The organism is Sphingomonas guangdongensis (assembly GCF_900199185.1).
GTDB lineage: Bacteria > Pseudomonadota > Alphaproteobacteria > Sphingomonadales > Sphingomonadaceae > Sphingomonas > Sphingomonas guangdongensis.
On sequence record NZ_OBMI01000002.1, the window covers coordinates 336,868 to 988,988 of the forward strand.

At 68.1% G+C, this 652,121-nt stretch carries 655 protein-coding genes, 10 tRNA genes and 5 pseudogenes (1 of these 670 running past the window's edge); 333 read left to right on the forward strand and 337 right to left on the reverse strand.

The window, feature by feature from the left end; genetic code table 11:
- Positions 1 to 780, forward strand: the 3' portion of a protein-coding gene (locus tag CRO12_RS08715; RefSeq protein WP_097063670.1) for a PEP-CTERM sorting domain-containing protein. Its footprint begins 147 nt before the window's first position; only the last 780 of its 927 coding nucleotides appear in the window; the start codon falls outside the window, past its left edge; it ends in the stop codon at positions 778 to 780.
- 3 nt (positions 781 to 783) lie between these two features.
- Here the strand turns inward: CRO12_RS08715 and CRO12_RS08720 are convergent, their stop codons facing one another.
- Entirely contained in the window at positions 784 to 1,872 is a 1,089-nt protein-coding gene (locus tag CRO12_RS08720; protein WP_097063671.1) for a catalase family protein, read from the reverse strand.
- 98 nt (positions 1,873 to 1,970) lie between these two features.
- Between CRO12_RS08720 and CRO12_RS08725 the strand changes: the two genes are divergently transcribed.
- From CRO12_RS08725 to mobA, 3 genes are read left to right on the forward strand one after another with little or no spacing between them, the layout of a single operon-like run.
- The gene (locus CRO12_RS08725) at positions 1,971 to 4,256 is read left to right on the forward strand and encodes an FdhF/YdeP family oxidoreductase (RefSeq protein ID WP_097063672.1); all 2,286 of its coding nucleotides are present in this window, start codon (positions 1,971 to 1,973) and stop codon (positions 4,254 to 4,256) included.
- Entirely contained in the window at positions 4,253 to 5,035 is a 783-nt protein-coding gene (gene fdhD, locus CRO12_RS08730) for a formate dehydrogenase accessory sulfurtransferase FdhD (RefSeq protein WP_425443006.1), read from the forward strand. The genes CRO12_RS08725 and fdhD overlap by 4 nt, the downstream gene beginning before the upstream one ends.
- Positions 5,032 to 5,556: a molybdenum cofactor guanylyltransferase gene (gene mobA, locus CRO12_RS08735; RefSeq protein ID WP_097063673.1), complete on the forward strand. Its 525-nt coding sequence runs from the start codon at positions 5,032 to 5,034 to the stop codon at positions 5,554 to 5,556. Before fdhD ends, mobA begins: the two co-directional genes overlap by 4 nt.
- Here the strand turns inward: mobA and gpmA are convergent.
- The gene (gene gpmA / locus CRO12_RS08740; RefSeq protein ID WP_097063674.1) at positions 5,535 to 6,224 is read right to left on the reverse strand and encodes a 2,3-diphosphoglycerate-dependent phosphoglycerate mutase; all 690 of its coding nucleotides are present in this window, start codon (positions 6,222 to 6,224) and stop codon (positions 5,535 to 5,537) included. The two genes, mobA and gpmA, sit on opposite strands and share 22 nt — an antisense overlap.
- Positions 6,225 to 6,294: 70 nt before the next feature.
- Here gpmA and CRO12_RS08745 point away from each other — a divergent pair, with 70 nt between their 5' ends.
- Positions 6,295 to 7,017: a dienelactone hydrolase family protein gene (locus CRO12_RS08745; RefSeq protein WP_097063675.1), complete on the forward strand. Its 723-nt coding sequence runs from the start codon at positions 6,295 to 6,297 to the stop codon at positions 7,015 to 7,017.
- Positions 7,018 to 7,096: 79 nt separating this feature from the next.
- Here CRO12_RS08745 and CRO12_RS08750 read toward each other — a convergent pair whose 3' ends face one another.
- Both CRO12_RS08750 and CRO12_RS08755 read right to left on the reverse strand, forming a co-directional pair.
- Positions 7,097 to 8,218, reverse strand: coding sequence for a M14 family metallopeptidase (locus CRO12_RS08750; RefSeq protein ID WP_097063676.1), 1,122 nt, complete (start codon positions 8,216 to 8,218; stop codon positions 7,097 to 7,099).
- The gene (locus CRO12_RS08755) at positions 8,215 to 8,808 is read right to left on the reverse strand and encodes a DUF4136 domain-containing protein (RefSeq protein ID WP_097063677.1); all 594 of its coding nucleotides are present in this window, start codon (positions 8,806 to 8,808) and stop codon (positions 8,215 to 8,217) included. The genes CRO12_RS08750 and CRO12_RS08755 overlap by 4 nt, the downstream gene beginning before the upstream one ends.
- 136 nt (positions 8,809 to 8,944) lie before the next feature.
- Here CRO12_RS08755 and ykgO point away from each other — a divergent pair, with 136 nt between their 5' ends.
- Both ykgO and CRO12_RS08765 read left to right on the forward strand, forming a co-directional pair.
- Positions 8,945 to 9,070: a type B 50S ribosomal protein L36 gene (gene ykgO, locus CRO12_RS08760; protein WP_055755695.1), complete on the forward strand. Its 126-nt coding sequence runs from the start codon at positions 8,945 to 8,947 to the stop codon at positions 9,068 to 9,070.
- Positions 9,067 to 9,690 (forward strand): HAD family hydrolase, encoded by a 624-nt coding sequence (locus tag CRO12_RS08765; RefSeq protein ID WP_097063678.1) that lies wholly within the window; start codon positions 9,067 to 9,069, stop codon positions 9,688 to 9,690. Before ykgO ends, CRO12_RS08765 begins: the two co-directional genes overlap by 4 nt.
- Before the next feature lie 122 nt (positions 9,691 to 9,812).
- Here CRO12_RS08765 and pyk read toward each other — a convergent pair whose 3' ends face one another.
- Positions 9,813 to 11,273, reverse strand: a complete 1,461-nt coding sequence (gene pyk / locus CRO12_RS08770; protein ID WP_097063679.1) for a pyruvate kinase — start codon at positions 11,271 to 11,273, stop codon at positions 9,813 to 9,815.
- A gap of 69 nt (positions 11,274 to 11,342) precedes the next feature.
- Here pyk and CRO12_RS08775 point away from each other — a divergent pair, with 69 nt between their 5' ends.
- From CRO12_RS08775 to ruvA, 6 genes are all read left to right on the forward strand, one after another.
- Positions 11,343 to 11,639 carry a DUF1244 domain-containing protein gene (locus CRO12_RS08775; RefSeq protein WP_097063680.1) on the forward strand — a complete coding sequence of 99 codons (297 nt, stop codon included), beginning with the start codon at positions 11,343 to 11,345 and terminating at the stop codon, positions 11,637 to 11,639.
- 181 nt (positions 11,640 to 11,820) lie between these two features.
- Positions 11,821 to 13,158, forward strand: coding sequence for a metal-dependent hydrolase family protein (locus tag CRO12_RS08780; RefSeq protein ID WP_097063681.1), 1,338 nt, complete (start codon positions 11,821 to 11,823; stop codon positions 13,156 to 13,158).
- A 62-nt stretch (positions 13,159 to 13,220) separates the two neighbouring features.
- Positions 13,221 to 13,460, forward strand: a complete 240-nt coding sequence (locus CRO12_RS08785) for a DUF2312 domain-containing protein (protein WP_097063682.1) — start codon at positions 13,221 to 13,223, stop codon at positions 13,458 to 13,460.
- 54 nt (positions 13,461 to 13,514) lie between these two features.
- Complete coding sequence (locus CRO12_RS08790) at positions 13,515 to 14,258, forward strand: YebC/PmpR family DNA-binding transcriptional regulator (protein WP_097063683.1); 744 nt, start codon at positions 13,515 to 13,517, stop codon at positions 14,256 to 14,258.
- Complete coding sequence (gene ruvC, locus CRO12_RS08795; RefSeq protein WP_097064254.1) at positions 14,255 to 14,764, forward strand: crossover junction endodeoxyribonuclease RuvC; 510 nt, start codon at positions 14,255 to 14,257, stop codon at positions 14,762 to 14,764. The genes CRO12_RS08790 and ruvC overlap by 4 nt, the downstream gene beginning before the upstream one ends.
- Entirely contained in the window at positions 14,761 to 15,357 is a 597-nt protein-coding gene (ruvA, locus tag CRO12_RS08800) for a Holliday junction branch migration protein RuvA (RefSeq protein WP_097063684.1), read from the forward strand. Before ruvC ends, ruvA begins: the two co-directional genes overlap by 4 nt.
- 96 nt (positions 15,358 to 15,453) lie before the next feature.
- On the opposite strand, the gene CRO12_RS08805 is transcribed toward ruvA, so the two are convergent.
- On the reverse strand, positions 15,454 to 16,056 hold the full coding sequence (locus tag CRO12_RS08805) for an exopolysaccharide biosynthesis protein (RefSeq protein ID WP_097063685.1): 603 nt from the start codon (positions 16,054 to 16,056) through the stop codon (positions 15,454 to 15,456).
- A gap of 77 nt (positions 16,057 to 16,133) precedes the next feature.
- Here CRO12_RS08805 and ruvB point away from each other — a divergent pair, with 77 nt between their 5' ends.
- On the forward strand, positions 16,134 to 17,156 hold the full coding sequence (gene ruvB, locus CRO12_RS08810; protein ID WP_097064255.1) for a Holliday junction branch migration DNA helicase RuvB: 1,023 nt from the start codon (positions 16,134 to 16,136) through the stop codon (positions 17,154 to 17,156).
- Positions 17,157 to 17,248: 92 nt separating this feature from the next.
- Here the strand turns inward: ruvB and CRO12_RS17965 are convergent, their stop codons facing one another.
- The gene (locus CRO12_RS17965; RefSeq protein WP_179640934.1) at positions 17,249 to 17,569 is read right to left on the reverse strand and encodes a hypothetical protein; all 321 of its coding nucleotides are present in this window, start codon (positions 17,567 to 17,569) and stop codon (positions 17,249 to 17,251) included.
- A gap of 540 nt (positions 17,570 to 18,109) precedes the next feature.
- On the opposite strand from CRO12_RS17965, the gene CRO12_RS08820 reads away from it, so the two are divergent.
- The 7 genes from CRO12_RS08820 to CRO12_RS08850 all read left to right on the forward strand — a co-directional run bounded on the left by CRO12_RS08820 (position 18,110) and on the right by CRO12_RS08850 (position 23,744).
- Positions 18,110 to 18,586: a YbgC/FadM family acyl-CoA thioesterase gene (locus CRO12_RS08820; RefSeq protein ID WP_097063687.1), complete on the forward strand. Its 477-nt coding sequence runs from the start codon at positions 18,110 to 18,112 to the stop codon at positions 18,584 to 18,586.
- Positions 18,577 to 19,269, forward strand: coding sequence for a protein TolQ (tolQ, locus tag CRO12_RS08825; protein ID WP_097063688.1), 693 nt, complete (start codon positions 18,577 to 18,579; stop codon positions 19,267 to 19,269). The genes CRO12_RS08820 and tolQ overlap by 10 nt, the downstream gene beginning before the upstream one ends.
- A gap of 4 nt (positions 19,270 to 19,273) precedes the next feature.
- Complete coding sequence (gene tolR / locus CRO12_RS08830; protein ID WP_097063689.1) at positions 19,274 to 19,711, forward strand: protein TolR; 438 nt, start codon at positions 19,274 to 19,276, stop codon at positions 19,709 to 19,711.
- A complete protein-coding gene (locus CRO12_RS08835) occupies positions 19,711 to 20,676 on the forward strand; it encodes a cell envelope biogenesis protein TolA (RefSeq protein WP_097063690.1) in 966 nt (321 codons plus the stop codon). Before tolR ends, CRO12_RS08835 begins: the two co-directional genes overlap by 1 nt.
- Positions 20,677 to 20,863: 187 nt before the next feature.
- Positions 20,864 to 22,144, forward strand: a complete 1,281-nt coding sequence (gene tolB, locus CRO12_RS08840; protein WP_425443007.1) for a Tol-Pal system beta propeller repeat protein TolB — start codon at positions 20,864 to 20,866, stop codon at positions 22,142 to 22,144.
- A gap of 47 nt (positions 22,145 to 22,191) precedes the next feature.
- Positions 22,192 to 22,713, forward strand: a complete 522-nt coding sequence (gene pal, locus CRO12_RS08845) for a peptidoglycan-associated lipoprotein Pal (protein ID WP_097063692.1) — start codon at positions 22,192 to 22,194, stop codon at positions 22,711 to 22,713.
- A gap of 110 nt (positions 22,714 to 22,823) precedes the next feature.
- A complete protein-coding gene (locus CRO12_RS08850; protein WP_097063693.1) occupies positions 22,824 to 23,744 on the forward strand; it encodes an alpha/beta hydrolase in 921 nt (306 codons plus the stop codon).
- On the opposite strand, the gene CRO12_RS08855 is transcribed toward CRO12_RS08850, so the two are convergent.
- The 6 genes from CRO12_RS08855 to CRO12_RS08880 all read right to left on the reverse strand — a co-directional run bounded on the left by CRO12_RS08855 (position 23,741) and on the right by CRO12_RS08880 (position 28,816).
- A complete protein-coding gene (locus tag CRO12_RS08855; RefSeq protein WP_144033575.1) occupies positions 23,741 to 24,133 on the reverse strand; it encodes a hypothetical protein in 393 nt (130 codons plus the stop codon). The two genes, CRO12_RS08850 and CRO12_RS08855, sit on opposite strands and share 4 nt — an antisense overlap.
- A 69-nt stretch (positions 24,134 to 24,202) precedes the next feature.
- On the reverse strand, positions 24,203 to 25,045 hold the full coding sequence (locus CRO12_RS08860; protein ID WP_097063695.1) for a S1/P1 nuclease: 843 nt from the start codon (positions 25,043 to 25,045) through the stop codon (positions 24,203 to 24,205).
- A 59-nt stretch (positions 25,046 to 25,104) separates the two neighbouring features.
- Positions 25,105 to 25,464: a hypothetical protein gene (locus CRO12_RS08865; RefSeq protein WP_097063696.1), complete on the reverse strand. Its 360-nt coding sequence runs from the start codon at positions 25,462 to 25,464 to the stop codon at positions 25,105 to 25,107.
- Positions 25,461 to 26,411 carry an isoaspartyl peptidase/L-asparaginase family protein gene (locus CRO12_RS08870; RefSeq protein ID WP_245858351.1) on the reverse strand — a complete coding sequence of 317 codons (951 nt, stop codon included), beginning with the start codon at positions 26,409 to 26,411 and terminating at the stop codon, positions 25,461 to 25,463. The genes CRO12_RS08865 and CRO12_RS08870 overlap by 4 nt, the downstream gene beginning before the upstream one ends.
- 46 nt (positions 26,412 to 26,457) lie before the next feature.
- The gene (locus CRO12_RS08875; protein WP_097063698.1) at positions 26,458 to 27,624 is read right to left on the reverse strand and encodes an acyltransferase family protein; all 1,167 of its coding nucleotides are present in this window, start codon (positions 27,622 to 27,624) and stop codon (positions 26,458 to 26,460) included.
- A gap of 10 nt (positions 27,625 to 27,634) precedes the next feature.
- Entirely contained in the window at positions 27,635 to 28,816 is a 1,182-nt protein-coding gene (locus tag CRO12_RS08880) for an acyltransferase family protein (protein ID WP_144033576.1), read from the reverse strand.
- A gap of 107 nt (positions 28,817 to 28,923) precedes the next feature.
- Here CRO12_RS08880 and ispG point away from each other — a divergent pair, with 107 nt between their 5' ends.
- Positions 28,924 to 30,048, forward strand: coding sequence for a flavodoxin-dependent (E)-4-hydroxy-3-methylbut-2-enyl-diphosphate synthase (ispG, locus tag CRO12_RS08885; protein WP_097063700.1), 1,125 nt, complete (start codon positions 28,924 to 28,926; stop codon positions 30,046 to 30,048).
- Positions 30,049 to 30,082: 34 nt separating this feature from the next.
- Here the strand turns inward: ispG and CRO12_RS08890 are convergent, their stop codons facing one another.
- On the reverse strand, positions 30,083 to 30,529 hold the full coding sequence (locus CRO12_RS08890; RefSeq protein WP_097063701.1) for a hypothetical protein: 447 nt from the start codon (positions 30,527 to 30,529) through the stop codon (positions 30,083 to 30,085).
- 84 nt (positions 30,530 to 30,613) lie between these two features.
- Here CRO12_RS08890 and CRO12_RS08895 point away from each other — a divergent pair, with 84 nt between their 5' ends.
- The 4 genes from CRO12_RS08895 to CRO12_RS08910 are packed head-to-tail and all read left to right on the forward strand — an operon-like array spanning position 30,614 to position 32,671.
- A complete protein-coding gene (locus CRO12_RS08895) occupies positions 30,614 to 31,522 on the forward strand; it encodes a DMT family transporter (RefSeq protein ID WP_097063702.1) in 909 nt (302 codons plus the stop codon).
- On the forward strand, positions 31,519 to 31,992 hold the full coding sequence (locus tag CRO12_RS08900; protein ID WP_097063703.1) for a GNAT family N-acetyltransferase: 474 nt from the start codon (positions 31,519 to 31,521) through the stop codon (positions 31,990 to 31,992). Before CRO12_RS08895 ends, CRO12_RS08900 begins: the two co-directional genes overlap by 4 nt.
- Positions 31,992 to 32,312 carry a DMT family transporter gene (locus CRO12_RS08905; RefSeq protein WP_097063704.1) on the forward strand — a complete coding sequence of 107 codons (321 nt, stop codon included), beginning with the start codon at positions 31,992 to 31,994 and terminating at the stop codon, positions 32,310 to 32,312. The genes CRO12_RS08900 and CRO12_RS08905 overlap by 1 nt, the downstream gene beginning before the upstream one ends.
- Positions 32,312 to 32,671 carry a TfoX/Sxy family protein gene (locus tag CRO12_RS08910; RefSeq protein ID WP_097063705.1) on the forward strand — a complete coding sequence of 120 codons (360 nt, stop codon included), beginning with the start codon at positions 32,312 to 32,314 and terminating at the stop codon, positions 32,669 to 32,671. Before CRO12_RS08905 ends, CRO12_RS08910 begins: the two co-directional genes overlap by 1 nt.
- Before the next feature lie 111 nt (positions 32,672 to 32,782).
- Here the strand turns inward: CRO12_RS08910 and ppa are convergent, their stop codons facing one another.
- Entirely contained in the window at positions 32,783 to 33,361 is a 579-nt protein-coding gene (gene ppa / locus CRO12_RS08915; protein ID WP_097063706.1) for an inorganic diphosphatase, read from the reverse strand.
- Positions 33,362 to 33,374: 13 nt separating this feature from the next.
- A complete protein-coding gene (locus tag CRO12_RS08920) occupies positions 33,375 to 35,285 on the reverse strand; it encodes a M61 family metallopeptidase (RefSeq protein WP_097063707.1) in 1,911 nt (636 codons plus the stop codon).
- Between the two features lie 124 nt (positions 35,286 to 35,409).
- Here CRO12_RS08920 and CRO12_RS08925 point away from each other — a divergent pair, with 124 nt between their 5' ends.
- Positions 35,410 to 36,693, forward strand: a complete 1,284-nt coding sequence (locus CRO12_RS08925; RefSeq protein WP_097063708.1) for a methyltransferase family protein — start codon at positions 35,410 to 35,412, stop codon at positions 36,691 to 36,693.
- Here the strand turns inward: CRO12_RS08925 and CRO12_RS08930 are convergent.
- Both CRO12_RS08930 and CRO12_RS08935 read right to left on the reverse strand, forming a co-directional pair.
- Positions 36,690 to 37,361 carry a DUF2490 domain-containing protein gene (locus CRO12_RS08930; RefSeq protein WP_245858352.1) on the reverse strand — a complete coding sequence of 224 codons (672 nt, stop codon included), beginning with the start codon at positions 37,359 to 37,361 and terminating at the stop codon, positions 36,690 to 36,692. The two genes, CRO12_RS08925 and CRO12_RS08930, sit on opposite strands and share 4 nt — an antisense overlap.
- A gap of 8 nt (positions 37,362 to 37,369) precedes the next feature.
- Positions 37,370 to 38,743 carry a glutamate--cysteine ligase gene (locus CRO12_RS08935; protein ID WP_097063709.1) on the reverse strand — a complete coding sequence of 458 codons (1,374 nt, stop codon included), beginning with the start codon at positions 38,741 to 38,743 and terminating at the stop codon, positions 37,370 to 37,372.
- Positions 38,744 to 38,841: 98 nt separating this feature from the next.
- Here CRO12_RS08935 and CRO12_RS08940 point away from each other — a divergent pair, with 98 nt between their 5' ends.
- Positions 38,842 to 39,216 carry a hypothetical protein gene (locus CRO12_RS08940; protein ID WP_144033577.1) on the forward strand — a complete coding sequence of 125 codons (375 nt, stop codon included), beginning with the start codon at positions 38,842 to 38,844 and terminating at the stop codon, positions 39,214 to 39,216.
- Positions 39,217 to 39,218: 2 nt separating this feature from the next.
- Here the strand turns inward: CRO12_RS08940 and CRO12_RS08945 are convergent, their stop codons facing one another.
- Genes CRO12_RS08945 through CRO12_RS08955 form a run of 3 tightly spaced genes read right to left on the reverse strand, consistent with a single transcriptional unit; the run spans position 39,219 to position 40,793 of the window.
- Positions 39,219 to 39,590, reverse strand: a complete 372-nt coding sequence (locus CRO12_RS08945; RefSeq protein WP_097063711.1) for an STAS/SEC14 domain-containing protein — start codon at positions 39,588 to 39,590, stop codon at positions 39,219 to 39,221.
- Between the two features lie 37 nt (positions 39,591 to 39,627).
- Complete coding sequence (locus CRO12_RS08950; protein ID WP_097063712.1) at positions 39,628 to 40,386, reverse strand: 16S rRNA (uracil(1498)-N(3))-methyltransferase; 759 nt, start codon at positions 40,384 to 40,386, stop codon at positions 39,628 to 39,630.
- Entirely contained in the window at positions 40,386 to 40,793 is a 408-nt protein-coding gene (locus CRO12_RS08955) for a DUF2147 domain-containing protein (protein WP_097063713.1), read from the reverse strand. The genes CRO12_RS08950 and CRO12_RS08955 overlap by 1 nt, the downstream gene beginning before the upstream one ends.
- Before the next feature lie 219 nt (positions 40,794 to 41,012).
- Between CRO12_RS08955 and ubiA the strand changes: the two genes are divergently transcribed.
- The 3 genes from ubiA to CRO12_RS08970 are packed head-to-tail and all read left to right on the forward strand — an operon-like array spanning position 41,013 to position 44,056.
- Positions 41,013 to 41,921 (forward strand): 4-hydroxybenzoate octaprenyltransferase, encoded by a 909-nt coding sequence (gene ubiA, locus CRO12_RS08960; RefSeq protein WP_097063714.1) that lies wholly within the window; start codon positions 41,013 to 41,015, stop codon positions 41,919 to 41,921.
- A 34-nt stretch (positions 41,922 to 41,955) separates the two neighbouring features.
- The gene (locus tag CRO12_RS08965) at positions 41,956 to 43,302 is read left to right on the forward strand and encodes a TldD/PmbA family protein (RefSeq protein WP_097063715.1); all 1,347 of its coding nucleotides are present in this window, start codon (positions 41,956 to 41,958) and stop codon (positions 43,300 to 43,302) included.
- The gene (locus CRO12_RS08970) at positions 43,295 to 44,056 is read left to right on the forward strand and encodes a 3'(2'),5'-bisphosphate nucleotidase CysQ (RefSeq protein ID WP_425443008.1); all 762 of its coding nucleotides are present in this window, start codon (positions 43,295 to 43,297) and stop codon (positions 44,054 to 44,056) included. Before CRO12_RS08965 ends, CRO12_RS08970 begins: the two co-directional genes overlap by 8 nt.
- A gap of 136 nt (positions 44,057 to 44,192) precedes the next feature.
- Here CRO12_RS08970 and CRO12_RS08975 read toward each other — a convergent pair whose 3' ends face one another.
- Together CRO12_RS08975 and CRO12_RS08980 are read right to left on the reverse strand one after the other, a co-directional pair.
- The gene (locus CRO12_RS08975; RefSeq protein WP_097063717.1) at positions 44,193 to 44,897 is read right to left on the reverse strand and encodes a hypothetical protein; all 705 of its coding nucleotides are present in this window, start codon (positions 44,895 to 44,897) and stop codon (positions 44,193 to 44,195) included.
- Positions 44,898 to 44,901: 4 nt separating this feature from the next.
- Positions 44,902 to 46,116, reverse strand: coding sequence for a toxic anion resistance protein (locus CRO12_RS08980; protein WP_097063718.1), 1,215 nt, complete (start codon positions 46,114 to 46,116; stop codon positions 44,902 to 44,904).
- A 187-nt stretch (positions 46,117 to 46,303) separates the two neighbouring features.
- On the opposite strand from CRO12_RS08980, the gene typA reads away from it, so the two are divergent.
- From typA to CRO12_RS09000, 4 genes are all read left to right on the forward strand, one after another.
- The gene (gene typA, locus CRO12_RS08985) at positions 46,304 to 48,121 is read left to right on the forward strand and encodes a translational GTPase TypA (RefSeq protein ID WP_097063719.1); all 1,818 of its coding nucleotides are present in this window, start codon (positions 46,304 to 46,306) and stop codon (positions 48,119 to 48,121) included.
- Positions 48,122 to 48,233: 112 nt separating this feature from the next.
- Positions 48,234 to 48,476, forward strand: coding sequence for a DUF6894 family protein (locus CRO12_RS08990; RefSeq protein ID WP_097063720.1), 243 nt, complete (start codon positions 48,234 to 48,236; stop codon positions 48,474 to 48,476).
- 115 nt (positions 48,477 to 48,591) lie between these two features.
- Positions 48,592 to 49,362: a Crp/Fnr family transcriptional regulator gene (locus tag CRO12_RS08995; protein ID WP_179640935.1), complete on the forward strand. Its 771-nt coding sequence runs from the start codon at positions 48,592 to 48,594 to the stop codon at positions 49,360 to 49,362.
- Between the two features lie 116 nt (positions 49,363 to 49,478).
- Positions 49,479 to 49,742 (forward strand): PilZ domain-containing protein, encoded by a 264-nt coding sequence (locus CRO12_RS09000; protein WP_097063722.1) that lies wholly within the window; start codon positions 49,479 to 49,481, stop codon positions 49,740 to 49,742.
- A 9-nt stretch (positions 49,743 to 49,751) separates the two neighbouring features.
- Here CRO12_RS09000 and CRO12_RS09005 read toward each other — a convergent pair whose 3' ends face one another.
- Positions 49,752 to 50,186, reverse strand: a complete 435-nt coding sequence (locus tag CRO12_RS09005; RefSeq protein WP_097063723.1) for a copper chaperone PCu(A)C — start codon at positions 50,184 to 50,186, stop codon at positions 49,752 to 49,754.
- 174 nt (positions 50,187 to 50,360) lie between these two features.
- On the opposite strand from CRO12_RS09005, the gene dnaK reads away from it, so the two are divergent.
- Together dnaK and dnaJ are read left to right on the forward strand one after the other, a co-directional pair.
- The gene (dnaK, locus tag CRO12_RS09010; RefSeq protein WP_097063724.1) at positions 50,361 to 52,277 is read left to right on the forward strand and encodes a molecular chaperone DnaK; all 1,917 of its coding nucleotides are present in this window, start codon (positions 50,361 to 50,363) and stop codon (positions 52,275 to 52,277) included.
- Positions 52,278 to 52,397: 120 nt separating this feature from the next.
- The gene (dnaJ, locus tag CRO12_RS09015) at positions 52,398 to 53,528 is read left to right on the forward strand and encodes a molecular chaperone DnaJ (protein WP_097063725.1); all 1,131 of its coding nucleotides are present in this window, start codon (positions 52,398 to 52,400) and stop codon (positions 53,526 to 53,528) included.
- Positions 53,529 to 53,656: 128 nt separating this feature from the next.
- Here dnaJ and CRO12_RS09020 read toward each other — a convergent pair whose 3' ends face one another.
- The gene (locus CRO12_RS09020) at positions 53,657 to 55,429 is read right to left on the reverse strand and encodes an ABC transporter transmembrane domain-containing protein (protein ID WP_097063726.1); all 1,773 of its coding nucleotides are present in this window, start codon (positions 55,427 to 55,429) and stop codon (positions 53,657 to 53,659) included.
- Between the two features lie 142 nt (positions 55,430 to 55,571).
- On the opposite strand from CRO12_RS09020, the gene CRO12_RS09025 reads away from it, so the two are divergent.
- Complete coding sequence (locus CRO12_RS09025; RefSeq protein WP_097063727.1) at positions 55,572 to 56,819, forward strand: polyhydroxyalkanoate depolymerase; 1,248 nt, start codon at positions 55,572 to 55,574, stop codon at positions 56,817 to 56,819.
- Positions 56,820 to 56,851: 32 nt separating this feature from the next.
- Positions 56,852 to 57,277, forward strand: coding sequence for an OsmC family protein (locus tag CRO12_RS09030; RefSeq protein WP_097063728.1), 426 nt, complete (start codon positions 56,852 to 56,854; stop codon positions 57,275 to 57,277).
- Positions 57,278 to 57,415: 138 nt separating this feature from the next.
- On the opposite strand, the pseudogene CRO12_RS09035 reads toward CRO12_RS09030, so the two are convergent.
- Positions 57,416 to 57,703 (reverse strand): annotated as a pseudogene (locus CRO12_RS09035) (JAB domain-containing protein); the annotation flags it as partial.
- Positions 57,704 to 57,761: 58 nt separating this feature from the next.
- Between CRO12_RS09035 and CRO12_RS09040 the strand changes: the two are divergent.
- The 3 genes from CRO12_RS09040 (at position 57,762) to CRO12_RS09050 (ending at position 61,194) form a co-directional block, all read left to right on the forward strand.
- Positions 57,762 to 59,486, forward strand: coding sequence for a recombinase family protein (locus CRO12_RS09040; protein WP_097063730.1), 1,725 nt, complete (start codon positions 57,762 to 57,764; stop codon positions 59,484 to 59,486).
- A 253-nt stretch (positions 59,487 to 59,739) separates the two neighbouring features.
- Entirely contained in the window at positions 59,740 to 60,336 is a 597-nt protein-coding gene (locus CRO12_RS09045; protein WP_097063731.1) for a hypothetical protein, read from the forward strand.
- A gap of 3 nt (positions 60,337 to 60,339) precedes the next feature.
- On the forward strand, positions 60,340 to 61,194 hold the full coding sequence (locus tag CRO12_RS09050; RefSeq protein WP_097063732.1) for a DUF6694 family lipoprotein: 855 nt from the start codon (positions 60,340 to 60,342) through the stop codon (positions 61,192 to 61,194).
- Positions 61,195 to 61,242: 48 nt separating this feature from the next.
- On the opposite strand, the gene CRO12_RS09055 is transcribed toward CRO12_RS09050, so the two are convergent.
- The 5 genes from CRO12_RS09055 to CRO12_RS17720 all read right to left on the reverse strand — a co-directional run bounded on the left by CRO12_RS09055 (position 61,243) and on the right by CRO12_RS17720 (position 64,970).
- The gene (locus tag CRO12_RS09055) at positions 61,243 to 61,527 is read right to left on the reverse strand and encodes a hypothetical protein (protein WP_097063733.1); all 285 of its coding nucleotides are present in this window, start codon (positions 61,525 to 61,527) and stop codon (positions 61,243 to 61,245) included.
- Positions 61,527 to 61,958 (reverse strand): hypothetical protein, encoded by a 432-nt coding sequence (locus tag CRO12_RS09060; protein WP_097063734.1) that lies wholly within the window; start codon positions 61,956 to 61,958, stop codon positions 61,527 to 61,529. Before CRO12_RS09060 ends, CRO12_RS09055 begins: the two co-directional genes overlap by 1 nt.
- A complete protein-coding gene (locus CRO12_RS09065; RefSeq protein ID WP_097063735.1) occupies positions 61,955 to 63,427 on the reverse strand; it encodes a hypothetical protein in 1,473 nt (490 codons plus the stop codon). The genes CRO12_RS09060 and CRO12_RS09065 overlap by 4 nt, the downstream gene beginning before the upstream one ends.
- A 316-nt stretch (positions 63,428 to 63,743) precedes the next feature.
- Positions 63,744 to 63,920: a hypothetical protein gene (locus tag CRO12_RS17970; RefSeq protein WP_179640936.1), complete on the reverse strand. Its 177-nt coding sequence runs from the start codon at positions 63,918 to 63,920 to the stop codon at positions 63,744 to 63,746.
- Positions 63,921 to 64,001: 81 nt separating this feature from the next.
- Positions 64,002 to 64,970, reverse strand: a complete 969-nt coding sequence (locus CRO12_RS17720; protein WP_144033579.1) for a hypothetical protein — start codon at positions 64,968 to 64,970, stop codon at positions 64,002 to 64,004.
- 157 nt (positions 64,971 to 65,127) lie between these two features.
- Between CRO12_RS17720 and CRO12_RS09070 the strand changes: the two genes are divergently transcribed.
- Entirely contained in the window at positions 65,128 to 65,373 is a 246-nt protein-coding gene (locus tag CRO12_RS09070; RefSeq protein ID WP_097063736.1) for a hypothetical protein, read from the forward strand.
- A gap of 176 nt (positions 65,374 to 65,549) precedes the next feature.
- Here the strand turns inward: CRO12_RS09070 and CRO12_RS09075 are convergent, their stop codons facing one another.
- From CRO12_RS09075 to CRO12_RS17725, 4 genes are all read right to left on the reverse strand, one after another.
- Positions 65,550 to 65,822 carry a hypothetical protein gene (locus CRO12_RS09075; protein WP_097063737.1) on the reverse strand — a complete coding sequence of 91 codons (273 nt, stop codon included), beginning with the start codon at positions 65,820 to 65,822 and terminating at the stop codon, positions 65,550 to 65,552.
- A gap of 305 nt (positions 65,823 to 66,127) precedes the next feature.
- A complete protein-coding gene (locus CRO12_RS09080) occupies positions 66,128 to 66,625 on the reverse strand; it encodes a surface-adhesin E family protein (protein ID WP_179640937.1) in 498 nt (165 codons plus the stop codon).
- Between the two features lie 17 nt (positions 66,626 to 66,642).
- Positions 66,643 to 67,128 carry a hypothetical protein gene (locus CRO12_RS09085; protein ID WP_097063739.1) on the reverse strand — a complete coding sequence of 162 codons (486 nt, stop codon included), beginning with the start codon at positions 67,126 to 67,128 and terminating at the stop codon, positions 66,643 to 66,645.
- A gap of 84 nt (positions 67,129 to 67,212) precedes the next feature.
- Positions 67,213 to 67,746, reverse strand: a complete 534-nt coding sequence (locus CRO12_RS17725; protein WP_144033580.1) for a hypothetical protein — start codon at positions 67,744 to 67,746, stop codon at positions 67,213 to 67,215.
- On the opposite strand from CRO12_RS17725, the gene CRO12_RS09090 reads away from it, so the two are divergent.
- From CRO12_RS09090 to CRO12_RS09105, 5 genes are all read left to right on the forward strand, one after another.
- Positions 67,745 to 68,005, forward strand: coding sequence for a spike base protein, RCAP_Rcc01079 family (locus CRO12_RS09090; RefSeq protein WP_097063740.1), 261 nt, complete (start codon positions 67,745 to 67,747; stop codon positions 68,003 to 68,005). The genes CRO12_RS17725 and CRO12_RS09090 overlap by 2 nt on opposite strands.
- Positions 68,005 to 68,151: a hypothetical protein gene (locus CRO12_RS17975; RefSeq protein WP_179640938.1), complete on the forward strand. Its 147-nt coding sequence runs from the start codon at positions 68,005 to 68,007 to the stop codon at positions 68,149 to 68,151. Before CRO12_RS09090 ends, CRO12_RS17975 begins: the two co-directional genes overlap by 1 nt.
- Positions 68,151 to 69,593: an SGNH/GDSL hydrolase family protein gene (locus CRO12_RS09095; protein ID WP_144033581.1), complete on the forward strand. Its 1,443-nt coding sequence runs from the start codon at positions 68,151 to 68,153 to the stop codon at positions 69,591 to 69,593. Before CRO12_RS17975 ends, CRO12_RS09095 begins: the two co-directional genes overlap by 1 nt.
- Positions 69,594 to 69,821: 228 nt before the next feature.
- Positions 69,822 to 70,118 (forward strand): hypothetical protein, encoded by a 297-nt coding sequence (locus CRO12_RS09100; protein WP_097063742.1) that lies wholly within the window; start codon positions 69,822 to 69,824, stop codon positions 70,116 to 70,118.
- A 121-nt stretch (positions 70,119 to 70,239) separates the two neighbouring features.
- The gene (locus tag CRO12_RS09105; protein ID WP_097063743.1) at positions 70,240 to 70,488 is read left to right on the forward strand and encodes an HNH endonuclease; all 249 of its coding nucleotides are present in this window, start codon (positions 70,240 to 70,242) and stop codon (positions 70,486 to 70,488) included.
- 10 nt (positions 70,489 to 70,498) lie between these two features.
- On the opposite strand, the gene CRO12_RS09110 is transcribed toward CRO12_RS09105, so the two are convergent.
- Positions 70,499 to 70,855: a hypothetical protein gene (locus tag CRO12_RS09110; protein WP_097063744.1), complete on the reverse strand. Its 357-nt coding sequence runs from the start codon at positions 70,853 to 70,855 to the stop codon at positions 70,499 to 70,501.
- Between the two features lie 118 nt (positions 70,856 to 70,973).
- Entirely contained in the window at positions 70,974 to 71,987 is a 1,014-nt protein-coding gene (locus tag CRO12_RS09115; RefSeq protein WP_179640939.1) for a DUF2806 domain-containing protein, read from the reverse strand.
- A gap of 28 nt (positions 71,988 to 72,015) precedes the next feature.
- Between CRO12_RS09115 and CRO12_RS17980 the strand changes: the two genes are divergently transcribed.
- The 23 genes from CRO12_RS17980 (at position 72,016) to CRO12_RS17730 (ending at position 93,085) form a co-directional block, all read left to right on the forward strand.
- On the forward strand, positions 72,016 to 72,174 hold the full coding sequence (locus CRO12_RS17980) for a hypothetical protein (RefSeq protein ID WP_179640940.1): 159 nt from the start codon (positions 72,016 to 72,018) through the stop codon (positions 72,172 to 72,174).
- Between the two features lie 54 nt (positions 72,175 to 72,228).
- A complete protein-coding gene (locus tag CRO12_RS09120) occupies positions 72,229 to 72,432 on the forward strand; it encodes a hypothetical protein (protein ID WP_179640942.1) in 204 nt (67 codons plus the stop codon).
- 17 nt (positions 72,433 to 72,449) lie between these two features.
- Entirely contained in the window at positions 72,450 to 73,217 is a 768-nt protein-coding gene (locus CRO12_RS09125; RefSeq protein WP_097063747.1) for a phosphoribosyltransferase, read from the forward strand.
- Positions 73,218 to 73,232: 15 nt separating this feature from the next.
- Positions 73,233 to 74,906 (forward strand): terminase large subunit, encoded by a 1,674-nt coding sequence (locus CRO12_RS09130; RefSeq protein WP_097063748.1) that lies wholly within the window; start codon positions 73,233 to 73,235, stop codon positions 74,904 to 74,906.
- Positions 74,907 to 74,926: 20 nt separating this feature from the next.
- Positions 74,927 to 76,132 carry a phage portal protein gene (locus CRO12_RS09135; protein ID WP_097063749.1) on the forward strand — a complete coding sequence of 402 codons (1,206 nt, stop codon included), beginning with the start codon at positions 74,927 to 74,929 and terminating at the stop codon, positions 76,130 to 76,132.
- Positions 76,133 to 76,148: 16 nt separating this feature from the next.
- The gene (locus CRO12_RS09140) at positions 76,149 to 76,829 is read left to right on the forward strand and encodes an HK97 family phage prohead protease (protein ID WP_179640943.1); all 681 of its coding nucleotides are present in this window, start codon (positions 76,149 to 76,151) and stop codon (positions 76,827 to 76,829) included.
- Positions 76,822 to 77,958, forward strand: coding sequence for a phage major capsid protein (locus CRO12_RS09145; protein ID WP_097063751.1), 1,137 nt, complete (start codon positions 76,822 to 76,824; stop codon positions 77,956 to 77,958). The genes CRO12_RS09140 and CRO12_RS09145 overlap by 8 nt, the downstream gene beginning before the upstream one ends.
- 72 nt (positions 77,959 to 78,030) lie before the next feature.
- Positions 78,031 to 78,333, forward strand: a complete 303-nt coding sequence (locus tag CRO12_RS09150) for a head-tail connector protein (protein WP_097063752.1) — start codon at positions 78,031 to 78,033, stop codon at positions 78,331 to 78,333.
- A complete protein-coding gene (locus CRO12_RS09155; RefSeq protein ID WP_179640944.1) occupies positions 78,330 to 78,647 on the forward strand; it encodes a phage head closure protein in 318 nt (105 codons plus the stop codon). Before CRO12_RS09150 ends, CRO12_RS09155 begins: the two co-directional genes overlap by 4 nt.
- Entirely contained in the window at positions 78,644 to 79,087 is a 444-nt protein-coding gene (locus CRO12_RS09160) for an HK97-gp10 family putative phage morphogenesis protein (protein ID WP_179640945.1), read from the forward strand. The genes CRO12_RS09155 and CRO12_RS09160 overlap by 4 nt, the downstream gene beginning before the upstream one ends.
- Before the next feature lie 10 nt (positions 79,088 to 79,097).
- A complete protein-coding gene (locus tag CRO12_RS09165) occupies positions 79,098 to 79,463 on the forward strand; it encodes a DUF3168 domain-containing protein (protein ID WP_179640946.1) in 366 nt (121 codons plus the stop codon).
- A 100-nt stretch (positions 79,464 to 79,563) separates the two neighbouring features.
- Positions 79,564 to 79,977, forward strand: a complete 414-nt coding sequence (locus CRO12_RS09170; protein ID WP_097063755.1) for a phage tail tube protein — start codon at positions 79,564 to 79,566, stop codon at positions 79,975 to 79,977.
- A 1-nt stretch (position 79,978) separates the two neighbouring features.
- Positions 79,979 to 80,389: a hypothetical protein gene (locus CRO12_RS09175; RefSeq protein ID WP_144033582.1), complete on the forward strand. Its 411-nt coding sequence runs from the start codon at positions 79,979 to 79,981 to the stop codon at positions 80,387 to 80,389.
- A 50-nt stretch (positions 80,390 to 80,439) separates the two neighbouring features.
- The gene (locus tag CRO12_RS09180; RefSeq protein WP_179640947.1) at positions 80,440 to 80,697 is read left to right on the forward strand and encodes a phage tail assembly protein T; all 258 of its coding nucleotides are present in this window, start codon (positions 80,440 to 80,442) and stop codon (positions 80,695 to 80,697) included.
- Positions 80,698 to 80,725: 28 nt separating this feature from the next.
- A complete protein-coding gene (locus CRO12_RS09185) occupies positions 80,726 to 83,182 on the forward strand; it encodes a coiled-coil domain-containing protein (RefSeq protein ID WP_097063758.1) in 2,457 nt (818 codons plus the stop codon).
- A gap of 253 nt (positions 83,183 to 83,435) precedes the next feature.
- Complete coding sequence (locus CRO12_RS09190; protein WP_097063759.1) at positions 83,436 to 83,789, forward strand: hypothetical protein; 354 nt, start codon at positions 83,436 to 83,438, stop codon at positions 83,787 to 83,789.
- A complete protein-coding gene (locus CRO12_RS09195; protein WP_097063760.1) occupies positions 83,789 to 84,487 on the forward strand; it encodes a hypothetical protein in 699 nt (232 codons plus the stop codon). The genes CRO12_RS09190 and CRO12_RS09195 overlap by 1 nt, the downstream gene beginning before the upstream one ends.
- A gap of 24 nt (positions 84,488 to 84,511) precedes the next feature.
- Positions 84,512 to 84,988, forward strand: coding sequence for a DUF6950 family protein (locus CRO12_RS09200; protein ID WP_245858355.1), 477 nt, complete (start codon positions 84,512 to 84,514; stop codon positions 84,986 to 84,988).
- Complete coding sequence (locus CRO12_RS09205; RefSeq protein ID WP_097063761.1) at positions 84,981 to 91,457, forward strand: phage tail protein; 6,477 nt, start codon at positions 84,981 to 84,983, stop codon at positions 91,455 to 91,457. The genes CRO12_RS09200 and CRO12_RS09205 overlap by 8 nt, the downstream gene beginning before the upstream one ends.
- 25 nt (positions 91,458 to 91,482) lie before the next feature.
- On the forward strand, positions 91,483 to 91,749 hold the full coding sequence (locus CRO12_RS09210) for a hypothetical protein (RefSeq protein WP_097063762.1): 267 nt from the start codon (positions 91,483 to 91,485) through the stop codon (positions 91,747 to 91,749).
- Positions 91,750 to 91,832: 83 nt separating this feature from the next.
- The gene (locus CRO12_RS09215) at positions 91,833 to 92,051 is read left to right on the forward strand and encodes a hypothetical protein (protein ID WP_097063763.1); all 219 of its coding nucleotides are present in this window, start codon (positions 91,833 to 91,835) and stop codon (positions 92,049 to 92,051) included.
- A 35-nt stretch (positions 92,052 to 92,086) separates the two neighbouring features.
- A complete protein-coding gene (locus CRO12_RS09220; RefSeq protein ID WP_097063764.1) occupies positions 92,087 to 92,452 on the forward strand; it encodes a hypothetical protein in 366 nt (121 codons plus the stop codon).
- Between the two features lie 156 nt (positions 92,453 to 92,608).
- Complete coding sequence (locus CRO12_RS17730) at positions 92,609 to 93,085, forward strand: hypothetical protein (protein ID WP_144033583.1); 477 nt, start codon at positions 92,609 to 92,611, stop codon at positions 93,083 to 93,085.
- A gap of 238 nt (positions 93,086 to 93,323) precedes the next feature.
- On the opposite strand, the gene CRO12_RS17735 is transcribed toward CRO12_RS17730, so the two are convergent.
- Positions 93,324 to 94,049, reverse strand: a complete 726-nt coding sequence (locus tag CRO12_RS17735; protein WP_179640948.1) for a hypothetical protein — start codon at positions 94,047 to 94,049, stop codon at positions 93,324 to 93,326.
- 444 nt (positions 94,050 to 94,493) lie between these two features.
- Positions 94,494 to 94,910, reverse strand: a pseudogene (locus CRO12_RS09235) (JAB domain-containing protein); the annotation flags it as partial.
- A 52-nt stretch (positions 94,911 to 94,962) separates the two neighbouring features.
- Between CRO12_RS09235 and CRO12_RS09240 the strand changes: the two are divergent.
- The 8 genes from CRO12_RS09240 to CRO12_RS09275 all read left to right on the forward strand — a co-directional run bounded on the left by CRO12_RS09240 (position 94,963) and on the right by CRO12_RS09275 (position 101,488).
- The gene (locus CRO12_RS09240; RefSeq protein WP_097063767.1) at positions 94,963 to 98,085 is read left to right on the forward strand and encodes an intermembrane phospholipid transport YdbH family protein; all 3,123 of its coding nucleotides are present in this window, start codon (positions 94,963 to 94,965) and stop codon (positions 98,083 to 98,085) included.
- A complete protein-coding gene (locus CRO12_RS09245) occupies positions 98,082 to 98,303 on the forward strand; it encodes a YnbE family lipoprotein (protein ID WP_097063768.1) in 222 nt (73 codons plus the stop codon). The genes CRO12_RS09240 and CRO12_RS09245 overlap by 4 nt, the downstream gene beginning before the upstream one ends.
- A gap of 2 nt (positions 98,304 to 98,305) precedes the next feature.
- Positions 98,306 to 98,674 carry a YdbL family probable chaperone protein gene (locus CRO12_RS09250; RefSeq protein WP_097063769.1) on the forward strand — a complete coding sequence of 123 codons (369 nt, stop codon included), beginning with the start codon at positions 98,306 to 98,308 and terminating at the stop codon, positions 98,672 to 98,674.
- 249 nt (positions 98,675 to 98,923) lie between these two features.
- On the forward strand, positions 98,924 to 99,241 hold the full coding sequence (locus tag CRO12_RS09255) for an AtpZ/AtpI family protein (RefSeq protein ID WP_097064259.1): 318 nt from the start codon (positions 98,924 to 98,926) through the stop codon (positions 99,239 to 99,241).
- Between the two features lie 35 nt (positions 99,242 to 99,276).
- Complete coding sequence (locus tag CRO12_RS09260; RefSeq protein WP_179640949.1) at positions 99,277 to 100,068, forward strand: F0F1 ATP synthase subunit A; 792 nt, start codon at positions 99,277 to 99,279, stop codon at positions 100,066 to 100,068.
- Positions 100,069 to 100,109: 41 nt separating this feature from the next.
- Positions 100,110 to 100,337, forward strand: coding sequence for a F0F1 ATP synthase subunit C (locus tag CRO12_RS09265; RefSeq protein WP_097063771.1), 228 nt, complete (start codon positions 100,110 to 100,112; stop codon positions 100,335 to 100,337).
- A gap of 58 nt (positions 100,338 to 100,395) precedes the next feature.
- Positions 100,396 to 100,887 (forward strand): F0F1 ATP synthase subunit B family protein, encoded by a 492-nt coding sequence (locus CRO12_RS09270; protein WP_097063772.1) that lies wholly within the window; start codon positions 100,396 to 100,398, stop codon positions 100,885 to 100,887.
- A complete protein-coding gene (locus CRO12_RS09275) occupies positions 100,880 to 101,488 on the forward strand; it encodes a F0F1 ATP synthase subunit B family protein (protein WP_097063773.1) in 609 nt (202 codons plus the stop codon). Before CRO12_RS09270 ends, CRO12_RS09275 begins: the two co-directional genes overlap by 8 nt.
- 29 nt (positions 101,489 to 101,517) lie before the next feature.
- Here the strand turns inward: CRO12_RS09275 and pabB are convergent, their stop codons facing one another.
- The 6 genes from pabB to CRO12_RS09305 all read right to left on the reverse strand — a co-directional run bounded on the left by pabB (position 101,518) and on the right by CRO12_RS09305 (position 107,318).
- On the reverse strand, positions 101,518 to 103,299 hold the full coding sequence (gene pabB, locus CRO12_RS09280) for an aminodeoxychorismate synthase component I (RefSeq protein ID WP_097063774.1): 1,782 nt from the start codon (positions 103,297 to 103,299) through the stop codon (positions 101,518 to 101,520).
- Positions 103,300 to 103,317: 18 nt separating this feature from the next.
- Positions 103,318 to 103,393, reverse strand: a tRNA-Thr gene (locus tag CRO12_RS09285).
- 17 nt (positions 103,394 to 103,410) lie between these two features.
- A complete protein-coding gene (locus tag CRO12_RS09290) occupies positions 103,411 to 104,244 on the reverse strand; it encodes a hypothetical protein (protein WP_097063775.1) in 834 nt (277 codons plus the stop codon).
- A gap of 22 nt (positions 104,245 to 104,266) precedes the next feature.
- Complete coding sequence (locus tag CRO12_RS09295) at positions 104,267 to 104,608, reverse strand: MmcQ/YjbR family DNA-binding protein (RefSeq protein WP_097063776.1); 342 nt, start codon at positions 104,606 to 104,608, stop codon at positions 104,267 to 104,269.
- Positions 104,605 to 105,978, reverse strand: a complete 1,374-nt coding sequence (locus CRO12_RS09300) for a serine hydrolase domain-containing protein (RefSeq protein WP_097064260.1) — start codon at positions 105,976 to 105,978, stop codon at positions 104,605 to 104,607. The genes CRO12_RS09295 and CRO12_RS09300 overlap by 4 nt, the downstream gene beginning before the upstream one ends.
- Before the next feature lie 32 nt (positions 105,979 to 106,010).
- Positions 106,011 to 107,318, reverse strand: coding sequence for a replication-associated recombination protein A (locus CRO12_RS09305; RefSeq protein ID WP_097063777.1), 1,308 nt, complete (start codon positions 107,316 to 107,318; stop codon positions 106,011 to 106,013).
- Between the two features lie 112 nt (positions 107,319 to 107,430).
- On the opposite strand from CRO12_RS09305, the gene CRO12_RS09310 reads away from it, so the two are divergent.
- Both CRO12_RS09310 and CRO12_RS09315 read left to right on the forward strand, forming a co-directional pair.
- Complete coding sequence (locus CRO12_RS09310) at positions 107,431 to 108,024, forward strand: PadR family transcriptional regulator (RefSeq protein ID WP_097063778.1); 594 nt, start codon at positions 107,431 to 107,433, stop codon at positions 108,022 to 108,024.
- Positions 108,021 to 108,341 carry a DUF2218 domain-containing protein gene (locus CRO12_RS09315; protein ID WP_097063779.1) on the forward strand — a complete coding sequence of 107 codons (321 nt, stop codon included), beginning with the start codon at positions 108,021 to 108,023 and terminating at the stop codon, positions 108,339 to 108,341. The genes CRO12_RS09310 and CRO12_RS09315 overlap by 4 nt, the downstream gene beginning before the upstream one ends.
- On the opposite strand, the gene CRO12_RS09320 is transcribed toward CRO12_RS09315, so the two are convergent.
- Positions 108,342 to 109,490, reverse strand: coding sequence for a glycosyltransferase family 4 protein (locus tag CRO12_RS09320; protein ID WP_097064261.1), 1,149 nt, complete (start codon positions 109,488 to 109,490; stop codon positions 108,342 to 108,344).
- Positions 109,491 to 109,618: 128 nt separating this feature from the next.
- Here CRO12_RS09320 and radA point away from each other — a divergent pair, with 128 nt between their 5' ends.
- The 7 genes from radA to CRO12_RS09355 all read left to right on the forward strand — a co-directional run bounded on the left by radA (position 109,619) and on the right by CRO12_RS09355 (position 115,996).
- A complete protein-coding gene (radA, locus tag CRO12_RS09325) occupies positions 109,619 to 110,989 on the forward strand; it encodes a DNA repair protein RadA (RefSeq protein WP_097064262.1) in 1,371 nt (456 codons plus the stop codon).
- Between the two features lie 42 nt (positions 110,990 to 111,031).
- Positions 111,032 to 112,045 carry a hypothetical protein gene (locus tag CRO12_RS09330; RefSeq protein WP_144033585.1) on the forward strand — a complete coding sequence of 338 codons (1,014 nt, stop codon included), beginning with the start codon at positions 111,032 to 111,034 and terminating at the stop codon, positions 112,043 to 112,045.
- Positions 112,046 to 112,077: 32 nt separating this feature from the next.
- Positions 112,078 to 112,647 (forward strand): CvpA family protein, encoded by a 570-nt coding sequence (locus CRO12_RS09335; protein ID WP_097063781.1) that lies wholly within the window; start codon positions 112,078 to 112,080, stop codon positions 112,645 to 112,647.
- Positions 112,648 to 112,825: 178 nt separating this feature from the next.
- Positions 112,826 to 113,269, forward strand: coding sequence for an iron-sulfur cluster assembly scaffold protein (locus CRO12_RS09340; RefSeq protein ID WP_097064263.1), 444 nt, complete (start codon positions 112,826 to 112,828; stop codon positions 113,267 to 113,269).
- Positions 113,266 to 115,092 carry a cation:proton antiporter domain-containing protein gene (locus tag CRO12_RS09345; protein ID WP_245858357.1) on the forward strand — a complete coding sequence of 609 codons (1,827 nt, stop codon included), beginning with the start codon at positions 113,266 to 113,268 and terminating at the stop codon, positions 115,090 to 115,092. The genes CRO12_RS09340 and CRO12_RS09345 overlap by 4 nt, the downstream gene beginning before the upstream one ends.
- Positions 115,089 to 115,418 carry a DUF423 domain-containing protein gene (locus CRO12_RS09350; RefSeq protein WP_097063782.1) on the forward strand — a complete coding sequence of 110 codons (330 nt, stop codon included), beginning with the start codon at positions 115,089 to 115,091 and terminating at the stop codon, positions 115,416 to 115,418. The genes CRO12_RS09345 and CRO12_RS09350 overlap by 4 nt, the downstream gene beginning before the upstream one ends.
- Complete coding sequence (locus tag CRO12_RS09355; protein ID WP_097063783.1) at positions 115,415 to 115,996, forward strand: hypothetical protein; 582 nt, start codon at positions 115,415 to 115,417, stop codon at positions 115,994 to 115,996. Before CRO12_RS09350 ends, CRO12_RS09355 begins: the two co-directional genes overlap by 4 nt.
- Here the strand turns inward: CRO12_RS09355 and CRO12_RS09360 are convergent.
- Genes CRO12_RS09360 through CRO12_RS09370 form a run of 3 tightly spaced genes read right to left on the reverse strand, consistent with a single transcriptional unit; the run spans position 115,993 to position 117,771 of the window.
- Positions 115,993 to 116,151, reverse strand: coding sequence for a DUF2256 domain-containing protein (locus CRO12_RS09360; protein ID WP_097063784.1), 159 nt, complete (start codon positions 116,149 to 116,151; stop codon positions 115,993 to 115,995). The two genes, CRO12_RS09355 and CRO12_RS09360, sit on opposite strands and share 4 nt — an antisense overlap.
- The gene (gene aroB / locus CRO12_RS09365; protein WP_097063785.1) at positions 116,132 to 117,235 is read right to left on the reverse strand and encodes a 3-dehydroquinate synthase; all 1,104 of its coding nucleotides are present in this window, start codon (positions 117,233 to 117,235) and stop codon (positions 116,132 to 116,134) included. Before aroB ends, CRO12_RS09360 begins: the two co-directional genes overlap by 20 nt.
- A complete protein-coding gene (locus CRO12_RS09370) occupies positions 117,232 to 117,771 on the reverse strand; it encodes a shikimate kinase (protein WP_097063786.1) in 540 nt (179 codons plus the stop codon). Before CRO12_RS09370 ends, aroB begins: the two co-directional genes overlap by 4 nt.
- An 80-nt stretch (positions 117,772 to 117,851) precedes the next feature.
- On the opposite strand from CRO12_RS09370, the gene CRO12_RS18465 reads away from it, so the two are divergent.
- From CRO12_RS18465 to CRO12_RS09385, 4 genes are read left to right on the forward strand one after another with little or no spacing between them, the layout of a single operon-like run.
- Positions 117,852 to 117,986, forward strand: a complete 135-nt coding sequence (locus CRO12_RS18465) for a hypothetical protein (RefSeq protein WP_281253401.1) — start codon at positions 117,852 to 117,854, stop codon at positions 117,984 to 117,986.
- Positions 117,970 to 119,778 carry an ATP-binding protein gene (locus CRO12_RS09375; protein WP_097063787.1) on the forward strand — a complete coding sequence of 603 codons (1,809 nt, stop codon included), beginning with the start codon at positions 117,970 to 117,972 and terminating at the stop codon, positions 119,776 to 119,778. Before CRO12_RS18465 ends, CRO12_RS09375 begins: the two co-directional genes overlap by 17 nt.
- 44 nt (positions 119,779 to 119,822) lie before the next feature.
- The gene (locus CRO12_RS09380) at positions 119,823 to 120,683 is read left to right on the forward strand and encodes a tyrosine-type recombinase/integrase (protein ID WP_245858440.1); all 861 of its coding nucleotides are present in this window, start codon (positions 119,823 to 119,825) and stop codon (positions 120,681 to 120,683) included.
- An 11-nt stretch (positions 120,684 to 120,694) separates the two neighbouring features.
- On the forward strand, positions 120,695 to 121,642 hold the full coding sequence (locus CRO12_RS09385; RefSeq protein ID WP_097063789.1) for an acetyl-CoA carboxylase carboxyltransferase subunit alpha: 948 nt from the start codon (positions 120,695 to 120,697) through the stop codon (positions 121,640 to 121,642).
- Between the two features lie 36 nt (positions 121,643 to 121,678).
- On the opposite strand, the gene CRO12_RS09390 is transcribed toward CRO12_RS09385, so the two are convergent.
- The 3 genes from CRO12_RS09390 to CRO12_RS09400 all read right to left on the reverse strand — a co-directional run bounded on the left by CRO12_RS09390 (position 121,679) and on the right by CRO12_RS09400 (position 122,397).
- Positions 121,679 to 121,849, reverse strand: coding sequence for a Flp family type IVb pilin (locus tag CRO12_RS09390; protein ID WP_097063790.1), 171 nt, complete (start codon positions 121,847 to 121,849; stop codon positions 121,679 to 121,681).
- 76 nt (positions 121,850 to 121,925) lie between these two features.
- Positions 121,926 to 122,093 (reverse strand): Flp family type IVb pilin, encoded by a 168-nt coding sequence (locus CRO12_RS09395; protein WP_097064265.1) that lies wholly within the window; start codon positions 122,091 to 122,093, stop codon positions 121,926 to 121,928.
- A 118-nt stretch (positions 122,094 to 122,211) separates the two neighbouring features.
- Complete coding sequence (locus tag CRO12_RS09400; RefSeq protein ID WP_218838877.1) at positions 122,212 to 122,397, reverse strand: Flp family type IVb pilin; 186 nt, start codon at positions 122,395 to 122,397, stop codon at positions 122,212 to 122,214.
- Between the two features lie 54 nt (positions 122,398 to 122,451).
- Between CRO12_RS09400 and CRO12_RS09405 the strand changes: the two genes are divergently transcribed.
- Positions 122,452 to 122,868 carry a (deoxy)nucleoside triphosphate pyrophosphohydrolase gene (locus CRO12_RS09405; protein ID WP_281253402.1) on the forward strand — a complete coding sequence of 139 codons (417 nt, stop codon included), beginning with the start codon at positions 122,452 to 122,454 and terminating at the stop codon, positions 122,866 to 122,868.
- 15 nt (positions 122,869 to 122,883) lie between these two features.
- Here the strand turns inward: CRO12_RS09405 and CRO12_RS09410 are convergent, their stop codons facing one another.
- Positions 122,884 to 123,705, reverse strand: coding sequence for a methyltransferase domain-containing protein (locus CRO12_RS09410; protein ID WP_245858359.1), 822 nt, complete (start codon positions 123,703 to 123,705; stop codon positions 122,884 to 122,886).
- 52 nt (positions 123,706 to 123,757) lie between these two features.
- Between CRO12_RS09410 and CRO12_RS09415 the strand changes: the two genes are divergently transcribed.
- From CRO12_RS09415 to CRO12_RS09435, 5 genes are all read left to right on the forward strand, one after another.
- The gene (locus tag CRO12_RS09415) at positions 123,758 to 124,471 is read left to right on the forward strand and encodes a ComF family protein (RefSeq protein WP_097063792.1); all 714 of its coding nucleotides are present in this window, start codon (positions 123,758 to 123,760) and stop codon (positions 124,469 to 124,471) included.
- Positions 124,472 to 124,502: 31 nt separating this feature from the next.
- Positions 124,503 to 124,760 carry a glutaredoxin 3 gene (gene grxC, locus CRO12_RS09420; protein WP_097063793.1) on the forward strand — a complete coding sequence of 86 codons (258 nt, stop codon included), beginning with the start codon at positions 124,503 to 124,505 and terminating at the stop codon, positions 124,758 to 124,760.
- Entirely contained in the window at positions 124,757 to 125,581 is an 825-nt protein-coding gene (locus CRO12_RS09425) for a carbon-nitrogen hydrolase family protein (protein WP_097063794.1), read from the forward strand. Before grxC ends, CRO12_RS09425 begins: the two co-directional genes overlap by 4 nt.
- Positions 125,578 to 126,009, forward strand: a complete 432-nt coding sequence (locus tag CRO12_RS09430; RefSeq protein ID WP_097063795.1) for a DUF1178 family protein — start codon at positions 125,578 to 125,580, stop codon at positions 126,007 to 126,009. The genes CRO12_RS09425 and CRO12_RS09430 overlap by 4 nt, the downstream gene beginning before the upstream one ends.
- 36 nt (positions 126,010 to 126,045) lie before the next feature.
- Positions 126,046 to 126,122: transfer RNA gene (locus tag CRO12_RS09435), tRNA-Arg, on the forward strand.
- 58 nt (positions 126,123 to 126,180) lie between these two features.
- Here the strand turns inward: CRO12_RS09435 and CRO12_RS09440 are convergent.
- Positions 126,181 to 126,972: a SapC family protein gene (locus CRO12_RS09440; protein ID WP_097063796.1), complete on the reverse strand. Its 792-nt coding sequence runs from the start codon at positions 126,970 to 126,972 to the stop codon at positions 126,181 to 126,183.
- A 357-nt stretch (positions 126,973 to 127,329) separates the two neighbouring features.
- On the opposite strand from CRO12_RS09440, the gene CRO12_RS09445 reads away from it, so the two are divergent.
- The 8 genes from CRO12_RS09445 (at position 127,330) to CRO12_RS09480 (ending at position 144,724) form a co-directional block, all read left to right on the forward strand.
- Positions 127,330 to 128,946: a TolC family protein gene (locus tag CRO12_RS09445; RefSeq protein WP_179640951.1), complete on the forward strand. Its 1,617-nt coding sequence runs from the start codon at positions 127,330 to 127,332 to the stop codon at positions 128,944 to 128,946.
- Positions 128,943 to 130,697 (forward strand): type I secretion system permease/ATPase, encoded by a 1,755-nt coding sequence (locus CRO12_RS09450; protein WP_097063798.1) that lies wholly within the window; start codon positions 128,943 to 128,945, stop codon positions 130,695 to 130,697. Before CRO12_RS09445 ends, CRO12_RS09450 begins: the two co-directional genes overlap by 4 nt.
- Positions 130,698 to 130,717: 20 nt before the next feature.
- A complete protein-coding gene (locus tag CRO12_RS09455; protein ID WP_179640952.1) occupies positions 130,718 to 132,043 on the forward strand; it encodes an HlyD family type I secretion periplasmic adaptor subunit in 1,326 nt (441 codons plus the stop codon).
- On the forward strand, positions 132,040 to 133,347 hold the full coding sequence (locus CRO12_RS09460; RefSeq protein WP_097063799.1) for a TolC family protein: 1,308 nt from the start codon (positions 132,040 to 132,042) through the stop codon (positions 133,345 to 133,347). The genes CRO12_RS09455 and CRO12_RS09460 overlap by 4 nt, the downstream gene beginning before the upstream one ends.
- Complete coding sequence (locus tag CRO12_RS09465) at positions 133,344 to 135,524, forward strand: ATP-binding cassette domain-containing protein (RefSeq protein WP_097063800.1); 2,181 nt, start codon at positions 133,344 to 133,346, stop codon at positions 135,522 to 135,524. Before CRO12_RS09460 ends, CRO12_RS09465 begins: the two co-directional genes overlap by 4 nt.
- A gap of 5 nt (positions 135,525 to 135,529) precedes the next feature.
- On the forward strand, positions 135,530 to 136,693 hold the full coding sequence (locus tag CRO12_RS09470; protein ID WP_097064269.1) for a beta-barrel domain-containing protein: 1,164 nt from the start codon (positions 135,530 to 135,532) through the stop codon (positions 136,691 to 136,693).
- Positions 136,694 to 136,933: 240 nt separating this feature from the next.
- The gene (locus tag CRO12_RS09475; RefSeq protein WP_097063801.1) at positions 136,934 to 139,240 is read left to right on the forward strand and encodes a cadherin repeat domain-containing protein; all 2,307 of its coding nucleotides are present in this window, start codon (positions 136,934 to 136,936) and stop codon (positions 139,238 to 139,240) included.
- A gap of 42 nt (positions 139,241 to 139,282) precedes the next feature.
- Positions 139,283 to 144,724, forward strand: coding sequence for a beta strand repeat-containing protein (locus tag CRO12_RS09480; protein ID WP_097063802.1), 5,442 nt, complete (start codon positions 139,283 to 139,285; stop codon positions 144,722 to 144,724).
- Positions 144,725 to 145,461: 737 nt separating this feature from the next.
- Here the strand turns inward: CRO12_RS09480 and CRO12_RS17740 are convergent.
- Both CRO12_RS17740 and CRO12_RS09485 read right to left on the reverse strand, forming a co-directional pair.
- Positions 145,462 to 145,659, reverse strand: coding sequence for a hypothetical protein (locus CRO12_RS17740; protein WP_144033587.1), 198 nt, complete (start codon positions 145,657 to 145,659; stop codon positions 145,462 to 145,464).
- Positions 145,660 to 145,924: 265 nt separating this feature from the next.
- Entirely contained in the window at positions 145,925 to 146,131 is a 207-nt protein-coding gene (locus CRO12_RS09485) for a hypervirulence associated TUDOR domain-containing protein (RefSeq protein ID WP_097063803.1), read from the reverse strand.
- A 211-nt stretch (positions 146,132 to 146,342) separates the two neighbouring features.
- On the opposite strand from CRO12_RS09485, the gene folE reads away from it, so the two are divergent.
- Positions 146,343 to 146,963, forward strand: coding sequence for a GTP cyclohydrolase I FolE (gene folE, locus CRO12_RS09490; RefSeq protein ID WP_097063804.1), 621 nt, complete (start codon positions 146,343 to 146,345; stop codon positions 146,961 to 146,963).
- A gap of 60 nt (positions 146,964 to 147,023) precedes the next feature.
- The gene (locus tag CRO12_RS09495) at positions 147,024 to 148,046 is read left to right on the forward strand and encodes an amidohydrolase family protein (RefSeq protein WP_097063805.1); all 1,023 of its coding nucleotides are present in this window, start codon (positions 147,024 to 147,026) and stop codon (positions 148,044 to 148,046) included.
- A 67-nt stretch (positions 148,047 to 148,113) separates the two neighbouring features.
- On the opposite strand, the gene CRO12_RS09500 is transcribed toward CRO12_RS09495, so the two are convergent.
- From CRO12_RS09500 to CRO12_RS09535, 8 genes are all read right to left on the reverse strand, one after another.
- On the reverse strand, positions 148,114 to 148,599 hold the full coding sequence (locus tag CRO12_RS09500) for a hypothetical protein (RefSeq protein WP_097063806.1): 486 nt from the start codon (positions 148,597 to 148,599) through the stop codon (positions 148,114 to 148,116).
- A 96-nt stretch (positions 148,600 to 148,695) separates the two neighbouring features.
- Positions 148,696 to 149,388, reverse strand: a complete 693-nt coding sequence (gene phoB, locus CRO12_RS09505) for a phosphate regulon transcriptional regulator PhoB (RefSeq protein ID WP_097064270.1) — start codon at positions 149,386 to 149,388, stop codon at positions 148,696 to 148,698.
- A 5-nt stretch (positions 149,389 to 149,393) separates the two neighbouring features.
- Positions 149,394 to 150,092, reverse strand: a complete 699-nt coding sequence (phoU, locus tag CRO12_RS09510) for a phosphate signaling complex protein PhoU (protein ID WP_245858361.1) — start codon at positions 150,090 to 150,092, stop codon at positions 149,394 to 149,396.
- Positions 150,093 to 150,103: 11 nt separating this feature from the next.
- A complete protein-coding gene (gene pstB, locus CRO12_RS09515) occupies positions 150,104 to 150,850 on the reverse strand; it encodes a phosphate ABC transporter ATP-binding protein PstB (RefSeq protein ID WP_218838895.1) in 747 nt (248 codons plus the stop codon).
- A 17-nt stretch (positions 150,851 to 150,867) separates the two neighbouring features.
- Positions 150,868 to 152,166, reverse strand: coding sequence for a phosphate ABC transporter permease PstA (gene pstA, locus CRO12_RS09520; protein ID WP_097063808.1), 1,299 nt, complete (start codon positions 152,164 to 152,166; stop codon positions 150,868 to 150,870).
- Positions 152,159 to 153,532 carry a phosphate ABC transporter permease subunit PstC gene (gene pstC / locus CRO12_RS09525; RefSeq protein WP_097064272.1) on the reverse strand — a complete coding sequence of 458 codons (1,374 nt, stop codon included), beginning with the start codon at positions 153,530 to 153,532 and terminating at the stop codon, positions 152,159 to 152,161. Before pstC ends, pstA begins: the two co-directional genes overlap by 8 nt.
- A gap of 7 nt (positions 153,533 to 153,539) precedes the next feature.
- A complete protein-coding gene (locus tag CRO12_RS09530) occupies positions 153,540 to 154,580 on the reverse strand; it encodes a substrate-binding domain-containing protein (RefSeq protein ID WP_097063809.1) in 1,041 nt (346 codons plus the stop codon).
- 75 nt (positions 154,581 to 154,655) lie between these two features.
- Complete coding sequence (locus tag CRO12_RS09535; RefSeq protein WP_097063810.1) at positions 154,656 to 155,846, reverse strand: ATP-binding protein; 1,191 nt, start codon at positions 155,844 to 155,846, stop codon at positions 154,656 to 154,658.
- 91 nt (positions 155,847 to 155,937) lie between these two features.
- On the opposite strand from CRO12_RS09535, the gene CRO12_RS09540 reads away from it, so the two are divergent.
- The 5 genes from CRO12_RS09540 (at position 155,938) to CRO12_RS09560 (ending at position 158,929) form a co-directional block, all read left to right on the forward strand.
- Entirely contained in the window at positions 155,938 to 156,345 is a 408-nt protein-coding gene (locus CRO12_RS09540; RefSeq protein WP_097063811.1) for a hypothetical protein, read from the forward strand.
- A gap of 88 nt (positions 156,346 to 156,433) precedes the next feature.
- Complete coding sequence (locus CRO12_RS09545; RefSeq protein WP_097063812.1) at positions 156,434 to 156,817, forward strand: endonuclease domain-containing protein; 384 nt, start codon at positions 156,434 to 156,436, stop codon at positions 156,815 to 156,817.
- Positions 156,814 to 157,080: an HPr-rel-A system PqqD family peptide chaperone gene (locus CRO12_RS09550; protein ID WP_097063813.1), complete on the forward strand. Its 267-nt coding sequence runs from the start codon at positions 156,814 to 156,816 to the stop codon at positions 157,078 to 157,080. The genes CRO12_RS09545 and CRO12_RS09550 overlap by 4 nt, the downstream gene beginning before the upstream one ends.
- A complete protein-coding gene (locus CRO12_RS09555) occupies positions 157,077 to 157,937 on the forward strand; it encodes an HprK-related kinase A (RefSeq protein ID WP_097063814.1) in 861 nt (286 codons plus the stop codon). The genes CRO12_RS09550 and CRO12_RS09555 overlap by 4 nt, the downstream gene beginning before the upstream one ends.
- Positions 157,922 to 158,929: a nucleotidyltransferase domain-containing protein gene (locus tag CRO12_RS09560; protein ID WP_097063815.1), complete on the forward strand. Its 1,008-nt coding sequence runs from the start codon at positions 157,922 to 157,924 to the stop codon at positions 158,927 to 158,929. The genes CRO12_RS09555 and CRO12_RS09560 overlap by 16 nt, the downstream gene beginning before the upstream one ends.
- Here CRO12_RS09560 and CRO12_RS09565 read toward each other — a convergent pair.
- On the reverse strand, positions 158,871 to 159,569 hold the full coding sequence (locus tag CRO12_RS09565) for an HAD-IA family hydrolase (protein ID WP_097063816.1): 699 nt from the start codon (positions 159,567 to 159,569) through the stop codon (positions 158,871 to 158,873). The genes CRO12_RS09560 and CRO12_RS09565 overlap by 59 nt on opposite strands.
- Positions 159,570 to 159,649: 80 nt before the next feature.
- On the opposite strand from CRO12_RS09565, the gene glmU reads away from it, so the two are divergent.
- The 3 genes from glmU to CRO12_RS09580 all read left to right on the forward strand — a co-directional run bounded on the left by glmU (position 159,650) and on the right by CRO12_RS09580 (position 163,848).
- Entirely contained in the window at positions 159,650 to 160,996 is a 1,347-nt protein-coding gene (glmU, locus tag CRO12_RS09570) for a bifunctional UDP-N-acetylglucosamine diphosphorylase/glucosamine-1-phosphate N-acetyltransferase GlmU (protein ID WP_097063817.1), read from the forward strand.
- Position 160,997: 1 nt separating this feature from the next.
- Positions 160,998 to 162,821, forward strand: coding sequence for a glutamine--fructose-6-phosphate transaminase (isomerizing) (glmS, locus tag CRO12_RS09575; RefSeq protein ID WP_097063818.1), 1,824 nt, complete (start codon positions 160,998 to 161,000; stop codon positions 162,819 to 162,821).
- Between the two features lie 616 nt (positions 162,822 to 163,437).
- Entirely contained in the window at positions 163,438 to 163,848 is a 411-nt protein-coding gene (locus CRO12_RS09580; protein ID WP_097063819.1) for a hypothetical protein, read from the forward strand.
- A gap of 367 nt (positions 163,849 to 164,215) precedes the next feature.
- Here CRO12_RS09580 and CRO12_RS09585 read toward each other — a convergent pair whose 3' ends face one another.
- Both CRO12_RS09585 and CRO12_RS09590 read right to left on the reverse strand, forming a co-directional pair.
- Positions 164,216 to 164,416, reverse strand: a complete 201-nt coding sequence (locus CRO12_RS09585; RefSeq protein ID WP_097063820.1) for a hypothetical protein — start codon at positions 164,414 to 164,416, stop codon at positions 164,216 to 164,218.
- A gap of 340 nt (positions 164,417 to 164,756) precedes the next feature.
- The gene (locus tag CRO12_RS09590) at positions 164,757 to 165,803 is read right to left on the reverse strand and encodes a serine hydrolase domain-containing protein (RefSeq protein ID WP_097063821.1); all 1,047 of its coding nucleotides are present in this window, start codon (positions 165,801 to 165,803) and stop codon (positions 164,757 to 164,759) included.
- A gap of 98 nt (positions 165,804 to 165,901) precedes the next feature.
- Here CRO12_RS09590 and cysD point away from each other — a divergent pair, with 98 nt between their 5' ends.
- Genes cysD through CRO12_RS09605 form a run of 3 tightly spaced genes read left to right on the forward strand, consistent with a single transcriptional unit; the run spans position 165,902 to position 169,436 of the window.
- Complete coding sequence (gene cysD / locus CRO12_RS09595) at positions 165,902 to 166,801, forward strand: sulfate adenylyltransferase subunit CysD (RefSeq protein ID WP_097063822.1); 900 nt, start codon at positions 165,902 to 165,904, stop codon at positions 166,799 to 166,801.
- Entirely contained in the window at positions 166,801 to 168,714 is a 1,914-nt protein-coding gene (cysN, locus tag CRO12_RS09600; protein ID WP_097063823.1) for a sulfate adenylyltransferase subunit CysN, read from the forward strand. Before cysD ends, cysN begins: the two co-directional genes overlap by 1 nt.
- A complete protein-coding gene (locus CRO12_RS09605; protein ID WP_245858441.1) occupies positions 168,702 to 169,436 on the forward strand; it encodes a 3'(2'),5'-bisphosphate nucleotidase CysQ in 735 nt (244 codons plus the stop codon). Before cysN ends, CRO12_RS09605 begins: the two co-directional genes overlap by 13 nt.
- Here the strand turns inward: CRO12_RS09605 and CRO12_RS09610 are convergent.
- Positions 169,433 to 169,972, reverse strand: a complete 540-nt coding sequence (locus CRO12_RS09610; protein WP_144033588.1) for a hypothetical protein — start codon at positions 169,970 to 169,972, stop codon at positions 169,433 to 169,435. The two genes, CRO12_RS09605 and CRO12_RS09610, sit on opposite strands and share 4 nt — an antisense overlap.
- A 235-nt stretch (positions 169,973 to 170,207) precedes the next feature.
- Between CRO12_RS09610 and CRO12_RS09615 the strand changes: the two genes are divergently transcribed.
- The gene (locus CRO12_RS09615; protein WP_097063826.1) at positions 170,208 to 173,210 is read left to right on the forward strand and encodes a TonB-dependent receptor domain-containing protein; all 3,003 of its coding nucleotides are present in this window, start codon (positions 170,208 to 170,210) and stop codon (positions 173,208 to 173,210) included.
- A gap of 59 nt (positions 173,211 to 173,269) precedes the next feature.
- Here the strand turns inward: CRO12_RS09615 and CRO12_RS09620 are convergent, their stop codons facing one another.
- Together CRO12_RS09620 and CRO12_RS09625 are read right to left on the reverse strand one after the other, a co-directional pair.
- Positions 173,270 to 174,925: a putative 2OG-Fe(II) oxygenase gene (locus tag CRO12_RS09620; RefSeq protein ID WP_097063827.1), complete on the reverse strand. Its 1,656-nt coding sequence runs from the start codon at positions 174,923 to 174,925 to the stop codon at positions 173,270 to 173,272.
- Positions 174,922 to 175,662 carry a 2OG-Fe(II) oxygenase gene (locus tag CRO12_RS09625; RefSeq protein ID WP_245858364.1) on the reverse strand — a complete coding sequence of 247 codons (741 nt, stop codon included), beginning with the start codon at positions 175,660 to 175,662 and terminating at the stop codon, positions 174,922 to 174,924. Before CRO12_RS09625 ends, CRO12_RS09620 begins: the two co-directional genes overlap by 4 nt.
- A 56-nt stretch (positions 175,663 to 175,718) precedes the next feature.
- On the opposite strand from CRO12_RS09625, the gene CRO12_RS09630 reads away from it, so the two are divergent.
- The 22 genes from CRO12_RS09630 to CRO12_RS09735 all read left to right on the forward strand — a co-directional run bounded on the left by CRO12_RS09630 (position 175,719) and on the right by CRO12_RS09735 (position 202,175).
- Positions 175,719 to 176,441 (forward strand): 2OG-Fe(II) oxygenase, encoded by a 723-nt coding sequence (locus CRO12_RS09630; protein ID WP_097063828.1) that lies wholly within the window; start codon positions 175,719 to 175,721, stop codon positions 176,439 to 176,441.
- Between the two features lie 75 nt (positions 176,442 to 176,516).
- Entirely contained in the window at positions 176,517 to 178,394 is a 1,878-nt protein-coding gene (locus CRO12_RS09635) for a putative bifunctional diguanylate cyclase/phosphodiesterase (protein ID WP_245858366.1), read from the forward strand.
- Complete coding sequence (locus tag CRO12_RS09640) at positions 178,391 to 179,860, forward strand: HAMP domain-containing sensor histidine kinase (protein ID WP_097063829.1); 1,470 nt, start codon at positions 178,391 to 178,393, stop codon at positions 179,858 to 179,860. The genes CRO12_RS09635 and CRO12_RS09640 overlap by 4 nt, the downstream gene beginning before the upstream one ends.
- Positions 179,861 to 180,161: 301 nt before the next feature.
- A complete protein-coding gene (locus tag CRO12_RS09645) occupies positions 180,162 to 180,650 on the forward strand; it encodes a division/cell wall cluster transcriptional repressor MraZ (RefSeq protein WP_097063830.1) in 489 nt (162 codons plus the stop codon).
- Positions 180,647 to 181,585 (forward strand): 16S rRNA (cytosine(1402)-N(4))-methyltransferase RsmH, encoded by a 939-nt coding sequence (gene rsmH / locus CRO12_RS09650; protein ID WP_179640954.1) that lies wholly within the window; start codon positions 180,647 to 180,649, stop codon positions 181,583 to 181,585. The genes CRO12_RS09645 and rsmH overlap by 4 nt, the downstream gene beginning before the upstream one ends.
- A 12-nt stretch (positions 181,586 to 181,597) precedes the next feature.
- Positions 181,598 to 182,158: a hypothetical protein gene (locus tag CRO12_RS09655; protein WP_097063831.1), complete on the forward strand. Its 561-nt coding sequence runs from the start codon at positions 181,598 to 181,600 to the stop codon at positions 182,156 to 182,158.
- Positions 182,155 to 183,864 carry a peptidoglycan D,D-transpeptidase FtsI family protein gene (locus CRO12_RS09660; RefSeq protein WP_097063832.1) on the forward strand — a complete coding sequence of 570 codons (1,710 nt, stop codon included), beginning with the start codon at positions 182,155 to 182,157 and terminating at the stop codon, positions 183,862 to 183,864. The genes CRO12_RS09655 and CRO12_RS09660 overlap by 4 nt, the downstream gene beginning before the upstream one ends.
- Positions 183,861 to 185,276 carry a UDP-N-acetylmuramoyl-L-alanyl-D-glutamate--2,6-diaminopimelate ligase gene (locus tag CRO12_RS09665; protein WP_097063833.1) on the forward strand — a complete coding sequence of 472 codons (1,416 nt, stop codon included), beginning with the start codon at positions 183,861 to 183,863 and terminating at the stop codon, positions 185,274 to 185,276. The genes CRO12_RS09660 and CRO12_RS09665 overlap by 4 nt, the downstream gene beginning before the upstream one ends.
- Positions 185,273 to 186,655, forward strand: a complete 1,383-nt coding sequence (locus tag CRO12_RS09670) for a UDP-N-acetylmuramoyl-tripeptide--D-alanyl-D-alanine ligase (protein ID WP_097063834.1) — start codon at positions 185,273 to 185,275, stop codon at positions 186,653 to 186,655. Before CRO12_RS09665 ends, CRO12_RS09670 begins: the two co-directional genes overlap by 4 nt.
- A complete protein-coding gene (mraY, locus tag CRO12_RS09675) occupies positions 186,656 to 187,726 on the forward strand; it encodes a phospho-N-acetylmuramoyl-pentapeptide-transferase (RefSeq protein ID WP_097063835.1) in 1,071 nt (356 codons plus the stop codon).
- The gene (gene murD / locus CRO12_RS09680; RefSeq protein WP_097063836.1) at positions 187,723 to 189,018 is read left to right on the forward strand and encodes a UDP-N-acetylmuramoyl-L-alanine--D-glutamate ligase; all 1,296 of its coding nucleotides are present in this window, start codon (positions 187,723 to 187,725) and stop codon (positions 189,016 to 189,018) included. The genes mraY and murD overlap by 4 nt, the downstream gene beginning before the upstream one ends.
- Positions 189,015 to 190,229, forward strand: coding sequence for an FtsW/RodA/SpoVE family cell cycle protein (locus CRO12_RS09685; RefSeq protein ID WP_097063837.1), 1,215 nt, complete (start codon positions 189,015 to 189,017; stop codon positions 190,227 to 190,229). Before murD ends, CRO12_RS09685 begins: the two co-directional genes overlap by 4 nt.
- Positions 190,230 to 190,237: 8 nt before the next feature.
- Entirely contained in the window at positions 190,238 to 191,329 is a 1,092-nt protein-coding gene (gene murG / locus CRO12_RS09690; protein ID WP_097063838.1) for an undecaprenyldiphospho-muramoylpentapeptide beta-N-acetylglucosaminyltransferase, read from the forward strand.
- A complete protein-coding gene (gene murC, locus CRO12_RS09695) occupies positions 191,326 to 192,735 on the forward strand; it encodes a UDP-N-acetylmuramate--L-alanine ligase (RefSeq protein WP_097063839.1) in 1,410 nt (469 codons plus the stop codon). Before murG ends, murC begins: the two co-directional genes overlap by 4 nt.
- Entirely contained in the window at positions 192,732 to 192,926 is a 195-nt protein-coding gene (locus CRO12_RS09700; protein WP_097063840.1) for a hypothetical protein, read from the forward strand. The genes murC and CRO12_RS09700 overlap by 4 nt, the downstream gene beginning before the upstream one ends.
- Before the next feature lie 47 nt (positions 192,927 to 192,973).
- Complete coding sequence (gene murB, locus CRO12_RS09705) at positions 192,974 to 193,888, forward strand: UDP-N-acetylmuramate dehydrogenase (RefSeq protein ID WP_245858443.1); 915 nt, start codon at positions 192,974 to 192,976, stop codon at positions 193,886 to 193,888.
- Positions 193,885 to 194,817 (forward strand): D-alanine--D-alanine ligase, encoded by a 933-nt coding sequence (locus tag CRO12_RS09710; protein ID WP_097063842.1) that lies wholly within the window; start codon positions 193,885 to 193,887, stop codon positions 194,815 to 194,817. Before murB ends, CRO12_RS09710 begins: the two co-directional genes overlap by 4 nt.
- Complete coding sequence (locus CRO12_RS09715) at positions 194,814 to 195,707, forward strand: cell division protein FtsQ/DivIB (RefSeq protein WP_097063843.1); 894 nt, start codon at positions 194,814 to 194,816, stop codon at positions 195,705 to 195,707. Before CRO12_RS09710 ends, CRO12_RS09715 begins: the two co-directional genes overlap by 4 nt.
- A 29-nt stretch (positions 195,708 to 195,736) precedes the next feature.
- Positions 195,737 to 196,996, forward strand: coding sequence for a cell division protein FtsA (ftsA, locus tag CRO12_RS09720; protein WP_097063844.1), 1,260 nt, complete (start codon positions 195,737 to 195,739; stop codon positions 196,994 to 196,996).
- A gap of 109 nt (positions 196,997 to 197,105) precedes the next feature.
- Positions 197,106 to 198,563: a cell division protein FtsZ gene (ftsZ, locus tag CRO12_RS09725; protein ID WP_097064276.1), complete on the forward strand. Its 1,458-nt coding sequence runs from the start codon at positions 197,106 to 197,108 to the stop codon at positions 198,561 to 198,563.
- Positions 198,564 to 198,666: 103 nt separating this feature from the next.
- Positions 198,667 to 201,012 (forward strand): SPOR domain-containing protein, encoded by a 2,346-nt coding sequence (locus CRO12_RS17985; protein WP_097063845.1) that lies wholly within the window; start codon positions 198,667 to 198,669, stop codon positions 201,010 to 201,012.
- Complete coding sequence (locus CRO12_RS09735) at positions 201,009 to 202,175, forward strand: deoxyguanosinetriphosphate triphosphohydrolase (RefSeq protein WP_097063846.1); 1,167 nt, start codon at positions 201,009 to 201,011, stop codon at positions 202,173 to 202,175. Before CRO12_RS17985 ends, CRO12_RS09735 begins: the two co-directional genes overlap by 4 nt.
- A gap of 80 nt (positions 202,176 to 202,255) precedes the next feature.
- Here CRO12_RS09735 and CRO12_RS09740 read toward each other — a convergent pair whose 3' ends face one another.
- Complete coding sequence (locus CRO12_RS09740) at positions 202,256 to 202,549, reverse strand: hypothetical protein (protein WP_097063847.1); 294 nt, start codon at positions 202,547 to 202,549, stop codon at positions 202,256 to 202,258.
- A gap of 176 nt (positions 202,550 to 202,725) precedes the next feature.
- Between CRO12_RS09740 and argS the strand changes: the two genes are divergently transcribed.
- Genes argS through CRO12_RS09755 form a run of 3 tightly spaced genes read left to right on the forward strand, consistent with a single transcriptional unit; the run spans position 202,726 to position 205,974 of the window.
- Complete coding sequence (gene argS / locus CRO12_RS09745; RefSeq protein WP_097063848.1) at positions 202,726 to 204,459, forward strand: arginine--tRNA ligase; 1,734 nt, start codon at positions 202,726 to 202,728, stop codon at positions 204,457 to 204,459.
- A complete protein-coding gene (locus tag CRO12_RS09750; protein WP_097063849.1) occupies positions 204,456 to 205,178 on the forward strand; it encodes an SPOR domain-containing protein in 723 nt (240 codons plus the stop codon). The genes argS and CRO12_RS09750 overlap by 4 nt, the downstream gene beginning before the upstream one ends.
- A gap of 16 nt (positions 205,179 to 205,194) precedes the next feature.
- The gene (locus tag CRO12_RS09755) at positions 205,195 to 205,974 is read left to right on the forward strand and encodes a hypothetical protein (protein ID WP_097063850.1); all 780 of its coding nucleotides are present in this window, start codon (positions 205,195 to 205,197) and stop codon (positions 205,972 to 205,974) included.
- An 80-nt stretch (positions 205,975 to 206,054) separates the two neighbouring features.
- Here the strand turns inward: CRO12_RS09755 and CRO12_RS09760 are convergent, their stop codons facing one another.
- Positions 206,055 to 207,260 carry a Gfo/Idh/MocA family protein gene (locus CRO12_RS09760; protein WP_097063851.1) on the reverse strand — a complete coding sequence of 402 codons (1,206 nt, stop codon included), beginning with the start codon at positions 207,258 to 207,260 and terminating at the stop codon, positions 206,055 to 206,057.
- A gap of 121 nt (positions 207,261 to 207,381) precedes the next feature.
- Between CRO12_RS09760 and nagZ the strand changes: the two genes are divergently transcribed.
- Genes nagZ through tatC form a run of 6 tightly spaced genes read left to right on the forward strand, consistent with a single transcriptional unit; the run spans position 207,382 to position 211,181 of the window.
- Entirely contained in the window at positions 207,382 to 208,389 is a 1,008-nt protein-coding gene (nagZ, locus tag CRO12_RS09765; protein WP_097063852.1) for a beta-N-acetylhexosaminidase, read from the forward strand.
- A gap of 7 nt (positions 208,390 to 208,396) precedes the next feature.
- Positions 208,397 to 209,128 (forward strand): segregation and condensation protein A, encoded by a 732-nt coding sequence (locus CRO12_RS09770; RefSeq protein ID WP_097064277.1) that lies wholly within the window; start codon positions 208,397 to 208,399, stop codon positions 209,126 to 209,128.
- On the forward strand, positions 209,125 to 209,697 hold the full coding sequence (gene scpB, locus CRO12_RS09775; protein ID WP_097063853.1) for an SMC-Scp complex subunit ScpB: 573 nt from the start codon (positions 209,125 to 209,127) through the stop codon (positions 209,695 to 209,697). The genes CRO12_RS09770 and scpB overlap by 4 nt, the downstream gene beginning before the upstream one ends.
- 30 nt (positions 209,698 to 209,727) lie before the next feature.
- Positions 209,728 to 209,970, forward strand: coding sequence for a twin-arginine translocase TatA/TatE family subunit (locus CRO12_RS09780; RefSeq protein WP_097063854.1), 243 nt, complete (start codon positions 209,728 to 209,730; stop codon positions 209,968 to 209,970).
- 55 nt (positions 209,971 to 210,025) lie between these two features.
- Positions 210,026 to 210,409 carry a Sec-independent protein translocase protein TatB gene (gene tatB / locus CRO12_RS09785; RefSeq protein ID WP_097063855.1) on the forward strand — a complete coding sequence of 128 codons (384 nt, stop codon included), beginning with the start codon at positions 210,026 to 210,028 and terminating at the stop codon, positions 210,407 to 210,409.
- Positions 210,410 to 210,419: 10 nt separating this feature from the next.
- Positions 210,420 to 211,181 (forward strand): twin-arginine translocase subunit TatC, encoded by a 762-nt coding sequence (tatC, locus tag CRO12_RS09790; RefSeq protein WP_097063856.1) that lies wholly within the window; start codon positions 210,420 to 210,422, stop codon positions 211,179 to 211,181.
- 23 nt (positions 211,182 to 211,204) lie between these two features.
- Here tatC and CRO12_RS09795 read toward each other — a convergent pair whose 3' ends face one another.
- The 4 genes from CRO12_RS09795 to CRO12_RS17990 all read right to left on the reverse strand — a co-directional run bounded on the left by CRO12_RS09795 (position 211,205) and on the right by CRO12_RS17990 (position 214,039).
- Positions 211,205 to 211,771, reverse strand: a complete 567-nt coding sequence (locus CRO12_RS09795) for a hypothetical protein (protein WP_245858368.1) — start codon at positions 211,769 to 211,771, stop codon at positions 211,205 to 211,207.
- Positions 211,772 to 211,884: 113 nt separating this feature from the next.
- Positions 211,885 to 212,019 carry an entericidin A/B family lipoprotein gene (locus tag CRO12_RS09800; RefSeq protein ID WP_097063857.1) on the reverse strand — a complete coding sequence of 45 codons (135 nt, stop codon included), beginning with the start codon at positions 212,017 to 212,019 and terminating at the stop codon, positions 211,885 to 211,887.
- Positions 212,020 to 212,284: 265 nt separating this feature from the next.
- The gene (locus CRO12_RS09805; RefSeq protein WP_097063858.1) at positions 212,285 to 213,859 is read right to left on the reverse strand and encodes a sensor histidine kinase; all 1,575 of its coding nucleotides are present in this window, start codon (positions 213,857 to 213,859) and stop codon (positions 212,285 to 212,287) included.
- A gap of 12 nt (positions 213,860 to 213,871) precedes the next feature.
- On the reverse strand, positions 213,872 to 214,039 hold the full coding sequence (locus CRO12_RS17990; protein WP_179640955.1) for a NepR family anti-sigma factor: 168 nt from the start codon (positions 214,037 to 214,039) through the stop codon (positions 213,872 to 213,874).
- Between the two features lie 237 nt (positions 214,040 to 214,276).
- Here CRO12_RS17990 and CRO12_RS09810 point away from each other — a divergent pair, with 237 nt between their 5' ends.
- From CRO12_RS09810 to CRO12_RS09815, 3 genes are all read left to right on the forward strand, one after another.
- The gene (locus tag CRO12_RS09810) at positions 214,277 to 215,074 is read left to right on the forward strand and encodes a response regulator (RefSeq protein ID WP_097063859.1); all 798 of its coding nucleotides are present in this window, start codon (positions 214,277 to 214,279) and stop codon (positions 215,072 to 215,074) included.
- Between the two features lie 44 nt (positions 215,075 to 215,118).
- Entirely contained in the window at positions 215,119 to 215,268 is a 150-nt protein-coding gene (locus CRO12_RS17995) for a hypothetical protein (protein WP_179640957.1), read from the forward strand.
- Between the two features lie 85 nt (positions 215,269 to 215,353).
- On the forward strand, positions 215,354 to 216,004 hold the full coding sequence (locus CRO12_RS09815) for a sigma-70 family RNA polymerase sigma factor (protein WP_097064279.1): 651 nt from the start codon (positions 215,354 to 215,356) through the stop codon (positions 216,002 to 216,004).
- Position 216,005: 1 nt separating this feature from the next.
- On the opposite strand, the gene CRO12_RS18000 is transcribed toward CRO12_RS09815, so the two are convergent.
- Positions 216,006 to 216,176, reverse strand: coding sequence for a hypothetical protein (locus tag CRO12_RS18000; RefSeq protein WP_179640958.1), 171 nt, complete (start codon positions 216,174 to 216,176; stop codon positions 216,006 to 216,008).
- An 80-nt stretch (positions 216,177 to 216,256) separates the two neighbouring features.
- Here CRO12_RS18000 and glnE point away from each other — a divergent pair, with 80 nt between their 5' ends.
- The 7 genes from glnE (at position 216,257) to CRO12_RS09850 (ending at position 222,729) form a co-directional block, all read left to right on the forward strand.
- On the forward strand, positions 216,257 to 218,941 hold the full coding sequence (gene glnE / locus CRO12_RS09820; protein ID WP_097063860.1) for a bifunctional [glutamate--ammonia ligase]-adenylyl-L-tyrosine phosphorylase/[glutamate--ammonia-ligase] adenylyltransferase: 2,685 nt from the start codon (positions 216,257 to 216,259) through the stop codon (positions 218,939 to 218,941).
- Complete coding sequence (locus CRO12_RS09825; protein ID WP_097063861.1) at positions 218,938 to 219,402, forward strand: peroxiredoxin; 465 nt, start codon at positions 218,938 to 218,940, stop codon at positions 219,400 to 219,402. The genes glnE and CRO12_RS09825 overlap by 4 nt, the downstream gene beginning before the upstream one ends.
- 201 nt (positions 219,403 to 219,603) lie before the next feature.
- Positions 219,604 to 220,362 carry a M23 family metallopeptidase gene (locus tag CRO12_RS09830; RefSeq protein WP_245858370.1) on the forward strand — a complete coding sequence of 253 codons (759 nt, stop codon included), beginning with the start codon at positions 219,604 to 219,606 and terminating at the stop codon, positions 220,360 to 220,362.
- 67 nt (positions 220,363 to 220,429) lie between these two features.
- Positions 220,430 to 220,768, forward strand: coding sequence for an iron-sulfur cluster insertion protein ErpA (gene erpA, locus CRO12_RS09835; RefSeq protein ID WP_097064281.1), 339 nt, complete (start codon positions 220,430 to 220,432; stop codon positions 220,766 to 220,768).
- 17 nt (positions 220,769 to 220,785) lie between these two features.
- The gene (xth, locus tag CRO12_RS09840) at positions 220,786 to 221,556 is read left to right on the forward strand and encodes an exodeoxyribonuclease III (RefSeq protein ID WP_097063862.1); all 771 of its coding nucleotides are present in this window, start codon (positions 220,786 to 220,788) and stop codon (positions 221,554 to 221,556) included.
- Positions 221,553 to 222,347, forward strand: coding sequence for a transporter (locus CRO12_RS09845; protein WP_097063863.1), 795 nt, complete (start codon positions 221,553 to 221,555; stop codon positions 222,345 to 222,347). Before xth ends, CRO12_RS09845 begins: the two co-directional genes overlap by 4 nt.
- 148 nt (positions 222,348 to 222,495) lie before the next feature.
- Complete coding sequence (locus CRO12_RS09850) at positions 222,496 to 222,729, forward strand: hypothetical protein (RefSeq protein WP_097063864.1); 234 nt, start codon at positions 222,496 to 222,498, stop codon at positions 222,727 to 222,729.
- Between the two features lie 39 nt (positions 222,730 to 222,768).
- On the opposite strand, the gene CRO12_RS09855 is transcribed toward CRO12_RS09850, so the two are convergent.
- Positions 222,769 to 223,920, reverse strand: coding sequence for an N-acetyltransferase (locus tag CRO12_RS09855; RefSeq protein ID WP_097063865.1), 1,152 nt, complete (start codon positions 223,918 to 223,920; stop codon positions 222,769 to 222,771).
- A 118-nt stretch (positions 223,921 to 224,038) separates the two neighbouring features.
- Between CRO12_RS09855 and CRO12_RS09860 the strand changes: the two genes are divergently transcribed.
- On the forward strand, positions 224,039 to 225,142 hold the full coding sequence (locus CRO12_RS09860; RefSeq protein ID WP_097064282.1) for a fatty acid desaturase family protein: 1,104 nt from the start codon (positions 224,039 to 224,041) through the stop codon (positions 225,140 to 225,142).
- Positions 225,143 to 225,146: 4 nt separating this feature from the next.
- On the opposite strand, the gene lptG is transcribed toward CRO12_RS09860, so the two are convergent.
- The 11 genes from lptG to CRO12_RS09915 form a co-directional block, all read right to left on the reverse strand.
- Positions 225,147 to 226,247 (reverse strand): LPS export ABC transporter permease LptG, encoded by a 1,101-nt coding sequence (gene lptG, locus CRO12_RS09865; RefSeq protein ID WP_097064283.1) that lies wholly within the window; start codon positions 226,245 to 226,247, stop codon positions 225,147 to 225,149.
- Positions 226,244 to 227,443, reverse strand: a complete 1,200-nt coding sequence (lptF, locus tag CRO12_RS09870; RefSeq protein WP_179640960.1) for an LPS export ABC transporter permease LptF — start codon at positions 227,441 to 227,443, stop codon at positions 226,244 to 226,246. Before lptF ends, lptG begins: the two co-directional genes overlap by 4 nt.
- Before the next feature lie 82 nt (positions 227,444 to 227,525).
- The gene (locus CRO12_RS09875) at positions 227,526 to 229,502 is read right to left on the reverse strand and encodes an ATP-binding protein (protein WP_097063866.1); all 1,977 of its coding nucleotides are present in this window, start codon (positions 229,500 to 229,502) and stop codon (positions 227,526 to 227,528) included.
- 45 nt (positions 229,503 to 229,547) lie between these two features.
- Complete coding sequence (gene spt, locus CRO12_RS09880) at positions 229,548 to 230,810, reverse strand: serine palmitoyltransferase (RefSeq protein WP_097063867.1); 1,263 nt, start codon at positions 230,808 to 230,810, stop codon at positions 229,548 to 229,550.
- A 183-nt stretch (positions 230,811 to 230,993) separates the two neighbouring features.
- On the reverse strand, positions 230,994 to 231,239 hold the full coding sequence (locus tag CRO12_RS09885; RefSeq protein ID WP_097063868.1) for an acyl carrier protein: 246 nt from the start codon (positions 231,237 to 231,239) through the stop codon (positions 230,994 to 230,996).
- Between the two features lie 40 nt (positions 231,240 to 231,279).
- Positions 231,280 to 232,182, reverse strand: a complete 903-nt coding sequence (locus CRO12_RS09890) for an NAD-dependent epimerase/dehydratase family protein (RefSeq protein WP_097063869.1) — start codon at positions 232,180 to 232,182, stop codon at positions 231,280 to 231,282.
- A complete protein-coding gene (gene proB, locus CRO12_RS09895; protein ID WP_097063870.1) occupies positions 232,179 to 233,282 on the reverse strand; it encodes a glutamate 5-kinase in 1,104 nt (367 codons plus the stop codon). Before proB ends, CRO12_RS09890 begins: the two co-directional genes overlap by 4 nt.
- Before the next feature lie 37 nt (positions 233,283 to 233,319).
- Positions 233,320 to 233,877, reverse strand: a complete 558-nt coding sequence (locus tag CRO12_RS09900; RefSeq protein WP_097063871.1) for a Uma2 family endonuclease — start codon at positions 233,875 to 233,877, stop codon at positions 233,320 to 233,322.
- A 31-nt stretch (positions 233,878 to 233,908) separates the two neighbouring features.
- On the reverse strand, positions 233,909 to 234,955 hold the full coding sequence (obgE, locus tag CRO12_RS09905; RefSeq protein WP_097063872.1) for a GTPase ObgE: 1,047 nt from the start codon (positions 234,953 to 234,955) through the stop codon (positions 233,909 to 233,911).
- Between the two features lie 173 nt (positions 234,956 to 235,128).
- Positions 235,129 to 235,707, reverse strand: coding sequence for a TetR/AcrR family transcriptional regulator (locus CRO12_RS09910; protein ID WP_097063873.1), 579 nt, complete (start codon positions 235,705 to 235,707; stop codon positions 235,129 to 235,131).
- Between the two features lie 154 nt (positions 235,708 to 235,861).
- Positions 235,862 to 236,521: a DUF4893 domain-containing protein gene (locus CRO12_RS09915; protein ID WP_097063874.1), complete on the reverse strand. Its 660-nt coding sequence runs from the start codon at positions 236,519 to 236,521 to the stop codon at positions 235,862 to 235,864.
- 70 nt (positions 236,522 to 236,591) lie between these two features.
- Here CRO12_RS09915 and CRO12_RS09920 point away from each other — a divergent pair, with 70 nt between their 5' ends.
- Both CRO12_RS09920 and CRO12_RS09925 read left to right on the forward strand, forming a co-directional pair.
- A complete protein-coding gene (locus CRO12_RS09920) occupies positions 236,592 to 236,816 on the forward strand; it encodes a hypothetical protein (protein ID WP_097063875.1) in 225 nt (74 codons plus the stop codon).
- An 81-nt stretch (positions 236,817 to 236,897) separates the two neighbouring features.
- On the forward strand, positions 236,898 to 239,615 hold the full coding sequence (locus CRO12_RS09925; RefSeq protein WP_097063876.1) for a M14 family metallopeptidase: 2,718 nt from the start codon (positions 236,898 to 236,900) through the stop codon (positions 239,613 to 239,615).
- 625 nt (positions 239,616 to 240,240) lie between these two features.
- Here the strand turns inward: CRO12_RS09925 and CRO12_RS09930 are convergent.
- Positions 240,241 to 240,330, reverse strand: a tRNA-Ser gene (locus CRO12_RS09930).
- A 135-nt stretch (positions 240,331 to 240,465) separates the two neighbouring features.
- Between CRO12_RS09930 and hspQ the strand changes: the two genes are divergently transcribed.
- Positions 240,466 to 240,846: a heat shock protein HspQ gene (hspQ, locus tag CRO12_RS09935; RefSeq protein WP_097063877.1), complete on the forward strand. Its 381-nt coding sequence runs from the start codon at positions 240,466 to 240,468 to the stop codon at positions 240,844 to 240,846.
- Positions 240,847 to 240,882: 36 nt separating this feature from the next.
- On the opposite strand, the gene CRO12_RS09940 is transcribed toward hspQ, so the two are convergent.
- Complete coding sequence (locus CRO12_RS09940; protein WP_097063878.1) at positions 240,883 to 243,552, reverse strand: TonB-dependent receptor plug domain-containing protein; 2,670 nt, start codon at positions 243,550 to 243,552, stop codon at positions 240,883 to 240,885.
- 287 nt (positions 243,553 to 243,839) lie between these two features.
- Between CRO12_RS09940 and rplU the strand changes: the two genes are divergently transcribed.
- The 10 genes from rplU to CRO12_RS18150 all read left to right on the forward strand — a co-directional run bounded on the left by rplU (position 243,840) and on the right by CRO12_RS18150 (position 248,569).
- Positions 243,840 to 244,154 carry a 50S ribosomal protein L21 gene (gene rplU, locus CRO12_RS09945; RefSeq protein ID WP_097063879.1) on the forward strand — a complete coding sequence of 105 codons (315 nt, stop codon included), beginning with the start codon at positions 243,840 to 243,842 and terminating at the stop codon, positions 244,152 to 244,154.
- A 34-nt stretch (positions 244,155 to 244,188) separates the two neighbouring features.
- Positions 244,189 to 244,458 carry a 50S ribosomal protein L27 gene (gene rpmA / locus CRO12_RS09950; protein ID WP_097063880.1) on the forward strand — a complete coding sequence of 90 codons (270 nt, stop codon included), beginning with the start codon at positions 244,189 to 244,191 and terminating at the stop codon, positions 244,456 to 244,458.
- A 168-nt stretch (positions 244,459 to 244,626) separates the two neighbouring features.
- Entirely contained in the window at positions 244,627 to 245,169 is a 543-nt protein-coding gene (locus tag CRO12_RS09955; RefSeq protein WP_179640961.1) for a GNAT family N-acetyltransferase, read from the forward strand.
- A gap of 61 nt (positions 245,170 to 245,230) precedes the next feature.
- The gene (locus CRO12_RS09960; protein WP_097063882.1) at positions 245,231 to 245,434 is read left to right on the forward strand and encodes a hypothetical protein; all 204 of its coding nucleotides are present in this window, start codon (positions 245,231 to 245,233) and stop codon (positions 245,432 to 245,434) included.
- Between the two features lie 152 nt (positions 245,435 to 245,586).
- Entirely contained in the window at positions 245,587 to 246,405 is an 819-nt protein-coding gene (locus CRO12_RS09965; protein ID WP_097063883.1) for an MFS transporter, read from the forward strand.
- Complete coding sequence (locus CRO12_RS18470) at positions 246,402 to 246,530, forward strand: hypothetical protein (RefSeq protein ID WP_281253408.1); 129 nt, start codon at positions 246,402 to 246,404, stop codon at positions 246,528 to 246,530. Before CRO12_RS09965 ends, CRO12_RS18470 begins: the two co-directional genes overlap by 4 nt.
- Positions 246,527 to 247,519, forward strand: a complete 993-nt coding sequence (locus CRO12_RS09970; protein WP_097063884.1) for a lactonase family protein — start codon at positions 246,527 to 246,529, stop codon at positions 247,517 to 247,519. Before CRO12_RS18470 ends, CRO12_RS09970 begins: the two co-directional genes overlap by 4 nt.
- Positions 247,519 to 248,052 carry a zinc-dependent alcohol dehydrogenase gene (locus tag CRO12_RS18140; RefSeq protein ID WP_218838878.1) on the forward strand — a complete coding sequence of 178 codons (534 nt, stop codon included), beginning with the start codon at positions 247,519 to 247,521 and terminating at the stop codon, positions 248,050 to 248,052. The genes CRO12_RS09970 and CRO12_RS18140 overlap by 1 nt, the downstream gene beginning before the upstream one ends.
- Positions 248,052 to 248,375 carry a zinc-binding dehydrogenase gene (locus CRO12_RS18145; protein WP_218838879.1) on the forward strand — a complete coding sequence of 108 codons (324 nt, stop codon included), beginning with the start codon at positions 248,052 to 248,054 and terminating at the stop codon, positions 248,373 to 248,375. The genes CRO12_RS18140 and CRO12_RS18145 overlap by 1 nt, the downstream gene beginning before the upstream one ends.
- Entirely contained in the window at positions 248,357 to 248,569 is a 213-nt protein-coding gene (locus CRO12_RS18150; RefSeq protein WP_218838880.1) for a hypothetical protein, read from the forward strand. The genes CRO12_RS18145 and CRO12_RS18150 overlap by 19 nt, the downstream gene beginning before the upstream one ends.
- Here the strand turns inward: CRO12_RS18150 and CRO12_RS09980 are convergent.
- The 3 genes and pseudogenes from CRO12_RS09980 to CRO12_RS18350 all read right to left on the reverse strand — a co-directional run.
- Positions 248,566 to 250,878 (reverse strand): penicillin acylase family protein, encoded by a 2,313-nt coding sequence (locus CRO12_RS09980; protein WP_218838881.1) that lies wholly within the window; start codon positions 250,876 to 250,878, stop codon positions 248,566 to 248,568. The genes CRO12_RS18150 and CRO12_RS09980 overlap by 4 nt on opposite strands.
- Positions 250,879 to 251,020: 142 nt before the next feature.
- Complete coding sequence (locus tag CRO12_RS09985) at positions 251,021 to 252,685, reverse strand: S9 family peptidase (RefSeq protein ID WP_342747229.1); 1,665 nt, start codon at positions 252,683 to 252,685, stop codon at positions 251,021 to 251,023.
- 64 nt (positions 252,686 to 252,749) lie between these two features.
- Positions 252,750 to 253,130: pseudogene (locus tag CRO12_RS18350) on the reverse strand (S9 family peptidase); the annotation flags it as partial.
- Between the two features lie 125 nt (positions 253,131 to 253,255).
- Here CRO12_RS18350 and CRO12_RS09990 point away from each other — a divergent pair.
- A complete protein-coding gene (locus CRO12_RS09990) occupies positions 253,256 to 255,916 on the forward strand; it encodes a M14 family zinc carboxypeptidase (RefSeq protein WP_097063886.1) in 2,661 nt (886 codons plus the stop codon).
- Positions 255,917 to 255,947: 31 nt separating this feature from the next.
- Here CRO12_RS09990 and CRO12_RS09995 read toward each other — a convergent pair whose 3' ends face one another.
- The 6 genes from CRO12_RS09995 to CRO12_RS10020 form a co-directional block, all read right to left on the reverse strand.
- Positions 255,948 to 259,175 carry a S41 family peptidase gene (locus tag CRO12_RS09995; RefSeq protein WP_097063887.1) on the reverse strand — a complete coding sequence of 1,076 codons (3,228 nt, stop codon included), beginning with the start codon at positions 259,173 to 259,175 and terminating at the stop codon, positions 255,948 to 255,950.
- A gap of 39 nt (positions 259,176 to 259,214) precedes the next feature.
- Entirely contained in the window at positions 259,215 to 260,426 is a 1,212-nt protein-coding gene (locus CRO12_RS10000) for a serine hydrolase domain-containing protein (RefSeq protein WP_245858373.1), read from the reverse strand.
- A 72-nt stretch (positions 260,427 to 260,498) separates the two neighbouring features.
- Positions 260,499 to 263,780, reverse strand: a complete 3,282-nt coding sequence (locus CRO12_RS10005; protein WP_097063889.1) for a TonB-dependent receptor domain-containing protein — start codon at positions 263,778 to 263,780, stop codon at positions 260,499 to 260,501.
- 191 nt (positions 263,781 to 263,971) lie between these two features.
- Positions 263,972 to 266,413, reverse strand: coding sequence for a S9 family peptidase (locus tag CRO12_RS10010; protein ID WP_097063890.1), 2,442 nt, complete (start codon positions 266,411 to 266,413; stop codon positions 263,972 to 263,974).
- Positions 266,414 to 266,829: 416 nt separating this feature from the next.
- Positions 266,830 to 268,497: a trigger factor gene (gene tig / locus CRO12_RS10015; RefSeq protein ID WP_097063891.1), complete on the reverse strand. Its 1,668-nt coding sequence runs from the start codon at positions 268,495 to 268,497 to the stop codon at positions 266,830 to 266,832.
- An 81-nt stretch (positions 268,498 to 268,578) separates the two neighbouring features.
- Positions 268,579 to 268,663, reverse strand: a tRNA-Leu gene (locus CRO12_RS10020).
- Positions 268,664 to 268,768: 105 nt separating this feature from the next.
- Between CRO12_RS10020 and CRO12_RS10025 the strand changes: the two genes are divergently transcribed.
- A complete protein-coding gene (locus tag CRO12_RS10025) occupies positions 268,769 to 268,972 on the forward strand; it encodes a hypothetical protein (protein WP_097063892.1) in 204 nt (67 codons plus the stop codon).
- Between the two features lie 172 nt (positions 268,973 to 269,144).
- On the opposite strand, the gene CRO12_RS10030 is transcribed toward CRO12_RS10025, so the two are convergent.
- Positions 269,145 to 269,390 carry a hypothetical protein gene (locus CRO12_RS10030; RefSeq protein WP_097063893.1) on the reverse strand — a complete coding sequence of 82 codons (246 nt, stop codon included), beginning with the start codon at positions 269,388 to 269,390 and terminating at the stop codon, positions 269,145 to 269,147.
- A complete protein-coding gene (locus tag CRO12_RS10035) occupies positions 269,390 to 271,099 on the reverse strand; it encodes a M1 family metallopeptidase (RefSeq protein ID WP_097063894.1) in 1,710 nt (569 codons plus the stop codon). Before CRO12_RS10035 ends, CRO12_RS10030 begins: the two co-directional genes overlap by 1 nt.
- A 127-nt stretch (positions 271,100 to 271,226) precedes the next feature.
- Between CRO12_RS10035 and lon the strand changes: the two genes are divergently transcribed.
- From lon to CRO12_RS10070, 7 genes are all read left to right on the forward strand, one after another.
- Entirely contained in the window at positions 271,227 to 273,683 is a 2,457-nt protein-coding gene (gene lon, locus CRO12_RS10040; protein ID WP_097063895.1) for an endopeptidase La, read from the forward strand.
- Between the two features lie 144 nt (positions 273,684 to 273,827).
- On the forward strand, positions 273,828 to 274,100 hold the full coding sequence (locus tag CRO12_RS10045; protein ID WP_097063896.1) for an HU family DNA-binding protein: 273 nt from the start codon (positions 273,828 to 273,830) through the stop codon (positions 274,098 to 274,100).
- Positions 274,101 to 274,177: 77 nt separating this feature from the next.
- Positions 274,178 to 274,252, forward strand: a tRNA-Val gene (locus CRO12_RS10050).
- A gap of 160 nt (positions 274,253 to 274,412) precedes the next feature.
- Complete coding sequence (locus CRO12_RS10055; protein WP_097063897.1) at positions 274,413 to 274,820, forward strand: BLUF domain-containing protein; 408 nt, start codon at positions 274,413 to 274,415, stop codon at positions 274,818 to 274,820.
- A gap of 64 nt (positions 274,821 to 274,884) precedes the next feature.
- A complete protein-coding gene (locus tag CRO12_RS10060; protein ID WP_097063898.1) occupies positions 274,885 to 276,141 on the forward strand; it encodes a metal-dependent hydrolase family protein in 1,257 nt (418 codons plus the stop codon).
- Between the two features lie 183 nt (positions 276,142 to 276,324).
- Positions 276,325 to 277,926: a hypothetical protein gene (locus CRO12_RS10065; protein WP_097063899.1), complete on the forward strand. Its 1,602-nt coding sequence runs from the start codon at positions 276,325 to 276,327 to the stop codon at positions 277,924 to 277,926.
- A gap of 71 nt (positions 277,927 to 277,997) precedes the next feature.
- The gene (locus CRO12_RS10070) at positions 277,998 to 280,718 is read left to right on the forward strand and encodes a TonB-dependent receptor domain-containing protein (protein WP_097063900.1); all 2,721 of its coding nucleotides are present in this window, start codon (positions 277,998 to 278,000) and stop codon (positions 280,716 to 280,718) included.
- Between the two features lie 116 nt (positions 280,719 to 280,834).
- On the opposite strand, the gene CRO12_RS10075 is transcribed toward CRO12_RS10070, so the two are convergent.
- Positions 280,835 to 281,515, reverse strand: a complete 681-nt coding sequence (locus CRO12_RS10075; RefSeq protein ID WP_097063901.1) for a prolyl hydroxylase family protein — start codon at positions 281,513 to 281,515, stop codon at positions 280,835 to 280,837.
- A gap of 64 nt (positions 281,516 to 281,579) precedes the next feature.
- Here CRO12_RS10075 and CRO12_RS10080 point away from each other — a divergent pair.
- Both CRO12_RS10080 and CRO12_RS10085 read left to right on the forward strand, forming a co-directional pair.
- Positions 281,580 to 281,656, forward strand: a tRNA-His gene (locus CRO12_RS10080).
- An 82-nt stretch (positions 281,657 to 281,738) separates the two neighbouring features.
- Positions 281,739 to 282,791: a Glu/Leu/Phe/Val family dehydrogenase gene (locus tag CRO12_RS10085; protein WP_097063902.1), complete on the forward strand. Its 1,053-nt coding sequence runs from the start codon at positions 281,739 to 281,741 to the stop codon at positions 282,789 to 282,791.
- Between the two features lie 8 nt (positions 282,792 to 282,799).
- Here CRO12_RS10085 and CRO12_RS10090 read toward each other — a convergent pair whose 3' ends face one another.
- Together CRO12_RS10090 and CRO12_RS10095 are read right to left on the reverse strand one after the other, a co-directional pair.
- Positions 282,800 to 283,180, reverse strand: coding sequence for a hypothetical protein (locus tag CRO12_RS10090; protein WP_097063903.1), 381 nt, complete (start codon positions 283,178 to 283,180; stop codon positions 282,800 to 282,802).
- Entirely contained in the window at positions 283,177 to 283,752 is a 576-nt protein-coding gene (locus CRO12_RS10095; RefSeq protein WP_245858375.1) for an acyloxyacyl hydrolase, read from the reverse strand. The genes CRO12_RS10090 and CRO12_RS10095 overlap by 4 nt, the downstream gene beginning before the upstream one ends.
- Positions 283,753 to 283,926: 174 nt before the next feature.
- Here CRO12_RS10095 and CRO12_RS10100 point away from each other — a divergent pair, with 174 nt between their 5' ends.
- Genes CRO12_RS10100 through CRO12_RS10140 form a run of 10 tightly spaced genes read left to right on the forward strand, consistent with a single transcriptional unit; the run spans position 283,927 to position 289,879 of the window.
- Positions 283,927 to 284,547: a hypothetical protein gene (locus CRO12_RS10100; protein WP_097063904.1), complete on the forward strand. Its 621-nt coding sequence runs from the start codon at positions 283,927 to 283,929 to the stop codon at positions 284,545 to 284,547.
- Between the two features lie 26 nt (positions 284,548 to 284,573).
- Positions 284,574 to 284,777 (forward strand): helix-turn-helix domain-containing protein, encoded by a 204-nt coding sequence (locus CRO12_RS10105; RefSeq protein WP_425443011.1) that lies wholly within the window; start codon positions 284,574 to 284,576, stop codon positions 284,775 to 284,777.
- A gap of 46 nt (positions 284,778 to 284,823) precedes the next feature.
- Positions 284,824 to 285,546, forward strand: a complete 723-nt coding sequence (gene ccmC, locus CRO12_RS10110; protein WP_097063905.1) for a heme ABC transporter permease CcmC — start codon at positions 284,824 to 284,826, stop codon at positions 285,544 to 285,546.
- Complete coding sequence (locus tag CRO12_RS18475; RefSeq protein ID WP_281253410.1) at positions 285,543 to 285,671, forward strand: hypothetical protein; 129 nt, start codon at positions 285,543 to 285,545, stop codon at positions 285,669 to 285,671. The genes ccmC and CRO12_RS18475 overlap by 4 nt, the downstream gene beginning before the upstream one ends.
- A complete protein-coding gene (ccmE, locus tag CRO12_RS10115) occupies positions 285,668 to 286,102 on the forward strand; it encodes a cytochrome c maturation protein CcmE (protein ID WP_097063906.1) in 435 nt (144 codons plus the stop codon). Before CRO12_RS18475 ends, ccmE begins: the two co-directional genes overlap by 4 nt.
- Positions 286,099 to 288,018 (forward strand): heme lyase CcmF/NrfE family subunit, encoded by a 1,920-nt coding sequence (locus CRO12_RS10120; RefSeq protein WP_097063907.1) that lies wholly within the window; start codon positions 286,099 to 286,101, stop codon positions 288,016 to 288,018. The genes ccmE and CRO12_RS10120 overlap by 4 nt, the downstream gene beginning before the upstream one ends.
- Positions 288,015 to 288,542 (forward strand): redoxin family protein, encoded by a 528-nt coding sequence (locus CRO12_RS10125; protein WP_097064287.1) that lies wholly within the window; start codon positions 288,015 to 288,017, stop codon positions 288,540 to 288,542. Before CRO12_RS10120 ends, CRO12_RS10125 begins: the two co-directional genes overlap by 4 nt.
- Positions 288,539 to 288,931, forward strand: a complete 393-nt coding sequence (locus CRO12_RS10130) for a cytochrome c-type biogenesis protein (RefSeq protein ID WP_097063908.1) — start codon at positions 288,539 to 288,541, stop codon at positions 288,929 to 288,931. Before CRO12_RS10125 ends, CRO12_RS10130 begins: the two co-directional genes overlap by 4 nt.
- Entirely contained in the window at positions 288,931 to 289,563 is a 633-nt protein-coding gene (locus CRO12_RS10135) for a tetratricopeptide repeat protein (protein ID WP_097063909.1), read from the forward strand. The genes CRO12_RS10130 and CRO12_RS10135 overlap by 1 nt, the downstream gene beginning before the upstream one ends.
- A 43-nt stretch (positions 289,564 to 289,606) precedes the next feature.
- Positions 289,607 to 289,879, forward strand: a complete 273-nt coding sequence (locus CRO12_RS10140; protein ID WP_097063910.1) for a hypothetical protein — start codon at positions 289,607 to 289,609, stop codon at positions 289,877 to 289,879.
- Between the two features lie 126 nt (positions 289,880 to 290,005).
- On the opposite strand, the gene CRO12_RS10145 is transcribed toward CRO12_RS10140, so the two are convergent.
- Together CRO12_RS10145 and ald are read right to left on the reverse strand one after the other, a co-directional pair.
- A complete protein-coding gene (locus CRO12_RS10145; protein ID WP_097063911.1) occupies positions 290,006 to 290,221 on the reverse strand; it encodes a DUF3072 domain-containing protein in 216 nt (71 codons plus the stop codon).
- Positions 290,222 to 290,261: 40 nt separating this feature from the next.
- Positions 290,262 to 291,368: an alanine dehydrogenase gene (gene ald, locus CRO12_RS10150; RefSeq protein WP_097064288.1), complete on the reverse strand. Its 1,107-nt coding sequence runs from the start codon at positions 291,366 to 291,368 to the stop codon at positions 290,262 to 290,264.
- 130 nt (positions 291,369 to 291,498) lie between these two features.
- On the opposite strand from ald, the gene CRO12_RS10155 reads away from it, so the two are divergent.
- The 4 genes from CRO12_RS10155 to CRO12_RS10170 all read left to right on the forward strand — a co-directional run bounded on the left by CRO12_RS10155 (position 291,499) and on the right by CRO12_RS10170 (position 296,629).
- A complete protein-coding gene (locus CRO12_RS10155; protein WP_245858377.1) occupies positions 291,499 to 291,981 on the forward strand; it encodes an Lrp/AsnC family transcriptional regulator in 483 nt (160 codons plus the stop codon).
- A gap of 117 nt (positions 291,982 to 292,098) precedes the next feature.
- The gene (locus CRO12_RS10160; protein WP_097063912.1) at positions 292,099 to 294,018 is read left to right on the forward strand and encodes a potassium transporter Kup; all 1,920 of its coding nucleotides are present in this window, start codon (positions 292,099 to 292,101) and stop codon (positions 294,016 to 294,018) included.
- Entirely contained in the window at positions 294,015 to 295,163 is a 1,149-nt protein-coding gene (locus CRO12_RS10165) for a glycosyltransferase (protein ID WP_245858379.1), read from the forward strand. The genes CRO12_RS10160 and CRO12_RS10165 overlap by 4 nt, the downstream gene beginning before the upstream one ends.
- Before the next feature lie 62 nt (positions 295,164 to 295,225).
- Entirely contained in the window at positions 295,226 to 296,629 is a 1,404-nt protein-coding gene (locus CRO12_RS10170) for an NAD(P)H-dependent flavin oxidoreductase (protein ID WP_097063913.1), read from the forward strand.
- 90 nt (positions 296,630 to 296,719) lie between these two features.
- On the opposite strand, the gene CRO12_RS10175 is transcribed toward CRO12_RS10170, so the two are convergent.
- The gene (locus tag CRO12_RS10175) at positions 296,720 to 297,214 is read right to left on the reverse strand and encodes a PilZ domain-containing protein (protein ID WP_097063914.1); all 495 of its coding nucleotides are present in this window, start codon (positions 297,212 to 297,214) and stop codon (positions 296,720 to 296,722) included.
- Between the two features lie 183 nt (positions 297,215 to 297,397).
- Between CRO12_RS10175 and CRO12_RS10180 the strand changes: the two genes are divergently transcribed.
- From CRO12_RS10180 to CRO12_RS10190, 3 genes are read left to right on the forward strand one after another with little or no spacing between them, the layout of a single operon-like run.
- Complete coding sequence (locus CRO12_RS10180) at positions 297,398 to 297,880, forward strand: SH3 domain-containing protein (RefSeq protein WP_097063915.1); 483 nt, start codon at positions 297,398 to 297,400, stop codon at positions 297,878 to 297,880.
- Complete coding sequence (locus tag CRO12_RS10185; protein ID WP_245858381.1) at positions 297,877 to 298,383, forward strand: GNAT family N-acetyltransferase; 507 nt, start codon at positions 297,877 to 297,879, stop codon at positions 298,381 to 298,383. Before CRO12_RS10180 ends, CRO12_RS10185 begins: the two co-directional genes overlap by 4 nt.
- Positions 298,380 to 298,619, forward strand: coding sequence for a hypothetical protein (locus CRO12_RS10190; protein ID WP_097063916.1), 240 nt, complete (start codon positions 298,380 to 298,382; stop codon positions 298,617 to 298,619). The genes CRO12_RS10185 and CRO12_RS10190 overlap by 4 nt, the downstream gene beginning before the upstream one ends.
- Before the next feature lie 14 nt (positions 298,620 to 298,633).
- Here CRO12_RS10190 and CRO12_RS10195 read toward each other — a convergent pair whose 3' ends face one another.
- The 5 genes from CRO12_RS10195 to CRO12_RS10215 form a co-directional block, all read right to left on the reverse strand.
- Positions 298,634 to 299,821, reverse strand: a complete 1,188-nt coding sequence (locus CRO12_RS10195; protein WP_097063917.1) for an acetyl-CoA C-acyltransferase — start codon at positions 299,819 to 299,821, stop codon at positions 298,634 to 298,636.
- 64 nt (positions 299,822 to 299,885) lie between these two features.
- Positions 299,886 to 300,347 carry a hypothetical protein gene (locus CRO12_RS10200; protein ID WP_097063918.1) on the reverse strand — a complete coding sequence of 154 codons (462 nt, stop codon included), beginning with the start codon at positions 300,345 to 300,347 and terminating at the stop codon, positions 299,886 to 299,888.
- Positions 300,348 to 300,479: 132 nt separating this feature from the next.
- Complete coding sequence (locus tag CRO12_RS10205) at positions 300,480 to 302,072, reverse strand: DHA2 family efflux MFS transporter permease subunit (RefSeq protein ID WP_281253411.1); 1,593 nt, start codon at positions 302,070 to 302,072, stop codon at positions 300,480 to 300,482.
- A 2-nt stretch (positions 302,073 to 302,074) separates the two neighbouring features.
- Positions 302,075 to 303,136: an HlyD family secretion protein gene (locus CRO12_RS10210; RefSeq protein ID WP_097063920.1), complete on the reverse strand. Its 1,062-nt coding sequence runs from the start codon at positions 303,134 to 303,136 to the stop codon at positions 302,075 to 302,077.
- Positions 303,129 to 303,575 carry a MarR family winged helix-turn-helix transcriptional regulator gene (locus CRO12_RS10215; RefSeq protein WP_097063921.1) on the reverse strand — a complete coding sequence of 149 codons (447 nt, stop codon included), beginning with the start codon at positions 303,573 to 303,575 and terminating at the stop codon, positions 303,129 to 303,131. The genes CRO12_RS10210 and CRO12_RS10215 overlap by 8 nt, the downstream gene beginning before the upstream one ends.
- A gap of 83 nt (positions 303,576 to 303,658) precedes the next feature.
- On the opposite strand from CRO12_RS10215, the gene CRO12_RS10220 reads away from it, so the two are divergent.
- Genes CRO12_RS10220 through CRO12_RS10230 form a run of 3 tightly spaced genes read left to right on the forward strand, consistent with a single transcriptional unit; the run spans position 303,659 to position 305,575 of the window.
- The gene (locus tag CRO12_RS10220) at positions 303,659 to 304,099 is read left to right on the forward strand and encodes a GFA family protein (protein ID WP_097063922.1); all 441 of its coding nucleotides are present in this window, start codon (positions 303,659 to 303,661) and stop codon (positions 304,097 to 304,099) included.
- Positions 304,080 to 304,853: an alpha/beta fold hydrolase gene (locus tag CRO12_RS10225; protein WP_097063923.1), complete on the forward strand. Its 774-nt coding sequence runs from the start codon at positions 304,080 to 304,082 to the stop codon at positions 304,851 to 304,853. Before CRO12_RS10220 ends, CRO12_RS10225 begins: the two co-directional genes overlap by 20 nt.
- Positions 304,850 to 305,575 carry an SIMPL domain-containing protein gene (locus CRO12_RS10230; protein WP_097063924.1) on the forward strand — a complete coding sequence of 242 codons (726 nt, stop codon included), beginning with the start codon at positions 304,850 to 304,852 and terminating at the stop codon, positions 305,573 to 305,575. The genes CRO12_RS10225 and CRO12_RS10230 overlap by 4 nt, the downstream gene beginning before the upstream one ends.
- An 8-nt stretch (positions 305,576 to 305,583) precedes the next feature.
- Here the strand turns inward: CRO12_RS10230 and CRO12_RS10235 are convergent, their stop codons facing one another.
- The 4 genes from CRO12_RS10235 to CRO12_RS10250 form a co-directional block, all read right to left on the reverse strand.
- On the reverse strand, positions 305,584 to 306,177 hold the full coding sequence (locus CRO12_RS10235; RefSeq protein ID WP_097063925.1) for a hypothetical protein: 594 nt from the start codon (positions 306,175 to 306,177) through the stop codon (positions 305,584 to 305,586).
- A 77-nt stretch (positions 306,178 to 306,254) separates the two neighbouring features.
- Positions 306,255 to 307,694 carry an AMP nucleosidase gene (locus CRO12_RS10240; RefSeq protein WP_097063926.1) on the reverse strand — a complete coding sequence of 480 codons (1,440 nt, stop codon included), beginning with the start codon at positions 307,692 to 307,694 and terminating at the stop codon, positions 306,255 to 306,257.
- Positions 307,695 to 307,770: 76 nt separating this feature from the next.
- Positions 307,771 to 308,010 carry a hypothetical protein gene (locus tag CRO12_RS10245; protein ID WP_097063927.1) on the reverse strand — a complete coding sequence of 80 codons (240 nt, stop codon included), beginning with the start codon at positions 308,008 to 308,010 and terminating at the stop codon, positions 307,771 to 307,773.
- A 58-nt stretch (positions 308,011 to 308,068) separates the two neighbouring features.
- Complete coding sequence (locus tag CRO12_RS10250; RefSeq protein WP_097063928.1) at positions 308,069 to 308,551, reverse strand: peroxiredoxin; 483 nt, start codon at positions 308,549 to 308,551, stop codon at positions 308,069 to 308,071.
- A 116-nt stretch (positions 308,552 to 308,667) separates the two neighbouring features.
- On the opposite strand from CRO12_RS10250, the gene CRO12_RS10255 reads away from it, so the two are divergent.
- From CRO12_RS10255 to CRO12_RS10310, 12 genes are all read left to right on the forward strand, one after another.
- A complete protein-coding gene (locus CRO12_RS10255) occupies positions 308,668 to 309,228 on the forward strand; it encodes a YqgE/AlgH family protein (RefSeq protein ID WP_097064292.1) in 561 nt (186 codons plus the stop codon).
- 43 nt (positions 309,229 to 309,271) lie between these two features.
- Positions 309,272 to 310,114, forward strand: coding sequence for a sterol desaturase family protein (locus tag CRO12_RS10260; RefSeq protein ID WP_097063929.1), 843 nt, complete (start codon positions 309,272 to 309,274; stop codon positions 310,112 to 310,114).
- Between the two features lie 26 nt (positions 310,115 to 310,140).
- The gene (locus tag CRO12_RS10265) at positions 310,141 to 310,848 is read left to right on the forward strand and encodes a GNAT family N-acetyltransferase (RefSeq protein ID WP_097063930.1); all 708 of its coding nucleotides are present in this window, start codon (positions 310,141 to 310,143) and stop codon (positions 310,846 to 310,848) included.
- A gap of 76 nt (positions 310,849 to 310,924) precedes the next feature.
- Positions 310,925 to 312,346 carry an adenosylhomocysteinase gene (gene ahcY, locus CRO12_RS10270; RefSeq protein WP_097063931.1) on the forward strand — a complete coding sequence of 474 codons (1,422 nt, stop codon included), beginning with the start codon at positions 310,925 to 310,927 and terminating at the stop codon, positions 312,344 to 312,346.
- A 122-nt stretch (positions 312,347 to 312,468) separates the two neighbouring features.
- Positions 312,469 to 314,814 (forward strand): sensor histidine kinase, encoded by a 2,346-nt coding sequence (locus CRO12_RS10275; protein WP_097063932.1) that lies wholly within the window; start codon positions 312,469 to 312,471, stop codon positions 314,812 to 314,814.
- The gene (tsaE, locus tag CRO12_RS10280; RefSeq protein WP_097063933.1) at positions 314,811 to 315,254 is read left to right on the forward strand and encodes a tRNA (adenosine(37)-N6)-threonylcarbamoyltransferase complex ATPase subunit type 1 TsaE; all 444 of its coding nucleotides are present in this window, start codon (positions 314,811 to 314,813) and stop codon (positions 315,252 to 315,254) included. Before CRO12_RS10275 ends, tsaE begins: the two co-directional genes overlap by 4 nt.
- A complete protein-coding gene (locus CRO12_RS10285) occupies positions 315,251 to 316,216 on the forward strand; it encodes an aminoglycoside phosphotransferase family protein (protein ID WP_179641003.1) in 966 nt (321 codons plus the stop codon). Before tsaE ends, CRO12_RS10285 begins: the two co-directional genes overlap by 4 nt.
- Entirely contained in the window at positions 316,213 to 316,971 is a 759-nt protein-coding gene (locus CRO12_RS10290; RefSeq protein WP_097063935.1) for a nucleotidyltransferase family protein, read from the forward strand. Before CRO12_RS10285 ends, CRO12_RS10290 begins: the two co-directional genes overlap by 4 nt.
- Positions 316,964 to 319,894 (forward strand): double-strand break repair protein AddB, encoded by a 2,931-nt coding sequence (addB, locus tag CRO12_RS10295; RefSeq protein WP_097063936.1) that lies wholly within the window; start codon positions 316,964 to 316,966, stop codon positions 319,892 to 319,894. Before CRO12_RS10290 ends, addB begins: the two co-directional genes overlap by 8 nt.
- The gene (gene addA / locus CRO12_RS10300) at positions 319,881 to 323,285 is read left to right on the forward strand and encodes a double-strand break repair helicase AddA (protein ID WP_097063937.1); all 3,405 of its coding nucleotides are present in this window, start codon (positions 319,881 to 319,883) and stop codon (positions 323,283 to 323,285) included. Before addB ends, addA begins: the two co-directional genes overlap by 14 nt.
- A gap of 47 nt (positions 323,286 to 323,332) precedes the next feature.
- Positions 323,333 to 323,656, forward strand: coding sequence for a thioredoxin (gene trxA, locus CRO12_RS10305; RefSeq protein ID WP_097063938.1), 324 nt, complete (start codon positions 323,333 to 323,335; stop codon positions 323,654 to 323,656).
- Positions 323,653 to 324,066: a hypothetical protein gene (locus tag CRO12_RS10310; protein WP_097063939.1), complete on the forward strand. Its 414-nt coding sequence runs from the start codon at positions 323,653 to 323,655 to the stop codon at positions 324,064 to 324,066. The genes trxA and CRO12_RS10310 overlap by 4 nt, the downstream gene beginning before the upstream one ends.
- On the opposite strand, the gene argJ is transcribed toward CRO12_RS10310, so the two are convergent.
- The gene (argJ, locus tag CRO12_RS10315; protein ID WP_097063940.1) at positions 324,044 to 325,273 is read right to left on the reverse strand and encodes a bifunctional glutamate N-acetyltransferase/amino-acid acetyltransferase ArgJ; all 1,230 of its coding nucleotides are present in this window, start codon (positions 325,271 to 325,273) and stop codon (positions 324,044 to 324,046) included. The two genes, CRO12_RS10310 and argJ, sit on opposite strands and share 23 nt — an antisense overlap.
- A 47-nt stretch (positions 325,274 to 325,320) precedes the next feature.
- On the opposite strand from argJ, the gene CRO12_RS10320 reads away from it, so the two are divergent.
- The 4 genes from CRO12_RS10320 to secA all read left to right on the forward strand — a co-directional run bounded on the left by CRO12_RS10320 (position 325,321) and on the right by secA (position 329,679).
- Positions 325,321 to 325,950 carry an energy transducer TonB gene (locus CRO12_RS10320; RefSeq protein WP_097063941.1) on the forward strand — a complete coding sequence of 210 codons (630 nt, stop codon included), beginning with the start codon at positions 325,321 to 325,323 and terminating at the stop codon, positions 325,948 to 325,950.
- A 26-nt stretch (positions 325,951 to 325,976) separates the two neighbouring features.
- Complete coding sequence (locus tag CRO12_RS10325) at positions 325,977 to 326,525, forward strand: energy transducer TonB (RefSeq protein ID WP_097063942.1); 549 nt, start codon at positions 325,977 to 325,979, stop codon at positions 326,523 to 326,525.
- A gap of 83 nt (positions 326,526 to 326,608) precedes the next feature.
- The gene (locus tag CRO12_RS10330; RefSeq protein WP_097063943.1) at positions 326,609 to 326,854 is read left to right on the forward strand and encodes a hypothetical protein; all 246 of its coding nucleotides are present in this window, start codon (positions 326,609 to 326,611) and stop codon (positions 326,852 to 326,854) included.
- Between the two features lie 86 nt (positions 326,855 to 326,940).
- Positions 326,941 to 329,679, forward strand: coding sequence for a preprotein translocase subunit SecA (secA, locus tag CRO12_RS10335; protein WP_097063944.1), 2,739 nt, complete (start codon positions 326,941 to 326,943; stop codon positions 329,677 to 329,679).
- A 176-nt stretch (positions 329,680 to 329,855) separates the two neighbouring features.
- On the opposite strand, the gene CRO12_RS10340 is transcribed toward secA, so the two are convergent.
- From CRO12_RS10340 to moaA, 6 genes are all read right to left on the reverse strand, one after another.
- The gene (locus CRO12_RS10340) at positions 329,856 to 330,476 is read right to left on the reverse strand and encodes a CC0125/CC1285 family lipoprotein (RefSeq protein ID WP_097063945.1); all 621 of its coding nucleotides are present in this window, start codon (positions 330,474 to 330,476) and stop codon (positions 329,856 to 329,858) included.
- A 156-nt stretch (positions 330,477 to 330,632) separates the two neighbouring features.
- Positions 330,633 to 331,151 carry a phosphoribosyltransferase gene (locus CRO12_RS10345; protein ID WP_097063946.1) on the reverse strand — a complete coding sequence of 173 codons (519 nt, stop codon included), beginning with the start codon at positions 331,149 to 331,151 and terminating at the stop codon, positions 330,633 to 330,635.
- On the reverse strand, positions 331,148 to 332,161 hold the full coding sequence (locus CRO12_RS10350; protein ID WP_097063947.1) for an adenosine deaminase: 1,014 nt from the start codon (positions 332,159 to 332,161) through the stop codon (positions 331,148 to 331,150). The genes CRO12_RS10345 and CRO12_RS10350 overlap by 4 nt, the downstream gene beginning before the upstream one ends.
- A gap of 62 nt (positions 332,162 to 332,223) precedes the next feature.
- Positions 332,224 to 332,298: transfer RNA gene (locus CRO12_RS10355), tRNA-Asn, on the reverse strand.
- A gap of 154 nt (positions 332,299 to 332,452) precedes the next feature.
- Positions 332,453 to 333,229, reverse strand: a complete 777-nt coding sequence (locus CRO12_RS10360; protein ID WP_097063948.1) for an NAD kinase — start codon at positions 333,227 to 333,229, stop codon at positions 332,453 to 332,455.
- Complete coding sequence (gene moaA, locus CRO12_RS10365) at positions 333,226 to 334,218, reverse strand: GTP 3',8-cyclase MoaA (protein WP_097063949.1); 993 nt, start codon at positions 334,216 to 334,218, stop codon at positions 333,226 to 333,228. Before moaA ends, CRO12_RS10360 begins: the two co-directional genes overlap by 4 nt.
- 77 nt (positions 334,219 to 334,295) lie before the next feature.
- Here moaA and CRO12_RS10370 point away from each other — a divergent pair, with 77 nt between their 5' ends.
- Entirely contained in the window at positions 334,296 to 335,813 is a 1,518-nt protein-coding gene (locus tag CRO12_RS10370) for an EAL domain-containing protein (protein WP_245858383.1), read from the forward strand.
- On the opposite strand, the gene CRO12_RS10375 is transcribed toward CRO12_RS10370, so the two are convergent.
- The 3 genes from CRO12_RS10375 to CRO12_RS10385 form a co-directional block, all read right to left on the reverse strand.
- Positions 335,801 to 336,325 carry a GAF domain-containing protein gene (locus tag CRO12_RS10375; RefSeq protein WP_097063950.1) on the reverse strand — a complete coding sequence of 175 codons (525 nt, stop codon included), beginning with the start codon at positions 336,323 to 336,325 and terminating at the stop codon, positions 335,801 to 335,803. The genes CRO12_RS10370 and CRO12_RS10375 overlap by 13 nt on opposite strands.
- Before the next feature lie 66 nt (positions 336,326 to 336,391).
- Positions 336,392 to 339,847, reverse strand: a complete 3,456-nt coding sequence (mfd, locus tag CRO12_RS10380; RefSeq protein WP_097063951.1) for a transcription-repair coupling factor — start codon at positions 339,845 to 339,847, stop codon at positions 336,392 to 336,394.
- 12 nt (positions 339,848 to 339,859) lie between these two features.
- A complete protein-coding gene (locus CRO12_RS10385) occupies positions 339,860 to 340,126 on the reverse strand; it encodes an FAD assembly factor SdhE (protein WP_097063952.1) in 267 nt (88 codons plus the stop codon).
- A 77-nt stretch (positions 340,127 to 340,203) separates the two neighbouring features.
- Between CRO12_RS10385 and recG the strand changes: the two genes are divergently transcribed.
- Positions 340,204 to 342,267 carry an ATP-dependent DNA helicase RecG gene (gene recG, locus CRO12_RS10390; RefSeq protein WP_097063953.1) on the forward strand — a complete coding sequence of 688 codons (2,064 nt, stop codon included), beginning with the start codon at positions 340,204 to 340,206 and terminating at the stop codon, positions 342,265 to 342,267.
- 7 nt (positions 342,268 to 342,274) lie between these two features.
- Here recG and CRO12_RS10395 read toward each other — a convergent pair whose 3' ends face one another.
- Together CRO12_RS10395 and tyrS are read right to left on the reverse strand one after the other, a co-directional pair.
- The gene (locus CRO12_RS10395) at positions 342,275 to 342,592 is read right to left on the reverse strand and encodes a PilZ domain-containing protein (protein ID WP_097063954.1); all 318 of its coding nucleotides are present in this window, start codon (positions 342,590 to 342,592) and stop codon (positions 342,275 to 342,277) included.
- Between the two features lie 86 nt (positions 342,593 to 342,678).
- Positions 342,679 to 343,905: a tyrosine--tRNA ligase gene (gene tyrS / locus CRO12_RS10400; protein ID WP_097063955.1), complete on the reverse strand. Its 1,227-nt coding sequence runs from the start codon at positions 343,903 to 343,905 to the stop codon at positions 342,679 to 342,681.
- 103 nt (positions 343,906 to 344,008) lie between these two features.
- Here tyrS and CRO12_RS10405 point away from each other — a divergent pair, with 103 nt between their 5' ends.
- From CRO12_RS10405 to CRO12_RS10425, 5 genes are read left to right on the forward strand one after another with little or no spacing between them, the layout of a single operon-like run.
- Positions 344,009 to 344,590, forward strand: a complete 582-nt coding sequence (locus tag CRO12_RS10405; protein WP_245858384.1) for a DOMON-like domain-containing protein — start codon at positions 344,009 to 344,011, stop codon at positions 344,588 to 344,590.
- Positions 344,587 to 345,783: an exo-beta-N-acetylmuramidase NamZ family protein gene (locus CRO12_RS10410; RefSeq protein ID WP_097063957.1), complete on the forward strand. Its 1,197-nt coding sequence runs from the start codon at positions 344,587 to 344,589 to the stop codon at positions 345,781 to 345,783. The genes CRO12_RS10405 and CRO12_RS10410 overlap by 4 nt, the downstream gene beginning before the upstream one ends.
- Positions 345,784 to 345,787: 4 nt before the next feature.
- Positions 345,788 to 346,963, forward strand: coding sequence for a hypothetical protein (locus CRO12_RS10415; RefSeq protein ID WP_097063958.1), 1,176 nt, complete (start codon positions 345,788 to 345,790; stop codon positions 346,961 to 346,963).
- Positions 346,964 to 346,999: 36 nt separating this feature from the next.
- Entirely contained in the window at positions 347,000 to 348,115 is a 1,116-nt protein-coding gene (locus CRO12_RS10420; RefSeq protein ID WP_097064294.1) for a DUF2336 domain-containing protein, read from the forward strand.
- Entirely contained in the window at positions 348,112 to 349,467 is a 1,356-nt protein-coding gene (locus tag CRO12_RS10425) for a PAS domain-containing sensor histidine kinase (RefSeq protein ID WP_097063959.1), read from the forward strand. The genes CRO12_RS10420 and CRO12_RS10425 overlap by 4 nt, the downstream gene beginning before the upstream one ends.
- 24 nt (positions 349,468 to 349,491) lie before the next feature.
- Here the strand turns inward: CRO12_RS10425 and CRO12_RS10430 are convergent, their stop codons facing one another.
- The 3 genes from CRO12_RS10430 to gltX are packed head-to-tail and all read right to left on the reverse strand — an operon-like array spanning position 349,492 to position 352,441.
- Positions 349,492 to 349,695 (reverse strand): hypothetical protein, encoded by a 204-nt coding sequence (locus tag CRO12_RS10430; protein WP_097063960.1) that lies wholly within the window; start codon positions 349,693 to 349,695, stop codon positions 349,492 to 349,494.
- On the reverse strand, positions 349,695 to 350,969 hold the full coding sequence (locus tag CRO12_RS10435) for a citrate synthase (protein ID WP_097063961.1): 1,275 nt from the start codon (positions 350,967 to 350,969) through the stop codon (positions 349,695 to 349,697). The genes CRO12_RS10430 and CRO12_RS10435 overlap by 1 nt, the downstream gene beginning before the upstream one ends.
- A 35-nt stretch (positions 350,970 to 351,004) precedes the next feature.
- Entirely contained in the window at positions 351,005 to 352,441 is a 1,437-nt protein-coding gene (gene gltX, locus CRO12_RS10440; protein ID WP_425443013.1) for a glutamate--tRNA ligase, read from the reverse strand.
- A 28-nt stretch (positions 352,442 to 352,469) separates the two neighbouring features.
- Between gltX and CRO12_RS10445 the strand changes: the two genes are divergently transcribed.
- Complete coding sequence (locus CRO12_RS10445) at positions 352,470 to 354,695, forward strand: ComEC/Rec2 family competence protein (RefSeq protein ID WP_425443014.1); 2,226 nt, start codon at positions 352,470 to 352,472, stop codon at positions 354,693 to 354,695.
- On the opposite strand, the gene asnB is transcribed toward CRO12_RS10445, so the two are convergent.
- Complete coding sequence (asnB, locus tag CRO12_RS10450) at positions 354,586 to 356,544, reverse strand: asparagine synthase (glutamine-hydrolyzing) (protein ID WP_245858386.1); 1,959 nt, start codon at positions 356,542 to 356,544, stop codon at positions 354,586 to 354,588. The two genes, CRO12_RS10445 and asnB, sit on opposite strands and share 110 nt — an antisense overlap.
- A 45-nt stretch (positions 356,545 to 356,589) precedes the next feature.
- Between asnB and CRO12_RS10455 the strand changes: the two genes are divergently transcribed.
- Positions 356,590 to 357,909, forward strand: a complete 1,320-nt coding sequence (locus CRO12_RS10455) for a lipopolysaccharide biosynthesis protein (protein ID WP_097063964.1) — start codon at positions 356,590 to 356,592, stop codon at positions 357,907 to 357,909.
- Here the strand turns inward: CRO12_RS10455 and CRO12_RS10460 are convergent.
- The 8 genes from CRO12_RS10460 to CRO12_RS18355 all read right to left on the reverse strand — a co-directional run bounded on the left by CRO12_RS10460 (position 357,906) and on the right by CRO12_RS18355 (position 364,476).
- Positions 357,906 to 358,664: an NTP transferase domain-containing protein gene (locus CRO12_RS10460; protein WP_245858388.1), complete on the reverse strand. Its 759-nt coding sequence runs from the start codon at positions 358,662 to 358,664 to the stop codon at positions 357,906 to 357,908. The genes CRO12_RS10455 and CRO12_RS10460 overlap by 4 nt on opposite strands.
- Positions 358,643 to 359,545 (reverse strand): hypothetical protein, encoded by a 903-nt coding sequence (locus CRO12_RS10465; protein WP_097063965.1) that lies wholly within the window; start codon positions 359,543 to 359,545, stop codon positions 358,643 to 358,645. Before CRO12_RS10465 ends, CRO12_RS10460 begins: the two co-directional genes overlap by 22 nt.
- Positions 359,542 to 360,588: a diacylglycerol/lipid kinase family protein gene (locus tag CRO12_RS10470; protein WP_097063966.1), complete on the reverse strand. Its 1,047-nt coding sequence runs from the start codon at positions 360,586 to 360,588 to the stop codon at positions 359,542 to 359,544. The genes CRO12_RS10465 and CRO12_RS10470 overlap by 4 nt, the downstream gene beginning before the upstream one ends.
- A gap of 125 nt (positions 360,589 to 360,713) precedes the next feature.
- On the reverse strand, positions 360,714 to 361,178 hold the full coding sequence (locus CRO12_RS10475; RefSeq protein WP_097063967.1) for a DUF2141 domain-containing protein: 465 nt from the start codon (positions 361,176 to 361,178) through the stop codon (positions 360,714 to 360,716).
- 41 nt (positions 361,179 to 361,219) lie between these two features.
- On the reverse strand, positions 361,220 to 362,338 hold the full coding sequence (locus tag CRO12_RS10480; RefSeq protein ID WP_097063968.1) for a CDP-alcohol phosphatidyltransferase family protein: 1,119 nt from the start codon (positions 362,336 to 362,338) through the stop codon (positions 361,220 to 361,222).
- A gap of 10 nt (positions 362,339 to 362,348) precedes the next feature.
- On the reverse strand, positions 362,349 to 363,473 hold the full coding sequence (locus CRO12_RS10485) for a hypothetical protein (RefSeq protein WP_245858390.1): 1,125 nt from the start codon (positions 363,471 to 363,473) through the stop codon (positions 362,349 to 362,351).
- Complete coding sequence (locus CRO12_RS10490) at positions 363,446 to 364,168, reverse strand: phosphocholine cytidylyltransferase family protein (RefSeq protein WP_097063970.1); 723 nt, start codon at positions 364,166 to 364,168, stop codon at positions 363,446 to 363,448. Before CRO12_RS10490 ends, CRO12_RS10485 begins: the two co-directional genes overlap by 28 nt.
- The gene (locus CRO12_RS18355; protein WP_245858392.1) at positions 364,165 to 364,476 is read right to left on the reverse strand and encodes a hypothetical protein; all 312 of its coding nucleotides are present in this window, start codon (positions 364,474 to 364,476) and stop codon (positions 364,165 to 364,167) included. Before CRO12_RS18355 ends, CRO12_RS10490 begins: the two co-directional genes overlap by 4 nt.
- On the opposite strand from CRO12_RS18355, the gene CRO12_RS10495 reads away from it, so the two are divergent.
- On the forward strand, positions 364,460 to 365,134 hold the full coding sequence (locus CRO12_RS10495; RefSeq protein ID WP_245858394.1) for a helix-turn-helix transcriptional regulator: 675 nt from the start codon (positions 364,460 to 364,462) through the stop codon (positions 365,132 to 365,134). The genes CRO12_RS18355 and CRO12_RS10495 overlap by 17 nt on opposite strands.
- Positions 365,135 to 365,539: a DUF1330 domain-containing protein gene (locus CRO12_RS10500; RefSeq protein WP_097063971.1), complete on the forward strand. Its 405-nt coding sequence runs from the start codon at positions 365,135 to 365,137 to the stop codon at positions 365,537 to 365,539.
- Here the strand turns inward: CRO12_RS10500 and lexA are convergent.
- Positions 365,533 to 366,189: a transcriptional repressor LexA gene (lexA, locus tag CRO12_RS10505; RefSeq protein WP_097063972.1), complete on the reverse strand. Its 657-nt coding sequence runs from the start codon at positions 366,187 to 366,189 to the stop codon at positions 365,533 to 365,535. The genes CRO12_RS10500 and lexA overlap by 7 nt on opposite strands.
- A 55-nt stretch (positions 366,190 to 366,244) precedes the next feature.
- On the reverse strand, positions 366,245 to 367,435 hold the full coding sequence (locus CRO12_RS10510; protein ID WP_097063973.1) for a molybdopterin molybdotransferase MoeA: 1,191 nt from the start codon (positions 367,433 to 367,435) through the stop codon (positions 366,245 to 366,247).
- An 89-nt stretch (positions 367,436 to 367,524) separates the two neighbouring features.
- On the opposite strand from CRO12_RS10510, the gene CRO12_RS10515 reads away from it, so the two are divergent.
- Entirely contained in the window at positions 367,525 to 368,289 is a 765-nt protein-coding gene (locus CRO12_RS10515; RefSeq protein WP_179640963.1) for an energy transducer TonB, read from the forward strand.
- A 48-nt stretch (positions 368,290 to 368,337) separates the two neighbouring features.
- On the opposite strand, the gene CRO12_RS10520 is transcribed toward CRO12_RS10515, so the two are convergent.
- The 5 genes from CRO12_RS10520 to CRO12_RS10540 are packed head-to-tail and all read right to left on the reverse strand — an operon-like array spanning position 368,338 to position 372,479.
- A complete protein-coding gene (locus tag CRO12_RS10520) occupies positions 368,338 to 369,618 on the reverse strand; it encodes a glycoside hydrolase family 130 protein (protein ID WP_097063974.1) in 1,281 nt (426 codons plus the stop codon).
- 59 nt (positions 369,619 to 369,677) lie between these two features.
- A complete protein-coding gene (moaC, locus tag CRO12_RS10525; protein ID WP_097063975.1) occupies positions 369,678 to 370,151 on the reverse strand; it encodes a cyclic pyranopterin monophosphate synthase MoaC in 474 nt (157 codons plus the stop codon).
- Positions 370,148 to 370,927 carry an indole-3-glycerol phosphate synthase TrpC gene (trpC, locus tag CRO12_RS10530; RefSeq protein WP_097063976.1) on the reverse strand — a complete coding sequence of 260 codons (780 nt, stop codon included), beginning with the start codon at positions 370,925 to 370,927 and terminating at the stop codon, positions 370,148 to 370,150. Before trpC ends, moaC begins: the two co-directional genes overlap by 4 nt.
- Positions 370,924 to 371,919, reverse strand: coding sequence for an anthranilate phosphoribosyltransferase (gene trpD / locus CRO12_RS10535; protein ID WP_097063977.1), 996 nt, complete (start codon positions 371,917 to 371,919; stop codon positions 370,924 to 370,926). The genes trpC and trpD overlap by 4 nt, the downstream gene beginning before the upstream one ends.
- Positions 371,916 to 372,479 carry an anthranilate synthase component II gene (locus tag CRO12_RS10540; protein WP_097064298.1) on the reverse strand — a complete coding sequence of 188 codons (564 nt, stop codon included), beginning with the start codon at positions 372,477 to 372,479 and terminating at the stop codon, positions 371,916 to 371,918. The genes trpD and CRO12_RS10540 overlap by 4 nt, the downstream gene beginning before the upstream one ends.
- Before the next feature lie 102 nt (positions 372,480 to 372,581).
- Between CRO12_RS10540 and CRO12_RS10545 the strand changes: the two genes are divergently transcribed.
- Both CRO12_RS10545 and CRO12_RS10550 read left to right on the forward strand, forming a co-directional pair.
- Positions 372,582 to 372,977: a hypothetical protein gene (locus CRO12_RS10545; RefSeq protein ID WP_097064299.1), complete on the forward strand. Its 396-nt coding sequence runs from the start codon at positions 372,582 to 372,584 to the stop codon at positions 372,975 to 372,977.
- 128 nt (positions 372,978 to 373,105) lie between these two features.
- Positions 373,106 to 373,663, forward strand: a complete 558-nt coding sequence (locus CRO12_RS10550; RefSeq protein WP_218838883.1) for a hypothetical protein — start codon at positions 373,106 to 373,108, stop codon at positions 373,661 to 373,663.
- 1 nt (position 373,664) lies between these two features.
- On the opposite strand, the gene trpE is transcribed toward CRO12_RS10550, so the two are convergent.
- Complete coding sequence (gene trpE / locus CRO12_RS10555) at positions 373,665 to 375,152, reverse strand: anthranilate synthase component I (RefSeq protein WP_097064301.1); 1,488 nt, start codon at positions 375,150 to 375,152, stop codon at positions 373,665 to 373,667.
- Positions 375,153 to 375,168: 16 nt separating this feature from the next.
- On the reverse strand, positions 375,169 to 377,118 hold the full coding sequence (locus tag CRO12_RS10560) for a peptidylprolyl isomerase (protein WP_097063978.1): 1,950 nt from the start codon (positions 377,116 to 377,118) through the stop codon (positions 375,169 to 375,171).
- A gap of 124 nt (positions 377,119 to 377,242) precedes the next feature.
- Between CRO12_RS10560 and tpiA the strand changes: the two genes are divergently transcribed.
- Complete coding sequence (tpiA, locus tag CRO12_RS10565) at positions 377,243 to 377,992, forward strand: triose-phosphate isomerase (RefSeq protein ID WP_097063979.1); 750 nt, start codon at positions 377,243 to 377,245, stop codon at positions 377,990 to 377,992.
- Positions 377,993 to 378,022: 30 nt separating this feature from the next.
- A complete protein-coding gene (locus tag CRO12_RS10570) occupies positions 378,023 to 378,247 on the forward strand; it encodes a hypothetical protein (protein ID WP_097063980.1) in 225 nt (74 codons plus the stop codon).
- A gap of 115 nt (positions 378,248 to 378,362) precedes the next feature.
- Here CRO12_RS10570 and CRO12_RS10575 read toward each other — a convergent pair whose 3' ends face one another.
- Together CRO12_RS10575 and CRO12_RS17750 are read right to left on the reverse strand one after the other, a co-directional pair.
- A complete protein-coding gene (locus tag CRO12_RS10575) occupies positions 378,363 to 379,748 on the reverse strand; it encodes a leucyl aminopeptidase family protein (RefSeq protein ID WP_097063981.1) in 1,386 nt (461 codons plus the stop codon).
- 37 nt (positions 379,749 to 379,785) lie between these two features.
- Positions 379,786 to 380,706, reverse strand: coding sequence for a hypothetical protein (locus CRO12_RS17750; RefSeq protein ID WP_179640964.1), 921 nt, complete (start codon positions 380,704 to 380,706; stop codon positions 379,786 to 379,788).
- A gap of 60 nt (positions 380,707 to 380,766) precedes the next feature.
- On the opposite strand from CRO12_RS17750, the gene CRO12_RS10580 reads away from it, so the two are divergent.
- Complete coding sequence (locus tag CRO12_RS10580; RefSeq protein ID WP_179640966.1) at positions 380,767 to 381,252, forward strand: HIT family protein; 486 nt, start codon at positions 380,767 to 380,769, stop codon at positions 381,250 to 381,252.
- Here the strand turns inward: CRO12_RS10580 and rimO are convergent.
- Positions 381,231 to 382,559, reverse strand: coding sequence for a 30S ribosomal protein S12 methylthiotransferase RimO (gene rimO, locus CRO12_RS10585; protein WP_097064302.1), 1,329 nt, complete (start codon positions 382,557 to 382,559; stop codon positions 381,231 to 381,233). The two genes, CRO12_RS10580 and rimO, sit on opposite strands and share 22 nt — an antisense overlap.
- 53 nt (positions 382,560 to 382,612) lie before the next feature.
- Between rimO and CRO12_RS10590 the strand changes: the two genes are divergently transcribed.
- A complete protein-coding gene (locus CRO12_RS10590; RefSeq protein ID WP_144033590.1) occupies positions 382,613 to 382,894 on the forward strand; it encodes a hypothetical protein in 282 nt (93 codons plus the stop codon).
- Here the strand turns inward: CRO12_RS10590 and CRO12_RS10595 are convergent.
- The 4 genes from CRO12_RS10595 to serS form a co-directional block, all read right to left on the reverse strand.
- The gene (locus CRO12_RS10595) at positions 382,891 to 383,229 is read right to left on the reverse strand and encodes a DMT family protein (protein WP_097063984.1); all 339 of its coding nucleotides are present in this window, start codon (positions 383,227 to 383,229) and stop codon (positions 382,891 to 382,893) included. The genes CRO12_RS10590 and CRO12_RS10595 overlap by 4 nt on opposite strands.
- Complete coding sequence (locus tag CRO12_RS10600) at positions 383,226 to 384,254, reverse strand: potassium channel family protein (RefSeq protein ID WP_097063985.1); 1,029 nt, start codon at positions 384,252 to 384,254, stop codon at positions 383,226 to 383,228. Before CRO12_RS10600 ends, CRO12_RS10595 begins: the two co-directional genes overlap by 4 nt.
- 99 nt (positions 384,255 to 384,353) lie before the next feature.
- The gene (gene surE, locus CRO12_RS10605) at positions 384,354 to 385,118 is read right to left on the reverse strand and encodes a 5'/3'-nucleotidase SurE (RefSeq protein WP_097063986.1); all 765 of its coding nucleotides are present in this window, start codon (positions 385,116 to 385,118) and stop codon (positions 384,354 to 384,356) included.
- Positions 385,118 to 386,389 carry a serine--tRNA ligase gene (gene serS, locus CRO12_RS10610; RefSeq protein ID WP_097063987.1) on the reverse strand — a complete coding sequence of 424 codons (1,272 nt, stop codon included), beginning with the start codon at positions 386,387 to 386,389 and terminating at the stop codon, positions 385,118 to 385,120. Before serS ends, surE begins: the two co-directional genes overlap by 1 nt.
- Positions 386,390 to 386,477: 88 nt before the next feature.
- Between serS and CRO12_RS10615 the strand changes: the two genes are divergently transcribed.
- Positions 386,478 to 386,990, forward strand: coding sequence for a host attachment family protein (locus CRO12_RS10615; protein ID WP_097063988.1), 513 nt, complete (start codon positions 386,478 to 386,480; stop codon positions 386,988 to 386,990).
- A gap of 55 nt (positions 386,991 to 387,045) precedes the next feature.
- Here CRO12_RS10615 and CRO12_RS18005 read toward each other — a convergent pair whose 3' ends face one another.
- Entirely contained in the window at positions 387,046 to 388,044 is a 999-nt protein-coding gene (locus CRO12_RS18005) for a hypothetical protein (protein ID WP_101750165.1), read from the reverse strand.
- Between the two features lie 421 nt (positions 388,045 to 388,465).
- On the opposite strand from CRO12_RS18005, the gene dksA reads away from it, so the two are divergent.
- Positions 388,466 to 388,930, forward strand: coding sequence for an RNA polymerase-binding protein DksA (gene dksA / locus CRO12_RS10635; protein ID WP_097063991.1), 465 nt, complete (start codon positions 388,466 to 388,468; stop codon positions 388,928 to 388,930).
- A 109-nt stretch (positions 388,931 to 389,039) separates the two neighbouring features.
- A complete protein-coding gene (locus tag CRO12_RS10640) occupies positions 389,040 to 389,405 on the forward strand; it encodes a PilZ domain-containing protein (protein ID WP_097063992.1) in 366 nt (121 codons plus the stop codon).
- Between the two features lie 56 nt (positions 389,406 to 389,461).
- Here the strand turns inward: CRO12_RS10640 and CRO12_RS10645 are convergent, their stop codons facing one another.
- Entirely contained in the window at positions 389,462 to 389,620 is a 159-nt protein-coding gene (locus tag CRO12_RS10645) for a YdcH family protein (RefSeq protein WP_097063993.1), read from the reverse strand.
- A 135-nt stretch (positions 389,621 to 389,755) separates the two neighbouring features.
- On the opposite strand from CRO12_RS10645, the gene CRO12_RS10650 reads away from it, so the two are divergent.
- Both CRO12_RS10650 and CRO12_RS10655 read left to right on the forward strand, forming a co-directional pair.
- Complete coding sequence (locus tag CRO12_RS10650) at positions 389,756 to 389,953, forward strand: DUF465 domain-containing protein (protein ID WP_097063994.1); 198 nt, start codon at positions 389,756 to 389,758, stop codon at positions 389,951 to 389,953.
- A 95-nt stretch (positions 389,954 to 390,048) separates the two neighbouring features.
- The gene (locus CRO12_RS10655; RefSeq protein ID WP_097064304.1) at positions 390,049 to 390,516 is read left to right on the forward strand and encodes a DUF1465 family protein; all 468 of its coding nucleotides are present in this window, start codon (positions 390,049 to 390,051) and stop codon (positions 390,514 to 390,516) included.
- 108 nt (positions 390,517 to 390,624) lie between these two features.
- On the opposite strand, the gene CRO12_RS10660 is transcribed toward CRO12_RS10655, so the two are convergent.
- Positions 390,625 to 391,578, reverse strand: coding sequence for an NAD(P)H-dependent flavin oxidoreductase (locus CRO12_RS10660; RefSeq protein WP_097064305.1), 954 nt, complete (start codon positions 391,576 to 391,578; stop codon positions 390,625 to 390,627).
- 136 nt (positions 391,579 to 391,714) lie between these two features.
- Between CRO12_RS10660 and CRO12_RS10665 the strand changes: the two genes are divergently transcribed.
- Entirely contained in the window at positions 391,715 to 394,294 is a 2,580-nt protein-coding gene (locus tag CRO12_RS10665; protein ID WP_097063995.1) for a M1 family metallopeptidase, read from the forward strand.
- Between the two features lie 37 nt (positions 394,295 to 394,331).
- Here the strand turns inward: CRO12_RS10665 and CRO12_RS10670 are convergent, their stop codons facing one another.
- The gene (locus CRO12_RS10670) at positions 394,332 to 395,333 is read right to left on the reverse strand and encodes an inorganic phosphate transporter (protein ID WP_097063996.1); all 1,002 of its coding nucleotides are present in this window, start codon (positions 395,331 to 395,333) and stop codon (positions 394,332 to 394,334) included.
- 6 nt (positions 395,334 to 395,339) lie between these two features.
- A pseudogene (locus CRO12_RS10675) lies at positions 395,340 to 395,999 on the reverse strand (DUF47 domain-containing protein); the annotation flags it as partial.
- An 84-nt stretch (positions 396,000 to 396,083) separates the two neighbouring features.
- On the opposite strand from CRO12_RS10675, the gene CRO12_RS10680 reads away from it, so the two are divergent.
- Both CRO12_RS10680 and CRO12_RS18010 read left to right on the forward strand, forming a co-directional pair.
- A complete protein-coding gene (locus CRO12_RS10680; protein WP_097063998.1) occupies positions 396,084 to 396,896 on the forward strand; it encodes an exodeoxyribonuclease III in 813 nt (270 codons plus the stop codon).
- Between the two features lie 14 nt (positions 396,897 to 396,910).
- Complete coding sequence (locus tag CRO12_RS18010; protein WP_179640967.1) at positions 396,911 to 397,075, forward strand: hypothetical protein; 165 nt, start codon at positions 396,911 to 396,913, stop codon at positions 397,073 to 397,075.
- Between the two features lie 175 nt (positions 397,076 to 397,250).
- Here the strand turns inward: CRO12_RS18010 and CRO12_RS10685 are convergent, their stop codons facing one another.
- The 10 genes from CRO12_RS10685 to CRO12_RS10730 all read right to left on the reverse strand — a co-directional run bounded on the left by CRO12_RS10685 (position 397,251) and on the right by CRO12_RS10730 (position 406,231).
- Complete coding sequence (locus tag CRO12_RS10685; RefSeq protein ID WP_097063999.1) at positions 397,251 to 398,033, reverse strand: SDR family NAD(P)-dependent oxidoreductase; 783 nt, start codon at positions 398,031 to 398,033, stop codon at positions 397,251 to 397,253.
- Positions 398,034 to 398,054: 21 nt separating this feature from the next.
- Entirely contained in the window at positions 398,055 to 399,245 is a 1,191-nt protein-coding gene (locus tag CRO12_RS10690) for a zinc-dependent alcohol dehydrogenase (protein ID WP_097064000.1), read from the reverse strand.
- Complete coding sequence (locus tag CRO12_RS10695; RefSeq protein ID WP_097064001.1) at positions 399,242 to 399,814, reverse strand: SRPBCC family protein; 573 nt, start codon at positions 399,812 to 399,814, stop codon at positions 399,242 to 399,244. Before CRO12_RS10695 ends, CRO12_RS10690 begins: the two co-directional genes overlap by 4 nt.
- Positions 399,815 to 399,824: 10 nt before the next feature.
- Positions 399,825 to 400,346, reverse strand: a complete 522-nt coding sequence (locus CRO12_RS10700) for a YciE/YciF ferroxidase family protein (RefSeq protein WP_097064002.1) — start codon at positions 400,344 to 400,346, stop codon at positions 399,825 to 399,827.
- A gap of 149 nt (positions 400,347 to 400,495) precedes the next feature.
- Positions 400,496 to 400,571 (reverse strand) — tRNA-Lys (locus CRO12_RS10705).
- Between the two features lie 93 nt (positions 400,572 to 400,664).
- On the reverse strand, positions 400,665 to 401,786 hold the full coding sequence (gene rodA / locus CRO12_RS10710) for a rod shape-determining protein RodA (protein WP_097064003.1): 1,122 nt from the start codon (positions 401,784 to 401,786) through the stop codon (positions 400,665 to 400,667).
- The gene (gene mrdA, locus CRO12_RS10715; RefSeq protein ID WP_097064004.1) at positions 401,783 to 403,777 is read right to left on the reverse strand and encodes a penicillin-binding protein 2; all 1,995 of its coding nucleotides are present in this window, start codon (positions 403,775 to 403,777) and stop codon (positions 401,783 to 401,785) included. Before mrdA ends, rodA begins: the two co-directional genes overlap by 4 nt.
- Positions 403,774 to 404,289, reverse strand: a complete 516-nt coding sequence (locus CRO12_RS10720; RefSeq protein ID WP_097064005.1) for a rod shape-determining protein MreD — start codon at positions 404,287 to 404,289, stop codon at positions 403,774 to 403,776. Before CRO12_RS10720 ends, mrdA begins: the two co-directional genes overlap by 4 nt.
- Complete coding sequence (locus CRO12_RS10725) at positions 404,289 to 405,158, reverse strand: rod shape-determining protein MreC (protein ID WP_097064006.1); 870 nt, start codon at positions 405,156 to 405,158, stop codon at positions 404,289 to 404,291. The genes CRO12_RS10720 and CRO12_RS10725 overlap by 1 nt, the downstream gene beginning before the upstream one ends.
- A 26-nt stretch (positions 405,159 to 405,184) precedes the next feature.
- Positions 405,185 to 406,231 carry a rod shape-determining protein gene (locus CRO12_RS10730; protein ID WP_097064007.1) on the reverse strand — a complete coding sequence of 349 codons (1,047 nt, stop codon included), beginning with the start codon at positions 406,229 to 406,231 and terminating at the stop codon, positions 405,185 to 405,187.
- Positions 406,232 to 406,383: 152 nt separating this feature from the next.
- Between CRO12_RS10730 and mutL the strand changes: the two genes are divergently transcribed.
- From mutL to CRO12_RS10745, 3 genes are all read left to right on the forward strand, one after another.
- Complete coding sequence (gene mutL / locus CRO12_RS10735) at positions 406,384 to 408,156, forward strand: DNA mismatch repair endonuclease MutL (protein ID WP_097064008.1); 1,773 nt, start codon at positions 406,384 to 406,386, stop codon at positions 408,154 to 408,156.
- 84 nt (positions 408,157 to 408,240) lie between these two features.
- Positions 408,241 to 408,420 (forward strand): hypothetical protein, encoded by a 180-nt coding sequence (locus CRO12_RS10740; protein ID WP_097064009.1) that lies wholly within the window; start codon positions 408,241 to 408,243, stop codon positions 408,418 to 408,420.
- 52 nt (positions 408,421 to 408,472) lie between these two features.
- The gene (locus tag CRO12_RS10745) at positions 408,473 to 408,802 is read left to right on the forward strand and encodes a YnfA family protein (protein WP_097064010.1); all 330 of its coding nucleotides are present in this window, start codon (positions 408,473 to 408,475) and stop codon (positions 408,800 to 408,802) included.
- Positions 408,803 to 409,050: 248 nt separating this feature from the next.
- Here CRO12_RS10745 and rplI read toward each other — a convergent pair whose 3' ends face one another.
- The 4 genes from rplI to CRO12_RS10765 form a co-directional block, all read right to left on the reverse strand.
- Entirely contained in the window at positions 409,051 to 409,644 is a 594-nt protein-coding gene (gene rplI / locus CRO12_RS10750) for a 50S ribosomal protein L9 (protein WP_097064011.1), read from the reverse strand.
- 13 nt (positions 409,645 to 409,657) lie between these two features.
- Positions 409,658 to 409,882, reverse strand: coding sequence for a 30S ribosomal protein S18 (rpsR, locus tag CRO12_RS10755; RefSeq protein WP_056425007.1), 225 nt, complete (start codon positions 409,880 to 409,882; stop codon positions 409,658 to 409,660).
- Entirely contained in the window at positions 409,882 to 410,301 is a 420-nt protein-coding gene (rpsF, locus tag CRO12_RS10760; protein ID WP_097064012.1) for a 30S ribosomal protein S6, read from the reverse strand. The genes rpsR and rpsF overlap by 1 nt, the downstream gene beginning before the upstream one ends.
- A gap of 153 nt (positions 410,302 to 410,454) precedes the next feature.
- Positions 410,455 to 410,835 (reverse strand): RcnB family protein, encoded by a 381-nt coding sequence (locus CRO12_RS10765; protein WP_097064013.1) that lies wholly within the window; start codon positions 410,833 to 410,835, stop codon positions 410,455 to 410,457.
- Between the two features lie 196 nt (positions 410,836 to 411,031).
- On the opposite strand from CRO12_RS10765, the gene fabD reads away from it, so the two are divergent.
- The 6 genes from fabD (at position 411,032) to mltG (ending at position 415,893) form a co-directional block, all read left to right on the forward strand.
- Complete coding sequence (gene fabD, locus CRO12_RS10770; RefSeq protein WP_097064014.1) at positions 411,032 to 411,967, forward strand: ACP S-malonyltransferase; 936 nt, start codon at positions 411,032 to 411,034, stop codon at positions 411,965 to 411,967.
- 39 nt (positions 411,968 to 412,006) lie between these two features.
- Positions 412,007 to 412,399 carry a GxxExxY protein gene (locus CRO12_RS10775; protein ID WP_097064015.1) on the forward strand — a complete coding sequence of 131 codons (393 nt, stop codon included), beginning with the start codon at positions 412,007 to 412,009 and terminating at the stop codon, positions 412,397 to 412,399.
- Between the two features lie 52 nt (positions 412,400 to 412,451).
- On the forward strand, positions 412,452 to 413,192 hold the full coding sequence (gene fabG, locus CRO12_RS10780) for a 3-oxoacyl-[acyl-carrier-protein] reductase (RefSeq protein ID WP_097064016.1): 741 nt from the start codon (positions 412,452 to 412,454) through the stop codon (positions 413,190 to 413,192).
- A 94-nt stretch (positions 413,193 to 413,286) separates the two neighbouring features.
- Positions 413,287 to 413,523: an acyl carrier protein gene (locus CRO12_RS10785; RefSeq protein WP_019515010.1), complete on the forward strand. Its 237-nt coding sequence runs from the start codon at positions 413,287 to 413,289 to the stop codon at positions 413,521 to 413,523.
- 119 nt (positions 413,524 to 413,642) lie between these two features.
- On the forward strand, positions 413,643 to 414,902 hold the full coding sequence (gene fabF, locus CRO12_RS10790; protein WP_097064306.1) for a beta-ketoacyl-ACP synthase II: 1,260 nt from the start codon (positions 413,643 to 413,645) through the stop codon (positions 414,900 to 414,902).
- Between the two features lie 22 nt (positions 414,903 to 414,924).
- Positions 414,925 to 415,893, forward strand: coding sequence for an endolytic transglycosylase MltG (gene mltG, locus CRO12_RS10795; protein ID WP_097064017.1), 969 nt, complete (start codon positions 414,925 to 414,927; stop codon positions 415,891 to 415,893).
- 3 nt (positions 415,894 to 415,896) lie between these two features.
- Here mltG and CRO12_RS10800 read toward each other — a convergent pair whose 3' ends face one another.
- From CRO12_RS10800 to CRO12_RS10845, 10 genes are all read right to left on the reverse strand, one after another.
- Positions 415,897 to 416,658, reverse strand: a complete 762-nt coding sequence (locus tag CRO12_RS10800; protein ID WP_097064018.1) for an SDR family oxidoreductase — start codon at positions 416,656 to 416,658, stop codon at positions 415,897 to 415,899.
- A 65-nt stretch (positions 416,659 to 416,723) separates the two neighbouring features.
- A complete protein-coding gene (locus CRO12_RS10805; RefSeq protein ID WP_097064019.1) occupies positions 416,724 to 417,158 on the reverse strand; it encodes a hypothetical protein in 435 nt (144 codons plus the stop codon).
- A gap of 2 nt (positions 417,159 to 417,160) precedes the next feature.
- Entirely contained in the window at positions 417,161 to 417,781 is a 621-nt protein-coding gene (gene eda / locus CRO12_RS10810; protein ID WP_097064020.1) for a bifunctional 4-hydroxy-2-oxoglutarate aldolase/2-dehydro-3-deoxy-phosphogluconate aldolase, read from the reverse strand.
- Entirely contained in the window at positions 417,778 to 418,743 is a 966-nt protein-coding gene (glk, locus tag CRO12_RS10815) for a glucokinase (protein WP_097064021.1), read from the reverse strand. The genes eda and glk overlap by 4 nt, the downstream gene beginning before the upstream one ends.
- A gap of 3 nt (positions 418,744 to 418,746) precedes the next feature.
- On the reverse strand, positions 418,747 to 420,570 hold the full coding sequence (gene edd / locus CRO12_RS10820) for a phosphogluconate dehydratase (RefSeq protein ID WP_097064022.1): 1,824 nt from the start codon (positions 420,568 to 420,570) through the stop codon (positions 418,747 to 418,749).
- Between the two features lie 20 nt (positions 420,571 to 420,590).
- Positions 420,591 to 421,298, reverse strand: coding sequence for a 6-phosphogluconolactonase (gene pgl, locus CRO12_RS10825; protein WP_097064023.1), 708 nt, complete (start codon positions 421,296 to 421,298; stop codon positions 420,591 to 420,593).
- Between the two features lie 148 nt (positions 421,299 to 421,446).
- Entirely contained in the window at positions 421,447 to 422,904 is a 1,458-nt protein-coding gene (gene zwf / locus CRO12_RS10830) for a glucose-6-phosphate dehydrogenase (RefSeq protein WP_179640969.1), read from the reverse strand.
- A gap of 44 nt (positions 422,905 to 422,948) precedes the next feature.
- On the reverse strand, positions 422,949 to 423,878 hold the full coding sequence (argC, locus tag CRO12_RS10835; protein ID WP_097064025.1) for an N-acetyl-gamma-glutamyl-phosphate reductase: 930 nt from the start codon (positions 423,876 to 423,878) through the stop codon (positions 422,949 to 422,951).
- Positions 423,875 to 424,582 (reverse strand): NlpC/P60 family protein, encoded by a 708-nt coding sequence (locus CRO12_RS10840; RefSeq protein WP_179640970.1) that lies wholly within the window; start codon positions 424,580 to 424,582, stop codon positions 423,875 to 423,877. Before CRO12_RS10840 ends, argC begins: the two co-directional genes overlap by 4 nt.
- Before the next feature lie 43 nt (positions 424,583 to 424,625).
- Positions 424,626 to 424,961 (reverse strand): MarR family transcriptional regulator, encoded by a 336-nt coding sequence (locus CRO12_RS10845; RefSeq protein ID WP_097064307.1) that lies wholly within the window; start codon positions 424,959 to 424,961, stop codon positions 424,626 to 424,628.
- A 240-nt stretch (positions 424,962 to 425,201) separates the two neighbouring features.
- On the opposite strand from CRO12_RS10845, the gene secG reads away from it, so the two are divergent.
- The 4 genes from secG to CRO12_RS10865 all read left to right on the forward strand — a co-directional run bounded on the left by secG (position 425,202) and on the right by CRO12_RS10865 (position 430,458).
- Positions 425,202 to 425,591, forward strand: coding sequence for a preprotein translocase subunit SecG (gene secG / locus CRO12_RS10850; RefSeq protein ID WP_097064027.1), 390 nt, complete (start codon positions 425,202 to 425,204; stop codon positions 425,589 to 425,591).
- 85 nt (positions 425,592 to 425,676) lie between these two features.
- Complete coding sequence (locus tag CRO12_RS10855) at positions 425,677 to 427,311, forward strand: CTP synthase (protein ID WP_097064028.1); 1,635 nt, start codon at positions 425,677 to 425,679, stop codon at positions 427,309 to 427,311.
- A 42-nt stretch (positions 427,312 to 427,353) separates the two neighbouring features.
- Positions 427,354 to 428,910 carry a glutamine-hydrolyzing GMP synthase gene (gene guaA, locus CRO12_RS10860; protein WP_097064029.1) on the forward strand — a complete coding sequence of 519 codons (1,557 nt, stop codon included), beginning with the start codon at positions 427,354 to 427,356 and terminating at the stop codon, positions 428,908 to 428,910.
- Between the two features lie 258 nt (positions 428,911 to 429,168).
- On the forward strand, positions 429,169 to 430,458 hold the full coding sequence (locus CRO12_RS10865) for a tyrosine-type recombinase/integrase (RefSeq protein ID WP_425443015.1): 1,290 nt from the start codon (positions 429,169 to 429,171) through the stop codon (positions 430,456 to 430,458).
- On the opposite strand, the gene CRO12_RS10870 is transcribed toward CRO12_RS10865, so the two are convergent.
- The 4 genes from CRO12_RS10870 to CRO12_RS10885 all read right to left on the reverse strand — a co-directional run bounded on the left by CRO12_RS10870 (position 430,448) and on the right by CRO12_RS10885 (position 433,462).
- Entirely contained in the window at positions 430,448 to 430,810 is a 363-nt protein-coding gene (locus CRO12_RS10870; RefSeq protein WP_425443021.1) for a helix-turn-helix transcriptional regulator, read from the reverse strand. The two genes, CRO12_RS10865 and CRO12_RS10870, sit on opposite strands and share 11 nt — an antisense overlap.
- Before the next feature lie 463 nt (positions 430,811 to 431,273).
- The gene (locus tag CRO12_RS10875; protein WP_097064030.1) at positions 431,274 to 431,852 is read right to left on the reverse strand and encodes a hypothetical protein; all 579 of its coding nucleotides are present in this window, start codon (positions 431,850 to 431,852) and stop codon (positions 431,274 to 431,276) included.
- Positions 431,853 to 432,168: 316 nt separating this feature from the next.
- Positions 432,169 to 433,119, reverse strand: a complete 951-nt coding sequence (locus CRO12_RS10880) for a GIY-YIG nuclease family protein (RefSeq protein WP_245858398.1) — start codon at positions 433,117 to 433,119, stop codon at positions 432,169 to 432,171.
- Position 433,120: 1 nt separating this feature from the next.
- Entirely contained in the window at positions 433,121 to 433,462 is a 342-nt protein-coding gene (locus CRO12_RS10885; protein WP_342747224.1) for a winged helix-turn-helix transcriptional regulator, read from the reverse strand.
- Between the two features lie 134 nt (positions 433,463 to 433,596).
- Here CRO12_RS10885 and CRO12_RS10890 point away from each other — a divergent pair, with 134 nt between their 5' ends.
- On the forward strand, positions 433,597 to 434,187 hold the full coding sequence (locus tag CRO12_RS10890) for an FMN-dependent NADH-azoreductase (RefSeq protein WP_097064032.1): 591 nt from the start codon (positions 433,597 to 433,599) through the stop codon (positions 434,185 to 434,187).
- 81 nt (positions 434,188 to 434,268) lie between these two features.
- Here the strand turns inward: CRO12_RS10890 and CRO12_RS10895 are convergent, their stop codons facing one another.
- From CRO12_RS10895 to CRO12_RS10955, 13 genes are all read right to left on the reverse strand, one after another.
- Entirely contained in the window at positions 434,269 to 435,135 is an 867-nt protein-coding gene (locus tag CRO12_RS10895) for a haloalkane dehalogenase (RefSeq protein WP_097064033.1), read from the reverse strand.
- A gap of 70 nt (positions 435,136 to 435,205) precedes the next feature.
- Entirely contained in the window at positions 435,206 to 435,616 is a 411-nt protein-coding gene (locus CRO12_RS10900; RefSeq protein ID WP_097064034.1) for a nuclear transport factor 2 family protein, read from the reverse strand.
- A 102-nt stretch (positions 435,617 to 435,718) separates the two neighbouring features.
- Positions 435,719 to 436,312, reverse strand: a complete 594-nt coding sequence (locus CRO12_RS10905) for a TetR/AcrR family transcriptional regulator (protein ID WP_097064035.1) — start codon at positions 436,310 to 436,312, stop codon at positions 435,719 to 435,721.
- A 66-nt stretch (positions 436,313 to 436,378) separates the two neighbouring features.
- Positions 436,379 to 437,356, reverse strand: a complete 978-nt coding sequence (locus CRO12_RS10910) for an NADPH:quinone reductase (protein WP_097064036.1) — start codon at positions 437,354 to 437,356, stop codon at positions 436,379 to 436,381.
- A gap of 32 nt (positions 437,357 to 437,388) precedes the next feature.
- On the reverse strand, positions 437,389 to 437,817 hold the full coding sequence (locus CRO12_RS10915) for a nuclear transport factor 2 family protein (protein ID WP_097064037.1): 429 nt from the start codon (positions 437,815 to 437,817) through the stop codon (positions 437,389 to 437,391).
- 94 nt (positions 437,818 to 437,911) lie between these two features.
- The gene (locus CRO12_RS10920; protein WP_179640971.1) at positions 437,912 to 438,214 is read right to left on the reverse strand and encodes a DUF1330 domain-containing protein; all 303 of its coding nucleotides are present in this window, start codon (positions 438,212 to 438,214) and stop codon (positions 437,912 to 437,914) included.
- Between the two features lie 114 nt (positions 438,215 to 438,328).
- Positions 438,329 to 439,273, reverse strand: a complete 945-nt coding sequence (locus CRO12_RS10925) for a LysR family transcriptional regulator (protein WP_097064039.1) — start codon at positions 439,271 to 439,273, stop codon at positions 438,329 to 438,331.
- Positions 439,274 to 439,354: 81 nt separating this feature from the next.
- Complete coding sequence (locus CRO12_RS10930; RefSeq protein WP_097064040.1) at positions 439,355 to 439,945, reverse strand: NADPH-dependent FMN reductase; 591 nt, start codon at positions 439,943 to 439,945, stop codon at positions 439,355 to 439,357.
- A gap of 67 nt (positions 439,946 to 440,012) precedes the next feature.
- Entirely contained in the window at positions 440,013 to 440,405 is a 393-nt protein-coding gene (locus tag CRO12_RS10935) for a nuclear transport factor 2 family protein (protein WP_097064311.1), read from the reverse strand.
- A gap of 29 nt (positions 440,406 to 440,434) precedes the next feature.
- The gene (locus CRO12_RS10940) at positions 440,435 to 440,860 is read right to left on the reverse strand and encodes an ester cyclase (protein WP_097064041.1); all 426 of its coding nucleotides are present in this window, start codon (positions 440,858 to 440,860) and stop codon (positions 440,435 to 440,437) included.
- A 154-nt stretch (positions 440,861 to 441,014) separates the two neighbouring features.
- On the reverse strand, positions 441,015 to 441,686 hold the full coding sequence (locus tag CRO12_RS10945; RefSeq protein ID WP_218838885.1) for an NADPH-dependent F420 reductase: 672 nt from the start codon (positions 441,684 to 441,686) through the stop codon (positions 441,015 to 441,017).
- A gap of 42 nt (positions 441,687 to 441,728) precedes the next feature.
- Positions 441,729 to 442,670 (reverse strand): SDR family oxidoreductase, encoded by a 942-nt coding sequence (locus tag CRO12_RS10950; protein WP_097064043.1) that lies wholly within the window; start codon positions 442,668 to 442,670, stop codon positions 441,729 to 441,731.
- A 54-nt stretch (positions 442,671 to 442,724) separates the two neighbouring features.
- Positions 442,725 to 443,360, reverse strand: a complete 636-nt coding sequence (locus tag CRO12_RS10955) for an NADPH-dependent F420 reductase (protein ID WP_097064044.1) — start codon at positions 443,358 to 443,360, stop codon at positions 442,725 to 442,727.
- 132 nt (positions 443,361 to 443,492) lie between these two features.
- Here CRO12_RS10955 and CRO12_RS10960 point away from each other — a divergent pair, with 132 nt between their 5' ends.
- The 7 genes from CRO12_RS10960 to CRO12_RS10990 all read left to right on the forward strand — a co-directional run bounded on the left by CRO12_RS10960 (position 443,493) and on the right by CRO12_RS10990 (position 451,875).
- Positions 443,493 to 444,056 carry a TetR/AcrR family transcriptional regulator gene (locus CRO12_RS10960; protein WP_097064045.1) on the forward strand — a complete coding sequence of 188 codons (564 nt, stop codon included), beginning with the start codon at positions 443,493 to 443,495 and terminating at the stop codon, positions 444,054 to 444,056.
- Between the two features lie 29 nt (positions 444,057 to 444,085).
- Positions 444,086 to 444,820: a dienelactone hydrolase family protein gene (locus CRO12_RS10965; RefSeq protein ID WP_097064046.1), complete on the forward strand. Its 735-nt coding sequence runs from the start codon at positions 444,086 to 444,088 to the stop codon at positions 444,818 to 444,820.
- Between the two features lie 41 nt (positions 444,821 to 444,861).
- Entirely contained in the window at positions 444,862 to 445,956 is a 1,095-nt protein-coding gene (locus tag CRO12_RS10970; protein WP_179640972.1) for an alpha/beta fold hydrolase, read from the forward strand.
- Between the two features lie 186 nt (positions 445,957 to 446,142).
- Positions 446,143 to 449,496: a S41 family peptidase gene (locus CRO12_RS10975; protein WP_179640974.1), complete on the forward strand. Its 3,354-nt coding sequence runs from the start codon at positions 446,143 to 446,145 to the stop codon at positions 449,494 to 449,496.
- Between the two features lie 56 nt (positions 449,497 to 449,552).
- Positions 449,553 to 450,575: a sensor histidine kinase gene (locus tag CRO12_RS10980; RefSeq protein ID WP_179640975.1), complete on the forward strand. Its 1,023-nt coding sequence runs from the start codon at positions 449,553 to 449,555 to the stop codon at positions 450,573 to 450,575.
- 11 nt (positions 450,576 to 450,586) lie between these two features.
- On the forward strand, positions 450,587 to 451,297 hold the full coding sequence (locus CRO12_RS10985) for a LytR/AlgR family response regulator transcription factor (protein ID WP_144033594.1): 711 nt from the start codon (positions 450,587 to 450,589) through the stop codon (positions 451,295 to 451,297).
- 56 nt (positions 451,298 to 451,353) lie between these two features.
- Positions 451,354 to 451,875: a GNAT family N-acetyltransferase gene (locus CRO12_RS10990; protein WP_097064051.1), complete on the forward strand. Its 522-nt coding sequence runs from the start codon at positions 451,354 to 451,356 to the stop codon at positions 451,873 to 451,875.
- A 39-nt stretch (positions 451,876 to 451,914) separates the two neighbouring features.
- Here CRO12_RS10990 and CRO12_RS10995 read toward each other — a convergent pair whose 3' ends face one another.
- The 5 genes from CRO12_RS10995 to CRO12_RS11015 form a co-directional block, all read right to left on the reverse strand.
- Positions 451,915 to 452,379, reverse strand: coding sequence for a RidA family protein (locus CRO12_RS10995; protein WP_097064052.1), 465 nt, complete (start codon positions 452,377 to 452,379; stop codon positions 451,915 to 451,917).
- Positions 452,376 to 453,242: a PhzF family phenazine biosynthesis protein gene (locus CRO12_RS11000; protein ID WP_097064053.1), complete on the reverse strand. Its 867-nt coding sequence runs from the start codon at positions 453,240 to 453,242 to the stop codon at positions 452,376 to 452,378. The genes CRO12_RS10995 and CRO12_RS11000 overlap by 4 nt, the downstream gene beginning before the upstream one ends.
- A 241-nt stretch (positions 453,243 to 453,483) precedes the next feature.
- Positions 453,484 to 454,113 carry a TetR/AcrR family transcriptional regulator gene (locus tag CRO12_RS11005; RefSeq protein ID WP_218838886.1) on the reverse strand — a complete coding sequence of 210 codons (630 nt, stop codon included), beginning with the start codon at positions 454,111 to 454,113 and terminating at the stop codon, positions 453,484 to 453,486.
- 93 nt (positions 454,114 to 454,206) lie between these two features.
- Positions 454,207 to 455,616, reverse strand: coding sequence for an amidase family protein (locus CRO12_RS11010; RefSeq protein WP_097064054.1), 1,410 nt, complete (start codon positions 455,614 to 455,616; stop codon positions 454,207 to 454,209).
- A 111-nt stretch (positions 455,617 to 455,727) separates the two neighbouring features.
- Complete coding sequence (locus tag CRO12_RS11015) at positions 455,728 to 456,855, reverse strand: YbfB/YjiJ family MFS transporter (RefSeq protein ID WP_097064055.1); 1,128 nt, start codon at positions 456,853 to 456,855, stop codon at positions 455,728 to 455,730.
- A gap of 655 nt (positions 456,856 to 457,510) precedes the next feature.
- Between CRO12_RS11015 and CRO12_RS11020 the strand changes: the two genes are divergently transcribed.
- Positions 457,511 to 458,521, forward strand: a complete 1,011-nt coding sequence (locus CRO12_RS11020; protein ID WP_179640977.1) for a LysR family transcriptional regulator — start codon at positions 457,511 to 457,513, stop codon at positions 458,519 to 458,521.
- Between the two features lie 3 nt (positions 458,522 to 458,524).
- Here the strand turns inward: CRO12_RS11020 and CRO12_RS11025 are convergent, their stop codons facing one another.
- The 40 genes and pseudogenes from CRO12_RS11025 to CRO12_RS11210 form a co-directional block, all read right to left on the reverse strand.
- Complete coding sequence (locus CRO12_RS11025) at positions 458,525 to 458,767, reverse strand: DUF2274 domain-containing protein (protein ID WP_097064057.1); 243 nt, start codon at positions 458,765 to 458,767, stop codon at positions 458,525 to 458,527.
- Positions 458,767 to 459,909 (reverse strand): TraB/TrbI/VirB10 family type IV secretion system protein, encoded by a 1,143-nt coding sequence (locus CRO12_RS11030; protein WP_097064313.1) that lies wholly within the window; start codon positions 459,907 to 459,909, stop codon positions 458,767 to 458,769. Before CRO12_RS11030 ends, CRO12_RS11025 begins: the two co-directional genes overlap by 1 nt.
- 80 nt (positions 459,910 to 459,989) lie before the next feature.
- Positions 459,990 to 461,027: a P-type conjugative transfer protein TrbG gene (gene trbG, locus CRO12_RS11035; protein ID WP_097064058.1), complete on the reverse strand. Its 1,038-nt coding sequence runs from the start codon at positions 461,025 to 461,027 to the stop codon at positions 459,990 to 459,992.
- Entirely contained in the window at positions 461,024 to 461,707 is a 684-nt protein-coding gene (trbF, locus tag CRO12_RS11040; RefSeq protein WP_097064059.1) for a conjugal transfer protein TrbF, read from the reverse strand. Before trbF ends, trbG begins: the two co-directional genes overlap by 4 nt.
- The gene (trbL, locus tag CRO12_RS11045) at positions 461,707 to 463,038 is read right to left on the reverse strand and encodes a P-type conjugative transfer protein TrbL (RefSeq protein WP_097064060.1); all 1,332 of its coding nucleotides are present in this window, start codon (positions 463,036 to 463,038) and stop codon (positions 461,707 to 461,709) included. The genes trbF and trbL overlap by 1 nt, the downstream gene beginning before the upstream one ends.
- Positions 463,035 to 463,364 carry a putative entry exclusion protein TrbK-alt gene (trbK-alt, locus tag CRO12_RS11050; RefSeq protein ID WP_097064061.1) on the reverse strand — a complete coding sequence of 110 codons (330 nt, stop codon included), beginning with the start codon at positions 463,362 to 463,364 and terminating at the stop codon, positions 463,035 to 463,037. Before trbK-alt ends, trbL begins: the two co-directional genes overlap by 4 nt.
- Before the next feature lie 11 nt (positions 463,365 to 463,375).
- A complete protein-coding gene (gene trbJ, locus CRO12_RS11055) occupies positions 463,376 to 464,146 on the reverse strand; it encodes a P-type conjugative transfer protein TrbJ (protein ID WP_097064062.1) in 771 nt (256 codons plus the stop codon).
- On the reverse strand, positions 464,143 to 466,581 hold the full coding sequence (trbE, locus tag CRO12_RS11060) for a conjugal transfer protein TrbE (protein ID WP_097064063.1): 2,439 nt from the start codon (positions 466,579 to 466,581) through the stop codon (positions 464,143 to 464,145). The genes trbJ and trbE overlap by 4 nt, the downstream gene beginning before the upstream one ends.
- Before the next feature lie 11 nt (positions 466,582 to 466,592).
- Positions 466,593 to 466,874, reverse strand: coding sequence for a VirB3 family type IV secretion system protein (locus tag CRO12_RS11065; RefSeq protein ID WP_097064064.1), 282 nt, complete (start codon positions 466,872 to 466,874; stop codon positions 466,593 to 466,595).
- Positions 466,874 to 467,203, reverse strand: coding sequence for a TrbC/VirB2 family type IV secretion system protein (locus CRO12_RS11070; protein ID WP_097064065.1), 330 nt, complete (start codon positions 467,201 to 467,203; stop codon positions 466,874 to 466,876). The genes CRO12_RS11065 and CRO12_RS11070 overlap by 1 nt, the downstream gene beginning before the upstream one ends.
- Positions 467,200 to 468,135: a P-type conjugative transfer ATPase TrbB gene (trbB, locus tag CRO12_RS11075; protein ID WP_218838887.1), complete on the reverse strand. Its 936-nt coding sequence runs from the start codon at positions 468,133 to 468,135 to the stop codon at positions 467,200 to 467,202. The genes CRO12_RS11070 and trbB overlap by 4 nt, the downstream gene beginning before the upstream one ends.
- Before the next feature lie 285 nt (positions 468,136 to 468,420).
- Complete coding sequence (locus tag CRO12_RS11080; RefSeq protein ID WP_097064067.1) at positions 468,421 to 470,220, reverse strand: UvrD-helicase domain-containing protein; 1,800 nt, start codon at positions 470,218 to 470,220, stop codon at positions 468,421 to 468,423.
- A gap of 1 nt (position 470,221) precedes the next feature.
- A complete protein-coding gene (locus tag CRO12_RS11085) occupies positions 470,222 to 472,357 on the reverse strand; it encodes an ATP-dependent nuclease (RefSeq protein ID WP_097064068.1) in 2,136 nt (711 codons plus the stop codon).
- A gap of 32 nt (positions 472,358 to 472,389) precedes the next feature.
- Positions 472,390 to 473,289 carry a 3'-5' exonuclease gene (locus tag CRO12_RS11090; RefSeq protein ID WP_097064069.1) on the reverse strand — a complete coding sequence of 300 codons (900 nt, stop codon included), beginning with the start codon at positions 473,287 to 473,289 and terminating at the stop codon, positions 472,390 to 472,392.
- A gap of 183 nt (positions 473,290 to 473,472) precedes the next feature.
- Complete coding sequence (locus CRO12_RS11095; RefSeq protein WP_097064070.1) at positions 473,473 to 473,904, reverse strand: CopG family transcriptional regulator; 432 nt, start codon at positions 473,902 to 473,904, stop codon at positions 473,473 to 473,475.
- Between the two features lie 9 nt (positions 473,905 to 473,913).
- On the reverse strand, positions 473,914 to 475,896 hold the full coding sequence (locus CRO12_RS11100) for a conjugal transfer protein TraG (protein WP_097064071.1): 1,983 nt from the start codon (positions 475,894 to 475,896) through the stop codon (positions 473,914 to 473,916).
- A gap of 17 nt (positions 475,897 to 475,913) precedes the next feature.
- The gene (locus CRO12_RS11105) at positions 475,914 to 477,653 is read right to left on the reverse strand and encodes a relaxase/mobilization nuclease domain-containing protein (protein WP_097064072.1); all 1,740 of its coding nucleotides are present in this window, start codon (positions 477,651 to 477,653) and stop codon (positions 475,914 to 475,916) included.
- Positions 477,654 to 477,897: 244 nt separating this feature from the next.
- Positions 477,898 to 478,662 carry a lytic transglycosylase domain-containing protein gene (locus CRO12_RS11110; RefSeq protein WP_097064073.1) on the reverse strand — a complete coding sequence of 255 codons (765 nt, stop codon included), beginning with the start codon at positions 478,660 to 478,662 and terminating at the stop codon, positions 477,898 to 477,900.
- Positions 478,663 to 478,664: 2 nt separating this feature from the next.
- Positions 478,665 to 479,003, reverse strand: coding sequence for a DUF736 domain-containing protein (locus tag CRO12_RS11115; protein WP_097064074.1), 339 nt, complete (start codon positions 479,001 to 479,003; stop codon positions 478,665 to 478,667).
- Positions 479,004 to 479,049: 46 nt separating this feature from the next.
- Positions 479,050 to 479,595, reverse strand: a complete 546-nt coding sequence (traF, locus tag CRO12_RS11120) for a conjugative transfer signal peptidase TraF (protein WP_097064075.1) — start codon at positions 479,593 to 479,595, stop codon at positions 479,050 to 479,052.
- Positions 479,592 to 480,092, reverse strand: a complete 501-nt coding sequence (locus CRO12_RS11125) for a DUF2840 domain-containing protein (RefSeq protein WP_097064076.1) — start codon at positions 480,090 to 480,092, stop codon at positions 479,592 to 479,594. The genes traF and CRO12_RS11125 overlap by 4 nt, the downstream gene beginning before the upstream one ends.
- Positions 480,089 to 480,346, reverse strand: a complete 258-nt coding sequence (locus CRO12_RS11130) for a hypothetical protein (protein ID WP_097064077.1) — start codon at positions 480,344 to 480,346, stop codon at positions 480,089 to 480,091. Before CRO12_RS11130 ends, CRO12_RS11125 begins: the two co-directional genes overlap by 4 nt.
- A complete protein-coding gene (gene parA / locus CRO12_RS11135) occupies positions 480,343 to 480,981 on the reverse strand; it encodes a ParA family partition ATPase (RefSeq protein WP_097064314.1) in 639 nt (212 codons plus the stop codon). Before parA ends, CRO12_RS11130 begins: the two co-directional genes overlap by 4 nt.
- A gap of 211 nt (positions 480,982 to 481,192) precedes the next feature.
- On the reverse strand, positions 481,193 to 482,080 hold the full coding sequence (locus tag CRO12_RS11140) for a replication initiator protein A (protein ID WP_097064078.1): 888 nt from the start codon (positions 482,078 to 482,080) through the stop codon (positions 481,193 to 481,195).
- An 8-nt stretch (positions 482,081 to 482,088) separates the two neighbouring features.
- A complete protein-coding gene (locus tag CRO12_RS11145) occupies positions 482,089 to 482,364 on the reverse strand; it encodes a helix-turn-helix transcriptional regulator (protein ID WP_097064079.1) in 276 nt (91 codons plus the stop codon).
- Between the two features lie 173 nt (positions 482,365 to 482,537).
- On the reverse strand, positions 482,538 to 482,975 hold the full coding sequence (locus CRO12_RS11150; RefSeq protein WP_218838888.1) for a DUF2285 domain-containing protein: 438 nt from the start codon (positions 482,973 to 482,975) through the stop codon (positions 482,538 to 482,540).
- Between the two features lie 13 nt (positions 482,976 to 482,988).
- A complete protein-coding gene (locus CRO12_RS18580) occupies positions 482,989 to 483,321 on the reverse strand; it encodes a transcriptional regulator domain-containing protein (protein WP_425443017.1) in 333 nt (110 codons plus the stop codon).
- Positions 483,322 to 483,428: 107 nt separating this feature from the next.
- A complete protein-coding gene (locus CRO12_RS11155) occupies positions 483,429 to 483,689 on the reverse strand; it encodes a DUF2285 domain-containing protein (protein WP_245858404.1) in 261 nt (86 codons plus the stop codon).
- 93 nt (positions 483,690 to 483,782) lie between these two features.
- Positions 483,783 to 484,025 carry a helix-turn-helix domain-containing protein gene (locus CRO12_RS11160; protein ID WP_097064316.1) on the reverse strand — a complete coding sequence of 81 codons (243 nt, stop codon included), beginning with the start codon at positions 484,023 to 484,025 and terminating at the stop codon, positions 483,783 to 483,785.
- Between the two features lie 188 nt (positions 484,026 to 484,213).
- Positions 484,214 to 484,540 (reverse strand): DUF736 domain-containing protein, encoded by a 327-nt coding sequence (locus CRO12_RS11165; RefSeq protein ID WP_097064081.1) that lies wholly within the window; start codon positions 484,538 to 484,540, stop codon positions 484,214 to 484,216.
- Positions 484,500 to 484,985: a hypothetical protein gene (locus CRO12_RS18155; protein WP_218838889.1), complete on the reverse strand. Its 486-nt coding sequence runs from the start codon at positions 484,983 to 484,985 to the stop codon at positions 484,500 to 484,502. The genes CRO12_RS11165 and CRO12_RS18155 overlap by 41 nt, the downstream gene beginning before the upstream one ends.
- Before the next feature lie 102 nt (positions 484,986 to 485,087).
- A complete protein-coding gene (locus tag CRO12_RS11175) occupies positions 485,088 to 485,531 on the reverse strand; it encodes a hypothetical protein (protein WP_097064082.1) in 444 nt (147 codons plus the stop codon).
- A gap of 141 nt (positions 485,532 to 485,672) precedes the next feature.
- Complete coding sequence (locus CRO12_RS18015; RefSeq protein ID WP_179640978.1) at positions 485,673 to 485,840, reverse strand: hypothetical protein; 168 nt, start codon at positions 485,838 to 485,840, stop codon at positions 485,673 to 485,675.
- Between the two features lie 223 nt (positions 485,841 to 486,063).
- A complete protein-coding gene (locus CRO12_RS11180) occupies positions 486,064 to 486,642 on the reverse strand; it encodes a hypothetical protein (protein WP_097064083.1) in 579 nt (192 codons plus the stop codon).
- Positions 486,643 to 486,708: 66 nt separating this feature from the next.
- Positions 486,709 to 487,350 (reverse strand): annotated as a pseudogene (locus CRO12_RS11185) (DUF2493 domain-containing protein); the annotation flags it as partial.
- Between the two features lie 379 nt (positions 487,351 to 487,729).
- Complete coding sequence (locus CRO12_RS11190; protein WP_097064317.1) at positions 487,730 to 488,767, reverse strand: DUF7146 domain-containing protein; 1,038 nt, start codon at positions 488,765 to 488,767, stop codon at positions 487,730 to 487,732.
- A gap of 70 nt (positions 488,768 to 488,837) precedes the next feature.
- Complete coding sequence (locus tag CRO12_RS11195; protein WP_097064084.1) at positions 488,838 to 490,955, reverse strand: ParB/RepB/Spo0J family partition protein; 2,118 nt, start codon at positions 490,953 to 490,955, stop codon at positions 488,838 to 488,840.
- A gap of 80 nt (positions 490,956 to 491,035) precedes the next feature.
- Positions 491,036 to 491,260, reverse strand: a complete 225-nt coding sequence (locus CRO12_RS11200; RefSeq protein ID WP_097064085.1) for a hypothetical protein — start codon at positions 491,258 to 491,260, stop codon at positions 491,036 to 491,038.
- 232 nt (positions 491,261 to 491,492) lie between these two features.
- Positions 491,493 to 492,686 (reverse strand): DUF932 domain-containing protein, encoded by a 1,194-nt coding sequence (locus CRO12_RS11205; protein WP_097064086.1) that lies wholly within the window; start codon positions 492,684 to 492,686, stop codon positions 491,493 to 491,495.
- A 222-nt stretch (positions 492,687 to 492,908) separates the two neighbouring features.
- The gene (locus tag CRO12_RS11210) at positions 492,909 to 493,448 is read right to left on the reverse strand and encodes a hypothetical protein (RefSeq protein ID WP_097064087.1); all 540 of its coding nucleotides are present in this window, start codon (positions 493,446 to 493,448) and stop codon (positions 492,909 to 492,911) included.
- 112 nt (positions 493,449 to 493,560) lie between these two features.
- On the opposite strand from CRO12_RS11210, the gene CRO12_RS11215 reads away from it, so the two are divergent.
- Together CRO12_RS11215 and CRO12_RS11220 are read left to right on the forward strand one after the other, a co-directional pair.
- The gene (locus tag CRO12_RS11215; RefSeq protein WP_179640980.1) at positions 493,561 to 494,676 is read left to right on the forward strand and encodes a restriction endonuclease; all 1,116 of its coding nucleotides are present in this window, start codon (positions 493,561 to 493,563) and stop codon (positions 494,674 to 494,676) included.
- A 19-nt stretch (positions 494,677 to 494,695) separates the two neighbouring features.
- Positions 494,696 to 495,415: a hypothetical protein gene (locus CRO12_RS11220; RefSeq protein ID WP_097064089.1), complete on the forward strand. Its 720-nt coding sequence runs from the start codon at positions 494,696 to 494,698 to the stop codon at positions 495,413 to 495,415.
- Positions 495,416 to 495,424: 9 nt separating this feature from the next.
- Here the strand turns inward: CRO12_RS11220 and CRO12_RS11225 are convergent, their stop codons facing one another.
- The 4 genes from CRO12_RS11225 to CRO12_RS11240 form a co-directional block, all read right to left on the reverse strand.
- Entirely contained in the window at positions 495,425 to 496,306 is an 882-nt protein-coding gene (locus CRO12_RS11225; protein WP_218838890.1) for a hypothetical protein, read from the reverse strand.
- 9 nt (positions 496,307 to 496,315) lie between these two features.
- Positions 496,316 to 496,666 carry a hypothetical protein gene (locus tag CRO12_RS11230; protein WP_097064090.1) on the reverse strand — a complete coding sequence of 117 codons (351 nt, stop codon included), beginning with the start codon at positions 496,664 to 496,666 and terminating at the stop codon, positions 496,316 to 496,318.
- 183 nt (positions 496,667 to 496,849) lie between these two features.
- On the reverse strand, positions 496,850 to 497,683 hold the full coding sequence (locus CRO12_RS11235; RefSeq protein ID WP_144033595.1) for a trypsin-like peptidase domain-containing protein: 834 nt from the start codon (positions 497,681 to 497,683) through the stop codon (positions 496,850 to 496,852).
- 62 nt (positions 497,684 to 497,745) lie between these two features.
- On the reverse strand, positions 497,746 to 498,273 hold the full coding sequence (locus tag CRO12_RS11240; RefSeq protein WP_245858407.1) for a hypothetical protein: 528 nt from the start codon (positions 498,271 to 498,273) through the stop codon (positions 497,746 to 497,748).
- 452 nt (positions 498,274 to 498,725) lie between these two features.
- Here CRO12_RS11240 and CRO12_RS11245 point away from each other — a divergent pair, with 452 nt between their 5' ends.
- The gene (locus CRO12_RS11245; RefSeq protein WP_245858409.1) at positions 498,726 to 499,382 is read left to right on the forward strand and encodes a hypothetical protein; all 657 of its coding nucleotides are present in this window, start codon (positions 498,726 to 498,728) and stop codon (positions 499,380 to 499,382) included.
- Between the two features lie 10 nt (positions 499,383 to 499,392).
- Here CRO12_RS11245 and CRO12_RS11250 read toward each other — a convergent pair whose 3' ends face one another.
- From CRO12_RS11250 to glf, 7 genes are all read right to left on the reverse strand, one after another.
- A complete protein-coding gene (locus tag CRO12_RS11250) occupies positions 499,393 to 500,583 on the reverse strand; it encodes a HEPN domain-containing protein (protein ID WP_097064093.1) in 1,191 nt (396 codons plus the stop codon).
- Positions 500,580 to 501,515: a DUF4238 domain-containing protein gene (locus CRO12_RS11255; protein ID WP_097064094.1), complete on the reverse strand. Its 936-nt coding sequence runs from the start codon at positions 501,513 to 501,515 to the stop codon at positions 500,580 to 500,582. Before CRO12_RS11255 ends, CRO12_RS11250 begins: the two co-directional genes overlap by 4 nt.
- On the reverse strand, positions 501,512 to 502,156 hold the full coding sequence (locus CRO12_RS11260; protein WP_097064095.1) for a hypothetical protein: 645 nt from the start codon (positions 502,154 to 502,156) through the stop codon (positions 501,512 to 501,514). The genes CRO12_RS11255 and CRO12_RS11260 overlap by 4 nt, the downstream gene beginning before the upstream one ends.
- A gap of 675 nt (positions 502,157 to 502,831) precedes the next feature.
- Complete coding sequence (locus tag CRO12_RS11270) at positions 502,832 to 505,057, reverse strand: beta-glucosidase family protein (RefSeq protein ID WP_097064097.1); 2,226 nt, start codon at positions 505,055 to 505,057, stop codon at positions 502,832 to 502,834.
- Between the two features lie 118 nt (positions 505,058 to 505,175).
- Positions 505,176 to 506,519, reverse strand: a complete 1,344-nt coding sequence (locus tag CRO12_RS11275; protein ID WP_097064098.1) for a L,D-transpeptidase scaffold domain-containing protein — start codon at positions 506,517 to 506,519, stop codon at positions 505,176 to 505,178.
- A 14-nt stretch (positions 506,520 to 506,533) separates the two neighbouring features.
- A complete protein-coding gene (locus CRO12_RS11280) occupies positions 506,534 to 507,112 on the reverse strand; it encodes a DUF4142 domain-containing protein (protein ID WP_097064099.1) in 579 nt (192 codons plus the stop codon).
- 71 nt (positions 507,113 to 507,183) lie between these two features.
- On the reverse strand, positions 507,184 to 509,415 hold the full coding sequence (gene glf, locus CRO12_RS11285; RefSeq protein ID WP_097064319.1) for a UDP-galactopyranose mutase: 2,232 nt from the start codon (positions 509,413 to 509,415) through the stop codon (positions 507,184 to 507,186).
- Positions 509,416 to 509,789: 374 nt separating this feature from the next.
- On the opposite strand from glf, the gene CRO12_RS18020 reads away from it, so the two are divergent.
- Positions 509,790 to 509,930, forward strand: a complete 141-nt coding sequence (locus tag CRO12_RS18020) for a hypothetical protein (protein ID WP_179640983.1) — start codon at positions 509,790 to 509,792, stop codon at positions 509,928 to 509,930.
- A 3-nt stretch (positions 509,931 to 509,933) separates the two neighbouring features.
- Here the strand turns inward: CRO12_RS18020 and CRO12_RS11290 are convergent, their stop codons facing one another.
- Positions 509,934 to 511,223 (reverse strand): MFS transporter, encoded by a 1,290-nt coding sequence (locus CRO12_RS11290; protein WP_097064100.1) that lies wholly within the window; start codon positions 511,221 to 511,223, stop codon positions 509,934 to 509,936.
- A 117-nt stretch (positions 511,224 to 511,340) separates the two neighbouring features.
- Here CRO12_RS11290 and pgsA point away from each other — a divergent pair, with 117 nt between their 5' ends.
- The 3 genes from pgsA to CRO12_RS11305 are packed head-to-tail and all read left to right on the forward strand — an operon-like array spanning position 511,341 to position 512,580.
- Positions 511,341 to 511,895 carry a CDP-diacylglycerol--glycerol-3-phosphate 3-phosphatidyltransferase gene (gene pgsA / locus CRO12_RS11295; protein WP_097064320.1) on the forward strand — a complete coding sequence of 185 codons (555 nt, stop codon included), beginning with the start codon at positions 511,341 to 511,343 and terminating at the stop codon, positions 511,893 to 511,895.
- On the forward strand, positions 511,895 to 512,146 hold the full coding sequence (moaD, locus tag CRO12_RS11300; protein WP_097064101.1) for a molybdopterin converting factor subunit 1: 252 nt from the start codon (positions 511,895 to 511,897) through the stop codon (positions 512,144 to 512,146). The genes pgsA and moaD overlap by 1 nt, the downstream gene beginning before the upstream one ends.
- Entirely contained in the window at positions 512,143 to 512,580 is a 438-nt protein-coding gene (locus tag CRO12_RS11305) for a molybdenum cofactor biosynthesis protein MoaE (protein WP_097064102.1), read from the forward strand. Before moaD ends, CRO12_RS11305 begins: the two co-directional genes overlap by 4 nt.
- A 37-nt stretch (positions 512,581 to 512,617) precedes the next feature.
- Here CRO12_RS11305 and CRO12_RS11310 read toward each other — a convergent pair whose 3' ends face one another.
- The 4 genes from CRO12_RS11310 to CRO12_RS11325 form a co-directional block, all read right to left on the reverse strand.
- The gene (locus tag CRO12_RS11310; protein WP_097064103.1) at positions 512,618 to 513,517 is read right to left on the reverse strand and encodes a hydrogen peroxide-inducible genes activator; all 900 of its coding nucleotides are present in this window, start codon (positions 513,515 to 513,517) and stop codon (positions 512,618 to 512,620) included.
- Positions 513,518 to 513,608: 91 nt separating this feature from the next.
- Entirely contained in the window at positions 513,609 to 515,186 is a 1,578-nt protein-coding gene (gene ahpF / locus CRO12_RS11315; RefSeq protein ID WP_097064321.1) for an alkyl hydroperoxide reductase subunit F, read from the reverse strand.
- Between the two features lie 178 nt (positions 515,187 to 515,364).
- The gene (gene ahpC / locus CRO12_RS11320) at positions 515,365 to 515,928 is read right to left on the reverse strand and encodes an alkyl hydroperoxide reductase subunit C (RefSeq protein WP_097064104.1); all 564 of its coding nucleotides are present in this window, start codon (positions 515,926 to 515,928) and stop codon (positions 515,365 to 515,367) included.
- Between the two features lie 152 nt (positions 515,929 to 516,080).
- The gene (locus tag CRO12_RS11325; protein WP_097064105.1) at positions 516,081 to 516,839 is read right to left on the reverse strand and encodes a sulfite exporter TauE/SafE family protein; all 759 of its coding nucleotides are present in this window, start codon (positions 516,837 to 516,839) and stop codon (positions 516,081 to 516,083) included.
- A gap of 149 nt (positions 516,840 to 516,988) precedes the next feature.
- Here CRO12_RS11325 and epsC point away from each other — a divergent pair, with 149 nt between their 5' ends.
- A complete protein-coding gene (gene epsC / locus CRO12_RS11330; RefSeq protein WP_097064106.1) occupies positions 516,989 to 517,657 on the forward strand; it encodes a serine O-acetyltransferase EpsC in 669 nt (222 codons plus the stop codon).
- Positions 517,657 to 518,001, forward strand: a complete 345-nt coding sequence (locus tag CRO12_RS11335; RefSeq protein ID WP_097064107.1) for a DUF2794 domain-containing protein — start codon at positions 517,657 to 517,659, stop codon at positions 517,999 to 518,001. Before epsC ends, CRO12_RS11335 begins: the two co-directional genes overlap by 1 nt.
- 31 nt (positions 518,002 to 518,032) lie before the next feature.
- Here CRO12_RS11335 and CRO12_RS11340 read toward each other — a convergent pair whose 3' ends face one another.
- The gene (locus CRO12_RS11340; protein ID WP_097064108.1) at positions 518,033 to 519,106 is read right to left on the reverse strand and encodes a hypothetical protein; all 1,074 of its coding nucleotides are present in this window, start codon (positions 519,104 to 519,106) and stop codon (positions 518,033 to 518,035) included.
- Positions 519,107 to 519,165: 59 nt separating this feature from the next.
- Positions 519,166 to 520,824, reverse strand: a complete 1,659-nt coding sequence (gene leuA / locus CRO12_RS11345) for a 2-isopropylmalate synthase (protein WP_097064109.1) — start codon at positions 520,822 to 520,824, stop codon at positions 519,166 to 519,168.
- A 289-nt stretch (positions 520,825 to 521,113) separates the two neighbouring features.
- Here leuA and CRO12_RS11350 point away from each other — a divergent pair, with 289 nt between their 5' ends.
- Positions 521,114 to 521,512, forward strand: coding sequence for a BLUF domain-containing protein (locus CRO12_RS11350; RefSeq protein ID WP_097064110.1), 399 nt, complete (start codon positions 521,114 to 521,116; stop codon positions 521,510 to 521,512).
- 104 nt (positions 521,513 to 521,616) lie between these two features.
- On the opposite strand, the gene CRO12_RS11355 is transcribed toward CRO12_RS11350, so the two are convergent.
- The 6 genes from CRO12_RS11355 to miaA form a co-directional block, all read right to left on the reverse strand.
- Complete coding sequence (locus CRO12_RS11355; RefSeq protein ID WP_097064111.1) at positions 521,617 to 522,243, reverse strand: YceI family protein; 627 nt, start codon at positions 522,241 to 522,243, stop codon at positions 521,617 to 521,619.
- Positions 522,244 to 522,335: 92 nt separating this feature from the next.
- A complete protein-coding gene (locus CRO12_RS11360; protein ID WP_097064112.1) occupies positions 522,336 to 523,088 on the reverse strand; it encodes a hypothetical protein in 753 nt (250 codons plus the stop codon).
- Positions 523,089 to 523,149: 61 nt separating this feature from the next.
- Positions 523,150 to 524,169, reverse strand: coding sequence for a ketol-acid reductoisomerase (ilvC, locus tag CRO12_RS11365; protein ID WP_097064113.1), 1,020 nt, complete (start codon positions 524,167 to 524,169; stop codon positions 523,150 to 523,152).
- Positions 524,170 to 524,293: 124 nt separating this feature from the next.
- Positions 524,294 to 524,809: an acetolactate synthase small subunit gene (ilvN, locus tag CRO12_RS11370; RefSeq protein WP_097064114.1), complete on the reverse strand. Its 516-nt coding sequence runs from the start codon at positions 524,807 to 524,809 to the stop codon at positions 524,294 to 524,296.
- Positions 524,810 to 524,953: 144 nt separating this feature from the next.
- The gene (ilvB, locus tag CRO12_RS11375; protein ID WP_097064322.1) at positions 524,954 to 526,723 is read right to left on the reverse strand and encodes a biosynthetic-type acetolactate synthase large subunit; all 1,770 of its coding nucleotides are present in this window, start codon (positions 526,721 to 526,723) and stop codon (positions 524,954 to 524,956) included.
- Between the two features lie 52 nt (positions 526,724 to 526,775).
- Positions 526,776 to 527,714 carry a tRNA (adenosine(37)-N6)-dimethylallyltransferase MiaA gene (gene miaA, locus CRO12_RS11380; RefSeq protein ID WP_097064115.1) on the reverse strand — a complete coding sequence of 313 codons (939 nt, stop codon included), beginning with the start codon at positions 527,712 to 527,714 and terminating at the stop codon, positions 526,776 to 526,778.
- A 102-nt stretch (positions 527,715 to 527,816) separates the two neighbouring features.
- On the opposite strand from miaA, the gene serB reads away from it, so the two are divergent.
- Positions 527,817 to 528,689, forward strand: coding sequence for a phosphoserine phosphatase SerB (serB, locus tag CRO12_RS11385; RefSeq protein ID WP_097064116.1), 873 nt, complete (start codon positions 527,817 to 527,819; stop codon positions 528,687 to 528,689).
- A gap of 32 nt (positions 528,690 to 528,721) precedes the next feature.
- Here the strand turns inward: serB and CRO12_RS11390 are convergent, their stop codons facing one another.
- Positions 528,722 to 529,720, reverse strand: coding sequence for an SPOR domain-containing protein (locus CRO12_RS11390; RefSeq protein ID WP_245858411.1), 999 nt, complete (start codon positions 529,718 to 529,720; stop codon positions 528,722 to 528,724).
- A gap of 188 nt (positions 529,721 to 529,908) precedes the next feature.
- Between CRO12_RS11390 and CRO12_RS11395 the strand changes: the two genes are divergently transcribed.
- The 3 genes from CRO12_RS11395 to CRO12_RS11405 are packed head-to-tail and all read left to right on the forward strand — an operon-like array spanning position 529,909 to position 532,488.
- Complete coding sequence (locus CRO12_RS11395) at positions 529,909 to 530,622, forward strand: ParA family protein (protein ID WP_097064117.1); 714 nt, start codon at positions 529,909 to 529,911, stop codon at positions 530,620 to 530,622.
- A gap of 10 nt (positions 530,623 to 530,632) precedes the next feature.
- The gene (locus tag CRO12_RS11400) at positions 530,633 to 531,184 is read left to right on the forward strand and encodes a hypothetical protein (RefSeq protein WP_097064118.1); all 552 of its coding nucleotides are present in this window, start codon (positions 530,633 to 530,635) and stop codon (positions 531,182 to 531,184) included.
- Positions 531,181 to 532,488 (forward strand): SPOR domain-containing protein, encoded by a 1,308-nt coding sequence (locus CRO12_RS11405; protein ID WP_097064119.1) that lies wholly within the window; start codon positions 531,181 to 531,183, stop codon positions 532,486 to 532,488. Before CRO12_RS11400 ends, CRO12_RS11405 begins: the two co-directional genes overlap by 4 nt.
- A 7-nt stretch (positions 532,489 to 532,495) precedes the next feature.
- On the opposite strand, the gene CRO12_RS11410 is transcribed toward CRO12_RS11405, so the two are convergent.
- Both CRO12_RS11410 and CRO12_RS11415 read right to left on the reverse strand, forming a co-directional pair.
- A complete protein-coding gene (locus tag CRO12_RS11410) occupies positions 532,496 to 533,701 on the reverse strand; it encodes a dihydroorotase (protein ID WP_097064324.1) in 1,206 nt (401 codons plus the stop codon).
- Positions 533,692 to 534,681: an aspartate carbamoyltransferase catalytic subunit gene (locus CRO12_RS11415; RefSeq protein ID WP_097064120.1), complete on the reverse strand. Its 990-nt coding sequence runs from the start codon at positions 534,679 to 534,681 to the stop codon at positions 533,692 to 533,694. The genes CRO12_RS11410 and CRO12_RS11415 overlap by 10 nt, the downstream gene beginning before the upstream one ends.
- A gap of 116 nt (positions 534,682 to 534,797) precedes the next feature.
- On the opposite strand from CRO12_RS11415, the gene CRO12_RS11420 reads away from it, so the two are divergent.
- On the forward strand, positions 534,798 to 535,742 hold the full coding sequence (locus tag CRO12_RS11420; RefSeq protein WP_097064121.1) for a hypothetical protein: 945 nt from the start codon (positions 534,798 to 534,800) through the stop codon (positions 535,740 to 535,742).
- Here CRO12_RS11420 and ruvX read toward each other — a convergent pair.
- Together ruvX and CRO12_RS11430 are read right to left on the reverse strand one after the other, a co-directional pair.
- The gene (gene ruvX / locus CRO12_RS11425; protein ID WP_097064122.1) at positions 535,739 to 536,200 is read right to left on the reverse strand and encodes a Holliday junction resolvase RuvX; all 462 of its coding nucleotides are present in this window, start codon (positions 536,198 to 536,200) and stop codon (positions 535,739 to 535,741) included. The two genes, CRO12_RS11420 and ruvX, sit on opposite strands and share 4 nt — an antisense overlap.
- The gene (locus CRO12_RS11430) at positions 536,197 to 537,297 is read right to left on the reverse strand and encodes a DUF3089 domain-containing protein (RefSeq protein ID WP_097064123.1); all 1,101 of its coding nucleotides are present in this window, start codon (positions 537,295 to 537,297) and stop codon (positions 536,197 to 536,199) included. The genes ruvX and CRO12_RS11430 overlap by 4 nt, the downstream gene beginning before the upstream one ends.
- Positions 537,298 to 537,430: 133 nt before the next feature.
- Between CRO12_RS11430 and gatC the strand changes: the two genes are divergently transcribed.
- From gatC to gatB, 4 genes are read left to right on the forward strand one after another with little or no spacing between them, the layout of a single operon-like run.
- Positions 537,431 to 537,718: an Asp-tRNA(Asn)/Glu-tRNA(Gln) amidotransferase subunit GatC gene (gatC, locus tag CRO12_RS11435; RefSeq protein WP_097064124.1), complete on the forward strand. Its 288-nt coding sequence runs from the start codon at positions 537,431 to 537,433 to the stop codon at positions 537,716 to 537,718.
- A complete protein-coding gene (gene gatA, locus CRO12_RS11440) occupies positions 537,718 to 539,202 on the forward strand; it encodes an Asp-tRNA(Asn)/Glu-tRNA(Gln) amidotransferase subunit GatA (RefSeq protein WP_097064125.1) in 1,485 nt (494 codons plus the stop codon). Before gatC ends, gatA begins: the two co-directional genes overlap by 1 nt.
- Complete coding sequence (locus tag CRO12_RS17770) at positions 539,199 to 539,594, forward strand: hypothetical protein (protein ID WP_144033596.1); 396 nt, start codon at positions 539,199 to 539,201, stop codon at positions 539,592 to 539,594. Before gatA ends, CRO12_RS17770 begins: the two co-directional genes overlap by 4 nt.
- Complete coding sequence (gene gatB, locus CRO12_RS11445; protein ID WP_097064126.1) at positions 539,587 to 541,044, forward strand: Asp-tRNA(Asn)/Glu-tRNA(Gln) amidotransferase subunit GatB; 1,458 nt, start codon at positions 539,587 to 539,589, stop codon at positions 541,042 to 541,044. Before CRO12_RS17770 ends, gatB begins: the two co-directional genes overlap by 8 nt.
- Positions 541,045 to 541,165: 121 nt before the next feature.
- On the opposite strand, the gene CRO12_RS11450 is transcribed toward gatB, so the two are convergent.
- The gene (locus tag CRO12_RS11450) at positions 541,166 to 541,360 is read right to left on the reverse strand and encodes a hypothetical protein (protein ID WP_097064127.1); all 195 of its coding nucleotides are present in this window, start codon (positions 541,358 to 541,360) and stop codon (positions 541,166 to 541,168) included.
- Between the two features lie 273 nt (positions 541,361 to 541,633).
- Here CRO12_RS11450 and CRO12_RS11455 point away from each other — a divergent pair, with 273 nt between their 5' ends.
- The 3 genes from CRO12_RS11455 to CRO12_RS11465 are packed head-to-tail and all read left to right on the forward strand — an operon-like array spanning position 541,634 to position 543,887.
- On the forward strand, positions 541,634 to 542,182 hold the full coding sequence (locus CRO12_RS11455) for a hypothetical protein (protein WP_245858412.1): 549 nt from the start codon (positions 541,634 to 541,636) through the stop codon (positions 542,180 to 542,182).
- Positions 542,179 to 543,279 carry a M48 family metallopeptidase gene (locus CRO12_RS11460; RefSeq protein ID WP_245858415.1) on the forward strand — a complete coding sequence of 367 codons (1,101 nt, stop codon included), beginning with the start codon at positions 542,179 to 542,181 and terminating at the stop codon, positions 543,277 to 543,279. Before CRO12_RS11455 ends, CRO12_RS11460 begins: the two co-directional genes overlap by 4 nt.
- The gene (locus CRO12_RS11465) at positions 543,276 to 543,887 is read left to right on the forward strand and encodes a DcrB/PsbP domain-containing protein (protein WP_097064128.1); all 612 of its coding nucleotides are present in this window, start codon (positions 543,276 to 543,278) and stop codon (positions 543,885 to 543,887) included. Before CRO12_RS11460 ends, CRO12_RS11465 begins: the two co-directional genes overlap by 4 nt.
- Here the strand turns inward: CRO12_RS11465 and CRO12_RS11470 are convergent.
- From CRO12_RS11470 to CRO12_RS11485, 4 genes are all read right to left on the reverse strand, one after another.
- Entirely contained in the window at positions 543,884 to 545,017 is a 1,134-nt protein-coding gene (locus CRO12_RS11470; RefSeq protein ID WP_245858416.1) for a calcium:cation antiporter, read from the reverse strand. The genes CRO12_RS11465 and CRO12_RS11470 overlap by 4 nt on opposite strands.
- A gap of 151 nt (positions 545,018 to 545,168) precedes the next feature.
- A complete protein-coding gene (gene clpX, locus CRO12_RS11475; RefSeq protein ID WP_097064129.1) occupies positions 545,169 to 546,434 on the reverse strand; it encodes an ATP-dependent Clp protease ATP-binding subunit ClpX in 1,266 nt (421 codons plus the stop codon).
- A gap of 111 nt (positions 546,435 to 546,545) precedes the next feature.
- Positions 546,546 to 547,178 carry an ATP-dependent Clp protease proteolytic subunit gene (locus CRO12_RS11480; RefSeq protein ID WP_097064130.1) on the reverse strand — a complete coding sequence of 211 codons (633 nt, stop codon included), beginning with the start codon at positions 547,176 to 547,178 and terminating at the stop codon, positions 546,546 to 546,548.
- Between the two features lie 28 nt (positions 547,179 to 547,206).
- Complete coding sequence (locus tag CRO12_RS11485; RefSeq protein ID WP_245858418.1) at positions 547,207 to 548,211, reverse strand: glycosyltransferase family 2 protein; 1,005 nt, start codon at positions 548,209 to 548,211, stop codon at positions 547,207 to 547,209.
- Between the two features lie 109 nt (positions 548,212 to 548,320).
- Between CRO12_RS11485 and CRO12_RS17775 the strand changes: the two genes are divergently transcribed.
- Complete coding sequence (locus tag CRO12_RS17775; protein WP_144033597.1) at positions 548,321 to 549,115, forward strand: hypothetical protein; 795 nt, start codon at positions 548,321 to 548,323, stop codon at positions 549,113 to 549,115.
- 33 nt (positions 549,116 to 549,148) lie between these two features.
- Complete coding sequence (locus CRO12_RS11495) at positions 549,149 to 549,634, forward strand: hypothetical protein (protein ID WP_097064132.1); 486 nt, start codon at positions 549,149 to 549,151, stop codon at positions 549,632 to 549,634.
- A 32-nt stretch (positions 549,635 to 549,666) separates the two neighbouring features.
- Here the strand turns inward: CRO12_RS11495 and CRO12_RS11500 are convergent, their stop codons facing one another.
- Positions 549,667 to 550,278, reverse strand: coding sequence for a TetR/AcrR family transcriptional regulator (locus CRO12_RS11500; protein WP_097064133.1), 612 nt, complete (start codon positions 550,276 to 550,278; stop codon positions 549,667 to 549,669).
- Between the two features lie 112 nt (positions 550,279 to 550,390).
- On the opposite strand from CRO12_RS11500, the gene CRO12_RS11505 reads away from it, so the two are divergent.
- Entirely contained in the window at positions 550,391 to 551,962 is a 1,572-nt protein-coding gene (locus CRO12_RS11505; RefSeq protein WP_097064134.1) for an alpha-amylase family glycosyl hydrolase, read from the forward strand.
- A complete protein-coding gene (locus CRO12_RS11510; RefSeq protein WP_097064135.1) occupies positions 551,959 to 552,969 on the forward strand; it encodes a glycosyltransferase family 4 protein in 1,011 nt (336 codons plus the stop codon). Before CRO12_RS11505 ends, CRO12_RS11510 begins: the two co-directional genes overlap by 4 nt.
- Before the next feature lie 19 nt (positions 552,970 to 552,988).
- Here CRO12_RS11510 and CRO12_RS11515 read toward each other — a convergent pair whose 3' ends face one another.
- From CRO12_RS11515 to CRO12_RS11545, 7 genes are all read right to left on the reverse strand, one after another.
- Positions 552,989 to 555,556 (reverse strand): HWE histidine kinase domain-containing protein, encoded by a 2,568-nt coding sequence (locus CRO12_RS11515; protein WP_097064136.1) that lies wholly within the window; start codon positions 555,554 to 555,556, stop codon positions 552,989 to 552,991.
- On the reverse strand, positions 555,556 to 556,098 hold the full coding sequence (locus CRO12_RS11520) for a biliverdin-producing heme oxygenase (RefSeq protein ID WP_097064137.1): 543 nt from the start codon (positions 556,096 to 556,098) through the stop codon (positions 555,556 to 555,558). The genes CRO12_RS11515 and CRO12_RS11520 overlap by 1 nt, the downstream gene beginning before the upstream one ends.
- Positions 556,099 to 556,242: 144 nt before the next feature.
- Positions 556,243 to 556,656, reverse strand: a complete 414-nt coding sequence (locus CRO12_RS11525; protein ID WP_097064138.1) for an acyl-CoA thioesterase — start codon at positions 556,654 to 556,656, stop codon at positions 556,243 to 556,245.
- A gap of 64 nt (positions 556,657 to 556,720) precedes the next feature.
- Entirely contained in the window at positions 556,721 to 558,853 is a 2,133-nt protein-coding gene (locus CRO12_RS11530) for a TonB-dependent receptor (RefSeq protein ID WP_097064139.1), read from the reverse strand.
- A gap of 100 nt (positions 558,854 to 558,953) precedes the next feature.
- The gene (locus CRO12_RS11535) at positions 558,954 to 561,023 is read right to left on the reverse strand and encodes an NAD(+) synthase (RefSeq protein WP_245858419.1); all 2,070 of its coding nucleotides are present in this window, start codon (positions 561,021 to 561,023) and stop codon (positions 558,954 to 558,956) included.
- A complete protein-coding gene (locus CRO12_RS11540; RefSeq protein WP_097064141.1) occupies positions 561,020 to 561,529 on the reverse strand; it encodes a CinA family protein in 510 nt (169 codons plus the stop codon). Before CRO12_RS11540 ends, CRO12_RS11535 begins: the two co-directional genes overlap by 4 nt.
- A gap of 45 nt (positions 561,530 to 561,574) precedes the next feature.
- Entirely contained in the window at positions 561,575 to 562,279 is a 705-nt protein-coding gene (locus CRO12_RS11545; RefSeq protein ID WP_097064142.1) for a murein L,D-transpeptidase catalytic domain family protein, read from the reverse strand.
- Positions 562,280 to 562,492: 213 nt separating this feature from the next.
- On the opposite strand from CRO12_RS11545, the gene CRO12_RS11550 reads away from it, so the two are divergent.
- Entirely contained in the window at positions 562,493 to 563,197 is a 705-nt protein-coding gene (locus CRO12_RS11550) for a L,D-transpeptidase family protein (RefSeq protein WP_425443022.1), read from the forward strand.
- Here CRO12_RS11550 and CRO12_RS11555 read toward each other — a convergent pair.
- Positions 563,156 to 563,232 (reverse strand) — tRNA-Arg (locus CRO12_RS11555). The two genes, CRO12_RS11550 and CRO12_RS11555, sit on opposite strands and share 42 nt — an antisense overlap.
- A gap of 62 nt (positions 563,233 to 563,294) precedes the next feature.
- On the opposite strand from CRO12_RS11555, the gene CRO12_RS11560 reads away from it, so the two are divergent.
- Positions 563,295 to 564,038: a queuosine precursor transporter gene (locus CRO12_RS11560; protein ID WP_097064143.1), complete on the forward strand. Its 744-nt coding sequence runs from the start codon at positions 563,295 to 563,297 to the stop codon at positions 564,036 to 564,038.
- On the opposite strand, the gene purQ is transcribed toward CRO12_RS11560, so the two are convergent.
- Together purQ and purS are read right to left on the reverse strand one after the other, a co-directional pair.
- Positions 564,035 to 564,700, reverse strand: a complete 666-nt coding sequence (purQ, locus tag CRO12_RS11565; protein ID WP_097064144.1) for a phosphoribosylformylglycinamidine synthase subunit PurQ — start codon at positions 564,698 to 564,700, stop codon at positions 564,035 to 564,037. The genes CRO12_RS11560 and purQ overlap by 4 nt on opposite strands.
- Positions 564,697 to 564,930 carry a phosphoribosylformylglycinamidine synthase subunit PurS gene (purS, locus tag CRO12_RS11570; RefSeq protein WP_097064145.1) on the reverse strand — a complete coding sequence of 78 codons (234 nt, stop codon included), beginning with the start codon at positions 564,928 to 564,930 and terminating at the stop codon, positions 564,697 to 564,699. The genes purQ and purS overlap by 4 nt, the downstream gene beginning before the upstream one ends.
- 147 nt (positions 564,931 to 565,077) lie before the next feature.
- On the opposite strand from purS, the gene CRO12_RS18025 reads away from it, so the two are divergent.
- The gene (locus tag CRO12_RS18025; protein WP_179640986.1) at positions 565,078 to 565,227 is read left to right on the forward strand and encodes a hypothetical protein; all 150 of its coding nucleotides are present in this window, start codon (positions 565,078 to 565,080) and stop codon (positions 565,225 to 565,227) included.
- Positions 565,228 to 565,234: 7 nt separating this feature from the next.
- Here the strand turns inward: CRO12_RS18025 and CRO12_RS11580 are convergent, their stop codons facing one another.
- The 4 genes from CRO12_RS11580 to CRO12_RS11600 all read right to left on the reverse strand — a co-directional run bounded on the left by CRO12_RS11580 (position 565,235) and on the right by CRO12_RS11600 (position 569,804).
- Positions 565,235 to 566,602 carry a surface lipoprotein assembly modifier gene (locus CRO12_RS11580; protein ID WP_097064147.1) on the reverse strand — a complete coding sequence of 456 codons (1,368 nt, stop codon included), beginning with the start codon at positions 566,600 to 566,602 and terminating at the stop codon, positions 565,235 to 565,237.
- Between the two features lie 30 nt (positions 566,603 to 566,632).
- Positions 566,633 to 567,985, reverse strand: coding sequence for a hypothetical protein (locus tag CRO12_RS11585; protein WP_144033598.1), 1,353 nt, complete (start codon positions 567,983 to 567,985; stop codon positions 566,633 to 566,635).
- 112 nt (positions 567,986 to 568,097) lie between these two features.
- Entirely contained in the window at positions 568,098 to 568,877 is a 780-nt protein-coding gene (purC, locus tag CRO12_RS11595) for a phosphoribosylaminoimidazolesuccinocarboxamide synthase (RefSeq protein WP_097064150.1), read from the reverse strand.
- A 93-nt stretch (positions 568,878 to 568,970) separates the two neighbouring features.
- On the reverse strand, positions 568,971 to 569,804 hold the full coding sequence (locus CRO12_RS11600; RefSeq protein ID WP_097064151.1) for a hypothetical protein: 834 nt from the start codon (positions 569,802 to 569,804) through the stop codon (positions 568,971 to 568,973).
- A gap of 106 nt (positions 569,805 to 569,910) precedes the next feature.
- Between CRO12_RS11600 and CRO12_RS18030 the strand changes: the two genes are divergently transcribed.
- Both CRO12_RS18030 and CRO12_RS11605 read left to right on the forward strand, forming a co-directional pair.
- Positions 569,911 to 570,084 (forward strand): hypothetical protein, encoded by a 174-nt coding sequence (locus tag CRO12_RS18030; protein WP_179640988.1) that lies wholly within the window; start codon positions 569,911 to 569,913, stop codon positions 570,082 to 570,084.
- A 22-nt stretch (positions 570,085 to 570,106) separates the two neighbouring features.
- The gene (locus CRO12_RS11605) at positions 570,107 to 570,826 is read left to right on the forward strand and encodes a hypothetical protein (RefSeq protein ID WP_097064152.1); all 720 of its coding nucleotides are present in this window, start codon (positions 570,107 to 570,109) and stop codon (positions 570,824 to 570,826) included.
- Here the strand turns inward: CRO12_RS11605 and CRO12_RS11610 are convergent.
- Complete coding sequence (locus tag CRO12_RS11610; protein WP_245858422.1) at positions 570,823 to 571,701, reverse strand: alpha/beta hydrolase; 879 nt, start codon at positions 571,699 to 571,701, stop codon at positions 570,823 to 570,825. The genes CRO12_RS11605 and CRO12_RS11610 overlap by 4 nt on opposite strands.
- Before the next feature lie 51 nt (positions 571,702 to 571,752).
- Positions 571,753 to 573,216 carry an aminotransferase class I/II-fold pyridoxal phosphate-dependent enzyme gene (locus CRO12_RS11615; RefSeq protein ID WP_097064153.1) on the reverse strand — a complete coding sequence of 488 codons (1,464 nt, stop codon included), beginning with the start codon at positions 573,214 to 573,216 and terminating at the stop codon, positions 571,753 to 571,755.
- An 88-nt stretch (positions 573,217 to 573,304) separates the two neighbouring features.
- Between CRO12_RS11615 and parC the strand changes: the two genes are divergently transcribed.
- Entirely contained in the window at positions 573,305 to 575,533 is a 2,229-nt protein-coding gene (parC, locus tag CRO12_RS11620) for a DNA topoisomerase IV subunit A (RefSeq protein ID WP_097064154.1), read from the forward strand.
- 97 nt (positions 575,534 to 575,630) lie between these two features.
- The gene (locus CRO12_RS11625) at positions 575,631 to 577,361 is read left to right on the forward strand and encodes a putative bifunctional diguanylate cyclase/phosphodiesterase (protein ID WP_097064155.1); all 1,731 of its coding nucleotides are present in this window, start codon (positions 575,631 to 575,633) and stop codon (positions 577,359 to 577,361) included.
- Here the strand turns inward: CRO12_RS11625 and CRO12_RS11630 are convergent.
- From CRO12_RS11630 to CRO12_RS11685, 12 genes are all read right to left on the reverse strand, one after another.
- Complete coding sequence (locus tag CRO12_RS11630) at positions 577,322 to 578,512, reverse strand: CCA tRNA nucleotidyltransferase (protein WP_097064156.1); 1,191 nt, start codon at positions 578,510 to 578,512, stop codon at positions 577,322 to 577,324. The two genes, CRO12_RS11625 and CRO12_RS11630, sit on opposite strands and share 40 nt — an antisense overlap.
- On the reverse strand, positions 578,509 to 579,102 hold the full coding sequence (locus tag CRO12_RS11635; RefSeq protein WP_097064157.1) for a CoA pyrophosphatase: 594 nt from the start codon (positions 579,100 to 579,102) through the stop codon (positions 578,509 to 578,511). The genes CRO12_RS11630 and CRO12_RS11635 overlap by 4 nt, the downstream gene beginning before the upstream one ends.
- Positions 579,099 to 579,650 (reverse strand): DUF1285 domain-containing protein, encoded by a 552-nt coding sequence (locus tag CRO12_RS11640; RefSeq protein ID WP_097064158.1) that lies wholly within the window; start codon positions 579,648 to 579,650, stop codon positions 579,099 to 579,101. The genes CRO12_RS11635 and CRO12_RS11640 overlap by 4 nt, the downstream gene beginning before the upstream one ends.
- Positions 579,651 to 579,686: 36 nt before the next feature.
- The gene (locus CRO12_RS11645) at positions 579,687 to 581,042 is read right to left on the reverse strand and encodes an FAD/NAD(P)-binding protein (protein ID WP_245858424.1); all 1,356 of its coding nucleotides are present in this window, start codon (positions 581,040 to 581,042) and stop codon (positions 579,687 to 579,689) included.
- A 10-nt stretch (positions 581,043 to 581,052) separates the two neighbouring features.
- Entirely contained in the window at positions 581,053 to 581,313 is a 261-nt protein-coding gene (locus tag CRO12_RS11650) for a DUF6356 family protein (protein ID WP_097064332.1), read from the reverse strand.
- A 29-nt stretch (positions 581,314 to 581,342) separates the two neighbouring features.
- Complete coding sequence (locus CRO12_RS11655) at positions 581,343 to 581,591, reverse strand: hypothetical protein (RefSeq protein ID WP_097064159.1); 249 nt, start codon at positions 581,589 to 581,591, stop codon at positions 581,343 to 581,345.
- A gap of 66 nt (positions 581,592 to 581,657) precedes the next feature.
- Positions 581,658 to 582,902 (reverse strand): N-succinylarginine dihydrolase, encoded by a 1,245-nt coding sequence (locus CRO12_RS11660; RefSeq protein ID WP_097064160.1) that lies wholly within the window; start codon positions 582,900 to 582,902, stop codon positions 581,658 to 581,660.
- A gap of 9 nt (positions 582,903 to 582,911) precedes the next feature.
- Entirely contained in the window at positions 582,912 to 583,910 is a 999-nt protein-coding gene (locus tag CRO12_RS11665; RefSeq protein ID WP_097064161.1) for an arginine N-succinyltransferase, read from the reverse strand.
- On the reverse strand, positions 583,907 to 585,115 hold the full coding sequence (locus CRO12_RS11670; RefSeq protein WP_097064162.1) for a hydrolase: 1,209 nt from the start codon (positions 585,113 to 585,115) through the stop codon (positions 583,907 to 583,909). Before CRO12_RS11670 ends, CRO12_RS11665 begins: the two co-directional genes overlap by 4 nt.
- 19 nt (positions 585,116 to 585,134) lie before the next feature.
- Positions 585,135 to 586,058, reverse strand: a complete 924-nt coding sequence (locus CRO12_RS11675) for a DUF481 domain-containing protein (protein WP_097064333.1) — start codon at positions 586,056 to 586,058, stop codon at positions 585,135 to 585,137.
- Positions 586,059 to 586,087: 29 nt separating this feature from the next.
- Positions 586,088 to 586,588, reverse strand: a complete 501-nt coding sequence (locus CRO12_RS11680) for an RNA pyrophosphohydrolase (RefSeq protein WP_097064163.1) — start codon at positions 586,586 to 586,588, stop codon at positions 586,088 to 586,090.
- Positions 586,585 to 587,562 carry an alpha/beta hydrolase gene (locus tag CRO12_RS11685; RefSeq protein ID WP_097064164.1) on the reverse strand — a complete coding sequence of 326 codons (978 nt, stop codon included), beginning with the start codon at positions 587,560 to 587,562 and terminating at the stop codon, positions 586,585 to 586,587. Before CRO12_RS11685 ends, CRO12_RS11680 begins: the two co-directional genes overlap by 4 nt.
- 47 nt (positions 587,563 to 587,609) lie before the next feature.
- Here CRO12_RS11685 and CRO12_RS11690 point away from each other — a divergent pair, with 47 nt between their 5' ends.
- The 4 genes from CRO12_RS11690 to CRO12_RS11705 are packed head-to-tail and all read left to right on the forward strand — an operon-like array spanning position 587,610 to position 592,351.
- Positions 587,610 to 588,518, forward strand: a complete 909-nt coding sequence (locus CRO12_RS11690) for a histone deacetylase family protein (RefSeq protein WP_097064165.1) — start codon at positions 587,610 to 587,612, stop codon at positions 588,516 to 588,518.
- A 14-nt stretch (positions 588,519 to 588,532) separates the two neighbouring features.
- Positions 588,533 to 589,882 carry a cryptochrome/photolyase family protein gene (locus CRO12_RS11695; RefSeq protein WP_097064334.1) on the forward strand — a complete coding sequence of 450 codons (1,350 nt, stop codon included), beginning with the start codon at positions 588,533 to 588,535 and terminating at the stop codon, positions 589,880 to 589,882.
- Between the two features lie 40 nt (positions 589,883 to 589,922).
- Positions 589,923 to 591,176: an SAM-dependent methyltransferase gene (locus CRO12_RS11700; RefSeq protein ID WP_097064166.1), complete on the forward strand. Its 1,254-nt coding sequence runs from the start codon at positions 589,923 to 589,925 to the stop codon at positions 591,174 to 591,176.
- Positions 591,176 to 592,351: a serine hydrolase domain-containing protein gene (locus CRO12_RS11705; RefSeq protein WP_097064167.1), complete on the forward strand. Its 1,176-nt coding sequence runs from the start codon at positions 591,176 to 591,178 to the stop codon at positions 592,349 to 592,351. Before CRO12_RS11700 ends, CRO12_RS11705 begins: the two co-directional genes overlap by 1 nt.
- Positions 592,352 to 592,457: 106 nt before the next feature.
- On the opposite strand, the gene CRO12_RS11710 is transcribed toward CRO12_RS11705, so the two are convergent.
- Positions 592,458 to 593,168, reverse strand: coding sequence for an SDR family NAD(P)-dependent oxidoreductase (locus CRO12_RS11710; protein WP_097064168.1), 711 nt, complete (start codon positions 593,166 to 593,168; stop codon positions 592,458 to 592,460).
- A gap of 23 nt (positions 593,169 to 593,191) precedes the next feature.
- Complete coding sequence (gene purF, locus CRO12_RS11715) at positions 593,192 to 594,652, reverse strand: amidophosphoribosyltransferase (protein ID WP_097064169.1); 1,461 nt, start codon at positions 594,650 to 594,652, stop codon at positions 593,192 to 593,194.
- Positions 594,653 to 594,824: 172 nt separating this feature from the next.
- On the opposite strand from purF, the gene hisI reads away from it, so the two are divergent.
- The 8 genes from hisI to CRO12_RS11755 all read left to right on the forward strand — a co-directional run bounded on the left by hisI (position 594,825) and on the right by CRO12_RS11755 (position 606,176).
- Positions 594,825 to 595,187, forward strand: a complete 363-nt coding sequence (gene hisI, locus CRO12_RS11720) for a phosphoribosyl-AMP cyclohydrolase (RefSeq protein ID WP_097064170.1) — start codon at positions 594,825 to 594,827, stop codon at positions 595,185 to 595,187.
- Entirely contained in the window at positions 595,184 to 595,675 is a 492-nt protein-coding gene (locus CRO12_RS11725; protein WP_097064171.1) for a hypothetical protein, read from the forward strand. The genes hisI and CRO12_RS11725 overlap by 4 nt, the downstream gene beginning before the upstream one ends.
- A 41-nt stretch (positions 595,676 to 595,716) precedes the next feature.
- Positions 595,717 to 596,145, forward strand: a complete 429-nt coding sequence (locus CRO12_RS11730) for a MerR family transcriptional regulator (RefSeq protein WP_097064172.1) — start codon at positions 595,717 to 595,719, stop codon at positions 596,143 to 596,145.
- 8 nt (positions 596,146 to 596,153) lie between these two features.
- Complete coding sequence (locus CRO12_RS11735; protein ID WP_097064173.1) at positions 596,154 to 597,956, forward strand: acyl-CoA dehydrogenase C-terminal domain-containing protein; 1,803 nt, start codon at positions 596,154 to 596,156, stop codon at positions 597,954 to 597,956.
- An 84-nt stretch (positions 597,957 to 598,040) separates the two neighbouring features.
- On the forward strand, positions 598,041 to 600,572 hold the full coding sequence (locus CRO12_RS11740) for a TonB-dependent receptor (RefSeq protein WP_245858425.1): 2,532 nt from the start codon (positions 598,041 to 598,043) through the stop codon (positions 600,570 to 600,572).
- On the forward strand, positions 600,569 to 602,209 hold the full coding sequence (locus CRO12_RS11745; protein ID WP_097064174.1) for an alkaline phosphatase D family protein: 1,641 nt from the start codon (positions 600,569 to 600,571) through the stop codon (positions 602,207 to 602,209). Before CRO12_RS11740 ends, CRO12_RS11745 begins: the two co-directional genes overlap by 4 nt.
- 86 nt (positions 602,210 to 602,295) lie before the next feature.
- Complete coding sequence (locus CRO12_RS11750; RefSeq protein ID WP_097064175.1) at positions 602,296 to 605,136, forward strand: TonB-dependent receptor; 2,841 nt, start codon at positions 602,296 to 602,298, stop codon at positions 605,134 to 605,136.
- Entirely contained in the window at positions 605,136 to 606,176 is a 1,041-nt protein-coding gene (locus CRO12_RS11755; RefSeq protein WP_097064176.1) for a phytase, read from the forward strand. The genes CRO12_RS11750 and CRO12_RS11755 overlap by 1 nt, the downstream gene beginning before the upstream one ends.
- Before the next feature lie 3 nt (positions 606,177 to 606,179).
- Here CRO12_RS11755 and asd read toward each other — a convergent pair whose 3' ends face one another.
- A complete protein-coding gene (gene asd / locus CRO12_RS11760; RefSeq protein WP_179640990.1) occupies positions 606,180 to 607,046 on the reverse strand; it encodes an archaetidylserine decarboxylase in 867 nt (288 codons plus the stop codon).
- Positions 607,047 to 607,078: 32 nt separating this feature from the next.
- On the opposite strand from asd, the gene CRO12_RS11765 reads away from it, so the two are divergent.
- Positions 607,079 to 608,731 carry an aminotransferase class III-fold pyridoxal phosphate-dependent enzyme gene (locus CRO12_RS11765; protein WP_097064177.1) on the forward strand — a complete coding sequence of 551 codons (1,653 nt, stop codon included), beginning with the start codon at positions 607,079 to 607,081 and terminating at the stop codon, positions 608,729 to 608,731.
- 9 nt (positions 608,732 to 608,740) lie between these two features.
- Here the strand turns inward: CRO12_RS11765 and CRO12_RS11770 are convergent, their stop codons facing one another.
- A complete protein-coding gene (locus tag CRO12_RS11770) occupies positions 608,741 to 609,382 on the reverse strand; it encodes a hypothetical protein (RefSeq protein WP_097064178.1) in 642 nt (213 codons plus the stop codon).
- Complete coding sequence (locus tag CRO12_RS11775) at positions 609,382 to 610,017, reverse strand: class I SAM-dependent methyltransferase (RefSeq protein WP_245858427.1); 636 nt, start codon at positions 610,015 to 610,017, stop codon at positions 609,382 to 609,384. The genes CRO12_RS11770 and CRO12_RS11775 overlap by 1 nt, the downstream gene beginning before the upstream one ends.
- Before the next feature lie 298 nt (positions 610,018 to 610,315).
- On the opposite strand from CRO12_RS11775, the gene CRO12_RS11780 reads away from it, so the two are divergent.
- On the forward strand, positions 610,316 to 610,723 hold the full coding sequence (locus CRO12_RS11780) for a MerC family mercury resistance protein (protein ID WP_097064180.1): 408 nt from the start codon (positions 610,316 to 610,318) through the stop codon (positions 610,721 to 610,723).
- A 438-nt stretch (positions 610,724 to 611,161) separates the two neighbouring features.
- On the opposite strand, the gene CRO12_RS11785 is transcribed toward CRO12_RS11780, so the two are convergent.
- On the reverse strand, positions 611,162 to 611,950 hold the full coding sequence (locus CRO12_RS11785; RefSeq protein WP_179640992.1) for a Crp/Fnr family transcriptional regulator: 789 nt from the start codon (positions 611,948 to 611,950) through the stop codon (positions 611,162 to 611,164).
- Positions 611,951 to 612,272: 322 nt separating this feature from the next.
- On the opposite strand from CRO12_RS11785, the gene CRO12_RS11790 reads away from it, so the two are divergent.
- From CRO12_RS11790 to CRO12_RS11805, 4 genes are all read left to right on the forward strand, one after another.
- The gene (locus CRO12_RS11790; protein ID WP_097064182.1) at positions 612,273 to 612,536 is read left to right on the forward strand and encodes a hypothetical protein; all 264 of its coding nucleotides are present in this window, start codon (positions 612,273 to 612,275) and stop codon (positions 612,534 to 612,536) included.
- A gap of 151 nt (positions 612,537 to 612,687) precedes the next feature.
- Positions 612,688 to 614,073 carry a hypothetical protein gene (locus CRO12_RS18035; RefSeq protein WP_097064183.1) on the forward strand — a complete coding sequence of 462 codons (1,386 nt, stop codon included), beginning with the start codon at positions 612,688 to 612,690 and terminating at the stop codon, positions 614,071 to 614,073.
- Positions 614,066 to 615,844: a type I secretion system permease/ATPase gene (locus CRO12_RS11800; RefSeq protein ID WP_179640994.1), complete on the forward strand. Its 1,779-nt coding sequence runs from the start codon at positions 614,066 to 614,068 to the stop codon at positions 615,842 to 615,844. Before CRO12_RS18035 ends, CRO12_RS11800 begins: the two co-directional genes overlap by 8 nt.
- A 5-nt stretch (positions 615,845 to 615,849) precedes the next feature.
- Entirely contained in the window at positions 615,850 to 617,214 is a 1,365-nt protein-coding gene (locus CRO12_RS11805; RefSeq protein WP_144033600.1) for an HlyD family type I secretion periplasmic adaptor subunit, read from the forward strand.
- 286 nt (positions 617,215 to 617,500) lie between these two features.
- On the opposite strand, the gene CRO12_RS11810 is transcribed toward CRO12_RS11805, so the two are convergent.
- From CRO12_RS11810 to CRO12_RS11830, 5 genes are all read right to left on the reverse strand, one after another.
- Positions 617,501 to 617,575: transfer RNA gene (locus tag CRO12_RS11810), tRNA-Glu, on the reverse strand.
- A 62-nt stretch (positions 617,576 to 617,637) separates the two neighbouring features.
- Positions 617,638 to 619,389 carry a single-stranded-DNA-specific exonuclease RecJ gene (gene recJ / locus CRO12_RS11815; RefSeq protein WP_097064186.1) on the reverse strand — a complete coding sequence of 584 codons (1,752 nt, stop codon included), beginning with the start codon at positions 619,387 to 619,389 and terminating at the stop codon, positions 617,638 to 617,640.
- 77 nt (positions 619,390 to 619,466) lie between these two features.
- Positions 619,467 to 620,144 carry a 2OG-Fe(II) oxygenase gene (locus CRO12_RS11820; protein WP_097064187.1) on the reverse strand — a complete coding sequence of 226 codons (678 nt, stop codon included), beginning with the start codon at positions 620,142 to 620,144 and terminating at the stop codon, positions 619,467 to 619,469.
- Positions 620,145 to 620,219: 75 nt separating this feature from the next.
- The gene (locus tag CRO12_RS11825) at positions 620,220 to 621,209 is read right to left on the reverse strand and encodes an RcnB family protein (RefSeq protein ID WP_097064188.1); all 990 of its coding nucleotides are present in this window, start codon (positions 621,207 to 621,209) and stop codon (positions 620,220 to 620,222) included.
- Between the two features lie 108 nt (positions 621,210 to 621,317).
- Positions 621,318 to 621,866, reverse strand: a complete 549-nt coding sequence (locus CRO12_RS11830; protein WP_097064189.1) for a (2Fe-2S)-binding protein — start codon at positions 621,864 to 621,866, stop codon at positions 621,318 to 621,320.
- Positions 621,867 to 621,970: 104 nt separating this feature from the next.
- Here CRO12_RS11830 and CRO12_RS18040 point away from each other — a divergent pair, with 104 nt between their 5' ends.
- Positions 621,971 to 622,189, forward strand: coding sequence for a hypothetical protein (locus CRO12_RS18040; protein WP_097064190.1), 219 nt, complete (start codon positions 621,971 to 621,973; stop codon positions 622,187 to 622,189).
- A gap of 3 nt (positions 622,190 to 622,192) precedes the next feature.
- Here CRO12_RS18040 and CRO12_RS11840 read toward each other — a convergent pair whose 3' ends face one another.
- The 4 genes from CRO12_RS11840 to CRO12_RS11855 are packed head-to-tail and all read right to left on the reverse strand — an operon-like array spanning position 622,193 to position 629,521.
- Positions 622,193 to 623,782, reverse strand: coding sequence for an efflux transporter outer membrane subunit (locus tag CRO12_RS11840; RefSeq protein WP_097064191.1), 1,590 nt, complete (start codon positions 623,780 to 623,782; stop codon positions 622,193 to 622,195).
- Positions 623,779 to 626,988, reverse strand: a complete 3,210-nt coding sequence (locus tag CRO12_RS11845; protein WP_097064192.1) for a multidrug efflux RND transporter permease subunit — start codon at positions 626,986 to 626,988, stop codon at positions 623,779 to 623,781. The genes CRO12_RS11840 and CRO12_RS11845 overlap by 4 nt, the downstream gene beginning before the upstream one ends.
- 8 nt (positions 626,989 to 626,996) lie before the next feature.
- On the reverse strand, positions 626,997 to 628,226 hold the full coding sequence (locus CRO12_RS11850) for an efflux RND transporter periplasmic adaptor subunit (RefSeq protein WP_097064193.1): 1,230 nt from the start codon (positions 628,224 to 628,226) through the stop codon (positions 626,997 to 626,999).
- 53 nt (positions 628,227 to 628,279) lie between these two features.
- Positions 628,280 to 629,521 carry a YihY/virulence factor BrkB family protein gene (locus tag CRO12_RS11855; protein ID WP_097064194.1) on the reverse strand — a complete coding sequence of 414 codons (1,242 nt, stop codon included), beginning with the start codon at positions 629,519 to 629,521 and terminating at the stop codon, positions 628,280 to 628,282.
- 116 nt (positions 629,522 to 629,637) lie between these two features.
- Between CRO12_RS11855 and CRO12_RS11860 the strand changes: the two genes are divergently transcribed.
- Genes CRO12_RS11860 through CRO12_RS11870 form a run of 3 tightly spaced genes read left to right on the forward strand, consistent with a single transcriptional unit; the run spans position 629,638 to position 631,272 of the window.
- Positions 629,638 to 630,054 carry a cupin domain-containing protein gene (locus CRO12_RS11860; RefSeq protein ID WP_097064337.1) on the forward strand — a complete coding sequence of 139 codons (417 nt, stop codon included), beginning with the start codon at positions 629,638 to 629,640 and terminating at the stop codon, positions 630,052 to 630,054.
- Positions 630,055 to 630,058: 4 nt separating this feature from the next.
- Entirely contained in the window at positions 630,059 to 630,820 is a 762-nt protein-coding gene (locus CRO12_RS11865) for a ZIP family metal transporter (protein WP_097064195.1), read from the forward strand.
- Positions 630,821 to 630,876: 56 nt separating this feature from the next.
- On the forward strand, positions 630,877 to 631,272 hold the full coding sequence (locus CRO12_RS11870) for a hypothetical protein (RefSeq protein ID WP_097064196.1): 396 nt from the start codon (positions 630,877 to 630,879) through the stop codon (positions 631,270 to 631,272).
- Positions 631,273 to 631,275: 3 nt separating this feature from the next.
- On the opposite strand, the gene dinB is transcribed toward CRO12_RS11870, so the two are convergent.
- The 4 genes from dinB to CRO12_RS11885 all read right to left on the reverse strand — a co-directional run bounded on the left by dinB (position 631,276) and on the right by CRO12_RS11885 (position 637,701).
- Complete coding sequence (gene dinB / locus CRO12_RS11875; RefSeq protein ID WP_218838891.1) at positions 631,276 to 632,349, reverse strand: DNA polymerase IV; 1,074 nt, start codon at positions 632,347 to 632,349, stop codon at positions 631,276 to 631,278.
- A gap of 91 nt (positions 632,350 to 632,440) precedes the next feature.
- Positions 632,441 to 632,902, reverse strand: a complete 462-nt coding sequence (locus CRO12_RS17780; protein ID WP_144033601.1) for a hypothetical protein — start codon at positions 632,900 to 632,902, stop codon at positions 632,441 to 632,443.
- A gap of 168 nt (positions 632,903 to 633,070) precedes the next feature.
- Positions 633,071 to 636,238: a TRCF domain-containing protein gene (locus tag CRO12_RS11880; RefSeq protein WP_179640997.1), complete on the reverse strand. Its 3,168-nt coding sequence runs from the start codon at positions 636,236 to 636,238 to the stop codon at positions 633,071 to 633,073.
- A gap of 62 nt (positions 636,239 to 636,300) precedes the next feature.
- A complete protein-coding gene (locus CRO12_RS11885) occupies positions 636,301 to 637,701 on the reverse strand; it encodes a glycoside hydrolase 5 family protein (RefSeq protein ID WP_144033602.1) in 1,401 nt (466 codons plus the stop codon).
- 263 nt (positions 637,702 to 637,964) lie between these two features.
- On the opposite strand from CRO12_RS11885, the gene CRO12_RS11890 reads away from it, so the two are divergent.
- The 3 genes from CRO12_RS11890 to CRO12_RS11900 all read left to right on the forward strand — a co-directional run bounded on the left by CRO12_RS11890 (position 637,965) and on the right by CRO12_RS11900 (position 640,309).
- Positions 637,965 to 638,396 carry a DUF892 family protein gene (locus tag CRO12_RS11890; RefSeq protein WP_245858458.1) on the forward strand — a complete coding sequence of 144 codons (432 nt, stop codon included), beginning with the start codon at positions 637,965 to 637,967 and terminating at the stop codon, positions 638,394 to 638,396.
- A gap of 151 nt (positions 638,397 to 638,547) precedes the next feature.
- Positions 638,548 to 639,402: a manganese catalase family protein gene (locus CRO12_RS11895; RefSeq protein WP_097064201.1), complete on the forward strand. Its 855-nt coding sequence runs from the start codon at positions 638,548 to 638,550 to the stop codon at positions 639,400 to 639,402.
- Between the two features lie 55 nt (positions 639,403 to 639,457).
- Positions 639,458 to 640,309 carry an MBL fold metallo-hydrolase gene (locus CRO12_RS11900; protein ID WP_097064202.1) on the forward strand — a complete coding sequence of 284 codons (852 nt, stop codon included), beginning with the start codon at positions 639,458 to 639,460 and terminating at the stop codon, positions 640,307 to 640,309.
- A gap of 2 nt (positions 640,310 to 640,311) precedes the next feature.
- On the opposite strand, the gene CRO12_RS11905 is transcribed toward CRO12_RS11900, so the two are convergent.
- Genes CRO12_RS11905 through CRO12_RS11915 form a run of 3 tightly spaced genes read right to left on the reverse strand, consistent with a single transcriptional unit; the run spans position 640,312 to position 641,576 of the window.
- Entirely contained in the window at positions 640,312 to 640,608 is a 297-nt protein-coding gene (locus CRO12_RS11905; RefSeq protein WP_097064203.1) for a hypothetical protein, read from the reverse strand.
- Entirely contained in the window at positions 640,601 to 640,900 is a 300-nt protein-coding gene (locus tag CRO12_RS11910; protein WP_097064204.1) for a hypothetical protein, read from the reverse strand. Before CRO12_RS11910 ends, CRO12_RS11905 begins: the two co-directional genes overlap by 8 nt.
- 43 nt (positions 640,901 to 640,943) lie before the next feature.
- Positions 640,944 to 641,576, reverse strand: a complete 633-nt coding sequence (locus CRO12_RS11915; protein WP_097064205.1) for a TetR/AcrR family transcriptional regulator — start codon at positions 641,574 to 641,576, stop codon at positions 640,944 to 640,946.
- A 100-nt stretch (positions 641,577 to 641,676) separates the two neighbouring features.
- On the opposite strand from CRO12_RS11915, the gene CRO12_RS11920 reads away from it, so the two are divergent.
- The 4 genes from CRO12_RS11920 to CRO12_RS11935 all read left to right on the forward strand — a co-directional run bounded on the left by CRO12_RS11920 (position 641,677) and on the right by CRO12_RS11935 (position 647,983).
- A complete protein-coding gene (locus CRO12_RS11920; RefSeq protein ID WP_097064206.1) occupies positions 641,677 to 642,876 on the forward strand; it encodes an efflux RND transporter periplasmic adaptor subunit in 1,200 nt (399 codons plus the stop codon).
- A 6-nt stretch (positions 642,877 to 642,882) separates the two neighbouring features.
- A complete protein-coding gene (locus CRO12_RS11925) occupies positions 642,883 to 646,053 on the forward strand; it encodes an efflux RND transporter permease subunit (RefSeq protein ID WP_097064207.1) in 3,171 nt (1,056 codons plus the stop codon).
- Positions 646,054 to 646,058: 5 nt separating this feature from the next.
- Positions 646,059 to 647,633, forward strand: a complete 1,575-nt coding sequence (locus CRO12_RS11930; RefSeq protein WP_097064208.1) for an efflux transporter outer membrane subunit — start codon at positions 646,059 to 646,061, stop codon at positions 647,631 to 647,633.
- Between the two features lie 77 nt (positions 647,634 to 647,710).
- A complete protein-coding gene (locus CRO12_RS11935; RefSeq protein WP_097064209.1) occupies positions 647,711 to 647,983 on the forward strand; it encodes a hypothetical protein in 273 nt (90 codons plus the stop codon).
- Between the two features lie 109 nt (positions 647,984 to 648,092).
- Here the strand turns inward: CRO12_RS11935 and CRO12_RS11940 are convergent, their stop codons facing one another.
- Positions 648,093 to 649,181, reverse strand: a complete 1,089-nt coding sequence (locus tag CRO12_RS11940) for an SPL family radical SAM protein (RefSeq protein ID WP_097064210.1) — start codon at positions 649,179 to 649,181, stop codon at positions 648,093 to 648,095.
- Between the two features lie 140 nt (positions 649,182 to 649,321).
- Here CRO12_RS11940 and CRO12_RS11945 point away from each other — a divergent pair, with 140 nt between their 5' ends.
- Positions 649,322 to 649,606: a hypothetical protein gene (locus CRO12_RS11945; RefSeq protein WP_097064211.1), complete on the forward strand. Its 285-nt coding sequence runs from the start codon at positions 649,322 to 649,324 to the stop codon at positions 649,604 to 649,606.
- A 4-nt stretch (positions 649,607 to 649,610) separates the two neighbouring features.
- Here the strand turns inward: CRO12_RS11945 and CRO12_RS11950 are convergent, their stop codons facing one another.
- From CRO12_RS11950 to CRO12_RS11960, 3 genes are all read right to left on the reverse strand, one after another.
- Positions 649,611 to 649,943, reverse strand: coding sequence for a hypothetical protein (locus CRO12_RS11950; protein ID WP_179640999.1), 333 nt, complete (start codon positions 649,941 to 649,943; stop codon positions 649,611 to 649,613).
- Between the two features lie 97 nt (positions 649,944 to 650,040).
- Entirely contained in the window at positions 650,041 to 650,904 is an 864-nt protein-coding gene (locus CRO12_RS11955) for an NAD(P)H-hydrate dehydratase (RefSeq protein ID WP_097064212.1), read from the reverse strand.
- Positions 650,901 to 651,668 (reverse strand): histidine phosphatase family protein, encoded by a 768-nt coding sequence (locus CRO12_RS11960; protein WP_097064213.1) that lies wholly within the window; start codon positions 651,666 to 651,668, stop codon positions 650,901 to 650,903. The genes CRO12_RS11955 and CRO12_RS11960 overlap by 4 nt, the downstream gene beginning before the upstream one ends.
- Positions 651,669 to 652,121 lie beyond the last annotated feature (453 nt).

Here is a 652,121-nt window from a genome sequence, read left to right on the forward strand (position 1 = left end):
AACAGCTTCACCCAGGGTGCCTTCTCGCCGGTCCGGAACTGGCGCGCGCACACGGTCACCGACCTGAACGGCGCGGGCTTCGGCGGCGTGCCCGCGCTCTTCAAGCATTTCACGGCCGCGGTCGGCCTCTCCTACGACGTCAGCCTGGAGACTGCGGGCGGGCGCTCGCTCGGCTTCCACTATGATGAGCGGCGCCAACTGTTCGACCGTGCGTGGGACGTGGTGGTGCTGCAGGAGTACTCGACACTCGATCCCGATCGACCGGGCGATCCGACCAACTACCTTCGCGACGTCGGCCGGCTCGCCACGCTGTTCCGCGCCCGCAATCCAGCGGTGCGCCTTGAGTTGATGGCGACGTGGAGCCGCCCGGACGTGGTCTACCGCCCTGGCTCACCCTGGTCGAACACGCCGATCACCCGCATGGCGACCGACCTGCGCACAGCCGCCGATCGCGCGCGGGCCGCAACGCCCGGCGTCGCGGGGGTGCTGCCGGTCGGAGAGGCGTGGAATCGCGCGATCACGGTCCGGCTGGCCGATCCGAACCCGTATGACGGCATCGCCGCCGGACAGGTGAACCTGTGGGCGTGGGACCATTACCATGCGAGTGCGCTCGGCTATTACCTGGAAGCACTCATCGTCTTCGGGCAGATCACCGGCCGCGATCCGCGCATGCTCGGTCGGGACGAAGCAGCGGCCAGCGAGCTCGGTATCGACCCCGCCGTCGCGGGCGCCTTGCAGCAGATCGCCTGGGAGGAGCTGCAGGCGAGCGGACGCCGCTGACGATCAGTCCGTCAGCTCAGCCAGTCGCGCCGGCTCGTGGATCGGGCAGCCGTTGACGCGTCCGCGATAGCCCGCCGACATGCGGTACGGGTCATTGCGCGCCCGGTTGACGCCGCCCAGCGGCTGGTGCGCGGCCAGGCCATGCCACGGCATGAAGGACAGCTTGTCCTCCGTCGCGTCGCTCGCGCCCGGCTGCCACGCCAGCTGCGGCTCCACGGTGATCGTCGCCACAGTGCGGAACGGACTCTCTTCCTCGTCCCAGACGACGCTCGCGTCCTCGACCGGCATCTTCTCGAGATCGGTGCAGAGCTGCACGCGCAGCTCCCAGGTGCCGCCCTGCTCGATCAGCAGCTCGTTCATCGCCTCGCGGATCGCGTCGGGGCGGCCGCTCGCGTTGATCGTCTCGTCGGCGAAGTCGCGGATGCCGCTCACCGGCACCACCGCGAACTTGGCGATATGCTCGCCGTATCGAAACGGCGTCTGGCTGTAGTAGGTCGCGCCGAGCGGGTGCACGGGCTTCGCGCCGCCCATGGTGCTCAGCATCGCGCTCTGGCCGCCGACCGCCTCGACCACCGCTTCGGCGCCGCGCAGGAAGGCGGACAGCAGCTTCTTCGCGCCCTCCGCCTTGTCGGTCGTCTTGGCCAGCAGCTTGAGGTTGCCGAGGAACTGCTTCGGGTCCGCCGCGGCAAAGGCGGGCGCGTTCGCCATCACGAAATCCTGGGTGCCGTCCCCCTCCGAGCCGGGCAGGCGATCGCCCTCTACCCCGAGCACCTTGATCGCGAGGCCGCGCGGCAGGCTGATCGAATCGTCGAGGATGTCGCCGGCATTGGTGGAGAAGCGCAAGACCGCCTCAAAGGTGCCGCCGTGCGCGAACAGGCCCTGCGCCAGCTCGGGCGGCAGGTCGTCGGCGACCGTCAGCGTGCCGCGCGCGATCCCGTGCCCCTTCGCATGCACCGCCCGCACGCCGCGGTCGTAATCGGCGGAGGTCGTGTCCAGGATGGTACGGAACTGCTCCTCCAGGCCGCGGATTGTCTCCGCCTCGTCGGCCGCAACCTTTTCAACATCGGGCGAAAAATGGACGAACTGGGCCATGGCACGTATCTCCGATCTGGACTCGCACCTGAACCATTCCGGATGGCAGTCGTTCCGGTACGATTGCGTCTTGGGGCGCTTTGGTGAAGGGCAGGGGCATGAGGCAGCGCGGCGACAGGCCGGAGGTCAAGCCGTTCAAGGGACCGGCCGGCGGCTGGGGCTCGGTCCGCTCGCTTGCCGAGATCCTGCCGCGCGAACGCGTGACGCCTCAGGTCGTGGCGGAGCTTGCGCGGCAGAACAAGCCGGACGGGTTCATGTGCGTGAGCTGCGCCTGGTCGAAGCCCGCCGACGCGCTGCCGTTCGAGTTCTGCGAGGAAGGTGGCAAGGCGACCGCGTGGGAGCTGACCACGCAACGCACCACGCCCGCGTTCTTCCAGGCGCATACGCTGACCGAGCTGCGCGGCTGGAGCGACTATCAGCTGGAGGAGCACGGGCGGCTGACCCATCCGCTTCGCTACGACCCGGCGACCGACCGATATGTCGCAATCGACTGGGCATCGGCGTTCGATGAGATCGCCGCCGAGCTGAAGGCGCTCGAGCCAAAGTCGGTCGTTTTCTACGCTTCCGGCCGCGCCAGCCTGGAGGCGTCGTACATGTACGCGCTGATGGCGCGCATGTACGGCAACCAGAACCTGCCCGACAGCTCCAACATGTGCCACGAATCTACGTCGGTCGGGCTGAAGGCGGCGATCGGCCAACCGGTCGGCACCACCCGGCTGCACGATTTCGAGCTGTGCGACGCGATCCTGTTCTTCGGCCAGAACGTCGGATCGAACGCGCCGCGCATGCTCCACCCGCTGCGCGACGCCCGCAAGCGCGGATGCGAGATCATCACCTTCAATCCGCTGCGGGAGCGCGGGCTGGAGCGCTTCACCGACCCGCAGAACCCTGTCGAGATGGCGACGCTGGCGGAGACGCGAATTTCTACGCAATATCATCAGGTCAAGGCGGGCGGCGACCTGGCGGTGATGAACGGCATGGCGAAGCTGCTGCTCGAGTGGGACGACGCGGCGCAGGCGGAGGGCGCGCCGCGCGTGCTCGACGTCGAATTCATCGACGCGCACACCAGCGGTTTCGACGACTTCGCCGCCGCCGTCCGCGCCGCGGACTGGGCGGAGATCGAGCGCGAAGCCGGTTTGCCGCGCGCGGATATCGAGGCGGCCGCGCGGGTCTATGCCAAGGCACAGGCCGTGCTCGGCATCTACGGCATGGGGCTCACCCAGCATGTGAAGGGCGTGGAGAACGTCCGCATGCTGATCAACCTGCTGCTGATGCGCGGCAACGTGGGAAAGCCCGGCGCCGGGCCGACGCCGGTGCGCGGGCACTCCAACGTCCAAGGCCAGCGGACGGTCGGGATCACCGAGAAGACCGAGCTCGCCCCGGTCGACAAGCTGCGCGAGCTCTACCACTTCGAACCGCCGAGCGAGAAGGGGCTGGACACGGTCGAGGCGTGCCGGGGCGTCATCGACGGATCGGTCAGGGGTTTTGTCGCGCTCGGCGGCAACTTCCTGCGCGCGGTGCCGGAAACCGGGCCGATGGAGGCAGCATGGCCCAAGCTCCGCCTGTCGGTGCAGATCGCGACCAAGCTTAATCGCAATCACCTGTTCGCGGGCGAGGTGACCTACCTGCTGCCGTGCCTCGGCCGGATCGAAAAGGACGTGCAGGCGAGCGGCCCGCAGGCGGTGTCGATGGAGGATTCGACCAGCTGCATCCACGGCTCAAAGGGGCGCATCGACCCGGCGAGCCCGCACCTCCTGTCAGAGCCGGCGATCGTCGGCGCGATCGCCAAGCGGCTGCTGCCCGAGAACCCCAACGTGCCGTGGGAAGCGTGGGTCGGCAACTACGCGCTGGTCCGCGACGCGATCGAGCGGACGTATCCGGACAAGTTCAAGGACTTCAACGCCAAGCTCTTCCAGCCCGGCGGGTTCTGGAAGGGGAACAAGGCAACCGAGCGGATCTGGGAGACCCCGACCGGAAAGGCGGAGTTCCTCACGCCCGAGAACCTGTCCGCCACCGGCTTCGCCGATGCCGACGGGCGCTTCCGGCTGGTGACGCTCAGGTCCAACGACCAGTTCAACACCACCATCTACGGCTACCACGATCGCTTTCGCGGGGTCCGCGGCACGCGCGACGTGCTGTTCATCAACCCCAGCGACATGAAGAAGCAGGGTCTGCGTGAGGGGCAGAAGGTGGCACTGGTCGGCGACGCCGGAGACGGTGTCGAACGGCGCAAGGACGGCTATATCGTTACGCCCTACTCGATCCCGGAGGGGTGCATCGGCGCCTATTATCCCGAGTGCAACGTGCTGATCCCGCTGGAGCACCACGCCAAGGAGAGTCACGTGCCTGCCGCCAAGTCGGTCCCGGTGCGCATCGAGGCATGAGCGACCGCGGCGCGGCGATGGTCGCGCTGGAGCGGGTGGCAAGCGGCGGTAACCGGGACACGGCGACGCGGGCGGTTGCGGTCGAGCGGCCGGTCGCGATCGAGGTCAACGGCCTCGGCTACGCCGTGCTGATGGCGACCCCCGCCGACCTGGCGGACCTGGGCGTCGGCTTCGCATTGACCGAGCGGCTGATCGACGGAGCATCCGACGTGATCGACATCGATGTTCATGCGGCGCAGCAGGGTGATGTGCTGCGGCTCACCGTCGCGCCCGCACTTGCCGAGCGGGTCGTCGCGCGGGTGCGGCATCGCACGTCCGATTCCTCCTGCGGCCTGTGCGGGATCGAGAACCTTGAGCAGGCGCTCCGGCCGCTGCCGCGCGTCACCGCGGACTGGACCGGCGATGCCGCCGCGATCTTCCGCGCCTATGCGGCGCTCGGCGAGCATCAGGCGCTAAACCGCGCGACCGGCGCCGTCCACGCCGCGGCCGCCTGCACTGAGGAGGGCGCCATCCGGCTGGTGCGCGAGGATGTCGGGCGTCATAACGCCTTCGACAAGCTGATCGGGGCGATGGCGCGCGCGCGCGAGGGATGGGACGGCGGGTTCGCGCTGCTCACCTCGCGCTGCTCGTTCGAGCTGGTCGAGAAGGCGGTGCTGAGCGGCTGCCCGATGCTTGCTACCATCTCCGCGCCCACCAGCCTCGCCCTGGAGCGGGCGCGCACGGCCGGGCTGCCGCTCCACACGCTGGTCCGCGGCGACGCGCTGCTGGCGAGCACGTGAGGCTGCTCGGCGCGCTGCTTGCCGGCGGCGAGTCGCGGCGGTTCGGCACCGACAAGGCGCAGGCGCTGCTCGGTGCGCGGACGCTGATTGGCCACGCGGAGGCTGGCTTGCGGCCGCAGGTCGCGGCGCTGGTGCGGGCAGGGGGCGGTGGCTTGCCTGATAGGCCGGCGCCCGGCCTTGGGCCGCTCGGCGGCCTCAACGCCGGGCTGCATCACGCCCGCGCGCACGGCTTCGACGCGGTGGTCAGCTGGCCGTGCGACGCGCCGGTGGTGCCGGACGATCTGGTCACTCGGCTCGGCTCCGGCGGTCCGGCGTTCGTCCGCGACTGTCCGGTCGTCGGCTACTGGCCCGCAACGCTCGCCGACGCGCTCGACGCGCACCTCGTCGGCAGCGAAGACCGCTCGATGCGTAGCTGGACCGCCGCGATCGGCGCGGTGGCGATCGACCTGCCGCCGATCGCCAACATCAACACGCCCGCCGACTTGGCGGCGCTGGCCGCTCAGCTCCGCTCGGACAGGTAGTAGCGATCGGTGGCGTTAAGCTGCTCGTCCAACTCGTACACGATTGGCTGACCAGTCGGGATTTCCAGCGAGGCGATGTCCTTTTCCGAGATGCCGGACAGGTGCTTCACCAGCGCACGAAGCGAGTTGCCGTGCGCGGAGATGACGACGCGCCTCCCCGCGGTCAGTTCGGGCGCGATCCGGCTCTCCCAATAAGGCAGCACGCGCGCGATCGTGTCCTTGAGGCTCTCGGTCTGCGGGATCGGCACGCCCTTGTAGCGCTCGTCCTTTGCAAGATCCCACGGCGAGCCCTCTTCCGGCAGCGGCGGCGGCACGTCGAAGCTGCGACGCCACAGCTTCACCTGCTCGTCGCCGTGCCTGGCCGCGGTCTCCGCCTTGTTGAGGCCGGTGAGGCCGCCATAATGCCGCTCGTTCAGCCGCCAGTCCTTCTCGACCGGCAGCCACAGCCGCCCCATCGCCTCCAGCGCCAGGTTGAGCGTCTTGATCGCGCGCGACTGGAAGCTGGTGAAGCAGATGTCGAAGTCGAGCCCGGCCGCCTTCATCGCCTCGCCCGCCGCCCAGGCCTCGCCCACGCCCTGCTCGGTCAGGTCGACGTCCCACCAGCCGGTGAAGCGGTTCTCCAGGTTCCAGGCCGATTGGCCGTGGCGGATCAGGACGAGTGTCGGCACGGGCGTGCTCCTTGATTGGCGTCGCCGGCTGATAGAGAGCGGGGACGCGGTTCGGCAAGGGAGGTTGGCGGTGGCGATCACGCGGCGCACGCTGGTGTACGACGGCCCGGGCGGCCCCTTCGAGGGAGTGGTGGCGTGGGACGACGCGGTGGCAGGACAGCGACCGGGCGTGATGATCGTGCCCAACGTGCTCGGCCAGAAGGAGGCGGACAATCGCACCGCCGAACGGCTGGCCGCGCTCGGCTATGTCGCCTTCGCCGTCGACCTGTACGGACAGGGCAAGCGGACGACGCGAGAGTCGCCCGATCCGGCGGTGTACATGAACGCGCTGAACGCTGACCGCGCGTTGCTGCGCGACCGGCTTCACGCGGCACTCGCGGCGCTGCATGGGCTGCCGGAGGTCCATCCGGACCGGACAGCCGCCATCGGCTACTGCTTCGGCGGCAAGGCTGTACTCGACCTTGCACGCGCCGGTGCCGCTGTGTGCGGCGTGGTGAGCTTCCACGGCATCTACGATCCGCCGCCGTACGAGGTCTCACGGATCGGCGCGAAGCTGCTGGTCTGCCACGGCTGGGACGATCCGCTCAGCCCGCCCGACAGCCTGGTGGCGCTCGGCCACGAGCTGACCCGGGCGGGTGCGGACTGGCAGGTTCACGCTTATGGCCACACCGGCCACGCCTTCACCGACGCGAGCGTCGCGGCAGGCGGCCGGGCGGGTTTTGGGTATCAGCCCGACAGCGACCGTCGCAGCTGGGCGGCAGCGGTCGGGTTCCTGGCAGAAGTGTTTACCTAGCCGTCACCCCAGCGCGCGCTGGGGTCTGTGGCCGCGAGCGCGCGTTTGCGGAGGGAGATCCCGGCCTTCGCCGGGACGGCTAGATGTCGTCAATCATGCCCGCCAGCGTGTCGAGGCAGCTGTGCGCCAGTCGCTTCGACCGCTCGCCGTCCCAGGCGCGGACGGGGTCGGGATTGGCGTCGTGATCCTTGAACGGCATCTCCAGCGTCATCGCGACCGCGCCAAAGCGGTGCGCGACCTGATTGGTCGACATGCTGAGGTTCGCGCGGCCGGGTGCCGCCTTCTCGTAGCCGAGCTCGAGTTGGAAGTCGGGCGTGGCTGCCGCCAAGCGCTGTCCGTACGCGTAGAACTTCGCGCCGAGCTCCTCGCTCCACGATTCGATCCCCTCGAACCCGGCGAGGAAGTTGGCCGGGATCGCCTCGTCGCCGTGGACGTCCATCGCGAAGGCGACGCCCGTCCGGTCCATCGCCGCGAGCACGCACTTCACCTCCGGGCTGCGCTCGTCGGAGGGGGCGTGCCACTCGCGGTTGAGGTTCACCCCCGCGGCATTGGTGCGCAGATGCCCGCGGAAGGTGCCGTCCGGGTTCATGTTGGGGACGAGATGCAGCGTCGCTTTCTCGCGGAGCGCGGCGGCCACAGCGTCGTCCGGATCGATCAGCTTCTCGATCGCGCCTTCCATCCACCACTCGGCCATCGGCTCGCCGGGGTGCTGGCGCGCGTAGAACCAGACGTGCTTGGGGCCGGTGCCGACCTCCAGGCAGTCGATCGCGCGGCCATCGAGGCTCTGCCCGAGCTCGCGGTGGGTGACGCCGGGTGCGCGCGCTGCGCGGGCGACCAGCGCATCGTGACGGTCGAGCGGGTACGGGGCAAAGTAGGCGAACCAGGCGAGTTCCGTGTCGAACCGGTGCGTCCAGGTCAGCACGCCGTTCGTGTAGGTCGTGTCGGGTGCCACTACCCAGTCCTGCCGGTCGGTCGACACGCGCGTGCGATAGTTCGGCCAGCCGCCCGGGTAGGCGGACCGCGCGCAATTGGTGATGCGGAAGGTCAGCGTGCGCCCCGCGGCGCCCGCCACGCGGAAACAGAACCACTGGTAGAAATCGGAAAGGTGATCGGTCGCGATTTCCAGCGTCACCGTGTCGCCGTCGATCCCGGTCACGCGAATGTTGCCGCTGTCGAACGCGGCGTTGATGCTGATGCTCATGGCACGCTGGTAGTGATCCCTGACTCGCCGGGAAACCCCTTCATTAGTGCCGCCGCCAGCCGCTGCGCGGTCGCGCCGGGCTGGTTGTCCGGGCCGGACAGACCGGTGCGCTGCGCGCGCCCCTCCCACACGACCGTGCCGTCGCTGCGGCGGCGTAGCTGCACCGCGAGCTCGGTCGCGAGCACGTCGCGGGTCTTGCTGCCGAAGCCGGTGCTGAGCCCGCCGCCCACGCCGCCGCCACGCCCGAAGCTGCCGCCGCCCAGCCCGATCGAGAATTTGGGCGGGGTGCGGACCTGGCCCTGGCTGGTCCGCAGAAACGAGACGCCGGCGATGTACTGCGACGAAGTGCCCGACGGTGTCGGCGCGAAGCCGATCCGCGCGAGCTCGCCCGCGACCGCATCGGCGTAGGTCTGGTATTCGGGGCTGATCGCGGTGCCCGATCCGGTCAGCGGCTCGACCACGACCGATCCCGGTGCGATCGCTGTGCCCAGGTGATAGCGGGTAACGTCGGTCGGTCCACTGCTATCACCGGTCGTGGCGCAGCCGGCGGTGGTGGCGGCGAGGGCGAGGGCGGCAAGGGCGAGGCGCATCGGCGTGGGGTCTCCTGTGCATCTTCCAATCGCGGATGTGCGCCGAAGTTCCGCTGCCCACCTTGACTCCGCACGGGGGCGTGGATAGGCGGGCGCCTCATTTTTCAAGCTCACTCGAACACGAACGGCCGCCGCCATGAAGATCGTCAACTCGCTCAAGTCGCTCAAGGATCGTCACCGGGACAACCGCGTGATCCGCCGTCGCGGCCGCATCTACGTCATCAACAAGACCAACCGCCGCTTTAAGGCGCGCCAGGGCTGAGCGACGCGCCAGCCCCGTCCGCCGTCATCTTCGACGTCGGACGGGTCCTCTACGACTGGGACCCGCGGTTCCTCTACGAGCGTCTCATCCCGCCGGGTGAGGCGCTCGATGCGTTCCTGCGCGACGTGGTCACGATCGAATGGCACTTCCAGCATGACGAGGGCCGCAGCTTCGCCGAGACCTCGGCCGAGCTGATCGAACGCTTTCCAGAGCACGCCGACCTGATCAGGCATTGGGGTCCGCGCTTCCTGGACAGCATCGGGCCGGCCATCCCCGGCATGCACGAGCTGGTCGCGGAACTCGACGCCGCGGGCGTGCCGTTGTTCGCGATCACCAACTTTTCCGCCGAGTTCTGGCCACCGTTCCGGGCGCGGGAGGCGGCGCTGTTCGACCGGTTCCGCGGCATCGTGGTGTCGGGCGACGAGCGACTGGTGAAGCCCGATCCCGCGATCTACCGCCTGGCGCTCGAGCGCTTCGGGCTGGAGCCGCACGCGGCGGCGTTCATCGACGACAACCGCGCCAATGTGGAAGGGGCGGCGGCGCTCGGCATACGCGCAATCCACTTCACAGACGTCGCAAGCACGCGCGCGGCGCTGCGTGAGGTGGGGTTCGCGGTCTGAAACTCTCTTCTCGTGCAGGGAAGAAACCCTAGCCGTCACCCCAGCGAACGCTGGGGTTTCTGTCGGCCCGGGCGGACCCGGCCGCGAGCAATGCCAGCACCGCCGGCATGACGACTTGAGCCCTACGCCCCCTTATACCCCTTCAGCTCGTCGCCCATGATCCGGACGACGTGGAGAACGTTGGTCGATCCCGGCGTCTTGAACGGCACGCCCGCGCACACGATCACCTGATCGCCGGCCCCCGCCATGTTGTGGCGCAGGATCATGCGCTTGGCCTTGGCAACCATCTCCTCGAAGCTCGCCACATCCTTGGTGTGGACGGCGTGAACGCCCCACAGCAGCCCCAGCCGCCGCGCCGTCTCCAGTCGCGGGGTGAGCACCATGATCGGCACGGAGGGACGCTCGCGCGCGATGCGGCGGGCAGTCGACCCGGACGAGGTGAAGCACACGATCGCCTTGGCGGAGACGGTGACGGCGATCCCCTTCGCCGCCTCCGCCAGTGCGTCCGCGGTGGTCGGGTCAGGCTTGGTGACCGTGAAGTGGACGCGGTCGCCGTGGCCCGGATCGAGCTCCACAGAGGTCGCGATCGAATTCATCATGGAGACGGATTCGATTGGCCAGGCACCCGCCGCGCTCTCCGCCGAGAGCATGATCGCGTCGGCCCCGTCGTACACCGCGGTGGCGACGTCCGACACCTCCGCGCGGGTGGGGGAGGGCGAGGTGATCATCGATTCGAGCATCTGGGTCGCGACCACCACCGGCCGCCCCAGCCGCCGCGACACCTCCACGATCCGCTTCTGGAGGGGCGGCACGCTTTCTGGCGGCAGCTCGACGCCCAGGTCGCCGCGCGCGACCATCACGCCGTCGCAGTGCTCGACGATCTCCTCCAGCCGCGCGACCGCGCTCGGCTTCTCGATCTTGGCGAGCAGCGCCGCCTTCCCCTCGATCAAGCGGCGGCCCTCCGCCAGATCCTCCGGGCGCTGGACGAAGCTCATCGCGATCCAGTCGACCCCTGCGTCGAGTGCGAAGGCGAGGTCGCTCCGGTCCTTGGGCGTGAGTGCTGCTAGCGGCAGCACGACGTCGGGCACGTTCAGCCCCTTGCTGTTCGACAGCGCGCCGCCGACCACGACCTCCGTCACGATCGTGTCCGCGTCGTGCTCCAGCACGCGCAGCACCAACTTGCCGTCGTCGAGCAGCAGCCGCGCACCCGGCTCGATCGCGGCGAAGATCTCCTTGTGCGGCAACTCGACGCGGCGCGCATCGCCGGGCTCGGCCGAGCGGTCGAGCAGGAAGCGCTCGCCCGTCTCCAGCATCACGCGCCCGTCGGCGAACTTGCCGACGCGCAGCTTCGGCCCCTGCAGGTCGGCGAGGATGGTGGTCGGCCGCCCCAGCGCCTTCTCGATCGAACGGATCGCCTGAATGACTGGGCGCTTCGATTCCTGGTCGCCGTGGCTCATGTTCACGCGGAACGCGTCCGCCCCCGCCTCGAACAGGCGCGTGATCATCTCGGGCGTGCTGCTGGCCGGACCCAGCGTCGCGAGAACGCGGACCTTGCGGCTGCGGGGACGGATGGTGGCGGTCATGGTTACCTCTCGCACTTGTGCGGCACGCCCTAGCCACTATTCGGAGGCGATCAACCGGGAGAATGCGTGGTGACGGACGAACTCGATCGGCTGGACGACCGCGCTGCCGCCGCCGCATTTCGCCGCCTGGTGCGGCACCTGCGCCACCGCACCGACGCGCAGAACGTCGATCTGATGAGTCTGGCGGGGTTCTGCCGCAACTGCCTGTCCGATTGGGTGGGCGAGGCCGGCGGTCTCGACAAGGAGGTCGCGAGGGCCGCGATCTACGGCATGCCCTATGCCGAGTGGAAGGCGCGGCACCAGGCGGAGGCCAGCCCCGAACAGTTGCAGCGCATGAAGGACAGCGTGGCCAAGAACGCGGCCTGACCGTCGTGCCAGCGTAGGCTGGCATCCATGTCTGTGGCGGGATGGGGTGAGGTCGCGTCCAGTAATTGACAGACATGGACGCCAGCCTTCGCCGGGGTGACGGTGACCTGGAAGCGACAGAGTGCTTGTCGCGACTGCGTTCGCCCGCCTAACCTCCGCCGCAACAAGGGGGAGGTTTACCATGAAGCATCTGATCACCACCGCGCTCGCGCTCGCCGCCGCGCCGGCTGCGGCGCAAACGGCACCTGCGCCGGGGCCAAAGGTCACCTACATCCACGCCGGGCAGCTGCTCGCGACGCCGGGGCAGGCGCCGCGCGGCAACTCCACGATCGTGGTGCGCGGCGGCAAGGTGGCGGAGGTCCGCGACGGCTTCGTGGCGCCGGCGGACGGTGCGACGCTGATCGACCTCAAGGATCGCTACGTCCTGCCAGGCCTCATCGACATGCACGTCCACTTCTACTCGTCGGGCTATCCGATGAAGTCGCGGTTGGACGGATCGGGCAAGGACAAGGAGGACGCCTTCGTCGATGCCGCCAATGCCGCGCGCGCGACGCTGCTGACCGGCTTCACTACCGTCCGCGACCTGGGCGCGCCCGAGCCGCGCGGCATCCGCGCGCTGCGCGACGCGATCGCCCGCGGCGATCTGGAGGGGCCGACCATCGTGAACGCCGGGCGGATGATCTCCGTCACCGCCGGCCATGGCGACGCCAACGGGCTGAAGGAGGATTACGCCCACGCCGAGCGGGCCGACGCCGACCACCTCTGCAACGGCCCCGACGACTGCCGCCGGGCGACCCGCGAGCAGATCTTCACCGGCGCGCAGGTGATCAAGTTCGCGGCATCGGGCGGGGTCGGCAGCAACATTGCCGGGGGCCTCGAGGCGCAGATGACGCCGGAGGAGATGAAGGCGATCGTCGACACCGCGCACGCCTTCGGCCGCAAGGTGACCGCGCACGCCCACGGCAAGTCCGGGATCGATGGCGCGCTGCGCGCCGGCGTTGATTCGATCGAGCACGGCAGCTTCATCGACGCCGAGACGATCGCGCTGTTCAAGCAGAAGGGCGCGTACCTCGTACCCACCATGCATGCCTTCGAGAGCGTGATCCGACAGGGCCGTGCGGGCGAACGCCCGCCCGCGTCCGTCGCCAAAGCCGAGGAGGTCGCAAAGGTGGTCAAGGACAGCCACCGTCGCGCGATCGCGAGCGGTGTGAAGATCGCGTTCGGCACCGATTCGGGCGTCGGCCCGCACGCCACCAACGCGCTGGAGTTCGGCTACATGACCGCGGTCGGCATGGCGCCTGCGGTCGCGATCCGCACCGCGACGGTCGATGCCGCCGCGCTGCTCGGCCGCGCCGACCGGATCGGCCGCATCGCGCCCGGCATGGATGCGGACATCATCGCGGTGGCGGGCGATCCGGTCGCCGACGTCGCGCGGCTCAACAGCGTCGATTTCGTCATGCAGGGCGGCACCGTCCGCAAGCAGGCAGGCGAGCGCGCGCTTTTCCCGGCGCGCGACTGACCGCTTGATGCGGGCGGGCCGGATCGCCTAGACGCGCCCGCCACACGGATTGGAGAACAAGAGTGACCGACAACGTATCGGCCGAACAGCTGCGCCTGCTGATCGAGCGCATCGAGCGGCTGGAGGAGGAGAAGCGCGGCGTCAGCGACGACATCAAGGACGTCTATGGCGAGGCGAAGGCGACCGGGTTCGATCCCAAGATCATGCGCGCGATCATCCGCCTGCGTAAGATGGAGAAGCACCAGCTCGACGAGCAGGACGCGCTGCTCGAAACCTATCGCCAGGCGCTGGGCATGGCGTGACGCTGGCGCCTGGAGGCGCTAGGACGACGGCACGCAACACATGAAGAGCGATCAATGGCAGGCCATTCCAAGTTCAAGAACATCATGCACCGCAAGGGCGCGCAGGATAAGAAGCGCTCCGGCCAGTTCTCCAAGCTCAGCCGAGAGATCACGGTCGCGGCCAAGATGGGTTTGCCCGATCCCGACATGAACCCGCGCCTGCGCGCCGCGGTCAACGCCGCCAAGGCCGCGTCAATGCCCAAAGACAACATCCAGCGCTCGATCGACAAGGCGAGCCGGGGCGATGCCGAAAACTACGAGGAGATCCGCTACGAGGGCTTCGGCCCCGGCGGCGTGTCGCTCATCATCGAGGCGCTCTCCGACAACCGCAATCGCACCGCGACCAACGTCCGCACCGCCGTCAGCAAGAACGGCGGCAATCTGGGCACCGCGGGGTCGGTCAGCCACGGCTTCGACCGGGTCGGGCTGATCACTTATCCGGCGAGCGCCGGCGATGCAGAGAAGGTGTTCGAGGCGGCGCTGGAGGCGGGTGCCGAGGACGTGACGTCGGGTGAGGACGGCCACGAGATCTGGACGGAGCAGGGCAGCCTGCACGAGGTCGTGAAGGCGCTGGAGCCGGTGCTGGGCGAAGCGGAGGGCGCGAAGCTCGCCTGGCGTCCGCAGACCATGGTCGAGGTGGGGGAGGGCGACGCGGCCACCCTGTTCAAGCTGATCGACGCGCTCGACGACGACGACGACGTGCAGACCGTGTGGGGCAACTACGAGGTGCCCGAGGCGGTAATGGAGAAGCTCGGCTGATCATCCTCGGCCTCGATCCCGGACTCGGCACGACCGGGTGGGGGGTGATCGCGGCCGAGGGCAACCGGCTGCGCCACGTCGCCAACGGTCAGATCCGGACGGAGACGACGATGCCGCTGCCCCGCCGCCTCCACAACCTCTACGCGGCGCTGGGCGAGGTGATCCGCGCCGAGCGCCCGGACGGCGCGGCGGCGGAGCAGGTGCTCGGGAACAGCAACGCGCAGTCGACGCTGAAGCTCGGTCAGGCGCGCGGCGTGGTGCTGCTCGCCGCGGCCAATGCGGGGCTGGTCATCGGCGAGTATCACCCGAGCGTCGTCAAGAAGGCGGTGGTCGGCACCGGCGGCGCGGAGAAGGTGCAGATCCAGGCGATGGTCGGTCACCTGCTGCCGGGCGTGAAGCTCGCCGGGCCTGACGCCGCGGATGCGCTCGCGGTCGCGATCACCCACGCGCACCACCTCGCGAGTGCGCAGGCGATGGGACGCCGCCAGCTGGAGGCGCGGGCGTGATCGCGCACCTGACCGGCGTGCTCTCCGCCACCGCAGCCGACCACGCGGTGATCGATGTCGGCGGCGTCGGCTATCTGGTCGGGGCGTCGGCCCGCACGCTCTCGGCGCTGGGCGCGGCCGGCGAGGTCGTGACCGTTCACACCGAAATGCTGGTCGCGCAGGACTTCATCCGGCTGGTCGGCTTCGCGAGTGCGGCGGAGCGCGACTGGTTCCGGCTGCTTACCGGCGTGCAAGGCGTGGGCTCGCGCGTTGCGCTCGGCATCCTCTCCGCGCTTGCGCCCGACGAGCTCGCGCGGGCGGTGTCGGCACAGGACAAGGCGATGGTCGCGCGCGCGCAAGGGGTCGGGCCGAAGCTCGCCGAGCGGATCGTGCGCGAACTGAAGGATCGGGTCGGCGTGGTCGCAGTGGGGGTGCTGGGCACATCGATCGCGGCACCGGCGGGCGCCAGCGCGGATGCGGTGTCGGCACTCGCCAACCTCGGCTTTCGCCCGGCGGAAGCGAGCGCGGCGGTGGCGGCGGCGGAGGAGGAGCTCGGGCCGGGCGCGACGCTCGACGCGCTGGTGCGGTTGGCGCTCAAGAAAGCGGCGAAGTAGCCTCCTCGTCACTCCGGACTCAATCCGGGGTCCCGCTGCCTTGCCGCCGATCGAAGAAGCGGGACCCCGGCTCAGGGCCGGGGTGACGGGCTAGGACTAGCCGCTCTGGCCGCCGCTCCCCACGAAGCCGATACCCACCGCCGCTGCGACGCCGGCCAGCACAATCGCCGCAATCATCAGCACGCCGTCGCGGACCAGCAGTGCCAGGCCGAACGCCGCGATCGCTGCCATCGGCGCGGTGCTGGCGAACGGCAGCAGCTCGAGCGGCGGGACGGTGAGCGCGAGCAGCATAGATCCGACCGCCGCCACCCGCACGAACGGGCCAGTGGTGAGCGCCGGGAGGCGGCCGTGGAACCACCTGTCGAAGAACCGCGCCGTCCCGCGCAGCTTGTCCGTCGCTTTCTTGACCTTCTCCGCCGAGATGCTGCGGTTCGCGAGAAAGCCGGGCAACCAGATGTGCTTGCGGCCGAAGACCATCTGCACCGCGAACAGGATGATAATCGCCGCGAGCACCGTTGGCAGGCCGGGGATGCCGCCGATCGGCGACATCTCGATCAGCGCGGGCACGAGCAGGAACGGTCCGTAGCTGCGGTTGCCGAACGCCTCCACCGCGTCGCCGAGCGACACTTGCTCCTCCTCGTCGGCGAGCTTCTCCAGCCCGTCGAGGATGTCGCCGATACTGTGCGGATCGTCTGCCATGCCGGTGCCAAGTCGTTGCAGCCCCGCAAGGTTCCCGCCTCGACAAGCGGGCGTCGGAACAGCTAGTGAACGGCAACGTGACCGACACCGATCGCCTCCTGACCGCCGGTCGTCGCACCGAGGACGTCGACGCCGCGCTCCGGCCCAAGCGGCTCGACGAGTTCGTCGGGCAGAAGGCCGCGCGTGAAAACCTGCGCGTGTTCATCGACGCCGCAAAGGCACGCGGCGATGCGCTGGACCACGTCCTGTTCTTCGGCCCGCCGGGTCTTGGTAAGACGACGCTGGCGCAGATCGTCGCGCGGGAGATGGGGGTGGGGTTTCGCGCCACCTCCGGCCCGGTGATCGCCAAGTCGGGCGACCTCGCCGCGCTGCTGACCAACCTGGAGGACGGTGACGTCCTCTTCATCGACGAGATCCACCGCCTCAACCCCGCGGTCGAGGAAGTGCTCTATCCGGCGATGGAGGACCGCGCGCTCGACCTGATGATCGGGGAGGGGCCGTCGGCGCGCAGCGTCCGCATCGACCTGCCGCGCTTCACCCTCGTCGGCGCGACGACGCGGCAGGGTCTGCTGACCACCCCCTTGCGCGACCGCTTCGGCATCCCGGTGCGGCTGCAGTTCTACACGGAGGACGAGCTGCTTCGCGTCGTCTCTCGTGCGGCCGGGCTGCTTGAGCTCCACGTCGGCGACGACGGCGCGCGGGAGATCGCCAGGCGGAGCCGCGGCACCCCGCGCATTGCCGGGCGGCTGCTGCGCCGTGTCCGCGACTTTGCGACCGTCGCGGGGGTGGACACTGTTGACGCAGCAACTGCGGATCGCGCGTTAACCCGGCTGGAGGTCGACCGGCTCGGCCTCGACGCGATGGATCGCCGCTACCTCACGATGATCGCCGACATCTACCGCGGCGGCCCGGTCGGCGTGGAAACGCTCGCCGCCGGATTGAGCGAGCCGCGCGACACGATCGAGGAGGTGATCGAGCCCTATCTGATCCAGCTCGGCCTGGTCGCCCGCACCGCGCGCGGGCGCTGCCTGAACGGCGCGGGGTGGAAGCACCTGGGGCTGGAGCCGCCCGCAAGTGTGCAGGACGGGTTGTTCGATTAGGCGCGTATGTCCGCTTACGCCCAATAGCGGACATTCACGACCGCGACGCCGCCAACGTCCGGTTGCGTCAAATTTCCTTGATTGCGGCGCTCCTAGTTCAGGACGCGAAGGATATGCCCGATGGCCACGAGCCGACCGCCCTCCTGAACACGCCACTCGCGGCCTTCTCGGAACTGATCTTGGACTTCAGGAAACACCGACAAGCTGATTGCCTTCTCGATTGTGTCGCCTGGCTGTACTCGTTCACCTTCTGCGATCTCGATGAAGCCCATGCACATGTCGCGATCGTCGGGTCCGAAGAAGTTGTGATTTGGACGGTAACTGCTCGGGCCTTCAAGCGAATGGGTGCGTCCGCCCTGCTCTGGGGTCAGAAAGGCTATTCGCGCTAGAACTCGGACCCAATCACCGTTCATCGTCTGACTATGCCCTGCTGAAAGCAGCGCTGCAACCAACGTCCGCTTTCCACCAGAGCCGGCCATTCGGCACAGCGAGGCAGCGAACGTCCGCTTTCGCCCATTACCGTACATTCGGTGCCATAAGGAATAGGCGACTAAGCTGCTCCTCACCGTTCCAGCCAGGAGGGGGATTGCCGCTGCCCAGCCAAGGAACTGTTCCACCCCAATCCTTCCGATAACTGCGCAGGAGGTCTCTCACGTCATCAGGAGAGATGGCGTCACCATCGTCGTAGCCAGGCTCCCATAGGCAAGCTTCGCAGATGAAAATGCGCATCCCGTGGTGGTCATTGTACTGCGGGATCTGAAGCTCCGTTGCGAAGCCGCACGCGGGGCAGAGCAGCTGTCCGTCCTCGCCTCGAATGTTGAACTGCGTAAATCCCGGCAAGAGATCACCTAATATTCGATGTCCGCTTTCCACCAGTAGCAGACATTCGACGCAGCCACCCGATCGCACATCCGGGGTTACACCCCGACCGCCATTCGGTTAACAGCCGCGCAATGACGGTCACCGCCGACCAGCTGCCGCTCGACGGGCGGTTCGAGGGAGCCGAGCACCTGTTTCCGGTGCGCGTGTTCTTCGAGGATACCGACCTGTCGGGCGTGGTCTACCACGCCAACTACCTGCGCTACGTCGAGCGGGCGCGATCGGCGATGCTGCGGCTGGCCGGGGTGGACCAGCGTGCGACGCATGAGGCGGGTGAGGGCGTGTACGTCGTGCGCGACGTGCACATCCGCTACGCCGCACCCGCGCGGTTCGAGGATGTGCTGCTGGTGCGCTCAAGGCTGATGCAGGTGCGCGCGGCGGCCGTTCATATTCATCATAGAGTCATGCGCGGGGACGTCATGCTGGTGGACGCGCGGGTCGAGGCGGCGTTCGTCGCTCCCACCGGTCGGCCGCGTCGCCAGCCGGCCGAGTGGGTGGCGGCGTTCGAACGGCTGACCTGGACGGGGAACAAGGGAGAGACATGGAACTGATCGCCAACGCCGACGCCGCGACCCTGTCGCCGGTCGCGCTGTTCCTGCAGGCCGACTGGGTGGTGAAGGCGGTGATGCTGGGGCTGCTCGCCGCCAGCATTTGGACCTGGGCCATCATCTGGAGCTTCATCCGCCGCCTCGGCCGTGTGCGGCGCGAGACCGAGCGGTTCGAGAGCGATTACCGCAAGGCCGCGGACATCGACGCGTTCCACAAGGCGGAGGCCGAGAGCGCACTGCCGGTCGCGCGCGTGTTCGCCGCCGGGGTGGCGGAGTGGCGCCGCTCCACGGCGGGGCGCGTGGTCGACCGCGAGGGCACGCGCGAGCGCCTGGCGACGGCGATGGGCGCGGCCGCCGCGGCTGAGATCGACTCGCTCTCCGACCGGCTCAACGTGCTCGCGACCGTCGGGTCGGTTGCGCCGTTCGTCGGGCTGTTCGGGACGGTGTGGGGGATCATGCGGTCGTTCACCGCCATCGCCAGCCAGAACAATTCGTCGCTCGCGGTGGTGGCGCCGGGCATCGCGGAGGCGCTGTTCGCGACCGCGATCGGGCTGTTCGCGGCGATCCCGGCGGTGATCGCGTACAATCGCTTCAGCCACTCCATCAACCGGGTGGAGGCGCGGCTAAATCGCTTCGCCGACGGCTTCCACGCGACGCTCTCGCGGCAGCTGGATTCGGATCGCTGACGCGATGGCGATGAACCTTCCTTCGCAGCGTGGGCGCGGGCGACGCGCCCCGGTCGCGGACATCAACGTGACGCCGCTGGTCGACGTCATGCTGGTGCTGCTGATCATCTTCATGGTGACGGCACCGCTGTTGACCGCGGGCGTACCGGTGAACCTGCCCGACAGCCGCGCGAAATCGCTGGAGCAGGAGGACAAGCCGGTCGACATGGCGATCGACAGCGACGGCCGCATCTTCATCGACAAGACGGAGGTGACCGCGACCTTGCCCGAGAGCCTGGCCGCGATCGCCGGCCGCGCGCCTGCCGACAAGCCGCCGCAGGTCATGCTCCGCGCCGACCGCGCGCTCGATTACGGCCGCGTCATGCGGGTAATGGGCGAGCTCAACAGCGCCGGGCTCAACCGCGTGTCGCTCGTGACCAGTGTCGAGGGCGGCGCGGACTGATGGAGCGGGCGGAGAAGGTCGGGCTGGGAGTCGCCGCGGCGGGGCATGTCCTGCTGTTCGGGCTGCTCTCCGTCGGCTTTCTCGCAACCCCCAATCCGCTGAAGCTCGAGTCCAAGCCGATCGATATCTCGCTGGTGGACGAGGTCGCGCTGGAGAGCGCGTCGCCGGCGACGACCGAGGCGCCCGCACCGTCCGAAGCGCCCGACACCGGCCCGCCAGAGGATAGTGCGCCCGTTCCGGCCGAGGCGCCGCCGGAGCCGGTGCCCGCACCGCCGCCGCCCGCACCGACCCCGCCGCGCCCGGTGCCGCCCAAGCCCGAGCCGCCGCGGCCAGCGCCGCCCAAGCCGGCGCCGAAGGCCGCGCCCGCACCCGCCAAGCCCGCGCCGAAGGCTGCGCCGAAGACCCCGGCCAAGGCCGCGCCGAAAGCCGCGCCCAAGGCGGCACCCGCGCCGGCCAGCAAGGCGCCGCCGTCCAAACGCCGCTCGTCGCTCGCGCCGCCCAACGTCACGCCCGAGCGCGCCGGGAGCAACGCTGCGTCCAAGTCGAACCGTCCGCGCGGCTCGCTGCTCGGTGACGATTTTCGCAAGAGCCTGGCGACGTCCGCCGATCGCGGTACCGGCCAGACCGCGCGCACCGTCAAGGTCAGCGCGACTGCCGTCGCGGGACTGGGCGACGCGATCGCGCGCCAGGTGCAGCCCTGCGCCAACCGTATCCCCAACCCCGGCCCGGGCGCCAATCGCATCCGCTCCAAGCTGCGCATCCGGATGGATCCGGACGGCTCGCTCGCCGCGCGTCCGGTGCTGACCGGGCAGAGCGGGGTGGATGAGGAGAACCGCCGCTACGCGCAGCGCGTGGGCGAACTCGCCGCCGCGGCGGTGATCCAGTGCGCGCCGTACAAGCTGCCCGCCGAGCTCTACAAGGGCGGGTGGGAAGACATCATCATCAACTACCGGCTGCCGGGATGAGGATAGCGCGTTACGAACCACGGCCGTTCGTGCTGAGTAGAGACCGAGCCTGGCGAGGGCTCGTGTCGAAGCACTGGCGCGCGGCTTCTTCGATACGCGACTTCGACTTCGCTCAGTCGCTACTCAGGACGAACGTAGAATGAGGAACAGGTCCGTGTTGAGGAAGTCGTTGGCCATCCTCGGCCTTATGGTCACCACTCCCGTCGCCGCGCAGGTGGAGGTCGACGTGGTCGGCGGTATTTCCGAGCCGCTCACCATCGCGATCCCGCCGATGCCGACCCCGGCCGCGCAGGCGACCGCCGCGGGCAGCACCGACGAGCTCGGGCTCCAGCTGGCGGAGATCGTCGCCAATGATCTGCGCAACTCCGGCCTGTTCAAGCCGCCGGCTCCGAGCAGCCTGCGCGCGCCGAGCTTCGATCAGGTGACCGCGCCCGACTTCGGCTACTGGGGCGGAAGCGGCGCATCGGCGCTGGTGCAGGGCTTCGTCCGCGCGAACGGCGACGGGACGCTGACGGTCGGCTGCTACCTGTACGACGTGTTTGCGCGCACCGAGCTGACCCGCCAGGGCTTCGTGGTGCCGCCCAGCGACTGGCGCCGCGCCGCGCACAAGTGTGCGGACACCGTCTACACCCGCCTATCGGGCGAGGGGCCCTACTTCGACAGCCGCATCGTGTACGTATCGGAGACGGGGCCCAAGAACCGCCGCATCAAGCGCCTTGCGATCATGGACCAGGACGGCGCAAACCACCGCTTCCTGACCAACGGCCAGTCGATCGTGCTGACGCCGCGCTTCGCGCCGAACCAGCAGCAGATCGTGTACATGAGCTACGTCAACGATCAGCCGTCGCTCTACGTCTATGACCTGGGCAGCGGGCGGCAGCGGCGGCTGGTGTCGGGCGTGCAGCTCACCTTTGCGCCACGCGTGTCCCCGAACGGGCAGTGGGTGCTCTTCTCCATGGCGCAGTCGGGCAACACCGACCTGTACCGGGTATCGATCAATGGCGGCAGTCCGCAGCGGCTGACCGACTCGGCCGGTATCGACACGGGCGGCAGCTACTCGCCCGACGGGTCGCGCATCGTGTTCGAGAGCGATCGCGGCGGCACGCAGCAGCTCTACGTGATGAATGCCGACGGATCGAACCAGCAGCGGATCAGCTTCGGCGGCGGGCGCTACGCGACCCCGGTGTGGAGCCCGCGCGGGGACCTGATCGCCTTCACCAAGCTCGGCGGCTCGTTCCAGATCGGCATCATGTCGCCGTCGGGCGGGGGCGAGAAGCTGTTGACCGAGGCGTGGGGTGACGAAGGGCCGAGCTGGTCGCCGAACGGGCGCGTCCTGACCTTCTTCCGCGCCGGCCAGGGCTCTGCCAAGGCCGACCTGTGGTCGGTCGACCTGACCGGCGTCAACGAGCGCCGGATCCCCACGCCGCTTGACGGGAGCGATCCGAGCTGGGGGCCGTTACGCCCCTAACAGCCAATTTCATCCGCCAGGACCGAAACCGAAGAGGAGAAACGATCATGGCAACCACGACGACCAAGCTGATCCTCGCCGCCGCACTGGTGGCGACCGCGGGCTGCGCCAAGAAGCGCCCCGATGTCCTGCCGCCGGCACCCGGCGGCACGGAGCAGGTCGATCCCAACGCCGGCCAGACCGGCGCCGTCGGCACGGGCGTGGTGCCCGGCAGCCGCGAGGACTTCATGCGCTCGGTGTCGAGCGACACGGTACGCTTCGGGCTCGACATGTACGACATCGACGCGGAAGCGCGCGCGATCCTCGACACGCAGGCGCAGTGGCTGCAGCGCTACCCGAACGTCCGCATCACGATCGAGGGGCACTGCGACGAGCGCGGGACGCGCGAGTACAACCTGGCGCTCGGTGATCGCCGCGCCAATGCCGCCAAGAACTACCTGGCGGCACGCGGGATCGACGCGGGCCGGATCACGACGATCAGCTACGGCAAGGAGCGGCCCGCGGCGCTCGGCTCGGACGAGGCGAGCTACGCGCAGAATCGCCGCGCGGTGACCGTCACGATCGGCTGATCGAAGGCGACACGGCTGCTTGGAACGCCGTCGGCCCGCTTGGGCGTGGCGGCGTTTCCATTTGCGCGGATTGACTCTGCGGTGCAGTGATCAGCATTGCGGAGGGGCTTATGATCGCGAGCATGGTGGCGTTGACGTTGGCGGCGGCGGAGCCGGTGACGGTGCCGGGCCCCGACGGGCCGCTGGCGGGATCGCTGGAGGCGGGCACGGGCACGGGCAAGGGGCCGGCGGTCGTCATCATCCCGGGCTCCGGCCCGACCGATCGTGACGGCAACAGTCCGCTCGGGATCACCGCCGGATCGTACCGGCTGCTCGCTGAGGCGCTGGCGAAACGCGGCGCAACCAGCATCCGCATCGACAAGCGCGGCATGTTCGGCAGCCGCGCGGCCAGCGCCGATGGCAATGCGGCGACCGTCGCCGATTACGCCGCTGATGCCCGCGTCTGGGCGGCGTTGGCGGCAAAGCGTGCGGGCACACGTTGCGCTTGGCTGGTTGGGCATAGCGAGGGTGGGCTGGTCGCACTCGTCGCCGCGCAGCAGGCCCGTGACCTGTGCGGCGTAGTGCTGCTGTCGGCACCCGGCCGACGCATCGTTGACGTGATGCGCGATCAGTTCGCCGCCAATCCCGCCAACGCCCCGATCCTGTCCGATGCCACCCGGATGCTCGACGCGGTCGAGAAAGGCGGCACGGTCACCGACCTGCCACCTCCGCTGTCGACGATGTTCCCACTTGCGGTGCAGTCCTACCTTGGACGGCTGAACGCGTATGATCCTGCTGCGCTCGCCAGGTCGGCCGTGGTCCCGATCGTCGTGGTGCAGGGCGATGCGGATCTCCAGGTCCCCGTCGCCGACGCGCAGCGGTTGGCAGGCGCCAACCCGAAGGCGCAGCTGGTAGTGGTGCCGGGCGTCAACCACGTGCTGAAGCGGACCGGCAGCGATCGCAGCGCCAATCTGCGGAGCTACGCCGATGTGTCGCTTCCGATCGACGAAGGGGTGGTGGCCGCGGTCGCGGCAGGGATTGGTGCGCGTTAGCGGAAGTGAACGTACGACAGCGCAAGAAACGCGAGGAACACGCCAACGCCGAGTCCGTACAGCGCCGGAACGAGGCGCAACCCGACCCGCGCCGTGTTGAGCGGCGGTTCGAGGCCTTGGAACAGCTGCATGATGTCGGTCTTGCCCTGAAGCGCGAGCAGCCCCGACAGCGCAACCGGTAGCGCTGCCACTCCCATCTGCCACGGGGCGAGCCGCGCGCCGAACACGGTCTCGCCAAGCGTCAGGACGCCACCCAGGGTCGCGAAGCTGACCGAGACCATGTTCTTGTAATAGTCGTAGGCGAGTTCCGGTTCGGCAAGGCCGGCGGGCGCGGCCTCAGGATCGGCCGGCACGTTCCTGCGGGTGACCCGCTCCAATCCGCTCGTCATGCTCGCATCCCCCAAGCGCCCCGGTGACGATAGCCGCCGCCCGTCCGCGCGCAAGCCGCGGAGCTTCGCTCAGCCCAGGGCCTCGTCGAGCAGCCGGGCAAGGCGCAGGCCGCCCTTCATCACCTGCTCGCGCGCCGGCTCGACCAGGCGGGCGATCGTCGCCGCGTCTAGCTTCGCGCGCGCCGGGGCAGGGCCGCATGGGTCGCCGAGGGCGGGTGCGTAGACCTGTGCCTTCGCGACGGCCCAGCTCTCCCGGCTCCAGTCCTCGACCGTCCCGCCCTGCACCGCGGCGCGCTCGGCGCTCGTGTAGACGCGGACCAGCGCGGGTGGCGTCGAGATGGCGCGCTCGGCGAGCGGACCGTCCCAAATCGAGTGGAGGTTGAAGCGCTCGGGCGCGTAGATGCCATAGTCGGCCTTGGCACGGTTGCCGCCCAGGTCGCCGCGGTCGCCGGCGTGGAGGGGCTGGTGCAGGTCGCCAACGAAGTGGATCAGGAAGGCGAGCGCCTGCACCTTCTCGCGCGCCGGTACGTCCTTGCGCTGGAGCAGCTTCACGTCGCGCTCGATCTGCGCGGACACGCAGTTACCGTCCTTGCACGCGGCCTTCAGGTCGAACGGCTTGCAGACGTCGACGTTCTGGTAGTGCCAGCTGTACGCGTAGCTGAACCGTTCGCCGAGCGGCTTCACGCAGTCGGCCCAGACGCTCGCCTGCTCGATCGTCCGCGCCGGGCAGGTCGGCGTCTCGAGCAGCCGCTGCTGGCGGAGCAGCGCGTCGATCTTGGCGCGGGTCGCCGGCGTCACGTTGCGGTAGGCGATGGCGGCGACCGTCTCGTGACCATACTCCCAATAGGCTTGCGCAGGCGCTGCGATCAGGGCGGCGGCGAGCGCGACGAGCGGGAAAAGCTTCCGGAACACGGCCGCGCCGTTACCGCGCCATGTGGAGCGAGGGAAGGGCGCTTCGCTCGGAGGGAGGGTCACACGCCGTAGAAGTGCCGCACGGCGTTGAAGCGCATCATCGTGCCGATCGCGAAGACGGCGTAGATGCTGAGCGAAACAGCGAGCGCGACCAGCCGGCGTGGTTCGCTCTCATGCCGAGAGCGGTACATGTTGAACGGGATCAAGATCGAGAGGGACAGGCAGAACGCCGGAAAGATGAAGAGGAACCCGTTTGTTCCCTCCGGCCGTTGCGGTCGCGTCTGCGCGTAGAGCAGATTGTAGAGGTCGGGATCGGCCGGAAGTCGGGCGCGCAACCAGAGCATCGCGGCTACAAGCAGTACCGTGGTCGTCATCAGGACAGCGCCGACGGTGAGCGGCGCGCCTAGGCTGCGGCTCACTGCTCGTCGCCATAGATCGCGACCACGCGCTTGCCGCCGGCCGACACATGGCCGCGGTACATGCCTGGCGTGTTGAAGCTCCAGGCGATCTCGCCTCGCGGGCCGGTCAGGATCACGCCGCCGCTGCCGCCCAGCGCCTTGGTCTCCGCCATAACCGTGTCGCCTGCCTGCTTCAGCGTTTCGCCGGCGAAGCGGACGCGGGCGCAGATCTCGTGCGCAACGCCCTCACGGATGAAGAACTCGCCCGATCCGGTGGCGGAGACGGCGCAGGCGCGGTCGTCGGCGTAGGTACCGGCGCCGATGATCGGTGCGTCGCCGATCCTACCCCAGCGCTTGCCGGTGATCCCGCCGGTGGAGGTCGCCGCGGCGACGTGGCCGGCCTGGTCGCGCGCGACCGCGCCGACCGTGCCGTACTTCATGTCGACGTCGAACCAACTGACGTCCTTTGCCTTCAACTCGTCGAGCTGGCGCTTGCGCTCGGGCGTGCCGAACCAGGCGGGATCGACCTGCTCCAGCCCGCGCTCGGCGGAGAACTGGTCCGCACCCTTTCCGCCGAGGAAGACATGGGGGCTGTCCTCCATCACCTTGCGCGCGAGGCTGACCGGATGGCGGGTGCGGGTGACGCCCGCGACCGCTCCGGCCGCGCGGGTCCGGCCGTCCATGATCGCGGCGTCGAGTTCGTTTGTGCCGTCATAGGTGTAGACCGCGCCGCGGCCGGCGTTGAAGTTCGGATCGTCCTCCAGCACCTTGACCGCGGCCTCCACCGCGTCGAGCGCGGTACCGCCGCCGCTCAGCACCTTCTGCCCGGCGTCGAGCGCGGCGTTAAGCCCGGCGCGTGCCGCCGCCTCGCGCTCGGGCGTCATCCGTTCGCGTTCGATCACGCCGGCACCGCCGTGGATCACGAGCGTCCAGTCGGACTGGTCCTGGGCGGCGGCGGGCGTGGTCATGAGGAGGGCTCCGAGCAGAAGGGCGCGCATGGGCGTGGGTCCGGCGTTAGAGGGTCGGGACGCTTGCGATAGCAGGTTCGCGCGACCGCGGTAGCCGAGGTCTCAGCCCGATCAGCGGGCGTGCCCACGGGATCTCGCGACCGCCGAGATAGAAGAGCCAGCAGGCGGCAACCGTCGCCGTCACCAGCGCCAGGAACTCCAGCTCCGTCGAAAGGGCGAAGGGCATCAGCAGGTAGAAGGCGAGCACGATCGCCGTCTGGTGAATGATGTAGAAGGGGAACACTGCCTCCGTCAGCGTCGCGCGCCAGGGATGGTCGCGGTTGAGGTGGATCTCCGCGAACCCGATCAGCGCGACGATTGCGCCCCAGCAGTGGACCTGCCGAGACCAGACCAGCAGATCGACGAAGTGCGACGGCGGCGTCGCGCCGCCCGGCCACACCAGCTCCCGCGCGACCGCGACGCCCCACGCGGCAAGCGCGGCGATCCCGGCGGAACGATGCCAGCGCACGATCGCCGTCATCACCCGGTCCGACCGGGCCAGCGCGAACCCGAACAGAAAGGCCGGGAAATAGGCGAGGTGCGCGACCCCGTCGTTGATCACGTCCTGGCTGTCGGTCCAGCGCCGGAACACGATCACCTGGGTTGCGAGCAGCCAGCCGAGCGGCAGGAGCACGGCACCGATGCCGCCGAACAGCCGGTCGAACCAGCGCTGGAGCTGCGGGGGCCGCGGCAGCGCGGCAAGCAGCGCGAGCGCGACCGTGTAGGTCCACAGATAGCCGACGAACCACAGGTGGTTCCACGCCGGCAGCCCGATTCCGGCGACATGGCCGAAGCGGAAGAAGTCGTGCAGCCAGAAATGGCCAAAGCCGCGCGGGTAGCCGTGCTGCGTCACCAGCTCGACCCAGGGCTGGGGCGGCACCACGACCACCACCGCGAACGCGAGCGGAACCAGCAGCCGGACGCTGCGCCGCCACGCAAAGGTCGCCGGTCCGCGCCAGCGCCGCAGCAGCGCGCGGCTGGCATAGCCGGACACGACGAACAGCAGGGTGAGCCGCCACGGGCTGACCGCGAGCATGGGGATCGTCATCCAGTCGACCGTCGGGTGTTCCTTGACGTGGAACCCCCAGGGAACGAATACCATTCCGACGTGATATAGGATCAGGCACGCGAAGGCGCCGATCCTCAGCCAGTCCATGCCGTAGTGTCGCGCCACCCGGCGGCGGTTAGCGGCTCGCGCGCGCGCCCGATAGCTGTTTGATCGGAGGCAGGCCGATGAGCGTGCCCAACCAGCCGATGCGCGATCCCGCCAGGTAGCCGAGGACGCAGATGCCGATGCTTGCCGCGAGGATGGCGAGAAAGGCGATCAGCGGGTGGAGGCCGAGCGGAAGGAACCACCAGGCCGCGACGACCAGCGCGGTGTGGTGGAGCAGGTAGGCCGGAAACACCGCGCGGGCGAGCGTGCCGCGCCAGCGGTGGTCGCGGTCGAGGTGCCGGTCGGCGAAGGCGAACAGCGCGAGCGTCATGCTCCACGCCATGACGATGCGGGCGGCGCGGTCGATCGCCATCACACCGTGCGGCGGCATCGCTTCTGCGGGAAAGTTCCATTCGACGGAGACGACGATCAGCCCAGCGGCGAGCGCGAAGACCCGCGCCTCCGGGGCGACGCGGTGGACGGAAGCCCAGAGCGCGCGGTGACCGGCGAGGACGAAGCCGAAAACGAGCAGAGGGAAGTACTCGGCGTGTCCGGCCCAGTCGGTCAGCAGCCCCTGCTGCTCGGGTACGACGAACAGCAGCGCGAGCTTAATGCCGATCAGCGGGACGAGTGGCAGCCACAGCAGTCGCAGCGACGGCGACAGCAGCGCGACGATCCGGTCCGCGCGTCTCCCGGTCGCAACGATGCCGGCGAGCACTCCGGTGTAGGCCGCCAGATAGGCGACGAACCACAGATGCTCCCAACTCGGAAAGCCGACGCCCATCAGCTCGCCCCAGCGCCAGTAATCCTGCATCCAGAAGTGCGGCAGCGTGCCGGAGTAGCCGTTCAGGCGCACCCGAACCCACATTTCGAGCGGCACCAGCGTCACCATCCCGAAGGCGAGCGGGACGAGCAGGCGGTGCGCGCGCGAGCGCAGGAAGGCAGCGATCCCCGCTGAGCGGTCGAGCAGGATGCGCGAGGCGTAGCCGGACACCGCGAACAGCAGCGCGAGCCGCCAGGGCGTCACGAACGCCATCGGCGGGATAAGCGCGGGGTAGGTCCGCGGCGCCTTCACCAGCCAGTCCCACGGCGCGAACACCATGGCCGCGTGATAGACGATGAGCACCGCAAAGGCCGCGATCCGCAGCCAGTCCATGCCGAAATGGCGACCGTGCGCGGGCGCGGCGGCGATGATGCGGGGCTCGTGGCGCACATCGCGGCTGTGCGGCAAAGCGCCTAATTTCCCGTTAGCGGAACGACCCCGTTTGCCGCGGCGTGGCGGCGGCGCTATATCGCAGGCGAGCCCTTCCGGAGCATTCCATGTCCGTCCGTCCCTGGCGCGATATCCATCGCCGTCCCAGCCGCCAGATCATGGTCGGCAACGTGCCTGTCGGCGGCGATGCGCCGGTCACCGTGCAGACCATGACCAACACGCCGACGAGCGATCCGGTCGCGACGATCAACCAGATCCGCCGCTGCGAGGAGGTGGGCGTCGACATCATCCGCGTGTCGTGCCCGGACGTGGAGAGCACCGCCGCGCTGAACCAGATCGTCCGCGCGGCGCGGGTGCCGATCGTCGCGGACATCCACTTCCACTACAAGCGCGCGCTGGAGGCGGCGGACGCGGGCGCGGCGTGCCTGCGCATCAACCCGGGCAACATCGGATCGTCGGAGCGCGTGGCGGAGGTGGTGCGCGCCGCCAAGGCCAACGGCTGTTCGATCCGGATCGGCGTGAACGCGGGCAGTCTGGAAAAGGACCTGCTGGAGAAATACGGTGAGCCGTGCCCGGAGGCGCTGGTCGAGAGCGCGCTCGACCACATCAAGCTGCTCCAGGATCACGACTTCCACGAGTTCAAGGTGGCGGTGAAGGCAAGCGACCTGTTCCTGGCGGTCGCCGCGTACCAGCAGCTGGCCGAGGCGGTCGACTGTCCGCTCCACCTGGGGATCACCGAAGCCGGGGGCTTCGTCGGCGGCACCGTCAAATCGTCGATCGGGATCGGATCGCTGCTGTGGTTCGGGATCGGCGACACCATCCGCGTCTCGCTCTCAGCGGAACCGGAGGAGGAGGTCCGCGTCGGGTTCGAGATCCTGAAGGCGCTCGGCATCCGCAACCGCGGCGTGCGCGTGGTGTCGTGCCCGTCCTGCGCACGTCAGGGGTTCGACGTGATCCGCACCGTCCAGACGCTGGAGGAGCGGCTGCAGCACATCCGCACGCCGATGAGCCTGTCGGTGCTCGGCTGCGTCGTGAACGGCCCAGGCGAGGCGCGCGAGACCGACATCGGCCTGACCGGCGGCGGCAACGGCCGCCACATGGTCTACCTGTCCGGGTTGACCGACCACACCGTCGAGGACGCCGGGATGGTCGACCACATCGTCAAGCTGGTCGAGGCCAAGGCAGCGGAGATCGAGGCGGGCGAGAGCGCATCGCGGATCGCTGCGGAGTAATCAGCGCCGGTGATCCCCCACCGCGCGGGAGCACTCAGAAGTAGATGTCGACGTAGTCGGTCAGGCCGTCGCACTGCTCCATCTGCTGCAATCGCCAGTAGCGTCGCGTGCCGGTCGCGCGGAAGCTGTAGGTGCCGTCGCGGACGCAGGCGCGACCGAGGTCCGGCGCGTCGGTGATGACGATGCGGCCGCGGAAGCTGAAGTCGCGGGCGTCGATCGCCAGCACGTCGCCATCGAGCGTGAGGGTGCCCGCGCCCGGCGCCGCCTGCCGGCCGGAAAGGTGCACGACGCCGCTGCGCTCGAGCACCCGCACGGTGCCACGCGCGCGCGGCGCCCAGCTGATCCACTGTAGCGACAGCCCCGTGTTCCCGCGCAACCGGACCAGCGCGGCCCGATCCGCGACACGGGTCGGCGCGGGCGTCACCTGCGCCACCGCGCCGGTGCCGAGCAGCAGGGCGACGGATGCCAGCACGCGTATCATGAACTCTCCTCCGTCCGGTGGCCCCATGCTCGCGCGACCGAACGGGCGCTGTCGCGGGCGCGGCGGCATGCTAGCAGCATCGCCATGCCCGATCACCACCCCCGCGCCGTCACGCCCGTACTCGCCTTCGCGCTGGCGGCAGCGGGGATCGGGCTGTTCTCCGTGATGGATGCGTTCATGAAGTCGCTGACGCTGGCCCTCGGCGTCTACAATGCGCTGATATGGCGGACGGGCACGTCCGTGCTGATCGCCGGCGCGGTGTGGGGCGCGGCCGGGCGGCCGGTGCCGAGCGGGCGGGCGCTGAGGCTCCACCTGCTGCGCGGGAGCATCACCGCTGCCATGGCGCTGCTGTTCTTCTGGGGGCTGGCGCGGGTGCCGATGGCGCAGGCGATCAGCCTTGCGTACGTCGCGCCGCTCCTCGCGCTGCTGCTCGGCGCGTGGCTGCTGGGCGAGCGGGTCGGCCGCCGCGTGGCGCTCGCTTCGCTGCTCGCGCTGGGCGGCGTCGGGATCATCCTCGCCGGGCACGGCCAACTGGCGCTCGGGCCGGACGCGTTGTGGGGCGCGGGCGCGATCCTCGCCTCGGCGGTGCTCTACGCGGGCAATCTGGTGGTCGCGCGACTGCAGAGCCAGGCGGCGGTGCCGGCCGAGATCGCCTTTGTCCAGTCGCTGATCGTGACCGCAATCCTGCTCACCGCCGCGCCGTGGCTGCTCCACCTGCCGCCGGCCGCCGAGTGGTGGAAGATCGCGGTCGGCGCGGCGCTCGGTACCGGATCGCTGTTCCTGCTCGCCTGGGCCTACGCTCACGGCGAAACGGGCTACCTCGCGACCACGGAGTACACATCGTTCGTCTATGCGGCGGTACTCGGCTGGCTGGTGTTCGGGGAGCGCGTCGCCGCGACCACGCTGCTCGGCGCGGCGGTGATCGTCGCGGCGTGCCTGTGGGGAGCACGGCGTGGCGCCGACCTTCCCGCCGCGGTAGAGGCGGGGGCATGATCCGCCCCGCCACCCCGTCCGACGTGCCGACCATCATGCGCTTCGTGCGCGAGCTCGCCGACTACGAGCGCGCCGCCGACAAGGTGGTCGCGACCGAGGCGCTGCTGACCGACGCGCTGTTCGGCCCGCAGCCCGCCGCCTATGCCGCAATCGCGGAGCGGGACGGCGAGCCCGCGGGCATGGCGCTGTGGTTCTTCAACTTCTCGACCTGGACGGGGTGGCGTGGACTTTACCTGGAGGATCTGTACGTGACGCCGGAGGCGCGCGGGACAGGGCTCGGCAAGGCATTGCTGCGCTATCTCGCCGGCGTTGCGCTCGACAGCGGGTGCGCGCGGTTCGAGTGGTCGGTGCTCGATTGGAACGCCCCCGCCATCGCCTTCTACGACAGCGTCGGCGCGGAGAGCATGGACGAGTGGACGGTGCGGCGCGTGAGCGGCCCCGCGCTCCTGGCACTGGCGGATCGCGACTGATGCCCTGGTTGCTGCTGGTCGTCGGGGGATTGTTCGAAGTCGGCTTTACCACCTGCCTGCGCTACGTCGACGGTTTCCGCAACCTGCCTTGGACGCTCGGCTTCCTCGCCTCCGTCACGCTGTCGATGGGGCTGCTGGAGGTCGCGTCCCGCTCGATCCCGCTCGGCACGGCCTATGCGGTGTGGGGCGGGATTGGGGCGGTCGGCACGGTAATCGTCGGCATCGCCTGGTTCGGGGAGCCGGCACATCTTACCCGCGTGTTGCTGATCCTTGCAATCGTCGCCTGCATCGCGGGGCTGAAGCTCACGGCGGGTCACTGATGGCGATCGACGCGCGGCTGATCGAGTGGGTCGCCGAGGCGATGGCGCCGCTCGGCCGCGTGACCAGGCGGGCGATGATGGGCGGCGCCACGCTCTACTGCGACGGTACCATCTTCGCGATCGTGACGGCGGACGGCGGCCTGTGGTTCAAGGCGGATGCCGAGAGCGACAGCGCCTGGGACGCGGCCGGATGCGAGCGGTTCAGCTACGCCTTCGCCGATGGGCGGGTGGGCGTGATGAATTATCGCCGGGCACCGGACGACGTGTACGACGACGCGGATGCCATGCGGCAGTGGGCATCGCTGGGGTTGGCGGCGGGCGCAAGGGCGCCGGTGAGGAAGCCACGCAAGAGAAGCTGAACCGTGATGCCAGCGTAGGCTGGCATCCATGTCTGTACCGATCGGAAGTGATGTCAGCTCTGATCGCTACAGACATGGACTCCGGCCTTCGCCGGAGTGACGGCTACGGGATCACTCCCGCCCGGGTACCTCGAACTCGTGCGGCTCTTCGCCCTTGGCCTTGGCCGCCTCGTAGCGTTCGATCGCCTCCAGGGTGATCTTGCGCGCTTCCTCGCGGCCGCCCCAGGTACCGACGCGCACCCACTTCTTCTTCTCGAGATCCTTGTAGTGGGTGAAGAAGTGCTCGATCTGCTCGAAGACGATCTCGGGCAGATCCTCCTTCTCGCCGACCTTGGAGTAATAGGGAAAGGTCTGATCGACGGGCACGCAGACGAGCTTCTCGTCGCCGCCGGCCTCATCCTCCAGGTTCAGCACCGCAATCGGGCGCGCGCGCACGACGCAGCCCGGAATGAAAGGCGAGCGTGCGACGACCAGCGCGTCGAGCGGATCGCCGTCGGGCGACAGCGTGTGCGGCACGAAGCCGTAGTTCGCCGGGTAGCGCATCGGCGTGTGGAGGATGCGGTCGACGAACAGCGCGCCCGACGCCTTGTCGAACTCGTACTTGACCGGCTCGCCGCCCGTCGGAACCTCGATGATGACGTTCAGGTCGTCCGGCGGGCTCTTGCCCACGGGGATCAGGTCGATCCGCATGCTTCCCTCTTCTTTACTTTGCGCTGAGCAGACGATCGAGACCGTTGTCAGCGGTGCCCACCTTCTCCAGCCGCGGGTAGCGCAAGCCGCCGTGGTAGTCGAGCGCGACCTCGCGGAAGCGTGTGCCGTTCTTGACCAGCAGCTTGATCGGTTCCTTGCGCGTCTTCGCGGCAGTGACCGCGGCCTTCAACGCATCGGCGCTGTACCCCTGTCCTTCGACGGCAACGACGGTGGTGGCGACGTCGAGTCCGGCGTTGAAGGCGGGCGAGTCCCAGATAACGCTGCGTACCGCCCCGTCGCTCGCCAGCGTCAGCCCGAGCGACCAGGCGAAGCTAGCGGTCTTGGACGACTTCTCGCCCGACTTGAGAACGTCGTTCGGCTCCTCGGTGTAGACCAGCTTGTAGCCATTGTTGGTCAGACCCGCGAGCGGAGCAGGATGCGGCTTGTAGACGCGGTCGTTCAGGAAGGTCGCCCAGTCGTACGGGACTACGCCGTTCAGCGTGCGGACGATGTCATCGAGCGTATAGGTTACCTCGCCATAGTCGCCGTCGGTCAGCCCAAAGAAGGCACGGGCGAAATCGTCGATCGATTTGGTGCCGTTCGAGCGCGCGCGGATGATCGAGTCCGCCTCCAGCCAGACCAGCGCGCCGCCGACGTAGTAATCCTCGTTGCGCTGCCAGCTGAGCCAGCCCTTGGGCCGGCGGGCGGAGATGATCGGATCGTTGGTGGTGTCGACCAGCGCGCGCCAGGTGGTGCCGGGCGTATTAGCCTGGCCGGCGGCGAAGATCGCGAGATTGTCGAGCGCCTCCTGCTTGGAGAGCATACCCGATCGGGCGCCGAGGATCACGCCCCAGAACTGGGTCTGCCCTTCGTACACCCACAGCATCGAATTGCGCATCGGGGTGCGGAAGTCGGGAGTCCACAGGTCCGCGCCGCGGCGGAACTTGCCGTTCCAGCTGTGGGTGAACTCGTGCGGCAGCAGGTCGCGATCGCCGACCGCGTTCTTCCAGTCGGTGAAGTAGCCGGGATCGACCCCGTTCTCGCTTGAGCGGTGATGCTCGAGGCCGATCCCGCCCATCTCGTCGGTGATGGCGAGCAGGAACTCGTACTTGTCATAGTGCTGCGCGCCGAACAGCTTTACCGACTGATCGACCAGCGCCTTGTGCTTGTCGATCGCCTCCGGCGTCGCGGCGAGCTCCTCCGGCTTGTCGGCGACGACGTTGAGGCCGACGCGCGGGGAAAGCTCCCAGCGCTTGAAGTAGCGGCCGGCGAACACGGGCGAATCGATCAGCGTCTCATAGCTGGTGCGCTGGTACGCGTAGGTGGCGCCGTTGGCGCGGGCAGGCAGGCCGGACGCCGCGGTCCAGCCGGCCGGGTACTTGACGTTCGCCTGGATGGGGATGCGGCGGGTATAATAGCCGGCGGGATAGAGGCTGACCTGCTCGAACTGGAGGTTGAGCATGTTCGGCGCGACCGAGATGCGGCCCTGGTTGCCCGCCGTCGCCGACAGGAACTGGAACTCGGCGGTGATGCTCTTGGTGCCCGCGGGGACGTCGACATGGAACGCGTAGACGTCAACCGGATCGCGCCGCCACGCGAGCGTGCGGGTACCGGCGGTGATCTTCAGCCCGGCCAGCTTCTCGATCTCGCCGCGCGGGCCGTGCTTGCCCGGCAGCCATTCGGGCATCAGCAGCGTCAGGCGGCCGGCCGCCGCGACGGGAATGACCTCGCGCACCTGATAGATGCCCTGCTCGACATTGGTCGCGTCGACATCGAGCTGGATGACGCCCGGATAGTCGATGTCGCGCGCGTCCGGGATCTCGGTCGGGATCGGCGCGGTCGCCGCCGGTGCCGAGTTGCGGACCTGTGCGGGGAGGGTGGTGGAGGCGAGCAGCAGGGCAGCGAGGCCGAGGGTGCGGATCAAGGGGCAAGCCTTTGGCAAAGAGAGCGAAAGGTCGTTGCTTAGGTGGCGGCGGGCGGAGCGTCCAGTGTGCCCGCGCCACAGCCGGTTCACCGCTTCCTTACCATTGCTTGTCTAGGAAGCCGGCATGTACCACGACCGCGCGCTGGCCGAGCAGGCCGTCCTCGCCGATCCGCGCCCGGCGTCGGCGGTGAGCGGCGGAGTGGGGATCGCCGGCTTGGCCGGGCTGCTCGCCTGGACTGGGTTATGCACGTGGCAGGGCATGGATGGGCCCTATGCGGCGCTGTGCAACCTCGTCGCCTGCGCACTGCCGATGGTGCTGTGGTCACTGCTGGTCGACAAGGTGCACCGCCGGCCCTCCACCGGGATCGATTGGACAGCGCCGCGGCCATTCCGCGAGACGATCCACGTGTCGCTGACCAAGCTCGCCGGGCTGTGGCTGACCTGGGGAGCGCTCGCGCTCACCTATGCGCTCGGGCGCTTCTGGTGGGAGGGTAATTATCTCTTTTCGATGTGGTGCCTTCAGCACGCCGCGCCGATCGTCGTGGCGCTGTCGATCCCGTGGGTGCTCTGGAGCGACCGCTACCTGCAGGAGCCGCGCGACGGGGCCTGGGCGTTGGGTGCCTGGGTGCTCCACCTGGACGAAGCGATTGACGCCGAGGTGATCTTCGCCCATCTGCGCGCCTGGGCGGTGAAGGGCTTCTTCCTCGCCTTCATGCTCGCGATCGTGCCGGCGGGCTTCGGCGAGTTCGTGCGGGCGGACCGCAGCCAACTCCTGGTCGATCCGGTGGCGCTCGCCGGCTGGCTCATCAACCTCATGTTCCTCGTCGACGTCGCCTTCGCGACCGTCGGCTACATGCTGACGATGCGGGTGCTCGACTCCCATATCCGGAGCGCCAACCCGTTCGCGGCCGCCTGGATGGCGGCGCTGATCTGCTACCCGCCGTTTATCCTGATGGGGGAGGGCGGGCCGCTCGACTATCACCCGGGCACCGGCGACTGGACCTCGTGGTTCGCTGGTCACCCCTTGCTGTTGGCCGTGACCGGCGCGGCACTGGTAATGCTCACTGCGGTCTACGCCTGGGCGACCGTGGCCTTCGGACTGCGCTTCTCCAATCTCACCCACCGCGGCGTGCTGACCCACGGACCCTATGCGTGGAGCCGGCACCCGGCGTACCTGTCGAAGAACCTGTTCTGGTGGCTGTCCACCCTGCCGTTTCTGGCGACGACCGGCAGCTGGGCGGACGCGGCGCGCAACACCGCGCTGATGGGGCTCGTCAGCGGGGTCTATTACTGGCGGGCGCGAACGGAGGAGCGGCACCTGCTGCTCGATCCAACCTACGCCGAATACCACGCGTGGATGGGGCGGAACGCGCCGGTGCCGCGCCTGTTCGCGCGCCTGCGCGGCTAGTCGTCGACCTGCGCGGCCGACCCGCCGGCCATGCTGAGGGTCAGCTGCACCAGCAGCGCATGCTCCATCTGCGCCGGCACGGCGCTCCGACCAAGGCGGTACTGGTTGAGGTAGCCGACGTCCGCGCTCACGCCGCGCGCGATCGGCAGCGCCACGCCGACGATGTTGCGCATCCGCTCATACCCGCGGCGCTGCCCCCACCGCGTCGAGTTCGGCAGGATGAAGCTCTCATGGCTGTAGAACAGCGCTAGCCCCGCGCCGCGGACGGGCAGGTTGTAGCGCAGCAGCGGGCGGATGCGGACGCCGATGCCGGGCTGGTCGTTACGGAATCGCTGGTCGACGCGCAACCGCCCGACGGATCGGCCGGCGGTCACCACCACGTGCTGGCGCAGCCGATCCTCGTTGGCGCCGGCCGCGCCATTGTGTCCGCCGACCCGGCGATAGCCGATCGCGAGCTCGACACCATCGACGGCGCGGTAGCCGAGGATCGCGCCGACCTCCGTCTGGTAGAGCCCGCCCTGGTGGTCGCTCGCCCGTGCGATCTGCTCAACCGTCAGGCGCAGCCGTTCGGTGAGAGGAACGACGGCGTTGAGCTGCCACCAGGCCTGCGCGTCATGCTGGGTCTGTGCGGCGGCAGGCGTGGCGGCGAGCAGCGTGGCCGCGGCCACCAGCCGCGTCAGAAGCTGAACTCGTCGTAGACCCGCGACAGGTCGCCATTCCACGCGCCGTGGTAGCGCTCAAGCAGCAGCTGCGCGGGCACCTTGCCGCTGCGCACGATCTCCCGCAGCGGCTGGAGGAAGCCGGCCTCGTTGTCGCCAGCGCCGTTGAGGCGCGCGCGGGCGGTCAGCCCGGCGGTGGCGATGTCGAGCAGCGCCGGCGCAATGTCGCGCAGGGTGCGGCCACCCGGCACCGGTGCGTCGAGGGCCGAGCGAGGCACCGCGTTCCGCAAGCTCTCACGCTCGTCCATAGTCCAGTGCTTGACCAGGTCCCAGGCCGCGTCGAGCGCACCCTGGTCGTAGAGCAGCCCGACCCACAGCGCAGGCAGCGCGCAGATGCTGTCCCAGGGGCCCCCGTCGGCGCCCCGCATCTCCAGGAAGGTCTTAAGCCGTACCTCGGGAAAGGCGGTCGACAGGTGGTCGTTCCAGTCGTCCAGCGTCGGCCGCTCGCCCGGCAGCACTGGGAGCTCACCGCGCAGGAAGTCGCGAAAGTTGAGGCCCGCCGCGTCGATGTAGCGGCCGTCGCGATAGACGAAATACATCGGCACATCGAGCGCGTAGTCGGCGTAGCGTTCGTAGCCGAAGCCGTCCTCAAACACGAAGGGGAGCATTCCGGTGCGGTGCGGATCGGTGTCCGACCAGATGTTGCTGCGGAACGAGAGAAAGCCGTTCGGCTTGCCTTCGGTGAACGGCGAGTTGGCGAACAGCGCGGTCGCGAGCGGCTGCAGCGCCAGGCTCACGCGGAACTTCTGCGCCATGTCGGCTTCGGATGCGTAATCCAGGTTCGTCTGGATCGTGCAGGTCCTGAGCATCATGTCGAGCCCGAGGCTGCCCACCCGCGGCATGTGGCGCAGCATGATCTCATAGCGACCCTTGGGCATCCGCGGCAGCTCGTCGCGGCGCTTGTCCGGCCACATGCCGAGGCCGAGGAAGCCGAGGCCGAGCTCCGCGCCGACCTCCTTCACTTGCGCGAGATGGCGGCCGGTCTCCGCGCAGGTCTGATGGAGGTTGTCGAGTGGGGCGCCCGACAGCTCGAACTGGCCGGCGGGCTCCAGGCTGATCGATCCGTCGGCGCCGCTAAGCGCAATGACGTGATCGCCCTCCATCACCGGCTTCCAGCCGAACCGCTCCAGCGCCCCGAGCAGGTCGCGGATGCCGCCCGGCTCGTCGTAGCTGGGGGCATGGTGGTCGCCGGTCGCGTAGACGAACTTCTCGTGCTCCGTCCCGATCCGCCAGCGCTCGCGCGGCTTCTCGCCCCGCGCAAAGCTGGCGATCAGCTGGTCGCGCGACTCGATAACGGGCGCGCGGCTGTCGGTGGCGGTCTTGGTCGTCATGGCAGCGCCCGTACGCGCGGGCGCCCGGGCGCGCTAGTGGGTCAGCAACCGTTCAGTGTCGCAGGCCGACGCTTCGCAGACGAACAGGGAGACACGCGATGTTGCGAGCGGCGGTTATGCTGGTGGTCGGTTCGGCGGTGACGTTTCCCGCGACCGCGCAGCTCGCCCGGCACGGCCCGCCCGCCCCGCGCGCGCCTGCGCCGGTGGTGATCAGGAGCGAGCGGCTGCCTGAGCCCGGCCCGTGGCGCGACGAGGCCGACGTGCGGCGTCAGATCGAGCGCGGCCGTGACGAGGGCACGCTGACCAGGCGAGAAGGGCGGCGCTACCGGCGCGAGGCGAACCAGGTCGGCACGCTCGCCGAGCGCTTCGGCCGCGACGGCCTGTCGGATGCGGAGGCGGCGGAGCTGCGGTCCCGGTCGGCGGTGCTGCGGGAGCACGTCAACCTCAACCGGCTGCGCTCCAAGCGGCCCTGAGCTTAGGCGGCGAGCGGCTCCTCGCCCTTCAGCACCCAGGCGCGCGCCTCCGCCAGCGTCGACACGACGCGGGCATAGGGCTGCTGAAACAGGCGGCGTATCTGCATCCTCGCCAGCGAGGAAGCGGTGACCACGGCGATCGCGGCGGCTCGGGGCGCGGCGGCCATGTGCTCGCGCATGCGGTCGATCACCGCCTGCGTCTGGATCGGGCAGTCGATCACGTCCACGATCAGACGGTAGTCGGCGGTCAGCCGGTGCGCCGCCATCGTGCGGCCGAGCTCGGCCATGTAGCGGTCGACCTCCTCTACGCTCATCAGCCCGCCGAGGCGCACCACCACCAGGCGGTCGGCATCGGCGATCGAGATATCGTACATACGGCGCTCCCCTTCGCCCACCTTACGTCAGTGCTGGTTAAGCCCCGGTTGACGCCCAGTCGCCCGCCGCGGCCATCCACAGGCTGACGGCAGCCGCCGCAGCGGTGTCGGCGCGCAGGATGCGGGGTCCGAGCGAGATGCCATGTGCGGCAGGGATAGCGCGGATGGCGTCGCGCTCCTCCGCGTCGAACCCGCCCTCCGGCCCGATCAGGATCGCGGCCGGGCCAGCGTGCGCGCGCATGGTGTCGAGTGCCGCCGGGCCGCCGGTCTCGTCCGCGAAGAACAGTTGCCGGTCCGCCGGCCAGTCGCGGCGCAGCGCGGGCAGCTTGCGCAAGGGATCGAGCGCGGGAACGGCCGTGCGCCCGCACTGCTCCGCCGCCTCGATCATGTGGGCGCGAAGGCGATCAAGGTTGACCCGGTCGACGACCGTACGCCGGGTCTCCACCAGCACCAGGCGGGCGACGCCGAGTTCGCACGCCTTCTCCGCCAGCCAGTCGATCCGCCCCTTTTTCAGCGGAGCGGCCACCAGCCACAGGTCCGGTACCTGCTCCGGGGCGCGCAGCTGCTCGGTGACGGCGAGCGTCAGGTCGCGCTTGCCGACCTGCTCGGCGACTGCCAGCCACTCGCCCGAGGCGCCATCGAACAGCTTGACCGGATCGCCCGCCTTCACCCGCATGACGCTGAGGAGATAGTGCGCCTGCCCGCCATCGATCCGCACCGCCGCACCCGCGCCGAGCGGCGTCTCGACGAACAGGCGCGGGGTCGACTGCGGGGGCCAGGCCGGGGTCGCCACCATCACTTCTTGAGCCTGGTCCACACCTGCTGCCGGCACCCGAACGAGCCGAGCAGGCAGCCCTCGCCGACCAGCCGGTCCGGGCCATCGAGATCGAGCGTGCCGCTGAAGGTCCGGGCGAGGTCGGGGACGTAGACCTGTCCGTACCACAGGCCATCGTCCTCGCGAACGAAGTCGCGGAACAACTGCTCGCCGACCAGCGCGCCGCCGCGCGCGGCAACGTCGGCCTTCGCCTTGGCGTTTGCCCAGATCACCGTGCCGCACAGCGTCGCGCGCGCGCGCGGACATGGCGCGACCCGCACGTGGACGCTGTTCGCCGCGTTGCGCCACGTGCCGTTCGGTGACGGCGCGGCTGCGGGAGCAGGCGCGGCGGCGCCCGTCGCGATCAGAAGAGCGAGCAGCAGTTTCATGGTCGAACTCCTTAGCAGCATGTGACCGTCGGCAGCGCAGGCCGGATTAGCCATCGCATCTGCCGCCGCGCGTGTCGCGGCCGTTCAACGCGCTGCTGCCCGGATCGGGGCAGCGCTTTGGCAATCCGCCGCTGAGCAGCGGCTGAACAGGCTCGGGCGAGGACAGCGTCGGCGCCATGCCATTCCGCTTGGCGCACCGATCTGCCACTAGGCGGCGCGATGACCGACACTATCGTCCCCGACAGCGAGCACCGCGGGCTCGTCGGCCGCCTACCGGCGCGGCTGCGCGCGTTCGCGCTGCTGGCGCGGTTTGATCGGCCGATCGGGTGGTGGCTGCTATTCTGGCCGGGCGCGTGGGCGGTGGCGCTGGCGGGCGGCGCAGTGGCGCGCTGGGAGCTGATCTGGTGGCTGCTGCTCGGCAGCATCGCCATGCGCGGGGCGGGATGCGTCTACAACGACATTGTCGATCGTGATCTCGATCGGCAGGTGGCGCGCACCGCGACGCGGCCGGTGGCGAGCGGGGCGGTGTCGGTGCGGGCGGCGTGGGTGTGGCTCGTCGCCTTGTCGCTGGTCGGGTTCGTCGTGCTGCTGCAGCTGCACCTGCCGGCGGCGCTGGTTGCGATCGGCAGCCTCCTGCCCGTCGCCGCCTACCCCTTCATGAAGCGGATCACCTGGTGGCCGCAGGCGTGGCTCGGCATCGTGTTCAGCTGGGCGGCGCTGGTGGGCTGGGTGGAGGTCGCGGGCCGGCTGACCTGGCCGGGTGCGCTGCTGTACGCCGGCAGCATCGCCTGGGTCATTGGCTACGACACGATCTACGCGCTTCAGGATATCGAGGACGATGTGCTGGTCGGGGTGCGATCGTCGGCACGGGCACTCGGGCCGCGGGTGCGCGGCGGCGTTGCCGTCTTCTACCTTCTCGCGCTGCTGTTCTGGTCGGGCGCGGTGTGGCTCGTCCGGCCGGACCCGCTCGCGCTCGTCGCGCTGCTGCCGGTCGGCGGGCACTTCTTGTGGCAGGTGGCGACGCTGCGCACGGCGGACGGCGCGGGCGCGCTGGCCCGCTTCCGCTCCAACCGGAATGCGGGTGCGCTGATGTTCCTCGGCTGCGTGGTGGTCGGCACGACGCTTTGACGAGAGGGACAGGCGTCCCTACCTGCGTTGCGCGATGCTCTCCCCGACCGAAGCCACCGACGCGGCGCTCGCCGCGATCACCGCTGCCCGCGCGAGCGGCGCCGACGCCGCCGATGCCGTGTTCGTCGCCGACGCAGCCGACACCGTCACCGTCCGGATGGGCGCGCTGGAGGATGTCGGCCGCTCGGAGAGTGCGGAGCTGGGCCTGCGCGTCTTCGTCGGGCAGCGCTCCGCCTCGGTCGCGACCTCCGACCTCTCGGCAGATGCGATCGCCGCGTTGGTCGAGCGTGCGGTGGCGATGGCGCGGCTGGCGCCGGAGGATCGCTGGGCGGGGCTCGCCCCGGCCGAGCGGCTGCTCAAGGGGCCGATACCCGATCTCGGCCTAGACGACGGCGGCGACGCCACACCCGAGGCGCTGAAGGCCCGCGCGTTGGCGGTCGAGAAGGCAGCGCGCGGCGTACCCGGCGTGACGCTCTCGGACGGGGCGTCCGCGTCGGCCTCGCGCGTCACCATAGCGCTCGCGACCAGCCACGGCTTCGCCGGCGGCTACTCGCGCAGCAGCTACGGCGCGTCGGCGAGCGTGCTGGCCGGGGATGCCGCGGGCGCGATGCAGCGCGACTATGCAAGCCACAGCGTGCGCCATCAGAACCGGCTCGACCCGCCCGACGCGATCGGGCGGCTCGCGGGCGAGCGGGCTGCGGCGCGGGTCAATCCCGGGCGGATCGACAGCGGCACGATGCCGGTCGTGTTCGATCGCCGCGTGGCGTCGTCGCTGGTCGGGGCGCTGGTGGGCGCGATCGGCGGTGCGGCGATCGCCAGGCGCACCAGCTTCCTGCTCGACGCCCTGGGAAGCCAGATCCTGCCCAAGGGGGTCGCGATCCACGACGACCCGCACCGTCCCGGCGGCTTGCGCTCCAAGCCGTTCGACGGCGAAGGGCTGCCGATGTCGCCGACCGCGATCGTCGCCGATGGGGTGCTTCAGACCTGGCTGCTCGACAGTGCGGCGGCGCGGCAGCTCGGGCTGGAGCCGACCGGCCATGCCGCGCGCGGCATCGGAGCGCCGGGGGTGTCGGCGACCAACCTGTACATGGCCGCGGGCGCGACCTCCCGCGCGGCGCTGATCGGGGAGGTGGACCGCGGCGTGCTGGTGACCGAGCTGATCGGGCACGGCGTGAACGGCGTCACCGGCGACTACAGCCTGGGGGCCGCCGGCTTCCTGATCGAGCGGGGCGAAGTGACGCTCCCGGTCGCCGAGTTCACGATCGCGGGCAATCTGAAGCGCATGTACGCGAGCCTGACGCCGGCTAACGACCTGGAGTTCCGGGCCGGCACCAACGCGCCGACGGTGCGGATCGACGGCATGACGGTTGCGGGTGGCTGAGCTCGGCGACGCCCTCATCGACCTGGCGGCGGAGGCGGGCGCGCTGGCTCTCGCGCGGTTCCGCACCGACTTTGACGCGTGGGAAAAGTCGCCCGGCAACCCGGTGAGCGAGGTCGACCTGGCGGTCGACGCCTTTCTGCGCGAGCGTTTGTCCGCGTTGCTGCCCGAGGCCGGGTGGCTGTCGGAGGAGACCGCCGACAGCCCCGACCGGCTAGGGCGGCGGCATGTCTGGGTTGTCGACCCGATCGACGGTACGCGCGACTATGTGCGCGGGCGGCGCGGCTGGGCGGTGTCGGTCGCGCTGGTGGAGGACGGGCGACCGGTGCTCGGCGTGCTCGATGCGCCGGCCAGGGGCGAGCGCTGGTTCGCGGCGGCGGGCAAGGGAGCGGTGCTGAATGGCGCTCCGATCCAGGTCGCGCCGCGCGAGGTGCTGAGCGGATCGCGGGTGCCGAGCGACGCCCTGCCCAAGGCCGATCGCGACCTGGTGACCGTCGCCAAGCCGAACTCGATCGCGCTCCGCATCGCGATGGTGGCGGCGGGGGACGCAGACCTGGTCGCAACCACGCGCTGGGGCAATGAATGGGATATCGCCGCGGTCACACTGATCGCGTCGGAAGCGGGGGCGAGCGTGACGGACGCGCACGGCGCCCCGCTCGCCTTCAACCAGCGCGAGCCGCGCGCCTGGGGCGTGCTGGCCTGCGCGCCGGGGATCCACGCGGCGGCGGTGGCGCGGCTAGCGGGGCGGGGGCGTTGAGACCACTCCGTTCGTCCTGAGTAGCCGCTGAGCTTGTCGAAGCGGCGTATCGAAGGACAAGGGCCGCACCGAAACGGCGCTTCGATACGCGCCTTCGCCGAGCTCAGTCGCTACTCAGCACGAACGGAATTGTGGATCACGATAACCCGTCGTCCCGGTACCTGATCTGCAGGTAGCGCTCGCGCGTCGCGAACTGGTCGAGGTCGCCCTGCGCGAGCTGGGTCGACAGGTCGCCGATCTCCTCCTCGATCAGCTTGAGGCCGTCGGCGAGCTGCTCGTCCGGGGTGCGGCCGTTGCGCGGCACGCCTCGCAACGGCTCGGGCACCCGCGCATAGCCCTTGACCAGCTCGGGGAGCTGCTCGCCGACCAGCTTGCGAACTTCCTGCGCGACCGGCACGCCCTCGTCGAGCGCGGTCAGCTGCGGCCCGAGCGTCTCCAGGCGCAGGCCGATCGCGTCGAGCAGCGGCTGGGCGGGAGCGGGAAGGGCGGGGCGCTGCCGCTCCAGCCATGCCTCCGTCTGAAGCGGCAGGGTACGCAGGGGCGTGGTCGGCAGCGTCTCGGCGCGAACCTCCGGCTCGACCGGCGCCATTGCCAGCAGCACGGTGGCGGCGATCAGGAGCGCCATGACCGCGAGTGCGCCGAACATGCCAAGCGGGATGAAGAAGCCGACCACGACCGCGGCGACGATGATGGTCGCATCGACCGCGGCGATGCGGAGCAGGCGGCGACCGACTTCCGCCTCGCGCCGCTTGCGCGACCTGGTGGACGCCCCGCGCGAGTTGGCGCGGGTGCGGTCGAGCACCTCCGACGAGCGCGCGATTTGGTCGTCAACGTCGCTCACCGCCTCACAGCGCCTCGAGCTTGAACGTGTCGGCCGATGACGGTCCGGCGAGCTGCGCCTGCGCCTGCGCCTGCCCTTCCGCGCGCGCGATGTAACCGCGTGACTTTTCGACCTCGTTGGTCAGCGTGTTGACGGTGGTCTTCATGCTCTCCAGCGCCTTGCCCTTGAAGGCGTCGATCGCGTCCATCGTGTCGTAGATGTTCTGGAAGGCGCGCTGCAGCGTCTCAACCGGGATGGTCGAGGCCGCTGCCTGCTCGTGGATCTGCGCGGTCTGCGACTTGAGCAGCTTGCCGGTCGAATCGATGATGTTGGCGGTGGTGGTGTTCAGCTGGGTGATCTGCTCCAGCACCAGCTTCTGGTTGGTGAGCGCCTGCGCGACCGTCACCGCCGTGCGCAGCGCCGCAACGGTCGTGGTGCTCGCGCGGTCGACGCCCTTCACCAGCTCGACGTTGTTCTTCTTGACCAGATCGAGCGCGAGATAGCCCTGTACGGTGACGGCCATCTGGGTCAGCAGGTCCTGGGTGCGCTGGCGGGTGTAGAACAGCGCGGTCTCGCGGATCGCCTTGGCCTTGGCCGGATCGCTGTGGTCGAGGTCGTTGGCCTTGTCCTCCAGCGCCTGGTCCATCGTCTTGGACAGGTGGATCATCTGTTCGAGCCGGCCCATCGCCGCCCACAGGTTTTGCCGCTCCACGTCGATCGCGGCATTGTCCATGAGGAGCTCGTCCTTGCCGGACGCCAGGCTCTTTAGGATGGACGCGATGTGGGTCTGCGACGATTTGTACCCGTCGAAGTAGTTGCGCATCTTGTTGCCGAACGGAATGATCCCGAACAGCTTCTTGGGCGCGAGCAGGTTGCCCTGGCGGCCCGGATCGAGATCCTCGATCGTGCGGCGCAGCTGGGCGAGGTCGGCGCCGACGCCCGACTCCTGATCCATCGCGCGGACCGGACGATCGAGAAAGCGGTTCGACTGGCCCGCCGCCTCGCGGATTTCCTTCGCGCCCATGGCGGTGATCGCATCGACGCGCTTGCCGAACTCCGGGCTGTTCGCGTCCTGCGCGACCAGGTCGGTCACGAACGCATCGACCCGCTCCTGCAGCTTGGAGCGCGTGCCCTCGTCCACCGGCACCAGCCCCGCCGCCTTCTCCACGGTGACCGGCGGCACCGGATCGGGCGGGGTCAGCACCAGGTCCTTCTCCGCGGTGATCGTCTCTTTGGCCATCTCGCTCTCTTCTCCACACCCGTCGCGCAGCACCGTAGCGCCGGGCCGGACCGCATCCAACTGTCTTAGCCATATAAGTCGCTTTGGGCGCGTTCAAGGCGCGGCCCTTCCCGCAACGCAGCAAATGCGCTAGGGGCCCGCGCGACCAGCCGGCGACGAGCGCCGGGCGACCCCGGGAAAATCACACGTGAATTTGCGCAACATCGCCATCATCGCCCACGTCGATCACGGCAAGACGACGCTGGTGGACCAGCTCTTCCGCCAGTCGGGCACCTTCCGCGATAACCAGCGCGTCGAGGAGCGCGCGATGGATTCGAACGACCTGGAAAAGGAGCGCGGGATCACCATCCTGGCCAAGCCCACGTCGATCGAGTGGGAGGGCACGCGCATCAACATCGTCGACACGCCCGGCCACGCCGACTTCGGCGGCGAGGTGGAGCGCATCCTGTCGATGGTCGACGGCGTCGTGCTGCTGGTCGATTCGTCGGAAGGCGCGATGCCGCAGACCAAGTTCGTGACCGGCAAGGCGCTGGCCCTGGGCCTGCGTCCGATCGTGGTCGTCAACAAGGTCGACCGTCCGGACGAGCGCATCCAGGAAGTGCTGGACGAAGTGTTCGACCTGTTCGTGACGCTGGATGCCACCGACGAACAGCTCGACTTCCCCGTGCTCTACGCGTCCGGCCGCAACGGCTATGCCAGCGAGGATCCGGCGCGGCGCGAGGGCACGCTGGAGCCGCTGTTCCGCAAGATCGTCGATCACGTGCCGCCGCCGAACCTCGACCAGGACGCGCCCTTCTCGTTCCTGGTGACGCTGCTCGATCGTGACAACTTCCTCGGCCGGGTGCTCACCGGCCGCGTCCAGTCGGGCGTGGTCAAGGTCAACCAGCCGATCCACGCGCTGGACATGGACGGCAAGGTCATCGAGACCGGCCGCGCGTCCAAGCTGATGAGCTTCCGTGGCCTCGACCGCGTGCCCGTCGAGGAAGCGCGCGCGGGCGACATCATCAGCCTTGCCGGCCTGAGCGTCGCTACCGTGTCGAACACGATCGCCGACACGTCGGTGACGGAGGCGATCCAGGCGCAACCGATTGATCCGCCGACGCTGTCGATGCGCTTCGCGGTGAACGACAGCCCGATGGCGGGTCGCGAGGGCAGCAAGGTGACCAGCCGCATGATCCGCGATCGGCTGGAGCGCGAGGCGGAGTCGAACGTCGCGATCAAGGTGACCGAGAGCGCCGACAAGGACAGCTTTGAGGTCGCGGGCCGCGGCGAGCTTCAGCTCGGCGTCTTGATCGAGACGATGCGTCGCGAGGGCTTCGAGCTCGGCATCAGCCGGCCGCGCGTCCTGTTCCGCGAAGAGAGCGGCCAGAAGACCGAGCCGTACGAGACGGTCGTCATTGACGTGGACGACGAGTTCTCAGGCACGGTCGTCGACAAGATGAACCAGCGCAAGGGCGAGATGACCGACATGCGTCCGTCCGGCGGCGGCAAGACGCGCATCACCTTCTCGGCACCGTCGCGCGGCCTGATCGGCTATCACGGTGAGTTCCTGTCCGACACGCGCGGCACCGGCATCATGAACCGGCTGTTCGAAAAGTACGGGCCGCACAAGGGCCCTATCGAGGGGCGCAAGAACGGCGTGCTGATCTCCAACGGCGTCGGCGAGGCGCAGGCTTACGCACTCGGGCCGCTGGAGGATCGCGGCATCCTTTTCGTCGGTCACGGCGAGGCGCTGTACGAGGGCATGATCATCGGTGAGAACGCCAAGACGGAGGACCTGGAGGTCAATCCGATGAAGGCAAAGCAGCTCACCAACTTCCGCGCATCCGGCGGCAAAGACGACGCGGTGCGCCTCAGCCCGCCCAAGAAGATGACCCTGGAGCAGGCGATCGCCTACATCGACGACGACGAGATGGTGGAGGTGACACCAACCAAGATCCGGCTGCGCAAGCGCCACCTCGACCCGCATGAGCGCAAGCGGGCATCGCGCGCCAAGGCGGCCTGATCCGGGGCGGCTCACCCGCCCCGGCGATCGGTCGCTTCTGCCTTTAACTGGATCAGGCAGATTGCCTGCGCTGCTAAGGAACCCGGTGGCGGCATGCCGCGCTTTTACGCGCATGCCGCGCTATTACCTCAACCTCTACAACGACGTCGACGTCGTCGATGAGGAAGGGGGCGAGTTCGCCGACCAGGCGGCAGCGGAAGCCGCCGCCGTCCGCAGCGCCCGCGAGCTCATGGCGGAGCATGTCATGGCGGGGCTGCCGCTCGACCTCAACCACCGGGTTGAGGTCGTGACGGGGGACGGAACTGTCGTCTCCGTCCTGCGCTTCGGCGATCTGATCACGATCAAGGGCGGGTAGCCTGCTACGGTTCGATCGCTTCACGACCTATGTTATTTCCCGTACGCGCCGGACCATGCATCTCGCCCGAATGGTGGCCGCGACAATCACGAGGCTCCCGGCAGTGCAGGGGAGCATGGACGTCAGCAGTGGAGAGCAAACGCCGCTTGGCGCGTTTCTGAACCGGATCATGCAGCGCTCGGTGCTCACCGCCGATGAGCAGCAGGCGATCCTCGACCTTCCCACCCAGACCGTGCATCTGCGGGGCAAGCAGGACTTCGTCCACATCAACGAGCAGGTTGCGTACAGCTGCCTGGTCGTCTCAGGCGTGATCGCCCGGGTCGGGCAGACGGCGAAGGGTGCGCGGCAGATCACGTCGGTCCACCTGCCGGGCGAGATGGCCGACCTTCACTCCGCCGTCCGCCCGATCGGCCTTGGCGGGATGACGGCGCTGTGCCCCAGCACGATCCTGCGCATCTCGCACGGCGCGATCCGTCAGGTTGCCGCGCGCTTTCCCGCGATCGCGGAGGCGTTCTGGCGCGACTGCATGCTGGAATCGGCGATCCTACTGCAGTGGCTGCTGAACGTCGGGCGGCGTGATGCGCAGACCCGGCTCGCCCACATCTTCTGCGAGGTGGCGGTGCGGCTCGGGCGCAACCGGACGGCGGCGTGCCAGTACGACTTTCCGGTCACGCAGGAGCAGCTGGGCGACGCGGCCGCGATGACCTCCGTCCACGTCAACCGGTCGCTGCGCGCGCTTCACGCCCGCGGGCTGCTGACGGTGACGCGTGGGCGGGTGACGATCCACCAGTGGGAGGCGCTGGCGCGCGCGGGCGAGTTCGACCCGACCTATCTTCTCGCCGACATGGAGCCCCACCGCCAGGAACGGCTGCGGATCAGCGTCTGAGCTGACGGCTCTTAACCTCTTGTTTGCCCGGAAGCGCCACACTGTGGCGGTGCCAACCGGCAACCGCCCGCGTAGCGCGAGTCCGGTTGGTGGCGAGCTAGCGGGAAGGGCAGGTCTTGGGCGATCACGAGCGGCGGACCGAACGGCGAGAGGACGTGCGCTGGGACGCGTGGCTCAGCGCTCGCGGCTACGGTGCCGCCCGTGTGACGATGGTCGACGTGTCGGCGGGCGGGGCGCAGGTCACCGCGCCGCTTGGCCTGCGGGTGCGCGACCGCGTCACCTTGTCGCGGGAAAGCTACGGCATTCGTTCCGCGCGCGTGCAGTGGGTGGAGGCGAACCGCGTCGGGCTGGAGTTCGTCGGACCCGTCAAGGTCGCCTGACGCGGGCGCCTAGGGTGCCGGATCGCCGGCGCCGCGCACCTCTGCCGAGGCGTTGACCACCGTTCGATCGGCAAACTCCAGCGTCAATGTCGTCCGGCCGCCGGCCCTCGCGTCCGGGGCGAGGTCGAACAGCATGACGTGCCGACCGCCGGGTGCGAAGCGGAGCGGTTGTCCGGCCGGCACCGGCACCTGGGTGAGCGGCGCCATCGTCATGGCCGATCCATGCGCCATGCTCTGGTGGAGCTCGCTCCGCCCCGCGATCCCGCTGCGAACCGCGGTCAGCACCCGCGGCGAGGCTGCCGGTGCGATGGTGAAGTAGGCGGCGGCGGGGCGGCCGGTGACAGCGGGGAGCCGCACCCAGGCGTCGCTCACCGCCGGCGCGTCCGCCCCGCACCCGGATAGCAGCACGCCCGCCAGCCCCAGCGCTGCCAGTGTTCCGCGCATTCAACCCACTCCTCTTGCGAGAAAAACCACCCGTTCCTTAGGCTCGGAGCGGCTCTTGCGGCAAGGCGACCCCCACCTATATCGCGCCGGTAACGATCGGTTCCCGCGTCGCCTAAATCTGGGGCGCGGGCGATCATTATCGGTTTGAGAACCTGGGGGTACAGGCAGAAGACTATGGCAAAAGTTATCGGTATCGATCTCGGCACCACCAACAGCTGCGTGGCTGTCATGGAGGGCGGCAAGCCCAAGGTGATTGAGAATGCGGAAGGCGCCCGCACCACGCCGTCGATCGTCGCCTTCGCCAAGGACGGCGAGCGGCTGGTCGGCCAGCCGGCGAAGCGCCAGGCCGTCACCAACGGCGACAACACGATCTTTGCGGTGAAGCGCCTGATCGGCCGCCGCTTCGACGATCCGGTGACCAAGAAGGACACCGAGCTGGTTCCATACACCATCGTGCGCGGGCCGAACGGCGACGCCTGGGTGAAGGCGGGTGGCGAGGATTATTCGCCGTCGCAGATCAGCGCGTTCACGCTGCAGAAGATGAAGGAAACCGCCGAGGCCTATCTCGGCGAGACGGTGTCGCAGGCGGTCATTACCGTGCCGGCCTACTTCAACGACGCGCAGCGCCAGGCCACCAAGGACGCCGGCAAGATCGCAGGGCTCGAGGTGCTTCGCATCATCAACGAGCCGACCGCGGCCGCGCTCGCCTATGGCCTCGAGAAGGACAACAACAAGACGATCGCGGTTTATGACCTCGGCGGCGGCACCTTCGACATCTCGGTGCTCGAGATCGGCGACGGCGTGTTCGAGGTGAAGGCCACGAACGGCGACACCTTCCTGGGCGGCGAGGATTTCGACGCCAAGATCGTCCAGTACCTGGCCGACGAGTTCAAGAAGGTCGAGGGCATCGACCTGACAAAGGACAAGCTCGCCCTCCAGCGTCTGAAGGAAGCCGCCGAGAAGGCGAAGATCGAGCTCAGCTCGGCGGCTTCGACGGAGGTCAACCTGCCCTTCATCACCGCGGACCAGAACGGGCCGAAGCACCTGGTCAAGTCCATCACCCGCGCCGACCTGGAGCGGCTGGTCGACGACCTGATCCAGCGCACGCTGGAGCCGTGCCGCAAGGCGCTGGCCGACGGCGGGCTGAAGGCCGACGCGATCGACGAGGTCGTGCTGGTCGGCGGCATGACCCGCATGCCCAAGGTGCGTGAGGTCGTGAAGTCCTTCTTCGGCAAGGACCCGCACACCGGCGTCAACCCGGATGAGGTCGTCGCGATCGGCGCCGCGATCCAGGCGGGCGTGCTGCAGGGCGACGTCAAGGACGTGTTGCTGCTCGACGTGACGCCGCTGTCGCTCGGTATCGAGACGCTGGGCGGCGTGTTCACCCGCATGATCGACCGAAACACGACGATCCCGACCAAGAAGTCGCAGACCTACTCGACCGCGGACGACAACCAGCAGGCGGTTACCATTCGCGTGTTCCAGGGCGAGCGCGAGATGGCGGCCGACAACAAGATGCTCGGTCAGTTCGACCTGGTCGGCATCCCGCCCGCACCGCGCGGTGTGCCGCAGATCGAGGTGACGTTCGACATCGACGCGAACGGCATCGTCAACGTGTCAGCCAAGGACAAGGGCACGGGCAAGGAGCAGCAGATCCGCATCCAGGCCTCGGGCGGCCTCAGCGACAGCGACATTGACCAGATGGTCAAGGATGCCGAACGCTTCGCCGATGAGGACAAGAAGCGGCGTGAGTCGGCCGAGGCGAAGAACAACGCCGAGAGCCTGATCCACACCACCGAGCGCCAGCTCCAGGAGCACGGCGACAAGGTCGACGCGAGCCTCAAGTCGGAGATCGAGGCGGCGGTCGCCGAGGCCAAGACGGCGGTCGAGGGCGGTGACGCCGCGGCCATGACCGAGAAGTCGCAGGCGCTGGCGCAGGGCGCGATGAAGCTGGGCCAGGCGATCTACGAGAAGGAGCAGGCCGCGGCTGCATCGCCGGGTGCCGGAACGGGCGCTGCGGGCAGCGAGGCGGGCGGCGAGGAGGTCGTCGACGCCGAGTTCTCGGAAGTGGACGACAACCAGAAGGCGTAACCTGATGTTCCTCCATCGTCATGCCAGTGGACGCTGGCATCTCCGGCCGTCTCACGACCGGCCTGAGATCCCAGCGTGCGCTGGGGTGACGGTCGGGGGAGAGGGGGGCGGGGGCCCGTTATGAGTACCGAGATCGACTATTACGAGCTGCTTCAATGCGAGCGGACCGCCGACGATGCGACGATCAAGTCGTCCTACCGCAAGCTCGCGATGAAGTACCATCCGGACAAGAACGCCGGGTGCAAGGACAGCGAGGCCAAGTTCAAGGCGATCAGCGAGGCGTACGACTGCCTCAAGGACCCGCAGAAGCGCGCGGCCTATGATCGGTTCGGCCACGCCGCCTTCCGCAACGGCGGGCCGGGTGCGGGCGGCGGCTTCGGCGGCGGCGCGGATTTCGGTGGCTTTTCCGACATCTTCGAGAGCGTGTTCGGCGAGTTCATGGGCGGGCGGGCCGGCGGCGGTGCGCAGCAAGTCCGTCGCGGCGCCGACCTCCGCTACGACCTGGAGATCACGCTGGAGGACGCCTTTCACGGCAAGTCCGACGAGATCACGGTGGATGTCTCCACCGCGTGCGACACCTGCGAGGGCACGGGCGCGACACCCGGGACCGGTCACCGCCACTGCGCGATGTGCGGCGGGGCGGGCAAGGTCCGCTCGCAGCAGGGGCCGTTCGTGTTCGAGCGAAGCTGCCCCGGCTGCAACGGCGCCGGTGCGGTGATCACCGATCCGTGCGTCAAGTGTCGCGGCGAGGGTCGCGTCGAGACCACCCGGACGATCCCGTTTGAAATTCCCCCAGGGGTCGATCACGGCACCAAGCTGCGCCTCCAGGGCCGCGGCGAGGCGGGCGCGCGGGGTGCGCCGGCAGGCGACCTCTACGTCTTTCTTCACGTAAAGAAGCACCCGATCTTCGCGCGCGAGGGAACCACCCTGTTCGCACGTGCGCCGATCAGCTTCACAACGGCGGCGCTTGGCGGCGAGATCGAGCTTCCCGGGCTTGACGGCCAGCTGCACAGCATCCGGGTGGCGCCGGGAACCCAGTCCGGCCGCGAGCTGCGCCAGCGTGGTGCGGGCATGCCGGTGCTCCAGGGGCGCGGCCACGGCGACCTGGTGGTCCGGATCGAGGTGGAGACACCGACCAAGCTCAACGCACGCCAGCGCGAGCTGCTGGAGGCGTTCCGCGAAACGGAGACGGGCGAGGAGTGCCCGGAGTCGACCGGCTTCTTCGCCAAGATCAAGGCGGCGCTGGGCTGATCGACAGGTTCCGTCATTCTCGCGAGAGCGGGAATCTAGAGGCGGTGAAAGTGGTGGGACCCACTCAGGCCAGCCAGTCTAGATCCTCGCCGGCGCGGGGATGACGGTTTGGTGGGGGTGCCGTCGCGTCAATCCCTATCGGCCCCGAATTGCAGCCGCGCCAAGCGCGCGTAGAGGCCATCGCGGGTGATCAACGTGGCATGGGTTCCGGTCTCCACGATCCGGCCGCTGTCCATGACCACGATCCGCCCCGCCGCGCGCACGGTTGCCAGGCGGTGCGCAATGACCAGCGTCGTCCGGCTCGCCATCAGCCGCTCGAGTGCGTCCTGCACCAGCCGCTCGCTCTCGGCATCGAGCGCCGAGGTGGCTTCGTCGAGGAGCAGGATCGGCGCGTCGCGGAGCAGCGCACGGGCGATTGCGATCCGCTGACGCTGCCCGCCCGACAGCCGCGCGCCGCCCTCTCCCAAATAGGTGTCGAGCCCGTCGGGCAGCGCGCGGAGAAACTCGGCGGCGTTGGCCGCGTCGGCCGCCTTCCAGAGCTCCGCGTCGGACGCCGCCCAGCGGCCATAACGCAGGTTGTCGCGGGCAGAGGCGGCGAAGATCACCGTCTCCTGCGGCACCATGGCGATCCGCGCGCGCACCTCGGCCGGGTCGGCGGCGCGCACGTCGACGCCGTCGACCAGCACTCGCCCGCCGTCCGGATCGTAGAAGCGCTGCACAAGCTGGAACAGCGTCGACTTGCCAGCGCCCGATGGGCCGACCACCGCCACCGTCTCGCCCGGTGCGACGTCGAGCGTGAAGTCGTGGAGCGCGGCGACGTCGCGCCGGGTCGGGTAGCGGAAGACCACGTCCTCGAACCGGATCGCGCCGCGGGGCGGCTCGGGCAGCGGCAGCGGTGCGGCGGGGGCTGCAATCACGGGCGCGACCGACATCAGCTCCGCCAGGCGCGACGCCGCGCCTGACCCCCGCAGCAGATCGCCGGTCACTTCGGTCAGCGCGCCGAACGATCCCGCGACCAGCCCGCCGGTTAGCACAAAGGCGGCGATCGTGCCGCCGGTCATCCGCCCGGAGGCGACGTCGATCGCGCCCTGCCACATGACGAGCGTGATCGCGGTGAAGATCAGCCCGATGACGGTTGCGGTCATTATCGCGCGCAGCAGGATGCGACGCTTGGCGGTGCCGAGCACCTGCTCCACCCCGCCGGCGAAGCGTTCGCCCTCGCGCGCCTGCTGGCCGAACGCCTGCACCACCTTCATCGCGCCCAGCGTCTCGCCCACCATGGCGCCCACGTCCGCCACCCGGTCCTGGCTCGAGCGAGAGATGGTGCGGACCTGGCGTCCGAGCAGCGCGATCGGCAGGATCACGAGCGGAATGCCGGCGAGCAGCATGCCGGTCAGCTTGGGCGACAGGGTGAAGAGATAGATGATGCCGCCGACCCCCACCACGACGTTGCGCACCGCGATCGAGATGGTGGAGCCGACCAGCTGCTCGATGATGGTCGTGTCTGCGGTCATGCGGCTGGCGATCTCGCCGGGGCGGTTTTCCTCGAAGAAGCTGGGGCTCTGGCGCAGCAGGTTGCGGTGCACCGCAATTCTCAGGTCGGCGACGACCCGCTCGCCCAGCCACGAGACGAAGTAGAAGCGGAAGGCGGTCGCGATCGCCATGACCACCACGATCAACAGCAGGTACTGGAACCACCGCGCGATGTCGCCGCCACCGCTGCTCGCGAAGCCGCGGTCGATGATCAGCTTGAAGCTGGACGGGATCGCGAGGGTGGCGAGCGCGGCGACCAGCATCGCGGCGAGCGCGGCGGCGATGCGGCCGGGGTAGCGTGACGTGATCCGCCAGATGATCAGGAGGCTGCTGAAACGGGCAGGGCTGGCGGGAGCGGCAGTGGCCATCCGCGCCGCCTAGCGCAGCTTGTGCCAGGGTGGAACCATATGCGCCCGCCGACCGCTTGTTGCAGTGCATGATGATTGTTTCGCAAGACTGCTGCTTTATATCGGCCACACGCCGGCGACCTCGGCGCGGGATGAACCGTTGATGCTCTACAACGCCTATGAATTGCAGCGCTCAATGCTGGCGGGTGCGAGTGCGCTTGCGAACATCTCCGTCGGGTTGCTCAACAATCCGGCCAACCCGTTCGCTTATTTCGGCGGGGGTCCGGTGGTCGCATCCGCTCTGGAGGTGTTCGCGCATGCCGCAGCGCCGCGCGGCAAGCCGGCGTTCGGGCTCGACCGCACCACCGTCGATGGCCGAGAGGTGCAGGTCGTCGAGGAGATCGTGCTCCAGAAGCCGTTCGGGCAGCTGAAGCACTTCCGGCGCGAGGGCGTGACGGGCGGCGAGAAGCTGCTGATCGTCGCGCCGATGTCCGGCCATTATGCGACGCTGCTGCGCGGCACGGTGGAGCGCATGCTTCCGCGCCACGACGTCTACATCACCGACTGGCGCGACGCGAAGCTGGTGCCGCTCGCCGACGGGCGCTTCGACCTGGACGATTACGTCGACTATCTGATCGCCTTTCTGGAGGCGATCGGCACCGCGAGCGTGGCGGAGGGCGGCTCCGTGCGGCCGCACGTGCTCGCGGTCTGTCAGCCGTCCGTGCCCGCTTATGCCGCCGCGGCGCTGATGAGTGCCGCGAAGCACTCGAACCGGCCCGCAACGCTCACCATGATGGGCGGGCCGATCGACACGCGCGAGGCGCCGACTGCGGTGAACACGCTCGCGACCGAGCGGCCGCACGCCTGGTTCCGTCAGAACGTCATCGCGACCGTGCCAATGACCTACCCCGGCGCAGGGCGGGAGGTATATCCGGGATTTCTCCAGCTCGCCGGGTTCATGACCATGAACCTCGGCAACCACCTGAACTCGCACTGGGAGCTATTCAAGCACCTGGTCGCCGGCGATGGCGACAGCGCCGACGCCACCATGCGCTTCTACGACGAGTATCGTTCCGTCTGCGACATGACGGCGGAATTCTACCTTCAGACCATCGACGTTGTGTTCCAGAACCACTCGCTGCCCAAGGGCGAGATGATGCACCGCGGCACCCGCGTCGATCCCGCGGCGATCACCGACATCGCCATCCTCGCAATCGAGGGCGAGCGTGACGACATCTCGGGAGTTGGCCAGACCAAGGCGGCGCTGACGAGCTCGACCGCGCTGCCGGAGGACAAGAAGCGCTACCACATGGCGCCGGAAGTCGGCCACTATGGCATCTTCAACGGATCCAAGTGGCGCAACCGCATCGCGCCGGTCGTCGAGGAGTGGATCGCGACCCACGCGGCCTGAGTCCGTTTCAACCCGAGCATGGAGCAGCAGCAATGACGACCCGCACCGCAACGGCGCGCTACGAAGGCCTGGGCAAGGAGGGGAAGGGCTTCGTCTCGACCCAGTCCACCGTGCTGCAGGACAGCCGCTACGGCTTCGGTACACGCTTCGAGAACGAACCCGGCACAAACCCGGAGGAGCTGGTCGCCGCCGCGCACGCGAGCTGCTTCACCATGGCGTTGGCCTTTGCGCTGGCCGGTGAGGGCTATACCGCGGGCACGCTGGAGACCAAGGCGGCGGTGACGATCGACAAGGACGGCGACGGCTTCACGATCACCAAGTCCGCGCTTGATCTGTCGGCACAGGTCGACGGCATCGACGCCGATACCTTCGCGCGCATCGCCGAGGATGCGAAGGCGGGCTGTCCGGTGTCGAAGCTGATGAACGCCGAGGTGACGCTCACCCATCGGCTGGGGTGATTTCTGTTCGCGCAAGGACACAGAGGCGCAGAGAGGTTCTACGATCGCGCCGCGGGCGTTTCAGCCGAAGTGAGTTAGGGCGCTACGCGCAGACATTGAAAAACCTCTCTGCGCCTAAGCGGCTCTGCGCGAACAAAATCAAAGCAGACCCTTTGCGCGCAAGCTGACGTGCCCGCCTGACGCCATGATGATGTGGTCGTGGACCGCGATGTTAAGCCGCTTGCCCGCGGTGGCGATCAGGCGGGTGACGTCGATGTCCGCCTTGCTGGGCGAGGGGTCGCCCGACGGGTGGTTGTGGACCAGGATGATGGCTGCCGAGCCATAGCGGAGCGCGGCGGCGATCACTTCGCGCGTGTAGACGGGCGCCTCGTCGACGGTGCCCTCGTTCATCAGCTCGTCGCGGATCAGGATGTTGCGGGCGTTCAGCCGAAAAGTGGTTGTATGAAGGTTGTGCCCGGCCGGTAGGTCGATAGGAGCATGACCCATGACCACGCTCGCCATCTGCTACCATCGCTTCTCTTCTAAAAAGCAAGACAAAGGTTCGAGTCTTGCACGACAACGGGAAGAGACCACTGCGTTGATGGCAAAGGAGGGTTGGACGCTCGCCGAACCCTTTATCGAAGATGCGGGGCGGAGTGCGTGGAAGAGTGATCATCTTAGCGTTGGCAACCTAGGTAAGCTACGCAAGCGCATCGACGCCGGTCATTACGTAGCGGGCACGCGCATCATCGTTGAGAACCTAGATCGCCTATCACGCCAAGAATATCGAACGGCGCGACGATGGATCGAAGACGTGAACGATGCCGGGCTGATCATCGAAGTTGCCCGGCCTCGTCTTACGTTGAACGAAGATGCGATGTCGGGCATCAACGTTGGTCCGATGTTGCAGCACCTATTTGAGAGCAAGCGGGCGAACAGCGAAGGAAACACGCGTTCTGATCGTCAGCAGGCGGTGGTTGCCAACCTAAACCAGCGCGCACGCGATGGCGTGGTGGCGACGCCATGCGCCCCCTTGTGGCTCAACGGAGAAAAGGGCGCGACGGGCTTTCAGCGGATTGAAGACCGCGTTGCTGTGGTCAACATGATCTATGAATGGTGTGCCAGCGGTCTTGGCTACACCGGCATTACCAAGCGGCTGAACGCCACGGTGGAGCCGTGGAGCGTCGGGTGGAAGTCTGAACGGGCGCAGTGGTGCACAGCCTACGTCCGCGACATCCTCCACTCTCCGGCCGTTGAGGGCGAATACCACGTCGGCAAGGGCAGCAATCAGCCGGGCACGGGTGAAATCATCCGTGGCTACTATCCACGCATCGTGGAGGCTGACCTTGTGGAGCGTGCCCGTGCCGCCATCGCCAAGCGTCAGGGGACGGGCGGTCGGAACGCGGGGGAGGCGAAGAACCTCTTCGTCGGGGTGACGACGTGTGAGCAGTGCGGCGGCAGCGTTGGTCGGCTTGCCAGCGGGACGCGGGGGAAGAGCGGCAGCATTGGACGCGGCACCAGTTACGAATACTTCAACTGCCGCAATGCGCGCTACGGGACGTGCGCAAACAAGATGAACTACCGCTACGACCTGATTGAGCGGGCTGCGCTGACCGAAATGCTCCACTTGGCATTGGACGATACGCACTTCGTGGTCGTTGATGACGTGGCACCGTTGAGCGCGCGAACCGCGCGGGCGCGTAAGCGGATCGAAGAGCTAGAGCACGAACAGGGCAACGTCATCGCAGTGTTGCGCAAGATGCCAGACAGTGCAGCCATGCTGGCCGAACTCACGAAGGTGGAGGGGGAGCTTAGCCGGGCTCGGGCGGAGCTAGACACGGCACAGAGGGCACTAGATCAGGCACGTGGTCAGGTGTCACCGGACGAACACCTACGACGCGTGCAAGAGGTTCGCGATGCCATTCACGATAACGACCCGGACGTTCGCGAACAGGCGCGACGCAAGGTCCGTGATGCGATCAAGGGCATCGTTGCTCTGATGACCTTTGATCAGAAGGGCGATGGGCGTGTCACGATGATCCTGAAGGGCAACCACGTCGCTTTTGAGTTCGACCGCTCTGGCAACGTTCTGAAGCGCCACAACTACCTTGCTTGGGTCAACGCGGCCGATGAGTTCAAGCGGGAGGCTAGCGCCCGGATGGTCGGCGCGCGTGGTCAGACGGCTGATGTGGTGGCGCTCGATGACATCTTGCGCCGCGCACGCGCGTGATCCCGTGCCTCGACAAAGAAAATAGGTGACAGAATAGAAAAGTGTGAGACGGTCACTCCATCACCAACCGGCCCGCTCGGGCTAAGCATGGGAGTGCACGTTGAATGACACAGTTGCGAGACTGCAACGGACGTTCATTAGTCTAACACGGCGGGACATACCGGCGTATCGTTGGCCTGTTTTCTTCTTCGAAGAGAAGCTAGTCCTGAACGGATCAAAGCTGTTGAGAGGAACAGCGGTTGCAGATATTCCGATGCCCTTCGAGGATATGTGGCTGTCCTGCCTCATTGAGCATTCTGGTAAGGAATACCTATTCTACTTTCTTCTATCTCGTTCCGTGGATCGTCTGCATACGGCGATGATACACCACACAGATGAGGGCGAGGATATCGAGTTTATCGAAGTATATGGAGACAGTGTCGTAAAAGGCGAGCGAAGGACGGAAATCGCCAACGAAGCGTGGTCGATTGCACAAACCCTCATCATGCATCACCTGACGACGCTGAAGGCACCCACCACTGAGCGCGTCGAAGGCATCGCCGAAGGCGTAATCCGCAACCCGCATACCCGGCGCGCCAGAGAGGCCCGTCGAGCACGCTTTATCACCGTTCGTCCGAACGCCATAACGCCCCGGACAGAGCATCAGGGCGGCGCCCACGCGTCACCGGTCGGGCACGAGCGTCGCGGGCACTGGCGGACCTACAAGACCGGGAAGCGCACGTGGGTCAGCGCGATGTCGGTCAACGGCGGCGCTGTGGAGGGCGAGACGCGCAACTACCGGGTGCTAGCGGCCACAGGCATGGTCGATGATAGCTTCGTCAAGTTGGCGGAAGGAGAGCTATCGGGCTAAGAAGTGGTCGCCACGGGGATGGGGGAAGTCATGAAGGTTGCGAGATTGTTTGTTGCGTCGGTGGCGCTCTCGCTGGCAGCGTGCGGCGATAAGATCGATACTAGTAGCCCGCAAGCTTACAGCAAGAGCATAGCAGCTATCAGTGATAACCTTCCTAACGAGAAGAAGGAAGAGTTCAGGCAGGCGATGATCGCTATTGCATTCAACGTTGCTGATCCAACGACCGGCATGATGAGCGGTGCGACGCTCACTTCACCTCTCTTGCTAGCCGCTGCTGACAAGATCGACGGAAAGTCCGCTGACGACATCATCAAGCTTGGATACGAGACGCGTATCGGGCTTCTGGAAGCGGAAATTACGGAGAGTGCTGAAGCCGTTCAACGGCTCGACGCTGAGCGCAGGAAATACAAGGCGATATTTGACAACATTAAGATAGACTCTGCCAAATACTACATTGATGATAGCAATGAGTTCATGGCGCAGCCGACGCTGGGTTTTCGGATCACCAACAACTCAAAGACACCTATTAGCAGAATCTATCTTGCCGGAACGGTAATCTCTCCCGGTCGATCCATTCCGTGGGTGTCGGATTCTGTAAATTACGAGTTCCCCGGTGGCCTCGAAAGCGGTGAGTCGCAGCAACTCGATCTTCAGCCAAACTCGTTCGGCGAGTGGCGAGTAGGCGAGTGGTCGCGGCGTCCTGACTTGAAGCTCAAACTAGAGGTGGTGAACGTAGAAGGCGCGGATGGTCAGGCACTGTTGCAGGGCGATCCCGAGGACGTGAAATCTAAGCAAGCGGAAGTGGTTCAGCTTGAGAAGAAGCGGGACGAACTCCGCAAGAAGCTTCAGAACCAGTAGCTCACACCATTTGAACTTGGCTCCCGGTCTGACGCCGGGGGGCAGGCTTTACCTCTTAACCGACCCGATTACATCTGACCACGTCAGCGCGAACGCTACTGCATCCACGTCATCAACGAACTCCAGCTTGCACAGACCGTCAGCAACGATGACCGACAAGACGTTTTGTATGTTGGCGCTGATCCAGCGCGCGACAGGGCTGATGTCGAGGGTCGGGTGCTTTGCAGACGATACTACGAGCGTCGCCAGCGCTACTCCGACCGCTTGCGGACTGGGCGTCGTTGCGGCGACCAATTGCCTGACCTGATGCGGAGTGATGGTCACCACAGCCATTACTCGGCCCCTTGTAGCTGCCTTTGACTCAACTCGTGTCTAGTCATGAACACGCTAACCGCGCCACTGTCTCTGAAGTGCAGGTTGATGCGACCATCCTTGAATGACAGCAGTCCGAACGATTGCGCCAATGCGGCACCGATCAGGGGTCCGATCAGTTCACCCGGTGTCGGTTCGGTGACGGCTTGCTCGAACGTCGTGACGATCAGTTCTAGATCGTCAGGACAATCCATTCTGACCGCGATCACCGTCGCTAGCAGGGCGGGCGTGAATGACAGCCACGCGGCACGCCGGTTGATCCACACGTCAGCGGTGCTGTCACTGTCGCGCACGTCGGTGACCAGTGCGGGCGGACCAGCGACACGCGTCACTAGGCTAGCGACGGTGTCGATGTAGTCACTGGTTATCTCAGTGGAGGGGAAGGCCTTCATGCCGCTTCCCCTTTCGCCTTCGCGCGGGCTTTGCGGGCGCTGACGGCGTTCTGTTCGCGGCGACGCGCGGCACGCTCAGCCACTTCCGCTTCAGTCAGTTCACGCGGCTTGCGACCACGACGCTTCTTCTGATCGTTGATCGCAACGTCAGCCTTCTCAAACGTGACCTCCACGTGATCCAGCAAGGCAAGCTGGTGAAGGAGGTAGGAGGCTTGGTCGATGTCATAGACGTAAAGGGTCACCTCCTCGGCCGAACGCGGGTCGCGAATGCTGGTGCGCGTGACGAACTGAAGGATGACTTCGAACTCGTTGGTGATGCGCCAATCTTCGGCGGTGACACCATGAACCTTGAGAAGGCCTTCGATGTTGGGGCTCGGCTTGGCGCTGTAGATCACCGCTGCTTGGTTACAGCCCGCAAACTCATTCGAACCAGCCTGCTTGATGCGGAGACGGCGTGCGGCCGGTAGCGAGGTGAACGATGACGCGATGCTCTCATTGACTGACCAGATGAAGCGCTCTTGATCGATCCGGCTGGCGAGGTAGGAGTCAATGCGCTGAAGGTTCTCGCGTCCGCCCTCAGATGCGAAGTGAAAACGGCTGGCATTCCGGTCGCTGAAGTAGACCACGTTCACGCGGCGCTTCTCCCACACGATTGGGCGTGTGGTGCGACGGGTCACCCACTCCAGTGCCAGACCATCAGTCTTCGCGGCTTCGTTGAGCAGCTTGTAGGTCAAGGACTCGCTGAAGCGGTTGGCGAGGATCAACACGCTAGTGAACACCGTCACGGCGTTGAGCGTGAAGAGGGACCCCCACACCCACTGGCGAGCTTTCTTGGACCCATCATCGAACTCAACCGACTCCGTCATCTGGTCCCAATCGGACAGGCTGCACACGACCTTGCGGTTGCCACTGGCGTGGCTCTCCAACACGCGTCCGTGAAAGGCGCGGAGGTGGCGGTGACTGTCGTCGTGGAAGAGATGGCGCGAGGTGAGCGCCTTACCGGCGCCGGTCGGTGAGACGGTGGACCAAGTCTGATAGCCGTCAAGCTCGGCAAGATCGTAGTGCTGGTGGAAGAAGGCTGCGTCACGCAGGGTGCGAACTTCTTGAATCGCCAACACGGCTGGCGTCTCATCGATGATGAGGTGCCAACCGTCGAAGTCGGTCAGGTCTGACATCAGTAGAGCGGCGTGGCTGATGACCGCGATGATGTGGTGCTCGCCCGCGTATTTGCTCGGCAGGTATTCGACGGACTCACGAACGTTGATGCCGTCTTCGTCGCTGGAGAGCGGTTCGACCACGAGGTTGCGACCACGCTGCAACGCCGATGCGCGAACCTCACCCGCCACGGCGCGGATGGCATGGCGGCGCTCAGTAACGAACAGGTATTTGCCCTTGAACGATATCGCATCATTAATGGCTCGAAAAGTCTTGCCGCTACCCGGCGCGGCTTCATCAACGGTTACTCGCATAAGACTCCTAATCAGCGTGACGGTCTATCACCTCTATTTAGCAATCCTACTTGAGTCGGTGGACATTTGTCGAAATTGATCTTTCGACGGCGTCATTCGGCGGTCTAACGGCTGTGCGTCAGCATGAATTATCTAATAAGTATCTATAGGTATTGCGTGCCTACGCGACACTGCGTGACTGAAAAACGCCTCAAGTCGGAGCGCGACCGCTAGGGAGCAAGCGAGACGTAGAGGCCGGTCGTCACGAGCGCAGCGAGTGATCGACCTCCCTCCATGTAGACCATGATGGGCGGCTCTGCCGCGTGCTGATCACCAGCTACGGCGTGCCAATTAGCGGCGCGATGTTTGCGCTGGTCAACATGGCGGCGTCCCGCTGTCGCGGTCCACCGATCCACTTGCCGATCACTCCACGAGCAAGCTCGCTCCGTTCCTCGGCTGCGTGGTTGATTTCAATCACGGACTTGGCTTCGCGCCAGATCAGGTTCTCTTGCACGCATACCCGTTCACTGAAGAGCGGGGTTTGGTTCTATCGTCCGAAGGACGGCTTAGACCGCAAGATGACGGACTATGCCGCTTATGTGGTATATCGACTACAATCGGGACGCCGCTTCATTTCGGATGCGCGCACCCTTCGCGCCTGTTCTGCAAACTGCTGTTGATCAGCGTCACCGAGGCCACGCTTTCTCCGTGCGCAAAGTTTATTGGATGCATGTTTTTCACAAGTCAGCGCAAAGTGCCCGGAATAGTAGCATTCTCTAAGTTCTGAGTAGATTGTCGCTGCGCTTTTGATCGGAAGTTGATCAGGTGCAAACGAACAATTAGATACCAAAGTGGGAAATTCTTTAGCTTTATCCTCGCTGAATTTACGTGAATCCTGATCTATATAGGCTTGAAACGTCCGGTCAGTATCTAATGTGTCTTCCAACGCGCACGTGACCTTTTCCGTTTGTTCGATTATCGAACACCCGTAAGCCGTGCTTGCTGTTTGCGCGCTCAAGCACTCTTTAGCTAAATCATTCAGCTTATTTGAAGCGCTCAATGCATCAACATACATTTTCACAGCGCCTGCGCGAAAGCCATTGATGTTATCAAGAGGCTCGATCCGAACCCCTCCGGATACCAGCAGCTTTATTATAGTCTCATTGCCGGAATATAGGGCCTCTCCAAGACTCTCGGATGAACACTTGAAGCCAAACGCAACAGCCTTTACGCAAGGATTTGGATCATTAGACGCGTTGTAAGTCTGTGCTGATGATGGCGGTGTAATCAGAGGGAGAATCAAGCAAACGACGAAACCAGTTATCGATCCGACTAGCCAGCTTAACGCGCTTCCGGTCTGGCGGTCGGTTAGGAAAGGCTGACGCTTGATCCACCACACCGTCGCCGCCGCTATAAGACCGAACATGGCAAGGAAGTAGCCCTGAAGAGGGCTGAAACGGTCAAAGATGCCAATTAGCGAAGATGGAACGCCAACGGCTGCGCCGATAGTTGCGCTTTTCAGGTGAGTGAGACTATTTCGTCCGAAGTCGACAATGCTTGCCACGACGCCCCCGCCCGCAGTGAAGGCTTGAAGGTAACGTCGCGGATTAGCTTAAGCAACGGGTCACACGTCTTCATAAGTGCGCTGCTATCCTTCATTCGGCTAGCGACGCACCACATCACACGATAGGATACAAGCCGCGTAAGTCTGGGGATTTCGGATGCGGGAGGTAGTCGAGCGTTGGAAGGAAGGTCTGACGGTCATCATCCTGACATCCCTCCTGAGCATGGTCGGTTACGTCGCTGCGGGTGGGGTGATCATGGTTGTATGTTGGGTAATCGGCACCAGCGACTGGGATTTCGACGGCTGGGCCAAGCTCGCTGGAGCCATCTACGTGCCGTGGTCGACTGGAGTGGCTCTGAAGGCCTTGCGAGAGCAGAAAAGCAGCGAACTCGGGCAGCGGTGAACGCCGAGAGATAACTAGAAGCAGCGCCTGACTCCAGACAGGCGCTCTGCCCGCTTAGATGCGGGATTTGCTTAGGTGGGGACCGTTTTTAAAAGAGTCGGCGGTCCCCACCGTCACAGCGCATTCGAACCTATGCCTTCGCGCTTACCGGGCGCGTGTCTCGATCACCCCGACCATCAGCGCGCTACCTCGTGGTCGGTGTGCTCTTCGCAAAAGTTGAAGTCGAGACCGGCGCCGGGCTCATCGGTTCGTAGGTAGTTGGGGCAACGCTCCCCATTCGCGTCGCGAAAGTCGCAACGCACGACGCCATCTGGTCCTAGGTCCGTCCGATCCTCTTCGTCAGCGTCAGCGTCATCATAGGCGTCACCGTCGTCGAAGTCAGACGCATCCTGAGGCTCGGATTCTTCGTCGCCGTATGAATCGAAGGCATACTCATGGTCGTTAGGCACGTGGATTTCCTCGCATGGTGGGAGTGGAGGCTCTCGAACCAAACCAAACGGTGCCATTAGCTTCTAGCGTAGAGCTAGGCTGGCAGACGGTTCGTAGCCATGCTGATTATACCCGTCTCTAGTGACGTAGGGAGCCCCGTAGAGCGCGCGACACAAAAAAGGCGACGCAGATCGCTCCACGCCGCCTTCGTGCTCCAGTGAGGCTCCTAGCGCCCCCTAGGGGCGTGTAGCGAGTAAGTAAGTCGTGTAGGCGATCAGCCCCATAAGGGCGCAGCTAACGACTGACCAGATTTTGTCGCTTCGGCTCATGGCTTGCAGACAAACTGCATGAAGTGGTCCGCTATCGAGTCTGGCACGATGGGAGCGGTGCTTTGCTGATACGTCGGGATGTTGTCGGTGTCTAAGACACCGCCATCGGCTTTGTAGTTCGTGAATGAGACAAGCGTAATTGTCTCATTCGGGCAGTCGATCCGGTTTAAGGTCTTGGTTTTGCGATACTGAACGGTCTTGTTGAGTAAATGGTTTGCCTCGGTCCAGAAAGAGCCCACCCCGGTTATGCGCTGGCGATCACGCTCTCTAATCTTGTATACAGAATTGTCATTGCTAATGGTCACAAACACCCAAGCATTTGGGTCCGGGTTCGTTTCAGCCGCATCCGCCATAGCCTCAAGGGCGTCAGCCTGTGCCTCAAGCTCATCCGCCTCCGCATCTTCAACGTTCAGGTCATAGGTGACGTTGTCGCCGACATCGTCTTGAGCGGCGGCGGAGCAACCGGCGAGCGCAAGGCCCGCCAGTGCGGTCATGAACTTGAAACGCCGGGTCACGCCTGACCGGCGAGCTTAGCAGCCTTGTTGCGCGCCCGCGTCGCCCGCGCTGCATCGATAGCGGCTTGCGAGCGTGGAGCGCGGCTCTTCTTCGCCACGGGGTCACCAGCCACCTCGCTGCGCATGTAGGACGTGGACTTCCCCATGCTGTCGATGCGTTCGAACTGGTCATCGAAGAGACCCGCCTTTACCGCTTTCTCAAAAGTGTCGAGCGCGGCCGGAAACTTGTCGGCCTTGACCCGGCGCCGCTCACCAACGTCGAGTGCTTCGCCCTTGTAGGTCGGACGGAACTCAACGCTGGAATTGCTCCGCTTGATCCACGAGCGACCCTTCAGCGGTTCCGTGCTGTCAAAGCGCTCGCGTGTGCTCTGGACGCCCTTGATCACCGCTGCGTGCGCCTTCGCAGGATCGTAAGGCCGGTGCTCAAAATCCTCATCAGCGTCCGGCGTAAAGAACGCCTTCAGGTCATCTAGCAGCGACATCAACCGACTCCTGTTTGTCTGTGGTGCGCGTGACATCACCGATGTCTAGTAAAGCGTCAACACGCTGATGTGGTGAGCACGCGGTCACGACGCGACCAACACGCATCCAACCACGAAGAGCGACAGCGACGCCACGTTCAGAGTTCTGGCGAGCAGCCGCAACATGGGCCAGCGCCACTCCAGCCGTCTCTTCAGTGTCTTACCATAAGGCTTGATATTCGTGTCAGCCAAGCTCTCAAGATAATGGAAGGCCGTTCGGTCTTGAGCCTCTTGCGTCATTACGAAACCACCAATCACCGCAATCACGACGCCTATGACGAACGGCCAAGCGTTAGCTTGCGCAACCCGCGAAGTCGCAAGTGCGCCACCATTGATCGCCACTAGCGTCGCTAGCAGCCACGCGCTGATCGATTGACCACGCATGTAGTGCGTCTCGGAAAGGCGCTTTCGCTGCTTTCGATGCTCAGCCTCCTCGGTTGGATCATTCCATTGCTCGACCGGCTTGGGTCGAAACCAGTCTAGAACCCTGCTCATGCGCGCAGCATGGCTTGCTTGCGCGAGCGGTGCAACGTGTAGGTCATCCGCTTGCTGATCAGGCGCTCGTGCTAAATACAGCATGGCTGACCGATACTCTTCACACGCACGCGCGGTCTACGGACCCGCAAGCGCCGCACTGGCGATCACACCATCTGACGCGACCACATTAGACGCCACCAGCGGACTCTATGTGGGCGGCGCAGGCAATCTCACGGTGGAAATGCTCGACGGTGGCACCGTCACCCTGACGGGGGTTCAGGGTGGCTCTGTGCTGCCCCTACGGGTTGTTCGGGTGCTCGCCAGCACGACCGCGACCAACATCGTCGGACTGCTGAACTGATGATCGGGTTGTCGCTCTCACTGCCAACGGCAGCACTCCGCATCCCGAACGCCCTTGAGGCACCAGTCGGCTACATCTTCATCACCGACGCTGATGGCGCGATCCTGATCGACGGCGACGGCACCTACCTCGTGGAGGCGCTGTGATGGTGGAGACCCGCAATGCCAACCTTCCAAGTCAGTATCTCGGACAAGTGGCCACCGGCTGCTACATGCCACGCAGTTCCATCACGGGTGCGAACCGCTACGCCCGCACCCGCGATATGGTAATCACCACTGAAGTGGTCACCAATCCGAAGGTCGGATGGGCACGCTGGCGGGTTGCATCTGGCATTGAAAGCGCTCCTGCCGCCGCGTGCAAATTCATCGCCGCGCTCGAATATCCCACGGGCGTGTTCACCTACGCTGATCAGTGTATCGCGGCTGGAACGCCGGGGTCACCGGCCGAAGTAGATATGGCAGCGAACGCGACGCTCTTGCTCGACTTCGCGGTCACGATCCCAAAGGGTGCTCAGGTCTACGTCTGGGCGCGTCAGTTCAGCGCCGATGGTTCGGGTGTTCTGTGGCGTCAGGGTCAGCACCCGCTCACCGCGCGACCCGGCTGCTACCTTGATCTTGGACAGAATGCCTCACCGCCAGCGTTGCTGAACGCGTTCGGTGGTTCACCGGCTGAGTTTAGCTTCCCGCCAGTCCTGTTCCTTGGTCAGACCCGCCGTCCGTCTGTTCTCGTGTTTGGAGACAGCCGCGAAGAAGGCGGCACTGAAGGTCCGCGCACGCCTCATTATGACAACGGCCTCTGCATCGGCGCAATCGGTCGCCACTTCGGCTACACCAGCGTTGCGGAGTCTTCTTCGTCGCTCAACCAATTCACGGGCGGAAGCTCGGCCAACCGGTCGAACCGCTTGGCGCTCGCGCCTTACTTCACCCACATCGTCAACGCGTGGGGTGTCAACGATATCGGCACCGGTCGAACCGTTGCGCAGTTTCTTGCTGACCGTGCGACGTTCGCGGGCTACTTCCCCAACAAGCAGGTGATCGGCACCACCATGCCGCCTTACGTCCCCTACACTGACGGCGGGCGCACAATCGCCGGACAGAGTCTCGGCACCAACCAGCCGAAGGTTCGGGAGGCGAACCGTGCGATCCGGGCTGGTATTGCCGGTGAGGCGTTTATCTTCGACACGGCGCGTGGTGCCGATCCCTTCGACCGCGACGCCTATTCGGTTGATCCCGACCCATCTGCTACGACTGCCCGCTTCCCGGCTGCGCAGATAACAGCATCGATCAGCGCCACGACATTGACTGTGACCGCCGTGACCAGTGGAACGCTCGGCTATGGAACGTGTCTCACGGAAGGGCTGGGGAACGCCTATGATAGCAGTCCCTACTATGGCACCATGATCCTTGAGCAGTTGACTGGCACGACTGGCGGCGTTGGCACCTATCGCGTCAACTTCAGTCAGAATACTTCGTGGCGCACGATGTATGCTGGCGGCTGGGGTTCGAAGGACGGATTGCACCTAAATGGCATGTTGGCAGAGCAGGTGCGCGAACGGCTTGCCCCAGCCATCGATCAGATCAGGCGCTAACGTCGCGATCACGGATGCAGATGGGTCTTGGTCTTGCTGTGACAGTGACGCGGACGCGGACCGCTGAAGCGCCCGCGTCTAGCAGGGCGCCGCCGAACGCTATGCGCAACGCCAGCGGTGATTACGTCCGCAACAGCAGCGGCGGCTACGTGCTCGTTTAGGCGTCACTCCACGCTATCCACAGTTGCGTTTGTTCCCGATGCGTTCTTCACGAGTTACCCGGCGCGTATGAGCGCCAACACCCGCATCGACTCCCTCTGGGATGTCACCCGCATCGGGTCCAATCTGGCGGTATTCTGCGATTGTGGACACTCCAGCATCGTGGACGCGAAGCGGTGCGCCCGCTGGTATGGCGTCCACCGGTTCGACATCCGCTGGCACGTGCTGGCGCGGCATCTGCGCTGCACCAAATGCCGGGGGAGACCGTCACACCTACGGGTCACCCACCAGCTACCCACTGCACCTGACCGGTTCCCGAAGACGGAAGACCAGTGGAACGCGCTGATCAAGCGTCAGCGGGGCTAAATCATGGGTGCCAGATCGACCACCACGCTTTGGAGCCAAGCGCCCGTCTAAGACCCGTCAGGGCGGCTCCACGACGCTGCGTGACCAGAGCGCAGCCTACCGGCGTCAACGTGACCGGATCATGGATGCAGACCCGCTGTGCCGATATTGTCGGGCGGAAGGTAGGATCACGCCCGCGACCGTGCTCGATCACGTGCTGGCCTTGTCGCTCGGTGGAACCAACGAGCCCGCGAACCTCGCACCCGCGTGTCGCGACTGCAACGCGCGCAAAGGCGTGGACGAACAGCGCTACCTCCAGCGCGGCTATGACCTCGCCGTGGTCGGTCAAGACGCGGCGCTACGTGAGTGGATGCGAAAGGCGCGACGCTAGCGGAGCACTCTCAGTCTTTGAACTCTTCGGCGATCACGAGCCACGGTGACCACCAAGCGATGTATACGCTTTGGTCGTCAACATCCTTGATCGACGGATGGTAGTGCATCTTGATCACGCCATACTTGTCATCGTTGACCAAGCCTTGGAACAGGTGACGTTCGACGGCTTCGACCTGATTGCGATTCAGCCCCCAATCGAGAATGACAAAGCCGTCAAGGTTGCCTCCTTCACGTCGCGCCCAACCGGCGTAGCTGGCGCGACGCTGTGATGGGTTGGTGGTTACGCCGATCACGTATTGGGTGACGTGCTTGGAGGCGGCAATCGCCTTGCAGGTTTCGAGTAGCTGGTCGTGGTTGTAGGGCATCAATGCTCCCGCAATGATAAATAGAAGTGTGCACCATCGGTGCTACGCATCGCCGATGGACCGGGGCGGGTGTTTTCCTACGGGAGGGCGCCTGCCCAAGTCCGCCCTTCAAGTCTTTTTATACGCTGTCAGATTGTTCATCGGGCTTGGGCCTGAGCGCTTCGATTGGCTCCGCCAGCAAAGCGCCGTCAGCTTCGATGACTTTACAAAGATCAGCCCAAAGCGTCTGATCGGAAGAAAGCTCTTTCCAAACGGAACGTAAACCTTGACCTTCATCCGATATAGGAATGATGCTAGCTATATCCGAACCGACCTGCGTCAATGCGATAATTTCTAGGTTAGATTTCTGTTCTGGCTTGCCGTGTATTCTTAGCACTAACCCGCGAGCAAAAACATACGCCATTCCTTGGTTGTCGAAGGTTAGCGTCACCTCAAGAGGGATTCCCGTTGCACCATTGATCAGGCCAGCATTTTCCAAGAACAGCAGCGGTCTCACATCATCCGGGAAAAGCTCTTTGACCGCTGATCGAGCGATATAGCTCTTTGTAGCGAATTGCGCTAACTTAGAGAAGTTGAACGCCTCTTCTTGCGAGAATTCAGATAAAAAACGAAGAGTCCGTATCGAGAAGGTTCCAGACTTCCTTATCTCTCCAGCAAGAACCCTAGCCCAGATGCCTCTCATTCGATCTGTAGAAGCAGTCTCGGCATACTGTTCGAAAACGTTCAGCCAATCTTCATCGATCACTTCACTATCGGCGACGCTTGTTCGATCAGGCTCTCTTGCTAGTTCTACAACAGCCTCGTGCATAATCTGTTCTTTGTTATTTTGCTTGCGATATTCCTTTCGGAGCAAGTTGTCCGCCGCTCGCTTAATAACTTCGGGATCAGCTACTACGCTCTCGGCTGCGGCTTTTGCGACCGCCGCGTCCATCATGCGAAGAGCGCTAGTTTTGGATTCAATCTTGGAAGCCGCGCGATCAGCCCATGCTACTGGGTAAGACATCAAAGCGCCGACAAGCTGATTGAAGGCCTTTATGGCAGATCGCTGGATCGGAGGTGGTAGACCGGTCAGCGCACTTGTTGCGGCATTTAAGGCAACGCTGGTCGACGTCGTGCTCTCTTCTTCAGTCATGCGTCCTCCACGTGCGCTAAATACCAACATGCAACGTGGTCGCAAACCAGCCAATCCGGCGCTGAAGGAACTCTCCGGCACCTACCGCAAGGATCGTCACGCCGACATCGTGGCGCTCGACGCTGCACCTAGCGTCTCACCACCAGTGCAACCCTCCTACCTGACCGCTGAAGCTCGGCTGGTGTAAGAGGAAGAGCTAGAGCGGGTGATCGCCTGTGGTGCGACTGACACCGACTCTTCGATGTTCGGCCGCTACTGCGAGATCGAGGCGCTGTTCCGCCTAACCGTGATGTCGGGTCAGTCGCCCACGGCGGCGACCATGACCGAACTGCGCAAGATGGCGGAACTGCTAGGCATTGCCGGTCTGAAGTCGCGCCTCGCCAAGCTCTCATCCACCACGACGGAGACGAAGGTCAGCCCCTTCACCATCCGTCCAAAGGCCTGATGTCTATCAGGTCGCGGGTGCTGCTGACCCACGATGCGGACGCGCTCTCTGCGTGGATCGTGGAGCACCACGGCTGCACTCCGACGCTAGGGCGCCGCGTAGGTGACCGTCAGGCGCTGATCGTCGCCACAGACGATGCCACGGCGGCGCTGATCGACGCTCACAACGCCACCATCGTGCCCGCACCGGCACCAGTGCCCGTCACCGCGACCGTGGAGACCATCGTTGCCAGCAACCCGGATGCTGCGTTCGACCTGTTCGGTGGCACCAAGCCGCGCCTTCAGGTCTACTCCCGCAAGCTTGTGTCGTGGCTCTCCACCCGGTCGTGGACCAACGCGGGGAAGAAAGCCGCTATCGCCAAGCTGAAGGCGGCTAAGCAAGCGCTAGATCACAACGCCATAGAGGCGGCGGCGCACGACCTAGCCACCACGCTTGAACGTCAGGTGGGCGCTGACAACCCGAACGTTCTGGTGACGCACGTCGCGTGCGGTCACAGCCAACGTCCGGACTGCTTTTCTTGCCAGATCGCGCAACGGGTGGCGGAAAAGCTGCGCCTGAAGTTCGCCAAGGTATTCAGTGACCGGTTTGTGAAAGGGGTCAGCCATCCGAAGGAGTTCGACAAGCTCGCACCTATCGAGATTGCGACGCTACCCGCTGAAGCACTGGTGCTGGTCATCGATGACGTGGCGACTAGCGGCTGGCATATGGAAGAAGCGCTTCAGACGCTCAGAAGTGCGGGCAAGGCGTGTCTTGGTTTCTCATGGATTAGCGGCACCGTTGACTGATCGTCTAAATATGCTGTGCTACCTAAGTTCAAACGTAAATCATTCAGCTTTCGTGCTTTCGAATACGCTCAAAAGGTCATCGACGGACGGATAGACGCGTCGTGGCAAGTCCGTGCGCAATGTCAGCGCTCGCTTGCGCTCTTCGACCGGCCTGACATCGCCTACGATGAAGCGCGTGTAGACCACTTTTGTGAGTTCGGACAGGCGCTTCCACACGTCATAGGGCCGCTTGCGGGCGAGTGCTTTTGCTTCGAACCGTGGCAATTGTTTCTGTTTGCCAACATCTTTGGCTTCATCGTGAAGGCAACCGGCCTACGGCTGCACCGTGAAGTCTTTGCGTTGCTCCCGCGCGGTTCTGCAAAGTCCACCGTTGCAGCAATTATCGGCAACTACATGGCCTTTTGTGAAGGCGAGGGCGGTGCGCAGGTCTTGTCCGGCGCTACCTCTATGGATCAAGCGATGCACGTCTTCGAACCTGCACGCCAGATGGCGTTGCAGACGCCTGCAATGTGCGAAGCGCTCGGACTGGAGGTGAACGCCCGGTCAATTTACCAGATTAGCAGCGGGTCGAGCTTCAAACCCGTCATTGCCAAGACAAAAGATGGCGGATTGCCGTGGTGTGCAATAGCCGATGAGCTTCACCAAGCGCTCGACGGCACGCAGCTACAGGCGTTCCGCACCGGCATGGGAAAGCGTCGCGGCTCTGACCCGCTGCTACTCATCATCAGCACCGCTGGCGTCAATCTGGCGGGCATATGTCGCTCTGAACAACTCTATTTCGAGTCTGTCCTGAACGGCTCAGTCAGGGATGATGCCAAGTTCGCCCTTATCTATACGATTGATCTAGGAACGGATGACTGGAAAGACTTGAAGGTTTGGAAGAAAGCTAACCCGAACTATGGCGTTAGCGTCGATGAGACGCACCTGAAGGGTGAATATGAGAAGGCGCTTCAGTCACCGGCTGCGCAGGCGGACGCTCTTACCAAGTATCTGAACGTCTGGTGCAACACAGCGGCAGGATGGCTCAACCAAGCCGATTGGTCGCGGGCGGCTCAACCATCGCTGGAGATACCGCCGGGCGTGGAAGTCAGCATCGGTGTCGATATGTCCACCAAGACGGACCTGACCGCGATCACGGTCGGGTGGACGATGCCTGACGGTCGCCACGCCTTCGTCTCCTACTTGTTCGTTCCTAGCGGCGCACTGGAGCGCAACCGCAACTCGACCGCCTACGCTGATTGGATCGCGTCTGGTCACCTCATCCAAACGGAGGGCACCGCCAGCGACCACGCCGCCGTGCGCGACAAGCTCAAGGAACTGCTGAAGACCTACCGGGTGCAGGTCATCCACTACGATGAGTGGGAAGCGAACACCATCATGCAGGAACTAGCTGCCGATGGTGCCAACGTCGTGGCGTTCAGCTTGAAAGCGCCGATCATCGGACCGGCGATGGATGACTTCGAAGCCGACCTTCAAAACAGGCTCATCGTCCACCCTGACAATCCGTGCCTAAATTGGCAGGCGCAGAACATCAGCGTGCAACCGCAAGGCAAGTTCAAGAGACCGTCGAAGCCAACTGGACAAGACCATCTGCGTATAGACGGCATGGTCACGGTCATTCTTGCGCACGCTGGCCTAAGGGTGGCCGCTCCGGAACCACTCGACCTCACGCTGGAGTGGTTCGACTAAGCCGTTCGTCTAAATACCGGATGGGAAAACTATCAGATTGGTTCTTCGGTCCGCTCGAAACGAAGTCAGAGACGATCACGCCACATAGCGAAGCATATGTCGAAGATCGTATGCTTTCGATGGACGCGGGCGGCTTCACCAGCGTCGCTTACGCGTGCGCTCAGATCATCAGTCAGGGGCTGGCACTACCGCCCGCCTATGTGCAGCGGGTCACTGGCACCGGCCGTGAGTTCGCTACCAAGCACCCGCTCTACAACCTCCTTAATGCCAAGCCGAACCGCACGCAGTGCAGTTATGAGTTCCGCGAAGTCATGGGATGGCAAGCCGCTCTCCACGGCAACGCCTACGCGTGGATTAACCGCGCCCGCAATGGCGAGGTGCTTGAGCTTGTTCCGCTCGACCACAGCGAAGTCAGTCGCATCGATCCCGTCGAGCTAGGCGCAGCCCCCACGTTCAACGTTGGCGGGCGCACCTACGACACCCGCAACATCTGGCACTTCAAGGGACCATCGGCACACCGTCGTGGCGGGCTGGTGACTTCGGCAGAGGCACGCCGCGCCATCACCCTGATGTCGGTGGCGGAGTCCTTTGGAACCGACCTGTTCGCCAACCGGGCCGCGCTCGAAGGCATCATGAGTATCGACGGGGCGGCGAGCAAGGAACAACTAGACCAGCTTCGAACGCAGATGAGGGAGCGCCACACCGGGGCGGGCAAGCGTGGTCGCACCGCCTTCATCCCGGCTCCGGTCAAGTATCAGGCGCTATCTGCGACCGCGACGGACAGTCAGTGGCTGGAGACCCGCCGCTACCAGATCGAAGAGATTTGTCGCTACTTCCGCGTCTCGCCCACGAAGGTGTTCCACACGCTTGGCAGTCAGTCCTACTCCAGCGTCGAGCAAGCGCACATCGCGCACGATCAGGACACGGACGCTCACTGGCACGCCCGCTTTGCGCAGTCAGCGACCAACAACCTGTTGAGCGACTCTGACCGCGCGGCCGGATACTCTGTCGTTATCGACAATCGCGACTACCTACGTGGCACCGCTAATGAGCGCGCCGACTATTACAACAAAGGCCTGACGGGTGGTTGGCTGACACAGAACGAAGCGCGGGAAGCTGAAGGCTACGCGCTCTCTAATGATCCCGACGCCAATCGTCTGAGACCGGCCGCAAACTTGTTCGGCTCGGTCGCACCGGCAAACAAAAAGACGCCGGAACCTAAATAGGATCATGGAAACAAAAGTGATCCGCACCTCACTGGAGGTGAAGTCCGTCGAAGACAATGACGGCAAGATGACCTTTAGCGGTTATGCCTCCACGTTCGGCAATGTCGATCACGTCGGCGATGTCGTTGAAGCTGGCGCCTACAAGTCCACCATTGCCCACCACAGCGACACTGGCACCATGCCCGCGATGTGGCTCAACCACGAATACAAGGGCATTCCGGTTGGTGTGTGGAAGTCGATGCGCGAAGACGCGAAGGGGCTCTTCGTTGAAGGCGAACTGATCGACACAGCGGCGGGCCGGGACATTTACGCAGCCCTAAAGGCAGGCGCGATCAAGTCACTTTCAATCGGCTATCGCGTAACCGGTTATGAGCACAAGGGCGGCAACCGTCACATCACGGGCGCCCACCTTGACGAAGTGTCGGTTGTGACCCGTCCGGTCAACGAACAAGCGCAGATCGTCGCTGTCAAATCGTTGCCTGACAACCTTGAAGCGATGCTCAACGACGCTGGTTTCTCCGCTGATGCAATCGCCGCCCTGATGGCGTCGCGTGACGATCCGCAGACTGAGGCTGATGACGCAGATAAGAGCGTCGAAGCAACAATCGAAACTGAAGAAAACGCTAAATACGATGAGGCGGCGATCATGGCCGCAATCGAGAAACTGGCAACGGCCATGAAGGAGACGAATGTCTGATAATCTGATCGACAAGCTGAACACACTTGCAAACGAGTTCAAGTCGGCGCTTGAGCGTAACGACGAAGCCGCTACGGAGCGCCTGAACACCGCCATCAGCACTCTTGAAGCCAAGATGCGCGCTGATGAGGCTGACGCCAATCGCGTCACCACCAACGGTAGCGCGGCTGATGAGGCTGAAGTGAAGGGCTTCCGTGACTTCCTGATCACGCGCGAAGTCAAGGCGATGTCGGCGACCGTCAACCCGACCACCGATGGTGGCGTGACGATCCCGAAAGTCATTGCGGCCGACATCCGCAAGTATGTCACTGACCGTTCGGTCATGCGCAAGCTTGCGCAGGTTCTGACCGTGACCACGCCGGACTTCCACATCCCCGTTCAGACTGGCGGCGCTGGTGCAGAGTGGGTTGGTGAGACGACCCGCAACACAACTGGCACGCCGACCATCGAAAAGGTTGTGCCGCCCATCGGTGAGATTAGCGCCCGCGCTCTGATCACGCAGCAGTTGCTTGAGGATTCTCAGTTCGACCTTCAGCCGTTCCTCGTTGCCTCGCTTGGCGACAAGTTCGATGAAGCTACGGGCACCGCGTTCGTGCTCGGCGACGGCACCAACAAGCCGAAGGGTCTGTTCACCTACGCGACCGCTGCCACGACCGACAAGGCTGGCACGCGTCCGTTCGGCACCTTCCAGCACGTCGCCTCTGGCGTGTCTGGCGGTCTTGGTGACCTCGATAAGCTGATTGATCTTGTCCACAGCCTCAAGGCCGGTCACCGCGCCAATGCGAGCTTTGTGATGAGCAAGGCGACGCTTGGTGATTACCGCAAGCTGAAGGACTCGAATGGTCAGTATATCTGGCAGCCGTCCACGCAGGCTGGACTTCCGTCCACGTTGCTTGGCTACCCGGTTTTCGAAGACGAAAACGTAGCTGAGAAGGGCACCGCGAACGGCCTTGCTGCTGCGTTCGGCGACTTCCGCGCGGCTTACACCATCGTTGATCGCGTAAGCATGACCACGCTGGTGAACCCGTATTCGTTCGATCCCTTTATCGCGATCAGCGCCCGCGCCCGCGTGGGTGGTTGTGCGACGGACACCACGGCGCTCAAGTTCCTGAAGCTGTCCGTTTCGTAATCGAAGTCTCCTAGAAGGGAAGCAAAGGCTCGGCATCAGCGATGATGTCGGGCCTTTGTCCTAAATACCACCATGGAAGTTTTGATCGAAACACAGCTACGCGAGTGGTGCCGCCTTGAAGAGGGCGTCGATACCCTGACACTGACCATGTTGGAAAGCGCCGCAATCGACGTGATCGAACACCAACTGAACGGTCGCATTCGCCCCTACGTGGACGAAGAGGGCGCGACGGTGACGCCTCTAATCAGTGAGTCGATCAAGCACGCAATCTCCGTCTATGTCGGTGCTCACTTCAACGACCGTGACGGTGCAGTTGATGAGGCGATGCGGGCTGTAACCCGGCTTTGCGCAGTCCACCGGAACTACTGTCTGTGACGATCCGCAGCGGGTCACTTGACCGTTCCCTCACACTCTCGACCGAAACACAGACGCGCGACAACGTTGCGCAGATAGTGTCCACGTGGACGGTCGTAGCCACCGCCTGGTCAGAGCGTCTGGAGCTTCGCTGGAGCGACGTGGAGCGCCTTGGGGTTTCGGAGCGTCAAGCAGCCGCCCGCTACCGCATACGGTGGCGCACGGGCGTCACAGTGGGGATGCGCGCCACCGTGGATGGTCAGCACTACCGCGTCAGGGGCGTTGCGCCGGAGGGGCGCCGGGATGCGCTGGTGCTGACGCTGGTCAGCGAGTGAGCGCGACCGCCAACCTACGCGGCTTCAAGGAGCTTCAGCAGCGCCTACGGAACTTAGCCGACAAGGAAGCCACACAGGCCGGTCAGGCGGCGGTGCGTGCCGCCGCAAAGGAAGTCGCGAAGAAGATTGAAGCCGCCGCTCCGGACGGCCCCCGCGCGGAAGGTCAGACGGTGAAGCGGCGCGGCAAGGGCGGGAGCTACGACAGCGCCCACCGCAAGATCAGGAATCACGTCATCGTCCGCAAAGGGCGCCCGCAAAAGACCACAATGGTGCGCGCGCTCATCGGCATCGACACCATTCACGCCCACATGGTCGAATACGGGACCATCCACCAAGAGCCGCAGCCGTTCGCCGGGCGCACGCTGGAGCGTGAGACGCAAGCGGCTATCGACACTATGGCGAAGACGCTCGACCGGCGTCTGATTAAGCGTGGCGTCTAAATAGTCGATGTTGAACGAAACTCTGACGACGCTACTCTTGAGCGTATCACCGAACGTCTACGTGGCTAAAGCGCCGCTAGATTACTCGACGCCAGCCATTGTCTACAACCACCTTGCCACAGCGCCGGTAGACGACCTCAACGCTGACCTAGACGACCTTGAAGAGCACGCCTTCGCCCTCATCCAAATCGATGTCTACGACCCTGACTTGAAGGTCGCATCCGCGCTAGCACGCACGATCCGCCGCAAGCTACGCACCACCGTCGAACGCGACTTCGGTGTGACGTGGACGGAATGCTTCAGCGACACTGATGAGACCACTGAGCGCACGCTTCACCGCGTCGTCATGCGCTTCCGAGTCTTCGCCCTGATGTGATCAGCGTCGTCACGCTGATGTGAAGACTGCGCCCGTCACGCGGGGTCAAATGCCTAAATAGAAGCGAACGAAACTCGGTTGAAACAACCAAAGGAGAAAGATGGCAGCAATCAACGCCAAGGCAACTACTGTTCACATCAAGGTTGGCGCGGCTGCGCCGGTCAAGATCGGTGGCATCAAAGACTTCGACTTCGGCGGTGGCAGCGCTCCCGACATCGACACCAGTGACCTAGACTCGACTAAGCGTGAGTTCATGACAGGCTTGGCCGATGAGGGTGAGATGACGCTGACCCTCAACTATCTTCCGACCGACGCCGGTCAAACGGCAGTGTCGGCGGCGCGTGACGCGAACACTCGCATTCAGCTTATCATCGCCAACGTGCCCGGCAACGTAAAGTGGGAAGCTTACGCCTACGCGAAGACGTTCTCGATCTCCGGCGGTCTCGATCAGGCATTCAGCGCCAGCGCATCGTTCAAGTTTGACGGTGCAATCACGAAGAGCGCAACGACCTAAGATGGCGGTTCTCTCACGTGACGCCATCCTTGCGGCAAAGCCGCTTATGGAGGCGTTCGCAACTGAGTGGGGTGGCGAAGTCAACGTCCGTGCGCAGTCTGTGAAGGCGCGCACGGAGATGTATGACGTGATCGTCGCAAACCACCGCGCGCTAGAGGATTATGCGGACGATCAGGCGCTACCTGAAGGCGAGCGCGCCGGGGTGGCTGAGGTTAAACCGCTCGACCAAGCCGTGGTGATGCTTATCTTCAGCATTTGCGATGAAAGTGGCAAACTCATCTTCACCATGGATGACATCGACCGGTTCGAAGAGTTGAGCTATCCGACCGTCATGACGTTGTGGATGGCGGCAAAGCGCCTGAACGATACCGCACAACCGGCACAGCCCGTTAAAAAAAAGACTTCGCGCTAAACTTCGACCGTCAAATGCTCTTCCGTCTTGCCCTCGCCATGGGGCGGACGGTGGCGGAACTCGACGCGACACTCTCACCGGCCGAGTTCGAAGAGTGGAAGGTCTACTTTCAGGTCGAACCGTGGGGCACGGCGGCAGCGGATGAGCACTTCCGTGGCCTCTATCAACTGTTCTGGTGCTTTCACTCGAAAAAAACCATGCCGGAGTTTCTTGATCGCTTTCCTGAAGAGCGTGCACGTCAGCGTCGGCGCGAAGAGCGCAAGACCGCTGAAGAAAAGATATTTGACTTCTTCAACGGGCTCGGTTGAGGCGGTTTTCGCCTAAATAGTTCCAGATATGGCGAAAGCAGGCTCACTCTACGTAGACCTCAACCTTGAGGCAGCAAACTTCATTGGCGGGATGCGCAAGGCGGCGGCTGACACGGAAAAGCACGCCCGCCAGATCAGCACTTCGATGTCGCTGATCACGTCATCGGTGAAGGGTGCCGCCCTTGGCTTCATCTCCGCATTCTCAATCGACGCAATGGCGAACCAGATCAAGGCGGCTGCGGACTTCGGCGACGCTATCGTGGACACAGCCGACAAGATCGGCGCGTCAACCAAGTTCCTACAAGAGTTCTCCTATGCGGCACAGATGAACGGTTCCAGCGTCGAGACCGCGCGCGTCGGACTTGAAAAGTTCGCCAAGCTGATGGGTGAAGCCGACAACGGGTCTGAGAAGGCGCGCAAGACGCTTGCCGAATACAACATCACGACCAAGGACATCGGCGAAGCTACCCTTCAAGCCGCCGATGGTATCAGTAAGCTCGACAACCGTCAGGCGCAGCTTGCGGCTACGTCCGAACTGTTTGGGAAGAAGGCGGCTGACCTGACCGTCACGCTTGCGGGCGGACGGGCCGGTATCTCCGACATGGCGGTGGCGGCGCAACAGCTAGGCATCGTCATGGAAGACGATGTGCTCCGCAACGCTGGTCCGATGAATGACAAGTTGGATCAGATGAAGATGATTCTGAGCGCGCAAACCGCGAACGGCATTCTTCAGAACGCTGATGCGATCATGAGTCTGGCGAACTCCTTTGCAAAGGCGACTTCAGGGCTGCTTGGCTTCATCGAAAACATGCAGGTAGCGCGGAACCTCAGTCTTCAGGGTGGTAATCCGCTCAATTGGGACTTGGGTTCACTCGCGACGGGGCTGATCGAAGGTAAGTCGATCAACACCATTCGTCAGGATGCCCGTAACGCCCTTGCTGGCACGCAGGCCGGTCGCGAAGCATTGGTCAAAGACAACAACCGCCGTTGGCGCGCGGGGGTTGCAGCCGGTCGTGACCCGAAGACCGACCCGGAACTGATGTCGCTCTACAAGCAGAACGTGTGGCTCAAGCAGGAATGGCAGCGGGTCGCGGCCGGGCGCTCTGGCGGTGGTCTCACGCCACCACCGCCCGGCGCTGGCACCATCGACCTTCCAACCACCAAATCAACGCCAGCCAAGGCGGGACCAAGTGCGAAGGAACTAGCCGAAAAGGAGCTTCAGCGGCTCGCCAGCTACCAGCGTGACCTAGCGGCTGGTGAAGATGCCATCGCCCGCGCCCGCATGGGGCTGTCCACGTCGATCAGCGACCGCGCCGACATGGAACGTGAAATGCTGGCGCGTGAGCGTCAGGCGGCTGAAGCGGAGATTGTCGAGCGGCTACGCACTGGCGACCTGAAGGCGCAGGAAGCCGACGCGCTCCGCAAGATCAACGCGAAGCTCTACGGTGAGGCGACAAAGGACGCCAACGGTGAAATCACCGTGTCTGCACCCGGTCTGCTCGGGCAGGCGATCAGCCTTCAAGAGCGCGAAGAACTGGCGCGCCAGTCGCTCGAATTGGCATCAGGCGAAATCGACATTCAGCGCGACCTCAAAGAGTCGTCGCTTGGACTGGCACGCTCATCCGGTGAGCGTCGCACCCTGACGCTGCAAATCCTCGATTTGGAGTTCGAGCAACAGCGACTGGCGCTTGAGCGGGTTCGCGATAGCGAGAAATCGAGTGAAGCCGACAAGGCGATAGCCAATAAGAAGCTCGCCATCTTGGGTGCCCTTCAGACGGAGGCACAGACGCGCGCTAAGCGTGAGACCGCTGGTCCGCTGGAAAGCTACCTAGACGCCCTCCCGCGCACCACGGGTGAGATAAACGACGCGCTCGAATCCATTCAGGTCGAAGCACTCGACCGCATCAATGACGGGCTGACGGAAGCCATTATGTCGGGCAAGTCGCTGGTGGGCGTCATTGGCGACGTGATGTCCACGGTGGTGCGCGGGCTGATCGACATCGGCCTGAAGCAAGCCTTCATCAAACCGCTCGGTGACCTGTTGTTCGGCGGTGGCGGTGGAGGCGGGCTGCTTGGCAGCATCGTCGGCGGACTGTTCGGCGCTGCAACAGGTGGCGTTGCTGGTGGCATCGGCGGCGGCATCAGCCTCAACGGCAGCGCGTTGCCATCGGTGATCCCGACCCTTGGCATCGGGGCGCGTGCCAACGGCGGCTACACGGCGCCGGGCATCTACCGGGTAGGCGAGCGCGGTGAGGAAATCATCGAAGTCGGTAGTCACGCCAACGTGGTTCCCAACCATGCGCTGAAGTCGCTCCAGCGCGACGCTGGCGGGCAGGCGATCAACGTTCACATTGGAAGCATCACGTCCAACGATCCTGAAGCCGTGCGCGGCATGGTCTTCAGCGGCATCATGGAAGCAATGCCGATCATCAATCAGTCGGCGACTGAAGCGACGATGCGCAAGCTCGGGAGACCACGCACCTAAATAGTGGGTGCAATATCCTGTCCCTTTCACTCCGTTTACGCCCAACACGCAAAGACTGACGATCAGCACGCGTGTCACCACAGCGCGCTCTGACTACAGCCTCAAGGCGCAGCACATCTACAACGATGCCTCATGGTCGTTGACGTGGACGTGGCCACCGATGCGACACGCTCAAGCCGAGCAAGTGGCAGCGTGGATCGCCAGCCTTCGTGGTCCCGTTGGAACGTTCCGCTACACGCCAAAGCAAGCCATCGTGAGCGGCCTGACGGGCAAGACGCTGGCGCTTCCCGCCTTCAGCCAAAACTCTACCATCAGGATCGCGGGATGGTCCGCAGGGGAGGCGTCACAGCTTCGGCTGGGGCAGTTCTTCAGCATCGGCGCGCAACTCTTCCGCATTGTTGCCGCGCCCGTCAGTGCAGCGGCTGATGGCACGTGCGATGTGGAGTTCGAACCACGCATCCGCACCACGGTCGCGCAAGGCGCCGTCGTCGTCTTCAACGCGCCAGTGGGGCTCTTCCGCCTGATCGGCACGGAAGACGTTGGCTACACGCTAGGCGTGGATGGTGCGGACTTCGGCTCAATGTCGGCCATCGAGGCGGTGTTCTGATGCGGCCGGGTCTCAACACACCGATTGGCTCGACGGGCACCACCTACCGGGATGCACTGTCTGGTCATGAAATCACCACCGCCTTGGTGGCGCGGTTCGACTTCGCGTCGGAAACCTTGTGCGCGTGGACTGGTCCGGAGACCATTCAGCCGCAGATGACAGGCGACACGCTGCTAGACAACCAAGTCATTCACCCGCTGGTCAACGGGCTGGTGGTGAACGTCGGCGACAACGTGATGAGCTATACGGGCTCGGACGAACTGCCGATCACGCTGGCACTTCCCGACGCGCCCGATGAAACCCTGATCGCGGCGCAGGTCTACCCATCGGAGTATCGCGGGCGTCGAGCGACCATCTGGTCCGCCATCTTAATCCGAACTGGCAACCCCTTGGAAGCGCCCATTTGGGCGTTCCGGCGCGTCAGAACCGGCGCAATGGATAAGCTCCAGATCAACCGTGACGCCAGCCAACACACGCTCACACTGACGATTGAAAGCCATGCCGGGCTGATCGCGGGGAGTGGCCAGTCAACCTACATGAGTCAGCAATTGATCGATCCGCTTGACCGTTCACAAGCGCACGCAGCGACGCTGGCGGCGGGCAACAAGGTTCCCTCATACGGTGGTGGCAGCGGCGGCACCTACAATGACGGTGGCGGGCGTTTGAACCAAGACATGCCGCTCCAGAACAACTGGTGATCAGCCCACCGTCCTAAATAGACGGTGACTGACATTGAAGAAACCACCCTCTCAATCGCACGCGCGACAGATTGGGAGAACCGCCTTGCCACCTACCTAGACCGCGTCGCCGATGAGCCCTTCGGGTGGGGCACCAACGACTGCGCCCTCTTCGTCGCGGGCGCCATCAAGGCGATGTCCGCTGATGGCGTTGACTTAGCGGCGGCGGTTCGCGGCACCTACCAGACAAAGACGGGTGCCGCTCTGGCGCTTCGCGACCACGCGGCGGGAACACTGCTCAGAACGGTTCGCGCGTGGGTAGGCGCGGATAAACCCGTCTCACTGGCGAAGCGTGGCGATGTTGTCATGCTCGGCCGCACAGCAATTGGCATCTGCGTTGGTCAGTATAGCTGGTTTGTCGGTGAAGAGTTCGGGCGCGCCGGGCTTCACCTAATCCCGACCTCACAGTGCCGCTACGCTTTCAGCGTGCCCTTCGACGTGGAGGGCGCGGCCCATGGGTAAGATTGTCAAAAGCGTCTTGCTTGTCGGCGTCGCAGTCGCGGCGGTTGTCTTCGCGCCCGCCATTGCGGGCTTTGTCGCGGGCGCTCTCAAAGGCGTTGGACTGACGCTAGCAGCGGCAACGGTCGCAGGCATCAAGACCGCCATCATCCTGACTGGTCTCTCGGTTGGTATGAATGCAGTGCTCGGTGCGTTCCGGAAAGCGCCTACAATGCCGTCAGCGGCCGTGGAGCGCCTACAGGCAAGCACCATCGCGACTGCGCCGCGCAAGATCGTCTTCGGACGCACTGCCGCTGGCAACGACATCCGCTTTCAAGAGCAATTCCGGGGTAGTGGTTTCGCGTCTTCATTGGGTGATTTGAGCGCCCAAGTCATCGCGCTCGCCAGCCACCGCATCCAAGCCGTCAAAGAGTGGCGGGTTGACAATGAAGTCGTCTGGAACGGCTCACTCCAGAAATACCAGCAAGGCATTCTGACCTTCCAAGCAGTGACGGAAGGGTCACGCGCCAACGCCCACAAGGTCGGTAGCGGCGCCTACTGGAACGCGCCCGATAGCAGCTTCACCGGCTGCGCATATCTCAGCATGACATACCGGCTGAAGGCTGACCTTTGGCCGCAAGGACTGCCGCGCAACACCGTCACGGTCGTTGAGGGTTGCCCCCTCTATGACCCGCGTCGTGACTCCACGCAGGGCGGGAGCGGGTCTCACCGCCACAACGATCAGTCGACGTGGCGCTGGTTCGAAGGCGCGACCGAAATCGGTCGCAACCCGGCACTCCAGTTGCTCACCTACCTGATTGGCTATCGCATCAACGGCCATCTGGTTTGGGGGATGGGCGTCCCCTTGGATAGGATCGACCTCACCAACTTCGCCCTCTACGCCAACCTTTGCGAAGAAGGCGTGCAACTCAAGGATGGCGGGAGCATCCCGCGCTACCAGTCGGACGGCATTTACTCGACCAACGACACCCACCAAGCCGTTATCGACGCCCTCACGGCGGCGATGGGTTCGTGCAAGCTCACTGACGCGGGCGGGCTCTACGGATTGCTCGGCGGCTACGATGACACGCTTGGTCAGGTCGTGTCGCTCAGTGACGAAGACATTGTGGCGCCGGAGGGTAGTCCGTCACCATACAGTTGGGTTCCGGCACCACCGGCACGCGAGTCCTACAACGCCATTCGCGGGCGCTACGCTGACCCGGCGCAGGGCTTCCAATTGGTCGATTGGGGCGAGGTCAGTGTGGCGCCGCTCGCTGATGGCGTGCCGCGCGTGCTCAATCTGGACTTCCCAACGGTCAGCCGCTTCGAAGCGTGTCAGCGCATCGCTCGCCAGTTCCTCCTTCGGGAAACACTGACACCGGGCGTCTTTGCGGCGACGTTCGGACCCGCTGCTTTCGCCGCTCAGGTCGGCTCACTGGTCCGCTTGAGCATTCGCGGACAGGGCTGGAACAGCAAGCTCTTCCGCGTGCTCGATCAGGCGCAGTCGGCGGGGATGTTCTTCGCCATGACGCTTCGCGAGGAGTCGAGCGAAGTTTACGCGTGGGATCGTCACGAAACCGACAAGCCGCTGAATGTCGCGGTTCCCGCCTATGATGCGCGCGCTGTCGAGGCACCATCGGGATTGACGCTCGCCAGTGTGGCCGTGCCCGGCGCAAATGGTATCAGCGTCGCGGTTGTGGACGCTACGTGGACGCCCGATGTCTCCGGCAAGGTCGGCGGCGTCGTCATCCAATCGCGGGTGGTCGGCTCGGACATCTGGACCGAACACGCTTCGTCCTTTGACCCCACCATCGGCAGGTTCCGCTTCACCTCCACGGTCAACGGCGCCAACCTTGAGGTTCGCCTTCGCAACCGTATGACTACCGGGCTGGTCAGCGATTGGGTGAGCGCGACCGTTCAGACGGCTGAAGTCGAGATTGTCTACGAAGACATCAAGGACACGCCCACCAGCATCGGCGACATCAATCAGGAAGAGGGGGACAAGCTCACCGGAATCGAGCCGGGTGCGACGGTCGGCGGCGTCATCGGTCGCGACATCTACCTACCTAACGGTGAAATTTTCGTCCCCGGCGAGGGCGGCGGCGGCACGGTCGTTGATCCAACGCCACCCGCTATCCCGACTGGTCTGGTCCTTACACCAACCCTCACGGAGGCGGGTGCGGACCTCACCGCAGCGTGGACGGCACCTGCTGACACCGACGTAGCAGGCTACGTGCTTGAGATTGCGGAAGGGGCGGGAAGCACGAACTTCTTCCCGGTTACGGTCTCCGGCACCGCCTACAAATGGACGGCGCTTGCTCGCAATCAAACCTACCGGGTTCGGGTGCGCGCGTTCGACACATCCTTCAACCGCTCGGGTTGGTCGGCTATCAGCGATGTGCAGACGGGGCGCGACACGCAGCCACCGCAACCACCCGCTCTTCACACTGCTACGCCCGCCTATGAGAGCGTTCACGTTCAGTGGACCAATCAGGATGACGAAGACCTCGATAGCGTTCGCGTCGAGCTTCAGAACGCCAGCAACGATTACATCAACGCACTCACGGTCAAGGCTATCCCGAACCGTGAGGGTTCGCTCTTCTTCACCAGCCTCGCCAAGAGCACAGGCTACCGTGTTGTAGCGACTGCCTTCGACACCTCTGGCAATGAGTCTGCGTCGTCCAACGTTCTTACGTTCGCGACCGCAGGCGGCATCGACGCTGATGACCTGACGCCCAATGCCAAGCCGTTCCAGACGGTGGACACGCTACCCAATCCGGTCGGCTACGGCGGTGCGCTGACCGTCATGAACAAGGCTGACGGCAAGCTCTACCGCTACACGGGTGGAGCGTGGACGAAAGCCGTTGACGGCGCTGACCTCACGCCCAACTCGGTCACGACCAACTCGGTGGCGACGGGAGCCATCGGAACTGCGCAGCTTGCGGCGGGTGCTGCGACCATCGGCAAGCTCGCCATCGGAAACTTCGACAACGTCATTCCGGACGGTTCTTTCAACGACCTCCAATGGTGGACGGGCAATCATCCGTCGAGTGAACTGTTCGAAACTAACGCAAACTGGAAAGACTTCAGACGCGGGCTGAACTTCACCAACGGAAACTTTGTTGGCCTCTTCACGCCGCTCTTCGTGATGGAACCCGGTGCGCGCTATCGGGTGAAGGTCAGCACCTTCGTAAGCAGCGACTTCAGCGGCTATTTCACGCCGTCGTTGCACCTGCCGGGTGTGTCTTGGCTCTCCCTCAAGAGCTTCGGGGGCGCTGATGGCAATGATCCGGCGCAGCCCGGTTCGCACGCGTGGACGCAGGGCAACTACAGCGGTGGCAACGTCCACACGGCTGAGTTTCCAGTCTTCAACGTCGATCACGCGCAAGGCAAGTCAGCGCAGTTTCGCTTCGACGCGGCCTTCACGGGCGTGGTGCAGATCGCGATCAGCCTCACCCGGATCGCAGATGCGACGCTGATCGGCGATGGTGAGATCACGACGCCCAAGATGGTGGTCGGATCGATCAACGCTGACCGACTGTCCGTGAACAGCATGGATGGCAACGTCCTGAAGGTGACGACGGCGCTTGCTGACACGATCACGGTCGGCGCTGGTCAGACCATCGGGAGCGTGCGCGACACGGCGGCGAATACGTCTGTGGTGACGCTCAAGGCTGGTAGTCACCCAAGCGTCAGGATCGTCGGCAACTCGCTTGAGCAGACAGCGCCTACCGGCTGGTCAGTGACCAGCTATGCGACCACCAAAGAGAGCTACACGGGTGGTGCCATCGTCAGCGGACGCTTGAGCCGACGCATGGGTTTCATCGGTTTGGCTGACCCGGCGGTGGCCTTCAATGAAGCAACCGGCACGAACTACCAGTCAATGAACTCGATGTGGCACCTCTCCAATGAGGCAAACGGCTACATGCTCGGCTGGAACGGTTGGTCGCAGATACTGCCCTACGGCTACACGCGCGGCTGGAACGCCGACACGCTCTTCAGCATCGAATATGAGGGTCGCTTCAAAGTCTGGCGTGCTGATGGCGTGGAGGTTCACCGCGTCGCGTGGGCGGCTGATCAGACCTTCCACGGTAAGTTCTGTGTCGAAGATGGCGGCAAGATCAGCAACATCGGCTTCACATCTGCCAACGACAACTCGCTCTCTCAGACTGACCCGGCGCAGCGCATCAACGCGCACACGACGCTGATTGAGCGTGGTCGCATCCGCATCACCGGTTCCACAACCCTAAGCAGCATCTTCGCCGGACCGGACAGCACGGAAATCAACGGTGGCGTCATCGCGACCAACACGCTCCGCGCCAATTCGATGACCATTGGCAACCGTCAGGTGAAGGTGGTCGGCTGTGACTTCCGCTACGACCGCACCAACGGGCGTCTCTACTGGAGCGCCGGACACGTTCTGTATGCAGATGACGCGGGGGGTGCGGCTTCGCGTGACATTCCGGCGGGTTCGACCGCGTGGCTAGGCGGTTCCTACAACTACGTCTTCTGGACCAAGGACGCGAGCTTCTTCACGGCGGGCGCAGACAATTGGCAGGGCGCTCACACGGGCGTGGCGGACCGCATCATCATGTGCATCTGGCGCAACGGTGCGCTCTTCACAGCCTACTACGGCGGCACCATCCTCGATGGTGAGCGCATCGCTACCAATACGCTCAACGCTGACCGCATCATTGGCGGGTCGATCATCGCCGGAAACGTTATCATTGGCGGCGGCTATGGCACGCTCGGCAACGTTGCAGCGACCGCCAACACGGCAAAGGACAACGCCGATAGCGCACTTCTGAGCCTGACCAACATCGTCTCTGACAACGTGCTCTCACGGGCTGAAAAGCAGGCGCTGGTCAACGACTGGAACGCACTTGCAAGCGCTTCGAACAGTGCAGCGCAGGCGAGTGCACAATTCGGGCTCGATGGCTTCGATGACCTCACCTACACGCAGCGGGTCGCACGTGATGGCGCGCACGCGGCGGTTTACGACTACCTCAACTCACTGACGCCCGCCTACAACAACATGACGGCGGACACACCCGTAAACGGCGCTTACCTCCGGCAGGTATTTCAAACCCTTTATGCGCGGGTCGAAGAGCTTGTCGCTGCCAACACCAGCGCCGCGTCGCGGGTGACTGCCACAGTGGCGGGCGTTGCCGCTGCCACCGTCAAGGACAATGCAGCCGCCGGAGCAGCAGCGGCCATCAGTGTCACCGCTATCATCAATGACAACATGATCAGCCGTGCTGAAAAGCATCAAATGATCCGCGACTACACGGCTATCGAGCGCGCATCCACGGCGGCGCAGCAAGCGAGTATTGCGTTCTCCACCAATGGCTTTGGTGACCCGACGCTTTCAGCGCGTCAGGCGCGGGACACTGCAACAACAGCCCTTCAGAACTATCTCACCAGCCTGTCTCCGCAGTGGGATAACGTCAACGTCGATACGCCCGTTGACGGGCCTTATCTGCGCCAATTGTTCTACAACGTTCAGACGGCGGTGGAAAACCTCATCACTGCCAACAACGCAGCGGCATCGGTGCGCTCGACGTGGGGGAACACAATCGGGGCGGGCAGGCCTCAAGATAACGCTACGGTGGGTGCACCAGCGGGCACCTACGTCAACGGGACGCTCTCACAAACGGTCGAGTCATGGGCTTCAACGGGCGCTCAAGACCCGGCAACCCGCATCAACAGCGGTTCGACCACGATCAGCGGCGGTAGGATCACCACCGGGTCAATCGACGCGTCTCGCATCGGCGTGGCCAACCTGTCCGCGATCAGCGCCAACATCGGTGAGGTTACGGCTGGTGTGCTGCGCAACAGCAGCGGATCGTCGCGCATCGACCTAGCGGCGGGTCGCATCACCTTCAACAATGGCTCTGTGATGAAGGTCAGCGGCATCGGTTTCGGCTCTGCAAACCAGTTCATCGAATGGTTCGGACCATCGCAGTCGAACTTGTCGGCGTGCACGGAGGCGAACGCTTCCTTCTACCTGAAGATCGATGGGTCGAGCTATTTCGGTGGTTCGTTGAGGGCGGGTGTCATCCGCAATGCGGCAACCACCACCGCCACCGCCAACAACGCTTCGACCTCCACCGGCAACGTTGGTTCTAATGGCGGCACGCGCACCGTTGTGATCAGCTACACGTGGTCGGAGGGCTACAGCTTCTATCAGGCGCAAGAGGGCGGCAGCGGCACTATCTCCGCTCAAGTCGTCTTGCGCCGCAATGGGGCGAACGTCGCCACGCTGAACGTCAGTGGTTCGTGGAACCGGTCACCCGGATACGGTTCCAGCGAACCCGGCTCCTACAGCGAAAACATGGGCGGATCACTCACCTTCACCGACAACACCGGAGGCGCAGCGGTCGAGTATTCGGCCCACCTGATCAGCCGCTCGAATGGGCCGGGTGGCGCAGGCGCATCGCCCCAACCGGCGTCGCAGTCGCAGGCGCTCGGCATCATTCAGACGGAGGGCTGATCCTAAATAGATCAAAGGAGATACAATGACTGACAATACTGACCTTCAGAACGCCTACACGATGGTGCACGCAGCGGAAGTCGCCGCCGTTGAGGCGGTGAGTGACGCGTTGGCGACGTTGATTGCCACGCTCGACACGGTGGCGGTGACGCTACCCGCGAATGCGACCTCGACGGCTAAGCAGCTTGTTACGCGCGTGAAGTCCAACGTCTCTTCAGTGCGTGACTTCGATGTCATGAACGTGATGCGCACGCTGCATCCGGACAGCGGATCAATCCCGCCGGTCGTCTGATAGCGAACGCCGCGAAGCGGTTCAAACGTTTGTTAAGAGACGTTCTTCGTTTCGCGAACCTTTTAGAACCCGATCTTCCCTACATGGTCTTGAGCCTGTCGAAGCTGAGCGTCTACGTGACGCTTGGCTTGTCAGTCTATGTCGTGACCGGCAACAACAGCACCGTGGAGGTTGCGAGCGCTCTGATGAGCAACTTGGGTGCCATCGCCAACTACGCCTATCGTCGCCGCAAGCAGGTTGAGACCGGCACTGGCGGCTACGCTGGCGGGCTCTGTGATGACCTTGAGGGGGAGGGCGTCTGATGTCAGTGCTTCCACCGAAAGACACACCGACTGACATGCTCTACCTGCTTGGTCGCATCGACGGCAAGCTAGACGGTGTTGTCACGCAATTGAACGCAATGTCATCGCGTCAGGATGACCACGATAATCGCATCACTGCGCTGGAGAACACGCAGGCTGATCGACCCATCTACATCGAACAGCACAAGAAGATGATTGAGAAAGTTGCCAAGTTAGAAGAGTGGAAGACCGAAATTGCCGGTGCTGTGAAGGCGGGTGCCTTTCTTAAGACAGCAGTGGCCATCATGGCTGCTATCATCCTCTATGTCGGCTATCGCGTGCAGTTCGCGCCAATTCAAACGTCCAAGGTCACGACCACACATCAGGTTCAATCAACGGTGCCACACGCGCGCGTTGAGTAATGCTGTAAGTAAACGGACATTATAGTTGACGGTCATCGCGCCTGATGTATGAGGGCGGGGACCGCACCACGGCGCGCACGCGACACGGGCAAAGGTCAGCATCGGTGAGTCCTCTGGGATGCACCGTTTTAGTCTGAAACCTTACTCGGAGTTCCTATGCCAGCCTACAATCCGTCACCTGTCGACCCCTTCATCATCGCCGCCCTTGTGGCGAACGAAGGTCTTAGTCTCCGCGAACTCCACGAAGCGTTGCACAAGCGTGGTGTTCATCTCTCCCGCACTGGTTTGGACAACAGGCTGAAGGCGCTTGACGTTCACGGCGCCGTTAGTCGCGGCGACCCTGAACGTTTGGGCGACAATCACGTGAAAGCGAAGACGTGGTGGCTCGTGGATGACCATCCGCTGGTGGTGACGGCGAATGCGACGCCTCAAGCCGTTGATGTGCAGCCAACACCTTCGCGGGAGCCGAAAGATGTCGCGGCTGATGACACGCCCTCTTCGGCCTTCGCCGGGCTGACGGCGGCGGCACGCGCAGAGGTGGTGGCGCTTGTTGAGCAGATCGACACGCACGAACGGGCAGCGGCTGCTGCCCACGCGCGACTGCGCAAGCTGATCGTGGGGGAGGACGGGTGATGGCGTCGAATCTAGTCCGCTCGCCCCGCGCTTCGCCAATGAGGGCACAATCTACGACTTCGGCACGCGTCTAAGTCGCGACTTGGCACTTGAGCACCTATCCACGGCGTTTGGCGGCACCGTGGACGCACTGGTCGCAGCCGTAGGCTTCATTACTCACCGGCTGCGTCAGTCTGTCGCAGCTAGTATGCTGCCGGTGTCGTTTTACTTGTTTGTAGCGCGAACGCGCTCAACGAACCTACCATCTGAACAGACGAGCAAAAATGCCCGTCCTCCTGCTGAGTTTAGTTGTGACAGGACTTGGCTTTGCGGGTTCGGAAGACGTTGGTTGCGTGTCGTCAATCTCGTCTTCATCGAAGTTGTCTAAGAAGCTTTGTGCAATGCGTTGTCGCATCTCCGCACGCATTTTATTGTAGCGAGCCGCAGAAGCTTTCGCGACCTCCGGATAGAGCATGCTTGCGGTAGTGTGTTGTGCCGGTTCTGGCCAAACTTCCGCCATCCACTTCGCGTCGGTGAAACTGACAATCTCATTCCACCCAATTGTTTCAGGCCTGAGATCGATGCGTTCGAAGTCCGTAGCTGGCGTCATCTCTAGCGTGTCGTATGGGGCGAGGCTCGCCATCGCGGCGAGGCGGTGCAATTGACCGAGTTCATCCTCGAAAGGAAGCTTGGCCTTTCGCTTCGCTCTGATCATTGCCCGCAGCGCGATTGCGGCTTCTCGAAACGCAGCCGGAAGCGGAAGGTGTCGCAAAGCCATTTGGAGCCGTGCCAGAGGATCGTCTTTAAGGCGTGCTATGCTAGCCGCCCAAAACTCATCGCCCTCGTAGAGGCCCTCACCGCATGGACGGCTTACAAGTCCGTCGTCTGTCCGTTCGACTACAGAGCCCCACATCGCGAGGTGGCGCTTCTCGCAATCCTCACCGGTTTTGGTTTCAGTCCACAGCATAATGGCATCGTGCCGCACGAGAGAGGGTATGCCTAGGCGCGTCGTGGACCCCACCTCAGGACCAAGGACGAACTACCGCCACCAAGACGGTTCCTACGATCCAAGCTACCGGCTTTAGCGCTACGGACGCAAAAGCTAGATATGGGTGCCCTCGACGTAGAAAGCTCTCCACCAGCTTCGGTGCGTTAGGATCAGGTGGCAATTCCAGCTTCACGGTTCTTCCTCCGGCGCAACAAAGCGTCATCGGAGGGCGGAGCTAGGGGGCTTCCTTCGGAAGGGGACGCCACAAAACCGAACCGAAGGCAACCGTCATTATCGCAGAATCTTTACTGCAAGGACGTTGACCTGTGTGGAAACAACGACTTAGCCGCCGAGAAAAGCCGTGGATGTAGGACTTGCGCATCTTGTTTCTCTAGGACGGAGTCGATCAGCAGCGACCGCGCCTAGGTCGGCCGCGCGTCATACAACCATTTTGCGCTTGTTGAGGTGGAGCACGCGGAACCGCTCGGTCGCGTGATGCGCCATGTCGGCGCGCAGATAGTCGAGCAGCGCCTGCCAGTTGGACAGGACAGGCCGCGCCGCGGCTGACGCAGCGAGCATGCGGACGGCAGTCGCCTGCGCGATCCTGATCGCCGCGACACTCCGCTCGCCCATCCCGGGCACCCGCGCCAGGGCCGCTGAGTCGGCGGTAAGGAGGCCGGGCAGGCCGTTGAACTCGTTCAGAAGCGTCTTGGCGAGCGGCTTGGTGTCGCCGCGCGGAAAGACGAGCGCGAGCAGATATTCGATCAGCTCATGGTCCATCAGTCCGTCGCTGTCGGCGAGCAGACGTTCCCGCAAGCGTGCGCGGTGGCCGGTGCCGTCGGTTGCGAGATCGCTCATCTGCCGCCAAGGGTAGAGGACGGCCGCGCCCAAGCGCAATCGGGAGTAGTGCGTGAGCGACGCGGAGCAGGAGGGGACGGCACGCCGGCGCTTCCGCCGGCGCTGGCGCGTGCTCCTGATCCTGCTGCTGGTGTTCGCGGGCGTGCTGACCGCCTTGTGGAGCCAGCGTCGACCGATCGCGCGGGGGTTCGTCGATCGCGAACTGCGCGCGCGGGGCGTGCCGGCGCGCTACACCGTTGCCGATATCGGCCTGTCGACCCAGCGGCTGACAGGCGTGGTGATCGGCGACCCGCGCGCCCCCGATCTCGTCGCCGACTGGATCGAGGTGCAGACGGAGGTCGGGATCGGCGGCTTGCGTCTGCGCGGTGTGCGTGCGGGGAAGGTCCGGCTGCGCGCGCGCCTGGTCGACGGTCGCGTGTCGCTCGGCGCGATCGATCGGCTGATGGGGCCGCCCACCGGCGCGCCGTTCACCTTGCCCGCGCTCGACACCGACCTGCACGACGTTCGGGTCCGGCTGGAGACGCCGCAGGGGCTGATCGGGCTGAAGCTCTCCGGCGACGGCGGGCTCGACAATGGCTTTTCCGGCCGGATCGCGGCCGTCAGCCGCCGCCTGGCGGCGGGCGGCTGCGTGTTGGGTGCGGTCAGCGCGGCGCTGCGGCTGCGGATCGTGTCGGCGCGCCCGACGATCGAGGGGCCGGTCCGCGCTCGGGCGATCGGCTGCGGCGAGGTTGCGGCGCGCGACGCGGGCGGGCACGTGGTTGCGACGCTCGGCCCTGTGCTCGATCGCTGGGACGGGCGCGTGCGGCTCGCGGTCGGGAACGTCAGTCACCCGGCGGCGCGGAGCGGACCGGTGATCGGGCGCGCGACCTTCGGCGGAACGGCGCGCGCAACCGCGGGCGAGCTGACGCTGCGCGCGGTGAACGCGCGCGGCAGCGGCGTCGGCAGCGGAAGCGCTTCGCTGTCGGGCCGCTACCGTGTCGGCGCGATCGGCGCGGAGTTCGCCGGGCGGGTGATGGCTGAGGATGTGTCCGTGGCGGCGGGCGGGCTTCAGCAGTACCGGTTGGTGGCGGCTGGAACGCCGCTAGCGCCGCTTGCCGGGCGCGCGATCGGTGCGGCCGCCCGGGCGGCGCGATCGTTTCGTGCCGAGGCGGTCGTCGAGGCGGTGATCCGCGACGGCGGGGCAGCGCTGCGCGTCGGATCGCTCGACCTCGCCAGCGCTTCTGGCGCCGCCATCCACGTCGCCGGAGCACCGCTTCGCTTCGGCGCAGTGGAGGTCGGCGGGATGGCGAGCGTGACCGGGGGCGACCTGCCCGCTTTTCGGATCGCGCTGCGGCAGGATGGGCGCGGCGCGCTGATCGGAACCGCGACGATGGCGCCCTATGCAGCGGACGGTGCGCGGCTGGCCCTCGCGCCCGTCCGCTTCGCCGCGATCGACGGTCGCATCACGCGGGTCAGCACGACCGCGAGCCTCAGCGGACCGGTACCTGGCGGGCGGATCGATGGCGTCACGCTGCCGATCGAGGCGCGGTGGAGCGGTACGCGGCTGCTGTTGAACCCGGCGTGCGCCGATGTGGCATGGCGCCGCATCGTCGTGTCCGGCCTGACGCTCGCCGGCAACCGGCTGCGGGCCTGCCCGGACGGTTCCGCGCTGCTGGCGCTCGACGACGGTGTGGCGAGTGGCGGCGTGCGGCTCGGCGCCGTGCGCCTGTCCGGACAGATCGGCAGCACCCCGCTGCGGCTGGAGGCGGAGAGCGCGAAGATGGGGTGGTCCGGCGGCCGTTTCGCGCTCACCGGCGTCCGGACGCTGATCGGCCAGCCCGGGCGCACGACCCGGATCGATGCCAGGGAGCTCGCCGGACAGCTGACCGATGGCGGCGCGGCCGGCACCTTTGCGGAGGGCGGCGGGCAGATCGGCACCGTGCCGCTGATCCTGTCGCGCGCCGCCGGCGGCTGGCGGTTCGGCGGCGGGCGACTGGAACTGGACGGCGGTCTGACGCTCGCGGACGCCGCGGCCGAGCGACGCTTCGAACCGCTGGTGAGCGACGACGTGGCGCTGTCCCTGACCGGCAGTCGCATCGATGCCTCCGCGTCGCTGCGCCTGCCGAGCAAGAGCGCGAAGGTCGCCGATGTGCGGCTGACGCACGACCTTGGCGTCGGGCAGGGCGGCGCGACGATGACGGTGCCCGGCCTGACCTTCGGCGAGCAGTTCCAGCCAAACGAGCTCACGTCGCTCACCTATGGCGTGGTCGCAGCCGTGAAGGGGGTGGTCACGGGGGATGCGCGCATCGAGTGGTCGCCGACGGTTGTGACCAGCACCGGCAGCTTCGGAACTGACGGGCTCGACCTTGCCGCCGCGTTCGGGCCGGTGACCGGGATCAAGACGCGGATCGCCTTCACCGACCTTATCGGGCTCGTTTCTGCCCCTGGCCAGGTCGCAATCGTTGCGACCGTGAACCCGGGCATCGCCGTAGAAAACGGCACCGTCCGCTTTCAGCTGATCGGCGACAACCGCGTCCGGGTGCAGGGGGCCGAGTGGCCGTTCGCCGGAGGCGCGCTGGTGCTCGAGCCGACGCTGCTCGACTTCAATGCGGATCGAGAACGGCGCATGACGTTCCGGGTCGCGCGGGCGGATGCGGCGGCGTTCCTGCAGCAGTTCGACTTCGACAATCTGAACGCGACCGGCACCTTTGACGGCGTGCTGCCGATGATTTTCGACAGCCGCGGCGGACGGATCGAGGACGGGCGGCTCGCCGCGCGGGGCGGCGGCAGCATAGCTTACGTCGGCGCGGTGACGGAGAAGGACGTCGGCTTCTGGGGCAACCTGGCGTTTCAGGCGCTGAAGGCGCTTAACTACCGCAGCCTCGACATCACGCTGGACGGTCCGCTCGCGGGCGAGATGGTGACCGCCATCCGCTTCTCGGGCGTGAGCCAGGGCGCAGGCACGAAGAGCAACTTCATCATTCGGCGGCTCGCCCGGCTGCCGTTCGTGTTCAACGTGACGGTGCGCGCGCCCTTCCGCCAGCTGGTCGACGCGGTGCGCAGCTACTATGATCCGTCGCGCCTGATCGAGCGCAACCTTCCGGCCTTGCTGCAGGAGCGCCGCCGCCGCGAGGCTGCGCCGCCACCAGCCGGATCGCCACCCATTCAGCCTCCCGAAAGCGAGAAACGGCCATGATCACAGCAGCAGTGACGATCGCGCAGGCGTGCGCGCGGAGATGGAGCGTGACGGCAGTGGTGCTGGGGCTGGCAGGGCTGAGCGGCGGGTGCGTCAACGTGACCGCGCCCGACAAGCCGATCGTCATCAACCTCAACATATCGATCACGCAGGAAGTGGTGTATCGCCTGGATGGCGAAGCGAAGTCGTTGATCCAGCAGAACCCGGGGATTTTCTGATCATGAAACTGGCCCTTGCCCTTTCCGCGCTGGCGCTGGCCGCGGTGTCGAGCGCGGCGCTCGCGCAGCGCGATCCCGCTTATGCCGCCGCGCGGGCCGCGGGGCAGATCGGCGAGCAGGCCGACGGCTACCTCGGCATCGTCGGGGAGCCGACCCCGGCGCTGCGCGCGCTGGTCAACAACATTAACATACAGCGCAAGGCGGCCTATGCCCGTCAGGCCGGCAACGGCGCCACCATTGAGCAGTTCGCCTTTGTCTCGGGGTGCAACCTGATCCTCCAGACCCAGCCGGGCGAGAAGTACCAGACGCCGGCCGGCAGCTGGGCCACGCGCGGCGCGGGCGCGCCAACCCGCGATCCCCGCTGTGTGTAGCCTCCGTCACCCCGGACTTGAGTCGGCATCTCGCTGCCTTGCGACAGCGGGAAGGAGCGAGACCCCGCATCAAGTCCGGGGTGACGGCTCCGGAATAGGCGGGGCCTAACTCGGCGAGGTCTCTCCCGACTCGCGCGACGGGCTTTTTGTTGACTCGCAGATGAACGCTTTCTAAAGCGCGCGTGCCTTGGCGGGCTCGCCGCTCGGCCTTCTGGTTGCCCGCTTTTCCTCATGAAGCGGAGTGCGCAGGTGGCGGAGAACGAGCCCGGATTGAACCCTGTTCCGGAAGACGCCCGGCTGCAATCGCTCGACGAGCGGCTGCGGCGGGCGAAGACGGAGGAAGCGGTTAGGTCGGGCGAGGACAGCGGCAAGGGCGACGGTGACTACCGGCTCGGGAACCGCGTGCTCGCCGAGCTGATCGGGGGAATGATCGGAGGAGCGCTGATCGGCTGGGTGTTCGATCGGCTGTTCGGTACCTCCCCGTGGTTCCTGCTCGGGCTGCTGTTCTTCGGGATCGTGGCCGCGTTCAGGAACATCATCAGGATTTCCACCAAGCGCTCGAAGTGATGTTCGGGCGCTTGTCGTAATTTCGGGAAGCAAGCGTGTCAGCAGGTTCCGGCAAGATCGACCCGATGCACCAGTTCCAGGTGCAGACCATCTGGGACGGCTTCCAGATCGGGGGGCAGCAGATCGCCTTCACAAATTCAGCCGCGTGGATGTGCGTGACGGTGGTGGCGCTGTGGCTGTTCATGCTGGGCGGCCTGCGGCGTCAGGTCGTGCCGGGCCGCTGGCAGATGTTGGTGGAGGGCTTCACCGGCTTCATCGACAGCCTGCTGCGCCAGAACATCGGCAAGGACGGCCGCGCCTTTCTGCCGTACGTCTTCACGCTGTTCATGTTCATTTTGTTCGCGAATGTGCTGGGGCTGATGCCGCTGGGTGTCGTCGGGGTGCATCCGTTCACCTTCACCAGCCACTTTACCGCGACGGGCGTGCTGGCGATCGCCAGCTTCACCATCGTGCTGGTGGTCGGCTTCTGGCGCCACGGCCTGCGCTTCTTCTCGCTGTTCGTGCCCAAGGGCACGCCGATACCCGTCCTGCTGCTGGTCGCACCCATCGAGTTCGTGTCGTTCATGGTGCGCCCGTTCAGCCTGGCGCTGCGGCTGTTCGTCGCGATGACCGCAGGGCACATCCTGCTGAAGGTGCTGGCCGGTTTCATCATCAACGCCGCGAACGCCGGCGCGGGCCTGGGCCTGCTGGTCGGGGTGCCGAGCTTCGCGCTGATGCTGGGCGTTTCCGCGCTCGAACTGCTGGTCGCGGGCGTGCAGGCTTATGTCTTCGCGCTGCTGACATCACTCTACATCAATGACGCCGTGCACCTGCACGACCATCACTGATCCCCTTCACACACGAAGCGTCTCAACGGGAGTTACGAATAATGGAAGCCGATTCGATCAAGCTGCTGGGTGCCGGTCTTGCGGCGATCGGTGCGGGCCTGGCCGCGCTGGGCGTGGGCAACGTCTTCGCCGCGTTCCTTGAGGGCGCGTTGCGTAACCCGGGGGCCGCTGCCGGTCAGCAGGGCAACATGTTCATCGGCTTCGCCGCCGCCGAGCTGCTCGGCCTGCTGGCGTTCGTCGTCGCGGTGCTACTGATCTTCGTCGCGTAACTATCGGTTGGCCGCTGCCCTTCATAGGAGCACGCGGCCGACCCACAAAGGGAGTTCCATGCCTCAGATCGAGCAATTGGCGGCCACCTGGGCGTCGCAGCTGTTCTGGCTGGCGCTGACCTTCGGCATCGCCTTCCTGGTCGTCGGCCGGGGCATGGTGCCGAAGGTGCAGTCGACGATCGACGCGCGCGACGCGGCGGTCGCCGCCGACCTAGCCGCGGCGGAAGCCGCGCGCGCCGAGGCGGACGTGCAGGAGGATCGCTGGCGCGCGCAGGAGAATGCCGCGCGCGAGCAGGCGCAGCGCACGCTCGCCGAGGCGCGTGCCTCCGCGGCGAGCACCAGCGAGCGGACGCTGGCGGAGGCGGGCGAGGCGACCAACGCCCGCATCGCCGCCGCGGAGGCGGGCATCGCCGCCTCGCGCCAGTCGGCCTTGACCGAGATCGAGGCGGTCGCAGCGGAGGCTGCGCAGGAGATCGTCGCGCGGCTGTCGGGCGCCAGCGTTGAGCGCGCCGACGCCGATCGCGCGGTGAAGGCGGTGCTGCATGGCTGACGTGAACCACAATCTCGAGAATGCCGACAAGCTGCAGGGCCTGGAGAAGACCGGCGGCGATGCGGTGACGCTGGCGCACGAGGAAGTCGGACCGGAGCACCATGCCGAGCCCGCCTTCCTGGGGCTGGACGCGACAGTGTGGGTGTCGCTAGCGATGCTGGCGTTCCTGCTCATCCTGCTTGTCAAGAAGGTACCGGCGCTGATCGGCGCCATGCTCGATCGCCAGATCGCCGGCATCCGCCAGCGGCTGGACGAGGCCAAGCAGCTCCGTGCCGAGGCCGAGGCGCTGCGGGACGAGTACGCCCGCAAGATCGCCGATGTCGATGCTCAGACCGCGGCGATTGTTGCCCATGCCGAGGACGAGGCGCGTTCGCTGGTCGCCAAGGCGGAGGCTGACGCCGCCGACCTGGTCACCCGTCGCGCCAAGATGGCCGAGGACAAGATCGCCGCCGCCGAGCGCCAGGCGGTGGCCGAGGTTCGCGCCAGGGCAGTCGATGCTGCGACGCAGGCGGCGGGATCGCTGATCGCGGCACGGCACGGCGCCGAGATTGACAAGCCGCTGGTCGACAAGACCATCGCCGGCATCGGCCGACTGAACTGAGCCGGCGCGGTTCCGGCCGCGCCGCTCCTCTACACCAGGCGCGCCGGAATCAGCCCGCGTAGCGCATTGCCGATGTAGAATCCCTCGGCCAGATCGGCGGGCGTCAGATCGGCCTCGACCGCCTGACCGCTCGCCAGCAGCTCGTCGCGCAGGATGCCGGGCAAGAGCCCGCGGCTCTCCGGCGGGGTCGCAAGCCGATCGCCGCGGGGCACGAACAGGTTGGTGAAGCTGCCCTCCGTCAGGAAGCCGTCGGGATCGACAAAGGCGACCTCGAAGGTCTGCGCAGCGGCGCGCGCGTCGTCGTAGAAGGCGCGATCGCCGGTCTTGTGCCGCAGCCGCAGATCGGCCCGGTCGACCGGCAGTGGAGAGAGGCTGACCTTCACCGGCCCGGCGGGCAGCGCCGGCAACGCGGCGAGCGAGACCTGCACTATTCCGTCGCGCATCAGGGTCAGCCGCACGCGTTGAGGCACGGCGATCCCGCGCACCGCCCGACCCACAACGTCGCGCATCGCCGACCCGTCGACCTGGTAGCCTAGGATCGCCGCCGAGCGGGCGAGGCGGGCGAGGTGTCGCTCCAGCCGTAGCACGCCCGCGTCGGGCTCGAACCGCATCGTCTCGATGAGCGGCGTGTCGCCGGGCGGCGTGACCGCGAAGCGCGCCTTGGTCCGGCACTCCTCCCATTCCGCCGCCGCCGTGCTGTCCGCGACCACCGCCGATCCAAGCCCCAGCGTCGCGGTGCCGTGTCCTCGTTGCGCCACATCGGCGTCGATCACCAGCGTGCGAATCGCGACGTTAAACGCAGCGTCGCCGCCCGCGTCGATGTAGCCGAGCGAGCCGGTGTACGGGCCGCGCGAGTCCGCCTCGACCGCGGCGATGACCTCCATCGCGCGGATCTTGGGCGCACCCGTCACCGATCCGCACGGGAAGGTGGCGGCGAGCACGTCGACCGCATCGCACCCGGCGGCGAGATCGGCGGTGATCGTCGAGGTGAGGGTGTGGAGCGTTGGGTAGCTCTCGACCGTGAAGAGCGCGGGGACGTGGACGCTGCCCGGCACCGCGACCCGCGACAGGTCATTGCGGAGCAGGTCGACGATCATCAGGTTCTCGGCGCGCTCCTTCTCGTCGGACTTGAGAGCGGCGACAGCGGCCGCGTCTGCCGCGGGAGTGGCGCCTCGGGGGGCGGTTCCTTTCATCGGCCGCGCGATCAGCCGGTCGCCCGCGAGCGTGAAGAACAACTCGGGCGAAGCGGAAAGCAGCCAGTGCGCACCGGTGTGAACGATTCCGCCCCACCCTGCCGCGCTCGCCGTGCGGAGTCGCGCATAGATCGCGAGCGGGTGTCCGGCGAAGGGCAGGTCCGCGCGGTAGCTGAGGTTAGCCTGGTAGATGTCGCCCGCCCGGATGAGCTCCGCTACTTCATCGAAGGCGCGCGCGTAGGCGGGGTAGTCGATCCGCGGGCGAGGCTCGCCGGTCCAGCAGCCGCGAGGATCGGGTAGCAGAGCGGGCAGCGTCGAGCGCTCAAGGAGGGTGACCTGCGGAAACACCCCGAACCAGGCGAGCGGCGGTGCGCCTGCAGGCGACGACCGCGTCAGTCGATCAAGGCGCGGCTCCAGCGTCAGCCCGGCCTCGTAGCCGAGGAAGCCGGCGACGTGCAGCCCGTCGTCGCGCACCCGGCGACAGGCGGCGAGCACGCCGGCGACCTCATCCGGGCGGTGCGCGACAAGGACTTCGGTCGGATCGCGGTAGAGCCTTGCCACTCCGCCGTCCGCCCGGGCATCGTCCAGGAGCGCGAAGGGAGCGTCGCAGGGAAGCATGGCACCTTGCCGAAAAGATGGTGCCGGTTGCAGGAATCGAACCCGCGACCTTCGGTTTACAAAACCGCTGCTCTACCAGCTGAGCTAAACCGGCACGTGTCATCCTTTGCGTCAGGTGACGCCGAAGGTCCAGCCTTCGGTGCGCGCGACCGCCGACGTGAGGGCGGGCGGGTGCCAAAGCTCGGGGCGGTCGGCGACAGTGCGCAGCCAGGCGGCGGTAAGCAGCGCGTCGCTTGCGTGATCGTCGATCGGGCCGCCGCCGGCGACGTGGGCGCTGCCGATCGCGGTGAGCGCGGCGTTGAGGTCGGCGTAGGTCCGCATCTTGGTGCGGCTCTTGGTTCGTCCGGCGGCGAGCGCCGCGATGCTGGTGTAGAGCTCGACCACCACCGATCCGGCGGGTGGCAGCGGGTCGAACGGCCACACCGGCAGCGTGCCGTCGAGCCGGTGGAGCAAGCGCATGCCCGTCAGGCTCGACTTTCCGACCTGCGCCGCGCCGACCAGGTTGAGGTTGCTGTACGGGCTCAGACCCTGCGCGAGCTGTGCGCGCTCGGTGACACGCAGCCGCCCGCGCCCGGGCTCGAAGCGATCGCCGGTACGCCCGCCATGGCGCCGGAAATGGCGCGCGGCCTCCGGATGGTCGACGAAGCTGGCGGCGGAGAGGTGAGGGTCGCCCGAGCATATCCGCTCCACGAGCGCCCAGAGCTCGCGAGCATCGACGGGGCTCTCATCCCAGCCGGGGAAGTAAGCGCCGCGGTCGATGAAGGGGAATGCGGGACCTAGATCGAAGCCGATCAGCGTATCTGCCGGCGCGGCGCGCACCCAGTCGAGCACGTCCGCGCGCGACCAGCGGTGCCCGCGATGCACGAGGGCCGGCGGACTGCTGCCGCTTGCTAGCGCAACGGCGATCCCGCGCTGGAGCTCGCCGACCGCACCCGACCAGTCGATCGCGGCAAACGCGGCGAAGCGGTCACGGCCGAGCGCCGAACCGCTCCCGTTGCGCCCGCCGGGCCGCGTCCCACCAGGCGCGGGCGATCACCGCCTTGACGCGGTCCGGGTCCGCGCTGCCATAGCGGACCAGCAGCCCGGGCCAGTTCGCATAATGCGCGGTCTGCCAGAAGGTGGCGGGATCGGTCTCGATCAGCAGCGCCTTTTCCTCGTGCGTGCTGCGGACGTGGAAGCTGCCGACCTCGCGACCGGTCGACACGAACGCCTTGCCGCCCACGGTCACCGCGGGCTGTCGCCAGGAGGTGCCGGTGGCCGCATCCGGCAGCGACAGCGCGAACGCCTCCACCGCCGCCCAGTCCTTCATCGCGTTGCTGTCAGCACGTCGGCACTGAAGCGCGCGACATCGAAGCGGGCGCTGCCGCCGTCCTCGCCCCGCCGGACGATCACCAGCCGCTGGGACGGGAGGACCATGACGTATTGGCCGCGATTGCCCTGCGCGGCGTAGCTGCCGGCGGGGAGGCCCTGCTCGGGCCCGAACAGCCACAGGGTGCGTCCGTAGCCCGGACCGCTCGCCGGCTGCGGCCCGCTTGGCTGGATGGAGGCGGCGACCCAGCCGGTCGGTAGCAACCGCTCGCCCGCCCACACCCCGTCAGCCGCAAGGAACAGCCCGAATCGGGCTAGGTCGCGCGCGGTCGACCAGACCTGGCTGGAGAGCATGAAGTTGCCGCGCCAGTCGGTCTCGGCGACGGTGTGGGTCATGCCGAGCTTGGTGAACAGCGCGCGCGGCGCCGCGGCATAGTCGCGGTCGCCGACCGTCGCGCGGAGCGCGCGCATCGCGAGCAGAATGTCGTTGTTGGCGTAGCGGAAGCGGGTGCCCGGCGTCGCCTCCAACGGCCAGCCGGTCGCCTGCTCGGTGACGGCGGTGCCGCCGAAGTAGAGCGCATCGGTGCGGTTGCCGGCGGTGTCGCTGTGCAGTCCGCTCGCCATCCGCAGCAATTGGTCGGTGGTGATCGTCGCGCGCAGATCCTGATACGGGTAGCTGCCCCACTCGGGCACGCGGGCGCGAGCGGCCACATCGAAGCGGCCGCTCGCCTGCGCCGCGCCGATCACGGCGCCCGCCAGGCTCTTGGCGACCGACCAGGTCCGGTTGGACACGAACGGGCCGAAGCCGTCGCGGTAGCGCTCGGCGACGATCCGGCCGTCCTGCACGATCACGACGCCGACCGTCTCCGAGTCCTTGCCGTAAGTCGCGCGGTCGAATGCCTTGCTGATGGTCCCGGCCAGTGCGGCGGATGGCTTCGGCGCGATGCCACCGTCCCCCAGCGGCCAGGGGCGCCGATCTGCCCCGGCCGGTCCGGGCGCCGCGCGATAGCTGGTCGCGATCGGCGGCGGTGCGGCACCGATCGGCATCGTGGTACAGCCGGTGTCCTTGTGCCACTCCGCACGGCGGGACGGCAGCTTCTCGTCCCACGCGACCGTCACGACCGCGCGGGTGCGGTCCACCTCCGCGGTGAGCGTCGGCACGATGGGGGCGTACTCGGGATAGATACCGCGCAGCTCGTCCTGGTCGATCTGCGCCTCCGTCCGCCCCGCGTTGAAGATGCCGGAACAGTACATCGCCGCCTTGTACCCGGCCGCGATCGCGCGCTGGTAGCTGGTCGGCGGCGTTGGCGCGACCTGCTGCGCAAAAGCGGCAGCGGGAAGGATGGCGGCGAGAAGCGCGGTGCGGAACATGGGCGCAGCAAAGCAGAGGAAGGCCGGCTTGGCTATCCTCGCGCGCGCCGCCGCTCGTCCCACCACGCCAGCCGCTCCGCGATCCGCTTCTCGAACCCGCGATCGGTCGGCTCGTAGTAGCGCTGCGGCGTCATCTCGTCCGGCCAGTAGTTCGCGCCGGAGAAGCCGTCCTCGCTGTCGTGGTCGTACTCGTAGCCGGCGCCATAGCCGATGTCGCGCAGCAGCTTGGTCGGCGCGTTGCGGATGTTGGCGGGCGGCATCAGCGACCCCGTCTCTCGCGCGCTCTTCCACGCCGCCTTCTGCGCGGCATAGGCGGCGTTCGATTTGGGTGCGGTCGCGAGATACAGGCACGCCTGCGCGATCGCGAGCTCCCCCTCCGGCGAGCCGAGAAAGTCGTAGGTGTCCTTGGCGGCGATGCACTGCACCAGCGCGTTCGGGTCGGCGAGGCCGACGTCTTCGACGGCCGCTCGGGTGAGGCGGCGGAGCAGGTAGAGCGGCTCTTCACCCGCGGTTAGCATGCGCGCGAGGTAGTAGAGTGCGGCCTGCGGGTCCGAGCCGCGGATCGACTTATGCAGCGCGGAGATGAGGTTGTAGTGCCCCTCGCGATCCTTGTCGTAGACGGCGACCCGGCGCTGCAGGAACGACGACAGCCCGGCCGGGTCGAGCGGCTCCGTCAGATTGACCGAATAGAGCGTCTCGACCTGGTTGAGCAGGAAGCGGCCGTCGCCGTCCGCGCTCGCCACCAGCGCCTCACGGGCGGGCGGGGTGAGCGGGAGCGGGCGGTCGAGCAGCGCCTCGGCGCGGGCGATCAGCTGGTCGAGCGCTGCGGGATCGAGGCGGTGGAGGATCAGCACCTGCGCGCGGCTGAGCAGCGCTGCGTTGAGCTCGAAGGAAGGGTTCTCCGTCGTTGCCCCAACCAGGGTGACGGTGCCGTCCTCCACATAGGGCAGGAAACCGTCCTGCTGCGCGCGGTTGAAGCGGTGGATCTCGTCCACGAACAACAGCGTGCGCTGACCGGCGCGCGCCGCGGTCTTCGCCTCCGCGAAGGCCTTCTTCAGGTCGGCGACGCCGGAGAACACCGCGGAGATCGCGACGAAGCGCAAGCCCACCGCATCGGCGAGCAGCCGCGCGATCGTCGTCTTGCCGGTGCCGGGTGGCCCCCACAGGATCAGTGAGGACAAGCGCCCGGCCGCCACCATACGCCCGATCGCGCCCTCGGACCCGGTCACATGCTCCTGCCCGATCACGTCGCCGAGCTGCTGCGGGCGTAGCCGGTCGGCGAGCGGCGCGTCCGGCGGCGGCGCGGCAGGCGGTTCGAATTGCGCGAAGAGATCGGCCATCGCCTCCGATGTAGGCCGACCATGAAAAGCGTCAAAGATGGTCTAAAGATATATCTTGACGATTACGCACCAAGATATATCTAAGCGCCATCTGAGTAGGAGATTGGACAACATGTTTCGTTTTTCACATGGGCCTGGCCGCGGCTGCGGTCCGCGCGGGCGCGGGCGGCCGGAAATGGACGTCGAGCGCTTCTTCGAGTGGGTCGAGCGCCTTAACGAGGGTGGGCCGGGGCGTGGCGGTGGTCGGCGCGGGCGCATGTTCGACGGCGGTGAACTTCGCCTCGTTCTGCTGAAGCTGATCGCGGACGAGCCGCGTCACGGCTACGACCTGATCCGCGCGATCGAGGAGATGACGGGCGGCGCCTATGCGCCGAGCCCCGGCGTGGTGTACCCGACGCTGACCCTGCTGGGTGAAATGGGTCATATCGAGGAGCAGGCGAGCGAGGGCGCTAAGAAGCGCTACGCCGCGACCGACGCGGGCCGCATCCACCTGACCGAGCGCGCGCACGAGGTGGAGGCGCTGATCGCGCGACTGACCGCGATCGGCGAGCACCGCAACCGCAGCGACCACCGCCCGATCCGGCGCGCAATGGGCAATCTGCGCTTCGCCGTGAAGAGCCGGATGATTGACGGACTGGAGGGTGACACGCTGCACGAGATTGCGGCAATCCTGGACGAGGCGGCGCAGCGGATCGAGCGGCTGTGAGCGTCGCGACCACGGCCCGCACGCCGACCGAGCACGCCGCCAAATATCTTCAGCAGCTCTGCAAGCACTGGCAGCACAATCTGGCGGTCGAGTTCACCGCCGATCACGGCACGATCGTCTTCCCGCGCGACGCGCGCGGGGCGGACTGGGCGGGCGATGCGACCGTCGCCTTCGATGCGGAGGCGAATGCGCTCCTCACCCGCATCGACGCGAGCGAGCCGGGGCAGTTGGAAGCGTTGAAGGGCGCGGTGGCACGGCACCTCGACCGCTTCGCGTTTCGCGAGGCGCCGCTCGCGTTCGACTGGCAGGACGCCTGATCACCCGCGCCGGGCGAGCACCTCTCGGTAGGTGTCGAGCACGGCGCGGTTGACGTCGTCCCAGCGGTAGGCGGCGGCCGCCGCGTGCCCGGCCGCGCCGGCGCGCGCGCGCAGGTCGTGGTCGGTCGCGAAGCGCTGTATCGCGTCGGCATAGGCGGACACGTCGCGCGGCGGCACCAGGAACCCGTTGACGCCCTCCTCCAGCAGGTCCACCGCACCGGTCGCGCGCGCGGCGACCACCGGCACGCCGCACGCCATCGCTTCCAGCGTCACGTTGCCGAAGGTCTCGGTGACGGACGGATTGAAGAACACGTCCATCGATCCGACTGCACGGCCGAGATCGTCCCCGGACTGGAAGCCCGCGAACACCGCATCCGGTACGGCGTCCGCGAACCAGTCGCGCGCAGGTCCGTCACCGATCACCAGCACCCGGTGGGCAACGCCGCGGCGGGTGAGCTCGGCAGTCACCTCGGCGAAGATGTCGAGGCCCTTTTCCAGTACCAGCCGCCCGAGAAAGCCGATCGCGACCGCGTCGTCGGCGATGCCCAGGCTGCGGCGCCATTCCAGGCTGCGGCGGTCGGGGCGGAAGCGGTCGTGGTCGATCCCGCGCGACCAGATACCGATCGGCGCCTCCACCCCCCAATCGCGCAGCACGTCGGCGATGCTGTTGCCCGGCACCAGCACGGTGTCGCAGCGATTGTAGAAGCGAGTGAGCATCCGCTCCATAAGCGGTTCCAGGAAGCCGATGCCGTAGTAGCGCGGGTAGGTTTCGAAGCGGGTGTGGAGCGACGCGACCGCGGGCAGGCGGTGTCGGCGAGCCCAGGTCACCGCGCGGTGGCCTAGCACTTCGGGCGCAGAGACGTGGATCAGATTGGGCGCGAACGCCGTCAGGTCCGCCCGCACCTCGCGCGACAGGCCCTTCGCCATCCGGTACTCGCCGCGCCCGCCCGGCATCGGCCAGCTCGGCACGTCGACCAGGTCGCCGGTTGGCGGGAACGCCGGATCGGCGACGGTCGGCGAGTAGACCCTGACTGCGGCTCCTTCGGCCATCAGATAGCCGACCAGCAGGTTCAGCGCCTGATTCGCGCCGTCGCGGACGTAGTTGTAGTTGCCGCTGAACAGCGCAACGCGGAGCTCCGACGCCTGCATCGGCCGCCCATAGCGGTCGCGGGCGGATGTGACTATCGCAAGCATCGCCAGCCGAGCGTCGCTCTCGTTCGCCCCCGCGTCCGACGCGACCTGTTCTCACATTGTTCCTGCTGCGCTACAAGCCAGGCATGGCCAAACCACAGAAGCGCTACGTGTGTCAGTCCTGCGGATCGGTGTCGCACCGCTGGCAAGGGCAGTGCGGCGACTGTTCGGCGTGGAACACGCTGGTGGAGGATGCGGGCGCGGTGGTGACGCCGTTCCAGGCGCGCCACAATCTTCAGGGTGGCGGGCGCACGATCCTGCTGTCGGGGCTGGACACCGACGTGCCGCTGCCGCCGCGGCTGATGACCGGCATCGCCGAGCTCGACCGCGCGCTCGGCGGCGGCTTCGTCGAGGGGTCGGCGACGCTGATCGGCGGGGATCCCGGGATCGGCAAGTCGACGCTGCTGCTCCAGGCCGCGGCGAAGCTGGCGCTGGCGGGACGCAGCGTCGCCTATGTCTCCGGCGAGGAGGCGGCCGACCAGGTGCGGCTCCGCGCACGGCGGCTGGGGCTGGGGGCTGCGCCGGTGCAGCTCGCGTCCGCGACCTCCGTGCGGGATATCCTTACCACCGTGGGCCAGGGCACGGCGCCCGCGCTGCTGATCATCGATTCGATCCAGACCATGCACTCCGACCTGATCGAGGGCGCGCCCGGCACGGTCAGCCAGGTCCGCGCGGCATCGGGCGAGCTGATCCGCTTCGCCAAGGAACGCGGTGCGGCGGTGGTGCTGGTCGGGCACGTGACCAAGGACGGCGCGATCGCGGGTCCGCGCGTGCTGGAGCACATGGTCGACACGGTGCTGGCGTTCGAGGGCGAGCGTAGCCATCAGTACCGGATCCTGCGCGCGACCAAGAACCGTTTCGGCGGCACCGACGAGATCGGCGTGTTCGCGATGGAGATGGGCGGCCTCGCGGAGGTCTCCAATCCCTCTTCCCTGTTCCTCATCAGCCGCGACGAGAGCGTGACCGGCACCGTCGTGTTCCCGGCATTAGAGGGCACGCGGCCGGTGCTGGTCGAGGTGCAGGCACTGACCGTCCGGCTGGCGAGCGGGGCGACGCCTCGCCGCGCGGTGGTCGGCTGGGACAGCGGGCGGCTGGCGATGATCCTGGCGGTGCTGGAGGCACGCTGCGGGCTCAGCTTCTCCTCGGCGGAGGTCTACCTCAACATCGCCGGCGGCTACCGGGTGCAGGATCCTGCGGCCGATCTCGCCGTGGCGGCCGCGCTCGTCTCGGCGCTGAGCGAGCGCCCGGTCCCGGCGGACGCGGTTGCATTCGGCGAGATCGCGCTGTCGGGCGAGGTCCGCCCGGTCGCCCACGGCGCGCTGCGGCTGAAGGAGTCGGCGAAGCTCGGCTTCGGCCGCGCGCTGACCCCGGCCAAGCAGTCGGGCGAGGGGGCGGGCGTGCAGCTCGCGGGGTTCGCGAACCTGGGCCGCTTCGTTGACCACATGCTGGGGCGCTGACGCGCAAACGGATCTGCAACCCTGGATTGCTACGCAGCGTCGATGCGGGAACGGTTTAGAAAGGTTGCGCGGGCCGGGTGCCTGGTGCTGCTGATCGCCGCCGGCTGCGCGGTGCTGTGGGGCGTGCTGGAGTTGCGCAAGCATCAACGCCGCGATGCGGCGGATCGGACGCTGAACGGCGAAGGCGTCATCTCGCCGAGCTGGCGCGTCTCCGGCGACTGTCGTCCGCGCACAACGGCGGAGCGGAGCCGGGACGAAGCGGTCGCCGACCTGCTCCATCATTTCGATCACCAGCGGGTCAATCCGGGTCTCGGCTATAAGGAGCAGTACTTCGCGTGGCGTTGGCGGATCGCCGGATCGAGCGGCAGCTGTTCGCCCTCCCCTGAACACTACAGGCGTCTGGCCGGCGTGCTGGTGCCGCTCGGCTGGCCCAAGCTGCCGACCGACCGGTCCGACCTGGAACTGACGCGGCGGCTGCCGCCCAGTCCGGCGCTGGCGCGCAATCTGGCGGAACTGGCGTTTGCGTCGCACCCGCTCCCCTTTGGCCCGCTGGAGTACGACAATCGGCCGTTCGCCCGGATAATGCTGGCCGAACAGGGGCGGTTCGCACGACCATGGGGTCGGCGGGCGCTGACGGAGATCGCACCCGACACGAAGCTGGGGACGAGCGCGGCGACGCTGGCCGCCGCCACGGTCCCGCAACAAGCCGCACCACGCATTGCCGCGGCATTGACCGCGATGACCCAGGAGGCGGATCGCCGGCGCAAGCGGATCGAGGGACTGAAGGGCGGTCCTCACATCGTCTACCAGTTGCGGGACGGCGAACGTTTGTTCGAGTTGGCCGACGCGCTGGCGACGGCGGGTCCGGCAGCCGAGCCGCACGCCGAACCACTTGGACAAACGTTCGGCAGCGGCTCGCACTTCGGACTACTGCCGGCCGAGCCGACCTATCTCTGCGCGGCGGCGGATCGGATCGGTGGCCGGGCCGCCGTGGCGGCCAGTCGAGCGTCCTTCTGCCGAACGCCGGCGCTAGCGCCCGCGAATGGCGCGCGGTAGATGCTCGGCGGACCTCGGGGGAGATCAAGACTATGGGCCTGACCGCGCTCGACATACTGGTGCTGATCACCGTCGGCGGCGCGGCGGTGACCGGGCTGATGCGCGGGTTCGTGACGGAAGTGCTGTCACTGATGGCGTGGATCTTCGTCGTGTTCGCGCTGAAACTCTTCCACACGCCGGCTACCGCCTACCTGACCGACAGCGTCGGCACCGCGGCGGGGGCAGCCACGCTCGCCTTTGCGGCGATCAGCGGTGTGACCTGGTTCGGCGGGCGCATGGTCGCGAACGCGATCGGGTCACGGACCCGCAGCTCGGTGCTCGGGCCGGTCGATCGCGCGCTCGGCTTCGGCTTCGGCGCGCTCAAGGGACTAATTCTGGCGAGCCTCGGCTTCCTGCTGATCGTGCTGGTGATCGACACGATCAGCGGCGGCCCGACGCGGCGGCCAGCATGGATCACCGCCTCGCGCACCTATCCGCTGCTCAATGCGACAAGCGCGTCAATCGCCGACTTCGTGGATCGCCGGCGGAGGGGTCAGCCGGTGTTCGGGAGTGAGGACAACGCGAGCGTGGCGAACGAGAGCGTGCCGGCGGAGGCGCGGTAAGCGTTCGAGACAAGTCACGTCACCCTAGCGGAGGCTGGGGTCCAAGTCTGGTCGTGAGCCAGCACTAGGGCCCTTCATGTCGAAACGGACATGGCTGCCATCCTGCGCTGGCATGACGAAGGATGACGAGTAGGCAGCAGGGGCTGTGCAGCGCCGCGACTTCGCCTACATCGGGGACGTGAACGCGCCGCTCTACAACGCACAGATCCTGCGGCTCGCCGCAACCATCCCGTACCAGGAGCGGCTCGCGAGCCCGATGGCGACGGTGGAGAAGCGCTCGCCCGTGTGCGGCAGCCGCGTGACCGTCGACGTCGACGTCGATGCGGACGGGCGCGTGTCGGCGCTCGGGCTGCTGGTGCGCGCCTGCGCGCTCGGCCAGGCGTCGGCCTCGCTGATGGCGGCGGCGGCGATCGGCAAGGATGCCGACGAGCTTGCCGCCGCACGCGACGCACTCACGGGTTGGCTCGCCGGCGAGTGCGCGGAGGTGCCGGCCTGGGCGGGTCTCGACCTCTTCGCCCCCGCGCTTTCGCACAGTGCCCGCCACGCCTCCATTCGCCTGGCGTTTGAGGCGGTGGCGGAGGCCGCGGCGACCGCGCGGGCGAAGCGGATCGCCGCGGCGTGAGCGAGGGCGCGCAAGCGAGCGGCAGCCTGCTCCACGATGCAGTGCCGCTGCTCGGCTTCGCGCTGATCTTCGTGCTGCTGTTCCGCCGGCTGGGGCTGGGCGCCACGCTCGGCTACCTGGTCGCAGGCGCGCTGGTCGGGCCGCAGGTGCTGAACCTAGTCGGCGGCGCCGAGTCGAAGATGGACATCGCCGAGCTCGGCATCGTGCTGCTGCTGTTCCTGGTCGGGCTGGAGCTCAACCCGACGCGGCTGTGGCGCATGAAGGGCGACATCTTCGGTCTGGGGCTGCTCCAGGTCGTGCTGTGCGGCCTCGCGATCGCGGCGATCCTGTGGCTTGCGCCGAGCTTCTCGCCCTCGGCCGCACTCGCGCTCGGTCTGCCGCTGGCGCTCTCCTCGACCGCGCAGGTGCTCCCCATGCTTCAGTCGGCGGGCCGGCTGCGGACACCGTTCGGCGAGCGGGCGTTCGCGATCCTGCTGTTCCAGGACCTGTCGATCGTCCCGCTTATCACGATCGTCGCGGCCATGAGCCGCAACCCGGCCGACGCCGGCGGGCCGCCGGGCTGGCTGCTGACGCTCTACACGGTCGGCGCGATTGCCGCGTTGGTGGCGGCCGGGCGCTTCCTGCTCCGCCCGCTGTTCCGCTTGATCGGCAATCTGGGTGAGCGCGAGATGTTCGTGTTCGCCGGGCTGTTCACCGTGATCGCCAGCGCCGCGATGATGGAGGCGCTGGGCCTGTCGGCGGCACTCGGCGCGTTCGTCGCGGGCGTCATGCTTGCCGACTCCCCCTACCGGCACGAGCTGGAGGCGGACGTCGAGCCGTTCCGCTCGATCCTGCTTGGACTGTTCTTTCTCGCGGTCGGGATGATGCTTGACCTGGGCGTCGTCGCGGAGCGGCCGCTCTTTGTGGTCTCAATGGCGCTGACGCTGGTCGCGGTGAAGGCGGCGATCATCACCGCAATCGGCCTCGCCTTTCGCATGGGCTGGCGCCAGGCGTTCGCGCTCGGACTGCTGCTCAGCCAGGGCGGCGAGTTCGGCTTCGTCCTGTTCGCGCAGGCGCAGAACGCGTTCCTGATCGCGCCGGAGGCGGCCAGCCTGTTCGGCGCGATCGTCACCCTGTCGATGGCGACTACCCCCTTCCTGATGATGATAACCCAGCGCTTCCGCGTCGAGCCGGTGAATCATCAGGAACGCGACGGGCCGCAGGCGGACGGGTCGAGCGCGATCATCGTCGGCTATGGCCGGTTCGGCCAGACCGTCGGGCAGATGCTCGCGGCGCAGGGGATTGCGGTGACGCTGATCGATACGGATATCGAGATCATCGACATCGCCGGGCAGCTGGGCGCCAAGGTTTATTATGGCGACGGCACCCGCGTCGACATGCTGCGCCAGGCGGGGGCGGCGGATGCCGAGCTGATCCTGTTCTGCAACGACGGCGACGGCGTCGATGCCGCGCTGGTCGAGGCGGTGCACGACAGCTTCCCAAATGCCGCGATCTTCGTACGCGCGTTCGACCGCCGCGCGCTTCTGGCGCTGCGTGGGTCACCAGCGGCGGGCGTGGTGCGCGAGGTGATCGAATCGGCGGTGCGTATGGCGCGGGATGCGATGACGGCGGTCGGCGTGGACGCGGGCGAGATCGATCGCACGGAGGACCTGTACCGCCGTCGCGATCACGAGCGGCTGAAGATCCAGCACGAGGCGGGTGACCTGCTGTCCGCCAGAGCCGCCGTCATCGCGGCGGGCGGGTGGAACGAGGCGGAGCTTGCCGAGCGCGAGCGGCCCGCGCCATTGCCGGAGCCGGAAGTCAAGGGGAGTGCGTGCGGATGAACCTGCTTGCGGTGCTGGCGGCGCTGTCGGGCGCCCTTGCGGTGGGCGCGGGTGCGTTCGGCGCGCATGGGGCGGAGGGCAAGGCGGCCGAGTGGCTGCGCACCGGCGGCGAGTATCAGCTGATCCACGCGCTGGCCGCGCTGGTCGCGCTCCGGCTGGAGGCTCGCGGCGCGGGCTGGTGCTTTGTCGCAGGGGCGGCGGTGTTCGCAGGCTCGCTCTACCTCATGGCGCTCGGTGCGCCGCGGTGGCTTGGCGCCTTCACCCCGATCGGCGGAACGCTGCTGATCGCCGGGTGGCTGTGGCTTGCGTGGGTGGCTGCCCGATGATCGCCGCGGTGCTGCTGGGGCTCGCCATGCCGGCGCCTCTGCCCGGGGCGGTGCAGTCTGCCGAAGTGACCGAGCTGAGAGCGACCACGGCGCGGGTGCTCGCCCGACCGGAGCAGGCAACGCCTTGGGAGATGGCGCAGGCATCTCAGGCGCTGTGGTCGGAAGGCCGACGGCTGCAGGCGGCGTTCTGGTTCTATGTGTTCCAGCAGCGCAGCCGCGCTCACGCCGACGTCGACACGGGCGGCGATGGCGCGGCGGCGGTCAGGGCGTCGCTGAATGCGGCGCTGGGCGAGGAGATCAATCCCTGGCTCGGCAGTGACGTGGCAGCTTGGCGGGAGGTCGCGACCCGCGCGATGAGTTTCGAGGCGAAGCTGCCGATCGGGCCGGCACCGGCGGGCGTGTCGGCCGCTGCCTGGCGCGCGGCGGTGGCGAAGGCGCGCGCCGACTACCGCGCCGGCTACGAGGCGACGCTGGGCAAGGCGGATCCAGCCGAGATCGAAGGGACGCGGCGCGAGAACGGCCTGCCGGTCGGACCGCTCGATCAGCCCGGGCCTGCGCTGCCGGCGGAGTGGCGCTAGCCCGCGGCCTTCCGCTTCGCCTCGCCGCGGCAGCGGTCAGAGCAGTACACGACGTTGTCCCAGTCGCGCGCCCACTTCTTGCGCCAGGTAAAGGGGCGCTGGCAGACCGGGCAAATCTTGGTCGGCAGGTCGGCCTTACGAACGCCGTTCGGCATCGAGGAACGCCTCCACTGCCGTGAGATCGACCGAGCGGTCGAGGTAGGTCTGCCCGATCCCGCGCGCGAGCAGGAAGGGGAGGGTGCCGGCATCCATCTTCTTGTCGTGGAGCATGTGCGCGACCAGCGCCTGCCCGTCGGCGTCGATGCCCGCTGCGGCCGCGCTGTCGGGCAGGCCGACCGCGCGCAGGTGCGCCTTGACCCGCTCCGCATCTTCGGCCGGGGCGATGCCCTGCGCTGCCGAGAAGCCGAAGGCGAGCGCCATGCCGGCCGCCACGCCCTCGCCGTGCAGCAGCCGGTCGGAGAAGCCGGCCTCCACCTCCAGCGCATGGCCAAAGGTGTGGCCGAGGTTCAGTAGTGCTCGCGTGCCGGTCGTCTCGCGTTCGTCGGCGGCGACAATTCGCGCCTTCGCCGCGACCGAGTGCGCGATGGCGTGCTCGCGCGCGGCAGGGTCGCCGGCGAGCAAGGCGCCGGCGTTCGCCTCGCACCAGGCGAAGAACGAGGGATCGTCGATCAGCCCGTATTTGACGACCTCGGCATAGCCGGCGCGCAGGTCGCGCGCGGGCAGCGTGTCGAGCACCTCCGGGTCGATCAGCACGAGCGCGGGCTGGTGGAAGCTGCCGACCAGGTTCTTGCCGGCGCGCGTGTTGATCGCGGTCTTGCCGCCGACGGAGGAGTCAACCTGCGCGAGAAGCGTAGTCGGGACCTGCACGAAGCCGCAGCCGCGCTTTACGATCGAGCACGCGAAGCCGACCAGGTCGCCGATCACCCCGCCGCCGAGCGCCACGACATGGTCGCCGCGCTCCACGCCGAGCGCGATCAGCTGGTCGGTCAGCTGCTCCAGCGTCGCCCAGCTCTTGCTTGCTTCGCCCGGCGCCAGCACGATCGCCTCGCTATCGACGCCCGCGGCGGAGAGGCTGGTGGTCAGTGTAGCGAGGTGCGGCCGGACATTCTCGTCACTGACGATCGCCATCCGGCGTCCGCGCGCGAGTGGGGCCAGATGGTCGCCGGCGCGCCCGAGCAGCCCGGCTTCGATCATCACGTCGTAGGAGCGGTCGCCGAGTGCGACCGGCACGATGGTCATTGCGTGAGTGCCCTCAGGATCGCGGTCACGGTCGCCTCATGCGGCGCGTGGACGCTCGGGATGCGGATCGGGGCCTGCGCATAGATCGGATTGCGCGTGTGCGCGAGGTCGCGCAGCACCTGATGCGGGTCGCGCCCGCGGAGCAGCGGGCGGGTGTCGCGCCGGCGAACCCGCTCGGCGAGGACGGCGGGATCGGCGTCCAGCCAGATCGCGGTCGCCTCCCGCAGGATCAGTGCACGAGTCTCGTCGTTGATGAAGGCACCGCCGCCGGTCGCGATGACCTTGGGGGTGCCGTCGATCAGCCGGGCGATGACCCGGCGCTCTCCGTCACGGAAGTGCGCCTCGCCGAAGCGTTCGAAGATCTCGGCGACCGTCATCCCCGCGGCGGTCTCGATTTCCGTGTCGGCGTCCACGAAGGCGAGCCCGAGCCGCTGCGCCAGCCGGCGGCCGACCGTCGACTTGCCTGCCCCCATCAGCCCCACCAGCACGATCGGCCGGGTGGTCGCCGCGCTATCGGGAAGGACTTGGGTCTGCATCGGCAGGGGCTATACAGCGCGGGGGGCGCTCGGGCAAAAGGCCCGCCCATGTTTCCCCGTGCTTACCCGAAAGGCGTTCCATGTCCCGTCCGCTCGTCATCCTGATCGTCGCTGCGGTGGTGCTGGTCGTGGGGCTGTTCGTGCTGGCGGGCCGCGACACCAGCGTTGCGCCGACCCGCGTCGAGAAGGCGGTCTCGCTTGAAAAGCTCTCGTAACGCGCGCGCTGCCGCGCTGCTGCTGGCGGCGCTTGGCGCGGGCGGCGGACTGGCGACAGGGCAGGACCGGCCCGAATCGATCCTGCCGCCCGGGTTCAACGATCCTGTCCAGCCGGCGCCTGCCCCGACGCCGGCGCCCGCTCCGGTGCGACCGCCGGCGAGCGGCGCGGCGCCCAGCGCGTCCAATCCGTCCGGCGCGGTGCCGCCGCCGCCGCTGCCGGTCGCGGGCACGACGCCGTCACCGACGCCGTCCGCCACGCCGACGCCGGTCGATCTCACCGCCTATGAACTGCCGGCCTACGCCCGCCGCTCGCTGGCCGACGTCGGCGCCACCACCGCCGAAAGCGCCGGGCTGAGCGGCAGTGCGTTCGGTCGGGCAGGAGGGCGCGGCATCGGCACGCTGATGCACGAGCTCGACGCGCCACTGCCGTCGCGGTGGCTGTCGATCGCACTGCGCCGCGCGCTGATGGCGCAGGTGGAGACGCCCGCGGGCATCAACGGCGCCGACTTCGCCGCCGAGCGGGCCTGGCTGCTGCTGCGAATGGGCGAGGCGGACGGGGCGCGGGCTGTCGTGCAGAGCGTGGACGTACAGGATTACTCGCCCAAGCTGTTCCAGGTCGGCATGCAGGCGATGCTGGCGACCGGAGATCCCGCCGGGCTGTGCCCGATGGCCGATCCGGCGATCCGCGTGTCGGGCGAGCGCGGCTGGCGGTTCGCGCGCGCGATGTGCGCGGCCCTGGGCGGAAAAGGCCCGCAGTCGCGCGCCCTGCTGCGGGAGGCGCGGCGGGGCATGCAACGCTCGGTCGACACGCTGCTGGCCGAGAAGGTGGTCGGCGCAGCCGCGGGCGGGGCGGTCACGATCGAGTGGGCGGGGGTCGATCGGCTGACCGCTTGGCGCTACGGCCTGGCGACCGCGACCGGCGTGGAGATCCCGGACGAGCTGCTTGCCGGTACCCGGCCGCAGGTGGCCGGCTGGCGCGCGACTGCGCCGATGCTCGATTCGGCGGCACGGGTGACGCCAGCGAACTGGGCGGCGAGCCAGGGCGTACTTTCCCATGCCGCGCTGGTCGACCTGTACGCGGAGGTGGAGGCGGGTGACGGCCAGAACAGCGCGGCGCGCGCGCTCGGCCGTGACCTCCGGACGCTGTACGGAGAAGGGACCGTCGACGAGCGGCTGGCGCTGCTGCGCCGCATCTGGGACGGCGGCGAGGGCCGGCGCGCGCGCTACGCCCGCCAGGTGCTCACCGCGCGCGCGGCGACCTTTGTCCCGCCATCGGCCGAGCGGGCCGGGGATGCGCCGCGGCTGATCGGAGCAATGCTGACCGCCGGGTACGACATCGCCGCGGCGCGCTGGTGGAGCGCGGTGCCGGCGGCGAGCAACGGCTGGGCGATGCTGGCGCTCGCCGATCCGCGCGGCCGGCGCTGGAGCGCGGGCGATGTCGACAGCTACGGCGATGCCGATGCCGATGCCGATCCGCAGCGGCTGAAGGCGCGCATGCTGCTCGCCGGGCTGACCGGGCTCGGCCGGCTGCCGATCGATGCCGCCGAGCAGCTGGCACAGCCGCTCGGCGTGCGATTCGGCGCGGAGAACGCCTGGACCCGGGCGATCCAGGCGGCGGCCGACCGCGGCGAGGGCGGGACGGTGCTGCTGCTCGCCGCCGTCGGCATGCAGACGCCCGACTGGCGCGGGGTGCCGCCGGAGGTGCTGTTCCACGCCTGCCGCGCGCTCCGCGCGACCGAACAGGAAGGCGTCGCCCGGATGATCGCGGCCGAGGCGATCGCGCGGCTTTGATCGGCACCGGCGACGACCGCGCGCTGATCGACCGCTTCCTGGAGATGATGGCGGCGGAGGCGGGCGCGGCGGCCAACACGCTGGCGGCCTACCGCTCCGACCTGACGCTCGCCTCCGGCGAAATCGGCGGGCGGCTGGCAGCGGCGGATGCGGGCGTGATCGCGCGGCTCGCCGACGGCTGGAGCACGCTTGCCCGCTCGACCGTCGCGCGCAAGGCGGCGGCGCTGCGGCGCTTCTACGGGTTCCTGGCGGCGGAGGGGCTGCGCAACGACGATCCCTCGGCTGCGCTGCCGCGGCCGGGCGCCGCGCGCCCGCTGCCCAAGTCGCTCTCGGTCGCCGAGGTCGACGCGCTGTTCGCCGCTGTCGCCGAGCGGCAGGCGCGGGTTCCGGCCGATCCGCTCGACCTGCGGCTCGCGGCATTGATCGAGCTGCTCTACGGCTCCGGCCTGCGCGCGACGGAGCTGGTGTCGCTGCCGCGGGGCAGCATCGCATCCGATCGCCCCTACCTGATCCTGCGCGGCAAGGGCGGGCGCGAGCGGCTGGTACCGATCTCCGACCGGGCGCGCGCGGCGGTTGCCGCGTGGCGGGAGCAGGTGCCCGCCGACAGCCCGTGGCTGTTCCCGTCGGGGCGCAAGCACCTGTCCCGCGTCCGCCTGTACCAGCTGGTAAAGGCGCTCGCGGCCGCGGCCGGGATCACGCCGACGCGGCTCAGCCCGCACGTTCTGCGCCACGCCTTTGCCACCCATCTGCTCGCGGGCGGCGCCGACCTGCGCGCGCTGCAGGCGATGCTGGGCCACGCCGACATCGCCACCACCGAGATCTACACGCACGTCGATGCGAGCCGGCTGGTCGAGCTGGTCAACACGCGCCACCCGCTCGTTGACGGGGCCGGCCAGCGGCCCTAGCGGACGCGCCCATGCAGAGCTTCCTGGATTTCGAGAAACCGATCGCCGAGTTGCAGGGTCGGATCGACGAGCTGCGCCAGACCGCGCAGAACGGCGAGCTGGACATCGACGCGGAGGTCGGCCGGCTTCAGGCGAAGTCCGACAAGCTGCTGCGCGACACCTATGCCCGGCTGACCCCCTGGCAGAAGACGCAGGTCGCGCGACACCCGGAGCGGCCGCACCTCAAGCACTACCTAGCCGGGCTGGTCGAGGACTTCATGGCGCTGGGCGGCGACCGGGCGTTCGGCGACGACCAGGCGATCATCGGCGGGCTCGCTCGGTTCCGCGGCCGGCGCGTGATGGTGATCGGGCACGAAAAGGGCGACGATACCGCCAGCCGGCTGCGCCACAATTTCGGGATGGGGAAGCCGGAGGGCTATCGCAAGGCGATCCGGCTGATGAAGCTCGCCGATCGCTTCGGACTGCCCGTGCTGACGCTGGTCGACACGTCCGGCGCGTTCCCGGGCGTCCAGGCGGAGGAGCGGGGGCAGGCGGAAGCGATCGCGCGATCGACGGAGGCGTGCCTGGAGGTCGGGGTGCCGGTCGTCGCCGCGATCGTCGGGGAGGGCGGATCGGGCGGTGCGGTGGCGCTTGCCACCGGCAATACCGTTCTGATGTTCGAGCACGCGGTGTATTCGGTGATCTCGCCGGAGGGCTGCGCCTCCATCCTGTGGCGAACCGCCGAGAAGGCCGCGGACGCGGCAGAGGCGATGAAGGTGACCGCGCAGGATCTGAAGGCGCTCGGCGTGATCGACACGATCGTGCCGGAGCCGTTGGGCGGCGCGCACCGGGACCCGTCGGCGGCCATCACCGCGCTCGGCGACGCGCTGGAAGGGGCGTTGAACCTACTGGCCGACCGCGATCCGGCGACCGTCCGCGCCGAGCGGCGGCGTAAGTTCCTGGAAATCGGCCGGGTCTGATCCCGGCCAACCCCGCTGCCCAGTTGATCGGGGAAATCAGCTGGCCTTCATGTTAGAGCCGACGTTGGTGAACGTCGTCTTCAGCCGGTTGCCGAGCGTGCCCATCGCGGCGATCGCGGCAACGGCGATCAGGGCGGCGATAAGCCCGTACTCGATGGCAGTTGCGGCGCGCTTGTTCGGCATCACTGCCAGGAACTTGCGAAGCATGGTTAAACCCCTTTTCTATGAAAAAGGGCGGCGAAACCGAGTTCCGCCGCCCTGATCATTTCAGTGAACCGAAAGCTTACGAGGCCTTCATGTTCGAACCGACGTTGGTGAACGTCGTCTTCAGCTGGTTGCCCAGCGTGCCCATCGCGGCGATCGCGGCAACCGCGATCAGAGCGGCGATCAGACCGTACTCGATGGCGGTCGCGCCCTTCGAGTTCTTCAGGAACGAACGAATCTTCTGCATAACGATCTCCACTGTTCGAAACTTCAACTCACCCGGCCAAGCCGGAGTGTTCCGGATCAGCAAATGCGTTTCTATGGGTGAGGCATTGAGAAAAGGTTTACGCGGCAAGGCGGTGAAATCAGGAAACGACGGAGTCGATCTTGGTCGACACGTTGTTCCACATGTCGCCGGTCGTGGTGCCCACGACGCGCGCGCCGGTGACCAGCGCCAGGAAGATCAGCGCCAGGATCAGGCCGTACTCGACCGCGGTCGCGCCGCGGCGATCGTCGAGCAGGCGGTTGAGGTATCTGATCAGCAGGCGCATGGGACCGATCGATTGCTAGCCTGCTCACTCTAGGCGCCGGAGGTTAAGCGAAAGTTGTCAGACGCTGCTGCCAACCCCCTGCTGCTCGTCGTCGCGGCGGCGATGGTCGACGGGGACGGCCGTGTGCTGGTGCAGCAGCGTCCGCCGGGGAAGCCGATGGCGGGCCTGTGGGAGTTCCCCGGCGGCAAGGTCGATCCCGGCGAGGAGCCGGAGGCGGCGCTGGTGCGCGAGCTTCATGAGGAGTTGGGCGTGACGGTCGATCACGCCTGCCTGGCGCCCGCGACTTTCGCCAGCGAAGCGCTGGGCGAGCGGCACCTGCTGCTGCTGCTGTACGCGCTGCGCAAGTGGCGCGGCGTTCCCGAGGCCCGCCACGCGACGGCGTTGCGCTGGGTTCGGCCGGTCGAGCTCCATAAGCTCCCCATGCCGCCCGCCGACCGCCCGCTGATCGGCCTGCTGGAGGCGCTGCTCTAGGGTCGAGTACAGACCTCAGCGCGGGGTCGGGAGCGCGGCGGCGAGCGAGGCGGTGGCACTGCCGCGGCGCGCGGGCTGCGGCTGATCGGGGTGCGGCGACCAGCCGGTCACGAAGACGATCTCGAACCGCTCAGGCACGCGTCCGTCCGCGTCCGCACGGGCCGCGAACGCATCGGCGAGCCGCGCAAGCGTGCCTCGCGTCATCGGCGATCGCCCGACCAGCAGGTTGCTCGCCGCCATGCCGCGCAGGTCGCGGACGAGCCCGAACAGGTCGCCGTAGCGGACGTCCAGCCGCTCGCCATCGGCAACCGGCAGCGCGAAGCCGGTGCGCATCAGCAGGTCGCCTGCCGACCGCACGTCGATCTGCGGATGCAGCCGCGCCGCGCCGGGGTCGGCGTCGCGCAGCGCCGCGCGGAGCGTCGCCAGGCTGCCCGCGCCCAGGAAGGCGCCGAGGAACAGGCCGTCAGGGCGGAGCGCACGGCGGATCAGCACTAGCGCGCCGGGCAGGTCGTTGACGCTGTCGAGCACGCCCGCCGATACCACCAGGTCGAAGCTGGCGTCGGCGAAGGCGGGCCGGTCCTCGTCGGTCTGAACGGCGCCCGCGGCGAAGACTGCGCCCGCGTCCGCGCGCGTGATCGTCGCACCCGGCAGGGTGAAGGCGCGGTCGGCGGCACCGAGATCGAGCACGTCGCGGAACTCACGCTTCACGCCGGCGAGCCGCTCGGCGATGCCGTCGAGCATGACCGCGCGGACGAAGTCGTGCGCGGCCCAGTCGCGGGCCGCGCGGTCGCGGCGCAGGCGGCGTGCAGCACGATCGAAGATTTCGGGAACGCTCACGGGCGCGCTTGTGCCGGGCGGGGCGGCGGCGGACAAGGGGCGTGTGCCGGCCATGCTCCACCGCCTCGTCGCCCTTGCGCTTCCGCCGCGCTGCCCGGGCTGCGGCGCGGTGACTGAGGCCGATCATCGCTTCTGCGCTACGTGCTGGATGTCGCTCGCCTTTATCGGGCCGCCGTGGTGCGCCGGATGCGCGCTCCCCTTCGACCACCATCGCGGCGCGGAGGTGCTGTGCGGCGCCTGCCTGGCCGAGCCGCCGCCGCACGCCGGCGCGCGCGCCGCGGTTGCCTACGGCCCCGTCGCGCGAACGGTCGCGTTGCGGCTGAAATATGCGGGACGCACTGCCTTTGCCGAGACGGCGGCGCGGCTGATGCAACGCCTGCTGCCGGACGACGCGGCGCTGCTGGTCCCGATCCCGCTCCATCGCTGGCGGCTGTGGACGCGCGGGTACAACCAGGCCGCGCTGATCGCCGACGCGCTCGCGCGGGGCGGCGGACCGCCGGTTGCGCGCTCGCTGCTTCTCAGGAGCCGCGCGACGCCGGTGCTCCGGGGGCTCGATCCGCGCGAGCGGCAGCGGGCGGTCGCCGGTGCCTTCGCGTTGGCAGCCGACGCGCGGCGCGCGCTCGCCGGCCGCCACGTCGTGCTGGTCGACGACGTGTATACGACCGGGGCGACCGCAACGGCGTGCGCGCGGCTGCTGACCCGCGCTGGCGCGGGGAAGGTGACCGTGCTGTGCTGGGCACGGGTGATCGGTACCGACGCCGATTGACATGGCCGGTGCCAGACCTCACCTCCCGCTCATGGCAAAGGTCGAGATCTACACCAAGGCGTTCTGCCCTTATTGCACCCGCGCGCTGCGCCTGCTCGAGCAGAAGGGCGTCGCCTACGACGAATATGACGTCACCATGGGCGGGCCCAAGAAGGCGGAGATGGTGGAGCGCTCGGGCGGGCGCATGACCATGCCGCAGGTGTTCATCGACGACCGCCACATCGGCGGCTGCGACGACCTGATGGCGCTCGACCGCCGCGGAGGGCTCGACCCGCTGCTCGCGGCATGAGGGCGGCGCTGCTGCAGATGACGAGCGGGGTCGACCCGCTCGCGAACGCGCGCACCCTGACGGACGCCGTCCGCGCGGCAAAGGACGGCGGCGCGGCGATGCTGTTCACCCCGGAGATGTCGGGGCTGATCGACCGCGACCGGACACGCGCGGCGCCGCACATCGTCGCGGAGGACGACGATCCCGTGCTCGCTGCGGTGCGGGAGGCGGCGGCCGCGGCCGGGGTGTGGGTGCACCTCGGCAGCCTGGCGGTACGCGTCGGCGACGGACGCGCGGCCAACCGCGGCTTCGTCATCGACGGGGACGGCAGGGTCCGGGCGCGCTACGACAAGCTGCACCTGTTCGACGTCGACCTGCCCGGCGGCGAGCAGTGGCGCGAATCGGCCGGCTACGTGCCCGGTGACGCCACGGTCGTGGTGGCCACGCCGGTCGGGCCGCTGGGCTTGTCGATCTGCTACGACCTGCGCTTCCCCGACCTGTACCGGGCGCTGACCGATGCCGGGGCGACGGTACTCGCCGTGCCCGCCGCCTTCACCGTCCCGACCGGCCGCGCGCACTGGGAGGTGCTGCTGCGCGCCCGCGCGATCGAGGCCGGCGCCTTCGTGATCGCGGCCGCGCAGGCAGGCGCCCACGCGGACGGCCGGACAACCTACGGCCACAGCCTGGCCATCGATCCCTGGGGTGAGGTGCTGCTCGATCTGGGGGAGGCCGCCGGGCTCGGCTTCGTCGATCTCCAGCAGACGCGGCTCGACGACGTGCGGGCCCGCATTCCCGTTCTCAGCCATCGTCGCGCGATCCCGGCGGTCGAGGTGGTCGGGTGATCGTCTTCGACCTGCGATGCGCCGCCGCCCATGTCTTCGAGGTGTGGTTCGGCTCGAGTGGCGCCTATGAGGAGCAGCGGAGCGCCGGGCTGATCTGCTGCCCGGTCTGCGGCGACACCGACGTGAGCAAGGCGGTCATGGCCCCGAGCGTCGCGGCCAAGGGCAACCAGGCGTCGGCCGTGCCCGATCCGGCGGCGATGAAGGTCGCTTTCGCGGCGCTCCAGCAGGCGCAGGCGGAGGCGCTGAAATCGTCGGAATGGGTCGGGATGCAGTTCGCCGACAAGGCGCGCGCGATGCACAGCGGCACGGCGCCGAGCGTACCGATCCACGGCCAGGCGACGCGAGCGGAAGCGGAGGCGCTGATCGAGGAGGGCGTGCCGGTCGCGCCGCTGCTGGTGCCCGTCGTTCCGCCCGACGCCCGCAATTGACCCTGCGACCGCCGCGGCCTAGGGGCGCGCAGGCGTGCCCCCGTAGCTCAGCAGGATAGAGCGACGGTTTCCTAAACCGCAGGCCGGAGGTTCGAATCCTCTCGGGGGCACCAACGAGAAAGGGCGCCGGCGCAACCCGCGCCGACGCCCCTTTTCTAAAGCGGTCTTCCCTTACGCGTTCGCCGCCTCGATCGGCGCGGGCTGCTGCGGCGCCTGCCCGTTCGCCATCTGCTTGGCGAACACGTCGCGCATCAGGCTGAGCGAGAAGAGGTGTGCGTAGATGAGCGGGAGCATGCCCGACTGCGCCATCTTGCGAAGCTGGTCGCCGCGCAGGTCTGCGAGCTTCTTCTCGTCGACCATCTGGAAGCCGCGGTACACGAACGGCTGCGCCGCGTTGTCCGGCTGGATCGAGACCTCGCCGTCGATCAGCAGGTCGTACTCCTTCAGCTCCTTGACGAAGGCCGCGGTCTTCTGGCCGGCCTGCTCGAACTGCTCGGCGAACTGCAGGATCGACTTGGTCAGCTCGGACGGCTGGCCGTTCTCGAACAAGCGCTCGCCGTCCTCGAACGCGCCGATCGTGTCGGATGACGGATCGAAGCAGAGCGACAGCTCCTCCGACTCCGGGCGCAGCTTGGCGAGGAGGTAGGGGTAGCGGCGGACATAGGCCGGAACGTAGGTGTCCAAATCGAGCAGCTTGCCGTCGGCGTCCATGAAGACGTTGACGCCCTCGTTCAGGCCCATCAGCGCGAGCGGCACGGGATCGTCGCCGACCGCGAACACGATCGGCATGCGCCGCGCGACGAGCGGGAACTCCTCGACGGTCAGCGGCACGGCATGCTGGTTCGCGAGGAACGGTGCCTTGTCCGCCGGGCGGATCCGATAGTCGGCGTGCTGGTCGCTCGAGAGCGGCTGCAGGTCGTTGTAGAAGAGCGGAAGCGCAGGAGCGCCGGGAGCGGTGGCCATCGAAGGTCTCCGGATGAAGTGGGAACGGGCTTGGCGGAGGCGCGAGCGTACGCGCGCACCCGGCAATGGCGGGCGTCCTTAGTTGCCGGCGGCGATGCTGGCAAGCCACTGGCGTTGCAGGCGCAAGTCGCGGAGGCTGCGGGCGTCGGCGCACTTTACACCCCCTTGAGGCTCGATTACAGGCGACGGCGCCGTGTTGGGGAGGGGGCCTGCCCCGACGAGCGGCATGGGACGCGGGGATGGGCAAGGTCGCTCCGGACGCCGACAGGGCGACGGTGGAGCTGCCGGCCCGAACCGTGGCAAGGGCTTTGCAGGAGCGGCGCTGTCTTGATCTCGCGGTATCGCCGCCTGGGGCGCATGACGGGTTGGTGCGTGCTGCTGACCAGCGTCGGCGGCCCAACGCTGGCACAAACGGCGCCGTCGCAGCCGCCGGGTTCGCTGGTCGTCGATCCGCAGCAGGGCGCGACGCCGCGCCCGATCCAGCCGGCGCCTGCGCCGCTGCCAAGTACGCCTGCCACGACGCTGCCGAGCACGGCGACGCCGCCGCTCGCATCGCCCCGCGTGAGCGGGCCGGCGATCCCGCTCCAGCCGCTGCGCGGTGACCTGCCGCAGGGCGTCGAGCGCCAGCCGCTGCCGGGCGGCGTGGCAGGCGGGCTGCCCGCACCGAGCGCCAATCCGCTGCTGATCGATCCCAAGGCCGATCCGATCCTCCAACTGGCGATCGCCTCGGGCGACCCTGACACCTTCCGCAACGCGATCCGTGCCGTGGTCGCGCGGAACCCGGCGGCGGCGGAGGCGGACGCGCGGCTGGACGAGGCCCGCGGCGTCCGCAACGAGGCGCGCGCGACGCAGTATCCGGTGGTGGACCTGTCGATGTCCTACTTCCGCGTACTCGACCGTGCCTTTTCCAACGATCCGCAGAACGTGCTGGAGCGCTCGCGGCCGCGGCGGCGGACCGATGCGCTGGCCCGTGCGCAACTGCCGCTGATCGACTTCGGCACCGCCCGCAACCGGATCGGTGCAGGCAATCGCCGGATCGAGGCCTCTGTCGCGCAGATCGACGACACGGCCAGCCAGATCGCGCTGCGCGGGATCGCGACCTGGTATCAGCTGTTCGGCTACCGCGCGCTCGTCCGGCTGAGCGAAGCGTTCGTGGAGGGCCAGACCGCGCTGCGCGGCGCGATCGAGCAGCGCGTGACCCAAGGCTATGCCGCGCCCGGCGACGTGGCGCAGGTCGAGAGCTACATCGCCGCGGCCGAGGCGCAGCTTGCCAACTACCGCCGTCAGCTGGCGAGCGCCGAGGCGCAGTACACCGCGCTGACCGGCGCTCCGGCTCCGGCCGGTTTCGGCCGCGCGCCCGCGGCGGCCGAGGCGAAGGTGACCGTCGACCGCGCGCAGCTGGACGCGGAGACGATCCCGGCGGTGCGCGCCGCCAAGTCGCTGGCGGAGGCGGCACGCTATGACGCGCGCGTCGCCAAGTCGAACGCCCTGCCCGGCGTGACGGTCGGGGTCGATGCCGGACGCTATGGCGTGATCGAAACCGACAAGGACTTCGACATTCGCGGGTCGGTGACGCTTAGCCAGCGCCTGGGTGGCGGCTCGGTCCAGCGCATCGACCAGGCCCGGGCGCGCGCGCGCGGGGCCGAGGCGACCTATGAGCGGATCCGCCAGGATGCCGTGCGCGATGCCGCGGTCGCGTGGAGCGACGTGGAGGCGCTGGAGGCGAGCGAGGCGGCGATCCGCGACAACTATCTCGCCACCCGCCAGTCGCGCGACGTGCTGGCCGAACGCTTCCGCGTCGCGCGCGGCTCGCTGTTCGACCTGCTGGGGGCGGAGGCCAACTACTTCAACGTCGCCGCGCGCTACGTCGAAACGGTGACCGAACTGGATATCGCCCGCTATTCGCTGCTGGCGCGGCGTGGCAAACTGCTCGATGCGTTCGGCATCGCGCCGGCCCGATTGGATCAGCAATGAGCAACTTCCCGGCCCAGAGCGGCGCCGACCACGAACTGGCCCCGATCCGGCAGCCGCGCTTCGCGACCTGGCTGGCGCAGCCGATGCTACGCAATCGCTCGGTCTATCTGAAGGTCGCGCTGGCGGCGGCGATGATCAACCTGTTCGGGCTGGTCGTGTCGCTGTTCACCATGACGGTGTACGACCGCGTGATCCCGAACATGGCGCTGTCGTCGCTGACGGCACTGTCGATCGGGATCGCGATCGTCCTGATCTTCGACTTCGCGCTGCGCGTGCTGCGCGCCTATTTCGTCGACATCGCCGGGGCCGATATCGATCGGGAGATCGGCGGCAACGTGTTCGACCGGCTGATGCGGATCCGGCTGGACATGAAGCGGGGGTCGACCGGCGCGCTCGCCGGCATGATGCGCGAGCTCGAAACGCTGCGCGACTTCTTCGCCTCCGCCTCCATGACCGCGCTGGTCGACGTGCCGTTCATCCTGGTCACGCTGGTCTTCATCGCGGTGATCGGCGGCTGGCTGGTGATGGTGCCGCTGCTGGTCGTGCCGCTGATCATCGGCGCAGGCTACCTTACCCAGCCCGCGCTCGACCGCCTGTCCGCCCGCTCGATGAACGAGGGGCTGCTCAAGCAGTCGGTCCTGGTCGAATCGATCGGCAGCCTGGAGATGGTGAAGTCGAGCGGGGCGGGCGCGCTGCTGCGACGGCGCTGGCTGCGCGCGATCGACGACCACGCCGACAGCTCGCTGCGCGCGCGATTGGTGTCGACGATCGCGGTCACCGTCGCGTCGTCGGGCAATTCGATCGCCTATGTCGGCGTCGTGATCGTCGGCGTGTTCATGATCGCCGACCAGACGCTCACGACCGGCGGGCTGATCGCGTGCTCCATCCTGTCGGGCCGCGCGGTGCAGCCGCTTGCCACCATCGCGCAGCTGCTGTCACGACTGTCGGCGACGCGCACCGCCTACAACCAGATCAACGGGCTGATGGCTATGCCGCCGGAAGGGCCGCTGTCGGGTGCGCTCAGCCCGGCCAAGCTGAACGGCGCGATCGAGTTTCGGAATGTCGAGTTCAAGTATCCGGGCGCGGCAGAGAAGTCGCTGAACGGGATCAGCTTCGCCGTGAAGCCGGGCGAGAAGGTCGCGCTGCTCGGCCGTGTCGGATCGGGCAAGTCGACGATCCTGCGCCTGCTGCTCGGGCTGTACCAGCCGGAGGAGGGCGTGGTCCTGATCGACGGAACGGACGTCCGCCAGTTCGATCCGGTGGCGCTGCGCAGCCAGATCGGCGTCGCGATCCAGGATCCGGTGCTGCTGTCGGGCTCGGTGCGCGAGAACATCCTGCTCGACCGCGCGGGTCAGGGCGACGAGGAGATGCTGCGCTGTTCGGAGCTGTCGGGCAGCCACCAGTTCATGGGGCAGATCACCAACGGCTACGACCTGCGCCTCGCGGACCGCGGCGAGGGGCTGTCGGGCGGGCAGCGCCAGTCAATCACCATCGCGCGCGCACTGGTCGGCAAGCCGCCGATCATGCTGTTCGACGAGCCAACGAGCTCGATGGACGCGCAGACCGAGAATGCGCTGATCGAGCGGCTGCAGGTCGAGCTGGCCGGGCGGACCATGCTGCTGGTGTCGCACCGCAACGCGCTGCTGCGGCTGGTCGACCGGATCATCATCGTGGAGGCCGGCCGGATCGCGCACGACGGGCCGCGCGACCAGGTGCTCGCGGCCCTCCAGCGCCCCCGCGCTGCGGCCTGATCCTGCAAGAGTAAGCTGACATGAGCACCAACCTGATTGCCGCGCCCGAGCACCACCTGGAGGACATGGCGACGCGCATCAAGCCGCGCACCGCGTCCAACCTGCTGCTGTGGGGGATCGGCGCCTTCTTCGTCATCGCGGTGCTGTGGGCGACGCTGACGCAGATCGATCGCACGGTGCACGCGGCCGGCCGGATCGTGCCCGGATCGCGACTCCAGGTCATCTCCAACCTGGAGGGCGGGATCGTTAGCCAGATCCTGGTCAAGGCGGGCGATCAGGTCCGCAAGGGCCAAACGCTGGTGGTGCTCGACAAGACCACGGCGGGTGCCGAGCTCGGCGCCGGGCAGACCCAGGCGAATTCGCTCTCCGCCAAGATCGCGCGGCTGGAGGCCGAGGTGCAGGGTCGCGAGCCGCGGTTTCCGGCGGCCAACGGCGACGCGTCGCTCGCCGAGCAGGTCGCGATCGAGCGCGCGCTCCACCTCTCGCGGATCAGCGACCTCACCAGCGCCAGCAACGCCGCACAGGCGCGCATCAACCAGTCGCAGCGCGCGGTCGCCGAGGCGCGCGCCACGCTGGAGGCGCGGCTGTCGGCGAAGCAGGCGTACCAGCAGCAGGTCACCATGATCCGCCCGCTGGTCGAGCGCGGGATTGAGCCGCGGCTCAGCCTGGTACAGCTGGAGAACAACCTGTCGATCGCGACGGCCGAAGTCTCGTCCGCATCGGCGGCGATCGCCCGCGCGCAGGCCGGCGTGGCGGAGGCGACAGCGGCGCTCAGCCAGCTGCGCCAGGACTGGCGCGCGCAGGCCGCAACGGAGCTCGCGACCGCGCAGGCCGAATATGCCGCACGTCGGACCGCGCTGCCTGCCCTCGCGGACCGTGCGCGGCGCACCACCGTGGTCGCGCCGATGGACGGACGCATCAACCGCGTCGCCGTGTCGACGGTGGGCGGCGTCATCGGCGCTGGCCAGCCGATCGTCGAGCTGGTGCCGAGCGCCGACACGCTGCAGGTGGAGGCGATGGTCAACCCGAAGGATATCGCCAACGTCCGCATCGGCCAGCCGGCCAAGCTCAACATCTCCGCTTACGAGAGCGCGGTGTACGGCAGCATGGCGGGATCGGTGACGGTGATCTCGCCGGATGCGACCGTGGACGAACGCACGGGCGAGAGCCACTATCTGGTTCGCATTGCGGCCAATGCGCAGTCGCTGAAGGACCCGAACGGGCGGCCGCTGCCGATCGGCCCGGGAATGGTGGTCGACGTCAATCTGCTCGGCGAGAAGCGCTCGGTGATGAGCTACCTGTTCACGCCGATCACCCGACTGTCCGAGAGGGCGCTGCGCGAGTGACGCCGGCAAGCGGCGGATGGCTGTTGCTGGCGCTGGCCGCGGCGGGGCAGGGAGCGCCGGCGTCGGTGCAGGGCCCGCCCGCGCCGGAGGCGGCGGCCGCGACGGCAGTGCCGCGCCCGGCGGCGGTGAGCCCACAGCTGTTCGCGGCGGTCGAGCGCGCGACGGAGCAGTACCCGTCAATCCGCGCCGGGCGGAGCCAGGTGCAGGCGTCCAAGGCCGACGTGCGCGCGGCCAAGAACTTGCGGCTGCCGAGCGTCGGGGTGCAGGGCGTTGCGCTCGGCACAGGCGGGGGGCTCGGCAGCCAGCTCGTCGTCGACCAGCCGATCTTCAGCTTCGGTCGGCTCGAGGCGACGATCGACCGAGCCAAGGCCCAGCGGCTGGTGCGCGAGGCAGAGGTCGACGAGATCGTCCAGAACGTCGCGCTGGATACCGTCACCGCCTATTTCGAAATCGCACGCCTGGCGAAGCGCCAGGCGATCATGACCGACAGCCTGGAGGAGCACCGGCTGCTGGTCGGCTCGATCGGGCGCCGCGTGGAGCAGGAGGTCAGCCCCCAGTCGGACCTGGAGCTCGCCCGGTCGCGCACCGCGCAGCTCGAGCAGGAACTGGCGCTGGTCATTGCGCAGCGCCAGGCGGCGACCGCGCGGCTGTACCAGCTGGTCGGCGACGAGCGTTACGACGCGGGGAACGTGCCGCAGTATGACCCGGCGGTGCATCACCCCGATCCGACCGGTGCGGTCGAGCAGGCGATCGGCTGCTCGCCCCGGCGCCAGCGGCTGTCGGCGCAGACGCTGGTCGCGCGCGCCGAGACCAAGCAGGCGCGGCGCTCGTTCTGGCCGCAGCTCTCCGCGCAGTACAGCTACAACAACATCATCGGCTCGCGCGCCGGTGTCGCCGTGACCGCGCAGACCACCGGCGGCCTGTCCAACCTCGCCGCCGCCGACGCGGCGCGGGCGCGGGAGACCTCCACCGCGCTCGACGTCAGCACCGCCGAGCGCGAGCTCCGCGAGCGGCTGGCCAACGACCTGGTCGAGAACGCCGCCGCGCGCGGCCGGATCGCGAGCGGCGGCACCGCGAGCGTCTCCGCCGAGAATGTCACGGAAAGCTTCAAGCGGCAGTTCATCGCCGGACGCCGCACCTGGCTCGACGTCATGAACGCGGTGCGCGAGGCGAGCAGCGCCGAGCTGTCGTCCGCCGATGCCGAGTTCAGCGCAATGGCGTCGGCCGCGCGCATCCTGCTCACCACCTGCCGCTGGCAGCCGCAGCCGCGGCTGATGACGACGCCGATCGAGGTCACGCCATGAACGAGAAGCTGACCGATATCGTCGCCGATCTGGCCCGCGCGACAGCGACCGATCTAGCGCCGCACTGGCGGGACCGGGCGGGCGATCCGGGCAGTGACCGCGACGCGCTCACCCGGCTGATGGGGGAGCTCGGCTGGCCGGCGCCCGAGCTGCTGCCGCGCCGCCCGCGCGCCCACATGCTGCCCGCACTGCTCTACAGCGACGAGGCCGGCTGGAGCATCGCGGAGGAATGGGAAGGGCCGGACCTGCTGCGCGTCCGTGTCGGCCACGCGACCGAGCTGCGCCCCCATGACGGCGACATGCGCTTCTTTCGCGTCACCTTTCCCGACGCGGGGCGCGCGGGCGAGCAGGTTCGGGCGGGACGGATCTTTCGCGACGCGCTGCTGCGGCGGCGCGGGTCGCTCGCGACCGCCCTGGTCGCGACCGTCATGGTCAACATCATCGCGCTGGTGACCTCGCTCTACTCCATGCAGGTCTACGACCGCGTGATCCCGCGCGGCGGCTACGCCACATTGTGGGTGCTGACGGTCGGGGTCGGCTTCGCGCTGCTGCTCGACTTCCTGCTCCGCGTCGTCCGCTCGCTGCTGATGGAGCGCGAGGCGGCGGAGATCGACATGGAGGTCTCCGAATATTTCTTCGCGCGCGCGCAAGGCGTTCGGCTCGATGCGCGAAGCGGCGGCGTCGGCACCATGGCGGCGCAGCTGCGGGGCATGGAGCAGGTTCGCGGCCTCTACTCCGCCGCCTCGCTGTTCCTGCTCGCCGATTTCCCCTTCGCGATCTTCTTCCTGTTCATGATCTGGTGGCTGGGTGGGATCGTCGTGCTGGTGCCGCTGATCGCGTTCCCGCTGTCGCTGCTGCTCGCCGGCATCCTCGCGCGACTGATCCGCGAGGCGACCGCGCGCGCGCAGGTGACCGGCAACCGCAAGAACGGTCTGCTCGTGGAATCGCTCGACGCCGCCGAGACGGTCAAGGCGAACCGCGGCGGCTGGTACATGCTAAGCCGCTGGAACGCATTGATCGAGGCGGTGATCGGGTCGGAAGAGCCCGTCCGCAAATGGTCGTCGATCGCGCAGTCGGTGTTCGGCACGGTGCAGCAGGCCGCCTATGTCGGGCTGGTCGCCTTCGGCGCGATCGAGGTCGCGCGCGGCCAGATGACCACCGGCGGGCTGGTCGCCGCGACGATCATCGCCGGCCGCGTCAACGGGCCGCTGATGGCGCAGCTGCCCGGCCTCATCGTCCAGTGGGGCTATGCGCGCTCGTCGCTCCAGGCGCTCGACGCCATCCTCGCGCTGCCGGCCGATGGTCAGCTCGGTTCGGCGGCCCTGCGCCCCGACAAGCTCGGCGGCACCGTCCGGCTGGAGCGCGTCGAGTTCGCCTATCCGGGCCAGAAGGACGGGCTGGTGGTGCCGGCGCTCGACATTCGCGGCGGCGACCGCGTCGGGATCATCGGCGGGATCGGATCGGGCAAGTCGACGATGCTGCGGCTGATGGCCGGGCTCTACGCGCCGCACCGCGGGATCGTGACGCTCGACGGACTCGACATCGGCCGCATCGCGGAGAGCACGCTGCGCCGCGACGTCGGCTACTTGCCCCAAGACTTTCGTCTGGTGAACGGGACGCTGCGCGAGAACCTGCTGATGGGGCTGTCCGACCCCGGCGACCAGGCCGTGCTGCAGGCGGCGGCGACCACCGGGCTCGTCCACCTGATCAGCGCGCATCCGATGGGCCTGGACCTGCCGATCGCTGAGGGTGGGCGCGGGCTGTCCGGCGGACAGCGGACGCTGACCGGGCTCACCCGCCTGCTGCTCGCGCGGCCGTCGCTGTGGCTGCTCGACGAGCCGACCTCCAACCTCGACATGGGGACGGAGGCGTCCGTGATGAATGCGGTTGCCCAGCGGCTGACGCCCGATAGCACGCTGGTGCTGGTCACCCACAAGATGGCGCTGCTCCAGATGTGCACGCGGGTGATCGTGATGGCCGGCGGACGGATCACCCATGACGGCCCGACCCAGCAGGTTATCGCCGACCTGCAGTCGCAGGGCGTCGCGCAGGTCAAGTCGGCGGCGCAGGCCGCGGCGGAGGCGGCGCGGCAGGAGCAGCAGCAGGGGAGCGCCAGCTACGCTCCCGCCGCGACCGGCGGCGTTACGACCGGCGGCGCCTTTTCCCGGAGCATGTGACCGCGATGACGCTTTCCAAGCCGCGCCCCGCGGCCCTGATCGTGCTGCTGACGGCGGGGCTGATCATCGGCTTCATCGCCTGGTCGCTGTGGGCCAGGCTCGACCAGATCACCCGCGCGCCGGGGCAGGTCATCCCGTCCGGCCGCGTCCAGCTGATCCAGTCGACCAACGGCGGCGAGATCGCCCGCATCCTGGTCCGCGAGGGTGACAAGGTGCGCCGCGGCCAGCTGTTGATGACGCTCAACCCGACGCAGGTGACGGCGGGCGTCGACGAGGTGCGGGCGCGGGTCGCCGCGCTCAAGTCGACCCGCGCGCGCGTAGAGGCCGAGCTGTTCGGCCGGCCGCTCGCCTTCCCCGCCGACACCCGCGGCTTCCCCGAGTTCGTCGCCAACGAGCGCTCGCTCTTCGCCCGACGCCGCGGTGCGCTGGCCGACCAGCTCGCCGCGCTGGGCCGGATGGAAAGCCTGTCGCGCCAGGAGCTCGCACTCAACTACCCGCTGGTGAAGTCGGGCGACGTCAGCCGTTCCGAAGTGCTGCGGATGGAGCGTGCGGTCAGCGACCTTAGCTCGCAGCGGGTGAACGTCCGCAACAAGTACATCCAGGACCTCCAGGCCGAGTATACCAAGGTCAACGAGGAGCTGGTATCGGCCGAGCAGCAGCTGGTGCAGCGCGGCGAGGTGCTGAACGCGACCGAACTCCGCTCGCCGGTCGACGGGATCGTCAAGAACGTGCGCCTGACCACCGTCGGCGGCGTGCTGCGCGCCGGCGACGAGGCAATGCAGATCGTGCCGACCGGCGACGCGCTGCTGGTGGAGGCAAAGGTCCCGCCCGCCGACATCGCGTTCATCCGTTCCGGCCAGAGCGCGGCCGTCCGCTTCGACGCCTATGACAGCTCGATCTACGGGGTCGGGGAAGGGCGCGTCACCTTTATCAGTCCGGACACGATCAGCGAGCCGGCGTCGGCCCCCAACATGCCGGCGAGCGTCTACTACCGCGTGCACCTTTCGGTCGCCACGCGGACGATGCGGGTGCCCAATCCGGGCGATCGCATCGAGCTCCAGCCCGGGATGACCGCGACCGCCGAGATCAAGACCGGCGAGCACACCGTCTTTCGCTACCTCACCAAGCCGCTACTGAAGACCGTCGGTGAATCGATGGGTGAACGGTAGCGCACTAAGCGCCGAGTGCTTGCGGAACCGTGCTTAACGGAGATGGTTTAGCCGGCCTTCGATGCAGTGTGCCGACCCCTGTTGCTTTGCGCCCACACTTGGCCCGAAATGCGCGGAACTCCGCTGTTTTCGGGCAGAATATGGCGCTTGCAAATGGCCCGACATTCGTCCAACTATGCGCGCCACATAGGGTTTGGGCGTACTGCGCCCGTTTTCCTTGCGTCCTAAAAGGGGGTGTCAATGACGAAGCGTATCTCTCCGGCGAACACGGTTGTGGTCCCGATTGTCGAGACCCACGTCGCCGAGGGTAAGGCGGAGGCGGCAAAGGTCGCCGCAACCGCCGCCGAGGTCGAAGCGCCTGCCAAGGCCGACATTGTAGTAGAGGTTGCTGCGGCAACCGCCGACGAGCCGGTGATCGCGCTGGTTTCGGCCGCGCCGCTCGCGATGGTGGCTCAGGACACCACGACGACCACCACCACCGACACGACGACCGCCACCACGACCAGCGCCGATACGGCGAGCGTCGACGGCGACACCGACTACACCCCCTATATCGTCGGCGGCGTGCTGCTCGCGGGCGGCATTCTCGCGATCGCACTGTCGAGCGGCGATGACGAGGACAGCACCCCGCCGGCGCCGACCAACTCGGCCCCGACCTTCACGTCCGGCACGACCGCGACCGTGGCGGAAAACGCCGCGATCACCACCGTCGTCTATGATGCGAACGCGACCGACCCGCAGAACAACGCCATCGTCTATTCGCTGGGCGGGACCGACGCGGCGCTGTTCGCGATCGACTCCGCGACCGGCGTAGTGACGCTGCGCGCGTCGGCGAACTTCGAGACGCGCGCGACCTACTCGATCACCGTGACGGCGACCGACAACGCGACCCCGCCGCTCAGCACGTCGCAGACGATCGCGGTGACGGTCACCAACGTGAACGAGGCGCCGAGCTTCGCGACCGCCACGGCGACCGCAACGGTGGCGGAGAACATCCCGATCACGACGACCGTGTTCACCGCGGCGGCGACGGACGTCGATGCGGGCACCACGCTCACCTACTCGCTGACCGGTACCGATGCCGCAGCCTTCGCGATCAACGCGACGACCGGCGTGGTAACCTTCCGTGCCTCGCCGGACTTCGAGACCAAGGCGACCTACTCGTTCAACGTCGTCGCGACCGATGCCGCGACCAACGGCCTGACCGCGACGCAGGCGGTGACGGTCAACGTGACCGATGTGGCCGAGGGTCCGGTGTTCACCTCCGGCGCGACCGCGACGGTGGCGGAGAACGCCGCAACCACGACCGTCGTCTATGATGCGAACGCGACGGGCGCGACGTCCTTCGCGATCTCGGGTGCGAACGCCGGGCTGTTCAACATCGACGCGACCACCGGCGTCGTGACGCTGCGCGCGCCGGCGAACTTCGAGGCGCCGAACGCGGGCGGGTACAACTTCACCGTCACCGCAACCGGCGCAACCGGTACGACGACGCAGAACGTCGCGGTCACGCTGACCGACGTCAACGAGGCGCCGACCTTTGCCGCCGCGACGCGGACGGTGTCCTTCGCGGAGAACACGCCGACGACGACCGCAGTTATCGCTGCCGGTGCGGTCGGTGCGACCGATCCGGACGGTGCGACGACGGCAAACGGTCGCCTGACCTACTCGCTGACCGGCACGGACGCGGCGCTGTTCAACGTCGACGCGACCACCGGCGCCGTGACCTTCCGCGCCTCGCCTGATTTCGAGGCGACGCCGACCAAGACGGTGTTCAACTTCAACCTGGTCGCGACCGACGCCGGCACCACGCCGCTTTCGGCCAGCCAGGCAGTGACGGTGAACCTGACCAACGTCGCCGAGCCGACGGACGGGACGCGGATCGACGGGGCTGGTATTCCGGCAACCACGTCGGTCAGCTACGACGCGGCGAACGGCAATGTCACCTTCTTCGAGTCCGGGTCGGCTGCCAACATCTCGGTGATCAACAACTTCACCGCCGGTGACATCATCCAGACCGACACCGCCACGACCAACTATTCGTTCTCGTCGGACGGTACGACGCTCAACATCAGCTACAACAACGCCGGTGTTGTTTCGCAGATCAGCCTGGCGGGGGCGGTGAGCGCAACGGCGTTCGTGTTCAACGAGGCGTCCGCTGAGCAGGCGATTGGATTCGACTTCTTCCGCGGCGCGGCCCTGCCGGCGGCGGCGGCGAGCTTGGACGTCGGTACGGCGAACACCGCCGTGACGCTGAACGCCGCGACGAACGCGTTCACGTACAATGAGACGGCGGGTACGGCGAGCAACGTCGTCATCAACAATTTCTCCAGCGACGATCGCATCGTGGTGACTGGCGCCACCGGTGCTTCGCAGGCGACCTCGTACAGCTTCACGTCCAGCGACAACGATCTGATCATCAGCTTCAACAACGCGGGCGTGGTCAGCAACATCGTCATCAACGATGTCGTCAGCCCGAATGCGTTCGTCTTCAACGAAGCGAGCGCCGAGGCGGCGGTCGGCTTCGACTTCTTCCGTTACGCCTAAGACACGCAAGAACTTTCAGGTATTCTCCAAGGGGTAGAGAACATGGCGCAAATTACTCTCGGTTCGGGTGAGTCGGCGAACGGCGGCAACCCGACCTTCGGCAACAACACGATCTTCGGCACGACTGGTGGCAGCGAGACGGTGATCGTCGGCGGCGGCCAGCAGATCTTCGGTGCGGACTTCAACGCCGGCGGCGACACGATCGTGCTGTCGGGCGCGGCGAGCCAGTACGCAATCTCGCGCAGCGGCTCGACCATCGTCATCACCGGTCCGAACGGGACCGAGGTGCGCCTGCCGGCGCCGAACCCGACCCTGACGGTCGCGCAGCAGCCGAACATCGTCTTCAACAACGGCACGCTCGGCACCGCTGGTGACGACGTCTCGTTCAAGCTGGCGAGCACCACGACGGGCAGCTTCACGCTCGGCACCCAGGCGATCACGACCACGCCGACCACCGTCGGCGGCGGCACGCAGGTCCCGGGTGGTACCACGGTCAACGTGACCGCCACCGATGTGAGCGAGGGCGGTGCGATCCTGTACACCTTCACGCTCTCGGCGGCCTCGACGACGGCGATCACCCTCAACGTTGCGACCGTCGGAGGCACGGCCACGGCGTCGACCGACTACACGCCGGTCGCCACCACCGTGACCTTCGCGCCCGGTCAGACGACCGCGTTCCTGAACGTGCAGACGCTGTCCGACGGCACGCCGAACGAGGCGGCCGAGACGGTGACGCTGCAGGTTTCGCTGCCGACCGGTGTGACGCTCGCGGCAACGGCTGATCTCACCGCGCAGATCAATGCGGATCCGATCACGGTGACGCAGTTCCTCCTGACCACGGGCAATGACACCGCGGTCGGCACGGCGGCGCAGGACCGTATCGTCGGTGCGCAGGACATCACGCTGCCGGGCAAGCTCCTTTCGGCAAACGATATCGTGAACGGCGGCGACGGCACCGACACGCTTGAGCTGACCAACGCCATCGGCAACGCCTCGCCGAACGTGCTGGCCGACACCGATCTCACGAACGTGACCAACGTGGAGGTGCTCAACACCAACTACGCCAGCGTCCAGCTCGGCGCGCAGGCCGACAAGGCCGGGATCGTCACCGTCGACACCCGGACCCGCACCGACGCCGACAACAACAACAACAATTTCCCGAACAACGGGACCGTGCTCGACCTGACGTCCGACGCCAACGGCGACGGCACGGTCGATTTCAACAACGTGCTGTCGGTGTCCATGGGCAACAGCACCGCCGACACCATCCGCTTCAACCTGGCGGCGGCGGCGGGTTCGTCGTTTGATACGGGCTCGACCTTCCGACCGGCGGCGACGGTCGGCAACCCCAATCCGGTGGCGTTCGGTACACAAGACCAGCTGAACATTATCGGCAACGCCACCCCGATCCGGGTGACCTTCACCAGCGCCGCGGTAGGTAATGGTTCGGCCTTCGATGCCAACACGACCACTCTCGCAGTGCAGTTGCAGGCCGAAGACGGCAACGATGGGCTGACCGGCGGGATCGTTCGTGCGGACGATGAAGGTCTGACGATCTTCGGCACCAACGCGGCGGGAACGGCGCAGCAGTTCGACGTCCGCGACGTCTCGGGCATCCAGCGTGGTACCTTCAGCCTTGTCGTGCTCGGCACTTCGGTTGCTGAGACGTTCAATGTCACCGCTGCATCGACGTACGTCAACGCCGGCGGCGGCAACGACACCGTGAACGGCAGCGCGTTCGCTGACTTCCTTGTCGGAGGCGCGGGCAATGACGTGTTGTTCGGCAATGCTGGTGTAGACAGCATCCTCGGCGGTGCCGGCAACGACCTGATCTCGGGTGGCACTGGCATCGACGCGCTGCTCGACGGCGGCGAAGGCAGCGACATCTATCTGTTCGCCAATGGTGAGTTCGTCGCGAACGAGGCGATCACCGACAGCGGCACCGGCGCCAGCGACGTCGACTATCTCGCCATTACGTCGGTAACTCCGCTGACCGACGCCCAGTTCGCCGGTCGTACCGGAATCGAGGGTGTCGCCAGCAATGTCACCTCCGGCGTCATCGATGGCACGGCGGAAGTAACCCTGAGCACGAATGCCGAGACGATCGGCGTCCGTACGGTGTACGGAAGCGACGATGACGTCGATGCGAGCGCCTACACGGCTGGCCTGACTGTGTACGGCATCGGTGCCGTCACCACCGGCGCGGGGGCCGACACGGTCGTCCTCCAGAACCAGACGCAGCAGCAGACCACGCTTCTCCTCTCGGCAGGCTTCCCGTCGTCGAGCGCCGGTACGCAGGCATACGGCGGATCGGCAGTCCTCGGGACCGGCGACGACACGCTGATCGCGGGCTATGCGCTCAGCAACGGTGTCGTCTCCAACACGCTGTCTGGCGGCGCCGGCAGCGACACGCTGGTGCTCGGTGGCTCGGTCAACGGCCAGGGTGGCGTGCTCGCTGCCAACACCAACATCACCTACACGCTGGCGTTCGGGACGCAGGTCACCGGGTTTGAAACGTTCCGCATCATCAATGCGGGCGCGACGGCAGCGGTCGCCTACAATCTGACGGTCACTGACTCGAACGTCGCTGCCAACTCGGTGCTGACGGTAGATGCTACCTCGCTGCGCGGCACGGTTGCGCTTGCAAACGGCGTCGTCGCGTCTGAAGTGCTGACGCTGGATGGCTCGCAGCTTTCCGCAACGCGCGGGCTGAACGTTGCTGGCGGTAGCGCCAACGACGTCCTCACGGGCGGCGCCGGTGCCGACTCGCTGAACGGCGGTGACGGCAACGACACGCTGGTCGGCGGTGCCGGTGCTGATTTCCTCAGCGGCGACAGCGGCGACGATCTCCTCACGGGCGGTGCGGGTGCTGACACCCTCAACGGCGGTGCAGGGAACGACGGCTACCTGTTCGGTGAGGGTGAACTGATCGCGGAAGACGTGATTGCCGACACCGGCGGTAGCGACCGTATCGCCGTCACGACGGCGACGGCGGTGGCGGATGCGGCCTTCGCCAACAAGACCGGCCTCGAGCAGTTCGTCATTATCGACAACTCGGCGGGTGTCGTCACCCACACGCTGGGCACGAACTTCGATGCGACCGGCATCTTCACGGTGCGGGTGCTCGGCAACGGTAACGACACGATCGATGCCGGTGCCATCACGCGCGGCCTGCTGGTCTTCACCGGATCGGGCAGCGTCCTGACGGGTGCGGGCAGCGACGAGGTGCGGATCGCGCAGGGGGAGAATCCGGCGCAGGGCGGTGCCCTTTTCGCCGTGCAGAACAACAGTGCAATCTCGCTGGGCGCTGGCGACGACATTCTGCGTACCTACTTCAACACGTCGTACACCGCGGCAATCGCCGGTGGGGCTGGTACCGACCAGATCATCGTCGGGACCGGCTACAGCATCCACACCTCGGGTACCGCCACGGGTAACCGCGGCAACGCTGGCGCCGCGTACGCGGTGGCGCTCGGCGCCAATGTCACGGGCTTCGAACAGCTGACGCTGCTCGGCGGAGACGCGGCAATCGACAATGCAACCGGGGCTGACGTCGCCGGTAACACGATTGCCTACACCGTGACGCTGCAGAGCGCCAACGTGGCCGAGGGCACCCGCTTCGTGGTGGATGCAACCGGCCTGGCCACGGGTGTCGTGACCGGCTTCGGCGGTGACGGCGTGATCGGCGGCACCACGACCGACACCACCTCGAACGACACGGTGAACCTCAACGCCTCGGCGGTGACGGGTAATCGCTCGATCGAGTTCCGCGGGTCGGCCAACGCCGACGTCGTGGTCGGCTCGGCGGGCAGCGACCTGATCGACGGTGGTGCCGGCAACGACAATCTGGCGGGCGGCGCAGGTGACGACATCATCCGCGGCGGTGCCGGCAACGACACGATTACCGTCACGGCGCAGCAGTTCGGCAACGACAACGACCAGGTCGATGGCGGTGCCGGCACGGATCAGCTCGGCATCACCGGCGGCGGCGATATCGGCGACTTCGGCTTCAGCGGCCGGTTCACCAGCATCGAGGCGCTGCTGCTCTCCAACGGCGTCTACAACTTCAGCGCTGGTCAGTTCGCCCAGGCTGCCGGCATCCTGACCTACTCGTTCGGAGCAAACGCTTCCGGCAGCACGCTGTCGGTCGGCGGCCTGAGCACCGGCGCCACGCTGAACGACGTGCTGGTCAACAACAACAACGTGACCTTCAACGGGTCGGCGTTCGCCGACACGTTCAACCTGGGTGGCCTGAACGCCGCCGGGACGGCTCAGACGGGCGGCGGCAATGACACCGTTCGTGCGGGAGCGGGTGCCGATATCATCAATTTCGGCGGAACGCTGCAGAATGGCACCACGGACATCGTCGACGGTGGTGCGGGTAGCGACACGCTGAACGTTGGTGTGAACGGTGCGGGGTATGCCGGACAGACTGTCACTCTTACGGCGACCGTTGCTGGCGGGGTCGTGACCGCTGGCGTCTACTCGGTCGAGACCGTGAATCTGGCAGGTGGCGTGGTGGCCGGTGGCGCGACAACGGCGAACCCGAGCGGGACGCCCGGTGTTGCGAATTCCTACACCGTCAATGTCGATGACACCACGTTCGACGCAACGACGGCGTCGCTGACGATCAATGGTGGTGCGCTCGGGGTTGGCACCGGTGCTGGCACCGATGGTATCTTCGGCACGGCCGATGACGTTGTGACCGGTTCGCTTACGCTGAATGGTGGTGGCGTAACCGGTGGCGGTCACTCGCTCATCGTCACCGGCGGTGGCGCTGCTGACCAGCTTACCGGCGGCGCGGGTGCGGATACGCTGAACGGCGGTGCGGGTGGGGACACCATCACTGGTGGAGCCGGTGCGGACGTCATCGACGGCGGATCGGGCGACGACACGCTCAACGGTGGTACGGGCAACGACACCATTACTGGTGGCGTTGGTGTGGATAGTATCAATGGTGGCGCCGGTGTGGACCTGATCAATCTCGGCTCGGATGGGGCGCGTGATACGGTCACGGTCACCAACGGAGAGGCACCGCGTGCCGACCAGGCCGGGATCGAGACGATCAATGGCTTCACTATCGGTACCATCGCCGGTCCAGACGGGGTCGCCGGCAACGCGGACGACGTTTATCTCGCGACGGCGGATCTGATCGACTTCGGCTCTGGCCTAATCAACGAGAACTCGACCTCGATCGAGAACGGCGTGGTTCAGACCGGTTCCGTGCTCGGTTCGGCGATCGCAACTTCGACCAGCCTGCTGGCGGCCATCCAGCTTGTTGAGCAGGAGTTCCAGTCGGACGGCGCGACCAACAACGGCGTCGTCGCCTTCACCTACAACGGCAACCTCTACATCGGTGAGATCACCGGCGTGCAGGGCACCGAGGCGTTCACCGATATCGTGCAGGTTACCGGCGTTACCACGGTGACCGGCCTGGTTGATCCGGCGGACGTCCCGGGCACGGCGCTCGGCCTGTACATCTGATCATAACAACTGTTTGATCTCGGGGGCGTCGCGGAGTGCATCCGCGGCGCCCCTTCTTTTTGAAGAGTGGCAGTTGCGCCTGGTGAAAGGCGATCTTCGTGCAAGCCCCGGTCTGGCGTATCGGGCCAGTGGCTTACCTTTGTTCGTCTTGCTGCTGCCGGTGCTGGCTACGGAAGCTGCCATCTGCGAAGTTTCTGCTCATCATCGATGGTATACGACCGGCGGAAAGCGTCAGGGTTGGGCTTTCAAACGTGGTTGTAGGGGGGAGTTGGTGCTGGTCTGCCGCAGCGGAGCGCGACCTTTGCGTCGACCGCGGCCGGCGTTAATGACGCCGTCGTCCGACCGATGCTGAAAAACTGACGGGCAGGTTGCCGCATCCGGGTAATCAGCCGTCTCGGCGTGCCGCAGCACGGCCGGTGCGTCTTCATCTATGCGATCGGCTGGGGTCATCTGCGCCCAGCAAGACCTGTGTCGTTGAGCGATAAACGATAGCGCGCGAAGGCGGCGCCAGCGCTTAGCTGCTCGGGGCGACATGGCGACGAAGCCACTCAGGTCTATTGTGGAATAGGTAACCGCGCCGGCACCGGGTTAGCGAGCTCGCGGATTGTCGTCACGTTCTGCCATTGGCCTGTCGAGGCGCAGAGTGGCTACGTCAGGGACGCCTAGTCTAATCCGGCTTGGACAACGATGGCGCGGTTCGTCGCGACGATCGATCTTCGGTTGGGCGCTGCTTTTTTTCAGGTGACGCTGCTACCCGTCTCGCTGCTCGTCCAGAGCTTCGGCAGCTTCGGATCACACTGCCGGAAGCGAAGCGGCATCGCGCGCGCCGGAATTTTTAAAGGCTGATCATGCCGCAGCCTGTTCGCGGCGGCTCGTGCGTCACCATGCAGTTCGCCTTGCACGATGGATGCGATGCCGGACACTGACTGGTTCATCGCCGCTCATTGGCGAGATGTGAGCAGAAGGGCAGCGTGGTTGTACACTGGCAGGGTTTTACGGAACTCGAGCTTTCGCGAAAGCTCTGAACGGCGAATCACTGCCGCGGCCGGCTCGCGCTCCGGATCTGCCAACCGTCGCTCTTGCCCGATACGCGACTCCACAGGCCCATGATCTCAGCGAAGCGGAGCCGCAAACCGACAAGTCGCCTCGTGCATAGCTACGTCTGGCGACAGCCGGGGGCCGACGGGCACCCGGCTGAAGTCACCCCTTCTTCAGCGCGTCCGGCTTGTGCGCGGCCTTGCCGCCCTTGTCGCTCTTGACGATATATTGCGGATCGTCGCTCGACGCGCGGACTTTGTGGCCCTTGATCTGGGTGTCGGAGGTGACCTTCTTCTCGACCTCGCCGTGGGCGGTGCCGCCGTGCGAGTTCCAGGTCACCTTGTCGCCCTTGTGCAGTTCCTTCGCCATCACTCGTCTCCTTCAGGGCGTCACAATCCATGGGTCGCCACGGCGGTTGCACTCCACCGGGTGCCCGGTCCGATATCGTGCAGGCCGCCCACGGTCCGATCGGCACGCGCGGGTCGGACATATGCTTCACTTGCGCGGCGATTGCGGGCAGAAGGCCGCGCACGTGATCAGGCCGGGCAGTGGGCGCCGGCCGCCCCTGGGAGCAAGCAGCGTGACTGACAGCGGCGAGCCCGCGGGCGGCGATCTGATCCGGCCGACGCCCAAGATCCCGGTGCCCGACGACGTCGCGGCCGCCGTCGCGACGCTGATCCGCTGGGCGGGAGACGACCCCAGTCGCGAGGGGCTGCGCGACACGCCGCAGCGCGTGGCGCGGGCGTGGCGGGAGTATTGCAGCGGCTACCAGGACGACCCCGCACATCATCTGTCGCGGGTGTTCGAGGAGGTCGGCGGCTACGATGAAATCGTGCTGCTGAAGGACATACCGTTCCAGTCGCACTGCGAGCACCACATGGCGCCGATCATCGGCCGCGCGCACATCGCTTATCTGCCGAAGGACCACGTGGTCGGCATCTCCAAGCTCGCGCGCGTGCTCCACGCCTATGCACGGCGGCTGCAGGTGCAGGAGCGGCTGACGGCCGAAGTTGCCGACTGCATCTGGGCGGGCCTGCGACCCCGCGGCGTCGCCGTCGTGATCGAGGCGAGCCACGCCTGCATGACCGCCCGCGGCGTTCGCACTCCGGGGGTCGGCATGGTGACGAGCCGGATGATGGGCGTGTTCCGCGACGATGAGCGCAGCCGCAAGGAAGTGCTGGCGCTGATGGGTCGCGGCTAGCGACTGGCGCGGTTCCGCCATCCGGTCCATACTGGCGCCGCAACGGTCGGGGGGTCGGTGATGCGCGCGATTGCATACCTGTTGGCGGCACTGGCAACGACGACGTCGGCAACGGCGCAGAAGCGCGCGCCCGGGCCGGTCATTGACATGCACATCCATGCCTACGGGGCAAATGGGGAGGGGCCGCCGTCGTACGTTTGTGCACCGCAGCCGACGTTCCGGCCGCTCGATCCCGGCAGGAACGGGGCGGGGCTGCCCGCCTACATGACCGCGATGTTTGGCGATCCTGCGTGCCCGCGGCGGTTCCGATCGGTGAGCAGCGATGACGAGCTGCGGACGCGAACGATCGCCGAGCTGCGCGCGAACAACGTCTATGCGGTCGCGGGCGGTCTGCCGCCCTATGTCGACCGCTGGCTGGCCGACGCGCCCGACCGACTGCTCCCCGCGATCGGCCACAACACGCCGGAGCGGCTGCCGCCGGTCGAGGAGCTGCGCCGCCGCCATGCCGCCGGGCGGCTGGTGGCGCTGTCCGAGCTGAGCCAGCAGTACAACGGTGTCGCGCCGGACGATCCGCGGCTGGAACTCTATTGGGCGCTGGCCGAGGAGCTGGATGTGCCGGTCGGCATCCACATGGGACCCGGACCGCCGGGCGTCACTTATTTCGCGTCGCCCAAGTACCGCGCGGCGCTATCCGATCCGCTGCTGCTGGAGCCGGTGCTGGTCCGGCACCCGAAGCTGCGCGTCTTCGTCATCCACGCCGGTTACCCGCACAAGGAGCGGATGATGGCGCTGATGGCCGCCTATCCGCAGGTCTATGCCGAGTTCGGTTTCCTGACGGTCGGCTACCGTGACAGCGACATCTGGCCGTACCTGCGCGCCTTCATCGATGCCGGATTCGAGGATCGCATCCTCTACGGCACCGATCAGATGGTATGGCCGGAGCTGGTCACCGTGGGGATCGAACGGGTGCGCGGCGCGCCATGGATCACCGACGCGCAGAAGCGCAAGTTCCTGTACGACAATGCCGCGCGCTTCCTGCGGATCGATCCGGCGAAGACCGGCGTGCTGAGCCGTGCGCGCTGAAACGGAAAGGGGCGCGGCCACCACCCGGTGACCGTGCCCCTTCGCCGGCGTCAGGCGGTGACGGCGATCAGCCGCCGCGCTGGCGGCACTTGTCGGTCTGACCCTTCTTGCAGATCGGGTAGCTCTGCAGCGGCGCGGGCGCCGGATAGGCCTGGGCGGGCGACGGCGCCGGCTGGAACACCACCTGCGCACCCGGCGCGGGCTGGCCGGAGAGCGGCGGCGTGGACGGCATGTAGCCGCCGGCGGACATGGTGCCTGTGCCCATGCCCGTGCCGCTCATCGGCGCGCCCATCGGCGCTGCACCGGCCGGGGCGGGCGCCGGATCGGTCTGGGTGGTCATGGTGTCCGCACCTGGGGCCGGAGCCGGCGTCTGGGTGGCGGTGGTGCCGTCCGGCGACGCCGGCGGTGTCTGCATCGTCGTGTCGGGCGAGCCCGGGTCGGCGGGTGCCGGGGTCGACGTCGGCGGCGTGGTCTGCGGCGCGTTTGTCATGGTGTCCTGCGCGACAGCGGCGGTGCTCAGCGCCAGCGCGCTGGCGAACAACAGGGCTTTCATGTCCCCAAACTCCTCAAATACGGCGCACGTCCGGGGTGCGTCGGGAGGGGTAACGTCACAGCCGCCGAGTCGTTGCCCGACCGGACCGATTTGCGGTCAGTCGCCCGAATCGAGCGCGTAACCGGCGGAGCGCACGGTGCGGATGATGTCCGGCCGGTCGCCGACATTGATTGCCTTGCGCAGGCGGCGGATGTGGACGTCGACGGTGCGCGCCTCGATGTCGGAGTCGTGCCCCCATACGGCATCCAGCAGCCGCTCGCGCGAGAAGACCCAGCCCGGGTGCTCCAGGAAGTGCTTGAGCAGGCGGAACTCGGTGGGTCCGAGCTGAACGGTGTCCCCGCCGCGCTTCACCTTGTGGCCGACCGTGTCCATCTCGACGTCGGCGTAGATCAGCGCCTCGCCGGCGAGCGCGGGCCGGACGCGGCGCAGCACGGCGTTTACGCGCGCCACCAGCTCGCGCGGGGAGAAGGGCTTGGTGACGTAGTCGTCGGCGCCGGTTTCCAGCCCGCGCACCCGGTCCTCCTCCTCACCGCGTGCGGTCAGCATGATGATCGGCACGTTGGCGGTCTCCGCCGTGCGCCGCAGCCGGCGGCAGACCTCCAGCCCGGAAATCCCCTCGATCATCCAGTCGAGCAGGACGATGTCGGGCGTCTCCTCGCGCGCGAGCAGCAGCGCCTCCTCGCCATCCGCGGTCTGGCGGACGTCGAAATCCTCGCGCCGGAAATTGTACGAGACCAGCTCGGCGAGTGCCGGATCATCCTCGACAAGCAGCATCTTGGCACGGGCCATGGCGTTCATTTCCCCCCGGTTTCGCCCGCGTCCGCATCGCCCATGTAGCGACCGGTGGCGGCAAAGAAGACCATCTCGGCGACGTTCGTCGCGTGATCGCCGATCCGTTCCAGATTTTTGGCGACGAACAGCAGGTGCGCGACCTCCCCGATCACCTTCGGGTTCTCGACCATGAAGGTCACAAGCACGCGGAAGATCGAGTTGTAGAAATCGTCCAGCGCATTGTCGCGCTGGCACACTTCGGCGGCGGCGTCGGCGTCGCGCCGGGCAAAGGCGTCGAGCACGTCGCGCACCATGTCGCTGGCGAGCATCGCCATCGCGGGTAGGATCGACAGCGCCTCGATTCGGTCGGGGCCGGTGTGGATCAGCGGGACGCGCTTGGCGATGTTCTTGGCGTAATCGCCGATCCGCTCGATAACCGCGGCGATCTTCAGCGCGGCGACCACCTCGCGCAGGTCGTCGGCCATCGGCGCGCGCAGCGCGATGACGCGCACCGCCAGCCGCTCCACTTCCGCCTCGATCGCGTCGATCGCCTTGTCCTTGGCGCGGACTTGGCGCGCGAGCACGGCGTCGCCGCGCTGAAGCGCGGTCATCGCATCGGCGATCGCCTGTTCCGCCAGACCGCCCATCTGCGAGATCAGCCCGCGCAGCTGGCCGATGTCCTGGTCGAACGCCTTGACCGTATGTTCCTGTCCGGTTGTCACGCCTGTCATCCTCAACCGTACCGACCGGTGATGTAGTCCTTCGTCCGCGCTTCCTTGGGCGCGGTGAAGATCGTGTCGGTCGCGTCATATTCGACCAGCTGGCCGAGGTGGAAGAAGGCGGTGCGCTGCGATACGCGCGCGGCCTGCTGCATGTTGTGGGTGACGATCACGATCGCGTAGTTGCCCCTCAGCTCGGCGATCAATTCCTCGATCCGCGCGGTCGCGATCGGATCAAGCGCGGAGCAGGGCTCGTCCATCAGGATTACTTCCGGATCGACTGCAATCGCGCGCGCGATGCACAGCCGCTGCTGCTGCCCGCCCGACAGCGCCGTGCCGCTGTCCGAGAGGCGATCCTTGACCTCGTCCCACAACCCGGCGCGCTTCAGCGAGCGCTGGACGATCGCCTCCAGGTCGCTCTTGTGGCGGGCGAGCCCGTGAATGCGCGGGCCGTAGGCGACATTCTCGAAGATCGACTTGGGGAAGGGGTTCGGTTTTTGGAATACCATGCCGACCCGGGCGCGGAGCTGCACCACATCCATTCCGGCCGAGTAGATGTCCTCCCCATCGAGGGCGATCTGACCCTCCACCCGGGCGGCGGGAATGGTGTCGTTCATGCGGTTGAGCGTGCGCAGGAAGGTCGACTTGCCGCAGCCCGAGGGGCCGATGAATGCGGTGACCTCGTCGGTCGGCACGTCGATGGTGACGCTCTTCACCGCCTGTTTGGGACCGTAGAAGACGCTGACGTCGCGCGCCGTCATCTTGGGTTGGGCAAAGGTCACCAGCGGGTCTCGAACTTGTTGCGGAGGTAGATGGCAGCTGCGTTCATCGCGAGCAGGAAGGCGAGCAGCACGATGATGGCCGCGGACGTCTTCTCCACGAACCCGCGGCTGACCTCGTCCGACCAAAGGAAGATCTGGACCGGCAGCACCGTTGCCGGATCGGCGAGGCCGCCCGGCGGGCTGGCGATGAAGGCGCGCATGCCGATCATCAGCAGCGGTGCCGTCTCACCGAGCGCGCGGGCCATGCCGATGATCGTGCCCGTCAGGATGCCGGGCAGCGCAAGCGGCAGGACGTGGTGGAACACGACCTGGATGCGGCTTGCGCCAATCCCGAAGGCGGCGTCGCGGATCGACGGCGGCACCGCCTTGATCGCGTTGCGCCCGGCGATGACGATCACCGGCATGATCATCAGCGCGAGCGTGAGCCCGCCGACCAGCGGGGCGGAGCGGGGCAGGTGGAGCGTGTTCAGGAACACCGCGAGCCCGAGCAGCCCGAAGATGATGGAGGGTACCGCCGCCAGATTGTTGATCGATACCTCGATCAGGTCGGTCCAGCGATTACGCCCGGCATATTCCTCCAGGTAGATCGCCGACAGCACGCCGACCGGGAAGGCGACCAGCAGCGTCACCGCCATGGTCAGCAGCGAGCCCTTGAGCGCCCCCCAGATGCCGACCGCGCCGGGATCGGTGGCGTCGGCGCGGGTAAAAAAGTCCCAGTTGATCGCTGTGGAGAGGAGGCGCAGACCCTCCAGCCGCGCGACCACTGCTTCGTCGTCCGCGCGTCCCGCGCCGCGCGCAGCCGCGTCGATGCCGCTCGAGGCGGGCACGTCGATCGCGGTGCGACGCGTGAGCAGGCCGGGATCGGCCAGGACCGCGTCGCGAACCGTTAGCCACGCGCGATCGGCGATGTAGCGGTCGCCACCCTCGCCAAACGCCTGCACCGCCGCGCGCCCGACCGCACCCTGCAGCCCCGCGCCGGCGAGCGCGAGGTCGGCGCCGGAGCCGCGTAGCTGCCCGCGGGTGACCGGAAGGTTCAGCGCTGGAAAGTCGATCGACAGCCGGACGTCCGTGCGCTGGAAACCACCCAGGCCGCTCGACAGCATGGAGGCGAGCAGGACAAGCAGGAAGCCGCACGACAGCGTCACCGCGGCAAGCCCCAGCAGCCGGAAGCGGCGCTCGGCCGCGTAGCGGCGGCGGATTCGGCCGCGCATGGCATCGGTGCGCCAGTCGGTCGGCGCCCGCGCCGCGGGCTCCGCCCCGATGGCGGGGGCGCCGGCGACCAGGGTGCTACTCATAGGCCTCCCGGTAGCGTTTGACGACGCGCAGCGCGACGATGTTGAGGAGGAAGGTGATGACGAACAGCGTGAGGCCGAGCGCGAAGGCGGCGAGCGTCTTGGCGCTGTCGAACTCGGCCTCGCCGGTCAGCAGGTCGACGATCTGCTTGGTGACCGTGGTCGCGCTCTCGAACGGGTTGAGCGTGATGGTGGCGGCGCCGGACGCGGCCATGACGACGATCATGGTCTCGCCAATTGCGCGGCTGACCGCGAGCAGGATGCCCGCGACCACGCCCGGCAGCGCGGCCGGCAGCAGCACGCGGCGGATCGTCTCGTTGGTGGTCGCGCCCATCGCGAGGCTGCCGTCGCGCATCGCGGTGGGAACCGCGGCGATCGAGTCGTCGGCCATCGACGACACGAACGGGATGATCATCACGCCCATCACGAGCCCGGCCGACAGCGCGCTTTCCGAGCTGGCGTAGGGCATACCGAGGGCCACCGCGATCTGGCGGATCGCGGGACCGACGGTCAGCGCCGCGAAATAGCCGTAGACCACGGTCGGCACGCCGGCCAGGATCTCCAGGCAGGGCTTGACCCAGCGACGGACCCGGGGATGCGCGTACTGGGTCAGGTAGACCGCGCTCATCAGCCCGAGGGGGATCGCGACGATCATCGCGATCACCGCACCGATGAAGAAGGTGCCCCAGAACAGCGGCACCGCGCCCAGCGACGCGCCGGGATCGCGCTGCGAGATGACCTGCGGGCTCCACGTCGTGCCGAAAAGGAAGTCGGTGACGGGCACGATCGCGAAGAAGCGCGCGCTCTCGAACACCAGGCTGAGGAAGATGCCAAGCGTGGTGAGGATCGCGATCAGCGACGCGACCAGCAGCGCCAGCATGACACCGCGCTCGACCTGGGCCCGCGCGCGGAACAGCGGCGTGATGCGGGAGAGCGCATAGGCGGCACCCGCAACGGCGAGCAGCACCACGATCCCGGCGCCGATCCAGCGATAGAAGGACTGCGCCTGCGCGAAGACCGGCGCCAGCGCCTCCGACTCGTCGTAGAAGGCGCCGTAGCCGCGACCGAGCGCGAGGCTGCGCGCCTCCGCCAGGATCGAGTCCCGCTCGAACCCGCCCGCCGGCAGCACGGCGGCGGCTGGGTCGGCGAGGACGGAGGCGGTGACCAGCGACGGGCTGAGCGCCGCCCAGATCGCAGCGAAGATCAGCGCCGGCACCACCGTCCAGAGCGCGACATAGGTCGCATGCTGGCGGGGGCGCGAGTGGAGCTGGGCCCCGCCGCGATCGAGCGCGATCGCCCGTGCCCGCGCGCTCAGCCACGCGATCAGGCCGAGGCCGAGCACCAGGAAGAGGAGCGCGAGCGGGTTCACGGCGGCGTCAGTGCAGCTGCGCCGGATCGAGCGCCTGCCCGCCCGCGACCACCGCGGCGGCGCGCGCACGGACCTCCGGCCCGGCGGCGATCAGCCCGCGGCGCACCAGCGGGCCGTCCGGCCCCCAGGCGCGGGCATAGTCGGCCAGGAACTCCTTCAACCCCGGCACCGCGCGCAGGTGCGCCTTCTTGACGTAGATGTAGAGCGCGCGGGCGCCGGGATAGCGGCCGGAGGCGATCGACTGGTAGGTCGGCGCGACCCCCTCCAGCGGCACGCCGTGCAGCGCGCCCGCATTCTCCTCGAGATAGCTGTAGCCGAAGATGCCGATCGCGTTCGGATTGGTGGACAGGTTCTGGACGATGAGGTTGTCGTTCTCGCCCTTGTCGACGTAGGCGCCGTCGTCGCGCATCTTGGTGCAGCGCTCGGCATAGGCGTCCGGATCGCGGTCCTTCAGCGCGCGGGCCTGCGGGTCGTTGGCCTCGCAGGCGGGCATCAGCACGAGCTCGGCAAAGGCGTCGCGGGTACCGCTGGTGGAGGGCGGGCCGTAGACCTGGATCGGCAGCGCGGGCAGCGCCGGGTTGACGTCGCTCCAGCGCCGGGCGGTGTTGCGGCGGCCGTTCGGGCTGGCGGCGAGCGCCAGATACACGTCGCGGCGCGACAGCTGGAGCTTCGGTCCGTTGTTCGACTCGGCGAGCGCGATGCCGTCGGTGCCGACCTGCACCTCCATTACGTCCGCGACGCCATTCGCCTGGCAGGTCCGGAGCTCGGTCGCGCGCATCCGGCGCGATGCGTTGACGATGTCGGGGTGCTGCGGGCCGATCCCCGCGCAGAACAGCTTCACGCCCGGCCCGGTGCCGGTGGACTCGATCACCGGTGCCTTGGCGTCCGGGCGGCTGTTGACGAAGGTTTCGGCAACTGCGGTGGTGAACGGATAGACGGTGGAGGAACCGACCACCTTGATCTGCTCACGCGTCGTGCCGCCGCCGTCGCACGCCGTCAGTGCCAGGAGCGCGCAGGCGCCGGCCAAGCTACGTCGATGCGCGATCATCCAGAAAACGGTCCCCGCGCCGGCGACTCATCCGCCGGTGCCCGAGGCCCGCCCTGTTGCACTTTGGTTACGTCTTCATGACACGGCGGGCAGCAGCACGGTGACGCTGGTGCCTTCGCCGGGCGTGCTCGCGATGTTGAGCCGGCCGCGGTGGCGCTCGACGATGTGCTTGACGATGGCGAGGCCCAGGCCCGTGCCGCCGACCGCGCGGCTGCGGCTGGCGTCGACGCGATAGAAGCGCTCGGTCAGGCGCGGCAGGTGCTCGGGTGGGATGCCGTCGCCCTGGTCGCGCACCGACAGGGCGATCATGCCTGCCGCTTCCCGCGCGATGGTGATGTCGACCGGAGTGCCTGCCCGGCCGTACTTCATCGCGTTGCCGATGACGTTGTGGAGCAGCTGCGACAGCTGCGCGCGGTCGCCGGTCACGCTCGCGGGGGCATTCGCGTCGAGGTGCAGGTCCTCGCCCCGCACGCCGCCAGCGGTCGCGAGCTCGCTGCACACCTCGCGCGAGAGCGCGATGAGGTCGATCAGCTCGGCGGGCGGGCGGAACTTTTCCGCCTCGATCCGCGACAGCGACATGAGGTCGGCGACCAGCCGTTCCATGCGCCGCGCTTCGTCGTCCATGATGCCGAGGAAGCGGCCGCGCAGGTCCGGATCGTCGCCCGCGCCCTCGCGCAGTGTCTCGATGAAGCCGAGCAGCGAAGCGAGCGGGGTGCGCAGCTCGTGGCTGGCGTTCGCGACGAAGTCGACGCGAATGCGGTCGGCGGCGAGCGCGTCGGTGCGGTCGGCGAGGTGGATCAGGCGACGGTCGCCCTCCACCAGCCGGACGCGCATCTGCCAGTGCTGGGTGCGCGCGCCGAGCCCGACCAGCTCGACCGGCTTGTCCGGCGCGCTCGGCTCGGCCTGGAGCAGTCGCTCGGCGGCGGCCGGGTGGCGTATCGCGAGGCGCACGTCCTCGCCGACGATGTGGTCGCCGAGCAGCCGGCGGGCGGGCGCGTTGGCGGCGCCGACCGCCAGCCCGGAGACGATCAGCACCGGCTCGTCGAACGCCTCCAGCAGTGACTGGATGTCGGGTTCGCGCGCCGGCGGGCCGCCGGGAACGAGCGATCCGCGGTCGTCCGGGCTCGCCCCGAGCAGCACGGACCCGGTACCGAAAGCGAGGATCAGCAGCACCGTCGCGAGATCGCCGCTGACCGCATAGGCGGCAAGCGCACCGCCCGCGACCAGCGCGAGTGCCAGAGCGATCCGAAGCGGCCGTCCCCCCATGGGACGCAGCGCCTAGCGCAGCCGGGCTTGCGGAACCAGCGCTCGCGCGCCTTTACGTTTGAGCAAGGTCGCGGGGCCTACAGGTGAGAGCATGGACGACGAGCGCACGCCCGAGACAGACCAGAGCGCCGGCAGCGCCACCCGCCGCCGCGCGCTGATGCTGGGGGCGGTCGGCGCGTCCGCGATCGTTTCGATCCGCCCGGCGCTGGCCCAGGCGGCGGGTTCGGTCGCCAACTGCGAGATTCCCGTGCCCGATCCGGGCCGCGCCGGCAAGCACATCGCCGCCGACGGCACGCTGGTCGACCCGGGCACGCCCGGCTCGTTCGAGCCCGCGAGCGGCGCGTTCAAGGGAGAGGACGTCAAGCGGGCGCTGGCCGGCGGCACGCTGCCCGGCACCGATTACGAGCGGAGCAAGGCGTACACCAACTACATCCGCCGGTTGCAGTCGGGGCAGAGCGGCTTCACCTGCTTCGCCTCGCTGCAGATGCCGCGGGGGTAGGCGGGGCGGCTGCGGTTACTCCCCTCCCTACAAGGGAGGGGCTGGGGGTGGGTGGACGCTTGCGTAGGGCTTGCTAGGGTCTGAGCCGATGCAGCGCGTGCCACCAGAGCTGACCATCAACACGCGGTCGCTCAGGCGCGATGCCACGCCGGCTGAACGTAAGCTGTGGCGTGGCTTGCGTGAGCAACATCCCCGCTGGACGCGCCAGCATGTCGTTAGCCACTACATACTCGACTTCGCCTGCCGATCGTTACGGATCGGCATCGAGCTTGATGGCGGTCAGCACGCGTTGCAGGTCGAGGCCGACGATCGGCGCACCGCTTACCTTGCCGCAAACGGCTGGTCCGTCCTCCGTTTCTGGAACACCGAGGTGGAGGAAAGTGGCGATACAGTGCTGGCGCAGATCGTCGCAACTGTGGCGCAAGCGTCGACCCACCCCCGACCCCTCCCTTGCAGGGAGGGGAGTGGATGACCCGCTACGTCGCCGCGCCCGCGGCCTCCTTGCGCCTGGTGCCGCTCGACGCGCTGACGCTCGCGTACCATCGGCCGTCCGGGATCACCCACGTGCTCGCGTCGCCGGCCCCGGAGCTGCTCGCCGCGCTGGCCGCGCCGGCGGATCTCGCGACCCTGCTCGCCCGACTTCAGACCGACTACGACCTTGCCGACGCCGACCCCGCGGCACTCGCCGAGCGGCTGGCGGAGCTCGAAACAGCGGGGCTGGTGCTGCGCGCGTGAGGCACGCTCACCACCTCCGCATCGGGCCGGTCGGGTTCCGGATAGGATCGGACTGGCGCGCGCCGATCGATGCGGTCGCAGACCTCTACCGCGACTATCCCGCGCCCGCCGACGGTGTCGCCGACTATACGGTGCGGCTGTTCGCGGCACGGCCGTGGCGGCGGTGGATGCGGCCGGCGATCACGCTCGGCGGCGATTACCTGCTGCCCGACGCCGTGCCGATGCCGCTTGCCTGGGGCGTGCTGGCGGCGGAGATGGCGATGAACCTCCAGCTCGCGCTCGGCGAGCGGCGCTACCTGCTCCTCCACGCCTCCAGCGTCGAACGGGATGGGCGCGCCGTGCTGATGACCGGGGTCTCGGGGGCGGGCAAGTCGACGCTCGCCGCACTCCTGATGACGCGCGGCTGGCGGCTGATGGGCGACGAGTTCGCGCTGCTCGATCCGGAAAGCGGCGCCGTGCATGCCTTTCCGCGGCTGATCAGCCTGAAGAACGAGAGCGTCGGCGTGGTGCAGGCGGCGGTGCCGGACGCCCGCTTCGGTCCGCTGCTTACCGGAACGCCGAAGGGCGACCTGCGCCACCTGGTGCCGGACGCCCGGGCGATCGCGATGGCGGCGGCGCCTGCGACACCGGCGGTACTGCTGTTCCCCAGCTTCGGCTACGCTGCCGCCGAGCGGCCGGTGCCCCCGTCCGAGGCGTTCGTGCGGCTGACGCAGGCATCCACCAACTATACGGCACTTGGAGAGCGCGGGTTCGACGCGCTGACCCGGCTGGTTCAGCGCGTACCCGCGCGCGCTATCGACTATCCCGACACCGCCACCGCGGTCGCGCAGGTGGAGGCGGCATGGGCGGCGGCCTGAAGGACGCGCGGATCCTCGTGGACGCCCTGCGTGATCCGACGAGAACCGCTGCGCTTGAGCCGGAGGGCTGGACGGCGCTGATCGCCTGCGCGCGCGCCGAGCAGCTGGTCGGCACGCTGGCCGAGCGGGTCGCGGGGCTCCCGATGCCGCCGCGCGCGGCCGAGCTGTTGGAGGCCGCGCGCCGCTCCGCCGACACCGGTCGCACCGCTGCCTTGTGGGAGGCGGCGTGCGCCGCCCGCGCGCTCGCGCCGGCCGGGCTGACGCCGATCCTGCTGAAGGGCACCGCCTATGTCGCGGCCGGGCTGAAGGCCGGGGTGGGGCGCTCCATCGGTGACCTCGACATCCTGGTGCCGCGCGACCGGATCGACCAGGCGGAACAGGCGCTGCTCGGCGCCGGGTGGGAGTGGGTCAAGCCGGATCCCTATGACGACGAATACTACCGCCGCTGGATGCACGAGCTGCCGCCGTTGATCCATCGCGAGCGAGACCGGATGATCGACGTCCACCACACGGTGCTGCCGCTCACCGCGCGGATCACGCCGGATGCCGCGGCGATGATCGCCGACGCCGAGCCGGTCGGGGGCGGTCTGGCGGTGCTCGCGCCCGCGGACATGATCTGCCATGCGGTCGCGCACCTGTTCGCCGACGGCGACCTGGCAGGGGGCTTGCGCAACCTGTGGGACATCCGCTGCCTCATTGACGAGTTCGGGACGGACGGCTTGGCGGCGCGAGCCGCGCGGCACGGGCTGGGTCGGGAGCTCGCGCGGGCGGTGCGGCTGGCGGACGCGCTCTACGGTAGCGGCACCGACCTGACGCTCGTCGATCGCTGGTACGTGCGCCGGCTGCTCGCGCGCGATGGCTGGGGGCGGGCGACGCGGCCGGTGACGCGGCTCGCCTTCTACATCCGCTCGCACTGGCTGCGCATGCCGCCGCTCATGCTGGCGCGCCACCTGCTGACCAAGTGGCGGAAAGGCGGGCCAGGACCGGGCTGAGCTGGTCGAAGTGATCGATCACCGCGTCGGCGCCGAGCGTCCCGACCGGCTGGAGCAGGAAGCCGAACGATACCGCCACCGTCGGCAGCCCCGCCGCCTTGCCCGCCTGTATGTCGTAGATCGAATCGCCGACAAACGCGGCGCGCCCGCCGCCCAGCCGTTCGACCAGCGCCAGCACGCCGTCAGGCGCCGGCTTCGACCGGCCCGGCCCCATCGTGTCGCCGCCGATCACCACGTCGAACAAGGGAGCGAGACCGAGTGCGTCGAGCAGCCGCGTGGCGAAGCCCTCGAACTTGTTGGTAACGACCCCGACGCGGGTGCCGCTCGCGCGCAATGCTTCGACCGCCGCGATCGCGCCGGGGTAGGGGCGGGTGTGCACCGCCAGGTGATTGCCGTAGTAGCCGAGCAGCGCCTTGTAGTGACCGCGGAACTCGCTCTCGTCGCACCCGCCGGTCGCGTCCAGCGCCTGGGCGAGCATGTGCTTCGCCCCGCCGCCGATCATGGTCGTGACCTGACCGGTGGTGAGGGCCGGGCGGCCGGCACCGGCGAGCGCGTGGTTGACGGCGGCGGCAAGGTCACCCGAGGTGTCGAGCAGCGTGCCGTCGAGATCGAAGCCGACGATGGCGAAGGGCGAGGTCATGGCCGCCTCTGCTGGCAGCGTCGCTATGGAATTGGCAAGGTCTTCATGGCAGAGCGCCGACCGTGACTGTCCCGACGCCCATGCCGCTCGCCGCGATCATCCTGGCCGCCGGGCAGGGCACGCGCATGAAGTCTGACCTGCACAAGGTGCTGCACCCCCTCGCGGGCCGCCCGATGCTGCTCCACCTGGTGGCGAGCGTCGCCGAGCTGTCGCCGGCGCACACCGTCGCCGTGGTCGGCGCGCGGCGCGAGCAGGTCGAGGCGGCGGTGGCGCCGCACGGCGTCACGATCGCGCACCAGGCCGAGCAGCTCGGCACCGGCCACGCGGTCGCGCAGGCGCGCGCGGCGCTCGACGGCTTCGATGGCGACGTGCTGATCCTCTACGGCGACGTGCCGCTGGTCCGCGCGGAGACGATGCGGGCGATGATTGCGCGGCTCCACGCGGACGACGCGCCGGCGAGTGTCGTGCTCGGCTTCCGCCCCGCCGATCCGGGCGCCTATGGCCGCATCATCGCCGACGGGGACGGCCGCATCGCCAAGATGGTCGAGTTCAAGGATGCGAGCACGGAGGAGCGGGCGGTGATGCTCTGCAACTCCGGACTGATGGCGGTGCGCACAGCCGATCTGTGGGCGCTGCTCGACCGCGTGACCAACGACAATGCCGCGGGCGAATACTACCTGCCCGACATCGTCATGCTGGCGGCGGCGGACGGTCGCTCCTCGGCGGTGGTCGAGACGGCGGCGGACGAGGTTGCCGGCGTCAACAGCCGCGCCGAGCTCGCCGCCGTCGAAGCCCGCTGGCAGGCCGCGCGGCGGACCCAGGCGATGGCGGACGGCGCAACCCTGCTCGCGCCCGAGACCGTGTGGTTCAGCTGGGACACGGCGGTCGGACGTGACGTGCTGATCGAGCAGAACGTCGTGTTCGGCCCGGGCGTGTCGGTGGCGGACGGGGCGACGGTCCACGCCTTCAGCCACCTGGAGGGTGCGAAGGTTGCAGGCGGCGCCTCGATCGGTCCCTATGCCCGCCTGCGCCCGGGCGCGGCGATCGGGGCTGGCGCGCGCGTCGGCAACTTCGTCGAGATCAAGAATGCGGTGTTCGGGGCGGGCGCCAAGGCCAACCACCTCAGCTACATCGGCGATGCGAGCGTCGGCGCGGGCGCGAACATCGGCGCGGGCACGATCACCTGCAACTACGACGGCTTTGGCAAGTACCGGACGCAGGTCGGCGCGGGCGCCTTCGTCGGATCGAACAGCGCGCTGGTCGCGCCGGTCGCGATCGGCGACGGCGCGATCGTCGCGGCGGGATCGGTCATCACCCGCGACGTGCCGGCCGACGCGCTCGGCGTCGTACGCGGCGTGCAGGAGGTGAAGTCCGGCTGGGCTGCGCAGTTTAGGGACAGGATGCGCGCGAGAAAGGCGGCCAAGTAGCATGTGCGGGATCGTCGGGATCGTCGGCGCCGAGGACGTGGCGCCGCGGCTGTTCGAGGGGCTGAAGCGGCTCGAGTACCGCGGCTATGATTCGGCCGGGATCGCCACGCTGGTCGGCGGTGCGATCGAGCGGCGGCGTGCGGAGGGCAAGCTCGCCAACCTCGCCGCGCGGCTCGCCGCCGATCCGCTGCCGGGCACGATCGGGATCGCGCACACGCGCTGGGCGACGCACGGCGCGCCGACGGAGGACAATGCTCACCCGCACATCGTCGGCGAGGTGACGGTGGTCCACAACGGCATCATCGAGAACTTCAAGCCGCTCCGCGACGAGCTGCTCGGCGAGGGCCGCAGCTTCAGCTCGCAGACCGATACGGAGGTGGTCGCCCACCTGATCAGCCGCGAGCTGGAGCGCGGCGCGTCGCCCCAGAAGGCGGTCGCCGCGGTGTTGCCGCGCCTCCACGGTGCCTTTGCGCTCGCTGCGATGTTCGCGGGCCACGACGACCTGCTGATCGCCGCGCGGCTCGGCGCGCCGCTGACGGTCGGCTACGGCGAGGGGGAGAACTATCTCGGCTCGGACGCGCACGCGCTCGCCGGCCTCACGCAGCGGATCGCCTACCTCGACGAGGGCGACTGGGCGGTGCTGACCCGCGAGCATATCCAGGTCTACGATCGCGACAACCGGCCGGTCACCCGCGCGATCGTGCCCTCGGGCGTGTCACCCGCGATGATCGACAAGGGCAACCACCGCCACTTCATGCTGAAGGAGATCTACGAGCAGCCGGTGGTGGTCGCACAGACCCTGCGCTCGTACATCCGCCCGGTCGAGCAGATGGTGGCGCTGCCCGACATGGCGTTCGATCTCGCCGCCGTCGAGCGGGTGGTGATCGTCGCCTGTGGCACGGCGAGCTACGTCGGGATGATCGGCAAATACTGGATCGAGCGGTTCGCGCGCCTGCCGGTCGAGGTCGATGTCGCGTCCGAGTTCCGCTACCGCGACCCCGTGCTGCCGCCGGGCACTTTGGGCGTCGTCGTGTCGCAGTCGGGGGAGACCGCCGACACGCTTGCCGCACTCCGCCACATGAAGGAGAGCGGCGTCACCACCGCCGGCATCATCAACGTGCCGACCAGCTCGATGGCGCGCGAGGTCGACCTGCTGCTCTCCACCCACGCCGGGCCGGAGATCGGGGTCGCCTCCACCAAGGCGTTCACCTGTCAGCTGGCGGTGATGGCGGCGCTGTCGGTCAACCTGGCGCGCGCCAAGGGCCGGCTCGATGCCGAGCAGGAAAGGGCTGTCGTCCGCGCGCTGATCGCCGCGCCCGAGACGATCTCCGCCGCGCTCGCCTATGACGAGGCGATCGCGGGCATGGCCGGCACGATCGCGGGCGCGCGCGACGTGCTCTACCTGGGGCGCGGGCCCGAGTATCCGATGGCCCTGGAAGGCGCGCTGAAGCTGAAGGAGATCAGCTACATCCATGCCGAGGGCTATGCGTCGGGCGAGATGAAGCACGGCCCCATTGCGCTGATCGACGAGGCGGTGCCGCTGATCGTCCTCGCGCCGTCGGGCCCGCTGTTCGACAAGACGGTGTCGAACATGCAGGAGGCCCAGGCCCGCGGCGCGCAGGTGGTCCTGATCTCCGACGCGGCCGGCATTGCCCAGGCCGGCGAGAACACCATCGCGACGATCGAGATGCCGGAGGTTCACCCGCTGATCGCCCCGCTGGTCTACGCGGTGCCGGTGCAGCTGCTCGCCTACCATGTCGCGGTCGCGAAGGGCACGGACGTCGACCAGCCGCGCAATCTGGCGAAGTCGGTCACGGTGGAGTGAGCCTACTCCCCCTCCCTGCAAGGGAGGGGCGGGGGTGGGTCGATGTAGGCGGTACGGCTACGTCGGCGTTCTTGGACAGCTAAGTCCAGGCCTCCATCCACCCCCACCCCCAACTGTCCATTGCAGGGAGGGGAGTGTCCGCTCCACGCCCGTCATCCCGAACTCACTCCGGAGTACACCGAGCGGCAAGCGCACATTCAGAAGAATTGGGCGTTCCCAGCGGCCAAGATGACCCAGGCACGAGGCCGGGGTGGCGGTGGTGAGTGGAACATTCGCTTTCGCCCAATTGCGGACCTTCGCCGTCCTGATAGCTTCACGCCATGGAGACACGGGAGAAGAAAAAACGTCTAGCTGCCGAAACCGCGGTTTATCTGCGGCAGATTGGTCGAAAGGCTCAAAAGGGTCGGGAGCCTAATGACCGCGGGTTTGATCGTAAGCTGGATGAAAAGCTAAGGCGAATGCGGCCTGAAGACGTCGATGCATTGATGCGCGGGGACGATTAAGACGACCCTGCGAATGGCAACTAACCACCAGAACCGGATATATGAGCGGCGCAGCGGCGAACGTCCGCTCTCGCCCAATTGCGGACATGCTGCTTCGCTGACATGCTGCCGGCGTGAGCGCCCTCTTCATTGAGGCCGATGAGCCGCTGCTCGTTTTCCCGTCCATCGGCATCGCTGAACGTGCGCTCGAAGCAGTGGATGTTCGAGATGGCGTGTACGGCCGCGCGTTTGGTCCGGAGGGTGAGACTTTCTCGATCACGGCCGACGACAAGATTGTCGTCATAGAACCGACGTTGGAGCCGCATGATCCAGAAAGCCTCAAAGAGCTGCTCCGGCGCTCGCTGGCGCAAGTCGGAGAAACGATGCCGGGCGATGCTGATCTGCCTACGCTAGTGGCTGCGGCCGAAGCGTTCTGGAACGAGCGCGATCCATACGGCGAGCGCTTCGGATCAGCCATTCCATGGTGGGGCTGCGCAGTTGTCGGAGCGACGTTGGTCATCTTGGCTATTTACATGATGGAATAAGCGAACGTTCGCTTTCCACCACAAGCAGACATCCGCCGACTAGCGCCTACGCCCCCGCTTCTGCCGCGGGCACGATCCCGTCCGCCACAAGTCGGTGAAGTGCGTCGGTATGCCGGCCGTCGCGCGCGGCGGTGGCGTTGAAGGTCATGATCACCGTCAGCGCCAAATTGGGCAGGACGTCGACCAGCCGCGCAACCTGGCGAAGTCGGTGACCGTGGAGTGAGGCGGGCGCTCTGCTGCGGGTAGAGAGCCGAGTGTCTGAGCCGAGCGCTTGCCGCGTTTCCCTCTGGAAAGGGGCGCCTGCTCGACGTAGTGGAGCGAATTCGTCGTTTCGCCGCGATTTCGGCGGTCGTCCGCCTGGCGTGAGCTAACCCGGGTCGGCGTCGAGCCACATCTTTGCGGCGTCGCGAGACAGGAAGAAGTTGAGCGTATTCCCCTGCGAGAAGACGCGGCGCATCTGCATCTTGACGCTGGATGAAACCTCAAGCGCCACGCGATCACCCGGCCGGTAAATTGTCCCGTTCGCCTGCTGGATCCGGGCCTGGCCCTCGATTGAATGCGGCAGCAAGTTGAGCGCGTCGATGAGAACCCGAATTTGGCGCCCCTCTGTTCGTCAGCGATCAACCACCACCTTTTCAGGTGTTAACAGCCGATCCAACGATGGCAAATAAAAATTCCTTCGATCATGATATTTATAACGCCGCCGATACGATCTTCTCGTATGGTATAATAAGGGCGCAGAATGGAGTGCTGACCATCATGGCGGCACGATATACTACTCATACTATGACACTACACACATAGGTTAGCTGATCGAGAGAGTTGACATGCGTGAGTGTTAGAAGGCGCGATCGTGGAACTATTAACAACTCTTTCGCCTTCAATTGGCGGTCTCCAACGAACTATCCCTAAATACCCGCTACCGCCGCGGGGACGATCCCGTCCGCGACCAGCCGGTGGAGCGCGTCGATATGGCCGCCGTCGCGCGCTGCGGTGGCGTCGGAGGTCATGACGACGGTCAGCCTAAGGCCGGGCAGGACGTAGACCATCTGCCCGCCATAGCCCCAGGCGAAGCGCACCGGGTGGCCGCGCGCGTCGCCGACGAACCAGCCGTAGCCGTACTGCCCGCCGCTCCACGGCGAGGTCGCGCGCGGGGTCCAGCTCTCCTTGATCCATTCCGCGGGCAACACGCGGCGGCCGTTCACGCCGCCGTTCAGGCGGTAGAGCTCGCCGAAGCGGGCGAGCGCGCGGGGGCTCATCCGCATGTCGTTGCCGCCGAAGTAGATGCCCTGTGCGTCGCGCGGCCACGGCGGGATCCGGAGGCCGAGCGGCTCGGCCAGCCACTCCTGCGCGAGCGCATGCGTGCTCTGTCCCGACGCGCGGGTCAGCATGGCGGAGAGCAGGTGGGTGTTGCCGGTCGAGTAGAGCATCGCGCCGCCCGGCTGATCCACGAAGGGGCGGGACAGGGCGAAGCGAACCCAATTCGGGCTCGACACCCAGCGGCCGTAGTTCTCGCCCGAGGTGCGCTCCAGCCCCGCCTGCATCGACAGCAGGTTGCCGACCGTCAGGCGTGCAAGCCGCGGGTCGGGGTCGGCGGGTGCGTCCGAGCGCAGGACGGAGAGCACCGGCTGGTTCACGCCCTGCAGGACGCCGCGCTCAATCGCGATGCCGACCAGTGCGGAGAGCACCGACTTGGACGCCGACTTGATGTTGACCGGCGTGTCCAGCCCCGGCCCGCCGTTGAAGGTGCGCGCGACCAGCTCCTCGCCGTCGCGCAGCACGACCAGCGAGCGCAGCCGCGGCAGCCGCGCGGCGTCGGCGATCATCTGCGCAGTGCGCGCCGGATCGAGCCCGCGGGTGGGGGCGAGCGGGCTGGCGACCGCTTGCGGTGCCTGCGCGGGCGAGCCGCAGGCGGTGGCGAGCAGCGGCAGGGCTGCTAGGAACGAGCGGAGCATCGCCGCGATATGGGCCGCGCCCTGCTCGATCCAACCTAGCGGAACCCCAAGCAATTGTTTGCAGCAGTCGGGACACGACCGCCTAGATAGACCCCACCATGTCCCGCCTGAACCACCTCGACGCGCTCGAAGCCGAAGCGATCCACATCATGCGCGAGGTGGTCGCGGAGGCGGAGCGGCCGGTGATGCTCTACTCGGTCGGCAAGGACTCCGCGGTCATGCTGCACGTGGCGCGCAAGGCCTTCTATCCCGCGCCGCCGCCGTTCCCGCTGCTTCACGTCGACACGACCTGGAAGTTCCAGGCGATGTACCAGTTGCGCGATCGCGCCGCCGCCGCCGCCGGTATGGAGCTGATCGTCCACCGCAACCCGGAAGCCGAGGCCCAGGGGATCAACCCCTTCGATCATGGCAGCCGGCACACCGATCTGTGGAAGACGGAAGGGTTGAAGCAGGCGCTCGACCTCCACCGCTTCGATGCGGCGTTCGGCGGCGCGCGCCGCGACGAGGAGAAGAGCCGCGCCAAGGAGCGCATCTTCTCCTTTCGATCGGCGACGCACCGCTGGGACCCGAAGGCGCAGCGGCCGGAGCTGTGGCGGTTGTACAATGCGCGGAAGGCCAAGGGCGAGAGCATCCGCGTGTTTCCGCTGTCCAACTGGACCGAGCTCGACATCTGGCAGTACATCCTACGCGAGGGGTTCGAAATCGTGCCGCTCTACTTCGCCGCACCCCGGCCGACGGTGGAGCGCGACGGACTGATCCTGATGGTCGACGACGACCGCTTTCGTCTGGTGCCCGGGGAGACCCCGGTCGAGCGCACCATCCGCTTCCGCACGCTCGGCTGCTACCCGCTGACCGGGGCGGTCGAGAGCCGGGCGGCGACGCTGCCGGAGGTCATCCAGGAGATGCTGCTCACCACCACGTCGGAGCGCCAGGGCCGCGCGATCGACAAGGACGCGGGTGCGGGCATGGAGCAGAAGAAGCAGGAGGGGTATTTCTGATGACCGCGTACAGCCCCGACGCGCTGATCGCGGCGGACATCGACACCTACCTCCACCAGCATGAGCAGAAAACGCTGCTGCGCTTCCTGACCTGCGGCTCCGTCGACGACGGCAAGTCGACGCTGATCGGGCGGCTGCTCTACGACGCGCGCGCGATCTTCGACGATCAGCTCGCCAGCCTGGAGGCGGATTCGCGCCGCGTCGGCACGCAGGGGCAGGGGATCGACTTCGCGCTGCTGGTCGATGGGCTTGCCGCCGAGCGCGAGCAGGGCATCACCATCGACGTCGCCTACCGCTTCTTCGCGACGGAGCGGCGCAAGTTCATCGTCGCCGACACGCCCGGGCATGAGCAGTACACCCGCAACATGGTGACGGGCGCGTCGACCGCCGACCTCGCGATCGTCCTGGTGGATGCGCGCAAGGGCGTGCTGACGCAGACCCGGCGCCACGGCTATCTCGCGCACCTGCTCGGCATCCGTCACACCGTGCTGGCGGTCAACAAGCTGGACCTGATCGGCTGGGATCAGGCCGCCTTTGACGCGATCGTGACCGATTTCAGCGCCTTCGCGACCTCGATCGGCATGGCGCCGCCGCTCGCCGTCCCGATCTCCGGGCTCGGCGGCGACAATATCGCGCGCCGATCGGCCGCCACGCCCTGGTACGGGGGGCCGACGCTGCTCGACCACCTCGAAACGGTGGAGGTGGAGAGCGACGTCGCCGCCGCCGGCGATTTCGCGATGCCGGTGCAGTGGGTCAATCGCCCCGACCTGGACTTCCGCGGATTCGCGGGGCTGGTGTCGAGCGGCACCGTGCGCCCGGGCGATCCGGTGCGGATCGTGCCGTCGGGCCGCACCAGCAGCGTCGCGCGGATCGTCGCGATGGGCGGCGACCTCAGCGAAGCGCGGGCCGGCCAATCGGTCACGCTGACGCTTTCGGACGAGGTCGACTGCTCGCGCGGGGACGTGATCGCTGCCGCCGACGCGGCGCCGCAGGTCGCGGACCAGTTCGCCGCGACGCTGGTCTGGCTGGACGAGGCACCGCTGCTGCCCGGCCGCGGCTACTGGCTGAAGTCGGGGGCGACCACCGTGACCGCCACCGTCCGCCCGCCCGAGCACGCGGTTGACGTCAACACGCTCGCCGAGCTGTCGGTCAAGACGCTTGGCCTGAATGACATCGGGGTGGCGCACGTCCACACCGATCGAGCGATTCCCTACGCGCCCTACAGCGACAACCGAGACCTCGGCGGCTTCATCCTGATCGACAAGGCGACAAACGCGACGGTTGCCGCCGGGCTGATCGACTGGGCCCTGCGCCGCGCGGCGAACATCCACTGGCAGGCGATCGAGATCACGCGCGAGGCGCACGCCGCGCAGAAGGGCCAGGCGCCCCGGCTGCTGTGGTTCACCGGCCTGTCGGGATCGGGCAAGTCGACGATCGCCAACCTGGTCGAGAAACGGCTCCACGCGCTCGGCAAGCACAGCTTCATGCTCGACGGCGACAACATCCGCCACGGCCTCAACCGCGACCTCGGCTTCTCCGACGCCGACCGGATCGAGAACATCCGCCGGGTGGGGGAGGTCGCGCGGCTGATGACGGACGCCGGGCTGATCGTGCTCAGCGCCTTCATTTCGCCGTTCCGCGCCGAACGTGACATGGTGCGGCGGATGATGCCGGAGGGCGAGTTCCTGGAGATCTTCGTCGACACGCCGCTCGCGGTGGCGGAGGCGCGCGACGTGAAGGGCCTCTACGCCCGCGCCCGCGCCGGCGAGATCAGGGACTTCACCGGCATCTCCAGCCCCTACGAGCCGCCGCTCAACCCGGACGTCCACATCGACACGACCCGGACCACGCCAGAGGAAGCCGCCGAGCTAATCGTCGAGACGCTGCTCGGCGTGTGGAGCTGGACGCTGTGAGCGCGGATGCGGCCCTCGCCCGCCAGATCGCGGCGGAGGCGGGCGAGCTGCTGCTCGGCATCCAGGCCGCGGGCACGCTCGGCAAGGCGCTGGGCGACGCAGGGGACGCGCGTGCCAACCGCTTCATCCTCGATCGGCTGCGCGCCGAGCGGCCGGACGACTTCGTGCTGTCGGAGGAGGCGGCCGACGATCCCGCGCGCTGCGCTGCGCGCCGGCTGTGGGTGGTCGACCCGCTCGATGGCACCCAAGAGTTCTGCCAAGGACGCAGCGACTGGGCGGTCCACATCGGCCTCAGCATCGACGGTGCGCCGGTGGTCGGCGCAGTCGCGCTGCCCGCCCGCGGTCTGGCGATCTGCACCGACCAGTGCCGCGCGCCGAGTGCCGCCAACATCCCGCCGCGCGTGGTGGTCAGCCGCAGCCGCCCGCCGGCCGAGGCGGTCAAGGTCGCGGACGCGATCGGCGGCGTGCTGGTCCCGATGGGCTCGGCGGGCGCGAAGGCGATGGCGGTCGTGCTGGGGGAGGCCGACGCCTATGTCCACTCGGGCGGGCAATATGTGTGGGACAATTGCGCGCCGGCCGCGGTCGCGCTCGCGGCCGGGCTCCACGTCTCGCGGCTCGACGGCAGCCCGCTCGTCTACAATCGTGCGGACACCTATCTGCCCGACCTGCTGATCTGCGCCCCTGCGCTCGCCGGCACGATCCTCGCGGTGCTGAACGCCTAGCCGATCCGCATCGCGCGGACCGCGCGGCCGCTGCCGATCTTGACGAAATAGCTGCCGAGCGCCGCGCGCTTGATCTTGAGGCTCGCGCCGGCGGTCGGGGTCACGCCGCGGACCCACGGCTCCGTCGTATTCCAGCGCGCGCCGCCTTCGATCGTAATGCCGTAGCGGCCGGAGCCGAGCCCGACGACCCGCGTGATCGGCGCCTCCAGCTCGTCGATCTCTTCCTTGTCGGCGCCGGCCGGCGTGTTGCTGCCGAACAGGCCGATTCGCGGCAGCGAGAAGCCGAACAGCGACCGCTTGGTGCGGGTCACCTCCGCCTTGTCGACCACCACGACCTCGCGGCGGCGCGACGCGTCCACCAGCTTGCGCGCCGCCGCGTCTGTGCAGGCGAGCCGCCGGGCGTCGTCGCCGATTTCCAGACAGGCAGCCAGCGAGTCGATCAGGGCCGTTGCCGGCGCGTCCTGCTGCGGCGCAGCAATGGCGGGCGGCGCAGCCAGCACGATGGTCATGGTGAAGACGTTGGATAGCTTGCTCAACACATCAGATCCCTTGCTTGCTAAGCTATTGTTTCGTTCAGACTAGATGTCTGATTGATTGCTGGTTTCACGAAATTGTTGCCGCGATGCAACACAATCGCCTTAAAACACGATGTCTCGCGATTGTAGCATTGCGCGTTTCCGCAATGAAAGAGAGCATGGCGTCGGAAGGTGAGGGGTGAACCTCACGTGAACTTGCCGTGCGAGGGCGCGGTCGGAACAGGGGAAAACATCGATGAAGTCGACCTTTCGGAGGCACCTGCTCGCCTCTACTCTGCTGATCACCGGTTCGGCGCTGGCTAGCCCGGCGCTGGCGCAGAGCATCGCGACGCCGGAGGCCGGCACCATTGATCAGAGCCAGGCGCCGGGTGACGGAGAGATCGTGGTCACCGGTTCGCGTATCCAACGCACCGACCTGCAGTCGACCAGCCCGGTCGCGGTGGTCGCCGCCGAGGAGTTCGCACTGTCTGGTGCGATCAACGTCGAGCAGGTGATCAACACGCTGCCGCAGGTGCTCCCGGGTCTCACCGGCTTCTCCAATAACCCCGGCAACGGTGCGGTAACGCTGAACCTCCGCAACCTCGGCACCACCCGCACGCTGGTGCTTGTCAACGGCCGCCGCTGGATGTTCTTCGATACCACTCAGGTTGTCGACACCAACACCATCCCGCAGTTCCTGCTGGAGGGCGTGGAGGTCGTGACCGGCGGCGCCTCGGCCGTCTACGGCACGGACGCGGTCGCCGGCGTGGTCAACTTCAAGCTGCGCAACAACCTGCGCGGCATCGAGATGGGTGCCAACTACTCGCTGACGGAGCGGGGCGACGGCGCGCGCTACTCGTTCGACGTGGCGATCGGCTCGTCGTTCGACGACAACCGCGGCAACGTGACGCTGTTCGCCAACTATACGGAGCGCAAGCCGATCTTCCAGAGCGCGCGGTCCTTCTCCGCGTCGGCCGCTGGCGAAGGCTGCATCGTACCGGGCAGCACCAATGGCGAAACCTCGATCGGACAGCCTTTCCCGTCCGGAATCGCCGTCGGTACCTGCCTCGCACGTGGCGGCCAACTCGGGTTCGTGCCGCAGGGGTCCGCGACCGGCCCGATCGGTACCTTCGTGGCGCCGAATGCGGGCGGCGTTGCAACCACCTACATCTTCAATCCGTCCGGCGGCGGCAGCCGCGTCTTTCAGGATCCGGGCGATCTCTACAATTTCGCGCCGGCCAACTACCTCCAACTGCCGCAGGAGCGCTACCTGTTCGGTGGCTACGGCAGCTACGAGATCACGCCGGGCGTCGAGTTCTACACCGAGCTCAGTTACGTCAACAACACGGTGCCGCAGGAGCTCGCCGCGACGCCGACCGGCCTCGCCAACGTGCCGCTCTTCATCAACAGCCCGTTCTTCAACGCGCAGACCCGCGCGTTACTGACGGCGCAGGATGCGGCCGAGGCCGCTGCCACCCGCAACGACGGCTATGCGCTGAGCACCGTGTCGTACCGCTTCCTGTCGGCCGGTCCGCGCAACGCGGATCAGGAGCGCTCCGCCTTCCGCATCCTCGGCGGCGTGCGCGGCACAATCGTCGACAATCTGAACTACGACCTGTTCTACTCCTACTCGCGCACCAACAACACGCAGCGTCAGACCGGCAACATCTCCAGCAGCCGGTATCGCAATGCGCTGAATGTCGAGTTTGTCCCGGGCAGCACGACCCAGCTCCAGTGCCGCGATGCCGCGGCCCGGACGGCCGGCTGCGTTCCGATCAACGTCTTCGGCAGCGGTCTCGCCGACCCGGCGGCGGTTCGCTACGTTTCCGTCAACTCGACCAACCTGCAGGAATCGTCGCTCAAGAACATCGTTGGCTCGATTTCGGGCTCGCTGTTCAATCTCGGCATGGGCGCTGACGACGTCGGGTTCGCGTTCGGTGGCGAATATCGCGACGTGTTCGCGCGCTACACGCCCGACACCTTCCTTGCCTCGGGCGACGTGCTCGGCTTCAACGCCGGCCAGCCGACTCAGGGCGGCTATGACGTGAAGGAAGTGTTCGGCGAGCTTCGCGTCCCCGTGGTCCGCGATGGCTTCATCTATCAGCTCGAGTTGAACGGCGCGGCGCGCTATTCGGACTATTCGCTGCAGGCAGTCGGCGGCAACTGGACCTACACGGCCGGCGCCGACTTCGCGCCGATCCGCGACATCCGCTTCCGCGGCCAGTACGCCCGCGCCGTTCGCGCCCCGAACGTCGAGAACCTGTTCGGCGGCCGGGCAACCGGCTTCCCTGCGGCCAATGACCCCTGCTCGGATCGCGGTCCGGCGGCGACGCAGACGGCCGCGCTGCGTGCGCTCTGCGTCGCAAACGGTGTTCCGGCCAACCTGGTGTTCACCCGCGCGGTTCAGCCGAACACGCAGATCCAGAGCGACTCGGGCGGGAACCCGAACGTGCAGGAGGAGGTGTCGGACACCTACACGGTCGGTGCGGTGATCCAGCCGACCTTCATCCCGCGGCTGAACGTAACGGTCGACTATTTCAATATCGAGGTGCGCGACACGATCGGGACGATCGCACTCGGGACGGCGCTGGACCTCTGCTACAACGTCACCCAGGACCTCAACAGCGTCTACTGCTCCTACTTCCAGGGTGCACGCAGTTCGCAAGGCGCGCTGGGCGTCGGCCAGGGCGGTCAGAACCCGCTGCTCGGTGCGTCGAACCTTGGCACGACCAAGACCAGCGGCATCGACATGCAGGTCGATTATAATGTCGATCTCTTTGGTGGACGGCTCGCCTTCTCCTACCTCGGCACCTGGCTGGACAAGTTCCGGAGCCGCGCCATCGACGCGATCCCGGTGCAGACCACCATTGCCGAGGGCACCTTCGGCCTGCCGAAGTACCGCCACACCACGCGCCTAACCTATGCCGCCGGACCCGCTCAGCTCTCCTTCCGCTGGCGCTTCAACGGCAAGACGCAGGACACCCGAATCGATAACACCTACGGTCTCGTGAACGGCGTACAGACCCGGATCGGCACCAACCCGGCGGCGATCTCGCGGCCGTTCCTCCAGGCGTACAACTACTTCGATCTGACCGCGACGTTCGATGCCAGCGACCAGCTGACCTTCAACATCGGCGTCAACAATCTGCTCGACGCCAAGCCGCCGGTGCTTGGCGGGTCGGAGCAGGCGAATACCTTCCCGAGCTTCTTTGACGTGCTCGGCCGCGACTTCTTCGTCTCGGCGCGCCTGCGCTTCTGACGATTGCAAGTCTGACCTGATCGGGGCGGCGGATCTTCGGATCCGCCGCCCTTTTCGTGTCAGGAGCGCGGAGCGGCGTCGAAGGCGACGGTCATCCGGCGTCCCGCGCTGATCGGGCGGGTGCCGTGGAACAGCGTGCTCGGGAACAGCGCGAGTTCGCCGACCTTCGGCTCGATCGTGCGAAGCGGCGGCAAGTCGAGGAGCGTGACGGGCGGGCGGCCGAGTTCCAGCCAGCCGGGCTGGTCGGCTTCGGTCACCTGTTCGGGTACCGCGAGGTAGGCGGCGGACGACAGCACGCCCTGCGGGTGGACGTGCGCGGCGTGATGGCCCGCGCCGTCGAGCCGGATCGACCAGCTGCCGACAACGGCGAGCGGCGTGTCGCGATGCCGCAGCAGCGGATGCGCGGCGTCGGCCGGCGGCAAGCCCTCCCGATAGCGCTCAATCGCGGCGCGGATCGCTTCGGCAACCCGGCTGATCGCCGGTTCCGCGCGGAGGAACAGGGCGCCGCGAGTCTGGCTGCCGTGCCGGACCGACTGGCCGATCGGCACCGGCGAACGATCGTGCAGCCGGTCGAGCATCGCGCGGGCGGCGTCCAGCTCCGCCGTCGACAGCTCCAGGCGGAGCACCTGCACCAGCCTGTCCTGGCCATGCAACCAGTGGTGGCGGGCGTCGCCGAGCAGGCGCCACGAGAGGTCGCGCAGGCTCCAGGCGACGACGTCGTCGGGCTTTGCCCGCAACGCCGCGGCGAGCAGCGCCTCCGCCGCGGCGGGATCGCCGGTCCGCAAGCGCTGGCGAGCCTCCGCCACCTGCCACGCGGGCGTGGGCGCGGCATGGTCGCGGAACAGCGCGGCGGCACGGGCGTCGTCGCCGGCCTCGCCGGCGGCGACCGCCTCCGCCAGGATCAGGTTCGGGTTGGTCGGAAAGCGCTGCTGCGCCGCGGCGAGTACCGCTGCGGCCTCGACCTGCCGATCCACCCCCGCGAGCATCGCTGCCCAGCTGAGGTGAAGCTCGACCGTGTCGGCGCCGACGTAATGGTCGGTGAACCGCTCCTGATCGCCGGCCGCCCGGCGCAGCTCGGCATGCAGCTCCATGCCCGGCGGCCAGGTCCGGTACTGCTGCACCAGCATGCCCGAGACATAGAGCGCGTCGTCGAGTGCACCGGCGGCGTGGAGCGCGTGAGCGAAGCCGAGGAGGAGGTGCGGGTCGCCGGGCGCCTGCGCCAGCGCGCGCTGATGGGCGGCGACCGCGTCCGCCTCGCCGCGCTCGATCGCCATCTGAGCACGACCGGCCAGCGCCTTGGGGTTGGCTGGCTCGCGGGCGATCGCCCGATCGTAACTCGTCGCCGCCGCGGCGACGTCGCCCAGCGCCCGCTCGGCACTCGCGCGGGTCGTCCAGTAGCGCGGGACGGCGGCAAGCGACCGTTCCCGCGCGCGCAGGTCCGCCAGTGCCTCGCGCGTGCGGCCGAGCCGCTGGAGCATGATCGCGCGATTGACGGCCGCCTCGTGGAGGTCGGGGGCAATCGCCAGCGCCCGGTCAAACAACGCGAGCGCCTCCGCCGGCCGGCCCTGACCGGCGTGGAAGCTGCCGGCGCTGTTCGCGAAGGCGGCGTCGCGGGGGTGGGCCTCCAGCCCTCGTGCGAACAGCGCGGTGGCGCCCGCCTGGTCGCCGGCGGCGGCACGGGCAAGCGCCTGCTGGCGGAGCGCCGCGGCGTTCATCGGTCGCGAAACCAGCCGGTGATCGAGTAGCGCCCGACCGGCGCGAACGGCGGCACGTAGCTGACGGCATGCGGTGCCGGGACGGCGAACAGGCTCAGCGCATTGAAACGAGGGCGGTAGCCGGCGATCACGTCGCCGTCCGCGTCGAAGAACTGGAGGTAGCCGCCCCAGTCCGGTCGCCAGTCCTCGCGGCACAGGCTGAGCACGTACGCCACCCGCCACCCTTCCGCCGATTGCGCGTCGATGTGGAGCGGCAGGAACTGGTTGGCGGCGAACAGCGTCGCCTGCGCGTCCGCCTTGCACAGCTCCGGCATACCCGTGACGAAGCGGATGAGATCAAGGAACGGTGGCGCGTTCAGATGCTCGAGCAGGATGTCATAAGGCCCGTCCGGATCCCACTTGCCGAGATAGGCGTCGAGGATCGGGTAGCGCGCGTAGGAGAAGGCGTAGTCGCCGCCGCGCATCGTCGCGAAGATCGCCTGGCCGATGCGGTTGTGCTCCGCCGCGGGCAGGCGCTGCAGCGCCGCGGCCTCGATGCCGTGCGGCCCGTCCTCGCCAGCGCGCCAGCCGAGGCCCCACCGCGTGCGGGTGAGCACCTCGTGCAGCGCCGTGGCGGCATCTGGGGTGAGAACGTCGCGGATCTGGACCCGCCGGTCAGCTGCGAACCGCGCGGCGATCGCCGCGCGATCCATCGCGGGATTGAGCTCGAACAGGCTGATCGTCACGGCGGCGGACACTCCCGCAAGATAGGGCTGGTTGGCCGACCGGCCGCTTTGGCGTATCGCCGCCGACCATGACCGGTCTGCCCGTCTTGTCCCTGAACCCGGCGATCGACGCAACTGCGCTGGCCGCGCGGTACGCCGCCGACGGGCGGGTCCAGATCCATGAATTACTGGCGCCCGCCGGCGCTCAGGCGCTCTACGAGCTGCTGCGCAGCCGCGACGACTGGGTGCAGGTGGTCAATTCGGGCGAGAAGCTGTTCGAACTGACCCGCGCGGCGCGCGCCGCGATGACGGCGGAACAGCGGGCGCAACTCGACACCGCCGTTTATGCCGGTGCACGCAGCGGCTTCCAGTTACGCTACGAGACGATCCGGGTGCCCGATGACGCGACCACGCGGCTCGCCAGCCCCGATCCGCTCGCGACCCTTGCGAACTGGCTGTCCAGCGATCCGGTCATTACGCTGCTGCGAACGGTCACCGGCACGACTGAAATCGACTTCGCCGATGCCCAGGCGACCGCCTTCGCGCCCGGCGACCTGCTCACGGGGCACGACGACGCCGTCGCGGGCAAGCGCCGCCACGCCGCCTATGTGCTCGGCCTGACGCCGCAGTGGCGGGCGGAGTGGGGCGGGCTGCTGCTCTTCCACGACGATCATGAAGTTCACGGCGGCTACGTGCCCGAATTTAATACGCTCAACCTGTTCCGCGTGCCGATGCGCCACAGCGTGACGGAGGTGACGCGCGCCGCCGCCCATCGCCGCTACTCTGTCACTGGCTGGCTTCGTTCGCGCTGAGCGGGCGAGCTCTCAACGCCTTGTTAACCCTGCTCGCTTACGCTCTGGTCACGAACCAGGCGGGAACCGACACGCGTGCGCATCCTGATCATCGATGACGAAGCCGCCATGCATGACAGCTATGCGCGCAGCTTCAGTGCGGCGCCGGGCGCGCGCGCCGGGCTGGAGGCAATGGCGAGCGAGTTGTTCGGCCGCGATGCCGCCGGTCTGGACGCCGAGGCGGCCTGCGCGCGCTTCGAGCTGACCCATGCCCTGCAGGGGCTGGAGGGTGTTGCCGCGGTCGAGCGTGCGCTGGCCGCGGAGGCGCCATTCGCAGTTGCCTTCATCGACGTGCGCATGCCGCCGGGGATCGACGGCAAGGAGACCGCCCGCCGCATCCGCGCGCTCGATCCCGACATCAACCTGGTGATCGTCACCGGCTATTCCGATCACGCGCCGCTCGACATCAGCCGCGCGGCGGGTCCGGCCGACAAGATCTTCTACATCGCCAAGCCCTTCGAGGTCGCGGAGGTCGTCCAGACTGCGAGCGCGCTCTGCCACCGCTGGCATGCCGACCGCGAGCTTGCCGCGGCGCGCGAGGCGATGGCGGCGCAGGTACGGCTGCTAGAGGAGCAGAAGCTGGAGCTCGCCGCGAGCGAGAGCCGCGCGGTGCACATGGCCAACCACGATGCGCTGACCGAGGCGCCGAACCGCCTGGCCTTCCTGCGCGCGCTGCAGACCAGCGTGCGGTCGGGCGAGATGTTCGCAACCGCCATGCTAGACCTCGACCGGTTCAAGCTGGTCAACGACAGCTACGGGCATCTGGCCGGCGACGAGCTGATCCGCGCCGTGTTCGCCCGGCTCCACGAAGCGGCGCCAGCGCAATCGCTGGTCGCGCGGCTGGGGGGGGACGAGTTCGCCGTTCTGTTCACGGCGACCGGCGAGGATGACGCGGCGATGACGTGCGAGCGCCTGGTCAAGGCGTGCGCGCGGACCTTCACGCTGTTCGGCAACGACGTGCAGGGGGGCGCCTCCGTCGGGGTCGTCGTCGTCGAGCCGGGCGCCGCCGGCGATCCTGTCGATGTGATGCGCCGCGCCGACCTGGCGCTCAACGAGGCCAAGCGGCAAGGCCGCGGGCTCGTGCGGGTGTTCACGGAGGCCATGGACGAATCAATCCGCCTGCGCCGCCGGATCGAGGACGGGCTTTCGCACGCGATCACCGCGGGCGAGCTGAAGCTCCACTACCAGCCGATCGTCGCGCGTGAGTCGCTGGAGATCACCGGGTTCGAGGCGCTGCTGCGTTGGCAGAGCCCCGAGTATGGCACCATGTCCCCGGCGCTGTTCATCCCGATCGCCGAGGAATCGAATCTGATCCACGATCTGGGCGACTGGGTGCTTGAGGCGGCGCTCGAGACGGTCAAGACCTGGCCGGGCCAATATGTCTCCGTCAACTTCTCGCCGCGTCAGTTCCGCCGCCAGAACTTTGTCGGGCAGCTGGTCGAGCGCGTCCAGCGCTCCGGCGTCGCTCCGAACCGGGTACAGATCGAGATCACCGAAACCGCCATCTTCGACGATGCGGAGCGCGCGGCCGACACGCTCTACCGCCTGCGCCAGATGGGCTTCCGGATCGCGCTCGACGATTTCGGCACCGGCTATTCCAGCCTCACCAACATCCGCAAGTTCGCGCTCGACTGCCTGAAGGTCGATCGCAGCTTCATCGACGGCATGGGGCGGGAGCGGACCTCGATGGCGATCGTCCAGTCGATCGTCCATCTCGGCCGCTCGCTGGGCCTCGAGGTCGTCGCCGAAGGAGTCGAAACGGAGGCGCAGGTCGATACGCTGCGCGCCGCCGGCTGCTCGCACCTGCAGGGCTACCACCTCGCGCGGCCGATGCCGGCGGAGGACGCGCTCCTGCTGGCCGAGCGCCGCTTCGTGCGCGCGCCGATCACAGAGGCGCCCGGAACCGCGGCGTGACGCGGCTCGCGCGGTGGCGGATCGCGCTCGCGCCGCGCTCGCTCGGCGCCAAGCTGGCGCTGCTGCTCGGCGGCGTCGGGGTGGGCGGCGCGCTCGCGCTCGCGCTGCTGCTCTCCGCGGTCATCACACCCGGCTTCGAGCGGATCGAGCGCGCGGCGGTGCGCGCGCAGATCGAGCGAACACAGGAGGCGATCGCCGCCCTGCGGACCGAGCGACAACCGGCGCGCGCCGCCGCGCTCAGCCTCATCCTCGGCCAGCCAGTGACGATTACCGCTTCCGCTGCTGCGCAGCCGACCGTCGTCGCGTTTGGCGACACGCTGGTCATCACCGTTCCGCTTCATTTAGGCACGCCGTCTGCGGGTGCCGCGCAAGTGTCGCTGCCCCGCGACCTGTCGATTCTTGGCCGGCGCGTTCTTGCCCTGGCGGTGGCGGGAGCGGTCGCGCTGCTGCTGGCGGTGCTGCTCGCGCTGCGCGTCGGCGTCGCGGCGCTGGTGCTGGCACCGTTGCGCCTGGTCGAGCGCCACATGACGCGCGCCGGCCGATCGGGCACGCCGGCACCGCTGGTCGCGCCGGCCCGCCGCGATGAGATCGGCAGCCTGGTCGACAGCCTCAACACCATGCTGCGCCGCTTCAAGGACCTGAGCGAGCAGGTCGAGGTGCAATCGTTTCGGCTCGGCCAGCACGAGAATGCCGTGGCGGTCATGCACAATGTTCGCAACGCGCTCAATCCGATCAGCACCATCCTGTCGCACGAGCTGGCGAGCACCCCGGCGGGCGACCGCGCGTTGATCGATCGGGCCGTCGCCGAGCTGGCGGAGGACGATGTTCCGGCGGAGCGACGTCGCAAGCTGGCGACCTTCGTCGCCGCCGGCCTTGCCGCCCACACCAGCGAGCAGCAGGCGCGTGCGGCCAGCTTCGCGGTCGGCCGCGCCGCGCTCAACCAGGTGCTGGAGATCGTCGGCGGGCAGCGCCAGGGAACGCTGGAGCCGGCGCCGCTCGGGCCCGTCGACCTGTCGGAGGTGGTCGCGCAGAACGCCGCCATCGCGCAGTTCGCCGGCGGCCAGTCGATCGCCTTCTCCTTCCCCGCGCAGCCGCACCTCGCCCGCGCGAACCGCGTGATCCTGAGCCAGGTCATCGGCAACCTGCTGACCAACGCGGCGGAGGCGATCGCGGCCGCCGGGATCGAGGGCGGCGCGATCACCGCGACGATCGCGGAGCGGAGCAACGCCGTGACCCTGACGATCCGCGACAATGGTGAGGGCTTCGCGCCGAAGGAAAGCGCCGCGCTGTTCGAGCGGGGCTATTCCAGCCGGGTGCACAAGTCCGGCGGGCTGGGCTTGCACTGGTGCGCGAATGCCGTCGCCGCGATGGGCGGAACGTTGCACCTGGAAAGTGGCGGGACGGGGGCGGGGGCCTGCGCGGTGCTGACGCTGCCTGCCGTCCAGCCGGAGGCGGCAGCCGCCTGAGCTGCGCTCGTGGCGTCGATCAGCGTCGCTGACCCTGGGACTTGGTTGATCTTGCGAGCCGCCGCGCCGTCACTTGCGTGCGGGCGCAGGTGCTTTCCCAAGCGAGACCACGAACAAAGCTGGAACAGGCATGAAGTGGGGCAAAATCCCATGCTGAGGCATGGTTTCCCTTGCTGGCGAACGACGCTTTTGGTAAGCCGAAGCTACAGGGGCAAAATCCCGCGCAATGTGCACGGCGCTCCGCCGGCGACGATGGTCGTCTGCGGAATGGGAGGTGCGTTGCCCCTGCAAGGGGCGGATCTTGGCAATCAGCGGGCTTTATGAGGGCAATGCGCTGCAGGGGGTCGATGCGAAGGGTCGCGTCGCCATCCCCGCGCAGTTCCGCACTGTCATCGAGCGGAATGCCGAGGGCCCCGACGCGCGCACGATTGTCGTCGCCAAGCACCCGGACCTGCCGTGTCTGCGCGCCTATGACACGAGCTGGAGCCAGCTGAACCACGAGCGCATCGACGGTCGCGAGGTCGCGGCCGACGACGGCGCCGACTATCGCCGGCAGAAGGAACAGTCGTTCGGCAACGTCGATCGTGCCGTGTTCGATCCGGCCGGCCGCTTCGTCCTGCACGGCCTGCTGAAGCGCAAGGCGAAGATCGACGATCTCGCCTTCTTCGCGGGTGCGGGCCGCACCTTTAACATCTGGTCGCCCACTGTCCTGCTCGCCGCGCCGGAGGCGGACGCGGAGACGCGCGAGTGGTGCGAATATTATCTCGAGCTGCGCGGGGCAAAGGCGTGAGCGCGCCCGCGCCGCACGTGCCGGTGCTGCTCGACGAGGTGCTCGCCGGGCTGCAGATCGCGGCGGGCGAGGTCCACGTCGATGCGACGTTCGGCGCCGGCGGCTACACCCGCGCGATGCTTGCCTCCGGCGCGCGCGTGATCGCCTTTGACCGCGATCCCGACGCGGCCGCCGAGGGGCAGTCGATGGTCGCAGCGGCGGAGGGCGCGCTGACGCTGGTGCCGGCAGCTTTCTCGGCCATGGCGGAGGAGCTCGCCGGCCGCGGCACGGACGCGGTCGACGGCGTCGTGATGGACATCGGCGTGTCCTCCATGCAGCTCGACCGGGCAGAGCGCGGCTTCTCGTTCCAGGCGGACGGGCCGCTCGACATGCGGATGGCGCAGGAGGGGCAGAGCGCCGCCGACTTCGTGAACGAGGCAGACGAGAGCGAGATCGCCGACGTCCTCTACCGCTACGGCGAGGAGCCCAAGTCGCGCCGGATCGCCCGCGCGATCGTCGCCGCGCGCCCGCTGACCCGCACGACGGAGCTCGCCGCGGTGGTGCGCCGCGCACTCGGGCACAAGCCGCACGACAAGAAGGATCCGGCGACCCGCACCTTTCAGGCGATCCGCATCCACCTGAACCGCGAGCTCGACGAGCTGGCTGAGGGACTGCGCGCCGCGGAGGCGGTGCTGCGCCCCGGCGGGCGGCTGGCGGTGGTGACGTTCCACAGCCTGGAGGACCGGGTCGTGAAGCGGTTCCTGCGGGAGCGCAGCGGCGGCACGCCGGGCGGCTCGCGCCACCTGCCGGTTGCGCAGGCGGCGGCGGATCCGACGTTCGAGACTCCGGCGCGTGCCGTGCGCGCCGGCGAGCAAGAGGTCGCGCGCAACCCGCGTGCGCGATCGGCGACCCTGCGGGTGGCGCGGCGCACGGCGGCCGCGGCGTGGCGTGTGTAAGGAGGGAGTGCGATGGCTGTCGGCGGTTTGAAGGGCTTCGGCTGGATCCTCTGCTTCGCTGTGGTGGCGCCGGCCTGCTACATGGTGTCCTCGCAGGTCGCCGCCGAGCGGTCGCGGGTGGAGGCGGTGGAACTCGCCATCATTCGCGCGCGCAAGGACATTCGCGCGCTGGAGACCGAGTTCGACACCCGCGCCAACATGGCGCAGCTGGAGCGCTGGAACGGCGACGTGCTCGCCCTGTCCGCCCCGCGGCCGGAGCAGTACATGGCGGGGGAAGCCGCGCTCGCCTCGCTGCAGCTGCCGGCAGCGGGCGAGCAGCAATACGCCGCGCTGGTGGTACCGGCGGGCCTGCCCGAGCCCGCGGCGCCGACGACTCAGCAGGCGCTCGCCACACCGGCGGCGGCCGCCACGGCCGAGACTGCGGTAAAGGCGGCGGTCACCCGCGCGGTCGAGAAGACGGCGACGCTCGGCCGCATCCAGCGGGTGGCGATGGTCGACGACGGGTTGCTCAGCGACCGCACGATCGGTGACCTGGTGTCGAGCGCGCGGCGCGAAACGGCGTCGCTTCGTTGATCGTCCTGGTCGCCCCGCAGGCGGGGGATCGCCGACGCGACGCCGGCCGACCCTCGCTGGTCGCCGTCGCGCATGTCCGGCTGATGATCCTCATGTTGTTGTTCGTGTTCGCGAACCTGCTGGTGGTCGCGAAGCTCGGCTGGCTGGCGGTGTCGGCGGAGCCCGCGACATCGCGGGACGCGGCGGCGGCGCTGGTTCCCCTGCGTGGCGACATCGTCGATCGCAACGGCGCGCCGCTCGCCCGGACGATCGATGCCTGGTCGATCGGCGTGCAGCCTGATAACGTCATCGGCGACAAGGTGCTGCTTGCCGAACGGCTGGCCGAGCTGATGCCGGAGCGGGATGCCGCCGCCTACTTCCGCCTGCTGAACGCGCCCGTGCGCTTCACCTACCTCAAGCACCGCGCGATGCCGGAGCTGGTCTCCGCGGTGAACGCGCTGGGCGATCCTGGCATCACCTTCGCGCGGGAGCCTGAGCGGCTCTATCCCCAGTCGGCGCTGGGGGCGCAGCTGCTCGGCTACCTCAACAGCCAGCGCTCGGGCGTGCGCGGCATGGAGAAGGTGCTCGACGCGCAGCTGAACGATCCGGTCGAACGGTCGAAGCCGGCGGCGCTGTCGGTCGACCTGCGGGTGCAGGCGGCGCTGGAGAACGAGCTCGGCCGCGCGATGACCGCGTTCCAGGCGGCGGGTGCCGCGGGCGTGATCCTGGACGTCCACACCGGCGAGGTGATGGCGATGTCGTCGCTGCCGAGCTTCAACCCCAACAAGGTCCAGTCGGGCGAGGGCGGCATCCTCAACAACGTGACCCAGAGCGTCTACGAGCTCGGCTCGGCGTTCAAGCCGATCGCGATGGCGGCCGCGATCGACAGCGGCACTGTCACGTCGATGGCGCGGCGCTTCGACGCGACCGCGCCGCTCCAGGTCGGGCGGTTCAAGATCAAGGACGATCACGCGCAAAACCGCTGGCTGAACATTCCGGAGACGCTGATCCACTCGTCTAACATCGCGACCGCCCGGATTGCGGACGAGATGGGACAGGAGAAGCTGTCGGCGGCGTTCCGGCGCTTGGGCTTCGACACCGCGCCGGATATCGAGATCGAGAAGGCGCGCCCGCTGTGGCCGAAGTTCTGGGCCCGCACCACCACCATGACCACCGCCTACGGCCACGGCATCGCGGTGACGCCGCTGCACCTGGCCAATGCCTACGCGACGCTGGTCAACGGCGGCATCTGGCGGCCGGCGACGCTGATGAAGGTGGACCCGAGCCATGCCGCCAAGGGCCGCCGGGTATTTTCGGAAAGCACCAGCGCGCGGATGCGCCAGCTGCTGCGTGTCATCGTGACCGACGGCACCGGCAAGAAGGCGGAGGCGCCCGGCTTCCGTGTCGGTGGCAAGACCGGCACCGCGGAGAAGCCGTCGGCAGGCGGTTACAACAGGAACGTCAACGTCTCGACGTTCGCTGCGGCTTTCCCGATGGACGCACCGCGCTATGTGGTAATCGCCATGCTCGACTCGTCCAAGCGGGTGGCGGAGAACTCGTTCCAGACCACCGCCGCCTACACCGCCGCTCCGGTGGTCAGCCGGGTGATCACTCGCGCCGGACCGCTGCTGGGCGTCCAGCCGTCGATGAACCGCGACGTCGACCTGTCGGAGATCAAGTCGCTGCTCTGGCACGCGCCGGGCGACAAGGCACCGGCGGCGGAATGAGGCTCGGCGCGCTCACCGGCGGCGACGAGGCACAGGCGGTGACCGGCTTCGCGATCGATCACCGCAAGGTCGCGCCGGGCACCATCTTCGGCGCGTTCGAGGGTGCGCGGGTGAACGGGGAAGACTACATCCCGGCGGCGATTGCGGCCGGGGCGATCGCGGTCGTGTGCCGCCAGGGTGTGCCGGTCGATGGCGCGGTCGCGATCCGCAACGATCAGCCGCGCGAGTGCTTCGCGAAGCTCGCCGCGCGCTTCTTTGCGCCGTTCCCCGAAACGATCGTCGCGGTGACCGGGACCAACGGCAAGACCTCCACGGTCGAAATGACGCGCCAGCTGTGGCGGATGGCGGGGCATCACGCCGCCTCCATTGGCACGCTCGGCGTCACCACCGCGGACGAGCGGGTCGCGACCGGGCTCACCACGCCCGACATCGTCACCTTCCTCTCCAACATGGCCGGGCTCGCGCGCGAGGGCGTGACCCACGCCGCCTTCGAGGCATCGAGCCACGGCCTGTCGCAGTACCGCAGCGAGGGCGTGAAGGTGTCGGCGGCAGCGTTCACCAATCTCAGCCGCGACCACCTCGACTATCACGGCGACATGGCGGCGTATCTCACCGCCAAGCTGCGGCTGTTCGCGCAGGTGCTCGCCGACGACGGCGCGGTGGTGGTCTGGGCCGACGATCCACAGGCGGAGCGGGTAGTGGACATCGCCCATGCCCGGCGCTTGCGGCTCATCACGGTGGGCGAGCATGGCGACACGCTGAGGCTGGTCGGACGCACGCCCACGCTGCTCGGACAAGGGCTCGAGATCGAGGCGGAGGGCACCCGTCACCGCGTGCAACTGCCGCTGATCGGCGCGTACCAGGCGGCGAATGCGCTGACGGCGGCCGGGCTGGTGATCGCGAGCGGCGGCGATGTCGCGCACACGCTGCAGTCGCTGGCGCGGCTCACCCCGGTGCGCGGGCGGCTGGAGCGCGCGGTGATCACGTCCGCCGGCGCGCCGGTCTACGTCGATTATGCCCACACCCCAGACGCGCTGGAGGCGGCGATCGCGGCGCTCAAGCCGCATGTGACGGGCCGGCTTATCCTGGTGTTCGGCGCCGGCGGCGACCGTGATCAGGGCAAGCGCGAGCCGATGGGGCAGGCGGCCGCCGCCGGTGCCGATGTCGTGATCGTCACCGACGACAACCCGCGCAACGAGGACCCGGCCGCGATCCGCGCCGCGGTGCTGGCCGGCGCGCCGGACGCGACCGAGATCGGCGATCGCCGCGCCGCTATCGCCGAGGCGGTCGGCATGGCGCGGGACGGCGACATCGTCCTGATCGCGGGCAAGGGGCATGAGGGCGGGCAGCTCGTCGGCGACCTTGTCCTGCCGTTCGACGACGTCACTGTCGCCCGGGAGTGCGCGGCGTGAGCCTGTGGACCGCCGACGCCATCGCTGAGGCTGCCGGCGGTGAGGTGCGCGGTGCGTTTGCCGCGACCGGCGTTACCTTTGACTCGCGAGAGGTCGGCGCGGGCGACCTGTTCATCGCGCTGACCGGAGAGGCGACCGACGGCCACCGCTTTCTCGACGGCGCGTTCGGCAACGGCGCGGCGGGCGCCATCGTCAGCCAGCCGGTCCCGCACCCGGCGGTGCTGGTCGCCGACACCATGGCGGCGCTCGAGGCGCTCGGCCGCGCGGCGCGGGCGCGGACGGACGCGCGGGTGATCGGCGTCACCGGGTCGGTCGGCAAGACCGGTACCAAGGAGGCACTCGCCGCCGCGCTCGATCGGGCTGCGGCTGGCGCCGTGCACTGGTCGGTCAAGAGCTACAACAATCATACGGGCGTGCCGCTGAGCCTCGCCCGTATGCCGGCCGCGACGCGCTACGGCGTGTTCGAGATGGGGATGAATCACGCGGGCGAGCTGACCGCGCTCGCCGCGATGGTGCGCCCCGACGTCGCGATCATCACCGCCATCGCACCCGCGCACACCGCCTTCTTCACCGGCGAGGAGGCGATCGCGGACGCCAAGGCGGAGATTTTCAACGGACTTGAGCCGGGCGGCACCGCGATCCTGCCGTTCGACAGCCCGCACTACGAGCGGCTGCGTGCAGCGGCGGAGCGCCACGCCGCGTGCATCGTCACCTTCGGGTTAGGAGAGGGCGCCGACGTGCGCGCGCTGGAGACGATGCGGCTGGCGAGCGGCGGCAGCTACGTGCTCGCGCAGATCGGTGCGCGCACGCTCAGCTACACGATCGCGCAGCCGGGTGAGCACTGGGTGTCGAACTCGCTGGCGGTGCTCGCCGCCGTTGATGCCGTCGGCGGTGACCTCGGCCGGGCTGGGCTTGCGCTCGCCGACATGGGCGGTCTGCCCGGGCGCGGCGCGCGCGTGACGACCGCAGTGGCGGGCGGCACCGCGCTGGTGATCGACGAGAGCTACAACGCCAATCCTTCGTCCATGAGCGCGACGCTGAAGGTGCTGGCCGCCGAGCCCGGCCGCCACCTGGCGGTGCTGGGCGGGATGCGCGAGCTGGGGGAGGAGAGCGACGCCTTTCACGCCGCCCTTGCCGAGCCGATCGGCGAAGCGGGGCTGGCGCACGTCATACTGGTTGGCGCGGAGATGCTGCCGCTCGCACAGGCGCTTGAGGGCCGGACCGATTTCGTCCATGTGCCGGATGCAGGCGCGGCGGGGGTCGCGCTCGCGGGGGTGCTGGCACCGGGGGACGTGGTGCTCGTCAAGGGATCGAACGGGATCGGACTGTCGGCGGTCGTCGCCGGCCTGGCTCAGGCGATTCCGGCAGGGGTTGCGTAGATGTTGTACTGGATCGCCGCCGAGCTCGGCTTTCCCGGGGTGTTGAACCTGATCCGCTACCTGAGCTTCCGCACGGGTGGCGCGGTCACGACCGCGCTCGTCATCGGCTGGATCATCGGCCCGCGCTTCATCGGCTGGCTGCGCGTCCGCCAGGGCAAGGGTCAGCCGATCCGCAGCGACGGGCCGCAGACCCACCTGGCCAAGGTCGGCACGCCGACGATGGGCGGGCTCATGATCCTGACCTCGCTCACCCTCTCGATCCTGCTGTGGATGGATCTGGCGAACCCTTACGTCTGGGCGTGCCTGTTCGTCACGCTCGGCTTCGGCATGATCGGATTCCTCGACGACTACGACAAGGTGCGAAAGGCGAGCACTGCCGGCGTCTCCGGCCGCGTACGGCTGCTCGGCGAATTCGTGATCGCGGGCGCGGCGGCGTGGCTGATCACCAGCTTCAACGGCACGCAGCTGTACGTGCCGTTCTTCAGCAACATCGCGATCGATCTCGGGCCGTTTTACATCGTCTTCGCCGCCTTCACGATCGTCGCGTTCGGCAATGCGGTGAACCTGACCGACGGGCTTGACGGCCTGGCGACGATGCCGGTGATCATCGCCTGCGTCACCTTCATGATCATCGCCTATCTGGCCGGTAACGCGCGCTTCGCCGTGTACCTTGGTATCCCGCACGTTCCGGGGGCGGGCGAGCTCGCCATCCTCTGCGGGGCGGTGGTCGGTGCGGGGCTCGCCTTTCTGTGGTTCAACGCACCGCCGGCCGCGGTCTTCATGGGTGACACCGGCAGCCTGGCGCTGGGCGGCGCGCTCGGCGCGATCGCGGTCACTGCGCACCATGAGATCGTGCTCGGCATCATCGGCGGGCTGTTCGTGGTGGAGGCGCTCTCCGTCATCATACAGGTGTTTTTCTACAAGCGCACCGGCAAGCGCGTGTTTCGCATGGCCCCCATTCACCATCACTTCGAGCAGCTCGGCTGGTCGGAGCCGACGGTGGTGATCCGCTTCTGGATCATCAGCCTGGTGCTCGCGCTCGCCGGCCTCTCGACGCTCAAGCTGCGGTGATCACGTCCCCGGCCTGGGCGGGGAAGCGGTACGCGGTGCTGGGGCTCGCCCGCTCCGGCGCCGCAACCGTGCGCGCGCTGGTCGCGAGCGGGGCGGAGGTGGTCGCGTGGGATGAGGATCAGGCGAAGCGGGACGCCATCCTCTCTGGCGCCGACGGGGTTGAGCTTGCTCTGCTAGATGACCTGACCGGGTTCGATGCGGTCATCGTGTCGCCGGGCGTGCCGCTCAATCGTCACCCGATTGCCGCCGCGGCGCGTGCAGCGGGCGTGTCGATCATCGGCGACATCGAGCTGTTCGCGAGAGGACGTGGCGACCTCCCGCCGCACCGCGTCGTCGGGATCACCGGTACCAACGGCAAGTCGACCACCACCGCGCTGGTCCACCACATTCTTGCAACCGCGGACGTCCCGACAACGATGGGCGGCAACATCGGTCTGCCGATCCTGGCCCAGAACTCGCTGCCGGAGGGCGGCGTCTATGTGCTGGAGCTGTCGAGCTACCAGATCGACCTGACCCAGAGCCTCGCCTGCGATGTCGCGGTGCTGCTCAACATCACGCCCGACCACCTCGACCGCTATGACGGCTTCGACGCCTACGCCGCCTCCAAGGCGCGGCTGTTCGCGATGCAGGCGAAGGGCCAGGCGGCGGTGATCGGGATCGGCGACGCGCCCTCCGCCGAGATCGCGCGCGACGTGGCGAAGGCGGGCCGCAGCGCTGATCTCACCAAGATCGCGCCGGGCGTCTGCATGGACCAGTCGCGCTGGCCGGCGCTGCAGGGCCCGCACAATGCGCAGAACGCGCTCGCGGGGATCGCGGTGTGCGAGGCGCTCGGCATCGACAATGCCGCGATCGACGCAGGGCTCGCGAGCTTCCCCGGCCTGCCGCACCGCACCGAGCGGGTCGCGACCAAGGGCGGCGTGCTCTGGGTCAACGACAGCAAGGCGACCAACCCGACCTCCACCGCGCCCGCGCTCGCCGCGTTCGACCGGGTCCACTGGATCGTGGGCGGGCAGGCCAAGACCGACGATCTCGACGCCTGCCGCACGGCGTTCGGCCATGTCGCGCGCGCTTACACGATCGGGCAGGCGGGGCCGATGTTCGCGCGGCTGCTCGCGCCGGAGATGCCGGTGACAGAGAGCGGCACGCTGGCGCAGGCCGTGCAGGATGCCGCCGCGCAGGCGCGCACAGGCGACACGGTGCTGCTGTCGCCAGCCTGCGCCTCGTTCGACCAGTTTCATGACTATGAGGATCGGGGCGCCCAGTTCCGCGCCGCCGTGGAGGCCCTGCCATGACCGATGCGCTGCGCGACGCCGTGCCCAAGGGGTTTAAGAGCCGGGTCGAGGAGCGCCTCGGCCGCGCCAATCGCGGGCCGGTCGCGCTGTGGTTCTGGGAGATCGACCGGGTCCTGCTGCTGCTCACCTTTCTCCTCATCGCGGTTGGGCTGATCGCGGTCGCGGCAGCGAGTCCGGCGACCGCGCGCCGTTACTCGGAGGGCGCGCACCAGATCGCGCCGATGTATTATTTCTGGCGCCAGTTGATGTGGGTTGGCGTGTCGGTGCCGGTCATGCTGGTCGTTTCCATGCTGCCGCCCAATCTCGCGCGGCGCTTCGCGCTCGGCGCCGCCGCACTGTTCCTCTTGCTGCTGCTCACCACGCCCGTGATCGGCGTGGAGGTGAACGGAGCGAAGCGCTGGTTGGGGGTTGGGATCAGCCAATTCCAGCCCTCGGAGTTCCTGAAGCCCGTCTTCATCGTCGCAATTGCCTGGCTGCTGTCGCTGCGCGGGCGTGACCCCGACCTGCCGATGGTGCCGGTCACGGGCGTGCTGACGGCGATCGTCGGCGCGACGCTGATGCTCCAGCCCGACTTCGGGCAGACCATCGTGTTCGGCAGCGTGTGGATGATCCTGCTGATGGTGTCGGGCATCCACACGCGCGTGATCGGCTCCCTGGTCGGCCTGGGCGTTGGCGGCGTGGTCGCGGCCTATCTCTTCTACGACACCGCGCGCATCCGCATCGACAATTTCCTGTTCCCCGATCACGGTGGCGCGGGCTCCGATCACTATCAGACCGACATGGCGCACGCGACGCTGACCGGCGGCGGGCTCACCGGCACCGGTCCGGGCGGCGGGACCGCCAAGTTCCGCCTGCCGGAGGCGCACACCGACTACATCTTCTCGGTCGTCGGCGAGGAGTTCGGACTGATCGCCTGCGCGATCATCGCGATGCTGTTCCTGGCGATCGTGGCGCGCGTATTCATCAAGCTGCTGGATGAGGAGGATGCGTTCCGCCTGCTCGCCGCCGCCGGGCTCGCCGCACAGTTCGGGGTACAGGCGACGATCAACATGGCGGTGAACACGGGGCTGGCGCCGTCCAAGGGGATGACGCTTCCCTTCATCAGCTATGGGGGATCGTCGATGATCGCGCTGTCGATCGGCATGGGGCTGCTGCTCGCCTTTACGCGGCGCAACCCGTATCTGCACCGCTCACCCTACATCGTTCGCTAAGAGAGTTCATGGCCGCGTCCCGTCACTTCGTCCTCGCCGCCGGCGGCACCGGGGGGCACATGGTGCCCGCCGCCGCGCTCGCGACCGAGCTTCACCGCCGCGGCCACCGGGTCGCGCTGGTCAGCGACGAGCGCGGCGTCCGCTTTCCCGGCCTGTTCGATGGCGTGCAGACCCATGTGCTGCCGGCCGGACGACTGGCGGGCGGGCCGCTCGGCTGGGCGCGCACCGCGAGCAAGATGTGGGCGGGCCGCGCGATGGCGCGTGAGCTGTACCGGACGTTCAAGCCCGCGGTCGTCGTAGGCTTCGGCGGCTATGCGGCGTTCCCCGCCTTGCTGGCCGCGTTCGCCGACAAGATTCCGGCGGTGGTGCACGAACAGAACGCCGTGCTCGGCCGCGTCAACCGGCTGGTCGCGGGCAAGGTGGCGGCGATCGCGACCTCCTATCCCGATGTCGCCCGGCTCAAGCCCGTGCACGCCGCCAAGGTGCGGCTGACCGGCAATCCGGTGCGCGACACGATCCTCGCCATTCGCGAGCGACCGTTCCCCGTGCTGGAGGAGGACGGCATCTTCCGCGTGGTGGTGACCGGTGGCTCGCAGGGCGCGACCGTGCTGAGCCAGGTCGTGCCGGACGGCCTCGCGCTGCTGCCCGTCCATTTCCGTAGCCGGCTGCAGGTGACGCACCAGGCGCGAATCGAGGACATCGACGCGGTCCGCGCAAAATATGCGGAGCACGGCATCCCCGCCGAGCTCGCGACCTATCTGCCCGACCTGCCGGAGACGCTTGCCTGGTCCCACCTGGTGATCGCGCGCGCGGGCGCGTCCACGATCGCCGAGCTGACCGCGGCGGGGCGCCCGGCCATCCTGGTGCCGCTGCCGAGTGCGACCGACGATCACCAGACCGCCAACGCGCGCGAGATCACCGCGGCCGGCGGCGCGCGGACGATCGCGCAGCCGCAGTTCACCGCCACCGAGCTCGCCAAGCAGATGCAGAAGCTGGGGCTGGAACCCGCCGCGCTGGAGAACGCCGCCGCGCGCGCGAAGGCCTGCGGCCGGCCGAACGCCGCGCGCGACCTGGCCGACCTGGTGGAGGGGCTGGCATGAGGGGTGTCGCCACCGACATCGGCACGATCCACTTCGTCGGGATCGGCGGAATCGGCATGTCCGGGATCGCGGAGGTGATGCACAACCTTGGCTACGCGGTGCAGGGCAGCGATGTGGCGGAAGGTTACGTGATCGAGGGACTGCGCAGCCGCGGTATTCCCGTCACGATCGGCCACGCGGCGCAGAATGTCGCCGACGCAGCCGTGGTCGTGATCTCGACGGCCGTGAAGCGCGGCAATCCGGAGGTCGAGGCGGCGCTGTCGCAGCGCATTCCGGTGGTGCGTCGCGCGGAGATGCTGGCCGAGCTGATGCGGTTGAAATCGACGGTCGCGGTCGCGGGCACCCACGGCAAGACCACGACTACGTCGATGGTCGCGGCGCTGCTCGATGCGGGCGGGGTCGATCCGACCGTGATCAACGGCGGGATCATCAACAGCTACGGCTCCAACGCGCGGCTCGGTGCCAGTGACTGGATGGTGGTGGAGGCCGACGAGAGCGACGGCAGCTTCCTGCGGCTGGACGGCACGATCGCGGTCGTCACCAACATCGATCCCGAGCACCTGGACCATTACGGCAGCTTCGAGCGCGCGAAGGATGCCTACGTCGAGTTCGTGGAGAATGTGCCCTTCTACGGCGCGGCGCTGCTCTGCCTCGATCATCCGGAAGTGCAGGCGCTGATCCCGCGGGTGCGCGATCGGCGCATCGTCACCTACGGCTTCGCGGCGAGCGCCGACGTGCGCGGCGTCAACGTCACGCCCTATCCGGGCGGCAACCGGTTCGAGGCGCTGATCCGCCACCGCGACGGCAGCGTCCGCTCGATCGAGCACATCGACCTGCCGATGCCCGGCCGCCACAATGTCCAGAATGCGCTCGCCGCGATCGGCGTCGCGCTGGAGCTCGGCATCGACGACGCGACGATCCAGCGCGGGTTTGAGCGGTTCACCGGCGTGAAGCGCCGCTTTACCAAGGTCGGCGAAGTGGCGGGCGCCACCATCATCGACGACTACGGTCACCACCCGGTCGAGATCCGCGCGGTGCTCTCCGCGGCGCGGGAGAGTGCGCAGGGGCGGGTGATAGCAGTAGTGCAGCCGCACCGCTACTCGCGGCTCGGCAACCTAATGGAGGAGTTCCAGGGCGCCTTCAACGACGCTGACGCGGTCTATGTCACCCCAGTCTATCCGGCCGGCGAGGCGCCGGTCGAGGGCGTGTCCGCCGAGGCGCTGGTCGAGGGGCTGAAGCGCCGCGGCCATTATCAGGCGGCGACCGTCGCCGATGCCGATGATCTCGCGGCGACACTCGCGGGCGAGGTGCGCGCCGGCGATCAGGTGATCTGTCTGGGTGCGGGCGATATCACCAAGTGGGCCGCGGGGCTTGCGCCCGCGATCGAGCGGGAGCGGGCGGCATGAGCGACTTCTTCTCCACCGCGGTCGAGTTCCAGCGCCAGATCCTGGACGCGCAGAAGGCGCAGCTCGCGGCCGCGCAGAAGCTGCTCTACGCGGGCAAGCAGGTCGCGCAGGCGCAGGAGGTAACCCAGGCGGCCGCGGAGGCGAACCTGCGCGCGTGGAAGGCATGGGCGAGCCTGTGGGGGTGGAAGTGAGCCTTTCGTTCGTCCCGAGCGAAGTCGAGGGACCGACCGCCGCAGGTGTGCCCGGGTCCAAGGGGCCCTCGACTACGCTCGGGACGAACGGAGCGCGGGGCAAGCTCACCGCCAACGCTCCGCTTGCGCCATTGGTCTGGTTCAAGGCCGGCGGAGCGGCCGAGTGTCTGTTCGAGCCGGCCGACGCTGACGACCTGGCCGCCTTCCTCGCCGCGCTCGAATCGGCCGTGCCGGTGATGGCGCTCGGGCTCGGCTCCAACCTGATCGTGCGCGACGGCGGCGTGCCGGGTGTGGTGATCCGCCTCGGCAAGCCGTTCGCGCGGGTGTCGGCGGAGGGCCCGACGCTGACCTGCGGCGGCGGCGCGAGCGGGATCCTGGTGTCGTCCACCGCGCGCGATGCCGGGATCGCGGGCGTCGAGTTTCTCCGCTCGATCCCCGGCACGGTCGGCGGCTTCGTGCGGATGAACGGCGGTGCCTACGGGCGCGAGACGGCCGACATCCTCGTCTCGTGCGAGGTGGTGCTGCGCTCGGGCGAGCGGCGGACGCTGTCCGCGGCCGAGCTCGGCTACACCTATCGTCACAGCAACCTGCCGGACGGCGCGGTCGTGATCGAGGCGACGTTCCGCGGCGAGCCCGGCGAGCCGGCGGCGATCCAGGCCGAGATGGACCGCATCGCCGCGGCGCGCGAAGCGTCGCAGCCGCTGCGCAGCAAGACCGGCGGATCGACCTTCAAGAACCCGGACGGGCTTAAGGCCTGGGCGCTGGTCGATGCGGCCGGCTGCCGCGGGCTCACGCGGGGCGGCGCGCAGGTTTCGAGCAAGCACACTAACTTTCTCCTAAACTTAGGAAGTGCGACCAGCGCCGATATCGAGGAGTTAGGCGAGGACGTCCGCGCGCGCGTCAAGGCGCACTCGGGCGTGGAGCTCGAATGGGAGATCCAGCGCGTCGGAGTGCCGGCATGACCCCGCTCCACATCGCGGTGCTGATGGGCGGCTGGTCGGGCGAGCGGCAAGTGTCGCTGATGTCGGGCGCCGGCGTCGCTGATGCGCTGGAGGGGCTCGGCCACCGCGTCACCCGGATCGACATGGACCGCCACGTCGCCGCGCGGCTGGCGGAGGCGAAGCCTGACCTGGTCTTCAACGCGCTCCACGGTGCGCCGGGGGAGGACGGGACGGTGCAGGGCATGCTCGACCTGATGGGCATTCCCTACACCCATTCCGGCCTCGCCACCTCCGTGATCGCGGTCGACAAGGTGCTGACCAAAGGCGTGCTGGTGCCGCATGGCGTGCCGATGCCGGGCGGACGCGTCGTGAAGTCGGCGGAGCTGTTCGAGGGCGATCCGCTTCCGCGCCCCTATGTGGTGAAGCCGGTCAACGAGGGGTCGTCAATCGGTGTCGCGATCGTCACGGCGGAGGGGAATTACGGCCAGCCGATCGGTCGCGACGTCGCGGGACCATGGCAGGACTTCGCCGAGCTGCTCGCCGAGCCGTACGTGCGCGGGCGCGAGTTGACGACCGCCGTGCTGGGCGACCGCGCGCTCGGCGTGACGGAGGTGCGGCCGAAGACCGGCTGGTACGACTTCGACGCGAAATACACCGACGGCCGCGCCGACCACATCTTTCCCGCGCAGATCCCCGACGAGATCACCGCGGCGTGCAAGGCGTATGCGGTGGAGGCCCACCGCATCCTCGGCTGCAAGGGCGCGAGCCGCGCCGACTTCCGCTGGGACGACGAGCGCGGTGTGGACGGGCTGTTCCTGCTGGAGGTGAACACCCAGCCGGGGATGACGCCGCTCAGCCTGGTGCCCGAGCAGGCGGCGCACTGCGGGATGAGCTATCCCGAGCTGGTGCAGTGGATCGTCGACGAGGCGATGGAGGGCCGCAAGCCATGAGCCGTGCCGCGACCGCCGGACGCACCCTGAAACGCAAGCCGCAGCCGGCCCGCGGCCGCAAGCCGGCCAAGAAGGTCGGCCTGCTCGACCGCGCGGTGGCCGCCGTTCCGGTCAGCGAGGAAACGCTGCGCAAGGCGACCGGCTGGTCGATGTTCGCTGCGGCGGTCGCGGTGCTGCTGATCATGGCGTCCTGGCTCGGCATCCCGGGCGCGATCGGGACGGCGATGGCTGAGGCGGTCGGCCGGGCCGGCTTTCGCGCCGAGCAGATCGAGATCACCGGGCTCAGGCGCATGGAGCGCATGTCGGTCTACGCCGTCGCGCTCGACCAGCGCAGCCGCGCGATGCCGCTTATCGACCTGGAGGGCGTGCGCGCCAAGCTGCTCGACTATCCCTGGATCGCCGACGCGCGCGTGTCGCGCCGCCTGCCCGACACGCTCGCCATCGACATCGTCGAGCGCGAGCCGGTCGCGATCTGGCAGAACCACGGCCAGCTGATGCTGATCGACGTGTCGGGGACACCGCTCGAACCCGTCTCGGCGAGCGCGATGCCCGCGCTGCCTCTCATCATCGGCGACGGCGCGAACGAGAAGGAACCGCAGTTCCAGGCGCTGATGGGCGCGGCGCCGGCGCTCAAACCCCTGATCCGCGCCGCAACCTGGGTCGGCGATCGGCGCTGGGACCTGCTGTTCGACAGCGGCGAGCGGCTGGCGCTGCCGGAAGGCGAGGGGCCGGCGGCGAAGGCGCTGGCGAAGTTCGCCGAGCTCGACCGGGCGGACCGGCTGCTCGGTCGCGGCTATCTCCGCTTCGACATGCGCGATCCGGAGAAGCTGGTGCTCCGCCTGCCGGGCGGCGGCTCCAGCAACAAGGCGATCACGGGGGAAGGCGCCTGAGCGGGCGCAGGGCTTAACGGGGAACGGCAATGGCAAAGGTTGCACCAGAAGGATTGATCACCGCCCTGGACGTGGGCTCGTCAAAGGTATCGGCCCTCATCGCGCAGGTCGGCGACGGCGGCGAACTGGTGGTGCTCGGCACCGGCCAGCGCGAGAGCCGGGGCGTGCAGCGCGGCTACATCGCCGACATGAGCGCAACCGAAGCGGCGGTGCGAGAGGCGGTCGAGCAGGCGGAGCGGATCGCCGGCATCAACATCGAGGACGTGTGGGTCAGCTTTTCCGCCGGGGGCCTGGTCAGCGACGTGCTGAAGCTGGAAGTCGACCTGGGCGGCCACCGGGTCGAGCAGGGTGACATCGACGAGCTGCTGATGGCCGGCCGTCAGGCGATCGATCCCAACGGTCGAATGGTGCTCCACGCGCAGCCGATGCGCTACACGCTGGACGGTCGCAACGGCGTCAAGAACCCGGCTGGGCTCCACGCCGAGAAGCTGGGCGTCGACATCCACGTCGTCGCGACCGACGGATCGCCGGTCCGCAACCTCGACCTGTGCGTCCGCTCCGCGCACCTGGAGGTCAAGTCGATCATCGCCGCACCCGTGGCGACGGGCCTTGCCTGCCTGTCGGACGAGGAGCGCGACTTGGGTGTCGCGCTGGTGGAGATCGGCGCGGGGATCACCAACGTCAGCGTATTCCGCGAGGGCGTGCTGGCGAGCCTCGCCTCCATCCCGATGGGCGCGGCCGACATCACGGACGACATCGCCTCCGCCTTTGGCACGCGCCGCGCGCAGGCCGAGCGGCTCAAGTGCTTCCACGGCTCGGCCAACATGAGCCCGCGCGACCACCACGAGATGATCGACGTGGCCCCGGTCAGCGTCGAGCAGGAGGCGCCGGACGGATCACGCATCACCCGCGCGCAGCTCAACACGGTGATCCGCGCCCGGCTCGAGCGGCTGATGGGCGAGGTTCAGAAGGAGCTGAAACGCCTCAACTTCGACGATCCGGTCGGGCGCCAGCTGGTGCTGACCGGTGGCGGGGCGGAGCTGCGCGGGATCGCCGACTATGCGCAGCAGGCGCTCGGCCGCGCGGTCCGGATCGGCCGCCCGCGCGGGCTGTCCGCGTTGCCGGAGGCGCATGCGGGACCGGCGTTCGCGACGCTCGCGGGCCTCGCCACCTTCGCCGCCGCCAACCCGGTCGACTTGCGCGCGATCGAGGGCAAGCAGACGGTGGTCAGGCCGAAGGGGATGGCGGTGTGGGGCCGGCTTCTGTCGGCGTTCCGCGCCAACTATTGAGCTTTTGTTACCAGCGGGACAGATTGCGCTAGATCGACGCTGGCGACTGGTGCAAAACGGGACGGTATAGGTGCTCCGGCGTCATGGGGGCATGTGGGAGACCAAAGGCATGAGCATCGAATTCCTTCCGCCTGAAGTGGACGAGCTGACGCCGCGGATCAGCGTGGTGGGCGTGGGTGGCGCCGGGGGCAACGCCATTGCGAACATGATCCGCGCCGAAGTGCAGGGCGTGGAGTTCCTGGTCGCGAACACCGACGCACAGGCGCTGAAGCAGTCGTCGGCGACCCAGCGGATCCAGCTCGGCGCGAAGATCACGCAAGGGCTGGGCGCGGGCAGCCGGCCGGAGATCGGCCGCGCCGCCGCCGAGGAGACGATCGAGCAGGTCCAGAAGAGCCTGGAAGGCGCGCACATGTGCTTCATCGCCGCCGGCATGGGCGGCGGCACGGGCACGGGCGCGGCGCCGGTGATCGCCAAGGCCGCGCGCGACATGGGCATCCTGACCGTCGGCGTGGTGACCAAGCCGTTCGCGTTCGAAGGCAAGCGCCGCGCGGCATCGGCCGATGCGGGCATCGAGGAACTGCAGAAGTACGTCGATACGCTGATCGTCATCCCAAACCAGAACCTGTTCCTGATCGCCAACGCCAACACGACCTTCAAGGAAGCGTTCGAGCTGGCGGACGAGGTGCTGCAGCAGGGCGTGCGCGGCATTACCGACCTGATGGTCATGCCCGGCCTCATCAACCTGGACTTCGCCGACGTGCGCTCGGTGATGCAGGAGATGGGCAAGGCGATGATGGGCACGGGCGAGGCGTCCGGCGACGCCCGCGCGATCGAAGCGGCGCAGAAGGCGATCGCCAACCCGCTGCTCGACGGCGTGTCGATGCGCGGGGCGAAGGGTGTGATCGTGTCCATCACCGGCGGCGACGACATGCGCCTGCTGGAGGTCGACGAGGCCGCGAACCACATCCGCGAGCTGGTCGATCCCGACGCCAACATCATCTGGGGTTCGGCGTTCAACCCGGAGCTGGAGGGTAAGATCCGCGTTTCCGTGGTCGCGACCGGGATCGAGGCGACGACCGATGTCGCCGCTCCTGCGCCGCAGCCGGAGGCGCCGCGTGTCTTCTCCTTCAACGCGCCGCGCCGCGAGCCGGCCGCGACCGTCGCTCCGCTGCAACCGCCGGTCGAGGCGCCGGCCCAGTCGGCCGCCGGCTTCGCCAGCCCGGCCGAGCCCGCGGCCGACCGGTTTGAGGACGAACTCCCGGAGGCGAGCGCGACGGCGAGCGACGAGGACGAGCTGGTGCTCGGCCGTGACGCGCTGATGGACGTGCCACCGTCCGACGCTGCCCCGGCCGCGGAGGAGCCCGCCGCGGGCGAGCCCTCGATCCGTCGCCGCTGGCTGACCGGAGCGGCTGAGGAGGAGGCGCCGGCCGAGCCCGCGCCCAAGCTCAAGACCGGCGGCACGCTGTTCGAGCGCATGTCCGGTCGCGGCGCCCGCGCGGAGGAGAACAGCGAGGACAAGGCGCCGCTCGACATCCCGCGCTTCCTGCACCGCCAGAACAACCAGTAAGCGGGGGCCGGGCCGGCCCGTCGCCGGTCCGGCTCGGCTGATCGCTGATGGCCGGGCCGGACAGGTTCGGTTCAGGGCGGTCAGCGTGTATGCACCGGTAATAATGGCCGATTCCCTGATCCGCAGCGGTCTTGTCGCGCTGACCCTCCTGTCGCTCGCGCCGGCAGCGGCGCAGGAAATCGTGCCGCCGCCGACCCCCAACGCCGATGCCCTTGCGACGCAGATGCGGATCCTGGGCAGCAATCCGCGCGATGTCGGCGCGCTGCTGACCGCCGCCGATCTCAGCACCCGGCTGGGCGACGCACCCGCGGCGCTCGCCTTTCTCGCGCGGGCGCAGGCCGTCGATCCGTCCAATCCGAGGATCAACGCGGGCCGGGCGAGCGCGATGGTGCTGCTGGAGCGGCCGGGCGAGGCGCTGCGGCTGTTCGACGCCGCGGCGCGCGCGGGGGTGGCGATGGAGCCGTACCTTTCGCAACGCGGCCTCGCTTATGACCTGACCGGCCAGCCCTTGTACGCGCAGCGCGATTACCGCCGCGTGCTTCAACGCGGCGGCGATGACGAGGTGGTGCGCCGACTGGCGCTGTCGCTCGGTATCTCAGGCCAGCGCGACGAGGCGATGGCGCTGCTCGACCCGCTTTTGCGCCGCAGCGATCGCGGTGCATGGCGCGCGCGGGCCTGCATCATGGCGATGGGGGGCGACGTCGCGGGCGCGCAGAAGATTGCAGGGAACATGATCCCGGGCGGCGCAGGGCTCGCGCCCTTCTTCGCGCGGCTCGCAGCCCTGTCCCCGGCCGATCGTGCCTTTGCGGTCCACTTCGGCGCGGTCGCGCCTTCGCTCGCGCGCGCCAACGACGCGCGGTTGGCGCCGCAGGTCGCCGCGCTGCCGACCCGCTCGCCGCAGCCCGCCGCCACGGCGCCGGTGGCTGTCGCAAGCGCGACCACGGGTCAGCCGCCTGAGCGTCGGAGCCGTCGCGAGCGTGAGCGCGTGGGACGCGACGAACGGCGCGGCGTGCAGGCGGCGGAGCGCACCGCCATTGCGGGCGGGAGCACGCCGCCCGCAAGCGCCGCCCCTGTCACGCGCGTGGCATCGCTGATCGGATCGCCCGCCGCGTCAACGAGCCGTGGCACCGCCAGCAGTCTGGCGGCGCCTGTAACGTCCGCCTTCCGAGCACCGACCGCCGCTGCGGCGGCGGGATCGGCACCTGTGCCGACTGCGACCCGGTCTGCTCAGCCGGTCACGGCAGCTGCCGCGACGATCGCAGCCGGAGGAACGTCGTTCACCGGCGCGCCGATTGCCACCGCATCGATGCCTGCAGCCATCGCCGAGGCGCCCCGCTCGTCGACCGTGCTTCCGGCGAATGCTGGCCCGGTGTCCGGCAGTCCGATCCTCCGCAGTCAGCCGCCTGCAGCAGCCACCGGGCTGGCGGGGGTGAGCGCCGCTGCGCCGAGCTTCGCGGCCGGGCGCACGCCGCTCCCAACCGCTGTCGCGTCGTCCGCCGCGCCGGCCGGGAGCATCTCTGCGCCGCCGGGCACGGTTTCCCTCAGCCCGAGCGGCGCTTCGGTGTCCGATCCCGCGCCCCGGGTTGGCGAAGCGACATCTGCCGGGACCACGCTGCTAGCCGGCGCGGCACCGCCAACGAGCATGGCTGCGACCACCGCCGCGGCCACTCCCCTGCAAGGATCCGCGACCACCGCCGCGTCGACCACCGCCGCGGCGACGCCGCCGGCCGCGTCGACCATCGTGGCGGCGCCGCCCGGTCTGGCGACCGCACCCGGGTCAGCCAACATCGGCGTTCCGATCGCGGCAGCGCCTGCCGCGGCCACGCCGCCGGCGCCGGTCGCTTCCACGTCCGCCAGCGTCCCGGTTTCCAGCGCAAGCACGACGACGAGGCAGGGCTGGGCGGTGATACCGGACACTGCAATTTCCGCCCCGCGTCCCGTCGCCGTGACGCCGGTGCGGACAGCCGCGGTCGCCCGGCGCAACACCGACCTGCTCGCCTCGATCGTCGCGGGCATTTCGGTGCCGGCGTCGGAGCTCGATATCGCCCCGCCCGCGCCGACGCGCGCGCGGACGGCGGACAAGCCCGTGCGTTCGGTTGCGGCGACGAAGCCGGACGCTAAGCCGGCCCAACCGGCCAAGCCGGAGCCGAAGAAGCCCGATCCCGCCAAGGCCGAGCCGGCGCGCTGGTTCGTGCAGGTCGCCGGCGGTGCCAATGCGGCAACGCTCGGGCGCGACTGGGCCCGGCTCAGCGCCAAGTCCCCGGCCGCGTTCAAGGGCAAGACCGCCTGGACGACGCCACTGCGCGCGACGAACCGCTTGCTTGCCGGGCCGTTTGCGAGTCAGGAGGCCGCCATGACCTTCGTCAACCAGCTCGCCAAGGATGGCGCGTCCGCGTTCGCGTGGCGCAGCGAGGCGGGTCAGAAGATCGATAAGCTGCCACCGCGATGACCCGCTTTGCGCCCTGGGCCGCCAACCCGGAGCGCAGCAAAGGCCGGCTTCACGAAGAACAAAGCGGGTCCGCCCGCGGCCCGCGCGATCCGTTCCAGCGTGATCGCGATCGCATCATCCACTCGATCAGTTTTCGGCGACTCCGCCACAAGACGCAGGTGTTCCTGAGCCCGGACGGCGACCATTTCCGCGTCCGCCTGACCCACAGTCTGGAGGTTGCGCAGATCGGCCGGACGATCGCGCGGGCGCTGGGGTTGAACGAGGACCTGACGGAGGCGTTGTGCCTGGCGCACGACATCGGCCACCCGCCGTTCGGCCACGCCGGGGAGGAGGCGCTGAAGGCGTGCCTGTCGGCGCACGGCGGCTTCGATCACAATGGCCATACCCTCCGCGTGCTGACGCTGCTCGATTCGCCCTATCCGCGCTGGGCGGGGCTCAATCTGACGTGGGAGACGCTGGAGGGGCTCGCCAAGCACAACGGGCCGGTTGCCTTTCCCGGCTGGGCGCTGGCGGCCGCGGATGCGCAGCTGCCGCTCGCGCTCGAGCAGTGGCCGTCGCTGGAGGCGCAGGTCGCCGCGCTCGCCGACGACATCGCCTACGACAATCACGACATCGACGATGGCCTGCGGGCCGGGCTGCTGACGCTCGATCAGCTGCTGGCCGTGCCGCTGGTCGCGCGCGGCTGGGCGGCGGTGCAGGCGCGTTTTCCAGGTATCCCGCCGAGCCGGCTGCTGGGCGAGCTGGTGCGATCGCAGATCGGGGTGATGGTCAACGACCTCATCGCCGAGTCACGCGCGGCGATCGGCGCGGCGGGGGTCGGCAGCGTCGACGAGGTCCGTGCCGCGGGCGAGCCGCTGATCCGCTTCTCGCCCGCGATGCGCGAGGAGGAGCGGGCGCTGAAGCGGTTCATGTACGCGAACCTGTACCATCACTCGAACCAGCGCGTGGCAGCCGAGGCAGCGCAAGGGATCGTAGCGGGGCTATTCGCCAATTACTCCGACGATCCGCTGTCGATGCCGGAGGAGTGGCGGACGACGCTGCCGGACGCGGAGCCGGAGCGAAGCCGGCACATCGCCGACTTCATCGCCGGTATGACCGATCGCTATGCGATCCGCCGCTACGGCGACATCGCAGGGCCGCTGTGCCTGCCCGAAGGCTTCTGAGCCGCGCGGCTGCCGGCTGACTGATTGGGCAGGGGCCGGCCGGGTGAGGGGGTAGTCTCACCCGGCCGGCGACGGTCGGATCAGCGCGAGGCGATCTCGACCGGACGGGCGCGACCAGCAGCGCCGCGGCTGTCGGCGACGGAGAAGCTGACCGGCTGGCCGTTAGCGGTGCCGCGCACCTGGCCGTTCTTCACCACCAGGCGGAAGCTGCCGCCCTCCAGCGTGCGGCCGACCAGTACCGTGGCACCGCGCGCGTCGGTCTGCGTCTCATACTCATAGGTGAGGCCATCGGCCTGGAAGCGCTTCGGCTCGGCCTGCGCGGCGGTCGCGGTCAGCGTGGCGGCAGCGGCGATCATCGTGAAAAGCTTGGACATGGTCAGATTCCCTCTTGCGTGGTTTCCGCCCAGTCACCCTCCCTCTTTCCGCCATGAATGTTATTGCGGTGCAGCATGGATCGGCAATCGCAGGGTGGTTCATCGCTGTTGCAGCCGATGCAACCGGGGCAGCGGGAGCGGTTGCATGGTGCGGCCGGACTGAATAGGCGCGCGCCATGACGCTTTACCTCCGCTTCACCGATCATCTCCACGCCGCGCTCGACACGCTGGAGGCGGCGGGCACCCTGCCGGCCGGGCTCAACCGCGCCGCCGTGACGGTCGAGCCGCCGCGCGATGCCACGCACGGCGACCTCGCCACCAACGCGGCGATGGTGCTGGCAAAGCCCGCCGGCACCAACCCGCGCGCACTGGCCGAGGCGCTCTCGGGCGAGCTCGGCAAGGTTCCGGGCGTGGTCGGCACCAGCGTCGCGGGCCCGGGCTTCATCAATCTCTCGCTCGATGCCGACACCTGGGCGGCGGAGCTCCGTGCGATCGCCGAGGCCGGCGCAGACTACGGCAAGTCGCGGCGCGGCGAGGGGACCACCGTCAACATCGAATATGTCTCCGCCAACCCGACCGGGCCGATGCACATGGGCCACTGCCGCGGCGCGGTGGTGGGTGACGCGCTCGCCAGCCTCCTCGAGTTCACCGGCAACCGGGTGATCCGGGAATATTACGTCAACGATGCGGGGGGGCAGGTCGATGTGCTCGCCCGCTCGGCGCACCTGCGGTACCGCGAGGTGCTGGGCGAGGATATCGGCGCTGTGCCGGAGGGGTTCTACCCGGGCGATTACCTGGTGCCGGTCGGACAGGCGCTCGCCGCCGAGTTCGGCGATCGCTACGCCGCCGCGCCGGAGGCGGAATGGCTGGCGCTGTTCCGCACCCGCGCGGTCGCGGCGATGATGGACCTGATCCGCGCCGACCTCGCGCTGCTCGGTATCCACCATGATCGCTTCACGTCCGAGGCCGAGCTCCAGGCCGCGGGCAAGCCGGAGGCGGCGGAGGCGATGCTGCGCGCCCGCGACCTGATCTACGACGGCGTGCTCGAGGCACCAAAGGGCGAGACGCCGGACGACTGGGAGCCGGTCGAGCTGCCGCTGTTCCGGTCGACCGCGTTCGGCGACGACCAGGACCGCCCGATCCGCAAGTCGACCGGCCAGTGGACCTACTTCGGCGCGGACATGGCCAACCACTTCCAGAAGGCGGAGGATGCCGACCAGCTGATTGACATCTGGGGCGCCGACCACGCCGGCACCGTCAAGCGCATCGTCGCGGCGGTAAAGGCGCTGACCGGGGGCTCCAAGCCGTTCGACGTCAAGCTGGTCCAGATGGTGCGGCTGCTGCGCGGTGGCGAACCGGTCAAGATGTCGAAGCGCGCCGGCAACTTCGTGACCCTCGCCGACGTGGTCCGCGAGGTCGGCAAGGACGTGGTCCGCTTCACCATGCTGACCCGCAAGGCCGACGCGCAGATGGACTTCGACTTCGCCAAGGTCGTCGAAGCGTCGAAGGACAATCCGGTCTTCTACGTCCAGTACGCCCACGCCCGCGTCCACTCGCTCCACCGCCGCGCGGCGGAGGCGGGGCTCGCGCTGCCGGCGCACGCCGACCTGTCCCGGCTCGGGACGGAGGAGTGGGCACTGGTGAAGCGCGCTGCGCAGTTCCCGCGACTGGTGGAGGCGGCGGGCGCGGCGCGCGAGCCGCACCGGATCGCCTTTTATCTCTATGACTTGGCCGCGGAGTTCCACGCAGCTTGGAACATGGGCAATGACGATCCGGCGCGCCGCTTCCTCCGCCCCGACGATCTGCCGCTCACCGCCGCACGGCTTTTCCTCGCCGACGCGATCGGGCAAATCATTCGCAACGGGCTGCGCATCATGGGCGTCGCGGCCGTGGAGGAGCTGGGGCAATGACGGACGGGCGGCGGACGACCATCGGCGACGACGATCGGCTGCCGTGGCTCGAATCCGCCGACGACGATTACCGAGAGGGATCGTCGCCGCTGCGCGTGATCCTGCTGGTGCTTGCAGGGCTGGGGCTGATCGCCGCCGGCATCTGGGCCTATGGCCGCTTTGCCGGCCGACCGGTGCTGACCGGGTCGGGCGAGCTGATCGCGGCGCCGGAAGGCGACTACAAGGTGCGGCCCGACGAGCCCGGCGGCATGAAGGTGGAGGGGGAGGGCGACAGCGTCTTCTCGACCAGCGAGGGCGCGCGCAAGGACGGCCAGATCAACACCGCCGCGCTGCCGGAGGCACCGGTCGAGGGCCGCAAGGCACCCGCCACGCCCAAGGCTGGGGCCGGCGCCGCGCAGGTCGTGACGCCGGTGCCGGAGAAGGGCGGCCGGCTGACCGCACAGGCGCCGCGCGTCGCGCTGCCCAACCTGGCGGCGGGCGGCGGCGGCGGGTCGCTGGTCCAACTCGGCTCCTTTCCCAACGAGGCGATGGCGAACACCGCCTGGACGACCGCGTCCAAGCGCTTCGGCTACCTGACCGATCTCGGCAAGTCGGTGGAAAAGGCAGAGGTGGGTGGGCGCACCGTATACCGCCTGCGGGTGAACGCGGGCAGCAACGGCAACGCCAAGACGATCTGCGGCAAGCTGAAAGTCGCCGGCGAGGCGTGCTTCGTCCCGTGAGCTACCGTAGCGCGCAATGCTGATCCCGCTCGCCGTCGCCCTCTTGGTTCAGGGTGCTGCGCCCGAGGTATCGGCGTGGCAGGTGCGGGAGGCGCCGACGCGGTGCACGATTGCGCAGCAGACGCCGGGAAGGATCACCGCGATCAGCACCGTCCCGGGAAGCGACAGTTACCGCCTGGTGGTGGCCGATGCGAGCATCGCCGACGTGGGCGCGCTGGCGTCGGCGGCGATCCGCTTCGCGCCATCGGGCAAGCGCCTCCAGGGTCTGGCGAGCGCGGGCACGGTCGCGGGTGGGCAGCGGCTGGTGCGGATGGATGGACTGCCGCCGGAGTTGCTCGACAGGCTGGCCGAGAGTGCATCGCTAGCGCTGACGGTGCGCTCTCACCCGGACGTCGCGGTGCCGGTGAGCGGAGCCGCGGCCGGAGTGGCGGCGCTGCGCACGTGCGAGGCAGCCCGGCTGATCGCCTGGGGCGCGGATGCGCGCCAGTTCGAAGCCGGTGGTCGGCGACCGGTCGCGATCCGCAACCGTGACGAGTGGGTATCCAGCAGCGACTTCATGGCCGTCGCCGAACAGTCGCGGGGCGACGTCAACGCCGTGTTCCGGGTTACGGTCGCTTCATCGGGAACGATCGAGACGTGCCGGGCGGTCACTGCCGACACGCTGCCAGCCGTCGAGCGCGTGGTGTGTCGCGTGGTCGTCAACAAGCGGCTGTTCACACCGGCGGCGGACTCCGCCGGAACGGCGGTCGCGGGTGCAGCGACCTTTCCGATCCTTCTCCAGCGACGCCCCCGCTAGGGTCAGGGCAGATGACCGGAAACGGCCTTCTCCGGGCGTTCGCGTAGCGGCGAGCCGATACTAATTCCGGATTCCCGATCCTACGCCAGCATCCGTCCGTCCGGCGCGAGCTTCACCGTGCGGCCGCCGGCGGCGGACGCGTAGATCGCCTCCACCAGGCGGATGTCGCGCAGCCCCATCTCGCCCGGCGTGCGGATGGGCGTGTTGTCGCGGATCGCCGAGGCAAAGTGGGTGAGCTGCCCCGCAAACTGGACCTCGGGGTCGCCAGAGGCGAGCTCGCGCGCGTTCGGGCCCTCCAGCCGGACCTTGTGCCCGCCATAGCCGGTGCCCGGGTCCATGATCAGCGCGCCGGTCGTGCCGCGGACGTGAACCGCGTTGATGCCGTGCGAATCGTAGGAGGTCGCGAGCTGCCCGACCGCGCCGGAGGGAAAGCGGAGCTGTGCGCCCGTGTGCGCAAAGATCTCGCTGAAGCGCGGATCATTTGCCGGGCGAAAGGTCGTCGCGCTGACGCTCTCCGGCATCTCACTCGACAGGTAGAGGATCGCTTGGAGCCCGTAGAGCCCGTAATCCTCCAGCGGCCCGCCGCCGGCGAGCGCGCGCGCGAAGCGCCAGTTCTCCGCAGGCGTCGTCGGGCCGGAGCGATAGGACATCTCGGCGCGGATCAGGCGGATGTCGCCTGCCGCCTTCTCGCGCATCAGCCGCATCGCCTCCAGATTGTACGGCTCGAAATGGACTCGGTAGGCGATCATCAGCTTCTTGTTGGCGCGCTTGCCGGCCGCGATCATCCGCTCGCACTCGGCGGCTGACAGCGCCATCGGCTTCTCGCACAGCACATGCTTGCCGGCGGCGAAGGAGCGCACCGCCCAGTCGGCGTGGAGCCCGGTCGGCAGAACGATGTAGACCGCGTCGACCCGCTTGTCCGCGGCGATACGATCGAAGTCGGCGTAGGAGTAGCGGGCGTCGGCGGGCACGCCGTACGCGTCGCCGACCTGCGCAAGTTTCTCCGCATTGCCGGAGACGAGTGCGGCGATGTGCGCGCGGTCGCTCTGCACGAAGCGCGGCATCATCTGGTTGAGCGCGTAGCCGCCCAATCCGATGATCGCGAAGCCGACGCTGTCGGGACGCTTCTTCTGCGGCGGCGTGGCGGGCAGCTTGACGTTGCTCGGCAGCGGCTGCCCGGTCGCGGTGGGCGACCCCCGCCCCTGTGCCAGCGCACCGACGCTCGCCAGCGCTGCCGCGGCGCCGCCCGCCTCAATGACGCCCCTGCGCGTGATCAGATCCTTCATCTGCGCTCTCCCGTGTCGCTGCCGCGTGCAGAACAGTTGGGCAGGAGCATGTGCGATGGCGCGAGGTCCTGCAAGCGCCGCGACTTGGCGGAAACGCGTTGGTCGCGGTAGAGCCGTCGTCATGAAGCCTGTTATCTTTGCGACATCCGGCCCGACGCTGACGGCCGAGGAGCGCGCGTTCTTCACCGCTGCGGACCCGGTCGGCTACATCCTTTTCGGGCGCAACGTGGAGAACCGCGCGCAGCTCGCCGCGCTGACCGCGGAGCTGCGCGCGCTGTCGGGACGCGAGGACGTGCCGATCCTGATCGATCAGGAGGGCGGGCGGGTCGCAAGGCTCGGTCCGCCCGCGTGGCCGGCGTTCCCCGCCGGTCCGGCCTTCGATGCGCTCTACGACCGTGCGCCGATGTCGGCGATCGCGGCGGCGCGCGCGAACGGTGAGGCGCTGGGCGCGATGCTGGCGGAGGTCGGGATCACGGTCAATTGCGCGCCGCTGCTCGACCGCCGCTTCGCGGACACGGTGCCCGCGGTCGCCGATCGCGCGTTTGGCGGCGACGCGATGCAGGTCGGAGCCCTCGGCCGCGCGACCCTCGACGGGCTCGCCGCGGCCGGGGTGATCGGTGTGGTCAAGCACATGCCGGGTCACGGCCGCGCGGGTGTCGACAGCCACTACGAGCTGCCGGTGGTGCGCGCGAGCGACGCCGAGCTGGAGGAGGACATTCGCCCGTTCCGCACGCTCGCGGACGCCACGATGGGCATGACCTGCCACGTCGTGTTCACCGCCTGGGATGCGGCGCGCCCGGCGACCCTCTCGCCCACCGTGATCGCCGACGTGATCCGCGGCCGGATCGGGTTCGACGGGCTGCTGCTGACCGACGACATCGACATGAAGGCGCTGTCGGGCACGCCGGGGGAGAAGGCGGCGGCGGCGATCGCGGCCGGGTGCGACGTGGTACTCGACTGCTGGGCGCGGATGGACGAGATGCGCGAGATCGCGGACCGGCTGCCCGACATGGCGGCGGCGAGCCGCGCGCGCCTCGATCGTGCGGTGGCGAGCGTCTCGCGGCCCGCGACGCCGGTCGACCTCCATGACGCGATCGCGCGCCGCGACGCGCTGCTCGCGCTCGCCTAACGGCTGTATGCCGGACCACCCCGATCAGCTGGTGCTCGATCTGAACGGGTGGGAAGGACCGCTCGACCTGCTGCTGACGCTCGCGCGCGCGCAGAAGGTCGATCTGCGCGCGATCTCGATCCTGGCGCTGACCGAGCAGTACCTCCGCCACATCACGCAGGCTCGGGCAATGAAGCTGGAGGTCGCGGCCGATTACCTGGTGATGGCGGCGTGGCTGGCGTACCTCAAATCGGCGTTGCTGCTTCCGCGCGACCCCGACGCGGAACCCGATCCGGAAGAGCTCGCGCTGCTGCTCCAGCGCCGTCTCTTGCGGCTGGCGGCGATGCGCGAGGCGGGGGCGCGGCTGGTGGCGCGCGATCGGCTCGGCCGCGACGTCTTCGCGCGCGGCGCGCCGGAGGGGCTGCGCACGGTGCGGCGTACCGCGTATGAAGCCGACCTCTATGACCTGATCGCCGCCTACGGCCGGATCAGCGCGCGGACGCGACCTGTCATGCACATCGTCGCCCACCGCGACGTCATGACGCTGGAGGAGGCGGTCGCGCGAGTCTCCACGCAACTCGGCATGGAGCTCGACTGGACGGCGCTCGAGCGGTTCCTGCCGGACGGCGGAAGCGCCGATTACCGCCGCTCGGCGCTCGCCTCGTCCTTCGTCGCCGCGCTCGAACTCGCGCGGCAGGGAAGGGTGGTGCTGCGCCAGCAGGGCCCGTTCGCCCCGCTCTACCTTCGCGTGCCGACGTGACGTCGGACGACGGCCTGGTGCGGGCGGTGGAGGCCGTGCTGTTCGCCGCGGACGCACCGCTGTCGCTCGCCGAGCTGCGCCGCCACGTGGGTGGCGATGCGGCGATCGAGGACGCACTCGCGACGCTCCGCGCGCATTTTGCCGGACGCGGGGTCGAGCTGGTAGAGCGCGGCGGGCGCTGGCACTTCCAGACCGCCGCCGACCTCGCCCATCTGCTCCGCTACGACCGCGCGGAGAGCCGCCGGCTGAGCCGGGCCGCGACCGAGACGCTGGCGATCATCGCGTACCACGAGCCGGTCAGCCGCGCGGAGATCGAGGCGATCCGCGGCGTGCAGGTCGCCAAGGGGACGCTGGACGTGCTGATGGAGGCGGGCTGGGTACGCCCGGCGGGGCGGCGCGAGGTGCCAGGGCGTCCGCTGACGTACGCGACCACGCCGGCGTTCCTCACCCACTTCGGGCTTATCAGCCGCCGCGACCTGCCTGGAATCGAGGATCTCCGCGCGGCGGGGCTGCTCGATCCCGCAGAGCAGTCAGAGAATGACGTGGCAATGTCGGGGGATGGCGACTAGATAGGCGGCAAGGACGCTAGGAGTCGATCGATGGGTAGTATGAGCTTGGTGCACTGGCTGGTCGTCGGTGTGATCGTGATCCTGCTGTTCGGAGGCAGCCGCTTTTCCAACATGATGGGCGACGTCGCCAAGGGCATCAAAAACTTCAAAAAGGGCATGGCCGAGGAGGATGAGGTTACGCCGGCGCGCGAGCCGACCCGGATCGAGGCGCAGAAGGCAGCGGAGCCGGCCTACAAGCCCGAGGTCGAGCGCGCGCGCGAAGAGCAGCGCTGAGCCCTTCTCCTGACCCGCTGCCGCGGGCGACCCGCCCGCGCGGCAAGGCTGTTCCATGTTCGACGTAGCTCCCACCGAACTGCTGGTCGTCGCAATCGTCGCGCTGCTGGTGATCGGGCCCAAGGACCTGCCGAAGGCGATGCGCTTCGTCGGGCACTGGGTCGGTCGCGCGCGCGGGGTCGCGCGTCAGTTCCGCTCGGGATTCGACGCGATGGTCCGCGAGGCCGAACTCGCGGAAATGGAAAAGACGTGGGCGGAAGAGAACGCCCGCATCATGCGCGAGCACCCTAGCGTGCCGCCGGTCGGCACCGACCTGACCCCGCCCGATCCGGCGCCCGCGCCCGGGCCGCTGCGGCTGGAGGTGAGCGTCGAGCACCCGACGGTCGCGCCGGCTGAGCCTGGCGAGGGCACGCCCGCGACCGACAAGGCGCCGTCTTGAGGGGGCAGGCGTGAACGACATCGACGATACGCAGGCGCCGTTGCTCGATCACCTGATCGAGCTGCGTAGGCGACTGCTATACTGCGTGGTCGCGGTCCTGATCTGCTTCGGCGGCGCCTTCTATTTCGCGCAGCCGATCTTCGCCTTTCTGGTGCAGCCGCTGGTCGCCGCGGGGCAGAACAAGGTGATCTTCACCCAGCTGTTCGAGGCCTTCTTCGTCCAGATCAAGGTCGCGTTCTTCGCCGCGATGATGCTGTCGTTTCCGATCATCGCCATGCAGCTGTGGCAGTTCGTGGCGCCCGGGCTCTACCGCAACGAGAAACGCGCGCTGCTGCCGTTCTTGCTCGCGACCCCGGTGCTCTTCATCATGGGCGCGAGCCTCGCCTACTACATGGCGATCCCGATCGCGCTGCACTTCCTGCTGAGCTACCAGGGTGACCTGGGCGGCATCCAGCAGGAGGCGCTGCCCTCGATCGGCAACTATCTGTCGTTCATCATGCAATTCTTGTTCGCGTTTGGGCTTGCCTTCCTGCTGCCGATCCTGCTGATGCTGCTGGAGCGGGCCGGGATCGTGACCCGGGCGCAGCTGGTCGCCGCGCGCCGCTACGCGATTGTCGGCGCGTTCGCGCTGTCGGCGGTGCTTACGCCGCCGGACATCGGGTCGCAGTTGCTGCTCGCGGTGCCGCTGGTGCTGCTCTACGAACTCGCGCTGATCGGTATTTGGTTTACCGAGCGCAAGCGCGCCAAGGTCGCTGCCGCAGTCGAGGGCTGACGACCGGGGCCGATCGACGGCGCTCAGCCGTTCAGCCGGAACGCCCGGTCGGAGGGGGTGCAGCGCCGCTCGCGGCGGTTCCAGTCGGGGACCAGGCGGATCCGCCGCTTCGCATAGTAGCTGACGTCCATCGAAACTCGCACCCGCGCCGCGGGGTGAGACAGGATCATCTGATCGCCGCGGGCACCATCGCCGGTGTAGCAGTGCTTCCATCCCGCCGCCGCGAACAGTCGGGCGATGCCGTAGACCGCATTGTTGTCGCGCTCATGCCAGATGGTCAGCTGGTCGAACCCACCCTCACCGTCGCTGCCGACCATGTCGACCGCTGCCTCGAAAGGCCCGAGCGGACCGACGCGGATCGCGCGGCGCCGACAGCGCAGGCTGACCGCGTCCATGTTGACGCATTCGGTGAAGCCCGCGCGGCGCGCATCGGCCCGCGTGCCGCTGATCGGCAGGCCTTGCGCGAGGAGCGTCGGCGGTGGGTCACGGACTTCGGAGCAGCCGGTCAGTTCCGCGAGAAGAGCAACGCCGACGAAGGCGACCCACCGGTTCCGATGGCGTCGTAGCGCTGCTGGCGGCGTTCTGATCATGGACGCCGGTGTCGCAGACCGGCCCCGCACGGGCAATGACGCGTACGAGCGGCAGGTGAAATGAAAAGGGCCGCGGACTCACCGCGGCCCTGGTCAACTAGCTCGAGAGCGCCTTACTTCGCGTCGTCGGCGGTCTTCGCGACCGTGTCACCTGCAGACGACACGTCGCGGCCGACACCTTCGACCGTGTTGCATGCGCTGAGGGCCAGCGCGCCTGCAACCACGGCCATTCCGATCAACTTACGCATCAACATTCTCCTCAAACTGAAGCCAAATAACTGCGAGGAGGGAATGTTCGCCTTGCGATTTCGTTCCAGCTGCAGAACATCGCGATGTTGGGGAGCCCCGACGTAATTAGGCCCGGAAGCGTCACCGGGGGGGGGGGGGGGGGTTGACGCTTCCGGGCCCATGTCTTGGATAGCGAGAGCGGGGGGGCATAAGGTCGCTATCCGAAGAGCAGAACGGCCCCGGCCGCGCGCGGTTCCCCTGCGATGCGGCACCCAGCAAAAAAATCTACTCGCGGCCCAGCACGGCAATCGTGATCTCGTAGACGCCCAGGAGCGGATCGTGATGAAGCCGCGAGCGCAACTGCCGCGCGAGCCCCTCCAGCACCCGGCCGTAGCGCTGTGCCAGCAATTCCCGCAGCGTGTCGCCCTCGATCAGCGCCGGCGAGGACAGGCGCAGCGTCGCGCGCTCGGGCTCCGCAGCGCCGGCCAGCGACACCCGCAGCTGCGCCGTCGGCTGCACGGACATCGCCAGCTCGACGAGCTCGGTCACCAGGAAGGCAACCGCGACCGCCACGTCCTGCGAGACGAAGTACGGCTCGATCTCCAGCGTGATCCCGAGCTGGGCTGACCGTTCCGGCGCGGTTGCGCGGATGTTGGCGCTGAGTTCGCTCAGAACCGAGCGCAGGCCGAGGCCGCGGTTGACCTCCAGCTCGGCATAATGATTACGGTGGACAACCGCGAGTGCGTCGACACGACGCTGGATCGTCGCATAGGCCTGCTGCACCGGCGCGCCGGTCGCGCCACGCGCGTGGAAGTTGATCAGGCTGGCGATGACCTGAAGGTTGTTCTTGACCCGGTGGTGAACTTCGCGGGTCAGCTTGGTCTGCCGCACGAGACCGTCGGCCAAGCCCGCTTCGTGCGCGACCAGAGTGCGGGTGAGCTTGCGGAAACTGTCGCCGAGGTCGTTGATCTCCGACGCTGGGAAAGCGCCGAGCGCAACCGGATCGAAGACGGAGCCCGGCTGATAGGCGTCGATGTCGCGCTGCAACCCGCGCAAGGGGCGGATCAGCAAGCGGTCGACCACGAACCAGGCGAGCCCCGCGGCCAGCGCCCACATTAGAAACGGGAACAGCATGGCAACGAGCACGGGCGACGTGATCGGCGCGCTTGGCGCGCTCATCTGCAGCTGCAGGTCGCCGATCCCGACGGTGGTGTTCAGCCGGTCACGACGGGCGAAGCGCCCGCCGCGCGGCACTCTCAGCTCCAACGCGTCGCGCTCGTCGCGCAGCGTTAACGCATAGTCAGCCTCGAACCCGGTCGGCCGGCTGACTTCCTCCAGCATGCCGATCGGGAAAAACAGGTCGGCGCGGCCGCGCCCGGCGGCGCCGTCGACGGCAAGGGCGATCCCCTGATGAGGGACGATCACCATCGTGACGTCGTTCTCGCGCAGCGGCGCGGTGGGGCGGACGGCCGCACCGCAGCGAAGCCGCCCTGCGGCGTCGTACACCGCGAACTGGACCCTGGCCGACAGCGCCTGGGCGAAGACGCCGCGCAACCGGGCGCAACTCGCCGCATCGCCGGGATCGCGCTCAATGGCGCCGAGCGCCGTGCGCGCCGCATTCGCATCACCGAGCAGCTCGATGGCGAGCGTGCGCGACGCCTCCGCTGCCGCGACGCGCAGCCGCGTACGGTTGTCCAGATCGGCGTTGCGGGTCGTCTGATAGGCGGCAAGCGACGCAATTAAAGCGAGCGGAAGCAGCGCCGCGCTGAGGAAGAGTAGCAGCTTCGCACCGGTTGGCAGCCGCGCGACAACGCCAGCGCCTGTCCGGGACGGCGGCGTCGGCGAAACGGCATCCGTCATGGTGATGCGGCGTTAGCCAAGCTTCTTCAGCAGGTCGAGCATCTCGTCGGGAACGTGCTCGGAGACGGCGTCCTGGTACACGGCGCGCAGCGCATCGCCGACATTACGGCCGGTACGCTCCCCCTTCTTGCCGCCCGGTCGCGCCGGTGGCTTGGTGCCGTCATCCTTGATCGAACTCACCTAATCCCCCTCGACACCCCGGCGGCGCCGGGAGAGCACAAGACGTGCGCGGTTACGCGCCGCTTCGACCGGGAACCCCCGTTGTCGAGCGGCTATGAAACCAAACACCACCTCGATTGTTCCGCAACCGGTGCATTTTCGGGGGATAGCATCCCTTCGGCTGTGCCAGACCTATTCGCGCCGGACACGGGGGCGCCGCGCTGGCGCGACCCGGTCATGTTGGAGAATGCACTTTCTATGTCGCTTGGACAGCAGCTCGCGCCGCATCTTCCCTTTCTGCGCCGTTACGGCCGCGCGCTGACCGGCAGCCAGTCGGAGGGCGATCAGTATGTCCGCGCGACGCTGGAGGCGATCGTCGCCGCGCCGGGTGAGTTCCCCCGCGACGTCGATCCGCGGCTCGGCCTCTACCGCACGTTTCAGGCGATCTGGAGCTCGACTCACGGCGACAACCGTGTCGAGCCGGCAGAGCCCGGTACGGAGCATGAGGCGATCGCCCGCGCGCGCCTTGCCCGGATCGCGCCCTTGTCGCGCCAGGCGCTGCTGCTGACGGCGATGGAAGGGTTCACCACCGAAGATACCGCCTATCTGATCGACGAAACGCCGGCGGAGGTCGAGAAGCTGGTCGCGGACGCCTTGTCCGAGATCGACAAGCAGACCCGCGCGCGCGTCCTGATCATCGAGGATGAGCCGATCATCGCGATGGACATCGAATCGATTGTCCGCGACCAGGGCCATGAGGTGACTGGCGTCGCCGTCACCCGCGACGAAGCGGTGGCGCTCGCGATGGAGGACCGGCCGGGCTTGGTGCTCGCCGATATCCAGCTCGCCGACGACAGTTCCGGGATTGATGCGGTGAAGGATATCCTCGCCGAGTTCGACGTGCCCGTGATCTTCATCACCGCCTTTCCGGAGCGGCTGCTGACGGGCGAACGGCCGGAGCCGACGTTCCTAATCACCAAGCCGTTTCAGCGTGCCACGGTGAAGGCGGCGATCAGCCAGGCGCTGTTCTTCGATGAATCGACCGTACCGGCCTAGTAAACGGTTACGGAGCCAAAACGGAACTGGGGGGTTGAGCCTGTATGTCGAACCACACCGATTCCGATGGCGCGCAGCACGTCGACACCGACCGTGCCCGCGCCGGCGCTACGCCGGGGATGACCCGTTACATCCTCAGTGCGTCGCTGATCCTGATCATCGTTCTGTTCGCCCTGATCTACCTGCTTACCTGAAAAAATCTTTGCCTTCCGTCAGTTGCTGCCCACATAACGCGGGCTGCGGCGATGCGGTCGCGCGAATGATCCCGAACGGATGTTGATGACCGATCCCGAGAGCCTCGACGACGACGGCCGCCCCGCGGCCGAGCCTGTCCCGCATGTCCCCTTGAGTGATCCCGAGTTCAAGACGCAGCTCGGGCAAGTCATCCCGCATCTGCGTGCCTTTGGTCGTTCGCTGTCGGGCAGCCGCGATCTCGCCGACGATCTGGTGCAGGAAACGCTATTGAAGGCCTGGGCGGCGCGCCAGCGCTTCCAGGCCGGGACCAACATGCGCGCGTGGACCTTCATTATCCTACGCAACCTCTACCTTTCCCAGATGCGGCGTTCACGCTTCAAAGGCGAGTGGGACGATCTGGTAGCCGATCGCATCCTGGCCGCGCCGGCGAGCCAGGATCGCCACGTCGAGTTGACGGACATGCAGCGTGCGCTGCTTCACCTGCCCCAGCCGCAGCGCGAGGCCCTGATCTTGGTTGGCGCAGGCGGCTTTGCCTACGAAGAGGCGGCGGACATCTGCGGTGTCGCGGTCGGTACGATCAAAAGCCGGGTGGCGCGGGGTCGGGTGGCGCTGGAAGGTCTGCTGACCGACGGCAAACTCCCGTCCCGGCGCGAGCATGACGCCGGTGGGCGTACTGCGCTCGACACCATCATGGGTGAGGTCGATGATCTTAGCCGCGACGGACGGCAGAATTGAGCTACTGACGCGTTCCGCTGACGTGGCGAAGCGCTTCCAACAGTTGTTCGATTTCCCGGCCGTTATCGCTCGGGCAGCGATAGGCGTTGCGCAGCGACGCGCCCGCGGAATCGCTCGCCCGAGGTGGGCGGACGACGATGCTCTCCGTTGGGGCGTGATCGATGAGCGACATGCCGAGTAAAACTCGCAGTTTGCAGTTTTGTTGCTGATGAATGTGCGGGCGATCGGACTGCCTTGGGTCGATAGCCGCGCATGACGACGGCGTCGTCGCTGCCGGCCGATATCGAGGACGCGCTCGCGCGCGCCGTGGCGCACGCCCCGTTTCTTGCGCAGTTGGCGGCGCAGGCAACGGTCGACGACTTGCCAACGTGGCTTGACGATCCCGCCGTGCTCCTGGCGATCGATGCGGATGATGAGCCGGTCGCGCGCGCGCTCCGCCGTGTGCGGCGGCGCGTTGCGCTGACGGTCGCGATCGGTGACCTGTCGGGCCGCTACGATCTCGCCACCGTTACGGGGTTGCTGACCCGCTTCGCCGATCGGGCGCTCGACTTCGCGATCGCGGCCGCGATCCGGGAGCGCGTGCCCGATGCGGTGCCGGAAGGGTTGTGCGCAATCGCGCTCGGCAAGCAGGGCAGCTGCGAGCTCAACTATTCCTCCGACATCGATCCGATCCTGCTGTTCGACCCGTTGACGCTGCCGCGGCGCGACCGCGACGAGCCGGAGGAGGCGGCGGTCCGGATCGCGCGCCGCGTGGTGGAACTGCTGCAGCGCCGTGATGGGAACGGCTATGTGCTGCGCGTCGACCTCAGGCTGCGGCCATCGAGCGAGATCACCCCCATCGCGCTGCCGATCGCCGCAGCGATCGGCTATTATGAGTCGCAGGCGCTGCCTTGGGAGCGGGCGGCGTACATTCGCGCGCGGGCCGCGGCGGGCGACACCGCTCTCGCCGAGCGGTTCCTGGCCGCGATCCGGCCCTTTGTGTGGCGGCGTTCGCTCGATTTCGGCGCGATCCAGGAGATACGCGGCATCTCGCGCCGGATCCGCGACCATCACGCGCGCGGGCAGCGTTTCGGCCCCGGCTTCGACCTGAAACGCGGCCGCGGCGGCATCCGCGAGATCGAGTTTTTCGCTCAGATCCACCAGCTGATCCACGGGGGCCGCGACCCGGCGCTGCGCGCGCCCGCCACTCGTGACGCGCTCGCGGCGCTGGCGGGGGCGGGGCGGATCGACCCGGACGACGCCCGCGCGCTTACCGAGGCGTACACGCTGCTGCGGACGATCGAGCACCGTGTGCAGATGGTCGACGACCGTCAGACCCACACACTGCCGGACGGCGTGGCGCTGGACGGGGTCGCGCGGCTGCACGGGCTGCCGGGCGCGGCGGCGCTGCTCGATCTGCTGCGGCCGCATGTCGAGCGCGCCGGCCGGATCTACGATGCGCTGGATGCCGAACCGCGCACCCAGGTGCCGGTGGCACAGGAAGCGGTGGCGCAGATGCTCGGGTCGGGCGGCTTCGCCGATCCCGAGGCCGCGGCACAGCGGATCGCGAGCTGGCGCGCCGCCAGCTACCCGGCACTGCGCAGCGCGGCGGCGCAGGACGCGCTGGAGGCGGTGCTGCCGCAGCTGCTCGCGGCGCTTGGCAAGGCGGCCGATCCGAACGCCGCACTGCTGCGGCTCGACGCGCTCCTCGCCCGCCTGCCGACCGCGATCAACGCGCTGCGGCTGCTCGCCGCGCAACCGCCGGTGCTCTCCCTGCTGACCCGCATCCTTGCGCACGCACCAACGCTGGCAGAGGCGCTGGGGCAACGTGCCGGGCTTCTCGACGGCTTGCTCGATGCAAGCGCGCTCGACCCGGTCGGCAGCGTCGCCGCGCTCGCGGCGGAGATGCGGCGAGGCGAGGTCGGTGACGACTACCAGCGCCTGCTCGACCGCGTTCGCCTCTTTGTTGGGGAAAAGCGGTTCGCGCTCGGCGTGCAGGTGATCGCGGGGGCGGCCGATCCGCTCTCCGTGTCGGCCGGCTACGCGCGGGTGGCGGAGGCCGCCGTCGAGGTGCTCGCCGCCGCCACCGTCCAGGATTTCGCCCGGCGTCACGGCCGCGTGCCAGGTAGCGAGCTGGTGATCCTCGCGCTCGGGCGCTTCGGCGGCGGCGCGCTGACCCACGCGTCCGACCTCGACCTCGTGTATCTGTTCACCGGCGACTTCCAGGCCGAGTCCGATGGGGAAAAGCCGCTCGGTGCGGTGCTCTACTACAACCGGCTGGCGCAGCGGCTGTCCGCCGCGCTGTCGGTGCCGACCGCGTCGGGAGCGCTGTACGAGGTCGACACGCGGCTGCGCCCGTCGGGGAAGGCGGGCCCGCTGGTCGTCTCGCTCGAGGGTTTCGCCCGGTATCAGCGCGAGCAGGCCTGGACCTGGGAGCACATGGCGCTCACGCGGGCGCGGCCGGTGTTCGGATCGTCCGCGGCACGCGCGGTCACCGGGCACGTCATCAATGCGGTGCTGGCCGGCGCGCGGCCGGCACGCGACATCGTCGCCGACGCGGTCGCTATGCGCGCGGAGATGGCGGCCCACAAGCCGCAGGCGGGGCCGCTCGACGTCAAGATGGGCGCGGGCGGGCTGGTCGACCTGGAGTTCGCGGTGCACGCGACCCAGCTGGTTCACCGCACCGGCTTCGCGCCGGAATTGGATCAAGCGCTTGCGCAACTGGCAAGCGAGCGGCTGCTGCCGCGCGCGGTGGAGGAGGCCTATCCGCTGCTCGCGCGGTTGCTGGTGGTGACGCGGCTGGTCGCGCCCGATGCGCAGCCGCCCGGCGACGCGACCCGCGCGCTCGTCGCCGAAGCGCTGGGTGCGACCGACTGGAACGCGCTGCTTGTAGCGCTAGCGGCCGCGCGGCATGAGGTGGCGGCGGCCTGGACCGCGATCAGCGGAGAACGGACATGATCGAGGGCGACACCCTGCCGGACCTGCAACTCGCCGGTGCCGACGGATTGATCCGGCTGGCGGACCTGCGCGGGCGGCCGCTGGTGATCTGGTTCTATCCCAAGGACGACACGCCCGGGTGCACGAAGGAGGCACAGGACTTCTCCGCCGCGGCAGACGACTTTGCGTCCCTCGGTGTCCAGCTGCTCGGTGTCTCCAAGGATCCGGCGGCGAAGCACGCGAAATTCACCGCCAAGCACAACCTCGCCGTGCCGCTCGCCAGCGATGATGAGGACAGCACCGTGCTGACCGCGTTCGGCGCGTGGGGCGAGAAGCAGCTCTACGGCAAGACCTATCTCGGCATCGATCGGTCGACCTTCCTGTTCGATGGGTCGGGAACGCTGGTGCGCGCGTGGCGCAAGGTGAAGGTGCCGGGTCACGTCGATCAGGTGCTGGCCGAGGCTCGGGCGCTCGTTGCCTGACCTACGCGGCGTGGACGTTTAGCGTTCAACGCGCTGACGCACCGGGATTTCTCCCCGCCGCGCAACGCTTCGCCGCGCGACCCGTCCGGTTCACCCCGGGATTAACCGTTCCATATTGCGGAGTTAAGACATTCGCGGGCATCCAACCGGTGTCTTGAAGCGGAGGGGCTCCTTTTCGGGACAGTGATGACGGGACGGACGATGGCCTTCGGGCCGCCGGCGGTCGCCTACAAGCTGCGGGGTCTGATGATCATTTCCGTTCTAGCCACGCTGACGCACCGGGCGGTGCGGAGCCGTTCCTTCCTGATCAGCGCTCTTGTCGGGGCGGCGGTCGTCGGCGGCGGGGCGCAGGCGAACGGTTCGGGCGGGTCGTCGCAGCCGGTCGCCACTGTGGCGGAGGTCGGTGTCGCCGACGCCGGACAGGCCGAGCAGTTCCGCGCACTGTTTCAGAGCTGGAAGAAGATGGACACCACGGAGGGGACGGCAATTGCGATCCCGTCCACCCAGCCGGTCGACGCGCTCCAGTTCACCAGCAATTTCGGCGTCCGTTCCGACCCGTTCCGCGGCACGGCCGCGATGCATTCGGGGGTCGATATACCCGGGCCGATCGGCACGCCGATCTACGCGACCGCGGACGGCATCGTCGCCCGTGCCGAGCGTGCTGGCGGTTACGGCAACCTCATCGAGGTGAACCACGGCCGCGGCATCGAGACCCGCTACGGCCATCTGTCGAAGATCCTGGTCGAGCCGAACACCCGCGTTCGCCGCGGCCAGCTGATCGGGCTGATGGGGTCGACCGGCCGCTCGACCGGGAGCCACCTCCATTATGAGGTGCGGGTCGAGGGCCACGCCGTGAATCCGGTGCCGTACCTCCAAGTCGCCGACATGGGCGTCGCGATCCAGGACCGCGCGCTGAAGGTCCGTCAGGTCGCCGTCGGCGGTCCCGTCGACGAACGCTGAGCAGGCCGCCCGATCCGATCAGTGCCGGAGAGTTGCCGCGGTGCCTCGCGCCGCCTATCTCCGCCCCATGGCTACGCTCTCCACCGCGATCGATCTCACTCCCTCCGCCGCCGCCCGCGTCGCAGCGATCGCGGCGCGGCAGAACAAGCCCGCGATCCTGCGGCTTTCGGTCGAAGGCGGCGGCTGCTCCGGGTTCCAGTACCAGTTCGGCCTGGCGGAGTCGCCGGAGCAGGACGACGCGGTAGCGGAAACTGACGGCGTACGGCTGGTGGTCGATCCGGTCAGCCTTGACCTGGTGCAGGGCGCCAGCGTCGACTTTGTCGAGAGCCTAGGCGGCGCCGCATTCCGCGTGACCAACCCGAACGCTGCCTCCGGCTGCGGCTGCGGCTCCAGCTTCTCCGTCTGACGGCGGGGAGGGGGGCCATGAAGATCGTCAGCTACAACGTCAACGGTATCAAGGCGCGCCTGCCGCGCCTCCTCGAATACCTGACGGAGGCCGGCGCGGACGTCGTCTGCCTGCAAGAGCTGAAGTCACCCGACGACGGCTTCCCGGTTGAGGAGATCCGCGCCGCCGGCTTCGAGGCGGTGTGGCACGGGCAGAAGAGCTGGAACGGCGTCGCGATCCTCGCGCGCGGCATCCAGCCGATCGAGCGGCAGAAGGGGCTGGCGGGTGAGCCGGAGGACGATCACAGCCGCTACATAGAGGCGGAGGTGAACGGCGTGACGATTGCGTCCATCTACCTGCCGAACGGCAATCCGCGGCCCGGCCCCAAGTTCGACTACAAGCTGCGCTGGCTAGACCGGCTGGCGGCGCGCGCGCGCGACCTGCTTGCGGAGGAGCGACCGGTAGTGCTCGCGGGCGACTACAACGTCATCCCGCACGACGACGACACCTTCTCCGTGCCAGCCATGGCAGAGGACGCGCTGATGCAGCCGGAGAGCCGCGCCGGGTACCGCCGCCTGCTGGCGCAAGGATGGACCGATGCGCTGCGCACCCAGTACCCGCGCGGGGGCGTGTGGACCTTCTGGGACTATCAGGCGGGCGCGTGGCAGCGTGACGCGGGCTTCCGGATCGACCACCTGCTGCTGAGTCCCGCGGCGGCCGACCGCTTCGCGGGGGCGGGCGTCGACAAGGAGCATCGCGGCCGCGACAAGGCGAGCGATCACGCGCCGACCTGGGTGCGGTTGCGATGATCCGGCCGGCGGCGATCGCGGCCGCGTTGGTGATGGCGGCTCCCGCTTTTGCACAGGATGAGCCGCGCTTCTGCCCCAACCGACCCGACCTCAGCTCGTCCGGCTGCACCACCGAACCGGGGCGGGTGCAATTCGAATGGTCGGCGTTCGACTGGCAGCGCGACGACAGTCAGGACACGCGCGAGGACAGCTTCCTCGCCGCCGACGTGCTGGCGCGGATCGGCGTCGGTGCGCATACCGAGGTACAGCTAGGTTGGTCGCCGGCCGGCCGGGTCCGAACCCGCGATCTCGCCACAGGCGCGGCGGAGACGACGCGCGGTGTCTCGGATGTCCGCGTGGGCGTGCGGCAGGGCTTCGGCCCGCCCGACGGCGACGGCTGGCTGGCCGGGGCAGAGGGCTATGTGACGGTGCCGGTCGGTCGGACGCCGGTAGGGGCGGGCGACTGGGGCGCAGGCGCGATCATCCCGGTCGGCTACACGAGCGGCCCGTGGCTGTTCGAGCTCACCGGAGAAATCGACGCGGCCGTCAACGAGAGTGGCCACGGCCGCCACCTGGCCTACAGCGGGATCGCGGAGGTGGCGCGCGATCTCGGCACATCGGTGACCCTCGCCGCCGAGCTCATGGTTGCGCAGGACGACGATCCCGATCGTGCGACCACCCAGGTGCTGGGCGCAGCATCCGTCGCGTGGCAACCGACGAAGCGCTTCCAGCTCGATCTGCTCGCGGCGGCCGGCCTCAACCGCGACACGCCGGATTTCCGGCTCGTGACCGGCGGCGCGATCCTGTTCTGACGCCAACGCTTGGCGAAGCACCCCAATCCTTGGCGGAGGTCGCTTGACCGCTAAGCAGCTAAGTCATTGTGATTGCCCGGACTGGGTGTTTGGCACGCCTAATGCACTGACACACTCGCGAAGGGAAACCTGAAGAGGAGTGCCAATCATGATCGCCAGTCTGCTGCTCGCCGCTGTTGTCGCCATCCAGCCGGTGCCGTTCGCCGCGCCGGCCGAGCCGGGGGCCGCCGTCGCCACGCCGGCGACGACCGCGCTGGCCCCCACCGCCCGCTCGGTCGCGCCGCGCTACTGCATCATTGAGGCGCCGACCGGATCGCGGATTCCGCGCAAGGTCTGCGAAACGCGCGCCGACTGGGCTGCCAAGGGCGTTACGATCCCCTGATCCGGCCGACCCGGCGGCGGTCCCGTCACCGCCGCCGGCTCACAGGTCCTTGCCGTAGACCTGATAAACCTTGTTGATCCGGCCCGCTAGCGTGTCCGCGATCGAGCGCATCCCCTGATTGTCGTCGAGGATCCAGCCGATCTCGCCCCGCGTCGCGCCGTAGCGGTGGACGGAGGCGCGGCGAATATACTCGATCATCATGAAGGCGAGCTGGCTCGCCATCCGCGACGCCTGCAGCTCCTTGATCACGCCCATCAGCGGCACGCGCATCGTCCGCACCTTGGGCGCACGCAGCCACAGCAGCAGCTTCGCCCAGCCGAACGGCAACAGGCTGCCGTTCAGCGGCTTGATCGCTTCGTTGAGGTCGGGAAGCGTGATCATGAAGGCGACCGGGCGGCCGTCGAGCTCGGCGATGCGGATCAGGTCGTTGAACACGATCGGCTTCAGCTTGACCCCCACGTCCTTGATCTCGGGCGGGGTCAGGGGCACGAAACCCCAATTGTCCGACCAGGCATCGTTCAGGATGGCGAGGATGAACGCGGCCTCTTCCTCGAAGCGCGACTTGTCGACCTCGCGCACGCGGATGCGGGGGTTCCGCTCGCCCGACTGGATGATCCGCTGCACCAGGGGCGGGAATTCCTGTGTGATGTCGAGGTCGTAGGTCAGCAACTGCTTGACCGGATCGTAGCCTGCCGCCTCGATCCACTCGCGATAGATCGGCCGCGCGTGCCCCATCATGATGGTCGGCGAATGATCATGGCCTTCGATCAGCAGCCCCGGCTCCTCCCAGATCGACATGGAGATCGGCCCCAGTGCCCGCCTCATGCCCTGGCCGCGCAGCCACTCCTCCGCCGTCGCGATCAGTTGCGCGCCGATCGCGGCGTCCTCCGCATCGAACAGCCCCCATTGGCCGACCCCGGGGCCGAAGCCTTGGTCCGCCGGCATGGTGAGTGCCAGCGTGTCGATATGCGCGGAGATGCGCCCGACCACGCGACCCCCTCGCTCGGCCAGGAACAGCTGCGCCTCCGCGTGGCTGAACCAGCCGTTCTTCGCCGGCGTGATCAGGCCCAGCGCCTCGCCCTTCAGCGGCGGCACCCAGTGGGGATCCTCGGCGTAAAGCCGGAACGGCAGGTCGACGAACTTCTTGCGATCGGCCTTCGCCGTGATGGGGCGGATGGTGACGTCGGACATGTTAGGAAACCTTCCAGCAATCAGGCGGCGCGAGCAGTCAGCGGCCCCGCGGACCCTGTCAAGCGACCCCCTCCAAATGCCACGCTGGTGCCACTATCTTGCGTCAATGGCGACCTCCATGACAACCTCCTCGATCTCGGCAGACACGCGCTCCGCCTTTGTCGGCGTGCGGGCGACTGCGCGCGCTCCACGCCCCGTCATCGTGGATGACAAGGCGCTGCTGCGGACCGCGGCCGAGATCTCGCGCGACCTGCATTCGGCGAAGCCGGCGATCTACTGGGGCGACACGATCGCCTCCGCGCTGGTCGGCTATGCGGCGCTCGCGGGTGCGATCCTGGCGCCCTCGACCGGTTGGGCGTTGGCGGCGGCGGTGGTTGCGGTGTTCGCGCTCTACCGGGCGGGCAGCTTCATTCACGAGGTCAGCCACATCAAGCACGCGGCGGTGCCCGGCTTTCGGCTCGGCTGGAACCTGCTGGTCGGCATTCCGCTGCTGATCCCATCCTTCATGTACGAGGGGGTCCACAACCTCCATCACGCCAAGACCCGCTACGGCACGGTTGACGACCCGGAGTATCTGCCGCTCGCGCTGATGAAGCCGTGGTCGGTGCCGCTGTTCGTCGTGACCGCCGCGCTCGGGCCGATCGCGCTCCTGTTCCGCTTCGCGGTGCTGTCGCCGCTGTCGCTCGCGATCCCGGGGCTGCGCCGGACGATCGCGGCGCGCTTTTCCGCGCTCGCGATCAACCCGGCCTTTCGTCGTCGCGACGCGACGAGCGACTATCGCAAGCTGTGGGTGCGGCTGGAGGTCGCGACGAGCCTGTGGGCGATCACGCTGGTGGCGCTGGTCGCGACCGGGGTGGTGCCGCTGCGCGCCTTTGCGATCTTCCTCGCGATCCTGTCGGCGACCATGGTGCTGAACCAGGTTCGCACGCTGGTCGCGCACCTGTGGGAGAATGAGGGCGAGGCGATGAGCGTCACCGCCCAGTACCTCGATTCGGTCAACGTGCCGCCGCCGGCGCTGCTGCCGGCGCTGTGGGCGCCGGTTGGCCTGCGCTATCATGCGCTCCATCACCTGCTCCCGGGACTGCCGTACCACGCGCTCGGTGAGGCGCATCGCCGGCTGTCGGCGGCGGTGGAGGCGGGCTCGCCCTATCACAAGGCGAGCTACGACGGGCTGCCCGGCCTGCTGCACCGGCTGGTGCGGAGCACGCTCGGCCAGCGGTGAGCGACTACTCTTCCGTCCGGATCAGCACCGCCTCGCCGACAAGCAGGAAGAGCAGGAACGGCGCCCAGGCGGCGAGGAACGGCGGGTAGGCGCCGAGCGTGCCCATCGCGAGCGCGAAATTGTCGGCGACGAAATAGGCGAAGCCGAGCGCCATGCCGATCACAGCGCGGATGAAGAGCTTGCCCGAGCGCGCGACGCCGAACGCCGCCACCGCGCCCAGCAGCGGCATCAGCACGGCGGACAGCGGCCCGGACAGCTTGTGCCAGAGGTTGCCCTCGAGCGCCTTGGTCGGGCGACCGGCGTCGCGCAGATCGTCGATCGCGGCCGACAGCGCGCCGAAGGACAGCCCGTCCGCGCTGACGCTCGACAGGGTGAATTGGTCGGGGCGCACACCCTGCGCCACCAGTGGGTTGCCGAGCGCAGACTGCCGCCCGCTCGCCACGTCGAAGCGCCGCGCGTTGGTCACGCGCCAGCCGTTCCCCTCCGGCCGGCCGGCATCGGCGAGAATGACATAGGTCAGGCGCCCGGCCTCCCGCTCGTAGAGGCTGACGCCAGCGAGCCGCGCGCCGGCGCCACGGCCGCTGATCCGACTGGCGTGGATCAGGTCGTTGCCGCGCCGCACCCACACGTTGGTGCGGTCGCCGCGGTCGACGGGGATCGGTCCGTAGTCGACCTTCCGCCAGGTATCGAGCGTCGCGGTCGCTCGGGCGACGACGCGATCGTTGAAGGCGAACGAGACGATCGCGACGCCGAGCGCCGCGACGATCAGCGGCGCGAGCACCTGGTGAGCCGACAGCCCCGACGCCTTGAGTGAGATTACCTCGCTGTTCTGGTTGAGCGTGGTCAGCGTGATGATGGTCGCGAGCAGCACGGAGAAGGGCAGGATCGGCCAGGAGACGATCTGCGGCATGCGGAGCGATATGTAGCGCAGGATTTGCGCCTGACCGTTGCCCTCATAGGCGAGGATGCGACCGCTCTCGCTCAAGAGGTCGAGCGTCTGGAGGATCAGCGCCATCCCCGCGACCACGGCCAGGATCCGCACCAGGAATGTCTTGGCGAGATACCAGGTGATCGTACGCGACGGGAAGAAGGAGTTGAGCGTCACGCCGCAGCCACCCGCCGGCGGCCGAGCGAGAAGCGTCGCCTGATCCAACCCCAGGCCTTGCCGGCGACGCGTTCGAGCGCGCCGATCGGCTGGCCGCCGGGCACATAAGCGATGGTGTAGTACATCCAGAAGGTCAGCGCCGCGAACAGCGCAAAGGGTCCCCACAGCGTGATAATCGGATCGACCCGGCCGAGCCCGCCGATGTCCTCACCATATTCGTTGATCTTGTGATAGGCGACGATCATCACGATCGCGACGAACACGCCGAGCGCCGACGTCGAGCGTTTCGGCGGAACCCCCAGCGAAAGCGCCAGCATCGGCAGCAGGAACATGGTCGCGACCTCCGCCAGGCGGAAGTGAAAGGCGGCGCGGCTGGTGTCGCGAAGCTCCTCCGACACGCGGGAATCCTGCCCCAGCACGGCGAGCTCCGGCAGGGTCAGTTCCAGGTTGCGCTCGCCGCGCCGCCGGAACGCCTCGAACCGCGGCAGGTCGATGGGCAGGTCGTGCGACGTGAAAGACAGCACCCGCGGACTGACGTAGCCCGGCGCGTAGTGGACCAGCGTACCGTTGGTCAGGCGGAAGATGATCACGTCGGGATCGTCGGTGCGCAGGAACTGCCCGCGCTCGGCCGTCGCCGACGCCCAATTGCCGGGGGAGGGGGTCGCGTGGACGAAGATGCCCGAGAGCTCGGCGCCCTTGTTGCGGCTGCGCTCGATCCGGAGCGTCAGCCGGTCGCCCAGCCTGGTGAACTCGCCGACCTTGATCGATGCGCCGAGCGCGCCCGAGCGGAGTTCGAATCGCAGGCCCTCATAGGCGTAGCGCGCGCGCGGCTGCACATAGCCGACGATCGCGAGGTTGAGCGCGGCGAGCACGATTGCGTAGAAGTACGGAACGCGCAGCAGCCGCGCGTAGCTCATGCCAACGCCGCGCAGAACGTCGAGCTCGGACGTGGTCGCCAGCCGGCGAAAGGCGAGCAAAATGCCGAGCATCAGCCCGATCGGGATGCCGAGCCCGAGGTACTCGGGCAGCAGGTTGGCCAGCATCTTCCACACCACACTGACCGGGCCACCCTCCGTCGCGACGAAGTCGAACAACCGCAGCATGCGGTCGAGCACCAGCAGCATCGCCGCGATGAGCAGCGTCGAGATCAGCGGCACCGCGATCAGGCGGGCCATGTAGCGATCGATCGACTTCATGAGGTGTGGAGCAGCCGGAGGCCTTCGGAGCGGACGGGGCAGCTATACGCGGGAAGCCCGCGCCTGCCAGCCCCCGAAACGCTCAGGCAGCGGCGGTCTGCGGCACGGCAGGGGTGGCGCCGCGAGCCGCCAGCGCCTGGCGCACCGCGCCGTCGAGCCCGGCGATCGTGAACGGCTTGCGGAGCACGCCGTGGCCGCCGAAATCCTCCGCCTCGCCCGCTTCGCCGGCGTAGCCCGTGACGAACAGGACGGCGGCATCCGGCCGGAGCTGCGACAGCTCGCCGACCAGTTCGGGCCCGGTCTTCCCCGGCATCAGCACGTCCGAGATGATCAGGTCGATGACATCCAGGTTGTTGGCGACCGCCATCGCCTTCAGCGGGTCGTTGCACGCGATCGGCTGGTGGCCGAGCTCGGTCAGCGCGGCGACGGTGGCGGAGAGCACGCGAGGATCGTCCTCGACGACGAGTACCTGGAGCGGGCGCACCTGGCGCCCGGCGATTGCCTCGACCAGCACGGGCGCGGTGCTCGCCCCGCTGTCCGCCGCGGCGTGCCGGGGGAGGTAGATGGTGACGGTGCAGCCTTCGCCCGGCGCGGAGCGGATCGCGATGTCGCCGCGCGACTGCTGGACGAAGCCGAAGATCTGGCTGAGACCGAGCCCCGTTCCCTTGCCGACCGGCTTGGTGGTGAAGAAGGGCTCGAAAACGCGGTCGATCACCTCCGGGGTCATGCCGACGCCGGTGTCGGTGACGGCGATGGTCGCGTAATCGCCGGCGGCGCAGTGTCCCACCTCGTGCTCGGCAAGCGTGACGGCCCCGGTCGCGATGGTCAGCGTGCCGCGGCCGTCCATCGCGTCGCGGGCGTTGACGGCAAGGTTCAGGATCGCGTTCTCCAGCCCGTGGCGGTCGACCCAGACGTGCCAGCCCGGTTGCGCATGCGCTGTCCTGACCTGGATCAGGTCGCCGAGCGTCCGGTCGATCAGGTCGCGCATGCCCTCGATCAGCGCGCGCGCCTCCACTGCCTGCGGCAGCAGCGGTTCGGACCTGGCGAAGGCGAGCAGGCGCCGGGTGAGGGCGGAGGCGCGGCTCGCGCCCTCGGCCGCGCTGTCCAGGTGCCGCAGCACGTCGGCGCCGCCATCTAGGTGCCGGCGCTTAGCGAGTTCGATGCCGCCGAGCACGACGGCAAGCATGTTGTTGAAGTCGTGGGCGATACCGCCGGTCAGCTGTCCGACCGCGTCGAGCTTCTGGATCTGGCGCAGCCGCGCCTCGGCCGCGGCGCGCTCGGCGGCCTCCGCGTGCAACTCACGGGTCGCGTCGGCGACCGCCAGCTGCAGCAGTTCGGAGCGCTGCCGCTCGGCGTCCGCCTCGGCCGACGAGATCGCGCGGTCGGCCAGCGCTCGCACGGTCATGTAGCCGAGCACGATCGCGCCGATCATCAGCGCGATACCGAAGCCCGCGAACAGCTTCACCGCGCGGTTGGAGGTCTCGATCGACTCGAGCGCCGTCGCCGATCGCTCGGTAAGAAGGTGTCGCTCCGACGCGATCAGCCCTTTGAGCAGCGTGTCGATGCGTGCGAGCGCGGCGCCGTCGCGGGCACGATAGAAGCGGGCTAGCGCCTGCGCGTTCTTGCTGTAGTTGGTCGACAGCGCGATCAGCGCGAGCTCGTCGCCGCGTTCCTGATACGCTTGGCGGAGTGCGGCGACGCGCGCGGTTTGCTCCGAATTGTCGCGCGTGATGATGCCCAGGCGTCGGATCTGCTCGCCCGCCAGCACCCAATAGGCCGAGTACTGCTGCCCGAGCGTCCGGTCGGTTGAGATCACGTAGCGTCCCAGAGCCGCTTCCGCCCGGGCCATCGTACCCGCCAGCGTGCGGGTCAGGATCATCACCTCGTAGCTGTGTGACTGCAGGCGAAGCGCGCGATCGCGCTCTCGCGTGCCATCGGCGAGCGAATATATCATCGTGAAAAGGACGCCCGCGCCAAGCAGCGCCACGATCGTCAGCATGATCGTGCGCCAATTGGCGTAGACCGCGGTCACCGCCCTGGACGTGCCCCACCCGCTCATCCCGGCTGCGTTGTAGCCGAACGCGAGTCGCGTGGAAAGCGAAGGTTAACCGATCACGCCAACCGCGCGCCCGGCCGCGGCGAACAGGCCGAGCACGCGCTCGATCTGCTCCGAACTGTGCTCCGCGCAGAGCGAGCAACGCAGCAGGAACGTGCCCGCCGGGGTCGCCGGCGGGCGCGCCATGTTCACGTAAACGCCACTGTCGAGCAGCGCCTGCCACATGGCGACCGCCTGCTCCTGGTCGGACAGGATGACGGCGACGATCGCGCTCTCGGGCGTCGCGGTACCGAGCCGGAAGCCGAGCTGCGTAAGCCCGCCGTGAAGCGCGCGGGCGTTCGCCCACAGCCGCTCGCGCTTCTCGCGCGCGGTCATCAGCTTGCGGATCGACGTGGCGGCGGTCGCGACGACCGAGGGCGGCAGGCTGGCGGTGAAGATGTAGGGACGGCAGGCGAGGCGGATCGCCTCGAACTTCGGGTGGTCGGACACGCAGAAGCCGCCCACGGTGCCGACCGACTTGGAAAAGGTGCCGATCACGAAGTCGACCTGTCCGTCGAGACCCTGAGCTTCGTACACGCCGCGCCCGTTGGGGCCGTAGAAGCCCATCGAATGCGCCTCGTCCGAGAGTACCATGGCGCCGTGCGCCTTGGCGACCGCCACCATTTCCTTCAGCGGCGCGACGTCGCCGAGCATCGAGTAGACGCCCTCGAGCACGACGAGCTTCCCGGGTTCCTTCGGGAGCCGCCCGAGCCGCTTGTCGAGGTCCTCGACCGAGTTGTGTCGGAAGCGGACGATCTCCGCGTTGCCCTGCGCGCAGCCGTCGTAGATCGAGGCATGGCTGTCGGCGTCGAGGATGACGTACTCGCCCTTTGCCGCGAGCGTCGAGATCATGCCGAGATTGGCCATGTAGCCGGTCGAGAACACGATCGCCCCCGACATGCCGTAGAAGTCGCGCAGCGCCTGCTCCACCGCCATGTGATCGCGGAAGGTGCCGTTGAGCATCCGGCTGCCGTTGGTGCCCGACCCGAACTGCGCGAGCGCCGCCTCGCCCGCGGCGAGCACGTCGGGGTCGAAGGTCATGCCCATGTAATTGTAGGTCCCGAGCAGGATCGTATCCTTGCCCTTGATCACCGCTTCGGTCGGCGAGCGGACCTTGTCCATCACGATCGCGAACGGATCGGTGACCCCGCTGTCGAGCAGCGCCTGGCGTTCCGCGATCAGGCCGTCGAACTTCGACATCAGGTCGCGCATCGGAGCGACCGGCGCGGGATCGGCGGGAAGGGTCTCGGGCTGGAGGCCGGTTTCGGTCATTGCGGTAGTCCGTTCGTCCTGAGTAGCTGCTGAGCTCGTCGAAGAGTGTCAGGTCGGATCGTCCCCCGGACGATCCTGAAACATGCGGGGCATGTTTCGCCTGACACTGTATCGAAGGATCCTTCGATACGAGCCTTCGCCTCCGCTCAGTCTCTACTCAGGACGAACGGAGGAGAGAGGGTGTCAGGCGTTCTTCAGCTTCTGCACTGCGTCGACAAGCTGGCCGACTGTCTCGATCTCCGCCTGCATGTTCATCGTGATCAGAATGTCGAACTCGTCCTCGATTGCCGCGACAAAGTCCATGACGGTCAAGCTGTCCCACTCCAGGTCGCCCTGGAAGGTGGTGGCCTCGGTGAGCGCGACGCCCTTCTTGTTGAACGGCTCGATCTGGGCGGTGACGGTGTCGAAGATGGCTTGGCGGTCGGTCATGTACGGTCCTGTGGGCCCCAAATGCGGCAGCGTGTTGGCGCTATAGCAGCCCGCGCGAACGATACCATGCCGCCGTGTCGGCAAGGCCGGCGGGCGTCGGGACAACGGGCTGCCAGAGGGTGGGCGGGGGTCGATGCGCAGGGTCGATGACCCAGTCGGGATGGCAGAAATAGGCGACTCGGTCCGGCGTGAGCCGCGCCTTGTCCCCGCGTGCCAGCCGGTCGAGCCACGCGCCTACCTCCATCAGCGGGCGGGGCATGGCGATCGCCCGTACCCGCTTGCCGAGCGCCGTGCCGATCGCGCGGGCGAAGTCGGCGTAGCTGTAGCCGCCGCTCGCGCCATCATCCGCCTCGTAAGTGGCGGAGCCGGCGGGCGCTTGCGCCAGCGCAAGCAGCAGGCGGGCGAGATCATCGACGTGGAGGAGCGACAGCCGTCCCGCCGGCGGCGTCAGCGCCAGGCCACGGCGTGCGAGGCGAAAAAGCTCGAGCTGATCCATGTCGCCGGGCCCGTAGATAGCCGGCGGGCGCACCATGTCCCAGTCGGGCGCGGCGGCGCGCACGACCCGCTCAGCCTCGGCCTTCGACCACCCATAGTTCGACAGCTGCGGCTCCCGCGCGGCCAGCGAGGAGACGTGGACGAACCGGCGCACGCCGCCGCGCGTTGCGGCGGTGACGATCGCCTCCGTACCCGCGATGTTCCCCTCCGCGAAGCCGGCGTGGTCAGGCGCGTTGACGACGCCGGCGACGTGGATGACCGCGTCAACTTCCGTGACGAGTTCCGCGAGCGCGTCAGCTGTGTTGAGCGCACCGCTCACCCAGGCCACACCCTCGCGCGGCGGCTGCGCCCGCCGGGTGAGGGCGTTGACCCGGTGCCCGGCTGCGATCGCCCGGTCGAGCAGCCGGGCCCCGACGAAACCGGTCGCGCCGGTAACCGCGATCCTCACAGCAGCGCCATGTGGTTGCGGTGGACGAGCGCGGCGCGCGGCGCGTAGCCGAGCAGGACGGCGTGTTCCTCGCGGCGATGCCCGATCAGCCTGGCGGCGTCGGCGGCGTCATACTCGCTCAGCCCCCGCGCGACCGGACCGGCCGGTCCGATGATCGCAACGAGGTCGCCGCGTGCGAAGCTGCCCTCGATCCGCATCACGCCCGCGGCGAGCAGGCTTGCGCCACCCGCGAGCGCCTGCGCCGCGCCGGCATCAACGTGCAGCGTGCCGCGTGCCGTGAGCCCGCCCGCCAGCCATGCCTTGCGCGCGGGGGCGCCACGCTCGGCGACGAACAGCGTGTGGCGCGCCTCGGTCGAGAGCGGGCGCTCGATCCGCCCCGACGCGATCGCGAGCGAGGCGCCCGCGCTCGCCGCGATCCGCGCGGCGGCGATCTTCGACACCATGCCCCCCGATCCCATCCCGGAAGTGGAGCCGGTGTCGGCCATCGCCGTGATCGCCGCGTCGATCCGTTCGACGCGCGACATGTGGGCGGCACCGGGCAGGGCGGGGTTGCGGTCGTAGAGGCCGTCGACGTCGCTCAGCAGGATCACGCCCGCCGCGCCCGCCGCCTGTGCGACGCGGGCGGCCAGCCGATCATTGTCGCCGAAGCGGATCTCCTCGGTCGCGACGCTGTCGTTCTCGTTCAAGACGGGTACGACGCCGAGCGTCAACAGGCGATCGAGCGTCGCCGCGGCGTTCAGGTACCGACGGCGATCCTCCAGGTCATCCAGCGTCAGCAGCATCTGCGCGGCGGTGAGCCCCTCCGCGGCGAGCACGGCTGCCCAGGTCTGCGACAGCGCGATCTGTCCGACGGCGGCGGCGGCCTGCGCGTCCTCCAGGCTAGCGCGGCCGCCCTTCGCGAGCCCCAGCCGCCGCGCGCCGAGCGCGATCGCGCCGGACGAGACGATCGCAACCTGTTGCCCGGCCGTCACCCGCGTGGCGACATCGGCCGCGACCCCGGCGAGCCACGCGCTGCGGACGCTGCCATCGGCCTCGACGAGCAAGGCCGAGCCGATCTTGACGATCAGCCGTGGGCAGTCGGCGGGCGGAAAGAGGCTCATGTCGCCGCGTGCGTTAGCGACCGGCGCCGAGCCGCGTCTAGTCGCGCGCGAAGATCTCGTCGTGCGGGATCGTGAGCCTGAGGGATGGCAGGGGAACGTCGACCGGCTCGCCATGCTCGACGTCGCTCCACCCGTGCACCGCGGTCCGCTGCACGATCCGAAGCCGCTCGGTCGCTATGTCCACGAAGACGATGGTGTCGATGCTGTCGAGCGCCTTGTACTCGTCGAGCTTGATGCGCAGGTCCGTGCGAGCGGTGCCGGCGGAAAGTACTTCGAAGATCACGCGAGGATCGTCGAAGGCCTTTGTGTTGTCATTTTCCCGACCGTCACGACCGCAGAACACGCTGACATCCGGATAGCGGATCGAGCGGCTGTGCGTAAGCGTGGCCATGTCAGATCCGTACGGACGACAGCCGGAGCCTCGTAGTCGTTGCCGAAGCCACGCGACGATGTTGGCTTGAACTTCTGCGTGGCGGGCCGTGCCGCCGGCCATCATCCGGATCACGCCGTTATCGAGCTCGGCCTTCTTTTCGCCGAACTCGATTTCCAGGAAGTCGGCGGCGCTTAACAGCGGGTATGCAGGTTCCGAGGCCATGCTCGGATCATAGCAGAGCGGCCACCCTCCCTCAAACTGGCGACCACTCCAGCTCGTCCTCGCCTTCGTCGTCGGCGGCGACCGGTGCGCTCTCCTCGCTCATCGCGTCGAGCAGCCGGTCGAGCACCCAGTCAACGCCAATCCCGGCCGCGCCGGAGAGCGGGATCACTTGCGCGTCGCTCGCCGCCTCCAGCTCGGCCGACAGGGCCGCGATCAGCTCCTCGTCCAAGGTGTCGATCTTGTTGAGCGCGACCACCACCGGCTTGTCGGCGAGTCCGGCGCCGTAGGCCGCAAGCTCGTCGCGGACAACGCGGAAGCTTTCCGCCACGTCGGCGTCGTTCGCGTCGACCAGGTGGAGCAGCACGCGGCACCGCTCGATGTGCCCCAGGAAGCGGTCGCCGATCCCGGCGCCCTCCGCCGCGCCCTCGATCAGCCCCGGGATATCAGCGACCACGAACTCGCGCTCGCGGTGACGCACGACGCCGAGCTGGGGGCGGGTGGTGGTAAAGGCATAGGCGCCGACCTTGGCCTGCGCGTTGGTCACGGCGTTGATGAAGGTCGACTTGCCGGCGTTGGGTAGTCCGACCAGCCCGGCGTCGGCGAGCAGCTTCAGCCGCAGCCAGACCCATGCTTCGTCACCCGGCCAGCCGGTGCCGTGCTGGCGCGGCGCGCGGTTGGTGGAGGTTTTGTAGCTCGCGTTGCCGCGCCCGCCGTCGCCGCCGCGCAGGAAGACCTCGCGCTGGCCCGCCCGGGTGAAATCGGCAAGGACGTGCTCCTTGTCTTCCGAGAGGATCTGGGTGCCGATCGGCACCTTTATTACCAGATCCTCGCCGCCCGCGCCGGTGCGGTTGCTGCCCGACCCGCCCTGTCCGCGGGGCGCGCGGAAGTGCTGGGTGTAGCGGAAGTCGATCAGCGTATTCAGCCCGGGGACGGCCTCGAACACGATGTCGCCGCCCTTGCCGCCATTGCCGCCGTCGGGGCCGCCATATTCGATGAACTTCTCACGGCGGAACGAGACGGCGCCGCCGCCCCCGGCGCCCGAGCGGACGAAGATCTTGGCCTGGTCTAGGAAGTGCATGGCGGGCGTTGTAGCGCCTTGGCACCGCTAAGGCGACACAAGAGCGCCGGCCCGGCCGGCGGGGCTACAGCCCCGGCCGACGACGCGGCTTTGCCGCGGCGCTGCGCATGCGGCACGAAGCTCGGCACGAACGGGAGGGTAGGGGAAGGTCCTCGACCGCGGCCCGCCTCCTCCTATCGCCGCCCCGCCATCAATCCCCGCGCCGCGAGCTCGCGCGCCTTGTCGCGTGGCAGCCCGAGCGCCTTCGCCATCGGTCCGCCGAGCAGCGCGTCGCCGAGCGCCATCAGCACCAGTTGCAGCGTGTCCTCGTGGATCGGGCGGCCGGGCATGTCGTCCCGCTCGACCAGTTCGTCGACCAGCCGGTGGATCGCCTCCAGGATCGGATTGAGCGCATCCTCGTTCCCCGACAGGATCATCCAGCTGGCGAGCGCGCCCGCGCCGCCACGACCGAAGGCGTCGAAAGTGAGCGCCACCACCTCGCCCGGATCCTGGTCACCGGCGCGCGCGCGCAGCACCGCCGCGCCGATCTCCCCCACGATCTGGTCGGCCATGGAGGCGATCAGCGCCCGCTGTAGCCCGCCGGCCGACCCGAAATGGTGGAGCAGGTTGGCGTGGGTCCGCCCGACCCGCGCCGCCACCGCCTTCAGCGTCACCGCCTGCGGCCCGTCCTCCACCAACAGCACGCGCGCCGCTTCCAGGGCCGCATCACGCGACTGTTCGGGACTAAGTCTCTTGGGGATGGCGATAGACATGGATGAAAGGCAGCACTGATCGCCCCACTTAGGAGCAAAGGGGCGAACAACGCAAAGGCTACGGCCGTGCCAGCCAAGGAGGCGCGCGATCCATCCATCGGCCAGGGCCGTTGTACCGCCATTGACCGGAATTGGCCGCTTCAGGCGGCCGGTATCAGGCGGGTGGCTGCTCGTCCGCGGGAACGGGCGTGATCTCGTAGATCGACACTTCGCTGTTGACGCCCGGCAAGGTCAGGTGCCAGCGGAACGACCCGGTCCGCTCGAGCACGCCCGCCAAGTCCTGCGTCGGGTCGGTTCCGTACTGCTCCTCGGCGGTACCCGCCTGGCGCCTGCCGAGAAACACCATCCGTCGGTCGTCGTCCGGGTAGAGCCAGCCGATCGGCTGATCAGACCCGGTTTGCTTGGTGAAGGAGAAGCGACCTTCGCTTTCCCCGCGAATGTAGCAGAAGAACGACGGGAAAGCGCGAAAGGTGGGGGCGGCGCGCCGCGCGGCCGGAGTCGAGAAGCGCACCAGCCGGCAGTTGTAGGAACCAGGCGACGGAGCGACATGATCGAGTGCCGGACTGCCGAGCGCCGGCGCCTCGGCCGTCAGCCGCGTGCGAGCGGACCGCGGCAATCGCGACAGAATGCTTGTTCGGCGTGCTGCGATCGTCTGTAGCAGCGCAGCATCGGCCGGGCGCACGATCCGCTCCCACTCGGGCCGGGGCGCCTCCACGATCGGCTCCGAACTGACCGTCACCGGCGCCACGGCCGGCGTGCGCGCGCAGCCCGCCACGGTCAGTCCCAGCGACAGCGTAAGCAGCAGCGCGCGCATCGTAACCCTCTGTTCAGAAACGTTACCAGCGGATTGACGCCTCAAAGGTTAACAAATCGTTGACGCCGCGATGGGCGACAAGCCGGGAGCGACCGGCTGCATCATGGGGCGGCGTTCGATGGAGCGACACACCTTCATGCGCGACGTCACCAACAAGCAGCAGCCGGCCGGCATCCAGGCGACGGGCAAGCTGTTCGACCTGCCGGCCGGCGCGGTCAACGTCGCGGTCGGCGGCGAATATCGTAGGGACAGCTTGCACGTTATCGCCGACGCCTTCGAGTGTTTCGACAGATGAAGAAGGCACCCGGAACGCGCGCCACTGGCGCTGGCGCGACAGGCGACTAAGCTCACGCGCCTACAAGGGAAAGTTCTGCCGATGTCCGTCCGTGCGCTGCTGTTCGCCACTGCCCTCGCGTCCGCTCCCGTCGGGGCGGGGGCGCAGGTCACCGCGCCCGACCGCTTCTTTAAGCAGCCGGTCGGGAGCGACTATTACCTGGCGAACTACGCCGAGTACGAAGCCTATCTGAAGCGGATCGCGGGCGAGTCGGACCGCATAAAGCTCATGGACATCGGCAAGACGGCGGAGGGACGGACGATGTGGGTGGCGATCGTCTCGTCACCCGCCAACCTCGCGCGGCTCGATGAGTATCGCAGCACCGCGGAGAAGCTGGCGCGCGGGCGGGTGAGCGAGGCGGAGGCGCGCCAGCTCGCCGCGACGGGGAAGGCCGTGGTGTGGATCGATGCGGGCATGCACGCGACGGAGACGGTGACCTCGCAGGGGCAGATCCAGGTCCTCCACAAGCTGCTGAGCGGGTCGGACGCGGAGACGCTCCGGACGCTGGACGACTGCATCCTGCTGTTCGGACACGACAATCCGGACGGCATGGACCTGGTCAGCAACTGGTACATGCGCCACGCCGACCCGAAGAAACGGGAGTTCGCGACGCTGCCGCGACTCTATCAAAAATACATCGGCCACGATAACAACCGCGACAGCTACATGGCCAACATGCCGGAGACGGAGAACGTCAACCGCGTGCTGTTTCGCCAGTGGTACCCCCAGATCGTCTACAACCAGCACCAGACCGGGCCGGAGGGGATGGTGGTGTTCGTGCCGCCGTTCCGCGACCCGTTCAACTTCAACTACGACCCGATCGTGATGTCGCAGCTGAGCGAGGTCGGCTTCGCGATGCACTCGCGGCTGATCGCCGAAGGAAAGGCGGGCTCGGGGATGCGCAGCGCCGCGCGCTATTCTACCTGGCACAACGGGATGGAACGATCCGTCTCCTACTTCCACAACTCAATCGGGCTGCTGACGGAGATCATCGGCGGACCCACGCCGGAAAAGATCCCGCTGGTCCCCGCGACCCAGCTGCCGCGCGGCGACGAGATGCTGCCGATCGCGCCGCAGGAGTGGCACCTCCAGCAGACGCTCGACTATCAGTGGAGCCTCGACCGCGCGGTGATCGACTATGCCTCGCGCAACCGCGAGCGGCTGCTGTTCAACATCTGGCGGATGGGCGCGAACAGCATCGCGCGGGGCAACACCGATAGCTGGACGATTACGCCGACCAAGGTCGGACGACTCGATGCGGCCGCGCCGCTGGAGGCGCGTGGCGCGCGCAAGGTCGATCCGGCGCTCTACAAGACGCTGATGCAGGCGCCCGCCGAGCGCGATCCGCGCGCCTACGTCATTCCCGCCGACCAGCGCGACCTGCCGACCGCGGTCACCTTCCTCAACGCCCTTATCAAGAATGGGGTGGAGGTGGAGCGCGCCGATCAGCCGTTCAGCGCCGGCGGCAAGAGCTACCCAGCAGGCTCCTATGTGGTGCGCACCGCGCAGGCCTACCGCCCGCACGTGCTCGACATGTTCGAGCCGCAGGACCACCCGCACGACACCGAGTACCCTGGCGGCCCGCCCAAGGCGCCGTACGACGTCACCGGCTACACGCTCGCCTACCAGATGGGCGTGACGTTCGACCGCGTGCTCGATCCCTTCGACGCGCCGCTCACCGCCGTGCCGGACCTGATGACGCCGCCGCCGGGCCGCATCATCGGCAGCGGCCAGGCCGGCTGGCTGGTGGGTCACGAGACCAACAACAGCTTCATCCTGACCAACCGTCTGCTGAAGGTCAGGGTGCCGGTGCGGTGGATGTCGGGCGCGACCAGCGCCGACGGTGCCGCGCTCCAGCCCGGTGCGCTGTGGGTACCCGCGTCGACCAAGGCGCGCGCGATCCTGGAGAAGGGCACGGCCGAGCTCGGCATCACCGCCCACGCGGTTGCCGCGCAGCCGAGCGGCGCAAGCATCGCGCTGAAGCCCGTGCGCGTGGGGCTGGTGGACCGCTGGGGCGGGCTGATGCCGGCAGGCTGGACGCGCTGGCTGCTGGAGCGCTTCGAGTTCTCCTTTGAACAGGTGTTTCCGCAGCGCCTGGATGCCGGCAACCTCGCCCGCGACTACGACGTGCTGCTGTTCACCGACGACGCGATGCCGCCCAAGGGTGCATGGGGCAGTGACCGGCCAGGGCAGCAGCCCGAGGTCGTCGATACGCCGACGGAGATGCGCCGGATGCTCGGAACCGCGACCGATGCGAAGACCGCGCCCGCCGTCGCCGAGTTCGTCCGCGGTGGCGGTGCGGCGGTTGCGATCGGCAGCTCCGGGCGCCTGGCGGAACTGCTCGGGACCGCGCTCAAGCCCGCGCTGTCACGCCAGGTCGACGGCGCCCCGCGCCCGCTGGACACCAAGGAGTTCTTCATCCCCGGCACCGTGCTGCGCGCCCGGGTCGACAACACGCAGCCGCTCGGCTTCGGACTGCCGAGCGAGGTCGACGTGTTCTTCGCCTCGTCGCAAACCTTCATGCCGCCTTTTGGCGCTCCCGGTACCCGCCGCGTGTCGTGGTTTGAGGGCCGCGACCTGCTCCGCAGCGGCTGGGCGGTCGGCGAGGAGAAGCTCGCCGGCACGATCGCGGTCGCCGACGTCGACGTCGGTCGCGGCAAGCTGTTCCTGATGGGCCCGGAGGTCGCGCAGCGAGCGCAGAGCTACGGCACCTTCAAGTTCCTGTTCAACGCGCTGCTTTACGGTGGGGCGGAGCGATAAGATGGTCGGGTGGCGCGGGTTGCGGCACGGCTAATGGTCGTCACTCTGTCCCGAATACTCGGGTAATCAGCTGCGATCTGCCGCCGGATGGCGGCGGTTCAGACTGATCCGGGGATCGACCAACAATCGCGAGCATCATTCATCACGTGGCGCGACTCTGCGCCGTCGGGCTGATTGCCTGCTCCGGTGCGACCCTCGCGGCGCGCGACGTTCCTGCGGCTACCGCAACCACCCAGGCGTCCCCGCCGGCCACAGCGGTGCCGCGTCGCGCACGAAACGTCATCATCTTCCTGGCGGACGCCGGTAGGGCCGCGACGCTCAATGCCGCAAGCCTGCTTGGCTATGGCGAGCCGCTGAAGCTGCGGGTGCAGCAGTGGTCGCACCTGGACTCAGCGAGACGCCGCCGGTCAATCGCTACGTGTCGGACTCTGCCAACGGCATGTCGGCGATCATGACGGGGGTGAAGGCCGGAGCGAAGCGGGTCCGGGGCTATTGTCCGGGCGCGCCTATTCGACGTGGTTATACAGGCGTGGGATGGAAGGCCGATCCGGCGTGTTCCGCACGCTGCTCGATCGACGGACCTCGCGCGCCACACCGTGGGTTAGCGAGGTGCACGGCTGGTAAGTGGCGGAGAGGGAGGGATTCGAACCCTCGGTACCGTTGCCGGCACGCCGCATTTCGAGTGCGGTGCATTCGACCACTCTGCCACCTCTCCGCGAGGGGATCGCGCCGCCTGTGGTCTGATCGACAGGCCCGGCGCGGGTCGTGAGCGGGCGCGCTTAGCGGATGTTTTCGGGGGCGGCAAGCGCTGCGGCTTGTGCACTGCGCAAAGTGCCCTACGTTGCCTGACATGACGCATCACCCTGTGCTTGCCGAGGCATTCGCCCCCGGCGTTCCCCTGCCGCCGGTCGCCAGCGCCCGTTTCACCATCGGTGACGTGGTGAAGCACCGACTGCTCGATTTCCGCGGCGTGGTGTTCGACGTCGACCCGGTCTTCGCCAACACGGACGAGTGGTATGAGGCGATCCCGGAGGGGATCCGCCCGCACAAGGACCAGCCCTTCTACCATCTGCTCGCCGAGAACGACGAGTCGACCTACATCGCCTATGTCAGCCAGCAGAACCTTGTCCGGGACGGAAGCGACGAGCCGGTCGACCATCCCGCGATCGCGGGGCTGTTCGACCGGCTGGTCGACGGGCGCTACCGGCTCCGCCAGCAGCACCGCCACTGAGGCGCGGGGAGCCGCGCGGGCTCCCCGGTGGGAAGGTCAGTACTTCACGCGGACGCGGGCGTAGTAGAAGCCGCCGTTGACGCCGAACGGTCCGCCGTTGCGCGGATAGACCTGACCATCCGCTGTCCCGCCGCCGACCAGCGGGAAGGTGTTGATCGTCGCCGTCTGGCGCAGGCGATCAGGCTTCTCGTCCGTGAAGTTCTGCGCACCGATCGCCAGCGTGAAATGCTCGGCAAAGGTGTAGGCGAGTTCCAGGTCGGTGGTAAACTTGTCCCCGAACACCTGGTTGGCGAAGGCGGGCGTCGACGCGGTCGCCGCGGTGATGCCGTAGTCCTGCGCGCTGGTGAAGGAGCTGTAATAGTTCTCCCGCACGTTGAAGGTCAGCCCGCGCAGGTTGATCGTGCCGTTAAACACCGCGCGGTGGCGCGGCGCCAGCCGCTCGGCGTCGATCAGCTGTGCGGCACTGACCACCCGCGTGTCGAAGCTGCGGACATCCGTCTTGTTGTAGTTGTACGCGAGCGAGAAGGTCAGGTCCGCTTCGCTGAGGCTGGTGCGCCAGGTGCCGACGAAGTCAATGCCGCGGGTGCGGGTGTTGAAGCCGTTGGTGAAATACTGGACCTGGCCGCCAACGCCGACCGGCAGCAGGGACGGCTGTGCCGCGAGATCGGCGGCGGAAACGATGAACGGGCTGGTGAGGCCGATCCGGTCGCGCAGGTCGATCTGGTAGGCGTCGACCGTCACCGTCAGTGACCGCAGCGGCTCCAGCACCACGCCGAGCCCGTAGTTGGTCGATTCCTCCGGCGTGAGGCCGGTCGCGCCGTAGTATTGCGCCACGGGGTTGTTGGTCGGGTAGGTGCCTGCCTGAAAGGCGACGCCGTTGTTGAACGAGGTCGTGACGATCGACACGTTGGACTGGCCGGGTGAGGGCGCGTGGAAGCCGGTGCCGATGCTGCCGCGGACGGAGAAGCCCTCCGTCAGCCGGAACAGCGCGTTGACCTTCCCCACCCAGGCGTCGCCGAAAGTGTTGTAGTGCTCGTACCGGCCGGCCGCGCCGACGGTAAATGCTTCCGTGATGTCCGTCTCCAGCCCGGCGTATATGCCGTAGCTTTCCTGGCTGAAGCTGCCCGCGGTCGCCGGGCTGGTACCGGCGTAGCCGCTCGCGCCGACGCCCTGCGCCGCCGTCGTGCCGCTGAAGGTGTACACGCCCGGCGCCGTTTGCGTATAGAGCCGCTGCGCGACCGCGTACGGGCCGACGCCGTAGGACTGCGGATCGCCGGCGGTCTGCTCGTATGTCTCCTTGCGGAACTCGCCGCCGAGCGAGATGGTGACGGGGCTCGCGAACCCGACCTCGGCCGCGTAGGTGAAGTCGGCGTTGGCGTTCACTTCCTCTTGGATCAGGTCGCCGAACTCGAACTCGGTCTGGGTCTGCGGCCCGTAGGACGCGTTTAGCGACGAGTACATCGAGAGCGTCAGCTTGTTGCGAGCGAGCGTTCCCGACACGTCATAGGTGAACGCGCCGGATCGGCCCTTCAGCCCCAGCACGCCGTAGAGCTGCTCCGTTTCACCCTGGAAACGGGGCGTGAAGCCCGCCGGGTAGAGCTGGCTGAAGCGAAAGGTGTTGTTGTCGGCGACGAAGCCGCCGGTTGGGCAGGTCGCGTTGCCGGCCGGGCAGGGGGTCAGGTAGAAGGTGTTGTTGAACAGCGGGTTGGCGCCGAACGTCACGTTGACGCCGTTCGAATTGGGCGCGCTGCTCGTCACCGACGGGCGGTAGTTGAAGCTCTGGTCGCCGTCCGTGTTCGCGTAGTTGCCGAAGAAGTAAAGCCGTGCGGCCGGGCTGATGTCGAGCGCGGCGTTGACCACCGCCTTGTACCCACTCGACGGCGAGCTGCCCCAGTACTGCACCGGTCCGGGAAAGTTCGGCAGCTGTGCGGCGAGCGCAGGGAAGTTCTGGGCGAAGCGGACGGCTGCCGGGCGGGTCACGCCGCGGCTGGTCTGCGCGTCGTCGTAATATTCGCCGGTGATGTTGATGAAGCCGAAGTCGCGCTTGAACCCGACGTTGCCGGCGATCTGGTAGCTTTCCCCGTCACCCGCGTAGTATTCGCCGGCGCGGCCGACGAGCTCGAACCCGCCGTCTTCGCGCAGGCCGTAGTTGAGCACGCCCGCGATCGCGTCCGATCCGTACTGGGCGGTCGCGCCTTCGCGCAGCACCTGGAGGTTGCCGACCGCGAGCGACGGAATGGCGGAGATGTCGGGGCCCTGCGCGCCGCGACCAAGGCCGGTGTCGCTTCCGCCGTAGACCTGGACCAGCGCCGAGCGATTGTAGCGCCGGCCGTTCAGCATCACGAGCACCTGGTCGCCCGACAAGCCGCGCAGCGACGGCGAGCGGACAAAGGTGGAGGCGTCGGAGATCGTGTTCTGTCCGACGAAGAACGACGGCACGATGTTGCGGACCACGTCGATCATGTTGGCGGCGGGCTGCGCGCTGATTTCCGCGGCGCTGATGATGTCGACGGGGGAGGGCGAATCGGTCGCGGTGCGGTCGGTCCGGCGGGTGCCGATCACGACAATGTTCTCGTCGGTGGCGGTCGCTGCCTCGTCACCCTGTTCCGCCGTGTCGGCGGGCCGGCCGAGCGTCTGCGCATAGGCGGGAGCTGCCGCAATCGTCGCTGCTGCGATCGCGATCGTCGACGCAAGGAATCTTGTCATTTGTGTACCTCTGGCTGCGTGGTTGCTCCTTTGCTTCGACCTGCGGGGTGGTGACGGTCGGCGTGCGCCGTCATCCTTGTCGGCGGGAGTGGGTCACGTATTGCGCTGCAGCACAATGGCGAGACCTCCTCGCACACGTTTTCTGATCAGGGTTGTTGCAGGAATGCTACAGCTTCGCGATGCCGGACAGCAGTTGACAGCCGGGCGCCGCTCCAGTAGCTGCCGCCCTTCATCCCGACCGGCCTTGCCGGCGCGGGGCACATGCTTTGGATGAGAGTTTTAACGCCATGTTCGCAGTCGTGCGCACGGGCGGCAAGCAGTATCGCGTTGCCGCCGGAGACAAGATCGTCGTCGAGAAGATCGAGGGCGATGCCGGTTCGTCGATCACGCTCGGCGACGTGCTGCTCGCGGGCGAAGGCTCGGAGCTGAAGAGCGTGTCGGGCCTGTCCGTCGCCGCCGAAATCGTCGCGCAGGCGAAGGGCGAGAAGGTCATCGTCTTCAAGAAGCGCCGCCGTCACAACTACCGCCGCAAGAACGGCCACCGCCAGCAGCACACGATCCTGAAGATCGTGTCGATCGGCGGGTCGGACAAGCAGGGCTGAGCGGCACACAAGGGTTCGGAAGAGAGTCTAGGTCATGGCACACAAGAAAGCAGGCGGCTCCTCGCGCAACGGTCGTGATTCGGCCGGCCGTCGTCTCGGCGTGAAGAAGTTCGGTGGCGAGGCCGTCATCGCGGGCAACATCATCGTGCGTCAGCGCGGGACCAAGGTGTACCCGGGCGCGAACGTCGGCATGGGCAAGGATCACACCCTGTTCGCGCTGACCGACGGCCGCGTGCTGTTCAAGGACGGCAAGCTCGGCCGCAAGTTCGCGACCGTCGAGATTATGGCGGAAGCCGCCGAATAACGGGCAACCGGACGGGTTGCCACCAGGGTGACCCGGGTTCCAGCAGCGGAACCAACACCAAAGGGAGACGGGTCACCCCGGCTCCCTTTTTTCATGCTCCCTCGACCAGCCGTCGCCGGCCCGTCACCTCCGCGTGGCACCGGCGCGGCCACGAACGAGGAGAGTGCAATGTTCGCCCGTACGCCCCGATTGACGCTTCGGCCCGGCTGGATCGAGGACGCGCCTGCGCTTGCTCAGGCGATCGCGCACGAGGCGGTCGTGATGCGCCTGGCGCACGTGCCCTGGCCGTATACGGTTGCGGACGCCGAGCATTTTCTCTCCATGTTGCTCGGCCGGGGAGAGGCCGCGTGCCTCGTGTTCGCGCATGACGGCGGCACGACGCTGGTCGGCGGTGTGGGCGTCCACGGCTCGGCGGGTGCCTTCGAGCTCGGCTACTGGTTCACGCCCGCCGCGTGGGGTCGCGGCTATGCGACCGAGGCGGGGCGGGCGATGCTCGGCATGGCGCGCCATGCGCTCGGCCACCGCGCGCTGGCGTCCGGCCACCAGCTCGACAATCCGGCGTCCGGGCGGGTGCTGCGCAAGCTCGGCTTCGTCCCGACCGGCCGGGTCGAGCGCCGCGCGTGCCGCGCCCGCGGCTGCGACGTGGAGGTGGCGACCTACGCCTGCGACCTGACGGACGCGGCATGCGACCCGCCGCGCATGGCGGCGTGAACCAGCGCGGCGGGCGGGCGTTCAGGCGGCTGTACCAACTCCGGCGAAAGGGAGACACTCCATGACCGACACGGCTACGCAGACCACCACGTCGAACGGCAAGACCGCGCTCAGCGACGACCTGAAGACCCATTTCGGCGGTGACGCGCCGATCGTAGACAAGGCGAAGGGTTTCGCCAAGGCGCGTCCGTGGACCAGCGCCGCCTTCCTGGGCGTGGCCGCGATCGCCGTCCTCAACTCGCTGCGCGGCAAGCAGCTGTCCTGATCGCCAGCCGGGGCGGGGCCGACGCGCTTGCGCGCGGCTCCGCACCGCTGCGGCGGCATGGCGGCGTCCGGACCTCACCCGAGGACCCGCAAAGCGCCTAACCTCGGTAAGCCGGCCTGCAACGCCCGAGCACTGCGTACGTTGGCGAACCGATGTCCCGGCTTGCCCCGCAACCTACCCTGACCGAGGCTGAACGCGAGGGCGGCCTGCGCTTGCTGGTCAGGGAGGCGGCGTTCTCCGGCGGCACCGCGGCGCTCACCACGGGCGTCATCCTGACGGCGTTCGCCCTGCACCTCGGCGCATCCAACATCATGGTCGGGGTGCTCGCCAGCGCGCCCTTCCTCGCGCAATTGCTGCAGCTGCCCGCGATCGGGCTGGTCGAGCGCTGGCGCCGCCGCAAGCTGATCGCGGTCGGCTCCAGCCTGATCGGCCGCGCGATGCTCGCGGTCATGGCTGTCCTCGCCTTCACGAGCGGCACGCCCGCGCTACTCATTTTCCTGGCGGCGCAGCTCATCCTGTGCGGCTTTGGCGCGGTCGGGACCTGCGCATGGAACGCGTGGATGCGCGATCTCGCGCCGGACGAGCGGCTGAGACAGGTGTTCGCACGCCGTACGGTCTGGCTGAGCCTGATCAGCCTGCTGCTCGGGCTGGTGGCGGCACTCGCGCTCGACCTGACGCCGGCTGGGTCGGAGGAGCGCGCGACCGTCTTTGCAGGCATGTTCGCAATCGGCTGCTTGACTGGCCTTATCAGCGCCTGGATGGTGGCGGCCATGCCGGAGCCCGCGATGCCGGCCGCCGCCGGCCCCGTTCAGTGGCGATCGCTGCTCGGCGAGCCGCTCGCCGACCCGTTCTTCACCGTCTTCATCGTGTGGCAGCTCCGCTTCCCGATCAGCTTCGTGATGCTGGATGTCGTGAGCCAGGTCGCCAACATCGCCGCGGTGCGGCTGTGGCGGCCGAGCAGCGCGCGATGATCGCGCGCGAGGAGATGCTCCGCGCCGATGACATCGCCGAGGCGGTCGAGTTCATCCTGACCCGCCCGCACCGGGCCGATGTCGTCATGCTGCGGATGGAGCCGCGCATTCAGGCGCTCGCATGATCCGCCTGATCGCCGGCGGCTATGAGGAGGCGGGTGCGGCCGGCCTTTATCCGCTGGTGCTCGAGGCCGGTTCGCTCAGGGTCGAGCCGCCTGTGGCGGGGATCAACAACGTATCGGGCGGCCTTCGCGTACCGGGCACGAACCGGTGGTACGTCGTGGAGGAGCGCGCCGGCCGCGTTCTGCTGATCGACGGTGACGGCGGCTGGCAGGTGATCGCCGCTGGCGAGTCCGGCGGCGACGGACCGTGCCACCTGGCGCTTGCTCCCGACGGCCGCGCGCTCGCGGCCGCCAATTACGACAGCGGCGATGTCGCGGTGCTGACCATCGGAGAGGATGGGCTGCCGAGCCGGTCGAGTGCCCATCGCGCGGTCGGCAGCGGTCTGGATGCCGAGCGGCAAGGTGGGCCGCACGCGCACTGGGTCGGTTACGGCCGCGACGGGCGGCTCTACGCGACCGATCTTGGTGTCGACCGCGTCCTCGCCTTCGCCGATGCCCACATGGCCGAGGCGAGCGTCGCCTTTGCCGCGCCGGCGGGCAGTGGACCTCGCCAGATCGCCTTTCATCCGGTACTTCCGCGAGCCTATCTGGTGAGCGAGCTAGCCTCTACGCTAACCGTTCTGGATTGTAGCGCGGAGCAGTGGCGAGCAGTTGCGACGCTCTCGACGCTGCCTGCCGGCATCCGCACCGAAAGCCTGGGCGGCGCGATGGCGATCGATGCAGTCGGCACCCGCCTGTACGTCACCAATCGCGGACACGACAGCGTTGCCACCTTCGCGCTCGACCGCCGCGGTGATGCGGCGGTGCATGGGCACGTTTCAAGTGGTGGCCGCTCACCCCGCTACCTGCTGCTCTGCGGCGATCAGTTGCTCGTCGCGCACGAGCAGGCGGGCGGCGTCACGCTGCTGCCGATCGGGGCGGACGGTCTGCCGCAAACGGTGATCGCGCGGGCGGACGTGCCCGGCGCCGCTTTCCTGGGAGTTGTTGACTGATGAAGGCTGTGCTCAAGACCGCCGATGGCCGCTTCACCATCGAGCAGGTGGACGATCCTTCGCTGCCCGCGGCCGACTGGGTCAAGGAGCGGGTGCGGGTCGCCGGAATCTGCGGCACCGACCTGCGCCACTGGAAGAAGCCGGAAGGCGAGCTGCGCTGCTGCATCATGGGGCATGAGTTGGCCGGCGAGGTCGTGGAGGTCGGTGCGGACGTGACCCGTGTCGAGGTGGGAGACCGGGTGCTGGTCGAATCGGTGCTCGGCCGCGGCCACTGTGAGTGGTGCCGTGTGCAGCAGTATAATCGCTGTCCCGACCTCTACCCGACCCGCCGTGCCAGCGTGTCGCGCGCCTATGCCGAATATGTCGTCGGGCCCGAGCACAAGTTCTATCGCCTGCCGGACGAGATCGGGTTCGAGGAGGCCGCCCTGCTCGACACTTACGCCGTATGCCTCCACGCGCAGCACCTGTCGGGGCTGACGATCAACGCGAAGGTTGCGATCATCGGGGCCGGGCCGATCGGCTGGGGCAGCTGATGCTGGCGAAGGCGAGCGGCGCCGACGTCGCGATCATCGACACTGTCGCCCACTCGCTGGAGGTCGCGCGGGTGCTCGGCGCCGACCTGACGATCAGGTCTGACGCGGAGGACGCGGCGGCAGCGGTCCGGTCGTTCACCGACGGGCGCGGCGCCGACGTGGTGTTCGAATGCGCGGGCGGCGTGTCGATGCCCCAGACGCTGCCGCTAGCAACGCAGCTCGCGCGGCGCGGCGGGAAGGTGGTGATCGTCGGCGGCTTCGACGCGGGAAGACGAGCATCGCGCTGGAGTGGCAGCGCATGCAGATGTCGGAGATCACGCTGATCCCGACTGCGAGCTTCGCCTTTCACGACATCTACCCCGAGCAGGGCGAAGTGCTGGAGCTGCTCCGCCGCGGCAAGCTCAGCACCGCACCGCTGATCACCCACCGCTTCCCGCTCGACCGCATCAATAAGGCGTTTGACGTCGCGCAGGCCAAGGAGGAGACCGGCGCTATCTTCGTCTGCCTAGAGATCTAGCGTCGGGGCTCCAGCCGGATCACCTGCTCCGCCACCGCATTGACCGCCGCGCGCGAGAAGGAGAGGGGAGCGTACTGCCCGCTGAGCCAGCCCGGGAGCTGATCGCGGTAGTGCGGGCTGTCCGGATCGCCCGACAGTCCCGGCATGTTGAGGAAGCGTGACGCGTCCCAGTTGCCGACATCCATGACCATCCGCACCGATGCACCGTGTACCGCGGCGAAGCTGCTGCCACGATAGCCGGTGACTCCGGGCGTGCTCGACGAGCCGGAGACCGCGACGGGTCCGATCCGCATCTTGGCCGCGAGATCGGGCGGGGCGAGCGAGGCAACCGCCGGCTTCAGATCGAGCGTGTGGAGCCGTTCCCAGCGCCACTCGGTCATGTCCGGCCCGAGCAACCGGGTGAGCTGCGCCACCGTCGCCTCAAGGCTGTCGGTGAGCACCGCGCGCACCGCGGCGTTCGGGTCGGGCCCGAGGAGCAAGTCACGTGTCTCCAGCACGCGCAGCGCTGCGTCCGGCGAGTGCGCGTCGAGGATCGGCGTGAGCACCGGCGCCACCCGCACTACCAGCGTCTGGCTGAGGTGCTGCGTCACCCAAGTTTCGTAGATCGCGGCCGCAGCACTGTCGGCGCGGACGTCGCCGTTCCAGCCGCGCACCAGCGCGAGCGCCGCACGGCTCCGGTCGCTGCGCGGCTCGACCTGGTCGAGCAGGGCGCGCAGGCGAGCGGAGAGGAAGCTGACCGTGTCGTTCTGGAGCGCCGCCGCGTCATCCACCGACATGGTGCTGTCGGCGGCGAGCACCTGCGAAATGCGGTCGATGCGGCTGCGATCCGCCCACTCGTAGCCCGCCGGCTCGGCGCCCGCCGGCTGGTTCATCTCGTTGGCGGTCGCGAGCCAGCCCGCGACCGGGTTGCGCACCTGCGGCAGGTCGCGGCGGAAGCCCTGCCAGTCGTAACGACCGTCGCCCGGGACCGGCAGCAACCCGTCCGATCCTCGTCGCTGCGGGGCTAGGCCGCTTGCGATCCAGCCCGTCTCTCCGCTCACGTCCGCCCAGACGAGGTTGAGCGGCGGCGTGCCCCAATGCGCGGCGGCGCGCGCGAAATCGCTCCAGCTCTTCGCGCTGGCGAGCCACGACGCGGCGGCGTAGCCCGATGCGCCCGGCTCCATCCAAACCGTTCGGAGCGAAAAGCCGCGGCCGGCCGCGGCGTCCTGCTTCAGCACGGGGCCGGCGTGAGTGAACTTCAACGTGACGGCGACGGCCCGGCCGCTCTTCACCGGGATCACCTCCCGCACCGTCCTCATCCGCCGCCAGCCGCCCTTGTAGCGGTACTCGTCGGGGCGACCGGGACGCAGGTCGTGGACCTGCAAATCCTCCTGATCGGTGTTGAAGATGGTGAGCCCGAAAGCCGCGCGGTCATTATGCCCGAACGACACGCCCGGCACCGCCGGCTCGCCCGCGCCGATCAGCGACAGTCCCGGTGCCTCCAGATGCACCACGTAGCGGATGCTCGGCACCTGGAGCGCGCGGTGCGGATCGTTCGCCAGGATCGGGCGCCCGGTGGCCGTGCGGCGGCCGGCGACGACCCAGTTGTTGGAGCCGTCGGACAGGCCCGCGGCGGGCGCGGTCACGCCGGCGAAGCTCACCTCCTGGGTCGCGAGCATGTAGTCGGCGAGCACGTCCGCGGTGACGACGCACGGGTCGAGCCCGGCGGGCAACACCGGCCTGTGTTCCGGATAGAGCCGCACCCGCAGCCGATCCGCGTCGATCCCGGCGGCGCAGGCGACGCGCGCGCGCAGCACTTCGTTCTTGGCGTTGCTGACCAGCGTGTTGCTGCGGATGCGGACGGCGTCGGTCGCGTCCCAGCGCTCGGGACGGCTACCGGTCAGGCGGAACTCGGGAGGCAGGGGGCGGGTGCCCGCCAGCACCTCGTCCACGTACGCGTTGATCCCGGCGGCGAAGGCGGCGTACCGCGCCTGACTGCCGGGTGCGTAGCGCGTCCACTCCGCCGCCATCGATCCGCGGTAGAGGAACAGCCGTGCGGCGCGGTCCTGCCTCACATAGGCGGGTCCGAAGCTGGCCGACAGCCGCCCGAGCCCGCGCTTGCGCCACAGGTCGATCTGCCACAGCCGGTCGCGCGCGACGTTGTAGCCCTGAAGGAAATAGGCGTCGCGCTCGCTGGCGGCATAGATGTGGGCGAGGCCGTGGCGGTCGACCACGATCTCCGCCGGCGCGGCGAGCCCGGCGACCTGACGCTGCTCGGTTGCGGGCTGGGCGGTGGCGATCTGCGCTGGCGGGGCAGGCGAAAGAAGCAAAGAGATGACCTACAACGAGGAACCGTCACCCCAGCGCAGGCTGGGGTCCATGTCTGCATCGATCTGGCGCAACGTCACCGATCACGCGCAACAGACATGGATGCCAGCCTCCGCGGGCATGGCGGGAAGGGCGACGTTTGGGTCACCCAGCCACACCCAGCTGTTGGAGCATGAACGCCTGCCACTCGGCGTCCTGGCGAAAGCGTTCGAAGCGACCCGACTTGCCGCCATGCCCGGCCTCCATGTTGACCCGGAACAGCAGCGGATTGCGGTCGGTCTTTCGCTCGCGCAGGCGCGCCACCCACTTGGCGGGCTCGTAATACTGGACCTGGCTGTCCCACAGCCCGGTGCCGACGAAAAGCGCCGGATACGCCTTGGCCGCGACATTGTCGTAGGGCGAGTAGCTCAGCATGTAGTTATAGTATTCCTTCTGCGCCGGGTTGCCCCATTCGTCATATTCGAAGGTGGTGAGCGGGATCGACGCGTCGAGCATCGTAGTCACGACGTCCACGAACGGCACCTGCGCGATCATCACCTTGTAGTCGGCGGGCGCCATGTTCGCGACCGCCCCCATCAGCAGGCCGCCGGCCGAACCGCCGAGCGCCGCGACCCGGTCCTTCGCGACGTACTTTTGCGCGACCAGGTAGCGGGTGACGTCGATAAAGTCGGTGAAGCTGTTCTTCTTGTTGAGCAGGTGGCCGTCGTCGTACCAGCCGCGCCCCATCTCCTGCCCGCCGCGGATGTGCGCGATCGCGTATACCATGCCGCGGTCGAGAAGCGGGATCATGTCGGGGCGAAGCGACGGATCGGTCGAGCTGCCGTAGCTGCCATAGGCGTACTGGAGCATCGCGGCGGTGCCGTCGCGCTTGAATCCCTTCTTGTACGCAAGCGATACGGGCACCCGCGTCCCATCCCGGGCCGGCACCCAGACCCGCTCAGTGACGTAGTTCGCCGGGTCGTAGCTGGGCACCGGCGTGACCTTCAGCGTGCGGCGCTCACCGGTTAGCGCGTTGACCTCGAACGTCGTCGTCGGGGTGACCAGCGACGAATAGCTGTAGCGCACCCAAGGGGTGTCCGGCTCCTCGTTGACCGACAGGCCCATGCGATAGGCGGGCTCGTCCGCCTTGACCGGGAGCGACTTGCCCGCGTCGGTCAGCAGGCGGATCTGGCGGTTGCCGCCCTCGCGCTGGTCGATCGCGACGAAGCCGTTGAAGGGCTTGAAGCTTTCGATGAACACCCCGTCGCTCGCCGGCGTCAGGTCGCGCCAGGCGGCCGTGCCCCTCGCCATGTCGGCGTCGGCGACCGTCACCAGCTTGTAGTTCTTGGCGCCCCGATTGGTGCGGATGATCCAGCGGTTGCCGAGGTGGTCGGCGTCGTACTTGTGGTCGCGGGCACGCGGCGCGACGAGGGTAAAGGCACCGGGCGTCGCCGCCGGGGTGCAGCGCTGCTCGTCGCTGACGGTGCTGCCGACGCCGATGCAGATGTACCTGTCGTCGGTGGTCCGCGCGATCCCCATAGAGAAGGTGTCGTCCCTCTCCTCATAGTGCAGCGTGTCGGCGCTCGCCGGCGTGCCGAGCACGTGCGATTTGACGCGGTAGCCGCGCAGCGTCGTCGGGTCCTTTTCGACGTAGAAGATCGTCCGGTTGTCGTCCGCCCAGACCAGGTTCGGCTCGATGTTGGACAGGGTATCCGCCATCACCGTGCCGGTCGCGATGTCCTTGACCTTGAGCACGTACTGACGGCGACCGACCGTGTCCTCCGCCCAGGCGACCAGCCGGTTGTCCGGGCTTACCGCATAGTTGCTCAGCGCAAAAAAAGCTCTTGCCTGCGGCCATCTTGGGCTGGTCGAACAGCACCTCCGCCGTGGCGGTCGCCGAGCCGCGGCGCCGCTCGATCACCGGGTAGTTGGCGCCGGTGTCGAAGCGCGACTGATACCAGTAGCCGTCCTTCTGGAACGGCACGGAGCTGTCGTCCTGTTTGATGTGGCCGATCGTCTCCGCGTAGAGCTTCTCCTGGATCGGCTTCAGGGCCGCGAGCTGCGCGTCGGCATAGGCGTTCTCTGCGGAGAGATACGCGATCATCTCCGGGTTCTTGCGGGTGTCGTCGCGCAGCCAGTAATAGTCGTCGGCGCGAGCGCCGTTGGGCGACGTGACCTCGTACGGCTTCTTGATCGCGCGCGGCGGGGCGGGTTCCTGCGCCATGAGCGGAGCGATCGCGGTGAGAGCGAAACCGGCCAGAAGCAGTGCGCGCATTATGTGGTCCCCCGAAGTGCCGCGTGCGATGCTAGCGCGATCGCGCCGCCGCTCAAGCCGGATCGCTTGGCAAGCCGCCAACTGCCGCTAAGCTGCTGCACAGCGCTCGGGTGGGGGATCGATAGATGAGGAAGTTGGTGGCGGCGGCGCTCGGCTGCGCGCTGGCGATGGTCGCGACCGCCGCGGGCGCGCAGGACTTCTATCCCGGTGCCGACTATGACCCCGCGATCCCCGCGCCCGAAAGCGTGATCGGTCACCGGATCGGCGACGCGCTTACTCCGTCCGCGGACATCGCCCGCTACTTCCAGGCGCTGCACGACGCCGCGCCGACCCGGGTCGTCACCGGCGAGTACGGCAGGACGTGGGAAGGCCGCCCGCTCGTCTGGGCGGCGGTGAGTTCGCCCGAGAACATCGCGCGGCTGGAGGAGATCCGCGCCAACGCCCGCGCGCTCGCCGACCCGCGTCGCACCGGTGCCGCCGCAGCGCAGGGGATCATCGCGCGCCAGCCGGTCATCGTCGAGCTCGCCTACTCCATCCACGGGAACGAGGTGAGCCCGGCCGAGGCGGCGATGGCCGCCGCGCGTCACCTGCTCGCCGCGCGCGGTGATCCGCGCGTCGCGGCGATGTTGCAGAACGCGGTGGTGCTGTTCCTGCCCGCGCAGAACCCGGACGGCCGTGACCGCTTCATCGCCGGCTGGGCGGCGGCGCACGGCCTGGCGGTGGACGACGATCCGCTCTCGGCCGAGCGGTCGGAGCCGTGGCCGTCGGGCCGCTTCAACCACTATCTCTTCGATCTCAACCGCGATTTCTTCGCGCAGACTCAGCCGGAAACGCGCGGGCACACGCAGCTCTCGCTCGAGTGGCGGCCGCAGGTGGTGGTCGACGCGCACGAAATGGGGACGGACGAGACCTTCTTCTTCCCGCCCGAGGCCAACCCCAAGAACCCGCTGCTGCCGGAAGCGCAGGTCCGCTCCCGTGACCTGTTCGGTCGCGCCAACGCCGCGGCGTTCGATCGCGCCGGCCTGCCGTACTTCACCCGCGAGACCTACGACGCCTATTACCCGGGCTACGGCGACAACTGGCCGAGCTATCTCGGCGCCGTCTCCATGACCTATGAGCAGGGCTCGCCGCGTGGCGTGGCCGGGCGGCGTGCGACGGGCGAGATCGTGACTCTCCGCGATGCGGCGCGGGCACACTTCCTTGCCTCGCTCACCACGATCGAGACTGCCGCCGCCAACCGGGAGCGGCTGCTCTCCGACTATCGCGCGAGTGTCGCCGGGATCGTGGAGGAGGGGCGCAAGGCGGGCACCTGGCTGCTCGCCCGCGGGCAGGACGGGGCAACCGCCGATGCGCTCGCTGCGCTGCTCGCACGGCAGGGGGTGGAGGTGAGCCGCGCCGATGCCGGCTTTACCGCGTGCGGACGGAGCTACGCCGCGGGCAGCTACGTCATCGACCTCGCCCAGCCGCACGGCCGGCTGGTGCAGGTGCTGCTCGATCCCAAGCTCGGGCTGCGCCCCGACTTCCTGGCGGAGCAGGAGCGCCGCCGCGCCAAGAAGCTGCCGCCGGAACTCTACGACATTACCGCCTGGTCGCTGCCCGCGACCTTCAACGTCGCCGCGGCCCGCTGCGGCGCGCGGCCGCGGGTGGCGCTGGCGCCGGTCGACAGCGGGGTGCGTCCGGGTACGGTGACGGTCGCCGCCGCGCCGGTCGCGTACCTGGTGCCCGCCGACAGCAACGCGACGCGCCTGCTGTCGCACGCCTTGCAGGACGGGCTGAAGCTGCGGGGCACGACCAAGCCGTTCACGCTCGGCGCCCGGCGCTACCCGGCGGGCACGCTGATGCTCCAGCGCGCGGAGAACCCGGCGGACGTCGGCGAGCGGCTCGCGCGGCTCGCCGCGACGACGGGTGCGGAGGTGGTCGGGATCGACGATAGCTGGGTGACCGACGGGCCGAGCCTTGGCTCCAGCTACACGCCGCGGCTGGTCGCGCCGCGGGTCGCGATGGCGTGGGGGGATCCGACCCGCAACGGCACGGGCGCGGCGCGCTGGCTGATCGAGCGCGGCTACGACTATCCCGTCACCGCGATACGCACCGATCGGCTGCGCAGCGCCGACCTGTCGCGCTACGACGTGCTGATCCTGCACGGCGGCGGCAACTACCGCCAGGTCTTGGGGGCGGACGGCATCGCCAACCTGCGCGGCTGGGTGCGGCGCGGCGGCGTGCTCGTAGCGGTCGGCGGCGCGGTGGCGACCGTGGCGGCGCCCGATGCCGAGCTGCTCGACACCCGGCTGGAGACGGCAGCGCTCGGCAAGGACGAGAAGAAGGACAAGCCGGACCCGAAGGAAGCGACCGTGCCCGGCACCCGCCTGACCAGCGACGCGGAGTATCAGGCGGCGCTCCGCCCCGACAAGCCGAGCCCGGACGAGGTGCCGGGCGTGCTCGCGCGCGCGGTGATCGACCCCGACCACTGGCTGAGCGCGGGCGTGCCGGCGGAGGTCAACCTGCTGGTCGACGGCAGTGACATCTATGCGCCGCTGAAGCTCGACCAGGGGATCAACGTCGCGCGTTTCAAGGGCGCGGACGAGCTGCTCGCCGCGGGCTATCTGTGGGAGGAGAACCGCCGGCAGCTCGCGTACAAGCCGTTCGTGATGGTTGAGCCTGTGGGGCGCGGGCAGGTCATCGCCTTTACCCAGGACCCGACCGCGCGCGGCTTCCTACGCGGGCTCGACACGCTCTACATGAACGCGGTGCTCCGCGCGCCGAGCTTCACGGAGAAGGTGCGGTAGCTTAACTCCCCTCCCTTTGAGGGTGGGAGACTTAGGCTCCGAGCAGCACCTTCACCGCCGCCTCGAGCTGCGCGTCGTTCCCGGTCAGCGTCTCGCCGAGCGGCCGCTCGACCGTCACGTCAACGGGCCGCGGATTGCCTTCCATGTTCTGCCCGCGCGTGTCCTCGATCCGGGTCGAGGGGACGCGCACGCTGGAGCCGTCGATCAGCGGCTCGGCGCCGGTAAAAATGATCCACCCCGACGTCGGCTGGCCGACGACCTTGCCCAGGCCGAGCGTGCGGTAACCTTCGGTGAAATCCTCCGCGTCCGAGAGCGAACTCTCGTTGGTGAGCAGCACCGTTGGCACGCCGAGCGCACGCTGCCCGAGCGCCTGCCGGCTCGGCACCGGGAACAGGTCGCGCGGGGTCATCAGCAGGTAGTTGCGGCGCGTGAACACGTCGAGCGCGTAGCCGTTGACGAACCCGCCGTTGTTGTTGCGGATGTCGACCACCACGCCCTGCTTGGACTGGTTCTCGGCGTCGAGATCGAGGTAGAGCTGATCGAGCGAGTCCGAGCTCATGTCGGCGATGTGGACGTAGCCGAGTCGACCGCCCGAGAGCTTGGACACGAGCGCGCGGCGATCGGCCACCCAGTCGCGATAGGCGAGCCCCGCGGCCGTTGACGCCGAGACGGGGCGCACCGTCACGCTGCGCTGGCCGCCCGTGCCAACGACGCCGATCACCACGCGGTCGCCGACCCTGTTCTCCAGCAGCGCGTCGAGGTTGTCAGTCGCGCGGATCGCCCGGCCGTTGATCGCAGCGATCCGCTCGCCCGGGCGGATGCCGGCGATCGCGGCGGGGCCGAGCGCGATCACCTCGCGCACCACCAGCCCGCGGCCCGACTCGACGGCTGATGCATCAAAGCGGACGCCGAGGTCGCCCACCCGGTCGTTCGGCAGCGACCCCGGCCCGCTCTGCGGCCGGCCGATCCCCGTGTGGCTGGCGTTCAGCTCCCCGATCATCAGGCTGATCACGCGCCGCGCCTCATCGGGCGTGCGCGCGCCCGCGAGATAGGGCTGGTAGCGGGTACGCAGCGCCGCCCAATCCTTGCCGTGGAACTTGGGGTCGTAGAAGCGCCGGTCGAGCACGCCCCACGCCTGATCGAACATCACCTGCTTTTCCATCGCGAAGTCGACGTCCATCGACGCATCGACGTCGATCCCCTTCGGCTTCGGGCCTTCGAGCGCGGTGGAGAAGATGCGGCCGCCGTCGAGATAGACCAGCGTCTTGCCGTCGCCCGACAGTGCGAAGTCGCCCTTGGGCTTGTCGCTTTGGCTGATCTGGACGGGGACCGGCGGCTCCTTCGCCAGCTCGTCGAGGTTGTAGCTGTAGAGGTTGCTCTGGCCGCGCTCCTCCGCCCGGAACACCAGCGTCTTGCCGTCGCCGCTGATCACCGGGGTATCGGCGCTTAGCCCCAGTGGCAGGATCGTCGCGCGCTCGCGCAGGCCTTCCCACACGATCGTCACCGGCTTGGGTGCGGGCTTCGCATTGGTCGAAGCTGCGCCCTTGCGCTGCGCCGCCGGCAGCGGTGCCGCCGGCGCGGGCGCCGCCGGTGCGTCGGTCGGCGCGGCGGGCGTGCCCGGCTGGCGATCGGGCTTGAAGAGGTCGCGGAACACGTCCTCCTTGAAGCGAGGGACATGGGGCAGCAGGTCGACCCGGACGATCTTGGTCTGCTCGCTGCGCTGCGCGGTGTCGAACAGGATGTAGGTGCCATCCGGTGCCCAGGCGATCTGGCCCATCTGCCCGTTGCCGAGGAAGCTGACCGGTCGCGCCGTGCCGCCTGCAGCCGGGACGACATGGACGTTGGTGAAGGAGCGGCGGTCGGTCACCGGAAAGGCGATCCACTTGCCGTCGGGCGACCATACCGGCTTCGGTCCGTAGCGCTCGTCGGTCGCGACGGCGCCGGTGAACAGCAGGCGGTCGGTGCGCGGCTGGCCGGCGGCGGGCAGGGTCACGACGTGGAGCTCGCGATCGTCGACCACGTAAGCGGCAGACTTGCCGTCGGGTGCGTAGACCGGCACCGCCGCCACGCCGGCGCTGGTCAGCACGGTTGCACGCTCGCTCGCCACGTCCTGTTCGACCAGCACGCGCATGCTGGGTCCGCGCTCGGCGATGTAGAGCAGGCGGCGGCTGTCGGGGGACCAGGCCACCTCGCGCTCGGCGACAGCCGTGTCGGTAATGCGCTGCGCGACGCCGCCGTCCTTGGCGGAAGCCGCGAACACCTCGCCGCGGCCGATCACCGCCACCTTCTGCCCGTCGGGGGAGAGTGCGAGTTTCTGGAAAGCGGGGAGCCGCAGGTGCTGGCGCGGCGGGGTGGCCGGCGCGCCGCGCAACGTGATCGCGACCGGTGCCGCCTGGCCCGTGGCGGGATCGAAGGTCCAGATCGCCTGATCACGCTCGAATGCGATGAGCCGGCCGTTGCTCGACGGGAACAGCACGCGACCATCGGTGAACCGGGTCAGCTGCGTCGGCTCGCCCCCGCTCGCCGCGACGCGCCACAGGTTCTCCGTCCCGCCGGCGTCGCTCATGAAGGTAAGAGTGGCGCCGTCGGGCGACCACATCGGCCAGGCGTGGCGCGCCGGGCGGCCGACGAGCTTGCGGTAGGTGTCGGCCGACTTCATCCAGATCTCGCTCTGGTCGATGTGCGAGCTGCCGTTGCGCCACCACTGGTTACTGCTGATCCCACGCGCGACCAGCGCTAGGCTGCGCCCATCCGGGGAGGGTGCCGCATGGAACTCGGACAGGAAGCGTTCGCGGCTGACCTGCACCGGCGTGCCGCCGGTCGCGGGAATGCGGAAGATGTCGGGCTGACGCCCGACCTCCTGCGCGGCGGAAGCGAAGTAGAGTGCGCGGCCGTCGGGCGACCAGCTGTCGAGCTCCTCCGTCGCCTCCGCCCAGGTCAGCCGGGTCACCGCGCCGCTCGCCAGGTCGAGCAGGTAGATGTTCGGCGATCCGCCGCGGGTCGAGGTGAAGGCGAGCTGGGTGCCGTCGGGCGAGTAGAGCGGCCGACCCTCGGTCGCCGCGTCGCTGACCAGCAGGCGGGCGATGCCGCCACCGCGTGCGACCTCCCAGATGTCACCGCCGGAGACGAAGGCGATCGTCTGCCCGTCGGGCGCGATCGTCGGCTCGGCGAAGCTCGCCCGCGCAACCGGTCCATCCTGCGCCATCAGCGGTAGCGGTGACGCGGCAACCAGCAGCGCGGCGGCAAGGCGACGGATCATGGTTGTTCCCCCCGGAGTCAGGCGCGCACTACAGCCCAGTCAGCGCGGGGCGGCAAGGCCTGGCTGATCCAGGGCGGCAAGCACGGCGGTGTGGATGTCGCGGCGCGCTGCCCCGATCAGCGCATTGTCGCGGGTGGGGTTCACCCGGTTGGTGAGCAGGATGACGTACGCGCCGCGCGCGCGGTCGATGTAGAGCGAGGTGCCGGTGAAGCCGGTGTGCATGATCGCGCCCGGGCTGGCGAGCGGCCCCGCGAACCCCTTCGTCGCGCCGGGCGTGTCCCAGCCGAGCGCGCGCGACGTACCGGGCGGGAGCGGCTGCGGTGTCGCAAAGGCGGCGATCGTCTCCGCCCGCACCATCTGGCGTCCCTTGATCCGACCGCTATCGAGGATCATCTGGGCGAAGCGCGACAGGTCCTGCGCGGTCGCGAACAGACCGGCGTGGCCGGCGACTCCGCCCAGCGCAAAGGCGTTCTCGTCATGCACCTCGCCGCGCAGCAGGCGGTGCCGCCAGGACGTGTCGCGCTCGGTCGGCGCGATGCGGTCGCGCAGGTCCGAAGGCGGGTTGAAGCGGGTGTCGGTCATTCCGAGCGGCGTGAAGATGCGCCGCGCGGCGAAGCGGTCGAGCCGCTCCCCCGACACCGCCGCGACGATGTCGGCGAGCAGGATCATGTTCTCGTCACGGTACTGGAAGTGCGTGCCGGGCGGCCACGCCACGTCCATGATATCGATGATCCGGCGCATCGCCGCCGGATCGGTCGTATCGCGCCAGAGCTGCACCTCGCGAAACAGCCCGCTGCTGTGCGCGAGCAGGTGGCGCACCAGGATACGATCGTGCTTCGCGCCCCTGCCGAACGCCGGCAAGTAGCGGACGACGGGAGCGTCGAGATCGAGCGTGCCCGCATCCACCAGGATCATCGCCGCGGTGGTGGTCGCGACGACCTTGGTGAGCGAGGCGAGGTCGAAGATCGTGTCGCTCCGCATCGGCGCGGCATCGTCGGCCTGCTCGATCCGGCCGACGGCACGGATCGCGACGAGGCGGCCGCCGCGGCCCACCGCCAGCACCGCGCCGGGGAACGCGCCCTGCGCGACCCACGCCTCTACCCGCGCGAACGCGGGAGCGAAAGTCGGCGCGGCGACCGTTGCGGCCGGGATGACTGCAGGCCGCGAGGCGCAGGACGCTAGGATCGCGAGCAGCGCCGCGGTGGCGACGCTTGCCCGAATCCGTCGGCTGCTCGCACGCATCGTAATCATGCGCGGACGGTCGCCGACCCGTCGCGGCCGGTCAATCGCCGCCCGCCGGTCGCGGACAGGCGGCGGCGACGATCAGAACAGGCGACCGGTCTTGATGTTCAGCCCGATGAAGAAGGACCGGCCGTAAGGGCTGACCGGGTAGGCCGAGTTGGTCGGGTAAGGCTTCACGTTCGTCAGATTGTTCAGCCCGCCGTACAGCGTAAAGCGGTCGCTCGCGTCGATGGTGAACGACACGTCGTGGACGTACTTGGCACCGGCGAGCCCGGCCGGCCCCGCCACCACGTCGGCGGTCTCCGCCTCGACCCCGGCGAGATATTGCGAGTCGATGTACTGGAGGCGGTAGCCGATCCCGACCGGGCCGTTGCGCCAGCTGACCGATCCGGTCGCCGACCATTCGGGCCGGCCCTGCTCGCGCAGCTCCGGATCGATGAAGCTCGGATCGCTCGGGTTGAAGAAGAAGTTCAGCCGCCGCACCCAGTTGCCCGATCCGCGCAGCTGGATCTGGTTGTCGCCGAGCGCGAAGCTGTAGCTGATGTTGGCGTCGACGCCCGCGGTCTCGATTCGACCGAAGTTCAGCTGCTGCTGGCGCAGGAACGACAGGCCGAGGAAGGTCGGCGAGCCCTGCGTGCGGTTACGCTCGAACAGGTCGCAGTAGATGTTGTCGAGGCTGGCGCTGTCGTAGCAGCTGTCGACGATGTCCTGTGCCGAAACCGCGCTGATCGCGTTCTCGATCGAGATGTCGTAATAGTCGCCGCTGATCGTCAGCCCGGGCAGGAAGCGCGGCGCGAGCACCAGCCCAGCGGTCCAGGTCGTCGCCGTCTCCTCGCTCAGGTCCGGATTGCCGCCGGTCGTGCCGGAGAAGCGCGCCGTCAGCGGATCGTTGAACCCGACCGGCAGACCGTCGGCGACGCAATTCGCCTGCCGCCTGGCGCCCGCCGCGGCATCGGAGGTCGTGAGCGCGGCGATCTGCGCGGCGTCGCACGGATCGGCCGGGCGGAACACGGTGCCCTGTGTCGGGTCGAACAGCTCGGCGATGTTGGGCGCGCGGATCGCGCGCGCATAGGTCCCGCGCACGCGTATGTCGGGGATCGGTGCATAGATGCCGTTGACGTTCCAGGTGAAGGTGTCGCCGACGGTCGAATAGTGCGAGAAGCGCCCCGCGCCCGACAGCTCCAGCGTCTCGAAGAACGGTCGGTCGGACAGGATCGGCAGCCGGAGCTCGCCGTAGACCTCGTACACGTCGAACTCGCCGCCGGAGTTAAAGGTGCGGGTCTGCGCGTCGAACACCAGCGACTGGTTGGAGCTCAGGTCGCCGATGAACTGACCTGCTAGTCCTGCCGGCGCGCTGTCGGGGATGGTGCCGAGCGCCAGCGGATCGAAGCGGGTACGGCTTTCCTCTTTACGGTACTCCGCGCCGATCGCGAACTGGGGCGCACCGCCGGGCAGGCTGAAGAAGCCGCCGGTGTCGCCGACCAGGCTGGCCGACGCGACATACTGGCGCAGCGACGCGCGGGTCGTCGTCGGTGTGGTGATGAAGTCGACCGCTTCCTGGCTGACCGAGTTGACGCCGTTGAAGAGCGACGCCGGCCGGCAGCTGCCGTCGCCGGGGCGGAAGGTGAAGAAGCCGCCCTCGATGAAGGAAAAGAATTCCGAGCCCACATAGGGGGTTGGATCGACGTCGGAGCGGCAGCCGATCGTGCCGTTGGGCAGCCGCACCGCGTCGATCGATGCGAACAGCCGGTCGTACAGTACCGAGTTGGAGAACGTCACCGCGGAGTCGGTCCGCCCGTAGGTGCCCGACACCTCGTAGCGTAGGTGCGGCGACAGGTCGCCGCGCAGGCCGGCCACGCCGCGATAGGTGTCGCGGTCGGCGGTGGTGATGCCCGGCCCGAGATCGAGGAAGTCCCGCGAGACGCGCAGGCCCCCGCCGGCCGCGGCATCGGCGGCGAGCTGGGCCGGGATGTACGGGTTGTCGGGCGCGATGAAGAGCGAGTCGTAGAAGGTGTTGTAGTTGTTGCGGCTGGTCGTCTCCGAGCGGACGTACTTGGCCTCGAAGAACGCCTCCACCGCGCTGCTCACCTCGAAGCTGCCGAGCAGGTTGACGTTGAAGCGCTGGTTGCCGGGGATCAGCGAGGCCTGGCTGGTCCGCTCCGGCGCGCCGTCGCCGCCGAACTGGTTGGAGCCCGACGCAATGATGCCATCGCGGAAGATGCGCACCGTGCCGTCCGGGTTGGACACGTAGCAGCCGCCGTAGAAGTTCGGCACGGTGGTCGCGCCGATGTAGCTTTCCTGGCAGTCGGGTACGCCGTTGCGGTTCACGTCGGCGGTGAACTGCTCGTAATCGTTGCGCGCGATCAGCCCCGACGAGGAGGAGATCGCGAAGGCGGGAAAGGCCGAGAAGGCGAGCGAGGGCGCATTCGTCGCGCGATCGATCAGCGCCTGTTCGGCCGCGGTCGGCGTGCGGCCGGGAAAGAAGGTTGCGAACTGCGCCGCGGTCGGGATCGCGAAACCGATCGGGTAGCGGCCCGACGCCGTGCTGTAGCGCGCGAAGAAGTTGGGCGTGGCGGCGGCCGAGATGTCGCCGGTCTGGAAGCGGCGATCGGGGCTGGGATAGGTCTGGCCGGTGTTGAAGCGGCCGTTGTCGCGGGTGTAGTCGCGGTCGCCGAACAGGATCTCCTGCTGGTTCGCGTATCCGAACGCGAAGGTCAGGTTGCCGCGGCCGTCCGCGAAGTTCGCGCCCGCGACCAGGTCCGCGCTGAAGGTCCGCCCGTCACCTTCGCCCGAGATGCCCTGCTGAAGGTTGAGGTCGAGCCCCTCGAACTTGCGCTTCAGCACATAGTTCACGACTCCGGTCACCGCGTCGGCACCGTAGACGGCGGAGGCACCGCCGGACAGGACGTCGACCCGCTCGATCAGCGCGTTGGGTATCGTCGCCACGTCGACGATCTGCGAGCCCGCCACGCCCGACACGTGACGCCGGCCGTTGACCACCACCAGTGTGCGGTTAGCCCCCATGCCGCGCAGGTCGAGCGTCGCCTGACCGATGCCGCCCGCGCCACGCTCGATCGAGTCGCTGATGGTTCCCGAGTTCGACAGCGCCGGGATCTCGCGCAGCGCCTCCGTCGCATCGATCTGGCCGGTCAGGCGGATGTCGGCGGCCGTGATGGTCGAGATGGGGGAGGGGGCGACCTCGTTCGGGTCGCGCGCCAGGCGGGTGCCGGTGACGACGATCTCGCCGTCGCTCTCGGGCGGGGTGGGTGGCGGCACGTCCTGCGCGACGGCGGGCATCGCGCCCAGCCAGGCGATAGCGGAGCCGAGATACAGGGCGCGGCGGAAACGAACGGCGTGCGACATGACGATCCCCTTGTCAAAGCGTGAGCCCCGCCGTTCGCCGCCCGAGGGCGACGTGATTGGCGGAGTTCCTCCTGCTCCGAACAGGTGATCGCTCGCGGCGGCCCTCCTGGGACGTCTCGCGACCGACGCGCTGCGGTGGCGTCGTTATCCGGTCAGTTGCTGCGCTGCGTCAAGACTGCAAACCGTAACAATCACTTGCTGGCGGTCTGCTTCAGTGCGGCCGGCTTGACGTAGCGGTCGAGCCAGTCGGTCATCTGCCACAGCGTCTCGCTCGTCGACTCCATCGCGCGGTAACCGTGCGGCTCGTTCGGCAGCACGACGTAGCGCACCGTCGCGCCATTGCCCTTGAGCGCAGCGTACATCCGCTCCGACTGGACCGGAAACGTGCCCGAATTGTCGTCGGCGCCGCCGTGGATCAGCAGGATCGGCTCGTTGATCTTGTTGGCGTAGGTGAAGGGGCTCATCTCCGTATAGGTCGGCGTCGCCTGCCAGTAGGTGCGCTGCTCCGCCTGGAAGCCGAACGGCGTGAGCGTCCGGTTGTACGCGCCCGACCGCGCGATCCCGGCGCGGAACAGGTCGGTGTGGGCGAGCAGGTTCGCGGTCATGAATGCGCCGTAGCTGTGACCGCCGACCGCCATCCGGGTGCGGTCGGCGACGCCCATGTTGACGACCGCATCGACCGCCGCCTGCGCATCGTCCTGCAGCTGTTTCACATAGGTGTCATTCGGCTCCGCTCCGTTCGCGCCGATGATCGGCATCGCGGGATTGTCGAGCACGGCATAGCCCTGCGTCAGCAGGAAGAGGTGGCTGATCCCGCGCGGCCGGGTGAAGCGGTTGCCCTCGTCCACCGTCTGCCCGGCGACGGCCGCGTCGGTGTACTCGGCCGGATAGGCCCACAGCACGGTCGGCAGCGGGCCGTCACGCTTCGCGTTGTAGCCGGCGGGCAGGTAGAGCGTGCCCGACAGCGGCAGGCCATCGGCGCGCTTGTAGGTGATCGACTGCTTGGTCACGCCCGCGAACACCGGCGCGGGATCGGGGAAGCTGGTCACCGCCTGCGGCTTTCCGCCGCCGACCGTCTCGATAACGTAGTTGGGAGCGAGCTTAGCGCTCTCCCGCCGGGTCAGGATGCGCTTGCCGGTGTCGTCGAGCAGCGCGACGACCGGCTGGTAGTAGGGCGCCTTGGCGGTCCAGAGCCGCACCGGCGCGCCGCCCGCGACTGGCATGCGCGCGAGGAACGGAAAGGCGCCGGCCTTGGTCGCGCCCTCGCCGGACACGAACACGGCTTGGTTGTCGGGCGTGAACTGCATCACCGGCTTGCCGGCGGCGTTGGCCTCCAGCATCGGATCGCCGGGATCGCCGTACTGGTCCTGGTAGTTGCGGGTCAGCAGCAGGCGAGCCTCGCCCCGCGCGCCCGGGGCCACGGCATAGCGCCGCTCGGTACGGGTCCGCCACTCGCGATCGGTGATCATCGCGAAGCCGTCACTCCCCCAGTAAGTGGCGCCGTAGCGCTTCTGGACGTCGGCGAGCTTGACCGGCGCCGCGCTGAACGGCGCGGCCTGAAGGTAGACGCGGTCGTGGAAGGGAACATTCGCCTTCGGATCGCCGCCGTCCTGCGCCTCCGCCCAAGCGAGCGTCGCCGGTGCGTCCGAGCGCCACTCGACCTCGCGCGGGCCCTTCACTGTCGCATCGAAGTCGACTGGCACGTCGTCCGCCAGCGGGCGATCGACAATCGTGCGGACCGCCTGACCGTCGATTCCGGACACCGCGATTTCGGTCGGAAAGAAATACGCGGGCAGCAGGTAGCTGTACGGCCGCTTCAGCCGCTCGGTGAGCAGATAGCGGCCATCGGGCGAGACGGAGAAGGAGCGGTAGAGCCCGGCCGGCTTGACGACCGTCGGCGATGACCCGTCGACCCCCACCCGGGTCAGCGTGCCCGCGAAATAATAGTCGAACAGCGCCTCGTCCTGGCTGCTGGCGAGCAGGTCCTGATAGGTGCGCGCGGCCGAGCGTCGCGCGGTGCTCTCCTGCACGATCGGCCCGGCGGGCGTGGTGGTCGCCGCCGGCACCGGCCCGCGGGCGGCATCGACGGTGCGGACGATCAGCCCGCTGCTGTCGGGCAGCCACTCGTACGCGCTGCCAAACGCCATGTTGACACCCTTCAGCAGCGGCGCGGCCCGGCCGTCGAGCGTCGCGGCCCACAGCGTCAGCCCGGTCGGCTCCTGCGCGACCATCGCCAGGCGCTTGCCGTCGGGCGACCAGCTCGGCGCGGTGAAGCGGGTGCCGGCGGGCAGTGCCACCGTCACCTCGCGGCCACTCGCCACGTCCTTCAGCGTCAGACCGGTCAGCCACTGGACGCGCACTTCGGCCTGGCCGTTGGTCGCGGGATCGATCCGGTAGCCGCCGAGCCGCAGGATCGGCTTCGACAGGTTGGCGATGCTCGGCAGGTTCTCGCGCGCCAGCACTGCCAGCGTGCGATGGTCGGGGCTCAGCGCGACGGCGGGCGTCTGCGGTGCCTCCAGGATCCGGGCGATCGCATCTGGCGCGCGGTGGTAGGTCGCGGGCGTGTCCTGCGCCGCGAGCGGCTGGGCGGCGACGGAGGCGAGCAGCAGGGAAAGGGCGGGGACGAGGCGCATGGTCGCTCCTGATGGTTCCGGCGAGCATCGACCCAGCGGGCACGATGCGGTGCCGCAGCGTCGCATCGCGACCTCTCGAGAGCAAGGCGGCGAAGCGGTCGTCGTTAAGTTTCGCGCAGGGCGGGTGTTGCGGTGGTGCACGGAGCGAAGTCAGGTGCGCTCGGCGCAGCCAGGCTGCGGTTGCGTGGGGTAGCCTCCCGCTTCTCACTCCCGTCACTCCGGCGAAGGCTGGAGTCCATGTCTGGTGCGGCAGTCGCAGGCGGCAGCTATGGGGAAGCAGAGATGAATGCCAGCCTTCGCTGGCATGACGTAGGACCGAATTCCGTCACCCCGAACTTGATCCGAGGTCCCGCCTCTCGCTCACCCGAGAGCCAAATCGGGACCCCGCCCCCAGGCCGGGGTGACGCTCGAGAGGCTTACGCCTCCGCCTTCTTCTTGGTCGGTGCGCGCTTGGGCTTGGCGGGCGCATCCGCGGCCGCCTCGCCTTCGGCGACAGGTGCCGCGTCCTTCTTCGCGGGCGCCTTCCGGGTCGCGGCCTTCTTCACCGGCTCGGCGGCAACCGGCTCCGCATCGGCCGCGGCTGGCTCGATGTCGGCGTCGGTCACCTCGGCTGCCTTCGCTTTCTTGGCGGCCGGCTTCTTGGGCGGAGTGGCCGCGGCCTCGTCGCTCGCGCCCGCCTCGTTCTTGGCCTTGGCGGACTTGCGCTTGGCCGGCTTGTCGTGGTCATGGGTATGGGTGCCGGTCGTGAAGCCGTCGTCGCTCTCGATCGCGGCCTCCAGCTCCTCGCGCGTCACCGCGCGCTCGCTGATCTCGGCGCGCTCGAACAGGAAGTCGACGACCTTGTCCTCGTAGAGCGGCGCGCGGAGCTGCGCGGCGGCCATCGGCTCCTGCTGGAGGTACTCAACGAAGCGCTGGCGCTGGTCGGGGGCGTACTGCTGCGCCGCCTGCTGGACCAGCATGTTCATTTCCTGCTGGCTGACCTCAATCCCGTTCGCCTGCCCGATCTCCGACAGCAGCAGGCCCAGGCGCACGCGGCGCTCGGCGATCTTGCGGTAGTCGTCCTTCTCCGACTCCAGCTCGGCCATCGCCGCCGCCGGATCGGCCTCGTGCTCGGTCTCGTGGGTCAGCTGTGCCCAGATTTGCTGGAACTCGGCCTCCACCATCGACGGCGGCACGGGGAAGTCGTGGCCGGCGGCGAGCTGGTCGAGCAGCTTGCGCTTCATGTGGGTGCGGGTGAGGCCGTTCAGCTCCTGCTCCGCCTGGCCCTTGATCAGGCCGCGCAGCTGCTCCAGGCTCTCCAGTCCGAGCTGCTTGGCCATCTCGTCGTCGATCCGGGTCTCGCCCGCGACGCGGACGTCCTTGATCGTCAGGTCGAACGTGGCGGGCTGGCCGGCCAGGTTCTTGGCGCCGTAATCCTCCGGGAAGGTGACGCTGATCTGGCGCTCCTCGCCCTTGATGACGCCGATGATCTGGTCCTCGAAGCCGGGAATGAGGCGGCCCGAGCCGATCTCCACCGACATGTCGGTGCCGGTGCCGCCCTCGAACGCCACGCCGTCCGCGGTCTTGCCGACGAAGTCCATGACGACCAGGTCGCCGGTCTGCGCGGCGTGACCCTCCGACGCGTCGTCGAACGACTTGTTGCCCTTGGCCAGCTCGGCGATGCGATCGTCAACCGCGCTCTCGTCGGCGGCGACGGTCAGTCGCTCGAGCTTAAGCCCGTCGATCGACGGGGCGGGTACGTCCGGCAGCACTTCCAGCTCGACCGTAATTTCCGCGTCCTGTCCGGGCGCAAACTGGTCGTTCAGCCGGACGGACGGCTGCATCGCCGGGCGCAGCGCCTTCTGCTGGAGCAGGTCCTGCACGCCCTGCTGGATCGCGCTGTTGAGCGCGTCCTGGGCCAGCGCCTCACCGTGCATCTTGCGAACGAGGTTGGCCGGCACCTTGCCGGGACGGAAACCGGGCATCCGCACCTGCGGCGCGACCCGCTTCACCTCGGCATCGACCTTGCTGTCGATGTCGCGGGCGGTGATGGTCAGCGTGTAGGCGCGCTTCAGGCCTTCGTTCAGCGTCTCAACGGTCTGCATGATGGACGGTGGCTTTCTCAAACTCAGAGGTGGAATCGGGTCGGGCGGCCTTGCCCCCGCGCGTGCCACGTGGACCGGGACTGGTGCGGGCGAAGGGACTCGAACCCCCACATCTTGCGATACCGGAACCTAAATCCGGCGCGTCTACCAGTTCCGCCACGCCCGCGCGGCGGAGGAGCCGCCGGTTGCGCCGGGCTCTATAGCAAAGGGGACGGCCCGCGCAACCGCCGCCGCGAGCGGTGCGTTGAGGGCGCGAACCAAGGAGATTGCCATGCCGGTCGAACCGCCGATCCCGCAGCCCGACGCGCCCCCCGCCGAGACCCCCGCCACCCCGGGGATCGCGCCGGCCGAAGCGCCGCCCATGCCCGCCCCGTCGCAACCCGACGCTCCCGCGCAGCCGACCGCACCTCCGCCTGAAGTGTCGCCGCCGACGCCCGATGTCGACGTGCCGTCGCCGGGAACAACGATGGGGTGAGAAGACGCGCCTGAGCTCCCCACGTAACGAGGCAGCGTTTCGGTCCGTGTCCTTCGATACGCCGCTTCGACTTCGCTCAGCGGCTACTCAGGACGAACGGCTTGTTGCCAAATTCCACACCGTTCGTGCTGAGTAGCGACTGAGCGCAGGCGAAGGCGCATATCGAAGCAGCTCACCCTCGCCGCCGCTGCCGCGCCGCCAGCGCGATCCCCGCGGCGATCTGGAGCACGCCGTACAGCCGGCGCCGGCCCGGATGGTCGCGAAACGGCGCAACAGTCAGCTCCGCTCCTAGTGCCCGGTCCTGCCACAACGCTACATGCCGCTCTGGCTGGAGCACGCCCAGCAGCCCGTCGCCGATCATGAACACCGCCGCCATCTCGGCGGCGCGATCCGCCCACAAGCCCGTTGTCTCGCTCATCACTGTCTGCTCCTTGCCGCGGCTGCCGCTGCGGCTTGCGCCTGCACGGACTCAATCGCGCGAGAGCGGCGAAGGATGCGCGCCGCCGGATCGATCACGACGTGCGCCTCGGCCGGGACGGAGAGAGTGCCGCGCCCGTTCGTCATTGCGATCGTCCGCCGCACACCGTCGACCTCCACCTCGACCGGCATCGGGAAGGGCAGATCGTCCGGCGCCACCCAGGCGAGCGAGAGCGTCGTTCCGCGGCGGGTCTCAACTAGGTCGGGTAGCGCCGCGCGGCTGAGGTACACGTCGAAGAACCAGCCGTAATCCTTGCTCGTCACCTGGTTCACGAGCGCGCGGTACTCGCGGGTGGAACTGAAGCGCGGCGCGAAGTTGCCGGGCCGCGGATCGGGGCGGCCGTACACCGCACGGCGCGTCACCTCGAAGAACGCCCGGTCACCGATCAGCCCGCGCAGCGTGTGGAGCACCCACGATCCCTTGACGTAGATGTCGCCGCCCGGCCCGCCCTTGTCCTCGTCGTAGACGTCCTCCTCCGCCCGCGGCGTGCCTGACACGATCGGCGCCTTGTTGGCGATCGTCTCACGCTGCTTCATCAACATCGCGAGGTAGCGGGCATCACCCTCCCGCCATTGGCCGTAGAGCGGCTGCATGTAGGCGCCGTAGCCCTCGTGCAGCCAGAAGTCGTCCCAGTCTGCGGCGGTCAGCTGGTTGGCGAACCATTCGTGCGCGAACTCATGCTGGAACAGCCAGTCAAAGCCTTCGGCCGCCTGCTTGTAGGCGTTGCCGTAGGCGTTGATCGTCTGGTGCTCCATGCCGAGGTGGGGCGTGTTGACGACGCCAACCTTCTCCGCCGCGAACGGGTAGGGGCCGATCACGCGCTCGAAGAAGTCGAGCGTCGGCGCGAACTCGGCAAACAGCCGCTCCGCCTTGGCCTTGTCGCCGGGCAGGTACCAGTAGTGCAACGGAATGGTGTTGCCGAAGCGGCTCCGGTAGCGGCCGGTCAGCTCCTCGTACGGGCCGATGTTGAGCGCGATCGCGTAGGTGTTCGGGCGTGCGACCGACCAGTGCCAGATCGTGCGTCCGTCCGGCAGCGCGTCGACCGTGCGCAGCACGCCGTTCGACGGTGCCTTCAGTCCCTTCGGCACCGTGATGTGGAGGTCCATGCGCGCGGGCTCGAAGGTCGGCGAGTCGATGCACGGCCAGAACAGGTCACAACCCTCGCCCTGCACCGCCGTTGCGATCCACGGCTGGCCCGCGGGGGTCTTCGCCCAGACGAAACCGCCGTCCCAGGGCGCCCGCACCGCGACCCGCGGCGAGCCGCCGTAGCTGATCCGCGCGGTGAGCGTGCCACCGGCGGCGGCGGCGGCGGCGCGCGGCAGCGTCACGAACAGCCGTCCGTCCGGGTTGCGCCAGGCGCTCCGGGGCAGGGGCGTGCCGTTGATGCTGATCGCCGACACCGGCAGGTTCCGGTCAAGATCGATCGGCAGCAGCGTGACAGGCGCTTTGGCGGTGAAGGTGAGCGATGCCACCCCCGCGATCTGCTGCCGCGCCGGGAACACCTCGATCGCGAGGTCGACCGTGTCGAGCCGCAGCTTGGCCTGATCAGGGTCGAGCGCGCCGCCGGAGCGGGCGGTCTGGGGCGTGATCGGCGGCCGATCGCCCTGCGCGGAGAGCGGAGCGGCGGCGAGCAGGAGGGCGGCGAGCATCCTCAATGCCCTTGCGCGATCCCGGCCCCAGGGCAAGCGTGTCCGCCAGCGACGTTGATGCCCGTGCGCGGAGCGCCCATATGGTTCCCAGACGGCGACCCCGTATCGGCCGCCCCCCGGAGTTTCCATGAAGACCAGCTACCCCGTTCTTCCCCTGCGTGACATTGTCGTCTTTCCGCACATGATCGTGCCGCTGTTCGTCGGCCGCGACAAATCGGTCGCCGCGCTGGAGGCCGCGATGGCCGACGACAAGGAGATTCTGCTGATCGCGCAGCTCGATCCCGGCGAAGACGATCCCGGCCGTGACGACCTGTACGACGTGGGCGTGACTGCCGAGGTCATGCAGCTGCTGAAGCTGCCGGACGGCACCGTGCGTGTGCTGGTGTCGGGCAAGGAGCGGGCGAAGCTCGAGACGCTGGAGGAGGGCGGGGCCTTTCTGACGGCCAGCGTGACGGCGGTGGACGGCACCGACGAGTCGCTTGAGGCGGCAGCCGAGGGCGTCGATGCAGCAGTAGGCGAGCTGACGCCCGAGAAGCTGAGCCCCGAACTTAAGGCGCTGATGCGCTCGGTGGTCGACCAGTTCGAGAACTATGCCAAGCTCAACCGCAAGCTACCCGCCGAGACGGCGGTTCAGCTCGGCGAGCTGGAGGATCCCGCGCGCCTGGCCGACGCGGTCGCCGGCAACATCGCGGTCAAGGTCGCCGATAAGCAGGCGCTGCTGGTCGAGACCGATCCGCACAAGCGGCTGGAGATGGTCTTCGCCTTCATGGAAGGCGAACTCGGCGTGCTGCAGGTCGAGAAGAAGATCCGCAGCCGGGTGAAGCGCCAGATGGAGAAGACCCAGCGCGAGTACTACCTCAACGAGCAGCTCAAGGCGATCCAGCGCGAGCTGGGCAACGAGGGCGAGGAAGGCGACGGCGACGAGATCGCCGAGCTCACGCAGAAGATCGCGACGCTGAAGCTTTCCAAGGAAGCGCGGACCAAGGCGACCGCCGAGCTCAAGAAACTGAAGACCATGGCACCGATGAGCGCCGAGGCGACGGTGGTGCGCAACTATCTCGACGTGCTGCTCGGGCTGCCGTGGGGCAAGAAGAGCAAGATCAAGAAGGACATCCCGGCCGCACAGGCGATCCTGGATGAGGATCACTATGCCCTGGAGAAGGTCAAGGACCGCATCGTCGAGTATCTCGCGGTGCAGGCGCGCACCAACAAGCTGAAGGGCCCGATCCTGTGCCTGGTCGGCCCGCCGGGCGTCGGCAAGACCAGCCTGGGCAAGTCGATCGCCAAGGCGACGGGGCGCGAGTTCATCCGCCAGTCGCTGGGCGGGGTGCGTGACGAGGCGGAGATCCGCGGACACCGTCGCACCTACATTGGTTCGCTGCCCGGCAAGGTCGTGACCAACCTCAAGAAGGCCGGCACGTCCAACCCGCTGTTCCTGCTCGACGAGATCGACAAGCTCGGCCAGGATTTCCGTGGCGACCCCGCGTCCGCGCTGCTGGAGGTGTTGGATCCCGAGCAGAACAACAAGTTCAACGACCATTACCTCGAAATCGACATCGACCTGTCGGACGTGATGTTCGTGACCACCGCAAACACGCTCAACCTGCCGCAGCCGCTGCTCGACCGGATGGAGATCATCCGGCTGGAGGGTTACACCGAGGACGAGAAGGTCGAGATCGCCGAGCGCCATCTGGTCGCCAAGCAGATCGAGGCGCACGGGCTGAAGGCTGGCGAGTTCACGCTGACGCAGGCGGGCCTGCGCGACCTGATCCGCTACTACACGCGCGAGGCGGGTGTCCGCACGCTGGAGCGGGAGATCGCCAAGCTCGCCCGCAAGGCCCTGCGTCGCATCCTGGAGAACAAGGCGACCGAGGTGACGGTCACGCCGGAGAACCTCCACGAGTTCGCCGGTGTCCGCAGGTACCGCTTTGGGATCGGGGAGGAGGAGCATCAGATCGGTGCGGTGACGGGGCTCGCCTGGACGGAGGTCGGCGGCGAGCTGCTGACGATCGAGAGCGTGACCGTGCCGGGCAAGGGCGCGATCAAGACGACCGGCAAGCTCGGCGACGTGATGAAGGAATCGGTCGAGGCGGCGTTCAGCTTCGTGAAGGCGCGCTCGCCGAGCTTCGGCATCAAGCCGTCGATCTTCAATCGCAAGGACGTCCACGTCCACCTGCCCGAAGGCGCCGTGCCCAAGGATGGCCCATCGGCCGGCATCGGCCTGGTCACCTCCATCGTCTCGACGCTGACCGGGGTTCCGGTCCGCCGCGAAGTCGCGATGACAGGCGAGGTGACGCTCAGGGGCCGCGTGCTGCCGATCGGCGGTCTGAAGGAGAAGCTGCTGGCGGCGCTGCGTGGCGGCATCACCACCGTGCTGATCCCGGCCGAGAACGAGAAGGACCTGGCGGAGATCCCGAGCAACATCCGCGATGGTCTTGAGATCATTCCCGTCTCGCACGTCGATGAGGTCCTGCGCCTAGCGCTCACGGGGGAGCTCAGCGCGATCGACTGGTCAGAGGCGGACGAGCGTGCGGCCTTTCCGCCGCCGGGGGTCGCGCCGCTGGGCGACCCTGTCCATCATTGAGACAGTCGGCTCGGCTCATCGTTTCGTTGACGCAAGAATGTTGGAATCCCTTTGACTCGCAACCCGGCCGGAGCCTTACTAGGTCTCCGGCCGTGTGCCGCGATTCCATTCATGTTTGCGTGTAATGACGGGGGTTCTCAACGCATGAACAAGCAGGAACTGATCGGCCAGGTTGCCGAAACGTCGGGCCTGGCCAAGGGCGATGCCAGCAAGGCGGTGGAAGCCGTTTTCGACGCGATCTCCGCTTCGCTGAAGCGGGGGGATGAGGTTCGCCTGGTCGGCTTCGGCACATTCTCCGTCTCCAAGCGCAAGGCGTCTACCGGGCGTAACCCGCGCACCGGCGAGCCAATGACGATCGCGGCGTCCTCGCAGCCGAAGTTCAAGGCCGGCAAGGGCCTGAAGGACTCGGTCAACTAAACCCTCAGGCGGGCTGGACAGGCGGGATCGACCCGCCTAAAGGCCCGCTTCCCGAGCGGCCGGCGGCCGATCGATTGGGGCGCGTAGCTCAGCGGTAGAGCACACCCTTCACACGGGTGGGGTCACAGGTTCAATCCCTGTCGCGCCCACCATTAAAGGCCCGTCCGGTCCACCGTGACCGGCGGGCCTTTTGGTGCGATGCTGTCCCGGCGTCAGACTGACGCACCGCCCGCATCTCGCGGCTTGAGCCACGATCGGGCAAACGCTCGCTGAGCATGTTGCCCGCATGTTCTGCCGCCGTTATGGAGCGGCATGCCCGCCGACCGCCTGCGCCAGATCACCTATTCGAGCAGAGCCGCCGATGACGTCGACGCCGACGCGATCCTTCAGGTATCGCGCCACAACAATGCCCTGGATGGGATCACCGGCATCCTGGTGATCGAAGGGCAGGCGATCACCCAGGTGCTGGAAGGGCCGGGCGAGAGCGTGGCAGCCGCCTTCATCCGGATCGCCCGCGATCCCCGCCACAGCGAGGTGACGTTGCTCAGCGACCGGGAGATCGAGGAGCGTGATTTCGGCTACTGGAGCATGGAGCTTGCCGACCGGCTGAGGCTGGAGCCGGAGCAGCGCCGCCGTCTTGCGCGACGTCTGGCAGAGCTGCCTGAGGCGCTGCGCCGAAGCTTCGACTTCGGGCCGGGCAGCGCGACTGCCGGCGTCTGAAGCGGGCTCGACCCGGCTGCATCAAGCGCGCAAGGTTGCAAGTGCTGTCGCTGTCGGAGGATCCATGCGCTGCCTGCTCGCGCTTCTTGCCCTCGTCCTGACCGGCAATGCGGCGCCTGAACCCGCCGCGCCTGCCATCCTGATCGTGCCGGCGCGCGTCTTCGACGGTGTCGATCCGCATCCGCACGCCGGCTGGAAGGTGCTGGTCCGCGGCGATCGCATCGTCGCCGTGGGTCCGGATGTCGCTGCGCCGCCGGATGCGGAGCGGATCGATCTGCCAGGCGCGACCCTGATGCCCGGGCTGATCGACCTCCACGTGCACCTGTTCCTGCACCCCTATGACGAGGCGTCGTGGAACGATCAGGTCCTCAAGGAGTCGCTCGCGCTGCGCACCGTACGCGCGGTCGCCGCCGCGCGGTTGACGGTCGCGGCCGGCTTCACCACCGTCCGCGATCTCGGAACGGAGGGTGCGCTTGATGCCGATGCCGGTCTGCGCGACGCCATCGCCGCCGGGATCGTGCCCGGACCACGCCTGCTGATCGCGAACCGGGCGCTGGTCGCGACCGGGTCCTATGGTCCGAAGGGTTACGCAACCGATGTGCCGCAGGGTGCCGAGGAGGTCAGCGGCGATGGCGTGGTCGCAGCGGTTCGTCGCCAGATCGCGCGCGGGGCCGACTGGATCAAGCTCTACGCCGACTACCGCTGGGGGCCGGGGGAGCCGAGCCGACCGACGTTCACCCTGGAGGAACTGCGGGCGGCGGTCGCCGCCGCGCATGATGCCGGGCGCCGGGTTGCGGTTCACGCCAGCACGCCGGAGGGTATGCGGCGCGCGGCCGAGGCGGGCGCGGACACGATCGAGCATGGAAACGAGGGAACGGCGGCGGTCTTCGCGCTCATGAAGGCGCGGGGGGCCGCTTACTGCCCGACCCTGGCCGCGACAGTGGCGGTCGCCCGTTACGCCGGTTGGAACGGGCGTGCGCCGGAGCCGTCCGGCGTCGCGGCCAAGCGCGCCAGCTTCGCCGCGGCGCTGCGATCGGGCGTCACGCTGTGCGTGGGTGGCGATGCGGGCGTGTTCGCGCACGGCGCCAATGCGGACGAGATCGTGCTGATGCATCGCTGGGGTCTGGGTGCCCGCGCCCTCGTTCTCGCGACCTCGGGCAATGCGGCGCTGCTCGGCCTGGCGGATCGTATCGGACGGGTCGCACCAGGCCTGGTCGCCGATCTGGTCGCGGTTGACGGCGATCCGACAGCCGAGCCGGAGGCGCTCAGGCAGGTCCGGCTCGTGCTCAGGAGCGGCAAGCGAGCATCACTCGTCCCATGACTGAATAATTGTCACAGCTTCGTAACGTCTCGGTCACCCAAGTGTCACCCAAATCGCACACGGCCGTCACAGGGCGGGCCTAGCGCCCGCCGTGAGATCGACAAAGGGGTAGCTTTCGAGTCGGTCCCGGGGGGCAGCGCCTTCCGTCACGCATCCATGCGACTAGAACGAACGGGAGACGTCATGCGCAACCTGAAGACCTTCGGCCACGTCCTGATGGCCGGTACCGCCGCCCTTGCGCTGTCCGCGTGCGATGGCGCCTCCAGCGTCGCGTCGCCGGGCGAGGGCACGGTGGTCATCCCGGCTCCCGCGCCTGCGCCTACCCCGACCCCGACCGGCACCCCGACCCCAGCGCCTGGCACCCCGGCCGCGAGCTGCCCGACCGGCACCAACGACGGCGGCATCGTCGGCAACTATCGTGCGTGCCGCCTCCCGGCGCTGCTGACCGGCAACGTTACGCTGGCCCGCCTTGCGGGCGTCGCCTATGAGATCAATGGCCGCGTCGACGTGGGCGTTGATGCCGGCGGCACCGGGACCGGCTCGACCCAGACCGGCATCCTCACGATCCAGCCGGGCGTGGTCCTCTACGCCAACACTACCAACACCGATAACGACTTCCTGATCGTCAACCGCGGCAGCCGCATCGCGGCCGAGGGCACGGAGACGCAGCCGATCATCTTCACCGCGCAGCAGAACCTGACCGGCGGCGTCACCGACGAGTCGCAGGGCCTGTGGGGCGGCGTCATCCTCGCCGGCCGCGCGCCGATCTCGAACTGCAACCTGGCGGGCGTCGCCGGCGGCGCGGTCAATTGCGAGAACGTCGTTGAGGGTACCGGCAACGCGCTCTACGGCGGTGCGACCCCGACCGACACCAGCGGCACCTTCCGCTACGTCCAGATCCGCTACTCGGGCACCATCATCAGCCCGAACAACGAGCTGCAGGGCCTGACGCTTGGCGGCGTCGGCTCGGGCACCACCATCGACCACGTCCAGGTTCACAACTCCTCGGACGACGGCATCGAGGTGTTCGGCGGCCGCGTGAACATGCGCTATCTGGCGATCACCGGCGCCGACGACGACGGTTTGGATACCGATGTGGGTTGGCAGGGCTTCGTCCAGTTCGTGATCGCGGCGCAGAAGCCCAACAACACGCAGACCGACAACTACTCGACCGAGATCGACTCGAACAACGCCGAGGACGCGCTGCCGCGCCAGAACTACCGTCTGGCCAACTTCACCTTCATCGACACCTCCACCGCGACCAACGCGGCGGTCCGCATCCGCGGCGGTGCCGACGTGACCATGGTGAACGGCATCATCCAGTCGAACACGCCGTGCCTCAACATCGTGGCGGGTGAGACCTCGGCTACCGACAAGTCGACGATCCGGCCGGCGAACGCTGCGCTGCAGGACAACGGCCCGCCGGTGTTCAACTCGGTGTTCTTCGCCTGCACCGGCGCCTTGTCGACGACCACGGCCGTGAACGGCATTACCGTGACCACCGCGGAGCAGGACGCGCTGGTCGCCGCGGGCAGCAACAACACGCCGGGTGGCACCGCCGCCAACGCGCTCCAGAACGGCTACTTCCCGACGGCGACAACGCTCGCGGTGACGCCGTTCAACGCGGCAACGCTCAACCCGTCGGGCACGTCCTTCTTCGTGCAGACCGCGTTTATCGGCGCGGTCAGCGGTCCGAATGACACGAACTTCCGCGGCTGGACCTGCAACTCCAACCGCGCGAACTTCGGCACCACCAGCGGCGCCTGCACCGGCCTGCCGAGCTGATGCGAGCACCCGGGGCGGCGCGCGAGCAGCCGTCGCCCCGGGCCTCCACCCTCTGGCTATCGGAAGCGCCCATGAAGACCTTCGCCGCCCTCTGCCTCGCGAGCACGATCCTCGTCGCGCCCGCCGCTCTCGCCCAGACCTCACCCGCGCCGACGACCCCGCCGTCGTCGACCACGAGCACGCCCCCGACCGAGGCGACCGAGGTGCAGACCACCGCGCCGGGCGACGTAGCGGCTCAGGATCCGCAGACCGGCGAGCCGGTGCCCGACGTGTCGGGTCCGGGCAGTTCGGGTGAGCTAGAGGACATCGTCGTTGTCGGGCGCAACATCCCGAACATCGTCCGCTCGACGCCGGAAGTCGTCTCCGTGCTCTCCGCCGCCGACATCGCCCGGACGGGTGAGGGCGACATCGCCGGCGCGCTTCAGCGCGTCACCGGCCTATCGGTCGTCGGCAACGGCTTCGTCTTCGTCCGCGGCCTCGGCGATCGCTATTCCTCATCGCTCCTTAACGGCTCGCCGCTGCCCTCGCCGGAGCCGCTGCGCCGCGTGGTGCCGCTCGACATCTTTCCGACCAACGTCATTGCCTCCTCGCTCGTCCAGAAGAGCTACTCGGCCAACTACCCAGGCGAGTTCGGCGGCGGCGTCATCAACCTGACCACGCTCGCCGTGCCGAAGGAAAGCTTTCTCCAGATCGGCGGCGGGATCAGCGCCGATACCGAGACCACCAGCGAGCTCGGCTACGTCTACGACGGCGGCCGCTACGACACGGTCGGCTATGATTCGGGTGAGCGCCGCGTCCCCGGCTTCATCCGCCGTGCCGGTCAGACGGGGGCGGGGGTCACCAACGCCGCCGATCTGATCTCGCTATCGAACGCGCCGACCACGCTGCTGCTCGCCAACTACCACTTGCCGCCGAACTGGTCGGGCGACACGAGCTTCGGCACGTCGTTCGACTATGGGTCGCTGCGGCTCGGCGTGATCGGCTCGGCGGGCATCAACAATGGCTGGCGTACGCGTGAGGCGCTGCAGCAGGTCGCCAACTCGGCGTCGGGCGGGCTTCAGTCCGACCGCGACACGGTGCTGACCGACAATCGCGTGATCGTGAACGGCCTGATCGGCTTCGGCGCGGAGTTCGGCCGCAACAAGATCCGCTTCACCAACCTCTACATCCACGACACGCTGAAGCAGGGCCGCCTGTCGAGCGGCTTCGCCGGGAACTTGACCGGTCAGATCAACGGGCGCGACCCGCTAATCCAGCAGAACACCAACTGGTTCGAGCGGCAGCTGGTCGACAGCCAGCTGGTCGGCGAGTTCAAGTTCGGCGACCTGTCGGTCGACCTGCGCGGCAGCTACGCCAACACGAAGCGCAAGTCGCCGTACGAGCGCGCCTTCACCTACGAATACAGCACGATTGCCAACGACTACGTCAACAACCTGGCGGGCAACTCCTCTGCGTCGGTCGCCTTCAGCGACCTCAACGAGGACCTGTGGTCGGGCCAGGCCGACCTGTCGTACAACCTGAATCTCGACCGGCCGGTGACGCTGTCGGCCGGCTACTACTACCAGGACACCCAGCGTGAGTCGTCGCGCTACTCGTTCGAGTACCGCCTGCCGGGCAACTCGGCGCTGAACGTCGTCGCGGCTCAGCAGCGGCCGGATTACCTGCTGTCCGACTCGACCATCCAGCGTTTCGGCATCGGGCTGGTCAACACCTCCGCCAACCAAGGCGTCGCGGCCTACGACGCGGACCTGACGATCAACGCCGGCTACGGCCAGATCGAGGCGGAGCCGCTCGATGGCCTGCGGATGACCGCGGGTGTCCGCTACGAGGACGGCGTGGAGGTCGTCCGCGCCGGTGCGGCGCTCAACCGTCGTCTTGCCAACAACTACTGGCTGCCGGCCGCCACCTTCACCTGGAACTTCGCCGCCGACCAGCAGATCCGCTTCCACGTGTCCAAGACGATCGCGCGCCCGCAATTCCGCGAGCTCGCGCCGCAGCTCTACCAGGATTTCGAGAGCGACCGCCTGTTCTACGGCAACCCGTTCCTGAACGATTCGGTGCTGTGGAACGCCGAGGCGCGATACGAGTGGTTCTTCGCGCGTGACCAGCGCATCACGGTGGCCGGCTTCTACAAGCGGATCGACGACCCGATTGAGGCGGTTGCGTCATTCCCGACCAACGAATCACCGCTCCAGACCGGCTTCGCCAACGCGCCGCAGGCGAAGCTCTACGGCGCCGAGTTCGAGGTGCAGAAGTACTTCGGGCTGAACTCGCTCGGCGACTTCTTCGCGACCAAGCGGCTGCTGGTGATCGCCAACTACACCTACACCCAGTCGGAGATCTCGGCGGGGAACGAGCTGGTCGCCGACCCGATCTCCGGCACCCGCGCGACACCGCTGCTGACCCAGGCCAACCTGCTGTTCCGCGACGGTGCGCCTTTGGTCGGGCAGTCCGACCATCTGGTGAACTTCCAGCTGGGCGTGGAGGACACCGATACGCTGTCGCAGATCACGGTGCTGGTGAACTACGCGTCCGACCGCGTGACCAATCGTGGCGCGGTCAGCTCGGGCGTTCGCCTGCCCGACCTGGTCGAGCGGCCGGGTGCCCGGCTCGACGTCGTCGCGCGCCAGGGCTTCTCGGTCGCCGGCGCCGATCTCGAGCTGAAGCTCGAGGCGCGCAACCTGACCAAGACCCGCTACCAGGAGTTCCAGACCTTCGATAGCGGGCGCGTGTTCGTGAACCGCTACGACCTGGGTCGCATCTTCTCGGCGGGGCTCAGCGCGAAGTTCTGACGGGTCGGGTGTGCCGGCTTACCTGCGGTAACCCCAGCGAACGCTGGGGTTACGGCAGCATGTGTGTCCCTGAATGAGAGCGATTTCAGCTTTCGCTGGAATGACAGGGATCGCCGTCACCGCGGCCAGTGACGTTCGCGGAACCACTTGGTGATGACGTACTTCGTGCCCGCGCGCACCTTCATGCCGTGGTGGAGCGTCGCCGGGTTGACGCGTCCGTCGCTGCGCAGGTTGTTCCAGGCGAGCAGCTTGCCCGTTTCCGGCTGCATGATCTTGTCGATCACCTTGAACCGCGTGGCGCCCCCGGCCTCGGGCTGGTTCAGGTAGATCATTACGGTCCAGGTGCGCTGCCCGGCGACGCTGCAGAACTTGTCGAAGTCGGCGCCGTTCGGCTCGAAATAGTCGGTGTGCGCCTTGAACTCCTGTCCGACCGCGTAGCGCTGCCCCTGCATCTGCTCGCCGTGGCGCAGGTCGAGCCCGGTCAGCTCCGCGATCCGCGCATCGATCGCGGCGACGACCGGATCGGCGTCGGGCAGGTCGCAGGTCTCGCTCGTCCGGAACGCGTCGTCGCCGTTGTAGTCGGAGACGGTGGAGGGACGCCGGTTGGCGTCGATCTGCGCGATCACCGCGCCGCAGGTCGCGGCGTTCAGAAAGTTGCGGACGACGAACAGGTCGAGCTTGGCGCTCGGTACCCGCTGCACGCCCGTGGCATCGCGCAGCGCGTCGAGCACGGGTTCTGCCGGAAAGCCGGATCCGGGTGCGGGGGCGACGCGCACGTCGCTGGCGGGCGTGAACATGGGGCGAAGCTTTGCGCAGCCTTGATCGCCGGCGCAACCCCGGCTAAGCGCGCGCTTCGTTGCGGCGACCGTAGTTCAATTGGTTAGAGCGCCGGCTTGTGATGCCGGAAGTTGCGGGTTCAAGTCCCGTCGGTCGCCCCACCTGCTGCATTCGCGCTGGCAATCCGCCACTGCAAACAATATTGCGCGTGCCCGCAACATCATTTCAGCTGGGAAGAAGCGCATGAGCGCAGTCTGGGACCTGTCCGATTTCGACGCGCACGAGGGCGTCCACCTGTTCCGCGACCGGGACAGCGGGCTGACCGCGGTGATCGCGGTGCACTCTACCGCGCTCGGGCCGGCGGCGGGCGGGGTGCGCTTTTGGCATTACGCGACCGGTGAAGCCGCGATCGTCGACGCGCTGCGCCTGTCGCGGGGCATGAGCTACAAGAACGCGATGGCCGGCCTGCCGCTCGGCGGCGGCAAGGGCGTCGTGCTGGCGGACGCGGCTGGCGCGACGATCACGGAGGCGCAGCTCCTCGCCTTCGGCAACGCGGTCGAGTCGCTCGGCGGACGCTATGTCACGGCGGAGGACGTCGGCATGTCGGAGGCGCGGATGGGCGTGATCGCGTCGCGCACCCGCCACGTCTCGGGCCTGCCGGTCGCGGGCGGCAGCGCGGGCGGCGATCCGGGGCCGTTCACCGCCATGGGCGTCTACCTGGGGGTGAGGGCCGCGGCGAGCCGCGCGCTCGGCAGCGACCGGATGGCGGGCGTCCACGTCGCGATCCAGGGCGTCGGCAGCGTCGGCGGCGGGCTTGCGCGGCTGCTCGCGAAGGACGGCGCGCGCCTGACGCTCGCCGACGTCAACGTCGACAAGGCGCGCGCGCTGGCCGACGAGCTCGGCGCGGCGCTGGCCGCGGCGGACGAGGTGCTCGCCACCGAGTGCGACATTGTCAGCCCGAACGCGCTGGGCGCGGTGCTCGGTGAGCGCACGATCAACGCGCTCCGCTGCAAGGCGGTCGCGGGCGGCGCGAACAACCAGCTGGTCGACGCACGCCATGGCGCGCTGCTGGCGACTCGCGGCATCCTCTACGCACCCGATTACGTCATCAACGCCGGCGGGATCATCAACGTCGGGCTGGAGTATCTGGGGCAGGGGGACCGCCAGGAAGTCGAGGCGCGGATCGCGCAGATTCCGGGTCGCCTCGAATCGATCTGGGCGGCATCGGCGGCGACGGGTCTGCCGTCGAGCGACGTCGCCGATGCGCAGGCCCGCCGTCTGATCGGGCGCGGCTGACGCCCGCGCTACGGTGGCGAGACGCCGTAGTGGCGCTGGAGCTCGGTCGTGAGTCGCCCGAGCATGCAGGCCTTGACCAGCGCGCGGGTCGGGCTGGTGGCCATGCAGCCGAGTAGCGAGCCGCACAGCCCCGCGTCGATCGCCGGCAGCCCGAAGCCGCGGCGCAGCACGCACTGCCTGCTCCGGGTCGCGCGATCGGTTCGCGTCGACAGCTTGGCGTGGTAGGTGGCGAGCGAGGTGACAACCAGGTCGCCGTTGGTCGCGACGGCCGCGGTTCCGGCGGGCGGCTGAATTTCGATCTCGAGCGTCAGGTTGCCGCGGTACGCGATCGGCGTCGGCGCCGGTGTTCCGGCTGCCTGGATCAGCAGGGAGAGTAGGAAGGCCGTCATCGTCCGAGCGTGCGGACGATCCGCAGACCGAGCAGGTCGATCCCCGGGTTCTGCTCGCCGAAGATCTGGCGATGGCTGAAGTGCTCCCACGACAGCTCGGCCGCCCAGCGCCGATCGAGGCGCACGCCGACGGAGGCGTTGGGATTGAACAGCACCTGCGACCCGAACGATACGCGCCGACGATAGATGTCGTAGCGCCGGAGCGCTTCGTCCCGCGTGATGCCGGGCGCGAACGGATCGGGCGTGAAGCGATAGCCGTCGTGGATCGCGACGCCGATTCCGCCCTGCACGTAGAGCCGGTCGCGGAGCAGGTGCTGGCGCCACTCCGCGCCTAGGCTGGCGAAGCTGGTCCGTCCCTCCAGGCTGACCTGCGCCTTGGCGGCGAGCCGCGGCTTCAGCAGAATGGCAAGCGGCCGGGAGCGGTAGATCAGCTGCGCGTCGTTCGTGCCGTCCTCCTCCTGTCCGTCGATGACGACGCCGGGCGGCCGGATGGGAAAGGTCAGCCGGTCGCCGAGCGGATGAAAGTTGGCGCCATGTCGATAGCCGCCGATGCCGATCTCGGCACGGGCCATCTCCAAGGCCGACCCACGATCCTCCGCCGCCGCCGGCGCGCAGCCGAGCGCCAGCCCTGCGCAAACTGCGCCGCATCTTACCATCATTGCCAGAGACCCCACCAAAAGACTGTCGCGCAGCCAGCTCGTTTGACGTAGAATGAGGAAAAATTGCTGTCAAACAGAAAGAATATAGTGCCGGCTACTCATCTGCTCACGAGCCCAAAGGCGCGCATCTGTCGAGTCGCCGGTGGCTTCTTCCTGGCGGCCGCCCTCTGCCTGGCGGCCGTCATCTGCCTCGCCCCCGCTGCGCCGGAGCTGCTAGCGCTGTGCAACGGGCCGCACTGCGAGGTGACCGAAGGGCCCATCGACGTGCTGCCACGCGAGATACAGACGCAGGTGCGAAGCTCACCCGATGCGCTGGCGCGGTTTGAGGCATACCGCCGGCGCCCGCTCGTGCGCGTCGGCGCGCTGGGCGTTGCGGCCGTCAGCCTCGTGCCATTCGCCGGGCTGCTGTTCGGGGTCGGGCTTGCGCTTCGGCGGCTCGGCGGTGGCGGCGATGCGCTCGGACAGGCGCTGCCGTGGCTGCGACGCGCCTCACTCGCCGCGATTGTTTGGGCGTTGTCGAGCCCGCTGGCGGAGAGCCTGGAGGTGATGCTGCTCTATCCCGGCACGCCTGCCGGTGCGCATTGGCATATCGTGCTCGATCCGAAGTCGATCATGACCGGCCTGATGCTCGCGGTCGCCGCCTACGCCGCGGTGTGGGCGATGGAGGCGGGGGTGCAGGCGCAGCGCGACCTGGCGGAGATCGTCTGATCCCCGTCGTCGTCAATCTCGACGTGGTGCTGGCGCAGCGCAAGGTCCGCTCCAAGGAGCTGGCCGAGGCGATCGGCATTACCGAATCGAACCTGTCGCTGCTCAAGTCCGGCAAGGTGAAGGGCGTGCGCTTCGCGACGCTTGCCGCGATCTGCCGCTATCTCGATTGCGTACCCGGCGACATCCTGGCGTACCAGCCGTCGGACGACGATCTGCGCGCGGAGGAGTGAGAACCCCTTAACGCCCGGGCCAAAATCGACTAACCGGCGCGCAGCAGTGCCCAGCATCCACGCCCTCGCCAACCCTGCGCGTTTCCTGAAGGTTGCGCGACCGCTCACCCCCTGGCTGTTCTGGGTGGGCGTGGCGCTGATCGCGATCGGGGCCTGGGCGGGGCTCACACGGACGCCCGCCGACTATCTGCAGGGGGAAAGCGTCCGCATCCTCTACATCCATGTGCCGACCGCCTGGCTCGGCATGGGCGGGTGGAGCGGGCTGGCGATCGCATCGGTGACGTACCTGGTATGGCGCCATCCGCTCGCCCACATCGCCGCCCGCGCCATTGCCGTGCCCGGCGCGCTCTTCGCGTTCCTGTGCCTCTCGACGGGCGCGATTTGGGGCCGGCCGACCTGGGGCACCTGGTGGCAGTGGGACGGGCGGCTGACCTCCATGCTGCTGCTGTTCTTTGTGTACCTCGCCTATCTGGCGCTTGCCCGCGCCGACGCGGAGCGGGGCGGGGACGGGCGTATCCCGGCGCTGTTCGGGATCGGCGGCACCGTGCTGCTGCCGATCATCCGCTACTCGGTCGTTTGGTGGAACACGCTGCACCAGGGGCCGAGCATCACAGTGTCGGGCTCCGCGATCGACGGCGCGATCCTGTGGCCGCTGGCGTTCACCCTTTCGGGCTTCACCCTGTTCTTCGCCGCCGTGGTGCTGATGCGGATGCGCGCGGCACTCGCCCACGCGCAGGTCGAGGCGCGGCTGCGCAGGCTGGTGGCATGAACGCCTGGCCCTTCGTGACCGCGGCCTGGGGGCTGACGATCGGCGCGAGCGCGCTGGTCGCCGCGTTGTCCTACCGCGCGATGCGCCGCGCGGAGAACGCTGCTCGGGCGCTCAGGCGGTCATGACGGCCAAGCATCAGCGCTTGACTCTGGCGCTGCTCGCACTGCTCGCGATCACCGGCGCCGCACTCCTCGCGCTGTCCGGACTGCGCGACCAGGCCGCCTTCTTCTACGCACCCGCCGACCTTCGGCGCGCGCCGCCCGCCGCCGGCACCGCGATCCGGCTGGGCGGCATGGTCGCGCGCGGATCGGTCAGCAAGGCCGCCGACGGCGTCACCACCCGCTTCGTCGTGGGCGACGGGCAAGCGACCACCCCCGTCACCTACCGCGGCATCCTCCCCGACCTGTTCCGCGAGGGCAGCGGCGTCGTCGCGGAGGGTCGCCTGGACACCGCCGGTACCTTTGTCGCCGACACCATCCTCGCCAAGCACGACGAGCGCTACATGCCGCCCGAAGTCGCCGGCGCGCTCCACAAGACCGAGACGCTGGAGCGATGATCGCGGAGGCCGGTCTCGCCGCGCTGTGGCTCGCCGCCGCGGTCGCGCTGCTGCAACTGGTGCTCGCCGGCGTGGCGCTGCGCGGCGGGCAAGCGGAGGTGCTCGCCGCAGTGCGCCCGGTCGCGGTCACGGGCGGCGTGCTAGCGCTGCTCGCGTTCCTGTGCCTGGTCGCGGTGTTCGTGCGATCGGACATGTCGGTGCTGCTGGTGGTGGAGAATAGCCACTCGGCCAAGCCGCTGCTCTACCGGATTTCGGGCGTGTGGGGGAACCATGAGGGCTCGATGCTGCTGTGGGTCACCGTGCTCGGCCTCGCGGGCGCGGCGATCGCCCGGATCGAACACCGGCTCGACGAGCGCCCGCTGGTCGCGACGCTTGGCGCCCAGGGGGCGATCGCGCTCGGCTTCTTCGCCTTTCTGCTGTTCGCGTCCAACCCCTTCGCCCGGGTCGCCCAGCCGCCTGCAAACGGGCTCGGCCTCAACCCGCTACTCCAAGATCCGGGCCTCGCCTTCCACCCGCCCACACTCTACCTCGGCTATGTCGGGCTGTCGGTCGCATTCAGCTTTGCGGTGGGAGCGCTCGTCACCCGCGACGTCGGGCCGGCATTCGCGCGCGCGATGCGCCCTTGGGTGCTCGGCGCATGGATCTTCCTGACGCTCGGCATCACCGCGGGAAGCTATTGGGCGTACTACGAGCTCGGCTGGGGCGGCTGGTGGTTCTGGGACCCGGTCGAGAACGCATCGCTGATGCCGTGGCTCGCCGCCACGGCGCTGCTCCACTCGGTCACCGTGCTCGCGACCCGCGACGGCCTGCGCGCCTGGACGGTGATGCTGGCGGTGGTTGCCTTCTCCATGTCGATGATCGGCACCTTCTTGGTGCGGTCGGGCATTCTGACCAGCGTCCACGCCTTCGCCGTCGACCCCAGCCGCGGCACCTTCATCCTCGCGCTGCTCGCGCTATACATCGGCGGTGCGCTCGCACTGTTCGCGCTCCGCATCGGCACGGTGAAGACCGGCACCACCTTTGAGCTGCTCAGCCGGGAAGGCGGGCTGGTGCTCAACAACCTGCTGCTCAGCGTCATCCTTGGCGTGGTGCTGATCGGCACGCTCTACCCGATCGTCGCGTCCGCTTTCGGTGTGCAGCTCTCGGTCGGGCCGCCGTTCTTCGACAAGGCGGCGGGTCCGATCGCGCTGGCGCTGGTGGTGGCGCTCGCAGCCGGGCCACTGGTGCGCTGGCGGCGTGACCGCTGGGACGCGCTGGCCGGGCGGCTGCTGGTGCCCGTCGCCGCCACCGGGCTGGCGCTCGGCGCGGTGGTGCTGTTCGCGCCGTTCAAGAGCGTGCTGTCGTCCGCCGGGCTGGTGCTGGCGGCCGGTCTCGCGGTGGCGAGCGTCGCGCCGCTGTGGGGACGCAATCTGGCGCGGACACCGTTGTTCACCTGGGGCATGGTGATCGCGCACCTGGGCGTGGCGGTCAGCCTGTTCGGCATGGCCGCCGATGCCGCCTTCACGCGCGAGACGCTGATCGCCGCACGGCCTGGTGAGCAAGTCGGCGTCGGGCCGTTCCGCGTCACCTTTGACGGGCTGAAGCCTGCCATGGGCCCGAACTGGTCGGCGCTGGAAGGCCGCTTCACCGTGCAGCGCGGAGACGCGGCGCCGTTCGTGCTGCGCCCACAACAGCGCTTCTTCGCCCAGCCGCCGACCACCACCAGCGAGGCCTCGATCGCGACGCTGTGGGATGGACAGCTCTACGCCGTGCTCGGCAATGCGGACGCGGGCGGCCGCTGGCAGGTCAGGCTGTGGTGGAAACCGTTTGTGACGTGCATCTGGGCGGGCGGCGCGCTGATCGCGCTCGGCGGCGCGCTCTCGCTGCTCGGCCGCATTCGCCGCGCGCGGCTGCGCCATGAGGAGGCGTGGGCGTGAAGCGCTGGCTGATCTGGCTGCCCTTTATCGCCTTCGCCGCGGTGCTGTGGCTGGTCGCGGCCGAGCTGACCCGCCCCGCCGACCGGACGGTGCGGTCGCGGCTGGTCGGGCAGGCGCTGCCCGGCTTCAGCCTGCCGGCAGCGGTCCCCGGCAAGCCGGGGCTGGACGCGCGCGCGTTCCGCATCGGCGAGCCGCGACTCCTGAACATTTTTGCCAGCTGGTGTGTGCCCTGCGCGGCGGAGGCGCCGCAGCTCGCCGCGCTGGCGCGCGCCGGGGTGCCGATCGACGCCATCGCGATCCGCGACAAGCCGGAGGACGTCGCCCGCTTCCTTGCCCGCTACGGCGATCCGTTCCGCGCGATCGGTGCCGACCAAACCAGCGCGGTGCAGCTTGCGCTCGGCTCGTCGGGTGTGCCGGAGACGTTCGTGATCGACGGGCAGGGCCGCATCGTCGAGCAGCACATCGGCGATCTGCGCGCCGAGGATGTCGCGCGGCTCACCGCGCTGGTGAAGGGCGCACGATGAGGGCGTGGCTGCTTCCGCTCGCGGCGCTGACGCTCGTCGCCGCCACCTCGCCGGCGCGCTACGCGAACACGCAGCTTGCCGATCCGGCCAAGGAGGCGGAGGCGCAGGCGCTGATGGTGACGCTGCGCTGCCTGGTCTGCCAGGGCCAGTCGATCGCCGACAGTGACGCCGACATGGCCGCCGACATGCGCGCGCTGGTGCGGCAGCGGATCGCGCGCGGCGAGCGCGCGGGCGACGTGCGCGACTGGCTGATCGCACGCTACGGCGAATATGTCAGCTACGATCCGCCGCTCACCGCGCTGACCGCGCCCTTGTGGCTGGCGCCCATCGCCCTGCTCGTGGTCGGGCTGATCGTCGCGCGCGCCAGCTTCCGGCGCAGGCGGTCCTGATGGGCTGGCTCATCCTGCTCGCGATCGGCGCCGCTGCCTTCGGTCTCACCCGGCTGCTCGGCGCGCCGCGCACGCTCGCCTCGTTCATCGGCGCGGCGCTAATGCTCGGGGCCACCGGCTACGCGCTGCAGGGTCGGCCGGGGCTCGCCGGACGGCCGGCGGCGACAGCGCGCGCCGGCAGCACGCTCGACCCCGGCGTCGCCGAGCTACGGACCCGGATGTGGGGACGGTTCACCTCGGCCGAGCCGTATTTCTTTGCCGCCGACGCGCTGGAGCGCTCGGGCGCGCAGGCTAACGCGGTTCGGCTGCTGCTCGGTGGCGTCAACGCGCAGCCGCAGAACGCGGCGCTGTGGACCGGGCTCGGCACGGCCTATGCGGAGCACGACGGGACGGTGTCGCCAGCTGCACGCTTCGCCTTTAACCGGGCGATGCAGCTCGCCCCCGATCATCCCGCCCCGCCATACTTCCTGGGGCTGGCGTTGGTCCGCGCCGGGCAGTTCGGCGAGGCGCAGCGCTGGTGGTTGCGCGCCTACGCGATCACGCCGGATGCGCTGACCTACCGCGCGGAGATCGGACGGCGGCTGACGCTGCTGGAGGCGCTGATCGCGAGCGGGGCGGGGAACCTTCGCTAACCTCCTACGCTCCCATCGCACCGATCAGCGGGAAGGATGGTGCATGGCAGAGGCAACATGGGGCGACGCCGCCTCGCCGGAACTTGACTGGCGCATGAGCGCGGCACTCGAGAATGTGCCGCGTGGCGGGGAGACGGTCGCCGAGGTGACGAGCCTGGCGCAGGCGGTACGCGAGTGGCTGACCCTCGACCCGGAGCTCCGGGCCGAAGCGGTGCTGACGCCGGAAGCGCCACTGGTCATCGACGGTGCGTCGCTTGCGCAGCTCAAGGGTGAGCACATCGGATTGCTCGCGGAATGGTTGCCGCCTGCCGACTAGCGAATCCGCCGGAAGCGCAAGCGGCCTCTACCGGCGAACCGCGATAGCAACCGAGCCGAGCGCGGTGGACTCCGACGATTGTCGGGGTGCACCGCTCCTCGAACTACTTGATAAGGCGACCAGGGTTCAGCTCGTGCCGCGCCCGGTCTGCTCCTGCAGCTCGTCGATCTTCTTGGACGCGTCCGCCTTGCTGAGCGAGTCGTCGAACTCGGCGCCAGCCTCCTCCGACAGCGTCTTGAGGTAGCTCGCCTGCGCTCCGGTCATCGGCTCGTCACCGGTGGTCCAGTCGTCGGGATCCTTGACGGCATTGCCGGAGGGATGGTCCTTGGGATTGTCGGTCATGGCGGTGAGATCCTTTCGCTGCCACGAACGCCGCTGTTCCTTATCCGTTCCACGCCTCGTACGCGAGGTCGAGGTCGTCGGCGACCGCCTGGTACGCGATCTTGCCCTTGTAGACGTTGAGACCGTTGGCGAGGTGCGCGTCCGCCTTCATCGCAGCCTCGGCGCCATGGTTCGCGAGGCGCAGCGCGAAGGGGAGGGTGGCGTTGTTGAGCGCGAACGCGGAGGTGCGCGCAACCGCGCCCGGCATGTTGGCGACACAATAGTGGATCACGCCGTCGACCTCGAACACCGGGTCCTGGTGGGTGGTCGCGTGGCTGGTCTCGAAGCAGCCGCCCTGGTCAATCGCGATGTCGACCATCACCGATCCGCGCTTCATGGTCTTCACCATTTCACGCGTGACGAGCTTGGGCGCCGCGGCGCCCGGGACCAGCACCGCGCCGATCACCAGGTGGGCGTTCTTCACCGCCGCCGCGATCGCCGCCTTGCTGGCGTAGGCGGTCTTGATCTGGCTGGAGAAGAACATGTCGAGCTCGGCCAAGCGGTCGTTGTTGATGTCGTAGATGGTGACGTCCGCGCGCATCCCGACCGCCATCTGCGCGGCGTTCACGCCCGACACGCCGCCGCCCAGGATCGCAACCTTGGCCGGCGCGACGCCCGGCACGCCGCCCAGCAGGACGCCGCGGCCGCCCTGCTCTTTTTCCAGATAGTGCGCGCCGACCTGCACCGACATGCGGCCGGCGACCTCCGACATCGGCTTCAGCAGCGGCAGCGCGCCGCTGCGCGACGTCACCGTCTCATAGGCGATGCAGATCGCGCCCGACTTCATCAGCCCCTCCGCCTGCGGCTTGTCGGCCGCGAGGTGGAGGTAGGTGAAGAGCAGGTGGCGCGGCTCCAGCAGCGCGATCTCCTGCGCCTGCGGCTCCTTCACCTTCACGATCATGTCACTCTGGGCGAACACCTCCGCCGGCGTCGCGACGATCCGGGCGCCGGCCGCCTGGTAGTCGGCGTCGGTGAAGTCGATGCCGGCACCCGCGTTCGTCTCCACGATCAGCTCATGGCCGGCGGCGACCAGCTCGGCGACCGACGGTGGGGTCAGTCCGACCCGGTACTCGTGGTTCTTGATTTCCTTCGGCACACCGACGCGCATGACCTGCTCTCCAGCTGATTTGTTGCGACCGTCATAGCGCATCGCGCGCTGACGATCCCTGCAAAGTTTAGGCGGAGAGTCACCTTTGACGCATGGATTGCGCGCCTAGGAACCTGTAAGCGACCAAGCCATGCACATCGACCGTATAGACACCAATATTCTGCGCATCGTCGCCGCCGACGCGCGGCTGTCCGTCAGTCAGATCGCCGCGCGAGTCGGGCTGTCGCAGTCCGCCTGCACACGGCGGTTGCAGGCGCTGGAGGCGAGCGGGCGGGTGACCGGCTATGCGGCCCGACTCGGCCGCCGCGCGCTCGGCTTCAAGGTGCGCGCGCTGGTCGACATCACCCTGTCGACGCAGGTGGAGGAGGACCTCGCCCGCTTCGAGGCGGCGGTCGGCGACATCCCGGGCGTGGTCGCCTGCGCGCTGGTGTCGGGAAACCAGGACTATCGGCTGACCATCGTGTGCCGCGACCTCGACGATTACGAGCGGCTGCACCGCGAGCATCTCGGCCGCTTGCCGGGCGTCCTGACAATCAGCAGCAGCTTTGTCCTGCGCGAGGTGCCGACCAGGGGCGAGGCGGACGCGATCCTGGGTGGTACGGCGCCGTCCTGATTGTGCGTTGCGGCGCGTTCGGCGGAGTGCTAGCTGCGCCGACCTGATGCCAACAGAGGCGCCCAGGGTCGTGACCATGACCATCACCGCCGGACATCCGGCCACGGACATCCGCCGGTGAGCGACGCGCTCCCGACCACATCCGCCGACTCACCACCCGCCGACCTTGAACACCCGCACGCGAAGGACGGGCTGGCCAAGCTCGCGGTGGGCGCGATCGGCGTCGTCTACGGCGACATCGGCACCAGCCCGCTCTACGCGATGAAGGAGGTGTTCGTCGGGCATCACCCGCTCGCGGTCGACCAACTCCACATCTTCGGCGTGATCAGCCTGATGTTCTGGTCGCTGATCCTGATCGTGACGCTTAAGTACGTCCTCTTGATCCTGCGCGCCGACAACAATGGCGAGGGCGGGAGCCTGGCGCTGCTCGCGCTGATCCAGCGCAAGTCGGGCGGTGGCCGATGGGGACCGAGCCTTGTCATGCTTGGCGTGCTCGCGACCGCGCTGTTCTTCGGGGACTGCATGATCACGCCCGCGATCTCGGTCCTCTCCGCGGTCGAGGGGCTGGCGACCGTGCAGGAGGGATTCGACAGCTGGGTGATCCCGATCGCGGTCGGGATCATGGTCGGGCTGTTCTACCTTCAGTCGGTCGGCACGGCCAAGGTCGGCAAGCTGTTCGGGCCGATCATGCTGATCTACTTCGTGACGCTGTCGGTCATGGGCCTGCTGAAGATCATCGATCGTCCGGACGTCCTGCTCGCGCTCAATCCGTGGTGGGCGGTGCAGTTCGCGGTCACCGACGGAGGGCTCGCCTTTCTGGCGCTGGGCTCGGTCGTGCTGTGCGTGACCGGTGCGGAGGCGCTCTACGCCGACATGGGGCATTTCGGGCGGCGGCCGATCCAGTTCGCCTGGGCGTTCCCGGTGCTGCCGGCCCTGATGCTCAACTATCTGGGGCAGGGCGCACTGCTGCTCGACGATCCCGCGGCGGCGGAGAACCCCTTCTTTCTGATGGCGAGCGAGGACTTCCGCCTGCCGCTGGTGATCCTGGCTACTATGGCGACCGTGATCGCCAGCCAGGCGGTGATCACCGGCGCTTATTCGGTGGTCCAGCAGGCGGTCCAGCTCGGCCTCATGCCGCGCATCCGGATCGATCATACCTCCGCCAGCGAGGCGGGGCAGATCTACATCCCGACGATCAACTGGGCGCTGCTGACCATGGTGCTGCTGCTGATTCTCGGCTTCCAGGAATCGTCGAACCTCGCCGCCGCCTACGGCATCGCGGTCACCGGCACGATGTTCATCACCACCTGCATGATGGGAGTGCTGTTCCGCCGCGTGTGGCAGTGGCCGATCGCCCTGGTGGCGGCGTTCGTCACCGTGTTCGTCATCATCGACGGCATGTACTTTGCCTCCAACCTGACCAAGGTGCCGGACGGCGGCTGGTTCCCGCTCCTGGTCGGGATCGTCGTCTTCATCCTGCTGACCACCTGGGCCAAGGGTCGATCGCTGATGATCGAGCGGCTGGCCGAGGCTGCCATGCCGATGAAGATCTTCATCCAGTCCGCCGCCAACTCGGCGACGCGGGTGCCGGGCACCGCGGTGTTCATGACCTCCACCGCGGACGGCGTGCCCCACGCGCTGCTCCACAACCTCAAGCACAACAAGGTGCTCCACGAGCGTGTCGTGCTCCTGACGGTCAAGATCGTCGACGTTCCCTTCGTGCCCGACCACAAGCGGGTCGAGCAGTCGGACCTGGGCCAGGGCTTCCACCGCATCGTCCTGCGCTTCGGCTTCATGCAGGAACCCGACGTGCCCGCCGCGCTCAAGACGGTCGGGGCGTGCGGGGCTGAGTTCAAGATGATGGACACCAGCTTCTTCCTTGCCCGCCAGACGCTCCTCCCCTCCGACAAGCCGGGCATGGCGATCTGGCGCGAGCAGCTGTTCGCCTGGATGCTGCGCAATGCGGAGAGCGCGATGGAGTTCTTCCGCCTGCCGACCAACCGCGTGGTGGAGCTGGGAAGCCAGGTCGAGATTTGAGCGGACCGCCGGTCAACATCCTTCACCTCCACTCGAGCTTCTCGCTCGGCGGCAAGGAGGCGCGGGCGGTGCGGCTGATGAACGCCTGGGGCGAGCGGGCGCGGCACACGATCGTGTCGGGCGTCCCCGACCAGACCGGGGCGGAGCGGGCGATCGCGCGCTCCATCGACTACCAGATCGCGCAGAACCCGCCGCCGCTGACCGGCAAGCCCTCGGTCAAGCGCTACGAGGCGATCGCGCGCTACATGCGACGCTTCGATCTGGTGCTCACCTACAACTGGGGAGCGATCGACGGAGTCATGGCGCGGCGCGTGTTCGGCAGGGGCGCGCCGCCGGTGGTCCACCACGAGGACGGCTTCAACTCCGACGAGGCCACCCGCCTGCTGCCGGTCCGCAACATGTACCGCCGCCTGGCGCTGCCCGCCGCACACGCGCTGGCGGTGCCGAGCCAGTTGCTGGAGCAGATCGCGCTCGACGTGTGGAAGCAGCCGCCGGCACGCGTCCACCGCATCTCCAACGGCGTGCCGACGATGCGCTACGCGGCCAAGCCCGGGAAGGACGCGATCCCCGGCTTCACTCGCCGCCCGGGCGAGGTGGTGATCGGCACCGTCGCCGGCCTGCGCGCCGTCAAGGACCTGCCGCTGCTGGTTCGCGCCTTCGGTGGCGTGCCGGGCAAGGTGCGGCTGGTGATCGTCGGCGAGGGGCCGGATCGGCAGGCGATCGAGGACGCGGTCGATGCCATGTTCCTCCACGATCAGGTGGTGCTCGCCGGTTTCCTGCCCGATCCGGCTAGTTACATCGGGACGTTCGACATCTTCGCGCTGTCCTCCAGGAGCGAGCAGCAGCCGATCGTGGTCATGGAGGCGATGGCCGCCGGGTTGCCGGTGGTCTCCCCGACGGTCGGAGACGTGGCCGAGATGGTGAGCGAGCCCAACCGCCAGTATCTGACCGAGGATCGCAGCGAGGTGGCGCTGCGCGACCGGCTGACGTGGCTGGTGCAGGATGAGAAGACGCGGCGCTGGGTCGGCCAGGCGAACCAGGCGCGCGCGCGCGCGTTGTTTGACGAGAGTGCGACCATCGCGGCCTATGCGGCGCTGTACGAAGGCGCACTGGGCCGTCCCGGCGCGCTCTGGCCTTCGCGATAACAGTCGCAATTTTGCCATATAGCGGGTAACGGCGCCGCGATGGGGCATCTGGTGGAGGTAGCGTGTTCAAGGGTCTGACGCCGATCGTCTATGGGGGCCGTGAGGTCTGGCCGCTGGTCGAGGGCGGCAAGGGCGTGGCGGCGACCAATCACGCCTCTGCCGGCGCCTGGGCGGCCGCCGGCGGAATCGGCACCGTGTCGGCGGTCAACGCCGACAGCTACGATCCCGAGGGCAAGATCATCCCCCAGGTCTACCACGCGCTGACCCGGCGCGCGCGGCACGAGGAACTGGTCGAGTACGCGATCGAGGGCGCGGTGCAGCAGGTCAAGCGCGCCTGGGACATCGCCGGCGGCGCGGGTGCGATCAATATCAACGTGCTGTGGGAGATGGGCGGCGCGCAGCGGATCCTTCACGGCGTGCTGGAGCGGACCCGCGGGCTCGTCTCGGGCGTGACCTGCGGCGCGGGCATGCCGTACAAGCTCAGCGAGATCGCGGCCTCCTACGGCGTCAGCTATCTGCCGATCGTGAGCTCCGGACGCGCCTTTCGCGCGTTGTGGAAGCGGGCGTACTCGAAAGCGGCCGAGTGGCTGGCGGCGGTGGTGTACGAGGATCCCTGGCTGGCCGGCGGCCATAACGGCCTGTCGAACGCGGAGGACCCGCTCGCGCCCGAGGACCCGTACCCGCGGGTGAAGGCGCTGCGCGAAACGATGCGCGAGGGCGGCATCAGCGACGACGTGCCGATCGTGATGGCGGGCGGCGTCTGGTACCTGCGCGACTGGAGCGACTGGATCGACAATCCGGAGCTCGGGCGCATCGCCTTTCAGTTCGGAACGCGCCCGCTGCTGACCCAGGAAAGCCCGATCCCGGCCGAGTGGAAGGCCAAGCTGATGGAGATCGAGCCGGGCGAGGTGCTGCTCCACCGCTTCTCGCCGACCGGCTTCTACTCCTCCGCGGTCCGCAACCCGTTCCTCCGCAACCTGGAGGCGCGCTCGGAGCGGCAGATTGCCTTCTCTGCGCAGCAGGCGGGGGACCACACCCACCAGCTCGACGTCGGGGTAAAGGGCCGCAACTTCTGGGTCACGCTCGGCGATCTCATGCGCGCCCGCGAGTGGTACGGGCTCGGCTTCACGGAGGCGCTGAAGACGCCCGACAACACGCTTGTGTTCGTGACCGCGGAGGAGAAGGGCACGATCCGCAAGGATCAGGCCGACTGCATGGGGTGCCTCAGCCAGTGCAGCTTCTCGTCCTGGGCGGACACGGAGACGAACTCCACCGGGCGCCTCGCCGACCCGCGCTCCTTCTGCATTCAGAAGACGCTGCAGGACATCGCGCACGGCGGTCCGACCGACCAGAACCTGATGTTCGCCGGCCACGCGGCCTATCAGTTCAAGCGGGATCCGTTCTACTCGAACGGCTTCGTGCCGACGGTGAAGCAGCTGGTCGACCGCATCCTGACGGGGGACTGAGCAGGCGTCATCCCGGGGACGCTGGGAGCTCGTGCCGCGGGCGTGCGCCTCTTGATCGAGCCTCCTGCGTAAGCTCGGATGACCGGAACCTCAGGAATTGCCTGCCATCGCTTGCCGAACCGCGGCGAAGGGGCGATCAACCACGTCGAACAGCGTCGCGCCGATCACCAGCGCGACCGCGACGATCCCGGCGAGCAGCACCATGTGCTGGAACGCGGCGGCGCGGCGCTGGCTGCGCGCCGCGATCTCCTCGACGCGGGGCCGCTCGCGCCGCTCGGCGACGGGAGAGTTCGCCTCCGTCGGAGCCGTGACCGGCGCGGCACGAGCGGCGGTGAGCGCGGGGATGTCGATGGCGTCCTGAGTGCGCGCGCCGAACAGCGGCCCTGCCGACCAGACCACCCGCGCAACGATCTTCAGCGCGCCGCGGCGAACCTCCACATAGTCCCCGCGCTTCGGCACCGCCTCGGCCGGGCGCACCAGCAACCCCCGTTTCGAGACGTTCTGGACGGTGATGTCCTGCCAGGTGCCGGCACAGTTCATGCGCGCGCGCACGAACACCTTGTGCCTGGGCTCGCGCGCCTTCACCGAGAAACTCCGCCGATCATGGCTTTGCGCGATAACGGACGAAGGTTAAAGCGCTGGAAAGACAAACACTAACGCAGATTAGGCACGACGCCGCCGACAGGGTTCAGAGGCGTAGGGCGGCAGTGAATGGTTGATACGGGAGCCGCCCGCTCGCTAGTGTCCGGTCGGGCAAGGGGACAGGTGATGCGGGCAGCGGTGACGATCGGGGCGGTGGTGGTCGCGGGGCTCGTCTTGCCGGGGGCAGTCGAGGCGCAGCGCCGCGCCACGCCCTATTTCGCGTCGATCTCGGCCGGCAAGGCGATGATGCGGACGGGCCCGGGCCGCAACTACCCGGCAAGCTGGCTCTACGTCCGCGCCGGGCTGCCGATCAAGGTGATCGACATCTACAAGGAATGGCGCAAGGTCGAGGATCCGGGCGGCACACAGGGGTGGATGCTCGGCGCACTGCTGACCGAGACGCGCACCGCCATCGTCGTCGACACCGTGCTGGAACTGCGCGACACCCCGCGGACGGGCGGGCGCGTCCAGTACCGCGCGGCGCCCGGCGTGGTCGGGCGGATCAGCAAGTGCACGAGCGGCTGGTGCTGGTTCGACGTCCGCGGGCGTGCCGGCTACGTCGAGGCCATCCACCTGTGGGGGGTCGATCCAGGCGAGGAGATCGAGTGAGCCTGCGCTTCGCCCGCGCGGCGCTGAACGACCCGCAAGTGGTGGCATTGCTCGATCATCACATGCGCGAGGCGCACCGCAACTCGCCGCCGGGCAGCGTCTTCGCGCTCGACCTGTCGGGGCTGGCGCACCCGGACATCGCACTTTGGGCGGCTTGGAACGAGAATGCGCTGGCGGGATTGGGAGCGCTGAAGCGGCTGCCGGCGGAGCACGGCGAACTCAAGTCTATGCGGACCGCCCCCGCCTGTCTGCGCCAGGGCGTCGGCCGCGCGATGCTCGCGCACCTGATCAGCGAGGCACGCGCGGCCGGGTTCACGCGGGTGAGCCTGGAAACCGGCGCCAACGATGCCTTCGCCGCAGCGCGGGCGATGTACGAGGCGGCGGGGTTCAATCCGTGCGCGCCGTTCGGCGACTACACGCTGACCGAGTTCAACCGGTGCTACTCGCTGGATTTGGTGGATCCAAACGGCGATCGTTGCGCGGTGACAGGTCTCGCGACGTGAAGCGCGCTTACCTGCTGCCGCTTCTGCTGAGCTTGCCAGGCTGTGCGCAGGATGATGACGATCTGCGTCAGGAGGCCGCGCGAGCTTGCGCGTTCAGCCCGTCGCGCTTCACCCTGTGGGAGGTTAGGCGCGACCGGACGACCGGACAGCCGGTCGCTATCGCCTATTCGGGCGTCGATCGCGACTGCATGACGCGCTGGTTGTACCGGAAGAAGCTCGCGGAAGTGCAATACTGACGGTTCGCATCCGCTCAGTCCAACAACTCCACCGCCATCGCCGTTGCTTCGCCGCCGCCGATGCAGAGCGAGGCCAGGCCGCGCTTCTGCCCCGTCGTTTCCAGTGCCGACAGCAGCGTCGCAAGCACCCGTGCGCCGCTCGCGCCGATCGGGTGGCCGAGCGCGCAGGCGCCGCCATGGACGTTCAGCACGTCGTGCGCGATGCCGAGATCGCGCATCGCGATCATCGCGACCACGGCGAACGCCTCGTTCACCTCGAACAGGTCGACGTCACCCAGCTCCCAGCCGGCGCGCTCCAGCGCTTTGCGCATCGCGAATACGGGTGCCGTCGTGAACCGCGCCGGCGCGTGGGCGTGGGCGGCGTGCGCCACGACCCGCGCGATCGGGTTGAGCCCCAGCCGCTCGGCGACGCTCGCGCGGGTCATCACCAGCGCGGCCGCGCCGTCGGAGATCGAGGAGGCGTTGGCGGCCGTGATCGTGCCTTCCTTGGCGAACGCGGCCTTGAGCGTCGGTATTTTCGCGATGTCACCCTTGGCCGGCTGCTCGTCGAGCGTCACGTTGGTGGTGCCGCGCCGGCCGGTCAGCTCGACGGGCACGATCTCCCGGTCGAACGCGCCGCTCGCCTGTGCCTTCTGTGCGCGGGTGAGGCTCGCGATGGCATAGTCGTCCTGCGCGGCGCGCGTGAACTGGTACTCGGTCGCCGCGTCCTCCGCGAACACGCCCATCGCCTTGCCGGATTCGTAGGCGTCCTCCAGCCCGTCGAGGAACATATGATCCATCAGCCGGTCGTGCCCGATCCGCGCCCCGCCGCGGTGGCGGGTGGAGAGATAGGGCGCGTTGGTCATGCTCTCCATGCCCCCCGCCACGACCAGATCGGCGGAGCCGGCGGCGAGCGTGTCGGCCGCCATGATCGCGGCCTGCATGCCCGATCCGCACATCTTGTTGACGGTGGTCGCCTCGACATGCTCGCCGAGACCGGCGCGGATCGCCGCCTGTCGCGCGGGCGCCTGACCCAGCCCCGCGGGCAGCACGCAGCCCATGTAGATGCGCTCGATCGCCGGGCCCTTCAGTCCCGCCCGCTCGACCGCCGCGCCGACCGCCGTCGCGCCGAGTGCGGTCGCCGTCGCCTCCGTCAGCGCGCCCTGAAAGCTTCCCATTGGAGTGCGGCCATAGCTGACGATGACGACGGGATCGGGGGACATGGGGCTCTCCTGCGCGTGCTTTTCCGCGCTGTGGCGGACGCCGCCGTCTCCCGCAAGCCGCGGATCAGGCGAGCGGCGTTCCCTGACGCTCGCAGACGTAGCGGGCGATCTCCTCGCGCAGCGGAAAGCCCGCCATCGAACGGAGCGGCCCGTCGCGCTTGAACGACGTTTCGGCAAAGGCGCGGCGGTTACCCACGCCGACGATGTGGAACAGCCGCTTGGCACAGTCGATCTCGACCCGGGCATAAGCGGCCTTGTTGCCCTTCTCCTCGCGCAGCAGCGCGACCACCGTGCCGGCCAGGATCGGGCGGCGGTGCTGCAGCAGATAGTAGCGCGTCCGCTGGTCGGACGGCGTCGGGATCAGGTCGCCCTCGATCGGGTAGGAGGGGCGGAGCGGCGCGGCCATGTTGGTCATGGTGAGCGTGCGGAGCTTCAGATCGGAGTCGTTCGCACTCGCCGCCGGCTCGGACGAGCAACCCGCAGCCAGGAGGGAGAGCGCCGCCGCTGCGGCAATCGTCTTTAACATGGAGCAGCCTTCCTTTCGGAGGCGCCACCTAGGGAGCGGCGTTGTGCATTGCGATAAGGCCGTGCGCCGCAGAAAAGCTTTGTCACGCGCGTGACATCCACCGCGAACCGCGCGTTTCCGTGGCTTTTCTGGTCAGTGCAGATCGACCGGCGCCGCCTTCTCCGCTCGGCTGGCGCGTGGAGGGCGCTTGAGGAACAGGACGAGCGGGATCGACAGCGCCGTGACCACTGCCATCATCAGGAAGTCGTCCAGGTAGGCGATCATCGCCGCCTGGCGGTTCACCTCCGCATCCACCATCGCCATCACCGTGTCCGCGGCCATGCCGTAGCTCTGCAGCATGGTGGGGTCGAAGGCGGAGACGGTGTTGGACGTCACGGAAGCGCCGATGTCGGCATGCGCGGTCTGCACGTTGCGCGCGAGCAGCGCCGTTACCGCGGAGATGCCGACCGACGCGCCGATGTTGCGCATCAGGTTCATGAGACTCGAACCCTCTGTCCGGTAGTGCGGCGGCAGCGTCGCAAAGGCCATGCCGTTCAGCGGCATGAACACGAGGCCGAGCCCCAGGCCTTGGACGAACCCGGATATGACGAAGACGTGGGTCTCCATCACCAGCGTCCAGGTCGTCATCTCCCACAGCGAGAAGGCGGCGACGACGAAGCCGACCCCGACCAGAATGCGCGGATCGAACCCGCGCTGCTGCAATTGCGCCGCGGCGAACATCGACAGCACGATCCCGAAACCGCGCGGCATCAGCAGCAGCCCGGTGTCGAGCACCGGATAGCCGTAGATGCGCTGCATCAGCGGTGGCAGCAGCGCCATCGTGGCCATCATGACCAGGCCGACGACCAGCATGAAGCCGACCGCGGTGACGAGGTTGCGGTTGCGGAACAGCTCGCGATCGAACATCGGCCGCCTGCCGATGACGAGGTGGACCGCGAACATCCACAGCGCGACGAAGGCGACCAGCGCCTCCACCACCACCTCCGCCGAGGAGAACCAGTCCTCCGTCTGGCCGCGGTCGAGCATCAGCTGCAGCGCGGCGATGCCGAGCGCCAGCAGGGTGAAGCCGAACACGTCGAAGTGACGCTTGTTCACCGCGCGCGAGGGCAGCAGCCACCACAGCACCGCGTAGCAGAACACGCCGAGTGGCAAGTTGACGTAGAAGACCCAGCGCCAGTTGTAGTTGTCGGTCAGCCACCCACCGATCACCGGGCCGAGAATCGGGCCCACCATGATCCCCATGCCCCAGACGGCCATCGCCTTGCCCTGCCGTTCGGGCGGGTTGATGTCGAGCAGCACCGTCTGGCTGAGCGGGTTCATGAAGGCGGCGCTCACTCCCTGGAGAACGCGGAACAGCACCATCTCGGTCAGGCTGTTGGCCATGCCGCACAGCGCGGAGGAGACGACGAACCCCGCGACCGACCAGAGAAAGAGGTTGCGGCTGCCGATCCGGTCGGCGAGCCAGCCGGTGATCGGGATCGCGATGGCGGACGCGACGATGTAGCTCGTCAGCACCCACGTCACCGTGTCGGCCGTCGCGCCGAGCGCCGTCTGCATATGCGGCAGCGCCACGTTCGCGATCGTGGAATCGAGGATTTGCATGATCGTCGCCAGCATGACCCCGAGTGTCAGCAGCGGCCGATTGCTGGTGTGGAGCGCAGCGCCGGACTGGGGGGCGGGGGCGGACGGCCGACCGCGACCGGCCGGGGCGGCAGCGGTGGCCACGCTTAATTCCGCACGTCCACGCGGACGTCGGCGGAGAGGCCGGCGATCAGCTGGCGCGGGCTCTTCTCGTCGATCGCGATCCGCACCGGGACGCGCTGAGTCACCTTGACCCAGTTGCCGTTGGCGTTCTGCGCGGGCAGCACGGAGAACTCGCTGCCGGTGCCCGCGCCGATCGACTGGACGTGACCGCGCAGGTGGAGGCCCGGGTACGCGTCGAAGCTGACCTCCGCGGGCTGGCCGACGCGCATGCGGGCGAGATCGGTCTCCTTGAAGTTCGCCTCCACCCATGAGCGCGCATCGGCGACGATGGTGACGGCGGGCAGGCCGGTGACCATCATCTGCCCGACCTGGAGCCGGTCGGCCTGGCTGATCTGGCCCGAAACGGGGGCGCGCACCTCGGTGCGCGACAGGTCGAGCTGCGCCTTGGCTCGCGCGACCCGGGCGGCGGCGATCTGCGGGTTCTCGCCCGGCACCGCGGCGCCGGTCGCGAGCCGTGCGCGCGCCTCGTTCGCGTCGGCGACGGCATTCTGGTACGTCGCACGCGCCTGCTCCAGCCCGTGCTGCGACTGTTCCAGGCGCGCGCGGGTCGTGAAGCCGCGCTTCATCAGCTCCGACTGGCGCTGGTAATCCTCCTGCGCGGCGGCGATCTGGTCGGTGGCGGCGGCGATGTCGGCGCTGGTGCCCGCGTAGGTCGCGCGGAGTGTCTGGAGCGACACCTGCGCGCCCGCGATCTGCGCGTTCGCCTGCTCGACGGCGATCCGGTACGGATCGGGATCGATCCGGAAAAGCAGATCGCCCGCCTTGACCAGCTGGTTCTCGCGGACGTTGACCGCGACGATGCGCCCGGCGACGTCGCTCGCGACCGACACCTTGTCCTGCTGCACATAGGCGTTGTCGGTCGACACGAACCGGCCGGACGTCGCCCAGAGATAGGCGACGACGCCGATGACGATCAGCGGAATGCCGAACATCAGCAGCGGCCGCAGCCAACGCCGCTTGGTCGGCGCGGGCGCGTCGGCGACACGGGCGTCGGCTGTGTCGATGCGGGGGTCGGCGTCAGCCATGGGCGGCCTCTCGTGCGAAATCGGGGTGGAGCAGGTTGTCGCGGATGCGGGCCAGCGCGTCGGTCAGCTGCGCGCGCATGCCCGCGTCGATGCCGTCGAAGGCGGCCTCCGTTAGGGCATCGGCGTGGGCGCGAAGCTGGCGCAGGACCGGGTCTGCCGCGGGTGTCAGGAACATCTGCCAGGCGCGGCGGTCACCCGGTGCGCGGCGCCGCTCGACCAGCCCGGCTTCCTCCAGGCGATCGATCATCCGCGACAGGGTGATCGGCTCGACCTCCAGCAGATCGGCTAGCGCACCCTGGTTGATTCCCTCGTTCCGGGAGAGGATCAGCAGCGTCTTCCACTGCGCCCGCGTCGAGCCGAGCGTCCGCGCACGCTCATCGAACCGCTTACGGATCAGGCGCGAGACATCGCCGATCAGGAACCCTATGCTGTCGCTCATGGCGTGCACATAATAAGCAGGCTTATGTTACGCTAGATTGCCGCGGTTGCGCAGAGTGCAATCGTACATGCAGGAGAGTGGCGATGAGGGCGATGGCCGGTGGATGTTTCTGCGGCGCAAAGCGGTATGTCGCTCAGGTCGAGAGTGTCGACGCCTATCTGTGTCACTGCCGCATGTGCCAGCGGATCACGGGCAACGTATCGATCGCGTTCACGAGCATCAGAAAGGCGGACGTCCGGTGGGAAGGCACGCCCGATTACCTCGCGTCATCGCCGATCGCCCGGCGCGGGTTCTGCGCGACCTGCGGCACGTCGCTCACCTTCGAGTTCCCGGACAGCGAGTGGATAGACCTGACCGTCGCCAGCTTCGATGACCCGTCTTCGTTCGTGCCGCGGCATCATTATGCGGCGGAGAGCATGCACGAAGCATGGATCGACACGAGCACGCTTCCGCGTAAACGCAGCGAGGATAACGAGAACGTCGTGAAGAGATGGATGGAGGCCTGTGGCAAGCTCCCCGACTGACACCCGCTTTTTCGAGAGCTTCGACGGCGAGCGGATCGCCTGGCGCGAGGTGGGGGAAGGGCGGCCGGTCGTCCTGATCCACGGCTATTTCAGCACGGCGGAGGTCAACTGGATCAAGTACGGGCACGCCGCGCAGATCGCCGCGGCGGGCTTTCGCGTGATCATGCCCGACCTGCGCGGACACGGCGCGAGCACGACGACGCACGACGCGGGCGCCTACACCGCGGACGCGCTGACGAAGGACGGGCATGCGCTGGTCGCGCATCTGGGGCTGAGCGACTACGATCTTGGCGGCTACTCGCTCGGTGCGCGCACCACGGCGCGGATGCTGGCGACGGGCGCGACGCCGGCGCGCGTGATCTTCTGCGGCATGGGGCTGGAGGGGCTGACCGACGTCCACCGCCGCTCCGACTACTTCCGCGGCGTGCTGACCAACCTCGGCACGCACAAGCGGGGCTCGCCCGCGTTCATGGCGGAAGCGTTCATGAAGACGAGCGGCGGCGATCCGGTCGCGCTGCTGCGGGTGCTGGACACCTTCACCGACACGCCGGCCGAGGCGATCGCGGCGGCGCGCCAGCCGGCGCTGGTCGTGATGGGCGACGAGGACGACGAGGTCGGCGACGGCCGCGCGCTCGCCGCCGCACTGCCAAACGGCCGCTACCACCCGATCCCGGGCGGCCACATGAGTGCGGTGGTGAAGCCGGAGCTCGGCGCCTCCATCGTACAATTCCTGTCGGAGGAGACGGCCAGATGATCCCGATCACAATCGCAGCGCTGCTGCTGTTGCAGGGCGCAGCTCCAGTCGGCGTGCTCGCACCCGGCGAGACGCTGCTGGAGGTGCAGGCGGAGGGGCGCGCGACCTACCTGCCGGACACGGCCTTCGTCAGCGCAGGTGTGGTCTCGGCCGGCACGACCGCTCAGGAGGCTACGGACGCCAATGCCCGGGACATGGCTCGCGTGATCGCCGCCTTGCGCAGGGCTGGTGTCGAGGAGCGCAAGATCCGCACCCAGCAGATCAACGTCCAGCCGCGCTTCGCCCGTGCGTCACCAAACGATTACGAGGGGCAACCGCAGATCACCGGGTATGTCGCGCGGAACAGCGTCGCGGTGACGATCACCCGACTGGCCACCGCGCCGGGGGTAATCGCCGCCGCCTTCGGGGCAGGCGCGAACTCGGTCAACGGGCCCAACCTGGGCACGCAGGACAGCGACAAGGGACTGGCCGAGGCGCGTGACGCGGCGATTGCGCAGGCGAAGGCTGAGGCGGAAGACTATGCCAGGAACTTTGGCTTACGGGTCGCTCGCGTGATCCGGGTCAGCGAACGCGGAAACAGCGCGCGACCGATGGACTTCGTGGTGATCGCCTCGCAAAATGCAGCCCCGCCGCCGCCCTCGCCAGCGGCGCCCCCGCCGGTTGCGGGCGGAGAGATGGAGCGGATCGTAACGATCTGGGTCGACTTTGCGCTGACGACGTAGCGCCGTCCTCAGCCGATCTTCGGCAGCTGCTCGGGGATTGTGCCCTCATCGGCGATGCCGGCCTCGAACGAGGCGGTGGAGTCGGTGCCATCCGGCTGGTGTGCGCCGGTCTTGCGGGTGGCCGGATTGCCGTCTCGCAGGAGGTAGAAGACGCCGCCCACGGCCGCCCCGATCGCCGCGGCCCCGCCGAACAGCGCGGCGAAGAAGTTGCGGCTGCCCATCTTCTCCCTGGTATCGGCGACGTACTTGACCGGGGCGGAGCCGGTAACGGCCTTGCGGGTCGACTTGGCGGTGTCGCTGACCGCGTCGGTCGCCGACTTGACCGTCCGGCGTGCGCGGGTAGCGACGGTGGGTGGCGTCTTGGGCGCGCGGGGCTTGCGGGCGGCCGGTGCCTTAGTGGACGCTGTGCGCGTCGCGGCCTTGCGCGGGGCGGGAGCCTTGCGGACCTTGGGCGCGGGCGCCTCGGCCTTCGCCTCCGCGTCGTCTGATCCCGCGTCGCTGCTCGGCGCCGCCGGCTTGGGCGGGGTCGCCCGGCTCGACTTGCGCGGGGTGGTGGCGGCCTTGCGCCGGGGCGGCGTGGGCGGGGTCGGCGTATCGGCCATGCGCGATCACTCCAAGCAGTCGTTACGCGGGCAAATCGTTCGGGACTGCAAAGGGTTCCGCGGCACGGCGCCGAATATCAGCGGAACGGCGGCTCGCTGAATGCGCGCAGCTTGCGGCTGTGCAGCTTCGGCCCCTCGCGCCGCAGCTCCTCGCAGGTCTCGACGCCGATCCGCAGATGCTCGTTGATCGCCCGCTCGTAGAAGCGGTTGGCCTGACCGGGCAGTTTCAGCTCGCCGTGCAGCGGCTTGTCCGACACGCACAGCAGCGCGCCGTAGGGCACGCGGAAGCGGTAGCCCTGCGCCGCAATCGTCGCGGACTCCATGTCGATGCCGACCGCGCGGCTGAGCGAGAAGCGCAGCGCCGACTGCGAGAAGCGCAGTTCCCAGTTGCGGTCGTCGGTGGTGACGATCGTGCCGGTACGCAGCCGGCGCTTCAGCTCCTCCCCCGACTGGCCCGACACCGTTTCCGCCGCGCGTGCCATCGCGACCTGCACTTCCGCGATCGCCGGCACGGGGATCTCGGGCGGCAGCACGTCGTCGAGCACGTGATCGTCGCGCAGATAGGCGTGGGCAAGGACGTAGTCGCCGATCCGCTGTGACGGCCGGAGCCCGCCGCAGTGGCCGATCATCAGCCACGCCTCCGGGCGCATCACCGCCAGGTGATCGCAGATCGTCTTGGCGTTGGACGGACCGACCCCGATGTTGACCAGCGTGATGCCGGTGCCGTCCGCCGCCATCAGGTGGTAGGCGGGCATCTGGTGCCGCCGCCATGCGCTGTCGCTCACCATCTTGTCGACGTCCTCAGGACTATCGATCACGATCCCGCCCGCCCCCGACAGCGCGGTGAAGCGGGTCTGCTCGCCGAGCTGCGACGCGCCCCAGCGGACGAACTCGTCGACGTAGCGGTGGTAGTTGGTGAACAGGACGTAGCGCTGGACGTGCTCCGGCGGCGTGCCGGTATAGTGGCGCAGCCGGGCGAGGCTGAAGTCGGTGCGGAGCGCATCGAACAGTGCGAGCGGACGACGACCGTCCGGCGCCTCATAGATGCCGTCGGCGATCTCGTCGCCGATGTGGGCGAGCTCGGTTGCCGGGAAGTGCCGGGCGAGCTCCAGCGCCGACACCTCGTCGAGCGCGAGCGCGTGGCCCGGATCGAGCACGTAGGGAAAAGGGATCTCCTGTCGGCCCTCGGCCGCGCGCACCTCGACCTCGTAATCCTCGATCAGCAGGGTGAGCTGCTCGATCAGGTAGGGCCCAAACATCGCCGGCTTGGTGACGGAGATGGCGTACTCGCCCGGCGACACCAGCCGCCCGAAGGAGCGGAGCGGCGTCGGGCGGTGCTCCTCGCCCGGCGAGTAGGTCAGCCGGATCTCGGGATAGGCGAACGCCCCGTTGACGCGCGAGGCGGGCGAGGGCGGCGTGCCGTCGGTCAGGTAACGGGTGAGCGCCGCCTTCAGCCGCTCGACGGAGGCGGTGTAGAGCCGCTCCAGCTCGGCCACGATCGTTTCTGCTTGAGTCATCGAGCAGCGCTACGCCCCGGTCGTGACAGAGGCAAGTCGCCGCCGCGCCAGCTCACGCGGCGGCGGGCAGGGGTATCTACTTGCCGGACTTTTTGGTTCCGCCGTCGTCCTCGCGCAGCTTGGTCACGCCGTAAGCGGCGGCGCCCACTGCGGCTGCGGCACCGGTTGCGATCGCGGCGGCCGTCTTCGGGTTCTCCTTGGCCGCCTCGATCGCGGCGTGCACCGCCTCCGTCACCTTGGCCTGCGCCTGAGTGAAGAAGCTCTTGGCATCGTCCGCGCTCATCTCGTCGGCGGTGGTGGTGCTGTCGTCGGCCATGGTTCGCACTCCTGATGGTTCCGGTTCATCAACGACCGCCTGCGCGCGCCGGTTCCGCTCAGAGCTGGGCCAGCAGGTGCTCGGCCGAGCTGACCTTGAACTCGCCGGGCTCCTCGACGTGAAGCTGCTCGACCACGCCGTCGCGGACCAGCATGGAATAGCGCTGCGCCCGCGTGCCCATGCCGAACTTGGTTCCGTCCATCGTCAGGCCGACGGCGCGGGCAAAGTCGGCGTTGCCGTCCGCCAGCATGGTGACCGTGTCCCCGGCCTTGTTCTGCCCGCTCCAGGCGCCGAGCACGAAGGCGTCGTTGACCGCCGTGCAGGCGATCTCGTCCACGCCGCCGGCCTTCAGCTCCGTCGCCTTGTCGATGAAGCCGGGCAGGTGCCGCGCCGAGCAGGTCGGCGTGAAGGCGCCGGGGACGGAGAACAGCGCCACCGTGCGACCGGCGAAGAACGCTTCCGTGTCGACCGCCTCCGGCCCGTCCGGGGTCACCTTCACGACGGTGGAGGCGGGAATGCGGTCACCGACCTTGATCGACATGGGCTTTTGATCCTTCCATCGCGCCGCGAGTGGCGCGGCGACCCGCGAATAAGTGACGGGCAATCCGGATTTTTCAAGCATGGCGGGCGGCAGGGCGCTTGCCTATGTTCGCTGCCATGATCTCCTCTCCCTTCCTGACCGGCCAGCTGCTGCTCGCGATGCCGGGCATCGGCGATCCGCGCTTCGAGCGATCGGTGATCGCGCTGTGCAGCCATGATGAGGAAGGGGCGCTCGGGATCGGGATCGGCACCGTGATCGACTCGATCAGTTTCCACGACGTGCTGAAGCAGCTCGACATCGCCGTCGGCCAGGCGCCGGACGTGGCGGTCCACCTGGGCGGCCCGGTCGAGCCGCGGCGCGGCTTCGTGCTCCACTCGCGCGACTGGAACGGCGCGGACACGATCGATGTCGCCGGGCGCTGGTCGCTGTCGGGCACCGTCGACGTCCTGCGCGCGATTGCCGGCGGCACCGGGCCGTCGCGGTGGCTACCGGCGCTCGGCTACGCCGGCTGGAGCGAGGGGCAGCTCGATGCCGAGCTCACCCGCCACGGCTGGTTCAATGTCGCGGGCGACGACGCGGTCCTGTTCCACACGCCGGTCGAGCAGCGCTGGGAGGCGGGGTTCGCCCGCGCCGGGATCGATCCGCGGCTGCTATCGGCGACCGGCGGCACCGCCTGAGCTTAGCGATTTGGCAAGCAGCCGCCGATAGGCTCGGCGGCGCATGGAGCAGTTCCTCTCCCTCCTCGACGCGGCCGCGCCGACGCTGACCGCCTGGGCGTTCAGCTTCAGCTTCATGACCGCGCTGGAGCTGCTGCTGCCGCGGAGCAGCGAACCGGTGCTCGGGCGCCTGCCCGGGCTGATGTTCTGGGGCGTATGGCTGCTGGCGAGCGCGGGCGCCTATGCCGCGTTCCGGGCGCTGTGGTCGGCCTGGGGCATCCCGCCGCTCCTCGTCCTGCCGACCGGTGCGGCCTGGGCGGGGCCGCTGGCGGTGGTGATCGCGCCGCTGCTGAGCGCGGTGGTCTACGACTTCTTCTTCTACTGGTGCCACCGGGCGCAGCACCGCTGGCTGTGGAAGTACCACGCGGTCCACCACTCGATCCGCGAGCTCTCGGCGGTGAACGCGTTCCACCACGTGACCGAACCGCTGCAGCAGATCGTGCTGATCGCGATTCCCGCGAGCCTGATCTCCAGCGAGGCGGGGCCGGCGATGCCGATCATGCTGCTGCTCCTCCAGCTACAGGCGTCCTTCATCCACTCGCCGAGCCGGTTGCACCTGGGGCCGCTCGCCCGACTGGTGGTCGACAACCGCTTCCACCGCATCCACCATTCGGTCGAGGAGCGGCACTTCGACCATAATTTCGGCGCCTTCACGACCGTCTGGGATCGGCTGTTCGGCACGGCGTGGATGCCCGCGAAGGACGACTGGCCCGACACGGGCATCGCGGAAGTGGACCAGCCGCGCACGCTGCGCGACTGGGTCATGCTCCCCGCGGACTATGAGGCGGCGCGTCGCGGCGAACGCTACGCGCCGAAGCCACTGGTCGGGTCCCCCGCCGCGCTCTAGACCCGGTTGTCGGGTGGAACGGCGGCATGGACAGACCTGATCTCTCGCTGCTCGAGCGGCCCTTGTGGCATGCGCTGAACGACGGCTGGCGCGCCCATGCTGAGGGGAGCGCGCGCGCCCTGCGGCTGCAGCGCGACGTCGGCGTGTTCGCCGCCGCCGCGGACGCCAGCTCGCCGGCGCTCGCCGCGCTCGCGGCACTACTCCCCGATGACGGCGGAGAGCTGTGGCTGGTCGAGCGCAACCCGCCCGAGCCGCCGGGCAGCGTCACCGTCCGCACCGCGCGCTGCGTCCAGATGGTGGCCGAGCGCACCGCCTCGGCGCCCGCCAGCGACCTGCCGATCAAGCCGCTCGGCGAAACGGATGCCGCCGACATGCTGGCGCTGGCCGATCTGACCCGCCCCGGCCCCTATATCCTCGGCACCCAGCGGCTCGGCGCGTTCATCGGGGTGCGCGACGATGCCGGGCGGCTGATCGCGATGGCGGGCGAGCGGATGCGGATGGGCGGGCTGGCGGAGGTCAGCGGCGTCTGCACCCATCCCGACGCGCAGGGCCGCGGGCTCGCCACCCTGCTGATGCGGCACGTCATCGCGCGGATCGTGGCACGCGGCGAGCGCCCGTTCCTCCACGCCTATGACAGCAACGCCGCGGCGATCGCGCTCTACGAACGGCTCGGCTTTCGCCTGACCGGCACGGTTGCCGTCCGGGTTGTCCGGCGTGCCGACCACGCCATATAAAGACATCTTTATGTCGCCTTGCACTCGGTAGCCGCCGCGGCTACGTGCGCGACCAGTTTTCATCGGAGATTAGCCCGTGGCCACCGCCCCCGTTCTCGACCGCCAGGATTACGTAATCAAGGACATCGGGCTCGCCGAGTTCGGACGGATGGAGATCAACATCGCCGAGACCGAGATGCCGGGCCTGATGGCCCTGCGCGAGGAATATGGCGCCGCCCAGCCCCTGAAGGGCGCTAGGATCACCGGGTCGCTCCACATGACAATCCAGACGGCGGTGCTGATCGAGACGCTGACCGCGCTCGGCGCGGACGTCCGCTGGGCGACCTGCAACATCTTCTCCACCCAGGATCACGCCGCCGCCGCCATTGCCGCGACGGGCGTGCCGGTGTTCGCAGTGAAGGGCGAGAGCCTGGCCGAGTATTGGGACTATGTCGGCGACATCTTCAACTGGGGCGCCGACGGCGACGGCACCACCGCCAACATCATCCTGGACGACGGCGGCGACGCGACGATGTTCGCGCTGTGGGGCGCGAGGCTCGAGGCAGGGGAAACGCTCGGCGAGCCGGAGAACGACGAAGAGGTCGAGTTCCAGCGCGCGCTGAAGGCGTTCGTCGCCAAATATCCGGGCTACCTGACGGAGACGGTCAAGAACCTGAAGGGCGTGTCGGAGGAGACCACGACGGGCGTCCACCGCCTGTACGAGATCGCCAAGAAGGGCGCGCTGCCGTTCCCGGCGATCAACGTCAACGACAGCGTCACCAAGTCCAAGTTCGACAATCTGTACGGCTGCAAGGAGTCGCTGGTCGACGCGATCCGCCGCGCGACCGACGTGATGCTGGCCGGCAAGGTCGCGGTGGTGGCGGGCTTCGGTGACGTGGGCAAGGGCTCGGCCCAGTCGCTCCGCAACGGCGGTGCGCGCGTGCTCGTCACCGAGATCGATCCGATCTGTGCGCTTCAGGCGGCGATGGAAGGTTTTGAGGTTGTGACGATGGAGGAGGCCGTCGAGCGCGCCGACATCTTCTGCACCGCGACCGGCAACGCCGACGTCATCACCGCCGATCACATGAAGGCGATGAAGCCGATGTCGATCGTCTGCAACATTGGCCACTTCGACAGCGAGATCCAGATCTCGGCGCTGTCAAATTACGAGTGGACCGAGGTGAAGCCCGGCACCGACCTGGTCCGCTTTCCCGACGGCAAGCAGATCATCGTGCTGGCGAAAGGCCGCCTAGTGAATCTCGGCTGCGCGACTGGGCACCCGAGCTTCGTCATGTCCTCGTCCTTCACCAACCAGACGCTGGCGCAGATCGAGCTCTTCACCAAGGGCGGCGAGTACGAGAACAAGGTCTACGTGCTCCCGAAGCACCTGGACGAGAAGGTCGCGGCGCTGCACCTCGAGAAGCTGGGCGTGAAGCTCAGCAAGCTGACGCCCAAGCAGGCGGGTTACATCGGCGTGCCGGTGGAGGGACCGTTCAAGCCCGACCACTACCGCTACTGATCCTGTAAAGGGGGACGGCTGATCACCGCGTCCGGGCACCGCCCCGGGCGCGGTGACTTTTTTGCGCAACATGGGCGTGGCCGCGCTTCCCCGATGCCGCGGCGGACCGTAGGACAGCGCCGATGATCGCTATTTCGACAGGGGCGGCGGCGATCGCCGGAGGCGTGCTGGTGCTGCTGATCGCCACGGCGGTCTGGGCACTCTACACCGGGCTCGCTGCGCGGCGGGCGGCGCTGGTCGACGCAACGGGGGCCGCCCGCGACGCGACGCTGGTCGCCCACGCGCCCGCCCAGGCAGTGATCGTGCGGTCGGATGGCCGGGTCGAGGCGCCGGCGCGCGTCGCCGACTGGCTGGGGCTGCCGGCCGAGCCGCGCTACCTGGCCGATCTCGGCGGCGCCGACTTCGGCCTGTCCACCGCCGACCTCGCCGAGCTGTCGACCCACGTCAACGCGGCGCAGCGCGCGGCGCGGCCGCTCCGCATGACGGTTGCCGCGCGCGGTTCGGCGCGCAAGCTCGTCATCACCGGCGAGCGTGCGCCGGAGGCGACGCTGGCGCCGGGCGGCGTGGTGCTGTGGTTCGTAGACGCGACGGAGAGCCAGGACGAGATCATTCGCCTGGCGGAGGACCGCGCCCGCATCGCGGAGGCGTTCGAGGCGCTCGCTGGGCTGATCGAGGCGGCACCCATGCCGATGTGGTACCGCGACCGCGAGCTGCAGATGACCATGGTCAACTCGGCCTATGTGACCGCGGTGGAGGCGAGCGACGCGCGCGACGCGCTCGACCGCGGGCTCGAGCTGGTCGAGGCGTCCGGGCTGGGCGGACCGCTCGCCAACGCCGCGATTGCCCGCGACACGCAGGAGCCGCAGGTCGCGGCCGTTCCCGCCACGATCGGCGGCGCTCGCCGCATGCTGCGCATCCACGACGTGCCGCTGCCGACCGGCGGCGTCGCCGGCTTCGCGGTCGACGTCGAGGATCTGGAGCAGGCGCGCGGCGGCATCAAGCGCTTCGGCGAGGCGCAGCGCGCGATGCTTGACCGCCTGTCGGCCGGCGTCGCGCAGTTCGGTGCGGACCGCGGCCTCGTCTTCAGCAATCAGCCGTTCCGCAGCATCTTCGCGCTGCGCGAGGAGTGGCTGCGCGATCGGCCAGAATTCGACCGCGTGCTCGACCGGATGCGTGAGGCCGGACGCCTGCCGGAGGTCCGCGACTTCCCCGGCTGGCGAAACGAGCGGCGCGAGTGGTTCCGCGCGGCGACCGAGGTGGCGGCGGAGGAGCATTGGCATCTGCGCGGCGGTACCCACCTGCGCGTCGTGGCGCAGCCGCTGCCCGATGGCGGGCTGCTGGTCATCTTCGAGGATCAGACCGAGCAAGTCCAGCTGGCAAGCGCCCGCGACACGCTGCTGCGCGTCCGCACCGCGACCTTCGACAATCTGTTCGAGGCGCTGGGAGTCTTCGCCGCCGACGGCCGCCTGCAGATCTGGAACCAGAAGTTCCGCCTGCTGTGGGGGTTCGACGAAGCGCTGCTGAACGGACATCCCCGCGTCGACACGCTTGCCCGGGCCGCCGCTCCCCGCCTGGAGAACCCGTCGCGCTCATCCATGATCGGCGATCTGGTACGGTCGGCGACGATCGACCGGTTGCAGCGCGGCGGCCGCTTCGCCTTCGCCGATGGGCGTCATTTCGAGTTCGCGGCGGTGCCGCTGCCGGATGGCAACGCGCTCTTCACCATGCTCGACATCACCGCCAGCCGCCGGGTCGAGCGCGCGCTGACCGATCGCAACGAGGCGCTGGAGGCGGCCGACCGGGTCAAGACCTCCTTCGTCGCCAACATGAGCTACGAGCTGCGCACCCCGCTCACCTCGATCAAGGGTTTTGCCGAGATGCTCCACGGCGGCTTCGCGGGTGCGCTGAGCGAGTCCGGGCGGAGCTATACGGAGGCGATCCTCCAGTCGGTGGATCGGCTGTCCGGGTTGGTCGACGACGTGCTCGACCTCACCATCGAGGAGGCCGCGGGCAAGCGTACCGGCGTCGACCTGGAGCTGCTGGCCGGCGCCGCGGCCGAGGCGATCGCGCCGGCGGCCGCCGCCAAGCGGATTGAACTGGCGGTGGAGGTGCTGGAGGGCGCAGGCAGGGTGTTCGGGGATGCCGACCGGCTGCGCCAGGCGGTTCAGCACCTGCTCCGCCACGCGATCGGCGCCACGCCGGAGGAGGGTCGTGTCCTGCTCCACATCGATGGCGGGCCGGACAAGGCGCGCGTGATCGTGTCGGACAACGGCCCGGGGATGACCGAGGCGGCGGTGCGCCGCGCCTTTGACCGCTTCGCGCCGGGAATCGCGCGGGGCGGAGAGCGGGCGCTCGGCCTCGGCCTGCCGCTCGCCAAGCGCTTCGTGGAGGCGCATGGCGGGACGATCGACCTGCTCAGCGAACCCGGACAAGGGACGCTCGTCACCGTCGAGCTGCCGCGCGAATGAGGCTTGCCGACGCGGCGGCGACGGCGGCGATGGGTCGAGCGCTCGCGGCGCTGGTGCGACCCGGCGACGCCGTCACGCTGTCCGGCCCGCTCGGAGCGGGCAAGACCAGCCTCGCCCGCGGGGTGCTCGCTGCGCTCGGACTGGCGGGGGAAGCGCCGAGCCCGACCTTCGCGATCGTCCAGCCCTATGATCCGCCCGACGTGCGGTTGCCGGTGCTCCACGTCGACCTTTACCGCCTCGATGCGCCGGGCGACGTGGCGGAGCTTGGGTTGGACGAGTTCCGCGCCGACGGCGTGCTGCTGGTCGAGTGGCCGGAGCGGGCCGATCCTCAGTTGTGGCATGATGCCCTGCGCCTGACGCTGGCCGTCGCGGAGGATGGCGCGCGCGCCTTGACAGCCGAAGTGCCCGCGGCATGGAAGGACCGATGGCCCCCGACATGAACCCGCCCGCCGCGGCGCCCGATTTTCTCGCGCGGCTGGGCTGGGACGACGCCGAGATCCTGCCGCTCGCGGGCGATGCGTCGTTCCGCCGCTACTTTCGCGCGGTCGGGCATGAGCGCACCGCGATCCTGATGGACGCGCCGCCGCCGCACGAGGATCCGAGGCCCTTCATCGGCGTGGCCGAGTGGCTGCACGCCCGCGGCTTCGGCGCGCCCGCGATCTACGGCACCGACCTCGATCACGGACTGGTCCTGCTGGAGGATTTCGGCGACGCACGGATGCGCGAAACGGTTGATGCCGCGCCGGAGAGCGAGCTCCGGCTCTACGAAGCGGCGACGGACGTGCTGATTGCGCTGCGCGATCACCGTGCCGCCGACGTTCCCGCCTATGATGCCGAGTACCTCCACCGTGAGGCGGCGCTGCTGACGCAGTGGTACTGCCCGGCGGTCGGCGCGGACGTCGACACCGGGGGCTACCATGCCGCCTGGAACGCAGTGTTCCCCTTCGCGATGGCCGACACGCCGGTCACCGTGCTGCGCGATTACCATGCGGAGAATATCATGCTGGTCGACCGCGGCCTCGGCCTGCTCGACTTCCAGGACGCGCTCGCCGGGCATCCCGCCTACGACCTCGTTTCGCTGCTGCAGGATGCGCGCCGCGAGGTGCCGGTCGCGCTGGAGCAGGCGCTGCTGGAGCGCTACTGCCGGATCACGGGGGCAGGCGACGACTTCGTCACCGCCTATCATGTCCTCGGCGCGCAGCGGAATGCGAAGATCATCGGCATCTTCACGCGGTTGTGGCGGCGCGACGGCAAGCCGCGCTATCCGGCGCTGTGCCCGCGCGTGTGGGGCTATCTGGAGCGCGACCTGCGCCACCCCGCGCTTGCGCCGGTGAAGGCGTGGTTCGACGCGAACCTGCCGCCCGCGCGGCGCGGCGATCCGATCGAGATCGCCGGGGCATGACCGCCCGCACGCTGGCGATCCGCCCCGATCCGGGCGGCGTCGTGCCCGATACCGCGATGGTCATGGCGGCGGGTCTCGGCAAGCGGATGCGCCCGCTGACCGCGACCCGGCCGAAGCCGCTGGTGCCGGTCGCGGGCAAGCCCCTGATCGATCATGTGTTCGATCACCTGCGTTCTGCCGGGGTGAGGCGCGCGGTGGTCAACGTCCATTATCTCGCCGACGCGCTGGAGGCGCACCTGCACGCCCGCGCCGGCGGGATCGAGGTGACGGTCTCCGACGAGCGGGCGCAGCTGCTCGAAACGGGCGGTGGGCTGGTCAAGGCCAAGCCGCTGCTCGGCGATGCGCCGTTCCTCTGCATCAACAGCGACAGCCTGTGGGTCGACGGACCGACCGACGCGATCCGCGCGCTGGCGCGGGCGTGGGACGACGCGCGGATGGACGTGCTGCTGCTGATGGTCCCGTTCGCGCGCGCCCACGGCTATCGCGGGCGCGGCGACTTCCACCTCGACGCGCTCGGCCGGATCACCGGGCGGCGGCGCCCCGGGCGGCTCGCGCCGTTCGTCTTCATCGGCGTGCAGATGATCCACCCGCGCCTCATCGTCGATGCGCCGGAGGGTCCGTTCTCCACCAACCTGTTCTGGGAACGCGCGATCGCGGCCGGCCGCGCCTGGGGCCTCGTGCATACCGGCCTCTGGTTCGAAGTCGGCGATCCCGCCGCGATCGGCCAGACCGAGGCGATCCTCGCCGATGGCTGAGGCATCTCGCCTCAGCGTCTACACAATCCCGCCGCACCGCGCCTTTGCCGACGCGCTCGTCGCGGGGCTCAGGCGCCGCTTCGGCGACGGCGCGACCGATCTTGCGCGCGGTACCGTGCTGGTGCCGAACAACCGCGCCAGGCGCGCGATCACGGAGGCCTTCGTGCGCGCGAGCGGCGGGGCGCTGCTGCTGCCGCGGATCGTCGCGATCGGCGATCCGGACCTGGACGAAGCCACCGGCGCGCTGTTCGATCCCGCCGGCGACGCGACCCCGGTTCCGCCCGCCGTGCCGCCGCTCCAGCGACGCCTGATCCTGGCGCGACTGGTGCAGGAAGCAGACCCGGCGCTCGACGCCGGCGAAGCGGTGCGGCTGGCGGGCGATCTCGCCCGCACGCTCGACCAGCTGCTGGTGGAGGAGGTAGCGCCATCGAGGCTCCGTGAGATCCGCCTGGCAGAGGGATTGTCGCAGCATTGGGAGCGCGCGCTCGCGAGCTTCGAGCTGGTGCTCGATCGCTGGCCGGCCGAGCTCGCCCGGCTCGGTCGGCTCGAACTTGCAGAGCGCCGCCGCTTGCTGTTCGACCGGGTGGCGGAGCGCTGGCGCGACAACCCGCCGGGCGGCTTCCTGTGTGCCGCCGGCATCACCGCGTCGGCGCCGGCTATTGCGCGTTTGCTGCGCAGCATCGCCGAGCTGCGCGGCGGCATGGTGGTGCTGCCGGGGCTCGACTTGGCGATGGACGAGGACGCTTGGGCGTCGCTCGGCCCGCACGCCCCGCACCCCGAGACCGGGCACCGGCCGCGGGGCGAGCCGACCCATCCGCAGCATCATTTGAAGCAGCTGCTCGATCGCATGCGGGTGGCTCGGGCGGAGGTTCGTACCTGGGCCGCGGCGAGCGAGATCGACGCGCCGCCGGCCCGGTCGCGCGCGATCGCGACCGCGCTGGCGCCGGCCGAGATGACCCATGACTGGGGTTCGCTGCGGGCGATCGATCGCGCGCTGGCGGGCGTCCGCACGCTGGAGGTGGGTACGCCGGCGGAAGAGGCCGCGGCGGTAGCGCTGGCACTGCGCGAGGTGCTGGAAACGCCCGGCCGCACCGCCGCGCTGGTGACGCCCGATCGCGCGCTCGCCCGGCGGGTGTCGGTGCTGCTCACCCGCTGGGGAGTCGCGATCGACGATACCGCCGGGCGACCGCTGTCGGAGGTGCCGCCGGGAACGCTGCTGCTGGCGCTCGCCGAGGCGGCCGCGGGAGACTTCGCGCCGGTGCCGCTACTCGTGCTTCTCAAGCACCCGCTGGTGCGCAGCGGCGACGCCCGGCCGGCCTGGCTGGAGGGAGTCCGCGCCCTCGATCTCGCCCTGCGCGGTCCGCGACCGGCACCGGGGCTGGCCGGATTGGGCGAGCATCTCGCGGCGGTCGGCGGTCATGCCGCCGCCTTCTGGACGGACGTGCGCGCGCTGCTGGCGCCGGTCGAGCGGCTGCTGGGCGAGGGCGCCCGCCCGCTCGCGCACCTGCTCGGCTGCCTGCGCGAGGCGGCGACCAAGCTGTGCGGCGATGCGCTCTGGTCGCGTGCGGAGGGGCGGGCAGCCGCCGAGCTGCTCGCCGAGCTGGAGGAACACGCGGGCGCCGGCCCGGCCGAGATCGCGCCGCCCGCGCTCGCGCCGCTGCTCCGTGCGCTGATGGACGAAGTGGCGGTGCGGCCGCCGCAGGGCGGTCACCCGCGTCTCGCGATCTACGGCCTGATCGAGGCGCGGCTGCAGTCCGCCGACCTGCTGATCCTCGCCGGCCTGAACGAGGGCGTATGGCCGGGCACGCCGGCACCCGACCCGTGGCTCGCACCGCGCATCCGCGCCGAGCTTGAGCTGCCGGGGCTCGACTTCCGGATCGGTGTCGCCGCGCATGACCTGGCGAGCGGGCTGGGGGCGCCATCGGTGCTGCTCACCCGCGCGCGGCGTGATGCCCGCTCACCGACGATCGCTTCGCGGTTCTGGCTGCGCCTACGCGCGCTGGCGAGCGAGGCGTGGGTCAGCGCGGACGAGCTCGGCCACTGGGCGCGCGCGCTCGACACGCCGGGCGATGTCGCACCCGCGACCCGGCCAGCTCCCACGCCCCCCGCGGCGACGCGCCCGCGCGAGATCGCGGTAACCGACGTCGACCGGCTGAAGGCCGATCCGTACGCCTTCTACGCGAAGAAGATGCTGCGGCTCCGGCCGCTCGACGCGATCGATGCCGAACCGAACGCCGCCTGGCGTGGGACGGCGGTGCACGACATCCTGCGCGCGTCCTGGGCGGAGGACCGGCTCGACGCCGATCGGCTCCGTGCCCGCGCCGCCGCCTGGCTGGCGCAGGCGCACCCGCTGCTCCGCGCCTTCTGGCAGCCGCGGCTCCTGGAGGCGATCGACTGGATCGGCGGGGCGATGGCCGATCTGCGCGCGGACGGCCGCGAGGTGATCGACGTCGAGCGCAAGGGCCGGATCGACATCGCGGGCGTCACACTGAACGGCACCTTCGACCGGATCGATCGGCTGGGTGACGGTGCCCTCGCGGTTGTCGACTACAAGACCGGGAAGCCGCCATCGGCAAAGGCGGTGCGCGCCGGCTACAGCCTCCAGCTCGGCCTACTCGGGCTGATCGCGGAGCGTGGCGGGTTCGAAGGAGTGACCGGACGCATGGGCGCGTTCGAATACTGGTCGCTCGGCAGGGCGAAGACCGGGTTCGGCTTCATCGCCTCGCCGGTCGACCCGGCCGGCAAGCGCGACAGGATCCCGACCGACGAGTTCACCGCCGTGGCCGCGGCGAACTTCGCCGACGCTGCGGCCAGGTGGCTGACCGGCGAGGACCCCTTCACCGCCAAGCTGGTCCCCGAGTACGCGCCCTATGGGGAATACGACCAGCTGATGCGCCGGGACGAGTGGTATGGCCGGGACTAGGCAGACCCACCTGCCGCCGCTGAAGGGCAACCAGGGCGCGGCGAGCGATCCCGCCGCGCATGTCTGGCTGTCCGCATCGGCGGGGACCGGCAAGACGCAGGTGCTGGCAGCGCGTGTCTACCGGCTGCTGCTGCGCGAGGTGACGCCGGGTGCGATCCTGTGCCTCACCTTCACCAAGGCGGGTGCGGCCGAGATGGCGAGCCGGATCAGTGCGACGCTCGCCCGCTGGGTCCGCGCGAGCGATGACGAGCTGTTCCGCGACCTGTCGGCCTTGGGCGAAGGCGGCGGCCCCGCACAGCGCCGACTGGCTCGCACGCTGTTCGCCCGCGTACTGGATGCGCCGGGCGGGGGCCTGCGCATCCAGACCATTCACAGCTTCTGCCAGAGCCTGCTCGCCGGCTTCCCGGTCGAGGCGGGACTGGTGCCAGGCTTCCGCCCGCTGGAAGCGCGCGAGGAAGCGGCGCTGCAGCGCGAGGCGCTGGCGCACCTGCTGGTCGAGGAGGAGGCGGCGGGTCGCACCCGCCTGATCGATGCAATCGGCGCGCTCAGCTTGCGGCTGGGCGAGGGTGGGGCCGAGGCCTTCCTCACCGCCTGCGCCCGCGCGCCCGACGCGATGGCGGCATTGCCGAGCGGCGTTCAGCCCTTCGTCCGCCGGGCGCTCGACCTGCCGAGCGGCGACGTGATGGCGGAGGTCGCAGATGGCTGCCACGCGCTGCACGACGCGGTGCAGGCGATCGTCGACCAGAACCGCAGCTGGGGCAAGGATCGTGGCGTCGCCCGCGCGGACCTGCTGGCGGGCTGGCTGCTCCGCTCGCCGGAGGAGCGGGCCGCATCGCTCAAGGACATCGCGGGCGCCTGGTCGGTGGCGAAGGGCTGGGCGCCGCAGGACCCCGCCTATGCCGAGCTGGTCAGCGAGCCGCGCGATGCCTGCGAGCGGCTGGTCGGCCTGGTCGCGCGCGCCGACTATGCCGATCTCCTCGCCGGCGGGCTGGAGGCGGGGCGGGCCTATGCCGCGGCCTACACACAGGCGAAGCGGCGGGTGGGCGGAGTCGACTTCGACGACCTGATCCGCGCCACGGTCGACCTGCTCGCGCAGCCCGGGATGGGCGACTGGGTGCGCTACAAGCTCGACCAGGCAACCGACCACCTGCTGATCGACGAGGCGCAGGACACCAACCCGCAGCAATGGGCGATCGTGCGTGCACTCGCCGACGAGTTTTTCGCGGGCGACGGTGCCAAGCCCGGCGAGCACCGCACGCTGTTCACCGTCGGCGACTACAAGCAGGCGATCTTCGGCTTTCAAGGCACCAGCCCGATCTACTTCGAGGCGGCGCACCGCCACTTCGAGCGGGCGAGTGCGCTTGAGGCGCCGGACGGCCGCGTCACCCACCGCCTCCGACCGCTCTCGCTCACCAGCAGCTTTCGTTCGACCCGGCCGGTACTCGCCTTCGTCGATGCCGCGATCGGAGCGCTCGACGCCCCCGGGCTGGGCGTCGACCTGACGGAGGCGCACGCGAGCGAGGTGCCGGGCCCGGGTGCGGTCACGCTCTGGCCGCTGGTCACTGCCGCCGAGGGGGGCGACGAGGACGAGGGCGAGGAGGATTGGGCGAGCGATGCGACCCGCACGCTCGCCGGCCGGATCGCGCGCGCGGTGAAGGGCTGGATCGGGACGCTGCCGATCGGCCGCGATCGCCACCCGCTCCGTCCCGAGGACGTGATGATCCTGGTCAAGCGGCGCGGCGAGCTCGCCTCGCTGCTGGTTGCGCGGCTCTATGCGGAGAAAGTGCCGGTTGCGGGCGTGGACCGGCTGCGGCTGAACGCGCCGCTCGCCGTGCAGGACCTGCTTGCGGCCGTGCGCTTCGTGCTCCAGCCTGACGACGACCTGAGCCTCGCCAGTCTGCTGGTCTCCCCGCTGATCGGATGGTCGCAGGACGAGCTGATGGCGACCCACGTCCGCCCGCGCGGGATCAGCCTGTGGCGCTACCTGCGCGGCACCCTCGACACGGTGCGGCTGGCACCGCTCACCGCCATGCTCGCGCGCGCCGACTTCACCACGCCCTATGTGTTCCTGGAGGAGCTGCTGTCCGGACCGCTCGACGGGCGGCGCAAGCTGCTTGGCCGGCTGGGCGAGGAGGCGCGCGATCCGATCGAGGAGCTGCTGAGTGCGGCGCTCACCTTCGAGGCTACGACCACGCCGTCGCTCCAGCGCTTCCTCGACTGGTTCGATCGCGGCGAGGTGGAGATCGTTCGCGACCCGTCCGCACCGCTCGACGCCGTCCGGGTGATGACCGCGCATGGTGCGAAGGGGCTGCAGGCGCCGCTGGTCATCCTGGCCGACGCCACCACCGATCCGGCCAACGCCCGGCGCGAGGTGCTGAAGTGGAGTGTCGAGGTCTCGGGCGGCGACGGGCCGATCGATCTTCCCATCTTCCGCCCCGGCAAGGCCGAACGCGCGAACTCGCCGCTCGCCGACGTCGTCGCGGCGGCCGAGCAGCGCGAGCTGGAGGAGCATTGGCGGCTGTTCTACGTCGCCGCCACCCGGGCCGAGGAGCGGCTGGTGATCGCGGGCGCGCTGCCGGCCACCAAGACCGAGGCTCCGCCGAACAGCTGGTATGCGGCGTCGGCACGGGCGCTTGATGCGCTCGACGTGCTGGCCGGCGAGGAGCGGACCTACTGCGGCGAGGCGGTCGCAGCGGCACCGGTCGGTTCGCCCGCACCGCCGCCCGCTGCTGAGCCGATCGCACTCCCGGAGTGGGTCCGCCACGCTGCGCCGGCGGAGGCGCGTCCGCCGCGGCCGCTCGCGCCCTCCGCGATCGGCGACGATGCGGTGGCCGATCCGCCACCGTCGGCCGCGATGCGCGCCGCGGCGGAGCGGGGTGGGCTGCTCCACGCCCTGTTCCAGCGGCTGCCGGAGGTCGCGCCGGAGCGGCGGCGCGGGGCGGCGCTCGCCTGGCTGGGCCGGTCCGGGAGCGTGAGCGAGTCCGCCGCCGCGGAGATCGCCGATGCTGCGCTGGCGGTGATCGAGGACCCGCGCTTCGCCGCGCTGTTCACGCCCGATGCGCTGGCGGAGGCACCGATCACGGCCACGGTCGGCGGCAGCGTGATCGCGGGCACGGTTGATCGGCTGCTCGTCACCGACGCCCACGTGACCGTGATCGACTTCAAGACCGGACGGCAGGCGCCCGCGTCGCTCTCCGACGTCCCGCCCTATCACCTGCGCCAGATGGCAGCATACCGCGCGGCGCTCGAGGTGATCTTCCCGGACCGGGCGGTCGGCGCCGCCCTGCTCTACACGGCCGGTCCGGTGCTGTTCGATCTGCCGGACGCCGTGCTGACGCCCCACAAGCCCGGCTTCGCGGGTGCGGAGCAAAGTTTGAGCCCGCGCGCTTGAGCGGGGCGACGTGCGGCCATACCTATGCCGTAATAAAGGAGACTGTCATGCCAACCAAGGCGATCACCGACCAAAGCTTCCAGGACGACGTCATCAACTCCGACAAGCCGGTGCTGGTCGATTTCTGGGCGGAGTGGTGCGGTCCCTGCAAGATGATCGGGCCGAGCCTGGAGGAGATCAGCGAAGAGCTGGGCGAGCAGGTGACGATCGCCAAGCTCAACATCGACGACAATCCCGATGCGCCGGGCCGCTACGGCGTGCGCGGTATCCCGACCATGATCCTGTTCAAGGGCGGCAACCCGGCCGCGACCAAGGTCGGCGCCGAGCCCAAGGGCCGCATCAAGGCGTGGCTGGAGGGCGAACTGGCGTGATCGCACCCGCCCTCGCGCTGGCGCTCCTGAGTGCGCCGGCGCAGGGCGGCCAGCCGTGCGGGCCGGAGCAGGTCGACGCTGCGCGTGAGTTCACCGGAGTCTACCTCGACGACTTCGAAGGGCAGGCCTTTGCGGAAGGCGCAACTACCGCGGCTGAGGCGCGGCGCTCCCGGCCGCTGCCCTGGTTCGAACTAGACGTAGTCGGCCTTGGCCGCCCGTTCGGCATCACCCGACGCGAGCTGTCGCGGGCATACCGGGTCCGCTTCATCGGCGAACGCCGCTCCCGCACGGCAACGCCGTTTCCTTGCGGCTATGGACACATGAACGTCAGTCCGGCTTCGATCCGGCTCGTCAGGCTGATCTCGATCGAGCGGCTCGGGTCGACGGTCAGCTCCGGTAATCGGCGTTGATGCTGATGTAGCCGTGGGTGAGGTCGCAGGTCCACACGGTCGCGCGGCCTTCGCCCAGTCCCAGATCGACGCCGATCGCGATCTCGCTGCCCTTCAGGTGTGCTGTGACGGGTGCCTCATCGTAGCCGGTGACCGCCAGACCATGCTCCGCCACCTGCGTCGCGCCGAAGCGGATCGAGAGCTTGTCCCGCTCCGCCGGCTCACCCGCCTTGCCGACCGCCATCACTACGCGACCCCAATTGGCATCCTCGCCCGCGATCGCGGTCTTGACCAGCGGCGAGTTGGCGATCGACATCGCGATGCGGTGGGCGGAGCGGTCGCTCTCAGCGCCCTCCACCGTCACCTCGATCAGTTTGGTCGCGCCCTCTCCGTCGCGCACCACCAGCAGCGCGAGTTCCATGCACAGTGCCGACAGGGCGGACACGAAGGCGTCGGCGCCCTCGTCCTCGTCGCCGGCGAGCGGCGGATTGCCCGCCGCGCCGGTTGCGAAGGCGAGCACGGTGTCGCTGGTCGAGGTGTCGCTGTCCACCGTGATGCAGGAGAAGGTCTTTGTATTGGCCGCCGCCAGCGCCCGCTGGAGGAACGCCGGATCGACCGCGGCATTGGTGAAGATGAAGCCGAGCATGGTCGCCATATCGGGCGCGATCATGCCCGATCCCTTGATGACCCCGACCAGCTCGACGGTGCGCCCGCCGACCACCGCGCGCTGGGTCGCGACCTTGGCAAAGGTGTCGGTGGTCATGATCGTTTCGGCCGCGTCGACCCAGCCGACCGGCGCGCTCGCGAACGCCGCGTCCAGTCCGGCCTCCGCCTTGTCGACCGGCAGCGGTACGCCGATCACGCCGGTCGAGGCGACATAGACGTCCGATGGCGCGCAGCCGAGGTGCTGGGCGGTACGCGCGGCGATCGCTTCCACTGCCGTTCGGCCGCGGTCGCCGGTGAAGGCGTTGGAGTTGCCGGCGTTGACGACCAGCGCGCGGGCCTGCCCGAGCACCAGCGCCTTGCGGCACCACTCCACCTCCGGCGAGGGACACTTGCTCTGAGTCAGCACGCCGGCAACGGTCGTGCCCGGTGCCAGTTCGACAAAGGTCAGGTCGGAGCGCTCCCACGCCTTGTAGCCCGCGCGGGCGACCCGGCGGATGACGCCCGCAATTTCGGGGAGGTTGGGAAGGGCGGTAGGAGCGAGCGGCGACTTTGGCGATGACATGGTCGCGCGCTTAGCCGTAAAGCTGCGTCGCATACAGGGGGTGAGCGATGTCGCTGGGGTTGATGGTTCTGCTGCTCCAGCAGACGAACCTTTCGTTCGGGCCGGTGCCGACCGATTTGAACCGCGAGTGGCTGACCCAGGCCGATTATCCGGCCGACGCACTGAAGGAGCGGCGAGAAGGTCCGGTCGAATTTGAGCTGACCGTCGATCCTACCGGAAAGCCCGTGCTCTGCCGAACCCTCCAATCCAGCGGTACGGCGAGCTTGGATCGTACAACCTGTGCGGCGATCTACGCGCGCGTGCGGTTCAAGCCAACGCTCGACGACGATGGCAAGCCGGTCTTTGCATCCATCACACGTACGGTCAAATGGGTTCATCCAAGTCGATATCACCTTGCGAAGAAAGCTGGTGTTCCGACTGAGCCCGTCGCTGATCTGACCGTGACCGTTAATCGCCTTCCGATCCCCGCCGACAAGGCGCGCGTCGGCATCAGGGTAGTATTGAGTGATCGTGGCACGCAGGAAAGTTGCACCGTTGCCCTGCCGAGCGCGCGTCCGGCACTCGACAAGCTGGCCTGCACCAACGCAGCGTCGATTCCGCCGGAACCGATCTTTGATGCCGCTGGCGCGCCGGTAAGAGGCGTCCGTTGGCGCCGCATTCACTTTGTGGCGCAGTAGGAAGCACGCTAGGCAAGTGAGCGGCGATGGACGACCTCGAAGACCTTTCACGGCGGCAGGCGCGGGCGCAGAACGGGGTCGATCCGACGCGCGATCGGCCGCCGCCGTGGTTCGTCGGCTCCGGGCGGAGCCTGGTAACGGCGGTGGTGATCGTGCTGGCGGTGCTGGTGGTGCTGCGGATCTGGTCCACGGTGGAACTCGCGCGGGAGGGCTGGCGCTGGTGGCGCGAGCAGCCGACCCGCGTCGATGTGCCGCCGCAGACGCACCCGCCAGCGCCGCCGGCCCCACCGGCTCGGTCGCGTAGCTACGATCCCGCCGAGTGGATCACGGCGGATGATTACCCCGCCCAGTCGATCCGGCGGGAGGAGGAGGGCACCGTCGCCATCCAGTGGACGGTCGCGCCCGACGGCGACGTGACGGCGTGCCGGGTCGCGAAATCCAGCGGGTTCGCTCGACTGGACGCCGCCGCCTGCAGCGCGATCCTGGAGAACGGCCGCTATCCGGCAGTCGCGCCCGGCCAGCCGCTCAGGACCTACTCACGCCGCGTGGTCTGGCGATTGCCGGACGAGTTCTGATACACGTGGCGCTCACAAATGAAGGGTTAGACACGGGCGCAGGCGGCACCTATGTCGCTCGGCGACCAACCACAGGGGTGTGCGTGAACCTGTTCCTGCTGCTGACGGCGATGCTGTGCTCGCTGACCGGGATCGCCCGGTCGGACGCGCGTGCGCCGGCGGTGGAGGCGAGTGCGGTCCTCGCCGTCGCGGAGCAGGTCGCGCCGGCGATGGTGCGCGGCGGCTCGCCGCGTCCCAACGGCTATGTCGCCGCCGAACCGGTCGCCCTTGACCTCGCGCTCGCGCGCCGGCTGCTCGTCGCCGTCGCGCCGGAGCGCAGGCTGCTCTGAGGCGCGGGCGCCCAGCGCCGCTCCTCCGCCAATCTTCTCCGCGCCGGGCCTGGATGCCCGCGCCTCTTCCATAAGGTATTCCTGCCATGCTCGGTGGCCTCGCCAAGTCCCTGTTCGGGTCGTCCAACGACCGCTATGTCAAGTCGCTCAATCCGCTGGTCGCGTGTATCGCCGGTCACGAGGCCGCGCTCCAGGCCATGTCGGACGAGGAGCTGTCGCAGCAGACTGCGCGCTTCCGCGAGCGGCTGGCGAACGGCGGGAAGCTTGACGAGCTGCTGCCGGAAGCGTTTGCGACCGTGCGCGAGGCGTCGGTGCGCACGCTCGGGATGCGGCATTTCGACGTGCAGATGGTCGGCGGTATCGTGCTCCACCGCGGCGAGATCGCCGAGATGAAGACGGGCGAGGGTAAGACGCTGGTCGCGACGCTCGCCGTCTATCTAAACGCGCTGCCGGGCGAGGGCGTCCACGTCGTCACCGTCAACGACTATCTGGCGCGGCGCGATGCCGAGCAGATGGGGCGCGTCTACAGCTTCCTGGGGCTGACCACCGGCGTGATCGTCCCCAATCTCGCCGATCACGAGCGGCGCGAGGCCTACGCCGCCGACATCACCTATGGCACGAACAACGAGTTCGGCTTCGACTATCTGCGCGACAACATGAAGTACGACCGCGCGTCGATGGTGCAGCGGCCGTTCTCCTTCGCGATCGTCGACGAGGTGGATTCGATCCTGATCGACGAAGCGCGCACGCCGCTGATCATCTCCGGGCCGACCGACGACAAGTCGGAGTTGTACCTGGGCGTCGACGCGATCGTGAAGCAGCTCGCCGACGCCGATTACGAGAAGGACGAGAAGCAGAAGTCGGTCGTGCTGACCGAGGAGGGTACCGAGCGGGCCGAGCGGCTGCTGGAAGCAGCCGGGCTGCTCCAGGGCGCGAACCTCTACGATTTCGAGAACACCCAGGTCGTCCACCACCTGAACCAGGCGCTGCGCGCGAACATGATGTTCAAGCGCGACACCGACTACATCGTGAAAGACGGCAAGGTCGTCATCATCGACGAGTTCACCGGCCGCATGATGGACGGCAGGCGGTGGTCGGACGGCCTGCACCAGGCGGTCGAGGCGAAGGAGGGGGTGCAGATCGAGCCGGAGAACCAGACGCTCGCCTCCATTACCTTCCAGAACTATTTCCGCATGTACCCGAAGCTGAGCGGCATGACCGGTACGGCGGCGACCGAGGCGGCCGAGTTCTTCGACATCTACAAGATGAACGTCGTTTCCATCCCGACCAACGTGCCGGTGCGGCGCGTCGACGAGGAGGACGAGTTCTACAAGGACACGCAGGACAAGTTCCGCGCCATTGCCAAGAAGATTCGCGAGCACTCGGAGCAGGGACAGCCGGTGCTGGTCGGCACCGTCTCCATCGAGAAGTCGGAGCTGCTGTCCGACTTCCTCCAGCAGGAGGGCGTGCCCCACGAGGTGCTGAACGCCCGCTTGCACGAGCGCGAGGCGCACATTGTCGCGCAGGCCGGGCGCAAGGGCGCGGTCACGATCGCGACCAACATGGCCGGCCGCGGTACCGACATCCAGCTCGGCGGCAATGTCGAGTTTCGGATCGAGGACGAGCTCGCCGGCCTGCCTGACGGGCCGGAGCGCGATGCGGCAGTTGCCGCGATCCGGGCCGAGGTGGCGGCGGAGAAGGCGGAAGTGCTCGCCGCCGGCGGCCTTTTCGTGCTCGGCACCGAGCGCCACGAGAGCCGCCGCATCGACAATCAGCTGCGTGGTCGTTCGGGGCGGCAGGGCGATCCGGGGCTCAGCCGCTTCTATCTCAGCCTCGACGACGATCTGCTGCGAATCTTCGGGCCGGACACGCTGTTCGCCAAGATGATGCGGTCCAACATCGGCGATGGCGAGGCGATCGGCAGCAAGTGGCTGACCAAGGCGATCGAGACCGCGCAGAAGAAGGTGGAGGCGCGCAACTACGACATCCGCAAGCAGGTCGTCGAATACGACGACGTGATGAACGACCAGCGCAAGGTCATCTACGAGCAGCGGGCCGACATCATGGATGCCGAGGCGGTCGGCGACGTCGTAACCGACATGCGGGCGGAGACGGTCAACGCGATCGTCGGCGATGCCTGCCCGGTCGGCAGCTATCCCGAGCAGTGGAACACCGAACAGCTCCGCGCGCAGGCGCAGGAACTGCTGGGCGTCGACCCGGACATCGATGCGTGGATGAAGGAGGACGCGATCGACCCGGAGATCGTCGAGGAAAGGATCCGCGCGGACGCGGACGCGCTCGTCGCCGAGAAGACGGGCGAGCTCGACGCGGAGACCTGGACGGGGATCGAGAAATCTATCCTGCTCCAGAACCTCGACCATCACTGGAAGGAGCATCTCGCGATGCTCGACGCGCTGCGCCAGGTCGTCCACCTGCGGGCTTACGCTCAGAAGACGCCGATCAACGAGTACAAGCAGGAGGCGTTCGCGATGTTCGAGCGGATGCTCGGCAGCATTCGCGAGGACGTGACCCGCACGCTCGCGCATGCGCAGTTCCGCCTGGCGCCGCCGCCCGAGCTTCCGGACCTGCCCGACTTCATCACCAGCCACCTCGATCCCTTCTCAGGCGAGGACAACAGCGCCGACTGGGACGCCGCGAGTGCGGGGCTGCTCACGTCGGGGCTGCCGCCGCTCTCCATTCCGCAGCCGATCGGCGACGAGGTCGGCGAGGATCCGGCGAGCTGGGCGGGCGTGGTCAGCCGCAATGCGCCGTGCCCGTGCGGGTCAGGGCGCAAGTACAAGCACTGCCACGGCGCGCTGGTGTGAGACTGATCGTCGTGCCAGCGTAGGCTGGCATCCATGTCTATCGCCTGCTTCGCTTCCACTGCGGCTTCTACGGACAGACATGGACCTCAGCCTTTGCTGGGGTGACCGTGTTACAAAAAGGGCGGCGCCTCCGGACCGGAAGCGCCGCCCTTTTCTGTTTGCGTACAGCGCCAGGCTTAGCGCCGACGCTCCTCGCCCGGCACCACGATCGTCGGGCCGAGCCGGTCGACCACCTCGCGGGCGTTGAAGGCGCGCAGGTTGTCGGCGGGCTTGGGCCCGCGACCGGTCACGATCTCCGCCACCGCCTCGTAGCGGTCGACCGTGCGGATATCGACCGAGCGGTCCCAGAACGGATCGCCCCAGAACGGATCCCAGCCGCGCCAGCCGAAGCCGCGGCCGTAGTAGCGCCAGCTCGGCCCCCAGTAACCGAACCCGGCATAGCCACCGTACGGACCGAAGCCTGACCGGCCAAAGCCTGGCGTGGTGTAGGTCCGCGTCTGCTTGTCGGTGTCGCGGTCGGCGAGCACGAAGTAGTCGGCACCCTGCTGCAGCGTCAGCTCGGCCGCGCGGAACAGCAGGTAGCGCTCCACCGTCTCGCGCGACGTCAGGCTGTTGCCGGCGAACGCGACGCGGAAGCGGTTCGATTCGATCTGGACGTCGCTGAAGCCGGTGCGGTTGAAGCCCTGACCGACCGCCGGTCGGTAGGGTGTCGGCGTGGCGCAGGCGGAGAGCACCGACGCCCCTGCCAGCGAAGCCGCGATCAGCGCCTTTCTGTGTCCTCTGATATAGGTGAGCATCTATCGCCTCCGGGAAGGCGGCACGCGACCCGCGCCGCCCGTGTCATGCATCCGAACGTCCGGTCACGCCATTGTGTCCGGTACGGAAGGGTCTGAAATCCTGTAGCTTTCCGCGGCTTGCTGGTGGCTGAACAAAGCATGACCGCCGTGCTCGGATCAGGCGATCCGTTGCGGGATTTCGGCAGCGTCCTGGGCCAGCGCGGCTGGTGGTGCAACCGCCTCCCACGGGAACACGAACCAATCCTTGGTGACGGTGCGGTCGATCACCCGGTCGGCATAGTCGACCCGCTCCGCCGAGACGCTGTTGTCGATCAGCACCGCGAAGCGGACGTTGTCGCGCGGGCCGCCCGCGTCGGTCAGTCCTTGGCGAAGCGCCGCGATCGTGCGGCCCGAGTCGTTGATGTCCTCCACGAACACCAGCCGCTCGCCCGCTGCGCTGCGCGCGGCGAGTGCGCCGACCAGCGCGTCGTTGAACTCCGGGATCGGAGTCGAGAAATCGATCGAGACCATCGGCAGCCCGGTCGCGTGACTGAGGAACACCGCCGGCACCAGCCCGCCGCGCCCGACCCCGACCAGCAGCGAGGGCCGCCACGGATCGGCGCGGAGCGTCGCGGCGAGCGCCTCGACCGCGGCCACGAAGCGGCCATGCGGGACGTGGGTGAACGTCGGGGTCACGCCGCCGCCGCATAGGCGTCGAGCCGCGCCAGGTGCGCGGCCACCGCCGCGTCATCAAGGAAGGAGCCGAGGAAGCTGTTGCGCGCGAGCGTCACCACGTCGTCGCGGCTGAGCCCGCGGGCACGCGCCGCGGCCTGGTAGTTGGCGGCGATGTAGCCGCCGAAATAGGCGGGATCGTCTGAATTGACCGTCGCGCGCAGCCCTTGGCGGAGCATGGTGTCGATTGGGTGGACGTCCATCGAGGCGACGTTGCAAAGCTTGACGTTCGAGAGCGGGCAGACGGTCAGCGTCATGCCCTCGCGCGCGAGACGGGCGGTGAGCGCCGCATCCTCCAGGCTGCGATTGCCGTGATCGAGTCGGTCGATCGCGAGCAGGTCGAGCGCCTCGCGAACGTACTCGGGCGGTCCCTCCTCCCCGGCGTGGGCGACGCGCTTCAGGCCCTTCTCGGCCGCGGCGGCGAAGACGCGCTGAAACTTGGCGGGCGGATGCCCGACCTCCGACGAGTCGAGCCCGACCCCGGCGATCCGGTCGAGCCACGGCTCCGCCTCGGCGAGCGTCGCGAAGGCCGCCTCCTCCGACAGGTGGCGGAGGAAGCACAGGATCAGCTTGGACGTGAGGCCGTGACGCGCCTCCGCGTCCGCCATGCCGTCGAGCAGCCCGGTGATGACCGTCGCGAAGGGGATGCTTCGGTCGGTATGGGTCTGCGGATCAAAGAATATCTCGGCATGAACCACGCCGTCGGCGACCGCACGGTCGAAGTAGGCGACGGCCAGGTCGCGGAAGTCGGCGGCGGTACGCAGCACCTCGGCCCCGGCGTAATAGATGTCGAGGAAGTCCTGCAGGTTGGAGAAGTCGTAGGCGGCGCGGACCGCTTCGACGCTGTCGAACGGGATCGTGATCCCATTGCGCTCCGCCAGCGCGAACATCAGCTCGGGCTCCAGGCTGCCTTCGATATGGAGGTGAAGCTCCGCCTTGGGCAGGCCGGCGATGAAGGAGTCGGTGACGGACATGGCCCACGATGTCGCAAGCGGCGGTGGCGCGCGCAAGTCCGGCGATGTGGCGGAGGCCACGCTGGCTCCCTGAGTTGGATTCGAACCAACGGCCGCTCGATTAACAGTCGAGAGCTCTACCGCTGAGCTATCAGGGAACAGCGTGGAGGCGCGCTGATAGCAGCCGATACGCGGTTTGCAAGGGTGAATGTGCCGCGTCGCGCGCGCCCGGCAAAGCCGGAGTAGTCGGTCGGCGCGGAGCGTCGCCAGCCGTGCTTGCGCGAGTCCTGCGGCAGCGTGCCGCAGGCCGCGCTACGCGACGAACTGCTCCATCGTGATGCGGTCGTCGAGCGCGTGCTCCGGGTCGAACAGCAGCGTCAGATCGCGCAGATGGTCGATCGCGATGTCGACGCGGGCGACGTCGCGCACCTCGCGCTGGTCGGCGACCGCGCTCACCGGGCGCTTCTCGCTGTCGAGCACCGCGATGCTGATCCGTGCCTTCTCCGGCAGGATCGCGCCGCGCCAGCGCCGCGGGCGAAAGGCGGAGATCGGGGTCAACGCGATCAGCGCGGAGCCGAGCGGCAGGATCGGGCCGTTGGCGGACAGGTTGTACGCGGTCGATCCCGCGGGCGTCGCCGCCAAAATTCCGTCGCAGACGAGTTCAGGCAGCACCACGCGGTCGTTGACCGTCACCTCCAGCCGCGCGGTCTGGCGAGTCTCGCGCAGCAGCGACACCTCGTTGATCGCCGGCAGGACGCGCGTCTCGCCGTCGATCGTCACCGCGCTCATCGTCAGCGGCGCAACCCGGAACGGCTTGGCGCGGGCGAGGCGGTCGTCGAGCCCGGCCAGCCGCCACTCGTTCATCATGAACCCGACCGTACCCAGGTTCATCCCGAACACCGGCACCGTGCGACGCTGCTCAAGCAGAGTGTGGAGCGTCTGGAGCATGTAGCCGTCGCCGCCCAGCGCGACGATCATCTCCGCCTGCTCGACCGGCACCCAGTCGTAGCGGTCCCGCAGGTCGCGCGCCGCCGCCTGCGCCGGCGGGGTAGGCGACGCGACGAGCGCCCGCCGCACGGGCTCGCTCATCCGCCCGTGACGCTCATGTGCCGCGCGACAGCCGGTGCCGCGGCGTCGATCTGGAAGTCGTGGGCGCGCGGCTTGATCGCGAGCGCCCGATCGATCGCGGCATCGACGGCGTCGAGTCCGCCATCCCGCAGCGCACCCTTCAGATCGACCTGATCGTCGTGGCCGAGACAACTGTAGAGCCGCCCCTCCGTGGTCAGCCGGACGCGATTGCACCCGTCGCAGAAATTGGCGGTGAGCGGCGATATGAGCCCGAGGCGCGTGCCCCACGGCGTCCGCCAGTAGCGTGCCGGCCCGCCGCTGCGGTGGCCGTCGGCGGTGAGCGCGAAGCGGCGGGAGAGGGCGGCGAAGACGCGGGTCAGGGGCACGAAGCGGTCGACCCGGTCCTCGTCGATCGCGCCGAGCGGCATCGTCTCGATCAGGCTCAGGTCATGGCCCTGCTCCCCGCACCAGGCGAGCAGGTCGCCGAGCTCATGCTCGTTGATGCCGGCGAGCGCGACCGCGTTGATCTTGACGCGAAGTCCCGCGACCTTCGCGGCGGCGATCCCGTTCAGCACCTGCGCAACGTCGCCGTGACGGGTCACGTACCGGAAGGTTTCGGGGTCACGGCTATCAAGGCTGACGTTCACGCGCCGCACGCCGGCATCGAACAGCGCCTCGGCATGCTCGGCCAGCCGGGTCGCGTTGGTGGTGAGGGTCAGCTCTTCGAGGCCCGTGCCGACGTGGCGGCCGAGCCGGCGCACCAGCTCGATCACGTCGCGCCGCACCAGCGGCTCACCGCCCGACAGGCGGATCTTGCGAACGCCGCGTGCGATGAAGCGTTCGGCAATCACCGCGATCTCCTCCAGCGCCAGCAGCGCGCGGCGCGGCAGAAAGGTCATCTGTTCCGCCATGCAGTAGCGGCAGCGCAGGTCGCAGCGATCGGTGACCGACACCCGCAGGTAGCTGATCGTGCGGCCGTGCGCGTCGATCAAAGGGGAGGGGACGGTCATCGCGTCACAGCTAGGCCCTCGCACGCGGGCGAACAAGGGCATCCCTTTCTTCACGACTTTGGGCCACAAGCACCCGCGTGACCGCCGGGCCGATGCGCACCATCTTTCTGCTTTCGTTCCGCCAGCGCGATGAGCTGGCGGCGGCGGTGAGCCGTGGCGGTTGGCGCACGGTCGCGGCGCGGCGCCGCGACGGGCTGGATCGCCGGGTCGCGGCGAGCGCGGCGCGCGTGGTGCTGATCGACGCGCGCGGCGCGGCGGACGAGGGCCTGGAAGCGACCCGCATGATCGCGGCCGCGGCGGCCGCCGCCGGCCGCGCGCTGCTGGTGCTGGTCAGCCGCGGGGATGCCGCCCTGCTCGACGCCTTCCACGATGCCGGCGCGACCCAGTTTCTCGCGAGCCCGATGCGCGAGGCGGAACTCCACGCCGCGATCCGCTTCGCCGAGCGCTACGCCGACCGGGTGTCGGGCGGAGGCCAGGTGGCGGAGGAGAGCGCCCCCGAACCGCTCGGGTGGCGATACGACCGGCGGCAGCGCTCGCTCCAGCTCACCCCGACGCTGCGGGACGTGCTGCAGGTACCCGCCGGGAGCACCGCGTCGGCGGTGCTGCGCGGACTGCCGTCAGACCTGCGGCCGCTGCTGGCGCTGAGCCTGCGCCGCTTGGGGATGGAGGGTGCGACCGCCTTCGCCCATGACCTGCCGGGGATCGGTCGGGTTGTTCAGCACCTCCAGCGCGATCCCCGGACCGGTCGCATCCACGCGCTGGTCGAGCCGCTCGGCGCGGCGCCGGACGCGAGCGCTGCACTGCGCGAGCTCTTCCCGCGGCGCACCCGTTCGCTCGTCGCGCTGGCGCAGGACCTGCCCGCCGCGCTGGCGGCGGGCGAGGTGGAGGTGCTGTTCCAGCCGCAGGTGTCGCTCGCGAGCGATACGATCACTGGCGTGGAGGCGCTGGCCCGCTGGCGGCACGCGCGGTTGGGGGAGGTGGGCGCCGCCGCGCTGCTCGCCGCCGCGGCGCACGCCGGCCAGTCGGTCGTGCTCTCCGCTTACCTGCAGGAGCGTGCCTTTGCGCTGGCCGCGGCGTGGCCGCCGGCGCTCGCTGGATTGCGCGTCGCGATCAACGTTACGGCCGAGGACCTGGCCACCACCAACTTCGCGACGACGCTGCTGGCGCGGATCGACGCGGCCGGCTTGCAGCGCTCGCGGGTCACGGTTGAGGTGACCGAAAGCGGGCTGATCGAAAACCGGGTGGAAGCGGCGTCGGTCCTGTCGGCACTCCGCGCCGCCGGGTGTCGGACGGCGATCGACGATTTCGGGACGGGCTATTCGAGCCTGTCCTACCTGTCGGCGCTCCCGCTCGACTACCTCAAGCTGGACAAGTCGATGACGCAGGCGCTGGAGGGCGGAGAGCGTGAACGGATCGTGGCGCTGAGCGTCCTGGAGCTCGCCCGTTCACTGGGGCTCGGCGTGGTTGCCGAAGGTGTGGAGACGGAGGCGCAGCGACTGCTGCTCGCCGCCGAAGGGTGCGAGCTTTACCAGGGCTGGCTATGCGCTCCGCCGCTCGACAGCGCGGCGTTGTGCGCGCTGGTTCAGGCCGCCTGACGGGACGGCGGCGGGTCGCCGATGCGGTCGAGCGCGTCGGCCGCCAGCTCGGCCACGCGGGTGAGGGTGGAAATCGTCGCCGCCGCGATCGGCGCCGGCTCACGCCAGTAGACTCCCATCGCGATCAGCGGCTCGCCGTGCCCGATCGGCACCATCACCATGCTGCGGATGAAGGTCGCGAGATAAAGGTTGAGCGGCACGCGCTTGTCCTCGCTGACGTCCGGGATGACGATCGGCGCGCGCGCGACCATCGCCATGCCGCTCACGCACATGCGCAACGGGAAGGACTGGCCGGTCCACAGCGGGCTGATCGCGTCCTCGGTCAGGTAGTGGACCTCGTCGCCGCGCCGCTCGATCAGCGTGATGCCGTCCGCGGCGGTGAGCGTGCGCGCGTGGGTGCGGAGCGCCTCCACGACCGACGCGACCGATCGACCGAGCGCCAGGTCCTCGCGCAGCGGTTTCAGCGGATCAGCCGGAGCCGGGCGCAGAAAATGAAGGAGACTGCGAGCCATAACGACGGGGAATTATGCGCCGCAAACCTTACCGAACAGAACCACTTATCCCCAACATGGCGGTAATCATCCCGCCGCCTTGGCCAGCCCCCGTGACAGCTGCAGCGCACCGTGGAGCCGCGCCTGCGGGTCGTTCCACGCGCGGCTGATCACCAGCCGCTGATCGGGCCTGAGCTTCGCGACGTCGCCGAGCTTTCCGACATAGGCGAGCAGACCGTCGACGTTCGGGAAGTGGTTGTCATGGAACGCCACCACCGCGCCCTTGGCGCCTACGTCGAGCTTGGCGATGCATGCGCGCTTGGCGTTCAGCTTGATCTCCATAAGCCGCAGCAGATTGTCCGTCTCCTCCGGCAGCTTGCCGAAGCGGTCGATCAGCTCGGCGGCGAATGCCTCCAATCCGGCGCGTTCGTCGATCTCGTTGAGGCGGCGGTAAAGCCCCATGCGCAGGTCGAGGTCGGGGACGTAGCTCTCCGGCAGCAGGATCGGCGCGTCGACGGTGATCTGGGGCGAGAAGTCGGTCGGACGGCGCGCCATGCCGCCGGCCTTCGCCTCCATGATCGCTTCCTCCAGCATCGACTGGTAGAGTTCGTAGCCGACCTCCTTGATGTGGCCCGACTGCTCGTCGCCGAGCAGGTTGCCTGCCCCGCGGATGTCGAGGTCGTGGCTGGCGAGCTGGAAGCCGGCGCCGAGTGATTCGAGATCGCTGAGCACCTTGAGCCGCTTCTCCGCCGCATCGGTCATCTGCCGCTCGGGCGGCGCGACCATGTAGGCGTAGGCGCGCGTTTTCGACCGGCCGACCCGCCCGCGCAGCTGGTAGAGCTGGGCGAGGCCGAAGCGGTCGGCGCGGTTGACGATCATGGTGTTGGCGGACGGGATGTCGATCCCGCTCTCGATGATGGTGGTGGACACCAGCACCTCGAACTTCTTGTCGTAGAAGGCGCTCATGCGCTCCTCGACCTCGCTTGCGGACATCTGGCCGTGCGCGACCACGTAGCGGACCTCCGGCACGTTCTCGCGCAGATATTCCTCGATGTCGGGCAGGTCGGCGACCCGCGGCGTGACTAGGAAGCTCTGACCGCCGCGATAATGCTCGCGCAGCAGCGCCTCGCGCAGCACCACCGGGTCCCAGGGCATGACGTAGGTGCGGACCGCCAGACGATCGACCGGGGGCGTCTGGATGACCGACAGCTCGCGCAGGCCCGACATCGCCATCTGGAGCGTGCGCGGGATCGGCGTGGCGGTGAGCGTCAGCATGTGGACGTCGGCTTTCAGCGCCTTCAGTCGCTCCTTGTGGGTGACGCCGAAGCGCTGCTCCTCGTCGACGATGACGAGGCCGAGGCGCTTGAAGTCGATCGCCTTGGCGAGCAGCGCGTGGGTGCCGATCACGACGTCCAGGTCGCCGCTGGCGAGCCCTTCCTTGGCCGTCTTCGCCTCCGCCGTGCCGACCAGGCGCGACAGGCGGCCGACCTTGATCGGAAAGCCTTCGAAGCGCGCAACGAAGTTGTTGTAGTGCTGGCGGGCGAGCAGCGTCGTGGGGCACACTACCGCGACCTGCATCCCTGCCATCGCCGCGACGAACGCGGCGCGGAGCGCGACCTCCGTCTTGCCGAAGCCGACGTCGCCGACGACCAGCCGGTCCATCGGCTTGCCCGCCGAGAGGTCGGCAAGGACGTCGCCGATCGCGCGCTCCTGATCGTCGGTTTCCTCGTACGGGAAGCGATCGACAAAGGTCGCGAAGCCGCTGTCGTCGGGCTCGGCGACCTGACCGGGGCGAAGCGCGCGCTCGGCCGCTGTCGCAATCAGCTCGCCCGCGATCTCGCGAATGCGCTCCTTCATGCGGCTCTTGCGCCGCTGCCACGCCTCGCCGCCCAATCGGTCGAGCGACGCGCCTTCCTCACCCGCGCCGTAGCGGCTGAGCACCTCCAGGTTCTCGACCGGCACGTAGAGCTTGTCGCCGCCGGCGTAGCTCACCGCGACGCAGTCGTGCGGTGCCTTCTGCACCGGCACCTGGGTCAGCCCCTCGTACCGGCCGATGCCGTGATCGGTGTGGACCACCAGGTCGCCGGGCGAGAGCGTCGCCAGTTCCGCCAGGAACGCGTCGGCCGACTTGCGCCGCTTGGTGCGGCGGATCAGCCGGTCGCCGAGCATGTCCTGCTCGCTCAGGACCGTCACGTCGGGCGCGGTGAAGCCGTGATCGAGGCCGAGCACCGTCAGCGCGACACCCTGATCGCCGGCGGCGAGCGCGGCCTGCCAGTCGTCCGCCAGGCGGATGCCGGAGAGGCCGTGATCCTCCAGCAACCCCTTCAGCCGCTCGCGCGAGCCGGCGGAGTAGCTGGCGAGAACAATCTTGCGCCCGTCACGGCGGACCTTGCCCAAGTAGGCGGTGACTGCCTCGTACACGTTCTGCCCGCCGGTCCGCTCCGGCGCGAAATCGCGCGGGCCGTCGACGTTGAACTCGACGACGGTGGCGCTCGGCGGCTCGTGGAACGGCGTGGCGAGGTGGGCGGGCGCACGATCGAGCGCTTGGCTCCACTCGTCGGCTGAGAGATAGAGGGCGGTGGGTTCGAGCGGGCGGTAGCTGCCCGGTGCGGCGCTGGCGGCGCGGACGCGATTGCCGTGATAGTCGGCGATCGCCTCGAACCGGCCCTCGGCAGCGCTCGCGACGCCTGCATCCCGGACGACCACCGCGTCGCCGGGCAGGTGGTCGAACAGCGTCTCCAGCCGCTCCTCGAACAGGGGCAGCCAATGCTCCATGCCGGCCAGGCGCCGGCCCTCGCTCACCGCCTCGTAGAGCGGATCGCCGGTCGCGGTAGCGCCAAACTTTTCCCGATATCGGCTGCGGAAACGCTTGATGCTTTCCTCATCCAACAGCGCTTCGGAGGCGGGGAGCAGCGTGAAGCTCTTGATCTGCCCGGTGGTACGCTGGTCGGCGGGGTCGAAGGTGCGGACCGTCTCGATCTCGTCACCGAAGAAGTCGAGGCGCAGCGCCGCCTCCGCGCCCGAGGGAAACAGGTCGACCAGCCCGCCGCGAATGGCGAACTCGCCGGCGTCGTTCACCGTCTCCGAGCGAACATAGCCGTTCGCCTGGAGCAGCGCGGCCAGCCGATCGCGGCCGATCCGCTCGCCGGGCGCGAGGCTTGCGACAAGCTGGCGGATACGGAAGGGGGTCAGCGTGCGCTGGCTCGCGGCATTGGCGGTGGTGACGAGCAGCCGCGGTCCGGTCGGCTTGGTCTGGAGCCGGTGCAGCGCGGCGAGCCGTTCCGCCATGACCCGCAGGGTGGGGGAGGCGCGATCGAAGGGCAGGCAGTCCCACGCCGGGAAGCCGATCACCTCCAGCTCGGGCGCGAAGAACGGCGCGGTCGCGATCACCGCGCGCATCGCGGCCTCGTCCGGCGCGATGAAGACCACGCCGCCGCTCGACGCACGGGCAAGGTCGGCGAGCAGGAGGGGCAGGAAGCCGGTGGGTACGCCCGCGAGCGTCAGCGGGCGCGGGGCAGCGAGGATCGGCTTGAAGTCTGGCATTGCGGCTTTCAGCTATTCGGCGATCGGGACGTAGGTGAGCGTCTTCATTCGCTCCATCATCGCACCCGCCCAACGCTCGGGCACCGCCTGCGCGCCCATTGCCCAGGCCATGATGTCGACGTCCTGTTCCTCGATGAACGCCTCGAACCAGGCGATGTCCTCGTCCGACCAGTCGGCGGAATGCGCGTCGAAGAAGCCGCCGACCATCAGATCGGCTTCCTTGGTGCCGCGGTGCCAGGCGCGGAAGCGCAGGCGTTTGAGGCGGATCTCGCGGTCCATAGGGCGGTTCTCAACGGCGGATAGCCGCCGGCGCTTGGAGCGGCCGTCGGCAAGGGCTAGGAGCGCGTGAGATAGCCATGCGCCCCGCCATCCTCAACCCGTTGTTCGCCGAGGTGACCGCGCTGAAGGGCGTCGGCCCGGCGCTCGCCAAGCCCTTGGAGCGGCTGGGGCTCGCCCGCGCGGTGGACGTTGCGTTCCACCTGCCGACCGGGTGGATCGACCGGGTGCCGCGCGACGAACTGGACGTCGGCGACGTCGGTCGCACGATCGCGATCACGCTGACCCCGGTCGGTTACCGCATGAGCGGCGGCGCGCGTAGCCCGGCGCGGGTGCAGGCGATCGACGGCAAGGGCAATGGAGTCACGCTGACCTACTTCGGCGGCAACTCGGGCTGGGTGAAGAAGATGCTGCCGCTCAACGAGTCACGGCGGGTGTCGGGCAAGCTGGAGAGCTACGGCCAGGAGCTCCAGATCGTCCACCCGGACTATGTCGTGCCGCTCGACGAGGCGCCGCCCGCCGGTGAGCGCGAGGCGATCTATCCCTTGTCGGAGGGGATGACCTCGCGCCGGCTCGCCGCGCTCGCCGCGCAGGCGGTCGAGCGCGCGCCCGAGCTGCCGGAGTGGATCGAGCCGAGCCTCAAGGCCAAGCACGACTGGCCCGACTGGCGGCAGGCGCTGGCGACCATCCACGCCGACCCGTCGGACGCGAAGGCGCGCGCGCGGCTCGCCTACGACGAGGTGTTCGCCAATCAGCTCGCGCTGCTGCTGGTCCGCGGCGAGGCACGAGCGAAGCGCGGGCGGGCGCTCGCCGGTGACGGGCGCTTACGTGACGCGCTGAAGCTGCCCTATGCGCCGACCGGCGCGCAGGCACGGACGATCACGGAGATCGCCGGCGACCTGCAGCAGAGCCAGCCGATGCTGCGCCTGCTGCAAGGCGACGTGGGGTCAGGCAAGACGCTGGTCGCCCTGATGGCGCTGCTGATCGCGGTGGAGGCGGGGGCGCAGGGGGCGCTGCTCGCCCCGACCGAGATCCTGGCCCGCCAGCACTTCGAAACGCTCTCCCGAAAGCTGAGCGGGGTGCCTGTTCGAGTTGCCATCCTTACCGGACGCGACAAGGGGCGGGCGCGCGAAGCGACGCTGATGGGGCTGGCGGCGGGCGAGATCGACGTGCTGATCGGCACCCATGCGATCTTCCAGGAGGGCGTCACCTATCGCAACCTGGGGCTGGTGGTGGTGGACGAGCAGCACCGCTTCGGCGTTGCCCAACGCATGATGCTCCAGGCCAAGGCCGCCACGCCGCCGCACCTGCTGGTCATGACTGCGACGCCGATCCCTCGAACCCTGACGCTGGCGCAGTATGGCGAGATGGACGTGAGCCAGTTGGACGAAATGCCGCCCGGTCGCGAGCCGATCGAGACCCGCGTGATCTCGGATGATCGGCTGGACGAGGTGGTCGAGGGACTCGGGCGCCATCTGGCGGGCGGCGGGCAGGCTTATTGGGTGTGTCCGCTGGTCGAGGAAAGCGAGAAGAGCGACATGGCTGCGGCCGAAGCGCGGGCGGCGGCGCTCACGGCCCGCTTCGGCGACGCGGTGGCGCTGGTTCACGGCCGCATGAAGGGGCCGGAGAAGGACGCGGTGATGGCGCGCTTCGCGAGCGGCGGCGCGGGCGTGCTGGTCGCGACCACGGTGATCGAGGTCGGGGTGGACGTGCCCAATGCGACCCTGATCGTGATCGAGCATGCAGACCGCTTCGGGCTCGCCCAGCTTCACCAGCTGCGCGGGCGAGTCGGGCGTGGGGGCGGGCGCTCGGTCTGCCTGCTGCTGCGCGGCGGCGGCTTGTCTGAAACGGCGCGCGCGCGATTGGCCCTGATGCGCGAGACCAACGACGGGTTCCGCATCGCGGAGGAGGACCTGCGCCTGCGCGGCGCGGGCGAGCTGCTCGGTACACGTCAGTCGGGAGAGGCGGCGTTCCGGCTCGCCACGCCCGAGATGCTGGCCGAGCTGCTCCCGGCCGCGAACGGCGACGCAAGGCTGCTGATCGATCGCGACGGCGGGTTGCAGGGCGACCGGGGCCAGGCGGCGCGGGTGGCGCTCTACCTGTTCGAGCGCGACGCCGCGGTGGGGCTGCTCCGCGCGGGGTGACAGCCGATCACTGCTGCCGCAGGAGGGCCGCGAGCAGCTCGTAGTAGGAGGCGAGCGGGATCGCGGTGCCATACTCGCAGCCGATGCGCCCGCCGAGCGCCCAGCGAACCACCGCGCTGCGCTGGCCGAGTCGCGGCAGGGTCACCTCGATCGTGTCCCCGGGCTGGAGGCTCGCGTCACACCGCGCCATGAACCCGCCGGTCGACGTGTTGACGAGGAGCAGCTGGATGGTGCCGCCGTCCGCCGTCTGCCCCCGAGTGCGGTGGTGAACCTCGTCGCGGTTCTCGCGACGGACATCGGAATAGGCCAGGTTACTCAGCGGCATAGCGACGCGCCCTCATCAGGTAACCGGCATAGCGACCCAGAAGTAAAAATCGCCTTGAACAAAGGTGCTTAACGTCGATGGAGCCATCATGCCGGGCGGAGCAGGCCGTGGTTCTTCTTGCCTGCGGAAAGGCGAAGTTGCTCCGAGACGGAGATGACCAAGGTGTCGTCCGCCACGCGTTCACCATCGACGCGCGCACCGCCGCCGGCAATCAGGCGTCGCGCCTCGCCCTTGGACGCGCAAAAGCCAAGGCCGATCAGCGCGTCAACGATCCCGATTTGCCCGCCCGCGACGTCGAGCGTCGGCAGCGCGGCACCGGCCGCGCCCTCCTCGAACGTCCGCCGCGCAGTTTCGGCGGCTTCGTCGGCGGCGGCGCGGCCGCGGCACATGGCGGTCGCTTCGGTTGCCAGCACCTTCTTCGCCTCGTTGATCTCGGCACCGGGCAGCGCCTCCAGCCGCGCGATCTCGTCCAGCGGCAGGTCGGTGAACAGGCGGAGGAAGCGGCCGACATCGCGGTCGTCGGTGTTGCGCCAGAATTGCCAGTAATCAAAGTGCGACAGCTGATCCTCGTGCAGCCACACCGCGCCCGCCACCGTCTTGCCCATCTTGGTGCCGTCGGCGGTGGTCAGCAGCGGGGTGGTGACGCCGAACACCTCCGTCCCGTCCATCCGGCGCGCGAGCTCCACGCCGTTGACGATGTTCCCCCACTGATCGCTGCCGCCCATCTGCAGCCGCACGCCCGCGCGACGCCCCAGCTCGCGGAAGTCGTAGCCTTGGAGGATCATGTAGTTGAACTCGAGGAACGACAGCGACTGTTCGCGGTCGAGCCGGAGCTTGACCGAGTCGAACGACAGCATCCGGTTGACGCTGAAGTGCTGGCCGACTTCGCGCAGGAAGGGGATGTACTCGAGCTTGTCGAGCCAGTCGGCGTTGTTGACCATCACCGCATCGGTCGGCCCGTCGCCGAACGTCAGGAATCGTTCGAAGATGCGCTGGATGCCCGCGATATTCGCGGCGATCGTCTCGTCGGATGCCAGCTTGCGCGCCTCGTCTTTGAACGACGGGTCGCCGATCTTGCCGGTGCCGCCGCCCATCAGCACGACCGGCTTGTGCCCCGCCTGCTGCAGGCGGCGGAGCAGCATGATCTGGACCAGGCTGCCGACGTGGAGCGACGGCGCGGTCGGATCGAAGCCGATGTAGCCGGGCACGACTTCCCGCACGGCAAGCGCGTCGAGCGCCGCGGCGTCGGTCACCTGGTGGATGTACCCGCGCTCAGAGAGGAGGCGGAGGAGGTCGGATTGGTACTCGGTCATGGCGGCGGGCGCTTAGCACGCGCGGTTACGCACACAAACCGTTCGCCCTGAGCTTGTCGAAGGGGCGTTCTCTTCTCTAGCCACGGCGCCAGGGAGAAGAACGGTGCTTCGACAGGCTCAGGGCGAACGGACATGGGGGCTCCACGCCTTGGTACGTCACCCGGACACACCGTCGAGCAAGGTCGAGGGTGTCAGCGTTCAGCTTCTCAGTGCCGACGCCTCCTCGATGATGATCGAGTTCAGCGTTCGCGGTCGCTCTCACGTGCTGGTTCCGGAGCCGGCGGCACCGATCCGAAACGATGGGCTCTGGAAGACGACGTGCTTCGAAGCCTTCCTTCAGCCCGACCACGCGGCGTCTTACCTAGAGCTCAACTTCTCGCCTTCGCTCGCCTGGGCTGCCTATTCTTTTGCGGAGTATCGTGCGGGCATGTCCGACATCGAGCCGCGGTTTGCGCCGGAGATCTGGTTGTCGCAGTCAGATCCGGACCTCGACTATTTGTTTCTGTCGGCCGAGTTCGACGTCGCCGATGCCCTGAACGGCCCCTTTCGTCTCGGCCTGTCCGCCGTGATCGAGGAGGTGGACGGAACCAAGTCCTACTGGGCACTCGCGCATCCACCGGGCGCCCCCGATTTCCACCACCCGGATTGCTTTGCGCTCCACATCCCGGCACTCGGAAGTCCATGAAGTTCGGGATCGATCGCCTGCTCGCCGATGACGGGTTGCTGGATGAGTTGAAGGGCCGCCGCGTCGCGCTGCTCGCGCATCCGGCGTCGGTTACCGCCGACCTGACCCACAGCCTGGACGCGCTGGTCGCGGCGGGCGTGCGGGTCAGCGCCGCCTTTGGGCCGCAGCACGGCCTGCGCGGCGACAAGCAGGACAACATGATGGAGTCGCCGGACTACGACGACCCCGTCCACGGCGTGCCGGTGTTCAGCCTCTACGGCGAGGTGCGGCGCCCGACCGGTCAGGCGATGAGCACGTTCGACGTGCTGCTGGTCGACCTGCAGGACCTCGGCTGCCGAATCTACACCTTCATCACGACGCTGCGCTACGTGCTGGAGGCGGCGGCCGAGCACGGCAAGGAAGTCTGGGTGCTCGACCGGCCGAACCCGGCCGGGCGGCCGATCGAGGGGCTGACGCTGCGCGTAGGATGGGAGAGCTTCGTGGGTGCCGGCCCCATGCCGATGCGCCACGGGCTGACGCTCGGCGAGCTGGGGCAGTGGTTCATCGACCATTACCGGCTCGACGTCGCCTACCGGGTGATCGCAATTGAGGGCTACGCGCCCGACGCTGCGCCGGGCTTCGGCTGGCCCACCGACCGGATTTGGATCAACCCCAGCCCGAATGCGCCCAACCTCAACATGGCGCGGGCATATGCCGGCACGGTCATGCTGGAGGGAACGACGCTGTCGGAGGGCCGCGGCACCACCCGGCCGCTGGAACTGTTCGGCGCGCCCGACCTCGATGCGCTCGCGATCATGGCGCAGATGCGACGCAGCGCGCCCGACTGGCTGTACGGCTGCACGCTGCGCGCGATCAGCTTCGAGCCGACCTTCCACAAGCACGTCCACCAGCTGTGCCACGGCGTCCACATACACGCCGAGGGGGCCACCTATGATCACGGGGCGTTCCGGCCGTGGCGGCTCCAGGCGCTGGCGTTCAAGGCGATCCGCGAACTGCACCCCGACTACCCGCTCTGGCGCGACTTTCCGTACGAGTATGTGTTCGACAAGCTTGCGATCGACGTGATCAACGGTGGTCCGGACCTGCGCGCCTGGGTGGACGACGCCGGGGCCGAGCCGGGCGACCTCGACGCACTAACCTGCCCGGACGAGGCCGCCTGGGCCGAGGCGCGGGCGCCGTATCTCCTCTACTGACGCGATGCTCGCCGGGCTAATCTTCGCGACGGAGGACGCAGAGGACCGTCCCGACACGCTGGCCGCGACGCTGCCGTTCGGCGGCTCCACGCTGATCGAGTACCAGGCGCGGCTGCTCGCCGCGGTCGGCGTCACCCACATCCTGGTCGCGGTCGGCCGCGTCACGCCCGCGCTGCTCGGCGCGACCAGCCGGATCGCGGGGCGCGGCGTCACCGTCGATGTCGTCCGCACCGCGCAGGAGGCAGCGGCGAAGGTCCACCCGCTCGCGCAGGTGATCGTCGTCGCCGACGGCCTGGTCACGACGGACGCCGTGATCGAGTGGATTGGGCATGAGAGCCACGAGGCGCTGCTGGTCGCGCGCGATGGCGACGGGTGCGGCAGTATCGAGCGCGTCGACTCATCGCATTGCTGGGCCGGGCTCGCCCGCGTGCCGGCGCGGCGGCTGGCCGATGTCGCGGCCATGCCCGCCGACTACGACTTCGCCTCCACCCTGCTGCGCCACGCGACCCAGGCGGGCGCGGTCCAGCTGCTGCTGCCGCCCGCGACCGGGCGGACCCGCCACGGCGTCGAGCGTACCGCGGCGGCCCTGCTGCGTCGGTCGAAGTCGGTGCTCGCCGCGTTGGGCGACCGCCGCACCGCCTGGATCGACCGGTTCGTGTTCACGCCGGTCACCGGCTTTGCGCTTCCGCACCTAGTCGCGCGAAGCATTCCCGCCTGGGGAATACTGGCGGCGGCGGCCGCTGCCTGCGGCGGAGCGCTCGTCGCCTTCTTCTACCTATTGCCGGCGCTCGGCCTGGCACTCGCCAGCCTTGCCGCGATCCTGTTCTCGACGGGGTCGCTGCTCAGCTGGTTGCGCGGCGAGGACCGGGTGGCGCGCTGGCAGGAGCGCGCGATCGCCGCGGTCGCGGGCACCGCCGTGCTCGCACTCGGGCTGGTCTCGATGGCGGCCACGGGAACGGCGACGGGGATATCCCTGGCGCTGCCGCTCATCGCGGCCGCCGCGCTGCTGGAACGCGTGGCGGTGCCCAAGCGCCGCTGGTGGCCTGTGCCTGGTGCCTACCCGCTCCTCCTGTTCCCCTTTGCCGCGGCCGGGCTGCTGCTCGTCGGGCTCGCAGGCGCGCTCGCCTATGCCTTTGTCGCGCTCGGCGACGCGGTGGAGCGGGGGCGGGAACAGGCTTAGGGCGCTCTTAACCGCATGCTGGCTATGGCCTGCACCATGTCGGACCCCTCCGCCACCTCGTCCGAGCGCGCGGCCACCGCGACGCAGGCGCTGTTCGCGCGAGCGGCGGATGCCGACGTTCAGGCACGCCGCGCGCTGCGCCACTCGATCGACGATGCACTTCTGCCGGAGGACGAGCGGCTCGACGACCGGACCCGCGCTGCGCTCGGAGCGCTCCTGGATACGCTGACCGGAACGCTGGAAGGAGAGCTCCGCGAGTATGCCGCGCGCCTGCTCACCACCCGCGGCGAGCCTGCGCTTGCCGCGCTGCTGCGCACCGACGCGGCGCCGGTGATCGATCGGCTGACCGGAGCCGGGCTGCTCCGCGACGACCAGTTCATGAGCGAGTGCCTGGCGCGTGTCCGCCTGGAGCTGCTGGGCGAGGCGCTGCCGCTGCTTGGCGGACGCGAGGCGGACGGCGCGAGCCTGCTCGCCCGGCTGGCGCTCAGCTCCGACCGGGTGGTGGCAACCGCCGCCGGCACCTTGATGACGGCCGAGAGCGTGCGGCGCGACACGGCCGAGGGCCGTGCGGCGAGCGGAACCGGACTGCCGCGGGCGCTCCATGCCCGACTGCTGTGGTGGGTCGCCGCGGTGCTGCGGGAGCGGGCGATCCCGCTGGCCGGTGACCGGATCGACGCGCTTGACCGGGCGCTGGCGGAGGCGGCCCTGCGCAACCTGTCGGCGCAGGACGACGCGGCGACGCTGGAGACGGTCGCGACCCGACTCGCCGCGGCGATCGACGCGCAGTCGGACGAACTCGCCGCCCTCATCGAGGAAGCGCTGTACGATCGCCGGCTCCCGCTGATCGCGGCGCTGATCGCCCACGCCTTCGGTTTCTCCTATCAGCTCGCCCGCGAGCTGCTGATCGATCCGCGCGCCGAGCGGCTGTGGCTGGCGCTGCGCGCGCTTGATCTGCCGCGGGACCTGATTGCGCGCCTTGGCTACGCGCTGTGCGAGGCCGATCCGCGTCGCGACGTGGAGGCGTTCGCCGACCAGATCGACCTGATCGTCGCGGTCGACGCGGCGGCTGCGCGTGCGGCCGTTGCGCCGCTCACGCTTCACCCCGATTATCGCGCGGCGCTGTTGGCGCTGGCGGATGGAACGACGCAATGAACGCCCCGGAGATCGGACTGCAGCCTGCCGTCGGGCGTACGGATGCGCGCGGACGATTGGTCCACGCCGAGCCGCGCCTGCTGGAGCTGGTGGAGCGCGCCGGCGGCGGGCTGGGCAGCGCGGTGCCGGTGCCGGAACTCGCGGGGCTCGAGCGGCTCGCGCGCCGGCTCGGCATCGCGATCACCCGCGCCGTGGTCGTCGCCGACGAGGAGGACGACTGGGACCTGAGCGTGACCGCCGCGCCCGACGGCGATGGCGTCGTACTGACGGTCGCGGGCTGGAACCTTCGGGCCAGCTGGCGCGGACCGGATGATCGTGCCGGCTCGGCCGATTTCCACCGCACCGAAGGCGACTGGTGGTGGGAAACGGACGCGGCGCTCCGCTTCACCCATCTCTCCGTCACCGCGGGGCAGCGTCACGGCTTCGATGCCGCTGCGCTGCTCGGCCAGCCGCTGGTGCGGCTTTTCCGCTTGGCGGGGGAGGACGACCTTCCAATCCTAGGTACCATGGCCGCCCGGCTCCGCTTCGACGGACAGGTGGCGGAGCTGCGTGGGACGGGGCGCCGGGTGCAACTCTCGGCCGAGCCGCTGCGCGATGATCGCGGCGGCTTCGCGGGCTTTCGCGGGTCCGCCACGCTGATCGCCGAGCAGACGACCGCCGCGAGGGACGCGGCGCTGAGCCACGGGCTCGGCGAGCAGCTCGACCGATCGCTTCGCCGCCCGCTCGAGCGGATCATCGCCCATGCGAGCAGCATGAGCGCGGCGATCGACGGACCGCTTGCGCCCAGCTACTCGAGCTACGCCGACGATATCGCGACGGCCGGGCGCCACCTGCTCGGCCTGGTCGACGACCTCGTCGACCTGGAGGCGGTCGAGCAGCCCGACTTCGCGGTCGCGACCGAGACGATCGACCTTGCCGACATCGCAAGGCGTGCGGCGGGACTGCTCGGCGTCCGGGCTGCGGACGCCGATGTCCGCATCGAGCGCCCGGGTTTCGACGAGACGCTGCCAGCGATCGGCGAGTTCCGTCGCGCGCTCCAGGTGCTGGTCAACCTGATCGGCAACGCGGTGCGCTACTCGCCCGCGGGCGGGGTCGTGTGGGTCCGCGCGACTCGTGACGGCGGCCGGGCGTGCGTCATCGTGGCGGATCAGGGCAAGGGGATCGTGGCGGGTGACCAGGAGCTGATCTTCGCCAAGTTCGGCCGGGTCGATCCGGCGGAGGCGGGCGGCAGCGGGCTGGGGCTCTACATCTCGCGCCGGCTCGCCCGCGCGATGGGCGGCGACCTGACCGTCGACAGCGCGCCGGGCGAGGGCGCCCGCTTCATCTTCACGCTGCCGGTTGCCGGCGGCTGACCGTCCGGCCGGCCTGCGCGCGGGTCAGCGCACCCGTCGCCCGACCAGGATCATCGCCAGCCCGACCACGGCGATGATCGTGCCGCGCGTCACCCACGGCCGCGCGTCAATCATGAAGCTCGACGCCGGCCAGCGGACGTAGCCGAGGCCCTGGGCCAGGAACAGCAGGCCGAGCGCGGTGACGACCGCGCCGCTCCAGATGAGGATCGCGCGGCCGACCGAGTGCATCAGCGCGCGTCGAGGGGCACGTACGGCCGCTCGGTCGGGCCGGTGTAGAGCTGCCGCGGACGCCCGATCTTCTGCTCGGGATCGGAAATCATCTCGTTCCACTGCGCGACCCAGCCGACCGTACGCGCCAGCGCGAACAGCACGGTGAACATGGTGGTCGGAAAGCCGATCGCGGACAGGATCACGCCCGAGTAGAAGTCGACGTTCGGAAACAGCTTCTTCTCGATGAAGTAATCGTCCCTGAGCGCGATCTCCTCCAGCCGCAGCGCGGTCTCGAACAGCGGATCGTCGACCTTCAGCGCGTCGAACACCTCACGCACCGTCTTCTGCATGACGGTCGCGCGCGGATCGTAGTTCTTGTAGACGCGGTGGCCGAAGCCCATCAGGCGGAACGGATCGTTCTTGTCCTTGGCGCGGGCGATGTACTCCGGGATCTTGTCGGGCGTGCCGATCTCGCGGAGCATGTTGAGCGCCGCCTCGTTCGCGCCGCCGTGCGCCGGGCCCCACAAGCAGGCAATCCCGGCCGCGATGCAGGCGAACGGGTTCGCACCCGACGATCCGGCGAGACGCACCGTCGAGGTCGAGGCGTTCTGCTCGTGGTCGGCGTGGAGGATGAAGATCCGATCCATCGCCTTCTCGACGGCCGGATGAATCTCATACTCCTCGGCCGGCACGCCGAAGGTCATGCGCAGGAAGTTGCCGGTGTAGCTGAGGTCGTTCTTCGGATAAAGGAACGGCTGACCCACGCTGTACTTGTACGCCATCGCCGCGATCGTTGGCATCTTGGCGATAAGCCGGTGCGACGCGATCATGCGCTGACGCGGATCGGTGATGTCGGTCGAGTCGTGGTAGAAGGCCGACAGCGCGCCGACCACACCGCACATCACCGCCATTGGGTGCGCGTCGCGCCGGAAGCCGCGGTAGAAGGTTGAGAGCTGCTCGTGCAGCATCGTGTGGCGGCTGATGGTGTAGGTGAACTTGTCGAGCTCGTCCTCGCTCGGCAGCTCGCCGTTCAAGAGCAGGTAGCTCACCTCCATGAACGACGAGTGCTCGGCAAGCTCGCCGATCGGGTAGCCGCGGTGGAGCAGCACGCCCTGGTCGCCGTCGATGTAGGTCAGCGCCGACTCGCACGACGCGGTGCTGGTGAAGCCCGGGTCGTAGGTGAACATGCCGGTCTTCGCGTAGAGCTTGCGGATGTCGACAACATCCGGACCGACGCTGCCCGAGAGTACCGGATAGTCGCCGTCGCCGATCTTGAGATTGGTGTCGCTCATCGCTTGCGTCCTCGCGTTTGGTGCGGCCCTTGTGGTCAGGCCATCTGGTCGGCGATCCGCGCCAGGCTCTCGTCGCGCCCGAGCAGGACGAGCACGTCGAAGATTCCCGGTGAGGTCCGTCGACCGACAAGCGCGGCGCGCAACGGCTGCGCAACCGCGCCGAGCTTCACGCCCGCGGCCTCGGCGACCTCGCGAACCGCCGTTTCGAGCGCCTCCGTATCCCACGCGCCGACCGCGTCAAGCGCGGCATGGAGGCGGGCGAGAAGCGTCCTTGCGTCGCCCTCTAGCAGAGCCGCCGCATCGGCGTCCAATGGCAGTGGGCGGGTGCGAAACAGGAAGGCGGCGCCGTCACTTAGCTCCAGGATGTTGGCCGCGCGCGGCTTCAGGACAGCCATGCTGCGACGCAGCAGGTCATGCTGTTCCGGAGTGGGATCGAAGCCGAGTCGCGGTGCCACCAGCGCCGCTAGCCTGCTATCGTCCGCCGCGCGGATATAGTGGCCGTTGAGGTTCTCCAGCTTCTTGCTGTCGAAGCGCGCGGGCGACTTGCCGACGCCGTCGAGGTCGAACCAGGCGATCGCCTGATCCCGGCTGATGATCTCGTCGTCGCCGTGCCCCCAGCCGAGCCGGAGCAGATAGTTGAACAGCGCTTCCGGCAGGATGCCGAGCTCGTCGCGGTAGGCGTCGACGCCGAGCGCACCGTGCCGCTTCGACAGCTTGCCGCCGTCGCCCCCGTGGATCAGCGGAATGTGTGCGTAGGTCGGCTCCGGCCAGCCCATCGCGCGGATGATCGAGAGCTGGCGAAAGGCGTTGTTGAGGTGATCGTCGCCCCGGATGACGTGGGTCACCCCCATGTCATGATCGTCGACGACGACCGCGAGCATGTAGGTCGGGGTGCCGTCCGAACGGAGCAGCACCATGTCGTCGAGCTCGACATTGGCGACGGTGACGCGGCCCTGCACCAGGTCCTCGATGGCGGTCTCGCCCTCCCGCTCCGCCTTGATCCGCACGACGAAGGGCTGGTCCGCGGGTGCGGTCGCCGGGTCCGCATCGCGCCACGGGGAGTTGAGCCGGAACGGGCGGCGCTCCGCCTCCGCCGCGGCGCGCGCGGCCGCGAGCTCCTCGCTTGTCATGTAGCAGCGATAGGCATTGCCCCGCGCGATCAGTTCGTCGACCACCGCGGCATGGCGGTCGACGCGGGTCGACTGGAACACCGGCTCCCCGTCCCAGTCGAGCCCGAGCCACGACAGACCGTCGAAGATGACGTCGATCGCTTCCTTGGTGGAGCGCGCCTTGTCCGTGTCCTCGATCCGGAGCAGCGCGCGGCCGCCGTGATGGCGCGCGTAGAGCCAGGAGAACATGCCGGTGCGGGCATTGCCGATGTGGAGATAGCCGGTGGGCGAGGGCGCGAAGCGCGTCACGACCGGGCGGGTGTCGGCGAGCGGGCGCGCGCCGGAATCGTCTGTTGCGCCCAAGCGCGCCTGCTCCCAAACCTGTGGATCGATGGCCAGTTCAGCCGCCGCGCGCCCTAGCATGCGATTTCTGCCGCTTCAAATCGGCGAACGCTGGTTTGCCGCCCGGTGGCTCGAAGCCTGGCTGGAGGCGGAACGCGACCAGCTGGTGCTCTGGATCCCGGTCCTGCTCGGGACGGGGATCGCGGCCTGGTTCGTCCTGCCTGATCCCGCCAGCTGGACCGGCTACATGCTGGGCGGTGCGGGGATCGCCGCGGCCGGGCTGATCCTGCCGCTTGGCGGCCGCACAGGTCGCTTGCTGATGATCGGCGGCATCGTTGCCGCGCTCGGCTGCGGGCTCGCCTGGTGGCGAGCGGAGCGGGCCGCGGCGCCGGTGCTGGCGCGGCCGGCGGTGGTGGCGTTCACGGCGCGGGTCGAGCGGGTCGACGCGCTCGCCGCACGTGACCTGATCCGGCTGCGGCTGGCGCCGGTCTCGCGAGCCGACCTGCCGCCGCGCGTCCGGGTCAACCTGCCGAGCGGCGACGTGCCGCTGGGCATCGCGCGGGGAGCCGTTGTCACCCTGCGTGCACGACTGATGCCGCCGCCGGGCGCGGCGCTGCCGGGCGCATACGATTACCGGCGGGTCGCCTGGTTCGACGGCGTGGGTGCGACCGGACGTGGTTTCGCGCCGGTCACGCTCGTCACGTCCGGCGAGCGGGCCGGCGCCGATCTGCGCGCGCGCTTGTCCGGGCACATTCGCGATCGGCTGCCCGGTGCCGGCGGGGCGGTCGCGGCGAGCCTCGCGACCGGGGACCAGGGTGCGATCCCGGAGGAAACGGCGGAGGCGATGCGGCGGTCCGGCCTTGCGCACCTGCTCTCGGTCAGCGGCCTCCACATTACCGCCGCGGTCGGCGCGACCATGCTGCTGGTCCTGCGGCTGCTCGCGCTCAGCCCATGGGCGGCGCTCCACTGGCGCTTGCCGGTGATCGCGGCGGCAGCGGGTGCGCTGGCGGCGATCGGCTACACCTGGCTTGCCGGCGCCGAGGTGCCGACGGTCCGCTCGTGCGTCGCGGCGTTGCTGGTGCTCGCGGCGCTGGTGCTGGGCCGCGAGGCGGTGACGCTGCGGCTGGTCGCGGCGGGCGCGCTGGTCGTGCTGCTGGTCTGGCCGGAAGCGCTGGTCGGGGCGAGCTTTCAGCTCTCCTTTGCCGCGGTTGTCGCGATCGTCGCGCTGCACGAGGGCGCGCGCGTGGGCGGCTGGTTCGCGCCGCGCGAGGAGGGCGGCGGCCGGCGCCTGCTGCGCGGCCTGGCGTCGCTGCTGCTGACCGGCGTCGTGGTCGAACTCGCGCTGCTGCCGATCGGGCTCTACCACTTCCACAAGGCCGGGCTGTACGGCGCGCTCGCCAACATCGTCGCGATCCCGCTCACGACCTTTGTCGTCATGCCGCTGGAGGCCGCGGCGCTGCTGCTCGACGGCGTGGGTCTCGGCGCGCCCTTGTGGTGGCTGTGCGGCCAGGCGCTGGGACTGCTGCTCTGGATCGCGCACACGGTCGCGGCGGCGCCCGGATCGGTCGCGGCGCTGCCGGCGATGCCGGGTGGCGCCTACGCGCTCGTCATCGGCGGCGGGCTGTGGCTCGCGCTCTGGCGGACGAGCGTGCGCTGGGCGGGGATCGGATCGGTGATCATCGGCCTCGGCTGGACCGTCGCGACCCCGGCGCCCGACCTGCTGATAACGCGCGACGGGCGCCACCTGGCCCTGCGCACCGCCGCCGGCACCGCGCTGCTCCGCGAGCGGGCAGGCGACTATGTGCGCGACGTGCTGAGCGAAGGCGCCGGCATCGACGGCGAGCTGCCCGCGCTCGACGACGTCGCGGGGGCACGCTGCAACGCCGACCTGTGCCTGGCCACGGCGCGGAGCGGCGCGCGCGTCCTCGCGACCCGAAGCGGCTATTTCGTGGATGCTCGCGCGCTCAACCGCTGGTGCGCGCGGGTCGATGTGGTGGTGAGCGAGCGTCGCTTGCCGGTCGGTTGCCGGCCGCGGCTGCTGCGGATCGACCGACCTGTCCTGGAGCGGAGCGGCGGCGTGGCGGTGACCTTCTCGCCGCCCCGTGTCCGTACCGTCGAGCACGCCGGCGACCACCATCCCTGGATCAATCCGCCGACGCTCGCGCCTACGCCATCCACCACAGACAGAAGATGGCGAGGGCGTAGAGCAGCCGGCCGTGATCGCGCCGGCCGCTTCGATGCTCGGCGAACAACTGCGTCACCGCCGCTTCGTTGAGGAAGCGCGACTGCGCCGCGCCACTGTCCCGCCACAGCTCCTCGACATACCGGCCGAAGTCGCCGGCGAACCACTCGGCGAGCGGCACCTGGAAACCCTGCTTGCGGCGGTCGAGGATGCCCGGCGGCAGCCATGGCGCGACGGCTGCCCGCACCGGATACTTGCCGACGCCGCGGTGCAGCTTAACGTCGGCGGGCATCGAGAGTGCGAGATCGACCACGGCACGCGACAGCATCGGCACCCGCACCTCCAGCGAATGCGCCATGCTGGCACGGTCGACCTTGGTCAGCATAGCGCCTGGCAGGTTGAGCTGAAGGTCGGCGAGCGCGAACTGCTCGAGCGGGTCGTGGGACAGCGCCGCCATGTCGGGGTAATACTCGCGGGCGAGCGCGGCGATCGCATCGTCGCCGTCGCGCCCGTCGAGCAGGGTGCCGGCGAACAGCCGCCGCCTGAGCTCGGGCGAGGTGATCTGGGTCTTGGCGAAGAAGCGGGTACCGCCATCGGGCAGCGCGGCGCTGCGCGCGGTCTTCTGCCAGCGCTGCCACCGTCGGTTGCCTGCGCGCCACGGCAGCGGCGGCAGCGCGGCGACGGCACCCGCGGTGCGCCTGATGGCCGCCGGGAGCTGGCTCAGCCGCCGCTCGGTCAGGTGACGCTTGTAGCCGAAGAACAGCTCGTCGCCCCCGTCGCCCGACAACGCGACCTTGACCTCCTCTGCGGCCAGGCGACTGAGATACCAGGTCGGCACGGCGGAAGGGTCGGCGAAGGGCTCGTCATAGGCGCGGGCGATCGCGGGCAGGATGTCGCGCGCGGCGCCGGGCGACAGGCGCTCGGTGCGATGGTCGCAGCCGAGGTGGCGGGCGACTGCCTCGGCATGGGGCGACTCGTCGTACGCGCGCTCGGCGAAGCCGATGGTGAAGGTCTTGATCGGGCGCGCCGCGACCTGCGTCATCGCCGCGACCACCGCGGAGGAGTCGACCCCGCCCGAGAGGAAGGCGCCTACTTCCACGTCCGCTGCCAGCATCTGGCCGCGAACAGCCTCCAGCCAGGTGGTGCGGAACTGCTCCACCCAGTCGGCGAGTGGGCGGGGCGGGGCGGGCGTGTAGCGTGCGGTCCAGAACGGCTGGAGCACGGGGTCGCCACCGGCCGCGAGCGTCAGCGTGTGACCGGGCGGGAGCACTTGCACTTCGTGGTAGATCGACCGCGGTGCACGGACGTGCCCGAAGCTGAAATAATCGTGGATCGCGCGCGGATCGGGCGTGAAGCGGAGCCCGGGCGTCGCCCGCAGCACCTTCAGCTCCGAACCGAAGGCGAGCGTGCCGTCCTGCCAGCTGTAGTAGAGCGGCTTGATCCCGATCGGGTCGCGCGCGAGGATCAGCCGGCGGACGGGCCGGTCCCAGATCGCGACGGCGAACATCCCGTCCAACCGATCCCACGCCGCTTCGCCCCACTCGCGCCATGCGGCCAGAATCACTTCCGTGTCGCCATCGGTGGAGAAGGGGTGGCCGAGCGCCGCGAGCGAGTCGCGCAGGCCGCGATAGTTGTAGATCTCGCCGTTGAAGACGATGGCGTGGCGGCCGTCCGCGCTGAAGATCGGCTGGTCGCTGCCGACGAGATCAATGATCGACAGCCGCCGCATGCCGAAACCGAAGTCGCCATCGGTGAACAGCCCCTCGCTGTCCGGACCGCGGTGCACGATCGTGCCGCACAGGCGGGCGAGCGTGTCGCGTGCGACCGGCTGCCCGGCGGCGTTGCGGATCCCGGCGATGCCGCAGATGGTGCGTCTCCTTCGCTGACCGGCGGCGTGCCGGCGTGCGGGCTGCCGGATAGGAGGCGGGTGTCGCCGTGTCACCCCGGCCTTGCTGGCGGTCCGCTCCCCAACTAGGGCGCGTCGCCGATGACCACGCGCGCGGACCGCACCGACAGTCGAGCCGGCGGGCTCCGTGCGGCGCTGCGCAACCTCGGCTGGTTGCTCGCCAGCCGCGGCATGCTCGCGGTGCTGTCGCTGCTGTATCTTGGGATCGCGACGCGGACGCTGGGACTGGCGGACTTCGGCCGCTTCGCGCTGGTGACGGGGGCGGTGCAGGGGCTGGCGCTGCTGATCAGCTTCCAGACGTGGCAGGTGGTAGTCCGCTACGGTGTCGATCACCGGGCGCGCGGCGACGACCGGGCGCTCGCCCGGCTGTTCCGGGCCTGCCTGATCCTGGACGGGGCCGGCGCGCTCATCGGCATTGCCGCGGGCGCGGCCTTCCTGCTGTGGTGGGGCGACGCGCTCGGCATCGGGGCGGCGCTGCGCCGGGACGCGATGATCCTGACGGTCGCGCAGCTAGGATCAGTCCGCTCGGCCGCGGTGGGTGTGCTGCGCCTTCAGGACCGCTTCGGCCAAGCGGCCGCGGCCGATTTGGTGACTCCGGTTGTGCGGCTGGCCGGCGCGATCGCGGCCGCGGCCGCGCTCCCGACGCTCGGCGCCTTTCTGTGGAGCTGGGCGGCGGCGGAGGTTGCGACCGCAGGGGCCTATTGGTGGGCGCTCGCGCGGAGCGGCGAGCTCGGCCGGGTGCGCCGGGTTCGCGCGGAACGCGGCACCGTCGCCCGCGAGAACCCGGGCATCGGTCCGTTTCTGGTCACCAGCAATCTCGCCTCAACCCTGGTGCTCGGCACCAAGCAGGTGCCACTGCTGCTGGTCGGCGGTTTCGCCGGCCCGGCGGCGGCCGGTGCGTTCCGGCTCGCGCTCCAGCTCGCCCAGGCGCTCGGCAAGCTCGCGCAGCTGATCTCGCGCGCCGCCTTCCCGGAGGTCGTGCGCGCGCTCCGCGACGCATCACCGGAGGAGCTCGGCGTGCTCAGCCGGCGGATGCTGCGCGCGGGCGGGCTGGCGGCGATCGTCATCCTCTGCGTCGTGGCAGCAGTGGGGCGTCCCGCGCTTGTGCTGGTCGGGGGGGACGAGAGCTATGCCGCCGGCTTCCCGCTGCTGCTCTGGCTGGCCGCAGCCGGCTCGATCGACCTGGCGGTGGTCGGGCTGGAGCCGGTCCTGCTCGCCGCCGGACGCTCGGGCGCGGCACTCGCCAGCCGTGCGGCAGGCGTCGCGGTGCAGGTCGGCGTCAGCCTCTACCTGCTGCCGCGGATCGGCGCGTCGGGGGCCAGCGTCGGCGTGTTCGCCGCGTCACTCCTCGGCGCGCTGCTGATGATCCGGGCGGTGTTCCGCGCGCCGGCGCAGCGCTAAGCCCGGGCACGCACGAATTGGAGGTCGGCCGGCTTGTCGACGTCAACCGCCGCCAGTCCGTCACGCGCCGCGACCACTGCAGCCGTGACTCCAGCCCGCCGACCGAGTGCAGCCACGGCATCCGCCAGGCTCAAGCGACCGAGCAGGTAGCGGATCAGCAGCCCGGGCCCGAGCCGCCGGACGATCCGCCACGGCCGCTTGCGATCGGCCTCGACCGACTGCCACAGCCTGACCGCGGCATCGGCCCGCTCGCTCGCGAGCAGGAAGAGGTTGCACCCCGACCAGTCGCCATCGGCGAATCGGAGGTAGGTGCGGACCGATCCGGGCGCCGCCGCCTCCACTGCCTCCCGCCGGGCGAGCAGCACCGCCACGTCGGCGTGCGGCGGAACGGCGGCGATGAACTCCGTCACCCAGGCGGGCCGGAGCAGCGCGTGATCGGCCGTTGTCACCAGCAGCGGCGTGCCGACAATGGCAAGGGCCGCGGCGGCGCTGGCGCTCGGTCCGCCTGCGGCGGGCAGGTGCTCGACACCGAGGCGTTCGGTTTCGCTACGAAGCTTGTCGTTCGCCGCGACGGCGATCCGCTCGATCCCGGCTCCGCGAAGCGCGGCAACGACTCGGGCGAGCATGGTCTCGTCGCCGACGATCGCCAGCGCCTTGTCGGTGACGCCGGCGTGCTCCGCCACCGGATCGACGCCGCCGCGTGATCCTGCGAGCACCAGCGCGACGGGCGGGTTCACGACGGCGAGTGCCGCCACAACCGCCAGAGCACCTGCGGTGCCGCGATGATCGGATGCCGCTCACGGAACGGCGTCACGGGAATGCGCAGCCCAGTGTGCCGCTCGATCTTCCACACCGCGTATCGGGTCGCGCCGTCGAAGGTGAAGGCGGCCTTGACCAGCCGCGCGAGGTTGAGTGGTTTGCCCGCACGCTCGTGCCGCAGCCAGGCCGCCGCGATTGCGCCGGCGCGCTCCTCTGCGAGCAGCGGCGCGAGCTGATCGCCGCGCCGTGTGCAGCCGATCCCGTCCGCTGCCCAGGCGAGCGGCAGCAGCGCGTCGTAATGCGCCGGCGCATTTGCCAGGATCTGCTCCTCGCGCCCGGGCGCCTCCACCCGCAGCTCGGTCGCGTAGGTCGCGCGGAACAGCGACCGCCAGAAACTCGCCGGCGTGCCCTCGACCGGGCCGTGGAGCGCCGCGAAGCGCCCGGCGGTGATCGCGGCGTCCGCCACGGCAGCGACGACCGCGCGGCGCACCGCCGGCGTGCTCGCCCAGATGAGCGCGCTCGGCTGGACGAAGCGCGCCCAGATGGTCGTGTCGAGCGTCTCGCCGCAGGCCGCGCGCGCGAAGGTCGCCAGCGTCATGGTCGCGACCTTGGCCCGCACGGTTCGGCCATGCACGGTCACCTCATGGTAGCTGACGTCGGGCCAGAGGTGCTGGGCGATGAACCCCTCCGACCCCTCCCGTGCGCGCAGCACGTAGAAGTCGAGCACGCCGTCGAGGTCGCCGGTGCGCAGGACGGAGCCGTAGAAGAGCACCGCCTGACCCTCCAGCCGCGACGCGATCACGCGGGCGGCGTCGGCGATTTCCGCGCAGACCGGCCGGTCGAGTGCTGCGGACAGGAAGGCGCCGAGCGCGCTCACGGCATCACGAACCGGATCGCCCGGCCGGCGCGAACCGTGACGGTGCCGCCGGCGAAATGTTCGCCATCGAGGATGAAGCCATGGTCCAGGGTCAGCTCCGTCGGCGGTATGTCATGGCCGTGGTGGACGCCGTCCTGCGCGAGCCTGCCGCCCTCTCGCCCTGCCAGGATGCCGAGCGCGGACAGCGGCAGGTTGCGGGGCGGCGCATCGACCGCGAGCACGTTGAGGCCAGGCCCTGGCCGCCCGAGCACGCGCAGGCCGAGCGGCAGGCGCTGCAGGGTCGACCCGAACAGGATGTAGAAGTCGCGCGCGACCGTCACGCCCGAGCGGGTGTTGACGATCGTGACATGGTCGCCCTTGCGCCACGGATTGTCGCGGCCGCCGAAAAAGGTCTGGCCGAGCGCGCCGGCGAGCGACAGTCCGACCGCGAGCCCGTCGATCGCGCCCCACCGATGCGTCCGCTGCGCCAGCGCTGTCGCCCGCACGAAGGCGCCGGCGCCGAAGATGAAGCCGAACAGCCGGCTCCCACCGGGGCGCTCGATCTCGATCGGTGCACGGTGGCCGATATTGCCTCGGCCCCAAGCGGCGATCGCATCGTCGATCCCCCAGCCGAGCGGCACGCCGAGATCCAGCGCGAGCGCGTTGGTCTTGCCCGACGGCGACAGCGCGATCGCCGGCAGCTCATCGCCGAAGAACGGGGCCGCAGCACTGAGCACGTCGCGGACGGTGCCGTCGCCGCCGTCGATCACCAGCAGCTCGATCCGCTGGTCGGCGAAGTGCCTCAGCGTCTCGCGCAACTCGTCGGCATTGGTCGGCGCGGCACCCGAGATGCCGGGCCCGACTCGGCGCGGCAGGCTGGCGGCCTGGTTGCGGCGGCTGCGCGGATTGCTGATGATGCCGACGCGTGCCCGGTCCGGGAGGAAGTGGAACGAGGCGCTTGAGACCGGGGCGAGGCGGCCGTCCTGCGCTGCAGGATCGGCGCCAATCCGGGCGGTCGCGGCACCATCCGGCAACGTCGGCCCCAACGGAATCAAAAATTTCACGCCTGCTCGCCGCTCTCACAAAACTGTCATCTACGTGCGATATAGGCAAAACTGCGGGTGTGGCTACCCCATACGCTGGAAGATCCCTTCGATCTGTTGTGCTAGCGAGACGACAGTTACGCCGATCAGCGCGAGTAGCGGGTCCGAACCCGCACCGTTCCACCCTGCTGACCGACTGCGAAGCGCACCTTGTCGAACGACGGCAGGCCGAGCGTGGTCGGCGCGTCGTTCGAGAAGCCGAACCCTTCCTTGATCGTAAACAGCGTGCGGTTGAAGTCGCGATCGCCGTTCTCGTCATGGTAGGTGGCGACCGCATAATGGCCGGGCGCCAGCCAGAAGCACGCTTCGGTGACCGGCGCGTTCGCGGGCACGCGCGCGCGCAGGAGCTTGCCGCCCTTCGCCAGGAAGCGCTTGCGATCGTCGGGGTAGACGGTGACGGCCACCTCTCCCTTGGCGTTGCGGAGGGTGGTTGCGGCGACGGTCAGGCGCACCTTGCCCGCGCCGGTGACGCCCTCGCACGCTGCCTGGGCAGCAGGAGCGGTGGCGAGAAGCAGGGCGGCGGCGGACAGCGGCAGGACGGGCGACAGCATGACCCGGATATGGTCAGCGCGGCGCTTGCTGCAAGCTGAACTCAGGCGAGCCAGCTGACGATCGGCACGCCGCGCTGCTTGCGCACGACCGCCTGCACCAGCCGGACAAGGTGCACGACGAGCGAAAGGGTCGTCCAGACGGCGACCGCGACGATGCCCCAGTCGGGACGCCCGATCACCAGTGCAGCGAAGAGGATCACCATGTTGGGATTGCGTCGGGCGGTCACCAGCCGGAACCGGCTGTCGAACCGTTCCCAGACATGGATGTGCATGCCGAAGCGGACGATGAACGCGCCCTCGATCAGCCGCTGCACGACATAGCCGAACAGCATGGCCGCCATGGTCATCCAGAACAGCCGGTCGTCGAGCGGTCGGCCGTAGGCGGCGCAGCCGGTAGCCCAGGCCCACCACCAGATCGGCGGATGGACCAGGTCGATGCCGTGATCCCAGGCATTGCCGAGCCGCGACGAGGTGATGGTGCAGCGCGCGAGCTTTCCATCAACGGTGTCCAGCACCATGAAGGCGAGCCCGGTTGCGAGCCCGGTCCAGAACCAGCCGTGCCAGAAGGCGACGGTGGCGACTATGCACAGCACCGTTCCGATCGCCGTCACCCCGTTCGGTGACAGCCCGATCCGCGCCGCGATCCGGGTGAGCGCAAATGCCCATCCCGGCCAGAGATAGAGGGTGAGAAGGTCGGTCACGCCCTTGTACGCGCCGACGTAGCTCGCGCGCTCGATCGCGGGGACGGTCGCCGGCACCAGCGGCTCGGCGAAGGGTCGCTCGCGCTTGCGCAGGCTCTCGTTGAAGATGCCTTCCTCCCGCTCCGCAGGCAGGAGCGTCAGGTGCGCGGGCAGCGGCGCGCCCGCGGTCATCGCGGCGCGGGTCGCCGGAACGTCGGGGGCGGCGACATGGGCGAGGATCGGCCGCCTGCCGCGGGTCAGCACCGTGCCCGGCCGGCTGCGCAGGTAGGCGGTCCAGGCGGGATCGAAGACGTGGCCGAGATCGGAGAGGATGGTCGAAGGTGCGTCTACCGCCTCGAAGCCGAAGCCTTGCGCCGCCGCGATCCGGCGGAGCCGCTCGTGCGCGGTCATGCCCCAGAGCAGGACCGGGTTGTCGCCCACGGGCGCAAGGGTGGGGGCGGCGGGTGCGGGCGCGGGCATCGGCGCGTCCCTAGCGCCGCGTCCGCGCCATGGCGAGCACTCGCAGCACCTCTGCCGCCGCCCGCGCCGCTCCCGCGCCGCTCACGTCGCCGAGCGCATCGCTGGCGATTTCTGCCTGCGCGCCCCTGTAGGTGCGGTGCAGGTCAGGCGCGCGATTGACGGCGGGCAGCACGTCGTCGAGAGCGGTCACCACTTGGCCTGCCGCCCACATCGAGAGCGAGGGATCGTGCCGCCAGTCGCGGTTCAAAGGATCGAGGAAGACGACCGGCCGCGGCGTCATCAGGAATTCGATGACCTGGCTTGAGGTGTCGCCGAGATAAAGATCGGCGGCGGCGGTGTAGCTGCCGTCGACGGTCGCGAAGCTGTCGAGGTCGGCATGGATGTGGGGCAGGGCGGCGGCGCGGGCCAGCACCTGTCGGACTTCCGGCGCGCGTTCGACCAATCGTTGATGCGGCGCGAGGATCACGTTCCAGCGATCCTGCGCTGCCAGCATGGCGACGATCTCGGCCCCCCACGTCGGCCACGACGAGCGGTGCGGCTGCCAATGCGGCGTGTAGAGAAGGATCGGACGATCGTCCGCGAACAGCCGGCGGACCGGCGTCCGGTGGCGGAAGTCCGCCTTGACGTAGCCGGTCGCAACGATCCGTTCCGCCGGCATGCCGCGGGCGAGATAGGTGGCGCGCTCCTGCTGGCTCGGCACCAGCGTGTGGAACGCCGCGCGGCGGCGCGGATCGTCGCGGGCGCTCATCGATCCCACGCCGTGCGATGTCTTGACGAAGCGGGTCGGCAGCCAGGGGAGCACGCGCGGGAGCCACAGGCTGGTCTGCTCGGCGCACACCGCGACCGGCACCCGGGCGAGGTACGGCGCGAGGCGCGCCAGCATCGGCAGCTTGGCCGGCATGCCGCGCTGCGCGAAGCCGGGCGCACGGCGCAGGCGGACTCGCGGCAGCGGCGCGATCCACGGCGCGATCAGCGCTTCATTGACCGCCGCGCCGACCCAGCAATCGACGGCAACGTCCGGATCAGCCGCCGTCAGTGCCTCGACAATCGGGAACAGGTGAGGGATGAGCAGCGTCTCGCCGAGGAACAGGAAGGCGACGTCGGCCCTCACCCGGACGGACCGTTGCCGTGCCACGCGGCGATGTCCTCGGCGCGGTCGATCTCGCGCCAGGCGCCGCTCTCCTCGATCGCGGCGGTGACACCCTCCTCTCGCGCAAGCGCGGCGACGACGTCGTGGTGAAAGGCGTTGATCCCGTCCGCCGCGGCAATCACCCGCTCCAGCGCCGCTAGGTAGGCGCTGGCGGGCGGTGCGACGACGATGCCGAGCGAGCGGTGCGTCGCGGCGGCGGGATCGAGCTGCTTCGACACCGCGAGCACCCGTGTGCCGCACAGCGCGACCAGCATGTCGTCGGTCGCAAGGTTGCGCAGCGGTTCGACCAGCAGCGTGACCTGCGGCGCGGCGGCGGCGGCGAGCGCCCGGGCGAGAATCGCGGGGTGGACGGTGGTGTCGCCGTTCATCAAGCAGAATCCGCTGTGCAGCAGATCGCGCACCGCCCAGACACTGCCGATGCTGCTCGACACCGCCCAGAACGGATTGAAGCGGAGCGTGACCGGCAGCGGCGGGGAGGTGGCGGCGAGGTGCGCCTCGACCTGGTCAAAGCGGTAGCCCGCAACCACCGTCGCGCCGCTCGCACCGGCCGCAGCGAGCGCGTCGAGCTGATGGTCGAGGATGGCGCGTCCGCCGACCGGCACCAGGCACTTCGGAACGAACTCCGTGAGTGGAAGCAGCCGCGACCCGCGCCCGGCGCTGAGGATGATCGCGTGGGTCAACGGCGCCGTTCAGATGACACGGACGGACGTGAGGGCAGGGGAGAGAGGCCGCGGACCGGCAGGAGGCGCTGCATGGGAAGTTGCTCGAGATGGGTCAGCGGGCCGCAGATGAGCGATGTGCGTCCGGCGATCAAGTCCGCACCGACCACGCTGTCGCGGCGAACCGAGCGAGCTAAGCGCGTTCCGGCCAGGAGCATGCGATGTCGAGAACCAGCCGCCTGCTCGATCTGCTCGGCCTGCTGCGCGCGCAGGCCGCCGGTCACCGCGACCGACCTGGCGCAGGAACTCGGGATGTCGGTGCGCAGCATCTACCGCGACATCGACACGCTGCGCGCGCTCGGCGCACCGGTCGAGGGTCAGGCGGGCGTGGGCTATCAGCTCGGTTCCGGCTTCTTCCTGCCGGACCTGACCTTCTCCGCCGACGAGGCCGATGCGCTGGTGCTGGGCCTTGGCTGGGTGCGGCAGCGCCGCGATCGGCAGCTTGCGGCCTCCAGCGACAGTGCGCTGGCCAAGATCGAGGCGGCGCGCGGGGTGAGCGCGGCTGTGCCACTCGCCGGGGCGCCGACGGTCGCGGCCGCGTCGGCCTCCACCCGCGTCGACCCACCCGACGCCGGCGTGCTGCGCGATGCGGTGCGCCGGCAGCACAAGGTCACAATCCGCTACCGGGACCTGAAGGAAGTGGAGAGCGAGCGGCAGATCTGGCCGATCGCGATCGTCTACTTCGACGACGTGCGGCTGCTCGCCGCGTGGTGCGAGGAGCGGGCGGCGTTCCGGCACTTTCGCATCGATCGTCTCGTCGTCACCGCGGTCTTGGCGGAGCGCTACCCGGAGCGGCGCTCCGCCCTCGTTGCGCGCTGGCGCGCGCAGGATCGGGACTGGCGCACACTGCTGACGAAATCTGACACGGCGGTGCGCCACTACGCGGTTGGCACACCGGTGGCCGGGAGCCTGTTGGAGGAACGCTGAATGGTCTCGCTCTCGACACCCGCGCTCGAGCAGTTCTTCGCCGCGGAGGATGATCAGCCGATCGTCATGCTCAACCAGTTGCACTTCATGCCGGATGCCGGGCGGCAGACCTACCTTGACTATCTGGCGAGCGCGCGACCGATCCTGGCGCGATACGGCGCGGACATACTGTTCGGCGGCGACGGGCTGCCGGTGCTAACGCGCGGCGCGGCGGAGACGTGGGATGCGGTTGTTCTGGTGCGCTACCCGAACCGGACTACGTTCAGGGACATGATCGCCGATCCGGCATACCGAGAGGTATTCAGGATCGGCGAGGCGGCGCTCGCCGGGATCGTGCTGCAACCGCTCGCGCCGTGCGACGCCATGGGCGCGGCGCCCTTGCCGCGCCGCGCATCGCCTCAGTAGCGCCGGAGCAGACCTGCGAGCTTGCCCTGCACCCGCACGTTGCGCGAATCGTAGCGCTGCGGATCGTAGGACCGGTTCGCCGGATCGAGCCGGATCATCGTGCCCTCGCGGTAGAAGGTCTTCAGCGTCGCCTCATTGTCGTCGATAAGCGCGACCACGATATCGCCGTCACGGGCCGTCTCGGTCCGGCGAATCAGCGCATAGTCGCCGTCGAGGATGCCCTTCTCGACCATCGAATCGCCGGACACCTCCAGCGCGTAATGGTCCCCGGCGCCGAGCAGCGCCGCGGGGACTGGCAGCATGGTCGCTCCCTCCAGCGCCTCGATCGGCATGCCGGCCGCGATCCGGCCGTGCAGCGGAATCTCGATCACGTCGTTCGCTGGCGCGGGCGGCGTGCGGGCCGGGGCTGCCGCCGCGCTCCGCTTCACCTCGGCACGCTCGGGCATCTTGACCACTTCCAGCGCGCGGGCGCGATTGGGCAAGCGGCGCAAAAACCCGCGCTCTTCCAGCGCCGAAATCAGGCGGTGGACGCCGGACTTGGACTTGAGGTCCAGAGCCTCCTTCATCTCCTCGAACGAGGGGGAAACGCCGCTCTCGTTCAAGCGATCGGCGATGAAGCAGATAAGTTCGTGCTGCTTCTTCGTGAGCATGAATGGCCTCCGTCCAGAACAGACGCGGAACGTTTATGTATTGTTCCAGACGCTGTCAAGCGAGCAGCAGGATCTCTGCCGAGTCGCCGGCCTGCGCAGCGGGGGCGTGCGGCGGCCGGATGATCAGACAGGTCGACCGCGCGAGTGTGCGGAGCATCGAGCTGTCCTGGATCGTCGATGCATAGGCGCGGCCGTCCCGCAGCTCGGCGCGCAAGTAGTCAGTGCGCCCGTCGTTGGCGCGCAGCGCCTCGCCAAGCGGGACGGTCACCGGGGCGGGCAGCTGATCGCTCGCTCCTGCGAGCGCGCACACGACGGGACGGACGAACAGCAGCGTCGTGATGAAGGCGGACACCGGGTTGCCGGGCAGGCCGAGCACCGTCATCCCACGCAGACGACCGGCCATCAGCGGCTTGCCCGGGCGCAGCGCCACCCGCCAGAAGTCGATCTGCGCGCCCGCCGCCTTGAGCGCCGGCTGCACCAGGTCATGATCCCCGACGGAGGCGCCGCCCGATGTCACGAGCACGTCGGCATCCACGTTCGCGAAGGCGTCGCTGAGGGCGTCCAGCCGGTCGGGGAGGATGCCGAGGTCTACAAGGTCGACCGGAAGGTCACCGAGCTGCGCCGCGACCATCACCCGGTTGCTCTCGGGCAGCGCATCGGTGTCAGCAGCCGATCCGGGGGCGACGAGTTCATCCCCAGTCGCCGCAATCGCGACGCGCACCGGGCGGCGGACGAGCAGGTCGGCATGGCCGCCGATCGCCGCCACCGCCAGCCGGGCGGGGGTGAGTCGCTCCCCGGCCCGCACCAGTCGTTCTCCCTCCGCAAAGTCGAGCCCGCGAGGGCGGACGTTGCCGCCGACGCCGCGCGGGCCCTCGCCGATCATGGTGGCGGTGTCGCCCTCGCGCGCGACTTCCTCTTGCACCAGCACGCAATCGGCGCCGCCCGGCAGCGCTGCGCCGGTGAAGATCCGCACCGCTTCGCGCGCGCCGACCACGCCGTCGAAGGGGCGTCCTGCCGCGCTCTCACCGGTGACCTGGAATGGTCCCGGGCGATCGGCGAAGCGGATCGCATAGCCGTCCATCGCGGACAGATTGCGCGCCGGCTGGGTGCGGCGGGCGATCACGTCTTCCGCCGCCCAGCGACCCGCCGCAGCGGCGAGCGGCACGCGCTCGGCCGCGACCGGCCGCAGATCGGCCAGGAGCCGGGCCTGCGCCTCGGCAACGGGAAGGAGCGGGACGGGGGGCAGCGGCGTTACTCCGTGATAATGCCGCCCCTTCGCACAGCCAGCGCCCGCCCGCCAAGCCGCGGTTCAGGTCCGCCTGCTACGCCGGAAGCATGAGCGCTTACGCCCGAACCTTTGCCGGAGACCGGCGCGCGCGTGCCCGCGGCGGGATCGCGGCGGCGGTCGTGTGCGTGGCGGTCGGCTACGCTCTGCTGCTCGGGCTGGCCGTGAGGCACGGCGTCCCGACCGACGATCCGCTGGCCGTGTTCGAGATCGCGCCCGAGCCGCCGCCGCCCAAGCAGCGCAGCATTCCGCCGCCACGTCGCTCACGCCGGCCAGAGGGCGCGGCCGCGCCGCCCAACCTTCGCGCCAAGCCGACGGAGATCGTCGCGCCCAAAGTCGAGCTGATCCTTCCACCGCCGCTGCCCGTCGTGGTCACCGCGCCGGTCGCTGGCCCGGGTGCTGAGGCGTCCGCCGGCGCGAGCGACCGGCCGGGTCCTGGCACCGGTGCAGGCGGGATCGGGACGGGGTTCGGGGGCGGCGGGGATGGTGACGGGGACGGCGGCGGCTGGCGCGACGAGACGCCGCCCGAGCTGATCCGCGGGCGCCTGCGCGACTCGGACTATCCGCGCGGGCTGGGCGACGAGGGCATCAGCGGGACCGTCGGCGTGCGCTACCTGGTGTGGAGCGACGGTCGCGTTCGCACCTGCCGCGTCACTCGCTCGAGTGGGAGCGACGTGCTCGACCGGCTTACCTGCCGCCTGATCCAGGAACGCTTCCGCTTCCGACCGTCACGCGACGGGCTCGGCCGCGCGGTGCCGGCCGAGATCGTGGAAAGCCACAGCTGGATCGTCGAGGAGGAGTCGGAGGAGCAGTGAAGTCGTCCGAAGCTCAGCGCGACCGGGCGTGGTCAAGCGGGAGCATGGCTACTCCATCACGGACAGGAGATCGTCGACGCTTCCGACTGCAAACGCCGAATACTCGTCCGCGATGGCATAGGGCAGCAGGATTTCGCGTTTGTGGAGCAGCGCGCCGCAGCTGTAGGTGACGTTGGGCACGTATCCGCCGCGCTGCTCGCCGCTAGGAAACAGCAGCGGTGACGGGGTCCGTGCCAGCACCTTTGTCGGGTCGGCCTTGTCGAGCAGGCAGGCGCCGACGCAGTAGCCGCGGACGAGCCCCACCCCGTGGGTGAAGACGAGCCAGCCCTCCTCGATCTCGATCGGCGAGCCGCAGTTGCCCAGCTGGACGAACTCCCAAGGGTACTTCGGCTTCATGATGATCTCGCCGGTGTCCCACTGGTGCAGGTCGTCCGACCGCAGCAGCCAGATGTTCTCGCTGTCCTGCCGCCCGAGCATGACGAACTGCCCGTCGATGCGGCGCGGGAAGAGCGCCATGCCCTTGTACCCGGCCATCGCGCCGGCGAGCGGACGCATCTCGTAGCTGCGGACATCGATGCCGCGGAGCATCTCGGCGCGCGCGGATCGACCGTCGAACGCCGTGTACGTACCGATGATGCTCTGGGTGCCGTCATCGTCGATGAAGCGGACGAGACGGAGATCCTCCACACCCTGCCGCTGGCTCGGCAAGGTCGGGAAGATCACCGTTTCCGAAATATCCTGACTGTCATCCGAGCGGAGCCGCACCCAGCCGGCGGCGTCATCCTGCTCGATCCGGGGCGGTACGCCCTGGGTGCTGACCGGATCTAGGTGGAGTCCGCGTGCCCCGTCCCACGTGCCCGAGCGGAACGTCACCGACGAGATGTGGCCTTCCCCAACACCGCGAAGCGAAAGCACGAAGGCGATGCTGTTGTCGTTCGGGTCCTGGTCGATGACCGGCACGATGGAGGGATTGAACAGCGCGGCGCTCTCGAAGGCGTACTCCTGGCTGAGGTACGCACCGATGAGCAGCCGATCGCAGGCCTTCTCCACCACCATGCCGATGTCGCCGCGGACCTCCTCGAACCGGCGAAGGAACACGTCGTCGACGTTGCGGTGGCGCTCGTGCATGGCGTGGTGGAGCAGCCCGAGCATCCGCTCGCGCATCGGCTCGTCGAGCGCCATCAGGCGGCTCACCACGGCTTGGGTCCGCGTCGGCCGGCCAGCGGCGAAGGCATCGGGGTAGCCGAAGTTGAACGGCCGGATCACCGTGCGCGCCGGATCGGGGTGGAGCTCGACGTCTAGTGTGGTGAAGACGTCCGCAGCTTTCATGGTTCAATCCCTTCGCAGTCGGGCACAAAAGCGCGGGAGACGGCGCTTCGATCCAATACTCAGATCGGCGCCCGCCAGTCGCCCGACTTGCCGCCGGTCTTCTCCAGCAGCCGGACCGCGCCGATCACCATCGCCTTGTCGATCGCCTTCGCCATGTCGTAGATCGTCAGCAGCGCAACCGTTGCGGCGGTCAGCGCCTCCATCTCCACGCCCGTCTTGGCGTCGGTCGTCGCTGTCGCGGTTGCGGCGATGCCGTCCTGCTCCAGCGCCAGGTCGATGGTCACGCTCGTCAGCGGCAGCGGGTGGCAGAGCGGGATGAGCTCCCCCGTGCGCTTGGCCGCCATGATGCCCGCGACGCGTGCGACCGCGAGCACGTCGCCCTTCTGCACCGCGCCTGCACGGATCGCGTCCAGCGCCGCCGGCGACATGGCGATGCATCCGGTTGCGACCGCGCGCCTGGTGGTCACCGCCTTGCCGCCGACCTCGACCATGCGGGCGGCGCCATCGGCATCGAGGTGGGTGAGTAAGCTCATCCGATCAGCGCGCGAGTGGCGGCGGCGACGTCATCCTGGCGCATCAGCGCCTCGCCGATCAGGAAGCAGCGGACGCCATGCGCGGCCATCGCGTCGAGGTCGGCGCGAGTACTGAGCCCGCTCTCCGCGACAAAGGTGCAGTCGGCGGGCGCCGATCCGACAAGTTCATAGGTGCGGGCAAAATCGACTGAAAAGTCCTTCAGATTGCGATTGTTTACCCCGATCAGGCGCGACTGAAGCGTGAGCGCACGCTCAAGTTCGACAGCGTCGTGGACCTCGACCAGCACGTCCATGCCGCGCTCGATCGCCGCCGCCTCGATCTCCTGCATCACGCCGTTATCGAGTGCCGATACGATGACCAGGATCGCATCCGCGCCGATCGCGCGCGCCTCCGCCACCTGCCACGGATCGATCGTGAAGTCCTTGCGCAGCACCGGCAGGTCGCAGGCGCCGCGTGCCGTCTGGAGGTAGGCGTCGGCGCCCTGGAAGAAGCGCTCATCGGTCAGCACCGACAAGCAGGCGGCACCGCCCGCCTGATAAGCGCGGGCGTGATCGGCGGGCGTGAAGTCGGCTCGGATGAGCCCCTTGGACGGGCTCGCCTTCTTGATCTCGGCGATTAGCGCATAGCCGGCGTGCGCCTCCAGCGCGGCGCGGAAGCCGCGCGGCGCGCTCTGCTCGCGGGCTGCGGTGTCGAGCTGGTCAAGGCTGCGCAGCGCGCTGCGGGCGGCGACCTCCTCGCGCTTCACCGCGATGATCTCGTCGAGCATCGTGGTCATGCGTAGGCGATCCAGCGGTCGAGCAGAGCCTCGGCATCGCCGCGGTCGATCGTCTCGGCGCCGAGCGCTGCGCCATCCTCGAGACTTTCGACCCGGCCCGCGATCACGAAGGCGGCGGCGGCGTTCAGCAGCACTGCTTCGCGATAGGCGTTGCGGTCTCCCTTCAGAAGGCGGCGGAGCGCCAGCGCGTTGAAGGCCGGGTCGCCGCCCCTGATCTCCGCGAGCGGCGCGCGGACGAGCCCGGCATCCTCCGGCACGATCGTGGGGGCAAGCGACACATCGCCGACCGTCAGCACGACGCTGGGGCCAGCGCCGGACAGCTCGTCCAGTCCTTCCTCGCCCGAGACGATCGCGGCCCCCTCCGCGCCCAGGCTGTCGAGCGCGGCGGCGTAGACGGGCGCGAAGTCGGGGCGGGCGATGCCGAGCAGCTGGCGGGTGACATGCGCTGGATTGGCGAGCGGCCCCATCAGGTTGAAGATCGTCCGCCGCCCGATCCGCTGCCGGATCGGCTGGATCCGCTTCATGGCGGGATGGTGGTTGCCCGCGAACAGGAAGCAGATGCCGAGGTCGGCGAGCGTCTGCTCGGCGAGCGCGCCGGCCACTGCCATGTCGAGCCCCAGCGCCTCCAGCGTATCGGCGGCGCCCGCCTTTGAAGAGGCGGCGCGGTTGCCGTGCTTGGCGACCGGTACACCGGCGGCGGCAACCACCAGGCTGACAGCGGTCGACACGTTCAGCGTGTGGTGACCGTCGCCGCCGGTGCCGCAGACGTCGATGGCGCCCGGCGGCGCGGCGATCGGGATCAGCCGCGCTCGCAGCGCCCGCGCGGCCTCTGCAATCTCGATTGCCGTTTCCTCGCGCTCGGCCAGGGTGACGAGAAAGGTCGCGACCTCCTCCTCGCCCGTGCGACCGTCCAAGATGTCGGCAAAGGCCGCGGCCGCACTCTCGTGCGACAGCGGCGTCGCCGCATCGGGCAGCAGCGCGCGAACGCTCATGCCGCGAGCTTCAGGAAGTTGGCGAGCAACGCGTGGCCGTGCTCGGTGACAATGCTCTCCGGGTGGAACTGGACGCTGTGGATCGGCAGCGTGCGGTGGCGGAACGCCATCACGCTTGCATCCGGCGAGGTGGCGTTGACGATGAGACTCTCGGGCACGTCCTCCACCACCAGGCTGTGATAGCGGGTGGCGGTGAAGGGATTGGGGATGCCGGCGAACACGCCGCTGCCGTCGTGATCCAGCACGCTGGTCTTGCCGTGCATCAGCCCGCCGCGCACCACGCGCCCGCCGAAATGCTGGCCGATCGCCTGATGGCCCAAGCACACGCCGAACAGCGGCTTCTCCGCCGCGGCGCAGGCGGCGACCAGGTCCAGGCTGATCCCCGCCTCGTTCGGGGTGCAGGGCCCGGGCGAGAGCAGGAAGGCAGTGGCGTTGCTGGCGAGCGCCTCCGCGGCGGTCAGTTGGTCGTTGCGGACGACGCGCACCTCCGCCTCCAGATCCATCAGGTAATGGACCAGGTTCCAGGTGAAGCTGTCGTAATTGTCGATGACGAGGATCATGGGCGGTATCGCCATAGCGGAGCCGTCCGGCGGCGCAACATTCGCCGCATTTGGCGCGTTGCATCGCCAAACGGGACAGTTACGTTCCCCGGAGTGACCATCATGATCCGCTCGCTCGTCATCGCCGCCTTGATCGCCACGCCCGCCCTCGCCGTCGCGCAGGACAACACGCCGCCCAAGCGCATCCGCAACATCCTGCTCCAGGCGGGCGAGACCTGCCCGCGCTCCACCGCGGACGAGATCGTGGTCTGCTCGCCGGCCGACGCCGAGCAGTTCCGGATCCCGAAGCAGTTCCGGGAAGCTCCCAAAACCGATGTCCAGAGCACGGCCTGGGCGGTCCGCGTCGACCGCGTGATGGAGGACAATCAGCGGGTGCTGCCGAACAGCTGCTCGCCTATCGGCACCAATGGCCAGAGCGGCTGCGCGCAGCGCGCGGCCGAGGCGTGGTCGGCGGAGAAGCGCGCGGTCGCTAACGGCCAGTCGGTCGATCCGAACTGAGCTGGCGGCGTTGCCGGTTCAATAGCTCGCACGCACAATTTCAGCCATTCCTCACATCTTGCTCATGACGCTCAGCGCGGCCCCCCGCCACACAGGCGCGGTTACGCAGGCAGATAAGGGCAGGTTTGATGACAGCCGAGACAATGATGCGCGGCGGGCGCTGGCGCCGGGCGGTATGGGGAGCGGCGGTAGCGGTGTTGCTGCTCCCGCTCGTTGCGATGCAGTTCACGCGCGACGTCAACTGGACACCGTCCGACTTCGTTGTGGCAGGGGTGCTGCTCGGCGCGGTGCTCGCCGGCTACGAGTTCCTAGCGCGGCGAGCCGGTAGTGCCTGGTACCGGGTCGGCAGCGGGGTGGCGCTGTTCACCGGACTGTTCCTGACCTGGGTGAACCTGGCGGTCGGCATCATCGGTTCGGAGAACAATGACGCGAACATGATGTACGCGGGCGTGCTCGCGGTGGCGGTGGGCGGTGCGTGCCTCGCCCACTTTCGCCCGCGCGGCATGGCGCGCGCGATGCTCGCGGCGGCGGCGGCGCAGGTGATCGCCGGGGCCATCGCGCTCGCGCTCGACCTCGGCGTCGATGGTCGCGCCTGGCCGCGCGACGTGATCGGAGCGACCGGGATCATCACGGGACTGTGGCTGATCGCGGCGACGCTGTTCGGGATCGCCGCGCGGCGTCCCTGAGCTACTGGCCAAATCCGATCCCGCCCGCGCGCGCGACCGCCTCGCGTGCGGCGGCAAACAGCGCGCCGGCCTTCGCCTCGCACTCGCGGTTCTCCGCCGCCGGATCGCTGTCGGCGACGATGCCCGCGCCCGCCTGGACGTGCATGACGTCATCCTTCACGATCGCGGTGCGCAGCACGATGCAACTGTCCATCGACCCGTCGGGCGAGAAGTAGCCGACCCCGCCGGCATAGGCGCCGCGAGTCTCCCCCTCCAGTTCGGCGATGATCTGCATCGCGCGGACCTTGGGTGCGCCGCTCACGGTGCCCGCGGGAAAGCCCGCGAAAAGCGCATCGAGTGCGTCGGCATCCGGCCTGATCCGCCCCACCACGTTCGACACGATGTGCATGACGTGGCTGTAGAACTCGATCCCGTAGCTGTCGGTCACCTTGACGGAGCCCGCCGCCGCGACCCGGCCGACGTCGTTGCGCCCGAGATCGAGCAGCATCAGGTGCTCGGCGCGCTCCTTTGCATCGGCGAGCAGCTCCTGCCGGTTGGCTTCGTCCTCGGCTGCGCTGCGCCCGCGCGGCCGAGTCCCCGCGATCGGGCGTATCGTCACCTCACCGTCGCGTACCCTGACCAGGATCTCAGGGCTGGATCCGGTCAGCGCGAACCCGGGCAGGTCGAGATGGTAGAGGAAGGGCGAGGGATTGACGCGGCGGAGCGAGCGGTAGAGCTCGAACGGCGGCAGCGTGAAGGGGGTCGTGAAACGCTGCGCCAGCACCACCTGAAAGATGTCGCCGGCGACGATATAGTCCTTCGCCGCGGCCACCATCTCGCCGTAGCGGCCGGGCGGCAGCACCGGATCGGGCGTGATCGTGACGTGCTCGGCGCGGGTTCGGGGAGGCACCGGCGTGTTGGCGAGCCGCGCGGCCGTGTCCTCCAGCCGCGCCGCGGCCTGCTCCACGCTCGCACCCGGCCACACCGGCGCGACCAGGAACAGCGTGTCGGCCAGCCGATCGAACACCAGCAGCACCGTGGGGCGGACGAACACCATGTCGGGCAGGTCGAGCGGATTGGGCGCGGGGCGATCGAGCCGCTCCACCAGCCCGATCGTCTCATACCCGAAATAGCCGACCAGGCAGGCGAGCGCGCGGGGCAGCGGTTCGGGCACGTCCATGCGGCAGCTTGCGACCAGTGCGCGCAGCGCGGCGAGCGTCGGGGTGCCGGCGGGCGTGAAGGCGTCGCGATCGCGGAGCCAGTCGCGATTGATCTCCGCCGCGTCACCGCGTGCGCGGAACAGCAGGTCGGGCGCGAGCCCGATCAGGCTGTGGCGCCCGCGCACGGAGCCGCCCTCCACCGATTCGAGCAGGAAATCGCCGCGGCCGGGCTCGATCAGCTTCAGCGCAGCGGCGACCGGCGTCTCCGTATCGGCGACCTGCCGCTGCCAGATCAGCGCGCCGCGCCCGTCGGCCAGCGCCGCGCGGGCGGCCTCGATCCCCTCGATCACGCGCCCGTCCGTCGGATCAGCGCGATTGCGCGCCGCCGGCGAGGTCGCTCGCGACCCGCGCAATTGCCGCTTCGTCGCGCTTGACCCCGACCTGTCGCTTGACCGCCGCGGTGAACTGTTCGGTGAACTCGCGGCCGATCACGCCGCCCAGTCCTTGGCGGGTGGAGGCGATCAGCGCGGTGTTGCCGGCGGCGTTCCCGCCCTGGATCGCGTCCAGGTAGACGACGTACCAGCCTGCCCGGTTCGGCGCTTCGATTAACTTCGCGCGCTTCGCCGCCATGGAGAAGAGCAGCGCAACCGGCGGGGGCAGCTGCCCGCCCTGACGCGCCAGATCGGCGCGGCTCGCGTTGATCGGCTGAACCGGCGGCAGGCGCAACCCGGTCTGCGCGAGCGCCTGCGCCAGCGGCGTGCCGCCGTTCGCCTTGTTCACTGCGGCGGTCGCCAGCTGGCGCGCCGCGCGCAGGTTCCGGTCTGCCACGAAGTCGCGGACCACCGCGTCGCGAATCTGGGCGAGCGGGCGCGGCGCGGCGGGGACGACCTGGCCGATCGCGACCACCGCGAAGCTGCCGTCCGGGTCAACCGGCACGAGCTGCGGTGCGTCACCCTGCTCGGCGGCGAAGGCCGCCGGGGCGATGCGGGCGAGCACGGGATCCGGCGTCGGCGTCGGCGCGTCCGGATCAACGCCGCTCGCGAGCAGCGGCCGGGTGGTCTGCGGTTGCAGCTTGGCGTCGGCGATCACCTCGTCAAAGGTCGCGTTGCCGCCGATCGCACTGTCCAGGTCGGCGTTGATCCGGGCCAGCGCCTCCTGCGCCTTGGTCTTGCCGAGTTCGGTGGTGAGCTCGGGCGTCGCCTCCGCGAGCGACTTGCCGGCGACCGGCGTCACGGCGTCGACTCGCACGACGTGCCAGCCGAGCGGCGAGCGGACGGGACCGACGACCTGTCCCGCTGCCGCGGCGAAGGCGGCGTTGGCGACGGCGGCGCTGCTCTGGGTGGTAAAGGCGGCCTTGTCGACGGCGGTTGCGGTGTTCGCCTCCAGCCCGATCGCGCGGGCGGCGGCAGCGAGCGCGGTTCCGCCCTTTGCGCGCGCGGCGATCTGGTTCGCTTGCGCCTGCTGCGCGACCACGACCTGGGTCAGGGTCCGCTTCTCGCTGGCGGCGAAGCGCGCCGCCTGGCTGCGGTAGGCGGCGGCGATCTCGGCCGCGGTCGGCTTCGCGGTCGCCGCGACGTCGGCCGCGCGCACCACGGCGTAGCGGATCGTTCGCCGCTCGGGCACCGTGTAGCGCGCGCGCTGGCGAGTGTAGAAGGTCTGAAGTTCCCCGTCGGTCGGCGGCGTGCCGGCGCCGAGCGCCGCAACCGGGATGTAGCCCACCACGCCGCGGCGCCGCTCCAGCAGCAGCGAGGCGTAGGGCAGCGCCAGCTGGGCCGGAACCTGGCGCGCGCCCGCGGTCGGCGCGATCAGCTGCCGTGCCAGCATGTCGCGCGAGATGTCCTCGCGCAGCTGGCGGTCGGTCAGGCGCTGCTGCTGGAGGATCTGGTCGTAGGCGGTCTGGCTGAACTTGCCGTCGAAGCCCTGGAACGCGGGGATGCTGGCGATCTCGCCGTCGACCGCGCGCTTGCTCGCCGCGAGCCCGACGTCCTGTGCGAAGTGGTAAAGCGCCAGGCCGTTGATCGTCCGGTCGATCACCGCCGTCAGCCCGCCGCCGGCCACGAAGGTCGCGATGTCGAGCGTCGGCTGCTGCTGGCGATAGCCGTTGAACGCGGTCTGCGCGCGCTGGCGCAGCTCCACCTCGGTTACCTTGGTGTCGCCGACTTCCGCCACTTCGCCGCCACCAAGCGTGCCGCCGCTCTGGCCGCGGATGTTGGTGATGTCCCCGGCCGCGAACGCCAGCGCGATGATGATCAGCACGCCAAAGGTGATGACGATGCCGACCTTGGACTTGGTCAGCCGGCGGAAGAACTGAAGCATGTAGGGCCGATCGGATGGATTGATGCCCGCGTGCCTTACGGGGACGGGCGCGCGTCATCAAGGTTGTGCCTGGCGCGCGCCCGCCGCTAGGTGGCCGGCATAACAGAGCGGGGAGACACGGGACATGCGGCGCAAGCTGGTGGCGGGCAACTGGAAGATGAACGGCGACCGCGCGAGCCTGGTGGAGCTGGAGGAGATCGCGCGCGCCGCGGGCGAGCACGGCGGGGTCGATGTCGCGGTGGCGGTCCCCTTCACCCTGATCGAGCGGGCGGCGTCCTTCGTCCCCACGCTCGCGATCGGCGCGCAGGACATTCACCCCAACGACTCGGGCGCGCACACCGGCGACATATCGGCCGCGCAGGTCCGGGAAGCGGGCGCCCGCTTCGTCATCGTCGGCCACAGCGAGCGCCGCGGCGACCACGGCGAGACCAGCCACGACGCCTGGGCGAAGGCGGCGGCGGGGCACCGCCACGGGCTGCAGGTGATTCTGTGCTGCGGCGAGACGGAGGCCGAGCGCGATGCCGGCCGCGCCGAGCGGGTCGTCCAGGCGCAGGTGGAGAAATCACTGCCCGACGATGCCGACGGCGGCTGGCTGACGCTCGCCTATGAACCGCGCTGGGCGATCGGCACCGGGCGGACGCCGACGCTCGACGAGATCGCCGCCATTCACTGCATCGCGCGCGCCAAGATGCGCCACATGATCGGCGACAAGGCGGACGGCGTGCGCATTCTCTATGGCGGGTCTGTCACCGGCGACAATGCGGGCACCATCCTGGCGGTGCCGGATGTCGACGGCGCGCTGGTCGGCGGGGCGAGCCTGACGGCGGCGAAGTTCATGCCGATCATCGCGGCAGCCGCGGCGCAGGCCGGCTGAACGCCGTCGCCGCTCGCGCGTTAGGGCGGGATGGACGGAGAAGACCTGGTCGCCGCGGTACGCCGTGCGGCGCGCGTGCATGCCGACAGCTGGGAGGCACTGGTCCCGGACCGGTTCACCATCGACCTCACCCGCGAGGCGGAAGAGGAAGCGGCGTTCGCGGAGATGGCGGCGGCCAAGCGGCGGCTGCGCGACCACATCTGCGACACCTACGGCGTGTCGATCCGCGAGCTGGCCAACCTGGCGATGGTGTGAGCGCCGCAGCGTCATGCCAGCGCAGGCTGGCACCCATGTCTGTCACAAGGAGGACAGTCAGGACTACCGTACGCAACAGACATGGACCCCAGCCTTCGCTGGGGTGACGAGAGGTTTACCCGCCATATCGTCCTTTCAGCACCCTCCAGGCCGCGCGGAGCGCGTAGGCTTCGCCGCCCTTTGGCCGCGCGGGCTTCGCCGCCGGGCGCCAGGCGAACACGTCGAGGTGGCCCCACGCCGTGCCCGCGGGGACGAAGCGACGGAGGAACAGCGCGGCGGTGATCGCACCCGCCATCCCGCCCTCGGGCGCGTTGATCAGGTCGGCAATGTCGGACTTCAGCTGCTCGTCGTAGCCGCTCCACAGCGGCAGCCGCCACAGGGGGTCATGCTCGGCGACCCCCGCGGCGAGCAGGTCGGCGGCGAGTGCCTCGTCGTCGGAGAACAGCGGCGGCAGGTCGGGGCCGAGCGCCACCCGCGCCGCGCCGGTCAGCGTCGCGAAGTCGAGGATCAGCTGCGGCGTGTCTTCGCCCGCGCGGGTCAGCGCGTCGCCGAGGATCAGCCGCCCTTCCGCGTCGGTATTGGTGTTCTCGACCGTCAGCCCCTTGCGCGAGCGAAGCACGTCGCCAGGACGAAAGGCGCTGCCACTGATCGTGTTCTCGACCGCCGGGATCAGCAGGTGCAGCCGGACGGGCAGCCGCGCGCCCATCACCAGCCCGGCAAGCGCAAGCGCGTGGGCGGCGCCGCCCATGTCCTTCTTCATCAGCCGCATGCCCGCTGACGGCTTGATGTCGAGCCCGCCCGAATCGAACACCACGCCCTTGCCGACCAGCGCCACTCGAGGATGGGCGGGGCTGCCCCACTCGAGCTCGATCAACCGCGGCTCGCGTCCGCGCGCGGCGGCCTGGCCGACCGCATGGATCATCGGATAGCCGCTCTCTAGCTCGCCGCCGCGCGTGACGGTCACGGTCGCGCCGTGGGCGGCGGCGAGGCGGCGGACCTCGCCCTCCAGCTCCTCCGGCCCGAGGTCGGCGGCGGCGGTGTCGACCAGGTCGCGAACGGTCGCGACGGCGCCCGCGACCCGCACGACTTCGTCGATCCGCGCCGGCTCACCGGTCAGCAGCACGCGTGGGCCCGCCGCCTCGTCCTTGCGGTAGCGGGTGAAGCGGTGCTGCGCGAGCACCCAGCCGAGCATCGCCGCGCCCGGTTCGCCGTGCGTCAGCCGGTAGGTCCCCTCGGGCAGGATCTCGCCCTGCGAGGCGATACGCCACGGCGAGGTTTCCGCCTCGTCGCAGACCAGCAGCGCCGACCAGTCCTCCGTGCCCTCGCCCGGCAAAATCGCCTTGTTGCCCGCCTTGCCGGTCAGCTTGTGCGCGGCAACGGTCGCGCGGACGCGGGGCGGCTGGGCGGAGAGCCAGTTGGTCCACTCGGCGGGCGTGACGACGTGGATGGTGCGGGCGGGTTGCCCGCGATCGGGGGCGAGCAGGGCGGCGAAGTCGGTCATCCGCCAGAGCTAGGCGCGCCCGCGGGCCGGTGCAACGTCAGCGAAACTGCACGCGGACCGGCCGCGGCGGCCGCTTACTACCGCACAACGCCAGCGCGCGGTCGATCATCCAGAGCAGCCGATCGCGTGCGCGGGCCAGGGCAACGGGCTTGGTCCCGGTCTCCCGCACCTCGAAGTTCAGATAGTCGAGCCCGTGGAGCACCGCATAGTTGCTGAGCGAGCCGTCCGAGTTGACGACACGTTCCTGCACCACGTTCCAGTCGTCGCCGACCATCTCGTTGCGGCAGAAGGCGTCTTCGGGCGTCCGCGTGGCGGTGTAGGTCGCAAAGGCGACGCTGTCGTCGTCGTCGAACGGCCAGGCGCGCGCTCGCGACGCGACCGGAGTCAGCGTGGCGTTGCAGAAGCGGATGGAGATCACGCCTTCGCCCGCAGCGTCGCCGCCGCGGTCGCCGCAGGTCGCGCGCGCACCGTCGTACCCAGGGGAGTTGGTGTGCAGCGCGATGATCGGCCAGGCGCCGGCGTTCACCGCCGCCAGCATCTGCGCGGCGTAGCGCGGCAGGCCGTCGTGGAAGGTGCGATTGGGGTCGATGGTCGGGCCGAACGCCACCGCCCGGTTGCGCCGCCGGCCATCGCTGTCGACCAGCATCAGCGTGCCGCCGTAGCGCCGCAGCGCCACCAGCGCCGCGTCGAACCCGGCGTTCTCGTCGTCGTGAGGCACGACCCACAGCGGCCCGGTCGGGCGGGCAGGGTCCGCGATGCGGTAGAGTCGCCAGGCCGCGCGCTCCTCGGCGAAGTCGATGCCTGTGACCGTCAGCCCTGCCCAGACCGCCGGATCGCGATGGCGGGCGAAGTCGTCGTCGGCGATCGTCAGCGGATCGACGGGTGTGACTCTGACCGGATCGGCACCGTGCGCGCCGAGCAGCAGAAAGGTGGCGAAGATCAGCGCTTGTCGTTTCACGGCCGGTCACGCATCCCTTGCTGCACCGATCCGCTACCCACGATCGGCACGGGAGCGCAAATGATCCTGCCCTTGATCGCCGTGACCCTCCAGGCGGCGCCGCTCGTCTGCCCGCCGCAGCGGCCGTATGATCCGGCCAACCCGTTCGCGCGCATCCTGCGCGGCGAAGCGCCGGCGAGCCGGATCGCCGAGACCGCCGACATGATCGCGATCGTGCCGATCGACTGGACCCATCCCGGCCACGCGCTGGTCATCCCGCGCCGGGCGGTCCGCACGCTCGACGACATGACGGCGGAGGAGATGGTCCACGCGCTCGAGCTCGCCCGCCGGGTCGCGGCGGCGCAGCGGCTGGTGTTCGGCGCGACCGGCTACAGCATCCAGCAGAACAACGGGCGGGCGCAGCACGTGTGCCACGTCCACTTCCACGTCATCCCGAACACCCCGGCGGCGCCGGCGGGCGCCAAGACCAAGGAGCAGATGGATACGATCGCCACCGCGCTGAGGGGCGCGATGGCGGCGGCGGCTCAGGCGAGCGGCACGCCGTAGAGGTCGTGCTCGTCGGCGTCCTCGATCGCCACGCGGACGATGTCGCCGGGGGCGAGGTGCCCGGCATCGCGGAGGAAGACGGTGCCGTCGATCTCCGGTGCGTCGGCCTGGCTGCGGGCGTTGGCGCCGCCATCGGCGACCTCGTCGACGATCACCTCCAGCGTGCGGCCGATCTTGGCGGCGAGCTTCGCGGCGCTGATCGCGGCGGTCTTCGCCATCACGCGGGCGTAGCGCTCCTCCTTGACCTCCTCCGGCACCGGGTTCGGCAGGTCGTTTGCGGGAGCGCCGGCAACGGGTTCGAACCGGAAGGCACCGACCCGGTCGAGCTGCGCCTCCTCCAGCCAGTCGAGCAGGTAGGCGATGTCGTCCTCCGTCTCGCCCGGAAAGCCGACCACGAAGGTCGATCGGATCGCGATGTCGGGACAGACCTCCCGCCAGCCCTTGATCCGCTGCAGCACCTTGGCGTCGTTCGCAGGGCGCTTCATCGCACGCAGCACCGACGGGCTCGCGTGCTGGAACGGGATGTCGAGGTAGGGGAGCACCAGCCCCTCCGCCATCAGCGGGATGACCTGATTGACGTGGGGATAAGGGTAGACGTAGTGGAGCCGCACCCAGGGGGCGATCTGCCCGAGTTCGCGCGCGAGATCGGTCATGTGCGGGCGGACCTGGCGGCCCTTCCACGCGCGGTCATCGCCACGGATGTCGATGCCGTAGGCCGAGGTGTCCTGGCTGATCACCAGCAGCTCGCGGGTGCCCGCCGCGACCAGCTTTTCCGCCTCGCGCAGGATCGCGTCGGGGCGGCGGCTGACCAGGTCGCCGCGCAGCTGCGGGATGATGCAGAAGGCGCAGCGGTGATTGCAGCCCTCCGAAATCTTGAGATAGCTGTAGTGGCGCGGGGTAAGCTTCAGCCCGGCGTCGGGGATCAGGTCGACATAGGGGCTGATGCCCGCAGGCGCGGCCTCGTGCACCGCCTCCACCACCTGCTCATATTCGTGCGCGCCGGTGACCGCGAGGACGTTCGGGAAGCGGGCGCGGATCACGTCCGCCTCCTTGCCCATGCAGCCGGTCACGATGACGCGGCCGTTCTCCGCGATCGCCTCGCCGATCGCCTCCAGGCTCTCCTCCTTGGAGCTGTCGAGAAAGCCGCAGGTGTTGACCAGCACCACGTCGGCACCGGCATAGTCGGCCGACATCTGGTAACCGTCGGCGCGCAGCTGGGTCAGGATGCGCTCGCTATCGACCAGGTTCTTGGGACAGCCAAGCGACACCATGCCGACGCGCGGCGGGGAGGGGAGAACGGTAGCCATGGGGATGCGCGGCCACATAGGGGAGATCGCGGGATTTTTCTAGGTGCCCACAAATGGAGAGATGGCGCTTTCTTGCGGACGGCGGCGGCGCGTTGCATGTGGGTCCCATGCGGTTGTTCAAAGACCAGTGGCGACTGATCATAGCGCTGGTGGGCATGATCGCGGCGCGCGAGATATGGGGCGACTGGACACACAATCAGCGCGGACTTGTGTGGCTTGGAGTCTTCGCCGCGGAGCTTCTCGCCTGTGTCCTCATCGGGATCGTGATGGTCGAAGTGCTGAACCGCATCTGGCCGGCTGCCGACGGCGGCGCTGATCGTGGAGGCGACCTCTAACCGCGGAACACGAAGAACGCGCCCGCCGCGATGAGCGCGAAGCCGATCAGGTGGTTCACGCTGATCTTCTGCCCCAGGTACAGCACGGAGAAGCCGGCGAAGACGGCGAGCGTGATCACCTCCTGCATGCCCTTCAGCTGCGCGGCGGAATAGACGTTGCTGCCGATCCGGTTGGCGGGAACGGCCAGGCAGTATTCGAAGAAGGCGATGCCCCAGCTGACCAGGATCGCGGCCCAGATCGGCGCGGCCTTGTGCTTCAGATGGCCGTACCAGGCGAAGGTCATGAAGACGTTCGACGCCAGCAGCATCAGCACGGGCGCTATGCGGTCGGTCATTCGCGAGTGCTCACGATCTCGACGATCAGGTCGCCGTCCTTCAGCGCGCCCGCCTCGGGCTCGGCGAAGCTGTACGGCTTGCCGTCGCGGTAGATACGCAGGCCGAGGCCGGTCGTGATCGCCGATAGGGGCTTGCCCGTCTCCGCCGGCGCGACCGCACGTTCGCTCAGCGCCACCCGGCCGCGGATGGAGGCGAGGTCGGTCAGATAGTCGGCGAGGTGCGATCCCTTGCACGCCCCCGCCAGCAGCAGCCCGGCAAAGCTGACCGGATTGATGACAGTGGTGGCGCCGGCGGCGCGGGCGGGAAACTCGTTGTCCTCGTTGCGGACGACGACGCTGATCGGCACGTCCGGTGCCAGGTGGCGCGCGGTCAGGGTGATGAGGATGGAGGTGTCGTCGCGTCCGGCGGTGACGACCATCGCCTTGGCCTGGTCGATCCTGACGTCGCTCAGCGTCTGGTCGCGGGTGGCGTCGCCTTCCAGCACGATGCACCCGCAGGCCTTGGCGGCGGCGATGTGGTGCGGGTCGGTATCGACCACCACGATGTCGCCCGGCTTCTCGCCGCGCGCGATCAGCTCGTCGACCGCCTCGCTCCCGGTTTCGCCATAGCCGGCGACGACGATGTGGCCCGTCAGGGTCCGCTGAATGACTGACATGCGCCACCGCTCCCAGGTGCGTTTCAGGACGAAGTTGTAGGCCGTGCCGATGAACAGCAGCACCACGAAGACGCGGATCGGGGTGACGACCAGCGCGTCGAACAGCCGCGCCCGCTCGCTCACCGGCGCGATGTCGCCGTAGCCGGTGGTGGTGATGGAGATCATCGTGAAGTAGACGACGTCGACGAAGCTGACCTGCCCGTCGTAGTTGTCGCGCAGGCCCTCGCGGTCGAACCAGTGCACGGCGATCGCCAGCCCGACCAGCGCCAGCACCGCCACGACGCGCAGGCCGATCGCGAGCCAGACCGGCAGGCTCGACTTGCGCTTCAGCGTCCCGGGCAGGCGGGGCGGGGTCACCGTCGCAGCCATCGGGGTTGGAGGTTCGGAGCCGCTGGATCCCGGCCGGGCCGCAGCCCGCAAGCGGCGCCGCACTTCTCTACAGATGCCTCCCGCCGCATCGTGCCGCCGCTAGCCAAACGCCGCCGCGAGCGACGCCAGCGAGGGTCGATGTGTCAGGTCCAGATGCAGGGGCGTGACGGTGACGTACCCGGCCTCGATCGCCTCCAGGTCGGTGTCCACGACGGGCGAGAAAGGCACGCGGCCGAGCCCCAGCCAGAAATAGGGAAAGCCGCGCGGATCCTGCCGCTTGTCGAGCCGCAGGCGGCCGTAGTCGCGCAGACCCTGCGCCACCACCTTGATCCCCTGCACCTCGGCCGCGGGGACCGGGGGAAAGTTGACATTGACCAGCGTGCGGGGCGCGAGCGGCGTCGCGAGCAGCGGACGCAGTACCCGCTCACCCCACGCCTCGGCAGCGGCGAAGCTGACCTGCTCGCCCGGCGCGAGGTTGGCGTAGCGCTGGCTGAGCGCGATCGCGGGGATGCCGGCAAGCGCACCCTCCATCGCCGCGGCGACCGTGCCGGAGTAGCTGACGTCCTCGCCCAGGTTGGCGCCGCGATTGACCCCCGACAGGATCAGGTCGGGCCGCGCGTCCTTCATGACCTCGGCCAGCGCGATCATCACCGCGTCGGTCGGCGTGCCGGTGACCGCCCAGCGCTTCTCCCCGAACCGGCGCAGGCGGACCGGCTCGGTCAGGGTGAGCGACCGACCCTTGCCCGATTGCTCCTCCAGCGGTGCGACCACCGTCACGTCGTCGCTCAGTGTCCGGGCCAGCGCCTCCAGGACCTCCAGGCCGTGCGCATGGACCCCGTCGTCGTTGGAGAGCAGGATGCGCATCAGCGCGGCGACAGAAGCGTCTGCCCGCCCAGAAACGGCTGCAGCGCGTCCGGCACGGCTACCGCGCCGCCCGCCTGCTGGTAGTTCTCCAGCACCGCCACCAGCGTGCGCCCGACCGCCAGGCCGGAGCCGTTGAGGGTGTGGACGAACCGCGTGCCCTTCTCCCCCGCCGGACGATAGCGCGCGTTCATGCGCCGGGCCTGGAAGTCGGTGCAGGTCGAGCAGCTGGAAATCTCACGGTATCTCGCCTGTCCGGGCAGCCACACCTCCAGGTCGTAAGTGCGCGCGGCGGAGAAGCCCATGTCGCCGGTGCACAGCTTCATCCGGCGATAGGCCAGGCCGAGCGCGTCGAGCACGCCCTCCGCCGCCGCCGTCATCCGCTCGTGCTCCGCCTCCGACTGGTCGGGCGTGGTGATCGAGACCATCTCCGCCTTCTCGAACTGGTGCTGGCGGATGAAGCCGCGGGTGTCGCGGCCGGCGGCGCCGGCCTCTGAGCGGAAGCAGGCGGTGAGCGCGGTGAAGCGCAAGGGCAGCTCTCCCTCCGCGAGGATGCTGTCGCGGACGATGTTGGTGAGCGACACCTCCGCGGTCGGGATCAGCCAGCGGCCATCGGTCGTGCGGAACAGGTCGTCGGCGAACTTCGGGAGCTGACCCGTGCCGTACATGACCTCGTCGCGCACCAGCAGCGGCGGCACGACCTGCTCGTAGCCGTGCCTGGCGGTCAGCTCCGCCAGCATGAACTGGCCGAGCGCGGCGTGGAGCCGGGCGGCGTCCCCGCGCAGCAGCGTGAAGCGGGCACCGGCGAGCTTCACGCCCGTGTCGAAGTCGAGCCCGAGCGCCGGGCCGATCGCGTCGTGCTCGGCGGCATTGAAAGCGAACGCAGGCGGCGTGCCGCGCTCGTGCACGACGACGTTATCGTCCTCGTCTGCACCGCGCGGTACGTCGGCGAGCGGGAGGTTGGGGATCGTCGCCAAGCGTGCGGACAGGTCCTCGGCGACCCTCTTCTGCTCGGCCTCGAGCTGCGGCAGTCGTTCTTTCAGCGCGGCAACCTCGGCCATCAGGTCGGTGGGATCGTCGCGCCGCGCCCTGGCGGCGCCGATCGCCTTGGACGCCTCGTTGCGCCGCGCCAGCAGCTCCTGCGTCTCGGTCGTGAGCGCGCGTGCGCGGGCGTCGATCGCCAGCAGCTCGTCCGACAGCGGCGCGAGGCCGCGCTTCGCCAGGGCGGCGTCGAACGCCGCAGGATCGTCGCGGATGAAGCGGATGTCGTGCATGGGCGCGGGCTATGGAGGGCAGGGCAGCGGATCGCAACCCGCGCCGCGCCCGCGGCGTTAGGGTGACAGCAGACACAAGGAGAAAGACATGCGGGTTCCGCACAATGCCGTGGTTCTGGTCGCCGACGGGCGCAAGATGCTGTTCCTGCGCAACCAGGGCGACGAGACCGCCCCCAACCTGCAGGTCGAGCATGCCGAGGAGCGGCCGAACCCCAAGGACGGCGACCAGAAGACCGATGCCGCGGGCGGCGCCTCCTCGACCCAGAGCGGTCCGGGCGCGCCCAATGTGGCGCAGGGAGGCTCGGGGCACGCACAGGGCGGCGGCGCGCAGTTCGCGCCGTCGCGCGGCTCGTTCGAGGAAACCGACTTCCACCAGCTGGAGGAGGACCGCTTCGCCGCCGACACCGCCGACCTGCTGAAGAAGCGCGCGCTCGACCACGAATTCGAGAAGCTGATCATCATCGCACCGCCCAAGACGCTGGGCGAGCTGCGCAAGCACTACCACAAGGAGGTCAGCAACCGGCTGGAGGCGGAGCTCGCCAAGGACCTGACCGGCCACTCGATCCCGGACATCGAGAAGGCGCTGCTCGCGGCGGATTAGTTTCGAAAGGCGTCATCCCGGATCGCGCCCGGGGTGACGCTTCGCACCCTCTCCCTCAGCCCTCGCAGTTCTTCTTCTTGGCGAGGCGCTTGCGCACCATCAGCGCGGCGGCGGCGCCCCCGAACAGCAGGATCATCGGCGGTGCGGGGACCGGCGTCGGGCCGTCCGGATTGTGCGGCGGCTTACCCGGGCCGTTCGACGACCAGCCACCATTCGAGTTCCAGCCTCCGCACTTCGACTTGCAGCCCCAGCCCTTCGACGAGGAGGACTGGTTCTGATCTTGGTTCTGGTGCTGGTTCTGATTTTGATTCTGCTGCTGATTTTGGTTCTGGTTCTGGCTTTGCTGATTGGTGTTCGTGTTGGTGTTCGTGTTGGTGTTCGTATTCTGATTGTTGTTTTGATTATTATTATTGTTGTTGTTCGTGCTCTCGTTCTTGTTGTCGATGTCGATGTCGACATTGGCACCGCCGGTTGACGACGAGCTCGAGACGTTGCCCGACGAGGAACTGGACGACGACGAGCTGGAGCTCGACGAGGTCGATCCGCCCGAGGACGACGAGGTGGAAGAGATGATCACGCCGCCGCTGCCGCCGCTGCCACCGCCGCCGAAGAAGCCGCCGGCAAAGAACCCGCCGCCACCGAAGCCGCCACCGCCACCGATCACTGCCGGTGCGACCGCGCCGCCGCCGCCGACGATCGGCATCTCGCCGCTCGATCCGGTATAGGGGGCGGGCAGGGGCACGGCGGGGGTCTGCACGGTTACGCCGCCCGCCGTCGTGGTGGTGGTCGTCACCACGCACTTGACGATGCGGCGCCCGCCCGCACCGGTGGTGACGTGGCGCACCGCGCCCGCGTGCCCGGTCAGCGCCGCGCAGTTCAGCGGGCGCGGCTTGGCCGCTACCCGGCGCACGACCCGCTTGGTCACGATCCGCTTGGGTGGAGCCTTCTTTGCGACATAGGTGCGCTTGGCCTGCACCTGATCGGCGATGTGGACCGCGCCGCCGCCGACGAGTGCGCCGCCGGATGCGCAAGCGGCCAGTTTCACCAGAGCCATACGTACGGACATGCTGCACTCTCTCGTTGGGCGGTCATCGGCTGCCTGTGACAGCTTCTTCCGCGCTGATGTTGCCAGAATGCAGAACAAACCATTAAGTGCAACGCCGTTAACCAAGAATAGCGTGCCGGCCAGCTAATAACGTCAGTATTGCTGCTGCACCTGATGGTTAACGTTTCATAACAGCACAGCTTTACCGACCGCTCCTGTGATTATCGATCTGCAGCGGTTCGCGGCAGACCTGAAGCGAATATTTTAAGATAGCCGAGTCGTTACGGCCACATCTTTCGGGTTCGAGATCCTCTGGAGATATGCGCACTCGCTTGTGCGAGCGGTTGTGCTCCCCTATAGGCGGCGCGGGGTAGAGGCGGTCGGTCAAGGCGCGTCAAAGCACTTGGGCTAACCGGTGTGGAGAGTGGGGATGGCGACTGTTCTTGAGAATAACACCGCGCTGAACGGACTGCCGGTGCCGGCCAACGACGAAGCGAGCGGCTATCGCCCGAGTGCGGACGAGCCGTTCATGAGCCTGCGGCAGCAGGAGTATTTCCGCGGCAAGCTGAACGCCTGGAAGGACGCGATCCTGCGGGAATCGACCTTCACCCTGTCGCAGCTCCAGAATGACTCGCTGCGCGAGGCCGACATCGCCGACCGCGCGAGCAGCGAGACCGACTGGTCGATCGAGCTGCGCACCCGCGATCGCCAGCGCAAGCTGATCAGCAAGATCGACGCGGCACTCCGCCGCATCGACGACGGCGAGTACGGCTATTGCGAAGTCACTGGCGAGCCGATCTCGCTCGGCCGGCTCGAAGCGCGCCCGATCGCGACCATGACGGTCGAGGCGCAGGAGCGGCACGAGCGCAACGAGCGCGTCTCGCGCGACGACTGAGCGGGCGCGTGCGCGGCGCGATCGGTTTAGGCGCGCTTAACGCTTTCGCAAGCGATCGGTGGTGTATGGGCGCGCATCACTCACGACCATGCGAGACCGGGCGCCTTCGATGGATCAGCTGCCGCACGACCCCGACCAGTTCACTGCCGACGGCGAGACCGCTGCGCAGCGGGCCGCCGCGCGCGACAGTCTGCTCCTGACGGCGCAGCTTACCGTGCCCGGTCTGGCGCGACCGGTTACCGCGCGGGTGCGCAATCTGTCGCCCGGGGGCATGATGGCGGAATATGCCGGCGACCTGGTGCTCGGCGACGGAATCACCGTCGAGCTGCGCGGCATCGGCGCGATCGCCGCCAAGGTGGCCTGGGTCGCCGAGGGCCGGGCCGGCATCGCCTTTGATCGCGAGGTCGATCCGAAGCGTGCCCGCAAGCCGGTGGTCGCACCACCCGCGGCACCCAGGAAGCAGCGGCCGCTCTGATCATTCGCCATTGCCCGCTGCCGGGAGGGTGTCCATCCCGGCAGGCGGGAGCGGCGTCACTGGAGCGAGCTCAGCTCCTCCTTCAGGCGCAGCTTGCGGCGCTTCAGGTCTGCCAGCATGGCCAGGTCGGGGGCGGGGCGGGCCTGCTCCTCGACGATCCGCGACTCGAGCGAGGCGTGCTTCGCCTCCAACGCCGTGTAGTGCGCGTTCTGCATGGACTTATGTCTCCTGCTGGTGGTTGCGGGGCGGAGGAGTAAAACAAACCACACGCGCCTTGTCGCCATCTGATTCGTCTGCAATCGACGGAGCGTGCAGGATAGGCCGTCCGGCCGATCGCGAGCGGGGGTTCGATGGACGACGCGGAGATCAGGCGCCGGATCGAGGAGCTGCGCATCGAACACCGGGACCTGGATGCTGCGGCCGCCGCGCTGCTCGACGCACCCAATCCGGACCAGTTGCAGATCGCGCGCCTGAAGAAGCGCAAGCTGCGCCTGCGCGACGAGATGACAGCGCTCACCGACCTGCTGCTGCCCGACATCATCGCCTGAGCGCTGCGCACCGGAACGGGACAAGTTTTCCACGGATGTTTGCGGCCGGAGTGGTGGCGCTGGCGGGACCGGCGTGGCAACGTCGCGGCCGTACCATGATCGCGCAACCGGCCTCTCCCCACTCGCGGCTTCACCGCCGCCTGATCGACTCGCTCTACGTCGAATCGATGCTGCTGGCGGACGAGGCGCGCGGTTATTTCGACGAGGCGGGTCGCACCGATCGCGACCAGCTCGATCCGCTCTCGCGCGTGGTCTTCTCCTGCGAGTCGATGAAGGTGACGACTCGTCTTATGCACGTCATCGCCTGGCTGCTGACCCAGCGCGCGGTGTCGGCAGGCGAGCTCAGGCCCAAGGACGCACTCGATCCCTCGCGGCGGCTGGGCGACGCGCCGGAGAGCGACGAGGCGGCTTTGTCGCACCTGCCGGACGGCGCGCGGCTGCTGATCGGGGCGAGCATCGACCTGCACCGCCGCGTCGCCCACTTCGATCGCGCACAGTCAGGCCCGACGCTCTACGACAGCCCGGCGCGCTCGATGCAGGACCGACTCAACCTGGCGTTCTGAATATCCTTGTCATGCCAGCGAAGGCTGGCATCCATGTCTGATCCGATTGACGGTGCCGTTCCGCTTTAGCGTGACAGACATGGACCGCAGCCTCCGCTGGGGTGACGATTAGATCGCCAGCCGCGTGCGCGCCGCCGCGTACTCCGCCGCCAGGCGCTCGACGAACGCCCCCGCCGGCTGCACCGCGCGCACGGCGCCGATGCCCTGGCCCGATCCCCAGATGTCGCGCCACGCCTTTGCGCCCGCATTGCCGCCGAAGTTCATGGTGGACACATCGCCCTCCGGCAGCGTGTCGGGATCGAGCCCTGCCGCGACGATCGACTGGCGCAGGTAGTTGCCGTGCACGCCGGTGAACAGGTTCGAATAGACGATGTCGCTCGCGCGGCCCTCGACGATCCCGTTTTTGTAATCGGGTACCGCGTTCGCCTCGTCCGTCGCAATGAAGGGCGAGCCGATATAGGCGAGGTCGGCGCCCATCGCCTGAGCCGCCAGGATCGCCGCGCCGGTCGCGATCGCGCCCGACAGGGCGAGCGGCCCGGCGAACCACTCCCGGATCTCCTGCACCAGCGCGAAGGGGGAAAGGCGCCCGGCGTGGCCGCCCGCGCCCGCCGCCACCGCGATCAGGCCGTCCGCGCCCTTCTCCACCGCCTTGCGCGCAAACCGGTCGTCGATCACGTCGTGGAGGGTGATCCCGCCCCAGCCGTGCACCGCGACGTTCAGGTCCTCGCGCGCGCCGAGCGAGGTGATGATGATCGGCACGCGCCACTTGGCGCAGGTGTGGAGGTCCGCCTCCAGCCGATCGTTGGACTTGTGGACGATCTGATTGACCGCGAACGGTGCGGCCGGCCGGTCGGGGTTTGCGCGGTCCCAGGCGGCGAGCTCTTCCGTGATGCGGTGGAGCCACTCGTCCAGCACCCCCTGCGGGCGCGCGTTCAGCGCCGGGAACGATCCGACGATCCCGGCCTTGCACTGCGCGATCACCAGCTCGGGGCCGGACACGATGAACAGCGGCGCTCCGATGACGGGGAGGCGCAGGCGATCGAACAGGGGCGGCAGCGACATGGCAGCGGTTGTAACCGGCGCCGGGCGGCTGTCCACCCGCCAGGCGGTGCGGCTCGCGACACGCCGGGCCGTTCCGCTTGCGCGACTAGCGGCAGGGGCGCAGGGCGGTGGCCCGATTGTTCCACGGAGTTCCTGCATGACGAAGCTGGCGTTCGCCACCCTGATGCTCACCGCCTCCACGCCCGCGCTGGCGCAGGGGCAGCTGCCGCGCACGGTGGTGCCGGTCAGCTACGACATCCGGGTCGAGCCGGACGCCAGGGCGATGACCTTCACCGGGAGCGAAACGGTCAACGTGCGGGTGACCGCGCCGACGCGGACGATCGTGCTGAATGCCGCCGACCTGGACGTGACGCTCGCGACCTTCGACGGTCAGCCGGTTAGGGTCGCCGCCGACGCCGCGAACCAGCGCCTGACGCTCACGCTGCCGAAGCCGGCGAACGTCGGCGCGCACCGCCTGTCGTTCACCTGGTCGGGCAAGATCAACACATCCGCCGCCGGGCTGTTCGCGATCGACTATCAGGACCCGGACGGCACCAAGCAGCGGATGCTCGCCACCCAGTTCGAGGCGCCGGACGCGCGCCGCTTCGCGCCGATGTGGGACGAGCCCTCGTTCAAGGCGAAGTTCACGCTCGCGGCGGTCGCGCCCAAGGGGCAGCTCGCCTACTCGAACATGCCCGCGAAGGTCACCAAGCTCTCGGGTGACCGCCAGCTCTACAGCTTCGCCGAGAGCCCGATCATGTCGAGCTATTTGCTGTTCCTCGGCATGGGCGATGTCGAGCGCAAGACGGTGATGGCGGGCAAGACCGAGATCGGCGTCATCACCCGCAAGGGCGTGGTCGACCAGGGCGATTATGCGCTGAAGGCGGCCAAGAACCTGCTCGCCTACTACAACGACTATTTCGGCGTAGCGTACCCGCTGCCGAAGCTGGACATGATCGCCGGGCCGGGATCGTCGCAGTTTTTCGGCGCGATGGAGAACTGGGGCGCGATCTTCTACTTCGAGCCCGAGCTGCTGTTCGACCCGAAGCGGAATACCGTCAGCAATCAGCAGCGGATCTACTCGGTCGTCGCGCACGAGATGGCGCACCAGTGGTTCGGCGATCTTGTCACCATGCGCTGGTGGGACGACCTGTGGCTGAACGAGGGATTTGCCAGCTGGATGGAGGGCAAGGCCACCAACGACCTTAACCCGCAGTGGCAGTATGCGGCGCAGAATGTCGCAACCGAGCGCGAGGCGGCGCTTCGGCTCGACGCAAGCGCGGCGACGCATCCGGTGATCCGCAAAGTCGAGACCGTCGATCAGATCGGCGAGGCGTTCGACACGATCACCTATCAGAAGGGCCAGGCCGTGATCGGCATGCTGGAGAGCACGGTCGGCGCGCAACAGTTCCGCGACGGCGTGCGGCGCTACATGGCCAGGCACCAGTACAGCAACACGGTGACCGACCAGCTGTGGGCGGAGGTCTCCGCGAACGCGGGACGCAACGTCAAGCCGTTCATGGACGATTTCACGCTGCAAGGCGGCGTGCCGCTGATCAGCGTCGGCGCGGGCACGTGCACCAGCGGCCGTGCGACCGTCAGCTTTCGCCAGACCCGCTTCGGGCTGGACCCGACGTCCAAGGCGCCGCAGCAGTGGCGCGTCCCGGTCACCTACACGATCCTGGGGTCGGCCGATCGCGGGGCAAAGGAGGTGCGCGGCCCAACGGCGCAGACCGCGTCCGCGCCGTGCGGAACGCTGGTCGTTAATCCGGGAAAGGGTGGCTACTACCGCGTCCGCTACGATGAGGCGGCACACGCCGCGATCGTCCGCGACTTCGGCCGGCTCGCGGTGGCCGATCAGCTCGGCACGCTCGGCGACGATCTGGCGCTCGGCTACAGCGGCGACCAGGACGCGGCTCGCTACTTCGAAACGCTGGCAGCAGTGACGCCCGCCGCCGACCCGCTGGTCTGGACGATGGCGACCAGCCAGCTCGCGCGGCTGTCGGCACTCTACGAGGGTACGCCGCTCGGCGAGCGGCTGAAGGCGCGCACGCTTGCCGTGCTCGCGCCCGCGCTCGACCGGGTCGGACTGGAGCCGCGCCGTGACGACAGCGCGGTCGTCACCAACCTGCGCGAAGTACTCCTCTCCGTGCTCGGCAGCGCCGGCGATCCGCGGGTGCTGAGCGCCTCGCGGCGCTACGTCGACAGGTTCGGTCCCGGGGTGAACCGCATCCCGCCAGCGATCCGGTCGGCGATGCTCGCAACCTTTGCCGCCAACATGACCGCAGCGGATTACGAGGCGCTGCTCGCCGCGACCCGGCGCGAGACCGATCCGGTGATCAAGAACCAGTACATCAGCCTGCTCGGCCGCGCGGAGGACCCTGCGCTGGCGCAGCGGTCGCTCGAGCTGGTGCGAACGCCCGGCTTCACCGATCCGCAGCGCGTCAGCCTGCTCGCTTCTGTCGCGGGGGCGCACCCGGACCTCGCCTTCGACTTCGCGACCGCCAACGCCGCGCTGATCAACCCGCTGCTGGAGACGAGCTCGCGCTCCAGCTTCATCGTGCAGCTCGGCGGCGGCTCGAACGATCCGGCGATGATCGAGAAGATCGGACGCTTCGCCCTGACGCTGCCCGCTACCTCGCGCGGGCCGGCGGAGCGGACGGTCAGCACCATCCGTAATCGTGCGGCGGTGGCCGAGCGGCTGCGACCCGCGGTGACGCGCTGGTCAGGTCAGTGATGGGCGCGGGCCGGGCGGTGACGCCCGGCCCGGCGCGTTACGGCAGGAACAGCCCGCCGACCAGGTAGCCGAGGGCTGCGACGACCGCTGCCGCCGGCAGGGTCACGAACCAGGCGAACACGATGTTGCTCGCGACGGCCCAGCGCACCGCCGTCAGGCGGCGGGCGGCGCCGACACCGACGATCGCGCCGGTGATGGTGTGGGTGGTCGATACCGGCACCCCCAGGTGGGTCGCCAGGAACAGCGTGATCGCGCCGCCCGTCTCCGCGGCGAAGCCCTGCGCCGGGGTGAGCCGCGTGATCTTCGACCCCATGGTGTGGACGATGCGCCAGCCGCCCGACATCGTTCCCGCCGCGATCGCGATGTAACAGCTGACCGCCACCCAGTTGGGCACGGCGAACTGCTCGCCGAGCATTCCTTGCGAGTAGAGCAATGCGGTGATGATCCCCATCGTCTTCTGGGCGTCGTTGCCGCCGTGACCCAGCGAGTAGAGCGCGGCGGAGACGAGCTGGAGCTTGCGGAAGCGGCGGTCGACGCCGAGCGGAGTGAGCTTCAGGCTGGTCCAGGCGACCCCCAGCACCAGCAACAGCGCGAGCGCGAGGCCAAGTGCGGGCGAGACGAAGATCGCCGCGACCGTCATGATCACGCCCTTCCACACGATCGGGTCGGTTCCGGCCTTGACCATCGCCGCGCCGAGCAGCCCGCCGACCAGCGCGTGGCTGGAGGAGGAAGGGATGCCCTTGATCCAGGTGACGACGTTCCAGACGATGGCACCACACAGCGCCCCGAAGATCACGCGCGGATCGATGATCGACGCATCGACGATGCCGCTGCCGACCGTCTTCGCAACCGCGGTGCCGAAGACGAAAAAGGCGGTGAAGTTGAAGAACGCCGCCCAGACCACGGCGACGACGGGCGACAACACCCGCGTCGCCACCACGGTGGCGATGGAATTCGCCGCGTCGTGCAGCCCGTTCAGGAAGTCGAACAACAGCGCGATGCCGATCAGCACGACCAGCAAGGTGAAGGAGATGGTCATGGCGCGTCAGGCGTGATCGATGACGAGACCCTGGATCTCGTTCGCGACATCCTCGAACCGGTCGCAGACACGCTCCAGATGGCTGTAGATCTCGCGGCGCACGACAAAGGCCATGGCGTCGTTCTGCGTGTTGGCGAACAGCTGGCGCAGCCCGGCGGCGTGCATGTCGTCGGCGCGACCCTCGATCCGGACCAGCCGCTCGGTCAATTCGTGCAGCCGCGCGGCGTTGGGGGCCAGGTTGCGCAGCAGCGGAATCGCCTCCTGCGCGGTTCGTGCCGCCTCCAGGATCGCGTCGCTCATCGCGACCATCTGCGGATCGAACGCGTGGATGCCGTACAGGTCGATGGTGGTCGCGGTCTGGTTCATCTGATCGACCGCGTCGTCCATGACGCCGATCAGGTCGCTGATCGCGCTGCGATCGAACGGCGTCACGAATACGCGACGCACGTCCTGCAGCACCTCGCGGGTGACATCGTCCGCCTCATGCTCGCGCCGGACGATGTCGGCGATGTGATCGCCAAGGTCGCCCTCGGCATGGAACAGGCGCGACATCGCCTCCGCCGCCGAAACGGTAACGGCGGCATGCGCCTCGAACAGGTCAAAGAAGCGACCCTGCGAAGGCATCAGCTTATGGAACCAGCCCAGCATGGGCACTTTCTCCCCCTCGTGAGTCGGTCGCGCGTACAGGGCAATTGTTACAGTTGAAATCAACTTGGAACGCGGCACCGCCGCCATCGATTGGACAGGTCCGTGCGGATCGCAAGCTACAATGTAAACGGCATCAATGGGCGGCTGCCGGTGCTGCTCCGCTGGCTCGACGAACATGCGCCGGATGTCGTCTGCCTTCAGGAGCTAAAGGCACCGGATGCCCGCTTCCCGACACGGGCGATCGAGCAGGCGGGTTATGGAGCGATCTGGCAGGGAGAGGCGCGGTGGAACGGGGTCGCCATCCTCGCCCGCGGGGACGAGCCGGTGGAAACCAGGCGCGGCCTGCCCGGCGACCCGGACGATACGCAGAGCCGCTACATCGAGGCGGCAGTGCGCGGCGTGCTGATCGGCGGGCTCTACCTTCCCAACGGCAACCCGCGGCCGGGCCCACGCTTCTCTTACAAGCTCGCCTGGATGGAGCGGCTGCGCGCGCATGCCGCGACGCTGGTCGGGATCGACGCGCCGGTGGTGCTCGCAGGCGACTACAACGTCATGCCGACCGACCTCGACGTCTACAAGCCGGAGCGCTGGCGTGGCGACGCACTGTTCGCGCCGGAGGTGCGTGCGGCCTTCGCCGCGCTGCTGTCCGACGGCTGGAGCGACGCGGTCCGGATGCTGCGACCCGACGCGCCGGCCTACACCTTCTGGAACTACTGGCGCGACGCGTTCGCGCGGGATGCGGGCTTGCGGATCGACCACCTGCTGCTGAACGGGCCGGCCGCGGCGCGCCTGAGCGACTGCGGTGTCGACCGCGACGTGCGCGGGTGGGACGGGACCAGCGATCACGCGCCGGTGTGGATCACGCTCGCGGACGGACCTGTGCGGCGGCGCAGGCGTTCTAGGACAGGCACTTAGGGACAGGAGCGATCATGGCAGACAAATCGGACAACAAGGTCGAGGAAAATCGCGCCGACACGCCGGGCGGCATTCCCCAGGAGCGGCCGCAGGATCGGCCCAACGTCGGGATCGTGACGCCGGACGAGTATCCCGACGACCAGAAGGGCGGCGGCACGCAGGACCCGACCAAGCGGTAGGACGCTTCACCTCGGCAAAAGGCCGGGGCCCAGCGTCGGAACACCTTTCAGTAGCGCTGACACCAGATCCCCGGCGGAGACCTGGATCCCGGCGTTCGCCGAGATGGCAGTGAGGTCTGTCAGTTTGGATTTCTAGCAGAGAGGGCGGCCACTCGCGTAGCCGCCCGCCCTGACCTCAGTTCTCGGCCGTGCCGGGTTCCGCCATCTTGCGGTGCTGCTCGGCCTTGACGGCATCCGGGGTAACGCCGGACAGTGCGTACTGGAGCTTGTTCTTCCACCCCGAGACGACACTCGCCTTGCCCGAGTTCAGCGCATCCCAGCCGTTCTGGGCGGTGATCGCGGGATCTTCCTTGTTCGGGTCGGTGCCGACGTCGGTGTCCATCATGTCGCCGCGCTCAAAGAACTCGGTGTCCGTCGGCCCGGGCATCAGGTTCGTGATCGTGACACCGTCCACGTCCTTCAGCTCGTTCTGGAGCGCCGCGACGAAGCTGTCCACGAACGCCTTGGTGCCGTTGTAGACCGCCTGGAAGCTGCCGGGGATGAAGCCGGCGATTGATCCGGTGACAAGTACCTTGCCCTGGTTGCGCGCCACCATGTCCTTCAGCACGCGCTGGAGCAGGTAAGCGGTGCCGGTCACATTGGTGTCGACCACGTGGCGCCAGTCGGCGACATCCTGGTCGAGGAACGCGCGGCCGAGGCCATGCCCAGCATTCGCGCACAGCAGATCGATCTGCCGCCCGCCCGCGGCCTCCAGCAGACGGTCGACACCCTCGATCGTCGACAGGTCGACCTCCAGCGTCTGAACGTCGACGCCCAGACCCTGCAGCCCCGCGGACGCGTCCACGAACGGCGTATCGGCGGCGACCAGCAGGTCGTAGCCGTCGGCCGCGGCGAGCTTCGCCAGCTCCAGGCCGATGCCCGTGGAGGCACCGGTCACGATTCCGAACTTCATTGCCATGTCTTCAACTCCTCGTAGGGATCAGGCGGCGGCCGCGGTCATGCCGGGCTTCAGCACGATCTTGGTGGTCTCGTTCTGGTGATCGTGGAACATCTTGTAGCCCTTGGGCGCCTCATCGAGCGGCATCCGGTGCGAGATCAGGAAGGTCGTGTCGATCTTGTCCTCCATGATCGCGTTGAGCAGCGCGGGCATGTAATGCTGGACGTGCGTCTGGCCGGTCTTGAGCGTCAGTCCCTTCTCCATGAAGGCCCCGAGCGGGAACTTGTCGACGAAGCCGCCGTACACCGCCGGCATGGAGACGCGCCCGCCCTTGCGGCAGGCGATAATCGCCTGGCGGATGGCGTGGATGCGGTCGGTGCCGGTGAAGGTGCGCACCTTGAGCTCGTCGATGACGTTGTCGACGAACAGGCCGTGCGCCTCCAGGCCCACCGAGTCGATCACCGCGTCGGGCCCGATCCCGCCGGTCATCTCCATCAGCGCCTCATAGACCTTCGATTCCTCGAAGTTGATCACCTCGGCGCCGAACTGCCTGGCGAGCTCTAATCGCCGCGGAAAGTGGTCGATCGCGATCACGCGCTCGGCCCCCATCAGGAACGCCGACTGCACCGCAAACAGCCCAACAGGCCCGCAACCCCACACCGCGACGGTGTCGCCGGGCTCGATCTCCGCATATTCCGCCGCCTGCCAGCCGGTCGGGAGGATGTCCGACAGGAACAGGACCTTGTCGTCGTCCACGCCGTCCGGGATCACGATTGGGCCGACGTCGCTGAACGGCACTCGGACATATTCCGCCTGGCCGCCGGCATAACCGCCGGTCATGTGGCTGTAGCCGAACAGTCCCGACATCTCGTGCCCGTAGGCGGCGCGCGCGATGTCCTGATTGTCGGCCGGCAGCCCGTTGGGGCAGGCCGAATACTGGTGCTTGTTGCAGTGGTAGCAGCTGCCGCAGGAGATGGTGAACGGCACCACCACGCGCTGTCCCTTCTGGAGCGTGGACTTGGGCCCGACCTCCACCACCTCGCCCATGAACTCGTGGCCCAGGATGTCACCCGACTGCATGGTCGGGATGAAATGGTCGTAGAGGTGCAGGTCCGATCCGCAGATCGCGGTTGAGGTCACCTTGATGATCGCGTCGCGCGGGTTGACGATGCCGGGGTCGGGAACGTTGTCGATGCGGACGTCGTGCTTGCCGTGCCAGGTGAGCGCCTTCACAATCCCATCTCCTCGAACTCTTCCCGGTTCTTGGCCGGGGTGGCGATCTCGCCGGTTTCCATCAGCTGCTTGAAGCGGTTGAGGTCGCGGCGCGCCTGGATCGCGGGCTCACGCTGAAACATCTTGGCGATCACCTTGCCGATGACGCCGCCGGGCGGATCATAGAGGATGGTGGCGGTCACGACCGTGCCGCGTTCGCCGGCGTCGCGGAAGGTGACGGTGCCGCTGTTCGGCACGTCCGCGCCTTCCTCCGAGGTCCAGGCGATGTACTTGCCCGCGCGCTCCTCCGTGACGACCGCGACCCACTCGACCGTTCGGCCGCCGGGTGCCTTGACCACCCAGCGGGAGCGCCGGTCGTCGAGCACGTCGATCCGTTCGACGTTCTCCATGAAGCTTGGCAGGTTCGCGAAGTCGCGGAAGAAGTCGTAGAGTTCCTGCGCGGGCTTGTTGATCGTCACGGCGCGCGCAAGCAGGGTGTCGCCGTGCGGGTCGGGGATGCCGACCTGTTCGGCGGCACCCGCCAGCTTGGAGGCGGTGACGGGTGCGTCGTCGGTCTGGATGTCGCTCATCGCCGCGCGCTCACGCCGGCTCGGCCGAGAGGTCGGCGGTGGCGTTGACCTGCCCGGTTGCGAGGCCGGTCAGGATCTCGTCGGTCGCCTTCTCCTCCGCGAGCGTCTCCGCGAGCACCGCGGCACAGTCGCTGCGGCCGAGCTGCTCGGCCCAGGCGATCAGCGTGCCGTAGCGGGTGATCTCGTAATGCTCGACCGCCTGGGCGTTCGCGATCAGCGCCGCGTCGAGCACGGCCTTGTCGGCGATCTCGCCGGCGGTCTCGTTCGCTTCCTTGATGATCCCGTCGATCGCGGGGCAGGTGACCGCCTTCGGCGTCTGACCGTGCATCTCGAACACCTGCTCCAGCCGCGTGATCTGGCCCTCGGTCTCCTGCAAATGGCGCTCGAACCCGGCCTTCAGCTCGGGCGCGGTCGCCTTCTCGATCATCTTCGGCAGCGCCTTGGTGATCTGATGCTCGGCGTAGTAGATGTCCTGCAGCGTGTGGACGAACAGATCGTCGAGCGTCGCGATATCCTTGCTGAACAGTCCCATCGGGAGCCTCCGTGATGCGAGTGCCGCGATGCGGCGGACTCGCTCTCAACGAGGCGATCGGTCATCTGTTGCAGGCAAAGTCCCAAAGCTGATCCATGTTAGCAAGCTAAAGGATCAGCCAAATGGGAAGCCGCGACGGGCAGGAGCGGTGGTGGACGCACTTGGGCTCGAACCAAGGACCCGCTGATTAAGAGTCAGCTGCTCTACCAACTGAGCTATGCGTCCGGTGACCGGCTGGTTGCGGCGCCGTTGAGGGCGCCGCCGCGATCGGGAGGGCGCCCACTACCACCTCCCGCACCGAATGCAACCCTGTTTTTCTCACCAGCCGCCCGGCGCGCGGCGGTTCTGGCGGTCGATCGCCATCAGCAGCCCCAGGCAGATCATCACCGTCATCAGCGCCGAGCCGCCGAAGCTGACGAGCGGCAGCGGAATGCCGACCACCGGCGCCAGCCCCATCACCATCATCAGGTTAATCGCGACGTAGAAGAAGATGGTCGTGGCGAGCCCAGCCGCCGCCAGCCGCTCGAACCGGCCGCTCGCGTTGACACCGACCATCACGCCCCAACGGATCAGCAGCATGTAGGCGCCGATGATGAAGAAGCCGCCGATCAGCCCCCATTCCTCCGCCATGGTCGCGAAGGCGAAGTCGGTGTGCCCTTCCGGCAGATAGTCGAGGTGGCTCTGGCTGCCGTTCAGGAAGCCCTTGCCGCCGAGCCCGCCCGAGCCGATCGCGATCTTGGACTGGCTGATGTGGTAGCCGGTGCCGAGTGGGTCGCTGTCCGGATCGAGGAAGATCAGGATGCGGTGGCGCTGATAGTCGTGGAGGACGAAATTGAAGGCGAGCGGCACGGCGACCGCCATCAGCGCCGCACCGCCGACGAACAGCCGGAGCGGAACGCCCGCCAGGAACATCACTGTTACACCGCCAAACGCGATCATGAGCCCGGTGCCGAGGTCGGGCTGGGTCATCACCAGCACGAACGGCAGCCCGACGAGCACACCCGCCGGGATCAGCGAGGGCAGGCGCCGCGTCTCCGCCGGGGGAAGGATCGCATAGAAGCGCGCAAGGGTGAGCACGATCGCAGGCTTCATCAGCTCGGACGGCTGCAGCCTGATGAAGCCGAGGTCGAGCCAGCGCTGCGACCCGCCGCGCACCGCGCCGAGCAGTTCCACCAGCACCAGTAGCACCAGCAGCACGCCGTAGGTGGGGAAGGCGGCCCGCGCATAGGTGGCGGTAGAGACACGCGACAGCCCCACCGCAAGGCCGAGGAACGCGCCGAAGCGCACCGCCTGCGACAGTGCCCAAGGCTTGATGCTGCCGCCGGCGGCGGAGAACAGCACGACCAGCCCGAAGCCGCCGATCAGGATGACGAGCAGCAGGATACGCCAGGGCAGCTGCGCGAGCGGGGCGGGAACGAAGCCGCTGACCGGCGCCTTCATCGGGTCTCTCCTGGCGCGCTGCCGTTCGCCACGGTGGCATTCGCCGCTTCGGCGGCCGCTCTTGCCGCCTCCGCCTGGGCAGCAGCGGCGGCGGCGGCTTCGGGCGTGCCCGGCTGCGTGGCGGCGAACGCCCGCGCCTTCACCGCCATGCGGGTGGGAATGTCGCCGCCCCATTGCGTCTCGAAGCGCGACAGCGACTCCATCGCCTTGGGCTTGTCGAAGAGGTAGGTCAGCACGTCCTTAGCAACCGGCGCGGCGGCACGCGCGCCGCCAAGGCCATGCTCGATGACGACGGAGGCGGCGTAGCGCGGCTGGTCGACGGGCGCGAAGCAGATGAACAGGCCATGGTCGCGGTACTTCCAGTCGCCGCCCTGACCACGCAGCCGGTCAACGATGCGCCGGACCTGCGCCGTGCCGGTCTTGCCGCCCATCCGGATGCCCGGGAGCGGCAGCTTGGACGCGACGGCGGTACCTGCGCCGTTCACCACCTCGTCCATTCCGCCGCGCACGATGGCGAGGTGCTCGGGCGCGACATCGAGCAGCGGGATCGGCTGGCGCGCCGTCGCGAGCAGCCGCGGTGTCAGCGCGCGACCCGACGCGATCCGGGCCGCCGACAACGCCAGCTGGAAGGGGCTGACCAGCACATAACCTTGGCCGATCGCGGCGTTGAGCGTGTCAGCCTGCGTCCACTCCTGATTGTAGCGGCGCTGCTTCCACGCGGTGTCGGGCACCGTGCCGTAGCGCTGTGAGGGAAGCGGCAGGTCGTATTCGGCGCCGAACCCCAGCTTGCGCGCGGCGGCCGCGATCGCGTCGATCCCGACCTGCCGTCCGACCGTGTAGAAATAGGTGTTGCAGCTGCGCGCGATGGCGGTGTGCATGTTCATCGGCCCGTGCCGCCCGAGGCAGCCGAAACGGCGGTTGCCGAGCTGATAGCCGCCGTTGCAGTAGACGAAGCGGGTCGGATCGACGCCGGCGCCGAGCGCCGCCAGCGCGGTTGCGGGCTTGAAGGTGGAGCCCGGCGGATAGAGGCCCTGGAGCGACTTGTTGGTGAGCGGCAGATGGTCGTCCTCCGACAGCATCTTCCATTCGAGCCGGCTGATCCCGTCGGAGAAGCCGTTGGGATCGTACGCGGGCATCGAGACCATGGCGAGGATGTCGCCGGTCAGCGTGTCGAACACGATGACGGAGCCGGACTCCGGCCCTAGCCGCCGCGCGGCGAACTCCTGCAGGCCGGCGTCGATGGTCAGGCGGACCGTCCTGCCCGGCGTGTCGGCGCGGGTTGCAAGCTCACGCACCAGCCGGCCGCGCGCGGTGACCTCCACCCGCTTCGCACCCGGCTTGCCGCGCAGCAGCGGCTCCAGCTTCTTCTCCAGCCCGTCCTTGCCGATCTTGAAACCTGGCGTGACCAGCAGCGGGTCCTTGGTCTCCTGATACTGCTCGGCCGAGGCGCTGCCGACATAGCCGGTCAGGTGCGCGACGGCGGCGCCTTGCGGATAGTTGCGGGAGAAGCCGCGGGTAGGCGCCACGCCGGGCAGTTCGGGGAGGCGGACGCTCACCGCCGCGAACTGCTCCCAGCTGAGGTTCTCCGCGACCTTCACCGGCTGAAAGCCAGCCGCGCTTTTCAGGTCGGTCCTGATCCGGGTGACCTCCTCCTCGCCCAGCGGCAGCAGCCGGGCGAGGTTGGCGATCACTTGATCGGGATCGGCCAGGCGGCTGGGAATGATGTCCACGCGGAAGTCGGTGCGGTTGTTGGCGATCGGCGTGCCGTAGCGATCGACGATCCATCCCCGCCGCGGCGGGGAGAGCGTCAGGTTGACGCGGTTGCTTTCCGACAGCAGCGCGTAGCGCTCGTTCTCCGCTACCGCGAGCCAGGTCATTCGCCCGGCGAGCAGCGCCCCCACGCCGATCTGGAGCCCCGACAGGAGCATGGCGCGCCGGGTGAAGGTTGACGCCTGGGTCGCCTCGTTGGCGAGCTGCCCGCCCCCGATCATCGTGCCCGCCGCCGTCGCTCGTCGATCCCGGCCGCGATCCGCGCGGCGAGCGGGTAGAGCGCGACGCCGACCGCGGCCTGGAGCAGGACCGGCGTGGTGACGGGCGCACCGAGCGGTGCCGCGAACAGCCGCATGCCGAGCAGGCAGAAGGTGACCGCGCCGCCCGCGATGAACCAGTCCTGCCAGAAGCCGCGCCAGACCAGCCGGTGATCGATCATGTCGATTGCGATATAGATCAGAGTCCACAGCGCCATCGCGCTGCCGAACGGCTGACCGCTGACCAGGTCGTCGAACAGGCCGAGTGGAAGCGGCCCCCAGCTCGGGAACAGCTCGGGATCGCGCAGCCGGAAGGCGAGCAGCATCAGCAGCCCGAACGGCGGCAGGAACGGCACGGTTGCGACCAGCGGCACCAGCGTGACGAGCGAGCCGACCATGATCGCCGCCGACGCAACCGCGATGCGCCGCCGCTCCGTGGGCGGCGCGTCGAACTTCGAAGGGCGGGGCGCGCGCATCAGGGCGCGGCCGGCCGCTCTGGCAGCGGCGCGGGGCGGAACGGGCGCTGGACCAGCGCGAAATCGAGCGAGTCCGGGTCGGCGAGCATGCGCCCCGGCGCGGCGTCACGCGCAGACTGGGTGACCCGCGCGACCGGGATGTTGGGCGGGTATAGCCCGCCGGTGCCGGACGTGACGAAGGTATCGCCGCGCTGGAACGGCGCGTTGGCGGAGCCGGCCGAGCGGATGTCGAGCTGTCCGTCGCCGCGGCCGGACGCGATCGCGGGCAGGTTGTCGCGGGTGCGGCGGACGGGCACGATGCTCTCCGCATCGATCAGCAGCAGGACGCGCGCGGAGTTGAACCCGGTCTCGATCACGCGGCCGATCAGCCCCTCCGGTCCGCGCACCGGCATGCCCGGCTCCACGCCCTGTCGGCGGCCGGCATTGAGCGTGGCGAAGCGCCGTGTGCTGCTAGCGGTCGAACTCACCAGCCGCGCGGCGACGACCGGCGTCACCTCGATGTCCCGGATGCGCAGCAGCGCGCGGAGGCGGCGGTTCTCCGCATTGATCATCCGGGCGCGGGTAACGATCGCGTGCTCGCGCGCGAGCTGGGTGCGCAGCTCGCGGATCTTGTCGGCGCCGCCGAAATAGTCGGCGAGGCTGCCGGGCGACGTCGCCGCGCGGCGCAGGCCGGCGAGCCCGGAGGAGATCGGCGTCGTCGCCTCCGCCACCGCCGAGCGGAAGGCGGCGAACACCGGCGGGTTGAAGAAGGACAGCAGCACCAGCACCAGCCCGACCACGACGCCGCTCGCCGCGGCAACATAGCCGATGAACACGCCATATTGCGCACGGCGCGAGAACCCCGTCCGCTTCGCAGAGGGCGGTGCCATGCCCCGGCGTCCCCCGCGCTAAGCCGTCAGACCGACAGGAGCACGCCGCGGAACGCCGGATCCTCCAGCGCGCGGCCGGTGCCGAGCGCGACGCAGGTCAGCGGATCCTCGGCAACCGTCACCGGCAGCCCGGTTTCGTCGCGCAGCACCTCGTCCAGTCCCTGCAGCAGCGCGCCGCCGCCGGTCAGCACGATGCCCTGGTCGACGATGTCGGCGGCGAGCTCGGGCGCGGTGTTCTCCAGCGCGATGCGGACGCCCTCGACGATCGCGGAGACCGGCTCCGACAGCGCCTCGGCGATCTGGCCCTGGTTGATCTGGATTTCCTTGGGCACGCCGTTCACCAGGTCGCGCCCCTTGATGTGGAGCGTCAGGCCGATGCCGTCGGTCGGCGGCTTCGCGATGCCGACGTCCTGCTTGATCCGCTCGGCGGTCGCTTCGCCGATCAGCAGGTTGTGGTTTCGGCGGACGTAGGAGACGATCGCCTCGTCCATCTTGTCGCCGCCGATCCGGACGGAGGTGGAGTAGGCCAGCCCGCGCAAGGAGAGCACCGCGACTTCGGTCGTGCCGCCGCCGATGTCGACCACCATCGACCCGATCGGCTCCGTTACCGGCATGTCGGCGCCGATCGCGGCGGCCATTGGCTCCTCGATCAGGAAGACCTGGGACGCGCCGGCGTTGGAGGCCGCGTCGCGGATCGCGCGGCGCTCGACGGAGGTGGAGCCCGACGGCACGCAGATCACGATCTGAGGCCAGCGCATCATCGACTTGCGCCCGCCGTGGACCTTGCGGATGAAGTGCTTGATCATCTCCTCCGCCACGTCGATGTCGGCGATCACGCCGTCGCGAAGCGGGCGGATCGCCTCGATCGAGCCAGGCGTCTTGCCCATCATCAGCTTGGCGTCGTCGCCCACCGCGCGGACCTTCTTCGCGCCGTTGATCGTCTCGATCGCAACCACGGAGGGCTCGTTCAGCACGACCCCGCGGCCGCGGACGTAGACCACCGTGTTCGCGGTGCCGAGATCGATCGCCATGTCGTGCGACATGAATTTGAACAGCCGCGAGAAACCACTCATCCGAAGAACACCCGTCCTGGCCGCGGTCAGCGCTCCCGCGGCGGTTCGCACAAAAATCAGCCGCCCCCGTTTCGCACATCCGGCCCAAAAGGCCGCGCGATTTCTGCGGTAACGGGTCGCGGGATGGCGCCGCTTGGGCTACAGCTTGCCCCATGTCAATACGGCGCCTGCCCGAGCATCTCGTCAATCGGATCGCGGCCGGGGAAGTGGTGGAACGCCCCGCTTCCGCGCTAAAAGAAATGGTCGAGAATGCGCTGGACGCGGGTGCCCGGCGGATTGCGGTCAGGCTGGCGGCGGGCGGCACCGACAGCATCGAGGTGAGCGACGACGGCTGCGGCATGACTCCGGCCGAGATGGCGCTGGCGCTGGAGCGGCACGCGACCTCCAAGCTGCCGGACGAGGCAATCGAGGCGGTGACGACGCTTGGTTTTCGCGGCGAGGCGCTGCCCTCGATCGCGAGCGTCGCCACGCTGACGCTTGAGAGCCGCGTCCGCGGCGCGGACGGCTGGTCGCGTGTCGTCGACAACGGCGCGGTCGTCGCGGAGGGGCCGGCCGCGCTGCCGCCCGGCACGCGGGTGCGGGTGGATGGGCTGTTCGCGCGGGTGCCTGCACGGCGCAAGTTCCTGCGCTCCGCAAAGGCGGAATACGCAGCCTGCCTCGACGTCGTCCGGCGGCTCGCGATGGCACGTCCCGACGTCGCCTTCTCACTGGAGCACGACGGCCGCCGCAGCCTTGCGGTGCAGGCGGACGAGGACCGGCCCGCGCGCGTGGCGGCGCTGACCGACCGCGACCTTGCGGCCAACTGCGTCGTGATCGAGCTGGAGCGCGAGGGGCTTAGGCTCGGCGGCATCGCGGGCCTCCCGACCTTCAACCGCGGCATCGCCGACCACCAGTACCTGTTCGTCAACGGCCGACCCGTCAAGGATCGGTTGCTGGTCGGCGCGGTGCGGGGCGCCTACGCGGAGATGCTGCCACGCGACCGCCACCCGGTGCTCGCGCTGTTCCTTGACGTGCCCGCCGACGTCGTCGACGTGAACGTCCATCCTGCCAAGACCGAGGTGCGGTTTCGCGACCCGGCGCTGGTCCGCGGACTGATCGTGAGCGGCCTGCGCCGGGCGCTCGACGAGGCGGGGCACCGCGCGGTGCAGCGTCCGAGCGCAGCCGCGCTCGGCGCGTGGCAGGCGGAGCCGCTGGCGGCATCACCGCCCGCGAGCGGGTGGGGCGGACTCGACCTGCTCGAACGCCCCGCCACGGGAGCGCTCCACGATCGCCGCCCGAGCTTCATCGCCCCGCCGCCGCAGGCGCGCGTCGAGCCCGCCTGGGCGCCGCCGCCCGACACGTTGTCCTACCCGCTTGGCGTCGCGCGCGGGCAGGTCGCCAGGACCTACATCGTCGCGGAGGCGGAGGACGGGCTCGTCATCGTCGATCAGCACGCCGCGCACGAGCGGCTGGTGCTCGAACGGATGCGCGCCGCGGTCGTCGCCGGCGGGGTCGCCGCACAGGCGCTGCTGATCCCGGACGTGGTCGAGCTCGACGAGCCGGCGTGCGACCGGCTGGAGGCGCGGGCGGAGGAGTTGACGGGGTTCGGGCTCGAGCTGGAACGCTTCGGCCCGCGCGCGGTGCTGGTCCGCGCAACCCCCGCGCTGCTCGGCCACACCGACGTCGCGGCGCTCGTCACCGACATCGCGGACGAGCTCGCCGCCTTCGACCAGTCCCTCACACTCCGCGACCGGCTCGACCACGTCGCCGCGACCATGGCCTGCCACGGCTCGGTCCGCGCGGGCCGGGTGCTGTCGGTCGCGGAGATGAACGCGCTGCTGCGCGAGATGGAGGTGACGCCGCACTCCGGCCAGTGCAACCACGGCCGCCCGACCTGGGTGAAGCTGGCGCACGGTGACATCGAGAAGCTCTTCGGCCGCCGGTGACAATTGCGGCGAGGGCGCGGGCGTGACATGGCCTCATGCGCCATGTGGTCACCTGCCTCGCGCTGGGAGCTATTCCCCCGCTGGTTGAAGAGGCTGAGCTACGTCGTCGGCGTTCCGGCGTGGCTGGCGATAATGGTCATGGCGTTCTCCGGCGCGATCCCGCAGCATCGGACGGTGTTCTTCATCCTGTTCGGCGCGTTCGGTGCGGTCGGCATGTGCCAGACCGTGTTCGTCGCGCGTGCCTTGTTGCGGAAGCTGATCTAGCAAACGCCCGCGTCACTTCCCGACGCCCGCGCTCACGATCAAGGTAGACGCGATGACTCTTGCCGTTCCCGTCCTCTACCTGCTCGCGGCCGCGTGCGAGATCGCGGGGTGCTTCGCCTTCTGGTCATACTTGCGGCTGGGGCAAGGGGCGTGGGTGCTGCTGCCGGGCGTGGCAGCGCTGATCGCGTTCGCGTGGCTGCTAACTCTGGTCCCGAGCGATGCCGCGGGGCGGGCGTTTGCGGCCTACGGCGGCGTTTACATCGCCGCTTCGCTCATCTGGCTGTGGAGCGTGGAGGGAGTGCGGCCCGACCGCTGGGATCTGATCGGCGCGGCACTGTCCCTGATCGGGGCAGGCATCATCCTGCTGGCGCCGCGGAGCTGAACGGCTCGTTCAGCGCAGCGCAACCTTTTGCCACAGGCGCGCATTGAAGCACCAAACCAACTTTGCTGAAGTGGCTCAGGTCATGAAGTCGATCGTCCCCGTCTTTCTCGCGCTAATCCCGCTCGCCGCCGTCGTCAGCGCCTGCGTCGCGGTGCCGTAAGGCCCGCGCCCTTAGCGCCTGAACGAGAAGGGCCGCCCGCAACGATGGTTGCGGGCGGCCCTTCTGTTTGTCGCGGCTGCGAAGCGGATCAGCCCTGCGCGGGCTGGTCCTCCGCAGTCACCTCGGCAGTGGCGCCCGGCTCGGCGTTGGGATCATAGTCCTCGGTGAAGCCCGCCTCGTCCTTCTCGAACATCGCGGCCATCACGTCGACACCCTGCGACTGCAGCTCGGCCTCCTCCGGCGAGCGGGCGACGTTGACCTTGACGGTCACGGCGACCTCCGGGTGGAGCGCAACGCGCACCTCGTACACGCCGATCGCCTTGATCGGGCGGTCGAGCACGACCTGGCTCTTGGTGACCTTGTGGCCGTCGGCGACCAGCGCCTCGACCAGGTCGCGGACCGCGACCGAGCCGTAGAGCTGACCGGTGTTCGACGCCTGACGGATCAGGGTGACCTGCGCGTCCTTGAACGAGCCCGCTTCCTTCTCGGCCTCGCCGCGCCGGTTGGCGTTCTCGCTCTCGATGCGGGCGCGATTCGCCTCGAACACCTTCTTGTTGGCCTCGTTGGCGCGCAGCGCCTTCTTGCGCGGCAGCAGGTAGTTGCGGGCGAACCCGTCCTTCACCTTCACCACGTCGCCGATGGCGCCGAGCTTCTCGACGCGCTCAAGCAGAATGACGTCCATGTCTGCTAGCTCCTCACTTCACGATGTAGGGCAGCAGGCCCAGGTGGCGAGCGCGCTTGATCGCGGTGGCGAGCTCGCGCTGCTTCTTGGCCGACACGCTGGTGATGCGCGAGGGCACGATCTTGCCGCGCTCGGACACGAAGCCCTGCAGCAGGCGGACGTCCTTGTAGTCGATCCGCGGCGCATCCTTGGCGCTGAACGGGCACGACTTGCGGCGGCGGAAAAATGCGCGGGCCATTATGCGAGCTCCTCCTGGTCACGGCGCGGGCCACGGTCGGGGCGGTCGCCACGCTCCGGGCGGTCGCCACGGTCGGCGCGACGCTCACGGTCGCGCTCCTGCTTGCGCATCATCACGGTCGGACCCTGCTCCAGCTCGTCCACGCGGACGGTCATGAAGCGGATGATGTCCTCGTTGATGCCCTGCTGGCGCTCCAGCTCGGCGACCGTGTCGCCCGGGCCGTCGATCTCCAGCATGACGTAGTGCGCCTTGCGGTTCTTGGCGATCCGGTAGGCCAGGGAGCGCAGGCCCCAAGTCTCGGTCTTGACGACCTTGCCGCCCTTGTCCTCGACGATCTTGGTCGCGGCTTCCGCCAGCGCGTCCACCTGCGCCTGTGCCAGATCCTGGCGCGCAAGGAACGTGTGCTCGTAAAGAGCCATGGTTCTTCTCACTGTTGGCCGATCGCTGACATGGCCCCGTGCCATGCCCCTCCGGCTGTCGTCCGATGCAAACAGCATCGGGGCGGGGGAGACTGGCTCCTCCGCCCCGGCTGTGGTGCCCTTAGCGATTTCGCGCCGAAAGGCAAGCGGGCCTTAGTTGAAGGCGCCGCCCAGCACCGCCCCGATCAGGCCGCTGGCGACCGCGACCAGCACCGCGTCGTTGCCCGACTGCACCCACTGGTAGCCCCGCGGCGGTGCGTAGAGGCGGCGGCTGCGGTACTGGCGCCAGTCGTTGATCTGGCGGTAGTTGCGCGCCTCCGCCCGATTGAAGCGCTGACCCTTGTACCACTTCGCGCGGTAGTTGACCCGGGCGGGCGCCTGGCGGACGGTCTGCTTCTTCACGACCACCGTGCCATTCGGCTTGTAGCGGACGGTCTGGTGCGTCTGGCGGACCTGCGCCTCCGCGGGTGCGGCGGCGACGATGGGGCTCGCGACCAGCGTGGTGGCGAGGGCGGCGATCAGAACCTTCTTCATCTCGTGTCTCCGTGTCAGAGGCGCCGTCTGCGGCGTCGAGGGAGAATTTGGGCTCCACCCTTCGCACGCGCATGTCACGTCCTGCGCGAAATGGTCGCGGATTGTCGCAGAAGGACAGGCAAGCTGTCAGTTGGTTCAGCCTTGCCCTGATCCCCTGCGCTGCCTAGGCGCGCCTGTCACAATCAAGAGGTCGGTCATGCGCGCGTTCATCTTCCCGGGGCAGGGCAGCCAGTCGGTCGGCATGGGCGCCGCGCTCGCCGCCGCCAGTCCGCGCGCGCGCGAGGTTTTTCAGGAGGTCGACGACGCACTCGGCCAGCACCTCTCCCGCCTGATGGCGGAGGGGCCGGAGAGCGACCTCCAGCTGACGGAGAACGCGCAGCCGGCGATCATGGCGAACGCGATTGCGGTGCTGCGGGTGCTGGAGCGGGAAGGCGGCGTGCGCCTGTCCGACACGGCGGACGTCGTCGCCGGCCACTCGCTCGGCGAGTACACTGCGCTCTGCGCGGCCGGCGCGCTGGACCTCGCGACCACTGCGCGGCTGCTGAAGACCCGCGGGCGGGCGATGCAGGCGGCGGTGCCGGTCGGCGAGGGCGCCATGGCCGCACTGCTCGGTGCCGACCGCGAGAAGGCGGAGGCGATCGCCGCTGCCGCGGCCGAAGGCGAAGTCTGCACCGTCGCCAACGACAATGATCCGGGTCAGGTCGTGATCTCCGGTGCGCGCGGAGCGATCGAGCGCGCGGTGCCGCTCGCCAAGGAGATGGGGGCGAAGCGCGCGGTGCTGCTGCCCGTGTCCGCGCCCTTCCACTGCCCGCTGATGCAGCCGGCGGCCGAGGCGATGGCGGCGGCGCTCGCCGATGTCTCGCTCCAGGCGCCGCTCGTCCCCGTCTACGCCAACGTCACCGCCGCGCCGGTCGCCGATCCGGCGGTTATAAAGGCGCTGCTGGTCGAACAGGTCACCGGCATGGTTCGCTGGCGCGAGTCGGTGCAGGCGATGTGGGCGGCCGGGGTCACCGACTATGTCGAACTCGGCGGCAAGGTGCTCGCCCCCATGGTCAAGCGCACTGCGCTCGACGCAACCACCGCAAGCGTGGTCGGCATGGACGACATCGAGGCGTTGCTGAAGCTGTTGTAAGAAGATGGTTCAGAGAAGGCGCAAAGGCGCAAAGAGGAGATGGTAGAGCTTGAGGCAGCGGCAGCGGATGTCATCGACGCGGCCCTGATGATCCATCGACGGATCGGGCCGGGGTTGCTCGAGAGCGCACACGAGGCGATCCTGGCGGCGGAACTGACGCGGCGCGGTCATCAGATCTCGCGGCAGCAGGCGATCAGCTTCGCCTTCAATGGGTTGCGCTTCGACAACGCCTTTAGGATCGACCTGATCGTCAACCTAGGACTGATCGTAGAGATCAAGTCCGTCGAGCGCCTCGCGGCCGTTCACACAAAGCAACTTCTCACGTACCTGAGATTGATGGAGCAGCCCCTCGGGCTGCTCATTAACTTTGGTGGGGAGACACTGCGCGAGGGGCTCAAGCGCGTCGTGAACAATCACATCTTCGCGCCTTAGCGCCTTCTCTGAGCCAACTTTCCTTTCTCTTCCTTCTTCGGAGCAAGACCTAATGTTTGACCTGACAGGCATGACCGCGCTGGTGACAGGCGCGTCGGGGGGGATCGGGTCCGCGATCGCGCGGGGGCTGGCGGCGCGGGGCGCGCGGTTGGCGGTGAGCGGGTCCAACGCGGAAAAGCTGACGCGCTTTCGCAAGGAGCTCGGCGGCGAGCACGTCGCGGTGCCGTGCGACCTGTCGAACCCGGTCGCGGTCGATCAGCTGGTGCCCGCGGCTGTCGCGGCGCTCGGCGGGCGGCTCGACATCCTGGTCAACAACGCCGGCGTCACCCGCGACAACCTGGCGATGCGGATGAAGGACGAGGAGTGGGCGGAGGTCATCCGCATCAACCTGGAGGCCGCGTTCCGCCTGGTCCGCGCCGCCGCCAAGCCAATGATGAAGGCGCGGTTCGGGCGCGTGATCTCCATCACGTCGGTGGTCGGACAGACCGGCAACCCGGGCCAGGCGAACTATGCAGCGTCGAAGGCCGGACTGGTCGGCATGAGCAAGGCGCTGGCGCAGGAACTCGCCAGCCGCAACATCACCGTCAACTGCGTCGCGCCGGGCTTCATTCGCTCCGCCATGACCGAGGCCTTGCCGGAAGCGCAGAAGGCCGCGCTGCTCACCCGTATTCCGGCCGGCGACCTGGGAACGGGCGAGGACATCGCCGCTGCCGTCGTCTATCTTGCCAGCCGCGAGGCGGGCTATGTCACCGGGCAGACGCTGAGCGTCAACGGTGGCATGGCGATGATCTAGGCCGATATTAACAAGGGCTGCACGCCCCTTGCGCGGCTCCCGGGCGCGCTCTAGGTGCGGTCACCAACAGACCTCCCGCAGAAGGACAAGGGACATGAGCGAGACTGCCGACCGCGTGAAGAAGATCGTCGTCGAGCACCTGGGCGTCGAGGCCGACAAGGTGACCGAGGATGCGAGCTTCATCGACGATCTGGGCGCGGACAGCCTCGACATCGTCGAGCTCGTGATGGCGTTCGAGGAGGAGTTCGGCGTCGAGATCCCCGACGATGCCGCGGAGAAGATCACGACCGTCAAGGACGCGATCACCTACATCGACGAGCACAAGGGCTGATCGCCCGGCGTCGCCGCGCGGACGCGCGGCGGCACAAATCCTAGCGGCTCCCCGTCCCGGGTTTTCCAAGGGGCCGGGAGCCGTTGGTGTTTCACGACAAGAAGGATCTGGAGAAGCGTATGCGCCGCGTCGTCGTGACCGGGCTCGGCCTGGTGACCCCGCTGGGAGCGGACGTCGAAACCGCGTGGAAGAACATCGTCGCGGCGAGATCCGGCGCGGCGACGATCACCCGCTTCGATGCCACCGACTTCCACACCAACTATGCGTGCGAGGTGAAGCCGGCCGATCACGAGTACGGCTTCGACCCGAACAAGCGCGTCGACCACAAGGTCCAGCGCCAGGTCGATCCCTTCATCGTCTACGGCATCGACGCCGCCAGCCAGGCGCTGGAGGACGCGGGTCTTACCGACATGAGCGAGGCGGAGCGGTTCCGGGCCGGCTGCTCGATCGGTGCAGGGATCGGCGGGCTGCCGGGGATCGAGAGCGAGTCGCTGGTGCTCGCGGCCAAGGGGCCGAAGCGGGTCAGCCCGCACTTCGTCCATGGCCGGCTGATCAACCTCATCTCGGGCCAGGTTTCGATCAAATACGGGCTGATGGGTCCGAACCACGCGGTCGTCACCGCCTGTTCGACCGGGGCGCACTCGATCGGGGACGCGGCGCGGATGATCGCGGCCGACGACGCCGACGTCATGCTGGCGGGCGGCGCGGAGGGCGCGATCTGCCCGATCGGGATCGCCGGATTTGGCCAGGCGCGCGCGCTTTCGACCGGCTTCCGCGACGATCCGACCCGCGGCAGCCGGCCGTACGACAAGGATCGCGACGGCTTCGTCATGGGTGAAGGCGCGGGCGTGGTCGTACTGGAAGAGTATGAGCACGCGAAGGCGCGCGGCGCGACCATCTATGCCGAGGTGATCGGCTACGGCCTGTCGGGCGACGCCTATCACGTCACCGCGCCGCATCCGGAAGGGTCGGGCGCGTTCCGGTCGATGGAGATGGCGTTGCGCAAGTCGGGCCTGGCGCTCGAGGACATCGACTATATCAACGCCCACGGCACCTCGACCCCGCTCGGCGACGAGCTGGAACTCGGCGCGGTCCGCAAGCTGTTCGGCTCGGCGATGGGCGGAGTCAGCATGTCGTCGACCAAGTCGGCGATCGGCCACCTGCTGGGCGGCGCGGGCGCGGTGGAGAGCATCTTCTGCATCCTGGCGATGCGCGACGGCGTGGTGCCGCCGACCCTCAACCTCGACAATCCGAGCGAGAACTGCGCGGGCGTCGACCTGGTACCGCACACCGCCAAGCAGCGGAAGGTGCGGGCGGTGCTGAACAACTCGTTCGGGTTCGGCGGCACCAACGCGTCGCTGGTACTGCGCGCGATCTGATCGGCGGGGCGGCGGCGGTCCGATGCGCAAGCTGGGTTGTATCGGGCTGATCCTCGCCCTGCTGGGCGTCGCCGCGTTGTTCCTGGTCGTCCAGAGCTGGGGCGGAGCGGGGCCGCTCGCGCGCAACACCTCCGTACTGGTGCCGGACGGCGCGACGCTCACCCGCGCGGCTACGGAGCTCGAGAAGGCCGGCGTGATCCGCTCCGCCGGCCGCTTCCTGCTGCTCGCGCGCGTGTTCGGCAGCGACGACCCGATCCGCGCGGGCGAGTACCGCTTCCCGGCCAACATCAGCCCGGCCGACGCGCTGAAGCTGCTGCAGGGCGGACGCACGCTCCAGCGCTTCGTGACGGTGCCGGAGGGCTGGCCCTCGATCATGGTCCACGACGCGCTGATGAAGGCGCCGGAGCTGACCGGCCCGGTCGCCGTTCCGGCGGAGGGCAGCGTGCTCCCCGACAGCTACAGCTACCAGCGCGGCGACACCCGCGCGGCGGTCACGGAGCGGATGAAGACGGCGATGCGGCGCTATCTGGCGGCGGCGTGGCAGCGCCGCAAGCCGACGACGCCGGTCCGGACGCCGCAGGAGGCGCTGATCCTGGCCTCGATCGTCGAGAAGGAGACCGGTAAGCCGGCCGAGCGCCGGATGGTGGCCGCGGTCTATTCTAACCGACTGAAGGCGGGAATGCCGCTCCAGGCCGATCCGACCGTGATCTACCCGGTGACGAAGGGACGGCCGCTCGGCCGCAGGATCCTGCGGTCCGAGCTCCAGCGCGACAATGGCTATAACACCTATGCGCGCGCCGGGCTGCCGATCGGGCCGATCGCCAATCCGGGGCGCGCGAGCATCGACGCGGTGCTTGATCCCGCGCCGTCGCCGGCCCTCTACTTCGTCGCGGACGGCAGTGGCGGTCACGTATTCGCGAACACGCTGGCTGAGCACAACGCCAACGTCCAGCGCTGGTATGCGCTCCGCCGCGCGCGGGGCGAGATGTAGCCGCTAGGCGCCGCGCGCCTTCGCCATATCGTATAGCTGGTCAACGAACTTATCGAGTGTTCCGTCCTTCTCGGCGTGGCGGAAGGCGCGGACGCGTTCGACTAGGATCTCGCTCGGCGTCGGCTCCTGGGCGAACAAAGCCATGACCTCATCTGCGAATTCGTCGAGCGGCTGGTAACCGTCGCGGTTCTCCTGGCCGGGCGTCAGGCTTGTCTGCACGCCGGGCGGTGCAAGCTCGATCACCTCGACCTCGCCCTCCAGGACCTTGCGGAGGCTGACGGTGTAGCTGTGAATCGCCGCCTTGGTGGCGCTGTAGGTCGGCGTGGCGGCGAGCGGCACGAACGCGAGGCCCGACGTCACGTTGATGATCGCCGCGTCCGCCTGCCCGCTCAGGTGATCGACCAGCGCGTCGGTCAGGCGGATGGGACCGAGCAGGTTGGTCTCGATCGTCGCCTCGGCATCGGCCAGGTCGCGGGCCTCTCCGGCCTTTTCATAGCGCATGATTCCCGCGTTGTTCACCAGCACGTTGACGGCCGGGTGTGCAGCGAGCAGCCGCTGCGCGAAGTCGACGACGCCGGCCGCGCTTTCGACATCAAGGGTCAGCGTGTGGATGTTGTCGCGGCCGGCCGCCGCGGCGTCGAGCGCCTCCTGCCGCCGTCCGGCGATGATCACGGTGTTGCCGGCGTCGTGCCAACGGTGCGCCAGCGCCTCGCCGATGCCCGAACCGCCGCCCGTGATCAGGATGGTGTTGCCGCTCTGCTTCATGGGTGTCCTCCGGATACTGCGAGCGCGCTAGGTAAGATGGCACGCGGTGATTTGTAGCCGGGCGGCTAGAGGTTCATACGAATGTCGACGACGTGCCCCTCTGGCGCGAGGAGCGCGCAACCCTTGCGGATCGCGCCCGCCACGTCGCCGACGATCGGACGCTGCAGCTGGTAGAGCGAGCGGTAAGCGATGAGGAGCGCCGGCTTGGAGGTATCATGGCGCGCGATGAAGTCGGCTGCGACCCCGCGTGTAGCGCCCGAAAAGCTGTGCATGGTCGCTGGCCCGCTACCCTCGATGCCCTTCTCAAGCAGCGGTCTGAGACGATCGCCCGGGAAGCCGGTCACGTCATAGGTGAACACGATGGACGAGATGCGCAGTCCGTCCGGCTTCTTGCCCGCGATTCGGGTCGCGCGATCGACGCACGCGCTGACGTCCTCGCTGGGCGGTTCGGCACCGCATCCTGCCAGCGCGATCGCCAGTAAGATGCCGGGCGCGCGCATGATCAGCGCGCCAGTGCGGCCGCTTGGCGCGCGGCCGCTTCGGTCTCCTCCAGCGAGCCGCCCGTAATCCAGCTGCCGCCGACGCAGAGCACCGGGCCGAACGCGAGGTAATCGGGTGCGGTCGCGGCGGTGATGCCGCCGGTCGGGCAGAACCTGGCCTCGTAGAACGGGCCGGCGAGCGCCTTCAGCGCCTTCAGCCCGCCGTTCGCCTCGGCGGGGAAGAACTTGAAGTGGCGCAGGCCGAGGTCATAGCCGCGCATCAGGTCGCCGGCATTGGCGATGCCGGGCAGAAACGGCACGCCGCTCTGCACGATCGGCTCGCCAAGCGTTTCCGTCAGCCCGGGGGAGACGATGAACTCGGCGCCGGCCTCAATCACCTGGTCGAACTGACCGGTCGTGACAACGGTGCCCGCGCCGACGATGGCGCCCTCGACCAGCTTCATCTCGCGAATGGCATCGAGGGCGGCCGGGGTGCGCATCGTCACCTCCAGCACCCTGAGCCCGCCGCGGACAAGCGCCTCCGCGAGCGGTCGCGCGGTCGCGGCGTCGTCGATCACCAGCACCGGGATAACCGGGCTGGTCCGCATGATGCTTTCGATGTCGAGCGGGGCGTTGCTGGTCATTGATGCTCCTGCGCGAAGGCGGCCGCGGCGCCGAACAGGCCGGGCTGGGGATGGGTGATGAGCTTGACGGGGATCGAGGCCATTAGGTTGCGGAACCGGCCCTTGGCGACGAAGCGGTCGCCGAAGCCCGAGGCGAGCAGATGGTCCTTGAGCCTGAGCCCGAGACCGCCCGCGATCACCACGCCCTTGGGCCCGTGGGTCAGCGCCAGGTCGCCGGCGACCGCGCCGAGCGCCAGACAGAAGCGGTCGAGCGCCGCCGCCGCTAGGCTGTCGGTCCCCTCTAGCGCGCGGGTCCAGATCGTCTTGTCGTCCAGCCGGTTGATCGCGCGGCCCTCTATTGCGGCCAGCGTCTCGTAGATCGCGACGATACCGGGTCCGGCGACGATGCGCTCGACCGACACGCGGTTGAAGATGCCGCGCAGGTGCTTCAGCAACGCGTCCTCGATCCGGTCGAGCGGCGCGAAGTCGATGTGCCCGCCCTCGGTCTCTACGACATGGTAGCCGGTGGCGGTACGCAGCACGCCCGCGACACCCAGACCCGTGCCGGGACCGCAAACGGTGATCATGCCACGGCCGGGAAGGGCAATGTCCGGGCCGCACAGATGAATGAAGTCGGCATCCGGCACCTGCGCCACGGCATGGCCAACCGCGCCGAAATCATTGACCAGCGTCCAGCTATCGACGTTCAGCCGCTCGCGGATCAGCGGCGGGCGGATGATCCACGGATTGTTCGACAGGCGGATAAGCTCGTCGTTGATCGGGGCTGCGACCGCGATCGCGGCGGCGCGGGGCAGGGTGCCGCCGCGGCTGTGCGCAAAGGCCTCCCAGGCGAGCTGGAGGCTGCCGTGCTCGGCGGTCTTGAGCGTGACCGGCTCGCCGAGCGTCCGGACACGCCCGCCATCCACCTCGGCGATGGCGAAGCGCGCGTGGGTGCCGCCGATATCGACCGCGACGATCTCCACCGCCTACAGTCCCGCGTGTGCTAGCATGGCAGAGCCGCCTTCCTCCGCGGTCGAGCAGCCGGTCCGCATCAGCGCGAACAGCTCGCGGCCGGTGCCGGCGGGCGGCGGTGGCGCCTCGGCCGCCTCGCGCGCGCCCCACTCCTCCGGATCGACCAGCGCGGACAGCACGCCGGCTTCCGCATCAAGGCGGATCACGTCGCCGTCGCGCAGCCGCGCGATCGGACCGCCGCCGAGCGCCTCCGGGCTCAGGTGGATCGCACACGGCACTTTCCCGCTCGCGCCCGACATGCGGCCGTCGGTCACCAGCGCGACGCGGAAGCCGCGGTTCTGGAGCACGCCGAGCGGCGGCGTCAGCTTGTGGAGCTCGGGCATCCCGTTCGCGCGCGGGCCCTGGTAGCGTACGACCACCACCACGTCGCGGTCGAGCTCGCCCGCCTTGAACGCGGCCTGCACCGCGGCCTGGTCGGTGAAGACCCGCGCCGGCGCCTCGATCACCCACCGGTCGCGCTCCACCGCCGACACCTTGATGCAGGCGCGGCCGAGGTTCCCTTCCAAAATCCGGAACCCGCCTTCGGGCGAGAACGGCGCGTCCACCTTGCGCACGATGCTGTCGTCTCCCGGCGCGTCCGGCAGGTCGGCCCAGGCGAGCCGGTCGCCGTCCATGAACGGCTTCCTGGCATAGGCGTCGAGGCCGTCGCCCATGACGGTCAGCACGTCGCCGTGGAGGTAGCCGCCGCGCAGCAGTTCGCGGATGACGAACGGCGGGCCGCCCGCCTCCTCGAAGCCGTTCACGTCTGCCGCGCCGTTCGGATAGACGCGCGCGAGCAACGGCACGACCTTGGACAGGCGGTCGAAGTCCTCCCAGTCGATGAGGATGCCGGCGGCGCGCGCGATCGCGGGCAGGTGGATCAGGTGGTTGGTCGATCCGCCGGTCGCGAGCAGCGCCACTGCCGCGTTCACGACCGCGCGCTCGTCCACCACATGGCCGATCGGGCGATAGTCGTTCCCGGCCCAGCCGATCTCCGTCAGCCGGTGGACGGCGGCGCGGGTCAGCTCCTGGCGGAGCTTGGTGCCCGGGTTGACGAAGGCGGCGGCAGGCAGGTGCAGCCCCATCGCCTCCATCATCATCTGGTTGGAATTGGCGGTGCCGTAGAAGGTGCAGGTACCCTTGCCGTGATAGGCTGCGATCTCGCTGTCGAGCAGCTCCTCGCGGGTCGCCAGCCCCTCGGCGTAGAGTTCGCGGACGCGCGCCTTCTCCTTGTTGGCGATGCCGGTGTGCATCGGCCCGCCCGGGATCATCACCATCGGCAGGTGACCGAACCGCAGCGCGCCCATCAGCAGCCCGGGCACGATCTTGTCGCAGATGCCGAGCAGGGCCGCGCCCTCAAACATCGCGTGGCTGAGCGCAACCGCGGTCGACAGCGCGATGGTGTCGCGGCTGAACAGCGACAGCTCCATGCCGTCATAGCCCTGCGTGATGCCGTCGCACATCGCCGGTACCCCGCCCGCCACCTGCGCCGTTGCGCCCGCCTCCAGCGCCCAGATCTTCATCTGCTCCGGGTAGCGGTAATAGGTCGCGTGCGCGGAGAGCATGTCGTTGTAGGCGGTGACGATCCCGATGTTCATCGCAGTGCCGCTGCGCATCGCGTCGCGCTGCTCGTCCGTCCCGGCATAGCCGTGCGCCAGATTGGCGCAGCCGAGCCGCGGGCGATGGTCGCCGTGCTCGCGCTCATGCGCGATGAGGTCGAGATAGGCGCGGCGGCGCTGGCGCGAGCGGTCGATCACCCGGTCGGTGACGGCGGCGACGTCGGCGTGGAGGTGCGGCATGGTCGCGGGTTCCGTCTCGCTCAGGGTGCCCAGTGGATGTCGACGGGCAGTTCGGTGTCGGCCAGGATACGCCCGATCGGGTATGGGGAGGAGGCGCCCTCCTTCACCGCATCCTCGATCACCTGGCGCTTGGCACCGCCGGTGACCGCCAGCATCAGCGCGCGGGCGGAGGTGATCGCCGCCTTGCTGAGGGTCACGCGGGGCACCGGCGCTTCCTTGGGCAGCGGCTCTGGCATAACTCCGAGCGCGCGGCGCTCACGCGGTCCGTTCAACGCCTCGTCATAGTCCGGGCCGGGGAAGATGGAGGCGGCGTGGCCGTCCCCGCCGACGCCCAGCAGGCAGAGGTCGAGCGGCCAGTGCAGGTCCTGAAGCAGCGCGTCGGCGGCGCGGCCCGCTGCCTTGTGGTCGGGCGCGGTTGCGCTCACCAGCGGGATGACGCGCGCGCCCTTCGGGATGAAGGCCTTCCCGATGGCGGTGACGTTGGAGAGCGGATCGCCCAGCGGCACGATCCGCTCGTCGCCCGGCACGATCGTTACGCGCTTCCAGTCGAGCTTGGCCTTGGCGAGATGCTCGTAGATCGGCAGCGGCGTCTTGCCGCCCGCCAGCGCGATCACCGCCGCCCCGCGCGCATCGATTGCGCTCTCGATCACGAAGCCTATGTCGCCCGCGACCGCCTCCGCCATCTCGGCCGCGTCGTCGTAGTCCCACCATTCGATTTCGGTCGTCATTAACTCGTCTTTCTGCACCGTTCGTCCTGAGTAGCCATTGAGCGAAGTCGAAATGGCGTGTCGAAGGATGCTTCGATACGGGTCTTCGACTTCGCTCAGCCCCTACTCAGCACGAACGGTTGAGGGAGCGTGGCGGTCCGTCAATCCGTCACTCCGTCCACGACACCCCGTCACGCTCGGTCAGTGCAATGGCGGAGGACGGCCCCCAGCTACCGCTAGGGTAAGGCTTGGGCTTTGTGTCGTTCGCGTCCCAGCCGGCGCGAATGCCATCGATCCAGGTCCACTGCGCCTCCACCTCGTCGCGGCGGACGAAGAGGGTCGGATCGCCTTCGATTAGGTCGAGCAGCAGGCGTTCGTAGGCGATGCGGCGGCGCGTGCCGGCGAACTCGTGATCGAGCGCCAAGTTCAACGGCACCTCGCGCAGCTTGATCCCCTCGCGGTCGAGCCCCGGCTGCTTGGCCATGACCAGCAGGCGGACATATTCCTCCGGCTGGAGGCGGATCACCAGCGTGTTCGGCTGGAGCTGCCCACCACGGCTGGAGAAGATCGAGTGCGGCACCGGCTTGAACTGGATCGCGATCTCGCTCTGCCGCGCGGGCAGCCGCTTGCCGGTGCGCAGGTAGAAGGGGACGCCCTGCCAGCGCCAGTTGTCGACGTGCGCCTTGATCGCAACGAAGGTCTCGGTGCCGGACGGCTTGCCGAGCTCGTCGGCGTAGCTGCGCACCACCTTGTCGCCGACCGCGCCCGCGCCGTACTGGCCGGTGACGGTCAGTTGGCCGCTGTCCTTCGCCTCGATCGGGCGGAGCGAGCGTAGGACCTTGACCTTTTCGTCGCGGATCGCGGTGCCGTCGAAGCGCGCCGGGGGCTCCATCGCGATCAGCGCGAGCAACTGGAGGATATGGTTCTGCACCATGTCACGCAGCGCGCCGGCGCCTTCGTAGTAGCCGGCGCGGTCCTCCAGCCCCACCGTCTCGGCGATGGTGATCTGGACGTGATCGATCCCGCCCGCGTTCCAGACGGGCTCGAACAGCGAGTTGCCGAAGCGGAGCGCCAGGATGTTCTGGACGGTCTCCTTGCCGAGGTAGTGATCGATCCGGTAGGTCCGCGCCTCCGGAAACGCGTGGGCGACGGCGTCGTTGATCTCTCGCGAGGAGGCGAGGTCGTGGCCGAGCGGCTTCTCCAGCCCGATCCGCACGGTATCGCCGGCGAGACCGACCGACTCCAGCCCGTGGATCGTCGCCTCGAACAGCGAGGGCGCGGTCGAGAGAAAGATCGCGAGCCCGCCCGACACATCGCCGATCTTGGCCGCCAGCGCGCCGTACCCCTCCAGCGTCGATGCATCGAGCGGCTGGTACTGCACCCGCTCCAGGAAGGAGGCGATCGCCGCGTCATCCTTGCGGTCCTCGGGCAGGAACTCGGCGAGCGCGGCGCGCGCGAACTCGCGGAAGCTCCCGTCGTCGTGATCGGACCGCGCGGTGCCGGTGATCGTCAGCCCCTCCGGCAGCAGCCGGTCGGCGTGCAGCCCGTAAAGCGAGGGCAGCAGCATGCGCCGCGAGAGATCGCCCGTCGCCCCGAACAGCAGCAGCTTGCTCACCGGCTCCTTCATGCGCACACTCCTTGGTCGTTGCGGTGCCGTTATCGGCTGAACGGCTAGAGCACCAGCCCGGCCGTGGTCGCAAATCCCGCCATGACGTTCAGGTTCTGCACCGCGGCACCGGCTGCGCCCTTGCCGAGATTGTCGAGCGTCGCGATCAGCACGGCATGGCCACGCGCCGCGTTGCCGACGACGCGCAGCGTGACGCGGTCGGTGCCGGCATCCTCCTCGACCTCCACGGTCGCGCGATCGTCGGCGGCGACGCGGATGATCTCGCTGCCGTCATAGGCGGCGGCGAGCGCGTCGCGGCAGGTGTCGATCGACGGCCGGCGGGGCAGGGCGTGAAGCGGCAGCGGCACTTCCACCACCATCCCGCGATAGGTTCGCGCGACCGATGGAAGGAAGAGCGGCGGGTGCTCCAGCCGGGCGTGGCGCTGCATCTCGGCCACGTGCTTGTGCGCGAGCGCGAGCGCATAGCCGCGCCATGCGGTCGGGACGGTGTCGCCCTCGAACTCCTCGATCATCTGGCGTCCGCCGCCCGAGTAGCCGGAGACGGCATGGACGCTCAGCGCCCAGTCGGCGGGCACGATGCCGGCGCGGACAAGCGGGCGCACGAGCGCCAGAAAGCCGGTCGGATAGCATCCCGGATTGCTGACCCGCGCTGCCCCCTCGATCAGCGCGCCCTGGCTCGGCTCGAGCTCCGGGAAGCCGTAGCACCACCGCTCCGCCGTGCGGTGCGCGGTTGAGGCATCGATCACCCGGGTGCGCGGATTGTCGATCAGGGCCACGCTCTCCCGCGCGGCATCGTCCGGCAGGCACAGCACGACGAAGTCGGCGTCGTTCAGCGCGGCACGACGTGCGGCCGGATCCTTGCGGCGATCGTCGGGCAGCGTCACCAGCTCGATCTCCGCGCGGCCGGCCAGGCGCTCGCGAATCTCCAGCCCGGTGGTGCCCGCCGCACCGTCGATGAAGACGCTGCGCCTCACGGCAGCCGCCTGACGACGATCTGGTCTGGCGGGATGAACGAGCGTTCGATCGCGACCACTCCTTGCGCGCCAGCGTGGATCACGCGGGTGTCGTCGGCGGCCACCCCGGCCTGCTCGCCCCAGAACAACAGGTCGCCGCGCTGGACGTCCGTCGGATCGTCGACCCCGCTGCCGAGCGTTGGCGCCTGCAGGTCGGTGAAGCGCGGTGCTGCGATCCCGGCGAGCGCCAGCGCCAGCACGATCAGCCCGCCCGCATCGCAGCCGAGACCGGAGCGGCCGCCGGCCAGGAAGGGAACGCCGACCAGCGCCTCCGCCGCCTCGGCGACGGAGAGGTGCGGTCCGGCGAGTGGCCGTACCGCCGTCGCGTCGAACGTCGCCGCCGCGGCGGCACTCACCCGACTTCCGATCGGCAGCGGCGTTCCGGGTGCGACCACTAGGTGGCTGACGGTTGCCAGCGGCGACAGCGCCTCGATCGGGACGAACCCCACCGCGCCGTCGGCGGCGACGCCCCAGGCCGTCCCTTGCGACAACTCGAGCACGTCGAAGCGTTCGCCGACCAGCACCTCAGACACAGGCGTTCCGCCGATCTCGGCAAGGAGCGGCGCTTGGCCGGCGACCGTTCGTGCGACCGCGGCGGCATAGTGCGGCGCGAACACCCGATCCGCGAGGCGCAGGTCGGCCAGGTCACCGCGGGCGGCAATCACTCGGGCATCTACGGTCTGGCTTCGCCCGGTTAGCGCGAAGCGCTTACGCGTGGGCGAGCCGCGGTCCGGCGCCGGTGGCGACGGGTTCGCCGTCGGCGGAAAGGAACTGCCCGAACTCTGCAAGAAAATCTGCCCCCTTAGGCGTGCGCGCCACGAAGATGTTGCGCTTGTCGGCCTCGTCGCGCTGGCGGCGCAGATAGCCGAGCGCGCCCAACCTGTTCAAGGCGCGCGTCACCACGGGTTTGGAGACGTTGAGCGCGCGGGCGAGGCCGCGCACCGTGTGGGGGCCGGGATCGAGATAGACGAGCATCAGCAGCGCCATCTGACGATTGGTGAGGTCAGGCTCCCCCGAACGCACATAATCCACCAGGGTGTGCATCCACGAGAAGAGCGTCTTTTCCGGCATGGCGTTCACGGGCCAGATCACCTTGTTCGCGTTGCGATGCCGGTACGACCGGCCCGCTTGCAAGATTAACGCCCGCCTAAGCGGCTGGTTTCAGTGCGTTCGCGAAATGTTGCCGTGCGGTCCGCTGGCGTGCGTGCCGCCTTCCGGTTGATCGCACGGGTCCGCTCGCCTATGTGCCGCGGCGCGTCGTCATCACAGGTTGCTGCCCCCACCATGTTCACCTTTCTGCTCGTCCTCCAGGCCATCATCGCGGCACTCCTCGTCACGGTGATCCTGATGCAGCGGTCGGAAGGGGGCGGGCTGACCACGGGCGGCAGTCCGTCGGGCCTGATGTCGGCGCGCGGTGCCTCCGACTTCCTCACCAAGTCGACCGCGGTGCTGGCAACCGTGTTCATCGCCATGTCCATTGCGCTCGCCTTCATGGCGGCAACGCGGCAGTCGGCGACGATCGACACCAGCCTTGCCCGGCGCACGCCCGGCAACGCGGCGGCGAACAGCCAGCCGGGGGGCGAGGACGCGCTGAAGGCGGCGGCCGCGGCTGCGGCGGCGCAGGGCAACGCCGCGGTGCCCGCCAACACGAGCGACGTTCCGCTCCAGCAGTAAGCCGCCGTCCAGGGGCATCTCGTCGCGGGCGCGGACCCTTCCGCGCTTGCGGACCACGCACGTTCAAGGTTAGGCGCATCCTCCCATGGCGCGGTATATCTTCATCACCGGCGGCGTGGTCTCGTCGCTCGGTAAAGGCCTCATGGCGGCCTCCCTCGCAGCGCTTCTCCAGGCGCGCGGCTACCGGGTGCGGATCCGGAAGTTCGATCCCTATCTGAACGTCGATCCCGGCACGATGTCGCCGTACCAGCACGGTGAGGTCTACGTCACCGACGACGGCGCCGAGACCGACCTCGATCTCGGCCATTACGAGCGGTTCACCGGCGTTCCCGGGCGGCAGAGCGACAACGTCACCTCCGGCCGCATCTACCAGACAATCATCGCCAAGGAGCGGCGTGGCGACTATCTGGGAGCGACCGTGCAGGTCATCCCGCACGTCACCGACGCCATCAAGGAGTTCGCGCGCGCCGACACCGACGGGCTAGACTTCGTGCTGTGCGAGATCGGCGGCACGGTCGGCGACATCGAATCGCTTCCGTTCATGGAGGCGATCCGGCAGCTGCGGAACGACATCGGTCGCCAGAACAGCTGCTTCGTCCACCTGACGCTGGTCCCCTATATCGCCGCGGCAGGCGAGCTGAAGACGAAGCCGACCCAGCATAGCGTGCGCGACATGACCGCGCTCGGCATCCAGCCGGACGTGCTGGTCTGTCGCTGCGAGCGGCCGCTGCCGCCGGGCGAGCGCGCCAAGATCGCGCTGTTCTGCAACGTCGCGCCGGAGGCGGTGATCCCCGCGCTCGACGCCCGCAGCATCTACGGCGTCCCGCTCCAGTACCATGCCGAGGGCCTCGACACGGCGGTGCTCCGCTCCTTCGGACTGCCGGCGGAGCAGTCGCCCGACCTCCGGCGCTGGGACGACATCATCGACCGCCTCACCAACATCGAGGGTGAGGTGACGATCGGCGTCGTGGGCAAGTATGTGGGCCTGCAGGACGCGTACAAGTCGCTCCACGAGGCGCTGGTCCACGGCGGGCTCGCGAACCGGGTCAAGGTCAACATCCGCTGGCTCGACGCCGAGTTGTTCGAACAGGCGCCCGACGACGTCGCCGCGCAGCTCGAGCCGTGTCACGCGATCCTGGTGCCCGGCGGCTTCGGGGAGCGCGGATCGGAGGGCAAGATCGCCTCCGTCCGCTTCGCGCGCGAGCGAAAGGTGCCGTACTTCGGCATATGCCTCGGCATGCAGATGGCGTGCATTGAGGGCGCGCGGAACACCGCGGGCATCGCCGAAGCCTCCACCACCGAGTTCGGGCCGACGCCCGAACCCGTCGTGGGCCTGATCACCGAGTGGATGACGGCGGAAGGGCTGCAGAAGCGCGAGGCGGGCGGGGACCTTGGCGGCACGATGCGGCTCGGCGCCTATGACGCGACGCTCGCCGGCAACAGCCATGTCGCCAGCATCTACGGCGCGACCGCGATCAGCGAGCGCCACCGCCACCGCTACGAGGTGAACGTCCACTACAAGGACGTGCTGGAGGCGGGTGGCCTGCGTTTTTCCGGCATGTCGCCGGACGGGCAGCTGCCGGAGATCGTCGAGCGGCCCGACCATCCGTGGTTCGTCGGCGTCCAGTTTCACCCGGAGCTGAAGTCCAAGCCGTTCGAACCGCACCCGCTGTTCGCGAGCTTCATCGAGGCGGCGGTCAAGCAGAGTCGGTTGGTCTAGCCGACCTTTACACACCCGCCCCGCCTACCTAGTCCGCGCGCCATGAGTGAGCGCCCCGATTCCATCCTGATCGTCGATTTCGGAAGCCAGGTTACGCAGCTGATCGCGCGGCGAGTGCGCGAGGCGGGGGTGTACAGCGAGATCGCGCCGTTCACGACCGCGGACGAGGCTTTCGCGCGGTTGCAGCCGAAGGGCGTGATCTTGTCCGGCGGACCGGCATCGGTGCCGGAGGAGGGCAGCCCGCGGCTGTCGGACACGATCCTTCACGCCGGGCTGCCGATGCTCGGCATCTGCTACGGCCAGCAGGTGCTCAACCAGCAGCTCGGCGGCACGGTGGAGAAGGGGCAGAGCGGGGAGTTCGGGGAGGCGTACATCGCCGTGTCGGACGGCTGCGACCTGTTCGACGGGCTGTGGGCGGAGGGCGAGGCGCACCAGGTCTGGATGAGCCACGGCGACAAGGTGACCGAGCTCGCGCCCGGCTTTCGTCCCGTCGCCGCGAGCCCCGGCGCGCCGTTCGCGATCGTCGCCGATGATGTGCGTCGCGTCTACGGCATGCAGTTCCACCCGGAGGTGGTCCACACGCCCGACGGCGGCAAGCTGATCGCCAACTTCGCGCGCCACGTCTGCGGGCTGACCGGCGACTGGACGATGGCCGAGTTCCGGCAGGCCAAGATCGCCGAGATTCGCGCGCAGGTCGGCAGCGGCCGGGTGATCTGCGGCCTGTCCGGCGGCGTCGACTCCGCGGTCGCCGCGGTGCTGATCCACGAGGCGATCGGCGAGCAGCTGACCTGCGTGTTCGTCGACCACGGGCTGATGCGATCGGGCGAGGCCGAGCAGGTCGTCAGCCTGTTCCGCGGCCACTACAACATCCCGCTCGTCCACGTGGACGCATCCACGCTGTTCCTCTCCGGCCTCGCCGGCGTCACCGACCCGGAGGCCAAGCGCAAGTTCATCGGCAAGACCTTCATCGACGTGTTCGAGGAGGAAGCCCGCAAGATCGGCGGCGCGGGGTTCCTGGCGCAGGGCACGCTCTATCCCGACGTGATCGAGAGCGTGAGCTTCACCGGCGGGCCGTCGGTCACGATCAAGAGCCACCACAATGTCGGGGGCCTGCCTGAGCGCATGAACATGGCGCTGGTCGAGCCGCTGCGCGAGCTGTTCAAGGACGAGGTTCGCGCGCTCGGCCGCGAGCTCGGGCTGCCCGACGTGTTCGTCGGGCGTCACCCGTTTCCCGGCCCCGGCCTCGCCATCCGCATCCCCGGCGAGGTCACGCGCGAACGCTGCGACATCCTGCGCAAGGCGGACGCAATCTACCTCGACGAGATCCGCTCGGCCGGGCTCTACGACGCGATCTGGCAGGCATTCGCGGTGCTGCTCCCGGTCAAGACGGTCGGGGTGATGGGCGACGGACGTACGTACGATTCGGTGCTCGGCCTGCGCGCGGTCACGTCGACCGACGGCATGACCGCGGCCGCCTTCGAGTTCCCCGGCGGCTTCCTGCCGCGCGTCGCGACCCGCATCATCAACGAGGTGCGCGGCGTCAACCGCGTGGTCTACGACTACACCAGCAAACCCCCCGGCACGATCGAGTGGGAATAATTTCTTCGCCGCCGATCACCGCCAAAACTACGATATTCTGCGACGTAACTCTCTGAATATGAAGTAATTTCCTATCGTCATCTATCGCCGTCAATCACTGGGCAAGCGTCCCGGTTTGCGGGCTGGATGACGGTAGGTGGAAGTATTGCACAACGCGATTTCCGCGAATACCGTCACGGCAATTGAGGTCGTGACGGTATTTTTTTCGCCGTAAGCATCTGTAATGCTTTTGGAATATCCTCCTGCGACCTCTGAAATATGCCTGACGGTATTTTTTGCTCGGAGGCCATCGTGCTCACAGACACTGCTATTCGATCGCTGAAACCAAAAGAAAAGCCATACAAGGTGACAGACAGGGACGGAATGTACGTCCTGGTTACAGTGAAGGGTGGAATATCCTTCCGCCTGGACTACCGCCTGAACGGAAGGCGCGAAACTCTTACTCTCGGGAAGTATGGCCCAGACGGGCTTTCATTGGCGAGGGCGCGCGAGAAGTGCATTGATGCTCGACGTCTTGTCGCCGAGGGTCACTCCCCCGCAATCGAGAAGCAACGAGAGAAGCGGCGCATCAAAGAAGCGAAGAGCTTCGGCGAGTTTGGCGAAAAGTGGCTCACGGCGGCTCCTATGGCTGATAGCACCAGAGCCATGCGGCGTTCGATCTGGGAGCGGGAACTGCTTCCAGTGTGGCGCAACCGCCTGCTGACGGAGATCAGCCCGAACGACCTCCGCGCTCACTGCGCCAAGATCGTGGATCGAGGCGCCCCGGCTACGGCAATTCATGTCCGGGATATTTTGAAGCAGATTTATGGATTCGCGATCCTGCACGGCGAGAAGGTCGCGAATCCCGCCGACGAGGTCGGTCCAGCTTCGATCGCAACCTTCGTTCCGAAGGATCGCTCGCTGTCGCCTAGTGAGATCCGCGTCATGCTCAAGCAATTGGAGCACGTTCCGACGCTGCCGACGATCCGGCTAGGCATGCGGCTGTTCTTGATGACAATGGTCCGCAAGAGCGAGCTGCAGGATGCGGTCTGGGACGAGGTCGATTTCGAGAACGCCGTATGGACGATCCCGAAGGAACGCATGAAGCGGTCGAAGGCCCACAACGTCTATTTGTCGACTCAGGTACTCGACATCATGGTTGCTTTGAAAACTTGCGCCGGCAACTCAAAATACCTGCTGCCGTCGCGGTACGACGCCGACGCGCCGATGTCGCGTGCAACTTTCAACCGCGTCACGTACTCGGTTGTTGAGAGGGCGAATAGCGAGGGGCTTCCGCTAGAACCGTTCACCGTCCACGATTTAAGACGCACGGGGTCCACGCTCCTGAACGAGCTAGGCTTCAACCGCGACTGGATCGAGAAGTGCCTCGCGCACGAGGATGGGCGGTCATCTCGCGGCGTCTATAATAAGGCGGAGTATGAGCATCAGCGCCGCCACATGATGCAGGAATGGTCGAACCTCATCGAGGCGTGGATCGCGGGCCAGAAGTACACGCCAACGCTTATGCCCGCGGCCATGGGCATGCTCGAACTCGACCCTACTGTGTGACGGGGTTCGCGCGACGCAAGCGAACATCAGGTGTGGGCGCGAGTTTGACGGCCTTGGCGCGGGAAGCTGCGCGTCGTGCGTCAAGCCATTGCTCTACCTCGCTCTGATCCCAAACGACGCATCGCGAGGTCAGATAGAAGCGCTGAGGGAACTCACCGCGCTGCTCCATCTCGAAAATGGTGCTGTCGGCGAGGGGCACGATTTCGCGTAGCTGCTGTCGACGGATGGTCCGCCGTGATGCGGCTGAGATAGATTTCATGACCATGTAAACTTCTCCACGTCTTCCGAGGCGGTGATAGAAGGCGATAGATACGGGTGCAGGAAGCCCCCTTCTCCCGCGGTGCGGTTGCATCGCACGTTCGGCGGCGAATCGGCGGGTTTGAACAAGTTGAAACCCATGGACAGGGCTCGCAGGGCGAACCTCCCTGACTTCCTCTTCTACCAGCGCGGCTCCTCTGCATCCCAGGCGAGGCAGACCGACTCGCTCGACCAGGAGGTTGAGGCAGTTGATGCGATTGTCTTCGATGAGCACGGATGCGCATTAGTCCAATTCTCAAGCGCCTGAGGAAGATCCGATAACGATCAACCAAGATCGGTTAGGTCGTACTCAACCTGCGGTGGTACCGTCGGATACCGGGCTCCTCGATCGCGGCGGGTAGCGGCTGACCCCGCTCCGACCAGTCGTGGCCGTTGCGGGTGGAAGCGCGCCTGAGCCTGATCGACCGATCCGTGCGTTTCCGATCTGATTTCGTGGATCCAGCCGTCGCAAAAGGGCGGCAACGATCGCGAGAAGCTCGACGAGACGGCAGAGAAGATCACCGGCCGTCGCGATCAGGCCTGAGCTGCTCCGGAGTGCCGGTCTCCTCCTCGATCACGACCGGGGGCGCGCCGGACGGCAGGTTGCCGAAGAGCAGCTCCAGCACCTCGCTGATCGTCTCGACCCGCCGGAACTTGGATGCCGGCACCTTCGAGTGATTGACGCGAAGCGGGCGTTCTCCGGTTTCGCGTCGCCCGATGCGCTTAGGGCTGGCGAAGGACGATAGATCCGGAAGCGGCTCACCCGGCGCCGCTCCAAACCACCAGAACGGGCCAAGGTCGAGGCCGAGCGACACGGAGATCCAGATGACGCACCCCGAGGGCTTGTCGGCCAGCGCGCGGCCGACTGACACGGGTGCCGGCTTCTGGCGCACACCTGTCTTGAACTGGATATGTCGGACGATCTGCCCGCGAGCCATGACCAGATCGTATCCGTGCGCGTCGAACTCCGATCTGAGCACCTCCACGTCGGTCACACCACGCCTCCAGAGCGTGCGGAGCGCTTCCCCCACGAAGACGTGTTCCACGATGCGCTCGCGCAGGGTGGAGTGCAGGGAGTGCATCGACAGCTCGGACATGGGACCTCGTGACGGCGGGTTTCGCCACGTGCATAGCGGCGCTCGTGAGAGACGAACACTTCCGCCGCTTCCTCGAGACCTCCCACGTTGGCCCCAGCGGCCGTCCGCTGTCGAAGCGGGCAGCAGGAGACTACGTGTCTCGCTGCCGGCGAGTAGAATCCTTGCTAGGCTGCGATCTGGATCAGGTCGACGTACGCCCCGAGGATCTCGCCACTCGAATCGAAAGCAAGGCAGGCGACCTCGCTACATCGGGCGTCCGGAGCCTCCAAACAGCGGCCCGATCGTACATCGCGTTTCGCCAGGCGGTCGCCAGGAGCTAATTGCGGTTCAGTCCCATCTCGCGGCTCTGCAGCTTGTCCTTCCAACGGCTTTCGAGCGCTAGGAGTTCGTTGACCGTTGCGGCCGACCCAACCGTCTCGAGGATCGAGACGCGGTAGTCGCGGAGCTCGCGGCTTCGCAGCCCGACGTTGCCGCCGTGGCCGTTCGCAAAATACTCGCGCCACCGCCCGAGGAACCCGTCGCCACCCGAGGCCATCCCGACGTACTGCTCTCGTGTCTTGGGGCACGTAAGCAGATAAATGCCTTTGGTCGATCGCAGTGCGTCCGCCCAACCCGAGGGGATGGTCTCAATGTCCGACAGGTTTAGGATGAGCGCAGCAAAACCCGGGAAAGGATCTTCCCCGAACGTCCGCTTGAGTTCCAAAACCGGCTTTGGCACCCGGTCGCCGCGCTGGATCCACGCACGGTAGCCCTTCCCCCAGTCGATCCAGAGCCTCCCGGCGAACTCCGCCAGCTCCGGCCTGGCCGCAAGGCGGTAAAGGTGACAGCTACCAGCTTGCTCGGTTCCCCCGGTCACAGGGTGGGGGCGGTCCTCCGGCAGGAGGCCAACAAGCTCGACCGAGTAGAGCCCTACGAAAAGCGTCTCCTTGCCCGGTACGCCCACGAAGGATGCCCAATAAGGGGCGCGCAGGTCGGCGACGTCGCCGATCGCCTGCGTCTCCTGATAGGCCTCGAACCGATCGCGGTGGTCACGCCATAGGACATAGGGCGACTGAAAGCCCGTGTACCGATTGTCTTGGTGGCGAAGCAGGCGGACCTGTCGACGATCGATACCAGCTAGGTCGAGCAGCGCTCCAAACGTTAGCAGTCCCCCTGCGCCACTGACCTCTAACCGGGAGTGGCCTGTCGTAACTGACGACGCCGGATCAACCGGCGCGGGCGCACTAGGGTCCGTGCCATTCAATCCGCCCGGCTGCTGCAATGCCACTTCAGCCGGCCAGCTTCACGTCGGCGCGAGCATCGTACGCTCCGCGGTTCAGCTCTATCGCTTCCACATGGCTGTTTGCCCAAGCCCCTAAAGCTTGCAGCGGTTCAGCCAGGGATCGGCCAAGATCTGTGAGGGCGTACTCGACCTGCGGCGGTACCGTCGGGTGAACGGTACGGCTGACCATGCCGTCGCGTTCGAGAGCCTTCAAAGTACGAGTCAGCATCTGCTGCGATATACCGCCGATCAGACGCTTCAACTCGTTAAAGCGACGCCCCTGCCCAATCAGAACCATGACGATCATCACGGTCCACTTGTCTCCCACGATCGTCAGAACACCGCTCAATCGGCGACATTGGCTGCTGACCCCGTGCTCGGCAGGCATATGCATGTGACCTAGTCCTACAAATATGCGTTCTTGGCGAAACTCCATCAGTCCCATAGCTGGTCTAGGTCACAATTCCAGACCGGAGATCGACGATGAAGATCCTGCACCTTGATTCCAGCATTCTAGGCGAAGGCTCGGCCAGCCGAGCTATCTCGGCGGCCATCGTCGATCAGCTAACGCGCGACGAGTTGACTGCCGAGGTGACCTACCGCGATCTCGCTGCGGAGCCGCTGCCGCACTTGACGCTGGAGGCTTGGATGGCGCTGGACCAGGGACCCGATGTCGAGCAGTTTCTTGACGCTGACGTGGTCGTGATCGGTACAGGCTTGTACAACTTCACCGTTCCGACGCAGCTAAAGGCATGGGTTGACCGTATCGCGGTGAAGGGGAAAACCTTCAGCTATGACGAGAACGGCGTCACCGGTCTCGCGTCCGGCAAGCGCGTCATAATAGGTCTGGCGCGAGGCAACGTGTATGGCGAGGCCTCACCCTATCGGGCCTACGAGCACGCAGAAACCCTCCTGCGCTCGACCTTCGAGTTCGTTGGCGCCGACGTCGAGTTCATCATCGCGGAGGGCATCGGCTTTGGTGAAGACGCCCGCAAAGCAGCGCTGGACGGTGCGCTTGAGCAGGCAAGTAGGCTGACGCAGCGCGCTCCAGCGGAGTCGAGCATAGCCGCGTGAGCTCGTGCCGGCTCCTGACCTGACCTGATCGGATTAGGAGCCGGCGCGAAGAGGACTAGGCAGGCACTGCGGGCTCGCGCATTAGCGTTCGACCGGAAGCGAGCGAAGCCACGCCGCGATCTCGCGGCCGATCAGATCGGGGTGGTCCTCCTGGACGTAGTGCCGCGCCGCACCGAGTGGCACTGACTTGCAGGATTTAAGCTCGCGCGAGAGGAAGGCAGCACGCGCGGGAGAGATGATGGCACCTGGATCTGCCCAGAAGAACAGCTTCGGTAGATCTGTCTCGAAGAGCCAAGCCTGATAGGCCTGCGCCATTGCCCAGATGTCGATCGGCGCACCGGCGATCGGAAGGTCGTTGGGGAACCGATAGAGTGGCTCACGAAAGGCGGGCTCCAGGAACGGCGCCCGGTACGCGTCCATCTCCTCCTCGGTCAGCGCGCGGACGACGCCGGCCGGCAGAACCTGCTCGATGAAGAGGTTCTGGTCGATCAGCAGCTCGCGACCGCCGTCGGAGCGGAACGCCTTGAACGCGTCGCGACCCCGAGGATCCGCGTCGAGCCACGTTGGGATGGGCCAGATGAACTCCATGAGCACGATGCCCCGCACCCGATCGGCATGCCTGCGAGCCCAATCGAGCCCGAGCGCCGAGCCCCAGTCGTGCAGCACGAGAACCACGTCATCGAGCCCCAACTCCTCCATAAAGGCGTCGAAGTAGCGCGCCTGATCTTCAACCCGGTAGGGTATCTCGGGCTTATCGGAGGCACCCATGCCGATCAGATCGGGGGCAATGCAGCGCGCCTGGTTCGACACATGCGGGATGATGTTGCGCCAGAGATAGGATGACGTCGGATTTCCGTGCTGGAACAGGACCGCTGGCCCTGATCCTTCGTCACGGTAGGCCATTCGGGATCCAAGCACCTCGGCATACTTCATGTCGGTCACGGGCATGATCTGCTCCTCAGAAATGGGGGAAGGGGGGTCGGTGACATCGACGGCCACCAGCCATCGGCCATACCGATCAGTCTGTGAGTTGAAGGGCCACCGGATCGCGGCGCCGCCATGCGAGCTTCTGAGCTTCGACGTTACCGAACAGCAGGATCTCCGTGATCAGGCCATGGCTGTCGAAGGTGACGACATCATAGCCGCTGAAGCCCGGGCAGCCGGTCGCGTCGACAAGTTGCCACTCCGCCAGAGCGCAGTCGCCCCAGCCAACCATGTTGTTCATCCTGAAGCTGCCCCCGGGCATCCTGCGCTGGAAACCTTCGAGATGCTCGGCCACCGCGCGCTTGCCGCTACGGTTCTGCTGCGGATTGGCGAAAACGATCCGGTCTGAGAGGCTCTGGTTAAGCAACGACTCTCGTTCGACCGTGGAGACGTCCGACCAGGCGGCGAGGTATCGATCGTAGGTTTCGACAAAGGGGTGGTTCAAAGGTCATCTCCTGTCGCTTGCGCAGGCACACGTCCTCGTTCCGAGAATCATCAGTCTCGGGGGTGCTATATGTGGCCGCTCGCTTGGAGTGGCTGGATGCCGCTAGGCTGGCGCGGGTCCGACAATCGCTGGAAGGATGATGTGCCTGAAGCGGCGAAGTGGCGCGGCGCTTCGGTCCACCTTCATCCGAAGCATCGCACCATGCCATGCCTCCAGCAGGGCGGCACCGGCCTCATCGGGATCCGCATCCGGGCTTGATGCGCCAGCCGCCTGGGTTTCACGGACAGCGTCGGCAAACGGCTGGGTCCACTCGGCGAATATCTCGACCAGTCGCTCACGTAGGCGCTCACTGGTCTCGCTTGCCTCCAGGCTCATGTTGCCGGCAAGACAACCGAACCGCCAGCCGGACTGCTCGAGCAGGTCGGTGATAGCGTCGAAGTAGGCGTACAGCCTAGCGGCCGGCGTCCTGCTTTGATCCTGCAGGGTCGCCGCGATCACCTCGCGAAGGCGATCGAAATAGTGGTCGAGGATCGCCACGCCGAACTCCTCTTTGGAGGAGAAGTGATTGGTGAAAGAGCCCTGCGCAACGCCGGCAGCTGCGGTGATCTCTCGTAATCCGGTGCCTGCAAACCCGCGCTCATGCACGGTCTGCATGCCCGACTCGATGATCTTATAACGGAAAGAAGGTCTACCCATGCAGCGTTAATACGGTCGCCCGTATTCTACGTCAAGACGCGAAGTACCCGCTCGGGATGTGGTCTCTTAGTCGATCAGCACGACCGCGTTTCCGAGAAGCCGTCCATGCTCCACGGCCTGGTGAGCAGCGGCGATCTGATCGAGCGAAAAGGTCCTCGCGATCAGGTGGCGGAAGCTGGGATCATCGAGGATGGCGGCGCTCTGCGCGACGGCGACACGCCTGACTTCGTCAGGCAGCTCGTACACGATGAAGATGGCGAGCTCGATGCCGTGAAGCAGCCATTCGGAGAGGGGGAGGGCCGCGGACCAGCTTCTTGATCCGTAGGCGACTACCAGGCCGCCTTTGCGAAGGATGAAGCGATAGCGTGGAGCGTTGCCGACCAAGTCGACCTCTACGATCCTGTCCGCGCCCTTCCAACCGGTAAACCGCTTTAGAGCTGCTTCGAAGGCTGGATCGTTGTAATCGAGGACCAGATCCGCACCCGCAGCGCTGGCGATCGACGCCTTCTCCGCAGAGCTTACCGTCGCGATCACCCGTGCGCCTGCTCGCTTTGCAAGCTGTATGGCGTAGTAGCCGACCGCCCCCGCGCCGCCCGCGACAAGCACGACCTCGCCCGGTTCGATCGGTTGGTAGTGAACCGCGCGCCATGCGGTGAGGAAGGGTACGCCAAGGCAGGCTCCCGCCTCGAATGACACCGTCCCCGGCAGTGGCACGGCTTGCGCCTCCGGAACGGCCACGAGCTCAGCGGCTGTTCCCCATGGCCGCTGCCACTGAGCGTTCCAAAGCCACACCCGCTGGCCTATCCTGTTTGCGTGGACGCCCTCTCCTACGGCCGAGATGACGCCTGCACCGTCGCTGTGCGGGACCACGCGGGGGAAGGGGTGAACGGCTCCGCCAGCCCGGCTCTTCACATCAGAGGGATTGATCCCTGAGGCCGCGACCTTGACGAGAACCTCGCCGGGCTGGGGTAGCGGGTCGGGCAAGTCGCCGACCTGAAGCACGTCCTCTGCCTGTCCCAGGCGGTCGTAGAAGGCAGCACGCATATACGTCTCCGCAGCGTTGGCGCGCAGGCGCTCTAAGCCGCCTGGCGACCGTTCGTCGTCAGCGGAACCAGCTGCAGGGCGGCGCCGCCCAGCTTGGGCGCGAGCTTCTGCTGTACCGCTACGATCGCCGGCAGGGGGCGCCATGCGACGGTCATACTGTCCACCAGGCCCTCCTCGTTCAGGTGCATGTGGTCCATGCCGTCGATGACGTGGTCGCCGAGCCGGACCGTGAAGACAGCGACGAAGTCGGCGCCGTCACGCAGCAGGCGCTTGGGTTCGAACGCATCGATCGTGCCGAGCAGAGCTTCAAGCACCGAGGCGACAGCGTCTCGGCCGCGGAAGGGCGCGGGAATGATCGGGCTGTGGATCACGACATCCTCCGCCATGTGGGGCTTGGTCGCCGCTACGTCGCGACGGCCCATGGCTGCCAGATAAGCATCCAGATGGTCGGTGCTGATCATGTCTAAGGTCCTTTTCAAAAGGGTCTGCATCGGAGACCGTTCGATAGTTCAGGAAAGGTGCAACGGAGTGCTGGCCGACGTGCGAACACCAGGCTCACGCGGCGACGGAGATGCCGCCAGCTGAAACGATGGCGTTCCAGTTGGTCGTGCTCATCAAGCGGAGCTCCTTGACTGGCTGATACTCTGGGCTGTCATAGAACCCCATCGCAGCCTCCTCGGAGGGGAAGGCGATGACGACGCTCATGCCAGGCTCCGGGCCTTCCAGACCTTTGGGAGCGTCATTCGCGAACAGGATCTCGCCGCCATGGTCCGCGATAATCGGCGTAACCGCGAGGGTGTATCGGATGAACTGTTCCCGGTCGGTAATGTCGAACCTGTTCACGAGGTAGCCCGCCATGACTGTTCCTTTCGGTGAGTGGCAGGCTGAAGATATGCTTCTCACCGGTGGGCGTTTAGCGCCAGAATGCTCCATGGCAGTCGTGACATGGTGTCCGCATCGCGCTCGCGAAGATTAGCGCAACAGCGGGCTGTCTAACGTAGCCGCCTTGCTTTTCAGGAAAGCGACGAGTTCCTTCACGCGCCCTGGCACCTGCGGCGCGTCACGGCGCAGGATTGTCATGGGGCTACGCATCACGCGCCACTCCGGCAGAACTTCAAGGACCCCGGCTCGTCCCAGGTCAGCTGAAGCGAGCCATGAAGGGCACCACCCGACCCCCATTCCGAGCGTCACTGCGTGCCAGACGCTCTCGGCGTCATCGAATATGATCGAGCAGTCGAAGGCATACCGATCCGCCTTGTTCGAGCCTCGCTCAGCGGCAAACCACCACGGCTCTACAAGCCCGGTCCCGCGATTCCGAAATCCGATGATAGCGTGTCTCTCGAGGTCGGAAGGCGTTCCTGGAATACCATGGGCGTCCAGATACGCTGACGAGGCGCAGGCGACCCAGTCAAAGTCGAACCATTTCTGCCGAAGGTGACCTGGGACGCCGCTGATCTCGCCCGCTCGCAATGCGACGTCGATACCTGCGTCCGCGAGGTCGATCATCTCGTCGGAAGCGCGAACATCCACGACCACTTGCGGGTGCTCAGTTCGGAACTCGGCCAGGAGGGGCAGGAGCTGGCTTCTGGCGAATGCTACGGGAGCAGTAAGCCTGACCCGACCCCGCGCATCGTCCTCCGATGCCAGGATCAGCGATGAGCGCAGGTGATCAAGGCTTGTCGCGACCGCGCGAACAGCATCGATCACCTGCTCGCCGGCGTCCGTCAACGCGAGGTTGTGCGTTGAGCGGTGCAGCAGCCGTACACCCTGTGCGTCTTCGAGGCGCGCGATCGTCTTTGAAACACCCGATGGCGTCATGCCCAGCCGCCGTCCCGCCGCAGCGAAGCTGCCGGCGTCGACGACGGCGATCAGGCATTGCAGCTGCGCGCTGGAGGGCTCAACGAAGGCTCGTGGCATGAGGGGAGCTTACGGAACGAGGTTGAAGCGCGCGACCGAATTGTTCTCTACACTGGGAGTTCGGACTGGTGATCACGCGCCTCATGTCGCAGCTTTGGCAGCCATCGTCGCACCTGCCCACCAGACCAGCTCATCGAGCGCCGACTTGGTGGCACCCAGTAAGCTCGCTTCTACGTCTTCGATCGGCTTGCCCGCTCCCATTGAAGAGGTGGCCATGAAGTCGGCTCCACCGATATGGACCGACCCGGCGGTCGAAACCATGCGAAGTGGAATCGCAACCAGTCGCAACTGCTCGACCGCTCTCGAAGCGCCGGACCCGCCATACCCGATCGCGGTGAACGGCTTGCGGCCCCACTCGTGATACGCTTGGTCGAGTGCGTTCTTCAGCACCCCCGTAATCGAATGATTGTACTCGGCGACAACAAAGATGAAGCCGTCGTACCGGGAGAGCGTCTGCTGCCAGCGCAGCGCCTCGGGGCTCTCGCTCTGGGCCGAGATCAAAGGGCCCTTCTCGTTGAAGAACGGCAGCGGATGGTCTCGAAGATCGAGGAGTTCCGCGTCGAGATCGTCGCGCGCCTGCGTCTGCTTCAGCATCCAGTTCGCCGCCTTATCAGCGTAGCGGCCCGGCCGCGTTGAGCCAATCAGGATGGCGATGCGTGCCTTCTTGCTCATGTCCTTCTCACTTTCTCGAGATGGGCGCTGCACTGGGGGGAGCGTGCGGCGCGACGCGGGCAATCCGCTACGGCGCGCTCGCCCGAGCAAGCGCCTGCGTGTCCAAATACTCTCGCAGACGGGCCACCTTCCCGTCGCGAATAGTGAACGCGAAGACGAAATGGTCTTCGAAGCGCTTGTCTGTTGCCTTGATCAGGCCTGTCGCGAACCCTTCAGCGTGAACGCGGTCACCTTGCGCGATGAAGTCGAGCGGCTCGGGGAAGTTGGTCTCGACCTGCTCGGATGCGATCTGGAGGAGGTTCTTCACACCCTCCTGACCTCGGTGCGTTCCGGCTAGAGGCCATGCGTCGCCCGGTATGATCCACTCGAAGTCATCGGTGAGCAGTGACAAGAGCTGCGGCAGGTCGCCCATCGCATCGAAAAAACTTTGTGCGATCTTCAGACTGGCATCGGTGGGCATGATCATCTCCTTTAAGCGGTCAAGCTGATCTAGTTGGAGCCGACGCCGAGCTGCTCTTGCATGACGGAGGCTTCGTTATAGCAATGGAAGCTCACGATCTTGCCGCCCTGAAGGCGAAACACGTCACACGACGGTACGTCGATGGCTCGGCCGGTTGGACCAAGCGTGCCGGACGCGAGCGGCAGGGCGCCTGTGTGCGTGCCCTTCATCGTCAGTTCGACGACCACGACATCGTCGACGGAATAGACCTGGACGGGTTCGCGGTGAAGATCAGGAAGGGCCTTGAGCAGACCGCCAATGCACTCGGCAATCGCCTGGCCCCGGAAGAAGGTGCCGGTCGCCATGTCGCGCATGTAGCCGTCCGCCGCAAACAAGGACGCGATCTCGCCAGCATCGAAGGTCGAACCCTCGGCCACCGTGTAGAGGCGCCGGACGATGTCTACGTTCTGGGGCATTTCTAAGCTTCCACGTCAAATCGTATGTCTGTCGGCGTTCATTAGGTCCGATCGCCGGTTGCTGGCACCCGACGCCCGGTAATCCGTCGTCTCACGGCGTCCGCAACGAGCGGGCGGCCACGACTTAGACGACCAGGCGTCGAGTTCGGCGGCTTCAGCCGATCTCCGCCACCATCGCGATGTCCCAGCTGCCGGCGCCGTTCTTCGCAAGGCCGATCATCATGAGCCCGAGCGCCTCCAGCGTGTGCGCCATTGGCAAGCCGCCGACGTCGAGCGGACGCAGGTCGAGGCTCTCGAGGAAGGACGCGACCTGAGCCTTGGCGCTAGCATCGTCCCCGGCATAATAGGCATCGAGCCGACCGCCCTTGGCGAGCACGTGGCCGAACATGGTGTTGAACGCTTTGACCACGTGAGCGCTCGCCGGCAGCAGCTTCGCCGTCTCTTGCGCGCCCGAGCTGTCGTGCGGCGTGGCGAGGCCCGACAGGTCTGGCTTCACCGGGTTCGCGATGTCGATGACGGTCTTTCCGGCGAGCGCGTCGCCAAAGTCAGCGATCACCGACGAGAGGACGGAATACGGGACGGCGAGGATGACGATCTCACCGGCCGGCGCTTTGGCATAGGTGCCGACCGTAGCGCCCGCTGCGAGCTTGTCGGCCAGTGCACGCGCCTTTGCGGTATCCCGGGTGATAACCTCGACCTGATGGCCGGCTTTTGCAACGCGCGTCGCGATGACCGTGGCCATGCCGCCGGCGCCGATAATGCTGATGGTGCTCATGAGACTTCTCCTGATTGGATGCTTGGCGACTGAATGGGGCGCCGACGCCATGACGCGTACCCGCTGGGGCGCGTAGGCGACGGCGCCTTGCGATCAGGCGGCGCGGAAGTAATGGCCGTTGTCGAGGTCAGCGAGCAGACGCGGGCGGGCCGGCTCCCAGCCAAGGGTTTCGCGTGTGACGCGGCTGGTTGCCGGAACGTCGAGGGTCACGAGGTTCGCGAGAAAGCCGAAATAACCTGGCAGCATCAGCGCATCGATCGGGATCGGAACCGCCGGCACCTTGAGCCGCTCGCCGAGCGCCTCGGCGATCTCACGGAACGCAATGCCCTCGTCGGCCACGGCGTGCCAGGTCTTGCCTGCAGGTCCCTTCTCGAGCGCGAGGCGGAACAGAGTCGCAACGTCATGTGCGTGCACCGCCGACCAGCGCTTCGCGCCGTCGCCCGGGTAGCCAATGACACCCTTCTCCTTGGCAAGCCCGATCAGGGCCTGAAGGAAACCGGCATTGTCGGTGGTGCTGTGCATGATCGGAGGGATGCGGACGACCGAAGCGCGGATGCCGCGGTCGGCAAGACCGATCACCGTTGTCTCGACGATATTGCGGACCCGCAGCGTCCCCTTGTGACCATCGCCTCCGGGCAGCGCGGGATCGGTCTCCGCCGCCGGGCGTCCAAGACCCTCCCAGCCGGGCGAGCCGATGCTGGCCGAAACGACGAGCGGCTTGCCGGTTCCCTCGAGCGCCTCGCCATAGGCGAGCATGATGTCGACCTCTGCGGCCGCAACCGCGTCGAGCCCGCCGGTCGGAAGCAGGTCCTGTCGGTGCGCGACGTGGATGACGCCATCGGCTGCGCGCGCGGCCTCTTTGAGGCCTTCCAGATCCTCAAGGCTGCCGTGGCGAGGCGTCGCGCCGAGCACGGAAACCGCGTCAGCGGCCGCGTCCGATCGGACCAGCGCGGTGACCTCGTGCCCTGCGGCGATGAGATCGGAGATGATATAGGGACCGGAGTGGCCGGTACCGCCGGTGACGAAGACGTGCATGGGTATGCTCCTTGCTAAAATGGGACTGGGTGGCTGGAGGAGGGATGGTCGGGATCAGTCCGGGAGGCTGACCCCGATCGCGAAGTCAGTGTGGCGTGTGGCGTTGGCGATCAGGCCAAGCGACAGCAGGCAAAGGTGCTCGAGCGTTCGCGCCATCGGCAGGGCGCCGACATCGAGAGGGCGAAGGCCAAGCGACGTGGTGAAGTCGGACACGCGCTGCTTGGCGTCTGCGTCATCGCCGGCGATGAAGACGTCGACGGGCACGCGAAACGTGCGGCCTGCCGCGACGACATGCGAGAAGTGGCCGTTGAACGCCTTGACGACGATCGTGCTGGCCGGCGCCGCCTTCGCGATCTCCTGCGCGCCGAAGCTGTCGGCAGGCGTCACGAAGCTGGTGAGGTCAGGTGCGACCGGATTGGTCAGATCGACCAGCAGCTTGCCCGCGAGCTTGTCGCCGTAGCGAGCGACCACGTCGAGCACGACCGCATAAGGCACCGCCAGGAAGACCATGTCGCCGCGTGGAGTGGCGCCGAACTCGCCCACGATCGCGTCAGCGCCGATGGCATCGACCAGTTCGCGTGCGTTCGCCGGATTGCGGCTCAACACCTCAACCACGTGGCCGGCCTTGCCGGCGAGCGTGCCGATAGCAGTCGCCATGCCGCCAGAGCCGATGATGGTGATCGTGGTCATGCCTTCACGTCCTTCAACTTCTGTTTTGCGGGTTGCCCGAGACTGCATCTGGTCCCATATGCAGCTAACCGAACCACTGGTCCGCTTGTGAACCGCATATCTGGACCGGTGGTCCACTTGTCAAGGTGACCTATGAGAGCCGACGCGAAAAAAAACTACGATCGCTTGTTGGACGTGGCGCGAGACGTGTTTGCAGAGCGGGGTCCCGAGGCGTCGATGCGTGACATCGCACGCCGGGCAGAGGTCGGGTTCGCGACGCTCCTGCGTCATTTTCCGACCAGAGAGGCCTTTGTGGAGGCGCTGCTCTGCGACGATCTCGATGCCTTGCCCAAGCGCGCGGAGGAGCTTGAAGCGACGTTGCCTCCCGCGGAGGCGCTCACCACGTGGTTTGGGGAGTGGATGGCTTTCGCGCGAACGCACAAGGGCGTGGTCGCACTGATGGCCTCGGTTCACGACAATCCGGAGTCGGCGCTCTACGCCTCCTGCGCCTCCGTCCATGCTGCGAGCGCGCGACTGCTCCAACGGGCACAGGACGACGGCCAGGCACGCAGCGATATGAACGGCGACGACATGTTCGGGCTGATGGCCGCGCTCGGCTGGCTCATCGATTTGCCCTCATTCGCACCGCGATCGGAAAACCTGTCGCGGATCGTCTCGAGTGCGATCCTCGCCACGAAGGAGCCGGCGCTCGCTTGATTGATCGATCGTTTAATTGAGGAACACAGATGACCCACGAAACTGTCACGATCGACGCCTCCGACGGCAAGTGCCCGGCGCATGTCTTCACGCCGGCCGAGGGCGGGGGCGGGCCGGCAGTCGTCATGTACATGGATGCAGGCGGTATCCGACCGGCAGTGCTCGGCATGGGCCAGCGTCTGGCTGACGCGGGCTTTGTGGTGCTCCTGCCGGACCCGTTCTACCGGTACGGATCCTATGGCCCCTTTGACCCGGTAGAAGTCTTCAAAGGCGACTTTCGCGCGATCCTTGGTCCCCTGATGGCGACGACGGGTAATCGGGTGTCGGCACGCGACACGGATGCCTTCCTGGCGTACCTGGATGGGCGAAACGAGATCGTCGGGTCGAAGGTAGGAGCCGTCGACTTCTGCATGGGCGGGGGAATGGCGATCGCGGCTGCCGCCAACCGGGCGGACCGCTTCGCGGCAGTTGCCAGTTTCCATGGGGGCAACCTAGCAACAGAAGCGGCAGACAGCCCGCACACCTACGCACCCGATCTGCAGGCTGCGATCTACATCGCCGCGGCGCAGGATGACACCAGCTACCCGCCGGACATGGCGATCCGCCTCGAAGAAGCGCTGGATGGTGCCGGGGTCGAGTACAGCACCGACACCTATGCCGCAGCGCACGGCTGGATGATGCCGGACTTTCCGATCTACGACGCACGAGAGGCCGAGCGGGGATGGGCCGAGATGATCGGCTTCTTCGAACGTGTCTTGAAATGACCTTGCGACCGGCGTTGCATAACGGGGGGAGGGGCAAGCAGGTGGCAAAGTTTCGCGCCCTCAGCGGCCGCGGCGTGAGTGCTGCGCTTTCGACGTGGCTCGGTTTTGCCCTCAGCATCGGCCTGCCGGCGACCTCCGCATCGTCGGCACGAATGGCAGACCCGGCTGCGCGCAGCTTTGTGTCGAGCCATTACGGGCGCGCCCAGATCCTGGTGCCGGTCGCAAAGGGCAGGCGCATCAACATGGTTTGCCTGGGGAAGGGCCAGCCTGCGGTTCTTTTTATGTCCGGCCTTGGCGGCGGCAGTTTCGACTGGCGCCGCGTGCAGCCGGAAGTCGGAAGAAACACCCGGGCCTGCGCCTATGATCGCGCAGGTTACGGCTTCAGCGATCCCACTTCCGAAAAGAGCGATGTCGAGCATGCGTTGCTTGACCTGCATGCCCTGCTGCACTCCGGCGGCATTGCGCGGCCTGTTGTCCTGGTCGCACACTCGCTCGCCGGCATTTACGCGGTCGCCTACGCGAAGCGGTACCCCGGCGACGTCGCAGGAATGGTGCTCGTCGATCCTGCCTTCCCCAATCAAACCCGGCTGATCGCAGACGCCGTCGGTTCTGCGGCGGCCACCAAGCTGGCGGCGTCCACAGCCGAAACCATGTCGTTTCTCGATCGATGTGTCACGTTGGCGGACTCTGGGCGGCTCTCATTACCGACGGAGGCGAGCTCGGACTGCCTCGACAACCCTGCCGACCCGGACCCTGCCGTTCATCGAGAGCGCGACCGCGCGGCGAAGATCGCGGGTTACCAGCGGGCGATACGATCAGAATACCAGGACGCCAACGTTCTAGGAGCCAACGGCAGGACGATTGACGATGTCCAGAGCGACGCGATTCCGGGCGACTTAGGCTCCCTGCCGCTTGCCGTTCTGACAAGAGGCAACAAGGGCGCCTTGTCAGGTTTGTCGCCAGCGGAAATCGAGCGTTCCGAGACTGTCTGGCAGGCAGGCCATGATCGGCTTGCGGCGCTTTCGCGACTGGGTACCAACGAGATCGTTCCCGGCGCCGACCATTTCATCCAGTTAGATCGGCCAGCCACCGTAATCGAGCGGATCAGAGGCGTGTTGGAGAAGGCCCGGCGATGACGCAGGGTTATCGAGGCTGAGTCATGCCGCGTCATGCGCGAGGCCGTGCTTCGATGAGCGAAGAACGGACAGGTAAGCTTTGCGACGAACCTGCCTTCTCTGCGACGAACGCGGGTGCTGGACGACGATACCACCGCGTAGCTGGCGTGGATGCGAAACCACCCTCAGCCGATCCCGTCCAGTCCGTTGAACTCTTCCAAGAAGCTCAAGGCGTATTTCTTGCGCGGGGCCTGCCTTCTCTGCGCGGCGTTATCACCAGTCCCGGCGCACGCCGAGGCCGAGACGAACGGTGAGCGGGCGTTGATCCGGTTTCCGACGTCATGCGGGGATCGGATCGTCTTCGCCGCCAGAGGCCAGCTTTGGAGCGTCACCGGCGCCGATCATGTCGCCCACCGCCTGACCTCAGGTCCGGGTAGCGTTCAGATGGCGCGGTGTTCTCCGGACGGGAAGTGGGTCGCCTTCACGCACGTCATCGGCGGGAGCAGAGACGTCTATGTCGTGAAGGCAAGTGGCGGCATACCGCGCCGGTTGACCTATCGTCCTGACTTCAACGAGTGGGTGGTCGCCTGGTCGGCGGACTCGCAATCGGTCATCTTCCTCAGCGCGCACGAAGATTGGTCGGGGCGGAAGCTCAGGCCTTACTCCGTCCCGCGCGGAGGTGGACTCCCGGTCCCGCTCCCTATCGATCGCAGTGGACACCTGTCCTTCTCGCAGGACCGTAAGCGAATGATCTACACTCGATCTTTCACCGATGGCGCTGCGTGGAAGCGCTATCAAGGCGGGCAGGCACCAGACCTCTTCCTTCACGACTTCCGCACCCATGCCGATGAGCGGCTGACCGATTGGAAGGGGACCGACGCCGCGCCCATGTGGACTGGCAACACAGTCTACTTCCTGAGCGATCGCGATCAGCATCGGCGTGCCAACATCTGGGCTCTGGACCTGAGCAGTCGCAAAACACGGCAGGTGACGTTCTTCGACGATTACGACGTCGATGCGCCTTCGCTCAACAACGGCAGGATTACCTTCAGCAAGGGCGGAAGCCTGTGGCAGCTCGATTTACGGAGCGAGCGGCTCGCCATGGTACCCGTGACGGTGCCGGATGACCGCGCACGCACCGGCCCAAGGGTGACCGTGGTAGCGGCGCAACTGCGCGAGTATGACACGGACTACGACGTCAATTACTCGATCTCGCCCGATGGGCGCGTCGCCGCGCTGGCAGCGAGGGGGGAAATCTTCACGCTGCCGCTTGGCACCGGAGGCGCGACAAACCTTACCGGCACGACGGGCGCTGAGGAGGACCACCCCTCGATCTCACCGGACGGGCGCTTCGTTGCCTACACGACCGATCGATCCGGCGAAGTGCAATTGGTGCTGCGTCCCGCAAGCGGGGGCGCGGAGCAGCCTCTTACGCGATTCAAGAGCGGCTTCCTCTACAAGCCGGTCTGGTCACCGGACGGACGATGGATCGCCATCCACGATGCGGCGCACCGGCTCTGGCTCGTGCCGACCCATGGAGGTGAGGCGCGACAGGTGGCGTACAACCGGCACCACTACATGCACGAGACCGACGAGCACGATGCTGTCTTCTCACCCGACGGACGCTGGCTCGCCTATAGCCTGAGCAGAAGCAACCGGCTCCGCGAGTTACACCTTTACGACACCGGAACCGGGCTCGACACCGTCGTCAGCTCCCCCATGGAGAGTGACTATCGTCCCGCTTTCTCGGGTGACGGGCGCTTCATCCTGTTCGTGTCCGATCGCAATGACATTCCGATCTATGCAGACCGGGAGACCAACGCGGTGACCGTTAAGTCGGGTGGGATCTACGTCGCTTCGCTCGCCAAAGGCGACGTCCCGCCGCTTGCCCCGCGCGCCGAAGGTCAGACAGGGGCTCGATCGTCTGCAACTGCGCGAGTACCGGGCGACGTTGATCTCGCTGGCCTGATGTCGCGAGTTGTGCCGCTACCGGTGGAGCCTGCCAAGATCACCGATCTGCAGGTTCGCGGCGACCGGGTGTTCTACATGAGCGCACCGCCTCCCGTGATGGGCGGCACGCTGCCGGGCGCGGCGTCGGCGGTCCACAGGTTAGACCTAAACGACGCCAGCGATACGATCCTGGTCCGTGATCCATCGAGCTTCGTCGTCTCGGCCGACGGCTCGCGGATCGTCTTTGTGCGCAACGGCCGGTGGGCGTCCGTTGCCGCAGAGGGCGGGAATGAAACTCCGCTGCCCGTGGCTGAGCTGTCGACCACGATCGTTCCACGGGACGAGTGGCGCGAGATGTTTTTCACCGCCTGGCGCCTCGAGCGCGACCTGTATGTCGATGCCGACATGCACGGCATCGATTGGCAGGGTGTCCGCGATCACTATGCCCGCCTCCTGCCCTTAATTGGTAGCCGGAGCGATCTCACTTGGCTCATCAACCAGATGATTGGTGAACTGTCGGGCTCGCACCTTAGGAGCGGAGGTGGCGACGACGGCTCAGGAGCAAAGCCGTCCGAGTCAGTCTTGCTCGGCGCAGACTATGCGTTGGACCAGAAGAGCGGCCGCTACCGCTTCGCACGGATCTATCGCGGCGACAGCAGCCGACCCGACTACCGCGCGCCGCTCGGCAGCCCCGGCGTCGATGTCGACGTTGGCGACTACCTTCTGGCGGTCAATGGCGTTCCGCTGCGCGCACCACAGTCGCCGGACGAAGCGCTGATCGGTGCCGCGGGCACGGTGGAGCTGACGATTGCCTCCCATCAGAACGGGCCTGCAAGGAAGGTCCGTGTGCTCCCGGTATCGAATGACGAGAGCCTACGCGAGGTCGACCACCTCGCGGAGAAGCGCGCGCTCGTCTCGCGCCTATCCGGCGGACGAGTAGCCTATATCGGTCTCAACGATATGGGCCGCCTCGGAATGCGGCAGTTCGTCCGCCAGTTCTATCCCCAGCTAGGCGCCGAGGCGTTGCTGGTCGACGTACGCGGCAATCCTGGCGGCAACATCGATGAAATACTGTTAGAGCGCCTGCGGCGCACTCTGTCCGGGATGCAGACCGGACGTGACCGCGTGCCGCAAACCCAGCCCGACCAAGTCGTGGTGGGTCCCAAGGCGATGCTGATCGACAGTGATTCCGCGTCAGACGGAGAGGTATTCCCGCTGCACTTCCGCGCTTACGGGCTCGGCGAGCTTATCGGATCGCGTACATGGGGCGGCATTCGTGGAATCCGGACGGACTGGACGCTGCTCGACGGCGGCACCGTGACCGCGTCTGAAATCAGCTTCTACGACACGGAGGGTCAGTGGTCGGTCGAAAATCACGGCGTCGAGCCGGACGTGCCGGTCGAGACGACGCCGGCGGATGTCCTCGCCGACCGCGACCGCCCGCTTGAGATCGCAGTGGAGCGGCTGACCCGAAAGATCGGCCCAGTGCCGAAAACGCTTGTGCCTCCGCCAACCGGCGGCTCCTACCCAACTTTCGGCGTTGTCCCTCCGACGTACCTTCCGGCGCAGACGTCGGGCACATCGACCTCCAAGGTACCGGACCAACCGTGATACGGAGCGCCAATCGGCCCATGCCGTCAGGCAGCCGCCATACGCCGGTTGGGCGCGTGATCGCGGCCATCTGGATCGCGGTGGCCGCCGTAAATCTGGTGCTGTCTTTTGCCGGTTCGACCGCCGGCAGTGACGCCTTGACCATGCTGGGGACAAACCTGTGCGGTCTTTCCGTCTCGCTCGTTCTCTCCTCGGCGATCGGCCGGCTCATGCGTCACCGTACGCGGCCGAACTGGCCGGCGCTCTCGGCGATCGCAGCGTTCGGCGGCTCCACGGTCTGGTTGGCCGACGCGACGCTCCAATTTTGGGCGACCCATACCTTCGGGTTGCCTCCTGTCTCGGCGTTCCTGCCCGTACGCTACAATCTCGTGTACTTCCTCCTGATCTTCGCCTTGCAGACCGCCGCGACAGCTTTGCTAAGCGCGAATGACGAACTGGCGCACCGTGAGCGCCAGCTCGCCGACGCAACATTCTCGGAACAGCAGGCGCGGCTAGCGGCGCTCCAGCTTCAGCTTAACCCTCACTTCCTGTTCAACGCACTCAACGCCCTTGCGACCCTGGCGGCGGAAGGGCGCAACGGCGAGGTTTCCGACATGGTGAACCGGATGTCCGGCTTCCTGCGAGCGGCGCTGTCGTCATCGCCGCAGGAAACTACGACCCTGGCGGACGAGCTCGACACCACTCAGGCCTATCTGGACATCGAGTCGATCCGCTTCGGCGATCGGCTTCAGGTCCGCTTCGATTGTGAGCCAGCTCTGAGCGGCGCTAAAGTGCCGGGTCTGATCCTGCAGCCCTTGGTCGAGAACGCCGTGAAGCATGCCGTCGTACCGTCAGCGGCGCCCGTCGCGATAGAGGTTCGGGCAGTCGCCGAGGCAGATACACTGCTGTTACGGGTTGCCGACTATGGCTCGCTACGACCGCCTTATGCGGAGCCGCCGGGCCTCGGCATAGGGCTGGAGAACGTTTCCGCGCGTCTTCTGGCGCTCTACGGCTCGAAGGCAAGTTTCGACGCACGCTTGGGTGATGGCTCGTTCGTCGCTTCTATTCGGCTCCCCCTACGTTTTGAGGAAGCACATTGATACGCGTCGTCTTGGCGGATGACGAACCGCTCGCCCTTCGCGGCATGGTCCGATTGCTCGACAACGTCGAGGACGTGGAGGTTGTGGGGACCGCCACCACGGGGCAATCGGCGCTGGAGATCATTCGAGCCGCATCGCCGGATCTGGTTCTCTTGGATATCCAGATGCCGGGCACCTCCGGGCTGGAGGTGGCCGCAGCGCTTGCAGCAGGCTCGCCGACGGATATCATCTTCGTAACAGCGTTCGACACGCACGCCATCGAAGCCTTCGCGCTCGACGCCGTCGACTATCTTCTCAAACCAGTGCAGCCGGATCGCCTACATCAGAGCTTGCAACGCGCCAGGCGTAGACTGGCGAGCACCCGGGAGCCGGTATCAACGGCGACGGAAGACGAACCGCCTTGCCTCCACGTGCCTCAAAAGGGCGGTGAGATCGATGTACCGCAAAGCGAGATAGTCTGGATCGAGGCCGCAAGAGATTATTGTTTGATTCACACGGATCAGCGTAGCTTCATCATTCGCACTACCATGGCGGACCTGGCTACTCAGCTTATCCCGCGCATCATGAGAGTACACCGCTCCGCGTACGTGTGTCTGGATAAAGTTGAACGCTTTGAGGTGGACGAGAAAGGGTCAGCCACGCTCGTGCTTGGCGATCGTCTCCATGTCGCAGTGGGACCAAGCTACACGAAAGCCGTACGCGCCGCTTTGACAGCCCACTAGCGGAGTGCAGATCGCCACAGCGATCACGCTCCGTCCGATCGAATGCGAGAGTCAGCATGCTCACCAATGCCGAAGACGCCGACATTCCTGCGATCGTCAGCCTTCTAAATCGCGCCTACCGCGGCTCAGGGGCAGAAGCTGGCTGGAACTCGGAAGCCGGTTACATCGCTGGCGATAGGACGACCGAAGCACTGCTGAGAGCCGACCTTCTCGCCCATCCCGCTGCCTCTCTGCTCAAGTGGATCGACCCCGAGAGTAAGGAAACAACGGGGTGCGTGTGGCTTCAGCCTCTGGGTACAGGACAGTGGTATATGGGCTCGCTAGCCACAGATCCGGTCAGGCAGAATGCCGGCGCCGGCCGAAAGCTGTTGGAGGCAGCAGAACAGTACGTACGCGCGAAAGGCGGCGACCGGATCCGCATCACGGTCGTCAACGTGCGCGACACCCTCATCGCTTGGTATGAACGTCGTGGCTATACGCTGACCGGCGAGACGGAGCCGTTCCCTTATGACGACGACCGTTTCGGTACGCCGCTGCGAGACGACCTGATGTTCGTCGTCATGGAAAAGTGGCTTTGATTAGCCGTCGGGTTGTCTCTCAGCCTTTAGCCTCGACAGCTAGTTGAGCGTTCCAACGGCAGCCACGACCTCCAATTCCAGCAAACCGTCGCCCGGGAGGCCCGACACTCCAACCGCGGAGCGCGCATGCTCGCCAGCGGAGCCGAGAATGGCAACAATTAGCTCCGAGGCGGCGTCGAGGATGCGCGAGTGATCGGCAAAGCCAGCCCGAGCGAATACGAAGCCGCGGACGAACACGATCTGGCCGATAGCATCGAGGCCGACCTCACCTTCCAGCGCCGCCAGCGCCCGCATGACACAGGCCTCCGCGGCATTTCGGATGGTTCGCGCCGGCGTCCGGCTATCGACCGGACCCGTGATGATGCCGTCCGCGGTGCGAGAGACCTGCCCGGAAACATAGGCCAGCCCATTCATCACCGTTACCGATCGGTAGGCTCCTCTTGGCGCAGGCGAGGGTGGAAGCGAGAGCCCTAATGTTAGCAAGCGCTCTCTCCAACCGCTCACGAGGGGTCTCCCATGCGAACGGCGCCACCGAGCCAGCAACGAAGGCTGGACCCATCATCTTCGAAACGGACTCTGATCTCGGAGGGGCGCCCCATAGACCGTCCTTGGCGTACGCGTAGCGGGGCGCGGGTGGGGAGTGGATGCCCACGTGCGCGAAGTCCGAAGGCGAGTGCTGCGGCCGCCACACCCGTCGCGGCATCCTCGGGATAGCCGGATGATCGTGGGAACTGCCGGGCATCCACCACGTCAGGGGTGGCGGTCAACGCATAGGGGTAGAGGCCGGTGGAGCTCAAACGATCGCACAGCTCCTGTACCCGCGAGAAATCGGGCGTGATCGCATCGAGCACCTGCCCTGATCTAACCGGAATGAGCGTCTTCGTCCTGCTGGTGCGGGCGTTCTGAATCGGCTCAGCCAGCATCCCGGCCGGTATGCCCAGAACAGCAATGATCTCCGCACGCAGGTCCGATCCGATGACCTCCTCTACGGTTGCCGCCGGCTGGGAAACTTCAACTTCCACATCTTCCCCGCCGGACCGGGACACAATCGCGTCGACCACGCCGCTCCCGGTTTCGATCCGTAGCCTCTCCTGTCTCAGACGCCCTTGCTGATTAAGCACCCATATCGCGCCGACGGTGGCGTGCCCGCACATTTCGACTTCTTGGGTTGGCATCCAGAACCGAAGGCGGAGATCAGCCGCACCGGTCGCTCGCAACACGAACCCGCTTTCGTGCCCATGCGCCGCAGCGACCCGGCGCATCGCCTCATTATCCATCCCGTCGGCGTCGAGGACAATCGGAGCCGGATTGCCGCCATGAGCGCCAGCAGTGAAGACGTGGACGAGGTGAACGCTAGGCTCAGGCATAACCAATCAGTTTCCTCTGCTATTCACTGACGATCTCTGAGGGCTGAGAGCCGCCAGCTCACGACCGTGGTTCGTCATCGTCATACCTGGTTGTCCTCAGCACCCGCATGCTCTCCAGGTCCTTCGTGATCCGCCGGATTGGCCCAGCTTTCCCGTTCTGCCAGGCGCTGAGCAGGTGGCGGGACATGTAGATGCCGACGGCGAGATCCGGCCCTTTACGATCGCGCCGTGGCCCTCGGGATTAGTTCGCCCTGACGGCCGCGAGCCGCTGCTGAGAAGCCTGACGCGCGAGTAAGAACTCTTCCTCGTCGCCCATCAGAGCAGCGACATTGGCTGCCGACTGATAAGCCAGTAATTCAAAAGCCAAGCACGTTTCGTCGACGTTGGGGCGAAGCTCTCCAAGTTTCTTCGCCTTGACGATCAGACCTCTAAATCTGGAGCGCGCCTCAGAACGATGCTCCTTCACCTGATCGCGGATACGTCCAGGTCGCGCACGATATTCGTTGCTCGCTGCGTTGATGAAGCATCCACCCGGAAGAGTGCGCTTCTCGACGAACTCGAACCAACCTTCCACCAAAGCCTGGAGCTGCAGCAATGGGCTGGGTTGAGTCAGCGCCGGGTCGATCACCGCCACTCGGTATAGATCGACAGCGCTTCGCAGCGTCGCCAGCTGCAGCGACTCTTTGTCCCCGAAGAGGACCTGGATGTTGCCCTTACCGACGTTCGCCTCAGCCGCTAGGCGGCCGATGGTCAGGCCGTCCAGACCCTCGACCGAAGCGATGGCGGTGGAGTGCGTCAGGATTTGCGCTCGCGCCCGATCGCCCCGCACGCGGCGACCGTCGCGGCTGTCTGGCTCTGACGTTGTGATCACGGGCCTGCCTTCGTTTCTCAACACCTACGGTCGTATGTATATGGTGCGGCGGCACAATCTGTCGAGCGGCCGCCGGAATAAAGGCGGCTCGCGTCAACCGTGGGGATCGATGGGCGTACTAACGGTTAGCTCTTCCTCGATCGCTTCGGCGGCATCGAGGCAGAGATCCTCTCTGAAGGGGGAGCCGATGATCTGTACGCCGAGCGGTACACCATCCGATAGGCCGGTCGGCACGGCGATCGAGGGTAGGCCCAGAAGGTTTACGGCGACCAAGAGACGCTGAGCCTCCCGGAGGCTTGCTCCGGTGGCCGCCGGATCGCGATCGAAGTCGATCGGGAACGGCGGTGCCGTCGACACCGGGCCGAGGATCAGGGGATATTTTTCGAGAAACGCCAGCCACTTCCGAACGTGCGTCGCGCGTGCTGCCAAGGCACGCATGTAGCTTCCAAGATCGGGTTTCGTCGTCGATGCCAGGTACAGCTCGATCGCTTGCCTGACACCATCGTCGCCGAACGTGTTGATGGCTCCCACAGAGAGCTCACCAACCTCCCACCACGCCAACCGCCACCAGAGTTCGGCAACAGCGTCGACCTCTGGCGGCTCCACGTGCTCGATCTCGTAACCCGCGTTGCTCAGGGCAGTGGCGGCTTTCTGAACAGCCTCTGCCACGCTCGGATCCACGCCGAGCCCAGATGGATTGATGGTCACTGCAACACGGAGGGGCTTGTCGATAGGCGAGCCGGCGAGCGGAACGGGAAGCCAGGAGGGATCCCGGATGTCCCTGGCCGACATCGCTGCCAACGCAACGCGAAGGTCGCCAGCCCTACGGGCCATCGGTCCTTGAACGGAGAAGAGCTGGACGCTGAGGGGGCGCTCGTCCGTCGCTGACGGATTGAAGTGCGGGACCCTTCCCACCGTTGGCTTGATGCCGACCAAGCCACAGCAATACGCCGGGTAGCGGATCGATCCTCCGAAGTCGTTAGCATGAGCCAAAGACGTGATGCCAACGGCGAGCGACGCAGCCGCACCGCCGCTCGACCCGCCAACTGTGTGACGTCGACTCCAAGGATTGTATGTCGGCCCATGCAGGGCGTTGTCCGTATGCCAGCGCATCGCAAAGGCGGGCATGTTCGTGCGTCCGATCGAGATGGCTCCGGCCTTGCGCAGGTTGGCGACGGCCGGGCTATCTTCAGCGGCTTGAGCATCTCGAAAGGCTACCACCCCGTGCGTGGTTGCCGCTCCCGCTTCGTCGACGTTCTCCTTGATGGTTATCGGCACGCCATGAAGGGCGCCGAGAACGTCGCCTCGTTGGACGGCACGATCGGCGTCGTCAGCGTGGGAGAGCGCGAGCTCGGCGCGCACATCGATAACGGCATTGACCTCCTTATTGACCGCTTCCAACCTATCGAGTGACGCCTGCACCGCCTCTCGGCTGGAAATCAGCTTAGTGCGAACGCCAGCCGCAACATCGACGGCATCCCACTGCCAGATTGGTCCTTTCACAGATCCATCCACTTCGGTTTGTTGACAGTATTGCGGAGCGCTACGCCGCTTCTCGCAGCGCTCGATCGGCAGGCGCTTGGGTGCCGGACACCGTCGAGGGGCCGCGCTCGATCACGCGTCCTTCCTCGCGGGCTCTGGCTGCAGCGCTGCGATGACGCTGGCCGCGATCAGAATGCCGACTGACACCCACAGCCCTGGACGAATGCCGTCCGGACCATCGGCCATCGCGCCGCTCAGCACGGGCCCGATGCACTGACCAAGACCAAAGGAGATTGTCAGCGCCCCGATTGCGGCAGTCCATGCCTCTGGCTCGGTTGTTCTCCGTACGAAGGATGTGACCGATGCAATGACGGCCAGGAACGATCCGCCGAAAAGGATCGCGGACGTGTATGAGGCCAGGGGACTTGGCAAAGCGATCGGCAGTGCCGTCCCAGCCGCCACCACGCCGATCGTTGCGGCAGCGCACAGGCCGCCACGCAACCGGGCGAGGATAGGTCCCCATGCGAATGCGCCGAATACGGACGACAAGCCGAGGACTGACCAGAAGGTGGTGATCGCAACGGCGTTGAAGCCTTCCGTGTCGCGGAGGAATGCCACAATGAAGGTGGCATAGGCGATGTATCCCGCACCGTAGAGGCCGTACGACACCAACAGGAACGTCATCGAACCGGGCGACCATGCCCTGCCGCCGATGAGCTTCCGAAGCGGCGGCGGGGGCACTCGCCGGATCACCGCCCCCGCCCAGAGCGTCGCGCCCAGCGCCAAGGCTCCGAGCGCGAGCCAACCCCCGCGCCATCCAACGGTGGCGAGGAGCGGGGGCACTAGCAGCGCCGACGCTGTTACGCCGATTCCCGCGCCAGCGAAGTAGAGACCCAGCAGGGTCGAGCTCCTCTTGGGCGACGCATTGAAGCCGGCCGTCAGCCCTGCACCTACCACAAACGCCACTGCCCCCGAGAGACCTGCAAGGAACCGGAGTGCGAGCAGAGCCGGGAAACTCACGGCGACCGCGGAGGCCCCGGTCGCTAACGACGTTAGTAGCAAGGCCGAGACAAAAGCGGTCTTATGACCGACGCGGCCGCCGAGCCCGTTGGCAAACAGCGCACCCGCCAGATACCCGGCCGCATTGCCCGTGTTCAGCGCACCTGCGTCGGCAAAGCTCCAACCGAGATCCGCGCGCATCGTCGGCAGAAGAAGCGCGTAAGCGAAACGAGAAAGCCCAAGGACGACAGCGGGACCCATTGCCAGACCTAGTACGATCCACAACGAGCCAGATGGGGCATCCCTATCCGGCTTCACGAGTACACCCGAGCAGCCAACAACTGATCAGCATTGTTATGCATACGAACGTACGTATATAGTCGGTTGAGATTAGTCAATTGGCCGCTAGGCCGCATAGCCCGGTTCTCAGCGCAACTCTCCGCGTAGTCGGGCGAGCGCTCGGCGCCACAACGCCTCGCCTAGCTCATGGCCACTGGCAGTGAAGCGGTTGGAAGGTCCGAGCGCTCGGCGGCGACCCACCGCTAAGGCGGCAGCGTCTGCAACTAGTTGGCCGTGTTCTCACCATTCCGCCGCAGTGTGCACGAGTAGCTCGGCTACGCGCCCGTGATCGGTTGGGATCAGAGATTGACTGAGATGAGAACTAGTCGACCGTAGATCGGTCTGCTCGACCCCTTACAAGCGTTAACAATCTATTTAGCTTCAACCGCGCTACCTCATCATCATTTTACTATGTCCACATGGCTGATCCTAGCCTCAACTCCGGCGCCATTGTGCAGACTAAGGCGGCAGGCGCTGTTCTCGACTGAGGCTTGGCCTGATGGTGCTAAAACGATTGACCACTGCCGCTCATACACATACGATCGTATGTTATGTTCGGACGCGACTTAGGAAGCGCATGGCGGCGGCGCTCCGAATGCGGGAAAAAGGCCTGCGCACTGCTAGTGATGTTGTTTTGGAGAGCGCATTGCCTGACATTTCGCTCGACTTAAGGTATTTGCGCTGCGTTGTCGCAGCCGCTGAGACCGGCAGTTTTCGTCAAGCATCGGAGCTGCTTGAGCTACCGCAATCTTCGATTAGTCGCCGAGTTCAGCTGCTTGAGCACCGGCTGGGGTTCAGCCTTTTTAGGCGAACGCGCTTGGGCGTCAGCCTTACAGATGCAGGACATACCTTTCTTGAGGGCGCTCTGATCGGTGCCGAACAGTTTGCACTTGCAGCACGCGCGGCAGCAGCGATCCACCGCGGTCATCCTGCCGAACTAAAGATTGGAGTTTCTCCTTCTCGTACCGCGAGTTTACTATTCCGAGAAACCATGCGCCGTTTTAGGTCGCAATTTACCTCGTGCAAAATAACAATTGTCGAAGCTGACACGATCCAACTTCGCCGAAGCTTGGCACTAGGGGGCATCGACATTGCATTTTTGATAACTCCAAAAGCATTGCATGGGTTTGAGATTCAAGAGCTATGGCAGGAGGCTGTATATGTTGCTCTGCCAGCCGGTCACAGGCTTGTCACTCACAGGCGGGTGATGTGGAGTGACTTGACCCACGAGACTTTGATTGTTCCAAATAGAGGTAAGGAGATAGACAAAGATCAATGCTTGGTAGCTAGGCTCACTGGTAATATGACTGATATTAGAATCGAAGAACACCAAGTCTCTGAGGCAAGTTCGTTTGATCTGATCGCGTGGGGATACGGCGTGACCCTCGCTCACGAGGCAACAGCGCGCCGCAAGATATCTGGTATAGTTTTTCGACGTTTGAGCGAAAAGCCGAACTCTCTAATGATGTCGGCAGTCTGGAAAGATAAGGCGCTTACGCCGTATGCCGTCGATTTTATTGCAGTAGCCGCCTCGCTGGGCCGCGGTAAGATGCCTAACACGGCCGGTGAATGCACTAAAACCATATGAAGTTCAGGCCGGTTGGCTCGTGCCGACCCTTTCGGTTTTGCGCGATCTAGAGAATTCCCGGTCGCTGGCGATAAAGCGCTCGATCATGGGAGCGATAAGACTCTTCGGGTCGGGTATTGGCTGACCGGCCTGGGCCGAGAGCAGCGCAGCGTAGTCGGTGAGATCGCGATACAGATTGGCAGAAATCTCGATCGTCACCTTGACTGGCTTCTCATCGCCAATCACGCTGAGCTTCAGTTTGCCCATCATAAATCTCCATAGGGTTCTAGCACGAGGTCGCGGGTGACAATTACGCGGACCGGAAACCCGGGGCGGATCGTAAGCGTGGGTGCAACATCGAGCTGGCGCCGGACAATTTGCTGACCGGCATCGTTGAAGGTGTCCTGGCCACCATTGCGCAGGGCGCGTAGCAGGCGGTCATCGTCGTCCACGGCCAGCTCGGAGCCGACGCTGAGCAGCGTCGAGAGGCCTGCTGCCTTGGCGAGATCCCACCAGTGGAAACTCACCCCGTCCTGCAGACCGGCGAAGCCTTCAGCGTCCGCACCTGGCGCCAGCTCGAGAACGATGGATCGCCCATCCGGAAAGAGGAGTCGATTCCAAACGAGCAAGACGCGGGATTGCCCAAACTGGACGCTGTTGTCGTACTGACCGATGACGCGCGTGCCTTGCGGGACCAGAAGGATGCGACCCGTCGGGCTGTCATAGATGTTTTCGGTAACCTGCGCGGTGATCTGGCCCGGGAGATCCGAACGGATGCCGGTGATGAGAGCTGCGGAGATGACCGCACCTGCTTGGAGAATGTTTCGGGATGCCGGCGACGTCACCCGTTCGGTCGACACCGTGCGACGCTCGGGCGCAGCGTTGAGGAATGCGGACTGGCGGTCTCGCGTCGTCAGAGTTGTGCCAGGCTGCGATCCCGTCGTTGCGCCCGCTGGCTCCGTCAGAGCTGGCAATGAAGGGGGCGATGCGGTTCCGCCGGCGTCTGATGACGCAAACAGTCGGGCGGTTCGCGCGGATTCAATTTCCTGGACGCGTCTCTGCCGCTCGGGGCTGACTTGCTTCGTTGCCGCGCCGGGAGCGGCGGGCATGCCGGGAGGCTGAACGGACTGACCGCGCTCCTGAGCACTCAGGATCGGTTTGCCGAGATCGCCGGGCAGCGGCGGGCCGAGTTTAGGAACCGCGCCATAATCGCGGGGAAGCGAAGCGACCCCGTCGGCGGTAGGCCGGTTTTCAGTCGAGTACAGTTCCTCGGGAGCATGGACCGTGCGGTTCGATTGAAGGGCGTAGATCAGGGCGCCGCCAATGCCGAGACTCGCGACCAGCCCCATCGTCGCAAGCACCTTCCGCGATAGCCGCGTGACGCGAGGGGCTTCAGCACGCAGGCGCATGGCCGCCGGACTGACCGGCTCACCCGTCAGAGGCTCGCCCTCATCAACGGGCGCCGTGTCATCGGTGGTTGCGGGATCGCTCACTTTGCAGGCTTTCCATCGGTTCGCACGATCTGCACCCGCTGCTGTCGGTGTGCGGACCCGAACCGAAGCTCGGCGGCGGCGAACAGCCGATCGACAATCATATGGTGTCTGCGGACGCGGTAGTTGACCAGTTCGGAGGATTTCCCATCGGCGCCGACCACAAAGAGAGGCGGCATTTCGCCTTGGGCGATCCCGGTCGGGAACTCGATGAAGACCTGCCTCCCGTCGTCGAACGCGCGCGTCGGCCGCCAAGGCGGGCGGTCGCCCTCGATCGCATAGCGGAAGTTGATGTTTTCAAGATCGACCCCGGTCGCAACCGTCGGCGATGCCGCCGCCGCCGCGCTTTGGCTGCGAAGGGCGATGAGCTGGTCTTGCGGATACTGCCATGAGACCGACGCCATGTAGGTCCGCTCGGTCGAGCGCAGCTCCAAATGATAGGTCCGAGCGCTGGTGTTGATCACCAGATTGGTCGTGAGGTCGACCCGGGTCGGCTTCACGAGGATGTGGACCTGCTGCGATGCGCCGGTCCCGCTCATGGTATCGCCGATGACCCATCGAACGGTGTCGCCGGCGGCAACGGGGCCTGCGCCGACAAGCTGCTCGCCCGGCTGGAGCGCGATGTCGGTGATCTGTCCGATCGCGGTGTAGACTTGGTAGAGCGCCCCCGGAGTAAAGGGATAGACCTGCATCGAATTGATGAAGCCGTCGCGTACCGGCTGCATGCGCGCTGCGGCATTCGCCAGATTGACCCTGGCGGTCGGATCTAACGGCTCTAGAGAGCGCGCGCTGCTCTCGACGGGTTTGAGCTGCCCCGGAAGCGGCAGGGGCTTGGGCACCTCGACAACCGTGACCGGCGCTGGCGGTTCGGCGACAACGGCTGCCGGAGCTGCGTTATCGTATAAAATCTTCGGGGGCGGCGTCGTGGACGCGCACCCGGCCAGGACGCTCGGCGCAATGATCGCGGCGATGAGTGCGCAGGGCGATGCGGAAATGTGGGAAGCCGGAAATCCGGCTTTACGGAAAGTCGGCTTCATTGTCCTAGCTCCCGAGACCAATTGATGGCGTTGACGTAGATTCCGAGGGGGTTCTTACGGAGCGTGTCGGCGTCGCGCGGGATCTGGACGACGATCGTGAGGATCGCCGTCCAGCGCTCGGTCGTCCCTAGCTGGCCGTTCTCGTACCGGCGTTCGATCCAGGCGACGCGGAAGCTGTTCGGCGAAGCGCGGATCACGCTCGACACCTCGGTGGATACCTGCTGACGCCCGACCTTGCTGAACGGGTCATTTGCGCGCGCATAGTCGTTGAGTGCCGAGGCGCCGCGATCGGTCGTGAAGTCGTATGCGCGTAGCCAATTCTGCCTGACGATGATGGCATCGGCCGGTACGGAGCGGACCTCTTCGATAAATCTGCCGAGGTGAAACGCGATCTGGGCGTCAGTCGGTTGGTAGTCCGGTGTGGCCGGACCTACCGCTTGCGCCTGACCGAGGCGATCGGTCTGGATCACCCACGGGACGACGGTGCCATGCGCCGACTGCCAGACGAGCGCGGCCGCAAAGCCCGCGGAGAGGAAGAGCGAGCCGAACGCCATATAGCGCCAGTTGCGCGCCTGGATGCGGGCCGAGCCGATGCGGTCATCCCAGACCTGCGCGGCTCGCTGGTAGGGGGTCTTGGGAGCCGGTGTTTTGCCGTAGTGCGTCGAGGGTCTCTTGAACATCAGCCATTGCCTTCGGAGAGATTGATGGAGGCGCCGCCGCCGTGGGCATCACCAGAGCGGACGGCATGCGCGGTCGCCTGGACGGCGTGGGTCATCCGCTGAGAAGTGCGCATGCGGCGTGCCCAAGCCGGAGGGCCGTCGCCTTGGGCAGGTCCGGCCTCGGTCCCGGCGGCTGGTTGCGAGGTGCCGCCATCAAGGACGGCACGACCGCCAGCGTTGAAGCTGGAACGCATGGACTCACTTGCGCGCGATGCTGCACGGCGGAGGGGCGACGCGGCGGCCTGGGCGCCCGCGCGCGCAACGCCGCCAAGTCCGGCGGCGACGCCAGAAGCGCCCGATTGTCCGGCTGCGCCGAGACTATAGGCGGTTGCTGCACCGCCAGCGGCAGTTGCCCCGCCGCGCGCCGCGGCCGCCGCGCCACCTGCGAGAGCCGATCCACCGCTGGCTGCAGCGCCAACCGCGCCAGCACCAAGCGCCACGACACCGCCTGCAGCAATTCCGGTTCCGACTGCCGCGCCGGCGCTGAGCTGCGGCCCTCCGGAAACGATTCCGCTGGCGATACCGGGGCCGAAGATACCGAGACCGAGGAGCGACAGGGCTGCGAGCACGATCGCCATGGCCTCGTCGATTGTCGGTGTTGTGCCTGCAAAGCCGGCTGTGAACTCGGAGAAGAGCGTCGAGCCGATCCCGACGATCACCGCGAGGACGAGCACCTTGATGCCAGAGGAGATGACGTTGCCGAGGACGCGCTCGGCCATGAAGGCCGATTTGCCGAACAGGCCGAAAGGAATGAGGACGAACCCGGCAAGCGTCGTCAGCTTGAACTCTATCAGTGTAACGAAGAGCTGGATCGCCAGAATGAAGAAGGCGAGCAGCACCAGTACCCACGCGAAAAACATGCAGGCGATCTGGATGAAATTCTCGAAGAAGGACCAATAGCCCATCAGGTCGGAAATCGAGTCCAAGATGGGTCGGCCGGCGTCGAGGCCGGTCTGCGCAACCTTCCCAGGGCGGAGAAGATCTGCGGTGGTGAAGCCCGTGCCGCTCGCCTTGAGGCCGAGGCCTGCGAAGCTCTCGAAGATGATGCGGGCGAGGTTGTTCCAGTTGCCGATGATGTAGGCGAAGACCCCGACGAACAGAGTCTTTTTGACCAGCCGTGCCATGATGTCGTCATCGGCGCCCCACGACCAGAACAGGGCAGCCATCGTCACGTCGATCACGATCAGAGTGGTCGCGATGAAGGCGACTTCGCCGCCCAGCAGGCCGAAGCCCCCGTCAATGTAGCGGGTGAAGACCTCGAGAAAATGGTCGATGACGCCGGTGTTGTTCATGGATTGGCCGCCTCGGCATTTGGTGATGGCGCCTGCGGCGAGGCGGCGGACGGAAGGCGACCCGACGGACGGGCACCCGGAGCAAGAAAGCGGCGGCGGTTTTCCGCCCAGGCGCGGAGGCATGTGACGTCGCGCGGGCCGCCTTCGCCGAGTTGCTGACACCGGACGAGTTCGGCCCGCAACGGGTCTTCGGCTTGTGCGACGGGCTGGAGCAGGTCGGGTCGGGCTGCCGGCGTCTTGTCGCGCGTCATCTCGACGGCGGTCGCTGTGATTGCGAGCGCGACGAAGACGACGGCACCTATCCGGGCGAAGAGCTTGCCATCCATCGATCCGGCGCTCAGTTGCCGCCGTTCTGGAACATGCGCGCGTTGCCGGCCTGATAGCCGGAGCCGGGCGTGAGGAACCGACGACGCTGTTCGCGGCCCTGGTCAGCGGCAGACGAGCGCTCGGCATCGGCAAGTGCCTGCGCGCGCCCATTGGCCGCGACAACGGCAGTGAGATCCGCGAGCTGTTGAGCCTGCAGGGCGAGGAGTTGATTTCCAGCCTGGGTGGCTTGGAGCGCGCCGGTCGCGCCCTGGCTGCGGCCTACGAGCGCGCTCATTTCCGTCCGATTGGTGTCGATATTGCCGACGACGCCGGCTTGGACACGCATCGCATCCTGCAGGCCGCCGACCGTGTTCTGCCAGCGGTCGCGCGCGTCGGAGACGAGCTTCTGATCGGTCGAGGAAAGGGAGGCGTTGCCGTAGGTGGTGCGGAAGGCCTGGTCGATGTTCTGGACATTGTAGGCGAGCCGCTGGGCCTCGCCTAGAAGCTGCTGCGTGCGCTGCACCGACTGCTGAAGCTGCTGGAGAGACGAATAAGGCAGGGTTGCGAGGTTGCGACCCTGGTTGATGAGCATCGTCGCTTCATTCTGCAGCGACGTGATCTGATTGTTGATCTGCTGGAGAGCGCGGGCTGCGGTCAGGATGTTCTGCGCGTAGTTGCTCGGGTCGAAGACGACTCCGCCGAACTGCGCATGGGCGGGTTGCGCCGGGATAAGGCCGACGGTGAGGGATGCCCCGAGCAGTGCCGCTGCAACCCGCGCGCGGCTGAACAGGCGCGTTTTCATGATGTCTTCTCCTCATCGGAAAGGCTGGGGATGAGATCGGCCGCCCAGCCAAGGCCGTGATGCTGCAGCCACGCCGCTAGGAAATCAGCGCGATCATGTTCCGCGAGGATTGTCGCGATGGCGGCCTGGTCTGATCGGGAGGAAGCGCCGCAGAGCGCCAGGGCGACCTCGGACAGGCCGAGTTCGAACAGCCGGTTGCCCTTGCGTGACTGGCAGTAATAGTCGCGCTTCGGCATCGCCCGCGCGAGGATTTCGATCTGACGATCGTTCAGCCCAAAACGCCGGTATATCGCTGTGATCTGGGGCTCGATCGCGCGTTCGTTCGGGAGCAATATACGAGTCTGGCAGCTCTCGATGATGGCAGGAGCGATCGCCGATCCGTCGATGTCGGACAGCGACTGCGTCGCGAAGAGAACACTCGCGTTCTTCTTACGTAGCGTTTTCAACCATTCACGGAGCTGGCCAGCAAAACCCTCGTCGTCGAGGGCGAGCCAGCCCTCGTCGATGATGATGAGCGTCGGGCTGCCGTCCAGGCGATCGCCAATCCGGTGGAACAGATAGGCGAGCACTGCCGGCGCCGCCGCTGTCCCGATCAGGCCTTCGGTTTCGAAGGCCTGGACGGTGGCCTCGCCGAGATACTCGGCCTCGGCGTCGAGGAGACGGCCATAGGGTCCGCCAACGCAATAGGGTCGCAGGGCCTGCTTGAGATCATTCGATTGCAGCAGCACCGACAGGCCCGTCAGTGTCCGTTCCGCTGTCGGCGCCGAGGCGAGTGAGGTCAAAGCCGACCAGATGTGCTCCTTGGTGTCCGGGGACAGCATGACTGCCTCGCGTCCAAGGATCGCCGCGATCCAATCCGCCGCCCACGACCGTTCGGCGAGATCGTGGATACGGGCCAGTGGCTGCAGCGAGACGCTTCCCTCGTCGCCATCGGTGAGACCGCCGCCGAGATCATGCCAGTCGCCGCCCATGGCCAGCGCTGCGGCGCGGATCGAGCCGCCGAAGTCGAACGCGAAGACCTGGGCGCTTGCATATCGGCGAAACTGGAGCGCCATCAACGCCAACAGAACCGACTTGCCGGCGCCGGTCGGTCCGACGATCAAGGTATGGCCGACGTCGCCGACATGGATCGAAAGCCGGAACGGGGTCGAGCCCTCGGTCTTGCCGTAGAGCAAGGGGGGTGCTCCGAAGTGCTCGTCCCGTTCCGGACCTGCCCATACCGCGGAGAGCGGGATCATGTGGGCGAGGTTCAATGTCGAGATCGGCGGTTGCCTGACGTTCGCATAGGCATGGCCCGGCAGGCTTCCGAGCCAGGCGTCGACCGCGTTGATCGTTTCCGGCATCGCGGTGAAGTCTCGGCCCTGGATGACCTTCTCCACGAGCCGGAGCTTCTCGGCTGCGATGCGGGGGTCGGTATCCCAGACGGCGATCGTCGCTGTCACATAGGCTTGGCCAGCATAGTCGGCCCCGAGTTCTTGCAGAGCCAGGTCGGCATCGGCTGCCTTGTTGGCAGCGTCGCTGTCGACCAGCACCGACGCCTCGTTGGTCATCACCTCCTTGAGGATCGCGGCGATCGATTTGCGCTTCGCAAACCACTGCCGTCGGATCTTGGTGAGCAGCTTGGTTGCGTCGGTCTTGTCGAGCAGGATCGCACGGGTCGACCAGCGATAGGGAAAGGCCAGTCGGTTCAGGTCGTCTAGGATGCCCGGTGTTGTGGCAGTCGGAAACCCGACGATCGACAAGACACGAAGATGCGACTGGCCAAGCCTTGGTTCGAGGCCACCAGTCAGCGGCTGATCGGCCAGTAATGCGTCGAGATACATCGGCGTTTCCGGGACGCGGACGCGATGACGTTTCGTCGAGACGGTCGAATGGAGATAGGTCAGCGTCTCGGCGTCGTTCAGCCAGGCGCTCTCCGGCATGAAGGCTTCGACCAGTTGCAGGATGCGGTCCGTCCGATCGACGAAGCCTCGGAGGATTTCACCCGCATCGACGCCGGATTGGTCGCGCCCCTCATAAAGCCACCCCTCCGCCCGTGCGGCGTCCTCGACTGGCGGCAGAAAGAGGAAGGTGAGGAAATAGCTCGACTCGAAGTGGCTGCCTTCTTCCTCGAAATCGGCCTTCCTCTCGGCATCAACCAGGGCCGATGCGCTGTCGGGAAATTGGCTCGACGGATAGGTGGCAGCTTCGTGCCGCTCGGCCTCGACGAAGATGGACCATCCCGATCCGAGGCGGCGGAAGGCATTGTTGAGACGCCCCGCAACCGCGACCAGTTCGGCGGGGACGGCACTGTCGAGGTCGGGACCGCGGAAGCGTGCAGTGCGTTGAAAGGATCCGTCCTTGTTGAGGACGACGCCTTCGCCGGCCAAGGCGACCCATGGCAGGAAGTCTGCGAGCCGGCTGTTGCGATTTCGATATTCGGCGAGGTTCATCATGGCCGCAGGGCTCACACCGAGAGATGTGCCGGGAAGCGCAGATGGCGGCGTACAACCTCCACGAACTGCGGATCCCGCTTCGCGGCCCAGACCGCCGCGATATGGCCAAGTAAGCCGATCGCGATACCGGCAATCCAGAGTCGCAGCCCCAGGCCAACCGCACCGGCGAGGGTGCCATTGAGGATGGCGATCGAACGGGGCGCCCCGCCGAGGAGAATATGCTCCGTGAGCGCGCGATGCACCGGCACCGAGTAGCCCGGGACTTCTCCCACAGGATCGAAGCCCATCGCCATCAGACCAGTGCCCCGCCGCTGAACGAGAAGAACGACAGGAAGAAGCTGGATGCGGCGAAGGCGATCGACAGACCGAACACGATCTGGATGAGGCGGCGAAACCCGCCCGAGCTGTCTCCAAACGCGAGCGTCAGGCCAGTGACGATGATGATGATGACTGAGACGATCTTCGCGACCGGACCCTCGATCGATTCGAGGATCGACTGCAGTGGCGCTTCCCACGGCATCGAGGAGCCCGACGCATTGGCAGCCGGTGCCAGCATCATCGACAAGGTGACGAAGGAAGCTGCCGTCACAAGGCGGCGGACACGCGGCGCGCGGATATTCATGACGGTACTCCTGTTAGTGGGGGGATGACGAGATCGACGCGGTAGTCGCCGTCGCTCGTGAGGCCGTCGACGTGGGCAAGTTCAGACAGCCTCCGCGCCGCGCCACGACCGGAGAGGACGGCAACGATGTCGATGGTTTCGGCGATCAGCGCCCGAGGGACCGTAACGACGGCCTCTTGGATGAGCTGCTCGAGGCGGCGGAGCGCGCCGATCGCGGTGCCGGCGTGGATGGTGCCGATTCCGCCGGGATGGCCCGTTCCCCAGGCTTTGAGGAGGTCGAGTGCCTCGGCGCCTCGGACTTCGCCGATTGGGATGCGATCGGGCCGCAGGCGGAGCGACGATCGGACCAGATCCGAGAGGGTTGCGACACCGTCCTTGGTACGCATCGCGACGAGGTTGAGAGCCGCGCACTGAAGCTCGCGCGTATCTTCGATCAGAACGACCCGGTCGGTCGTCTTCGCGACCTCCGCGAGGAGGGCGTTGGTGAGCGTTGTCTTCCCGGTCGAGGTGCCGCCAGCAACGAGGATGTTGCGGCGCTCGGCGACGGCAACCCGCAGGGCATCCGCGTGAGCAGCGGGCATGATCCCGGTCCAGACATAGTCGTCGAGCGTGAACAGCGCGACCGCTGGCTTGCGGATGGCGAATGTCGGGGCGACCACGACGGGGGGCAGGAGGCCTTCGAAGCGCTCCCCTGTCTCGGGAAGCTCCGCCGAGACCCTCGGCGACGCGGCATGAACCTCCGCGCCGACATGATGGGCGACCAGTCGAACGATACGCTCGCCGTCCTCTGGCGAAAGGCGATCTTCCGTCGCGACCAGCCCCTCGGAAAGGCGATCGATCCACAGCCGCCCGTCGGGGTTCAGCATAACCTCCACGATCGCGGGATCGTCGAGATAGCGGGCGATTGCCGGTCCCAGCGCAGTGCTGAGCATGCGCGCGCCGCGCCGAAGCGCCTCACGTCTCGCGTAGGGATCTGCCACCTTTTGCCCCGTTCGGTTGGAGACCGCGCACCACGCGCGGCCCTGCGTGGGGCGAGTAAGAGAGTCAGTATTCGGTGAAAGACAACAACGGGAATGTGGTCGGCGTACTGTGGCGTACAAAGACAGGCGATCGGCGGGTTTGGAAGCTTGCCGGTCGAATGAGTCCGCTACTGACCAACACAGACCGAAGACAGACGGCGTGCTGATCGCCCAGCGCGGGCAAGGCGGCAGGTAACTTTAGAACGGAGGTTGATTGTACTGAAAAGCGCACGCAACAAGCACGTCGGTCGGTTGATAGTCTCCGCTCCAACCACGACTGCGACCACGTTCAGAAATCAGATGCAGATTTTTGCGGGCCCGTGATGACACCACGTATACAAGCTTCTTTGCCGTCTCGATCTGCTCTGGATCGCTGTAGAAAGGGACCATTCCCTCGAGCAAGCCGTAGGCGATCACCGCGTCATATTCGGCACCCTTGACGCCGTGGATCGTCGAGACGGTGATGCCCGTTCTATCCGCGAAAACTTTCCGGAACATCGCGACCTCGGCAATCGCCATCGAACCTTCCTTGACCAGAAGATCGACGCGCTTTTGCGAGCATTCGAAAAATGCCTCGTGATGCTCTTTCAGTGACGGAAAGGCGCAGTGATCGATGCCGAGCGCCGCGCATAGGTGCTCGAAGAACGCCCGCAGGAACGTCAGACCGTCGGTTTCGTCGATCGTGATTGCATTGCACGCCCGCAGCAATTTTTTGCGATCCAGGCCTGTGGTATCGACGCCGGCGTCGCGCAGGCCAGCGATCACTTCGCCCGCCCATCGCATTCGGCGTACGTAAAGCTGAGGAGAGGCTTCAGTCAGGATGATGCGAGAAAGCTTGTACCAGAAATTGTCGACGTCGCGCGCGAACGGCACCATTCCTGGGCCGTCAAACGAATAGCCCGGCATCGCCGTGACCAGGCGCCGCGTCATGCTGGCGAGGTGGACCCAGCGCGGTGCGACGATGCAGACCTCGTGCGCCGCTATGCCCAGTGTCTCGACATTGTAGGTGATGAGCCGGACCAGTTCGGCTTCAAGGTCGTCACGGTGCGTCTGCTGGTCAAACGACACGATGCTCGCATAATCCTTGTTATGCCCAACCGCCTCGATCTTCGAGGCAAAGACGTTGTAGTTGCCAAAATAGCCTACGATCCGCGACGAGGACCGGTAATTGTCCGACAGCTCCATCTCCTTGAATGCGATGCCGCACCGCGCGCCGAAATCCGCCGCCGTGATCGCATACCCGCCAAGAGAACTGTAGATTGCCTGGTTGGGATCTCCGACCACAAATGCGCTGGCGCGACCTTGCGAAGCCTTCAGGATCGAGGCGAGGATCGCATATTGGATTTCCCGCGTATCCTGAAACTCGTCGACGAGGACACAATCGAAGATAGACCCAAGGAGTGCGCTGATCGACGGATTATTTTTAATAAGCTTGTAAGCAGAGTAAAGAATAAGCTCGAAGTCTATCTGCCTATTGTCTCGCAGAGATTGCCAGTATGCCCGCAACACACCCTTTATAGCGGCATGCTTGTTTGAATCATTGCATGTGAGCTTATAGCTGGTCGGCGTGAAATAATACGCACATTCGTACCGACTGAGCTTCGTGCCCTGCACCTTGCCGCAAAGCTCATCGAGCATCTCCTCGGTGTCGTGCCCGTTGATGACCCGAAACCCGTTCGCAAGCGCCGGATAGTAAATCCCATAGGGTTTGAGGATCCATTCCAAGCAGAACGAATGGATGGTCCCGATCCAAAGCTGGCTCGTGTCAACGCCGAGCTGCTCTATGCGCTCGTGGATCTCGTCAGCGGCGCGGTGGGTATAGGTGATCGCGACGATGCGCTTCTTGTCGGATTTTAGTTCCGACAGGAGGCGCGCGATTTTGTAGGTGAGGGTACGGGTCTTGCCGCTTCCAGGGCATGCGACGAGAAAAACGCTGCCGGGCTGTTCGATCGCCGCCACCTGCGCGTCGTTGAGATCCTTTTTGTCCCAGACGAACACCTCAAAAGCTTCCGAGTATGACGTTGATGCCGTCGGCCGGGAACGCCGTGAGCATCTCGGACCTTACGCCTGCGAAGTCGATTTCGCCCCGGCTGTAGCGACCGATCTGTTCTCTCATGTCGGAGATCACTGCGGGCGCATGCATGTCCGACTGCGCGAGAATGCCAACCCGATATTCAAGCACGCTCGCCCACGTCTGCGTCGTTACGGGCATGTGCGCCTGGAAGATCGCGTCGAGGATATAGTCCGGGATGACCGTTTCCGGCGTGATCATTCGCCCGAGGATGATCGCGAACCAACCTTTTCCGGCATAGCGGGCCATTGTCAGCGCGCGCGTTCCGAAGCGCGCGATGTCGCCGGACTCCAGTTCCTCCTTCGATTGCGCGATCGTTCCAGCGTCTGTGTAGACATCGCCGAGCACCGACACGACGGTCGCGGCGTTGCCGGCGGACACGAAATCGACCTCGAACGTATGATCCGCGAAATGCGCCGTGAGCCACGGATTGCCGTCGCACAGCAGCTTGAGCGTGGCCTCGCGCCGGAGGCCCGCGACCTGCGACCCCAACGCCTTCTTTTTCGCTGCGGCCACTTCTTCATTGTCGAGTACGTTCACGGCCGTATCAATGAAGGCACGATCGAGATCGGTGATGATCGCGCAGCGCTTGCGGATGCGATCGTCGTGGAACAGGACCGCGACATTCTCGAAGCCGGTGCTGCGAATGTTGATCAGGCTGATGCCGAGCTCGTCCAAGCTCAGCCCGAAGACCCTCTTCACCAGAATCGGAATGAGGATTTCTTCGGCATCGCCTTCGACGAGCACAACGCTTTTCGCAAAGAGCAGGTTGCTGCGAACCGCGTCCAGATAGCGCTGGATATTGCCTATCTGGACCGTATCGAGACCCGCAGACGGCTGGAAGACCTCACATCGCCCGCTCTGCCGACCGAGGATGTTAATATTCTCGACATTGCTCACCTCAGAGATGTGGGTGGAATGGGTCGAGTAGATAACCTGGGTGTCGTTATAGTTCAGGCGATCGAACAGCGTCTTCTGGATATGCGTGTGGATGTGCGCTTCCGGCTCTTCAATGACGAGGAAGTTAGCGAACGACTCTTTCTGCTTTTGATATTTGAACTCGAGCAGCTTCAACGTCAGGTAGATGAGGTTCGCGCCGCCTAAGCTGAGCTCATGTATCGCCCCTTCATACTGCTCCTCGGATTCGCCCACGAACAGCTTGAGTGACTGGAACAGGCGGTCCGCCTCGTCCGAAAGGTCTGAGCGAATCGAGAGCGAGCGCGGTGAATAGGTGCCGCCCGCTGCATCTGTGATGGTCTCGCGAATATCGGTGCGGATGGTCCCGACATCGGGCAGACCCTCGATCGCGTCATTCAGCCCTTTGACCAGTTTACTGATCGGCTGAAAGCTTGCCGGGTCGATTTCGCCGCTCCGCCCCTTGAGCAGGGTCAGCAGCGGATTGGTACGATTGTTCTGAAAATCGGCGACCACATCGCGGAGCGCCTGAACAAACGTGAAGCATACCTCGCGCGAGATGGAGAGCATCCCGGGGATCACGCCGCCGATCGCGGGGTTCGTCAGCTCCTCGGGGAATTCCACCGCGTCGAAGTCGCCGACGAGTTGCTTATAGGTTGCGGGATCGAGGAAATCCGCGATGCTCTTGCCGGTGAAGATCGTCTCGTAATCATCGAGCGTGATCTTGGATCTGATGGCGGCCAGGCCCGCGGTATCGCCGGCGGAGAGGTCGCCGAGGCTCCGCCGAATCGCGACCTTGGGCCGAAAGATCAGATTGTATGTCGCTTTGCCGATCGCCCCGTCCGCGATGTTGCCGGTGCCATGGAGGAAGAGAGACTGGATTGCCTCGTCCTGCGAGACCTCGTCGAATTCCAGGCTGATAATCACCCAGTGGCCGCGCCAGTCGTTTAGGCCACGATGGAAGTCCTTCTCATCTAGCCGATATGCCGACCGAAGGAGCGTATCATCGAGAAGAAGGCGGATCGCCCGGAACAAGTTAGTCTTTCCCGAGCCGTTCTCGCCGATAATGGTATTGACGCCCTTGTTGAAAACAACATTCGCACGCTCGAAATTCCGGTAATTGACGAGCTGTAGTCTCGAAATATGCACGAACGACGTCCCCCGTTTGATCCGCTGCCGCTTTAGTTCTTCCTGTCCGAAAACCGGTTATAGGCGTCCATCCTGTGCACCAGCAGCTCGACGTCGCGCAGGTAAATCTCTTTGCGGAGAAAGCTGATCTCTGCCTCGCGCCGCGCATCGTCGACATCGATGTACCAGGCTCGTGGATTGGGATTCCCGTCCCCGTTCCAGCGATAGCCACGCGCCTTCAAAGCATCCTTCAGGTCGAAGGGCGAATTCTCTGCCCAGATCCGCCAGGTCGGCAGCCGCGCGGCTTCAAGCAAGTTCGCTAGGGCAGTCCTATTCGTGACGGGCAGAGGCGACGCGAGCAGTTCGATGACGGCCCGGCAATCATGTTCGGCGCGGTGCCGATCGTAAAAGAACCCGGCACCCGCCGCTAGATAGTGGAGCTTCGTTCCCTCAAAGCCCTCGACTGCCCAGTCTATCTGCGACATCGAGCATGCCCACGGTTTAGTCGTAAATACCTCGCTCAGCCGTTCCGCGAAACGTCGGTCAAACGCCGCATTGTGAGCGATCACGAGCGCCGCCGGCCCTGCGAACGCGGCGACCTCGGCCACATCGATCTTGTGACCTGCCACCATGGCGTCGGTGATCCCGGTTATACGCGTGATCTCGGGTGAGATCGGGGCGCTGGGCTCTTGAAAACGCTGAAACGTCTCTCCGATCTCGAACACGCGCCCGTCGAGGGAATATGTGAATGAGATCATCGCCAGCTCGATGATCTCATCCTTCTGGACATCGAGGCCGGTGGTCTCGACATCTATCAGGAGTGCTGACTTGGTCGGTGTGCCGTCGGGTGGAGACACCGTCGATCGTGGCGACAGGCGCCGCTGGACGCGATAGTCGCCACTCGCGCACAGAAGCTTAGCCAAGTTTTCAAGGTCGAGTGAGGGCTCGTTCATCAGGCTTAGCTTTTAGCAAGCTAACGCAGAGAAGGGCAGCGTTATGGTAGTAGTCCTTAGCTGGAAGGCGCTCTCGAAGAGCGTCCGTCGGCGCGCCAATCTCACCGAGAGCAATTTCGCTATGGTGACAAGAGTTGCAGTTCAACCAGTCGCTCTGGAACGGCAGAAAAGTCCCAGCGTCGATCATTCAGCGACAGAAGGGGTTTTGTCCTCTGGGATCTCGTTCCGCAGTTTTGGTCCGTTTGCTAGGCGGCGGCCGAGGGCAGCGATGAAGCTATCATACCGTTCCCCGGCTTTGGCGCGCGCGGCCTGCGCCGCAGGTTCGGGGAGTGCCGGGGTCGTCGTGAGCCAGAAGCGAACGAAGATGGCGAGTGTCTCGACCGATATGCCGAGGTCTCGCTCTATTCGCGCGAGGCGACGATCGAGCTGATCGAGCCGCTTGACGACGACGGCCTCTTGGCGCTCTGCCGCGTCGGGCGAGAGAAACGAGGCAATCCCGGCCTCCGCGACCAGGGACATGGAATGTCCGCGCCTCGCTGCATGTTCCGCCAGGGATTTGAGCACGTCGGGTTCAAGATAGACGGACAGCCGCTGCTTCTTCGGTGATTTGGTCATGTTGGCTACCTAAAGCTCTATGCCGTCGCCCGGATCGAGCGAGGCTTGGCGGGCTGCCTGGCGCATGGTGTCGCGCATGCGGCTGTTACGGGCGAGGTCGTCGTCACCGTCATCGACCGTGTCGAACTCGAACTCGTTCACGGGCGGCGGCGGCTCGGTCGGTGAAGCGCGTTCCAACTCGGGTTGGCGTCGTTGCTCGGATCCCGTCGTATCCTCATCATTCGATCGGCCAGTTTCGGCGGGAGCGCCAGGGTCGTGCGGTTGAGGAAGAGCGAGACCGCTCCAGTCATCCGCCGCTGCTCGTGCCGGTTTTCGCGATGCAGGTGGAGGCATGATCCGCTCCTGCAGGCGGCGGTCCTCGAAATAGCGGGCCTTGTTCGCGCGGATCGGAGGAGTTCCGGCAACCATCACGATCTCGTCGGCCGCCGGGAGCTGCATGATCTCGCCGGGGGTAAGGAGGGGCCTAGCGGTCTCCGATCTCGACACCATCATATGTCCGAGCCATGGCGAGAGGCGGTGGCCAGCATAGTTCTTCATGGCCTTCATCTCGGTCGCGGTGCCGAGGGCGTCCGACACGCGCTTCGCGGTGCGCTCGTCATTGGTCGCGAAGCTGACGCGGACATGGCAATTGTCGAGGATCGAGTTGTTCGGGCCGTATGCCTTCTCGATCTGGTTGAGCGATTGTGCGATCAGGAAGCCCTTGAGACCGTAGCCCGCCATGAAGGCCAGAGCGCTCTCGAAGAAGTCGAGGCGGCCGAGCGCCGGGAACTCGTCCAGCATCAGGAGGAGGCGATGCCGATCGGCCTTGGCATTCAGATCCTCAGTCAGGCGGCGTCCGACCTGATTGAGGATGAGGCGGATGAGCGGCTTGGTCCGGTTGATGTCGGAGGGCGGCACGACGAGGTAGAGGGTCGTCGGGTGCTTGCCGCCAACAAGGTCGGTTATCCTCCAGTCGCAGCGACGGGTAACTTCGGCGACGACGGGATCGCGGTAGAGCCCTAGGAACGACATGGCTGTCGAGAGGACGCCGGATCGCTCGTTTTCCGACTTGTTGAGCAGCTCGCGTGCCGCGCTGGCGATCACCGGATGTGGCCCGGCCTCGCCGAGATGGGCGGTCTTCATCATCGCCGCGAGCGTGGACTCGATCGGGCGCCGGGGATCGGAGAGGAAGGCGGCAACGCCTGCGAGAGTTTTGTCCTTCTCGGCATAGAGGACATGGAGGATGGCGCCGACCAGCAGGGCGTGGCTGGTCTTTTCCCAGTGGTTCCGCTTCTCGAGACTGCCCTCTGGGTCGACCAGAATGTCGGCGATATTCTGCACGTCGCGGACTTCCCAATCGCCGCGCCGCACTTCGAGAAGCGGATTGTAGGCGGCAGATGTAGCGTTGGTCGGATCGAACAGCAGGACACGGCCGAAGCGCGAGCGATGCCCGGCGGTCAACGTCCAGTTCTCGCCCTTGATGTCGTGGACGATCGCCGAGCCGGGCCATGTCAGGAGCGAAGGTACGACCAGGCCGACGCCTTTGCCCGATCGCGTCGGAGCGAAGCAAAGGACGTGTTCGGGACCGTCATGGCGAAGATAGTCGCGATCGAGTTTGCCCAGGATAACGCCATCCGGGTCGAGGAGGTGGGCGGCTTTGACCTCATCATGCCGCGCCCAGCGCGCCGAGCCATAGGTCTCGACATTCTTGGCTTCGCGGGCGCGCCAGATCGACATGCCGATCGCAACGACCATCGCGATGATGCCGCCCGACGCGGCGATCGCGCCGCCTTCGGCGAAGATCGAGGGCGCATAGGCGTCGTAGAAGTACCACCACCAGAAAAGGGCGGGCGGATAATAGATCGGCCAGCCGCCGACCGAAAACCACGGCTGGCCAAGCTCGCTCTGGAAGCCGAGGCGATACGCCGTCCATTCCGTCGCGCCCCACGTTGTCATCAAGACGATGAGGAAGACGGCAAGGATTTGGCCCCACAGAATCTTTGTCGCGGACATGGCATCTCCCTTGGCGGCTAGAGGCCGAGGCCTCGTTTGCGGGCAAAGCTCCAGTCGACGCCGCCATCAGGTCGGGCGAGCCCGCTGACATGCTGGCCGAGCTGGCGATCGAGCGAGGGTGTCCATGGCACGAGCTGGAATCCCATCCCGTTGTCGATCATTGCGAACCGACCGGAAGCGAGGGTCAGGCGCTGGCGATAGGTGCCTGCGACATAGTCGCCGCTGCCCGCCTGAGCGTGCGGCCGCCCGGTTTGCTTCGCGAGGGCGTCGGCGGCTGAGGCCAGCTCGCGGTGCCGAAGGGTGTCGATAAGGCCGGGGCTGAAGCTGACCGCCTGACCTCGGCGCTCGGCAAGGCGCTGCGCGACCAGGCGATCGGCGCGCTGATCCATCGCTTCGCGCACCTCGGCGCCGAAGCCGGCGCTCGCGAGCGCGGCCGGAGCGCGGGCGATGGCCTGACGGTCGAGCCACGTCGCGCCGTCCGCGCCGATCTGGGCCTGAAGGTCGAGGTCGGATCGAACGGCCAGCGCTGTCCGGCGGACGCCACGGGCATCATCAAACCGGCGCAGCTCGACGATCGAGCCAGGCGCGCTGTCGCCGGCGGCGTCGAGATCTGGGAGTTTGATGTGATGGGTCCGTCCATCCACGCCGTCGACGACGGCATAGGCGGTGCCCCTCAGTTCATCATCGAGACCGCGGGAGACGAGCCGGCCGACGATCGGATCGTTGATCGCCTCGGCGCCGAGCACGTAGCTGGCCGGACTGCGCTCAACGCCGCCGGCGGTGAGGCCGCGATGGATACGCTTGATGATGTCGCCGCGCTCGCCGAGCTGGCGGAGCGTCGCCTCTGCCTGTTCGGCGATCGCCCATTGACCCGGGCCAACTTCCTCGGCGAGGCCGAGCGTTTCGAGTTTGCGCAGACGGCCGACCTTGAGGATATGAAACTCGTCCGGCGGGCGATCAGCCGAAGGTGCAAGATCGATGACGCCCGTTCGATAGGCGTCCCGGCTGAGCTGGCGGTCAAGGCTTGTCCACCGTTCGGCCGAGATCTGGCGCTCGATCGTGCGGCGGATCTCGACGTCGGTTCGCAGGCCGAGTTCTTGGGTGACGAGGTCGCTCGCGCGGTCGCGCATCCCTTCCTTGATATAGTCGCGTGAGATGACGAGGTTCTCGCCGTCGTCGCGCAGCCCGCGGACGATCAGGTGGACGTGGGGATGCTCGGTGTTCCAATGATCGACCGCCACCCAGTCGAGACGCGTACCGAGATCCTTTTCCATCTGACTGGCCAGGTCGCGGGTGAAGGACTTCAGATCGGTCATCTCGATCGCGTCCTCGGGTGAGACGATGAAGCGGAAATGATGACGGTCCTCGCCGCAGCGCTCGGCGAACGCTCGCGGATCGGCCTCGTCACCCCCCGGCCCGAACAGCCGGGCCTTTTCCCCATCCCGGGTGACGCCCTCGCGGCGGAGATAGGTCAGGTGGGTCGCGAGCGGAGCATTACGCCCTGCCGACCGGACCACCCGCGCCTTCACGACGACGGCGCGCGAACGGACCGAGAGGAGGCGATTGGCCTGTATCGAGGCACGCTGTCCCCGCCCGAACCGGGAGCGGTTGCCTGAGCTGAGTTTTCCCCGCCGCGAGACAGCCCCGCCAGCCCGCTGCGCGGCAGCGAGAGCCTGTGCGATAAACGGTCTGGCCTGCTGCATCTTGGTGGAGCGGATGCGCCCAGGCCGGATGCGGAGGCTGTCGTCCTCGCTCATCGTTCCTGCCCCGCACATCGCGGAATGTCCGCGGAAATGCTCGCGAAATGCAGGCGGTGCAGGCTGCGGCGATGCCGCGAACCTCGCGAAAACGCCAAGTAACTCCTTGAAACTACACAACCGCACCAAGCCGCACCTCGCGGCCCTTTATCCTGCCATCGTGCGGTTGTTCTGACCCATCCCCCTCCAATAGCCGCCGAACATGCGCCGGGCTGCGACATGCTGCGATCGTCGGAGAGCGCGGTCATTGCTGTGATTGATCGCTGAGCCGCGCAACGAAGATCGTGTCGCGGGGCGGAGCCGGCGGTGCTGCTGGCCGTTCTGCCGTCTGCGTCGGGCGCGTCGGGCTGGCGCTTTCGGGCTGCAGCGCTGGGTCATTCGCAGCGTCACGACCGCGCGCCGCGAACAGTGCCGATCGCGTCCAGGCGAGCGGATCGGGCGCAACTGCCGTGACGGAGGCTGCGAGCGGTTCGGTGCCGATCGACGGCGCGATTGCAGCGACGTAGGCGACTGTTTCCGCCGGCAGCGGACGCCCGCTAACGCGATATTCTTCGTAGCGGCCCGGCCCGGCATTGTACGCGGCGAGAAAGCCCGGGGCATCGTAGCGATCGTGCAGCTCGCGCAGATAGGCGGCGCCGCCCAGGATATTCTCGCGTGGGTCGTAGGGGTTTGCGCCGAGACCATATCGCGCGCGCAGATACGCCCAGGTCGCGGGCATGATCTGCATCAATCCCATCGCACCTTTTGGCGAGACGGCGCGCGTATCGCCGCGACTTTCGACGCGCATCACGGCGCAGATCCAGCTCTCCGGAACTCCGAACCGTTGCGACGCCTCGGCGATGTAGCCTGCAAATGGATCGGCGAGCTGCGCGCGGTCCGGCGGCGTCGTTTGCGCGTTGGCGCTGCTCGCGGAGGGCGGGATAAGTGGCAGGCCGGCAAGGAGAAGGAGGAGCCGGCAGGTGCCGGCCCTCGATCGCCGCGGCACAGTCGTATCGCGGGCGCACGACACGGTCAGTCGCGCTCGCCGCGCTTCGGCGGGCGGTTCCAGAAAAGCCCCCAGGAGGTCGCGTCGTCGGGCGATTGGAAGAGGTTGGCGCGGATCGGATAGGTGAAGGTCGGCGAGTCGAGCTGAACCGAGACGAACTCGCCGGCGCGCTCCCCGGTGCGCTTCCAACCGGCACCGACCTCTGGTCCGTCGTCCTCAGCGCCGAGATGGATGCGGTAGTCCGGCGCGTTTTCGGTGTCGCTGTGCGTGACCGGCACGAACACCAGATCTGCGCTGAGGCCGAGGGTGCGAATGTGGCCTGAATAGCCCGAAGTGGTGCGCGTGAATTGACCGATCAGCGACATGGATTGCCTCCTTTGGCGTGGGGTGAAGGGGTGTCGGGACGCGCCGTCAGCGCACCGATGCGCGCAAGACAAAGCGACCGTCGCCGCGCTCGTCGGTGTAGAGTGGTGTTGCACGGCCGATGACGGCGGTCGCCGCGATCGGCCCGAAATAGCGGCCGTCGAAGCTGCCGGGGACAGCGGTGTTCATGAAGAACAGCTCGCCGTTCAAGACGCGGCGGCAGCCATACCAAGCGGGCAGCGGGCGACCGCGATGATCGTGGTCGAGCACCTTGCCGGCGCGAGCGCCATCGATCGTAATGTAGTGTCCGGTGCGACAGACGCGCTGACCGGGGAGCGCCGCGACGTGCTTGAGAAGCGGGAGGCCGCGCGGCAGGTAGCCGCCCTCGGCGAGGAAGTCGGCGAGCGGCGTCGGCGGCGTGACGGCAAGCAAATCGCCGTGCGCCGGGGACCGCTCTACGGTGATCGCGTAAAGGCCGATCGGCGTGCTGGCGGACGCATTCCAGACCAGGCGGGGCGTGTAGGTCGCGAATGCTGACGCCGCGATCAGGCCGATGCCGGCGACCGCTGCGGAGGCATAGATGCGGCGGCTCACGCGCCGATCTCCTGCATCTTCTGGAAGGCGCGATGGCGCGCCAGCGTGTAGCGCCTTGGCGGCTCGCCGACAGTCAGCCGGTTGTGGACGTGGCGCCAATGGTCTGGCGCGATAGCGCAAAGATCGATGTCGCGCGCTTCGATCTCGTCGAGATGCTCCAGCACACGGGTCACTTTGGGCCAACCGGCGGCGCGCAGCAGGATTTCGGCGCCAGGTGAGACGGTTGGCACCGTTTGAAAACCCTCGTCAGCGGTTGGCGCTCGCAGAATGTCGATGCGCGACGCGACGGTGCCGTGGTCGTTCGAGGCCCATCGGACCAACGCGAAGATCGCGTTCGGCGAGAAGAACAGGCGGCGGCGGCGCCGGTCGAGAATCTGTTCGCGCAGTTCCCGTCCGAAGCGAATCCAATGTTCGGTCTTCTGCTCGACCCAGATAAGTTCGACCTGGGTGAGCAGGGGGCTGTCGGCCGCCAGCGTGGTCGCGGTGGCAGAGGTCATTGGCCGTCTCCTAATGGTGGCGGAAATTCGCGCTCGAACAGCGTGCGGAGCATGTCGGCGACGGTTTGACCGCGCTGGAAGGCGGCGATCTTGATTCGACCGCGCATGTCGGCGGTCACGTCGATAGTCAGGCGCGCGGCGAACTCCTCGGCGGCTGATGCGGCGCGCGTGGGCGCGCGGTCCGGCGCGCGGACCCACCGCTCGGCGTCACCGGGACGGGCAGCAAATCCGCCGGACGTTGCCCGTCCCTTCACGGCACGATCCCCGCGACGGCGGCAGCGAGCGCCGCGATCTCTGCGGCGGCGTTCGGCGCATGGACAAGTTCATTGGCGAGCCGACCGCTCTGAGCGGCTTCTGCAAAGCCGATGCGCTGTCCGATCGTCGCTGCAAGCACTGGCGGATCATGTTCGGCCAGCGCCGCTGCGGTTTCCCGAGCGATCACGGTGCGAGCGGCGCACCGATTGAGGATGAATCGAGCTGCCAGCTCTGGCCGGTAGATGCGGGCCTCGCCGAGCAGCGAGAGCATCTCGGCCGAGGCCCAACCGTCGAGCGGTGACGGCTGCACGGGGATCAGCACGAGATCGGCGGCGAGCAAAGCTGACCGCATCAAGCCGGCGACCCGGGGCGGTCCATCGATGACGATATGATCAACATCGCGGGCGAGCTCGGGCGCCTCGCGATGCAGCGTATCGCGTGCCAGGCCGACGACACCGAACAGCCGTGGAAGGCCTTCACGGGCGCGCTGTTCGGACCAATCGAGCGCTGATCCTTGGGGGTCGGCATCAATCACCGTGACGCGCTTGCCTTCACTCGCCCATTGGCCGGCGAGGTGGAGCGCGAGCGTGGTTTTGCCCACGCCGCCTTTCTGGTTGAGCAGCGCGACGATCATCGCGGCCACCCGTCCGCCGTCGTGCCCAGGGCACCGCGCCCGTTGATCGTCGATTGCGTTAGACAGATTCCGAAGGAATCTAAGTTAGAGATGTTAGAGTCGCCGCAACGTTTTGAATCGAAAGGCAGATTCAGCGATTTCGGTCCCCGATAGCACGAGGGGCCGGTCCCCGATGGCACGATAGCCTCGGTCCCTGATAGCACGAGGGGTTTCACAGCTTATCCACAGGGCGGGCGAGCTTCAGCCGGCGTCGCCGAGGAACGGCGAACGGGATCGGATCGGTAGGGACGAACGTCAGGACGTCGGGGTAGCCGGTGCCCGGCACAATCGTCAGATTGTAGCCCGGAAGCGGTTGGCGTTGGACGATCTCACGAAGATCATAGGCGAAGTGCTTGAGCGGCGAGAGCGAGCCGGATTTGGCGTGCAGGTGCTCAAAATCGAAGCTCCAGCCGGACTCCTGGCGACCGCCGTGCTTGCGGACCAGTCGATAGAGCCAACGCTCCAGGCCACCCGTCAGGTTGAAGTATTCGCGGTCGATGGTGAGCACGAGGGCGTCGTCGAGGACGGCCGAGAAAAACCAGTCGGGAACGATCAGCTCAAGGCCGAGCGGCCGACCTCGCTCGTCGACCCGCTCCTTCCATTCGTTGATCCAGGAGAAGCGGTGCATGCGCCGCTCGGTCGGCTGTCGAATCGACGTGGCGACCGTGGTGGACTGGAGCCGGTCAAGGGCTGCTTTGAGCCGCTCGTAGTCGCGCAGCGACACGCCGCGGCCGATGAAATTCAGAATCTCATAGGGTGTGGTGGCCATCCACCGCGATGGCCGCAGGCCGAGGTCACGCGCCTCGACGATCTGCGAGGCGGCCCAGATCAGGATGTCCGCATCCCAGATCGTCGCCATGCCATGCTCGGCGACAGCCTCGACACGGATTTTCACCGCGCCGGCTTTGAAATCGATGGGCGCGAGGCGCTTGGATTTGGCGAGGGAGAAGAAGGGATAGGCCATGAGATCCTGCGCATCACGAGGTGCCAGATCGCCGGGCAGCGAGCGGAAGAGATCGAGCTGCGCGCGTTCCCCGCGCTGCCGAATTGAGGAAGACATTTGACGGATCAGGCGCGGTCGCGCAGGCCAGCAATAGCGGCATGGGGCTTGGCTGGCGGGACGGTGCGAGCGCGAGGATCGGACGTTGAAGTCGCCACGCCAAGGTCGGCCCACGCCTGCAGCTCCTCGACCGCATAGACGACACGCCCACCGAGCTTTCGGAAGGTCGGGCCGGTGCCGTAAGTGCGATGCTTCTCTAGGGTGCGTTGGGAGAGGCCGAGGAAGCGTGCGGCCTCGGGAGTTCGCAGATAGCGGTTTGGAAGGGTGGCGGCTCTCTCTGCCATAAGACCTCGACGTCTCGCGATGGGCGCCACGCAGAGGCGGCGGGATGCGAGCATCGTGGCGTGCGATCGGCGGGACCGACGATGTCGAAGTTATGAATCTAAAGGCGACACTGGCTTGGTGGATGCGACATGGATCACGACCGGGATCGATGTGGCCGACTGGTTGGCCGAGTTCAACGCCGTGCGCGACGTGGGCGACGCATCAGTCCCAGATAGCCGCTGCGTACCAGCTCCCGTCCATCTCGCGCGAGGCGGATCACGGTCTCGCGCACCGCGCTACCAACCCAGTCTCCCGGGTCGGTCGGATGCTGCGGGAAGAGCTGAAGCGCGATGGCCCGGTAGGTGGCCCGGGCGGCATCGCCGTCAATGGCGCGCAGCATGAGCCGAGCACGCGCGCGGCGCTGGCGTGTGACGCGATAGTCGGCGGCGACGCGCTTGCCGGCGAGGCCGGACCAGAACCGCTCGAGGGTTGCCAGCCTATCGGGGGTGAGCGCGTCGAGGATCGTCAGCGCGCACAGTGAGCGGCGATCGTCGGGATTGGTGAGTTCGACATCATACCGATCGCCGCGAATATCAAGGCGTATGAGGTTCGGCGCGTGCTGCAGGGTCACGAGCGGGCGGAGGTCATCGGTCGTGAGCGGCAGCGCATCTGGGCTGGTGCCGGGTGTCAGCAGGATCGCGGCGGGGTTGGCGTGGACGGACCAGAATATCGGCTGGTGCTGGGCGGATTGGTGTGGGTCGGCCAGGACTTCGCAACCCCCAGTGCTCGGCGAGCGCGCTCTTGTCCTCGTCAGTCGCGCTGTTGCGCGATGTGAGGGCCTTGTAGGCTGCTTGGTAGGCGGTGTTCCGGCGGAGGAACTCCCATGCCAGCTCGGTCGGGTCTAGATCGTCGATATATTCATACGCACGTTCGGAGCGCCAATCGTCGTCACCTCCCACCCTCTGGCCTCCACGCATGTACCCGCACGCGAGATGTGCCGAGCAAGATTCACGTGCTGGGTGTCGGGTGGAAGCGCGAAGTGGCGGTGACGTGATGTCGTTTCTGCATCACCGGCACGGGCCGATCAGCGTCGAAGCTCGTCCGGTCCATGGGTAGTCATCCACTTGGCGCGTTCCAGATGGCTGCCGCAGATGCTCTCCGCACGGCAAGGCTCGGCAGCCGGATCGACGCCGAACAGGATCGGGGCGATTTCCTGCCAGCACGCACCTGCCGCATCGGCGTCGAGCAGGCGCAGGTAGATCTTGAGATGCGCGCGATCATAGTCAGTGACCGCCGACTCGTCGGGCGGGCAATCCAGAAAAGCGTTGCTCATCGACGGTGCCATCGCGAGCAGCTTCTATCCGAAATGGCGCTACTTGCTACGGGCGATAGATGGCGAACGACGGCGATGCGAGGTGGCGTGGCCTCGTGGCGGCGATCAGTCGGTTCGAGAGCCTTCAACGAGCATCACCCCTATCCCCTGGGCGGAGTTCAGGAGGACGATCCCGTCGCGCTCGAGAGCGCGACGCACCTCGTCGCGAGTGCTCTCATAGACCTCAAGACCGCTTTCCGACTCGAGCCTTTTGAGCGCGGTCAGTGATACGCGGGCCCGGTCAGCGAGCGTCTCCTGTGTCCATCCCAGCAACGCGCGAGCGGCCCGAGATTGTCGGGCGGTGATCATGACGATCACCTCCCACCCAGATCACTTCGCACGCTAGAACTACGACTATAATAGTCGTTCTCGTGTGTTCGCGCCAGAGTTTGGAGGTTGTTCAGGCGCTCTGCTGCGCGCAGCGCGCGGCACCCGATTCGGTTGTCGAGGATAGCCAAAGGCCCCGACCATTATGGTCGGGGCCTTCGCGGGGCGCCTCAGTCGCCGCGGCGGCCGTTGGGGCGGGACCAGATCAGCGAGTGGGCTTCGCCGTCCTCGTCGTCGAAAAGGTTGCAGTAGATGGGCGCGGTGAAGCTGGGGTCGTCGAGCTTCAGGCCGAGATAGGCACGACCTTCGTTCGACTGCTTCGACCAGGCGGCTCCGATTTCGACACGGCCGACCAGAACCCGGTGGCTGGGGGCGTTCTCGCCGGCGGCGCGCTGATCGGGAACGATGCGGACGTTTTTGGCCTGGACGCTGAGGGTGACGATTTCGCCGGTGAACTCATTCGAGCCGGTCTTCTTGAAGGTGCCGATGGTCGCCATGGTAAGTCTCCGATCCGTGTCGAACCCGCTCCATTGCGGCCTCGATGGCGATCGGCAGGTCGGAGGCGATCGGCGGCGCACCCCGCAGGGGCAGGGACAGCAGAGAAGGGCTTTCTTGCATCGCGAGGAATGGCGGCGCAGCCGGCAGGGGAAGAAAGTTTGACGTCGCTGTTGCGCCTAGACGATCGAGGCGACAGCCGGCCTTCGGCCAGATCAGGCCATTGAAGAGGCCGTATGGGGCGGTGTGGACGGGAAAGGGAGCGGAGCCCATGGCCCTTCGCACGCGAAGCCCGGCCGAGATATACTGCGCCGATATTCGCCTCTTCGGACAGGCAGTCCGACGCTGAGCCAGACAAATCGCGCAGGCGAGCCGCTCACCATCGCCGGAGATCGACGCCCGTTGATGCGCCGCCCGCTCGATGCCGGAAGCGACCGTGCCGCGCACTCGGCTATGTCGCCGACCCCGATGCTGCACTTTCTGTGCAGATTCTCCTCGGAGAACGGTTCCACTCGTTGATCGCTCGCGCGTCCCCGTTCGTCGATACGTTCAAGCCCTCGCGAGGGCCCATCGGTTCTGGTCCGGGCCGGTCGTCATGCCGGCGATCCTGACGAACGCTGTCGTGCCAACAGCCAGCGCGCCGATGATCGCGAAAGCTGTCTGCCAGCCATCGCTCGGCATCAGGTGCTTCACGATGCCATGTGTGGCGTGAAAGCCTGCAAATGCGGCAGGCGCGACAAAGGCGCCGGCGACGATGAGCTTGAGCCAGAGCGGCCGTGCGACGGCGAGAAGGAGTTGACCGGCGGCGAGGGTTGACGCCGCTGCGGCCAGGCCAACGACAATGGCTCCGACGAGCCCGGCGCCTGAGCCATATGCCCACGCGCCGACCGTTGCACCGATGAACACGGGAAGAGCGAAGACTGCGAGGGTGAACAGCAGCCAACAGAAGAGGGCGATCGCGGCAAGCGATCCGAGAGCGGCAAGAAAGATCATGAGGGTGGCCTCCGCAGGTACAAAACTGACGGTTGCGCCAGCCACCACCACCGAGGCGCATCGGCACCATAGCCGAAAGCATAGGCGGGGAGGAACGGAAATCGCGATCGAGATCCGCCAGTCCCCGCAGTCGCCTCGCGATCAGTGGGTGAAGGGGTCAATTTCATGGAGGATCGACGACGTGTCACCGTCGTACTCGCTTGCCGGGCTGACCGAGTGTGTTCCGTCGCCGGCCAAGAAGATGACCACGACGGCCATCAGCGTGGCGGCGAGGCTGAAGGCGAACGCTTGAGCATCGTTGAGGCACATCGATCCGGCTCCTGTTCCGAGCGGAGGGCCATCCCCCGCTGACAGGCGCCCGATGTGTCGGACGGAGTGCTGCAATCACCGCGCAGGTGCAGCCGTAGCGGCGGCATGCGCGCATAGCCGACCCTTCACGGGTTGATGGCTGAAGCACTCCGTCGGACCAAGTATAAGCGCAGAGAAGCGGGGGTGGTCATCCGCGTGCCGAGCCGGTGGCGTGGAAGCATCCTCAATCCAGCGTGATCGACTTCCCGTGGTCCTTTTCGAGCCTGTTGAGGTATTTGTTCAGGCTGACCGTTACGAAGTGGTCCGTGTGGGCAACGGCCTCAAGGAAATCGGCGACTTCATCCAGCGGGACGGCCATTGTCCAAAGGTGGCGGATCACGAGGCGATCCGGCTCGTCCTTCACGGCCAGCGTGAGGCGGATGATGTCCGATTCGTCGGTATGGGCGGCAAACGAGTTGCGGAGTCCGAGGAGACGCTCGTGGACCGCTTTACCATCGTCCGAGCCTTCATAGACCTTCTTCGCGTCGAGCATGGGGATGCCAGACCCCGAGGACGCATAGCAGCGGCAATAGGCCATGATGCCCGCGACAAAGAACGCCTGCTGGCGCAGCGAGTTTTCCATGTCGCCGAGTTCCACCGGATGATCGCGCACCCATTCGAAGTTCGTTCGGGCGCTCGCGAGGTGCATGAGCATGTGGGTCCATGAGGACAGCCGTTCATAGCCGGGCGGGTCGAGTGTGAACCCGTCGGCGACGATGCTGGCCATATGGGTGGCATAGTCGTCGTCAGAAATCTTGCTCATGAGTCCCCGTTAGGCTGTTCGTGCTGAGGTAAAGAGTGCGCGCCTGCTCTTCCAGTGAAGCGGCGCTTACGCGCCGCCGAACTTCCAGACCGGGATCCCGAGCTTCTTGGCCTTATCGGCGAGGTTGTCATTGATGCCGGTGCCGGGGAAGTGCAGCACCCCCTTGGGCACGATCTCCAGCATCTGGTCATTGCGTTTGAAAGGCGCTGACCGGCCGTGTTTCGCCCAATCGGGGCCGAAGCCGATCTGCGGCACACCGCGTTGGGTTGCCCAGAGGGACGCGATGCGCTCCGCACCCTTGGGGGATTTCCCATGCACCAGCACCATGTCGCTGTGCTTCTCGCGAACCTGATCCAGCTTTGCCCAGATGAGCTGGTGGTCGTTAAAATCGAGGCCTCCGGTCACGACGATCTTCGGACCCGGCGGAAGAAGCGTCTCCTGCTCGGCGCGACGTCGGGCCATGAGGAAGTCGCGGCTGTCGATCATCGCGGCCGTCAGATTGCGATGGCTGACCTTCGATCCGCTGCGTGGGATCCACGGCTTCTTGAGCTGGCGCTCATAGTGCTCGGCGGCCTGATCGCGCATCAGCTCGAAGGCGTTCTGCCGCTCGATGAAGGTCTTGCCCTCCGCGATGAGGCGTTCGAGTTCGACGGATTTCACCTCGCTACCATCCTGCTCGCGCTGGGATCGCTTCTGCGCCACCTCGTTGGAGCTGAAGCTCGTTCAGGACATAGTCGGTTTGCGAAGATGCGTGCATGGGTTCGTCGTCGAAGCGGCTCATGAGATCCTCCGGATGCTCGACCGCGATCCGCCGCGGCCTTCATGGCGACGAAGCCCATGGCCGTGCCTGACCTGCACCCGGCACGCGGGCCGGGCCGCAACGCAGTGGAGGATGCCGGAGAGCGGCTATTTTGCTTCGCGATGGAAAGGCCCGCAGGGCCGCCGGAAAATAGCTGCCCGCAGGCATTGCCGGGCCGGCACGGCTATGGGCCGATCGCCCCCTCGGAAGGCCGGGGTCGCGGTCTATGGGCGTCTGGATCGCGATTGCCGATCGTGGAGTCGGCCCCATCTTCATCGATGGGGTGGCCTATGCTGCGTGGGCCATGAAGCGCGGGACGTCTGGGAAGGACATCTGCTGGCGTGCGCGCGCTCGAAGCATCGGCAGGCCTAGCGTGCGGAGATCCTCGTTGAAGTCGTCCAGCTCGGGCGAGAGGACCAGCGCCTCGATCCCGGCCTCATTCGCGCGGTCGGCCAATGCGTCACGGGCTCCAGCGCCGGCGGGATCATTATCTCGGACGATATAGAGGCGGCGCAGACCGTCCGGGAAAGCGATCGCAGCAAGGTGTGCGGCGGACAATCCTGCGAGCATCGGCATGCGAGGCACGGCCTGTCGAAGCGAGAGGACGGTTTCGATGCCTTCGCCGGCCGCCATGACGTCTGTGCCGATGCCGAAGCGCACCGCGTTTCCAAGCAAGTCGCCCATCGCGCGGCGCGGTGTTTCGAGCGGCGCCTTGTAGGGTCGATCGGGGTCGAGCCAGGTACGATGCGCGCCGGTGATCCGCCCATCCAGGTCGGTGACGGCTGCGATCATCGCGGGCCATGTCTCTGTCGGCGCTATGTCGTCGGGCCGATAATAGCATCGGGGGTGGAAATGCAGGCTTCCGGTTTCGTGTAAATTCGTAATCCCACGTTCCCGCAAATACGCTTGTGCGATCGTTCCGGTGATAGATTTGGATATGCCGATCAGGCGGCGCGCGGCTTCTGGTGATCCCTGGGCTGCGGGAGCACGGCGCGAGATTCGAGGTTCGGGTCGATCCGCGGGCGGCATGGCCAGGAAGCGTCGCGCCTCGTCGGCAACGGCTCTGAAGTCGCGAAGTCCACGGCTTTCCCGGATGATGTCGAGAAGATCGCCATGCTCCCCTGTGGCGGCATCGGTCCATTTGCCCGCAGCGCCCTTGGGCGTCGTGACGAGCCTGACGTACATCGAGCGTCCTGGGGTGTTGCGAGCGTCGCCAACCTGCCAGTATCGGCCCGCTCGGCATCCGCTCGACAGATAGTGCCGGCAGAACGCTTCGGCCTCTGCTGCGAGACGATCGGCTAAATGGCTGGTCTTTTCGCGATCCATCATCGGTCGAAGCTCCAAAAAAGAACGCGGGCCGCCATTGCTGACGGCCCGCGTGGTCGATTGTCGGGAGTTATTCCGCCGCCATGGCGTAGTTCGCGTCGTCGCCCGCAACAGTGTCGCTGATCGGCTCGGGATCGACCACGGCCTGTTCGCCGCCGTCTTCCGCCGACTGCTCGACGGCCTCGGAGAACGCAGCCAGTCGGAGGGGCTCGGCCAACCACCCGGTACCCGCGAGAAGCTGTTCCGCCTCCTGTGCCATTTCCCCCTTCTTGAGGTGGTCGATGCGCTGGGCAGCCGCTTCGCCGGCACCCTCGCGTACTGCGAGAAGAATGCGTGCCTTGGTGACGCGGCCGAGATAGTTGCCGACGGTCGGACGCCAGCCTGCCGCGACCATGTCGAGGCCAGTTGCGCGCGCGAGCCGATCGGCCTGGGCGAGCCGCTGTTCAAGCCCGTGCTGGGAGACGCCGTGGCCGCCGAAGGGGTTGGGCTTCTCGTAGAGCGCGTTGACGCCGTAGCTCACGCAGTGCGCGAGGAGCGCCATGCGATCGAGGTCGTCGAGCTGGTCCAGCCAGTCCCAACGCGCATCGTCATCTGCCGGGATCGTGTCGCCCCACAGTTCATGCCGCTGCTCGACCTCGCGGGCGGCATCGCTGTCGCCGAGGGCGTCGTCTTGGACGGGAAAGTAGACGTGCCGGACGGATGCCTCCAGCGCGCTGCCATTGTACCGATGGTCGAAGGTGTCGGCGACGAGCTTGTGGAGGAGCGTCGTCATGGCAACGCGCGGGCTGTTGGCGAGGGCGTTGCGCAGGGCGAGCGTGCGATGGGCGGTAAGTTCGCTCAGCAGGCGATCGGGAAGCGGCTTGATGCCGTCTTCCTCCTCGGTAGCCTCGACGGGCTCGCCGCTGATAGCGATGACGGTCCGCTGCACCGCGGGGAGGTCTCGCTCGTCATCGCTCTGATCGCCGGCATGTCGATCGTTCTCCTCCGGCTCGACCGGAGCTTCGTCGACGGGGCGAACATAGCCACGTTCGATGTCGAGCTTGCCGTCATGGTCGATGCTGATGAAGACGCCGGCGCGGGCAACCTCTTCGGGCTTATAGCGGGACGGCCGGCTCTCGAAGGCGGCCAGCGTCGTCTCGATCTCGCCCAGGCGCGCATCAATCTCGTCGGGCAGTTTGTCGGCGCCGTCGAATTGGGCCTCGATCTGCTCGTACTCGTCCTTCAGCGCAGCGATCGTTGCTTCCTCCTCGGGGGTGAGGTCGATCGGTTCTCCGGCGAGTTCGCGCAGGCCATAGGTCGCATCGTAGGGGAAACTGACGCCCACCTCGATCCACTTCCAGCCCTCGGACGCGATGCCGTTTGCGGCCTCGTGGAGCTTCTCGCTCACGAGCATGTCGAGCAGGCTCGGATCCTGCAGCCAACCACCATCGTCATCCTCGAACAGGTCGCGCAGAACGTAGCCGCCAGCCTCCTGATAGGCTTCGACGCCGACAAAGAGGGCGCGCTTGTCCGAGGCACGGACGGCGGTCTCGGTCAGCATACGGCGGATCTGATAGGGCTGCTTGTTCCAGCCATCCTTGATCGCCTCCCAGACCTGTTCCTGCCGGCCATGATCGTCCGAGACGGTGAAGGCCATCACATGCTCGAGCTGCATGCCATCCTCGACGTAGATTTCGAGCAGCGCGGGAGAGACAGCAGCCAGGCGCAAGCGCTGCTTCACGACAGAGACGGACACGAAGAAGGCCGCGGCGATCTCCTCCTCGCTGATGCCCTTGGCGCGCATGTCCTGGAAGGCGCGATACTGGTCGAGGGGATGAAGGCTGGCGCGCTCGACATTCTCGGAGAGCGAAATCTCCTCGGCGCTGATGCTGTCATCGCGTTCGCGCACGACGCAGGGAATGGGAGCGATCTTGGCGAGACGCTTCTGCTTGACCAGCAGTTCGAGCGCGCGGAATCGGCGCCCGCCGGCGGGCACTTCAAACATGCCGGTCTCGGTGCCATCGGCATCGACAACGGGGATGACGCTGAGGCTCTGGATGAGGCCGCGCCGGGCAATCGACGTCGCCAGCTCCTCGACCGAGACGCCGGCCTTGACGCGCCGGACGTTCGACTGGCTGAGGACCAGCTTGTTGAAAGGGATGTCGCGTGAGGAGGCGAGCGTGATCTTCTGTACCGCAGTAGTAGCCATGATAGGTCTCCGCGACGGCCGCCGAGAGCCTCTCTCTCGACTTAAACCCGTCACGAAGACCCCCTCATTCCCCTAACTCTCTAGCGGCGGCGGGGACCGCCGGGCCGGGGCCGCGCGAGGATTTTCCGCGCATCCCGGAGATAGTCGCGCCATGTCACCTCCCGACTTTTCGAGATGATTGGGCCGTTGCCGATCTTCGCCGCGAACAGCCCAGGGGCCGCCTTGAGCGTCCCGCTGGCCAAGGCCTCCGTGTAGAGGCGCTGCGCGAGCACCTCCTCTTCTTCTATGTAGTGCTTCTTCGTCATGGTAATCGCATTCTCCAATGGGTTTGAACCCACCCTCGGAGAGCGACGCGCCCCCCAAGGGGCTGCGCCGGCTAACTCCGATCTGGAGCGCGGGACCCCGATCCGGATCGGGGTTGGCGGTCGTAAAACGCCGCCATGCGAAGCTCATGGGACATAGGCCGACGCGGCGCCCGTTCAAGGGCGCGGCGTAAAGCCGGAAATACGCAAAGGCGTAATTCCGGCTCTCTGCCTTTCAGGCGGCACGATCGAGGAGGCGCTTCGCTTTCCCTTCAAGATCGAGCCGGGCATCCTGATTGGTCTTGTCGCGGGCGATCGCGGTGATGCCCTGGACGAAATCGAACACGCTCTCGGGCGGGCGGCCCTCTTCGGCGAGGACGGTCTCGATGATGCGGCTGGTTTCGGCCTTGGAGAAGCCGCGCCGGCGCAGGAAGTCGCCGCGTTCTTCGTCGGTGCGGGCAACGATGCGCTCACGGGCGGTACGGATGCCGTTGACGAAGGGGAGCGGCGAGGAGTTGGCAAAGTTCAGCAGCGCCGGTGCCGCCTCGTGGGCGAAGCGCGACGCTGCATATTTGGAATGGCGGATCGAGATTTCCTCGAAGTTTTCGACGCCCCAGAGATTGCGGTTCTGGCAGACGGCGCGGAGGTAGAAGCTCGCCATGCCGAGGGTTTTCGCTCCGACCTCCGAGTTCCAGCAGTAGAAGCCGCGGAAGTAGAGGTCTGGCGAGCCATCGGGCAGGCGGCCCGCCTCGATCGGATTGAGGTCGTCGACCAGAAACAGGAAGACGTCGCGATCGGAGGCGTAGAGCGTGGTCGTGTCCTTCGTGATGTCGACGCGCGGGTTATAGATTCCGGTTGACCAGTCCAGCACGCCGGGCACTTTCCAGCGCGTGTCACCGGTGCCGTTGCCGGCGATGCGCTGGACGGCCTCGACCAGCTCATGATCGAAGATGCGGCCATAATCGGGGCCGGTAACGGCGCGCAGCTCTAGCCGGCCTTCCTCCGTTTCGAGCGTCTTGACCTGTTCGGCGCGGTGCGTTGTCAGGCCATATTGCAGGTTGATGCGGGCGAGCGCGGCGGGGAGCTGGCGAAGATAGGCGGCGGGTGCTCCGACCAGGCCGGCGAGCTGGCCGAAACTCCAGTGGGTCGGCGCAACGGGACGATCGGCGCCGGGCAAGATGAGGGCGAGGCGTTCGGCGCTGTCGCGATCAGCTTCAACCCGGATGGCGGCGGTTTCGAGGACGCGGGTGCGGCTGCGCTCAGAGCGGCTCCGCACGGCGCGGCCGAGCGCCTCGAGGGAGAGGTAGCGCTCATCGTCGGGACGGGAGAACCATTCGGACGAGACGCGGCCATCGCGTTCGCCGCGCGAGACATCGACCTTATAGCCGCCGCTGGTATCGCGGCGAGCGTCGAGAAGATTGGTGGCCATGGGAAGGGTCCTTCGCGACGGGCGCCGGGAGCCTCTCTCCCAACCTCAACCCGTCACGGCAGGTCGTTTCGCCCTCTCACTCTGGGGGCGTTGCGGGGTCTCCCCGCAGATGGGGTCGCACGAGACCGGTGGGGCTCGGGCGCAGGGGAAGGCCTTCCCTTCAAAGGCCTAAAGCCGGAGAAGTGTATTGGCGGATCGGCGAGAAGCAGATGGTGCGAAAGGTCAGTGGAGGCCGCCATGCTGGTCGAGCAGGCGCATCAGCACTGCGTTCGCATGCGTGAAATTGTCGAGCTGATCTTGGAGGGCGTAGGCCCACTTGGCGCCGTGGAAGAGGTTGTTCCGCAGTCGCCAGACGATCATGAGCAACGCCAGCATTTGGTCGCGCGGCGCCTCGCTGCTTCCATCGAGCACGGACTGGACGATGGCCGGGTGATCGCCGGGGCGCAGGTTGAGATAGGGGTAATGGCCCGTTAGTTCGCCATTGGCGAAGTAGCGCTGGCGGAAATAGGCGATGTCATCGGCATGAGCGGCGATGTCGAGCGTGTTGGCGTCACGCCAGCCATCGACCATGTCGCGGATGGTGTTCGACCGCGCGAAGCCACCTTGCAATCGTGCCTCGAAGAGGCTCCAGAGAAAGGCGAAGTCGTAGATGGCGCGCCGATCTAGATCGGGCAGATGCTGAAACCCTGGCGCCCGCGCTGCGAGCCATTGCTCGCTCGGACTGGGTTTAGGGTCGGATTGCTGATCAGATTCGTTCGTCATCGGACTTATGTCTAGCGCAGCGACCGCGAGCCTCGCCATATTGCGGGGCAGCGAATGGCCGGCTGACGAAGTCGCCGATTCGGACAATGCCTCAGATCGGAACCGAGTGAGCATGACGGAGAGTGAACGGCGAGACCGGGAGCGCAGTCGCAACCACCGGTTTGAAGATCTGGTCGCGGAAGTCTTTCGCGCTCATAATTTCAAGGTTGAGGGTGAGGTTCGATTTCCCACCAAGGGATCGAAACAGCGCGTCGATCTCCTGCTGACCTGGGAAGGCGACGTGACGACCGTCGTTGAGGTGAAGCTCTATCGCAGCCGGGCGAGGTATCTGCCGGATGCGGATCAGGCGATCGCGCAGGTTTTGAGCGCGCAGGCAGCCTTCAAGGCCGATCATGCCATGATCGTGACCAACCTTTATCGCGACCGGCTTTCGCCCACGGCAACGCTTAACAATGACGTCGTCCTGGTTGGTATCGACGATCTGGCGATACTGGCTACCGACCCTGAGTTACGCGAGCGGATCGGCCTGATGGACGAAGAGCTGTCTTCAGCGCTCCGCGACTTCGATAGCGCCGGCCTTTCTGCGCCGAGTGTGCCTTTCGACCCAAGCGTTCTCCACATGACGGCGGCGGCGCCGACGTCGGTCCCCGTCGTGTCGACGCGCGGCGCGGAGCTGAAAAGCGAGCTGTTCGAAATCGAAACCGGCAAGACGCATACGCAGACGCTCAAATCGGGGCGCAAGGGTGCGAACTGGCGGTTGTTCGAAGATGTCTGCTACGAAGCGCTGCAATACGTGTTCGATGGCGTGCTCGGTAATTGGGACACACAGAAGCCGGTTGCCGGTGACGATAACCGCTTCGACGCGATCGCCAAGATCCAAGGCAGCGACGTTTTCTGCCGGACGCTGATCGAGCATTTTGGCAGCCGGCACATTCTGTTTGAGTTCAAGAACTATGGGGATCCGGTTGGGGCGAACCTGATCCATATCACGGAGAAATATCTCTATCCCAAGGCGCTACGCGGGGTGGCAATTATTATCTCGCCGCACGGCTTCGAGGACGCGGCAAAACGGGCCTCTCAGGGCGCGTTACGCGATGTCGGTAAACTGATGCTGGACCTCACCCGAGACCAGCTAGGCGAGCTTCTCGACAAGAAGGACAAAGCGCAGCCGCCGGGCGAGACGATGGAGACGTTGCTTGACGCACATCTACTTGAGATAGGGCGATAGGCAGCAAAACGGAGGGACGATGACGCGGCGTGCTCAGCTTTACCTTTGGCGTGAGGCGCGGGCACGTCACATCGCGCTTCACGAATTCTACGTCGAACAGATGCAGTCGCGTATTCTGTCGCAGTTTGACGACCTCGAAGGACAGGCCGACCGTCACACCGAAGAGGCCTATGAGCGGATGGGCCGGGCCCCAGGCTATGGCGACGTCGATATGGCCGACATCGCGGAAGCCGCCTATGATGAGGGGATCGCGCATTATCAGGCCCTGGCGGACCTGCGTAAGCAGATGCTGCTGGGCGGTCTCGCGGGGATGTTTCACCAATGGGACAAGACCGTGCGCGAGCATCTCGAGCACGAGCTTCGGCACGACTTTGATGGCGACAAGATCGAGAAAGAGATCTGGAAGGCGCCGGTGGCCGACGTCATGGACGTCTTCGAACAATTCGGCTGGCCCGTAAAAGCGCTGCCTTGCCACGCGAAAATCGATGCGATGCAGTTGGTCGTGAACGTCTACAAGCATGGTAAGGGTCGCAGCCTTAACCAGCTTGCCGAACTTTACGGGGAGTACGTCCGCGACCCGATCCGTCAATGGATGCCGGAGGGCATGGCCTTCGGTCTCGACCATGAATGGCTGACCGTGACGGATGAGCAGTTTGGCCAGTTTGCGGACGCAATCCGCGACTTCTGGCGGGACATGCCCGAGCGGTTGTATCTCGACCTGTCAGCCGCGAGCAGCTGACCTGCGGCGTCAGGCAATGGCGTAAATCGCGAGTACGAGACCGATGACAGCGATCACGAGCGCGATCACCTTGTTGTCGGCGACCCAATCGAGGGCGGTCCGCAGGTTTCCCCCGTGCATTTCCCACCATGTGGTGTTGGTCAGGAGGTGCTTGTTCTGGGCCCGCTCGGCGATGTTGGCGAGGACATCGACCTTGCGCAGCGTCGACTGGTGGAGCCCGACATAATTGCCGTCGATGAAAGCCTGGGCTTCCTCGGCTCCGGTCATCATGTCGCGCGGCTGAATCTCGTTCTTCTCGATCAGCTTTTCGAGCCGTGAGTGGCCGATATAGGCGACGCCATATATGTCGATGAGGATGCGGGAGAGATCGAACTTCCTGGCATCGTCGACCAGCACGGGCGTGCCGCCGAGCACCTGATAGCGGTGATCGATGGCGGCGAAGCCATAGTTGATGTCGCGCATGTTCCAATGAAGGTATTTCATGCCGCGATGGGCGCCGAGGTGCTGATAATAGGCATCGAGCATCTGCCGCTCGAGCTCGTCGTAGCGCGCCTCGATTTCGGCGAATGGGACTTTCAACCGTTCGGCGACCTGATGGATGGAGAAGGAGTGGGTCTGCGCGCTATCGAGGCTGCGGACCGCGAGCGACGTGATGCGCGGTGAGGCCCCGTTTGGCCGATCGTAGAAGCTCTCGCAGGAATAATGGATGACCCACACGTTCGAGCGGTCGGAGAAGAGGCTGTCGAGGCGCTGACGCGCCTCCTTCTGCCGCTTCGGGTTGGGAGCGGTCTTGGGTTTCCTTTTCTTGGCCTCAGCGGGCGTGTCCGCCGCCGGCAGGGCGGCGGGGGCCAGATCGTTCTGCGTCGCCACCTCGGCCGTATCCCCCGTCATCCTAGACCCTCAATCCTTCCATTCGCTGCGCCGGGCGGGCAGCCTGTTGTCCGCGGTGCGCCATTTCTTGCTGCCCCGATCGCCGCGGATGATCTCGTCCCCCGCTTTCGACCAAGCGACGAAGCTCGCTACGTCGACGTTGCGGTACTTGCCGCTTTCGTCCCAGTTCCAGTCGAAGCTGACTGTCTCGCCCTTGTAGACGAATTTGCCGGACCAGGTGGCGAGGAACGAGTATTTCTCGCCGTCAATGGTGATGACGTGCTGATGCCAGGCACCGGTGTTTCCGCCGCGGCTGGGAGGCCGAGACTTGTCCTTTAAATACACACCATAGCTCTGAAACTCTGACCGATCGACGCGCACGCGCGGTTACCCCCTGCTCCTCGAGTTTTAGGCAATCGTATGACCGATGTGGCGCAAGAACGCCCGTGCAATACGTCGTTACGCGGCTGCATTTCTACCGTTCAACCGGCTGTCATGAAAGAGAGTCTTGTGCCCGGTTTTGCCTGTCAGCGTCGTAATGAGCGGAGCCGGGTTGTCTCGATTCTATTGCGCTGCCCGCCACGCGGGCAGCATCGCGTCGACGCGCGTGCCGAGCAGTGTCTGGTGACTCTTATAGAGCTCGATGGTGATTGCCGCGAGTTTGGGCTCGGGAGGTTTGCGCCCTAGCAGCACCTCACGATCGCCGAAGTCTGCGGCCTGAATGATAGCGCCGCCGCTTAGCCCGCGTGGCGCGATACTCAACACTTTGCGCCCGGTCTCGTCGCGACCGTGCTTGCGGTGATCGATGAAGACGTGTTCGTCTCCGGAGACGTCGAGCGAGAGGGCCAGGGCAGGCTGGAACCGGGCAAAGCTCGAATAGGAATAGAGTTGGCCCCTAACCTTGAGCGCGCCAGCCAGTGCCGCCTTGTTTTTCGAATTGGGGAAGCCGAGCGCCGTGTAGAGGAGTTTGTCGCGGCCTAACGACGTTGGCGCCATCTCCTGCCCAGTAACGAACTTCAGCGTCGACATCTCTGAGAGCATCGTTTCTGGTAGCGGCGCGATCGCGAAGTCATAGTGGTCGTCGCGGCGCCCGCTCTCGGGCGCGACGGTAGCATCGAACTCGGCATTGATCTCGACCAGGGTCGTGTCGCCCCCCACGTAGAGGGTGGTTTTCTCGTTGGCGTCGATGACATGCGCTGCGGTCATGAGGCAGCGCGTCCCGTCGATATCGACAAGCACAGCAGAGCCGAGCTGATCGGGGGTGCCGTTCTCTGCGACGCCGTAAATCGGCCTGACGGCGGTTCGAAACGTCGCTTCCGCCTGGTCGGATGCGGAGATCATCAGAGCGCGCACTCTTTCGCGGATGTCCGGGTCATCGGCCTGTGCGAGCGACGCCACGGTCGGGAGTGTAGTCTTCTGGGGTCCGGTCACAGTTTAACTCCAAGGCGGATACCGCACGATCATTGCAGCGCGTTGCGGTAGCGATCACGCTCCTTCTCGACCTTGGCGGAGAGTTTTTCCATCTGCGCGTCGTGTCGCTCGTCAAGCGCTCTGCTTTCGGCCTGAAGTTCCTGTTGCCGGCGCCGAATGTCGGCGGTCGCCTCATCGTGGGCCGCCTGAGCTGCTTTTACGGCTTGTTCGGCCGCGTCGAGCCTTACCCGAGACGGCCGCCGCTTTGGTTTCGGCGTGGGTTGAGCCTTCGGCTTGCCATCCGCTTTTCTCGTTCGCGCGAACGCAGGAGGCTCGGGTTCGCCTTTCGTAGACGCGCTGCGACGGGAGGGGCCTGCGACAGTGGCCATCGAACGCCCCTTTCGCGGAGCCGGCCCCTCGTCTTCCTCGGGTGCCGGCGTGCGCCGCTTCGGTTTTGGCTGGTCGGCAGCTAGCGCCGCCAGATGTTCGGCCGAGCTGCCCCGCGGTCGGCGGATCACCTTTCTAGGATTCTTCAGTGGCTCGCGCGTAAGTTCTTCATCGGTGACGGCTTCGGCCACCCCGCGGGGAAGAGGTCAGCGTCGGCACCCCAAGCCTTCAAGGCAGCTTTCTGGCTCGGAGCCGCTACATAGGCATCGTGGAAGCCGATCGGGGTGCAAAAGACCTTGAGCTTTTGTTTGCGCGCCATGTCGCTGACAACGTCATCGCCGCCAAATTGATCAGATCCACGTCCGAAAGGCCTGAGCGCCCACAGCACAGAAAAGCCAGGTTTGGCGTGGATGAGAGCACAGCATCGCCGAGATGGAGCAACCGCGCTGGTCGATCACATTTCGATCGCTCGCGCGATGACGATGTAGTCCTTCGATCCTAGATGTGGTATCAAAGGCGGGTGAGCGAGCAACCTGAGCACTGCATATGGTGTTTGAAGCCTATCCGTAAGGGGAGCGAGGAGCACGTTCTTCCCGACGCACTTGGCTGTCCGCCGCATTTGGTCCTCCCAGTGGGTGTCTGCATGGCCTGCAACAATGGCCTCGGCCACGTCGATCAGGCGTTGATACGGCAATTCGAGATCATCGCGTTCATGCACGGCGTCAGGCGCAAAAAAGGGAAGACGCCGGCGATCAATATGTGGGCGCCGATCAAAGGGCGGTATGTCGACGGCAAGCCGGAAGTTCATCTGAATGCGGGGCCGCAGGTCGTGGAGTCGAATGGCCGCCCCCTGCCTGCCGCGAGCGCGGCGAACGGTATCACAAAGGTCGAGTTCGAGACTCCCGAAAAAGGCCTGCAAGCGACGATCAGCTTTACGCAGGAAATGGGCCGGGAACCCAAGCTGGCCCGTGCGCTCCTAAAAGTCGCGTTGGGTTCGGTCGCGATCTACTGGGGGCTGACCGAAGCGCGAGCTGCAAAGTTTGACGCGGTGCGGGCTTTTGTTCGCAAGGGGATAGGTGACTTTGACATCTTGATGGTGACGGGCCGACAAGGCGTTGCGCAGCATGTAAGCGCACCGATGGTGCGGCCCGGCGATGCGCTTCCGCTTGTTGAGATATCGTTGTTCGGCGCGACGTTCATCGTCGACACCGATCCTTCGCAGGCCGGCCTCGCCGAATTGCGCGCGGCGTTCGAGAGAGAGGGCGAAAGGGGCTGGACGATCCTGCCGAAGGCTGCCTGAGGGCCGGCGATCATTCCTTCGTTGCTGCCGTTCCCCCGCCGAGAACCAGCCGGGTCCAATCGGGAAAGGAGCCGCGGCCGAGGATGGCGACAAGAGCGCGGGTCACGAGAGCGTCCGCAGCATCGAGATCGATCTGTGATTTGGCTGACAGTTCGCCGGTGTGGACCGCCTTCGACCTCGCGTCGTAGAGCTTCTTGATATCGTTGAAGATCGTGGCGCGCTCGTTCGCATCGGTCCCGAGCAGCCACGCGGCGCGCGAGCCGATCTTGTAGCCGATCTCGGTATTGCTCGAACCATGGTCGTGCATCAGCGCGATCTCGGCAGACATTCCAAGATCGAGGGAGCGGTCGACCGGGTTGATCGCTAGGCGGGAGCGGCCCAAGCGGTCGATCGCGCGAGCAAGAGAGCCGATGCCCGCGAACCGACCGAGCTGATCATATAGCGTTGCGATCAGGTCTGCATCGAGTTCCTGAGCGGTGAATGGGAAGGGCGAGAACGGCCGGCCGGACTGATTGCCGTCACCGGCCGCAAGCAGATTGCGGCGGTCGGGCTGAAGAATGGACAGGGGTAGTTCGACGGCACCGGCACCAGCGAGAAGACAAGCGAGCCTCGTTCGCTCACGAACAGACTGTCGAGCTTCGGCGGCCGGCAATGTCTGGCTTGATCCGATCGGTCCAGTCGCCTCCGGCGAGCGCCGCTCAAATGCTGGAGTGACGGCATAGGTCTGGATCAGGGCGCACGTCCCTGTCGGAAGTGGCACCATCGAATGTCGCCAGAGCTGTGTCACATCGAAGATTATCTCTGGAGGTGGTGCGAGCCGGATGCCCTCGCCAAGATCGCACTCTTTTGTGATCTGGACGCCAAGCACCGGAGACACTTCGTCGTAGCGCGCCACGTTGCGGGAGGTTTCTTCCTCGAAGAGCTTGATGATCGCTGCGGGCGCCATCTTTTCGACGAGGCGATCTATCGCCCAGCTGCCAAACCGACCGGTAGCGACCACACCACCGCCATCGCCGGTGAAGATCCAAGCGTTCGCGAAGTCGGCAAAGGGCGTCGCGCCCGCCAAGGCACTGTCGGCCTGTCCGGCCGCCCATGGGCGCCACTGCGAATATTCCTTGGCCCGATGGATGTCAGCGAGTTCGGCTGCGACGCCATCGAGCACTTCAATGGCTCTCGCATGGTCCGCCAGCGCATCGCTCACGCGCTCGCTCCAGTTTCAGCAAAGGTCGTCCGATATTTTTCCACGAGGCCCTTAATGAGCGTGTCATTCTCTTCCTGGCCGAAGTTTTTCTCGATCCAGGGCGTCTGGGACAGATCCGTCGCGCCAACGAAGATCGAAGCACGGCGCACGACGGCTCGATTGTTGCGGCTCACGAGGTCGTTCCGTGCAAGCGCCCTGATCTGCTGGACGGTAGTAGGGCTAGAGGCGGCAACGAACAGCTTCCGTGGCGCGATCGGCAGCGTGGCATAGCCTTGGGCAGAGAAGATACCTGAGTTCCCTTGGTGAAGAGCGGCGTCGGAGATCAGGAACTCCCGGCCTCCGCTGGTCTCGATCACAGCCCAGACCATGTTATTGAGCCGCAGGCCGTTCTTGGGATCGTCGCTCATCTTTCGGAGCAAGCCCATGGCCGTCTGCTCGACAAACTCCGGCCCCATCATCTCGACGATCGCCTCAAGGCTCTCGGGATAGCCTTCCTGCTTGAGCTCCGCATACCGCGCGTTCAGCGCGTCGTCCCTGACGGTGAGCGCAAGCCGCATGGCCTCTTTGAAGTATCGGAGTGAGTCAGGCGTGCGGAACCATTGGGACATGATGAACCGGCTCCACGCGCTTCGTTCGCGCTGTGGCATGTTCTGCACTTTGCCTGCCAGGAGGAGCTGGTGCGCGTCTGCCGCAAGCGAGTCGAGCGGCGACATGAAAAGCTGCTCGATCTGTTGAGTCTGCTCGGGCGGCAAACCCGGGGTGGCATAGAGGTGTTCCTCGTACCCGATCTCCGCTGGGGCCACGGGCTTTGTGACCATCTTGCCAGGAATCGGCTGCAGATAGCGCCACAGCTTTCCCTCGTTCAGGGCCCATTGAGCCAGCAGGAACTTGGGAATGTAGTGATGCTTCACCGGAGGGTTCGACGAGTTCATGCGTCAGCCCCCCGCTCTTTGAGCCAGTCGCGCACCGCAAAGAGAAAATCGCTGTGGGTGAGATCGTCGGCATCGAGGCGTCGTGGCGCCATCAGCGCACCAATCTCGGCCTGAAACTGACGATAGTCGGCTTGAAGAGCGACCGCCCCCGGCAGAGGGTCGGCATTCCGAGGGCGATGCTCGGACAGCCAGTTCCTTACGCAGCGGATGGCTTCGTCGGGATCGCCACGATGGGACTCGATATCCTGACCGCTGATGTCAGAGAGCGCCTGATCATAGCGATGACGATCGGCGTCTAGAATGAGGGCTCGCTTCCGTTTGTGGCGCCTCTCGCCGAAGATCCGGGCGCCCAGATGGAGGCCGAGCTCCATCGGCATATTGAAGCGGGGAAGGCCTCCATCCTCGACCTCGACCCGCGACAAGTCGTGGATACCCCAGTCACACTCACCGAGCATCTGAGCGATCTTGCCGACACGGACCTCTGCCCCATCGGTGGCGTCCAGCGCGCAGCGAGGGTGGTAGCCCGCCGCGATGATGGCGAAAACCATCGCGCGCAGGATCGGGATGAACCCGTCGTCAAACGGGCAATTGATGAAGACCGACTTGGAGGCGGGAGGCTTACGCCTGGAGGTGGTCGCCACGCGACTGTTCTGACATATCGCGCAAGCCGTCGCGGATAGCTTGGGCGAGCGGCGAGCGACGACCCGTCGCCGGGAGGATCTTGATCCCCCGGTACGTGAACGCCTTCTCAGCCGGTGCAGACCGGCGCGTCCGAGTCTTCTTTTTCGCGGTCGTCGCCATGTTCCCTATATGTCGTTTTTCGCCGGTCGAGACAAGGCCAAGCCTAGCGACGATGTGTCTTCGTGAAGGCGACAGTCAGCGTCCCGGCACGCCAGCGTTCGAGCCTATTTTCCGCCATTTGCAGGTTCGAAATTGCGTTGCCGACGGTATCTTCCTATTGATGCGGGGGCACGATGTGAGGCCCTCCGTGGTGAGTGAATGAGCCGATCGGTGGCGATAGATGGCGAAGCCAACGAAAAAAATTTCGTGCGAAAAAATCCTTCAATTTCAACAGCGTAACTTTTTGACAGACCGGTCGGCGGGATGAGGCCGCGAAATGCCCAGAATTTACAGCAAAGACAACGACTTAGTGGTCGTTGAGACAATCGAGTGGGAGTGACACGGATTAGTGAGAGCGCGGGGCGCTCTCACCCGTGTCACTCGGCGGCTGAAGGCCGCCGCGAGCGAGTTGCGCGAGAGCGTGGGGCGCTCTCACCCGTGTCACTCGGCGGCTGAAGGCCGCCGCCTAGCAAGGCTCAAGGCTTCATCGTCGCGGCCGCCATCGTCACCGTCGACACCAGCGACCGATCGGTCGCGTCGCGGCCCACGGCCACCCGGTAGCGTCCGGCCGCGATCCGCCAGCCGGGCAGGCGGGTGTCATAATCGGCGATCACGCGCGGCTCGGCGGTGAGGGTCACCCGCTTGGTCTCGCCAGGCTTCAGCTCGACCCGGCGAAAGGCGGCAAGCCGCATCGGGGCGGTTGATCCCTCGCGCGCGACATAGACCTGCGGCACATCGGCGCCGGCGCGCTCGCCGGTGTTGATGACGTCGAGCGTGACGGTCAGCGTCCGCCCGCCGGTCACGACAGGCGCGGCGTAGCGGAAGCTGGTGTAGCTGAGCCCGTGCCCGAACGGGAACAGCGGCTTCAGCCGCTTTCGCTCGTACCAGCGGTAGCCGACGTCCGCGCCCTCGACATAGTCGATCGGGAAGCTCTCGGCTTGAACGATGCCGTAGACCGCCGGGTCGCTCGCCGCGACGCGGTTGAGCCCGATGGGAAGGGGGCGGACCGGCTGCTTCTCGTCGGCGGGATAGGTGATCGGCAGACGGCCGGACGGGTTTACCCGGCCCGACAGGATGTTCGCGATCGCCTCGCCGCCGCGCTGGCCCGGGTACCAGGCCTGCACGACCGCGGGCACCTTGTCGATCCACGGCATGAGGACCGGGCCGCCGGTTTCCAGCACTGCCACCGTCCGAGGCTGCACGCCTGCCACCGCCGCGATCAGCGCGTCCTGGTGGTCGGGCAGGCGCAGGTTAGGAACGTCGTCGGCCTCGGTCGTCCACTGCGTCGCGAAGATGATCGCGAGGTCGGCTTGGCTGGCCGCTGCGAGCGTGGCGGAGAGGTTGCGTCCGTCGAGATAGTCGATCCGCGCGTCCGGCAGCGCCCGGCGGAGCGCCGCGAGCGGCGAGGAGGCGTGATAGGTGATGCGTGCGAAGCTGGCCGACCCGCCGTAGGCGAGCGGGATCTCGACCGGCGCGCCGCCGACCGAGCGGACCTGGCTCGATCCGCCGCCCGACAGCACGCCGACGTCGGCGTTTCCGCCGATCACCACGATGCGGCGGGCGGTGCGCGCGATCGGGAGCACGCCGTTCTCGTTCTTCAGAAGCACGATCCCCGCCTCCGCCGCCGCCTGCGCGACGTCGGCGTTGCGCCCGTAGTTGATCGGCTGGGCGGCGGCGGGCGGGGGCGCGTCGTATGCGCCGGTCTCGATCAGCCCGGTCAGGTAGCGCGCGACCATGTCGTCTAGGCGGCCGACCGGCACCTGCCCCTTCTGCACGGCATCCTTCAACGGCGCGCCGAGGTAGAGCGCGCGGTCGAGCTCCTGCCCGGACTGCTGGTCGAGCCCTGCGGTCACCGCCTTGGCGGTCGAGTGCACGCCGCCCCAGTCGCTCATCACCCAGCCGGGATAGCCCCAGTCGCGCTTCAGCACCTTGTTCAGCAGGAAGTCGTTCTCGCAGGCCCAGTCGCCGTTCACCTTGTTGTAGGCGCACATGACAGAGCCGGGGCGCCCTTTCTCGATCGCGATCTGGAAGGCGAGCAGGTCGCTCATCCTGAGCGCCGCCTCGCCGATCCGGGCGTCGGCGACCATGCGGCCGGTTTCCTGCGCGTTGAGCGCGAAGTGCTTGACCGTGGAGACGATGCGGTTCGACTGAACACCCGCGATGTGCGCACCCGCCATCTCGCCGGCGAGCAGCGGATCCTCGCCCAGATACTCGAAATTGCGGCCGTTCCACGGATCGCGCGTCAGGTTGACGCCGCCGGCGAGGAGGACGTTGAAGCGCTTGGCGCGCGCCTCCGCCCCGATCATCGCGCCGCCCGCCCGCGCGGTCGCCGGATCGAAGGAAGCAGCGGTGGCGAGGCTGGAGGGAAGCGCGGTCGCGACATCGCCCTTGCGCTGCTCGACCTGGTTGGCGACGCCGAGCGAGGCGTCGCTCTCCCGCACGATCGGGATGCCGAGCCGGGGAAGGCCGTCGATGTGGCCGGCGGACGGGATCAGCTCTTCGCGCGTCTTGCCCGCGGCCATCGGCGGGAACAGGCCGTGGACCAGCGCGATCTTCTCATCGAGCGTCATCTGCGCGACGATCCGGTCGGCCCGCGCCCGGGCTGCCGATGGTCGCGTCCCCCCCTCCTGCGACGCGCCTGCGCTCGCCAGCAGCGTCACGGCCGCGGCGCCGACCAGAGCCGTCGTGGAACCTCTCGCCATAGCAATCCCCTCCCGCGCGGACCCTCCGCGACTGTCGGGCGCTATCGAGCATGATTTGCCGGCTGTCACAACCGGCCCCGTGACGCGCAGCAGCCGCAGATGCCCGCCGGGGAAGCGGTCAGCGGCTCGCCAGCAGCGCACCGCCGCCGTCGCGGCCGTAGACGTCGTCGCGGTAGACCAGCCGGTCCTGCTCGGCCGCGACGGTCAGATAGGTGATGTAGACCGGCACCGGTGTCGGCAGGTCCACCCGCCGCTCGGGCGCTCCGCCTGTCGGCAGCGGCCGGCCGAACAGCCAGCGGCCGAGCCGGGGCGCGTCCTCCAGCCGGACGCAGCCGGACGAGAACAGCCGGTCGGTCTCCTTCAGCAGCGCCTTCTCCGGCGTGTCGTGCAGGTAGACGCCGAGTTCGTTAGGGAACATGAACTTGACGCGACCCATGCCGTTGCCCGGTCCGGGCAACTGGCGCAGCCGGAGCTCGGTGCGGCCGTCCGCGACGGCGCGCCAGTCGACCTTCTCGAGCGGCACGGCGGCGGCGTTCTCCGACCAGTCGGCGAGCGCCTGGAACCGCTTGGCGCGAAGCACGCCGACGCCCTTCGCCAGCACTTCCGGCGCGTAGCGGTTGCGGGCGAGATCGGGGGGCACGTTCCAGTAAGGGTTGACGCTTGCGTAGCGGATCAGCGCGGCCATCATCGGCGTCGGCTCGCTCGGTTTGCCGACAACGACGCGCATGGTCCCGACCACGCGGTTGTCCTCGTACATCCACAGCCGCGCTGCGGCCGCATCGACCAGGACGAAGCGCTTCCCCGGGTTGGCGGGCAGCGCCCTCAGCCGATCGAGGTTGCGGCGGACGAGCGTCCACGCCGCGTCGTCCGCCGCGATTCTGTCGCCGTTCAGCGCGGCGGACCGGCGGAGCGCGCCGTACGCCGGGTTCATCCAGGCGAAGTCACGCAGGTGCGTGTCGAGTGACGGGGCAGCGGCCGCTGCGGCGAGCAGTTCGGTGGCGGTGGCGGGGCGCGGGCGGAGCGGCTGGTCGGCGTAGATCATGCCGACGTCCGGCGCCTCGCGCAGATCGCGGGCGTAGGCGACGAAGGCGGCGGAGAGCTGCAGCTCGGCGCGGGCAAGATCGCGCGGCGAGCCGTCTCGTGCCCTGTCGATTGCGGCGCGCAGGGCGCGCGGGCGGTAGTCATCGGGATCGAGCCCGTCCAGATCGGCGGTCTCGATCAGGGCGAGCAGCGTCTCCGCCGCGGGCGACAGGACGCCGTCGCTGATCCAGAGCGGACGATGCGCGTTGATGCGGTAGAAGCCGGTGACGCTGCGCGGTCCGCCGACCGAGCGGATCGCGGCGCCGAGATCGGACGCGGGCGCCTGCGCCGCTGCGCCGGAACCCGCGACGATCAGCAGGGCCAAGAAGGGAGCGACCACCCGCCGCCTCAAGCGGCGGGTGGCCATTGTACGCATCGACATGACAGCGGCGTCGATCAGCCGCGCTCGCCCGCACGGACCGGGGCGGGCGGGGGCGGCGGCGCATAATCGGGCAGCCCCTGTGCCTGCGACAGGTGCTGCTGGATGATCGGCACCGTGCGCGTCGCGACGTCGCGAAACGCGGGCAGGTCACCGCCCGATGCGTAGTTCTGGTGCAGCATCAGCGCCTGCTCGTGCCCGGCGATCTGCTCGCGCTTGTAGGTCGCGTCGAAGTCGCTCATTCCGGCGCTGCGCACCCGCTCCAGCGCGGCGGCCTGCGGCGGCAGAAGGGTGGGCGGCGGCAGGTTGAGGCCGGCACGCTGCGCGGCCGCCATCATGTCCTGCGTCGTGCGGGTGTGATGGTCGATCATCATCTGCGCGAATGAGCGCACCGCCGGGTTGCGCGAACGCTCAAGTGCGAGGCGGCTCGACTCGATCTCGAACAGGTCGCTGCTGCCGGCCATCGCGGCGAAGCCCGGTGCGCTCAGCGGCGACATCGGATCGGCGGCGGGCGGCGGCGGCGCAATATCCTCCTCGGTCTGGGTGCAGCCCATCAGCAGCACGGCGGCTCCCATGGCGGTCAGCAAGGCTTTCATCCGTATCTCTCCCGTTGATCGCTGGATGCCCGCTCTACGCAGGCATCATTGGATTGTTCCGCGCCCGTCGCTCACGCCGCCACGCTGTCCGGCAGCTGGACAGCGCCGGCGTCATGCGCCCAGCGTGCCGCCAGCCGGCGATAGGTCGCCAGCGCCTGGCCGACGACCTGATCCATATTATAGTAGCGGTAGGTCGCGAGCCGACCGACGAAGCTGACGTCCCGCTCCGCCAGGGCCAACGCCTCGTAGCGCTTGTAGAGCGCCTGGTTCTCAGCCCGCGGGATCGTATAATAGGGGTCGCCCTCCGCGCTCGGGTACTCGAAGGTGACGCTGGTGTTAGGCGCCCGCTGTCCGGTCAGGTGCTTGTACTCGGTCACACGCGTGTGCGGCGTCGCTTCAACGGGATAGTTGACGAAGGCGACCGGCTGGTACTGCTCCTGCGCGAACGTCTCGTGACGGAAGCGGAGCGAGCGGTACGGCAGCTTGCCGTAGCGATGACCGAAATACTCGTCGATCGGGCCGGTGAAGACCAGGTGGTCGTGTGCGTAGGCGTGCCGCACCTCGGCGAAGTCGACGCCGAGCAGCAGATCGATGTGGGGGTGGTCCAGCATCCGCTCGAACATCCGGGTGTAACCCTCGGCCGGCATCGCCTGGTAGGTGTCGGTGAAGTAGCGATCGTCCGTGCTGGTGCGGGTCGGCACCCGCGCGGTGACCGACTTGTCGAGCTCGGACGGGTCCATGCCCCACTGCTTGCGCGTGTAGCCTTGGAAGAAGGTCTCGTAGAGCTCGCGGCCGACCGCGGAGATCACCACGTCGGCGGAGGTTCGCACCACCTCCACCGGCTCGGCACGGGAGGCGAGAAAGGCGGCGGCCTCGTCCTCCGTCCGCAGGTCGAGGCCGTAGAGCAGGTTTAGCGTCGTCCGGTTGATCGGCATCGGCATCAGCCGTCCATCAACCGACGCCAGCACCCGGTGCTCGTACGGCCGCCATTCCGTAAATCGCGACAGATAGTCGAACACGTCGGCCGAGTTGGTGTGAAAGATGTGCGGGCCATATTGGTGGATCAGCACGCCTGCGTCGTCCAGCCGGTCGAAGGCGTTCCCGGCGATGGGCGGGCGGCGGTCGACCACCAGCACCCGCTTGCCGGCGTCGGCGGCCAGCCGCTCCGCCATCACCGCGCCGGCGAAGCCCGCGCCCACCACCATGACGTCGTAGCGCTTGGATCGATGTACCGAAGGGACCGCCGCGGCGGCGGCTAGCGGGCGTTGTCGGGCGGCCATGACCTTTCCGATCAGCGCAGCCATCTCGGCGTGCACCTTGTCCCAGCTGCCCTGGGCGAGCAGCGCGTCGACTTCGTCACGCCATTCGGACGATGCCCGCAGCGTCAGCGCTTCCGCGCACGCCGCGACGAAGGCGTCGGGCGTCGCGGCGATCCGAACCGCCGCGACCGAACCATAGTGCCGGATCACGTCGGTGACGGGCGTGGAAACGACCGGGCAGCCGGCGGCCAGGTACTCGGGCGTCTTGGTGGGGCTGATGAAGCGGGTGGCGTCGTTGATCGCGAACGGCATCAGAGCGACGTCCCAACCGCGCAGATAGTCGGGCAGGGCGGCGTAGTCGCGTCCGCCGATATAGTGGATGTTGTGGCGGCGGGGCAGGTCGTGCTCGCTGATCTTCACGACCGGCCCGACGATCACGAGCGACCAGTCCGGACGCTGGTCGGCCACGGCGGCGAGCAGCGCCAGGTCCATCCGCTCGTCAACCACGCCGTAGAAGCCGAGCCGCGGACGCGGGATCGCCCGCTGGTCGTCCGGTTCGCGCCCCGGCTCACGCGCCGCCGCGAAATGCGCGACATCGACGCTGGAGGGAAAGGGGTGGACGCTCGGGTGTCGGTCGCGCTTTGCCTCGAACAGGCTGTAGCCGCCGGTGAACACCAGATCGGCCTGGTCGAGCAGGCGCTGCTCCAGCGGCAGCAGCGTCGCCGGCGCGCCCTTGAAGTTCGCCAGCTCGTCCATGCAATCGTACACGACCGCGTTCGCCGCCCGGTGCTCCGAAAGGGGGAGCATCATCGGCGTGTAGTACCAGCGAACGAGGCGATCGACCGGTCGCACGTCGAGTAAGCCGTCGAGCAACGATCGGAGCGCAGCGGTTTCCGCGTCCGCGGAAAGGCCGGCAGGAAGCGTCGGAGTGGCGACGGTGACGCCGGTCTTTGGGCAGCGGCGGGTGCCGAGCGAGGGGCCCTGCGCGCCGTGGACTGGCTCCTCCCAGTACACGACGTCTGCCGTGCGCGCAAAGCGGCTCATCAGGTGCTGCGGCCGCTGGAACACGAAATTCCAACGCAGATGGCTGAAAGAGATCAGGGTGGTCGCGCTGTCAGACGCGGAGCCGATGGTCGTGCTGGGGCTCCGCGTCGTCTGATCTATGCGCCGACCCTTGCTGATGGTGAACGTGACCAATTTGCAAGGACCGGTGGCGTTCCAGAAACCTAGTCAAAACAACATCTTAACATGGATTATGTACACAGATTGGGAAGTGGGAGCGACACCCGGGCAGGCTATGAACCTCGCTTCTATTTGGTTCCCTCGGTCAGCCGACTTTTTTGGCGTACCGTCCCTGGACAAGCTTAACCTTTGATTCACCTTTGAGGCGATGGCCGGAGCGACGTATCGAAAGGCGCATGAAACAGCGTCACCCCTTCCGCCGCACGCTCACGCTGCACCAGGTCGATCATGAGGTCGCGCGTGACGATAATGACCTGAAGCTCTTCGCACTGAGCTTCACGGCCTTCTTTGTGTGCTTTTACACCTTCGTCGCCTGATCCTCAGTCGCAGGCGCGGTGGAGCTTCTGCGCGAGCCAGGCCGAGAACAGGCACATGCCGGCGACGATCAGCAGCATGTCTTCCGGCACCACGCCGGCAGCGGTGACGCCGAGCACCGCAACCGAGCCGATCGTCATCGCGCCGGCGTTCACGGCATTGTTCGCCGCGACCGTGCGGGCGGTCTGGTCCTTGGTAACGGTGGTGGTCAGGAAGGCGTAGAGCGGCACCACGAACATGCCGCCGGCGATCGCGATCGCGATCAGCGTCGCGCTGATCAGCCAGCCCTGCGGCATCGCGAAGAACTGCGCCACCGAGTAGAGCGTGCCGGCGGGTGCGGCCGGGAAGCCGCGCACCTCCGCCGAGAAGATCACCACCAGCACCGCCATCGCGATGACCGACGCAGGCGAGTAGCGCGCCGAGATGGTCCCGCGCAGCAGCACGTTGATGATCACCGAGCCAATCGCGACTCCAACGGAGAAGGTTGCGACTGTCAGGCTCGCGACCTCCTGACTGGAGGTGAGGACATTCTTGACCAGCGGCGGGAAGATGATGATCAGCACCGCCCCGATCGTCCAGAAGAAGCTTATCGCCAGGATGGCGAGGAACAGTCGCGGGATGTGCATGGTCGCGGCGACCAGTCGCCACGAAGAAGTCAGCGGGTTGAAGTTGATCCTGAGCTCCGGTCCCAGTCGCGGGGCCGCCGGCACCAGCCGGGCCGTCGACCACCCGACCAGCGCCACGATCAGGACCAGGGCGGCCGCCGCCTCTACCCGCAACCAGCCTGCGATCACCGTGCCGAGCAGGATCGAGATATAGGTACCCGCTTCGATCAGCCCGGTGCCGCCGAGCACCTCGTCGTCCTGGAGGTGCTGCGGCAGGATCGCGTATTTGATCGGGCCGAAGAAGGTCGAGTGGATGCCGAGCATCAGCACCGCCGACAGCATCATCGCGAGTCCGACGGACGTGTAGCCGGCCTTTGCGGCGAGCAGCCCGGCGCCTCCGAAGACCATGATGAAGATCTCGGCGGTCTTGACCAGCCGGATGATTCGCGACTTGTCGAAGGTGTCGGCAAGCTGCCCAGACAGGGCGGAGAGGACGAAGAAGGGCAGGATAGCCAGCCCGGTCGCCAGCGCGTTGAAGTGCGCCTCCGCAGCCGCGTCATTGTAGATGTGGTAGGTCGCGAACAGCACCATCGCCTGTTTGAACAGGTTGTCGTTGAAGGCGCCTAGGAACTGGGTGACGAAGAGCGGAAGGAAGCGGCGCTCCTTCAGCAGCCCGAGGGCGGTGATCATCTGGTCCGGGCGCCCTGGCCGTTACTCACTGGGCCGGAGCCTTAGCCCAGCGTAGGTCGGCGCGGCAACGCCGATTGCGTGGCCGCCGCGCCCGGCGTAAGCCGCTCGCCGACCGCCATGCTGACGCTTCCCAACCTGCTGACGCTCTCCCGCATCGTCACGGTGCCGCTGCTCGTCGCCTTCCTGTGGTGGCCGCGGTGGGAGGCGGGCTACGCGATCGGCTTCGCGATCTACTGCCTGATGGGGATCACCGACTACTTCGACGGCTATCTGGCGCGCGCGCAGGGCACGGTGTCGAAGCTCGGCGTGTTCCTCGATCCGATTGCCGACAAGATCATGGTCGCGGCGGTCATCCTGATGCTGGTCGGCACCCACGACATCGAAGGCGTGCATCTGATCGCGGCACTGGTCATCCTGCTGCGTGAGATCACGGTGTCGGGGCTGCGCGAGTTCCTGGGCGGCATCCAGGTGTCGATACCGGTGTCACGCCTCGCCAAGTGGAAGACGACGCTGCAGTTGGTCGCGCTCGGCGCGCTGATCCTCGGGGGGGCGGTGCCGCAATTCGGGTTCGTCAAGCTGGTCGGGTTGGCGAGCCTGTGGGGCGCGGCCGCGCTGACGCTGGTCACCGGATGGGACTACCTCCGCGTCGGCCTGAAGCACATGGATACGTGATGGACCTGCTCTACTTCGCCTGGGTGCGCGAGGCGGTCGGGACGGGCAGCGAGCGGGTCGATCCGCCGGCGGGGGTGACGTCTGTCGCCGCGCTGCTCGACTGGCTCGCGGCACGCAGCCCGGGCCATGCCGCCGCCTTCGCCGATCGTACCCGGCTGCGCGCGGCGGTCGACCAGGTGTTCGTGGCACTGGACGCGCCGATCGCGGACGCGCGCGAAGTCGCGATCTTCCCGCCCGTGACCGGCGGATGATCCGGATCGCGGTGCAGGCCGCGCCGATCGACCTGGCCGCCGCGGTCGCGGCCGCCGAGTCGGACGGAGCAGGCGCGATCGCGACGTTCACGGGCGTCGTGCGCGGCGACGACGGCGTCGAGCTGCTCGAGCTTGAGCATTACCCCGGCATGACCGAGCGCGCGCTCGAACGCATTGCGGCCGATGCCGCGGCACGCTGGTCGCTCCTCTCCGCGACCATCATCCACCGCGTCGGGCCGATGCAGCCGGGCGAGCGGATCGTGTTCGTAGCCGCGGTTGCCCCTCACCGCAGCGCAGCGCTCGATGCCTGCGCCGCGATGATCGACGTGCTGAAAACCACCGCACCGTTCTGGAAGCGCGAGGTGCGCGGCGGCGCGAGCGCGTGGGTCGCGGCGCGCGAAGCGGACGAGGCGGCGGCGGCACGGTGGCAGTGACCCGTGCTCCCGCCTGCGCGGGAGAACTTGTGACGGACTAACCCTCGGCCAGCACCTCAGCCAGCAAGCGGAAGTCCTTCTCGCGCGGGGATGCTTTGCGCCAGACCAGCGCGATGTGGCGCGCGGCGGTCTCGGCCGACAGCGGCGCCGCCTCGATATGAGTGCCCTCCAGGATGCCGGCGGACAGCGCCATTTCGGGCAGGATGGTAAGCCCCAGGCCGTTCTCGACCATCTGGACGATCGTGTGGAGCGAGGTGCCGAGCATTGTCGCCTCCGCTCTGATTTCCGGCCGGTTGCAGGCGGCGAGCGCGTGGTCCTTCAGGCAGTGGCCGTCCTCCAGCAGCAGCAGGCGAGTCTCGTCGATCTCGCTCGGCGCGATGCCGGCCTGCCGCGGCGCGATCTCGCCTGCGGGGAACGCCAGGTAGAGCGGATCGTCGAACAGCCGTGCCACTTCCACGTCGCCGCAGGCGTAGGGCAGCGCGAGCAGGACGCAGTCGGTGCGGCCCTGGTGCAGCCCGTCGCACGCGGCGGCGCTCGCCTCCTCGCGCAGGTAAAGCTTCAGGTCGGGATAGTCGCGGCGCAGCCGCGGCATAATGCGGGGCAGCATAAACGGCGCAATCGTCGGTATGACGCTCATCCGCATCTCGCCCGAGAGTGGGCGCCCGGCGGCGCGCGCGAGATCGCCGAGCTCGTCTGCCTCGCGCAGCACGCGCCGCGCCTTTTCCACGATCCGGTCGCCGAGCGGGGTGAACCGGACCACCCGCCGCGTGCGCTCGACCAGCGTCACGCCGATCAGCGTCTCAAGCTCACGGATCCCGGCGCTGAGCGTCGACTGGGTAACGAAGCACGCCTCCGCCGCACGGCCGAAGTGTCCGGCGTCGCGCAGTGCGACCAGGTACTGGAGCTGCTTGATGGTTGGTAGATAGGTGGCGGCCAGCGGTCAGACTCCCGGTGCGGTGCCCGCGCTCTTACGCGACGGAGGCGCTGGAGCCAGCCCCGGAAGTCGGCTGGCTCCAGCGCCCCGCCCATCACGCTGCCTGCGACAGCTCCGCAGGCAGGCGGATGAGATAGTCGAAGGCGGAGAGAGCGGCGGTCGAGCCCGCGCCCATCGCGACCACGATCTGCTTGTACGGCTCGGTCGTGGCGTCGCCGGCGGCGAAGATGCCGAGGCGTGACGTCTCGCCGCGGTGATCGATCTCGATCTCGCCGCGTGGGGTGAGCGCGACCGTGTCGCGCAGCCACTCGGTGTTGGGCACCAGTCCGATCTGGACGAAGATGCCCTCCAGCTCGAGTGCATGCAGCTGGTCGGAGTTGCGGTCCTTGTACGACAGGCTCGTCACCTTCACCCCGTCACCGTGCACCTCCGTCGTCAGCGCCGAGGTGATCACCTTCACGTTCGGCAGGCTGGCGAGTTTGCGCTGGAGCACCGCGTCGGCGCGGAGCTGGCTGTCGTATTCGATCAGCGTCACGTGCGCGACGATCCCCGCCAGGTCGATCGCGGCCTCTACGCCCGAATTGCCGCCGCCGATCACCGCCACGCGCTTGCCCTTGAACAGCGGGCCGTCGCAGTGCGGGCAATAGGCCACCCCCTTGTTGCGGTACTGGTCTTCGCCGGGCACGTTCATCGTCCGCCAGCGCGCTCCGGTGGTCAGGATGACGGTGCGCGCCCGCAGCTTCGCGCCGTTCGCCAGCCGCAGCTCGTGCAGCCCGCCCTCGTACGGCGCCGGCACCAGCGCGTCGGCCCGCTGGAGGTTCATGACATCGACGTCATACTCGCCGACATGGCTCTCGAGGTGCGCGGCCAGCTTCGGCCCCTCCGTATGCGGGACTGAGATGAAGTTCTCGATCGCCATGGTGTCGAGCACCTGGCCGCCGAACCGCTCGGCGACCAGCCCAGTGCGGATACCCTTGCGCGCGGCGTAGATCGCGGCCGACGCGCCGGCCGGACCGCCGCCGACCACCAGCACCTCGAAGGCGTCCTTGGAGGAGAGCTTCTCGGCCGCTTTCGCGTCGGCGCCGGTGTCGAGCTTGGCGACGATCTGCGCGAGCTCCATGCGGCCCTGACCGAACACCTCTCCGTTCAGATACACCGTCGGCACCGCCATGACCTGGCGGGTCTCGACCTCCGACTTGAACAGCGAACCGTCGATGGCGGTGTGGGTGATCTGTGAGTTCAGGACCGCCATCAGGTTCAGCGCCTGCACCACGTCCGGGCAGTTCTGGCACGACAGCGAGAAATAGCTCTCGAAGTGGAGCGGGCCGTCGAGCGCGCGGACCTGCTCGATCAGGTCCTGAGCGGCCTTGGATGGGTGGCCGCCGACCTGGAGGAGCGCGAGCACCAGGCTGGTGAACTCATGCCCCATCGGGATGCCGGCGAAGCGCACGGCAACCGCGTGGTCACTCGCGCGGCGGATCAGGAAGCTCGGGCGGCGGGCATCGTCTCCCGTGATCACGCTAACCAGGTCGGAGAGCGCGGCGATGTCGTCGAGGAGCGTACCGAGCTCGCGTCCCTTGGTGCTGTCGTCAAGGGCGGCGACCAGTTCGACCGGCTCGCGGATGTTGACCAGATAGGCCTTGAGCTGTGCGGTGATGGTGGCGTCGAGCATGGCGGAACTCCGATGGTAGAACTCGAACGTCATGCCAGCGCAGGCTGGCATCCATGTCTGTTACGAGTGAAGGGTGAGGTCACCACAGATCGGAACAGCCATGGACTCCAGCCTGCTCTGGGGTGACGGTGGGTAGGGGAGAGCGGCCCGCCAAGCCGGCGAGCCGCTCCGATACAGCTTAGATCTTGCCGACGAGGTCGAGGCTCGGAGCGAGCGTTTCCTCGCCTTCCTCCCACTTGGCCGGGCAGACCTCGCCCGGGTGCGCTGCGATGTACTGCGCGGCCTTGATCTTGCGCAGCAGCTCGGCGGCATTGCGGCCGACGCCCTCGCTGGTGATCTCGACCAGCTGGATCACGCCGTCGGGATCGACCACGAAGGTGCCGCGGTCGGCCAGGCCCTGGCCGGCGCGCAGGATGTCGAAGTTGGTCGAGATCGCGTGGCTCTGGTCACCCAGCATGTAGAAGTCGATCTTGCCGATCGCGGGTGAGGTATCGTGCCACGCCTTGTGGCTGAAGTGGGTGTCGGTCGACACCGAATACACCTCGACGCCCATCTTGCGCAGCGTCGGATAGATGTCGGCCAGGTCCTCCAGCTCGGTCGGGCAGACGAAGGTGAAGTCGGCGGGGTAGAAGAAGAACACCGCCCATTGGCCGCGCGTGTCGGCGTCGGTAACGGTCACGAACTTGCCGTCCTTGTACGCCTGGGTGGTGAACGGCTTAATAGTGGTGCCGATGAGCGACATGGGTGTGGTTCTCCGCTGGGATTGTGCTGCAACGCGGATGTTTGCTGCTGCACTGCGGCATAGAGCGCAGTCGTTGATCGAACAAACGCATAGCGCCGGTCGCGCTGATCGCCTGCGACGATCAGTTGCACAGCGCTCACCTGCGCCGTCAATCAGCGCAAGGTGATGTAGAGATTGTAGAGGCTGGTCAGCGTCAGGAGCGTGCCCACCAGCAGCATCAGCGTCTTCGCCGGCACCCGTTTGGCGAGGTACGCGCCAAGCGGGGCGGCGACCACGCCGCCGATCAACAGCCCGACCGTTGCCAAGGTGAAGGCTTTCCAGCCAAGCTGCGTGATGAAAGTGACGGAGATCGTTGCTGCCAGGAAGAATTCGGCGGTGTTGACCGTCCCGATCGTCGTGCGGGGATCGCTGCCCTGCACCAGCAGGTTGGAGGTGACCACGGGCCCCCAGCCGCCGCCGCCTGCCGCATCAAGGAAGCCGCCAACCAAGCCCAGCGGCTCCACGACCTTGGGCTTGCGCACGATCGGCGGGTGCGCCCAGCCGCGCCACAGCAAGTAGAGACCGATCGCGATGAGGTAGGCGAGGATGAACGGCTTGGCAGTATCGGCATGGATGTTGGAGAGAACATAGGCGCCGAGCACGCCGCCGATCACGCCCGGGATCATTAGCCGCAGGAACATGCGCCAGTTGACGTTGCGGTGCAGCGCGTGGCTGATCCCCGACACGGCGGTGGTGAAGGTTTCCACCGTATGGACGCCGGCCGACGCTGCCGCGGGCGGCACGCCAAGGCCGAGCAGCAGCAGGTTGGAGAGCACGCCAAACGCCATGCCGAGCGCGCCGTCGATGATCTGCGCGGCGAACCCGACGGCGATGAAGGGCAGTAGTGCAGTCAAGTCGATGCCGTCGAGCATGGGTGTCCTTAGCTGTAGCGCCTGCCAGCATGGCGGCGATCCGCAATTCCGACAAACAAGATAGGCTTTTGCCGGACGAAGCGTTCCCGCCCGCCCATGGAAATGGACGGAGTTGCAGCTTATCTCGCGAGGCTTAAAAGGGGAACGTCATGGGCCTGATCGCCTATTTGGATTCCATCAAGGCGCGCGACCCCGCGCCGCGGTCACGCTGGGAGGTGCTGCTCTACCCGGGCGTGCTCGCGCTCGGCCTGCACCGGGTCGCGCATGCGCTGTTCGGCCTGCGGCTGTTCTTCCTCGCGCGATTCATCAATCACCTGTCGCGGTTCCTGACCGCGATCGACATCCACCCGGGCGCCCGGATCGGCCGCAACTTCTTCATCGACCACGGCTTCACCGTCATCGGCGAGACGGCGGAGATCGGCGACAACGTCACCATCTACCAGTGCGTGACGCTGGGCGGGACCAGTCCGGATAACGGCGTCGCGGGCAAGCGCCACCCGACGATCAGCGACGGCGCGATCGTCGGATCGGGCGCGCAGGTGCTCGGGCCGGTGACGGTCGGCGCGCGCGCTCGGATCGGTGCCAATGCAGTGGTCACCCGCGACGTGGCGGCCGGCGCGGTGATGGTCGGCATTCCGGCGCGGCCGGTGCCGGTCGAGGCCGAGACCTACCAGCGCGCCTTCGTGCCCTATGGCACGCCCTGCCGTGAGATGAGCGAAGCGAGCATGACCCGCTTCGACGCGCTGGAGCGCGAGCTGGCGGCCTTGCGTGCCGAGCTGGCGCGCGCCACGGGCGAGCAGGAGCGTGACCGCGCCTGATGGGGACGGTCACGCCCTTTCCGCTGCCGGGCAAGCCGCCCGCCCAGATCGGTTTCGAGCGCCTGGAACTCACCCGCATCCTCGACCTCTACGGCCGGATGGTCGCGGCGGGCCACTGGCGCGACTATGCGATCGAGCTCGGCCGGGACGCGGCGGTGTTCGCCGCGTTCCGCCGCGCGGCCGAGCGGCCTGAGTTCCGGATCGAGAAGCGCCCGGCGCTGCGCAACAAGCAGGGCATGTGGGCGCTGGTGGGGGAGGGCGGCGCCGTGCTGAAGCGCGGGCACGAGCTCGGCCCAGTGCTCGCGCCGGTCGAGCGCCGCCTGCTCAAGATCGTCGAAGATTAGGGCCGGCCGCGGCGGGCCGGCCCACGCGCGATCAGGCCGGGAGCATCGGCTGCTGCACCGGCGGCAGCTTCTGCTGGAGGCTGCCAGTCCAGCCGACCACCAGCACCCGCATCCGGTGCCAGAAGGCCGAGAGCAGCAGCAGTGCCGAACCGATTACCAGCCCGGTGAGCGCGGCCGAGAGCTCCACCGCACCCGCCGTGCGGAACAGCGACACCAGCGCGAACAGGACATAGGCGAGGCTGGAGACGAGCAGCGCGCGGCGATCCACCGCCAGCGCCACCAGCGCGAAGACGATGTAGAGCGCGATAACGACGAGCGCGGTGCCGGTGCCGATCGTGCGCTCGAACACGCCAAGCAGGTTGAACACCGAGTGCGCGATCATCGGCGCGGCGGCAAGATGAAGCCAGAAGGCGACATCCGAGCGGCGGGTGCGGCGTTCCCGGTCCGATATGTCCCAGCGCATCGCGAAGGCGAACATGCCGACACCTGCAAGCAGCACCAGCGGCAGCAGCGCGTCACGGGCCGGTGGCACCAGCCCTACCACGAGCGACAGCACGACGCCGACCACGGCGACCGCGCCTGCCGCGACCGTGATAGGCACCATGAACCGCCGCCAGTGCAGCCACGCCGCGCCCGCGGTGATCGCGGCGACCATCGCGGCGATGACGCCGGCCGCCGCGACGCGGACGTTCTCGTTCTCGCTCAAACCTTCGATCCAGCGCCCGAGCGACTCCGCGTTGTCGGCAATGAGCCCGCCGAAGGTGCCGGCGACGCCACCGACGAACGCGATCAGCAGCAGAATGGAAGGCAGCGCCATGCGCCGCTGGCGGGTGAAATACTCGGCGAGGCTCCAAGCCGCCGCGGCGACCGCGACGCCGGCGAGCGGTGCCCAGACGCTTCCTCCGATCCAACCCACCGCCGCCAGCAGCAGCGCGGCGGCGATCGCGACGAAGATGTCGTTGAATCCGGTGAGCAGCCGGAACTGCTCCTCATCCACGGTCGGCGCCTGGCGCAGCGTGGCGACGTGCGCGCGCAACGCCTCGGCAGCCTGCGGCGAGATCGCGCCCGCCTGCACCGCCCCGATCAGATCCTGCTCACTGTACATGGCATGTCCTCCTGTCGGGGAAGCGTACCACGCGTGTATTGCTGCCGCAACACACCAGTTCAGATCCTATTGGCGGCGCTCAGCACTGCCCGGACGGATGCGGTGGCGACATCGGCATCGATCCCGACGCCGAACACCGTGCGACCTTCCGGCGTGCGGCACTCGACGTAGGCTGCGGCCTGCGCGTCGGCGCCGTGGCCGATCGCGTGCTCCGAATAGTCGATCACGTCGAGCACCGGGCCGGTGCTGCCGGCGAGCGCCGCGACGACGCCCGAGATCAGGCCGTTGCCCCGCCCGCTGATCGATCGCGCGTCCCCGTCCACGACGACGCGCCCGACGAACAGCCGGTCGCCATGCGCACCGCTCTCCTCGTAGCTGTCGAGCACGAAGCGATCATCGTCGCGCACGAGGTAGGTGGCGTCGAACCGCGCCCAGATGTCGGCGGCGTTCAACTCGCGGCTGGTCTCATCCGCGAGCGCTTGGACGTGACGGCTGAAGTCGGCCTGCAACCGCTTGGGCAGCTTCAGCCCGCGATCCTGTTCCAGTACCCAGGCGACGCCGCCCTTGCCCGACTGAGAGTTGACCCGGATCACCGCTTCATAGTCGCGGCCGAGGTCCTTGGGATCGATCGGGAGGTAGGGCACCTGCCAGAGATCGTCGTTGCGCGCGGCCTGCGCAACGAACCCCTTCTTGATTGCGTCCTGATGGCTGCCGGAAAAGGCGGTGAAGACCAACTCGCCGGCGTAGGGGTGGCGCGGATGGACGGGGAGCGCGTTGCAATATTCGACCGTCCGGATCACCTCGTCGATGTCGGAGAAGTCGAGCCCGGGGTCGATACCCTGCGTGTACAGGTTGAGCGCGACCGTCACCAGATCGACGTTGCCGGTCCGCTCGCCATTGCCGAACAGGCAACCTTCGACTCGGTCGGCGCCCGCCATCAGCCCCAGTTCGGTGGCGGCGACACCGGTGCCTCGATCATTGTGGGTGTGGAGGGAAACGACGACGCTGTTGCGGTCCCGGATGTGGCGGCCGAACCACTCGACCTGATCGGCGTAGACGTTGGGTGTCGCGCATTCGACGGTTGCGGGCAGGTTGAGGATCAGGGGCTTGTCCGGCGTCGGCCGCAGCACCTCCATCACCGCCTCGCACACCTCAAGGCTGAAATCGAGCTCAGCCGTCGAGAAGGTTTCCGGCGAGTACTCAAAACGCCAGTCGGTTTGCGGATACGCCGCCGCCTGGTCGCGGAGCACCTTCGCGCCCTCGACTGCGATGCCGCGCACTTCGTCCCGGCTCATCCCGAAAACGATGTTCCGCCAGGCCGGGCTGACCGCGTTGTAGAGGTGGACGATCGCGGTGCGCGCGCCGGCCAGGCTGGCGAAGCTCGTCTCGATCAGGTCGCGGCGCGACTGGGTGAGCACCTGCACGGTCACGTCGTCGGGTATATGGCCGTCGCGCACCAGGCCCTGGATGAAGTCGAACTCGGTCGCGCCCGCGCTCGGGAAGCCGACCTCGATCTCCTTCAGCCCGACCTTGACCAGCAGGTCGAAGAAGCGGGTCTTCTTCTCCGCATCCATCGGATCGATCAGCGCCTGGTTGCCGTCGCGCATGTCGGTGGAGAGCCAGCGCGGCGGCTTAGTGATGGTGGCGCTCGGCCAGCGGCGGTCGGGCAGGTCGATGGTGGGGAACGGGCGGTACTTGGCGGACGGATTGCGCAGCATGGGCGTGTCTCGCGAGTCGGCGGTGAGGTTGCTGGTCGGAAGTGCCCTTAGGCGAGCGCCGCGGCACCGACGGATGCACGGCCGAGGTCGCGCCTAAGGGCGCGTAAGTCGAAGCAGGATCGAGAGCGGGCCCATGACCATCGTGCTGCTTTGGTAGCGTCGGGAGTGTCCGTCGTCCATCGCCGACCTGATTATCGCAGTGCTATCCGCCGATAACCTCGGACAGTATCGAGTTATCAGTGCTTTAAGGGAGCGGCGCTACGCTGCCTCCACACACGGGAGACACGCGGTGCGACAGGTTATCTACATCAGCACGGCGACGTCGCAGGCGGGCGCTGTGGACGCGTCGGCGATCCTGGCCGTATCGCAGCGCAACAACGGCCGCGACGGGCTGACCGGGCTGCTCTATTCGGACGGCAAGCGCTTTCTCCAGGCGCTCGAGGGAGAGGACGCCGTGCTCAGTCGCGCGCTCGCGCGGATCGAGAAGGATCCGCGCCACCGCGCGATCGTTATCCTGTCCGATCGCGACGTGCCCGCGCGCGAGTTCGGCGACTGGTCGATGGCGCACCGCGCGCCCGGCACCGACGCCGAGTGCTTCCTGCAGCGGGTCGCCGACCTGGTCGCCACCGCCTCGCCGCAGGTGCGTGCGACCTTCACCGGCTTCGCGGAAGTGCGCCGGGCGGCATGATCCGTCACCCCAGCGAAAGGTGGGGTCGTTCGCCGTTTGAAAAAGGCGCTACGTGCGCCGACCCAGACAGACATGGATGCCAGCCTGCGCTGGCATAACCATACCTACTTTTCGAACGCGGCTGCGATGTCGAGCTTCACCTCGTCGCCGACCATTGGCACTCCGAAGCCCAGCCCCCACTGCGTCCGCTGAATCGTGCCGGTCGCGTGGAAGCCGACCGTCTCCTTGCTGCCCATCTGCGCCGGCCCCTTGCCCGCGCCGTAGAACCGCGCGTCGAGCGTTACGGGGCGGGTGACGCCGTTCAGCGTGAGGTTGCCGGTGACCTTGGCGGTCTGGCCGGTCGCGCGGACACTGGTCGACACGAACTTCGCATCCGCCGCGCTCGCGCCGAAGAAATCGGGCTTGCCGCCGTCCTTGCCGGCGCGGAGCAGGTGCGCGGTGAGGCCGGCGCTGGCGGTCGTCACCTTGCTGACCGGGATCGTCACGTCGACCTTGGCCGCGTTGGGGTTCTTGGGATCGAGCACCAGCGTGCCGGTCACGTCACCGAAGATGCCGGTGTAGGGCGAGAAGCCGAGGTGGTCGACCGTCCAGGTGACCAGCGAGTGGCCGGGATCGGCGGTGTAGGTGCCGCCGGTGATCGCGGCCGGGTTCTTCGACCCCGGCGCCTGCTGCGCGGTGGCGGTGACGGTGGTCGCGGCGAGCGCGAGCAGGGCGGCGTAGGCGAGGCGCATGGATAAACTCCCGTGAACGGCGTTGTGACCTTCAACCACAGCCGCGCGAGCGGTGAAAGGGCGATCGCGAAAACGGATCGTTTCGGAAGCGTTCACCCGGCCGCGCGCCGTATGTCGAAACGGATCCGCACCCAGGTGCCGGTCTTCGGCTTGCCGTTCACGGTCGGCGGGCGCACCAGGAACTGCCAGGCGGCCTGCCGCATCATACGCGCGAGGCCGGAGCCGGGCGATTCGCCGAGCTCCCGGCAGTCCTCCACATGAAAGCGATCAATGGTGCGGCACACGATCATGCCCCAGCCCTCCGTGGTGCGCGGCGGCATGTAGGTGGCGAGCTCCGCCCGGGTAGGCTCGCGGTACCATTCGGCCGGGTAGAGCGTCTCGCCTCCTGGCGCTGCGCCCGGTTCCCCCGGCGTGCTGTTGCCGCCGCCCACATCGGCGAGCGTGGTGCCGCTCGCCGCGCCGGGATCACGGGCGATCCGGCCGATGTCGGTCGCGGCGAAGTCCGATCGGCTCATTCGCATGAAGTCGGGCAGGGCGACGGGCGGCTCGACTGGCGGCGGCGGGGCCACAGGCGCAGGGCGAGGGCGCTCCGGCTGCGGACGTCGCTCGGTTACGCGACGCGGCTGTTCGGTCCGCCGGGCGGAAATTTCCGCCTTCTCGCCGCTCGCCACGTCGAAGGTCGCGAGCGCGCGGCCCGGGTCACCCGGCTCTCGTAGCCCCGCGCCGAGCCACAGCAGGGCGAGCAGCAGCAGGAGCAGCAAGATTGCGGACAGCAGGATCGCGCCCGCGCGGCTCCCGATCGATCCGGCGGGCCGGTACGACGATGACTGGTACGCCGCGGACATGCCCTGCCGCCGCTACAGCACCCGCCCGGCCGCGACAACGACCGGGCGCGGACCTTGCGCGTCAGTTCTTCGCCTTGTCGACCAGCTTGTTGGAGCCGATCCACGGCATCATCGCGCGCAGCTCGCTGCCGACCTGCTCGATCGGGTGGCGCTCGGCGGCCTTGCGCGCGGCCTTGAGCTCGGGCTGTCCGGCGCGGTTGTCGAGCACGAAGTTCTTGACGAACCGCCCCGACTGGATGTCGGCGAGCACGCGGCGCATCTCCGCCTTGGTCTCGTCCGTGATGATCCGCGGGCCGGTCGTAATGTCGCCGTACTCGGCGGTGTTGCTGATCGAGTAGCGCATGTTGGCGATTCCGCCCTCGTAGAGCAGGTCGACGATCAGCTTGGTCTCGTGCAGGCACTCGAAATAGGCCATTTCGGGCGCGTAGCCGGCCTCCACCAGCGTCTCGAACCCGGCCTGGATCAGGTGGGTGATGCCGCCGCACAGCACCGCCTGCTCGCCGAACAGGTCGGTCTCGCACTCTTCGCGGAAGTTCGTTTCGATGATGCCGGAGCGGCCGCCGCCGACGCCGCTGGCGTAGGCGAGCGCGATGTCATGGGCGTTGCCGCTCGCATCCTGGTGGATCGCTACCAGGCAGGGCACGCCGCCGCCGCGGACATACTCGGACCGCACGGTGTGGCCGGGGCCCTTGGGCGCGATCATGATGACGTCGACGTCGCTGCGCGGCTCGATCAGGCCGAAGTGGACGTTCAGGCCGTGCGCGAAGGCGATCGCGGCGCCGGGGCGCAGATTAGCGTGGATGTCCTCGGCGTAGATTGCGGCCTGGTGCTCGTCTGGAGCAAGGATCATCAGGATGTCGGCCCAGCCGGCCGCGTCCTTGTTCGACTTGACCTCGAAGCCCGCGCCCTTCGCCTTGTCCGCGGTGGCCGATCCGTCGCGGAGCGCGATCGCCACCTGCTTGACGCCCGAATCCCGCAGGTTCTGCGCGTGCGCGTGGCCCTGGCTACCGTAACCGAGGATCGCGATCTTCTTGTCCGAGATCAGGTTCAGATCGGCGTCGCGATCATAGTAGACACGCATGGTAGTTCCCCTTTCGATGACGGCCGTCATGCCAGCGGACGCTGGCATCTCGTGGTGCAAGGGTGCGACACCCAGGCTGGAGACCCAAGCGTATGCTGGGGTGACGAGTTGGTGATTGATGTTTCTACGCGCCCTCGCGACCTCGCGCGATGGCGACGATGCCGGTGCGGGCGACTTCGACGAGGCCGACCTCCTTCATCAACGTGACAAAGGTGTCGATCTTCTCGCGCCCGCCCGTCACCTCGAACACGAAGGACGAGGTGGTCGCGTCGACCACGCGGGCGCGGTAGACCTCGCCCAGTCGCAGCGCCTCGATCCGGTGGTCGCCGGTGCCCGCGACCTTGACCAGCGCCAGCTCACGCTCGACGTGCGGCCCCTGCGTGGTGAGGTCGGTGACCTGATGGACGGGCACCAGCCGGTCGAGTTGCGCTACGATCTGCTCCAGCGTCTCGACGCTCGCGCTCGTGACGATGGTAATGCGGCTGACCGACTGGTCGGCGGCGATCTCGCTCACCGTCAGGCTCTCGATGTTGTAGCCGCGGCCGGAGAACAGCCCGGCGATCCGGGCGAGGATGCCGGGCTCGTTGTCGACGATCACCGCGAGCGTGTGGCGCTCGGTCTTTTCTTCCCTGATGTGCATCTGATCCTCACTCCCCTCCCTGGAAGGGAGGGGTCGGGGGTGGGTTGCGTCATGGCGGTGTACGGTGGGCGTGGTGGATGCGGTTCAGTACCGCGGTTATCCATCCACCCCCGAACGTTCGCTTCAAGGCAGGAAAGCAGAACGTCAGACCAGCGCCTTGGCCTCATCGTCGAGGGTGCCTGATACCTCGTTCGCCTGCAGGATCATCTCCGTGTGGCTGGCGCCCGACGGGATCATCGGGAAGCAGTTGGCGAGCTTGGCGACACGGCAGTCGACCATCACCGGGCCGTCATGGTCGAGCATCGCGGCGATGCCGTCGTCGAGCGCGTCCAGCGTCTCGATCCGGATCCCCTTCCAGCCGTACGCCTCCGCCAGCGCGACGAAGTCGGGCAGGCTGTCCGAGTAGCTGTGAGCGTATCGGCTCTCATAGGTCAGCTCCTGCCACTGGCGGACCATCCCCATATACTCGTTGTTGAGGATGAAGACCTTGACCGGCAGCTTGTACTGTGTCGCGGTCGCGAGCTCCTGGATGTTCATCTGGATGGATGCTTCGCCCGCGATATCGATGACCAGCGCACCAGGGTGGCCGAGCTGCGCGCCGATCGCCGCGGGCAGGCCGTAGCCCATCGTGCCGAGCCCGCCGGAGGTCAGCCACTTGTTCGGCGCCTCGAACCCGAAGTGCTGCGCGGCCCACATCTGGTGCTGGCCGACCTCGGTCGAGACGATCGGCGCGCGGTGCTTGGTCGCTTCGTAGAGCGCGCGCACCGCCCGCTGCGGCATGATGGTGGTGCCGTCGCCCTCCGGAAACTGGAGGCAGTCCTTGGCGCGCCACTCCGCGATCCGGCCCCACCAGTCGGCGAGGTCTGGCTTCGGGTGCGCCCGCGCCTTCCACACCTTGACCATTGCCTCCAGTGCGTGCCCCGCGTCGGCGACGATCGGCAGATCGATGCGAACGGTCTTGTTGATCGAGGATCGGTCGATATCGATGTGGACCTTGCGGCTGGTCGGCGCGAACATCTCCAGCTTGCCGGTCACGCGGTCATCGAAGCGCGAGCCGATCGCGATGATGAGGTCGGCCTGGTTCATCGCCCAGTTCGCCTCGTAGGTCCCGTGCATCCCGAGCATCCCCAGCCAGTTCGGACTGGAGGCGGGCAGTGCGCCTAGCCCCATCAGCGTCGAGGTGACCGGCGCCCCCGACAGACGGACGAGCTCGCGCAGGAGCTGCGACGCCCCCGGGCCCGAGTTGATGATGCCGCCACCGGTGTAGAGCACCGGGCGCTCGGCAGCGGCGAGCATGTCCACCGCAGCCTCGATCGCGGCCAGATCGGGCTTGACCTGCGGGCGGTAGGTCTTGTGCTGGATGGGCCCGGGGCGGCTGTAGCGCGCGGTTGCGACCTGCACGTCCTTGGGCACGTCGACCACGACCGGTCCGGGCCGGCCGGAGGTCGCGATGTGGAACGCCTCGTGGATCGTCGCGCCGAGCTTGGCCGGATCCTTCACCAGGTAGTTGTGCTTGGTGCAGTGGCGCGTGATGCCGACGGTGTCCGCCTCCTGAAAGGCGTCGGTGCCGATGAGCGTGGAGGGCACCTGGCCGGTGATGACCACCATCGGGATGGAATCGAGCAGGGCGTCGGTGATGCCGGTGACGGCGTTGGTCGCGCCGGGCCCTGAGGTGACTAGCACCACCCCTGGCTTGCCGGTGGCGCGCGCGTACCCTTCCGCCGCGTGGGTCGCGGCCTGCTCGTGGCGAACGAGGATGTGACGGATCGCACGGCGGCCGCCGGACGCCTGCGCCTGCTTGAACAGCGCATCGTAGATCGGGAGCACCGCGCCACCGGGATAGCCGAAGATCACTTCGACCCCGAGATCGGCCAGCGCCTCAACCAGGATGTCGGCTCCACTCTTCTCCGTCACAACCACAGCTTCCATAGACAAGTGAGAGGCGGCTGCTAAACGCAGCAAAACGTCACGTCAACCGACGATTGCGCAACTTTAATTCAAACAGTTGGATAAGGCTGGAATGATCCAATTCCTCCGCGCGCGTCCAAGTCGGTGGTGGCTGGTGGCGGAACCAGGTGTACTGCCGTTTCGCATATCGCCGGGTGGCCTGCCGCGCGCGCTCGAGCGCCGCCTCACGATCAAGCGTGCCGCCGAGCATCGCCGCGATTTCCGGCACGCCGATCGCGCGCCGGACCGGCGCGTCGGCCGGCACGTCGCTCCGTGCGAGAAGTGCGGCGACCTCGACCGCGGCGTCGCCGTCGAACATCGCGGCGAGCCGGCGGTCGCAGCGCTCGACGAGCCAGGCGCGGGGCGGCAGCAGGACGGTCGCGCTCAGTTGCACCGCGTCCGCTATGCCGCCGGTGCGGGCGGCCTGCCACTCGGCGAGCGGCCGACCCGTTGTGCGGATCACCTCCAGTGCGCGGGCAACGCGGGTGGTGTCGCTCGCGTGGAGCCGTGCGGCGGCGGCGGGGTCGAGCCGTACGAGTTCTGCGTGGTTCGCGGCAACCGGTGCCGCGCGGACGGCTGCGCGAACCGCCGGGTCGATCGCGGGGACCGGTGCGATCCCCTCCAGCAGCGTGCGGAGGTAGAGCCCCGTCCCGCCGACTAGGATCGGCAGCTGTCCCTCTGCGTGCGCCGCCGCGATCGCGGCGCGCGCCTCGGCCGCCCAGCGCGCCGCGGAGTAGCTGGTGTCGGCGCCGTCAACATGCCCGAACAACTGGTGCGGCGCGCGCGCCTCCTCCGCCGCGGTCGGCCGCGCGGAGAGCACGCGCAGGTCGGCATACACCTGGCTCGCGTCCGCGTTGATGACCACGCCGTTGTTCCGCTCGGCAAGTGCCAGCGCCAGCGCGGACTTGCCGCTCGCGGTCGGCCCTGCAATGAGCGCGAGGCGGGGAAGGGAAGCCATGTCACCCTCTACCCTGTCCGCCCCGAGCGTGTCGAAGGGCGTGTCGCAGGCGAGACGCGTCGGTCACGTGCTTCGACAAGCTCAGCACAAACGGGGGCGTGGGTGTACGTTGCAACGATTATCGGTCCGCTTTCCGACAACACGCTCGACGACGGCAGCGCCCGCCTCGTCGCTACGGGCTGCGCGCCCGGCAGAACCGCTTGGCTCGACTGGGGTAAGGCGGCCGACATCTTCTTCGAGCACGATCCCGCGGCCGCGCGCACGGCGCTGGAGGGCGCGTTCGCCGACACAGATGTCGTCGTCCAGCCTGCCGCCACTCGCGAGAAGCGGCTGCTCGTTGCCGACATGGATTCGACCATGATCACGGTCGAGTGCATCGACGAACTGGCCGACTATGCCGGCATCAAGCCGCAGATCGCCGAGATCACGGAACGCGCGATGCGCGGCGAGCTCGACTTCGCGGGCGCGCTTGACGCCCGGGTCGCGCTGCTGAAGGGGCTGGAGGAGGGCGCGATCGATCGCTGCCTTGCCGAGCGGGTCCGCCTGATGCCAGGCGCCCGCACACTGGTGCAGACCATGCGCGCGCGTGGCGCGTACACTGTGCTGGTATCGGGCGGGTTCATCCGCTTCGCCGAGCCTGTGGGCGAGCAGATCGGGTTCGACCGGGTGATCGCCAACCGTTTGAACGTCGTGGCGGGCGCACTCGACGGCACGGTCGCCAAGCCGATCGTCGACAGCGGCACCAAGGAACTCGCGTTGGCCGAAGCGTCAGCGGAGCGCGGGCTGTCCGCGGAGGCGACGCTGGCGGTCGGCGACGGTGCCAATGACCTCGCGATGATCGGCAAGGCTGGGCTCGGCGTCGCCTTCCATGCCAAGCCGATCGTCGCGGCGGCGGCCGGTGCCCGGATCGATCACGGTGACCTGACCGCGCTGCTCTGGGCGCAGGGGATCGCGCGGGCGGACTGGATCGGCTGATCCCTTCCTCAAGGCCGTCGCGGGCGACAGGTTCAGCCGCGCACGACCACGCAGGGGTTGCCGCTGGCCTTGGCCGGTCCGCACGAGCGCTCGGCCTCCGCGGAGCTCGCGAAGCCGCCGACCTGGAGGCGGGTGAGCGCGCCGGCGCGAACGAGGTAGGGCGTCTTGCCGGCAAAGCCGCCGGCGCGCTGCAATTGGGCGAACAGCGCGCGTGCATTGCCCTCGTCACGGAAGGCGCCGAGCTGGACGCGGAACGGGCCGGAAGCCGTCTTCGGCGCAGGCGCAGCACGGGTAGGGGCGCTTGCGACCGGCGTTGGCCGCGGCGCGGCGGGTCGGCGTGCCGACGACTGCTCAGCGACCTCGGCAGTCGGCTGAGCGGTAGCGCGGGGAGTCGAGCGTGGGGTCGGCCGCCCCGTTTCGCGCGCCCGTGCGGGTGCCTCCGCGACGACGACGGGCGACGTGGCGCGCCCAGCCTCGCTCTCCAGCGTGCGGGCGAGCTCCGTCCCCTTCTGCCGATCCGACAGGCTGATGTAGCGGTCCATCTGCGCAAGCGTTGCGGTCGCCTGGGACAGGCCGGCGCCGGATGCGCGGGTCATCAGCGCATAGGCGCGCACCCAGTCGCGCGCGACCACGTCCGCGTTGAAGTACATGGTGCCCAGCACATATTGCGCGCGCGGTTCGCCGCGCCCTGCCGACTTCTCCAGCCAGGTCACCGCGCGGTCACGCTTGTTGTTCTGGAATAGCGCGAGACCGTAGTTGTCCGCCGCCTGGCGATGGCCCTGCTCGGCGGCCTTGCGGTACCATTCCTCCGCCATCGGCAGGTCGACGGGCACGCCGCGACCGAGCTTGTAAGCTTGCCCCAAGTTGAACTGAGCATCGGCATCGCCCGCGACCGCGGGGCCGCGCCACTCCTCGACCGCGCGGCGATAGTCGCCGCGGCCCCAGGCGTCGACGCCTGCCTTCACGTCGGCCGCGGCGGGCACCGCCGCCACCATCGCCACCATCGCCGCCCCCGTGCAGAGCCTGTGCATCCTTGAACCTCGGTCCGTTCTTCACCCGTGATTAACGCGCATTAGCCATCGAGATGCAAAGAAATCGTGACCAAACGGCGTGCCGGCGCGGCGCAGCTTAATCGTTACACTCTCGCGCGAATTAACCGCTTCTTATCACCCTGCATGCCAGTGGTGCCTCGGAACCGAACACGTCGGGAAGGGTGGGAATGCGCGTTTTGGCAATGGCGTCGCAGAAGGGCGGATCCGGAAAGACGACGCTTTCCGGACATCTGGCCGTGCAGGCGCAGCTCTCCGGCGCGGGGCCGGTCGTGCTGATCGACATCGATCCGCAGGGCTCGCTGTCCGACTGGTGGAACGAGCGCGAGACCGAACTGCCGGCCTTCGCCCAGACCACGGTGGCGCGGCTCGCTGCCGACCTGGAGGTGCTTCGCCAGCAGGGCTTCCGCCTGGCCGTCATCGACACGCCGCCCGCAATCACCATGGCGATCCAGAGCGTTATCGCGGTCGCCGAGCTGGTCGTGGTGCCGACCCGGCCGAGCCCGCACGACCTGCGCGCGGTCGGCGCGACCGTCGACCTGTGCGATCGGGCGGGCAAGCCGCTGATCTTCGTCGTGAATGGCGCAACCCCCAAGGCACGGATCACCAGCGAGGCCGCGGTCGCCCTGTCTCAGCACGGCACCGTCGCCCCCGTCACCATCCACCATCGTACCGACTTCGCCGGATCGATGATCGACGGCCGCACCGTCATGGAGCTCGACCCCAAGTGCCGCTCGGCGCAGGAGGTTGAGGCGCTGTGGACCTATATCTCCGACCGGCTCGAGAAGAACTTCCGTCGGACCGTGTTCGCCGCGCCGAACAGCAGCACCGGTTTCGCTCCCCCCCGCCCGGCCGCCGGCTTCGGCCGCCGCGTGGTCAGCTGAGGGAGCAGTCATGTTCGGTTCGTCCAAGCCATCGGCGTCGCTCTCCTCCGGCCTGCTCGCCCGCAAGGGCCAGGCGCGCCCGGCGATGCGGCCACAGGGTTTCCACACCACGTCGATGAATCTCGAGGATCTCGGCTGGAACGACATGGGCGAGGAGGCGGGACCGGTGGTGCCGCTTGCACCCATCGTCGACACGCCGACCAAGGCGCTGCCCGCGGCAAGGCCGCCGGTGCTCGTCGAGCGCGCCGAGCTGGAAGAGGCGATCGCGCCGACACCGGCGCCTGCACCCGCGCCGCTGCCGGAGCCGACGCCTGTCTCCATGGCGGTCGCCCGGCGGCTGACCCGCGACGTGCAGGCGAAGGCGGGCAAGGCCGCGTTCACGCTGCGGCTCGATCCCGACCGCCACCTGCGCCTACGGCTCGCCTCGGCGACGCGCCACCGCTCGTCGCAGGCGCTGATGATCGACGCGCTCGACGCGCTGCTCGCGACGCTGCCGGAGATCGAGCACCTCGCGGATCAACTCAAGACCGACCGGACCGCTGCCCAAGGGGGGAAAGCATGAAGACCCGCACCATCATCGCCGCAAGCCTGCTGGGCGTGGCGAGCGTCGCTGGCGGCATCGCCGCCAACGCCTCCATCGACACCGGAGCGGAGCGCCGCGCCGCCGCCGAAGCAAAGGACGCTGCCCGCGCGCTCGCCAAGCGCAAGGCGGAGCGCGCGATCACCAACGCCGAGCAGGCGGTGGCGCTGTCCCCGCGCAATGCCGCATACCGAACGCTGCTCGGCAAGGCCTACCTGCTTGGCGGGCGATTCACCTCTGCGGCCGGCGCGCTCAGCGACGCGCTGTCGCTCGACCCGGCGGACGGCGCGGCCGCGCTGCACCTCGCCCTTGCGCAAATTGCGCTGGGCGAGTGGGGTGCCGCGCGTGAGACGCTCACCACGCACGAAAAGGCCATTCCGACGACCGACCGCGGTCTGGCGCTGGCGCTCGCCGGCGATCCGTCGACGGCCGTCGAGGTGCTGAGCGCCGCGACCCGCGACGGGGCGGCCGATGCCAAGACCCGGCAGAACCTAGCGCTCGCGCTCGGACTTGCCGGTCGCTGGGCGGAGGCGAAGACGATCGCCGCGTTCGATGTCGGCCCGGCCGAGATCGACGCCCGCATCCGGCAGTGGATGGTGTTCGCGCAGCCGAAGACCGCCGCCGACCAGGTAGCCTCGCTGCTCGGCGTGGTGCCGGTCGAGGATGGGGGTCAGCCCGAGCGGCTGGCGCTCAACACCACCGCGCCGACCGCGCTCGCGGTTGCGCAGCCGGTCGATCCGGTCGACGCCTTCATGCCCGGCGCGAGCGCGGACGCGACGCCGACGCCGACGCTCGAGCCGGTAGCGGCGCAGACCGCCGAGGTCGCCTTCACCGCCGAGGTGCCGGCGAAGTCGGCAACCGCTGTCGCCTTTGCGGAGCGCCGCGAGGTCGTGCAGACCGTCGCCACCCCGCCGAGCACGCCCGTTTCGCTTGCCAAGCCGGTCCGCAAGCCTGCCGTGGTCCGCACGGCCGTGCCGGCGCGCGTGCAGAGCGGCAATTTCTACGTCCAGCTCGGCGCTTTCCAGAACGTCGGGGTCGCGAAGGATGCGTGGGGCCGCCTGTCGCGGCGCTACACTGCGCTTTCCAGCTACACGCCCTATGGCGCGCGCTACAGCGCGAACGGCGCCAACTTCTACCGACTGGCGGTCGGAGGCTTCAGCCGCGGCGATGCCGACCGGCTGTGCCGCCAGGTGCGCGCGAACCGCGGCGTCTGCTTCGTGCGGGCAGGGGCGGGCGACCAGGTCGCGGCGTGGTCGCGCAAGGGCGTGCAGCTCGCTGCCCGCTGACCGAGGATCAGGCGGCGATCTCCTTGCCGCCCTTCCACACCCGCAGCACGCGGCCCTGCACCGGCAGTCCATCAAAGGGCGTGTTGCCGTCGCGCTCCGTGGTGATCTGCCACGGTGCGTGCGGATCGAAGAGCACCAGGTCGGCGGCCTCATCCGGCTGGAGCGTTCCGGTATCCAGCCCAAGGATCCGCGCCGGATTGGCGGACAGAAGGGCGAACAGCCGCTCCATCGACAAGCCGGCGCTCTCGCGCAGGTTCAGCCCGAGCGCGAGCAGCGTCGTCGCACCGGCCGCGCCTGGCGCCGCATCGGCGAACGGCAGCCGCTTCTCCTCGGGCCCGCGCGGATCATGGCCGGACGACAGCACGTCGACCGTACCGTCGGCGAGCGCGGCCAGGCACGCCTGACGGTCCGCCTCGCTCCGGAGCGGGGGCGACAGGTGCGCGAAGGTGCGGAAATCGCTGACAGCGATGTCGGACAGCAGCAGGTGCGCGGGCGTGATCCCGCAGGTGACGCGGACGCCCCGGCGCTTGGCGGCGCGGACCAGATCGAAGCCGGCGGCCGTGGTCACCTGACGCAGGTGGAGCCGCGCGCCGGTCTCCTCCGCCAGCAGGAGGTCGCGCGCGATCGCCAGCGCCTCCGCGCTCGCCGGGGCGGACGACAGGCCGAGCAGCGTTGCGGTCAGCCCGTCGGTCGCGACCGCATCGCCGACCAGCCCGGCGTCCTCCGCATGGGAGACGACCGTCAGGTCCAGGTCGCGGGCATAGGCCAGCACCTTGCGCATCAGCCCGGAGTCCCCGATCCAGCGCCGCCCCGTCGCGACCGCGCGGGCGCCGGCCGACGCGGTGATCGCCATCTCGGCCAGGTCCTCGCACCGCAGCCCGCGGGTGGCGGCGGCGAGCGGGTGAACCCACAGCTCGGGCTTGCCCATCGTGGCGGCGCGCCGAACGATGCCGGGATCATCCAGCACCGGCGACTGATCGGGCATCAGCCCGACGCGAACGATCCCGCCCGCCCGGCACGCCGCCTTGTCGACCTTGAACGCGCCCAGGTCGACGATCGCGGGCGCGAGATGCTTGCCGCCGCAGTCGATCACCGTTGCGTCGGGCGGCGCGTCGCCCGCGACGATCCGCTCGCCCGCGACCACCAGCACGCCGGTGCGCTCACCTGCCGGGCACACCAGCCGCGCGTTGGTGAAGGCGATCGTCACGCCCAGCCCTCGACGCCCCGCGCGCCGCGGGTCAGCACGTCCAGGCACGCCATCCGCACCGCCACGCCCATCTCCACCTGTTCGGTGATGGCGGATCGGGTGAGATGGTCTGCGACATCGGAGTCGATCTCGACCCCGCGGTTCATGGGGCCGGGATGGAGTACCAGGGCGTCGGGCTTGGCCCGCGCGAGCCGGTCGAGCGTCAGCCCGTAGCGGGCGTGGAACTCGCGGGTCGAGGGGATGAAGCCGCCGCTCATGCGCTCGTTCTGGACGCGCAGCATCATTACGACATCGGCGCCCTCCAGCGCGGCGTCGAAGTCGGTGAAGGCGGCGACGCCGAACGCCTCGATCTCCGGCGGCATCAGCGTGGAAGGGGCGCAAACCCGCACTTCGGCCGCGAGCGCGGTCAGCGCCAGCATGTTGGACCTCGCCACCCGGCTGTGGAGGATGTCGCCGCAGATCACCACCCGCTGCCCCTCCACCCGCCCGCGGCGGCGGCGGATGGTGAGCGCGTCGAGCAGTGCCTGCGTCGGGTGCTCGTGGCGGCCGTCGCCGGCGTTGAGCACCGGGCAGTCGACCTTGTCCGCGATCAGCCGCACCGCGCCCGAGCTCATGTGACGGATGACAATCACGTCGGCGCGCATCGCGTTCAGCGTCACGGCGGTGTCGATCAGCGTCTCGCCCTTCTTCACGCTCGACTGTGCAGCGTGCATGTTGACGACGTCGGCGCCCAGCCGCTTGCCCGCGATCTCGAACGACAGCAGCGTCCGGGTCGAGTTCTCGAAGAACGCGTTGATCTGGGTGAGCCCCGCCAGCCGCTTGTCGGGCGCGGCACGGGTGCGATTGGGCTCGATCCACTCCTCGGCCGTGTCGAGCAGGAACAGGATCTCGTGCGGTTGCAGCCCCATGATCCCGGTCAGGTGCCGGTGCGGGAACGCCAGCCGTCCGGGCGGATAGGCGGACGTGGTGGCGGGAGCGGGCGGCATCGCCGTGTCTGCTACCGCCCGTGCCCCCGCCGGGCAAGCCGGCTTGCCGCAGTCACGCGCCCGGCGCTATGCGCTGGCGGGCGGGGAGGGTCCTTATGTATCTGCGTAGTTTGGTTATGCTCGGTGCGCTGTCGCTCGGAGGTTGCGGTGGCGGCGGTGGGACCGGCGGGGTCACGACCCCGGCACCGGCACCGACGCCGTCACCTGCACCGACCGCCAGTCCTACGCCGTCACCGACGAGCTCGCCGACCGCGTACCGCCGCTTCGCCGAGCTGACCGGGGATCAGCGCTTCGCGTCCAGCTGCGGCGGGCTGCGATCGAACAGCGCACCGCCCGATCCGATCCCGAACTCGCCGTTCGGCCAGGGCTTCGTGGTCGATTACCGCGCGACGGCCGACAGCTGGACGGTCACCGGCGACAATGGTGCCGTCACCTTCGGCCCGGTCGACCGCGATCCGAATGCGCCACCCAACACGCCCAACTACGTCCGCACGGTCGACGGCGCATCGCAGCGGCTGTCAATTGGAACACCGCAGGCCGGTGGCACAGCGCTGGAGTATACCCGAGGCTACCTGCTGACGCTGCGCGACGCGCAGTACCGCTGCATCTTCGGTGTGCCGACCCAGCTTGCCGATCTGCCGGCGGCCTCGTTCAGCTACGCGCGGACCGGCGTGAATGGTCAGGCGTTCAGCGTGCCGGTGCCGAGCGGTCCGCGCACCGGCTACAGTGTCGAGCGCAGCACCGCGACGCTCCGCTACGATGCCGCGGGCCGCGTCGAGCTGACGATCCGGCTGATCGGGACCGAGCAGACCTTAAGCGGTCCGGCGACGACCGGCACCGAGCTCGGCACCTACACCGCGACGCTGCCGATCGACCGTACCCGCGGGATCTACGGCGGTGCGCTGTCGTCGACGTCGCGGCAGGTCGACGCGTTCAACGTCGGCGGCTGGTTCTTCGGCTCGGGCGCGGGTGAGGCGGGAATTGCGGTGGCGCTGCTCTCCTACGACCCGGTCACCAACACCCGGGTGTCCGCCCTGATCAACGTGGTGGGTGCGCGCTAGGCGTTCACCAGCGCGTCGATCGCTGCCTGAAGGATATGGGCGGCGGCCAGGCTGTCGACCCGCTCCGCCCGCTTCGCGCGGGACAGGTCCTGCTCGATCATCACCCGCTCGACCGCGACCGTCGACCAGCGTTCGTCCCAGAGCAGGATAGGCAGCTGCCAGTCCCGAAGGTTTCGCGCAAAAGCGCGGGTCGACTGCGTTCGTGGCGAGTCGCTGCCGTCAAGGTTGAGCGGCAGGCCGACCACCACGCCGCGGATCGACTGCGGCGTGAGCAGCGCGGCGAGCGCTCCCTTGTCCGCGGTGAACTTGGTCCGGCGGACAAGCGGGGCGGGGGAGGCGAAGCTCCACCCGGCATCGCACAGCGCCGTGCCGATCGTCTTCGTGCCGACATCGAGCCCGAGCAGCCGACCGCCATCGGGCAGCGCGGCGCGGAACTCGGCCGGTGCCGCGGTAATCACCGCGCGCGGAACGCCTGCAGGCGCCGCCCGGCGTCGGCACGGACGTTCGCCCAGAACAGGCTATAGTCGTAGACGTGATAGTTGTTGCCGGGCAGCACGTACGGGCCGACGTCCGGACCCTCACCGATCATGAGCAGCCCGCGCCCCTCGCAGCGCGCGCCGACGCGGCCCGGCTGCATGGTTGCGCTGGTAAGGTCGGCGGCGGGGAACAGCGTGCCGAGGTTGGCGCTTGCCGGAGCAGCGCTGCCGGCCGTACCGGTCAGCGGGTTGGTGCAGACCATCGCGGTGCCGCGACGCGAGCGGCCGTAAAAGCCGGTGCTCGCGTCAAAGGTATCGAGGATCAGCGACGGATCGGCGGGCTCGCCAAAGGTCTGCCAGGAGAGCAGGCAGCCGCTTTGGTCGGCGCGGGTGCACTCGGGCAGGCCGAGCGCGGCGAGATCGGTCTCGCGCGACACCGGCCAGCCGACCACGTACGCCGCCACGATCCGGCGCGCGAGCGGCGTGCGGGCGACCTTTTCCCGCAGCAAGCGGGTGAGGTGCAGTGCGCCCTGGCTATGGCCGGCGAGGATCAATGGCCGATCGGGATTGGCGGCCACAAACGCATCGAACGCCTGCGCCACGTCGCTATAGGCTAGGTCGAGCGCGCGCTCGGCATCTACCTTGGTAGTCAGGAATGCGCCGAACGCCGCCTGGCGATAGCGTGGCGCCCAGACCTGACCGGCCGCGTTGAAAGCGCTCGCCTGGCCGCGCAGGAACACCGCCGCACGGTCATTCGCCTCGCGATCGTCGAGCGGCGCGTTCCACTGATTGGTGGCGAGGAACGAGGTCGGGTGGATGAAGAAGACGGCGGCGCCCGCGTCCTCCGGCGTCTGTCCGGCCGGCACCCATAGCGCGGGGTTGTTCGCAAGCTCGGGACGGGCGATCCACATGGCGGTGCCGCTGTACGCATCGGCCGGCAGCGCACCCTGCGCCCGGAACGCGACCGACGGCGTCAGGTAGCGGCGCACCAGATCATTGCCGAACAATCGCCAGGCAAAGGCGGCGGCGATCGCCAGCACGATCAGGCCTGCAACGACATAAAGGAACTTCCTGGCCAAGCGGCGTCACTCGTTTGTGCAGTGCAGCATGAGCGCTGGCCGTGCAAGTCCGTTCCCCGTGCCCCATGATTGCAGCGCACGCAACGCAAGGGGCAGTTGCGCGCCCGGACACGCGTCTGCTAGCCGCGACCGCATGTCCGTAGACACCGCAACCGTGAAGAAGGTGGCGAGCCTGGCCCGGATCGCGATCAGCGATGCCGATGCCGAGCGGCTCGCGCCCGAGCTCAACAACATCCTCGGCTGGATCGAGCAGCTGGGCGAGGTCGACACCTCCGCCGTCCAGCCGATGACCGCCGTGATCCCCAACCACCTGCGGCTGCGCGACGACGTCGTGACGGACGGGGGCGTGCGCGACTCGGTGCTGGCCAACGCCCCGGCACGCGAGCACGGCTTCTTCGGCGTGCCCAAGGTGATCGAGTGATGACCGAGCTGACCGACCTCGGCGTCCGTGCGCTGCGCGACGGGGTGCGTGCCGGGAGCTTCTCCGCGGTCGAGGTGGCTGACGCGTTCATCACCCGGGTCGCGCAAGCGAAGGCGCTGAACGCCTTCATCGTGGAGACCCCCGATCACGCGCTCGCCGCCGCGCGCGAGGCCGACCGCGCGCGCGCCGCGGGGGAAACGCTGAAGCCGCTCGCCGGCGTGCCGATCGGGATGAAGGACCTGTTCTGCACCCGGGGCGTGCAGACGACCGCCGCCAGCCACATGCTGGAGGGGTTCGTGCCCCAGTATGAGTCCACCGTCTCGCAGAAGCTGTGGGACGCGGGCGCCGGGATGCTCGGTAAGCTGAACCTCGATCAGTTCGCGATGGGATCGTCGAACGAGACATCATACTTCGGGAACGTCGTCTCGCCGTGGCGGGCGAAGGACGGCGGCAACGCCGCGCTCGCGCCCGGCGGATCGTCGGGCGGATCGTCGGCGGCGATCGCCGCGCGGCTGTGCCCGGCGGCGACCGGGACCGACACCGGCGGCTCGATCCGCCAGCCCGCGGCCTTCACCGGCATCGCCGGGATCAAGCCGACCTACGGCCGCTGCTCGCGCTGGGGCGTCGTCGCCTTCGCCTCCTCGCTCGACCAGGCCGGGCCGATGGCGCGCGACGTGACCGACTGCGCGATCATGCTGGAGGCGATGGCCGGATACGACGCGAAGGACGCGACCTCGCTCCAGCTCGACGTGCCAACGTGGTCGCACAGCCTGTCGCCGAGCCTTGCGGGCAAGAAGATCGGCATTCTGAAGGAGTACCGCGTCGACGGCATGCCCGAGGAGATCGAGGCGCTGTGGCAGCGGGGCATCGACTGGGTAAAGGACGCGGGCGCCGAGGTGGTCGAGGTATCGCTGCCCCACACCAGATACGCGCTGCCGGCCTATTACATCATCGCGCCGGCCGAGGCGTCGTCCAACCTCGCCCGCTACGACGGCGTGCGCTATGGCCTACGCGACCTGCCGCAGGGCGCGAACCTCCAGGCGATGTACGCCGCGACCCGCGCCGCCGGCTTCGGCGACGAGGTGAAGCGGCGGATCATGATCGGAACTTATGTCCTGTCGGCAGGGTTTTACGACGCATATTTTACACAAGCTTCGAAGGTCCGAGCGCTGATCGCCCGCGACTTCGAGGCTGCGTGGGAGGCGTGCGACCTGCTGCTTACCCCGACCGCGCCGTCGGCGGCGTTCGCGCTCGGCGAAAAGTCGGCCGATCCGCTGGCGATGTACCTCAACGACGTGTTCACGGTGCCGTCCTCGCTCGCCGGGTTGCCGGCGATGAGCGTGCCGGGCGGGCTCGACAAGCAGGGCCTGCCGCTCGGGCTACAGGTCATCGGCCGTCCGCTCGACGAGCAGGCCGTGCTCAACGCCGGCCTCGCGATCGAGCAGCGCGCCGGCTTTGTCGCGCGGCCGGAGCAGTGGTGGTGAAGCACTATTTCGACAGTCTGAACGATATGTTGAACGCGACCTCACTCGTTTCCGGAAGTGCGTTGGGTAGCTATCTTGCGATTAGTGTGGCGGGCTCTGGAAGCGTTGCTGCTTTAGGTTATGTCAACCTGACACTGACTTTCCTATGCGCTACGATCGTAGTGATGCTGATCAATACGCTTCCTAAGTTCCTTCTGCTAGGTCTCTATAGGTTGGCTGGGTACATAGCTGTCGCGCTTAGTGTCAGCATTTACTTTCTACTTGACGCGGCAAGTCGGGTCGGCGTGCAGGTCGGCGTAGTCGCTTGTGCACTCGTTGCATGGATGATTGTGCCGGTGTCGGCCGCTTATTGGGGTCGGCAGATGAGGATGGAGAAAGTGGGAAATGACTGAGTCCACCTATCGCATCCGCGGTGAGACGGCCGAGTGGGAGGTCGTGATCGGGCTGGAGGTCCACGCCCAGGTCACGTCCAACGCGAAGCTGTTCTCCGGTGCCTCGACCGAGTTCGGTGCGGAGCCGAACACCCAAGTCAGCCTGGTCGACGCGGCGATGCCGGGGATGCTGCCGGTGCCGAACCGCGAGTGCATCCGCCAGGCGGTGCGCACCGGCATGGCGATCGACGCCGAGATCAACCGCTGGTCGCGGTTCGACCGCAAGAATTACTTCTACGCCGATCTGCCGCAGGGCTACCAGATCAGCCAGCTCTACCATCCGCTGGTGGGCGAGGGGCATCTCGAGGTCGAGGTCGACGGGAGCCTCAAGACGATCGGGGTCGAGCGGATCCACGTCGAGCAGGACGCGGGCAAGCTGATGCACGATCAGCACCCGTCAATGTCCTATGTCGACCTCAACCGCTCGGGCGTCGCGCTGATGGAGATCGTCAGCCGCCCGGACATGCGGTCGCCCGCGGAAGCAGGGGCTTACCTGACGAAGCTGCGATCGATCCTCCGCTACGTGGGGTCGTGCGACGGCAACATGGACCAGGGATCGATGCGCGCCGACGTCAATGTCAGCGTGCGCAAGCCGGGCGACGAGCTCGGCACGCGGACGGAGACCAAGAACGTCAACTCGGTGCGGTTCGTCATGCAGGCGATCGAGCATGAGGCGATGCGCCAGGTCGAGCTGCTGGAGAGCGGCGGCACGATCGTGCAGGAAACGCGGCTGTTCAATCCCGACACCGGCACGACGCGGTCGATGCGGTCCAAGGAGGACGCGCACGACTATCGCTACTTCCCGGATCCCGACCTTCTGCCGCTGGAGCTCGACGAGGCGTTCCTGGAGGAGTGCCGCGCGAGCCTGCCCGAGCTCCCGGACGCCAAGCGCGCACGCTACACGGACGCGGGAATCGGCGCCTACAACGCAGGCGTGCTGACCGCGGAGGTGGAGACTGCGCGCTGGTTCGATGCGCTGCTCGCGACCGGCGCCAACCCCACCCAGGCGGCGAACTGGGTCACGTCCGAGCTGTTCGGGGCGCTCAACCGCACCGGCACGAGCATCGAGCAGTCGTCGGTTTCGCCCGCACAGGCGGCCGAGCTGCTGGCGCTGGTCGCCGACGGCACGCTCTCGGGCAGCCTGGCCAAGCAGGTCTTCGAGGTTATGCTAAAGACGGGCCAGGACCCGGTCGCGATCGTCGAGGAGCGCGGGCTCAAGCAGACCAGCGACACCGGCGCGATCGAGGCGGTGATCGCCGAGGTGATGGCCAAGAACCCCAACCAGCTGGAGCAGTATCGCGGCGGCAAGGAGGCGCTGTTCGGCTTCTTCGTCGGTCAGACGATGAAGGCAATGGGCGGCAAGGCCAATCCGGCGGTCGTCAACGAGCTGCTGAAGAAGGCGCTTTCTTAGTCACGTCACCCCCGACTTGATCTGGGGTCCCGCTGTCTCGGTGCCGTAGTAGAAGCGGGCCCCGGCCCGAGGTCGGGGTGACGAGGTTTGTGGTGCTCCCGCCTGCGCAGACGCACTTGTACTACTGCTGCAAATCCTCCTGGTTCTTGACGAAGCCGTCGGCGCCGCTCTCGCCCATGGGCGCGTCCGGCGAAGCGCCGTTGCCGCCTTCGCCACGGGCAAGGGCGTCGGCGCGAGCTTCTACCGCCTGCTGGATGTCGGATCGCTCGTCGGCGGCGTCGGCTTCGGGCGAGGGGCGGCGGTCGTGATCGGTCATGCTAATCTCCTTCACCGTGCCTCAACGAAGATCGCCTAGGCCGGTTCACCTGGATGGCGAGTGGGATTAAGCTCCGCGCCGAAGCGGTGGAGGGCAGGGGTGAAAGGCTGGCTGATCTCGGTCACTCTGATGCTGGCGACATCGCCGGCCGCCGCGCAGTGGTCGAGCGAGGGATCGGCGACGAAGCCGGGGTTCAGCTTTCCCCCGGACCGGCCCGCGCGCATTTTGCTCTTCAGACCTGATGTGAAAGTCGGCGCCCAAACGACTGCCGGGATGAACGAACCGAGCGCGGAGTGGACCGCCACGGCACGCGACCACATCGCGCACGCGCTCGACGCCGCGCAGCTCGCGCAGGGGAACACGGTAGTGCCGATGCCCGAGCTCGGCGGAACGGACGCCGCCCTGCTGGCCGACTACCGCGCGCTGTTCCGCACCGTCGCCAACGCCGCGATAGAGCACCGGCTGTTTCCCGGTGCGCGACTGCCGACCAGGAAGGCGGCATTCGACTGGACGCTCGGGCCCGGGATCGAGCGGTTGGGCGCGGCGGGCGGTGGCGACTACGGGCTCTTCCTCTACACCTATGACAGCTATGGATCGACGGGGCGCAAGGCGGCGCAGGTCGTCGGGCTGCTGCTCGGCGTCGGGATGACCGCGGGCGTCCACGTCGGCTACGCCGGCCTCGTCGACCTGCGCACCGGCGACCTCGTCTGGCTGAGCGCCGACGTGGCGATGGGCGGTGACGTGCGCGAGCCGGAGGGCGCGACCAAGCGCGTGGCGCAGCTACTCGCGGGCTTTCCCGGCCGCGTGGTCCCGTCCAGGTGAAGGCGCTGCTGCTCCTCGCCGCACTCGCACAGGCAGTCGCCGCCGGGCCGCAGACCTCGGAGGAGCGCGGGCTGTGGATGGAGATGGACGAGGCCGAGCGCGAGCTGAAGGATAGTAATTTCGTCGTCCGCGACTCCGCGCTCCAAACCTATGTGGAGGGCGTGTTGTGCCGCACGGTCGGCACGGCGCGCTGCGCACAGGCGCGCGTCTACCTGGTCCGAACGCCGTACTTCAATGCCAGCATGGCGCCCAACGGCATGATGCAGGTGTGGACCGGGCTGCTGCTCCGCGTTCGCAACGAGGCGCAGCTCGCCGCCGTGCTGGCGCACGAGTTCGCGCACTTCGAAGGACGGCACTCGCTGATCCAGTTCCGAGAAGCGCGCGCAAAGACCGACGCGATGGCGTGGCTGTCGTTCCTGCCGATGGGGGTGGGGGCGATCGGATCGGTGGGGCTGGCGGGCGGCATCTTCGCGAACAGCCGCGAGATGGAACGCGCCGCCGACCTCGCCTCCATCGGTCACCTGAAAAGCGCCGGCTATGCGCCGGGCGAAGCGGCGCGGATCTGGGAAGGGCTGCGTGCGGAGCAGGATGCGACCGCCGCCGCGCGCGGGCGCAAGTCGCGCAGGGACAGGAACGGCGGCTTCTTCGCGACTCATCCCAACTCGGGCAACCGCGCGGCGTACTTGACCCAAGCAGCGGCCGGTGCGGGCGGCGACGACGGCGCCGCTGCCTATCGCGCCGCGATCGCGCCATGGTGGGCGCGGCTGATCGACGATCAGATCAAGCTCAACGATCCCGGCGCGACCGACTTCCTGCTCGGCAATCTCGCGCGGGACGGCTGGACCGCGGCGCTATTGTACGCACGCGGCGAGCTGTACCGAGCGTGGGGCCGCCCAGGTGATCTGGAGCAGGCCGTCGCCTTCTACCGGGAGGCGATCGCCGCGGGCGTGGTGCCGGCGGAAGCGCACCGCGGGCTGGGCCTGGCGCTCACCCGGATCGGCGACGAGGCGGAGGCGCGCGCCGCCCTGGGCGACTATCTTCGCCTGAAACCGGACGCCGGCGACCGCGCGATCATCGCCGCGATGATCGCATCGTGAAGCGGGCGACGCTGCTCGCCGCGGCGCTGCTCTGCGCCACACCGGCATCGGCGGGGTGGAAGCTCGTGCCCGCCGGCACGCCGATCGCGGTCGCCAAGTCGAGCATGTCCGTACGGCCGGGGGAGGCGTGGAACCGCTCCACCGAGCGGCCGTCCAAGCGCGGCGAAACGTGGACGCTCGACGGCGTCGCGCTGAGCGACCTCAGCTTCTACGCCGCCGTACCACCGGGTGAGGCGATCTTCCGCGAGCGCGACAAGAAGGACGAGCCGCTGCCGCGCGTCGCGGCCGGAATGCTTCCGACCGACATCGTGGCGGCGGTCGAGGGATCGTACCGCATCCTGCTCCGCACCTCGCTGTTCGAGGTGGAGGAGGTCGCACCCGCGACGCTCGGCGGGCACAAGGGGGTGCGGTTCACCTACCGGTTCACCACCCAGGACGACGAAGTCCGCCGCCGCGGCGAGGCGCTTGCGGCACTCGTCGGCGGCAGGCTCTACCTTATGACCTTCGACGCGCCCGCGATCCACTATTTCGACGCGCGGATCGCCGCTGCCCGCGCAGTCATGGACAGTGCCGTGATCCCGGCGGCGTCGGTCGAGGTGACCCGTTAAGGCACCACCGTCGTGAAAAGATAGGCTGCGAAGATCACCAGGTGGACTGCGCCGCCGAGGATGGTAGTCCGCCCGGTGCCGAGCGACAGCGTGATCGTGAACAGCGACAGGACCAGTAGCGTTACTCCCTTCGCGCCAATGCCGAGCGCGAGCGGCAGGTCGAGCACGAGGCTGACGATCGCGACGGCCGGGATGGTCAGGCCAATGGTGGCGAGGGCGGAGCCGAGGGCGAGGTTGAGGCTTGTCTGGAGCCGGTTGCGCCGTGCCGCGCGGTAGGCGGCGAGGCTCTCGGGCGCCAGCACGAGCGCGGCGATGATCACGCCGACGATGGCGAGCGGCAGCCCGGCGTCGAGGATCGCGCGCTCGACCGTCGCCGACAGCGCCTTGGCGAGCAGCACCACCCCGACCAGAGAGACGAGCAACGTCGCAAAGGCGATCCACGTCGTGCTGAGCGCCGGCGGCGCGGCATGAGCGTCCTGCGGCATCGTCTCGTCGGGCAGGAAATAGTCGCGGTGACGCACGGTCTGCACCAGCACGAAGGTGAGATAGAGGATCAGCGACACGACTGCGACGAACACCAGCTGCGATGGAGCGTAGCTCGGCCCGGGTGCGCTGTCGGTATAGTTGGGCAGCACTAACGAAAGCACCGCCATAGCGGCGAGAACGCAGAGCGCCGCGCTCACGCCGCGTAGGGTGAAGCGCTGCTCGCCGTGCCGCAGCCCGCCGGCGAGCAGGCACAACCCGACGATCCCGTTCACGATGATCATGATGGCGGCGAAGACCGTGTCGCGGGCCAGGGCGCTTGCGCCGCCCGCGTTCGAGAGCATCAGGCTGACGATCAGCGACACCTCGATCACCGTAACCGACACGGCGAGCACCAGCGTGCCGAAGGGCTCGCCGACACGATGGGCGACAACCTCCGCATGGTGAACGGCCGCGAGCACCGCACCTATCAGGATCACCGCCGCCGCCACGATGCCGGCCGTGGCGAGTTTCGCCAGTCCGATCCCGACCGCGAGCAGCCCAAGTAGCGGAAAGCCGAGCGACCAGAGCGGCAGCCCGGTGCGCTGCAGCAGCGCGCGCTTGGTCGATGGCGGCGGCATTGCCGCTGCGTCGGTGGCGCCGGTCACGTTCTTCTCCCTTTCGCCTGGCACACGAATGTTCCGAAGGATCGCTGGTTGCGATCAGGGTTCCCGGCGATCGTCCCCGACATGAATCGAAACAGAAACGGGCGCCGATCGCTCGGCGCCCGCATCGGTGTGGCAGTGTAAGGAGACAAGGTCAGGCGGCGTCGCCTGCCTTCTCCTTCTTGGCATAGACGCGGACCGGCTCCTTGGTGCCGGCGACCACGTCCTTGTCGATCATCACCTCGTCGACGCCGTTCATGCTCGGCAGGTCGAACATGGTGTCGAGCAGGATCGCCTCCAGGATCGAGCGGAGCCCGCGGGCACCAGTCTTGCGCTCGATCGCCTTCTTGGCGGTCGCGGTCAGAGCGTCGTCGGTGAAGCCGAGCCGAACGTCCTCCATCTCGAACAGTTTCTGGTACTGCTTGACCAGCGCGTTCTTGGGCTCGGTCAGGATCTTGATCAGCGCCTCGCTGTCGAGGTCCTCCAGCGTCGCGATGACGGGCAGGCGGCCGACGAACTCGGGGATCAACCCGAACTTCAGCAGATCCTCGGGCTCGACCGACTTCAGCGTCTCGCCAGTCTTGCGCTCCTCGGGTGCCGCCACATAGGCGCCGAAGCCGATCGACTTGCCCTGCAGGCGATCGCCGATGATCTTTTCGAGGCCGGCGAACGCGCCGCCGCAGATGAACAGGATATTGGTCGTGTCGACCTGCAGGAACTCCTGCTGCGGATGCTTGCGCCCACCCTGCGGCGGGACGGAGGCGGTGGTGCCCTCCATCAGCTTGAGGAGCGCCTGCTGCACGCCTTCGCCCGACACGTCGCGCGTGATCGACGGGTTCTCGGCCTTGCGGCTGATTTTGTCGATCTCATCGATGTAGACGATGCCGCGCTGCGCCCGCTCGACATTGTAGTCGGAGGCCTGGAGCAACTTCAGGATGATGTTCTCGACGTCCTCGCCGACGTAGCCCGCCTCGGTCAGCGTGGTAGCGTCGGCCATGGTGAAGGGCACGTCGAGAATGCGGGCGAGCGTCTGCGCGAGCAGCGTCTTGCCGCATCCGGTCGGCCCGACCAGCAGGATGTTCGACTTGGCGAGCTCGACGTCAGCGCCCTTGGCGCCGTGGTTCAGGCGCTTGTAGTGGTTGTGAACCGCCACCGACAATACGCGCTTGGCGCGGCGCTGGCCAATGACATAGTCGTCCAGCACGTCGCAGATCTCCTGCGGCGTGGGAACGCCGCCGTCCTTCTTGCTGACGAGCGCCGACTTGGTCTCTTCACGGATGATGTCGTTGCACAACTCGACGCATTCATCGCAGATGAAGACAGTGGGGCCGGCAATCAGCTTGCGTACCTCGTGCTGCGACTTGCCGCAGAACGAGCAGTAGAGGGTGCTCTTGGAGTCGCCACCGCTCAATTTCGTCATTCAATCACCTCATCGCGCGCGAGATACGCCGCGCTTGGATTGGTCCGTCATCCTACACGCCGGACCGGGTCGGGCAAACCGCTATTTACCCGACCCCTACGTAGGAAGGGTTTACGCCGCCGGCGACCCCTCACCCTCCGGCACCCCGGGGCGCTTGTCGTAGACTTCGTCGACCAGCCCGAACGCCTTCGCCTCGTCCGCCTCAAGGAAGGTGTCGCGATCCATCGCGCGCTCGATCTCGTCCAGCGGCTTGCCGGTGTACTTGACGTACAGCGCGTTCATCCGGTCCTTGATACGCTGGATTTCCTTGGCCTGGATCTGGATGTCGCTGGCCATGCCCTGCGCCCCGCCCGAAGGCTGGTGGATCATGATCCGAGCGTTGGTCAGCGCAACGCGCAAGCCCGGCTCACCGGCGGCGAGCAGAAAGCTGCCCATCGACGCGGCCTGGCCGATGCACACGGTGCCGACGCGCGGGCGGATGTACTGCATGGTGTCGTGGATCGCCATGCCGGCGGTCACCACGCCGCCCGGCGAGTTGATGTACATCCAAATGTCCTTTTTCGGGTTCTCCGACTCAAGAAAGAGCAGCTGGGCGGTGATGAGCGACGCCATCCCGTCCTCGACCGGGCCCGTCACGAACACGATTCGCTCACGCAGCAGGCGCGAGAAGATGTCGAAGCTGCGCTCGCCGCGGCTCGACTGTTCGATGACGATGGGAACGAGGGCGCTCAAAGGATCGTGCATAAAGTCCCGCTCTTAGTGTGTGAGGTCACTACATCGGCGCTCCAGCAGGGGCGTGCAAGGGGGTAGGGGCGAGCGCCACCGCCTTCATCTCCGCCGTGGCGCTCGGACCCGGCACGGCAAGATAGGCGAGCCGCTTCATCTCGCGCCGGCCGCGCACCACCGTGTCGAGGACCAGCCCCGCGAAGAGGTTGAGGACGGCGACGATCACGAGTCCCATGGCGAGTATGGCGGTCGGCAGGCGGGGGACGAGGCCCGTCTGCGCATAGGTGATGAACAAGGGTATCGAGAGCAGCAGCGCGACCGCAGTGAGCAGCAGGCCGACCGCGCCGAAAAACCACAAGGGCCGCTCGATCCGGTACAACGTTGCGATGGTGCGCGCGATCCGCAGGCCGTCGCGGTAGGTGTTAAGCTTCGACGCCGATCCTTCCGGACGGGCGAGATAGCGCGTCTCCGCCTCTCCGACCGGCATCTTGAGTTCGAGTGCATGGACGGAGATCTCCGTCTCGATCTCAAATCCCGCCGACAGCGCGGGAAAGCTTTTGACGAAGCGGCGCGAGAAGATGCGATAGCCGGAGAAGATGTCGGTAAAGCTGCGCCCGAACAGCCGCGCGAGCAGTGAGGTCATCGCGCGATTGCCGAGCACGTGGCCGCGTCGGTAGGCGTCTGCCGCCTCGTGGACGCGGGTGCCGACGATCATGTCGAGCCCCTCACTCACCAGCCGCACGACCAGGTTGGGCGCTATGTCGGGATCATAGGTGGCATCGCCATCCGCCATCACATAGAGGTCGGCATCGACGTCTGCGAACATGCGCCGGACAACGTTTCCCTTGCCCTGCATCCGCTCCGTCCGGACGACGGCACCGGCCGCGCGCGCGACCTCCACCGTACGATCACGGCTGTTGTTATCGTAAACATAGATGGTGGCATGTGGCAGGGCAGCGCGAAAGCCAGCTACCGTCTGCGCAATCGCCGCCTCCTCATTGTAGCAAGGCAGCAGGACGGCGATGGTTGGCGAGGCTCGATCGTGATCCACGTAAACGCCGCCGCCACCCGAAGGCATTGAATAATCCATCTATTCCCCCGGTTTACTTGCTTGACCGCCGTATATCGGCGTGCGTAGTCGGAATAAAGGGGAATCAGTCATGGCGACCGTAATGACACCGCGCCGGTTGCAAGTCGTCATGGCAGTTCTGATTGCTATCGCTATAATAGAGCGCTTCGCTTGGGCATTGCGACGCGGCCTTGTCTCTCAGGCTGGTGAGGCTCATCAGGTCGCAATCGCTTTCGCCGAGGGACGAGGCTTCTCCGATCCTTATTTCTTCGGATCGGAACCAATTGCGCATCTGCTGCCTACCCAGCCGCTACTTGCTGCATTTGTCTATTCAGCATTCGGAACGCAGTCGATCGCATCGAAGATTCTACTCCAGACAATTTCTTGCGGATGGATGACTGCTGGTTATCTTCTATTTTTCAGGATGTTTAAACGATTAGGGGTCCCGCTCGTCCCGCGACTGGCGGCGTTTGCATTCCTGTGTGTCATTCCTCTGTTTATGGGACCGGAATCGCTTGACTTCCGCTATTGGGAAGGCGGGCTAGCCGTTGTTCTGGCCATCGCCACGCTTGACCGCATCGTGCGGTTCGATAGCATGGGCGCTAATGCTTGCTTCGCTGCTCGCCTTGATCTTGCGGCTCTGCTTGCAGCGACCGTCTTCGTGAACGCCGCCGTCGGGCTTGGGCTCGGCTTGTGCGCTGTCATCATGGCGTCGCGCCGCTGGACCATGCGAAGACGGTTGGAGACGGGCGCCGTGTCGGCCGTGCTGCTGGCGATGATGGTTGTGCCTTGGGCACTGCGCAACGATGCGGTGCTGGGCAAGCCGGTGCTGCTCCGCTCCAACGCCGCGCTCGAACTCAGCGTCGCGAACAACGACATCGTGTAGGGCAACGATCACGGCGAGGATTTCCGTCGCGCGATGGAGCAGATTCACCCGCAACGCGGCGAGCGCGGCGGCGATCGGGTGCGGGCGATCGGCGAGGTCGCGTACATGGCGGAGCTGAGCCATAGTGTTCGTACCTGGATCGCGACGCATCCGGCAGCGTTCGCCTGGCTATGCTTCCGCCACATCCGTCAGATGATCGCCCCTGAGCCGTTCCAGTTCGAGCTTGGGTCCGGCAGCGCGGCGGCGCCGCGAAGCATCATCTTCAGCGTTCTGAGCGTAATAGGCCTGCTGACCCTTTTCGCCCTGAGCTTTCAGCGATGGCCCGGCTGGATTTATCCGACGATTGTTTTAGTAACCTTGATTGCGAGCTACGCGCCGTTCCAGCCGATGGCGCGCTACCTATACCTGACCTACGGTCTCGTAACCTACGCCGCATTCTTCGGCGTAGCGTTGCTCGTGACTCGGTTGCGGGGTCGCAAGGCTAACAAACTGACCGACGATCCGTCTCCCGCAATCTAGCTCCGGCAAAATGAACGGGCTTGTCGCTCACTTCAGGCGCTCGGCCACATTGCCAGGCTGGTGTCGATCACGAGCTCCAGGTCCGCGCGCGATGCGCCGGAAGACGCCTGCACTGCCATCCCTTGCAGAATCGCGAACAGGTAGTTCGCCAGGCCGTTGACGTCGACGTGGTCGGGCAGGTCGCCGTCGCGCTTGGCCTGCTCGAACCGCTGAAGCAGCGCCGCACGGGATGAGGCGCGGCGGGCGATTACCGCTTCCTTGATGGCTTCCGCCTCGCTGCCGCAGGCGACCGAGTGGATCACGCCCAGGCAGCCCTTCGGCTCGTTGCGGCCGGTCTGCGCCTCCAGCGCGCCGCGCATGAAGTATTCGGCGACCGCCCGCGCGGTCGGCTGATCGAGCGCTACGCGGGTGTATTGCAGCTTCTCGTTCTCGTAGAGGTCGAGCGCCTTGCGGAACAACGCCTCCTTGTTGCCAAAGGCAGCGTAGAGGCTGGGCTTGGTGATCCCCATCGCCTCCGTGAGGTCGGCCATCGAGGCGCCCTCATACCCCTTGCTCCAGAACACGCGGAGCGCCGCGGCCAGCGCGGCGTCCATGCAGAACTCGCGCGGACGCCCTTTCACCGGACTCAGGGTTATTGCTTCCATAACGTACGGTATAGAAATGTACGGCCTAAGTTACAAGGGGATGACGCCCACTTCGTCCCGCGGGTGGACAGATGTCACGACGTGCCCCATCGCGCGTCCAAAGGGAGGCGAGATGACAGGCAGCATCGAGGACGCGCCGTGGTGGCAACGCGGCGTCGTGTACCAGGTCTATCCCCGCTCGTTTCAGGACAGCGACGGCGACGGTGTCGGTGATCTGGCCGGGATTGAGGCGCGTTTGGACCACATCGCCGCGCTTGGCGTCGACGCGATCTGGCTGTCGCCGATCTTCCCGTCGCCCATGAAGGACTTCGGCTACGACGTCGCCGACTATTGCGGGATCGAGCCACTGTTCGGCGATCTCGCCGCCTTCGATTCGCTGCTCGCCGCCGTGCACGCGCGCGGGCTGAAGCTGCTGCTCGACTTCGTACCCAACCACTCGTCCGACCAGCACCCGTGGTTCAAGGAGAGCCAGTCGGGCCGGGACAGTGCCAAGCGTGACTTTTACATCTGGCGCGATTCGGCACCGGGCGGCGGCCCGCCCAACAACTGGATCAGCGACTTCGGTGGATCGTCGTGGGAGTATGATGCGGCAAGCGGGCAATACTACCTCCACGCCTTTCTGAAGGAGCAGCCCGACCTCAACTGGCGCAACCCAGCACTGAAAGCGGCGATGCTGGACGTGCTGCGCTTCTGGTTCGACCGCGGCGTCGACGGGTTCCGGATCGATGTGCTGTGGCACATCGTCAAGGCCGCCGGATTGCCCGACAACCCTGTCAACGAAGCTTGGCGGCCGGGGATCAACGAGCGCGACCGGCTGATCCAGCTACACTCGACCGACCAGCCGGAGGCACACGCGATCGCCGCCGAGATGCGCGCCATCGCCGACGCGTACGGTAACCGCGCGCTGATCGGCGAGATCTTCCTGCCGAACGAGCGCCACGCCCGCTGGTTCGGCACGGTCGAGCAGCCGGAGGTCCACCTGCCGTTCAACTTCCAGTTAATCGAGAACGACTGGAATGCGGCAGGGCTGCGCCGGGTCATCGCCGAGTATGAAGCATCGCTGCCGCCGCACGGCTGGCCCAACTGGGTAATCGGCAGCCACGATGCGCCGCGGATCGCCGCGCGTGTGGGCGAGGCGCAGGCGCGGATCGCGGCGATGCTGCTGCTGACGCTCCGGGGCACGCCGACGCTCTACCAGGGTGACGAACTCGGCATCGGTGTCGTCGCGATCCCGCCGGAGCGGGTGCGCGATCCTCAGGAGTTGCGCCAGCCCGGCATCGGGATAGGTCGGGACCGCTCGCGCACGCCGATGGCCTGGGATGCGTCGCCGAACGCCGGGTTCAGCACGGGCGAGCCGTGGCTGCCGCTCCACGACGACTGGCGGACCCGCAACGTTGCGGCGCAGCAGGATGATTCGCCATCGATGCTGACGCTCTACCGGCGGCTCCTGGCGCTTCGGGGGGCGGAGCCGGCGCTGGCGCTCGGCGACATGGCGCTCCTCGACGCACCGGAGGGCGTGCTCGCTTACCGTCGGCGCCATGGCGGCCGTGAACTGACGGTGCTGCTAAACCTTACGGCCGAGAACCTTACGGTGCCCTGGGGAGGCAAGGTGCTGATCTCGACGCTGAACGGCGAGCCGGAGCCAGGCATGCTCTTCGCCAACGAAGGCCTGATCCTCGCATGAAGGTCGCTATGCTGGCGCCGATCTCGTGGCGGACGCCGCCGCGTCACTACGGCCCTTGGGAGCTGGTGACGAGCCTGCTGACCGAGGCGCTGGTCGCGCGCGGCGTCGACGTGACGCTCTTCGCGACGCTCGACAGCGAAACCGCGGGGACGCTCGATGGCGTGGTGCCCGCGCCCTACAGCGAAAATCCGTCGATCGACGCCAAGGTGTGGGAGTATCGCCACCTCGCCCACCTGTTCGCGCAGGCCGACCGGTTCGACCTCATCCACAACCAGGCCGACTTCCCGGCGCACGCCTTTGCGGCCTTGGTCGCGACGCCGATGGTGACGACGATCCACGGCTTCTCGTCAGACCGCATCCTGCCGATGTACCAGCCGTTTCAGGACCGGGTGCACTATGTCGCGATCAGCGATGCCGATCGGCACCCGTCGCTCCGCTACGCCGCGACGATCCACCACGGCATCTCGATCGAGGACTTCTCCTTCGATCCCGTCGGCAGCGACGACCTGCTCTTCTTCGGACGGATCCACCCCGACAAGGGAGCGGCGGAGGCGATCGCGGCGGCGCGTGCGAGCAGGCGGGCGCTCCACCTCTACGGCGTCGTGCAGGACGGTGGCTACTATGAGCGGGAGGTTGTTCCGGCCGCTGACGCGGTGACGGTCACCTATCACGGTGCCGTCGGCGGGGCGGCGCGTGCAGCGGCGCTTGGCTCGGCGCGTGCGCTCCTTCACCTCATCAACTTCGACGAGCCGTTCGGGCTGTCGGTGATCGAGGCCATGGCCTGCGGTACGCCGGTCATCGCCAGCGCGCGCGGGTCAATGCCCGAGCTTATCGAAGATGGCGTCAACGGGTTCCTGGTTGACAGCGTTGCGGAGGCGGTGGCCGCAATCGAGCGGGTGGGGGAGATCGACCGGGCGGCCTGTCGTCAGAGCGTCGCCGAGCGCTTCTCCGTCGACCGCATGGCCGACGATTATCTGGCGCTCTACCGCCGCATCCTCGGCGCCTAGCGAGGGGTCGGCGCGGGCGTCAGAGCTGCCCGGTCACCAGCTCGTGCATCGCACGGGCGACATTCTCCACTGTGTAGGGCTTCTGGACGACGACGTGCCCGCGCTGCGCATCCGGGAGCTGCGCCTGCTCGCCATAGCCGGTCGCGAAGAAGAAGCGGATGCCGAGTTCGTCGAGCCGCTCGGCGACCGCGAAGCTGTTGCGGTCGCCCAGGTTGATATCGAGCATCGCTAGGTCGGGTCGGCGTTCACCGATCAGCTCCAGCGCCGCCTCGACGGTCGCTGCGGTCATCACCGACGCGGCACCGAGCCGGGTCAGGATATCCTCCGCATCGAGCGAGATGATCAGGCTGTCCTCCACCAGCAGGACGGTGCGGCCCTTCAGCAGGTCGGCGGGCGTTTCGACCGGATGGCCGGGCGACGAGCGGGGGAACCGGATCGCGGCCGGCGCGCGATCACGTGTGACCGAGACGTGGCGGGCGGGGATGCGGAACTGCGCCTCGACGCCCTCGGGCTTGTACTCGATCTGCGCGGTGCCGCCGAGATCATAGGGGACCGAGCGGTCGATGATCGTCGTGCCGAAGCCGCGGCGAGTGGGCGGGGTGACCGGCGGGCCGCCGCGCTCCCGCCAGGTCAGCAGCAGGTCGCCCGCCTCGTTACGCTCCCACCGGCACGCGACATCGCCGTCGGTCGACAGGCTGCCGTACTTGGTCGAGTTGGTGACGAGCTCGTGGATGACGAGTGCCATGGTCGAATAGGCCTGCGGGTTTAGGAGCACCGGCTCGCCGTCCGAGTGCAGCCGTTCCGCGCCGCCATCGACGAATGCCGCCGCCTCGGCGTCGATCAGCGCCTGGATCGGGGCTGGACCCCAGTGATCGTCGGTGATCTGGTTGTGCGCCCGCGCGAGCGCGTGGATGCGCCCGTCGACCATGCGGACATAGTCCTTGACCGCCGGATCGGCGGGCTGCGACTGCCGGATCAGCCCGCGGATTACCCCCAAAATGTTGCGGACCCGGTGATTGAGCTCGGCGATCAGCAGCTCCTGCCGGGCGCTCGCCTGCTGACGCTCGGCCGACGCCTCGTCCGCGAGGCGCAGGACCACCTCGATCAGCGTTGCGCGCAACGTCTCGGCGACGCGCAACTCCGACGGGGTGAACGGGCGGGAGTGACCCTCGACGCGCTCCTTCCACTCGGCGAAGCTCGCACGCGGGGTGAGGCGGGGGCCGTTGGGGCCGTACTCGACCGGCTTGTGCGGATCGCCGGCCCAGCGCACCGCGCGGATCAGCTCAGCGCGGAACAGCACCACATAGTCACGCGGCGTGCGCGAGATCGGGATGGCGAGCAGCCCCGCGGCGCGCTCGCGGAACTCGCCCGCATCGGGCAGGAGCGCGCCAATGTGGTCGGTCGCGTAGACGCGGCCCGCCGCCGTCCCGTTCAGCGCGCGGATGATGCGGCGGAACTCGTCGGTGTTCGGCGTCACACCCGAAAAGGCGTAGCTGCCGTTGATCCACACGCCCACGCCGTCCGCCGGAATGGCGGCGGTGAGGATGTCGCCCAGCCAGTCGGGATCGCGCAGCAGCGTGTCGTCGGAGGCGACCGCGCCGAGCAGTTGGTCGGAGATGTCGCGCGCCCGACGCTCATATTCGACCGTCTGCTGCCGCTCGCGGCTCTCCAGCCGCATTGCGAACATCTGCGCGAACAGCTCGGAGATCGAGCGCCGCTCATAGGTCGGGCAGCGCGCCGTATAGTGGTGGCAGGCGAACAGCCCCCACAGCTTGCCGTCGACGATGATCGAGATCGACATGGAGGCCTGCACCCCCATGTTCTTCAGATACTCGATGTGGATCGGCGAGACGGATCGGAGCGCGGAAAGCGACAGGTCGAGCAGCCGGCCGGTCTCGTCGCGCGGCGGCACGATCGGCACGGGAGCGGCGTTCACGTCGCTGATCACCCGCAGCAGGTTGCGCTTGTAGAGCTCGCGCGCCTGCGCCGGGATGTCGGTTGCGGGGTAGTGCAGCCCTAGAAAGCTGCCGATCCCTGCCTTCACCGACTCGGCGACGACCTCGCCCGACCCGTCCGCGGCGAAGCGGTAGACCATGACCCGGTCGTATCCGACCAGCGCCCGCACCAGCCGTGCGCCCTCACGGTAGAAGGTAGGCAGGTCGCCGCACTGGTCTAGCCGCGTCACCATCGAGCGGACCACGCCCGATGCGTCGCCGTGATCGTCCGATCCGGGTTGCGCCTCGATCACGATCTGCCCGCCCGACAGGTGGACGGCGATGTCGAACGGCGGCTTGCCCGGCACCAGCGTGCAGCCGAACATTCGCTCGACCGAGTCGGTGCCGCGCAGCAGCGCCATGCGGTTGCGCAGGTCGTGCACTGCCTTCGCCGGGAAGCAGTCGGCGAGCGGGCGGCCGATCACGTCGACGGGCGCGCGGCCGAGGAATTCGCCCAAGTTGGCGGAGGCGCGCGCGACCAGCCAGTCGGCGCTGAGCGCGAGCAGGAAGCCGATCGGCTGGATCGCGCCGAGCAGATGGATCGGTTCGCGATCGCAGTTCGTCAGATCGACCGCGGGTTCGACGTCGGCCACTACGCGCTACACTCCATGCGGGCACTCGCCCGCTCAAACAAGGCAAAGACGGATCGCGCGGCGGCCGCCGCGACCGCTAGCTGCTCCTCGTCGGCGAGCCGCCGGTCGAGCAGGTCGAGCAGGTCGCGCCACAGCCGGCTGTCGTGCGCGGCGAGGAAGCTGCGCGGCAGATCGGGGGAAACCGAGCGGACGAGCATGGCGCCGCCGAGCCGCGACCCTTCTATGACGTACAGCGCGCCGAGCAGCGCCGGCTCCCCGGCAAACGGCGGCGGGTCGAGGGGCGGCGGAACTGAAGTCTGCAGCGCGGCTAGGTCAGCGCGTAAAAGATGGGCCCGCCGCCGAAGCGGCCAGTCCGGCGTGACCGGCGCGGCGTCGAGCGCCGCCTCGATCGGCAGCATGGCGGCCGCCTGCGCGGAAAGGAACGCTGCATAGCCACGGCGATCGGTCAGATCGAAGCGCGCGAAGGCCGCGTCGACGCGCTCGTGATCGTCGGCGGTTGCTGCGCGCAGGGCGGCGCGGGCATGCTGGCGCACGCCGCTCATGCGATCGTCAGATCTGCGACCCGAATAGCCGGCGCTTTCATCTGCCGCCGTCTGCGGGCGAAATGATTAGCTTGCAAGCAGGAACGCACCCGCCTTAACATAGATCAATTCAGCGCGCCTAACCGGCGGCAATCGCACCGCTTTTCAGCAGGTCTGTTCTTCGATGCCGAAGAAGCGCTCGATCACCGATCGGGTCAGCCGCGCCGGACGCCGCGTCGTCGCATCCAGGCAGCACCAGCGCGACTTCACCTCCGCCAGCACGTCCTCACCGCGGCGGATGATCGTCTCGTAAAAGGCGCTGGCGCCGTGCACCTTCTCCAGGATCACGGTGGCGATCACCTGATCGTCGAGGAAGGCGGGCTTGCGGTAGGTAATCTCGTGCTTGAGCGCGACCCACAGGTGCCCAGCGACCGCCTCGACCGGGGCGTTGCTCTGCCAGTGACTCAGTACCGCCTCCTGCACCCACTTCAGGTAGCTGGCGTTGTTGACGTGGCCCATGAAGTCGATGTCGGCTGGATCGATCGGGATCGATACCTGATGAGCAAGCGCCATTGTCATGATGCGCCGAGCCTAACGTATCGGCAGGCCCGGCGCAATTTACATCGGTGTCAGTGTCGGTACGTCACAGTGCCAGCCGGATCGTCGCGCGGATGTCCCGCCCGGCGAGCGGCGCGAAGTCCTTCAGGAAGCTCGCGTGGCGCCGCGCCAGCTTGTCAAAGATGTTGTTGGCGCTGATCAGCAGGGTGGTGCGCTGATCCCCGAACGGCTTGAGCGCGACAGACGCGTTCACCAGCGTGTAGCCGTCGGTAGGCGTTTCGAACTGCGCAATGCGGTCCTGCTCGAACACGTGCTCGACCTCGACCCGGCCGGTCAGTCGATCGCTTTGCGCTTCCAATCCGCCGAGCAGGCGGAGCGGCGGGATGCGCGGGACCGGTCCGGTGTCCTCGACGGTGGCGCGTACATAGTCGCCGACCGCGTCGGCGTTGATCGCGAAAGAGCCGATCGTCGCGAGCCGCAGCGAAGCGTTCGCCTCCACCCCGTAGTAGCGCACGTCGGCCTGCTGGTAGGCGAAGCAGGGCAGGTCGACTTCGCGCCCCGATGGGTCGGCTGCTTCCTCGCAGACCGATCGATCCACCTGGTTCTCGAAGATGAAATTCTTGAACCAGCTATGATAGGCCGACACGTCGAGCGCGAAGGCGTTGCTGTGCACGTGGACGGTGGCCTCGACTCCCCAGCTCGTTTCCTTGCGGAAGTCGGGATTGCCGAGCTCATACGCCTGGGTACCTGCATGAGGGCCGTTAGCAAACAGCTCCTCGGCAGAGGGGGCGCGTTCGGTCCGAGATCCGTTGATGCCGATACGCAAGCCTTCGCTCAGCTCATAGGACGCGCCGAGCGAGCCGGAGAGTGCCTCGAAGTGACGATCGCCGCGGAAAAAGCGGCTGTCGTCGATCGGGATGCGAGAGGCGAGATCGGTGAACTCGTACCGAAGCCCACCCTCGGCACGCAGCGGGCCGGCGACGATCTGCTGCAGCGTGAAGAGCCCGACCTGATTGGTCTCGTTGCGAGGCACAAAGGCTTCCTCGCCGTTCACGTCGAAGTTGCGGTTGAAGTACTGGACGCCGCTCGCCCCGCTCCAGCCGCCGCGGTCGGCCTGCACTACCTCGAGCCGCGCCTCCGACCCCTTGTTGTAGAAGGCGGTGCCGACCTCGCCCGTCTCCTCCAGCTCGAAGTGGCGATAGTCGGCAAAGCCCGCGCGCAGGCGGATCGCCTGGAGCACGTCGCCCCCGGTCTGCACCTCGGCGCGCAGGTCGACGCGGTCCTGCTGGACGTCGAGGCGCGGGGCTTCCTGCTCCTGCCCGACCTCCGTCGCATAGCGGATCGGCACGCCATAGAGGCTGTCGTAGTGGCTGTATGAGATGCCGAGATGGCCGGTATCGGTGACGATCGAGCCTCCGACGCCTGCTGTCCATGTTTCTGCCGCCGTGTTGGGCAAACGGTTCCGAAGGTTGGCGCTGGCGGCGAAGTCGATCGGCTCCTCGCCATCCTCCACCTCCTGCAGCAGCCCGACCTGCGACAGCGCGGCCGCGCGCTGCGGGCCGGACAAGAGGTAGCCGCGACCGGTGCGCAGGTCGTCACTCTTCAGGTACGAGCCATCGACGTGCAGGACGAAGTTACGGCCAACCGCGACGTCGGCGGCGCCGCTCAAAGATCGATCCTCCGCTGCCGAGCCGTAGCTGCCGATCGCGCCGATGCGGTGACCATTCTCCGGCAGGCTGCGCGGGATGCGAGTGTCGATCACGTTGACCACGCCGCCGACCGCCGAGGACCCGAACAGCAGCACGGCGGGTCCGCGCAGCACCTCGATCCGCTCCGCCAGTAGCGGGTTGATTGCAACCGCGTGATCGACAGAGGTGTTGGACACGTCAAAGGAGCCGATGCCGTCGGTCAGCACACGGACGCGCTCGCCTTGAAATCCGCGCAGGATCGGCCGCGAGGCGTTCGGACCGAAGGAGGTGGCCGAGACGCCCGGCTGACGCGCAAGCGTTTCACCGATGGTGGAGCGGAGTTCCCGCGTCAGCGCCTCGCCCGCGAGGACCGTGGTGCCCTGCAGCACGTCTCCTTCAAGCGTGCGGATCGGCGCGGTCACAATGATCTGCTCCCCGCGATCGCGGAGCTGCGACTCATCCTGCGCGAAGGCAGGAGTGCTCAACGCGACGGACAGCAGGCTGGCGCCGGCGAGAAGACGAAGATTCATGAGGCGTGTCCCTTTGTAACATCACGTCTCTACGCGTGATGTTACACGGTCACAATGCTGTTCGTTGCCGATCGGGTGCGGTCTGTTGCACCTGCGAAGGTCAGCGCGGCGGCAGCTTGCCCGCGAGCTCGTCCAGCCACGCCCGCGCGGTGCCGTCCGACGGCGCGCGCCAGTCGCCGCGCGGGGAGATCGCGCCGCCCGCGGCGACCTTGGGCCCGTTCGGCAGCGCCGACCGCTTGAACTGGCTGGTCACGAAGAAACGCTGAAGGAACGCCTCCAGCCAGCGCGCGATCGTCGCGAGGTCGTAGCTGACGCGCGCTTCGTCGGGCACGCCCGCCGGCCACTTGCCTGCCGCGGCGTCCCGCCAGGCGTGCCACGCCAGATAAGCGATCTTGGACGGCGGCAGGCCGTGGCGGATGACATAGTGTGCGAAGAAGTCGTGGAGCGCGTACGGCCCGATCCGCCCTTCGGTGCTCTGCATGGCGCCGCTCGCGTCCGCCGGGATCAGCTCGGGCGAGATCTCCGTGCCGAGGATCGCCTCCAGCACGTGGTCGGTCTCGGCATCGAACTGGTTCGTGCGCGTCGCCCAGCGGATCAGATACTGGATCAGCGTCTTGGGCACGCCGGCGTTGACGCCGTAGTGGCTCATGTGGTCGCCGACGCCGTAGGTGCACCAGCCGAGCGCCAGCTCCGACAGGTCGCCGGTGCCGAGCACCATGCCGCCGTGGTGGTTGGCCAAGCGGAAGAGGTAATCGGTGCGCAGCCCCGCCTGCACATTCTCGAAGGTGACGTCGTAAACCTCTTCGCCGGTCGCGTAGGGGTGGCCGATGTCGGCGAGCATCTGCTGCGCTGCGGGGCGGATGTCGATCTCCGCGCCGGTGACGCCGAGCGCGCTCATCAGCGCCCAGGCATTGCCCTTGGTCGCGTCACCGGTCGCGAAGCCGGGCAGGGTGAAGCCGAGGATTTCCGATCGCGGCCGGCCCAGCCGGTCGAACGCCTTGGCCGCGACGATCAGCGCGTGGGTGGAGTCGAGCCCGCCCGACACACCGATGACGAGCGTCCTGGAGCGCGTGGTCTCCAACCGCTTGCGGAGGCCCTCGACCTGGATGTTGAACGCCTCGTAGCAGTCTTCGTCCAACTTCGCCGGGTTGTTGGGAACGAACGGGAAGCGGCGCAGCTCGCGACGCAGGCCATGGTCAGCGAAGTCGGGCTGGTGCGCGAACGTGATGCGGCGGAAGCGTAGCTCCGGCCGGCCGCGCGCGACGGCGGCGTCGTTGAAGGTGCCGGTGCGGAGCCGCTCCAGCTTCAGCCGCTGCACGTCGACGTCCGCGATCACCATCGCGTCGGCCGAGTCGAAGCGGTCGCTCTCGACCAGCAATTCGCCGAGCTCGTGCACCATGCCCTGGCCGTCCCACGCGAGATCGGTGGTGCTCTCCCCCGGTCCGGTCGCCGAGTAGACATAGGCGGCGATCGCCCGCGCCGACTGCGATGCGCACAGCAGCATCCGCTCGCGCGCCTTGCCGATCACGATGTTGGACGCCGACAGGTTGGTGAGGATCAGCGCGCCGGCGAGCGCGCCGTCGGTGGAGGGCGGGGTGGGGGCCCAGTAATCCTCGCAGATCTCCGTGTGAAACACGAAGTCTGGCAGATCGGAGGCTGCGAAGATCAGGTCGGTGCCGAACGGCGCCTGCTGCCCGGCGACGTCGATCGCCAGACCGGTCAGCCCCGCACCGGGCGCGAACCAGCGCTTTTCATAATACTCGCGATAGTTGGGCAGGAAGGTCTTGGGCACCACGCCCAGCACCTGCCCGCGCGCGATCGCGACGGCGCAGTTGTAGAGCCGCGCATTGTGCTCGATCGCGGCGCCGACCAGCAGCACCGGACGCTTGTCCGTGCTCGCTTCCACTACCCGCGCGATCGCGGCGCGCGTGGTCGCGATCAGCGCGTCCTGCAGGTGCAGGTCGTCGATCGCGTAGGAGCTGAGGCAAAGTTCGGGAAACACCAGCAGGTCGCACGCCGCCGCGTCGCCCTGATCCAGCAGCGCGATCACTGCATCGGCGTTGGCCATCGGATCGCCGACGCTCGCACGCGGGGTGCAGGCGGCGACGCGGACGAAGCCGTGCGCCTGGTGGGAGTAGAAGGGGTGGCTGCTGATCGGATCGCTGGTCACAGCGCCTTGTCCAGCATCTCCAGCGCGACTTCCAGGCATTTCACGCGCACCGGGCCGCGACCGATGTTCCCGAAGTGCGCGCAGCGGTGCTCGGTCGGACGGCCGGCACGCGCGCAGCCGAAGTGAACCAGACCAGGCTCGTCATCGGGCCCGCCGCGACCTGCGAAGCCGGTGATAGACACGGCGACTTCGGCGTGGCTCGCCGCCAATGCGCCCTCCGCCATCGCGACCGCAACGTCCTGGCTCACGGCACCGCAGCTATCGACAACGGTGCGAGCAATGTGAAGCAGCTCGCACTTCGCCTCCGGACTGTAGACGACGAAGCCGCGCTCGAACGCGCTCGACACGCCCTCCACATCGGTCAGCAGGGAGGCAAGCAGCCCGCCCGTGCAGCTCTCCGCGGTCGCGATTGAAAGGCCGGCGTCGCTCGCCCGCTGGAGCACTCGGCGTGCGGCCGCCTCGACGGCATCGGGCAGGGCGGGGGAGAGCGTCTCGGACTCCGACATGCCGCGCGGCTTAGGCGGGCAGCGGACTCGCGACTATAACGCCGATCAGACCTTGGCCGCGTAGATCATCCGCTGTTCGCCCAGCGCCTCGAACAGCGTCGGGAGCGATCGCTCGCCCACCGCGAAACAGCCCTGGCTGCGCCCCAACTTGCCGTGCTGAGTTAGGACGTCCTGGTTGGCGTACCAGGCACCATGGACGACGATGGCCCGGTCGAGCGCGTTATCGTTGGTCGGATCGAGCCCGATCAGCCGCTGCGAGCGGCCGTGCTGCCCGACATAATAGTCGCTGGTCAGGAACGAGCCCTCGCTCGACGCTTCCGACCCGTTCTCGTTGGAGAAGCGCTGGAGATAGCCGGTGTGTGAGGGATCGGAACCCTTGCCGTGGGAAACGAGCATCGACGTGCTGCTGCCGTCCAGCAGGTTGATGACGTGGAAGCGCGGCGCGGAGGACGGTGCCGCGAAGTCGGCGATGGCGATGCGGTCCCGACGCGCGCCGCGGCGATCGTGCTGGTCGAGCGCGGCGAGCGCGCGGCGGAACAGCGCCTCGCGCACGCCGAGCGGCGTAGCCGGCCGCGCCGCAACCGCAGCGGGGGTGGGAGCGGCGGCGGGAACGGGGGCAGGCGGCACCGGCAGGCTCGCCACGGGCGCAATGCGGCGGGCGCAGCCGGGGACGACGAGCACGCTGCCCGCGACCACCGCCGCCTTGATCAACCCGCGACGCGACTGCGCACGTCCAAGCACGTCCTGCATCAAATGCTAGTCCTGAAGCCCATCCCGCTGCATCAGGTGGGGAGGTTTGCCGGTCTTTCAGCGACTTGACCAACTTGTTCGTCGCATCGACGCCACCACTCGCCGCTCTCGGGGCGCGAGCCTGTGCCGCAGCGGGACGGGGCACGCTCGCCTTAACTTGCTGGAAACGCTAAGCCACGTTGCTGAAGGAGCGGCGGGATGCGCAGAGTGGCGATGGTGGCGGCGGTGCTGGCCGGCGGCGCCGGATCGGACAGCCCGGTCATGGCTCAGTCGCTTGAGACGGCGGCGGCCTCGCTTCGCACCGGCCAATACCGCTGGAGCGATCCGGATCCGAGCGTCGGCGACGTTGCCGTCGTGATCAACCTTCAGCAGCAGCGCGCGTACGCGTTTCGGGCGCAGCGGCTGATCGGAGTGGCAAGCGTGTCGACCGGCAAGCCGGGGAAGCGTACGCCGACCGGCGACTTCACCGTGCTGCAGAAGCGGGTGTGGCACCGCTCCAACCTCTATTCGAACGCGCCGATGCCCTACATGCAGCGGCTGACCTGGACCGGGATCGCGCTTCATGCCGGGCACAACCCCGGCTACCCCGCCTCGCACGGCTGCATCCGCCTGCCACGGGAGTTTGCCGTGCTGCTGTTCGGCGTGACGAAGATGGGCGCGCCGGTGACGATCGTCGGTGCCGGCGACGTGGATGCCCCAGCCCGGCGCGATCCGCCCGTCATCATCGCCCGCTTGGGCGAGCTGAGCCTCGCCGACGGCTTCGCTGAAGTCACCTGGACCCCTGAGGCCGAAGCGCAGCCGGCCGCGAGCAATGGCCAGTGGGTCGGCGGCGACCGCTTCAGCGTGCCGGCGATCGCGCTGGTGCCGCCGGAGGACTGGCGCGCCCGGAGGGAGTCGAACCCCCGACCAAGGAGGTAGAAGCTCCTTGCTCTATCCAGCTGAGCTACGGGCGCGCACGCCAGCGCTGTAGCGTGGATTGCGCGGGCGCGAAACGGCGATCATAGCTGGCGCCGTCATGAGCCAGGGGGATCAGCCGCAGCGGGTGAGCGCGTCCGACGTGTCGCGCGGGCAGTTCCGCTACTTCGACTATGTCACCGTCGCCTTCGTCGTGGTGCTGCTGCTCAGCAACCTGATCGGCGCATCGAAGCGCGCCGAACTCGACCTGCCGGTAGTCGGCCTGTGGTCGTTCGGCGCCGGCATCTTCTTCTTTCCCGTAAGCTACATCGTCGGCGACGTACTGACCGAGGTCTACGGCTACGCGCGGGCGCGCCGCGTGATCTGGACCGGCTTCGTCGCGCTCCTGTTCATGGCGTTCATGGCCTGGGTCGTGGTCGCGCTTCCGCCCGCCGCGAGCTGGGACGGGCAGGGCGCGTACGAGGCGGTGTTCGGCAGCACGTGGCGGATCGTCGGGGCATCGATGATCGCCTTCTGGGCGGGCGAGTTCGCCAATTCGCTGGTGCTCGCGCGGATGAAGGTGTGGACGGGCGGGCGGTTCTTGTGGATGCGCACCATCGGCTCGACCGCTGTCGGGCAGGCGTTCGACAGCATCCTGTTCTACCCGCTCGCCTTCGCCGGTTCGGCGGGCTGGACGACCAACCAGATCATCCAGGTGGTGATCAGCCAGTTCGTGCTGAAGACCTTGTGGGAGGCGCTGCTGACCCCGGTGACCTACGCCGTCGTCGGCTTCCTCAAGCGGCGCGAGGGCGTCGACGTGTTCGACGACGACACCGCCTTCACCCCCTTCGCGGCGAAGGTCTAGGCGACGGCCGCGAGCAGACCCTCGAACAGACGGCGGCCGTCCGTGCCGCCGTGGGCCGCCTCGATCCGGCGTTCGGGATGCGGCATCATGCCAAGCACGTTGCCGCGCTCGTTGGTGATCCCGGCGATCGCGCGGGCGGAGCCGTTAACGTCGGCGGCGTAGCGGAATGCGACGCGGCCATCGCCCTCCAACCGGTCGAGCGTCTCGGCGTCGGCGACATAGTTGCCGTCGTGGTGCGCGACCGGCACCGCGATCGTCTCGCCGGGCGTGTAGCCGCTGGTAAATGCGCTCCGGCTCTCACCCACGGTCAGCGCGACGTCGCGGCAGACGAAGTCGAGCCCGGCGTTGCGGATCAGCGCGCCCGGCAGCAGCCCGGCTTCCGTCAGGATCTGAAAGCCGTTGCAGACGCCGAGCACCGGCACGCCGCGTTCCGCGGCTTCTTTAACCGCGCCCATGATCGGCGCGCGGGCGGAGATCGCGCCGCAGCGCAGGTAATCGCCGTAGGAGAAGCCGCCCGGCACCGCGACCAGATCGACTCCTGCCGGCAGTTCACTGTCGGCGTGCCACACCATCTGCGGGGTGGAGCCGGTCACGTCGCGGATCGCGGTCGCGAGGTCGCGGTCGCAGTTGGAGCCGGGGAAAACGAGAACCGCCGCCTTCATGCCGCGCGCTCGACCCGGTAGTTCTCGATCACGGTGTTCGCCAGCAGCCGCCGGCACATGTCGTCGATTGCGGCATCGCTGGTGCCCTCGGCAACCTCCAGCTCGAAGATCTTGCCGGCGCGCACGCTCTCGACCCCGTCGAAGCCCAAGCCGCCGAGCGCATGCTCGATCGCCTTGCCCTGTGGGTCGAGCACGCCGGGCTTCAGGGTGACGACAATGCGCAGCTTCATGGGCCAGGATCCGAGCGATAATGACGAGGCAGGATGGCGCGCGCTATGCCGCCCCGCACGCAAGGGGGCAAGGCTTCACGCGGTCTTTACCACTGCTGCTTATGATTGATCGACGCGCCCATCCTTCGCGCGCGCGGGAGACGCAACATGGCCTTTCTTGCCTTGTCGATGTTTGTGGGACTGGTCGCTTTCGGCGCCGAGTATTTCGGCTGGGGCGACCCTCACGGCACGCTGCAGCTGGCGCTGATCAGCACCTTCGTTTTCGGTGTGATCTGCGGCTACCGCGCGAAGAGCTGACGCCAGATCAGAAGTAGCGCGCGACCGAGAAGCGCAGGCGCAGCCGATCGGTCGCATAATAGGCGATCGACGATCCGTTGCGATTGTAGGACAGGGTTACCTGTGGCGAGAAGCCGAACATTCGGAACTTGCGGTTGCCGAGCGTCACGCGACCGCCGTAGCGCCAGTCGCGGCGCGGGTCGGCCGAGAACAGCTGCACCGGCGCATCGAACAGCGCGCGCGAGATGCTGCCCGACACGCCGAAGTTGATCCCCATCGGCAGCTCGCCGCCGAGGCCAAGGTTGGCGCCCAGCTCCGTGCTCGAATAGGCGGCGGCGCGCAGCCAGTCGCGGCGGCCGAACAGCCCGGCCGAGGCGACCAGCGTTCGCGAGACTGCCTTCTCGGCGGTCGCGTAGAGCCCCGCCTGCCAGCCGGAATAATTGTTGTCGAACGCCGCGTCGGTGTGGCGCGCGTCGAGCTGAAGGCCGAGCCGCTCGGACGCGCTGAAGCTGATCTGAGAGCCGGTGCGGAAGCCGACCTGGCGGCTCGCCACGCGCCCGCCGAACCAGCGCTGCGCGGCGACCCCCTCCAGCGAGGCGCTCGCCGCGTCCGACAGGCGCAGCTCCGCGCCGGCCGCGCCTTGAAGCAGGTAATCGTCGAAGGTCGCGCCCGAATAGTTGGTGCCGTTCGCGTCCAGCCCGGCCAGCACCGCCGCCTTGCCCGCGAAGGGCAGGCGGATGCCCGCCGACAGGTTGCCGGTCTGCCCGGTGCCCGACTTCGCCTGCGCGTCGCGGTTGAGGTCGATCGGCAGCGTCGTGTCGCCGAGATTGATGTCGATGCGATCGGCGGCGGTCGCGTTATTGATGTTGCTGTCAGGCGCGAGGCCGAGGTCGAGGTCGAGCCGCCACGCGCGCCGCGATCGGATCACCTGGCGAGCGCCGCGGATTGCCGCGGCGACGTCCGGCGGCAGCTCGCCCGATTGCTCGGCCAGGCGGAACTGCCGGTCGGCGCTGCCCATCTGCCCCAGCCCGAGCATCGTACGCGCCAGCTCCAGCCGCACGCGGGTCTGGCCTGGATCGTCGCTCAGGATCGCCTTGTAGGTGTCGGCCGCGCGGGCGAGGTCACCCTGCTCGGCGGCGATGTAGCCGGCCAGGAAGCGGCTGGGCAGCCGCATGTCGGGCGCCTGCGCCAGCGCGTCGATCAGCGGCTGCGCCTCGTCGAAGCGATGCTCCCGCACCAGCGTCTCGGCGCGCGCGAGCAGCTGCTGCGGGGTGATCCGCATCTGGCAGATGCCCGCGACGCAGCTCGGCTGCGCGGTGACCGGAGCGACCTGGGCCGCGGCGGGCAGGGTAGTAAGGAGGAGGCCGGCGGCCGCGAGGAGAATGGTGCTGCGCATCGCGTGCCGCCGTCTGCCTGGGTGCCTGGTCTAGCGCTTCGCGCCCGTGAACGCGCCGTGGATGTCGACCCGCTGGTCGGGCGTGCCGCCGACGATGCGCAGGTTGCCGCCGACGTTCACCGCATCCGGCCCGAAGAAGGTACCATCGATCGAGCTGGCGCCCGCCGCCGACGAACCCTGGGTGATGCCGCTGACGTTGATGGTCTTCACGCCCGAGGCGGTGAGGAAGCGGACATAGTTGCCCTCGCCTGCGAAGCTGCCGGTGAAGCCGCCGCTGCGCAGCAGGTCGATCGTGCCGCTGCCCTTTGCCTCGAAGGTCGAGTTGGTCGGGTAGGTCAGCTTGCTGTCCGGCACCTGATAGCCGTTCATGTTGGCGGCGCCGATGGTACCGGTCACGAACAAGTTCATGGTCTGACGGCTGAAGTCGAGGTCGACGCGGCTGCTGCCAGCGATCCACTGAAAGTAGTTGGGGTTGGTGGTCGCAGCGTCGGACGTCGTGTTACCGACCATGGAGGCGAGAAAGCCGCCGGTGTAGGTGCCGGTGCCGCTCGCCGGGATCTGGCCGCGCGAGGTCTGGTCGCCGAACACCATCACGCCGCGGCCAAAGGTGCCGAAGCCCTGCGCGTCGACGATGTTGCGGACGAAGCCGGCCAGGCTGACGTAGTAGGTCGTGTCCTGACCCGGGCGCTGGTAGAAGAAGGTTGAGGAGTCGGTGGTGGTGGTGCTTGTCCCCGTTTGCGGGTTGACAATCGTCTCGGTCGAACCCGCCTCCAGATAGTTGAAGCCGGCGAAGTTCGGGACGCCCCACTCCGGTGTCCGGAAGTTGTCGAAGTCGGTTCGGTGCGCCGGATCCTGGTAGCGGGTATTGGCCGCACTGACGCCGGCGGCGTTGTCCGCGACGCTCATCACGAAGATGCCGTCGCGCGGATTGTAGGTGATGGTGCCGCTCGGGCTGCGAACGGTGGAAGCGTTGCCCTGGTACACCACGCCGTTGCTGGTCGAGAAGGTCTGCAGCGAGTGGAAGGCGCCGATCGCGTCCCAGCTCTTGGTGGCCGAAACCTGCAGGAAGTGCGCAGGCGTGGGTGCCGGCGGCGTCGTTGCGGTGCCGCCGCCGACGCCGGTGCCGGTGCCGCCGCTACCCGGCGTGGGCGTCGGGGTCGGGCTGGGCGCCGGGGTCGGGGCCGGGGTCGGCGCAGGCGTCGGAGCGGGCGAGGGGCTGGGGGTAGGCGTCGAGATACCGCCGCCTGCGCCGCCATTGCCGTTGCCGCTGCTGGTGCCGCCGCTCGGCGGTGCGATGCTGCCGGCCGTTTCCGGGCCGGACGCGCCGCCGCAAGCGGTCAGCGCGAACAGCGGCAGCGCCGCGATCAAGCTCAGGTGACGCATTGTCAGTCATTCCCCCGTGGAGTGGTCGGGGGCATGACTAGGGCGGAAGGGTTAATACGCCGCTAAAGGCGAGGAGTAATCTTTGCGGCCGAGCAAACGCCGGCTGCCCGACCTACTTGCCCCGGCGCTTGCGGTGGCTCTCCAGGTCGAGCACCGCATTGTCGGCGCCCTCCGGCAGCAGGCCGAGGCGGCGGGCGACCTCCTGGTACGCCTCCACCTCGCCGCCCAGATCACGGCGGAAGCGGTCCTTGTCGAGCTTCTCGCCCGACTGCATGTCCCACAGCCGGCAACCGTCCGGGCTGATCTCGTCGGCCAGGATGATGCGCGGGTAGTCGTTCTCCCAGATCCGCCCGAACTCCAGCTTGAAGTCGACCAGGCGGATGCCGATCCCGGCAAACAGGCCGGTCAGGAAGTCGTTGATGCGGATCGCCATGTCCGCCATGTCGTGAAGCTCGTCCTGCGCCGCCCAGCCGAAGCACAGCACATGCTCCTCGCTGATCATCGGATCGCCGAGCGCGTCGTCCTTGTAATAATATTCGATGATCGTGCGAGGCAGCTGCGCGCCTTCCTCGATCCCCAGCCGCTTGCTGAGCGAGCCGGCCGCGACGTTGCGGACGACGACCTCGATCGGGACGATCTCGACCTGGCGGATCAATTGCTCGCGCATGTTGAGACGGCGAATGAAGTGGGTCGGGATGCCGATGTTGCCGAGCAGGGTAAAGACATGCTCGGAGATGCGATTGTTGAGCACGCCCTTGCCACTGATCGTGCCCTTCTTCTGCGCGTTGAAGGCGGTGGCATCATCCTTGAAATACTGGATCAGCGTGCCGGGCTCCGGACCCTCGTACAGGATCTTGGCCTTGCCCTCGTAGATCTGGCGGCGGCGAGCCATCGGCGGTCCTCGTCAAGAAAGCAGCGCCCCGGCGGCGGAGCGCTGCCGGGGCGGGTAGCGCGCGCCTATATCGGAGGGGGGCGGGGCGCGCAATCAGGCGGCGGGAGTCCGGTCGCGCCCCCACCAGCGCCGGAGCGGCTGGGCGAACCGACGCCAGAGCAGCGCGAGCACGGCCAGGAGCAGCAGGGGCGGGCCGAGCGTCGCGAGCAGCCAGAGCAGCGTCGCGAAGGTCCACTCCGCCGATTCCATGAAGGTCGCCACTGCCCGGGCGATCGTCGAGCGCGGGCCGACGCCGCGGATCGCCTCGCCGGTCGCGTAGTCGAACAGCATCGGTGTGCTCGCCAGGCTGTCGCGACCCTCGGCGACCGCGGCGGCGGTTCCGCGGACCTGATCGTCGAGGGCGGCGCGCTGGCGGAGCAGTTCGGCCCGCTCCGCGCCGGTCAGGCCGGGTCGCGCGAGGTCGCGCTCGATCCGTGCCCGCTCGCCCGCGGCGGCGCGCTGCCCCGCCTCATCGCGGGCGATGCCCGATCCCACGTCGGTGCCGGTGATCTCGGCCGCGGCGAGCATCCCGTCGGCGCGCTCGATCGCGGCGATGCCGGCCCGCCCGAAGCTGCGCGCGAGTGCCGGTGCCAGCTTGAAAGCCAGGCTGGCGTCGATCCGCTCCTCATTCACGACCGAGTAGCGCATGCCGGTGATGCGGCAGCGGGTCACGCCCAGCCGCTCGCAGGCCTGGGCGTGCGCCTCCTGCGCCGCGGCGATCCGCGCCGCCGGGAGCCGGAAGGCATAGTGGTAGGAGAAGGCGACTCCGGGCGCGGCGGTCACCTCGACGCCCGGCCCACCCTCGCGCGCCGACGACGATTGCTCGTCGGTGGCGGCGCCGCACCCGGCGAGCGCCAGCGCGATCAACAGGCCTGCATGCCGCAGCATCGTCTCTCTCCCGCCGTGTTGGCATATCCTACTCTCCCGGTAGAGCATCGAGTCAAGCGCCCCGGGGCCCTTCCGCCCGGGCGCGCCCGCGCCTATGTTGACGGCTATGGCTAGTGGTCGGATCAATTCGCCCGAATCGATGAAGATGGCGAGCGACGTGTTTCACGCTTTCGGCGGTAGCTGGGAGGCGGTCGAGCAGGCCGCGGTGCCGCGCGCCGATGGTGTCCACGTCATCCCACGCCGCGCGATCGCCGACGCGTTGAAGAAAAAGTCTGCCTGAGCGTCACCGGAGGGTCGCCGCCATGGGCCTGACCCTCCTCGCGGTCGTGACGGCGGCGCTGCTGCTACCGGGCATCATCGCCGCACGCGCCATGTTCGAGGCGGCGCGCACGGCGGAGGTCGAACCGGTCATCCCCTCGCTCTCCGGCGCGACCGGCATCGCGCTTGCCGGCGGGTTCAGCGTCATCACCCACTGCCTCTACGTGCTCGCGCTGATCGTCGCCGCGGCGCTGCCGCCGTGGACGCCGCTGCCGCTCGCCGATCCATACGCCATTCTGCTGGCGGGCGATCCGGCCGGCGACCGGCTGCAGGTGGTGCTGGCGCTGGTGCTCGGCCTCATGTGGCTGATCGGCCTGGCGACGCTCATCGGCTTCGTTGCGGGTCGTTTCGTGCTCCGCTACGGCGATCCAGCGATCTTCTACGGCCCATTGGCGGAGGTCCTGCTCGCGGGGCGCGGTCCCAACCGCTTCATCAACGCCTACGTCCTGACCAAGGTGGGAGAGGAAGGCCGCTTCGTCGGCTATCGGGGAACGGTCGCGAGCCTGCTGCGCGATGAGAGTCGCGTGCCTGATCGCGTCGTCCTCAAGAACGTGGCAACCTTCTACCTCGACATACGCAGCGACGGCCCGCCGAAGCGCCGCGAGCAGCCGGAGACGATCGACTGGCTCGTCCTGACCGCCGCCGAGTGGTACAATATCGCATTCCGTGTGTACGAGATCGCGGAGGACGAGCCGGTGTCCTAACGGGCGAACGCAGCGGCGATCAGTCGCTTCGACTGCGCCCACGCCGCGCTTTCCGGCGCGACCAGTTCGACGTGGCCGGTTTTCGCAACGGTGTGGAGGTGGACGCGGTCGCCCTTTGCGGTCGCGCCCGCGACATAGTCGGTCGCCATGCGATAGGGGATGATCTTGTCCTCCCGGCCGTTGACAAGGTCCTGAGGCACGCCGAGCGGCCATAGGCGCGGTACGGAGGTGTCGGCGTAGGGTTCGGGGCGACCGCTGCCGACCAGCTTTGCGACTACGTCGGTACCGCAGCCATTGTCCGGGCTGCTGGCGGTCGCTTCCAGGTCGGGAAGACCGCCGAGGCTCACGACGTGCGCGATCGGGAGCGGATCGTCGGTCCGTAGCGGGCTGGTCGCCGGCAGCCTGCCGCGTGCCGCCAGCCACAGCGCCAGGTGCCCCCCCGCGGAATGGCCAACCGCGACGATGCGGCGCGTGTTGAGCCCGTAGTGCGCGGCGTGGGTGCGCAGCAGGTCGGCCGCCGCGGCCGCATCGGCAAAGGTGCCGGGATAGCCGCCGCCCGCCCGATCGACTCCGCGGTAATCGATGTTCCAGACCGCATAGCCGGCGCGGCGGAGGTCGTCGGCCACCCAGTTCATCAGGCTGCGATCGGCGATGCTCGTCTGCCAGCAGCCGCCGTGTACCATCAGCACCGTGCGGTGCGGCGGCGGCGTCGCGGGCAGCCACAGGTCCACCTTCTGCATCTGATCCGTGCCGTAGGAGAGCGTCTGGTCGGGCCGCGGCTGCGCTCGCTTGGCCAGGTCGGGCCAGGTCAGCAACTGAGCGTTGGCGGGCATCGCGGTCATCCCGAGCGCGGCGGCGAGAAGCAGGCGGAGCATCGCAGGTACCATAGCGTGTGCAGGCGAACGCCCGCCAGCCCGCGAATGCGCTCAACCCGTCCGCATGACCCGGAGGGTGCGCTCCGCCGGATCGACCGGATCAAGCAGGAACATGCCGTGGTCGCGCTGCGCGATCAGCCAGGCGACATGCGCCGGCGAGATCAGCTGGCCGGGCACCAGCCGCGGGACGCCGGGCGGCGCGGGCGCGATTACCTCCGCGGCGATGCGGCCGGCCGCCGCCTCGAACGAGACCTGCTCGACGGCGCCGAAGAAGGCGGCGGCCGGGTTCGCCGCCATCTCGATCGAGAGCGTGTCGAGGGTCGGCACGCTGCCGAGCGGCGCAAGGGCGATCGTGCCCTTTGCCAAGCGATCGACGGCGTCGGCCAGCCCGCGGGCGAGCGCGCGCACGTCGCGCTTGCCCGTGCCGGGGCTCAGCACCGCCAGCAGGTGGCGCGCGGTCGAGAGGCCGGCGGAAACGCGGTGGTGCTCGCTCAGCCAGTCGTCCAGCGCATAGGCCGACACGCCGAGTGCGCTGGTGTCGATCAGCACCTTGGTCTGGTCGAGCGCCGCGCCGGCGGGAAGATCGCCGGTGCCGAACACACGCAGGCCGGGGATCTCGGCCAGCAGCTCGCGCAGCAGCGCCGCCCGGCGGAGCGCGTGGTTCCACATCGACGCTCCCGTCAGCGCGTGCTGGCGGCGGGCCGCGTCCAGGCTCGCCAGGATCGGCACGGAGGGGCTGGTCGTCTCAAACAGCTCGTACGCCATCCACAGCCGCTGCTGATCGATCAGATTGCCGCGGGCGAGCAGCGCGGACCCTTGGGTCAGCGCGCCCATCGTCTTGTGCACGCTGTAGACCGCCATGTCGGCGCCCTGCGCCAGCGGATCGTCGGGCAGCGCGTCGCAGAAGGCAAAGGCGCCGCCCCATGCGGCATCGCAGATCAGCGGGATGTCGCGCGCGTGGCAGAGCCCGGCAAGCGCGGCGACGTCGCTGGTCACGCCGTAGTAGCTGGGTGAGACGATCACGACCGCCCTGGCGCCCGGATGCGCGTCGAGCGTTGCCGCGAGCGCGGCGGGATCGACGCCGTGCTCGACGTCCCAGGCCGGATCGACGATCGCGGGCACGCACGCCGCGTTCAGCCCTGCGACAAGCGCGTGGGCTCGCTCCGCCTTGTGGACATTGGCGGCGAACACGACGGTGTCGCCCGGTGCCGCCACCGCGGCGAGCGCGACGTGCAGGCTCTGGGTTGAACCGCCGGTCGCGAAGCGGCAGAACTCGGCACCCCACGCCTCCGCCGCGATCTCGTGCGCGCGTTGCAGCGCGTGGGCGCTCTCGGTGCGGTCGTCCAGCCCCTTGGGCGTGATCACGTCGGCGCGGAACAGCCGCTTGCCGAGCAGCGCCGTCAATCCCGGCGGTATCGCCGCACCCTGGTGATGAGCGGGCGCGCCGAAGCCGTGCAGCGGACGATGCTCGATCGCGGCGAGCGCATCGAGGAGCGGGGTCTGGTGCTGATCCATCGCCCGGCAGAGCGTGCGTAGCTAACGATCGTTCCCGCTCTGTCCGGTTCTGGCCCAACCAGCGCGAGGCTGCTAGACCGTCGCGTCCATGGCCAGCCAACCCGTCGACCCGATCATCGATGCACCGTTCGACAGCGCCTTGTCGGAGCGCTACCTGGTCTATGCCTTGTCCACGATCACGGCGCGCTCGCTGCCGGACGTCCGTGACGGGCTGAAGCCGGTGCACCGCCGCCTGTTGTGGGCGATGCGGCTGCTCCGCCTCGATCCGGCGAGCGGGTACAAGAAGTGCGCGCGCGTCGTCGGCGACGTGATCGGCAAATATCACCCGCACGGCGATGCGTCGGTCTACGATGCGATGGTGCGGCTCGCGCAGACCTTCGCACTCCGCTACCCGCTGGTCGACGGGCAGGGGAACTTCGGCAACATCGACGGCGATAATGCCGCCGCCTATCGCTACACCGAAGCCAGACTGACCCAGGTCGCGATCGACCTGATGGAGGGGCTGGACGAGGACGCAACCGACTTCCGCCCGACCTACAACGGCGAGGAGCAGGAGCCGGAGCTGTTTCCGGGGCCGTTCCCGAACCTGCTGGCGAACGGCGCCGCCGGCATTGCGGTCGGCATGGCGACCAGCATCCCGCCGCATAACGCCGCGGAACTGATCGACGCCGCCATCGCGCTGATCGACAACCCGCAGGCCGACGTCCTGGCGCACGTCAAAGGGCCGGACTTCCCGACCGGCGGTATCGTCGTCGACGCGCCGGCCGCCATCGCGGAGGCCTATGCGACCGGGCGCGGCAGCTTCCGCGTGCGCGCGCGGATCACCACGGAGCGGGAGAAGGGCGGCGGCTGGCAGCTGGTCGTGACCGAAATCCCGTACGGTGTGCCCAAGGGAAAGCTGATCGAGGGGATTGCTGCCCTCATCAACGACAAGCGCCTGCCGATCCTGGCCGATGTTCGCGACGAGAGCGACGAACAGGTGCGGATCGTGCTGGAGCCGCGGGCCCGCACGGTGGACCCGGCGACGCTGACCGACAGCCTCTATCGCCTGTCGGACCTCGAGGTGCGCGTACCGCTCAACCTCAACGTGCTCGACAAGACGCGGACCCCGCGGGTCATGCCGCTGCGTGACGCGCTCGCGGCCTGGGTCGAGCATTGCTTCGTGGTGCTGCGCCGCCGATCGGAGCACCGTCTCGCGAAGATCGGCGACCGGCTGGAGCTGCTCGGCGGCTATCTGATCGCCTATCTGAACCTCGACCGCGTGGTCGAGATCATCCGGACGGAGGATGAGCCCAAGCCCGTGATGATCGTCGAGTTCGGTCTGACCGACCGGCAGGCGGAGGCGATCCTGAATATGCGGTTGCGGTCGCTGCGCCGGCTGGAGGAGATGGAGCTCGTCCGCGAGCGCGACGCGCTGACGAAGGAGAAGGGTGAGCTCGAGCTGCTGCTCTCCTCCGACGCGCGGCAGCGTACGCGCCTTAAGCGCGACCTTACCAAGGTCCGCGACCGCTACGGCGCCGAGACTGCGCTCGGCAAGCGCCGCACCGATGTGGAGGAGGCGGCGCCCGCCCGCGAGATCCCGCCGGAGGCGATGATCGAGCGCGAGCCGATCACCGTGATCCTGTCGCAGCGGGGCTGGATCCGGGCGATGCGGGGACACGTCGAACTCGCGAGCGCCGAGACGCTGAAGTTCAAGGAAGGCGACGGGCCGCTGTTCGCCTTTCACGCCCATACCACCGACAAGCTGCTGCTCGCCGCCGACACCGGACGCTTCTATACGCTTGCCGCCGACAAGCTGCCGGGCGGCCGCGGCTTCGGCGAGCCGGTTCGGCTGATGATCGATCTGGATGGTAGCGCGGGGATCGTCGCGCTGCTGCGGGCCGGGGCGGCCGAGCGGCTGCTGGTCGCGGCGAGTGACGGGCGTGGCTTCGTCGTCAAGGTCGCCGACACCATCGCCGAGACGCGGAAAGGCAAGACGGTGGTCTCGCCACGCGCGGGCGCGAAACTGACGATCGTGCGCCCGGTCGCGCCCGATCACGACTATGTTGCGGCGGTGGGTGACAATCGCAAGCTGCTGGTCTTCCCCCTCTCCGAGCTGGTCGAGCTGGCGCGCGGACAGGGCGTGCAGCTCCAGCGGTTCCGCGACGGCGGCCTCTCCGACGTCACCACCTTCCGCTACGCCGCGGGTCTCAGCTGGACGATGGGCGGGGAGGCGGGGCGGACCCGGACGGAAGCCGACATGAGCCCGTGGCGCGCGGCGCGCGGTGCGGCCGGACGAATGCCGCCAACCGGTTTTCCCCGCGACAATCGGTTCTGATCCGGCGCGGGCCGGGCCCTTCAGATCCTAAGACTCCCCATTGCTGCGAACAGCTTAGGACCGGCTTAACCATTGGGCGGGTAGCGCCGCGGGCGTGATGCTGTTCCGCAAGCGGCCTGCCGCCTCCGAGCTCGTGCCCCTTGCGCCCACGCCGCTGTCCGATGCCACGCGCGTGCTGGAGCAGCAGCATGTCGAGCCGGTGCTCGACCTCTTGCCCATTCCCGCCACCATCGTCCGCCATTCCGGCGACGCCCTGGTGCTGGAGGCGAGCAACCAACCGTTTCGCGCGGCCGGCTTTGGCGGAGCGACGGCCGACGTATCGCCGTTCCTGCGCCTGCTCGGCGGTCGACTGAGCGACTTTCTCCGCTCGGACGAGCTGCACCGTTCTTTCGCTTGGCAGACCGGCGACGCGATCGAGCCGCGCTACTTTCGCGTGACCTTTGCCCGGCGCCGCGGCACCGAGCGCGACGGGCGCTGCTTCGTCGCTTTGGTCGATCAGACCGGCGAGCAGCGGACCGAGATCAGTCTGCGCCGCGAGATGATGTCGGACAGCCTGACCGGCCTGCCCAACCGCGGCGGCTTCGGCGATGAGGTGGAGGCGTCCTTCTCCCCCGATGCTGCCGATCGGCATGCGGTCATGATCGTCAACCTCAACCGCTTCAGCCGCGTCAACGCCTGCATGGGCAGCCTGGCCGGCGACGAACTGCTGATCTCCGTCGCGCGCCGGATCAAGGGCGCGCTGCGCGGGCGCGACACGCTGGCCCGGATCGGCGGGGACGAGTTCGGCGTCCTGCTTCAAACCGACGACGGCGCGGCCGACGCGCTGATGGTGGCGGAGCGGATCGGGGCGGCGCTGGCGGCGCCGTTCCGCCTCACCGACTTCGAGATCCGGATCGATTGCTCGATCGGCATCGCACTCGGCAAGGACGACATCGCCGAGCCGGAGGACCTGATCCGCCACGCGCAGGTCGCGGTGAAGCGCGCCAAGAAGACCGGCAATACCGAACTTTACAACCACTCGACCTTTGATGTGGTCCGCACCCAATTCGGGATTGAGACCGCACTGCGCCGCGCGATCGACAATGGCGACATGCGGCTAAGCTTTCAGCCGATCTGCGACCTGGCGACAGGGCGGATCGTGTCGTTCGAGTCACTCGCACGCTGGGCGCCGGACGGGCGCGAGGTGTCGCCGTCGGACTTCATCCCGGTGGCGGAGGAGTGCGGCCTGATCGTGCCGCTCGGCCGCTGGGCGATGGACGAGGCGGCGCGAACAATCGCCGCCTGGGACAAGCGGGCCGGTGGCTATTGCGGGGCGAACCTCGCGGTCAACCTGTCGGCGATCCAGCTGCAGCGCGACCAGATCGCATCGCTTGTCGGCCGCACCCTCGACAGCCACGGCGTCGCGGGCAGTCGCATGATGCTGGAGCTGACGGAAAGCGCGATCGTCAGCGATCCCGACCGGATCGCCGAGACGCTCCATGCGCTGAAAGAGCTGGGCGCGACGATCGCCATGGATGACTTCGGCACCGGCTATTCCAACCTGGCGGTGCTGCAGCGACTGCCGATCGATGTTCTGAAGATCGATCGGAGCTTCGTGTCGGGCATGCTGAGCGACCGCGACAAGGTCGCCATCGTCCGCGCGGTGCTCAGCCTCGCCCAGGCGCTCGGCATGCGGACCACCGCTGAGGGCATTGAGACCAACGAGCTCGCACAGACGCTCGCCGCGCTCGGCTGCAGCTACGGCCAAGGTTTCCTCTACGCGCGCCCGCTGGAGGCGGATGCCGCGTTTCAGCTGCTCTCCGCGCGCAACGCCGCGTCGACCGCCTGATCGACGATCGCAGCTAGGGCGTCGCCGTCCGGAAAGCCGGCGGCGATCCAGGCATCTTCGATCCCGTGCAGCGTCGCCGCGACCAGCGGCCCGCGGCTGAGCCCGCGCCCGACGAGCACGCCGCCGCTCACCGGCAGGCGCGGCGGCACCCAGCCGGCGAGCGCCGCGATGTCGGCGAGTGGTCGGTCCGAGAGCAGCAGGCGATCGATCGCTCCTTCGATGCCCAGCCGATAGCCGAGCGCCTGGGGCGAGAAGTCGCCAGCGTCTTCCGCCGCAATCTCCAGGCGCTTGCGCTGCAAATTCGAGAGCTTCAGCCGGGCGCCGACCTCCGCCACCGCGTCGCGCGGCAGCAGCGCGACGAGACGGCGGAGCGGATCGGGCGCAATGCCGACCGCCGCCTCCCGCTGGGCGAGCCATGTCAGCCGATCGGTCGACGCAACCTCCGGCAGCACCGGCAGCAGGATGCCGTGGTCCAGCATCAACGCCGTGACCCGCACCGCATCGCGCGCGACCAGCAGCTTCAGCAGCTCGTCGCGGATCCGCTCGCGTGAGAGCGCCATCAGGTCGTTGGCGCGGCGGCTGCACGCCGCCAGCCCGTCCGCGTCGGGTGCATCACCGAAGCGCGCGAGGAAGCGGAAGAAGCGCAGGATGCGCAGGTGATCCTCCGCGATCCGGATGAGCGGATCGCCGATGAAGCGCACCCGCCGCTCGGCTAGATCATCAAGACCCCCGAAGTAGTCGAACACCGCGCCGGTCAGCGGATCGGCGTAGAGCGCGTTTATGGCGAAGTCGCGCCGGGCCGCGTCCTCCCGCCAGTCGGAGGTAAAGGCGACGGTCGCGTGGCGACCATCGGTCGCGAGGTCGCGCCGCAGGGTGGTGACTTCGACCGGGCCGCTCTCGATCACCGCGGTGATCGTGCCGTGAGCGAGGCCGGTCGGCACCGCCCTGATCCGTGCGGCGTCCAGCCGGTCAAGCACCGCCTCGGGCGCGTGGACGGTCGCGAGATCGACGTCGGCTACGTCGAGTCCGAGCAGCGTGTCGCGCACGGCGCCGCCGACGAAGCGCACCTCCCCCGCCGCGGCGCCGAGCACCGTGCAGAGTTCGTCCAGGCCGGCGCGGGCACGCCAGGGCGCGTCGGGGAGTGACGTCATGACAGTCGGCGCGTCAGGTTGATCAGGATCGCCGCGGTTGCTCCCCAGATACGCCGGCCTTCCCATTCGATCTCGAAATAGTCGCGCCGCACGCCGCGGTACATCGCCGTGGCCGGTCGGTGGTTGGCGGGATCGAGAAGGAAGGCGAGCGGCACCTCGAACACCTCGGCGACCTCCGCCTCGTGCGGGACAAGCGGCAGGTCCGGCGGGACGATGCCGAGCACGGGCGTGATGAGGTAGTTGGTGCCGGTCCGGTAGCGATCGATCGCGCCGACGACCTGCACGGCGGCGGGATCGAGCGCAATCTCCTCCTCCGCCTCGCGCAGCGCCGCCGCGACCGCATCGGCGTCGCCCGGATCGACGCGGCCGCCGGGCAGCGCGACCTGACCGGCATGCTGGCGTAGCTGCTCCGTCCGGCGGGTCAGGATCACGCCGGGCTCGGCGCGGTCGGTGACGGCGATCAGCACCGCAGCCTCCGCGGCGGGAGGCGCATCGTCCAGCTCCAGCTCGCGCAGGTCGGCGCGGAGCAGCTCCAGTTCATGGTCCGCTCGGGTCGCGGTCGCGGCGCTCAGCCGCTCGATCAGGGTCACGCGGGCTCCAGCGGGAAGAAGGCGCCGTTGCTCAGGATGCCGGGCCGGTCCGCGTCAGTTTCGAGCGCGAGGGCGACCAGCTCGTAGTAGACAGGCCGGGCGACCAGCGCCTCCAGTCCGCCGCGGACGTGGAGGTAGGGGCGAGGACCATCGGCGGCCTGTGCGAAGCGCAAGGCGTGCTCCGGCCCCGCGATCACCAGATCGCCGGTGTTGAGCTGAAACGCGACCCGACCGTTCGCGGCCTTCATCGCGGTGGCCACGAAGGGCGCATCCTCGACCGCGATGTCGAGCTTCTCGCCCGGCGTGACCAGCACGTAGCCGCCGTCGGGCTCCCGCCGCAGGATCGAGGCAAACTTGCGCACCATCCCGCGGCGGCCGATCGGCGCTCCCTGGTGATACCAGGTGCCGTCGCGTGCGATCCGCATCTCGCTGTCGCCGCAGTGGGCGGGGTGCCAGCGCTCGACCGGAGCAGGGATCGCCGCCGCGATGGCCGCCGCAACCTCATCCATCGTCAGCACGTGGAGATCGGGCGGGGGCGGCATCGGCATGGCGGCGATGTAGCGCGGGAGTGGCGAAAGGAAAGGCTACAGCCCCTCGCCGCCAACCCAGTGCGCGTTGGAGAGCCGCCGCGCGAGCGACCACGTCTGGGTGCGGATGTCGGGCACCGCCACGATCTCCCAGAAGGCGCCGCGCGTCATCGGGCCGAGCGCATAGAGCCAGGCGGACGCGCGCCCTCCGCCATCGATGGTCGCGGCGCTCGCGTCGACGTCGATGCCGAGGTGGGCGGCGTCCGGGCGGATCAGCCCGCGCTCGCGCAGGCTCGCCAGCAGCGGCTCGGCGGTGCGGGTCAGGTCGCCCTGCGGACCGATCGCGTTGACGATCCGGGTGACGGGCAGCACCACTTCCTCGTCGCGGCCGCGAGGCCGCCAGTGAACCGCAACGCCGGTCGCCGTCGCTTCGAAACGCGCCGGCTTGCCCGCCACCACCTGCAGCTGCCCGCGCGCGATCATCGCCTGGAGCCGGTCGTGGACCTCGGGCGCCAGACGGTGGCGGTGGACGTCCCACCAGGGGCGCAGGTGCCGCAGGAAGCGGGCGCGCTCTGCGTCGCTCGCGTTCGCCCACATGGCTTGTGTGAACGGGCGGAGCTCGTCCACGGCCTGGCGCCAGCCGATCGCGGTCCCGCGGTCCCGCACGCGCCGGACCAGCGCGGACGCGGAAAGTTTCGGCCGCTCGTTGATCCGCTGCCACGCCGCGCCCGCGCGGTCGTGCGGCCGCGGCAGCAGCCCGCGGCGCGACATCGCGACGATCTCCCCGCCGAAGCCGTTCGCCTCCAGCATCAGTGCGACATCGACCGCGGTCAGCCCGCTGCCGATGATCAGCACCCGGTCCGTGTCGACCAGCCCGGCGGCGATGTCCGCATCCCAGGGATCGCCGAAGTAGCGTGCGCCGGGGAGTGTCTCGGGCCGCAGCCCGGGAGGCGTGTGGGGTGGCAGGTTACCGACCGCGAGCACCGCCGCGTCGGCCCGGACGGTTGTGCCGTCGGCGAAGCGGACGCAGGCGGTGCCGTCATGGATCACGTCCGTCACCTCGCCGGTCACGATCCGCAACCGATCGGGCGCGCGGGCGGCGGCGGCGGCGAGCTGTTCGGCCAGGTAGATGCCGTAGGTCAGCCGCGGGATGAAGGCGCTCGGCGCCTCCCGCACGCCGCGCGCCTCCAGCCAGCGGACGAAGTGGCCCGAATCGTCAGGGAGCGCGCTCATGTTGCCGGCGCGGACGTTTAGAACATGGTCCGGGTGCGCGGCGCCGTAAGCCAGCCCCTTGCCGACGACCGGGCGCCGCTCGATCAGCGTCGCGCGCGGCCCCTCGTGACGCAGCAGGTTGATCGCCTGGAGCGCGCCGGAGAAGCCTCCGCCGATGATGGCGACATGCTCGATGCCCACGCGACGGTCGCTAGATCTCGTACTCGGGCCGCCACTCGGGCTGCTGATAGGCGGGCGGCGGGCTGCCGGGCTGGCGCGCGACCATCTGCGAATACAGCCGCTTGACCGTGTTGCTGCCGGTCCGGGTGAACAGGTTGGGCAGCAGCCCGTGGATCATGCAGGCGACGCCCCCCGCGATCAGCCGCGCACCGAAGCTGGTCGCGACACCGAGGTGCTCGGCGTAGCTCTCGCCGACACTGCGCGGGTGGTCACGGAACCAGCGATCGATCAGGGTGCCAGGCATGATCGTACCATAGCGCGCTAGGGCCGGGGTGTCAGCGCCCCCTGGCGCTGACGCTCGCGCTCGTAATCGATCGAGTCGAGGATTCGCCCGCCCGCCATGAACACCGCGATTGGGCACACCGCGAACAGCAGCCACCCGCCCCAGCCAGGGTATTGCTGCAGATAGTGGACGCCGCGCTCCGTCGCGCCGACCGCGAGACCGTAGATGACGAGGAACGCCTCGAACTTGGTCTTGATGGTGAACAGCTTTTTGACGCGCGACCACATGCCTGAACGTTAAGCAGGTGGCGTGCCAACCGCAAGAAACCGCGGATCCCGCGTTAAGGCGCTTGGTTACCTGTCAATCAATTCGACAAGGTCGAGCGCGGCGAGCAGCGCGCGGTAGGCGCGCTCGATCTGCGCAATCAGGTCGGGATCACCGATCGAGTTGAAGGCGATCGCCGCCGGCCAATGCTCCTCCACCACCCCGGCGATCCGATCGATACGCGCGTCATCGACGAGGAAGCGGGGATCAACGGTCGCGGGGTCGGCAACGACGCGCAGCCGCAGACAGGCGGGGCCGCCGCCGTTCGCCATCGACTCGCGCACGTCCACCACCTCCACGCGCCGGATCGGGCCGTTGCCGGCGAGATGAGCCTGGAGCCACGACCAGACGCTCGGCGTGGCGCGCGCCTCCGCCGGCACGATCAGCGTCGTCGTGCCGTCCGGCAGCGTCACCAGCTGCGCGTTGAACAGGTAGGATCGGATCGCGTCCTCAAGGCTGACCGCGGCGGCCGGCACCTCGACGATCTCGACCGACGGCAAGCGGGCGCGCAGCGCGTCGAAGAAGCGCTGCCTGTCGTCGAACGCCTGCTCGTGCGCGAGTAGGACCTGGAGGTTGGCGACCGCGACCACGTCGTTGTGGAAGGCGCCAGCGGCGATCGCTTCGGCCGACTGCCGAACAAGCAGCGCGTCCACGCCGTGGCGACGAGCGACGGCCGCGCTCGCCTCACGGTGCTGACGCGCCGGGAAGTGTCCGCCACCCTCGCCGTAGACGAACACCTCGACGCCGGGTGCATCGTGCGCCTCAGCCAGCCGCATGTGGTTGGCCGCGCCCTCGTCACCGAAGGGCGGCGGGATCGGCGCGTGCACTGCGAAGCTCGGGTGAGCGAAGGCGAGAAGCAACTGCGCGAGCGTCGCCGGCCACTCGTGGCTGCGATGCGGCATGGTTCCGAGGTTGGCGACCGTCAGATGGCAGCGCCCGTCGGCGGTGTCGGCGGCGGGCGAGACGGTGGCGGCATTGGCCGCCCACATCGGCGAGGCGGACAGCGCCTGCGCGCGCAGGTGCGATGGAGCGTGCGCGTAATCCGTGGCCAGCCTCGTGAGCCACGCATGGTCTGGGCGCGGGTGGGGCAGGAGGATGCCCTGGGTCAGCCCGAGCGCCAGATTGGCTCGCATCTTGGCCAGCCCCTGCAGCGCCGCCGCACGCGGATGCGACGTCGCGCCAGCATTGCCGGTGGCGGCGAGGTTGCCGGGGCTCAGCCCGGCATAGTTGTGGCTCGGCCCGACGATCCCGTCGAAATTGATCTCGCGGATCATCGCAGTGCCTCAGCGCGCGACATGGCTGATCGTGTCGCCCGCAGTCACGTTCAGCGTGCTGGCGCTCGCCGGATCGATGATGCCGTCGGCGAAATGGCCGAGGCAGGCGCGGAAATGCCGCAGCCGCCCGGTCGCGAGCAGGGCGGGTGCCTTCAGCGCGGCGACCGCCGTGACCTCCGCATCGCGGGCGCCCCGAATGGTTGCGACCTGGTCCGTCCGCGCGGTCATGGTCGGGCCGCCGTCGAAGATGTCGACGTACTGCTCGAACGCGAAGCCTTCGTTCTCCAGCATCCGCATCGCGGCGCGCCCGGTCGGGTGCGGCAGCCCGACGACCGCGCGGGCGTGTTCGCCGAGCATGGCCGTATAGATCGGGTGCTTGGGCATCAGGTCGGCGATGAACTGGTTGCCGTTCACCGCATTGAAGGCGTCGGCCTCCTGGAAGTTCATCCCGAAGAAACGGCCAGCGACGCCGTCCCAGAACGGCGATCCGCCCGCCTCGTCGATCACGCCGCGCAGCTCGGCGAGGATGCGGTCGGCGAAGCGCGCGCGGTGGGCGCGGATGAACAGGTAGCGGCTGCGCGCGAGCAGCAGGCCGAGCCCGCCCGCGCGCTCGGCCGGGTGGAGGAACAGCCCGCCGACCTCGCTCGACCCTTCCAGGTCGTTGACCAGGCTCAGCACCTCGGCGCGGAAGGTGCGGGCGAGCTCCACCGAGTGCTTGGTGATGGTGCCGATGCGATAGCTGTAGAAGGGCCAGTGCTGGCCGACCTGGGTGAAAATCTGGCAGGTCCCGCGCACGTCGCCCGTGGCCAGATCCTCCAGCACCAGCACGAACAGCTCGTCGGTGAGCGTGTCCTCGTCGCGCGCGAAGGCGGCGGCGCTGCGCTCCAGCTTGGCGGAAAGCGCCTGCTTGTCGGGCGGCAGGTTGGTGAAGCCGCCGCCGGTCAGCTTCGCCATCTCGTAGAGGTGCTGCAGGTCGGCGTCGGTCGCCGGGCGGATGAGGTGGGTCACGGCGCGCCCTTCTCGACGATGCGGACGATGGTGAGCGCCGCCAATTGCGCGCGTTCGGGCAGGCTTTCCGGAATCAGATACTCGTCGGCGGAGTGGATGGCGCCGCCGCGCGCGCCCATCGTGTCGACCACGGGCACGCCGCAGGCGGCGATGTTGTTGCCGTCGCAGACTCCTCCGGTCGCGGCGAAGCCGACCGATACGTCGAGCGCGGCGCCCGCGGCCGCTACCATGTCCTGCAAGGCTTTGATCTTGTCACTCGATGGCTTGGGCGAACGATTGAAGCTGCCGTGAGAGGTAATCTCAACCTCGTGCTCGGCCGCGACCATATTCACTGCCGAGCGCAGGTGGGTCGACGCCCGCTCGACGTCGTCGAGCGTCGCGGGCCGGAAGTTCACGCGCAGGATCGCCAGATCGGGCACGACATTGTTCGGTCCACCGCCGTCGATCCGCGCCGGATTGACGCCGAGGCGCGGGCCGGCGGCGTTGCGCAGCCTGACCGCGAGGTCGGCGGCGGCGACCAGTGCGTTGCGCCCGTCCTCCGGATTGCGCCCGGCGTGCGCGCTGCGTCCCCGCACGACCAGCGAGAAATTGCCGGTGCCGCCACGCGCGCCGGCGAGCGTGCCGTCGGCGAGCGCTGGCTCGAAGGTCAGCGCCGCCACCTTGCCGCGGCAGGCCCGCTCGATCAGCGCCGCGGAGGAGAAGGAGCCGGTCTCCTCGTCCGCGTTGATGACGACCTCATAGCCAAGCCGGCTCGAAAGCGACGATCGCTCGACCGCCTCCAGCGCGGCGAGCATGATCGCGAGCCCGCCCTTCATGTCGGCCACGCCGGGGCCGTTGATCCGACCATCCGGGAGCGTGCGAACGGACTGGAACGGGTGGTCGGCCGGGTACACCGTGTCCATGTGGCCGGTGAAGAGCATCTGGACGGGGGCGTCCGGCCGGACACGCAGGTGCAGGTGGCGACCGTGTGCCAGCGGTTCGACTTCGCCGTCCGGCGCGACCCGCTCGACGAACGTCGGATCGACGTAGCCGAGCGTGCCGGGCAGCGTGCCGAAGGCGTCGGCGAGCAGATCGGCCACGCGCGCCAGCCCGGGAAGGTTGCCCGTGCCGCTGTTGATGGCGCTCCAGGCGAGCGTCCGCTCGCGCATCGGCGACGCCGCGGCGCGTGCGATCAGCTCCTGCTCGGTGCGCGACAGCCTCCCCATGCAGGCGGCTGTAGCCTTGTCAGAAGGCGTAGACCAGCGATGCGCGGCTCGTGGTATCGGTGTTGACCCGCCCGATCGGCGGCTCGCTCTCGTGGCTAACCTGGTAGGACAGCTGCGCCGAAAGCGGCCCGAACAGCTTGGCCGCGAGCGCGGTGCGGCTGGTCACCGTCGAGTTCATGTTCTGGAGATAGGCGGACGCGTCCTGCGACAGGGTGACGCCGGGCGAAAGCCGCCAGTCGAAGTCGAGACTGCCGCGCGCGCCGAACTCGTTCTCGCGCGTCAGGTCGGTGAAGGCGGTGTTGCGGAACGACGGGCCGACCTCGACGTCCAGCGTCAGCGCGCTGGTCCGCAGCGCCGTGTAGCCCGCTCCCGCCGAGGCCGAGTAACGCTGGTTGTAGCCGAGGAACCGGTCGCTCTCGAACTGGGCGGCGCCGTACGCGTACAGCCGGTCATCGACCTTGAAGTTGGGTTCGTAGGCGACGAGGTAGTGCTCGCGCGTAGTGACGCCCAGGCTCTCCTGATACTCGGCAAGCAGCTTCAGCTTGTGGCGCCACTGCAGCCCCTCCCGCGTCAGCTCGCTCGCTGCGGTCAGGCCGACGTTGCGGGTGTTGCCGGTGGTGAGAAAGCCGCCGAGCTCGAACTTGCCCTTCATGAGCTCGAAAAAGCCGGCCTGGCGCAGCGTCGCGGATGCCGCCTCGGCGCGCGCGGCACGCCATGCGCTGGTCATGCTGCGGATTTCGGCCGCTGAGTCCGGGGCGGCGTTGATCGCGTACTTGGTGATCGTGCTCACCTCCGCCTCGCTGCCGCTGGTCATGGCGGCGTCCAGCATCGCCTTGACCGGCGCCGGGATCGGCTGCTGCTCCGTCACGACGGTCGGCAGCGCAGGATCGGCATCGGCGTTGGCGAGCGTCAGCAGCGCCAAGGAGGCGAGGAGGACACGCATGGCCGTCTCCATAGCAGATCAGCCTGCCGCTACGGCTTCGGTCCGGCGTGCTGGCGGAGCACTTGGTCGAACGCCGCCAGCACAGCTTCGTAGAGCGCGCGCTTGAACGGCACGATCATGTGCGGCAGTTCGGCCGGGTCCGACCATTTCCAGCTGCGGAACTCCGGGTGCGCGGTCCGAATGTCGATGTCGCTCTCCTCGCCGGTAAAGGCGAACAGGAACCAGCGCTGGCGCTGGCCGCGCCACTTGCCTTTCCACAGCTTGCCGATCAGCTCGTCGGGCAGGTCGTAGCGGAGCTCGTCGGGCGCCTCGGCGAGAAGGGACAGGTGCTCGGGGCGGATGCCGGTCTCCTCGCCGATCTCGCGAATGGCAGCGGTCAGCGCGTCCTCGCCGTCGTCGATCCCGCCCTGCGGCATCTGCCAGGCCTCCAGCGTCGAATCGAGCCGCTGACCGACGAACACCTGGCTCGCGCGGTTGACGATCATCGCACCCGCGCAGGGGCGATAGGGCAGGTCGCTGAGCGCGTTCATGCCGCCGCCGCCTGCGCCATGACGCGGGTCGCTTCCGCTTCCGCGATGACCGGCCTGGCCGCGAGCAGGAAAGCGTTGATGTCGGCGGCGGACGACGGGATCGCCTTTCGGATCGTCGCGAAGCCGTGGACGTTGCCGACCGCTTCCCGGAACACGACCGGCACGCCGGCGAGCGCCAGCGCCGCGGCGTAGGCGCGGCCCTGGTCGCGAATCGGATCTAGCCCCGCGGTCAGCACCACCGCGGGCGGCAGTCCGGCGACGTCGCCGGCGAGCGGCGAGAACCGCGGATGGGCCGGATCCCCTGCATAGCTTTCCTGGAACCAGGCCATCGCTTCGCGGGTGAGGACGCGTCCTTCCGCGAACTGGTCGAACGAGGCGTAGGCCTTCGACATGTCGGCGGCGGGATAGATCGGCAGTTGCGCGATCACCGGCACCGCCGCCGGGCGATCGCGCAGGTCCACAGCGACCGTGATGGTCAGGTTGCCGCCCGCGCTGTCGCCGCACAGCACCAGGCTGGTGACCACGCGGCCGAGTGCTGCCGGGCTGTCGGCGACCCAGCGCGCGGCGGCTTCCGCATCGTCGGGCGCGGCCGGCCAGGGATGCTCGGGCGCCAGGCGATAGTCGACCGAGACCACCGGCAGGTCGAGCGTGCGCGCGATCTCCGCGCAGAGCGCCGCGTGGCTGTCGAGATCGCCGATCACCCAGCCGCCGCCGTGATAGAACACCAGCGCCGGTCCGGGCTCCCGCCGTTCGCGCGCGTCGAACAGCCGCGCCGGAATGGTGCCGGCCGGACCTGGAATGGTCAGGTCGGTCATCACGGCAAGCTCGCCGACCGGCAGGTCCGTCAGGTCGCGCATCGCACTGAACATCTGGCGCGCGGCGACCGCGCCCACTTCATGCGTGCGCGGCCCGGGCAGCGCGTTCACATAGGCCAGGAACTGCGCGACGTCGGGTCGGGTGTAGTGATCGGTCACGCGGGCTCCTCATGGCGCACTCGGCTCGGGCGCCCTACCTAGGAAGCGTGATCGCGGTCGTCCATCATCCCGATTATGTCGCGCCGGCGCCGCCGCGCAGCACCTATCAATGGAACAAGAACGGGCTGGTCCGCGACCTGTTGCGCGATCAAGGCGCGGCGATCGACTGGCACGAACCCGAGGCCATGCCGCGCGCCTGGGTGGAGGCGGTGCACGACGCCGATTACGTGGCGGAGGTCGCGGAAGCGCGGGTGCCGGCCGCCAAGGAGCGCCGCATCGGCTTTGCAGTGACGCCGTTCGTCGCGCGGCGTGCCTTCTTGGTGCCGGGCGGCACGTACCTCGCAGCCCGGCTGGCGATCAGTCGCGGTTTCGCGGCGAACACCGCCGGTGGCAGCCACCACGCCCTGGGCGACACGGGGGCGGGCTATTGCGTCTTCAACGATCTCGCGATTGCGGCGGTCCGGCTGGCGGAGGAGGGGCGGCGCGTGCTGATCGTCGATGTCGACGTCCACCAGGGCGACGGCACTGCGGCGCTGACCGCGGGACGGCCGGATATCGCCACCTACTCGATCCACGCCGAGAAGAACTTTCCCGTTCGCAAGGCGCGCTCGACGCTCGACGTGGCGCTGCCCGACGGGGTGAACGACGACGGCTACATGGCGGCGCTCACCGCCACGCTGCCGCCGATGGTGGAGGAGGTCGCGCCCGACCTGATCCTCTACCAGGCCGGGGTCGATCCGTTCGCGGGCGACCGGCTGGGGCGGCTGGCGCTCTCCCGCGAGGGGTTGGTCATGCGCGATCGGTGGATCGCCGACTTCGCCAAGGCGCGCCGCTTGCCGCTCGCCAGCGCGCTCGGGGGTGGGTACGGCAGCGATCCAATGGAGGTGGCGGAGCGGCACCTGACTTCGATCATGACGCTGGGCGGTGTCTTCGCGATGGAACCGCTTGCGAAATGAAGGGTATGGGCGGCATGACCGCGCCCTCGCTCCTATGGTTCCGACAGGACCTGCGCCTTGCCGATCATCCCGCGCTCGTCGCCGCCGCGGCGGCCGGTCCCGTCATACCGGTCTACGTCCTCGACGACGAAGGGCCCGGCGACTGGGCGATCGGCGGGGCGCAGCGCTGGTGGCTGCACGGCAGCCTGGCGTCGCTGGCGAAGGACCTGGAGGCGCTCGGCTCGCGGCTGATCCTGCGGCGGGGCAGGTCGGAGGCGGTGCTTGCCAACCTGCTGGAGGAGAGCGGTGCCGAGCGCGTCCACGCGACCAAGCACGGCGAACCCTGGTGGCGAGCGGCGGACGCGGCGCTCGGCGAGCGCATCGAGCTGCATGACGGCAACCACCTCGCCCCGCTCGGTTCGATCTGCACCGGCGGCGGCAAGCATTACCGTATCTACGGCTCGTTCTGGAAAGCGCTGCAGGGTTCGCTGCCGCCCGAGAAGCCGGTGCCCGCACCCAAGAAGCTGACCGCACCCGCCAGATGGCCGAAGGGCGACAAGCTCGCCGACTGGCACCTGCTCCCCACCAAACCGGATTGGGCGAGCGACTTCCACGGCACGCCGGGTGAGGCGACCGCGCAGAACACGGTGCGCGCCTTTGCTGCAAAGGTCGGCGACTATGAGGCGCATCGCAACCTGCCGGCGGAGGAGGGAACGTCGGGACTGTCCCCGCACCTCCACCATGGTGAGGTCTCGCCGCGCGCGGTCTGGCATGCAATGGCGGGCCACAAGGACGCCGAGAAGTTCCTGAGGGAGCTCGCCTGGCGCGACTTCACCGACAATCTGACGCTCGACCTGCCCGACTATGCCGACCGCAACGGCCGCCCCGCCTTCGACAAGATGAAGTGGCGCAAGGCGCCGAAGGAGCTGCGCGCCTGGCAGCAGGGGCGCACCGGCTACCCGATCGTCGATGCCGGCATGCGCCAGCTGTGGCAGAGCGGGTGGATGCACAACCGGGTGCGGATGATCACCGCCTCCTTCCTGATCAAGCACCTGCTGATCGACTGGCGGGAGGGCGAGCGCTGGTTCTGGGACACGCTGGTCGATGCGGATTACGGCAACAATTCGGTCAACTGGCAGTGGATCGCGGGATCGGGGGTCGATGCCAACATGTGGAGCCGGATCATGACCCCGATCGGCCAGTCGGAGAAGTTCGCCGCCGCGGACTATATCCGCCGCTGGGTGCCCGAGCTCGCCGACCTGTCCGACGCCCACATCCACGATCCGGAGACGAACGGCGTCCGGCCCGACAATTATCCCGCGCCCATCATCGGGCACCGCGAGGCGCGCGAGCGGGCACTGGCGGCGGGGCGCGCGATCCGCTGACGCTTGCCACGTCGTTCGCCTGATCTAATAGGCGCGGGGCATGGACGTAGGGGTACCGAACCGGGGCAGACGGCCGATCGACCGGGCGCGGGTGCGCGCCGGCGGCGGGTGGATGAACGCGGTCGCGCCGCTCTGGCACCGCATGCTCGACCGGATCGATCGCGGGCTGGCGGCGGGCGCGATCGAGGCCACGCTGCCCGACGGCACCGCGCGGTTGCTCGGCGGGCGTGCGGACGGTCCGGTCGCGGTGGTCGACGTGCGCCGTTGGCGTGCGCTGTGGCGGCTGGCGGCCGGCGGCTCGGCGGGCTGGTACGAGGCCTGGGCGGCGGGCGACTGGGCGAGCCCGGATCCGGTGCCGCTGTTCGATCTCTTCATGCGCAATCGCGTGAGCCTGGGACAAGTCGCTCGCGCGTCGGCATTTTCGAAACAGGTCCGGCTGCTACGCCACTGGCTGCGGCGCAACACGCCGGCGCGGGCGCGGGCGAACGTCGCCTATCATTACGACCTCGGCAATGACTTCTATCGGCCGTGGCTCGATGACGGCATGACTTATTCGAGTGCGCGCTTTCCGGAGTCGGGCATGAGCTTGGAAGCGGCGCAGCACGTGAAGCTCACAGAGCTGCTTGCCCGCACCGCGACGGCGGCGGGGGACACGATCCTGGAGATTGGCTGCGGCTGGGGATCGTTCGCGCGGGTGGCGGCAGACGCGGGCGTCGCGGTTCACGGCATCACGCTCTCGACCGAGCAGCGTGCCTATGCGGCCGCGCGGCTAACTGATGCGCCGCCCGGCACCCGCGTGACCATTACCGACTACCGCGACGTCGTCGGAACCTACGACGCGGTCGTGAGCTGCGAGATGGTGGAGGCGGTCGGACGCGAATACTGGGGCGACTACCTCCGCACCATCGCGCGGGTGCTGAAGCCCGGCGGTCGGGCCGCGTTGCAGCTCATCACGATCGACGACGCGATCTTCGAATCCTACAGCAACAACGTTGATTTTATTCAGGCTTACGTCTTTCCCGGCGGCATGCTGCTTTCCGAGCGGGCGTTTCGGGCGGAGGCGGCGCGGGCAGGGCTGCACTGGCAGGAACGGGTCGCCTTCGGCGAGGATTACGCGGAGACGCTGCGGCGCTGGCGGGAGCGGTTCGATGCCGCGGTCGCACAGCACCGCCTGCCATGGGAGTTCGATCGAGAATTCATTAACTTGTGGCGCTATTATCTTATGTACTGCGAAGGTGGGTTCCGCGGTGGCGGCATCGATGTGCTCCAGGTCACGCTGATCAAGGGGGAGTGATGCGGCGGTTTGTCCTGCTTGCCGCGGCGCTGCTGGCGGCGTGCGCGCCGACCGTGCGGTCCGGGGCGCCACGCGGTCCCGTCCGGCTGACTGCCGGAACGGACGCAGCGCTGCGCCAGGTTGGGGCGGAAGTGCTGTTCTGGTCGCAGGAGCAGCGCGACCGGCACTTCCCGCACATGGAGCAGGTCTTCCCCACCCACGTCGTGCGGGCGGGCAACCGCCCGCGACCGCTGCCCACCGGGGCGCCGCTAGCGGTGCGCGCCGCCGACCTCGATGCCTTCATGACTGCGCAGAACGTCGCTGGCCTCATCGTCGTTCAGGATGGTAAGATCCGGCTGGAGCGTTACACTCGCGGCCTTGATCGCCGAGGGCGCTGGACAAGCTTCTCCGTCGCGAAATCCTTCACCTCCACGCTGGTCGGGGCGGCGATCCGCGACGGCCACATTCGCTCGGTCGATGAGCCGGTAACCAGGTACATTCAGGAGCTTCGCGGCAGCGCCTACGACGGTGTGACAATCGCGCAGCTGCTCAGCATGACCTCGGGCGTCCGCTGGAACGAGGACTACACCGACGCCAATTCAGACGTCGCGCGCATGTTCGCGAACCCGACGCCGCCGGGCATGGACGCGACCGTCGCCTATATGCGCACGCTGCCGCGCGAGGCAGCGCCGGGCACCAAGTGGGTGTACAAGACCGGCGAGACCAACCTCATTGGCGTGCTGGTCGCCAAGGCCACCGGCAAGTCGCTCGCGGCCTACCTGAGCGACACGGTGTGGCGCCGGTTCGGCATGGAAGCCGACGCCTACTGGATGGTCGATCCGAGCGGCCGTGAGGTCGGCGGCTGCTGCCTGTCCGTCACGCTGCGCGACTACGCCCGCATGGGGCAACTGGCGCTGGAGGGCGGACGCGGGATCGTGCCGGACGGCTGGTTCGCGGCGGCGACGGCGGAGAAGGCCAGCATCGGGCGGCCGGGATACGGCTACGGCTATCAGTGGTGGACCTATCCGGAGGGTCGCTTCGGCGGCGCCGGCATCTTCGGCCAGTCGATCACGATCGATCCCGCGCGCCGCATGGTGGTGGCGATCGTCAGCGCCTGGCCCCGCGCGACCGACCGCGCGCTGTCTGCGGAACGGACGGCGATGCTGGCGAAGCTGTTCGCGGCGACCGCGAAGTAAGCGCCACGCCAGCCGTGGCTGGAATCCGTGTCTGTTTGTGATCGGGGTCAGGTCAGCGACGATCGAGACAGACATGGATGCCAGCCTCCGCTGGCATGACGGGAGTTTACTCCACCCGCACCCGCGTACCGGTGTTGAAATCCTCGCCGAGCAGCGCGACGATGCGGTCGGCGACCACCTCCGGCGCCTTGACGCTCGCGGGGTCCTCGCCCGGGAAGGCGCGCTCGCGCATCCTGGTGCGGGTGGCGCCCGGGTCGAGCACCGCGACGCGGACGCGGCTCAGCTGGCGCACCTCGTCGGCGTAGCTCAGCAGGAGGTTCTCGAACGCCGCCTTGGACGCGCCGTACATGCCCCAGTAGGCGCGGGGCTTGGCACCGACGCTGGAGGTCACGCCGATCACCCGTCCGGCGAACGCCTTGCGGAGCGCGCCGTCGAACGCGGCGAGCAGGGCCGCCTGCGCGCTGACGTTGAGGGTCAGCACGCGCGACAACTCCTTGGGGTCGAACGCCGACACCGGCGAGAGTGTGCCGAGCATGGCGGCGTTCAGGATCAGCGCGTCGAGCGCCGGCCAGCGCTCGCCAATCGCAGCGGCCAGGCGCGGGATCGAGTCGCCTTCCGCCAGGTCGAGCGGCGCGATCGTGGCGGTGCCGCCGGCTGCGTGGATCGCCTCCTCGACCTCCTCCAGCCCGCCGGCGGTGCGTGCGGTCAGGATGACGTGCGCGCCCGCCGCACCCAGCGCGCGCGCGGTCGCCGAGCCGATCCCGCGACTGGCACCGGTGACGAGCGCCGTCCGGCCGGACAGGGGAAGGTCGGTCATGGAGGTTCCTGCGGGCGTGAGGGTCAGCCGACGCGCTCTTCGAGCAGCGCGAACTGGTCGAGCGGCGCCTGCTCGTCCTGGTCGGTCAGCGTCGTCGGATAGTCGCCGGTAAAGCAGGCGTCGCAGTAGCCGGGCTTTACCCGCGGGCGTCCGTCCGACCCGAGCGCCTTGTAGAGCCCGTCGATCGTGATGAAGGCGAGGCTGTCGGCCTGGATGTATTGCCGCATCTGCTCGAGGTCGTGGGTCGCGGCGAGCAGCTTCGACCGCTCGGGTGTGTCGACACCGTAGAAGCAGCTGTGGCGGGTCGGCGGCGAGGCGATCCGCATGTGGACCTCCGCCGCGCCCGCCTCGCGCATCATCTGCACGATCTTGAGGCTGGTGGTGCCGCGCACGATCGAATCGTCGATCAGGACGACGCGTTTACCCTTGATCAGCGCGCGATTGGCGTTGTGCTTCAGCTTGACGCCCAGGTGGCGGACCTTGTCGCCCGGCTGGATGAAGGTGCGGCCGACATAGTGCGAGCGGATGATGCCGAGTTCGAAGGGCTGGCCCGATTGCTGCGAGAAGCCGATCGCGGCAGGTACGCCCGAATCGGGCACGGGGATGACCAGGTCGGCGTCGGCCGGCGCCTCGATTGCGAGCTGCGCGCCGATTGCCTTGCGCACCGAGTAGACCGACTGGTCCTCCGCGATCGAATCAGGGCGGGAGAAATAGACCCACTCGAAGATGCAGGGCCGCGCTGCATGCTGGGTGAAGGGGCGGTGCGAGCTCATCTCGCCGCCCTCCTTCACGATGATCATCTCGCCCGGCTCAACCGAGCGGATGAACTCGGCGCCGACCACGTCGAGCGCGACCGTTTCGGAGGCGAAGATCACCGCGTCGCCGAGCCGCCCCATGACCAGCGGGCGGATGCCGAGCGGATCGCGGCAGGCGATCATGCCCTCGCGCGTCATGCAGATAAGCGAATAGGCGCCCTCCACCTGCTTCAGCGCGTCGATGAACCGGTCGATCAGCGTGCGGTAGCTCGACGTCGCGACCAGGTGGATGATCGTTTCCGTGTCGCTCGTCGACTGGAAGATCGAGCCCGAGCGGACCAGATCGCGGCGCAGCCGCTGCGCGTTGGAAATGTTGCCGTTGTGCGCGACCGCGAAGCCGCCGCTCTGCAGTTCGGCATAGAGCGGCTGAACGTTGCGGAGCGCCGTCTCGCCCGTCGTGGAGTAGCGGACGTGGCCACAGGCGGTGGTGCCGGTCAGCTGGCGGATGATGTCGTCGCGGTCGAAGTTGCCGGCAACGTGCCCCATGGCGCGGTAGGTGTGAAAGGCGTGCCCATCGTAGGTGGTGATCCCGGCCGCCTCCTGGCCGCGATGCTGCAGCGCGTGCAGCCCGAGCGCGACCAGTGCGGCGGCGCCCTCCGCTCCGGACACGCCGAAGATGCCGCACTCCTCGCGCAGCTTATCGTCGTCGAAGGGGTGAGTCGTGAGCATCGCGCCTGCGCCAATGTGTCGGGGACGGCCGCGCATATAGGCGCGCCGCGGTCGATTGTCATGCATTCGCAACACGGCCCGCCGCGTTTGCCCGCGAGCGGCGAGGAGGGCCGCCGTCGTCGCGATCGGCTAGAGGACTGACGGCGCCGATCGGAGCGGCTACAGTCGGGTCATGAGCGACCCGCGAGAGACCGGCACCGACCTTTCCCCCAAGTTCGACGCGAACGGGCTGCTGACCGCCGTCGTCACCGACGCGGACAGCGGCGAGGTGCTGATGGTCGCGCACATGAACGCCGACGCGCTCGCCCTGACGCTCCAGGGCGGGGAGGCGGTGTTCTGGTCGCGCAGCCGCGCCCGGCTGTGGAAGAAGGGCGAGACCTCCGGCCATGTCTTGCGCGTCGTGGAAGCGCGGATTGATTGCGACCAGGATGCGGTGTGGCTGCGCTGCACGCCAGCCGGACCCAGCTGCCACACCGGTCGGACGAGCTGCTTTTATCGCCGGATCGAGGACGGCGCGCTGACCTTCACCGCATGATCGCGCGGCTGATCGCCCCAATGGCGCTGCTGACGCTGGCGAGCTGTCCAGTGGCGCGGCACACGTCGCTGCCGGCCGTGCCGAGCCTGGAGCAGGCGGCGATCGCGCGCGGGCTGGTCCGCGATCCCACCGACATCGACCTGTCGGGGCTCTACGCCCGCGACACCGACCGGCTGTGCATCACGGGCACGGCGCTCCGCTACCGGATCGGGGCATTCGTCGACTATGGCGACGGGATCGCCTGCAATGCGGCCGGGAGCGTCACGCGGGACGGCCAGCAACTGCGGGTCGACTTCGGCGAAGATTGCCGGTTCGACGCGCGCTTCGATGGAGAGCGCGTCACCTTTCCCGGCCGCGTGCCGCCGGGGTGCGCTCGCCGCTGTGCCCGACGCGCGTCGCTTGCCGCGCTAGAGGTGCAGCGACTCAGCGGATCGGCAGCCGAGGCCGCTGCGATGCGCAACGGCCGGGGCGAGCAGCCATGCGGGTAAGCTGCTTGACGTTCACGTAAAGGTAAGCTACCAAACTCTGCATGTCGCGCTTCTCCAACGCCGCCGCGCTGGCGCCCGTCGAGGCGCGGGGCGGGCTCGATCGCTTCACCATCACGGACCTGTCGGCCGAGTTCGGGATCACTGCACGTGCGCTCCGTTTCTACGAGGATGAGGGGCTGATCGCGCCCGAGCGCCGCGGCACCCAGCGCATCTATTCAGCGCGCGACCGCGCCCGGCTCGCCTGGATTCTGCGCGGCAAGCGCGTCGGCTTCTCGCTCGGCGAGATCCGCGAGATGATCGACCTGTACGACATCGGCGATGGGCGTCAGGTCCAGCGCCAGGTGACGCTGGAGCGGTGCCGCGCCCGCATCACCACGCTGGAGCAGCAGAAGCACGACATCGACGCGGCGCTCGCCGAGCTCAACGAATTCGTCGCGGTGATCGAGCCGCTCACGTCCCCCAGCCACTGAGGACCGCCATGCCCCGCTACACGCCGCCCGTTCGCGACACCCGCTTCGTCCTGGATCAGGTGCTTAACCTCGATCGGCACGCCAACCTGCCCGGCTTTGCCAATGCGACACCGGACACGGTGGAGGCGGTGTTGGAGGAGGGCGGCCGCTTCGTGGCGGAGGTGCTGTTCCCCCTCAACCAGGCCGGCGACCGGCAGGGCTGCACGCGACACCCGGACGGCAGCGTCACCGCGCCCGACGGCTTCAGGGACGCGTACCGCCAGTTCGTGGAGAGCGGCTGGGGCACGCTGTCCGCGCCGGAGGCTTACGGCGGGCAGGGGATGCCGCACGTCGTCTCGACCGCATTCCAGGAGTACATGATCTCCGCCAACATGGCGTTCGCGATGTACCCGGGGCTGGCGCACGGTGCCATCGCGGCGCTGATCGCGAAGGGCAGCCCGGAGCAGCACGCGACCTACCTGCCCAAGATGGTGACGGGCGAGTGGGGCGGGACGATGAACCTGACGGAGCCGCAGTGCGGCACCGACCTGGGCCTGATCCGCACCCGCGCCGAGCCGAACGCCGACGGCTCCTACGCGATCACCGGTACCAAGATCTTCATCTCGGCCGGCGAGCACGACCTGACGGAGAACATCATCCACCTGGTGCTGGCGAAGACGCCGGGCGCGCCGGACAGCTCCAAGGGCATCTCGCTGTTCGTGGTGCCCAAGTTCCTGGTCAACGCCGACGGCAGCCTTGGCGCGCGCAACGCGGTCACCTGCGGCTCGATCGAGCACAAGATGGGCATCCACGGCAATGCGACCTGCGTCATGAACTATGACGGCGCGACCGGCTGGCTGGTGGGCGAGGAGATGAAGGGCCTGGCCGCGATGTTCATCATGATGAACGCCGCGCGGCTCGGCGTCGGCCTGCAGGGGCTCGGCATTGCCGAAGTCGCCTACCAGAACGCCGTCGCCTATGCCGGCGACCGTCGCCAGGGCCGGGCGCTGACCGGGGCGGCCGAGCCGAACGAGAAGGCCGACACGCTGTTCGTCCACCCGGACGTGCGGCGCATGCTGATGAACGCCAAGGCGTGGACGGAGGGTTTGCGCGCGCTGTGCCTGTGGGGGGCGCTCCAGGTCGACCTGGAGCACAATGCCGCCGACGAGGGCGAGCGTCAGCTGGCCGCCGACCTGGTCGGGCTGCTGACCCCGGTGATCAAGGGCGTCGGCACCGATCAGGGCTATCTGATCGCGACGGACGCGCAGCAGGTCTACGGCGGTCACGGCTACATCGCCGAGTGGGGCATGGAGCAGTATGTCCGCGACGCTCGCATCGCCCAGATATATGAGGGGACGAACGGCGTGCAGGCGATGGACCTGGTCGGCCGCAAGCTCGCGCAGAACGGCGGCCGCGCGGTGCAGGCGTTCTTCCGGATCGTCGCGGAGGAGTGCGCGGCGGCCAAGAACAACGCACGCCTTGCCGATCTCGCGACCCGGCTGGAGAAGGCGCTGGGCGACCTCCAGGCCTCCACCATGTGGTTCATGGCGAACGGCATGCAGAACCCGAACAACGTCGGCGCCGGCGCCTACAGCTACATGACCGCGACCGGGATCGTCGCGGTCGGGCTGATGTGGCTGCGCATGGTGACCGCCGCCGACGCACTGCTCCAGGCGGGCGAGGGCGATGAGCAGTTCCTCCAGGCGAAACTCGTCACCGCGCGCTACTTCGCCGAGCGGGTGCTGCCGGAAACGGGCGCGCTTCGCCGCAAGATCGAGGGTGGCGCCGATGCCATCATGGCGCTGCCCGCGGCGATGTTCGAAGCGGCATAGGAGCAGTCGGCCGGGACGGCGCGACTGTCCCGGAACCGTCATGGAGCAGGCGTAACGCCCCGCCAACAAAAGGGGATTACGTTCATGCTGCACCGTTTCCTGCTCCTCGCGAGCTGCGCAGTCGCCTCGCCTGCGCTGGCACAGGTCTCGCCCGACAGCGGCGCGCCCGCGGTCGATGCGGGCGCGGAGATCGTGGTGACGGCGCAGCTGCGCGAGCAGGACGCGCAGGATGTGCCGATCGCGGTAACGGCGATCACCGACGAGCAGTTCAAGCGACTGGGCCTGGTCGAGTTCGAGCAGGTCTCGCGCTTCGTGCCCGGCTTTTTCGTCCAGAACCAGTCGCCCAACAATCCGGGCTTCGTGGTCCGCGGCATCACCTCGGACAGCGGCACCGCCTACAACGAGCCGCGCGTGTCGGTGTACCAGGACGGCGTATCGATCGCGAAGTCGCGCGGTTCCTACGTCGAGCTGTTCGACGTCGAGCGGCTGGAGGTCGCCAAGGGCCCACAGTCGACGCTCTACGGCCGCGGCGCCCTGATCGGTGCGATCAACATCATCCAGAACAAGGCCGATCCCGACCGCACGTCCGCGTTCGCGCGCGGTAGCTACGGCAACTACGACAGCTACCTGGGCGAGGGCATGGTGAACCTCGCGACCGGGAACGGCGGCGCGATCCGCGTGGCCGGGCGCATCCGCGAGCGCGACGGCTTCATCGAGAACCTGCTCGGCGGGCGCGACTTCGCGTCCGCGCGGACCTGGGCCGTGCGCGGCAGCGCGCACCAGGAGGTCGGCGACTTCACGCTCGACCTGATCGGCAACTATCAGAAGGACACCCCGGCCGGGACGCCCTTTAAGTCGATCGCCTATCGTCCGACTGACCCGGTGACGGGCGCGGTGATCGGCGACGCGGGCCGCAACAGCGGCGCGGCGCTCGCGCCGGGCGCGGGGTTAGAGGGCGGCCGCCCGCTCGGTCTGCGGCGCGAAGTCGGCGGGATCACCGGCATCGCGACCTGGGACTTCTCGCCCGCGCTGCGGCTCACCTCCATCACCGCCTACCGCGAGTTTGATGCGCTGGAGGTGTTCGACGCCGACGGCATCTCGCTTCCCGTGCTCACCGCGGCAGAGGATGCGCACAGCAACCAGGCCAGCCAGGAGCTGCGCCTGACCTACGACAGCGACCGGGTGACCGCCTTCATCGGCGGGAGCTACTTCTTCGAGGATGGCTATCAGCGCACGCCCGCGCAGTTCGATGAGCGCGTGCTTCTCGCCCGCCTGACCAACCTTCTCGCCGGCCCGATCCCCGGCCGCCCGGCGACCGATCCGGCGCCCGCCGCGGTCTTCGCGAATACCGCCTTCACGAGCGCATTGCTGCAGGGAGTCGCGGGGGCGAGCGGGATCGCGCTGCCGTCCGCGCAGGCGGCGGCGATCGCCGCCAACCTGCGCGGCAACTATCTGGAGACGAGCACCAATCTCGCCACCACCAACGCCTTCGACCTGTTCGGCGACGTCACCTTCCGGATCGGCGATCGCTTTGAGATCGGCGGCGGCATCCGCTACACCCATGACAGCAAGGAGAGCGGCTTCACCTCCGCGGTGCTCGGCGGGCGCTCGGTGCTCGGCGGCTTCATCGCCGCGCTCGGCCTGCCCGCCGCGCAGCGCGCGCAGTTGCTCGGCGGCCTGGCGCTACCCGGCGCCGGTACCTCGCTCGCCATCCCGCTGCCGGTCTTCGGGCTCGGCGCACAGCCGACCGCGGGCAACGGCCAGGTCCAGACCGCCGAGCTCGACAACGGCGGTTTCTCGTGGCGCGGCCTCGCCCGCTACGAGCTGTCGGATCAGGCCAGCCTGTACGGCAGCTACGCCCGCGGCCGCCGTCCGCAGGTGCTCGTCGCTTCCGCACCATCGGCGCCGTTCGCGGCCGCGCGCTTCAACCGGCTGCCCTCGGAGACGGTCGACAGCTTCGAACTTGGCCTGAAGACCGCGCTGCTGAACCGCCGCCTGTTCCTCGATGCGTCGGGCTTCTACTACAAGTACAACAATTTCCAGACGACCGAGCAGCAGGGCACGACCTTCGTCACCACCAACGCGGGTGAGGCGGAAAGCTACGGCGTGGAGACGCAGGGTCGCTGGAACCCGACCGCCGACATCTCCGTCTTCGCGACCTACGCCTATAATCACAGCCGCTTCCAGAGCGGGATCCGCGACGGCAACCGCTTCCGCCTGTCGCCGGACCATGCCGCCTCGTTCGGAGCGATCGTGGGCGTGCCGCTGGGGGCGGACGCGGGCCGGATCACGCTGACGCCCAGCGTCACCTGGCAGAGCCGGGTCTATTTCGACGACGACAACGATCTGCCGGCGCTGCAGCAGCCGCCGCGCGCGCTGGTCGCCGACAATCTCCAGGACGAGACGCAGTCAGGCTACGCATTGGTCAACGCGCGCGTCGGATACGAGGCGCCGGGCGGGTGGCAGATCGAGGCCTTCGTCGAGAACGCCTTCGACAAGGAGTACATCAACGACGCCGGCAATACCGGTGACGGGCTCGGCCTGCCGACCTTCATCGCCGGCAACCCGCGCTTCTACGGCGTCGCCGCGACCCTGCGCTTCGGCGGTGGCCGGTGAGGGTCTCGCGCCGCTCCGCCCTCGCGCTGATCGGCGCGGGTGCGGCGGTACCTGCCGGGGCGCAGGTCGCTACCGGCACCCCGACCTTCGCGCATGGGGTCGCCAGCGGCGATCCAACCACGCGCGGCGCGGTGCTGTGGACGCGGGTGACGCCGCCTGCCGGCAGCGATGCGGCGATCCCCGTCCGCTGGTCGGTGACGGAGCGGGGCAGCGATAAGGTTATTGAGCGCGGCACGACCGAGGCGCGCAGCGCGCGCGACTTCACGGTGAAGGTCGAGCCGCGCCGGCTCCAGCCCGGTCGCGAGTACCGATACTGGTTTGAGGCGGCCGGCGTGCGGTCGCCGGAAGGTCGCGTCCGCACGCTCCCGGCGGGCGCGACGCCGGACCTGGTTCTCGCCGTGGCGTCATGCCAGCTCTACCCTGGCGGGCTGTTCAACGCCTATGAGGCGATCGCCAAGCTCGATCGCCTGGACGCGATCGTCCACCTCGGCGACTATATCTACGAGTACGGCCGCGAGGGCTACGGCAGCGAGACCGCACAGAAACTGGGGCGCGAGGTCGAGCCGCCGCATGAGATCGTCAGCCTCGCCGACTATCGGACTCGCCACGCGCAGTACAAGCGTGATCCCGACCTGCAGGCGGCACACGCTCGCGCGGCGATGATCGCGGTGTGGGACGATCACGAGACCACCAACGACAGCTCCCGTGAGGGCGCGCAGAACCACCAGCCGGAGAGCGAGGGCGACTGGGCGAAGCGCAAGGCCGCGGCGATGCAGGCCTATTTCGAGTGGATGCCGATCCGCGATCCCCGCCCCGGTCAGCCGTGGGAAGCGATCAACCGCTCGTTCGACTTCGGCGACCTCGCGACGCTGACGATGGTCGAGACGCGGCTGCTCGCGCGCAGCGAGCAGGCCGCGTTCAAGGGCGAGACGCCGGACGCGGCCGCCTTTGCCGCGACACTGGCGGAGCGCAACCGCGAGGACCGCGAGCTGCTCGGCGCCGATCAGGCGCGCTGGTTGGAAGCGGAGCTGGCCCGGTCGGTCAAGGCGGGCCGGAAATGGCAGGTGCTCGGCAACCAGGTGGTAATGGCGCGGGTGCCGGGGCCGATCCTCGATCGGCTGCTCCCGCCCGAGCAGGTCGCCCAACTCGGCGGCCTGCCGACGCCGCTTCGCGCACGGCTCGAATCGGCGCAGGCCGGGTTCAAGGCCGGGCTGCCGTTCAATCTCGACAGCTGGGACGGCTACCCGGCCGCGCGTGAGCGGCTGTATGCGAGTTTCCGCCGCGCCGGTGCGCACCCGCTGGTGCTCTCGGGCGACAGCCACGCCTTCTGGGTCAACCAGCCGGCGGACGCGAGCGGGGCGGTGGTTGCCTCCGAGTTCGGCACCTCGGCGATCAGTTCGCCGTCGGTCGGTGACAGCCTGCCCGCGCTGCCGCTCGGCAAGCTGCTGGAGGCGGCGGGTGACGAGGTGCTGTTCTGCGACCAGCGTGCCAAGGGCTTCGTGCTGCTGACGCTGACCGCTGATCGTGCCACCGCCGACTACCGCGCCGTATCGACGATCATGGCGAAGCCGTACGAGGTCGCCAGCATCGCACGCTATGAGGTGCCGGCAGCGGAGCGCCGCCTGCAGCGATTGTGATGCGGTGCAACATCAATCCGTAACATAGCTGAAACCATCTAGTCTTCGACCAGTCGTAGAGCCTCCGCCAGACACAGGGGGACATAATGCAGACATCATTCCGGCTCGCGCTCTGCGCGGGCATCAGCACGCTCGCGCTCGCCACGCCGTCGCTCGCGCAGACGACGCCGGTTACCGAGCAGAACGAGCCGGTGCCGCAGCAGAACACCTCCGGCGGCACGCCGGCCGTGCCCGAGCCGGCGGTCACCGATGAGGAGATCGTCGTCACCGGTGCCCGCCCGATCGCCGAGGCTGAGGCGGCCGCACTCCAGGTCCAGCGCAACTCCGACTCGCTGGTGACAGTCGCGGCGGCGGACAGTGTCGGGCGGCTGCCCGACCAGAACATCGCGCAGGCCGCCGGCCGTCTTCCGGGCGTGGCGGTCGAGCGCGACCAGGGCCAGGCCCGCTACATCTCGCTGCGCGGCGCGCCCAACTACTGGACCACGCTGTCGTTCGACGGGATCAACGTTGTGAGCCCGGAAGGGCGCGACGCGCGCTTCGATTCGATCCCCTCGGCGATCGCCTCGCAGATCATCGTGTCAAAGGCGGTGACGCCCGAGATGCCGGGCGAGACGGTGGCGGGGAACGTCAACGTCATTACCCGCTCCGCATTCGACTATACGAACGCCCACATCGCCGGCAAGGCAGGCTTCGGTATCGCCGAACTGGGCGAGCGCGAGCAGTATGAGGCGTCGCTGGTGATGTCGGACCGCTACCAGCTCGGCGGGGGCGAGCTCGGCGTGCTGGTGTCAGGCAGCTTCTACGAGCGCCAGATGATCACCGACAATTTCGAGAACGATTGGGAGCGGGTGGCGCAGGACCAGCGCCCGGGGGCGGGGACGCGCTTCTGGGTGCACGAGACCGAGAACAAGCTGTACCGCCTGACGCGCCGCAACTGGTCGGTGTCGGGGCGGCTCGACTATCGCCCGGACGACGCTAACCGCCTGTCGGCGCGGTCGATCTACACGATCTTCACCGACGACGAGGCGCGCGACAACTACCGCTTCGATCTCGACGATCGCCAGGGCGACCTGGTCGCCAACACCGCGGCGTGCCCGTCGACTGCCGTCAATCCGACGCCGACCACCAGCGGCTATGCCGACCTGTGCATCGGCAACACCCCGACGCGCGGCACCACCTACGGCATCGACATCCGCCAGCGCTCCACGCTGCGCGCGTTCCGCCAGTCGATCTTCACCAACACGCTCGCCGGCGACCACGAGTTCGGCGAGGGCTGGACGCTCAACTGGATCGGCAACTACACCCAGTCCAAGGACGATCGCTCGGTCACGGGTGAGGCGTCGTGGGAAAGCCCGTCCACCCGTACGGCGCGGCCGACCGTCGGCTACGACTTCTCCGATCCGAATCTCGCGCGGGTGTCGCTGTTCACGACGCTTCAGCTCGCCAGCCCGACCCGCTTCCAGGCGGGTACGCCGGTGACCGCAATCGACAGCTTCACCAAGCCGCCGGTGTCGTTCACCGTGCTCGACGCCGTCGACACGACCGATGCCTACACCGGCAAGATCGTGCTCTCGAAGGAGCTCGGCCTGTTCGGCGGCGACGCGACCCTGCGCGTCGGCTTCCAGTTCGACCAGCGGACGAAGACGGCGGACGAGAACCAGATCAGCCTGTCGACGGCGGCGCAGTTCGCGGCGATCGGCCTGCCGACCAACTACAACCAGTTTTCGCTCGACACGCCGTTCCAGGGGGAGATCCCGCTCGGCTACAGCTTCCGCTACTTCGACACGAACAAGATGGAGGTGGTGTCCGCGGCCGCGCAGGCGAACTTCGCCTTCGCGCCCGTGACCGCCAACAACTACGAAGTGCGCGAGCAGGTTTATGCGGGCTTCGTGATGGGCACACTGCGCTACGATTGGGGCTCGATCCTCGGCGGCGTGCGCGTCGAGCACCTGAAGAACCGCGGCGAGGCGATCGCGACCGTCGGCACCGCGACCGGTCTGGTTGTGGCCGAGTCGGAGCAGACGCTGGCGTTCCCCAGCCTGCACATCAACTTCAACGTCGACGATACCAAGAAGCTGCGACTGTCGTTCAACTCGGGTGCCGCGCGCGCCGACTATGACCAGCTCCGCCCCAACGTCGTGGTCAACGACAGCAACCAGACGATCTCCGGCGGTAACCCGTCGGTCCAGCCCGAGCGCGCCTACGGCGTCGACGGCTATTTCGAATGGTATCTGCGCCCGCAGGGCTATCTGATGGTTGGGCTGTTCTACAAGCGGGTGGAGGATGTGCTCTACCGCCAGACCCGCACCTTCAACTCCGATACGCTCAATACCGGCGGGATCGACCGCTCCTCCTACGTCTTCACCGGCATCACCAACGGCGGCAACGGACGCGTGTTCGGCGCCGAGGCCGCCGCGCAGCTGCAGCTCGAGCCGTACACGGAGGCGCTTGGCCTGCCCGACTTCCTCGGCGGGTTCGGCATCTCGGCGAACGTTACGCTCAACGACAGCGAGGTAACCAAGCCCGCCATAGGCGCGGTGCCCGACCGCAAGGTGCGGCTGCCCGGCACCTCCGACCTGGTCTACAACATCGGCGGCTATTACGAGAAGTACGGGCTGTCGCTCCGCGTCCAGTATCAGCGCCGCTCGACCTGGCTGGACGGCTTCGCCGACGACCTGACCGACGGTGGCGACACCTACTGGGCAGCCGACGATGAGATGGACATCTCCGCGCGGTTCGCGATCACCCCGCAGCTGGAAATCTACTTCGACGCGCAGAACGTCCTCAACCAGCCGGGCCGCCGCTATTCGGAACCGGGCAACCTCCTGACCGCGACCGGCACGCCGACCGGCAGGATCGACAGCCAGACGATCGAGTGGGAACGGTTCGGCCGCCGCTACTCGGGCGGCTTCCGGTTCAACTTCTGATGCGTATCTTCGGCGCGACGCTCGTGCTGCTGGCGCTGCTGCCGGGCTGCACGAGGACGCGATCGCACGTGCCGATCGTCTCCGCGCCGACCGTCACCGTGACCGCTCGGGCGGAGACGGCGGCGGTCGCGACGCGCAACGCCGACGCGGCGGACGACCCGGCGATCTGGCGCAACCCGGACGACCCGGCAGCGAGCCTGATCGTCGGGACCGACAAGCGCGCCGGACTCTACGTCTACGACCTGGCCGGGCGGCAGCGCTCGTTCGTCAACGCCGGTCGGGTCAACAATGTCGACCTGCGCGACATGGGCGCGGCCGGGATCATCGTCGCGGCGAGCGACCGCAATGATCCGCTCGCCGCGAAGCTGGCCCTGTTCCGTCTCGATCCCGCGACCGCCACGCTAGCGCCGCTCGGCACCGTGCCGGTCGGGGCGGGGGAGGCGTACGGCGTCTGCCTGTACCGCCAAGGCGACGCGCTCCACGCCTTCAACGTCATCAAGGACGGCACGATCCGCCAGGTCGCGCTGGCGCTCGGCGCAACGCCGAGCGCTCAGATGGTGCGCACGATGAAGCTCGCCACCCAATCCGAAGGCTGCGTGGTCGACGAGCGCACGCACCGGCTCTACGTGGCGGAGGAGGATGCCGGACTGTGGCGCTTCGACGCACGCGCCGGCGGCAGCACGGCGCCGGTGCAGGTCGCGGCAGTCGACGCTCACCGGCTGCACATGGACGTGGAAGGTGTTGCGCTGGCGGCGATCGGCACGGGAAACGGCGGCTACCTGCTCGTTTCGAGCCAGGGCGACAACGCCTATGCCGTCTATCGGCTGTCGGATGACGGCTATGTCGGGCGCTTCCGCATCGCCGCCGGCCGCCTGGGCAGCACGGAAGAGACCGACGGTATCGAGGTCATGACCGGCGACTTCGGCGCCGCCTTCCCCGGCGGCCTGTTCATCGCGCAGGACGGCCACAACCAGCCGCGGGCGCAGAACTTCAAGCTGGTCGCCTGGGCCGACATCGCCGCGGCACTCCGGCTCGAGTGAGGCTCAGCCGGGCAGCGCGGCGAGCGGCTGCCCGGCCCGGATCGGCGTGCCCTCCGCCAGCCCCGCGTGGAGCGGCACGCCGGGCGGCAGCAGGCAAATAATGGTCGAGCCATGCTCGAACCAACCCATCTCCTCGCCCTTGGCCTTCCGCGCATCGCAGGCGACCCGGGCATTGCCGTAGGTGCGCAGGCAGCGCTCGGTATCCAGAAAGGTGAGGCGGATGCTCGCGACCAGGATCGCCGCGACCGGCACCAGCAGCATCGGCGTGCCGCTGTCGAACCGCACCTCGATCACCGCGCGCTCGTTGCGGCAAAACAGCTTTTCCACCCGCTTGAGTGCGATCGGGTTCACGTTCCAGCAGTCGCCCGACAGGTAGGTCACGCCCTCGACCGTCAGGTCGTGCGGCGCGTGGAAGCGGTGGTACATGCCCGCGGTCAGCCTGAGCGTCACGAAGCAGCCGCCGCGGTACTGCTCGACCAGTGCCGAGTCGGGTACCAGTTCCTCCAGCCGGTAAGGGAAGCCCTTGACCTGGTAGAGCAGGTCATCCTCGATGGTCCCGTGCGCGCCGACGATCGCGTCGCAGGGACTGGCGATCACCGCCCGGTCCGGATCGTACGGCCGTGCGCCCGGCTTCAGCCGCCGGATGAAGCCGTCGCGCAGCGAGCGGTAGCGCGTCGCCTCCGCCTCGCCGAAATCGGCGCCCGAGAAGAAGCGCCACGCCGCTATCACCGGCTTGGCGACCAGCGGGTGCTCCACCCGCGCGACCCGCGCGACCAGGTTGGTGGCGAGGCGCCGCGGGATGCGGTTGGTCAGCAGGAAGTTGAGGTCTTCCTGGAGCAGAAGCCGCATCGCGCGGTCACGCACTGTCATGAAGCCGTCACGTCGCTGGAGTGAGTGGAACCATGTTCGGATACATTGCCGCGCTGATCGGCGCGACCGCCGTGGGCGCCGCCGCTGCCAACAAGGGGGCGAGCCGCCTCGCGCTCTCCCGTGCCAAGCATCGCTCGCTCGGTGGCCACGTCCGCATGGCGAAGCGGGTCGCGAGGCAGATCCCGTTCTACAACTACGGTGCGGATCGCTTCTTCCGTGCGGATGGTGCCGACGACGCCGTCGTCGTCCGCCGGCGCGCAGGGTTCGAGCGGTTGGGTGCGCTCTATGCCGACCGCTTCGAGCGCACACTCGCACTGACCAGGGAAACGCGCGAAGGGCTGTCCGATCTGCAGTTCACCGGCCGCTACCGCGTGCCGTTCCAATTCAGCGAGCGCGTCCGCGCGACACTCGGCACCGGCGCCTTCCTGGCCGCATCCGACGGGCCGTGGCTGACCGATCTCGACGGCAACCGCTTCATCGACCTGACCGGCTCCTACGGCGTCAACGTGCTCGGCAACGAGGCGTACAAGGCGACGATGCGAGAGGGGCTGGAACTCGCCGAGCCACTCGGCGCGGTGCTCGGCGCCTATCACCCGGTCGTCGCGGACAATGTCGCCCGGCTGCGGCGCCTGTCTGGCCTGGACGAGGTGTCGTTCCACATGTCGGGGACCGAGGCAGTGATGCAGGCGGTGCGGCTCGCCCGCTACCACACCCGCCGCCCGCGCGTCGTCCGGTTCGCGGGCGCCTACCACGGCTGGTGGGGCGATGTGCAGCCCGGCATCGGCAATCCGGTGCCCGCCGACCGGACGCTGACGCTCGCCGACCAGTCGGAGCAGACGCTGGCCGTGCTCGCGCGGCGCAAGGATATTGCCTGCGTGCTGGTCAACCCGCTCCAGGCGCTGCACCCGAACGGCGCGGCGCCCTCCGACGGCCAGCTGATCGATTCGAGCCGCCGGGCTGGCGCCGACCTGCCGGCCTATGCCGCCTGGCTTCACCGCCTGGCGGCGACCTGCCGGGCGAACGGCATCGTGCTGATCTTCGATGAGGTGTTTCTGGGCTTCCGGCTGGCGCCGACCAGCTTCGCCGAGCGCTTCGGCATCGAGCCCGACATGATCACCTGGGGCAAGTCGCTCGGCGGCGGCCTGCCCGTGGGGGTGCTTACCGGTCGCGCGGACCTGATGAAGCGGTGGCGAGACGACCGTCCGGTCGACATCTGCTTCGCCCGCGGCACGTTCAACGCGCACCCCTATGTCATGGGCGCGATGAATGCCTTCCTGCGCCGGCTGGAGGCGCCGGATGTCGCCGCGCTGTACGACGGCATCGACGCACGCTGGGATGCCCGCGCCGCGCAGCTCAACGCCGCTTTGGCGGAGGCCGGGTTGCCGGTCGCGGTGGCGCACCTCTCCAGCATCTGGACCGTGCTCTACACCCGTCCCTCCCGCTACAACTGGATGCTGCAATATCACCTCCGCGCGGAAGGGCTGGCGCTCAGCTGGGTCGGAACCGGACGGCTGATCTTCAGCCTCGACATCGACGACCAGCTCTTCGCGGAGATCGTGCGGCGCTTCGTGGCAGCGGCGGGTGCGATGGCGGCCGATGGCTGGTGGGACGGTCCAGTCGCCACCAACAGAGAGCTGCGCCGCGCGGTGCTGAAGGAGACGCTCGCCGCGCGGCTCGGCCGGTAACGTCGCGGCTCAGGCCGCGACGTGATCGTCCATCCGCTCGCCCTTCAGCAGGCGCTTCGGCGCCGACTTGTAGAGGCGGAAGTCGCTGAACGGGTCGGTGGCGATCTTGGTCGCCCACACGATCCCGGTTTCCAGGTCGCGCTGCATCCACAGCTGGGCAACGCGCAGCAGGATTGCGCCGACGCCCAGAAACAGCCAGCCGAAACCGACGTGGCGCAGATAGCCGACGAAGCCGGCCGGGGCCTCCAGCAAGCCGAACAGGGTCGGCTGGAACCATAGTACGACCGGGATCGCGGCCCAGCTGATCATCAGCACCCACTTGCGGGCGAGATTGTAGCCGACCTTCACCTCTTCCTTGTACTCGTGGCTGACTGCGTTCTCGTGATCATAGCCCTTGGGCTCGAAGAAGAAGTGGCCGGCCTGGCGACTGGTCATCGCGACACCCCAGGCGAGCAGGCTGGCGAGGGCCGCGTCGACGAACAGCATCGCGTAGGCGACCATGAAGGTGCAGGCCGACACGAAGTGCAGGCTCTGGTTGACCAGGCTGTGATGGTAGAAGCGGTGGTCGTCCCAGCGCTGCTCGGCGAGCTGGGCGCGGAAACCGGCGTTGCCCTGTTCGTCCTCGAACCGGAGCTTGCGTAGGTGCGGCATCAGGCGGCGTCCTTCTTTGCGATACGCACGAGGCTGAAGTGGCCAAGCGGCGGGATCGGCCGGCTCTCGACCAGTTCGACGTCGTCGCGCGTGGCGACCCAGTCGGTGTAGAGCGTGAACGGGAAGTCGGTGCGGAAGCCCAGCCGGCTGGTGATCGGCATCAGCGCCTTTTCCACGCCGCCGCGAAAGCCCTTGTCGGCGCTGACACGCGTCGTGATGATGATCTCGCCACCCGGACGACACACACGGGCGAACTCGTCGAGCGCGCGCGTCGGATTGGGCACGGCGCTGACGACATATTGCGCGACCACGGCGTCATAGGAGCTGGTGGCGAAGTCGAGCGCCTCGGCATCGCCGACGCGGATCGCCTGGACGTTGCTCAAGCCCTGGCGCCGCACGCGGGTGCGCGCCTTCTCCAGCATGTCGTCGGACAAATCGACGCCGGTGATCAGGCTGCCTTGGGAATAGTGCGGCAGCGAGATGCCGGTGCCGACCCCCACTTCCAGGATGCGCGGCCCGACAGCCTCCGCGGCGCGGATCGCGGCGAGCCGGCCCTGGCGGAACACCGGGCCGAATACGAGGTCGTAGACCGGCGCCCAGCGATCATAAGCTGTGGCGACGGCATCGGTCGTCATAACTGCGGTCATGTGGCGCGTGCGTCCTTCGCAACAGCAGCGGCAATGCTCGCCGCCTCGCCCCGTGTCTCTCGCAAGCCAGTATTGCAGATTGACGACAAACGCCCAAGTATTTGACGAGCCTGTGACTGAAACATGTTTGTCATGACTTGTTATCGCGCTGGCGAACAACGGTTTATGTAGATCGCGTAAGTACGGTGTCGAACAGCCAGCGGGACAACTGGCGAGCGAACGGGCATGGCCACACTGACCGCAAGCGTTGACACGCACGTGATGATGTATCATCTGCGCCGCTGTGATGAGACAGGATGCCCGGGCCAGCGGTGCGCAACAGCGCTTCTTCGACGTAGTCGCGATCGGCGCGTCGGCGCTGTGCCTGCTGCACTGCCTGGCGCTCCCGGCCGCGATCCTGCTGCTGCCTGCGCTCGCCGTCTTCCTTCAGGTGCCGGAGAGCTTCCACCTTGCAGCACTCGCGGTTGCGGTGCCGACCAGCGCGGTCGCGCTCGGCGCCGGGTACCGCACCCACGAGACCGCGCAAGCGATCGGCGTGGCGCTGCCTGGCATCGCGCTGCTCGCCTGGGGTGCGTTGATGGCGCAAGGCGTCGCCGCGGAGACCGGATCGACCGTCGCCGGTGCGCTGCTGCTCGCACTCGCTCACGTGCTCAACTGGCGGGCACTGGCCTTGGTGCCCGGCGCCGCGACCTAGCCGCGGCTTGTTTCCGGGAGCCTGGACGAAAGCTCGGATGGTGGCTCAACCGCGAGGGAAGGGGTACAATGGCTGCGGAGCCGTCAGTTCAGCACAGTTGCTGCTGATAACCCCTACGGGGAGTGACATGTACCTCAGGGTGACAGAAAGCCGCCGGTCCTTGAAGCCGCATCCGGCCGGAGTGTACTCACTCGGTTTGTCCGTAAGTGCTCGTTCTGAACGGGATAGGCAAGCAGCTTGGTGCAATTCGCTTCGTCCGGTCAAACGGTGATGAGAGGGGATGCCCCGGTGAAGCTCAGCGGCGTTCGAGGCGGCATCACTTAGATGTGCTGTTTGGGTGGAAAGCGGTCTGGCCGCTTTGAAGCGGGAGTCGTCGCGGACAGTCAGTTGTTCATCATTCGATCCGCGTCCGGGTTGCACCTCGTCATTCAGCTTGTCTCAACCCAGTGGCGGCGCGGCGAAGTGGAGGTAATCGGGGTTGAAGCTCGCGATCTCCTCCAGCGCTTGACGGTCACGCAGGCGCGTCATCCGCGGCTCGATCCCGATCAGCCCGCTCTCGCGCAGCTCACGCAGGGTGCGATTGGTGTGCTCGGGCGTCATGCCGCACGCGCTGCCGAGGTCGCCCTGAGTGAGCGGCATCGGAATGGCGCCGCCACTCGCCAACCCGACGTTGGCGAGCCGCTGGTATAGTTCGCACAGCAAGTGCGCGATCCGCTCGCGGGCGTTGCGCTGGCCCAGGCTGAACAGCCATTCGCGCGCGGTGGAGCTCGCCACCATCGAGTCCCACCACAAACCCTGGCTGAGGCGCGGGTGCGCGGCGGTGATCTCATTCAGTGCTGAGCGGCTGACGCACGCGACGGTGAGCTCGCCCACCGCCTCCACGGTGGAGTCCATCCGCTGCGCGACGAAGCTGTTGAAGTCGCAGACGTCGCCGGGAAGGTGGATGGCGACCACCTGCCGCGCACCGGTGGTGCCCGCGCGGTAGCGACAGCACCAGCCGTCCAGCACGATGTACAGGTCGGAGGGCGGCGCGCCTTGTTCGACGAGTGCGGTACGATCACTCACCCGGCGGACGCTGCGTACCAGCCAGCGGTCGAGCGCATCTCGCTCCGCGCCGCTGATCGCCAGCTGGTTCTCGAATCGGTGGCCTAGGTAGCTGCGTGTGGTCGGACGCGCGGGCAGGGGAGCGATGCCCGGCATCGGAACGGTCAAGGTCAGCGTAGCCATGACCGCACTACGCATCGACGGCAGCGAAGTGCCTCATGGTACGCTGCGGATGCGACAGACCGGTATCATACCTCAGTTCATCGCCTCATCGCCACGCCTGATCTCACCAAGTGCATGAGCGCGATCATGTCCAACAATCATCCAGCGATTGATCATGGTGCCTGCCTCCCGTGGGGCGTGGGTCCTAGGTGCATGATCCGGCTCACCTTCTTAACGGCGATCGTTACGGTGAGGGCCCTCGACCCGAATGAACGATCATTGACGTCCTCCGTTCTTCCCTCGTGACGTCAACGCGTCGCGATACGCAATGAGGAGACCTTCAATGTCCATTCTTTCCGGCCTGTTTGGCGGTGGTAACGGCAGCAGCAACTCGAACACCGAGGCGGATTCGTCCGACTTCACAAGCGACTTTGACGCGGTGCTCGACATCAATGCATCGAATACCAGCTACGAGAGCTACAGCGACGGTGAGGAATCGTACGAGAGCCTCGACGCGCAGGAGTTCGGAACGAGCCTCGACATCGGCAATCTGATCGAGTCGATGACCGACTCCTTCTCGGAGAGCGACTCGGTCGCCTTCGGATAACAAAAAACGGGGACCGTCGCGCCAACGACGGTCCCCGCTTCCGATACGCAACGCCGGTCCGGTCTGGCCAACCGTTCCAGCGAGTAACCAATCCATAGGTGCGCCCCCAGTTCCCGGGCAAGCGTTGGAGAGCCCCGATGGGTGGGTGGACATGCTTCTGACCAGCGAGCGATCGCCCGGCGGCCTGCTCCGCGCGGAGCGGCCGGTCACACAATCATCCGCTGCCGATCTTCCCCTGCTGGGCGGAACGGCGGCGACGTTCGATGTTCAGCTGGCGACCCTGCCCGCGATCGGCCTCGGTTTGGCATTGCCGATCGGGCTGGTGCCGGAAGGCAGCTGGACGCGCGGAGAGAGCATCAGCGTGGCGGTGCCTGGCCCGGTGCCGCTCGCCTTCTCGCTCGGCGGTAACCTGACCACCAGTGCCCCGCCCCAGGTGGATGCGCCCGTTGTCGCGCCGCTTGCTGCCGATCCTGCGTCGATGCTCGAAAGCGCGCCGGCGCCCGACCCCTTGCCACCGACGCCTGCATCGCCGGCGACGAATGTGGCCGACCCCGCTCCGACGCCGGTCGGGTCGGGTACGCCGCCGCCCGCCGTTCCTGCCGACCCTGGCCTGACCCCCGAGGCAGTGCGCGGGCTGGCCGCAGAAGTCGCGACCGCCGTCCAGTCGCTCGCCGATGCGGTGACGGCATTGTCCAACAGCCAGTCCCCGCAGGACGCCGCCGCGACAACGGCGCTGCTCTCCGCGGTAGAGGCCGGCCTCAGCCCGATCGCTAACCTGTCGGGTCAGGCGGCGACCACGCTAGCCACGGCTGGCGAGGAGACGGGCGAGCTGATCGGTCGGGTCACGGACGTGACCGGTACGCTGGTCGAAGATGTTGCAGGCACTACCACCACGGTCGTCGACGCGGTTGGCCAGACGGCTGCATCGGTCCTCGTCAGCGCTGCGAATAGCGTTGCCGATGTGACCGCGGCGGCCGAGCAGACGATCACCACCACACTAGCGGCCGTTGCTGACGCGACGACCTCCGCTGTCGGCACGGCGACCGACGTTGTCGCCAGCGTGCCAGACGTGGTTGCTCCTGTAATCGCCGCCACTGCCACGACGGTCGGCGCGGTCGCCGATACGGCGGCACAGGTGGCCGGCAACGTGCCGGAGATTGTCGTGCCTGTGAGCGCGGCCTCCGCCACCACGGTCGGCGCGGTTGCCGATATGGCCGGGTCAGTGATCGCGACCACCGGCACCGTCGTCGCCGATGCGACCGACGCCGCGCTCGGCGGGGCGAATCCGTCCGCGGGACTGCAGACACTGCTCGGCTTGCTGAACGAGGACGAGGGCTTTGCGGTCGGGCCGAGCGCTGCGGAGACAGTGTTCGCCTCGGCCGCACCGATCCTCGGCGATATCGGTGACGACCTGCTGGGCGGTGGCACGGATGGTGCCCTGCCGGTGCTCACCGACGACCGTCCCGGCGCGCTTGACGACGTTGGCGACACGGTGCTTGGCGGACTTGGGCTGGGTTGGGGAGATCACCATGGTTGACGCCGCCAGCCCACCCCCGGCCGAGCGGCTTCCGGTCGCGCTCGATCCCGATCACTCCGACTACAAGCCGCATGAGGAGCTTGCCGCGGCCTTGCGCGCCTGCAAGCCGCTGTTGTGGACCGCGGCGGCGTTCAGCGGGGCGGTCAACTTGCTGTTCCTCGCTTCACCGATCTATCTCATTCAGATCTACAACCGCGTGATCCCGAGTGGCAGCATACCGACGCTGATCGGACTGTCGGTTGCGCTGCTGCTCGCGCTGGCGACCATGGCGGTGCTCGATGCGGCGCGCGCGCGCATCCTGGTTCGCGCGGCGGCGCGGATCGATCGGCTGCTGTCGGGTCGCGTGTTCCAGGCGGTGATCGACAATGCCACGCGCAACGGCGGTGGTGCCAAGAACGCGCAGTTGCTCCGCGACCTCGACCAGTTCCGCTCGGCACTGGCGGGGCAGGCGGCGCAGTTCTTCTTCGACGTGCCGTTCATGCCGCTGTTCCTCGTTGCGCTGTTCCTGATCCACCCGGTGCTGGGGTTCGCGGGCACGCTGGGCGCAGCGATGCTGATCGGCCTCGCGTTCCTCAACGATCGCACGACGCGCGCGAGTGCAAAGGCGTCGAACGACGCGGCAATCCGTTCCTACCAGTTCACCGACGCGATCGCGCGCCACGCCGACCCGGTCCACGCGATGGGGATGGACGGCGCGCTGCTGAAGCGCTGGCGGCGCGACCGCGACACCATGATGGAGCGGCAGGCGAGCGGCAGCGATCGCACCGCTGACGTCACCGCCGTGATCCGCTTCGTGCGGCTCGCCATGCAGGCGGCGATGCTGGGCCTGGGTGCATGGCTGGTGATCGAGGGCTCGATCCTTGCCGCCTCCATCTTCGCCGCCAACATGATGCTCGGCCGCGCGCTCGCGCCGCTAGAGGTCGCGGTCGGCGGCTGGCGCCAGATCGAGCAGGGTCTGGCCTCGGGCAAGCGCGTCCAGCTCGGCCTTAACGCCGCTCCCCACCGCCGCCCGCGCGTCGAGCCGCCGGTCACCGCCGCGACCGTGGCGCTGCAGGATGTCGCCTTCCAGTTCAAGGGTGCGAAGCGTTCGGCGCTGCGCTCGATTAACCTGGAGATTGCGGCCGGCGAGGCGGTCGGCATCGTCGGCCCGAGCGGGGCGGGCAAGAGCTGCCTCGCCCGCCTGCTGGTCGGTGCGCGCCTCGCCGAGCAGGGTCGCGTCAGCGTCGGCGGGGTCGACATGCGCCACTGGTCGCGCAGCATGCTCGCCCGCCACATCGGCTACCTGCCGCAGACCGTCGGGCTGTTCCCCGGCACGCTCCGCGACAACATCGCGCGCTTCGGTGACGGCAGCGATGCGGAGGTGATCGCCGCCGCGCGCCGCGCCAACGTCCACGACATGATCATGGCCCTGCCCGACGCGTACGAGACGCGGGTGGATGAGGGCGGCACCGGCCTGTCGGGCGGACAGCGCCAGCGCGTCGGCCTGGCGCGTGCGCTCTACGGCGAGCCCAAACTCTTGGTGCTCGACGAGCCCAACGCCCACCTTGACGCGGACGGGGAGGAGGCGCTCGCCCGCTCGCTCCACACGTTGAAGGCATTGGGCTGCACCGTGATCCTGATCGCGCACCGGCTGAACCCGGTCGCGCACGTCGACCGCGTGATCGTGCTGTCGGACGGCCAGCTCCAGCTGGATGGGCCGCGCGCCCGCGTGTTCCGCAAGGTGCGCACCGAGCTGGTCGAATCGATCGCCCGCGAACCGATGAAGGTGTGACCGCGATGAAGCTCGATCTCACCTCGCTCGGCCTGGGTGGCGGCGGCGGCTCGGCCCCCGGCAATGGCCGCACTGCGGCGGCGGTCCGGACAGTCGAGGGACTGCTCTACCCGGCGAAGCGCCAGCGGCTCGACGACGCGTCCCGCGTGGTGCGGGTCGGGCTGATCGCCGCGGCCGGCTTCTTCGGGTTGCTGCTGCTCTTCTCGCTCCTGGTGCCGATCTCCGGCGCAGCAAGCGCGGCGGGTGAGGTCACGACCAGCGGCTCGCGCGTGCTGATTCAGCCGAGCGCGAGCGGCGTCGTCGCCGAGCTGCTGGTCACCGAGGGCCAGTTCGTCCGCGCCGGCCAGCCGCTCCTCCGCCTCAACGGGGTGCGCTCGGGCGCGGCCGCCGAGCAGGCACAGGCGCGTCGCGACGGGCTTCGAGCGCTGCAAGCGCGGCTGACCGCCGAACGCGACGAGCTGGAGGCGGTCGCATTCCCCGCCGACCTGACCCAGCGCGCAAACCAGCCACATGTCGCTGGCCTGCTCCAGGCGCAGAACGCGATCTTCGCCCGCCACCGGGAGCTGCTCGCCGCCGAGCGCACCTCCGCGTCAACCCGCAGCGAAGGCGCGGAGGCGCAGCGCACCGGCGCCGCTCAGCAGCTGGCTTTGATCAACGAGGAGCTGACCGGCATCCGCAAGCTCTACCGCCGGGGCTATGCGCGGAAAACGCAGGTACTGGCGCTGGAACGCGCTGCTGCCGAGCTGCAGGCGCAGCAGGGCTCAGGCGCGGCGGGCGTCGCGGAGGCGCGGCTCGACATCGCCCGCGTGCGCAGCCGCCAGGCGATGGACGTCGTCAACCAGCTGGCGCAGGTCGACGCGCAGCTGGCGCAGGTCGATCCGGCGCTCCGCGTCACCCGCTACGATGCGGAGCGCGACCTGCTCCGCGCGCCGGTCGACGGCCAGGTCTCCGGCGTCACTCGGCTCGGCACCGGCACGGTGGTGAGCGGCGGCACGACCGTGATGGAGGTGGTGCCGAGCGGCCGCGCGCTGATCGTGGAGGCGCTAATCCCGCCCGCCGACATCGACGACGTTCGCCTGGGGTCCACCGCGACGTTGCGCTTCACGACCATCAACCCGCGCGCGCACGGCAGCTATGAGGGCAAGGTGATCGCGTTGTCGCCTGCCCGCGTCCCCGGCGCGGCGGAGGGAACCAGCGGCTTTCGAGTGCAGGTCCGCGTTGCCGATCCCGGGGCGCTGGAGCGTGACGCCGTGCGGCTCCAGCCCGGCATTCCCGTCGCGGTCCAGGTCCGCACTCACGACCGCACACTCTTCAATTACCTGTTTGCTCCCGTCGGTGACGCAATGAGCGGTGCATTCCGCGAGGAGTAGTCTGGTCGAGCAAGTCAGCGCTCAGCAGCGTCAATTTGAGTGCGTTCTGCCGAACAGCTACCATGAACAAACGACTGCAAATCAAGGGCACAATCTGCCCTTGAACGTCCGAGATTGGGTCGAAGCGGGGCGGGGATCTTGTGGCGGAGGTAGAGGATGCCGCTGCGCGGGTCGCGCCACATGCCCTGGGCAGGTCCTTGGCCATGGTCTCGAGTTTCCGGTGTACTCGTCGGATGTACCCGCGCGAGCACTAAGAGACCGGCGATTCCGCCAGAAAATGCGAGGATGGTGACCCCTACGGGACTCGAACCCGTGCTTCAGCCGTGAAAGGGCCGCGTCCTAACCACTAGACGAAGGGGCCGAGCGCTCGGCACCGGCCGCGGTTAGGCAAAGCCGCCTCGCCGGTCAAGCCGTTGGCCGTGCTCAGTCCGCCCAGGCCGCGTCGTCCAGGTGCAGTTCCGCGGCGGGACGGCTCGACCAGTCGTCAATCCGGGCGCGTCCGGCGAGCCATAGCCTGCGGTGTGACGGCGCGCCGAGCAGCGCGGCGCCGAGCGGCGTGTCCGCGCCGCGGAACGCCATCGCCTTCAGGCTGCGCCCGTCCGCGCCCGCCGCGATCGCGCGGACATGGCCGTTTCCGACGACATCGGCCTTGACGATCCGGACCGGCCCTGCGGCGACCCGCGGCTGCGGCCAGCCCATGCCGTAGGGACCGCCCTGCTCGAGCGCGGTGACCAGGTCGGGGCAGACGCCGCCGGGCGCGAGCACCGCGTCGAGCAGCAGCGAGCGGTCGCCGTGCGCCGCCGTCACTGCCTCGCCCAGGCGCTGCTCCAGGAAGTCGGCAAAGGCGGGAACCGTATCGGCCGCGATCGTCAGCCCGGCAGCCATCGCGTGCCCGCCGCCCGCGATCAGCAAGCCCGCCTCCTTGGCGGCAAGCACCGCGGCGCCCAGGTCGACGCCGGGGATGGACCGGCCGGAGCCCTTGCCGATCCCCGCCTCATCAATCGCGATCACCACCGCGGGGCGATTGAGCTTCTCCTTCAACCGACCGGCGACGATGCCGATCACGCCGGGGTGCCAGCCCTCGCTCGCGACAACGGCGACCGCGTGCTTCGCCGAGTGGCTTTCCGCTTCCGCCTGCACCGCCGCCTCGATCGCGCGGCGCTCTTCGTTCAGCCGGTCGAGCTCGGCCGCGATCGCGTGCGCCTCTGCCGGATCGTCCGTGGTGAGCAGGCGAACGCCCAGGTCCGCCGCCCCGACCCGGCCGCCGGCATTGATGCGAGGCCCGAGCGCGAAGCCGAGATCGGTGGCGGTTGGCGCGCGGGTGAGCCGCGACGCGGTGATCAGCGCATCGATGCCGGGATTGCGGCGCTGCGCCATCACCTTCAGCCCCTGCGCCACGAAGGCGCGGTTGAGGCCGCGCAGCTGCGCCACGTCGGCGACTGTGCCGAGCGCGACCAGGTCGAGCAGATCTAGAAGCCGCGGCTCGGGATGCGTATCGAACCAGCCACGGGCGCGCAGCGTTCGCAGCAGCGCGGCGCCGAGCAGGAAGCAGACACCGACCGCGGCGAGATGGCCATGCGCGGCGCCGGCCTCCTCGTCCAAGCGGTTCGGATTCACCAGTGCGTGCGCGCGCGGCAGCGTGCTCGCGCACTTGTGGTGATCGACCACCAGCACGTCGACCCCGGCCGCGTGTGCCTCCGCCAGCGCGTCGAATGCCTGCGCGCCGCAGTCCACGGTCACGATCAGGCTCGCGCCCTCGCGCGCGAGGCGCACGAGTGCCTCGCCCGAGGGCCCATAGCCTTCCATCAGGCGATCGGGGATGTAGGCGCGGGGGCCGAGGCCGAGCTGGCGCAGCAGGCGGATCAGCAACGCCGCCGAAGTCGCGCCATCGACGTCATAGTCGCCGAACACCGCCACCTGCTCGCCGGCGGCGACGGCATCGGCAAGCCGTTCGGCCGCGCGGTCCATGTCGCGGAAGATCGACGGATCGGGCATGAACGCGCGGATGGAGGGCGTGCGGTGCGCGTCGAGAGCGTCGTGAGCACAGCCGCGGGCGAGCAGCAGCCCGGTCACCAGGTCGTCCGGCACCAGCCCCTCACGCGCGTCGGCGGCGAGGCCGCGCCACCGCCAGGGCTGACCCATGATCGAGCGGTGGATGCCGAGAACGGGCGTCATCCCAGGCGTGTAGGGCGACGCGAATCCAAGCTCAAGAGGTCGGCGCGCGGTCGCTGCTGCTGCGCCGGATAGCTCGGCTATCTGAACCAGTGCGCCTCTCGGAACCACTTGGTGACGATGTACTTGACCCCCTTTGTCACCGCCGTCCCCTCGTGGAGCGTCAGCGGATTGGGACTGCCGTCCAGACGCATGTTGTTCCAGGTGAGCAGCAGGCGCTTGCGCGGCGGGATCCGGATTCCGGCCTGCGGGAACCAGGTGGCGCCGCCCTCCGCCACGTCGCTCAGGTAGATCATGGCGGTCCAGGTGCGCTGCCCGCCCTCCGCCTTCATCCGCGGCCAATAGGGCTGGTTCTCGTGGAAATAGTCATGGTGGGCGCGGAACTGCTGCCCCGGCGCGTAGCGTTGCCCCTGCATCGTCTCGCCATGTTCGGGCGCGATGCCGAGCAGCGCGGCGATCCGCTCATCGATCGGTTGCACCGCCGGCGAGAAGCGGGCGAGGTCGCAGCTCTCGCTGGTGCGAAAGGTCGGGTCGGCGTTCTCGGTCAGCAGGGTCGAGGGCCGCTTGCCCGCGTCGATCAGACGACAAAGGGCGTCACACTCCGCATCGCTCAGGAAGTCGGGATAGTAGAAGACGTCGGCGGTATCGACCCGCGCCTTCCTGACCGCCGGATCGGCGGCGAGTTTCCGGCTCACGCTCGAGCCGACTGCGGCGCGGATGGGGGAGGGCTGATCCGGGTTCTGGACGGTGAAGGCCATGGCCGCACTTGGCCGAAGCAGCGGCCCCAAGACAAGAGGCCGGCCGCGCGTGGCGACCGGCCTCCGCCGAACGGTTTACCAGAAGATGTCGTAGATCACGTCCACCACTTCGCCGCTGTAGGTGTCGACCAGCAGCGCGTCGTTGTAGTAGCGGACCCAGCGGAACGGACCATCGACCGGTGGCAGGCGATAGGTCCACGGGTCGTTGATCCAGTAATCCTGCGCGAACAGGATCGAGCCCAGCGTCACGCCGATACCGAACCGCTGATAGCCGTAGTTGTATCCGCGCGGCGCGTAGTAGCGAGGCAGGCGGTACAGGTTGCGGTTGCTGTTGCGCCACGACTGCCAGTCGTAGCGGCGATCACTGCGCCAGCCGCGGTTCCAGTCGCGGTCGCCGCCGCGGCCGCCCTGCGCCCAGCCGCGTCCGTCTGACCAGCCGCCGCCGTTCCAGCCCGGCGTGTCACGTCGGTAGTCGCGACGATCATCGCGGCGGTCGCGGCGGAAATCCTGGCGATCGTCGCGCCGGTCCGCCCGATAGTCGCGACGGTCGTCACGCCGGTCGGTCCGGAACTGCTCGCGGATCACCTGCCCGTTGGCGAGTGCCGCGCGATCCTGGAAGCGTTCGCGGGCGAAATCGCGTCGGTCGTCGCGGCGCTCGCGGGCGAAGTCCTGACGATCGTCGCGACGCTCGCGATTGAAGTCGCGGCGCTCACCCCACTCGCGACGCCCCTGCGCGAACCCGCGATCGGCGCGGGGCGCTTCAGGCGCGGCGACTTGCGGCGCGGCACCAGCGTCTGGCCGACGCTGCGGGATCGGACGATCCGGACGCGGCTGAGCCTGCTGCGGCGCGGCCTGCGCGCGCTCGGCACGACGCGCCTGCCAGTTCTCGCGCGCCTGACCACCCTCGAAACCGCCCGGCCGTTCGGCCCGCGGACCACGGCCGCCGCCACCCTGCGCCGCCTCGCCGCGATTGCCGCCGCGGCGGCCCTGCCACTCCTGCGCGCTCGCCGCCACCGGCATCAGTGCGGTCGCGGCGATCAGCGCGACCAACAAGGGCTTCTTCATTCCGCTACACTCCACTGACCGGCACGCCGGCATTGACGATGATGGGTAAGTAGCACCGGTGGGATGAGCCGTGGCTGAATTGCGCTGAAAGCGATGCGTCAGGAATGGTCAGCGTCGCGGCGGTGGTGGCGCCAGCGCAGGCACGTCGCGCGCCGCCTCGGCCGGGTCGGCGTCGGGGCGGGGCGTGGGGGCGATCGTCTCGTCACCGCGCGCGATGCTGGCGGCCTGCAGCACCGCATCGACCAGCCGGGGATAGATGCCGCAGCGACACAGGTTGGTCAGCACGCGGCGGACGTCTTCCTCGGTCGGGTTCCGGTTGGTGCGGAGCAGCGCTTGCGCGGTCATGATGATGCCGGGGACGCAGAAGCCGCACTGCACGATGTTGGCGGCGAGGAAGGCCTGCTGGAGCGGGTGGCTGCGCTCGCGCGACAGCGCCTCGATCGTCGTGACGAAGCTGCCCTCCAGGCCGCCGATCGCCACCGTGCACGATCGCACCGCCTTGCCGTCGATGTCGACGGTGCACGCGCCGCAGTCGCCGCTCTCGCAGCCGTGCTTGGTCCCGGTCAGGTTGGAGGCGTCGCGCAGCGCCCAGAGGAGCGGCGTGTCGGCCGCCATGCGATACTCGACCGGCTGGTTGTTGACCGTGAAGCGCGTCATGTCGCCCGGTTAGCACGCCGCGTGCCCGCATCGAAAGGCATGGGGAACGGCGGGCCGCCTGCCGTGTTTGTCGCCGGTGCAAGGGCAGAGTGACGGAGGACCCAATGGCAAAGGTGCTTGGCTCGTTTTCGATCACCTCGGAGGCGGACGGCTACGTTCTCCACCTGGAGGATGAGGACGGCGAGACGCTGGAGTTCAGTGCGACGCTGGAGCAGCTCGACGAGATCACGGAAGCGATCGAGGATCAGCTCGAGCTCGAGGACGAGGCGGACGAGTTGCCGCTCGACGAGGATGACGAAGAGGAACTGCCCGACGAGAACTGACGCCTAGCGCCGCGGCGCTGGCGGGGCAGGAGGTTCCGGCGACAACGGGCGAGGCCCGTCCGCTGTCACGTCCAGCAGGGCATCCCCGCCGAGCGTCCGGTACAGCGCGACCAGGTTCTGCGCGCGGACCAGGCGGGTTGCCGCGAGCGACTGCTGCGCCTGGTAGAAGGAGCGCTGGGCGTCCAGGCTCTGGAGGAAGGTGTCGATCCCGCCGCGGTAGCGCTGTGTCGCCAGATCGTAGTTGTCCCGGGCCGCCGCGACCAGTTCCTGCTGCGCGCGCTCCTGCTCGGTGATCGTGCCACGCCTGGCGAGCGCGTCGCTGACCTCCCGGAACGCCGTCTGGATACTCTGCTCATAGGTGGCGAGCGCGAGGTCACGCTGGGCGCGGGTCTGCTCCACGCCGGCGCGGCCCGCCCCGGCGTTGAAGATGTCGTAGGATGCCGCGCCGCTCGCGTTCCAGCCGAAGCTGTCGCCCGAGAAGAGCGACCCGAGCGCGCCGCTTGCGAAGCTGGCGAGGCCGGTCAGGCTGATGCGCGGAAACAGCAGCGCGCGCGCCGCGCCGATCCGGGCGTTGGCGGCGCGCAGGCTGTACTCGGCCTGGACCACGTCGGGTCGGCGCAGCAGTACCGTCGAATCAAGCCCGGCCGGCAGCTCCGCCAGCGACGGAATGACCGTGTCGATCGTGTCCGGTAGCGCCGCAGGGTCGATCGGCGCACCGACCAGCAGCTGGAGCAGATTCGCGTCCTGCGCCAGCGCGGTGCGCTGCTCGGCGAGGTCGGACTGCGCCTGGCGAAGCACCAGCTCGGCCTGGCGCAAATCGGTGCGCGGCGCGATCCCGCCCTCCAGCCGCAGCCGCGTGAGGCGGACGCTCTGCTCCGCGCTGCGCGCCGTGTCCTCGGCGATCCTGAGCAGGCTGCGGTCGGCGGCGTAGGTCAGCCAAGCGTCGGCGATGTCGCCGACCAGCGTCAGCCGGGTCGCCCGGGCGGCGGCTTCCGTCGCGAAATACTCTTCCTGCGCGGCCCGGGTGAGGGAGGCGACGCGACCGAACAGGTCCAGCTCGAACGCGGTTGTGCCGACACCGACCTGGTAGGAGTCGCTGAACCCGCCGCTGCCGTCCGTGACGACGGTGGAGCCGCCGTTGTTGCCGGTGCCGCCGTTGTTGCCCGTGCCGGTCCCGGTGCCCGGATTCGTTCCGGTACCGCCCGTGCCGCCGTTGCCGACGCCGGTTCCCGTCCCCGGGATCGTGGTGAGGCTCGAACTGCCGCCGTCGCTGGCTCGGGCGCTGGCGGTTGCGGCCAGGTTCGGGAAGCGGTCGGCGCGCTGGATGCGGTACTGCGCGCGAGCGATCCGGATGTTGGCGGCGGCGGCACGAAGGTCACGATTATTGACGAGCGCCTGCTCGATCAGCCGCTGCAGCCGCACGTCGCGGAAGATGTCGCGGTAGGTGACGGCGGGCAGCGCCGCCTCGCTCTGGCGCAGATAGGCGTCGCCGACCGGCCAAGACAGCGGCACCGGCGGGGCCGGCCGCTCGTAGCGAGGGGCAAGCGAGCAGGCCGGGGCGAACAGGGCGAGCAGAACGGCCGCCCGCCTCACGCCGGCTGCTCCGCTGGAGCGTCCGGCTTGCCGCGGTGGCCGGTTGGTTGACCGCGCAGCTTTGCGAGACCATCCCGCACTCCGCGCCGGACCAGCACGAAGAACAGCGGAATGTAGAAGATTGCGAGGACCGTGGCGGTGAGCATCCCGCCAATCACCGAGGTGCCGATCGCAATACGGCTGTTCGCACCTGCACCGGTCGAGATGGCGAGCGGCAGCACGCCGAAGATGAAGGCGAGGCTAGTCATGAGGATCGGACGAAGGCGCAGCTTCGCCGCCTCAAGCGCCGCGTCGATCACGCGCGCACCCTTGCGCTCCGCCTGTTCGGCGAACTCGATCATCAATATCGCGTTCTTGGCGGCCAGGCCCATGGTGGTGAGCAGCCCGATCTGCAGGTAGACGTCGTTTTCCAGTCCCCGCAGCGTCACGGCGAAGATCGCGCCGACCAGACCGAGCGGAATGATCAGCAGCACCGCCGCCGGGATCGACCAGCTCTCGTATAGCGCCGCGAGGCACAGGAACACGACCAGCAGCGACAGCGCGTAGAGGATCGGCGCCTGTCCGGACGACAGCCGCTCCTGGTACGACAGCCCGGCCCAGGCAACCGAGACCCCCGGGATCTGTCCGGCGAGCTCGGCGATGCGGTCCATCGCCTCGCCCGAGCTGACGCCCGGTGCAGCCTGGCCGCTGAACTCGAAAGCAGGGACGCCGTCGAAGCGCGACAGGCTCGTCGGCGCCTGCGACCAGCCGATCGTCGCGAAGGAGGAGAAGGGGACCATTTGGTTGTTCGAGCCCCGGACGAACCAGCGCGACAGATCGGCCGGATCGGAACGGTAGGGCGCATCCCCCTGCACGTAGACGCGCTTCACTCGGCCGCGGTCGAGGAAGTCGTTGACGTAGCGCCCACCCCAAGCGGTGGACAGCGTGGTATTGACGTTGGCCTGCGTGAGACCGAGCGCGGCGAGCTTGTTCTGGTCGATATCGACCTTCAGCGTCGCGATGTCGGGCAGGTCGGTGAGGCGCACCGCGCGAAGCTGCGGATCACTGGTCGCCGCGGACAACAGTCGTTCGCGTGCGGCGACGAACTGTTCGCGGCTGAGCCCGCCCGAGTTCTGGAGCTCCATGGTGAAGCCGCCGGTCTGGCCCAAGCCCCGGATCGCGCCCGGCACCAGCACGAACACTTCCGCGTCGCGCAAGCCCCGGAACGCGGCGGTGGCGCGATCGGCGATCGCGTCGGCTCCGTTCTCCGTGCCCTCGCGCTCCGCCCAGTCCTTCAGATTGATGAAGCCCTGGCCGGTGTTCTGCCCCGACGCGCCGCCGCCGCCGCCGCCAGCGCTGGTCAGCATGACGTCGGTGTTCCGGCCCTCGGTGCTCAGGAAGTACTTGACGACCTCCTGCTGCACTTCGCGGGTGCGGACCTGGGTGGCGCCCGCGGGCAGGCGCATCTGGACCTGGACACGGCCCTGATCCTCCGTCGGCAGGAAGCTGGTCGGCAAGCGGAAGAACAGGATCACGAGCACCGCGAGGACCGCGAGGTAAATCAGCAGGAACAGCCACTTGCGGTCGATCACGCGTTGGGAAAGCGTAACGTAGCGATCGGACAGACGCTCAAAGCCGTGGTTGAACTTGTCCCCGATCCGCCTGGTAAAGCCGGCAGCGCGCGGAAAACGGCGGTCCGCCCAGCCGTTACCATGCTCGCTCTTCTGCTTGAGCAGGTTGGCGGTCAGCGCGGGGCTCAGCACCAGCGCGACCACCACCGAAAGTACCATGGCCGCGACTATGGTGATGGAGAACTGCCGATAGATGACGCCGGTCGAGCCGCCGAAGAACGCCATGGGAAGGAACACGGCGGAGAGCACCAGCGCGATCGCGATCAGTGCGACGGTGATCTCCTTCATCGATTCGATCGTCGCCTCCTTCGGCGACATCTCTGGGTTCTCCTCCATCAGCCGCTCGACGTTCTCGACGACGACGATCGCATCGTCGACGAGCAGGCCGATCGCGAGCACCAGGCCGAACAGCGTCAACGTGTTGATGGAGAACCCGGCGATCGCGAACACGCCGAAGGTGCCGAGGAGGACGACCGGAACGGCGATCGCGGGGATCAGGGTCGCGCGCCAGCTCTGCAGGAACACGAACATGACGATGACGACCAGGATCACCGCCTCGATCAGGGTCTTCACCACCTCCTCGATCGACAGCTTGATGAAGGTCGTGGAGTCGTTGGGATAGGCGTAGGCGAGACCGGGCGGGAAACGTTTCGCCGCGTCCGACATGAACGCCTTGACCGCCTCCGCCGTCGCCAGTGCGTCGGCGCCCGGTGCCAGGTTGATCGCCATGCCGGCGCCCGGGCGATTGTTGATCAGGCCGTAGGAGCTGTAATTCTCCTGCCCCAGTTCGATCCGGCCGACGTCCGACAGCTTCACGGTCGCGCCGTTCACCTGCGTCTTCAGGATGATATTGGCGAACTGCTCGGGCGTCTGGAGGCGCGACTGGGCGGTGACCTGCGCGTTCAGCATCTGCTCGGACGAGTTGGGCAGGCCGCCGACTTCACCCGCCGCAACCTCTGTATTCTGCGCCTGGATGGCGGTGACGACATCGCCCGGCATCAGCTGATAGCTCGCGAGCCGCTCCGGATTGAGCCAGATCCGCATGGCATAGGGCGCGCCGAACACGTTGGTCTCGCCGACCCCGTCGACGCGGCCGAGCGCGTCCTGGAGGTTGGAGGTCATGTAGTCCGACACGTCGGCGTTGGTCCGCCGCCCGCTGGTGTCGTACACCGCGACGATCATCAGAAAGTCGGGGCTGGACTTGCTGACCCGGACGCCCTGCTCCTGGACCTGCTGGGGCAGCCGGGGCAGCGCCTGCTGTATCTGATTTTGCACCTGGACCTGCGCGATGTCCGGGTCCGTGCCCTTTTCGAACGTGATCGCGATGCTGACCGACCCGCGCGAGGAGGAGGTCGAGATGAAGTAGAGCAGCCCGTCGATCCCGGTCAGCTGCTGCTCAAGCACCTGGGTGACGCTGTTCTCCAGCGTCTCGGCCGACGCGCCGGGATAGGTAGCGCGGACGTTGACCTGCGGCGGTGCGACATCGGGATACTGCTCGATCGGCAACGACAGCAACCCGCCGAGCCCCGCCAGCATGATGACGATCGAGATGACCCAGGCGAAGATCGGCCGGTCGATGAAGATGCGCGAGATCATTGGGGCGCTCAGCCGCCCTTCTTGGTGGCGGCGTCGCCCTGTTCACCCTGCGGCGCGCGGACCGGTTGCGGCGTGTTCGCCGGCACCGCCCGGATGGTCGAGTCGGGGCGCAGCCGGCCAAGCCCCTGCGTAATCACCCGATCGCCGGTCTTGAGCCCGGCGGTGACGACCCAGAAGCGGCCCTGCGCGCGCGCGGCGGTCACGGTGCGCAGCACCGCCTTGTTGTTCGGTCCGACCAGCTGGACGGTCGCCGACCCGCGCGGATCACGCGTCACCGCCTCCTGCGGCACCAGGAACGCCTGCGTATTGATCGCCTGGGTGAAGGAAGCGCGCACGAACATGCCGGGCAGCAGCACGCCCTGCGGATTGGGGAAGCTCGCGCGCAGCGCCACGGTTCCGGTGGTCTGGTCGACCGTCACCTCCGCGAACTGGACGGAGCCGGCGTAACCGTAGTCGCTGCCGTCCTCGAGCTTGAGGCGGACCTGCGCGGTCGCCGGCGCGACCTCGCCCTGCTGGAGCGAGCGGCGCAGCGCGAGCAGGCTGGCGCTCGACTGCTGGATGTCGACGAACATCGGGTCGAGCCGCTGGATCACGGCAAGCGGCTCGGCCTGCGTGCTGCTCACCAGCGCGCCGACGGTGAACAGGCTGCGCCCGATCCGGCCGGTGATCGGCGCAGGCACGCGGGTGAAGGAGAGGTTGACACGCGCCGTCTCCAGCGCGGCGCGGCTCTGCGCAACAGTCGCGGCGGCTTGACGCTGGGTCGCGACCGCGTCCGTATAGTCCTGGCGACTGACCGCCTCCGCCTCGGCGAGCGGGCGGAACCGCTCGGCCCGGATGCGCGCGGCCTCCAGCGTCGCGGCGGCGCTTGCGACATTGGCGGACGCCTGATTGGCGGACGCTTGGTAAACCCGCGGATCGATCTGGTAGAGCGTCTGCCCGGCGCGCACCAAGCTACCCTCGGTGAAGAGGCGGCGGCGGATCAGTCCCGTGACCTGAGGGCGCACTTCCGACGTTTCGAATGCCGCTGTGCGGCCGGGAAGCTCGGTTGTGACGGGTACGGAGGTTGGCTGCACGACGACGTAGCCGACCTGGATCGGGCCACCCTGGCCCTTGCCCTTCGCCTTGGGTTCGGAGTCGGCGCTACCGCAGGATGCGACAAGGGCGACAGTCGCGGCCAGCGCTGCCGTGCGAAGAACATTAAACCCGCTCACGGACCCTCGAAACAAACGCAATCCCATCGGGTTGCACGATGTGCGGCAATTGCTGCGGCGGTGCAACAAAGTTTGGGAAGCTACCTAATGGTCGGCGGTTGCCTCGACCGGCGCCACAGCAGGAGGCCGCCGGCGGCGAGTGCCATGATTCCGCGCGTCCGCCGCTCGGGCCGGGTCACGAGCGCGATCCCTGCCGAGAGCAGCGCGAGCGGTGCCGTACCGACGGGCACGCCGGCGCGCTTGGCCGCCGACGCCGCCACGCGCCCGGCGACGAGCGGCGCAATTGCGCGGCCGCGGGCGCGGGCCGACTTCGGCGTGACGGCGGGCGTGCGCTGAGTTGGGGCAGGCGTCGGTTCGCCGCGCGGTGCCTTGTCGTCATCACCCACCACATGATCCGCGGTGTAGGCACCGCGGGTGCCCAGCGGCCGGGCGGCGCCTGTTGTGCTATCCTGCGCGGTTTGGTGCTCGCATTCGGCGTTGAGCTCAGCGCCGAGCAGCAGGATGTAGGACGACAGGTAGAGCCAGGTCAGCAGCACCACCACGGCACTGAGCGACCCATAGGTAGCGTTGTAGTTGCCGAAATTGGCAACATAGATGCCGAAGCCGAGCGTCAGCAGCAGCCAGCCGGTCGCCGCCAGCAGCGAACCGGGCGTAAGCCAGGTCCAGCGCGCCTGGTGCCGTGAGGGGCCGAAGCGGTAGAGCGCGGCCGCCGCCGTAGCGCCTGCGAGGGTCATGACCGCGTAGGTCGTGATCTTGCCGACCGCCACCACGATCCCTGGCGCGGCAGGCAGCACCTCCTCCAGCGCAGCAAGCGCGCCGATCGCGACCACGGCGACCAGGATAGCCGCCACGCCTGCGGCGGTCATCGCCAGCGTGGTCAGGTTGAGCCAGATGAAGCTGCGCTTCTCTTTTTCCTCATAGGCGATGTTGAGCGCGGTAATGATTGCGCCCGCGCCGTTCCGGGCGCCGAAGATCGCGAGCGCGAGCGCGAGGAGGAGGCCCAGACCCTTCTTGCCGTCGGAGGTCTGAACGACGTTGAGCAACTGTTCGCCGATCAGCAGCGCGGCGTCGCGCGGCATCGCCGCGGCCAGCGCGCGGACGTTGGCGATCACCGTTTCCGGCGTTGCGATCAGGCCGTAGCTCAGCACGATCGCGCCGAGCACGGGGACGATCGCGAGAAAGCCGTAGAAGGCGACGCCCGCCGCGACCAGGCCGATATTGTCGGCGGACGCTTCGTTCCAGGCGCGCAGCAGCACCGCCTTCCACGCCGCCCCATCGAACTGCCACGGCGTCGTCGCCGCCCGGCCGCTGTTCTGCGCCATCTGTCCCCCAGTCTGCCGCCGAACAACTTGCGGGCGGGACGGCCGTTCCGCGGGAACAGCGACGGCGCCTGCGCGTCCTTGCACCCCGAACTCTCCACGGCAAGGATCAGGTGATCATGGCGATCTTCAACAAGGACATGGTGGCGCTCGCGACCGGCAACACGCTATGGCAGAAGGAAGTGTACCGCGACGCCAAGGTGCAGATCGTACTGATGAGCATCCCGGCGGGCGAGGAGATCGGGATGGAGACCCACCCGGCCGACCAGACCACCTTCATCGTCGCGGGCGACGCGACCGTCGTGATCGCTGGCCAGAGCACCAAGGCCGGCCCGAACCACATGATTGTCGTGCCCAAGGGGTCGGAGCACAACATCACCAACAAGGGGACGGGCGAGCTGAAGCTCTTCTCCGTCTACGCACCGCCCGCCGAGCCGGAAGGCGCCGCCTTCAAGACCAAGGCGGAGGCCGAGGAGGCGGAGAAGGGTCTGCTCGAGCGCGCGGGCGAGAAGGTCAAGGAAGCGCTCGGCCGCTGACCTCGTGCCGGGTTGGCTCGTTGCGGGAGGGTGGGGGCTGCTCGGCGGCTCCGCCCTCCTGCTCGGTGCGCTGGTTGCCTGGTTCGCGACGCTTCCGGCCCGGCTGATCGCCGCGGTAATGGCGGTCGGGTCGGGCGTGCTGATTTCCGCCGTCGCGTTCGACCTGATGGATGAGGCTTACCGCACCGGCGGGTTCCGGGCGGCGGCGGCGGGGTTCCTGACCGGCGCGCTGGTGTACACGCTGGCGAACGTTGCGCTGAGCCGGTCAGGAGCGCGCCACCGCAAGCGATCCGGATCGGAGCCTCACGCGCGCCAGCCGGCGGCCGATGCCAACTCCGGTGCCGCGATCGCGATCGGCGCGCTGCTCGACGGCATCCCGGAGTCGGTCGTGATTGGGACGAGCCTGATCGGCGGCGGGCGGGTCAGCGCGGTGATGGTCGCGGCCGTGTTCCTCTCCAACGTCCCCGAGGGGCTGGCGAGCGCCGCCGGAATGAAGCGCGCAGGCCGGTCGGCCAGCTACGTGTTCGGTGTCTGGGGCGGGATCGCGGCAGCGTCCGGGCTGGCGGCGGCGTTCGGGTATGTGGCGCTCGGTGGGGCGGCGCCGGCGGTGCTTGGCGCGGTGACCGCGGTTGCGGCCGGGGCGATCCTTGCGATGCTTGTGGACACGATGATCCCGGAGGCGACCTCCGCCACCCACGCATATTCGGGGCTGATCGCCGTGATCGGCTTCCTGGCCGCGTTCGTGCTGAGCAAGGCCGGCGGCTGATCCGGCACCAACCATGGTCAGCGCGCGTTCAGCCGCTGTCTGGTAGGAATATTGCCATGAAGATCATCCCGTCACTGCTGAGTGCCGCCGCGCTGGTGGCGCTGCCCGTCGTCGCCGTTGCGCGCGACACGCCCGATCAGGAACTTGCCAAGCTGCTCGCCGGGCGTGTGGCCGGTGAACCGGTCAACTGCATCGATCCGACCTGGAACGCGACCAGCACGATCATCGACGGCAAGGCCATCGTCTACCGGGTCGGAAGCAAGCTCTACGTCAACACACCCCGCGCTGGCGCCGAGAGCCTGCGCGACGACGACATCCTCCTGACGCGGATCTGGGGAACGCGGCTGTGCAGCATCGACAACGTCCAGCTGATCGACCGCAACGCGCGCTTCCCGCGCGGTTTCGTGATCCTGGACAAGTTCGTGCCCTACACCAAGCCGAAGACGCAGTAAGGATCAGGCGGCAAACAGGGGAAGGGCGCTCTCCTCCGCGCGCTCGGGGAAGCTGGAGACGGTGACCCCGACCAGGCGCACCCCCTTGATCGTCGGCAGCACCGTGCGCACGAGGTCGCGCGCCGCCGCCTGGAGCGCCGCCTCGCTCGCGACCGGATCGGCGTAGGTTCGGCTGCGGGTCACCTGCTGGAAGTCGGCGTATTTAACCTTCACCGTCACCGTTCGGCCGAACGACTGCGCCCGCGCGCACCAGCGCCAGACGTCGTCGGCCATGCTCCGGACCCCGGCCTCGATCGCGGCGTCGTCGACCAGGTTCTCGCGAAACGTGGTCTCGGAGCCGGAAGACTTCCGCACGCGGTGCGGGTTGACCGGACGGTAATCCTCCCCGCGCGCGATCGCGTGGTACCAGTCGGCCGCGCTGCCGAAATGCCGCTGGAGGAAAGGAAGCGGGCAGGCGCGTAGGTCACCGCCGGTCCTGATCCCCAGCGCCTCCATCTTGCGCGCGGTCACCGGCCCGACACCGTGGAAGCGCGCAACCGGGAGCGTCTCAATCCAGTCCGCGGCCATGTCGGGGGTGACCGCAAACTGACCGTTGGGCTTTCGGTGGTCGGAGGCGAGCTTCGCCAGGAATTTGTTGTACGACACGCCCGCAGACGCGGTCAGCCCGGTTTCCGCCAGGATGCGCGCGCGGATCGCCTTGGCCGTCAGCCAGGCGGTGCCGAGCCCCTGCCTGTCGTCGGTCACGTCCAGATAGGCCTCGTCGAGCGAGAGCGGCTGTATGAGGTCGGTGAACTCGGCAAAGATCGCGTGCACCTGCTGCGACACCGCCTTGTACACCTCGAAGCGCGGGCGGACGAACACCAGGTCTGGACAGCGGCGAAGCGCGGTGACCGAGGGCAGGGCTGAGCGTACGCCGAAGCGCCGCGCCTCGTAGCTGGCGGCCGCGACCACGCCGCGTGGCGATGCCGATCCGACCGCGACGGGAAGGCCGCGCAGCGCCGGATCGTCGCGCTGCTCCACCGACGCGAAGAACGCGTCCATATCGACATGGATGATCTTGCGAACCGGCGCATCCATCACCGGGATATAGCATACCGTGAACGGAAGGGGAACGATGAAGCCGTTAGGAATGAGAGCCCGATTATGACCTTACCGGTACATGCATCTGCTAGCGCGATCGACGCACCCGCCCTGCGCCCGACGCTTCGGAGAAAGCCCAAGCGACGGTGCCGGCACGCAGATGCTTAGCGCCCGCCAGGCAGGCCGTTTCCAGGTTTTCTGTCGGGTCGGTAGGATCAGGACGCGGTGCCAACGGGCAGACGAGATAGTCGCCATCAATCGCGGACATGTCACCGATGTGCAGCGGAACCGCTCGCGCCTGCATCGGGATAAACTCGGATGGTTCTGGCGCACCCGGCTGGTAGATTACGTATGCGCCGGGGCGGCCATCACGAAACGCGATACGCGTCGAGTACCAACCGTTTACCGCGAACAAGCTGCCGCTTCGCCAAGTGCAGCCCTCCTTGTGGACTGCGTCCGCAGCAGTCCGGCATGCCGCAAAAGGCTTTGAATCGCTGGCGGGTGTCGTAGCGACAATCGCGGCGAGAAGGAGAGCGGATATCGCGGTCATGGCGCTTCTGTACCCCGTGATGAAAGCGAGCGTGAACAACCATTCGACGCAGGTCCCGACTGTTATCCGGCGCTGTGGAAACTCCGGCGTCATCTGATGCGGCCTGCGGAACGTGCGTCAGCGGTACGGAGGAGCACGTCAGGCAGCCAGCCTTCCAACTCGGGTGAGTTAGGAGGTCAGCTCCTCCAGCAGCGCGGCAACACGTCCGAGTCGCTCGGCCGGCTCTTCGATCTGCTCGCGCAAGAGCAGCCGGCCGTTCTTCTCCTCGAGACCCGCTCCCGCCGCGTCGATCAAGGCGCCGCGCCTCGGCTCAAGGGCGATCGCCGCGGGCCCAGCGACGATCCGAGCAATGCCGAGCTCGCGCGCGGCACCGCGAAGACGGAACAGGGCCAGCAACGCGTGCGCCTCCGCCGGCAGCGCGCCGAAGCGATCCTCGAGCTCCGCCTCCAGCGCGTCGATGTGCCGCGCCTCCGTCAGCCGTGCTAGCCGCGCGTAGATGGTGACGCGCAGTTCCTCGTCCGGAATCCAGCTGTCCGGCAGGCGGGCGTCGACACCGAGCGCGATCTCGGGCGTCCAGCGGTCGACCTCCTCGCCGCGTGCGCGACGCAGTGCGCCCTCCAGCAGCTGCTGATAGAGGTCGACGCCGATCAGCTTCATGTGACCGGCCTGGGTCTCGCCGAGCAGGTCGCCGGCCCCGCGCATGTCGAGATCGCGCGCGCTGATCGCGAAGCCTGCGCCCAGCCGGTCGAACGCCTCCAGCGTACGGAGGCGCTTTAGGGTCTGCGGCGCAATCTCGTGATCGGCCTGCGTGAACAGCAGCACCTGGCCCCGCCGGCTGCCGCGGCCGACGCGCCCGCGCAGCTGGTGCAGTTGCGACAGGCCGAAGCGGTCGGCGCGGACGATCACCATCGTGTTCGCGCGCGGCACGTCGAGCCCGGCCTCGATAATGTTGGTGGCGAGCAGCACGTCGCCGTCGCCCCGTCCGAAGCGGACCATCGCCTCATCGATCTCGGCCGGCGGCAGCTTTCCGTGCGCGGTAAGCACCTCCAGCTCGGGCACCAGTTTGGCGAGTTGCTCGCTCAAGGGAATCATGTCCTCGATCCGCGGCACGACAACGAAGCTCTGCCCGCCGCGGCTCTTCTCGCGCAGCAGCGCGGCGCGGAGCGTATCGGCGGAGAAGGCGCCGACCGTGGTCCGAATCGGCTGACGCCGCGCCGGCGGCGTCGCGATGACGGAGAGCTGCTGCAGGCCGACCAGCGCGCTCTGCAGCGTCCGCGGGATCGGCGTCGCCGACATGGCGAGCACGTGCCCGGCCGACAACGCGCGCAACTTCGCCTTGTCGGCCGCGCCGAAGCGCTGCTCCTCGTCGATGACGACCAGCGCGAGCCGATCATAGGCGATGCCCTTGCCGGCGACCGCGCCGGTGCCCACGACGATGTGGATCGTGCCGTCGGCGAGCCCCGCCTTCACCCGCTTCTTTTCCGCCGCGCTTGACAGCCGCGACAGCCCGGCGACGACGACGTCCGAGCCCTCGAAGCGATGGGAGAAACTCTCCAGGTGCTGGCGGGCGAGGACGGTGGTGGGGGCGGCGACCGCGACTTGGTGCCCGGCAAGCGCGGCGATCGCCGCCGCGCGGAGTGCAACCTCCGTCTTGCCGAAGCCGACGTCGCCGACCACCAGCCGATCCATCGGCCTGCCCGACGCGAGATCTGCGCGCACCGCTTCGATCGCGCGCGCCTGGTCTGCTGTCTCGGTGAAGGGGAACCCGGCCGCGAACCGCTCATAGGCGGCGACGTCGGGATCGAGCACCGGGGCGTCGCGGGTTGCGCGTTCGGCAGCGAGCGCGGTCAGCTGCCGCGCGCTCTCCGCGATCGCGGCGTCGATCTCACCGCGGCGCTTCTGCCAGCTGCTGCCGTCGAGCTTGTCGAGCGTCACCGCGTCCGCATCCGCGCCGTAGCGCCAGATCCGGTCTGCCTCCCCAACGGGGGTCAGCCGCACATCGTCGCCAGCGTAGCGCAGTTTAATCGCGTCGCCGCCCTGTTCAAGCTCGCCCGACAATCGCTCCAGCCCCGCGACCAGCCCAAGTCCGTGATCCTCATGCACCACGACATCCCCGACCCGCACCTCGCCGAAGTCGAACAGCGCGGTATCGGCTGCTGCACTCGGTCCGCTTTCCCGCTGCGCGCGGCTGCCGAGCAGATCGGCGGCGGCAACGGCGAGCACGTGGTCGCGGCGGAAGCCGCGCTCGATCGGCACGGCGAGCGTCAGCAGCGCGCCCGGCTGTGCCGACGACACTGCTGCCCAGCTGCCGATCGCGGTTGCCTCGACCTTGAGCGCGCGAGTCACGCGCGGCGTCAGGAAGCGCAGGTCGCGAGTGCTGCCGAGCAGGACCACGCGCCCGCCGTCGGCCCAGACCGCGCGCGCCTCCTTCGCCAGTGCGCGGAGTGGCGCCTTGTGCTCGACGAACCGGGGCGGCTCATCGCCCTGACGAGTGATCGACAGTTCCGGATGCTCGGCGACAGCCGCCTGCCAGCCTTTCTCGTCGACGACGTCGCGGGCGGCGCGGCCGGGCCGGCGGCGATCGATCTCGGCACAAAGCGCGAGGAAGCGGCGGCGGCGCTCCTCGGCGCGCGGCTCGATGTAGAGCCGAGCGCCCTCGGCGTGGGTAAGCAGGGTCGTCCGCGTCTCGCTCAAGGCCGGCTCCGCCACGCGACCGAGTTCGCGCATCTCGATCGTGTCGATCGATCGCTGGTCGCCGGGGTCAAAGGTACGCAGGCTGGCGACCTTGCCGTCCGCTGCCTCGATCCGGAGCGGAAAGTCCGCGTCGGCGGGAAAGATGTCGATGACCTGACCGCGCAGCGCAACCTCGCCGGGTTCGTCGACACGCTCGTCGGCGAGATAGCCGATGTCGAGCAGCTCGCCGTAGAGTGCTTCGAGGTCGATCGGTGCGCCGGTGCGGACGATCGGAGGCTCCGCATCGAAGTCTTCGGGCGGCGGATAGGCGCGGGCGAGCGCCTCCCCGGTGGTGACGCATGCGATCGGACCGCGCGTCTCTTCGCCCCGTGCGTGACGCAGCGCGCGCAGCGCGGAGACGCGCTGGCCGATGTTGGCGGGGGAGGCGGGCGTGGCCTCGCCCGGGAGAGCATCGCTAGGTGGGCAGAAGAGCACCGTCGCGTCCGGCGTCGCGGCCGCGAGCGCCGCTGCGACTGCAATCGCCCGCGCCTCGTCGGCGACGGCGGCGAGGATGTCGCCCCCGTCGAGCTGCTCGGCGAGTGCGATCGCGAGTTCGCCGACTCCCAGCACGGTGGGCGGGGGAGTCTTGGCGGCACTGGGCATGGTGGAGGGAGCTTTCGAGGTGAGCATCGCCGAACGGTCGGGTGCGGCCGCCGTTCCGCCGTTCAAGGGAGTCGGTGGATCGCGAAGGCGCGGTCGCCCGCGATCTCGGTCGTGCGAAAGCGCAGCGCGCCGTTCGTCGCCTCAGCGTCCGACGCCGGTGCCGCGCGACCGGTGATCGTGTCCCACGGCGTGATCCGGTAGCGACCCGTCGGCATCGGAAGCGACACGTCTGTGCGATCCGTGACGATCGCCTGGTCGACGCGGCCGTCGCTCAGCCGCCTGCCGCGGCGCAGCAGCCAGACGAGCGCCTGCCGATCGTCCGCGCAGGCGAAGCCGTGAAAGCCGCGGGCGCGCGCGTCGATCGTCCGTCGCCGGAAGCGTGGCCAATCGATCAGCGGCAGGAAGCCGGTCATCGCGCGCTGCGCCTGTCGCATGCCCGCGGTTAGGACGTGCGGGTGCCGGTTCGGCCAGCGCATTCCGCCGCCAACACCGCCGCTCGCCAGATGCGCCCAGCTTAGATGTCGGAAGTATTCGTCGTCGAACGGCTCCGGCAGCGTCCGGCGATGGTCCTTGAAGCTGTGGATCGGGCCGTGCTCCGTGTCCAGAAACGGGCGGTCGTCCCGGATCTCGGCCAGGCTCTCGCGCACGATCCGGCGCATGGCGAGCGCCGGCGTCACCGTGTCGCGCGGCGCGTCGATCGTGCCGGTCGCGTAGATGTGGATGGAGGCGAAATCGAGATCGGGGTGGCGGTAGATGGGATCGCGCATCGGCATGTCTGGGCGCTGAACCAGCTCCGGTCCGAACAGCGACACCGTCTGTGGGTGGGCGCGGCCGTAGAGCTCCAGCTCCAGCGTGCGGACGTGCTGCGACAGGTCGGCGATGAACTCGGGAAAGCAGTCTGCGCTGTCCTCCGCCTGGCCGTAGTGGATCTCGTTCCACAGGTCCCAGGCGAACAGGGCGCCCGACCCGCCCCAGCGCCGGGCGGCGAAGCTCAGCCGGTCCTTGCTGAGCGTCCGCGTCGCCGGGCAGAGCAGCAATCGCGAGGGATGGGCGAGCGGTCCGCCGTTGGCGCTGTTCCACGGATGGTGGCGCCAGTGGAACCAGGTCCAGAAGGTGTCCACCGGGGTCAGCAGTATGCGCAGGCCGACGCGCCCGCACAGGTCGAACAGATCATCCCATAGCTGCACCATCGCCGGCACGGGCCTGCCCGCCGGACGATCGAAGTAGCGGTGGCGGACCTGCGCATATTCCAGCATCAGCCGCAGGCAGGTGACGCCATGGTCGGCGAGCCAGCGGAGGTGCCGCTCGACCGCCGCAACGTCGCGGCGGTGGAACAGCGGCGCGAGCTCGGGCCAGGTGATCGCGTCGTTCTGGCCGATCGGCGTCCAGGGCTCCCCATCTTCCGTGACGAAGTAGGGCGCGTCAGGGGCGACGGTGATCCAGGGGAGGGCGCGTGGCTCCATCGCGCTCTCTTGCCCGGCGCCGCTGATCCGCGCCACGCACCACCGCCTCTTTCTTCCTAACGCACGTCAGCTTCAGCATTTTTCGGCGGAACGGCCGGAGCGGCGACCCATTGACCGGGCTCATCGTAACGTCGGCGGACCGCCGGCCAGACCGCCCAAGGAGACCCGATCCATGCCGATGCTTACCCCCTGATCAGGTGTGATCGACCTTTATCGCCGGGCTGAAGGACGCGCACGGCGTCGAGAACCAGGCGCTCGCGCTGATCGACCGCCAGCTCGATCACCTCGCCAACTATCCGGACGTCGCCGCCAGTCTCCAGCAGCACCGCGGCGAGACCGAGCAGCAGCTCGTTCGGCTGGAGGAGATCCTCGACGGCTTCGGCGAGAGCCGCTCGCTGCTGAAGGACGCCGGGCTCACCATCTCCGGCAATCTCGCCGCGATCGCGCACACCTTTGCGCCCGACGAGATCCTGAAGAACAGCTTCGCCAACTTTGCGTTCGAGATTTTCGAGGCGGCGGCCTACAAGTCGCTGATCACGATGGCCGACGCCGGTTCGTTCACGAACGCGGTCGCGCTGTTGCAGCAGTCGCTCGGCGAGGAGCAGCGCATGGCCGCGTGGGTCGACGAGAATAATTCCAAGCTGACGCTGCAGTATCTAGAGCGGCGGAGTGCCGGTGAGACGGCCAGTCATTAACTTGATCTAAGTGTATCGGGGGAGCCGCGCTCCCCAGATCGCAGCTAAAGTGCGTAACTTACATCAGGATAACTAATTAGAGCTGAAAACATCAAGTCGCTGATCCGTTGATGGGCTGGGCAGGGCGCCCGACATCATCGGAGACGGCAAGATGTACTATCACGACAAGCGACTCCAGTACCCCGTGACGGTCGAGAAGCCGGATCCGCGATTCGCGCGCATGCTCCAGCAGGCGATCGGCGGTGTGGAAGGCGAGATCCGTGTCTGCATGCAGTATTTCTTCCAGGCTTGGGGCAATCGCGCGCCGACCACCAAGTACCGCGACATGCTGCTCAACACCGCGACGGAGGAGATCGGCCATATCGAGATGCTGGCGACAGCCGTCGCGCTGAACCTGGAGACCGCGCCCGCGTCACTGCAGGAGGATGGTGCCGCGGACGGCATCGTCGGTGCGGTGATGGGCGGCGGCAGCGCGAAGGCCGAGATCGAGGGACTGATCCACAAGAACCTGCTCTCGGGCGGGCTTGCGGCGATGCCGATGGACTCGGACGGCGTGCCGTTCAACATGAGCCACATCTATGCCAGCGGCAACGTCGCGGCGGATATGTACTGCAACGTCGCGGCCGAGAGCACGGGTCGCGTGCTCGCCGTTCGTCTCTTCAACGCCGCGGCGGACGACGGCATGAAGAAGATGCTCCACTACATGATCGCGCGCGACACCATGCACCAGCAGCAGTGGCTGGCGGTGATCGAGGAGCTTGGCGCGGAAGCCGGCAACCTGCCCATCCCCAACAGCTTTCCGCAGGAGATGGAGGACCAGGCCAACAACTATAACTTCTACGTCACCTCCGTTGACGGCAGCTATCCGGAGGGACGCTGGACGACAGGCCCGACGCCGGATGGAAAGGGCGAGTTCACCGTGTTCCGCAACGAGCCGCTAGGGCCGGAACCGGTTCTCGGTGCCGCACGGCCCGACAGCGGCGCGCAGGCGCAGCAGATCGGCTGAGCGACTGGCGGGACCGGCGCCGGTGCCGGTCCCGCTTCAATCAAGCGGGTGACGCATGAAGATCCATCACCTGAACTGCGGCACGGACTGCCCGCTCGGCGGCGCATTGTTCGACGGGCGGAGCGTCGGGCCGCTCGGACGCATCGTCTGCCACTGCCTGCTGATCGAAACCGACGCGGACGGACTGGTGCTGGTCGACACCGGCTACGGCCTCGCCGACGTGCACCACCCGCACCGGCCGCCATCGCCGCGCATCACGCTGCCCTGGCGGCTGATGCTCAACATCCGCCTGCGTGAGACCGAAACCGCATTGCGCCAGGTCGAGGCGCTTGGCTTCAAGGCAGCGGATGTCCGCCACATCGTGGTCACGCACCTCGACTTCGATCACGCCGGTGGGCTGGAGGACTTTTCGGATGCCACCGTTCACGTGATGGCGCGCGAGTATGACGATGCGACCGGCCCACGCGCTAGCGTCGTGGCCCGCAATCGCTGGCGACCGCGGCAGCCGGACGGGGTGCAGCAATGGCAGCGTTACGGCGCGCGTGGCGAGCCCTGGTTCGGCTTCGACGCGGTGCGCGATCTTACCGGTTTGCCGCCGGATATCCTGCTGGTGCCGCTGCCGGGCCACACCTGGGGTCATGCCGGTGTCGCGGTGCAGACCGGGGAGGGCTGGCTGCTGCACGCCGGTGACGCCTACTTCTACCGCGAAGAGATGCGGGGTGCTCGGCGGCGCTGCACCCCTGGGCTCCGCGCCTACCAGCGCCTGATGGAGGTCGACGCGCGCAGCCGCTTGCTCAATCAGGCGCGACTGCGCGAACTCTCAATTGGGCGGGCAGGGCAGGTGACCATCGCCTGCGCTCATGACCCGGTCGAATTGGAGCGGTGCCAAGCGGGGCAGCCGTTGTAAGGCTAACCGCGCTGTTCCGGCTCCGGACCGCGGTCGGGCTTGGCTCCAGCGTTGGCGTTCTCGGCGCTGCCGGCGGTCTCCGGATCAATTTCCTCGGTCGGGGCGCCGGTGCCATGCGCCTCACCATCAGATGAGACGCGCAGTCGTTTGTCGCCCTCGCGCCACTCTGCCTGACCGGTGGAGTCATACTCCTGGCCCGAGTAGCCGCCGCCGGTCCCGACCGCGCCAAGCTTCGGTTCGGGGTGAGCGAACGGAGGCGCCTTGCCCTGATCGGGGCTGATGTCGCGGTCGTCAGTCATTGAATGCCTCCGAATAGGCCGCGCCGACCGGTTCGCGCGAGTCCTGCTCCGCCTCGGCGATCGCCTGAAGCACCATCCGCTCCCAGACCGCCGGATCGCCGACCGCGGCCATGCCTTGCGACGGTTCGCGCAGCGTCTTCAGCACCGATAGCGCCTGCTGCCGGTACGCCTGCCAGGTCTCCTCGACCGCCGGCGAGGCCGAGCGCTCGACACCCGCGGCATTGGCGCTGTGATCGTTGCCTGCGAGCACGCGGGCGATCCGCTCGACCGGGGTCGTGTGGGCGATGTCCATGGCGCTCCTCCGCTGTGTAACCAGGGTAGAAAGCGCGTGAGCGTCACCCCTGTTCCGTCAGGGCGGCGAGCCGATCCACCTCCCGATCGATCAGGTCGTGGAGCGCCGAGATGAGCGGCTTCACCTGCAGGTCGGGCCGGAGCAGGCGATAGTGGAGCAGTCCGATCGACAAGGTAGTCAACGTGTCTGACATCAGCTCCCGCTCGGCGGCAGTCTTGTCGCCCGGAGCGAGCAGCGCCAGCGAACCCTTCAGTCGCATCCGCAAGCCATCGAGCATGTTGGTGAAGATCGCGGCGATCCGGTGGTTGCGCGACGATTCGGCGACGATCTCGGCGAACAGGCGGGCGTCCTCCAGGCTGTCCTCCGGCTCGATGAAGCCGTGGAGCCAGGCGCGTACGCGCTCGCGGTCGCCGGCGACGATGGCGGTATCGAGTTCGTCGAATTCGAGCACGCGGGCGCAGTCCGCCTCAACCAGGGCGGCAACAATATCTTCCTTGGAAGCGAAGTCGCGGTATATCTGCCCGACCGCGATCCCGGATTCCTTGGCGATCTGCGCCATGCCGGTCGCATGAAAGCCGTTGGCGATGAACAGCTTGCGTGCCGCATCGACCAACTTGACGCGCCGAATCTCCGCCTTGCTGAGCGGTACGTCAACGCACGCGTCCATCCAGGTCATCTCAAATCCTCATTGCGCCGGGTTGACGCCCAACCCATCTTCGCAGTAGCAGCAAATGTGAGTGATCGTTCACTCACACGTTCTCTCATCGGAATCGCTCATGGTCAATACGCGTCACGGCGCCATCGCGCTCCTCCTCGTGCTCGCCAGCTGCGGCGGTGGCGGCGAAGGTGAAGGCCAGGGCAAGGGGCCGCCAGGCGGCGCGCCGCCGCCGACTCCGGTCGGCTACGTGACCGTGCGTGAACAGCCGGTGACTCTCACCACCGAGCTGCCGGGCCGCACCGCGCCGTTCGAGACGTCGGACGTGCGCCCGCAGGTCAACGGCATCGTGCTCGCGCGCCTGTTCACCGAGGGCGACGTGGTGCGCGCCGGTCAGCCGCTCTACCGGATCGATCCCGCCCCGTACCAGGCAGCGGTCGCCAGCGCGCGCGCCGCGCTGCAGCGTTCGCAGTCGCAGATCGGCGCCACGGCGGCGCTGTCGCGGCGGTACGGCGAGCTCGTCCGGATCAACGCGATCTCGCGCCAGGAATATGACAATGCGGTCGCGGGCGCGAGCCAGGCGCGGGCGGACGTCGCCGCGCAGCAGGCTGCGCTCCGCTCCGCCCAGATTGATCTCGGTCGCACCACCATCCGCGCGCCGATCACGGGGCGGATCGGACGGTCGGTGTACACCACCGGCGCGCTGGTGACGGCGGCGCAGACCGAGCCGCTTACCACGATCCAGCGGCTCGACCCCATCTATGTCGACATCCAGCAGTCCTCGGCCGACCTTTTGAAGCTGCGTGAGCAGGTGCTGGCGGGCAACGTCTCGCGCAGCGGCGGCGCACGGGTGCGGATCAAGCTGGAGAGCGGCTCCACCTACCCGCAGGAGGGGACGCTTCGCTTCGCGGACGTGACCGTCGATCCGGCCACCGGATCGCAGACGATCCGCGCGCTCGTGCCCAACCAGCAAGGCCTGCTGCTGCCGGGCATGTTCGTGCGTGCCGAGCTGGTGGAGGGCGTTCAGGGACGCGCCTTGCTGGTCCCGCAGCGCGCCGTCAGCCGCGACGAGCGTGGCCGCCCGACCGTGCTTGTCGTCGGGCAGGGCAACAAGGCCGAGCCGCGCATGCTTACCACCAACCGTACCCAGGGCACCGACTGGATCGTCACCGGCGGGCTCCGCCCGGGCGACCGGGTGATCGTGGAGGGCGCGATGATGCTGCGCCCGGGCATGGTCGTGAACCCCTCTCCCTTTGGCCAGCGTCCGGCTGCGCCGCCCCAGGGCGGCCGCCAGGCTCAGCCCCAGGCACAAGCGAAGTAAGCACCCATGTCCCGCTTCTTTATCGAGCGCCCCATTTTCGCATGGGTGCTGGCGATCGGCGTCATGCTGGTCGGCATCCTCGCGATCCGGACGCTGCCGGTGTCGCAGTTCCCGGACATCGCGCCGCCCTCGGTCGCGATCACCGCGACCTATCCGGGTGCCGACGCGCAGACTCTGGAGAACACCACCACCCAGATCATCGAGCAGCAGCTGAAGGGGATCGACAACCTCCGCTACTTCTCGTCCTCCTCGGCCTCGGCCGGCACCGCGACGATCACGCTCACCTTTGAGCAGGGGACGGACCCCGACATCGCGCAGGTCCAGGTACAGAACAAGCTGCAGGCGGCGACGCCGCTCTTGCCCCAGGAAGTACAGCGCCAGGGCATCGTCGTCGGCAAGGCGACGCGCAACTTCCTGCTGTTCGTCGGCCTGTATTCCGAGACCGGCGAGCACGATGCCGACGACCTGGCGGACTATGTCGCGTCGCGCATCTCCGACCCGTTATCGCGGGTGACGGGCGTCGGCGAGACCCAGATCTTCGGCTCGCAATACGCCATGCGGATCTGGCTCGATCCGGTGAAGCTCAGCAACTTCGCGCTCACCGTCGCCGACGTGACCAGTGCGGTCAGCGCGCAGAACGCCCAGGTGTCGGCAGGCCAGATCGGCGCCCTGCCGGCGCCGCGCGAGCAGATGCTGAACGCGACCGTGTCCGTCTCGTCGCGGCTCTCGTCGCCCGAGCAGTTCGGGCAGATTCGCCTCAAGAGCAACGCCGACGGATCGATCGTCCGCCTGCGCGACGTCGCCCGGGTAGAGATCGGCGCGGAGAACTACGGCTTCACCGCCCAGTGGAACGGCAAGCCCGCCTCCGGCATCGGGATTCGCCTGGCGCCGGGTGCCAACGCGCTCGACACGGTAGAGGCCGTGAAGACGCGCGTGAACGAGATCGCCAAGCAGTTCCCGCCTGACGTCAAGGTGATCTACCCGTATGACACGTCGCCGTTCGTGCGGCTGTCGATCGAGCAGGTGGTCGAGACGCTGGTCGAGGCCGTGGTGCTCGTCTTCCTCGTCATGTTCCTGTTCCTCCAGAACTTCCGTGCGACGCTCATCCCGACGATCGCGGTGCCGGTGGTGCTGACCGGGACGTTCGCGGTGCTCGCCGCCTTTGGCTACTCGATCAACACGCTGACGCTGTTCGGCATGGTGCTCGCGATCGGCCTGCTGGTCGACGACGCGATCGTGGTGGTCGAAAACGTCGAGCGTCTGATCGTGACGGAGCACCTCAGCCCCAAGGAAGCCGCCCGCAAGTCGATGGACGAGATCTCGGGCGCGCTGATCGGCATCGGCGTGGTGCTGTCGGCGGTGTTCCTGCCGATGGCATTCTTCGGCGGGTCGGTGGGCGTCATCTACCGCCAGTTCTCCATCACCATCGTGTCGGCCATGCTGCTGTCGGTGGCGGTCGCGCTGATCCTGACGCCGGCGCTCTGCGCCGCCATCCTGAAGCCGCACGATCCGAACAAGACGGAGGGCAATGGCCCGCTGAAGCGCTTCTTCCGCTGGTTCAACAACAATTTCGACCGCGGGCGGGAGAAGTATGAACGGGGCGTCCGCGCGACGGCGCGGCGCTCCGGCCGCTCGCTGATCGTCTTCGCGCTGATCGTCGCCGGGCTGGCGGTGCTGTTCACCCGCCTGCCGTCCGGCTTCCTGCCCGATGAGGACCAGGGCGTGATGATCGCGCTGGTGCAGGGGCCGCCCGGTGCGACGTCCGGTCGTACCCAGGTCGGGCTGGATCTGGTCCGCGATCACTTCCTGAAAGATGCCGGCCAGGCGATCCGGGGCGTGTACACGATCAACGGCTTCAGCTTCGCGGGCGTCGGCCAGAACAGCGGCATCGCGTTCATGCCCATGAAGGAGTGGAAGGATCGTCCCGGCGCCGAGAACAAGGCGCAGGCAGTGATCGGCCGCGCGATGGGCGTGTTCTCGCAGTACAAGGACGGCCTGATCTTCGCGGTCATCCCGCCTGCCGTGCAGGAGCTCGGCAATGCGACCGGCTTCGACCTCCAGCTGGTGGACGAGGGCGGGCTGGGTCACGAGCGGCTGCTCGCCGCGCGCAACATGATGCTCGGCATGGCATCCCAGAACCCGTCGCTGGTCGGCGTGCGCCCGAATGCGCTCGACGACGCGCCGCAGCTGAACGTGGAGGTCGACCAGGACAAGGCGCGCGCGCTCGGGCTCGACCTCGCCACCGTCAACAGCACGATCGCGACCGCTTGGGGCGGCTCCTACGTCAACGACTTCATCGACCGCGGTCGCGTGAAGCGGGTCTACGTCCAGGCGGACCAGCAGTACCGGATGGCGCCGGAGGACATCTCCAGCCTCTACGTCCGCGGCGAGGGCGGCGAGATGACGCCGTACACCGCCTTCTCCACGCTGTCGTGGAAGCAGGGGCCGACGCAGCTGACCCGCTACAATGGGCAGCCGGCGATGGAGATCCTGGGCCAGCCGGCGCCGGGCGTCTCTTCCGGTGACGCGCTGCGGGCGATGGAGGAGATCCAGCAGAAGCTGCCGCCCGGCACCCGGCTGGAATGGACCGGGCTCAGCTACGAGGAGCAGCTCTCGGGCGGGCAGGCACCTTTGCTCTACGGGTTGTCGCTGCTGATCGTCTTCCTCTGCCTCGCCGCGCTGTACGAGAGCTGGTCGGTGCCGATCTCGGTCATGCTGGTGGTGCCGCTCGGCATCCTGGGAGCGGTGCTCGCCGCCACCCTGACGGGGCTCAACAACGACATCTATCTGCAGGTCGGCCTAATCACCACGATCGGCGTGTCGGCGAAGAACGCGATCCTGATCGTGGAGTTCGCCGAGGAGAAGCTGCGCGACGGACTGTCGCCGTTCGAAGCGGCGGTTGAGGCGGCGAAGCTGCGGCTCCGTCCAATCCTCATGACCAGCCTTGCGTTCGTGTTCGGCGTCATGCCGCTCGCCTTTGCCGATGGTGCGGGCGCCGGCGGACAGAATGCGATCGGACGCGCGGTGGTCGGCGGAATGCTGTCGGCGACGGTGCTCGCGATCTTCTTCGTGCCGATGTTCTTCGTGGTCGTGCTGCGTCTGTTCGGACAGGGCGGCAAGGCCGACCCGGCCGTCGACGACGAGCCGCACGGCCGCCCGGCGCCGCAGGGAGCCTGACCCAGATGATTCGTACCTCGACCTTCCTGCTGCTAGCGGGCGCCTCGCTGCTGTCCGCGTGCAACCTGGCGCCCGACTATGAGCGGCCCGCCGCCGCGGTGCCGCCGACCCTGCCGCAGGGCGGCGTCTACCCGGCACTCGCGCCCGGCGACGTCGACATCAGCCGGATCGGCTGGCGCGACTTCTTCACCGACGCGCGGCTTCAGACGGTGATCGCGCAGGGGCTGGAGAACAACCGCAACCTCCGGATCGCGGCCGGCAACGTGCTCCAGGCGCGCGCCCGCTACCGTATCCAGCGAGCGAACCAGCTGCCGACGGTCGGCGCCAACGCCGGCGTCACCTTTACCAACAATCCCTTCGGCGCGCAGGCGGCGGGGACTGGTGGCGGAACCGGCGGCGGCACCGGAACCACGCCGGGTACGGGCACGGGCACCAATCCCGGGACCGGCACGGGGACCAACCCTGGCACGGGCACGCCCGGCGCCAATCCCGGGATCGGCTCCACCTCCAGCGACCTAGAGATTTACCAGGTCGGGGTCGGCGTCTCGGCGTTCGAGATCGACCTGTTTGGCCGTTTGCGCAATCTCAGCCGCGCGGCGCTCGAGCAGTATTTCGCGACGGAGGAGGCGCAGCGCGCGACCCGCATTAGCCTGATCGCCGAGATCGCGACCGCGTGGCTGACGCTCGCCGCCGACCAGGACCAGTTGCGCCTGTCGCGGGACACGCTCGGCGCGTTCGAGCAGACCCGGCGGCTGACGCAGGAGCAGTTCCGGATCGGCGTGGCCTCCGAGCTCGCCTTCCGCCAGGCCGACACCCAGTATCAGCAGGCGCTGAACGACATCGCCGCGCTGGAGACCCGCGTCGCGCAGGATCGCAACGCGCTGGATCTGCTGGTCGGAGCACCGGTTGCGGAGAGCTCGCTCCCGAATGGGCTGGGGCAGGGCGGGGCGACGATTCCGACGCTGCCGGCGGGTCTCTCATCCGAGATCCTGCTGCGTCGCCCGGACGTGCTTCAGGCCGAGCGGCAGCTCCGCGCGGAGAACGCGAACATCGGCGCGGCGCGCGCGGCGCGCTTTCCGACCATCTCGCTGACCGCGACGCTGGGCACGATCAGCACCGCGCTGTCTGGCCTCTTCGCCGGCGGCAGCTATGCCTACAGCGTCGCGCCGGGCGTCTCGCTGCCGATCTTCGACAATGGGCGGATCGGCAGCAACATCCGCCTGGCCGAGGCAAACCGCGAAGTCGCGATCGCCACCTATGACCGGGCGATCCAGACCGCGTTCCGCGAGGTCGCCGATGCGCTCGCGCAGCGCGGGACCATCGAGCGGCAGGTCGGCGCGCAGACGACGCGCTCGCAGTCCGCGCAGGTCGCGGCGCGGCTGTCCGATGCGCGCTACCGCGCAGGGATCGATTCGTTCCTCAACGCGCTCGATGCCCAGCGCACCTCATACGCGGCGCAGCAACAGCTGGTGACCACCCGGCTGGCGCGCGACACCAATCTGGTGGAGCTCTACCGCTCGCTGGGCGGCGGCTTGCAGGAGCGTGATCCCGCTGTTCCGGCGGAGCCGCCGGCGCCCTGATCCGCCCCCTCATCCAGGCTCTTGCCAACGCCCGCGAAAGGCGTAGCTTGATCTCCATAAGAATAGGAGAGCGAGCGATGGCATCCGTGCACCCCTCGTCCGTCGACCCGGGCGACGAGAGCCTCATCATCCTGCAGAGCCTGCTGTGCCTTCTGCGCGAGAAGAACATCCTGAGCCGCGCCGACATCGAGGAGCTGACCCACAAGGTCGCCATGCGGGCGGCGGGCAAGGCGGACGCCTCGCTGCCGTGCTGCGCCGAGGCGGCGAGTGCGGCCTCGAGGGAGCTGGAGCGCGTCACCAGCTACATCGGCCAGCGCTACGGCGGCAAGCACGCCCGCCTTCCGAGCTGAGCGACTTCTCGACCCAGGCCTTGAGCCCGGGTCGCGCTGGCGTTGGCGTTGGCGTTGGCGTTGGTAGGGGACGAGATCCCGGATAGTATCCGGCGTGTCGGCGTCGCTACTACGTCCAGTACAGCACCCGCGCCTGCGGCAGGTTTTCGGCGATGCGCTGCTCGAAGAAGCGGCGCAGCTCGGCCATGGTCGCGGCGTCATAGACCTGCTTCTCGGACCCGAACTTCGTTCGCTTTGTCGTCCGCGCCGCCTCCGACATGTCGAGCGCCGAGCCCGGGTACCAGCTCTCCAGCACCGCCTTCGACCCAGCGGTGAAGCGGTGGGTAATCAACTCGATCGTGAGGTCCACGGCCGCTACATCGGCGAGCGCCGCGGCCGCATCGTCGATGAGCGTGCCGTACGCCTCCTGCCAGCCGTCGGCAGCGATGATCGGCGCGATCGTTAGGCCCACCGGATAGCCCGCCAGCGCCATCTGCCGCAGCGCGGACAGCCGGTCCGCCACGCGCGCGGTCCCGCCCTCGAATCGGGCAAAGGCGCGTGGATTGACCGACGCCCGCATCCGGGTGCGGCCGCCGTGATCGAGCGCGAGCAGCGGCTCGACGCCCGCGAACTTGGTCGTGAAGCGCAACTGCACCGGCGCTTTCCACCGGCCGAACCATGCGATCGTCGCCGCAAGCGCTCCTGTCAGCGGCTCGAGCGCGAGCGGGTCGGTGTAGCATGATGCCTCAAACGTCGTACCCTCGTGCGCACGGGCACGACTGCGTGAGGTGACGCTGCCCTGACCCAGATAGGCGGGCAGGCCGGCCAGTATCTCTTCCAGGTTGGCGTACACGCGCGTGATCGGCGGCCCTTTCAGCGACCCCGCCAGGTAGCAGTAGCCGCAGTGCGCCGGACAGCCCTCCGCCAGGTCGACCCGCCAGTCGGCGCTGGGGGCGATCGGCTGCAATCGGCGCTTGGACGGCGGCGCGACCACCAGCGCGACGGTCTGCTTGGCCGCGGCATAGGCGCGCGCCGGCTCGACGGGCAGGTCGAGGGAGAAGCGGTCGCCCGGCAGTTCGACGATCTCGCTACCCAGTAGCGCCGCGCGGCGCATGACCTCGCGCGCATGGTCCCACTCACGCGCCGCCCGCGTCACGAGCAGGCGACGGGGGCGCCACGGCCGCTCGACCGTGCCAGGCCGGGCGGCGGATGGCGTCATCGATGATTTAACCCGCTTCGGCCGCGCCGGTTGCTTCGGGCAAGCGATTTAGCATGCCGGAAAACGGGCGTTCTCGCGGGAACGGCGCACGAGTCGGAACGTTCGTTGAACAGGCATACCTTTGTGGCGAAGGAGAGCAGGTGCTGTTCGGGCACGTTATCCGCATGGTGGACCGGCTCACGACCCGTCGCGCGGCAGCCGATGCCGCGGCGGGCGCGACCGTTCAGCAGGATGCGGCCGCGCCGATCGCAACGGCACCGCCGGCTGCGGCCGCTCAGCCTCCGTCGCTGCCGCTCCGCGAGGTCGACGGCGTCGCGCACGCGCTCGGCGACGCCTATGCGCCGGGCGACGATGTTCCGCCCGAAATGATCACGCTGATGCTCCAGCTTGCCCGCGACGGATCGGGAAACCGGGCGTCCGGCTGACGCGTCAGCTCGGGTGCGCCGACAGGTCGGCGTCAGCCGCGTTTTTCGGAAAGCCGTCGCGCTGCGGCCCGGCATGAGGGCCCTCATCGGATGCGGCGAGTTGCTCGAGGTCATTTTCGCTGATGACCACCAGGTCGCCCGTCGTATCGCGCACCAGCGCGGAAAGGGCGGCGCGCGTGACCGCATGCTGTGAGACGGTGAAGGCATCGACCGCCTGGCCATTCGGCGGCGTCCCGGTCAGTGCCTCCAGCACGCTGTAGCGGACGGCGAACCGCTGCGGCTCGCCGTCGATGGCGCCGCTGAACTCGACCTGGCGCTCGTCGCTGTTGTCGAACACGCTCGTCGGGTCGATCGTCAGTCGGTTCTCGCCCATGTCGTTCTCCTGTCGGGTTGCGTCGATCAAGCGCCGAAGACGCCTGCCGGTTCCGCCTTGCTCACCGCGGCATCAGCACAGGGATCTCGCGAAGCAGCTCGCGCGCCAAAAATCCGAGCGGCGCGACCGACCCCGCCAGCACGCGCCCCGCCTCGCCGTGTAGCCATACCCCCCATGCCGTCGCCACGAGCGGCGTTGCTCCGCGGGAGAGCAGTGCACCGATGATCCCGGCGAGTACGTCGCCCGAACCGCCGGTCGCCATGCCGGGACCACCGCCGGGGTAGTGGAGCAGGGCACCGTCGGGTGCCGCCACGTGGGTTTCGGTGCCCTTGAGCGCGACGACGGCGCCCATCCGCGCCGCAACCTCCTGCGCAATGTCGGCGGCGTGCGCGCGGACCTCGTCGATCGGCTTGCCGGTGAGGCTTGCCATCTCGCCCTCGTGCGGGGTCAGCACCAGCCGCCCGTCGCAGCTGCTGAGCTTCTCCTGCGGCACCGCCCCGGCGTTCGCCGCCGCCGCGGCGTCGAGCACCAGTGCCGCGTCGGCGCCGGCCAGGCGCGTGGCGATCTGCGTTGCCGCCGCCTGATCGCCCATGCCGACCCCGAGCACCACCGCGTCGCTCGACTTGGCCGCGGCGTCGAGCGCCGGACAGTCGCCACCCGTGATCTCGCCCGCGTCTTCCCGCAGGGCAACGATCCCGGCTTCGGGGAAGAGCGTACCGATCAGCGGCGCGACGCTGGCGATCGTCGCAATTTTCACCTTGCCCGCGCCGGCGCGCAGCGCCGCCTCGCCGGTCAGCCGCACGGCGCCGGGAACACTCGCCGCGCCGCCCACGATCAGCACACGACCCCGGCTGTTCTTGCTTACCTGTCCGGTGATCGTGGGGAGCGGATTGGCGGCGCGCCAGCCGGCGTCGATCTCCGTCACGCGGCCGCTCCCTTGCGGTCAGGTTCGGCCGTGACCGGCGCATCCTCCGCCATGATCGGCATGACGGCGTTGTAGCGGACCAGGGCGAGGCCGCCGCTACGCCCCGCATCGGGATCGAAGCGGTACTTGGTGACGGAGCAGTTCGCGACGTCGCCTTCTCTGTCGATACCCAGGATCTCGGCTTCGCTCAGACCCTCGATAATATAGCGCAGGCAGAGCACCACCACCTGGTGCGCGACGATCATGACGCTGCGCCCCGCGTGGTGCAGCGCCACGGTGTCCATCAGCGAGCGAAGCCGGAAGATGACGTCGCACCAGCTCTCGCCTCCCGGCGGGCGATGGTAGAATTTGCCCAGCAGGCGCCGGAACTCGGCCTGCTCGGGATGGGTGGCGAGGATGCCCGTGGTGGTCAGACCGTCGAGGATTCCAAACTCCTTCTCGCGCAGTCGCTCGTCCGTGCAGATCGGCTCGTCAGCGATCTGGCAGCCGCCCGCGTCACGGAACAGGCGCGCCGTCTCCTGCGCGCGCAGGTAGGGGGAGGCGAGCAGCACTTGAGGTCGATCGGCGGCGTCGTTCTGCGCGAACCAGCGGCCTAGCGCAGTCGCCTGCTCGATGCCGGTTGCGGAGAGCGGCACATCGACGTCGCGCCCCGCGATCACGATGCGCTCGGCACCTGCCGCGTCGGCCGCCTCGCGCGCGACATTGCCGGCGCTTTCGCCGTGGCGAACGATCCACAGGCGTTCTGGCCAGCGTTGTCCGATCATGCGGCGACCCGCCTCGCTACGTCATTATGAGTGCTCATGGTGTCTCCCTGCCGGGCGACAACCGGGTTCGCCGGAGCGAGTTCCGCGTCGTCGAGGAGAAGCCTTTCCGCGGGTAGGCCAAAAAAGTTGGAACAAATCGCTTGACGATCCAACAGCGCCCTCATATTTGGGGCGAACCGACGGACGCGGCGCTGCCGATTGCTCCTTGGTCGCCCACTCGCTGAGATGCGGACCGGTTCGCCGGAGATTGTGGGATTGCTCTTTACCTGGCGACAGGGCCGAGGCGGTAAGCCAAGGCGCTGTTCGCTGTGGCCTTTTAGTGGAGGCCATGCTTCTTGCCAACGGGCTTGAAGCGGGTCGCTCTTTGACATTGTTGATTTGATGAAGGGACATGTGGGCGGCGGTTTGCCGGCACTGGGTGTTTTCGAGGCGCCTGGTTGTTGGTTAAATTTA

What these genes read in the sequence shown, in the direction of transcription:
- CRO12_RS08720 (WP_097063671.1), bottom strand. Translation starts at nt 1,872, where the DNA reads ATGGCCCAGTTCGTCCATTTTTCGCCCGATGTTGAAAAGGTTGCGGCC.
- CRO12_RS08725 (WP_097063672.1), top strand. Translation starts at nt 1,971, where the DNA reads ATGAGGCAGCGCGGCGACAGGCCGGAGGTCAAGCCGTTCAAGGGACCG.
- fdhD (WP_425443006.1), top strand. Translation starts at nt 4,253, where the DNA reads ATGAGCGACCGCGGCGCGGCGATGGTCGCGCTGGAGCGGGTGGCAAGC.
- CRO12_RS08750 (WP_097063676.1), bottom strand. Translation starts at nt 8,218, where the DNA reads ATGAGCATCAGCATCAACGCCGCGTTCGACAGCGGCAACATTCGCGTG.
- CRO12_RS08755 (WP_097063677.1), bottom strand. Translation starts at nt 8,808, where the DNA reads ATGCGCCTCGCCCTTGCCGCCCTCGCCCTCGCCGCCACCACCGCCGGC.
- ykgO (WP_055755695.1), top strand. Translation starts at nt 8,945, where the DNA reads ATGAAGATCGTCAACTCGCTCAAGTCGCTCAAGGATCGTCACCGGGAC.
- pyk (WP_097063679.1), bottom strand. Translation starts at nt 11,273, where the DNA reads ATGACCGCCACCATCCGTCCCCGCAGCCGCAAGGTCCGCGTTCTCGCG.
- CRO12_RS08780 (WP_097063681.1), top strand. Translation starts at nt 11,821, where the DNA reads ATGAAGCATCTGATCACCACCGCGCTCGCGCTCGCCGCCGCGCCGGCT.
- CRO12_RS08790 (WP_097063683.1), top strand. Translation starts at nt 13,515, where the DNA reads ATGGCAGGCCATTCCAAGTTCAAGAACATCATGCACCGCAAGGGCGCG.
- CRO12_RS08805 (WP_097063685.1), bottom strand. Translation starts at nt 16,056, where the DNA reads ATGGCAGACGATCCGCACAGTATCGGCGACATCCTCGACGGGCTGGAG.
- CRO12_RS17965 (WP_179640934.1), bottom strand. Translation starts at nt 17,569, where the DNA reads ATGAACGGTGATTGGGTCCGAGTTCTAGCGCGAATAGCCTTTCTGACC.
- CRO12_RS08820 (WP_097063687.1), top strand. Translation starts at nt 18,110, where the DNA reads ATGACGGTCACCGCCGACCAGCTGCCGCTCGACGGGCGGTTCGAGGGA.
- tolQ (WP_097063688.1), top strand. Translation starts at nt 18,577, where the DNA reads ATGGAACTGATCGCCAACGCCGACGCCGCGACCCTGTCGCCGGTCGCG.
- tolR (WP_097063689.1), top strand. Translation starts at nt 19,274, where the DNA reads ATGGCGATGAACCTTCCTTCGCAGCGTGGGCGCGGGCGACGCGCCCCG.
- CRO12_RS08835 (WP_097063690.1), top strand. Translation starts at nt 19,711, where the DNA reads ATGGAGCGGGCGGAGAAGGTCGGGCTGGGAGTCGCCGCGGCGGGGCAT.
- tolB (WP_425443007.1), top strand. Translation starts at nt 20,864, where the DNA reads ATGGTCACCACTCCCGTCGCCGCGCAGGTGGAGGTCGACGTGGTCGGC.
- pal (WP_097063692.1), top strand. Translation starts at nt 22,192, where the DNA reads ATGGCAACCACGACGACCAAGCTGATCCTCGCCGCCGCACTGGTGGCG.
- CRO12_RS08850 (WP_097063693.1), top strand. Translation starts at nt 22,824, where the DNA reads ATGATCGCGAGCATGGTGGCGTTGACGTTGGCGGCGGCGGAGCCGGTG.
- CRO12_RS08855 (WP_144033575.1), bottom strand. Translation starts at nt 24,133, where the DNA reads ATGACGAGCGGATTGGAGCGGGTCACCCGCAGGAACGTGCCGGCCGAT.
- CRO12_RS08870 (WP_245858351.1), bottom strand. Translation starts at nt 26,411, where the DNA reads ATGACCACGCCCGCCGCCGCCCAGGACCAGTCCGACTGGACGCTCGTG.
- ispG (WP_097063700.1), top strand. Translation starts at nt 28,924, where the DNA reads ATGTCCGTCCGTCCCTGGCGCGATATCCATCGCCGTCCCAGCCGCCAG.
- CRO12_RS08890 (WP_097063701.1), bottom strand. Translation starts at nt 30,529, where the DNA reads ATGATACGCGTGCTGGCATCCGTCGCCCTGCTGCTCGGCACCGGCGCG.
- CRO12_RS08895 (WP_097063702.1), top strand. Translation starts at nt 30,614, where the DNA reads ATGCCCGATCACCACCCCCGCGCCGTCACGCCCGTACTCGCCTTCGCG.
- CRO12_RS08900 (WP_097063703.1), top strand. Translation starts at nt 31,519, where the DNA reads ATGATCCGCCCCGCCACCCCGTCCGACGTGCCGACCATCATGCGCTTC.
- CRO12_RS08905 (WP_097063704.1), top strand. Translation starts at nt 31,992, where the DNA reads ATGCCCTGGTTGCTGCTGGTCGTCGGGGGATTGTTCGAAGTCGGCTTT.
- CRO12_RS08910 (WP_097063705.1), top strand. Translation starts at nt 32,312, where the DNA reads ATGGCGATCGACGCGCGGCTGATCGAGTGGGTCGCCGAGGCGATGGCG.
- ppa (WP_097063706.1), bottom strand. Translation starts at nt 33,361, where the DNA reads ATGCGGATCGACCTGATCCCCGTGGGCAAGAGCCCGCCGGACGACCTG.
- CRO12_RS08925 (WP_097063708.1), top strand. Translation starts at nt 35,410, where the DNA reads ATGTACCACGACCGCGCGCTGGCCGAGCAGGCCGTCCTCGCCGATCCG.
- CRO12_RS08935 (WP_097063709.1), bottom strand. Translation starts at nt 38,743, where the DNA reads ATGACGACCAAGACCGCCACCGACAGCCGCGCGCCCGTTATCGAGTCG.
- CRO12_RS08940 (WP_144033577.1), top strand. Translation starts at nt 38,842, where the DNA reads ATGTTGCGAGCGGCGGTTATGCTGGTGGTCGGTTCGGCGGTGACGTTT.
- CRO12_RS08945 (WP_097063711.1), bottom strand. Translation starts at nt 39,590, where the DNA reads ATGTACGATATCTCGATCGCCGATGCCGACCGCCTGGTGGTGGTGCGC.
- CRO12_RS08950 (WP_097063712.1), bottom strand. Translation starts at nt 40,386, where the DNA reads ATGGTGGCGACCCCGGCCTGGCCCCCGCAGTCGACCCCGCGCCTGTTC.
- CRO12_RS08955 (WP_097063713.1), bottom strand. Translation starts at nt 40,793, where the DNA reads ATGAAACTGCTGCTCGCTCTTCTGATCGCGACGGGCGCCGCCGCGCCT.
- ubiA (WP_097063714.1), top strand. Translation starts at nt 41,013, where the DNA reads ATGACCGACACTATCGTCCCCGACAGCGAGCACCGCGGGCTCGTCGGC.
- CRO12_RS08965 (WP_097063715.1), top strand. Translation starts at nt 41,956, where the DNA reads ATGCTCTCCCCGACCGAAGCCACCGACGCGGCGCTCGCCGCGATCACC.
- CRO12_RS08980 (WP_097063718.1), bottom strand. Translation starts at nt 46,116, where the DNA reads ATGGCCAAAGAGACGATCACCGCGGAGAAGGACCTGGTGCTGACCCCG.
- CRO12_RS08990 (WP_097063720.1), top strand. Translation starts at nt 48,234, where the DNA reads ATGCCGCGCTATTACCTCAACCTCTACAACGACGTCGACGTCGTCGAT.
- CRO12_RS08995 (WP_179640935.1), top strand. Translation starts at nt 48,592, where the DNA reads ATGGACGTCAGCAGTGGAGAGCAAACGCCGCTTGGCGCGTTTCTGAAC.
- CRO12_RS09005 (WP_097063723.1), bottom strand. Translation starts at nt 50,186, where the DNA reads ATGCGCGGAACACTGGCAGCGCTGGGGCTGGCGGGCGTGCTGCTATCC.
- dnaK (WP_097063724.1), top strand. Translation starts at nt 50,361, where the DNA reads ATGGCAAAAGTTATCGGTATCGATCTCGGCACCACCAACAGCTGCGTG.
- dnaJ (WP_097063725.1), top strand. Translation starts at nt 52,398, where the DNA reads ATGAGTACCGAGATCGACTATTACGAGCTGCTTCAATGCGAGCGGACC.
- CRO12_RS09020 (WP_097063726.1), bottom strand. Translation starts at nt 55,429, where the DNA reads ATGGCCACTGCCGCTCCCGCCAGCCCTGCCCGTTTCAGCAGCCTCCTG.
- CRO12_RS09025 (WP_097063727.1), top strand. Translation starts at nt 55,572, where the DNA reads ATGCTCTACAACGCCTATGAATTGCAGCGCTCAATGCTGGCGGGTGCG.
- CRO12_RS09030 (WP_097063728.1), top strand. Translation starts at nt 56,852, where the DNA reads ATGACGACCCGCACCGCAACGGCGCGCTACGAAGGCCTGGGCAAGGAG.
- CRO12_RS09040 (WP_097063730.1), top strand. Translation starts at nt 57,762, where the DNA reads ATGACCACGCTCGCCATCTGCTACCATCGCTTCTCTTCTAAAAAGCAA.
- CRO12_RS09045 (WP_097063731.1), top strand. Translation starts at nt 59,740, where the DNA reads ATGCCCTTCGAGGATATGTGGCTGTCCTGCCTCATTGAGCATTCTGGT.
- CRO12_RS09055 (WP_097063733.1), bottom strand. Translation starts at nt 61,527, where the DNA reads ATGGCTGTGGTGACCATCACTCCGCATCAGGTCAGGCAATTGGTCGCC.
- CRO12_RS09060 (WP_097063734.1), bottom strand. Translation starts at nt 61,958, where the DNA reads ATGAAGGCCTTCCCCTCCACTGAGATAACCAGTGACTACATCGACACC.
- CRO12_RS09065 (WP_097063735.1), bottom strand. Translation starts at nt 63,427, where the DNA reads ATGCGAGTAACCGTTGATGAAGCCGCGCCGGGTAGCGGCAAGACTTTT.
- CRO12_RS09070 (WP_097063736.1), top strand. Translation starts at nt 65,128, where the DNA reads ATGCGGGAGGTAGTCGAGCGTTGGAAGGAAGGTCTGACGGTCATCATC.
- CRO12_RS09080 (WP_179640937.1), bottom strand. Translation starts at nt 66,625, where the DNA reads ATGACCGCACTGGCGGGCCTTGCGCTCGCCGGTTGCTCCGCCGCCGCT.
- CRO12_RS09085 (WP_097063739.1), bottom strand. Translation starts at nt 67,128, where the DNA reads ATGTCGCTGCTAGATGACCTGAAGGCGTTCTTTACGCCGGACGCTGAT.
- CRO12_RS09090 (WP_097063740.1), top strand. Translation starts at nt 67,745, where the DNA reads ATGGCTGACCGATACTCTTCACACGCACGCGCGGTCTACGGACCCGCA.
- CRO12_RS17725 (WP_144033580.1), bottom strand. Translation starts at nt 67,746, where the DNA reads ATGCTGTATTTAGCACGAGCGCCTGATCAGCAAGCGGATGACCTACAC.
- CRO12_RS17975 (WP_179640938.1), top strand. Translation starts at nt 68,005, where the DNA reads ATGATCGGGTTGTCGCTCTCACTGCCAACGGCAGCACTCCGCATCCCG.
- CRO12_RS09095 (WP_144033581.1), top strand. Translation starts at nt 68,151, where the DNA reads ATGGTGGAGACCCGCAATGCCAACCTTCCAAGTCAGTATCTCGGACAA.
- CRO12_RS09100 (WP_097063742.1), top strand. Translation starts at nt 69,822, where the DNA reads ATGAGCGCCAACACCCGCATCGACTCCCTCTGGGATGTCACCCGCATC.
- CRO12_RS09105 (WP_097063743.1), top strand. Translation starts at nt 70,240, where the DNA reads ATGGATGCAGACCCGCTGTGCCGATATTGTCGGGCGGAAGGTAGGATC.
- CRO12_RS09110 (WP_097063744.1), bottom strand. Translation starts at nt 70,855, where the DNA reads ATGCCCTACAACCACGACCAGCTACTCGAAACCTGCAAGGCGATTGCC.
- CRO12_RS09115 (WP_179640939.1), bottom strand. Translation starts at nt 71,987, where the DNA reads ATGACTGAAGAAGAGAGCACGACGTCGACCAGCGTTGCCTTAAATGCC.
- CRO12_RS17980 (WP_179640940.1), top strand. Translation starts at nt 72,016, where the DNA reads ATGCAACGTGGTCGCAAACCAGCCAATCCGGCGCTGAAGGAACTCTCC.
- CRO12_RS09120 (WP_179640942.1), top strand. Translation starts at nt 72,229, where the DNA reads ATGTTCGGCCGCTACTGCGAGATCGAGGCGCTGTTCCGCCTAACCGTG.
- CRO12_RS09135 (WP_097063749.1), top strand. Translation starts at nt 74,927, where the DNA reads ATGGGAAAACTATCAGATTGGTTCTTCGGTCCGCTCGAAACGAAGTCA.
- CRO12_RS09145 (WP_097063751.1), top strand. Translation starts at nt 76,822, where the DNA reads ATGTCTGATAATCTGATCGACAAGCTGAACACACTTGCAAACGAGTTC.
- CRO12_RS09150 (WP_097063752.1), top strand. Translation starts at nt 78,031, where the DNA reads ATGGAAGTTTTGATCGAAACACAGCTACGCGAGTGGTGCCGCCTTGAA.
- CRO12_RS09170 (WP_097063755.1), top strand. Translation starts at nt 79,564, where the DNA reads ATGGCAGCAATCAACGCCAAGGCAACTACTGTTCACATCAAGGTTGGC.
- CRO12_RS09175 (WP_144033582.1), top strand. Translation starts at nt 79,979, where the DNA reads ATGGCGGTTCTCTCACGTGACGCCATCCTTGCGGCAAAGCCGCTTATG.
- CRO12_RS09185 (WP_097063758.1), top strand. Translation starts at nt 80,726, where the DNA reads ATGGCGAAAGCAGGCTCACTCTACGTAGACCTCAACCTTGAGGCAGCA.
- CRO12_RS09195 (WP_097063760.1), top strand. Translation starts at nt 83,789, where the DNA reads ATGCGGCCGGGTCTCAACACACCGATTGGCTCGACGGGCACCACCTAC.
- CRO12_RS09205 (WP_097063761.1), top strand. Translation starts at nt 84,981, where the DNA reads ATGGGTAAGATTGTCAAAAGCGTCTTGCTTGTCGGCGTCGCAGTCGCG.
- CRO12_RS09210 (WP_097063762.1), top strand. Translation starts at nt 91,483, where the DNA reads ATGACTGACAATACTGACCTTCAGAACGCCTACACGATGGTGCACGCA.
- CRO12_RS09215 (WP_097063763.1), top strand. Translation starts at nt 91,833, where the DNA reads ATGGTCTTGAGCCTGTCGAAGCTGAGCGTCTACGTGACGCTTGGCTTG.
- CRO12_RS09220 (WP_097063764.1), top strand. Translation starts at nt 92,087, where the DNA reads ATGCTCTACCTGCTTGGTCGCATCGACGGCAAGCTAGACGGTGTTGTC.
- CRO12_RS17730 (WP_144033583.1), top strand. Translation starts at nt 92,609, where the DNA reads ATGCCAGCCTACAATCCGTCACCTGTCGACCCCTTCATCATCGCCGCC.
- CRO12_RS09245 (WP_097063768.1), top strand. Translation starts at nt 98,082, where the DNA reads ATGATCACAGCAGCAGTGACGATCGCGCAGGCGTGCGCGCGGAGATGG.
- CRO12_RS09250 (WP_097063769.1), top strand. Translation starts at nt 98,306, where the DNA reads ATGAAACTGGCCCTTGCCCTTTCCGCGCTGGCGCTGGCCGCGGTGTCG.
- CRO12_RS09265 (WP_097063771.1), top strand. Translation starts at nt 100,110, where the DNA reads ATGGAAGCCGATTCGATCAAGCTGCTGGGTGCCGGTCTTGCGGCGATC.
- CRO12_RS09270 (WP_097063772.1), top strand. Translation starts at nt 100,396, where the DNA reads ATGCCTCAGATCGAGCAATTGGCGGCCACCTGGGCGTCGCAGCTGTTC.
- CRO12_RS09275 (WP_097063773.1), top strand. Translation starts at nt 100,880, where the DNA reads ATGGCTGACGTGAACCACAATCTCGAGAATGCCGACAAGCTGCAGGGC.
- pabB (WP_097063774.1), bottom strand. Translation starts at nt 103,299, where the DNA reads ATGCTTCCCTGCGACGCTCCCTTCGCGCTCCTGGACGATGCCCGGGCG.
- CRO12_RS09295 (WP_097063776.1), bottom strand. Translation starts at nt 104,608, where the DNA reads ATGAAGGACTGGGCGGCGGTGGAGGCGTTCGCGCTGTCGCTGCCGGAT.
- CRO12_RS09300 (WP_097064260.1), bottom strand. Translation starts at nt 105,978, where the DNA reads ATGTTCCGCACCGCGCTTCTCGCCGCCATCCTTCCCGCTGCCGCTTTT.
- CRO12_RS09305 (WP_097063777.1), bottom strand. Translation starts at nt 107,318, where the DNA reads ATGGCCGATCTCTTCGCGCAATTCGAACCGCCTGCCGCGCCGCCGCCG.
- CRO12_RS09310 (WP_097063778.1), top strand. Translation starts at nt 107,431, where the DNA reads ATGTTTCGTTTTTCACATGGGCCTGGCCGCGGCTGCGGTCCGCGCGGG.
- CRO12_RS09320 (WP_097064261.1), bottom strand. Translation starts at nt 109,490, where the DNA reads ATGCAGGCGTCGGAGCTCCGCGTTGCGCTGTTCAGCGGCAACTACAAC.
- radA (WP_097064262.1), top strand. Translation starts at nt 109,619, where the DNA reads ATGGCCAAACCACAGAAGCGCTACGTGTGTCAGTCCTGCGGATCGGTG.
- CRO12_RS09330 (WP_144033585.1), top strand. Translation starts at nt 111,032, where the DNA reads ATGCGGGAACGGTTTAGAAAGGTTGCGCGGGCCGGGTGCCTGGTGCTG.
- CRO12_RS09335 (WP_097063781.1), top strand. Translation starts at nt 112,078, where the DNA reads ATGGGCCTGACCGCGCTCGACATACTGGTGCTGATCACCGTCGGCGGC.
- CRO12_RS09350 (WP_097063782.1), top strand. Translation starts at nt 115,089, where the DNA reads ATGAACCTGCTTGCGGTGCTGGCGGCGCTGTCGGGCGCCCTTGCGGTG.
- CRO12_RS09355 (WP_097063783.1), top strand. Translation starts at nt 115,415, where the DNA reads ATGATCGCCGCGGTGCTGCTGGGGCTCGCCATGCCGGCGCCTCTGCCC.
- CRO12_RS09360 (WP_097063784.1), bottom strand. Translation starts at nt 116,151, where the DNA reads ATGCCGAACGGCGTTCGTAAGGCCGACCTGCCGACCAAGATTTGCCCG.
- aroB (WP_097063785.1), bottom strand. Translation starts at nt 117,235, where the DNA reads ATGACCATCGTGCCGGTCGCACTCGGCGACCGCTCCTACGACGTGATG.
- CRO12_RS09370 (WP_097063786.1), bottom strand. Translation starts at nt 117,771, where the DNA reads ATGCAGACCCAAGTCCTTCCCGATAGCGCGGCGACCACCCGGCCGATC.
- CRO12_RS18465 (WP_281253401.1), top strand. Translation starts at nt 117,852, where the DNA reads ATGTCCCGTCCGCTCGTCATCCTGATCGTCGCTGCGGTGGTGCTGGTC.
- CRO12_RS09380 (WP_245858440.1), top strand. Translation starts at nt 119,823, where the DNA reads ATGATGGCGGCGGAGGCGGGCGCGGCGGCCAACACGCTGGCGGCCTAC.
- CRO12_RS09385 (WP_097063789.1), top strand. Translation starts at nt 120,695, where the DNA reads ATGCAGAGCTTCCTGGATTTCGAGAAACCGATCGCCGAGTTGCAGGGT.
- CRO12_RS09390 (WP_097063790.1), bottom strand. Translation starts at nt 121,849, where the DNA reads ATGCTTCGCAAGTTCCTGGCAGTGATGCCGAACAAGCGCGCCGCAACT.
- CRO12_RS09395 (WP_097064265.1), bottom strand. Translation starts at nt 122,093, where the DNA reads ATGCAGAAGATTCGTTCGTTCCTGAAGAACTCGAAGGGCGCGACCGCC.
- CRO12_RS09400 (WP_218838877.1), bottom strand. Translation starts at nt 122,397, where the DNA reads ATGCGCCTGCTGATCAGATACCTCAACCGCCTGCTCGACGATCGCCGC.
- CRO12_RS09415 (WP_097063792.1), top strand. Translation starts at nt 123,758, where the DNA reads ATGCTCCACCGCCTCGTCGCCCTTGCGCTTCCGCCGCGCTGCCCGGGC.
- grxC (WP_097063793.1), top strand. Translation starts at nt 124,503, where the DNA reads ATGGCAAAGGTCGAGATCTACACCAAGGCGTTCTGCCCTTATTGCACC.
- CRO12_RS09425 (WP_097063794.1), top strand. Translation starts at nt 124,757, where the DNA reads ATGAGGGCGGCGCTGCTGCAGATGACGAGCGGGGTCGACCCGCTCGCG.
- CRO12_RS09440 (WP_097063796.1), bottom strand. Translation starts at nt 126,972, where the DNA reads ATGGCCACCGCTCCCGGCGCTCCTGCGCTTCCGCTCTTCTACAACGAC.
- CRO12_RS09445 (WP_179640951.1), top strand. Translation starts at nt 127,330, where the DNA reads ATGACGGGTTGGTGCGTGCTGCTGACCAGCGTCGGCGGCCCAACGCTG.
- CRO12_RS09450 (WP_097063798.1), top strand. Translation starts at nt 128,943, where the DNA reads ATGAGCAACTTCCCGGCCCAGAGCGGCGCCGACCACGAACTGGCCCCG.
- CRO12_RS09455 (WP_179640952.1), top strand. Translation starts at nt 130,718, where the DNA reads ATGAGCACCAACCTGATTGCCGCGCCCGAGCACCACCTGGAGGACATG.
- CRO12_RS09465 (WP_097063800.1), top strand. Translation starts at nt 133,344, where the DNA reads ATGAACGAGAAGCTGACCGATATCGTCGCCGATCTGGCCCGCGCGACA.
- CRO12_RS09470 (WP_097064269.1), top strand. Translation starts at nt 135,530, where the DNA reads ATGACGCTTTCCAAGCCGCGCCCCGCGGCCCTGATCGTGCTGCTGACG.
- CRO12_RS09475 (WP_097063801.1), top strand. Translation starts at nt 136,934, where the DNA reads ATGACGAAGCGTATCTCTCCGGCGAACACGGTTGTGGTCCCGATTGTC.
- CRO12_RS09480 (WP_097063802.1), top strand. Translation starts at nt 139,283, where the DNA reads ATGGCGCAAATTACTCTCGGTTCGGGTGAGTCGGCGAACGGCGGCAAC.
- CRO12_RS17740 (WP_144033587.1), bottom strand. Translation starts at nt 145,659, where the DNA reads ATGAACCAGTCAGTGTCCGGCATCGCATCCATCGTGCAAGGCGAACTG.
- CRO12_RS09485 (WP_097063803.1), bottom strand. Translation starts at nt 146,131, where the DNA reads ATGGCGAAGGAACTGCACAAGGGCGACAAGGTGACCTGGAACTCGCAC.
- CRO12_RS09495 (WP_097063805.1), top strand. Translation starts at nt 147,024, where the DNA reads ATGCGCGCGATTGCATACCTGTTGGCGGCACTGGCAACGACGACGTCG.
- CRO12_RS09500 (WP_097063806.1), bottom strand. Translation starts at nt 148,599, where the DNA reads ATGAAAGCCCTGTTGTTCGCCAGCGCGCTGGCGCTGAGCACCGCCGCT.
- phoB (WP_097064270.1), bottom strand. Translation starts at nt 149,388, where the DNA reads ATGGCCCGTGCCAAGATGCTGCTTGTCGAGGATGATCCGGCACTCGCC.
- pstB (WP_218838895.1), bottom strand. Translation starts at nt 150,850, where the DNA reads ATGACGGCGCGCGACGTCAGCGTCTTCTACGGTCCCAAACAGGCGGTG.
- pstA (WP_097063808.1), bottom strand. Translation starts at nt 152,166, where the DNA reads ATGAGTAGCACCCTGGTCGCCGGCGCCCCCGCCATCGGGGCGGAGCCC.
- CRO12_RS09530 (WP_097063809.1), bottom strand. Translation starts at nt 154,580, where the DNA reads ATGATCGCGCATCGACGTAGCTTGGCCGGCGCCTGCGCGCTCCTGGCA.
- CRO12_RS09535 (WP_097063810.1), bottom strand. Translation starts at nt 155,846, where the DNA reads ATGGGGGGACGGCCGCTTCGGATCGCTCTGGCACTCGCGCTGGTCGCG.
- CRO12_RS09540 (WP_097063811.1), top strand. Translation starts at nt 155,938, where the DNA reads ATGGACGACGAGCGCACGCCCGAGACAGACCAGAGCGCCGGCAGCGCC.
- CRO12_RS09545 (WP_097063812.1), top strand. Translation starts at nt 156,434, where the DNA reads ATGCAGCGCGTGCCACCAGAGCTGACCATCAACACGCGGTCGCTCAGG.
- CRO12_RS09550 (WP_097063813.1), top strand. Translation starts at nt 156,814, where the DNA reads ATGACCCGCTACGTCGCCGCGCCCGCGGCCTCCTTGCGCCTGGTGCCG.
- CRO12_RS09560 (WP_097063815.1), top strand. Translation starts at nt 157,922, where the DNA reads ATGGGCGGCGGCCTGAAGGACGCGCGGATCCTCGTGGACGCCCTGCGT.
- CRO12_RS09565 (WP_097063816.1), bottom strand. Translation starts at nt 159,569, where the DNA reads ATGACCTCGCCCTTCGCCATCGTCGGCTTCGATCTCGACGGCACGCTG.
- glmU (WP_097063817.1), top strand. Translation starts at nt 159,650, where the DNA reads ATGCCGCTCGCCGCGATCATCCTGGCCGCCGGGCAGGGCACGCGCATG.
- glmS (WP_097063818.1), top strand. Translation starts at nt 160,998, where the DNA reads ATGTGCGGGATCGTCGGGATCGTCGGCGCCGAGGACGTGGCGCCGCGG.
- CRO12_RS09590 (WP_097063821.1), bottom strand. Translation starts at nt 165,803, where the DNA reads ATGCTCCGCTCGTTCCTAGCAGCCCTGCCGCTGCTCGCCACCGCCTGC.
- cysD (WP_097063822.1), top strand. Translation starts at nt 165,902, where the DNA reads ATGTCCCGCCTGAACCACCTCGACGCGCTCGAAGCCGAAGCGATCCAC.
- cysN (WP_097063823.1), top strand. Translation starts at nt 166,801, where the DNA reads ATGACCGCGTACAGCCCCGACGCGCTGATCGCGGCGGACATCGACACC.
- CRO12_RS09615 (WP_097063826.1), top strand. Translation starts at nt 170,208, where the DNA reads ATGAAGTCGACCTTTCGGAGGCACCTGCTCGCCTCTACTCTGCTGATC.
- CRO12_RS09620 (WP_097063827.1), bottom strand. Translation starts at nt 174,925, where the DNA reads ATGAACGCCGCGGCGCTCCGCCAGCAGGCGCTTGCCCGTGCCGCCGCC.
- CRO12_RS09630 (WP_097063828.1), top strand. Translation starts at nt 175,719, where the DNA reads ATGACCGGTCTGCCCGTCTTGTCCCTGAACCCGGCGATCGACGCAACT.
- CRO12_RS09655 (WP_097063831.1), top strand. Translation starts at nt 181,598, where the DNA reads ATGGCTGTCGGCGGTTTGAAGGGCTTCGGCTGGATCCTCTGCTTCGCT.
- CRO12_RS09665 (WP_097063833.1), top strand. Translation starts at nt 183,861, where the DNA reads ATGAGGCTCGGCGCGCTCACCGGCGGCGACGAGGCACAGGCGGTGACC.
- mraY (WP_097063835.1), top strand. Translation starts at nt 186,656, where the DNA reads ATGTTGTACTGGATCGCCGCCGAGCTCGGCTTTCCCGGGGTGTTGAAC.
- CRO12_RS09685 (WP_097063837.1), top strand. Translation starts at nt 189,015, where the DNA reads ATGACCGATGCGCTGCGCGACGCCGTGCCCAAGGGGTTTAAGAGCCGG.
- murG (WP_097063838.1), top strand. Translation starts at nt 190,238, where the DNA reads ATGGCCGCGTCCCGTCACTTCGTCCTCGCCGCCGGCGGCACCGGGGGG.
- murC (WP_097063839.1), top strand. Translation starts at nt 191,326, where the DNA reads ATGAGGGGTGTCGCCACCGACATCGGCACGATCCACTTCGTCGGGATC.
- CRO12_RS09700 (WP_097063840.1), top strand. Translation starts at nt 192,732, where the DNA reads ATGAGCGACTTCTTCTCCACCGCGGTCGAGTTCCAGCGCCAGATCCTG.
- CRO12_RS09710 (WP_097063842.1), top strand. Translation starts at nt 193,885, where the DNA reads ATGACCCCGCTCCACATCGCGGTGCTGATGGGCGGCTGGTCGGGCGAG.
- CRO12_RS09715 (WP_097063843.1), top strand. Translation starts at nt 194,814, where the DNA reads ATGAGCCGTGCCGCGACCGCCGGACGCACCCTGAAACGCAAGCCGCAG.
- ftsA (WP_097063844.1), top strand. Translation starts at nt 195,737, where the DNA reads ATGGCAAAGGTTGCACCAGAAGGATTGATCACCGCCCTGGACGTGGGC.
- ftsZ (WP_097064276.1), top strand. Translation starts at nt 197,106, where the DNA reads ATGAGCATCGAATTCCTTCCGCCTGAAGTGGACGAGCTGACGCCGCGG.
- CRO12_RS17985 (WP_097063845.1), top strand. Translation starts at nt 198,667, where the DNA reads ATGGCCGATTCCCTGATCCGCAGCGGTCTTGTCGCGCTGACCCTCCTG.
- CRO12_RS09735 (WP_097063846.1), top strand. Translation starts at nt 201,009, where the DNA reads ATGACCCGCTTTGCGCCCTGGGCCGCCAACCCGGAGCGCAGCAAAGGC.
- CRO12_RS09740 (WP_097063847.1), bottom strand. Translation starts at nt 202,549, where the DNA reads ATGTCCAAGCTTTTCACGATGATCGCCGCTGCCGCCACGCTGACCGCG.
- argS (WP_097063848.1), top strand. Translation starts at nt 202,726, where the DNA reads ATGACGCTTTACCTCCGCTTCACCGATCATCTCCACGCCGCGCTCGAC.
- CRO12_RS09750 (WP_097063849.1), top strand. Translation starts at nt 204,456, where the DNA reads ATGACGGACGGGCGGCGGACGACCATCGGCGACGACGATCGGCTGCCG.
- CRO12_RS09755 (WP_097063850.1), top strand. Translation starts at nt 205,195, where the DNA reads ATGCTGATCCCGCTCGCCGTCGCCCTCTTGGTTCAGGGTGCTGCGCCC.
- CRO12_RS09760 (WP_097063851.1), bottom strand. Translation starts at nt 207,260, where the DNA reads ATGAAGGATCTGATCACGCGCAGGGGCGTCATTGAGGCGGGCGGCGCC.
- nagZ (WP_097063852.1), top strand. Translation starts at nt 207,382, where the DNA reads ATGAAGCCTGTTATCTTTGCGACATCCGGCCCGACGCTGACGGCCGAG.
- CRO12_RS09770 (WP_097064277.1), top strand. Translation starts at nt 208,397, where the DNA reads ATGCCGGACCACCCCGATCAGCTGGTGCTCGATCTGAACGGGTGGGAA.
- CRO12_RS09780 (WP_097063854.1), top strand. Translation starts at nt 209,728, where the DNA reads ATGGGTAGTATGAGCTTGGTGCACTGGCTGGTCGTCGGTGTGATCGTG.
- tatB (WP_097063855.1), top strand. Translation starts at nt 210,026, where the DNA reads ATGTTCGACGTAGCTCCCACCGAACTGCTGGTCGTCGCAATCGTCGCG.
- CRO12_RS09795 (WP_245858368.1), bottom strand. Translation starts at nt 211,771, where the DNA reads ATGATCAGAACGCCGCCAGCAGCGCTACGACGCCATCGGAACCGGTGG.
- CRO12_RS09800 (WP_097063857.1), bottom strand. Translation starts at nt 212,019, where the DNA reads ATGCGTAAGTTGATCGGAATGGCCGTGGTTGCAGGCGCGCTGGCCCTC.
- CRO12_RS09805 (WP_097063858.1), bottom strand. Translation starts at nt 213,859, where the DNA reads ATGACGGATGCCGTTTCGCCGACGCCGCCGTCCCGGACAGGCGCTGGC.
- CRO12_RS09810 (WP_097063859.1), top strand. Translation starts at nt 214,277, where the DNA reads ATGTCGCTTGGACAGCAGCTCGCGCCGCATCTTCCCTTTCTGCGCCGT.
- CRO12_RS17995 (WP_179640957.1), top strand. Translation starts at nt 215,119, where the DNA reads ATGTCGAACCACACCGATTCCGATGGCGCGCAGCACGTCGACACCGAC.
- CRO12_RS09815 (WP_097064279.1), top strand. Translation starts at nt 215,354, where the DNA reads ATGACCGATCCCGAGAGCCTCGACGACGACGGCCGCCCCGCGGCCGAG.
- CRO12_RS18000 (WP_179640958.1), bottom strand. Translation starts at nt 216,176, where the DNA reads ATGTCGCTCATCGATCACGCCCCAACGGAGAGCATCGTCGTCCGCCCA.
- glnE (WP_097063860.1), top strand. Translation starts at nt 216,257, where the DNA reads ATGACGACGGCGTCGTCGCTGCCGGCCGATATCGAGGACGCGCTCGCG.
- CRO12_RS09825 (WP_097063861.1), top strand. Translation starts at nt 218,938, where the DNA reads ATGATCGAGGGCGACACCCTGCCGGACCTGCAACTCGCCGGTGCCGAC.
- CRO12_RS09830 (WP_245858370.1), top strand. Translation starts at nt 219,604, where the DNA reads ATGGCCTTCGGGCCGCCGGCGGTCGCCTACAAGCTGCGGGGTCTGATG.
- erpA (WP_097064281.1), top strand. Translation starts at nt 220,430, where the DNA reads ATGGCTACGCTCTCCACCGCGATCGATCTCACTCCCTCCGCCGCCGCC.
- xth (WP_097063862.1), top strand. Translation starts at nt 220,786, where the DNA reads ATGAAGATCGTCAGCTACAACGTCAACGGTATCAAGGCGCGCCTGCCG.
- CRO12_RS09845 (WP_097063863.1), top strand. Translation starts at nt 221,553, where the DNA reads ATGATCCGGCCGGCGGCGATCGCGGCCGCGTTGGTGATGGCGGCTCCC.
- CRO12_RS09850 (WP_097063864.1), top strand. Translation starts at nt 222,496, where the DNA reads ATGATCGCCAGTCTGCTGCTCGCCGCTGTTGTCGCCATCCAGCCGGTG.
- CRO12_RS09855 (WP_097063865.1), bottom strand. Translation starts at nt 223,920, where the DNA reads ATGTCCGACGTCACCATCCGCCCCATCACGGCGAAGGCCGATCGCAAG.
- CRO12_RS09860 (WP_097064282.1), top strand. Translation starts at nt 224,039, where the DNA reads ATGACAACCTCCTCGATCTCGGCAGACACGCGCTCCGCCTTTGTCGGC.
- lptF (WP_179640960.1), bottom strand. Translation starts at nt 227,443, where the DNA reads ATGAAGTCGATCGATCGCTACATGGCCCGCCTGATCGCGGTGCCGCTG.
- CRO12_RS09875 (WP_097063866.1), bottom strand. Translation starts at nt 229,502, where the DNA reads ATGAGCGGGTGGGGCACGTCCAGGGCGGTGACCGCGGTCTACGCCAAT.
- spt (WP_097063867.1), bottom strand. Translation starts at nt 230,810, where the DNA reads ATGACCGAAACCGGCCTCCAGCCCGAGACCCTTCCCGCCGATCCCGCG.
- CRO12_RS09885 (WP_097063868.1), bottom strand. Translation starts at nt 231,239, where the DNA reads ATGACCGACCGCCAAGCCATCTTCGACACCGTCACCGCCCAGATCGAG.
- proB (WP_097063870.1), bottom strand. Translation starts at nt 233,282, where the DNA reads ATGAGCCTCTTTCCGCCCGCCGACTGCCCACGGCTGATCGTCAAGATC.
- CRO12_RS09900 (WP_097063871.1), bottom strand. Translation starts at nt 233,877, where the DNA reads ATGGCCTCGGAACCTGCATACCCGCTGTTAAGCGCCGCCGACTTCCTG.
- obgE (WP_097063872.1), bottom strand. Translation starts at nt 234,955, where the DNA reads ATGCACTTCCTAGACCAGGCCAAGATCTTCGTCCGCTCGGGCGCCGGG.
- CRO12_RS09910 (WP_097063873.1), bottom strand. Translation starts at nt 235,707, where the DNA reads ATGTCTATCGCCATCCCCAAGAGACTTAGTCCCGAACAGTCGCGTGAT.
- CRO12_RS09915 (WP_097063874.1), bottom strand. Translation starts at nt 236,521, where the DNA reads ATGCGCGCGCTGCTGCTTACGCTGTCGCTGGGACTGACCGTGGCGGGC.
- CRO12_RS09920 (WP_097063875.1), top strand. Translation starts at nt 236,592, where the DNA reads ATGGGCGACAAGCCGGGAGCGACCGGCTGCATCATGGGGCGGCGTTCG.
- CRO12_RS09925 (WP_097063876.1), top strand. Translation starts at nt 236,898, where the DNA reads ATGTCCGTCCGTGCGCTGCTGTTCGCCACTGCCCTCGCGTCCGCTCCC.
- hspQ (WP_097063877.1), top strand. Translation starts at nt 240,466, where the DNA reads ATGACGCATCACCCTGTGCTTGCCGAGGCATTCGCCCCCGGCGTTCCC.
- CRO12_RS09940 (WP_097063878.1), bottom strand. Translation starts at nt 243,552, where the DNA reads ATGACAAGATTCCTTGCGTCGACGATCGCGATCGCAGCAGCGACGATT.
- rplU (WP_097063879.1), top strand. Translation starts at nt 243,840, where the DNA reads ATGTTCGCAGTCGTGCGCACGGGCGGCAAGCAGTATCGCGTTGCCGCC.
- rpmA (WP_097063880.1), top strand. Translation starts at nt 244,189, where the DNA reads ATGGCACACAAGAAAGCAGGCGGCTCCTCGCGCAACGGTCGTGATTCG.
- CRO12_RS09955 (WP_179640961.1), top strand. Translation starts at nt 244,627, where the DNA reads ATGTTCGCCCGTACGCCCCGATTGACGCTTCGGCCCGGCTGGATCGAG.
- CRO12_RS09960 (WP_097063882.1), top strand. Translation starts at nt 245,231, where the DNA reads ATGACCGACACGGCTACGCAGACCACCACGTCGAACGGCAAGACCGCG.
- CRO12_RS09965 (WP_097063883.1), top strand. Translation starts at nt 245,587, where the DNA reads ATGTCCCGGCTTGCCCCGCAACCTACCCTGACCGAGGCTGAACGCGAG.
- CRO12_RS18470 (WP_281253408.1), top strand. Translation starts at nt 246,402, where the DNA reads ATGATCGCGCGCGAGGAGATGCTCCGCGCCGATGACATCGCCGAGGCG.
- CRO12_RS09970 (WP_097063884.1), top strand. Translation starts at nt 246,527, where the DNA reads ATGATCCGCCTGATCGCCGGCGGCTATGAGGAGGCGGGTGCGGCCGGC.
- CRO12_RS18140 (WP_218838878.1), top strand. Translation starts at nt 247,519, where the DNA reads ATGAAGGCTGTGCTCAAGACCGCCGATGGCCGCTTCACCATCGAGCAG.
- CRO12_RS18145 (WP_218838879.1), top strand. Translation starts at nt 248,052, where the DNA reads ATGCTGGCGAAGGCGAGCGGCGCCGACGTCGCGATCATCGACACTGTC.
- CRO12_RS18150 (WP_218838880.1), top strand. Translation starts at nt 248,357, where the DNA reads ATGTCGGAGATCACGCTGATCCCGACTGCGAGCTTCGCCTTTCACGAC.
- CRO12_RS09990 (WP_097063886.1), top strand. Translation starts at nt 253,256, where the DNA reads ATGAGGAAGTTGGTGGCGGCGGCGCTCGGCTGCGCGCTGGCGATGGTC.
- CRO12_RS09995 (WP_097063887.1), bottom strand. Translation starts at nt 259,175, where the DNA reads ATGATCCGTCGCCTTGCCGCCGCGCTGCTGGTTGCCGCGTCACCGCTA.
- CRO12_RS10000 (WP_245858373.1), bottom strand. Translation starts at nt 260,426, where the DNA reads ATGATTACGATGCGTGCGAGCAGCCGACGGATTCGGGCAAGCGTCGCC.
- CRO12_RS10005 (WP_097063889.1), bottom strand. Translation starts at nt 263,780, where the DNA reads ATGTCGCACGCCGTTCGTTTCCGCCGCGCCCTGTATCTCGGCTCCGCT.
- CRO12_RS10010 (WP_097063890.1), bottom strand. Translation starts at nt 266,413, where the DNA reads ATGCGCCTCGTCCCCGCCCTTTCCCTGCTGCTCGCCTCCGTCGCCGCC.
- tig (WP_097063891.1), bottom strand. Translation starts at nt 268,497, where the DNA reads ATGCAGACCGTTGAGACGCTGAACGAAGGCCTGAAGCGCGCCTACACG.
- CRO12_RS10025 (WP_097063892.1), top strand. Translation starts at nt 268,769, where the DNA reads ATGCCGGTCGAACCGCCGATCCCGCAGCCCGACGCGCCCCCCGCCGAG.
- CRO12_RS10030 (WP_097063893.1), bottom strand. Translation starts at nt 269,390, where the DNA reads ATGAGCGAGACAACGGGCTTGTGGGCGGATCGCGCCGCCGAGATGGCG.
- CRO12_RS10035 (WP_097063894.1), bottom strand. Translation starts at nt 271,099, where the DNA reads ATGCTCGCCGCCCTCCTGCTCGCCGCCGCTCCGCTCTCCGCGCAGGGC.
- lon (WP_097063895.1), top strand. Translation starts at nt 271,227, where the DNA reads ATGAAGACCAGCTACCCCGTTCTTCCCCTGCGTGACATTGTCGTCTTT.
- CRO12_RS10045 (WP_097063896.1), top strand. Translation starts at nt 273,828, where the DNA reads ATGAACAAGCAGGAACTGATCGGCCAGGTTGCCGAAACGTCGGGCCTG.
- CRO12_RS10055 (WP_097063897.1), top strand. Translation starts at nt 274,413, where the DNA reads ATGCCCGCCGACCGCCTGCGCCAGATCACCTATTCGAGCAGAGCCGCC.
- CRO12_RS10060 (WP_097063898.1), top strand. Translation starts at nt 274,885, where the DNA reads ATGCGCTGCCTGCTCGCGCTTCTTGCCCTCGTCCTGACCGGCAATGCG.
- CRO12_RS10065 (WP_097063899.1), top strand. Translation starts at nt 276,325, where the DNA reads ATGCGCAACCTGAAGACCTTCGGCCACGTCCTGATGGCCGGTACCGCC.
- CRO12_RS10070 (WP_097063900.1), top strand. Translation starts at nt 277,998, where the DNA reads ATGAAGACCTTCGCCGCCCTCTGCCTCGCGAGCACGATCCTCGTCGCG.
- CRO12_RS10075 (WP_097063901.1), bottom strand. Translation starts at nt 281,515, where the DNA reads ATGTTCACGCCCGCCAGCGACGTGCGCGTCGCCCCCGCACCCGGATCC.
- CRO12_RS10085 (WP_097063902.1), top strand. Translation starts at nt 281,739, where the DNA reads ATGAGCGCAGTCTGGGACCTGTCCGATTTCGACGCGCACGAGGGCGTC.
- CRO12_RS10090 (WP_097063903.1), bottom strand. Translation starts at nt 283,180, where the DNA reads ATGACGGCCTTCCTACTCTCCCTGCTGATCCAGGCAGCCGGAACACCG.
- CRO12_RS10095 (WP_245858375.1), bottom strand. Translation starts at nt 283,752, where the DNA reads ATGGCCCGTGCCGAGATCGGCATCGGCGGCTATCGACATGGCGCCAAC.
- CRO12_RS18475 (WP_281253410.1), top strand. Translation starts at nt 285,543, where the DNA reads ATGAACGCCTGGCCCTTCGTGACCGCGGCCTGGGGGCTGACGATCGGC.
- ccmE (WP_097063906.1), top strand. Translation starts at nt 285,668, where the DNA reads ATGACGGCCAAGCATCAGCGCTTGACTCTGGCGCTGCTCGCACTGCTC.
- CRO12_RS10120 (WP_097063907.1), top strand. Translation starts at nt 286,099, where the DNA reads ATGATCGCGGAGGCCGGTCTCGCCGCGCTGTGGCTCGCCGCCGCGGTC.
- CRO12_RS10130 (WP_097063908.1), top strand. Translation starts at nt 288,539, where the DNA reads ATGAGGGCGTGGCTGCTTCCGCTCGCGGCGCTGACGCTCGTCGCCGCC.
- CRO12_RS10135 (WP_097063909.1), top strand. Translation starts at nt 288,931, where the DNA reads ATGGGCTGGCTCATCCTGCTCGCGATCGGCGCCGCTGCCTTCGGTCTC.
- CRO12_RS10140 (WP_097063910.1), top strand. Translation starts at nt 289,607, where the DNA reads ATGGCAGAGGCAACATGGGGCGACGCCGCCTCGCCGGAACTTGACTGG.
- CRO12_RS10145 (WP_097063911.1), bottom strand. Translation starts at nt 290,221, where the DNA reads ATGACCGACAATCCCAAGGACCATCCCTCCGGCAATGCCGTCAAGGAT.
- ald (WP_097064288.1), bottom strand. Translation starts at nt 291,368, where the DNA reads ATGCGCGTCGGTGTGCCGAAGGAAATCAAGAACCACGAGTACCGGGTC.
- CRO12_RS10155 (WP_245858377.1), top strand. Translation starts at nt 291,499, where the DNA reads ATGCACATCGACCGTATAGACACCAATATTCTGCGCATCGTCGCCGCC.
- CRO12_RS10180 (WP_097063915.1), top strand. Translation starts at nt 297,398, where the DNA reads ATGCGGGCAGCGGTGACGATCGGGGCGGTGGTGGTCGCGGGGCTCGTC.
- CRO12_RS10195 (WP_097063917.1), bottom strand. Translation starts at nt 299,821, where the DNA reads ATGTCCCCCGATCCCGTCGTCATCGTCAGCTATGGCCGCACTCCAATG.
- CRO12_RS10200 (WP_097063918.1), bottom strand. Translation starts at nt 300,347, where the DNA reads ATGTTAAAGACGATTGCCGCAGCGGCGGCGCTCTCCCTCCTGGCTGCG.
- CRO12_RS10210 (WP_097063920.1), bottom strand. Translation starts at nt 303,136, where the DNA reads ATGGCTGACGCCGACCCCCGCATCGACACAGCCGACGCCCGTGTCGCC.
- CRO12_RS10215 (WP_097063921.1), bottom strand. Translation starts at nt 303,575, where the DNA reads ATGAGCGACAGCATAGGGTTCCTGATCGGCGATGTCTCGCGCCTGATC.
- CRO12_RS10220 (WP_097063922.1), top strand. Translation starts at nt 303,659, where the DNA reads ATGAGGGCGATGGCCGGTGGATGTTTCTGCGGCGCAAAGCGGTATGTC.
- CRO12_RS10230 (WP_097063924.1), top strand. Translation starts at nt 304,850, where the DNA reads ATGATCCCGATCACAATCGCAGCGCTGCTGCTGTTGCAGGGCGCAGCT.
- CRO12_RS10235 (WP_097063925.1), bottom strand. Translation starts at nt 306,177, where the DNA reads ATGGCCGATACGCCGACCCCGCCCACGCCGCCCCGGCGCAAGGCCGCC.
- CRO12_RS10240 (WP_097063926.1), bottom strand. Translation starts at nt 307,694, where the DNA reads ATGACTCAAGCAGAAACGATCGTGGCCGAGCTGGAGCGGCTCTACACC.
- CRO12_RS10245 (WP_097063927.1), bottom strand. Translation starts at nt 308,010, where the DNA reads ATGGCCGACGACAGCACCACCACCGCCGACGAGATGAGCGCGGACGAT.
- CRO12_RS10250 (WP_097063928.1), bottom strand. Translation starts at nt 308,551, where the DNA reads ATGTCGATCAAGGTCGGTGACCGCATTCCCGCCTCCACCGTCGTGAAG.
- CRO12_RS10255 (WP_097064292.1), top strand. Translation starts at nt 308,668, where the DNA reads ATGATCTCCTCTCCCTTCCTGACCGGCCAGCTGCTGCTCGCGATGCCG.
- CRO12_RS10260 (WP_097063929.1), top strand. Translation starts at nt 309,272, where the DNA reads ATGGAGCAGTTCCTCTCCCTCCTCGACGCGGCCGCGCCGACGCTGACC.
- CRO12_RS10265 (WP_097063930.1), top strand. Translation starts at nt 310,141, where the DNA reads ATGGACAGACCTGATCTCTCGCTGCTCGAGCGGCCCTTGTGGCATGCG.
- CRO12_RS10275 (WP_097063932.1), top strand. Translation starts at nt 312,469, where the DNA reads ATGATCGCTATTTCGACAGGGGCGGCGGCGATCGCCGGAGGCGTGCTG.
- tsaE (WP_097063933.1), top strand. Translation starts at nt 314,811, where the DNA reads ATGAGGCTTGCCGACGCGGCGGCGACGGCGGCGATGGGTCGAGCGCTC.
- CRO12_RS10285 (WP_179641003.1), top strand. Translation starts at nt 315,251, where the DNA reads ATGAACCCGCCCGCCGCGGCGCCCGATTTTCTCGCGCGGCTGGGCTGG.
- CRO12_RS10290 (WP_097063935.1), top strand. Translation starts at nt 316,213, where the DNA reads ATGACCGCCCGCACGCTGGCGATCCGCCCCGATCCGGGCGGCGTCGTG.
- addB (WP_097063936.1), top strand. Translation starts at nt 316,964, where the DNA reads ATGGCTGAGGCATCTCGCCTCAGCGTCTACACAATCCCGCCGCACCGC.
- addA (WP_097063937.1), top strand. Translation starts at nt 319,881, where the DNA reads ATGGCCGGGACTAGGCAGACCCACCTGCCGCCGCTGAAGGGCAACCAG.
- trxA (WP_097063938.1), top strand. Translation starts at nt 323,333, where the DNA reads ATGCCAACCAAGGCGATCACCGACCAAAGCTTCCAGGACGACGTCATC.
- argJ (WP_097063940.1), bottom strand. Translation starts at nt 325,273, where the DNA reads ATGTCATCGCCAAAGTCGCCGCTCGCTCCTACCGCCCTTCCCAACCTC.
- CRO12_RS10320 (WP_097063941.1), top strand. Translation starts at nt 325,321, where the DNA reads ATGTCGCTGGGGTTGATGGTTCTGCTGCTCCAGCAGACGAACCTTTCG.
- CRO12_RS10325 (WP_097063942.1), top strand. Translation starts at nt 325,977, where the DNA reads ATGGACGACCTCGAAGACCTTTCACGGCGGCAGGCGCGGGCGCAGAAC.
- secA (WP_097063944.1), top strand. Translation starts at nt 326,941, where the DNA reads ATGCTCGGTGGCCTCGCCAAGTCCCTGTTCGGGTCGTCCAACGACCGC.
- CRO12_RS10340 (WP_097063945.1), bottom strand. Translation starts at nt 330,476, where the DNA reads ATGCTCACCTATATCAGAGGACACAGAAAGGCGCTGATCGCGGCTTCG.
- CRO12_RS10350 (WP_097063947.1), bottom strand. Translation starts at nt 332,161, where the DNA reads ATGTCCGTCACCGACTCCTTCATCGCCGGCCTGCCCAAGGCGGAGCTT.
- CRO12_RS10360 (WP_097063948.1), bottom strand. Translation starts at nt 333,229, where the DNA reads ATGAGCGAGCCCGTGCGGCGGGCGCTCGTCGCGTCGCCTACCCCGCCG.
- moaA (WP_097063949.1), bottom strand. Translation starts at nt 334,218, where the DNA reads ATGACCGTCCCCTCCCCTTTGATCGACGCGCACGGCCGCACGATCAGC.
- CRO12_RS10375 (WP_097063950.1), bottom strand. Translation starts at nt 336,325, where the DNA reads ATGGCTCGCAGTCTCCTTCATTTTCTGCGCCCGGCTCCGGCTGATCCG.
- mfd (WP_097063951.1), bottom strand. Translation starts at nt 339,847, where the DNA reads ATGCCAGACTTCAAGCCGATCCTCGCTGCCCCGCGCCCGCTGACGCTC.
- CRO12_RS10385 (WP_097063952.1), bottom strand. Translation starts at nt 340,126, where the DNA reads ATGGACCGCGAGATCCGCCTCAAACGCCTGCGCTTCCGCGCCTGGCAC.
- recG (WP_097063953.1), top strand. Translation starts at nt 340,204, where the DNA reads ATGCGCCCCGCCATCCTCAACCCGTTGTTCGCCGAGGTGACCGCGCTG.
- CRO12_RS10395 (WP_097063954.1), bottom strand. Translation starts at nt 342,592, where the DNA reads ATGCCGCTGAGTAACCTGGCCTATTCCGATGTCCGTCGCGAGAACCGC.
- tyrS (WP_097063955.1), bottom strand. Translation starts at nt 343,905, where the DNA reads ATGACCGAGTACCAATCCGACCTCCTCCGCCTCCTCTCTGAGCGCGGG.
- CRO12_RS10410 (WP_097063957.1), top strand. Translation starts at nt 344,587, where the DNA reads ATGAAGTTCGGGATCGATCGCCTGCTCGCCGATGACGGGTTGCTGGAT.
- CRO12_RS10415 (WP_097063958.1), top strand. Translation starts at nt 345,788, where the DNA reads ATGCTCGCCGGGCTAATCTTCGCGACGGAGGACGCAGAGGACCGTCCC.
- CRO12_RS10420 (WP_097064294.1), top strand. Translation starts at nt 347,000, where the DNA reads ATGTCGGACCCCTCCGCCACCTCGTCCGAGCGCGCGGCCACCGCGACG.
- CRO12_RS10425 (WP_097063959.1), top strand. Translation starts at nt 348,112, where the DNA reads ATGAACGCCCCGGAGATCGGACTGCAGCCTGCCGTCGGGCGTACGGAT.
- CRO12_RS10430 (WP_097063960.1), bottom strand. Translation starts at nt 349,695, where the DNA reads ATGCACTCGGTCGGCCGCGCGATCCTCATCTGGAGCGGCGCGGTCGTC.
- CRO12_RS10435 (WP_097063961.1), bottom strand. Translation starts at nt 350,969, where the DNA reads ATGAGCGACACCAATCTCAAGATCGGCGACGGCGACTATCCGGTACTC.
- CRO12_RS10445 (WP_425443014.1), top strand. Translation starts at nt 352,470, where the DNA reads ATGGCCAGTTCAGCCGCCGCGCGCCCTAGCATGCGATTTCTGCCGCTT.
- CRO12_RS10455 (WP_097063964.1), top strand. Translation starts at nt 356,590, where the DNA reads ATGACCACGCGCGCGGACCGCACCGACAGTCGAGCCGGCGGGCTCCGT.
- CRO12_RS10475 (WP_097063967.1), bottom strand. Translation starts at nt 361,178, where the DNA reads ATGCTGTCGCCCGTCCTGCCGCTGTCCGCCGCCGCCCTGCTTCTCGCC.
- CRO12_RS10480 (WP_097063968.1), bottom strand. Translation starts at nt 362,338, where the DNA reads ATGCCCGCGCCCGCACCCGCCGCCCCCACCCTTGCGCCCGTGGGCGAC.
- CRO12_RS10495 (WP_245858394.1), top strand. Translation starts at nt 364,460, where the DNA reads ATGTCGGTGCGCAGCATCTACCGCGACATCGACACGCTGCGCGCGCTC.
- CRO12_RS18355 (WP_245858392.1), bottom strand. Translation starts at nt 364,476, where the DNA reads ATGCTGCGCACCGACATCCCGAGTTCCTGCGCCAGGTCGGTCGCGGTG.
- CRO12_RS10500 (WP_097063971.1), top strand. Translation starts at nt 365,135, where the DNA reads ATGGTCTCGCTCTCGACACCCGCGCTCGAGCAGTTCTTCGCCGCGGAG.
- lexA (WP_097063972.1), bottom strand. Translation starts at nt 366,189, where the DNA reads ATGCTCACGAAGAAGCAGCACGAACTTATCTGCTTCATCGCCGATCGC.
- CRO12_RS10515 (WP_179640963.1), top strand. Translation starts at nt 367,525, where the DNA reads ATGAGCGCTTACGCCCGAACCTTTGCCGGAGACCGGCGCGCGCGTGCC.
- CRO12_RS10520 (WP_097063974.1), bottom strand. Translation starts at nt 369,618, where the DNA reads ATGAAAGCTGCGGACGTCTTCACCACACTAGACGTCGAGCTCCACCCC.
- moaC (WP_097063975.1), bottom strand. Translation starts at nt 370,151, where the DNA reads ATGAGCTTACTCACCCACCTCGATGCCGATGGCGCCGCCCGCATGGTC.
- trpC (WP_097063976.1), bottom strand. Translation starts at nt 370,927, where the DNA reads ATGACCACGATGCTCGACGAGATCATCGCGGTGAAGCGCGAGGAGGTC.
- trpD (WP_097063977.1), bottom strand. Translation starts at nt 371,919, where the DNA reads ATGAGCGTTCGCGCGCTGCTGCCCGATGCGGCGACGCCGCTGTCGCAC.
- CRO12_RS10540 (WP_097064298.1), bottom strand. Translation starts at nt 372,479, where the DNA reads ATGATCCTCGTCATCGACAATTACGACAGCTTCACCTGGAACCTGGTC.
- CRO12_RS10545 (WP_097064299.1), top strand. Translation starts at nt 372,582, where the DNA reads ATGATCCGCTCGCTCGTCATCGCCGCCTTGATCGCCACGCCCGCCCTC.
- CRO12_RS10550 (WP_218838883.1), top strand. Translation starts at nt 373,106, where the DNA reads ATGACAGCCGAGACAATGATGCGCGGCGGGCGCTGGCGCCGGGCGGTA.
- CRO12_RS10560 (WP_097063978.1), bottom strand. Translation starts at nt 377,118, where the DNA reads ATGCTTCAGTTCTTCCGCCGGCTGACCAAGTCCAAGGTCGGCATCGTC.
- tpiA (WP_097063979.1), top strand. Translation starts at nt 377,243, where the DNA reads ATGCGGCGCAAGCTGGTGGCGGGCAACTGGAAGATGAACGGCGACCGC.
- CRO12_RS10570 (WP_097063980.1), top strand. Translation starts at nt 378,023, where the DNA reads ATGGACGGAGAAGACCTGGTCGCCGCGGTACGCCGTGCGGCGCGCGTG.
- CRO12_RS10575 (WP_097063981.1), bottom strand. Translation starts at nt 379,748, where the DNA reads ATGACCGACTTCGCCGCCCTGCTCGCCCCCGATCGCGGGCAACCCGCC.
- CRO12_RS10580 (WP_179640966.1), top strand. Translation starts at nt 380,767, where the DNA reads ATGATCCTGCCCTTGATCGCCGTGACCCTCCAGGCGGCGCCGCTCGTC.
- rimO (WP_097064302.1), bottom strand. Translation starts at nt 382,559, where the DNA reads ATGGCTACCGTTCTCCCCTCCCCGCCGCGCGTCGGCATGGTGTCGCTT.
- CRO12_RS10590 (WP_144033590.1), top strand. Translation starts at nt 382,613, where the DNA reads ATGGAGAGATGGCGCTTTCTTGCGGACGGCGGCGGCGCGTTGCATGTG.
- CRO12_RS10595 (WP_097063984.1), bottom strand. Translation starts at nt 383,229, where the DNA reads ATGACCGACCGCATAGCGCCCGTGCTGATGCTGCTGGCGTCGAACGTC.
- CRO12_RS10600 (WP_097063985.1), bottom strand. Translation starts at nt 384,254, where the DNA reads ATGGCTGCGACGGTGACCCCGCCCCGCCTGCCCGGGACGCTGAAGCGC.
- surE (WP_097063986.1), bottom strand. Translation starts at nt 385,118, where the DNA reads ATGCGCATCCTGCTCTCCAACGACGACGGGGTCCATGCGCACGGCCTG.
- serS (WP_097063987.1), bottom strand. Translation starts at nt 386,389, where the DNA reads ATGCACGACATCCGCTTCATCCGCGACGATCCTGCGGCGTTCGACGCC.
- CRO12_RS10615 (WP_097063988.1), top strand. Translation starts at nt 386,478, where the DNA reads ATGCGGGTTCCGCACAATGCCGTGGTTCTGGTCGCCGACGGGCGCAAG.
- CRO12_RS18005 (WP_101750165.1), bottom strand. Translation starts at nt 388,044, where the DNA reads ATGGCTCTGGTGAAACTGGCCGCTTGCGCATCCGGCGGCGCACTCGTC.
- dksA (WP_097063991.1), top strand. Translation starts at nt 388,466, where the DNA reads ATGGCGACTGTTCTTGAGAATAACACCGCGCTGAACGGACTGCCGGTG.
- CRO12_RS10640 (WP_097063992.1), top strand. Translation starts at nt 389,040, where the DNA reads ATGGATCAGCTGCCGCACGACCCCGACCAGTTCACTGCCGACGGCGAG.
- CRO12_RS10645 (WP_097063993.1), bottom strand. Translation starts at nt 389,620, where the DNA reads ATGCAGAACGCGCACTACACGGCGTTGGAGGCGAAGCACGCCTCGCTC.
- CRO12_RS10650 (WP_097063994.1), top strand. Translation starts at nt 389,756, where the DNA reads ATGGACGACGCGGAGATCAGGCGCCGGATCGAGGAGCTGCGCATCGAA.
- CRO12_RS10655 (WP_097064304.1), top strand. Translation starts at nt 390,049, where the DNA reads ATGATCGCGCAACCGGCCTCTCCCCACTCGCGGCTTCACCGCCGCCTG.
- CRO12_RS10660 (WP_097064305.1), bottom strand. Translation starts at nt 391,578, where the DNA reads ATGTCGCTGCCGCCCCTGTTCGATCGCCTGCGCCTCCCCGTCATCGGA.
- CRO12_RS10665 (WP_097063995.1), top strand. Translation starts at nt 391,715, where the DNA reads ATGACGAAGCTGGCGTTCGCCACCCTGATGCTCACCGCCTCCACGCCC.
- CRO12_RS10670 (WP_097063996.1), bottom strand. Translation starts at nt 395,333, where the DNA reads ATGACCATCTCCTTCACCTTGCTGGTCGTGCTGATCGGCATCGCGCTG.
- CRO12_RS18010 (WP_179640967.1), top strand. Translation starts at nt 396,911, where the DNA reads ATGGCAGACAAATCGGACAACAAGGTCGAGGAAAATCGCGCCGACACG.
- CRO12_RS10685 (WP_097063999.1), bottom strand. Translation starts at nt 398,033, where the DNA reads ATGGCAATGAAGTTCGGAATCGTGACCGGTGCCTCCACGGGCATCGGC.
- CRO12_RS10695 (WP_097064001.1), bottom strand. Translation starts at nt 399,814, where the DNA reads ATGAGCGACATCCAGACCGACGACGCACCCGTCACCGCCTCCAAGCTG.
- CRO12_RS10700 (WP_097064002.1), bottom strand. Translation starts at nt 400,346, where the DNA reads ATGGGACTGTTCAGCAAGGATATCGCGACGCTCGACGATCTGTTCGTC.
- rodA (WP_097064003.1), bottom strand. Translation starts at nt 401,786, where the DNA reads ATGAAGGCGCCGGTCAGCGGCTTCGTTCCCGCCCCGCTCGCGCAGCTG.
- mrdA (WP_097064004.1), bottom strand. Translation starts at nt 403,777, where the DNA reads ATGATCGGGGGCGGGCAGCTCGCCAACGAGGCGACCCAGGCGTCAACC.
- CRO12_RS10720 (WP_097064005.1), bottom strand. Translation starts at nt 404,289, where the DNA reads ATGCGCGCGCCCCGCCCTTCGAAGTTCGACGCGCCGCCCACGGAGCGG.
- CRO12_RS10725 (WP_097064006.1), bottom strand. Translation starts at nt 405,158, where the DNA reads ATGGCACCGCCCTCTGCGAAGCGGACGGGGTTCTCGCGCCGTGCGCAA.
- CRO12_RS10730 (WP_097064007.1), bottom strand. Translation starts at nt 406,231, where the DNA reads ATGAGTGGTTTCTCGCGGCTGTTCAAATTCATGTCGCACGACATGGCG.
- mutL (WP_097064008.1), top strand. Translation starts at nt 406,384, where the DNA reads ATGTCAATACGGCGCCTGCCCGAGCATCTCGTCAATCGGATCGCGGCC.
- CRO12_RS10745 (WP_097064010.1), top strand. Translation starts at nt 408,473, where the DNA reads ATGACTCTTGCCGTTCCCGTCCTCTACCTGCTCGCGGCCGCGTGCGAG.
- rplI (WP_097064011.1), bottom strand. Translation starts at nt 409,644, where the DNA reads ATGGACGTCATTCTGCTTGAGCGCGTCGAGAAGCTCGGCGCCATCGGC.
- rpsR (WP_056425007.1), bottom strand. Translation starts at nt 409,882, where the DNA reads ATGGCCCGCGCATTTTTCCGCCGCCGCAAGTCGTGCCCGTTCAGCGCC.
- rpsF (WP_097064012.1), bottom strand. Translation starts at nt 410,301, where the DNA reads ATGGCTCTTTACGAGCACACGTTCCTTGCGCGCCAGGATCTGGCACAG.
- CRO12_RS10765 (WP_097064013.1), bottom strand. Translation starts at nt 410,835, where the DNA reads ATGAAGAAGGTTCTGATCGCCGCCCTCGCCACCACGCTGGTCGCGAGC.
- fabD (WP_097064014.1), top strand. Translation starts at nt 411,032, where the DNA reads ATGCGCGCGTTCATCTTCCCGGGGCAGGGCAGCCAGTCGGTCGGCATG.
- CRO12_RS10775 (WP_097064015.1), top strand. Translation starts at nt 412,007, where the DNA reads ATGGTAGAGCTTGAGGCAGCGGCAGCGGATGTCATCGACGCGGCCCTG.
- fabG (WP_097064016.1), top strand. Translation starts at nt 412,452, where the DNA reads ATGTTTGACCTGACAGGCATGACCGCGCTGGTGACAGGCGCGTCGGGG.
- CRO12_RS10785 (WP_019515010.1), top strand. Translation starts at nt 413,287, where the DNA reads ATGAGCGAGACTGCCGACCGCGTGAAGAAGATCGTCGTCGAGCACCTG.
- fabF (WP_097064306.1), top strand. Translation starts at nt 413,643, where the DNA reads ATGCGCCGCGTCGTCGTGACCGGGCTCGGCCTGGTGACCCCGCTGGGA.
- mltG (WP_097064017.1), top strand. Translation starts at nt 414,925, where the DNA reads ATGCGCAAGCTGGGTTGTATCGGGCTGATCCTCGCCCTGCTGGGCGTC.
- CRO12_RS10800 (WP_097064018.1), bottom strand. Translation starts at nt 416,658, where the DNA reads ATGAAGCAGAGCGGCAACACCATCCTGATCACGGGCGGCGGTTCGGGC.
- CRO12_RS10805 (WP_097064019.1), bottom strand. Translation starts at nt 417,158, where the DNA reads ATGCGCGCGCCCGGCATCTTACTGGCGATCGCGCTGGCAGGATGCGGT.
- eda (WP_097064020.1), bottom strand. Translation starts at nt 417,781, where the DNA reads ATGACCAGCAACGCCCCGCTCGACATCGAAAGCATCATGCGGACCAGC.
- edd (WP_097064022.1), bottom strand. Translation starts at nt 420,570, where the DNA reads ATGCCGCACCTCCACGCCGACGTCGCCGCCGTCACCGACCGGGTGATC.
- pgl (WP_097064023.1), bottom strand. Translation starts at nt 421,298, where the DNA reads ATGACGACCGAAATCGAATGGTGGGACTACGACGACGCGGCCGAGATG.
- zwf (WP_179640969.1), bottom strand. Translation starts at nt 422,904, where the DNA reads ATGAAGGAGCCGGTGAGCAAGCTGCTGCTGTTCGGGGCGACGGGCGAT.
- CRO12_RS10845 (WP_097064307.1), bottom strand. Translation starts at nt 424,961, where the DNA reads ATGCACACCCTGGTGGATTATGTGCGTTCGGGGGAGCCTGACCTCACC.
- secG (WP_097064027.1), top strand. Translation starts at nt 425,202, where the DNA reads ATGTTCACCTTTCTGCTCGTCCTCCAGGCCATCATCGCGGCACTCCTC.
- CRO12_RS10855 (WP_097064028.1), top strand. Translation starts at nt 425,677, where the DNA reads ATGGCGCGGTATATCTTCATCACCGGCGGCGTGGTCTCGTCGCTCGGT.
- guaA (WP_097064029.1), top strand. Translation starts at nt 427,354, where the DNA reads ATGAGTGAGCGCCCCGATTCCATCCTGATCGTCGATTTCGGAAGCCAG.
- CRO12_RS10865 (WP_425443015.1), top strand. Translation starts at nt 429,169, where the DNA reads ATGCCTGACGGTATTTTTTGCTCGGAGGCCATCGTGCTCACAGACACT.
- CRO12_RS10870 (WP_425443021.1), bottom strand. Translation starts at nt 430,810, where the DNA reads ATGCAACCGCACCGCGGGAGAAGGGGGCTTCCTGCACCCGTATCTATC.
- CRO12_RS10875 (WP_097064030.1), bottom strand. Translation starts at nt 431,852, where the DNA reads ATGTCCGAGCTGTCGATGCACTCCCTGCACTCCACCCTGCGCGAGCGC.
- CRO12_RS10890 (WP_097064032.1), top strand. Translation starts at nt 433,597, where the DNA reads ATGAAGATCCTGCACCTTGATTCCAGCATTCTAGGCGAAGGCTCGGCC.
- CRO12_RS10895 (WP_097064033.1), bottom strand. Translation starts at nt 435,135, where the DNA reads ATGCCCGTGACCGACATGAAGTATGCCGAGGTGCTTGGATCCCGAATG.
- CRO12_RS10905 (WP_097064035.1), bottom strand. Translation starts at nt 436,312, where the DNA reads ATGGGTAGACCTTCTTTCCGTTATAAGATCATCGAGTCGGGCATGCAG.
- CRO12_RS10910 (WP_097064036.1), bottom strand. Translation starts at nt 437,356, where the DNA reads ATGCGTGCTGCCTTCTACGACCGCCTGGGACAGGCAGAGGACGTGCTT.
- CRO12_RS10915 (WP_097064037.1), bottom strand. Translation starts at nt 437,817, where the DNA reads ATGATCAGCACCGACCATCTGGATGCTTATCTGGCAGCCATGGGCCGT.
- CRO12_RS10920 (WP_179640971.1), bottom strand. Translation starts at nt 438,214, where the DNA reads ATGGCGGGCTACCTCGTGAACAGGTTCGACATTACCGACCGGGAACAG.
- CRO12_RS10925 (WP_097064039.1), bottom strand. Translation starts at nt 439,273, where the DNA reads ATGCCACGAGCCTTCGTTGAGCCCTCCAGCGCGCAGCTGCAATGCCTG.
- CRO12_RS10930 (WP_097064040.1), bottom strand. Translation starts at nt 439,945, where the DNA reads ATGAGCAAGAAGGCACGCATCGCCATCCTGATTGGCTCAACGCGGCCG.
- CRO12_RS10935 (WP_097064311.1), bottom strand. Translation starts at nt 440,405, where the DNA reads ATGCCCACCGATGCCAGTCTGAAGATCGCACAAAGTTTTTTCGATGCG.
- CRO12_RS10940 (WP_097064041.1), bottom strand. Translation starts at nt 440,860, where the DNA reads ATGCCCCAGAACGTAGACATCGTCCGGCGCCTCTACACGGTGGCCGAG.
- CRO12_RS10945 (WP_218838885.1), bottom strand. Translation starts at nt 441,686, where the DNA reads ATGGCGTCGGCGCCCCATTCAGTCGCCAAGCATCCAATCAGGAGAAGT.
- CRO12_RS10950 (WP_097064043.1), bottom strand. Translation starts at nt 442,670, where the DNA reads ATGCACGTCTTCGTCACCGGCGGTACCGGCCACTCCGGTCCCTATATC.
- CRO12_RS10955 (WP_097064044.1), bottom strand. Translation starts at nt 443,360, where the DNA reads ATGACCACGATCACCATCATCGGCTCTGGCGGCATGGCGACTGCTATC.
- CRO12_RS10960 (WP_097064045.1), top strand. Translation starts at nt 443,493, where the DNA reads ATGAGAGCCGACGCGAAAAAAAACTACGATCGCTTGTTGGACGTGGCG.
- CRO12_RS10965 (WP_097064046.1), top strand. Translation starts at nt 444,086, where the DNA reads ATGACCCACGAAACTGTCACGATCGACGCCTCCGACGGCAAGTGCCCG.
- CRO12_RS10990 (WP_097064051.1), top strand. Translation starts at nt 451,354, where the DNA reads ATGCTCACCAATGCCGAAGACGCCGACATTCCTGCGATCGTCAGCCTT.
- CRO12_RS11000 (WP_097064053.1), bottom strand. Translation starts at nt 453,242, where the DNA reads ATGCCTGAGCCTAGCGTTCACCTCGTCCACGTCTTCACTGCTGGCGCT.
- CRO12_RS11015 (WP_097064055.1), bottom strand. Translation starts at nt 456,855, where the DNA reads ATGGGTCCCGCTGTCGTCCTTGGGCTTTCTCGTTTCGCTTACGCGCTT.
- CRO12_RS11020 (WP_179640977.1), top strand. Translation starts at nt 457,511, where the DNA reads ATGGCGGCGGCGCTCCGAATGCGGGAAAAAGGCCTGCGCACTGCTAGT.
- CRO12_RS11025 (WP_097064057.1), bottom strand. Translation starts at nt 458,767, where the DNA reads ATGGGCAAACTGAAGCTCAGCGTGATTGGCGATGAGAAGCCAGTCAAG.
- CRO12_RS11030 (WP_097064313.1), bottom strand. Translation starts at nt 459,909, where the DNA reads ATGCGCCTGCGTGCTGAAGCCCCTCGCGTCACGCGGCTATCGCGGAAG.
- trbG (WP_097064058.1), bottom strand. Translation starts at nt 461,027, where the DNA reads ATGAAGCCGACTTTCCGTAAAGCCGGATTTCCGGCTTCCCACATTTCC.
- trbF (WP_097064059.1), bottom strand. Translation starts at nt 461,707, where the DNA reads ATGTTCAAGAGACCCTCGACGCACTACGGCAAAACACCGGCTCCCAAG.
- trbL (WP_097064060.1), bottom strand. Translation starts at nt 463,038, where the DNA reads ATGAACAACACCGGCGTCATCGACCATTTTCTCGAGGTCTTCACCCGC.
- trbK-alt (WP_097064061.1), bottom strand. Translation starts at nt 463,364, where the DNA reads ATGGATGGCAAGCTCTTCGCCCGGATAGGTGCCGTCGTCTTCGTCGCG.
- trbJ (WP_097064062.1), bottom strand. Translation starts at nt 464,146, where the DNA reads ATGAAAACGCGCCTGTTCAGCCGCGCGCGGGTTGCAGCGGCACTGCTC.
- trbE (WP_097064063.1), bottom strand. Translation starts at nt 466,581, where the DNA reads ATGATGAACCTCGCCGAATATCGAAATCGCAACAGCCGGCTCGCAGAC.
- CRO12_RS11065 (WP_097064064.1), bottom strand. Translation starts at nt 466,874, where the DNA reads ATGGCGATGGGCTTCGATCCTGTGGGAGAAGTCCCGGGCTACTCGGTG.
- CRO12_RS11070 (WP_097064065.1), bottom strand. Translation starts at nt 467,203, where the DNA reads ATGAATATCCGCGCGCCGCGTGTCCGCCGCCTTGTGACGGCAGCTTCC.
- trbB (WP_218838887.1), bottom strand. Translation starts at nt 468,135, where the DNA reads ATGCTCAGCACTGCGCTGGGACCGGCAATCGCCCGCTATCTCGACGAT.
- CRO12_RS11090 (WP_097064069.1), bottom strand. Translation starts at nt 473,289, where the DNA reads ATGAACGAGCCCTCACTCGACCTTGAAAACTTGGCTAAGCTTCTGTGC.
- CRO12_RS11095 (WP_097064070.1), bottom strand. Translation starts at nt 473,904, where the DNA reads ATGACCAAATCACCGAAGAAGCAGCGGCTGTCCGTCTATCTTGAACCC.
- CRO12_RS11100 (WP_097064071.1), bottom strand. Translation starts at nt 475,896, where the DNA reads ATGTCCGCGACAAAGATTCTGTGGGGCCAAATCCTTGCCGTCTTCCTC.
- CRO12_RS11105 (WP_097064072.1), bottom strand. Translation starts at nt 477,653, where the DNA reads ATGAGCGAGGACGACAGCCTCCGCATCCGGCCTGGGCGCATCCGCTCC.
- CRO12_RS11115 (WP_097064074.1), bottom strand. Translation starts at nt 479,003, where the DNA reads ATGTCGCTGATCGGTCAATTCACGCGCACCACTTCGGGCTATTCAGGC.
- CRO12_RS11125 (WP_097064076.1), bottom strand. Translation starts at nt 480,092, where the DNA reads ATGACCTCTGCCACCGCGACCACGCTGGCGGCCGACAGCCCCCTGCTC.
- parA (WP_097064314.1), bottom strand. Translation starts at nt 480,981, where the DNA reads ATGATCGTCGCGCTGCTCAACCAGAAAGGCGGCGTGGGCAAAACCACG.
- CRO12_RS11140 (WP_097064078.1), bottom strand. Translation starts at nt 482,080, where the DNA reads ATGTCTTCCTCAATTCGGCAGCGCGGGGAACGCGCGCAGCTCGATCTC.
- CRO12_RS11145 (WP_097064079.1), bottom strand. Translation starts at nt 482,364, where the DNA reads ATGGCAGAGAGAGCCGCCACCCTTCCAAACCGCTATCTGCGAACTCCC.
- CRO12_RS18580 (WP_425443017.1), bottom strand. Translation starts at nt 483,321, where the DNA reads ATGCGTGGAGGCCAGAGGGTGGGAGGTGACGACGATTGGCGCTCCGAA.
- CRO12_RS11155 (WP_245858404.1), bottom strand. Translation starts at nt 483,689, where the DNA reads ATGGCACCGTCGATGAGCAACGCTTTTCTGGATTGCCCGCCCGACGAG.
- CRO12_RS11160 (WP_097064316.1), bottom strand. Translation starts at nt 484,025, where the DNA reads ATGATCACCGCCCGACAATCTCGGGCCGCTCGCGCGTTGCTGGGATGG.
- CRO12_RS11165 (WP_097064081.1), bottom strand. Translation starts at nt 484,540, where the DNA reads ATGGCGACCATCGGCACCTTCAAGAAGACCGGCTCGAATGAGTTCACC.
- CRO12_RS11175 (WP_097064082.1), bottom strand. Translation starts at nt 485,531, where the DNA reads ATGATCTTTCTTGCCGCTCTCGGATCGCTTGCCGCGATCGCCCTCTTC.
- CRO12_RS18015 (WP_179640978.1), bottom strand. Translation starts at nt 485,840, where the DNA reads ATGTGCCTCAACGATGCTCAAGCGTTCGCCTTCAGCCTCGCCGCCACG.
- CRO12_RS11180 (WP_097064083.1), bottom strand. Translation starts at nt 486,642, where the DNA reads ATGAGCAAGATTTCTGACGACGACTATGCCACCCATATGGCCAGCATC.
- CRO12_RS11190 (WP_097064317.1), bottom strand. Translation starts at nt 488,767, where the DNA reads ATGGATCGCGAAAAGACCAGCCATTTAGCCGATCGTCTCGCAGCAGAG.
- CRO12_RS11195 (WP_097064084.1), bottom strand. Translation starts at nt 490,955, where the DNA reads ATGGCTACTACTGCGGTACAGAAGATCACGCTCGCCTCCTCACGCGAC.
- CRO12_RS11200 (WP_097064085.1), bottom strand. Translation starts at nt 491,260, where the DNA reads ATGACGAAGAAGCACTACATAGAAGAAGAGGAGGTGCTCGCGCAGCGC.
- CRO12_RS11205 (WP_097064086.1), bottom strand. Translation starts at nt 492,686, where the DNA reads ATGGCCACCAATCTTCTCGACGCTCGCCGCGATACCAGCGGCGGCTAT.
- CRO12_RS11210 (WP_097064087.1), bottom strand. Translation starts at nt 493,448, where the DNA reads ATGACGAACGAATCTGATCAGCAATCCGACCCTAAACCCAGTCCGAGC.
- CRO12_RS11215 (WP_179640980.1), top strand. Translation starts at nt 493,561, where the DNA reads ATGACGGAGAGTGAACGGCGAGACCGGGAGCGCAGTCGCAACCACCGG.
- CRO12_RS11220 (WP_097064089.1), top strand. Translation starts at nt 494,696, where the DNA reads ATGACGCGGCGTGCTCAGCTTTACCTTTGGCGTGAGGCGCGGGCACGT.
- CRO12_RS11225 (WP_218838890.1), bottom strand. Translation starts at nt 496,306, where the DNA reads ATGACGGGGGATACGGCCGAGGTGGCGACGCAGAACGATCTGGCCCCC.
- CRO12_RS11245 (WP_245858409.1), top strand. Translation starts at nt 498,726, where the DNA reads ATGGCCTGCAACAATGGCCTCGGCCACGTCGATCAGGCGTTGATACGG.
- CRO12_RS11255 (WP_097064094.1), bottom strand. Translation starts at nt 501,515, where the DNA reads ATGAACTCGTCGAACCCTCCGGTGAAGCATCACTACATTCCCAAGTTC.
- CRO12_RS11270 (WP_097064097.1), bottom strand. Translation starts at nt 505,057, where the DNA reads ATGGCGAGAGGTTCCACGACGGCTCTGGTCGGCGCCGCGGCCGTGACG.
- CRO12_RS11275 (WP_097064098.1), bottom strand. Translation starts at nt 506,519, where the DNA reads ATGTCGATGCGTACAATGGCCACCCGCCGCTTGAGGCGGCGGGTGGTC.
- CRO12_RS11280 (WP_097064099.1), bottom strand. Translation starts at nt 507,112, where the DNA reads ATGAAAGCCTTGCTGACCGCCATGGGAGCCGCCGTGCTGCTGATGGGC.
- glf (WP_097064319.1), bottom strand. Translation starts at nt 509,415, where the DNA reads ATGAGCCGCTTTGCGCGCACGGCAGACGTCGTGTACTGGGAGGAGCCA.
- CRO12_RS18020 (WP_179640983.1), top strand. Translation starts at nt 509,790, where the DNA reads ATGAAACAGCGTCACCCCTTCCGCCGCACGCTCACGCTGCACCAGGTC.
- CRO12_RS11290 (WP_097064100.1), bottom strand. Translation starts at nt 511,223, where the DNA reads ATGATCACCGCCCTCGGGCTGCTGAAGGAGCGCCGCTTCCTTCCGCTC.
- pgsA (WP_097064320.1), top strand. Translation starts at nt 511,341, where the DNA reads ATGCTGACGCTTCCCAACCTGCTGACGCTCTCCCGCATCGTCACGGTG.
- moaD (WP_097064101.1), top strand. Translation starts at nt 511,895, where the DNA reads ATGGACCTGCTCTACTTCGCCTGGGTGCGCGAGGCGGTCGGGACGGGC.
- CRO12_RS11305 (WP_097064102.1), top strand. Translation starts at nt 512,143, where the DNA reads ATGATCCGGATCGCGGTGCAGGCCGCGCCGATCGACCTGGCCGCCGCG.
- ahpF (WP_097064321.1), bottom strand. Translation starts at nt 515,186, where the DNA reads ATGCTCGACGCCACCATCACCGCACAGCTCAAGGCCTATCTGGTCAAC.
- ahpC (WP_097064104.1), bottom strand. Translation starts at nt 515,928, where the DNA reads ATGTCGCTCATCGGCACCACTATTAAGCCGTTCACCACCCAGGCGTAC.
- CRO12_RS11325 (WP_097064105.1), bottom strand. Translation starts at nt 516,839, where the DNA reads ATGCTCGACGGCATCGACTTGACTGCACTACTGCCCTTCATCGCCGTC.
- epsC (WP_097064106.1), top strand. Translation starts at nt 516,989, where the DNA reads ATGGGCCTGATCGCCTATTTGGATTCCATCAAGGCGCGCGACCCCGCG.
- CRO12_RS11335 (WP_097064107.1), top strand. Translation starts at nt 517,657, where the DNA reads ATGGGGACGGTCACGCCCTTTCCGCTGCCGGGCAAGCCGCCCGCCCAG.
- CRO12_RS11340 (WP_097064108.1), bottom strand. Translation starts at nt 519,106, where the DNA reads ATGTACAGTGAGCAGGATCTGATCGGGGCGGTGCAGGCGGGCGCGATC.
- leuA (WP_097064109.1), bottom strand. Translation starts at nt 520,824, where the DNA reads ATGCTGCGCAATCCGTCCGCCAAGTACCGCCCGTTCCCCACCATCGAC.
- CRO12_RS11355 (WP_097064111.1), bottom strand. Translation starts at nt 522,243, where the DNA reads ATGCGCCTCGCCTACGCCGCCCTGCTCGCGCTCGCCGCGACCACCGTC.
- CRO12_RS11360 (WP_097064112.1), bottom strand. Translation starts at nt 523,088, where the DNA reads ATGTCCGCGGCGTACCAGTCATCGTCGTACCGGCCCGCCGGATCGATC.
- ilvC (WP_097064113.1), bottom strand. Translation starts at nt 524,169, where the DNA reads ATGCGTGTCTACTATGATCGCGACGCCGATCTGAACCTGATCTCGGAC.
- ilvN (WP_097064114.1), bottom strand. Translation starts at nt 524,809, where the DNA reads ATGCACATCAGGGAAGAAAAGACCGAGCGCCACACGCTCGCGGTGATC.
- miaA (WP_097064115.1), bottom strand. Translation starts at nt 527,714, where the DNA reads ATGGCTTCCCTTCCCCGCCTCGCGCTCATTGCAGGGCCGACCGCGAGC.
- CRO12_RS11390 (WP_245858411.1), bottom strand. Translation starts at nt 529,720, where the DNA reads ATGCACAGGCTCTGCACGGGGGCGGCGATGGTGGCGATGGTGGCGGCG.
- CRO12_RS11395 (WP_097064117.1), top strand. Translation starts at nt 529,909, where the DNA reads ATGCGCGTTTTGGCAATGGCGTCGCAGAAGGGCGGATCCGGAAAGACG.
- CRO12_RS11400 (WP_097064118.1), top strand. Translation starts at nt 530,633, where the DNA reads ATGTTCGGTTCGTCCAAGCCATCGGCGTCGCTCTCCTCCGGCCTGCTC.
- CRO12_RS11405 (WP_097064119.1), top strand. Translation starts at nt 531,181, where the DNA reads ATGAAGACCCGCACCATCATCGCCGCAAGCCTGCTGGGCGTGGCGAGC.
- CRO12_RS11415 (WP_097064120.1), bottom strand. Translation starts at nt 534,681, where the DNA reads ATGCCGCCCGCTCCCGCCACCACGTCCGCCTATCCGCCCGGACGGCTG.
- CRO12_RS11420 (WP_097064121.1), top strand. Translation starts at nt 534,798, where the DNA reads ATGCTCGGTGCGCTGTCGCTCGGAGGTTGCGGTGGCGGCGGTGGGACC.
- gatC (WP_097064124.1), top strand. Translation starts at nt 537,431, where the DNA reads ATGTCCGTAGACACCGCAACCGTGAAGAAGGTGGCGAGCCTGGCCCGG.
- gatA (WP_097064125.1), top strand. Translation starts at nt 537,718, where the DNA reads ATGACCGAGCTGACCGACCTCGGCGTCCGTGCGCTGCGCGACGGGGTG.
- gatB (WP_097064126.1), top strand. Translation starts at nt 539,587, where the DNA reads ATGACTGAGTCCACCTATCGCATCCGCGGTGAGACGGCCGAGTGGGAG.
- CRO12_RS11450 (WP_097064127.1), bottom strand. Translation starts at nt 541,360, where the DNA reads ATGACCGATCACGACCGCCGCCCCTCGCCCGAAGCCGACGCCGCCGAC.
- CRO12_RS11455 (WP_245858412.1), top strand. Translation starts at nt 541,634, where the DNA reads ATGAACGAACCGAGCGCGGAGTGGACCGCCACGGCACGCGACCACATC.
- clpX (WP_097064129.1), bottom strand. Translation starts at nt 546,434, where the DNA reads ATGACGAAATTGAGCGGTGGCGACTCCAAGAGCACCCTCTACTGCTCG.
- CRO12_RS11480 (WP_097064130.1), bottom strand. Translation starts at nt 547,178, where the DNA reads ATGCACGATCCTTTGAGCGCCCTCGTTCCCATCGTCATCGAACAGTCG.
- CRO12_RS17775 (WP_144033597.1), top strand. Translation starts at nt 548,321, where the DNA reads ATGGCGACCGTAATGACACCGCGCCGGTTGCAAGTCGTCATGGCAGTT.
- CRO12_RS11495 (WP_097064132.1), top strand. Translation starts at nt 549,149, where the DNA reads ATGGAGCAGATTCACCCGCAACGCGGCGAGCGCGGCGGCGATCGGGTG.
- CRO12_RS11500 (WP_097064133.1), bottom strand. Translation starts at nt 550,278, where the DNA reads ATGGAAGCAATAACCCTGAGTCCGGTGAAAGGGCGTCCGCGCGAGTTC.
- CRO12_RS11505 (WP_097064134.1), top strand. Translation starts at nt 550,391, where the DNA reads ATGACAGGCAGCATCGAGGACGCGCCGTGGTGGCAACGCGGCGTCGTG.
- CRO12_RS11510 (WP_097064135.1), top strand. Translation starts at nt 551,959, where the DNA reads ATGAAGGTCGCTATGCTGGCGCCGATCTCGTGGCGGACGCCGCCGCGT.
- CRO12_RS11520 (WP_097064137.1), bottom strand. Translation starts at nt 556,098, where the DNA reads ATGAGCGGCGTGCGCCAGCATGCCCGCGCCGCCCTGCGCGCAGCAACC.
- CRO12_RS11525 (WP_097064138.1), bottom strand. Translation starts at nt 556,656, where the DNA reads ATGACAATGGCGCTTGCTCATCAGGTATCGATCCCGATCGATCCAGCC.
- CRO12_RS11530 (WP_097064139.1), bottom strand. Translation starts at nt 558,853, where the DNA reads ATGAATCTTCGTCTTCTCGCCGGCGCCAGCCTGCTGTCCGTCGCGTTG.
- CRO12_RS11540 (WP_097064141.1), bottom strand. Translation starts at nt 561,529, where the DNA reads ATGTCGGAGTCCGAGACGCTCTCCCCCGCCCTGCCCGATGCCGTCGAG.
- CRO12_RS11545 (WP_097064142.1), bottom strand. Translation starts at nt 562,279, where the DNA reads ATGCAGGACGTGCTTGGACGTGCGCAGTCGCGTCGCGGGTTGATCAAG.
- CRO12_RS11550 (WP_425443022.1), top strand. Translation starts at nt 562,493, where the DNA reads ATGGTGGCGGCGGTGCTGGCCGGCGGCGCCGGATCGGACAGCCCGGTC.
- CRO12_RS11560 (WP_097064143.1), top strand. Translation starts at nt 563,295, where the DNA reads ATGAGCCAGGGGGATCAGCCGCAGCGGGTGAGCGCGTCCGACGTGTCG.
- purQ (WP_097064144.1), bottom strand. Translation starts at nt 564,700, where the DNA reads ATGAAGGCGGCGGTTCTCGTTTTCCCCGGCTCCAACTGCGACCGCGAC.
- purS (WP_097064145.1), bottom strand. Translation starts at nt 564,930, where the DNA reads ATGAAGCTGCGCATTGTCGTCACCCTGAAGCCCGGCGTGCTCGACCCA.
- CRO12_RS18025 (WP_179640986.1), top strand. Translation starts at nt 565,078, where the DNA reads ATGGCCTTTCTTGCCTTGTCGATGTTTGTGGGACTGGTCGCTTTCGGC.
- CRO12_RS11580 (WP_097064147.1), bottom strand. Translation starts at nt 566,602, where the DNA reads ATGCGCAGCACCATTCTCCTCGCGGCCGCCGGCCTCCTCCTTACTACC.
- CRO12_RS11585 (WP_144033598.1), bottom strand. Translation starts at nt 567,985, where the DNA reads ATGCGTCACCTGAGCTTGATCGCGGCGCTGCCGCTGTTCGCGCTGACC.
- purC (WP_097064150.1), bottom strand. Translation starts at nt 568,877, where the DNA reads ATGGCTCGCCGCCGCCAGATCTACGAGGGCAAGGCCAAGATCCTGTAC.
- CRO12_RS11600 (WP_097064151.1), bottom strand. Translation starts at nt 569,804, where the DNA reads ATGCTGCGGCATGCAGGCCTGTTGATCGCGCTGGCGCTCGCCGGGTGC.
- CRO12_RS18030 (WP_179640988.1), top strand. Translation starts at nt 569,911, where the DNA reads ATGGCTAGTGGTCGGATCAATTCGCCCGAATCGATGAAGATGGCGAGC.
- CRO12_RS11605 (WP_097064152.1), top strand. Translation starts at nt 570,107, where the DNA reads ATGGGCCTGACCCTCCTCGCGGTCGTGACGGCGGCGCTGCTGCTACCG.
- CRO12_RS11610 (WP_245858422.1), bottom strand. Translation starts at nt 571,701, where the DNA reads ATGCTCCGCCTGCTTCTCGCCGCCGCGCTCGGGATGACCGCGATGCCC.
- CRO12_RS11615 (WP_097064153.1), bottom strand. Translation starts at nt 573,216, where the DNA reads ATGGATCAGCACCAGACCCCGCTCCTCGATGCGCTCGCCGCGATCGAG.
- parC (WP_097064154.1), top strand. Translation starts at nt 573,305, where the DNA reads ATGGCCAGCCAACCCGTCGACCCGATCATCGATGCACCGTTCGACAGC.
- CRO12_RS11625 (WP_097064155.1), top strand. Translation starts at nt 575,631, where the DNA reads ATGCTGTTCCGCAAGCGGCCTGCCGCCTCCGAGCTCGTGCCCCTTGCG.
- CRO12_RS11630 (WP_097064156.1), bottom strand. Translation starts at nt 578,512, where the DNA reads ATGACGTCACTCCCCGACGCGCCCTGGCGTGCCCGCGCCGGCCTGGAC.
- CRO12_RS11640 (WP_097064158.1), bottom strand. Translation starts at nt 579,650, where the DNA reads ATGCCGATGCCGCCCCCGCCCGATCTCCACGTGCTGACGATGGATGAG.
- CRO12_RS11655 (WP_097064159.1), bottom strand. Translation starts at nt 581,591, where the DNA reads ATGTGGTCGCGCGTCAAAAAGCTGTTCACCATCAAGACCAAGTTCGAG.
- CRO12_RS11660 (WP_097064160.1), bottom strand. Translation starts at nt 582,902, where the DNA reads ATGATCCGCGAGATCAATTTCGACGGGATCGTCGGGCCGAGCCACAAC.
- CRO12_RS11670 (WP_097064162.1), bottom strand. Translation starts at nt 585,115, where the DNA reads ATGGGGAGGCTGTCGCGCACCGAGCAGGAGCTGATCGCACGCGCCGCG.
- CRO12_RS11675 (WP_097064333.1), bottom strand. Translation starts at nt 586,058, where the DNA reads ATGCGTGTCCTCCTCGCCTCCTTGGCGCTGCTGACGCTCGCCAACGCC.
- CRO12_RS11680 (WP_097064163.1), bottom strand. Translation starts at nt 586,588, where the DNA reads ATGAACGCGCTCAGCGACCTGCCCTATCGCCCCTGCGCGGGTGCGATG.
- CRO12_RS11695 (WP_097064334.1), top strand. Translation starts at nt 588,533, where the DNA reads ATGACCGCGCCCTCGCTCCTATGGTTCCGACAGGACCTGCGCCTTGCC.
- CRO12_RS11700 (WP_097064166.1), top strand. Translation starts at nt 589,923, where the DNA reads ATGGACGTAGGGGTACCGAACCGGGGCAGACGGCCGATCGACCGGGCG.
- CRO12_RS11705 (WP_097064167.1), top strand. Translation starts at nt 591,176, where the DNA reads ATGCGGCGGTTTGTCCTGCTTGCCGCGGCGCTGCTGGCGGCGTGCGCG.
- CRO12_RS11710 (WP_097064168.1), bottom strand. Translation starts at nt 593,168, where the DNA reads ATGACCGACCTTCCCCTGTCCGGCCGGACGGCGCTCGTCACCGGTGCC.
- purF (WP_097064169.1), bottom strand. Translation starts at nt 594,652, where the DNA reads ATGCTCACGACTCACCCCTTCGACGACGATAAGCTGCGCGAGGAGTGC.
- hisI (WP_097064170.1), top strand. Translation starts at nt 594,825, where the DNA reads ATGAGCGACCCGCGAGAGACCGGCACCGACCTTTCCCCCAAGTTCGAC.
- CRO12_RS11725 (WP_097064171.1), top strand. Translation starts at nt 595,184, where the DNA reads ATGATCGCGCGGCTGATCGCCCCAATGGCGCTGCTGACGCTGGCGAGC.
- CRO12_RS11730 (WP_097064172.1), top strand. Translation starts at nt 595,717, where the DNA reads ATGTCGCGCTTCTCCAACGCCGCCGCGCTGGCGCCCGTCGAGGCGCGG.
- CRO12_RS11735 (WP_097064173.1), top strand. Translation starts at nt 596,154, where the DNA reads ATGCCCCGCTACACGCCGCCCGTTCGCGACACCCGCTTCGTCCTGGAT.
- CRO12_RS11740 (WP_245858425.1), top strand. Translation starts at nt 598,041, where the DNA reads ATGCTGCACCGTTTCCTGCTCCTCGCGAGCTGCGCAGTCGCCTCGCCT.
- CRO12_RS11750 (WP_097064175.1), top strand. Translation starts at nt 602,296, where the DNA reads ATGCAGACATCATTCCGGCTCGCGCTCTGCGCGGGCATCAGCACGCTC.
- CRO12_RS11755 (WP_097064176.1), top strand. Translation starts at nt 605,136, where the DNA reads ATGCGTATCTTCGGCGCGACGCTCGTGCTGCTGGCGCTGCTGCCGGGC.
- asd (WP_179640990.1), bottom strand. Translation starts at nt 607,046, where the DNA reads ATGACAGTGCGTGACCGCGCGATGCGGCTTCTGCTCCAGGAAGACCTC.
- CRO12_RS11765 (WP_097064177.1), top strand. Translation starts at nt 607,079, where the DNA reads ATGTTCGGATACATTGCCGCGCTGATCGGCGCGACCGCCGTGGGCGCC.
- CRO12_RS11770 (WP_097064178.1), bottom strand. Translation starts at nt 609,382, where the DNA reads ATGCCGCACCTACGCAAGCTCCGGTTCGAGGACGAACAGGGCAACGCC.
- CRO12_RS11775 (WP_245858427.1), bottom strand. Translation starts at nt 610,017, where the DNA reads ATGACGACCGATGCCGTCGCCACAGCTTATGATCGCTGGGCGCCGGTC.
- CRO12_RS11780 (WP_097064180.1), top strand. Translation starts at nt 610,316, where the DNA reads ATGAGACAGGATGCCCGGGCCAGCGGTGCGCAACAGCGCTTCTTCGAC.
- CRO12_RS11785 (WP_179640992.1), bottom strand. Translation starts at nt 611,950, where the DNA reads ATGGCTACGCTGACCTTGACCGTTCCGATGCCGGGCATCGCTCCCCTG.
- CRO12_RS11790 (WP_097064182.1), top strand. Translation starts at nt 612,273, where the DNA reads ATGTCCATTCTTTCCGGCCTGTTTGGCGGTGGTAACGGCAGCAGCAAC.
- CRO12_RS18035 (WP_097064183.1), top strand. Translation starts at nt 612,688, where the DNA reads ATGCTTCTGACCAGCGAGCGATCGCCCGGCGGCCTGCTCCGCGCGGAG.
- CRO12_RS11800 (WP_179640994.1), top strand. Translation starts at nt 614,066, where the DNA reads ATGGTTGACGCCGCCAGCCCACCCCCGGCCGAGCGGCTTCCGGTCGCG.
- CRO12_RS11805 (WP_144033600.1), top strand. Translation starts at nt 615,850, where the DNA reads ATGAAGCTCGATCTCACCTCGCTCGGCCTGGGTGGCGGCGGCGGCTCG.
- recJ (WP_097064186.1), bottom strand. Translation starts at nt 619,389, where the DNA reads ATGACGCCCGTTCTCGGCATCCACCGCTCGATCATGGGTCAGCCCTGG.
- CRO12_RS11820 (WP_097064187.1), bottom strand. Translation starts at nt 620,144, where the DNA reads ATGGCCTTCACCGTCCAGAACCCGGATCAGCCCTCCCCCATCCGCGCC.
- CRO12_RS11825 (WP_097064188.1), bottom strand. Translation starts at nt 621,209, where the DNA reads ATGAAGAAGCCCTTGTTGGTCGCGCTGATCGCCGCGACCGCACTGATG.
- CRO12_RS11830 (WP_097064189.1), bottom strand. Translation starts at nt 621,866, where the DNA reads ATGACGCGCTTCACGGTCAACAACCAGCCGGTCGAGTATCGCATGGCG.
- CRO12_RS18040 (WP_097064190.1), top strand. Translation starts at nt 621,971, where the DNA reads ATGGCAAAGGTGCTTGGCTCGTTTTCGATCACCTCGGAGGCGGACGGC.
- CRO12_RS11845 (WP_097064192.1), bottom strand. Translation starts at nt 626,988, where the DNA reads ATGATCTCGCGCATCTTCATCGACCGGCCGATCTTCGCCTGGGTCATC.
- CRO12_RS11850 (WP_097064193.1), bottom strand. Translation starts at nt 628,226, where the DNA reads ATGGGATTGCGTTTGTTTCGAGGGTCCGTGAGCGGGTTTAATGTTCTT.
- CRO12_RS11855 (WP_097064194.1), bottom strand. Translation starts at nt 629,521, where the DNA reads ATGGCGCAGAACAGCGGCCGGGCGGCGACGACGCCGTGGCAGTTCGAT.
- CRO12_RS11860 (WP_097064337.1), top strand. Translation starts at nt 629,638, where the DNA reads ATGGCGATCTTCAACAAGGACATGGTGGCGCTCGCGACCGGCAACACG.
- CRO12_RS11870 (WP_097064196.1), top strand. Translation starts at nt 630,877, where the DNA reads ATGAAGATCATCCCGTCACTGCTGAGTGCCGCCGCGCTGGTGGCGCTG.
- dinB (WP_218838891.1), bottom strand. Translation starts at nt 632,349, where the DNA reads ATGGATGCGCCGGTTCGCAAGATCATCCATGTCGATATGGACGCGTTC.
- CRO12_RS17780 (WP_144033601.1), bottom strand. Translation starts at nt 632,902, where the DNA reads ATGACCGCGATATCCGCTCTCCTTCTCGCCGCGATTGTCGCTACGACA.
- CRO12_RS11880 (WP_179640997.1), bottom strand. Translation starts at nt 636,238, where the DNA reads ATGCCCAGTGCCGCCAAGACTCCCCCGCCCACCGTGCTGGGAGTCGGC.
- CRO12_RS11885 (WP_144033602.1), bottom strand. Translation starts at nt 637,701, where the DNA reads ATGGAGCCACGCGCCCTCCCCTGGATCACCGTCGCCCCTGACGCGCCC.
- CRO12_RS11895 (WP_097064201.1), top strand. Translation starts at nt 638,548, where the DNA reads ATGTACTATCACGACAAGCGACTCCAGTACCCCGTGACGGTCGAGAAG.
- CRO12_RS11900 (WP_097064202.1), top strand. Translation starts at nt 639,458, where the DNA reads ATGAAGATCCATCACCTGAACTGCGGCACGGACTGCCCGCTCGGCGGC.
- CRO12_RS11905 (WP_097064203.1), bottom strand. Translation starts at nt 640,608, where the DNA reads ATGACTGACGACCGCGACATCAGCCCCGATCAGGGCAAGGCGCCTCCG.
- CRO12_RS11910 (WP_097064204.1), bottom strand. Translation starts at nt 640,900, where the DNA reads ATGGACATCGCCCACACGACCCCGGTCGAGCGGATCGCCCGCGTGCTC.
- CRO12_RS11915 (WP_097064205.1), bottom strand. Translation starts at nt 641,576, where the DNA reads ATGACCTGGATGGACGCGTGCGTTGACGTACCGCTCAGCAAGGCGGAG.
- CRO12_RS11920 (WP_097064206.1), top strand. Translation starts at nt 641,677, where the DNA reads ATGGTCAATACGCGTCACGGCGCCATCGCGCTCCTCCTCGTGCTCGCC.
- CRO12_RS11925 (WP_097064207.1), top strand. Translation starts at nt 642,883, where the DNA reads ATGTCCCGCTTCTTTATCGAGCGCCCCATTTTCGCATGGGTGCTGGCG.
- CRO12_RS11930 (WP_097064208.1), top strand. Translation starts at nt 646,059, where the DNA reads ATGATTCGTACCTCGACCTTCCTGCTGCTAGCGGGCGCCTCGCTGCTG.
- CRO12_RS11935 (WP_097064209.1), top strand. Translation starts at nt 647,711, where the DNA reads ATGGCATCCGTGCACCCCTCGTCCGTCGACCCGGGCGACGAGAGCCTC.
- CRO12_RS11940 (WP_097064210.1), bottom strand. Translation starts at nt 649,181, where the DNA reads ATGACGCCATCCGCCGCCCGGCCTGGCACGGTCGAGCGGCCGTGGCGC.
- CRO12_RS11960 (WP_097064213.1), bottom strand. Translation starts at nt 651,668, where the DNA reads ATGATCGGACAACGCTGGCCAGAACGCCTGTGGATCGTTCGCCACGGC.